Annotated in this window: 758 protein-coding genes, 5 tRNA genes, 23 pseudogenes and 3 riboswitches (2 of these 789 cut by a window edge); of the genes and pseudogenes, 411 read left to right on the top strand and 375 right to left on the bottom strand. The window is 61.5% G+C overall.

Going from position 1 to position 922,746, the window contains the following annotated elements; translation table 11 throughout:
- From QF039_RS18425 to QF039_RS18405, 6 genes and pseudogenes are all read left to right on the top strand, one after another.
- Positions 1–5,983: pseudogene (locus tag QF039_RS18425) on the top strand (amino acid adenylation domain-containing protein); it begins 5,034 nt to the left of the window's first position.
- Positions 5,983–18,312, top strand: a complete 12,330-nt coding sequence (locus QF039_RS18420) for a non-ribosomal peptide synthetase (protein ID WP_307519940.1) — start codon at positions 5,983–5,985, stop codon at positions 18,310–18,312. Before QF039_RS18425 ends, QF039_RS18420 begins: the two are co-directional and overlap by 1 nt.
- A gap of 140 nt (positions 18,313–18,452) precedes the next feature.
- Positions 18,453–19,742: pseudogene (locus QF039_RS33760) on the top strand (condensation domain-containing protein); the annotation flags it as partial.
- 30 nt (positions 19,743–19,772) lie between these two features.
- Entirely contained in the window at positions 19,773–25,025 is a 5,253-nt protein-coding gene (locus QF039_RS18415) for an amino acid adenylation domain-containing protein (protein ID WP_373462080.1), read from the top strand.
- Complete coding sequence (locus tag QF039_RS18410; protein WP_307519935.1) at positions 25,009–26,922, top strand: thioesterase domain-containing protein; 1,914 nt, start codon at positions 25,009–25,011, stop codon at positions 26,920–26,922. The genes QF039_RS18415 and QF039_RS18410 overlap by 17 nt, the downstream gene beginning before the upstream one ends.
- 63 nt (positions 26,923–26,985) lie before the next feature.
- The gene (locus QF039_RS18405; RefSeq protein WP_177021078.1) at positions 26,986–27,942 is read left to right on the top strand and encodes an alpha/beta hydrolase; all 957 of its coding nucleotides are present in this window, start codon (positions 26,986–26,988) and stop codon (positions 27,940–27,942) included.
- A gap of 80 nt (positions 27,943–28,022) precedes the next feature.
- Here QF039_RS18405 and QF039_RS18400 read toward each other — a convergent pair whose 3' ends face one another.
- The 5 genes from QF039_RS18400 to pvdM form a co-directional block, all read right to left on the bottom strand.
- Entirely contained in the window at positions 28,023–30,434 is a 2,412-nt protein-coding gene (locus tag QF039_RS18400) for a TonB-dependent siderophore receptor (protein WP_177021077.1), read from the bottom strand.
- Between the two features lie 108 nt (positions 30,435–30,542).
- Complete coding sequence (locus tag QF039_RS18395; protein ID WP_177009572.1) at positions 30,543–32,192, bottom strand: cyclic peptide export ABC transporter; 1,650 nt, start codon at positions 32,190–32,192, stop codon at positions 30,543–30,545.
- 119 nt (positions 32,193–32,311) lie between these two features.
- Positions 32,312–33,202 carry a formylglycine-generating enzyme family protein gene (locus tag QF039_RS18390; protein WP_177009571.1) on the bottom strand — a complete coding sequence of 297 codons (891 nt, stop codon included), beginning with the start codon at positions 33,200–33,202 and terminating at the stop codon, positions 32,312–32,314.
- A gap of 31 nt (positions 33,203–33,233) precedes the next feature.
- Entirely contained in the window at positions 33,234–34,511 is a 1,278-nt protein-coding gene (locus QF039_RS18385; RefSeq protein ID WP_177021075.1) for an aminotransferase class V-fold PLP-dependent enzyme, read from the bottom strand.
- 27 nt (positions 34,512–34,538) lie between these two features.
- Positions 34,539–35,888, bottom strand: coding sequence for a pyoverdine-tailoring dipeptidase-like protein PvdM (pvdM, locus tag QF039_RS18380; protein ID WP_177021074.1), 1,350 nt, complete (start codon positions 35,886–35,888; stop codon positions 34,539–34,541).
- 151 nt (positions 35,889–36,039) lie between these two features.
- Between pvdM and QF039_RS18375 the strand changes: the two genes are divergently transcribed.
- Complete coding sequence (locus QF039_RS18375; protein WP_307519925.1) at positions 36,040–37,671, top strand: PvdJ/PvdD/PvdP-like protein; 1,632 nt, start codon at positions 36,040–36,042, stop codon at positions 37,669–37,671.
- Positions 37,672–37,715: 44 nt separating this feature from the next.
- On the opposite strand, the gene QF039_RS18370 is transcribed toward QF039_RS18375, so the two are convergent.
- From QF039_RS18370 to QF039_RS18360, 3 genes are read right to left on the bottom strand one after another with little or no spacing between them, the layout of a single operon-like run.
- Positions 37,716–39,125, bottom strand: coding sequence for an efflux transporter outer membrane subunit (locus QF039_RS18370; protein WP_307519923.1), 1,410 nt, complete (start codon positions 39,123–39,125; stop codon positions 37,716–37,718).
- 7 nt (positions 39,126–39,132) lie between these two features.
- The gene (locus QF039_RS18365; protein ID WP_177041538.1) at positions 39,133–41,103 is read right to left on the bottom strand and encodes a MacB family efflux pump subunit; all 1,971 of its coding nucleotides are present in this window, start codon (positions 41,101–41,103) and stop codon (positions 39,133–39,135) included.
- Positions 41,104–42,276 carry an efflux RND transporter periplasmic adaptor subunit gene (locus QF039_RS18360; RefSeq protein WP_307519919.1) on the bottom strand — a complete coding sequence of 391 codons (1,173 nt, stop codon included), beginning with the start codon at positions 42,274–42,276 and terminating at the stop codon, positions 41,104–41,106.
- Positions 42,277–42,532: 256 nt separating this feature from the next.
- On the opposite strand from QF039_RS18360, the gene QF039_RS18355 reads away from it, so the two are divergent.
- The 4 genes from QF039_RS18355 (at position 42,533) to QF039_RS18340 (ending at position 46,599) form a co-directional block, all read left to right on the top strand.
- Positions 42,533–43,015: a sigma-70 family RNA polymerase sigma factor gene (locus QF039_RS18355; RefSeq protein WP_102369561.1), complete on the top strand. Its 483-nt coding sequence runs from the start codon at positions 42,533–42,535 to the stop codon at positions 43,013–43,015.
- A 127-nt stretch (positions 43,016–43,142) separates the two neighbouring features.
- Positions 43,143–44,480: a lysine N(6)-hydroxylase/L-ornithine N(5)-oxygenase family protein gene (locus QF039_RS18350; protein WP_177041542.1), complete on the top strand. Its 1,338-nt coding sequence runs from the start codon at positions 43,143–43,145 to the stop codon at positions 44,478–44,480.
- A 68-nt stretch (positions 44,481–44,548) separates the two neighbouring features.
- Positions 44,549–45,769 (top strand): putative DNA modification/repair radical SAM protein, encoded by a 1,221-nt coding sequence (locus tag QF039_RS18345; RefSeq protein ID WP_003208568.1) that lies wholly within the window; start codon positions 44,549–44,551, stop codon positions 45,767–45,769.
- A complete protein-coding gene (locus tag QF039_RS18340; protein ID WP_003208569.1) occupies positions 45,766–46,599 on the top strand; it encodes a TIGR03915 family putative DNA repair protein in 834 nt (277 codons plus the stop codon). Before QF039_RS18345 ends, QF039_RS18340 begins: the two co-directional genes overlap by 4 nt.
- A 119-nt stretch (positions 46,600–46,718) precedes the next feature.
- On the opposite strand, the gene QF039_RS18335 is transcribed toward QF039_RS18340, so the two are convergent.
- The 7 genes from QF039_RS18335 to ctlX form a co-directional block, all read right to left on the bottom strand.
- Entirely contained in the window at positions 46,719–47,216 is a 498-nt protein-coding gene (locus tag QF039_RS18335; protein ID WP_003208571.1) for an Lrp/AsnC family transcriptional regulator, read from the bottom strand.
- A gap of 12 nt (positions 47,217–47,228) precedes the next feature.
- Positions 47,229–48,074 carry an ABC transporter ATP-binding protein gene (locus tag QF039_RS18330; RefSeq protein ID WP_256344069.1) on the bottom strand — a complete coding sequence of 282 codons (846 nt, stop codon included), beginning with the start codon at positions 48,072–48,074 and terminating at the stop codon, positions 47,229–47,231.
- A gap of 3 nt (positions 48,075–48,077) precedes the next feature.
- Positions 48,078–48,791, bottom strand: a complete 714-nt coding sequence (locus tag QF039_RS18325) for an ABC transporter permease (RefSeq protein ID WP_003208574.1) — start codon at positions 48,789–48,791, stop codon at positions 48,078–48,080.
- Positions 48,788–49,489 (bottom strand): ABC transporter permease, encoded by a 702-nt coding sequence (locus QF039_RS18320; protein WP_063028536.1) that lies wholly within the window; start codon positions 49,487–49,489, stop codon positions 48,788–48,790. The genes QF039_RS18325 and QF039_RS18320 overlap by 4 nt, the downstream gene beginning before the upstream one ends.
- 157 nt (positions 49,490–49,646) lie before the next feature.
- Positions 49,647–50,426: an ABC transporter substrate-binding protein gene (locus QF039_RS18315; RefSeq protein WP_307519908.1), complete on the bottom strand. Its 780-nt coding sequence runs from the start codon at positions 50,424–50,426 to the stop codon at positions 49,647–49,649.
- A gap of 356 nt (positions 50,427–50,782) precedes the next feature.
- Entirely contained in the window at positions 50,783–51,829 is a 1,047-nt protein-coding gene (locus QF039_RS18310) for an ornithine cyclodeaminase (protein WP_003212869.1), read from the bottom strand.
- 11 nt (positions 51,830–51,840) lie between these two features.
- Positions 51,841–52,767: a citrulline utilization hydrolase CtlX gene (ctlX, locus tag QF039_RS18305; RefSeq protein WP_307519905.1), complete on the bottom strand. Its 927-nt coding sequence runs from the start codon at positions 52,765–52,767 to the stop codon at positions 51,841–51,843.
- Positions 52,768–53,051: 284 nt separating this feature from the next.
- Between ctlX and QF039_RS18300 the strand changes: the two genes are divergently transcribed.
- Complete coding sequence (locus tag QF039_RS18300; protein ID WP_307519903.1) at positions 53,052–53,948, top strand: GNAT family acetyltransferase; 897 nt, start codon at positions 53,052–53,054, stop codon at positions 53,946–53,948.
- A 139-nt stretch (positions 53,949–54,087) separates the two neighbouring features.
- Here the strand turns inward: QF039_RS18300 and QF039_RS18295 are convergent, their stop codons facing one another.
- From QF039_RS18295 to QF039_RS18275, 5 genes are all read right to left on the bottom strand, one after another.
- Positions 54,088–55,107 (bottom strand): branched-chain amino acid aminotransferase, encoded by a 1,020-nt coding sequence (locus tag QF039_RS18295; protein ID WP_003212864.1) that lies wholly within the window; start codon positions 55,105–55,107, stop codon positions 54,088–54,090.
- Positions 55,108–55,302: 195 nt separating this feature from the next.
- Complete coding sequence (lpdA, locus tag QF039_RS18290) at positions 55,303–56,682, bottom strand: dihydrolipoyl dehydrogenase (protein ID WP_177021068.1); 1,380 nt, start codon at positions 56,680–56,682, stop codon at positions 55,303–55,305.
- 3 nt (positions 56,683–56,685) lie between these two features.
- The gene (locus QF039_RS18285) at positions 56,686–57,969 is read right to left on the bottom strand and encodes a dihydrolipoamide acetyltransferase family protein (protein ID WP_307519900.1); all 1,284 of its coding nucleotides are present in this window, start codon (positions 57,967–57,969) and stop codon (positions 56,686–56,688) included.
- Positions 57,970–59,028, bottom strand: a complete 1,059-nt coding sequence (locus QF039_RS18280; protein ID WP_003212859.1) for an alpha-ketoacid dehydrogenase subunit beta — start codon at positions 59,026–59,028, stop codon at positions 57,970–57,972.
- Between the two features lies 1 nt (position 59,029).
- On the bottom strand, positions 59,030–60,265 hold the full coding sequence (locus QF039_RS18275) for a 3-methyl-2-oxobutanoate dehydrogenase (2-methylpropanoyl-transferring) subunit alpha (protein ID WP_307519897.1): 1,236 nt from the start codon (positions 60,263–60,265) through the stop codon (positions 59,030–59,032).
- Positions 60,266–60,460: 195 nt separating this feature from the next.
- Here QF039_RS18275 and bkdR point away from each other — a divergent pair, with 195 nt between their 5' ends.
- Positions 60,461–60,946 carry a Bkd operon transcriptional regulator BkdR gene (bkdR, locus tag QF039_RS18270; protein WP_003212855.1) on the top strand — a complete coding sequence of 162 codons (486 nt, stop codon included), beginning with the start codon at positions 60,461–60,463 and terminating at the stop codon, positions 60,944–60,946.
- Between the two features lie 122 nt (positions 60,947–61,068).
- Here the strand turns inward: bkdR and QF039_RS18265 are convergent, their stop codons facing one another.
- On the bottom strand, positions 61,069–61,932 hold the full coding sequence (locus QF039_RS18265; protein ID WP_307519895.1) for an MBL fold metallo-hydrolase: 864 nt from the start codon (positions 61,930–61,932) through the stop codon (positions 61,069–61,071).
- 179 nt (positions 61,933–62,111) lie between these two features.
- Here QF039_RS18265 and QF039_RS18260 point away from each other — a divergent pair, with 179 nt between their 5' ends.
- Both QF039_RS18260 and QF039_RS18255 read left to right on the top strand, forming a co-directional pair.
- Positions 62,112–63,356 carry an FAD/NAD(P)-binding oxidoreductase gene (locus QF039_RS18260; protein ID WP_307519893.1) on the top strand — a complete coding sequence of 415 codons (1,245 nt, stop codon included), beginning with the start codon at positions 62,112–62,114 and terminating at the stop codon, positions 63,354–63,356.
- 9 nt (positions 63,357–63,365) lie between these two features.
- On the top strand, positions 63,366–64,181 hold the full coding sequence (locus QF039_RS18255) for a sulfite exporter TauE/SafE family protein (protein ID WP_003207794.1): 816 nt from the start codon (positions 63,366–63,368) through the stop codon (positions 64,179–64,181).
- Positions 64,182–64,211: 30 nt separating this feature from the next.
- On the opposite strand, the gene QF039_RS18250 is transcribed toward QF039_RS18255, so the two are convergent.
- Complete coding sequence (locus tag QF039_RS18250; protein ID WP_063028558.1) at positions 64,212–64,877, bottom strand: response regulator transcription factor; 666 nt, start codon at positions 64,875–64,877, stop codon at positions 64,212–64,214.
- A gap of 237 nt (positions 64,878–65,114) precedes the next feature.
- Between QF039_RS18250 and ercA the strand changes: the two genes are divergently transcribed.
- From ercA to QF039_RS18225, 5 genes are all read left to right on the top strand, one after another.
- Positions 65,115–66,278, top strand: a complete 1,164-nt coding sequence (gene ercA, locus QF039_RS18245; protein ID WP_003207798.1) for an alcohol dehydrogenase-like regulatory protein ErcA — start codon at positions 65,115–65,117, stop codon at positions 66,276–66,278.
- Positions 66,262–67,632, top strand: coding sequence for a hybrid sensor histidine kinase/response regulator (locus QF039_RS18240; protein ID WP_003207799.1), 1,371 nt, complete (start codon positions 66,262–66,264; stop codon positions 67,630–67,632). The genes ercA and QF039_RS18240 overlap by 17 nt, the downstream gene beginning before the upstream one ends.
- 79 nt (positions 67,633–67,711) lie before the next feature.
- Positions 67,712–69,190: a DASS family sodium-coupled anion symporter gene (locus tag QF039_RS18235; RefSeq protein ID WP_307519889.1), complete on the top strand. Its 1,479-nt coding sequence runs from the start codon at positions 67,712–67,714 to the stop codon at positions 69,188–69,190.
- Positions 69,191–69,849: 659 nt separating this feature from the next.
- Positions 69,850–71,508, top strand: coding sequence for an MFS transporter (locus QF039_RS18230; protein ID WP_003207803.1), 1,659 nt, complete (start codon positions 69,850–69,852; stop codon positions 71,506–71,508).
- On the top strand, positions 71,505–72,650 hold the full coding sequence (locus QF039_RS18225; RefSeq protein WP_003207807.1) for an HlyD family secretion protein: 1,146 nt from the start codon (positions 71,505–71,507) through the stop codon (positions 72,648–72,650). Before QF039_RS18230 ends, QF039_RS18225 begins: the two co-directional genes overlap by 4 nt.
- 123 nt (positions 72,651–72,773) lie before the next feature.
- Here QF039_RS18225 and QF039_RS18220 read toward each other — a convergent pair whose 3' ends face one another.
- From QF039_RS18220 to QF039_RS18175, 10 genes are all read right to left on the bottom strand, one after another.
- Positions 72,774–73,634 (bottom strand): aldose 1-epimerase, encoded by an 861-nt coding sequence (locus tag QF039_RS18220; protein ID WP_307519885.1) that lies wholly within the window; start codon positions 73,632–73,634, stop codon positions 72,774–72,776.
- 194 nt (positions 73,635–73,828) lie between these two features.
- Positions 73,829–75,109 (bottom strand): TRAP transporter large permease, encoded by a 1,281-nt coding sequence (locus QF039_RS18215; RefSeq protein ID WP_003207810.1) that lies wholly within the window; start codon positions 75,107–75,109, stop codon positions 73,829–73,831.
- Positions 75,110–75,637: a TRAP transporter small permease gene (locus QF039_RS18210; protein ID WP_003207813.1), complete on the bottom strand. Its 528-nt coding sequence runs from the start codon at positions 75,635–75,637 to the stop codon at positions 75,110–75,112.
- 67 nt (positions 75,638–75,704) lie between these two features.
- Positions 75,705–76,676 carry a TRAP transporter substrate-binding protein gene (locus QF039_RS18205; RefSeq protein WP_003207815.1) on the bottom strand — a complete coding sequence of 324 codons (972 nt, stop codon included), beginning with the start codon at positions 76,674–76,676 and terminating at the stop codon, positions 75,705–75,707.
- A 51-nt stretch (positions 76,677–76,727) separates the two neighbouring features.
- The gene (locus QF039_RS18200) at positions 76,728–77,603 is read right to left on the bottom strand and encodes an SMP-30/gluconolactonase/LRE family protein (protein WP_307519881.1); all 876 of its coding nucleotides are present in this window, start codon (positions 77,601–77,603) and stop codon (positions 76,728–76,730) included.
- 30 nt (positions 77,604–77,633) lie between these two features.
- Positions 77,634–78,455: an NAD(P)-dependent oxidoreductase gene (locus tag QF039_RS18195; protein WP_003207819.1), complete on the bottom strand. Its 822-nt coding sequence runs from the start codon at positions 78,453–78,455 to the stop codon at positions 77,634–77,636.
- Positions 78,456–78,777: 322 nt separating this feature from the next.
- The gene (locus QF039_RS18190; RefSeq protein WP_307519878.1) at positions 78,778–80,046 is read right to left on the bottom strand and encodes an OprD family porin; all 1,269 of its coding nucleotides are present in this window, start codon (positions 80,044–80,046) and stop codon (positions 78,778–78,780) included.
- Between the two features lie 148 nt (positions 80,047–80,194).
- Positions 80,195–81,052: a copper homeostasis membrane protein CopD gene (gene copD / locus QF039_RS18185; protein WP_307519876.1), complete on the bottom strand. Its 858-nt coding sequence runs from the start codon at positions 81,050–81,052 to the stop codon at positions 80,195–80,197.
- Between the two features lie 3 nt (positions 81,053–81,055).
- On the bottom strand, positions 81,056–81,421 hold the full coding sequence (gene copC, locus QF039_RS18180) for a copper homeostasis periplasmic binding protein CopC (RefSeq protein WP_003207825.1): 366 nt from the start codon (positions 81,419–81,421) through the stop codon (positions 81,056–81,058).
- Positions 81,422–81,444: 23 nt separating this feature from the next.
- Positions 81,445–81,888, bottom strand: a complete 444-nt coding sequence (locus QF039_RS18175) for a GNAT family N-acetyltransferase (protein ID WP_307519874.1) — start codon at positions 81,886–81,888, stop codon at positions 81,445–81,447.
- A 144-nt stretch (positions 81,889–82,032) separates the two neighbouring features.
- On the opposite strand from QF039_RS18175, the gene QF039_RS18170 reads away from it, so the two are divergent.
- Positions 82,033–82,653: a TetR/AcrR family transcriptional regulator gene (locus QF039_RS18170; protein ID WP_003207828.1), complete on the top strand. Its 621-nt coding sequence runs from the start codon at positions 82,033–82,035 to the stop codon at positions 82,651–82,653.
- Positions 82,654–82,772: 119 nt separating this feature from the next.
- Here QF039_RS18170 and preA read toward each other — a convergent pair whose 3' ends face one another.
- From preA to hydA, 3 genes are all read right to left on the bottom strand, one after another.
- Positions 82,773–84,047, bottom strand: a complete 1,275-nt coding sequence (gene preA / locus QF039_RS18165; RefSeq protein ID WP_003207829.1) for an NAD-dependent dihydropyrimidine dehydrogenase subunit PreA — start codon at positions 84,045–84,047, stop codon at positions 82,773–82,775.
- Entirely contained in the window at positions 84,047–85,414 is a 1,368-nt protein-coding gene (locus QF039_RS18160; RefSeq protein ID WP_003207831.1) for an NAD(P)-dependent oxidoreductase, read from the bottom strand. Before QF039_RS18160 ends, preA begins: the two co-directional genes overlap by 1 nt.
- A 164-nt stretch (positions 85,415–85,578) precedes the next feature.
- Positions 85,579–87,018 carry a dihydropyrimidinase gene (gene hydA, locus QF039_RS18155; protein ID WP_003207833.1) on the bottom strand — a complete coding sequence of 480 codons (1,440 nt, stop codon included), beginning with the start codon at positions 87,016–87,018 and terminating at the stop codon, positions 85,579–85,581.
- 601 nt (positions 87,019–87,619) lie between these two features.
- Here hydA and QF039_RS18150 point away from each other — a divergent pair.
- Together QF039_RS18150 and QF039_RS18145 are read left to right on the top strand one after the other, a co-directional pair.
- Positions 87,620–89,107: an NCS1 family nucleobase:cation symporter-1 gene (locus QF039_RS18150; protein ID WP_003207834.1), complete on the top strand. Its 1,488-nt coding sequence runs from the start codon at positions 87,620–87,622 to the stop codon at positions 89,105–89,107.
- Positions 89,108–89,286: 179 nt separating this feature from the next.
- Positions 89,287–90,571: pseudogene (locus QF039_RS18145) on the top strand (Zn-dependent hydrolase).
- A gap of 142 nt (positions 90,572–90,713) precedes the next feature.
- Here the strand turns inward: QF039_RS18145 and QF039_RS18140 are convergent.
- A pseudogene (locus QF039_RS18140) lies at positions 90,714–91,055 on the bottom strand (RND transporter); the annotation flags it as partial.
- A 215-nt stretch (positions 91,056–91,270) separates the two neighbouring features.
- On the opposite strand from QF039_RS18140, the gene QF039_RS18135 reads away from it, so the two are divergent.
- The 4 genes from QF039_RS18135 to QF039_RS18120 all read left to right on the top strand — a co-directional run bounded on the left by QF039_RS18135 (position 91,271) and on the right by QF039_RS18120 (position 95,029).
- Positions 91,271–92,212 carry a cysteine synthase family protein gene (locus QF039_RS18135; RefSeq protein WP_177022259.1) on the top strand — a complete coding sequence of 314 codons (942 nt, stop codon included), beginning with the start codon at positions 91,271–91,273 and terminating at the stop codon, positions 92,210–92,212.
- Between the two features lie 4 nt (positions 92,213–92,216).
- Positions 92,217–92,780, top strand: a complete 564-nt coding sequence (locus QF039_RS18130; protein WP_177022258.1) for a phosphoribosyltransferase family protein — start codon at positions 92,217–92,219, stop codon at positions 92,778–92,780.
- Between the two features lie 75 nt (positions 92,781–92,855).
- Entirely contained in the window at positions 92,856–93,785 is a 930-nt protein-coding gene (locus tag QF039_RS18125) for a DMT family transporter (RefSeq protein WP_087693201.1), read from the top strand.
- Positions 93,782–95,029, top strand: coding sequence for an ATP-grasp domain-containing protein (locus QF039_RS18120; protein WP_307519865.1), 1,248 nt, complete (start codon positions 93,782–93,784; stop codon positions 95,027–95,029). The genes QF039_RS18125 and QF039_RS18120 overlap by 4 nt, the downstream gene beginning before the upstream one ends.
- 51 nt (positions 95,030–95,080) lie before the next feature.
- Here the strand turns inward: QF039_RS18120 and QF039_RS18115 are convergent, their stop codons facing one another.
- The 3 genes from QF039_RS18115 to QF039_RS18105 are packed head-to-tail and all read right to left on the bottom strand — an operon-like array spanning position 95,081 to position 100,860.
- A complete protein-coding gene (locus tag QF039_RS18115; protein WP_307519863.1) occupies positions 95,081–96,499 on the bottom strand; it encodes an efflux transporter outer membrane subunit in 1,419 nt (472 codons plus the stop codon).
- Positions 96,483–97,649: an efflux RND transporter periplasmic adaptor subunit gene (locus QF039_RS18110; protein ID WP_102369543.1), complete on the bottom strand. Its 1,167-nt coding sequence runs from the start codon at positions 97,647–97,649 to the stop codon at positions 96,483–96,485. Before QF039_RS18110 ends, QF039_RS18115 begins: the two co-directional genes overlap by 17 nt.
- Positions 97,639–100,860 (bottom strand): efflux RND transporter permease subunit, encoded by a 3,222-nt coding sequence (locus QF039_RS18105; protein WP_087693205.1) that lies wholly within the window; start codon positions 100,858–100,860, stop codon positions 97,639–97,641. The genes QF039_RS18110 and QF039_RS18105 overlap by 11 nt, the downstream gene beginning before the upstream one ends.
- Before the next feature lie 216 nt (positions 100,861–101,076).
- Here QF039_RS18105 and QF039_RS18100 point away from each other — a divergent pair, with 216 nt between their 5' ends.
- On the top strand, positions 101,077–101,487 hold the full coding sequence (locus QF039_RS18100; RefSeq protein WP_102369542.1) for a hypothetical protein: 411 nt from the start codon (positions 101,077–101,079) through the stop codon (positions 101,485–101,487).
- Between the two features lie 4 nt (positions 101,488–101,491).
- Here QF039_RS18100 and QF039_RS18095 read toward each other — a convergent pair whose 3' ends face one another.
- A complete protein-coding gene (locus QF039_RS18095; RefSeq protein WP_003207847.1) occupies positions 101,492–101,653 on the bottom strand; it encodes a hypothetical protein in 162 nt (53 codons plus the stop codon).
- 263 nt (positions 101,654–101,916) lie between these two features.
- Here QF039_RS18095 and QF039_RS18090 point away from each other — a divergent pair, with 263 nt between their 5' ends.
- Positions 101,917–102,546, top strand: a complete 630-nt coding sequence (locus QF039_RS18090; RefSeq protein ID WP_023658984.1) for a peptidase C39 family protein — start codon at positions 101,917–101,919, stop codon at positions 102,544–102,546.
- A 47-nt stretch (positions 102,547–102,593) separates the two neighbouring features.
- Here QF039_RS18090 and pbpG read toward each other — a convergent pair whose 3' ends face one another.
- Entirely contained in the window at positions 102,594–103,526 is a 933-nt protein-coding gene (gene pbpG / locus QF039_RS18085) for a D-alanyl-D-alanine endopeptidase (RefSeq protein ID WP_003207851.1), read from the bottom strand.
- Positions 103,527–103,735: 209 nt separating this feature from the next.
- Positions 103,736–104,590, bottom strand: coding sequence for a bifunctional methylenetetrahydrofolate dehydrogenase/methenyltetrahydrofolate cyclohydrolase FolD (gene folD / locus QF039_RS18080; RefSeq protein WP_003207853.1), 855 nt, complete (start codon positions 104,588–104,590; stop codon positions 103,736–103,738).
- Between the two features lie 230 nt (positions 104,591–104,820).
- On the opposite strand from folD, the gene QF039_RS18075 reads away from it, so the two are divergent.
- The 10 genes and pseudogenes from QF039_RS18075 to QF039_RS18030 all read left to right on the top strand — a co-directional run bounded on the left by QF039_RS18075 (position 104,821) and on the right by QF039_RS18030 (position 114,213).
- Positions 104,821–104,897: transfer RNA gene (locus QF039_RS18075), tRNA-Arg, on the top strand.
- 32 nt (positions 104,898–104,929) lie between these two features.
- Positions 104,930–105,005 (top strand) — tRNA-His (locus QF039_RS18070).
- Between the two features lie 56 nt (positions 105,006–105,061).
- A tRNA-Leu gene (locus tag QF039_RS18065) sits at positions 105,062–105,146 on the top strand.
- 82 nt (positions 105,147–105,228) lie between these two features.
- Positions 105,229–105,304 (top strand) — tRNA-His (locus tag QF039_RS18060).
- Positions 105,305–105,705: 401 nt separating this feature from the next.
- Positions 105,706–107,016: a trigger factor gene (gene tig / locus QF039_RS18055; protein WP_003207855.1), complete on the top strand. Its 1,311-nt coding sequence runs from the start codon at positions 105,706–105,708 to the stop codon at positions 107,014–107,016.
- A 92-nt stretch (positions 107,017–107,108) separates the two neighbouring features.
- Complete coding sequence (clpP, locus tag QF039_RS18050) at positions 107,109–107,744, top strand: ATP-dependent Clp endopeptidase proteolytic subunit ClpP (protein ID WP_003174822.1); 636 nt, start codon at positions 107,109–107,111, stop codon at positions 107,742–107,744.
- Between the two features lie 112 nt (positions 107,745–107,856).
- Positions 107,857–109,140, top strand: coding sequence for an ATP-dependent Clp protease ATP-binding subunit ClpX (gene clpX / locus QF039_RS18045; RefSeq protein ID WP_003207856.1), 1,284 nt, complete (start codon positions 107,857–107,859; stop codon positions 109,138–109,140).
- Positions 109,141–109,291: 151 nt separating this feature from the next.
- Positions 109,292–111,688: an endopeptidase La gene (lon, locus tag QF039_RS18040; protein ID WP_003207858.1), complete on the top strand. Its 2,397-nt coding sequence runs from the start codon at positions 109,292–109,294 to the stop codon at positions 111,686–111,688.
- Between the two features lie 146 nt (positions 111,689–111,834).
- Positions 111,835–112,107, top strand: coding sequence for an HU family DNA-binding protein (locus tag QF039_RS18035; RefSeq protein ID WP_003174819.1), 273 nt, complete (start codon positions 111,835–111,837; stop codon positions 112,105–112,107).
- 230 nt (positions 112,108–112,337) lie between these two features.
- A pseudogene (locus QF039_RS18030) lies at positions 112,338–114,213 on the top strand (SurA N-terminal domain-containing protein).
- Between the two features lie 89 nt (positions 114,214–114,302).
- Here QF039_RS18030 and nhaA read toward each other — a convergent pair.
- The gene (gene nhaA, locus QF039_RS18025; RefSeq protein WP_087693206.1) at positions 114,303–115,637 is read right to left on the bottom strand and encodes a Na+/H+ antiporter NhaA; all 1,335 of its coding nucleotides are present in this window, start codon (positions 115,635–115,637) and stop codon (positions 114,303–114,305) included.
- A 115-nt stretch (positions 115,638–115,752) separates the two neighbouring features.
- Positions 115,753–116,931, bottom strand: a complete 1,179-nt coding sequence (locus tag QF039_RS18020; protein WP_307519853.1) for an MFS transporter — start codon at positions 116,929–116,931, stop codon at positions 115,753–115,755.
- A gap of 128 nt (positions 116,932–117,059) precedes the next feature.
- Here QF039_RS18020 and QF039_RS18015 point away from each other — a divergent pair, with 128 nt between their 5' ends.
- A complete protein-coding gene (locus QF039_RS18015) occupies positions 117,060–117,959 on the top strand; it encodes a LysR family transcriptional regulator (protein WP_003207864.1) in 900 nt (299 codons plus the stop codon).
- An 89-nt stretch (positions 117,960–118,048) separates the two neighbouring features.
- On the top strand, positions 118,049–118,897 hold the full coding sequence (locus QF039_RS18010) for a DUF2242 domain-containing protein (protein WP_177045927.1): 849 nt from the start codon (positions 118,049–118,051) through the stop codon (positions 118,895–118,897).
- Here the strand turns inward: QF039_RS18010 and aceE are convergent, their stop codons facing one another.
- Positions 118,898–121,567: a pyruvate dehydrogenase (acetyl-transferring), homodimeric type gene (aceE, locus tag QF039_RS18005; protein WP_307519849.1), complete on the bottom strand. Its 2,670-nt coding sequence runs from the start codon at positions 121,565–121,567 to the stop codon at positions 118,898–118,900. It abuts the gene before it with no gap.
- 145 nt (positions 121,568–121,712) lie between these two features.
- Between aceE and QF039_RS18000 the strand changes: the two genes are divergently transcribed.
- On the top strand, positions 121,713–122,183 hold the full coding sequence (locus tag QF039_RS18000) for a MarR family winged helix-turn-helix transcriptional regulator (RefSeq protein ID WP_003207868.1): 471 nt from the start codon (positions 121,713–121,715) through the stop codon (positions 122,181–122,183).
- Between the two features lie 144 nt (positions 122,184–122,327).
- Here the strand turns inward: QF039_RS18000 and QF039_RS17995 are convergent, their stop codons facing one another.
- The 3 genes from QF039_RS17995 to QF039_RS17985 all read right to left on the bottom strand — a co-directional run bounded on the left by QF039_RS17995 (position 122,328) and on the right by QF039_RS17985 (position 125,817).
- Positions 122,328–123,347: a pyruvate dehydrogenase gene (locus tag QF039_RS17995; protein ID WP_177050485.1), complete on the bottom strand. Its 1,020-nt coding sequence runs from the start codon at positions 123,345–123,347 to the stop codon at positions 122,328–122,330.
- A 300-nt stretch (positions 123,348–123,647) separates the two neighbouring features.
- Positions 123,648–124,682 carry an AraC family transcriptional regulator gene (locus tag QF039_RS17990; protein ID WP_177022251.1) on the bottom strand — a complete coding sequence of 345 codons (1,035 nt, stop codon included), beginning with the start codon at positions 124,680–124,682 and terminating at the stop codon, positions 123,648–123,650.
- A gap of 4 nt (positions 124,683–124,686) precedes the next feature.
- Complete coding sequence (locus QF039_RS17985) at positions 124,687–125,817, bottom strand: carbon-nitrogen hydrolase family protein (RefSeq protein ID WP_003207875.1); 1,131 nt, start codon at positions 125,815–125,817, stop codon at positions 124,687–124,689.
- 476 nt (positions 125,818–126,293) lie between these two features.
- On the opposite strand from QF039_RS17985, the gene hutU reads away from it, so the two are divergent.
- From hutU to QF039_RS17960, 5 genes and pseudogenes are all read left to right on the top strand, one after another.
- Positions 126,294–127,964: a urocanate hydratase gene (gene hutU / locus QF039_RS17980; RefSeq protein WP_008431964.1), complete on the top strand. Its 1,671-nt coding sequence runs from the start codon at positions 126,294–126,296 to the stop codon at positions 127,962–127,964.
- 100 nt (positions 127,965–128,064) lie between these two features.
- Complete coding sequence (locus QF039_RS17975) at positions 128,065–128,787, top strand: ABC transporter permease (RefSeq protein WP_003220032.1); 723 nt, start codon at positions 128,065–128,067, stop codon at positions 128,785–128,787.
- A gap of 16 nt (positions 128,788–128,803) precedes the next feature.
- Entirely contained in the window at positions 128,804–129,541 is a 738-nt protein-coding gene (locus tag QF039_RS17970) for an ABC transporter permease (RefSeq protein ID WP_003220033.1), read from the top strand.
- Between the two features lie 17 nt (positions 129,542–129,558).
- Positions 129,559–130,350, top strand: coding sequence for an ABC transporter ATP-binding protein (locus QF039_RS17965; protein ID WP_003220035.1), 792 nt, complete (start codon positions 129,559–129,561; stop codon positions 130,348–130,350).
- 496 nt (positions 130,351–130,846) lie between these two features.
- A pseudogene (locus QF039_RS17960) lies at positions 130,847–131,378 on the top strand (glyoxalase superfamily protein).
- 83 nt (positions 131,379–131,461) lie between these two features.
- Here QF039_RS17960 and QF039_RS17955 read toward each other — a convergent pair.
- From QF039_RS17955 to hutH, 6 genes are all read right to left on the bottom strand, one after another.
- Positions 131,462–132,988 (bottom strand): IS66 family transposase, encoded by a 1,527-nt coding sequence (locus QF039_RS17955; protein ID WP_307519840.1) that lies wholly within the window; start codon positions 132,986–132,988, stop codon positions 131,462–131,464.
- 49 nt (positions 132,989–133,037) lie between these two features.
- A complete protein-coding gene (tnpB, locus tag QF039_RS17950; RefSeq protein WP_307519838.1) occupies positions 133,038–133,373 on the bottom strand; it encodes an IS66 family insertion sequence element accessory protein TnpB in 336 nt (111 codons plus the stop codon).
- Positions 133,370–133,687, bottom strand: a complete 318-nt coding sequence (locus QF039_RS17945; protein ID WP_307519836.1) for a transposase — start codon at positions 133,685–133,687, stop codon at positions 133,370–133,372. The genes tnpB and QF039_RS17945 overlap by 4 nt, the downstream gene beginning before the upstream one ends.
- 673 nt (positions 133,688–134,360) lie before the next feature.
- On the bottom strand, positions 134,361–135,125 hold the full coding sequence (locus QF039_RS17940; protein ID WP_003212408.1) for a transporter substrate-binding domain-containing protein: 765 nt from the start codon (positions 135,123–135,125) through the stop codon (positions 134,361–134,363).
- A gap of 354 nt (positions 135,126–135,479) precedes the next feature.
- Entirely contained in the window at positions 135,480–135,989 is a 510-nt protein-coding gene (locus QF039_RS17935) for a prolyl-tRNA synthetase associated domain-containing protein (RefSeq protein WP_177021436.1), read from the bottom strand.
- Between the two features lie 92 nt (positions 135,990–136,081).
- Positions 136,082–137,623, bottom strand: a complete 1,542-nt coding sequence (hutH, locus tag QF039_RS17930; protein ID WP_307519830.1) for a histidine ammonia-lyase — start codon at positions 137,621–137,623, stop codon at positions 136,082–136,084.
- Between the two features lie 136 nt (positions 137,624–137,759).
- Between hutH and QF039_RS17925 the strand changes: the two genes are divergently transcribed.
- From QF039_RS17925 to QF039_RS17915, 3 genes are all read left to right on the top strand, one after another.
- A complete protein-coding gene (locus QF039_RS17925; protein WP_003212414.1) occupies positions 137,760–138,698 on the top strand; it encodes a LysR substrate-binding domain-containing protein in 939 nt (312 codons plus the stop codon).
- 117 nt (positions 138,699–138,815) lie between these two features.
- Positions 138,816–140,855 carry an NADPH-dependent 2,4-dienoyl-CoA reductase gene (locus QF039_RS17920; protein ID WP_307519828.1) on the top strand — a complete coding sequence of 680 codons (2,040 nt, stop codon included), beginning with the start codon at positions 138,816–138,818 and terminating at the stop codon, positions 140,853–140,855.
- A 57-nt stretch (positions 140,856–140,912) separates the two neighbouring features.
- Positions 140,913–141,812 (top strand): 1-aminocyclopropane-1-carboxylate deaminase/D-cysteine desulfhydrase, encoded by a 900-nt coding sequence (locus tag QF039_RS17915; protein ID WP_307519826.1) that lies wholly within the window; start codon positions 140,913–140,915, stop codon positions 141,810–141,812.
- A 117-nt stretch (positions 141,813–141,929) separates the two neighbouring features.
- On the opposite strand, the gene QF039_RS17910 is transcribed toward QF039_RS17915, so the two are convergent.
- The 3 genes from QF039_RS17910 to QF039_RS17900 form a co-directional block, all read right to left on the bottom strand.
- Entirely contained in the window at positions 141,930–142,490 is a 561-nt protein-coding gene (locus QF039_RS17910) for a cytochrome b (protein WP_307519824.1), read from the bottom strand.
- A 122-nt stretch (positions 142,491–142,612) separates the two neighbouring features.
- Complete coding sequence (gene phnX, locus QF039_RS17905) at positions 142,613–143,440, bottom strand: phosphonoacetaldehyde hydrolase (protein WP_307519822.1); 828 nt, start codon at positions 143,438–143,440, stop codon at positions 142,613–142,615.
- 27 nt (positions 143,441–143,467) lie between these two features.
- The gene (locus tag QF039_RS17900) at positions 143,468–144,577 is read right to left on the bottom strand and encodes a 2-aminoethylphosphonate--pyruvate transaminase (RefSeq protein ID WP_307519820.1); all 1,110 of its coding nucleotides are present in this window, start codon (positions 144,575–144,577) and stop codon (positions 143,468–143,470) included.
- A gap of 112 nt (positions 144,578–144,689) precedes the next feature.
- Here QF039_RS17900 and QF039_RS17895 point away from each other — a divergent pair, with 112 nt between their 5' ends.
- Positions 144,690–145,547 carry a LysR substrate-binding domain-containing protein gene (locus tag QF039_RS17895; protein ID WP_003212427.1) on the top strand — a complete coding sequence of 286 codons (858 nt, stop codon included), beginning with the start codon at positions 144,690–144,692 and terminating at the stop codon, positions 145,545–145,547.
- A gap of 125 nt (positions 145,548–145,672) precedes the next feature.
- Here the strand turns inward: QF039_RS17895 and QF039_RS17890 are convergent, their stop codons facing one another.
- Positions 145,673–146,545: a LysR substrate-binding domain-containing protein gene (locus tag QF039_RS17890; RefSeq protein WP_003212428.1), complete on the bottom strand. Its 873-nt coding sequence runs from the start codon at positions 146,543–146,545 to the stop codon at positions 145,673–145,675.
- 266 nt (positions 146,546–146,811) lie between these two features.
- On the opposite strand from QF039_RS17890, the gene QF039_RS17885 reads away from it, so the two are divergent.
- Both QF039_RS17885 and QF039_RS17880 read left to right on the top strand, forming a co-directional pair.
- Entirely contained in the window at positions 146,812–148,125 is a 1,314-nt protein-coding gene (locus QF039_RS17885) for an MFS transporter (RefSeq protein WP_102369529.1), read from the top strand.
- Positions 148,126–148,234: 109 nt separating this feature from the next.
- Positions 148,235–148,942, top strand: coding sequence for a YebC/PmpR family DNA-binding transcriptional regulator (locus tag QF039_RS17880; protein ID WP_102369528.1), 708 nt, complete (start codon positions 148,235–148,237; stop codon positions 148,940–148,942).
- 123 nt (positions 148,943–149,065) lie between these two features.
- On the opposite strand, the gene QF039_RS17875 is transcribed toward QF039_RS17880, so the two are convergent.
- Both QF039_RS17875 and zapE (QF039_RS17870) read right to left on the bottom strand, forming a co-directional pair.
- Positions 149,066–150,388: a leucine-rich repeat-containing protein kinase family protein gene (locus QF039_RS17875; protein ID WP_307519816.1), complete on the bottom strand. Its 1,323-nt coding sequence runs from the start codon at positions 150,386–150,388 to the stop codon at positions 149,066–149,068.
- Between the two features lie 10 nt (positions 150,389–150,398).
- Positions 150,399–151,514: a cell division protein ZapE gene (zapE, locus tag QF039_RS17870; RefSeq protein WP_003212435.1), complete on the bottom strand. Its 1,116-nt coding sequence runs from the start codon at positions 151,512–151,514 to the stop codon at positions 150,399–150,401.
- A gap of 229 nt (positions 151,515–151,743) precedes the next feature.
- Here zapE (QF039_RS17870) and QF039_RS17865 point away from each other — a divergent pair, with 229 nt between their 5' ends.
- The 7 genes from QF039_RS17865 to QF039_RS17835 are packed head-to-tail and all read left to right on the top strand — an operon-like array spanning position 151,744 to position 158,078.
- Positions 151,744–152,235, top strand: a complete 492-nt coding sequence (locus tag QF039_RS17865) for a spore coat U domain-containing protein (protein ID WP_373462079.1) — start codon at positions 151,744–151,746, stop codon at positions 152,233–152,235.
- Positions 152,229–152,771: a spore coat protein U domain-containing protein gene (locus tag QF039_RS17860; RefSeq protein WP_177009828.1), complete on the top strand. Its 543-nt coding sequence runs from the start codon at positions 152,229–152,231 to the stop codon at positions 152,769–152,771. The genes QF039_RS17865 and QF039_RS17860 overlap by 7 nt, the downstream gene beginning before the upstream one ends.
- Positions 152,772–152,789: 18 nt before the next feature.
- A complete protein-coding gene (locus tag QF039_RS17855; protein WP_032898768.1) occupies positions 152,790–153,326 on the top strand; it encodes a spore coat protein U domain-containing protein in 537 nt (178 codons plus the stop codon).
- Positions 153,327–153,330: 4 nt separating this feature from the next.
- Positions 153,331–153,831 carry a spore coat U domain-containing protein gene (locus QF039_RS17850; RefSeq protein ID WP_008431486.1) on the top strand — a complete coding sequence of 167 codons (501 nt, stop codon included), beginning with the start codon at positions 153,331–153,333 and terminating at the stop codon, positions 153,829–153,831.
- 26 nt (positions 153,832–153,857) lie between these two features.
- A complete protein-coding gene (locus tag QF039_RS17845; protein WP_177029090.1) occupies positions 153,858–154,643 on the top strand; it encodes a molecular chaperone in 786 nt (261 codons plus the stop codon).
- A gap of 41 nt (positions 154,644–154,684) precedes the next feature.
- On the top strand, positions 154,685–157,078 hold the full coding sequence (locus QF039_RS17840; protein WP_307519810.1) for a fimbria/pilus outer membrane usher protein: 2,394 nt from the start codon (positions 154,685–154,687) through the stop codon (positions 157,076–157,078).
- Positions 157,079–157,094: 16 nt separating this feature from the next.
- Entirely contained in the window at positions 157,095–158,078 is a 984-nt protein-coding gene (locus QF039_RS17835; protein WP_256579507.1) for a spore coat U domain-containing protein, read from the top strand.
- Here QF039_RS17835 and QF039_RS17830 read toward each other — a convergent pair.
- A complete protein-coding gene (locus QF039_RS17830; protein WP_301049166.1) occupies positions 158,075–158,827 on the bottom strand; it encodes an anti-sigma factor in 753 nt (250 codons plus the stop codon). The genes QF039_RS17835 and QF039_RS17830 overlap by 4 nt on opposite strands.
- Positions 158,824–159,330, bottom strand: a complete 507-nt coding sequence (locus tag QF039_RS17825) for an RNA polymerase sigma factor (RefSeq protein WP_003212456.1) — start codon at positions 159,328–159,330, stop codon at positions 158,824–158,826. The genes QF039_RS17830 and QF039_RS17825 overlap by 4 nt, the downstream gene beginning before the upstream one ends.
- Before the next feature lie 171 nt (positions 159,331–159,501).
- Here QF039_RS17825 and QF039_RS17820 point away from each other — a divergent pair, with 171 nt between their 5' ends.
- Complete coding sequence (locus tag QF039_RS17820; protein ID WP_307519806.1) at positions 159,502–160,584, top strand: catalase family peroxidase; 1,083 nt, start codon at positions 159,502–159,504, stop codon at positions 160,582–160,584.
- A complete protein-coding gene (locus QF039_RS17815) occupies positions 160,581–161,120 on the top strand; it encodes a cytochrome b (RefSeq protein ID WP_003212459.1) in 540 nt (179 codons plus the stop codon). Before QF039_RS17820 ends, QF039_RS17815 begins: the two co-directional genes overlap by 4 nt.
- Positions 161,121–161,174: 54 nt before the next feature.
- Here the strand turns inward: QF039_RS17815 and QF039_RS17810 are convergent, their stop codons facing one another.
- Positions 161,175–162,326 carry a M14-type cytosolic carboxypeptidase gene (locus tag QF039_RS17810; RefSeq protein WP_003212460.1) on the bottom strand — a complete coding sequence of 384 codons (1,152 nt, stop codon included), beginning with the start codon at positions 162,324–162,326 and terminating at the stop codon, positions 161,175–161,177.
- A 466-nt stretch (positions 162,327–162,792) separates the two neighbouring features.
- On the bottom strand, positions 162,793–163,155 hold the full coding sequence (locus QF039_RS17805; RefSeq protein WP_102369523.1) for a DUF6124 family protein: 363 nt from the start codon (positions 163,153–163,155) through the stop codon (positions 162,793–162,795).
- 129 nt (positions 163,156–163,284) lie between these two features.
- On the opposite strand from QF039_RS17805, the gene QF039_RS17800 reads away from it, so the two are divergent.
- The gene (locus QF039_RS17800) at positions 163,285–163,932 is read left to right on the top strand and encodes a LexA family transcriptional regulator (RefSeq protein ID WP_177051760.1); all 648 of its coding nucleotides are present in this window, start codon (positions 163,285–163,287) and stop codon (positions 163,930–163,932) included.
- On the opposite strand, the gene QF039_RS17795 is transcribed toward QF039_RS17800, so the two are convergent.
- Genes QF039_RS17795 through QF039_RS17780 form a run of 4 tightly spaced genes read right to left on the bottom strand, consistent with a single transcriptional unit; the run spans position 163,929 to position 169,470 of the window.
- Positions 163,929–165,866: an acetyl/propionyl/methylcrotonyl-CoA carboxylase subunit alpha gene (locus tag QF039_RS17795; protein WP_307519800.1), complete on the bottom strand. Its 1,938-nt coding sequence runs from the start codon at positions 165,864–165,866 to the stop codon at positions 163,929–163,931. The two genes, QF039_RS17800 and QF039_RS17795, sit on opposite strands and share 4 nt — an antisense overlap.
- Complete coding sequence (locus QF039_RS17790; protein ID WP_307519798.1) at positions 165,863–166,669, bottom strand: gamma-carboxygeranoyl-CoA hydratase; 807 nt, start codon at positions 166,667–166,669, stop codon at positions 165,863–165,865. Before QF039_RS17790 ends, QF039_RS17795 begins: the two co-directional genes overlap by 4 nt.
- Before the next feature lie 15 nt (positions 166,670–166,684).
- Positions 166,685–168,292, bottom strand: coding sequence for a carboxyl transferase domain-containing protein (locus tag QF039_RS17785; RefSeq protein ID WP_003212470.1), 1,608 nt, complete (start codon positions 168,290–168,292; stop codon positions 166,685–166,687).
- A 14-nt stretch (positions 168,293–168,306) separates the two neighbouring features.
- On the bottom strand, positions 168,307–169,470 hold the full coding sequence (locus QF039_RS17780; protein WP_307519795.1) for an isovaleryl-CoA dehydrogenase: 1,164 nt from the start codon (positions 169,468–169,470) through the stop codon (positions 168,307–168,309).
- A 145-nt stretch (positions 169,471–169,615) separates the two neighbouring features.
- Between QF039_RS17780 and QF039_RS17775 the strand changes: the two genes are divergently transcribed.
- Complete coding sequence (locus QF039_RS17775) at positions 169,616–171,247, top strand: AMP-binding protein (protein ID WP_087694671.1); 1,632 nt, start codon at positions 169,616–169,618, stop codon at positions 171,245–171,247.
- A gap of 1,287 nt (positions 171,248–172,534) precedes the next feature.
- Here the strand turns inward: QF039_RS17775 and QF039_RS17770 are convergent.
- The 3 genes from QF039_RS17770 to QF039_RS17760 form a co-directional block, all read right to left on the bottom strand.
- The gene (locus tag QF039_RS17770) at positions 172,535–173,434 is read right to left on the bottom strand and encodes a hydroxymethylglutaryl-CoA lyase (protein ID WP_003211808.1); all 900 of its coding nucleotides are present in this window, start codon (positions 173,432–173,434) and stop codon (positions 172,535–172,537) included.
- Between the two features lie 12 nt (positions 173,435–173,446).
- Positions 173,447–173,845, bottom strand: coding sequence for a MerR family DNA-binding transcriptional regulator (locus QF039_RS17765; protein WP_102369517.1), 399 nt, complete (start codon positions 173,843–173,845; stop codon positions 173,447–173,449).
- A gap of 67 nt (positions 173,846–173,912) precedes the next feature.
- Positions 173,913–174,842: a LysR family transcriptional regulator gene (locus tag QF039_RS17760; RefSeq protein WP_307519791.1), complete on the bottom strand. Its 930-nt coding sequence runs from the start codon at positions 174,840–174,842 to the stop codon at positions 173,913–173,915.
- A 150-nt stretch (positions 174,843–174,992) separates the two neighbouring features.
- Between QF039_RS17760 and QF039_RS17755 the strand changes: the two genes are divergently transcribed.
- On the top strand, positions 174,993–176,222 hold the full coding sequence (locus tag QF039_RS17755) for an acyl-CoA dehydrogenase (protein ID WP_003211803.1): 1,230 nt from the start codon (positions 174,993–174,995) through the stop codon (positions 176,220–176,222).
- A 139-nt stretch (positions 176,223–176,361) separates the two neighbouring features.
- On the opposite strand, the gene QF039_RS17750 is transcribed toward QF039_RS17755, so the two are convergent.
- Positions 176,362–177,702: a phosphate ABC transporter substrate-binding/OmpA family protein gene (locus QF039_RS17750; protein ID WP_307519789.1), complete on the bottom strand. Its 1,341-nt coding sequence runs from the start codon at positions 177,700–177,702 to the stop codon at positions 176,362–176,364.
- A gap of 201 nt (positions 177,703–177,903) precedes the next feature.
- A complete protein-coding gene (xthA, locus tag QF039_RS17745) occupies positions 177,904–178,716 on the bottom strand; it encodes an exodeoxyribonuclease III (RefSeq protein WP_102369515.1) in 813 nt (270 codons plus the stop codon).
- Positions 178,717–178,919: 203 nt separating this feature from the next.
- Here xthA and QF039_RS17740 point away from each other — a divergent pair, with 203 nt between their 5' ends.
- From QF039_RS17740 to QF039_RS17710, 7 genes are all read left to right on the top strand, one after another.
- A complete protein-coding gene (locus tag QF039_RS17740) occupies positions 178,920–179,570 on the top strand; it encodes an N-acetyltransferase (protein ID WP_003211798.1) in 651 nt (216 codons plus the stop codon).
- A gap of 64 nt (positions 179,571–179,634) precedes the next feature.
- A complete protein-coding gene (locus QF039_RS17735) occupies positions 179,635–181,362 on the top strand; it encodes an autotransporter assembly complex family protein (RefSeq protein ID WP_023658973.1) in 1,728 nt (575 codons plus the stop codon).
- Positions 181,362–185,045: a translocation/assembly module TamB domain-containing protein gene (locus QF039_RS17730; protein WP_307519786.1), complete on the top strand. Its 3,684-nt coding sequence runs from the start codon at positions 181,362–181,364 to the stop codon at positions 185,043–185,045. Before QF039_RS17735 ends, QF039_RS17730 begins: the two co-directional genes overlap by 1 nt.
- Positions 185,046–185,190: 145 nt before the next feature.
- Complete coding sequence (locus QF039_RS17725) at positions 185,191–185,664, top strand: MarR family winged helix-turn-helix transcriptional regulator (protein WP_003211792.1); 474 nt, start codon at positions 185,191–185,193, stop codon at positions 185,662–185,664.
- Positions 185,661–187,124, top strand: coding sequence for an efflux transporter outer membrane subunit (locus QF039_RS17720; protein WP_177068893.1), 1,464 nt, complete (start codon positions 185,661–185,663; stop codon positions 187,122–187,124). Before QF039_RS17725 ends, QF039_RS17720 begins: the two co-directional genes overlap by 4 nt.
- Positions 187,125–187,139: 15 nt before the next feature.
- Positions 187,140–188,357 carry an efflux RND transporter periplasmic adaptor subunit gene (locus QF039_RS17715; protein ID WP_178903328.1) on the top strand — a complete coding sequence of 406 codons (1,218 nt, stop codon included), beginning with the start codon at positions 187,140–187,142 and terminating at the stop codon, positions 188,355–188,357.
- Between the two features lie 64 nt (positions 188,358–188,421).
- The gene (locus tag QF039_RS17710) at positions 188,422–189,954 is read left to right on the top strand and encodes a DHA2 family efflux MFS transporter permease subunit (protein WP_003211786.1); all 1,533 of its coding nucleotides are present in this window, start codon (positions 188,422–188,424) and stop codon (positions 189,952–189,954) included.
- Between the two features lie 168 nt (positions 189,955–190,122).
- On the opposite strand, the gene lpxH is transcribed toward QF039_RS17710, so the two are convergent.
- Both lpxH and QF039_RS17700 read right to left on the bottom strand, forming a co-directional pair.
- A complete protein-coding gene (lpxH, locus tag QF039_RS17705; protein ID WP_003211785.1) occupies positions 190,123–190,872 on the bottom strand; it encodes a UDP-2,3-diacylglucosamine diphosphatase in 750 nt (249 codons plus the stop codon).
- Entirely contained in the window at positions 190,869–191,372 is a 504-nt protein-coding gene (locus tag QF039_RS17700) for a peptidylprolyl isomerase (RefSeq protein ID WP_003211783.1), read from the bottom strand. The genes lpxH and QF039_RS17700 overlap by 4 nt, the downstream gene beginning before the upstream one ends.
- Before the next feature lie 246 nt (positions 191,373–191,618).
- On the opposite strand from QF039_RS17700, the gene QF039_RS17695 reads away from it, so the two are divergent.
- Together QF039_RS17695 and cysS are read left to right on the top strand one after the other, a co-directional pair.
- Positions 191,619–193,319 (top strand): glutamine--tRNA ligase/YqeY domain fusion protein, encoded by a 1,701-nt coding sequence (locus QF039_RS17695; RefSeq protein WP_177020708.1) that lies wholly within the window; start codon positions 191,619–191,621, stop codon positions 193,317–193,319.
- Between the two features lie 20 nt (positions 193,320–193,339).
- A complete protein-coding gene (gene cysS / locus QF039_RS17690) occupies positions 193,340–194,728 on the top strand; it encodes a cysteine--tRNA ligase (RefSeq protein WP_008432427.1) in 1,389 nt (462 codons plus the stop codon).
- Between the two features lie 893 nt (positions 194,729–195,621).
- Here cysS and QF039_RS17685 read toward each other — a convergent pair.
- The 4 genes from QF039_RS17685 to QF039_RS17670 form a co-directional block, all read right to left on the bottom strand.
- Entirely contained in the window at positions 195,622–196,335 is a 714-nt protein-coding gene (locus QF039_RS17685) for a DUF4225 domain-containing protein (RefSeq protein ID WP_307519779.1), read from the bottom strand.
- On the bottom strand, positions 196,332–196,820 hold the full coding sequence (locus tag QF039_RS17680; RefSeq protein WP_307519777.1) for an Hcp family type VI secretion system effector: 489 nt from the start codon (positions 196,818–196,820) through the stop codon (positions 196,332–196,334). The genes QF039_RS17685 and QF039_RS17680 overlap by 4 nt, the downstream gene beginning before the upstream one ends.
- A 165-nt stretch (positions 196,821–196,985) precedes the next feature.
- Positions 196,986–197,327 carry a DUF6124 family protein gene (locus QF039_RS17675; protein WP_307519775.1) on the bottom strand — a complete coding sequence of 114 codons (342 nt, stop codon included), beginning with the start codon at positions 197,325–197,327 and terminating at the stop codon, positions 196,986–196,988.
- 311 nt (positions 197,328–197,638) lie between these two features.
- Positions 197,639–198,190, bottom strand: coding sequence for a dihydrofolate reductase family protein (locus tag QF039_RS17670; protein ID WP_177023296.1), 552 nt, complete (start codon positions 198,188–198,190; stop codon positions 197,639–197,641).
- Between the two features lie 160 nt (positions 198,191–198,350).
- On the opposite strand from QF039_RS17670, the gene lepB reads away from it, so the two are divergent.
- Entirely contained in the window at positions 198,351–199,019 is a 669-nt protein-coding gene (gene lepB, locus QF039_RS17665; protein WP_177037194.1) for a signal peptidase I, read from the top strand.
- Between the two features lie 8 nt (positions 199,020–199,027).
- On the opposite strand, the gene QF039_RS17660 is transcribed toward lepB, so the two are convergent.
- From QF039_RS17660 to QF039_RS17615, 10 genes are all read right to left on the bottom strand, one after another.
- Positions 199,028–199,615 carry a TetR/AcrR family transcriptional regulator gene (locus QF039_RS17660; RefSeq protein WP_307519771.1) on the bottom strand — a complete coding sequence of 196 codons (588 nt, stop codon included), beginning with the start codon at positions 199,613–199,615 and terminating at the stop codon, positions 199,028–199,030.
- A gap of 31 nt (positions 199,616–199,646) precedes the next feature.
- Positions 199,647–200,399: a 3-oxoacyl-ACP reductase family protein gene (locus QF039_RS17655; RefSeq protein ID WP_177028453.1), complete on the bottom strand. Its 753-nt coding sequence runs from the start codon at positions 200,397–200,399 to the stop codon at positions 199,647–199,649.
- A 134-nt stretch (positions 200,400–200,533) separates the two neighbouring features.
- Positions 200,534–201,463 carry a sel1 repeat family protein gene (locus QF039_RS17650; protein WP_307519767.1) on the bottom strand — a complete coding sequence of 310 codons (930 nt, stop codon included), beginning with the start codon at positions 201,461–201,463 and terminating at the stop codon, positions 200,534–200,536.
- A 115-nt stretch (positions 201,464–201,578) separates the two neighbouring features.
- Positions 201,579–202,514, bottom strand: coding sequence for an alpha/beta hydrolase (locus QF039_RS17645; protein WP_307519765.1), 936 nt, complete (start codon positions 202,512–202,514; stop codon positions 201,579–201,581).
- A gap of 106 nt (positions 202,515–202,620) precedes the next feature.
- A complete protein-coding gene (locus tag QF039_RS17640) occupies positions 202,621–202,989 on the bottom strand; it encodes a Na+/H+ antiporter subunit G (RefSeq protein WP_003211753.1) in 369 nt (122 codons plus the stop codon).
- On the bottom strand, positions 202,986–203,264 hold the full coding sequence (locus tag QF039_RS17635) for a K+/H+ antiporter subunit F (RefSeq protein ID WP_003211751.1): 279 nt from the start codon (positions 203,262–203,264) through the stop codon (positions 202,986–202,988). Before QF039_RS17635 ends, QF039_RS17640 begins: the two co-directional genes overlap by 4 nt.
- Complete coding sequence (locus tag QF039_RS17630) at positions 203,261–203,749, bottom strand: Na+/H+ antiporter subunit E (protein WP_003211750.1); 489 nt, start codon at positions 203,747–203,749, stop codon at positions 203,261–203,263. The genes QF039_RS17635 and QF039_RS17630 overlap by 4 nt, the downstream gene beginning before the upstream one ends.
- The gene (locus QF039_RS17625) at positions 203,746–205,428 is read right to left on the bottom strand and encodes a monovalent cation/H+ antiporter subunit D (RefSeq protein ID WP_177045383.1); all 1,683 of its coding nucleotides are present in this window, start codon (positions 205,426–205,428) and stop codon (positions 203,746–203,748) included. The genes QF039_RS17630 and QF039_RS17625 overlap by 4 nt, the downstream gene beginning before the upstream one ends.
- A complete protein-coding gene (locus QF039_RS17620; RefSeq protein WP_003192163.1) occupies positions 205,425–205,769 on the bottom strand; it encodes a Na+/H+ antiporter subunit C in 345 nt (114 codons plus the stop codon). The genes QF039_RS17625 and QF039_RS17620 overlap by 4 nt, the downstream gene beginning before the upstream one ends.
- Positions 205,769–208,690, bottom strand: a complete 2,922-nt coding sequence (locus QF039_RS17615; protein ID WP_003211746.1) for a monovalent cation/H+ antiporter subunit A — start codon at positions 208,688–208,690, stop codon at positions 205,769–205,771. The genes QF039_RS17620 and QF039_RS17615 overlap by 1 nt, the downstream gene beginning before the upstream one ends.
- Before the next feature lie 186 nt (positions 208,691–208,876).
- Here QF039_RS17615 and QF039_RS17610 point away from each other — a divergent pair, with 186 nt between their 5' ends.
- Positions 208,877–210,454 carry an ATP-binding cassette domain-containing protein gene (locus tag QF039_RS17610; protein WP_307519761.1) on the top strand — a complete coding sequence of 526 codons (1,578 nt, stop codon included), beginning with the start codon at positions 208,877–208,879 and terminating at the stop codon, positions 210,452–210,454.
- Positions 210,455–210,460: 6 nt separating this feature from the next.
- Here the strand turns inward: QF039_RS17610 and QF039_RS17605 are convergent, their stop codons facing one another.
- Positions 210,461–211,381: a DMT family transporter gene (locus QF039_RS17605; RefSeq protein WP_307519759.1), complete on the bottom strand. Its 921-nt coding sequence runs from the start codon at positions 211,379–211,381 to the stop codon at positions 210,461–210,463.
- 92 nt (positions 211,382–211,473) lie between these two features.
- Here QF039_RS17605 and QF039_RS17600 point away from each other — a divergent pair, with 92 nt between their 5' ends.
- The 7 genes and pseudogenes from QF039_RS17600 (at position 211,474) to QF039_RS17570 (ending at position 217,975) form a co-directional block, all read left to right on the top strand.
- Entirely contained in the window at positions 211,474–212,037 is a 564-nt protein-coding gene (locus tag QF039_RS17600; protein ID WP_003211741.1) for a helix-turn-helix domain-containing protein, read from the top strand.
- A 152-nt stretch (positions 212,038–212,189) separates the two neighbouring features.
- Positions 212,190–212,555, top strand: coding sequence for a hypothetical protein (locus tag QF039_RS17595; protein ID WP_307519756.1), 366 nt, complete (start codon positions 212,190–212,192; stop codon positions 212,553–212,555).
- A 237-nt stretch (positions 212,556–212,792) separates the two neighbouring features.
- A complete protein-coding gene (locus QF039_RS17590) occupies positions 212,793–213,989 on the top strand; it encodes an SfnB family sulfur acquisition oxidoreductase (RefSeq protein ID WP_177045376.1) in 1,197 nt (398 codons plus the stop codon).
- Positions 213,990–214,001: 12 nt separating this feature from the next.
- Positions 214,002–214,343: a hypothetical protein gene (locus QF039_RS17585; RefSeq protein WP_003211737.1), complete on the top strand. Its 342-nt coding sequence runs from the start codon at positions 214,002–214,004 to the stop codon at positions 214,341–214,343.
- Complete coding sequence (locus QF039_RS17580) at positions 214,343–215,758, top strand: LLM class flavin-dependent oxidoreductase (RefSeq protein WP_177080513.1); 1,416 nt, start codon at positions 214,343–214,345, stop codon at positions 215,756–215,758. The genes QF039_RS17585 and QF039_RS17580 overlap by 1 nt, the downstream gene beginning before the upstream one ends.
- 124 nt (positions 215,759–215,882) lie before the next feature.
- Positions 215,883–216,464 (top strand): annotated as a pseudogene (locus QF039_RS17575) (AMP-binding protein); the annotation flags it as partial.
- A 92-nt stretch (positions 216,465–216,556) separates the two neighbouring features.
- Entirely contained in the window at positions 216,557–217,975 is a 1,419-nt protein-coding gene (locus QF039_RS17570; RefSeq protein ID WP_307519750.1) for an FAD/NAD(P)-binding protein, read from the top strand.
- Positions 217,976–218,017: 42 nt separating this feature from the next.
- Here the strand turns inward: QF039_RS17570 and QF039_RS17565 are convergent, their stop codons facing one another.
- Genes QF039_RS17565 through QF039_RS17550 form a run of 4 tightly spaced genes read right to left on the bottom strand, consistent with a single transcriptional unit; the run spans position 218,018 to position 222,650 of the window.
- A complete protein-coding gene (locus QF039_RS17565; protein WP_307519749.1) occupies positions 218,018–219,283 on the bottom strand; it encodes an efflux RND transporter periplasmic adaptor subunit in 1,266 nt (421 codons plus the stop codon).
- A complete protein-coding gene (locus tag QF039_RS17560; protein ID WP_307519747.1) occupies positions 219,273–220,754 on the bottom strand; it encodes a TolC family protein in 1,482 nt (493 codons plus the stop codon). Before QF039_RS17560 ends, QF039_RS17565 begins: the two co-directional genes overlap by 11 nt.
- A complete protein-coding gene (locus tag QF039_RS17555; RefSeq protein ID WP_003211725.1) occupies positions 220,747–221,946 on the bottom strand; it encodes an ABC transporter permease in 1,200 nt (399 codons plus the stop codon). Before QF039_RS17555 ends, QF039_RS17560 begins: the two co-directional genes overlap by 8 nt.
- Entirely contained in the window at positions 221,943–222,650 is a 708-nt protein-coding gene (locus tag QF039_RS17550; RefSeq protein WP_177041915.1) for an ABC transporter ATP-binding protein, read from the bottom strand. Before QF039_RS17550 ends, QF039_RS17555 begins: the two co-directional genes overlap by 4 nt.
- Before the next feature lie 363 nt (positions 222,651–223,013).
- Here QF039_RS17550 and QF039_RS17545 point away from each other — a divergent pair, with 363 nt between their 5' ends.
- Complete coding sequence (locus tag QF039_RS17545) at positions 223,014–223,766, top strand: TetR/AcrR family transcriptional regulator (protein WP_003211721.1); 753 nt, start codon at positions 223,014–223,016, stop codon at positions 223,764–223,766.
- Positions 223,767–224,126: 360 nt separating this feature from the next.
- Complete coding sequence (locus QF039_RS17540) at positions 224,127–227,966, top strand: hypothetical protein (RefSeq protein ID WP_307519743.1); 3,840 nt, start codon at positions 224,127–224,129, stop codon at positions 227,964–227,966.
- Between the two features lie 70 nt (positions 227,967–228,036).
- On the opposite strand, the gene QF039_RS17535 is transcribed toward QF039_RS17540, so the two are convergent.
- Positions 228,037–229,098 carry an FUSC family protein gene (locus tag QF039_RS17535; protein ID WP_307519741.1) on the bottom strand — a complete coding sequence of 354 codons (1,062 nt, stop codon included), beginning with the start codon at positions 229,096–229,098 and terminating at the stop codon, positions 228,037–228,039.
- Between the two features lie 154 nt (positions 229,099–229,252).
- The gene (locus QF039_RS17530; protein ID WP_102369501.1) at positions 229,253–230,878 is read right to left on the bottom strand and encodes an NADP-dependent glyceraldehyde-3-phosphate dehydrogenase; all 1,626 of its coding nucleotides are present in this window, start codon (positions 230,876–230,878) and stop codon (positions 229,253–229,255) included.
- 172 nt (positions 230,879–231,050) lie between these two features.
- Between QF039_RS17530 and QF039_RS17525 the strand changes: the two genes are divergently transcribed.
- Complete coding sequence (locus QF039_RS17525; protein ID WP_307519738.1) at positions 231,051–231,911, top strand: Dyp-type peroxidase; 861 nt, start codon at positions 231,051–231,053, stop codon at positions 231,909–231,911.
- Positions 231,912–232,759: 848 nt separating this feature from the next.
- Here QF039_RS17525 and QF039_RS17520 read toward each other — a convergent pair.
- Both QF039_RS17520 and QF039_RS17515 read right to left on the bottom strand, forming a co-directional pair.
- On the bottom strand, positions 232,760–233,212 hold the full coding sequence (locus QF039_RS17520) for a winged helix-turn-helix domain-containing protein (protein WP_177023013.1): 453 nt from the start codon (positions 233,210–233,212) through the stop codon (positions 232,760–232,762).
- A gap of 72 nt (positions 233,213–233,284) precedes the next feature.
- On the bottom strand, positions 233,285–236,503 hold the full coding sequence (locus QF039_RS17515; protein ID WP_307519736.1) for a type III effector HrpK domain-containing protein: 3,219 nt from the start codon (positions 236,501–236,503) through the stop codon (positions 233,285–233,287).
- Positions 236,504–237,066: 563 nt separating this feature from the next.
- Between QF039_RS17515 and QF039_RS17510 the strand changes: the two genes are divergently transcribed.
- The 7 genes from QF039_RS17510 (at position 237,067) to QF039_RS17480 (ending at position 242,764) form a co-directional block, all read left to right on the top strand.
- Entirely contained in the window at positions 237,067–237,228 is a 162-nt protein-coding gene (locus QF039_RS17510) for a hypothetical protein (RefSeq protein WP_003207273.1), read from the top strand.
- Between the two features lie 115 nt (positions 237,229–237,343).
- Positions 237,344–238,237, top strand: coding sequence for an FHA domain-containing protein (locus QF039_RS17505; protein WP_102369495.1), 894 nt, complete (start codon positions 237,344–237,346; stop codon positions 238,235–238,237).
- 28 nt (positions 238,238–238,265) lie between these two features.
- Positions 238,266–238,622, top strand: a complete 357-nt coding sequence (locus tag QF039_RS17500) for a hypothetical protein (RefSeq protein WP_003207269.1) — start codon at positions 238,266–238,268, stop codon at positions 238,620–238,622.
- Complete coding sequence (locus tag QF039_RS17495; RefSeq protein WP_087694813.1) at positions 238,622–238,957, top strand: lipopolysaccharide assembly protein LapB; 336 nt, start codon at positions 238,622–238,624, stop codon at positions 238,955–238,957. Before QF039_RS17500 ends, QF039_RS17495 begins: the two co-directional genes overlap by 1 nt.
- Positions 238,954–241,092, top strand: coding sequence for a type III secretion system export apparatus subunit SctV (gene sctV / locus QF039_RS17490; RefSeq protein ID WP_307519730.1), 2,139 nt, complete (start codon positions 238,954–238,956; stop codon positions 241,090–241,092). Before QF039_RS17495 ends, sctV begins: the two co-directional genes overlap by 4 nt.
- Positions 241,089–242,369: a type II and III secretion system protein family protein gene (locus QF039_RS17485; protein ID WP_307519728.1), complete on the top strand. Its 1,281-nt coding sequence runs from the start codon at positions 241,089–241,091 to the stop codon at positions 242,367–242,369. Before sctV ends, QF039_RS17485 begins: the two co-directional genes overlap by 4 nt.
- A gap of 14 nt (positions 242,370–242,383) precedes the next feature.
- Entirely contained in the window at positions 242,384–242,764 is a 381-nt protein-coding gene (locus QF039_RS17480) for a hypothetical protein (RefSeq protein WP_003207261.1), read from the top strand.
- A gap of 833 nt (positions 242,765–243,597) precedes the next feature.
- Here the strand turns inward: QF039_RS17480 and QF039_RS17475 are convergent.
- The gene (locus QF039_RS17475; protein WP_008433171.1) at positions 243,598–244,362 is read right to left on the bottom strand and encodes a tetratricopeptide repeat protein; all 765 of its coding nucleotides are present in this window, start codon (positions 244,360–244,362) and stop codon (positions 243,598–243,600) included.
- Between the two features lie 48 nt (positions 244,363–244,410).
- Here QF039_RS17475 and QF039_RS17470 point away from each other — a divergent pair, with 48 nt between their 5' ends.
- The 13 genes from QF039_RS17470 to QF039_RS17410 all read left to right on the top strand — a co-directional run bounded on the left by QF039_RS17470 (position 244,411) and on the right by QF039_RS17410 (position 253,965).
- Positions 244,411–244,977 (top strand): type III secretion protein, encoded by a 567-nt coding sequence (locus QF039_RS17470; RefSeq protein WP_307519725.1) that lies wholly within the window; start codon positions 244,411–244,413, stop codon positions 244,975–244,977.
- 31 nt (positions 244,978–245,008) lie between these two features.
- Complete coding sequence (locus QF039_RS17465; protein ID WP_307519723.1) at positions 245,009–245,239, top strand: hypothetical protein; 231 nt, start codon at positions 245,009–245,011, stop codon at positions 245,237–245,239.
- A 9-nt stretch (positions 245,240–245,248) separates the two neighbouring features.
- Positions 245,249–245,686, top strand: coding sequence for a hypothetical protein (locus QF039_RS17460; protein WP_003208328.1), 438 nt, complete (start codon positions 245,249–245,251; stop codon positions 245,684–245,686).
- A gap of 4 nt (positions 245,687–245,690) precedes the next feature.
- The gene (gene sctJ / locus QF039_RS17455) at positions 245,691–246,473 is read left to right on the top strand and encodes a type III secretion system inner membrane ring lipoprotein SctJ (RefSeq protein WP_177009713.1); all 783 of its coding nucleotides are present in this window, start codon (positions 245,691–245,693) and stop codon (positions 246,471–246,473) included.
- Complete coding sequence (locus QF039_RS17450; RefSeq protein ID WP_307519720.1) at positions 246,470–247,087, top strand: type III secretion protein; 618 nt, start codon at positions 246,470–246,472, stop codon at positions 247,085–247,087. Before sctJ ends, QF039_RS17450 begins: the two co-directional genes overlap by 4 nt.
- Complete coding sequence (locus QF039_RS17445) at positions 247,080–247,658, top strand: FliH/SctL family protein (protein ID WP_177009714.1); 579 nt, start codon at positions 247,080–247,082, stop codon at positions 247,656–247,658. Before QF039_RS17450 ends, QF039_RS17445 begins: the two co-directional genes overlap by 8 nt.
- Complete coding sequence (locus tag QF039_RS17440; RefSeq protein WP_177021011.1) at positions 247,655–248,977, top strand: FliI/YscN family ATPase; 1,323 nt, start codon at positions 247,655–247,657, stop codon at positions 248,975–248,977. Before QF039_RS17445 ends, QF039_RS17440 begins: the two co-directional genes overlap by 4 nt.
- 741 nt (positions 248,978–249,718) lie before the next feature.
- Positions 249,719–250,168 carry a hypothetical protein gene (locus tag QF039_RS17435; RefSeq protein WP_003208319.1) on the top strand — a complete coding sequence of 150 codons (450 nt, stop codon included), beginning with the start codon at positions 249,719–249,721 and terminating at the stop codon, positions 250,166–250,168.
- Complete coding sequence (sctQ, locus tag QF039_RS17430; RefSeq protein WP_307519715.1) at positions 250,165–251,166, top strand: type III secretion system cytoplasmic ring protein SctQ; 1,002 nt, start codon at positions 250,165–250,167, stop codon at positions 251,164–251,166. The genes QF039_RS17435 and sctQ overlap by 4 nt, the downstream gene beginning before the upstream one ends.
- On the top strand, positions 251,163–251,816 hold the full coding sequence (sctR, locus tag QF039_RS17425; protein WP_003208316.1) for a type III secretion system export apparatus subunit SctR: 654 nt from the start codon (positions 251,163–251,165) through the stop codon (positions 251,814–251,816). The genes sctQ and sctR overlap by 4 nt, the downstream gene beginning before the upstream one ends.
- Positions 251,817–251,826: 10 nt before the next feature.
- Positions 251,827–252,096 (top strand): type III secretion system export apparatus subunit SctS, encoded by a 270-nt coding sequence (gene sctS, locus QF039_RS17420; protein ID WP_003208314.1) that lies wholly within the window; start codon positions 251,827–251,829, stop codon positions 252,094–252,096.
- Positions 252,097–252,102: 6 nt separating this feature from the next.
- Positions 252,103–252,915 carry a type III secretion system export apparatus subunit SctT gene (gene sctT / locus QF039_RS17415; RefSeq protein WP_003208312.1) on the top strand — a complete coding sequence of 271 codons (813 nt, stop codon included), beginning with the start codon at positions 252,103–252,105 and terminating at the stop codon, positions 252,913–252,915.
- 3 nt (positions 252,916–252,918) lie between these two features.
- Positions 252,919–253,965, top strand: coding sequence for an EscU/YscU/HrcU family type III secretion system export apparatus switch protein (locus QF039_RS17410; RefSeq protein ID WP_003208311.1), 1,047 nt, complete (start codon positions 252,919–252,921; stop codon positions 253,963–253,965).
- A 142-nt stretch (positions 253,966–254,107) separates the two neighbouring features.
- On the opposite strand, the gene QF039_RS17405 is transcribed toward QF039_RS17410, so the two are convergent.
- The 6 genes from QF039_RS17405 to QF039_RS17380 all read right to left on the bottom strand — a co-directional run bounded on the left by QF039_RS17405 (position 254,108) and on the right by QF039_RS17380 (position 260,684).
- Positions 254,108–257,578 carry a hypothetical protein gene (locus QF039_RS17405; RefSeq protein WP_307519707.1) on the bottom strand — a complete coding sequence of 1,157 codons (3,471 nt, stop codon included), beginning with the start codon at positions 257,576–257,578 and terminating at the stop codon, positions 254,108–254,110.
- Between the two features lie 106 nt (positions 257,579–257,684).
- A complete protein-coding gene (locus QF039_RS17400; RefSeq protein ID WP_307519705.1) occupies positions 257,685–258,416 on the bottom strand; it encodes a GntR family transcriptional regulator in 732 nt (243 codons plus the stop codon).
- A 60-nt stretch (positions 258,417–258,476) separates the two neighbouring features.
- Positions 258,477–259,037, bottom strand: coding sequence for a hypothetical protein (locus QF039_RS17395; RefSeq protein ID WP_134326967.1), 561 nt, complete (start codon positions 259,035–259,037; stop codon positions 258,477–258,479).
- On the bottom strand, positions 259,034–259,162 hold the full coding sequence (locus QF039_RS17390; RefSeq protein WP_373462011.1) for a hypothetical protein: 129 nt from the start codon (positions 259,160–259,162) through the stop codon (positions 259,034–259,036). Before QF039_RS17390 ends, QF039_RS17395 begins: the two co-directional genes overlap by 4 nt.
- Positions 259,163–259,212: 50 nt before the next feature.
- Complete coding sequence (locus tag QF039_RS17385; RefSeq protein ID WP_307519702.1) at positions 259,213–259,773, bottom strand: hypothetical protein; 561 nt, start codon at positions 259,771–259,773, stop codon at positions 259,213–259,215.
- Positions 259,770–260,684, bottom strand: coding sequence for an NAD synthetase (locus tag QF039_RS17380; protein ID WP_307519700.1), 915 nt, complete (start codon positions 260,682–260,684; stop codon positions 259,770–259,772). Before QF039_RS17380 ends, QF039_RS17385 begins: the two co-directional genes overlap by 4 nt.
- Before the next feature lie 188 nt (positions 260,685–260,872).
- On the opposite strand from QF039_RS17380, the gene QF039_RS17375 reads away from it, so the two are divergent.
- Positions 260,873–261,361, top strand: coding sequence for a type VI secretion system tube protein Hcp (locus QF039_RS17375; protein ID WP_003208303.1), 489 nt, complete (start codon positions 260,873–260,875; stop codon positions 261,359–261,361).
- Between the two features lie 27 nt (positions 261,362–261,388).
- On the opposite strand, the gene pnuC is transcribed toward QF039_RS17375, so the two are convergent.
- The 12 genes from pnuC to QF039_RS17315 form a co-directional block, all read right to left on the bottom strand.
- Complete coding sequence (pnuC, locus tag QF039_RS17370) at positions 261,389–261,955, bottom strand: nicotinamide riboside transporter PnuC (RefSeq protein ID WP_003208301.1); 567 nt, start codon at positions 261,953–261,955, stop codon at positions 261,389–261,391.
- A 15-nt stretch (positions 261,956–261,970) separates the two neighbouring features.
- Positions 261,971–262,807 carry a 5'-nucleotidase, lipoprotein e(P4) family gene (locus QF039_RS17365; RefSeq protein WP_003208300.1) on the bottom strand — a complete coding sequence of 279 codons (837 nt, stop codon included), beginning with the start codon at positions 262,805–262,807 and terminating at the stop codon, positions 261,971–261,973.
- 12 nt (positions 262,808–262,819) lie between these two features.
- Positions 262,820–264,967 (bottom strand): TonB-dependent siderophore receptor, encoded by a 2,148-nt coding sequence (locus QF039_RS17360; RefSeq protein WP_307519695.1) that lies wholly within the window; start codon positions 264,965–264,967, stop codon positions 262,820–262,822.
- 126 nt (positions 264,968–265,093) lie between these two features.
- Positions 265,094–265,966, bottom strand: a complete 873-nt coding sequence (locus tag QF039_RS17355) for a sulfurtransferase (protein WP_307519693.1) — start codon at positions 265,964–265,966, stop codon at positions 265,094–265,096.
- Positions 265,963–267,081, bottom strand: coding sequence for a phosphotransferase (locus tag QF039_RS17350; RefSeq protein WP_307519691.1), 1,119 nt, complete (start codon positions 267,079–267,081; stop codon positions 265,963–265,965). The genes QF039_RS17355 and QF039_RS17350 overlap by 4 nt, the downstream gene beginning before the upstream one ends.
- On the bottom strand, positions 267,078–267,998 hold the full coding sequence (locus tag QF039_RS17345) for an ABC transporter substrate-binding protein (RefSeq protein WP_102369481.1): 921 nt from the start codon (positions 267,996–267,998) through the stop codon (positions 267,078–267,080). Before QF039_RS17345 ends, QF039_RS17350 begins: the two co-directional genes overlap by 4 nt.
- Positions 267,999–268,145: 147 nt before the next feature.
- Positions 268,146–268,538 carry a Rid family hydrolase gene (locus QF039_RS17340; protein WP_003208292.1) on the bottom strand — a complete coding sequence of 131 codons (393 nt, stop codon included), beginning with the start codon at positions 268,536–268,538 and terminating at the stop codon, positions 268,146–268,148.
- 8 nt (positions 268,539–268,546) lie between these two features.
- Positions 268,547–269,896 (bottom strand): MFS transporter, encoded by a 1,350-nt coding sequence (locus tag QF039_RS17335; protein WP_008433139.1) that lies wholly within the window; start codon positions 269,894–269,896, stop codon positions 268,547–268,549.
- A gap of 91 nt (positions 269,897–269,987) precedes the next feature.
- A complete protein-coding gene (locus QF039_RS17330) occupies positions 269,988–270,701 on the bottom strand; it encodes an SDR family NAD(P)-dependent oxidoreductase (protein ID WP_003208289.1) in 714 nt (237 codons plus the stop codon).
- Between the two features lie 13 nt (positions 270,702–270,714).
- Entirely contained in the window at positions 270,715–271,998 is a 1,284-nt protein-coding gene (locus QF039_RS17325) for an NAD(P)/FAD-dependent oxidoreductase (RefSeq protein ID WP_177080498.1), read from the bottom strand.
- A gap of 111 nt (positions 271,999–272,109) precedes the next feature.
- Positions 272,110–273,036, bottom strand: coding sequence for a LysR family transcriptional regulator (locus QF039_RS17320; protein ID WP_003208286.1), 927 nt, complete (start codon positions 273,034–273,036; stop codon positions 272,110–272,112).
- Between the two features lie 59 nt (positions 273,037–273,095).
- Positions 273,096–274,301 carry a DUF1835 domain-containing protein gene (locus QF039_RS17315; protein WP_102369479.1) on the bottom strand — a complete coding sequence of 402 codons (1,206 nt, stop codon included), beginning with the start codon at positions 274,299–274,301 and terminating at the stop codon, positions 273,096–273,098.
- A 193-nt stretch (positions 274,302–274,494) separates the two neighbouring features.
- On the opposite strand from QF039_RS17315, the gene QF039_RS17310 reads away from it, so the two are divergent.
- The 3 genes from QF039_RS17310 (at position 274,495) to fetB (ending at position 276,642) form a co-directional block, all read left to right on the top strand.
- The gene (locus QF039_RS17310; RefSeq protein ID WP_134326963.1) at positions 274,495–274,959 is read left to right on the top strand and encodes a metallophosphoesterase family protein; all 465 of its coding nucleotides are present in this window, start codon (positions 274,495–274,497) and stop codon (positions 274,957–274,959) included.
- 214 nt (positions 274,960–275,173) lie between these two features.
- A complete protein-coding gene (locus QF039_RS17305; RefSeq protein WP_307519683.1) occupies positions 275,174–275,851 on the top strand; it encodes an ATP-binding cassette domain-containing protein in 678 nt (225 codons plus the stop codon).
- Positions 275,848–276,642, top strand: a complete 795-nt coding sequence (gene fetB, locus QF039_RS17300) for an iron export ABC transporter permease subunit FetB (protein ID WP_003208279.1) — start codon at positions 275,848–275,850, stop codon at positions 276,640–276,642. Before QF039_RS17305 ends, fetB begins: the two co-directional genes overlap by 4 nt.
- A gap of 61 nt (positions 276,643–276,703) precedes the next feature.
- On the opposite strand, the gene QF039_RS17295 is transcribed toward fetB, so the two are convergent.
- Together QF039_RS17295 and QF039_RS17290 are read right to left on the bottom strand one after the other, a co-directional pair.
- On the bottom strand, positions 276,704–277,750 hold the full coding sequence (locus QF039_RS17295) for an L-idonate 5-dehydrogenase (protein ID WP_102369477.1): 1,047 nt from the start codon (positions 277,748–277,750) through the stop codon (positions 276,704–276,706).
- 13 nt (positions 277,751–277,763) lie between these two features.
- Positions 277,764–278,537 carry a glucose 1-dehydrogenase gene (locus QF039_RS17290; RefSeq protein ID WP_307519680.1) on the bottom strand — a complete coding sequence of 258 codons (774 nt, stop codon included), beginning with the start codon at positions 278,535–278,537 and terminating at the stop codon, positions 277,764–277,766.
- Between the two features lie 191 nt (positions 278,538–278,728).
- On the opposite strand from QF039_RS17290, the pseudogene QF039_RS17285 reads away from it, so the two are divergent.
- The 5 genes and pseudogenes from QF039_RS17285 (at position 278,729) to QF039_RS17265 (ending at position 283,299) form a co-directional block, all read left to right on the top strand.
- Positions 278,729–279,602 (top strand): annotated as a pseudogene (locus QF039_RS17285) (LysR family transcriptional regulator).
- Positions 279,603–279,727: 125 nt separating this feature from the next.
- A complete protein-coding gene (locus QF039_RS17280) occupies positions 279,728–280,348 on the top strand; it encodes a glutathione S-transferase family protein (RefSeq protein ID WP_087692541.1) in 621 nt (206 codons plus the stop codon).
- A gap of 166 nt (positions 280,349–280,514) precedes the next feature.
- A complete protein-coding gene (locus QF039_RS17275) occupies positions 280,515–281,432 on the top strand; it encodes a LysR family transcriptional regulator (RefSeq protein WP_003208270.1) in 918 nt (305 codons plus the stop codon).
- Positions 281,432–282,331 (top strand): LysR family transcriptional regulator, encoded by a 900-nt coding sequence (locus tag QF039_RS17270; RefSeq protein WP_307519675.1) that lies wholly within the window; start codon positions 281,432–281,434, stop codon positions 282,329–282,331. Before QF039_RS17275 ends, QF039_RS17270 begins: the two co-directional genes overlap by 1 nt.
- Before the next feature lie 2 nt (positions 282,332–282,333).
- Positions 282,334–283,299: a pyridoxamine 5'-phosphate oxidase family protein gene (locus QF039_RS17265; RefSeq protein ID WP_307519673.1), complete on the top strand. Its 966-nt coding sequence runs from the start codon at positions 282,334–282,336 to the stop codon at positions 283,297–283,299.
- Between the two features lie 244 nt (positions 283,300–283,543).
- On the opposite strand, the gene QF039_RS17260 is transcribed toward QF039_RS17265, so the two are convergent.
- Positions 283,544–284,131, bottom strand: a complete 588-nt coding sequence (locus tag QF039_RS17260) for an Sbal_3080 family lipoprotein (protein ID WP_003208266.1) — start codon at positions 284,129–284,131, stop codon at positions 283,544–283,546.
- Between the two features lie 185 nt (positions 284,132–284,316).
- Here QF039_RS17260 and QF039_RS17255 point away from each other — a divergent pair, with 185 nt between their 5' ends.
- Complete coding sequence (locus QF039_RS17255) at positions 284,317–285,657, top strand: sorbosone dehydrogenase family protein (RefSeq protein ID WP_307519671.1); 1,341 nt, start codon at positions 284,317–284,319, stop codon at positions 285,655–285,657.
- A 273-nt stretch (positions 285,658–285,930) separates the two neighbouring features.
- On the opposite strand, the gene QF039_RS17250 is transcribed toward QF039_RS17255, so the two are convergent.
- Both QF039_RS17250 and QF039_RS17245 read right to left on the bottom strand, forming a co-directional pair.
- Complete coding sequence (locus QF039_RS17250; RefSeq protein WP_307519668.1) at positions 285,931–287,406, bottom strand: efflux transporter outer membrane subunit; 1,476 nt, start codon at positions 287,404–287,406, stop codon at positions 285,931–285,933.
- The gene (locus QF039_RS17245; protein WP_307519666.1) at positions 287,406–288,200 is read right to left on the bottom strand and encodes a helix-turn-helix transcriptional regulator; all 795 of its coding nucleotides are present in this window, start codon (positions 288,198–288,200) and stop codon (positions 287,406–287,408) included. Before QF039_RS17245 ends, QF039_RS17250 begins: the two co-directional genes overlap by 1 nt.
- Before the next feature lie 485 nt (positions 288,201–288,685).
- On the opposite strand from QF039_RS17245, the gene QF039_RS17240 reads away from it, so the two are divergent.
- From QF039_RS17240 to QF039_RS17220, 5 genes and pseudogenes are all read left to right on the top strand, one after another.
- Entirely contained in the window at positions 288,686–294,967 is a 6,282-nt protein-coding gene (locus QF039_RS17240; RefSeq protein WP_307519664.1) for a non-ribosomal peptide synthetase, read from the top strand.
- 1,028 nt (positions 294,968–295,995) lie between these two features.
- Positions 295,996–308,919 (top strand): non-ribosomal peptide synthetase, encoded by a 12,924-nt coding sequence (locus tag QF039_RS17235; protein ID WP_307519663.1) that lies wholly within the window; start codon positions 295,996–295,998, stop codon positions 308,917–308,919.
- Positions 308,916–320,333: a non-ribosomal peptide synthetase gene (locus QF039_RS17230; protein WP_307519661.1), complete on the top strand. Its 11,418-nt coding sequence runs from the start codon at positions 308,916–308,918 to the stop codon at positions 320,331–320,333. The genes QF039_RS17235 and QF039_RS17230 overlap by 4 nt, the downstream gene beginning before the upstream one ends.
- An 845-nt stretch (positions 320,334–321,178) precedes the next feature.
- Positions 321,179–322,331 (top strand): annotated as a pseudogene (gene macA, locus QF039_RS17225) (macrolide transporter subunit MacA).
- Between the two features lie 3 nt (positions 322,332–322,334).
- Positions 322,335–324,293 carry a MacB family efflux pump subunit gene (locus tag QF039_RS17220; protein ID WP_003212489.1) on the top strand — a complete coding sequence of 653 codons (1,959 nt, stop codon included), beginning with the start codon at positions 322,335–322,337 and terminating at the stop codon, positions 324,291–324,293.
- A gap of 125 nt (positions 324,294–324,418) precedes the next feature.
- Here the strand turns inward: QF039_RS17220 and QF039_RS17215 are convergent, their stop codons facing one another.
- Positions 324,419–325,108, bottom strand: coding sequence for a helix-turn-helix transcriptional regulator (locus tag QF039_RS17215; protein WP_307519658.1), 690 nt, complete (start codon positions 325,106–325,108; stop codon positions 324,419–324,421).
- A gap of 185 nt (positions 325,109–325,293) precedes the next feature.
- Positions 325,294–326,538: a methionine gamma-lyase gene (locus QF039_RS17210; RefSeq protein ID WP_307519655.1), complete on the bottom strand. Its 1,245-nt coding sequence runs from the start codon at positions 326,536–326,538 to the stop codon at positions 325,294–325,296.
- A 124-nt stretch (positions 326,539–326,662) separates the two neighbouring features.
- Between QF039_RS17210 and QF039_RS17205 the strand changes: the two genes are divergently transcribed.
- The 7 genes from QF039_RS17205 to QF039_RS17175 all read left to right on the top strand — a co-directional run bounded on the left by QF039_RS17205 (position 326,663) and on the right by QF039_RS17175 (position 333,618).
- Positions 326,663–327,133 (top strand): Lrp/AsnC family transcriptional regulator, encoded by a 471-nt coding sequence (locus QF039_RS17205; RefSeq protein ID WP_008430161.1) that lies wholly within the window; start codon positions 326,663–326,665, stop codon positions 327,131–327,133.
- A gap of 894 nt (positions 327,134–328,027) precedes the next feature.
- On the top strand, positions 328,028–329,257 hold the full coding sequence (gene fmdA / locus QF039_RS17200; RefSeq protein ID WP_003218608.1) for a formamidase: 1,230 nt from the start codon (positions 328,028–328,030) through the stop codon (positions 329,255–329,257).
- A gap of 2 nt (positions 329,258–329,259) precedes the next feature.
- Complete coding sequence (locus QF039_RS17195; protein ID WP_008432727.1) at positions 329,260–329,607, top strand: zinc ribbon domain-containing protein; 348 nt, start codon at positions 329,260–329,262, stop codon at positions 329,605–329,607.
- Between the two features lie 15 nt (positions 329,608–329,622).
- Entirely contained in the window at positions 329,623–330,666 is a 1,044-nt protein-coding gene (locus QF039_RS17190) for an aliphatic amidase (RefSeq protein WP_003218599.1), read from the top strand.
- Positions 330,667–330,669: 3 nt separating this feature from the next.
- Positions 330,670–331,626, top strand: a complete 957-nt coding sequence (locus tag QF039_RS17185; RefSeq protein ID WP_177020137.1) for an AAA family ATPase — start codon at positions 330,670–330,672, stop codon at positions 331,624–331,626.
- A gap of 50 nt (positions 331,627–331,676) precedes the next feature.
- Positions 331,677–332,240, top strand: coding sequence for a DUF2239 family protein (locus QF039_RS17180; protein WP_177048459.1), 564 nt, complete (start codon positions 331,677–331,679; stop codon positions 332,238–332,240).
- Positions 332,241–332,262: 22 nt separating this feature from the next.
- On the top strand, positions 332,263–333,618 hold the full coding sequence (locus tag QF039_RS17175) for an MATE family efflux transporter (protein ID WP_102606512.1): 1,356 nt from the start codon (positions 332,263–332,265) through the stop codon (positions 333,616–333,618).
- A gap of 510 nt (positions 333,619–334,128) precedes the next feature.
- On the opposite strand, the gene QF039_RS17170 is transcribed toward QF039_RS17175, so the two are convergent.
- Positions 334,129–334,938: a helix-turn-helix transcriptional regulator gene (locus tag QF039_RS17170; RefSeq protein WP_307519649.1), complete on the bottom strand. Its 810-nt coding sequence runs from the start codon at positions 334,936–334,938 to the stop codon at positions 334,129–334,131.
- Between the two features lie 116 nt (positions 334,939–335,054).
- Between QF039_RS17170 and QF039_RS17165 the strand changes: the two genes are divergently transcribed.
- Positions 335,055–335,939 (top strand): EamA family transporter, encoded by an 885-nt coding sequence (locus QF039_RS17165; RefSeq protein ID WP_177036031.1) that lies wholly within the window; start codon positions 335,055–335,057, stop codon positions 335,937–335,939.
- Here the strand turns inward: QF039_RS17165 and QF039_RS17160 are convergent.
- Positions 335,917–336,474 (bottom strand): GNAT family N-acetyltransferase, encoded by a 558-nt coding sequence (locus tag QF039_RS17160; RefSeq protein ID WP_177036032.1) that lies wholly within the window; start codon positions 336,472–336,474, stop codon positions 335,917–335,919. The two genes, QF039_RS17165 and QF039_RS17160, sit on opposite strands and share 23 nt — an antisense overlap.
- 146 nt (positions 336,475–336,620) lie before the next feature.
- Here QF039_RS17160 and QF039_RS17155 point away from each other — a divergent pair, with 146 nt between their 5' ends.
- The 6 genes from QF039_RS17155 (at position 336,621) to QF039_RS17130 (ending at position 343,365) form a co-directional block, all read left to right on the top strand.
- Entirely contained in the window at positions 336,621–337,121 is a 501-nt protein-coding gene (locus QF039_RS17155) for a sigma-70 family RNA polymerase sigma factor (RefSeq protein ID WP_003219490.1), read from the top strand.
- A 32-nt stretch (positions 337,122–337,153) separates the two neighbouring features.
- Positions 337,154–338,128: a FecR family protein gene (locus QF039_RS17150; RefSeq protein WP_008432738.1), complete on the top strand. Its 975-nt coding sequence runs from the start codon at positions 337,154–337,156 to the stop codon at positions 338,126–338,128.
- Positions 338,129–338,224: 96 nt separating this feature from the next.
- On the top strand, positions 338,225–340,630 hold the full coding sequence (locus tag QF039_RS17145) for a TonB-dependent receptor (RefSeq protein WP_307519645.1): 2,406 nt from the start codon (positions 338,225–338,227) through the stop codon (positions 340,628–340,630).
- A 222-nt stretch (positions 340,631–340,852) separates the two neighbouring features.
- Positions 340,853–341,824: a type III secretion protein gene (locus QF039_RS17140; protein ID WP_177023251.1), complete on the top strand. Its 972-nt coding sequence runs from the start codon at positions 340,853–340,855 to the stop codon at positions 341,822–341,824.
- A gap of 84 nt (positions 341,825–341,908) precedes the next feature.
- Complete coding sequence (locus QF039_RS17135) at positions 341,909–342,253, top strand: hypothetical protein (RefSeq protein ID WP_238544218.1); 345 nt, start codon at positions 341,909–341,911, stop codon at positions 342,251–342,253.
- Between the two features lie 497 nt (positions 342,254–342,750).
- The gene (locus tag QF039_RS17130) at positions 342,751–343,365 is read left to right on the top strand and encodes a type III secretion effector protein (protein WP_307519642.1); all 615 of its coding nucleotides are present in this window, start codon (positions 342,751–342,753) and stop codon (positions 343,363–343,365) included.
- Positions 343,366–343,411: 46 nt separating this feature from the next.
- On the opposite strand, the gene QF039_RS17125 is transcribed toward QF039_RS17130, so the two are convergent.
- Both QF039_RS17125 and QF039_RS17120 read right to left on the bottom strand, forming a co-directional pair.
- A complete protein-coding gene (locus QF039_RS17125; protein ID WP_087693074.1) occupies positions 343,412–344,563 on the bottom strand; it encodes an MFS transporter in 1,152 nt (383 codons plus the stop codon).
- A gap of 278 nt (positions 344,564–344,841) precedes the next feature.
- The gene (locus tag QF039_RS17120; protein WP_102369456.1) at positions 344,842–345,087 is read right to left on the bottom strand and encodes a hypothetical protein; all 246 of its coding nucleotides are present in this window, start codon (positions 345,085–345,087) and stop codon (positions 344,842–344,844) included.
- A gap of 92 nt (positions 345,088–345,179) precedes the next feature.
- On the opposite strand from QF039_RS17120, the gene QF039_RS17115 reads away from it, so the two are divergent.
- Positions 345,180–346,001, top strand: a complete 822-nt coding sequence (locus QF039_RS17115) for a helix-turn-helix domain-containing protein (protein WP_177009176.1) — start codon at positions 345,180–345,182, stop codon at positions 345,999–346,001.
- Here QF039_RS17115 and QF039_RS17110 read toward each other — a convergent pair.
- From QF039_RS17110 to QF039_RS17080, 7 genes and pseudogenes are all read right to left on the bottom strand, one after another.
- Positions 345,943–347,164, bottom strand: a pseudogene (locus tag QF039_RS17110) (sugar MFS transporter). The gene QF039_RS17115 and the pseudogene QF039_RS17110 sit on opposite strands and share 59 nt — an antisense overlap.
- 51 nt (positions 347,165–347,215) lie before the next feature.
- On the bottom strand, positions 347,216–347,563 hold the full coding sequence (locus tag QF039_RS17105; protein WP_307519638.1) for an L-rhamnose mutarotase: 348 nt from the start codon (positions 347,561–347,563) through the stop codon (positions 347,216–347,218).
- Positions 347,560–348,333, bottom strand: a complete 774-nt coding sequence (locus QF039_RS17100) for an SDR family oxidoreductase (RefSeq protein ID WP_219405856.1) — start codon at positions 348,331–348,333, stop codon at positions 347,560–347,562. Before QF039_RS17100 ends, QF039_RS17105 begins: the two co-directional genes overlap by 4 nt.
- Positions 348,330–349,190: an amidohydrolase gene (locus tag QF039_RS17095; RefSeq protein ID WP_177023247.1), complete on the bottom strand. Its 861-nt coding sequence runs from the start codon at positions 349,188–349,190 to the stop codon at positions 348,330–348,332. The genes QF039_RS17100 and QF039_RS17095 overlap by 4 nt, the downstream gene beginning before the upstream one ends.
- A gap of 37 nt (positions 349,191–349,227) precedes the next feature.
- The gene (locus QF039_RS17090) at positions 349,228–350,505 is read right to left on the bottom strand and encodes an L-fuconate dehydratase (RefSeq protein ID WP_008432761.1); all 1,278 of its coding nucleotides are present in this window, start codon (positions 350,503–350,505) and stop codon (positions 349,228–349,230) included.
- A 20-nt stretch (positions 350,506–350,525) separates the two neighbouring features.
- On the bottom strand, positions 350,526–351,371 hold the full coding sequence (locus QF039_RS17085; protein ID WP_307519634.1) for a fumarylacetoacetate hydrolase family protein: 846 nt from the start codon (positions 351,369–351,371) through the stop codon (positions 350,526–350,528).
- 28 nt (positions 351,372–351,399) lie between these two features.
- Positions 351,400–352,140 (bottom strand): SDR family oxidoreductase, encoded by a 741-nt coding sequence (locus QF039_RS17080; protein ID WP_307519632.1) that lies wholly within the window; start codon positions 352,138–352,140, stop codon positions 351,400–351,402.
- Positions 352,141–352,374: 234 nt separating this feature from the next.
- Here QF039_RS17080 and QF039_RS17075 point away from each other — a divergent pair, with 234 nt between their 5' ends.
- From QF039_RS17075 to QF039_RS17050, 6 genes and pseudogenes are all read left to right on the top strand, one after another.
- Complete coding sequence (locus QF039_RS17075; RefSeq protein WP_008432767.1) at positions 352,375–353,136, top strand: FadR/GntR family transcriptional regulator; 762 nt, start codon at positions 352,375–352,377, stop codon at positions 353,134–353,136.
- On the top strand, positions 353,133–354,122 hold the full coding sequence (locus QF039_RS17070) for a diaminopimelate epimerase (RefSeq protein WP_102369449.1): 990 nt from the start codon (positions 353,133–353,135) through the stop codon (positions 354,120–354,122). The genes QF039_RS17075 and QF039_RS17070 overlap by 4 nt, the downstream gene beginning before the upstream one ends.
- A 311-nt stretch (positions 354,123–354,433) precedes the next feature.
- Positions 354,434–356,476: a type VI secretion system tip protein TssI/VgrG gene (gene tssI / locus QF039_RS17065; RefSeq protein ID WP_307519629.1), complete on the top strand. Its 2,043-nt coding sequence runs from the start codon at positions 354,434–354,436 to the stop codon at positions 356,474–356,476.
- Positions 356,476–357,318: a DUF4123 domain-containing protein gene (locus QF039_RS17060; protein ID WP_307519628.1), complete on the top strand. Its 843-nt coding sequence runs from the start codon at positions 356,476–356,478 to the stop codon at positions 357,316–357,318. The genes tssI and QF039_RS17060 overlap by 1 nt, the downstream gene beginning before the upstream one ends.
- Before the next feature lie 67 nt (positions 357,319–357,385).
- The gene (locus QF039_RS17055; protein WP_307519626.1) at positions 357,386–357,928 is read left to right on the top strand and encodes a hypothetical protein; all 543 of its coding nucleotides are present in this window, start codon (positions 357,386–357,388) and stop codon (positions 357,926–357,928) included.
- A 48-nt stretch (positions 357,929–357,976) separates the two neighbouring features.
- A pseudogene (locus QF039_RS17050) lies at positions 357,977–360,128 on the top strand (lipase family protein).
- A gap of 2 nt (positions 360,129–360,130) precedes the next feature.
- Here the strand turns inward: QF039_RS17050 and codA are convergent.
- From codA to QF039_RS17015, 7 genes are all read right to left on the bottom strand, one after another.
- A complete protein-coding gene (codA, locus tag QF039_RS17045) occupies positions 360,131–361,366 on the bottom strand; it encodes a cytosine deaminase (protein WP_003219538.1) in 1,236 nt (411 codons plus the stop codon).
- Between the two features lie 27 nt (positions 361,367–361,393).
- The gene (locus QF039_RS17040) at positions 361,394–362,611 is read right to left on the bottom strand and encodes a PucR family transcriptional regulator (protein WP_177055335.1); all 1,218 of its coding nucleotides are present in this window, start codon (positions 362,609–362,611) and stop codon (positions 361,394–361,396) included.
- Positions 362,608–363,876 (bottom strand): cytosine permease, encoded by a 1,269-nt coding sequence (gene codB, locus QF039_RS17035; protein ID WP_307519624.1) that lies wholly within the window; start codon positions 363,874–363,876, stop codon positions 362,608–362,610. Before codB ends, QF039_RS17040 begins: the two co-directional genes overlap by 4 nt.
- Positions 363,877–364,077: 201 nt before the next feature.
- The gene (locus QF039_RS17030; protein WP_003219544.1) at positions 364,078–364,701 is read right to left on the bottom strand and encodes an NUDIX hydrolase; all 624 of its coding nucleotides are present in this window, start codon (positions 364,699–364,701) and stop codon (positions 364,078–364,080) included.
- 10 nt (positions 364,702–364,711) lie between these two features.
- Complete coding sequence (locus tag QF039_RS17025) at positions 364,712–365,164, bottom strand: GNAT family N-acetyltransferase (RefSeq protein WP_307519623.1); 453 nt, start codon at positions 365,162–365,164, stop codon at positions 364,712–364,714.
- An 89-nt stretch (positions 365,165–365,253) separates the two neighbouring features.
- Positions 365,254–365,610 carry a 6-carboxytetrahydropterin synthase QueD gene (gene queD, locus QF039_RS17020; RefSeq protein WP_003190259.1) on the bottom strand — a complete coding sequence of 119 codons (357 nt, stop codon included), beginning with the start codon at positions 365,608–365,610 and terminating at the stop codon, positions 365,254–365,256.
- 180 nt (positions 365,611–365,790) lie between these two features.
- Positions 365,791–366,870, bottom strand: a complete 1,080-nt coding sequence (locus QF039_RS17015) for a patatin-like phospholipase family protein (RefSeq protein ID WP_307519621.1) — start codon at positions 366,868–366,870, stop codon at positions 365,791–365,793.
- 159 nt (positions 366,871–367,029) lie between these two features.
- Here QF039_RS17015 and QF039_RS17010 point away from each other — a divergent pair, with 159 nt between their 5' ends.
- The 4 genes and pseudogenes from QF039_RS17010 (at position 367,030) to QF039_RS16995 (ending at position 369,643) form a co-directional block, all read left to right on the top strand.
- Positions 367,030–367,338 carry a PepSY domain-containing protein gene (locus QF039_RS17010; protein WP_003219548.1) on the top strand — a complete coding sequence of 103 codons (309 nt, stop codon included), beginning with the start codon at positions 367,030–367,032 and terminating at the stop codon, positions 367,336–367,338.
- Positions 367,338–367,662: pseudogene (locus tag QF039_RS17005) on the top strand (PepSY domain-containing protein). Before QF039_RS17010 ends, QF039_RS17005 begins: the two are co-directional and overlap by 1 nt.
- Entirely contained in the window at positions 367,662–368,330 is a 669-nt protein-coding gene (locus tag QF039_RS17000) for a response regulator transcription factor (RefSeq protein WP_003219550.1), read from the top strand. Before QF039_RS17005 ends, QF039_RS17000 begins: the two are co-directional and overlap by 1 nt.
- Complete coding sequence (locus tag QF039_RS16995; protein ID WP_177048423.1) at positions 368,327–369,643, top strand: sensor histidine kinase; 1,317 nt, start codon at positions 368,327–368,329, stop codon at positions 369,641–369,643. The genes QF039_RS17000 and QF039_RS16995 overlap by 4 nt, the downstream gene beginning before the upstream one ends.
- Positions 369,644–369,731: 88 nt before the next feature.
- Here the strand turns inward: QF039_RS16995 and QF039_RS33755 are convergent, their stop codons facing one another.
- Together QF039_RS33755 and QF039_RS33750 are read right to left on the bottom strand one after the other, a co-directional pair.
- Positions 369,732–370,487 carry a methyl-accepting chemotaxis protein gene (locus QF039_RS33755; RefSeq protein WP_371132963.1) on the bottom strand — a complete coding sequence of 252 codons (756 nt, stop codon included), beginning with the start codon at positions 370,485–370,487 and terminating at the stop codon, positions 369,732–369,734.
- Positions 370,488–370,589: 102 nt separating this feature from the next.
- Positions 370,590–370,736, bottom strand: a pseudogene (locus QF039_RS33750) (HAMP domain-containing protein); the annotation flags it as partial.
- A 1,517-nt stretch (positions 370,737–372,253) separates the two neighbouring features.
- Here QF039_RS33750 and QF039_RS16985 point away from each other — a divergent pair.
- The 3 genes and pseudogenes from QF039_RS16985 (at position 372,254) to QF039_RS33740 (ending at position 375,323) form a co-directional block, all read left to right on the top strand.
- On the top strand, positions 372,254–373,573 hold the full coding sequence (locus tag QF039_RS16985; RefSeq protein WP_161635727.1) for a Na+/H+ antiporter family protein: 1,320 nt from the start codon (positions 372,254–372,256) through the stop codon (positions 373,571–373,573).
- 70 nt (positions 373,574–373,643) lie between these two features.
- Positions 373,644–374,465 (top strand): annotated as a pseudogene (locus QF039_RS33745) (cache domain-containing protein); the annotation flags it as partial.
- 36 nt (positions 374,466–374,501) lie between these two features.
- Positions 374,502–375,323, top strand: coding sequence for a methyl-accepting chemotaxis protein (locus tag QF039_RS33740; RefSeq protein ID WP_371316601.1), 822 nt, complete (start codon positions 374,502–374,504; stop codon positions 375,321–375,323).
- Positions 375,324–375,383: 60 nt separating this feature from the next.
- Here QF039_RS33740 and QF039_RS16975 read toward each other — a convergent pair whose 3' ends face one another.
- The 25 genes from QF039_RS16975 to QF039_RS16855 all read right to left on the bottom strand — a co-directional run bounded on the left by QF039_RS16975 (position 375,384) and on the right by QF039_RS16855 (position 403,772).
- The gene (locus QF039_RS16975; RefSeq protein WP_307519617.1) at positions 375,384–375,698 is read right to left on the bottom strand and encodes a DNA-binding transcriptional regulator; all 315 of its coding nucleotides are present in this window, start codon (positions 375,696–375,698) and stop codon (positions 375,384–375,386) included.
- Complete coding sequence (locus QF039_RS16970) at positions 375,688–376,038, bottom strand: toxin (protein WP_307519615.1); 351 nt, start codon at positions 376,036–376,038, stop codon at positions 375,688–375,690. The genes QF039_RS16975 and QF039_RS16970 overlap by 11 nt, the downstream gene beginning before the upstream one ends.
- Before the next feature lie 238 nt (positions 376,039–376,276).
- Complete coding sequence (gene nuoN, locus QF039_RS16965) at positions 376,277–377,740, bottom strand: NADH-quinone oxidoreductase subunit NuoN (protein WP_003219557.1); 1,464 nt, start codon at positions 377,738–377,740, stop codon at positions 376,277–376,279.
- Between the two features lie 7 nt (positions 377,741–377,747).
- Positions 377,748–379,280 carry an NADH-quinone oxidoreductase subunit M gene (gene nuoM, locus QF039_RS16960; RefSeq protein WP_003219558.1) on the bottom strand — a complete coding sequence of 511 codons (1,533 nt, stop codon included), beginning with the start codon at positions 379,278–379,280 and terminating at the stop codon, positions 377,748–377,750.
- Between the two features lie 49 nt (positions 379,281–379,329).
- Positions 379,330–381,183, bottom strand: coding sequence for an NADH-quinone oxidoreductase subunit L (nuoL, locus tag QF039_RS16955; RefSeq protein WP_003219559.1), 1,854 nt, complete (start codon positions 381,181–381,183; stop codon positions 379,330–379,332).
- Positions 381,180–381,488 carry an NADH-quinone oxidoreductase subunit NuoK gene (gene nuoK / locus QF039_RS16950; RefSeq protein WP_003219560.1) on the bottom strand — a complete coding sequence of 103 codons (309 nt, stop codon included), beginning with the start codon at positions 381,486–381,488 and terminating at the stop codon, positions 381,180–381,182. The genes nuoL and nuoK overlap by 4 nt, the downstream gene beginning before the upstream one ends.
- Before the next feature lie 2 nt (positions 381,489–381,490).
- Entirely contained in the window at positions 381,491–381,994 is a 504-nt protein-coding gene (nuoJ, locus tag QF039_RS16945) for an NADH-quinone oxidoreductase subunit J (protein WP_003219561.1), read from the bottom strand.
- Positions 381,995–382,003: 9 nt separating this feature from the next.
- Positions 382,004–382,552, bottom strand: coding sequence for an NADH-quinone oxidoreductase subunit NuoI (nuoI, locus tag QF039_RS16940; protein WP_003174725.1), 549 nt, complete (start codon positions 382,550–382,552; stop codon positions 382,004–382,006).
- Positions 382,553–382,563: 11 nt separating this feature from the next.
- Positions 382,564–383,571, bottom strand: a complete 1,008-nt coding sequence (gene nuoH, locus QF039_RS16935; RefSeq protein WP_003219563.1) for an NADH-quinone oxidoreductase subunit NuoH — start codon at positions 383,569–383,571, stop codon at positions 382,564–382,566.
- A complete protein-coding gene (gene nuoG / locus QF039_RS16930; RefSeq protein ID WP_003219564.1) occupies positions 383,568–386,282 on the bottom strand; it encodes an NADH-quinone oxidoreductase subunit NuoG in 2,715 nt (904 codons plus the stop codon). Before nuoG ends, nuoH begins: the two co-directional genes overlap by 4 nt.
- 135 nt (positions 386,283–386,417) lie before the next feature.
- Complete coding sequence (gene nuoF, locus QF039_RS16925) at positions 386,418–387,773, bottom strand: NADH-quinone oxidoreductase subunit NuoF (RefSeq protein WP_003219566.1); 1,356 nt, start codon at positions 387,771–387,773, stop codon at positions 386,418–386,420.
- Complete coding sequence (gene nuoE, locus QF039_RS16920; protein ID WP_003219568.1) at positions 387,770–388,267, bottom strand: NADH-quinone oxidoreductase subunit NuoE; 498 nt, start codon at positions 388,265–388,267, stop codon at positions 387,770–387,772. Before nuoE ends, nuoF begins: the two co-directional genes overlap by 4 nt.
- Positions 388,268–388,269: 2 nt before the next feature.
- Positions 388,270–390,054 (bottom strand): NADH-quinone oxidoreductase subunit C/D, encoded by a 1,785-nt coding sequence (nuoC, locus tag QF039_RS16915; RefSeq protein ID WP_093198713.1) that lies wholly within the window; start codon positions 390,052–390,054, stop codon positions 388,270–388,272.
- A 72-nt stretch (positions 390,055–390,126) separates the two neighbouring features.
- Positions 390,127–390,801 (bottom strand): NADH-quinone oxidoreductase subunit B family protein, encoded by a 675-nt coding sequence (locus QF039_RS16910; RefSeq protein ID WP_003219572.1) that lies wholly within the window; start codon positions 390,799–390,801, stop codon positions 390,127–390,129.
- A 10-nt stretch (positions 390,802–390,811) separates the two neighbouring features.
- Positions 390,812–391,225: an NADH-quinone oxidoreductase subunit A gene (locus QF039_RS16905; RefSeq protein ID WP_003219575.1), complete on the bottom strand. Its 414-nt coding sequence runs from the start codon at positions 391,223–391,225 to the stop codon at positions 390,812–390,814.
- A gap of 658 nt (positions 391,226–391,883) precedes the next feature.
- The gene (gene aceA, locus QF039_RS16900; protein WP_003219577.1) at positions 391,884–393,209 is read right to left on the bottom strand and encodes an isocitrate lyase; all 1,326 of its coding nucleotides are present in this window, start codon (positions 393,207–393,209) and stop codon (positions 391,884–391,886) included.
- 494 nt (positions 393,210–393,703) lie between these two features.
- Positions 393,704–394,441 (bottom strand): secretin N-terminal domain-containing protein, encoded by a 738-nt coding sequence (locus QF039_RS16895; RefSeq protein ID WP_307519608.1) that lies wholly within the window; start codon positions 394,439–394,441, stop codon positions 393,704–393,706.
- Between the two features lie 239 nt (positions 394,442–394,680).
- A complete protein-coding gene (locus QF039_RS16890) occupies positions 394,681–395,103 on the bottom strand; it encodes a GNAT family N-acetyltransferase (RefSeq protein WP_003219580.1) in 423 nt (140 codons plus the stop codon).
- Positions 395,096–396,262: a cupin domain-containing protein gene (locus QF039_RS16885; RefSeq protein WP_003219582.1), complete on the bottom strand. Its 1,167-nt coding sequence runs from the start codon at positions 396,260–396,262 to the stop codon at positions 395,096–395,098. Before QF039_RS16885 ends, QF039_RS16890 begins: the two co-directional genes overlap by 8 nt.
- Positions 396,263–396,346: 84 nt before the next feature.
- Positions 396,347–397,717: an adenylosuccinate lyase gene (gene purB, locus QF039_RS16880; RefSeq protein WP_003219584.1), complete on the bottom strand. Its 1,371-nt coding sequence runs from the start codon at positions 397,715–397,717 to the stop codon at positions 396,347–396,349.
- Positions 397,718–397,841: 124 nt separating this feature from the next.
- The gene (gene hflD / locus QF039_RS16875) at positions 397,842–398,465 is read right to left on the bottom strand and encodes a high frequency lysogenization protein HflD (protein WP_003219586.1); all 624 of its coding nucleotides are present in this window, start codon (positions 398,463–398,465) and stop codon (positions 397,842–397,844) included.
- On the bottom strand, positions 398,462–399,586 hold the full coding sequence (mnmA, locus tag QF039_RS16870) for a tRNA 2-thiouridine(34) synthase MnmA (RefSeq protein WP_003219588.1): 1,125 nt from the start codon (positions 399,584–399,586) through the stop codon (positions 398,462–398,464). Before mnmA ends, hflD begins: the two co-directional genes overlap by 4 nt.
- Positions 399,587–399,645: 59 nt before the next feature.
- Positions 399,646–400,092: an NUDIX hydrolase gene (locus QF039_RS16865; RefSeq protein ID WP_008431568.1), complete on the bottom strand. Its 447-nt coding sequence runs from the start codon at positions 400,090–400,092 to the stop codon at positions 399,646–399,648.
- Positions 400,093–400,156: 64 nt separating this feature from the next.
- The gene (locus QF039_RS16860; protein WP_307519602.1) at positions 400,157–401,374 is read right to left on the bottom strand and encodes a serine hydrolase; all 1,218 of its coding nucleotides are present in this window, start codon (positions 401,372–401,374) and stop codon (positions 400,157–400,159) included.
- A 172-nt stretch (positions 401,375–401,546) separates the two neighbouring features.
- Entirely contained in the window at positions 401,547–403,772 is a 2,226-nt protein-coding gene (locus QF039_RS16855) for an NADP-dependent isocitrate dehydrogenase (RefSeq protein ID WP_008431567.1), read from the bottom strand.
- 494 nt (positions 403,773–404,266) lie between these two features.
- On the opposite strand from QF039_RS16855, the gene icd reads away from it, so the two are divergent.
- A complete protein-coding gene (icd, locus tag QF039_RS16850; RefSeq protein WP_003219599.1) occupies positions 404,267–405,523 on the top strand; it encodes an NADP-dependent isocitrate dehydrogenase in 1,257 nt (418 codons plus the stop codon).
- A 70-nt stretch (positions 405,524–405,593) separates the two neighbouring features.
- On the opposite strand, the gene cspD is transcribed toward icd, so the two are convergent.
- Positions 405,594–405,854, bottom strand: a complete 261-nt coding sequence (gene cspD, locus QF039_RS16845; RefSeq protein WP_023658953.1) for a cold shock domain-containing protein CspD — start codon at positions 405,852–405,854, stop codon at positions 405,594–405,596.
- A 224-nt stretch (positions 405,855–406,078) separates the two neighbouring features.
- On the opposite strand from cspD, the gene clpS reads away from it, so the two are divergent.
- Both clpS and clpA read left to right on the top strand, forming a co-directional pair.
- Positions 406,079–406,447: an ATP-dependent Clp protease adapter ClpS gene (clpS, locus tag QF039_RS16840; RefSeq protein ID WP_003219604.1), complete on the top strand. Its 369-nt coding sequence runs from the start codon at positions 406,079–406,081 to the stop codon at positions 406,445–406,447.
- Positions 406,448–406,476: 29 nt separating this feature from the next.
- The gene (gene clpA, locus QF039_RS16835) at positions 406,477–408,747 is read left to right on the top strand and encodes an ATP-dependent Clp protease ATP-binding subunit ClpA (RefSeq protein ID WP_003219606.1); all 2,271 of its coding nucleotides are present in this window, start codon (positions 406,477–406,479) and stop codon (positions 408,745–408,747) included.
- Between the two features lie 259 nt (positions 408,748–409,006).
- On the opposite strand, the gene infA is transcribed toward clpA, so the two are convergent.
- The 3 genes from infA to aat form a co-directional block, all read right to left on the bottom strand.
- Positions 409,007–409,225, bottom strand: coding sequence for a translation initiation factor IF-1 (gene infA / locus QF039_RS16830; RefSeq protein WP_002553999.1), 219 nt, complete (start codon positions 409,223–409,225; stop codon positions 409,007–409,009).
- 100 nt (positions 409,226–409,325) lie between these two features.
- On the bottom strand, positions 409,326–410,033 hold the full coding sequence (locus QF039_RS16825) for an arginyltransferase (RefSeq protein WP_003219609.1): 708 nt from the start codon (positions 410,031–410,033) through the stop codon (positions 409,326–409,328).
- 55 nt (positions 410,034–410,088) lie between these two features.
- Positions 410,089–410,769, bottom strand: coding sequence for a leucyl/phenylalanyl-tRNA--protein transferase (aat, locus tag QF039_RS16820; RefSeq protein WP_003219611.1), 681 nt, complete (start codon positions 410,767–410,769; stop codon positions 410,089–410,091).
- A 487-nt stretch (positions 410,770–411,256) separates the two neighbouring features.
- On the opposite strand from aat, the gene ftsK reads away from it, so the two are divergent.
- The 6 genes from ftsK to cysG are packed head-to-tail and all read left to right on the top strand — an operon-like array spanning position 411,257 to position 418,762.
- A complete protein-coding gene (gene ftsK / locus QF039_RS16815) occupies positions 411,257–413,665 on the top strand; it encodes a DNA translocase FtsK (protein WP_003219614.1) in 2,409 nt (802 codons plus the stop codon).
- A 57-nt stretch (positions 413,666–413,722) separates the two neighbouring features.
- Entirely contained in the window at positions 413,723–414,346 is a 624-nt protein-coding gene (gene lolA / locus QF039_RS16810; RefSeq protein ID WP_003219615.1) for an outer membrane lipoprotein chaperone LolA, read from the top strand.
- 27 nt (positions 414,347–414,373) lie between these two features.
- Positions 414,374–415,696, top strand: coding sequence for a replication-associated recombination protein A (locus QF039_RS16805; RefSeq protein WP_003219616.1), 1,323 nt, complete (start codon positions 414,374–414,376; stop codon positions 415,694–415,696).
- On the top strand, positions 415,696–416,070 hold the full coding sequence (gene crcB / locus QF039_RS16800) for a fluoride efflux transporter CrcB (RefSeq protein ID WP_008431560.1): 375 nt from the start codon (positions 415,696–415,698) through the stop codon (positions 416,068–416,070). The genes QF039_RS16805 and crcB overlap by 1 nt, the downstream gene beginning before the upstream one ends.
- Before the next feature lie 16 nt (positions 416,071–416,086).
- Positions 416,087–417,367 (top strand): serine--tRNA ligase, encoded by a 1,281-nt coding sequence (gene serS / locus QF039_RS16795; protein ID WP_003219618.1) that lies wholly within the window; start codon positions 416,087–416,089, stop codon positions 417,365–417,367.
- A complete protein-coding gene (gene cysG, locus QF039_RS16790) occupies positions 417,368–418,762 on the top strand; it encodes a siroheme synthase CysG (protein ID WP_307519592.1) in 1,395 nt (464 codons plus the stop codon).
- A gap of 145 nt (positions 418,763–418,907) precedes the next feature.
- Here the strand turns inward: cysG and QF039_RS16785 are convergent, their stop codons facing one another.
- From QF039_RS16785 to QF039_RS16755, 7 genes are all read right to left on the bottom strand, one after another.
- The gene (locus tag QF039_RS16785; RefSeq protein WP_102369436.1) at positions 418,908–419,903 is read right to left on the bottom strand and encodes a glutathione S-transferase family protein; all 996 of its coding nucleotides are present in this window, start codon (positions 419,901–419,903) and stop codon (positions 418,908–418,910) included.
- Between the two features lie 88 nt (positions 419,904–419,991).
- Positions 419,992–420,993, bottom strand: a complete 1,002-nt coding sequence (locus QF039_RS16780; protein ID WP_307519589.1) for a glycosyl transferase family protein — start codon at positions 420,991–420,993, stop codon at positions 419,992–419,994.
- Positions 420,990–421,325, bottom strand: coding sequence for a TusE/DsrC/DsvC family sulfur relay protein (locus QF039_RS16775; protein ID WP_102369434.1), 336 nt, complete (start codon positions 421,323–421,325; stop codon positions 420,990–420,992). Before QF039_RS16775 ends, QF039_RS16780 begins: the two co-directional genes overlap by 4 nt.
- A complete protein-coding gene (tusB, locus tag QF039_RS16770; RefSeq protein WP_003219628.1) occupies positions 421,322–421,615 on the bottom strand; it encodes a sulfurtransferase complex subunit TusB in 294 nt (97 codons plus the stop codon). Before tusB ends, QF039_RS16775 begins: the two co-directional genes overlap by 4 nt.
- Positions 421,615–421,965, bottom strand: coding sequence for a sulfurtransferase complex subunit TusC (gene tusC, locus QF039_RS16765; protein WP_102369433.1), 351 nt, complete (start codon positions 421,963–421,965; stop codon positions 421,615–421,617). Before tusC ends, tusB begins: the two co-directional genes overlap by 1 nt.
- 1 nt (position 421,966) lies before the next feature.
- Positions 421,967–422,359, bottom strand: a complete 393-nt coding sequence (gene tusD, locus QF039_RS16760) for a sulfurtransferase complex subunit TusD (RefSeq protein ID WP_003219632.1) — start codon at positions 422,357–422,359, stop codon at positions 421,967–421,969.
- Between the two features lie 89 nt (positions 422,360–422,448).
- Positions 422,449–423,120: a Bax inhibitor-1/YccA family protein gene (locus QF039_RS16755; RefSeq protein ID WP_003219636.1), complete on the bottom strand. Its 672-nt coding sequence runs from the start codon at positions 423,118–423,120 to the stop codon at positions 422,449–422,451.
- A gap of 152 nt (positions 423,121–423,272) precedes the next feature.
- Here QF039_RS16755 and QF039_RS16750 point away from each other — a divergent pair.
- Positions 423,273–423,363, top strand: a tRNA-Ser gene (locus QF039_RS16750).
- A 247-nt stretch (positions 423,364–423,610) separates the two neighbouring features.
- Here the strand turns inward: QF039_RS16750 and QF039_RS16745 are convergent.
- Positions 423,611–424,522 carry a bifunctional GNAT family N-acetyltransferase/nucleoside diphosphate kinase regulator gene (locus tag QF039_RS16745; protein ID WP_307522987.1) on the bottom strand — a complete coding sequence of 304 codons (912 nt, stop codon included), beginning with the start codon at positions 424,520–424,522 and terminating at the stop codon, positions 423,611–423,613.
- 362 nt (positions 424,523–424,884) lie between these two features.
- Between QF039_RS16745 and QF039_RS16740 the strand changes: the two genes are divergently transcribed.
- The gene (locus QF039_RS16740; RefSeq protein ID WP_003219642.1) at positions 424,885–425,343 is read left to right on the top strand and encodes an Hsp20 family protein; all 459 of its coding nucleotides are present in this window, start codon (positions 424,885–424,887) and stop codon (positions 425,341–425,343) included.
- Between the two features lie 127 nt (positions 425,344–425,470).
- Here QF039_RS16740 and QF039_RS16735 read toward each other — a convergent pair whose 3' ends face one another.
- The 4 genes from QF039_RS16735 to QF039_RS16720 form a co-directional block, all read right to left on the bottom strand.
- Positions 425,471–426,799, bottom strand: a complete 1,329-nt coding sequence (locus tag QF039_RS16735) for an OprD family porin (RefSeq protein WP_003219643.1) — start codon at positions 426,797–426,799, stop codon at positions 425,471–425,473.
- A gap of 230 nt (positions 426,800–427,029) precedes the next feature.
- Complete coding sequence (locus tag QF039_RS16730) at positions 427,030–427,287, bottom strand: hypothetical protein (protein ID WP_003219645.1); 258 nt, start codon at positions 427,285–427,287, stop codon at positions 427,030–427,032.
- Positions 427,288–427,327: 40 nt separating this feature from the next.
- Complete coding sequence (locus tag QF039_RS16725) at positions 427,328–428,320, bottom strand: zinc-dependent alcohol dehydrogenase family protein (protein ID WP_003219647.1); 993 nt, start codon at positions 428,318–428,320, stop codon at positions 427,328–427,330.
- A gap of 62 nt (positions 428,321–428,382) precedes the next feature.
- Positions 428,383–428,685, bottom strand: a complete 303-nt coding sequence (locus QF039_RS16720) for a helix-turn-helix transcriptional regulator (protein ID WP_177067163.1) — start codon at positions 428,683–428,685, stop codon at positions 428,383–428,385.
- Between the two features lie 598 nt (positions 428,686–429,283).
- On the opposite strand from QF039_RS16720, the gene QF039_RS16715 reads away from it, so the two are divergent.
- A complete protein-coding gene (locus tag QF039_RS16715; protein WP_177009152.1) occupies positions 429,284–429,481 on the top strand; it encodes a hypothetical protein in 198 nt (65 codons plus the stop codon).
- 56 nt (positions 429,482–429,537) lie between these two features.
- Here the strand turns inward: QF039_RS16715 and QF039_RS16710 are convergent, their stop codons facing one another.
- Positions 429,538–430,098 (bottom strand): fasciclin domain-containing protein, encoded by a 561-nt coding sequence (locus QF039_RS16710; RefSeq protein WP_177067164.1) that lies wholly within the window; start codon positions 430,096–430,098, stop codon positions 429,538–429,540.
- Positions 430,099–430,289: 191 nt separating this feature from the next.
- On the opposite strand from QF039_RS16710, the gene QF039_RS16705 reads away from it, so the two are divergent.
- Positions 430,290–431,039, top strand: coding sequence for a hypothetical protein (locus tag QF039_RS16705; protein WP_003219654.1), 750 nt, complete (start codon positions 430,290–430,292; stop codon positions 431,037–431,039).
- A gap of 13 nt (positions 431,040–431,052) precedes the next feature.
- Here the strand turns inward: QF039_RS16705 and QF039_RS16700 are convergent, their stop codons facing one another.
- From QF039_RS16700 to xylA, 4 genes are all read right to left on the bottom strand, one after another.
- Positions 431,053–432,189 (bottom strand): sugar ABC transporter permease, encoded by a 1,137-nt coding sequence (locus tag QF039_RS16700; RefSeq protein WP_003219656.1) that lies wholly within the window; start codon positions 432,187–432,189, stop codon positions 431,053–431,055.
- Entirely contained in the window at positions 432,190–433,749 is a 1,560-nt protein-coding gene (gene xylG / locus QF039_RS16695; protein ID WP_307519578.1) for a D-xylose ABC transporter ATP-binding protein, read from the bottom strand.
- Positions 433,750–433,817: 68 nt separating this feature from the next.
- Entirely contained in the window at positions 433,818–434,819 is a 1,002-nt protein-coding gene (gene xylF / locus QF039_RS16690) for a D-xylose ABC transporter substrate-binding protein (RefSeq protein WP_003219660.1), read from the bottom strand.
- A 57-nt stretch (positions 434,820–434,876) separates the two neighbouring features.
- Positions 434,877–436,193 (bottom strand): xylose isomerase, encoded by a 1,317-nt coding sequence (gene xylA, locus QF039_RS16685; protein WP_307519576.1) that lies wholly within the window; start codon positions 436,191–436,193, stop codon positions 434,877–434,879.
- 153 nt (positions 436,194–436,346) lie between these two features.
- Here xylA and QF039_RS16680 point away from each other — a divergent pair, with 153 nt between their 5' ends.
- Both QF039_RS16680 and QF039_RS16675 read left to right on the top strand, forming a co-directional pair.
- Positions 436,347–437,558, top strand: coding sequence for a DNA-binding transcriptional regulator (locus tag QF039_RS16680; RefSeq protein WP_003219663.1), 1,212 nt, complete (start codon positions 436,347–436,349; stop codon positions 437,556–437,558).
- Between the two features lie 54 nt (positions 437,559–437,612).
- Complete coding sequence (locus tag QF039_RS16675) at positions 437,613–439,763, top strand: phosphocholine-specific phospholipase C (RefSeq protein WP_307519573.1); 2,151 nt, start codon at positions 437,613–437,615, stop codon at positions 439,761–439,763.
- Positions 439,764–439,772: 9 nt separating this feature from the next.
- On the opposite strand, the gene QF039_RS16670 is transcribed toward QF039_RS16675, so the two are convergent.
- From QF039_RS16670 to QF039_RS16640, 7 genes are all read right to left on the bottom strand, one after another.
- Positions 439,773–441,818: an avidin/streptavidin family protein gene (locus tag QF039_RS16670; RefSeq protein ID WP_307519571.1), complete on the bottom strand. Its 2,046-nt coding sequence runs from the start codon at positions 441,816–441,818 to the stop codon at positions 439,773–439,775.
- Between the two features lie 81 nt (positions 441,819–441,899).
- The gene (locus QF039_RS16665; protein ID WP_307519569.1) at positions 441,900–443,249 is read right to left on the bottom strand and encodes an MFS transporter; all 1,350 of its coding nucleotides are present in this window, start codon (positions 443,247–443,249) and stop codon (positions 441,900–441,902) included.
- Positions 443,250–443,274: 25 nt separating this feature from the next.
- Complete coding sequence (locus QF039_RS16660; RefSeq protein WP_307519568.1) at positions 443,275–444,096, bottom strand: aspartate/glutamate racemase family protein; 822 nt, start codon at positions 444,094–444,096, stop codon at positions 443,275–443,277.
- A 32-nt stretch (positions 444,097–444,128) separates the two neighbouring features.
- Positions 444,129–445,019, bottom strand: coding sequence for a hypothetical protein (locus QF039_RS16655; protein ID WP_307519566.1), 891 nt, complete (start codon positions 445,017–445,019; stop codon positions 444,129–444,131).
- An 83-nt stretch (positions 445,020–445,102) separates the two neighbouring features.
- A complete protein-coding gene (locus QF039_RS16650) occupies positions 445,103–446,761 on the bottom strand; it encodes a hydantoinase B/oxoprolinase family protein (protein ID WP_307519564.1) in 1,659 nt (552 codons plus the stop codon).
- Between the two features lie 13 nt (positions 446,762–446,774).
- Positions 446,775–448,853: a hydantoinase/oxoprolinase family protein gene (locus QF039_RS16645; protein ID WP_307519562.1), complete on the bottom strand. Its 2,079-nt coding sequence runs from the start codon at positions 448,851–448,853 to the stop codon at positions 446,775–446,777.
- A gap of 171 nt (positions 448,854–449,024) precedes the next feature.
- The gene (locus tag QF039_RS16640; RefSeq protein ID WP_307519560.1) at positions 449,025–451,682 is read right to left on the bottom strand and encodes a LuxR C-terminal-related transcriptional regulator; all 2,658 of its coding nucleotides are present in this window, start codon (positions 451,680–451,682) and stop codon (positions 449,025–449,027) included.
- A gap of 260 nt (positions 451,683–451,942) precedes the next feature.
- Here QF039_RS16640 and QF039_RS16635 point away from each other — a divergent pair, with 260 nt between their 5' ends.
- Entirely contained in the window at positions 451,943–452,218 is a 276-nt protein-coding gene (locus tag QF039_RS16635; protein WP_008436022.1) for a hypothetical protein, read from the top strand.
- Here QF039_RS16635 and QF039_RS16630 read toward each other — a convergent pair.
- Positions 452,209–453,924 (bottom strand): amidase, encoded by a 1,716-nt coding sequence (locus tag QF039_RS16630; RefSeq protein ID WP_008436013.1) that lies wholly within the window; start codon positions 453,922–453,924, stop codon positions 452,209–452,211. The two genes, QF039_RS16635 and QF039_RS16630, sit on opposite strands and share 10 nt — an antisense overlap.
- Before the next feature lie 152 nt (positions 453,925–454,076).
- Between QF039_RS16630 and QF039_RS16625 the strand changes: the two genes are divergently transcribed.
- On the top strand, positions 454,077–454,382 hold the full coding sequence (locus QF039_RS16625; RefSeq protein WP_003219672.1) for a putative quinol monooxygenase: 306 nt from the start codon (positions 454,077–454,079) through the stop codon (positions 454,380–454,382).
- 86 nt (positions 454,383–454,468) lie between these two features.
- A complete protein-coding gene (locus tag QF039_RS16620) occupies positions 454,469–454,723 on the top strand; it encodes a hypothetical protein (protein WP_003219674.1) in 255 nt (84 codons plus the stop codon).
- A gap of 14 nt (positions 454,724–454,737) precedes the next feature.
- Here QF039_RS16620 and QF039_RS16615 read toward each other — a convergent pair whose 3' ends face one another.
- A complete protein-coding gene (locus QF039_RS16615; protein WP_102369415.1) occupies positions 454,738–455,538 on the bottom strand; it encodes an SDR family oxidoreductase in 801 nt (266 codons plus the stop codon).
- Positions 455,539–455,658: 120 nt separating this feature from the next.
- On the opposite strand from QF039_RS16615, the gene QF039_RS16610 reads away from it, so the two are divergent.
- Positions 455,659–456,183, top strand: a complete 525-nt coding sequence (locus QF039_RS16610; protein WP_008436010.1) for a MarR family winged helix-turn-helix transcriptional regulator — start codon at positions 455,659–455,661, stop codon at positions 456,181–456,183.
- Between the two features lie 74 nt (positions 456,184–456,257).
- Positions 456,258–457,586 (top strand): LLM class flavin-dependent oxidoreductase, encoded by a 1,329-nt coding sequence (locus QF039_RS16605; RefSeq protein ID WP_307519553.1) that lies wholly within the window; start codon positions 456,258–456,260, stop codon positions 457,584–457,586.
- Between the two features lie 262 nt (positions 457,587–457,848).
- On the opposite strand, the gene QF039_RS16600 is transcribed toward QF039_RS16605, so the two are convergent.
- From QF039_RS16600 to QF039_RS16590, 3 genes are read right to left on the bottom strand one after another with little or no spacing between them, the layout of a single operon-like run.
- Positions 457,849–458,370, bottom strand: coding sequence for a hypothetical protein (locus QF039_RS16600; RefSeq protein ID WP_043225000.1), 522 nt, complete (start codon positions 458,368–458,370; stop codon positions 457,849–457,851).
- Positions 458,371–458,430: 60 nt separating this feature from the next.
- On the bottom strand, positions 458,431–459,069 hold the full coding sequence (locus QF039_RS16595; RefSeq protein WP_003219682.1) for a helix-turn-helix domain-containing protein: 639 nt from the start codon (positions 459,067–459,069) through the stop codon (positions 458,431–458,433).
- A gap of 4 nt (positions 459,070–459,073) precedes the next feature.
- Positions 459,074–459,232 carry a hypothetical protein gene (locus tag QF039_RS16590; protein ID WP_003219684.1) on the bottom strand — a complete coding sequence of 53 codons (159 nt, stop codon included), beginning with the start codon at positions 459,230–459,232 and terminating at the stop codon, positions 459,074–459,076.
- 216 nt (positions 459,233–459,448) lie between these two features.
- Between QF039_RS16590 and QF039_RS16585 the strand changes: the two genes are divergently transcribed.
- Positions 459,449–461,596: a TonB-dependent receptor domain-containing protein gene (locus tag QF039_RS16585; RefSeq protein WP_307519550.1), complete on the top strand. Its 2,148-nt coding sequence runs from the start codon at positions 459,449–459,451 to the stop codon at positions 461,594–461,596.
- Between the two features lie 40 nt (positions 461,597–461,636).
- Here the strand turns inward: QF039_RS16585 and QF039_RS16580 are convergent, their stop codons facing one another.
- Both QF039_RS16580 and QF039_RS16575 read right to left on the bottom strand, forming a co-directional pair.
- A complete protein-coding gene (locus QF039_RS16580) occupies positions 461,637–462,161 on the bottom strand; it encodes a hypothetical protein (RefSeq protein WP_307519548.1) in 525 nt (174 codons plus the stop codon).
- A gap of 51 nt (positions 462,162–462,212) precedes the next feature.
- The gene (locus tag QF039_RS16575) at positions 462,213–462,524 is read right to left on the bottom strand and encodes a hypothetical protein (protein ID WP_102605590.1); all 312 of its coding nucleotides are present in this window, start codon (positions 462,522–462,524) and stop codon (positions 462,213–462,215) included.
- Positions 462,525–462,698: 174 nt separating this feature from the next.
- Here QF039_RS16575 and QF039_RS16570 point away from each other — a divergent pair, with 174 nt between their 5' ends.
- From QF039_RS16570 to QF039_RS16560, 3 genes are all read left to right on the top strand, one after another.
- The gene (locus tag QF039_RS16570) at positions 462,699–463,244 is read left to right on the top strand and encodes a sigma-70 family RNA polymerase sigma factor (protein WP_102605591.1); all 546 of its coding nucleotides are present in this window, start codon (positions 462,699–462,701) and stop codon (positions 463,242–463,244) included.
- Entirely contained in the window at positions 463,241–464,185 is a 945-nt protein-coding gene (locus tag QF039_RS16565; RefSeq protein WP_008435992.1) for a FecR family protein, read from the top strand. The genes QF039_RS16570 and QF039_RS16565 overlap by 4 nt, the downstream gene beginning before the upstream one ends.
- Positions 464,186–464,274: 89 nt before the next feature.
- The gene (locus QF039_RS16560) at positions 464,275–466,764 is read left to right on the top strand and encodes a TonB-dependent siderophore receptor (RefSeq protein WP_307519544.1); all 2,490 of its coding nucleotides are present in this window, start codon (positions 464,275–464,277) and stop codon (positions 466,762–466,764) included.
- Between the two features lie 55 nt (positions 466,765–466,819).
- On the opposite strand, the gene QF039_RS16555 is transcribed toward QF039_RS16560, so the two are convergent.
- The 3 genes from QF039_RS16555 to QF039_RS16545 form a co-directional block, all read right to left on the bottom strand.
- Positions 466,820–467,419: a TIGR00730 family Rossman fold protein gene (locus QF039_RS16555; protein ID WP_307519542.1), complete on the bottom strand. Its 600-nt coding sequence runs from the start codon at positions 467,417–467,419 to the stop codon at positions 466,820–466,822.
- 77 nt (positions 467,420–467,496) lie between these two features.
- Complete coding sequence (locus tag QF039_RS16550) at positions 467,497–468,909, bottom strand: PLP-dependent aminotransferase family protein (protein ID WP_307519540.1); 1,413 nt, start codon at positions 468,907–468,909, stop codon at positions 467,497–467,499.
- 17 nt (positions 468,910–468,926) lie between these two features.
- Complete coding sequence (locus QF039_RS16545; protein WP_087693030.1) at positions 468,927–469,529, bottom strand: FMN-dependent NADH-azoreductase; 603 nt, start codon at positions 469,527–469,529, stop codon at positions 468,927–468,929.
- 195 nt (positions 469,530–469,724) lie between these two features.
- Between QF039_RS16545 and QF039_RS16540 the strand changes: the two genes are divergently transcribed.
- The 3 genes from QF039_RS16540 to QF039_RS16530 all read left to right on the top strand — a co-directional run bounded on the left by QF039_RS16540 (position 469,725) and on the right by QF039_RS16530 (position 471,315).
- The gene (locus QF039_RS16540) at positions 469,725–470,171 is read left to right on the top strand and encodes a carboxymuconolactone decarboxylase family protein (protein ID WP_029615984.1); all 447 of its coding nucleotides are present in this window, start codon (positions 469,725–469,727) and stop codon (positions 470,169–470,171) included.
- Between the two features lie 67 nt (positions 470,172–470,238).
- Positions 470,239–470,559, top strand: a complete 321-nt coding sequence (locus tag QF039_RS16535; protein WP_087693029.1) for a multidrug efflux SMR transporter — start codon at positions 470,239–470,241, stop codon at positions 470,557–470,559.
- 117 nt (positions 470,560–470,676) lie between these two features.
- A complete protein-coding gene (locus QF039_RS16530; RefSeq protein WP_307519535.1) occupies positions 470,677–471,315 on the top strand; it encodes a hypothetical protein in 639 nt (212 codons plus the stop codon).
- 62 nt (positions 471,316–471,377) lie between these two features.
- Here QF039_RS16530 and QF039_RS16525 read toward each other — a convergent pair whose 3' ends face one another.
- Complete coding sequence (locus QF039_RS16525) at positions 471,378–471,923, bottom strand: hypothetical protein (protein ID WP_307519533.1); 546 nt, start codon at positions 471,921–471,923, stop codon at positions 471,378–471,380.
- Positions 471,924–472,136: 213 nt separating this feature from the next.
- Between QF039_RS16525 and QF039_RS16520 the strand changes: the two genes are divergently transcribed.
- The 5 genes from QF039_RS16520 (at position 472,137) to QF039_RS16500 (ending at position 474,996) form a co-directional block, all read left to right on the top strand.
- Complete coding sequence (locus QF039_RS16520) at positions 472,137–472,466, top strand: hypothetical protein (protein ID WP_023658946.1); 330 nt, start codon at positions 472,137–472,139, stop codon at positions 472,464–472,466.
- Between the two features lie 95 nt (positions 472,467–472,561).
- Positions 472,562–473,257 carry a fumarylacetoacetate hydrolase family protein gene (locus QF039_RS16515; protein ID WP_177055127.1) on the top strand — a complete coding sequence of 232 codons (696 nt, stop codon included), beginning with the start codon at positions 472,562–472,564 and terminating at the stop codon, positions 473,255–473,257.
- A 36-nt stretch (positions 473,258–473,293) separates the two neighbouring features.
- Entirely contained in the window at positions 473,294–474,193 is a 900-nt protein-coding gene (locus tag QF039_RS16510) for an AraC family transcriptional regulator (protein ID WP_177009775.1), read from the top strand.
- A 91-nt stretch (positions 474,194–474,284) separates the two neighbouring features.
- Complete coding sequence (locus QF039_RS16505; RefSeq protein ID WP_003219700.1) at positions 474,285–474,731, top strand: GNAT family N-acetyltransferase; 447 nt, start codon at positions 474,285–474,287, stop codon at positions 474,729–474,731.
- Between the two features lie 4 nt (positions 474,732–474,735).
- Entirely contained in the window at positions 474,736–474,996 is a 261-nt protein-coding gene (locus tag QF039_RS16500) for a hypothetical protein (RefSeq protein ID WP_134326909.1), read from the top strand.
- A 287-nt stretch (positions 474,997–475,283) separates the two neighbouring features.
- Here QF039_RS16500 and QF039_RS16495 read toward each other — a convergent pair whose 3' ends face one another.
- The gene (locus QF039_RS16495; protein ID WP_307519523.1) at positions 475,284–476,228 is read right to left on the bottom strand and encodes a diguanylate cyclase; all 945 of its coding nucleotides are present in this window, start codon (positions 476,226–476,228) and stop codon (positions 475,284–475,286) included.
- Between the two features lie 244 nt (positions 476,229–476,472).
- Here QF039_RS16495 and QF039_RS16490 point away from each other — a divergent pair, with 244 nt between their 5' ends.
- A complete protein-coding gene (locus tag QF039_RS16490; RefSeq protein WP_008435982.1) occupies positions 476,473–476,721 on the top strand; it encodes a DUF1652 domain-containing protein in 249 nt (82 codons plus the stop codon).
- Between the two features lie 4 nt (positions 476,722–476,725).
- Here QF039_RS16490 and QF039_RS16485 read toward each other — a convergent pair whose 3' ends face one another.
- Complete coding sequence (locus tag QF039_RS16485) at positions 476,726–476,869, bottom strand: hypothetical protein (RefSeq protein WP_166742173.1); 144 nt, start codon at positions 476,867–476,869, stop codon at positions 476,726–476,728.
- A 270-nt stretch (positions 476,870–477,139) separates the two neighbouring features.
- On the opposite strand from QF039_RS16485, the gene QF039_RS16480 reads away from it, so the two are divergent.
- The 5 genes from QF039_RS16480 to QF039_RS16460 all read left to right on the top strand — a co-directional run bounded on the left by QF039_RS16480 (position 477,140) and on the right by QF039_RS16460 (position 479,679).
- Entirely contained in the window at positions 477,140–477,460 is a 321-nt protein-coding gene (locus QF039_RS16480; RefSeq protein WP_003219711.1) for a YXWGXW repeat-containing protein, read from the top strand.
- 47 nt (positions 477,461–477,507) lie between these two features.
- Positions 477,508–478,089, top strand: coding sequence for an RNA polymerase sigma factor (locus QF039_RS16475; RefSeq protein ID WP_008435980.1), 582 nt, complete (start codon positions 477,508–477,510; stop codon positions 478,087–478,089).
- Positions 478,086–478,517: a hypothetical protein gene (locus QF039_RS16470; protein WP_177106039.1), complete on the top strand. Its 432-nt coding sequence runs from the start codon at positions 478,086–478,088 to the stop codon at positions 478,515–478,517. The genes QF039_RS16475 and QF039_RS16470 overlap by 4 nt, the downstream gene beginning before the upstream one ends.
- Complete coding sequence (locus tag QF039_RS16465; protein WP_003219717.1) at positions 478,514–478,990, top strand: periplasmic heavy metal sensor; 477 nt, start codon at positions 478,514–478,516, stop codon at positions 478,988–478,990. The genes QF039_RS16470 and QF039_RS16465 overlap by 4 nt, the downstream gene beginning before the upstream one ends.
- A 479-nt stretch (positions 478,991–479,469) precedes the next feature.
- Positions 479,470–479,679 (top strand): YXWGXW repeat-containing protein, encoded by a 210-nt coding sequence (locus tag QF039_RS16460; RefSeq protein ID WP_080673247.1) that lies wholly within the window; start codon positions 479,470–479,472, stop codon positions 479,677–479,679.
- Between the two features lie 72 nt (positions 479,680–479,751).
- On the opposite strand, the gene QF039_RS16455 is transcribed toward QF039_RS16460, so the two are convergent.
- On the bottom strand, positions 479,752–480,693 hold the full coding sequence (locus QF039_RS16455; RefSeq protein WP_008435969.1) for a LysR substrate-binding domain-containing protein: 942 nt from the start codon (positions 480,691–480,693) through the stop codon (positions 479,752–479,754).
- A 118-nt stretch (positions 480,694–480,811) separates the two neighbouring features.
- Here QF039_RS16455 and QF039_RS16450 point away from each other — a divergent pair, with 118 nt between their 5' ends.
- The 3 genes from QF039_RS16450 to QF039_RS16440 are packed head-to-tail and all read left to right on the top strand — an operon-like array spanning position 480,812 to position 483,076.
- On the top strand, positions 480,812–481,816 hold the full coding sequence (locus QF039_RS16450) for an aldo/keto reductase (protein ID WP_307519513.1): 1,005 nt from the start codon (positions 480,812–480,814) through the stop codon (positions 481,814–481,816).
- 16 nt (positions 481,817–481,832) lie between these two features.
- Entirely contained in the window at positions 481,833–482,630 is a 798-nt protein-coding gene (locus tag QF039_RS16445; RefSeq protein ID WP_307519511.1) for an SDR family NAD(P)-dependent oxidoreductase, read from the top strand.
- A 29-nt stretch (positions 482,631–482,659) separates the two neighbouring features.
- Positions 482,660–483,076, top strand: coding sequence for an SRPBCC family protein (locus QF039_RS16440; protein ID WP_102369400.1), 417 nt, complete (start codon positions 482,660–482,662; stop codon positions 483,074–483,076).
- Positions 483,077–483,208: 132 nt separating this feature from the next.
- Here the strand turns inward: QF039_RS16440 and QF039_RS16435 are convergent, their stop codons facing one another.
- Together QF039_RS16435 and QF039_RS16430 are read right to left on the bottom strand one after the other, a co-directional pair.
- Positions 483,209–484,606 (bottom strand): cell wall metabolism sensor histidine kinase WalK, encoded by a 1,398-nt coding sequence (locus QF039_RS16435; RefSeq protein ID WP_008435962.1) that lies wholly within the window; start codon positions 484,604–484,606, stop codon positions 483,209–483,211.
- Positions 484,584–485,267, bottom strand: coding sequence for a response regulator transcription factor (locus QF039_RS16430; RefSeq protein WP_003219726.1), 684 nt, complete (start codon positions 485,265–485,267; stop codon positions 484,584–484,586). The genes QF039_RS16435 and QF039_RS16430 overlap by 23 nt, the downstream gene beginning before the upstream one ends.
- A gap of 368 nt (positions 485,268–485,635) precedes the next feature.
- On the opposite strand from QF039_RS16430, the gene QF039_RS16425 reads away from it, so the two are divergent.
- The 5 genes from QF039_RS16425 (at position 485,636) to QF039_RS16405 (ending at position 492,895) form a co-directional block, all read left to right on the top strand.
- Positions 485,636–486,541, top strand: a complete 906-nt coding sequence (locus tag QF039_RS16425; RefSeq protein WP_003219728.1) for a hypothetical protein — start codon at positions 485,636–485,638, stop codon at positions 486,539–486,541.
- A gap of 300 nt (positions 486,542–486,841) precedes the next feature.
- The gene (locus tag QF039_RS16420; RefSeq protein ID WP_102369398.1) at positions 486,842–487,186 is read left to right on the top strand and encodes a hypothetical protein; all 345 of its coding nucleotides are present in this window, start codon (positions 486,842–486,844) and stop codon (positions 487,184–487,186) included.
- Positions 487,187–487,282: 96 nt separating this feature from the next.
- Complete coding sequence (locus QF039_RS16415; RefSeq protein ID WP_307519506.1) at positions 487,283–488,521, top strand: TolC family protein; 1,239 nt, start codon at positions 487,283–487,285, stop codon at positions 488,519–488,521.
- Positions 488,514–489,785 (top strand): efflux RND transporter periplasmic adaptor subunit, encoded by a 1,272-nt coding sequence (locus QF039_RS16410; RefSeq protein WP_307519503.1) that lies wholly within the window; start codon positions 488,514–488,516, stop codon positions 489,783–489,785. Before QF039_RS16415 ends, QF039_RS16410 begins: the two co-directional genes overlap by 8 nt.
- Entirely contained in the window at positions 489,782–492,895 is a 3,114-nt protein-coding gene (locus tag QF039_RS16405) for an efflux RND transporter permease subunit (RefSeq protein WP_307519502.1), read from the top strand. Before QF039_RS16410 ends, QF039_RS16405 begins: the two co-directional genes overlap by 4 nt.
- Before the next feature lie 102 nt (positions 492,896–492,997).
- Here the strand turns inward: QF039_RS16405 and QF039_RS16400 are convergent, their stop codons facing one another.
- Positions 492,998–494,113 (bottom strand): Gfo/Idh/MocA family protein, encoded by a 1,116-nt coding sequence (locus QF039_RS16400; protein ID WP_177080953.1) that lies wholly within the window; start codon positions 494,111–494,113, stop codon positions 492,998–493,000.
- A gap of 427 nt (positions 494,114–494,540) precedes the next feature.
- Between QF039_RS16400 and QF039_RS16395 the strand changes: the two genes are divergently transcribed.
- From QF039_RS16395 to QF039_RS16375, 5 genes are all read left to right on the top strand, one after another.
- Entirely contained in the window at positions 494,541–495,581 is a 1,041-nt protein-coding gene (locus QF039_RS16395; RefSeq protein WP_256347045.1) for a YCF48-related protein, read from the top strand.
- A 15-nt stretch (positions 495,582–495,596) separates the two neighbouring features.
- Positions 495,597–497,972: an RND family transporter gene (locus QF039_RS16390; protein WP_003211205.1), complete on the top strand. Its 2,376-nt coding sequence runs from the start codon at positions 495,597–495,599 to the stop codon at positions 497,970–497,972.
- A 118-nt stretch (positions 497,973–498,090) separates the two neighbouring features.
- A complete protein-coding gene (locus tag QF039_RS16385) occupies positions 498,091–498,387 on the top strand; it encodes a DUF5629 family protein (protein ID WP_307519500.1) in 297 nt (98 codons plus the stop codon).
- Positions 498,374–499,549, top strand: coding sequence for a lactonase family protein (locus tag QF039_RS16380; RefSeq protein WP_307519498.1), 1,176 nt, complete (start codon positions 498,374–498,376; stop codon positions 499,547–499,549). Before QF039_RS16385 ends, QF039_RS16380 begins: the two co-directional genes overlap by 14 nt.
- 156 nt (positions 499,550–499,705) lie before the next feature.
- The gene (locus QF039_RS16375; protein ID WP_003211212.1) at positions 499,706–499,885 is read left to right on the top strand and encodes a hypothetical protein; all 180 of its coding nucleotides are present in this window, start codon (positions 499,706–499,708) and stop codon (positions 499,883–499,885) included.
- Positions 499,886–500,016: 131 nt separating this feature from the next.
- Here the strand turns inward: QF039_RS16375 and QF039_RS16370 are convergent, their stop codons facing one another.
- The 4 genes from QF039_RS16370 to yegQ form a co-directional block, all read right to left on the bottom strand.
- Complete coding sequence (locus QF039_RS16370; RefSeq protein ID WP_307519495.1) at positions 500,017–500,610, bottom strand: glutathione S-transferase; 594 nt, start codon at positions 500,608–500,610, stop codon at positions 500,017–500,019.
- The gene (locus QF039_RS16365) at positions 500,607–504,245 is read right to left on the bottom strand and encodes an AAA family ATPase (RefSeq protein ID WP_307519493.1); all 3,639 of its coding nucleotides are present in this window, start codon (positions 504,243–504,245) and stop codon (positions 500,607–500,609) included. The genes QF039_RS16370 and QF039_RS16365 overlap by 4 nt, the downstream gene beginning before the upstream one ends.
- The gene (locus tag QF039_RS16360; RefSeq protein WP_177040023.1) at positions 504,242–505,483 is read right to left on the bottom strand and encodes an exonuclease SbcCD subunit D C-terminal domain-containing protein; all 1,242 of its coding nucleotides are present in this window, start codon (positions 505,481–505,483) and stop codon (positions 504,242–504,244) included. The genes QF039_RS16365 and QF039_RS16360 overlap by 4 nt, the downstream gene beginning before the upstream one ends.
- Positions 505,484–505,848: 365 nt before the next feature.
- Complete coding sequence (gene yegQ, locus QF039_RS16355) at positions 505,849–507,168, bottom strand: tRNA 5-hydroxyuridine modification protein YegQ (protein WP_307519490.1); 1,320 nt, start codon at positions 507,166–507,168, stop codon at positions 505,849–505,851.
- Positions 507,169–507,317: 149 nt separating this feature from the next.
- Here yegQ and QF039_RS16350 point away from each other — a divergent pair.
- Positions 507,318–508,380, top strand: a pseudogene (locus QF039_RS16350) (AI-2E family transporter).
- On the opposite strand, the gene QF039_RS16345 reads toward QF039_RS16350, so the two are convergent.
- From QF039_RS16345 to QF039_RS16335, 3 genes are all read right to left on the bottom strand, one after another.
- Positions 508,377–508,556, bottom strand: coding sequence for a hypothetical protein (locus tag QF039_RS16345; RefSeq protein WP_003211225.1), 180 nt, complete (start codon positions 508,554–508,556; stop codon positions 508,377–508,379). The pseudogene QF039_RS16350 and the gene QF039_RS16345 sit on opposite strands and share 4 nt — an antisense overlap.
- A 103-nt stretch (positions 508,557–508,659) precedes the next feature.
- Positions 508,660–508,854, bottom strand: a complete 195-nt coding sequence (locus tag QF039_RS16340; protein WP_003211226.1) for a hypothetical protein — start codon at positions 508,852–508,854, stop codon at positions 508,660–508,662.
- A gap of 232 nt (positions 508,855–509,086) precedes the next feature.
- Positions 509,087–509,440 (bottom strand): hypothetical protein, encoded by a 354-nt coding sequence (locus QF039_RS16335; protein ID WP_008435927.1) that lies wholly within the window; start codon positions 509,438–509,440, stop codon positions 509,087–509,089.
- A gap of 241 nt (positions 509,441–509,681) precedes the next feature.
- Here QF039_RS16335 and QF039_RS16330 point away from each other — a divergent pair, with 241 nt between their 5' ends.
- On the top strand, positions 509,682–510,500 hold the full coding sequence (locus QF039_RS16330) for a shikimate 5-dehydrogenase (protein WP_003211230.1): 819 nt from the start codon (positions 509,682–509,684) through the stop codon (positions 510,498–510,500).
- Positions 510,501–510,719: 219 nt separating this feature from the next.
- Here QF039_RS16330 and QF039_RS16325 read toward each other — a convergent pair whose 3' ends face one another.
- On the bottom strand, positions 510,720–511,367 hold the full coding sequence (locus QF039_RS16325) for a YceH family protein (RefSeq protein WP_307519485.1): 648 nt from the start codon (positions 511,365–511,367) through the stop codon (positions 510,720–510,722).
- Positions 511,368–511,493: 126 nt separating this feature from the next.
- On the opposite strand from QF039_RS16325, the gene QF039_RS16320 reads away from it, so the two are divergent.
- On the top strand, positions 511,494–512,003 hold the full coding sequence (locus QF039_RS16320) for a DUF1993 family protein (protein ID WP_003211233.1): 510 nt from the start codon (positions 511,494–511,496) through the stop codon (positions 512,001–512,003).
- Between the two features lie 68 nt (positions 512,004–512,071).
- Here the strand turns inward: QF039_RS16320 and sstT are convergent, their stop codons facing one another.
- Positions 512,072–513,292 (bottom strand): serine/threonine transporter SstT, encoded by a 1,221-nt coding sequence (gene sstT / locus QF039_RS16315; protein WP_003211235.1) that lies wholly within the window; start codon positions 513,290–513,292, stop codon positions 512,072–512,074.
- A 214-nt stretch (positions 513,293–513,506) separates the two neighbouring features.
- Between sstT and QF039_RS16310 the strand changes: the two genes are divergently transcribed.
- On the top strand, positions 513,507–514,661 hold the full coding sequence (locus tag QF039_RS16310) for an MFS transporter (RefSeq protein WP_102604855.1): 1,155 nt from the start codon (positions 513,507–513,509) through the stop codon (positions 514,659–514,661).
- 4 nt (positions 514,662–514,665) lie between these two features.
- Here QF039_RS16310 and nhaR read toward each other — a convergent pair whose 3' ends face one another.
- Complete coding sequence (gene nhaR / locus QF039_RS16305) at positions 514,666–515,568, bottom strand: transcriptional activator NhaR (RefSeq protein ID WP_177045279.1); 903 nt, start codon at positions 515,566–515,568, stop codon at positions 514,666–514,668.
- A 134-nt stretch (positions 515,569–515,702) separates the two neighbouring features.
- Here nhaR and QF039_RS16300 point away from each other — a divergent pair, with 134 nt between their 5' ends.
- The 4 genes from QF039_RS16300 (at position 515,703) to mnmH (ending at position 518,963) form a co-directional block, all read left to right on the top strand.
- The gene (locus QF039_RS16300; protein ID WP_177055136.1) at positions 515,703–515,966 is read left to right on the top strand and encodes a hypothetical protein; all 264 of its coding nucleotides are present in this window, start codon (positions 515,703–515,705) and stop codon (positions 515,964–515,966) included.
- Between the two features lie 28 nt (positions 515,967–515,994).
- The gene (locus QF039_RS16295; protein WP_003211245.1) at positions 515,995–516,741 is read left to right on the top strand and encodes a TerC family protein; all 747 of its coding nucleotides are present in this window, start codon (positions 515,995–515,997) and stop codon (positions 516,739–516,741) included.
- Between the two features lie 84 nt (positions 516,742–516,825).
- On the top strand, positions 516,826–517,860 hold the full coding sequence (gene selD, locus QF039_RS16290; protein ID WP_003211248.1) for a selenide, water dikinase SelD: 1,035 nt from the start codon (positions 516,826–516,828) through the stop codon (positions 517,858–517,860).
- The gene (gene mnmH / locus QF039_RS16285; protein WP_307519474.1) at positions 517,860–518,963 is read left to right on the top strand and encodes a tRNA 2-selenouridine(34) synthase MnmH; all 1,104 of its coding nucleotides are present in this window, start codon (positions 517,860–517,862) and stop codon (positions 518,961–518,963) included. The genes selD and mnmH overlap by 1 nt, the downstream gene beginning before the upstream one ends.
- Positions 518,964–519,092: 129 nt before the next feature.
- On the opposite strand, the gene QF039_RS16280 is transcribed toward mnmH, so the two are convergent.
- Both QF039_RS16280 and QF039_RS16275 read right to left on the bottom strand, forming a co-directional pair.
- Complete coding sequence (locus QF039_RS16280) at positions 519,093–520,148, bottom strand: permease (RefSeq protein WP_307519472.1); 1,056 nt, start codon at positions 520,146–520,148, stop codon at positions 519,093–519,095.
- Positions 520,149–520,323: 175 nt separating this feature from the next.
- On the bottom strand, positions 520,324–521,025 hold the full coding sequence (locus QF039_RS16275; RefSeq protein ID WP_102604857.1) for a histidine phosphatase family protein: 702 nt from the start codon (positions 521,023–521,025) through the stop codon (positions 520,324–520,326).
- Between the two features lie 217 nt (positions 521,026–521,242).
- Between QF039_RS16275 and QF039_RS16270 the strand changes: the two genes are divergently transcribed.
- The 3 genes from QF039_RS16270 (at position 521,243) to hemB (ending at position 523,890) form a co-directional block, all read left to right on the top strand.
- Positions 521,243–521,941, top strand: coding sequence for a glutathione S-transferase N-terminal domain-containing protein (locus QF039_RS16270; protein ID WP_008435902.1), 699 nt, complete (start codon positions 521,243–521,245; stop codon positions 521,939–521,941).
- Positions 521,942–521,949: 8 nt separating this feature from the next.
- Positions 521,950–522,792, top strand: coding sequence for a PhzF family phenazine biosynthesis protein (locus QF039_RS16265; protein WP_307519469.1), 843 nt, complete (start codon positions 521,950–521,952; stop codon positions 522,790–522,792).
- Positions 522,793–522,915: 123 nt separating this feature from the next.
- Complete coding sequence (hemB, locus tag QF039_RS16260) at positions 522,916–523,890, top strand: porphobilinogen synthase (RefSeq protein ID WP_003211635.1); 975 nt, start codon at positions 522,916–522,918, stop codon at positions 523,888–523,890.
- A 124-nt stretch (positions 523,891–524,014) separates the two neighbouring features.
- On the opposite strand, the gene QF039_RS16255 is transcribed toward hemB, so the two are convergent.
- Complete coding sequence (locus QF039_RS16255) at positions 524,015–524,629, bottom strand: LysE family translocator (protein WP_307519466.1); 615 nt, start codon at positions 524,627–524,629, stop codon at positions 524,015–524,017.
- Between the two features lie 146 nt (positions 524,630–524,775).
- Between QF039_RS16255 and QF039_RS16250 the strand changes: the two genes are divergently transcribed.
- Together QF039_RS16250 and QF039_RS16245 are read left to right on the top strand one after the other, a co-directional pair.
- Positions 524,776–525,861 carry a DUF1615 domain-containing protein gene (locus QF039_RS16250; RefSeq protein WP_307519464.1) on the top strand — a complete coding sequence of 362 codons (1,086 nt, stop codon included), beginning with the start codon at positions 524,776–524,778 and terminating at the stop codon, positions 525,859–525,861.
- A gap of 93 nt (positions 525,862–525,954) precedes the next feature.
- The gene (locus QF039_RS16245; RefSeq protein ID WP_003211628.1) at positions 525,955–526,374 is read left to right on the top strand and encodes a PaaI family thioesterase; all 420 of its coding nucleotides are present in this window, start codon (positions 525,955–525,957) and stop codon (positions 526,372–526,374) included.
- A gap of 60 nt (positions 526,375–526,434) precedes the next feature.
- On the opposite strand, the gene QF039_RS16240 is transcribed toward QF039_RS16245, so the two are convergent.
- From QF039_RS16240 to QF039_RS16230, 3 genes are read right to left on the bottom strand one after another with little or no spacing between them, the layout of a single operon-like run.
- Positions 526,435–527,616 (bottom strand): acetyl-CoA C-acetyltransferase, encoded by a 1,182-nt coding sequence (locus tag QF039_RS16240; RefSeq protein ID WP_003211627.1) that lies wholly within the window; start codon positions 527,614–527,616, stop codon positions 526,435–526,437.
- Positions 527,617–527,627: 11 nt separating this feature from the next.
- Positions 527,628–528,287, bottom strand: a complete 660-nt coding sequence (locus tag QF039_RS16235; RefSeq protein WP_003211625.1) for a CoA transferase subunit B — start codon at positions 528,285–528,287, stop codon at positions 527,628–527,630.
- A gap of 31 nt (positions 528,288–528,318) precedes the next feature.
- Positions 528,319–529,017, bottom strand: coding sequence for a CoA transferase subunit A (locus QF039_RS16230; RefSeq protein WP_008435892.1), 699 nt, complete (start codon positions 529,015–529,017; stop codon positions 528,319–528,321).
- A 133-nt stretch (positions 529,018–529,150) separates the two neighbouring features.
- Between QF039_RS16230 and QF039_RS16225 the strand changes: the two genes are divergently transcribed.
- Positions 529,151–530,059: a LysR family transcriptional regulator gene (locus QF039_RS16225; RefSeq protein WP_023658941.1), complete on the top strand. Its 909-nt coding sequence runs from the start codon at positions 529,151–529,153 to the stop codon at positions 530,057–530,059.
- Between the two features lie 64 nt (positions 530,060–530,123).
- On the opposite strand, the gene QF039_RS16220 is transcribed toward QF039_RS16225, so the two are convergent.
- The 6 genes from QF039_RS16220 to QF039_RS16195 all read right to left on the bottom strand — a co-directional run bounded on the left by QF039_RS16220 (position 530,124) and on the right by QF039_RS16195 (position 538,128).
- Positions 530,124–530,453: a hypothetical protein gene (locus QF039_RS16220; RefSeq protein WP_003211618.1), complete on the bottom strand. Its 330-nt coding sequence runs from the start codon at positions 530,451–530,453 to the stop codon at positions 530,124–530,126.
- A 626-nt stretch (positions 530,454–531,079) separates the two neighbouring features.
- Positions 531,080–531,928, bottom strand: coding sequence for an NAD-dependent protein deacetylase (locus QF039_RS16215; protein ID WP_307519454.1), 849 nt, complete (start codon positions 531,926–531,928; stop codon positions 531,080–531,082).
- Between the two features lie 14 nt (positions 531,929–531,942).
- Positions 531,943–532,383 carry a CBS domain-containing protein gene (locus QF039_RS16210; protein ID WP_003211614.1) on the bottom strand — a complete coding sequence of 147 codons (441 nt, stop codon included), beginning with the start codon at positions 532,381–532,383 and terminating at the stop codon, positions 531,943–531,945.
- 135 nt (positions 532,384–532,518) lie between these two features.
- Positions 532,519–534,468, bottom strand: a complete 1,950-nt coding sequence (locus tag QF039_RS16205) for a DNA topoisomerase III (protein ID WP_307519450.1) — start codon at positions 534,466–534,468, stop codon at positions 532,519–532,521.
- A 235-nt stretch (positions 534,469–534,703) separates the two neighbouring features.
- Positions 534,704–536,326 (bottom strand): MFS transporter, encoded by a 1,623-nt coding sequence (locus tag QF039_RS16200; RefSeq protein WP_177035716.1) that lies wholly within the window; start codon positions 536,324–536,326, stop codon positions 534,704–534,706.
- A 158-nt stretch (positions 536,327–536,484) separates the two neighbouring features.
- Complete coding sequence (locus tag QF039_RS16195; protein ID WP_307519447.1) at positions 536,485–538,128, bottom strand: GMC family oxidoreductase; 1,644 nt, start codon at positions 538,126–538,128, stop codon at positions 536,485–536,487.
- Positions 538,129–538,257: 129 nt separating this feature from the next.
- Here QF039_RS16195 and QF039_RS16190 point away from each other — a divergent pair, with 129 nt between their 5' ends.
- Positions 538,258–539,148: a LysR family transcriptional regulator gene (locus tag QF039_RS16190; RefSeq protein WP_003211603.1), complete on the top strand. Its 891-nt coding sequence runs from the start codon at positions 538,258–538,260 to the stop codon at positions 539,146–539,148.
- Here the strand turns inward: QF039_RS16190 and QF039_RS16185 are convergent.
- The 4 genes from QF039_RS16185 to QF039_RS16170 form a co-directional block, all read right to left on the bottom strand.
- Entirely contained in the window at positions 539,145–541,004 is a 1,860-nt protein-coding gene (locus tag QF039_RS16185) for a DUF3857 domain-containing transglutaminase family protein (protein WP_134326886.1), read from the bottom strand. The two genes, QF039_RS16190 and QF039_RS16185, sit on opposite strands and share 4 nt — an antisense overlap.
- Before the next feature lie 150 nt (positions 541,005–541,154).
- A complete protein-coding gene (locus tag QF039_RS16180; RefSeq protein ID WP_307519444.1) occupies positions 541,155–542,252 on the bottom strand; it encodes a DNA alkylation repair protein in 1,098 nt (365 codons plus the stop codon).
- Between the two features lie 50 nt (positions 542,253–542,302).
- Positions 542,303–543,649 carry a glutamine synthetase family protein gene (locus QF039_RS16175; RefSeq protein WP_307519442.1) on the bottom strand — a complete coding sequence of 449 codons (1,347 nt, stop codon included), beginning with the start codon at positions 543,647–543,649 and terminating at the stop codon, positions 542,303–542,305.
- Between the two features lie 11 nt (positions 543,650–543,660).
- Positions 543,661–544,218: a helix-turn-helix domain-containing protein gene (locus QF039_RS16170; protein WP_003211595.1), complete on the bottom strand. Its 558-nt coding sequence runs from the start codon at positions 544,216–544,218 to the stop codon at positions 543,661–543,663.
- A 66-nt stretch (positions 544,219–544,284) separates the two neighbouring features.
- On the opposite strand from QF039_RS16170, the gene QF039_RS16165 reads away from it, so the two are divergent.
- Complete coding sequence (locus tag QF039_RS16165; protein ID WP_307519439.1) at positions 544,285–544,668, top strand: DUF4440 domain-containing protein; 384 nt, start codon at positions 544,285–544,287, stop codon at positions 544,666–544,668.
- Positions 544,669–544,679: 11 nt separating this feature from the next.
- Here the strand turns inward: QF039_RS16165 and QF039_RS16160 are convergent, their stop codons facing one another.
- Complete coding sequence (locus tag QF039_RS16160) at positions 544,680–545,030, bottom strand: LemA family protein (RefSeq protein WP_087694086.1); 351 nt, start codon at positions 545,028–545,030, stop codon at positions 544,680–544,682.
- 160 nt (positions 545,031–545,190) lie between these two features.
- Here QF039_RS16160 and QF039_RS16155 point away from each other — a divergent pair, with 160 nt between their 5' ends.
- Both QF039_RS16155 and QF039_RS16150 read left to right on the top strand, forming a co-directional pair.
- Positions 545,191–545,499 carry an RcnB family protein gene (locus tag QF039_RS16155; RefSeq protein WP_003211589.1) on the top strand — a complete coding sequence of 103 codons (309 nt, stop codon included), beginning with the start codon at positions 545,191–545,193 and terminating at the stop codon, positions 545,497–545,499.
- A 153-nt stretch (positions 545,500–545,652) separates the two neighbouring features.
- Positions 545,653–546,846 carry an MFS transporter gene (locus QF039_RS16150; protein WP_102369374.1) on the top strand — a complete coding sequence of 398 codons (1,194 nt, stop codon included), beginning with the start codon at positions 545,653–545,655 and terminating at the stop codon, positions 546,844–546,846.
- A 96-nt stretch (positions 546,847–546,942) separates the two neighbouring features.
- Here QF039_RS16150 and QF039_RS16145 read toward each other — a convergent pair whose 3' ends face one another.
- The 3 genes from QF039_RS16145 to QF039_RS16135 form a co-directional block, all read right to left on the bottom strand.
- Complete coding sequence (locus QF039_RS16145) at positions 546,943–547,212, bottom strand: DUF1652 domain-containing protein (RefSeq protein ID WP_003211585.1); 270 nt, start codon at positions 547,210–547,212, stop codon at positions 546,943–546,945.
- 11 nt (positions 547,213–547,223) lie between these two features.
- Positions 547,224–547,475, bottom strand: coding sequence for a CsbD family protein (locus QF039_RS16140; RefSeq protein ID WP_003211583.1), 252 nt, complete (start codon positions 547,473–547,475; stop codon positions 547,224–547,226).
- A 132-nt stretch (positions 547,476–547,607) separates the two neighbouring features.
- Positions 547,608–549,104, bottom strand: a complete 1,497-nt coding sequence (locus QF039_RS16135) for a helix-turn-helix transcriptional regulator (protein ID WP_307519434.1) — start codon at positions 549,102–549,104, stop codon at positions 547,608–547,610.
- A 175-nt stretch (positions 549,105–549,279) separates the two neighbouring features.
- On the opposite strand from QF039_RS16135, the gene QF039_RS16130 reads away from it, so the two are divergent.
- The 14 genes from QF039_RS16130 to QF039_RS16065 all read left to right on the top strand — a co-directional run bounded on the left by QF039_RS16130 (position 549,280) and on the right by QF039_RS16065 (position 563,614).
- Positions 549,280–550,248 (top strand): hypothetical protein, encoded by a 969-nt coding sequence (locus QF039_RS16130; RefSeq protein ID WP_003211580.1) that lies wholly within the window; start codon positions 549,280–549,282, stop codon positions 550,246–550,248.
- A 196-nt stretch (positions 550,249–550,444) separates the two neighbouring features.
- Complete coding sequence (locus QF039_RS16125; RefSeq protein WP_003211578.1) at positions 550,445–551,248, top strand: AraC family transcriptional regulator; 804 nt, start codon at positions 550,445–550,447, stop codon at positions 551,246–551,248.
- A 133-nt stretch (positions 551,249–551,381) separates the two neighbouring features.
- Positions 551,382–552,200 carry an ABC transporter ATP-binding protein gene (locus tag QF039_RS16120; RefSeq protein ID WP_307519431.1) on the top strand — a complete coding sequence of 273 codons (819 nt, stop codon included), beginning with the start codon at positions 551,382–551,384 and terminating at the stop codon, positions 552,198–552,200.
- Entirely contained in the window at positions 552,197–552,961 is a 765-nt protein-coding gene (locus QF039_RS16115; RefSeq protein ID WP_008435867.1) for an ABC transporter permease, read from the top strand. Before QF039_RS16120 ends, QF039_RS16115 begins: the two co-directional genes overlap by 4 nt.
- 25 nt (positions 552,962–552,986) lie before the next feature.
- A complete protein-coding gene (locus tag QF039_RS16110) occupies positions 552,987–554,027 on the top strand; it encodes an ABC transporter substrate-binding protein (RefSeq protein WP_102369372.1) in 1,041 nt (346 codons plus the stop codon).
- Positions 554,024–554,908, top strand: a complete 885-nt coding sequence (locus QF039_RS16105; protein ID WP_003211571.1) for a PhzF family phenazine biosynthesis protein — start codon at positions 554,024–554,026, stop codon at positions 554,906–554,908. The genes QF039_RS16110 and QF039_RS16105 overlap by 4 nt, the downstream gene beginning before the upstream one ends.
- A complete protein-coding gene (locus QF039_RS16100; protein WP_102604868.1) occupies positions 554,905–555,360 on the top strand; it encodes a RidA family protein in 456 nt (151 codons plus the stop codon). The genes QF039_RS16105 and QF039_RS16100 overlap by 4 nt, the downstream gene beginning before the upstream one ends.
- A 232-nt stretch (positions 555,361–555,592) precedes the next feature.
- A complete protein-coding gene (locus QF039_RS16095) occupies positions 555,593–556,213 on the top strand; it encodes a hypothetical protein (protein WP_023658938.1) in 621 nt (206 codons plus the stop codon).
- Positions 556,214–556,235: 22 nt separating this feature from the next.
- Entirely contained in the window at positions 556,236–556,577 is a 342-nt protein-coding gene (locus tag QF039_RS16090; protein WP_003211564.1) for an FKBP-type peptidyl-prolyl cis-trans isomerase, read from the top strand.
- Between the two features lie 12 nt (positions 556,578–556,589).
- On the top strand, positions 556,590–557,192 hold the full coding sequence (locus tag QF039_RS16085) for a GNAT family N-acetyltransferase (RefSeq protein WP_307519423.1): 603 nt from the start codon (positions 556,590–556,592) through the stop codon (positions 557,190–557,192).
- A gap of 581 nt (positions 557,193–557,773) precedes the next feature.
- Positions 557,774–558,490, top strand: a complete 717-nt coding sequence (locus tag QF039_RS16080) for an MgtC/SapB family protein (RefSeq protein WP_003211562.1) — start codon at positions 557,774–557,776, stop codon at positions 558,488–558,490.
- Between the two features lie 293 nt (positions 558,491–558,783).
- A complete protein-coding gene (locus QF039_RS16075) occupies positions 558,784–559,410 on the top strand; it encodes a response regulator transcription factor (RefSeq protein ID WP_003211560.1) in 627 nt (208 codons plus the stop codon).
- Position 559,411: 1 nt separating this feature from the next.
- Entirely contained in the window at positions 559,412–563,047 is a 3,636-nt protein-coding gene (locus QF039_RS16070; RefSeq protein WP_102604872.1) for a transporter substrate-binding domain-containing protein, read from the top strand.
- Between the two features lie 135 nt (positions 563,048–563,182).
- On the top strand, positions 563,183–563,614 hold the full coding sequence (locus QF039_RS16065) for a chemotaxis protein CheY (RefSeq protein WP_307519419.1): 432 nt from the start codon (positions 563,183–563,185) through the stop codon (positions 563,612–563,614).
- On the opposite strand, the gene dkgB is transcribed toward QF039_RS16065, so the two are convergent.
- From dkgB to QF039_RS16045, 4 genes are all read right to left on the bottom strand, one after another.
- A complete protein-coding gene (gene dkgB / locus QF039_RS16060) occupies positions 563,611–564,414 on the bottom strand; it encodes a 2,5-didehydrogluconate reductase DkgB (protein ID WP_008435855.1) in 804 nt (267 codons plus the stop codon). The genes QF039_RS16065 and dkgB overlap by 4 nt on opposite strands.
- A 293-nt stretch (positions 564,415–564,707) precedes the next feature.
- Positions 564,708–566,318 carry a hypothetical protein gene (locus QF039_RS16055; RefSeq protein ID WP_008435854.1) on the bottom strand — a complete coding sequence of 537 codons (1,611 nt, stop codon included), beginning with the start codon at positions 566,316–566,318 and terminating at the stop codon, positions 564,708–564,710.
- Positions 566,319–566,383: 65 nt separating this feature from the next.
- On the bottom strand, positions 566,384–568,120 hold the full coding sequence (locus QF039_RS16050; RefSeq protein ID WP_102606333.1) for a hypothetical protein: 1,737 nt from the start codon (positions 568,118–568,120) through the stop codon (positions 566,384–566,386).
- Positions 568,117–569,943 (bottom strand): tyrosinase family protein, encoded by a 1,827-nt coding sequence (locus tag QF039_RS16045; RefSeq protein WP_307519417.1) that lies wholly within the window; start codon positions 569,941–569,943, stop codon positions 568,117–568,119. The genes QF039_RS16050 and QF039_RS16045 overlap by 4 nt, the downstream gene beginning before the upstream one ends.
- Positions 569,944–570,102: 159 nt before the next feature.
- Between QF039_RS16045 and QF039_RS16040 the strand changes: the two genes are divergently transcribed.
- From QF039_RS16040 to QF039_RS15990, 11 genes are all read left to right on the top strand, one after another.
- Positions 570,103–570,567 carry an Lrp/AsnC family transcriptional regulator gene (locus QF039_RS16040; protein ID WP_032899475.1) on the top strand — a complete coding sequence of 155 codons (465 nt, stop codon included), beginning with the start codon at positions 570,103–570,105 and terminating at the stop codon, positions 570,565–570,567.
- Positions 570,568–571,086: 519 nt separating this feature from the next.
- Positions 571,087–571,680 carry a transposase gene (locus tag QF039_RS16035; RefSeq protein WP_087694077.1) on the top strand — a complete coding sequence of 198 codons (594 nt, stop codon included), beginning with the start codon at positions 571,087–571,089 and terminating at the stop codon, positions 571,678–571,680.
- 59 nt (positions 571,681–571,739) lie between these two features.
- Positions 571,740–573,338, top strand: coding sequence for a ShlB/FhaC/HecB family hemolysin secretion/activation protein (locus QF039_RS16030; protein WP_307519415.1), 1,599 nt, complete (start codon positions 571,740–571,742; stop codon positions 573,336–573,338).
- 24 nt (positions 573,339–573,362) lie between these two features.
- Complete coding sequence (locus QF039_RS16025) at positions 573,363–575,162, top strand: DUF2341 domain-containing protein (protein ID WP_003211542.1); 1,800 nt, start codon at positions 573,363–573,365, stop codon at positions 575,160–575,162.
- An 11-nt stretch (positions 575,163–575,173) separates the two neighbouring features.
- The gene (locus QF039_RS16020; RefSeq protein WP_003211540.1) at positions 575,174–575,599 is read left to right on the top strand and encodes a biopolymer transporter ExbD; all 426 of its coding nucleotides are present in this window, start codon (positions 575,174–575,176) and stop codon (positions 575,597–575,599) included.
- 3 nt (positions 575,600–575,602) lie between these two features.
- Positions 575,603–576,310: an energy transducer TonB gene (locus QF039_RS16015; RefSeq protein WP_177021673.1), complete on the top strand. Its 708-nt coding sequence runs from the start codon at positions 575,603–575,605 to the stop codon at positions 576,308–576,310.
- Positions 576,311–576,351: 41 nt separating this feature from the next.
- Entirely contained in the window at positions 576,352–578,049 is a 1,698-nt protein-coding gene (locus QF039_RS16010; protein WP_307519411.1) for a putative porin, read from the top strand.
- Positions 578,050–578,066: 17 nt separating this feature from the next.
- Positions 578,067–578,693, top strand: a complete 627-nt coding sequence (locus QF039_RS16005) for a hypothetical protein (protein WP_008430322.1) — start codon at positions 578,067–578,069, stop codon at positions 578,691–578,693.
- Between the two features lie 20 nt (positions 578,694–578,713).
- A complete protein-coding gene (locus tag QF039_RS16000; RefSeq protein WP_177019718.1) occupies positions 578,714–579,202 on the top strand; it encodes a YbjN domain-containing protein in 489 nt (162 codons plus the stop codon).
- Entirely contained in the window at positions 579,199–580,134 is a 936-nt protein-coding gene (locus tag QF039_RS15995) for a peptidylprolyl isomerase (RefSeq protein WP_307519408.1), read from the top strand. The genes QF039_RS16000 and QF039_RS15995 overlap by 4 nt, the downstream gene beginning before the upstream one ends.
- 51 nt (positions 580,135–580,185) lie before the next feature.
- A complete protein-coding gene (locus tag QF039_RS15990) occupies positions 580,186–581,163 on the top strand; it encodes a LysR family transcriptional regulator (protein ID WP_307519406.1) in 978 nt (325 codons plus the stop codon).
- A gap of 716 nt (positions 581,164–581,879) precedes the next feature.
- On the opposite strand, the gene potE is transcribed toward QF039_RS15990, so the two are convergent.
- Entirely contained in the window at positions 581,880–583,196 is a 1,317-nt protein-coding gene (potE, locus tag QF039_RS15985) for a putrescine-ornithine antiporter (protein ID WP_307519404.1), read from the bottom strand.
- A gap of 49 nt (positions 583,197–583,245) precedes the next feature.
- The gene (locus tag QF039_RS15980) at positions 583,246–584,142 is read right to left on the bottom strand and encodes an AraC family transcriptional regulator (protein ID WP_307519402.1); all 897 of its coding nucleotides are present in this window, start codon (positions 584,140–584,142) and stop codon (positions 583,246–583,248) included.
- A gap of 139 nt (positions 584,143–584,281) precedes the next feature.
- On the opposite strand from QF039_RS15980, the gene QF039_RS15975 reads away from it, so the two are divergent.
- From QF039_RS15975 to QF039_RS15965, 3 genes are read left to right on the top strand one after another with little or no spacing between them, the layout of a single operon-like run.
- Positions 584,282–585,025, top strand: coding sequence for an SDR family NAD(P)-dependent oxidoreductase (locus QF039_RS15975; protein WP_307519400.1), 744 nt, complete (start codon positions 584,282–584,284; stop codon positions 585,023–585,025).
- Between the two features lie 16 nt (positions 585,026–585,041).
- Positions 585,042–585,443: a VOC family protein gene (locus QF039_RS15970; RefSeq protein WP_177036027.1), complete on the top strand. Its 402-nt coding sequence runs from the start codon at positions 585,042–585,044 to the stop codon at positions 585,441–585,443.
- Positions 585,440–586,417, top strand: a complete 978-nt coding sequence (locus tag QF039_RS15965; RefSeq protein ID WP_177019462.1) for a trans-acting enoyl reductase family protein — start codon at positions 585,440–585,442, stop codon at positions 586,415–586,417. Before QF039_RS15970 ends, QF039_RS15965 begins: the two co-directional genes overlap by 4 nt.
- 19 nt (positions 586,418–586,436) lie before the next feature.
- Here the strand turns inward: QF039_RS15965 and QF039_RS15960 are convergent, their stop codons facing one another.
- On the bottom strand, positions 586,437–587,306 hold the full coding sequence (locus QF039_RS15960; RefSeq protein ID WP_177022736.1) for an AraC family transcriptional regulator: 870 nt from the start codon (positions 587,304–587,306) through the stop codon (positions 586,437–586,439).
- 147 nt (positions 587,307–587,453) lie between these two features.
- Here QF039_RS15960 and QF039_RS15955 point away from each other — a divergent pair, with 147 nt between their 5' ends.
- Entirely contained in the window at positions 587,454–588,203 is a 750-nt protein-coding gene (locus QF039_RS15955; RefSeq protein ID WP_307519397.1) for an SDR family NAD(P)-dependent oxidoreductase, read from the top strand.
- Positions 588,204–588,218: 15 nt separating this feature from the next.
- On the opposite strand, the gene QF039_RS15950 is transcribed toward QF039_RS15955, so the two are convergent.
- Together QF039_RS15950 and QF039_RS15945 are read right to left on the bottom strand one after the other, a co-directional pair.
- On the bottom strand, positions 588,219–588,647 hold the full coding sequence (locus tag QF039_RS15950; protein ID WP_177019459.1) for a hypothetical protein: 429 nt from the start codon (positions 588,645–588,647) through the stop codon (positions 588,219–588,221).
- A gap of 120 nt (positions 588,648–588,767) precedes the next feature.
- Positions 588,768–589,664 carry a LysR family transcriptional regulator gene (locus tag QF039_RS15945; RefSeq protein WP_301050656.1) on the bottom strand — a complete coding sequence of 299 codons (897 nt, stop codon included), beginning with the start codon at positions 589,662–589,664 and terminating at the stop codon, positions 588,768–588,770.
- 157 nt (positions 589,665–589,821) lie between these two features.
- Between QF039_RS15945 and QF039_RS15940 the strand changes: the two genes are divergently transcribed.
- Entirely contained in the window at positions 589,822–590,823 is a 1,002-nt protein-coding gene (locus QF039_RS15940; protein WP_177008270.1) for an ABC transporter substrate-binding protein, read from the top strand.
- Positions 590,824–590,960: 137 nt separating this feature from the next.
- Here the strand turns inward: QF039_RS15940 and QF039_RS15935 are convergent, their stop codons facing one another.
- Positions 590,961–591,860, bottom strand: a complete 900-nt coding sequence (locus QF039_RS15935; protein WP_178966669.1) for a LysR substrate-binding domain-containing protein — start codon at positions 591,858–591,860, stop codon at positions 590,961–590,963.
- Between the two features lie 172 nt (positions 591,861–592,032).
- On the opposite strand from QF039_RS15935, the gene QF039_RS15930 reads away from it, so the two are divergent.
- The 7 genes from QF039_RS15930 to QF039_RS15900 all read left to right on the top strand — a co-directional run bounded on the left by QF039_RS15930 (position 592,033) and on the right by QF039_RS15900 (position 598,502).
- Positions 592,033–592,980 carry a branched-chain amino acid ABC transporter permease gene (locus QF039_RS15930; protein ID WP_008436930.1) on the top strand — a complete coding sequence of 316 codons (948 nt, stop codon included), beginning with the start codon at positions 592,033–592,035 and terminating at the stop codon, positions 592,978–592,980.
- Entirely contained in the window at positions 592,977–594,062 is a 1,086-nt protein-coding gene (locus QF039_RS15925; RefSeq protein ID WP_087694203.1) for an ABC transporter ATP-binding protein, read from the top strand. Before QF039_RS15930 ends, QF039_RS15925 begins: the two co-directional genes overlap by 4 nt.
- The gene (locus QF039_RS15920; RefSeq protein ID WP_177019454.1) at positions 594,059–594,832 is read left to right on the top strand and encodes an ABC transporter ATP-binding protein; all 774 of its coding nucleotides are present in this window, start codon (positions 594,059–594,061) and stop codon (positions 594,830–594,832) included. Before QF039_RS15925 ends, QF039_RS15920 begins: the two co-directional genes overlap by 4 nt.
- Entirely contained in the window at positions 594,825–595,541 is a 717-nt protein-coding gene (locus QF039_RS15915; RefSeq protein ID WP_008436935.1) for an ABC transporter ATP-binding protein, read from the top strand. Before QF039_RS15920 ends, QF039_RS15915 begins: the two co-directional genes overlap by 8 nt.
- A 66-nt stretch (positions 595,542–595,607) precedes the next feature.
- Positions 595,608–596,747 (top strand): branched-chain amino acid ABC transporter substrate-binding protein, encoded by a 1,140-nt coding sequence (locus QF039_RS15910; protein ID WP_307519387.1) that lies wholly within the window; start codon positions 595,608–595,610, stop codon positions 596,745–596,747.
- Between the two features lie 31 nt (positions 596,748–596,778).
- Entirely contained in the window at positions 596,779–597,270 is a 492-nt protein-coding gene (locus QF039_RS15905) for an L-2-amino-thiazoline-4-carboxylic acid hydrolase (protein WP_010173377.1), read from the top strand.
- A complete protein-coding gene (locus QF039_RS15900) occupies positions 597,267–598,502 on the top strand; it encodes a Zn-dependent hydrolase (protein WP_307519384.1) in 1,236 nt (411 codons plus the stop codon). Before QF039_RS15905 ends, QF039_RS15900 begins: the two co-directional genes overlap by 4 nt.
- Positions 598,503–598,737: 235 nt before the next feature.
- On the opposite strand, the gene QF039_RS15895 is transcribed toward QF039_RS15900, so the two are convergent.
- The gene (locus QF039_RS15895; protein ID WP_003207977.1) at positions 598,738–599,526 is read right to left on the bottom strand and encodes a helix-turn-helix domain-containing protein; all 789 of its coding nucleotides are present in this window, start codon (positions 599,524–599,526) and stop codon (positions 598,738–598,740) included.
- Positions 599,527–599,611: 85 nt separating this feature from the next.
- Between QF039_RS15895 and QF039_RS15890 the strand changes: the two genes are divergently transcribed.
- The 8 genes from QF039_RS15890 to QF039_RS15855 all read left to right on the top strand — a co-directional run bounded on the left by QF039_RS15890 (position 599,612) and on the right by QF039_RS15855 (position 606,491).
- On the top strand, positions 599,612–600,610 hold the full coding sequence (locus QF039_RS15890) for a bile acid:sodium symporter family protein (protein ID WP_087694198.1): 999 nt from the start codon (positions 599,612–599,614) through the stop codon (positions 600,608–600,610).
- An 88-nt stretch (positions 600,611–600,698) separates the two neighbouring features.
- Positions 600,699–601,889 (top strand): sugar transporter, encoded by a 1,191-nt coding sequence (locus QF039_RS15885; protein ID WP_003207980.1) that lies wholly within the window; start codon positions 600,699–600,701, stop codon positions 601,887–601,889.
- A gap of 12 nt (positions 601,890–601,901) precedes the next feature.
- Positions 601,902–602,270: a lysozyme inhibitor LprI family protein gene (locus QF039_RS15880; RefSeq protein ID WP_102605896.1), complete on the top strand. Its 369-nt coding sequence runs from the start codon at positions 601,902–601,904 to the stop codon at positions 602,268–602,270.
- 192 nt (positions 602,271–602,462) lie between these two features.
- Positions 602,463–602,666: a toxin-antitoxin system YwqK family antitoxin gene (locus QF039_RS15875; RefSeq protein ID WP_371132908.1), complete on the top strand. Its 204-nt coding sequence runs from the start codon at positions 602,463–602,465 to the stop codon at positions 602,664–602,666.
- A complete protein-coding gene (locus tag QF039_RS15870) occupies positions 602,663–603,091 on the top strand; it encodes a hypothetical protein (protein WP_003207983.1) in 429 nt (142 codons plus the stop codon). The genes QF039_RS15875 and QF039_RS15870 overlap by 4 nt, the downstream gene beginning before the upstream one ends.
- 18 nt (positions 603,092–603,109) lie before the next feature.
- On the top strand, positions 603,110–603,580 hold the full coding sequence (locus tag QF039_RS15865) for a hypothetical protein (RefSeq protein ID WP_008436949.1): 471 nt from the start codon (positions 603,110–603,112) through the stop codon (positions 603,578–603,580).
- Positions 603,581–604,015: 435 nt separating this feature from the next.
- A complete protein-coding gene (locus tag QF039_RS15860) occupies positions 604,016–605,569 on the top strand; it encodes a TerC family protein (RefSeq protein ID WP_307519376.1) in 1,554 nt (517 codons plus the stop codon).
- A gap of 79 nt (positions 605,570–605,648) precedes the next feature.
- Complete coding sequence (locus tag QF039_RS15855) at positions 605,649–606,491, top strand: PhzF family phenazine biosynthesis protein (protein ID WP_307519374.1); 843 nt, start codon at positions 605,649–605,651, stop codon at positions 606,489–606,491.
- Here the strand turns inward: QF039_RS15855 and QF039_RS15850 are convergent.
- Both QF039_RS15850 and QF039_RS15845 read right to left on the bottom strand, forming a co-directional pair.
- Positions 606,427–606,804: a co-chaperone YbbN gene (locus QF039_RS15850; protein ID WP_307519372.1), complete on the bottom strand. Its 378-nt coding sequence runs from the start codon at positions 606,802–606,804 to the stop codon at positions 606,427–606,429. The genes QF039_RS15855 and QF039_RS15850 overlap by 65 nt on opposite strands.
- 148 nt (positions 606,805–606,952) lie before the next feature.
- Positions 606,953–607,189 carry a hypothetical protein gene (locus QF039_RS15845; protein WP_307519370.1) on the bottom strand — a complete coding sequence of 79 codons (237 nt, stop codon included), beginning with the start codon at positions 607,187–607,189 and terminating at the stop codon, positions 606,953–606,955.
- 336 nt (positions 607,190–607,525) lie between these two features.
- On the opposite strand from QF039_RS15845, the gene QF039_RS15840 reads away from it, so the two are divergent.
- The 8 genes and pseudogenes from QF039_RS15840 to QF039_RS15805 all read left to right on the top strand — a co-directional run bounded on the left by QF039_RS15840 (position 607,526) and on the right by QF039_RS15805 (position 614,149).
- Entirely contained in the window at positions 607,526–608,374 is an 849-nt protein-coding gene (locus tag QF039_RS15840) for a transporter substrate-binding domain-containing protein (RefSeq protein ID WP_003207992.1), read from the top strand.
- 52 nt (positions 608,375–608,426) lie between these two features.
- A complete protein-coding gene (locus tag QF039_RS15835; RefSeq protein WP_003207993.1) occupies positions 608,427–609,089 on the top strand; it encodes an amino acid ABC transporter permease in 663 nt (220 codons plus the stop codon).
- 9 nt (positions 609,090–609,098) lie between these two features.
- A complete protein-coding gene (locus tag QF039_RS15830; protein WP_003207996.1) occupies positions 609,099–609,761 on the top strand; it encodes an amino acid ABC transporter permease in 663 nt (220 codons plus the stop codon).
- Entirely contained in the window at positions 609,758–610,543 is a 786-nt protein-coding gene (locus tag QF039_RS15825; RefSeq protein ID WP_003207998.1) for an amino acid ABC transporter ATP-binding protein, read from the top strand. Before QF039_RS15830 ends, QF039_RS15825 begins: the two co-directional genes overlap by 4 nt.
- Positions 610,544–610,567: 24 nt before the next feature.
- Positions 610,568–610,957 carry a RidA family protein gene (locus tag QF039_RS15820; protein ID WP_003208000.1) on the top strand — a complete coding sequence of 130 codons (390 nt, stop codon included), beginning with the start codon at positions 610,568–610,570 and terminating at the stop codon, positions 610,955–610,957.
- Between the two features lie 169 nt (positions 610,958–611,126).
- Positions 611,127–611,891 carry an IclR family transcriptional regulator gene (locus tag QF039_RS15815; protein ID WP_003208002.1) on the top strand — a complete coding sequence of 255 codons (765 nt, stop codon included), beginning with the start codon at positions 611,127–611,129 and terminating at the stop codon, positions 611,889–611,891.
- A gap of 9 nt (positions 611,892–611,900) precedes the next feature.
- A pseudogene (locus QF039_RS15810) lies at positions 611,901–613,110 on the top strand (amino acid deaminase).
- 130 nt (positions 613,111–613,240) lie between these two features.
- Positions 613,241–614,149: a sugar kinase gene (locus QF039_RS15805; protein ID WP_307519365.1), complete on the top strand. Its 909-nt coding sequence runs from the start codon at positions 613,241–613,243 to the stop codon at positions 614,147–614,149.
- Between the two features lie 116 nt (positions 614,150–614,265).
- Here QF039_RS15805 and QF039_RS15800 read toward each other — a convergent pair.
- From QF039_RS15800 to QF039_RS15730, 15 genes and pseudogenes are all read right to left on the bottom strand, one after another.
- Positions 614,266–614,556 (bottom strand): annotated as a pseudogene (locus tag QF039_RS15800) (peptidylprolyl isomerase); the annotation flags it as partial.
- A gap of 27 nt (positions 614,557–614,583) precedes the next feature.
- Positions 614,584–617,121: a PAS domain-containing protein gene (locus QF039_RS15795; protein ID WP_307519362.1), complete on the bottom strand. Its 2,538-nt coding sequence runs from the start codon at positions 617,119–617,121 to the stop codon at positions 614,584–614,586.
- A 135-nt stretch (positions 617,122–617,256) separates the two neighbouring features.
- Positions 617,257–619,215, bottom strand: a complete 1,959-nt coding sequence (locus QF039_RS15790; RefSeq protein ID WP_307519360.1) for an acetoacetate--CoA ligase — start codon at positions 619,213–619,215, stop codon at positions 617,257–617,259.
- A 169-nt stretch (positions 619,216–619,384) separates the two neighbouring features.
- Complete coding sequence (locus QF039_RS15785; RefSeq protein ID WP_008436986.1) at positions 619,385–620,158, bottom strand: 3-hydroxybutyrate dehydrogenase; 774 nt, start codon at positions 620,156–620,158, stop codon at positions 619,385–619,387.
- Between the two features lie 7 nt (positions 620,159–620,165).
- The gene (locus QF039_RS15780) at positions 620,166–621,557 is read right to left on the bottom strand and encodes a GntP family permease (protein ID WP_102606532.1); all 1,392 of its coding nucleotides are present in this window, start codon (positions 621,555–621,557) and stop codon (positions 620,166–620,168) included.
- Between the two features lie 296 nt (positions 621,558–621,853).
- Positions 621,854–623,251 carry a sigma-54-dependent Fis family transcriptional regulator gene (locus QF039_RS15775; RefSeq protein ID WP_307519357.1) on the bottom strand — a complete coding sequence of 466 codons (1,398 nt, stop codon included), beginning with the start codon at positions 623,249–623,251 and terminating at the stop codon, positions 621,854–621,856.
- The gene (locus tag QF039_RS15770) at positions 623,248–624,819 is read right to left on the bottom strand and encodes an ABC transporter ATP-binding protein (RefSeq protein ID WP_307519355.1); all 1,572 of its coding nucleotides are present in this window, start codon (positions 624,817–624,819) and stop codon (positions 623,248–623,250) included. The genes QF039_RS15775 and QF039_RS15770 overlap by 4 nt, the downstream gene beginning before the upstream one ends.
- Before the next feature lie 11 nt (positions 624,820–624,830).
- On the bottom strand, positions 624,831–625,853 hold the full coding sequence (locus tag QF039_RS15765) for an ABC transporter permease (protein WP_003208019.1): 1,023 nt from the start codon (positions 625,851–625,853) through the stop codon (positions 624,831–624,833).
- Positions 625,853–626,914 (bottom strand): microcin C ABC transporter permease YejB, encoded by a 1,062-nt coding sequence (locus tag QF039_RS15760; protein ID WP_307519351.1) that lies wholly within the window; start codon positions 626,912–626,914, stop codon positions 625,853–625,855. Before QF039_RS15760 ends, QF039_RS15765 begins: the two co-directional genes overlap by 1 nt.
- Complete coding sequence (locus tag QF039_RS15755) at positions 626,914–628,773, bottom strand: extracellular solute-binding protein (RefSeq protein ID WP_003208022.1); 1,860 nt, start codon at positions 628,771–628,773, stop codon at positions 626,914–626,916. Before QF039_RS15755 ends, QF039_RS15760 begins: the two co-directional genes overlap by 1 nt.
- Positions 628,774–628,913: 140 nt before the next feature.
- The gene (locus tag QF039_RS15750; protein WP_307519349.1) at positions 628,914–629,195 is read right to left on the bottom strand and encodes a peptidylprolyl isomerase; all 282 of its coding nucleotides are present in this window, start codon (positions 629,193–629,195) and stop codon (positions 628,914–628,916) included.
- An 87-nt stretch (positions 629,196–629,282) separates the two neighbouring features.
- Positions 629,283–630,140 (bottom strand): response regulator transcription factor, encoded by an 858-nt coding sequence (locus QF039_RS15745; RefSeq protein ID WP_102370284.1) that lies wholly within the window; start codon positions 630,138–630,140, stop codon positions 629,283–629,285.
- Between the two features lie 56 nt (positions 630,141–630,196).
- Positions 630,197–631,615: an aminotransferase gene (locus QF039_RS15740; RefSeq protein ID WP_177123062.1), complete on the bottom strand. Its 1,419-nt coding sequence runs from the start codon at positions 631,613–631,615 to the stop codon at positions 630,197–630,199.
- Between the two features lie 25 nt (positions 631,616–631,640).
- Complete coding sequence (locus QF039_RS15735; protein ID WP_307519345.1) at positions 631,641–632,741, bottom strand: polyamine ABC transporter substrate-binding protein; 1,101 nt, start codon at positions 632,739–632,741, stop codon at positions 631,641–631,643.
- A gap of 104 nt (positions 632,742–632,845) precedes the next feature.
- Positions 632,846–633,340, bottom strand: a complete 495-nt coding sequence (locus tag QF039_RS15730; protein WP_307519342.1) for a DUF1543 domain-containing protein — start codon at positions 633,338–633,340, stop codon at positions 632,846–632,848.
- Between the two features lie 108 nt (positions 633,341–633,448).
- On the opposite strand from QF039_RS15730, the gene QF039_RS15725 reads away from it, so the two are divergent.
- On the top strand, positions 633,449–634,270 hold the full coding sequence (locus QF039_RS15725; protein ID WP_003208032.1) for an aldo/keto reductase: 822 nt from the start codon (positions 633,449–633,451) through the stop codon (positions 634,268–634,270).
- A 55-nt stretch (positions 634,271–634,325) separates the two neighbouring features.
- On the opposite strand, the gene QF039_RS15720 is transcribed toward QF039_RS15725, so the two are convergent.
- Positions 634,326–634,841, bottom strand: coding sequence for an Hcp family type VI secretion system effector (locus tag QF039_RS15720; RefSeq protein ID WP_307519339.1), 516 nt, complete (start codon positions 634,839–634,841; stop codon positions 634,326–634,328).
- Between the two features lie 476 nt (positions 634,842–635,317).
- On the opposite strand from QF039_RS15720, the gene tssA reads away from it, so the two are divergent.
- The 16 genes from tssA to QF039_RS15640 are packed head-to-tail and all read left to right on the top strand — an operon-like array spanning position 635,318 to position 655,222.
- Complete coding sequence (gene tssA / locus QF039_RS15715) at positions 635,318–636,871, top strand: type VI secretion system protein TssA (protein ID WP_307519337.1); 1,554 nt, start codon at positions 635,318–635,320, stop codon at positions 636,869–636,871.
- 32 nt (positions 636,872–636,903) lie between these two features.
- A complete protein-coding gene (tssB, locus tag QF039_RS15710) occupies positions 636,904–637,401 on the top strand; it encodes a type VI secretion system contractile sheath small subunit (protein ID WP_008437006.1) in 498 nt (165 codons plus the stop codon).
- A 28-nt stretch (positions 637,402–637,429) separates the two neighbouring features.
- The gene (tssC, locus tag QF039_RS15705; protein WP_003208039.1) at positions 637,430–638,905 is read left to right on the top strand and encodes a type VI secretion system contractile sheath large subunit; all 1,476 of its coding nucleotides are present in this window, start codon (positions 637,430–637,432) and stop codon (positions 638,903–638,905) included.
- Positions 638,902–639,327, top strand: coding sequence for a type VI secretion system baseplate subunit TssE (gene tssE, locus QF039_RS15700; RefSeq protein WP_102604773.1), 426 nt, complete (start codon positions 638,902–638,904; stop codon positions 639,325–639,327). Before tssC ends, tssE begins: the two co-directional genes overlap by 4 nt.
- Positions 639,317–641,092: a type VI secretion system baseplate subunit TssF gene (gene tssF, locus QF039_RS15695; RefSeq protein ID WP_307519334.1), complete on the top strand. Its 1,776-nt coding sequence runs from the start codon at positions 639,317–639,319 to the stop codon at positions 641,090–641,092. Before tssE ends, tssF begins: the two co-directional genes overlap by 11 nt.
- Positions 641,056–642,063: a type VI secretion system baseplate subunit TssG gene (gene tssG / locus QF039_RS15690; protein WP_008437010.1), complete on the top strand. Its 1,008-nt coding sequence runs from the start codon at positions 641,056–641,058 to the stop codon at positions 642,061–642,063. Before tssF ends, tssG begins: the two co-directional genes overlap by 37 nt.
- A 12-nt stretch (positions 642,064–642,075) precedes the next feature.
- Positions 642,076–644,640, top strand: coding sequence for a type VI secretion system ATPase TssH (gene tssH / locus QF039_RS15685; protein ID WP_307519331.1), 2,565 nt, complete (start codon positions 642,076–642,078; stop codon positions 644,638–644,640).
- Complete coding sequence (locus QF039_RS15680; protein ID WP_307519329.1) at positions 644,640–646,172, top strand: sigma-54-dependent Fis family transcriptional regulator; 1,533 nt, start codon at positions 644,640–644,642, stop codon at positions 646,170–646,172. Before tssH ends, QF039_RS15680 begins: the two co-directional genes overlap by 1 nt.
- Before the next feature lie 33 nt (positions 646,173–646,205).
- Positions 646,206–646,337, top strand: coding sequence for a hypothetical protein (locus QF039_RS15675; protein WP_003208049.1), 132 nt, complete (start codon positions 646,206–646,208; stop codon positions 646,335–646,337).
- A gap of 18 nt (positions 646,338–646,355) precedes the next feature.
- Positions 646,356–647,537, top strand: coding sequence for a type VI secretion system-associated FHA domain protein TagH (gene tagH / locus QF039_RS15670; protein WP_177019435.1), 1,182 nt, complete (start codon positions 646,356–646,358; stop codon positions 647,535–647,537).
- Positions 647,538–647,542: 5 nt separating this feature from the next.
- A complete protein-coding gene (tssJ, locus tag QF039_RS15665; RefSeq protein WP_023658927.1) occupies positions 647,543–648,025 on the top strand; it encodes a type VI secretion system lipoprotein TssJ in 483 nt (160 codons plus the stop codon).
- 1 nt (position 648,026) lies between these two features.
- Positions 648,027–649,355, top strand: a complete 1,329-nt coding sequence (gene tssK / locus QF039_RS15660; RefSeq protein ID WP_177019434.1) for a type VI secretion system baseplate subunit TssK — start codon at positions 648,027–648,029, stop codon at positions 649,353–649,355.
- A 4-nt stretch (positions 649,356–649,359) separates the two neighbouring features.
- On the top strand, positions 649,360–650,220 hold the full coding sequence (gene icmH, locus QF039_RS15655; protein WP_307519322.1) for a type IVB secretion system protein IcmH/DotU: 861 nt from the start codon (positions 649,360–649,362) through the stop codon (positions 650,218–650,220).
- A 15-nt stretch (positions 650,221–650,235) separates the two neighbouring features.
- Positions 650,236–653,622 (top strand): type VI secretion system membrane subunit TssM, encoded by a 3,387-nt coding sequence (gene tssM / locus QF039_RS15650; protein WP_307519321.1) that lies wholly within the window; start codon positions 650,236–650,238, stop codon positions 653,620–653,622.
- On the top strand, positions 653,619–654,356 hold the full coding sequence (locus QF039_RS15645; protein ID WP_087694172.1) for a PP2C family serine/threonine-protein phosphatase: 738 nt from the start codon (positions 653,619–653,621) through the stop codon (positions 654,354–654,356). The genes tssM and QF039_RS15645 overlap by 4 nt, the downstream gene beginning before the upstream one ends.
- Positions 654,344–655,222 (top strand): serine/threonine-protein kinase, encoded by an 879-nt coding sequence (locus QF039_RS15640; RefSeq protein WP_307519319.1) that lies wholly within the window; start codon positions 654,344–654,346, stop codon positions 655,220–655,222. Before QF039_RS15645 ends, QF039_RS15640 begins: the two co-directional genes overlap by 13 nt.
- On the opposite strand, the gene QF039_RS15635 is transcribed toward QF039_RS15640, so the two are convergent.
- Together QF039_RS15635 and QF039_RS15630 are read right to left on the bottom strand one after the other, a co-directional pair.
- Positions 655,219–655,548: a DUF6388 family protein gene (locus QF039_RS15635; protein ID WP_008437039.1), complete on the bottom strand. Its 330-nt coding sequence runs from the start codon at positions 655,546–655,548 to the stop codon at positions 655,219–655,221. The genes QF039_RS15640 and QF039_RS15635 overlap by 4 nt on opposite strands.
- Positions 655,549–655,575: 27 nt before the next feature.
- Positions 655,576–656,871, bottom strand: a complete 1,296-nt coding sequence (locus QF039_RS15630; RefSeq protein ID WP_373462078.1) for a serine hydrolase domain-containing protein — start codon at positions 656,869–656,871, stop codon at positions 655,576–655,578.
- Positions 656,872–657,125: 254 nt separating this feature from the next.
- Between QF039_RS15630 and QF039_RS15625 the strand changes: the two genes are divergently transcribed.
- Positions 657,126–659,219, top strand: a complete 2,094-nt coding sequence (locus QF039_RS15625; protein WP_102604784.1) for an EAL domain-containing protein — start codon at positions 657,126–657,128, stop codon at positions 659,217–659,219.
- Here QF039_RS15625 and QF039_RS15620 read toward each other — a convergent pair.
- Positions 659,197–660,063, bottom strand: coding sequence for a LysR family transcriptional regulator (locus tag QF039_RS15620; protein WP_177066583.1), 867 nt, complete (start codon positions 660,061–660,063; stop codon positions 659,197–659,199). The genes QF039_RS15625 and QF039_RS15620 overlap by 23 nt on opposite strands.
- Before the next feature lie 92 nt (positions 660,064–660,155).
- Here QF039_RS15620 and QF039_RS15615 point away from each other — a divergent pair, with 92 nt between their 5' ends.
- Positions 660,156–660,710 (top strand): DUF4865 family protein, encoded by a 555-nt coding sequence (locus QF039_RS15615; RefSeq protein ID WP_102604786.1) that lies wholly within the window; start codon positions 660,156–660,158, stop codon positions 660,708–660,710.
- A gap of 40 nt (positions 660,711–660,750) precedes the next feature.
- Here QF039_RS15615 and QF039_RS15610 read toward each other — a convergent pair whose 3' ends face one another.
- The gene (locus QF039_RS15610) at positions 660,751–661,479 is read right to left on the bottom strand and encodes a CbtA family protein (protein ID WP_032899583.1); all 729 of its coding nucleotides are present in this window, start codon (positions 661,477–661,479) and stop codon (positions 660,751–660,753) included.
- 15 nt (positions 661,480–661,494) lie between these two features.
- Complete coding sequence (locus tag QF039_RS15605; RefSeq protein ID WP_003208073.1) at positions 661,495–661,707, bottom strand: CbtB domain-containing protein; 213 nt, start codon at positions 661,705–661,707, stop codon at positions 661,495–661,497.
- Between the two features lie 31 nt (positions 661,708–661,738).
- Positions 661,739–661,878, bottom strand: a riboswitch (cobalamin riboswitch).
- Positions 661,879–661,905: 27 nt separating this feature from the next.
- Between QF039_RS15605 and QF039_RS15600 the strand changes: the two genes are divergently transcribed.
- Genes QF039_RS15600 through QF039_RS15590 form a run of 3 tightly spaced genes read left to right on the top strand, consistent with a single transcriptional unit; the run spans position 661,906 to position 664,015 of the window.
- The gene (locus tag QF039_RS15600) at positions 661,906–662,469 is read left to right on the top strand and encodes a histidine phosphatase family protein (RefSeq protein ID WP_307519311.1); all 564 of its coding nucleotides are present in this window, start codon (positions 661,906–661,908) and stop codon (positions 662,467–662,469) included.
- Between the two features lie 58 nt (positions 662,470–662,527).
- Positions 662,528–663,283: a precorrin-6A synthase (deacetylating) gene (cobF, locus tag QF039_RS15595; protein ID WP_003208076.1), complete on the top strand. Its 756-nt coding sequence runs from the start codon at positions 662,528–662,530 to the stop codon at positions 663,281–663,283.
- Between the two features lie 12 nt (positions 663,284–663,295).
- Entirely contained in the window at positions 663,296–664,015 is a 720-nt protein-coding gene (locus tag QF039_RS15590) for an alpha/beta hydrolase (RefSeq protein WP_087694209.1), read from the top strand.
- Positions 664,016–664,160: 145 nt separating this feature from the next.
- Here the strand turns inward: QF039_RS15590 and QF039_RS15585 are convergent, their stop codons facing one another.
- Entirely contained in the window at positions 664,161–664,739 is a 579-nt protein-coding gene (locus QF039_RS15585; protein WP_307519308.1) for a hypothetical protein, read from the bottom strand.
- 72 nt (positions 664,740–664,811) lie between these two features.
- Positions 664,812–666,620 (bottom strand): monovalent cation:proton antiporter-2 (CPA2) family protein, encoded by a 1,809-nt coding sequence (locus QF039_RS15580; RefSeq protein ID WP_307519307.1) that lies wholly within the window; start codon positions 666,618–666,620, stop codon positions 664,812–664,814.
- Positions 666,621–666,979: 359 nt separating this feature from the next.
- Here QF039_RS15580 and QF039_RS15575 point away from each other — a divergent pair, with 359 nt between their 5' ends.
- The 3 genes from QF039_RS15575 (at position 666,980) to QF039_RS15565 (ending at position 668,658) form a co-directional block, all read left to right on the top strand.
- The gene (locus QF039_RS15575; protein ID WP_003208083.1) at positions 666,980–667,345 is read left to right on the top strand and encodes a type II toxin-antitoxin system RelE/ParE family toxin; all 366 of its coding nucleotides are present in this window, start codon (positions 666,980–666,982) and stop codon (positions 667,343–667,345) included.
- Positions 667,338–667,643: an XRE family transcriptional regulator gene (locus QF039_RS15570; RefSeq protein WP_003208085.1), complete on the top strand. Its 306-nt coding sequence runs from the start codon at positions 667,338–667,340 to the stop codon at positions 667,641–667,643. The genes QF039_RS15575 and QF039_RS15570 overlap by 8 nt, the downstream gene beginning before the upstream one ends.
- Positions 667,644–667,761: 118 nt before the next feature.
- The gene (locus QF039_RS15565; RefSeq protein ID WP_256579771.1) at positions 667,762–668,658 is read left to right on the top strand and encodes a LysR family transcriptional regulator; all 897 of its coding nucleotides are present in this window, start codon (positions 667,762–667,764) and stop codon (positions 668,656–668,658) included.
- On the opposite strand, the gene QF039_RS15560 is transcribed toward QF039_RS15565, so the two are convergent.
- The gene (locus QF039_RS15560; protein ID WP_003208087.1) at positions 668,648–669,049 is read right to left on the bottom strand and encodes a RidA family protein; all 402 of its coding nucleotides are present in this window, start codon (positions 669,047–669,049) and stop codon (positions 668,648–668,650) included. The genes QF039_RS15565 and QF039_RS15560 overlap by 11 nt on opposite strands.
- Before the next feature lie 181 nt (positions 669,050–669,230).
- On the opposite strand from QF039_RS15560, the gene QF039_RS15555 reads away from it, so the two are divergent.
- Both QF039_RS15555 and QF039_RS15550 read left to right on the top strand, forming a co-directional pair.
- The gene (locus tag QF039_RS15555) at positions 669,231–670,784 is read left to right on the top strand and encodes a DUF726 domain-containing protein (RefSeq protein WP_307519303.1); all 1,554 of its coding nucleotides are present in this window, start codon (positions 669,231–669,233) and stop codon (positions 670,782–670,784) included.
- A gap of 41 nt (positions 670,785–670,825) precedes the next feature.
- Complete coding sequence (locus QF039_RS15550; RefSeq protein ID WP_087694160.1) at positions 670,826–672,145, top strand: Nramp family divalent metal transporter; 1,320 nt, start codon at positions 670,826–670,828, stop codon at positions 672,143–672,145.
- 10 nt (positions 672,146–672,155) lie between these two features.
- On the opposite strand, the gene QF039_RS15545 is transcribed toward QF039_RS15550, so the two are convergent.
- From QF039_RS15545 to QF039_RS15535, 3 genes are all read right to left on the bottom strand, one after another.
- A complete protein-coding gene (locus QF039_RS15545; protein ID WP_003208092.1) occupies positions 672,156–672,533 on the bottom strand; it encodes a type II toxin-antitoxin system VapC family toxin in 378 nt (125 codons plus the stop codon).
- A complete protein-coding gene (locus QF039_RS15540; RefSeq protein WP_003208094.1) occupies positions 672,530–672,901 on the bottom strand; it encodes a type II toxin-antitoxin system Phd/YefM family antitoxin in 372 nt (123 codons plus the stop codon). Before QF039_RS15540 ends, QF039_RS15545 begins: the two co-directional genes overlap by 4 nt.
- 138 nt (positions 672,902–673,039) lie before the next feature.
- A complete protein-coding gene (locus QF039_RS15535) occupies positions 673,040–673,972 on the bottom strand; it encodes a LysR family transcriptional regulator (RefSeq protein WP_102604793.1) in 933 nt (310 codons plus the stop codon).
- A 118-nt stretch (positions 673,973–674,090) separates the two neighbouring features.
- Between QF039_RS15535 and QF039_RS15530 the strand changes: the two genes are divergently transcribed.
- The 3 genes from QF039_RS15530 (at position 674,091) to QF039_RS15520 (ending at position 675,299) form a co-directional block, all read left to right on the top strand.
- Positions 674,091–674,576 carry a DMT family transporter gene (locus QF039_RS15530; protein WP_008437061.1) on the top strand — a complete coding sequence of 162 codons (486 nt, stop codon included), beginning with the start codon at positions 674,091–674,093 and terminating at the stop codon, positions 674,574–674,576.
- 4 nt (positions 674,577–674,580) lie between these two features.
- Positions 674,581–675,036: a DMT family transporter gene (locus QF039_RS15525; protein WP_003208100.1), complete on the top strand. Its 456-nt coding sequence runs from the start codon at positions 674,581–674,583 to the stop codon at positions 675,034–675,036.
- 92 nt (positions 675,037–675,128) lie between these two features.
- Positions 675,129–675,299, top strand: coding sequence for a metallothionein (locus tag QF039_RS15520; RefSeq protein WP_008437063.1), 171 nt, complete (start codon positions 675,129–675,131; stop codon positions 675,297–675,299).
- Between the two features lie 117 nt (positions 675,300–675,416).
- On the opposite strand, the gene QF039_RS15510 is transcribed toward QF039_RS15520, so the two are convergent.
- Positions 675,417–675,659, bottom strand: a complete 243-nt coding sequence (locus QF039_RS15510) for a DUF6555 family protein (RefSeq protein WP_003208104.1) — start codon at positions 675,657–675,659, stop codon at positions 675,417–675,419.
- Between the two features lie 116 nt (positions 675,660–675,775).
- On the opposite strand from QF039_RS15510, the gene QF039_RS15505 reads away from it, so the two are divergent.
- The 3 genes from QF039_RS15505 (at position 675,776) to QF039_RS15495 (ending at position 677,793) form a co-directional block, all read left to right on the top strand.
- Positions 675,776–676,540, top strand: coding sequence for a helix-turn-helix domain-containing protein (locus QF039_RS15505; protein WP_008437064.1), 765 nt, complete (start codon positions 675,776–675,778; stop codon positions 676,538–676,540).
- An 89-nt stretch (positions 676,541–676,629) separates the two neighbouring features.
- Positions 676,630–676,803, top strand: coding sequence for a DUF1427 family protein (locus QF039_RS15500; protein WP_003208108.1), 174 nt, complete (start codon positions 676,630–676,632; stop codon positions 676,801–676,803).
- Positions 676,804–676,833: 30 nt separating this feature from the next.
- A complete protein-coding gene (locus QF039_RS15495) occupies positions 676,834–677,793 on the top strand; it encodes a zinc-binding alcohol dehydrogenase family protein (RefSeq protein ID WP_307519293.1) in 960 nt (319 codons plus the stop codon).
- Positions 677,794–677,935: 142 nt separating this feature from the next.
- Here the strand turns inward: QF039_RS15495 and QF039_RS15490 are convergent, their stop codons facing one another.
- The gene (locus tag QF039_RS15490) at positions 677,936–678,973 is read right to left on the bottom strand and encodes a purine nucleoside permease (RefSeq protein ID WP_087694158.1); all 1,038 of its coding nucleotides are present in this window, start codon (positions 678,971–678,973) and stop codon (positions 677,936–677,938) included.
- 20 nt (positions 678,974–678,993) lie between these two features.
- On the bottom strand, positions 678,994–679,950 hold the full coding sequence (locus QF039_RS15485; protein WP_307519290.1) for a nucleoside-specific channel-forming protein Tsx: 957 nt from the start codon (positions 679,948–679,950) through the stop codon (positions 678,994–678,996).
- Positions 679,951–680,174: 224 nt separating this feature from the next.
- Between QF039_RS15485 and QF039_RS15480 the strand changes: the two genes are divergently transcribed.
- Positions 680,175–680,984 (top strand): aminoglycoside phosphotransferase family protein, encoded by an 810-nt coding sequence (locus QF039_RS15480; RefSeq protein WP_134326842.1) that lies wholly within the window; start codon positions 680,175–680,177, stop codon positions 680,982–680,984.
- Here the strand turns inward: QF039_RS15480 and QF039_RS15475 are convergent.
- Positions 680,954–681,901 (bottom strand): AraC family transcriptional regulator, encoded by a 948-nt coding sequence (locus QF039_RS15475; RefSeq protein WP_307519287.1) that lies wholly within the window; start codon positions 681,899–681,901, stop codon positions 680,954–680,956. The two genes, QF039_RS15480 and QF039_RS15475, sit on opposite strands and share 31 nt — an antisense overlap.
- A 214-nt stretch (positions 681,902–682,115) precedes the next feature.
- Here QF039_RS15475 and QF039_RS15470 point away from each other — a divergent pair, with 214 nt between their 5' ends.
- Both QF039_RS15470 and QF039_RS15465 read left to right on the top strand, forming a co-directional pair.
- Complete coding sequence (locus QF039_RS15470; RefSeq protein WP_307519285.1) at positions 682,116–683,426, top strand: sugar ABC transporter substrate-binding protein; 1,311 nt, start codon at positions 682,116–682,118, stop codon at positions 683,424–683,426.
- Positions 683,427–683,448: 22 nt separating this feature from the next.
- Positions 683,449–684,222: an L-iditol 2-dehydrogenase gene (locus QF039_RS15465; protein WP_003208119.1), complete on the top strand. Its 774-nt coding sequence runs from the start codon at positions 683,449–683,451 to the stop codon at positions 684,220–684,222.
- Positions 684,223–684,385: 163 nt separating this feature from the next.
- On the opposite strand, the gene QF039_RS15460 is transcribed toward QF039_RS15465, so the two are convergent.
- A complete protein-coding gene (locus tag QF039_RS15460) occupies positions 684,386–685,093 on the bottom strand; it encodes an NUDIX hydrolase (protein ID WP_008437074.1) in 708 nt (235 codons plus the stop codon).
- Positions 685,094–685,240: 147 nt separating this feature from the next.
- Between QF039_RS15460 and QF039_RS15455 the strand changes: the two genes are divergently transcribed.
- The 3 genes from QF039_RS15455 to nadE are packed head-to-tail and all read left to right on the top strand — an operon-like array spanning position 685,241 to position 687,942.
- Positions 685,241–685,888, top strand: coding sequence for a nicotinamidase (locus QF039_RS15455; protein WP_307519281.1), 648 nt, complete (start codon positions 685,241–685,243; stop codon positions 685,886–685,888).
- 10 nt (positions 685,889–685,898) lie between these two features.
- Positions 685,899–687,125: a nicotinate phosphoribosyltransferase gene (gene pncB, locus QF039_RS15450; RefSeq protein ID WP_003208126.1), complete on the top strand. Its 1,227-nt coding sequence runs from the start codon at positions 685,899–685,901 to the stop codon at positions 687,123–687,125.
- Between the two features lies 1 nt (position 687,126).
- Entirely contained in the window at positions 687,127–687,942 is an 816-nt protein-coding gene (nadE, locus tag QF039_RS15445) for an ammonia-dependent NAD(+) synthetase (RefSeq protein WP_008437084.1), read from the top strand.
- Here the strand turns inward: nadE and QF039_RS15440 are convergent.
- Both QF039_RS15440 and QF039_RS15435 read right to left on the bottom strand, forming a co-directional pair.
- The gene (locus QF039_RS15440; protein WP_307519278.1) at positions 687,922–689,352 is read right to left on the bottom strand and encodes a serine hydrolase; all 1,431 of its coding nucleotides are present in this window, start codon (positions 689,350–689,352) and stop codon (positions 687,922–687,924) included. The genes nadE and QF039_RS15440 overlap by 21 nt on opposite strands.
- A 25-nt stretch (positions 689,353–689,377) precedes the next feature.
- Positions 689,378–690,292: a LysR substrate-binding domain-containing protein gene (locus QF039_RS15435; RefSeq protein ID WP_003208132.1), complete on the bottom strand. Its 915-nt coding sequence runs from the start codon at positions 690,290–690,292 to the stop codon at positions 689,378–689,380.
- Positions 690,293–690,681: 389 nt separating this feature from the next.
- On the opposite strand from QF039_RS15435, the gene QF039_RS15430 reads away from it, so the two are divergent.
- The 9 genes and pseudogenes from QF039_RS15430 (at position 690,682) to QF039_RS15390 (ending at position 703,107) form a co-directional block, all read left to right on the top strand.
- A complete protein-coding gene (locus tag QF039_RS15430; RefSeq protein WP_177055083.1) occupies positions 690,682–692,241 on the top strand; it encodes an ABC transporter substrate-binding protein in 1,560 nt (519 codons plus the stop codon).
- A gap of 2 nt (positions 692,242–692,243) precedes the next feature.
- Positions 692,244–693,185 (top strand): ABC transporter permease, encoded by a 942-nt coding sequence (locus QF039_RS15425; RefSeq protein WP_003208135.1) that lies wholly within the window; start codon positions 692,244–692,246, stop codon positions 693,183–693,185.
- Positions 693,182–694,060 (top strand): ABC transporter permease, encoded by an 879-nt coding sequence (locus QF039_RS15420; RefSeq protein WP_102604802.1) that lies wholly within the window; start codon positions 693,182–693,184, stop codon positions 694,058–694,060. Before QF039_RS15425 ends, QF039_RS15420 begins: the two co-directional genes overlap by 4 nt.
- Positions 694,057–695,700, top strand: a complete 1,644-nt coding sequence (locus QF039_RS15415; RefSeq protein ID WP_307519272.1) for an ABC transporter ATP-binding protein — start codon at positions 694,057–694,059, stop codon at positions 695,698–695,700. The genes QF039_RS15420 and QF039_RS15415 overlap by 4 nt, the downstream gene beginning before the upstream one ends.
- Positions 695,701–695,812: 112 nt before the next feature.
- Complete coding sequence (locus QF039_RS15410; protein ID WP_008437109.1) at positions 695,813–697,066, top strand: OprD family porin; 1,254 nt, start codon at positions 695,813–695,815, stop codon at positions 697,064–697,066.
- 207 nt (positions 697,067–697,273) lie between these two features.
- A complete protein-coding gene (locus tag QF039_RS15405) occupies positions 697,274–698,392 on the top strand; it encodes a succinylglutamate desuccinylase/aspartoacylase family protein (RefSeq protein ID WP_177041698.1) in 1,119 nt (372 codons plus the stop codon).
- Between the two features lie 166 nt (positions 698,393–698,558).
- On the top strand, positions 698,559–699,752 hold the full coding sequence (gene rocD, locus QF039_RS15400) for an ornithine--oxo-acid transaminase (protein WP_307519269.1): 1,194 nt from the start codon (positions 698,559–698,561) through the stop codon (positions 699,750–699,752).
- Positions 699,749–702,400 carry an aconitate hydratase AcnA gene (gene acnA, locus QF039_RS15395; protein ID WP_307519267.1) on the top strand — a complete coding sequence of 884 codons (2,652 nt, stop codon included), beginning with the start codon at positions 699,749–699,751 and terminating at the stop codon, positions 702,398–702,400. The genes rocD and acnA overlap by 4 nt, the downstream gene beginning before the upstream one ends.
- A pseudogene (locus QF039_RS15390) lies at positions 702,393–703,107 on the top strand (transporter substrate-binding domain-containing protein). Before acnA ends, QF039_RS15390 begins: the two are co-directional and overlap by 8 nt.
- On the opposite strand, the gene QF039_RS15385 reads toward QF039_RS15390, so the two are convergent.
- Positions 703,104–703,466, bottom strand: coding sequence for an NUDIX hydrolase (locus tag QF039_RS15385; protein ID WP_032899596.1), 363 nt, complete (start codon positions 703,464–703,466; stop codon positions 703,104–703,106). The pseudogene QF039_RS15390 and the gene QF039_RS15385 overlap by 4 nt on opposite strands.
- 141 nt (positions 703,467–703,607) lie before the next feature.
- On the opposite strand from QF039_RS15385, the gene QF039_RS15380 reads away from it, so the two are divergent.
- Together QF039_RS15380 and QF039_RS15375 are read left to right on the top strand one after the other, a co-directional pair.
- The gene (locus tag QF039_RS15380; protein ID WP_087694134.1) at positions 703,608–704,588 is read left to right on the top strand and encodes a Gfo/Idh/MocA family protein; all 981 of its coding nucleotides are present in this window, start codon (positions 703,608–703,610) and stop codon (positions 704,586–704,588) included.
- A gap of 36 nt (positions 704,589–704,624) precedes the next feature.
- Complete coding sequence (locus QF039_RS15375; protein WP_373462001.1) at positions 704,625–705,263, top strand: ribonuclease T2; 639 nt, start codon at positions 704,625–704,627, stop codon at positions 705,261–705,263.
- 6 nt (positions 705,264–705,269) lie between these two features.
- Here the strand turns inward: QF039_RS15375 and QF039_RS15370 are convergent, their stop codons facing one another.
- From QF039_RS15370 to QF039_RS15360, 3 genes are read right to left on the bottom strand one after another with little or no spacing between them, the layout of a single operon-like run.
- Positions 705,270–706,112 carry a metal-dependent hydrolase gene (locus QF039_RS15370; RefSeq protein ID WP_003214649.1) on the bottom strand — a complete coding sequence of 281 codons (843 nt, stop codon included), beginning with the start codon at positions 706,110–706,112 and terminating at the stop codon, positions 705,270–705,272.
- 15 nt (positions 706,113–706,127) lie between these two features.
- On the bottom strand, positions 706,128–707,027 hold the full coding sequence (locus tag QF039_RS15365; protein ID WP_003214652.1) for an SDR family oxidoreductase: 900 nt from the start codon (positions 707,025–707,027) through the stop codon (positions 706,128–706,130).
- Complete coding sequence (locus tag QF039_RS15360; protein WP_307519261.1) at positions 707,024–708,559, bottom strand: NAD(P)/FAD-dependent oxidoreductase; 1,536 nt, start codon at positions 708,557–708,559, stop codon at positions 707,024–707,026. The genes QF039_RS15365 and QF039_RS15360 overlap by 4 nt, the downstream gene beginning before the upstream one ends.
- 303 nt (positions 708,560–708,862) lie before the next feature.
- Here QF039_RS15360 and QF039_RS15355 point away from each other — a divergent pair, with 303 nt between their 5' ends.
- From QF039_RS15355 to QF039_RS15310, 10 genes are all read left to right on the top strand, one after another.
- Positions 708,863–709,861 carry an alpha/beta fold hydrolase gene (locus QF039_RS15355; RefSeq protein WP_023658917.1) on the top strand — a complete coding sequence of 333 codons (999 nt, stop codon included), beginning with the start codon at positions 708,863–708,865 and terminating at the stop codon, positions 709,859–709,861.
- Positions 709,862–710,179: 318 nt separating this feature from the next.
- Entirely contained in the window at positions 710,180–711,460 is a 1,281-nt protein-coding gene (locus QF039_RS15350) for an alkane 1-monooxygenase (RefSeq protein WP_102369301.1), read from the top strand.
- 146 nt (positions 711,461–711,606) lie between these two features.
- Positions 711,607–712,101, top strand: coding sequence for an alkane oxidation protein activator PraA (gene praA / locus QF039_RS15345; RefSeq protein ID WP_307519258.1), 495 nt, complete (start codon positions 711,607–711,609; stop codon positions 712,099–712,101).
- 132 nt (positions 712,102–712,233) lie between these two features.
- Positions 712,234–712,731, top strand: coding sequence for an alkane oxidation protein activator PraB (gene praB / locus QF039_RS15340; RefSeq protein WP_177019416.1), 498 nt, complete (start codon positions 712,234–712,236; stop codon positions 712,729–712,731).
- 154 nt (positions 712,732–712,885) lie between these two features.
- Complete coding sequence (locus QF039_RS15335) at positions 712,886–714,301, top strand: outer membrane protein transport protein (protein ID WP_177019415.1); 1,416 nt, start codon at positions 712,886–712,888, stop codon at positions 714,299–714,301.
- Between the two features lie 287 nt (positions 714,302–714,588).
- Positions 714,589–717,129: an acyl-CoA dehydrogenase gene (locus QF039_RS15330; protein WP_307519255.1), complete on the top strand. Its 2,541-nt coding sequence runs from the start codon at positions 714,589–714,591 to the stop codon at positions 717,127–717,129.
- Between the two features lie 159 nt (positions 717,130–717,288).
- On the top strand, positions 717,289–718,632 hold the full coding sequence (locus QF039_RS15325) for a 3-oxoacyl-ACP reductase (protein ID WP_177047370.1): 1,344 nt from the start codon (positions 717,289–717,291) through the stop codon (positions 718,630–718,632).
- Between the two features lie 2 nt (positions 718,633–718,634).
- Complete coding sequence (locus QF039_RS15320) at positions 718,635–719,525, top strand: MaoC/PaaZ C-terminal domain-containing protein (RefSeq protein WP_307519251.1); 891 nt, start codon at positions 718,635–718,637, stop codon at positions 719,523–719,525.
- Positions 719,522–720,820, top strand: a complete 1,299-nt coding sequence (locus QF039_RS15315) for an acetyl-CoA C-acetyltransferase (protein WP_307519249.1) — start codon at positions 719,522–719,524, stop codon at positions 720,818–720,820. Before QF039_RS15320 ends, QF039_RS15315 begins: the two co-directional genes overlap by 4 nt.
- A gap of 31 nt (positions 720,821–720,851) precedes the next feature.
- Positions 720,852–722,555, top strand: coding sequence for an AMP-binding protein (locus QF039_RS15310; RefSeq protein WP_003214676.1), 1,704 nt, complete (start codon positions 720,852–720,854; stop codon positions 722,553–722,555).
- A 142-nt stretch (positions 722,556–722,697) separates the two neighbouring features.
- Here the strand turns inward: QF039_RS15310 and QF039_RS15305 are convergent, their stop codons facing one another.
- Entirely contained in the window at positions 722,698–723,594 is an 897-nt protein-coding gene (locus QF039_RS15305; protein WP_003214679.1) for a MurR/RpiR family transcriptional regulator, read from the bottom strand.
- 303 nt (positions 723,595–723,897) lie between these two features.
- On the opposite strand from QF039_RS15305, the gene iolC reads away from it, so the two are divergent.
- The 15 genes from iolC to QF039_RS15225 all read left to right on the top strand — a co-directional run bounded on the left by iolC (position 723,898) and on the right by QF039_RS15225 (position 741,491).
- Entirely contained in the window at positions 723,898–725,835 is a 1,938-nt protein-coding gene (gene iolC / locus QF039_RS15300; RefSeq protein ID WP_307519246.1) for a 5-dehydro-2-deoxygluconokinase, read from the top strand.
- Between the two features lie 147 nt (positions 725,836–725,982).
- On the top strand, positions 725,983–726,876 hold the full coding sequence (iolE, locus tag QF039_RS15295; RefSeq protein WP_003214685.1) for a myo-inosose-2 dehydratase: 894 nt from the start codon (positions 725,983–725,985) through the stop codon (positions 726,874–726,876).
- Positions 726,873–727,667, top strand: coding sequence for a 5-deoxy-glucuronate isomerase (iolB, locus tag QF039_RS15290; protein ID WP_003214687.1), 795 nt, complete (start codon positions 726,873–726,875; stop codon positions 727,665–727,667). The genes iolE and iolB overlap by 4 nt, the downstream gene beginning before the upstream one ends.
- Positions 727,668–727,689: 22 nt before the next feature.
- Positions 727,690–729,192, top strand: a complete 1,503-nt coding sequence (locus tag QF039_RS15285) for a CoA-acylating methylmalonate-semialdehyde dehydrogenase (protein ID WP_102605498.1) — start codon at positions 727,690–727,692, stop codon at positions 729,190–729,192.
- Between the two features lie 27 nt (positions 729,193–729,219).
- Entirely contained in the window at positions 729,220–730,035 is an 816-nt protein-coding gene (locus tag QF039_RS15280; protein ID WP_307519242.1) for a TIM barrel protein, read from the top strand.
- A gap of 10 nt (positions 730,036–730,045) precedes the next feature.
- Positions 730,046–731,977 (top strand): 3D-(3,5/4)-trihydroxycyclohexane-1,2-dione acylhydrolase (decyclizing), encoded by a 1,932-nt coding sequence (gene iolD, locus QF039_RS15275; protein ID WP_307519240.1) that lies wholly within the window; start codon positions 730,046–730,048, stop codon positions 731,975–731,977.
- Positions 731,978–731,996: 19 nt separating this feature from the next.
- On the top strand, positions 731,997–733,007 hold the full coding sequence (locus tag QF039_RS15270; RefSeq protein WP_008437157.1) for a Gfo/Idh/MocA family protein: 1,011 nt from the start codon (positions 731,997–731,999) through the stop codon (positions 733,005–733,007).
- 161 nt (positions 733,008–733,168) lie between these two features.
- Positions 733,169–733,405, top strand: coding sequence for a hypothetical protein (locus QF039_RS15265; protein WP_177047318.1), 237 nt, complete (start codon positions 733,169–733,171; stop codon positions 733,403–733,405).
- A gap of 126 nt (positions 733,406–733,531) precedes the next feature.
- On the top strand, positions 733,532–734,572 hold the full coding sequence (locus QF039_RS15260; RefSeq protein WP_102369291.1) for a Gfo/Idh/MocA family oxidoreductase: 1,041 nt from the start codon (positions 733,532–733,534) through the stop codon (positions 734,570–734,572).
- 365 nt (positions 734,573–734,937) lie between these two features.
- Positions 734,938–735,873 (top strand): sugar ABC transporter substrate-binding protein, encoded by a 936-nt coding sequence (locus QF039_RS15250; RefSeq protein ID WP_307519235.1) that lies wholly within the window; start codon positions 734,938–734,940, stop codon positions 735,871–735,873.
- A 63-nt stretch (positions 735,874–735,936) separates the two neighbouring features.
- A complete protein-coding gene (locus QF039_RS15245) occupies positions 735,937–737,490 on the top strand; it encodes a sugar ABC transporter ATP-binding protein (RefSeq protein WP_307519233.1) in 1,554 nt (517 codons plus the stop codon).
- Between the two features lie 59 nt (positions 737,491–737,549).
- Positions 737,550–738,587 (top strand): ABC transporter permease, encoded by a 1,038-nt coding sequence (locus tag QF039_RS15240; protein WP_003214704.1) that lies wholly within the window; start codon positions 737,550–737,552, stop codon positions 738,585–738,587.
- Positions 738,588–738,989: 402 nt separating this feature from the next.
- Positions 738,990–739,394, top strand: a complete 405-nt coding sequence (locus tag QF039_RS15235) for a TraR/DksA C4-type zinc finger protein (RefSeq protein WP_003214706.1) — start codon at positions 738,990–738,992, stop codon at positions 739,392–739,394.
- A gap of 97 nt (positions 739,395–739,491) precedes the next feature.
- Positions 739,492–741,162, top strand: coding sequence for a methyl-accepting chemotaxis protein (locus QF039_RS15230; protein WP_371132903.1), 1,671 nt, complete (start codon positions 739,492–739,494; stop codon positions 741,160–741,162).
- 125 nt (positions 741,163–741,287) lie between these two features.
- Positions 741,288–741,491: a hypothetical protein gene (locus QF039_RS15225; protein ID WP_003214710.1), complete on the top strand. Its 204-nt coding sequence runs from the start codon at positions 741,288–741,290 to the stop codon at positions 741,489–741,491.
- A gap of 4 nt (positions 741,492–741,495) precedes the next feature.
- Here the strand turns inward: QF039_RS15225 and QF039_RS15220 are convergent, their stop codons facing one another.
- The 3 genes from QF039_RS15220 to QF039_RS15210 all read right to left on the bottom strand — a co-directional run bounded on the left by QF039_RS15220 (position 741,496) and on the right by QF039_RS15210 (position 742,442).
- On the bottom strand, positions 741,496–741,732 hold the full coding sequence (locus QF039_RS15220; protein ID WP_087694069.1) for a DUF2789 domain-containing protein: 237 nt from the start codon (positions 741,730–741,732) through the stop codon (positions 741,496–741,498).
- Positions 741,733–741,815: 83 nt separating this feature from the next.
- Entirely contained in the window at positions 741,816–742,046 is a 231-nt protein-coding gene (locus QF039_RS15215; protein ID WP_003214713.1) for a hypothetical protein, read from the bottom strand.
- 141 nt (positions 742,047–742,187) lie between these two features.
- Positions 742,188–742,442, bottom strand: a complete 255-nt coding sequence (locus tag QF039_RS15210; protein ID WP_083853233.1) for a hypothetical protein — start codon at positions 742,440–742,442, stop codon at positions 742,188–742,190.
- A gap of 415 nt (positions 742,443–742,857) precedes the next feature.
- On the opposite strand from QF039_RS15210, the gene QF039_RS15205 reads away from it, so the two are divergent.
- The 3 genes from QF039_RS15205 (at position 742,858) to QF039_RS15195 (ending at position 744,644) form a co-directional block, all read left to right on the top strand.
- A complete protein-coding gene (locus QF039_RS15205) occupies positions 742,858–743,307 on the top strand; it encodes a hypothetical protein (protein ID WP_307519225.1) in 450 nt (149 codons plus the stop codon).
- Positions 743,307–743,504 (top strand): hypothetical protein, encoded by a 198-nt coding sequence (locus QF039_RS15200; protein WP_008437165.1) that lies wholly within the window; start codon positions 743,307–743,309, stop codon positions 743,502–743,504. Before QF039_RS15205 ends, QF039_RS15200 begins: the two co-directional genes overlap by 1 nt.
- Positions 743,505–743,627: 123 nt before the next feature.
- Positions 743,628–744,644 carry an ABC transporter substrate-binding protein gene (locus tag QF039_RS15195; RefSeq protein ID WP_008437166.1) on the top strand — a complete coding sequence of 339 codons (1,017 nt, stop codon included), beginning with the start codon at positions 743,628–743,630 and terminating at the stop codon, positions 744,642–744,644.
- 156 nt (positions 744,645–744,800) lie between these two features.
- On the opposite strand, the gene QF039_RS15190 is transcribed toward QF039_RS15195, so the two are convergent.
- Complete coding sequence (locus QF039_RS15190) at positions 744,801–746,927, bottom strand: TonB-dependent siderophore receptor (protein ID WP_307519221.1); 2,127 nt, start codon at positions 746,925–746,927, stop codon at positions 744,801–744,803.
- A 95-nt stretch (positions 746,928–747,022) separates the two neighbouring features.
- Positions 747,023–747,412 (bottom strand): DUF2946 domain-containing protein, encoded by a 390-nt coding sequence (locus tag QF039_RS15185; protein ID WP_003214719.1) that lies wholly within the window; start codon positions 747,410–747,412, stop codon positions 747,023–747,025.
- A 93-nt stretch (positions 747,413–747,505) separates the two neighbouring features.
- Here QF039_RS15185 and QF039_RS15180 point away from each other — a divergent pair, with 93 nt between their 5' ends.
- Positions 747,506–747,943 (top strand): DUF3995 domain-containing protein, encoded by a 438-nt coding sequence (locus QF039_RS15180; protein ID WP_003214721.1) that lies wholly within the window; start codon positions 747,506–747,508, stop codon positions 747,941–747,943.
- 551 nt (positions 747,944–748,494) lie between these two features.
- Here QF039_RS15180 and QF039_RS15175 read toward each other — a convergent pair.
- From QF039_RS15175 to QF039_RS15165, 3 genes are all read right to left on the bottom strand, one after another.
- On the bottom strand, positions 748,495–748,704 hold the full coding sequence (locus QF039_RS15175) for a hypothetical protein (protein ID WP_307519218.1): 210 nt from the start codon (positions 748,702–748,704) through the stop codon (positions 748,495–748,497).
- 205 nt (positions 748,705–748,909) lie between these two features.
- Entirely contained in the window at positions 748,910–749,548 is a 639-nt protein-coding gene (locus QF039_RS15170) for a hypothetical protein (protein WP_102605488.1), read from the bottom strand.
- Positions 749,545–754,176, bottom strand: a complete 4,632-nt coding sequence (locus QF039_RS15165; RefSeq protein WP_307519213.1) for an RHS repeat-associated core domain-containing protein — start codon at positions 754,174–754,176, stop codon at positions 749,545–749,547. Before QF039_RS15165 ends, QF039_RS15170 begins: the two co-directional genes overlap by 4 nt.
- A gap of 365 nt (positions 754,177–754,541) precedes the next feature.
- Between QF039_RS15165 and QF039_RS15160 the strand changes: the two genes are divergently transcribed.
- From QF039_RS15160 to QF039_RS15130, 7 genes are all read left to right on the top strand, one after another.
- On the top strand, positions 754,542–755,945 hold the full coding sequence (locus QF039_RS15160; protein ID WP_032899092.1) for an amidase: 1,404 nt from the start codon (positions 754,542–754,544) through the stop codon (positions 755,943–755,945).
- 212 nt (positions 755,946–756,157) lie between these two features.
- A complete protein-coding gene (locus tag QF039_RS15155) occupies positions 756,158–756,916 on the top strand; it encodes a DeoR/GlpR family DNA-binding transcription regulator (RefSeq protein ID WP_177051426.1) in 759 nt (252 codons plus the stop codon).
- Positions 756,894–758,174, top strand: coding sequence for a M20 family metallo-hydrolase (locus QF039_RS15150; RefSeq protein ID WP_307519211.1), 1,281 nt, complete (start codon positions 756,894–756,896; stop codon positions 758,172–758,174). The genes QF039_RS15155 and QF039_RS15150 overlap by 23 nt, the downstream gene beginning before the upstream one ends.
- 8 nt (positions 758,175–758,182) lie before the next feature.
- Entirely contained in the window at positions 758,183–759,139 is a 957-nt protein-coding gene (locus QF039_RS15145) for an aminoglycoside phosphotransferase family protein (RefSeq protein ID WP_307519209.1), read from the top strand.
- Positions 759,136–760,074 carry a choline kinase family protein gene (locus QF039_RS15140; RefSeq protein ID WP_307519207.1) on the top strand — a complete coding sequence of 313 codons (939 nt, stop codon included), beginning with the start codon at positions 759,136–759,138 and terminating at the stop codon, positions 760,072–760,074. The genes QF039_RS15145 and QF039_RS15140 overlap by 4 nt, the downstream gene beginning before the upstream one ends.
- A gap of 130 nt (positions 760,075–760,204) precedes the next feature.
- A complete protein-coding gene (locus QF039_RS15135; RefSeq protein WP_003218518.1) occupies positions 760,205–760,459 on the top strand; it encodes a hypothetical protein in 255 nt (84 codons plus the stop codon).
- Positions 760,456–761,988 (top strand): sodium:solute symporter, encoded by a 1,533-nt coding sequence (locus QF039_RS15130; protein ID WP_307519205.1) that lies wholly within the window; start codon positions 760,456–760,458, stop codon positions 761,986–761,988. Before QF039_RS15135 ends, QF039_RS15130 begins: the two co-directional genes overlap by 4 nt.
- Before the next feature lie 123 nt (positions 761,989–762,111).
- Here QF039_RS15130 and QF039_RS15125 read toward each other — a convergent pair whose 3' ends face one another.
- Positions 762,112–763,956, bottom strand: coding sequence for a sigma-54-dependent Fis family transcriptional regulator (locus tag QF039_RS15125; RefSeq protein WP_307519203.1), 1,845 nt, complete (start codon positions 763,954–763,956; stop codon positions 762,112–762,114).
- A 237-nt stretch (positions 763,957–764,193) separates the two neighbouring features.
- On the opposite strand from QF039_RS15125, the pseudogene QF039_RS15120 reads away from it, so the two are divergent.
- The 6 genes and pseudogenes from QF039_RS15120 (at position 764,194) to QF039_RS15095 (ending at position 770,122) form a co-directional block, all read left to right on the top strand.
- Positions 764,194–765,289: pseudogene (locus tag QF039_RS15120) on the top strand (ABC transporter ATP-binding protein).
- The gene (locus QF039_RS15115) at positions 765,289–766,386 is read left to right on the top strand and encodes an ABC transporter ATP-binding protein (RefSeq protein WP_003218526.1); all 1,098 of its coding nucleotides are present in this window, start codon (positions 765,289–765,291) and stop codon (positions 766,384–766,386) included. The pseudogene QF039_RS15120 and the gene QF039_RS15115 overlap by 1 nt, the downstream one beginning before the upstream one ends.
- Positions 766,383–767,249, top strand: a complete 867-nt coding sequence (locus QF039_RS15110; protein WP_003218527.1) for a carbohydrate ABC transporter permease — start codon at positions 766,383–766,385, stop codon at positions 767,247–767,249. Before QF039_RS15115 ends, QF039_RS15110 begins: the two co-directional genes overlap by 4 nt.
- 10 nt (positions 767,250–767,259) lie before the next feature.
- A pseudogene (locus QF039_RS15105) lies at positions 767,260–768,061 on the top strand (carbohydrate ABC transporter permease).
- Positions 768,062–768,071: 10 nt separating this feature from the next.
- Positions 768,072–768,344 carry a DUF2160 domain-containing protein gene (locus tag QF039_RS15100; protein WP_003218532.1) on the top strand — a complete coding sequence of 91 codons (273 nt, stop codon included), beginning with the start codon at positions 768,072–768,074 and terminating at the stop codon, positions 768,342–768,344.
- A 35-nt stretch (positions 768,345–768,379) separates the two neighbouring features.
- Entirely contained in the window at positions 768,380–770,122 is a 1,743-nt protein-coding gene (locus QF039_RS15095; protein ID WP_003218534.1) for an ABC transporter substrate-binding protein, read from the top strand.
- Positions 770,123–770,292: 170 nt separating this feature from the next.
- Here QF039_RS15095 and QF039_RS15090 read toward each other — a convergent pair whose 3' ends face one another.
- The 9 genes from QF039_RS15090 to QF039_RS15050 all read right to left on the bottom strand — a co-directional run bounded on the left by QF039_RS15090 (position 770,293) and on the right by QF039_RS15050 (position 780,834).
- Positions 770,293–771,933, bottom strand: coding sequence for a BatD family protein (locus QF039_RS15090; protein WP_307519201.1), 1,641 nt, complete (start codon positions 771,931–771,933; stop codon positions 770,293–770,295).
- Positions 771,930–773,672 (bottom strand): tetratricopeptide repeat protein, encoded by a 1,743-nt coding sequence (locus QF039_RS15085; protein ID WP_307519200.1) that lies wholly within the window; start codon positions 773,670–773,672, stop codon positions 771,930–771,932. Before QF039_RS15085 ends, QF039_RS15090 begins: the two co-directional genes overlap by 4 nt.
- Positions 773,669–774,757, bottom strand: coding sequence for a VWA domain-containing protein (locus QF039_RS15080; RefSeq protein WP_003218538.1), 1,089 nt, complete (start codon positions 774,755–774,757; stop codon positions 773,669–773,671). The genes QF039_RS15085 and QF039_RS15080 overlap by 4 nt, the downstream gene beginning before the upstream one ends.
- Positions 774,750–775,244 (bottom strand): DUF4381 domain-containing protein, encoded by a 495-nt coding sequence (locus QF039_RS15075; RefSeq protein ID WP_003218539.1) that lies wholly within the window; start codon positions 775,242–775,244, stop codon positions 774,750–774,752. The genes QF039_RS15080 and QF039_RS15075 overlap by 8 nt, the downstream gene beginning before the upstream one ends.
- On the bottom strand, positions 775,241–776,173 hold the full coding sequence (locus tag QF039_RS15070; RefSeq protein WP_003218540.1) for a DUF58 domain-containing protein: 933 nt from the start codon (positions 776,171–776,173) through the stop codon (positions 775,241–775,243). Before QF039_RS15070 ends, QF039_RS15075 begins: the two co-directional genes overlap by 4 nt.
- Positions 776,174–776,178: 5 nt before the next feature.
- Positions 776,179–777,138, bottom strand: coding sequence for a MoxR family ATPase (locus QF039_RS15065; protein ID WP_003218556.1), 960 nt, complete (start codon positions 777,136–777,138; stop codon positions 776,179–776,181).
- 310 nt (positions 777,139–777,448) lie between these two features.
- A complete protein-coding gene (locus QF039_RS15060) occupies positions 777,449–777,805 on the bottom strand; it encodes a hypothetical protein (RefSeq protein WP_003212949.1) in 357 nt (118 codons plus the stop codon).
- An 83-nt stretch (positions 777,806–777,888) separates the two neighbouring features.
- Positions 777,889–779,607, bottom strand: a complete 1,719-nt coding sequence (locus QF039_RS15055) for an ATP-binding cassette domain-containing protein (protein WP_307519194.1) — start codon at positions 779,605–779,607, stop codon at positions 777,889–777,891.
- A 36-nt stretch (positions 779,608–779,643) separates the two neighbouring features.
- A complete protein-coding gene (locus tag QF039_RS15050; protein ID WP_307519192.1) occupies positions 779,644–780,834 on the bottom strand; it encodes a YcaO-like family protein in 1,191 nt (396 codons plus the stop codon).
- A 1,020-nt stretch (positions 780,835–781,854) separates the two neighbouring features.
- Here QF039_RS15050 and QF039_RS15045 point away from each other — a divergent pair.
- Positions 781,855–786,715 (top strand): annotated as a pseudogene (locus tag QF039_RS15045) (NAD-glutamate dehydrogenase).
- Between the two features lie 100 nt (positions 786,716–786,815).
- Here QF039_RS15045 and QF039_RS15040 read toward each other — a convergent pair.
- The 6 genes from QF039_RS15040 to QF039_RS15015 form a co-directional block, all read right to left on the bottom strand.
- Positions 786,816–788,552, bottom strand: a complete 1,737-nt coding sequence (locus QF039_RS15040) for an ABC transporter ATP-binding protein (RefSeq protein ID WP_307519190.1) — start codon at positions 788,550–788,552, stop codon at positions 786,816–786,818.
- Complete coding sequence (locus QF039_RS15035; protein WP_307519188.1) at positions 788,549–789,262, bottom strand: lasso peptide biosynthesis B2 protein; 714 nt, start codon at positions 789,260–789,262, stop codon at positions 788,549–788,551. The genes QF039_RS15040 and QF039_RS15035 overlap by 4 nt, the downstream gene beginning before the upstream one ends.
- Entirely contained in the window at positions 789,255–790,829 is a 1,575-nt protein-coding gene (locus tag QF039_RS15030; protein WP_307519186.1) for an asparagine synthase-related protein, read from the bottom strand. Before QF039_RS15030 ends, QF039_RS15035 begins: the two co-directional genes overlap by 8 nt.
- A 460-nt stretch (positions 790,830–791,289) precedes the next feature.
- A complete protein-coding gene (locus QF039_RS15025) occupies positions 791,290–791,973 on the bottom strand; it encodes a GntR family transcriptional regulator (protein WP_177029354.1) in 684 nt (227 codons plus the stop codon).
- A gap of 17 nt (positions 791,974–791,990) precedes the next feature.
- Positions 791,991–792,695: a FadR/GntR family transcriptional regulator gene (locus tag QF039_RS15020; protein ID WP_003212959.1), complete on the bottom strand. Its 705-nt coding sequence runs from the start codon at positions 792,693–792,695 to the stop codon at positions 791,991–791,993.
- A gap of 145 nt (positions 792,696–792,840) precedes the next feature.
- Positions 792,841–794,151: a C4-dicarboxylate transporter DctA gene (locus tag QF039_RS15015; RefSeq protein ID WP_008433031.1), complete on the bottom strand. Its 1,311-nt coding sequence runs from the start codon at positions 794,149–794,151 to the stop codon at positions 792,841–792,843.
- Between the two features lie 232 nt (positions 794,152–794,383).
- On the opposite strand from QF039_RS15015, the gene QF039_RS15010 reads away from it, so the two are divergent.
- Positions 794,384–795,013 carry a DNA-3-methyladenine glycosylase I gene (locus QF039_RS15010; RefSeq protein ID WP_102604667.1) on the top strand — a complete coding sequence of 210 codons (630 nt, stop codon included), beginning with the start codon at positions 794,384–794,386 and terminating at the stop codon, positions 795,011–795,013.
- 134 nt (positions 795,014–795,147) lie between these two features.
- Here QF039_RS15010 and QF039_RS15005 read toward each other — a convergent pair whose 3' ends face one another.
- From QF039_RS15005 to QF039_RS14980, 6 genes are all read right to left on the bottom strand, one after another.
- On the bottom strand, positions 795,148–795,549 hold the full coding sequence (locus QF039_RS15005; protein WP_003210770.1) for a cupin domain-containing protein: 402 nt from the start codon (positions 795,547–795,549) through the stop codon (positions 795,148–795,150).
- A gap of 83 nt (positions 795,550–795,632) precedes the next feature.
- Positions 795,633–797,066, bottom strand: coding sequence for a PLP-dependent aminotransferase family protein (locus tag QF039_RS15000; protein ID WP_177021423.1), 1,434 nt, complete (start codon positions 797,064–797,066; stop codon positions 795,633–795,635).
- A 59-nt stretch (positions 797,067–797,125) separates the two neighbouring features.
- Complete coding sequence (locus QF039_RS14995) at positions 797,126–797,893, bottom strand: SDR family oxidoreductase (protein ID WP_003210776.1); 768 nt, start codon at positions 797,891–797,893, stop codon at positions 797,126–797,128.
- Between the two features lie 19 nt (positions 797,894–797,912).
- On the bottom strand, positions 797,913–798,980 hold the full coding sequence (locus tag QF039_RS14990; RefSeq protein WP_307519175.1) for a phosphotransferase family protein: 1,068 nt from the start codon (positions 798,978–798,980) through the stop codon (positions 797,913–797,915).
- A gap of 130 nt (positions 798,981–799,110) precedes the next feature.
- Positions 799,111–800,967, bottom strand: a complete 1,857-nt coding sequence (locus tag QF039_RS14985) for a pilus assembly protein TadG-related protein (protein ID WP_177047336.1) — start codon at positions 800,965–800,967, stop codon at positions 799,111–799,113.
- A gap of 90 nt (positions 800,968–801,057) precedes the next feature.
- Positions 801,058–802,008: a 2-hydroxyacid dehydrogenase gene (locus QF039_RS14980; RefSeq protein WP_008433021.1), complete on the bottom strand. Its 951-nt coding sequence runs from the start codon at positions 802,006–802,008 to the stop codon at positions 801,058–801,060.
- A 29-nt stretch (positions 802,009–802,037) separates the two neighbouring features.
- On the opposite strand from QF039_RS14980, the gene QF039_RS14975 reads away from it, so the two are divergent.
- Together QF039_RS14975 and QF039_RS14970 are read left to right on the top strand one after the other, a co-directional pair.
- On the top strand, positions 802,038–802,523 hold the full coding sequence (locus QF039_RS14975) for a hypothetical protein (protein WP_177008206.1): 486 nt from the start codon (positions 802,038–802,040) through the stop codon (positions 802,521–802,523).
- The gene (locus QF039_RS14970; protein ID WP_134326805.1) at positions 802,520–802,846 is read left to right on the top strand and encodes a hypothetical protein; all 327 of its coding nucleotides are present in this window, start codon (positions 802,520–802,522) and stop codon (positions 802,844–802,846) included. The genes QF039_RS14975 and QF039_RS14970 overlap by 4 nt, the downstream gene beginning before the upstream one ends.
- A 15-nt stretch (positions 802,847–802,861) precedes the next feature.
- Here QF039_RS14970 and QF039_RS14965 read toward each other — a convergent pair whose 3' ends face one another.
- The 3 genes from QF039_RS14965 to QF039_RS14955 all read right to left on the bottom strand — a co-directional run bounded on the left by QF039_RS14965 (position 802,862) and on the right by QF039_RS14955 (position 804,647).
- The gene (locus QF039_RS14965) at positions 802,862–803,398 is read right to left on the bottom strand and encodes a cysteine hydrolase family protein (RefSeq protein ID WP_307519169.1); all 537 of its coding nucleotides are present in this window, start codon (positions 803,396–803,398) and stop codon (positions 802,862–802,864) included.
- A 216-nt stretch (positions 803,399–803,614) separates the two neighbouring features.
- Positions 803,615–804,211 (bottom strand): TetR/AcrR family transcriptional regulator, encoded by a 597-nt coding sequence (locus tag QF039_RS14960; RefSeq protein WP_307519167.1) that lies wholly within the window; start codon positions 804,209–804,211, stop codon positions 803,615–803,617.
- Positions 804,212–804,263: 52 nt separating this feature from the next.
- Positions 804,264–804,647, bottom strand: coding sequence for a tautomerase family protein (locus QF039_RS14955; RefSeq protein ID WP_003210790.1), 384 nt, complete (start codon positions 804,645–804,647; stop codon positions 804,264–804,266).
- 252 nt (positions 804,648–804,899) lie between these two features.
- Between QF039_RS14955 and QF039_RS14950 the strand changes: the two genes are divergently transcribed.
- Together QF039_RS14950 and QF039_RS14945 are read left to right on the top strand one after the other, a co-directional pair.
- On the top strand, positions 804,900–806,177 hold the full coding sequence (locus QF039_RS14950; RefSeq protein WP_258345241.1) for a serine/threonine transporter: 1,278 nt from the start codon (positions 804,900–804,902) through the stop codon (positions 806,175–806,177).
- An 80-nt stretch (positions 806,178–806,257) separates the two neighbouring features.
- Positions 806,258–807,905: pseudogene (locus QF039_RS14945) on the top strand (SulP family inorganic anion transporter).
- A gap of 44 nt (positions 807,906–807,949) precedes the next feature.
- Here the strand turns inward: QF039_RS14945 and QF039_RS14940 are convergent.
- A complete protein-coding gene (locus QF039_RS14940) occupies positions 807,950–808,444 on the bottom strand; it encodes a DUF934 domain-containing protein (RefSeq protein WP_003210798.1) in 495 nt (164 codons plus the stop codon).
- A complete protein-coding gene (locus tag QF039_RS14935) occupies positions 808,428–810,086 on the bottom strand; it encodes a nitrite/sulfite reductase (RefSeq protein WP_003210800.1) in 1,659 nt (552 codons plus the stop codon). Before QF039_RS14935 ends, QF039_RS14940 begins: the two co-directional genes overlap by 17 nt.
- Positions 810,087–810,535: 449 nt before the next feature.
- Here QF039_RS14935 and QF039_RS14930 point away from each other — a divergent pair, with 449 nt between their 5' ends.
- Positions 810,536–811,615: an ABC transporter substrate-binding protein gene (locus QF039_RS14930; RefSeq protein WP_307519162.1), complete on the top strand. Its 1,080-nt coding sequence runs from the start codon at positions 810,536–810,538 to the stop codon at positions 811,613–811,615.
- Positions 811,616–811,621: 6 nt separating this feature from the next.
- Here QF039_RS14930 and QF039_RS14925 read toward each other — a convergent pair whose 3' ends face one another.
- Positions 811,622–811,837 carry a DUF2970 domain-containing protein gene (locus QF039_RS14925; RefSeq protein WP_177054995.1) on the bottom strand — a complete coding sequence of 72 codons (216 nt, stop codon included), beginning with the start codon at positions 811,835–811,837 and terminating at the stop codon, positions 811,622–811,624.
- A gap of 141 nt (positions 811,838–811,978) precedes the next feature.
- Between QF039_RS14925 and QF039_RS14920 the strand changes: the two genes are divergently transcribed.
- The 3 genes from QF039_RS14920 (at position 811,979) to QF039_RS14910 (ending at position 825,358) form a co-directional block, all read left to right on the top strand.
- The gene (locus tag QF039_RS14920; protein ID WP_307519159.1) at positions 811,979–814,543 is read left to right on the top strand and encodes a dermonecrotic toxin domain-containing protein; all 2,565 of its coding nucleotides are present in this window, start codon (positions 811,979–811,981) and stop codon (positions 814,541–814,543) included.
- Positions 814,544–814,604: 61 nt separating this feature from the next.
- On the top strand, positions 814,605–818,612 hold the full coding sequence (locus QF039_RS14915; RefSeq protein ID WP_307519157.1) for an NEL-type E3 ubiquitin ligase domain-containing protein: 4,008 nt from the start codon (positions 814,605–814,607) through the stop codon (positions 818,610–818,612).
- Between the two features lie 161 nt (positions 818,613–818,773).
- Complete coding sequence (locus tag QF039_RS14910; RefSeq protein WP_307519155.1) at positions 818,774–825,358, top strand: NEL-type E3 ubiquitin ligase domain-containing protein; 6,585 nt, start codon at positions 818,774–818,776, stop codon at positions 825,356–825,358.
- A 45-nt stretch (positions 825,359–825,403) separates the two neighbouring features.
- Here the strand turns inward: QF039_RS14910 and metH are convergent, their stop codons facing one another.
- Positions 825,404–829,114 carry a methionine synthase gene (gene metH, locus QF039_RS14905; protein WP_307519153.1) on the bottom strand — a complete coding sequence of 1,237 codons (3,711 nt, stop codon included), beginning with the start codon at positions 829,112–829,114 and terminating at the stop codon, positions 825,404–825,406.
- Positions 829,115–829,278: 164 nt separating this feature from the next.
- Between metH and QF039_RS14900 the strand changes: the two genes are divergently transcribed.
- The 3 genes from QF039_RS14900 (at position 829,279) to nfuA (ending at position 833,318) form a co-directional block, all read left to right on the top strand.
- Positions 829,279–831,570: a fatty acid cis/trans isomerase gene (locus tag QF039_RS14900; RefSeq protein ID WP_102604655.1), complete on the top strand. Its 2,292-nt coding sequence runs from the start codon at positions 829,279–829,281 to the stop codon at positions 831,568–831,570.
- Positions 831,571–831,651: 81 nt separating this feature from the next.
- On the top strand, positions 831,652–832,674 hold the full coding sequence (locus QF039_RS14895) for an acyltransferase (RefSeq protein ID WP_307519148.1): 1,023 nt from the start codon (positions 831,652–831,654) through the stop codon (positions 832,672–832,674).
- 59 nt (positions 832,675–832,733) lie between these two features.
- Complete coding sequence (gene nfuA, locus QF039_RS14890; protein ID WP_003210817.1) at positions 832,734–833,318, top strand: Fe-S biogenesis protein NfuA; 585 nt, start codon at positions 832,734–832,736, stop codon at positions 833,316–833,318.
- A 943-nt stretch (positions 833,319–834,261) separates the two neighbouring features.
- On the opposite strand, the gene cobM is transcribed toward nfuA, so the two are convergent.
- The 5 genes from cobM to fabF all read right to left on the bottom strand — a co-directional run bounded on the left by cobM (position 834,262) and on the right by fabF (position 837,997).
- Positions 834,262–835,008 carry a precorrin-4 C(11)-methyltransferase gene (cobM, locus tag QF039_RS14885; RefSeq protein ID WP_134326796.1) on the bottom strand — a complete coding sequence of 249 codons (747 nt, stop codon included), beginning with the start codon at positions 835,006–835,008 and terminating at the stop codon, positions 834,262–834,264.
- A gap of 83 nt (positions 835,009–835,091) precedes the next feature.
- Positions 835,092–835,484, bottom strand: coding sequence for a cobalamin biosynthesis protein (locus QF039_RS14880; protein ID WP_003217881.1), 393 nt, complete (start codon positions 835,482–835,484; stop codon positions 835,092–835,094).
- Entirely contained in the window at positions 835,481–836,179 is a 699-nt protein-coding gene (locus QF039_RS14875; RefSeq protein WP_307519144.1) for a CbtA family protein, read from the bottom strand. The genes QF039_RS14880 and QF039_RS14875 overlap by 4 nt, the downstream gene beginning before the upstream one ends.
- 11 nt (positions 836,180–836,190) lie before the next feature.
- Positions 836,191–836,379 (bottom strand): CbtB-domain containing protein, encoded by a 189-nt coding sequence (locus QF039_RS14870; RefSeq protein WP_003217883.1) that lies wholly within the window; start codon positions 836,377–836,379, stop codon positions 836,191–836,193.
- 96 nt (positions 836,380–836,475) lie between these two features.
- A riboswitch (cobalamin riboswitch) is annotated at positions 836,476–836,692 on the bottom strand.
- 36 nt (positions 836,693–836,728) lie between these two features.
- On the bottom strand, positions 836,729–837,997 hold the full coding sequence (gene fabF / locus QF039_RS14865; RefSeq protein ID WP_177021151.1) for a beta-ketoacyl-ACP synthase II: 1,269 nt from the start codon (positions 837,995–837,997) through the stop codon (positions 836,729–836,731).
- A 113-nt stretch (positions 837,998–838,110) separates the two neighbouring features.
- On the opposite strand from fabF, the gene QF039_RS14860 reads away from it, so the two are divergent.
- The 5 genes from QF039_RS14860 (at position 838,111) to QF039_RS14840 (ending at position 845,413) form a co-directional block, all read left to right on the top strand.
- A complete protein-coding gene (locus QF039_RS14860) occupies positions 838,111–838,629 on the top strand; it encodes a helix-turn-helix domain-containing protein (RefSeq protein ID WP_177009805.1) in 519 nt (172 codons plus the stop codon).
- A riboswitch (cobalamin riboswitch) is annotated at positions 838,626–838,828 on the top strand. (Overlaps the previous gene by 4 nt.)
- A gap of 92 nt (positions 838,829–838,920) precedes the next feature.
- Entirely contained in the window at positions 838,921–839,982 is a 1,062-nt protein-coding gene (gene cobW / locus QF039_RS14855) for a cobalamin biosynthesis protein CobW (protein WP_003217887.1), read from the top strand.
- 3 nt (positions 839,983–839,985) lie between these two features.
- Positions 839,986–843,759: a cobaltochelatase subunit CobN gene (cobN, locus tag QF039_RS14850; protein ID WP_307519138.1), complete on the top strand. Its 3,774-nt coding sequence runs from the start codon at positions 839,986–839,988 to the stop codon at positions 843,757–843,759.
- Positions 843,759–844,757, top strand: coding sequence for an ATP-binding protein (locus tag QF039_RS14845; RefSeq protein ID WP_008431987.1), 999 nt, complete (start codon positions 843,759–843,761; stop codon positions 844,755–844,757). Before cobN ends, QF039_RS14845 begins: the two co-directional genes overlap by 1 nt.
- Positions 844,758–844,810: 53 nt before the next feature.
- Positions 844,811–845,413, top strand: a complete 603-nt coding sequence (locus QF039_RS14840; protein ID WP_102605645.1) for a VWA domain-containing protein — start codon at positions 844,811–844,813, stop codon at positions 845,411–845,413.
- Here QF039_RS14840 and QF039_RS14835 read toward each other — a convergent pair.
- Positions 845,370–846,356, bottom strand: a complete 987-nt coding sequence (locus tag QF039_RS14835; protein ID WP_102605644.1) for a DUF1853 family protein — start codon at positions 846,354–846,356, stop codon at positions 845,370–845,372. The two genes, QF039_RS14840 and QF039_RS14835, sit on opposite strands and share 44 nt — an antisense overlap.
- Before the next feature lie 143 nt (positions 846,357–846,499).
- Here QF039_RS14835 and QF039_RS14830 point away from each other — a divergent pair, with 143 nt between their 5' ends.
- Genes QF039_RS14830 through pepN form a run of 6 tightly spaced genes read left to right on the top strand, consistent with a single transcriptional unit; the run spans position 846,500 to position 853,007 of the window.
- Complete coding sequence (locus QF039_RS14830) at positions 846,500–847,390, top strand: NAD(+) kinase (protein ID WP_003217892.1); 891 nt, start codon at positions 846,500–846,502, stop codon at positions 847,388–847,390.
- Positions 847,387–848,361, top strand: coding sequence for a metallophosphoesterase (locus tag QF039_RS14825; protein ID WP_161635726.1), 975 nt, complete (start codon positions 847,387–847,389; stop codon positions 848,359–848,361). Before QF039_RS14830 ends, QF039_RS14825 begins: the two co-directional genes overlap by 4 nt.
- Entirely contained in the window at positions 848,358–849,233 is an 876-nt protein-coding gene (locus QF039_RS14820; RefSeq protein ID WP_177080537.1) for a rhomboid family intramembrane serine protease, read from the top strand. Before QF039_RS14825 ends, QF039_RS14820 begins: the two co-directional genes overlap by 4 nt.
- Positions 849,234–849,248: 15 nt before the next feature.
- Positions 849,249–849,509 (top strand): YeaC family protein, encoded by a 261-nt coding sequence (locus tag QF039_RS14815; RefSeq protein WP_003217900.1) that lies wholly within the window; start codon positions 849,249–849,251, stop codon positions 849,507–849,509.
- A complete protein-coding gene (locus QF039_RS14810) occupies positions 849,506–850,336 on the top strand; it encodes a DUF2797 domain-containing protein (RefSeq protein WP_003217902.1) in 831 nt (276 codons plus the stop codon). Before QF039_RS14815 ends, QF039_RS14810 begins: the two co-directional genes overlap by 4 nt.
- Positions 850,337–850,349: 13 nt before the next feature.
- Positions 850,350–853,007 (top strand): aminopeptidase N, encoded by a 2,658-nt coding sequence (pepN, locus tag QF039_RS14805; RefSeq protein ID WP_307519134.1) that lies wholly within the window; start codon positions 850,350–850,352, stop codon positions 853,005–853,007.
- A gap of 121 nt (positions 853,008–853,128) precedes the next feature.
- Here pepN and QF039_RS14800 read toward each other — a convergent pair whose 3' ends face one another.
- The gene (locus QF039_RS14800) at positions 853,129–854,184 is read right to left on the bottom strand and encodes an aldo/keto reductase (RefSeq protein WP_307519132.1); all 1,056 of its coding nucleotides are present in this window, start codon (positions 854,182–854,184) and stop codon (positions 853,129–853,131) included.
- A gap of 182 nt (positions 854,185–854,366) precedes the next feature.
- On the opposite strand from QF039_RS14800, the gene QF039_RS14795 reads away from it, so the two are divergent.
- The 4 genes from QF039_RS14795 (at position 854,367) to QF039_RS14780 (ending at position 857,216) form a co-directional block, all read left to right on the top strand.
- Positions 854,367–855,083 (top strand): YafY family protein, encoded by a 717-nt coding sequence (locus tag QF039_RS14795; protein ID WP_032898885.1) that lies wholly within the window; start codon positions 854,367–854,369, stop codon positions 855,081–855,083.
- A 52-nt stretch (positions 855,084–855,135) separates the two neighbouring features.
- Positions 855,136–855,477 (top strand): nuclear transport factor 2 family protein, encoded by a 342-nt coding sequence (locus QF039_RS14790; RefSeq protein ID WP_307519129.1) that lies wholly within the window; start codon positions 855,136–855,138, stop codon positions 855,475–855,477.
- A gap of 22 nt (positions 855,478–855,499) precedes the next feature.
- Entirely contained in the window at positions 855,500–856,633 is a 1,134-nt protein-coding gene (zapE, locus tag QF039_RS14785; RefSeq protein WP_307519127.1) for a cell division protein ZapE, read from the top strand.
- Between the two features lie 91 nt (positions 856,634–856,724).
- Positions 856,725–857,216, top strand: coding sequence for a GNAT family N-acetyltransferase (locus tag QF039_RS14780; RefSeq protein WP_008432012.1), 492 nt, complete (start codon positions 856,725–856,727; stop codon positions 857,214–857,216).
- Between the two features lie 98 nt (positions 857,217–857,314).
- Here the strand turns inward: QF039_RS14780 and QF039_RS14775 are convergent, their stop codons facing one another.
- From QF039_RS14775 to QF039_RS14760, 4 genes are all read right to left on the bottom strand, one after another.
- Positions 857,315–857,530 carry a hypothetical protein gene (locus tag QF039_RS14775; RefSeq protein ID WP_087694368.1) on the bottom strand — a complete coding sequence of 72 codons (216 nt, stop codon included), beginning with the start codon at positions 857,528–857,530 and terminating at the stop codon, positions 857,315–857,317.
- Between the two features lie 150 nt (positions 857,531–857,680).
- On the bottom strand, positions 857,681–859,930 hold the full coding sequence (locus QF039_RS14770) for a TonB-dependent siderophore receptor (protein WP_307519122.1): 2,250 nt from the start codon (positions 859,928–859,930) through the stop codon (positions 857,681–857,683).
- Positions 859,931–860,085: 155 nt separating this feature from the next.
- Positions 860,086–861,825, bottom strand: a complete 1,740-nt coding sequence (locus tag QF039_RS14765; protein WP_087694370.1) for a phosphoethanolamine transferase CptA — start codon at positions 861,823–861,825, stop codon at positions 860,086–860,088.
- A 155-nt stretch (positions 861,826–861,980) separates the two neighbouring features.
- Positions 861,981–862,157 (bottom strand): DUF6026 family protein, encoded by a 177-nt coding sequence (locus QF039_RS14760; protein ID WP_023658901.1) that lies wholly within the window; start codon positions 862,155–862,157, stop codon positions 861,981–861,983.
- A 244-nt stretch (positions 862,158–862,401) separates the two neighbouring features.
- Here QF039_RS14760 and gnd point away from each other — a divergent pair, with 244 nt between their 5' ends.
- From gnd to QF039_RS14745, 3 genes are read left to right on the top strand one after another with little or no spacing between them, the layout of a single operon-like run.
- On the top strand, positions 862,402–863,409 hold the full coding sequence (gnd, locus tag QF039_RS14755) for a phosphogluconate dehydrogenase (NAD(+)-dependent, decarboxylating) (RefSeq protein WP_256219491.1): 1,008 nt from the start codon (positions 862,402–862,404) through the stop codon (positions 863,407–863,409).
- The gene (gene zwf, locus QF039_RS14750) at positions 863,406–864,929 is read left to right on the top strand and encodes a glucose-6-phosphate dehydrogenase (protein ID WP_003217928.1); all 1,524 of its coding nucleotides are present in this window, start codon (positions 863,406–863,408) and stop codon (positions 864,927–864,929) included. Before gnd ends, zwf begins: the two co-directional genes overlap by 4 nt.
- Positions 864,926–865,750 (top strand): HAD family hydrolase, encoded by an 825-nt coding sequence (locus tag QF039_RS14745; RefSeq protein ID WP_003217930.1) that lies wholly within the window; start codon positions 864,926–864,928, stop codon positions 865,748–865,750. The genes zwf and QF039_RS14745 overlap by 4 nt, the downstream gene beginning before the upstream one ends.
- A gap of 137 nt (positions 865,751–865,887) precedes the next feature.
- Here the strand turns inward: QF039_RS14745 and QF039_RS14740 are convergent, their stop codons facing one another.
- Positions 865,888–866,148, bottom strand: a complete 261-nt coding sequence (locus tag QF039_RS14740) for a hypothetical protein (protein WP_003217933.1) — start codon at positions 866,146–866,148, stop codon at positions 865,888–865,890.
- 343 nt (positions 866,149–866,491) lie between these two features.
- Between QF039_RS14740 and QF039_RS14735 the strand changes: the two genes are divergently transcribed.
- Positions 866,492–867,820 (top strand): sigma-54 dependent transcriptional regulator, encoded by a 1,329-nt coding sequence (locus QF039_RS14735; protein ID WP_003217935.1) that lies wholly within the window; start codon positions 866,492–866,494, stop codon positions 867,818–867,820.
- 65 nt (positions 867,821–867,885) lie between these two features.
- On the opposite strand, the gene QF039_RS14730 is transcribed toward QF039_RS14735, so the two are convergent.
- The 7 genes from QF039_RS14730 to QF039_RS14700 all read right to left on the bottom strand — a co-directional run bounded on the left by QF039_RS14730 (position 867,886) and on the right by QF039_RS14700 (position 873,872).
- Positions 867,886–869,199, bottom strand: a complete 1,314-nt coding sequence (locus QF039_RS14730; RefSeq protein ID WP_043224814.1) for an autotransporter domain-containing protein — start codon at positions 869,197–869,199, stop codon at positions 867,886–867,888.
- A 49-nt stretch (positions 869,200–869,248) separates the two neighbouring features.
- Positions 869,249–869,998 carry a hypothetical protein gene (locus QF039_RS14725; protein WP_003217939.1) on the bottom strand — a complete coding sequence of 250 codons (750 nt, stop codon included), beginning with the start codon at positions 869,996–869,998 and terminating at the stop codon, positions 869,249–869,251.
- A 37-nt stretch (positions 869,999–870,035) separates the two neighbouring features.
- Complete coding sequence (locus QF039_RS14720; RefSeq protein ID WP_003217941.1) at positions 870,036–870,716, bottom strand: C39 family peptidase; 681 nt, start codon at positions 870,714–870,716, stop codon at positions 870,036–870,038.
- 61 nt (positions 870,717–870,777) lie between these two features.
- The gene (locus QF039_RS14715) at positions 870,778–871,473 is read right to left on the bottom strand and encodes a hypothetical protein (protein ID WP_307522975.1); all 696 of its coding nucleotides are present in this window, start codon (positions 871,471–871,473) and stop codon (positions 870,778–870,780) included.
- Positions 871,474–871,552: 79 nt separating this feature from the next.
- Positions 871,553–872,110, bottom strand: a complete 558-nt coding sequence (locus tag QF039_RS14710) for an adhesin (protein ID WP_307519114.1) — start codon at positions 872,108–872,110, stop codon at positions 871,553–871,555.
- 1 nt (position 872,111) lies between these two features.
- Complete coding sequence (locus QF039_RS14705; RefSeq protein ID WP_003217947.1) at positions 872,112–872,558, bottom strand: hypothetical protein; 447 nt, start codon at positions 872,556–872,558, stop codon at positions 872,112–872,114.
- Between the two features lie 318 nt (positions 872,559–872,876).
- On the bottom strand, positions 872,877–873,872 hold the full coding sequence (locus QF039_RS14700) for a FecR family protein (protein ID WP_307519111.1): 996 nt from the start codon (positions 873,870–873,872) through the stop codon (positions 872,877–872,879).
- 152 nt (positions 873,873–874,024) lie between these two features.
- Here QF039_RS14700 and QF039_RS14695 point away from each other — a divergent pair, with 152 nt between their 5' ends.
- Entirely contained in the window at positions 874,025–874,294 is a 270-nt protein-coding gene (locus QF039_RS14695) for a PepSY domain-containing protein (protein ID WP_307519109.1), read from the top strand.
- Positions 874,295–874,335: 41 nt separating this feature from the next.
- On the opposite strand, the gene QF039_RS14690 is transcribed toward QF039_RS14695, so the two are convergent.
- A complete protein-coding gene (locus QF039_RS14690; protein WP_307519107.1) occupies positions 874,336–879,450 on the bottom strand; it encodes a dermonecrotic toxin domain-containing protein in 5,115 nt (1,704 codons plus the stop codon).
- 170 nt (positions 879,451–879,620) lie between these two features.
- On the opposite strand from QF039_RS14690, the gene QF039_RS14685 reads away from it, so the two are divergent.
- Positions 879,621–880,658 (top strand): Ldh family oxidoreductase, encoded by a 1,038-nt coding sequence (locus QF039_RS14685; RefSeq protein WP_134326783.1) that lies wholly within the window; start codon positions 879,621–879,623, stop codon positions 880,656–880,658.
- A 40-nt stretch (positions 880,659–880,698) separates the two neighbouring features.
- Here the strand turns inward: QF039_RS14685 and QF039_RS14680 are convergent, their stop codons facing one another.
- On the bottom strand, positions 880,699–881,019 hold the full coding sequence (locus tag QF039_RS14680; protein ID WP_003217958.1) for a YqjD family protein: 321 nt from the start codon (positions 881,017–881,019) through the stop codon (positions 880,699–880,701).
- 175 nt (positions 881,020–881,194) lie between these two features.
- Here QF039_RS14680 and QF039_RS14675 point away from each other — a divergent pair, with 175 nt between their 5' ends.
- A complete protein-coding gene (locus QF039_RS14675) occupies positions 881,195–881,446 on the top strand; it encodes a hypothetical protein (RefSeq protein ID WP_003217960.1) in 252 nt (83 codons plus the stop codon).
- Here QF039_RS14675 and QF039_RS14670 read toward each other — a convergent pair.
- Positions 881,421–882,338 carry a LysR substrate-binding domain-containing protein gene (locus tag QF039_RS14670; protein ID WP_177040546.1) on the bottom strand — a complete coding sequence of 306 codons (918 nt, stop codon included), beginning with the start codon at positions 882,336–882,338 and terminating at the stop codon, positions 881,421–881,423. The two genes, QF039_RS14675 and QF039_RS14670, sit on opposite strands and share 26 nt — an antisense overlap.
- A 92-nt stretch (positions 882,339–882,430) precedes the next feature.
- Between QF039_RS14670 and QF039_RS14665 the strand changes: the two genes are divergently transcribed.
- Positions 882,431–883,357, top strand: a complete 927-nt coding sequence (locus QF039_RS14665) for a carbon-nitrogen hydrolase family protein (RefSeq protein WP_307519102.1) — start codon at positions 882,431–882,433, stop codon at positions 883,355–883,357.
- 255 nt (positions 883,358–883,612) lie between these two features.
- Here QF039_RS14665 and QF039_RS14660 read toward each other — a convergent pair whose 3' ends face one another.
- Entirely contained in the window at positions 883,613–883,858 is a 246-nt protein-coding gene (locus QF039_RS14660; RefSeq protein ID WP_158660299.1) for a hypothetical protein, read from the bottom strand.
- Positions 883,859–883,991: 133 nt separating this feature from the next.
- On the opposite strand from QF039_RS14660, the gene QF039_RS14655 reads away from it, so the two are divergent.
- Positions 883,992–885,544 (top strand): IS3 family transposase gene (locus QF039_RS14655; protein ID WP_307517254.1). Its coding sequence is split into 2 segments (ribosomal slippage): positions 883,992–884,454 and positions 884,454–885,544, totalling 1,554 coding nucleotides; the frame shifts between segments, so codons are not numbered across the junction.
- Positions 885,545–885,849: 305 nt separating this feature from the next.
- Here QF039_RS14655 and QF039_RS14650 read toward each other — a convergent pair.
- From QF039_RS14650 to QF039_RS14640, 3 genes are read right to left on the bottom strand one after another with little or no spacing between them, the layout of a single operon-like run.
- A complete protein-coding gene (locus QF039_RS14650) occupies positions 885,850–886,401 on the bottom strand; it encodes a GNAT family N-acetyltransferase (RefSeq protein ID WP_177021192.1) in 552 nt (183 codons plus the stop codon).
- Between the two features lie 4 nt (positions 886,402–886,405).
- The gene (locus QF039_RS14645; protein WP_003214086.1) at positions 886,406–886,867 is read right to left on the bottom strand and encodes an LEA type 2 family protein; all 462 of its coding nucleotides are present in this window, start codon (positions 886,865–886,867) and stop codon (positions 886,406–886,408) included.
- A gap of 13 nt (positions 886,868–886,880) precedes the next feature.
- Entirely contained in the window at positions 886,881–888,308 is a 1,428-nt protein-coding gene (locus QF039_RS14640; RefSeq protein WP_008431217.1) for a nucleobase:cation symporter-2 family protein, read from the bottom strand.
- Between the two features lie 235 nt (positions 888,309–888,543).
- On the opposite strand from QF039_RS14640, the gene QF039_RS14635 reads away from it, so the two are divergent.
- Positions 888,544–890,169 (top strand): methyl-accepting chemotaxis protein, encoded by a 1,626-nt coding sequence (locus QF039_RS14635; RefSeq protein ID WP_177039745.1) that lies wholly within the window; start codon positions 888,544–888,546, stop codon positions 890,167–890,169.
- A 148-nt stretch (positions 890,170–890,317) separates the two neighbouring features.
- On the opposite strand, the gene QF039_RS14630 is transcribed toward QF039_RS14635, so the two are convergent.
- The 5 genes from QF039_RS14630 to QF039_RS14610 form a co-directional block, all read right to left on the bottom strand.
- Positions 890,318–891,295: a D-glycerate dehydrogenase gene (locus tag QF039_RS14630; RefSeq protein ID WP_307519095.1), complete on the bottom strand. Its 978-nt coding sequence runs from the start codon at positions 891,293–891,295 to the stop codon at positions 890,318–890,320.
- Complete coding sequence (locus QF039_RS14625) at positions 891,295–892,590, bottom strand: MFS transporter (RefSeq protein WP_307519092.1); 1,296 nt, start codon at positions 892,588–892,590, stop codon at positions 891,295–891,297. Before QF039_RS14625 ends, QF039_RS14630 begins: the two co-directional genes overlap by 1 nt.
- A gap of 54 nt (positions 892,591–892,644) precedes the next feature.
- Positions 892,645–893,589, bottom strand: a complete 945-nt coding sequence (locus QF039_RS14620; protein ID WP_003214077.1) for a sugar kinase — start codon at positions 893,587–893,589, stop codon at positions 892,645–892,647.
- The gene (locus QF039_RS14615; RefSeq protein ID WP_307519088.1) at positions 893,582–894,364 is read right to left on the bottom strand and encodes a sugar phosphate isomerase/epimerase; all 783 of its coding nucleotides are present in this window, start codon (positions 894,362–894,364) and stop codon (positions 893,582–893,584) included. Before QF039_RS14615 ends, QF039_RS14620 begins: the two co-directional genes overlap by 8 nt.
- A gap of 89 nt (positions 894,365–894,453) precedes the next feature.
- A complete protein-coding gene (locus tag QF039_RS14610; RefSeq protein WP_307519086.1) occupies positions 894,454–895,512 on the bottom strand; it encodes a LacI family DNA-binding transcriptional regulator in 1,059 nt (352 codons plus the stop codon).
- 274 nt (positions 895,513–895,786) lie between these two features.
- On the opposite strand from QF039_RS14610, the gene QF039_RS14605 reads away from it, so the two are divergent.
- The 3 genes from QF039_RS14605 (at position 895,787) to QF039_RS14595 (ending at position 902,483) form a co-directional block, all read left to right on the top strand.
- Positions 895,787–897,745, top strand: a complete 1,959-nt coding sequence (locus QF039_RS14605) for a hypothetical protein (protein ID WP_307519084.1) — start codon at positions 895,787–895,789, stop codon at positions 897,743–897,745.
- A 111-nt stretch (positions 897,746–897,856) separates the two neighbouring features.
- Positions 897,857–899,941 carry a hypothetical protein gene (locus QF039_RS14600; RefSeq protein ID WP_307519082.1) on the top strand — a complete coding sequence of 695 codons (2,085 nt, stop codon included), beginning with the start codon at positions 897,857–897,859 and terminating at the stop codon, positions 899,939–899,941.
- A gap of 277 nt (positions 899,942–900,218) precedes the next feature.
- On the top strand, positions 900,219–902,483 hold the full coding sequence (locus QF039_RS14595) for an autotransporter outer membrane beta-barrel domain-containing protein (RefSeq protein WP_307519080.1): 2,265 nt from the start codon (positions 900,219–900,221) through the stop codon (positions 902,481–902,483).
- Positions 902,484–902,578: 95 nt separating this feature from the next.
- Here the strand turns inward: QF039_RS14595 and QF039_RS14590 are convergent, their stop codons facing one another.
- From QF039_RS14590 to QF039_RS14565, 6 genes are all read right to left on the bottom strand, one after another.
- On the bottom strand, positions 902,579–903,097 hold the full coding sequence (locus tag QF039_RS14590; RefSeq protein ID WP_307519078.1) for a hypothetical protein: 519 nt from the start codon (positions 903,095–903,097) through the stop codon (positions 902,579–902,581).
- Positions 903,098–903,366: 269 nt separating this feature from the next.
- The gene (locus QF039_RS14585) at positions 903,367–903,969 is read right to left on the bottom strand and encodes a LysE family translocator (protein WP_307519075.1); all 603 of its coding nucleotides are present in this window, start codon (positions 903,967–903,969) and stop codon (positions 903,367–903,369) included.
- Positions 903,970–904,024: 55 nt separating this feature from the next.
- A complete protein-coding gene (locus QF039_RS14580; protein ID WP_307519073.1) occupies positions 904,025–904,864 on the bottom strand; it encodes an AraC family transcriptional regulator in 840 nt (279 codons plus the stop codon).
- A gap of 81 nt (positions 904,865–904,945) precedes the next feature.
- Complete coding sequence (locus QF039_RS14575) at positions 904,946–905,587, bottom strand: DUF1345 domain-containing protein (protein WP_307519071.1); 642 nt, start codon at positions 905,585–905,587, stop codon at positions 904,946–904,948.
- Between the two features lie 43 nt (positions 905,588–905,630).
- A complete protein-coding gene (locus QF039_RS14570) occupies positions 905,631–908,723 on the bottom strand; it encodes an efflux RND transporter permease subunit (protein WP_307519069.1) in 3,093 nt (1,030 codons plus the stop codon).
- Positions 908,724–908,735: 12 nt separating this feature from the next.
- Positions 908,736–909,893, bottom strand: coding sequence for an efflux RND transporter periplasmic adaptor subunit (locus QF039_RS14565; protein WP_023658897.1), 1,158 nt, complete (start codon positions 909,891–909,893; stop codon positions 908,736–908,738).
- Positions 909,894–910,199: 306 nt separating this feature from the next.
- Between QF039_RS14565 and QF039_RS14560 the strand changes: the two genes are divergently transcribed.
- The 4 genes from QF039_RS14560 to nudC all read left to right on the top strand — a co-directional run bounded on the left by QF039_RS14560 (position 910,200) and on the right by nudC (position 914,076).
- Positions 910,200–910,901 (top strand): response regulator transcription factor, encoded by a 702-nt coding sequence (locus QF039_RS14560; protein ID WP_008430287.1) that lies wholly within the window; start codon positions 910,200–910,202, stop codon positions 910,899–910,901.
- A gap of 3 nt (positions 910,902–910,904) precedes the next feature.
- A complete protein-coding gene (locus tag QF039_RS14555) occupies positions 910,905–912,200 on the top strand; it encodes an ATP-binding protein (protein WP_003214046.1) in 1,296 nt (431 codons plus the stop codon).
- A gap of 223 nt (positions 912,201–912,423) precedes the next feature.
- Positions 912,424–913,236, top strand: coding sequence for a crotonase/enoyl-CoA hydratase family protein (locus QF039_RS14550; RefSeq protein ID WP_177036883.1), 813 nt, complete (start codon positions 912,424–912,426; stop codon positions 913,234–913,236).
- A 6-nt stretch (positions 913,237–913,242) separates the two neighbouring features.
- Entirely contained in the window at positions 913,243–914,076 is an 834-nt protein-coding gene (nudC, locus tag QF039_RS14545; RefSeq protein ID WP_008430294.1) for an NAD(+) diphosphatase, read from the top strand.
- Here nudC and QF039_RS14540 read toward each other — a convergent pair.
- From QF039_RS14540 to QF039_RS14530, 3 genes are all read right to left on the bottom strand, one after another.
- The gene (locus tag QF039_RS14540; protein ID WP_003208505.1) at positions 914,044–914,823 is read right to left on the bottom strand and encodes a TSUP family transporter; all 780 of its coding nucleotides are present in this window, start codon (positions 914,821–914,823) and stop codon (positions 914,044–914,046) included. The two genes, nudC and QF039_RS14540, sit on opposite strands and share 33 nt — an antisense overlap.
- A gap of 311 nt (positions 914,824–915,134) precedes the next feature.
- Positions 915,135–915,851: a phosphatidylcholine synthase gene (gene pcsA, locus QF039_RS14535; protein WP_003208507.1), complete on the bottom strand. Its 717-nt coding sequence runs from the start codon at positions 915,849–915,851 to the stop codon at positions 915,135–915,137.
- A gap of 148 nt (positions 915,852–915,999) precedes the next feature.
- Positions 916,000–916,926, bottom strand: a complete 927-nt coding sequence (locus tag QF039_RS14530; protein WP_307519060.1) for a class I SAM-dependent methyltransferase — start codon at positions 916,924–916,926, stop codon at positions 916,000–916,002.
- 191 nt (positions 916,927–917,117) lie between these two features.
- Between QF039_RS14530 and mdeB the strand changes: the two are divergent.
- Positions 917,118–919,797 (top strand): annotated as a pseudogene (gene mdeB / locus QF039_RS14525) (alpha-ketoglutarate dehydrogenase).
- Positions 919,798–919,921: 124 nt separating this feature from the next.
- On the opposite strand, the gene QF039_RS14520 reads toward mdeB, so the two are convergent.
- Positions 919,922–920,410, bottom strand: a complete 489-nt coding sequence (locus QF039_RS14520; protein WP_003208512.1) for a DUF1289 domain-containing protein — start codon at positions 920,408–920,410, stop codon at positions 919,922–919,924.
- 52 nt (positions 920,411–920,462) lie between these two features.
- Positions 920,463–921,713, bottom strand: a complete 1,251-nt coding sequence (locus QF039_RS14515) for a ribonucleotide-diphosphate reductase subunit beta (protein ID WP_008432895.1) — start codon at positions 921,711–921,713, stop codon at positions 920,463–920,465.
- A gap of 333 nt (positions 921,714–922,046) precedes the next feature.
- Here QF039_RS14515 and fae point away from each other — a divergent pair, with 333 nt between their 5' ends.
- The gene (gene fae, locus QF039_RS14510) at positions 922,047–922,559 is read left to right on the top strand and encodes a formaldehyde-activating enzyme (protein WP_003212394.1); all 513 of its coding nucleotides are present in this window, start codon (positions 922,047–922,049) and stop codon (positions 922,557–922,559) included.
- A 10-nt stretch (positions 922,560–922,569) separates the two neighbouring features.
- On the top strand, positions 922,570–922,746 hold the 5' portion of the coding sequence (locus tag QF039_RS14505) for an aldo/keto reductase (protein WP_307519055.1). Its footprint extends 858 nt past the window's final position; the window shows 177 of its 1,035 coding nt (coding positions 1–177); it begins with the start codon at positions 922,570–922,572; its stop codon lies beyond the right edge, outside the window.

Raw genomic sequence — 922,746 nt, 5'->3', positions numbered from 1 at the left:
GTTGACCCAGGTTGCGGTGGCGCTTGAGGTGGATGCTTCGATTGACGTGCTGCTTGTGGATGCTCAGGAAGTTGATGATCAGGATCTGGACGTTGCGGTCCACGCCGGCAACCTGGCCTATGTGATCTACACCTCCGGCTCCACCGGCCTGCCCAAGGGCGTGGCCATTACCCACCGCAACGTGGCGGCGCTGACCCAGTGGTCGCAGCAGGTTTACAGCCCTGAAGACATTCAAGGGGTGCTGGCCTCCACGTCGATCTGCTTCGACTTGTCGGTGTGGGAGCTGTTTGTGACCCTGGCCGGCGGCGGCTTTATCGTCGGTGCCCGCAATGCCCTGGAGCTGCCGGAACTGGCGGCCCGAGACCGGGTGCGCCTGATCAACAGCGTGCCTTCGGCGATGGGAGCCTTGCAGCGTGCCGGGCAAATCCCGCAAAGCGTGCGCATCATCAATCTGGCGGGCGAACCGCTGAAGCAGTCGCTGGTGGATGCGCTGTACGAGCATGCCCATGTGCAGCACGTTTACGACCTGTATGGCCCGTCGGAAGACACCACTTACTCCACCTGGACCCGCCGCGAAGCCGGTGGCCAGGCCAATATCGGCAGGCCGTTGGCCAACACCGCCAGCTACCTGCTCGACGCCGAGTTGCACTCGGTGCCGGTCGGCGTGGCGGCGGAGCTTTACCTGGCCGGTGAGGGCATCACCCGTGGTTATCTACTGCGTCCGGGGCTGACCGCCGAGAAGTTTGTGCCGAACCCGTTCTCGACCACCGGCGATCGTCTGTATCGCACCGGCGACCTGACCCGTTACCGCAATGACGGCGTGATCGAATACGTTGGCCGCATCGACCACCAGGTGAAGATTCGTGGCCTGCGCATCGAGCTGGGAGAAATCGAAAGTCGCCTGCTGGCCCACCCAGGTGTGCGTGAAGGGGTGGTGCTGGCCCTGGACGGCGCGAACGGCCAGCAACTGGTTGCCTACGTGGTGCTGTCGCAGGCCACAACGACCCAGCAAGCCCTGCGAGCCAGCTTGCGTGAACACTTGCCGGATTACATGGTGCCCACCCAGTGGTTGTTCCTTGAGCAACTGCCGCTGACCCCCAACGGCAAACTCGATCGCAAGGCCTTGCCGCAACCGGATCTTGAGCCGCAGCACAAACTCTATATCGCGCCCCATAACGAGCTGGAACAGCGCATCGTCGCCATCTGGCAGGACGTGCTCAAGGTGCCGCAGATTGGCGTCAGCGATAACTTCTTCGAGCTGGGCGGCGACTCGATCATCTCGATCCAGGTGGTCAGCCGTGCGCGCCAGGCCGGGATTCGTTTTACCCCCAAAGAGCTGTTCCAGCACCAGACCGTACAAGGCCTGGCCTCGGTGGCGCAGTTGGGCGAGGGCGCACTGCTGATCGATCAGGGCCCGGTGACCGGCGACAGCGTGTTGCTGCCGATCCATCAGGCATTTTTCGATACGGCGATTCCCGAGCGGCACCACTGGAACCAGTCGGTACTGCTCAAGACCACGCAGCCGTTGAACCCTGAACATCTGGAACAAGCCCTGCACGCCTTGCTGGTGCAGCACGATGCCTTGCGCGTGAGCTTCGTCCGGCAGGCCGATGGCTGGCGAGCGACTTACCAGCCGGTCAGCGAGCAACCTTTGCTGTGGCAACGCAGCATCGTCGACGCTTCGGCGCTGGAGCAACTGGGCGACGAAGCCCAGCGCAGCCTGGACCTGGGCAATGGCCCACTGCTGCGCGCGGTGCTGGCGACCCTGGCCGATGGCAGTCAGCGGCTGCTGCTGGTGATCCATCACCTGGCGGTGGATGGCGTGTCGTGGCGCATCCTGTTCGAAGACCTGCAAACCGCCTACGAGCAACTGCAGCAGGGGCGTGTCGTGGCACTGCCGGCCAAGACTTCGTCGGTCAAGGCCTGGGCGCAGCGTCTGCAAGGTTATGCCCGAACCGAACGCCTGCAACAGGAGTTGCATGACTGGCAAACGCTGCTGGCCGACGTCGACAGCGCCTTGCCGTGCCTCGATCCCGAAGCCGGCTTGCGCAATGATCAAGGTGCCACGGTGCACAGCGCCTTGACCCCGACGCACACCCGCCAACTGCTGCAAAACGCCCCCAAGGCCTATCGCACCCAGGTCAACGACCTGCTACTGACCGCGCTCGCGCGGGTGGTTTGCCGCTGGACCGGCCACGCCGATGCCTTGATCCAGTTGGAAGGCCATGGTCGCGAAGACTTGTTTGACGACATCGACCTGACCCGCAGCATCGGTTGGTTCACCAGTGTGTTCCCGGTCAAGCTGACGCCGGCTGCGGACCCGGCTCAATCCCTCAAAGGTATCAAGGAGCAACTGCGCGCCATCCCCGATAAAGGCCTGGGTTTTGGCGTGCTGCGTTACTTGGGCGACGCGCAGGCGCAAGCGGCGCTCAAGGCATTGCCGACACCGCGGATTACCTTCAACTACCTGGGGCAACTGGACGGTCATTTTGAGGACGACAACGGTGCGCTGTTTGTACCGTCGGGCGAAGCCCGTGGCGCCGAGCACAGCCCGCAGGCACCGCTGGATAACTGGCTGGCACTCAACGGCCAGGTGTTCGATGGCGAGCTGCGGTTGAGCTGGACGTTCAGCCCGGCCATGTTTGCCACCGCGACCATCCAGGGCCTGGCGGATGACTATGCCTGTGAACTGGCAAGCCTTGTGGAGCATTGCTGCACGTCGGGTGCCGCGGCCGTGACCCCGTCGGATTTCCCGCTGGCCAACTTGAGCCAGGCGCAACTGGATGCGCTGCCCATTCCCGCGCAGGCGATTGCCGACATCTATCCGCTGGCGCCGATGCAGCAAGGCATGCTGTTCCATACGCTGTACGAGCAGGCGTCGGGCAACTACGTCAACCAGATGCGCCTGGATGTCGAGGGGCTGGACCCGCAACGCTTCCGCCAGGCCTGGCAAGCAGTGCTGGATCACCACGATATCCTGCGCACCTGCTTTGTCTGGCAGGGCGAGTTGGCGCAGCCGGTGCAGGTCGTACTGGAGCAGGTCGAGCTGCCTTTTGTCAGTCATGACCTGTCCGGCCACGCCGATCTGGCGACGGCCCTGGATGCCTTGGCGGCCGATCAACAGCAGCAGGGCTTCGACCTGGCGCAGGCACCGCTGTTGCGCCTGGTGCTGATCCGTACCGGTGTCGACCAGTACCATTTTATCTACACCCATCACCACATCCTGATGGACGGCTGGAGCAACTCGCAGCTGCTGGGCGAGGTATTGCAACGTTACAGCGGGCAATTCGAAGCCGGCCGTGGTGGACGTTATCGCGACTACATCGCCTGGCTGGACAGCCAGGACCGCCAGGCCAACCAGCGGTTCTGGACCTTGCAACTGGCTGACCTGCAAGAACCGACCCGCCTCGCGCAGGCACAGGCCCAAGGCGAAGTGCCTGGCAGCACGGGCTATTCGGATCACTACCAGTATTTTGACGCTGAGCGCACCATGCAGTTGAGTGAGTTCGCACGCCGCCAGAAAGTCACCCTCAACACCTTGGTGCAAGCGGCCTGGGCCTTGCTGTTGCAGCGCCAGAGCGGCCAGTCGAGTGTGTGCTTCGGCGCTACCGTCGCCGGGCGTCCTGCGCAATTGGCCGGTGTCGAGCAGCAGGTCGGGTTGTTTATCAACACCTTGCCGGTGGTGGTCAGCCCGCGACCGGAGCAAACCATCGCACAGCTGTTGCAAGCCTTGCAGGCGCAGAACCTGGCCTTGCGTGAACATGAGTACACGCCACTGTTCGAGATCCAGCGCTGGGCGGGGCAGGGTGGTGAGGCGCTGTTCGACAGCCTGCTGGTGTTTGAAAACTACCCCGTGTCCAAGGCCCTGGAGCAAAGCTCGCCAGACGGTTTGCGCTTCGGACGGATTGATAGCCATGAGCAGACCAACTACCCGCTGACCCTGATGGTCAACCTCGGCGAGGCATTGTCGCTGCAGTACAGTTTCGACCAGCGTTTCTTCGCCCCGGGGCAAATCCAGGCGTTGGCCGCGCAACTGCATAACCTGTTGCAGGCAATGACGCTGAATGCCGATCGTCCGCTGGGGACGTTTGACAGCCTGGACGACGGTGAGCGCAGCCGTGTGCTTGAGCAGTGGAACGCCACCGACGCCGATTTTTCGGCGCTACGGGTGCACAGCATGATTGAGCAACAGGCCCTGCATCAGCCGGACGCCGTGGCTGCGGTGTTCAACGAGCAGACCTATACCTATCGTCAACTCAACGAACAGGCGAACCAACTGGCGCACAAGCTATTGGAGCTGGGCGTAGGCCCGGACCAACTGGTGGGGATATGCGTGGAGCGCAGCCTTGAAATGCTCGTGGGCCTGCTCGCGGTGCTCAAGGCGGGTGCTGCGTATGTGCCGCTGGATCCGGATTTCCCGGTGGATCGCCTGGAATACATGATTGCCGACAGCGGCATCGGCCTGTTGCTGACCCAGGCCCGCTTGAAGGATTTGCTGGTGCTTCCTGCGGGGCTGACGACGGTGGATCTGGATCCTCGGCATTCAGGGCTGGCGTCCTACCCGCAGAGCAATCCGCACGTGTCGGTAAAGGCGGCCAGTCTCGCCTACGTGATCTACACCTCTGGTTCTACGGGCAAGCCCAAAGGGGTGATGGTAGGACATGCGGCACTGAGCAACTTCCTCGCCAGTATGGCGAAGGCTCCAGGCATGTCAGGCAGTGATCGGGTGCTGTCGCTGACGACGTTCTCGTTTGATATTTTCGGGCTGGAAATTTACCTGCCGCTGGTGCTCGGGGCACGTGTGGTCCTGGTGGGCAAGAGTGCCGCCCAAGACCCGGCCCAAGTCTTGGAGCTGGTACGCCGCGAGCATATTTCAGTGGTGCAGGCCACCCCGTCTACCTGGCGGATGTTGCTTGATAATCCCGAGGCGCGCGCGCTGCAAGGCTGCAAGATGCTCTGCGGTGGCGAGGCGCTTGCCCAGGATCTGGCGGACCGCATGCTGGCGCTGTCGGACCAGGTGTGGAATCTCTATGGCCCCACTGAAACCACCATCTGGTCGGCGCAACACCCACTCAGCCAGGCGTTGCCGCAGGCCTGGCTTGGCCGGCCCATCGACAACACTCACCTGTACATCCTGGGCAGCGATTTGCAGCCAGTGCCAGTGGGTGTGGTGGGTGAACTGCTGATTGGCGGAGAAGGCCTGGCCCGTGGTTACCATCAGCGTGCCGGGCTGACCGCCGAACGTTTTATTCCCCATCCGTTTTCCAGCTCCGGGCAACGGCTGTATCGCACCGGCGACCTGGCGCGTTATCGCGCCGACGGTGTGATTGAGTATGTCGGCCGCCTGGATCACCAGGTGAAAATACGTGGCTTCCGCATCGAACTGGGAGAAATCCAGGCACGCCTGCAGGAGCACCCGGCCGTGCGCGAAGCCGCCGTTATCGCCCGAGAGGGCGGTGTCGGCCTGCAACTGGTGGGGTATGTAGTGCCAGGCGAACCGCTCGGCCACGACCGGCAAGTGCTGCTGCGCGATGAGCTCAAGGCCCGCCTGATGGAAACCCTGCCGGCCTACATGGTCCCGGCGTTTCTGGTGATGCTCGACAGCCTGCCACTGACCCCCAACGGCAAACTCGACCGCAAGGCGCTGCCGGCGCCGGATGCCAGTCAGTTGCAACAGGCCTACGTTGCGCCGCACAGCGATCTGCAACGGCAAGTCGCCGGCATCTGGCAGCAGGTGCTGCAACTGGAGCAGGTAGGACTTACCGATAACTTCTTCGAACTGGGCGGGCATTCGCTGCTGGCGGTAAATGTCGTGTCGCGTATTCAACTTGAGCTGGGCTTGAAATTGACCCCGCAACTGCTGTTCCAGCACCCCCTCCTGGAAGACTTTGCCCACCATCTGGAACACGCCGGCGGGCAACAAATCAATGAATCGAAACTGAGCAAGCTGGAATTTCTGCTTGACGAAATGGAGGAAGTTTAATGGACATCCACGCCGCCCAGAGAATCGCTCGGCGTTTCATTACCTTGCCCCTCGACAAGCGTCGCCTGTACCTGGAGAAAATGCTTCAGGAAGGTGTTTCCCCGGCGAACTTGCCTATTCCCGAAGTCCAGTCGGCCGTTGAAGCGATTCCCCTGTCCTTTGCCCAGGAACGCCAGTGGTTCCTGTGGCAGTTGGACCCCCAGAGCACGGCGTACAACCTGCCCATGGTCCTGCGCTTGCGCGGGAACCTGGACCTGCTGGCGTTGCAGCAGTGTTTCAATCAACTGATCGCCCGTCATGAAAGCCTGCGCACCCGCTTTGTGCAGCGTGACGAAGGGGTAAGCCAGAACATCCTCGCCGAAGCGCCCCTGGACATTCCCTTGACGGTGCTGGCACCACAGGCCGATATCGAGGCGGCAATCACCGGGTTTGTCGAAGCGCAGACCGGGCAGCTGTTCGACCTGAACGAGGGGCCGCTGCTGCGGGTCAGCCTGCTGCAGATCGATGGGCAGGATCACATCCTGACGTTTGTGCAGCACCATATCGTGTCCGACGGCGGTTCGATCCAACTGATGGTCAATGAGCTGGTGCAGCTGTATGACGCCTGCCAGCGCGGCGAAACCCTGGTGCTGCCGGCGTTGCCGATCCAGTACGCCGACTATGCCATCTGGCAGCGTCACTGGATGGAAGCCGGCGAGCGCGAACGGCAACTGGCCTATTGGTGCGAGCAGTTGGGTGACGAGCAGCCGGTGTTGGCGCTGCCGACCGACCGTGCGCGGCCGGCCGAGCAGAGTTATCGCGGCGCGCGTTTTGAAATTGCACTGCCGCATGCCCTGAGCCAGCGCCTCAGGCAATTGGCCCAGCAGGAAAAGGCCACGCTGTTCATGGTGCTGCTGGCGTCCTTCCAGGCGTTTTTGTATCGCTACAGCGGGCAGCGTGATATCCGTGTCGGGGTTCCGACCGCTAACCGCAACCGGGTGGAAACCGAACACCTGGTGGGCTTTTTCGTTAACACGCAGGTACTTCGCGCCGAGGTAGTGGGCGAGCAGCCGTTCAGTGTTCTGCTGGACCAGGTCCGCCAGGCTGCCCTGGGGGCGCAGGACCATCAGGACCTGCCATTCGAGCAGTTGGTCGAGGCGTTACACCCGCAACGCAGCCTCAGCCATGCACCGCTGTTCCAGGTGATGTTCAACCACCAGCGCATGGCAGCCGCCGGCACTGGCGCGCTCGCACTGCAGCTGCCGGGCCTGTCCATCGAAGGCGTGGCCTGGGAGAACCGCACTGCGCAGTTCGACTTGACCCTGGAAACCTACGAGTCCGATGACGGCATAGCAGCGGCCCTGACCTATACCACTGACCTGTTTGATGCGCTGACGATAGAACGTCTGGCGCGGCATTGGCAGACTCTGCTGCAAGGAATCGTCGAGCAGCCCCACGCCCGTGTCGGCGAGTTGCCGTTGCTTGATGTCGCCGAGCGCGAGCAGATGGTGCAGGACTGGAACGCCACCTCACAGCCTTTTGGCGGCCTGACGCATCAGGTGATCGCCGCCCAGGCCGAGCGTACGCCCGACGCGGTTGCGCTGGTATGCGAGCAGCAACAGCTGACGTATCGCCAACTCAACCAGCGCGCCAACCACTTGGCGCATCGCTTGATCAACATGGGGGTTGGGCCTGACGCGCTGGTGGGTATCGCCGTTGAGCGCAGCGTGGAAATGGTCGTCGGCCTACTGGCCATTCTCAAGGCCGGTGGCGCTTATGTACCGCTGGATACCCAGTACCCGGCCGACCGCCTGGCTTACATGCTTCAGGACAGTGGCGCGCAGTGGTTGCTGACCCAGGCGGCAGTACGTGATCAGTTGCCCATCCCGCCGGGCGTCCAGGTGCTGGTCCTGTCCGACACTGACGAAACGTTGCAAGCCAACCCGCAGGTTGCCGTGCAACCCGACAACCTTGCCTATGTCATCTACACCTCCGGTTCCACCGGCCGGCCCAAGGGTGTCTCGGTTCGTCACCGAGGGTTGGCCAATCACATGGCCTGGATGTGCAAGACATTGCCACTGCAAAGCAGCGATCGGATCCTGCAAAAGACCGCGTTCAGCTTCGATGCTTCGGTATGGGAGTTCTGGCTACCGTTGATGACGGGTGCACAGTTGGTGATGGCCCAGCCAGGGTTGGCCGAGAGCCTGTCACTGTTGTGGGAGCAGGTCGAGGCACAGCGGATCACGGTCCTGCAGTTGGCGCCTTCACTGCTGCAAGCCTTGCTGCCTGAAGCGAGCGATGCCCAGCTGGCGTCGCTGAACGTCGTGTTGTGCGGTGGCGAAGCCTTGAGTGCCGAGCTGAGCCGACAGTTGCAGCAGCGTTGGAGCGGGCGCTTGATCAACCTGTACGGCCCGACCGAAGCGACCATCGATACCAGCAGCCATGAAGTGCCTGTCGACCCTGCCGGCCCGATCGTGGCGATCGGCAAGCCGATCGACAACGTACGCACTTATGTCCTGAGCGAAGCGTTTGAGCCGTGCCCGCCGGGTGCGGCCGGTGAGTTGTATATCGGAGGGGATTCCCTGGCCCGTGGTTATCACCTGCGCCCGGGAATGACCGCCGAGCGATTTATTCCCGACCCGTTTGCTTCCCGTAGCGGCGCACGACTTTATCGTACCGGCGACCTGGTGCGTTATCGCCAGGACGGTGTGATCGACTACATCGGACGCATTGACCACCAAGTGAAGATTCGTGGGTTGCGCATCGAACTGGGTGAAATCGAAGCCCGCTTGCTTGCCCTCGACGGTGTGCGTGAAGCCATGGTACTGGCGCAGGGTGACGCCGGTGCCCAGGTGTTGGTGGCCTACATCATCGCGGCCGCAGGCGACCTGCAACCCGCGCCGTTGCGCGAGCAGATCTGTGCCGGGCTCAAGGCCCGCTTGCCGGATTACATGGTCCCGGCCCATTTGCTGTTTCTTGAGCAATGGCCACTCACCGTCAATGGCAAGCTGGACCGCAAGGCCTTGCCACTGCCGGATGTCAGCCAGGCCGAACACGCCCATGTGGCGCCGCAGAGCGAGCTTGAGCAACGTATCGCGGTGATCTGGCAGGACGTGTTGAAACGTCCGGCCATCGGTGTCACCGACAACTTCTTCGAGCTGGGCGGTGATTCGATCATCTCGATCCAGGTGGTCAGCCGTGCGCGCCAGGCCGGGATTCGTTTCACCCCTAAAGAGCTGTTCCAGCACCAGACTGTCCAGGGCCTGGCCCAGGTTGCGCAATTGGCCGCCGGGGTGGTGATCGACCAGTCGGCAGTCGTCGGTGAGGCTCCCCTGGCACCGGTACAGATCGCCTTTTTTGAACAGCCGGTGCCTGATCGCGCGCGCTGGAACCAGTCCGTCATGCTCACGCCGAGGGTCACGTTGGACGTGGCGCTGCTGGAGCAGGCGCTCAAGCATCTGGTGACTCATCACGATGCGCTGCGGATGGCGTTCACTGCTCAGGCGCAAGGCTGGTCGGCGCGCTATCAGGCGCCGGGTGAGTACTCCGGGGCGCTGGTCCGGGAGGCTCGGAACATTGACCTTGAGGCGCTGGAGCAATGGGGCGACCAGGCCCAGGGCAGCCTGAACCTGGAGCGCGGCCCGCTGTTGCGGGCGGTGCTGGCGAACTTGAACGATGGCAGCCAGCGTTTGCTGGTGGTCATTCATCATCTGGTGGTGGACGGGATTTCCTGGCGCATTTTGTTCGAGGACCTGCAAAAGGCCTACCAGCAGCTCGCCAGCGGCCAGCGTTGCGTGTTGCCGGCCAAGACCAGTTCATTCAAGGCCTGGGTAGAACGCCTGGGGCAGGCGGCGACTGCGGATACGTTGCGCGCCCAGCTCGATTACTGGGAAGGCTTGTTGAGCGGTTCGTCGACGGCCCTGCCGGTGGACCATCCCCATGGTTCGCTCTCCAATCGCCACGCGATGACGGTGCACACCCAGCTTGATGCCCAGGCCACGCGGCAACTGCTGCAAGAGGCGCCGGCGGCCTATCGCACCCAGGTCAATGACCTGTTGCTCAGCGCACTGGCACGGGTTATTGGTCGCTGGACCGGGCAGGACAGTGCGCTGATCCAGCTCGAAGGCCACGGCCGTGAAGACCTGTTCGATGACGTTGACCTGACACGTACCGTGGGCTGGTTCACCAGCCTGTTTGCGGTCAGGTTGCCGGTCGAAAGCGATATCGCGCACTCGATCAAGGCGGTGAAAGAACAACTGCGGGCGATTCCAGACAAGGGGATTGGCTACGGTGTATTGCGCTACCTGGGCGATGAACCATCCCGCAGCCGCTTGCAGGCGCTGCCGGCGCCGAGGATTACGTTCAACTACCTGGGGCAGTTCGATGGCAGTTTCGATGACGAGCAGGCTTTGTTCGCTCCCTCGGGTGAGGCGCGCGGGCTGGAGCAAAGCCCGGAGGCGGCGCTCGGTAACTGGCTGACCCTCAATGGCCAGGTATATGGCGGCGAACTGAGCCTGGGCTGGACCTTCAGCGGGCAGATGTTTGACGCCTCGGCGGTACAGCGCCTGGCCGATGAATACCGTCTTGAGCTGCTGAGCGTGATCGCTCATTGCACGGCGCCCGGCAACAGCGGCTTGACGCCTTCGGATGTTCCGCTGGCCGGGCTCGGTCAGCGTCAACTGGATGCCTTGCCGCTGGCCCTGTCGGCTGTCGAAGATATCTACCCGCTATCGGCCATGCAGCAAGGCATGCTGTTTCACACCCTGTATGAGCAAGGTGGCGGCGACTACATCAATCAAATGCGCCTGGACGTTACCGGGCTGGATCCCGAGCGCTTCCGCCAGGCCTGGCAGGCGTGCGTGAACAGCCATGAAATCCTGCGTACCGGCTTCCTGTGGCAGGGTGATCTGGAGCGACCGCTGCAAGTGGTGCACAAGCACCTGGAGTTGCCATTCACTGTGCTCGACTGGCAGGAGCACCCGGCACTTGATGGCGCACTCGATACCCTGGCCGACGCTGACCGCCAGCGTGGTTTCGACCTTGTGCAGGCGCCTCTGCTGCGCCTGACCGTTGTGCGCACGGCGCCGGATCAGTGCCATTTGATCTATACCTCCCACCACATTCTGATGGATGGCTGGAGCAATTCCCGGCTGCTTGGTGAGGTGCTGCAACGCTACAGCGGGCAAGAGCCCGAGCACCAGCCGGCGCGCTATCGCGACTACATTGGCTGGCTGCAATCCCAGGACCAGACGCTGCGAGCAGCGTTCTGGACGCAACAGTTGGCACCGCTGCAAGCGCCGACACGGCTGGCCCAGGCGGTGGCCGCGCCGCTGTCCGCAGATGCCGGCTACGCCAGTCATTTCGAGGTGCTGGACTCGCGCCAGACGCGCCTGCTGAACGAGTTTGCCCGCCAGCAGAAAGTCACCCTCAATACCTTGCTGCAAGCCGCCTGGCTCCTGCTTTTGCAGCGTTATACCGGGCAATCGACGGTGTGCTTTGGCGCCACCGTGGCCGGGCGTCCGGCCGACCTCAAAGGCGTCGAGCAGCAGATCGGCCTGTTCATCAACACCCTGCCGGTGATCGCCAGCCCGCTTGCCGGGGAGACGGTCAGCCACTGGTTACAGACCGTTCAGGGGCAAAACCTGGCGCTGCGCGAGCATGAGCACACGCCGCTGTTCGAGATTCAGCGCTGGGCCGAACACGGTTCCGAGTCATTGTTCGACACGCTGTTGGTGTTCGAAAACTACCCGATCTCCGAGGCGCTGGCTCAAAGTGCGGACGATGGGCTGTCCTTTGGTGCCGTTGTGGCCCATGAGCAGAGCAATTATCCGCTGACACTTTCCGTCAATGCCGGGCAGACGCTGGGGTTGCACTACCACTATGACCGCAGTCAGTTTGCGGCCGGGACGATGGCGGGCATTGCCCGTCATCTTAACCAGTTGCTTGCGCGCTTCATGGCCGGCAGTGAACAGGTGCTGGCGCAACTCGCCACCCTTGAGGGCGATGAACGTCGGCTGGTCGAACATACCTGGAACGCCAATGGCCTGGACTTCCCGCGTGAGCGGTGCATCCATCAACAGATTCAGGATCAGGTGCAGCGTACGCCCGACGCCCTGGCGGTTATCTGGAATGATGAACAACTGACCTACCGCCAGTTGAACGGCCGGGCGAATGCCCTGGCGCGCAAGCTGGTGGCGCTGGGTGTTGGTCCTGAAGTGCGGGTTGGCGTGGCCATGCCGCGCAGTGCGCAGATGGTCGTGGCATTGCTCGCGGTGCTCAAGGCGGGCGGCGCGTATGTGCCGCTGGACCCGGATTACCCGGCCGAGCGCGTGGCCTACATGCTCAAGGACAGCCAGGCGCGGGTGTTGTTGACCCAGGCTGCGGTGGCGCTTGAGGTGGATGCTTCGATTGACGTGCTGCTTGTGGATGCTCAGGAAGTTGATGATCAGGATCTGGACGTTGCGGTCCACGCCGGCAACCTGGCCTATGTGATCTACACCTCCGGCTCCACCGGCCTGCCCAAGGGCGTGGCCATTACTCACCGTAACGTGGCGGCGCTGACCCAGTGGTCGCAGCAGGTTTACAGCCCTGAAGACATTCAAGGGGTGTTGGCCTCGACGTCGATCTGCTTCGACTTGTCGGTGTGGGAGCTGTTTGTGACCCTGGCCGGCGGCGGCTTTATCATCGGTGCCCGCAATGCCCTGGAGCTGCCGGAACTGGCGGCCCGAGACCGGGTGCGCCTGATCAACAGCGTGCCTTCGGCGATGGGAGCCTTGCAGCGTGCCGGGCAAATCCCGCAAAGCGTGCGCATCATCAATCTGGCGGGCGAACCGCTGAAGCAGTCGCTGGTGGATGCGCTGTACGAGCATGCCCATGTGCAGCACGTTTACGACCTCTATGGCCCGTCGGAAGACACCACTTACTCCACCTGGACCCGCCGCGAAGCCGGTGGCCAGGCCAATATCGGCAGGCCGTTGGCCAACACCGCCAGCTACCTGCTCGACGCCGAGTTGCACTCGGTGCCGGTCGGCGTGGCGGCGGAGCTTTACCTGGCCGGTGAGGGCATCACCCGTGGTTATCTACTGCGTCCGGGGCTGACCGCCGAGAAGTTTGTGCCGAACCCGTTCTCGACCACCGGCGATCGTCTGTATCGCACCGGTGACCTGACCCGTTACCGCAATGACGGCGTGATCGAATACGTTGGCCGCATCGACCACCAGGTGAAGATTCGTGGCCTGCGCATCGAGCTGGGAGAAATCGAAAGTCGCCTGCTGGCCCACCCAGGTGTGCGTGAAGGGGTGGTGCTGGCCCTGGACGGCGCGAACGGCCAGCAACTGGTTGCCTACGTGGTGCTGTCGCAGGCCACAACGACCCAGCAAGCCCTGCGAGCCAGCTTGCGTGAACACTTGCCGGATTACATGGTGCCCACCCAGTGGTTGTTCCTTGAGCAACTGCCGCTGACCCCCAACGGCAAACTCGACCGCAAGGCCTTGCCGCAACCGGATCTTGAGCCGCAACACAAACTCTATATCGCGCCCCATAACGAGCTGGAACAGCGCATCGTCGCGATCTGGCAGGACGTGCTCAAGGTGCCGCAGATTGGCGTCAGCGATAACTTCTTCGAGCTGGGCGGCGACTCGATCATCTCGATCCAGGTGGTCAGCCGTGCGCGCCAGGCCGGGATTCGTTTTACCCCCAAAGAGCTGTTCCAGCACCAGACCGTACAAGGCCTGGCCTCGGTGGCGCAGTTGGGCGAGGGCGCACTGCTGATCGATCAGGGCCCGGTGACCGGCGACAGCGTGTTGCTGCCGATCCATCAGGCATTTTTCGATACGGCGATTCCCGAGCGGCACCACTGGAACCAGTCGGTACTGCTCAAGACCACGCAGCCGTTGAACCCTGAACATCTGGAACAAGCCCTGCACGCCTTGCTGGTGCAGCACGATGCCTTGCGCGTGAGCTTCGTCCGGCAGGCCGATGGCTGGCGAGCGACTTACCAGCCGGTCAGCGAGCAACCTTTGCTGTGGCAACGCAGCATCGTCGACGCTTCGGCGCTGGAGCAACTGGGCGACGAAGCCCAGCGCAGCCTGGACCTGGGCAATGGCCCACTGCTGCGCGCGGTGCTGGCGACCCTGGCCGACGGCAGTCAGCGGCTGCTGCTGGTGATCCATCACCTGGCGGTGGATGGCGTGTCGTGGCGCATCCTGTTCGAAGACCTGCAAACCGCCTACGAGCAACTGCAGCAGGGTCGCGTCGTGGCATTGCCGGCCAAGACTTCGTCGGTCAAGGCCTGGGGCGAGCGGCTGGCTCGCTTTGCCCGGGAGGAGGCGCTGGAGCAATTGCCTTACTGGCAAATGCAGTTGCACGATGTTCAAGCCCAATTGCCCTCGGACCATTCCGGTGGTCGGCAAACCAACCAGGACGGCCTCACGGTGTACAGCCGTCTGGACTCGGTGCAGACCCGCCGCCTGTTGCAGGACGCCCCGGCGGCCTATCGCACGCAAATCAACGACTTGCTGCTGACGGCACTGGCGCGGGTGATTTGCCGCTGGACCGGCCAGGCGAGCACCTTGATCCAATTGGAAGGCCATGGCCGTGAGGACCTGTTTGATGAAGTTGACCTGACCCGCAGCGTCGGCTGGTTCACCAGTGCTTTCCCGGTCAAGCTGACCCCGGCCGGTGACCCGGCGGGTTCGCTGAAAAACATCAAGGAGCAACTGCGCGCAATCCCCGATAAAGGCCTGGGTTTTGGTGTGTTGTCTACCTTTGCCGAGACAGAGACGCGGGAGGCGATGGCGCAGTTGCCTGCACCGCAGATCACCTTCAATTACCTGGGCCAGTTCGACAGCAGTTTTGACGATGGCGATGTACCGCTCTGGGCACCTTGCGACGAAGCCCGTGGGCCGGAGCAAAACGCAGAGGCGCCGTTGGCCAACGGCCTGATCCTCAATGGCCAGGTGTTCGCCGGCGAGCTCAGCCTGGGTTGGGCCTTCAGTGCCCAACGTTTCGACGAGTCGACCATCCAGCACCTGGCCGATGACTACGCCCGTGAGTTGGCTGGCCTGGTCGAGCATTGCTGCCTGCCGGGCGCCGGAGCGGTGACGCCGTCGGACTTCCCGCTGGCGACCCTGAGCCAATCCGCGCTGGACGGCTTGCCCATGACGGCACACAGCATCGAAGACATTTACCCGTTGTCACCGATGCAGCAAGGCATGCTGTTCCACACGCTATATGAACAGGCCTCTGGCGATTACATCAACCAGATGTGCCTGGACGTCGAAGGACTGGACCCGGACAAGTTCCGCCAGGCCTGGCAAGCCACCCTGGATGCCCATGACATCCTGCGCACCGGCTTCGTGTGGTTGGCTGAACAGGATCAGCCGTTGCAGATCGTGCGCAAGCAAGTGACCCTGCCTTACGCGCTGCACGACTGGCGCGGGCGTACCGGGCAGGCGCAGGCCTTGCGCCAACTGGCCGAGGCCGAACAAGCCAGGGGCTTCGAGCTTCAAGAGGCACCGTTGCTCAGGTTGACCCTGGTGGCGCTGGATGATCGTCGCCATCACCTGATCCTGACTCATCACCATATCCTGATGGATGGGTGGAGCCACTCGCAGATGCTCGGTGAGGTGCTGCAACGCTACAGTGGTCATAACCCGCCGGTATCGACCGGGCGCTATCGTGATTACATTGCCTGGCTGCAAGGTCAGGACCAAACGCTCCGGGAAGCGTTCTGGAAGCAGCAGCTGGCCTCGCTGCAAACACCGACGCGCCTGGCCCAGGCGGTCGTTGCGCCACGTGTCCTGGGTACAGGCTATGCCAGCCACTTCGAGGTACTGGATGCGACTCAGGCGCGCCTTCTGAACGAGTTTGCCCGCCAGCAGAAAGTCACCCTCAATACCTTGCTGCAAGCCGCCTGGCTCCTGCTTTTGCAGCGTTATACCGGGCAGTCGACGGTGTGCTTTGGTGCCACCGTGGCTGGGCGTCCGGCCGATCTGAAGGGGGTCGAGCAGCAGATCGGGTTGTTCATCAATACCTTGCCAGTGGTTGCCAGCCCGCTCGCCGGGCAGAGCGTCAGTCATTGGTTGCAGGCGGTCCAGGCGCAAAACCTGGGGCTGCGTGAGCATGAACACACGCCGCTGTTCGAGATTCAGCGCTGGGCCGAACACGGTTCCGAGTCGTTGTTTGACACACTGTTGGTGTTCGAGAACTTCCCGATCGCCGAAGCGCTGGCCCAGGGCAGCGACAATGGCCTGGTGTTTGGCGCCGTTGCAGCCCATGAGCAGAGCAATTATCCGCTGACATTGTTGGTCAATGCCGGGCAGACGTTGGCCCTGCACTATCACTATGACTGCAGCGTGTTTGGTGCAGAGGCGATGGCAGGTATCGCTGGTCACCTCAACCGGTTGCTGGTCGAGTTGACGACTTCAAGTGAGCGGGTACTGGCTGATGTGGTGATGCTCGGTGGCGACGAACGTCAACTGATTGAACAGACCTGGAACGCCAATGGCCTGGACTTCCCGCGTGAGCGGTGCATCCATCAACAGATTCAGGACCAGGTGCAGCGTACGCCCGACGCCCTGGCGGTTATCTGGGGTGATGAGCAACTCACCTACCGCCAGTTGAACGGCCGGGCGAATGCCCTGGCGCGCAAGCTGGTGGCGCTGGGTGTTGGCCCTGAAGTGCGGGTTGGCGTGGCCATGCCGCGCAGTGCGCAGATGGTCGTGGCATTGCTCGCGGTACTCAAAGCGGGCGGCGCGTATGTGCCGCTGGACCCGGATTACCCGGCCGAGCGCGTGGCGTACATGCTCAAGGACAGCCAGGCTCGAGTGTTGCTGACGCAATCTGATGTGCTGGCGGCGGTGGAGGTGACTGCATCCATCGAAGTACTGCTGGCTGAGACTCAGGACACCGATGATCAGGACCCGGCCGTTGTGGTCAGTGCGAATAACCTGGCCTATGTGATCTACACCTCCGGCTCCACCGGCCTGCCCAAGGGCGTGGCTATTACTCACCGCAACGTGGCGGCGCTGACCCAGTGGTCGCAGCAGGTTTACAGCCCTGAAGACATTCAAGGGGTGTTGGCCTCCACGTCGATCTGCTTCGACTTGTCGGTGTGGGAGCTGTTTGTGACCCTGGCTGGCGGCGGCTTTATCGTCGGTGCCCGCAATGCCCTGGAGCTGCCGGAGCTGGCGGCCCGAGACCGGGTACGCCTGATCAACAGCGTGCCTTCGGCGATGGGAGCCTTGCAGCGTGCCGGGCAAATCCCGCAAAGCGTGCGCATCATCAATCTGGCGGGCGAACCACTGAAGCAGTCGTTGGTGGATGCGCTGTATGGCCGTGGGCATGTGCAGCATGTCTACGACCTGTATGGCCCGTCGGAAGACACCACTTACTCCACCTGGACCCGCCGCGAAGCCGGCGGCCAGGCCAATATCGGCAGGCCGTTGGCCAACACCGCCAGCTACCTGCTCGACGCCGAGTTGCACTCGGTGCCCGTCGGCGTGGCGGCGGAGCTTTACCTGGCCGGTGAGGGCATCACTCGTGGCTATCTACTGCGTCCGGGGCTGACCGCCGAGAAGTTTGTGCCGAACCCGTTCTCGACCACCGGCGAGCGCTTGTACCGCACTGGTGACCTGACCCGTTATCGCCCGGAGGGGGTGATCGAGTACGTCGGGCGCATCGACCATCAAGTGAAAATCCGCGGTTTCCGGATTGAAATGGGCGAAATCGAAGCTCAATTGATGGCCCAGGGCTCGGTACGCGAGGCCGTGGTGCTGGCGGTGGAAGGTGTGAGTGGCTTGCAACTGGTGGGTTATGTAGTGCCCGACCAGCCAGGCCTTATCGACGCCGACGCGCAAGCAGACTTGCAAGACGACCTCAAGCGCCGCCTGCATGAAGTGTTGCCTGCCTACATGGTGCCGGCGCAGTTGCTGGTGCTTGAATACCTGCCGCTGACCCCCAACGGCAAGCTTGATCGCAAGGCCTTGCCGGCCCCTGGCGCGGTACAGCGTCGCGACCAGTACACACCACCGCAGACCGACACCGAGCAGCAATTGGCGCAAATCTGGAGTGAGGTACTTAACGTCGAGCGGGTCGGCCTGGAGGATGACTTCTTTGCCTTGGGCGGGCATTCGTTGCTGGCCACCCAACTCATCGTGCGTATCCGTGAGCGAATGGACCTGCAAGTGCAGCTCAAGACGCTGTTCGCTGCCAGCACCTTGCGCACCTTCAGTGCCGAAGTGGCGCAGTTGGGATCGGCCAGTGAACCGCTGATGGATGAATTGGCTAAATCTTTGGAGGCCCTCAAACGTTTAACAGGGGATGAGCTTGAAAAGCTAATTTCAGAGTGAAGGGGATAGGTGTGAAAGAGTTGATCGGAGCAGTGGGCGAGCTTTCGCCAAAGGAACGCAAAGCCTTGGCGGTGCTGCTTAAACACAAGGGCATCAATCTCTTCAGTGTCGCGCCTGTTTTCAAGAGAAACGCCAGTGAACCGTTGTTGCTGTCCTACGCTCAGGAGCGGCAGTGGTTCTTGTGGCAGATGGATCCGCACAGTACGGCTTACCACATCTCCAGTGCCCTGAGTTTGCGTGGGGCGCTGGACGTGGCAGCCCTGGAGCGCAGCTTTTCGACGCTGATCGAGCGTCATGAATCGCTGCGTACCCATTTTGTCCAGGACGGTTCACAGCGGCTGCAGGTCATCAGCCCGGCATCGGGCGCGAGCATCGACTTGCACACCCTGGCATCGGCGCACGCGCAACAGCGTGGCGCTCAGATCAAGGCGTTCGTGGAGGATGAAACCCGACAGTTGTTCGATTTGCAGCAAGGCCCGTTATTGCGGGTCAAGCTGCTGCGAGTCAGTGCCGATGAGCATGTATTGGTGCTCACTCAGCACCATATTGTTTCCGATGGCTGGTCGATGCAGGTGATGGTCGACGAGCTGGTGCAGTGCTATGCCGCCTACAGCGAGGGACGTTCGGTCGAGTTGGCGCCGTTGCCGGTGCAGTACGCCGACTATGGGCTGTGGCAGCGCCAGTGGATGGAGGCGGGAGAACTGGAGCGCCAGTTGGGCTACTGGACCGAACGCCTCGGTGGCGAGCAGCCGGTACTGGAATTGCCGTTCGATCATCCGCGTCCCGCCGAGCAGAGCTTTCGCGGCAACACCCACACCCTCAACCTGGGCGCGGAACTGGTTGCCGGCCTCAAGCGGCTGGCCCAGCGCGAAAACGTCACCCCGTTCATGTTGTTGCTGGCCTCGTTCCAGGTGCTGTTGTACCGCTACAGCGGCCAGGGCGATATTCGGGTCGGGGTGCCGGTGGCCAACCGGAACCGTGCCGAAACCGAACGGTTGATCGGATTCTTCGTCAACACGCAGATTCACAAGGCCGACGTCGACGGGCGCACGTCCTTCCGCGAGTTCCTGCAACAGGTCAAGCAAAATGCCGTGGGCGCGCAGGCGCATCAGGACCTGCCGTTCGAACAACTGGTGGAAGCCCTGCGGCCCGAGCGGACGTTGAGCCATAACCCTTTGTTCCAGGTGATGTTCAACCACCAAAGTGAAGACACTCGCGGGCGGGTCGAGGTGACAGGCCAGGCCTCGCGCCTGGAGATCGAACGCCTGAGCTGGGAAACCCATACCTCGCAGTTCGACCTGACCCTCAATACGGTTGAACACAGCGAGGGCCTGTCGGCGCAATTGACCTATGCCACTGACCTGTTCGAGCCGGCCACAGTCGAGCGCATGGCGGGGCACTGGCAGGCTCTGTTGCAAGGGATTGTCGCCCAGCCTTCCCGGGCGATTGCCGAGTTGCAGATGCTCGACACGGTGCAGTTGCGCACGCTGCTACAGGACTGGAATGCCACCAAAGCCGCTTACCCGTTGGACCAAAGCGTACAGGCGCTGATTCAGGCCCAGGTGGACGCTACGCCGCAGGCCATCGCCCTGGTGTTTGCCGGCCGGCAACTGACCTATCGCCAGTTGGATACGCTGGCCAACCAATGGGCGCACAGGTTGATCGAAGCCGGTGTCGGCCCGGACGTGCTGGTGGGTGTGGCGGTCGAGCGCAGTATCGAGATGGTGGTCGGGTTGCTGGCGGTGCTCAAGGCCGGCGGTGCTTATGTTCCGCTGGACCCGGACTATCCCGAGGAGCGCCTGGCCTACATGATCGAGGACAGTGGCATTGGTTTGCTGCTGACCCAGCAGGCGCTGCGGGAGCGCTTGCCGATCCCGGCGCAGGTGGTTTGCCTGCTGCTGGATCAACCGCTGGCCGGGTACGCTTCGACCTGCCCGCCGATCAGTGTGCAGCCGGAAAACCTGGCGTATGTGATTTACACCTCCGGTTCCACCGGCAAGCCCAAGGGCGCCGGCAATCGTCACTCGGCGCTGACCAACCGCCTGTGCTGGATGCAGCAGGCATATGGCTTGAGTGAAGTGGACACGGTGTTGCAGAAAACCCCCTTCAGCTTCGACGTGTCGGTGTGGGAGTTCTTCTGGCCGTTGATGACGGGCGCGCGCCTGGTGGTTGCAGCACCCGGCATTCACCGCGAGCCGGCAAAGCTGATTGAACTGATCAACCGTGAGCACGTCACCACCCTGCATTTTGTACCGTCGATGCTGCAAGCGTTTGTCGCCGATGTAGCGGTCAACAGTTGCACCGGCTTGCAGCGCATTATCTGCAGCGGCGAGGCCTTGCCGGTGGACGCGCAGCAGCAAGTGTTCGCCAAGCTGCCTCAAGCCCGGCTTTACAACCTGTACGGCCCGACCGAGGCTGCTATCGATGTCACCCACTGGACCTGCCGTGAAGAGGGGCGCGACAGCGTGCCCATCGGCCAGCCCATTGCCAACCTGGGGACCTACATTCTTGATGCGGGCCTGGGGCCGGTAGCTGTCGGGGTGGTGGGTGAGTTGTACCTCGGCGGTGAAGGACTGGCGCGGGGTTATCACCGTCGCCCGGCGCTGACCGCCGAACGTTTTGTCGCCAGCCCGTTTGGCGGCGGCCAGAGGCTGTACCGCACTGGCGACCTGGCGCGTTACCGGGCAGACGGGGTGATCGAATACGTCGGGCGTATTGACCATCAAGTGAAGATCCGCGGCCTGCGGATCGAGTTGGGGGAAATCGAAGCACGCCTGATGGAGCAGGACGCGGTGCGCGAAGCGGTAGTGCTGGCGGTGGACGGCGCGAGCGGCCTGCAACTGGTGGGCTATGTGGTACCTGCCCAAGGCGATGTGGCCGAAGCGTCGCTGCGCGAAATGCTCAAGGCCCGTTTGCGCGAAGTGCTGCCGGACTACATGGTGCCGGTGCACCTGTTGTTCCTCGAGCAACTGCCCCTGAGCCCCAACGGCAAACTGGAGCGCAAGGCGTTGCCGAAGCCGGACGTACGCCAGGCTCAACAAAACTTCATTGCGCCGCAAAGCCCGCTGGAGCAGCAGATTGCCGCGATCTGGCAAGACGTGCTCAAGCTTGAGCGGGTCGGTTTGTCGGATAACTTTTTCGAGCTGGGTGGCGACTCGATCATTTCGATCCAGGTGGTGGGGCGTGCCCGCCAGGCCGGGATTTTCTTCACACCTAAGGAGCTGTTCCAGCACCAGACCGTACAGGGGCTGGCTGGCGTCGCGCGCATCGATGCCGCCGGGCTTGAAGTCGAGCAAGGCGCAGTAACGGGCAACCTGCCATTGTTGCCGATTCATCAGGGATTCTTTGAAGAACCCATCGCCGAGCGTCATCACTGGAACCAGTCGGTGCTGCTCAAGCCGACTCAGGTTATCGAGGCTGCACTGCTGGAGCAGGCGTTGCGTGCGCTGCTGGTGCATCACGATTCGCTGCGCCTGGTGTTCAGCCAGGGCGAAGAGGGCTGGGCCGCAACTTATCGCAGTGTCGAGGCCCTGTTGCAGGGCCGGAACGTGTTGCAGGAGGTTCAGCTGTGCGATACGCAAGCGTTGCAGGCGTTTGGCGAGCAACTCCAGCAGAGTCTCGACCTGCTGAACGGGCCGCTGCTGCGGGTGGCGCTGGTCGCGTTGGCGGATGGTTCGCAGCGGGTGTTGCTGGTGCTTCACCATCTGGTGGTGGACGGTGTTTCCTGGCGCATTCTGTTTGACGACTTGCAACTTGCCTATCGCCAGGTGGCGAGCGGGCAGGCGCTCAAGCTGGCGCCCAAGACTCATTCTGTGCGGGCCTGGGCCGAGCACCTGCAGGCTTATGCGCAGCGCCCCGAGGCGCAAGCCGAAGTGCAGTACTGGCAGCAGCAGTTGCAGGATGCCCGCCCGGACTTGCCGGTGGATCATCCAGGGGGTGGCCTGCAAAACAAACATGGCCTCACGGTCCATTCGCAGTTGAGCAAGGAACTGACGCAGTTGCTGCTGCAGGAAGCGCCCGCGGCTTATCGGACACAGGTCAATGACCTGTTGCTGACTGCGCTGGCCCGAGTCATGGTGCGCTGGACCGGCCACGACCAGGCGCTGATTCAACTTGAAGGGCATGGCCGTGAAGATCTGTTTGCCAGCATCGACCTGACCCGCACGGTCGGTTGGTTCACCAGCCTGTTTGCGGTGAAACTCACGCCGGCAGCGGGTATTGGTGAGTCAATCAAGCAGGTCAAGGAACAACTGCGAGGCGTTCCCCAGCGGGGCATCGGCTTTGGGGTGCTGCGTTACATGGGCAGCCCCGTGCACCGCAAGGTACTGGGGCAGTTGCCCGCGCCGCGTGTGACCTTCAACTACCTGGGGCAGTTTGACGGCAGTTTTGATGTGGATGCCGGTGCGCTGTTTGTGCCTTCCGGCGAATCCATCGGCCTGGAACAAAGCCCGCAAGCGCCGCTGGGCAACTGGTTGACCATCAATGGTCAGGTGTACGGCGGTCAATTGAGCCTGAACTGGGTGTTCAGTCGGGAGATGTTCAATGAGGCGACGATCGAGCATCTGGCACAGGCGTACATCGCCGAACTCCAGGCGCTGGTCGAACATTGCAGCCAGTCGCAAAACCTGGGCGCGACGCCCTCGGACTTTGCCCTCTGCACCTTGACCCAGCAACAACTGGACAGCCTGCCCGTGCCGTTGGAGCAGGTCGAAGACCTCTATCCGTTGGCACCGACGCAGCAAGGCATGCTGTTCCATACGCTGGACCCGTCGGCGGCGCACCTTTATATCAACCAGACTTGTGTGCCTGTCGAGGGGCTGGACGTACCGGCGTTTATCGCCGCCTGGGATCAGGTGGTCGCTCGCCATGAGATTCTGCGCACCGGCTTCTGGTCGTCCAGCGACCTGCGCGAACCGCTGCAGGTGGTGTACAAGACCGCCCAGGTCTCGGTGCAAATCGTCGATTGGCGCGATCGCCAGGTTGATGCTGACGCCTTGCAAGCCTTGGCGCAGGACGATTGCGCCAAGGGCTTTGACATGTTGGCGGCCCCTCTGACGCGCCTGACCCTGGTGCACCTGGATGAACACCGCCACCAACTGATCTGGACCAGCCACCATATCCTGATGGATGGCTGGAGCAACTCGCGCTTGATGGGTGAAGTCTTCGAGGTGTACGCCGGCCGCGCCTTGCCTGCGCGCAAAGGGCATTACCGCGATTACATCGCCTGGCTGCGCCAGCAGTCCCCGGACACGGCGTCGCTGTTCTGGAAGCCGCAACTGCAAGCCCTTGAAGGCCCCACCAGCCTGGCGGCGAGTATTCATCCCCAGCCCGAGCCTGGCTTGGAAGGGCACGCGGCGCTGTACCTGAACTGGGATGTCAGCCAGACCCGGCGCCTGCGCGAATTTGCCCAGCACTGGCGTATCACCCCGAATACCTTGATCCAGGCGGTGTGGTTGTTGCTGTTGCAGCGCTATACCGGGCAAGCCAGTGTGTGCTTCGGCGCCACTGTGGCCGGACGTCCGGCCAGCCTGCCGGGTGCCGACGAAATGCTCGGGTTGTTCATCAATACATTGCCGATCGTCCAGCAACCGGATCCGGCCAAGGCGCTGTGCCAGTGGCTGCTTGAATTGCAGGCGCTCAACCTGGAAGTGCGCGACTACGAACACGCAGCATTGGCCGATATCCAGCGCTGGTCGGGGCAGGGCGGCACGCCGTTGTTTGACAGCATTATTGTGTTCGAAAACTACCCGGTGGATGAGCGCCTGGCCGAGGTCGGCAATCAACAACTGCAGTTTGGCCAGGTCAGTACCCGGGATGTGACCAACTACGCGATGGACCTGGCGATCAACCTGGGCCAGACCCTGAAGATCGAGTTCCTGTATTTGCGCAACGCGTTCACCGAACAGGCGTGCGACCAGGTTCGACGCAGTTTCGAGACGCTGTTGTTGGCCATGCTCGATTCGCCTCAGGCCCGGGTGGGCAGCTTGCCGACTCTGGCGTGCGACGAATACGCCGGCTTGCTCGCCGCGAACCCGCTGCGCCAGGTGCCGGCCACGCAACCCTTGTTGCCGCAATTGATCCGGCAACAGGCCCAGGCGCGAACCGAGGCGGTGGCGCTGGTGTGTGACGGCGTGCAACTGACCTATGGGCAATTGGAGCAACGTGCCAATCGCCTGGCCCATTACCTGATCGGCCTGGGCGTGGGCCCGGAGGTGTGCGTCGGAGTCGCCCTGCAGCGCAGCGTCGAGGTGATTGTCGCGTTCTACGCGGTCATGAAGGCGGGTGGAGCCTACGTGGCGCTGGACATCGATTACCCTCGGGAGCGCCTGGACTGGATCGTCAAGGATGCGAATGTCTCGGTGTTGTTGACCCACAGTGGCGTCAGCGAAGGCTTTGGGGCGTTGGACGCGACCACCCGGGTGTTGCTGGACCGCGTGTATCTGGACAGTTTCCCGGATGCATGCCCGCCATCGCGCCTGCAACCGGATAACCTCGCCTACCTGATCTATACCTCAGGGTCCACGGGGCAACCCAAGGGCGTGGCGGTGAGTCACGGTCCCATTGGCATGCACTGCGCCGCGATTGCCGAACGCTACGAAATGGATGGGGCGACGCGCGAACTGTTGTTCATGTCGTTCGCCTTCGACGGCGCCCAGGAGCGCTGGCTGTCGACCCTGCGCAGTGGCGGGGTGCCTGGTGATTCGCGACAATAACCTGTGGACCCCGCAGGAAACCTGGCAGGCGCTGCACGAGCAGCGCATCAGTATTGCCTGTTTCCCGCCGGCGTATCTGCAGCAACTGGCGGAGTATGCCGAAGGCCGGGAAGCCCCGCCGGTGCAGGTCTACTGCTTTGGTGGCGATGCCGTGGCGCAGGCCAGTTTCGAACTGGTCAAGCGCACCCTCAAGCCGCGCTATTTGACCAACGGTTATGGCCCAACGGAAACGGTGGTCACGCCCCTGTTGTGGAAAGCCGCCGCAAGCGAAACCTGTGACGCGGTGTATGCGCCGATCGGAAGTCGAGTGGGCGAACGCAGCCTCTATGTGCTGGATGCATGCCTCAACCCCGTACCGCAGGGTGTTGCCGGTGAGTTGTACATCGGTGGTGAGGGGCTGGCACGCGGGTATCGCCAGCGTCCGGGAATGACTGCCGAGCGTTTTGTCGCGGACCCGTTTTCCACGGACGGCGGGCGGCTCTACCGCACTGGCGACCTGGTGCGTCAGCGGGCGGACGGGGTGTTCGATTACCTCGGACGTCTGGATCATCAAGTGAAGATCCGTGGCTTCCGCATTGAACTTGGCGAAATCGAATCAAGGCTGCGTGACATGGCCGAGGTGCGTGATGCGGTCGTGGTCGCACGTGACACCAGCGCCGGCAAGCAGTTGATCGGGTACGTGGTTGCCGATGAGCATCCGGCGCTTGCCGAGCGTTTGCGCCAGGACTTGCAGGCGCAACTGCCCGACTACATGGTGCCGTCGCAGATTCTGGTGGTGCCAGCGTTTCCCGTCAGCCCCAATGGCAAGCTGGATCGCAAGGCATTGCCAGACCCCGAATTCAAGGGGCGCCATTACGTTGCGCCACGCACCCCGGTCGAACAGGCGCTGGCCGCGATCTGGCAGGAGGTCCTGGAGGTCGAGCAGGTGGGTGTCACCGACAATTTCTTCGAGCTGGGCGGCGATTCGCTGCGCGTGCTCAAGGTGCTGGGCAAGGTGCGCGGCAACACGCAGCTTGGATTGGACCTGAAATTGCGCGACATGATGAGCAAGCCGACCATCGCCCAGCTCAGTGGCCATGAAGAGGTCGAAGCTCCGCTTGATCCGCTGTTGCTGCTCAACAGTAACGTGGCGAACCGCCGTCCACTGTTCTGCCTGCATGCCGGTTTCGGCACCGTATTTGACTATGAGCCACTGGCACGCCTGCTGGAAGGCGAATGCAGCGTCTATGGGGTGCAGTGCCGCATGCTGCTGGACCGCCAATGGCAGGATGAATCATTGCCGGCGATGGCGATCGATTACGCTCAGTACATTCGCCAGAAGCAGGCCTACGGGCCGTATCGTTTACTGGGATGGTCACTCGGTGGACCCTTGGCGCTGCTGGTGGCCAAAGAGCTTCAGGAGCAAGGCGAGGCGGTGGAATTTGTCGGGCTGGTAGACAGCTACATGCCCACCTCGACGCCCGCCACCTCGGATTGGCGCGATGACCTGCAGGATTTCCTCACCGCCACCCTGGGCCAGACCTGGCCGCAGGCATTGCCGGTCACCCTGCAGCCAGCGGCCGTGGAAGTGATCATCAATAGCTTGCAAGCCGGTCAACGGGCGGGGGGGCGTTATGGCCAACTGGAGGCGACCGACCTGGCACAGGCGTTTATGGTCGGCATGCAACTCAAGGCCCTGGCGCAGGCGTTCAGCGTCTTGCCGTGGGTGGCAGTCGACACGTGCTGCTGGTGGGGTAACGGCGTAGGCACGCTGGAGCGCCAAGCCTTCGAGCGGCTGCTGCCACAACTCACCGGCGCCGAGCAGATCGATGCCGGCCACTACGACCTGCTGCGTAACCCTCTGTTGTTGCAGCGCCTGGCGGGCCTGCTGCACAGCGCCGAGCTGATTGCCGATTGACCCTGGCGCCGGCCCCGGGGACGGGGCCGGCGTCGTACCTCACTACTTTCCAAGGAAAACATGATGCCCTTGCACCCCGACCTGGCTGCGTTTCTGGAGCTTGTGGAAATGGGCCGTTGGAGCGGAAAAAGCCAACCCCTGCATGAATTGTCCGTGGCGCAGGCCCGTAGCGAATTCGAAAATACCTCGCTGATCCTCGATCCCAGCCCACCTGACGCTATTGAAGTGCAGCCGTTGACCTTTACCGGCGCCGACGGCAATCCGCTGCCGGCCCGCCTGTATCGCAAGCCTGGACGCGGCCACGCAGCGCAGCCGGTGATTTTGTACTTCCACGGCGGCGGCTATGTGGTCGGTAGCCTGGATTCACACGATTCGGTGTGCCGACGCCTGGCAGGTACCAGTGACTATGCGGTGCTGGCCCCCGCCTACCGCCTGGCGCCCGAGGCGCCGTTCCCGGCGGCGGTGGATGATGCACTGGCGGCAGCCAACTGGTTGGTCGAACAGGCACCTCAGTTGCAACTCGATGCCGGCCAAGTGGTCGTCAGCGGTGACAGTGTCGGCGCCACGCTGGCGATGATTGTCGCCATGACCGCCGTGCAGGACCCCCAGCGGCTGGCCTTGCGGCCTGCGGCGCAATTGCTGTTTTATCCGGTCACCGATATCACGCGGCTGCGCGATTCCCACCGCGCTTATGCAGAGGGTTACCTGCTGGAAACCAGGACACTGGAGTGGTTCTACCAGCACTACATGGGCGCTGCCGGTAACCGCCATGACTGGCGCGCTTCGCCGCTGCAGAGTACGACGTTGCCCGCACTGGCGCCGGCCTGCGTGATGCTGGCCGAATTTGATCCGTTGCTGGATGAGGGGCGTGAGTGGATTGCGCGTCTTGAGGCGAGCGGCACACCGGTGACCGCAGTCATCCAGCCGGGGCTGACCCACGACTTCCTGCGTATGCAGGGCCTGGTGGCGGAGGTTGAGGGGATTTACCTTGAGGTGGGCCGGTGGTTGGCCAGTCGCTGAGACCTTGCGTCCCGGTTGCTGCCTTGCTGCGTTGACAACACCCTGCCGTGGCAGGGTGTTGTTGTTTCAGGGGCTGTGTTTTACATGCTCCACTTCATGGTCACGGCCACGTTACGCGGGTCGCCGAAGATGTTTGCGCCGGCCGGGTTACTGATGCTCTGGTAGTAGTGCTTGTCGAACACGTTGTTCAGGTTGGCTTGCACCTTGAGGTTTTTGTTCACGTTATAGCCGGTCATCAGGTCGACGATACTGTAGCCGCCCTGAGACACGCCGTAGGTTGTGTATGTGCTGCTCTGGCTACGGAATGAACCGCCGATCGACCATTTTTCGAGATCGCCCGGCAATTGATAAGTGGTGGACAGCTTGAGCAGGTTGTAGGGCGTGTCACTGTCGAAGCGACCGCTGCCGCCCTTGACGTTTTTGGCACCGGCATAGGTGTAGCCGGCCGAGGCCTGCCAGCCGCGGGCAAGCATGCCTTGCAGTTCAAGGTCGACGCCTTTGGTTTCAACTTCGCCGGAGGCCACGGAGCAGGAAGCAACACCCGGTGCACAGGCATCAAGCCCTTGGGCGAGGTTTTCCTGGTTCAACTGGAAATAGGCCAGGCTGGCGTTCAACGCGCCGTCAAAGTACTCGCCCTTGATCCCGACTTCACGGTTGGTACCGGTGACTGGCGGCAGCAGGCTGCCCTGGAAGTCCACGTTGGCTTGCGGCTGGAAGATTCTGGTCCAGCTGGTGTACACCGAGTAGGTGTCGTTGATGTCGTAGATCAGGCCGGCATAAGGGGTGTACTCCCGAGTCGCCTTGTAGTCGGCGCCGAATGTGTAAGCGCCGGAAATAGTGTTCTGTTCGTATTCGTACCAGTCCAGGCGTGAACCGAGGATCAGTTTCAGGTCGTCGCGCAGATGGAAGCGCACGGTGGCGTAGGTGCTGTATTGATCGACCTTGCCCTTGCGCGACCAGTTGTAGTTGATGGCCGGTTTCTCTATGCCGTGATAGTCGAAGTTTGATGGGTCGAGGACGATGTTCGGGTCGTTGAGGAAACCACCGCCGGGGCCATCGTCGGTTTTATCATTGCGATAACTGCCACCGAGCACCAGTTCGTGGGTCGCACCAAACAGGGTGAAGGGGCCGGAAACGTAGCCGTCGACGCTTTTTTGCGTGTGCTGGTAGGTGTAGCGGCCCACGTTCAGGTTCAGCTGGTCTGCACTGGGGTCCAGTCGATAGAAACTGGTGCCCAGCATGTCCAGGTCGCCTCGCAGCCACGTGGTATTCAGGCGCAGTTTCCAGTCGTTGTCGAAGCGGTGCTCAATTTCGGCAAATGCGCTGGTGTTTTTCTTGTTCCAGTAGGTCCAGTTCGGGCTCATGCGCGTCGAACGGGATATCGGCAGGAACGTGCCATCGGCACGGGTCGGAATGCCCGACCAGTCGGCACCCGGGTTGTCCTCACGGTTGTAATACGCGCCGAGGGTCAGGGTAGTGGCTTCGCTCAGGTCAAACTCGGTGATGCCGTACAACAACTGGCGCTTGCTGCTGTAGCCATCGGTAAAGCTGTCTTTGTCCTGGAAGGCACCGACCACGCGGCCCCTGATCGAACCGCTGGAATTGAGGGCGCTGCTGGCATCGATTTCGGTGCGGTAGTTGTCCCACGAGCCGGCACCCACGGTGACAGACACTTGCGGCTCGACGGTGGGGCGCTTGCGGATCAGGTTGAGGGTGCCGGAAGGGTTGCCGGCACCGATCATCAGGCCCGATGCACCGCGTACCACTTCCACCCGGTCGAACATCGCCAGTGTCGAGGTGCCGAGGGTGTCGCTGTCATACGCGACGGGCAGGCCGTCAATCATGATGTTGTCGATGGCGGAGCCGCGGGAGTAGAACTCCGGGCGTTCACCGCCGGTCTTGCGCATGGTCAGGCCTGGGGTATAAGTCGAAATATCCTCCAGGGACTGCATGTTCTGGTCATCCATGCGCTGGCGGGTGATCACCGTGACCGACTGCGGCGTCTCGCGCATGGAGGTCGCCAGTTTGGTCGCGGTGCTCATGGAACCGGTGGTGTAGGAGCCGGTGCCTTCGGTGGTCTCGCCCAGTTGTTGGCCGGTAACGCTGGTGGCCCCCAGCTCCAGGGCGCCGCCTTCGCTGCGGCCGGTGATAGTGACGGTGTTGCCGGAAATGCCGTACGCCACGCCACTGCTCCCCAGCAGCTTCTGCAGCGCCACGGTGGGCTCCATGGAGCCGCGCACGGCGATGCTTTTCAGGCCCTTGAGCTGGTCAGGCGAATACAGCACCTGCAATTTGCTTTGTTGGCCAAAGGCTTGAAGTGCGCTGGTCAAGGACTGGGCGGGAATCTGGAAGCTGATTTCCTGGGCTTGGACCTGGCACGCCAGCGGTAGCGCAGCCATCAGCCCGAGCAGGCTGGGTGCCAGTCGGGGCTTGAGCAGGTGGCGCATCCAGATGGCTTTTGAAAGGGGTGTCAACGTTGTCGGCGCGGGCATTGGCTGGGCTCTTATGGTGGCGATGCTAATGGTAATGATTGTTATTAATGAAAGTGAGACGCAGCAACACACCAGAACCGGAAAAAATCTTCCGGTTAATTTCAGGTATCAGGCCGGAACCTGTTCGATTGCGACTTTTCCAGCTTCCAGCCGTACCAGTTGATCGGCGACATCGAAGTAGCGGTCGTCGTGGGAGATGACGATGATGGTCTTGCCCAGGCGCTTCAGGTCCGGCAGCAACTCGGTGTAGAAAATCCGTCGGAAGGTCGGGTCCTGGTCGGCGGCCCATTCGTCGAACACCAGTACTGGACGCTCCTCCAGCCAGGCGTTGACCAGGGCCAGTCGCTTGCGCTGGCCGGTCGACAGGTCGGTGGTGGTGAACTTGCCGTCACGCACGCTGACTTTGTGGGCGATTTCCAGGCGTTGCAGGTATTTTTGCGCGTCTTGTGGCAAGTGGCTGTCACCCTGGACGACGTCATCGAACAAGTAGTAATCGGCAAAAATGGTGGTGAACAACTGGCGATACTCATCGCGGCCCTGGGCGGTTACCGCTTGCCCATTGAGGCTGACGTCACCTTGTTGCGGAGCATACAGGCCCAGCAGCAGCTTGATCAGTGTGGTTTTGCCGCAGCCGTTTTCACCCACGATAAACACGATGTCGCCTTGCTTGATCTGCAGGTTGACCGGGCCAAGGCGGAAAGGGTCCGCGCCTTCAACCGGAGGGAATGCATACGACACATCCCGCAGTTCGATGCTTTGGATGCTGCGCTTTTGCTGTTCGGTATCACTGAGCAACAGGTGCGGCTCGGGCGAGGAGAACTGATCCGACAGTTCCGAGATGCGGCGAAAGGCGATCTTCGCGCGGCTGACAATCGGCAACGTGCCTACCAGATGTTCCAGTGGGCCTTTCATGTACAGCAACACCAGTACGAAGCCGCTCATTACTGCCTTGTCATGGCTGGGCCACACGGTTTGCAGCACCAGCGCCAAGCCGATCACGATGAAAAACAACATGGAACCGAAGGTCTTGGCGATCACGAATGTGTTGATCGAGCGGATCTGCGTCTTGCAGATAAAGTCGGCGGTCGCCTGGATCCCGTGCACAAACATGCGGTGGCGGCGTGGGCGATGGATGCGCAGTTCCTTGGCGCCATCGGCAATTGCGTTGTAATGACGTTGCAAATCGTCCTCGGCTTCCCGCGCAGCCTCGAAGCCCTTGACCCCGCTGGACTGCGCGATGAACTGGGCGCCGGTACCGATGGCGATGGCCACCAGCATCAACAGGAACATCGGCCATGACAGCAGCGCCAGATAGCCCAGGCAGCCCAGCGTTACGGTCATCGAAATGGCCAGGGGCGCAAAGGCGAAGGCGAAGTCGCTGATGGTGTCGACGTCGTGGGTCAGTACCGGGATCAGTCGGTGGCTGCGATAGCGCTCGATCTGATCGATGGGCGCGGCGAGAACCTTCTCCCCCAGGGTCTTGCGCAACGTGGCGATGATGTTCTGGCCGACGAAGTTGGTGCCGATGTCGGAAAAAATCGAGCTGAGCAGGGCCAGCAGGCACAGGCCGGCAAACAGGGCCACCACACTGCCGGTGGGGCTGCTGTCGGCGTGCAGGGCATTGTTGATGGTCGCCAGCAATACCGTCACGCTCAAGCCGCCGATCATGCCCAGCAGGATGGAAAGGGCGACGATTAACCTGAAGGGTTTGAGCAGGGTAAACAATTCATGAATGGCGCCGCGCGTTGGCTGGGTCATGAGGGGACGGTTCCTTGGGTGGAATAGGCAGATACCCTTTAGAACGTCTGGTCACGCGCTTAATTTAGACGGTCGCCGATTGACGGCGACCTTGCTGGAGCGGGAGGTTGCGGCAGGCCTCAGAGATCGCGCACAACCCGAAATCCGATCCAGTCGCCGCGGGTTTGCGGGTAGATGTTGTTGCGGTTGCCCGAGCGGGAAAACACCGGTGCTTCGCCCCAGTCATTGCCACGAATCTGGCGGGACTCACAGCCCGGTTCCACCCAGGCGCTGCCATCGGTCGGCGCCCCGACATAGTTGGTGTGTTCGCAGTCGGCCAGCCACTCGTAGACGTTGCCGTGCATGTCGTACATGCCAAAGGCGTTGGGTGGGTAACTGCCCACCGGCGACGAATAGCTATAACCATCTGCCGGGCCGTAGGTGTTGGCGTGCTCGGCGATGCTGTAGCCCTTGCCCGCATCAAACGGGAACGGGAATGGCCCGGTGGAGCCGGCGCGGGCAGCGTATTCGCGTTGGGCTTCGCTGACCATCTGGTAGGTGTGGCCGGTTTTTTTCGACAGCCAGGCGACGTAGTTCTTCACGTCGTCAAAGTCCATGCACACCGCAGGCTGGCGCGGGCCCTGGGGGTAGCGCGGCTTGCTGGCGATGCATTCGCGGCCCGGGCGTTCATCGCCGTTGGCGATCTTGACCCCGGTCTGGCGCACGTAGCTGTCCCACTCACCGGCGGTGACCTGGAAGCGGCTCATGGCAAAGGGTTTGGCAAAGGTGACATCGTGCATCGGGCCTTCGTCGGGCTCGCGGCCGACTTCATCTTCCGGCGTGCCCATGGTGAAGGTGCCGGCGGGCAGCACGACCATTTCGGGGCAGTCCTTGCAGTCCTTGAACACCTTGCCCGGCTGTGGCGCGGCGGCTGCCTGGGCGAGGCCTGGCAGCAAGGCGCCGCACAGCATCGTCAGGGCCAGGGCGGCCAGGGGTTTGAGGCGGGACGGAGCGGGAGTGTCACTGTTCATGGGGCATCTCGATCAAAAGGAAAAAGGGGCGTCAAAACCGTTGGCTGAGCAAGGTCATGAAGCGCTGGATCTCGGTTGATGTGTTGAGCAGGCCGGGAGAGGTGCGTACCACGGGGCCCACGTCGCGCTCCACGGCATCGATCACCACGCGGTTCTTCATCATGTGCGCCGCAACCTCGCCGCTGTCCTGGCCCTTGACCCGGAAGAACGTAAAGCCTGCCGACAGCGCGGGGCTGCGCGGCGTCACCAGTTCGATTTGCGGGTGGGCCAGCAACTGGCCTTTGAGTTCGTCGTTGAGTTGGTGAATGCGCGCCTGCACCTGTGCCTTGCCCAGTTGCAAGTGCAGCTTGAAGGCCTCGTCTAGCGCCCAGCGATGTTCGAAGGCGTGATAGCCGCCGGGGGTCATGGTGGTCGCGAAGTTATTGTCCTGGGAGAACGTCGGCACCATCGGCGTCACGTAGGTGTTTTGCTCGGAACGGGCGCAGATCAGCCCGGTACCGCGGGGGCCGAACATCCATTTGTGGGTGCCGGCAATAAAGAAATCACAATGCATGTCGGGGAAGTCGAGGTTTTCCACGCCGAAACCGTGCACACCGTCGACCACGTAGAGGATGCGATCCTTGTCGTCACGGTTGCGGTTGTGTTCATCCACCAGTTTGCCGATCTCGCCAATCGGCAATTTGACGCCGCTGCCGGACTGCACCCACGTCATGCCAAGTACACGGGTGTTGGGGCGGATATTGCGCTTGATCGAACCGAGCACCTCGTCGACCGACACGCGGTTGGCGTCCTCGAACAGCTTGATCTTGCGCACCTGGGTGCCTTGTTTGCGCACCCTGAAATCGAGGCTGTATTCGGTGGCGTAATGTTCGTGGACGGTGGTGAGGATCTCCTGGTCAGGGCGCACCTGGATTCCGCCATAGATCATCGCCAGGCCTTCGGATGTGCTGCCGGTCAGTGCGATCTGGCCAGGTTTCGCGTTCAGGTAGCGGCCGGCCCATTCGCGCACCTGGCCTTCACGCTTCCAGGTTTCCTGCAGGTCCCAATCCATGGCCAGGCCCGGGTTGCGGTCGATCTGCGCGCGGTAGCGGTCAATCGCATCGCGCACCGGCTTGGGGTGCGAGGTCACCAGGAAGTTGGAAAAATGCAGGTAGTCCGGGTCCTGGGTGAACAACTGGCGAAAGCCTGCCCATGAGTCGCCGGGTGGCGCCGCATTGCCTGCCAGGGCCTGGGGAATGATGGCGGTGCCCAGCGGCAGGCTCGCGGCGAGAAGCCCGGCCTGCTTGAGAAACGTACGGCGGTCGGTCATGAATTCACTTCATTCATTGGGGGTGGTTCAGCGATTGGCCAAGGGCTTGGCAGCTTTTTGTACCTGGTCCCAGACCCGCAGGAAGTTACCGCCCCACAGTTTGGCGATATCGGCTTCGGAGTAGCCGCGCTGGATCAGTTCCGCGGTGACATTGCGCACCTCGCCGACGTTCTCCCAGCCCTGGACGCCGCCGCCTTCGTTGAAGTCTGAAGCGATGCCGACGTGATCGATGCCGATCTTGCGCACGGTGTAGTCGATGGCGTCGCCCAGGTCCTTGAGCGTGGCCTTGGGTTCCTCGTCGAGAATCGCGTACAGCGCGCTGGCGTACTGGCCGAATTTTTGCTCGGACCAGGCCGAGATGATCGGATCGCCTGGCATCAGGGCCATGGCCAGGTTGGGTAGCGGGGGTAGATCAAAGCGTGCCCGCAGGGCGTTGAGCTTGTCTTGGGTGGGCTGGCTGAGCGGGCGCAGGTAAGCCGAGAAACCGACGACCTGGACCACGCCGCCGCTGTTTTTGATCAGTTGCATTTCCTTGTCGCTGAGGTTGCGCGGGATGTCCACCGAGGCGCGCGGTGCCGAGTGCGAGGCAACCATCGGCGTGCGACTCAGTTGGGCGACTTGCTCCAGGGCCTTGGTCGACATTTGCGAAACATCGATGATCACCCCCAGGTCATTGAGGCGCTGTACCGCTTGTTTGCCCATGTCCGAGAGACCGTCGAGGGCATCGGGCGAATCATTGAAAAACGGCAGTGGGCGTGACGAATCGGCCCAGGCGTTATTGCCAATGTAGCTGAAGCCGAACATACGCATGCCGCGTGCGGTCCACAGGTCCAGTTGGTTCAGGTCGTTGCCCAGCGGGTAGGCGTTGAGCATGCTGATAAACACCGCAAACTTGCCTTCGCCGTGCAGGCGCCGGAAGTCATCCGGCGTATAGGCAATGCCCACCTGATTGGGAAAATCGCGGACCATGCCGGTGATGATCTTGTAGCGGACTTCCTGTTGGTGACGGGCTTCTTCGACAAAACCTTCGGTGGGCTTGTGCGGGGCATTCGGACCGTTCCACATTTCCGGCCAGCCGAAAATCGTCAGTGCAGCACCGGACAGTCGGCCACGGCTGGCCTTGGCCAGGTCGAACTGGCCGGCACCGTCCTTGTCCGCCTCGTTGCCGGTGGCGCCGAAGTCGAGCATCACGGTGATGTGACTGTCGAACGACAGCAAGCGGTCCTGCAACTCATCGGCTTGCTTGATGACCTCCAGCGGGTAGCCGGCGTTGCCCTTGAACCAGTGATCCCAGACCAGGAAGCCCGCACCTGCGCCAATGGCCAGGACCAGCGGCAGGCCCAGGTACAGCGCCTTTTTCGAACGTGGTTTTGTCATTGCCATCTCAGTCAGTTGAGGCCTTTGCTATCAGGGAGGAACGAGTGATGGCTGCACAAATTTAGGCGGTGGCCACTGACGGTAAATTTCCCCCTGCCGGGAACGTTCTAGCTTGGATAAAGCCTGCTTGATGGCTGACACAGGTAAAGCAATGACGATTTCTCGACGAGGGTTCATCGCAGGCTTGGCGCTGACCGGCGCCGTGGTGCCCGCGGCCTATTACACCCATCGTGAGTTGACGCGTGAAGAAGAGTTTCCGATCACGCCGGGGGAGGCCACGGTCGACCTTGCGGACACCGCTGGCCAGCAGTTGGCGAACAGCCTGAGGGGTGTCTGGAGCCTGCGGTTCAAGGGGCGGGATGCCGGGCTTGCGGGCTTGCCGCTCAGCGGGCTGGAGCTGCTGCTCGACGTCGCTCCACGTGGTCGTGGCCTGCGGGGCTATCTGGACACCGCCGAACAACTGCGCTCGGACGAAGAACCACGCTACCGGGTGATCGGTGACCTGGCGCCTGGCAATGGCGCTCGACTGTACGTGCGGTTGATCGACCGTGATGCGCCGGACGCCGCGCCGACCCATGAACTCATCATGATCCTTGATGAAGTGTGGGGCGAGTTCGGGAATGCCGGTGGTGGAACCCTCAGCGGGCAAATCCTGCGCCTGGATCGGCCATTGGCGTTGCTTGAGCTGGACAACCATTTTGTCGCCACCAAGCAGCTGTTTCCCGAGGCCCGGGAGCGTATCGGCCTGCATCCGACGTTGCTGGCCTGGTTGATTGCTCCCGAACATCGCCTGTTTCACCAGCTCTGGCACGCCTCCCGTGATCAGTGGCACAAACTCTCCGAAGAGAAGCGCAACGCCCTGCGCGGGATTGGCTGGCAACCCGGGCCACGGGACAAGGAGCGCGACGCCCGCGGCCCGCACAAGGACCGCAATGGCTCGGGTATCGATTTCTTTTTCATGCACCGGCACATGCTGGGCACTGCACGGTCCATGCAGGACTTGCCTTCATGGCCGTACTTTCCCCAGCCGCAGCCTGCACTTGAGCGTGACCGGCAGGGGTTTATCCGGTACTTCGACAACCAGGACGGCTTCGCACTGCCGCCGACCTGGATGGCCAGTGACGATGCCGAATACACCCAGTGGGTCAGCGATATCAAGGCGGCCGAGACCTACCACAGCAACTTCGAAGTCTGGGAGTCGCAGTACCGCGACCCGCGCTACCTGGCCAAGTTGACGCTGGGGCAGTTCGGTTCAGAAGTCGAGCTTGGCCTGCATGACTGGTTGCACATGCGCTGGGCGTCGGTGCCGCGGGACCCGTCCAACGGTGCGCCCGTACCGTTTGCCCGTGACCCTGCGGACTTCGCTGCGCGCTGGTACACGGCGCAGAACGACTTTCTCGGTGATCCGTTTTCATCCCATGTGAACCCGGTGTTCTGGCACTTTCATGGGTGGATTGATGATCGGGTCGAGGATTGGTTTCGGGCCCATGAGCGTTTTCATCCGGGTGAAGTGAGCCGGCTGGAGGTCAACGGCGTGCCGTGGTTTGCGCCGGGGCGTTGGGTGGAGGTGGATGACCCATGGTTGGGGCCGGACACCCACGGTTGCAGTACTGTGCCGGGTTTGCAGATGGGCAAGTCGATGGAGATGGACCCGGAAACCATGAAGCTGGCGCTGCGGATTACCTTCGGGGCGGATGAGGACAAGCTGGCCGAGCTGTTTCGCAAGGTGCCGAAGCGTCCCTGGTATGCGCGGCATTTGAAGGTCAAGGAGCGGGTGCTCTAAAGGGCGCCGCTCAACGGTGGGAGCCGGGCAAGCCCGGCTTTCATTCAGTTGATCGTGCTTGCTGGCACCTGCCAGCCGCCCCCCAGCGCCTTATACAGCGCAATGCTTGCGTTCAGCCGTGATCGGCGCAATTGCACATTCAAATCCTGCGCCGCATATAACGTGCGCTGCGTCTCCAGCACCGTCAGCAAGTCCTCCGCCCCGGCTTCATAGCGGCTCTGGGCAATCTCAAAGGCAGTCTGCGCCTCCCTCAGTTCCTCGCTCTGCCACTGACGCTGCGCATCCAGCCCGCGAATGCTGCTCAGGGCTTTTTCCACATCGGCAAAGCCATTGATGATCGCTCCCCGGTACGTCTGCAGCAGCTCATCCTGGCGCGCCCGGGCCTTGTCCCGCTCGGCGCTCAGGCGGCCATTGTTGAAGATCGGTGCGACCAGGCCGGAAGTGAGGTTGTAGAACGGGCTGCGCACTACGTCGGCGAGCTTGTTGGCACCCGAGCCAAGGTCGGCACTGAGGGTGAGGGTGGGCAGCATGGCCGCCCGGGCCACGGTGACGTCTGCCTGGGCTGCTGCCAGCCGGGCCTCGGCACTGGCGATGTCGGGACGGCGGCTGAGCAGTTGGCTGGGAACACCGGCGGCGATGCCCGGCCAGTTCAATTGGGCGAAGGGTTGCGGGGCCAGGTGCAGGTCCTGCACCGGTGTGCCCAGCAGTGCCGCGAGGCTGATCAAGGCCTCGTCGGCCTGTTGCTGTGCCAGCGGCAGTTGGCGTTGTTGTGCGGCCACGAGGCTTTTTTGCTGGGCCAGTTCCAGGGCGGTGGCGGAGCCTGCATCGTGGCGAGTCTGCACCAGCTTCAACACGTTTTGGGCGTTGTCCAGGTTGAGTTGGGCGATGCGCAGTTGCTCACGCAATGACAGCCACTGGGTATAGCTGGTCGCAACACCGCTGAGCAGGGTCAGTTCCACGGTGGCCTGGTCGAACTCGCTGGCGCGCACCTCTTCCACGGCGCTGTCTCGGGCGGCGCGCTTGCCACCCCAGAAATCAATTTCGTAAGTGGCGCTCAGGCGCGCATCGAAGTAATCCACGGCCTTGTTGCTGCTGGTAGCGTCCAGCTGGCTGTAGCCCTTGCCCCGCAGCAGCTTCTGGCGGTTTGCATTGAACGCGCCGGTGAGTTCAGGCAGCAACGGTGCGCCGGCTATCACTGCGCTGGCCTGGGCCTGGCGCACCCGGGCCATGGCGCTGGCCAGGTCGTAACTGCCGCTGCGGGCCTGTTCGATCAGTTGGTTGAGCTGGGGGCTGTCGAAACTTGTCCACCATTGCTGGTTGGCCCGCAGCGCCGTTGCGTCGCTTGCGCTGTGCCAGGCGGGCGGTGTTTGCATGCCTGCGCCCGGACGCGGTGCGGGGCTGCTGCAGGCGGCCAGCAGCAGGCTGGCGGCGAGGAGGGTCAGGGACACTTTCATAGGGCGATCATTCACTGGTAAGGGCCTTGACCGGGTCAAGTCGAGCGGCTTTGCGGGCCGGCATGAAACCGAAGATAACGCCGGTGACCAGGGCGCAGAAGAAGGCCCCCACGGCGGCCGGAATCGAGAACGCGACGGCCACGTTGCTGAGGATGAGTACGCCACCCACCAGCAGGGCCAGGCCGATGCCGGTGACGCCGCCGACCACAGAGAGCATCACCGCCTCAGTGAGGAACTGGCGCAGGATGTCCCGCTGCCGCGCCCCGGTGGCCATGCGAATGCCGATTTCCCGGGTGCGTTCACGTACGGTCATCAGCATGATATTCATCACCCCGATACCTCCCACCAGCAGCGAAATCGCGGCAATCGAGCCGAGCATCAGTGACAAGGTATTCTGGGTGCGTGCCTCGGCCTGGATCATCGCGGCATTGTTGGTCAGTTCAAAGTCGTGCTTGCCGTTGTGCAGGCGCAGCAACAACTGATTGATAGCCTGTTCGGCGTCGTGCACGTTGCGCGCGTCGGCGGCGGCAATCACTACGTATTCGGGGTTATAGCTGCCGAACAAGCGCACGCTGGCGGCAGAGTAGGGGATGGCGATACGGTCGTCGCTGTCTTTGTCGCCGGAGCTGGCGCCTTTTTCGGCGAGCACACCGACCACCTGGAATGGAACGTTTTCGATCAGGATGTATTGCCCGATCGGGTCGGTCACATCCTTGAACAGCTTGTCGCGTACCCGTTTGCCGATCACTGCCACCGTGGCTCCGGCGCGCTCGTCGGCCTCGGTGAAGTAACTCCCCTCGACCACTGGCCAGTTGAAAATGGCCGGGAAATTGGTGTCATTGCCCCCGACATACGCCATATGGTCGACGTTGCCAAAGCGAACGCCGGCCTCTGCGCCGTTCACCGGCATGATGCGCTTGACCTGAGGCAGGGCCGCCAGGGCGGCCACGTCGTTGAGGGTGATCACGCCGGGTGGTGTGCGCGGGTTGGGCGCCGACCCGCTGACGTAGAGGATATTGGAGCCGAAAGCGCCCATCTGCGCCATCACCTGGCGCTTGCTGCCTTCGCCCACCGCCAGCATCACCACCACCGACGCCACGCCGATGATGATCCCCAGCAGCGTCAGCGCCGTGCGAAAACGGTTGATCCACATCACCCGCCACGCGGCTTGCACGGCATCCAGCAGCTCGGCTTTCCAGGCGCCGTTGTGCTCGGCGCCATCGGCCAGGCGCTGGCGCAGGTCCACGGCTTGCAACGCGCCGGAGATGGCCACGGGGGGCGTCTCGCTGGTCTCGGCAGAGTCGCTGATGATCAGCCCGTCGCGGATCTCGATGATGCGATTGGCCCGCGCCGCGACTTCGCGGTCGTGGGTGATCAGGATGACCACGTGGCCCTGGCTGGCCAGTTCGTCCAGCAGGGTCATGACCTCCGCGCCGCTGTGGCTGTCGAGGGCGCCGGTGGGTTCGTCGGCGAGGATGATATGCCCGCCGTTCATCAACGCCCGGGCAATCGACACCCGCTGTTGCTGGCCGCCGGAAAGCTGGTGCGGGCGGTTGCCGGTGCGCTCGGCCAGGCCCAGGCGCGTGAGCAGGGCCTTGGCGCGGGCATGGCGTTCGGCGGCGCTGATGCCGGCATAGATCGCCGGCATCTCGACGTTTTCCTGGGCCGAGCCGGATGGGATCAGGTGATAGCCCTGGAACACGAAACCGAAGGCCTCGCGGCGCAGCCAGGCGAGTTCGTCGCTGTCGAGCCGGGCGACGTTTTCCCCGGCGAACAGGTAGTCGCCCTCGGTGGGGCGGTCGAGGCAGCCGAGGATATTCATCAGCGTGGATTTGCCGGAGCCGGAGGCGCCGACAATCGCCACGAATTCCCCGGCATGGATCGCCAGGTCGATGCCGCGGAGCACATCAACCTGCGGCGTGTCGCCGCCGCCGTAGGATTTGCGGATGCCCTTGAGTTCGATCAGTGGGGTCGACATTCAACCTCCGCTGCCATCGGCCGGGCCGATCAGCAGGTGATCGCCTTCGTTCAGGCCTTCCAGCACCTGGACCCGCAGGCGGTCGCTGAGGCCCACGCGGATTTCGCGTTGCTCGATGCTGCCGTTTTTCGCCACCACGCGGGCGATCTGTTTGTCGCCGCCGAGGCTGCCTTGCAGGGCGGCGACCGGCGCGGTCAGGGTGTCCCTGGCCTGGCCGGCGACGAAGAATACCTGGGCGGTCATTTCCGCCATCAAGGCGTTATCGGTGTTGTCGACGTCCAGCAGCACCGTGTAAAGCACCACTCGCCCGGTGCCGCTTTTGCTGGCGCTGCTCGGGCTGCCACCGCCCTGGCTGGTTTCGTTGAGCGGCTTGGGCGGGATCGGCAAAATCTGCCGTACGGTGCTGGTCCAGCGCCGGCTGCCGCCGCTCAGGGTGGTGAAGTAGGCCGTCATGCCGGGTTTGACATGGCCGATGTCGGCTTCCGAGACTTCGGCCCATACGGTCATCGGCGAAAGCTTGGCGATCCGCAGGATCAGCGGGGTTTGCTGCTGGGCGTTGAGTGTCTGGCCTTCCCGGGCGTCCACCGCGACCACGGTGCCGCTCATTGGCGCATAAATGCGCGTGTAGCCCAACTCTGCCTCGTCACTGCGCAGGCTGGCCCTGGCCTGGCGAATCTGCGCCAGGAACATGTCGACCCGCGCCTGGGTGGCGCTCAGTTCGGCCCTGGCAGTTTGCACGTCTTCCTCGCGGGTGGCGTTGCCGGCGACCAGGCGTTGCTGGCGCTGGTACTTCTGGCGGGCCAGTTCGTGCTGGGCCCGTTGCTCCTGCAACTGGGCCTGCAGGTTCTCGATGGCGTAGCGGCTGGCATCGAGCTTGGCTTTTTGCGTGGAGGGGTCGATCTCTACCAGCAATTGGCCTTCCTTGACCTGGGCACCGGCCTCGACGTGAATCTTCTGGATCTGTCCGGACGCTTGGGCGCCCACGTCGACGTAGCGCCGGGGTTGCAGGGTACCCAGGGCCGTGACGCTGCTTTCGATATCGCCCCGGGTCACGGTGACGGTCGCCAGCTTGTCCCGGCCCGACGGCAGGACCTGCCAGGCTGCTAAAGCGATGATGGGGATGAGGCACGCGACCACAAGCAGGGCGCGTCGGGCAGGTCGAGGACGTTTCATGCACAGTTCCAGCCAGGAAAGATCGGCCCGCAGGAGCGGGAAGCTGACAGGTAGACGAGGAAATTGCCCAGGGATTTAGGCCGTTACATATGCCGTTACAGGTGTGTCAGGCAAAATAATTGGCCGGCGTTGCAAGTCTTGTTTAAAACTAGATGAGAATTACTATAAATTACACGCACCTCAAACTGCCATCATCGAATCGGCCGTTATCTTCGTAATCAAAGGACCTAATGCCGCCTACAGGCGGTCGGGAGTCATGTTGGAAAACTACTATCGCGAGCTGGTGTGTTTCCTCAACGCCAAGCTGGGCAACCGTCAGGTGGCCGAAGATGTGGTGCATGACGCTTATGTGCGGGTGCTGGGGCGTGCCAGTGAGGTCCCGATCGAGCAGCCCCGGGCGTTTCTCTATCGCACGGCGCTGAACCTGGTGATCGACGGTCATCGGCGCAACGCCCTGCGCCAGGATGAACCCCTGGAAGTACTCGACAGCGAGGAGCGTTTTTCGCTGTCTTCGCCCCATCACTGCCTGGACCACGGCCAGCGCCTGGAAATGCTTGAGCGCGCGCTGGCCGAGTTGCCGCCGCTCTGCCGTGACAGCTTCCTGCTGCGCAAGCTCGACGGCCTGTCCCACCTGCAAATCGCCGAGCGCCTGGGTATTTCCCGCGCGCTGGTGGAAAAACACATCGTCAATGCCATGAAGCATTGCCGGGCGCGCATGCGTGAGTGGGATGCGCACTGATTCCAGCGTTAGCTAAATTTTATTTCATTGTCCTCGTCTCCTATCAACACACGACCTGTTGCTGTGCCTTCAGGTCTCTGAGGCTTTCCCGCCCCACTGCCACGGGGCTTATCCAGAGGACACTGGAATGACACAGGCAATTGCATCGCCCGCCGTTCACGACCTGATCGGTATCGGGTTCGGCCCTTCGAACCTGGCGCTGGCCATCGCCCTGCAGGAACGCGAGAAAGCCCAGGGCAAACTGGACGTGCTGTTCCTCGACAAACAGGCCGACTACCGCTGGCACGGCAACACCCTGGTCACCCAGAGTGAGTTGCAGATTTCCTTCCTCAAGGACCTGGTGACCCTGCGCAATCCCACCAGCCCTTATTCCTTCGTCAATTACTTGAAAGCCCACGGGCGCCTGGTGGATTTCATCAACCTGGGTACCTTCTATCCGTGCCGCATGGAGTACAACGACTACCTGCGCTGGGTTTCCGGGCAGTTCCAGGCGCAAAGCCGCTACGGCGAGGAAGTGCTGGCCATCGAGCCGATCCTGCATCAGCAGCAGGTAGAGGCGCTGCGGGTGATTTCCCGGGACGCCCAGGGTGAACAGCACGTGCGCACCACCCGCTCGGTGGTGGTCAGCGCCGGTGGTACGCCGCGTATTCCGGCGTCGTTCAAGGCGCTCAAGGATGACGGTCGGGTGTTCCATCACTCCCAGTACCTGGAACGCATGGCCCAGCAACCGTGTGTCGACGGCAAGCCGATGCGCATCGCGATCATCGGTGGTGGCCAGAGCGCAGCCGAGGCGTTTATCGACCTCAACGACAGCTTCCCGTCGGTGCAGGTCGACATGATCCTGCGCGGCTCGGCCCTCAAGCCTGCGGATGACAGCCCGTTCGTCAACGAAGTGTTCTCGCCGGAGTTCACCGACCTGGTGTTCCAGCAGAACGGCAGCGAGCGCGAGCGCCTGGTCAACGAATACCACAACACCAACTATTCGGTGGTGGACCTGGACCTGATCGAGCGCATCTACGGGATCTTCTACCGCCAGAAAGTCTCCGGCATTGCCCGTCACGCGTTCCGTACCCTGACCACCGTGGAAAAAGCCACGGCCGGGCCGCTGGGTGTGGAGTTGGCGCTGCGCAACAACGCCACCGGCGAAACCAGCCTCAACCATTACGATGCCGTCGTACTGGCCACCGGTTACGAGCGCCAGATGCATCGTCAGTTGCTCGCACCGTTGGCCGACTATATGGGCGACTTTGAAGTCAGCCGCGACTACCGCATCGTCACCGACGAGCGCTGCAAGGCCGGCATCTACATGCAGGGCTTCAGCCAGGCCAGCCATGGCCTGAGCGATACCTTGCTGTCGATCCTGCCGATCCGTGCCGACGAGATTGCTGCATCGCTGTACGAGTACGACCGCAGCCGCGGCAAGAGCCGTTCGGTGCAGGACGTGTTGCTGGCCACCGCCAGCTGACAGGCTGCACTTGAACCGCGGGGGCGGCTGCTGATACTGTACAAAAAACCAGTATCGGTAGAAGCCCCATGCAGTTGATCGAAAAACTCAGCATCCTCGCCGACGCCGCCAAGTACGACGCGTCCTGCGCCAGCAGCGGCGCACCCAAGCGCAGCTCGGAAGGCAAGGCGGGGCTGGGTTCCACCGATGGCATGGGCATCTGCCACAGCTACACGCCCGACGGTCGCTGCGTGTCGTTGCTCAAGGTGCTGCTGACCAACTTCTGCCTCTACGACTGTCAATACTGCGTCAACCGCCGCTCCAGCGACGTGCCCCGTGCACGCTTCAGCCCGGAAGAGGTGGTGACCCTGACCCTCGACTTTTACCGGCGCAACTGCGTCAGCGGGCTGTTTCTCAGCTCCGGCATCATCCGTTCGGCCGACTACACCATGGAGCAGCTGGTGCGGGTGGCCAAACTCCTGCGCGAAGAGCATGACTTTCGCGGCTATATCCACCTCAAGACCATTCCCGAAGCCGACCCGGCGCTGATTGCCGAGGCGGGGCGGTATGCCGATCGCCTCAGCGTGAATATCGAGTTGCCAACGGACAAGAGCCTGCAAACCCTGGCGCCCGAGAAGCAGATCGTCTCGATCAAGCAGGCCATGCAAACCATCTATACCGGTGAGCAGACGGTGCTCAACGAACCCCGCGCGCCGCGTTTCGCGCCGGCCGGGCAGAGCACGCAGATGATCGTCGGCGCCGATGACACCGACGACAGCACCATCCTCCACAGCGCCGAGGCGTTGTACGGCAATTTCAAACTGCGCCGGGTGTATTACTCGGCGTTCAGCCCGATCCCCAACAGCCCGAAAAGCGTGCCCCTGGCCGCGCCGCCGCTGATGCGCGAGCACCGCTTGTACCAGGCGGATTTCCTGTTGCGCAGCTACGGGTTCAGCGCCAATGAACTGTTTGAAGGGCCGGGCGACCTGGCCCTGGATATCGACCCCAAGCTGGCCTGGGCGCTGGAGCACCGCGAGGTGTTCCCGCTGGACTTGAACCGGGCCGAGCCGACGCTTATTGCGCGCATTCCCGGAATTGGCCTGCGCACCACCCAGCGGCTGGTGGACCTGCGTCGCCAGCGCAAGATCCGCTTCGAAGACCTGGCGCGCATGCGGTGTGTGCTGACCAAGGCCAAGCCGTTTTTCATCACCAGCGACTACCACCCGCAGCAAGCGGAAAGCACCAGCGTGCTGCTGCGCGAACAACTGCGCGACCGCCCGCAGCCGCAGCAAATGGGGCTGTGGGGATGATCAGCCTGGAATGCGACAACCTGTTCAGCACCTGGCGCGAGCAGGCGCGCTGGTTGCTCAGCCATCAGATCGACCCCAGCCACGTGAGTTGGGGCGTGGCCGAGGTGGCGGACCTGTTTGCCACCGACGAGCAGTACCCGGCCGAGTGCGGGCCGTTCCAGGCGCGGATTCCCAAGGCGCTGCTGGAGCTGCTGGAGTCTGCCGCGTGTTATCACGGTGAACAGCGCTGGAGCCTGCTGTATGAGGTGCTGTGGCGCGTCAGCCATGGGGACCGCACGGCGATGATGTCGGGGGACAAGCTGGGCAGCGAATTGCAGCGGCGGATCAAGCAGGTGCAGCGCGAGGCCCATCACCTGCATGCGTTTGTGCGGTTTATCGCATTGCCGGCAGAGGCGGGGCCGCAGTTGCCGGAGTACGTGGCGTGGCATGAGCCGGCCCACGATATCTTGAAGGTGGCCAGCCAGCATTTTGTCGGGCGCATGGGGCGTCATCGCTGGATGATCGCCACGCCCCTGGATGGGGTTTATTACGACGGGGAGCAGTTGATTCACCAGCGGCAATGCCCGGTGGAATGGCAGGCGTTGGCGCAGAATGTCGAGGATCCCCACAGTGCGATGTGGTTGACGTACTACAGCCATATCTTTAACCCGGCGCGGTTGAATCCGAAGGTGATGGAAGGGCATTTGCCGAGCCGGTTCTGGAAGAATCTGCCGGAGGGCAAGTTGATTCCGGGGCTGATCAGCGAGGCGCGTACGGGCAAGCAGCGGGATGGGCAGGCGAAGATGATTGGGGCGCGTCCAGGCAAGCGAATTTCAAGCGGGCACGGTTAAATGTGGGAGCGGGCTTGCTCGCGAATGCGGTGTGTCAGCAGCACATCCAGCGACTGATACACCGCATTCGCGAGCAAGCCCGCTCCCACATTTGATCTCTATTGCCTGTAGGGGCGGATTCAGGCCAGTTCGGTGGCGGTGTTTTTTACGACCGCCAGCTCGGGATGCGCCACCAATTTATCGATGTGCAATTCATCATTGTTCAGCCAGGTTTCCGTCAGCACGCGGTAGTGCTCCATGTCCCGGCAGCGCATGCGCAGGCTGTAGTCGAACGGCCCGCTGATCAACTGGCACTCGAACACTTGCGGGCAGGCTTTGACACATGCCTCGAACGCCTTCTGCGCCGAGCGCCCGCTCTGGTTGGAGAGGGCCACCAGCACCAGCAGTGACAGCCCCGGCGAGACCATCTGCACGTCGATGATCGCCCCATAACCCCGGATGACCCCGCGTCGTTCCAGCTTGCGTACCCGTTCCAGGCACGGCCTGGGCGTCAGGTGCACCAGCGACGAGAGTTTTTCGTAGGTGATGCGTCCCTGGTGCCGTAACACGTCGATGATGGCTTCATCGATGCGGTCCAGCACAGGTGAGGCGTTCGGTCCGGTGGCCTTGGTATCCATGGTGTGTGGTGTTCACTTCAATCGGTTGGAAAGAAATTGCTGCAAGCGTTCGCTGTTCGGCTGGTCGAGGATATCCGCTGCGCCTTGTTCCTCGACGCGGCCCTGATGCAGGAACAGCACTTGGCTGGACACCTGGCGGGCAAAGCCCATTTCGTGGGTGACCATGAGCATGGTACGACCTTCCTCCGCCAACGTCTGTATGACTTTGAGCACTTCTCCTACAAGTTCAGGGTCGAGGGCCGAAGTGGGTTCGTCGAACAGAATGATCTCCGGTTCCATCGCCAGGGCCCGGGCGATGGCCACGCGCTGTTGCTGGCCGCCGGAGAGGAATGCCGGGTATTGGTCCGCCACCCGGCCCGGCAGGCCAACCTTGTCGAGGTACAGGCGTGCGCGTTTTTCCGCCTCGGCGGCGCTCACCCCCAGCACCCGGCGCGGCGCCATGGTGATGTTTTCCAGCACGGTCATGTGGCTCCACAGGTTGAAGTGCTGGAACACCATGGCCAGGCGGGTGCGCAGGTTCTGCAATTGCGCCTGGTGCGGCGCGCGCGTGCCGGCGCGGCCTTGCTGCATTTCGATGCTGATGCCATCGAGGGTGATAACCCCGGCGTCCGGCTGTTCGAGGAAGTTGATGCATCGCAGCATCGTGCTCTTGCCGGAGCCGCTGGCGCCGATCAGGCTGATCACGTCGCCGTTGCGCGCGTTCAGTGAAACGCCCTTGAGCACCTCATGCTCGCCATAGCGTTTGTGCAGGCCTTCGACCTGGAGTTTGACGTTGGCGTTTTCGGCCACGGCGACCGGCTGGGTAGCGGGGCGTACATCGGTGGGATAAGCGGCCAGGGCCTGCGCGGACTGATTCATGGGTTAGCCTCGGGTAGGAACAAGAAAACGCATCCAGCGACGTTCGGCCAGTCGAAACAGGCCCACCAGTGCAAAGGACAGCAGCATGTACAACAGGGCAGCGATGCCGAAGGCCTGGAACGTCAGGAACGTCTCGGCGTTGGCGTCGCGGGCCACCTTGAGGATGTCGGCAATGGTGGCGGTGAACGCCAGGGACGTGGCGTGCAGCATCAGGATCATTTCATTGCTGTAGGCCGGCAGTGCGCGACGCAGTGCGGCGGGCACTACCACAAACAGGTTCAGGCGCCAGCCATGCAGGCCGTAGGCCTTGGCGGCTTCGATCTCGCCGTGGGGGATGTTGCGAATCGCCCCGGCAAAGATTTCCACGGTGTAGGCGCACGTGTTCAGTACAAACGCCAGCAGCGTGCAGTTCAGTGCATTGCGAAAAAACTGGTTGAGCAGGGCGTTGTCCTGCACCACGTCCAGGCCGTAGAGGCCGGTGTAGCAAATCAGCAACTGGATATACAGCGGTGTGCCGCGAAACAGGTAGGTGTAGACCTCCACTGGCCAGCGAATCCAGAAGTGTTCCGACACCCGCGCGATCGCCAGCGGGATCGACAGGATGAAGCCCAGCACCACCGAGATAATGAACAGCCACAGGGTCATCGCCACCCCGGAAAAGCCGTTACCGTCGGTGAACAGGTAGGCCAGGCCGTATTGCTGGATCAGTTCGATCATCGCGCCATCCCCTTGATGCCCACGTTGTAGCGCCGTTCCAGGCGTTTGAAGATGCGGTTGGAGAGGGTGGTGATCACCAGGTACACCAGGCCCGCGAGGATCAGGAAATACAGCGGGTCATTGGTGGTCTTGCCGGCGTTTTGTGCGGCCTTGACCAGGTCTGACAGGCCGATGATCGACACCAGCGCGGTGGACTTGAGCAACACCAGCCAGTTGTTGCCCAGGCCCGGCAGGGCAAAGCGCATCAGTTGCGGGAACAGCACCAGGCGAAAGCGCTGCCAGCGGCTCAGGCCGTAGGCGGTGGCGGCTTCGAGTTGGCCGGCGGGCACGCTGAGAATCGCCCCGCGAAAGTTTTCGGTGAAATACGCACCGTAGATAAAACCGAGGGTGATGACACCGGCGGTGAACGGGTCGATTTCGAAGTAGGCCCAGCCGAGCATTTCACTCAGGTCGTTCAGCCACAGTTGCAGGCTGTAGAAAATCAGCAGGATCAGCACCAGGTCCGGCACGCTGCGAATCAGCGTGGTGTAGAGCGTGGCCGGAACCCGCAGCAGCTTGACGCTGGAGAGCTTGGCGGCGGCGGCGATCAGTCCCAGGGACAGGCTCAGCAGCAGCGCCAGGAACGCCAGCTTGACCGTCATCCAGGCACCCTGGGCCAGCAGCGGGCCGAAGCCTTGCAGGTTGAGGAGTTCATTCATGGGAAGTATCTCGATGGCGCGAGTTTTACGGTGGGAGCGAGCTTGTGTGGGAGCGGGCTTGCTCGCGAAGACAGAGTTTCAGTCAATACATGTGTGACTGACCCACCGCTTTCGCGAGCAAGCCCGCTCCCACACAAGCTCGCTCCCACAGGAGGCGTTACTCGTTGTAGATATCCTGATCGCCGAAGTATTTCTTCTGGATCTGTGTGTAGGTGCCATCGGCCTGGACGGCGGCGATGCCTTTGTTGATCAGCTCCACCAGGTCCTTGTCGTTCTTGCGCAGGCCCATGGCGATGTCGAGCGGCAGGGTCGGGTCCTTGAAGGCCGGGCCGGTCTTGAAGTCGGCACCTTCAGGCTTGGACAGGAAGTTGAGCTGGGCTTCGAGCTTGTCGGTCAGGGTGGCGTCGAGGCGACCGTTTTGCAGGTCGGCGTAGTTCTGTTCCTGGGACTGGTACGCCTTGATCTGCGCGCCAAGTTTTGCCAGGTGCGCACGGGCGTAGGCTTCCTGCAGCGAGCCTTGCAGCACGCCGACCTGTTTGCCTTTCAGGGATTCGGGGGTGTCGCCGAAGTCGGCGCTTTTGCGGGTGATCACCGAGGTCGGGCTGAGGAACAGCCGGTCGCTGAAGTCGATGACTTTCTGGCGGGCCGGGGTCACGGCCATGGAGGACATGATGGCGTCGAACTTGCGGGCGCGCAGGGCCGGGATCATGCCGTCGAATTCGTTGTGGACCCACACGCATTTGACTTCCAGCTTGGCGCAGATGGCGTTGCCCAGGTCGATGTCGAAACCTTGCAGGCTGCCGTCGGCGGCGACGGATTCAAACGGTGGGTATTCGGGGAAAACCCCAAAGCGGATTTCTTTCCATTCCTGAGCCTGGGCAGCGGTTGCGGTCAATGGCAGGAGCAGCGCAGCGAAAAGTGATCGGAGCGGAGTCATGTGTATTCCCTATATTTTGTAATTGATGTCAGGGCAGTAGAAAAGTTGAAAGCTAAGGCGAGCTGGCTTTTGTGGCGAGGGAGCTTGCTCCCGCTGGGCTGCGCAGCGGCCCCAAAATCCCGGGAGCGCTACGCACTCCAGCGGGAGCAAGCTCCCTCGCCACATTGGGCTGTTTGTTGTCAGAGAGAATGCTTCAAGATGGTGCGTTTTTTGTGTCGTTTACCCCTGCCGCGGCGGGCGGAATGTGCTGTTAAAACGCGGGTCACAGCGGAAACGGCTGCGGCACCCGCTGAATCGGCTTGTTGACCGGGTTTTTCCGGCCTGCGTTTCACGCAAAGCGGCAGGCCAGAGCGGTCTCAGGCGCGCTTTTTCTGCTGTGCCACCGGTGCTTGGGCCAGGCGGGCAAACAGGTCCTTGGGGTCGGCAAGGTCCGGCACCAGTTCCAGTTCGCTGCCCACGTCCAGCGCCTTGGCCACGTCCAGTACGTAACGCAGGGCGGAGTAGTCTTCGATGGCAAAACCTACCGAGTCGAACAGGGTGACCTGGCGCGCGTTTTCGCGGCCTGGCGCCTGGCCGTTGATCACTTGCCACAGCTCGGTGACCGGCGAATCCTCCGGCATGTGCTGGATTTCACCTTCGATGCGGCTTTGTGGCTCGTACTCGACAATCACGCGGGCCCGTTCGACGATTCGTCGGTCCAGTTCGGTCTTGCCGGGGCAGTCGCCACCGACGGCATTCAGGTGCATGCCCGGTTCGATCATCTCGTCCGTGAGGATGGTGGCGTAGGCCTTGTCGGCGGTGACGGTGGTGACGATGTCGGCGCCTTTCACGGCTTCGGCCACGCTGCCTGCCAGGATCACCTTGATCGCCGGGAAGGCTTTGAGGTTGGCGGCCAGTTTGGCGGTGGCCTTGGCGTCGATGTCGAACAGGCGGATTTCAGTGATGCCCAGCATCGCGTGGAAGGCCAGGGCCTGGAACTCGCTCTGGGAGCCGTTGCCGATCAGCGCCATGCTGCGGCTGTTGTCCCGGGCCAGGTAGCGCGCCACCAGGGCCGAGGTGGCGGCCGTGCGGATCGCGGTGGTCAGGGTCATTTCCGCCAGCAGCACCGGTTTGCCGGTGTCCACATCACCCAGGGCGCCGAAGGCCATGACGGTGAGCATGCCGCTCTGGGTGTTTTTCGGGTGGCCGTTCACGTATTTGAAGGCGTACAGCGACGCGTCGGACACCGGCATCAGCTCGATCACGCCCTCGGGGGAATGGTTGGCCAGGCGTGCGCATTTTTCAAAGTCCTGCCAGCGCAGGTAGTCGGCGCGGATGTACTCGGCCATCTCGGTAATGCAGGTTTGCAGGCCTTTTTGCGAAACCAGGTAGCTCAAGTCGTTGACGTCGATATAGCGGGTCATGGGAAGACTCCTTATTGAAATGAGGGGCGGGCGGGCAGATGTACTTCCGCCAACATGCAGCGGGCACTGCCGCCGCCGATGCGTTCGATGTTGTCGATGTTCACCACCACCGGCCGGGTGTGACGCTCCACATGCTGACGCTGGGCGGGCTTGAGCGAGCCCCAGGCGCTGGCCGACATCACCAGCAGCGGCTGGCCGTCGCGGTCATGGACTTCGAGCATGTTGCCGGCGAAGGCTTCCAGCTGGTCGAAGTCCAGGGCGACGATGTCTTTGCCGGTGTCGCGCAGGGAGCGTTCAAGGGCCTGGCGCTCGTGGTCATCGGGCAGGGCTTGCAGGCACACCACGGAGAGGTCGCGGCCGACACTCATCATTACGTTGCTGTGGTAGATCGGCGCGTGGTGACGGTCGACGGCGTGGAATACGCAGACCTGGTAGTCCAGGCGTTCGGCGAACTGGCGCAGGGCATCCTGATGGGGCCGTCCGGAATGGCAGGCGTAGCTGATGCGGTGCTGGCGGTCGAGGACCATGCTGCCGGTGCCTTCGAGGAACATGTTCTGTTGTTCGAGGTGGCTGAAGTCGATGGTGTTGTGGATCGCGAAGCGTTGCTCCAGCACTTGCAGCACGCCTTTGTCGCGTTCCAGTCGTCGGTTCTGGCCTTCCATCGGGTACAGCACCAGGCTGCCATCGGCGTGGCTGCTCCACCAGTTGTTGGGGAAGATCGAATCCGGGGTATGGGGAGCGGCGGTGTCTTGTACCACCAGCACTTCCACGCCGTGGTGGCGCAGGGTGTCGACGTAGCCGTCGAACTCTTCCAGCGCTTTCTGCTGTGCGGCCAATGGGTCGAGCGGCGCGCGCTGGAAGCGGTTGTTGATCGCGGTGTCCGGGTTGAAGGCGAAGTGCGCCGGGCGGATCATCAGGACAGTGTTGGTGGTTTGCATGGGGGCACGGGTCCATGGGTTGGGCAGTGAGGCTATTTTGTGCGGTGTGAAGGAAGAATCCCGGCTGAAGTGAGGGGGTGGCTCAGCCGGGAAAGCTGAAAAGTGGGGTGGGGCAGCCGAATCGGCTGTGGAGGTGAGTGGAGATCAAAATGTGGGAGCGGGCTTGCTCGCGAAAGCGGTGGGTCAGTTAATAAATTCGGTGGCTGATACACCGCCTTCGCGAGCAAGCCCGCTCCCACATTGGTATTGTGTTGCCTGAGGTTTTTTGTCTGGATGGAGAAACCATGCCCACTGAAGTTCGTCTCGCCCAAACTACCGATGCCGAGGGCATCAGCCAGGTCATCCTGGCGGCCCTGCATGACAGCAACGCCCGGGATTATCCGGCGGATGTGATTGCGCGGGTGGCGAGCAACTTTACTCCCGAGGCTGTCGTGGCGTTGCTCGCGCGTCGAACGGTGCTGGTGGCCATTCAGGATGAGGTGATCGTTGCCACGGCGGCACTTGACGCCAATGTGGTGCGCTCGGTATTCGTCAATCCCGCGCTGCAAGGGCAGGGCATCGGGCGCTTGCTGATGATTGAAATCGAGCTGCGTGCCCGGGAAGCCGGGGTGACCATGTTGCATGTGCCGTCTTCCCTGACGGCAGAGCCGTTCTACACCAAGCTCGGTTTCCACACGGTGCGCGATGTCTACCATGGCAATGAACGCACGCTGGTGATGGAGAAGGCGTTGTCATCCCGCCATCCCATCGGCGTCTATCACGATCGGGCGCATCGGGCGCAGGTGGTGGCGTTGTGGCAGGCGGCGTTTGGTTATGACGCGGCGCATAACCTGCCGAGCCTGGCGATCGACAAGAAGCTGGCGGTCAACGATGGGTTGTTCTTCGTGGCCACCGACAAGAAGGCGGTGATCGGCACTATCCTAGCCGGCTACGACGGGCATCGTGGCTGGTTGTATTCAGTGGCGGTGCACAACGACTATCGCCGCCAGGGCCTGGGCGCCTCGTTGGTGCGGCATGCGGAGCAGGCGTTGACGGCGCTGGGTTGCATGAAGATCAACCTGCAGATCACCAGTGGCAATGACGCGGTGATGGGGTTTTATGAGGCGCTGGGTTATGGCGCGGAGCCGCGGATCAGCATGGGCAAGAAGATCCTGGAAAACATCCCGATGGATAAGGCCTGAAGCCCGGTTTTCCAAGCACTGAAAGCAAATGTGGGAGCGGGCTTGCTCGCGAATGCGGTGGATCAGCCAATAAATCTGTCGACTGACTTTCCGCTTTCGCGAGCAAGCCCGCTCCCACAGTTTGGTTTTGCAGTGTTGCTTAGACCTTGACGATCCAGCCCTCAGGCGCTTCGACGTCGCCGGACTGTACGCCAGTCAGCTCTTTGTAGAGCTTCTGGGTGACCGGGCCGACTTCTTTTTCGCTGTAGAACACGTGCAGCTTGTCTTTGTACTCGATGCCGCCGATCGGGGTGATCACGGCGGCGGTGCCGCAGGCGCCGGCTTCCTTGAAGTCCGACAGCTTGTCGATCAGCACGTCGCCTTCAACCACTTCCAGGCCCAGGCGGGATTTGGCCAGTTCGATCAGCGACAGGCGGGTGATGCCTGGCAACACCGACGGCGAGTTCGGGGTAACGAACTTGTTGTCGTGGGTGATCCCGAAGAAGTTGGCCGAGCCGACTTCTTCGATCTTCGAGTGGGTGGCCGGGTCGAGGTAGATGCAGTCGGCGAAGTTGGCTTTTTTCGCCAGGGAACCGGGCATCAGGCTGGCGGCGTAGTTGCCACCGACCTTGGCGGCGCCGGTGCCGTTGGGAGCCGCACGGTCGTAGCCGGAGATCAGGAAGTTGTGCGGGGTCAGGCCGCCCTTGAAGTAGGCGCCGACCGGGATGCAGAAGATCGAGAAGATGAATTCCGGCGCGGTGCGCACGCCGATGTTGTCGCCGGTGCCGATCACGAACGGGCGCAGGTACAGCGCGCCGCCGGTGCCGTACGGCGGGATGAACCGCTCGTTGGCGCGGACCACTTCCTTGCAGGCTTCGATGAAGGCGTCGGTCGGCACTTGTGGCATCAGCAGGCGGCCACAGCTGCGCTGCATGCGCGCGGCATTCTGGTCGGGGCGGAACAGGTTGATCGAACCGTCCTTGCAGCGGTAGGCCTTGAGGCCTTCAAAGCATTGCTGGCCGTAGTGCAGGGCGGTGGAGCCCTCGCTGATGTGCAGCACGTTGTCGTCGGTCAGGGTGCCTTTTTGCCACTCGCCGTCTTTCCAGGTCTGGAGGAAACGCTTGTCGGTCTTGATGTAGTCAAAACCCAGCTTGTCCCAATTGATGCTTTCGTTACCCATGACACCCTCTATCTTTTGTCAACCGCCTGGTCGAAGGCAGGCTTATGGTTTATTTCTGGATGGGCGCAACAATACTTCATTCTTGGCTTGTGTGGGAGCGGGCTTGCTCGCGAATGCGGCGTGTCATTCGATGCATTCGGTGCTGATCCACCGCTTTCGCGAGCAAGCCCGCTCCCACATTTGAACTTCGCCATTTTATAGATGCAATGCATGCCCCAGGGCCCGCAGGGCTGCTTCCTGTACCGCTTCGCCGAGGGTCGGGTGGGCGTGGATGGTGCCCGCCACGTCTTCCAGGCGTGAACCCATTTCCAGGCTCAGGCCGAAGGCCGTGGACAGTTCCGAGACGCCAACGCCTACCGCCTGCCAGCCGACGATCAGGTGATTGTCGCGGCGCGCCACTACCCGCACGAAGCCGGTTTTCGACTCCAGGGTCATGGCCCGGCCATTGGCGGCGAACGGGAAGCTCGACACGATGCAGTCCAGCCCGGCCGCCCTGGCTTCGTCCGGGGTCTTGCCGACCACTACCAGTTCGGGGTCGGTGAAGCACACCGCCGGGATCGCGGCCGGGTTGAATTCGCGGGATTTACCGCTGATCAGTTCGGCGACCATTTCGCCCTGGGCCATGGCCCGGTGGGCGAGCATCGGTTCACCGCTGAGGTCGCCGATGGCCCACACATTGCGCATGCTGGTCTGGCAACGGCTGTCGATCTTGATCGCCGAGCCGTTCATGTCCAGGTTCAAGGCTTCGAGGTTCCAGCCCTGGGTGTTGGGTTTGCGACCAACGGCAACCAGCACCTGGTCGGTTTCCAGCGACAGCGTCTCGCCGCTGGGGTCACGCACTTGCAGGGTGTTGTGCTCAAAACCGCTGACGCTGTGTTTCAGGAACACCTTCACCCCCAGTTGCTTCAGGGATTCGGCCACCGGTTGGGTCAGTTCGGCGTCGTAGGCCGGCAAAATCCGGTCCTGGGCCTCAACAACGCTGACCTCTGCACCGAGCTTGCGATAGGCAATCCCCAATTCCAGGCCAATGTAGCCGCCGCCCACCACGATCAAGCGTTTCGGGATGCGTTTCGGCGCCAGGGCTTCGGTGGAGGAGATGATCGGCCCGCCAATCGGCAGCATCGGCAGGTTGACACTTTTCGAGCCGGTGGCCAGCAACAGGTGTTCACACTGGATGCGCTGGTCGCCGACATCGACGGTCTTGCCGTCCACGACCTTGGCCCAGCCCTGGATGACCTGGACCTTGTGTTTTTTCAGCAGCGCGGCTACGCCGGTGGTCAGGCGGTCGACGATGCCGTCTTTCCATTCAACGCTTTTGCCGATGTCCAGGGTCGGCACATCGACTTCGATACCCAACGGCGAACCCTGGCTGTGGTGCACGGTTTGCTGGAACTGTTCGGCGACATGGATCAGCGCCTTGGACGGAATGCAGCCGATGTTCAGGCAGGTGCCGCCCAGCGATTGGCCTTCCACCAGGATGGTCGGGATGCCCAGCTGGCCGGCGCGAATCGCTGCCACGTAACCGCCTGGCCCACCGCCGATGATCAGCAGCGTGGTGTGCAATGTTTGAGACATGGGTTACTCCAGGAACAGGCTGGCGGGTTGTTCGAGCAGGCCACGGATGGCCTGGATGAATTGCGCCGCGTCCATGCCATCGACCACCCGGTGATCGAAGGAGCTGGAGAGGTTCATCATCTTGCGGATCACGATCTGGCCCTTGATCACCATCGGCCGCTCGACAATGCGGTTGACCCCGACGATGGCCACTTCCGGCAGGTTCAGCACCGGGGTGCTGACAATCCCGCCCAACGCACCGAGGCTGGTCAGGGTGATGCTCGAGCCCGACAGCTCATCGCGACTGGCCTTGCCATTGCGCGCCGCATTCGCCAAGCGATTGATTTCTTGCGCCGTGCCCCACAGGTCGCGGGCTTCGGCGTGACGCACCACCGGCACCATCAGGCCGACATCGCTCTGGGTGGCGACACCCACATGCACCGCGCCGAGGCGGGTGATGACCTGGGCTTCGTCGTCATAACGCGCGTTGATCTGCGGATAGTCGCGCAATGCGACGACCATGGCCCGCACCAGGAACGGCAGCAGGGTCAGCTTGCCGCGGGTAGCGCCGTGTTTCTCGTTGAGGTGCACGCGCAACTCATCGAGGGCGGTGACGTCGATCTCTTCCACATAGCTGAAATGCGCGGCGCGCCGGGTGGCGTCCTGCATGCGCTGGGCGATCTTGCGGCGCATGCCGATCACCGGGATTTGCTGCTCGTCGTTGCGTTCGGCGTACGGGTTGGAGGCCCCGGAATTTTTCGCCGGACCCTGGAGCAAGTAAGCGTCCAGATCTTCATGCAGAATCCGGCCGGCCGGGCCGGAGCCCTGGACCAGTCGTAGCTGGATGCCAGCATCCAGCGCATGTTTGCGCACGGCCGGGGAGGCCAGCGGGCGGTCATCGGCCTCGCGGGCCACGGGCGCTTGCGCAGCCGCCACCGCAGGTTTGGCTGCCGGTTTGGGTTCAACCACCGGCGCGGCCCTGGCTTCGACTTTCGGTGCAGGAGCCGGTGCCGGCGCGACCTCTTCAACCACCGCCGACAACGCCGACTCCCTGGTATTGCCCGCGCCTTCCACTTCGATACTGATCAAAATACTGCCCACCGCCATAACTTCCCCCGGCTCGCCGCCGAGGGAAATCACCTTGCCGTGCACCGGCGACGGAATGTCCACCATGGCCTTGTCGGTCATCACGTCCGCCAGCACCTGGTCTTCTACCACCAGGTCGCCGACCTTGACGTGCCATACCGACAATTCAACTTCTGCGATGCCTTCGCCAATGTCCGGCATCTTGATAACGTGCGTGCCCATTCAGACCTCCATAACCCGATGCAAAGCCGCGCCCACACGGGTCGGGCCAGGGAAATACGCCCACTCTTGCGCGTGGGGATACGGGGTATCCCAACCGGTGACGCGCTCGATCGGCGCTTCCAGGTAGTGGAAGCAATGCTCCTGCACCAGCGCCACCAGCTCGGCGCCGAACCCGCAGGTACGGGTGGCTTCGTGAACGATCACGCAGCGACGGGTTTTCTTCACGGAATTGACGATGGTTTCCAGGTCCAGCGGCCACAGGCTGCGCAGGTCGATGACTTCAGCGTCGATGCCGGTTTCTTCGGCGGCGACTTGCGACACATACACCGTGGTGCCGTAGGTGAGGATGGTCACGTCCTTGCCCGGGCGGGCGATGGCGGCCACATCCAGCGGCACGGTGTAGTAACCGTCCGGCACCTGCGCTTGCGGGTGTTTCGACCACGGGGTTACCGGGCGGTCGTGGTGGCCGTCGAACGGGCCGTTATACAGGCGCTTGGGTTCGAGGAAGATCACCGGGTCATCGTTCTCGATGGAGGCGATCAGCAGGCCCTTGGCGTCGTACGGGTTGGACGGCATCACCGTGCGCAGGCCGCAGACCTGGGTGAACACCGCTTCAATACTCTGGCTGTGGGTCTGGCCGCCGTAGATGCCGCCGCCGCAGGGCATGCGCATGGTCAGCGGTGCCGTGAACTGGCCGGCCGAGCGATAACGCAGGCGGGCGGCTTCGGAAATGATCTGGTCGGTGGCAGGGTACACGTAGTCGGCGAACTGAATCTCGGCCACCGGCCGCAGGCCATAGGCGCCCATGCCGACCGCCACGCCGACGATCCCGCTTTCGGAGATCGGTGCGTCGAACACCCGCGAGGTGCCGTACTTGTTCTGCAGGCCTTCGGTGCAGCGGAACACGCCGCCGAAGTAACCGACGTCCTGGCCGAACACCACCACATTGTCGTCTCGCTCAAGCATCACATCCATGGCCGAGCGCAAGGCCTGGATCATGGTCATGGTCGTGGTGGTCATGGCAGTTTCCAGCTCGATATTGTTGTTGTGATCGTTCATGTCAGATCCCCAACTCTTGACGCTGGCGCTTCAAGTGCTCCGGCATCTCTTTATAAACGTCTTCGAACATGGTCGCGGCGCTTGGAATCTGGCCACCGGCCAGGGTGCCGTACTGTTCGGCTTCTTTCTGGGCCTTGAGCACTTCGGCTTCAAGTTCGGCACTGACCGCCGCGTGTTCCTCTTCGGACCACTGACGAATCTTGATCAGGTGCTGCTTGAGGCGGGCAATCGGGTCGCCCAGCGGGAAGTGGCTCCAGTCGTCGGCGGGACGGTATTTGGACGGGTCATCGGAGGTGGAGTGCGGGCCGGCACGGTAGGTCACCCATTCGATCAGGGTCGGGCCCAGGTTGCGGCGGGCGCGTTCGGCGGCCCAGGCGGAGGCGGCGTACACCGCGACAAAGTCGTTGCCGTCCACCCGCAGGGAGGCGATGCCGCAACCCACGCCGCGTCCGGCAAAGGTCGTGGCTTCACCGCCGGCGATGGCCTGGAAGGTGGAGATCGCCCACTGGTTATTCACTACGTTAAGGATGACCGGCGCCCGGTACACGTGGGCGAAGGTGAGGGCGGTGTGGAAGTCGGACTCAGCGGTGGCGCCGTCGCCGATCCAGGCCGAGGCAATCTTGGTATCGCCCTTGATGGCCGAGGCCATGCCCCAGCCCACGCCTTGTACGAATTGGGTGGCGAGGTTGCCGGAAATCGTGAAGAAGCCGGCATCTTTTACCGAGTACATGATCGGCAACTGGCGGCCCTTGAGCGGGTCGCGCTCGTTGGACAGCAGTTGGCAGATCAGGTCTACCAGCGGCACTTCCCGGGCCATCAGGATGCTTTGCTGGCGGTAGGTGGGGAAGCACATGTCGTCGATGTTCAAGGCCAGGGCCTGGGCGCTGCCGATGGCTTCTTCGCCGAGGCTTTGCATGTAGAACGACATCTTCTTCTGACGCTGGGCGACCACCATGCGGTTGTCGAAGATCCGCGTCTTGAGCATGGCGCGCATGCCCTTGCGCAGAATCTCGACTGGCACGCCTTCAGCCCATGGGCCGAGGGCCTGGCCCTGATCGTCGAGCACGCGAATCAGGCCCTTGGCCAGGTCGGCGGTGTCGGCGGGTTCTACGTCAATCGGAGGTTTGCGCACCAGGCCAGCGTCAGTCAGGCGCAGGTAGGTAAAGTCGGTCTTGCAGCCTGGGCGGCCCGAGGGTTCGGGAACGTGCAGGCGCAGTGGTTCGTACTGCTGAGTCATGGCTTTCTACGCTCTATCTTGTGAATTTCTTGTAGTGGGCGCGGTAGCTGACAGTCCTTCTTCGGGTAGAAGAAATCTTGTCCTACAACAATCATAGGCTCGGCTCAGGAGAATATTTATCTCTGTTTCGTTGCGTTGGAGATCATTTGGGGATAAAAAAACTGCATAAACATAATAAACAGGTGGTTTTGTCTCATGCGCAAACTGGACCGTATCGATATCGGCATTCTGAACGCCCTTCAGGAGAACGCCCGCATCACCAACGCCGACCTGGCCCGCTCGGTCAACCTGTCGCCCACGCCGTGTTTCAACCGGGTCAAGGCCATGGAAGAACTGGGGCTGATTCGCGACCAGGTGACGCTGCTGGACGCCGACCTGCTGGGGCTGCACGTCAATGTGTTCATCCACGTCAGCCTGGAAAAGCAGAACGAATTGGCATTGCAGCAATTCGAAGGGGCGATTTCGGATCGCCCCGAAGTGATGGAGTGTTACCTGATGGCCGGCGACCCCGATTATCTGATTCGGGTGCTGGTGCCGACCATCCAGTCCCTGGAGCGTTTCATGATGGACTTCCTGACCAAAGTCCCGGGTGTCGCCAACATCCGCTCCAGCTTTGCCCTCAAGCAAGTGCGCTACAAGACCGCACTGCCGCTACCGGCCAACGGCATCAACCTCGGCTAACGAACGACACAAAACAAATGTGGGAGCGGGCTTGCTCGCGAATGGGGAGTGTCAGTCACCGAAAATATAGACTGATACACCGCATTCGCGAGCAAGCCCGCTCCCACATTTTGTAGTGCATTTCAAAGCTGGTTGAGGGGAATCTTCAAATAAACCACCCCATTTCCTTCCGCCGGCGGCATCACCCCGGCCCGCACATTCACCTGAATCGCCGGCAACAACAGCGTCGGCATGCCCAACCCGGCATCCCGCGTGGTGCGCATCTCGACAAACGCCGCCTCATCCACCCCGTCATGCACATGAATATTCCCCGCCCGCTGTTCAGACACCGTGGTCAGGCACTTGGCTGCGCGGCCTTCGGGCGGATAGTCATGGCACACATAAAGGCGGGTTTCAGGCGCGAAGGCCAACAACTTGCGCATCGATGCATACAGCTGGCGCGCATCCCCACCAGGGAAATCGCAGCGCGCCGTGCCCACATCCGGCATGAACAGCGTGTCGCCCACCAGAATCAACTGGTCATCAATCAGGTAAGCCATATCCGCCGGCGTATGCCCCGGCACATGCAGCGCCTGGGCCTTCAGGTTGCCGATGTGAAACACCTCATCCGGCGCAAACAGATGGTCGAACTGCGACCCATCCACCCGAAACTCCGCCTCCAGGTTGAACAGGTTCTTGAACACTCCCTGCACCTTGCTGATGGACTGGCCAATCGCGATCTTGCCCCCCAGCTGGCGACGCAAATAAGGCGCAGCCGACAGATGATCCGCATGGGCGTGGGTTTCCAGCAACCACTGCACCTGCAAGCCATGCTCGCGCACAAACGCGATCACCTTGTCCGCCTGGCCGGTGCCGGTGCGTCCGGAGGCCGGGTCGTAGTTGAGCACCGAATCAACGATGGCGCATGGGCCACCGTCCGTTTCATAGACGACGTAGGTGTAGGTCGACGACGCCTCGTCCAGAAAGGATTGAATCAACGCTGACATGAAGGGTTTCCCAGATAGCTAATGGCGACTTACATTCAGTTAGGTTTCCACATAACCTTGTGAGCTTAAGTGAATTAAAGGACCCGAGGCAAAGGATGGCATCGTGGTGGCAAACAGCTAGGGCGTGGTGCCATACGGCAACGACCCTTGCGTGCATTAACTGAAAAAGGCCATAGACCATGAACGACCAACACTGGGGACCTACCATCAGTGGCGATATCGTTGTCATCGGTGGCGGCTCGGCAGGCATCGGCCTGCTGGCCAGCCTGCTCAAGCGCGACCCGCACCTGAACATCATCCTGATCGAGCCCAGCGACCACCACTACTACCAGCCGGCCTGGACCCTGGTGGGCGGTGGGGCTTATGACGTTACCAGGACCGTGCGCCCCATGGCCGACGTGCTGCCCAACGGCGTCACCTGGATCCAGGCCGCGGTCAGCGAATTAGTGCCCGACGAGCAAACCCTGGTGCTCGACAGCGGCCAGCGCGTCAGCTGGAAGAACCTCATCGTGTGCCCGGGCCTGCGCCTGGCCTGGGAGAAGATCGAAGGCCTGCAAGAGACCCTCGGCCGGTATGGCGTAACGTCCAACTACAGCTATGAGCACGCCGCCTACACCTGGCAACTGGTGCAGCAACTCAAAAATGGCAAGGCGATCTTTACCCAACCGGCCATGCCGATCAAATGTGCCGGCGCTCCGCAAAAAGCCATGTACCTGTCGTGCGATCACTGGCTCCGCCAGGGTGACCTGAAAAACATCAAGGTCGAATTCAACCTGGCTGGTGCCGCCTTGTTCGGCGTGCCGACCTTCGTGCCGCCGCTGATGAAGTACGTTGAAAAGTACTCGGCGCAACTGGCATTCAACTCCAACCTGGTCAAGGTCGACGGCCCCGCGCGCAAGGCCTGGTTCGAAATCAAGGACGCCGAAGGCAATGTGCGCGTCGAAGAGAAAACCTTCGACCTGCTGCACGTCGTCCCGCCACAGGTCTCGCCGGACTTCATTCGGCACAGCCCCCTGGCCGATGCCGCCGGCTGGTGCGAAGTGAATCCCCAGAGCCTGCAACACCTGCGCTACCCGCACATCTTCGGCCTGGGCGATGTGTGTTCCACCACCAACGCCAAGACCGCCGCGGCGGTGCGCAAGCAAATCGTGGTGGTGGCGGAAAACCTGCTGGCCCTGCGCAGACAGGCACCGTTGCCCCTCAAGTACGACGGCTATGGCTCCTGCCCGCTGACCGTGGAGAAGGGCAAGGTGGTGCTGGCCGAGTTCGGCTATGGCGGCAAGTTGCTGCCGACCTTTCCCCTCGACCCGACTGTGGCGCGGCGTTCGGCGTGGTTCCTCAAGGCGAGTTTCCTGCCGTGGTTCTACTGGAACGGCATGCTCAAGGGCCGCGAGTGGCTGACCCGTCTGGCCAAGGTGGATTGAGGCAACCCTATGCTGCTGGCAAGTTTTCTGGGCGTGTTGATGGGGTTGGTCATGGGCTTGACCGGTGCCGGAGGCGGCATTCTTGGTGTCCCGGCCCTGGTATTGGGGCTGGGGTTGACCATGACCCAGGCCGCGCCCGTATCGTTGTTCGCGGTGGGCGCGGCCGCTGCCGTGGGGGCTGTCGACGGTTTGCGCCATGGCCTGGTGCGTTACCGCGCGGCGCTGCTGATTGCGCTGCTCGGCGCGCTGTTTTCGCCGCTGGGAGTGTTCTTCGCCCACCAGATGTCGGAGAAAGTCCTGATGGGCCTGTTCAGTGCGCTGATGGTGCTGGTGGCCTGGCGCATGCTGCAACGGGAGAAGCTTGAGGCCGGGCCGAGCGACCACGGCACCGCGTCGTGGGGCCAGAAGAACTGCATGCTCGACCAGCAGACCGGGCGCTTTTCCTGGACCGCCAAATGCACCGCCACCCTGGCAGCACTCGGCGCAGTGACCGGTGCGGTGTCGGGGTTGCTCGGCGTGGGCGGCGGCTTCCTGATCGTACCGGCCTTCAAGCAACTGACCGATGTGCAGATGCGCGGCATCGTCGCCACCTCGCTGATGGTGATCAGCCTGATCTCGTTGATCGGTGTGATCGGCGCGTTTCATGCCGGGGTCAGTATCGAGCCGATGGGCTGGGTGTTTATCGGTTCGAGCATTGTCGGCATGTTGGCGGGGCGGCGCCTGTGCTCGGTGATCAAGGCGCGCACCTTGCAGGTGGGTTTTGCCACCCTGTGTGTGCTGGTGGCGGCGGGCATGCTGTTTCGGGCCCTCATTCAGGTGCCTTGAAATGCGGTCAGCATCCCGCCCCTACGGGTATCAGCGCCGCAGGTAGGCACCAAAGTCGATGTCCCCGGCGCTGAGAATCGCCTGCACCCGATTGTGCACGTTCAACTTGCGCAGGATCGCCGAGACATGGGCCTTCACCGTGGTCTCGGCAATCTCCAGGCTATAGGCGATTTGCTTGTTCGAGTCACCCTTGGTCATCCGCTCCAGCACCAGCAATTGCTTGCGGGTCAGGGCCTGCAGCAGCTCCGGCGCAAGCCCCAGGCAATCATTCATGCGGCGTTGCCCGCCGATTTTCTGGCTGCGAATAATCTCCGGCGGCAAATACACATTGCCGTTGAGAATCTGTTGGATTGCCTCGGTCATCTGCAGCCTGGGCGAGGACTTGGTGATGAACCCCACCGCGCCATAGGTGATGGCTTGCAGCACGACCTGCTTGTCCTGCTCGGCAGACACGATCACCACCGGAATCGTCGGCGACTCGTTGCGCAGGTTGATCAGGCCATTGAGGCCGTGCATGCCCGGCATGTTCAGGTCCAGCAGGATCAGATCCAGGTCGTCGTGCTCCTGGCTCAGGGCCAGGGCGCTGTCCAGGTCGCCGGTTTCCATCACTTCGCTGCCCGGGAACCCGTCGCTGATGACGTTGTGGATCGCCTCGCGAAACAGTGGGTGATCGTCGGCTATCAGAATTTTGTACATGGACGTTCGCCTTATTATTTTTGCTTATTCAAGCAGGTCCGATCCATAGGGTCATGCGCCCATTACATGCCAGTCTCGATGCCTTGGGAATGCGACGATAGAGAGGGGAATCAGTACCAAAGTAGTAGATCGTGCCGTACGTCGCGGTTTCAGCGCCCCCCATTGGTCTGATTGCAATCAGTGTCGGATGGGTTAGTGTGGAGCGCATCTTCCAGAATAATAAAAACAGGCTTACCAATGAGCCCGAACCTGAGTCTCCTGCGTAAATTCGTTTCCCCTGAAATCATCTTTGGCGCCGGCTGCCGGCACAACGTAGGCAACTACGCCAAGACCTTTGGCGCGCGCAAGGTGTTGGTGGTGAGTGATCCCGGCGTGGTTGCTGTCGGCTGGGTGGCCGATGTCGAGGCCAGCCTGCAAGCGATCGGCATCGACTACTGCCTGTACACCGCCGTTTCGCCCAACCCCCGGGTTGAAGAGGTGATGCTCGGCGCCGAGGTCTACCGTGAAAACCATTGCGACGTGATCGTCGCCGTCGGTGGCGGCAGCCCGATGGACTGCGGCAAGGCCATCGGCATCGTGGTCGCCCATGGCTGCAGCATCCTCGACTTCGAAGGCGTCGACACCATCCGCGTGCCGAGCCCGCCGCTGATCCTGATCCCGACTACCGCGGGCTCCTCGGCGGATGTCTCGCAGTTCGTGATCATTTCCAACCAGCAGGAGCGCATGAAGTTCTCCATCGTCAGCAAGGCGGTGGTGCCCGATGTTTCACTGATCGACCCGGAAACCACGGCGAGCATGGACCCGTTTCTCTCGGCCTGTACCGGCATCGATGCGCTGGTGCATGCCATCGAGGCCTTCGTGTCCACCGGCCACGGCCCGCTGACCGATCCCCACGCGCTGGAAGCCATGCGCCTGATCAATGGCAACCTGGTGCAGATGATCGCCAACCCCGGCGACATCGCCCTTCGGGAGAAAATCATGCTGGGCAGCATGCAGGCCGGGCTGGCGTTTTCCAACGCGATCCTCGGCGCGGTGCATGCCATGTCCCACAGCCTTGGCGGCTTTCTCGACCTGCCCCATGGCCTGTGTAACGCAGTGCTGGTGGAACATGTGGTGGCGTTCAACTACAGCGCGGCACCGGAGCGTTTCAAGGTGATTGCCGAGACCTTCGGCATTGATTGCCGGGGCCTCAACCACCGGCAAATCTGCGGCCGGCTGGTGGACCATTTGATCGCGTTGAAGCATGCGATCGGCTTCCATGAAACCCTCGGCCTGCATGGGATTCGAGTGGCGGACATTCCCTTTCTGTCGCAGCACGCCATGCACGACCCGTGCATCCTTACCAACCCGCGTGAGTCCAGCCAGCGTGACGTCGAGGTCGTCTATGGCGAAGCTCTCTGACGATCAGCAACGGGCACTCGCGGGGCTGCTGGGGCTGGGCAACCACTCGGCGCGCAAGAGTCATTACCCCGAACTGACCGCGCGCCTCGACGAGCTGGAAGCCGAGCGCAATCGCTACATCCGCCTCAACGACGAATTGGAACAGCGGGTCGCGGCGCGTACCGACGAGTTGCTGGAAGCCAACCGCAACCTGCAACAGCAAATCGCCCAGCGCGAGAAGATCGAGCAGGACCTGCGCGATGCCCGGGATGCCGCCCAGGCCGCCAACCGCAGCAAGGACAAATACCTTGCCGCCGCCAGTCATGACCTGCTGCAACCCCTCAACGCCGCACGCTTGCTGATTTCCACCCTGCGCGAGCGCAACTTGCCCAGCGTCGAACACGTGTTGGTGGAGCGCACCCATCAGGCCCTGGAAGGCGCCGAGGATTTGCTCACCGACTTGCTGGACATTTCCCGACTCGATCAAGCGGCGGTCAAGCCGGACATCGCCCTGTACCGTCTCGACGAACTGTTCGCACCGCTGGTCTCGGAATTCCAGTCGGTGGCCGCGGCGTCCGGGCTGAACCTGCGGGCGCGTACAGGCCATTACGCAATCAACACCGACCTGCGGCTGGTGACGCGGATCCTGCGCAATTTCCTCAGCAACGCCTGCCGCTACACGAGCGCGGGCTCCATCCTGCTGGGCGCCCGCCGCCGGGGTGAGCGGTTGCGCCTGGAGGTGTGGGACACCGGGCGCGGAATTGCGGCGGACCGTCTGGACGCCATCTTCCTGGAGTTCAATCAACTGGACGTGGGCCGCGCCGCCGACCGCAAGGGGGTGGGACTGGGGTTGGCGATTGTCGAGCGTATCGCCGAGGTCCTCGGTTATCCGGTGGCGGTGCGTTCGTGGCCGGGGCGCGGTTCGATGTTCAGCATCGAAGTCCCCATCAGCGAGGACATGCCGCTGCCCATCAGTGTGGTGGCCGCGCAACCGAGCACCGGCAACCCGTTGCCGGGGAGGCGGCTGCTGGTGCTGGACAACGAAGTCGGCATCCTCGACAGCATGAGCGCGCTGCTTGGGCAGTGGGGCTGCGAGGTGGTCACTGCGACCGATCAGGCCGGCGCACTGGTTGCGTTGCAGGGCAGGGCACCGGAGCTGATTCTCGCGGACTATCACCTGGACCATGGCGTGGTGGGCTGTGAGGTCGTGCACCAGTTGCGCGAGCATTTTGGCTGCAGGATTCCGGCAGTGATTATCACCGCCGACCGCACCGACCAATGCCGCCGTGCATTGCAGCGCCTGGACGTGCCATTGCTGAACAAGCCGGTCAAGCCCGGCAAGTTGCGAGCGGTGTTGACCCAGTTATTGGCCTAGCCACTTGATACCCGTCAACACCGGGCGTGACGCTTTGCCTCATGCTGTGGGCCAGATTTCACGGCCGACGGAGAACCCCATGAGTGCCCCCGCAACAACAGCTGCTTCATTCAAGTTGCCCCTGGGCCTGGTGGTCGGCGTACTGGTGATGGTCGGCGTGCTGCTGTTGCCGCTGCCGGCCGACTTGCCGGTGGCCGGGCACCGGATGCTGGCGATCCTCGCGTTTGCGGTGGTGGTATGGATCACCGAAGCGGTCTCCTACGAGGCCAGCGCGATCATGATCACCTCATTGATGGCTTTTTTGCTCGGCACTGCGCCGTCGCTGCAAGACCCGACGCACCTGATCGGTTCCAGCCCGGCCATCAGCATGGCGTTGACGGGGTTTTCCAACCCGGCGCTGGCGCTGGTGGCCGGCGCGCTGTTTATCGCCGCAGCCATGACCCATACCGGGCTGGACCGGCGCATCGCGTTGGTCACCCTGACCCGGGTGGGTACCAGCACCCGGGGCATTCTCGTCGGGGCAGTTGCCGTGACCATCCTCTTGAGCCTGGTGGTGCCCAGCGCCACGGCCCGTAGTGCGTGTGTGGTGCCGATCATGATGGGGGTGATTGCCGCGTTTGGCGTGGACAAGCGTTCGAATATTGCGGCCGGGATCATGATCGTCGTGGCCCAGGGTACGAGCATCTGGAACGTCGGTATCCAGACGGCGGCGGCGCAGAACCTGCTGACGGTTGGCTTCATGGACAAGATGCTGGGGCAGCGGGTGTCGTGGATCGACTGGTTGATCGCCGGGGCGCCGTGGGCGCTGATCATGTCGGCGGTGTTGTTGTTTTTGGTGTTGAAGCTGCTGCCGCCGGAGAGTGACAGCATTCCCGGAGGCAAGGAGGCGGTGGCGCAATCGCTGGTGGACATCGGGCCGATGAAGGGGCCGCAGAAGCGCTTGCTGACGGTGTCGGTGTTGCTGTTGTTGGCCTGGGCCACGGAAGGGCGGTTGCACAGCTTTGATACGACCTCGACGACGTATGCCGGGCTGGTGTTCTTGCTGATGCCGGGGATCGGGGTGATGACCTGGAAGGATGTGCAGTCGCGGATTCCGTGGGGCACGGTGATTGTGTTTGGGGTTGGCATCAGCCTGGGTACGGCGTTGCTGACCACCCAGGCGGGGCAGTGGCTGGGGTCGCAGGTGGTGGCGCATACCGGGTTGGACCAGGTGGGGCCGCTGGGGGTGTTTGCGATTCTGGGGGCGTTTTTGATCGTGATTCATTTGGGGTTTGCCAGTGCCACGGCGTTGACCTCGGCGTTGTTGCCGATTTTGATTGCGGTGTTGCAGACGTTGCCCGGGGAGTTCAGTCGGCTGGGGATGACCATGTTGCTGGGGTTTGTGATGAGCTACGGGTTTATCCTGCCCATCAATGCGCCGCAGAATATGGTGTGTTTGGGGACCGGCACGTTTACCGCGCGGCAGTTTGCCAAGGTCGGGATTTTGGTGACGTTGATTGGATATGGGTTGATGTTGGTGTTTGCGGCTACGTATTGGAGTTGGTTGGGGTGGATTTGAGGTGGGGGGCATATCCGTTATTTCGGTAACGGCCGCTTATGGTTCCGCTCTTACAGCGGCCCGCTTCGCACTGCCTGCGTTCGGCCTCGGGCTCATTGGGGCAGTCAGATCAAGGTCAAAAGCAAAAGCACAGCGGCCTACCGGCCGGCTTGAGTGTTAAAAACAGAGGCAAGATCCAGGGCGAAAGCAGAGCTGCTTTTCTGTGGGAGCGGGCTTGCTCGCGAAGAACCTGAGAGCGCCGCGTTCATTCAGGATGCCCGCGTCATCGTTAACGACCTTCGCGAGCAAGCCCGCTCCCACATTTGACCGTGCCCGCTTTAGCTGTTGATTTACAACACTCAAGCCGGCGGGGAGGCCGCTGTGCTCTTGCTTTTGATCTTGATCTTAGGCGCCCCGTTAAACCACGCTGGCCGGAGTGCGGGCACACCGAGCATTAGCGAGGTGCCGAGTGGTGGGGCAAGAGCGTTTTGCTTACTTTTGCGCTGTTAAGAAGTGAGCCGATGTAAGAGCGGAACCATAAGCAGCCGTTACCGCAGCAACGGATATGCACCCCAACCGCCCAAATCCCTCCCAAGATGGCAAGTTGAACTCCACTCAGGTTTACTACTCCCTGAGTAACCGTTCCACCGGCCCCAAACGCCGGTCATCAAGGCCACCGAATGGACAAATACACCCCCCACACCTGGCAGCCCCACGAGCGCCCGAGCCTGCCGGGCTCGCCGTCGACGCCGCTGCATTCCACCCGCAAGCGCTGGGCCTACGCCCTCGTCGGCGTACTCGTGGCAATCACCGGTGGCCTCGGCAACTCGCTGGTGATCGCCAACCTTGTGTACCTCCAGGGCGCCCTGGGCGCGACGACGGCCGAGATGGCCTGGCTCCCCGCCGCCTACGTCATGACCAACGTCTCCATGAACCTGCTGCTGGTAAAATTCCGCCAGCAATTCGGCCTGCGTGCGTTCACCGAAGTGTTCCTGGTGCTCTACGCCCTGGTCACCTTCGGCCACCTGTTCGTCAACGACCTCAGCTCGGCCATCGCTGTACGCGCGGCCCACGGCATGGTCGGCGCCGCCCTCAGTTCCCTGGGCCTGTACTACATGATCCAGGCCTTTCCCGCAAAGTGGCGGATGAAAGCCCTGGTGCTCGGCCTGGGCACCGCGCAATTGGCGTTGCCCCTGGCCCGACTGTTCTCCGAAGACCTGCTGCAAATCGCCGAATGGCGCGGCCTGTACCTGTTCGAACTGGGCATGGCGCTGACCTGCCTGGGCTGTGTGTTCCTGCTCAAGCTGCCACCGGGCGACCGCTTCAAGACCTTCGAAAAACTCGACTTCCTGACCTTCGCCATCCTCGCCACCGGCGTCGCCTTGCTCTGCGCCGTGCTGTCCCTGGGCCGTATCGACTGGTGGCTGGAGGCCCCGTGGATTGGTATCGCCTCGGCCTGTTCACTGGTGCTGATCATGGCCGGCCTGGCCATCGAGCATAACCGCTCCAACCCGTTGCTGATGACCCGCTGGCTGGGCAGCGGGGCGATGATTCGCCTGGCGCTGGCGGTGGTGCTGATCCGCATGGTGCTCTCGGAGCAGTCCACCGGTGCCGTGGGCTTCATGCAGATGCTGAACATGAGCAACGAGCAGATGCGCACGCTGTATTGGGTGATGCTGGCGGGGGCGATTGCCGGCCTGGCCGTGAGCGCGCTGACCATCAACCCCGCGCATTTGCTGATGCCGCTGATCATCTCCCTGGCCTTCATGGCAGTGGGCTCGGTGATGGACAGTTTCTCCAGCAACCTCACGCGTCCGCAAAACATGTACATCAGCCAGTTCCTGCTAGGCTTTGGCGGCACGTTCTTCCTCGGGCCGACCATGGTCCTGGGCACGAAGAACGTACTGACCAACCCCAGGAACCTGGTGAGTTTCTCGGTGCTGTTCGGGATCTGCCAGAACCTCGGCGGCCTGATTGGTGCGGCATTGCTCGGTACGTTCCAGATCGTGCGGGAGAAATTCCATTCCAGCATGATCGTCGAACACCTGACCTTGCTCGACCCGCGTGTGGCGGCGCGTGTTGCCAGCGGCGGCTCGGCCTATGGCGGGGTGATCGCCGACCCCGAGTTGCGCAACCTCATGGGCATTCGCAGCCTGGCCACGGCCGCCACCCGCGAGGCGAATGTGATGGCCTACAACGATGTGTTCATGCTGATCGCGATCATCGCCATACTCACCATGATCTGGATCTTTATCCGCAGCCTCTGGCTGATGAGTACCACTAAAGCTGCCGCCAGTGCAGCGCCTCCCGTTCAACCCAGCGGCGCACTTTCTTCATGACCGAACCGACGACGACCACCACCAACGCCATCGCTTCCACGCCGGAAGGCACCGCGCCGCCGAGCATGCCGGCCACCGAACCGCGCTCCTTGCGGGTGCGCATCATCTCTTCCATGGGCTTTGCCGCGATTGCGATTATCGGCGTGCTGATCGTGCTCTACGCCTGGCAGTTGCCGCCCTTCAGCAGCGCCGTGGAAACCACCGAAAACGCCCTGGTGCGCGGCCAGGTGACGATCATCGGGCCGCAGCTCAGCGGCTACGTGTATGAAGTGCCGGTGACGGACTTCCAGTACGTCAAGGCCGGGGATTTGCTGGTGCGCCTCGATGACCGTATCTACAAGCAGCGCCTTGATCAGGCCCAGGCGCAACTGGCGGTGCAGCAGGCGTCCCTGGCCAATGTGGTGCAGCAACGCAACAGCGCCGAGGCGACCATCAAGCTGCGTCAGGCGGCCTTGATGGACAGCCAGGCCCAGGCCCGCAAAAGCACCGCGGATTTGCGCCGCAATGAGGAGTTGATCAGCGATGGGTCGGTGTCCAAACGCGAGCTGGACGTGACCCGCGCCGCCAATGCGCAAACCATCGCGGCCGTGGCCCAGGCCCAGGCCAACCTGGAAATCGCCCGGCAGGATTTGCAGACAGTGATCGTCAATCGCGGTTCGCTGGAGGCGGCGGTGGCCAGTGCCGATGCGGCAGTGGAGCTGGCGCGTATCGACCTGTCGAACACCCGGATCATCGCCCCGCGTGACGGGCAACTGGGCCAGATTGGCGTGCGCCTCGGGGCCTACGTCAACAGCGGCGCGCAGTTGATGGCGCTGGTGCCGAACCAGCTGTGGGTGATCGCCAACATGAAAGAAACCCAGATGGACAACGTGCAGGTTGGCCAGCCGGTGACCTTTACCGTGGATGCCCTGGACCACCGCAAGTTTCACGGCACGGTGCAGCGCATTTCCCCGGCGACCGGGTCGGAGTTCAGCCTGTTGCAGGCGGATAACGCCACCGGCAACTTCGTGAAGATCGCCCAGCGGGTTCCGGTGCGGATTACCGTGGACCCGGGGCAGGAGCAGAGTGAACGGCTGCGCCCGGGGTTGTCGGTGGTGGTGAGTATCGACACGGCGGGGCGCCTGAAAAACACCCCTCCCTAAGACACAATGGAGATCAAAAATGTGGGAGCGGGCTTGCTCGCGAATGCGGAGTGTCAGTCGCAGATGTGTTGACTGATCCACCGCATTCGCGAGCAAGCCCGCTCCCACATGGGTTTTGTGTTGTTAGAGGGTTTTGTATTGCAGGCTGAAACTGAGTTCTGCCGACTGGCCTTGTTCCAACAGCTTCAACCCTGGCCTGCCCGGCAGGTGATGGGCATTCACTGGATGGCTCACCGGCTCGAAGCAGAAAAAATCCAGCCCCGGCGGGCAATACAGCAGGTAATAGTCGCTGCCGGTGGCCTGGCATTCCAGGGTGTAACCCAGGTCTGGCTGCTGGATGACGCAGTGCCCATCCCACGGGCAAAAACCGTTGTCCACCAGTGTCTCGGGCAACGATTCTGGGTGTTGAAAATCCCACTCGGCGGGTACGGCAGCCAGCCCTGTCGGCAATTTCGCCGCATCACTCATCCATACCTGCGAAGCCTTTGCCTGCAATTGCGTGCCCGGCCTGCGGGGTAGATACGGATGCAATCCCAACCCGTGCCACGTCGCCGTTTCCGCCAGGTGCGTGACGCGCAAGGTGATGCTCAACTTGCCGCCCTTCAACTGAACCCGCTGCTCGGCGCGATACGCAAAGGGTGTGCTGCTGTCCAGTTGCAACACCACTTCGTCTGACGTCTGGCTGACCACCTGCCACACCTGTTGCCAGGCACTGCCATGAATTGGCAGCGGGTCCAGCGGGCTGTTGGGCTCAAGTCCCAACCACCCTGATGGGTTATCAAAGCCACCTTCGGCAACCCGGTTCGACCAGGGCGCCAGCGGGAAGCACGCAAGCTTCCCCGGCAAGCCGCTGGCCAGCGCCTGTCGATCGGTGTGGCGTAGCAACGGCTGGCCGCTGCTGCGTACTGTCCAGTTGACGATACTCCCGCCCAACGCTGGCGCCAGCGTCAGGTGGGTCAGGTTGTCTTCGAGTTCAAGCATCATGAGTGTCAGCAGACCTATTGAATGATGAATGCTTGTGTGGCGAGGGAGCTTGCTCCCGATGGGCTGCGGAGCGGCCCCAAAAAAGCGGGAGCGCTTCGCACTCCAGCGGGAGCAAGCTCCCTCTCCACAGAAAGCTCCCTTGCCACAGCAGCTCCCTCTCCACAATAGCTCCCTCGCTACACGCAGTGTGGGGCTTATAACACCAACCCCGGCAACCACAACGACAACGCCGGAATGTAGGTCACGGCCATCAGCACCAAAAACAGCACGCCATAAAACGGCAGCAACGCCTTCACGGTCTTCTCGATGCTGACTTTGCCCACCGCCGCCCCCACAAACAACACCGCACCCACCGGCGGGGTGATCAGGCCGATCCCCAGGTTCACCAGCATGATCATGCCGAAGTGCACCGGGTCGACGCCAATCCCCAGGATCACCGGCAGCAAAATCGGCGTGAGGATCAAAATCAGCGGCGCCATGTCCATCACCGTGCCCAGCAACAGCAGCATGGCGTTGATGCACATCAGGATCACGTAGCGGTTGTCCGACAGGGTCAGGAACATCGTGGTGATCTTCGCCGGGATCTGCATCAGGGTCATGATGTAGCCGAAGCTGGCGGCGAACGCGATCAGGATCATCACGATGGAGATCGTGCGCACCGTGCGGTGCATCAGCTTGGGCAGCTCGCTCCATTTGTAGTCGCGGTAGATGAACATGGTCACGAAGAACGCCCACAACACCGCAATCGCCGCCGACTCGGTGGCGGTGAAGATGCCCGACAGAATCCCGCCAAGAATGATCACCATGGCCATCAGGCCCCACAGTGCATCGGCGCAGATTTTCAGTGCCTGTTTCAGGGGGATCACTTCGCCTTTGGGGTAGTTGCGCTTTTTCGCGAAGATCAGGCACAGCACCATCAGGCAGGCGCTCATCAGCAGGCCCGGGACCACGCCGGCCATGAACAGCGAGGCGATGGACACGGTGCCGCCCGCCGCCAGGGAGTAGAGCACCGAGTTGTGGCTGGGAGGCGTCAGCAAGGCTTGCACCGAGCCGCTCACGGTGACGGCGGTGGCGAATTCGCGGGGATAGCCCTGGCGTTCCATTTCCGGAATCAGCACCGAACCGACAGACGCCGTATCGGCCACCGACGAGCCGGAGATCGCGCCAAAAAACGTCGAGGCCATGATGTTCACCAGGGACAGGCCGCCGCGCACAAACCCCACCAGCACCCCGGCAAACGCCACCAGCCGGCGCGACATGCCGCCCTCGGCCATGATCGCCCCGGCCAGCACGAAGAACGGAATCGCCATCAGCGAAAACTTGTTCACCCCGCCGGCCACCTGAATCATCAGGGCCTGGAACGGAATGTCGATCCACCACGCGCCGATCAGCGCAGAAAGCCCCAGGGCGTAGGCCACCGGCATGCCAATCAGGATCAGGGCGATAAAGCTGCCCAACAGAATCAATGCGTCCATTCAGGCAGCCCCTTCACTTTCTTCAACCAGGTCGAAGCGCACGACCCGACGGTTGCTCTGGTCACCCAGCAGGAGTTTTTCCAGCACAAAAACCAGGGTCAGCAAGCCACCGATCGGGATCGGCATATAGGTGATGCCCACCCGCAAGGTCGGCATGGCGCTCATGAACTGGTTCCAGGTCGACAGGCACAATTTGCTGCCCCAGATCGTCATGAACAGGCAGATGGTTGCCATCAGCAATTGCGAGACGATGCCGACGATTCGGCGTTGGCCGGGCGGCAGGCGGTCGGTGACCATGGCCACCGACATGTGCGCCCCGGCGCGGTAGCTGGCGGCGGCGCCGACAAAGGTGAACACCAGCATCAGCAGGATGGCGGTGGGCTCCGGCCAGCTGGAGCCGGTGCCGAGCACGTAGCGGGCGAAGATGCCCCAGGGGATGATCAGCGCGACGCCGAGAACGGCGAGGCCGGCGATCCAGATGCAGCTCATGTAAATGCGGTCGTTGATGCGCAGCAGTAAATTCTTCATGGCGTTCACCGTAACCGGGCGCGTCGATGCCGACCGCGCCGGGCCTTATCTATGAGGGGAAGGAGGGTTACTCGACGGCTTCGATGCGCTTGATCAGGTCGGCGTAAGGCGCGCCGTACTTGTCGCGAATCGAAGCGGTGGCCTCATAGAACGGTTTTTTGTCGATGTCGATGAACTCGACGCCAGCAGCCTTGAGCTTGGCTTCACTGCTGGCGGACTTGGCGTCCCACAGCTCGCGCTCCTGGATCTGCGCGGCTTTGGCGGTGTTCTTCACCAGCACCTGTTGCTCGGGGGTGAGCTTGTTCCAGGTGATTTTCGACATCACGATGGGCTCGGGCAGAATCAGGTGGCCGGTCAGGCTGTAGAACTTGGCGTTCTGGTAGTGGTTGTGTTCCAGCAGGGTGGGCGGGTTGTTTTCCGCTCCGTCAATCACGCCGGTCTGCAGGGCGCTGAAGATCTCGCCGGTGTCCATGGCAATGCCGTTGCCGCCCATGGCGTTGATGGTTTCGATGAAGATCGGGTTGCCCTGCACGCGGATCTTCATGCCCTTGAGGTCTTCGATCTTGCGCACCGGTTTCTTGGTGTAGAGGTTGCGCGTGCCGCCGTCCATCCAGGCGAGCGCCACCAGGTTGAATTCGGAGTCGGTGATCTTGGCGAGGATTTCATCGCCGATCTCGCCGTCGATGACCTTGCGCATATGCACCTGGTCGCGGAACACGAACGGCATGTTGAACACGTTCACGTCCGGCACCACCGGGCCGACGATGCCGAGGCTGACCCGGGCCATCTGGATCGCGCCGACCTGGGCCTGTTCCACCACTTCCTTTTCCGAGCCCAGCACGCCGCCGGGGAACATCTTGAAGGTCAGGCCGCCGTTGCTTTCGGCCACCAGGGTTTTACCCAGCTGTTCTTCGGCGACGACGGTGGGGTAGCCGGCGGGGTGGATGTCGGCGAATTTGATTTCCAGCGCGTGGGCGGCACCGGCGAAGACGAAGGTGAAGGGGAGTGCGGCGAGGAGCAAAGTGCGTTTGAAGTCCATGGGGTGTCTCTCCAGTCTTGTTATTGTTTTATTCAAGGCACAGCGATGCAGCTAGAGGATGAAGGTGGGCTCCGGCAATCCGGTGACCCCGGGGTTGAGGGCAAACACGCCGCCGGCCAGCGACTGGGCACTGTGGTCGTCGCGGATCGAGGTGACGAACAGGGTGTCCAGGCGGCTGCCACCGAAGGCGCACATGGTGGGTTTTTTCACCGGCACGGCCAGTGAGCGGTCGAGACGGCCGTCGGGGGTAAAGCGGTGGACCAGCCCGGCATCGTTGGCGCAGATCCAGTAGCAACCTTCGGCATCCACGGCGGCTCCGTCGGGGCGGCCGAGGAACTGGTGCATATCCACAAACAGCCGCTGATTGGACGGCGTGCCGCTGTCGATGTCGTAGTCGAAGGCCCAGACCTGCTGGACCAACGGGTGCGAATCCGAGAGGTACATCGTGCGCCCGTCCGGGCTGAAGGCCAGGCCGTTGGGGGTGATGAAACCGTTGAGTGCGGTGTGAACCGCCCGGCCTGTTTCGTAGCGGTACAGTGCACCGTCGGCCGCATTCTCGGCCATGTTCAGCACCATGCTGCCGGCCCAGAACCGGCCCTGGCGATCACAGCGGCCATCGTTCAGGCGCATGTCCGGGCGGGCGTGCTCGACGCTGGCCAGGGGCGCAGTGTCGAGCCTGCCATCGTTGTGGGGCGTCAGCCGGAAAAACCCGGTTTGCATGCCCGCAACCCAATCGCCCGCCGAGGTGCGGGCGATGCAGGCGAGCATCTGCGGAGCTTTCCAGGCCTGCGCCTGGCCGCTGGTGGCGTTCCAGCGTTGCAGTTCGCCTGTGGGAATATCCACCCAGTACAGGGCGTTTTCCCCGGGTACCCACACCGGGCATTCACCCACGGCGTTGCGGGCGTCGACAATCAGTTCTGCTTGCATGGCCACTCATTCCCTTGGGTTGGTCTGTGGTCAGTCACCGAACGGGCCGGCGGCGCAAAACGCGCCACCCTGGTACACCCGCGCCGGGTCGTCGGCAGCGGGCATCGGCTGGGCTTCAACCTGTTTGCGGAATACTTCGGAAGAGTCCCGCGGGGTGAAGCCCAGGTGCGCGGCGAAGCGGTTGTCCCACCACACATCGAGGTTATCCGACATGCCGTAGACCACGGTATGCCCGACATTCGGTGTGTACAGCGAGCGTTCGAGCAGTTGGGTGAGGTCGTCGAAGCTCAGCCAGGTGTGCATCATCCGGCGGTTCTGGGGTTCCGGGAACGAGGAGCCGATGCGGATGCTGACGGTCTCGATGCCATAGCGATCGAAGTAGAAACTGGCCATGTCCTCACCGTAGGATTTGGACAGCCCGTAGTAACTGTCGGGGCGGCGCGGGGAGTGGGCGTCGAGGGCTTCGTCCTGCTTGTAGAAGCCGATCACGTGGTTGGAGCTGGCGAAGATGACGCGCTTGACCCCATGGCGGCGCGCCGCCTCATAGATGTGGAAGATCCCGCAGATGTTCGCGCCCAGCACTTCCTCGAACGAGCGTTCCACCGATACGCCGCCGAAATGCAGGATCGCATCGACGCCTTCCACCAGTTGGTGCACGGCTTGTTTGTCGGAAAGATCGCAAGGCAATACTTCTTCGCTGTCGTCAGCGGCCGGGGCCATGTCGGCGATATCCGACAGGCGCAGTACCTTGGCGTAAGGACGCAGGCGTTCGCGCAAGACTTTGCCCAGGCCACCGGCGGCACCGGTGAGCAGCAAGCGGTTGAACGGGGTAGGGGCGGTTGTGGTGGTCATGGTGATCCCGTTATTGTTGTAGGTTGTCGTATGACTGATCCGAAGTATCCTTAGGGTTTCCTACACTTGTCAACGCACTATTGGTCGAAGTTGATAGAGGCTCATCGCTGTCCTGTGGCGAGGGAGCTTGCTGTGGCAAGAGGGCTTACTGTGGCGAGGGAGCTTGCTCCCGCTGGAGTGCGAAGCGCTCCCAAGATTTTGGGGCCGCTGCGCAGCCCAGCGGGAGCAAGCTCCCTCGCCACAGCAATCTACCTCCCCACAGCAATCTCTCCCCACAGCAATCTCCCCCGCCACAAAAGCCTTTCCGGTTGTTTGTAAACCGCTATAACAACGACAGCGGGTAACTGATGAATATCCGGTTTTCATCAAACTCGTTGGTACTGAAATCCCGGCGCATCGTTGCGTTGCGCCAGCGCACATTCAGGTCCCGCAGTGGACCGCTTTGTACCGTGTAGGCCAGCTCCGACTCACGGCCCCACTCCTTGCCATTGGTGATCGCCCCGGTGTGCACGTTATCGCCACTGATGTAGCGGTTCATCATGGTCAACCCGGGAATGCCCAGTACCACGAAGTTGAAGTCGTGCCGCACCTGCCAGGACTTTTCCTTGGCGTTGTCGTAGCTGGCGTTGTAGCTGTCGTTGGCCAGGGTGCCGCCGCTGGTGCCGTTGACCCGCATCCAGGCGCTTTCGCCGCTGAGTTTCTGCAGGCCGATATAGAAGCTGTTGCCTTTGTATTTGGCCGAGAGCAGGGCGAACGCGGTTTTGTTGTCGAGGTCGCCGGCCAGGGCCTTGCCGTCTTCCTTGCCGGTGAAGAACCCGAGGTTGGCGCCCAGGGTCCAGTCGCCCACGGGCTGGCTGTGGGTCAGGTTGAAATACTGTTGCTGGTAGATGTCACTGAGTTCGGCATACCACACGCCAACCTGGGTGCGCTTGTCGTTGAAGGTGTATTCGCCGCCGCCGAAGTTGAAGCGGTCCGAGGTGAATGCGGCTTTACCGTTGAGAAACATGTCATCCATGCTCGCGTCGTTGCGCGGGCTGTTGCCGCGAAACTGGCCGCCATACAAGGTCAGGCCGGCGATTTCCCTGGACGTTACCTGGCCGCCGCGGAACGTTTGCGGCAGTGAGCGGCCGTCATCCGAGCGCAGGATCGGCAGTACCGGCATCCATTCGCCGACTTTCAATTCGGTGTTCGACAGCTTGGTTTTCAGCGCCACGCCCAGGCGCCCGAAGTTATCGGCAGGGCGGCCATCGCTGCGGGTCGGCAGCAGTTGGGTGCCGGCGGTACCTTTGCCGCCGTCGAGTTTCTGCGAGTACAGGCCCAGCACGTCCAGGCCGAAACCGACGGTGCCTTGGGTGAAGCCGGACCTGGCATCGAGAATGAAGTTTTGCGTCCACTCCTCGGCCTTGCCCTGGGGGTAGGCGGGGTTGGTGAAGTTGCGGTTGAAGTAGGCGTTGCGCAGGTTGAGCGTGGCGGTGGCGTCATCGATGAAGCCTTCTGCCGAGGCGGTGGCGGGGAGGGTAAAGGCCAGGCTGCTCAAACCGATGGCGGCAAAACGGGTGGTGCCGGAGAACTGGCGGACGTGTTGGCTCACAGTGACGCTCCCTTGTCTTTTTGTTGTTTTTATTTTTTGTTATACGTTGTCGTACAACATTGAGGGCGATATTTGCGAGGTTTCAGGGGGTTGTCAATCGAAAGTTATACGATGACTCCCTGCGTGAAGGGAGTCAGTGGGGAAGGAGTTATCCCGCTGCAACCATGGGCGGCAGGGTGCCAAGCAGCGAAACGGCGGCTACCGCTGAAACACCTAGTAACCATTCAATCATCACGCTGGCCTTCAAGGCAGGCAGCCGCTGCTCACAGTTGTGAATCCGCAGGCGGTTCAGCAGCGCCAGGGCGAGCATGCCGAACACCAGCAGCACCTTGATCAACAGGATCAGGGCGAACCCTGTGAACAAGGGCGTCGGCCAGAACTGCCCGGTGAGCACCCGCACGTTGATCAATCCGGTCACCAGCAGCCCTGTCACCAGGCCATAACCGATGCCACTGAAGCGCTTGAGGATCGGTTCCAACGGATAGCGGGGCGACTGCCTGAGGATCAACACCAGAAGGAGCAGGCCGCCCAGCCAGGCACCGACACACACCAGGTGCACCACCTGATTGAGGATCAGCAGCTGTCCGGCCATGCCATTGAGCATGGCGCCATGGCCCACCGGTGCCAGTGTCGCCAGCAGCAATGCACAGAGCGGCAGGCGCAACGCCTTCCACGGCGTCATCAGGCCCAGCACCAGCAGCACGTTCAGTAGCAAGTGCCAGGTCCAGACCTGGCCGAAGAAGGTTTTGCCCAGCACCAACTGCACGGTCGACCATTCCAGCACGCCCAGCCCGACACCGGCCATGCTCGCGCTGATCAACAGCAGCCACGCCACCCCCGACACCAATGCCAGCCACGCCAACCCTTGGGTGATGCGCGACAGTTGGCGGTCCAGCACCGGTTGCGGTCCCGCGCCCAGCAGCCAGGGCCTGAACACACAGGCCCCGAACATCAACAGCACGACGATGAAATGCAGGAAACGGCACAGCACCAGCAGGGTGGCCATGGATTATTGGCCGACCTTGAAGCTGTATTCACCGTTGCTCTTGTGGGTATCCACCGAGACCGCGTTCCACACCACTTTGTAGGTGCCGGCGGCCAAGGGTGCGGCCGGTGTCACCACCAATACTTTCTTGTCGGCGTCCGGGGTTTCCAGGCCCTTGATCGCGACTTCGGTGCCGTCCTTGCTCAGGGATACCTTGGTGAAGGTCGCTTCAACGCCTTCGCTGAACGTCAGGCGCAGGTCCTTGGGCGCGGCGACGCTGCTGTCGGCGGCAGGCTCCGAGCTTTTCAGGTGGGCGTGGGCAAACGCGGCCGAGGCGCCCAGCAGGGAAGCGAGCAGGGCAACGGTGGTGAGGGTCTTCTTGATCAACATTGTTCAATACCTTCAGGTGAGAGTCAGTCGTTCGGTAGTGCCATGTGCAACAAGGGGAAGGGCTTGCCTTCGCCATCGACGGGCGAGCGGCCGGTCTGGATAAAACCATAGTGCAGGTAGAAACCCACGGCCTGTGGATTCTGCTCGTTCACGTCGACCCGCAGGGTGTCGTGGCGGGCGCGGACGAAGTCCAGCAACTGGCGACCGATGCCCTGGCCGCGTCGGTTCGGGTCGATAAACAGCATCTCGACATTATTGCCGCTGGTGCCGACGAAGCCGCCAATGCCTTGGGCATCTTCGTACACCCACACTTCAAGTGCGGGCATCGGCAGGTAGCAGTCGCGTACCAGGGGCAGCAGGCGCTGGATGTCGTCTTCGCTGAGAAAGTCATGGGTGGCGCGCACCGAGCGTTCCCACAGTGCACCCAGCACCGGGTCGTCACACGCGCTTCGCTGTCGAATAGTCATGGGGGATGATCCTTCGAGGGGATGGCGATGCTAACCAATCCGCTATCGACGGGGAAGGTTCTTGTACGAAGTTTCACAGTGGCGTGTCGCCGCGATCTAGAGCGGATGGTAGTCTTGAAGCCATGTTGTTGTCAGGGAGCCCTTATGGGCAATCACAAGATCGGTATTCGTCGGGTCAACGTCGAAAAGATTCTGCTGGCGGCTGAAAAGGTCTTCGCCGAGAAGGGCTATGGCAGCACCGCCATGGCCGACATCGCTGAAGAAGTGCAACTGCCGCGCTCCAACCTGCATTACTACTTCAGTACCAAGAGCGAGCTGTACAGCGCGGTGTTGTTCGACCTGCTCGAGGTGTGGAAGCAGGACGCCCTGTGCTTCGAGATGTTCGACGACCCGCGGGTGGTGCTCAGCAGCTACATCCGCGCCAAGATGCAACATTCCCGCAGCCGGCCTTATGGTTCGAAAGTCTGGGCGAATGAAATCATCCACGGCGCGCCAACCCTGGGGGAGGCGCTGGATGTGAGCCTGTATGACTGGGCCAAGATGAAGGAAGCGAAGATCCGCCAGTGGGTGGAGGACAAGCGGATTTTGCCGGTGGAGCCGTCGAGCCTGCTGTATATGATCTGGGCGTCGACCCAGCACTATGCCGACTTTGACCATCAGGTGAAGATCCTGAATGACCATCAGCCGTTGTCGGACATGCAGTTTGAGCGGGCGGTGCAGACGGTGACGAGTGTGATCCTGCGGGGGATCGGGTTGGAGCCCTAGATCGTTCCCACGCTCCGCGTGAGAGTGCCGCCCTGGACGCTCTGCGTCCGCTCTTAAGGTCGTGACGCGGAGCGTCAACGGATGCATTCCCACGCGGAGCGTGGGAACGATCATTCAGGCTACACCGCCTCGCGGTAGGGGTTCCTCGGATCCTGCGTCCAGTTCAAAAACGGCTTTCCGGTATCCACCGGCACCATCTCGATACAGTCCGCCACCGGGCAGGTGATCTGGCACAGGTTGCACCCCACGCACTCATCATCGATCACCTCGTATTTATGTGTCCCATCCGCCTGCTTCAAGCTGGCAATCGCTTGGTGCGACGTATCTTCACAGGCAATATGGCAACGCCCACAGCCAATACATGCCGCCTGGTCAATTTTGGCGATCACCTGGTAATTGATATCCAGGTACTTCCAATCCGTCGTATTGCCCACCGCCCGCCCGGAAAATTCCTGCAGGCTGCTGTAACCCTGGCTGTCCATCCACCGCGACAGCCCGTCCTTCATTTCTTCGACAATCCGAAACCCATGCAGCATCGCCGCCGTGCACACCTGCACCGCGCCGCAGCCCAGCGCGACGAATTCCGCTGCATCGCGCCAGTTGCCAATCCCGCCAATCCCGCAGATCGGCAAGCCTTGTGTCTGTGGGTCCCGGGCAATCTCCGCCACCATGTTCAGTGCGATGGGTTTCACCGCCGAGCCGCAGTAACCCCCGTGGGTGCTTTGGGTGCCGACCATCGGCAGGGCGACCATGCGCTCCAGGTCGACACTGGTGATGGAGTTGATGGTGTTGATCAGCGACACCGCATCCGCGCCCCCGCGATACGCTGCCCGCGCCGCCACGCGTATGTCGGTGATGTTCGGCGTGAGCTTGACGATCACCGGCAGCGAGCAATAGGTCTTGCACCAGCGCGTCACCTGTTCCACATACTCCGGCACCTGGCCCACCGCCGCGCCCATGCCGCGTTCCGGCATGCCGTGGGGGCAGCCGAAGTTCAGCTCGATGCCGTCACAGCCGGTGGCTTCCACCAGTGGCAGGATGTGCTTCCACGACTCCTCAACACACGGCACCATCAATGACACGATCAGCGCGCGGTCCGGCCAGTCCTTTTTCACCTGGGTGATTTCCCGCAGGTTGATCTCCAGGGAGCGGTCGGTAATCAGCTCGATGTTATTGATGCCGAGCACTTCACGGTTGGCACCAAAGTGCGCCGAGTAGCGCGATGAGACGTTGACCGCTGCCGGGTCTTCGCCGAGGGTTTTCCAGACCACGCCGCCCCAGCCTGCTTCAAAGGCGCGGACCACGTTGTAGGCCTTGTCGGTAGGCGGCGCGGAGGCCAGCCAGAACGGATTGGGGGCTTTGATACCGGCGAATACAATCGAGAGATCGGCCATTACGCAGCCTCCACATTCAGCATGAGTTGGGCGTGCATGGCTTCAGCGGCCAGCTTGCCATGTTGCACGGCCTGGACGGTGAGGTCCTGGCCGAGGCTGACGCAATCGCCGCCGGCGTACACACCGGGGATGCTGGTGCGCAGCTGTTCGTTGACGAAGATCCGATCGCCTTGGCGTTGCAGTTGGTGGGCCAGCGGGTCGTGCAGCGCCTCGTCGTCGAAGCCTTGGCCGATGGCCTTGAAGATCGCGTCGGCGGCCAGTTCGAAGGTCTCGCCGGTGGCTTGCAGGCGGCCATCGACCATGCGGGTGCGGGCGAAACGCATGCCGCGCACATGGCCCTGGTCGTCGAGCAACACTTCTTCGGGCTGGGCCCAGGTCAGCAGGCGTACCTGGTTGGCCTTGGCGATGTCCTGCTCATGGCCGGTGGCGCCCATTTCAGCCAGGCCACGGCGATACACCAGGTTGACGTCACGGGCACCGAGGCGGGCCATTTGCACCGCCATGTCGATGGCCGTGTTGCCGGCGCCGAGCACGATGCAACGGTCGGCCAGGGGCAGTTGACTGAGGTCGTCGGCCTGGCGCAGTTCACGGATGTAGTCGGTGGCGGCGAGCAGGCCGGGGGCGTCTTCGTGTGGCAGGCCGAGCTGTTTGCTGGCAGCCAGGCCAAGGCCGAGGAACACTGCATCGAACTGCTGGTGCAGTTCGCTCAAGGTCAGGTTGTCGCCCAGGCGCTGGCCGTGACGGATCTCGATGCCGCCAATTTGCAGGAGGAAATCCAGTTCCTTTTGCGCGAAGTCATCCACCAGCTTGTACTTGGCGATCCCGTATTCATTCAGGCCGCCGGCTTTTTCCCGGGCTTCGAAAATCACCACGTCATGGCCGTGCAGGGCGCTGCGATGGGCGCAGGACAACCCCGCAGGCCCGGCGCCGACCACCGCGATGCGCTTGCCGGTGGGCGCGGCGCGCTGGAACGGGTGTTCGCTGAAGTGCGCGTTGTCCACCGCGTAACGCTGCAACAGGCCGATCAGCACCGGGGCGCATTCCTCGGCATTGTTGCGCACGCAGGCTTGCTGGCAGAGGATTTCCGTCGGGCAGACCCGGGCGCAACTGCCGCCGAGGATATTCGCCGAGAGAATCTTCTGTGCGGCGCCCTGGACGTTCTCCGTGTGGATATTGCGGATGAACGACGGGATATCGATCTCGCTGGGGCACGCGTTGACGCACGGTGCGTCGTAGCAGTAGAGGCAGCGCGAGGCTTCCAGTTGGGCTTGCCGGGCATTGAGCGGCGGCGCCAGGTCGGTGAAATGCGCGGCGAGGGCCGCCGCATCTTCATGGGGGTGGGGAAGATGGTTCAGGGTCTGGATCACGGTATTGGCCTCACGGTTTTTGAGGTGCTGCCTCTGGTGGGCAGTGGTTTTTTTTGTTGCCTGTACCGGCCTCTTCGCGAGCAAGCCCGCTCCCACATTCGACTGCATTTATCCTGTTGGAATGGGGGCGAATGTGGGAGCGGGCTTGCTCGCGAATGGCGGCCTCAGCGTTTCACAGCAACCGGCCTGGAACGCTCCGCCCGCTTGCTCAACTGCTCAAACACCGGCGGATACGTCGGCCGTTCGATATACCGACCCGCACCCCGTTCGGCGCGCAAATCCCCATCCGCCCAGACCAGCTTGCCCTGGCTGATGGTATGGCTCGGCACGCCGCGCACGGTCTTGCCTTCGAAGATGTTGAAGTCGACTTTCTGGTGGTGAGTCTTCGCGGAAATGGTCCGTGTGCCTTGCGGGTCCCACAGCACTAGGTCAGCATCGGCCCCCACGCGGATCGCTCCTTTGCGTGGATACAGGTTGAAGATCTTCGCCGTGTTGGTAGACGTCAGCGCAACGAATTCCTGCATCGACAAGCGCCCGGTGTTCACGCCCTCATCCCACAACAGCGCCATGCGGTCTTCGATACCGGCAGTGCCATTGGGAATTTTGCTGAAGTCATCCCGCCCGGCGGCTTTTTGCTCGGCGCAGAAGCAGCAATGGTCGGTGGCGGTGGTGTGCAGGTTGCCCGATTGCAAGCCATGCCACAGTGCCTCCTGATGCCCGCGCGGGCGGAAGGGCGGGCTCATCACATAGCCGGCGGCGGTCTGCCAGTCGGGGTGTTGATACACGCTGTCGTCCAGCAGCAGATGCCCGGCCAATACTTCGCCGTACACCGGCTGGCCCTTGCTGCGGGCGTAGGTGATTTCATCCAGCGCTTCCTTGGTGGACACGTGCACCAGGTACAGCGGCGTGCCGATGGTTTCGGCAATCCTGATCGCCCGGCTGGCGGCTTCACCTTCCACCTGCGAAGGCCGCGACAACGGATGCGCTTCAGGCCCGGTAATGCCCTGGGCCATCAGCTTGCGTTGCAGGTGATACACCAGCTCGCCGTTTTCGGCATGCACCGTCGGTACCGCACCCAGTTCCAGGCAGCGTTCGAAGCTCGCCACCAAGGTGTCGTCGGCGGCCATGATTGCGTTCTTGTACGCCATGAAATGCTTGAAGCTGTTGATGCCGTGTTGGCTCACCAGCTCGGCCATTTCCTCGCGGACCTGTTCGCTCCACCACGTAATGGCGACGTGAAAGCCGTAGTCGGACGCCGACTTCTCGGCCCAGCCGCGCCACTGATGGAAGGCTTCCAGCAGGGATTGCTGCGGGTTGGGAATCACGAAGTCGATGATCGACGTGGTGCCGCCCGCCAACCCGGCGGCCGTGCCACTGAAAAAATCTTCACTGGCCACGGTGCCCATGAAGGGCAACTGCATATGGGTATGGGGGTCGATGCCGCCGGGCATCAGGTATTGACCGCTGCCGTCGAGTATCTCGGTGCCGGCGGGAATATCCAGATCAGTGCCAATGGCGCGGATTAGACCGTCTGCGCATAAAACATCGGCTCGGTAACTTTCATCATGGGTAATAACGGTAGCGCCACGGATCAACAGCGACATGTCGAGTTCCTCACAGGCTTGACCGGCTTGTGCCAGTTCTAAGTGTTGTCATGCATCGCGCCGCTGGAAAATTAATTCCTGTCAGCGGTGACAGGAATAGAAACTAGCCCGAGTTTTTCGAATGAGCAAGAATATTTTTTATAAGCTTATATCTTTATTAAGTAATTGAATTTTAACGATAAAAAATCAAAATCACCAAAATGTAGCGGCCTCTCACCATTTTGACGCACTTGACAGGTTCACAATATGAGCAACATTTCCTATTGCAAATCAGACGCTTGAGACATGCCTCTTGACGGGGCCGGTAAATAAAAATAATTGTGTTGCACCAGATTGAGTCCTGAGGGTTCGGACAACTTCTGCGTTAGTTGGCCTGAGTAACGCTGAAAGTAACGAGGGGCTCTTCGGTCGAGACAATAAAGCTGATAAACATCAGCAAGTTATACAAGCGGTGCGGGCAGGTTGACGGTTTACGGCACGGTTATTGAGTGCGGTGGCGGTTGGCCGGGTCCCGGATGTCATGTTGTCAACGAGGTACTCCGGCCATCCCGTGCACGTCACGGGATGAGCAAAAATAATTCGAAAAAACCGTGGAGCGGCCATGCAACAGAACAGATCGCAAGTCATTGAGCGCAACGGCCTGTACGAACTCGACGCCGGCCCCGACGTCCTCGACAGCCCCCGCTACAACCACGACATGGCACCGACCAAGGTGCGCGAACGCACCTGGAACAAGTGGCATATCACCGCGCTGTGGATCGGCATGTCGGTGTGTGTGCCGACCTACACCCTGGGCGGCGTGCTCACCGCGTACTTCGGGTTGTCGGTGGGCGAGGCGCTGATGGCGATCCTGCTGGCCAATATCGTGGTGCTGATCCCGCTGACCCTCAACGCCTTCCCCGGTACCAAGTACGGCATCCCGTTTCCGGTGTTGCTGCGCTCGTCCTTCGGCGTGCTCGGCTCCAACGTGCCGTGCCTGATCCGCGCGTTGGTGGCGTGTGGCTGGTTCGGTATCCAGACGATGTTTGGCGGCCTGGCGATCCACCTGTTCCTGGGGTCGATTTTCGAGGGTTGGAAATCCCTTGGCGGCACCGGTGAAGTGATCGGCTTCATGATCTTCTGGACCCTGAACCTGTGGGTGGTATTGCGTGGCGCCGAGTCGATCAAATGGCTGGAAACCCTGTCGGCACCGCTGCTGGTGGCGGTGGGTATCGGGCTGCTGGTGTGGGCGCTGCCGAATGTGTCGCTGACCGAGCTGATGGCGATCCCGCCCAAACGTCCCGAAGGCGCCAGCCTCACCGGCTACTTCATGGCGGGCCTGACCGCGATGGTGGGTTTCTGGGCCACCTTGTCGTTGAACATTCCCGACTTCAGCCGCTACGCCAAAAGCCAGAAAGACCAGATCCTCGGGCAGATTTTCGGCCTGCCGCTGACCATGTTCCTGTTCGCCGCCCTCGGCGTAATCATGACCGCCGCCTCGGTGAAACTGGTGGGCGTCAGCGTCTCCGACCCGGTCACCCTGATCGGTCATATCCAGAGCCCGGTGTGGGTGGCCGTGGCGATGGCGCTGATCATCATCGCCACCTTGTCCACCAACACCGCGGCGAACATCGTCTCGCCCACCAACGACTTCCAGAACATCGCCCCCAAGCTGATCAACCGCACCACGGCGGTGGTGCTCACCGGCCTGGTGGGCCTGGCGTTGATGGCCCATGAGCTGCTGAAAAAGCTCGGGCTGATCATCTCCGACGTGAGCCTGGAAACCGTCTATTCCAACTGGTTGCTGGGTTACTCAAGCCTCTTGGGGCCGATCGCCGGGATCATGGTGGTGGACTATTTCATCATCAAGAAACAGCAACTGGACCTCGCCGGTTTGTATCGCGATGACGTGTACCCGGCGTGGAACTGGCATGGCTTCCTGGCGTTTGGCGTGCCGGTGGTGCTGACCTTGCTGTCCCTGGGCAGTGATGCGTTCAGCTGGTTCTACAGCTATGGCTGGTTCACCGGCTCGGCGCTCGGTGGCCTATTGTATTACGCCCTCTGCATGAAACGCGGGGCTCGTGTGGTCGCCGTGAAAACACCGCTTTAATCGATGTGGAATGCAATCAAATGTGGGAGCGGGCTTGCTCGCAAATACGGTGTGCCAGTCGCCAGATGTGTTAGCTGAATCACCGCCTTCGCGAGCAAGCCCGCTCCCACATTTTTGATCGCAGTCCTCCAGTGAGAGTCTGGTCAAATTCATAAGAACTACTGCCTGAGGAGATCCCCATGAACGCTGCCATAGACGTTCTGCAATCCACCCATCAGCACATCAACCGCGATCGTCTGTGGCTGTCCCTGATGGAACTCGCCAAGCTCGGCGCCACCCCCAAGGGCGGCGTCTGCCGCCTGGCCCTGACCGACCTCGATCGCCAGGCCCGCGACCTGTTTGTGAAGTGGTGCGAGGAAGCGGGCTGTACCGTGACCATCGATGGCGTCGGTAATATCTTCGCCCGCCGGCCCGGGCGCAATCCCCAGTTGCCGCCGGTGATGACCGGCAGCCATATCGACACCCAGCCCACCGGCGGCAAGTTTGATGGCTGTTTTGGTGTGCTGGCAGGCGTTGAGGTGTTGCGCACCCTCAATGACCTGAAGGTGGAAACCGAAGCGCCGCTGGAAGTGGTGGTGTGGACCAACGAAGAAGGCTCGCGCTTTCCTCCATGCATGATGGGCTCCGGGGTGTTTGCCGAGAAATTCACCCTGGCCGACACGCTGGCCAAGACGGATGCCGACGGCGTGACCGTGGGCGATGCGCTGAATGCCATTGGGTATGCCGGATCACGCCCGGTGAGCGGGCACAAGGTGGGCGCATATTTCGAAGCACATATCGAGCAAGGTCCGATTCTTGAGGATGAAAAGAAAACCATCGGTGTGGTGCTGGGCGCCCTTGGCCAGAAATGGTTCGACCTGAAACTGCGGGGTGTCGAGGCGCATGCGGGGCCGACCCCGATGCACCTGCGCAAGGATGCCCTGGTCGGTGCCGCGGCCGTGGTGGCTGCAGTTAACGCGGCGGCGTTGGGTCATCAGCCTCACGCCTGCGGCACCGTCGGTTGCCTGCAAGCGTATCCGGGCTCACGCAACGTCATTCCTGGCGAAGTGCGCATGACCCTGGACTTCCGCCATCTGGAACCGGCGCGGCTGGATTCGATGATTGCCCAGGTGCGCAAGGTGATCGACGAGACCTGCGCCAAGCACGGCCTCACATTCGAGATGACACCCACCGCTGACTTCCCGCCGCTGTACTTCGACAAAGGCTGCGTGGATGCCGTGCGTGATGCGGCCAATGGGTTGGGGTTGTCGAACATGGATATCGTGAGCGGGGCAGGGCATGACGCGATTTTCGTCGCGGAACTGGGGCCCGCGGGGATGATCTTTGTGCCGTGTGAAGGTGGCATCAGCCATAACGAAATCGAGAACGCGGCGCCGGATGATTTGGCGGCGGGGTTGTGCGGTGTTGCTGAGGGCGATGGTGGCAGCTTCGGTGGCAATCGCCAGCGGCAAGTTGGCTGCCTGAGTACGTCCAGTCACTGCGATAAAATGTGGGAGCGGGCTTGCTCGCGAAGGCGGTGTGTCAGCCAGCATATCCGGTGCTGACCCACCGCCTTCGCGAGCAAGCCCGCTCCCACAGTTGATCACTGTCGTTCTTGAGACAGGTATCAGGCGTCGGGCTTCCAGCCTCCGCCCAGCGCCGTCACCAACCCCACACTCGCCTGCAACTGCCGCGTCTGCACCGCCTGCAACGTGCGCTGCGCCTGCAACGCTGCGGTCTGCGCCGTCACCACATCCAGATAACTCAGAGCCCCCGCCAGATAACTGTTCATCCAGCGCTTTCTGCTGCAAATCCGGCAGTTGCCCCTAGTTATCTTTAACCTTGCGCACGGCGCGTAAAACCTGGCTGAGGTAGTGGGCCGAGGCCTCTTCAAACTCGGCCTTGGCTTGGCACTCAGGCGCCCGCCGTTGAAGATCGGCCGGTTTACCAAGGGCCCCAGAGCCCAGTGGATACTAGTAACTGCAGATAATGGGTTAAATAGTATGAAGGTCACATCCGAGCAGCTTGTGTGAAAGTTCCCTTTTTCATTTTTCCGTTATCGGTGCTACCTGAAGGTGTTAGTTTTTTTTGCAAGCACCTAACCGTTTTGCTAGCTATTTACTTTTGCAATGTTTTGATAGGGTCAAATGCATCGGAATAAATGCTTGGGTTAAAGGAGGAATAATGAAGCTAGGTGATATAGGAGATACGCCACTTGTGGAGGTTAAAAGCGACAGCGGAAATCGGGTGTTTTCAAAGTGCGAGTTTATGAACCCGTCGGGCAGTCATAAGGATAGAACCTACTTGAGTATCATTACCAAGCTAGAGGCATCGGGGGTTATTCAACCTGGCATGATACTGGTGGATAGTTCCACAGGGAACGGAGGTGCCGCGCTCGCATGGATAGGCAGAGAAAAAGGTTATTCAATAAGAGTTTTTATGCCAGAGGGCATGACGCAGGAACGCAAAGCACAAATTTTATCTTATGGGGCACAAATAACCGAAACTCCAAAAGAAGAGTTTTTAGCTGGAGCGGCAACGATGGCCAAAAAGTTTTCCTCAGAAGCACTAGAAGGAAATACCTACTTTCTGGATCAGTCCAATACGCTACTAAATAAAGAGGCATGGCACGGCTGTGGCGAAGAAATCGTCAATGCACTAAAAAAGATGAATGTCATACCTGACTTTTTCATATGCTCCATCGGTACAGGGGGAACGTTTTCCGGTATTGCAGAAGTGTTGAAACGAGAATACAAAGAAATTAAAGCTATAGGTATAGAGGTCAAAAGTTCGGCACCTCTCTACGCGATGAAGAAAAATACGGCTTTTAAGCATCGTCCTCATAATCTTATGGGGTTGGGGGCTGGAGTATTATCCATTAATACGATACCTGAACTTGTAGATGAGGTGCGGTTAGTGGATGGCGCCCGGTCTTGGCAGCGCATGAAGCAATTTATCGTTGATTCGGGTATCCAGATTGGACCAACTTGCGGCGCAAATTTATTGGTCTGTGACGAGATTATTCGGGAGTGTAACAATCAAAATATCGTGACTCTATTTTTTGATAGTGCGTGGAAATATAGAAGTCGCTGGGATGGTATTTATCCAGAATACAGGGAGGATTGAAAAAATGTTACTTGAAGATGTTTATAGGAACGCCGATGTTGTGAATTCTGGAAAAGCATTGACTACGGTTAATGAATTTGCGGATCAGATTCCCGCGCTGCGGCCACAAGTTTTGATGGAAGTCGCTCAGAGGTCAATTAGGCTTATGGATCTGACTGCTACTAAAATTGTTACTGAGGAGGATAAAGGGGCACCTCTCGCCACAGCGGTTTCGTTATTGACTGGCATTCCTCTTGCGATGGCGCGCTGGTATCCCTATAGCCTGGGTTGTCTAAATGAGCAGGTTGTGGATATTAGTTCAGAATACTTTGACGGGAAACTATATCTCAACGGAATAGGTCGCGATGATCGAGTTGTCATCGTTGATGATACGTTGAGTACCGGGGGGACGATTGTTTCATTGGTTGACGCCGTTAGAGCAAGTGGCGGGGAAGTTTTAGGTGTTATCTGTGCAGTAGAAAAAGTAGGCAGCGGAGGAATCGGGGAAGTGTTTGAGAAAACTGGGATTTTGGTAAAAACTATAATAAAAATCAATGTGAGGGCTGGAGGTGTTGAGGTGATTGACTGATGTGGATTTTAGATGGCATCAAGACGATGAAGCAATTCGAAGCCCGTCAAGGTTGCACACCATCTGGTGATTTAAATGAGTAGCTTGATGCGGCGCGGAATGGTGCTTGGGCTGATTTTTTGCTTTATCAGTGCTGCATTTGACGTGTATGTGGCTTTTGTTACCCAAATGATAAATCCCTTGGTAGTCATTTTTTACTGCTTCAGTTTTTCAGGAGCGTTTTTTCTAAGTTTTACGCTCTTGCGAAGTAACAAAAAACTTATCTTAAAACTGTGCGAAAACATATTGTTAGTTTTTTTAGTCAATGTTGCAGTTCTATTGAACTGGGGCGGCCTATTCTACGCACTCCGTTATCTGGAACCTGCCGTTGTCGGCGTGGCCTCAGTGGCATGCGGGCCGGCGCTAACGCTCATCCTCTCTGCTCTTGATAAAAACAGAGTTAAAACCGCGTTGGCGGATACATTGATTTCCTGGCTGGTACTGATTTCCGTGGGAATCATGTTGTTCAAGTCATTCATGGGTGACAGTGGTGTGTCTTCCACCACTACCGGGCAGCGAATGCTTGGCATCGTCAGCGTTCTGGTGTGCGCGTTGGGCACCGTGATGTATACGATCGTCTCGAAAAAGCTATTCGCTCGACAGTGGGTTGTTTATGAAATTCTGGCGGTCCGAAATGTGGTGATGATCATTGCCTGTGTCGTCTTGATTCCCGCGACGGGTGTCGGTTTTGCCTTGGGCCCTGAGCTGTTCTGGCCGATGCTGACGTTAGTGGTGATTGGCCATTTGCTGCCGATTTATCTGATTCAAAAAACCATTCATTATCTCAGTGCTATCCATGTATCGCTGTTACTGCTGACACTGCCGGTGTTTGTCCTGCTGCTTCAATATCTCGACACACGAGTGGAGTTTTCGGCAGCCAGTGTCACGGCGGTTGGCGTCATTATTTTTTTACTCTCTGGACGAGCAATCGCAAGTCTGTATCTCGAAAGGCGGGGATTGAGATGAGCAGAGTCGTGATAGTCGATGGTTTTTCATCCGGTAAGTTTGTCGCGAAAGCGTTGCGTGAGCGAGGCTGTACGTTGATCCATGTGGCGTCGTCCGCGACGCTCGATGATTATTACTACATGGGTTTCGATGCCTCGATTTATGAATGTCTGATCGTCAATAAGCAGTTGGAAGCGACGGTCGAACGCGTTGCGACGTTCGATCCCCAGTACATCATCGCTGGGGCTGAAACCGGTGTGTTGTTGTCTGATTGGCTCAACGAGCAGCTCAATCTTCCTTATCGCAACCAATTCAACCGAACTCAAGCGCGCAGGAACAAGTTTGAAATGATCCGTTGTGTCGCCGACGCTGGGCTGCCAGCCGCGCAACAGGCTATCGTTGAGTCATGGAATGCGGCCAAGGCCTGGATCCTGGGGCATGGCAGGTTTCCCGTGGTGCTGAAACCTCTGGATAGTGCAGGCGCGGATGGGGTTTATATTTGCGATGATTTGCAAGATTGTGAGGTCGCCTTCGGAAAGGTTTTGGGAACGACCAATCGACTCAATATTAGGAACGCTCAGGTCCTGATCCAGGAATATTTGGTTGGTGTGGAATATGTTGTGAATATGGTCTCCCTGGGCGTGAGGCAGATGGTCACTGAAGTGGTGAGATACCGAAAGGAGCGGCTGGACAGCGGTAGCGTCATTTACGACATTGATGAACTGGTCAGCCCTGCCGAGCCTGAGTGTGAGCTGCTGGTCGACTACACCCGCAAGGTCGTCAGAAGCCTGGGCATTGAAAATGGCCCTAGCCACGCGGAGGTTATGCTGACCGAAAAAGGTCCCAGACTTGTGGAGATCGCAGCGCGCACCGACGGAATTCTTCGTCCTGAAGTATCCGAACAGACGACAGGACTGGGGCAGATTCGCGCCACGGTTATGTCCATCGTTGAGCCGGAACAATTTGAGCGCTTGCTTGACGCCCAGGTAGGTTATGAATTGTTGCTGCACAGCTATAACGTCTGCCTAATCAATCGTTCGCCGGGTTGTTTCACCAAAGAGCTGTTTTTAAGCGAGCTTCTGAAGCTCGAGTCCTATTTTTATTCGGTGTTCTACGTTGGCAGCGGGCAGCCGATTGGCATGACCAAAGACGTATTCAGCCAACCGGGTACCATTTATTTGGTGCATGCCGACAACGCGGTCATCAAGGCGGATTATTTGAAGCTTCGAGCACTCGAGGCTGTGGGAGCCTACTTGGCGCCCTGACGTCCGGATCAACAAAACTCCCGTATGTGATCCCGGTTGTAGGAAGCAACCTCACGCCCCAGGCAACCAGCCTCCGCCCAGCGCCGTCACCAAATCCACACTCGCCTGCAATTGCCGCGTCTGCACCGCCTGCAACGTGCGCTGCGCCTGCAACGCCGCCGTCTGCGCCGTCACCACATCCAGATAGCTCACAGCCCCCGCCTGGTAACTGTTCATCGCCAGTGCCTGTGTGTGCTCGGCGGCATTCGCGGCGGCTTGTTCGTCCATCGCCTCCTGCTGCAAGTCGCGCAGTTGCCCAAGGTTGTCTTCCACCTCACGCACGGCTCTTAACACCTGGCTGCGATAGTGCGCCGAAGCCTCTTCAAACTCTGCCTTGGCCTGGCGCTCATTGGCGCTCAGCCGACCGCCATCAAAGATCGGCAGATTCACCAGCGGCCCCAGCGCCCAATACCGATTGGCGGCGGAGAACAAGTTGCCCACACCTTGGGTCTGCCCGCCAATCAAGCCGGTCAAACTGAAATCCGGGTACCACGCCGCCTTGGCCACGCCGATATTCGCGTTGGCCGCAAACACCCGTCGCTCGGCTGCCGCGATATCCGGCCGGCGTTGCAGCAGGTGGCTCGGCAGTTGTTGCGGAATCCCCGGCAGCGCGATCAATTGCTGGCTCGGCGGCAGCTGGAATTCACTGGCGGATACGCCCACCAATTCACCAATCGCATGCTCGGTGAGATTGCGTTGACCGCGCACATCGTCAAGCTGCGCCTGTGCTTCAGCCAGCTGATTCTGCGCCCGGGTCAGGTCGAGCTCCGAGGCGATCTGCCCCTCGTACCGGCTGCGGGTCAGTTTCAGCGCCTGGCCAAAATCATCCAGCGAACTGCTGAGAATCCGGCTCTGGGCATCCAGTCCGTTGAGCTGCACGTACAGCGTCGCCAACTGATGCTGCAAGCTCAGGCGTGCCACCGCCAAATCATCCCCGGAGGCTTGGGCCTGTGCATCGCCAGCCGCCACCTGGTTGCGGATTTTGCCCCACAGATCCAGATCGAAGCTCAGCGCAAACCCCGCCGTGTTGCTGTTGTACACCGAAGGCTGGGTATCACCCCGCAGTGGCCGATTGTCCGATTGCCGCTGGCGCAACGGTTGCGCGCTGGCGGTTATTTGCGGGAACAGCCCGGCATGCAGTTGGCTGGCATACGCTTGTGACGCATCGAAATGCGCCAACGCTGCGGCCAGGTCCGGGTTGGCCTTGAGCAGTTGTTCCTGCAGGTCGTTCAGGCGCGGGTCCTGATACAGCTGCCACCACTTCGGCGCCAGTTGGTCGGACGGTTGCGCGCTGTGCCACGGACCGTCGCTGGTCTGTTCGCGGTACTTGGCCGGCAGGTCGATGGTCGGCGCCTTGTAGGTGGGCGCCAGCGAGCAACCGTGCAGTGCCACCAATACCAGGGCCGCGAGGGGGTTAAGCCTTGGGCGCATGGGCACCTCCGGCATCGGCCATTTGCACGGCGTCGCCTTCGCGCAGGGCGTCGGGTGGGTTGTCGACTACGCGATCGGCGGGTTTCAGGCCCTGGTCAATCACCAGGCGCTCGCCGAGGTCGAGGCCGATGTGGATGTCTTGCAGGTGCACGTGGTTCTTGGCGTCCAGTACCGCGACCTGGGTGCCTTCGGCCCGGAAGATCAGGGCGCTGGCCGGGATGCTCACGCCATGGGTATCCGCCGGAATCGCCAGGGTGGCTTCGGCGTAGTCGCCGGGCAGCAACTTGCCGTCCGGGTTGTCGGCCACGAACTGTGCGAGCAGGGTGCCGGAGCGGCGGTCGATGGCGGTGGAGTCGCCCATCAGCTTCGCGCTGAAGTGTTCGCCGGGGTGCTCGGGTACCGTCAGTTGGGCGGCCAGCCCGGGATGAATCACCGCGGCGTAGTTCTGCGGCACCGGCACGTAGAGGCGCAGTTGGTGGGTGTCGGCGATGTCGAACAGTTCCGGATCGCTGTCGCTGTCAGCCTTGATCAACTGGCCGATGTCGGTGTTGCGCGCGGTGATCACACCGGCGAATGGCGCGCGAATGGTCTTGTAGTCTTCCAGCGCCGAGAGCCGCGCATAGTCAGCCTCGGCGGCCTGGGCGTTGGCCTTGGCGGCCAGGGCATTCGAGGTTTTTTCATCGGCCTCCTGGCGCGATACCGAATGGCTGTCCAGCAGGTTTTTCCAGCGGGTGGCGGTGGTTTGCGCCAGGCGTGCGTTGGCCTGTTCCTGCACCATGCGGGCGTGGGTTTGCGCCACTTGCTGGTCGAGGTCGGGGCTGTCGATCTCGGCGAGAATCTGCCCGGCCTTGACCTGGCTGCCGATGTCGACTTTCCAGTCTTTCAGGTAACCGCTGACCCGCGCATGAATCGGTGCCTTGCTCCAGGCTTCCAGATGCGCGGGCAGGCGCAGGGTGTCGCCGGCCGCGTTCTGTTTGGGCTGGAACACCAGCACCTGCGGCACGGCAGCGGTTTCGGTCCAGGCGGTGACGGATTTTTCATGCATCGTACGGGCGTGCAGGCCGTTGGCGACCAACAGGGCGGCCAGTGTCAGGCCGCCGACACCCATGAGCATCAGACGCTTGCGCGAGGGTTTGTGATCAGACGACATGTGAAGTTTCTCCAGCAGCAGCGCGAGTAGGGTGACGACCGTGGACCAGGCTGAAGACCACGGGTACAAACAGCAAAGTGGCAGTGGTGGCGAGGATCAGGCCGCCGATCACGGCACGTCCCAGCGGCGCGTTTTGTTCTTCGGACAAGGCCAGCGGCAACATGCCGATGATCATCGCCAGGGCGGTCATGCAGACCGGGCGGAAACGGGTGTAGCCGGCTTCCAGTGCGGCCTTGAGTGCATCGCCATGTTCGGCCAGACGCTCTCGGCAGAAGCTCACCACCAGGATCGAGTTGGCGGTGGCCACGCCCATACAGAGGATGGCCCCCGTGAGTGCGGGCACCGACAATGACGTGCCGCTGAGGAACAGCATCCAGACGATTCCCGCGAGCGCTGCCGGCAGTGCGGTGATGATCACGAACGGGTCGGTCCAGGACTGGAAGTTGACCACGATCAGCAGGTAGATCAGCACCACCGCACCGAGCAGGCCGAAGCTCAAGCCGTTGAACGCTTCATGCAGCGCATCGATCTGCCCGTGCAGGCTGATGGTCGCGCCTTTGGGGCGCATCGGGGCCATGTCGTTCAGCACTTTTTGCACATCGCTGGCGACGCCGCCGAGGTCGCGGCCTTGCACGTTGGCGTACAGGTCCAGGGTCGGCTCGATGTTGTAGTGGGTCACCACCGCCGGGCTTTGTACCCGCGAGATGGTCGCCACGCCGCCGAGGATCTGCGACTGACCATCGGCACCGGTTACCGGCAACGCTTCCAGGGACGGCAGGCTGTCGAGGCGGTATTGCGGGGTGGCTGCCACGATCGAATACGACACGCCGTTAGCCGGGTTGAGCCAGAACGTTGGTGCGGTTTGCGAGCTGCCGGCAAGGGACGCAACCATGCTGTTGGTTACGTCACGCTCGGTGATGCCCAGGCCGTTGGCACGCATGCGGTCCACGTTGACTTGCAGTGACGGGTAGCCGGTGGACTGCTGGATGCGCAGGTCGGCAATGCCCGGTATGTGTTTCAGGCGACGTTCCAGTTCGATGGCGTAGGCGCGGTTTTCTTCATCGCTGCGCCCGGAGATTTTCACGTCCAGCGGGGCCGGCGAACCGAAGTTGAGGATCTGGCTGCTGATGTCGGCCGGGAGGAATGCGAACTGGCTGCCGGGGAAGCTTTCGGGCAACGCTTCACGCAGTTTTTTCACGTAGTCGGCGGTGGGCGCATGGTCCTTTTTCAGGGTGACCTGGATATCGCCGTCCTGTGGGCCGATGGTGCCACTGCTGCTGTAGGCCATGTCGATGCCGCTCAGCGGGATGCCGATGTTGTCGACGATGGTGTCCAGTTCGTCGGCCGGAACGATCTCGCGAATCCGCGCTTCGATCCGGTCAAATGCTGCGGCGCTTTCTTCGATGCGTGTGCCCAGCGGCAAGCGCACGTGCAGGGCCATGGCACCGGCGTCGGTGGCCGGGAAGAAGTCCTGGCCCAGGCTTGGCAGCAGCAGGAACGAGGCGAGGATGCACGCCAGGAAGCCGATGATGAAGCGCTTGCGGGCGCCGAGGGCCAGGGTCAGCAGGCCGTGGTAAACGTCCCGCACGTTGGAGAAGTGACGCTCAAAACCCTGCTGGAAATTCAGCACCGATTGCAGCACCGCGTTGCGCTGCGGTTTGTGCTGGTCGCCCTCGTGATGGTTGATGAATTCATCTTCCGGGTGATGACCTTCACCTTGCTCCGGCACGTGCGGCTTGAGCAGGAACATCGCCAGGGTCGGCACCAGGGTTCGCGACAGAATGAACGAGCTGGCCATGGCGAAAATCACCGCCAATGCCATCGGGCGGAACAGGTAGCCGGCGATGCCTTGCAGCATGAACATCGGCACAAACACGATGCAGATACACAGCAGGGACACGAACGCCGGGCCGACGATTTGCTTGGCGCCGTCGAGGATCGCGTCCTTCACCGCCTTGCCTTGTTCCAGGTGCCAGTTGATGTTCTCGATGGTCACTGTGGCGTCGTCCACCAGGATCCCCACCGCCAACGCCAGCCCGCCGAGGGTCATGACGTTGAGGGTTTGCCCGGTGGCCGCCAGCAGGGCGATGGCCGACAGCACCGCGAGGGGAATCGACGCGGCGATGATGATGGTCGAGCGCCAGCTGCCGAGGAACAGCAGGATCATCGCACTGGTCAGCAAGGCGGCGATGATGCCTTCCTGGGCCACGCTGCCCACCGACTGTTTGACGAACACCGAGGCGTCGCCGAGCAGTGAGGTCTTCAGCGACGGCGGCAGGGTTTCATTGATGCGCGGCAGCATCTGGCGGATGCCGTCGATGATCGACAGGGTGGAGATGCTGCCGTTTTTCAGGGCCGGCATCAGCACCGCACGGTGGCCGTCGACGCGCACGATGTTGGTCTGCGGCGGCGAGCCGTCACGCACGTGGGCCACCTGGCCGATGGTGATGATCGCACCGTCGACTGTCTTGATCGGCAAGTCGTTGAGCTCATCAATCGCCTTCGGGCTGTTGTTGAGCAAAATCGTGTATTCGTTGGGGCCGAGTTTGGCGGTACCCACCGGGATAATCTGGTTCTGCAGGGCCAGGGCGTTGCCTACGTCCTGCGCCGAGAGACCTTTGGCGGCCAGCGCCTGTGGGTCGAGGTCGAGGGTGATCTGGCGTTGCTTGCCGCCCATTGGCGTGGGCATGGCCAGGCCGGGCAGGGCGCTCAGGGGCAAGCGGATGTTGTTCTGCACCAGGTCGCGGATCTTCGCTTCCGACAAGCTGGGGCTGGAGAACGCCATCTGCAGAATCGGCACCGTAGAGGCGCTGTAGTTGAGGATCAGCGGCGGCGTAATGCCCGGTGGCATCTGCTTGAGCACGGTTTGTGACACCGCTGTTACCTGGGCGTTGGCGGTGCGGATATCCACGCCGGGCTGGAAGAAAATCTTCACGATGCCCATGCCGGGTAACGACTGCGATTCAATGTGCTCGATGTCGTTGACGGTGGTACTCAGGGAGCGTTCGTAGGTGTAGATCACGCGACCGGCCATGGCGTCCGGAGACAGGCCGTTGTACTGCCAAACCACCGCAACGACGGGGATGCCAATATCGGGAAATACGTCAGTGGGGGTACGCAAGGCCGCCATGGGCCCGATGATGCAGATGAAAATTGCCAGCACGATAAACGTGTAGGGCTTGAGCAGTGCGGTCTTTACCAGCCCGAGCATGCCGTAACCTCCAAAGGAGTTGGATTGCAAACGCTCGCAGTCTTGACGGACCCACCTAACACGCACCTTTCAGCCAGGTGAAGGAAGATTTAGTTAACGGCTGAAGATCCTTTCATATGTATTCATTTGTTCAACAATGGTGACAGTAACAAGCTGGATACCGATCGAACGGGAGCTGTTTCGCCTGTTCACTCTTTATCCATTTGGAGTTCTGCCATGTCTCTTAAACCCTTGTTGTTGATCCCGGCCTTGAGTGCGGTCCTGTTGTTGTCGGCATGTGCCGGCCCGATGCCGAAGGCGGACCCGAGCGAAGCCTGGATCGGCTTGCAAGAGGAGGCACCCAACGACCTGATGGCCGAGCGGGTAGACGGTAAAAACATTAATGATGGCCGCTACTTCGAAGTGAAACCCGGCGCGCATCGCCTGGACGTCACCTTGTTTGAAGAAGAGGCGGGGGATGATAACCAGCAGGATTGTCGCGGGCATGTGACCTACGGCAACTTCAAGGCCGGCGAGCATTACACCCTGGTGGAATCCAGCCTGGGTACGTCGGTGCGTGCCGAGTTGAAGGATAGCCACGGCAAGGAATTGGCGCAGACCGAAGACTTCAGTTGCATGCCTGGCTAAGGCGTCAGGCGTGGTGCCCGGCGGGTTTGTGCAGCTTGCCGGGTGCTGCGGGTTTTACGTGTGGGTGATGGTGCCGGCGGGTCACGCGCATCACGCCCCACAGCATGGCGGCGGCGACGGCCAGCCAGCCACAGATCAAAAGCAGAATCGTTGTTGTCAGGCTCATAAGTGCCTCCTTTCGCCCGGTGCCGGGCACACACTGTCTTCTCAATGGACAGTCTAGCTATCCGCAGGTTGCCTGCTATTGACCAATGGTCGTGTGCGTCCAACTTGTTTGCTCTATCGCCGGCCTTTTACTGCGCTGCAAGGCTATACCCGCGCCCCGGAGCGTCCTATGATCAGGGCCCACGTCGACCGTTGATCAAGTGAGTGAAGAAGTTGCGGTTTCCCTCGAACATTAAAACCTCCTGGTGGGTCGCCGCCTGTTTCATGGGGCTGGCGGCCTGTTCCTCGCATCCAAAACCCACGAGCATCCCGGGCCTGCCGGAGAGTGTCGAGCTCAAGGGCGTGCCGGCGTTTCGCGGTGAGACTTACCTCGGTGGCCCAGCCGCTCTGGCCAGCATGCTGTCTCAACAAGGCATTGTGATTACACCGGGGCTATTGGATAAGCCACTGCATTTGCCGGGCGCTGAAGCGGACCTTGAGCGCAACATGCAGGTGCTGGCCCGTGAATACGGGATGTTGGTGTACCCGCTGGAAGATCAGCTGCCGGCGCTGCTGGCACAGGTCGCGGCCGGGTACCCGGTGATGGCGCGTATCACCCAGGGCTCGACCTTCTGGGCCGGGCCGCGGTATGTCGTGGTGGTGGGTTACAACAAGCAGAAGAGCATGGTGTTGCTGCGTTCAGGCTTGGCGCGGCGCATGCCGATGGATTTCAGTGCGTTTGAGTCGGCGTGGAAAGACGGCGGCAAGTGGGCGGTACTTATTCAGCGGCCCACCCAGTTGCCGGTCAAGGTCGACGCCCAGCGCTGGCAGCAGGCTGCCAGCGCCACGGCCCAGGCGGGCCAGGAACAGGCGGCGGCCCAAGCAGTCAAGACACTGGCCAGCCAGGCCAAATAAAAAAAACGGCGCTCAAGGGCGCCGTTTTTTATGTGTCTGTTTACGAATCAGCGGGATTCGGTGACCTGAACATTCGCCCGTGGGCGGTTCTTCAGGTTTTTGTCAGCCTTGTAGCGCAATGCGACGTCTGGCACCGAGCCGCTCTTGCCGGTTTCGACCCAGCTGCGGATGCGCCCGGCATCGGCAAAGTGGGTGAATTTGCCGAAGGCATCGAGGATCACCAGCGACACCGGGCGATTACCCATGCTGGTCACCAGTACCAGGCAATGGCCGGCCTGGTTGGTAAAGCCGGTCTTGGTCAGCTTGATGTCCCAGTTGGCGCGGTTGATCAGGTGGTCAGTGTTGGAGAAACCCAGGGTGTAGTTGGGTTTGCGGAACGAGACGGTCTTTTCCTTGGTGGTGCTCAACTGGCTGAGCATCGGGTACTTGCGTGCGGCGGCCAGCAGCTTGCTCAGGTCGCGGGCGGTGGACACGTTATGGATCGACAGGCCGGTAGGTTCCACATAATGGGTACTGGTCATGCCCAGTGCCTTGGCCTTGGCGTTCATCGCTGCAATGAAGGCCGGGTAGCCGCCCGGGTAGTGGTGGGCCAGGCTGGCGGCGGCGCGGTTTTCCGAGGACATCAGGGCAATCAGCAACATCTCCTTGCGCGGCATCTCGCTGCCGATCTTGACCCGGGAGAACACGCCTTTCATCTCTGGCGTGTCCTTGATGTTGATGTCGATGTATTCATCCATGTTCTGCTTGGCTTCCAGCACGATCAGGCCGGTCATCAGTTTGCTCACCGAGGCGATCGGCACGATGACATCCGGGTTGCTGGCATAGATGACTTTGTTGGTCTGCAGGTCTACCACCATCGCACTGCCGGAGGCGATGTGCAGGGTGGACATGTCGCGGGGAGCGGTGGTGGTTTCGCTTGCGCTCGCGAAGGTGCCTGTCAATGCAAAAAATAGGCTGACAATGGAAAGATGAATTTTCACGCGGATGAACTCGCTAAAAAAAGTAGGGATATACCGTTCTGCAACGGAGGTTCTGACAAATAACGTTACATTCTAGAAGTATGGATCAGAAACTGTCGAATGTTCTTCTAGAAACAGATGAAACCCCTTAAAAACAAAGAAAAAACTACTTTTTTTCGGCCAATAAAAAGCCCTGCGATAAGGCAGGGCTCTTTCAGAACGGCTGGTTATTAGACGTGCAGGGTTTCGGCGGCGTACAGGGTGTTTTCCAGCAGACAGGCACGGGTCATCGGGCCGACACCACCGGGTACCGGGGTGATCCAGCCGGCACGGGGCAGGGCGGTTTCGTACACCACGTCGCCCACGAGCTTGCCATCGTCCTGGCGGTTGATGCCCACGTCGATGACGATGGCGCCTTCCTTGATCCACTCACCCTTGACCAGGCCCGGCTTGCCGGCGGCGACGACCACCAGGTCGGCGCGGCCAACGTGGCCGGCCAGGTCCTTGGTGAAGCGATGAGTCACGGTCACGGTGCAGCCGGCCAGCAGCAGTTCCATGGCCATCGGGCGACCGACGATGTTCGAGGCGCCGACGACGACGGCATCCAGGCCATACAGATCGACGCCGGTGCTTTCCAGCAGGGTCATGATGCCCTTCGGGGTGCACGGGCGCAGCAGCGGGATACGCTGGGCCAGGCGGCCGACGTTATAAGGGTGGAAACCGTCGACGTCCTTGTCCGGACGGATGCGTTCGAGCAATTTCGACGCGTCCAGATGCTCGGGCAATGGCAGTTGCAGCAGGATGCCGTCGATGGCCGGATCGTCGTTGAGGCTGTCGATCAGGTCGGTGAGGGCCTGTTGGGTGGTGTCTTCAGCCAAGTCGTAGGCTTTGGAAATAAAGCCGACCTCTTCACAGTCTTTACGCTTGTGCGAGACATAAACCTGAGAGGCAGGATCGCTGCCGACCAGGATCACCGCGAGGCCCGGCGTGCGCAGGCCTTGTTGGCTGCGCTCGGCGACTCGTTTGGCGATCTGCTGGCGCAGGCTGGCGGCGATTGATTTGCCGTCGATAAGTTGTGCAGTCATTACGCGTGATTAACCATCGAGAGGGGGAAGAAAAGTGCGCGCATTCTCGCATGCCATGGCGTGAGGGCAAAGGCGCTTGGTCTGCAAATTCCCCTAACCCCTTAAATAAAATGAATTTTTTATAAAAAGGATTTGACGGGTTTCGGGTCCATCTATACTATTCGTCGCACTTGTCGGGCACAGCCTAGCACTGGTTAGTTTGTAATCCTCCAAGAGTACAGATTAATAAGGCGCCCGTAGCTCAGCTGGATAGAGCATCCGCCTTCTAAGCGGATGGTCGCAGGTTCGAGTCCTGCCGGGTGCGCCATTAGGCAGCTTTGGCACAAGTAGCGCAATATGGTGGGCGTAGCTCAGTTGGTAGAGCACGGGATTGTGACTCCCGTTGTCGAGGGTTCGATCCCCTTCGTCCACCCCATATTTAAAAAGGCGCCAGATTAATAGTCTGGCGCCTTTGCTTTAAAAGCTTCAAGCGCGGATGTGGTGGAATTGGTAGACACACTGGATTTAGGTTCCAGCGCCGCAAGGTGTAAGAGTTCGAGTCTCTTCATCCGCACCAAATAAAGTTTCGTGAAGGCCTGCGGGTCGGCGCGAAGCTCAACAAATAGCCTTTTTGACGGGCTTTTTGGTCACGCAATATGGTGGGCGTAGCTCAGTTGGTAGAGCACGGGATTGTGACTCCCGTTGTCGAGGGTTCGATCCCCTTCGTCCACCCCATATTTCGAAAGGCGCCAGATTAATAGTCTGGCGCCTTTTTTGTTTCAGCGGTTTGAGTTTCAACGCAGTCGCAGGTGTTGGGCTGCAGGGCAGGGCGTTTCGTCGTATTTATGTTTCGCGATGATGCGGCACTGCCTGCCGGCCTTGTCCGCAGGGTCGGTTGTCAGGGAGATGATTGGCAACCGCTTCTATATATAGAAGGGTTGGCGCAGAGCCCTGGCATGATGGGATGTATTTGCCACCGGGGCGAGCTGCACTCGTGCATTCGCACCTATAAATTGCCTGCTGTTTTTTTACCCGTTTTCAGTAGGGTGACTTCTTGAGTTTGACCCACTAGAATGCATGCCCTTGATTCTGGGGTCGGAAACGGCCAGCTAACGTCTGTGCAACGAGGAATATCCATGCAAGTTTCTGTTGAAAATACTTCTGCTCTTGAGCGCCGCATGAGCATCACCGTGCCGGCCGAGCGCATCGAGACCCAGGTCAACAAGCGTCTGCAGCAGACTGCCCAAAAGGCCAAGATCGCTGGTTTCCGTCCAGGCAAAGTGCCAATGAGCGAAATCAAGCGCCGCTTCGGTGCTGATGCACGTCAGGAAGCTGTAGGTGACGTGATCCAGGCTTCCTTCTACGAAGCCGTTGTCGAGCAAAAGCTGAACCCGGCTGGCTCGCCTTCCATCGAGCCCAAGTCCCTGGAAGCAGGCAAGGATCTGGAATACGTTGCAATCTTCGAAGTGTTCCCTGAGTTCGAAGTTGCCGGTTTCGATTCGATCGCCATCGAGCGCCTGAGCGCTGATGTTGCTGACTCCGACCTGGACAACATGCTGGAAATCCTGCGCAAGCAGAACACCCGTTTTGAAGTGGCCGATCGTGCTGCCCAGAACGAAGACCAGCTGAACATCGATTTCGTTGGCAAGGTTGACGGCGAAGCATTCGCTGGCGGCTCCGCCAAGGGTACTCAGCTGGTGCTGGGTTCCAACCGCATGATTCCTGGTTTCGAAGACGGCCTGGTTGGCGCCAAAGCCGGCGAAGAGCGCGTTCTGAACCTGACTTTCCCGGCTGACTATCAGAACCTGGACCTGGCTGGCAAAACCGCCGAGTTCACCGTGACCGTCAACACCGTTTCCGAGCCCAAGCTGCCAGAACTGAACGAAGAGTTCTTCAACCAGTTCGGCATCAAGGAAACCGGCATCGAAGGTTTCCGCACCGAAGTTCGCAAGAACATGGAGCGTGAACTGCGCCAGGCGATCAAATCCAAGGTCAAGAACCAGGTGATGGACGGTCTGCTGGCTGCCAACCCGATCGAAGTGCCGAAGGCCCTGCTGTCCAACGAAGTTGATCGTCTGCGCGTGCAGGCTGTTCAGCAGTTCGGCGGCAACATCAAGCCTGACCAACTGCCGGCCGAACTGTTCGAAGAACAGGCCAAGCGCCGCGTTGTACTGGGTCTGATCGTGGCTGAAGTGGTCAAGCAATTCGACCTCAAGCCTGACGAAACCCGCGTTCGCGAAATGATCCAGGAAATGGCTTCGGCCTACCAGGAGCCTGAGGCTGTTGTGTCCTGGTACTACAAGAACGACCAGCAGCTGAACGAAGTGCGTTCGGTTGTGCTGGAAGAGCAAGTTGTGGATACTGTTCTGCAGAAGGCTAAGGTGACCGATAAAGCGGTCTCTTACGAAGAAGCAGTCAAGCCGGCTGAAGCAGCACAAGCCGACTGATCGCTCAACTCGTTTGAAAATACACCCATAAGCCAGCCTCGCGCTGGCTTATGCGTATTCAAGACATGACTATTTGGGAGTAACTGCAGAGCATGTTCCGTAATTCGTATATTCAGCAGAACTCTGATATCCAGGCCGCTGGCGGCCTGGTCCCGATGGTTGTCGAGCAATCTGCTCGTGGCGAACGCGCCTATGACATCTACTCGCGCCTGCTCAAGGAGCGAGTGATCTTTCTGGTTGGTCCGGTAGAGGACTACATGGCCAACCTGATTTGTGCGCAGCTGCTGTTCCTTGAAGCGGAAAATCCGGACAAGGACATCCATCTCTACATCAACTCCCCGGGCGGTTCGGTGACAGCGGGCATGTCGATCTACGACACCATGCAGTTCATCAAGCCGAACGTATCGACCACCTGTATCGGTCAGGCGTGCAGCATGGGTGCTTTCCTGCTGACCGCTGGTGCTGAGGGCAAGCGTTACTGCCTGCCGAACTCACGCGTGATGATTCACCAGCCACTGGGCGGTTTCCAGGGCCAGGCATCGGACATCGAAATCCATGCCAAGGAAATCCTCTTCATTCGTGAGCGTCTCAACACGCTGATGGCCAAACATAGCGGGCATACCCTGGAAGAGATCGAGCGCGATACCAACCGTGACAATTTCATGAGCGCCGAAGCGGCTCGTGAATACGGGTTGATCGACGCAGTGATCGAAAAGCGCCCCGCTTAATATAAGCAGCTCAAAATAGGGCTGGTCGGCAGGTCCGACCACCAGTGGACTTGAAAAAGCCCTCAATAGCCTTCATCTTGTGTTGCAAGCCTATCGGATTTGGATCGAACGAATGACTGACACCCGCAACGGCGAGGACAACGGCAAGCTGCTCTATTGCTCCTTCTGTGGCAAAAGCCAGCATGAAGTACGCAAGTTGATTGCCGGCCCCTCGGTCTTTATCTGCGACGAGTGCGTCGACCTGTGCAATGACATCATCCGTGAGGAGGTGCAGGAAGCCCAGGCCGAAAGCAGCGCGCATAAATTGCCTTCGCCTAAAGAAATCAGCGGCATCCTTGATCAGTATGTGATTGGTCAAGAGCGTGCAAAGAAGGTTCTGGCCGTAGCGGTGTACAACCACTACAAGCGTCTGAACCAGCGTGACAAGAAAAGTGACGACGTCGAGCTCGGCAAAAGCAACATCTTGCTGATCGGCCCTACAGGCTCGGGTAAAACCCTGCTTGCAGAGACCCTGGCTCGCCTGCTGAACGTTCCCTTCACCATCGCCGACGCAACCACTCTTACCGAGGCCGGTTACGTAGGTGAAGACGTCGAGAACATCATTCAGAAGCTGCTGCAGAAATGCGACTACGACGTGGAGAAGGCCCAGATGGGCATTGTCTACATCGATGAAATCGACAAGATTTCGCGCAAATCCGACAACCCGTCGATCACCCGGGACGTTTCCGGTGAAGGCGTGCAGCAAGCGCTGTTGAAACTGATCGAAGGCACGGTTGCTTCCGTACCGCCACAAGGCGGCCGCAAGCACCCGCAGCAGGAATTCCTTCAGGTTGATACGCGCAACATCCTGTTCATCTGTGGCGGTGCGTTCTCCGGCCTGGAAAAGGTTATTCAAAACCGTTCCACCCGTGGCGGCATTGGCTTCAGTGCAGAAGTACGCAGCAAGGAAGAAGGCAAGAAAGTCGGTGAATCCCTGCGTGAAGTCGAGCCTGACGATTTGGTCAAGTTCGGTCTGATCCCGGAATTCGTTGGCCGTCTGCCGGTCCTGGCGACGCTGGACGAGCTGGATGAGGCTGCGTTGATGCAGATCCTCACCGAGCCGAAAAACGCCCTGACCAAGCAATACGCCAAGCTGTTCGAGATGGAAGGTGTGGACCTCGAGTTCCGTGCTGACGCGCTCAAATCGGTGGCCAAGCGGGCACTGGAGCGCAAGACCGGCGCCCGTGGTTTGCGCTCGATCCTCGAAGGCGTACTGCTCGACACCATGTACGAAATCCCCTCGCAGTCCGAGGTGAGTAAAGTGGTGATCGACGAAAGCGTTATAGAAGGCAAGTCCAAGCCACTGTATATCTACGAAAACAGTGAGCCGGCTGCCAAGGCTGCGCCAGACGCGTAAGCGTTGCACCGCCGAGCTGTACAAAATAAAGGGGCCTTAATGGGCCCCTTTGTTTTTACTGCGTTTAACTGATGCCATTACGCTTGTTTTTTTTGCAGGCAGCCCCCATCTTGGTTTCAAGCTTACTTTCATCTGTCATAGAGGCGAAATCATGAAGACAACCATCGAATTGCCTCTCCTGCCGTTGCGTGATGTCGTCGTCTATCCGCACATGGTTATCCCGCTGTTCGTGGGGCGCGAGAAGTCTATCGAAGCCCTCGAGGCCGCGATGACGGGCGACAAGCAGATCCTGCTGCTGGCCCAGAGAAATCCTGCTGACGATGATCCGGGCGAAGATGCCCTGTATCGCGTTGGTACCGTTGCAACTGTCCTGCAACTGCTCAAGCTGCCTGATGGCACCGTCAAGGTGCTGGTGGAAGGCGAGCAGCGCGGTGCGGTCGAGCGCTTCATGGAAGTGGACGGCCACCTGCGTGCCGAAGTGGCGCTGATCGACGAAGTCGACGCCCCTGAGCGCGAATCCGAAGTGTTCGTTCGCAGCCTGCTGTCCCAGTTCGAGCAATACGTGCAACTGGGCAAGAAAGTCCCCGCAGAAGTCCTCTCCTCCCTCAACAGCATTGATGAGCCAAGCCGCCTGGTCGACACCATGGCCGCGCACATGGCGCTGAAAATCGAGCAGAAGCAGGACATTCTCGAGATCATCGATTTGTCGGCCCGGGTCGAACACGTCCTGGCGCTGCTGGATGCCGAAATCGACCTGCTGCAGGTTGAGAAGCGCATTCGCGGCCGTGTCAAAAAGCAAATGGAGCGCAGCCAGCGCGAGTACTACCTGAATGAGCAGATGAAGGCCATTCAGAAAGAGCTGGGCGACAGCGAGGAAGGCCACAACGAAATCGAGGAGCTGAAAAAACGCATCGATGCCGCCGGCCTGCCGAAAGACGCGTTGACCAAGGCCACTGCCGAGCTGAACAAGCTCAAGCAAATGTCGCCGATGTCGGCCGAAGCCACCGTGGTTCGTTCGTACATCGACTGGCTGGTGCAGGTGCCGTGGAAGGCCCAGACCAAGGTGCGCCTGGACCTGGCCCGCGCCGAAGATATTCTCGATGCCGATCACTACGGCCTCGAAGAAGTCAAGGAACGCATCCTCGAATACCTCGCCGTGCAAAAGCGCGTGAAGAAGATTCGTGGTCCGGTGTTGTGCCTGGTCGGTCCTCCTGGTGTGGGTAAAACCTCGCTGGCGGAGTCGATTGCCCACGCCACCAACCGCAAATTCGTGCGCATGGCCCTGGGCGGTGTGCGTGATGAAGCGGAAATCCGTGGTCATCGCCGGACTTACATTGGTTCGATGCCAGGAAGATTGATTCAAAAGATGACAAAGGTGGGTGTGCGCAACCCGCTGTTCCTGCTCGATGAAATCGACAAGATGGGCAGCGACATGCGTGGCGACCCGGCGTCTGCTTTGCTGGAAGTGCTCGACCCCGAGCAGAACCACAATTTCAACGACCATTACCTGGAAGTCGACTACGACCTGTCCGACGTAATGTTCCTGTGCACCTCCAACTCGATGAATATTCCGCCAGCCTTGCTGGACCGGATGGAGGTGATTCGTCTGCCGGGTTACACCGAAGACGAGAAGATCAACATCGCCGTCAAATACCTCTCGCCCAAGCAGATTGCGGCCAACGGCCTGAAAAAAGGCGAGATCGAATTTGATGCCGACGCGATCCGCGACATCATTCGTTTCTACACCCGCGAGGCCGGTGTACGGGGCCTTGAGCGTCAACTGGCGAAGATCTGCCGCAAGGCCGTGAAGGAACATGCGCTGGAAAAACGCTTCTCGGTGAAGGTCACCGCTGACCTGCTGGAACACTTCCTGGGCGTGCGCAAATTCCGCTACGGCCTGGCTGAGCAGCAGGACCAGGTAGGCCAGGTCACTGGCCTGGCGTGGACCCAGGTGGGCGGCGAATTGCTGACCATCGAGGCCGCCGTGATCCCGGGCAAAGGGCAACTGATCAAGACCGGTTCCCTGGGTGACGTGATGGTTGAATCCATCACCGCCGCGCAGACCGTGGTGCGCAGCCGCGCCAAGAGCCTGGGGATCCCCCTGGACTTCCACGAGAAGCACGACACCCACATCCACATGCCGGAAGGGGCGACGCCGAAAGACGGTCCTAGCGCAGGCGTAGGCATGTGCACGGCACTGGTATCAGCCCTGACCGGCATTCCGGTGCGCGCCGATGTCGCCATGACCGGGGAAATCACCCTGCGTGGCCAGGTACTGGCCATTGGTGGCCTCAAAGAGAAATTGCTGGCTGCACACCGCGGTGGTATCAAGACTGTGATCATTCCTGAAGAGAATGTTCGCGACTTGAAGGAGATTCCTGACAACATCAAGCAGGATCTGCAGATTAAACCGGTTAAATGGATTGACGAGGTCCTGCAAATTGCGCTGCAATACGCGCCGGAGCCCTTGCCGGATGTGGCTCCGGAGATAGTTGCAAAGGATGAAAAACGCGAGACTGACTCTAAGGAAAGAATTAGCACGCATTAATACGTTTAAGCCTGGGGGCTTCCTTGACAGCTTTTTAGAGCCCTTGTTATAAAGCGGCTCTTAAGTGTCTGTAGGCCATTCAGCACTGGTTTTTGCTTTCACCAAAAAACTTAGAATCATACTCAATAGATATAAGGGGACTTAGAGTGAACAAGTCGGAACTGATTGATGCTATCGCTGCATCTGCTGATATCCCGAAAGCCGCTGCTGGCCGTGCGCTGGACGCAGTAATCGAATCCGTCACTGGCGCTCTCAAGGCCGGCGACTCTGTGGTACTGGTTGGTTTCGGTACTTTCTCTGTGACCGATCGTCCAGCTCGCACTGGCCGTAACCCACAGACTGGCAAGGCTCTGCAAATCGCCGCTGCCAAAAAACCAGGTTTCAAAGCCGGTAAAGCCCTGAAAGAAGCCGTTAACTAAGCTTCGCTCAAGCCTTACCCATCCGGGTCGGACGCAGGTCTGACCTGGCAGCGGAGCGGCAGCTGACCCGAGTATCCATCGGGTCGCCACGCCGGGGGTGTGGGTTCAAACCCCCGTCCGCTCCGCCAGTTACGAGAAGGCGCATCCTCGGATGCGCCTTTCTTCTATCCGGACTCTACCCACGCTCCACGGTTGCCTAATTTTGAAGTTCAACCGTTTCTGGGGGACGCATGCTGCAGAATATCAGGGACAATTCACAAGGCTGGATTGCCAAGACCATTATCGGGATCATCGTCGCATTGATGGCGTTCACCGGTATCGAGGCTATTTTTCAGGCTTCGACCAACAACAAGCAGGACGTGGCCAAGGTCAACGGTGAAGAAATCACCCAAAGCGAACTGGGCCAGGCCGTCGACATGCAACGTCGCCAGCTGATGCAACAGCTGGGCAAGGACTTCGATGCTTCCTTGCTGGACGAAAAGCTGCTGCGCGACGCCGCACTCAAGGGCCTGATCGATCGCAAGCTGCTGCTGCAAGGCGCGGCCGATTCGAAATTCGCTTTCTCCGAAGCTGCGCTGGATCAAGTGATCCTGCAGACGCCGGAATTCCAGGTGGATGGCCAGTTCAACGCTGAGCGTTTCGACCAGGTGATCCGTCAGCTGGGCTACAGCCGTATGCAATTCCGTCAGATGCTGAGCCAGGAAATGCTGATCGGCCAGGTGCGTGCAGGCATTGCCGGCAGCGGTTTTGTGACTGATGCCGAAGTGCTCGCGTTCGCCCGTCTGGAAAAACAGACCCGCGATTTCGCCACCGTCAGCGTCAAGGCCGACCCTGCAGCAGTGAAGATCACTGACGACCAGGTCAAGGCTTACTACGACCAGCACGCCAAGGAGTTCATGACCCCGGACCAGGTGGTCATCGACTATCTGGAGCTGAAGAAGGCTTCCTTCTTCGACCAGGTCGCGGTCAAGGACGATGAGCTGCAAGCCCTCTATCAGAAAGAAACCGCCAACCTCGCTGAACAGCGTCGCGCGGCGCACATCCTGATTGAAGTCAACGACAAGACCACTGACGAGCAGGCCAAGGCCAAGATCGAAGAAATCCAGGCGCGCCTGGCCAAGGGCGAGAAGTTCGAAGCCCTGGCCAAGGAGTTCTCCCAGGATCCGGGTTCTGCGAACAACGGCGGTGACCTCGGTTTCGCTGGCCCTGGCGTCTACGACCCTGCCTTCGAAACAGCGCTGTATGCACTGAACAAGGACCAGGTTTCGGCACCGGTGCGTTCCAGCTTCGGCTGGCACCTGATCAAGCTGTTGGGCGTTGAAGCACCTGAAGTGCCATCGTTCGCCAGCCTGAAAGACAAGCTGACCCGCGAGCTCAAGACCCAACAGGTTGAACAGCGTTTCGTCGATGCGACCAAGCAACTGGAAGACGCTGCATTCGAAGCTTCCGACCTGGCCCAGCCGGCGTCGGACCTGAAGCTGACCGTGCACACTTCCGCGCCGTTTGGCCGTGAAGGTGGCGAAGGCATCGCTGCCAACCGTGCCGTAGTGACCGCTGCATTCAGCCCTGAAGTACTGGATGAAGGTGCCAACAGCACCGCCATCGAGCTGGATCCGGAAACCATCGTGGTGCTGCGTGCCAAAGAGCACCTGAAGCCTACCCAGCTGCCGCTGGAAAGCGTTGCCACTGCCATCCGTGCCCAGTTGACCAAGGAGCGCGCGAGCGCTGCGGCGAAGATTCACGCGGACGAGCTGATTGCCAACCTGCGTGATGGCAAGACACCGCTGAACCAGCCGGTGGATGGCCAGGCCTGGAAAGTCACCGAAGCGGCCACCCGTGGCCAGGAAGGCGTCGAGCCGGCCGTGCTGCAAGCCCTGTTCCGCATGCCAAAGCCTGGCGGCCAAGGACAAGCCGACCTTCACCAGCGTGACCCTGCCAGACGGTAGCCTGGTGATCGTGCGCTTGAACGCGGTCAATGAAGCCGCTGCACCGACCGATGACGAGAAGGCTCAGTACCGCCGCTTCCTCGCGTCCCGTGTCGGCCAGCAAGACTTCGCCGCCTATCGCAAGCAGTTGGAAACCAAGGCTGAGATCAAGAAGTTCTGATCTCGTAACAGCCTGAATAAAAAGACCCCGGCCTGAAGAGGCCGGGGTCTTTTTTTATCCACTAATCAGCTGACTCAACCAGTCTTGATTCAACGCGCAAACTTGAGCTTGCCCCAACTCAGGCCAATCACAGCCGCCAGGGTCGAAGCGCTCAGCACACTCAGCTTGGCAGCCGACAGCAGCGTCGGATCGGAGAAGGCCAGCGACGAGATGAAGATCGACATGGTGAAACCAATTCCCGCCAGCAGGCCCACCAGGGCGACGCCGTTCCAGGTCACGCCCTCCGGCAGTTGGCAGATGTTCAGTTTGACCAGCACCACGCTCGCCAGCATCACACCGAGCGGCTTGCCGAGCACCAGGGCCAGGATGACCCCCATGAACACGCCGTGGGGCAGTGGATCGTCCAGGTTGAACCCTTGCAGGCTCACTCCGGCGTTGGCCAGGGCAAACAGTGGCATGACGCCAAAGGCCACCCAGGGGTGCAAGCCCGCTTGAATACGTTGCACCGGCGGCAGCATTTCCCGCTGGGCCTGTCTCAATTGCTTCAACGGTTTGGCGACTTGATGGGCACTTTCAGCCGATTGTGAAAGCCGCTCCATCAGCTCGTTGAACGTGCGCCCGATGGTGTCCAGAGGGCGTTCCCGAGTCGGTCTGGAAGTCACGGGCGTTATCAGGCCAAGCATTACGCCCGCGAGCGTCGGATGGACGCCGGTCTTGAGCAGGCCAAACCAGACAATCGCCCCTGGCAACAGGTACACCACCGCCTTGCCAATTCCCATCCGCTGAAAAACCAGCACCAGCGCCAGCCCGCAGGCCGCGATCACCAGGCCCATGTAGTCCAGGCTGGCGGTATAGAAAATCGCGATGATCAGGATGGCGACGATGTCATCAATGATCGCCAAAGCCAGCAACAGGATGCGCACGCCAGCCGGAATCGATTTGCCCAGCAGCGCCAGCACACCCACGGCAAATGCGATGTCGGTGGCTGTGGGCACCGCCCAGCCACTGGCCGCTACGGTGCCATGGTTGAGCAGGGTGTAAATCAGCGCCGGCATCAGCACGCCACCCAGTGCCGCGCCGAGGGGCAGGGTGGCCAGTTTCAGGTTGGCGAGTGCGCCGTCCCTGATCTCCTGGCGAATCTCGGCGCCCACCACCAGGAAGAAGATGGTCATCAGCCCATCGTTCACCAGGAAGTGCAACGAGCGCGAGACCGTGAAGTCTCCCAGTCCGATAGTGAGTGGGGTGTTCCAGAAGTGTTCGTAGGAATCTGCGACGGGGCTGTTGGCCCAGACCAGCGCGACGATCGCTGCCAGCAGCAACACGATACCGCTGACTGCTTCGATCCTTGAAAACCGCTCCAATGCGGACAGGGCGCCTTCGACCAGAACCTGGGGGCGCGGAATAGCAGGGTGTTTATCAGGCACGACAAGTCTCCATTGGCGGCCCGACCAATGCTTATCCTTTAACCTGCGCTGTGCCGTATGCAGCAGCGCACCCGGTGCGATCATAAGAGTTAAGAAACATCACGTCACGTTTCGTTTAAACATCGGTTAAACGCAGCGTCGCGATCAGTGCCAGTACGACCAACGCGGCGACCGCCCATGGAAACGATGTCACTCCCCACCCTTGCAACAACATGCCGCCGAGTAGTCCGCCACCGGCGATGCCCAGGTTCCACACCGTCACCAGCATCGACTGTGCGGCATCGGCTGAATCCCCGGCCGACTTGGCCAGCGCCGTTTGCAGCAATGCCGGCAAACCGCCAAACGCCAGCCCCCATAAGGCCACCGTGGTGTAGATCACCGTCGCCGAGGTGATCCAGAACGCCAGCGCCAGGGCCGACAGCGCGAACATTGCGCAGCTGATCACCAATAACGCGCGCAGCCGCTGATCAATCAGCGCGCCGACGATCCAGATACCCAGCAGCGCCGCCAGGCCAAACACCAGCAGCACCTGGTCGATGTCCGCTGCAATCCCGGCAGGTACCAGGAACGGCGCGATATAGGTGTAGAGAATGTTATGAGCCAGCACGTAGGTGAAAGTCACCAACAGCACCGGACGAATCCCTGGCAGTGCCAGCACCTGGCGCAGCCCCAGGCGTTTTTCCGCCTGTTGCCCGGCAAAGTCCGGGACCTGCCAGCGCACCCAGGCCAGCAGCACAACCGTCAGGCCGGACATGATCGCGAAGCTCAGGCGCCAGCCAACCGTTGTGCCCAGGAATGTCCCGGCCGGTACACCCAGTGACAGCGCCAATGGCGCGCCGAGCATGGCCACGGCAATGGCCCTGCCTTGCAGGTGCGGCGCAACCATGCGGCTGGCATAACCGGCCAGCAGCGCCCAGAGCAATCCCGCGAACACCCCGGCGAAGAACCTGGCCACCAGGGTCAGCAGGTAATCGCTGGAAAACGCCGTCACACTGTTGACCAAGGCAAACCCGCCGATGGCAATCATCAGCAATGGCCGCCGGCGCCAGCCCCGGGTGGCGATGGTCAGGGGAATCGCGGCCAACAGCGAGCCCAGGGCGTACAGGGTCACCAACTGGCCCACCAACGCTTCGGACACCCCGAGGCCGGCGCCCATTTGCGGGAGCAAACCCGCCGGCATGGCTTCGGTGAGGATAGTGATGAAACCGGCGGTAGCCAATGCCAACAGACCGCCCAGAGGCAGTCGTTCACGGCTCACCGCGCGGGTCGTGGAAGATAGGGCGCTGTCACTCATGTTTTCTGGGCTCCGGTTTTCAGACGAAAGGGCAGGGAGCCAGAGTAGGGTGCTGCACGGTGGAGAAAAACAGGCTAAGGTTCCGAACTTATCGGACGCCAATGTCCGCAATCCTCGGGAGCGAGACGATGGACAGCCTGGGCAGTATTTCAGTGTTTGTGCAGGTGGCCGAAACCCGCAGCTTTACCGAGGCCGGGCGCATGCTGGGGGTGTCGTCCTCGGCGATTGGCAAAAGCATCGCGCGCATCGAAGAGCGCCTGGGGGTGCGGCTGTTCCATCGCAGCACCCGCAGTATCACGTTGACCAGCGAGGGCGCACTGTTTCTCGAACGCTCCCGGCGCATCCTGGCGGAAGTCGAAGCCGCAGAACAGGAACTGAGCCAGGCATCCGCCACCCCCAGAGGCAAGTTGCGCGTCAGCCTGCCGCAAGTGCGCGGCTTGTTGATGCCGGTACTGACGGATTTCATGCGCGCCTATCCCGAGATCGAGCTGGACGTGGACTTCTCCGACCGCATGGTGGATGTGATCGAGGAGGGTTTCGACGCGGTGATCCGCACCGGCAAACCCGAGGACTCACGCTTGATGGCGCGCCACCTCGGGTATTACCGCCTGGTGCTGGTGGCGTCCCCGGAGTACCTGCGCCTGCACGGTACGCCGCGCCAGCCCCGGGATTTGAGCGACCACGCCTGCCTGCGCCACAAATTCTGCGCCACCGGCAAACTGGAAACCTGGCCACTGCGCCCGGAGCCGGGCCTGCCGGAGCCGACCCTGCGTGCGCCGCTGGTCTCCACCACCATCGAATCACTGATGCACGTGGCCCATGAAGGCCTGGGGATTGCCTGCCTGCCAGACTTCATGGTCCGCGAATCGGTGGAGCAGGGCCGGCTGCAACGGGTGCTGGACTATTACCTGGAGCACAGCGGCAGCTTCTGGATGCTCTGGCCATCAAGTCGCCATGCCTCGGCGAAATTGCGCGTGTTTATCGACCATATGGGCGAGCGGCTTTTTCCTGCGGACACCGTCCCGTAAGGCTGTGACGTTTTACCGACAGGAATTCGCGCGCCGAGGCCACGTTCTGTTGCACAATACCGCCCTGACTGTTTTCCTCAGGATTTTCGATGTCGACATCATTTCACTTGCGTAGCCTCGGGTTGGCGCTGGTGCTGGCGGGCGCTGCGGGCTGCTCGTCACCCAAGACCGCTATTTATGAACATGAGAACTTCGACGACTCCGGCACGTTTTCCCGTGATTACCCGGTCAGTGACACGGCGGCCTGCGAAGCGGCGCGGCGTGCGCTGTTGAGCCAGGGTTACATCATCACCAGCAGCGATCCAAAGCTGGTGGCGGGTAACAAGAGCTTCCAGCAGACCGGCGAAACTCACCTGCAGATCAGCTTCAACGTGGTGTGTGCCGACGATGGCAGCGGCAATCATCACTCGACGATGTTCGCCAACGCCTTGCAGGATCGCTACGCCTTGAAGAAGGTCAACAACTCCGCCAGCCTCGGTGTGGGTGTGTTGGGTTCGGTGTCGATGCCGATTGGCTCCACCGACGACTCCATGGTCAAGGTGGCCAGCGAGACGGTGTCTGCGCCGAAGTTTTATGAGCGTTATTTCGCCCTGGTGGACGTTTTCCTGCCCCAGGAAGTGAAAAAGGCAGCGCATATTCCAGAGAAGCCCAAGGCTGACCTGGGCATCCCGGAACCTAAGGCAGCTCCGGCGGCCGATAAGGCCGATAAGGCCGATAAGGTTGAAGCGCCGAAAGAAGTGCCAAAAGAAACGCCGGCCACACCGGCAGCCCCAGTGACGCCGGCGGTAGAGCCAGCGGCATCGGAGCCGGTGGTACCACCGGCGGAACCCGCGCCGATTGCACCAAAGGAAGCCCCGGCACCTGCGCCAGAGGCCACCACTCCTGCGCTGCCGGCGCCGACCGAAGCGATTCCGCCTCTGCCGACGCCTGCGCAGTAACTACACCGCTACGGGGTTGGCCTTGTCGACGTTGATCCCGTAGCGGCTGATCGCCTCCGCCACCCTGGCGCGGCTGATCAGGCCGTCATCCGCCAGCGCCTTCAAGGCCGCCAGGGCAATGAAATACCGGTCCACCTCGAAGAACTCGCGCAAGGTTTCGCGGGTATCCGATTGCCCGAAGCCATCGGTGCCCAGCGCCACAAAGCGCCGGCCCGGTACAAACGGGCGAATCTGATCGGCAAAGATTTTCATGTAGTCGGTGGCGACCACCACGGGCCCAGGCTGGCCCTCAAGGCACTGCTCGACATAGCTGGTACGCGGTTCGCTTTCAGGATGCAGCAGGTTCCAGCGCTCCACGGCATGACCTTCCCGGCGCAGCTCGGTCAGGCTGGTGACACTCCACACATCGCTGGCCAGGGCAAAATCATCGCGCAGCAGGTCCGCGGCGGCGATGACTTCCCGCAGGATCGAACCGCTGCCCATCAGTTGTACCCGTGGTTGCGTGGTGTCTTCAGCCGCCTTCAACCGATACATACCCTTGAGAATCCCGTCCTCGACGCCTTCGGGCATCGCCGGGTGCGGGTAGTTTTCGTTGAGCAGGGTGATGTAGTAGTAGATGTCCTCTTGCTCGACGTACATCCGGCGCATGCCTTCGCGAATGATCACCGCCAGCTCGAAGGCAAACGTCGGATCGTAGGAAATGCAGCACGGGATCACCGACGACAGCACATGGCTGTGGCCATCGTCATGCTGCAGGCCTTCGCCCATCAGCGTGGTGCGCCCGGCCGTCGCCCCCAGCAGAAAGCCCCGCGCCCGTGCATCACCTGCGGCCCAGGCCAGGTCGCCGACCCGCTGGAAGCCGAACATCGAATAGAAAATGTAGAACGGTACGGTCATCAAGCCGTGGTTGGTGTAGGACGTACTTGCTGCGATCCACGAGGAAATGGCGCCGGATTCATTCAGGCCTTCCTGCATGATCTGTCCGTCCTTGCTCTCCTTGTAGTAGGACAGCTGGCCGGCATCTTGTGGGGTGTAGAGCTGGCCGACGGCGGAGTGAATGCCGATCTGGCGGAACAGGCTTTCCATGCCAAAGGTGCGGGACTCGTCCGGCACGATGGGCACGATCAGTTTGCCCAGGTTCGGGTCCTTGAGCAGGGTGCCGAGGATGCGCACAAAGGCCATGGTGGTGGAGATCGCGCGTTCGCCGGTGTCCTTGAGCTGGGTGGCGAAGGCATCCAGTTCCGGGATCTTCAGCGACTCGACCGCGCTATGGCGAGCCGGCACGTAGCCACCCAGTGACTGGCGGCGGGCGGCGAAATAGCGGGCCTCTTCGCTGTTGGCGGCCGGTTTGAGATACGGGATTTCAGCCAGTTGGTCGTCGGCCACTTCCAGCCCGAAGCGATCGCGGAAGGCTTTGACGGCTTCAGCGCCCATCTTTTTCAACTGGTGGTTGATGTTCTGGCCTTCGCCGGCCTCGCCCATGCCGAAGCCCTTGACGGTTTTCGCCAGGATCACCGTCGGCTGGCCGCTGTGACGCACGGCGGCGGCATAGGCGTTGTAGACCTTGTCCGGGTCATGGCCGCCCCGTGAGAGTTTCCAGATATCGTCGTCGGACATGTCTGCCACCAGCGCCAGCAACTCCGGGTATTTGCCGAAGAAGTGTTCCCGCACGTAGGCGCCGTTTTGTGATTTGTAGTTTTGATAGTCGCCGTCCACGCACTCCATCATGCGCTGGCGCAGCAAGCCGCTTTTATCCTTTTCCAGCAGCGCATCCCAGCCGCCGCCCCAGATCACCTTGATCACGTTCCAGCCGGCGGCGCGGTACAGGCTTTCGAACTCCTGGATCACCTTGGCATTGCCGCGCACCGGCCCATCCAGGCGTTGCAGGTTGCAGTTGACCACGAAGATCAGGTTGTCGAGCTTCTCGCGCCCGGCCAGGGAAATGGCTGCCAGGGATTCCGGCTGATCCATCTCGCCATCACCGAGGAACGCCCACACCTTGCGGCCCTGGTGCTGCTTGAGGTCGCGGAACTCCAGGTAGCGCATGAAGCGCGCCTGATACGCGGCGGTAATCGGTCCGAGGCCCATGGAAACCGTAGGAAACTGCCAGAAGTCCGGCATCAGGCGAGGGTGCGGATAGGATGACAAACCGTCGCCACCGGCTTCCCGGCGGAAGTTGTCCAGCTGGGCTTCGCTGATCCGGCCTTCGAGGTACGCCCGCCCGTAAATGCCCGGCGCGGAGTGGCCCTGGATGTACACCAGGTCGCCATCGAAGCTTTCAGTTCGGCCACGGAAGAAATGGTCGAAGCCTACGTCATACAGCACCGCAGCCGACGCATAGGTTGCGATATGCCCGCCCACGCCGGAATGTTTGCCCGCGCGCAGCACCATGGCCATGGCGTTCCAGCGGATAAACGCATTCAGCCGGCGCTCGGTGGCCAGGTTGCCGGGGTAGGGCAACTGGCGGTCTACCGGGATGGTGTTGACGTACGGGGTGGTCACCCGCCCGTAGAAGTCGCCATGCCGCGCCACGTCGAAATCCAGCAACTGATCAATCAGGTAATGCGCGCGCGGGCGGCCTTCGGTGGACAGCACCGATTCGATGGACTCCAGCCATTCGCGGGTTTCCTGTGGATCGTCGTCGAGGCGTACTGCAGTGTTCGGGGTCATGTCAGGCTCCAGGGTGGACGGGTTTCAGCGTGTGGGCTCCTTGTGGGAGCTTTGCGAATGTAGTTGCAATTGCAACTACATGGCTGAATCTAGCGCGGGATGAGCTACTATTGCAACCTTCTTGAAATTCCCCGGATGGTGTTGCATGTCGTCGAAAGAGCCTGATGTCTGGTTCCGTTTTGTTCGGGCCCACAGGACGGTCATCCGTGAAATCGAACGGCGCCTGGCGGATGCCGGTCTGCCGCCGTATGCCTGGTACGACGCTTTGTGGGGCCTGGAAAGTGGCCCCGATGGCACCCGGCGCATGCACGAATTGGCCGATGTGCTGGCCATCGAACGCTACAACCTGACGCGCCTGGTCGACCGCCTGGAAAAGGACGGCCTGGTGGTGCGTTCGCGCTCCGACGGTGACGGGCGTGCTGCCTTTGTCTCGATCACCGACGCGGGCCGGGTATTGCGTAAAAAGATGTGGAAAATCTACGAAAGCAGCGTGGATGAATTGTTTTTGTCGCAGCTCGACAGCGAGCAACGCCGGGTTTTTGCCGAGGCATTGGAACGTACCGCGGGGCTGGCGATGGAGGCGGGCGTGCAGACCCGCGGGCGACGTAAGACCTGAAGCAAAGACTCCAGGCGACGCGGATTCCGTGTGGGAGCGGGCTTGCTCGCGAAAGCGGTGTGTCAGCAACAGTAATATCAACAGGCACACCGTCTTCGCGAGCAAGCCCGCTCCCACATTTGATCTGCGATGGATTGCAGATCGTCATTTCAGGTGATATCGATTCAGGGCGGTCTCCACCTGTTCTGCTTCGATCCAGCCGTCATCCGCCAACGCCTTCAATGCCAGCACCGCTACCCAATATCGACTGGGTGCTGACGTTTCCACGGAGCCCGCACCCAATGCTACAAAACGCGCATCCACATGCCCCGCCAATTGATCGACGATAGGCTGCGGATACCCGGTGACCGCGACCACCGGCGCGCCATCCCCAGCCAGGCAATCCCTTAGATGACAACTGCGCTTCGGTTCCAACGGGTGCAGGCGGTTCCAGCGTTGCGCTGCATCCGCTTCGCGGGCCAGCCGTGTATAGCTGGGGCAACTCCACAGTTGCGCCTCGACGTTCCAATCCGTCTCGAGCAACTGCGCGGCGTGCACGACTTCTTCAAACGCTCGACCCGCACCCAGCAACCGCACCCTCAATTCACTCGTGTATGAGCGCCGGACCCGGTACATGCCCCTGAGCGCATGGTCACTATCCTGCGGGCTCAGCCCTGGCCCTTCGTGTTGATCGTGCAGTGCCAGGTAGTAGAACCCCGGCTCGCCGTCGACATAAAGCGCCTGCAAACCCGCCAGCACAATCGCCCGGGCTTCCTCGCCGGAGGCCGGGTCATAAGGTGTGCAGTGAGGATTGCTGGCCAGCCATAAGGGCAGTGAAGGGGAGGGCTGGGTTGCATTGTCGTTGCACAGGATGCCCCGCTGACGGGTCTCGCCGGACAGCGCGCGCAACTGCGCCGATGATGCGGCCGTGTGCAGGTACAGCATGGGTTTTTCCCCGGTATTGCGCGCGAACCAGGTGGGCCAGCTCACCACTCGGCGTGAGCGCGACTGGCCGCGAATCACCCACGCCTGCCGGCTGGACTCCAGGGTGTTGGCCATGGTCATCACGCTATACAGGGGCGAGCAGCGGGGCTGCTGCGTTGCATTCAGGGCGTCGATGCAGATCAGGGCAGAGCGTTCGGTGCTGGCAGTCATGAGCAGGGTCGCTTGGCAACGGGTGCCCATACCCTAAAGGAATTCGGCTTACGATTGCAATTGCAATGATTGCAGTTGCATCTAAAATTCATCCGGCTAAATCAAGGCAATCCTGCTACGTTTAATCCTGAAGTGCAGGAACGTCATGCCACGGACATTTTTTCGTCATGACGGCACTTTAGGCTGGTTGTGCAGGTCACTAAGCAACCCCTTTTCATAAAACAAGGAGTCAACCATGGACGATTACCAGGAAGAATTGCTCGAGTACCACGCCTTTGAACTGGATCCGCTGGATCCGGCCGATGATGCCACCGAGCTGTAAGACAGACGTCAGGCGGAATGCCGCTGACTGCGGCGAAATTCCCCTGGGGTCTGGCTGTTCCAGCGCTTGAACGCCCGTTGAAAGGCTTCCGCTGAAGCAAAACCGAGCAGATAGGCAATTTCACCGAACGCCAGTTCGGTATCGCGAATGTAGGTCATGGCCAGGTCGCGGCGAGTGTCGTTGAGAATCGCCCGGAACTGAGTCCCTTCTTCCGCCAGCTTGCGCCGCAAGGTCCAGGTCGGCAGTTTCAAGCGTGACGCCACTTCTTCCAGGTCGGGTTCCCGGCCACCATTGAGCATCGGCCCGAGCAAGCGGGTAATGCGCTCGCGCAGGCTGCGGGTGCGCGTCAACTGCTCCAGTTCCCGTTCACACAATTGCACCAGTAATTGCCAGGTACTCGGGCAATGTTCCGGGTTGCGCATGGCCAGGGTTTTCTGGCTCAGGCGCAGTTGGTTGTGCTCGGCGCCAAACTGGATCGGGCAGTCCCCCAGCACGCTGTAGCGCTCGCTGTAGTCCGGTGCTTCGAATTCGATTTCGATGCGTTGCGCCTGCACCGGTTGCAGGCTCAGGCTCGACAACTGATGCAGCCACCCGGCGATGATCGAATCCACCACAAAGCGGTTGTAGGCGTTGTAGGGGCTGATGGAATAGAAGCGCAACCAGGCGCCATCCGTGTCCTCGTGAAAGCTCGACTGGCCGCGATAGTTGGAGCCGTACAAGGCTTCGAAGCGCGTCAGGGTACGGGCGGCTTCGCGCACGGTGGGCGCCTGGGCGGCGGTGACCCCGGCGAGCCCGGCCTGGCTCAGGCGGCTGAGCTGGCCCATGCGCAGGCCCAGGCTGGCGTCGCCGGTCAACTGGATGGCCGCAAAGCCCAGGCGCATATAGCGCGGGATCGACAAGCGTGCACCCGCCTCGGCCAGGCGTGCCGGGTCAAGGCCGTATTGCAGCAGCAACGGTTGCGGGTCCAGGCCATGGCTGTGGATCGCATCGGCCAAGGTGTGGACGAAGCCCACCGACAAATCCCCAAGCCGCACCGGCTTCATTGAGTTACAGCCACACGTTCAGCAGGCGCGCGCCACGGGCATTGCCGTCGGCGAACACCTGGCCGTTGCTGCTGAGGAAGCTTTGCCCGGCGCTGCCCATGTCAAAGAACTGCCCGCGCAGGAACACGCTCATGCCGGCGGTGGCCTGGCTGATGGGTTGCTGGCTGATCAGGGTCAGGCGGTGCCAGGCTTCGCCTTCGCTGAGCTCTTCGGGCTTGAGGCTGATCTCGGCTGGCGTCGACACGCTTTTGAAGCCGCGCCACGGCTTGTCCCAGGTCTCGCGGCCAATCACGAAGGCCGGCACCGCCACCAACTGGGCGCCTTGCTCGTTGAGCTTGCGGTAGTTGTCCGGGTACCAGCTGTCGCTGCCGATCAGGATGCCCAGGCGCCCGGCCGGGGTGTCGACCACGCTGACGCTGTTTTCATCGCCCGGCTCAATAAAGCCGCGCTCGTCAAAAATCGGATACAGCTGGCGTTGCGGCTGGCCCAGCGGCAAGCCATCGCGGTCGAAGACCACACTGGTGTTGTACAGCGCGCCATGGCCGATCTGCAGCTGGCCCTGGCTGACGCTCGGGTTGGGCAGGGCAATGGAGCCGGCCACCAGGGTCACGCCGAATTCCTTGGCCAGGCCACCGAACAGCACTTGATAGTCGCGGGCCATGGCCGGGGCCTTCATGCGCAGGTAGGCGTCGTCGATGCGGTCGTCACCCTTGGCGCTGATCAAGGCCCGCAGGAACAGCAGCGGGTTGCTCGCCGACAACCAGTTCATCGCTTCCTTGAGGTTGGTGGCCTGGTACAGCTCGTTCTTTTCGCCGCTGACCATCAGCCAGGTGCCGATATGTTCCGGCAGTACCACGATGGTCTTGTCGTTGATCAGGCCCTGGTCACGGGCGTTTTGCAGATAGGCCGCCAGCTTGAGGTGCAGGCGTTCCAGGCTCTGGTAGTCGGCGGGAAACAGTTCCGGCTGGATGCCCAACAGGTTGCCGCGGTCGGCGGGCACGCCCTGGTCGACGGCCAGGTTGATCCGCAGGTCGGACAGGTAATGGCCCACGGGGCGCTCCTGGGTCCAGACCAGATAGGCGGAAACGGCGGCGACCAGGGCCATGATGAGGGTGAAGCCAAGAAGTTTACGCATGGGGCAAATGACAACGGACCGTGTGCTGGGTTTGCATTTTCTCTCAAATTTCTGGGCTGGGTACGAAAAACCGTGGTTTGGCACGAAAATCTCAAAAGCCTTGAGTGCGTGTTTTCGCCGCGGGCCGGATCTTCCAGGGTCGACAGTAACGGGTTGTGACCACAGGTGCACGCGCGCGGGTCAATGCCGTGGGATGTTACTCGTGCGCGCACCAGCTTCTGGCAGATTGTTACTTTGTGCCTCAATACCGTGCGCAAGTTCCTCGCCAAGGTTGATTCGCGCGATGGGTTCGCGGAGGGCTGGCCGCGCAACTCAGGTGTTTCAGCGCCTTACAGGCCTCTCTGTTCAACGACGCGTCGAGTTGGCAACAACCTTGCATATGCTTGTATGTACAAGTAAAGATGTGTGCGTAAGAGTCCATGAACATCCTCTTCGCACCCATCAATGTTCGCGCATTGATCGTTGAGGATTTTTTTGTGACCAAGCCTACCCAATACCGTGACGTTGAAATCCGTGCCGCACGCGGCAACACGCTGACCGCCAAAAGCTGGCTGACTGAAGCGCCGCTGCGCATGTTGATGAACAACCTCGACCCGCAGGTTGCCGAAAATCCGAAAGAACTGGTGGTGTACGGCGGTATCGGCCGTGCGGCACGTAACTGGGAATGCTACGACAAGATCGTCGAAAGCCTGACCAACCTCAACGACGACGAAACCCTGCTGGTGCAATCCGGCAAACCCGTCGGCGTGTTCAAGACCCACAGCAACGCCCCGCGCGTGCTGATCGCCAACTCCAACCTGGTGCCGCACTGGGCGAGCTGGGAGCATTTCAACGAACTGGATGCCAAGGGCCTGGCCATGTACGGCCAGATGACCGCCGGCAGCTGGATCTACATCGGCAGCCAGGGCATCGTGCAGGGCACCTACGAAACCTTCGTCGAAGCCGGTCGCCAGCACTACAACGATGACCTCAAGGGCCGTTGGGTCCTGACTGCCGGCCTCGGCGGCATGGGCGGCGCACAGCCACTGGCCGCGACCCTGGCCGGTGCCTGCTCGCTGAACATCGAATGCCAGCAGGTCAGCATCGACTTCCGCCTGAGCAGCCGCTACGTCGACGAACAAGCCACCGACCTCGACGACGCCCTGGCGCGCATCGACAAATACACCAAGGCCGGCCAGGCGATCTCCATCGCGTTGCTGGGCAACGCGGCGGAAATCCTGCCGGAGTTGGTGAAGCGCGGCGTGCGCCCGGACATGGTCACCGACCAGACCAGCGCCCACGACCCGCTCAACGGCTACCTGCCCGCCGGCTGGACCTGGGACGAATACCGCGCCCGCGCCAAGACCGAACCGGCCGAAGTGATCAAGGCCGCCAAGCAGTCGATGGCCGTGCACGTCAAGGCCATGCTCGAGTTCCAGAAACAAGGCATCCCGACGTTCGACTACGGCAACAACATCCGTCAGATGGCGCAAGAAGTGGGCGTGGAAAACGCCTTCGACTTCCCGGGTTTCGTCCCGGCCTACATCCGTCCGCTGTTCTGCCGTGGCATCGGCCCGTTCCGTTGGGCTGCGCTGTCGGGCGACCCGCAAGACATCTACAAGACCGACGCCAAAGTCAAAGAGCTGATCCCGGACGACGCGCACCTGCACAACTGGCTGGACATGGCCCGCGAGCGCATCAGCTTCCAGGGCCTGCCGGCACGTATCTGCTGGGTTGGCCTGGGCCAGCGCGCCAAGCTCGGCCTGGCATTCAACGAAATGGTGCGCAGCGGCGAGCTGTCGGCACCCATCGTGATCGGCCGCGACCACCTGGACTCCGGCTCGGTGGCCAGCCCCAACCGTGAAACCGAATCGATGCAGGACGGTTCCGACGCCGTGTCCGACTGGCCACTGCTCAACGCCTTGCTCAACACCGCCAGCGGCGCGACCTGGGTTTCGTTGCACCACGGCGGCGGCGTCGGCATGGGCTTCTCCCAGCACTCGGGCATGGTGATTGTCTGCGACGGTACCGACGAAGCCGCCGAGCGTATCGCGCGCGTGCTGCACAACGACCCGGCGACCGGCGTGATGCGTCATGCGGATGCGGGCTACCAGATCGCGATTGATTGCGCCAAGGAGCAGGGTTTGAACCTGCCGATGGTCAAGTAAACCAGGCAGCCAGTTGCACCCTTTGCTTCATGGACGTCGGGCAGGTTGAGACGGATTTCAAGGTTCCGGTGCTTTATGTGTTTTCGGTAGGAGTGACTTGATGAGTCTCATGCAGATGCTCAGTTTTGGCGACACGGGCTGGGGGATGGCCTTGCTCAAGGCCGCCCTCATGACCGTGTTGTTGACCCTTGCGGCGCTGGTGGTCGGTGCGCTGGTCGGCAGCCTGGTGGCCATGGCCAAGCTTTCCAAAAAGCGTGCCTTGCGATACCTGGGGGATGCCTATTCCATCCTGTTCCGGGGGATTCCGGAGCTGTTGGTGATCTACCTGTTCTATTTCGGCGGTGCCAGTGTGGTGACGGCCGTCAATCACTGGTTTGGCGGTGAAGGCTATGTCGATGTCCCGCCGTTCATGGTGGGGGCCATCGCCGTCGGATTGATCTCGGCGTCGTATCAGGCTGAGGTCTATCGCGGTGCCTTTATCGCGGTGGCCAAGGGTGAGCTTGAGGCAGCACTGGCGATCGGCATGAACCGCGCAACCCGGATTCGCCGGGTGCTGATCCCGCAGATCTGGCGGTACGCGCTGCCGGGCCTGGGCAACGTCTGGCAAATGAGCCTGAAAGACTCCGCGCTGATTTCGGTGATTGGCCTGGTGGAACTGATGCGCGCCAGCCAGGTGGCGGCGGGTTCCACGCGCCAGTACTTCACGTTCTACATCGTCGGCGGCGTGTGCTACCTGATTCTGACCGGGCTTTCGGGCCGTCTTTTCAATATTGCCGAAGCGCGCGTACAGCGTACGCAGCGGCGCAATCCTGCACAGTCGTGAGAAGGGACCGTTTGCCATGATCGATTTCGCCTTTCTTGCCGACACCATGCTCAAGTTGCTGGGTGCCTTGCCCATCACCCTGGCCTTGTTTTTTTCGTCCCTGACCCTGGGGTTGCTGCTGTCGCTGGGCGTGGTGTCCATGCGCGTCAGCCGCTGGCCATTCCTCAGCTACCCGGCGCGTTTCTACATCATGCTGTTTCGCGGCACGCCGCTGATGATCCAGATGTTCCTGATCTATTACGGCCTGGGGCAGTTCCCGGCGATTCGCGACAGCTTCCTGTGGGTGGTGTTGAGGTCGCCTTATGGCTGCGCCGTGGTCTCCCTGGCGCTGTGCACCGCCGGTTACACCGCTGAAATCATTCGCGGTGGCCTGCTGAGCGTGCCTCAAGGGCAGATCGAAGCGGGGCAGGCGGTAGGCATGGGGCGTTGGACCCTGCTGTGGCGAGTGATCGGCCCCGTCACCTTGCGCCAGGCGCTTCCGGCCTATTCCACCGAGGCCATCTTGCTGGTCAAGTCCACCGCGCTGGCCAGCCTGGTCACCGTGTGGGACGTCACCGGCGTGGCGCAACAAATCATCCAGCGTACCTACCGCACCATGGAAGTGTTCATTTGTGCGGCGCTGATCTACCTGATCCTGAATTTCCTGGTGGTGCGTGTGGTGGCCTGGATTGAACATCGTCTGTCGCCCCATCTGCGTGAGCGGCCGAAAGACGTGCCGGTCAAGCAAACCCCCGAACCTATTTCTCATTCTTGATTGCAGCGGAGCTTGTCATGAGTACTCAGATTCAGAGCGCCCTTACGGTAAACAACATTCACAAGGCTTTCGGTTCGGCACAGGTTCTCAAGGGGATTTCGCTGGAGGCTCACAAAGGTGACGTGATTTCCATCCTCGGTGCCAGCGGTTCGGGCAAGAGCACTTTCCTGCGTTGTATCAACCTGCTGGAAACCCCGGACGAGGGCAGTATTGTGCTCGACGGCGAAACCATCGAGCTCAAGCGCCAGCGCAACGGTCGGTTGTTGCCTGGCAGCACGCGGCAGGTGGAGACCATGCGCAGCAAGCTGGGCATGGTGTTCCAGAGTTTTAACCTGTGGTCGCATATGACGGTTTTGCAAAATGTCATCGAGGGGCCGATGCGGGTGCTCAAGCGTTCGAAGGCCGAGTGTGTGGAGGAAGCTGAGCAACTGCTGCACAAGGTGGGGCTTTATGATCGCCGTGATTATTACCCGGCGCATTTGTCGGGTGGGCAGCAGCAGCGGGTGGCGATTGCCCGGGCGTTGGCGATGAACCCGCAAGTAATGTTGTTTGATGAGCCGACTTCGGCGCTGGACCCGGAGTTGGTGGGGGAGGTGTTGCGGGTGATGCGGTCGCTGGCCGAGGAAGGGCGGACCATGTTGGTGGTGACCCATGAGATGGGGTTTGCGCGGCATGTGTCCAATCGGGTGGTGTTTATGGCCAATGGGTTGATTGATGCCCAGGGCACCCCGGCGGAGTTGTTTGAGGGGTTGCCGACGGAGCGGTTTCGGCAGTTTGTATCGAGTCATACGCAGCGTAGTGCGGAGTAGTGGTTGGGTGTTGGTTGGGTTTGGGTATATATCCGTTGCTGCGGTAACGGCCGCTTATGGTTTCGCTCTTACAGCGAGTCACTTTGCAAAAGCGGCAAAATAACCAAAGCGCTCTGCCCCGCCTGTCGGCGCCTCGCTGTGGCTCGGCGTTCCCTCACTCCGGCATTACTCCGCGGGCCGCCGCGACGGGCCATCCATGGCCCGGCGCGGCTAAACCGGCGTCCTGCCGGTTTAGCCGCTGCGCAATACCTACGTTCGGCCTCGGGCTTATTGGGTATGCGCCCGGTTAACCCACCTTGCGTGATTTTACGCGGCCTGCTGGCACAAACTTTCGCCTTTATTAGTGGTTGTGTATTATCAGGGCTGGCCGATGCTGCCAGCCGCTCGCTCCGTAAAGGAAAGGTGAAAGCATATTTTTACAAACCACATCGTATCTCTCTTGATGGTCGAGGTTTGGCAAGGCGAGCACCAAAATGCTTCGACTCCAGGAGAAATAATGTCTTCAATCCAGAAAGCCAAACAGATGGCCAAGAGCCTGCGTGCTTCGTTGGAGAAGCGCAATCAGGAAGTGTCGCACTCCGTTGCACTCGAACTGGTGGCACAGCAACTGGGCTATAAGGACTGGAACGTAGCATCAGCGATGCTTCCGGATGAGAAATCCTCAACCCGCTGTCACATTCGACAAAGCAATTCCCATATTGCGAATATTTGACGAAACCAAGGCCCGCGAGTTTTATATTGATTTTCTGGGCTTCAGCGTCGAGTTTGAGCACCGATTCGAAGCGGATCTACCGCTGTATTTAGGGATCAATCGAAACGGGTTACAGCTCCACTTGTCCGAACATCATGGTGATGCCAGTCCAGGGTCGACGATATTTGTTCCGATGCAAAATATCGAAATGCTTCGTGATGAGCTACTTGGCAAACGGTATGGATACGGTCGTCCGGATATTGTCCAGCAGGGGTGGGGGCAGGTTCTGGAGGTTTATGACCCTTTCGGTAATCGGATAAGATTCTGCCAAAGCTGAATCCGCTGGACGCTAGATTGGATCTGATCCGTCTCGGATCCTATAGCTAGCGGAATAGCGCCTACCTAAATCCACTTACGTGGTTAGGTAGGCGTCCACCAATGTGGCAACAACTGATCAACCTCACTCGCCCGTTGCGTCGGCAGGCGTGTAAGAACATCCTTCAGGTATGCATATGGATCATGCCCATTGAGCCGCGCAGACTGGATCAAACTCATGATCGCTGCGGCACGTTTGCCACTGCGTAGCGAGCCTGCGAACAACCAATTCGAGCGGCCAAGAGCCCACGGCCGGCTTAGGTTCTCGATTTGATTGTTGTCGATGGGCACAGCACCATCTTCCAGGTAGCGCGTCAGCGCTATCCAGCGTTTGAGGCTGTAATCCAGAGCCTTGGCCGTAGCCGAACCCTCGGGCACAAGTTCGCGTTGGGCCAGCATCCACTTATGCAGTTTTTCGGCGATGGGCACCGCTGTTTCCTGGCGTAATCGCCAGCGATCTTCGTCGCTCATTTCCTTGGCGTTTCGCTCGACTTCGTACAGTCCGCCAATCGAGTGAAGAGCCTGTTCCGCCAACTGGCTTTTATTGGCGATATGCAAATCGAAGAACTTGCGGCGCGCATGGGCCATGCAGCCGATTTCGGTGATGCCCAGCTCGAAGCTGGCCTTGTAGCCGGCGAAGTCGTCACAAACCAGCTTGCCGTTCCAGGTGCCCAGGAAGTTACGCGCATGTTCGCCGGCACGGCTGGGGCTGAAGTCGTAGACCACGGCTTTGAGTGCCGAAAACGGCGTCGTGCTGTAGGCCCAGACATAGGCGCGGTGGGTTTTCTTCTCGCCGGGCGCCAGCATTTTTACCGGCGTTTCATCGGCGTGAACCACGCGCTGGGCCAGCACCACTTCGCGCAGCGCATCGACCAGGGGCTGAAGCTGCACTCCAGTTTGGCCCACCCACTGCGCCAGTGTCGAACGCGGGATGGCTAGACCGGCACGACCGAAGATCTTTTCCTGTCGATACAGCGGCAGGTGGTCGGCGAACTTGGCCACCATCACGTGGGCCAGCAGGCCCGCCTTGGGGATACCCTTGTCGATTACCTGCGGCGGCACCGGCGCCTGGATCAGCGTTTCGCATTGGCGGCAGGCCCATTTCCCACGAACGTGCTGTTCGACAGTGAACACCCCCGGCGTGTAGTCCAGCTTCTCACTGACATCTTCGCCGATGCGCTGAAGTTGGCAGCCGCAGGTGCATTGGGTGTTGTCTGGCTCGTAATGGATCACGGTACGCGGGAACTGCGGCGGTAACGGTGCACGCTTGGGTTGCTGGCGTGGTTCTGTCTGCGCAGGTGCAGGACGAAGTGCTCTTAACTCCGCCTCGATGGCTTCTAGGTCGGTATTGAGCAGGTCATCGAGCAAGCTGCCTTGCGCCGGGCTGATCTGCTCGCTGCGCTTGGCGAACTTGTGGCGTTTGAGAATGGCGATTTCGTGAGTGAGTTGCTCGATGATCGTCTCATCACGATGAATCTTTCTGTCCTGCGTGTCGATCTTGGACATCAACTGCGCAGCCAGTGCGCGCAGTTGTTCAGGAGTCATTTGGTCTAGATCGGGCAAGGAAGTCATGCCGTGGATTTTACCAAAGCAGCCCGAGTGCTACAGCTGAAAGGAGCGTTTAAAGCAATGTGATTGCGCCGCCCGCACCGACTCGTTGCCAGGGCAATCCAAGTACCAGTGCCTGAAGTTGTTCGGGGTCGAGTTCGACCTCCATCCCACGATGGATGCCTGGCCAATGAAACTTACCTTGGTTCAAGCGCCGCGCCGCCAGCCAGATACCGACGCCGTCGTGCACCAGGACTTTCATCCGGTTCGCCCGGCGGTTGGCAAAGAGGTAAGCGCAGTGCGGCATCGCCGCACCGAACACCGCGACCACTCTGGCCAACGCGGTCTCAGTGCCGGCGCGCATGTCCATGGGCTCGGTGGCGAGCCAGATGGCATCGACACGAATCATTGGGCCAGGCCACGAATAAAACACGCGCAGCCGTCCGGATCCGAGGCTGGCCACTTTACGGTGATGGATTTATCACCCAGAGGCAGCGAGATGGTGACCATCTCTTCTGTTGCTCGCCTTGGTATCACTTTTACTGGAACGAAAGCCGGCAAGGTTGCAGGCGATTGATCCCGGTAAGCAGGTAGCCACTTGCGGATCACGTTAGCGTTGATGCCGTGATGGATGGCCACGCTGGAAATCGTCGCTCCGGGTTGCAGACATTCCTGGACGACCTGGGCTTTGAATGGTTTGGGGTAAGAGCTTCGTTGGCGCATGAAAGTCCTAGCGATAAGGGCGATGGTGTCCGCTTAAAAATACGCGGACACCATCGCCCTTAATGCTGGAGTTCGGTAGGTGACTTGGCCGCACGGTTACCTTATTGGGGCAGTCAGAGCAAGATCAAAAGCAAGAGCACGGCGGCCTGAGAGCCGACCTGAGTGTTAAAAGCAAAGGCAAGATCCAGAGCGAAAGCAGAGCTGCTCTTCTGTAGGAGCTGGCTTGCCGGCGATGCAGACACCTCGGTGCATCAGGCACACCCAGTTGATGCCATCGCCGGCAAGCCAGCTCCTACAGTGGACCGTGCCCGCTGTAGCTTTTGATTTGGCTTTTAAACACTCAAGCCGGGCGGTAGGCCGCTGTGCTGTTGATCTGCTTTTGATTTTGATCTTAGGCGCCCCGTTAAACCACGCTGGCCGAACGCAGGCTTTGGAGCGTGGGTAACCCGGCAGGACGCCGGGTTAGCCGTCCTGGGCCAGGGATGGCCCATGACGGCGGCCCACGCTCCAAAGCCGGAGTGAGGGCACACCGAGCCTAGGCGAGGTGCCGAGTGGTGGGGCAAGAGCGTTTTGCTTACTTTTGCGCTGTTCAAAAGTGAGCCGCTGTAAGAGCGGAACCAATCTCAGCCATCACCCAAATAACGGATATGCCCCCACCCCAACCAGGAACGCCTCAGGACTTAGGCGTCAAATCCACCTTGAACCATTTTTCGCTGAGTTTCTTAACAGTCCCATCAGCAATCGCTTCTTTCAACGCCGCATCAAACTTGGCCTTCAACTCCGGATCGCTCTTGCGAAAACCCAGGCCCTCGCCATCACCCCAGATAGGGCCCTTGATCTGCGGCCCGGTATACGCCAGCCCCTTGTTCTCAGGCTTGGACATGATCGAATCAAGGAACGTAACGTCATCAAAAATCGCGTCAATACGGCCCGATTGCAGATCAAGAATCGCATCGGCCGACGTGTTGTACTCACGAATCGTCGCCACGTCCTTGAAGTTCTCATCAATGAACTTGGTGTAAATGATGCCTGAAGCGATCCCGATGGTTTTACCCTTCAGCGCCTGACGCAACGGCTCGATCGCATCGTGAATCGCCTTCGGATCAGCACTCAGCGTAATCGCATTCGCCGCCCCGGTTTTACCCGGCAGCAACGCCGCATCCTGCGCAACAAAGTTGGCCGGCGTCTGCGCGTAGGGAATCGAAAAATCCATGACCTGCTTACGGTCGTCAGTGATAACGATCGCATCCATCAACACATCAAACTTCCCTGCGTTGAGACTGGCAATCATGCCATCCCAGTTCTGCACGGTGATCTTGCACTGCAGCTTCATCTTGGCGCACAGGTAGTCCATCAGCTCAGGCTCGAAACCACTGATCTTCCCGCCTGGCAATGTCAGGTTCCAGGGCTCGTACGCGCCCTCGGTCGCGATGTTCACGGACGTCCAGTCCTTTGCCTGCAGTCCGGAAGCACTTGCCATCACTAGGGTCGCTACAGCAACAGAGCCTAACCAATTCGATTTTTTAGCGGTCATTTCTATTTCCTACCAATGTTTTGATGTGGGCTTAGGACTTTTTTCTCGAACGCATACAGGTTTGGGGACTGGCCGATTCGCTCTCCAGTCTGCACATGACTCCACATGTACATACATGTCATTGCAAAATATTTGCCAGCTTTTGCAAATAAATAACCTGTTGATTTTAAAGGAAATTAAACATCGTTAGAAAATTCGCGCGGTTTTTTCGCCCTGTTTTGGGTCGATAGGTAGCGTTTTGCACTCACCCGTGCGCTGTCAGGCGTCAGGCGTGGGGGCAGGGTTCGCGGTGAGTATTGGCGTGAATCCCAGGTGCTCAAGCAGTCGCGCCATATCGCGGACTGCGATCGACAGGGTCGCGGTATTCACCAGCGGATGGCAGAGAATCCTGTCGCCGTTCCACACCTCTTCGGCGATCACAACCTGGGTGGCGCGCTGCACGTCATTGCACAACCCCAGCAATGACACCGCTCCCGGCTCCACGCCCAGGGTTTCCATCAGGCGGCGCGGCGAGGCGAATCTCAGGCCCTTGAGGCCGAGGGTTTGCGAGAGTGCACGCAGGTCCAGGCGCTGCTCGCTCTTGAGCACCACCAGGGTGGGATTCAAGCCTTTGGCATCGCACAGGAAGATGTTCTTGACCGCCTGCCCGCTGATTCCGATGTCCAGTTTGTCGGCTTCTTCGCAGGTGCGCACGGCGCTGTGTTCCACGTATTCATAGGCAATGGAGCAGGTGTCGAGCAGGTGTAGAACGTCTTTGGGTTGAAGCATTGGCAAGGTCCCCGGGTATCGCTTTGTCTGCGCCAAAAATGGCAAAGGCCCGCCGTCCGAAAAGGAGGGCAGGCCGTTTGACGGCGTGGTTGTCAGTTCAGGTGATGGGCCACCAGGTCGTTGATTTTCCCGCTGCGCACCTGGTCAATCACACTGGCCATGTCAGCGTAAAACGCGCGGTCGTTATCCGCCACCGGCACTTCACTGCGCACCAGGTCATAGACCGCCTTGGTCGCGGTCGATGCCTTGTTCACATCGTGGAAATCCAGGGCCTGGCACGCGACCAGCACTTCGATGGCCACCACCGACTGGAGTTTTTGCGAGACTTTGTAGGCCTTGATCACCGCGTTGTAGGCCAGGCTGACCGGGTCTTCCTGGTTGCCGCAGGTCGAGACGCTGTCGATCGACGATGGCATCGACAGGGTTTTCATCTCGGCGTACAGCCCGGCGGCGGTGTACTGGACGATCATGTAGCCGCTGTTCAGGCCCGGGTTGCGCACCAGGAAGGCCGGCATTTCGCTGAAGTGCGAGTTGATCATGCGGTCGGTCCGGCGCTCGGAAATTTTCGCCAGGTTGGTCAGCGCCACACACAGTGTGTCGGCTGCAATCCCGATGTAGGTGCCGTCGAAGTTGGCGCCGGAAATCGCGATACCGTCACCGTCGTCCAGCGGGAAAATCACCGGGTTGTCGCCCGAAGAATTGATTTCGCGCTCGATGGTTTCCCGCGCGTAGTTGATGAACTGCCGGGAAGCACCATGCACTTGGGGGATGGCACGCAGGCTGTAGACGTCCTGCAGGCGGTAATCGATGTTGTCTGCGATGAGCTGGCTGTCGTGCAGAATAGCCTTGATATTGGCGGCGGTTGCGGCCTGTGCGGGGTGAGCCTTGATCGAGTGGTAGCGCGGGTCGAACGCGCGGATGGTGCCCTTGAGCGCCTCCAGCGACATGGCCGCCGCCATGTCCGCCAGGTCCGCAGCCTGCATGGCGTTGTACAGCGCCAGTGTGGCGATGGCGGTCACCGACGTGGTGCCGTTCAACATCGCCAGGCCTTCCTTGCACTGCAGGTCGGTCGGTTGCAGGCCGACCTGTTGCAGGGCGGTTGCGCCATCCACCAGTGCACCGCCCTTGACGCTGGCGCGGCCTTCGCCGAGCAGCACCAGGGCCAGGTGGCCTTCTACCGCGAGGTAACCCACCGAGCCTTCGCCCGGCGCAAAGGGCACCACGTCGTGGTTGAGCAGGCCGGCGATCAGTTCCAGCAGTTCCAGGCGCACCCCGGAGTAGCCTTTGCCCAGGCTGATCAACACCATCAACTGGATCGCCCGCACCTGTTCACGCACCAGCGGTTCGCCGACGGAAACAGCGTGGGAACGCACGATGTTGACTTGCAGTTCCTTGGCGTTTTCCGGCGAGATCACATGCCGCACGTTGTCGCCAAAACCGGTGGTCACGCCGTACACCAAACGGTTTTCATCGAGGAATCGCTCGATCAACCCACGGGACTTTTTAACCCGGTTCTTGTAACTGTCGGCAAACGAAACAGTGGCCGAATAGCGGGCGATCGCCACGAACTCTTCGATGCTGGGTTCTCTGTCGCCTAACACGACATGGGTAATTTGTTCAGGCAGGGTTTTCATCAGCGACTCCAGCAGGGCGTAACGCAATGGGGTGGGAAGTGGTTTCACTCTACGGGTTGCACTGACTGAAGAAAATATGCGGTTTTCTGTTACTTTTAGTAGAAAATCTAAACTACTGAAGTAGCGAGATTCCCCCATGAGCCGTTTACCGCCGTTGCGCGCGTTGCAAGTGTTTGAAGTGGTGGGCCACTGCGCCGGTATGTCCCAGGCGGCGATTCGCCTGGGGATCTCGGTGGGCGCTGTCAGCCAGCAAATGAAACTGCTCGAAGATGCCCTGGGCATGAAGCTGACGCTCAAGGACGGCCAGCGCCTGCGCTTGAACAGCGTCGGCGAACGCCTGCACGCCCGCTGCACCGCGGCGTTCGAAGAACTCAGGCTGGCGGTGGCCGAGGCCGAGCGGGCGAAGAATCCCAACAACCTGTATATCAGTTGCCTGCCTTCGCTGATGACCAAATGGCTGTCGCCGCTGATCGACGAGTGGGGGCAGGACGAAACCGACCTGGACATCTACCTCGACAGCACCCTCGATGATGCATCGGGGGAGGAAAGTGCCGACTTTCGCATCGGTTATGGCGAGCACCCCGAGCACGCGGGGCATAGCGTGCCGCTGTTCCGCGATTGTGTGGTGCCCACCTGTTCACCGCAGTTGCTGGAACGGGTTGCGTGCGCGCGGGACTTGCTCGATTACCGCCTGATCGGCATCGACTCGCGGCCCAAATTCGATTCGCCGCCTTCGTGGACCCAATGGTTCAGCGAGCTGGAAGGGCAAACCGGCCAGCCCATCGTGATCCGCCGCAATTATTCATCATCGATTACCGCGATCCAGGCGGCCATCGACCGGCAAGGCATCGTGCTGGCGCAGTTCTCAATGATCGCCGGAGACCTGCGCGCCGGTCGGCTGGTGATTCCCTGGCGGTTCGCCGTGCCGCTGGCGGCGCCGTACTACCTGAGTTGGCACCCCAATACCCTGCACAAACAGCAGTGCCGCGGGTTTCAACGCTGGATGATCGGGCAGGGGCAGAAACAGGAGAAAATTACCGCTGCCATGCTTTCTGCTGCGCACTTTGATCATTAAGTTGTCACTTACGGTCATTGAGCGCCAGCCGGTGGACTCTTAGTCTGTGGGACATAAACCGATGGAGTGCCATTCGAGCGCTCCACGTCCCGTGATGATCCGTTGTGGAGCTGTACCATGACCGCTGCTGCCTACCCGCACTTGCTGGCCCCGTTGGACCTGGGTTTTACCACCCTGCGCAACCGCACCCTGATGGGCTCGATGCACACCGGCCTTGAAGAAAAACCCGGTGGCTTCGAGCGCATGGCGGCCTATTTTGCCGAACGTGCCCGTGGCGGCGTGGGCCTGATGGTCACCGGCGGCATTGGCCCCAACGATGAAGGCGGGGTGTATGGCGGTGCGGCCAAGCTGACCACCGACGAAGAAGCGCAGAAGCACAAGATCGTCACCCGGGCGGTGCACGAGGCGGGCGGCAAGATCTGCATGCAGATCCTCCACGCCGGGCGTTATGCCTACAGCCCGAAGCAGGTGGCACCGAGCGCGATCCAGGCGCCGATCAACCCGTTCAAGCCCAAAGAGCTGGACGAAGAAGGCATCGAAAAACAGATCAATGATTTCGTCACCTGCTCGGTGCTGGCCCAGGTCGCCGAGTACGACGGCGTGGAAATCATGGGTTCGGAAGGCTACTTCATCAACCAGTTCCTCGCCGCCCACACCAACCACCGCACCGACCGTTGGGGTGGCAGCTACGAAAACCGCATGCGCCTGCCGGTGGAAATCGTGCGCCGGGTGCGCGAAGCCGTAGGCCCGAATTTCATCATCATCTTCCGCCTGTCGATGCTCGACCTGGTAGAAGGCGGCAGCACCTGGGAAGAAATCGTGCAGTTGGCCAAGGCCATCGAGCAGGCCGGTGCAACCATCATCAACACCGGCATCGGCTGGCACGAAGCGCGGATCCCGACCATCGCCACCAAAGTGCCGCGTGGCGCGTTCAGCAAGGTCACCGCGAAGTTGCGCGGTGCGGTGCAGATTCCATTGATCACCACCAACCGGATCAACACCCCGGAAATCGCCGAGCAGATTTTGGCCGAAGGCGATGCCGACATGGTCTCGATGGCTCGCCCATTCCTCGCCGACCCGGACTTCGTCAACAAGGCTGCCGAAGGCCGCGCCGATGAGATCAACACCTGCATCGGCTGCAACCAGGCCTGCCTGGACCACACCTTCGGCGGCAAGCTGACCACCTGCCTGGTCAACCCGCGTGCGTGCTACGAGACCGAGCTCAACTACCTGCCGGTCAAGCAGATCAAGAAAATCGCCGTGGTCGGTGCCGGTCCTGCGGGCCTGGCGGCCGCCACCGTCGCCGCCGAGCGTGGGCATCAGGTGACGCTGTTCGATTCGGCCAGCGAGATCGGCGGTCAGTTCAACGTCGCCAAGCGTGTGCCGGGCAAGGAAGAGTTCTTCGAGACCCTGCGCTACTTCAAGCGCAAGTTGCAGACCACTCACGTCGAACTGTGCCTGGACACCCGGGTCGACGTTGAGCAGCTTGTTGCGGGCGGTTATGACGAGATCATCCTCGCGACCGGCATCGCGCCGCGTATTCCGGCGATTCCCGGCGTGGAAAACGCCAAGGTATTGAGCTACCTCGACGTGATCCTGGAGCGTAAGCCGGTGGGCCATCGCGTGGCGGTGATCGGTGCCGGCGGTATCGGTTTTGACGTCTCGGAATTCCTCGTGCACCAGGGCGTGTCCACCAGCCTGGACCGCGAGGCGTTCTGGAAAGAGTGGGGCATCGACACCCACCTGGAAGCCCGCGGCGGTGTGGCCGGGATCAAGCCCGAGCGCCATGCGCCGGCGCGTGAAGTGTTCCTGTTGCAGCGCAAGACCTCCAAGGTCGGTGACGGCCTGGGCAAGACCACCGGCTGGATCCACCGCACCGGCTTGAAGAACAAGCAGGTGCAGATGCTCAACAGCGTCGAGTACCTGAAGATCGACGATGAAGGCCTGCACATCCGCATCGGCGCCGAGGGTGAACCGAAGGTGCTGGCGGTGGACAACATCGTGATCTGCGCCGGGCAGGACCCGCTGCGGGAATTGCAGGATGGCCTGGTGGCGGCCGGGCAGAACGTGCACCTGATCGGCGGCGCGGACGTGGCGGCCGAGCTGGATGCCAAGCGCGCCATCAACCAGGGTTCGCGCCTGGCGGCCGAGCTGTAAACAGGTAAAAGGGGCGGTGGTAGACTACCGCCCCTTTTCTTGTGCAGAACCGCCCTCATGGGTCCTTTCGACTGGCTTCCCCACGCGCCCCTTGAACCCCTGAAGCTGGACTGGATGGGGCCGGTGGAAGTCGCCGTACTGCGCCTGGATCGCATCGACCCGCTGATCAGCGGCAACAAGTGGTTCAAGCTCACCGAGCACCTGGCGCAAGGCCGGGCGGCGGGCGCCAGCGGGATCATCAGCCTGGGCGGCGCTTACTCCAATCACCTGCATGCACTGGCGGCGGCCGGGAAACGCTTCGGCTTTCCTACCGTTGGCTTGCTGCGTGGCCATCCGCAAGACACACCCACGGTGCTCGACCTCAAGGCCTTCGGCATGCAACTGCATTGGCTGGGGTATGGCGGCTATCGCGCGCGCAACGAGCCGGACTTCTGGCTGCCCTGGCGCGAGCAGTATCCGCACCTGCACCCGGTACCTGAAGGCGGCGGGGGCCTGGCGGGCGCGTTGGGTTGCGGGGTTTTGGTGAATCAGGCGCAGGCGCAATTACACGGCCTGGGCTGGACGGACTATCACGGTTGGTGGCTGGCGGCAGGCACCGGTACTACATTGGCGGGATTGGTGCTGGCGGAGGCGGGCGCGCATCCGGTATATGGCGCCCTGGCGGTGCCCGACGACCACGGGGTGGCGCAACAGGTGCAGGCGCTTGTGCAGCAGGGTTATGAATTGCTGGAAGCCAGCCGGGGCGGCTTTGCCAAGGTTGATCCGGAGTTGCTGGCCTTTATCGACGCTACCGAGCAAGCCTGTGGCCTGCCGCTGGAGCCGCTGTACACCGGCAAGGCGTTATTGTCGTTGAAACAACAGATTGAAGCTGGGAGATTTTCCCCCGGCACCCGCCTGATCTTCGTCCACACCGGCGGCCTGCAAGGCCGCCGGGGTTTCCCTGTTGCACCCGGTTAATGTAGGAGCTGGCTTGCCTGCGATGCAGACACCGCGGTGTATCAGTGGCACCGAGGTGATGCTATCGCAGGCAAGCCAGCTCCCACACACGCCAGCTGCCACATTCAATCCGTGGGCTTACTGAAGGTTCCCTCTCTTGCCGGGCATCATCCTCAACGCAGTGTTGTCTCGCAGCACATAGTGATGGGCCAATCCGGCCAACGCATGCAGCCCGATCAGCCAGTAGCCGATCTTGCCGAACAGCACGTGCCAGCTTTCAATTTCCTTGGCCAACGCCTTGTTCTCGGCAATCAGCGGCGGCAACTCGATGCCGTAGAACATCACCGAATGCCCCTCGGCGCTGACGATCAGCCAGCCGGCGATGGGCATGCCGATCATCAAGGCGTACAGCGCCATGTGCATCAGGGTGGCGAGGAGGGTTTGCCATTGCGGCGGGGCCGGTACGATCTTCGGTGCAACGCCCAGGCTGCGGGCGAACAACCGTAGCCACACCAGCACAAACACCGTCAGGCCGAACATGAAGTGCATTTCCACAATCAACGTACGGCCGCCGCTGCCTTTGGGAAACTGCCCGCGTAACTCAATGCAGGCGTAGACCACCGCCAGCAGCACCACCATCAGCCAGTGCAACGCAATCGACATGGTGCTGTAACGCGTATCGGAATTTTTCCAGGGCATCGCTTTCTTCCTCACTCATCAGGGCAAACCTCCGTTCTTTGCGACGGAGTCCTTTCAATGTAAGCCTGTTTTACGAGGTTTGCCCGTGAGAGGAGGGTGTATAGGCGATCTTTTGATCTCGATCAGTTGCCCTGCGGCATTTCACCCCGTGCCAGGCGCTGGTTGATGTCGGCGATCACCGCAGGCAGGTCGGTGATGGTGTCGATCATGTAGTGTGGGCGCGAGCCTTCGAACATGGCCTGGATACGCGTGCGTTCGCTGGCGAGTGTGCCGGCGTCGAGGGCGCGGAACTGCTCGTAGGTCAGGCCCAGGGCGTTGCCCGAGCAGGTCAGCGCCACGGTCCACATCCCGGCGCGACGGCCTTCGAGGATGCCCGGCACGGTGTCGTCGATCTTCACGCAGGCCGCTACGTCATCGATCCCGAGGGCGATCACGTTGGCCAGGGCCTGGGCCGGCCATGGTCGGCCGTTGGGTACTTCGTCGGTGGCGACCACGTGGTCGGCGATATAGCCGTTGGTGGCAGCCAGTTCGACCACCTTGTCCATCACCTGCTTGGGGTAGCCGGAGCACGAACCGATCTTGATCCCTTGCTGGCGCAGGTTGGCGATAGTGTCCAGGGCACCGGGGATCAATGCCGAGTGCTCGGCGATCTTCTCGATCTGCAGCGGCATGAAGCGCTGGTAGATGGCGGTCACATCATCGTCAGTCGGTGTGCGGCCGAAGGCCTTGCGGTAACGCTCGGCCAGCTGCGGTTGGTCGCACAGGGTGCGGATGTGGTCCCACTTGCCCATGCCCATCGGGCCACGGGCTTCTTCGATGGAGACCTGCACGTCGAACTCGGCGAAGGCTTCGACAAAAATCTGCGTGGGCGCGAACGAGCCGAAATCGACCACGGTGCCGGCCCAGTCGAGGATCGCGGCTTGAAGCTGGGTTGGGTTTGCGTAGTTCATGGTTCAGATCCTGTGAGTAGTGGGCAGTCAGATGTCGAGCACGTTCATTTCTTGCAGCACCTCGGCCACCGCCGCGACGGCGGCTTGCATCTCGGCCTGGTTCACATGGCCGATGCAGCCTACGCGGAAGGTTTCCACCTGGGTCAATTTGCCGGGATAAAGGATGAAGCCCTTGGCCTTGACCCGTTCGTAGAACTCCTTGAACTGGTAGCGCGGATCTTTCGGCGCGTGGAAGGTAACGATGATCGGCGCCTGGATCGCGGCGGGCAGGAAGCTGCGCAGGCCCAGTTCGGCCATGCCGTCCAGCAATGCCTGGCAGTTGTCGGCGTAGCGCTGGTGCCGGGCGGGCAGGCCGCCTTCTTCGTTGTATTGCAGCAGCGCTTCGTGCAGCGCCGCCACCACGTGGGTCGGCGGTGTGAAGCGCCATTGGCCGGTCTTGGCCATGTAGCTGTGCTGGTCGAAAAGGTCCATCGCCAGGGAGTGGCAGTTGCCTTGGGCTGCAGCCAGCGCCTGCTTTTCAGCGAACACAAAACCCATCCCCGGTACCCCTTCCAGGCACTTGCCGGAGGCGGCGATCAGTGCGTCGAACGGCACCTCGCGGGCGTCGATCGGCAGCGCGCCGAAGGAACTCATGGCGTCGATAATCAGGCGCTTGCCGTGGCGGGCGATGACCTGGGCGATCTCGGGCAACGGGTTGAGAATCCCGGTGCTGGTTTCGCAATGGATCAGTGCGACGTGGGTGATGCCCTTGTCGGCGTGCAACAGGCGTTCGACGTCGGCGGCGGTGGTGGGTTCGTCCTCGGCAGTTTCAAAGGTACTGAACTCGCGGCCGAGCACTTCGCAAATCTTCGCCAGGCGCTTGCCGTAGGCGCCGTTGATCAGCACCAGCACCTTGCCGTCCCGTGGCACGAGGGTGCCGATGGCCGCTTCCACGGCAAAGGTGCCGCTGCCTTGCAATGGCACGCAATGGTGGCTGGCGGTGCCGTTGACGATCACCAGCAGTTGCTCGCAAAGACTGGCGGTCAGTTGATTGAAGCGGTCATCCCATGAACCCCAGTCGACCATCATGGCCTGGCGGGTGCGGGCCGAGGTGGTCAAGGGCCCCGGGGTCAGCAGGATCGGCGCGGCAGTGCTCATTCGTGTGTCCTCGCAAAACATTGGGATGAAGTTACGGCGCCTAAATTGCAGTTTGGCTTGTTATCAATCAAATTGTTTGTTGTTATGCGAGCTATCAGTGAGGCCGATAGCTATGAACCTGTTTCAACTGCGTGCGTTTGATGCGGTGGCCCGCGAGGGCAGTTTTACCCGGGCGGCCGAGCGCCTGTTCATCAGCCAGCCGGCGGTGACCGGGCATATCAAGGCGCTGGAGGAGCACTACCAGATCGCGCTGCTGCGGCGTACCGCGCGGCGGGTGGAGTTGACCGAGGAGGGCACCAAACTCGCGGCGATCACCCGGGCGATCTTCGGCCTGGTGGAAGAGGCGCAGACGTTGCTGGAGGCCAACCGGCAATTACTTACCGGGCGCCTGGAAGTGGCGGCGGATGGGCCGCACATGGTCATGCCGATGCTGGCCAGCCTACGGCAGCGGTATCCGGGGATTACTGTCAATTTGCGCCTGGGCAATGCGCAGGAAACCCTCGCGGCGCTGTTGTCGGAGCGCGCCGATGTGGCGGTGTTGACCGAGGTGGAGCCGCGCAAGGGCCTGCACTTGCAGCCGTTGATCGAGTCACGGATTTGCGCGTTGGTGCCGGCCGGCCATCCGTGGCTGGCGGAGCCTGCGGGGATTCGGCTGGAGCAATTGGATCAGGTGATCATGGTGTTGCGTGAACCCAGCTCGATCACGCGGCGGACCTTTGACGATGCCTGCGCCCAGGCCGGCGTGCAGCCCCGGGTGTTGCTGGAACTGGACAGCCGTGAGGCGGTGACGGAAGCGGTGGCGGCCGAGTTGGGGGTTGGGGTGGTGTCGTCGATGGAAGTCAGCCGGGATCCGCGGGTGCACGCGATTCCGATCCAGGGCGAGGGGCTGGTGAACCGGCATGTGATCGGGTGCATGGAGCGGCGGCGGGAGTTGCGGTTGATTCAGGCGTTTTTCGAGTTGGCGCCTTAGAGGGTGTTGGCTTGAGATCTAGTTGGCCCCTTCGCGAGCAAGCCCGCTCCCACATTCGACCGCGTTCCATCGGTAGAACTCGGTCGAATGTGGGAGCGGGCTTGCTCGCGAAGGGGCCCTCAACTTCACCGCAAACTTTCCCGCACAATCTCCAGAAAAGTCGCCACCACCCGCCGCGAACTCTGCTCCTTCAAGCACACCAGTGTTTCCTTCATCCGCTGCGTACAGTCACGGATCGGCATCGCATACACCCGCGAATCTGCGCCAAACTCCGCAGCCGACACCACCCCCACGCCAATCCCCACCACCACCGCCTCCCGCGCGGCTTCGCGGCCTTCCACCTGGATCGCCGGGCGAATGCGCAGCCCGGCCTGGTGCATTTCCTGCTCCAGGGTCTGGCGGGTCACCGAGCCGATTTCCCGCAACACCAGCGGCGTATCGTCCAGGTCCGCCAGGCAGATCGACTCGCGGCCCGCCCACGGGTGGTTGCGGGCGACAAACGCGAGCAATTGGTCATCGGGCAGCGGCAGTGACAGCAGCCGCTCGTCGTCCACATCGCGCCCCAGCAGCGCGAGGTCGGCCTGGTAGTTGTACAGGCGAAACAGTGATTCATCGGTGTTGCCGGTTTCGATCTTCACGCTGATGCCCGGGTACAACTGGCAGAAGCGCGCAATCTGCGGCAGCACATGCACCGGGGCGTCCACCGCGAGTGTCAGGGTGCCGGTTTGCAAGGCGCGGGAATCCTGCAACAGCTCTTCGGCTTCCGCCGCGACGGCAAACAGACGCTGGGTGATGCTCAACAGGCGCTCGCCGAGGTCGGTCAAGCGCACCGAACGTTTGTTGCGATGAAACAGCAGCACGCCGAAACGTTCCTCAAGCTTGCGCACCTGGTCGGAAATGGCCGGCTGGCTGAGGAACAAGCGTTCGGCGGCGTGGGTAAAACTGCCGTGTACGGCCACCGCATGGAAGGCTTTGAGTTGCGCGTGAGACACCGACATCGCGAATCCTCTTACAAGCTCAGCTTATATTTGAAATACGATAAATCGATTTTACCTATTAGTCAGCCATTGCTTTGATAGCCCCAGTCGCCGTAGGTCGAGTCCTACACCTTCGGCGGCCATGGGTTTTCTGCGTGCTCACCAGCAGGACTCATCTGACCAGCACCGTCGCCTCCCAAGCGCCGGTACTGCAGTGCTCAACAATAAAAATACAGGCGTTTGCTTTTCATTCTGCCGGCACACTCACACCCGAGGTCAGAACCACCATGAATACTCCCTTGAGTCACATCAAGCGTTGGCGCGTGCAGATTTTCGCCATCACCTGGCTGGCGTACGCGGCCTTCTATTTTACCCGCAAGGCTTTTTCGGTGGCCAAGCTGGGGATCGTCGACGACCCGAGTTTCCCGCTGGACAAGATGATGATGGCCAACCTGGATGGCATCTACCTGGCGGCCTACGCCGTTGGCCAATTCACCTGGGGCATGCTCGCCGACCGTTTCGGGCCGCGTGTGGTGGTACTCGGCGGGTTGCTGATTTCAGCCGCCGCCGCCCTGGTGATGGGCACGTTTGCCACGTTACCGATCTTTGTCACGTGCATGTTGATCCAGGGCCTGGCCCAGTCCACCGGCTGGTCCGGGCTGTGCAAGAACCTTGGCAGTTTCTTCCCGGCGCAGCAGCGTGGCCGGGTGCTGGGTTTATGGAGCTCGTGCTACGCCTTTGGTGGCCTGGTGGCGTCGCCGTTTGCCGGATGGTGGGCGTATACGCTGATCGGCACCTGGCATGCGGCATTTATCTCCAGTGCGGCTGTGGTCTTCGTGGTCGCGGTGCTGTTTTTCATTTTCCAGCGCAACACGCCACAGGATGTGGGGTTACCGGCAGTGGAACCGGAACCGGAACAGACTGCCGCCGAGAAGAACGCCAGTGTGCTGGAGCCGCTGCGGGCCATTTTGCGCAACCGCACGGTGTTGACCCTGGGGCTGGCGTACTTTCTGTTGAAACCGGCGCGTTACGCGATCCTGTTGTGGGGGCCGGTGATTGTGTATGAGCAGATGCCGTCGGTGGGCAAGGTCGGTGCAGCGATTGTGCCGACGGCGTTCGAGCTGGCGGGGTTGCTGGGGCCGATCATGATCGGCATGGCGTCCGACAAACTGTTCGGCGCCCGGCGCATGCCGGCCTGTGTCCTCAGCCTGCTGGCGCTGACCGTGGCCCTGGCGTTGTTCATGGGCGCCTTGCACACCGGCAGTGTGGCGCTGGTGATGGCGCTGCTGTTTGTGATGGGCCTGACCCTGTACGGGCCGGACTCGATGATCAGCAGCACCGCCGCCATCGACTTCGGCACCGCCAAGGCCGGCGCGACGGCGGCGGGGTTCGTCAACGGCTGCGGTTCGGTGGGGGCGATCCTTGGCGGCTTGCTGCCGGGCTACTTCGACACGGTCACGGTGTTTATCGTGTTTGCCGGTGCCGCGCTGTTTTCCTCCCTGGTGTTGATGCCGTACTGGAACGCCAGGCCGGCGGTGCTGGCGCAGGTGGGCGACTTCGTGCCCGACCGTGAACGCGCCATCAATCCCTTGCGGACCTGAGGGGCATGGCCGGTTTTTTGGTGGATTAGAGTGTTTCAGCGCTATAAACTCTGCCCCCAAAGCGCCGGCCAGTAGACGTTTCGGCGCGATGGACAGAAGAGAGTGAGTCATGGGCGCACAGTGGAAAGTCAAACATAAAGAAGCGGCATCCAATGCCAAGGGCAAGATCTTCGGCAAGCTGGTGAAAGAGATCACCATTGCCGCCCGCAACGGTGCCGATACTGCTACCAACGCACATTTGCGCCTGGTGGTGGAGCAGGCCAAAAAGGCCTCGATGCCCAAGGAAACCCTGGAACGCGCGATCAAGAAAGGCGCCGGTCTGCTCGGTGAGACCGTGCAATACCACCGCGTGACCTACGAAGGTTTTGCCCCGCACCAGGTGCCGCTGATCGTTGAATGCGTGACCGACAACATCAACCGCACCGTGGCGGAAATCCGTGTGGCGTTCCGCAAGGGGCAACTCGGCGCGTCCGGCTCCGTGGCCTGGGACTTCAACCATGTAGGCCTGATCGAAGCCTCGCCGGACAGCCCGGAAGCCGATCCGGAAATGGCCGCGATTGAAGCCGGTGCCCAGGATTTCGAGGCAGGCGAAGAAGAAGGCACGACCTTGTTCATCACCGAGACCACCGACCTGGATGCCGTGCAGAAAGCCTTGCCGGAGCAAGGTTTCACCGTGCTGTCGGCCAAGCTCGGCTACATCGCGAAGAACCCGGTAAGTGGCTTGAGCGATGAGCAGATGGCCGAAGTCGAAGCCTTCCTGGAAGGCCTGGACAACCATGATGACGTGCAGGACATGTTCGTCGGGTTGGCGGGTTGATTCTGATTTGATGTGAACCCGGTCCAAATGTGGGAGCGGGCTTGCTCGCGAATACGGTGTACCAGCCAAGTATCTATTGACTGACACACTGCATTCGCGAGCAAGCCCGCTCCCACATTGGGTTTAGTGGAGTTTGGAAGACTGCAACAAGCTTGTGATTTCCTCGAACCCAGGCCGGGCCAACACATCCGGCTGGCAGCAGTTGTCCCGCAAGGCTTCCAGTGCCACGCGCTGTTGCTCGTTCAACCCCGCATCAATCCTTTCCAGCAATTCCCCCAGCAACACCCCGAACGCCCTGACTTCGATGCGCTGCAACGCGCGGGTTTCCTGGCTGTCGACCGTGGCGTGAAACGACGCTGCACCAAAGTCCCCAAGCAGACATTCACCGGCTTCATTCCACAGAATGTTGTGGCCGTACAGATCACCGTGGGTGATGCCTTGCGCGTGTAGGTGCGCCGCCACCGAAGCGATGCCCCGGGCCATGCGCAGCGCCACATCCGCGCTGAAACGGGTGGTGGGCTCGTAGATATCCCGGGTGCACGACACCAGGCTCGGCAGGGCCGCGAGGTTGCGGTAGCTCGGTTCGATCAGTTGCATCACCAGCGCCGCCTGGCCTTGGGGATGCTCGACGACCCGGCCTTCCACCTTGATCAAATTGGCATGCAATCCGGCGGCAATGCAGGCATGCATTTCGTGCAACGGCGAGCCATCGCTGGTGATGCTGCCTTTGTACAGTTTGACCGCAACCGCCTTGGCCGGCCCGCCTGCCGGGGTCCAGGACGCCTTGCGGATGATGCCGGAGGCGCCTTCGCCCAACACTTCGCCCAGCACCAGCTCGGACCAGGGAATATTTGGCGTCGCGTCATGCCGGGCCTCTTCCACGGCCATCTCTACCGGATTACCGGCGTAGGCCAGCCAGGTCAGGCTCGGCAAGGCCAGCAACCAGTCCGGCAGGCGGGTCATGCGGTTGGAGGCGATGCGGATCAGTTCGAGGTTTTTGCACTGGGCGAGGCTTTGCGGCAACTGCTCCAGGTGGTTACCGGCCAGCATCAGTTTTTGCAGCAAAGGCCGTTCACCCAGTTCGTCCGGCAATTGGCTGATGTGGTTATCGGTGAGGATCAGCCAGCGCAGCAAGGGTGGCAGCGACGTCGCCGGGACACTGCTGATCTGGTTCGACTTGAAGCCGATCATGCTCAACTGCGCGCACTGGCCCAGGCATTGCGGCAGTTCGGTAAAGGCGTTTTCCGAACAGAACAGCACGCGCAAATGGGGCAGGCGGTGCAGGTCATCCGGCAGGCTGCTCAGGGCATTGCCGGTAAGGTTGAGGATTTCCAGGGAGTCGGCCAGGTCGAAGATTTCCCGGGGGAACTTGGTCAGCCCACAGCGCAGGTCCAGGCGTTTGATACCGGCCAGTTGGCCGGCCTTGAGTTGGGCAAGGGTATCCATGAACGGCGCGTCACTCGGCAATAGGGGCGTGAATGGCGCTCATGATAGCGGGTTGCGGCCCGATCTTCTGCAACTGCCCCAGGCGGCTGGCGGTGCGCGCCAAATCGATGGCCTGGCCGCTCAGGGATTGCTCCAGCGGCTGCTCGCCGATCAGCACCAATTGCTTGTCCTGGTCGTAGAGCACGTCCACCAGGTTGATGAACCGTTGCTGGGCGGCAATCGGACAGTCCGCCAGGTGCGGCAGGCCGTCGATGATCCAGCGTTCATAGTCGCGGCACAGCTGCAGGTAGTCCATGACGGCGGTCGGTTGTTCGCACAGGTCGCTGAAGGTAAAGGCAATGCTGCGGTCCTGGTGCCAGCGGGCAGTCAATTGCCGGGCTCCGACGGTCAGGCTGACCGGGGCCTGATCCGCTGACGGCAGGCCCAGGGCTTGGCGTTGCGCGGCAGTCCCCGGCCACACGAACTGGCCAGCGCTGAACCGCTGATCGCCATGGGCCTGGGCCAGGCTGCGAAAATCCTGGGGGGCGCTGACTTCCATGACGTCCATGCGCGCGCTGATCAGCTCGATCACCGGCTTGAACCGCTGATGGTACAAGGGGTTCGGCAGCAACCCGGCGGGCGGATAATTGGAGGTTACCAGCACCCAGACTCCACGCCGGAACAGGGCCTTGAACAGGCGGCTGATCAGCATCGCATCGCCGATATCATGTACGTGAAACTCGTCGAAGCACAGCACGCGGCAGCCATCGAGCAACTCATCCAGGGTCACGGCCAAGGCATCGCGCTGCTGGCGATGGGCAAACATTCCCTGGTGCAGACGGGCGAAAAAGTCGTGGAAGTGCACGCGCTGTTTCTCGGCAATCGGCAACGCCTGGAAAAAGCCGTCCAGCAACCAGCTCTTGCCCCGGCCGACGGCGCCGTGCAGGTACAGGCTGCGGGTAGGGCGCCCGGCCAGCAGATGGTCGGTTTGCCGGGCCATGGTCTCGATCACCTGTTGCTGGCTTGGGCTGAGGGTATAGCCCTGTTGCCGGGCCTTGCCCTGGAAGAATGCGCTGATACCGGGGGCGGCGGTGGTCGCCGCGGGTTTACCCAGCAACCGTTTGAGCAGGGGCGGTAAAGCAGCCAATGTCAGTCACTCTGTGTTTCGGTGGTCGCTCACTTTAGAGCGCCGGTTGCGGTTTGACCAATAGAGAAGCACGGCGCGAGCTATCTGGAAAAGGCATGGGTCAATGGATCCAAAACACCGACCTGACTGGCGGATTCCCTTCAAGTGACTAACCTCATACACAGCAGTCACCCCTGTATAAGGATTTGGGGCAGTGAAGGGACACGCAGTCTTGGCAATCATGAGCGCGATGCTCTGCAACACGGTTTATGGTGCACAGCTCCAGGTTGAGGTGCGTATCGACGTGCAGCGGGGGTGCCAGTTGGTCGGCACCACGCGTGAAGCAGGGATCGAGCAGCTCGGCGTACTGGATTTCGGCAGCGGCTCCCGGCTGGATGACCCGGCAGGCCCGTTGAGTGCAGCCTTGATCAGCCAGCGCCAGCCACGCCTGGAGTGCAACCCGGATACGCCTTATCAGATGCGTGTCGACGGCGGCCTGCATGGCGGCACCGGCGAAGTACGTTACCTGGGCGCTGCTGCCCCCTCGATCAAACCGATTCCCTATCGAATTTATGCCGATGCCGCACGCCGCATCCCCTTGGCCGTGGACGTACCGTTGAGCGGCCGCGTGCCCGATTCCGGCACGGTGGACTTGCCACTTTATGGACGCATCGAGCCGCTCAAGGAAATACCGGCCGTGGGGCGTTATTCCGACCTGCTCAAAGTGACGGTGACATGGTAAGCCGCGCCCTGGCCTGCATCGCGCTGGGCGGCCTGTTGCTCCTGGCCGAGGACGCCCAGGCGGCGGTCGCCGGGCAGATTCACGCACGGCTGGTGATCACTGCCAGTTGCCAGGTAAGCAAAGGCAACGACAGCGCGCCGGTGAGCCCGGATGGCGGCTCGGCCTTGCTGGATTTCGGCAGCCACGGACCCACCTGGGACAAGGGCCTGGGCGCCGGCATCAGTGATAGCGACAAGGCCGCGCTGGCGGTGTCCTGCAACCCGTCGGTGGTGAGCAGTTTCACCGTGACCATCGACGGCGGCGCCCACGGCGACGGCGTCACCCGGCGCTTGAGCAATGGCCGGCAAACCATACCGTATCGGCTGTCGGCCGATCCTGCGGGCCGAAGCACCTACAGCATCGGCCAGCAACGCAATTTCGTCGTGACCAAGGGCGCACAGGTACCGATCCCGGTATTCGGCTCGGTGGTGGCGAATACCAGGGCCCTACCGGCCGGCATCTACACAGACACCCTGACGGTGACTCTGGATTGGTAATTCATGAGGATGGACATCATGCATGCACTTGTATCTAAAGCAGTTCTCCCATTGGTCGCACTGGCCTGGGTATCGGGTGCCCAGGCGGCTACGACGGTCACCGGGCAGATCAGCTCCACGCTGATCCTGACCAACAGTTGCCTGGTCAACGGCGTGGGCGGCACCACCGGTTTGAACTTCGGTACGATCAATTTCGGTACCACCAACAGCCAGTTCACCACGCAGTCCGGCCAGGTGCTGGGTGGCGGTGGAGGCGCGTTGTCGATCCAGTGTTCCTCGGGCACCTCGCCGGTGATCACCGTGGGCGCGGGCTCCCATGACGGCCAGTCCACGGGCGGCACCCGGGCGCTGTACGACGGCGTGGCCAACTATGTGCCGTATGACTTCTACACCGACACCGGGCATTCGACGCTCCTGGCGATCAACGGAACCATCAACGTAGGCGCGAGCACGGGCGTTGCGCAAACCGTGAACATCTACGGCCAGGCCGTGGGCAAGGCAGGTCTGCCGGCGGGTACCTACACCGACACGGTGTCCGTGCAACTGACGTTCTAGTGCCATGAAGCGGGCCTGCTGGGCGACGCTGGCGGTCATCACGGGTTGGGGGATGCCGTTGTCGTTGCTGGCGGTGACCAGCCAGACGATCCAGGTCAGCGCGACGATTGCCGCAGGCTGCCTGGTGGTGGGCGGCGGCACGAACTACGGCAGCCTGGCGTTCGGCAGCTATTCGTCGTTGTCCACCAGCACGGTGTCGGTGGCGCTGAGCAGCGGGGTAACGCTGCAATGCACCCCGGGAGTCACCTTGAACATGAGCGTCAACGGCGGCTTGTACAACGCCAGTGGCCGGCACATGCAGCTCAATAGCGGCAGTGCTCAAGTGGCGTACCAGCTGTTTCAGGACGCGGCCCTGAGCCAGAGCCTGGGGATCAGTCAAAGCGTCAGCGTGGCCTACAGCAACGCGAACAATATAACCCTGCCGATTTACGGCCGGGTGGTGTTACCGGGTAATCAGCCTGGGGGGACGTACAGCGATGTGCTGCAGGTGCAGCTGTCCTGGTAAGGCGATTGGCATGAGGAGTGGAATCTATGTTTGCAGCTTCCCGGCGGTATTGGGTTGCGGGTTTTATCGGTCTGGTGGCGTTGGGCGGTGGGCAGGTCCAGGCTGCCAGTTCGGTGCTGATCTGGCCCATTGACCCGGTGCTGGAGGCCGATCAACAGGCCAGCGCCTTGTGGTTGGAGAACCGCGGTACAGAGACTGCCAACCTGCAGATCCGGGTATTTGCCTGGAGCCAGGGCGGGTTTGACGAGCAGTACCAGAACCAGCGCGACGTGATCGGCAGCCCGCCGGTGGCGAAGATCGAACCGGGGCAGAAGCAATTGGTGCGCCTGACCCGGACCCGGGAAGTGCCGCCGGGCCAGGAGTTGGCCTATCGGATCATCATCGACGAAATCCCCGCCGCCACCCCTGAAACCCCCGCAGCCGATGGCAAGACGGCCGCCGCCATCCGCTTTCAGATGCGTTATTCGGTGCCGTTGTTCGCCTACGGCGCAGGCCTGTGGAGCAAGGAAGATGCGACACGCCAGCGCGACCCCAAGGGCGCGGGCAAGCCTGACCTGAGCTGGAAAAAAGTCACCGTCGGCGGGCGCAACTATGTGGAGATGCGCAACCAGGGCGCGGTGCACGCGCGGCTCACCGATGTGGCGTTCAAGCAGGGCGGGCAGACCCGGCCGCTGGTTGACGGCCTGCTCGGCTATGTGCTGCCGGGCGCAACCATGCGCTGGCCGGTGCCACAAGGTGTCGCGGGCGATCAGCCGCTGCAGGTGCGAGTCAATGGCGCAACGCAACTGGAGAACCTTGCGCCGGGACGGTAACGCAATGGAATAGGGCATGGAGCAGCCCTTGGTCTTAACGGATGGAGATGTCCATTGATGGACACAATGCCTTGGTGAGCCATGGTCAGGCTCGTAGTCGATGGCGATCGGTGTGGGTGGTGGGCGGCCTGTCGGGCCTGGTGCTTGCGCCGCTTGGCGTGGCCGCGCCGTTGCCGCCGCCGCCCAGCAACATGGAGGCTGTTGCCGATGCACAGTTGTTCCTCGAACTGGTGGTCAACCAGATGGACACTGGCCGGGTGGTGGCCGTGGATCAGCGCGCCGGCGGCCTGTTTGTGCCGGCGGCCACCTTGCGGGACGTGGGCATGAAGCTGCCGGCCGAGATCACCACCGAGGTCGCGCTGGACCACCTGCCGGGCCTGCACACCGATTACGACAGCCAGGGCCAGCGCCTCATGTTGACGGTACCGCCGGCGTGGTTGCCGGCGCAGTTCATCGGCAGCCGCAACAACTACCCGCGCGCCCAGGCACTCACCAGTTTTGGTGCGTTGCTCAACTATGACGCTTACCTGAACGACACCGATGACGCCGGCACATACCTGGGCATTTTCAACGAAGTGCGGCTGTTCGATACCTGGGGCACCTTGTCCAATACCGGCCAATACCGCACCACCTTTGGCGGCCAGGCCAGCGGCAGCACGTTGAACAATGGCTACCGGCGCTATGACACCACCTGGCGCTTTTCCGACGATGAGCGCCTGCTGACCTACGAGGCGGGCGACGTGATCAGCAGCGCATTGCCGTGGAGCAGTTCGGTACGCCTGGGCGGGGTGCAAGTGTCGCGGGATTTCGGCGTACGCCCGGACCTGGTGACTTACCCCTTGCCACAATTTGCCGGGGAGGCGGCGGTGCCGTCGTCGGTGGACCTGTTCATCAATGGCTACAAATCCAGCAGCGCAGATCTGCAGCCGGGCCCTTACACCTTGACCAACGTGCCGTTTATCAACGGCGCCGGCGAAGCGGTGGTGGTCACCACCGATGCCCTGGGCCGGCAGGTGTCGACCACCGTGCCGTTCTACGTCACCAGTACGTTGTTGCAAAAAGGGCTGTCGGATTTTTCCGTGGCGGCCGGTAATTTGCGCCGCGACTACACCATTCGGGATTTTGGCTACGGGCCGGGCGTGGCCAGCGGCACGTTTCGTTACGGGGTGTCGGACTACTTCACCCTGGAAAGCCATGCCGAAGCCTCAGGCGACCTGACCCTGGGCGGGCTCGGCGGCAACGTGCGGCTGGGCAACTTCGGGGTGCTCAATACCGCCCTCAGCCAAAGCCAGTTTGATGGCGAGACCGGCCAGCAACTGAGCTTCGGTTATCAATACAGCAACCAGCGCTACAGCCTGTCATACCAGCGAGTAGAACGCCGCGACCAATACGCCGACCTGACCCTGGTCGACACGCCTTATGCGAGCCTCAGCAAGCGCAGCGAGCAGGTGACCCTGAGCCTGAACCTCAACGATTTCGGCAGCATCGGTGCCGGCTATTTCGATGTACAGGCGGCCGATGACTCCCGCACCCGGCTGATGAACCTCACCTGGAGCAAACAGCTGTGGCGCAACACCAGTTTCTATCTGTCGGCCAACCGTGAGGTCGGTGACAGCAACTGGGCCATGCAGGCGCAACTTGTGATCCCGTTCGACGTCTACGGGAGCCTGGCCTTGAGCAACGAGCGCAGCCAGGCCGGCGAAAGTCGCCAGCGGGTCAACTACAGCCGGGCGGTGCCGTCCGAGGGCGGCGTGGGCTACAACTTGGGGTATGCCAGTGGCGACGGCCCGGCCTATCGACAGGCCGACCTGACCTGGCGCATGCAGTCGGTGCAATTGCAGGCGGGCGTGTACGGCAGCAGTGACGCCGAGACCCGTTGGGCGGATGCCAGTGGCTCGCTGGTGTGGATGGACAATCAGGTGTTCACGGCCAACCAGGTCAATGACGCGTTTGTGGTGGTGAGCACCGACGGCTATTCCGGGGTGCCGGTGCTTTATGAAAACCAGCTGGTGGGTGAAACCGACCGCAACGGGCACTTGCTGGTGCCGTGGAGCAGCGCGTACTACCGCGGCAAGTATGAAATCGACCCGCTGAACCTGCCGGTCAACGTGCAGACCCCGAATGTCGAGCAGCGCGTGGCGGTGCGGCGCGGCAGCGGCTACCTGCTGGAGTTCCCGGTGCGCCGGGTGATCGCGGCCAGTATCACCCTGGTGGATGCCCGGCATCAGGACCTGCCCCTGGGCAGCCAGGTGCGTCATGAGCAAACCGGGGCGCGCGCGGTGGTGGGGTGGGATGGCCTGGTGTACCTGGAGAACCTGGCGGCCCACAACACCTTGCAAGTCACTGTGGGTGAGGGCCGTACCTGCCAGGCAACGTTCGACGTGGATATCAACGAGGAGCAGGTGCCGCTGATCGGGCCGCTGGTTTGCCAATGAGACAAGGAGTGTGGGTGTGCGGGTCAAGGAATGGATAGTTGGACTGCTGGTGCTGGCGGGCCTGGGTTTTTCGCTACAGGCAATGGCCGCGTGTTCGGCGCCGGGAGCTACGTCGCCGGCCAGCTTTGGCTCGATCAGTTCGATGACGGTGCGCACCGCTGCCCAGACCAGTTCCACCACCAACGCTGGCTTGAACTGCGGGGCCACGTTGATTTCGCTGCTGGCGGCGAGTGATCACTTCTATGCAACCATCACCTCGGCCACCAGCGGCATGGTCGGCCCTACCGGGGATGTCATCGGTTATACGATTTACGCCAATAACAGCACCAGTTACCCGATCAACCGTGGCACCCAGTTCGATTTCGGTGCGACGGGCATTGCCCAAAGCGTTGGCCTGGTTTCCGGGCCGGGCACGAAGACCTTGCCGCTTTACCTGAGATCGATCACCGGCAGCAACGTGGCTGCCGGCCTTTACACGGAGACACTCAGCATCGCCTGGGTCTGGAACTACTGCGCGGTGCTGGGGGTTGGGTCGCTGTGTGTCTTCCGGGATTCCGGCTCGGGCACCTCCTCCCTGACGGTCAGCATGACGGTGAGCAACGACTGTCAGATCACCGCGCCCAACATCAGCTTCGGCAGCGCGCCGGTGATCAGTGGTTTTTCCAGTGTGAACGGGCAAGCCACGATTGCCTGCACCAAGGGCAGTGCCTACACCGTGGGCATCAGCGATGGCCAGAACCCGGTGAGTGTGGGCGGGCAGCGGCGGATGATCTCGGGGAGCAATTTCCTCAATTACGACATCTTCAAAAGCGCCACCACCACTCGCTGGGGCAGCGTGACCACCGCCCGGCGCGCCAGCTCCACGGCTGAGGTGAACCCCGGGAATGGCCTGGGCACCGGCAGCCAGGTGTTCAACTACAACGCGGCGATCTATAGCAACCAGGCCACGCCGCCGGCCGGTACCTACGTCGATAACGTGGTACTGGATGTGGGTTTCTAGAACCGCATCGTCTGCTTGAGCATCTGTGTGGTCGAGGCGTCCTGCGGGCTGACCATCGCATAGTTGTAGCCCGCGCCCGACCAGTATTCGGCCTGCAGCCCGTCGGCACTGCGGCTGCCCCGGGGCAGGAACTTGTTTTCCGGGCCCGGCGGGCGGATATAGAAACTGATGCGCCGCCCTTGGGGGTCTTCATACAGCACCATGGCCGCCGCGCCTTGTTCGGTACTGAGCAGGCGCCCGCTTACCGCCTTGAACCCGGCCTGGCTCAGGTCCGGCAGGCGGTAGGCCTGGTTGAAATAACGGTCGAGCCAGCCTTGCATGTCGCCACCGCTTTGTACGTGGTAGTCGGCGGGCAGGATGCCGTCCTGGGCAAATAGGCGGTAGGCCTGCATCGCGTCGCTCATGGGCGCCATGCTCTCGAGCAGCGTGGCCTGGCGGGCCTGCCAGCCGCCGAGGCCGCCGACACTGACGGCAATCAACAGCATGGCGGCGGTTGCGAGATGGCGGCGTGACTGGCGCTTGACCCGCTGGCGAATCAGGGCCGGGTCCAGCTCGGGGTTGGCGGGTTGTTGCAGTGCGCCGCTCAACGATGCCCGCAGGTGCTGCGCGTCCTGTTGCCAGGCGTGCACCTGGGCGGCGACGTCCGGGTGGGCCGCCAGCCAGGTGTCGAGCTGGCGGCGGTCGGCGTCCAGGAGTTGGTGATCGACGTAGGCATGCAAATCGCGTTCGCTGGGAGGCAGGCTGATCATTTGAGTATCCGCAGGGCAGGGCTGGTGATTTCGCCGTCGCTGAGCTGGCGCAGGGCCTGGCGCGCGCGCGACAGGCGAGACATCACGGTGCCCACGGGCACCTCGAGGATGTCGGCGACTTCTTTGTAGCTCAAGCCTTCCACCGAGACCCACAGCAGCAAAGCGCGCTGTTCGGTGTTCAATTTGTCGAAGGCTTGCAGGGTCGATTGCGCGATGACGGTGCGCTCGACCGACGGCTGCGAATCATCGCGGCCGGTGAAAAATTCCAGCATGCGTGTGTACCGCCGGGAGCGCCGATGGGCGTCGAGGAACTGCCGGTAGAGGATCGAGAACAGCCAGGCGCGCAAGTCGCCTTCGAGGCGTTTGTCGGCCCAACTGATGATCGCGCGCTCAAGGCTCGCCTGCACCAGGTCGTCGGCGCTGCTGGTGTTACGCGTCAGGGACACGGCAAAGCGCCGCAACCTGGGGATGAGTTCACGTAACTGTTCGTCGAGTTCGTGCATGGGATTCTGGCTAGTCACTACGCTGGGACTAGGAAGACGTCCGGCGTTGAAGGTTATTCCAGGCCAATAAAAATAAACAGCAGGCCAGGGAATAGAGTGCGCTGGCGTTCGTCCCAAGTGTTCCGACCTTATGTTTCACCCACTCAAGGCCTTGGGCCCTGGAGTTATTTCATGGTAGATCACTCATCACCGCCCCGTCCGCCGTTGAGCACCGCAAGCCTGATAATTCGGTTGGCCAGCATCGGCGTGGTGGTTGCCGTCTTGGCCGGGGCGTTTGCCTACGTTAACGGGAGCCTCGACCCACAGCGGTTGCGTCCCAAAACCCTGGTCAATGCCTTGGAAACCAACAACGGCTTGCACCCTGGCTACCGGCGTAACCATGCCAAGGGCGTGTGCGTGGCCGGTTATTTCGAGAGCAGCCCCGAAGCGCGCCAGTATTCCAGTGCCCAGGTATTCAGCGAGGCGCGTACCCCGGTTATCGGGCGTTTTGCGCTGCCCAGCGGCAACCCGTATGCGCCGGACAGCAGCGTGCCGATCCGCAGTTTTGCCTTGCAGTTCAACTTGGCCAACGGCCAGCAATGGCGCACCGGGATGAACAGCATGCCGGTGTTCCCGGTGGGCACGCCCGAGGCCTTCTTCGAGATGCTCAAGGCCGGCGCACCTGACCCGGCCACCGGCAAGCCGAACCCGGCAGGCATGCCGGCGTTCTTCGCGGCGCACCCCGAGACCGCGCCGTTCCTGGCCTGGGTCAAGACCGCCAAGCCGTCTGCCAGCTATGCCACTGAAACCTATAACGGCATCAACGCGTTTTACCTGGTAAACGCCAGCGGCCAACGCCAGGCCGTGCGCTGGGGCGTCGTACCGCAAAGCCAGGATGCTGCGGGAGCCACGGCGCCCGCCGGCAGCGACTTCCTCGAAAAAGACCTGGCCCAGCGCCTGGTGGCCGGGCCGTTGCGCTGGCAGTTGAACCTCACCCTGGCCAACCCGGGCGACCCGGTGGATGACGCCAGCAAGACCTGGACCGGTGAGCACAAGGTGCTGAATGCCGGGACCCTGGTGCTGGACAGCAGCCAGCCGCAAATGGACGGTGATTGCCGTGACATCAACTTTGATCCACTGGTGCTGCCGAGCGGTATCGAAGCCTCGAATGACCCATTGCTGGCCGCCCGTTCGGCGGCGTACGCCAGTTCCTACCTGCGTCGCACCAGCGAAGTCAGCCAGCTGCACAGCGCCCCTCAGGAGTCGAAGCCATGAATGCCCAACCCCGGTTTTTCGCCCCGCTGGCGCGGCTGCTGCATTGGCTGATGGCGTTGATGATCATCGCCATGTTGTTTATCGGCGCGGGCATGGTGGCCTCGGTTTCCGAACGCCATGAGTGGCTGATCCACCTGCACAAGCCGCTGGGCATTGCGATCCTGGCGCTGGTGATCGTGCGCCTGGTGGTGCGTTTTTCCACGCGCCAGCCGCCGCTGCCTGCCGACTTGCCGCTGTGGCAAGTGCTGGCGGCCAAGGCCTCCCACGTGGTGCTGTATGCGTTGATGCTGGTGTTGCCGCTGCTGGGCTGGGCGATGATTTCAGCGGCCGGCGACCCGGTGATGCTCAGCAGTTCGGTGCAGTTGCCGGCGCTGGTGGGGGCGAATGCGCCGTTGTTTGCCGTGTTGCGCAAGGCTCACGGTTACCTGGCGTATTTGCTGTTTCTGACGGTGTTGTTGCACCTGGCGGCGGCGCTGTTCCACGGTTTGATCCGGCGTGACGGTGTGTTGCAAAGCATGACCGGCAGCAAGGACTGAAGCCTTCCCCGGCGGCGGTTGCTGTGAGGCAGCCGTCGCCGGGATCGTGGATGTTTAGCGCAATACGCCGACGATATCCGCCACGCTGCTCAACACGTCCTTGCCCAACTGCATCGAGCGTTTGCCCGACCAGCCGGTGTGCGGGTTGGGCGCGTCGTCGTTGTCCTTGAAGGGCATTTCCAGGGTCAGCGACAGGCAATCGAATTTCTCGCCGACGCTGTTGCACGCCAGGGTCATATTGGCTTCGCCCGGCAAATCGCGGGTGTAGCCATGCGCGGTCTGAAAATCCCGGGTGAGGTTGCTCAGGTGGCTGCGGAAGTGTTTTTCCAACTGCTCGATACGTGGCGTGTAGCCCGGGTTGCCTTCACAACCGGCGGTGAACACATAGGGGATTTCCTCGTCGCCGTGGATATCCAGGAACAGGTCAACGCCGTACTTTTCCATTTGTTGCTGGACGAACAGTACTTCGGGGCTGATCTCCTGGCTCGCACTCTGCCAGGCGCGGTTGAGGTCCTGGCCCATGGCGTTGGTGCGCAGATGCCCATGGAACGCACCATCGGGGTTCATGTTCGGTACCAGGTACAGGTCGGCGGCGGCCAGGAGCTTTTTCAGCTCGGCGTCACCGTCCTGCTGCAGGCGCTCGATGATGCCTTCCATAAACCATTCGGCCATGTGCTCGCCGGGATGCTGCTGGGCGATGATCCAGACCTTGCGCTTGTTGGCCTCGCCCTTGCCACGGCGCAGCAGTTGGATATCACGGCCTTCGACACTTTTGCCGGTGGCCAGCAATTGCGTGCCGGCGCGGTTCAGCGCCTGGTCGATCAGCCAGTCGTGGCGTTCGCGGCTGTAGGGTTCGAAGTAGGCGAACCAGGCCTGTTTTTCACGGGTTTCGAGGGTGATGTGCAGCGTCTCGCCATCAAAGCGGGTGGGTACCCGGAACCAGTTGATATGGTCGTAGGACGCCACGGCGTTGTAGCCGCTCCAGGCGTGCTTGTAGGACGAGTGGCCGGCATTGCTCAAGCGGAAGGTGTGGGTGTGACCCACATGCATGCCTTCGGCCTTGAAGTGGAACCACTGGTAGTGCTGGCTGCGCGTATCGGGCTTTATCGCCAGCAGCAACTGGTGAGCATCACTGGCGTCGAGCACCTGGATATTGCCACTGTCGAAGTCGGTGCTGATCTTGATGGAGGTCAAGGCCACGGTCATAGTCTGGTTGCCTGAATATGAGTGTTGTGGCGGCATTTTACACCGGAGCGGGGCAAAGCCTGGATGCAATTTTTGCGGGTGAAGAGGGGGGCGTCGTCCATGACGCCGCCGCAGCTTAGAATCTATGAGATTGATTCTCAAGTGCTATTTTTGAAAGAACCGGCCTAGAGCGCTCGATCGACTTTCTTTTGGCGATGGTCTTTTGCTACCATGCGCGCCATCAAGCAACACACAGTCTTCATTAGCCTGAAGTCACGCCAGGGAAAAACTGGCAAAAAAAAGACCCGGCCAAAGAGCCGGGTCAAAAACCGTGATTAGCCTGATGAGGAGATATTCCAAGAGTCCGACCTAAGGTCTCTTGGGCTATCGACTGATCTCGCGATCAGCTAGGTCCAATAATAATCATTATCATTTGCAAGTCAAATGTTTTTATCCCTCGGATAGAAATATTTTTCCCGCGTGCCTGTTACAGGCTGGCCGGCTGTTCGGCGCCCCTCGCCGAAAGCCGCAGTGACCGCTCCACCATCACCTTCGCCATATCGATCAAATAGACCACTGAAAACGCCAGGTCCCGGCTATTGCCGTGGGCGCTGTTTGCCGATTCGTACGCAGTGGCCGCGGCGCTGCGCAGCAGGTCGGAGGCGTGGACCAGGGCCTCCTCGTCGCTGATGCCGGGCTTGACCTCGAACAACGTGTCGTCAACGGAGGGCGGTGCGGCATCCTCTTTCAGGTAATAGTCCAGCGCGCGTTGGGCGGCGCCACTGCTGCGCAGGAACAGCCGCTCGTCTTCATCGCAGGTGTCGGGCAGGGTATACGGGGTGGTCGTCATAAGGGCAGTGCTCTGTGTGGGTGTCGAAAGCCTGCAATCGATATTAGTACTAATCGTATTTATGGCGTTTTATTGATTACTACAAACTGTTTATTGTCGTGGTGAGTACACAACGTATTGTCAGGGCCCATGGATAAATGGATAGCGTTGGTCAAGGCCAACATGAAAGACCGCAAGGTCACGCAGGACCAACTGGCGTCGCGCCTGGGCATGTCTCAGGGCGGGGTCGGCCACTGGCTGAACAAGCGTCGGGTGCCGAGCCTTGCCGATATGAACCGGGTGATGCAGGAGCTGGGCCTGGATGGGCTCGAGGTCGCGCTGGTGGTTCGCGAAAAAGCGCTCGCGGCGGTTGCCGAGGAACTGCAGCCGGCGCCGCACTACAACCCGAATTACCGTTACCCGGTGAGCGAAGGGAAGGGAGGCTACCCATTGCAGGAAGAACCTCGGCCGTACGGCGTTACTCGTTTTCAGATGAGCGACTATCACGCCCATGGCAAGGCGTTCTGGATGCGCGTGACTGGCGACGCCATGACCGCCCCCAGCGGCTTGAGTATCAATGAAGGCACGATGATTCTGGTGGACCCGGCCATCCAGCCCGAGCCCGGCAAACTGGTGGTGGCCCAATGGGCATTTGATTCCCAGGCGATCTTGCGCAAATGGGTCAGGCAGAGCGGCCAGCTTTACCTGGTTCCGCTCAACCCTACATACCCGAAGATGCTGTTCAGTGAAGAGTGCCGGATCATCGGCGTGGTGGCGCAGGCGGTCACGAGGTTTTAACTCGCGGCTTCCAGCTCCACCAGTGCGCTGCCTTCACCGACCATTTCGCCTTCCTGGCAGTACAGCGCCTTGACCACGCCGGCATGGGGCGCGCGAATGCTGTGTTCCATCTTCATGGCCTCCAGCACCACCAACTGCGTACCGGCTTCAACCGTTTGCCCGACTTCCACCAGCACTCGCACGATGCTGCCGTTCATCGGTGCGGTCAGGCCGCCCTGATGGGACTGGCTGGCGTCGACGGCGGCAATCGGGTCGAACAGGCTGACACTGTGCACCTCGCCGTCCCAGCGCAAAAACACACTGCCGCCCTCGCGTACCGCCAGATGGGAGCGGCGCACGCCGTGCTGCTCGATCAGCAATTGTTCGCCGTGCAACTGGGGCGGGTTGATGCCGGCTTGCAGCATTACCAGGCGATCCTGGCCGTTGCAGCTCAGGTGCAGGGAAACCTCGCCCGGCAAGCCTGCGCGAAAACCTCGGGTGTCGGCCCAGGGCGAACGGGTGTCAGTGCTCGGTTGGGTCTGCATGAACGCCTGGCCGGCGGCCTGCCAGAACTCATCGCTCAACTCCCCTGGCACAGGTAGCAGCTCATCCTGATAACGCGGGATAAACCCGGTATCGAGCTCGGCAGCGGCAAACGCCGGATGGCCGATGATGCGTCGCAAGAAGCCCAGGTTGGTCTTCAGCCCGCCTACGGCAAACTCATCGAGCATGCTTAGCAGCCGCAGGCGCGCCTGTTCGCGGTCTTCGCCCCAGGCAATCAGCTTGCCCAGCATCGGGTCGTAGAACGGCGACACGTTGTCGCCTTGTTCGACGCCGCTGTCTACCCGGCGCCCGGGCCCTGGCGTGGATTCGCGGTACAGCGCCAGGTGCCCGGTGGCCGGCAGAAAATCGTTGGCCGGGTCCTCGGCGTACAGGCGCACTTCAATCGCATGCCCCAGCAGTGGCACTTGCTCCTGAGTCATCGGCAGCGGCTCGCCCTGGGCCACGCGAACCTGCCAGGCCACCAGGTCCAGGCCGGTGATGGCCTCGGTCACCGGGTGTTCCACCTGCAGCCGGGTGTTCATCTCCATGAAGAAAAACTCGCCCCGGGCGTCCAGCAGAAACTCCACGGTGCCCGCGCCCACGTAGCCGATGGCCTGGGCCGCACGCACGGCCGCTTCGCCCATGGCCTTGCGCTGCTCGGCACTCAGGCCCGGCGCCGGGGCTTCTTCGACGACTTTTTGATGGCGGCGCTGGATCGAGCAATCGCGCTCATTGAGGTACAGGCAGTGACCGTGCTGGTCGGCGAACACCTGGATCTCCACGTGACGCGGCTTGAGCAAATACTTTTCCACCAGCATCTGCGCATTGCCAAAGGAGGACAGTGCTTCACGCTGTGCCGAGGCCAACGCTTCGGCCAGTTGGCTGACGTCCTCGACCACTTTCATGCCCTTGCCGCCACCGCCTGCCGTTGCCTTGAGCAGCACCGGGTAACCGATACGCTCGGCTGCCTGGCGGAAGGTCTCCAGATCCTGGGCGTCGCCGTGGTAACCCGGCACCAGCGGCACGCCGGCGGTTTCCATCAACGCCTTGGCGGCCGATTTGCTGCCCATGGCATCAATGGCCGAGGCGGGCGGGCCGAGGAAGATCAACCCGGCGGCTTCAATGGCGCGGGCAAACCCTGCGTTCTCCGAAAGAAACCCATAACCCGGGTGAATCGCCTGGGCGCCGCTGGCCTGGGCGGCGGCAATCAGTTTGTCGATTTGCAGGTAACTGTCGGCGGCCTTGCTGCCGCCCAGGTCCACACGAATATCAGCCTCGCGGGTGTGCCGCGCGTCACGGTCGGTGGCGCTGTGCACGGCCACGGTGGTCAGGCCCATGGCCTTGGCGGTGCGCATCACCCGGCAGGCGATTTCGCCACGGTTGGCTACCAATACGGTAGTAAGCGTCTTCATGAACGCGGCTCCTGAGGCTGCCAGTTGGGCGCGCGTTTTTGCAGAAAGGCACGCAGGCCTTCCTGGCCTTCGGCGCTGACGCGGATCCGGGCGATGGAATTTTCGCAGTAGCGACGCAACGCTGGCGTCAGCGCACCGTGGCCGACTTCCCGTAGCAGGTCCTTGCTGGCGCGCATGGCCGCCGGGCTGTTGAGCAGCATATTGGCAATCCACAATTGGACTTGAACGTCCAACTCATCAGCGGGATAACTCTCCGCCAACAACCCGATTTCCCGCGCCCGCTGGCCGCCGAAGCGATCTGCCGTGAGGGCATAGCGTCGGGCAGCCCGCTCACCGATCGCCTGCACCACGAAAGGGCTGATCACCGCCGGCGCCAGGCCAATGCGCACTTCCGACAGGCAGAACTGCGCATCATCGGCGCCAATCGCCATGTCGCAGCAACTGATCAACCCCAGGGCACCACCGTAGGCCGCGCCCTGGACTACCGCCAGCGTCGGGATCTTCAGCTTGGCGAGGTTGTACATCAGCTCAGCCAGTTCTCGGGCATCGTCCAGGTTGGTGTGGTAATCCAGTTCGGCCGACTGCTGCATCCAGGCCAGGTCGGCGCCGGCGCTGAAGTGTTTGCCGCGCCCGCGCAGTACCAGAAAGCGCAGGGCCGGATCGCCTTGCACCCGGTCCAGGGCAATGATCAGTTCGCGGATCATTTCGGCATTGAACGCGTTGTTCTTGGCTTCACGACTGAGCCACAGCGTGGCAAAGCCACGGGGGTCGGTGATCAGTTCGAGGGTGTTGAAATCGCTCATGGGGTGCAGCTCCATTTACATGCGGAACACGCCGAAGCGGCTCGGCTCGATGGGGGCGTTCAGCGCGGCGGACAGGGCCAGGGCGAGCACGTCGCGGGTCTGCAGCGGGTCGATGACGCCGTCATCCCACAGCCGTGCGCTGGAGTAGTAGGGGTGGCCCTGGGTTTCGTACTGGTCGAGGATCGGCTGCTTGATCGCCGCTTCCTCATCGCTGCTGAAACCCTGGCCCGCGCGCTCGGCCTGCTCACGCTTGACCTGCACCAGCACGCCGGCGGCCTGTTCGGCGCCCATCACGCCGATGCGTGCGTTGGGCCACATCCACAAGAAGCGCGGGTCGTAGGCGCGTCCACACATGCCGTAGTTACCGGCGCCGAAGCTGCCGCCGATGATCACGGTGAACTTCGGCACCTTGGCACAGGCTACCGCTGTCACCAGTTTGGCGCCGTGCTTGGCGATGCCGCCGGCCTCGTATTTCTGGCCGACCATGAAGCCGGTGATGTTTTGCAGGAACAACAGCGGAATCCCGCGCTGGCAGGCCAGTTCGATAAAGTGCGCGCCTTTTTGCGCGGCCTCGGCGAAGAGGATGCCGTTGTTGGCCAGGATCGCAATCGGATAGCCGTGCAGGTGCGCAAAGCCGCACACCAGTGTGGTGCCAAACAACGCCTTGAATTCATCGAACACCGAGCCGTCCACCAATCGCGCGATCACCTCGCGTACATCGAACGGTTGCTTGGCGTCGGCCGGAATCACGCCGTACAGCTCTTCGCTGCTATAAAGCGGCGCCAGCGGCGTGCGTTGTTGCAATTGCCCCAGCTTGCGCCAGTTGAGGTTGGCCACACTGCGCCGAGCCAGGGCCAGCGCATGTTCGTCGCTGTCGGCATAGTGGTCGGCCACCCCGGAAATCTTGCAGTGCACATCGGCACCGCCCAGGTCTTCGGCGCTGACCACTTCACCGGTCGCCGCCTTCACCAGCGGCGGGCCGGCGAGGAAAATGGTGGCTTGCTGGCGGACCATGATTGCTTCGTCCGCCATCGCCGGTACATAGGCGCCACCGGCAGTGCAGGAGCCCATCACCACTGCGATCTGCGGGATGCCCTGGGCGCTCATGTTCGCCTGGTTGAAGAAGATCCGTCCGAAGTGCTCGCGGTCCGGGAACACTTCATCCTGACGCGGCAGGTTGGCGCCGCCGGAGTCCACCAGGTAGATGCAGGGCAGGCGGTTCTGCTCGGCGATGGTCTGGGCGCGCAGGTGTTTCTTGACGGTCAGCGGGTAGTACGAGCCGCCTTTCACCGTGGCGTCGTTGGCGACGATCATGCATTCGACGCCTTCCACCCGGCCAATCCCGGCAATCACCCCGGCAGCGGGCACGTCTTCGCCGTACACCTGATAAGCCGCCAGCTGGCTGAGTTCAAGGAACGGCGAGCCAGGGTCGAGCAAGCGATTGATCCGCTCGCGGGGCAACAGCTTGCCCCGCGACGTATGCCGCTCCTGGGCCTTGGCGCCGCCGCCTTGCTGCACCTGGGCGAGCAGGGTATGCAGGGCGTCGACCTGTTGGAGCATCGCCGCGCTGTTGGCGGCGAATTCCGCCGAGCGCGGGTTGAGCTGGGTGTGCAGGGTAGCCATGGTGCGCGCTCCGTTCAGCGGGTTTCGTTAAACAGTTCGCGACCGATCAACATGCGCCGGATTTCACTGGTGCCGGCACCGATTTCATACAGCTTGGCGTCACGCAATAGACGGCCAGCCGGGAATTCATTGATATAGCCATTGCCGCCGAGAATCTGGATCGCGTCGAGGGCCATCTGGGTAGCGCGTTCGGCGCTGTAGAGGATCACGCCGGCGGCGTCCTTGCGCGTGGTTTCGCCGCGCTCGCAGGCCTGGGCCACGGCGTACAGGTAGGCGCGGCTGGCGTTGAGCTGGGTGTACATGTCGGCGACCTTGCCCTGGATCAGCTGGAACTCGCCGATGCTCTGGCCGAACTGCTTGCGGTCATGGATGTAGGGCACGATCAGGTCCATGCAGGCCTGCATGATCCCGGTCGGGCCGCCGGACAGCACAACGCGTTCGTAATCGAGGCCGCTCATCAGCACTTTCACGCCGCCATTGAGTGCGCCGAGGACGTTTTCTTCCGGCACTTCGACGTCATCGAAAAACAACTCGCAGGTGTTGGAGCCGCGCATGCCGAGCTTGTCGAACTTGTTGCTGCGGCTGAAGCCCTTCGAGTCGCGCTCGACGATAAACGCGGTGATGCCGTGGGCACCCTTTTCCAGGTCGGTCTTGGCGTAGATCACGTAGGTATTGGCATCAGGGCCGTTGGTGATCCAGGTCTTGCTGCCGTTGAGCACATACACACTGCCGCGTTTATCGGCGCGCAGCTTCATGGAGACCACGTCGGAGCCGGCGTTCGGCTCGCTCATGGCGAGTGCGCCGATGTGTTCGCCGCTGATCAGCTTGGGCAGGTATTTGAGTTTTTGCTCATGGGTGCCGTTGCGGTTGATCTGGTTGACGCAGAGGTTGGAGTGCGCGCCGTAGGACAACGCCACCGAAGCCGAACCCCGGCTGATTTCTTCCATGGCCACCACGTGGGCCAGGTAGCCCAGGCCGGCGCCGCCGTATTCTTCCGGCACGGTGATGCCCAGCAGGCCCATATCGCCGAACTTGCGCCACATATCGGCGGGGAACAGGTTGTCGATATCGATCTGCGCAGCGCGCGGCGCCAGTTCCTTGGCCACGAAGGACTGCACCTGGTCGCGCAGCATGTCGATGGTTTCACCGAGGGCGAAGTTCAGGGAGGGGTAACTCATGGACGGGCACCTTCTAGCGTTGTTTTTGTATGGCCAATACGCCGGGGAGGGCGATCACCTTTACGTTAACGTAAACTTGCGTTGCGGGCCTGTCAATCGTAGTTTACGTTTACGTCAACCTACAAAAAAGACAACAGGGGTCGTTATGGATCAATCGAATCAGAGCTACAGCCGCGGCTGTCAGGACAAGGCCTTGCTGGCCATGACTATCGGCCAGGCCTTTGATCAAACGGTTTCGCGCTACTCCGACGGCGAAGCCTTGGTCGTGGGCCATCAACAGCGTCGCTACACCTGGCGGCAACTGGCAGAGACGGTTGACTTGCATGCACGTGCGTTCCTGGCCTTGGGGATGCAGGCCGGCGACCGCTTGGGCATCTGGGCCCCCAACTGCGCCGAGTGGTGCATCAGCCAGGTCGCCAGCGCCAAAATCGGCGTGATTCTGGTCAATATCAACCCGGCGTATCGCAGCAGTGAATTGGAGTACGTACTCAAGCAATCCGGTTGCCAGTGGTTGGTGTGCGCCGGGTCGTTCAAGACCTCCGATTACCACGGCATGTTGCAGGAGCTTCAACCTGACCTGCGCGGCATCATCAGCCTTGATCCCAGCCCGCCCCCGGGGTTTACGCCCTGGTCGCAATTGGCGGCCCTCGGGGCAGGCGTCCCGCCCGAGCAATTGCAGATCCGCCAGGCCGGCCTGCACTTCGATCAACCCGTCAATATCCAGTACACCTCCGGCACCACCGGCTTCCCCAAGGGCGCCACCCTCAGTCACCACAACATCCTCAATAACGGCTACATGGTTGGCGAAAGCCTGGGCCTGACGGCGCAAGATCGCCTGGTGATCCCGGTGCCGCTGTATCACTGCTTTGGCATGGTGATGGGTAACCTGGGCTGCATCACCCATGGCACCACGATGATCTACCCGAGTGACGGTTTCGACCCATTGCTGACCCTGGCTGCCGTCGCCGAAGAACAGGCCACCGGGCTATACGGGGTGCCTACCATGTTTATCGCCATGCTTGATCACCCGCGCCGCGCCGAGTTCGACCTGTCGCGCCTGCGCACTGGGATCATGGCGGGCGCCACTTGTCCGATCGAGGTGATGCGCCGGGTTATCGGCGAGATGCACATGAGTGAGGTGCAGATTGCCTATGGCATGACGGAAACCAGCCCGGTGTCGTTGCAGACCGGGCCGGATGATGACCTTGAGCGGCGTGTTACGACGGTTGGCCGGACCCAGCCACAGCTGGAAAGCAAGATTATCGATGACGCCGGTAACACGGTTGCTCGGGGCCAGGTAGGGGAGCTGTGTACCCGGGGCTACAGCGTGATGCTCGGTTACTGGAATAATCCTGACAGCACTCGTGAGGCTATCGACGAGGCGGGCTGGATGCACACCGGCGACCTGGCGACCATGGATGAACATGGGTACGTGTGCATCGCCGGGCGTAACAAGGACATGATCATTCGCGGAGGTGAGAACGTGTACCCGCGCGAGTTGGAGGAGTTTTTCTTTACTCATCCGGCGGTGGCGGATGTGCAGGTGATCGGGATTCCGGATGAGCGTTACGGTGAGGCGATTGTGGCGTGGATCAAGTTTCATCCGGGGCATGTGGCTAATGAGCTTGAGCTGCAGACGTGGTGCAAGGGGCGGATTGCGCACTTCAAGATGCCCAAGCATTTCAAATTTGTGGATGAGTTTCCGATGACGGTGACGGGGAAGATCCAGAAGTTTCGGATGCGGGAAATTATGATTGAAGAGTTGAAGGGGGGGTGAGGGAGGGCGGGGTGTTTATCCGTTATTTAGGTAACGGCGGCTTATGGTTTCGCTCTTACAGCGAGTCACTTTGCAAAAAAGCGGCAAAGTAACCAAAGCGCTCTGCCCCGCCTGTCGGCACCTCGCCTAGGCTCGGTGTGCCCTCACTCCGGCATTACTCCGCGGGCCGCCGCGACGGGCCATCCATGGCCCGGCGCGGCTAAACCGGCGTCCTGCCGGTTTACCCGCTGCGTAATACCTGCGTTCGGCCTCGGGCTTATTGGGGCAGTCAGAGCAAGATCAAAATCAAAAGCACGGCGGCCTGAGAGCTGATCTGAGTGTTAAAAGCCAGATCAAAAGCCAGAGCGAAAGCAGAGCCGCTTTTATGTGGGAGCGGGCTTGCTCGCGAAAAACCTGAGAGCGCCGCGTTGAATCAGGATACCCACGTCATCGTTAACGACCTTCGCGAGCAAGCCCGCTCCCACATTTGAACCGTGCCCGCTTTAGCTTTTGATTTGGCTTTTAAACACTCAAGCCGGCCGGGAGGCCGCTGTGCTCTTGATCTGCTTTTGATCTTGATCTTGGGCGCCCCGTTAAACCACGCTCCAAAGCCGGAGTGAGGGCACACCGAGCCTAGGCGAGGTGCCGAGTGGTGGGGCAAGAGCGTTTTGCTTACTTTTGCGCTGTTCAAAAGTGAGCCGCTGTAAGAGCGGAACCAATCTCAGCCATCACCCAAAAAACGGATATACACGCAAATCACCTTCCCCGAGAAAGCACAAAGGGGACCCGAAGGTCCCCTTTAATTTGTCGTTGCGTGCTCTTTTTTTATTATTGAGGGGCGGTCTATTGTTGTTTTTGGCAACCGTGGCCCTTTACCGCTGTTTTTGGCGACCCCCATCCGGGGTCAAGAGCAAACGTATTTTTTTGAGCGCTGATCTGCTTCTTCGCACGCGATCCAACCAGTGGGTAGCTACCTTGAGGTAGTTTTTTGTTCTTCTCTATCCGGTTGCGGGTTTCGGCAAGCCGTACCCTGCGAAGCACATCTTCTCCAAAAAAATCTGTTAGCTGCGTCTCTGCCGTGTTGTTTTTGTTATGTCAGAGTCGTTACGTCTTATTTTTATTAGGTTTGGTGCTTTTTATTCTTGTTATGCAATAGAGATAGCAGAAGCCGTGCCAACTTTATAAAGTCCTTTAAAATCAATGTCTTGATTTTTGGGCGAGAAATTTCCTTCAGGAAATGCGACAAAATATGTTCCCGTGTTACCCGATGTGTAGCCGCGAGGTAACACATCGTCACAAGCGCACTACTCAACCGGCACTGCGAGCCTTCGCCACGCGCGAACCGGTGGGGCGGCCGAGTACCGTACAAATCTGCTGACCCGCCAGAATCAGCTTGTCCATGTCGATACCCGTCTCGATGCCCAAGCCATTGAGCAGGTACAACACATCTTCAGTGGCAACGTTACCGCTGGCCCCCTTGGCATAGGGGCACCCGCCGAGGCCCGCAATAGAGCTGTCGAACACCTGGATACCTTCCTCAAGGCTGGCGTAGATATTGGCGATGGCCTGGCCATAGGTGTCATGGAAGTGCCCGGCCAGCTTGTCCCGTGGCACCTGCGCGCCGACCACCTCGAACATCCGGCGTGTTGCGCCTGCAGTGCCGGTGCCAATCGTGTCGCCCAGGGACACCTCATAGCAGCCCATGGCGAACAGCTCGCGAGCGACTGCCGCGACCTGTTCCGGCGCGACCTGACCTTCATAAGGGCAACCCAACACACACGACACATAACCCCGCACACTCACACCGTGCTGCCTGGCCGCGTCCATGATCGGCACGAAGCGTTCCAGGCTTTCGCTGATGGAGCAGTTGATATTGCGCTGGGAAAACGCCTCGGAAGCCGCCGCAAATACGGCCACTTCTTTTACGCCCGCCGCCAGTGCATCTTCAAAACCCCGCAGGTTTGGCGCCAGCGCGCCATAGGTCACGCCCGGCTTGCGCTGGATCTGCGCAAACACCTCGGCCGACCCGGCCATCTGCGGTACCCATTTGGGCGACACAAAACTGCCGACTTCGATGTAACCCAGGCCGGCGGCACTCAGGGCGTCCACCAATTGCACCTTGTCGGCGACGCTGATGGGTTGCGCTTCATTCTGCAGGCCGTCGCGGGGGCCCACTTCCACCAGGCGCACATGAGAGGGGAGGGACATGGCAGCTACCTTTTATGAATGGCCAACCTGGCCCTGAATGGTCTGTTCCAGCGCCTGGATGCAACGCTCTTCGGCGGTGTCCAGTTCGAGCTTCATCTGTTCGATGTCGAGCAACTGTTGTTCCAGCTGCTCGCGGCGCTCGGCGATTTTCGCCAGCATGCTGTGCAGCTGTTTCTGGTTGCCGCTGGTAGGGTCGTAGAGTTCGATCAGTTCCCGGCACTCGGCCAGGGAAAAACCGATGCGCTTGCCCCGCAGGATCAGCTTCAGGCTGACTTTGTCGCGGGGCGAATAAATGCGCTCCTGGCCCCGGCGTTCCGGGGACAGCAGGCCTTGTTCTTCATAGAAGCGAATGGCGCGGGTGGTGATGTCGAGCTCGCGGGCGAGGTCGGAGATGCTGTAGGTCGTGCTCATGAGGGCGCTCAAGGAGTGTCTTGAGCGTTAAGCTAATGGCTGGTTGACGTTAACGTCAAGCTCGCTCCTACAGTTTGTCCAGCTTCTTCTCATGGGCCGTCACCTGCTGGCACAACTCGATCATCTGCTCGCGCATCCAGCGGTTCGCCGGATCCTGGTCGGTGCTTTCATGCCAGTACAGATGGGTTTCCACCATCGGCACATCATTCACCGGCAGGTTGAACCAGTGCAGTTCATGGCGCCGTGCGAAGCGCTCCGGCACGGTCATTACCATGTCGGTTTGCTGCAGCACCTGCGAGGCCATCAGGTAGTGCTGGGAGCGCAGGGCGATCTTGCGTTGCAGGCCCATCTTGCCCAGCGCCAGGTCGACATGGCCCAGGCCGTTGCGCCGGCTGGAGATATGAATGTGGGTCAGCGACAGGTAGTCATCCAGCGTCAGTTTGTCCTTGCCCGCCATCGGATGGCCCTTGCGCATGGCGCACACGTAGCGGTCTTCCATGAGCTTGACGTGGCGCACTTGCGGGTCGGTGTTGAGCGGCGCATCCACGGCAAAGTCCAGGCGACCGGCCGCCAGTTCCTTGGTGGTTCCCCGGCGCTTGGACAGGAAGCTCTCGATTACCACCGTAGGTGCCAGGCGGCGCAGGCGCTGGAACAGCGGCGGCAGAATCACCGCTTCGGTGAGGTCGGTCATGCTGATGCGGTAGGTCTTGGCCGCCTGTTGCGGGTTGAAGATCCGGCTTTCCTGTACCGACACCCGCAGCAGCGAAAGCGCGTTACGCACCGGGCCAATGATGTTCTGGGCCATGGGCGTGGGCACCATGCCTTGGGCTGTGCGCACGAACAGCGGGTCGTTGAAGGTCTCCCGCAGGCGGGCCAGAGCGTTCGACACCGCAGGTTGAGTAATCCCGACAATCTGCCCGGCGCGGGTCAGGTTGGCTTCGGTGTAGATCGCGTCAAAGACGATGAAGAGGTTGAGGTCGACCTTGCTCAGATTCATTTCGCTGCGCTCTTATTGTTAGGTGTCCATACGCCGATCATATATCGGTGATGAATGTTAATACACGCCGAGAATAGGCTAGGTAAATTATCAACGCTGTTCTAGCATCGATTCATGACATCAACAACCTCCATTGAGAAGGTGCTGCCCATGGATTTCGCCTATTCGCCCAAGGTTCAGGAACTGCGTGAACGCGTCACCGCGTTTATGGACGCCTACGTTTATCCGGCCGAGCCTGTGTTCGAACGCCAGGTTGCCGAAGGTGACCGCTGGCAGCCCACCGCCATCATGGAAGAGTTGAAGCTCAAGGCTAAAGCCGAAGGCCTGTGGAACCTGTTCCTGCCGGAATCCGAATTGGGCGCCGGCCTCACCAACCTGGAATACGCACCCCTGGCCGAAATCATGGGCCGCTCCTTGCTGGGGCCGGAGCCGTTCAACTGCTCGGCACCGGATACCGGCAACATGGAAGTGCTGGTGCGCTACGCCAACGAAGAGCAAAAACAACGCTGGCTCGAACCGCTGCTGCGCGGCGAAATCCGCTCGGCATTTGCCATGACCGAGCCGGACGTGGCTTCCTCCGACGCCACCAACATGGCCGCCCGTGCAGAACGCGACGGCGACGAGTGGGTGATCAACGGTAAAAAATGGTGGACCTCCGGCGCCTGTGACCCGCGCTGCAAGATCCTGATCTTCATGGGCCTGAGCAACCCGGATGCGCCGCGTCACCAGCAGCACTCGATGATCCTGGTACCAGTGGATGCGCCCGGTGTGAAGATCGTGCGCCCGCTGCCGGTGTTCGGCTACGACGACGCACCCCATGGCCACGCCGAAGTGCTGTTTGAAAACGTCCGCGTGCCGTACGAAAACGTCCTGCTGGGCGAAGGCCGGGGCTTTGAAATTGCCCAGGGGCGCCTTGGTCCGGGCCGTATTCACCACTGCATGCGTTCCATCGGCATGGCCGAGCGCGCGCTGGAACTGATGTGCAAGCGTTCCGTCAGCCGTACCGCCTTCGGCAAGCCGCTGGCCCGCCTGGGTGGCAATATCGACAAGATCGCCGACTCGCGGATGGAAATCGACATGGCGCGCCTGCTGACCCTGAAAGCTGCCTACATGATGGACACCGTGGGCAACAAGGTCGCGAAAAGCGAAATCGCCCAGATCAAGGTGGTGGCGCCGAACGTGGCGTTGAGGGTGATCGATCGCGCCATCCAGATCCACGGTGGCGCCGGCGTATCCAATGACTTCCCGCTGGCCTACATGTACGCCATGCAGCGCACCCTGCGCCTGGCCGATGGCCCGGACGAAGTGCACCGCGCAGCAATCGGCAAGTTCGAGATCGGCAAGTATGTGCCGCGGGAAATGATGCGCAGCGGGCAGTAAAACCGAGGTGTCTTCATCGCAGGCAAGCCAGCTCCCACAGGGGAATGCAGCCAACTGTGGGAGCCGGGCTTGCCGCGATGAGGCCAGTTGATCGTTTCCACGCTCTGCGTGGGAATGCTGCCCCGGACGCTCCGCGTCCTCAATACACCCAGACCTCCACCCGCCGGTTCTTGATCCGTCCCTCATCCGCCGTATTTGCCGCCACTGGCATCTCGGCACCGAACCCCTGAATGTCCCTCAGCACCACGCCGCTTTTAACCAATTCCCGGCGCACCGCCATCGCCCGCAACTTCGACAATAGCGCCGCCCGTTGCGCATCACTCTTGGCATCCCCAAACCCCACCAGCGTCACCTGCTTGTCCAGCTTGCCGTGGCTCTTTATATAAGCCACTACCCGCATCAGGTCCTGGCGCGCCTTGTTGTCGAGGCTGGCACTGCCTTCCTCAAACCGGAAATTTACCGTCAGGCGCTGCGCTTGTCGGGCAATCGCCTGGTAATCCCCGGGCATCGGCGCCCGTGGTTCCACCGCCATGGCCTGCACCTGCTGTGCGATAAAACCGTTGGAGGCGACGATCGCCTGGCCCTTGCTGCTTTGTGCAAAGTCCACCAGGGCCTTGGCCCAGGGGTTTTGTGCAACAGGTGGCAGGTAGAAGAACAACCGGCGTGACAGCGGGTAGTCCTCGGTGGCGATCAAGCTGTTCAGCGGCAGCATCGGCTGCGAGTCGCCATCGACGATGGCCACCGCCTTGGCCTGGCGCACATAGGGCAATCCGATAAAACCGATGCCCTGGGGGTCATGGCTGACAGCATCCGACAACTGCTCGCTGGATTCGAAGCGCTTGGCGCTGCCATCCAACGACTTGCCGCGCCGGCTGAGCACCAGTTCCTTGAAGGTGTCATAGGTGCCGGATTGATCATCCCGCGCGTACAGGTGAATTTGGCCACCGATGCCGCCCAGTTGTTCCCAGGTCGAGACTTCGCCGCTGAAGATCTGCGCCAGTTGCGCGGTATTCAACGTCCCCAGCGGGTTGCGTGGGTTGAGGATGATCGCCAGCCCGTCAATGGCGATGACCTGTTCGGCGTCGGGGCTTTTCAGGTCGCCGAGGGCTTCGAGGTCCACCAGTTCGCTGTCCTTGATCGGCCGGGAAGACGCCGCGAGGTCGGCGCTGGCGTTTTTCAGGGCTGCGAACCCGGTGCTGGAGCCATGGGCCGCCACTTCCACCGTCACCTTCTGGCCCTGGCGAGTCTTGCCGACGATGTGCTGTTCGTTGGCCTGGTCAGATGGCTCGCTGTGCACCGCTTGCAACCCCTGTTGCTCCATCAGCCCCTTGACCAGCGCCGGGCCAAGTGCCGCGCCGATGGTATTGGAACCCTGGATGCGCAAGGCCGGGCCATGTTCGGGGAAGGGCAGAGGGGTGGAAAAAGCGGCGAGGGGAAATGCGCTGAACAGTGCCAGCAGGGATAGAACGCGCAGCATCATGCCGGCACCTTCTCAAGCCAAAGGGAGTGCCGCGAGATTAAGTCAGAGAGGTTTCAGCAATATGACCGGCATCACGCCGTCAAAAAGTGTGGGAGCGGGCTTGCTCGCGAATACGGTGTGTCAGTCGACGTATCCGGTGACTGACACACCGTATTCGCGAGCAAGCCCGCTCCCACATTTAACGGCGCTGCTGTTAAGAAATCAGCTCAATTCCAGCCAGATCGGTGCATGATCGGAGGGTTTTTCCATGCCGCGCAGGTCGTAGTCCACACCGGCATCCTTTACCCGGGGCAACAAGCCCTGGGAAGCCAGGATCACGTCGATCCGCAGCCCGCGCTTTGGCTCGTCTTCAAAACCACGGCTGCGGTAATCGAACCAGCTGAAGCGGTCTGCCACATCCGGGTTGAGGTGGCGGAAGCTGTCCACCAGGCCCCAGTTCTTCAGGCGGGCCATCCACTCGCGTTCTTCCGGGAGGAAGCTGCACTTGCCGGTCTTCAGCCAGCGCTTGGCGTTGTCGGCACCGATGCCGATGTCGCAGTCTTCCGGGGAAATATTCACATCCCCCATCACCACCACGGCCTGTTCATTGCTGAACTGCGACTCCAGGAGGGTTTGCAGGTCCTCGTAGAAGCGCTGCTTGGCCGGGAACTTGGTGGGGTGGTCGCGGCTTTCGCCCTGTGGGAAATAGCCGTTCATGATGGTAATCGGGTTGCCGTTGGCGTCGGCGAAGGTGCCCCAGATAAACCGGCGCTGGGCGTCTTCTTCGTCACTGGCAAAGCCTTTGTGCAGCGCCAGCGGTTCCTGGCGCGAGAGCAGGGCAACACCGTAGTGGCCTTTCTGCCCGTGGTAATACACGTGATAGCCGAGGGCCTTGATCTCATCCAGCGGGAACTGGTCGTCGTGGACCTTGGTTTCCTGCAGGCCGATCACGTCCGGCTGATGTTTCTCGATCAGTGCCGCCAGCTGATGAGGGCGGGCGCGCAGCCCGTTGATATTGAAAGACACGATTTTCATGGTCGGCGGTCCAGTCTGGCAAAAGGGCGATGCTAGCCGACAATGCAGGACGGGAGCCAGCCTTGTAGCAGCTGCCGAGGCACAAGGCTGCGTTGGGCTACGAAGCGGCGTCCGGTGGCTACACTGAACGAAACAGTGCCGCAGACGTTCGTAATAACAAGAGCGCGACCTTTTGAGTCAGCGCCCAGGGGAGATTCACTGTTATGCCTGACACCTCGACTGCCATCGCCCAGATCCACATGCTCGACAGCGGCTATTCCCGCGAAGCCCGTTCGCTGTTGTACCAGGCCTATCGCCATGAGCCGACGTTCGCCTACATCTTCGAAGCCGAACGTCCCGGCTACGAACAGCGGGTGCGCGCCACGGTGCGTGAACTGGTCAAGCAGCACTTCTTCCAGAAACTCCCGGCGATTGGCCTGTTGGTCAACGACCGGCTGATCGGCATCGCCCTGATCGCGCCACCGACCCGCCGCCTGGGCATCACCGAAAGCTGGGCCTGGCAGTTGCGCATGTGGCTGAGTACTGGTGTGCGCGGTACCCGGCGTTATCTGGAATACCATCAGGCAGTGCTGGCGTGCCTGCCCTCGGATTCGGTGCATGTGCTGCCGTTGCTGGGGATTCACCCGCAATTCCAGGGCAAGCACTACGGTGAGCAACTGCTGGAAGCGGTGCACAACTGGTGCGCCGAAGACCCGCATTCCTCGGGCGTGGTGCTGGACACGGGGAATTCTCGCTATCTGGAATTCTATAAGCGCCAGGGCTATGAAGAGATCGGCGAGGTCGCTGTAGGACCGGTACTGGAACACGTGTTCTTTCACGCAAATCCGCAGGTGTTACAGGCTGCAACGGTTTAAGACAGAATTATTCAGACAAATCCGGGTTCTAACTCGCTCCCAAGCTCGTGTAGCATCCCGGCCTATGAAGTTTCCAGGAAGATTTACCAGCGGCTTGATTCTGCTGTTCACGAGCTGCGGCGCCTTGGCGCAAAGCGAATTGGATGTGCGCATCAAGCCTTCAAACGACGCGTTGAAAGCCAACATCGAAGGCTATATCGGCGGGGTCGGCGATCGTGACGAAGAAGCCCTGCTGCGGTTCAGCCGTGGCGCCGAGGAGCAGGCCCGCAAGGCCGCCCAGGCGCTGGGCTACTACCAACCGCAGATTGCCAGCGATGTGAAGGGCGGCAAGAACCCGCGCCTGATCCTCACCATCGACCCCGGCGAACCGGTGCATTTGCGCAATGTGACCATTCGGGTCGACGGCCAGGCCGCCGACCTCAAGGCCTTTCGCGTGCCCGCCAGCGACCAACTCAAATCCGGCGCCGTGCTCAACCACGGCAACTACGAAGACGCCAAGCGCGTCATCCAGAACCAGGCGTCACGCTACGGCTTTTTCAGCGGGCGCTTTACCAGCCAGAAACTCTCGGTCGACCCCAAGGCGGGGGTGGCCGATATCGAACTGATTTATGACAGTGGCCCACGCTACACCTTGGGCAAGGTCAGCTTTGCCGGCGATACGCCGTTTGATGAAGACCTGCTGCAACGCATGGTGCCGTTCAAGAGCGGCGCGCCTTACGACTCCGAACTGATCGCCGAACTCAACCAGAACCTGCAATCCAGCGGCTTTTTCGAGGGCGTGCGCGTGGACGCCGCCCCGGCGGCCTCGACCAATGACGTGATCCCGGTGGCCGTGCAACTGGAAACCCGCAAGCCGCGCACCATGGGCCTGGGCCTCGGTTACTCGACCGATGTCGGTCCACGGGGCAAGGCCAACTGGACGCGCCACTGGGTCAACCCCCAGGGCCACAGTTATGGCTGGGAAGCCGAGCTTTCCGCGCCTCGGCAGAACGTCGGGTTGTGGTACGACATTCCCATGGACCCGCCACTGACCGACAAACTGCGCTTTGCCGGCGGCTACCAGAATGAAGAAATCGCCAACACCGACACCCTGAGTAAACTGCTCACCCTCGGCCCCGAGTGGCACAGCAAGTTGCCCAGCGGCTGGACGCGGGTGATCTCGCTCAAATGGCAGCGCGAAGAATATCGCCTGGGCAACGACTCGGGCCTGAGTACGCTGCTGATGCCGGGCATCAGTTATTCCTACCTGCGCAGCGACAACCGCATCGACCCGCACAATGGCTATCGCCTGCTGTTCGACGCCAAGGTCGCCAAGGAAGGCCTGGGTTCCGACACCAACCTGCTTTACGGCACGGCGACCATCAAGGGCTTGACCACCCTGTGGGACAACCACCGTTTCCTGGCACGGGCGCAGTTTGGCGGCAGTGCCACCAACGGCTACAAATCCGTGCCGCCGTCGTTGCGCTTTTTTGCCGGTGGCGACCAGAGCGTACGGGGTTACGAGTACCAGACCCTGTCCCCGGAAAACGATCGTGGCGACCGCATCGGCGGCCGCTACATGGTGGCCCTGAGCGCCGAGTACCAATATTCCATCGCCGAAAAATGGCGGATCGCGACCTTTATCGACCAAGGCAATTCGTTCAACACCCTGGAAATGCCAAGCCTGAAAACCGGCGTGGGTGTGGGTGTGCGCTGGGTGTCGCCGGTTGGCCCGATTCGCCTCGACCTGGCCCACGCCCTCGAAGATCCGGGCGGCATTCGTTTGCACTTTTCCATGGGGCCTGAGCTGTGATGCGTGGTTTGAAAATAGCGGGGCTGGCCGTGCTGGCGGTCCTCGCAGTGATAGTGCTGGCACTGTGGACGGTGCTGGGTACCCAAGCCGGCAGCCGGTGGGTGCTGGGCCAGGTGCCGGGTTTGACCGTGGAGAATTTCCAGGGTCGCCTGGGCGGGCAGTGGAGTGCCAACCATCTGTTATGGCAGCAGGACAGCAGCCGCGTGGAGCTTCAGTCGCCAAAGTTCGACTGGTCGCCGGCCTGTTTGATGCGCATGACCTTGTGCATCAACCAACTGGATGTGGAGCAGGTGAGCCTGCAATTTCCACCCGGCACCGAAGAAAGCAGCGGCCCGATTACCCTGCCGGACCTGAAACTGCCGGTCGCCCTTCAGTTGGGTGACATCCGCGTTGGCAGCCTGCTGTTCAATGGCAGCGAAGAGCTCCAGGGCCTGCAGCTGGCGGCGCACTGGACTGCCGCCGGGATGCAGATCGATTCGGTGCACCTGCAACGGGACGGTTTGGTCCTTGACCTGTCCGGCCTGCTGCAACCCACCGGCAACTGGCCGCTGGCCGCCAGCGGCAACCTGAGCCTGCCTTACGCGCCGGGCGGCGCGCCCTGGACGCTGGCGCTGAAGGTCGATGGCGATTTGCTCAAGACCCTCAAGCTCGACGCCGACAGCAGCGGCTACCTGCCGGCCAAGCTCAGCGGCGAACTGCAACCGCTGGTGGAAAACCTGCCGGCGCAACTGCGCATCACCGCCGACGGCTTCAAACCCAGCGCCGATTTGCCCGATACCCTGCAACTCAATCAGCTGGACCTGACCGCCAAGGGCGACCTGAGCAACGGTTACCAGTTGCTGGGCAAAGCCGTACTGCCCGCGGAAAAAGGCCCGGTGGACCTGCTGCTGCAAGGTAAGGTCGACGCCAAGGGCGCGCAGATCGCCGGGCTGGATTTGAATGCCGGTGACAAGCAAAGCCTCAAGCTCAGTGCCAATCTGGACTGGCAGCAAGGCTTCAGCGCCGACGCAAAAATCGACTGGCTGGATTTCCCGTGGCATCGCCTGTACCCGGTGATCGACGAACCCCAGGTGGCCTTGCGTACCTTCAATGGTGAAGTTTCCTACAAGGACGGCAACTACCTGGGCAACTTCAAGGCCGACCTCGACGGCCCTGCGGGCAAGTTCAGCCTGGCCAGCCCGTTCAGCGGCGACCTCAAGCAAGTGTTCCTCCCCGAGCTGAAACTCGCGGCCGGTCAGGGCAAGGCCGAAGGCCACCTGAACCTGCAATTTGCCGATGGCATCGCCTGGGACACGGCGCTGGACCTGTCGGCCATCAACCCGGCGTACTGGGTCGCGGAACTGCCGGGTACTCTGGCCGGCCCGCTGCGCAGCAAGGGCGAAATGAAGAACGAGCAACTCAAGCTCAATGCCGACCTCGACCTCAAGGGTCGTCTGCGTGGCCAACCTGCCGTGCTCCAGGCCAAGGCCGAAGGCGCAGGCGAGCAATGGACCCTCGGCACCCTCGACATTCGCCTCGGCGACAACCGCATCTATGGCAGCGGCAGCCTGCAACAGCGCCTCGCCGGGCAGATCGACATCAAGCTGACGCGCCTCGCCCAGCTCTGGCCGCAACTGCGCGGGCAGATGAATGGTCGCCTCGACGTCGCCGGCACCCTGAAAGCGCCGCAAGGCAAGCTCAACCTGGTTGGCCAGCAACTGGCGTTTGAAGATAACCGCCTGCAAAACCTGACCCTGGACGCGAACCTGGATAATGCCCAGCGCGCCAAAATCGACCTGAAAGGCAGTGGCATCCAGGCCGGTGAAACCCAGCTCGGCACCTTCACTGCCAGCGCCCAGGGCGATATCAAAAGCCAGAAAGTCCAGCTCGACCTGGCCGGCCCGTTGCTCAAGCTGGCCCTGGCGCTGGACGGCAACCTCGACAAAGGCAACTGGCGCGGGCGCCTGGCCAGCGGCGATGTGCAAGCCGGTGGCCAGGACTGGAAGCTGCAAGCGCCGGCTAAAATCGAGCGCCTGGCCGACGGCAAGCTGACCTTTGCGGCGCACTGCTGGGTCTCCGGCCCGGCGAGCCTGTGCGGCGAAGACCAGCGCCTGATGCCCGAGCCGAAGCTGCGTTACCACCTCAAGCAGTTCCCGATCGACAGCCTCGCGCAGTGGTTGCCCAAGGATTTCGCCTGGCAGGGCAAGCTCAATGCCGACGTGCAACTCGACCTGCCGGCCAGCGGCCCTAAAGGCGTGGTCTCGGTGGACGCCAGCGGTGGCACCCTGCGGGTCAAGGACAAAGACCAGTGGCTGGATTTCCCCTATGACACGCTGAAGCTGGAAACCACCCTCAACCCCACGCGCATCGACACCCAGCTCAATTTCCGTGGCGGCAAGCTCGGCGAGTTGCTGTTGCAGGCGCAGCTCAATCCGCTGGCAAAGAACAAGCCGATCACCGGCAACTTCACCCTGACCGGCCTCGACCTCGCGGTGGCCCGCCCCTTTGTACCCATGGTCGAGAAGCTCAACGGCAAGCTCAACGGTAACGGGCGAATCGCCGGCAGCCTGCTGGCGCCTCAGGTCAACGGCAGCGTCAACCTGGTGGGGGGGGAAATCTCCGGCCCGGAACTGCCCACCAGCATTGAAGGCCTGAATATCCAGGCGTTGATTGCCGGCGAAAGCGTGCAGCTCAATGGCGGCTGGCGCAGCGGCAAGGCCGGGCAGGGCACTATCAAGGGGCAGATCGACTGGGGCCAGGCCCTGGCGGTGGATATCGCGCTGCAAGGCACGCAGCTGCCCGTCACTGTGGAACCCTACGCGGCCCTGGAGGTGGCGCCCGACCTGAAGATCAGCATGAAGAACGACAAGCTGGCGATCTCCGGCAAGGTGCAGATTCCCAAGGGCGAGATCACCGTGCGGGAATTGCCGCCATCGACGGTCAAGGTCTCGGATGACACGGTGATCGTCGGCAGCCAGACCGAAGAGGGCAAGCCGCCGATGGCCATGGCGATGGACATCGATGTGGAGGTAGGCAAGGACAAGCTGAGCTTCGCCGGGTTTGGCCTCACCGCCAACCTGCAAGGCCATGTGCACATCGGCGACAACATGGACACCCGTGGCGAACTGTGGCTCAACGACGGCCGCTACCGTGCCTACGGCCAGCGCCTGACTGTGCGCCGCGCGCGATTGCTGTTTGCCGGGCCGATTGACCAGCCGTTCCTGGATATCGAGGCCGTGCGGATCACCACCGAGCCGTCCCGGACCGTCACCGCCGGTATTCGTCTGAGCGGCAGTGCCGAGCAGCCGACTACGCAAATTTTCTCGGAGCCGGCCATGGCCCAAGAGGATGCATTGTCGTACCTGGTGTTGGGGCGTTCGCGCACCACCAACGGTGAGGACAACAACATGCTGGCCGAAGCGGCACTGGGTCTTGGGTTGATGGGCAGTGCCGGGGTCACGTCGGACATCGCCAAGAACCTGGGCATCCAGGACTTTGAACTGGACACCCAGGGCAGTGGCAACAACACCGCCGTGGTGGCCAGCGGCAAGATCTCCGAGAAGCTCAGCCTGCGTTATGGCGTGGGGGTGTTCGAGCCGGCCAACACCATCGCCTTGCGCTATTTGCTGAGCAAGAAGGTGTACCTGGAAGTGGCCAGCGGCGTGGCCAGCTCCCTGGATATTTTCTACAAGCGCGATTTTTGATCCGTACACCTTAAGGGTGGGAGCCCGGCTCCCACCCTTTATCGGCTAATTACCAAGCAACCTAACTATTCGTTTGACATTCGCTGCCTAGGCAGTAACATCGTGTCACACATTCACTGCTTAGGCAGTTAATAGGCTGGTCACGATGAAGCACTTCACCCCCGAAAACTTCCACAACTGCCACCTCGGCTTGCTGCTGGGCCGGGCTGCGCTGCTCAAAGACAAGATCATCGACACCCACATGGAACCCCACGGCATCACGGCCGCGCAGTTCAAGGTGTTGATCATCATGGCCCAGTACGGCGTCGACACCCCGGCCGAGCTGTGCCGCAACCTGTCGTTGGACAGCGGCTCCATGACCCGCATGCTCGACCGCCTGGAACAAAAGGACCTGCTGGCGCGCAAGCGTTCCGAGCAGGACCGGCGCCAGGTGCAGTTGGTGCTGACCGCGGAAGGCCAGCGCGTGGCCGACATGCTGCCGCACATCGGTGCCCAGGCCCTGAACCAGTTGGCGGGCGCCCTGGAGCCGGGTGAATTGCAAACCCTGGAAAAAATCCTGAAGAAAATTCTGATAGCTGCGGGTGACCCCATCACCATTCAGCGGGTAGGTAGTGCATGAACAATCGCTCCTTGCGTGCCGGCCTCAGCCTTGTGCTGGTGGCCATGACTATGGCCGGTTGTGCCAATTTCAGCGGCTTGGACACAGAAGGCAAACGCCTCGAAGCCAATAACCTGCAAACCGGCAAATCCCTCAGCGGCGTGACCCTGTCCACCGCTGCCTGGCCCACCGCCGACTGGTGGAAAGGCCTTGGCGACCCACAGCTCGACAGCCTCATCCAGGAAGCCCTGCAGAACAGCCCCGACATGCAAGTGGCCAGCGCCCGTGCCCACCAGGCCGAAGCCGCTGCCTATGCCGCCGACGCCGAGCGCATGCCGACCCTGGATGCCAGCGCCGGTGTCAGCCGTTCGCGCCTGGCCAAGGACCAGGACCCGTTGGGCCAGGGCGATGCCTACGCCACCGTGCGCAACATCGGTGCCAGCTTCAATTACAACTTTGACCTGTGGGGTGGCCAGCGCGCCGCCTGGGAAGCCGCGCTGGGCCAGGCCCGCGCTGCCGAAGTCGACCAACAGGCCGCGCGCCTGACCCTGGCAGCCAACGTCGCCAAGGCCTACAGCGACCTGGGCCAGGCCCATATCGTGCGTGACCTGGCCAATGATGACCTCAAGCGCACCCGGCAGATGCTCGACCTGGGCCAGCGTCGCCTGAACTCCGGGATCGACAGCCAGTACCAGTACCAGCAAACCGAAAGCCTGGAAGCCAGCTCCCAGTCGCAACTGATCGATGCGGAAAAACAACTGCAGAGCGCGAAGATCGCCCTCGCGGTGTTGCTCGGCAAAGGCCCGGACCGTGGCAGCGAACTGGTACGCCCCAACGTGCTCAAGCCGAGCGCGGTTGCGGTGCCTTCGGTGTTGCCTGCCGAGCTGGTGGGCCGTCGCCCGGACCTGATCGCCGCACGCTGGCGGGTGGAGGCGGCGAGCAAGAACATCGCGGCCAGCAAGACCCGTTTCTACCCCAACCTCAACCTGAGCGCGAGCGCCGGGGCCGAGTCATTGCTGGGGGATGCGATGTTTGGTTCGGCCAGCCGCTTCTTCAGCATTGCGCCGACCGTCTCGCTGCCGATCTTCGACGGCGGCCGCCTGCGCGCCGACCTCGACGCTCGCGACGCCGACTACGACCTGGCCGTGGCCCAGTACAACAAAACCCTGGTGCAAGCCTTGGGCGATATCGGCAACACACTCTCGCAATTGCGCGAGACCGGCCGGCAGATCCAGGCCCAGCAACACGCCGCTGACATTGCCCAGCAGTCCTACGACACCGGCGTCCAGCGTTACAGCTCAGGTATCGGCAATTACCTGGACGTGCTCAGCATCGAACAGCAACTGCTCCAGGCCCAGCGTCAGTTGGCCACCCTGAATGCCGAGCAAATCGATCTTTCGATTCAACTGATGCAGGCCCTGGGCGGCGGTTTCCACGCCGATAACGTGGCCTCGACCACCCCAGCCACGCGCACTGAATAATTCAAGGTACTTGTCATGGCCACTGCCGAAACCAGCAACAACGCTCCTGAAACAAACAAGGCTGAACAACCCAACAACAGCAACCCGCGCAAACGCAAAGTCATGCTGTTTGTGCTGGCGCTGATCGTCATCCTCGGCGCCTTGGGCGTGTGGGGTTGGTACGAATTGTATGGTCGCTTCAGCGAAAGCACCGACGACGCCTACGTCAATGGCAACGTGGTGGAAATCACCCCGCTGGTGACCGGCACCGTGGTGAGCATCGGCGCCGACGACGGCGACCTGGTGCATGAAGGCCAGGTGTTGATCAACTTCGACCCCAACGACGCGGCCGTCGGCCTGCAAAGTGCCCAGGCCAACCTGGCCCGCACCGTGCGCCAGGTGCGTGGCTTGTACAGCAACGTCGATGGCATGAAAGCCCAGGTGCTGGCGCAACAAGCCAACGTGCAAAAGGCCCAGGACAACTACAACCGACGCAAGAACCTCGCTGCCGGCGGGGCGATTTCCCAGGAAGAACTGTCCCACGCCCGTGACGACCTGACCTCGGCGCAAAACGCCTTGGCCAACGTGCAGCAACAGTTCAAGACCAGCAGCGCGCTGGTGGATGACACGGTGATTTCGTCCCACCCGGACGTGCAGGCTGCCGCCGCACAGTTGCGCCAGGCTTACCTGACCAACGCCCGCAGCACCCTGATCGCACCGGTGACCGGCTATGTGGCCAAGCGTACCGTGCAACTGGGCCAGCGGGTCCAGCCGGGTACTGCACTGATGGCGGTGATCCCGCTGGATCAACTGTGGATCGACGCCAACTTCAAGGAAACCCAGCTGCGCAATATGCGTATCGGCCAGCCGGTGGATATCGAATCCGACATCTACGGCAGCGACGTGAAATTCAGCGGCACCGTCGACAGCCTCGGCGCGGGGACCGGCAGTGCATTTGCCTTGCTGCCGGCGCAGAACGCCACCGGTAACTGGATCAAGATCGTGCAACGGGTGCCGGTGCGTATCCATGTGAACGCCGATGAGTTGGCCAAGCACCCGCTGCGGGTGGGCCTGTCCACCGTGGTCGACGTCGACCTGCACGACCAGAGCGGCCCGGTACTGGCCCAGCAGGCGCCGCAGAAGGCGTCGTTCACCACCAACGTTTACGACCGCCAGTTGGCCGAAGCCGACGCGATGATCACCCAATTGATCCATGACAACAGCGTCGCCGCTCCCAAGGCTGCCCAGCGCTGATTCGCCAATCCATCAGCTGCGGCCCCGGCGGCCGTAGCGCCAATCATGTTGCACAGGATTCGCGATGAGTAACGCTAACGCCTCCTTCACGCCGCCCAGCTTGCTGATGGCCACCATCGGCCTGTCCCTGGCGACCTTCATGCAGGTGCTCGACACCACCATCGCCAACGTGGCGCTGCCGACGATTTCCGGCAACCTCGGCGTGAGTTCGGAGCAGGGCACCTGGGTCATCACCTCGTTTGCCGTGAGCAACGCCATCGCGCTGCCGCTGACCGGCTGGCTGAGCCGTCGCTTCGGCGAGGTGAAGCTGTTTCTGTGGGCCACCATCCTGTTTGTGCTGGCCTCGTTTCTCTGCGGTATTTCCACCTCGATGCCCGAGCTGATCGGCTTTCGGGTATTGCAAGGCCTGGTTGCCGGCCCGTTGTACCCGATGACCCAGACGCTGCTGATCGCGGTCTATCCCCCCGCCAGGCGTGGCATGGCCCTGGCGTTGCTGGCGATGGTCACGGTGGTGGCGCCGATTGCCGGGCCGATCCTCGGCGGCTGGATTACCGACAGCTACAGCTGGCCGTGGATCTTCTTTATCAACGTACCCATCGGCATCTTTGCCGTGATGGTGGTGCGCTCGCAACTGAAGAAACGCCCGGTGGTCACCAGCTACCAGCCGATGGACTACGTCGGCTTGCTCAGCCTGATCGTCGGCGTCGGCGCCTTGCAGATCATCCTCGACAAGGGCAACGACCTGGACTGGTTCGAGTCGAACTTCATCATCATCGGCGCGGTGATCTCGGCTGTCGCCCTGGCGGTGTTCGTGATCTGGGAAATGACCGACGAGCACCCGGTGGTCAACCTGCGGCTGTTCGCCTATCGCAACTTTCGCATCGGCACGATTGTGTTGGTACTCGGGTACGCGGGTTTCTTCGGGATCAACCTGATCCTGCCGCAATGGCTGCAAACCCAGATGGGCTACACCGCCACCTGGGCGGGCCTGGCGGTGGCGCCGATCGGGATTCTGCCGGTGTTGATGTCGCCATTTGTGGGCAAGTACGCGCACAAGTTCGACCTGCGCTTGCTGGCTGGCCTGGCGTTCCTGGCGATTGGCTTGAGTTGCTTCATGCGTGCCGGGTTTACCAATGAAGTGGACTTCACCCACATCGCCCTGGTGCAGTTGTTCATGGGGATCGGCGTGGCGTTGTTCTTCATGCCGACCTTGAGCATCCTGATGTCCGACCTGCCGCCGGCGCAAATCGCCGACGGTGCAGGCCTGGCGACCTTCCTGCGGACCCTGGGCGGCAGCTTTGCGGCATCGTTGACCACCTGGATCTGGATTCGCCGGGCGGACCAGCACCATGCCTACATGAGCGAAAACATGACCACCTACGACTCGGCCACCCGGGACGCCTTGCAGGCGCTCGGCGGGGCAGGGCACAAGGCGTATGCGCAGTTGGACCAGATACTGACGAGCCAGGCGTACATGATGTCCACCGTGGATTACTTCACGTTGCTGGGGTGGATGTTCATGGCGTTGATCGTGATTGTATGGCTGGCGAAACCGCCGTTTGCAGCGAAGGCGGGGCCGGAGGCTTCGGGCCACTAAGCCTCAATCCATGATCGTTCCCACGCTCCGCGTGGGAACGCCGCTTTGATGATCGTTCCCACGCTCTGCGTGGGAACGCCGCTCTGGACGCTCTGCGTCCGCTTTTGAAGGTCGTGACGCAGAGCGTCACAGGATGCATTCCCACGCAGAGCGTGGGAACGATCTGGGTCAAGCGCCGGGCAGTGCCAACTGCGGGTTGACGAAGTCAAACGCCGCCAGTTGAAACCCTTGCTCATCCACCTGCAATGCCCACCCTTGCTTGTCCCAATCCCCCAGCACAATGCGCTTGGCCGCTTGCTCGCCAATCTGCAACTTGTGAATCGCCGGGCGGTGGGTGTGGCCATGCACCAGCGTACGCACGCCGAACTGCTGCATCACCCTCGGCACTTCCTCGGGCGTTACATCGACAATGTCGTTGGTCTTCATCCGCGTCTGCGCGCGGCTTTCACTGCGCAGCTTGCGCGCCAGCTTGTGCCGCGTGCGCAAGGGCAGGTGGCGCAGGATGAACAGCGTGATGGGGTTACGCAGGATGCGCCGCAGCTTCATATAGCCAAGGTCGCGGGTACACAGGCTGTCGCCGTGCATCAACAGCACGGGCTCGCCTGCGAGTTGCACCACACTCGGGTCCTTGAGCAAGGTTGCGCCTGCGGCTTTGCAGAACGCCTTGCCGATCAGGAAATCCCGGTTGCCATGCATGATGAAAATCTGGGTGCCGCTGTCGCTCAGCTCGCGCAGAGCCTGGCAAATCGAACGCTGGAAGGGCGTCATCCCATCGTCGCCAATCCAGGCTTCAAAGAAGTCCCCCAGAATGTACAACGCCTGGGCAGAACGGGCGCGGCCGTGCAGTAAATCCAGAAACGCCCGGGTTATGTCCGGGCGCTCCTCTTCCAGATGCAAATCTGAAATCAGCAATATCACTCAACGATCTCGGCTTTCTCGACGATAACGTCTTCTACCGGAACGTCCTGGTGACCTGCCTTGCCGGTGGTTTGCACACCCTTGATCTTGTCGACAACGTCCTGGCCTTCGGTGACTTTACCGAATACCGCGTAGCCCCAGCCCTGCACGTTCTTGCCGCTGTGGTTCAGGAAGGTGTTGTCGGCGACGTTGATGAAGAACTGCGCGGAGGCCGAATGCGGCTCCATGGTACGGGCCATGGCGACGGTGTACTTGTCGTTGGAAAGGCCGTTGTCCGCTTCGTTCTGGATGCTTGGACGCTTGTCTTTCTTTTCTTTCATGCCCGGCTCGAAACCGCCGCCCTGGACCATGAAGTTGCCGATGACACGGTGGAAAACAGTGTTTTCGTAGTGGCCGGCTTTAACGTACTCGATGAAGTTGGCGACGGTGATCGGCGCTTTCTCGGCGTTCAGCTCGATGACGATGTCACCGTGGTTGGTGGTCAGTTTGACTTGAGTCATGTTCACTACTCTTTCAAGGAATTCGTGGGTTTGGGCGTTTTGCGCCTTACCTGCTTGGCAAAAACGGCAGCCAAGGCGCGCAGTTTAGCGTGACCTGCGGGAATTTCGAGGTGGTTTTTTACCGCCCATGCAATAAATGCAGCAGTTTTTGGCCACGCTCTGTCAGGGCCTTGACAGCATCGGCTATGATAAGCCCTTTGTTTGTCGGCCTCACCCGGCCAAGTACTTCGTCTGTTCAAGGATCCTATGAGCAAGCCCACTGTCGACCCTACCTCGAATTCCAAGGCCGGACCTGCCGTCCCGGTCAATTTCCTGCGCCCGATCATCCAGGCGGACCTGGATTCGGGCAAGCACACGCAGATCGTCACCCGCTTCCCGCCTGAGCCCAACGGTTACCTGCACATCGGCCACGCCAAGTCGATCTGTGTGAACTTCGGCCTGGCCCAGGAGTTCGGTGGCGTCACGCACCTGCGTTTCGACGACACCAACCCGGCCAAGGAAGACCAGGAATACATCGACGCCATCGAAAGCGACATCAAGTGGCTGGGCTTCGAATGGTCCGGTGAAGTGCGCTATGCCTCCAAGTATTTCGACCAGTTGTTCGACTGGGCCGTCGAGTTGATCAAGGCCGGCAAGGCCTACGTAGACGACCTGACCCCGGAGCAAGCCAAGGAATACCGTGGCACCCTGACCGAGCCGGGCAAGAACAGCCCGTTCCGCGACCGTTCGGTGGAAGAGAACCTGGACTGGTTCAACCGCATGCGCGCCGGCGAGTTCCCGGACGGCGCCCGCGTACTGCGTGCCAAGATCGACATGGCCTCGCCGAACATGAACCTGCGCGACCCGATCATGTACCGCATCCGCCACGCCCATCACCACCAGACCGGTGACAAGTGGTGCATCTACCCGAACTACGACTTCACCCACGGTCAGTCGGACGCCATCGAAGGCATCACCCACTCCATCTGCACCCTGGAGTTCGAAAGCCACCGTCCTCTGTACGAATGGTTCCTCGACAGCCTGCCGGTACCGGCGCACCCGCGTCAGTACGAGTTCAGCCGCCTGAACCTGAACTACACCATCACCAGCAAGCGCAAGCTCAAGCAACTGGTCGATGAAAAGCACGTGTTTGGCTGGGACGACCCGCGCATGTCGACGCTGTCGGGCTTCCGCCGCCGTGGCTACACCCCGGCATCGATCCGCAATTTCTGCGAGATGGTCGGCACCAACCGCTCCGACGGCGTGGTCGACTACGGCATGCTCGAATTCAGCATCCGTCAGGACCTCGACGCGAACGCCCCGCGCGCCATGTGCGTGCTGCGTCCGTTGAAGGTGGTGATCACCAACTACCCGGAAGGCCAGGTCGAAAACCTCGAACTGCCACGTCATCCGCAGAAAGAAGAACTCGGCGTGCGCAAGCTGCCGTTCGCCCGTGAAATCTACATCGACCGCGATGACTTCATGGAAGAGCCGCCAAAAGGCTACAAGCGCCTGGAGCCGAACGGCGAAGTACGCCTGCGCGGCAGCTACGTGATCCGTGCCGACGAAGCGATCAAGGACGCCGATGGCAACATCGTCGAACTGCGTTGCTCCTACGACCCGGACACCCTGGGCAAGAACCCGGAAGGCCGCAAGGTCAAGGGTGTGGTGCACTGGGTGCCGGCGGCGGCCAGCGTCGAGTGCGAAGTGCGCCTGTACGATCGCCTGTTCCGCTCGCCGAATCCCGAGAAGGCCGAAGACAGCGCCAGTTTCCTGGACAACATCAACCCTGACTCGCTGCAAGTTCTCACGGGTTGTCGTGCCGAGCCATCGCTTGGCGACGCACAGCCGGAAGACCGTTTCCAGTTCGAGCGCGAAGGTTACTTCTGCGCGGATATCAAGGACTCGAAACCTGGTCAGCCGGTATTCAACCGTACCGTGACCTTGCGTGATTCGTGGGGCCAGTGATTCTGTTTTAAGGAACTGTCGTGCTAACGATCTACAACACACTCAGCAAGACCAAAGAAGTCTTCAAGCCGCTGGATGGCAACAAGGTGCGCATGTACGTGTGCGGCATGACCGTGTATGACTACTGCCACATCGGCCACGGCCGCAGCATGGTTGCCTTCGACCTGGTGACCCGCTGGTTGCGTTTCAGCGGTTATGACCTGACGTATGTGCGCAACATCACCGACATCGACGACAAGATCATCAATCGCGCCAACGAAAACGGCGAGTCGTTCGATGCGCTGACCGAGCGCATGATTGCTGCGATGCACGAGGACGAGGCACGCCTCAACATCCTCAAGCCGGACATGGAACCGCGCGCCACGGACCATATCCCGGGCATGCACGCGATGATCCAGACCCTGATCGACAAGGGTTACGCCTACGCCCCGGGCAATGGCGACGTGTACTACCGCGTCGCCAAGTTCATGGGCTACGGCAAGCTGTCGCGCAAGAAAATCGAAGACCTGCGCATCGGTGCGCGGATCGAAGTCGACGAAGCCAAGCAAGACCCGCTGGACTTCGTGCTGTGGAAAGGCACCAAGCCCGGCGAGCCGAGCTGGGAGTCGCCATGGGGCGCCGGGCGTCCGGGCTGGCACATCGAATGCTCGGTAATGTCCACCTGCTGCCTGGGCGAGACCTTCGACATTCATGGCGGCGGCAGCGACCTTGAGTTCCCGCACCACGAAAACGAAATCGCCCAAAGCGAAGCGGCCACCGGCAAGACCTACGCCAACGCGTGGATGCACTGCGGCATGATTCGCATCAATGGCGAGAAGATGTCCAAGTCCTTGAACAACTTCTTCACCATTCGCGACGTGCTGGAAAAGTACCACCCGGAAGTGGTGCGCTACCTGTTGGTGTCGAGCCATTACCGCAGCGCGATCAACTACTCGGAAGACAACCTCAAGGACGCCAAGGGCGCCCTGGAGCGGTTCTACCACGCGTTGAAAGGCCTGCCCTCCGTGGCGCCTGCGGGCGGCGAAGCGTTTGTCGCGCGGTTCACCGAAGTGATGAACGACGACTTCGGTACGCCTGAAGCCTGCGCGGTGCTGTTTGAAATGGTGCGTGAGATCAACCGCCTGCGCGAGAGCGATCTCGACGCAGCGGCGGGGCTTGCTGCACGTTTGAAAGAGCTGGCGAGCGTGCTGGGCGTATTGCAGATGGAAGCCGATGACTTCCTGCAGGCAGGCGCTGAAGGGCGTGTGGATGCCGCTGAAGTTGATGCGCTGATCCAGGCACGTTTGACTGCCCGGGCCAACAAGGACTGGGCGGAGTCCGACCGTATCCGTGACCAACTGACCGCGATGGGTGTGGTGTTGGAAGACGGGAAGGGCGGTACGACGTGGCGGTTGGCTGATCAGGCTTGATCGGTGATTGCTGAATGAAAAACGCCCCGACTGGTTCGGGGCGTTTTTTTTTGCCTATCTATCCGTTATTCGGGTGGCGGTTCTTACAGCGTGTCTTGGACGGGACACCTGTGCGGGGACACGGTTGACGCATCGAGGGGCGAGCAAGCCATCTCAAGATCAAACGCAGAGCTGCTTAATGTGGGAGCGGGCTTGCTCGCGAAGAACATGAGGGCGCCGCGTTGAATCAGGACGCCCACATCATCGTTAACGACCTTCGCGAGCAAGCCCGCTCCCACATTTAAACCGTGCCCGCTTCTGATTTTGCTGTTGCTTCACCACACTCAAGCCGGCCGGTAGGCCGCTGTGCTCTTGATCTGCTTTTGATCTTGATCTTAGGCGCTAGCCTAAGCGAGGTGCTGAGTGGTGGGGCAAGAGCGTTATCGATTGTTCCCATGCTCCGCGTGTGAATGCCGCCCCGGACGCTCTGCGTCCCGCCGTCAATGCGAGGTTGAAGTTCTGCACGAGTTGATGCGGGGCGTCACGGTATGCATTCCTACGCAGAGCATGGGAACAATCAAACGTCCAGGTGATCATCTTTGGGACTTTCCGGGTAAGCGCTGCCACCACCACTTCAAGTCACGTTTGACAGGAAATGCTAACGCATGTAGGAAAAGACAAATAAATGCAAGCCAACCAACGGATTCGCAATTATTAATGATTTCCGGGTGATGTCCGAAGTACAGGAAGTTATCAAATTTGACGATATTCATATGCGCTCTCATAAAAAACATATTTTATCGCTAAGCCTAGAAAAAACTTGGCATATCCTAGGGTTTTACTGGAGAGCACCACTTTAAGGTAGTAGGCAAAAAAAATTCCAAATAACGAAAATATAATAAAAGCAAATGTAATCACTTTTTTGTCTCTTGATATAGCTGCTCTAGCGTTATGCTGTCTGATATCGCCTCAAATGCCAATGAACTGGGTCCCATTGTCTTGTAAGCTCGTATCTTGTCCGTGCTGATATACCTGAATAAGCGCCAGCTATCTGGTTTGAATACACGTCTTGTAACGCTGTAGGCAGAAAGCCCAATATCAACAGAGCCATATGCCATATTTGCTTCACGCTCGCCATATCCCATCGCAGATGATACCGAGTGATACCCCTTGCGCAGAGGACCAGTCGTATCGGATTGCCCTGTCACAAGGTTGCGTCCATTTTCATATAGGTTGTTTGCCCCATGTGCCATCAGTGGCATCCCTGCGATAAGGCAAAGTGTCCCAACTGAGGCGTAGCAAATACCTGCACCTGTTGCGACTTGCATAGCGCCAGCAACGACTCCCAGTCCCCTTAACGCTATTTCTCTAGACTGATGAGACAAACTGCGCTGCTCTGTCTTTATCTCCATCAACCCTTGCGCAATAGTCTTCTTACCTTGTTCAACATCCCTGACAATACTGCGCGCGTAATAAGCAACCTCCCGGTTGAATATGGACCGTGTTATCCCGTCCTTGAGATGCCGTGCACTGATCGCACAGGCGTGATTCGTCAGCTTTGCTGCGGCTTGACTAACTTCCCACAGTTCATGAAACGTTGGCGTCGATGGTTCTTGATTTAGTTTCATAGATCGGTCTCGGGCCATGAACTGTAGCCACTGGTACCGGCCAGATGGTGAGTCCAGATGATTTCCCGATACCGGATGGAGAGATGCTCTTGTGCATCTACATCGTGCATCAGTACTGCGTGGGGCACGTCAAGGGAAAGGTCCGCGATGATGCAACCCCGTAGGTCGACGGTGTAGTACTTCTGGTGTTGGCCAAACTGAGAAATACGGTAGAAATGGATGATGCAGTTAAGCTCTTCTCTTTTGGAAAGTGCCATCGCCAACAGAGGTGAAGCTTTATCGACGTTTTTTGTGATGACCACTGGCCCATGAGTCGCAGCTCTGACATTCCCTTCATTGAGCATGTTGTGGTTATAGGACATCACCATTATTTCGTCGCGATGCCCTTCCTGGCATTTGTTACCGATAGAGTCTTGTGTAGAGCAGCCTGCGGAAATAAGACCCTGGGTTTTTCCGTTGATAGTCATGTAACCGTGGTTAGCCATAAAGAAGCATCCTGATCTATTGGTTTTCAGAATACAAAAAATGGCAAATAGGAAATATCGGAAGATTCTCTTTGAAGTGTGTGAGCAATATGTAGGATTTTTCTCTAATGGAGGGGCGGGTCTAGTTGAAATCGAATAGATCCACCCCGTTGTGTTTTTTCCTCTTTAACGTAGTTGGTGGTGTGTTGCGCCGTATTGATCAAGGGTGCTATCGACCAATAACTGAATCCCCTCCAACATCCGGCAAATCCCCAACGCCGCACTCCGGGACGGCCCATCGATTTCAAATGCCAGATTCGTAGCTAACACCTGCACCGACGCCAAGTCCTCCGATGCATTGACCAACAACGTCTCCGCGTCCAACCCTTCACGCACGACAAAGAGCCTGGAGCTCTCGTCAGGCGAATCAGGTTCAGAAGAGGGATTCAGATAATGATTAATCGCCCGATGAGCAGCCGCGTGAAGCGAGGGTGAATCGAGTGGCGGGTTTGGACTGTCTTTGATCATGACGACGCTCCTAGAGTAATGGAGCCGCCACCCATCGCTGCGAAACGACAATCGGGTGGCAGCTGTACGCAGGTTCGCAGACCGGGACTCTAGGCACCCGGCATACCCGAAGGTATCCCGCGCACAGCCGCCATAACATCAGGCATAAAAAAGCGCCCGCTATCTTGTGGTGGACGCTGTGCGTCTAGAGTTTACCCGGGCTGCGAAACCCGGTCGCTGAATTTGCAGCGACCACCGAAGAGTAGGGAGCCATCTTCTGAGCGACAACCCTAAAAAGCTGTCGGAAATTTCCGGGTGTTAGCCCGCGACCATCAGCGCTTGCCACTCACCTCATACCGGCTTTGAACAAACCCGTTATCCGACGCATACGTGCCGATATGCCGAAGCTCATGCTCGCCACCCAACTGGCTGAACAAGGGGATCCCCTGGCCCAGCACAACCGGAATACGCGTGATGATCATCTCGTCGATCAACCCTGCCTCAAGAAACGCCTGAATCGTCTGGCCTCCGTCGATATACAGGTGTTTCATCCCGCGCTCGGCCAACGCTGCCACGAGGCTGGTGACATCCTGGCTCACCACCTCAACCTTGCCCTTCAAAGCTGCAGGTAGCTCAACCGATTGGTGAGAGAGTGCTATGACCGGCGTGCCCTCATAGGGCCACTCCGGAAAGGACAACACTTTTTCCAGGGTCTTGCGGCCCATCACCAGCGCATCCACGCTGGCGATGAAGTGTTCATAGGTCACGCCGTTCAATTCGGCGCCTTCGTACTCAGGGCGATGAAGCCACTCGATATCACCGTCTGGCCTGGCAATAAAGCCGTCGACGCTGGCTGCGATAAAGACCGAACATTTGCTATCCATGGGGCGTGAAACTCCTTTTCTGTGTGCTTGAAAATATCGACTGTCATGGGTCGGCAACGCTAATGTTAATTTAATCTTGCGATGCAATAAGCGAGCATTGCCAAAAATCACCGTGGGTACCCGGCGCAGGCCGGTGTGCCTTTTCGTATTGCGAGGATCTATGCGCCGTTGGTTAATCCGCTACCGTTACGCGATCATTTTCTGGCTGTGCTTCGGGGTTTTCCGCACCTCCCTGGCTGACTGGAATCCCATCCCGTCCGGTTCCATGCGCCCGACGTTGCTTGAGGGCGATGTGGTGCTGGTCAATCGCGTCGCGTACGACCTCAAATTGCCCCTCACTGATATTTCCCTGGCGAGACTGGATAACCCCCAGCGCGGAGATGTCGTCACGTTCTCTTCGCCCAAGGACGGCACGCGCTTGATCAAACGCATTGTCGGTATCCCCGGCGATACCCTGGAAATGCGCGACGAGGTGTTGTGGGTCAACGGTACGCCGGCCACCTACAGTAATGGGCAGGACATCAGCGAGCCCATCGCGCCTGGCCAAACAGTTCCGGGGATCAAGGTGACGGAGCGTGCGAACAGCAGCCAGCGCACGGTGCAGTTCATGCCGACAGTACGGGCGCTGCGCAATTTCGGCCCGGTGGTGGTGCCTGCCGACAGTTACTTCATGCTGGGCGACAATCGCGATAACAGCGATGACTCCCGTTATATCGGGTTCGTGCCGCGTCGGCTGTTGATCGGGCATGCGCACCATATCCTGGCGTCAGCGCAGATCCTGGACCATTGGATGCCACGATTGGGTCGATTTGGCGCGCCGATCCTGTAGTGGGCTGATCACGCGTTTGCGCTGAGCGCCCGCAGTGCAAAACCCGCAATGCGCTCCAGCTGCTCAGTGGTGGCGCCGCCCTTGCTGGCGACTTTCATACCGCTGAGGGTGGCCATCAGAAAATCACACGCGCCCGAGCGATCGGTGCCGACGGTCAATTCGCCTTGTTCCTGCGCACGCTCCAGCGTCTGTTCGAATGCATTGCGCAAGCGTTCGGCGCTGTGGGCGGTGAGTTGATTGATTTCTTCATCACCCATGCCGAACTCGCAGATGGCATTGACCCCCATGCAACCCGCCGTTCCTTCCCGCAGGGCGCGGGTGGCGAAGGATTGCAGGGTATCGTGCAGTGCCTGCAACGGCGTCGGGCCCTGGTTCAGGCGCTCGATCAAGTCGTCGACGCCGGTGCGCTGATACTCGGCCATCGCCAGCAGGTACAACTGGCGTTTGTCGCCAAAGGTGTTGTACATGCTCTGGCGGCTCAGTCCCATGGCCTGCATCAGTTCTTCAGTCGAGGCCGCGGCAAAACCCTTGTCGCAGAAAACCCGGATGGCCTCGCGCAGCACCTGGTCGCGGTCGAATGCTCTGGGTCTTGCCATGGTTACCTCGGGGGAAAATGCAGGTGAAGGCTCAGGCCAGGTAGCCGCCATCAATGGTCATGCTTGCGCCGGTGACAAATGCCGCTTCTTCGGACGCGAGATAAGCAACCATGCCGGCAACATCGTCGGCGGTACCTACGCGGCCCAAGGGGATCAGGCTTTTGATCATGTCCGCATGGGGCCCGTCTGCCGGGTTCATGTCGGTGCTGGTCGGGCCCGGCTGCACGTTGTTGACGGTGATGCCGCGCGGCGCGAAATCAATCGCCAGGCCGCGGATCATACCGGCGATCGCCGACTTCGTCATGCTATAGACGCTGGAGCCCGGGAAGCCCGAACGTTGGGCGACCACGCTGCCGACGGTGATTATTCGGTCACCCGTGTGCATCACCGCCGAGCTGGCCTTGGCCGCCGCAAACGTGGCCCGCACATTGACCGCAAACATTCGGTCGAAGTCTTCCAGGCTGAAGGTGTCGACGGTGCCCATCAGCAGGATCCCGGCGTTGTTGACCAGGATATTCAAGGCGCCGAAATGCTCGACAGTGGCCGCGACCGCCCGTTCTATTGCCGCCACATCGGCGCTGTCGGCCTGAATCGCCAAGGCTTTTCCGCCCTTGCTTTCGATCAGGCCAACCAGCGCTTGCGCCTTGTCGGCAGAGGAGGAATAGGTAAACGCGACCGCTGCACCTTCAATTGAAAGCCGGCGGACAATCGCTTCGCCGATACCGCGGGAACCGCCGGTGACCAGGGCGACTTTGTGGTTGAAGCGAGGGGTGTGAGCTGTCATGGGGGAGGCCTGAAGTTTAGTGGATTAAATAATCCACTAAACCGTACCAGTCTGGAAATACTTAGCCAAGCTGTTTTTGGATTAATTAATCTTTAACTGCCGGATGTGCTCTCGAATCCGTCATCAGACGCCGGTCATTTCAGGTCGCTGTAGGTCAACCTGAACTCCGACAGCGCCGGGTGCTCGGTTTTCCACTGGCGGCCATACGCCTTGGCTGTTTCCATTTCTTCGGCAGTCAGCGCGCTGGCCAGTTGTTGCAGGTAGCCTGCGGCATCGGCGTGCCGTGGGTTTTGCCGGGTACTGTCCATGACCAGCCAGTAGAGCCCATAGGCGTGGATTTTGTTCTCGGGGTAGTGATAGCGGTTGGTGCCACTTTCATCGATATCGAACCCGCCGAGCGCACCGGCATAGGTCATGACGCCATCAAGGTCATTCAGCGCCAGCCGTTTTTCCAGGTGTATGCGCTGGTAGGAGAGGTTGCGGTAGTAGGTCTGCATGTTGGCCAGCCACTTCATCGCTGGCGGGAAGCCCTTGAAGGCCGCATACCTGAGCATGGAGTCGCGGTTGTCACTGGCCTCCGGGTTTTTGTCGTACAACAGCGCCGCAATGTAATAGGCCTCGGCGCAGCCGGCATCACCTGCCTTTCTCAGCCACGAGCGATCTTTGGTCAGTTCATACAGCTGCAGCATCGCTGCGCCGTCGCCAGCATCGGCACCTGCCTGGGCGAGGGCCTTGGCCTTGGCCAGGTTGGTTTCGCCACCCAGGCGCATCAGGGCGTACACATGATCCTGGGCAGCGGCCAGGCGGTACCACGCCTGGGCCTCGGGGTCGACACTGCCGACCCGGCGCCGGATGGCTTCGCCCAGGGCGTATTGGGACGGCGCATCGCCGGCCGAGGCGGAGATGGTCAGGTGGATTTCGCACTCTTCGAATTCACCGAGTTGATACAACTCGAGACCCCGCTGCTTGGCTGCCTGTTGCTGGCTCGTCAAATGTGAAATCAGCGCATTCAGCGCGTTGAGCAAATCAAACAGCGTGGTCAGTGCATCGGAATGGGTATACATGATCATTACCTGTATCGGGATACGTTGTCCGATAAAGGTAGGTGGGGCGGTGGGGCCCCAGGTGACAGATAGTTATCGGCAGGAGCGCTGCCTTTCCCGCGCTCTGGGCAACCCCTCAAGCGCTACGGCTGCCACGTATTGCCTGGTCCAGAAACAACGCCGCATTCGCCACGGCCTGCATGCCTTCGGGCAAGATTGCCGCAAACAAATGCCAGACATGAAACATCCCGGGCCAAACCTCCAGCGACACGCGTACCCGGTTTTCCCCCAGGTGGGTGGCCAGGCGCATGGCGTCGCTGAGCATGACTTCGTTTTCGCCGATCTGCACCAGAATGGGCGGCAATCCCCGGACGTCCGCGAACACCGGCGATGCATCGGGATCATTCGGCAGCGCGCCGTTGAGAAACGCTTTTGCAAGCAGCGTCAGCCCCAGTCGTGAGGCTTGCGGGTCGAGGCCGTCACGGTTGTCGATGGAGGCGCCGGTGTGTTCCAGGTTGGCCCACGGCGACAAGGCGGCGCCCCCGGCAGGCAGTGGCAGGCCTGCGTTGCGGGCCTTGACCATCACCGACACCACCATTGCGCCGCCGGCCGAATCGCCCGAGAACACGATGGACCTAGGGTCATTGCCCTGGTCGAGCAGCCAGCGATAAGCCTGCAAAGTGTCATCAACAGGTACGGGGAACGGATGCTCGGGCGCCAGGCGGTAGTCGGGCAGGTAGACTTTGGCACCCAGCAGTTTTGCGAAGTGGCCGGCAAGGCCCAGGTAGCCCCGCGGACTGCCGCCGACATAACCACCGCCGTGGATGTAAAGCAGCACCTGGTCACCCTCAAACCCATCCGGCACGACCATCATGCCCGGTACGCCACCCATATCGACGTCACAAAAGCTGACACCGGCGGGAATCGGATGGGAACAAAGCACCTGCTCATAAGCCTTGCGCTGCTCATTGAGGGTGAGGGTGGTTTCCTGGCCCGTGAGAAATGGGCCGAAGTCAGCGGCGCAGGCAACCCACGCGTCGAGATGGGCCTGGACAAGGGGAGTGAATGCCATGGGGGAGAACCTCATAAAGTGATCCCGATACCGGGATTAGCGATTGAGGTTCTATTTTATGGATTCTATTGGAGAACGAATTTCACCACTGCGGCGCCTGTGGGGATCAGCTGCCGCTGTCAGTGCGACGGCTGCTGACTTCAGCCGGCACATCATCCCCGGCCATGCGCTTGCGGAACAACGCGGTGCGTGCCAGCAGCAATGTGGTCACCGGCACTGTGATCGACAGCAGGATCGGGATCAACCAACCGTGCAACACCGGCCCGGACTTGAGCACCGAAAAGTAGATGATCGAGGCCAGCGCCACACACCAGGCGCCCAAGGTCGAGGCCAACGCCGGCGGGTGCATGCGCTGGAAGAAGTCTTTCATCCGCAACAACCCAATCGCCCCAATCAGCGCAAACAGGCTGCTAAGCACCAACAATACCGCGACGATCACTTCAACCCACAGCGGCAACACATCGACATTGATCATTCGATCACCTCCCCACGCAGCAGGAATTTCGCCAGGGCAAACGACCCCACAAAGCCAAACAGCGCAATCAACAGCGCCGCTTCAAAATACGTGTCACTGGCATACCGAATACCCAGCACCAGCATCATCAGCATGGCCAGGATGTACAGGTAATCCAGCGCCAGGACCCGGTCCTGGGCCGACGGGCCTTTGAACAGGCGCACCAGGGTCAGCACCATGGCCAGGGAGAACAGGAACAGGCTGAACAGGATCGCATTGGAGAGCAGGGCGCTCATTCGAAGATCTCCATCAGGGGCCGTTCGTAGGCGTGTTTGAAGTGCTCGATAAACTGCGCTTCGTCATCCAGGTCGAACACGTGGATCAGCAGGACGCTGCGGTCCAGGGCCAGTTCCGACCATACGGTGCCCGGCGTCACGCTGGTGATCATCGCCAGCACGGCCAGGCCGTTGGCATCCCGCAGGTCCAGGGGGATCTTGATAAAGCGCGAACGCGGTGGGCGCGAGCCGCAGGTCAGGATGCCCCAGGCCACGGCGAGGTTGGAGATGATCACGTCACGCCCCACCAGGAAGAACAAACGGATGATCACCCCCGGGCGGCGGATGCGAATCGGCAGCGGGCGCAACGGCGCCATCATCAGCGGTGCCGCAAAGCCGAGGATCGCCCCCAGCAGCAGGTTGCCGGGGCTGACGGACAGGTTCAGCACCAGCCACAACAACCACAATGCCAATGACAGCCACGGGGCAGGGAACAGGCGCTTCATGGCTGCACCTCCAGGGCGGCGGCCTTGGCTTCAGGGCTCGGCACCGGACGCGTCGCCATGACCGCCATCACATAGTGTTCCGGGTTGTTCAGGCTCTCGGCGGCCGCCTGGGTATAGCGCATCAGCGGCTCGGCCTTGAACGTCAGGGCTATGCTCAGGCCCAGCAGGAAGAAAATCGGCACGCATTCGAAGCGGCGCAGCAGCGGCGATGGACGTTCTTCCGGGGTCCAGAAGCGCTGGATGCCGAGGCGGGCGAAGGCGATCAGCGAAGCCAGGCCGGAGAAGATCAGCAGTGCCACCAGGCCCCAGGCGGCCGGACGCACCGGTTCGTCGATGGCATTGCCCAGGCCCAACGGGTTGATCAAGGCGCTGAGCAGGCTGAGCTTGCCGATAAACCCGGACAGCGGCGGCATGCCGATGATCAGCAGGGCGCAGGCGATAAAACTCAGGCCGAGGAACGCCACCGTCCAGGGAATCACCTGGCCGACCACGGCTTTCTGTTCATCGTCGAGGTTGGTGCCGGGCGGTGGATGCAGGGATTCCATGGCCTTGGGCAGGGCTTCGATTTCGTCGTCCAGGGGCATGTCGTTGGCCGAGCGCGAACGCTCGATCAATTCGGCCAGCAGGAACAGCGCACTCAGCGCCAGGGTGGAGCTGACCAGATAAAACAGCGCCCCTGCGGTCAGGCTTGGCTGGGCAAAACCCACCGCCGACAGCAGGATCCCGGCGGACACCAGGATGCTCAGGCTGGCCATGCGTTCCAGGCGTTGCGCCGCGATCATCGCCAGCGCCGCGCAGACGATGGTTGCCATGCCGCCGTAGATCAGCCAGTCGCCGCCAAACAGTGCCGAGGCACCCGCCTGGCCGGAGAACAGCAGGTTCCACAGACGCAGCACGGTGTACACGCCGACCTTGGTCATGATCGCAAACATCGCCGCCACTGGCGCACTGGCCGAGGAGTAGGCAGGCGCCAGCCAGAAGTTCAGCGGCCACATCCCGGCCTTGGCCAGGAAGGCGACGGCGAGGATGCCCGCACCGGCATGCAGCAGGCCGCGATCGGCTTCCGGCACCAGGGGGATTTTCAGTGCCAGGTCGGCAAAGTTCAGGGTACCGGTGACGCCATAGATCAGCGCCGCGCCAATCAGGAACAAGGTCGAGGCCAGCAGGTTGATCGAGATGTAATGCAGCCCCGCCGACACCCGCGCCCGGCCGGAACCGTGGAGCATCAGGCCGTAGGACGCCGCCAGCAGCACTTCGAAAAACACGAACAGGTTGAACAGGTCGGCGGTCAGGAAGGCGCCATACAGGCCCATCAGCTGAATCTGGAACAGCGCATGGAAACTGGTGCCGGCGCGGTCCCAACGGGCCATGGCGAACAGCAGGGCGCTGACGCCAATGATCCCGGTGAGCACCAGCATCATCGCCGAGAGTTGGTCTACCACCAGCACGATGCCGAACGGCACCTGCCAGTTGCCCGGCAGGTACACACCGATGGAGCCGGGGCCGCCTTTCTGGGTCCAGTACAGCAACAGCACGGCGATGCCCAGGCCCACCATGCTGGAGAACAGGTTGATCCGCGCCTTGAGCGGGCGGTGCTTCTCGCCGAGCATCAGCATCAGCGCGGCGGTCAGCAACGGCAGCAGGATCGGCGCGATGATCAGTTGATTCATCCAGGTCATTCCTTGGGCTCCCGGCCGTCCACATGGTCAGTGCCGGTCAGGCCCCGGGATGCCAGCAGCACCACCAGGAACAGTGCGGTCATGGCGAAGCTGATCACGATCGCCGTCAGCACCAGGGCCTGGGGCAGCGGATCGGTGTAGTTGAGCAAGTCTTGCGGCACGCCATCCTTGATGATCGGCTCCTTGCCGATAAACAGGCTGCCCATGCTGAAGATGAACAGGTTGACCCCGTAGGAGAGCAGGCACAGGCCCATCACCACCTGGAACGTCCGTGGCCGCAGGATCAGCCAGACGCCGGAGGCCGCCAGGACCCCAATGGCAATTGCGATGACTTCTTCCATCAGGCGGCTCCTCCTGGGCTGGCAACGGCTTTCGCCTGGTTACTGGGTTTATGGGCGCGCACCGATTGGTGGCCGAGGGCGGTGAGCATCAGCAAGGTCGAGCCGACCACCATGGCGTACACACCGACGTCGAAGAACAGCGCGCTGGCGACGTGGATGTCCCCCAGCACCGGCAGGCTGAAGTGCCAGGTGTGCGTGGTGAGGAACGGGTAGCCGGCGAGCAGTGCGCCCAGCCCGGTCAGGGTTGCCGACAACAAGCCAAAACCCATCCAGCGCATCGGCCGCAGGCTCATCTGCGCCTCGACCCACTGGGTACCGGCGACCATGTATTGCAGGATGAACGCGACGGACATCACCAGACCGGCGACAAACCCGCCGCCCGGTTGGTTGTGCCCACGCATGAACAGGTAGAACGAGACAACCAGCGCAATCGGCAGCAGCAGGCGCACCAGCACCGCCGGCACCATCATGAAGCCCAGGGCGGTGTCGCTGGCCTGGCGCGGGTTGATCAGGTCGGTGGCCACGTCGGGTGCCAGTTGGCGCTGTTGCGCGGGCAATTCCATGCTTTCCTTCGACGGGCGGAAGCGGCGCAGCAGGGCGTACACGGTCAGCGCCACGGCGCCGAGCACGGTGATTTCTCCCAGGGTGTCGAAGCCCCGGAAGTCCACCAGCATCACGTTCACCACATTGCTGCCACCGCCTTCTGGCAGGGCACGGCTGAGGTAGAAGGAGGAGATGTCGTTGGGGGTCTGGCGGGTCAGCATCGCGTAGGAGAGCAGCGCCATGCCGCCACCGACCACGGTGGACAGCAGGAAGTCCCGCAGGCGGCGGATGCGTGCCTTGCGCAGCGAGCTGGGCAGTGGGGAAACTTCTTCGATCCGCCGTGGCAGCCAGCGCAGGCCCAGCAGGATCAGCACGGTGGTGACCACTTCCACCACCAGTTGCGTCAGCGCCAGGTCTGGCGCCGAGAACCAGACGAAGGTCACGCAGGTCACCATCCCGCACACGCTGACCATGGTCAGGGCTGCCAGCCGGTGGTACTTGGCTTGCCAGGCGGCGCCCAGGGCGCAGGCGATTGCCAGCAGCCACAGGGTGACGAACACGATGGAGCCCGGGATCTTCGGCCGGTCGCCCCAACTGATGCCGCTGTAGAGCATCGGGATCAACCCGGCGATCACCGCCGCCAGCACCAGCAGGAACAGCTGGGTTTGCAGGCGTTTGGTGCTGATGCGTTTTTCGATCTTGCGCACCCCGCGCATCATTACCACCAGGCAGCGCTCGAAGCCGCGCTTGCCATTGAAGTAGCTGATGATCGGCGGGTATTTGAAGCGGCCCAACTTGAGTTGCTTGCGCAGCAGCAGATAGAGCACCACGCCGCCGGACATGGCCACCAGGCTCATGATCATCGGCGCGTTCCAGCCGTGCCAGATGGCGAGGCTGTATTCCGGCAGTTCGCCGCCGACCACCGGCAGGGCCGCTGCGGCGAGGATCGAACCGACCACCTGGGCCGGGAAAATCCCCACCAGCAGGCAGGTAAACACCAGCAACTCCACCGGCGCACGCATCCAGCGTGGCGGCTCGTGCGGGGTGTGGGGCAGGTTGGTGGCCTTGGGGCCGAAGAACACATCCACGGTAAAGCGCAGGGCATAGGCCACGCTGAAGGTACCGGCGATGGTGGCGATGACCGGCAGGGCGATTTCCACCCAGGCGGTGGCGGAGATGAACACGGTCTCGGCGAAGAACATTTCCTTGGACAGGAAACCGTTGAGCAGCGGCACGCCGGCCATGGACGCACTGGCGACCATCGCCAGGGTGGCGGTAAACGGAATCAGCTTGAACAGGCCGCTGAGCTTGCGGATGTCACGGGTGCCGCTTTCGTGGTCGATGATCCCCGCCGCCATGAACAGCGACGCCTTGAAAGTGGCGTGGTTAAGGATATGGAATACGGCGGCGACAGCGGCCAGCGGGCTGTTGAGGCCCAGCAGCAAGGTGATCAGCCCGAGGTGGCTGATGGTGGAGTAGGCCAGCAGGCCCTTGAGATCGTTCTGGAACATGGCGCAATAAGCGCCGAGCAGCAGGGTAATGGCGCCGGCACCGCCGACAATCCAGAACCACTCTTCGCTGCCGGACAGCGACGGCCACAGGCGGGCCAGCAGGAACACGCCGGCCTTCACCATCGTTGCCGAGTGCAGGTAGGCCGACACCGGCGTCGGTGCAGCCATGGCGTGGGGCAGCCAGAAGTGGAAGGGGAATTGCGCGCTTTTGCTCAGGGCGCCGATCAGCACCAGGGCGAGCATGATCGGGTACAACGAATGGGCACGGATCTGATCACCGGCAGCCAGGACCTGGTCCAGGTCGTAGCTGCCGACGATATGCCCGAGCAGCATCACCCCCGCCAGCAGGCACAAGCCGCCCGCGCCGGTGACCATCAGCGCCATATAGGCGCCACGCCGGGCATCGGCGCGGTGGTGCCAGTAGCCGATCAGCAGGAACGAGAACAGGCTGGTGAGTTCCCAGAAAAACACGATCTGGATCAGGTTGCCGGAGATCACCAGGCCAAGCATCGCACCCATGAAGGCCAGGAAAAACGCGAAGAAGCGCGGCACCGGGTCTTCCGGCGACATGTAATACCGGGCGTACAGCGACACCAGGGTCCCGATGCCCAGCACCAGCATCGAGAACAACCAGGCAAAACCGTCCATGCGCAATACGAAGTTCAGCCCGAGGCTGGGCAACCACATGAATTCTTCACGTATCACGCCACCGTGGGCGATCTGGGGGTAGAGCAGGGCGACTTGAACCGTCCCGACCAGGGCCACAAGGCCGGCCAGCAGGGACTCTGTGTTGCGTGCGTTGTGCGGCAGCAAGGCCGCCAGACAGCTGCCGATAAAAGGCAGAAGCAGTAGAACTATCAGGGACATAGGCTTCTAATCTGCGGGAGTTTGGGATGCATCATACGTGCCGGAATCTTGATCACCAAACGGCAAGATGTGGCAGGATCCTACAAGGTAGGCTGAAAAAGGCTGTTTGGCATTGTTTCAGTGCCCGTATCCAGGACAGGTATGCTGTTCAAAGGTTTTTTTCAGCCTGTTGCATAAGGACGTGTGATGACCCAGCGATTGCTCCACCTTGACCATGTCGCCTGCAGCCTGCCGGATGGACGCAGCCTGTTCGACAACCTGAACCATGCCTTCAGCGCCCGGGCGACCGGCCTCGTGGGGGCCAACGGGACTGGCAAGTCCTTGCTGGGCGCAATGCTCGCGGGCACCCTGCAGCCCACCCGCGGGCATGTGCGCCGCGAGGGCAGTGTGTACGCGGTGACGCAACTGCTGGAGCCCGAACGCTATCCCAGCGTGGCGGCGCTGGCAGGTGTCGACCAAGTGCTGGCAGCGTTGGCGCGCATCGCCGAGGGCAGCGTGGACGAACACGACCATGCACTGGCCGTTGATCAATGGGATTGCGCGCCTCGACTGGCGGCGGCCCTGGAGCAAATCGGCCTGGGGCACTTGACTGCCGACTCGCCAACCGCGGCCCTCAGTGGCGGCGAACGCCAGCGCGTCGCTTTGCTGGGCGCCTGGTTGTCGAGGGCAGACTGGTTGATCCTCGATGAGCCCAGCAACCACCTGGACATTGATCAGCAGCACAAGCTTGCCCAGCAGATTGATCGCTGGCCCGGCGGCCTGGTGCTGATCAGCCATGATCGCGGGCTGCTGGAGCACATGGACGAGATTGTCGAACTGTCGCCCAAGGGCTTGGCGGTCTACGGCGGTAATTACAGCCACTATGCGGCGACACGGGAGCAGGAGCAGCAGGCGTTCCAGTCGGCGTTGCAGGGGGAGCGCGCGCACGCCAAACGTGAGCAGCGTGAAGCGGTCATCCAGATGGAGCGTCAGCAGCGCCGCAATGCCCGGGGCGACCGCCAGGCCCGGGATGGCAACCAGACCAAACTGATCACCAACGCCCAGAAAGAGCGCAGTGAAAACAGCCAGGGCAAGTTGCGCCTCAACCAGCAGCTGGCGCGTGAGCAGCAACAGCAACGGATCGCCGAGGCGCGTGCGCGGTGTGCGCCCGAGATCCAGCGCATGATGCTGTCGCCGGAAAGCGTGGTGCCCCAGGGCAAGCTGGTGCTGCAGTTGAACGACGTGGTGTTGCCGTTTGGCAGCCCGGCACCGATCAATCTGACCCTGACCGGCCCGATGCGCATGTCGATCCTGGGAGCCAATGGCAGTGGCAAGTCGACCCTGCTGCGGGTGATTGCCGGCCAGTTGCCGGTGGCTGCCGGTGAGTTGGCGCGCAGTTGCCATATCGGCTGGCTGGACCAACACGCCGGGCTGGAGCACCCCAAGCGCACGGCGGTGCAATGGCTTTACGAAAGTAATCCGCTACTGGCGGAAAGCGAAGCGCGTACCCGGCTGGCGCAAATGGGCATCGATGCCGACCGGGCGGTCCTCGATACGCGCCAACTGAGCGGCGGCGAGCGTCTGAAAATTGCCCTGGCCGCACAGCTCTACGCCGAGCATCCGCCGCAATTGTTGTTGCTGGACGAACCCGACAACCATCTGGACTTGCCCAGCCGGATTGCCCTGGAGCAAATGCTCAATCAGTACCAGGGCGCGCTGATCGTGGTGTCCCATGACGAGGCGTTCCTGCAGGCCATCAACCTGGACGGTGAGTTGCGCCTCTGAGGCCGCTTAACCCTGGTTTTCATGTTCCAGTTCGGCCTGGGGCTCGGCGAGCCGCTGCCGGCGGGTTTTCATCTCACTGACAATCACCGCCGCCACGATCAACGCCGCGCCCACCATGGCAATCGGCGGGAAGCGCTCCCCGGCAATCCGCCCGACTACGCCGGCCCACACCGGCTCCCCGGCATAAATCAGCGTGGCGCGAGTCGGCGAGACGCTTTTCTGCGCCCAGTTCATCGCCACCTGAATCACCGCGCTGGTCAGCCCCAGGCCCACCGCGCTGAACAGCAGCAACCAGGAAAACCCCGGCAGCGCCTCGCCCATCGGCACCACCATCAGGAACGACAGCACCGACGCCGTGGCCAGTTGCACCACCGTTACCCGGCGTACATCCACCTGCCCGGCAAAGGCGCTGATCAGGATGATCTCGGCGGCAATTGCTACCGCACCGATCAACGTGGCGATTTCACCGGGTCTGAAATTCAATGATGCCCCGGCCGGGCCGGTCAGCAGCATCAGCCCGGTAAACGCGAGCATGATGCCGATGCTCGGCATCAACCCCGGCCGCCGTCCCAGTACCAGCCATTGCAGCAGCGGCACGAATGGCACATACAGCGCAGTAATAAATGCCGACTGGCTGCTCAGGATCGTCTGCAAGCCAATGGTCTGCAAACCGTAGCCGAACATGATCGCCACACCGATAAAGCAGCCAGCCTTCAATTCAAACAGCGTCAGGTTCCGCAGGCTGCGGAATGAGAACGCCCCGACGATGAGCGCCGCTGCAGCAAAACGCAGGCCGACGAAAAACATCGGGCCGCTGACCGCCATGGCGTGCTGCACCAGCAAAAAGGTGCCGCCCCAAAACATGGTGATCACCACCAATACACATTCGGCTTTGCTGAAACGGGAAAACAATGGGGAGGTGGTCATGGCGGCTCGGTCTTGCACAGGAAGGGCGCGGACCGCACAATGCGCCGCAAGCTGGGCAGTATACTGCGCAACCCCACCCTGTGAGCAATATAGTGCACAAAGAAAATCCGCAACGGGCCTCGGTCCTGCAACACGTCAGCCAGAACGTTCGGCGCCTGCGCCATGCGGCTGAGTTGAGCCAGACGGCGCTGTCCGAAAAATCCGGCGTCAGCCGGCGCATGCTGGTGGCAATCGAGGCGGGGGAGAAAAACGTCAGCCTGTCGACCCTCGACCGGGTGGCCGAAGCCCTGGACGTGGCCTTCAGCGACTTGATCCAGGCCCCGGATGCCGCTGATCACAGCCGTATCAACGAACTGGCCTGGGCCGGTGACATCCCCGGCAGCAAAGCCGTGCTGCTGGCCAAGGCCACCGCGCGTCGCGAGGTGGAACTATGGGAGATGCGCCTGGAGCCCGGCGATCGCTACATGCCTGAACCGGACCCCGAGGGTTGGAGCGTGCAGTTGTTTGTGTTCGAAGGCACCCTGACGCTGGTGCTGGGGGATGAGGAAAAAAACGTCGCCACCGGTGAGTTCCTGATGTTCGCCAGCCGCTACCTTCACGCCTATCGCAATGACGGCGACGTGGCGGTGCGGTTTGTGCGCAACGTGGTGATTTAAGACTCTTGGCTTTGAGTGTTGTCAACTGTCAGATTTCACAGCTTACATCAGCGTTGGATTGAATCTAGTGTGGGAGTTACTGCTCAGAGAACTGGCTCAATCGGAGCGCGGGCGGAAGGGGCAGTTGGCTTCACTAAATGGAGAGCACACTGATGACAGCGCAAGACTCAAAGCACATCAAGAGTAGTGACTTGCTTCCCCGTCCACGCATTAATCCCTCTCACGGGAACCATGTGAATTATCCCGAGATGCAGGGTGGGCAAGCCTCGATCATTATTCCCGCGTATCCGGGACTGGCTATCGGGCAAACAATCAGGTGGACGGTCAGGGGGAACGGCTTGCTGTTTGGTCACATCGAGGTAAAGTCGCTGGAGCACCAATACAAAGATGTTGTGAACGGTATTGTCTTCCGCCGTGAGGTGGTGGAGGCAAAATATGGCGTGCGTCAAGATGGACATGACGAGCGCCTTTCTGACCATAGTTTTTATATCGTGGACGACCGTCCTGCCGATGACTGAGTGGTAGTGAGTTGGCTTTCAATACCGAAGTCAGTGTCGCCGGTATTGAAAGCCACCACGGGGCCTTGCTCCCGGATGATCAACTGTTGGCAGTGCAACAGTGGTTGGACACTTTGCTGTTTTGAACCGCCAACGACTTCCCTGATATACCGGCAACCCGCTGATTTCATTGCACATTGCATTCGGGCACGACTCCTGCAATCACTCCAGTATCTCTCTGGAGCCTGGAGTCGGCCCATGTCAGCCCAACCCCTACAACCTGCCCACATCATCCGTTCGGACGCCGAGGCCATTGCGGTTGCCACCGAGTTGGCCAAGCGTTTTGCCGTGGACGCCGGCGTGCGCGACCGCGAGCGACGCCTGCCGGTGGCCGAGCTGGATGAATTTTCCGCCAGCGGCCTGTGGGGCATCACCATTCCCAAGGCCTACGGCGGCGCGGGAGTGTCCTATGTGACGGTGGCCGAGGTGATCAAGCTGATCTCCGCCGCAGACCCGTCCCTGGGGCAGATTCCGCAGAACCACCTGGGCGTCGTCGACATCCTCCTGCAAACCGCCAGCGAGGAGCAAAAGCAGCACTACTTCGCCAAGGTCCTGCAGGGCTATCGGTTCGGCAATGCCTTCTCCGAAGCCAAGAGCAAGAACGCCGGCACGTTTGACACACAAGTGCGCTTTGACGGCGACAGTGCGTACATCAACGGCGAGAAGTTCTACTGCACCGGCGCACTGTTCGCCCATATCGTGCCGACGGTGGGCGTCAACGAAAAAGACCAGGCGTTCATCGCCTTTGTCGAACGGGACGCGCCGGGCCTGCAAGTGATCGACAGCTGGGACGGCTTCGGCCAGCGCACCACCGCCAGCGGCGGCGTGACCCTCGACGGTGTGAAGGTGCCGCTGAGTGCGGTGATCCCCGCGCACCAGGCCTTCGACCAACCCACCGCCAACGGCCCGATTTCGCAGATCATCCAGGCGGCCGTCGACACCGGCATCGCCCTCGGTGCCCTGGAACAAGCCAAGATTCATGCACGCCAGGCCCGGCCCTGGATCGACAGCCAGCAGGATCACGGCTGGCAAGACCCGTTCACCATCGCCGCCATCGGCGACCTGGAATGGCGGGTCCACGGCACCGAAGCGATCCTCGCCAAGGCCGGCATTGCCGTCGACCAGGCCCTGGCCAACCCCAACGAAGACACCGTGGCCAATGCCTCGTTGGTCGTCGCCCAGGCCAAAGTGCTGTCGGCGGAAACCGCCTTGCTCGCCAGCAGCAAACTCTTCGAACTGGCCGGCACCCGCTCGGTGTCCGGCAAGCACAACCTCGACCGCTTCTGGCGCAACGCGCGTACCCACACCCTGCACGACCCGGCCCGCTGGAAATACCACCTGATCGGCAACTTCGTGCTCAACGGCGTCAAGCCCGCACGCCATGCCTGGAACTGAGGAGCTGCATCCATGACCGCACTGAATCAGGCGCGCCAACTGCTGGAAAGCACCCGGCGCTTTGTCGAGAAAAGTGATGACCCCTACGTGATCAGCCGCTTTGGCGATTTGCAGATTCGCGTGGAGGTAGCGGCTGCTTTGTTTGAGCGTGCCGAAACCCACCCAGGCCCGGTGGCCCTCACAGAAGCCCAGATAGCGGCTGCCGAGGCCCTCATCGCTGTCAGCAACGCCGAATTCGAACTCACCGGCCAGCGTACTGCGCTGCCGCCGACCCTTGATGATCCCCTGCGCTGGAAATACCAGATTGTCGGCAACTACCACCTCAACGGTGTCGCCCCCCGGAGTAACGTTTAATGCCTCGTGAAATCCGTTTGAATGCCTTCGACATGAACTGTGTCGGCCACCAGTCGCCGGGCCTGTGGGCCCACCCGCGTGACCGCTCATGGCAGTACAAGGACCTGGAATACTGGACCGACCTGGCAAAAATTCTCGAGCGCGGCAAGTTCGACGGCCTGTTCATCGCCGACGTGCTGGGCATCTACGACGTCTATAACGGCAACGGTGACGCAGCGATTCGCCAGGCGACCCAGGTGCCGGTCAACGACCCGCTGTCGCTGATCGCACCCATGGCGCTGGTCACCCAACACCTGGGTTTTGGCCTCACCGCTTCACTGTCCTTCGAACACCCGTACCCGTTCGCCCGGCGCCTTTCCACCCTCGACCACCTGACCAAGGGCCGCGTCGGCTGGAACATCGTCACCTCGTACCTGGAAAGCGGCGCGAAGAACCTCGGCCAGAAAGCCCAGACCGAACACGATGCGCGCTACGACTACGCCGAGGAATACCTGGAGGTTTGCTACAAGCTCTGGGAAGGCAGCTGGGAAGAGGGCGCGGTGTTGCGCGACCGCGAACGGCGGATCTTCAGCGACCCGAGCAAGATCCACGAGATCCGCCACGTCGGCAAACACTTCCAGGTGCCCGGCATTCACCTGTGCGAACCGTCGCCACAACGCACGCCGGTGCTGTACCAGGCCGGGGCGTCGAGCCGTGGCAAACAGTTCGCCGCCGAACAGGCCGAATGCGTGTTCGTTGCCGCACCGTCGAAAGTGCTGCTGAAGAAAACCGTTGCCGATATCCGCCGCCGTGCGGCCGAGGCGGGGCGTGACCCGAAGAAAATCCTGATCTTCAACTTGCAGACGGTGATCGTTGGCGAGACCGATGCCAAGGCCAAGGCCAAGTTCGACGAATACAAATCCTATGTCAGCTACGAAGGCGCGATGGCCCTGATCTCCGGCTGGACCGGCATCGACTTCAGCCAGTTCAAGCCCGATGAACCCCTCAAGCATGTGCATACCAACGCCATTCAATCGGCGGTGGAAGCCTTCTCCACTGCCGACCCGAACAAGGTCTGGACCCCGAATGAACTGGCAGACTGGGTCGGCATCGGCGGCTTCGGCCCGCTGTTCGTCGGCGGCCCGGAAACCGTGGCCGATCTGTTGCAGGAATGGGTTGAAGAGACCGATGTGGACGGCTTCAACCTGGCCTATGCACTGACCCACGAGACCTTTATCGACGCGGTCGAGTTGCTGGTGCCGGAGTTGCAGAAGCGCGGCGTGTACAAGACCGAATATGCCCAGGGCACCCTGCGGGAGAAATTGTTTGGGGACGGCGCGCGGTTGGCGGACAACCATCCGGGGGCCAGCTATCGTGATTTGTCGGGTGTACATAAAACAAATGTGGGAGCGGGCTTGCTCGCGAATGCGGACTGACATTCAGCATTGATGTTGCCTGACGCACCGTTTTCGCGAGCGAGTCGAGCCGTCCCACCGCCGCCCACATAAATCCGGCCAGCGGACCACCGCATGCTTGTTTCACCAATAGGAGCATCACCCTATGAGCGTGCATGAACTTGAACTTGCGCTGGATGTGGAATGGCCCGCCGAACGGGTTACGGTGTTGCCCGAGGCGTTGGCGCAGTTGCGCCATTGGGCACAGGTGACCCCGTTGCACAGCGCCCTGCGCCACAAGCGTGACGGCCAGTGGTATGCCTGGCGCTGGATCGATGCGTTGCGGGATGTCGAGCGCCTGGCTGATGGCTTGCGTCAGCAGGGCTTTACCGAGCAGTCGCGGCTGGCCCTCAGCGGTGCCTTCGAACCCGGCCTATTGCTGCTGGCCCTGGCCGCCCAGGTGATCGGTGGCCAGATCCTGACCCTGGCGGATGACCTCGAGCCCGCTGCCCTGCAGCAACAAGTGTGGCGCATCCGGCCTACCCACGCGTATGTCCCTGGGCTCCAGCCGTTGGCGATGGTGCGACGGATCGACCCTGTGGACACCTCACAACGGCTCTGTCGCTGGTGGCAGCCTTCGGGCAAGACCGAATTGTGGAGCGGGGAAAGCACCCATTGGCAAGGCGGCCTGGCGACGGTGCTGGAGCAATGGCTGATTAGCGGCCAGAGCCTGGGCTTCCCGCAGTCGGGCTGAACTAGGCGTCCCGGGTCGATGTGCTGGATACTGCACGGGGCGATTTTTACCACAACCATTCAGGCAGACAGTAAGGGCGCAATTTCATGAGTGAAACCGAACGCGGACAGGCGACGAGCGCCATTCGCAACGCCGATGTGCTGATTGTCGGCGGCGGCCTGAGCGGGACGATGCTGGCGGTGCAGTTGCTGCGCCTGCCGGGCACGCGGCAGATCCTGGTGATCGAGCCGCGCGAGGAACTGGGGCGCGGCGAGGCCTACAGTGCGGTAGAGCTTGGGCACACCTTGAACGGCAACGCCGCGCGCATGAGCGTCGACCCGGACAACGCCGATGACCTGACCCAGTGGCTGACCGCCTACATCGCCGGCGGCGGCTGGCCCGAGTCGGACCAGCAGCACGTGCCCATCAGCGAACTGTTTCCGCCCCGCGGGATTTTTGGCCTGTACGCGCAGCAGCGGCTGGCCGAGGCCAAGGCGATTTCCGCGTCGACCGTCGAGCACATTCGCGCCGAGGTGACAGACCTTGAGGTGGATGAACACGCCACACGGCTGACCTTGAGCGACGGCCAGCAACTGCGCGGTGCCTGTGCGGTATTGGCCACCGGCATGTTCCCGGCGGCACGCACGCCACAGACCGAATCCAGCGGCTTGAATGCCGCTGCCGTCGACCCGTGGGATGTACCGGCCATGACCCAACTGGACCCGCAATCCACCGTGCTGATCATCGGTTCCGGGCTGACCATGGTGGACGCCGTGGTGTCCCTGGAACAGGCCGGCCATCGCGGGCCCATCGAGATTTTTTCGCGCCACGGCCTGTTGCCCCATGTCCGTCGGCAGCCGCCGGCCTGGGTCGACTTCCTGGGAGAAGACCACAGCCTGCGCAGCCCCCGGCAATTGCTGCGGGAGGTGCGGCGCCAATGCCGGCTCGCGCTGGAGCAGGGGATTGACTGGCAAGCGCCGCTGGACACCGTGCGTGCCAACATCGGGCGGTTGTGGCGCCAGGCCAGCGAGGGCGAGAAACGTCAGTTCGTGCGGCATGTGCGGCCCTGGTGGGAAAGCCACCACCACCGTTCGCCGCCGTTGAGTGCCGAGTTGGTGGCGCGGTTGCATGGAGAAGGGCGGCTGCGGATCCGGGCGGCTTCGTACAAGGGGCTGGTGCCTTCGCAAGGTGAGGTGACGATCCGCCTGCGTCATCGTGGAGAGCAGGACGTGGTGCAGGTGTCGGGGGCGGCGCTGATCAACTCCAGCGGGATTGAATATGACTGGCGGCGCGTGGCCCGGCCGTTGCCCCGGCAGTTGCTCAAGCGCGGGCTGATTCAGCCCGGGCCGTTGGCGTTGGGGATTGCGGCGGATGTGTCGGGGGCGGTGCTGGATGCCCACGGGAATGTCAGCCAGCGGCTGTTTGCCATGGGCCCGCCGTTGCGCGGGATGTGGTGGGAAAGTACCGCAGTGACGGATGTGGCGATTCAGGCCAAGGCGCTGGCCGCGAGGTTGGCACACCTTTAAATCTAATGTGGGAGCTGGCTTGCCAGCGCCTACAGGTCGGGTTCATGGCCCGACCTTCACAAACCCCGGCTTCAACCCAAACACTTCAACCCCCTGGGCCGTCGACTGCCCGGTGGTCACCGTCACCCGCTCCACCGGCTTATCCATCGCGGCCCGATATTCCACCGTCATTGCACCGTCCCCGCGACTGATCGCCTGGGCCGGTACGACAATCGCCTGGTCATTGTTGTAGGTCACAATGGTCAACCGCGCACTCATCCCCAACCTTACCCGCTGCAACTGTCGCGGGGTCAGCTTGGGAATCGACAGGGTCACCGGAAACTGCGCGCTACCCTGGCTGTCGCTGGCAATCGCCAGGCCACTGACCACGCTGACCGACCCTGTCAGCCGTTCCCCATCAAACCCGTCGCCCATCACCTCCACCGCCTGCCCCTGGTGCAACTGGTTGATGTCCAGTTCCGAGACCTTGGCGACGATTTTCAGTTTCTCGATGTTCGCCAGTCCAAACAGCACCTGGCCCTGGTTGACCTTGCTCCCGGCCTGCACCGGCGCGTTAGTGCTCCCGCTGCCCTGGGTCGATGAGTTACTGCCCGGCGCCGGCACCACAATGCCGGAGAACGGGGCCTTGACTTCCTTGCCGTCGAGCAGGGTATGCAGGGCGTCATATTTCACGGTGGCATTGGTCAGCTCCATATCGGCGATCTGCCGGTATTCGCCCTGGCCTTGTTCAACTGCCTGTTGCAGCTCAGCGCGGGCGGCCGTCAGGTCGAGTTGTTGCTGGGTGGCCTGTTGTTTCAGGTCGTCGAGTTCGTTGCGCGGGATGATGCCGCGCTTGAACAGGTTTTCGCTTTCGGTGAGTTTGCGCTGGGTGTTGCTGGCGGTCATTTCGGCAGTGCGCAGGGTGCGGCGGGCGCGCCCGACTTGCTGGCCGCTGTCCCAGTCCTGCATTTCCTGCACCGTGCGCCGGGCCTTGAGCTGGGCGGAGAGGGCGTCGCGCAGTTGCACTTCGAGGGTGGCCGGGTCCATGCGCAGCAGCACCTGCCCGGCCTCGACCCGCTGGCCCTGTTCCACCAGGTTGGCCTGCACATTACCGTCGAACGGCGCGGTGAGGGTGATGGTGGTGTCAGGCTCGATCTTGCCCACCAGGCCGATCTGATGCACCAGCGGGTCGACCTTCACCGCCAGCCACTGCTCGGCGTTGCCGGGCTGGTTGGCGGCCGGGCTTTGACGGCTGAGCAGCGAGACGCCGACGCCGGCCACCAGCACAATCAACACGACGCCCAACAGGCGCTTCTTATTAGTAGTCATTGAGGGCGATTTCCCAACTTTCCAGCGTCATGCCCAAGGTCAAGTCGAGCTGAGTCTGGGCGTTCAAATAGGCAATCAGCGCATTGAGCCGCGAGTTCTCGGCGTTGCGCAGGTCGGTTTCGAAACTCAATACCTGGAAGTTCGTGGAGCGCCCGGCGCTGAGTTTTTCCCGTTCGATTTCGATCTTGCGCTTGGACAACTCTACCGCCCGCTGGGAAATTTCATACTGGCGCCAGCGAGTGCCCAGGTCGCGCACCACATCGTTGACGTCGCGCTCCAGTTGCTGGCGGGCGTCGGCGATGATGATCTCCTGGTTTTCCACATCGACCCGCGCGTGCACCTCGGCCTGGCGAGTGCTGATGTCGCCGATGGGAATCTGCACCTGCACGCCCGCGTAGCTGTCCCAGCGCCGGTTGCTGTTGTAGCCGTTATCGTCATTGGTGGCGGCCCGAATCTGGTTGGCACCGGCCACCAGGTCCACTTGCCAGCGGCCGGAGTCCTTGGCGATCACCAGGTTGAGGTCGGCCTGCTGGCTGCCGAGCAGGGTGGCGAGGTATTCCGGCTGCTGGTTCTGCGCCAGCACGAAAGCCTGGCGTTTATCGATGTCCATGGGCCTGGCTTCAAGGGCCTCGGTGGCGCGGATCGGTGTCGACAGGTCGAGGGCCAGCAGGCGCAGCAGGGCCAGGCGGCTGGTGTCCAGTTGGTTCTGGGCTTCTTCCACCCCCAGTTGCTGGGTGGCGATATCGGCTTCGGTCTGCACAATCTCGAACTCGGCCATGCGCCCGGCACTGATCAGTGCCTTGTTCACTTCAAGCAAAGTGCCGGAGCGCTTGAGGGCGTCCTGCACGATGCTCAGTTGTTCCTGGGCCCGCAGCAATTCGCGGTAGGTGGCGATGATGTTGCTGATGGTTTGCGCCACGTTGGCCTTGAGGTTCAGGCGGTTGGCCTGTTCCGACAGGCGTGACAGGCGCAGCGGGGCGGTGGTGGCGTCCCAGCCGGCACCGCGCATCAGTGGCTGGATCACTGACAGGTCGAGGCCGTCGCTGCGGTAGCGCCCGGCGCGATCGGCGTTGTTCAGTTGCTGGGTCCAGTTCATGCTCAGGCGCGTGCCGTACTCACTGAGCAAGGTGGCATTGGGCGCCAGGTTGGCGTTGCGGGCGCTGTCGTCGGTGCCCTTGGTGGCGCGGTAGTAGCTGTTCAGGGTCAGCTTGGGGTTGAACGTGTCTTCAGCCACCCGCAGGTCGAATTTCTGCGCCACCCGCTGCAGGTAGGCGCTGCGAATCGCCGGGTTGTTGCGCAGGCCCAGGTACACCGCATCCCCCAGGGTCAGGGTGGTGGACTGGGCATTCAGCGACACGCTGCGTTCATAGCCACTGCGGGTGGTACTGGGCGCGGAGGGGCGAATCACCACGTCGGCGGCCACGCTGTGCAGGCTTACCAAGGCGGTCAACAACAGCAGGCGTTTATTCATCGCGCAGGGCCTCCACCGGCTGCAGCCGCGAGGCCGACACCGCCGGATAGATCCCGAAAAACAACCCTACCAGCAACGTGCTGCCGACCCCGAGCGGCAGCGCGGCCACCGCCAGGGAAAACTGCCAGCCGGACAGCCTGGCATACAGGTACGCGGCGGTCATGCCCAGTACCGCGCCGCATACCGCACCCACGGCGGTCAGGGTCACGGCTTCCAGCAGGAACAGGTTGCGAATGTCGCGCTGGCGCGCCCCGAGGGCCATGCGAATCCCGATTTCCCGGCGCCGTTCCGAGACGTTCATCAGCATCACGTTCATCACGCCGACGCCGCCGCCCACCAGGGAGATCGCGCCCAGGGCCAGCAGCAGGTAGGCGAAGGTCCGGCTTTGGCGGGTCATGCCATCGATCATTTGCTGGGGTACCTGAATGTCGACATCGTGGTCGGTGAGCTGGGCTCGCAGTGCCACGGCTGAGTCCTGGGCGAGGCGTTCCATATCCTGGCCGGGGGTGGCACGGATGATCACGTTGCCGATTTGCGGGCTGGCGTAGATCCGGCGCATGCCCGGGGCGGGGACGAACAGCGATTCGTTGGCCTGTACGGGAATCAGCATTGCCCGGGGCTGGCTGTGCAGAATGCCCACGATCAGGAACAGGTAATCGTTGATACGTACCCGGTCGCCCAGTTGCAGCGGGTCGCCGGGCACGCTCAAGGCCTGGACGACCTGGTCACCGACGACCGCATAGGTTTCCCCAGCATCGAAACTCGACAGGAAGCGCCCGTCGCGCACCGACAGGCGCATGGCATCCTTGAGGTCCGGCGTACTGCCGACGAGGCTTGCGTTCCAGGTACGGCCATGGAACACCACTGGCCCGCTGAACAGCGAGACCGCACCGATATGGGCAATGCCTGGAACGCTGCGGCGCACGGCTTCCAGGTCCAGGCTGGCGGGCATTTGCGCAGTGCTGGCACCCCTGGGCGGGAATTGCGCCACCAGGGTGTCGGTGCCCATGTCCTTGAAAATCATCGCCGCGTCTTCGGCGGCGTTGTGCCCGATATTGATCAGCGCCACCACCGACGAACTGCCGATGACGATGCCCAGCAAGGCCAGGATCGAGCGCTTGCCCAGGGTGCGCAGGCTGACAAACGCCTCGTGCAGCAATTGGCTCAGGCTTTGTTCGACCCGCAGGCTCATAGGCGCCCGGCCTCTTGCACCACGCCATTGCGCACCAGGATCTTGCGATTCAGGCGTTCGGCAATGTGCGGGTCGTGGGTGACGATGATCAGCGTCACCTGCTGGTCGCGGTTGAGCGCCAGCAACAGGTCCATGATCTCCTGGGCGGTGGTGCTGTCGAGGTTGCCGGTGGGTTCGTCGGCGAGGATCACCGACGGGTTGCCGACCAATGCCCGGGCGATGGCGACCCGTTGGCGCTGGCCGCCGGAAAGGTCGGCCGGGCGATGGTGGGCGCGCTCGGCCAGGCCCACCTGGTCGAGCATGCGCAGGGCCTGTTCCACCGAGTCGTGGCGTGACACGCCGCGGTAGCTCAGGGGCAGGGCGACGTTGTCCAGGGCACTGAGGCGTGGCAGCAGGTTGAAACTCTGGAAGACGAAACCGATCTGCTGATTGCGGATCGCCGCCAATTGATCGGGGCTGGCGCTGAAGATGTCATGGCCGGCAAAGCGGTACTGGCCGCAGTCGGGCAAATCCAGCAGGCCGAGAATATTGAGCAGGGTACTTTTGCCGGAGCCGGAGGCGCCGAGGATGCCGCAGCTGTCACCGGTTTCGATGGCCAGGCATACATCATTGAGAATCGACAGGTGTTGACCGGCCAGCTGATAGCTTTTGCCGATGCCTTGCAAGGAGATAAAGCCTGGGTGCGCGGGGGTATCTGTCATCATGACTACGCCTGCAGCCTCGACAGCGCCGTGCTTCCCCCGAAAATCCTTGTAACAAGTTCAGGAGCTGCCTGGTACACGTCACGGACTGGTTTTATTTCTTGTTTTTAAAATATTGTTTGAATACTAACCGCGATCCAGCCGTTCCGCCAGCCATGGATATAGAGCGGTTTTACCCTTTGAAACGATTCTTCAAAGGGACGTTTCCGGCGCTGAAAAAATCCATCAGCTACCCTCAATGAGCCCGTTGCTGTTGGCTTTGAATAGTATGGCGCTGTGTCACTACTTGCTTTCAGGCAGCGGCCCCGGTATAAAAAATCAAATTAATTTTTAAAACAATATTTCCGCAGTGGAACCCCAATCCCTATGGTCGCGAAGAAACTCAGCGCTCCAAACGTTACCAAGACCCGATTGCTGGATGCGACAGAGGCTCTTTTCATCAAATACGGCTATGACGCTGTTTTGTTGCGGCAGATAACCGAGAGGGCCCAGGTCAATCTCGCTGCGGTGAATTACCACTTCGGGGACAAGGACTCCCTGATGAAAACCCTGCTGATGCAGCGCCTGGAGCCGCTCAACGAGCAGCGCCTGGAGTTGCTCGCCCGGTGCGAAGCCGAATCCGACGGCCCGCTGGATTGCGACACCTTGCTCGGGGTGCTGTTCGCCCCGGCCATGGGCCTGGAGCGCAGCGACCCGGCGAGTGGGGAAGGGCGTTCATTCATCCGTTTCCTGGGTCGGGTCTACAGCGACACCTCGCCGTTTATCCAGGAGTACCTCAAGGTGCATTACCAGCCGGTGTTCCAGCGTTTCTTTGAAGCGTTCGCCCTGGCGCTGCCGGACTTGCCGCGCAACGAATTGGGGGTGCGGCTGCAATTTGCCCTCAAGGCGATTTCCGGGGTGATGGCCGGCACCGAGCTGCGCTTGCTGATGAACTCCATGAGCCTGGGACGCCCGGCCACTGATGCCGAGGTGATGGCCAAGCTGATTACCCTGGTGTCCGCGGCGATTCGCGTGCCACAGCAAAGCCCGGAAGCCGAAACGGCCCTGGCGCGGGTGCTGGATACGCAACGTGCTATCCGCGAGCAGGCCGCGTCGCCTGTCAACAAGGTGGCTCGCTGAACCCTTCAAGACCGGCTTGCAATGAGCCGGTCTGCCTTTGCACCCTCTATACAAACAACCTTGCGAACACTCAAATCCCGGGCAAAAAAAACCCGCTGGGGCGGCGGGTTTTTAAGTGCAACGTTTGTAACGGATGAGGCTTTACCCTACGTCTCCGGATGTGAATAAAACGTGAAAAATATGTAAGAAAAAGTGTGAATGTGCGGGGTTTGTATTGACTGCGCTTTCTCTGAAATAGCTCATCGACTTCCGCCATTCGTCGCCACTGTCAATTCTGACAGGTAGACGCTAAGAAGGGCCGGGTGTTTGATTTCTTCAGTCGCGTGTTCTGTCTGCACGCCGTCAAACCTGGAGATTAACATGTCGACCAAGCCTGCCGCCTCGAGACCCACTCCCAGCACCAAGCAACCTGCCACGCCGAAGCCATCGCCTACACGCCCTGGTGTGATGATCATCGAGGACTTGGATCCTCCCCATGTTTCTCCAGCGCAGACAACACCGATAGATGGTGCGGCATATGGATTGGGGGTTCGCCATTTCCCTGCTTCGGGGGCTACCGGCGAGAAATATATTACTTTTATTTTTGAGCGTTGGACCGGACTCCGCGAGGGGGACGAGTATGGAGTAACGATGGGGGGCATCACGCCGCCACCGAAAACTGTCGAGGCGGGAGAGGTAGGCGAACAGCGCTTTTTCTTCGATTTCCCTTACGCCAGTTTGAACGTGGACCCCGCCAAAGGCTTTGCATTCATTCCCGATGTATACGGTGAGGTTGTGAGGGTCGCCTCCGGGACTCCCAGCACCTCGCCACCCCAGACCGTATTGGTCAAGGAAACCTACCCCGGTGGGGAGGACGATCGGCCCTTCGAGCCTTGGCACTCCAAGTTGCAGTTGACCCTGTCAGACACGATTATCGGTGCCGGACAACGCATTACGGCCACCATCAAGGCTTGGGAAAACATGCGTGTGAACGACTTGGTGATGTTCTTTTGGGGACCTGCGCGTCTTGAGGTTCCGCCGATCACCGCGGCGCAGGTAGGCAGTGACCTGACGTTCGATATTGACGAGGCATTTATCCAGGGCGCTGGCAGCGGTCACTATGCCGTGGCGTTCTTTCTCTATGACGAGGTAGCCAATAGCTCGGGTCCGGTACAGCCCTGGTGCAAGCCGGTGGCAGTAGAGGTAAATCTGAACGTGACGCTGCTTGACGAGCCTTTCATTATCGAGGCCGACCAAGCGCTGATGGTGCTGGATGCCGATGCGCTGGGCAGAGAGCCAGCACATGCCGAGGTAGAGATCCCGCGCGGCGTTACCTTTCGGGTAGGTGATACCATTTTGCTGACGGTTCAGGGTACGACGCCTGATGGCGTGTTCGTCAGTGATTCGCAGGATATGCCTGTAACCAGGGTTCCTAGTTATCTCGAATTTCCCATCCGCAACGAGCTGGTCAGGTCTCTTTTGCTGAGCTCGATGACAGTCTACTACGTGAGACAAAGGGCTGGGGAAGATGACCTGCCATCCAGGAGGGCGACAGTCTCCATTATCGGTCTGCGTTACGACCTGCCCAGGCCCAGCGTCAGGGAGGCCCACGGCCCCTTCATTGAGCCGGACCTGGAACGCATTACCGTGGAGATGCCCGACTACCAGCCGCCAGGCACGCCGGGAGATAACCTGGAGGTTGTCCTCCAGGGTTTCCATGTGGATAACACCTCCGAGCGGGTGTCCTCTTCGCGGCTGGCGGGCAATCCTCCGCGCACCCGTGATTTCCCGAATGGCGACTACGTGCGCCTGGAAGGTTTGAGAGACGCCAATGTGCACTACATCGTCACCGGGGCGATTGGTACCCGTGAGTCGGAACGCCGGTGGGTGCAAGTCGGTCGTCCACCCCGGGATCTCGCCGCACCGGTTATCTGGGAAGCGGTTGATGGCAACGTAGACCCCAGTACCCTCGGCAGTGTCGGTACCCTTGAATTGCGTGCGGACTTCAAACGCAGCGATATCGTGGTCATCCGCTACACAGGCTCGCTCAGTGGGGTGGTACAGGAAGAATATACGTTGTTCGTGGAATCCAACCCGCTGTACGTGGATATTCCGAAGCAACTGTTCCTCGATAATCTCGACGGTACCCTCACCGTCAGTTATTTGATTGATCGTTTCGGTGCTTATCGGTATTCCGAAGAACTGGTGGTGACCGTAGGGACCGCCTTGGGCGAGTTGTTCTTGCCCGAGGTGCTGCTTGCCACTACCGAGCCTGATGAGCTGGATCCGCTGGTGGTCTGGCCGGGCGGCGCGACGGTAAGGGTGCGCTATGACGAGATCAAGGCCCGTGACCGGGTCGAGGTCAAGTGGGAGGGGGTACCCGGCGCGGGCTCCCACTACGAGGTCAAGGACAACCAGAGCGGCGCCTACATCGACTTCACGATCCCCACCGAGGTGATCGGCTACAACATCCATCCCGATGGGCGGGACATCGCGGTGTCGTTCGTGGTCATTCGTAATGGCTTCCCCACCGACTCCCCCGTGCTGATATTGCGTTTGCTGAGCTTGCATCATCTGCCAGGCCCGCTGATCGACAGCATTGGTGACGCTGCGGTGCTGGAAATACCTCTGCTTCAGGACTTCGACGAAACTCGCGTAGCAGCCTGGCCGTATGGCCACGCCGAGCAGCGTATGTGGCTTCGTTATCAAGGTATCCGTAATACGGGCGCGGTTTATGATAACGAGGTCTATCGGGCACGGCCTGTAAGCGAAAGCGAAGCGTTGAACGGTATCGTCAGCGACACTCCGGTGCTGGCGTTGCGCAACCTGCAAGAATGGTCCGCATTGACCATCAGCTTCTGGGTGACGTTCGACCACAGCGGTGACATCAACAACGCGGTGCTGTTCGAGGTCAGACACCACGTGATAGAGCTGGTGAGCGCTACGTACCCCCACCCGCAAATCCAGGATTCGGTTCCCGCCGATGAGCAGGAGGTTGCCATCGATCCGTTGGTGGTCGAAAACAAATGCGTGGTGTTGGTGGCTTACCCGAACATGAACCAGGGGGGGACGGACCTGATTACCCTGCACTGGATCCACGCGGACGGGACCATTGTGGAAGTCGCGACCCAGGATGGGCTGGACGGTGGCACGGTGACGTTCCATGTCAACAACGACATCCTCGCTGCCAGTGTCAACAGCACGATTCACCTGCAGTACTCGGTGGTGCTGGGCAGGGGGGGCACCGGCATTTCCCAAGAGCAAACGGTGAACGTGGGGACCATCCTGCCAGCCAATCTGCCCCGGGTGTTGATCAATAGTGTGGCCAATGGCGGCAGTCTTAATCCTCCGGGCCTGGCCGGCAATGCTGTCGCGGCCTCTCCAAAATGGCGCCTGAGCCTGGCGGGCCAGCGTGTATGGCTGCGCGTCACCACAAACAGCCCCGGCATTGCACCCTTGGAGTTACTGGCAAACCATTCGCTCACCTTGCCGGAAGCAACACACGGCTTGGCGAATATTCAGGTCAGTCGTGACTGGCTGCTAGGCCTGCCCAACAATGCGCGCATCACGGTGCACCTGAGTGTGACGTTTAATGGCAGTGAGGATGCGTACGATGCGGTGGAGTTCCCCACCACCGAATACACCATCAGCCTGACCAGCCCGCTGGTCCTTAGCCAGACAACGCTATACTTTTCTGGCCGTACCTATATTTTGGCCAACTATCCCAACAATCTGCCCATCTATGATTCCTACAACTCGGCTCGGCTTTCGGTATCAGGAGGAACACCGCCCTATCGGTACTATTCGAGTAACACCGGGGTTGTCCACGTCGACACGACCGGGTACGTCACCGTAAGAGGGAATGGAGGCGCGACGATTACAGTGTCCGATTCTTCGTCGCCCGTTCAAACGCGGACTTGCGGAGTCAGTGTCGGAGGCGTCGTGAGGTGTACTATTTTGGGCAACAACACCCAACAGGCTGTCGCCAGTGCAGCTCAGGGATCCACTTCATGGCTGGCCGACCTGGGTGAGTTGCAGGCCATACGGGCCGCTTATCGCAACACTTGGCCGGTGGGAAGTACCTACTATTGGTCGAGGACGTTCTCCCATAGCTTTTTCTTTTTTAATTACTACTACGTCTATAACTTCATCGGGCCGCAGCAGGATGTGCAGAAAGATGACGGCATCAATCGCTGGGGCGGTATCCAGTTAAGAACGTAAGCGTCGGCTTGGAAACAACGCTGCAAAGGGACAGCCCTACCTAACCGTAGACTGTCCCTATTTTTGCGATTCAAATCCTCCAATGTCCGGACGTTTTCGCCAGCCGCTGGCGCATCCCGTCGACATTCGCCGCCAGTTGCAGGGTCAATAACCGGTAACCGTCCAACGCGTTGACCACGGGCACTTCAAAGGTCTGCTGGTGGGTAGGCGTGTTGCTTGGCCGTTCCAACCGGTCGGTTGCCCCGGACTGCAACGCCCGCGCCATGCCGATCAGTTGCACCCGAATCTGCCGATGCTCGGCCTTCAAGGCCACCTGCATACGCGCCAGGGCTTCCTTGTCCCGTGGATCAGGCCGGGTGTTGCCGAGGATCTCCAGGGTGCTGATGCACATCCGCAAATGCCGCTGCAGGGTGTCCAGCTCGGTCATGGAAATCCGCACTTCCTTGGACACCGACGGCATCAACGAACGCAGTTGCAGCATCGCGGCGTTCAGGCGATTCAGCAGCTTGAGGTGCTCATCGTCAGTAACCGACTGGCCGCTGATGATCCGGCTATAAATCGCCGCGCAATCGCGCAAGGCACTGGCCAGGTTGTAGCGCCAGGAATACACCGCATACAGCGGCAACGCGAAGGAAAACGCCAGGGCCAGGACGATGCCGATCAGGATATCGACCGTGCGCCACAACCCATCCGACAGCGGGTTGTCGCCATGGCCGGCGACGATGAATACCGTGATCGCCGACAGCAACGCGATGTACCCACCCTTGCCGATGGCGTGATAGGAAAAGAACCCGCACACCACCGACATCAGCAAATAAGTCAACAGCGGTTGGCCCAGGTACGTCTCCTGCACCACCAGCAGCAAACCGACGCTGGCGCCGATCAACGTGCCGTAGGCGCGCTCGACGGCTTTCTTGCCGATATTGCCGTGGTGCTGCAAACCGCCGATCACGATCAGCATCGTCACCGAGGCCCACTCACCATGGGGCAGGTTGATGCCGGTGGTGAGCAGGATCGTTGCGAGCAACCCGATGGAAACCCGTACTGCGTGGATCAACTTGGCGTGACGGTAGCGCCGATACGGGTCCAGCAACGGACGCAGCAAGCGGCGGGCGAAGAGAGGGAGATTCATTGGTATCAGGGTAACCTCGTTGTTCAGGCTTCACTCAGTTCCAATGTGGGAGCGGGCTTGCTCGCGAAGGCGGCGTGTCAGTCAATACATCCGGCGACTGAACCACCGCTTTCGCGAGCAAGCCCGCTCCCACATTTTTAGATCGGTGTCGGGCTCAGAAAATATAGTCAGTGGTCAGAAAGCTCGACGTGCGTTCCTGCAGGATGTCACTGACCAGTTCCTTGTTGCTCGCCTGGAACTTGGTCGCCACCAGGGTACGGATCGAAAACACCCGCAACGCATCATGTACCGACAGCGTGCCCTCGGCCGAGTTCTTGCGCCCGTTGAACGGGAAACTGTCCGGCCCGCGCTGGCACTGGGCATTGATGTTGATCCGGCCCACCTGGTTGGCGAACGCGTCCACCAGGCGCCCGACTTCCCTCGGGCTGGTGCCGAAGATACTCAGTTGCTGGCCGAAGTCCGACTCCAGCACGTAGTCGATCACCGTCTCCAGGTCGCGGTAAGGCACGATCGGCACCACCGGGCCGAACTGCTCCTCGTGGTACACGCGCATCTGCGGGTTCACCGGGTACAGCACCGCCGGGTAGAAAAACGAGCCACGGCTGGCGCCGCCATTCTCGTTCACCACCTTGGCGCCGTGGGCCAGGGCGTCGGTCACCAGGCCGCCGAGGTAATCCACCTTGCCCTGCTCGGGCAGTGGCGTCAGCGACACACCGTCTTCCCACGGCATGCCAGGCTTGAGGGTCGCCAGCTTGCGGTTGAATTTCTCGATAAAGCTGTCGACCACGTCCTCATGCACAAACAGGATCTTCAACGCGGTGCAACGCTGGCCGTTGAACGAGAGCGAACCGGTGACGGCTTCGTTGACCGCATTGTCCAGGTCGACCTGCGGCAGCACGATCCCGGGATTCTTTGCATCCAGGCCCAACGCCGCGCGTAGCCGGTGCGGTTTCGGGTGCAGTTTCTTCAAATCGCTGGCGGCCTTGTTGGTGCCGATAAACGCAAAGATATCGATCTTGCCGCTGGCCATCAGCGCGCTGACCGTCTCGCGACCGCTGCCGTAGATCACGTTGATCACGCCGGCCGGGAAGCTGTCGCGGAACGCCTCCAGCAACGGGCGAATCAGCAGCACACCGAGCTTGGCCGGCTTGAACACCACGGTGTTGCCCATGATCAGCGCCGGGATCAGCGTGGTGAAGGTCTCGTTCAGCGGGTAGTTGTAGGGGCCCATGCACAGTGCCACGCCCAGCGGCACCCGGCGGATCTGCCCCAGGGTGTCCTGTTCCAGCTCGAAGCGGCTGGAGCGGCGGTCGAGTTCCTTGAGGGCGTTGATGGTGTCGGTGATGTAGTCGCAAGTGCGGTCGAACTCTTTCTGCGAGTCCTTGAGGTTCTTGCCAATCTCCCACATCAGCAGCTTGACCACTGCGTCACGCTGTTCGCGCATACGCCGCAAAAACGCTTCGACATGCTGGATGCGATCCACCACGCGCATGGTCGGCCACGCGCCCTGGCCGCGGTCGTAAGCGGCTACGGCGGCGTCGAGGGCAGTCAAGGCGGTGTCGGCGTCCAGCAGCGGGGTGCTGCCGATGATCACCGGCGTATCACCGTCGGTGCCGCGCAACTGCACCGGGCTGCGTACTTCGGCCAAAGGGCCGTTCCACACATGTAACTGGCCGCCGACCAGGTAATCGCGTTGTTCGATGGGCGCCGCGAGCCGGAATTGCTCGGGAATCTCGGCGGCAGTGGGAAACAGCTGGGCGAGCAGGTTGTCGGTGGTCATGTCGCTACCCCTGGAATGGTTGCAAAACGTGACTAGAGATTCACCCATCAACGCCCCGTGTGGCAAGGGCAACTCAAGGCACAGTTGTACATCGCCCCGCAAACCCTGGAAAACCTAGAGCACAACCCCGTACTGGCCGGGTAAACTGCGCGGCTTTCTTGAAGGAGTTCACATGAGTCAGTACCAGCCGGGCATTCTTGCCGCACCGGTGCCGTTGCAGGCACGCCATCTGTTTTTTGCCATTGAGTCCCTGGATGCCGTACCTGCCGCACTGGATGCGCTGGTGCAGTGGGTGGACGCCAGTGCGGTGGTCGGTTTTGGTGAACCGCTGGTTCATGCCCTTGGCGCTCGGATTGACGGGCTGCGGGCGTTCCCTCATGTGAGCGGGCCGGGGGCGGAGAATCCGTCGACCCAGCAGGCGCTGTGGGTCTGGTTACACGGTGTGGATCGCGGTGAGTTGCTGTTGCGCAGCCGGGCGTTCGAGAAGGCCCTGGCGCCGGGGTTTGGTCTGGTGCAGATGACCGAGGGGTTTCGCTACAAGACCGGGTTTGATCTGACCGACTATGAGGATGGCACTGAGAATCCGCATGATGATGCGGCGGTGGAGGCAGCGGTGGCGCAGGGTGGTGCGAGCTTTGCGGCGATCCAGCAGTGGCAGCATGATCTGGATGGGTTTGCGGCGTTGCCGGCTCTGGAGCGGGACCACATTATTGGTCGGCGCCATGGTGATAACGAGGAGCTGGAGGACGCGCCGGAGTCGGCGCACACCAAGCGTACGGCTCAGGAGAGTTTTACCCCGGAGGCGTTTGTGGTGCGGCGGTCGATGCCATGGGCCGAGAATGGTCAGGCGGGGTTGATGTTCCTGGCGTTTGGGCATTCGTTTGATGCGTTTGAAGCGCAACTGCGGCGGATGAGTGGGCTTGAGGATGGGATTGTTGATGGGTTGTATCGCATTAGCAAGCCGTTGACTGGGGGGTATTACTGGTGTCCGCCGGTGCGTGATGGGCGGTTGGATTTTAGCTTGGTGCTCTGAGGTTTTTGTTCGGGGTACATATCCATTATTTAGGTAACGGCCGCCTATGGTTCCGCTCTTACAGCGGGTCACTTTTGGCAAACGCCCGGAATGCCGGCCCAGCCAAAAGTAACCAAAAGGTCTCTGCCCCACCACTCGGTGCCTCGCTTAGGCTCGGCATGCCCGCACTCCGGCCCGGTTCCGCGGGCCGCCGCGACGGGCCATCCATGGCCCGGCGCGGCTAAACCGGCATCCTTGCCGGTTTACCCGCTCCACCGTGCCTACTTGCGGCCATCGTGGTTGACGGGGCTCGCAGATCAAAATCAAAAGCAAAAGCACGGCGGCCTGAAAGCCGACCTGAGTGTTAAAAGCCAGATCAAAAACCAGAGCGAAAGCAGCTCTGCTTTTCTGTGGGAGCTGGCTTGCCTGCGATGCAGACAACTCGGTTTTTCAGATACACCGAGGCGATGCCATCGCAGGCAAGCCAGCTCCCACATTTGAACCGTGCCCGCTTTAGCTTTTGATTTGGCTTTTAAACACTCAAGCCGGCCGGTAGGCCGCTGTGCTCTTGATCTGCTTTTGATCTTGATCTTGGGCGCCCCGTTAAACCACGCTGGCCGAACGCAGGCTTTGGAGCGTGGGTAACCCGGCAGGACGCCGGGTTAGCCGTCCTGGGCCAAGGATGGCCCATGACGGCGGCCCACGGTCCAAAGCCGGAGTGAGGGCACACCGAGCCTAAGCGAGGTGCCGAGTGGTGGGGCAAGAGCGTTTTGCTTACTTTTGCGCTGTTCAAAAGTGAGCCGCTGTAAGAGCGGAACCGATATAAGCCATCACCCAAATAATGGATATGCCCCCGATCCAAATCCCCCTCAACTGTTAAGCCTCTCCTGCCGCACGCCGTGCATCGGCCTCACCTCATCCCCCAAACAACGCCGACAGCTATAAACCCCCAACACCACCGGCTTTTTCTGCGCCCCACGCTCAACCCAGGTCGGCGCAACAAACCGATACCCCTGGCCCGTCGCCGTCGCGATATACACCGAATCATCATCCCCCAACGCCCGGCGGATCGCCTTGATCTGCGCCCGCAGGTTGCACTCTTCCACCACCAACCGTGGCCAGGCGATGTCCAGCAATTGGGTCTTCTCCAACAGCTCACCAGGCCGCGAAGCGAGGGCAATCAGCAACGTCAGGGCCCGACTGCCCAGGCTCACCGGCTCACCGTTTTTCAGCAGCAGATGACGTCGGGGCAGCAGTTGATAAGGGCCAAAGTGGATTTCAATAGCGCTGTCTTCAAGGTGGCCGCGGTGTGAATACGTCATGTGATTAACCTTTGTGCATGTTCAAAAACACAACCTCGCGCGGCTCCCTTCGCGCAAGGCTGCAAGGGAAGGTCAGGTGTTGATCGCCGGGATCGGGTCTTCAGGATAATCACCCGGCTCCGTAGGCCCGCCAGTCAACCCGTATTGCTTGAGCACCGGCGCAAGCTGGCCATAGAACGCGTCCTGCGCCTTGCCATGGGCATCAGCCAGGGCGAAGGGCAGGAACGCGCTGCCGATCCCGCCAAGGATCGCCGTAGCCCCGCCGAGGATCCCGCTGATGGTCCCGGCCACCGCGCCGATTTCCGTGGCCCCGTACAACCCGGCCCCGGCTTCCACCAACCCGGCCACCGCCGCACCCGTACCCAGCACGCCGGTGGCAACCGAGAAACTGCCGCTCAGGTAGTCGCCTTTTTTCAACGAGTCGACACCGCCAATCACCCCGATCACACCGCCGATAATCCCGCCCGCCGAACCGATGATCTTGCCGGCCGCACCGAGGTTGGCGATTTGCTGCGGACTCAGCGGACCCTTGCCCACCGGCACCTTGCCGGGGAAGTCACCAATGGTGCCGCCATCCGGGCGGTTGACCCAGGTGATACCGTAACCCGCTTCCTTGGCGTATTTGGTGCCGCCCTCCATCAACAGCCCGGCAAATTGCAGCCCGGCGGATACCCGGTTCGCGTCCGCCACCGGCGTGTTGCTGCCGCTGGCCGAACGGGCCATCAGCACGCCGCTCATCAACACCGCACTGCCGATGTGCAACAGGCCTTGCTTGAATGCCGGGCTGACGTCGCCGAACTTCATGCCTTCGATGGCCTTGGGCAGCGCGTCGGCGATCTTGTTGCCCTGGCGCCCGATATCCCATACCGAACGCAGCATCGACACCACTTGCGCCGGGTCGATCTTGCCGCCATCCGAGGTGACGAACATCTCTGGATCTTTTTGCTGGGCGTCGTTGATCGCGGCAGTGACCTTGGCTTCGTCGAAGTTGCCCTTGCCGTCCCCCAGGGTGATGTTCAGGGTGTCGGTGGTGGCGCCGCCGAGCAGGGCGTCGCCAAGGGCTTCGTTGAAATTCACTTGCAAGGTGGCGGCGTCATCCGCCGAGGCCTTGTCGCCGAGGAAGGCCTGGGCCGAGGCCGTGCTGGCGGCGAAGCTGCTGGCCGCCACGGTGGGGTCCATACCGCCGGCCACCGCGTCGGTAAAGGCCTTGCCGGTCACCAGTTGGTTTTTGTAGTACTGCTGGATGTTGTCGCTTTGCCCGGCCTTGTCGGCGATGCCGGTCAGGTCCACATGGCCGTTGCCCCCCAGCGCCAGGTTGGCGATGGTCGTATCGTTGGCCGCGTTTTGCAGGCCCATGCCCATGTCGATCTGCTTGCCGTTCTGGTCCTTGGCGTTGAGATTGTCGGTGAGGTTTTTGCCGGTCTCGATGTCGTCGGTGTAGTAGTTCTGCATCGCGATTTTCATCGCCGGGTTGCTGTCGACGATGTCGGCCAGTGCCGGGCCGCGATTGTTTTGCAGGAAGCCTTGCACGTCCGGGTCGGCCGAGAGGGTTTCGATGCCGCTTTGCAGCTGTGCCTTGATTTTGTCTTCGTTGGGGTTCAGGCCGTAGTGGGGCGAGGTGTACTTGTCCATCAACCCGGCGTGGGGCACGTAGTCGCTGACCAGCAGGCGGGTTTGTGCATCGGTCAACTGCACCAGCACCGCGGCTTTCTGTTCGCCGCTGTAGTTCTGCGGGTTGGCCAGGATGTCGGCGGTCAGGCCCGAGGTGTCGACGCCTGCGACCGCATCGCGGGTGGCGGCACCGTCGAGGAAGGTCAGGGTGTCGCTGTCGGTTTTCGGCGCCTGTTTTTCGAGCCAGGCGCCGATGTTGTCGCGGGTGCCGATGCCGTCCGACTTGCCGGTGGCGGGGTTGTCGCCGCCGGTTTCCAGGGCGTGGAACATCCCGGGTCTGGACCACATGGCCGCCGCGCCGGTCAGCTCGGTGCTCAGGGCCGAATCGCTGCCCAAGGCTTGCAGGTTGTCGCTGCGCAGCATGCCGTCGTTGCTGCGCTGGTTGGCGTCACCGGGGCGCATCGCCGGACCTGCGCCAGCGGCCAGGCTCTCGTTGGCCATCAGGATTGCCGCCGACTTGGCATTCGCCTTGGCCAGGTCACCGGGTTTGCTGCCGAGGAAACTGCCATAGGATTTCGACGCGGCGCCGAGGTCCTTGCCGGCGTTGTCGATGAAATGGTCGACATCGGAATGGGTGATCACATTGTCGGCCTTGCCACGCCCGCCGGTATCCAGCGCGGCCATCAGGCTCGGGCTGCTGGCCACGTACTTGAGTACGGCCTGGGCCTCGGGGGGGAGTGTCGTGGGTGGGTTGGCGAAGTCGATCGGCGCGCCATGCAGGCCCCAGGCGTCCCAGTTTTGCGAGAGCAATTGCGCGGCCGCCTTGGGCCGGTTCAGGTCGAGTTCTTCCTTGGTCGGCGTGCCGCTGGTGTTGCCGGTGATGGTGTCCCAGTCCTTGGCACCCGACACGCCAAACGATGAGGTGTCGATCCAGGACGTGTCCGAGGCGCCCGCCGCGCCGGTGCTGCCGGCATACAGTTTGGCCACCTGGTCGTACAGCGCGGGGGTGATGTCCTGGGACACGATCACCTTGTCGCCCGACGCCGTGGTATAGCGAATCAGGCCCGGGCCGACTTCTTCGGGCGGGCCGATATTCGCTGCCGGGTCCATGGTTTCCATGGGGCCGGCCAGGCGGTAGCCCTCGGCCTGGCTGGCATTGATCGCAAAGAGCTTGGCCGAGTCGCCGCTGACCTGGGCGAACAGCGCGGGTGTTTCCTTCTGGCTGACCACGATTTTGTCGCCGGCACTGGTCTCGTAGCGGATCAGTCCCGGGCCCAATTCGGTGGTACTGCCGATCGCCTTGTAGTTGCCCAGGCCAGGCGCCACGGTGCTGGCGTCGGCCTCCTTGTAGCCGGCGCCTTTGCTGTCGGCCAGATTCTTCTCAAGGGTCGCGTCGCTTTGCTGTGCGTTGTACTGGTTGACCAATTGCTCAAACAGCCTGGGGTTGTCGATCTGCTTGAGGGTCACCGGTTTGTCGCTGCCCAGCGGGGTGTAGGTGATGCTGTTGTTCACCGGTGCCTGCACGTTCTGGTACGGCAGCGGAATGGACGGCCCGCGGATTTTCGAGGGGTCGAATACCGGCTTGTCGACGGCGGTGAACAGGGCTTTTTCGAACGTGCTCCGGGAGCCATCCGGGCCCTTGTTGTCGGCAGGGTCAAGGCCATTCGGGATCGCAGTCATAGATCACCTGGAAGTTGTTTTATATCAGTCGATATTTAGTGCAAGTGCACTAACTGGGGCGGGCGAAAGTTGCGAAGTGTTATTGGGTTAACCCGCGCCGAGCTATCAAACGCGATGATCAAGTCGGTTTTGTTACAAATGGAAATATCTGCAAAGTTGGGCAAATGGCTATTAGTTAAAAGTGTGAAGTTGTCGGATTTATTTTCTGGAATTGTTGAGTGATCAACGTTTTTACCCAGGGGTAACGGGCTCGTAAATTGTTCGAGTTGGTTCGTTTTTCAGGTTGTGCCCCCGTAAACATTGGGTCTCGTCGTGTATTGGTTTTTTAACAAAAGTTCCACGCCCGCGCGGCGATGAGATTTTCTCAACGGCACGTTGAGCCGGATTTTTCACAGCACCTGCCATGAACGTTTCACAAGCTTTCACAGCGAAGGCGTTTTGTTCGTGAGTAGTATGGTTCCCATGCAAACCGACGGCTGCATGGCCAACTCACTGTCTGACGCTGGGAGTTTGTTTCGGTTTGCATGCGGCTTAACTTCCCTATCGATGCAAGGAGATTGAACATGGCTACTACTCCACCAGTAAGTGCAGGCGGCGCCGACGACGCTATCGCGAAGATGGAAGCAACTTTCAACATGGCCATCGAGAAGTCGGCCAAGATCACCGAGATCAGCACCGCGAAAAAAGCAGAGCTCGACGCCACCAAACAGCGTCCGCAGAACTGATTCGCCATGCGGGCAGCGCCGGCGCTGCCCGTATACCTGCCTTACCCCGTTGCACCGTTGTTGATCGGCACAGGCGTCGTTGCGGCCTGTGATTCTCAAGGGGGCAAACCCAACCATGACAGCCTTGATTTCCCTGGGCCTGCCCGCCGCGAACGGCGCGCCGACCCTGCTTGTGACCCACGGTTTGCACCAGGGCAGTTCCCTGATGCTAGACCAGCCGGTCTACACCCTTGGCGCCGCCCTGGCGGCCGACCTCCAGCTCAGCGATCCCGGGATTGCCGAGTTGCACCTGCGCCTGCGTTTTGAAGGGGCCCAGGTGGCCGTCGAGGCCCTCGGCGGCGATGTACTGATCACCGGCACTGCCGGCGATATCCGTATTCCCCAAGGCAGCGGCCATCGCGCGCGGCTGCCGCTGCAACTGCGTATCGGCACGGCGGGTGTGAGCCTGGCGCTGCCGGGCAGCCCTGAAAAAACGCCTGCGACGACACGCACGTTAACGCCCTGGATCATCGCCACCGCGTTGCTCTTTGTATGCGCTGGCGCCCTGGCATTTCGCAATGATCCACCGCAAGCGCAAACCGTAATGCCGGTTGCCGAAACAACCGCAGCCAAGCCTTCCCGTGCCGAGGCCAAGGCCTGGTTCGAAGGGCAATTGCAGGCCGCCCACCTGGACGCCGTGAAGGTCAACGACATCGATGGCCAACTCAACGCCGTCGGCTCCTTTGAGCGCGCGCAAAAGCCTCAATGGGTCGCCCTGCAACAAGCCTTCGACCAGCGTTACGGCCAGCAGATCGTGCTCAACCCGCGGGTCGCCGTGCGTGCAGATGCGGCCCGGCCACGGGTGCGCTTTCAAGCCGTGTGGTTCGGCGCCAACCCCTATGTGATCAATGACAGCGGCAAGCGCCTGTACCCCGGCGCGGCCCTGGCGGACAACTGGGTACTGGAGCGCATCGAGAACAACCAGGTGATCCTCGCCCGTGGCGAAGAACGCTTCACCTTCACCCTATGACGCTGCTTTTTTCAGCTAAGGCCCCGGGATGAAAGTCGAACCCCGTCCGTTGATTCCAAGTGACGTGCGCAGCGCGCCGGTCGAGGCGATCCGCCCGGTCAACTCGCGCCAGGCCACGGCTTTCGAAGCGTTGCTGAAAACCCGCAAGGTCCAGTCCCGCCGCTCCCTGCGCAGTGACCTGGAAGAACTCACCAGCGCCGCCGGCGTCGACTCGCTGCTGTTCGGCAGCGCACGTTCCCTGGAACTGCTGGAACACGTGATGCAGCACCTGTTGCCGAACCTCGACGCCGAGCCGCAGATCAAGGCATTGGCCCACGACCTGATCAGCGAGGAAATCGAGATGCGCCGCACCCTCGAACAACAACGCTCGGAGGTCCAGGCCTGATGCCCCGGGACAACGACGACGCGGTGCAATTGCTCAAGGGCATTGGCGAGCTGTACCGGCGCAACGGCCAGTCCCAGCGCGCGCTGGTGATGTTGCTGATTGCGGTGAGTGTCGCGCCCGACGATGGCCAACTGTTGCGCTCGCTGGTGCTGGCGTTCACCGACAGCGGCGACTTCACCCGCGCACTCGCGGCCCTGGATCGGCTGGTCGCGCTGGAGGGTGAGTCTGCCAGCCTGTTGCTGCTGCGTGCCCGGGCGCTGTGGTACGGCGAACGCAAGGACGAAGCGCGCCAGTGCTTCAAACGCTACCTCGCTGCACGGAGAGCCGCGCCATGAACCTGCTCAATCGCCTGAACGGCATCGCGCGCATGGCCGCCCAGCGTACCGACGTGATCATCGTCGCGTTCATGCTGATGGCGATCGTGATGATGATCATCCCGCTGCCTACCTACCTGGTGGACATGCTGATCGGCCTGAACATCGCCCTGAGCATCCTGATCCTGATCGTGGCGTTCTACATCGGCCACTCGGTGGAATTCTCCGCGCTGCCGCCGCTGATCCTGCTCAGCACCCTGTTTCGCCTGTCGCTTTCGATCACCACCACCCGCTTGATTCTGCTGCACGGCGACGCCGGCCATATCGTCAAGGCCTTCGGTGACTTCGTGATTGCCGGCCAGGTGGTGGTGGGCATGGTGGTGTTCCTGATCATCACCGTGGCGCAGTTCGTGGTGATCACCAAAGGCGCCGAGCGGGTCGCGGAAGTGGCGGCGCGCTTCACCCTGGATGCGATGCCCGGCAAACAGATGAGCATCGACAACGACCTGCGCAACGGCGATATCGACCAGGCCGAAGCCCGCCGCCGGCGCTCACGCCTGGAGCGCGAGAGCCAGATGTTCGGCGCGATGGACGGGGCGATGAAGTTCGTCAAGGGCGATGCGATTGCCGGGTTGGTGATCCTCGCGGTCAACCTGCTGGGCGGCATGCTGATCGGCATGATCGAGCGCGACATGGCCTTCGGCGCGGCGGTGCACACCTATTCGCTGCTGACCGTGGGCGACGGTTTGATCGCACAGATCCCGGCGCTGCTTATCTCGGTAGCGGCGGGCACCGTGGTGACGCGGGTCAACAGCGACGGCGAAGCGGGTGACCTCGGCAGCGAGATTCTCAAGCAGTTGGGTACCAGCTACCGCGCCCTCGGTTTGACCGCACTGATCATGGTCGGCGTCAGCGTGATACCGGGCTTTCCGACCTGGGTGTTCCTCGGGTTGTCGCTGGTGTTCGGTGGTGCGGCCTTCGTGATGTACCGCCGTCATACCCGTGAAAACCAGGTAGAGCCTGAAGCACTGGTCGAGACCCTGGAACCGGTGGTTGAAGTGCAGGCCGAGCAGGATTATGGCGTGGCCCCCGACACTCGGGTATTGCTGACCCTCGGCAGTGCGTTGGCCCTCAGCGCCCCGCGCCAACTACTGAGCCAACGCATCGAAGCGCTGTGTCACGACATTCGCAGCGACCTCGGCGTCGATATGCCGGTGCCGGGCATTCACATGGACGCCAAGGCCACGCCGGGCAGCTACCGCGTGTCACTGGAAGGCGTACCCGTCAGCGAAGGCGAGATGCCGATCAACTGCCTGCTGTTGCAGGACGATCCGGTGCATGTGCAGTTGCTGGACATCGCCACCCTGCAAGCCGATTCGCCGCTCAACGGTCGTGCCGCGCACTGGATCGAGCGTCAGCACGAAGACGCGTTGCGCAACGCCGGCATCGGTTTCCTGCTGCCGGACGAAGTCCTGCGTGGCGTGCTGGAACGCAGCCTGCGCCGCTATGCCGCAGACTTCCTCGGCATCCAGGAAACCCGCCTGATGCTCGAACGCACCGAAGCCACCTACGGCGAACTGGTCAAGGAAGCCCTGCGCCTGGTGCCGTTGCAGCGGGTGGCCGAGACCCTGCGCCTGCTGGTGGGAGAGGGCGTGTCGATCCGCAATCAGCGGGCCTTGCTCGAAGCCATGGTGGAGTGGGGCGCCCGGGAAACCGATGCCGGCCGCCTGGCCGAACACCTGCGTGCAGGGTTGGCGCGGCAGATCAGCCATCAGTACGCCGACCGCAATCGGGTGATTGGCGCCCTGGTGCTGGCGCCGGGATTGGAAGACCAGTTGCGTGCATCCCTGCGTCGCCAGGAGCCCAGCCGTGAAGTGATCCCCGAGGAAGTCAACCGCGCGTTGCTCGCCCAACTGCGCCAGGCCTGCGACAAAACCACTGAAGCCAACAGTGCGGTATTGCTGGTGCACCCGGAACTGCGCCGCAGCCTGCGGCGCCTGGTGCTGCGCGGTGAACTGGAGCTGGCGGTGTTGTCGTTTCGCGAACTGGCCACCGAATACAACCTGCAAGCGCTGGTGACCATCAGCCTTACCGATATCTCCAACCGCCGTGCACCTGCCGCGGCTTCCGTCACTTCCCTGGCGTCTGCCTCATGATCCGTTTTTGTCTGTTGTTGCTGACGTTGACCTCGTTTTTCTGCAGTGCCCAGGACATCGCCAACGGTGCCCAGGGGGCTATCAACCTGGCCTCCGGTGAAGGCCGGATCCTGCATTTTGTGGCCCCGGTGGAGTCGGTACTGGTGGCCGAGCCGGGGATTGCCGACCTGCAAGTGGTGTCGCCCGGGGTGATCTATATCTTCGGCAAGGCGCCGGGCAATACCAGCCTGATTGCCCTCGGCAGCGACGGCAAACAGCTTGCCAGCCTGAGCCTGGCGGTCAGTAGCGCGACCCAGGCAGTGACTGCGCCGATGCAGGAATTGCATCCCGGCAATGGCGCGCAGATCAGCGGTGCCGGTAACCGATTGATCGCCAAGGGCACGGTGCGTTCGGTTGGAGAAGCGACGGATTTGAATGCCTTGCTCAACCCACAGGGCCAGGGCTTCCAGAGCGCGGTCAACACCACTGAGTACGCCGGTGCCGCCCAGGTCAACTTGCGTGTGCGCTTCGCCGAAGTGTCCCGCTCGGAACTGCTGCACTACGGGGTTAACTGGAACGCCATGTTCAGCAACGGCACGTTCTCCTTTGGCCTGATCACCGGCGGACCGCTGGCAGCCGCCACCGCCGGTGGCCTGGCGGCGGCGGGCAGCGGCTCGGGCAATACCAATATCGACGGCATGCTCGACGCGTTGCAGGCCAACGGGATCCTGCAAATCCTGGCCGAGCCGAACATCACCGCCATGACCGGGCAAACCGCGAGCTTCCTGGCGGGCGGCGAAGTGGCGATCCCGGTGCCGGTGAATCGGGACCTGGTGGGGATCGAATACAAGTCGTTCGGCGTGTCGCTGCTGTTCAACCCGACGCTGTTGCCCAACGGCCGGATCGCCCTGCAAGTGCGCCCGGAGGTCAGCAGTGTGGTGAGTGGCGGCACGGTGGATTTCGGCAATTTCCATGTGCCGTCGTTCAGCGTGCGCCGCGCCGATACGCGGGTGGAAGTGGGCAGCGGGCAGACGTTTGCGATTGCCGGTTTGTTCCAGCGTGAGAGCAGCCAGGACATCGAGAAGCTGCCGTTGCTGGGGGACTTGCCGATCCTGGGCAACCTGTTTCGCTCCAAGCGTTTTCAGCGCAATGAAACCGAATTGGTGATTTTGATCACGCCGTACCTGGTGGAGCCGGTGCGCAGTCGCACCCTGGCCACGCCGCTGGATGCGCAGCCTGCGACCGCCGCAGCGGCGGGGCCGCGCAGTGGTGGGGCGTTTGGTTTCTACATGAATTGATGAGGGGGCATGGCATGAAAGTTTCGCGTTTGTTGATGTGTTTGCCCCTGTTGGTGGTGGGCTGCAAGACGCATCTGGCGCCGGTGTATTACTCGCCGCAGTATCAGGCGGACGGGGTGCCAAGCCAGTGCCAGCAGCCGCCGGCCAAGGACGAGATTGGGCTGGACGAGGATTTCAAGGCGACCTTGCCGTTGGGCTGCGCCAACAATCTGAATTTGATGCAGATGGTGGAGCAGCGCCAGGATTTGAATCAGGGGCGGGCGACGGGGCCTGCGATGGCGGCGCCGGTTGGGCGGGCGGCGCAGGTGTATATCGAGGGGTTTGATCGGGAGCAGTTGCAGCGGCGTCAGGCTCAGCAAGAGGCCAAGGCGGGCGCTCCGGGAGCGGAGCAATGAACCTGCGTTCACATGTCCTCTGTGGGAGCTGGCTTGCCTGCGATAGCGGTATTCCAGGCCCAGCAGATCCATCTGCCACACCACCATCCAAATGTGGGAGCGGGCTTGCTCGCGAAAGCGGTATTCCAGCCCCAGCAGATCCATCTGTCACACCACAGACCCAATGTGGGAGCTGGCTTGCCTGCGATAGCGGTATTCCAGGCCCAGCAGATCCATCTGTCACACCACAGTCCAACTGTGGGAGCTGGCTTGCCTGCGATAGCGGTATTCCAGGCCCAGCAGATCCATCTGTCACACCACAGACCCAATGTGGGAGCTGGCTTGCCTGCGATAGCGGTATTCCAGGCCCAGCAGATCCATCTGTCACACCACAGTCCAACTGTGGGAGCTGGCTTGCCTGCGATAGCGGTATTCCAGACCCAGCAGATCCATCTGTAACACCACCATCCAAATGTGGGAGCGGGCTTGCTCGCGAAAGCGGACTGGTAGGCGACCGGGATCTTGAAGCTTACCGCGTACATATCCATTCCTGCGGTAACGGCCACTTAGGGTTCCGCTCTTACAGCGGGTCACTTTTGGCAAACGCCCCAAAAGTAACCAAAAGGTCTTTGCCCCACCACTCGGTGCCTCGCCTAGGCTCGGCATGCCCGCACTCCGGCCCGGTTCCGCGGGCCGCCGCGACGGGCCATCCATGGCCCGGCGCGGCTAAATCGGCTTCCCTGCCGATTTACCCGCTCCACCGTGCCTGCTTGCGGCCATCGTGGTTGACGGGGCCTGATAGATCAAAATCAAAAGCAGTGCAACAGCAACAGCAAGATCAAAAGCAGTTGGATTTAGTGCGTATCCACCAGCCCCAATTCCCGCGCTTGCGCAATCGGATCGCTGATGGCTTTGATGCGGTTGGCTTCCGTGATCAGGCGTGCGCGCTCAGCCGCCGGTATATCGTCCAGCGGCAAGCTGGCCACCCGTTGTTCGTATCCCGCCAATACCAGCACCAGCAGCTCATTACGCTGATGCCGTGGCAACGCGCGGGGCGATTGGGTGACGGGGGCGATGGTGTCCAAGGCCTGCTGCGCCTGGCCGCCAAGGGCGTAGGCCAGGGCCAGGTTGCAGCGGCTGTCGAGGTCGTCGGGTTGCAGGCCCAGGCTTTTGGCGAACGCGGTTTGTGCCGCGACGGCCTGGCCGTTCAACACCTGGGCAATGCCCAGTCGGGTGTAGGCGACCGGCGACTGGCTGGCCTCGGCGGCCTGGCCCAGGGCCGTCACGGCGCGTTGGCTTTTGCCCAGGCGCAGTTGCGCGGTGCCCAGTCCCAGCAGGGCGTCGGCGTTGTGCGCTTGAAGGCCGAGGGCCTGTTGGAAGGCGCGCTCGGCACCGACCGCGTCGTTGCCGTCGAGCCGTGCCTGGCCGAGTTTGAGCCACAAGTCGATGCTTGCGCCCGGTTGCTGGGCCGCACGTTCGTACAGCGCCGCCGCGCTGGCGTAGTCGCCGCGTTTGTTCAGGTCGTCGGCCAGCTTCAGCGAGCGGTCGGAATCGCTCGGCGCAGTATTGGAACAGGCAGCCAGCAACAGGCTGCCGGCAAGCAAAAAGTGTTTGGTCATCGTCACAACTCGTTGGGCGAAGGCGGACGTCATGTAAGCATATTTTCCATGGCGCTCCTATGTCTGTCGGTGCTGTTGGGTGCCTCGATCGCCCACGCCGACGAAGAGCCCGAATGGTTCGCCAAACCCTACGCCTATGTGCTGGTGGACCAGGACGTGCGCGCCGCCCTCGAAGAGTTCGGCCACAACCTCGATATCCCGCTGGTGCTCTCCGACAAGGTCCGCGGCAAGGCCCGCAGCACCGTGCGCGCCGCCACCGCCGGGGAGTTTTTGCAGACGTTGTGCAGCACCAACGGCCTGACCTGGTACTTCGACGGCAACCTGCTGTACCTCAATGCCAGCGATGAAATCACCACCAAGCTGTTCAAGGCCAACGCCCTGAACCTGGATCAGTTGCAGGCCTATCTGAACAACCTCGATGTGTTCGGCCAGCAGTTGTCGATGCGTAACGGCCCCGAGGGCGATGAAGTCTTCGTCTCCGGGCCGCCGCCGTACCTGGCGCTGGTCCAGCAGCATGTGGATCACCTGCAACCTAAGGCCAACCCGCCTGTCGTGGCGCGCGAGCACGGCGTGCGGGTGTTTCGCGGCGCCCAGGTGAGCACTGAAACCCCTTGATTCACCCCAACCCCAGTAAAGGAGCATGACCATGTCCGTAACCGCCGTAGACAGCAGCCTCGCCCCCGGTGGCGCCAGCCCTGAAGCCAAGTTCAACGCCGCGGTGGACAACGCCAAGAGCGCCGATAAACCGGAGATGACCGACGCCGAATTCACCGATGCCCTGATCACCCAGGCGGTCACCATCGGCGGCCAATTCATCATCATGCCCAAGGCCCAGGAAATGCTGAATGACGCCATGTCCGATGACGACGAAGAGTAGGGCACACCCATGACCATCAGTCTCGCTGCCAGCGCCACGGCCTTGCCGCCGTCCGCCGGCGCGGGGCCCGCCGGGGCCTCGCAGAATCTGTTCGAGCACATGGCCAATACGGCCAAGGGCATGCCCGAGGGCGCCAGCCCCCATCAGATCGGCTCGGGGCTGATGGAGCGCCTGAACAGTTTTATCGACCGCTCCCGGACCTTTTCCGAGCGCGCCGATTTGCTCACCAATAACCCCTCGGCGCCGCCGCAAGTGGCCGCTGCGGATATCCGCACCTCGGGTGCCTCGCCCACCGCAGAACCGGGCAAGAAAGTCGCCGAGCAGCAGGTCGACCAGATCGTCCATTCACTGGGCAAGATGTTCGACTACTCCATCGAAACCCAGATGGTGGTGCGCGGTGCGACGCAGATTTCCGGTTCCGCCAACACGCTGCTCAAGGGTCAATAACGCTATGCCAAGCCCGAATCGTGCCCTGCGCCTGCTGCTGATCGGCGTGCTCGCCAGCCTCTTGCAGGCCTGCGACATGGACCTCTACACCAACCTCAGCGAGCGCGACGCCAACGCCATGGTCGCGGTGCTGCTGCGCGACGGCATCCCGGCGACGCGCAAGGTGCAGGACAACGGCCAGTTGAAAGTGGTGGTCGACGAACAGCGCTTCGCCGAGGCCATGACCCTGCTGGACAACGCCGGCCTGCCGCAGCAGAGCTTTTCCAACATGGGCGAGGTGTTCAAGGGCAATGGCCTGGTGTCGTCGCCGGTGCAGGAGCGGGCGCAGATGATCTATGCCTTGAGCGAAGAACTGTCCCACTCGGTGTCGCAGATCGACGGCATCGTCTCGGCGCGGGTGCACGTGGTGCTGCCGGACAATGACCTGCTCAAGCGGGTGATTTCGCCGTCGTCAGCCTCGGTGCTGGTGCGCTACGACCCGGGCACCGACATCAACACGCTGATCCCGCAGATCAAGACCCTGGTGGCCAACGGCATTTCCGGCCTGAGCTATGACGGTGTGTCGGTGACGGCGATCAAGGCCGCGGTGTCCATCAGCCAGAACCCGGCGCAACCGCGACTCGCGCGTTTCATGGGCCTGTGGCTGTTGGAAGACAACCTCAACCAGGCGCGGTTGCTGTTCGGTGGCTTGCTGCTGCTCGCCCTCGGCGCGGGTGGTGTGTTGGCCCGCCAGCAATGGGCGCGGCGCCAGTCCCAGGCGTTGTATGTGCTCAAGGAGGGTGAATGAGCCTGGTTGAGCGTTGGCAGGGGCTGATCGCCCAGCCGTTGCAGTTTGTGCGCGAGCAAAGCCTTGGCGAGTGTTTTGGCGAAGGCCTGCCGGTCGAGGTGCTGCAAGCCCTGCATGGGCAGCCGCGTTTTCGCTCGCGGCTGGAGCAACTGCTGGCCAGCCATTATCAGCTGGCGCCGCTGACGCATCTGGTCACGCCGCCCGCCGCTGATTTGCCGGTGCTGCTGCTGAGCCCGGCGCAATTTGCGCGTCTGCCCAGGCTGTGTGGTGCGATCTGGCATGGCTCGACCCTGAGCCGGGAGATCCGCCGCGAAGTGGTCAATGAATTGCGCGAGGGCCTTGGCCAGGAAGCCTTTGCCCTGGCCCTCGCGCACCGGCAGTTGGGCGGCGCGGCCGACCTGCTGCGCGAGCCCGCCGAGTTGATCGACGCCATCGACCGCGATGGTCTCACCTGTGTCGCCGCCTGGCTGCAAGCCCAGCCTGCCGAGTTGCAAGGCTGGCTGCCCCTGCGGTTTGTCGCGCCCAAGGGCTACAGCGGACGCTTGCCCCGCGACCTGGAGATCGTCCAGACCGTCGCCGCCCGGTTACTCGCCGAGGAGCTTGCCCATGAGTGAATTACCCAGCCGTCCAGCCGCGCGGATTTTGCGCGCCGATGAAGCGGCGTTATGGACCGATGGCTTTGCCTTTGTGCAAGCCGCCAGGGCGCACGCCGAGCAGATCAAGGCCGACAGCGACCAATGGCTGCACACCGCCCGCGCCGAGGGTTTTGAAAGTGCGCGCCGCGAAGGTGCCGAACAGGTTGCACAGTTGCTGCTGGAAACCCAGGCCCAAGTCCAGCATTACCTGGCCGGGCTTGAGGCGTCGCTGGCGGACCTTGCCCTGGGCATCGTGCGTGAAGTACTCGGCGAACTGGATGACACCGACCGCGTGGTGCGTTGCACACGCCAGGCCCTGAGCGCGTTTCGCCAGGGCCAGGCCTTGACGTTGTGGGTGCCGCCCGCAGACGTGAATGCCCTGCGCCCACAGTTGCTCAAGGACGGCATCGCCGTGGAGGCCGATGCGCAACTGGGCGCCGGCCAGGCCCGCCTGAGCAGCCCGGCGGGTTCGGTTGAGCTGGGACTGGAGGCGCAACTGCAAAGCTTGCGCCGCAGCCTGTTGCCCTTTGCCGAAGAGGGCGTGGCATGAACCTCGATCAACTGCTGCCGCGCCTGACCGAGCGGCTGTCCCAGGCCCGCTTGCGTCCGATGCAGGGCACGGTGCTGAGCATTCGCGGGGTGTTGCTGCGGGCCAGCGTGGCGGGCGCGAGCATCGGTGAACTATGCCACCTGCGCGACCCGGTCAGTGGCCGCAGCCTCAGCGCCGAAGTGATCGGTTTTGATGGCGACGAAGCGATCCTGTCGCCCATCGGTTCCATGGAAGGCCTGTCGACCCGCACGCAAATCATTGCCACCGGCGAAAGCCTGGGTGTGGCCGTGGGCGATGCGCAATTGGGGCGAGTGATCAGCCCCATGGGCGAGTTTCTCGACGGAGACGGTGTACCGCCAACCCTGAACCTGCAGACCTACCCCTTGCATGCCGAGCCACCGGCCCCGTTCTCCCGGCAATTGATCGTGCGCTCCATGGCGTTGGGCATCCGCTCCATCGACGGCTTGCTGACCCTCGCCCAGGGCCAGCGCATGGGCATCTTCGGCGAGCCCGGTGTGGGTAAATCCTCCTTGTTGGCGAGCATCATCCGCAACAGCGAGGCCGATGTGATTGTCATCGGTTTGATCGGCGAGCGGGGCAGGGAAGTGCGCGAACTGCTGGACGTGCAACTGGACGCCACGGCCCGCGCACGCACCGTTGCTGTCGTCGCCACCTCCGACCGCCCGGCCGCCGAGCGGGTGCGCGCGGCATTTGTCGCCACCACCCTGGCCGAGTACCACCGCGACCAGGGCCGCAATGTACTGCTGTTGATGGACAGCCTCACGCGGTTCGCCCGCGCCCAGCGCGAAATCGGCTTGGCCGTGGGTGAACCGCCGACCCGCCGCGGTTATCCGCCGTCGTTTTTTGCCACCTTGCCCAAGTTGCTCGAGCGCGCCGGCCCGGGCCCTGCCGGCAGCATCACCGCGCTGTACACCGTGCTCACCGAAGGCGACGCCGCCAGCGATCCGGTGGCGGAGGAAGCGCGTTCGATCCTCGACGGGCATATCGCCCTCAGCGCCGAACTGGCGCAGCGCAACTATTTCCCGGCGGTGGACGTGCTGCGCAGCCGCAGCCGCTTGATGGAGCAGGTCGCCGGTGATGAACACAAGCGCCTGGCGATGCGCATCCGTGAATTGATGGCGCGCTACGGCGAGATCGAAATGCTGATCCGCGTCGGCGAGTACTCCGCCGGCAGCGACCCGCTGGCCGACGAAGCGATCACCCGCCATGGGGCAATCGAAGCCTTCCTGCGCCAGAACGCCGACGAACCCAGCAGCCCCGAACACACCTTGATCCGCATGCGCCAGGTGCTGGCATGAGCCCGAAAGCGCAGCAAGCTCCAGTGTGGGAGCTGTCGAGCCTCAGCGAGGCTGCGATGGCGTCAGCACAGCCAACATCAATGTTGCCTGACCCACCGCTTTCGCAGCCTCGCCGGGGCTCGACAGCTCCCACATTTGATCTTCATGCACACCTTGATCCGCATGCGCCAGGTGCTGGCATGAGCCCGAAAGCGCAGCAAGCTCCAGTGTGGGAGCTGTCGAGCTTCAGCGAGGCTGCGATGGCGTCAGCACAGCCAACATCAATGTTGCCTGACCCACCGCTTTCGCAGCCTCGCCGGGGCTCGACAGCTCCCACATTTGATCTTCATGCACACCTTGATCCGCATGCGCCAGGTGCTGGCATGAGCCCGAAAGCGCAGCAAGCTCCAGTGTGGGAGCTGTCGAGCTTCAGCGAGGCTGCGATGACATCAGCACAGCCAACATCAATGTTGCCTGACCCACCGCTTTCGCAGCCTCGCCGGGGCTCGACAGCTCCCACACTTGATCTTCATGCACACCTTGATCCGCATGCGCCATGTGCTGGCATGAGTCCGAAAGCGCAGCAAGCTCCAGTGTGGGAGCTGTCGAGCTTCAGCGAGGCTGCGATGGCGTCAGCACAGCCAACATCAATGTTGCCTGACCCACCGCTTTCGCAGCCTCGCCGGGGCTCGACAGCTCCCACATTCGATCTTCATGCACTCAGTGAGTGCGCTGTTGGTATGACGATGGAGAAAAGAACCGATGAAGACTGAACAACTGCGCACCCTGCAAACCCTGCGGGTGCTGCGCGAACAGCGGGCGGCGAGCCAGTTGGCGGCGCAACAGCAACGCTGCGCGCAAACCCACGGCGCCTTGACCGACGCCAAGGAACAACTGCGCCTGCACCGTGAGGCCGTTGCCCATGAAGCCGGCGAGATTTACGCTTCCCTCACCGAAGGCCTGTCGGTGGCCAGTTGGCAGGCCGCCCAGGATCGCCTGCGGGGCTTGGCCGACGATGAGCAGGTGCTTGAAGGCGACGTCAGCCACGTGTCCAGTACCCTGCAAACCCAGGAGCGCGAGCGTGAGCTGTTTCGCCAGGAGCGCCTGAGCCGCCAGCGCCAGTCCGATGCCTGGCAAAGCCTGCTGGACGGGCGTGAAAGCAGCGAACGGGTGGCCGGCGAGCTGCGTGAAGAGCAAGGACTCGGCACATGATCGTGGCCCTTGCCGACCCGTTGGCGCCCTGGCTTGAGCACTACGACCCGGCGCTGCTCACGCTGCATAACCAATTGCACCGCCGGCGCCATGCGTGGCAGGGCCGCTGCGCCGGGCAGCATCTGAGCGTCGCCTGGGCCGCCGATCCCCAGCCGCTGAAAACACCCCGGGATGTGTTGCTGTTGCTCGGCCAGTCACCGGTGCGCTTGCGACTCTCGGCTGCCGCCCTGGAACACGTACTGGTGCCGCTGGCGTTGCAGTTCGATGCGCAAGTGCTGCCGGCATTACCGCGTTCGCTGCTGCTGGAACTGGCCGTGCTGGACCTGATCGAGCGCCTCGAACCGTTGCTCGGCCACCCCGTGCAACTGCTCGAAACCAGTGACGACCTGCGGCCTTATGCAGTGCATCTGGCGCTGACATTGACCTTCGGCAACCACCCGCCAATGGCCGCCCAACTGGACTTGAGTGAAAGCGCTGCAGTGCTGGTGGGCCAGTTGCTGGACCAGCACGGCCAGATCGACGCCGACCCGTTGCCGGCGTTGCGCCACACGCTGTCAGTAGTGGCCGGGCGGCAATGGTTGAGCCTCGGCGAGCTGCGCAGCCTGCAGCCCGGCGATGTGCTGATGCTCGAGCCCGGCAGCGGCTGGCTGCTGGACCTTGAGGGCCGCCTGCAAGCCCGCTGCCAGCGCGACGGCTCGTCGCTGCAGGTGCAGGAACCTCTGAACACGCCCCTTTTGGACATGGAGAACACAATGACTGACGTCGATGCCGCCGCGGCCCTGGACGATTTGCCCCTCAAGCTGGTGTGCCAGGTCGGCAGCCTGGAACTGACCCTGGCGCAACTGCGGGAACTGGGGGCGGGCAGCCTGCTGCAACTGAATACGCCGACCGTGGATGGCGTCGACCTGATGGTCAACGGCCGTCGCGTCGGCCAGGGCCAACTGGTGAAAATCGGTGACGGCCTGGGCGTGCGCCTACTGAGTTTCGCCACCCCATGACCGGTTATCAGCCGAACCTGATCGAGATCATCCTGGTGGTTGCCACCATCGGGTTGATCCCGTTGGCGGTGGTGACCCTCACCGGCTTCATGAAAATCTCGGTGGTGCTGTTCCTGATCCGCAACGCCTTGGGCGTGCAGCAGACGCCGCCGAACCTGGTGCTGTACGGCATCGCGCTGATTCTCTCGGTGTACGTCACCACGCCGTTGATTGGCGACATGTACCGCCAGGTAGAGGGCCGCGACCTGAATATCGAGCACGTCGAGCAACTCAAGGACCTCGGCGACGCCCTGCGCCCGCCGCTACAGGCGCACCTGGCACGGTTTGCCAACGAGTCCGAGCGCGGCTTTTTTGTGCAGGCCACCGAGACCATCTGGTCGCCGGAAGCCCGTGCCGACCTGCGGGATGACGACCTCGTGGTGCTGATCCCGGCGTTTGTCAGTTCGGAGCTGACCCGGGCCTTCGAGATCGGGTTCCTGTTGTACATCCCGTTCCTGGTGGTGGACTTGCTGGTGTCCAACGTGCTGATGGCGATGGGCATGTCGATGGTCTCGCCGAACCTGATTTCGATCCCGCTGAAAATCTTCCTGTTCGTGTCATTGAGCGGCTGGTCGCGCCTGATGCACGGTTTGATTCTGAGTTACGGCTGAGGCACGACCCATGGGCCAGGACGTTTTCCTGTCATTGATGAAACAGGCACTGATGACCGTGCTGATGCTCTCCGCGCCTGCGCTGGGGGTGGCGATCATCGTGGGTTTGAGCGTGGGCCTGTTCCAGGCGCTGACCCAGATCCAGGACCAGACCCTGCCCCAGGTGGTGAAGCTGGTGGCGGTATTGTTGACTATCGTGTTTCTCGGCCCGGTGCTGGCCGGGCAAGTGGCGGAACTCGGCAGCCAGGTGCTGGACAATTTTCCCTTGTGGACGCGCTGACCGCCCATGGATGCCAGCCTTACCGCACAGTTTCTCGAAGTCGCCTACCCGGTGATCAGCTCGGCCTCGCTGGCGGCCTGCCGGGCCATGGGCGTGGTGGTGATCACCCCGGCGTTCAACCGCCTCGGGCTCACCGGAATGATTCGCGGCTGCGTGGCCGTGGCGATTTCGATCCCGATGTTCATGCCGGTGTTCGACGCCATGACCTCGATGCCCAACCACGGCAGCCTGTTTATCGCCGGGTTGCTGATCAAGGAATTCCTGATCGGCATCCTGATCGGCCTGTTGTTCGGCATTCCGTTCTGGGCGGCGGAAGTGGCGGGGGAGTTGATCGACCTGCAGCGCGGTTCGACCATGGCGCAACTGGTGGACCCGTTGTCCACCGGGGAGTCGAGTGTGATGTCCACCTTGCTGACGGTGATGTTGATCACGCTGTTCTTCATGTCCGGCGGTTTTATCCTGATGGTCGACGGTTATTACCACAGCTACCAGCTGTGGCCGGTGACCGCGTTTACCCCGGTATTTGCCAGCTCGGCGTTGCTGGCGGTGTTGTCGATTCTCGACCAGATCATGCGCGTCGGGGTGCTGATGGTGTCGCCGCTGATCATCTCGCTGCTGGTCACTGATTTGATGCTGGCGTACCTGTCGCGGATGGCGCCGAACCTGCATATTTTCGACCTGTCGTTGCCGGTGAAAAACCTGTTTTTCTCGATCCTGATGGTGATCTACATCGGCTTCCTGATTCCGTTGATGCTGGACCAGTTGGCGGAATTTCGCGGCACCGTGGAGCTGCTGAAAACCCTCGCGGGCATGGAGTAGCGCATGGGCGATACCAGCGAAGAGAAGTCCCAGCCGGCCACGGATAAAAAACTCAAGGACGCGCGAAAGAAAGGCCAGGTCGCCAAGAGCCAGGACCTGGTCTCGGGCATGGTCATCCTGTTCTGCACCCTGTGCATTTCCATCCTCGCGCCCCGGGCCCAGGCCCAGGTCACGGCGCTGATCGACCTCACTGCGCAGATCTACATCGAACCCTTCGCCACGGTTTGGCCACGGGTGCTGGACCATGCCGAGCAACTGGTGATCGGTATTACCCTGCCGGTGATGGCGGTGACCACCGGGGTGGTGATCCTGACCAATATCATCACCATGCGTGGCTTTGTGTTTTCCGTGGAGCCGATCAAGCCGGAGTTCAAGCGTATCAACCCGGCGGAAGGCTTCAAGAAGCTGTTTGCCCTGCGCAACTTTGTGGAGTTCATCAAGGGCCTGATCAAGGTGCATGTGCTGGCTGTGGCGTTCTACGTGGTGGGGCGGCATGCGTTGCAGGCGTTGATGGAGTCGTCGCGGTGTGGCGCGGGGTGTATCGAGTCGACGTTTTTCCTGGTGCTCAAGCCGCTGGTGTTTACCGTACTCGCGGCCTTCATCCTGGTGGGCGGGGTGGATGTGTTGATGCAACGCTGGCTGTTCGGCCGCGACATGAAAATGACCCGCAGCGAGACCAAGCGCGAGCGCAAGGACATTGACGGCGACCCGTTGATCAAGAGCGAACGGCGACGCCAGCGCCAGGAGATGCAGGCGCTGGCCACCAAGCTGGGGTTGGGCCGGGCGTCGATGATGATCGGCACCACCGATGGCTGGGTGATAGGCGTGCGTTATGTGCGTGGTGAAACGCCGGTGCCGGTGGTGGTGTGCCGCGCTTCGCCGGAGGAAGCGTTGGGGATGTTGCAGGAGGCGTTTGATTTAGGGATACCGCAAGCGCCGGACAAGGGCTTGGCGGAAGCGATTGCGCGCAAGACGGTGCCGGGGGATCCGGTGCCGGATGCTTCGTTCCAGGCGGTGGCGGACTGGTTGGTGGCGGCGCGGTTGATCTGACGATCTTGAGCCGAACACCGATCAAAATGTGGGAGCGGGCTTGCCTGCGATAGCGTTGGGTCAGGCACTGAAGAGGGTGCCTGATATGTTGCGATCGCAGGCAAGCCAGCTCCCACATTGGATTTAGGGTGTGTCAGTCGGATCAGGGCTTGTCCACATCATGGTACTCACCCCCATACCCATCCCCCACCCGCCAGATAATGTCGTGGTTCTCATTGGTCCATTCCGACGGTTTCAGCGAGTACTTGTAGTCCTCCGAGTTACGGTTATTCCCGTCCCCGATAAAGTCCGGGTGGTCCCGCCGATGGTCACCCCCACGGATACTCGACCGCGCATCCCACTCTTCCTTGCGGAAATCAAAAATGCTCTGGTCCTGCGGCGCATCCCGCTGGCCCCAGTCGGAGAGGTAGGTCTGCAACCACACGTACGCTTCATCCCCGTTGGGCTTGAGCAGCCCGTCCTGCTTGAAATCCTGGATCTGGTCCCAGTTCTGCATCGAGATCTTGTGCAGCTTGTGGGACTGCACCGTGCTCAAGATCGCCCCGACAAACGACAACGCGCCGGAGATCAAGAAACCCACCGGCCCCAGGAACGGAATGATCCGCCCGGTCACCCCCAGCGTGCCCAGCACGCCGCCGGCCGCGCCCACCAGGCTGCTGACACCACCGGCCATCGACAGTGAGCCCGAGGCGATTTTCACCGGGTCTTTCTCGCGCACACCATCACGCAAGGTAAACGCGGCCTGCACCACACTGATCACGCCGCCTGCCACGTCGGTGGCCATGCCGATCACCTTGATCGCGCTGCTGGCGAATTTCGCGCCAAACCCGGCCCCGGCCACGCCGCCGCGGCTGGCGATGCCTTTTTCAATGCCTTCCTGGATCTTCGCCGCGCCTTCGTCGCTCCAGCCGCCGCTGTTGAGGGCCTTGCCCACGTCCTTGCCGTCGTCCATGGCCTGGTCGACGATCTCGAAGTACTTTTTCTGCACCGCCTCGGCGTCCTTGGGCAGCGCGTGGTACCCCTCGCCGGGCTTGGCCCACAGGTCGGGCAGGGAACGGTCGAAGCCCATCAGCTTGTAGGCGTTGGTGCCGCGCAATTTGTCGTAGACCTTCAGGCCCAGCGTGGCGAAGTGCGAGCCGGTGCCAAGGAAGCCAAGGAAGTCGTTGGCGATGCCCAGGCGTTTCATCGGCGTATCCGCCAGCTTGCCGCCTTGCCCGGCGAGTTGGTAGACGATACGGCCCATGCCGATTGCGCCGCCCACAGAGCCGAGTACGCCGTTGTCCTTGAGGAAGTTGAGGTTCTTCACGAACGCGCTGCGGTTCTCTTCGCTGAGGCCCGGCATGATCTCCTTGCTCACGGCCTTGTCGATGTCGCTGAAGCTGATCACGCCGTTTTTCTGCCAGGTGTCGCCGAGGGAAATCATCGCCTTGCCGAAATCGGCGGCGGCGTTTTTGTCCTTGAGCAGTTGGTCGACGAACTTCGAATAAACCCCCAGCGCCTGGCGCGGCAGGCCGTCGGCACTGCCCTTGAGCATCGACAGGATTGCCATGGTGTTGTCGGTGGTGGCCAGGGCGGTGTTGTCGTCGGAGATCTTGGTGGGATCGTCCATCAGCTTTTCAACGGCATCGGTGTAGCCGTCGATCTGCAGGTTTTGCAGGAAGTTATCGGCCTTGGCCGGGTCGATATCGGCCAGGGCGGTGTAGGCGGTCTGGATTTCCTGGGTGGCCAGTTCGGTCTTGCCGCTGTCCTGCAGGGACTTGATGTACTGGGTGAAGTTCTCCGAGGAGGTGCTGTCGATCAGGCGCTGCCTGGTCTCATCGACCTTCGCCTGGCCGCCGTCGACCTTGCCCAGGGCTGCGTCGTGGTTGGCCTTGATGTCGTGCTGGATGGTCGAGTCGCCGAGCAGGTCGTTGATGGTCTGGTCGATGGCCTTGGTGTCGAAGATGTTGTCGCGTACATCCCGCGAGGTCACGTCGATGGGCGTGGTGGCGATGCCCTGGTTGCCGAAGCCGTGCTCGGGAATGATCGACATGCCATTGTCGGCCATGCTCCTGGCTTCCACCGCCCGCAGGAACTTGGCGCGCGGGTCGTCCTTGCCGATGCTGCCGTCCTTGACCCCGGCGCGGTAGCTGTCCACCAGGGTTTTCATCGACAGGTCCTGCACCGACAGCGGGTTGCCGCCTTCATCTTTTTCGGTGGTGGTGAGGTTGTCGACGGACACGTCCTTGAGGGGCGGCAGGCCGTTATCGGTGCGCAGCTTGTCGACGTCGGTGGTCTGCGCGGCGATGTCGCTGCGGTAGCTGGAAATTTGCTCGAACATCTGCGGGTTGCTGTCTTCCGACACCACGATTTTCTCTTCGCTGCCCCCCGGCTTGTGCTGGGTGAAGGCGATCAGGCCCGGGCCATAATCACCGGCGCCGCCGACGCTCATGATGTCTTCGGTGGAGGCCAGGTAAGCGTCCGGGGCGGCGAGGGTGTAGCCGTCGCCCTTGGCCTTTTCGATGCCGGCCAGGGTTTGGCCCTTGCTGGTGTAGGCGGCGAAGGCTTCGGGGGTGATGTCCTTGGACACCACCAGCAGTTTGCCGTCGGCCTGGTTGACCACCAGGATGCCGTCCATGGGCGCGTCGACCTTGCTGATGTCGCCCAGCTTCAGGCTGGCCTCGTCCTTGCGCAGCAGTTCCTGGCCGGGCAGGGACTGGGCGTTCTTGATGTAGTCGAAGGCCTGCGAGCCTTCGCTGGCGTGCACGGCGTGGAGGAAGTTGTAGAAGGTGCCGCCCGCATTGGGGTTGGGGTTGCCGAGGTCGGCGCCGGGCTGCGGCAGGTCGGCTTCGGACTTGCTGATCGCGTACTTGTGGCCCTGGTGTTCGAACAGGATCACTCCGGCGCTGCTGTCTTCGGACACCACTTTCAACTGGCTGAAATCGAGGTCGCCCGGCAGGCTGGTGACTTCTTCATAACCTTTGGATTTGCCGTCATTGAGGGCTTCCTTGGTCACCCCGGCCTGGGTGTAGGTGCTGAACGCCTGGGGCGTGAGCAATTCGGAAATGACCAGAGTCTTGCCGTTTTCAAGACTGATCTTGAGGATGCCGTCTTCAGCCTTGCCCACGGATTTGATGTTGGCCAGGCGCACGCCGTCGCCGTCTTCGCGCAGCAGTTGCTGGTCGGGGTTCTTCAGGCTTTCGACGATGGCCTTGCCGGCCGGGGTGCCCTGGGTTTCGGCCAGGGTCTGGAGGAAGGTGTACAGCGGGGTACCTTCGTCGGGCCCGCCCTGGTTGACCGGGGCTACGGCATGGCCGAAGCGCAGGTTTTTCAGCGCGTCGAAACCGTCCTGGGCGTTGGCTGCGCCCTCGGCGCTGATCTTGTATTTGGCGCCGTCCTGTTCGAAGTAGATCACCCCGGCGTCCTTGTCTTCGGAAATGACCTTGAGCTTGTCGATGTCGAGTTTGGCCGGGAGGGCGGTGACTTCCTTGTAGTCCTCGGGCTTGACGGTTTTGTCGCCCAGCCCGGTGCTGGCAAGGATTTTGGCTTTGTTCAGGACGGCGTCGAAAACCCGCTCGGGAGCGTTGGGTTGATCGACGCGGGGCGACGCGGATTTTTCGGGGCGGGTGATCATCGGTTCAGTCCATGTGAGGGGCGCACGAGGACTCGATAGTAGGGGCTGCAAGCGAGTGAAAACGGGTTCGTTGGCAACAAGTCACAAGCTTTCACAGGTGTGAAATTCACGTCCCGGGGTAGCGCGTCTCCATCACGACGGACAATGCATCCGGACGCCAGAATTCCTGGTCGAACTCCACCGGCTGGTCATCCTCGCCGAAGTTCAAGCGTTCCAGATACACGCTGGTGGAACCGGTGGACAATTGCAGCAACTCCGCCTGTTCTTCATTCACCGTGCCAATGTGCATCTCCAGCTCACACCGCGACAGCACCCGGGAAAACCGCTCCCGCAGCAGTTGGGTCAGCGAGGTATTCAAGTCGGCGTCCAGCAGCCCAGGGCACCAGCTAGCCAGCAGCGCGTTGAACTCCAGCAACACCGGCCGCCGGTCGATCCAGCGCCGCCGTTGCAGGAAAAACACCGGCTCATCCGCCGACGCGAGGCCCATCCGCCTGGCCAGCCAGTCGCCCGCGGGGCGCAGCTCTGCGTGCAGGCATTCGGTGCGCGGCGTACGGCCTTGGGCACTTACGTAATCCATGAAGCCGCTGATGCGTGTTGGGTCATAGCGGATGCGCCGGGGGCTGACAAACCAGCCGCGACGGTTTTCCCGGTACACCAGGCCTTCGGCTTCCAGCTGCTGCAAGGCCTGGCGCAAGGTGACCCGGGTGCAGCCGAAGCGCTCGATCATCTCCCGTTCGGAGGGGAATTTCTCATCCGCCTGCGGCACACCCGCCGCGATATCGTGGGCGATCTGTTCGCGAATGCGCTGGTAGTGCGGTGAAATCGGGTCGAAAGGCATCCTGGGGTTCCGTGTGCAGGCCGGGCGTGGGCGTGACTCTACCGTTCCTGTTGGCGCAGGTCACCACCACTTCCATTTTCCCTGTTCTTTGAGCGTCGCAATGATCGCTTCGCGTTTGTGCCGGATCTCAAGCATTTTCTGGCGCATTTCCCGGCAGCGGTTGCTGTTGAGGATAAGCAAGCCCACCAGAGGGCCAAGAAGGGCCATGGAGTAGAGGTAGGTGTTGGGGCGGTAGGTGATGGCAGGGAGAGATATCAGCAGACAGACGAAATAGATCCCTACGTTTATCCAGACCCAATGAGGCCGCCCGTACACAACCTGAATCTGCGCCAGGGAAAACAATATGCTCACAGCCAATCCGCCAAAAAACCAATTACGTAACGTGCGATCTTCGAGGGCACTGTCAAGGTAGGTCACTAAAACCAGGATCCCCATCATTGCGATGGAAAAACATCCTGCAAGCATCCAGCTCGCAATGGTCGGCATATAGCGCTTCAGCAGTGGTCGCGGATCCTCAATGAAAAAAAATGAATAGTAGAGGTCTTTTCCGCTCATTGTTTTCCAGTCTTTAACGTCGCCGTTCACATTGCTCAGATCTTTTGTCTTTTTGCGTATGTTCACTGGCTGACCTCTTCATAGATTCCGATTGCCAGCGTCTTGACGTTTCCCGATACCGCGCTGCTGGTGAAACCCAGCGTTGCAGCCAAGGCGTCTCTGATGTGGTTGGTGGCGGCGCCTTTGATCATCAGGATGAAGCGGGCATGGCACGCTCACTTATTGTTCCTGTTGGCGCAGGTCACCACCACTTCCATCTTCCCTGTTCTTTCAGCGTCGCAATGATGGCTTCGCGTTTGTGCCGAATCTCAAGCATTTTCTGGTGCATTTCCCGGCAGCGGTTGCTGTTTAGGATCAGCAAGCCCACGAGTGGGCCAAGAAGGGCCATGGAGTAGAGGTAGGTGTTGGGGCGGTAGGTGATGGCAGGGAGAGATATCAGCAGGCAGATAAGATAAACCCCTATATGTATCCAGACCCAATGAGTTCGCCCGGCCAACACCTGCGCCTTGGCGAGAGAAAACACCACGCTCAACGCCAACGCTCCGAAAAAAACGCTTTTGGTGACCACGTCTATTTGGAGTCCGGAGAGATAACTTACTGCCACCAAGAGAGCGGCCATCGCAATCGAAAAACAACCAGCAAGAAGATCTCCCCCTATGACCGGCATGTAACGCTTTAGCAGAGGGCGCGGGTCTTCAATGTAAAAAGCCGAGTAATAAAGATCTTTCCCGCTCATTGTTTTCCAGTTTTTTAAGTCGCCACTCAGGTTGTCCAGGGGGGCTGTCTTTTTATGCTTGTTCACTGGCTCACCTCTTCATAGATACCAATAGCCAGTGTCTTGACGTTTCCTGACATGGCGCTGCTGGTGAAACCCAGCGTTGCTGCCAAGGCATCTCTGATGTGGTTGGTGGTCGCTTTCTGCATTTGTGTTGCACTGATGCGCTTGGTGGCCGCACCGGAAGCCTGTTTTAACTTGAGTAGCTTCGGTGTCAGGCGTGGGTCCCTGATCTTGAGCAGCTCATCATTCAGCTTCGCTCGTTCTTGACGGGTAAGTCCTCTCAGCACTTGTCGTAAGGGCTTGCCGGTTACTTTTGTGGTCGTATTGATCGCTTTTATCGTGGTCAACGTTGAGGTCGCGATGCCCAGCAAGGCAACGCTGTCCAATAAAACCATTACGGCCCGATACCAGGCTTCGTTGTCCAGGTAGTCATAAGCTGCAGGAAGCGCAACTTCAAATCCAGTTCGAAGCACTCCCGCAACGCACTGCGCGATACTCGCTGTTGCAGCCGCTTTCCCAATAAACGTAATCACCGCACTGGTCCCGGCCGTAAACGGCATCAGCGCAATCCCACTTGAAATCACCACCCAGCTCAGTATCGCTCCGGTGCACGTCACTGCCGTATTCAGCGCCTCGGCCATCCGTTTTGACTCCCGAGGTTCATGGGCCAGCATCCGCTTGAACTCTGAAGGCCCCACGTACCTGGGCGCTTCGCGCAATACCACCTTCTTGGGCACTACGCTGCAAATCGGCTGGAATTCGCGCAGGGTCACCACGTTGAACTGCTCATCGATGTACACCACACCGGCGCCGATCAGTGCCGGATCGCTGTCGATGGCGAAGAACAACCGGTGCAGGTCGAGGCTGCTTTCAATCCGTTGGCGGGTGGTGAGATGGGCTGAAGGGAATCCGTCTTTCAGCAGGGAGGCAGCCATTCCTTAACTCCTGGAGTTTGCGAGAGCCGAGAGAGTAGAGAGGGCGTGACGCAAATGAATGTAGGAGCGTTCGTCTTTTCAGGACAGGCGCTTCCTGATCCCTCTTGGGCGTCTTGTGAATACCACACCGCATAAGGAAGAGTGCGCCCCCTCGCCACTAACGGTGAAAACCAAGACAGGGAGTAAGCATGGCCACTGATATGTTTTTGAAACTGGGAGATATCAAGGGTGAGTCGCGGGACCAGACCCATCGCGACGAGATCGATATCGCCAACTGGGCATGGGGTTTATCTCAGGAGGGTTCCATGCATGCCGGCACCGGCGGTGGGGCGGGCAAGGTCAGCGTTGCCAACCTCAATCTCAAGAAAGCGCTGGATAAATCCAGCCCCAATCTGATGATGGCGTGTGCCAGTGGCAAGCATTATCCGGAGGCGCGTCTGGTGGTGCGCAAGGCTGGTGGTCCAAGCGCGGTGGAGTATTTGATCATCACCCTGAAGGAGGTGCTGGTGTGCGGCTACGACATCCGTACTGAAGATGACAGTGAACTACTTCAGGAAAGCATTGCCCTGAATTTTGCCAGTGTGGAAGTCAGCTACCAGGCGCAAAAAACCGACGGTGGCAAGGAAGGTGGCCCGGTAAAATTTGGCTGGAACATCCGGCAGAACGTCAAGATTTAAAGGGTGAAGCGGGCTTGGCCCGCTCACTCACTGCTCCTGTTGGCGCAGGTCACGCTGCCACGACACCAACCCATACGCCGCCAGCACCACAAACCCGGCATACAGCGCAGCGGTCAGTTGCAGGTCCTTGTACACAAACAGCCCCACGTAGACCGTATCCAGCACGATCCACAGCCACCAGCTCACCACATACTTGCGCGCCGCCCACAGGCTGGCCACCAGGCTGAAAGCGGTGAGCAGCGAGTCCAGCCACGGCAGTGCGGCATCGGTGAAGTGGTGCATGGCGGCGCCCAGCAGCAGCGCGCCGATCACCCCGGCGAGCAGGTGCCGCCATGCTTCCTGGACCGGCAGCCGTTCCACCCGCACCTTGCCCGCGTCGATGCGCCCGGTGCTCCAGCGCCACCAGCCGTAGCCCTGCAACACAGCGAAGACCAGTTGCAGGAGCATGTCGGAATACAGCTTCACGTCGAAGAAGATCCAGCCGTACAGCAACACCGCGACCACGCTGACCGGCCAGCACCAGCGCACCCGTCGGGCGGTGAGCCACACCCCGGCAATATTGAAGATCACAGCGACTATTTCCAGCGGCGTCATACGGTCCTCTCAGGGTCAGTTTTGCAGGTGCAGCGCCTGTTGCTTGAGCTGGCGCTTGCGTTCAAAGGGCAGTTTTTCCTGGTCGCCATACGGCGCGCTGTACCAGTTGCCGTAAGTCGGGTTGGGCAGCACGAACCAGCGCTGGCCGAGCCAGCCCAGGTAGGGTTCGGCGGCCTTGCGCTGGGCGTCCAGGGTGTTGTGTTCGGCCTGCACGAAATCCCCCAGGGAATCACCCGCCAGGATCAGCACGCGGGCGTGTTGGGCGACCCATTGGCGTCGGCAGTTCTTGCCGTAGCCGGCGTGTTCGCAGCCGCCAATGGGCGTGCCGGCAGCCAGTACCTGCTGCTCGCTGTCCACCGGAAAGCCCCGCAGGCGCAGGTTGTTGACGGTGGCCTGGACCTGGCTTTGCTCGCGGTTGGTGATGTAGTACACCGTGATGCCTTTGTGTTTGGCGGCCTGCAGGAACGTCACGGCGCCCGGCAGCGCCTGGGCCTTGGCCTGGTCGACCCAGGTGTTCCAGCGGTCGTAGGAGTAGACCTGGTTGTTGACGACGTCCCGGGCATTCAGCGGGATGTTGTCGAGCACGGTCTCGTCGATGTCGACGATCACCGCTGGCGGCAGCCCGGCCAGATTGCGCGGTGGCAAGGGCAGGGCGTCCCAGTCCGGGGTCTTGAGGGCCACGTCCAGTTGGCGAGTGGCGTTGGCGAACACCTGGCGGTAGATCAGCTCGTGCTCGATGGAGGTCTGGGTCCACAGCACCGCATCCAGCTGGTCGTTGGCGGGCGGTTGCTGCTGGCAGCCGACGAGGGCGGTGGAGAGCAGGCACACACTGGCAAAAATCAGATTACGCATGAACAGTCAGCCTCAAAAATTGACGGTGGCGGATAACCGCGCGGTGCGTGGCGCGCCCAGGAACAGGTAGCCATCGCCCGCCGATTCACCCACATCGCGCCAGTAGCGTTTGTCGAACAGGTTGTCGACGGTCAGGCGCAGCACAGTATCGTAATCACCGACTTTGGTGCTGTAGCGTCCGCCGACATCGAACACCGCATAGTCGTCGACCTTCACGCTGGCCTCGCGGTTCGCGTACTTGCTGCCGCTGTATTGCACGCCGCCGAGCAGGGCCAGGCCCTTGATCCCGGGAATGCTGTAGTCGCCGTGCAGGCTGGCGCGCAGCTTGGGTACGTTGATCGCCTGGTGGCCGTCGTAGTCGTCGGTGCCGCTGCCGCTCACCCGGGCGCGAATCGCCGCCACGCTGGCGGACACTTGCAGGTTGTCGGTCACCCGACCATTGGCCGAAAGCTCCAGGCCGACGTTCTTTTGCTGGCCTTGCTGCACGAAGGTGATGCTGCCGTCATCGTTGGGCCGGTTGTATTGCAGGTCCTGGGTGATCTGGAACAGCGCGGCGGTCAGGCTCAGGCGTTGGAAGTCACGCTTGATCCCCACTTCCAGCTGGCGCGAGGTGGTCGGCGGCAATACCTCATCGGCGTTGCTGCTGAACCATGCCGCGGTGCCGCCCAGGGACAGGCCCTTGCTGTAGCTGGCGTACAGGGTGGTGTCCGGGCGCGGCTTGTAGATCAGCGCCACCTGGGGCAGGAATACGCTGCGCTGGGTATGGCGGGTGGTGTCGCCGGCCTGGTCGTAGGTTTCTTCGTCGAGGCGCACCTGGCGCCCGCCGAGAATGGTTTGCCACTGCTCGTTGAAGCTGATGCGGTCGCTGGCGAACAGCCCGTATTGGCGGCTGTCCAGGCGCCGGTAGGTATGGCCCAGCGGCCCCTCGTAGGGGTCAAGCACCGGCGGCTTTTCGTAGATATTGCCCTCGCCGATGTATTCGTTGACCGATTCACGCCGGTCCACCAGGCGGCGCAAGGCAGTGGTGCCGAAGGTCAGGTCATGCTTGAGAAAACCGGTGTCGAACTGGCCGTTGAGGGCGGCCTGGGCTTCTTCGTTGCTGCGGGTGTCATCGGGGCTGCGGTAGTCCGAGATGTCGTAGTCGCCCTCGGCGCTGAAGTGGTTGGGCACTGCGGTGTTGGTGCAACTGGCGGCGCCGTAGCAACCCCAGGCGAAGGTGCTGTAGTCGTCGATCACCACGCGGCTGCGGGAGGCGCTGAAGCTGGCTTTCCAGGCCTCGTTGAAGCGGTATTCGAACAGGCCGTCGAGGTTCAGCGACTTGATGCCCACCGGGTTCGACCAGCTCTGGTAGCCCAGCAGATCCCGTGGCGACACGTTGTGGGGCACGGTGGTGCCGCCGAGCAATTGGTATCCGGGCACCGAGCGTTGCTCGCGGTTCTGGTATTCGGCGTTCAGTTGCAGCAGGGCGTTGGGGCTGATGTTCCAGTCGAGGGCCAGGGAGGCAAAATCCCGCTGGCCGTCGGCGTGGTCGACGTAGGAACGGATGTCTTCGTGGGCCAGGTTGACCCGCACCCCCACCTGCTGCTCGGCACCGAGCCAGCCGCCGACGTCGGTGGCCAGGTAGCGCTCGCCGTGTTCGTTGGTGGAGACAGTCACCGAGCGCACGTTCTCCGGGCGCTTGCTTACGTAGTTGATCAAGCCGCCGGGTTCGGACACGCCGCTTTGCAGCCCGGACAGGCCCTTGAGCACTTCCACTTGCTGCTTGTTTTCCAGTGCGACGTTCTGTTCGCCGGTGATGGTGCGACCGTTGATCTTGTAGCTGCTGGCCGGGTTCAACGAGAAACCGCGCACCACGAAATTCTCGTAGTAACCCACCGGCGCATAGCTGTCGCCGACCGAGGCGTCATTCTTCAATACTTCACTGAGCAGGCGGGCTTGCTGGTCTTTCAGGCGAGCCTCGGTGATCACCGCCACCGAGGCCGGGGTGTCCAGCAGCGGGGCGTTATCGAAGCCGGCGACAGCGGCCTTTTTCGCCTGGTAGTCGGTGGCCTGTTCACCGACTACGGTGACGGTGTCCAGGGTCGCGTCCTGGGCGTGGGCGGCCGTGGCGGCGAGGGTGATGCTCAGGGCGAGCAGGGTGTGACGGTACGGTGTTGCCATAAAAGGAGCGCTCCAAGGGCCTGCCCGCTGGCGCCTCGCGCTTTATTGGGCGCAAAGGGGCCCTGCGCTGCGCAACGGACGGGTTGCCAGTACGAAATTAAAAAGCCGGGGTCGCCGCAAAAGGCGTCAGGCCGGAGCTGCTCCGGTAGTCATTGGTAAGCGTGCGTCGGCGGCCCATTCCTGCAGCGAGCCGTCGTAGAGTGCGAGGTCCTGGCGACCCAGCAGGGTCAGGGCCAGGGCGTTGGCCGCCGCGGAAATTCCGCCGCCGCAGTACAGAATCAATGGACCGTCGCTGTGCAGCAGCGTGGGTCCGATAGCCACGGACAGGGCGTCCTTGGGCAGGTAGCGACCGTGTGCATCAAACAGCGTGCGTGCCGGCAGGTTGTGGCTGCCGGGAATGTGCCCGCGCCGGGCGTAGCGGGTGGCTGCGGTGCCGTCGAACAAGGCGCTGCCCAACGCGCAGACGAGTACGCCGGGTGCTTGGCCTGCGGCCACCGCCTCAACGCCTGCGCGGTCGATCCACAGTGGTGCGTAGGTGCTGATCGGCCAGGGTTCGACGACGGGTGTGTTTGCAGGCTGCCCGCTGTGCTGCGGTAACCCCGCCCGTTGCCAGGCGTTGAAACCACCGTCCAGCACGCCGGCGTGAATGCCCAGCCCGCGCAGCATCCACCACAGGCGTGCGGCCCAGAAACCGTCGGCGCGATCGTAGATCACCACGTTGCTGTCGGCGCCTGCACCCAGATTCGCCAGTGCCTGAATCAGGGCTTGTGGTGTTGGCAGGGCGAAGCTGTAGCTCGCTTGAACGTCGGCCAGATCGGTCAGCAAGTCGGCATGCCGTGCGCCGGGGATATGTGCGTGCAGCCAACCGGCATGACCGCTGGCGACCCGGTAATCACCGTCAAAACGCGGGGACGGCAGGACGACGGTGGCGTCGAGTATCACCAGCCCGGGCTCCCCGAGGTGGGCATGCAGCCAATCGGTATCGACCAGGATACTCATACGGATTTTCGCCGCAGGTGGTTGAGCAATCGTTGCCCCTGGGCACCGGCAAACCACTGCAGATGGCCCAGCAGGTAGGCGTGATAGGCCACGTCGGCACTGCGGGTGGAACCCACTACGCCTTGGTAGTACGCGATTTCGGACAGGGCAAAATCCACATGCACCAACGGCAGCAGGGCGCTCAGGGTGTGCAGGTCCTGGGCGCTCAATGGCCGGCCCCGGTGATAGCCGGTGAGCAATGCGTCGACGCTGTCGAGGTCCGCTGCTGCCAGGCCACCGCTGTCCAGGTCCAGCCAGGGCACGGCGTTGCGTTCGATGGCGGTCGCCAGGTCGTAGAGGGCGAAGGTGCGGTCGGCGAGGCCGAAGTCCAGCACGCTGGCGACGTTGCCGTCTGCATGCCACAGCAGGTTCGAGGCGTGCCAGTCGTTATGGGTCCAGAGCGCCGGTTGTTGGTGCAGCAAGGGTTGCAGGGGCGCGTGCCAGGGCAACAGCAGCTCGGTCAGCCGTGTGTGCCAATCCTTGTCGGCAAGGTACTCGGTCAGCGCCGGGGTATTGGCGATCGCGGCCAGTGGCGCGGGTTGTTCGATCACCCGGGCATTGGCCAGCAGCACTTCTGTTTGACGGCGGGGTGCGCTGTAGTGCTCGGCTGCGATGTGCAATCGAGCCAGCGCCACACCCGCCGCCTGCGCATGTTGAGTGCTTTGGAAGGGCGACCACGACAGCGCATCGCGGTACAGGTCAAGGCCCTCGGCGACATGGTGAATCTCGTAGGTCCATTCACCTTGCGTCGTGGCCGTTGCACCGTGGCGGTTCGGCACCACTGCGGCAACCGGTGCGCCGTGGCGATGCAGGTGGGCGATCAGGCGGTGTTCTTCTTCCAGCCATGCGGCTTGGCGCACGTGTCGGTGATGCCGTTTGACGAACAGGGTGGCGCCGCCGGTATTGATCAGCCCGGCAGCGGAGAACGGTCGCGGGCTGTGCCAATGCAAACTGCGCAGTTGACCCAGTTGCGGGTACTCGTGCAGCAACTGTTGGATATCTGCTTCGTGCAGCGCTGGCCAGTCGGCAGCTACCGGATCAAGCCCCAGGCCATGGGCGGTGCGTTGTGGATTCATGCCGTCGCCCCGGGCAGATAGGCGTTGCTGGTTGCCCCTTGCCACACCTGCGGATTGTCGAGCACCGCGTGCTCGTGCAGCCACTCGGCATAAGGTTTCAGCAGCGCCTGGCGTTGCTCGCCCCAACGACCGTCATGCAGCCAGGTCGGAGCGATTTTGTGCAGGGATGCGCTGAGCAATTCCGCCGGGAAATACGGTGTGGTGTGCTCATAGGCCGCCAGCGCGATGGCTGGCTCTTCGGCCACGGCGAGATAGCCACGGGCGGTGGCCGCGAGGAAATCACGCACCAACCCGGGCTGCTCGGCGAGGGTTTGTTCGTGGGCGCCCAACAGGTAGCTGTGATACGCCGGTGCGCCAATCTGATCCACCGGCAACACCACCCGGCGTTCCGCTTCGATGGGGCTGTGCATCAACGCTTCCCAGGCCCAGTAGCCGCCGAAACTGGCATCGGCGATGCCTTCGGCCAACTGTTCGGGCCGCAACTCACGTACGCCGCTGTCCACCAGGATCACGCCATCAGGGTCGCCACCGTCGTTGCTCACAAGGTGACGCACCATCGCCAAACCCCGTGGCGTGGGGTTGAGCGCCAGGCGCTTGCCCACCAGGTCTCGTGGGCGGCGGATGCCGGAGTCGGTCAGGGTTTGAATCGACTCAAGGCCCGCATGATTGATCGCCGCGATGCCTTGCAGGGCTTGCCCCTGGCCGCGCCGGACCAGCAGGCGGTTGCTGGGGAAAATGCCGAAGTCCGCCGCGCCGGTCAGCAGGTGCTCAAGGGTGTCGCCACGGTAGGGGTCGTGCACCACCAACTCCACATCCAGGCCCAGCTCGGCGTACCAGCCGCGTTCCCGCGCCAGGTACAAACCCGCCGAATTCGGCCAGGGATGAAAGTACTCCAGCATTACCTTTACCGACACCATCGCTTGCTTCTCCAGCCTGCAGTCTTTTGATGGGGGCGATTTATAAGGGAGCAATCTGGTATATACCAATATCGTTTATTGCTATGGATATAACCGGGACCAAAAAAAACCGCGGCCCAAGCCGCGGTTTTTTACTCATCGCCTGGGTCAATCGGCAACGATGGCGTACGTTTCGATTTCGACTTTCTGCCAGGGGCGCAGCATCGAATCCACCTGAATCAGGCTGCTGGCCGGGCGAATGGCGTCGAACACCTCGCTGTGTGCCTTGGCGACGGAGGCGGCATCGTTGATATCCCGCAGGTAGACCACGGTGCGCACTACGTCTTCAGGGCCCATGCCCGCCTCGGCCAACACCTTGTTGACGGTGACGAGAATGGCCTGGGCCTGTTCGTAAGCATTGCTGTGTTCGTAATCGGGTGAGGCGCAGGTGCCGGAGATGTGCAGGTGGTTGCCAACGCGAACGGCGCGGGAATAACCGAACACGTTTTCGTACTGACCGCCCGAGGAAATAGTTTGCCGCGCTGTGGTTTTACTGGTCATGGTGGTTCTCATGTTGGGAGGGGTTTACCGGTGGAGTCCTTGACGAACAGGATCGAAATCAGGCCGACCACGGCACCGCCGATCAGGTACCAGGCGGGAATCATCTGGTTGCCAGTGATCGATATCAGCCAGGTATTGATCAGCGGGGCCGTGCCTCCGAACAGCGAGACCGCGACGTTGTAGCTCAAGGCGAGGGCGCTGTAGCGCACGCGGGCCTTGAACAGCGAAGTCATGGTGGCCGGCATCGCTCCTTCAAAAAACAACTGGGCGAGGGTCAGAATCAGCAGGGCGGCCAGCAGCAACCCGACACTCTGGGTATGCAGTAGCATGAAGCAGGGGAACGCCATGACGATCAGCAGCACGCAGCCGGTAATGATCATCCGGTTCCGGCCCAGTCGGTCGGCCAGCAAGCCTGAAACCGGGATCAACACCAGCATGAACAGCGTCGCGGCCATCCCCAGGTTCCTGGCGAACGTATTGCTGTACCCGAGTACGTTTTCCAGATAACCCGGGATGTACCCGAGGATGATGTAGTAGGTCACGTTGAACACGGTGACCAGGCCCATGCATTGCAGGATTTTCGGCCATTCGTTGACCAGTAAGCTGAACAGGCTGGGTTCGGCGCCCGTCGCCTTTCGCAGTTTTTCGTTGGCCTGGATTTCCTTGAACACTGGTGTTTCTTCCAGGCCAAGGCGCAAGTAGAGGGCGATCAGGCCGAGCAGGCCGCCAATCGCAAAGGGCACGCGCCAGCCCCAGTCCTGCATGGCTTGTTCGCCCAGGCCCAGGGTAAACAGGCTGACCACTGCACCGCCCAGCAGGAACCCGGAGATATTGCCGAATTCCAGCCAACTGGTGAAAAAGCTGCGTCGCTCGTCCGGCGAATGCTCGGCGATGAACGTGCAGGAGCCGCCGTACTCGCCACCCGCCGACAGGCCCTGGAGCAGACGCATGAGAATCAACAGGACGGGCGCAAACAGGCCGATGCTCGCGTAACTCGGGATCAAGGCAATGGCGAAGGTTGCGACGGCCATCAGCGTGATGCTCAGCGACAGCGCCGTGCGCCGGCCAAACTTGTCGCCAATGGGACCGAATACCAGGCTGCCCAGTGGCCGAATCAGGAAGCCCGCCGCGAAGGTGGCGTAGATCGCCATCAACTGGGTGGTCGGGTTGTCGTTGTGGAAGAACGTCTTGCCGATGATGCCGGCGAGAGAGGAGTAGAGCGCAAAGTCGAACCATTCGACCATATTGCCCAGTGTCACGCCGACGACCGCTTTGGTCAGCCGTTTGCGTGAGGGTTCAGCCGATGCACGGTCGGCGGGAAACCCTTGATGAATCGAGGAAGCGTGAACTTCGCCCATGATATTGCCCTCTGGAATAATTGTAGTGAGGCAGCAGTCAATAGGGAGTGGCAGGCCCACGTCTGATGCGCGGGGCCTGCGGAGGCTGGGGTCATCGCATATACACGCCCCCGGCGATGCACAATGATTCGCCTGTTATGTAGGAGGGTTTGGCGCTCAGTTGCCAGACCCAGTCGGCGATTTCTTCGACCCGCGCGGCGCGTTTCAAGGGGATCGATTCGATGGCGGCCTCGATGCGCCCGCCGGCACGGGTGCCTTCGGTGTCCACCCAGCCCGGGGCCAGTGCGTTGACCACAATATTGTCGCCGGCCAGTTCGATGGCCAGGGAGCGGGTCATCGACACCACAGCAGCCTTGGAGGCGCTGTAGAGCAACTGGTTTTTCGACACGGTGAACGCATCCACCGAGGCGAAGAACACGATAGCGCCTCCGCCGGCGGCTTTCAGGTGACGGGTGCCGATACGTGCGATGTTCAGTGAGCCCAGCACGTTGATGTCAAATATCTTGCGGTACAGCGCTTCGCTGAAGCTATCCAGGGATGACGTGGGAAAGATCCCCGCCGCATTCACTACGGCTCGCAGCGGTGCCTTGCCGTCCAGGGCGGCATCGAGGGTACGGGCCAGTGTGGCCTCCTGGGTGATGTCGCCGACCACTGGCGAAAACAAGGGGCTCGCCGGCTGTGTGCTGGGTGTTACGTCCACAGCGACGACGTGCCAGCCTTCGGCCTGAAAGCGCTGTGCGACGGCCTGGCCCATGCCCGAGGACGTCCCGGTGACGATAACGCTGGAGTGCGGTGCAGTGTTCATAAGGGCTATCCGATCAGGCGTATTGAGGAAGAGGGGTGCCGGGTTGCAGAGCCAGTTCCAGCACATCCAGTTGGCGCTGGGTGTCCTGGTAGTTGCTCAGCCATTCGCGCTTGACGATATCGATGCGTGAGTCGGCCGGCTGCAACTGGGCAAACTTCGCCGCCAGGCTTTGCATGCCACGCTCGCGCAGGGTGAGAAAGCGCATCACTAGCCGGGTCTGCTCGCAATACACCGGCCATTGCGGGCCACGTGGGGCGCCCAGGCCGATGTAGAACAGGCCTTCCAGGTTGGTCGGCAAGGTCATCGCGGCGGTACGCAGCGGAACACCGTCACGCCATTGCAGCAGGCGTTCATCGAGGAACGGCAGGCGCGTGTTGAAACCGGTAGCCCAGACGATGGTGTCGTAATCGACCTGGCTGCCATCGGTGAACGTGACAGTCTTGCCCTGGATGCTCTCGATACCCGGTGCGACCTTGATTCGGCCGTGCTGGATCCAGTACAGCAGCAAGGTGTTGACCACCGGCGGTTGCGCATCCAGGTCGTAGGTATCCGGTGCCGGTAGCCCGGGGTAATTCTTGTGGGTGCCGACGCTGGCCATGATCAGCATGTTCATGAGCATGTTCTGCTGTTCTGGCGGCAATTGCCCCAGCAGCGGCAGCTCGCCCCGGGGCAGGCCGAACAGGGTCTTGGGCTGGAACAGTTGGCCGCGTCGGATCGCAATGGTGGTGTCCAGGCGAGCCTGGGCGGCATCCACTGCGAGGTCGCATCCGGAGTTGCCAAACCCCACCACCAGCACCTTGCCTTGCACCTGCTGCACGTTGCGGTATTCGCCGGAGTGAATCGACACGCCGGTGAACCCCTTGCTTACTTGCGGGATCTTGCAATCCCACAGGTGACCGTTGGCCACCAGCACGCCGCTGTAGTGTTTGTGGGTGCCGTCTGCCAGGGTCACCTGCCAGCCCGCTTCGCCGTTCTCGTCCAGGGGCTTCAGGCTGCGCACTTCGGTGTTGAAGGTGATCTTTTCGCGCAGGCCGAAGGTGTCGGTGTAGGCGTTCATGTACGCCTTGACCTGATCGCGGCTCGGGTACACCGGATAGTCAGCGGGCATCGGGAACCCGTCAAAGAAGGAACTGCTCTTGGGGGTGATCAGGTGCAAGGCATCGTAGTCGCTGTTCCAGTGACCGCCGATGTTCGCGGACTTTTCGAAGCAGTCCACCTCGAAACCGGCGTCGGTCATGGTCTTCAGCGCCGCCAGCCCTGCGGCCCCGGCACCAATGATGCAGTAGTGATTGGACATGCTGGCTCCCCATTCAAGCGCCTGTTGTGGCGTCGGTGGCTGGAGTATCCCGCTCGGCAAGAGGTGGATGAATGGGCTAAGTCATGTGTTTCCTATAGGTGATCCCTATGGCTAGAGCGTCTCCAGGTGCGCATACAGGTTCTGGATGCGGCTCAAGTGGCTGCGCATCAGGTTGATCAGCACCCGGGTGGGCGGCGAAATAGGCGTGTCGTGGCGATGGATAAAGCCGAATACCTCGAAGATCGCCGGGCTGATCGGCACCCAGCCCAAGCGATCATTGAAGCCCAGCTGATGCAGGATCGGGCGCGTGGCAATCACATCGCCGAGTCCGCGCGCAGCCAGCTCGAAGCCGGTGATCTGGTGCTCCACTTCGATGATCGGGTCCAGCACCTCGCCGCCCTTGGACGCCAATTGCCCCAACAACCGGCGAATCGGGTCGGCGGTGCGCCAGCGCGCCTCGGTGAGAATCAACGGTGCCACCGCCAGGTCGCTGATGGTTTTCGGGCCCTTGAGTCGCTCCGGGTCGGCACTGATATAGCCGACCTGGGCCGACCAGACCGGCTCGCTGACGGTCAGGTTCTGCTGCTTGATCGGCAGCATCACCAGCCCCGCTTCAATTTCGCCCTGGCTCACCAGCTCGGCGATTTCCGAGGAGTTGTAGCCGACGATCTTGATCCGCATATCCGGGTGCTGGGTGCGGAACTGCTCGATCAGGTCTGTGAGGAAATAGTGGTGGGCGGTGCCGAAGGTGCCAAAACTGGCCACGCCACCGGACAGTTCACGCACAGCCTGCACCGCTTCATAGCCCTGGCGTGCTGACGTCACCATGCCTTGTGCAAATGGCTGCAGGCGGCGTCCGGCTTCGGTGAGCATCAGTCGGCGATTGGTGCGGATGAACACGTGGGTACCCAGGTGCTCCTCCAGCCGCAGGATCTGCTCGGACAATGAGGGTTGGGAAATATGCAGGCTTTCCGCCGCCTTGGAGAACGTACCGTGCTCGATGGCGGCGAGAAAGTAGTTGAGCTGTTGTAAGGTCATCGCGCTGAACCGTTACCTGTTTGGCTCAACATGACACAGATCAAAGCTGTCGCGAAGAATCAATCACGCCATACGGGCATGCCATGTTCGTCAATTGTCCAGTGCGGGTGGCGCGGTCGCAGGCAGACGCCACCTACCCAGCGTTCTTCCGTTGCATGATCCGGCCAGTAGGCTGCGCCGTTCAGAACCTGGCGACCCAGCGCAGTCAGCGCCAACACCCGCTGTGGCCATGGCAACTGGGCCCCGGACTCGATCAACAGGGGATTCTCGCCATCGATCAACGGCCGCATCAGCGCATGAAACATCATGTCTCCCAGGTACGGCAGTGGTTCACGCTTGCCCATCAGCTCGGCGAACACCCGGCCAAACGGCACCGGCCCGGCTTCATCCACGTATTGCAGGGACAGGCGCTCGGTCAGGGACAAACCGTCCTGCACACCTGGTAACTCCTGCAACTGTCGGCGCAATGCCGGGGCCAGGAAGGGCAGGGAGGTGGAGCTACTCCGGGCCAGTTCCGCCAGCTTGATCGGCGAGCTGGCGCAATACGCCAGCCAGGCCTGTCGCGCCAGTTGCAGCATGTCCTCGTCGACCTGTCGGCGCTGCGGCCACAGCCACGCCAATACTTCAGGCGCCAGTTGGCCGATGCCGATAAAACGCTGCACGCCGGGGATACGATCGACTTCGATCAACTCCAGTTTTTCAGGCAGATGCTCAAGCCCAGCCAGCGCGCGAATCAGGAACAATTGATCGTACGCATCCGCCTCACACCACAACACGCTGTGGCCGGCGCTGCCCAGTTGTTCAAGATGGTGATATTCGTCCGCATGCCGGCGCGCCACTTCGGCCTCATCCATGGCAAACACCTGGCTGATATAGCGGCTGCGAACGGCCTGGTATTGCTCGGCAGGCAGGTCCTGCACCGGGCCCATGCACAATGGGTCAATCAGCATCCGGAAGCGGCCCTTGAACCCCGCCACGCCCAGGCTGTGGGCGATATCGTTGCCGCAGCGCCAGTGGGTGGTGCGGGCTTCATCGCTGGCGTCGAAACCTGGATGGCGGGCGGCAAAATCCACCGCATCGACGTGGGCCTTGAGCTTGGGCCAGCTGGGAAAACCGAGTTCCTTGGCGATCGACCATTGGGCATCGGATAAGGTCGGGGTTGCGGCGGCATCGGCGCTTTTCAGGCGCTGCAAAAGTTCCTTGGCGCGCTTGCGCTGCTGCTCAAGGTTGATACGGCCGTTAGTGGACGAGAATGATTGCGACATACGATCTCCTTGTACAAACCTTGTCCGCTTTAAGGTTGGGAGTCGTAGAAATGTGATATTCAGTCAAGGTCTTGGGCGCAGCCCTTTCCGCGGATGGTGGCGTAGATGGCGCCAGGCGGGAAATATAGGCAGTGCAATGATTGATTGCAAGCCACCCGGTGGATCGCGCCGGGGTTTTGCACAGGAGACGTTCATGAAAGTTGGTGTGATTTCCGATACCCACGGCTTGCTCCGTGCCGAGGCCCTGGCGGCCCTGGAAGGGTGCGAGCAGATTGTTCACGCCGGGGACATCGGTAGCCCGGAGATCCTTGAGTTGCTGGCCTCGATTGCGCCATTGCATGTGGTGCGCGGCAATAACGACCTCGATGCCGCGTGGGCAGAGCATTTGGCCGACCGGCTGGATTTTGACCTGAACGGCTGGCGGGCGTTGCTGGTGCATGACGTTGCCGATGTGCCGAAGGAGCTTGATCCGGGCATCCGGCTGGTGATCACTGGCCACTCTCACAAACCATTGATCGAGTGGCACGGCGAGCGGCTGTTTCTCAACCCTGGCAGTGCAGGGCGGCGACGTTTCAAGTTGCCGGTGACCCTGGCGTTGCTTGAGGTGCGCGAGAAATCCATCAAGCCGCGCCTGGTGTCGCTGGAGCCCAAGCGCTGAAGAACGCTGAGGCGAGGGAGCTTGCTGTGGCGAGGGAGCTTGCTCCCGCTGGGCTGCGCAGCAGCCCCAAGAAATTAACGGTGTTTTTTCAGGTGTATCGCAGTGGCTTTATTGGGGCCGCTTCGCAGCCCAGCGGGAGCAAGCTCCCTCGCCACGGGGGACGTGCCCTGTCTTACCATTTGCGTCTGAATCAGGAACAAGGATCATCAACGCCATGAGCGTATTAGTCGAAACCCGGGCGCTCACGCGGATGGACGAGCGCCGCCAGCTGCAACTGCTGCAGCCCACGAACTTCCAGCTGCACCGCGCCGACCGCCTATCCATCACCGGTTCATCCGGCTCCGGCAAAAGTGTATTCCTTCGGGCACTCGCCTTGCTCGACGCGCCGACCTCAGGGGATATCCTCTGGAACGGGAAGGTCATCGCCAACGCGCAAGTCCCGCAGTATCGCAGCCGCATCAGCTACCTCTCCCAACGCCCGGCGCTGATCGAAGGCACGGTGGAAGACAACTTGCGTTTCCCCTACAGCCTCAAGGCCTTGCATCACCTGAGTTTCGACCCGCAGGCGGTCAAGGCGCTGCTGGCCCACGCGGGCAAGGAATCGGGTTTTCTGGCAAAAAATGCCGGGGATTTATCCGGTGGTGAGTCCCAGGTGGTGTCACTGATCCGTACCCTGCAACTCAATCCCGATGTGCTGTTGCTGGACGAACCTACCGCCGCTCTCGACCCGGCCTCGTCCGGGGAGGTCGAGGCGTTGATCAGTGCCTGGGCCGAAGCGGATAGCGCTCACGCCTATATCTGGGTGTCCCACGACCTTGAGCAGGCGCAACGCATGAGCACCACCCATTTGCATATGGACGCCGGCGTGCTGACGGGGGCCGTGCAGCCATGAATTATCACGACCTCACGGCACTGGACATGGCCATCGCCGCCTCGCTGATCCTGATCAACGGTGCGCTGTCGCTGTTGTTGCGGCTGGGGCTGGAGCGTCAGCTGTTCTGGGCGGCTGTGCGCACGGTGGTGCAGTTGTTGGCGATCGGTTACCTGCTGGGCTGGGTCTTTGAATTTGCCTACTGGTATGTGGTGCTGCCGCTGATGTGCCTGATGACTCTGATCGCCGGGCTCTCGGCTGCCGGGCGTGGGAAGCGGACCTATGCGGGGCAGCGGGCCGACAGTATTGTGTCGGTGTGGGGCAGTTCCTGGTTGGTGACGGCTGTTGGCCTGTTCGCGATTATCCGGATTCACCCGTGGTACGAGCCGCAGTATGCGATTCCGATCCTTGGGATGATTCTGGGTAATACGCTTACCGGGGTGTCTCTGGGGATTGAGCGTATGACTCAGGAGCTGACCTCCGGCCGCAATACCATCGAGATGATTCTGGCCCTCGGTGGTTCACGCTGGGAGGCGGCGCAGGATGCGATTCGCCAGGCTGTGCGGGCCGGGATGATTCCGACGCTGAACCAGATGACGGTGGTGGGGATTGTGAGCTTGCCGGGGATGATGACTGGCCAGGTGCTGGCCGGGGAAAGTCCGGTGGACGCGGTGCGTTATCAGATTGTGATTATGTTTTTGATCGCTGCGTCGTCGGCGTTGGGCACGGTAGGTGCGGTGTTGCTGACCTACCGTCGACTGTTTTCAGCCAGCCATCGTTTCCTGCGGTTCAGGCTCGAAGAGCGGGTGTAGCGCAGGCGCTATCGGATCCCCAAAATGCACCGCAACCCTGTGGGAGCTGTCGAGATCCGGTTCAATCACCCACACCAAAATCCAGCAACACCTTCATCGCCTGGCTCTTGTCCGCCGCCAGTTCAAACGCCTGCACCGCCTCGCTGAACGGCACGGTGTGGGAGATCACCGGACGCACATCAATCACCTGGCGATTGAGCAAATCCACCGCCTGGGCAAACTCCGAATGGAAGCGGAAGGTGCCCCGCAAGTCGATCTCCCTGCTCACCAGCATATTCAACGGCAGCGAGACCTCGCCACCCAGACCGACCGTCACCAGCACGCTGCGCGGGGCCATGCACTCCAGGCCGTTGCGCAGGGCCTGGGCGCTGCCGGAGACTTCGAACATCACGTCGAAGTAGCCTTTTTCGGCGGTATACCGCTTCAACGCGTCGGCGTCTTCCGCCAGGTTATGAGTACGGCTGGCGCCCATTTTTTCGGCGCAGGCCAAGGGCCCGGCGGACAGGTCCACCGCAACAATTTCCCCCGCGCCCGCTGCCCGCAGGCTGCCGATCAACAGGTTGCCGATGGGCCCGCACCCGGTGACCAATACCCGTTTGCCGAACACCACCCCGGCACGCTGGATGGCATGCAAACCCACAGACAACGGTTCAGCCATTGCACCCTCGGCAAGGCTCACATGATCGGCCAACGGGTGCGCCTGGTGCGTTTCGATCACCAGGCTTTGTTGAAACGCACCCTGCACGTGAGGGAAGGGCATCGCGCTGCCGTAGAAACGCATGTTCAGGCAATGGTTCGGCAGCCCTTGATGGCAATAATGGCAACCCCCGCAAGGCCGCGACGGCGAGACCGACAAGCGTTGGCCAATCTTGAACGGCCCGTCTTCACGGCCTACCGCCTCGATCACCGCCGATACTTCGTGGCCGAGCACCATCGGCTCGCGCAACCGCACGGTGCCGAAGCCGCCGTGCTGGTAGTAATGCAGGTCCGAGCCGCAGATCCCGCCCCGGGCAATGCGCACCCGCAGTTGGTCGGGCGTCAGTGCCTGGGGTTCGGTTTGCGGTTCTACCCGCAGGTCTTTCGAGGCATGGCAGACAATCGCGTGCATGAAATTCTCCAGGTTACAGCGAGGCGGTGATGCCACCGTCCACGTACAGGATATGACCGTTGACGAAACTTGCCGCGTCGCTGGCAAGGAAAACCGCAGCGCCCGCCAGTTCGGCGACGTCACCCCAGCGCCGGCTCGGTGTGCGCTGCACCAGCCAGTCGCTGAATTCGGGGTTGGCCACCAGGTTGGCGTTCAGTTCGGTCTTGAAATAGCCAGGGCCGATGCCATTGACCGTCAGCCCGTGGGGGCCCCAGTCGATGGCCATGCCTTTGGTGAGCATTTTCAGCGCGCCTTTGCTGGCGGCATACGGGGCGATGCCCGGGCGCCCCAGTTCGCTTTGCACCGAGCAGATATTGATGATGCGCCCCCGCTTGCGCGGGATCATCGCCCGGGCCACGGCCTGGCCGACCAGAAAGGCGCTGTCCAGGTTGGTGCTCATCAACTCGCGCCAGTGGGTTTCGCTGTAGTCCTCCAGCGGCCCGCGACGTTGCATGCCCGCGTTGTTGACGAGGATGTCCAGCGGGCCCAGGCGCTCTTCGATCTCCGCCACGGCGGCCAACACCGCCGCGCCGTCGGTGACATCGAACGTCTGAGTGTGCACCTCCAGGCCTTCCGCCGCCAGCAACGCGGCACTGTCACGCAAGGTGCTGCGGTTGCGCCCGTTGAGCACTACCCGTGCGCCCGCCTGGGCCAGGCCACGGGCGATGGCCAGGCCGATGCCGGCGCTGGAGCCGGTGATCAAGGCCAGGCGGCCATCGAGGCGGAAACTGTCTAAAACACGCTGCATGGGGCGATCTCCGAAGACTGAGACAGGTGATCAACACTATCAATCCGAGTGCGGGGCGCCGCTCTCATTGTTATACGTCAAACCCTGTCATATCGTGCATCACGGGCCTTACTTCAGCGCAGCCAGGGCCCGGCGTCCAATTTTCATTTGTGATGGGGTGATCAATAATCGTGATAACCGGAGCCAACCTGATGGAACTCAAGCACCTGCGCGCCTTTGTCGTGCTCGCCCAGGAACTGCATTTCGGCCGGGCGGCCGCGCAGTTGTCGATCGTGCAACCGGCGCTGAGCATGCAGATCAAACTGCTCGAAAGCGGCCTGGGCGTGCGCCTGCTCGACCGCAACCGGCACTCGGTCACACTGACGGAAGCCGGGCGGGTGTTTCTGCCGGAAGCCCTCGCCACCCTGCACCAGGCTGCCCGCGCCGCCGATGCCGCCCGGGCTTCGAACCGCGGGGAGATCGGCCGGGGTGCGCCTGGGATTTGTCTCGTCGGTATTGCCGCAATTGCTGCCCGGGTTGATTCGTGCGGTGCACCAGCGCTACCCGCGAATTGAACTGGAGCTCAAGGACATGCCCGGCCCGGATCAGGCGGCTGCGTTGAAAAACGGCCAGCTGGATTTCGGCCTGATGCGTTTGCCGGCGGCCTATCCCGGCGTGCAGACCCTTGAGGTGCTGCAGGAAAGCTTCGTGGTCGCCTTGCCCGGCGAGCATCCGTTGGCGACCCAGGAAACCATTCAGCCGACGGACTTGCTCAAGGTGCCGGTGTTCATCCTGGCCCGGCGTTATGCACCGGGTTTCTACGATGAATTCGTGCAGGCGATGGGCGTGCCGCTGGAGATCGCCTCCGAACTCGGCGAGTTCACCACCATGCTGGCGCTGGTCTCGGCCGGGCTGGGTGTGGGTGTGTTGCCGCTGCAGGCGGCCCGGGCGCTGCCGGCCAATTGCGTGTCCAGGCACCTGGCGTTGGGGGCGTTCCGGGCCAGGACCGGCCTGGCGTGGACCGAGCTCGACAGCCCGGTGAAAACCACCCTGTTCAACCTGATCGACGAGTTGTTTGGTGATTGATTGTTTCATCCGGCGAAATGCTGGATTGTAAAAACTGGCTATTCTGCTGCGTGCCGTAGCGGTGGAACATAAGCGTCATCGACCCGATCACCGGGTCGAGTCCCTGGCACATCGCGGAGCCCGTCATGATCAAACTGTACCGTTACCCCTTGTCTGGCCATTCCCACCGGGTTGAGTTGATGCTGTCGCTGCTGGGCGTGCCCGCTGAGCGGGTGCACGTCGATCTGAAGCAAGGCGCGCACAAAACCCCTGAGTTCCTGGCCACCCTCAACAGCTTCGGCCAGGTGCCGGTGATCGATGATAACGGCGTGGTGCTGGCAGACTCCAACGCGATCCTGGTGTACCTCGCCGGCCAATATGGCACCGCCCAGTGGCTGCCGACCGAGCCTTTGGCCCAGGCCCGTGTGCAGCGTTGGCTCTCGGCTGCGGCAGGGCCGCTGCACACCGGGCCGGCTGCGGCGCGATTGATCACTGTGTTCGGTGCCGCGCTGGATGCCGAGGCGACCATCAGCCGCTCCCACGCATTCCTCAAAGTGGTAGAGCACCAGTTGGAGCAGAGCCGTTTTCTCACCGGTGACCTGCCGACGATTGCCGATATCGCGCACTACACCTACATCGCCCATGCGCCGGAGGGGAATGTCGCGCTGGACGACTATCCGCAGGTTCGCGCCTGGCTGGGCAGTATCGAGGCGCTGCAGGGGTTTGTGGGTATGCAACGCACCGCTGTGGGCCTGGCGAAGGTTTGAAGATTTTGTGGCGAGGGAGCTTGCTCCCGCTGGACCGGGTTGGCGCGCCAGTGCGCAGCGCTCCCAGGATTTTGGGGCCGCTACGCAGCCCGGCGGGAGCAAGCTCCCTCGCCACAACCGCTCCCAAGCCACTGGTTTGGTGGACCACATTCGATTAAGGGGACTCATGGACCGTTTCCAGGAAATGCAGATTTTCCTCGCCGTCGCCGAAGAACAGGGCTTTGCCGCGGCGGCCCGGCGCCTGAACATCTCGCCCCCCAGCGTGACCCGCGCGATTGCCGCGATGGAGGCGCGTATAGGCACCCAGTTGCTTTCGCGCACCACCCGCAGCCTGCACCTGAGCGAGGCCGGCCAGCGTTACCTGGACGATTGCCGGCGCATCCTCGCGGAGTTGACTGAGGCCGAAGAAGCGGCAGCAGGCAGCTTCTCGATCCCGTGGGGGCACCTGACGGTCACCGCGCCGGTGTTGTTCGGCGAGTTGTTCGTCGCGCCAATCCTGGGGGAGTACCTGGACCTGTTTGCCCAGGTCAGCATCAACGCCTTGCTGGTGGACCGTGTGGTCAACATGACCGATGAAGGCGTCGATGTGGCCGTGCGCATCGGGCATTTGCAGGAACCCGGCCAGCAGGCGATCAAGGTCGGCGAGGTGCGTCGCGTAGTGTGCGCGGCGCCGGCTTACCTTGAGCGGCACCGGCCACTGCACCCCGGGCAACTGCGTGAGGCGAAGATTGTCACGTCGTCTTCCAGCCAGTTGGTCAGCGAATGGCAGTTCAGGGAAGGCGGCCAGCCGTTGAGCGTGGCCGTTGAGCCGCGCCTGGTGGTCACCGCCAACAACGCGGCGATCAACCTCGCGCGCCTGGGCTGGGGCGTCACACGGGTGTTGTCTTATCAGGTGGCCAGCGATGTGCGTGCAGGCGCACTGGAAATCATCCTGCAAGACTTCGAACCGCCGGCCTTGCCGATCCATGTGGTGTTCCAGAACAACGCTCGGGTACCGGCGAAGGTCAACACGTTCGTGGATTTTCTGGTCAGCCGGCTGGGGCAGGATGCTGCGCTCAACCCATCGATGCAGCGGCCGGCCTGATGGACCGTTATCGCGACATGCAGATCTTCCAGGCGCTGTCCCGGCAGCCGAGCCTGTCCGCGGCTGCCCGCTCCCTGGGCCTCTCGGGGCCCACTGTGATCCGCGCGATTGACCGGCTGGAGACGCGCTTGCGGGTGCCATTGGTACAGCGCAGCACCCGGGGCATTCGCCTCACCGAAGCCGGGGCGACGTTCATGGCCGACTGTTCGCGGATCCTTGACGGCGTGAGCGCCGCCGAAGCATCTGCCCAGGGTGCGCACGCGCAGGCCGAGGGAAACCTGCGGGTGTTTTTTCCGTTGCTGTTCAGCCGTTATGTGATGGCGCCGCTGTTGGCCGGCTTCCTGGAGCGCTATCCCGGAGTCCGCCTGTTTGCCCATTACCACGATCATTATCCGAACCTCAATGAAGACGGCCTGGACGTGGCAGTCCTGGTGGGGGAACTGCCCGGTTCATCCCTGATTGCCCGGCCCGTGGGCCATGTGCGCAACATCGTCTGCGCCAGCCCCGGCTATCTGCAAAGCCATGGCGAACCGGTGCAACCGGAGGCGCTCAAGGAGCATCGGCTGGTCGCCAGCCAGGCGTATTCGAATTGGGTGCAGTGGGATTTCCAGGGCGCCAGCATCAAGGCCCGGGCGCGTCTCGGTTGCACCACGGTGCAGGGCGCGATCAATGCGGCGGTGCAGGGCGCAGGGTTGATCCGGTGCTTGAGCTACCCGGTGCACGAGCACCTGGCGAGCGGGCAACTGTGTCGAGTATTGCAGGCCTATGAACCGCCGCCGCTGCCGGTGCATGTGGTCTACCGCGAAGGGCGCAACGCTTCGATGCGGGTGCGCAGTTTTGTCGATTTCAGCGTGGCGGCATTGCGTGAACATCCGGCGTTTCATTCACCGAGGGCTTGATCATGAATCACCAGGACGCGTCCCCCGTTTCGCCATGGCATGCCGGCGAGCGGCAGTTGCAGCAAAGTGCCGGCGTGGCCGAGCGCATGGAGGTGATCGGCGCGAAGGTGATACGGGATCACTTGCCGGAGCAGCATCGGGCTTTTTATGAGTTGTTGCCCTATCTGGTCGTGGGGGCCGTGGATGAGCAGGGGCTGCCCTGGGCCACGCTGCTGGAGGGCACGCCGGGGTTTGCGTATTCGCCGGACCCCTACAGCTTGCGTATCGACAGCCTGCCTGCGGAGAGTGACCCCGCCGGGAGCGGGCTGAAACAAGGCGCGTCGGTCGGGCTGTTGGGCATTGACCTGAATACGCGGCGGCGTAATCGCATGAACGGGGTTATTGGGGCTGCCGGCGTCGACGGTTTTACCGTGGCGGTGGTGCACACGTTTGGAAATTGCCCGAAGTACATCCAGTTGCGTGCGGTGGACCCGGGGGCCCGGGGGCAGCGCGCTGCTAAAGGTATTGTGCGGCGCGCGAACTCGCTCGATGACGCTGACCGGGCGCTGATTCGCAGCGCTGATACGTTTTTCGTCGCCAGCTATGTGGACCTGGAAGGGGATGCGGCCAAGCGTTCGGTGGACGTTTCACACCGAGGCGGCAACAGTGGGTTTGTGCGCGTGGAGGGAGAGGTGCTGACGATTCCCGATTTTACCGGCAACTCGTTTTTCAACACCTTGGGCAATGTGCAGGTCAATCCGGTTGCGGGCTTGCTGTTTGTGGATTTTGCTACGGGTGATGTGTTGCAGATGGCCGGGCGGGCCGAGGTGATTCTTGAAGGAGATGAACTGGCCACGTTCGAGGGGGCTGAGCGGTTGTGGAAGGTGACCGTGGAACACGTGGTCCGACGGGATGCGGCGCTGGCGCTGCGTTGGCAGTTCGAGGGGTTTTCTCCCTACAGCCTGGCGTTGGGGCCTTGGAAAGCCTGAGGGGGGTGCTGCACCCCTCGCGCAGTTGAGCTTTAACTCAGCCGCACGAGGGGGAGTGTATAGGCGGGCCTAGCGAGGCCGGCCGATAGGTCTGTCGAGTTTGTCACATCGGATGGGTACGCAGGCCGTGCCAGGCCCAGCGCCTGCTCCTGGTTTTCCAGGCCGGTGCCACGCCTCTTTCCAGCCATTACAGCATTCAGCATGTCTGCTCCTTGACTCGATTGCATTGATTCATGGCGATAATTTATTCCGCGAGGATCTCGCGATAACGTTTCTGGTAATCGTCGTAAGACGTGCTTTCCTGCATCAACTGCTCAAGCTTTTTCTTCTTGTAGGCTGCTTTGTCGAGTGCGGGTGGTGCATTGGAACTGGCCGCTGGTGGTGTGCTTGCCCGGTATACCGGGTTGGGAAAGAGTTGATCGGTCAGCTCGATGATTTTGTTCTGCGCATCGATAAACTTGTCGAGGCGACCACCGCCCCACGACGCGTCGTATTCCGCCTGGCCGACCTGACGGCCCTGTTCATACACACGGATATCGGCGTAGTACATGTACAGCGCCATGTCCCATGTCCACTTGCCAATGTAGGTCGTCGACAGCGTGCATACGGAGGGTGGACTGCCGGCTGCCACCTCGCGTGTCTGGAAACCTTTGCTCCTCAGCTGTGCCGTGTAGGTGGTATTGAATCCGGCACGCAGGCCTTCGGCAGGAATCAGGCAAATTTCCGGTGGCTGATCGTTGGACAGGGTGGCCGGGGCGACGGTTTGCTTGATGCTGCAACCCGTGATGGTGAGGGTCATAGCGATCAGTATCGGAGCGAGCGGTATGCGCATAGCGGCCTCCATGTCATCAATAGTGGCTGGATGATAGCACTGCTTTCCCTCCTTATCTCGTAAGGACTATTCGTGCCTCTGCGGCAAATCTGAATTGCGCTGTACCCTGTGTTTGGTGCGGCCCGCGGGCGCAATACTGCAGCGGTTTTTGCCTGCCCGATAAAGGGCTGTCCCGAGGTTTCCCAATGAATGCACCAAGCCGCCTTGCGCTGCTGATCACCGCCACGGCTGCCCTCAGCGCCTGTGGCGATTCCTCCAAACTGCCGTTTCAGGCCGGTGTGGGGCCAAGCCCGCAACTGCCCGAACCCACTGCATCACTGATCCCGACACTCAAGGTCTCCAAGGCTGTCGGCTGGCCCGGTAATGCCCAGCCAACGGCGCCCGATGGGTTCACGGTAACGGCGTTGGCCGCGGACCTTGACCATCCGCGCTGGGTGTACACCATGCCCAATGGCGACGTGCTGGTAGCCGAGAGTAACCATCCGCCCATGCCTGAAGGTGCCACGGACGGCGGCACGGGTTTGCTCGCCTGGGCGCGTCGTACCGCGATGGGGTTTGTGATGGGGCGGGTCGGTGCCGATACGCCGAGCGCCGACCGGATCACGCTGCTGCGGGACGCCGACGGTGATGGGCGTGCCGAGGTGAAGAGTGAGTTTCTCGGTGGGCTGACGTCGCCGTTTGGCATGGCGTTGGTGGGGGATGAGTTGTATATCGGCAATGCCGATGCGGTGGTCAAGGTACCTTATGTTCGGGGCCAGACTCACATCGATGCCGTGCCGGTGAAGGTCACTGATCTGCCGGCCGGGATCAATCATCACTGGACCAAAAACGTCCTGGCCAATCCTGAGGGTACCAAGCTTTATGTGACCGTCGGGTCCAACAGCAATGTGGGTGAGAACGGGCTTGAAGCCGAGGAAGGGCGTGCTGCGATCTGGGAGTTGGATCTTGCCAGTGGGCAGAAGCGTCTGTTCGCCAGTGGGTTGCGCAATCCCAATGGGCTGGCGTGGAAACCCGGCTCTACGCAGTTGTGGACGGTGGTCAACGAGCGCGACGAGATCGGCAGCGATCTGGTGCCGGATTACCTGACGTCGGTGCGGGACGGCGCGTTCTACGGTTGGCCGTGGAGTTATTACGGGGCTCACGTTGACAGCCGGGTGCAGCCGCCGCGTCCGGACAAGGTCGCCCAGGCGATTGCACCGGACTACGCGCTGGGGACTCACGTTGCGCCGTTGGGCCTGACTTTTTCCGATGCGCGGGGGATGCCAGCGGTGTTTGCCGATGGGGTATTTGTGGGGGAGCATGGATCCTGGAACCGTAATCCGCAGGCGGGGTACAAGGTGGTGTTTATTCCGTTCCGGGACGGAAAGCCGTCGGGTGTGCCTGTTGATTTCCTGACTGGGTTTTTGAATGGTGATGGAGAGGCTCAGGGGCGTCCGGTGGGTGTAGCGTTGGACGGGCAGGGCGCGTTGCTGGTGGCGGATGATGTGGGGAACAAGGTGTGGCGGGTGGCGCGGGTAAGGCCTTAGGGTTTTGCTCTTACAGCGGCTCACGGTCCAAAGCCTGCGTTCGGCCAGCATGGTTTAACGGGGCGCCCAAGATCAAGATCAAAAGCGGGCACGGTTCAAATGTGGGAGCTGGCTTGCCTGCGATGGCATCACCTCGGTGTACCTGGAAGACCGAGTTGTCTGCATCGCAGGCAAGCCAGCTCCCACAGAAAAGCAGAGCTGCTTTCGCTCTGGCTTTTGATCTGGCTTTTAACACTCAGGTCGGCTTTCAGGCCGCCGTGCTTTTGCTTTTGCTTACTTTGGGGCTTTTCCAAAGTGAGCCGCTGTAAGAGCGGAACCATAAGCCGCCGTGACCGAAGAAACGGATATGCCCCCACCCCCAGCAGAATCACCCTCCCACCCCCCACCCAACGCCGTATACAAATTCACCTCCGCCACCAACTGCGCCAACCGATCAACAATCAACGCCTGCTGCGAACTGAACAACGACCGCTGCGCATCCAGAAACACCAGATTACTGTCCACCCCACTGCGATACCGGTGCTGAGCCAGGTCGTAATACGTCTGGTTGGCCCGAACAAAATCCCGCTGCGCCGCCAGTTGCTCGTTATACGTTTGCCGCGCCGCCAGCCCGTCCGAGACTTCCTGGAACGCGGTCTGAATCGACTTCTCATACTGCGCGACATAAATGTTCTTCTGAATCTTCGCGTAATCCAGGCTGGCCCGCAGGCTGCCCGCGTTGAAGATCGGCAGATTGATCTGCGGCTGGAACCCCCAACTCCCCGAGCCCCCCTGGAACAATCCCGACAGATCCTTACTCGAGGTGCCAGCGTTGGCCGTCAGCGTAACCGAAGGAAAAAACGCCGCCCGCGCCGCGCCAATATTCGCGTTGGCCGCCTGAAGCTGATACTCGGCCTGCACAATATCCGGCCGCCGTTGCAGCAGGTCCGACGGCAACCCGGCCGGCACCCGGGCTACCAGGTCGTCGGACAGCGGCTGTGCCGGCAAAGAATCCGGCACCGGCCCACCCACCAGCAATGCCAGGCTGTTGAGGTCCTGGGCCACCTGCCGCTGGTAGCGCGCAATGCTTGCCCGGGTACTTTCGACGCTGGTCCGGGCCTGGATCACATCAATCGACGTCGCCTTGCCCGCCGTTTTACTGCGCGACGTCAGACGCAGGCTGTGCTCGTCCGAGGCCAGCGTCTGCCGGGCCAGGGCCAGCAGTTCCTGGTCGGCGCGCCAGGTCAGGTAAGCGTTGGCGACGTTGGCCACCAGGCTCAGTTGCGCGCTGCGCCGAGCTTCTTCAGTGGCCAGGTATTGCAGCATCGCCTGCTCACTGAGGCTGCGTACGCGGCCGAAAAAATCCAGCTCGTAGGCGCTGACGCCCAATGTCGCCGAATAGGTAGAGGTGATCGCAGACTTGCCGGTGGTAGTGGCGCGTCGCGGGACTTTCTGGCGGTTTTCGGCACCCGTGGCAGACACCGCCGGGAACAGGTCGGCACGCTGGATGCGGTACTGCGCCTGGAACGCTTCGACATTCAGCGCCGCCACCCGCAGGTCACGGTTATTCACCAGGGCCTGGCCAATCAACTGCCGCATCACCGGGTCACGGAACAACTGTTGCCAGTCAGGCCCGGCGGCCGATGGCCCCACCCGGTCCGCGTTATACACCGGGTAGTGCGCCGGGGTCGGTGCCTCGGGCCGCTGATAGTCCGGGATCAACGAACACCCGCCAAGCACACACGCCACGCCGAGCATCAGTTTTTTCATCACGCGCCAACCATCCATTTGGCCAGGCCATGCCGGCCACTCACGCCCAGTTTGGCCGCCGCGCGCTTGAGGTAGGTTTCGATGGAGCTGTTTTTCACGCTGAGTTTCTCGGCCATCTGCGGTACGGTTCCGCCGGTCAACAACCCCAGGCAAACCTCCTGTTCCCGCGCCGATAAGGTGATGTCACTGAGTGACAGGCGTTTATAGAATTCGCGCTGCAATTGCGACTGCTCCAACGGAGTTTTAGAGGGCTCGGGCGCTACCGGCGGGGCCTGTCGATTGATCTGCGCGTGGCGCTCGATCAACGGCAGCAAGGTTTCCGAAAGGCTCTTGAGAAACGACAGCTGCGCCAGGGAAAAGGCGCGTTGGGTGTGGGGCCGGTAGAACGAAATCACGCAGCGCCGATTGGCCTGGCGCGATACCAGGTTGCACTGATGGGAGGTGCCGCGGGTGTGGGTGCTGTCGGCCTTGGCATTCATCTGGATCAACAGCGGGTCGTTCATGCCGAGCATTTTTTTCAGCAGCGGATGATCGTCGCGGTGATGCAGGGTGCGCGGTGGCGGCAGGTCCTGCTTCAACCCGTCGCTGCCAAGTAACTTGATATCGAGCACGCAGGCCTGGTGCTCGTCGAGGGTCCATTCACTGAGGTCCACCAAGTGAACCGGTACCAGCTTGTTGACCAGTTGCAGCATCTTCGCTGCGAAGTGTTCAGTGCCGGTGCTTGAAATCAACTCTCCCAACTCGAAATAAAAATGCGGATTTTCCATATTCCGAATACTGCTGGTCAGACTCATAGCCATCTCATCCTTGATGTCGAAAACCGTCAACGGTTGCCCGTACGTGTGCAGGCCTCCCGTTCTCCTTGAACCTGGGTCGGTGCTCGAGGCTTCATTTAGCCACGTGGATTTGTCCTACGTATGTAGCGGAAACGAGGGACACAACCTGCCATAAAAAGCGCGCCATTATTTCGTCATTTCCGACAGGGATATAGGCTGAAGCTGCAGGGTAAAAGGATTTAGAGTTTGTTAACTAGTTGATATAAAACATATTTACTCAATTTTCTCGACATGCCCGGCTATATGGCATCGGCCAGATGTAGCCAATCTCCTACATCCATTTAATCGTTTCAGCACTGAACCATCAGCCAACCCCGGCGCGGTACCCAGGCTGTCCGGGTTTCGGGTGACATACGGCCCTCCGGGGCGATGCTTAAATCCCGTTGATTTCGCCTCAATGGGGCGTTGTGCGCTTTATCGACACCTCACATGAGAAGGATCTTATGACGTATTTCCCCCTGACCGCCGCCCAGCGGGATATCTGGCTCGACCAACTGCGCCTCGGTGACTCGCCGCTGTACAACATCGGGGGTTATATCGAACTCACGGGCACCGTGAATCCCGCATTGATCCAGCGAGCCATCGAGCACCTGGTGGCCAAGCACGACGCATTGCGTACGGTGTTGCAAGTGGCGGCCGATGGCTTGCCACGGCAGGCGTTTGCCGGGGCCATGGCGGTATCGGTGCCGCAGCATGACGTCTCGCGCCAGCCGGATCCCCACGCGGCCGCCGAGGCCTTGTTGCAGGCGCAGATGGCGCGAACCTATGCGTTGGTCGACGAGCCGTTGTTCCGCTTCTTCCTGGTCAAGCTCGATGACCAGCATTACCGCCTCGGCACCCAGGCTCACCACCTGATTCTCGATGGCTGGGGCTTTGGCCAGATGCTGCAATCCCTTGCCGGGATCTACAGCGCCCTGGAGCAGGGCCGACTACCGGACCTGTCGGCGCCGTCCTATATCGACTTCATCGACAACGATGAACGCTATCGCGAGTCGGCCCGTTACGCCCGGGACCGCAGCTACTGGCTGGACAAATACCAGGCGCTGCCAGAGCCGCTGCTGACGCGCCGTTACCAGGCCAAGGGCGATGCGCCGAGCAACACCCTGGTAGCACCGTTTCCGGCGGCGCTGCTCAATCGCATGGCGCGGGCGGCGAACCATTACCAGGCGTCGGCGTTCCATGTGTTATTGGCGGCGATGTACCTGTACTTCAGCCGCACCGGCCAGCGCCAGGAGTGGGTGGTGGGGCTGCCGATACTCAACCGTTCCAATGCACGCTTTCGTTCGACCCTGGGGCTGTTCACCCAGGTCAGTGCCGTGCGCTTGCAGTTCAGCGACGACCTGCCTTTCAGCGCCCTGGTGCGTGGCGTGCGCGACCAGCTCCAGCAGGATTTCCGACATCAACGTTTCCCGCTGAGCGAGATGAATCGCGAGCTGGGTTTGCTGCGCGCCGACCGCGGCCAACTGTTCGACCTGTCGGTGTCCTATGAGCAGGACGACCATGAATTTCGCTACGGCCAGGCATCGGCCCGGGCGATCAAGGTGTCCAACCACCATGAGCCGTTGCCGCTGGCGATTCACTTGCGCAGCAATCGCTACCACGACACGGCGTGCCTGCACTGCGTCTACAACGAGGCGTACTTCCAGGTACACGAGGTGCAGGCCCTGGCCGATCGCCTGGTGTATGTGCTGGAGCAGGGGCTGGAAAACACCGCGCTGCCCCTGGCTGACTTCTCGCTGATAACGCCCGAGGAAACCGCGCAGTTGCAACGCTGGAACGCCACCGCCCAGGCCTATCCCGCAGCGCAAACCCTGCATGGGCGTGTCGAGGCCCAGGCCGCGGTGACCCCGCATGCGGTGGCGGCGGTGTATCAGGGGCAGCGATTGACGTATGACCAGTTGAATCAACGGGCCAATGCCCTGGCGCGGCAGCTATTGGTGCTCGGGGTAAAGCCCGACGACCGTGTGGCGATCGTCGCCCGGCGCGGCCTGGAGACGCTGGTGGGCTTGCTGGGGATTCTCAAGTCCGGCGCCTGTTATGTCCCGGTGGACCCGGCCCATCCTGCCGAGCGCCTGCACTACCTGCTCGATGACAGCGCGCCGGTGGCGGTGCTGACGCAGACGGATTTGCTCGAACGGCTACCGGTATTGAGCGTGCCGGTCATCAATCTGGATCACGCCACGGCGCAGTTGGCGCGCAACCCGCAAGTGGCGATGACACCCGCCAACCTCGCTTATGTGATCTACACCTCGGGCTCCACCGGCCTGCCCAAGGGCGTGATGGTGGAGCACCACACCGTGGCCAACCTGGTGGACTGGCATTGCCAGGCCTTCGATTTGCACGCGGGCAGCCATACCGCCAGCGTTGCCGGTTTCGGGTTTGACGCCATGGCCTGGGAGGTCTGGCCAGCGCTGTGCGTGGGCGCGACCCTGCACTTGCCGCCGGCCCACAACGGCGCCGAAGACATCGACGCGCTGCTGGCCTGGTGGCGCGCGCAACCGCTGGACGTATGCTTCCTGCCCACGCCGGTGGCCGAGTATGCGTTCAGCCAGAATATCGAACACCCGACTTTGCGCACGCTGCTGATCGGTGGCGACCGCCTGCGCCAGTTCAACCAGGCGCGCAGTTTCGCGGTGATCAACAACTACGGTCCCACTGAAGCCACCGTGGTTGCCACCTCGGGCCTCGTTGAGGCCGGGCAGGCGCTGCACATCGGCAAACCCATCGCGAATGCCGCGGTCTACCTGCTGGATGAGCAACAGCGGCCGGTGCCCATCGGTACTGCAGGCGAGTTGTACGTCGGCGGTAAAGGCGTGGCGCGGGGCTATTTGAACCGCCCGGACATGACCGCAGAGCGCTTCCTTGATGACCCATTCAACCCAGGCCGCATGTACCGCACCGGCGACCTGGCGCGTTGGCTGCCGGGTGGGAATATTGAATATTTGGGCCGCAACGACGACCAGGTAAAAATTCGCGGCGTGCGTATCGAGCCGGGGGAAATCGAGTCCGCCCTGGCGGGTTATGAAGGGGTCACCGAAGCGGTGGTGCTGGTACGCGAGGGGCAGCTGTTGGCCTGGTTCACCGAGCACGCGCCGGTTGCGATTGAAGCGCTTCGCGCCCATCTCAAGTCACGCTTGCCGGATTACATGGTGCCGCAGGCCTACGTAAAGCTGGACGCGCTGCCCCTGACGGCCAACGGCAAACTCGACCGCAAGGCCTTGCCGGCACCCGGTGCCGATGCATTTGTCAGTCGAATTTACGAAGCCCCCGAAGGGCCTACGGAAATCGCCCTGGCGCAGATCTGGGCCGATGTGCTGCACGTCGAGCGGGTGGGGCGGCATGACCATTTCTTCGAGTTGGGCGGCCATTCGCTGTTGGCGGTCCAGTTGGTGCAGCACATGCGCCAGGTCGGGTTGCAGGCCGACGTGCAGGTGCTGTTCGGCCAGCCGACCCTGGCCGCACTGGCGGCAGCGGTCGGCCAGGGCACCGAGCTTGAGGTGCCGGCCAACCGTGTTCCGGCAGGTTGCCAATTGATTACTCCGGACCTGCTGGCGCTGGCCGAACTGGACCCGCCGACGATAGAACGCATCGTCGCCGCGATCCCCGGTGGCGCCGCCAATGTGCAGGAGATCTACCCGCTGGCGCCGTTGCAGGAAGGCCTGCTGTATCACCACATCACTGACGAGCGCGATCCGTACCAGCAACACGCGATGTTCAGCTTTTCCCGCCGTGAACAGCTGGAAGCGTTCGCCCAGGCGCTGCAACAGGTGATCGACCGCCATGACATCCTGCGCACCAGCCTGGCGTGGGATGCCCTCGAACAACCGATGCAAGTGGTGTGGCGCAAGGCGATTCTGGACGTGCAACCGGTGGCCCTCCAGGGCGATTCAATCCTCGAACAACTGCGCGAACGCCAGCGGCCACTGGACTTGCGCAAGGCGCCGCTGATGGCCCTGGATTATGCCGAAGACCCGCAGAACCGCCGTTGGGTGGGCATGCTGCGTTTCCATCACCTGGTGAACGACGCCACATCGACGCAAGTACTGATGGCGGAAATCCAGGCGCATCTGCTTGGCCAGCAACAGCAATTGCCGGCGCCGGTGCCCTATCGCAACGTGGTCGCCCAGGCCCGGTCAGCGGAACGCCAGGCCGGGCACGAAGCGTTCTTTCGCGGGCGGCTGGCGGATGTCGACGAGCCGACCCTGGCCTTCGGTTTACAGGAGCGCCAGGCGGATCGCCGTGACACCGAGGAAGCCGACGTGCTGCTTCCCGACGCACTCGGCCAGTTGTTGCGTGAGCAGGCCCGCACCTTGGGTGTCAGCGCGGCGAGCCTGTTTCATCTGGCGTGGGCCCAGGTATTGGGTCGCGTCTCGGGCCGTGACGATGTGGTGTTTGGTACGGTTCTGCTGGGGCGTTTGCAAGCAGGTGAGGGCGCCGACCGTGCCCTGGGCATGTTCATCAACACCTTGCCGCTGCGGGTACGCCTGGCCGGGGTGACGGTGCGCGAGGCGATCAGGCAGACGCAGCAGCAACTCAGCGCCTTGCTCGCCCACGAGCAAGCGTCCCTGGCGTTGGCCCAGCGTTGCAGCGGCGTCACACCACTGTTCAACAGCTTGCTGAATTACCGGCATGTCTCGGTCGAGGCACTCCAGGAGCTGCAGCCCGGCATCGAATTGCTCAGCAGCGAAGACATCCTCAGCTACCCGCTGATGCTGACGGTGGACGACCTGGCCAGCGGTTTCCGGCTCAAGGCCAAGGCGCCCCGCAAGGTCGGTGCCCAGCGCCTGCTGGACTACCTTGGCACGGTGCTGGCGGGATTGGTGGAGACGCCCGAGGCGCCGCTGTTCGATGTGCAGGTGCTGCCCGCGACCGAACTGCAACAGCAACTGGTGGACTTCAACGCCAGCGAAACCGACTACCCCGTGGACCAGACCGTCCACGCCTTGTTCGAAGCCCATGCCCGGCACACACCTCACGCGGTAGCGGTGCAGGCCGGTGAGCAGCAACTGACTTACCGCCAGCTCAACGAGCGCGCCAACCGCCTGGCCTATCACCTGCGCGAGCGCGGCGTGCAGCCGGATTCGCGGGTGGCCTTGTGTGTCGAGCGCGGGTTGGACCTGGTGGTGGGCTTGCTGGCCATCCTCAAGGCGGGGGGCGCCTATGTACCGTTGGACCCGGGCTACCCTCGCGAGCGTCTCGCCTACATGCTGCAAGACAGCGCGCCGGTCGCCTTGCTGGTACACGGCGCGACCCGCGATTTGCCGGGGGAGGTGTCGATACCGGTGATCGACCTCGACCACGGCGCCTGGCAGCAGGCGCCTGAAGGCAACCCGCGAGTGCCGGGGCTGAGCGTGCGCAACCTGGCGTACGTGATGTACACCTCCGGCTCCACCGGCACGCCCAAGGGCGTGATGATCGAGCATCGCGGCCTGGGCAACCTGATGCACTGGGGCTCGCAACTGTGCCCGAATGCCGAGGGTGGCGCGTTGTTGCAGCGGGCGCCGTTCAGTTTTGACGGTTCGGTGTGGGAGCTGTTCTGGCCGCTGACCAATGGCATGCGCCTGGTCCTGGCGCGTCCCGATGGGCACCGTGAGCCGGCGTACCTGGCGCAGGTGATTCGTGAGCAACAGGTCAGCGTGATCAAGTTTGTGCCGGCGATGTTGCAGCAGTTTCTGGAGCTGGAGGAGTCTGCGCTTTGTACCAGCCTTACCGACGTTTTATGCGGTGGTGGGGAGCTGACAGAGGCCTTGGCCCGTGGGGTTCAGGCGCGGTTGCCCAAGGTGCGCTTGCATAACGTCTACGGACCGACCGAGGCGACGGTGGACAGCAGTGCCTGGACGCTGGAGCCGGGTGCGCCGGTGCCGGGGGTGCAGTTGCCGATTGGGCGGGCCATCAGTAATACCCGGCTTTACGTATTGGATGAGCATGATCGGCCGGTGCCGCTGGGGTGCAGTGGGCAGTTGCATATCGGCGGGGTGGGCGTGGCTCGCGGGTATCTGGGGTTGGAGCAGATGACGGCGGAGCGGTTTATCGATAGCCCGTTTGTGGCGGGGGATCGGTTGTATCGCACGGGGGATCTGGTGCGGTATTTGCCGGACGGGAATCTGGAGTTTCTGGGGCGCAATGACTTTCAGGTGAAGCTGCGTGGGGTGCGGCTGGAGCTGGGGGAGGTTGAGGCGCGGTTGGCGGCGCATCCTGCATTGCGCGAGGTGGCGGTGTTGATCCGGGATGAGCGGTTGGTGGCGTATTTCACTGTTCGTGATGCGGTGCCGGGGCTTGAGGCGTTGCGCAGTTACATGGTGGAGGGGTTGCCTGAGTACATGGTGCCTTCGGCGTTTGTGCGGGTGGAGGTGTGGCCGCTTAATCCGGCGGGGAAGCTGGATCGCAAGGGGTTGCCGGAGCCTGGGGTGGAGGCGGTGTTGAGTCGCGCCTATGAACCGCCTCAGGGGGAGGTGGAGACGGTGATTGCTGGGGTTTGGGCGCAGGTGCTGAAGCTGGATCGGGTGGGGCGTCAGGATCATTTCTTTGAGTTGGGGGGGCATTCGTTGTTGGCCGTGGGGGTGGTGGCGCGGCTGCGTAAGGCGGGGTTGGAGGTGGATGCCCGGTCGTTGTTCAGTCAGCCGACGGTGGTGGGGTTGGCGGGGGTGGTTGGGAGGAGGGTGGAGCGGGTGGATGTTGTGCCTCAGGGGGGGATTCCGGAGCTTGGGCGGCGGCGGCGGATTTGAGGATTTTTACGGGGGGCATATCCGTTATTTAGGTAACGGCCACCTATGGTTTCGCTCTTACAGCGAGTCACTTTGCAAAAGCGGCAAAGTAACCAAAGCGCTCTGCCCCGCCTGTCGGCGCCTCGCCTAGGCTCGGCGTTCCCTCACTCCGGCATTACTCCGCGGGCCGCCGCGACGGGCCATCCATGGCCCGGCGCGGCTAAACCGGCGTCCTGCCGGTTTACCCGCTCCGCAATACCTGCGTTCGGCCTCGGGCTTATTGGGGCAGTCAGATCAAGATCAAAAGCAAGAGCACGGCGGCCTGAGAGCCGACCTGAGTGTTAAAAGCCAGATCAAAAACCAGAGCGAAAGCAGAGCTGCTTTTCTGTAGGAGCTGGCTTGCCGGCGATGCAGACACCTCGGTCTTCCAGACACACCGAGGTGATGCCATCGCCGGCAAGCCAGCTCCTACAGTGGGCGGTGCCCGCTTTAGCTTTTGATTTTGCTCTTCAACACTCAAGCCGGCCGGTAGGCCGCTGTGCTCTTGATCTGCTTTTGATCTTGATCTTGGGCGCCCCGTTAAACCACGCTGGCCGAACGCAGGCTTTGGAGCGTGGGTAACCTGGCAGGACGCCAGGTTAGCCGTCCTGGGCCAAGGATGGCCCATGACGGCGGCCCACGGTCCAAAGCCGGAGTGAGGGCACACCGAGCCCAGGCGAGGTGCCGAGTGGTGGGGCAAGAGCGTTTTGCTTACTTTTGCGCTCTTCAAAAGTGAGCCGCTGTAAGAGCGGAACCAATCGAAGCCATCACCCAAATAACGGATATGCCCCCCATCCAACAAATACGAAAGTTCCCCCACGCCAGCCGCTTTGTCCCCGCTTCCCATGTCACCCCCCACCCCCCGAATCCTCTAATTTCCCAACCCTGCGGGAAGCCTCCCGGCCCACGACTGCGCCCGCGCTTTAAACCGGGCCTCCCAGGCACTTACGCGACAGCTGAAAACGGACTTTCTCCTCAACCGTATCCGACTCAAAAAAGCAGGTTACCCCATGCAGTTCAGCAAATTACTGGCAGCTCTTTCCACCCACCCGATCCGCCTGCAAATGGACGAAGGCGACCTGATCATCCTGGGTGACGACGACGCGCTGGATGACGCCCTATGGGACCAACTGATCGCCCACAAACCCCAACTGCTCGACCTCGTCGCCCAACACGGCGGCGACTGGCTCAGCCCGGCCTATCGCATCACCCCGGACATGCTGCCCCTGGTCAACCTCGACCAACCCGCCATCGACCGCATCGTCGCCGCGATCCCCGGCGGGGCGGCGAATGTGCAGGATATCTACCCTCTGGCACCCCTCCAGGAAGGCATGCTCTACCACCATCTGTCAGCGCACCAGGGCGACCCCTACGTGCTGCACGCGCAGTTCGTGTTCGACAGCCGTGCCCGTCTTGAAACCTTCGCCCAGGCCTTGCAATGGGTCATCGACCGCCACGATATCCTGCGCACCTCGATGGCCTGGGATCGCCTCGACGAACCCCTGCAAGTCGTCTGGCGCAAGGCCTCGCTGGCCTGCGAAGAAGCCCGCCTCGACGGCGATGTACTGACCCAACTGCAAGCCCTCTACGACGCACGCAACTACCGCATGGACCTCGGCCAGGCACCGCTGCTGCGCCTGGTGTTTGCCGAAGACCCGCGCAACCAGCGTGTGGTCGCCATGCTGCTGTTCCACCACACCATCCTCGACCACACCGCCCTCGACGTAGTGCGCCGGGAGATCCAGCTGCACCTCGCCGGCCAGACCGAACAGGCCGGCGCTCCGGTACCGTTTCGCAACTACATCGCCCAGGTCCGCCACGGCGTCAGCGAACAGGCTCACGAAGCGTTCTTCCGCGAAATGCTCGCCGACATCGATGAACCCACCCTGCCGTTCGGCCTCCAGGATGTGCAGGGTGACGGCCATGGCATCGATGAAACCCGCATCACCGTCGACAGCGATCTAAGTCGCCGTCTACGGGCCCAGGCCAGACCGTTGGGTGTCAGTCCCGCCAGCGTGATGCACCTGGCGCTGGCCCGGGTGCTGGGCAAGGTCTCGGCTCGCGAAGCCGTGGTATTTGGCAGCGTGATGCTCGGCCGCATGGGCGCAGGCGAGGGCTCCGACCAGGCCCTGGGCATGTTCATCAACACCCTGCCGCTACGGGTAGATGTAGGCGAACAAAGCGTGCGCGAGGGCGTACAAACCACCCATAAACGCCTGACCGAATTGCTCGATCACGAACACGCCTCCCTGGCCCTGGCCCAGCGTTGCAGCGGTGTGGCCGCACCCACGCCGTTGTTCAGTGCCATCCTCAATTACCGTCACAGCGATGCCTCGGACACCCAGGCGGTGATCGACATCGCCGAAGGCATCCAGGTGTTGGGCGCCGAAGAACGCACCAACTACCCGCTGACGGTCAACGTCGATGACCTGGGCGAAGGCTTTGCCTTTACCGTGATGGTGGACGCCTCCATCGGCGCGACGCGCATTGCCGGTTACCTGCACACCGCCCTGGAAAACCTGGTGCTGGCCCTGGAACAAACGCCAGATGCACCGTTGCACAACCTGGGCATCCTGCCTGCCGCCGAACGCCAGCATCTGCTGCATGGCCTTAACGCCAGCACCCAGCACTACGCCGATTCAGCCCTGATCCACCAGCAAGTCGAAGCTCATGCCGCCAGCCATCCCGAAGCCATCGCGCTGCGCTTTGAACACGAACACCTGAGCTACCGCGAGCTGAACGAGCGCGCCAACCAGGTTGCGCATTGCCTGCTCAAGCATGGCATCCGCCCGGACGACCGGGTGGCGATCTGTGTCGAACGCGGGCTGGAAATGATCATTGGACTGCTGGGGATTCTCAAGGCTGGGGCGGGTTATGTGCCGATCGATCCGGCCTACCCGCTGGGCCGTATCGCCTACACCCTGAAAGACAGCGCGCCGCTGGCGGTGCTGGTGCAGGACGACACCCGCCACCTGGTGGGCGACGCCACGTCGATCGACCTCAACAGCCTGCAGCACGAGCCCATCGTCAACCCCAACGTTGCAATCAGCGCGTCCAGCCTGGCCTATGTGATCTACACCTCCGGCTCCACCGGCCTGCCCAAGGGCGTGATGATCGAACACCGCAACGTCGCGCGATTGTTCAGCGCCACCGAGCACTGGTTCAAGTTCAACGCCAATGACACCTGGGCGCTGTTCCACTCGTTTGCCTTCGACTTCTCGGTGTGGGAGATCTGGGGCGCGCTGATGCATGGCGGGCAGTTGCTGGTGGTGCCGCAGCTGGTCAGCCGCTCGCCGGACGAGTGTTACGCACTGCTGTGCGAAGCCGGCGTCAGTATTCTCAACCAGACGCCGAGCGCGTTCCGCCAGTTGATCGCGGCACAGGGCCGCAGCCAGCAACTGCACTCGCTGCGCCAGGTGATCTTCGGCGGTGAAGCCCTGGAACCGGGGATTCTCAAGCCGTGGTACGCCCGGGTGACCAACGCTGGTACGCGGTTGGTCAACATGTATGGCATCACCGAAACCACCGTGCATGTGACCTACCGTGCCCTGGAGGCGGCGGATGCACAGCGGGTGGGCGTGAGCCCGATTGGCGTGCGCATTCCCGACTTGCAACTGTATGTGCTGGACGCCCGCCGCGAACCGGTGCCGAGCGGCGTAGTCGGGGAGTTGTACGTCGGCGGTGCCGGCGTGGCGCGGGGTTATCTCAACCGCGATGAGCTGACGGCCGAACGTTTTCTGACGGATCCCGCAACCGGCCTGCGCCTGTACAAGACCGGTGACCTCGGCCGGATGCTGGCCGACGGCAGTGTCGAGTACCTGGGGCGCAACGACGACCAGGTTAAGATTCGCGGTTTCCGTATCGAACTGGGGGAAATCGAAGCACGCCTGGCCACCTGCGAAGGTGTGCGCGAAGCCGTGGTGATTGCCCGCGAAGACGAACCGGGCGACAAGCGCCTGGTGGCCTACGTGATTGCCCAGCCTGAACACACGCCCACTGCCGCTGAGCTGCGTGACCACCTGCTGCTGTCCCTCGCCGAGTACATGGTGCCCAGCGCCTTTGTGCTGCTCGACGCGTTCCCGCTTACCACCAACGGCAAGCTCGACCGCAAGGCCTTGCCGGCACCGGACGCCGATGCCCTGGCCCGTCGTGGTTATGAAGCGCCACAAGGCGCGGTGGAAACCGCGATCGCGAGTCTCTGGCAAGACCTGCTCAAGGTCGACCGGGTCGGGCGCCAGGACAACTTTTTCGAGCTGGGCGGCCATTCGTTGCTGGCGGTCAAGCTGATCGAGCGCATGCGCCAGCTCGAGCTGAGCGCCGATGTGCGGGTGCTGTTCGGCCAGCCGACCCTGGCTGCGCTGGCCGCTGCGGTGGGCGGCCAGCATGAAGTACTGGTCCCGGCCAACCTGATCAGCGAAGCGACCCGGCACATCACCCCGGATATGCTGCCGCTGGTGGACCTCGACCAACAGGCCATCGACCATATCGTCGCCAGCGTGCCCGGCGGTATCGGTAACGTGCAGGACATCTACGGTCTGGCCCCGTTGCAGGCCGGCATCCTCTATCACCACCTGGCGACCACCGAGGGCGATCCCTACGTGTTGCAGGTGCAGTTCAGCTTCAGCGGCCATCAGCCGGTCGAGGCGTTTATCTGTGCGCTGCAAAGCGTGATCGAGCGCAACGATATTCTGCGCACCGGCATCATGTGGGAAGGCCTGGACGAGCCGGTGCAGGTGGTGTTGCGCCAGGCACTGCTGGTGGTTGAGCAGGTCGACGTGGATCCACACAGCGACGTTCTGGCACAACTGCAAGCACGCTTCGACCCACGCCACTATCGCCTCGACCTGTCCCGCGCCTCGCTGATGCGCTTTGCCTACGCCGAGGATCAGGGCCGTCATGTCGGCATCCTGCTGCTGCACCACATCCTGCTGGACCACACCGCGTTGCAGGTGCTGGTAGAAGAAATGAGCGCCAGCCTCGCAGGCGAAACCGGCCTGCTGCCGGACGCCGTGCAATACCGCAATTACGTGGCCCAGGCGCGCCTCGGTGTGAGCGCTGCGCAGCATGAGGCGTTCTTCAGCGAAATGCTCGGCGACATCGACGAGCCGACCCTGGCCTTCGGCTTGCAGGACGTGAACCGCGACGGCAGCGGTGTGCGCGAAGCGCACGTGGCATTGGAACCGGCCCTCAGCCTGGGCCTTCGCGAGCAGGCCCGGCAACTGGGGGTGAGTGCCGCAAGCCTGGTGCACCTGGCATGGGCCCAGGTCCTCGGCCAGGTCTCGGGCCAGGACGACGTGGTCTTCGGCACCGTGCTGCTGGGCCGGCTGCACGGCGGCGAGGGCGCCGACCGGGCGCTGGGGATGTTCATCAATACCTTGCCGTTGCGGGTCAGTGTCGGCGCGGTGGGCGTGCAGGCTGGCGTGCGCGCCACCCATGCGCGGCTGGCACAGTTGCTGGGGCATGAACATGCGTCCTTGTCCCTGGCCCAGCGTTGCAGTGGCGTGTCCGGTGCGCTGCCATTGTTCAGCACCTTGCTCAACTACCGCCACAGCGCGCCGGGTGAAGCGCCGGGCGCCAGCCCGTTCGCCGACGCCGGGATCGAAATCCTCAGTTCCGAGGAGCGCAGCAACTACCCGCTGGTGCTGAACGTCGACGACCTCGGCGCAGGCTTTGCCTTGACCGTGCAAGGCGTGGCGGAGGTGGATGTGCAGCGCGTCGGCGACTACATGCTCAGCGCCTTGCGCAACCTGGTCACGGCACTGCAACAGGCGCCGACCACACCGCTGCATCAAGTGTCGATCCTGCCACCCGCCGAGCGGCATCAAGTGCTGGTGGATTTCAACGCCACTGCTCGCGCCTACCCGGCTGCGCACACCGTGCACGGGATCTTCGAAGCCGGCGTCCTGACCAGCCCCGACGCGCTGGCGGTGGTGCACGGCGACGTGTCGCTGACGTACCGCGAACTCAACCTGCGGGCCAATCGCCTGGCCCACTATTTGATCGACCAGGGTGTAAAACCGGGCGACAGCGTGGCCATCGCGCTGCCACGTTCCATCGACCTGCTGGTCAGCCAACTGGCCATCCTCAAGTGCGCGGCGGTGTACGTGCCGCTGGACATCAATGCGCCGCACGAACGCCAGGCGTTCATGGTGCAGGACAGTCATGCCGGGCAGGTGCTGCGTGATCTCGACGGGCTGAACCTCGACAATCAGCCGACCCATAATCCGAACCTGTCCCAGTCTGCCGAAAGCGTGGCGTACATCATGTACACCTCCGGCTCAACCGGTGCGCCCAAGGGCGTGCAGGTGCCCCATCGCGCCGTCTCTCGATTGGTGATCAACAACGGCTACGCCGACTTCAATCACCGCGACCGGGTGGCCTTCGCCTCGAACCCGGCGTTCGACGCCAGCACCCTCGATGTGTGGGCGCCGTTGCTCAACGGCGGCTGCGTGGTGGTGGTCGAGCATGCCACGTTGCTTTCCCAGGCCGCGTTTGGCGCCCTGTTGCAGGAGCAATCCGTCAGCGTGTTGTGGATGACCGCCGGGCTGTTCCATCAGTACGCCGACGGGTTGATGCCGATGTTCCGGCAACTGCGCTACCTGATCGTCGGCGGCGATGTGCTCGACCCGCAGGTGATCGCCCGGGTGCTTGAGCACGGCGCGCCGCAGCACCTGCTGAATGGCTATGGCCCCACCGAAGCCACGACGTTTTCCACCACCTTCGAGATCAAGTCGGTGGGTGAGGGCGGTATTCCGATTGGTCGACCGATTGGCAACAGCCGTGCCTACGTGCTGGATGCACGGCAGCAGCCGGTGGCGTTGGGCGTGGTTGGCGAGCTGTACATCGGTGGCGCGGGTGTGGCCAAGGGTTACCTGAACCAGCCGCAATTGACCGCCGAGAAATTTATCGTCGACCCGTTCGGCGATGGGCTGCTGTACCGCACCGGCGACCTGGCGAGCTGGCAGGCGGACGGCACCTTGCTGTACCAGGGCCGCAATGACCATCAACTGAAAATCCGGGGTTTCCGTATCGAGCCGGGTGAAATCGAAAGCTGCCTCGCCAGCGTTTCCGGCGTCAAAGACACGGTGGTGCTGGCCCGTGAAGATGAGCCCGGCGACAAGCGCCTGGTGGCTTACTACACCGCCCAGGCGCCGCTGAGTATTGAAGCGCTGCGCGCGCACCTGCAAAGCCGGCTGCCGGACTACATGGTGCCGTCGGCCTATGTCTGGCTGGAACTGTTGCCGCTGACCGCGAATGGCAAGCTGGACCGCAAGGGCCTGCCTGCGCCGGATCAGGCGTCGCTGCTCAGCCGTGGTTTCGAAGCGCCGGAGGGCGAGGTGGAAACCCTGCTGGCGCAAATCTGGCAGGACGTGCTGAAGGTCGAGCGTGTCGGGCGCTATGACCACTTCTTTGAACTCGGTGGCCATTCGTTGCTGGCGGTAAGCCTGATCGAGCGCATGCGCCAGGCGGGCCTGAGCGCCGATGTGCGGGTGCTGTTCAACCAGCCAAGCCTGGCGGCGCTGGCGGCGGCGGTGGGCAGTGGCCGGGAAATCGTGGTGCCGGCCAACGGCATTGCGCCGGGCTGCGAGCACATCGCGCCGTCGATGCTGACCCTGGTCAAGCTGGACCAGCCGGCCATCGACCGCATCGTGGCCACGGTGCCCGGCGGTGCGGCCAACGTGCAGGATATCTACCCGCTGGCGCCGTTGCAGGAAGGCATCCTCTACCACCACATCAGCGCCGAACAGGGTGACCCCTACCTGCTGCAATCGCGCATGGCGTTTGACAGCGTCGAGCGTTTGCAGGCCTTCATGGGCGCGCTGCAAAAGGTCGTGGCGCGCCACGATATCCTGCGCACCGGCGTGGTGTGGGAAGGCTTGGACAGCCCGGTGCAAGTGGTGTGGCGTCATGCCGAATTGGTCGTACAGCACATCCCGCTGGACCCGGCCGATGGTGATGTGATCGAACAACTGCACGCGCGTTTTGATGCCCGCCACTATCGCCTGGATATCACCCAGGCGCCGCTGCTGCGCATGGTGTATGCGCAGGACCCGGCCAACCAGCGGGTCGCGGCGATCCTGCTGTTCCATCACCTGGCACTGGACCACACCGCCATGGAAGTGGTCGGCCAGGAAATGCGGGCGTTCCTGTTCAACCAGGCCGATGACTTGCCGGCCGCGGCACCGTTCCGTCACTACGTGGCCCAGGCTCGCCTGGGTGTCAGCGCCCAGGAACACGAGCAGTTCTTCCGTGAAATGCTCGCCGATGTCGACGAGCCCACGCTGCCCTTCGGCGTGCAGGATGTGCAGGGCGATGGCCGGGATATCGAAGAGGCCGAATTGCCCGTCGATGCAGGGTTGGCGCTGCGGGTTCGTGAACAGGCGCGGCAACTGGGGGTCAGCGCTGCGAGCCTGATGCACCTCGCGTGGGCCCAGGTCCTCGGGCTGGTGTCGGGACGTCAGGACGTGGTGTTCGGCACCGTATTGATGGGCCGCATGCAAGCCGGCGAAGGTGCCGACCGGGCATTGGGCATGTTCATCAACACCTTGCCGCTGCGGGTGGAGGTGGGTGCCGGCGCGGTACGTGCCGGCGTCAAGGCGACCCACGCCCGGCTCAGTGCCTTGCTGGGCCATGAACATGCGTCCCTGGCGCTGGCCCAGCGGTGCAGCGGCGTGCCGACCTCGATGCCGTTGTTCAGTGCCTTGCTCAACTACCGCCACAGCACCCCGGGCGAAATGGCCCGCGACGGCCACGGTATCTGGGAAGGTGTGCAGTTGCTCGGCGGCGAAGAGCGCAGCAACTACCCGCTGACCTTGAGTGTGGATGACCTCGGTACGGGCTTCGGCTTGACGGTACTGGCGCTGGAATCCATCGGCGCGCAGCGCCTGTGCGACTCCATGCATAGTGCGCTGGAGCAACTGGTGGAGGCCCTTGAGCACGCGCCGCAAACGCCGCTGCATCAGTTGCCGGTACTGCCTGCCCGCGAACGCGAACACCTGCTGCGCAGCTTCAACGCCACCGCCCGCGACTACCCGCAAGGGCAGACCCTGCACGGCGCTTTCGAAGCCCAGGCCCTGCGCCTGCCGCAGGCGATTGCCGTGAGCCAGGACGGCCAGCACCTGACGTACCAACAGCTCAACCAACGCGCCAACCAATTGGCCCATCACTTGCTGGCGCTGGGCGTACAGCCCGACGACCGTGTGGCGATCTGCTGCCGACGCGGCCCGCAGATGCTGGCGGGCCTGCTGGCGATTCTCAAGGCGGGCGCGGCCTACGTCCCGGTAGACCCGGCCTATCCGGCCGAGCGCATCGCTTACCTGCTGCAAGACAGCGCACCGGTCGCGGTCCTGGCCGAAGAGAGCACCCGTGGCGTGCTCGGTGATATCGCCATCGTCGATCTGCATGGCGCCTATCCCGACGGCACCAATCCCCACGTCGCCAGCCTGACCCCGGCGAACCTCGCCTATGTGATCTACACCTCCGGCTCCACCGGCCAGCCCAAAGGCGTGATGGTGGAACACCGCACCGTGGAAAACCTGGTGCATTGGCACTGTGAAGCCTTCGACCTGCAGGCCGCCAGCCACACCAGCAGCGTGGCCGGCTTCGGTTTCGATGCCATGGCCTGGGAAGTCTGGCCGGCATTGTGCGTGGGGGCGACCTTGCACCTGCCACCGGCCCATGTCGGCAATGAAAACATCGACGAACTGCTGGCCTGGTGGCTGGCCCAGCCGCTGGACGTGAGCTTCCTGCCCACCCCGGTGGCCGAGTACGCGTTCAGCCAGGACCTTGAGCACCCAAGCCTGCGCACCCTGTTGATCGGCGGTGATCGCCTGCGCCAGTTCAGCCATGAGCGACGTTTCGCGGTGATCAACAACTACGGCCCCACCGAAGCCACGGTGGTCGCCACCTCTGGCCGGGTGCGCGCCGGCCAGCCGCTGCATATCGGCAAGCCGATGGCCAATGCCACGGTGTACCTGCTGGATGCACAACAACGGCCGGTGCCGGTGGGTGTGGCCGGTGAGCTGTATGTAGGCGGCCGCGGCGTGGCCCGCGGCTACCTGAATCGCCCGGACCTGACCGCCGAGCGATTCCTCGATGACCCGTTCAACCCGGGCCGCATGTACCGCACCGGCGACCTGGCGCGCTGGCTGCCGGATGGCAACATTGAATATCTGGGCCGCAACGACGACCAGGTAAAAGTCCGGGGCGTGCGCGTCGAGCTGGGAGAAATCGAAACCCGCCTGGCCGCCGTCGACGGCGTCAAGGAAGCCGTGGTGCTGGTGCGCGACGGCCGCCTGGTGGCCTGGTTCACCGAACAAAAACCGCTGGTTATCGAAACCCTGCGCGCCGAGCTGCACAGCCAACTGCCCGAGGCCATGGTGCCGGTGGTCTACGTCAAACTCGACAGCTGGCCGTTGACCGCCAACGGCAAGCTTGACCGCAAGGCGCTGCCGGCACCGGATCAGGCCGCCGTGCTCAGCCGGGAATATGAAGCCCCACGCGGCGAAGTCGAGACCACCCTGGCGCGGATCTGGGCCGAGGTGTTGCAGGTGGAGCAAGTGGGCCGCCATGACCACTTCTTCGAGCTGGGCGGCCATTCCTTGCTGGCGGTAAGCCTGATCGAGCGCATGCGCCAGGCCGGCCTCAGCGCCGATGTGCGGGTGCTGTTCAGCCAGCCGACGCTGGCGGCATTGGCAGCGGCAGTGGGCAGCGGCCGGGAAGTGGTGGTGCCGGTGAATGCCATCGCCGCCGATTGCCCGCGCATCACGCCCTCGATGCTGCCATTGGTGGAGCTGGATCAGCCGATGATCGACCAGATCGTCGCCAGCGTGCCGGGTGGCGCCGCCAATGTGCAGGATATTTACCCGCTGGCACCGTTACAGGAAGGCATTCTTTACCACTACATCACGGCGGAGCAGGGCGATCCGTACCTGCTGCAATCGCACCTGGCATTCGATACCCAGGCGCGCCTGGACAGCTTCGCCCAGGCCTTGCAGCAGGTGATCGACCGCCACGACATCCTGCGGACCGGCGTGGTCTGGGAAGGCTTGGCGCAGCCGGTGCAAGTGGTGTGGCGCAAGGCTCGATTGACGGTCGAAGCGCTGCATCTGGACGGTGATGTGCTGGCCGGCCTGCATCAGCGTTTCGACGCCCGGCGCTACCGGCTGGACATCGCCCAGGCGCCGCTGATCCGCCTGATGTACGCCAACGACCCGGCCAATCAGCGGGTGGTGGCGGTGCTGCTGTATCACCACATCGTGCTGGATCACACCGCGTTCGACGTGGTGCTGCGGGAAATGCAGGGCTACCTGCTGGGGCACCCCGCACCGCAGGCCGCGCCGATGCCTTATCGCAATTACGTGGCGCAGGCGCGACTGGGTGTCAGCGAGCAGGAGCATGAAGGGTTCTTCCGCGAGATGCTTGGCGATATCCACGAGCCGACGCTGCCGTTTGGCTTGCAGGATGTGCAGGGCGATGGTCGGGATATCGAAGAATTCACGCATCACCTGGACGCTGCCGTCAGCCGGCGCCTCAGGGCCCAGGCACGCCTGCTGGGCGTGAGCACCGCGAGCCTGTTCCACCTGGCATGGGCGCAGGTGTTGGCGGTGACGTCGGGCAAGCCGAATGTGGTGTTTGGCACGGTGCTGGTCGGCCGGATGCAGGGCGGCGAGGGCGCGGACCGGGCCCTTGGCGTGTTCATCAACACCCTGCCATTGCGCCTGGATATCGACGGGCAAGGCGTGCGCGACAGCGTGCGCAGCACCCATGCCCGGCTCACCGCGCTGCTGGGCCATGAACATGCTTCCCTGGCCCTGGCCCAGCGTTGCAGCGGGGTGGCGGCGCCGCTGCCGCTGTTCAGCTCGATGCTCAATTATCGCCACCGGGGCGGCGCCACCCGTTCACAGGACGCGCAGCACGCCTGGGAAGGCATGCAGACCCTGACCAATGACGGGCGCACCAACTATCCGTTGACCCTGAACGTCGATGACCTGGGGGATGGTTATGACTTCACCGCGTTGACCCCGGCCCAGGTAGGCGCACAACGGGTCTGCGGTTATATGCAGATGGCGTTGACCCAGTTGGTGGAGGCCCTGGAGCACGCGCCGCACCAGGCCCTTGACCGCCTGCCGATCCTGGGGGATGCAGAGCGTCAGCAACTGCTGTTTGATTTCAATGCCACCGAGGTTGACTACGACCTGGCGCAGACCCTGCACGGCCTGTTCGAGGCCCAGGTCGAGCGCACGCCGGATGCATTGGCGGTGAAGGCGGGTGAGCAATGCCTGACCTATGCCGAGCTGAACCAGCGCGCCAACCAACTGGCGCACCACCTGCGGGAACTGGGCGTGCAGCCGGATGCGCGGGTGGCGATTTGCGTCGAGCGTGGTCTGGAGATGGTCATCGGTCTGTTTGCGATCCTCAAGGCCGGTGGTGGTTATGTGCCGCTGGACCCGGCGTACCCGCTGGATCGCCTCGCCTACATGCTGCAAGACAGCCAGCCCGCAGCGCTGCTGGTGCAGGGCGCTACCCGTTCGTTGCTGGGCTACGTGACGGTGCCGGTGGTGGATCTTGACCAGAACACCTGGGCGCACCAGCCGCTGTCCAACCCACAGGTTCCCGGGTTGACCGCGCAGCACCAGGCCTACGTGATCTACACCTCCGGCTCCACCGGCCAACCCAAGGGCGTGATCAACGAGCACGCGGGTGTGGTCAACCGCCTGCTATGGATGCAGGACGCCTACGGCCTGAACGCCACTGATGCGGTACTGCAGAAAACCCCGTTCAGCTTCGATGTGTCGGTGTGGGAGTTCTTCTGGCCCCTGTTCACCGGTGCGCGGCTGGTCATGGCACGCCCCGGCGGGCACAAGGAGCCGGCTTACCTGTGCGAGGTGATCGCGGCAGAACAGATCACCACCTTGCACTTCGTGCCGTCGATGCTCGATGTGTTCCTGGCCCACGGTGATGTCAGCCAGGGCGCCGGGCTGCTGCGGGTGATGTGCAGCGGCGAAGCCTTGCCCGGCAGCCTGGTGCGGCGCTTCAAGCAGCAATTGCCCGGCATCGGCTTGTACAACCTCTATGGCCCGACGGAAGCCGCGGTGGACGTGACCGCCTGGAACTGCGCCAGGCCCGTGGTGCCGGACAACACGCCTATCGGCAAGCCGATTGCCAACACCCGCATGTACCTGCTGGATGCCCGGTTGCAACCGGTGCCGCTGGGCGTGGTGGGCGAGCTGTTTATCGCCGGTGTGCAAGTGGCTCGCGGTTACCTGCACCGTCCCGAGCTGACGGCCGAGCGCTTCCTCAAGGACCCGTTCAACCCAGGCCGGATGTACCGCACCGGTGACGTCGGGCGCTACCTGCCGGATGGCAATATCGAGTACCTGGGCCGTAATGACGACCAGGTAAAAATCCGTGGCCTGCGTATTGAACTCGGAGAAATCCAGGCGCGGCTGACCGAGTACCCACAGGTGAAGGAAGCGGCCGTGTTGGCCCGCGACGAACGCCTGGTGGCGTACTACACCGGCGTGCCAGCCGATATCGAACAGTTGCGGACGCACCTGCTGGCGCGCTTGCCGGACTACATGGTGCCTGCGGTATTCGTGTATCTGGACGCTCTGCCCCTGAGCCCCAACGGCAAGCTCGACCGCAAGGCCTTGCCGACGCCGGGTGTGGAATCACTGATTGTGCGCGAGTACGAAGCCCCGGTGGGCGCTACCGAAATCACCCTGGCGCGGCTGTGGGCCGAGCTGCTGAAGGTGGAGCGGGTCGGGCGTCACGACAACTTTTTCGAGCTGGGCGGGCACTCGTTGCTGGCCGTCAGTTTGATCGGACGCTTGCGTCAGGAAGGCATGGAAGCCGATGTGCGGGGCCTGTTCGAACAGCCGACCCTGGCCGGCTACGCCGCAATTACCGAACGAATGGAGATCGTCCTGTGAGCATCATCGAACTGTTGGCGACACTCAAGGCCAAGGATGTGCAACTGGCGCTCAAGGGCGATCAGTTGTCGGTGCAAGGCAACAAGCAGGCCCTGAGCGACGCGGCACTGGTGGCCTCGCTGCGGGAACACAAGCCGGCGCTGATCGAGCTGATCAAGGCCGGGGAGTACTCGGCCACCAAGGCCGGTGAGGTGCAGGTGCCGGCCAATGGCATTCCACCGGGCGCTACCTCGATTACCCCGCAGATGCTGAGCCTGTCGACCCTCAGCCAGGCGTCCATCGACCGTATCCTGGAGACCGTCGAGGGTGGCGTCGCCAATGTGCAGGACATCTACCCGCTGGCACCGTTGCAGGAGGGCATCCTCTACCACCATGTGAGTGCCGAGCACGGCGACCCGTACATCATGCAGTCGCTGTTTGCCTTCGACAGCCTTGAGCGTTTCGAGGGCTTTGCCCTGGCCTTGCAACAGGTGATCGACCGTCACGACATCCTGCGCACCGGCGTGGTCTGGGAAGGCCTGGAAGAACCGTCGCAAGTGGTCTGGCGCACCGCGCGCCTGCCGGTGCAGGCGATTGAACTGGACCCGGCAGACGGCGATATCGCCGCCCAGTTGCATCGCCTGTTCGATGGCCGCCACTACCGCATGGACGTGACCCGCGCGCCGCTGCTGCGCCTGGTGCGGGCCTGGGATGAAGCCGGCCAACGGGTGGTGGCGATGCTGTTGTTCCACCACATGGCCCTGGACCACAGCGCGCTGGAAGTGGTCTGCCACGAGATGCAAGCCTGCCTGCTGGGCAGGGCGGGTGAACTGGGCCAGGCGGTGCCGTTTCGCAACTATGTCGCCCAGGCGCGCTTGGGCATCAGCGAGCAGGAGCACGAAGGGTTCTTCCGGCAGATGCTCGGCGACATCAGCGAGCCGACCTTGCCCTACGGCCTGCAGGATGTGCAGGGCGACGGCGACAACATCCAGGAGATCAGCCTGCCGCTGGCCCCGCAGTTGAGCCGGCGCTTGCGCGCCCAGGCCCGGCAGTTGGGCGTCAGCGCCGCGAGCCTGTTCCACATGGGCTGGGCCCAGGTGCTGGGAGTGCTGGCGGGCAAGGAACAGGTGGTGTTCGGCACGGTGCTGATGGGCCGCATGCAGGGCAGCCACGACACCGACCGTGCCCTGGGGATCTTTATCAACACCTTGCCGTTGCGGGTGGATGTAGGCGCCGAAGACGTGCGCACCGGGGTCAAGGCGACCCATGCCCGGCTGACCACCTTGCTGCGTCACGAACACGCGGCGCTGGCCTTGGCCCAGCGTTGCAGCGGTGTAGTGGCGCCGACGCCGCTGTTCAGCGCGTTGCTCAACTACCGCCATAGCGCTGGCGGCGCGAGCGCCGAAGCGGTCTCGGCCTGGCAGGGTATTCAAGCGTTGCGCTCCGAGGAACGCACCAACTACCCGTTGACCCTGAGCGTCGACGACCTGGGCGAAGACTTCAGCCTGAGCCTGTTGGCCTGCGCCCAGGTTGATCCGCAGCGGGTGTGCGCTTATCTGCAAACTGCCCTGGGGAACCTGGTTCAGGCGCTGGAAGATGCACCCGAAACACCCTTGAATCGCTTGTCGGTGTTGCCCGAGGCGGAGCAGCGGCACTTGCTGGAGCAGTTCAACGCGACAGCCATCGACTTCCCGCAAGGCACCACCCTGCACGGGCGTATCGAGGCCCAGACCCTGCTGACCCCGGACGCGGTGGCCGCCGTGTATCAGGGCCGCCAGCTGACCTACGCCGAGTTGAATCAACAAGCCAACCTGCTGGCCCATCACCTGCTGGCGCTGGGGGTAAAACCCGACGACCGCGTGGCCATCGTCGCCCGGCGCGGGCTGGACACCCTGGCCGGATTGCTGGCGATCCTCAAGTCCGGCGCCTGCTATGTGCCGGTGGACCCGTCGCACCCGGCCGAGCGCCTGAGCTACCTGCTCGGCGACAGCGCCCCGGTCGCGGTACTGACCCAGCATGCACTGCTGGAGCGCCTGCCCGCGCTCGATGTGCCGGTGATCAACCTGGACCGTTTTACCTGGCATCACCATACGGCCAGCAACCCGCACGTCGCTGTCACGCCGTCCAACCTGGCCTACGTGATCTACACCTCCGGCTCCACCGGCCTGCCCAAGGGCGTGATGGTGGAACATCACACCGTGGCCAACCTGGTGGACTGGCACTGCATCGCGTTTGACCTGTGCGCAGGCCGCCACACCGCGAGCGTTGCCGGGTTTGGCTTTGACGCGATGGCCTGGGAAGTCTGGCCGGCGCTGTGCGTGGGGGCCACCTTGCACCTGCCGCCGGCCCACGACGGCGCTGAAGATATCGACGCGCTGCTGGACTGGTGGCGCGCACAACCGCTGGACGTGTGTTTCCTGCCCACGCCGGTGGCCGAATATGCGTTCAGCCAGAACATCGAGCACCCGACCCTGCGCACCTTGCTGATTGGCGGCGACCGCCTGCGCCAGTTCACCCGGGCCCAGCGTTTCGAGGTGATCAACAACTACGGCCCCACGGAAGCCACGGTGGTGGCGACCTCCGGGCGGATCGAGCCCGGGCAGCCGTTGCACATCGGCAAACCCATCGCCAATGCCACGGTTTACCTGCTGGACGAACAGCAGCGCCCGGTGCCCTTGGGGGTTGCCGGTGAACTGTATGTGGGCGGCAAGGGCGTGGCGCGGGGTTACCTCAATCGCCCGGAAATGACCGCCGAACGTTTCCTGGATGACCCATTCAATTCGGGCCGCATGTACCGCACCGGCGACCTCGCGCGCTGGTTGCCGGACGGAAATATCGAGTACCTGGGCCGCAACGACGACCAGGTGAAAATCCGCGGTGTGCGCATCGAACTGGGGGAAATCGAAACCCGCCTCAACCAGCTGCCCGGTCTCCAGGAAGCCGTGGTGCTGGCCCGTGAAGACCAACCGGGCCAGCCCCGGCTGGTGGCTTACTTCACCGAAAACCCGCAATTCGAACCGCTTGAAGTGGGCGCGATTCGCGCCCACCTGGTGGCGCACCTGCCGGACTACATGGTCCCGGTGGCCTACGTGAAACTCGATGCGTTGCCCCTGACCGCCAACGGCAAACTGGACCGCAAGGCGCTGCCAAAGCCGGACCTGGCCGCCGTCTTCACCCGCGAATACGAGGCGCCCCACGGCGACATCGAAACCGTCCTCGCGCAGATCTGGGCCGATGTGTTGCAAGTGGAACGTGTTGGGCGCCAGGATCATTTCTTTGAGTTGGGCGGCCATTCGTTGCTGGCCATGCGCATGGTGTCCCAGGTTCGCCAGCAACTGGGGGTCGACCTGGCTCTGGGCGAACTGTTCGCCAACGCCGAACTGGCGGCGGTGGCGCAGGTAGTGGCCCAGGCCGGGCGCAGCACCTTGCCGGATATCCTGCCGGCGGCGCGGGACACGGAGTTGCCGTTGTCGTTTGCCCAGCAACGCCTGTGGTTCCTGGCGTTGATGGAGGGTGCCAACACCGCCTACAACATTCCCATCGGCCTGCGCCTGCGCGGGCAGTTGCACGTCGACGCGCTGCAACGGGCCCTGGCGCGGATTGTTGCGCGGCATGAGACCTTGCGCAGCCGGTTTGCCCAACAGGATGACGACGCCCAGGTGCTGATCGTGCCGCCTGAAGAAGTGATGCCCCTGCAAGTCCAGGACCTGCGTCGCCACCCCGAAGCACAGCAGGTGCTGGACGCGTTGATCCAGGGCGAAGCCTCGGCGCCTTTTGATTTGCAGCGCGGCCCGCTGTTGCGCGGGCGCCTGGTGATCATGGCCGACGATCACCACGTACTGCTGCTGACTATCCACCACATCGTGTCCGATGGCTGGTCCATGGGCGTGCTGACCCGCGAACTGATGGCGCTGTACCAGGCGTTCAGCCACGGTGAGGCTGACCCACTGCCGCCGTTGCCGATCCAGTACAGCGACTTTGCCGTATGGCAGCGCCTGTGGCTGAGCGGCGAAGTGCTGCATCGCCAGAGCCGCTACTGGCAACACACCCTGGCCGGTGCGCCGGCGCTGCTGATGTTGCCGACCGACCGTCCACGCCCGGCCCAGCAGGACTACGCCGGCAGCAGCGTCGACGTGCACCTGGATGAGCACCTGAGCGCCGGGCTCAAGGCCCTCAGCCAGCGCCACGGCACCACGCTGTACATGGTGATGATGACGGCGTGGGCCTCGTTGCTCGCGCGTTTGGCCGGGCAGGAGGAAGTGGTGATCGGCTCGCCGGTCGCCAACCGCCAGCGGGCCGAGGTGGAAGGCCTGATCGGGTTGTTCGTCAACACCCTGGCAGTGCGCATTGATACCTCGGGCGAACTGAGCGCCGAGGCGCTGCTGGCGCGGGTCAAGGGGCTGGCGCTGGACGCCCAGGCTCATCAGGATCTGCCGTTTGAGCAGGTGGTGGAAATCACCCGGCCATTGCGCAGCCTGGCCCATAGCCCGCTGTTCCAGACGATGTTGACCTGGCAGGACAGTGATGCGCCGGTGCTGGCCCTCGGCGACCTGAGCCTTGAAGGAATCGTGGAGGACAGTCACTTTGCCAAGTTCGACCTGTCCCTGAACCTCGGCGAGACCCGGGGCGAAATTCGCGGCACCCTGGAATACGCCATCGCGTTGTTCGACGAGTCGACCATGCAACGCTATGTCGGCTATTTCACCCGCGTGCTGCAGGCCATGGTGGATAACGATCAGGCGGTGCTGGAGCAGGCTGACTTGCTGGACGATCAGGAGCGCCAGCATCTGCTGTTCGACTTCAACGACACCGCCGTGGGTTACAACCTCGACCAGACGCTGCACGGTATGTTCGAAGCCCAGGTGGCGAGAACGCCGGATGCGCTTGCGGTGAAGGCAGGCTCGGAGTGCCTGAGCTATCGCGAGCTGAACGAACGGGCCAATCAGTTGGCGCACCATCTGCGGGAGCGGGGTGTACAGCCGGATTCGCGGGTGGCGATTTGCGTCGAGCGCGGCCTGGAGATGGTCATTGGCCTGTTCGCAATCCTCAAGGCGGGCGGCGGTTATGTGCCGCTGGACCCGGCGTATCCGCTGGAACGCATCGCCTACATGCTCAAGGACAGCGCCCCGGCCGCCGTGTTGGTGCAGGGCGAAACCCGTTCGTTGCTGGGCGACGTCACGGTGCCGCTGGTGGACCTGGACCGGAACACCTGGCAGCACCAATCAACGTCCAACCCACGAGTGGATGGGCTGACCGCGCAGCATCAGGCCTACGTGATCTACACCTCGGGCTCTACCGGCCAACCGAAAGGCGTGATCAACGAGCACGCGGGCGTGGTCAACCGCCTGCTGTGGATGCAGGACGAGTACGGACTGACTGCCCAGGACAGGGTGTTGCAGAAAACCCCGTTCAGCTTCGACGTGTCGGTGTGGGAGTTCTTCTGGCCGCTGTTCACCGGCGCGCGGTTGGTGATGGCGCGTCCTGGCGGGCATAAAGACCCGGCCTACCTGTGTGAGGTGATCGAGGCGGAGCAGATCACCACGCTGCACTTTGTGCCTTCGATGCTGGACGTGTTCCTGGCCCACGGCGATGTCAGCCAGAGCGCCGGGCTGGTGCGGGTGATGTGCAGTGGTGAAGCGTTGCCCGGCAGCCTGGTGCGCCGCTTCAAACAGCAGTTGCCGGGCATCGGTTTGTACAACCTTTATGGCCCGACGGAAGCGGCGGTGGACGTGACGGCGTGGGATTGCGCCGGGCCCGTCACGCCGGACAACACCCCCATCGGCAAGCCGATTGCCAACACCCGCATGTACCTGCTGGACGGGCAGTTGCAGCCTGTTCCATTGGGTGTGGTGGGCGAGCTGTTCATCGGCGGTGTGCAAGTGGCCCGGGGTTACCTGCACCGTCCTGAGCTGACGGCCGAGCGCTTCCTCAAGGACCCGTTCAGCGCGGGCCGGATGTATCGCACTGGCGACGTCGGGCGCTACCTGCCGGACGGCACCATCGAGTACCTGGGCCGCAATGACGACCAGGTGAAAATCCGTGGGCTGCGCATCGAGCTGGGTGAGATTCAGGCGCGACTGCTGCAATTCCCGCAGATCAACGAAGCCGCCGTGGTCGCCCGCGATTCACGGCTGGTGGCTTACTACACCGGCACGCAGGCCGACATCGACGCCCTGCGCAGCCATCTGCTGGAGCAGTTGCCGGACTACATGGTGCCGGCGACCTTCATGCACCTGGAGGCCTTGCCCCTGAGCCCCAATGGCAAGCTTGACCGCAAGGCACTGCCGGCGCCGGGCCTGGAATCGGTGAGCGCCCGGGAGTACGTCGCGCCTGTGGGGGAAACAGAAATCACCCTGGCCGGCCTCTGGGCGGATTTGCTCAAGGTGGAGCGTGTCGGTCGGCACGACCATTTCTTCGAGCTGGGCGGCCATTCGCTGCTGGCCGCCAGCCTGATCGGCCGCATGCGTCGGGTCGGGTTGCCGGCGGATGTGAAAGTCCTGTTTGGTCAACCCACCCTTGCAGCCTTGGCGGCTGCCGTGGGTGGTGGCCGCGAAGTGGTGGTGCCGGCCAATGGGATTGCCGCGGATTGCACGCGGATCACCCCGGACATGCTCCCGCTGGTGAACCTGAAGCAACCCGCCATCGACCGCCTTGTCGCGAGCATTCCCGGTGGCGCGGCCAACGTTCAGGACATTTACCCGCTGGCGCCGTTGCAGGCCGGGATCCTGTATCACCACCGCGCAGTGCAACAGGGTGACGCGTACCTGTTGCAGGCGCAGTTTGCCTTCGCCAGCGTCGAGCGCCTTGAAGCGTTTGCCCAGGCGTTGCAAGCGGTGATCGAGCGGCAGGATATCCTGCGCTCGTCGATGCACTGGGACGGTCTGGAAGAACCGGTGCAGGTGGTGTGGCGCCAGGCTTCGCTGCGGGTTGAGCCGATTCAACTGGCGGGCGATGTGCTGGCGCAATTGCAGGCGCGCTTCGAACAGCATCGGCTGAACTTGGCTCAGGCACCGCTGATGCGCCTGGTATACGCCGAGGACCCGGCCAACCAGCGGGTGGTTGCGTTGTTGCTGTTCCATCATCTGGTGATGGACCACGTTGCGCTGGAGGTGCTGCAGCACGAGATGCAGGCGTGCTTGCTCGGCCGGCGCGAGCAATTGGGTGCGGCGGTGCCGTATCGCAATTATGTGGCGCAGACGCGGTTGGGCATGCGCGAGGAAGAGCACGAAGCGTTCTTCCGCGAGATGCTCGGGGAGGTCGATGAGCCGACGCTGGCATTGAGTGCACCGGGTGAAGCGCAACAGGCACATTTGCGCGTCGACCCGCTGTTGAACGGGCGCCTGCGCACCCTGGCACGGCAGCTTGGGGTCAGTGCTGCGAGCCTGATGCACCTGGCCTGGGCGCAGGTGCTGGGCAAGGTTTCCGGCCGCGAGCAGGTGGTGTTCGGCACCGTATTGCTGGGCCGGCTGCAAGGCGGCGAAGGCGCCGAACGTGCCTTGGGCGTGTTCATCAACACCTTGCCGCTGCGGGTCGACCTGGGTGAGCGCACGGTGCACGCAGCGCTGATGGCAACCCACGCAAGCCTGACCCGGTTGCTCAGTCACGAACATGCGCCACTGGCCCTGGCCCAGCGTTGCAGTGGGCTGCCGGCCAATACGCCGCTGTTCAGCGTGCTGTTCAACTATCGCCACAGCGCCCCGCACGCTGGCGGCGTAGCCGAGGCGTGGCAGGGCATGCAGGTGCTCAAGGCCGAGGAGCGTACCAACTTTGCACTGTCCCTGAGTGTCGATGACCTGGGCGACGGGTTTGGCTTTGACGCGATGGGACAGGGCGCGCCACGCCTCTGCGAGTACCTGCATGTTGCCCTGGAGCAACTGGTGCAGGCCCTGGAACAGAATGCAGGGGGCTCAATCAGCCAACTGTCGATTCTGCCGGCGGCGGAGCGTGAAAAACTGCGGATGGAATTCAACGCCACCCAGCGCGAATTCCCTCACGAACATACGGTGCAGCGTTTGTTCGAAGCCCAGGCCCAGGCACGCCCGGGTGCTATCGCAGTGGTGCATGGTGAACACACCCTGAGTTACGGCGCGCTGAACACCCGCGCCAACCAGTTGGCGCACCACCTGCGCAACCTGGGCGTGCAGCCCGGCGACCATGTGGCGATCCTGTTGCCGCGCTCGATTGACCTGTTGCTCAGCCAACTGGCAATCCTCAAATGCGCGGCGGCCTACGTGCCGCTGGACATCAACGCCCCGGCCGAGCGCCAGGCCTTTATGGTGCAGGACAGTGGCGCGGTGTGGCTGTTGACCCACAGCAGCGAGCCTGTCGCTTACCCGGCCCGACGTATCGACCTCGACACCCTGGCGCTGGACCCGCAGCCGAGCCACAACCCGGACCTGTCGCAGTCCTCGGAGCGCGTGGCGTACATCATGTACACCTCCGGTTCCACCGGCACCCCCAAGGGTGTGCTGGTACCGCACCGGGGCATCACGCGGCTGGTGATCAATAACGGCTACGCCGATTTCAACGCCCATGACCGCGTGGCGTTCGCTTCCAACCCGGCGTTCGACGCGAGCACCATGGACGTGTGGGGCCCCTTGCTCAACGGCGGCCAGGTGCTGGTGATCGACCATGCGACCTTGCTCGACCCCGGCGCGTTTGGCCGGGCACTGAAGGCGGGCGGGGCGACGATCCTGTTCGTCACCACTGCGCTGTTCAACCAGTACGTGCAATTGATTCCCGACGCGTTGGCCGGGCTGCGCATCCTGTTGTGCGGCGGCGAACGGGCCGACCCGGCGGCGTTCCGCAGCCTGCTGGCCCAGGCGCCGGCACTGCGGCTGGTGCATTGCTACGGCCCGACGGAAACCACCACTTACGCCACCACGCATGAAGTGCAGGCCATCGCCGCCGATGCCGAAAGCGTGCCGATCGGCAGGCCGATTGCCAACACGCAAATCCACCTGCTGGATGCGCACTTGCAGCCGGTGCCGCTGGGTGTGGTCGGGGAAATCTGCATTGGCGGGCATGGCGTGGCCAAGGGGTACCTGAACCGGCCGGAGCTGACGGCCGAGAAGTTTGTCGATGATCCGTTTGGCGATGGCTTGTTGTACCGCACCGGCGACCTTGGGCGCTGGTCGGCGGCCGGACTGCTGGAGTGCATCGGGCGTAATGACGACCAGGTGAAGATCCGCGGCTTCCGCATCGAGTTGGGCGAGATCGAAGCACGCCTGGCCACCTGCAGCGGCATCAAGGATGTGGTGGTGCTGGCACGAGAAGATGCGCCGGGGGACAAGCGCCTGGTGGCGTACTACACCGGCGAGCCGCTGGCCATCGAAGTGTTGCGCAGTCATCTGCTGCAGCACCTGCCGGACTACATGGTGCCATCGGCCTATGTACCGCTGGAAAAAATGCCCCTGACAGCCAACGGCAAGGTCGACCGCAAGGCCCTGCCGGTGCCCGCGCTGGAGGCATCGGCGAGCCGCGTGTTCGAGGCGCCGGCGAACGAGCTGGAACAGACCCTGGCACGCCTCTGGGCCGAGGTGTTGCGGCTGGAGCAGGTCGGTCGGCATGACAGTTTCTTTGAACTGGGTGGCCATTCGTTGCTGGCGATCCGGCTGGTCAACCTGATGGAAGAGGCGGGGCTTGAGGTGTCGTTGGCCGAGCTGTTCCAGCACGCCAGCGTGGCCTCGGTCGCCTCGATGCTCGGTCAGCGCACGGCGCGGGAGGACAACAGCTCGCTGATCACCGTACGCGCCAGCGGCAGCCAGCCGCCGTTGTTCCTGGTGCATGAGTTCAGCGGCATGGACGTGTATTTCCCGGCGCTGGGCCGGCACCTGCCCGGGGACTACCCGATCTATGGCTTGCCCGGTGCACCCCTTGGCGAGGTGCAGTTGCAGACCATGGAAGGCCTGGCGGCGCGGCTGGTGGGGATTATCCGCTCGGTGCAGCCCCATGGGCCGTATCGGCTGGCGGGTTGGTCGTTCGGCGGGGTGTTGGCCTATGAAGTGGCGATGCAACTGCAGGGGCTGGACGAACCGGTGGCATTCCTCGGGTTGATCGACAGCTACGTGCCGCGCATGACCGACCAGGGCAAGGCGCGCTGGAGCGGGCCGGATGCCCTCAAGCGGCATTTGCTGTTGCAGTGCACGGCGTATTGGAAGGCACAGGGAGGTGTGGATGAGTTGGCGAGCCTTGAGCAACTGGAAGCGGACATTGGACAGCTGGACTTTGCGGGTTTGCTGCAACGCTGCCGCGATCGGCATTTGCTGTACGCGCAGATGGCGGCGGCTTCGGACGCGGACCTGTTGAGTTTTATCCAGCGGGAAGTCGGGCATGGGCATGCGTTGGCGCATTACAGCCTGTTCCCGATGCCGTTGGCGGTGCACCTGTTCAGCGCCGCAGAGCGGCCGACGGAGCTGTCGCGACGCAGCCTGGATTTGGGTTGGGATGAAGCGTTGGCCCCTGGGCAACTGCGCCGGGTTGAAGTGCCGGGGGATCACCAGAGCATGATGCAGGCACCGCATATCCAGGCGTTGGGGCAGGCGATGGTTGAGGCCCTGGCGTTGAGTGAGGCGCCGGCTGTGGCGGTGCATCAGCCGTTGTTGCGGATCCAGAGTGGTCGCGCCGGGCAGGCACCGATCTTCTGTGTACCGGGGGCGGGGGATAGCGTGACGGGGTTTGTGGGGTTGACCGAGGCGTTGGGCCGGGACTGGCCGATCTTTGGCTTGCAGCCCCGTGGGCTGGATGGGGAGGTGGTGCCCCATAGCCAGGTTGAGGCGGCGGCGCGCTGTTATTTGCAGGCGCTGGAGCAGGAATGTCCTTCGGGGCCGGTGCATTTGGTGGGGCATTCGTTTGGCGGCTGGGTGGTATTCGAGATGGCCACGCGGTTGCAGGCTCAGGGGCGTGAGGTGGCGTCGTTGACGTTGATCGACAGCGAGGCGCCCGGGGGCAATGGGGTGGTGGGCCGGCCCTATACCACGACGGCGGCGTTGTTGCGGTTGGTGGAGTCGATGCAGGTGGCTTCGGGTAAGTCGCTTGGGATTGATGCGGTGGATTTTGCCGGGCGCGATGAAGTGGAGCAGCGGCGGTTGTTGCATGGGGGGATGGTGGGGGTTGGGTTGTTGCCGGCGCGGTCTTCGGTGGAGGCGATGGATGGGCCGGCGCGCACGTATGCCTCGGCGTTGCGTACGGTTTATCGGCCTGCCCGGCGGTATGAGGGGGTGGTGCGGTTGGTGTTGGCGGAGGACCCGACCCTGGATGCGGCGGGGAATCAGCGGGAGCAGGGGTTGATGGTTGAGGGGTGGCGCGGGTGCGTGGGGGTGTTGGAGGTTTGGTATGGGCCGGGGAATCATTTTTCGCTGCTCAAGGCGCCGAACGTCTTTAGTTTGGCGGCTTGGTGGCGGGATGGGGTTGTGATTGGGGAGCGGGTTTCGTGAGTGTACATATCCGTTGCTGCGGTAACAGCCACTTAGGGTTCCGCTCTTACAGCGGGTCACTTTTGGCAAACGCCCCAAAAGTAACCAAAAGGTCTTTGCCCCACCACTCGGTGCCTCGCCCAGGCTCGGCATGCCCGCACTCCGGCACGCTTGCGCGGGCCGCCGCGACGGGCCATCCATGGCCCGGCGCGGCTAAATCGGCATCCTTGCCGATTTACCCGCTCCACCGTGCCTACTTGCGGCCATCGTGGTTAACGGGGCCCGCAGATCAAGATCAAGATCAAAAGCACGGCGGCCTGAAAGCCGACCTGAGTGTTAGAAGCAAAGGCAAAAGCTGCTTTTCTGTAGGAGCTGGCTTGCCTGCGATGCAGACACCTCGGTGGATCAGGCAGACCCAGTTGATGCCATCGCAGGCAAGCCAGCTCCCACATTTGACCGTGCCCGCTCTTGATTTGGCTTGTGCCTTTGCTTCACCACACTCAAGCCGGCTCTCAGGCCGCTGTGCTTTTGCTTTTGCTTTTGATCTTGATTTTGATCTTGGGCGCCCCGTTAAACCACGCTGGCCGAACGCAGGCTTTGGAGCGTGGGTAACCCGGCAGGACGCCGGGTTAGCCGTCCTGGGCCAGGGATGGCCCATGACGGCGGCCCACGGTCCAAAGCCGGAGTGAGGGCACACCGAGCCTAAGCGAGGTGCCGAGTGGTGGGGCAAGAGCGTTTTGCTTACTTTTGCGCTGTTCAAAAGTGAGCCGCTGTAAGAGCGGAACCCATATCAGCCGTTACTAAAAAAACGGATATGTACTCCGAGCCAAAAGCCGGACCAACTTCAACGTCTTCTGTGGTCACTTATGGAAAAGTCAAAGCTTCGCAAAACAGGAATGGCCCTGGCCCTGGCAATCGCCGCCGCCCTGACCATCTACACCGTGCAGGCCCCCGCAGACGCGCCGCAATACCTGACCGCCACCGCCGAGCGCAGTGACATCGAAAACGCCGTCCTGGCCACCGGCCTGCTCGAAGGCGTCAAGCAGGTCGATGTCGGCGCCCAGGTTTCCGGCCAACTCAAATCCCTGAAGGTCAAGGTCGGCGACAAGGTCAAGAAGGGCCAATGGCTGGCCGAAATCGACCCGTTGATCCTGCAGAACACCCTGCGCAAAGCCCAGGTCGACGAAGAAAAACCTCCAGGCCCAACGCCGCGCCACCGCCGCGCAACTCAAGGAAACCAAATCCGTCTACGAACGCTATCAGGGCCTGCAAGAGGACGAATCCGTGTCCCGCCAGGACTTCGAAACCGCCGAGTCCAACTACGAGGTACAGCGCGCCAACCTGATGTCCCTCGACGCCCAGATCAAAAGCGCCCACATCCAGATCGACACCGCCAAGATCAACCTGGCCTACACCCGCATCGTCGCGCCAATCGACGGCGATGTAGTGGGCATCGTCACCCAGGAAGGCCAGACCGTGATCGCCAGCCAACTGGCACCGGTGCTGCTCAAACTCGCCGACCTGGACACCATGACCGTCAAGGCCCAGGTCTCCGAAGCGGACGTGATCCACATCAGTCCGGGCCAGCAGGTGTATTTCACCATCCTCGGCGAGGCCGACAAACGCTACTACGCCAAATTGCGCGGCACCGAACCCGCCCCGCAGAATTTCCTCGAAACCCAGACCGCCGGCACCCCCAAGCAAAACACCGCGGTGTTCTACAACGCGCTGTTCGACGTACCCAACCCCGACCACCGCCTGCGCATCGCCATGACCGCCCAGGTGCGCATCGTGCTCGACACCGCCAAGGCCGCACTGACCGTGCCGGTGGCCGCACTCGGCCCGCGCAATGCCGATGGCAGTTTCCCGGTGCGGGTGCTGGACGCCAAGGGCAAGGCCAACACGCGGCAGGTGCAGACGGGCATCAACAACAACGTCAAGGTGCAGATCCTCGATGGCCTGGCCGAAGGCGACAAGGTGGTGATCGGCGACCCATCGCCTGCCGTGGCGGGGGGCTGATTGATGACTCAGCCACTGCTGGAGCTTAAAGGCATCGTGCGCAGTTTCATGGCCGGTGACCGCGAATTCATTGCGCTCAAGGGCATCGACCTGACCATCCACGCCGGGGAAATGGTCGCGATCACCGGGGCCTCGGGTTCGGGTAAATCGACCCTGATGAACATCCTCGGTGGCCTCGACTACGCCACCGCCGGCAGCTACAAGATCAATGGCATCGAAACCCGCACCCTGGGGGATGAGCAACTGGCCGAGCTGCGCCGCGACTACTTCGGTTTTATCTTTCAGCGTTACCACTTGCTGGCGCACCTGAGCGCGTTGCACAACGTGGAAATGCCAGCGATCTATGCCGGTACGCCGGAAACCGCCAGGCATAGCCGCGCCGGGGAATTGCTGGCACGCCTGGGGTTGTCGGGGCATTTGACCCATCGCCCGAGCCAGCTGTCCGGCGGCCAGCAACAGCGCGTGAGTATCGCCCGGGCCTTGATGAACGGCGGCGAAGTGATCCTCGCCGACGAACCCACCGGCGCCCTCGATACCCACAGCGGCAAGGAGGTGATGCGCATCCTGGCCGAGCTGCACGCCGCCGGGCACACGGTGATCATCGTCACCCACGACCCGAAAGTCGCGGCCAATGCGCAGCGGATCATTGAGGTGCGCGATGGCGAGATTGTCAGTGACCGCGCCAATCAGAGTGTCGGCCTCGACCTGCCCACCGAAGCGCCCATCGAGCCCAAGCGCAGCGGTGCGCGCAAGTTGGTGGCGAGCCTCGGGCTGTTCAAGGAGGCCTTCAACATGGCCTGGGTCGCGCTGATTTCTCATCGCATGCGCACCTTGCTGACCATGCTCGGCATTGTCATCGGCATCACCTCGGTGGTGTCGATCTCGGCCATCGGCGAAGGCGCCAAGCGCTATGTGCTCAAGGACATCCAGGCCATTGGCAGTAACACCATTGATATCTTTCCCGGCAAGAGTTTTGGTGACAGCCGTGCGTCAGCCATCGAGACGTTGTTGCCGTCGGATGTGGATGCGCTGAACCAGCTGTATTACGTCGACAGCGCCACGCCGGTGGTGGGGCGCAACCTATTGCTGCGTTACGGCAATATCGACCTGGACGCCCAGGTCAATGGGGTCAGCGATCGCTATTTCCAGGTCAAGGGCCTGAAGCTCGAAGCCGGAATTACCTTCAGCGAAAGCGACGCCCGGCGCCAGGCCCAGGTGGTGGTGATCGACCACAACGCGCGCCATCGACTGTTCGCGCCCGGCGTGGATCCGCTGGGTCAGGTGATCCTGGTGGGCAACCTGCCCTGTACGGTGATCGGGGTGACGGCCGACAACAAAAACATGTTCGCCGCCAGCAAGGCGTTGAACGTGTGGGTGCCGTACGAGACGGCAGCGGGGCGGCTGTTGGGCCAGCGTCATCTGGACAGCATCACGGTGCGCATCAAGGACGGCCAGCCGAGCAAGGTGGTGGAAGAGAACGTCACCAAGCTGATGTTGCAACGTCACGGCACCAAGGACTTCTTTACCAACAACCTCGACAGCATCATGCAGACGGTGCAGAAAACCAGCCGTTCCCTGGCGTTGCTGCTGTCGTTGATTGCAGTGATTTCGTTGCTGGTGGGCGGCATCGGGGTGATGAATATCATGCTGGTGTCGGTGACCGAACGCACCCGCGAAATCGGGATTCGCATGGCAGTGGGCGCGCGGCAATCGGATATTCGCCAGCAGTTCCTGGTGGAAGCGGTGATGGTCTGCCTGATTGGCGGGATGATCGGCATCTCGCTGTCATTCGCCATCGGCTACCTGTTTTCGTTGTTTGTGAAAGAGTGGGAAATGGTGTTTTCCCTGGGCTCGGTGGTGACGGCGTTTGCGTGTTCAACGTTGATCGGGATTGTGTTCGGGTTTGTGCCGGCGCGGAATGCGGCGCGGTTGGATCCGATTGAAGCCCTGGCCCGGGATTAGGCCGGGAAGAGATCAAAAAATGTGGGAGCGGGCTTGCTCGCAAATGCGCTGGATCAGTCACACATGTATTGACTGACACTGCGCATTCGCGAGCAAGCCCGCTCCCACATTTGTTCCTCGGTGTTCTAGAGAGTGGCGTTTTCTTCTGTGGAATACATCCACCGCATCAATGAATGCCGGCCACTGATGCCCATCTTGATCGCTGCCCGCTTGAGGTAGCTCTCGATGGTATTGACCTTCAGTGCCAACTGCTCTGCCAGTTCCGGTGCGGTACGCCCGGCCAGCAGCCCCACGCACACCTCAAGCTCCCGGCTGGACAGGGCCAGCCCCGATTGCGCGAGGCGCTCTTCAAAGCGCCGGCGCAAGGTGTCGATGCCTTGTTGCTGCGGCGCTTCGCTGTCCGGACCGCTGGGTTGCAGGGCGCTGATGTGTTTTTCAACCATCGGCAGCAGCAGGGAGGAGAAGTCTTGCAGGATGATCCGCTCCTGCTGGGAAAAACTTTCGCAGGGGTTGGAGCGATACACCGACAGCACGTAGCTGACGTCATCCTTGCGCCGGGTCAGGTGCAGTTGGGCGGCGGCCTGGGCCTCTTCCTGCCCTGGCAGCGGGTCGGTGTACACCGGGCTGATCCCCGTCATTCGCGAACTGCCGCCCTTGCGCGGTGAACTCACAGGCATTTGGGTGATGTGCGTCGCGTCGACCGCCAGTTGGGTGAGGATCAGGTCGTGCAGCATGCGCGGGAAATGCCGGCTGCCGGTGCTGGCGATGACTTTGCCAATGTGGGGGAACAGGTGTGAGTTCATCATTTCATCCATGAGTTTCAATGAGGGCGGCGTACAGGGCAGTGATCTCCATGACTGCCGCCTCGTATGCTAGTACAGGCTTTCGCAAACGGGCCAATGAATGGATCAAATTTTTTGCGGTGCAGGGCGCAACGGGAGAAGCCCGACCTTTTCAGGCCGGGCTATTGATAAACGTCGCACCTGCCTGTGAATTTACTTCAAGCGTGATGAACGTTGTGTTGCACCGCCCGGGATTTCGGCTTTACGGCACAGGCCTCCAGGGCTTGGGCAACGTCGGCCAGCAGGTCGGCGACATCCTCAAGGCCCGCCGAGAGTCGCACCAGCCCTTCGGAAATCCCGTGGTGGGCGCGCTGCTCCGGGGTGTAGGTGGAATGGGTCATGCTGGCCGGGTGCTGGGCCAGTGACTCCGCGTCCCCCAGGCTCACGGCCCGGGTGAACAGCTTGAGGGCGTTCATGAAGCGTCGGCCCATGTCGATGCCGCCCTTGAGTTCAAACGCGATCATGCCGCCGGATTGTTTCATCTGCCGCGCGGCCAGTTCGTATTGGGGGAAGGAGCGCAGGCCGGGGTAGGTCACCCATTCCACCAGGGGATGGGCCTGCAAGGCTTCGGCGATGGCCAGGGCGTTGCTGCAATGGCGGTCCATGCGCAGGGCCAGGGTCTTGAGGCCGCGCATCAGCAGGGCGGCGTCCTGGGGTGACATCACCGCACCGGTCAGGTCCTTGAGCCCTTGCAGGCGAATGCGCTGGGCCAGGGCCTGGCTGCTGACGGCGATGCCGGCGGTGATATCGCCGTGGCCACTGAGGTATTTGGTGGCCGAGTGCACCACCACGTCGGCGCCCATTTCCAGCGGGCGTTGCAGGTAGGGCGTGCAGTAGGTGTTGTCCACCACCACGGTGATCCCGGGTTGCCGGTGGGCGATCTCGGCGACGGCGGCGATGTCCACCAGTTGCAGGTTGGGGTTGGCCGGGGTTTCGAAGTAGATCATGCGCGTGGCCGGGTTGATGGCCTCGCTCAGGGCGTTCAGGTCGGTGAGGTCGATGTGGCGCACCTTGACGCCGAATTCGCCGATGCCGTGATGCAGCAGGGCGAAGGTGCAGCCGTAGAGGGTCTGGCTGACGATGATTTCATCACCTGGGCGCAGCAGGGTCCAGAACGTCGCGGCAATTGCGCCCATGCCGGAGCTGAAGGCGACGGCGGCTTCGCCGTTTTCCAGGGTAGCCATGCGCGATTCCAGCAGGGCCAGGGTGGGGTTGGAGATGCGGGTGTAGAAGTGTCCGCTCTCTTCGCCGGCGAAGCACGCGGCTCCGTATTCGGCGGTGGGGAAGGCGAAGGTTGCCGTCAGGTAGATGGGCGGCACGAGGGCGCCGTGGTGGTCCTGGGGGTCATAGCCGTGGTGGATGGCGCGGGTGGAAAAGCCGAACGTGTTGTGTTTATTTTTCATGGTCGGACGCTCCTTATTTCCTACAATGCTATGCTTATAACGGCGGCCGAACGTTCCATAGTTTGCTGGGAAAGGCCGGTAGATTGGGATGAAAAACAATAAAAACGACGTTTTGAGGCAAGATATGCCCATGCATCTGGATCGGACTGACAAGGCACTTTTAAACGCCTTGCAGGGTAATGCGCGGTTGACGGTGGCGGAGTTGGCGGAGCGGGTGTCGCTGACCACTTCGCCGTGTTGGCGGCGGGTGAAGAACCTTGAGGACAGCGGGGTGATCGGCGGTTATCAGGCGATCCTGTCGCCCAAGGCGCTGGGGTATGGGGTGACGGCGTTTGTCAGCATCATGATGGATACGCACTCCCGGGAAGTTGCCCGGGCGTTTGAGCAAAGGTTGCTGGAGATTCCCGAGATTGTGGCGTGTCATAACGTTTCGGGGCGGTATGATTTTTTGTTGGAAGTGGTGGCGAAGGATCTGGAGTCGTTTGGGGAGTTTGCGCGGGAGGTGTTGCAGGGGTTGCCGTGTGTTAAGGAGATTTACTCGAGTTTTTCTTATAAGTCGGTGCGGCCGTTGCGGGTGATTCCTTTGCCGGAGTGATGGTGTGTATATCCGTTATTTGGGTAGCGGCTGCTTATGGTTTCGCTCTTACAGCGAGTCACTTTGCAAAAAAAGCGGCAAAGTAACCAAAGCGCTCTGCCCCGCCTGTCGGCACCTCGCCTAGGCTCGGTGTGCCCTCACTCCGGCATTACTCCGCGGGCCGCCGCGACGGGCCATCCATGGCCCGGCGCGGCTAAACCGGCGTCCTGCCGGTTTACCCGCTGCGCAATACCTGCGTTCGGCCTCGGGCTTATTGGGGCAGTCAGATCAAGATCAAAAGCACGGCGGCCTGAGAGCCGACCTGAGTGTTTAAAAGCCAGATCAAAAGCCAGAGCGAAAGCAGAGCTGCTTTTCTGTGGGAGCTGGCTTGCCGGCGATGCAGACAACTCGGTGAATCAGATACACCGAGGTGATGCCATCGCAGGCAAGCCAGCTCCCACATTTGAACCGTGCCCGCTTTAGCTTTTGATTTGGCTTTTAAACACTCAAGCCGGCCGGTAGGCCGCTGTGCTCTTGCTTTTGATCTTGATCTTGGGCGCCCCGTTAAACCACGCTGGCCGAACGCAGGCTTTGGAGCGTGGGTAACCCGGCAGGACGCCGGGTTAGCCGTCCTGGGCCAAGGATGGCCCATGACGGCGGCCCACGGTCCAAAGCCGGAGTGAGGGCACACCGAGCCTAGGCGAGGTGCCGAGTGGTGGGGCAAGAGCGTTTTGCTTACTTTTGCGCTTTTCAAAAGTGAGCCGCTGTAAGAGCGGAACCGATATCAGCCATCACCCAAAAAACGGATATGCCCCCCAACCCCAAAGACGCATACGTCATCCAACGTATTCCCCGCCCAACCCCATCCCCGTGAGACTGCTCCCGACAGCCAACCCACCCTCCGGGAGCACCTCGATGACCGACACCCTGATCAAAGTCGACCTCAACCAACCCGTCACCGAAAACGAACAGATCCACAACCGTTGGCACCCGGACATCCCGATGGCTTGCTGGGTCAAACCCGGCGATGACTTCATCCTCGAAACCTACGACTGGACCGCCGGCGCCATCAAGAACAACGACGACGCCAGCGACGTGCGCGACGTCGACCTCTCCACCGTGCATTACCTCTCCGGCCCGGTGGGCGTACACGGCGCCGAACCTGGCGACTTGCTGGTGGTCGACCTGCTCGACATCGGCGCCAAGGCCGACTCCCAGTGGGGCTTCAACGGCTTCTTCTCCCGCCAGAACGGCGGCGGCTTTCTCACCGATCACTTCCCCAGCGCGCAAAAAGCCATCTGGGATTTCAAGGGCATGTTCACCAGCTCCCGGCACATCCCGGGCGTCAATTTTGCGGGCCTGATCCACCCCGGCCTGATCGGCTGCCTGCCCGACCCGGTGATGCTCGCCGACTGGAATCGTCGCGAGCAGGAGCTGATCGACACCAACCCGACCCGCGTCCCACCCCTGGCCAACGCCCCGCTGGCTGCCACCGCGCACATGGGCAAACTCAAGGGCTCGGCCCGTGACGATGCCGCCGCCACCGGTGCCCGCACCGTGCCGCCCCGTGAGCATGGCGGCAACTGCGATATCAAGGATTTGTCCCGCGGCTCGAAGATCTATTTCCCGGTGTACGTCAACGGCGCCGGCCTGTCGGTGGGCGACTTGCACTTCAGCCAGGGAGACGGCGAAATCACCTTTTGCGGCGCCATCGAAATGGCCGGCTGGGTGCACATGAAGGTCGAGCTGATCAAGGGCGGCATGGCCAAATACGGGATCAAGAACCCGGTGTTCAAGCCAAGCCCGATCACCCCGAACTACAAGAACTACCTGATCTTCGAAGGCATCTCCGTCGACGAACAGGGCCAGCAGCATTACCTGGACGTCAATGTCGCTTACCGCCAGGCCTGCCTGAATGCGATCAACTACCTGACCAAGTTCGGCTACTCGCCGGCCCAGGGGTATGCGTTGCTCGGCTCGGCGCCGGTGCAGGGGCATATCAGCGGCGTGGTGGACATCCCCAACGCCTGCGCGACGTTGTGGCTGCCGACTGAAATCTTCGAGTTCGACATCAACCCCAATGCCAGCGGCCCGACCCAATTCCTCGACGGCAGCATCGACCTGCCCATCGCTCCGGACCTGTAGCCATGCCGACCTACGAATATGCCTGTGAGTCCTGCGGCACCTTCACGATGCTGCGGCCCATGGCCCAGCGTCACGAACCCAGCCAATGCCCGTATTGCGACGGCCCGGGCGGGCAGTTGCTGCTGTCGGCGCCGGCGCTGACCACGCTGTCGGCCAATCAGCGCAAGGCCATAGCCGGTAACGAGCGCAGCGCCCATGCGCCGCAAACCGTCGGCGAATATCAGGCAGCGCGCAAGCACCCGGCGGGCTGCAGTTGCTGTGGCACCAGCAAGCCGGTGGTGCCGAGCAAGGCCAACCCGCTGGGGCTCAAGACCAGGACCGGGCCACGGCCCTGGATGATCAGTCATTGACCGAGGAGATTTGCAATGCGCCATGGCGACATTTCCAGCAGCCCGGATACGGTCGGCGTTGCTGTCGTGAACTACAAGATGCCGCGCCTGCACAGCAAGGCCGAGGTCATCGATAACGCGAAGAAGATTGCCGAGATTATTGTCGGCATGAAGCAGGGTTTGCCCGGCATGGACCTGGTGGTGTTCCCCGAATACAGCACCATGGGGATCATGTACGACCACGACGAGATGATGGCGACCGCCGCGAGTATTCCCGGCGAGGAGACGGCGATTTTCTCCGCGGCCTGTCGCCAGGCCAATACCTGGGGCGTGTTTTCCCTGACCGGTGAACGCCACGAGGAGCACCCGCACAAGGCGCCGTACAACACGCTGGTGCTGATCAATAACCTCGGCGAGATCGTCCAGCGTTACCGCAAATGCATTCCGTGGTGCCCGATCGAGGGCTGGTACCCGGGCGATCGCACCTACGTATGCGACGGGCCCAAGGGCATGAAGGTCAGCCTGATCATCTGCGACGACGGCAACTACCCGGAGATCTGGCGTGACTGTGCGATGAAAGGCGCCGAGCTGATCGTGCGCTGCCAGGGCTATATGTACCCGGCCAAGGAGCAGCAGGTGCAGATGTCCAAGAGCATGGCCTGGGCCAATAACTGCTACGTGGCGGTGGCGAATGCGGCGGGGTTCGACGGGGTGTATTCGTACTTCGGGCACTCGGCGATCATCGGCTTCGATGGCCGTACTTTGGGCGAGTGCGGCGAGGAAGAGATGGGCATTCAGTACGCGCAGCTGTCGGTGTCGCAGATCCGCGATGCGCGGGCCAACGACCAGTCGCAGAACCATCTGTTCAAGCTGCTGCACCGTGGCTACACCGGCATGCATGCCTCGGGCGATGGGGACAAGGGCGTGGCGGATTGCCCATTCGAGTTCTATCGCACCTGGGTGCTGGACGCGCAAAAGGCCCAAGAGAATGTCGAGGCCTTCACCCGCAGCACCGTCGGTGTCGCCGAATGCCCGGTGGGGCAGTTGCCCCATGGCGGTAAAGAAAAAACGGCGGGTTGAGGCATGCGGTTTACTTTTGAACCGGCCCAGGTCATGGCCTTGCTGCGCAGCCGTATCGTTGGCCAGGACGCAGCCCTGGCCCAAATGGAAGGGTTGCTCAAGGTGGTCAAGGCCGATATCGGTGAGCGTGAGCGGCCGTTGAGCGTCAACCTGTTCATGGGGCCTACCGGGGTCGGCAAGACGGAAATCGTCCGGCTGCTGGCGCAGGCGTTGCACGGGCGTGCCGACGGGTTCTGCCGTATCGACATGCACACCCTGGCCCAGGAGCATTATGCCGCCGCACTCACCGGTGCACCGCCGGGTTATGTCGGCAGCAAGGAGGGCATCAGCCTGTTCAACAGCGAATTGATCCAGGGTAGCTACAGTCGCCCTGGTATCGTGCTGTTCGACGAGTTGGAAAAAGCCAGCCAGGAAGTGGTGCGCAGCCTGCTGGGCATCCTTGAAAACGGCCAGCTGACGCTGGCGGGCGGCGCTCGTACGCTGGACTTTCGCAACAGCCTGATCTTCATGACCAGCAATATCGGCGCCCAGCAGGCGCGTCGGCACCGGCAACGCTTTGCCCCGTTGCGCTGGTGGGGGCGCGGTGAAGCGGGGGTGTTGGAGGACGCCTTGCACCGCCACTTCGAGCCGGAATTTCTCAATCGCATCGACCGTATCCTGATGTTCGAGCCCATCGACCATCAGTGGCTTGAGGCACTGCTCAAGGTGGAACTCGGCAAACTCAATCAACGCCTGGCGGCGCAGCACCGTTCATTGGTGCTGGATGAATCGGCACGTGCCTGGCTGTGCCGCGACCATGACGTACGGTTCGGCGCCCGCGCCTTGGGCCGCCGATTGCGGGTGGAGCTGGAGCCGGCGATTGCCGAATGCGTATTGCGCGACCCGGGTGTGGGCCCCATGGGCGCGACTGTCGACAGTGATCGTTTGGTGGTTTCGCAACAAGCGGCTTGCATCCAATAAATTTCAGACTAATATAACCCGGGTAAAACAAAATAATCCGGGTAAAAGTCATGAGCGCATCACAGTGCACCGCCTTCCTTGGCCACCAACGCGTGGCTGCCGGCTCTTATGCCGACGTCGCCAAAAACCTGAAAAGCCTCGACCTGGCGACGGGCAGCTTGCTGGTGTTTGATGACGCCAGCGGTGTTCAAGTCGACTATCCCTGGCCCGCCGGTTACGCACCGCAGCAACCGACCCTCGCGGTGACGGAGGCCGACGTGCCGGCGTCACCTACTGTAGGCCGTCCGAAGCTGGGGGTGGTCGCCCGTGAAGTGACCTTGCTGCCGAGGCACTGGGAGTGGCTGGGACAACAACGCGGCGGCGCCTCGGCGGCCTTGCGCCGGTTGGTGGACGAAGCGCGCAACGCCCATGCCGAGCACGATGAGCGGCGCCAGGCGAAGGAGTCCAGCTATCGTTTCATGAGCGCCATCGGCGGCGACCTGCCAGGTTTTGAAGAAGCCTCGCGGGCGTTGTTTGCCCAGGACGGCGCGGAATTTTCCAACAGGATCGCGCACTGGCCGGTGGATGTGAAGTTGTACCTGGCCTGGTTGTCACGCAACGCTTTCCCTGCCTAATTGCATTGAGATCCGAACCTTCATGGAAGTCACCCAGCAACGACCGTTGTGGCAGATCTACCTGATCTTTCTGGCACCCATGGTGCTGTCCAATTTCCTCCAGAGCTTTTCCGGCACGCTGAACGGGATCTATGTCGGGCAGATGCTCGGCACCCAGGCGTTGGCGGCGGTGTCGGGGATGTTCCCCATCGTGTTTTTCTTTATCGCCCTGGTGATCGGCCTGGGGGCGGGTGCTTCGGTGCTGATCGGCCAGGCGTGGGGCGCGCAGGAAACCTCGATGGTCAAGTCGATCACCGGCGCCACCCTGACCCTCGGCGCCCTGATCGGGGTGATCGCGGCGGTGCTGGGCAGCGTGTTTGCGCGCCCGGCAATGCAGGCCCTGGGCACACCGGTGGATGTGCTGGATGACGCGGTGGGTTATGCGCAGATGATGATGCTGATCATGCCGCTGTTGCTGGTGTTCATCCTGTTCACCCAACTGCTGCGGGGCGTGAGTGACACGGTGTCGCCCTTATTGGCGCTGATGGTGTCGACCACCGTGGGCCTGGTGCTGACCCCTGCGCTGATCAAGGGTTGGCTGGGCCTGCCGCCGATGGGTATCCAGAGCGCGGTGGTGGCGGGGTTGGTGGGTAATGCCCTGGCGATGACGTTCCTGGTGCTGCGCCTGCGCCATAAAAACCACGTGATGGCGCCGGATCGCCAGTTGATGGCGGCGCTGCGGCTGGATCGGATGATCCTGGGCAAGGTCCTGCGTATCGGGTTGCCCACCGGGTTGCAGATGGTGGTGCTGTCGTTGTCGGAGCTGGTGATTCTGGCGCTGGTCAACAGCCATGGTTCCCAGGCGACGGCGGCGTATGGGGCGGTGACGCAGATCGTCAACTATGTGCAGTTTCCGGCGTTGTCGATTGCGATCACGGCGTCGATTCTGGGGGCGCAGGCGATCGGGGCGGGGCGCCTGGAGCGGATCGGGCCGATCCTGCGTACGGGGATTTTGATCAACCTGTGCCTGACGGGTGGGTTGATAGTGCTGGGGTATGTGTTGTCGCACTGGCTGTTGGGGTTGTTCATTACCGACGTGGATGCGCGGGTCAAGGCCGAGCACCTGCTGCATATCATGCTCTGGAGCATCCTGGTGTTCGGCTTCCAGGCCGTGGTGGGCGGGATCATGCGGGCCAGCGGGGTGGTGCTGGTGCCGGTGGGGATCTCGATCGTTTGCGTGTTGGGGGTGGAGTTGCCGGTGGCGTATCTGCTGAATGCGCGGTTTGGGTTGGAGGGGGTTTGGATGGCGTTTCCGGTGACGTATCTGGCGATGTTGGGGTTGCAGACGGCTTATTACCGGCTGGTTTGGCGGCATAAGCAGATCAAGCGGTTGGTGTGAGGTTTTTTTGGCGGGGCGGGGTGTACAAAAAGCGGCAAAGTAACCAAAACGCTCTTCCCCGCCTGTTGGCACCTCGCCTGGGCTCGGTGTTCCCTCACTCCGGCATTACTCCGCGTGCCGCCGCGCCGCACTGCCTGCGTTCGGCCTCGGGCTGAGTGGGGCAGTCAGATCAAGATCAAAAGCAAGAGCACGGCGGCCTGAACGCCGACCTGAGTGTTAGAAGCCAGATCAAAAGCCAGAGCGAAAGCAGAGCTGCTTTTCTGTGGGAGCTGGCTTGCCTGCGATGCAGACAACTCGGTGAATCAGATACACCGAGGTGATGCCATCGCAGGCAAGCCAGCTCCCACATTTGAACCGTGCCCGCTTTAGCTTTTGATTTTGATCTTAGGCACACAGCGCCAAGGCGAGGTGCCGAGTGGTGGGGCAAGAGCGTTTTGCTTGCTTTTGACTGGGCCGGCATTCCGGCTGTTCAAAAGTGAGCCGCTGTAAGAGCGGAATCCTAGGTGGTCGTTACCTAAATAACGGATATGTACCGCGACCCATCCCCCGCAACTCCCTGGTGAAATAACGGCTCGGTACCTCACCCAACACACGCTTGAACACCGTGGCAAACGCACTCGGGCTGCTATACCCCAGATCCAGCGCCACCCTGGTCACCGGTTCCCCATTGCCCAGCCGCACAATCGCCGCCAGCAAACAGGCTTGCTGGCGCCATTGCAGGTAACTGATCCCCGTGGCCTGGCGGAACTGGCGGGTAAAAGTCCGGCGGCTCATACCCGCGCCGAGGGCCATGGCATCAATGTCGATTTCCAACGAAGGCCCGGCCAGGAACGCTTCGCAGGCCTTCGCCAATCGAGGCTCGGCCGGCAACGGCGCACACAGCGGCAGCACCGGCATCCGGGCGATCTCGTGCAGCAGCAAGCCCATCAAATAGCTGTCGCGGCCACCCATCGCGTAACGCGCAGGTACCTCGACGGCCTTCTCCAGCAACTGCCCAAGCAGCGGCGACACATCCAGCACCTGGCACTGTTGCGGCAACTCCAGCCGCCGCGCCGCCTGCGGGCGAATGTAGGTGTTGAGCATCGTCACCGGCCCGCGCATCAGCATGGCGTGGGACACATGCGGCGGCACCCAGATCGCGCGGCGGGGCGGCACGACCCAGTTACCGGTAGCGGTGTAGACCGTGATGACGCCCCGGCTGGCATACGCAAACTGCCCGCGTGGGTGCGCGTGGTCGGGGAACAACTGGCCGTCGGCATAGTCGATGGCGGTCACGACCACGTCGCGGGGGGTGTTTTCGTAGGGATGAATATCGGGCATGGCCTGATTCTAGCCTTTGTTGACCCACAATCGCAGGCGGGCCATCGCAGTTTGCGAAAAAATCTGCCGGATGCACGGCCTCTTGTCGTGCCAACCAGCAAATGGACCCCGTCACCATGAAGCACAAACACCTGTTACTGGCCGTCCTGGTGACGGCCGTGTGGGGATTCAACTTCCCCATTACCAAGCTGGGCCTGGCCGAGATCAACCCATTGTTGCTGACGGCCCTGCGTTTCACCCTGGCTGCGTTGCCTTGGGTGTTTCTGGTGAAACGGCCCCAGGTGGCGGTGAAGTGGCTGGCGGCCTACGGCTTGATCTTCGGGGTGGCGATGTGGGCCTTGATCAACCTCGGGATCGCCATGGGCGTGCCGCCCGGCAGCGCGTCATTGCTGATCCAGTTCAGCGCATTTTTCACCCTGGGCTGGGGCGTGCTGCTGTTTCGAGAAAGCCTGTCCCTGCCGCAATTGATCAGCGTGGCGCTGGCGGCCATGGGCTTGGTGGGCATGCTGTTGGGTGTGCAGGGGGCGGCGACGATGCTGGGGTTTGCCCTGGTGCTGTTCAGTGCGCTGGCCTGGAGCATTGGCAATATCATCATCAAGGTCTCCGGGGTGCGGGAGATCTTTGCCTTCGTGGTCTGGGCCAGCCTGTTTGCACCGCTGCCGCTGGTACTGTTGACGTGGCTGCTGGACGGCCCGCAAGCCTTTATCGCCTTGCCTGCTCAGTTGAACCGCGTGGCGTTGTTCTCGCTGGCGTTTCAGGTGTATGGCGCGACGCACTTCTGTTATTGGGGCTGGAACCTGCTGCTGCGCGAGTACCCGGTTTCCCGGGTGGCGCCCCTGTCACTGCTGATCCCGGTGTTTGGCGTCGTCAGCTCAATGCTGATTCTGGGGGAGCGCCCCGGGGTTTCCCAGTGGCAGGCCATGGGCTTGATTCTGTTGGCCTTGATCGTGGCAATGAAGAAGGGACGCCCGTTGTGGGTCAGGCAGGGCGGTCACGCTTGAGCAGGCCATACAGCGCGCTGTCCGAGATCTCATCGCCGACCACCCAGCGTTCGCGCAACAGGCCTTCGCGCACAAAACCCAGGCGCTCGAGCAATCTTGCGGAGCCCAGGTTGCGTGGGTCGATATCGGCTTCAAGGCGGCGCAGCCCGACGGTGTTGAAGCCGTGGTCGATCACGGCACGGGCCGCCTCGCTCATGTAGCCCTTGCCCCAATGCTGGCGGTTCAGGGTAAAGCCGATTTCGGCACGACCGCATTGCTCATCCACATTGAACAGGTCGCAACTGCCGATCACCTCGCCGGTGGTCAGCAACTCCACCATGCACACCAGGTCTTCACCGGCAATCGAGGCTTCCATCAGTTGGCCGAAGCGTTCAACGGCCTGCTCGGCGCGGGTCATGGTGGGAAAGGAAAAGTAGCGCATGGCTTCGGGATCGGACCAGATGGCAAACAGCGCGCGCCAATCATCCTGATGGGGAGGGCGCAGGCCCAGGCGCTCGGTGGTGAGGAGAAAGGGGGCGAAAAAAGGCAGGGTCATAAGGTGCTCGTCCGTGAAAGTCACGGGCGAATGCTGCCGGGATTGGGCGGGATGTACAAGGGTCAAGGAAAGAGGACGACGGGAAGCAATTGCTCCACTTAATAGGAAGCATTACTATTCACGCCCCGCCTCCCCAGTGCACCCAGATGACTCCTCAGCCGCCCCGCAGAACAGGCTTTTTCGAGCACTACGAAGAGTTGATCGGGACCTGGACGCGCCGCCTGAGAAACCGTCAGCAGGCCGAAGACCTGGCCCACGACACTTTTGTGCGGGTGCTTGAATCCAGCGCCACCAAGGTTGAGCAACCTCGCGCCTATCTGCATCAAACGGCGCGCAATATCGCCGTTGACGCCTATCGCCGCGAGGACCGGCGGGAGGCGATGGCCCTGGAAGCCTTTGATCAGAGTTCGCCCCACAGTGGCGACCCGGAGCATTTCATGCACGCGATCCAGCTGGCGGATTCCATCGAGCGAGCCCTGGCCGAGCTGCCGCTCAATTGCCGCAAGATTTTCATCTGGCAGAAAATCGAGGGCCTGACCCAGCAGGAAATCGCCGAACGCCTAGGCCTGTCTAAAAACATGGTGGAAAAGTATATGATCCGCACCCTGCGGCATCTACGTGACCGCCTGGATGCGATGGCACCATGACCAATGCCCGCTTTGAAACAGGATCTTCCATGATGGATACCCGTGAGTGTGCCTGCGGCAGCGCGACGGCCCGCGACGAGGCGGCGCAATGGTTTGTGCGTGTGCAGGACAGCCCATTGAGCGCAGAAGAACGCGAGCGTTTTGATGCCTGGCGTGCAGAGCATGCCGAGCACCAGTACGAATTTGATGTGCTGCAAGGTTTGTGGAGTGCCACCGACCTGGTGCCCAAGGCGCGCTTGCAGGCGTTGTGCGATGCCCCGCAGCCGCGTGCGAAGCGCCGGCCCGTGCTGCGTTATGCAGTGGCTGCAAGTGTGCTGGCGGTGGCCCTGGGCCTGGGGTTGTTCAGTGGCCTGGATCATCCGGCGACGTATAACGCCGAGTTCCGCACCGCACTGGGGGAGCGCCGGCAGGTGGCGTTGCCCGACGGCTCACTGATGGACTTGAACAGCCGCAGCGTGGTGGCCGTGCACTATGTAAAAGGCCAGCGCGGCATCGAGCTCAAGCAGGGCGAGGCCATGTTCAGCGTCGAGCACGACACCAGCCGGCCCTTCGTGGTGGACGCCGGGGCAGGGCAGGTGACGGTTACCGGTACGCGTTTCGACGTGCGCCGCGATGACGACCAGACCCGCGTGGTGGTCGAGGCCGGTACGGTCAAAGTGCAAGGGCGCTCATCCGATGACATCGTGATGCTCACGGCTGGTCGGGGCACCCATGTGGATACCCGGGGCCAGGTGGCGGCTGCCTACGCCGTCAACCCTGAAGAGCTCACGGCCTGGCGCACCGGCAAACTGGTGTTCAACAACGCCACTCTCGGCGAAGTGGCTCGGGAGGTCTCACGTTACCGCGAGCAACCTTTGCGGGTCAGCGCGCCCGCGGTGAGCAACCTGCGCTTGACCAGCGTGTTCAAATCCACCGACACCGACGCCTTGCTCAAGGCCTTGCCGCACATTCTTCCGGTGGCCTTGCGCACCTTGCCGGACGGTAGCCAGGAAATAATTTCGCGATAGATTCAGGTTTTTTTCGAGTTCTTCGTCTTCTTGTGCAACTGCAACTGGTTTGCATTAACAGCCGCACTCTCTTGCGATCACAGGACTACGTTCGACGTGAAAAAACTCGCCATGAAAAACAATAAATCATCCCGCTGGGCACCCCTCGCCCTGGCGCTGGCCTTCAGCGCCGCACTTCCGGCGGCCTATGCTGACGATGGCATTCATATCCAGGCCCAGTCCCTGGGTTCGGCCTTGAGCCAATTGGGTCAGCAGACGTCGCTGCAAGTGTTCTTCAGCCCCGACATGGTGGCCGGCAAACAAGCCCCGGCCGTCGACGGCAACCTTTCGCCCGAACAAGCGCTGCGCCAGTTGCTGCAGGGCAGCGGCCTGGATTACCAGATCGATGCGGGCTCCGTGACCCTGCGCCCGCTGGGCAAGGGCACCGGCGAAGCCGGTTCGCCGCTGGAGTTGGGTGCCACCGACATCAAGGTGGTCGGCGACTGGCTCGGCGACGCGAATGCCCAAGTGGTGCAGAACCACCCGGGGGCGCGCACCGTGGTGCGCCGTGAAGCCATGGTGGAGCAGGGCGCGATGAACGTCGGTGACGTGCTGCGGCGCATTCCCGGGGTGCAGGTACAGGAGGCCAACGGCACCGGTGGCAGTGATATTTCCCTCAACGTCGGGGTACGCGGCCTGACCTCGCGTCTGTCGCCACGCTCCACGGTATTGATCGACGGCGTACCGGCAGCGTTTGCACCCTACGGCCAGCCGCAGTTGTCGATGGCGCCGATTTCCTCCGGCAACCTCGACAGCATCGACGTGGTGCGTGGCGCAGGCTCCGTACGTTATGGACCACAGAACGTCGGCGGCGTGATCAACTTCGTCACCCGGGCCATCCCGGAAAAATTCTCCGGCGAAGTCGGCACCACCCTGGAAACCGCGGCCCACGGCGGCTGGAAACACATTGAAAACGCCTTCATCGGCGGCACCGCCGACAACGGTATCGGTGCTGCGTTGCTGTATTCCGGGACCAAGGGCGATGGTTACCGCGACCGCAACAACTCCAACGACATCGACGACGTGATCTTCAAGACCCACTGGGCGCCGACCGATCAAGACGATTTCTCGCTGAATTTCCACTACTACGACGCCAGCGCCGACATGCCCGGCGGCCTGACCCAGAAGCAGTACGACGCCAACCCGTATCAATCGGTACGTGACTGGGACAACTTCAATGGCCGGCGCAAGGATATGTCCTTCAAGTACATCCGGCAGATCGACGACCGCACCCAGGCTGAAGTGCTGACCTACTACTCCGACAGTTTCCGCGGCAGCAACATCGCCAACCGCGACCTGAAGACCCTGGGTTCCTACCCGCGCACCTACTACACCTTCGGCATCGAGCCGCGTGTGTCCCATGTATTTGACCTGGGGCCGAGCACCCAGGAAGTCAGCGTCGGTTATCGCTACCTCAAGGAAGGCATGCACGAGCAGGCCACCAGCCTGGCGCTGGTCAACAACGTGCCGACGCCCGTGGGCCAGAGTGACGGCCACGTGTACCAGGACCGTACCGGTGGCACCGAGGCCAACTCGTTCTATATCGACAACAAGATTGATATCGGCAAATGGACCGTCACCCCGGGCATTCGCTTTGAGCAGATTCGCACCGAATGGCACGACCGTCCGGTGGTAGGCCTCAATGGCGCCACGGTTCAGGAGAAGCGCCGCGAGATCCACAACAACGAACCGCTGCCGGCCCTGAGCGTGATGTACCACGTCTCCGATGCCTGGAAGCTGTTTGCCAACTACGAAACCTCCTTCGGCAGCCTGCAATACTTCCAACTGGGCCAGGGCGGTAACGGCGACCAGACCGCGAACGGCCTGAACCCGGAAAAAGCCAAGACCTACGAAATCGGTACCCGCTACAACGACAACGTCTGGGGCGGCGAAGTGACGTTGTTCTACATCGACTTCTCGGACGAGTTGCAATACGTCAGCAACGATGTGGGCTGGACCAACCTCGGCGCTACCAAGCACGAGGGCATCGAAGCGTCGGCCCATTACGACCTGTCGAACCTCGACCCGCGCCTGGACGGCCTGACCGCCAACGCCGGCTTCACCTACACCAGGGCTACCTCCGAAGGCGACGTTGCCTTCAAGGGCCGCGACTTGCCGCTGTACTCCCGTGAAGTGGCCACCCTGGGGCTGCGTTACGACATCAACCACTGGACCCACAACCTGGACGTCTATGCCCAGTCCGGCCAGCGTGCGCCGGGCACCGGTACCACCTACATCACCCAGCCGACTGCTGATGGCCAGTACGGGGATATTCCCGGCTACGTCTCGGTCAACGTGCGCAGCGGTTATGACTTCGGTGCGCAACTGTCGAACCTGAAGCTGGGCGTCGGGGTAAAAAACGTGTTCAACCAGGAACACTACACCCGCTCCAGCGACAACAACTCCGGGATCTACCTGGGTGAACCGCGCACGTTCTTCGTGCAGGCCAGCGTCGGCTTCTGATGCGTGCCTGATCCCAGGTATCGACAGTGACGAGGGGGCGCAAGCCCCCTCGCCATAGCCCTTCTTCCTACTCTTTTTCTAACGATTTTCTGCGTCCGCAGGAACTGAATCCGACAGGTCTACCACACAAGGAGGTGCCCACTTTCCATGGGATACCTTGTATCGCCGAGGTGTCTTTGAGCCGGGAGTGAATCGTGTCAATACGCCGAACTGGAGATGCCTATGTCGGTAACCTTATCCAACTCAACTGTTGCCAACCCCTCTGATAACGCCGCGCAGCCGCATACTGATGCCGCCACATCGACGCAGTCACGCTCACGCTCCGGGCAGGGGTCGATCCACATCAGCTTCAACTTGCCACAGAATGGGATCGGCCCGGGATATTCGAATTGGACGACGACGCAGAGCACGATGGATCGCCATGGTGCCGCCAACAACTCATTCCGGGCGTCCTATGCAAACTCGTTCCTGGGCGGGCTGATCGGACAGCTTCAGGACTTTCTGCACAAGCTGTTCAATCCGTTCCGGCCTCACCCCGGTTATGGTCGTCCTGATCCTTCCATTCCACTCAGGCCTCTTCCCGGACACTGCCGTCCGACCCCCTGCAAGCCTGACCCGGGATACGGTCGCCCGGACCCACACTTTTCGAGGCAAACCCCCGATCAACTGGGGAACCTCCTCAAGAACAAATTTGATGCGTTCACGGTGCCGGGCCAGCCCTTCATCACAAAACAAAGCCTGGAGGAGATGGCGGGCAGACGGTTGACCAACGACCAGGACCGTAATGAGAACATTCTGTTGGCCCGGGAACTGCTGCGACGCCCAGACGTAATACAAGCCTTTGACCGAGCCGGCAGGACCGGTGATCTGGATGGTCGAATCTCCCGGCGGGACCTCAACGCCGTGCTCGACTCCGGCAACGCCTTGAAGTACAAGACCGACAAACAGCTCGCCGAACAGATGTTGAAGGACTTCGACGCCCTGAAGGGTATCTGGAGCCGCTCCATCAGTATCAAAGATTTGAAAAAATTGGCCGCATCGTCGTCGAGCGACCCAAAGCAACAGCGGCTCATCGAGTTGGCCAAGGAAGTCACTCAGCGCTCAAGCCTGTTAACGCTGATGGACTCTCTTGACCGGTATGACGGCAAGATCGGCAGAGCCGCCCTGCGCCACCTCTCTCTGAACCTGTTTTAGCTCGATCACGCCGCGACCCTCTCGCGGCGTGATGACCTGCCTTGATCAATCCGCTGCTTTCAAACTCTCAGCCAGGGCTCAGACATGGCTACACCTTCGTGTGGATCGCAAAATCCTGGCTATCAGCCAGCCTGTCTTGCGCCGACGGGCAGCGATACCCTGCAACCGCCCCCCGTTGCCGCACCGGGCAAACGGTGCGAAGAGGGCGCCGAAGCCCGGCGAGTGAAGAACTTCACCGGGCAGCACACATTCCAGGCCCCGGCGGCTGACGACTTCATCAAAGGCATGTTGCCGCACGGGCAGTTGCCTGCCTCCCACGCGCCTGGGTTACGCCCGTTGCGCGCGGTGATGGGCGCTATGGTCGCAGCGATCAAAGACCTTTGGCAGGAGACAAAACCGACCTCGCCAGGGTCTCGAAAAGCCGACTGATTCTTCGGTTTTTACATGTTGTCATTGGAACGCTGCTCTATCTCGGAACCATTGCCACCGGCACACCACACACCTTTGGCCTGTTTTCACCTGAGCGATACGGCGATTGCCGGGATGATGACCAGGTCAATGTGGAACCGGAAAATGGTGGAGATGAATCATGACAATCAACGGCGGGTCGGTCTGCCAGCACCTCGGTGCTACACCCTGTATTGCCCCGGCACTGGACGGCGGTACACGGGCAATTCACGCCGCTTCAAGTGAACCCGGTGAGGCTGCGCGAAAGCACAGCCATCAATCCGGCGGGGCGCCTGTCCGCTCATCAGGCTATCGGCCTCCTTTGCGGGGGGAGAGTCACTGCAGGAGTCTGCTGCAACACCTGGGGCTTCAGAACGAAGTGGCCAGCCGCCTCCGCGGGCCCAATCCCTACATTCGTTTGCCGGACAGCGATTTGGTGAGCGCGGCGAACGCCCAATTTGCCATGCTGAAAAAACTCCATGAGAACTGACGGACTGAAGCTGTCTTCACTGCAACGAATCGCCAGTAAAAAGCTCGGTGCCAGCCGAGAGGCCGACAGCGCTATCCTGCTTGCCAAGGCGATCATCCAGCGTCCGCGCCTGATCGATGCGATCCTCGACCAGGACGGCTACATCACCCGCGAAAGCCTGGCACAGGCCGAGAACGTCGTGTTCGGCAACAGCGATCCCAGTGCCTTCAGCCCGGACCCTTTCCACACAAAAAACAATGCCGATCTCGTCCGCCTGTTCAAGGAAATGTTCACCGAGTTACGGGACCGGTCGCGGGACCGCATGGGGTTTTTCGAGCAGATCTGCTACGTCAATATCGAGGTGCTGGCGATGATGAGCAAAGACCCGGATGAGCTCGACAGCCATGGCCAAGTTGTACTGGACCCGGCCACGGGGCTACCGAAGAAGAAATACGACGAACAGCAGGTGTATATGGCGAAAAACCTTGTGGACCGGCCGGGATTGTTGCGGTCGCTGGAAAACACCGCCGACAGCGGTCGGCGAATTTTCGGCAGCCATCACCAGGCGGGCTGGCTCAGCAACAAAACCCTTGATCGCTGGCTGGAACTCCAGAAAGTCAAATGACCCCGGGTTGACGCCTCAATATACGAGGCGTGATGGGGCTGGGTGGTCAGACCCGCAGTATTTTCCCGCTGATCGCCACACCGATCAGCAGTACGGCAATCAGCACAAAGGCAGTGCTCAAGCTGCTGCCATGGGCGATGAAGCCGATCACCGCAGGGCCGGCGAGAATGCCGGTGTAGCCCAGGGTGGTGATGGCGGGCACCGCAATGTGTTCCGGCATGACGGTCTGCTTGCCGACGGCGGTGTACAGCACCGGTACGATGTTCGAACACCCGGCACCGACCAACGCATACCCCAGCAGGGCGGTTTCCCACGCAGGGAATAGCGTCGCCAACAGCATGCCGCCGGCGGCGAGCGCGCCACCGAATACAATCACCCGGGTTGCGCCCAGGCGGCGAACTATCCTGTCGCCGGTAAGGCGCCCGACGGTCATGGTCAAGGCAAAGGCTGCGTAGCCAAGGCCCGCATAGGCTTCGTCAAGGCCGCGCTCGGCGCTCAGGAACACCGCGCTCCAGTCCAGCACGGCGCCTTCGGCAAGAAACACGATGCAGCACAGGCAGCCGATAAACAGCACCACGCCGTGGGGCACGGCAAAGGCCGGCCCGGAGCTTTCACTGCCGTAAGGCAGCAGGTGTGGCCCGGCCTTGAGCAAGGCCACTACGATGACGACGATCACGGCGAGGGTGGCCTGCAACGGCGACCAGCCCAACCCCAGCAGCCCGCTGACACCTGCCGCCCCGACGATCCCGCCCAGGCTGAACAGCCCGTGGAAGCCCGACATCATGGTCTTGCCGCTGGCCCGTTCGACCATCACCGCTTGCAGGTTGACCGTTGAGTCCACCGTGCCCAGGCCGGCACCAAACACAAACAGCGCGGCCATCAGCAACGGAATCGAGGTGACGGTGGCCAGCATCGGCAGGCCCAGGCAGATCAGGAGGGTGCCGCCGGTGGCCACTCGCCGGATACCGTAGCGCGACGCCAGGGCCCCGGCGACCGGCATTGCGATCATCGAGCCCACCCCCAGGCACAACAGCAAAAGGCCGAGGGTGCCCTCATTGAGTTGGGCGCGGGCCTTGGCATAAGGCACCAGTGGTGCCCAGGCGGCGATGCCGAAGCCGGCGATGAAAAACGCGATGCGGGTCGACATTTGTTCCAGCCGCCCGGGTACCACGGGCGCTGGGGTGCTGATGGCGGTCATGAAAAATCCTTGGTTTTGCGTTCAACGAACGATGTGCAGCGCAACATCCTTGCACATCAGGCCGTATCGAGCGAGCCGGGTTCCCTTGGCATGCCTGAACACAGGGCCAAACATTTTTTCCAGGATCATGGAACGCGACGGGCCTTTCCAACCACTATCAGTTCGTAGGACAAGTAACAACTTGAGGTGCGAGGTGGCCTGGAAGGTGCGTAATCCCCGCGAGAACTGGTGAACCCCGGGCTTCCAGCGACGGATTACCACCTTCCAGGCCGATCCTCTCACTTCAGCAGCCGCGCCAGTTTCGCATCCCGCACCTGCAACACTTCAAACAAGCCCAGGGCCTGCAGGGCGGGGAGGGCTTGCAGGATGTCCTGTTCGGCCAGCAAGCGCTGCTCGTCCGGGGTGGCCGGATCGCACCAGGTTCTGGCGTTGGCGAGGAATGCGCCCACCGTGCCTTTGCGCACGGTCACGCCATTGAATTGGCCTTGGTCGAGATGGTCGGGAAGCACGTCTTCTGCACGCATGGCGGAGCCCTCAATGAATGAATCCGCAGTCTGGGCGTGCGCAAATGGCTACACTGCCTTATCCAGGTCATTCAATACGGTAAAGCTGCCATATGCCGTCAACACTCGTTTCAGCCCAGCTCGCCAATGCGACCGGCGGTCCGTTGCTGGTGGCGACGTTGCGCAGCAGTCCGGTAGCACGCACCACGGCCCTTCATCAGCATGCCCGCGGGCAATTGCTCGGAGCCCAGCGCGGGTTGTTGTCGGTGCAGGCGGCGCACCAGCATTGGGTAGTACCGGCCACCCACGCGGTGTGGATTGCCCCCGATTGTTCCCACGCCTTGCGTTCCCACGGGCCGTTTGATGGCTGGAGTGTGTATGTCGAACCCCAGGCATGCGCAGGGCTGCCCCGACAGACGTGCGTTATCGCCACGTCGGCCTTGTTGCTGGAAGCCGTCAGGCGCGCGGCAACCTGGAGCCAGCCGCTGCTCGAGCCGCCTCAGTCACGGATCGCCCAGGTGATCCTTGATGAAATCGCCGGGTTGCCTCAGGAGCCATTCGGCTTACCGCTGCCCCGGGACCCGCGTCTGTTGCGCATCGCCCAGGCGCTGGCCGACAGTCCCGACGACAACCGCCTGCTGGAACACTGGGCGCAGTGGGCCGGTGTCTCGCCGCGTACCCTGGCCCGGCGGTTTGTTGCCGAGACCGGGTTCACCTTCAGCCAGTGGCGCCAGCGCGCACGGTTGTTGCGCGCCCTGGAGTTGCTGGCGGCGCATGCACCCGTGACCCGGGTTGCGCTGGACCTGGGTTATGAAAACGTCAGTGCCTTTATTGCGATGTTCCGGCGTACGTTCGGGACGACGCCGGGGCGGTACTTTACGGATGGCGCAAGCGACTACGGGCATATACCGCCACAATCACGAAACACCCCATAGGCAACAGGTAAGCCAGTGCCACTGTGCTGTTGTCCGCCACCTTGCCCATCAAGTAGGGCATCAGGGCGCCGCCGACGATCGCCATGATCATGAACGAACTGCCGCGCTTGGTGTGCGGCCCGAGGTTCTTCACGCCCATGGCGAACAGCGTCGGGAACATGATCGACATGAAGAAGAACACCGCGATCAGCGCGATCACCGAGATACCTTCCAGGCCGATCACCACCAGGCCGCACAACGCGATATTGATCAGCGCATAAATCAGCAGCAGCTTCTGCGCGCTGACCCGGCCCATCAGCCAGGTACTGAAGAAGCGCCCGAACATGAAGGCCAGCATTGCGATCGACAGCAGGTAGGCGGCTTGCTGATTGCCCATCTGTGCCCAATGCTCGGTGACGTAGTTGATGAAAAATGCGCCGACTCCGACCTGGGCCGCCACATAGAAAAACTGCGTGATCACCCCACCGACAAACTCCCGGTGCTGCCACAGACCTTTGCCGGCCGTCGGTTGCAGTGCCTGTTCCTGGGCGCGCAAATCCGGCAGCGGCGTGCGGGCGATCAGCAGTGCCACCAGCAGTACCAGAACCGCGATCACCACGTAGGTGGTCTGCAACGAACTCATGTCCGAGGCCGGTGTGCTGCCGGCGCTGAAGAACATCGCGCCGCCAATCAGCGGGCCGAAGAACTGGCCAAGGCCATTGAATGATTGCGCCAGGTTCAACCGCCGCTCGGCGCCCTGGGGTTCGCCCAGCACGGTGGCATAGGGGTTGGCAGCGGTCTCCAGGCAGCCCAGGCCGCAGGCGATGACAAACAGCGCGAACAGGAAAAACGGAAAGCTCGCCGCCGCAGCCGCCGGCATGAACAGCAGCGCGCCCGCCGCATACAGGCACAGGCCCAGCAGGATCCCGGCCTTGTAGCCGTGGCGGTCCATCAACAACCCGGCCGGCAAGGCGATCAGGAAGTACGCGCCGAAATAGGCGCTTTGCAACAGCCCGGACTGGGGCCTTGCTGACGTGCAGGACTTCCTGGAAGTGCTTGTTCAGTACGTCGAGCAAACCGTAGGACAAGCCCCAGAGGAAAAACAGACTGGTCACCAGCATCAGCGCCCAGCGATAGGTCGGCACGGCACGGGTGCCTGGCAGGTGTGTATCTTTGCTTAACATGACGCTTCTCCTGTTGTTTTTATGGGATCAAGGCGTGCGATGCAGCGGTTATCAGGGTTGGTCGGTGAGGCAGAAAATCTGCTCCAGGGGCTGCCATTTGCCGCCGGGGTCAGTCCACGGCGTGGGGGCCTGGAAGCGCCACATCAGGGTTTCCCAGGCTTGCACGTCGGGGTTGGCGCGTGCAGCGTGGTCCAGCCCTTCGAAGCTGAACCCGGCCGCGGTGTCCATGACCATGAACAGCCGCGTGCCCAGGCGCCAGATCTGCATTTCCAGGATTTGCCGGCTGCGCAGATGCTCTGCCACGGCAGGCCAGATGCGTCGATGCAGCTGCTGGTACTCGGCGATCAATGCCGCATCGTCGATCAGGTCCAGGGCCAGGCAGTAACGTTGGCCGCTCATGTCAGCGCCCGGTCGAGGTGGGTGTAGCCTCCATCCACCACCAGCCACTGTCCGGTGGTGTGGGAGGCGCGGGGTGAGAGCAGGAACAGCACGCTGTCGGCAATTTCCTCGGGAGTGGTCATCCGTTTGCCCAAGGGGATTTTTTCGACGATGGCGGCGAGCTTGGCCTCGGGGTTGTCGAAGCCGTCGATCCAGCGTTGATACAGCGGCGTCAGCACCTCGGCGGGCACCACGGCATTGACCCGGATGCCGAACTCCAGCAAGGAGGCGGCCCATTCCCGGGTCAGTGACAGCTGCGCACCTTTTGCGGCGGTATAACCGCTGGTACCGCCCTGGCCGGTGAGGGCCGTCTTGGAGCTGATATTCACGATTGCCCCGCGGCTGGCCTTGAGGGCATCGAGGCACAAGTGGGTCATCAAGTAGTAATGAATCAGGTTCTTTTCCAGGGATTCGACGAACGCTGCACGGCCCGCATCCAGGCCCACGCCGTCGTTGACCCCGGCGTTGTTCACCAGGCCGTCGATGCGTCCGAAACGTCGCAACACTTCGTTGACGGCTGCGCGGCAGGCGTCCTCATCGCGCAACTCGACACGGATGAAGTGGCTTTGACCGTGCTGCTCAAGCTCGGCCGCGAAGGCCGGCGACAACGGTTGATGGCCGAAAATTACCGGGATTGCGCCTTCGGCAACCAATCCCAGGGAAATGGCGGCGCCAATCCCCGAGCCGCCGCCGGTGACGATGATCACGCGGTCCTGCAAATGCAGATTCATGGGCAGTTTCCTTCAAGGTGATAGACCCGCTGGGCCGTGCCGCCCCAGATGGCCTGCTGTTCATCGGGCGACAGTGGGCCGAGGGTCTGTTGCAGCAATTGGCAGGTGCCCTGGTATTCCCCGGCCAGCAGGCACACCGGCCAGTCCGAACCGAACATCAGGCGCTCGGCGCCGAACAATTCCAGCGCCAGTTCGATGTAGGGGCGCAGGGCTCGGGCGTTGCGTTGCTCGGGCCCGGCTTCGGTGAGCAGGCCCGACAGCTTGCAACTGACGTGGGGCAGGGCGGCCAGTGGCGCCAGGTGTTCGGCCCAACCGACGGGGCCGTTGGCGATGTCAGGTTTGCCCAGGTGGTCCAGCACCAGATGATGCCGGTCGTGGCGCTGGCACAGGGCTGTCGCGGCGTCGAGGTCGGCGCAGCGGATCAGCACTTCGTAGACGTAGCCTTGTTGCTGCAGGTGTTGCAGGCCACGGGAGAACTTCGCGTCAGCCATAAAGCTGGCAGGCGTAGGCTCATCCTGAATCTGATGCCGAAAGCCCTTGAGTCCCGGTGCGTCGCGCCACTGTTCCAGGTGCTGTTCCAGGCGTGGGTCGCACAGGTCGACCCAGCCGACGACGCCGAGTATCCATGGGTGCTGCCGCGCCATTTCCAGCAGCGCGTCGGTTTCCTGCTCACCGGCGCGGGCTTGCACGGCAATGCAGCCATCCAGGTCGGCAGCGTCGAGCAACGGCCGCAAGTCCTGTGGGAGAAAGTCCCGCCGCAGGTCAGCCTCAGCCGTACCGATCCACGGATAATCAGCGGCCCGGTAGCGCCAGAAATGCTGGTGCGCATCGAGCCTCAAAGGTGATGGGGACGACATTGTTATTGTGCTCCGTCCATTCAAATTGCGGTTCAGCTCACGGCCGGTGGCGGTATTGCTCCCGGGACGCGGCTTTCATCTGGATCGAAAAGCCCGGCGCCTTCGGCGGCAGATAGGCCGCACCGCGCACCACGCAAGGTTCCTCGAAATGCTCGTGCAAATGGTCGACATACTCGATCACCCGGCCTTCGTGGGTGCCGGCAATGCACAGGTAGTCGATCATCGAAAGGTGCTGCACGTACTCGCAAAGCCCGACACCGCCGGCATGCGGGCACACGGGCAGGCCATATTTGGCCGCCATCAGCATCACTGCCAGCACCTCGTTCACCCCACCCAGGCGGCAGGCGTCAATCTGCACCACGTCGATGGCTTCGCGCATGATCAATTGCTTGAAGATGATCCGGTTCTGGCACATCTCGCCGGTGGCGACCTTGACCGGCGCCACGCCCAGGCGAATCTTGCGATGGCCTTCGATATCGTCGGGGCTGGTGGGTTCCTCGATGAACCACGGCTTGGCAAACGCCAATTCGCGCACCCAATCGATGGCGGTGTCGACTTCCCACACCTGGTTGGCGTCAATCATCAATTGGCGGTCCGGGCCCAATACTTCGCGGGCGATGCGTACGCGCCGCAGGTCATCCTGCAAGTCGTGGCCGACCTTGAGCTTGACGTGGTTGAAGCCGGCATCTACCGCTTCCTGGCACAGCCTGCGCAGCTTTTCGTCGCCGTAACCGAGCCAGCCGGCGGAGGTGGTGTAGCAGGGGTAGCCGTTGGCTTGCAGGTCGGCCAGGCGTTCAGCCTTGCCTTCGGCGCGTTGGCGCAGCAAGGCCAGGGCTTCGCTGGAGGTGATGCAGTCGGTGATGTAGCGGAAATCGATGCAGCGCACCAGCTGTTCCGGGCTCATGTCGGCGACCAGGCGCCACAGGGGTTTTCCTTCGGCCTTGGCCCACAAGTCCCACGCGGCATTGACGATCGCGCCGGTGGCCAGGTGAATTGCGCCCTTGTCCGGGCCGATCCAGCGCAACTGGCTGTCACTGGTGACATGCCGCCAGAAGCGGCCCATGTCTTCGGCGATCCATTCCAGGGTCAAGCCCACCAGCAGCGGCTGCATGGCCTGGATCGCCGCGCAGCAAATCTCGTTGCCACGGCCGATGGTGAAGGTCAGGCCATGGCCTTCAAGGGCCGGGTTGTCGGTCTGCAAAATCACATAGGCGGCCGAGTAGTCCGGGTCCGGGTTCATGGCGTCGGAACCGTCCAGGGACTGGGACGTAGGAAAGCGGATATCTTCGACGCGAATCGCGGTAATGGTAGTCATGAACGGCTCCTAGTCTCTTGTCAGGCGTCGACCGTGGTCTGGTTCTGTTCGCCGAGGCCTTCGATACCCAGGCGGATTTTTTGCCCGGGCTTGAGGTAGACCGGCACTGGCTTGATCCCCAGGCCGACACCGGGCGGGGTGCCGGTGGAAATCACATCCCCCGGTTGCAGGCTCATGAACTGGCTGAGGTAGCTGATCAGTTTGGGGATTTGGAAAATCATCGTGCGGGTGTTGCCGTTCTGGTAGCGGTGGCCGTCGACTTCCAGCCAGATCGACAGTTGGTGCGGGTCGGCGATCTCATCGCGGCTGACCAGCCAGGGGCCGAGCGGGCCGAAGGTGTCGCAGCCCTTGCCCTTGTCCCAGGTGCCGCCGCGTTCCAGCTGGAACTCGCGCTCGGAGACATCGTTGATCACGCAGTAGCCGGCCACGTGCTGCATGGCCTGGCTTTCCTCGATGTAGCGGCCACCCTGGCCGATCACCACGCCCAACTCCACTTCCCAGTCGGTCTTGGTGGAGTGGCGGGGGATTTCGATGTTGTCGTTGGGGCCGACGATGGCGCTGGTCCACTTGTTGAAGATGATCGGTTCGTCAGGGATGGGGGCGCCGGTTTCGGCAGCGTGATCGGCGTAGTTCAGGCCGATGCAGATGAATTTTCCTACCTGGCCGACACAGGCGCCCAAACGCTGATTGCCCGGTACCAGGGGCAGGCTCGCGGGGTCGAGTTCTTGCAGGCGAGCGAGGTTTTGCGGGAGCAGGGCGTCTCCGGCGATATCACTGATGTGGGCGGACAGGTCACGCAGACGTCCATCAGCGTCCAGCAGGGCCGGGCGTTCCTGACCTTTTTCACCATAGCGCAGCAATTTCATGAGCAATCCTCTTATTGGAAGTGGGCGGTCAGTTGCTCCAGCCGCCGTCAATGATCTGGGTGGTGCCGGTGGTAAACGCGCTGGCATCGGAGCCAAGGTACAGCGCCAGCTGGGCAATTTCCTGGGGCGTGCCCAGGCGTCCCATCGGCTGGCGCGCGGTGAAGGCGGCGTACACCTCGTCCTGTTGACGGCCTTCATGGCGGGCTTGTTCGACGATGCGTTGCTGCAGCGAAGGCGACTCCACGGTGCCCGGGCAGATAGCGTTGCAGCGGATGCGCTGGGTGACAAAGTCGGCCGCGACGGATTTGGTCAGGCCGATGACGGCCGCCTTGCTGGCGCAATAGGCAAAGCGGTTGGGCACGCCCTTGAGGCTGGAGGCCACCGACGACATGTTGATGATCGAGCCGCCGCCCGCCGCCAGCATCCCCGGCAGAAACGCGCGGATCATGCGGTACATGGCGGTGACGTTCAGGTCCAGGGCAAACGTCCAGTCGCTTTCCGGGCATTCGAGAATATTGCCGGCGTGCACCACGCCTGCGCAGTTGAACAGCACGTCGAGCGGGCCGATCTCGGCAGCAAGGCGTTGAATAGCGCTGGCGTCGGTGACGTCGAGCAAGACCGTTTGCGCGCCCGACAAGTCAGCGAGCGCCTGTTGATTGATGTCGGCTGCAATCACTTCGGCCCCTGCCGTCAGATAGGCTTCGACGCTGGCGCGGCCAATGCCCTGGGCGGCGGCGGTGATCAGCACGCGTTTACCGGTGAGGTCCATGACAGACTCCCTTGATTATTGTTATTGGCTCAATGGTCAGGCCATTGAGGGCGTGAAACACCTGCATCTGCGGCATAGCGAACCCTGGTGGGTTTGCTATGATCAGCACACTGGAAACGATCCAATGGTCAGGCCATTGATCCAATTTTTAGCATGGGTCATCCCGGTCAACAAGCGGCTTTTTTGCGGGTTGATCGCTTTGACCGTGCTGTGCATGAATCGAGCTGAGCCTAGATGCCATTTCAAGTGATTGATAACCAACGTCTTTATCGACAGATTGCCGACCAGTTGCGGGCGTTGATCGACAGCGGAGAATTTCCGCCGGGCAGTCGACTTCCCGCTGAGCGTGAACTTGCCAAACTGCTGGGCGTGAGTCGCGCTTCCGTGCGTGAGGCGATGATTGCCCTGGAGGTGATCGGCCTGGTAGACGTGCGGGTGGGCAACGGCGTGCTGGTGTGTGAACCCGTGCAACCGACAGTCAGCCAGGAACCGGTGATGGCCCAGGCCACCCGGGATCAATGGAAAGAGTTCGATCCGGAACTCAACCTGCACGTCGACTTCAATGCCGAGATTCCACCGTTTTCCCTGCTCCAGGCCCGTCGCCTGATTGAGCCGGAAGCCGCCGCCCTGGCCGCCAAACATGCCACCGACGAAGAGCTGGCGGGGATCCGCGAGGCCTTCGAGCGTAATGTGCAGGACAACCGCGACGGTTCCCATACCCATCCGGGCGATCGCCTGTTTCACATTCGCATCGCCCAGGCCTCGGGCAATCCGGCGTATGCGTTGATGATTGCGCATTTGCTGGGGCATCGTTACGGCAGCATGTTCCAGCGGTTGCAGGCGCATTACACCTCGGACGACATGCCCCATCGCTCGGAAGACGAGCACCGCAAGATCCTCGATGCACTGGAATTGCGAGACGTGGAGGGTGCGCGACAGGCGATGCGCAAGCACCTGGAAGAGGTGGTACGAATCTTTATGCGGACTGCGCAATGAGCGTTTTCTATGACGCCCGCGGCAATATCTACGGCGTAGTGAGCCCGGAGCATTTACGCAGCAAGGGTATCGACGTGCCGGACCGTGCCGACTTGGCCGCTGGCACCCGAGGTGTTTGGGCATTGGCGGCGATTGCCGCCGAGTGCGGTTGGGATGAGTTGCCGCGCCCGGCAGAGGCCAAGGCGCATCGCTGTGACGGCTTGTTGGTGGGGCCGTTCCAGGCCGCGCCGCCTTTTGACCTGTTGATCGTCAACACCGACGGTTCCCTGGCCGAACGCAGTGGCAATGGCCTGACGATCTTCGCCCAGTCGTTGACCGACCAGGGATTGATGGCGCAAGGCTGTGAGTTGCGGGTGCATCACGACAAGACAGACGCACTGTCGCCGGTGGTTACGCGGGTTGAGCCGGCGGAGTACGAACAGGTGCAGGGCTTTTGGCTGGCGCTGGGGCGTCCCGAGTTCGGGCCTTTGGCGGTAGGGGCTGTTGGTGTGGGCGCGGTCTCGCTTGAGGGAACTGAGGTGAGCCATGTTTCGCCACTGGCTGCGCTCAACCCCGAGTGGAATCACAGCCAGTTTGTGCGTGTGGGCAACCCGCATTGTGTGACGCTGGTACAGGACGCGTCAGCGTTGCCGGACAACGCCCAGTTGCATCGATCAGCCTGGTTCGATCCGCTGAGGGCGATTGCTTTCGCACCACCTGCCGGGGCCGGCCAACCTTGTATTTCCGGGGTCAACCTGCAATGGGTCGCCCGGGATTCAGGCAATCGCGTGATCGCGCGGGTGTTTGAGCGTGGTGAGGGGCCCACGGCGTCCTCCGGGACCAGCGCCAGTGCGGTGGCATGCGCCGCCTGGTCTGTAGGATGGGTGACGGCGGGTCAGGTGGCGGTGGTGATGCCGGGCGGTACCGCACCCGTACGGTTGCAAGCAGAGCCGGGTGAGTTGCTGAGCGTTAGCCTGTTCGGGACTGCGCGGCTGCAGGAAGTTTGAAAAAGGCAGTGGCGGGCTTAATCATCTTTGTCAGCTGTTTCTCTATAAATAAGCAGCTCTGGTGAATGGTGGTGTAAGAGTATTCTCGTTAGTCAGTACTGGCTGTTTAACTGCATTTCTGTATTTATAAAAGACCCTTCCAATATCAATGTACGAATCTTCTTTTTTATTTTGAGGCGGCCGAATTTCGCCTGAAATCGCTAGTATTCCTGGGGTTCAGGCACTTTTTATCGGCTTCGAATTGAGTGGCTTTATCTGCGTTTTACGGGAGAAGTTATTTCAGCTCGACAATGAATGGCGGGTAACAACGGATGTTCAATACGCTTGTTTCGTCACGTTTCAAACTGGTCGTTGCAGGAATGAACCAGGCATTTCAGGTGCTGGCTTTTAAAGGCAGCGAAACGATTGACCAGCCTTTTTTCATTGAAGTGCAGTGGGTCAGTGAAAACCCCAGCCTGGATCTGGAGAAGTTACTTCACCAACCGGCCTATCTGGATTTTGGCGAGCCCGGTGAAGGCCTGCACGGGCAAATCTACAGCATTGGCCGGGAAGGCCCGGGGCAGCGGCTGACCCGCTACCACCTCACCCTTGCACCGCGCGTGGCGTACCTGGCCCATCGTTGCGACCAGCGGATTTTCCAGCAGCGCAGCGTGCCGCAAATTATCGCGGCAGTGCTTGAGCAGCACGGCATCCTTGCTGATGCCTATACCTTCGAACTGGGGCCGGTGGTTTACCCACCGCGTACGTTTTGTGTGCAATACGCGGAAACCGACCTGCACTTTATCCAGCGGCTGTGCGAGGAAGAGGGCATTCACTACCACTTTCGCCACAGTGCAGACGCCCATGTACTGGTGTTGGGTGATGACCAGACGGTGTTTCGTCGTTTGCCGGCGCAACGCTACTGCCCGGCCGGTGGCCCGACTGCCGAAACGCTGGTGATCCAGCGTTTCGATGTGCGCCTGGCCACGCGCAGTGCTCAGGTTGTTCGGCGTGACTACGACTTCGAACATCCGTCGCTGCGCTTGCAGGAGCAGGCCGGATCTTTCCCGGCACTTGAAGACTATCAATACCCTGCGGGATTCACGGGGCATCTGCGAGGTTCGCAGTTGGCCCGGCGTGGCCTGGAACGTCATCAACGCGACCGCCATCGGGCCCTGGGCCGCAGTGACCAGCCGGCTTTGCGCAGCGGGCATTTCCTGGAACTGCGCGGCCATCCGGACCGCACCTGTAATGACTTGTGGCTGATCACCGGCGTGCGTCACGAAGGCTATCAACCGCAGGTGCTGGAGGAGGCGGTGGTGGATGTCGAGGCATTCCACGGCTATCGCAATCGATTTACCGCAACGCCCTGGCGCGCCGCTTACCGCCCGCCGCTCAAGCACGTCAAACAGCGTATCAGCGGCAGCCAGACCGCAACCGTCACCGGGCCCGAGGGTGAAGACGTGCATTGCGACGCTCACGGCCGGGTGAAAATTCGCTTTCATTGGGACCGCCTGGACCAGCACGACGACAAGAGCAGCTGCTGGGTGCGTGTGGCGTCCGGATGGGCGGGTGACAGCTATGGCGCGGTGATGATCCCGCGTGTGGGCATGGAGGTACTGGTGACGTTCCTGGAAGGTGATCCAGACCGGCCAGTGATCAATGGTTGCCTGCCCAATACCTTGCAGCCTGTTGCCTATCCGTTGCCCCAACACAAGACCCGCAGTGTGCTACGCAGCCGCAGTTCGCCGGGCGGGACGGGGGCCAACGAGCTGCACCTCGAGGACCGCAGCGGCCAGGAACTCATCTACCTGCGCGCCCAACGCGATCTGGAGCAGCAGGTCGGCCACGACAGTCGGCTGGAGGTGGTGGGCGAACGTCGGGAAACCATCCACGGCTTGAGTGCCACCACCCTGGAAGACGAGGAACACCGCAGCATCGCCGGCGACCGCAAGGTTCGGCTTGGGGCTGATGATCACTTGCACGTGCAGGGCAACAGCCAGACCCTTGTCGGCCAGACCCTGGTGATCGAAGCGGGGCAACAGGTCCATCTGAAGGCGGGGGCCAACCTGGTTATCGATGCCGGTGCGCAGTTGAGCTTCAAGGCCGGTGGTGAGCATTTGCTGATTCAGGCTGGCGGGATTTTCAGCAGTCGGCCGATCACGTTGGGCGGTGCGCCTGCCGTGATTCGCACAGCCAACCCAGTTGGACCGGGTGACGTGGCTGCTTCGTCCGCATTTGCAGCGGATGGGCCGAAGGTTTCGGTTATCCAAGGCGTAGTCATGGAGCTGGCCAGAAGACTGGATGCGGACTTCTGTCCAGTGTGCGAGCGCTGCCGTGAAGGCCTGTGCGAATCCACGGGGAGGGCGGCTTGATGGAGATCGCGCCTGGCCAGTGGATGGCTGAACAGCAGCAGGCAGGGCGCCGGCTGTGCCTGGTTCTACAGGGTGAAAGCGATGCGCGTGGGGTACTGCTGGCGACACGTACGGTCGCTGAGTATCGCTGCCTCTATGGTGAAACCGTCGCATCGGAAATGGCAGCGGATGGGCCGATGCTCCTGTTGCTCGACCATGTCAGCGAGCCCGTATTGGTGGGTTTGCTGCAAAACCCCCAGCGTAATTGGGGCTGGTTGGGCAGCCTGCCTGGTGATGATTTATCGGGTGTTACCCGGCACTGGCGCGACAGGTTAGTGGTGGGAACGGCGGGCAGTCAGGCGCTGTACCGCTTCCACGATAACCGCACCTTGGCGCGGGCCTTGGTTCACCTGCCTGCTAGGGACTGGCCTGTTTTTCTCGGGCCGCTGATCGGCGTGTGTTACTGGCAGGGTGAGCGTTGGAGTTGTGTCGATAACCCGGCTCCGGGGGCGTATCCGGTACCCGATCCTGCGCCGTGGCTGGAGGTGCCGAATCCCCAGGCGGGAGTGATTCTGCAAGCCAATATCCTGCGTTACCTGCTGGCCGAGTACAGCGAGGCGTTGAGCGCACTGGTTGAGTTTCAAGACCCGAGAATCTGGTTGGCGCAGGTGCTGGAGCAAGCGCGGGCCTGGCAATGGGACAGGCCGGAACAGCTGGAGTTTTTGGTCGTGCGGCGGTTGTTGGAAGCCACTGGGGACGTGCTTATTCGATGGCAGCCGATGCGTGGGGAAGTGGCGGAGGATCATTTTCAGCGGGTGGTTGGGGAGTGGCGTCGGGTGGAGCGGGAGCAGCAGGATGCGTAGGGGAATTATGTCGGGCGTGTGGCGAGGGCTGTTCGTTTGCAGTGTGCTGGGTGTTTCAGGTTGTGTGATGAAGCCTGCTGATAGTTTCACTTTGGAGGTCGATTTACCGGCGAATTACAGACTCAGAGGTGATGCAACTTACGTCCCCGGAACAGGTGAGACTTGCACTTTACGATGGCGTCCAGGTGATCTGCCAGAGATCAAGATATTCGACGCTCTTGAGAAGTCGGTGGCGAATCGGGCGAGCTTCGAGTTGCCTCTGACGGAGACGGTGAACGGGTGTGCGTTAGTGCTGCGTTACATGACGTTTGATGTCTATGCGAAGTCGGCTGAGCACTTGTCGGACAGTGGGGGGGATTTTGCGTTTATCGGTGTGCATGATTGGGTCGAACCCCATATGTCTCGAATGCCGGGTGCAGGTACCTTGGAGGTGCCGGGGGCCTGTCAGTGGTTACTCAGGCCGGCAGGGCCAACGCAGGCGACTGATAACGTATTTCAATGCAACCTGGTGGATGCAAGAGGACTGCCGCCAACGACTGCAACGGGTGGCCGTGTGCAGCGTGATGAGCTGAACGGTAAAACGGTGAGGCTCGTGTTTGGGGAAATCTGATGGGGAGCGTACTTATCTTTAACTTTTACTGAATAAGGATATTCAGCGATGGCGCTTACAGAATGGAAACAACCCTTTTTCAGCGGGAAAATGCCGGCTTGTGCAGTGCGTGGATGTTGGCTGAGTTTTTGTCTGGTGGACGAATCAGGTGACGGAAACGCTTATGGGGGTCTTGCGTACAAGGTTTTTGACAGCACAGGTCAACAATATGCAGGTCGTTTGGATGGAAACGGTTTCGCAAAGTTGGACAACCCATATCGAGGGCCTGTGGTTCTGATCTTCGATGCGCCGTATGAAATGAGCGGGGATTACTACGCAACGTTGCAAACGCGTGGTTGTTACCCACTGCCTATCACCGAGCTTCAGGTGCGAGCCGAACAGACGCGGTTTTCACGTGTAGACGGGGAGCGCGTCGAGCGAAACCCGGCAGGGCGGGAAACAGGCAAATTCTATCAAGTCGAGGTCAGTGACTTGGTCTTGCACACTGCTCATTTGCCTCCCTTGGCGCCCAGAACCCATCGACCACCGCGGCATGCGCTCCGCATGCTGGCTGAACTTGGGTTTGGTCCCCCTCAGCCCAAGCTGACAGGGCTGGTTTTATTTCCTGACCTGCACACTGTGCTGGAGGTACGGCCGCTGCGTGCGCTACGCCCGTTGTTATCGATTGAAGACCAGTTCTGTGCCTTGAACCTTTATCAGTTGGCGCTTATGGCTACCTTGAGTTATTGCGATTTTGGGCAGGAACCGTCGACTCCGCCGATGGACCAGGTCAGCTTTCCCATAGAGCCCAGTGTGGGCAATTTTTTTTCCGAACAACTGTCGGGCTATCAGGAGGCTTGGAAGTTCGATTCCGACCAGGTGGAACACTTTTATCCCGTGTATGAAGACGTGCCGTACTCGCAACGATTCGAGGTGTTGCCTTTTGATCCTGAGTTGTATGAGCAAAATCGATCGGGGCAAGGAGAGTCCCCGGCCCACCCAGCGAAGCTGCATTTTTTTGATGACGAGGAGAATGGCACTGATACTCAGGCGTTTATCAGCCATCACGACCATGTGATCCTGATCGCAGTGCGGGGGCACTGCAAGCCGTTCCGATGGGCTGAGGGATGCCAATGCTCACCAGGTCGCTTTTGTCGAGGGTGTTGGTAAGGTTCATGAGGGCTTTTATGGCGCGTATCGGGCGATGCGTGATTTTGCGCTGCATTACCTCGACCGGTTCTACATAGGCCAGCGCATCATAATTTGTGGCCATAGTCTCGGCGGCGCCATAGCACTGCTGCTGGCAGAGTCTCTTAGGCGAATTCCAGGTTACGACCGCAACATCCTTCTTTACACCTATGGCGCTCCCCGCGCTGCCGACTCTGAGTTCGCTGACGGTGCTTCATCTTTGGTGCATCACCGCATCGTCAATCATAACGACCCGGTACCCAGCGTCCCGGCACCCTGGATGAACACAACTGCCAAACTCTGGATTCCCGGGCTTGTTACCCTGTTCAGCAATCCTGCACCTGCTGGCCTGCTGTTCGCACTTGGGTTGGTGCGGGTGGGCGGGAACGCCTATCAGCATCACGGCTCCCAGCAGCATTTCATGCCGATTGCCTTGCCCGACGGCACACAGTCTTCAATATTGTGGAACCCCGGGTGTGAGTCGATCGAAGAAGCTGCATGCAATCGCGCGATTCAACTCAGCGGTGATATGCCGGACCGGGCCAACCTGATCAAGCAGCTAGTCCAATACAAGCAGCACTTTATGACCGCAAGCTACATCCCGGCAGCCTGGGCGACGTTACGCCGCTGGCAGCAAACCGTGGACGCCGACGGAACACTGGTGACTGCGAGTGAATTTGAGCTGATCGAAAAAGCGCTGATCAGCATGCGGCAACAACTGCGGGAGAAAAAACGAGAACTGGACCGCTATCGACCGACCAATCAGCGTGGTTATGAAGATATCCAGGCATTGAGCATCGAAGCTGATCGTCTGCAAAGTAGTCGCGACCGCCTGGCAACCCTCCGCTGGCGCCGCCTCCAGGCCCGCGACGTCTACGGCAGCCACGCTTCATCCCCAACCCTGCAATCCAGCCTGAAACGCTGGTTCGCTCACCCGCAAAATCGCGTACTCACCCAAGTGGCGAGCATCCCGCCACAATCGGATGATGGCTGGGGAAAGCCACAAACCCTCGATATAGATTCAATCGTATGAGCCTACAAAAACTCCACCTGCGCCGGCCGGCGTTTCATCAACACTTTGCCCGCTCGAATCGAATACAACGGCAAGCCCTGGCTGCGAATCACTTCATAGTCGCTGTCTGCAGACAGGATCAACAGGTTCGCCGGGCGTCCCGGTTCCAGGCCATAACGATCCCCCAGGGCCATCGCCCGGGCGCTGTTGTCGGTGACCAGGTCGAGGGCACTTTGCAGGTTGCGGTAGCCAAGCATGTGGCAGATATGCAACCCGGCTTCCAGCACCCGCAAAATGTTGCCGTTACCCAAGGGATACCAAGGGTCGACGATGGAGTCCTGGCCGAAGCAGACGTTCATGCCAGCCTCCAGCAGTTCGTTGACCCGGGTCACGCCGCGGCGTTTGGGGAAAGTGTCGAAGCGGCCCTGCAGGTGGATGCTTTCGGTAGGGCAGGAGACAAAGCTTATGCCCGAATGCCCCAGCAGGCGGAAGAGTTTGGCGCAGTAAGCATTGTCGTAGGAGCCCATGGCCGTGGTGTGGCTGGCGGTCACGCGGGCGCCCATGTCACGGCTGCGGGCCTCTTCGGCCAGCACTTCAAGAAAGCGCGAGTGTGGGTCGTCGGTTTCGTCGCAATGCACATCGACCAGGCAACCGGTGCGTTCGGCCAGGTCCATCAGGAACTTCACCGAACTCACCCCTTGGTCACGGGTGTATTCAAAGTGCGGGATGCCGCCGATCACGTCGGCGCCCAGGCGAATGGCCTCTTCCATCAGCTCGCGGCCATTGCGGTAGGACTCGATGCCTTCCTGGGGGAACGCGACGATTTGCAGGTCGATCAGGTGGCCGCTTTCCTCGCGTACTTCAAGCATGGCCTTGAGCGCGGTGAGGTCCGGGTCGGTGACGTCGACATGGGTGCGCACATGCTGGATGCCATGGGCGGCCAGGGTCTGGATGGTTTTTTTGGAGCGGGTCTTGGTGTCTTCCAGGGTGATGGTGGCCTTGCGCTCGCCCCAGCACTCGATGCCTTCAAACAGGGTGCCGCTCATGTTCCAGCGCGGCTCGCCGGCGGTCAGGGTGGCATCGAGGTGAATGTGCGGCTCGACGAAAGGCGGGACCACCAGGTTGCCGGCGGCGTCCAGGTCGTCGGGGCCTGCCAGGGGGGCAGCGCCTTGTTGGGTGATGCTGGCGATCCGGCCGTGTTCCAGGTGCAGATCATGCAGGCCTTCGCGGTTGCGCAGGCGGGCGTTGATGATGTGCATGGGCAAGTTCCTCTTGGCAAAAAACAGTCAGGCAGACAGCCGCCAGATCATCAGCGCGATGCCGATGTCCAGGCGGTCATAAGCATTGTCCAGCGTCAGCCCGCACAGGGCTTCGATACGCTGGACGCGATGCGTCAGGGTGTTGCGGTGAACCGCCAGCCGTTGGGCTGCGGCCACAAGGTTACCATTCTCGTGGAACCAGGCCTCCAGGGTCGGCATCAGGCTTGGGCCATGGTGCAGGTCGTGGCGCAGCAGCGGCCCCAGGCGTTCGTTGAGGAACTGATCGAGCAGGGCGCGATCACGTACGCCACTGAGCAGCTTGAGCACGCCCAACTCATCGTAGACACACAGCCCGGCGCGTTCACTGAACCGTCGCGCAGCGGCCAATGCCTGGCGCGCCTCATCCAGGGCCTGGGCCAGGCGCGCGGGTGGGTGCGCGGCAGCACTCAGGCCGATAAACAGTTTCAACGGTGCCAGGCGCAGATTCAGTGCCTTCAACCAACCCGCCAACGACTGACGGTTGGCCAATGCCGCACCCGCGTCTATCGCAGGCAGCAACAACGTCCATTGTCCGGCACGCCCCAGCACGGGCAGGCGCGACGGATGCTGCGCAGCAAACTGGCGCAGACGGCGGGTAATCGCATCGTGTTGTCGGGCAAGCTGCGCCTCGACCACTGGCGCCTCACCTTGGGCAAACAGCGCGTCGCTGCCGTCCAGTTGCAACTGGACGAGTTGCCAATGGCCGGCCAGCGGCATGTCCAACTGCGCAGCGCGGTGCAGCAGCAAATCCAGGGATTGGTAATCACCGGCCAGCAGGCGCTCCAGCACATCGTGTCGCGAGCGCCCCAACTGCTGCGACTGGATCAACGCCGAACCGATGGCCTGGGTCACCAGTACCATCTTCAACGAGTAAGGCTGTTCGATCAGCGGCATGCCCGCCGCTTGCGCCGCTTCCAGCAAACGCTGAGGAATCGCCTGGATATAGTCCGGCCCCGTGAGGATCACCAGGCCGGCGACCTGGCGCTGACAGGCTTCGTCCAGCAGCACCAACAGATTGGCCTCGTCCCGTGGATGATTGATGCCGGTGACGAACACCAGTTCGCCCCCCAGCACCCATTCGGCGATCCCGCTGTTTTCTGCGACATAGGGCCAGCGCACCGTGTTCTCCAGGCCGGCTTCCCCGGCCCGCAGGCACATCGATTCAAGGCCGGGCAAGGCCAGCACATCGGCGACTGTCAGGCTCATGCCTGGACGTCAGCCAAAGGTGCCCGCACCCGCAATACGCTGGTCAGCACGATGTAGGTCAGGGACGCCGCCACGATCCCCACCAACGGCGCCACCAAGGGTGAATGAAAGGCCAGCACCGTACCCACGGCATAGGCGATCAGCCCTGGCCAGTTGAAGGCCGGCAGGCGTGTATCGGCCAGGCGCGGATAGTGGCCGCGGTAGCGATAGAAGAAATCCGCCATGATCACCCCGCCAATCGGTGGGATCACCGTGCCCAGCAGGATCAGGTAGGGCACCAGCATGTCGTACATGCCCAGCAACGCCAGCAGGGTGCCGATCACCGCACCGGCCAGGGTCACCGTTTTGCGGCGCTTGGTGCGCAGCAGGTTGCAGCCGGCGACGGCGAAGTTGTAGATGGTGTTGTCCTGGGTGCTCCAGATATTCAGCAACAGCATCGCCATGGCCGCCATGGCGAAGCCTTGTAGCAGCAACACTTCGACCACGTCGGGCTGCTGGTAGACGATGGCGCCATAGGCACCGATCAACACCATCAAGCCGTTGCCGATAAAGAAGCCGATCAGGCTGGCCAGCACCGCGACCCTGGCCGAGCGTGAGAACCGCGTCCAGTTGGTAGCCTGGGTCGCGCCGCTGACAAAGGTGCCGAACACCAGCGTGATAGCCGTGGACATGTCCAGCTCACCGGTCGGCACCACTGCCAGCAGTCCATCGAGCCCGCCGACCTTGACGGTGGCGACCCACATCGACAGAAACAACAAAATACCCATGGCCGGCACGGCGATGTAGGACAGAATCTCCAACCCGCGATAGCCCACGTAGGCCGTCGCGCAGAACACCATGCCAAACAGCACCATCAGCCCGAGTACGCTGCCCTGGCTCAACTCGAAATACTTGCCCAGTACTACGGCTGCGGTGGCGGTGCCCCAGGCGTACCAGCCGATCTGGGTAAAACCGAGAATCAAGTCGCTCAGCTTGCTGCCCACTTCACCGAAGCAGAAACGCCCCATCAATACTGAATTCAAACCGCTCTTGAACGCGATGTAACCCAGGCCTGCGGCGTAGATACCCAACAGCAGGTTACCCAGGGCCACGACGCCGAGCATCTGGGTAAAGCTGAAGGCCACCCCCAGCTTGCCGCCGGCGAACATGGTCGCGGTAAAAAAGGTAAAGCCCAGCAGCACCATGGCGGTGGAGGCCAGGCCTTTGCGGGCATGCATGGGCACCTCGCTGAGAGGGTAGTCATTGCCCGGTTCGTTCTGCGTCATGTGCCGTTCTCCCTGAATGAGTGACGCAGGCCTGTTGCACCCGTCGTGCCAAGTGCGAGGCAGTGACGGGCGCACGGTCAGGACTGTGCAGGTTGCACAGTATTTATAGCCAAACAGGGGAAACACGCAGGCGGGATTGGTCTTTCTGCCCACTCAGGCGCGAAAGCGGTGCAGGGTGATACAAATTGGATCACCCGTTATTCAATCGAACAGGGTGTGAGTGGTCTGCCCGCGATGAAAGGCAAAAGCGGCCTCAAGGTCGCTTTCAATGGTGCGGCCACGGGACAGCGGCGGCAGATCGTCCAGACTGAAGAAGCCAACTTCGGTGGTTTCGAAACCGGCCGCCGGCGCCAGTTGATCAACCCGTTCGCACAGAAAGTAGAGTTTGTAGAAGTCCCGGATATCCGGCCGGTACAAGCCTTTGGCCTTGTGGGTGACGCTGTACAGCGCCTTGGCCGTGACCGTCAGCCCGGCCTCTTCGCGAATTTCCTTGACGATGTTTTCAGCCGCCGACAAACCAATATCCGCATAACCGCCGGGCAATGCCCAGCAGCCATCCGTGAGCTCGCGGACCAACAGGATCCGGTCACCGTCAATCACTGCGCCCCGCACATCAATCATGGGCGTCGAATAACGTTTGGCAAAATCCGGCACCAGCCCGGTGATGCGCTCCAGCGGTACTTCGCCCAATTGCGCCAGCATGCTGTGGGCAATCTGGGCGATTTCCTCGAGGCGCTCGCGCTCGAAGTCATCGGTGCAGAAGTGCAGCCCCGTGGAGGCCAATGCTTGCAGGCGCTTGGCCTGGGCCAGCCAGATGTTTTCCATGGGAGCTCCTTCAGTGCGAGGCGGTGAGGTCTTTTTGCATGTAGACCCGACGCAGGCCGTTTTCCTCGGCCCGGTGGGTTTCCACATAGCCTTTGCGGGTGTACAGCGCGATGTTTTCGGTCATCGCTTCATTGGTGTAGAGACGGATGGAGCCATGCCTGGCCTGGCGTTCCGCGAAGTCCAGCAACAGGCGCCCGTAACCCAAGCCCTGGGCGCCGGGGTCGACGGCCAGGTTATCCAGCAGCAGGTACTCATCGTGATGAATCAGTACGACAAAGCCGCGGACCTGGCCCGCACTCTCCAGCACATGCACCCGTTCGGCAGCGACCTGCTGGCGATAGTCATCCAGCATCGGCCCTGGCTTGCGCCCGATTCGCTGGATGTAAGGGGAGTAGGCGGCGTGGACGATCGCTTCAATAGCGGCGATATCGTCGACGGTAGCGGGGCGGATATGGGTTGGCATCGCAGCGCTTCCTGTACAAGAGGCCACGACTGTAAGGGAGTCACTGGCATAAAAAAACCACCGCAAGGGTGGTTTTTTACATCGCCGGCTTATTCGCCGCGATAGATGCAGCCGCTGGTGCAGGTCTCATGGATGCGAATCGCGCTGAGTTCCGGCAACAGCGGTTTCAGTTCATTCCAGATCCACTTGGCCAGCACTTCGCTGGTCGGGTTTTCGAGGCCCGGGATGTCGTTGAGGTAGTTGTGGTCGAGGCGTTCGTAGAGCGGCTTGAAAATCGCCTTGATCTCCGAGAAGTCACGGATCCAGCCGGTGTGCGGGTCGAGGTCGCCGCTGAGGTGGATCGCCACCTTGAACGAATGGCCATGCAGGCGCCCGCATTTGTGGCCTTCCGGAACATGGGGCAGGCGGTGGGCGGACTCGAAGGTAAACTCTTTGAAGATTTCCACAGGGTTTTTCAGCTCGGTGAGGTGTCTGGCAGGCGGCGAGTTTAACAGTTTGTCGCGGCCGCGCGCATACCGCGTAGCAGCTGTCGAGCCATGGCGAGGCTGCGTTTGCGATTTGTCTGGCAAACCGAGGTGCTGCCGACGCAGCCTCGCTTGGGCTCGACAGCTGCTACGGAGAGGGCGCTAGAGAGCCAGCAGGCGTTCGCCCAATTGGCCATTGTCGGCCAGTTGCAGAAACTCATCCCCCAGCCGCTGGCTTTCGCTCATTGCGGTTTGCCAGTACTTGTTGCGGCCCGGGTCATCCCCCATGAAGCGCTTGAAGTCACTGCGGTCCGGCAGTTTGCCGTGGGGCAGTCGCGCCAGGTATTCCTTCGACGGCGCCAGCAGCAGGACATCCTGCAAACCCTGTTGATTGGCGCGGCGCCACGGCAAGCCTTTGTCGAACCAGCCGGGAATGACCCGGTCGGTGAAGTGCGGGTACAGCACGATGTCATCGCCGTGGTAGGGCAGGTCGAGGTGATAGTCCAGCAGGCCGCCATCGCGGTAAGTGCCTTGGCCTGCACCCGGCAGGTCGCGTACGCCTTGCATCACCATGGGGATCGAGCCCGACGCCAGCAAGGCCTGGCGCAGGTTGCCCAGTTCCAGATCAAGGAAGCGCGACGGGAAATCCTTGAGCGCATGCAGCGGTGGCGGCTGGCGTGGGTCGTGGACGATCAGCCGTTCGAAGTGCCGGGACAACCGCGCGCGGCCCCTCAGGTTGTCGGCGATCACCGAGGACAACCCCAAACCAAGCCGACCGCGATGATCGTCGGCGAGCAGGCCATGGCTTTTGACCACCATGATGTTCAGCCGGTAGTGCGGGTTGTCGAGCACGCGGGCATCGCGGCCGGCCAGCAAGTCATCGAGCATGCGCACGCAGCTCTGGCTGACTTCGGCCATGGTCACGCCTTTGGCAAAGCTTTGTTCGTTGTACAGCCGGCCCAGGTCGAGCAGGCCTTGCATCGGGTCGGGCAGGCACGCACTGGCAAACCGCCAGGAGCCTATCGAGGCGCCGATCAGCGCACGCTCGCGGGGCGCCCGGGGCAGCCAGTCACCAAACAGCGCCAGGTCCAGACCCTGGATGCCCAGCGCCTTGGGCCCGCCGGCAGCGCCGGGAAGGATGCCGACGTCCGCAGGCGCAAGCCACTGCTCACGAATGCGTGCAAAAGCGCGTTTACCGGCCTTGAGGGTCAAGGCGGGGAACTTCATATGGATAGCAGTCATACCGGTCTCATTTACCGCGAGCAGGGCAGTATAGAAAATCTTGCCCGGTTGCAGGCAAAGGTCTCGCAGAGAATTGCCATGGTGGCAATTCAGTTTCAGTTAAGTTGGATCCAGTACCGTGAGCCCCGTAGGCAAAATATCCCGAAACGGAGACTCACCATGAAAACCCTCACAGCCTTGATCGCCAGCAGTATCATCGCCCTCACCGCAGGCGTCGCCCAGGCTCGCGACCTGGGGCCGGACGAAGCACTGAAGTTGCGCGACGCTGGTACCATTGTGTCTTTCGAGAAGCTCAACGCCACGGCGTTGGCCAAACATCCCGGCGCCACCGTGCATGAAACCGAGCTTGAAGAGGAATACGGCAAGTACCTTTATCAGGTTGAACTGCGCGACGCCCAGGGCGTCGAGTGGGACCTGGAATTGGACGCTGTCACCGGCGCCGTCCTCAAGGATCATCAGGATACGTAATGAAGGTAAATCTACGCACCAGCGTTCAAGTGGCGCTGGTGCTCCTGGCATTTTGCTCAGGCCTGGCCGCTCGTGACCTGGGCCAGGACGAGGCGCTTCGCCTGCGCCAGGAGGGTGTGATCGCGCCGCTTGAGCATCTGCTGGGCCCGGCTTTCGAGCGCTACCCCGGGCGCCAAGCTGCTGGACGCCGAGCTTGAAGAGCACAAGGATCGCCCTGTGCGCTATATCTATGAAATCGAACTATTGACGGTGGAAGGCGTAGTGCGCGAGATCGAACTCGATGCCAACACCGGTCAACTGCTCAAAGACAAGGAAGACGACTGATGCGCCTGCTGCTGGTGGAAGACCACGTACCCCTGGCCGATGAGTTGATGGCCGGGCTCAATCGCCAGGGCTATGCCGTCGACTGGCTGGCGGACGGGCGCGATGCGGTGTATCAGGGGCGCAGCGAACCCTACGACCTGATCATCCTTGACCTCGGCCTGCCGGGTTTGCCCGGGCTTGAGGTGTTGACGCAATGGCGTGCCGCCGGCCTGGCCACGCCGGTGCTGATCCTCACTGCCCGCGACTCCTGGGCCGAGCGCATCGAAGGGCTCAAGGCCGGGGCCGACGACTACCTCAGCAAACCGTTCCATCCCGAAGAGCTGCACCTGCGTATCCAGGCCTTGCTGCGTCGTTCCCATGGCCACGCCAATCAGCCCACCTTGCAGGCTGCCGGCTTGCACCTGGATGAGGGTCGCCAGTGTGTGATGCGTGATGGCGAGGAGATCCAGCTGACCGCGGCCGAGTTTCGGCTGCTGCGTTACTTCATGCTGCACCCCGAGCAAATCCTTTCAAAAAGTCACCTGGCCGAACATTTGTACGATGGCGAGACCGAGCGTGACTCCAATGTGTTGGAGGTCCACGTTAACCACCTGCGCCGCAAGTTGGGCCGCAGCGTGATCGAGACCCGGCGCGGCCAGGGTTACCGGTTTGGCGCCAGCCCGGCATGAAGTCGATCCAGCGGCGCCTGAGCCTGGGGCTGATCAGTGTGATGGTGATCGTCGGCCTGGTGCTGGCGCAGACCAGCCTGTGGCTGTTCGAAATGGGCCTGCAACGTTACCTGGAGTCCGGCTTGCGCAACGACAGCGAGAACCTGCTGGTGGCGCTGGTGCGCGGGCCGGCGGGGGTGCAACTGGATGAGCAGCGGTTGTCTCCCGCGTACCAGCGTCCGTTTTCCGGGCACTATTTCCGTATCGACTTTGCCGACACCCATTGGCGTTCCCGCTCGCTGTGGGACCAGGAACTGCCGCAGTTGCCCCACGCCGGGCTCAAGGGCAACCTGCAGTTGGGGCCGGAAGGCCAGCAGTTGCTGGTACTGCGTTCGGACTACAAACGGTTTGGCCAGTCGATTTCCATCAGCGTGGCCCAGGACTACACACCCGTCAGAGAAAGCTTTCGGCTGATGCGCCAGATCGGCCTGGTGCTGGGGCTGGCGGCGCTGTTGCTGATCCTGATTCTGCAACGGGTCACCGTGCGCCGCGCCTTGCGCCCGCTGGAGACCGCACGCAACCAGATCGCCCAACTGCAGCAGGGCCAGCGCTCGCAACTGGATACCCAAGTGCCGGTGGAGCTGGAGCCGCTGGTGGCGCAGATCAACCATCTGCTGGCCCACACCGAAGACAGCCTCAAGCGCTCGCGCAATGCCCTGGGCAATCTCGGCCATGCCTTGAAAACCCCGTTGGCGGTGTTGTTGAGCGTGGCATCCAGTGAACAGCTCAAGGACCATCCGCAACTGAGCAAGCTGCTGCGGGAACAGTTGGAGCAGGTGCAGCAACGGCTTAATCGTGAACTCAATCGTGCCCGCCTGGCCGGAGAGACACTGCCGGGTGCCTTGTTCGATTGCGACGGCGAATTACCGGGGTTGCTTGCGACCCTGAACATGATCCATGGCGAACACCTGGATTTGAGTTACCGCGTGCCGCCCGGTTTGCAATTGCCGTGGGACCGCGAAGACCTGCTGGAACTGTTGGGCAACCTGCTGGACAACGCGTGTAAATGGGCGGACGCGGAGATTGTGTTGAGCATCGGCGAAACCCCGGAAGGCTTTCGGTTGGCTGTCGAAGATGACGGGCCGGGGATTCCCGAGAGCCAGCGTGATCAGGTGTTCAGCCGAGGCACGCGGTTGGATGAGCAGACTGACGGGCATGGTCTGGGGCTGGGGATCGTGCGGGATATTGTCGAGGTGTGGGGCGGGGTGCTTCTGTTGCAGGAGAGCGAGCTGGGCGGGTTAAAGGTCATCATCGACCTGCCACGCCGCCAGTGAACACAAACGTAGCAGCTGTCGAGCCTCGCCAAGGCTCGACAGCTGCTACGGGATACTCGGGCTGATTGCCGGAGTATCCCGCAACTCATCAAACCCTGAACTGATCCATCAGGCCCTGCTGCTGATTCGCCAGGCTGTTCAACGCCTGGCTGACCCGCGCCGATTCATTCGCTTGCTCGGACAACGACTCCGTCACATCTCGAATCGTCGCCACGTTGTTGTTGATCTCCTCGGCCACCGCACTTTGCTCTTCGGCGGCGCTGGCGATCTGCAGGTTCATGTCGCTGATTACCGTTACCGCATCGCCGATCTGGCGCAAGGCGGTCACGGCCTGGCCCACTTGTTCGACGCTGCCCTGGGCCTGGCGATGGCTGTTGCTCATGGAACCGACCACTTCCTGGGTACCGCTTTGCAGTTGCTCGATCACCAGGCGGGTTTCTTCCACCGACTCCTGGGTACGTCGCGCCAGGTTGCGCACTTCATCGGCGACCACCGCAAAACCACGACCGGCTTCACCCGCGCGGGCGGCCTCGATAGCGGCGTTCAGTGCCAGCAGGTTGGTCTGCTCGGCGATTGCACGAATCACTTCCAGTACCGAACCGATCTTCTCGCTGTTGGCCGCCAGTCCTTCAACCTGGGTCATCGCGGTGCTCATATCCGCCGCCAGGTGGCCGATGCTGGTGGTGGTGCGGTCGATCACGGTCAAACCTTCACGCGTCGCCTGATCGGCATCGCGGGCAGCCTGGGCGGCTTGCGCGGCACTGCGGGCGACGTCCTGGGCGGTGGCGCTCATCTCGTGGGAGGCGGTGGCCACCTGGTCGACCTGACGGTATTGCTGCTCCATGCCGGCACTGGTTTCAGTGGCGATGGCGGCCGACTGGTCGGCGGTGCCACGGGCGTCCTGCACTGAGCGTTTGACCTGGGCAATGATCGGCTGCAGCTTGTCGAGGAAGCGGTTGAACCAGCCGGCCAATTCGCCGAGTTCGTCGTGTTTGTCGTAGGCCAGGCGGCGGGTCAGGTCACCTTCGCCACTGGCAATGTCTTCCAGCATGCGCGCCACACCGAGGATCGGCCGGGTCACGCTGCGGGCCATCAGCCACACCAGCAACAGGCCGACGATTGCTGCCAGCAGGCCCAGGCTCAGTTCCAGCAGAGTGCCCTTGGCGTTATCGGCGTCCAGTTTGGACTTCAGGGCTTCAGCCGGAGCCACCAGGACTTTTTCCGGAACATCCAGCAACACGCCCCACGGCTTGCCATCGGGGATCGGCTGGAACGGCGCGAGCACCTTGAGTTGGTGGTCGGTGCGCACGCTGCGGGTCTGGGTGCTGGTGGAAAGCGAACTGATCAATTGCGCGCCGTTGGCGGTGTCGACGGCATCCAGGCGCTGGCTGAGTTTGCCGGCGTCCGGGCTGTAGCCGGCCAGCAGGCCCACAGGGCTGATGATGCTGACGCTGGTCTGGCCGTCGTAGAGTTTCTGGCTGGCGCCCTGGCTGACGGCTTGCAGGCTGTTGAGGTTGATGTCCACCGACAGCGAGGCGATGACTTTGCCGTTGACCATCAGCGGGAAGACGATGCTGGTCATCAGCACCTTTTGCCCATCGATCACATAGAAGTACGGCTCGATCACGCAGGGCTTGAGTGTGGTGCGCGGGCAGGTGAACCAGGCGTTGGCTTTTTCGCCGCTGGGTCCGACGCTGGTGTCGGACATGTCGCTTTCGGGCAGCGACATTGAAGTCAGCTTGCCCGCAGTCGGCTGGGACCAGTACAGCGCAAAGCGGCCCTTGTCGTTGCTGCCCAGTTCTTGCTGGTTGGCGAACAGTTCGTCCTTGCCATCCAGTGCGTTGGCCTCGAATACCAGGGACAGGCCCAGCAGGTCAGGGTTGGCCTGCAGCGCGGCCTTGACCTGGCGGGTCAGGTCTTCGCGCAGGTCGAAGGCATCCAGGAAGCGTTTCTCGGCCTGTTCGCGCAGGAACAACACCTGCCGGGAAAAACCGTGGCCGTATTGATAGGCGTCCATGAACTGCTGGCGAATGCCCAAGGCCTGGACCTCACCCTGGGCTTCGATGCGCGCCTGGGCGGCTTCGTCGAGCATTTCCATACTGGAAGCCTTGACCAGGTCGGAGCTCTGCGCCATGCGGTACAGCGAGAGACCTACCAGCAAGGTCACGATGCCCAGCAGGCAAAGACCGGCCAGCAGGGTAATTTTCCATTGAATGGACAGCTGTCTGAGCGACATGGAGCCTTCCTTAACCTTTCGATACGACAGAGACGATCTGCCTGTATCGGCCGCTCGGAAATTTTCTTTATTCAAACGATCAATTTAAAGCTGTTTGTGTGGCGAGGGGGCTTGTCCCCCGTTGGGCTGCTTAGCGGCCCCAAGAAAAGCGGGAGCGCTGCGCACTCCAACGGGGGACAAGCCCCCTCGCCACAGACAAATCCCCTAACCACTGACAAACCTTCTCCCCACTTTTTTGACAAGGCAGGCCGGGTGCTGCAAAGTGCGCGCCCTCTAATAAAACTCCCTTAAAACCTGGTTTGCGGCAGCCGTTCCCGACAGCAGCCCGGGCAGGTGCGTGCTTTTTTCATGTTTTCTGTCTTGAGGTAACGATGATTAATGCAGTAATCGCCGCGGTCGGCACCATGCTGGTGCTCAGCTTGTCCCGCGTGCATGTGGTGATCGCGATCATTGTCGGCGCCCTGGTGGGTGGCCTGACCGGCGGCCTGGGTATCGACGCGACGCTCAAGGCGTTCAACAGCGGCCTGGGTGGCGGTGCGACGGTGGCGTTGTCCTACGCGCTGCTCGGCGCGTTCGCCGTGGCGATTGCCAAATCCGGCCTGGCTCATGCGCTGGCCGATAAAGCCCTGCTGCTGGTGGATCGGCAGGAAGCCACGGGCGGCAGTCACGTCAAATGGCTGCTGATCGGTCTGCTCTGGGTGGTGGCCATCGCCTCGCAGAACATCCTGCCGATCCACATCGCGTTTATCCCGCTGCTGGTACCGCCGCTTTTATATGTGCTGACCAAACTGCAGCTGGACCGCCGTCTCATCGCCTGCGTCATGACCTTCGGCCTGATCACGCCCTACATGTTTCTGCCGGTGGGCTTCGGCAACATCTTCCTGAATCAGATCCTGCTGGCCAACGTGGCCAAGAGCGGTGTCGACATCAGCCAGGTCAATGTCACCCATGCCATGGGCCTACCGGCGCTGGGCATGGTGGTCGGTTTGCTGGTGGCGGTGTTTGTCAGCTACCGCAAGAAGCGTGTGTACGACCTGGAGAAGATCGAGCGAGTCGAGCAGGTGGCGGTGCACTACAACCCGCTGACCCTGCTGGTGGCCGGCCTGGCGATTGCGGCGGCGTTCATTATCCAGCTGTGGCTGGACTCGATGATCATTGGCGCCCTGGCCGGTTTCCTGATCTTTTCGGTGTCGGGCATCGTGCGCTGGCGCGACACCGATGACCTGTTCACCGAAGGCATGAAGATGATGGCGATGATCGGCTTCATCATGATCGCCTCGTCAGGCTTTGCCGAAGTGCTCAAGGCCACCGGTGAAGTGCAGACACTCGTGCAAGCCTCCGCGGCGTTTATCGGCCATAGCCGCGGTGTGGGCGCGCTGCTGATGCTGCTGGTGGGCTTGCTGGTGACCATGGGCATCGGCTCGTCGTTTTCCACGGTGCCGATCCTGGCGGCGATCTTTGTGCCGCTGTGCGTGCAGCTGGGCTTCAGCCCGCTGGCGATCGTGTGCATCGTCGGCACGGCCGGGGCATTGGGTGATGCCGGCTCGCCTGCGTCGGACTCCACCCTGGGCCCGACTTCCGGTTTGAACATTGACGGCCAGCACCACCATATCTGGGACACCGTGGTACCGACCTTCCTGCACTACAACATTCCGCTGCTGGCGTTTGGCTGGTTTGCCGCGATGACGCTCTGACGGGATTGTCCTACAGATTTATTGTAACTAGCCGTTAACCTCTTGAGTTGTCCCTCAAGAGAGAAGAGCCATGCGTCTGAGTCTAAAGGCCAAAGTACTGTCCCTTGCTGTCCTGCCCGTGTTGTTGTTTGCCGTGATCATCAGCCTGACCACGGTGTGGATCCTTCGGGAGCAGGCCCGCAACGAGGTCGAAGAAACCCGTCAGAACCTGCTCAACGACGCCAAGACCACCTTGCGCGGCTACGTCGAGGTGGCGATGACCACCATCAAGCCGCTGTACGACGCTGCCGCCCAAGGCGATACGGCCGCACGGGCGCAAGTGGTCAAGCTGCTGTCCAACATCAGCTATGGCAAGGACGGTTATTTCTTCGGCTACGACTCCGAGACCATTCGCCTGTTCAAGGGCAACAGCCCGGACGGCGTCGGCAAAAGCTTCAAGGACAACCGCGACCCGAACGGCGTCTACGTCAACCGCGACCTGGTGAAAGTCGGCAAGGACGGCACCCACTACCTGCAATACAGCTCGACGCAGCCCGGCCAGACCGAGCTGGTGCCCAAGCTTGGCTACACCGAATACTTGCCCAAGTGGGACATGGTGATCGGTACCTCGGTGAACCTGGATGGCATCGACGCCCAGGTTGCCGAGGTTCAGGCCAAGGTGGAGAAACGCATGGAAGGTGTGCTGCTGAGCATCATCGGCATTGCCGTGGTGGTGCTGTTGGTGATTGCCGCCGTGGGCATGCTGGTGGCCAATACCATCCTGCGGCCGTTGCACCTGATGAAGATCAACCTCGACGACATCGCCGCCGGTGAGGGTGACCTGACCCGCCGCCTGGCCATCACCAGCCAGGACGAGCTTGGCGAACTGGCAGGCTCTTTCAACCGCTTTGTCGACAAGATCCACAGCCTGGTACGCCAGATCACCGAGATGACCTCCCAGCTTACCGGCCTGGTGAGCCAGGTCGCCGAGCAAGCCAACCGCTCGGAAAAGGCCATGGAGCGCCAGCGTCACGAGACCGACCAAGTGGCTACCGCGATCAACGAAATGTCCTCCGCGGCCCATGAAGTGGCGCGCAGTGCCCAAGGCGCAGCCGTCGCTGCGCAGCAAACCGACGCCGAAGGCCAGGCCGCGAAAAAAGTCGTGGATGGCAGCATCGCGCAGATTCACGCGCTGGTGAACGACATCCGCAGCAGCGGCGTGTCCCTGGACAGCTTGCAGCAGGATGTGTCGTCGATTGTCAGCGTGCTTGGCGTGATCCGCTCGATTGCCGAACAGACCAACTTGCTCGCCCTCAACGCCGCCATTGAAGCCGCGCGGGCAGGGGAGGCCGGTCGTGGTTTTGCCGTGGTCGCCGACGAAGTACGGGCGTTGGCCAGCCGCACCCAGCAAAGCACCCAGGAGATCCAGGGCATGATCGACCGCCTGCAAAAAGGCACCGAAGCCGCCGTGGAGTCCATGCGCCGTTCCAGCGATGCCGGCGACGGCACGTCCGCCCAGGCCAACGAAGCCGGAGCGTCCCTGGACACCATGGCGCAACTGATCGGCACCATCAACTCGATGAACGCGCAGATCGCCAGCGCGGCGGAAGAACAAACCGCCGTGGCCGAAGAGATCAACCGCAGCGTGCATCAGATCGCGGTGGCGGTTGACAGCGTGGCCGATGAAACCCAACAGGGTGCCGAGACCTCTCGCAGCCTGGCGGACCTGGGGCAGCGGTTGGGTCAGTTGGTGGGGCAGTTCAGGATTTGATTGCAGGCTTTCGCCCATCGGCAACGTCCTGTTGCCGATGGGGTTGGCTGGATTGATCGATCAGGTCAACAGCGCCAGCCGCTCCACCGTCTCCGGAAACCTCGCCACCAGCCGAATCAAGGTTGCCGCCTGAGCATTGGGTGTGGCCCGGCCTTGCTCCCAATTTTCCAGGGTCCGGGTGTTGGTGCGCAGGTACATCGCAAACACCGAGCGCGACAGATTGAGTTGTTGACGCACAGCGACTACTTCGTCGGCAGTGAGCGGTGCCAGCTTGCTCAACTGCACCTTGTGGCTGCGCAGCGTTACCTTGCCTTCTCGTTCATCTGCCAGCGCGTCGAAGCCTTCGACCAGTTCGGAAAAGATGTCACGTTTCATAAGATTTTCTCGCTTTGATTTCCCTGTCCAGCAGGTGTTTGAGCGCCGTTTTGTGTTGAACGCTCAGGTCGTCCTGTTCGTGTTTGCCATAAAGGGTGAACAGCCAGAACTGCGTACCGCCCGACCACCAGTAATAGATGACTCGCAGGCCACCCCGTTTGCCCTTGTTGTGTCGCTCGTCGACAAAGCGCACCTTGCGTAACCCGCCGGTTCCCTCTATCACGTTGCCCGCTTGCGGGTTTCTCATCAACTCTTGTTGAAAGCCGTGAAATAACTCATCACTCAGATAATCCCTGCGGTGCCGCTCAAAGGCTGGCAATTCGATAAATAGAGCATCCATGTTCTGTACGTAGCCTGCGTATAGTTTGGTGGCCCATCTGCGGTGGGTCAAGTGACCCTGCTGTGGGATGTTTCCTAAAACGCAACCACGATACGAGCGACCCAGGCAGGGTGATGCCGGAAGGGGAGGCATCTCGACGAGGAAAATTCCCTTTGTGTGTCAGACAACAAATTAATACGCCAGAAACGCAAAACGGCGCCCGAAGGCGCCGTTTTGCTTGCTGCGTTTAACTAAGCGATCAACCCGCCATCACCGCATGCTGCACCAGGGTGAGCAACGGTTGTGGGTACACACCCAGGAAGAACGCCAGCAGGGCGATTGCCAGCAGCATCACGCCGCCTGCTTTCTGTTCCCAGTGCAACTCGGCGTCCACACGGCGCAGGTTTGGCTCGATCAGGTACAAGGTCACCATCACGCGCAGGTAGTAGAAAACGCCGATGGCGCTGCCCAGTACCAGGGAAGCAACCAACCACCATTCGTGCGCTTCAACACCGGTGGCCACGATGTAGAACTTGCCGATGAAGCCCGCAGTCAGCGGGATACCCGCCAGGGACAGCATCATCACGGTCAGTACGGCGGTCAGGTACGGACGGCGCCAGAACAGGCCGCGGTATTCGTACAGGGCGTCGGCGTCGCGGCCTTTGTAAGGCGAGGACATCAGCGTGATCACACCGAATGCACCCAGGCTTGTGATCACGTAGGTGACCAGGTACACGCCGATGGCTTCCATCGCCAGGCCCTTGCTCGCCACCAGGGCGATCAGCAGGTAACCGAAGTGCGCGATGGACGAATAACCCAGCAGACGCTTGAGGTTGTTCTGGGTCAGCGCCAGCAGGTTGCCGAACAGGATCGAAGCGATGGCGATGATGGTCAGCACGTTGCTGAGTACACCGGTGTTGGCCGCAGGGGAGATCTGGAACAGACGCACCATCACGGCAAACACGGCGACTTTCGACGCGGTAGCCAGGAAAGCAGCCACCGGCGCCGGGGCGCCTTCGTACACGTCCGGGGTCCACAGGTGGAACGGCACCAGCGACAGCTTGAACGCCAGGCCGATCAGCATCATGGCCAGGCCCAGTTGGGCAATTGGCGCAGGGCTGCCGGAGGCTGCCAGGGCGTGACCGATACCGCTGAAGCTCAGGCTGCCGGCTTCTGCGTAGAGCAGGGCCATACCGAACAACAGGAATGCCGAACCGGCAGCCGACAGCACCATGTACTTGATGCCGGCTTCCAGGGAGCGCTTGTTGAAGAAGGCATACGCTACCAGGCCGTAGACCGGGATCGACAGCAGTTCCAGGCCGATGAACAAGCCGGCCAGGTGCTGCGCGCTGACCAGCACGATACCACCGGCCGCAGCCAGCAGGATCAGCAGGTACAGCTCTTCGCGGTTGCCCGGGTAGCCGGTGCCGCCTTCGCCGAGGTAGGCGTGGGCGAGCGTGACGCAGGCCAGGGTGGCAACCAGGATCAGCGCGATATACAGCAGCGCGAAGTCATCGACCATCATCAGCGGGGTCACGGCCAGTGGCGCGACCTTGAGTGCCGGGATAATCGACAGCAGGGCCAGGTTCAAGCCCGCACAGGACAGCAGGAACGTTTGCGAGTGATTGCGGCGCCAGGCGATCGCCAGCATCACCACCACGATGGTGAGGCTGGTGATCAGCAGCGGCGCAAGCGCGATAAAGTGTTGGATCGTGAATTCCATAGCGCTCTTACCGGGCCGAAGCGAGTTGAGAGAAGGCGGTGCCGAACCACTGCTGCACGCCATGCATCGTTGCGGCAGAAGTATCCAGGAACGGTTGCGGGTACACGCCGATAAACACCAGCAGTACCGCAAGGCCGAGCACCATGATCAGTTCGCGACCGTCCATGCCGTGCAACACGGTGTCGGACTTGGCCGGACCGAAGTATGCGCGGTGGATCATGATCAGCGAGTAGACCGAACCGAACACCAGGCCAGACGTAGCGATTGCACTGACCCACGGCGTATGCACGAAGGCACCCATCAGGATCAGGAACTCGCCGATGAAGTTACCGGTACCCGGCAAGCCCAGGGATGCGGCGGCGAAGAACAGGCTGATGGCCGGCAGGTAGGCGATACGTGACCACACGCCACCCATCTCGCGCATGTCACGAGTGTGCAGGCGCTCGTACAGTTGGCCGCTGAGGATAAACAGTGCCGCTGCCGACACACCGTGAGCCAGCATCTGGATCACGGCGCCTTGCAGCGCCAGTTGGCTGCCGGAGTAGATGCCGATCAGTACGAAGCCCATGTGGGAAACGGACGAGAAGGCAATCAGACGCTTGATGTCGGTTTGGGCGAAGGCCAGGAACGCACCGTAGAAGATCCCGATCAGACCGAGGGTCATGGCGATCGGCGCGAACTCGGCCGAGGCATTCGGGAACAGCGGCAGGGCGAAACGCAGCAGGCCGTAGGCCGCCGTCTTCAACAGGATACCGGCCAGGTCGACGGAACCTGCAGTCGGCGCCTGGGCGTGAGCGTCAGGCAACCAGGAGTGGAACGGCACCACCGGCAGCTTCACCGCGAACGCGATGAAGAAGCCCAGCATCAGGATGTACTCGGTGGTCAGGGACATCTTGGTTTTCAACAGGTCGGCGTAGTTGAACGTGATCACGCCCGTGCTGTTGAAGTTGACCAGTACCAGGCCCAGGATCGCCACCAACATGATCAGGCCGGAAGCCTGGGTGAAGATGAAGAACTTGGTCGCCGCGTAGATCCGGGTTTTCTTGCCGTCCGAAGAACTGTGACCCCAGAGCGCGATGAGGAAGTACATCGGCACCAGCATCATTTCCCAGAAGAAGAAGAACATGAACAGGTCGAGGGCGAGGAACACGCCGACAACGCCGCCCAGGATCCACATCAGGTTCAGGTGGAAGAAGCCCACGTGACGCTGGATCTCTTTCCAGGAGCAGAGTACCGAGAGGATACCCAGCAGGCCGGTCAGCAGGATCATCAACAGCGACAGGCCGTCGAGGGCCAGGTGCACGTTGATGCCGAAGCGCTGGATCCACACGTGCTTGAATTCAAGCGCGAAGGTGGGATCGACACCCGGTGCCGGAGCAAATGAATAGTCACCGTGGGCCCACAGCCAGAGGCCGAGCGCGAGTTCCAGGGACATGGTCAGCAACGCAATCCAGCGGGGGAGGGTGGCGCCGAAGCGTTCACCCATCCAGCAGAGCAGGCCGCCGATAAAGGGGATCAGGATTAGCCAGGGCAGAATCATGACGGGCTCGTTTCCTTTCGCAAGTTCGCAAAGTTCGCAATGTGCATAGTCAGACCGCGACCACGATGATGGCGCCGATTACCAGGACGGCACCGGCCGCCATGGAAGCTGCATACCAGCGCAATTGGCCGGTCTCGCTGCGGCTCAGGGCGGTGTGACCGGCCTTGGCGGCACGCGGGATCAAACCGATGGTCTGGTCGAGCGGGTCTTTGCGCAGTACGTGGCTGATCGCAAGGTACGGCTTGACGAACAGTTTGTCGTAGATCCAGTCGAAGCCCCAGGCAGCGAACCACCAGGCCGAAAGGAAGCGGCCAATGCCACTGTTGGCGATGGCAGTGACGAAGCGGCGCTTGCCGAGGAACAGCAGGGCCGCCAGCAGGATACCCGCGATGGCGATGGCGCCCGAGGCGATTTCCAGGCTGTGCTTGGCTGCACCACCGGCATGGCCGGCGCTTTCCGGCAGAACACCGGCCAGTGGCGGGGTGATCATGGCGCCGACGAAGGTCGACAGGATGATCAGCACCGACAGTGGCAGCCAGTGGGAAATGCCATGGCCTGCGTGGGCTTCAGTCTTGGCTTCACCGTGGAACGTGATGAAGATCAGGCGGAAGGTGTACAGCGAGGTCATGAACGCACCTACCAGGCCGGCGTACAGCAGGCCGTGGTTACCGCTGGCAAAGGCTTCCCAGAGGATTTCGTCTTTCGAGTAGAAACCTGCGGTCACCAGTGGCAGGGCCGACAAGGCCGCGCCGCCGACGATGAAGCTGGCGTAGGCCAACGGCAGTTTCTTCCACAGGCCGCCCATCTTGAAGATGTTCTGCTCGTGGTGGCAGGCAACGATCACCGCACCGGAAGCAAGGAACAGCAGGGCCTTGAAGAAGGCGTGGGTCATCAGGTGGAAGATCGCGCCGTCCCAGGCGCCAACGCCCAGGGCCAGGAACATGTAGCCGATCTGGCTCATGGTCGAGTAGGCGAGGATACGCTTGATGTCGGTTTGAACCAGGGCAGCAAAACCTGCCAGTACCAGGGTCACGCCACCCACCAGGCCCACCAGGTGCAGAATCTCCGGCGCCAGGGTGAACAGGCCGTGGGTACGGGCAATCAGGTAGACACCGGCGGTTACCATGGTTGCGGCGTGGATCAGTGCCGAAACCGGGGTAGGGCCGGCCATCGCATCCGCCAGCCAGGTTTGCAGCGGCAGTTGTGCGGATTTACCGACAGCGCCACCCAGCAGCATCAGGGTCGCCAGGGTGATCCAGAAGTCGCCGACCTGGAATTTCTGCGGTGCCAGCACCAGCAGTTCCTGGATGTTCAGCGTGCCCACCTGTTGGAACAGGATGAACAGGCCGATGGCCATGAACACGTCACCGATCCGGGTCACGATAAAGGCTTTGAGTGCGGCGTTACCGTTGTTGCGGTTGCTGTAGTAGAAACCGATCAACAGGTACGAGCACAGGCCCACGCCTTCCCAGCCGAAGTACAGGAACAACAGGTTATCGCCCAGCACCAGGAACAGCATGCTCGCGATAAACAGGTTGGTGTAGGCGAAGAAGCGCGAGTAACCGGCTTCACCGCGCATGTACCAGGACGCGAACAGGTGGATCAGGAAGCCTACACCGACGACCACGCCGAGCATGGTGATCGACAGGCCGTCGACGTAGAGGGCGAAGTTGGGCTTGAAGCCCTCCACCGACATCCACTGCCACAACACCAGGGTGTAGTGACCGCCTTCAGGCGGTGCGACGTTGAATTGCCAGATGACGTAGGCGGCGACAATTGCCGACAGGCCAATGGAACCCACACCCACCAGGGCCGAGAGGTTTTCCGACCAGCGTCCACGGGAGAACGACAGCAGCAGGAAACCGATCAGGGGAAATACGAAAGTCAGAAAGATCATGTTCATCCGCGCATCTCACTGGCAGCGTCGATATCAAGCGTGTGGAAGCGACGATACAGTTGCAGCAGGATCGCCAGGCCAATACTGGCCTCGGCGGCTGCCAGGCTGATCACCAGGATGAACATCACTTGTCCATCCGGCTGGCCCCAACGGCTACCGGCCACGATGAACGCGAGTGCCGCGGCGTTCATCATGATTTCCAGGCTCATCAACACGAACAGAATGTTGCGGCGAACCATCAGGCCGACCAGGCCAAGGCAGAACAGGATGCCGGCGACCGCCAGACCATGCTCCAAAGGGATAGCAGGCATCGTCATTGCTCCTTGGCTTCGTTGCGGCCCAAGTGGAAGGCGGTGATGGCTGCAGCGAGCAGCAGCATCGAAGCCAGTTCGACCACCAGCAGGTACGGGCCGAACAGGCTGATGCCCACGGCTTTCGCGTCTACGGTGGTGTGGCCGATGGCCTGGCCGCTCTGGTGAGCGAACAGCACATACAGCAGTTCACCCAGCAGCAGGGCTGCGAGGATCACCGGGCCGAGCCAGATGCCGGGCTTGAGCCAGACGCGTTCCTGGGCGACAGACGCCGGCCCCAGGTTGAGCATCATCACCACAAACACGAACAGCACCATGATGGCGCCGGCGTAGGCGATCACTTCCAGTACACCGGCGAACGGTGCGCCGAGGCTGAAGAAGGTCATGGCCACGGCGATCAGCGAAATGATCAGGTAGAGCAGGGCGTGCACGGGGTTAGTGTTGGTGATCACGCGAAGCGTGGACACCACTGCAATACCCGATGCGAAATAGAAAGCGAATTCCATCTTTCTTCCTTAAGGCAGCAAGCTCTTCACGTTGATCGGCTCGGCTTCGTTTTGTGCGGCGCCTTTCGGCTTACCGGCAACGGCCATACCTGCAACACGATAGAAGTTGTAATCAGGGTTTTTACCGGGACCAGAGATCAGCAGATCTTCTTTCTCGTACACCAGGTCCTGACGTTTGAACTCGGCCATCTCGAAATCCGGTGTCAGCTGGATCGCGGTGGTCGGGCAAGCTTCCTCGCAGAGGCCGCAGAAAATGCAGCGCGAGAAGTTGATGCGGAAGAAGTCCGGGTACCAGCGACCGTCTTCGGTTTCAGCTTTCTGCAGCGAGATGCAACCCACCGGGCACGCCACGGCGCACAGGTTGCAGGCCACGCAGCGCTCTTCGCCGTCGGGGTCGCGGGTCAGGACAATGCGGCCGCGATAACGCGGCGGCAGGTACACCGCTTCTTCCGGGTATTGCAGGGTGTCGCGTTTGCGAAAGCCGTGACCGAACACCATCACCAGGCTTCGCAACTGGGTACCGGTACCCTTAACGATGTCGCCAATATATTTGAACATGGGTCAAATCCTCACTGAACCGCGCCCGCTGGCGTGTTCAACAACACAACGGCAGCAGTCACCAGCAAATTGATCAGGGTCAGCGGCAGGCAGAATCGCCAGCTGAAATCCATCACCTGGTCATACCGTGGACGCGGGATGGAAGCGCGCAGCAGGATGAACAGCATGATGAAGAACGCGGTCTTCAGGAAGAACCAGAAGAACGCCAGCTGCGGCAGGATGCCGAACGGACCGTGCCAGCCGCCGAAGAACAGCGTGACCAGCAGGGCCGAGATCAAGATGATGCCGATGTATTCACCAACGAAGAACATGCCCCATTTCATGCCGGCGTATTCAATGTGGTAACCGTCGGCCAGTTCCTGTTCTGCTTCCGGCTGGTCGAACGGGTGACGGTGAGTCACGGCGACGCCAGCGATGAAGAACGTACAGAAGCCGAAGAACTGCGGAATGATGAACCACAGGTTCTGCGCCTGGTACTCGACGATGTCGCGCATGTTGAACGAGCCCACCTGCACCACGATGCCCATCAGCGCGAGGCCCATGAACACTTCGTAGGACACGGTCTGGGCCGAGGCCCGCAAGCTGCCCAGCAGGGCGAACTTGTTGTTGCTCGACCAACCGGCGAACAGCACCGCGTAGACCGACAGGCCGGCCATGGCGAAGAAGAACAGCAAGCCGATGTTCAGGTCCGCCACGCCCCAGGTCGGGGTGATCGGGATGATTGCGAAGGCAATCAGCAAGGCGCTCATGGCCACGACCGGTGCCAGGGTGAAGATCACCTTGTCGGCAAACGGCGGGGTCCAGTCTTCCTTGAAGAACATTTTCAGCATGTCGGCGGCGATCTGGAACATACCAAACGGGCCAACGCGGTTCGGACCGTAACGGTCCTGCCACCAGCCCAGCAGGCGACGTTCGACGAAGCTGAGCAGGGCGCCCGCCACGACCACGGCCAACAGGATCACGATGGCCTTGACCACCGCGATGATCACGTCGATCACTTCAGGGGTGAACCAGGTCATTGAGCTGCCTCCTGCAGACCGTCAACGGTAAGGCCGAAGATCGCCGGAGGAATCCCCGCGAGGCCTTTTGGCAATGCAACCAGGCCAGCACCCAACTCTTCGTCGATGCGCAGCGGCAGACGCAGGGTCTTGCCGGCGACGTTCACGCTGAGCAGGGCACCGTCGTTGACGCCCAGGCGGTCGGCTTCGGACTTGGCTACGGACACGTAGGCGGCTGGAATGCGCTCTTGTACCGGCGCGGCTTTGGAAGAAGTCTCTTCGCTGCCGAACAGGTGGAAGAACGGCACAACCTGCCAGGTACCCTGGGCCGGGTTGAACGGACGCGGAACGCTGGCGAACCAGTTCAGCGAGTCACCGGTGCTTTCGATCAGGCGGGTGCCCGGGTCGCCGGCACGGATGTGGCCACCGACTTCGTCCTGGAACTTGTTCCAGGCCTGCGGCGAGTTCCAGCCCGGCGACCAGGCGAAAGGCACCTGCTGACGTGGCTCGACCGAACCCGAGTAACCTTCCATGGAGAAGGCAAACGCGGTGTCGTTGTCTTGCGGTGTACGTGGCTCATGCACGCTGATGTCAGCCCGCATGGCGGTACGACCGGAGTAACGCAACGGTTCACGGGCGAGTTTCATGCCCTTGATGCGGAACGCGGCGGACGGTGCAGCGTCGACGATGCGTGCCAGTTGCGGTGCAGCGGCAGCGGCGGCAGCGGTCACGTGGTCGAGCTGGGTCCAGTCGATCGGCTGGTTCAGCAGGGTAGCGCGCAGGGCATGCAGCCAGCGCCAGCCTTCGTGAACCAGGATGCTGGCGTCCATGTACTTCGGATCGAATACCTGGAAGAAGCGCTGGGCGCGGCCTTCCTGGCTGACCAGGGTACCGTCGCCTTCAGCAAAGCTGGCGGCGGGCAGTACCAGGTGGGCACGGTCGCTGGTGGCGGTTTTCTGGTGGTCGGCAACGATCACCACTTTGGCCGCGTTCAGCGCTGCGTCGACCTTGGCCGAATCAGTGCGGGTGTACAGGTCGTTTTCCAGCACCACGATCGCATCGCTGCTGCCGTCGGTCACGGCTTGCAGGGCGGCGTCCAGGGACTCGCCACCGAGCATGGCCAGGCCAAGGCTGTTGGCCTCTGGCACGATCAGGCTGATGGAACCGTTCTTCTCGCGCAGCTTCAAGGCTTTGGCGATGTTGGCTGCGGCTTCGATCAGCGCCTTGGAACCCAGCGAGGTGCCGGCGATGATCAATGGACGCTTGGCGGCCAGCAGGGCGTCGGCGATGCGCTTGGCCAGTTCAGCGGCTTCAGCGTCCAGGCCTTCTACGGCAGGCGCGCTGGCGTCGAGGGCGTGGGCCACGGCGAAACCGATGCGGGCCAGGTCGTCAGGCGCGGCGTGTACGCATTCTTCTGCGATGTCGTCGAGCTTGGTGGCGGTCAGACTGGCGATAAACAGCGGGTTCAGCGCGTGCTGGCCGATGTTTTTCACCGCAGCGTCGAGCCATGGCTGGACGCGCATGGCGTCGGCCATGTCTTCGGCCTTGCCTTTTACCGACTGGCGCAGGGACAGGGCGACACGGGCAGCGGTCTGGGTCAGGTCTTCACCGAGGACGAAGATCGCGTCATGGTCTTCGATGTCGCGCATGTTCGGAACCGGCAGAGGGCTGTCGTTCAAGACTTGCAGCACGAGGCGGATGCGCTCCAGTTCACCGGCTTCGATACCCGAGTAGAAGTGCTCGGCACCCACCAGTTCGCGCAACGCGTAGTTGCTTTCGAGGCTGGCGCGGGGCGAACCGATACCGACGATGTTGCGACCGCGCAGCAGGTCAGCGGCTTTATCCAGTGCTTCGTCGAGGCTCAGCTTGGCGCCGTCGGCCAGCAGTGGCTGACGCGGGCGGTCTTCGCGGTTGACGTAGCCGTAGCCGAAACGACCACGGTCGCACAGGAAGTACTGGTTGACCGAACCGTTGAAGCGGTTTTCGATCCGACGCAGTTCGCCGTAGCGTTCGCCCGGGGAGATGTTGCAACCGCTGGAGCAGCCATGGCAGATGCTCGGCGAGAACTGCATGTCCCACTTGCGGTTGTAGCGCTCGGAGTGAGTCTTGTCGGTGAACACACCGGTCGGGCAGACCTCGGTGAGGTTGCCGGAGAATTCACTTTCCAGGGTGCCGTCTTCAACGCGACCGAAGTACACGTTGTCGTGGGCGCCAAACACACCGAGGTCGGTACCGCCGGCGTAGTCCTTATAGAAGCGCACGCAGCGGTAGCAAGCGATGCAGCGGTTCATCTCGTGGGAAATGAACGGGCCCAGTTGCTGGTTCTGGTGGGTACGCTTGGTGAAGCGATACCGGCGCTCGTTGTGGCCGGTCATCACGGTCATGTCTTGCAGGTGGCAGTGGCCGCCTTCCTCACACACAGGGCAGTCGTGCGGGTGATTGGTCATCAGCCATTCGACGACGCTGGCGCGAAACACTTTCGCTTCTTCGTCTTCGATGGAGATCCAGCTGCCGTCGGTGGCAGGGGTCATGCAGGACATGACGATACGACCACGGGTGTCGTTCTCGTCGGTGTACTGCTTGACCGCGCACTGGCGGCAAGCGCCAACGCTGCCAAGGGCGGGGTGCCAGCAGAAATATGGAATGTCGAGGCCTAGCGACAGACACGCCTGTAACAGGTTGTCTGCCCCATCGACTTCGAGCTCTTTGCCGTCTACGTGGATAGTGGCCATGGTTCAAAGTTCTTCGTTGGCCCGGTGTCAGCGGGCGTGGCTAATGGAATCTTGTTATTCATGTGCATCAACACAGCCTTGAAGGCGTCAGCACATGAGAAAGCTGCGGGTGCGGACCCTTCGCCTTTTTTAACGTTACGCGCCGACTACGATCGGCCTTGCCAGAGGCGGGACGGCGGCGCTGGTAGGCGCGATGCCGGCTTCGAACTCCGAGCGGAAGTATTTGATCGCGCTGCCCAATGGCTCCACGGCGCCCGGTGCGTGAGCACAGAAGGTCTTGCCTGGGCCGAGGAAACCGACCAGACCCAGCAGGGTCTCGATGTCGCCCTCGCGGCCTTCGCCGTTTTCCAGGGCCATCAGCAGCTTGACGCTCCATGGCAAACCGTCGCGGCACGGGGTGCAGAAGCCACAGGATTCGCGGGAGAAGAACTGCTCCATGTTGCGCAGCAACGACACCATGTTCACGGTGTTGTCCACGGCCATGGCCAGGCCGGTACCCATACGGGTGCCCACCTTGCCGATGCCGCCGGCGTACATTTGAGCGTCCAGGTGTTCTGGCAACAAGAAGCCGGTACCGGCGCCGCCTGGCTGCCAGGCCTTGAGGGTGTAGCCATCGCGCATGCCGCCGGCGTAGTCCTCGAACAGCTCGCGTGCGGTCACGCCGAAAGGCAGTTCCCACAGGCCCGGGTTCTTGACCTTGCCGGAGAAGCCCATGAGCTTGGTGCCCATGTCTTCGCTGCCTTCGCGGGCCAACGATTTGTACCACTCCACGCCGTCGCCGATGATTGCCGGCACGTTGCACAGGGTTTCAACGTTGTTCACGCAGGTCGGCTTGCCCCACACGCCCACGGCGGCAGGGAAGGGCGGCTTGGAACGCGGGTTGGCGCGGCGGCCTTCGAGGGAGTTGATCAGTGCGGTTTCTTCACCGCAGATATAACGCCCGGCGCCGGTGTGCACGAACAGTTCGAAGTCGAAACCCGAACCAAGGATGTTCTTGCCCAGCAGGCCAGCGGCCTTGGCTTCTTCCACGGCACGGTTCAGGTGCTTGGCGGCGGTGGTGTATTCGCCACGCAGGAAGATGTAGCCACGGTAGGTTTTCAGCGCGCGGGCACTGATCAGCATGCCTTCGATCAGCAGATGGGGCAGTTGCTCCATCAGCATGCGGTCTTTCCAGGTGTTCGGCTCCATTTCATCCGCGTTGCACAGCAGGTAGCGGATGTTGATGGATTCGTCTTTCGGCATCAGGCCCCACTTGACACCCGTGGGGAAGCCTGCACCGCCGCGGCCCTTAAGGCCTGCGTCTTTCACGGTCTGGACGATGTCGTCCTGGGCCATGTCGGCAAAGGCTTTGCGCGCGGCCGCGTAACCGTTCTTGGCCTGGTACTCGTCAAGCCATACAGGCTCGCCGTCGTCACGCAGGCGCCAGGTCAGCGGGTGAGTCTCGGCCGACCGCTTGATGCGGTTGGCAGGACCGAAGGAAGTCAGGGTCATGGGTAGCCCTCGAGCAATTGGGTGACGCCAGCAGGCTGCACGTCGCCGAATGTGTCGTCGTCGATCATCAACGCCGGCGCCTTGTCACAGTTGCCCAGGCAGCACACCGGCAGCAGCGTGAAGCGCCCGTCCGGAGTGGTTTGGCCCAGGCCGATGCCCAGCTTGCTCTGGATCTCGCTGACCACGGACTCGTGGCCACCGATGTAGCAGACCATGCTGTCGCACACGCGAATGATGTGGCGGCCGACCGGCTGGCGGAAGATCTGGCTGTAGAACGTCGCCACGCCTTCAACGTCGCTGGCGGGGATGCCGAGGATCTCGCCGATGGCGTAGAGGGCGCCGTCCGGCACCCAGCCACGTTCCTTCTGGACGATCTTCAAGGCTTCGATCGACGCCGCGCGCGGGTCTTCGTAGTGATGCAGCTCGTGCTCAATGGCCGAGCGCTCGGTTTCACTCAAGGTGAAACGGTCTGTCTGGATAAGCGTGCTATTCATGCTTAGCGGTCCACGTCGGCCATAACGAAATCGATACTACCCAGGTACGCAATCAAGTCCGCGACCATTTCACCTTTGATCACCGAAGGGATCTGCTGCAGGTGCGGGAAGCTTGGCGTACGAATCCGGGTGCGGTAGCTCATGGTGCCGCCATCGCTCGTCAGGTAATAACTGTTGATACCCTTGGTCGCTTCGATCATCTGGAAGGATTCGTTGGCCGGCATCACCGGGCCCCACGAAACCTGCAGGAAGTGCGTGATCAGGGTTTCGATGTGTTGCAGCGTGCGCTCTTTCGGCGGCGGCGTGGTCAGCGGGTGATCCGCCTTGTACGGGCCTTCCGGCATGTTGCGCATGCACTGTTCGATGATCTTCAGGCTCTGGCGCATTTCTTCGACGCGCACGATGCAGCGGTCGTAGGCATCGCCGTTGGCCGCCAGCGGCACTTCGAATTCGAAGTTCTGGTAGCCGGAGTACGGGCGTGCTTTACGCAGGTCGAAATCGCAACCGGTGGAACGCAGGCCAGCACCGGTGACGCCCCATTCCAGGGCCTCTTTGGTGTTGTACTGGGCGACGCCGATGGTCCGGCCCTTGAGGATGCTGTTGTCCAGGGCGGCTTTCTGGTACTCGTCCAGACGCTTGGGCATCCAGTCGATGAATTCCTTGACCAGGCGTTCCCAGCCACGCGGCAGGTCGTGGGCGACGCCGCCGATGCGGTACCAGGCCGGGTGCAGGCGGAAACCGGTGATGGCTTCGATGACCTTGTACGCACGCTGACGGTCGGTGAAGGTGAAGAACACCGGGGTCATCGCGCCGACGTCCTGGATATAGGTACCCAGGAACAGCAGGTGGCTGGTGATCCGGAAGAACTCGGCCATCATGATGCGGATGGTGTCGACCTTGTCCGGCACCTTGATGCCGGCCAGCTTCTCGACCGAGAGCACGTACGGCAGGTTGTTCATCACGCCGCCGAGGTAGTCGATACGGTCGGTGTACGGGATGAAGCTGTGCCACGACTGACGCTCGGCCATCTTCTCGGCACCACGGTGGTGGTAGCCGATGTCAGGCACGCAGTCGACGATTTCTTCGCCGTCCAGTTGCAGGATGATGCGGAAGGCACCGTGAGCCGAAGGGTGGTTCGGGCCCAGGTTGAGGAACATGTAGTCCTCGTTGGTGCCGGAGCGCTTCATGCCCCAGTCTTCCGGACGGAAGCGTGCAGCCTCTTCTTCAAGCTGTTGCTTGGCGAGGGTCAGGCTGAAGGGATCGAATTCGGTGGCGCGGGCAGGGAAGTCCTTGCGCAGCGGGTGACCTTCCCAGGTCGGCGGCATCATGATGCGCGTCAGGTGCGGGTGGCCCGGGAAGTCGATGCCGAACATGTCCCACACTTCACGCTCGTACCAGTTGGCGTTGGGCCAGATACCGGTCACGGTCGGAACGCTCAGGTCGCTCTCGGAGAGGGCCACCTTGATCATCACGTCGCTGTTACGTTCCAGCGACATCAAGTGGTAGAACACGGTGAAGTCGGCGCCGCTCGGCAGCCCCTGGCGCTTGGTGCGCAGGCGCTCGTCCACGCCATGCAGGTCATAGAGCATGACGTACGGCTTGGGCAGGTTGCGCAGGAAGCTCAGGACTTCGACGAGCCTGGCACGCGCCACCCACAGCACCGGCATGCCGGTGCGTGTGGCCTGGGCGGTGAAGGCGTCAGGGCCAAAACGGTTGTTGAGTTCGACGACCACATCCTGGTCGTCTGCCTTATAAGGCGGGATGTACAGAGCACTGCCTGTAGTCATGGTTTTTTATCGCTTTCGGTCAACGTAAAGAATGAAGCCAGGTTTTCGTTCTATAAAAGAAGCGGTTCTGGATCAGACTTCGTCGGGGCTGCGCAGGTTGGTTACCTGAATACGCTGTTCGCGGCGCTGTTCCTTTTGTGACGGCATCTCGGCGCGGTATACGCCTTGATCTCCGACAACCCAGGAAAGTGGGCGACGCTCCTTGCCAATCGATTCCTGCAACAGCATCAAGCCTTGCAGAAATGCTTCAGGGCGGGGCGGGCAGCCAGGCACGTAGACGTCCACGGGCAGGAACTTGTCCACCCCCTGAACCACGGAGTAGATGTCGTACATGCCACCGGAGTTGGCGCACGAACCCATGGAGATAACCCACTTTGGCTCGAGCATTTGCTCGTAGAGACGCTGAATGATCGGCGCCATCTTGATAAAGCAGGTACCGGCGATAACCATGAAATCCGCCTGACGCGGCGATGCCCGGATAACTTCGGCGCCAAAGCGCGCGATGTCGTGGGGCGCCGTGAAGGCGGTGGTCATTTCCACGTAGCAGCAGGACAGACCGAAGTTGTACGGCCACAGGGAGTTCTTACGTCCCCAGTTGACCGCGCCACTCAGCACGTCTTCCAGCTTGCCCATGTAGATGTTTTTGTGGACTTGGTCTTCTAACGGGTCGGAAACGGTTTCCCGTTCGCCGATTGGGTACTGCTCGTTAGGAGCATCCGGGTCGATCCTGGTGAGATTGTATTGCATCGCCAAAGCCTCATTGTTTCAGCTTCGCTTGCCGCTTGCGACGAGCTTCCGGAGCCCAGTCAAGGGCGCCCACTCGAAATAGGTAGACAAGGCCTGCCAACAGAATTGCTATGAAAACGAGGGCTTCGACGAATCCGGTCCAGCCGCTTTCGCGGACGGACACAGACCAGGCAAAGAGAAAAAGGGCTTCGATGTCGAAGATCACGAAGAGCATCGCGACCAGATAGAATTTGGCTGAGAGCCGCAAGCGGGCGCCACCTGTAGGTAGCATGCCGGACTCGAACGGTTCGTTTTTGCTGCGGCCCCAGGCTTTTGACCCGAGGAGGCTGGAGACGCCGAGCATGAAGGCGCAAAGGCCGACTACACCGAGGAGGAAAATGGCAAAGCCCCAGTTGTGGGCCATGAGTCCTGTCGCTTCGGTCATGCTGGAAATCCTTAACAGAGAGCAAAGGTCTCTGAGCTCGAAAAAGTAACGATGCAGTGACGATATGTCGCAGCGCAATCAATCGCGGTGATTTTATGGCTAAACACCGGGCAAGTAAAATTCCTATAGCGAAATTATTCGATGGAATAAGGACATAGTGCACCTTCTTGGGGCTGTAGCCCTTGTGCTGCGGGCATTAGCGGGCTTTTCACGAATTGTGTTTTGTTTAACCGGTAAAGAAGTTTTCATGCTCTAAATGATAATGAATATTGTTTGCGTGGGGTTTAAGCGAATGTTTCTCGTGTGGCGGGGGAAGTTGCCGTTACTTGCTAGATTGTCGCTTAGTTGCTGACGGAGATCTTTTAACCGATCTGGTTGATGCAGATACCGCTCTAGATCAATGTTTTGCACAAATTTTCAGAATGCACACATTCCCCTTGTGGGAGCGGGCTTGCTCGCGAATGCAGTGGGTCAGCCAATGAATCTGTTGACTGATACACCGCATTCGCGAGCAAGCCCGCTCCCACATTTTGATCTGTGTTGTGTCAGGCAGGGTTTCATCAGTGCAAAAAAACGCCCCGAACCAGTCGGGGCGTGATTGCTGTGCGGCACTGCGGTTAGGTCTTCCGTGGGGCCGCAGTGGCCGTGTACTCAGTATTTAGTGGAACTGCTCTTCTTCGGTCGAACCGGTCAGCGCAGTCACGGACGAGGTGCCGCCCTGGATCACGGTGGTCATGTCGTCGAAGTAACCGGTGCCCACTTCCTGCTGGTGCGCCACAAAGGTGTAACCCTTGGCAGCATCAGCGAACTCTTGTTCCTGCAGCTTCACGTAGGCAGTCATGTCGTTGCGGGCGTAGTCGTGCGCCAGGTTGAACATGCTGTGCCACATGTTGTGAATGCCGGCCAGGGTGATGAATTGGTGCTTGTAGCCCATGGCAGACAGTTCACGCTGGAACTTGGCGATGGTCGCGTCGTCCAGGTTCTTCTTCCAGTTGAAGGAAGGCGAGCAGTTGTAGGACAGCAGTTGATCCGGGTATTCCTTCTTGATGGCTTCGGCAAAGCGGCGGGCTTCGTCGAGGTCCGGCTTGGCAGTTTCGCACCAGATCAGGTCGGCGTACGGCGCGTAGGCCAGGCCACGAGCGATCGCCTGGTCGAGACCGGCGCGCACTTTATAGAAACCTTCCTGGGTACGTTCGCCAGTCACGAACGGCTGGTCGTACGGGTCGCAATCCGAGGTCAGCAAATCAGCCGCGTTGGCATCGGTACGGGCCAGGATGATGGTCGGAGTGCCAGCAACGTCAGCAGCCAGACGAGCAGCCGTCAGCTTTTGAACAGCTTCCTGGGTTGGAACCAGTACCTTGCCGCCCATGTGGCCGCATTTCTTCACCGAAGCCAGCTGGTCTTCGAAGTGAACGCCGGCAGCGCCTGCCTCGATCATGCTCTTCATCAGCTCGTAGGCGTTCAGTACGCCACCGAAACCGGCTTCAGCGTCTGCAACGATCGGTGCGAAGTAGTCGATGTAGCCTTCATCGCCCGGGCCTTTACCGGCTTTCCACTGGATCTGGTCGGCACGGCGGAACGAGTTGTTGATGCGCTTGACCACGGTTGGCACGGAGTCCACCGGGTACAGCGATTGGTCGGGGTACATGGATTCAGCGGAGTTGTTGTCCGCTGCCACTTGCCAGCCAGACAGGTAGATCGCCTGGATACCGGCTTTGACCTGTTGAACCGCTTGGCCGCCAGTCAGGGCGCCCATGCAGTTGACGAAATCTTTTTCGGGACGGAAGGACGGCTTGGCACCCTGGGTGACCAGCTTCCACAGCTTCTCGGCGCCGAGTTTTGCAAAGGTGTGCTCAGGTTGAACCGAGCCACGCAGGCGGACGACGTCAGCAGCGGAATAAGCGCGGGTCACGCCTTTCCAGCGTGGGTTTTCAGCCCAGTCTTTTTCAAGGGCTGCAATTTGCTGTTCGCGTGTCAGTGCCATGGGGAAAAACCTCGTCGCATAGGTCTAGGTGGAAAATTCCATTTGCCAGCCACGTAATCAGTGCGTGGTTATGGCTGCTCGCTGACCAGAAGCTTAGGCGGTCAAGTCAGGCTTGGCGGGGAAGGCGACGGGATGAACGAGTGGCTCAAGGGGGAGTTGAGCAGGTAAGGGCGAACTGCGAACAGTCTTCGGGCGTCGTGGGCCTTTGTACGATCCATCAGTGTGTTGCCGGGTTACCTGGTTAGCTTCCGTCCCTCGGGACAACTTCGTTCCAGTCGCAACCTCGTCAAACACACCTTGTGGGCGGTACAGACACGAATCGGCTCAGGTGGGTGGCTTTGAGCGACGATCCGAAGGCCCTTGCCAGGGCCCCTGATTAGCGGGAGCGAGGCCATCATGCCCATGCTTTTTTGGATCGTCAAATGTTTTGTAGTGCTTTTTTTCAAGCACTACATCTTTAGTCTAATACGACTTGCCAGTCAGTTTTTGGTGCTTCAGTTCAGGGTCTCGACTTTGACCCGCAAGGTCAGGTCATCGCGCCCCTGAGTAGAGTAGCTGCGGGTTGTAGTGGTTTTGTCGGCCTGGGTCTGGCGATTGATCCCGGCCAGGGTGATCCACTCGCCCAGGCGTCCGCTGACAGTTGTGTCGGTACTTTGCACGTTCACTACATCGGGACGTTCCTGGCTCATGCGGTCACGATTGGTACTAATGCTCAGGTGAACGGTCTCGCCGGTGACGCTGGCCGTCACGTAAAAGCCCTGGGTTACGTTGCGATACTGGGTCTGGTTCTGCGGGCGGCCGTAGGCATCGGGCTGGGTGGTGGTGAGGGGCACGCTCTGGCCGACCTGGATCAGCGCGGGCACGCCTTCGCTGGCCTGGATCTGCTGGATCCCGCCGTCACGGCTTTCGGTGCTGTAGGTGATGACCTGTGTTTGATTGTTGCCGTTGCTCTGCTGGTTGTTTTCGTTGGTGTCGACGGTGATCAACAGGCGTTTGGAAGGCGTATCCAGTTGCGCGAGCAGGGCGCGCAGGCCCTGGATCTTGTCGGGCTCGGCATTCACGATCAGTTGGTTGCCGTAGGCGCTGACGGTGCCGTCCTTGCCGATAAAGTTCTGCGCCACCGGCAGCAGGTCGGCGCTGGTGCGGTTGCTCAGGGGCACGACTTCGGTGGCGGCCATCACCGAGAAACTGGTGGCCAGGAGCAACAGGGTGAGCAGGGTGCGTAGGGACATGTCCGTTATCTCTGCGAGTCATTTAGGCTAGATATTGCCAGTTTGTCGGCCTGGCGGGGCGCAAGTTGAATCCTGGACGGCAAAAGGCCCTGGCATCGGGGGATGGCAGGGCCTTTTGAGGTGTTGCTGATGGCGCCTTCGCGAGCAAGCCCGCTCCCACATTTGACCTCATTCCAAGGGATGTACTGGATCGAATGTGGGAGCTGGCTTGCCTGCGAAGGGCGCGGCGCGGTCTCGGATCAGCCCTCGCGCACCATATCAACGTGAGGAATCCCGACTTCCAGGAACTCATCGCTGACAATCTTGAAGCCCAGGCGCTCATAAAACGGCGCCGCATGGACCTGTGCACTGAGGATCTGCCGGGTCTGGCCGCGTTTCTCGGCCACGCCGATCACCGCTTCCATCAGCTTGTCGCCGACCTTCAGGCCGCGCCAGTCCTTGAGAACCGACACGCGGCCGATCTCGCCGGTAGGCAGCAGGCGTGCAGTACCGATGGGAAAGTCGCCTTCGAACGCCAGGAAATGCACGGCACTCGCGTCGTCTGCATCCCATTCCAGCTCCGGTGGAACCGATTGTTCAGCGATAAATACCGCTTCACGAATGCGCCGTATCTCGGCGATATCCTTTTGCCAGTCCGCGACACTTACGTGAATCTTATTCATCGGCAAACCCCAGGCTCCCTTGCTTGACCAGTTCCCACAGCAGGGCGCAGCCATCTTCATCCGCCAGCCATGGGCCGAGGTTGTCGATGTGCAGGGCGTCGGCGGCGCACACCAGCTTCAGCAGTTCCCGCAGCTTGCCCGGCAACAGGCGGCTCTGGCCGCTGGCGAACAGCAGCAGGTCGTCGTCGACTTCGGACCAGGCCAGGCGGGCGCTCGGGTTGCGGATCAGCACGGCGCCGTTTTCCAGGCTGCCCAGCAGGTCTTCTTCTTCCACTTCCGGGCCGGCGACCAGTTCCGGGTAGCGCGGCTCGGTCATGAACTGGCCGAACCAGGTCAGCAGCATGCGCTCGTCGCTCATGTGCTCGGCCAACAGGCTTTTCAGGCGGTCGAGGGCGTCGCCCTGGATCTGGTGCGGGTCGCTGACCGGCTGGGCATCGGCGTCGGTGTAGCGCTCTTCGTCAGTCAGGTACTGGCTGAGGAAGTCGGTGAAGTGGGTCAGCACTTCAGCGGCGCTCGGGGCGCGGAAGCCTACGGAGTAGGTCATGCAATCATCCACGGCCACACCGCAGTGGGCCAGGCGGGGCGGCAGGTAGAGCATGTCGCCCGGTTCCAGCACCCATTCGGCGGTCTCTTCGAATTCAGCGAGGATGCGCAGGTCCGCGTGTTGCAGCAGCGGGCTTTCGGAGTTGCACATCTGGCCGATCTTCCAGTTGCGCTTGCCGGAACCTTGCAGCAGGAACACGTCGTAGTTGTCGAAGTGCGGGCCCACGCTGCCACCCGGGGCGGCGTAGCTGATCATCACATCGTCAATGCGCCAGCTTGGCAGGAAGCGGAAGTTTTCCAGCAGTTCGGCCACTTCCGGCACGAACTGGTCGACCGCCTGCACCAGCAGGGTCCACTCGCGCTCGGGCAGGGTGCTGAAGGCATCTTCGGCGAACGGGCCGCGGCGCAACTCCCACGGGCGTTCGCCGTGTTCGATGATCAGGCGCGACTCGACTTCTTCTTCCAGCGCCAGGCCGGCCAGTTCGTCGGCGTCGATCGGGCTTTCGAAGTCAGGGATGGCCTGGCGGATCAGCAGGGGTTTTTTCTGCCAGTAGTCGCGCAGGAATTCCCGTGCCGTGATGCCGCCCAGAAGTTGAAGAGGAATGTCAGGATTCATGTGTAACCTATTGAAAAAAATCACTTTTCAGACGGGAATAAAAACGCCCGGCGCTGCCGGGCGTCTCAAGGGGTCAAGCTTCTATCAGATGCGTTTGGCTTGAGCCACAGCGTTGCCGATGTAGTTGGCCGGGGTGAGCAGTTTCAGCTCGGCCTTGGCGGCGGCTGGCATGTCCAGGCCGTCAATGAAAGTTTGCAGCGCTTCGGAGGTGATGCCCTTGCCGCGGGTCAGCTCTTTGAGCTTCTCGTACGGGTTTTCGATGTTGTAGCGGCGCATCACGGTCTGGATCGGCTCGGCCAGGACTTCCCAGCAAGCGTCCAGGTCAGCGGCGATCTTCTGCTCGTTGAGCTCCAGTTTGCTGATGCCTTTGAGGCTGGCTTCGTACGCGATCACGCTGTGGGCGAAGCCCACGCCGAGGTTGCGCAGTACGGTGGAGTCGGTCAGGTCGCGCTGCCAGCGGGAAATTGGCAACTTGCTGGCCAGGTGCTGGAACAGGGCGTTGGCGATCCCGAGGTTGCCTTCGGAGTTTTCGAAGTCGATCGGGTTGACCTTGTGCGGCATGGTCGATGAACCGATTTCGCCGGCAATGGTGCGCTGCTTGAAGTAGCCCAGGGAGATGTAGCCCCAGATATCGCGATCGAAGTCGATCAGGATGGTGTTGAAGCGCGCAATCGCGTCGAACAGCTCGGCGATGTAGTCGTGGGGTTCGATTTGCGTGGTGTACGGGTTGAAACCCAGGCCCAGTTCGTCTTCGATGAAGGCGCGGGCGTTTTCTTCCCAGTCGATCTCAGGATAGGCCGACAGGTGGGCGTTGTAGTTGCCTACGGCGCCGTTGATCTTGCCCAGCAGCGGTACGGCCGCGACTTGAGCGATCTGGCGCTCCAGGCGGTACACCACGTTGGCCAGTTCTTTACCCAGGGTGGTCGGCGAAGCCGGCTGGCCGTGGGTGCGCGACAGCATCGGAACGTCGGCGAAACGGATCGCCAGTTCGCGGATGGCGTCGGCAGTCTGGCGCATCAGTGGCAGCATCACGTCATCACGGCCTTCGCGCAGCATCAGGGCGTGGGACAGGTTGTTGATGTCCTCGCTGGTGCAGGCAAAGTGGATGAACTCGCTGACCTTGGCCAGTTCCGGCAGCTTGGCCGCTTGCTCTTTGAGCAGGTATTCGATGGCTTTAACGTCGTGGTTGGTGGTGCGCTCGATCTCTTTGACACGCTCGGCGTGCTCCAGAGCGAAGTTTTCCGCCAGGGCGTTCAGCACAGCGTTGGCTTCGGCAGAGAACGCCGGCACTTCGCTGATGCCAGGGTGAGCGGCCAGGCGCTGGAGCCAGCGCACTTCAACCAGAACACGAGCACGGATCAAGCCGTATTCGCTGAAAATAGGGCGCAGGGCCTGGGTTTTGCCGGCGTAGCGGCCGTCAACAGGGGAAACCGCAGTGAGCGAAGAAAGCTGCATGGGGTGTTCTCGGACAGTCGGGCAACGAAATGGGGCGCGTATCATACATGAAAAAATCCGCCGGTCCGTTGCCAACTGACCGGCGTATTACGCGTGGGGCTATAAAAAAATCGGTTGCTGCGACTTATTCGTTGCGCATCAACGGGTAAAGCTCTTTCAGCAATTTGCGTCGGCTGACCACCAACTGCCAGCGATGACCGCCCAATTGGCGCCATAACCGCGCCGAACGAATACCGGCCAACAGCAGGGCGCGGATTTTCGAGGCGTTGTTCGGTTGTTGCAGGTTGCGCATATCGCCGTGCACCTGGATCCGCTGGCGCAAGGTGCTCAGGGTGTCCTGGTACAGGGCGCCACAGGCTGCGATCACGTTTTCGTGGGCCGGGCCAAAATGCTCGACCTGGGACTGGATCTGCGGCAGGCGCTTGCCGATGGTGTCCAGCAGGTCGTCGCGCTTGGCCAATTGACGCTCCAGGCCGAGCATCGACAGGGCGTAGCGCAGCGGCTCGCGCTGCAAGGTGCTTGGGTCGCGCTCGAGGGCGCCGACCAGTGCGCGATAACCTTCGCGCAGGGCCAGGTCGTCGCCGCCGTACACTTCCAGGGTGTCCTTCGGGTCGCGGATCAGCAGGCTGCCGAGCATGCAGGTCAGGCCGGCCTCGGTGACCTGGCCGGTCTTGGCGATCTTGTCCACCAGCACCGCGGCGAGAAACACGCCGCCCAGTGCCGTCAGTTGCTCCTGGGTCGGGCTCATGCCTGGCTGCTCCAGGGTTCGGCAACTTCGATCACACCGCCCCCCAGGCAAATCTCTCCGTCATAGAACACTACCGATTGGCCCGGCGTTACGGCGCGCTGCGGGTCGTCGAAGGTGGCGCGATAGCCGGTGGCGGTTTTTTCCAGGGTGCAGGGCTGGTCGCTCTGGCGATAGCGCACTTTGGCCGTCAGGCGGCGCGGGCTGCTGAGGTCCACCGGGTTGACCCAGTAGATGTCCGAGGCCAGCAGGGCACGGGAGAACAGCCATGGGTGGTCATTGCCCTGGCCCACGATCAGCTCGTTGTGCTCCAGGTCCTTGACCAGCACGTACCACGGCTCTTCGCCGGCGTCTTTCAAGCCGCCGATGCCCAGGCCCTGGCGCTGGCCGATGGTGTGGTACATCAAGCCGTGGTGACGGCCGATGATCTCGCCTTCGGTGGTCTTGATCTCGCCCGGTTGCGCCGGCAGGTACTGTTTGAGGAAGTCGCTGAAACGGCGCTCGCCGATAAAGCAGATCCCGGTGGAATCCTTCTTCTTGGCGGTGGCCAGGCCGTGTTTCTCGGCAATGGCGCGCACTTCGGGTTTTTCCAGCTCGCCCACCGGGAACAGGGTCTTGGCGATCTGTTCGCCGCCGACGGCGTGCAGGAAGTAGCTCTGGTCCTTGTTGGCGTCCAGGCCCTTGAGCAGCTCGGTGCGGCCATCGATGTCGCGACGGCGCACGTAGTGGCCAGTAGCAATCAGATCGGCACCGAGGATCATCGCGTAGTCGAGGAACGCCTTGAACTTGATCTCGCGGTTACACAGGATGTCCGGGTTCGGCGTGCGACCGGCCTTGTATTCGGCCAGGAAGTGCTCGAACACGTTGTCCCAGTACTCGGCGGCGAAGTTGGCGGTGTGCAGCTTGATGCCGATTTTGTCGCAGACGGCCTGGGCATCCGCCAAGTCGTCCATGGCGGTGCAATATTCCGTTCCATCGTCTTCTTCCCAGTTCTTCATGAACAGGCCTTCCACCTCATAACCCTGCTCCATGAGCAGAACGGCGGAAACGGAAGAATCCACGCCGCCGGACATACCGACGATGACGCGCTTCTTTTGTGTGTCAGAAGGGGCTGGATCACGCATAGGATTTCAACGGGAGTCTTTAAAAAGGACGCGATTCTAGCAGGCTCGCGTCTGCAAGGCTAAAGAGAAGGGCGGATCAATTCGAGGCTGTGGCGTTGGCCGGCCAGATAATCGTCGATGCAGCGGATAATCAGCTCGCTGCGCCAGTCTTCGCGCAGGGCCATCAATTCGTCACGGGTCAGCCAGCGGGCGCGCAGAATACCGTCGTCCAGTGGGTAGTCCGGGTGGTGTTGCAGGGCCTTGGCGATGAAGCATACGCGCTGATAGGTCACGCCATTGCTGGGAGCGGTGTACAGGTAAATCCCGACAATCCCGGTGGCTTCGACGTCCCAGCCGGTCTCTTCGAGGGTTTCGCGCACGGCGGCCTCGGTCAGGGTTTCGTTCGGGTCGAGGTGGCCGGCGGGCTGGTTGAGCACGGCGCGGCCGCCCTTGAGTTCTTCGACCATCAGGAAGCGGCCGTTGTCTTCGACGATGGTGGCGACGGTGATGTGGGGGAGCCAGGTCATGGGAGAGTCTCGAGAAATCAGAGAAACATCATACAGGGGCGCCCGCCGAGAGCGCCCCTGTCGGTTACTTCGCGGCCTTGGTGATCGCGTCGAAGGCGACCATGTCATCAATCACTTCACCGCCGGTGGCTTTGGTTTGCGCTTGCCATACGACGATCACCACGTTCTGCGTGGGATTGATGTAGACAAACTGCCCGAAAATGCCGGCAGCCGTGAAGGCCTTGTCCGCCTTCGAGGCGGCGGTCCAGGCGGGCCACCACATGGAGGCAAAGTCGCCGTACGCCGGGTCGGTGCCGGTGGTGGCGCTGGCGAAGCTCATCCAGCCCTGGGGCAGGACCTGTTTGTCGCCGGCTTTGCCGCCGCTGAGTACGAACTGTCCGAAGCGCCCGTAATCTTCCAGCGTTGCACTGATGCCGCTGCCGCCGACTTCGTTGCCATTGGGGCCATCGAGCCACCAGTTGGCGTCGGTTTGCATGCCGTAGGGCGCCCAGATCTTCTCGCTCAGGTATTGCGCAAGTGGCTTGCCCGTCGCGGCGCTGACCAGTTGGCCCAGCACTTGGGTCTCGCCGGTACTGTAGTTGGTGCGGGTGCCGGGCGGCGCGGCGCTGGGCAGGCTGGCCATGAACTTGAGGGCGGAGCCGGGCACCTGTTCGGTTTGCAGCTTGAGCATCATGCGCCGGTCTGACGTCGGGTCGGCGTATTTCTCACTCCATTTGACCCCGGAGCGCATCGCCAGGACCTGGCGTACGGTGGCCTGGTCGTAACCACTGCCGGCGAGTGCGGGCAGGTATTGGGTGACTTTGTCATCCAGGCTTTTGATCGAGCCGTCCTGCAGCGCGGCGCCCACGAGGGTCGAGGTGATCGACTTGGCCACCGACATCGACATCCACCGGGTGTCCGGCGTGTTGCCTTTTTCGTAGCGTTCAGTAACGACCTGGCCGTTCTTGATCACCAGCAGGCCTGTTACCCGGTTGAGGGCGACGTAGTCGTCGAGGCTGTAGCGTTTGCCTTCATAGTCGAAGGCCACTGGCCCCAGCGGTTGGCTGCTGTGCGGCAGTGGAAACGGGTGGCCACCGGCCTTGATGGTGCGTACCGGGAACAGGCGATCAATGTTGCGGAAGGTGCTGACAGCGTCGGGTTCACTGAGTTTGCCGTCGTACATGGTCTGTACGTCGCCGATCGGTTCCTGGGCGTGGGGGTAGGGGCTTGAAGTGCCTGCGCAGGCCGTCAGCAGGGCCAGGACCGAGGAGCAGGTCAGCGCCTGTAGGAGGTTTCTTGGCATGGGAACGTCCTTATTTATTGTTCTTTGAGGGTTGGAACAATAAGAAGACAAAGCAAGGACTGCGCCCGTTCCTGAAAAACAGGCAAAAAAAATCCGGAATCCTTTCGAATTCCGGATTTTCCTGCCGCACGAGGATCAGTCAGCGATCCTCGTGCGGCGGCACCTCAAGGCATCACACCAGCGCAGCGATTGCCGCGTTGAGGGTGGCGCTTGGGCGCATGGCCTTGCTGGTCAGCTCGGCGTTCGGTGCGTAGTAGCCACCGATGTCCACTGGCTTGCCCTGGACAGCGTTGAGCTCGGCAACGATGGTTGCCTCATTCGCGGTCAGGGTCTTGGCCAGTTCGCCAAACTGCGCTTGCAGTGCAGTGTCTTCGGTCTGGGCCGCCAGGGCTTGAGCCCAGTACAGCGCCAGGTAGAAGTGGCTGCCGCGGTTGTCGATGTTGCCGACTTTGCGCGATGGCGACTTGTTGTTGTCGAGGAACTGGCCGGTGGCCTGGTCCAGGGTCTTGGACAGTACCAGGGCTTTCGGGTTGTTGTACGTCACACCCAAATGCTCGAGGGATGCGGCCAGGGCGAGGAACTCGCCCAGGGAATCCCAGCGCAGGAAGTTCTCTTCAACCAGTTGCTGCACATGCTTCGGAGCCGAGCCGCCAGCGCCGGTTTCGAACAGGCCGCCACCGTTCATCAGCGGCACGATCGACAGCATCTTGGCGCTGGTGCCCAGTTCCATGATCGGGAACAGGTCGGTCAGGTAGTCGCGCAGAACGTTGCCGGTCACCGAGATGGTGTCCAGGCCCTTGCGGGTGCGTTCCAGGGTGAACTTCATCGCGTCGACCGGCGACATGATGCGGATGTCCAGGCCTTCGGTGTTGTGGTCTTTCAGGTAAGCCTGAACTTTCTCGACCACGACGCCGTCGTGCGCGCGCTGTGGGTCCAGCCAGAAGATGGCCGGGGTGTTGCTGGCGCGGGCGCGGTTGACGGCCAGTTTGACCCAGTCCTGGATCGGCGCGTCTTTGGTCTGGCACATGCGGAAGATGTCGCCGGCTTCAACAGCCTGTTCCATCAGCAGGTTGCCCTTGCTGTCGGTGACGCGGACTACGCCGTCAGCCTTGATCTGGAAGGTCTTGTCGTGGGAGCCGTACTCTTCGGCTTTTTTCGCCATCAGGCCAACGTTTGGCACGCTGCCCATGGTGGTTGGGTCGAAGGCGCCATTGGCCTTGCAGTCTTCGATCACTGCCTGGTAGATAGTGGCGTAGCAGCGATCCGGGATCACAGCCTTGGTGTCGTGCAGCTGGCCGTCGGTGCCCCACATCTTGCCGGAGTCACGGATCATGGCAGGCATCGATGCGTCGACGATGACGTCGCTCGGCACGTGCAGGTTGGTGATGCCTTTGTCGGAGTTGACCATCGCCAGGGAAGGGCGAGCAGCGTATACCGCCTGGATGTCGGCTTCGATCTGCGCTTGCTGATCGGCCGGCAGGGCCTTGATGCGAGCGTACAGGTCGCCGATGCCGTTGTTCAGGTTGAAGCCGATCTGCTCCAGCACCACAGCGTGCTTGGCCAGCGCGTCTTTATAGAACTCGGCAACGATCTGGCCGAACATGATCGGGTCGGAAACCTTCATCATGGTGGCTTTCAGGTGAACCGACAGCAGCACGCCTTGTTTCTTGGCGTCTTCGATTTCAGCGGCGATGAAGCTGCGCAGGGCTTTCTTGCTCAGCACGGCGGTGTCGATGATCTCGCCAGCTTGTACGCTGGTTTTTTCCTTCAGCACGGTAGCAGTACCGTCCTTGGCGATCAGTTCGATCTTGACGGCATCAGCGCCTTCGATCTGAACGGCTTTCTCGCTGCCGTAGAAGTCGCCGGTGCTCATGTGGGCAACGTGGGACTTGGAGTCGGCAGCCCAGGCGCCCATTTTGTGCGGGTGCTTGCGAGCGTAGTTCTTGACCGACAGCGGGGCGCGGCGGTCGGAGTTGCCTTCGCGCAGTACCGGGTTCACGGCGCTGCCCTTGACCTTGTCGTAACGTGCACGGGTTTCTTTTTCCGCGTCGGTGGTTACGGTTTCCGGGTAGTCCGGCAGGGCGTAGCCCTGGGCCTGCAGTTCCTTGATCGCAGCTTGCAGCTGAGGGGTCGAGGCACTGATGTTCGGCAGCTTGATGATGTTGGCTTCAGGGGTAACGGCCAGGTCGCCCAGTTCGGCGAGGTGGTCCGGCACGGCCTTGGCGCCCAGTTGCTCGGGGAAGCTTGCGAGGATGCGCGCGGCCAGGGAAATGTCGCGGGTTTCCACGGCAATATCAGCGGAAGCGGTGAAGGCCTCTACGATAGGCAGCAGTGAATAGGTGGCGAGGGCTGGTGCTTCGTCGGTGAAGGTGTAGATGATCTTCGAGCGGGTGGGCATATTCGGATTAACTCTCTTCTTTGCTGAAAGCATGCGCAGAAACTCGAGATGCGCCGGGTAAAGCGCGTTCGTTCAAAGTCATCCATGAGCGAAATGTCGAAGTTTCTTCGCGGTGATGTTGGGTTGCATCAGTCGAGCGTCAAGCGGGTGAGCTACTGTAGTAGCTCGGCTTTTCTGGCGGAGGGCGTCTGTCTAGAGCGGTCGGCCGTCGTGACTCTTTGGTCAGCGGCGGCATTATACATAGGTCGCTATGCTTACGCCGAGCCTTCATACAAAAGGTGTGTCGTCCATTGGTCTAAAGGTCGCAGGCAGCGGGTTGCGCCTAAAGTCGCATGATGTGCTCAAGATTGGCGCTTTTCCCTTTGCTTTCAAGCTTGTAGGCCGCTAAATATGCTGTTTTCGACGCAAATGTGCAGGGCCTGAGGTTTCAGTCCTCATTTATCTGGAGTAGGCTCGAACGCAGCCAGATGTTCAATCCATAGATGGAGTTCAGCATGGGATACAAGAAGATTCAGGTTCCGGCAGTCGGCGACAAAATCACCGTCAATGCAGACCATTCTCTCAATGTTCCTGACAACCCGATCATCCCCTTCATCGAGGGTGACGGTATTGGCGTCGACATCAGCCCGGTGATGATCAAGGTGGTCGATGCAGCTGTTAACAAGGCTTATGGCGGCAAGCGCAAAATCTCCTGGATGGAGGTGTATGCCGGCGAAAAGGCCACCCAGGTTTACGACCAGGACACCTGGCTGCCCCAGGAAACCCTGGATGCGGTCAAGGACTACGTGGTTTCCATCAAGGGCCCGCTGACCACCCCAGTCGGTGGCGGTATCCGTTCGCTGAACGTTGCCCTGCGCCAACAGCTCGACCTTTATGTGTGCCTGCGCCCGGTGCGCTGGTTCGAAGGCGTGCCAAGCCCGGTCAAGAAGCCAGGCGATGTGGACATGACCATCTTCCGCGAGAACTCCGAGGATATTTACGCCGGCATCGAGTGGAAAGCCGGCTCCCCGGAAGCGATCAAGGTCATCAAGTTCCTGAAGGAAGAGATGGGCGTCACCAAGATCCGTTTCGACCAGAACTGCGGGATCGGCATCAAGCCGGTGTCCCTGGAAGGCACCAAGCGCCTGGCGCGCAAGGCCTTGCAGTATGTCGTGGATAACGACCGCGACTCGCTGACCATTGTGCACAAAGGCAACATCATGAAGTTCACCGAAGGTGCCTTCAAGGAATGGGCCTACGAAGTGGCGGCCGAAGAGTTCGGTGCGACCCTGTTGGATGGCGGCCCGTGGATGCAATTCAAGAACCCGCGCACCGGCAAGAATGTGGTGGTCAAGGACGCCATTGCCGACGCCATGCTCCAGCAGATCCTGCTGCGCCCGGCCGAATACGACGTGATCGCCACCCTTAACCTTAACGGTGACTATCTGTCCGACGCCCTGGCGGCGGAAGTGGGCGGTATCGGTATTGCGCCGGGCGCCAACCTGTCCGACACCGTGGCGATGTTCGAAGCCACCCACGGTACTGCGCCGAAGTATGCCGGCAAAGACCAGGTCAACCCGGGTTCGCTGATCCTGTCGGCGGAAATGATGTTGCGCCACATGGGCTGGACCGAAGCGGCCGACCTGATCATCAAGGGCACCAACGGCGCAATTTCGGCCAAGACCGTGACCTATGACTTCCACCGCTTGATGGACGGCGCCAAGTTGCTGTCGTCGTCGGCGTTCGGGGATGCGCTGATTTCGCATATGTAAGCTGATACAGGGGCGTAAAAAAACCGGCCTGATGGGCCGGTTTTTTTTAGAGCGTTTGCTCAGTGGCTGATCAGGCCAGCTGTCTTTTTGATTTTTGAGCGACGCCCTCTTTGGGGGTAGTGGCGCTGACTGGAGCGCTGATATTCACTGCGTGCAAGCCCTTGGGTCCCTGAATGATGTCGAAGGAAACCGGTTGCCCTGCCTTTAGTGTCTTGTAGCCATCCATTTGGATAGCCGAGTAATGCGCAAATAGGTCGTCAGTCTTGTCGTCTTCGTTGATGAAGCCGTAACCCTTGGCATTGTTGAACCACTTGACCTTACCGCTCGCCATGCCCATATCCCTCTGCACCAGACTCCATCACTGGAGTATCATCCAGTTTATCCGTCCTAACCCGAATAAATAAGGTTGACTGCGCGGACCTTTTTTACCCACTGTGGGTTCTATTGGTTGTAACACTGATTTGCCGATAGTCAAGGCGACCAGTCGGTCAGAGTTGAAATTCTGACAGGTCGCCCCCACCACTGTATTTGAACCACTGACGAACCTTTCTTTCCATGCATGCAATCAGCCAGATTCGACTAACATTCAATCAGGATCGCCCGGATCATCAAGAAGACGACGACGGTTCTGCAGGCATTGCTGTCCAGGAGGCCAAGCCTGCTTTACAGGCGCCGCCGATGTACAAGGTGGTTTTGTTCAATGATGACTACACACCGATGGATTTCGTCGTCGAAGTGCTCGAGGTGTTTTTTAACCTGAACCGCGAGTTGGCGACCAAGGTAATGCTGGCCGTTCACACAGAAGGACGGGCAGTATGTGGAGTGTTTACCCGCGACATCGCCGAGACAAAGGCCATGCAGGTCAACCAGTACGCCAGGGAAAGCCAGCATCCGCTACTCTGTGAAATCGAGAAGGACGGTTAACTCCGACCACTTGGGTATGAGGTGAAGCTATGTTAAACCGCGAGCTCGAAGTCACCCTCAATCTTGCCTTCAAGGAGGCCCGTTCGAAGCGTCATGAATTCATGACCGTCGAACACCTGCTGCTGGCACTTTTGGATAACGAAGCTGCCGCCACCGTACTGCGTGCGTGTGGTGCCAATCTCGACAAACTCAAGCATGACCTGCAGGAGTTTATCGACTCCACCACGCCGTTGATCCCCGTTCATGACGAGGACCGCGAGACCCAGCCAACCCTGGGCTTCCAGCGGGTACTGCAGCGTGCCGTTTTCCACGTACAGAGCTCCGGCAAGCGCGAAGTCACAGGGGCCAATGTGCTCGTGGCGATCTTCAGCGAGCAGGAAAGCCAGGCTGTGTTCCTGCTCAAGCAGCAAAGCGTTGCCCGTATTGATGTCGTCAACTACATCGCCCATGGCATTTCCAAGGTGCCGGGGCATGGCGATCACTCGGAAGGTGAGCAGGATATGCAGGATGACGAGGGCGGTGAGTCTTCTTCTTCGAGCAACCCGCTGGACGCTTATGCCAGCAACCTCAACGAACTGGCGCGCCAGGGGCGGATCGATCCGCTGGTGGGGCGTGAGCTGGAAGTTGAGCGCGTGGCGCAGATCCTGGCGCGTCGCCGCAAGAACAACCCGTTGTTGGTCGGTGAGGCAGGCGTGGGTAAAACCGCGATTGCCGAAGGCCTGGCCAAACGCATTGTTGATAACCAGGTGCCCGACCTGCTGGCCAACAGCGTCGTCTACTCCCTTGACCTGGGCGCATTGCTCGCCGGGACCAAGTACCGTGGCGATTTCGAGAAGCGCTTCAAGGCGTTGCTCGGCGAGCTGAAAAAACGCCCGCAGGCGATCCTGTTCATTGACGAAATCCACACCATCATCGGTGCCGGTGCGGCTTCCGGTGGCGTGATGGATGCGTCGAACCTGCTCAAGCCGCTGCTGTCTTCGGGCGATATCCGTTGCATCGGTTCGACCACGTTCCAGGAATTCCGCGGGATCTTCGAAAAAGACCGCGCCCTGGCGCGCCGCTTCCAGAAAGTGGATGTGTCCGAGCCTTCGGTAGAAGACACCATTGGCATCCTGCGCGGGCTCAAGGGGCGCTTTGAAGCGCACCATGGCATCGAGTACACCGATGAGGCGCTGCGTGCAGCCGCCGAGCTGGCATCGCGCTACATCAATGACCGGCACATGCCGGACAAGGCCATCGACGTGATCGACGAGGCGGGTGCCTACCAGCGCCTGCAGCCGGTAGAGAAGCGTGTGAAACGCATCGACGTGCCTCAGGTCGAGGATATCGTGGCGAAGATCGCGCGGATTCCGCCAAAACACGTCAACACCTCCGATCGGGAGCTGCTGCGTAACCTGGAGCGCGACCTCAAGCTGACCGTGTTTGGTCAGGATGCGGCGATCGACTCGCTGTCCACCGCGATCAAGCTGTCCCGCGCTGGCCTCAAGTCGCCGGACAAGCCGGTCGGTTCGTTCCTGTTCGCCGGGCCTACCGGCGTCGGCAAGACCGAAGCGGCGCGGCAATTGGCCAAGGCCATGGGTATCGAGCTGGTGCGTTTCGACATGTCCGAGTACATGGAGCGTCACACCGTGTCGCGCCTGATCGGTGCGCCTCCGGGCTACGTCGGCTTCGACCAGGGCGGCCTGTTGACCGAGGCGATCACCAAGCAGCCACATTGCGTACTGCTGCTCGATGAAATCGAGAAGGCGCACCCGGAAGTCTTCAACCTGCTGTTGCAGGTCATGGACCACGGCACCCTGACCGACAACAACGGGCGCAAGGCGGACTTCCGCAACGTGATCGTGATCATGACCACCAACGCCGGTGCCGAAACGGCCGCGCGGGCTTCCATTGGCTTTACTCATCAGGATCACTCTTCCGACGCCATGGAAGTGATCAAGAAGAGTTTCACGCCGGAATTCCGCAACCGCCTGGACACCATCATCCAGTTTGGTCGCCTCAGCCATGAGGTCATCAAAAGCGTGGTGGACAAGTTCCTCACCGAGCTCCAGGCGCAGTTGGAAGACAAGCGCGTGCAGCTGGAAGTCTCGGACGCGGCGCGCAACTGGCTGGCGGAAGGTGGCTACGACGCGGCAATGGGCGCTCGGCCAATGGCTCGCCTGATCCAGGACAAGATCAAGCGCCCACTGGCGGAAGAGATCCTGTTTGGCGAACTGGCAGACCATGGTGGCGTGGTGCACATCGATCTGAAGGACGGCGAGCTGACCTTCGACTTCGAAACCACGGCTGAAATGGCCTGATAGCTGACGCAACAAAACAAAGAGGCGCCGAGAGGCGCCTTTTTGCTGCCTGGATAGACGGGTGGGGTCGATATCTATCGACCGGTGAAGATCAACTGTGGGAGCTGGCTTGCCTGCGATAGCGGTGGGCCAGCCAAGCATGCAGTTACTGAGAGACCGCTATCGCAGGCAAGCCAGCTCCCACAGGGTCAAGTGGTGACTGTTAAATAGCGCGCACACAAAAACGCCCGGCATAACCGGGCGTTTTGTATTGACTTGATTAACGGGCGCGGTAAGTGATGCGCCCTTTGCTCAGGTCATAGGGCGTCAGTTCGACGCGCACTTTGTCACCGGTAAGAATACGAATGTAGTTCTTGCGCATCTTGCCGGAGATATGCGCGGTTACGACGTGCCCATTTTCCAACTCCACACGAAACATGGTGTTGGGCAGGGTGTCGACGACAGTGCCTTCCATTTCGAAGCTGTCTTCTTTCGACATGCAGTAAAGCCCTCGGTATCCAGTGAATGGCCCGGTGCAACTGCGCCAGGCAAAAGCGGCGTGCATTGTGCCCGAAAAAGGGTGTTTAAGCCAAGAGGTTCTAGTTCAACGTGACCCATCTTTGGTTAATTAGCAGCTCAATGGGCCGATATTGGGTCTTGTAGTTCATCTTTTTGCAGTTTTTTATCCAGTATCCGAGGTACACCGCCTCCAATTCCAGGCGCAAGGCTTCACCGATCTGCCACAGGATCGCAAAGCGTCCCAGGCTGCGCCGTTCCTCGGCGGGCTCATAAAAGGTGTAGACCGCCGACAGGCCATTGGGCAGCAGGTCAGTCACGGCGACCGCCACCAGTCGTCCCTCGAGCCGAAACTCATAGAAGCGCGAGAAGGGCAGGTCGCGCACCAGGAAGGTGGAAAACTGGTCGCGGCTGGGCGGGAACATGTCGCCGTCGGCGTGGCGCTGTTCGATGTAGCGTTGGTAAAGGTCGAAATATTCTTCGCTGAAGCCGGGTTTGGTGGCGGTAACGGTCAGGTCGGCGTTGCGCTTCAGGATGCGTTTCTGGTTGCGGTCCGGCAGGAACTGCGCCACCGGGATGCGCGCCGGTACGCAGGCGTTGCAGTTCTGGCAGTGCGGCCGGTAAAGGTGGTCGCCGCTGCGCCGGAAGCCCATTTCCGACAAATCGGCATACACATGCACGTCCATCGGCTGGCTGGGGTCGAGGAACAGCGTGGTGGCCTGCTCATCGGGCAGATAGCTGCATGAGTGGGGTTGAGTGGCATAAAACTTCAAACGCGCCAGCTCGGTCATGATCAACCCTCGGATAAGCTTTGAAATAAGTGTAAGCCAGGTGCGGGGAAGTCGCCTAGGAAACCCACGGAGCAGAGCTGGTTTGGTCCAAATGGTCGCGCAGGTAGTTGGCGAAGTCGCTGCGGGGAATGGCGCGGGCGCCGAGGCTGTGCAGGTGATCGGTGGGCATCTGGCAGTCGATCAGCACAAAGCCCCAGGCCTGTAGTTGCCGAACCAGGGTGGCAAAGCCGTATTTCGAGGCGTTGTCGGCGCGACTGAACATGGACTCGCCGAAAAACAACTGGCCCATCGCCAGGCCGTACAGGCCGCCCACCAGTTCGCCCGCGTCCCACACCTCCACCGAATGCGCATAACCGCGCTGGTGCAGTTGCAGGTAGGCGTTCTGCATGGCTTCGGTGATCCAGGTGCCATCGGCATAACTGCGCGGCGCCGCGCACGCCTGGATGACCGCAGCGAAGTCCTGGTCGAAGGTCACTGTGTAACGCTGCTGGCGCAACAATTTGCCGAGGCTGCGGGAAACGTGCAGCTCATCGGGGAACAGTACGGTGCGTGGGTCGGGCGACCACCAGAGGATGGGCTGGCCTTCCGAGAACCAGGGAAAGCAGCCGTGGCGGTAGGCCTGGATCAGGCGGTCGGCCGACAGGTCGCCACCGGCAGCGAGCAGGCCATTGGGTTCGCGCATGGCCTTGGCCAGCGGTGGGAAGGTCAGGGTGTTGCGTTGTAACCAGGTCAGCATGGCATCCAGGCTTACGGAAGGGGAGGGCGGTAACGGCGATGTTGTCCGTTGCAAGAGCTGTGATTATTGTCGACGAAACGCTCTGGGGCTACCCCGAACATGGGATCGATGCAGATAAGCATGAACGGGTGTTTCTGCAACTCTATGCCGGGGGCGTGGTCGTAATCGCGTACGTCGGTCGGCAAGCTAGCCTGGATTGGCAAAAACAGCTCATAAGCCTTTGTCAGTAAAGACAATGCATGCTCAAATTGAACGTTATGAAATTGAACATTGGCTATGCTGTGTAACGTAGGGCCAAGTGCGTGGCATCGCGCACACAAACCCGTACAATGCGGCCATTGGGGCGTTATCGCCGTTTCATGAATCAGTAGCAGGGTGTTAAAAGTAGCTCCACTGGCACTCGTTCATTTTTTACCTGCCCGGATTGGGCAGTGTTTTGCAGTCATTCAACAGATGGACGCGCTAAAGGCGCAGGAAAAGACCCGTTTTGAAGAAATCCGCCGCAACACCTAAAGCCGCAGTCGTGCCCGCCTGGCGCCAGCACCTGCACTACCGACTCAAGGAAGGTGCACTGATCGCCATCGGCGCGCTGTGCCTGTTCCTGATGATGGCCTTGCTTACCTATGGCAAGGACGATCCAGGCTGGAGCCACAACAGCAAGATCGAAGACGTGCAGAACTTCGGTGGTCCCGCCGGCTCCTACAGCGCCGACATCCTGTTCATGGTGCTGGGTTACTTCGCTTACATCTTCCCGTTGCTGCTGGCCATCAAGACCTGGCAGATCTTCCGCCAGCGTCACGAGCCGTGGCAATGGAGCGGCTGGCTGTTCTCCTGGCGCCTGATCGGCCTGGTGTTCCTGGTGTTGTCCGGCGCGGCCCTGGCCCATATCCATTTCCATGCACCTACCGGTCTGCCGGCCGGTGCCGGCGGCGCTCTGGGCGAAAGCCTCGGCGACCTGGCGCGCAGGACCCTGAACATCCAGGGCAGCACCCTGATGTTCATCGCGCTGTTCCTGTTCGGCCTCACCGTGTTTACCGACCTGTCCTGGTTCAAGGTCATGGACGTGACCGGCAAGATCACCCTCGACCTGCTCGAACTGTTCCAGGGCGCCGCGAATCGCTGGTGGTCGGCCCGGGTGGACCGCAAACGCATGGTTGCGCAACTGCGCGAGGTGGATACCCGCGTCAACGAGGTGGTAGCCCCGAGCACGCCGGACCGGCGTGAGCAGGCCAAGGTCAAGGAACGCCTGATCGAACGCGAGCAGGCCCTGACCAAGCACATGTCGGACCGCGAGAAGCAAGTGCCGCCGGTGATTGCCCCTGCGCCGCCGAAGGCCCCCGAGCCGAGCCACCGCGTGCAGAAAGAGAAACAGGCGCCGTTGTTTGTCGACAGCGCCGTGGAAGGCACCTTGCCGCCGATCTCGATTCTTGATCCTGCGGAAAAGAAACAGCTCAATTATTCCCCTGAATCCCTGGCGGCCGTCGGCCACCTGCTGGAAATCAAGCTCAAGGAATTCGGCGTCGAAGTCTCGGTGGATTCGATCCACCCGGGCCCGGTGATTACCCGCTACGAAATCCAGCCGGCTGCCGGCGTCAAGGTCAGCCGCATTTCCAACCTGGCCAAGGATCTGGCGCGTTCGCTGGCCGTGACCAGCGTGCGGGTGGTGGAAGTGATTCCGGGCAAGACCACCGTCGGTATCGAGATTCCCAACGAAGACCGGCAGATCGTGCGCTTCTCCGAAGTGCTGTCGACCCCGGAATACGACAACTTCAAGTCGCCGGTCACCCTGGCCCTGGGCCACGACATCGGCGGCAAGCCGGTGATCACCGACCTGGCGAAAATGCCTCACTTGCTGGTTGCCGGTACCACCGGTTCCGGTAAGTCGGTGGGTGTGAACGCGATGATCCTGTCGATCCTGTTCAAGTCGGGCCCGGATGACGCCAAGCTGATCATGATCGACCCGAAAATGCTTGAGCTGTCGATCTACGAAGGCATTCCGCACTTGCTGTGCCCGGTGGTGACCGACATGAAGGATGCGGCGAACGCCCTGCGCTGGAGCGTTGCCGAGATGGAGCGGCGCTACAAGCTGATGGCGAAGATGGGCGTGCGTAACCTGTCGGGCTTCAACGCCAAGGTCAAGGAAGCCCAGGACGCCGGCACGCCACTGACCGACCCGTTGTACAAGCGTGAAAGCATCCACGACGAAGCGCCGCTGTTGACCAAATTGCCGACCATCGTGGTGGTGGTCGACGAATTTGCCGACATGATGATGATCGTCGGCAAGAAAGTCGAAGAACTGATCGCCCGTATCGCCCAGAAGGCGCGGGCCGCCGGGATCCACTTGATCCTCGCGACCCAGCGTCCGTCGGTGGACGTGATCACCGGCCTGATCAAGGCCAACATCCCGACCCGCATGGCGTTCCAGGTGTCGAGCAAGATCGATTCCCGGACCATCATCGACCAGGGCGGCGCCGAGCAACTGCTGGGCCACGGTGACATGCTCTACATGCCGCCGGGCACCAGTTTGCCGATCCGTGTCCACGGCGCGTTCGTCTCCGACGATGAGGTGCACCGTGTGGTGGAAGCCTGGAAACTGCGTGGCGCGCCGGAATACAACGACGACATCCTCGCCGGCGTCGAAGAGGCCGGCAGCGGCTTCGACGGTGGCAGCGGCGGTGGCGACGACGATGCCGAGACCGATGCGCTCTACGACGAAGCGGTGCAGTTCGTGCTTGAAAGCCGCCGCGCCTCGATTTCCGCCGTACAGCGCAAGCTGAAGATTGGCTACAACCGCGCTGCCCGCATGATCGAAGCCATGGAAATGGCCGGCGTGGTCACCTCGATGAACACCAACGGCTCGCGCGAAGTGATTGCGCCAGCGCAGATGCGTGACTGATTACGTGCCGCGTGGCAACACGCGGCACGCCTTGCAACCGAATCTAAGAGGACTCCCATGCGTCTTATCCGCATGCTGTTGTTGCCTGCATTGGCCCTGACTGCTGTTTCGGCTCATGCTGACCCGGCTTCCGTCGCCAGCCTGAAAAACCTGTTGGACAAATCCCAGACCCTGACCGCGCGCTTCTCCCAGCTCACGCTGGATGCCGGTGGCACCCAGTTGCAGGAAACCGCCGGCGAGATGGCTGTGCAGCGCCCAGGGCTGTTCTACTGGCACACAGAAGGCAAGGCCGAGCAGACCATCGTCTCTGACGGCCAAAAAGTCACCCTGTGGGACCCGGACCTGGAGCAGGCGACCATCAAGAAGCTCGACCCGCGCCTGAACCAGACGCCAGCGCTGTTGCTGTCGGGCGATGTGTCGAAGATCAACGACAGCTTCGACATTACCTCCAAGCAGACCAGCAACGTGATTGAATTCACCCTTAAGCCGAAATCCAAGGACACGCTCTTTGACACGCTGTCCCTGTCGTTTGGCAACGGCGTGATCAACAACATGCGTCTGATTGACAGCGTCGGCCAGCGCACCGATATCCTGTTCTCCGGGGTCAAGGCCAACCAGCCGGTACCGGCATCCAAGTTCAAGTTCGACATCCCGAAGGGTGCCGACGTGATCCAGGAATAAACTGCCCAGAGGTTTCAAACGCTGCCCATGGACCTGTTTCGAAGTGACCCGATTGCTCAGCCTCTGGCGGCGCGCCTGCGCTCGACCAACCTGGACGAGTACGTCGGGCAGGAACACCTGCTCGCCCGCGGCAAGCCTTTGCGCGAGGCCCTTGAGCAGGGTGCGCTGCACTCGATGATTTTCTGGGGGCCGCCGGGCGTGGGTAAAACCACCCTGGCGCGGCTCCTGGCAAAAGTCTCGGATGCACACTTCGAGACGGTCTCGGCGGTGCTGGCCGGGGTCAAGGAGATCCGCCAGGCGGTGGAAGTCGCCAAGCAGCAGGCCGGGCAGTACGGCAAGCGCACCATCCTGTTCGTCGACGAAGTGCATCGCTTCAACAAGTCGCAGCAGGATGCGTTCTTGCCGTATGTCGAAGACGGCACGCTGATCTTTATTGGTGCCACCACCGAAAACCCGTCTTTTGAGCTGAACAATGCCTTGCTGTCCCGGGCGCGTGTCTATGTGCTCAAGAGCCTCGACGAAGCCGCGATGCAGAAGCTCTTGCAGCGTGCGCTGAACGAAGACAAGGGCCTGGGCAAGCGCCAGTTGAGTGTCAGTGAGGAAGGCTTCAAGATCCTGCTGACTGCTGCGGATGGCGACGGTCGACGTTTTCTCAATCTGCTGGAAAACGCTTCCGACCTGGCCGAGGATGGCAGCGAAATCGGCGTCGACTTGCTGCAGAGCCTGTTGGGCGACACCCGCCGGCGTTTCGACAAGGGCGGCGAAGCGTTCTACGACCAGATTTCCGCGCTGCACAAGTCTGTGCGCGGCTCAAACCCAGACGGTGCGCTGTACTGGTTTGCGCGGATGATCGACGGCGGTTGCGACCCGTTGTACCTGGCCCGGCGCGTGGTGCGCATGGCCAGCGAAGACATCGGCAATGCCGACCCGCGTGCGCTGAGCCTGTGCCTGGCCGCCTGGGAAGTGCAGGAACGCCTGGGCAGCCCGGAAGGCGAGTTGGCGGTGGCCCAGGCCATCACCTATCTGGCCTGCGCACCGAAGAGCAACGCGGTGTACATGGGCTTCAAGTCCGCCCTGCGTGCTGCCGCCGAGCATGGCTCCCTGGAAGTGCCGCTGCACTTGCGCAATGCGCCGACCAAGCTGATGAAGCAACTCGGCTACGGCGATGAGTACCGCTACGCCCACGATGAACCGGACGCCTATGCGGCTGGCGAAGATTACTTCCCGGATGACCTTGAGCCGCAGCCGTTTTACCAGCCGGTGCCCCGCGGCCTGGAGCTGAAGATCGGCGAAAAGCTCAATCACCTTGCCCAACTTGACCGGCTCAGTCCGAAACAGCGGAGAAAGTAGTGCTCAGAACGATTCTTGCCGTGTCCGTAGCCGGCATCGCTGGTACATTATTGCGTTTCGCCACCAGCACCTGGGTCAGCGCCAATTGGCCGAAGCATTTTTATGCGGCGACCCTGGCGGTCAACCTGGTGGGCTGTTTGATCATCGGCTTGTTGTACGGGTGGTTTCTGCTTCGCCCGGAAGTGCCGATTGAGATTCGTGCCGGCTTGATTGTCGGTTTTGTAGGCGGTCTGACGACCTTTTCATCCTTTTCACTGGACACGCTACGCCTGCTGGAAAGCGGGCAGGCACCGGTCGCCTTCGGGTACCTGGCCATCAGCGTGTTCGGCGGGCTGCTCGCCACTTGGGCTGGCCTGTCCTTGACCAAACTTTGATAAACGAGAGACCGACATGCTCGATTCCAAACTGTTACGTAGCAACCTTCAGGACGTAGCGGACCGCCTGGCATCCCGTGGCTTTGCCTTGGATGTTGCGCGCATCGAAGCGCTGGAAGAACAGCGCAAGACCGTCCAGACCCGCACCGAAGCACTGCAGGCTGAGCGTAATGCGCGTTCCAAATCCATCGGTCAGGCCAAGCAGCGCGGCGAAGACATCGCGCCGTTGATGGCGGACGTCGAGCGTATGGCTGGCGAGTTGGCTTCCGGCAAAGTCGAGCTGGACGTTATCCAGACCGAACTGGACTCGATCCTGCTGGGCATCCCGAACCTGCCGCACGAATCCGTGCCAATCGGCGAAGACGAAGACGGCAACGTCGAAGTCCGTCGCTGGGGCACGCCAAAAGCCTTCGATTTCGAGATCAAGGACCACGTCGCCCTGGGCGAATTGACCGGTGGCCTGGACTTCGAGACAGCGGCCAAAATGTCCGGTGCGCGCTTTGCCTTGCTGCGTGGCCCGATTGCACGCATGCACCGCGCCCTGGCGCAGTTCATGATCAACCTGCACACCGGCGAGCACGGCTACGAAGAGGCTTACACCCCGTACCTGGTCCAGGCTCCGGCGCTGATGGGCACCAGCCAGCTGCCGAAATTCGAGGAAGACCTGTTCAAGATCAGCCGCGATGGCGAAGCCGACTTGTACCTGATCCCGACCGCCGAAGTGTCGCTGACCAATATCGTGGCCGGGGAAATCCTCGACGCCAAGCAACTGCCGATCAAGTTTGTCGCCCACTCGCCGTGCTTTCGCAGCGAAGCCGGTGCATCGGGCCGCGACACCCGCGGCATGATTCGCCAGCACCAGTTCGACAAGGTCGAGATGGTGCAGGTTGTCGAGCCGTCGACTTCCATGGAAGCGCTGGAAGGCCTGACCGCCAACGCCGAACGCGTCCTGCAACTGCTGGAGCTGCCGTACCGCGTTCTGGCCCTGTGCACCGGCGACATGGGTTTCAGCGCCGTGAAGACTTACGACCTGGAAGTGTGGGTGCCGAGCCAGGACAAATACCGCGAGATTTCGTCGTGCTCCAACTGCGGTGATTTCCAGGCCCGTCGCATGCAGGCGCGTTTCCGTAACCCGGAAACCGGCAAGCCCGAGCTGGTCCACACCCTCAACGGTTCGGGCCTGGCAGTAGGCCGTACCCTGGTGGCCGTGCTGGAAAACTACCAGCAGGCTGACGGTTCGATCCGCGTGCCTGAAGTGCTCAAGCCGTACATGGCGGGCGTTGAGGTCATCGGCTAAATGGAATTTCTGCCGCTGTTTCATAACCTGCGCGGCAGTCGTGTGTTGGTCGTCGGTGGCGGGGAGATTGCCTTGCGCAAATCCCGGCTGCTGGCCGACGCCGGCGCGTTGTTGCGGGTGGTTGCTCCCCAGATTGAAGACCAGTTGCGTGAACTGGTGCAGGGCAGTGGCGGTGAACTGATTTTGCGTGGTTATCAGGAGGCCGACCTCGACGGTTGCACCCTGATCATCGCGGCGACCGACGACGAGCCGCTGAACGCGCAAGTGTCCAGCGATGCCCGGCGTCGTTGCGTACCGGTCAATGTGGTGGATGCGCCGGCCTTGTGCAGCGTGATCTTCCCGGCGATTGTCGACCGTTCGCCGTTGGTGATCGCAGTGTCCAGCGGCGGCGATGCGCCGGTGCTGGCACGGCTGATCCGCGCCAAGCTGGAAACCTGGATTCCGTCGACTTATGGCCAGTTGGCCGGGTTGGCGGCGCGGTTTCGCAGCCAGGTCAAAGGCTTGTTCCCGGATGTGCAGCAACGTCGCGCGTTCTGGGAAGATGTTTTCCAGGGCCCGATTGCTGATCGGCAACTGGCCGGGCAGGGTGATGAAGCCGAACGTTTGCTGGTGGAGAAAATCAACGGCGCGCCGCCGCACGCACCGGGCGAAGTCTACCTGGTGGGCGCAGGCCCGGGTGATCCGGACCTGCTGACGTTCCGCGCCTTGCGCTTGATGCAACAGGCCGACGTGGTGCTGTACGACCGCCTGGTGGCGCCGGCGATTCTTGAATTGTGCCGTCGCGATGCCGAGCGGGTGTATGTCGGCAAGCGACGCGCTGACCATGCGGTGCCGCAAGACCAGATCAACCAGCAGCTGGTGGACCTGGCCAAGCAAGGCAAACGCGTGCTGCGGCTCAAGGGTGGCGATCCGTTCATCTTTGGGCGTGGTGGTGAAGAGATTGAAGAGCTGGCGGCCCATGGCATCCCGTTCCAGGTGGTGCCAGGTATTACCGCGGCCAGTGGTTGCGCGGCGTATGCCGGTATTCCGCTGACCCACCGCGACTATGCGCAATCGGTTCGTTTCATTACCGGGCACTTGAAGGACGGGACTTCGGACCTGCCATGGAGTGACCTGGTGGGGCCTTCGCAAACCCTGGTGTTCTACATGGGGTTGATCGGGTTGCCGATCATCTGCGAACAACTGATCCAGCATGGCCGCTCGGCGGATACGCCGGCGGCGTTGATTCAGCAAGGCACTACGTCCAACCAGCGGGTGTTTACCGGCACCCTGGCTGACCTGCCACGCATGGTGGCGGAGCATGAAGTTCATGCGCCGACACTGGTGATTGTGGGAGAAGTGGTGCAGTTGCGTGAGAAGCTGAAGTGGTTTGAAGGCGCTCAGTCGCAAGTCTGACACGTCTCCTGTGGCGAGAACGTCTCTGGGGCGAGGGAGCTTGCTGTGGCGAGGGAGCTTGCTCCCGCTGGAGTGCGAAGCGCTCCCAGGATTTTGGGGCCGCTGCGCAGCCCAGCGGGAGCAAGCTCCCTCGCCACAGGGTTTGTCAGCTCAAGATGCCTTTTCCGCTCAGTCTCGCGCGGTCATGCTCCGCCTCAAACGTCTGCAACGGCCCCTTCGGCACAATCCCCGTCGGATTAATCGTGCGGTGACTGGCGTAGTAATGCCCCTTGATGTGAGCAAAATCCACCGTCTCGGCAATCCCCGGCCACTGATACAACTCCCTTAGCCAGTTCGACAGGTTCGGATAATCCGCAATTCGCCGCAGGTTGCATTTGAAGTGGCTGTAGTACACCGCATCAAACCGAATCGCCGTGGTGAAAAGCCTTACATCGGCTTCAGTCAGGTATTCTCCCGCCAGGTAACGATGCTCACCCAAGTGCTGCTCAAGGTGATCCAGTTCGGCAAACACATCATCAAATGCGGCCTCATAAGCCTTTTGTGACGTGGCAAAGCCTGCGCGGTACACACCGTTGTTCACGGCGGGATAAATTCGATCGTTCAGTGCATCAATGGTCGAGCGCTGGGCTTCGGGATAGAAATCCAGTTGATTGCCGGTCAGTTCATTAAACGCACTGTTGAACATGCGAATAATCTCCGCCGACTCATTGCTGACAATCCGCTTGAGCTTCTTGTCCCACAACACCGGCACTGTGACCCGCCCGGTGTAGCTGGCGGTGTCGGCGGTGTAGCGTTGGTGCATGAAGGTGAAGTCGTCAAGCTTGTCGCCGCTGGAGCCATGGGCCTTGTCGAAGGTCCAGCCGTTTTCCAGCATCAGCCAACTGACCACCGACACGTCGATCAGGCTCTCCAGGCCTTTGAGCTTGCGCAGGATCAATGTGCGGTGCGCCCAGGGGCAGGCGAGGGATACGTATAAATGGTAGCGACCGGCTTCAGCCGCGAAACCGCCTTCGCCGGTCGGGCCGGGTTCACCATCGGCGGTCACCCAGTTGCGGCGTTGCGCCTGCTCCCGTTGGAAGGCGCCGTCTGCGCTACTTTCGTACCACTGGTCATGCCAGCGTCCTTCGATCAGCAAACCCATGACTGACTCCTTGGCTAATAAGCGTTGGAGTGCAGTCTAAAGGTCTGAGTTCGAACAAAAAGCGCAAAGGCTGGGGGTTAATGATCGACTAAATCGATTTGTCCCGGGCATCCCAGTACTGCTGGGCCAGTTCGAACGCCTGTTCCCGCGGGTGGCCGAGGCCGCGCAAGGCCAGGGCCATGGTGGCGATCAGTGCCAGTTGCGGGTAGCTGTCCTGCACCTCACCGCGCCATAGCGCCTTGAGATGCTCGGGCTCCAGCGCGGCAGGCTTGACGTGACGCTGGGCGGAGAGGGCGGGCCACTCTTCATCCCAGCTCTCGCCGCCGGTAGTGCCGTACAGGTGGCTGATGGTGTCCGGGTTGATCTCGATCTCGCCGCCGTCGCCCTTGATCACGATGGTGTTGTCGCCAAGCAGGCCGCTGGCATCGCGGTGTACGCCCTGGTAGCCCGGATGGAAGATGCTTTGCAGGCCGCAGCGGGCGCTCAACGGGTTGAGGATGCGCGCCAGTGAATGGATCGGCGAGCGCAGGCCCAGGGTGTTGCGCAGGTCGATCATGCGCTGCAGTTGCGGCGCCCAGTCCCCCAGGGGAATAAACGCCAGGTTGCCCTGTTCAAGGGCCGCTTCCACCTGTTGCCAATTGCGGCACAACGGAATCTGCAAGCCATCCAGCAACTGCTCGGTGTAGAGCCGGCCTGCCGTATGCGCGCCGCCGCCGTGCATCAGGATACGCACGCCGTTCTGTGCCAGGCACTTGGCTGCCAGCAGGTACCACGGCAGGTGGCGTTTTTTACCGGCGTAGGTCGGCCAGTCGACATCCACATTGAGCGACGGTGCATTCAGGCGCTCGCGCACGGCTTCGGTGAAGCCTGCGAGTTCTTCCGGGCTTTCTTCCTTGTGCCGCAGCAGCATGAGGAAGGCGCCGAGCTGGGTGTCTTCGACCTTCTCGTCCAGCAACATGCCCATGGCTTCGCGGGCTTCCTCACGGGTGAGGTTGCGGGCGCCGCGCTTGCCTTTGCCGAGGATGCGCACGAACGGCGCGAACGGGTGCTCAGCAAGGGTTTCAGTGATCAACGGGGCAAAATCAGTCATAAGCAATTCGTCGGCCTGGGCAGGCCCGCCAACTTGGCGGCGAGTTTGGCGGGAGTGCCTTTGAACAGTCGGTTGAGGTGCAGGCTGTTGCCCTTTTCCGGGCCCAGCTTCAAGGCGGTGTACTTGATCAGCGGGCGGGTGGCGGGCGACAGCTGGAATTCGGTATAAAAGCCGCGCAGCAGTTCGAGGATTTCCCAGTGTTCCGGGGTCAGCTCCAGCGCTTCGGCGGTGGCGAGGGCGTTGGCCACGTCGCTGGACCACTCGGTCAGGTCGACGAGGTAGCCGTCCTTGTCCAGTTCGAGGGTGCGTTCACCTACGGTCAAAGTGTTCATAGCCAGGTATTGACCTTGTCATAGTCGATCGACAGCTGGACGAACGCCGGGTAATCGACACTGCCGGCCCATTCAGGCACGGCGAGGTTACGCGCCTGGCTGTCTTCGGCCAGTACAAACACTTTCACGCCCCTGGCCTGCAGGGCCTGGCAAGGCGCGCTGGCGGGTTGCAGGGCGTAGGCGCCGTCGCCGCACAGCAGGATCGCATCCTGGGTGCCACAGAGGCGCAGGCAGCTGTCCAGCCGGCTGTCGGTAAAAGGCGAGTGGGATACCACATGCAAGGTCGACATCAGAGGGTAATCACCTGGTCGTAACGGTCAATCATCTGTGAAATTTGTTCACTGCTCAGCGGCTGTGCGTTGCCGGAGGTGGCCAGCCCGCGCACGGCGAGGCTATGGCTGCAGGCAAACACCTCTTCGACGCCAAATAATTCCAGGGCCTGGAGGTTGGCGCTCAGGTCTTTCTGTTGCACGGCCCTGGCGTCCTGGCTCGCGGCCAGTTGAAACACGCCGTCATCCAGAAACAACAGGCCAATCGGCAAATCAAACGCGCCGCCAGCCAATACGATATCCAGCGCTTCACGGGCGCCGGGGCCGGACCACGGCGCCTGTCGGCTGATCACCAGCAAGGATTTCGACATGTCACGGCCCTCCGAAGCAGATCAAGCGGTCAGCGGACTGGGCGGCGTCATGCAACTGCCCAAGCCCGGACAATGCCCAAGGCGCGTCCAGGTTCACCGCGCTGCGCTGATAACGGGTGGCCTCTTCGGCATTCAGCACGCCACGGCGCAGGGCCGCGGCGATGCACACCACGCCATCGAGCTGATGCTCGCTGACAAACTCGCGCCACTGACGGGCGATATCCTGCTCATCCTGCGGCGCAACAATGTTAGTGGACGCGCTGTAGACGCCATCCTGATAAAAAAACAGCCGCACAATCTCATGTCCACCCGCCAGCGCCGCCTGGGCGAACAGCAAGGCACGGCGCGAGGAGGGCGCATGGGCGGCGGAAAAAAGCGCAATCGCGAACTTCATGGAACACTCTGAAGGCAAAACCTGTGGCAATGATAAAGCCGCAGGCAACAAAAAGCCCGCCGAAGCGGGCTTTTTGCATGCGGCTGCGATCAGTCGTCGCGGCCCATGATGCCGAAGATCTGCAACAGGCTGATAAACAGGTTGTAGATCGATACATACAGGCTGATGGTGGCCATGATGTAGTTACGCTCGCCACCCTGGATGATTGCGCTGGTCTGGAACAGGATGCAGGCCGAGGAGAACAGCACGAAACCTGCGCTGATCGCCAGTTGCAGGCCGCTGATCTGGAAGAACATGCCTGCCAGTACTGCAGCCAGCAACACGAAGAAACCGGCGGTGATGAAACCACCCAGGAAGCTCATGTCCTTGCGGGAAATCAGCACGTAGGCCGACAGGCCGCCAAATACCAGGGCAGTCATGGCAAATGCCGAGCTGACCACTTCCGCGCCGCCGGCCATGCCGAGGTAACGGTTAAGGATCGGGCCGAGGATAAAGCCCATGAAACCGGTCAGGGCAAACGCCGACACCAGGCCCCAGGCCGAGTCGCGCAGCTTGTTGGTCAGGAAGAACAGACCGTAGAAGCCGATCAGCACGACGAAGATATTCGGGTAGCCGACGCGCATTTGCTGGGCTACGAAGGCCATCACGCCGCTGAACGCGAGGGTGAGAGCGAGCAGGCCGTACGTATTGCGCAGGACGCGGCTAACTTCTAGCTGCTCAGCCTGCGCGTTTCCATTCACTGCGTAATTTTGTTCGCGCATGGCGACACTCCTTCAGTTTTGAAACATTCAGTCGCAAGGATCATAACAGACGCTCTGTAACAAGCTATGGCGAGAGTTTGACAGTGTGTTTCATTCGGGTATTATGGCGCCCGCTGAGGCAGGATGAGCTACGCTAATCCTGTGTTGCACAAGGGAAATTGGCAGAGTGGTTGAATGCACCGGTCTTGAAAACCGGCGGACGTTAATAGCGTCTCCAGGGTTCGAATCCCTGGTTTCCCGCCAAGATTTACTCAAGAGCCCCGCTATTGCGGGGCTTTTGCGTTTCTGGGGTTCAGGAATACACCTCCAATCGTTTCCGCATCATTTCAGGCAGTTTTCGCAACTCTGCAAAAAGTGGGCGTCAACGGGTAGGGTTCACTATTTCACCCACGCGCCGATAACCGTCTCGGTTATCAGTTCACTCTGGATAAGTCAGGCGCCCAAGCCGGGCGCGCTGACTGGCGTGATTCGTTACTGAGAAAAGGCGCAATTACAGGTGGAAGTCGCCCGCAGCCTCCGGCTGGTAAAGCACTTTCTTGATCTCAATCCGGCGGGTCCGGTCAGCAATTCGCCAGTCGATGGCGTCTCCCTCCTGATAGCCAAGGATGGCGGTGCCTATGTCGGAATACACGGAATGCTTTGCTGCGTTGCTGTCCGCGTCTTCAGGGTAGACCAAGGCCACTTCGAACTCTTCATCGTCCAGTTGCAGCAAGGCCCTGGAGTTCATCGTGATTACATTGCACGCCACCTGCTGCGGCTTGACGACAATGGCCCGCTCAAGCTCATGTTCGAGTTCAACAACCGCCGGGCCTTGCTCGAACGCGATCAGATCCTCGAGCCTGGCCTTGTCGACTTCAGTGATGTAGATCCTGGTGGAGTCGCCACCGGCGCCTTCGCGCAAGAACTGGAAATAGCTCGCCGCCGTCATGGAAAATGACGTCAATGTCGGCGTTTCGCTCTCCAGCATAAAGCCGCTGCGCAGAAAGGCTTTCAGCGAGCGCGAGTTGTCCGGGTGAATCTTGGCGATGAGCTTCTCGGCCCGCATGTCGAGGAAGGCCAGTTTCATGCCTTCGCGGATCGTGCTGGCGCCCAGGTTCCGGCCCCATTTGTCGCTGTCTCCGATGACCAGGACAATCTCGCAATTTGAGCCGGTCTTGATGAGACGGACAAAGCCCACCGGGGCGTCATGCCGGTCATAGGCCATAAAGAATCTGCCGCCCTGGTTGAATAGATGAGTCAGGATCGGCAACTGAGTCCGATCAATGACTTGCTCAATGGAGCGGGAGACATGACGCGAATCGCTCAGGTAGCAGGTGATGCGCTCATCCTCTAACCAATCCATCAACGTCAGCGCGTGCGCCCGCGTAATTTCAGGGCACAGCGAAATGAAAGGCTTATTCATCTTGACCACACTTACTTGTAAAGGATTGAAGCCCTTCATGGATATGTCATGGCGGTTCTTCGGCAACCGGATATTTTAAGACATGCCGTGAGTAATGGCGAACATGCCAGAGAGTTCCAAGAAGCCACCGCTTGCTGAACCCGACCCAGGCAAGCACTCAAGAGAAAGGTGGGCTGACTACGCATCGCAGCCTGAGGGCGGCCTGTCTATCCAACCGAGCAAGCCGTTCCCGGCTGGCACTCAAATGTAAAAAATTTTATCTGCCCTCTTGAAAATTTTCCCGGCGAACATAAATTTTTATCACGCGACGCCGAATGCGGGTCGCGCACTTAATCACTTGGATTTAATCAGGAGATTTTGAGATGGCTACTACCCTTTCGTTGGCCCCTTTGTTCCGTCAATCCGTGGGCTTCGATCGCTTCAATGACCTGTTTGAGTCGGCGCTTCGCAGCGAGGCTCCGAACACTTATCCGCCTCACAATGTGGAAAAGCACGGTGATGACGAATATCGCATTGTCATTGCTGTCGCTGGGCTTACTGAAGCGGATCTGGATATTCAGGTCGAGAAGGGCGTTTTGACAGTCGTTGGCGACAAGCGCGAAACCGAGAAAGCAGTCACTTATCTGCACCAGGGCATCGCGCAACGAGCATTTCGGCTGTCGTTCCGGCTGGCAGATCATATCGAGGTGCGCGGTGCTTCGATGAACAACGGGCTGTTAAGCATCGACTTGCTGCGCGTGGTTCCTGAAGAGGCCAAGCCCAAGCGCATCACGATTGGTAGCGGGAAAGAGCCCGAACTGCGTCAGGTTAGTTTGCAATAAGTCAGCGGTAACAAAAAAGGCGCTCTTGGTAGCGCCTTTTTTTGTGTGTGGAATCAAGACGCCTACCGATCAATACCTGGCTACGCAGAGTACCCGGTAGATCCATCAACCGGGCACTCCCGCCTGTTTAGAAGATATTCAACGGGTACTCGGTAATCAGGCGTGTCTGCACCAGATGCCCCCCGGTGGACGCATCACCATCGTGCCAGGCTTCCCTCAGGCGGAAGGACAGCTTCTTGGCCGGGCCACTCTGCACGACGTATTTCACTTCGGCGTCGGTTTCGTGTTCCTGGTCGTTGGCGCCATAGAACCCGGTGTAGGCCGAATTGCCGGGGGTATGCGTACCGTCGATGCCGGCACCGCGAATATGGCGGGCCATGAAGCTCAGGCCGGGGGCGCCAAAGGCTCCCATGTCCAGGTCATAGCGCATCTGCCAGGACCGCTCGCCCGGGCCGTTGAAGTCGGAGTATTGCACCGAGTCAGCCAGGTTGATCGAGTTGCCGTAGCGCCCGGCACCGACGCCGGCATTGGTCTCCCCAAAGCCGACATAGTCGAACGGCTCGTCACCATGCACTTTCTGCCCGGCCAGGGTGAAGGTCTGTGCACCCAGGGTGTAGGCAGCCGCCAGCGAGGCTGCGGTGGTGTCGATGGTCCCGGCCTTGGCGCTGCCGTCGTCCAGTGTGCGATAGAGGTTGAAGTCCAGCGCGACGGACTGGTCATCGGTCAGTGGATGAACAAGGTTCAGGTTGACGTAGTACTGATTCCACACGTCTTCCAGATGCGCTCCGTACAGCGACGCGGTGAATTCCTTGCTGAACTGGTATTTGCCCCCCGCGAAGCTGGCCGACGACGCTTCCACGCCTGCATAGCTGGCGAGAATGTCGCCGCTGCGCGAGGTGGTGGTGGTACCGGTGCCGGAGGTGTAATGGCCGGCCTCCAGGTTCAGGCCGGTGATTTCATGGCTGTCGATCTGGAAGCCTGTTGCGGTCTGTGGCATCAGGTAGTTATCGGCGGTGGCGAACACCGGCGACGTAGGCTGCAGGTCGCCGACCTTGAGCGTGGTATTGGAAATACGGAACTTGACGTCACCACCGGCCTTCGCGAAGCCATGATCCGGATTGCCATTGGCGTCGGACGGTATGTTCGGGCCACCGGCGCGGTCGGTGTCCCCGTCGATGCGCAACGCCAGGTCGGCAAACGCATCAATGCCGATGCCAATGGTGCCTTGAGTGAAGCCCGAGCTGTAGGTCGCCATCAGCGCCTGGCTCCAGTCACGGGTGTGGGCGCCGTTGCCGTTCTGGTTCCAGAACAGGTTGCGGTTGAGGATATTCAAGCTGCTGTCGGCGACAAAGCCCTTGGAGTCGGACTGATCGCTGGCATAGCTCATGGCCGGCAAGGCAAATGCCAGCGCCACGGCCAAGGTATTGAGCTGAAGTAACGGTTGACGTTTTTTCATTATATTTTGCTCCTGTGCACGAGTTCGTGTGGGAGCATTAAGGCGACAGCCCAGGCCATCAACAAATGAAACTGGATGAAGGTTTTGATATCCCTTTTACCAAATTCCAGGCAAAGAAAAGCCCGCGATGGGGAGTGCGGGCTTAAAGGTGTTCACTTAGGAGCTGGAGTGACGATAAGCGCTCGAGTGTGAAAGGGATGTGAAAGGTTGTTGGGTGCGTAGCGTATTTATCACGAGTGATCCTCTCCTCGCACAATCCTTCCGGCCTTCACCTCATCCGCGTACCCGCTGAGCTTTTCCTGCTGAGCCGCGAGCAGTGCACCCATCTTCATCAGGGCGACTGCTTCGTCGGGTGATTTGGCGACCCCGGCGATAGTGGCCAATTGATTGACCGACCAGGCGATAACGGCCGTCGCATCTTCGAGGTCGTAGAACAGTTCCTGCTGTGCGGTCCTTGGGCCGTCGAGCATTTCCATCAGTTCTGCCATTTACCCGTGCTCTCCAAAAAAGTGGTTCAGTGCGATCAGCTCAAGCACCGTTGCGCCAATCCTCCTGTAAGCCGGCGGACACGGCAATCGCGATTTTCCCTTGAATGCCGTTGTTGGGGCTTTCCAGGCGGGAATGGGCGAGCGGGATGTCGGCAAGGGAATAGACCGCGCCAACGTGTGGCCGCAGTTGACCGTTGGCGATCAGTGCGCTCATTTCATCCAGCTTGCCGCGGTTCTGTCGTGTGAAAACGAAGTGATAACTCGCGTTCCTGCCCCAGGCCTGGACGAGGTTCTGGGGGTGCGCCGTGTCCACAATCGTGACCACGCGACCCAGTTGCGCAAGCGCGTCCGGGCTACGGGACAATGTGGTGCCGCCGATGGTATCGAACACCACATCAACGCCACGGCCACCCGTTTCCCGCAGGATGGCGTCGACGTAATCTTCCTTTTCGTAGTCGATGATTACGTCCGCACCCAGGCTTCGCGCGAACTCGACATTGACGTCGCGTACGGTGGTGAACACCTGGGCGCCAATGGCTTTCGCCAGTTGGATCGCCACATGGCCGACGCCGCCCGCGCCGCCGTGCACCAGGATGCTTTCTCCCACCCTGAGGGCTGCACGCACCACCAGCGCTTCCCAGGCGGTCCCGCCGACCAGGCTCAGGCTTGCTGCTTCAAGGTGACTCAGGGCAGGGGGCTTCTTCCCGATAATGCCTTCGGCCGCCACGTGGTATTCGGCATAGCTGCCGGGTCCGTCAAATATTTGCGGGGTGTACCAGACTTCGTCGCCTGGCGCGAAGGACGTAACCCCTGGCCCGACTTCCTCAACGACCCCCGATACGTCATGCCCGGTAATCGCCGGTAGCGGCACCAGGTCAGCGTAGTCGCCACGTCGGACCTGGTAATCCAGCGGGTTGATGGAGGTTGCGTGTACGCGGACCAGGACTTGCCCCGTGTGCGGAACGGGCTTGGGAACGTCGCGAAGTTCGAATGATTCCGGGCCGCCAAATGACTTGAGTATCAACGCCTTCATTGCATTTCCTCGTTTCGACAAAAAGGGATATCGCGAAATCTCGATATTCTGTGGTAAAAAAACTACAAATCTTTCCCTATGATCTCGGCAAGCCTGCGGATGGTGGCTTCATTGCGCTTGTAGTAAGTCCACTGGCCGATGCGCCTGACTTCGACCAGACCCACCCGTTGCAGCGTTGACAGGTAACCGGACACCGTCGACTGCGAGAGCCCGATGCCTTCCTGAATACTGCTGACGCACACGCCCACCGTGTGAACGTCCCCTTCATCTTGTGCAGGGAAGTTCTTCTCGGGGTCCTTCAAACCTTTCAGGATTTCGAGGCGTGTCTGGTTTGAGAGGGCTTTGAATATTTCGAGTAAGTCCATGGCGCGATCATATCGAGAATTATCGATATGTCAATGTGTGTCAGATATAAAGGGTAGTCAGTTTCAGGCCTCACCGTAGGCGGCGACCAAGGACCTGTCGCGCTGCGGGCCTCTGAGCTATAACAGTGTAAAAGCACAAAAAACAAACGTGTTTCCGGGCTGTTTTCAGGAGAGAACTCATGAGTGCCATGGACGCGGGGCAAGTGGTGCCTGGCTACGTAACCTTCGTCGGGCGTGAGGCATCGTGGGCCGGACGCCAATTCATGAGCTTCAGCTATAGCGTCAATGGGCAGCACTTTCACAAGTCTCTCAACGAGACGGTTGACGCTTGGTCAACGACGACGCTTCGTAAAGCTTCGTATGGCTTGCGAGTGGGAGACCCGGTGTCTGTCTGGTGTTCTCTCACCGACCCGGAGGTGTGTTGCATTGGCGAAAAACCAGCAGAGAAACCCGCGATCCTGCGGTGGATAGAGTCTCTCGGAGCGTTAGGGCCGTTATGAAATTGATCCCCACCGTTCGTCCATCGTCCGGCACTCGCGACACCGCACCGTTTCTCATGTTCAAGCACGGACATCCCGCGCTAGAACGGAGAGCCAGCATGGAAATTGACGAGAAGGCCCCTGGAAACGTATCCCAGCAGGGCGTAACGCGCGGTACAGACAATGAAACCGGGCATGATCCTCGGCGCGATCAACCTGAAGCGCCTCTACCGCCGGACGATGACGCCCCTCTGGAAGAGGATATGTCGGATGTGGATGCCGCTGATTCTGTCGCGAGTGAACACCCCGACAACTGAAGCATCCGAATCAGCCCGACGCACACTGCGTCGGGCTTTTCGGTGTCAAGCGACGATTACGGCATCAGCACCGAATCAACCACATGAATCACGCCATTGGACTGCATCACATCCGCAATGCTGATGCTGGCCTTGCCACCCTTGGCATCCACCACCCACAGTTTGCCGTCATGCAGCTTGATCGTCAGCGACTCACCCTGCACGGTTTTCAACATCACGGTACCGCCGTTCTTCTTGGCGTCGGCCATCAGTTGTGCAGAGGTATGAGTGCCAGCCACCACGTGATAGGTCAGGATTTTTGTGAGATCGGCTTTGTGCTCAGGTTTCACAAGCGTATCCACGGTGCCTGCGGGGAGCTTGGCGAAAGCTTCGTTGGTCGGTGCGAATACGGTGAACGGGCCTTTGCTGTTAAGGGTATCCACCAGTCCGGCTGCCTTGACCGCCGCCACCAGAGTGGTGTGGTCCTTTGAGTTGACTGCGTTTTCGACGATGGTTTTCGTCGGATACATCGCCGCGCCGCCCACCATTACGGTGTCGGTGGCAAAACTTAGGGATGTGGTGACGGAGAGGAACGTAAAGCAGGCAACGGCAGCAATTTTTTTGTAGATGGCGTGCATGATGTATCTCCTTGGTGCTTGTGCCCTCCGGGTGAGGGTATTGAATCTACGTACCAAGGATCAAAGTGGATGCACCTCTGGAAAAATTATTGGTTTGCCGCCCTCACTGCACTTTTTCCCGTTCTTCCGATCTATCTCTGTCCCGACCACACTAATTTCCGGCGTGGACAGCAGACCCAGACCTGGTGCAGATGGATCGCACGTTACCTGTTTTTATAACCCGATGGATGCGTCAGCCGCTGTTGCTGGCTGCGGTTTTGATGCTTTGCGCCAACGGTTGCAGCCAGCAGCAGGGGCGCGATATTGCCACGCAGTTCAGCAACGGCAAGCCCGATGAATTCTTCCAGACCAGCGTTGATCGCATGGCCACCCTGAGTATGCGCGACAACCTGCAAAGCCTGTATCTGCTGATGAGCAAGCTCTACCTGCGCAACCCCAACCAGTGGCGTCAATCGGGTTACACCGACGCTGTGACCGCCGCCCGGCAAATCCGCCAGGCCATCGAACTTCGCCAACCGCTGCCTGCCCTGGGCGATCGTCGCGACCTGGCGGCGCTGAGCTATTCCCTGAGCCCGGAGTTTCGCGGCGACCGGGTAGGCGCCTTCATCTACGCGATCGGCAGCATGCTGGTGACGGCACACGGCGGGCGCACCGAGTTTTATATAACGGACTCGATCAACCCCCAGTTCGTCAGCAATGCCGCGCGCAATATCGAGAAAGCCACCTGGCTGCTCAGTCAGCGCCAGGATGCCAATGGCTCGCTGTTGCTGTTCTCCAACGAGATCTCGGAGGCGGGCAGCAACCTCAGCTTTGCCGTGGAGTTCGGCAAGATCGTCGCGCGCCTCGACCTGTTGACCCAGATGCTCGACGAACGCTACCGGCGCATCGGGCTCAACTACGCGCAAAGCTTGCTGCTGATGAATTTCCTGCCGGTGCAGTAACCGGCTGGCGCCCTCAGCGACGCCCCGTCCGCGTACTCACATCCACCCACACCGCCAGCACCAGGATGCTGCCCTTGACGATCATCTGCCAGTAGCTGTCCACGTCGAGCATCGACATGCCGTTGTCCAGGCTGCTGATCACCAGTGCGCCGAGCAGGGCGCCGTACACGGTGCCCGAACCGCCGCGCATCGATGTACCGCCGATAAAGCACGCCGCGATAGCATCCAGTTCGCCCATGTTGCCCGCCGAAGGTGAACCCGCCGCCAGGCGCGCGGTGTTGACCAGCCCGGCAAGGGCGCACATCACGCCCATGATCCCGAAGATCCACAGTTTGACCGCCTGCACGTTGATCCCCGACAGGCGCGTGGCTTCCATGTTGCTGCCCACCGAGTAGATGCGCCGGCCAAAGACGGTCTGGCTGGTGACGTAACTGAACACCCCCAGCAGCACCAGCAGAAGCAGCACCGGCACGGGAATGCCGTCGTAGCTGTTGAGGGTGTAGACGAAGCCGGCCAGCACAAAACCGATCAACACCACGCGCACGCTGTCGCGCAGCATCGACGGCAGCGCCAAGCCGTGCAGGGCGCGGTTGTGGCGTTGGCGCCAGGTCAGGAATATCGCCAGCCCGAACAGCAACACGCCGAGAATCACCCCGACCACCGTCGGCAGGTAACCCTGGCCGATGTACACCAGTTGTGGCGAAACCGGTGCAATCGTGGTGCCGCCGGTAATGCCCAGCAGCACCCCGCGAAACGCGAGCATGCCGCCCAGGCCGACGATGAAGGAGGGGATGCGCAGGTACGCGGTCATGTAGCCGTTGCCCAGGCCAATCAGCAAGCCACAGAGGGCGACGATGGCCAGGTTCAGCGGCAGGGGAATGTGATAAACCACATCCAGGATCGCCGCGACGCCGCCGAGCAAACCGAGCATCGAGCCCACCGACAGGTCGATCTCGCCGCTGATGATCACCAGCACCATGCCGCAGGCCAGGATGCCGGTAATGGACATCTGCCGCAGCAGGTTCGACAGGTTGCGCGGGGTCAGGAAACCGCCTTCGGTCTGCCAGCTGAAAAACACCCAGATCAGCACCACGGCGATCAACAGGGCGAGCATTTTGTAGCGGGTGAAGAGCTGTTTGACCTGGTTCATTTACGCGGACTTCCGATCATTATTATTGTCATGCCCGTTCGGTTGGCTGAGGGCGGCGGCGAGCACCTGTTCCTGGGTCAGGCCCTGGTTGATGAAGTCGCCGCGCAACTGGCCCTCGCCGATCACCAGCACCCGGTCGGAGACCCCCAGCACCTCGGCCAGCTCCGAGGACACCATGATGATCGACACGCCTTCGGCCGCCAGCGCGCCCATCAATTTGTAGATCTCATATTTGGCGCCCACGTCCACGCCACGGGTCGGTTCGTCGAGGATCAGCACCCGGGGTTTGGTCAGGAGCATCTTGGCCAGTACGGCCTTCTGCTGGTTGCCGCCGGAGAGGCTGGTGATCGGCAGGAACGGGTTCGCCGTCTTCAGGTGCATGCGCTTGATTTCCTGCTCGATGCTGCCCAGTTCCGCCTCGGCATCGATGCGCGTCAGGTGCGAGAAACGGTCCAGCACCGCCAGGGTGATGTTTTGCCCAACGCCCAGGTCCGGGACGATGCCCTGGCGCTTGCGGTCTTCCGGGACCATGCACAGCCCGGCGCGAATCGACTTCAGCGGCGTGCGTGTATCAATCGGTTTGCCATCCAGCCATACCTCGCCTTGGTAGCGCCCGGGGTAGCTGCCGAACAGCGCCGACACCAGTTCCGTGCGGCCGGCGCCCACCAGCCCGGCGATGCCGAGGATTTCGCCACGGCGCACGCTGAACGAGACATTGTCCACCCGCTTGCGGCCCGGGTTGTCGACGTCGTAGCAGGTGACGTTGCGCGCCTCGAACAGCACCTCGCCTACCGCATGGGGTTCGGTGGGGTAGAGGTTGCTCATCTCACGGCCGACCATCTGCGTGATGATGCGCGACACGTCCATCTCGGCCATGGCCGTGGTCGCGATGTGTTTGCCGTCGCGGATCACCGCGATGATGTCGCAGATGGCCGAGACCTCATCGAGCTTGTGGGAGATGTACACGCAGGCGACGCCCTTGGCCTTGAGCCCACGGATGATGTCCAGCAGCACCTCGATTTCCGAGCGGGTCAGCGCCGAGGAGGGTTCGTCGAGGATCAGCAGGCGCGCCTGCTTGTTCAGGGCCTTGGCGATTTCCACCAGTTGCTGGTAGCCGCCGCCGTATTGCGAAACGGGCAGGGCGACGTTCATGTCCGGCACTTTCAGCTCGCGCATCAGGGCTTCGGCACGGTGCATCATGGCGGGGTAGTTCATGCGCCCGCCGGGCAGTGTCAGCTCGTGGCCCATGAAGATGTTTTCGGCCACCGAGAGGTCGGGTACCAGGGTCAGTTCCTGATGGATGATCACGATGCCGCAGGCTTCGGTTTCGGCGATGGAGTGGGCGCGCAACGGCTGGCCGTCCCAAAGGATTTCGCCGTCCCAGGTGCCATGGGGATACACCGCCGACAGCACTTTCATCAGGGTCGATTTGCCGGCGCCGTTCTCGCCGCACAACCCTACGCATTCCCCGGGTTTTACCTTGATGTCGATGCCATTCAGGGCTTTGACGCCACCGAAGGTCTTGACGATGTTGTTCATTTCCAGCAGGTAGTCGGACATGGCGGGCACTCATTCCACAGCGAAAAGGCAGGAGCGGCCTCATACCGCCCCTGCAGTGAGCCGTACGCTTACTGCCCGGCGATTTGCGCTTTGGTGTAGAACCCGTCTTCTTCCAGCACGTTGACGTTGTCCTTGGTCAACGCGGTCGGCTTGAGCAGGATGCTCGACACCTGTTTGCTGCCGTTGTCGTACTGCGAGTTGTAGGCCGGTTTCTCGTCACGCACCAGTTGTACCGAGAGCTTGGCCGCCTCGGACGCCAGCAGCTTCAGGGGCTTGTAGACGGTCATGGTCTGGGTGCCGGCGATCACGCGCTTGATCGCGGCCAGGTCGGCATCCTGGCCCGAGACCGGCACCTTGCCCGCGAGTTTTTGTGCCGCCAGGGCCTGGATCGCGCCGCCGGCGGTGGCGTCGTTGGAGGCGACGATGCCGTCGATCTTGTTGCTGTTGGCGGTCAGGGCGTTTTCGACAATGCTCAGGGCTTCGGTGGGGTTCCATTCCTTGACCCATTGCTGGCCGACAATCTTGATGTCGCCCTTGTCGATCGAAGGCTGCAGCACCTTCATCTGGCCCTGGCGCAGGATCTTCGCGTTGTTGTCGGTAGGTGCGCCGCCCAGCAGGAAGTAATTGCCTTTAGGCTGCGCGTTCAACACGCCCTGGGCCTGCATCTCGCCGACCTTTTCGTTATCGAAGGAGATGTAGGCGTCGATATCGGCATTCAAAATCAGCCGGTCGTAGGACAGCACTTTCACCCCGGCTTTCTTGGCCTCGGCCACCACGTTGTTCAGCACCGTGGCATTGAACGGCACGATCACAATCACGTCGACGCCCCGGGAGATCAGGTTTTCAATCTGCGAGATCTGCCGCTGTTCGTTGGCGTCCGCCGACTGCACATAGACCTTGGCCCCCAGTTGTTCGGCGGCGGCGGTGAAATAATCGCGGTCGCGGGCCCAGCGTTCAAGGCGCAGGTCGTCGATGGAAAAACCGATTTTCGGGTGGGCCGCGTCAGCCATGACCGAGTTGGAAAGCAGTGCCAGAACGCTGGTGAGCAAGACGGTTTTCAGGTGTTTCATGATGGTGAGTCCCTTTTATTGTTGTTTAGACGCACTGCTGGACCTGGAGCGTAGCGGTCATGGGTAGATAAAGCGATTCACTACGCCTTCGAGCATCTCCTGGCGGCCACTCACGGCTTGTGGGTTCAGTTGGTGGCTGAAGGCATGCTCGGCCAGCGACGCCAGGCTGAAGTCGCCGCCAAGCACGGCACGCCCGAAGGATTGGTCCCAGCCGGCATACCGCTGGGCCTTGAACTGTTCGAGGGCGTCGTTCTGCACCATGGCGGCGGCGCGTTCCAGGGACAGCGCCAGCACGTCCATTGCGGCCACGTGGCCATGGAACAGGTCCACTTCGTCGAGGCTTTGGCGGCGTACCTTGGAGTCGAAGTTGTAGCCACCTCCCTTGAAACCACCGGCCTTGAGTACCTCGTAGGTGACCAGGGTCAGCTCCTCGACGCTGTTGGGGAACTGGTCGGTGTCCCAGCCGTTCTGCGGGTCGCCACGGTTGGCGTCGATGCTGCCGAAAATCCCCAGGGACGCGGCGGTGGCGATCTCATGGTGAAAACTGTGGCCGGCGAGGGTGGCGTGGTTGGCCTCGATGTTGACCTTGATCTCTTTCTCCAGGCCGAACTGATGCAGGAAGCCAAACACGGTGGCGCTGTCGTAGTCGTATTGGTGCTTGGTGGGCTCCTGTGGCTTGGGCTCGATAAACAGCTCGCCGGTGAAGCCGATCTTGTATTTGTGCTCGACCACCATGCGCATGAACCGCCCGAGTTGCTCGCGCTCGCGCTTGAGGTCGGTATTGAGCAGGGTCTCGTAGCCTTCGCGGCCGCCCCACAACACATAGCTGGAGCCCTTGAGACGGTGGGTGGCATTCATCGCGCTGAATACCTGGGCCGCCGCATAGGCAAACACTTCCGGGTTCGGGTTACTGGCGGCGCCGGCGGCAAAGCGCGGGTTGCTGAAGCAGTTGGCAGTGCCCCACAGCAGCCGGATACCGGTCTGTTCCTGATGGCGTTCGAGCTGGTCGACCATCCGCGCAAAGTTGTCGCGGTACTCCGCCAGGCTTGCGCCTTCGGGAGCCACGTCGGTGTCGTGGAAGCTGTAGTAGTCGATGCCCAGCTTGGAGAAAAACTCGAACGCCGCTTCGGCCTTGCCGCGTGCCACTTGCAGGGCTTCCCCCGGTTGCTGCCAGGGCCGCTGGAAGGTGCCGGAGCCGAACATGTCGCTGCCGGGCCAGACAAAGTTGTGCCAGTAACACGCGGCCATCCGCAGGTGCTCGCGCATCGGTTTGCCGAGGATCAGCTTGTTTGCATCGTAGTGCCGGAAGGCCAGGGGAGAGTCGCTATCGGGGCCTTCATAGAGGATTTTTTCGACCGCGGGAAAGTAGGGCATCGCCAGATCCTTGTTGTTATGAGTGCACGTTAACCTTGCCTCGATACTAGCAACGGCCCCCGGCCAACCGATTATGAAAATCACCAGAGCGGGGTTCGATTTTGAGTGGTTTTACGCGCATAGTGGCTCGACATATCGCATGGAGCCGCCCCTGTGAAAACTGTCCCGCCTGTGCACCGGATTGCCCTGCTGTTCAATGGCAACAAGATCTACGATCGCGGCATCATCACCGGGATCGGCAACTACCTGAGCAGTACGCGGGTGTCGTGGGATCTGTTCCTGGAAGAGGACTTCGTCTGCCGGCTCAAGGGTATCGAGCGCTGGCATGGCGACGGGATCATTGCCGACTTCGACGACCCGGCGATGGGCCCCGCGTTGGCGGGTGTGCATGTGCCGGTGGTGGCGGTGGGCGGGTCTTATGAGGATGAGCGGGCTTACCCCCGGCATACTCCGTACGTGGCCACTGACAATTTTGCTTTGATCAAGCTGGCCTATGAACACCTGATCGAAGCCGGGCTGACACGCTTTGCCTGTTTCAGCCTGCCTGAAGCCGATATCAACCGTTGGGCCCAGGAGCGCGAAAAAGCCTTCCGCCGCCTTCTGGAGCGCGATGGCTTGCCGGTGGAGGTGTATCGCGGGCTCGGCACCAGCGCGCCGCTGTGGGACTCGGCGGTGGAACAACAAATTGCCTGGTTGCACAGCCTGCCCAAACCCATCGGCATCATCGCGGTCAGCGACGCCCGTGCCCGCCAGTTGCTGCAGGCCTGCCTCACCGCCGGCATCCCGGTGCCGGAGCAAGTGGCACTGATCGGCATCGACAACGACCCCTTGACCCGCACCCTGACCCGCGTGCCGCTGAGCTCGGTGATCCAGGGCACTGAAAAAATGGGCCGCACCGCCGCGCGCCTGCTGCACCAGATGCTGCACGGTATGCCTTCGGCAGGCAGCCAGATCCTGGTGCCGCCGGAAGCGGTCAACGTGCAGACCTCAAGCCTGCACCAACCCCTCGGCCATCCCTACGTGATGCAAGCGCTGCATTTCATTCGCCAGTACGCCTGCCAGGGCATCAAGACTGCCCAGGTCGCCAACTACGTCGGCGTGTCGCGGTCGTCCCTGGAAGCGCATTTTCGCAGTGAACTGAACCGCAGCGTCCACGATGAAATCCTGCGCTTCAAACTCGCGGCTGCGGTTTCCAGCCTCGAAAATACCAGGGCCGCGATTGCGGATATTGCCTATGACTGCGGGTTCAAATCCGCCCAGTACCTGCACACGGTGTTCAAGCGCGAGTTCGGGTGTACGCCGAGGGAGTACCAGGTGGGGCAGGTCGAGCGCGATTCGAGCGATGTCATTTCTTTGTCGCCTTGAGTCCCTATTTTGTCCTGAGCCTCGCTCCAGAACTTCAAGGGATTGAATCGTCTTATGCCGACTCTTACACGCAGAACGTTGTTGCAAGCAGCTGCCATCGGATCCGCCTACACCCTGTTGCCCGACTCCATTCGCCAGGCCCTGGCGATCCCCGCCAACAACCGCACCGGCACCCTGATGGACGTCGAACATGTGGTGATCCTGATGCAGGAAAACCGCTCCTTCGATCACTACTTCGGCACCTTGCCGGGTGTGCGCGGGTTCAGTGACCGCTTCACCATTCCACTGCCGGGCGGGCACCGGGTGTGGGAGCAGCAGGGCGTTGGGCGGCGGATCCTGCCCTATCACCTGGACAGCTCCCGTGGCAACGCGCAGCGGGTCAGCGGCACGCCGCATTCCTGGGGCGACGAGCACGCCGCCTGGAGCAGCGGCCGGATGAACGCCTGGCCAACGTTCAAGACACCCACCTCGATGGGTTACTACCGTGAGCAGGAAGTGCCGTTCCAGTTCGCCCTGGCCAACACCTTTACCCTATGCGACGCCTACCACTGTTCGGTACACGCAGGTACCAATCCCAATCGGCTGTTCCACTGGACCGGCACCAATGGCCCGACCGGTGCAAATGTGGCGGCGGTGGTCAACGAATGGGACGGCCCCGGCGCGGTGGGCGTGGGCTACACCTGGAAAACCTATCCCGAGCGCCTGGAAGAAGCGGGTGTGAGCTGGAAGGTTTACCAGTACTTGCCGGATAACTTTGGTGACAACCCCTTGGCCGGGTTTCGCCAGTTTCGTGCGGCCAGCGTCGCGGCCGGCAACCCCGCCGTGCCACCGAAAGACTTCAAGGATTTTGTGCCCTACAGCGATCAATTGAACGCCCGCGTGCCGTTGTACAAAGGCAATGGCAACACCCTGCCGGCGGTCAGCGGCAGCGACCTGGAATCGATCATCCAGGGCTTTCGCAAGGACGTGAACGACGGGCGCCTGCCACAGGTGAGCTGGCTGGTGGCGCCGGCCGATTACTCCGAACACCCCGGGCCTTCGAGCCCGGTGCAGGGTGGCTGGTTCACCCAGGAAATCCTCAAGGCACTGACCGCCAACCCGGACGTGTGGAGCAAGACCGTGCTGTTGGTCAACTACGATGAAAACGACGGTTTCTTCGACCACGTGCCGTCGCCGTCAGCCCCGTCCAAACGCCTGGATGGCAGCTTTGCCGGCAAGTCCACGGTGAAGTTCGACAGCGAGATTTTTACCCACCCGGCACCGCCCGGCTCTAGCCAGCAACCCGCGCCGGACGGCGGGGTGTACGGGCCCGGGCCGCGAGTGCCAATGCTGGTGCTGTCGCCGTGGAGCCGTGGTGGCTGGGTCAATTCCCAGGCGTTTGATCACACCTCCGTGCTGCAATTTCTGGAGAAGCGTTTCCACGTGCGCGAACCCAATATCAGCGCCTGGCGCCGGGCGGTGTGCGGCGACCTCACCTCGGCCTTCAACTTCGTCAACCCCAACACCGAGACCCTGCCACCGCTGCACACCATCAGCCGCCAGGCCGCCGACTCCCTGCGTCAACGCCAGGAGCAACTGCCCCAGGTCGCCCTGCCGACGGTGGGCCAGCAACAGGCGCCGTTCCAGGCGCGAATGGCGCGGCCATCCCGGGCGCTGCCGTACCAGTTGAACGTTGAAGGCTCGGTTGACCGTCGCGCCAGTTCGGTGAGCCTGGACTTCTTCAACAATGGCGAACAGGGCGTGGTCTTCCACGTCTACGACCGCCTGCACCTGGACGAGGTACCGCGCCGCTACACGGTGGAAGCCGGCAAACACCTCAGTGACACCTGGCAAGTCGCGGGCGCCTACAAGCTCTGGCTGTTGGGGCCGAATGGGTTCCACCGTTCGTTCAAGGGGCACCTGCAGCGTCGCGAGCCGGAGTTATCCCTGGCGTATCACGGTGACACCTTACTGCTGACCCTGGTCAACCCCGGCAAGCGTGCGGCCTCAATCACCATCGAGCGTTGCCCTTACACCAAGCAGGGGCCGTGGCTGCTGGAGATTGCGGGCGGCAGTACCGTGCAACGAACGTTCTCCTGCCAGCCGAATGGGGGCTGGTATGACTTCAAGCTACGTGACGAGCATGGCTGGGTGCGACGAGTGGCGGGGCGCATCGAGACGGGAGCGCACAGTATCAGTGATCCGTTGATGGGTAAGCGCGGGTAGGGGCTTGGTTCATAGGTGCGTGGTCTCGTTACGCTTGAAACGGAGTGCCAATACCTGCGTTGCCAAATAGGAACGCTGGGGTGTCGTTGCTGAACTTGTCACCGAGAATAGGTTCAGCACTTCACCTTGTAATTCCAATGAACCACAAAGGCTGCTTACGCTCGATTCCTGCGTTTGCGCTGCGGTGAGACTCACCGATTGCAGCGCTAGTCTGCTCGCAAGCGCGTTGATATCGGTGAAACCGGACACCTCAACATTACCCTCCGGTGTGGATAGCTGCCCACGGACGTGACCCGATCGCCGCTGGCTGGACGCGTACACAATCAGTTCAAGTGTCGTTCCGTTGTCAGCCACCCACGTACCGTTCAACGCGTCCTCAATCGGTAGCATCTCTAACGGCTCCGCACCCGAATCATCGAGCGCCGCTGTATCCACTCGCTGATAAGTAAGTTTGTCAATGTAAGTTCCTTGTCCCGCAAGCCCGGGAAAGTCGCTGCTTGCTACCAATAAGTGCGATAACTGCAACCTGTCTCCTGCTGGTGTAACACTCATTTGCCCGTTCAGTCCTGAGCACCAATTCCAGCTCGGATCTGCTGGGTCATCGCCAGTGGAGTGCCATTCAATAGCCAATGTCACCGGCTGACTCAGAGCGGGAGACGCAGGGGGGCCCAGTTGAAAGCCTGTCACTTCGTACTTGCCTGTTGAGCCGGTCGAAGACTGATAGGTGCCGCGAATCCGATTGCCCGTCACTGCCAGGGTCATGACTGATCCATATTCATTTTTCCAGGTGCCTGCTACCGATTTTTGCCTGGTGGCAGGGACTTCAACCGCTGGGCCGGGGAGTATGACCTTTGTGTTCACCACCGGGCGAGGGCCGGCGTTGAATGAGCGTGACGAAGATCGGGTAATGATCTGGGGCCCATCCGGGCGATTGAACAGCCACATCCCAACCGGGGCGAGTGAGTAAACCTCCTGCCCGCATTGCACTACCTGGTATTCATAAACGGTGTAGCAATGCTCCATGACCAGTGATCCCACCAGCACAAGGTCAGGCAAGCCCAGCGGGGCAAACTGCGGGACGGTCTGCCCCTTTTGTGGGCCTTCTTCAACCAGCAGGTCGTACAGGTCAGCGCCCAGGGTGATTTCACCCTCGGCAAATCCCAACACAACATCAGGTCGTGCGCCACGAGCGATAAGCGCCAGGGTGCGCCCCATGATCTTGTCATCGCCCTTGAATTGCGAAGATCCAGAGTCCAGGGCAAAGCTTACGTTGTTCGCCAGCGTTTCACCGCCCACCGAGTAGGATTTCAGTTCGGTAGACCAGATGTATTCCACGCCCGGCAATCGGCTATAGAGGGACCAAGGGAGAAACAAACCTGGGCCCCGGGTTTTGGAGGTGTCGAAAGCACCCATCTGGCAGGTTCCGCTGCGATCTCTGGAGTTCCAGTCGAACGCTACGTAAGGATGCATCGGGTCGAGCCGACCACTACCGATCAAGTCCTGAAACAGAAATGAGCTTCGTCCTTCGATATAGGCGCTGCTGCACGGCAGGCCGATACCGCCGTCCCAATCCAGCTGCTTGAACTGGTCGCCGTCGTAGTTGGCTGCCAGAAACAACTTGATCGGCTGCACACTTCCTGTAGGAACGGTTAACACGTCCGAAGCGCTTTCAACCTGCATCGTGCCCCAGGGGCCAAAGCTATAGGGGCGTTGCAGGCAATCAGTAAATTCAAAGGTGCTGGAAGCCCGGTAGTCAAACCGGGCACCGGCGAAATGCGCGCATTTACCGGGTGGACAAAGTGTTGAAGTCACCCAACTGATATTGGTGCCTGAGTCGATTGCCAGCTTCAACGGTTGACCTGGACTGCCCAGTGCCATCGTTGAGTACCACGGCGATGCCCCGTTGTTCTGGAAGGGGCCCCGTTGCATAGGAAATACCAGCCCATTGGCCGGCGATTGTGTGTCCATGATGAATTCCGTTTCTGGGGTGATGTACAGCGACATCACACAGTAATAGAGCTTCCCGGTTGTTTGGGAAGCCGATGCCAACTGCATGCATTCAAACCGACTTGTCTCGAGGCTGATGTCGGGCAGCTTCTTGTTGTCTTGACCGAAATGGCGGCAACGGTTGGCGGTTCATTGCAAGGCCCTGCCTTCGGTCTCCGGAATAAATGCCACTAACATCACGGTAACCAGCATGAAGGCGTTGATGAGGGTGGTCGTAACATTGAAAGACGCGCCATAAGCCACCAGTGCACCGATCAGTGAGGGCGCCAGAACGTTGGCTACCCGCTGGGCGAAAATCGCCCAGCCGTAACCAATGGTACGTAGTGGCGTCGGGTACAGTTCGGCGATCCAGGTGCCCCAGACACCCCAGGCGCCAAGGCTGAAAAAAGCCAGGGCAAAGTTGCTCAGGTAGAGCATTTCCAGGGTGTGTGCGTTGGCAAAACCGTAGCCGGCTACCACTGAGGCTCCGATAAAGCCGATGATGATTTTCTTGCGCCCGAAACGATGGGTCAGGAAGGACGCGGCGACGTAACCGGGGATCATGCACAGCGCTGATAGCGCAATGAAGCCGTAGCTTTGCGGCAAGCTCAGACCCCGTTGCTGCAATAGGGTCGGTAGCCAGGTCTGCAAACCCCAATAGCCCCATGAGAACGTGAAGTTGACGAGGATTTGCAGGGCGCTGACTTTGAGCATGGCGCCTGCAAACAAATCGCGCTGGCAGCCTCGGGTGCTCTGGTCGACTTGCAGCTGGCAACTTTCAGCTATTTGCACGGCGCCGCGACTCAGTCGCTGGATCACCCTCTTGGCCTGCGCTTGCCTGCCCACACTCGCCAGCCAATAAGGCGATTCCGGAACCCACAGCGCCACTACCAGCGCCCAGAGGCTTCCCATGGAACTCAGCACGATAATCGCGCGCCAGCCCCAGGGCATCAGCCATACCGTGGCTCCCAGCGCCAGTAGCATCCCGATCGGCCAGCCCGAGGCAAGGTACACCGTGAGCGCGCCGCGATGGCGCACCGGCAGCAGTTCCTGGTAGTGGGCAAAGGTGACGACCATCATGCCCACTGCCGCTACGCCCGACAGCAAGCGCAGCACATAGAGGCTGAGGTAGTTCGGGGCGAACGCACTGGCCAGCGAAATCACGCCGTAGAGCGCCAGGCTCCAGAGAATCGCGCGTTTGCGCCCAATCCGTTCGGCCGCTTTGCCCCAGGCCAATGACCCAAGCAGCATGCCAATGAACATGGCACTGATCAGATTGCCGACCGCGAGCGCGTCGAGGGCCATGTCTTCTGCTATCAGCGGCGCGGTGTAGACGATGATCATCATCTCCCACGCCTCGATGGCAAATACAAAGAACAGCGCGAGGCAGCATTTGAGGTGCTCGCGCGTCAAGGGAACATTTCTGAACACATCGCCCACCTGCTGGATGGACGCGTTGCTGCCCAGCGAGGGCGTCTCGGTGACGTTGCTCATGCTCATGGAGGATCATCCAAGTGAGGGAGGGTTATGCCTTGACCCGATTGCCGATCGGCACCGGCCCCTGGAACAGGCCGAAGGCCTTGATCTCGGTTTCCGGTGGCGGTTCACAACTGCCGACCCGGCTGGGTGACCAGCCGAAGCGCCGTTTCATGCCTGCCATGGCCTCGGCCATCTTGAAGGCCGCAACCACGGGGTCGATTACCGGTACGCCGACTTCCCGCTGCACCTGCTCAAAGAAACCGAACTCGATGGTGCAGCCGAGCACGATGGCTTCGGCCCCGTCCTCTTCGACGGCCAACATGGCTTGTTCGATGATTCGACTGCGGGTGAGAGCGGGGTCCTTCTGGAATTCATCAACCCCCATACCCAGAGGCCTCATCGATGCCAGCCGGTCCGCCGCGCCGTAGTTGCGGACCCGCTCATGCATCTGCTCCATCCACTTGTTGCGCCCGACGATGATCGAGAACCGGTTGGCCAGCTGTGCAACTATTTGCAGGCTCGCCTGGCAAGGGGCGACGACAATCGTGTCGCCTGAGATTTCCCGGGCATCTTCCAGTGCCGGATCGTAGAAGCAGCCGATCACCAGCGCGTCGATGTTCTGTTGCCCGCAGTCGCGGGCGATACGGAGGGTGCGCTCGTAGGTGAGTGCTTCGTACGCGCGATATTCCAGGTGTGTCGGGCTGTGTGCCATGTCGAAGGACACGACTTCAATCTGTGTCGATGGTTGCTTGATGCCGTGGAGCAGATCGGCGATGGGGGCGTCGAATGTGGAGCAACCAATCGGGTTCAGCCAGCGCACCGTTACGGGTACGTCCTGCGGCTGGGGAGCGGTTGTTGTAGTGTGCATGCAATAGTCCTCGGAGATTTTCGCAAGCGCGATTAGAAGAACTTCACCAGTGCCATGGTCAGTTCATTGGCACGGGTCAGGTTGGCGCTGCGGTAGTACTCGAAGTTCATATTGGCGGAGAGGTAGAACCCCTGTTGGGCAAACCCGGTATAGGTCATGGACGGGCCGATCTTTGCAACGCGTGACTCGGCGAAGTCCGACGCGGCTTTATTGTTGATGTGATAGACGTGATGCACGCCCAACCACAGGTCGTCGGTGACGAGGTATCCGGCGGCAACATTCGCCAGCCACAAGCTGACCCCGCCGCGCAGGCGCTTGGGGTTGTCGGTGCCGAGGTCGGTGGTATTGCGATTGCGCGCGGCGTAATGGATGCCCGCTGGGGTAAAGGTCGCGGCAAAGTTCCCGACGCGCACGTAATTGGCGAGGCTGAAACTCACTGCGTATCGATTGGCAAAGGCGCCGTAACCGGCGATGTCGTCGTTGCCATTGGGGAACTCGACCATCAGGGTCGGGTTGGTCCAGAACGTGGTGTAGTCAGCAGAGCCGGGTTCGCTGGTGGGCTCCACCACGTTGTAGTAGTAGGCAAAGCCCAGGTTGGGTGAAGCAATGCCCCAGGGGCTGGTGTCCCGTGCACCATTGGTGCTGGCGTAGCCGGGGACGGCGCCTACCCAGAACTGCAACTGGTCACGGGTTGTGTCGGTAAAGCCCGTTTCGGAGAAGTACGCCAACACCGTATTGCCACCGGCGCGGACGTTACCGTCTGCCGTGCGATTGAACACCGGGAATGACTCCAGTGCCCATTTGCCCGGGATGCCCGGCTGGCCAAAACCAATGAACTGCTCGGCGTTGGCTGATGCGCTGAATCCCAAAATCAAGGCAAGCGCGGGCAACACCCAAGGACGTGATGGGGTGTACGGTTTCATATCAGTTCTCGCTTTTTTGTTGTTGTTCTTAAGTACTGAGGGCTGGTGCGCTCGGCGTAATCGCCGTCAGCAGCTCCTGTGGTTCAAATCTGCACGCCGTATATCGTTCTGGCCGTTTCGGTATCGACATAGCCGTTCTTCAGGTCATCCAGTACGGCTTGTCGGTTGCGCTCAGAGGGCGACCCGTAACCACCACCGGCTCCGGTGCGCACGCGTACCAAATCGCCTGCGTCGAGGCTGATGCTGCTGGCCATGGCATAACGCTGTTGTGTGCCGTCGCAGCGGGTGACTTCGACATAGTTGGGCGTACCGTCCAATCCTTGTTCAAGCCCCCAAGGTGGTATGACGGCGCGGGTGTAGCCGCAGGTCAGGAAGCTGGCATCGGAGCGAATGCGGTAGTCGATCAGCAGGCCTCGCCCGCCACGGAACTGGCCGTGGCCGCCGGGCTCGTCATTGAGTTCCATACGCTCGACGTACAGGCCATAGCGGGCTTCGCACACCTCAACCGGGCAGTTGTAGGTTTCCCCGTGCAGGCCCGAGTACACCGCGTTGTTGCCGTCGCGGCCGGGTTCGGCCCCCCAGCCACCAATCTCGGGCTCCACCAGGGTGAATACGCGCCGGGTATCGGGATGCACACCGCCGATGATGGTGGCGCACACCGAGGCAAAATTACCAGCGGGCAGGCGATCGGGAAACCGCTGGGCCAGGCAGCGCAGGATCAGGTCGTGCACGCGGATCAGGTTCTCGAAATAGAACCCCTCGGCTGCGGGAGGCTGGGCATCAAACAGCGACCCGGGCCGGGTCAGTACCCGGAGGGGGCGGAAGGTGCCTCCATTGGTGACGCCTTGTGGCGCGGTCAAGGCCTTGAAGGCCATCTGCGCCGCGACGACTGCGCCATCTCGGCTAAGGTTGGTGGGCCCGGCACATTGGTCAGGGTTGTCGCGCAGGTCGATGATCAGCTCGCGTTCGGATATCTGAATCGACACATTGAAGAGCCTGCCGTCGTCCTGCATCTCCTCTTGATGAAGGTGGGTGGCGGGCAAGTCACGCAGTGCGCGCAAGGAGACCTTTTCGCCCAGGTTCATAAACTCCTGCATGGCCGTGAGGAACACCTCGATCCCGTACTTCGCGCTCAGTACCTGCAAGCGCAGGGCGCCACTGCGCACTGCGGCGACTCCTGCCCATAAATCCCCTTCCATGAAATCCGGCATGCGGGTATTGCAGCGCAGGATCTGCAGCACCGAACGAATCGGCTGGCCCCGACTGATGAGTTTGACCGAGGCCAGGCGCAGGCCTTCCTGAAAAATCTCGGTTGCCTCCGTCGACAACGAACCCGGGACCATGCCGCTGATGTCGTTCCAGTGGGCGATGTTGGCGGTCCAGGCCAGCAACCGACCCTCGGCGAACACCGGCATCGCCAGTACCACATCATTGAGGTGGGTGACGCCGCCACTGTGGGGATCATTGGTGATGAACACGTCACCGTCCTCGATTTCCCCGGGCGCGGGGTGCTGAATCAGAATCTGCTTGACCGCTTTATCGAGCACGCCGACAAAGGCTGGAATGCCGGCGCCCGAGCTGGCGATTTCGCCATGGGCATCGGTGATGCCGGTGCCCATGTCCAGGACCTCATAGATCACCGGGCTCATGGCAGCCTTGCGCATCGCCTCGAACATTTCATCGGCGATGGCTTGTAGAGAGTTCTGGATGATATCCAGGGTGAATATATCGATTTTGCTCATGGGGGCTGCTCCTTCAGGCGCCGAGGGTGATATGCAGGTTGCCAAGGCGGTCGACGAGTACCTGATTGCCGGGATGGACCACTACGGTGGAACCGGCGTCCTCGATGATGGCTGGGCCGCTGAAACTCATCTGCGGCTCCAGGTGGGCGTAGTCGTAGATGGCCGTGTCGTGGATGCCTTCGAGGGCGAAATCCACCGGGCGTTGGCCTTTGTGAGCTTCTGCCAACGTGCGGCCGGTGATGGGCAGTGCCTGCAGGTTCAACTTGCCAATCTGCGCGACGGCCACCAGATGGAAACCGACAATTTCCAACGGTGCCTGTAAGCGGTAGGAGTACTGCTGCTCATAGAGATCGTGGAAACGTCGGGCTATCGCCGGCCAATGCTTTGAGAGCGATTCTTCTTGACCCAAGGCGACCTCGACGGCGTGCTCCTGGTTCTGGTAGCGCAGCTTGCAGGACACCTGCACGTCGACCTGATCCGGAGCAATGGCTTCGCCGATAAACTGGGCCCGGGCGTTGTGCATCAGTTCCTCGAGAAACACTTGGGTAAGCGCCAGCGCGTCCTCGCGGTCGGTTTCGACAAAACGATTGATGAACAGGTCGCGACGCAGGTCCGACATGGTCATGCCCCATGCTGAGAATACGGAGGCGCCTCGGGGCACAATGACTTTCTTGACCCCAAGTTCCTGCGCCAGGGCGACTGCATGCATGGCTCCGCCGCCGCCGAAGGCGATCAGGGTCAACTCCCGGGGATCATGGCCACGGCTCAATGACACCAGTTTCAATGCGTTGACCATGTTGTCGTTGGCAATTCGAATGATGCCGCGGGCGATCTCGTCGGCGGGTAGCTTCAGGCGCCTGCTCAGTGGGCCGAAGGCCTGCCTGACAGCGGCCATATCCGCGACCAGCTCTGCGCCGCAGAAGTAGTCAGGGTTGATCCGGCCCAAAGCCAGGTTGGCATCTGTCGTGGTGACCTGCGTACCGCCGTTGCCATAGGCCGCGGGGCCGGGCAGGGCGCCAGCGGATTCAGGGCCGACGTGCAGTTTTTCGAACTCATCGACCCAGGCGACGGAACCACCGCCGTTGCCGATTTCCACCAGATCCACCACTGGCACCATGATCGGGTAGCCCGCATTGAGTCGATTACGCTCAATCCAGTAATCGGTCTTTATCGACACCTGGCCGTTACGTACCAGCGAGCATTTGGCGGTGGTGCCACCGATGTCCAATGCCAGCAGGTTGGGCTCATCAAGCAGGCGCCCCAGCTCGGCGGCGGCCCAGAAACCGCTGGCAGGCCCCGACTCGACCATGGTGATGGGAATGTCCCGCGCATGAGCCACACTGTCGACGCCGCTGTTGGACTGCATGATGTACAGCGGTGCTTCGTAGCCGCCTTCGCGCAGGCCCGTTTCCAGGTTCTCGAGGTAGCGTGCGGCGATGGGTTGGACGTAGGCCGAGAGCACTGTGGTGCTGGAGCGTTCGTATTCGCGCCACTCGCGAGTGATCTGGTGTGAGGCAACGACTGAGACCTCGGGCCAGAGCCGCTGTACTTCTTTCAGTACCGCCTGCTCATGGACCGGATTTGCATAGGCGTGCAACAGGCAGATGGCAATGGCTTGCACGCCATCGGCGCGAAACGCATCGAGTATGTCGACCAGGCCTGAAAGGTCCAGGGCTTCACGCTCACTGCCGTCGGTATGCAGGCGACCACCTACCTCGCGCCTCAGGTAGCGAGGCACGAAGGGTGCTGGCTTGACCCATTTCAAGTTGAAGTAGTCGGGGCGATTGGCCCGGGCAATTTCGAGGATGTCGCGAAAGCCTTGGGTGGTGATCAAGGCCGTCTTTACGCCTCGACGCTCGGTCAAGGCGTTGATGACCACGGTGGTGCCGTGGGCGAGATAGTCGACAGTTTCCAGTGCAATGCCCGCTTTCTGGATGACATTGAGCACACCCTTGGCGAAGTTCGGCGGTGTGGTATCGACCTTGGCGGTGCGAATGATTTGTTGGCCGGTGGCCGGGTTGCTTTCGAAATAGACCAAGTCGGTAAATGTCCCACCGACATCGGTCGCTACACGCACAGTTTTACCGTCCATACCCACAGGGTATCTCCTGATGTGATTGTTGTTATCGGAGCTAGCAGAGCGTTGGGGCTCTCGCTGTTTAGACGGATGCTAGAGGACGGTGAGCGGGGGTTACTACCTGCGGCACGGGTAGTTCATGGCGCGATTTCCACACCGCCTACCCGGATGGGTAGGCGGGTGGGCTCAGAGAGAGGAATCAAGAACACCGAGGCGCAACGCTGCACTGATGGCGGCCGTGCGATTGTCTACCGAGAGCTTGGCGAAGATGTGTTTAAGATGAAATTTCACGGTGTTTTCAGAGATGTTCAACCCTTGAGCGATCGTCTTGTTTGGCTGGCCGCTGGCGAGCAAGGTGAGGATTTGTGTCTCCTTGGCGCTGAATGGCATATGGGCGCGCACCGGGTGTGCCCGCCAGCCCCGTAGCCGCGTAAGGATGGCTGCCTGACCAGGAAGGGTTTCAGGGCAGGCTTCCAGAGCCGGCAGCAGACTTGGCCCCACTTCCAGCAGCAGGCCCGGCAAGATCTGTTGAGGTATCGATGCCAGGATCGGTGTCAGATCCTTGGTTTCCAGCGTTGACTGGCCTTTGCCATAGGCGACTAACGCCAGCAGTTGCAGGCGCCACGCAGGGAGGCACAAACCTTTGTCTTGCAGCACTTTGCCTTCTTGATACAAGCGGGTCAGCGCGGCGGCGGAACGTCCCGAGGCCAGTTGCAGGCGGGCCAGTGCCAAGGTGGCTGCTTCATGGTTACGCCAGTCATCGCGGTCACCTGCAATATGTTCAAGGTCGACCCGCAATGCCTCCTCGCGAGCCTTTACCAGGGAGCCGCACTGCACCAGCAAATCGACCCGCCATGCATTGACCAATCGTGTCAGCCGCAGCCATTCACGGGTGTCCGCCAACTGTGCCACCTGTTCCAGTTCACGTAGCGCCAACTGCATGCCTTGACTGCGCAGCGTCGTGCGCCACGCGACTTCCGCTGTTGTGGCGGCAATATCCAGCCAGCCATCCGTCTGTTCGAGGGATGCCCAGCCGTCCCGCCACCAGGCTGTCGCCTCGGACCATGCACCTTGCCAGTAGCAGTGCTGTGCCTTTAGGCAGCCGACTAGCGCGTTGACTGAGCTTTCATGGCCAAACTGATCGCTTGAAATGGCCAGCGCCTCGTCGACCATGCGACTCGACTGGGTAATGTTGCCCATCAGGGAAAGTACTTGTGCCTCATGAATGCGGCAGTAATTTTCACCGCGCGGAATGTCGACCAAACGCATCTTGATATGGGCTGCCCGGATGGTTTGCAGCGCGCGGGGCAGTTCTGCGTGAGTCATGGCTTTTAAAGCCTCTACACAGGCAAGGGTTGCCTGGGCCAGCACTTCGTCGCCCTGCAACCGTACTGGGTCGAACGGACTTTCGTGGTTCTCTGCGAAACGATCGACGTAGGCGTTCACCAACGTTTGAATAACCTGGAAGTCTCGCTTCAGGCGCCTGTCGTCGTGGATGACGCCTTGCGCCAGCTCTAGTAGTTGAGTGGCTAACCTGTGGTCTCCAAGCTTGGCGTGCAAATACGCTTGGAGCAGCAAAAGGTCAGGTTCGCTGCGCCGTGTTGGCTCATCGAACTGCTGCAACAGGCTTTGTGCATAGCGGATCCCATGCCTCAGTACGGACTCCCATCCCCCTGCACGCACCACCATATTCACTGCCAGCGCGATATCGCTGGCACGTAACGCATGTGACACAGCCTGGATCCAGTCCTTTTCTTGTGCCAGCCATTGGGCGGCAGCGCGGTGAATGCGCTGGGCATTTTTGGTGTCACACCGTTTGCTCAGGAAATCCCGCAGCAGACGGTGGTAGCGGAACCACTGACGCTGGGCATCCAGCGGAACCAGCAGGGCGTCCAGGTGGCTTAACTGTGCAAGCAGTTGGGTACTGTCCGTGCGCTCGCGTATCGCGTCAGCGAACCCTGCGTTGAAACGCTCCAGCAATGCGGTATCGATCAGGAAGGATTGGCACGCTGGTGGCAAACGTCCCACGACTTGTTCTGTCAGGTAGGCGGCGACATTGGTCACGTGCCCGGAAAACTCGTTCAGGCAGTACAGCGAGCCGTCGCCACTGGCTCGCCACAGCCGAGCCAGTTGCACGGCCACAGGCCAACCTTCGGTTGTTTCATGCAGGTGATGCAGGTCTGACGATGAGAGATCGGGTCCCAGGATCGTGTTGGTTTCGCTCGTTGAAAGCGTCAATTCGCGAGCCGTCACCTCGCGCACCCAGCCCATGGTTTTCCAGCGTGCCAAGGGCCATTGGGGGCGAGTACGGCTGGCGACAACCCATTGCAGCCAGGGTGCAGCTTGTTCCAGCAACGCTTGCACAATGGAGTCGAGGTGTTCGTTGGCGGCTGTATGGTAGTCATCGAGCAGTAGGGTGATGGAGCGGTTTTCGCGCGCCATGGCGTGAAGCAAGGCAGTGATGGTGCGCTGTGGTTGTGCATCCAGGGATTGGGCCTCTGCCAGCCGTGGCAGGTGTCCGAGATCAAGGCCTGCGTGGTCAAGCGCCAGAATCAGATAAGCCAGGAAACGGTTAGGTTCTGCGTCTGCTTCATCCAGCGATAGCCAGGCAACGGTTGCCTGTGGGGAGGTGCAGAGAAGTTCCTGTCGCCACTGCATCAATAGCGTTGTTTTGCCGTATCCAGGGGGCGCCACAAGGAGAATCAAAGGCCCTTCAATCCTCGTCTTTAATGACGTCAACAAGTCTTGCCGGGGCATTGAGGTGAGCAACGTCAGCGGCGGTGTCAGTTTGCCTATCCAGCGCCAGGTATGTTGGGAGTTACTTGAAGAAGGGGCATGGGTCACGGCGGGGCGGCTCGTGTCGGGAGTATGCCCGAATGCTTTATCAGGAATAGGCAGGTTGCGTTGGGATGATGAGTAACGGAATGTTTACATGATGCAGCAAGCTGAGCGGCCAATAAGGGCTTACGCCCGATGAGTTTTGTGAGGTTTTGTAGGGCCTATCCCTGTTTTGTGTAGGAGCAGGGCTTTCTCCCCATGCAGCGCTTGAAACGCCACCCCTCTGGGCCATAGCCTCACGCTTTTCCTGACACTGAGGCCCGGCATTGGGTAAGCGAAAAACGGTTTGGCCCACGGAGCGGGAAGTTCGACTGCGCTTTATCCTGCTGGCAATCATTGAAACGGCCTGTATTCGAGGCGTTCCCATCGAACGCCTGCTGCTTTCATACATACTGTTGCGCAACAAGCCGACCCAGGAGCAACTTTGGGAGGCCATCAGCGATTGCCTGCTCCTCGATGAGATGCGTGGCTTTCGATTTGAACCCGGGTCGGAAGCCGATCGGTTGATGCGCAAGATCAGCAGCGAAATCAATCAGTCCTGACGAGCCACCAGCGCCGGCGTGCGCGGCGGCACCAGGCGCTTGCTGCCCGTCGACTCATAGGCCGATGCCAATCGCAGCAGCGCCGAATCGTCATACGCCCGGCCGGCAAATGTCAGCCCCACCGGCATGCCGATGTCGGCCATGACGCCCATGGGCACCGTCACTGTCGGCACGCCCAAATGGCGGATGGCGAGGTTGCCGTTGGCGACCCACACTCCGTTGCTCCAGGCGATATCCGCCGACGCGGGATTCACATCCGCATCCGCCGGACCTACGTCGGCGACTGTCGGAAAAATCACCGCATCCAGCCCCAGGTTATCCATCCAGTCTTCAAGGTCGATGCGTCGTGTCTGTTCCAGGCCGCGCAGGCCGTCGGGCACGGTGCTGATCCTGTCCCACGGCGTGATGCCGCGCTCGGCCATGCGCACGTATTCGTCCATGCCGGCGGCCAGGTCGTCTTCGCGGTTGGGCAGGGTGCCGGGGTCGTGGGGGAAGATCTTCGGGCCGTCGACATCCGCCAGGCGGTTCAGCGCAGGGTCGCCATTGGCCCGCAGGAAATCATCGAACGCCCAGGCCGACAGTTCCCACAATTCATCGTGGAGGAATTCCTTGGACACCAGGCCTCGGGTAAACACTTTCGGTGCGCCCGGGCGATCGCCTTCGCAATTGGAGACCAGCGGGAAATCCACCTCGACCACTTCTGCGCCGGCGGCTTCAAGTGCCTTGCGCGCAGCTTCCCAGAGCTCGATCACCGAGGCCCGGGTTTTGATTGGCTGGCCAGTAGGGCCGCCGATTCCCGGGGCGTCGCTGGTGCCTGCCTCGGGGTCGGCGTTGATGTACATGCGCGGCACGCCGAAGCGTTTGCCGGCGAGTGCATCGCCGGTCGCGGCCAGGTCTGCGTAGGACTGCGGGCGTACCGAGGCGACGCCGGGGATCGGCACCCAGGGTTGCATCCGCCACAGGTCGCCGCGTGTGTCGGGGTCTTCTGCGACCACGACGTCGAGCACTTCAAGCAGGTCGGCCATGGTCCGGGCGTAAGGCACGACCACGTCCATGGTCGGGGTCAGCGGCCAGTTGCCGCGCACCGAGATCACGCCACGGGACGGGGTGTAGGCACACAGGCCATTGTTGGACGCCGGGCCGCGCCCGCTGGACCAGGTTTCTTCCGCCAGGCCAAACGCCGCGAAGCTCGCCGCAGTGGCCGTGCCGGCGCCGTTGGAGGAGCCCGAGGCGAACGGTGCGGTGAGGTAGTCGGCGTTGTACGGGCTCTCGGCCCGGCCATACACGCCGCGCTGCATGCCGCCGTTGGCCATCGGCGGCATGTTGGTCTTGCCCAGGCAAATGGCGCCTGTTGCCCGCAGTCGCTCGATGGTGAACGCATCGCGGTAGGCAACCAGGTTCGCGAAAGCCGGGCTGCCGGAGGCGGCGGTGAGGCCCTTGACCAGGTAGCTGTCCTTGGCTGTGTAGGGAATGCCGTCGAGCGGGCCCAGGGTTGTGCCGCTGGCCCGGCGTGCGTCGGATGCGCGGGCTTCCTCCAGCGCTTGCGGGTTGCGCACCACCACCGCGTTGAGCGCGGTGGCAGTCGTGGGGGCGTCGTAGGCGTCGATCCTGGCGAGGTAAGCCTCGACCAGTTCAACCGCCGTGGTCTGGCCGGATTCGAGCGCAGTGCGCAACTGGGCAATGGAAACTTCGGTTACTTCGATCACGTGGTTATCGCCGGGTGCAGAAAAGGGGGAGGGCTTGAGTGCTGACTCAATCCAATCAGTGAAAGTAGCTTACTGATAGATTTTTCATAGCGCCAGAGAATGGCATCCCTTACTGTGGCGCCTCAATTTCCTTATCGATAACGGTGCTGTTTATGTCCGATGAAGTGCGGCTTGTCGTCATCATCAATACCCAGCCTGGCCGGGGTGCGGACCAGTTGGCGGCCTTTGCCGGGCTCGCTCCGCTGGTCCGGGCCGAAGCCGGTTGCATCCAGTACGACCTGCATCCGGTCGAGGGCAACAGCGACAGTTTTGTGTTGATCGAGACGTGGGCTTCAAAGGCGGCGCTCAAGGATCACCACGCAGCGCCGCACATGCTGGAAGCCGCGAAGCACAACCCGACATTCCGTGCGGGCCCCTCCAACGTATTGGTGCTGGAACCTGCCGTCCAGGCACGTTGACTTCAACCCGGCAGCTCAAGGGGTTATCATTGCCCCTTCATTTTTTGCTGCCCGGAAAGATTTCGATGTTGTTTACAAGGACTGTCATGGCGAGCGCACTGCTCGCCGTTCTGGCCACCCAGGCCCACGCGTCCAGCCTGGACCTGACCTACGAGGCACCTGTCCTCAGCGCTGTACCGCTCACGCCGCAGGCTGAGCCCAAGCCGCGCTTTCCGGTCAAAAGCCTTGCGCCGGTGACCGTGGAAAACAGCTGCACCGGCCGCGAGTGCACCTACGAAGGCGACATCAGCCTGCCCCGTGAGGAGCAGACTGTGCGGCGCATTTCCATCGGTATTCAATAAAGCCGGCTGGCGCCTCAGACAATCCCATACCGGGGCGCCGGCTTGCCTGTTTGCGTGGCCGCAAACAACGCACCACGCGCCGCATCATAGGTCTCCCACAACGAACCATCGGCCACCGACGGCCAGGTGATCGTCTCACCCTGATCCAGCCCGGCCAGTGCCGCGTCCACCAGGTTTTCGGTGGTCATGACCGACTCCTGTTCCAGGGCGGAAAGCGGAATGCCCGACGCGTCCCAGATCTCGGTAGCGGTGGCTGCCGGCAACACGATCTGCACCTTCACCCCGGTTTCCGCCAGTTCCGATTGCAAGCCACGGCTGAATGCCAGGACATAGCTCTTGGTGCCGCTGTACACCGAGCTGACCGGCAGCGAGTGCACGCCCAACACCGATGCCACGTTGATGATCAAGCCTTCATTGCGCACCAGCATGCCCGGCAGCGCCGCGTGGGTCAGGCGGGTGAGGGCGGTGATGTTCAGGGCGATCTGGGTCGTGGAATCCTCGACCGAGGATTGAGCCAGCGGATGCAGGCGGGCCAGGCCGGCGTTATTCACCAGCACCTGGATCGCCGGGTTGCCGGCGAGCAGGCTTTCAACACGGGCCAGGTCCGCGGGGTTTACCAGGTCGGCGCCGATGGTCTGGACCTGGCGCCCGTAGGCTTGAGTGATCTTCGCCGCCAGGGCTTCGAGGCGGTCTTCACGACGGGCGACCAGGATCAAGTCGTACCCGCGGGCTGCCAATCGGTCGGCATACACGGCGCCAATACCTGAAGAAGCACCCGTGATCAGGGCAATTTTTGTGGAAGCAGGGATCGACATGAACGGCTCCAATAGATGAGTACTCAACCAATATTGTTGAGGGCTCAAGTTATAGGCTTGGCGTTTGTCCTTGTCAATGGTTTAGTACTCAATCATTCTACCGGCATGGAGGATCTGAAAATGCCAACACACAAGACTGACAAGCCTGATGCCCGTGCCGACCTTTTGAGCCTGCTGGGGGACGTGGCATGCACCAACAACGCACTGCGCCGTGCCGCCCGGCGGCTGGGCCAACTGTATGACGAAGCGCTGGCGCCGATTGGCCTGAAGGCTACGCAGGTCGGCTTGCTGGGTGAAATCGCCCGGTGGGCGGCGGTGGATGAGCAGGCAGGGCCGACGTTGCAGGAGCTGGCCGGACGCCTGGCGATCCTGATGTCGGCGCTGACCCATGCGATGAAGCCGCTGGTGCGCGACGGGATTGTCGAGCTGCGCCCGGATGCCCTGGACAAGCGCACCAAACGCTGCGTGCTCACGCCCAAGGGCGAAGCGCTGTTCAGTGAGGCGCTGGTGTACTGGGCGGCCGCCAATAACCGGGTAGAGGAGGTGTTGGGGCAGGATTCGGCCGCGCAGCTGCGGGGCATGGCAGACCATGTCGCCTCCGAAGAATTTCTGGCGGACTACAACAGCCGATCCGCGCAGGCATAAGTCAGATCCTTTGGTTATTAGACAGACGCCGTTCGCCCATCCGATGCTGGGCCCCTCTCGATCAGGGGCTTTCCATGACCACTCAACGCCAACTGAAGCTGGGCGCGTTCATGCGTCCGGTCAGCATCCACACCGGCGCCTGGCGCTATCCCGGCGCTTACCGTGACGCCAACTTCAACTTCACGCACCTCAAGCAGTTTGCCCAGACCCTGGAGAAAGCGCGTTTCGATGCGTTCTTCATGGCCGACCACCTGGCCCTGCTCAACATGCCCATCGACGCGTTGAAGCGCAGCCACACCACCACCTCCTTCGAACCGTTCACCTTATTGTCGGCCCTGAGCCAGGCCACCGAGCACATCGGCCTGGTAGCCACGGCCTCGACCACCTACGACGAGCCGTTCCACATTGCCCGGCGCTTTGCGTCCCTGGATCACCTGAGCAACGGCCGCGCCGGCTGGAATATCGTCACCACTGCCAACCCGGATGCGGCGCAGAATTTCGGCCTGGAACAGGCCTATGCCCACGACGAGCGCTACGCCCGTGCGCGGGAGTTCTACGATGTGGTCACCGGGCTCTGGGACAGTTGGGCCGATGATGCCTTCATCCGCGATGCCGACAGCGGTGTGTACTTCGACCCCGACAAGCTGCACACCCTCAATCACCAGGGCCGCTACCTCAATGTGCGCGGCCCGCTGCACATTGCCCGCCCGGTGCAGGGCTGGCCGGTGATCGTGCAGGCCGGCGCCTCGGAGCCGGGCCGGCAATTGGCGGCAGAAACCGCCGAGGTGATCTTCGTGGCGCCCGGCACGCTCGAGGAAGGGCGTAAATTCTATGCCGATATCAAGCGCCGGATGCTGGCGGTGGGGCGGCATCCCGACCATCTGAAGATCTTGCCCGGGGCGTTTGTGGTGGTCGGCGATACGCTGGAAGATGCGCGGCGGATTCGTGCGCATCTCGACAGCCTGGTGCATTACGAAAGTGCGATTGCCTCGCTGTCGATCGCGCTGGGTACCGACGCGACGAAGTTTGATCCCGACCAATACCTCCCGGCGATTCCCCAAACCAACGCCAGCCAGAGCTCCCGCGAACGGGTACTGGCGCTGGCTGATCGCGAACAGTTGACGGTGCGCCAATTGGCCCAGCGTCTTGGCGGTTATGCAGGTCTCTCGTTTGTCGGCACCGCCCACAGTATTGCCGATGAGATGCAGCAGTGGCTGGAAGAAGAGGGCAGCGATGGCTTCAACATCATGTTCCCGTGGCTGCCGGGCGGGCTCGATGACTTTGTGGCCAGGGTGGTGCCCGAGTTGCAGGGGCGCAGGATCTTCCGGCGCGAGTACGAAGGCTCTACCCTGCGGGAAAACCTCGGACTGCCGCGTCCGGCGAACCGCTTCTTCGCCGAATGAGCGGGTATTTCTACCGTGGTTAGATCGTTTATTTCCTTCTGATTGGGAGCCATTCCCCAATCGCATATCCATCGCGCCGGTTTGACCCTCATAGCGGAGCCGGCCGGCGTGATCACGCCAATTCATCTGTCATCGCGGAATTATCGGCTGCCGCGTCCCGGGAAATCCCCATGCAGCGTCTATTCCTGCTGCTGGGCCAGCGTCTTGCGCCGTTGTGCGGCCTCTCTAGAATCGGCCCCAGAACTTACTCATTTCCTGTCGATTACGGAGTTTCGAAGATGATGAACGCCATGCAGATGCCAATGAACAACGCGATGCCGATGATGCCGATGATGGGCATGCCGATGATGATGGCAACCATGACCTGCAAGATGACCGAAGAGGCCATGATGTGCACCATGAAGCCGGCCGCGGGCATGGACATGGCGATGTTCAAGAACAACGCCGAAATGATGGCGATGATGATGAACTGCGGCATGCCGATGATGATGCAGTGCGCCAACATGTCGATGATGTGCATGTCTGAAGACGGCATGGCGATGATGAACAGCATGTCGACCATGAACATGCCGATGATGATGCCGATGGGCATGCCTATGCCGATGATGAAGTGCGTCATGGAATGCAAGATGGAAGCCGACTGCATGACCTGCAAGATGATGCCGATGCCTGGCATGAGCATGGACATGATGAACAACTGCTGCATGCTGATGATGAAGATGATGAACGACTGCGCCATGCCGATGATGATGAGCTGCAACGGCATGCCGATGATGTGCTGCACCTGCTGATTGGTTTGGCGTGAAATCAAAAAGCCCCGGCGAGTGCCGGGGCTTTTTGCGTTTCAGTCCAGGCGTTCCGGGTAGGTGATCACCAGGAACGCCACCGCCTCACTGTCTGCGGGGTTGCGGTAGCGGTGGGGCTGGTCGGCGTAGAACAAAATCGAGTCACCGGTAGACAGCAGGTAGCGTTCCTCGTTGACGCTGACTTCCAGCACGCCCTGGGCCACCACCAGGTTTTCCTGGATGCCGGGCCCGTGACCTTCTGAAATCTCCTCGCCGAGGGCCTTCAGGCGTATCTCGTAGAACTCCGACTGGCGCGCCATATCGTACGGAAACAGCGCCCGGCTGATGAAGCTGCCATCGGCGCTCACCAGGCGTTTGCTTTGTTGCGCCGGCAGCAGTTCAACCCCTTCGAACGCACGGTTCTCCAGGAACGCCGCCACCGACACTTTCAAGCCTTTGGCGATCTTGCAAAGCACCTTGATCGACGGCACGCTGCGCCCGGACTCGATCTGCGCGAGCATCGCCCGGCTTACGCCGCAGTTGCGCGCCAGGGCATCCAGCGACAGGTAGCGTTTACTGCGCAGGCGCTGCAGGTTCTGCGCGACGCACTGGCCGATGGCGTCATCGTCGCCGCTGTTGCAGTCCTTGGGTTTGGAGGGGAGGTCGGGCACTTCGGGTATCGCGTGCAGGAAATTCATCGCCTCACGCCCGGCGGGTATCGCTGGACGTGGTGACGTGTGCGGTAAACAGCGCGACCCCGGCCCGTGCCGCATACATCGCCCACATCAGTTCAGCCGCTGCGCGAGCCTGGCGGCGTTTGCGGTGGAGGGTGAAATCGATGACGGTGGCGGATGTTTGCATGACGTAAATCTCTGGGGACTCAATGGCTCTACAGTAATCGGTGCCGCTTATTTCCATAAATACTGAGTTTGCATTTGGTAATTCTATTTTGGACTTAACGCCGATGGGGGCCTGTGCGTTCATCAATGGTGACCCGCCGCGCTTCACGGGCTTCCCACCACAGACCTTGTGCCGGACCAAGCCCGTCGCAAAAACGAATTCCAAGGATTTACCCCCATGCCCCCCGCGTTTCCGTTCACCTCCCGAAAAGCCTGGCCCTTGCTGGGCTTTGGCGCCGCCCTGAGCTTCAGCCCGGTTTCCCAGGCCGACGACACATTGCAACTGGCACCCGTCGAAGTCAGCAGCGCCGAACTCAGCGCCGACGAACTGGCCCAGGCCCAGCTCAAGAGCGTGCCCGGCGCCACCAACTACATCGACATGGGCAGCGTCGATCAGGGACGGGTGAGCACCAACGAGGACGTGTTCAAGTACCAGGCCGGTGTTTATGCCAAGGCGGCAAACAACGAAGGGGTGAAGCTTTCGATCCGTGGCTCGGGTATCAACCGGGGCCCGGGCGCCCACGCTTCCGGCCTGTATGAAACCTTCGACGGCCTGCCACTGACCGGCCCGGGTGGCACGCCCTACGAACTCAAGGACCCGTTGTGGCTCAGCCGCGTTGAAGTGCTGCGTGGCGCCAACGGTTTTGACCAGGGCGCATTGGCCCTGGGTGGGGCAGTCAATTACGTGACCCACACCGGCTACGACGCGCCCAGGCTGCAAGTACGCTACGAAGCCGGCAGCCATGGCTACGGCCAGCGAGAGATCAGCTCGGGCCAGGTGCTGGGGGATGCCGACTACTACATCAGCCTCACCGACTCGCAATACGACGGTTTCCAGGACCACAGCGCCGGCAGCGGCAAAGGCATCGCGGCCAACTTCGGCTACCGCTTCAACCCCGACCTGGAAACCCGCTTCTACTTTCGCTACCGCGAAACCGACAACGATTCCCCCGGCAAACTGACCCGCGACCAGATCAGCCACGACCCGCGCGCCGCCGCCAGCCTCAACGTGGCGCGAGACTCGAAACGCACGCAACCGGGCTCGACCTGGATCGCCAACAAAACCACTCTGTACCTGGACGACAACGCCCGGGTCGAGGTCGGGCTGGCGTATCACGATTATCCGATGGACCTGCGCGAGGGCACCAACCGTCTCAAGGTTGCCTACACCGACGTCAGCGGCACCCTGAATTACATCCGCCAGGACACATTGTTCGGGCGTGACAGCAAGACCACCCTCGGCCTGCGCACCACCCAGGCGATGCCGAACAACGGCGGCTCGGAATTCGTGCGGATCCCCACCGGCAATACGGCGGGCTACGCGCCCGGCACCAGGACCCGCGACTACAGCTACCTGGGTTCGGACAGCGTGCTGCATATCGGCAATGACCTGGACCTGCTGCCGGACCTGTGGCTGACCACCGGGCTGGCGGCGATCTACACCCGTCGTGAAACCGAAGTCAGCTACCCGCAGACCCACACACCCGTCAGCCAGCACGATTGGGATTACGCGCCAAGGGTTGGCCTGCGCTACGACTTCAGCCCCCAATTGCAGGTGTACGGCAACCTGAGTCGCTCGGTGGAACCGCCCCATGCGTGGTCGATGATCTGGGGTTCCAACAAGTACTTCCCCGTGGGCAGCGGCCCGGCCAGCGGTTTGCAACGTGAAGGCGTGAAGCTGAAAAACCAGACCGCCACCACCCTGGAAGTCGGCGGTCGCGGTGAAGCGTGGTTCGGTCAGTGGGACCTGGCGCTGTACCGCTCCGAGGTGCGCCACGAACTGCTCAGCGTCGAAACCCAGGCCGCGACGTCCACCACATCCGCAATAATCGCCGAATCCAACGCCAGCCCAACCGTGCACCAAGGCCTGGAGCTGAGCCTGATCAGCCCGCTGTGGGACGGTGGCCGCACGGGCCAGCTCGCCCTGCGCCAGGCCTACACCTACAGCGACTTCCACTACCGCAACGACGACCGCTTCGGCGACAACACCTTGCCCGGCATCCCCAGGCACTACTACCAGGCGCAATTGCGCTACAGCCACCCGAGCGGTTTCTACACCAGCCTCAATGGCGAACATTCATCGCGGGTCGCGGTGGACTACGCCAACTCCTACTACGCGGCGGCCTACACACTGCTCGGCGCGACGCTCGGGTACGACGCGCCGAAGCACGACTGGCAAGCCTGGGTCGACCTGCGCAACCTGACCAACCGGCGTTACGCGAACACGGTCACGCCGGGTTATGACGACAAGGGGCTGGATGTGGCGCGGTCGACGCCGGGGGATGGCATGGGGGTTTACACCGGGGTTTCCTGGAGCTGGCGTTAATCCGTAAAGTGTTTGATGTTGGCAGTGGGTGATTGCTGGGTCATGCCAATTTTTTTTCAAGCCACTTGGAAAAACAACTGACTGTTGCAACCACTGGCACGGTGATTAGTGTTGCCACAATTGGAAGCAAGGTGGAAATAACTGTTGTGCATGCACTCAGGCTGAACTCGGCTTTATCCACGCCTACAAGCTCAGCACCAGGGATTTTGCTGAGCAATTCTAACGTTATGGGAATGAGGTATAGGGCTGCATAGTAGTAGTTACCTTCGGTCATGCCGTTTCTGAACCTAATGTAGCCCAGTAACAGTGTAATCATGGAAACCGAGGTGAGGAACAGGTTGCTGCTGGTGAACAACTGGTAAACGTCAAATCCTGCGCAGAGCAAGGAGTACATCAAAATACTGAATGACCAGGTTTTGATATTCAGTACATCTCTATTTAGATATTTAAGCATTGGGCATCCATGGCGTGCATTTGCAGTGGTTACAGGGCGGTGAGGCCCTGCCACAAGAACTTCCATTTTCAATAGCATTAAAAATGAAATGGGATGATGGCTATAAGGCATCACTTGTGCAAGTTTTTCTGCTGCGCTGAATTCAGTTGGCAGAGCGCATGTTCAGCGAACGAAGGCTGCATGCACCAGGCGCTGCAGCTGCGTTCGCTCCCACAGGCTCATCAGATCGAGCGGATTGGTGCCGTAACGTTGCCAGGTGTCCAGTGAACCTTGCCTGTTATCCGGTGCAATACAGCGCAGGCAGCACTCCAGAGCCGTCCCGCAGGTTGACAGCGTGACCTGCCAGCCGTCGATGTCGACAACCATTTGCTCGTCGCTGGAGCTGACGGGTTTCAGCGTTCGAACCTCTAATGCCACGTCCTTGAGCAGTTGATAGGCTTCGCGGGTGGAGACCGTGTTGGCGAAGGTTGTCATGCGTGATGTCCTTGTATGAGTCGCAGAAGTGTCGCGTGCGCACTGGTCGCTTTCAAGGTGGGCACAGCAAGTCGCAGATTCGTTGCAACCCATCACTCCATCCTTGCTCCCCCTTCGTTTTACTGTCATCGTTCGCGCAATTGGTAATCTTTCTTGTTTGAGAAATTTTTGCGCATGCATGACTTTCCTGTAGCTGATGGTGATACAACCCGTCGCCAGCAGACCATCACCACCCTCTACAGCGACCATCATTCCTGGTTGCACGGTTGGCTGCGCAAGAAACTCGGCTGCTCGCAACATGCCGCCGACCTGGCCCACGACGCGTTTATCCGCATCCTGCTGCTGGCCGATCCCCATACCATCAAGGAACCCCGCGCCTTCCTGGCCACCACGGCGGGGCGCTTGATGATCGATGGCGCGCGTCGGCGGCGCATCGAAAAGGCCTACATGGAAGCCCTGGCGATCCAGAGCGAAGATGCCGGCATGCCGGACCCGGCGGCGATTCATGTGGCACTGCAGGCCCTGGAACGCATTGCCGAAATGCTCATCGGCCTGCCCGCCAAGGCCCGCGAGGCATTCCTGCTCAGTCGCCTCGACGGGCTGACCTATAGCGAAATCGCCGAACAACTGCAGGTGTCTTCCAGCACCGTGAAGAACTACATCTCCAGTGCGTTGGTGCATTGCTATCACACCCTGCACGGGGCGGACCCGCTGTCGTGAGTTCCGAGCAGATCATCAGTGAAGCCGCCCGCTGGCTGACGTTGTTGCACGACGACCACGTGACCGAGGCCGACCGCGCGGCCTTCGAGAAATGGTGCCAGGCCGACCCACGGCATGCGGTCGCTATCGAGCGCATGCGCAGCCTGTGGGGCAGCCTCGACGAGTTGCCCGCCGCCCCGGCGCGCATGGCCCTGAACCGTGCATTTGCCCCACAGAAAACAAGGTTTGCCGCCCGCAGCACCCAGGCCGTCGCGCTGTTGGGTGTGTTGCTGTGCGGCTGGGCCGGGATTGAGCGCCTGCCGGTGTGGATGGCCGACCAACGCACCAGCGTGGGCGAACGGCGCCAGGTGGCACTGACCGACGGCAGCCAGGTGCAGCTCAACAGCAACTCGGCACTGGACGTGAAGTTTGACGGCCACCAACGGGTGATCGAACTGTTGCAGGGCGAGATGTGGGTCGAGGTGGCCAAGGACGCGCAACGGCCGTTCGTGGTGCACACCGACCAGGGCACGGCCACGGCGCTGGGCACGCGGTTCCTGGTGCGCAAGGCCGAGGATGGCGCGACCGTGGTCACCGTGATCGAGTCCACCGTGGCCGTCAAAGGCACCGTTGCGGGCGACGTGAAAGTGCCGGCGGGGCAGAAGTCCACGCTCCAGGACGGCCGTGCCGGCACCCCACAACCCATCGGCAACGCCGACCCGGACGCCTGGACCCGTGGTTTGCTCAAGGTCGACGACCAACCCCTGAGCGAGGTCCTGCAAACCCTCGCCGGTTACCGCCATGGGCTGGTGCGCTTTGATCCGCAGGCGCTGCAAGGGATGCGCGTGTCCGGGGTATTCAAGCTCGACGACACCGGCGCGGCCCTGGCGTCACTGGCAGATAACCTGCCGATCAAGGTGGAGTACTTCACCGATTTGGTGGTGGTGATCAAGCCTCTGTAAAAAGTCTGAATAAAAACTGCTCTCATTCATACCCGATTTTCCGACATGGCCGTCATGACTAATAGAACCCCCATTTCCCAGGACTTCTCATGTCGCGCCTTGCTCGTCCTTTACAGCCATTGACCCTTTCAGTGGCGATGGCGTTTGCCGCCGTACCCCTGCTGACCGTTCAAGCGTCCTACGCGGCTGAAAGCGCTGCGTTCTCCATTCCCGCCGGTGACCTGAGCCAGGCCCTCAACAGCCTCGCCGAACAGGCGGGCCTGGTATTGGCCTTTGATTCGAGCCTGACCCGTGGCAAACACAGCAATGGCCTGAACGGGCAATACAATACCGACGCCGCCCTGGCCCAAGTGTTGGCCGGCAGCGGCCTGCAAGCCCTGAAGATCGCCGACGACCGCTACCGTCTCGAAGCCATCCCGCACACCGATGGCGCCATGGAGTTGCAGGCCACCACCATCAGCGGCGCGTACCAGTCGGAAAGCCCCACCGGCCCGGTGTCTGGCTACGTGGCCACCCGCAGCCTGTCGGGCACCAAGACCGACACCGCACTGATCGAAACCCCGCAGTCGATCTCCGTGGTCACCAAAGACCAGATGCGCGCGCAGAACGCCGAGAGCCTCAACCAGATCCTGCGCTACAGCGCTGCCGTGATCCCGGAAACCCGTGGCTCCACCGCCTCGCGTCTCGACCAGTTGACCATCCGTGGCTTCACCCCGGCGACCTACCTCGACGGCCTGCGCATGCCGTCGAGCCGGGATGCCCTGCCGCAAAAAGACGCCTTCGACCTGGAGCGTGTCGAAGTGCTGCGCGGGCCGGCGTCGGTGCTGTACGGGCAGGGCACCCCCAGCGGCGTGATCAACATGGTCAGCAAACGCCCGCTGGACACGCCGTTCCATGAAGTCGGCGTCGAGTACGGGACCTTCAACAAGAAGCGCACGACCTTTGACTTGAGTGGCCCGCTGGACGACCAAGGCGTTTATTCCTACCGCGTTGCCGGCCTGTTCGACGATGCCGACGGGCAGATCGACCACACCGAAACCCGGCGTCAATCCCTGTCCACCGCCTTCACCTGGCGCCCGGACGACAACACTTCGCTGACCTTGCTCGGGCATTTCCAGAAAGACCCCAAGGGCGCCTCCTACGGCTCGATGCCAGCCTGGGGCTCGGTGCTGCACAGCCCGACGGGGCGCAAGATCGACGTGGATTTCTACGACGGCGAAAAAAGCTTCGAGAAGAGTGACCGCGAGTATTACTCCATCGGCTACGCCTTCGAGCATCACTTCAACGATGTCTGGACCGTGCGCCAGAATGCGCGCTACCTGCGCAGCGAAGGGCAATACCGCAGCCTCTACAGCAACTACCTGGAGAGCGATTACCGCACCATCCGCCGCTCGACCATCGCCAGCGACGTGAATATCGACGCCTATGCCCTCGACAACCAGTTGCAGGCCAAATTCGACACCGGGCCGTTGCAGCACACCGTGCTGATGGGCGCCGATTACCAGAACACCAGCACCGACACCAAGTCGGGCAGCGGCGTGTACACGGCAGGGCCTACGCTGGATATTTTCGACCCGGTCTACGGCGCGGCCGTGCCGGTACCGGCGTACACCAGCGACGCCACCTCGCGCAGCGAGCAAACCGGGGTGTACCTGCAAGAGCAGATGAAGTGGGACAAATGGGTGCTGTTGATGGGCGGGCGTTATGACTGGGCCAGCACCGACAACAGTACCCTGGCGATGACCACCCAGAAAAAGACCAAGTCGTCCCAGGACAGCAAGGCCTTCACCGGCCGCCTGGGCCTGGTCTACCTGTTCGATAACGGCCTGGCGCCGTATGTCAGCTACTCGGAATCCTTCCAGCCGCAATCCGGCACGGGCTACGGCGGTTCGACGTTCCAGCCGACCGAGGGCAAGCAGACGGAAATCGGCATCAAGTACCAGCCGCCGGGCAGCAACAGCTTCATCACGGCTGCCATTTTCGACCTGCGCCAGACCAACGTACCGACGCTGGACCCGGACGCTTCCCACCTGTGCAACGGCTCCCGCTGCCAGATCCAGGACGGTGAAGTGCAATCCCGCGGGTTTGAACTGGAAGGCAAGGCCAGCCTGAACGACAACCTGGATATCACTGCGGCCTATGCCTACCTGGATAACCGCATCAGCAAATCCAACAACACCGTGCGTTATGCGCCCATCAGCGACATCGGTGTCGGCCCGGCGGTGGCTGCCGAAGGCACTACTACCTACGCCGTACCACGTCATACCGCGTCGGCCTGGGCGGATTACACCCTGCACGACGGCACGCTGAAGGGCTTCGGCGTAGGCGCCGGTGCGCGCTATGTCGGTTCTTCCTGGGGCGATACCGCCAACACCCTGAAGGTGCCGGGCTACACCTTGTTCGATGCAGCGGTGCACTACGACATCCCGCACATCAATCGTCAGGGTGACAACCTGCGCCTGGCGGTAAACGCCACCAACCTGGCGAATAAAGAGTACGTCGCGTCCTGCTATTCCTACTCGTGGTGCTGGTATGGCTCGCAGCGTACCGTGCAGGCCAGTGCGACCTATCAGTGGTAAATAAAAAGGCCTTGGCGAAAGGATTCGGGAGCAGCATCGCCAAGGCCGAAAAACGTTAGTTCGCCACCGGCTCAATCAGCTTGGAAACCATCGGCGCCTGCCACTGCTCCAGGGCATCAATCAGGGCGCCGGGGTCTGCGTTGAACATCAGCATCTGGCTGTGCTCGACCTTCATGAAGCCTTCCTTCACGGCGTGATCCAACAGGGCGCGCACCGGGTTGAAGAACCCCTCCGTATTCAGGCACGCCACGCCCTTGTGGTGTTCGCCGACCTGGGTCAGCGTGGCCGCCTCGAACAACTCCTCCAGGGTTCCCAGCCCGCCGGGCAAGGCAATGAAACCGTCGGCGCAGTCGCTCATGCGTGTCTTGCGGCTGCGCATGTCTTGAGTCACTTCATGGTGGGTAAGCCCGGCGTGGGAATGGCCGCGTTCATGCAGTAACTGGGTGATCACGCCGATAACTTCGCCACCTTCAGCCAGCGCAGCATCCGCCACCACGCCCATCAAGCCCTTGTGGGTGCCGCCGTAGACCAGGCGTATGCCGCGCCGGGCGATTTCCCGGCCGAGGGCTTGGGCGCCATCCGCATAGCGCGGGTTGAAGCCGAAATTGGTACCGCAGAAAACTGCGAGGCTGCGCAGGGGAGTGGGCATGGGCATTCCAGGCGGGTGAGGACAGGCTGTCCAGCATGGCGCCACTCGCCGGTGGGCAAAAGAGCCAAGAACCGGCTGGCGGATCAGGCCATGAGTGCGTCCAGGATGCGTTTTCCAAGGGCTTCGGCGATGGCCTCGGACTCGATATTGGCAAAGCCCAGCAGCAGGCCGGGGCCGGTCTGGCCTTGAATATTCCAGTCGCTCAAGGCTTCGGCATAAATGCCGGCCTGCGCCAGGCGTTCCACGCACAGGCGGTCTGACTGTTGTGCATTGAGGCGCAGGATCAAGTGCATCCCGCCCGGCTGGGCGTCAATCGAAATATGCTCGCCCAAGGCCTTGCGCAAGCCCCTGGCGGTGGCCTCCCGACGCTCACCGTAGAGTTTGCGCATGCGCTGGATATGCCGCGCAAAATGCCCCTCGGTCATAAACGTTGCGACGATCGCCTGGGTCAACTCCGGGCAGCCCCCGAGGAAGGTCTGGCTGACATGTTCGAAGCGTTCCACTTGAGCTGCCGGCACCACCAGATAGGCCAGGCGGATGCCGGGGAACAACACCTTGCTGAAGGTTCCGGCGTACAGCACTCGGCCGTCGCGGTCCAGGCTCTTGAGGGCCGGCAGCGGGCGGCTCACGTAGCGGTATTCGCCGTCGTAGTCGTCCTCGATGATCCAGGCCTGCTGGCGACTCGCCCAATCCAGCAGTTCCAGGCGCCTGGGCAAGGACAGCGAGACACACAGCGGGCTTTGATGGGCCGGCGTGACCACTACGGCGCGGGCGCCTTTGCCCTGTTGCACGGCCTGGGATACCTGCATGCCATCCGGGTCCACTGGCACCGGTATGGCCTTGATATTCAGGTAATCCAGCAACGGTCGGGTGAACAAGTAGCCTGGGTCTTCCACCAGCACCCGATCGCCCGGTTCCAGCAGTGCATGGGCGATCAGCCCCAGCGTATTGCGATAGCCCGAGGTGACGAAGACCTGCGCCGGCGAACAGTGGATGCCCCGGGCGACCTGCAAGTAGCTGGCAATCGCCGTGCGCAGCGAGTGCAGGCCGAACACGCACGGGTTGGCCATGTCGGCGACCTGGGTGGCCCGCACGCAGCGGGCGGCGATTTTCGACCAGATCTTGCGAGGGAACGCGTCCAGTGCGGGCAGCCCCATTTGAAACGGCAACACGGCGGCCTTGTGCCGCACGGCATTCTGGTCGCTGGCCGTCATGGGGCGCTCCGGCAGGCTGGCCTTGATCCCTTCAGCCACCACCGTGCCGGCCTGGCCTCGGGCCTGGATATAGCCCTCGGCTGCCAGCAGCGAATACGCCGTGTCGATGGTGCCCCTGGCCAACCCCAGCTCCTTGGCCAGGGCCCGGGCTGCGGGTATGCGTTCGCCCGGCTTGAGCAAACCGTCGGCAATCGCGCTGCGGAACCGCCAGTAAAGTTGCCGGTAAATCGGCTCCGCGGCGCCGGCGTCCAGCGGTGAAAAGGCCTTGATCGAAGTGCTCATCCGGCGGCGGGTCCTGTTCAGGTGGCGAAATAATCGTGCAGCGCCTGGTCGGTCTGGCGGCGCGTCTGGGCCAGAGTTTCCGGGCGGGAAGCGGTGCCTTCGACGGTGAAGAAGGTCACGTCATGCAGGCCGATCATGCCCAGTATGGTTTTCAGGTACGGCGTCAGGAAGTCCGGCTGGTGCGCGCGCTCCCCGGAAAACCGCCCGCCTGAGGCGATGGCGACGAACACTGGCCGGTCCTGCAACAGGCCGATCTTGCCCTGGGCCGAGATATCGAAGGTGCGGCGCACCCGTGCGATGTGATCGAGCCATAGCTTGAGGGCCGCGGGCACCGAGTAGTTATGCATGGGGGTGGCGATCACCACAATGTCGGCCAGCTCCAGTTCCTGAACAAGCCGCTCGGACTGGGCCATCGACCCCTCGGACGAGACGTCCACGAGGGACTGCTGGGACGTTGCATAAGGCTCGTCCACCGGTGCCAGGGCATTTGCGGCAATGCCGCGCTGGATCACCTCGGCGTCCGGGTGCCGCTGGCGCAGGCATTCAATGATCTTGAGGGAGAGGGCGTTGCTCTCCGACGCTTGCCCGCGAGGGCTGGCACTGACATGGAGGATATTCATGGTGCGTTGCTTCCTGGATGGATGGCCCTCAGTCTACGAACCCCATGACCCATGCCAAAGAGCCAAGAATCAAGATTCAGAGTAGGCCATATCCGGGCATTCATGGTCTGGTGTTCAAGCCAGATCATGGATCTTTTGGGGTAGGCCATGACGCCGCAAGATGGCGGCTTCATCCAACCGCTACAGGATTTCACCATGACAACGCGTCTCGACTACTCCAAAGCTTCCCCTGAAGGTTACAAGGCGTTCGGCGGGGTTTACGTCTACCTGCAAAACAGCGGCCTGTCCAAGGAGCTGATCGACCTGGTCTACCTGCGGGTTTCGCAAGTCAACGGCTGCGCCTTTTGCATCGACATGCACTCGCGGGACCTGCTCAAGCAAGGCCTGGCCGTGGACAAGCTGGTGCTGGTGCCAGTGTGGCACGACGCTGGCGCAGTCTTCACCCAGCGTGAGCGCGTGGCGCTGGCCTTTGCCGAAGCCGTGACCGCCAGTGATGTTTCGGACGCCGACTATGCGGCAGCGGCCGCCGAGTTCAGCGACAAGGAACTGGCTGACCTGACCTACGGCATCGCCTTGATGAATGCCTTCAACCGACTGGGCATCACCTTCCGTACCACGCCAGCGGCGGCTGCCAAGGCATAGCCAATGCTGATTCGGTGTGGCGGGGCTGCTCGCCACACACTCACTGTATTTCCTGAGGGCTCATCCCATGGCATGGCTACTGCTCGGCTTGGCCGGCATCCTTGAAATCGCCTTCGCGTTCGCGATGAAGGCCTCGGACGGTTTCACCCGATTCACCCCCGGATTGCTCACCGTCGTGACCGGCGTTTCCAGCGTGATCCTGCTGTCGATGGCACTGCGCACCCTGCCGGTGGGCAGCGCCTACGCGGTCTGGACTGGAATCGGCGCAGCGGGCACCGCGATCCTCGGCATGGCATTGCTGGGCGATTCCACCGCGCCATTGCGGGTTTTGTGCATCGTGCTGATCCTGGCCGGCGTGATCGGCCTGAAACTGGTCTCCGCCAACTAGTGCTGCCTGCGAGCGGGTATTTCTCGGAGATGGCCTTTTAACATTCCCACCCACTCTTTATCATCCGCCCCCAGCAACTCCGGCCATGGAGACGCTCCATTCACTAAGGAAGTCGTAATGCACATTGGAAAAATGCTGGGGTTGGCCCTGATCACGTTGTCGATGGGCGGCTGCGCCAGCTTCACGAAGGACGAAGTGGCACCTGTCACGCTGCCGTCGAAGGCCAGCTACGCCAACAAACCGAACGTCTACGTAGACTTCAAGTTCTACCAGGGCGAGCCGACAAATGCCGCCGCGGCCGAAGTCCCACAAGCGCGTGACATGCTCAAGCCACAGCTGCAGAAAGTCCTGACTGACTCCGGCCTGTTTGGTCGCGTGACCCTGGATGAATTCCAGAAGCAGCCAGGCGATTACAGCCTGCGCCTGAAGGTCTACAACCATCCACCGGGTGGCGGCCAACTGGTACTGGCCTTTATCAGCGGCTTTACCTTCACCATCATTCCGGCGCTGGGGACTGATCAGTACACCATGAAGCTGGAATCGGTGGACGCACAAGGCCAGGCGCTGAGCACCGGCACCAACCACGACTCGATCAATACCTGGATGGGCATCTGGTTCATCCCGTTGATGGCCAACACGCCGAAAGATGCGGTGACCGATACCTTCACCCGCCAGGTCAATGCCCTGCTCAAGCAAATGGTCGACGGCAATAACCTGAAGTATTCGGCACTGGATGCCGACGTGCCACGAGCGTGACACGTAACTGAACGTTTGAAACAGCTGCGAGGGCAGGGTGGCCGATCCTCGCAGCCCAGGCCTTACTTAAGCGCCTTGATGAACAACGGGTCGCTGTACAGCGACTTGAGCAAATCCCGCACCATCGGGTTGTAGGCGTTGGCGGCATTCGGGATCGCAATGAACCCGAAGAACGAACTGGGCCAGGTGTGATTCACTTCCTTGGTCGCGTCGTACACCACGTCATTGCCCTTGAGCAGGGTAAACCGCGCGGCCAGCGTGCCGTTGCCGGAGCCCATGCCTGCCGACAGCGAATTCTTCACCACCAGCACTTGCAGATGACGTTCTGCTTGCGGGTTCAGCAGGCCTGCCAGTTGCAGTTCCTGGGTGATTGCAGCCTGGATATGCGCCGGGATGCTGCCACTGGGCGAGCGGATCGGGTTGGCACGTACAGACAACGAGCCTTCGCCCGACGCGGCCGTCACCTGGGCATTGCTGACGGGTTGCAGCGGCGCTGCTTGCTTGAGGACCTGGACGTTATCGAAGTTCGGCTCGTATTGCGTCATGGTGATGCCGCAGCCTTGCAACAGCAGCGCGAGCAATGGGGTCAACAGTAGAAGCTTTTTCACGGCGTTTCCTTGCGTGAGTGTGGGAGAGCGCCGCGATTATCGTCAGGCAATGGGCCATCGGCAACCAATAGTGGCAAAATGCCTGAGTGGCAGCGCTGTTACTTGGTTCGGTTTCAGGTCGGAAAATTCATCGAGAAGGCAATTTGCTGGCCCCTTTGTAACAAAATTCTCGCCAAAATCACTTTTATTTTCAGGTGGTTAGGCGGGATGCAAATGCGCAATGTTGGAATCATGCTGATCGCCTGTTCCCTGGCGGGTGGGGCGGTTTCGGTTGAGGCACGGGAGCTGCGGGACAACGACAAGTACATGTGCAGTTGGGGGGCTGGCACCGCCGCCCGGGCCCAGGAATTGAAGCTGTCGGGCGTCTCGCTGTACGCCGCGCGGCAGAAGCTGAAGACCTACCAGTTCAAGAAACCCTGGATGCACATGATGGCCATGGGCATCACCGAGCAGACCTACGACAGCCGTTCGCGGGTCAAGCCCGAAGTGATTCGCCAGAGTTTTTATCAGGACTGTTTGCGCTACAAGCTGGCGCGTAAATGATCGCACCGCCCAGTACAAAATCTGCGTAAGCCTGTCCAACTTCGCCCCGGAGCCAGTCCTCATACTGGCCCCAGGTAACCGAAGAGGCACATGCCATGACCCGCTACGTCATCACTCCCAACGAAACCCCGTCCCTCGCCATCCACGGCGACGACGCCCGCTTCCCGCTGCGCCGGGTGTTCTGTGTCGGGCGCAACTACAGCGAACATGCCCGCGAAATGGGCCACGACCCCGACCGCGAGCCGCCGTTCTTTTTCATGAAGCCGGCGGATGCCGTGGTGCCTGCCGAGGGCGTGATCGCCTATCCGCCATTGACCGCCGACCTGCACCATGAAGTCGAGTTGGTGGTGGCCATCGGCAAGGGCGGCGTGGACATCGCCCCGGAAGATGCGTTTGCGCATATCTGGGGTTACGGCTTGGGCATCGACCTGACCCGCCGCGACCTCCAGGCCCAGGCGAAAAAGCTGTCGCGGCCGTGGGAATGGGCCAAGGCCTTCGATGAATCGGCACCCTGCACCCCGTTGCAGCCGGTGAGTGCCGTCGGCCATCCGGTCAGCGGGCGTATCTGGCTCAAAGTCAACGGCGAGCAACGCCAAGTGGGTGACCTGGCGGACCAGATCTGGTCGGTCAGCGAGGTGATCAGCCATGCGTCCAAATCGGTGGCATTGAAGGCCGGCGACCTGATCTTCACCGGCACCCCGGCGGGCGTCGGCGCCTTGCAACCGGGCGATGTGGTGACCGCCGGGATCGACGGCCTGGCCGAACTGAGCTTCACCCTCGGCCAGGGTTGACGCTACAGTGGTGCCCAGGCCCTCCGAGAAGTACGTATGCCCGGCACCCGCATCACCACCTATGGCATGGAACAACGCAGCGACCGCTCCGACTTCTACATCCGCGACAAGCGGGGCAGGGCGGCGCTGACCAGTCCCCATCGCCACGAATATTTCCAGATCCAGATCAACCTGGGCGGCGACACCGTGCAGCACATCGGCGGTGCGGTGCGCCCGTTCCCGAAAAAGGCCCTGGCCTTTATCCTGCCCCATCGCCTGCATGTGATTCCCCATCCCGAAGACGGCGACTTCATGCTGATCAATTTCAGCCAGGGCTTTTTCCTGCCGCAACTGACCTGCGACCCGCTGGACCTGGAAGACATCCCCATCGGCCAGGCGCCGGAGCTGTCGCCGTTCCGCTTCCAGGAGCAGTTGGACTTCATCCTCGACGACGCGGCCTTCGAAGAAGTCAAAACCTGGCTGGAACACATGCGTAGCCTGGACGCCCACCGCAGCTTCGGCGCCCGGGAGCGGCTCAAGGGTTACCTGTTCCAGTTGATCGGGCTGGTGTGCCAACAGTACGCCGAACCGCTCCAGGCGTTCGCCGCCAACAACGCCACCCGGCGTGGGCGCAAGGATGCCCTGGCCCGGGTGCAAGGCTACATCCGCGAGCATTTGCACGAGCCGTCGCTGAACCTGACGGATGCCGCGGCGGCGGCATTTCTGTCGCCCAACTACCTGACCCACCTGTTGCGCAAGGAAACCGGCAAACCCTTCTCCCAGTTGGTGCTCGACCGGCGCATGCAACTGGCGCGCACGCTGCTGCTCAACAGCCCGCAGATGATCGGCGCGATTGCGCACCGTTGCGGGTTTACCGACGAGGCGTATTTTTCCCGGTGTTTCCGCAAGGCCCACGGGCTGGCGCCGGGGCAGTTCAGGCGCCGTGAGCAGGATTAACGCGCAATCCGGCTGACTGTTTTACAAATCCACCACAACCGATGTGTTTCAATTTACATACAATTGAGCGTCTCATCGGGAGGCGGTGCACATGGGTTCGGTTATACGGTTGGCAACTCCGGGCGATATCAATGCCATTTTCGACATTCGCACCGCCGTGGTGCAGAACCACTTAAGCCGCGAGCAGATGGCTGAGCTGGGCATTACCCCGCAAGTCGTCGCCGACAGCATGCGCGAGGCGCCTTGCGTATGGCTTGCCGAACTGGACGGCAGGCCTGTCGCGTTTGCAATGGTTGATCTTGCCGAAGGCGAGGTGTTCGCCCTGTTTGTATTGCCGTCTCACGAGAACCTTGGGTTGGGCCGCCAATTGATGGCAGTGGCCGAGGCCGCGCTGTTCGAGCACCACGACACGCTCTTCCTGATCACGGATGGGCGGGATCAGATCCGTGCCAACGGTTTTTACCAGCGGCTTGGCTGGGCAGTGGTCGACACAGCCGAGGGCGACGATGTTCGCTATCAGAAACACAAGGTGCAATGAGTGTATGAGTGAGCTGGAACCCCCTCAATCCAATGCCTTGCGCTATTTTGGCGTCGGCGTTCTATGTGTCGCGGTGTTGTTGGGGACTTATTTCGTTCGGCTCAATGCCCAGGTCGACCGGCAGCGGGAAGAGGCGGCGGAGCGCCTGGCGTTATGCCGCCAGGCGGCGAGTGTTTCGCGCGCCACGCCCCAGGACGAACTTGTATTGGTGGATCCGTGCAAACACCTGTATCAGCACGACTTGAAGAAGCCCACGCACTTTTAATCAATAACCTTATTTTTATCGAGGAATTAAACAGCGAAGTTTGTTTAACGATGCGCTGTTATTGCACCAAAAAGTGGCATTTCCAATTATCGGATCCATTAAAAAAGTGTGGTTATTGAATGACTTAGCGCTGTTTTAATCCGACGAAAGGTTGAAAATTATCTTGTTACAAGTTTTCCCGCTGGGTAATATAGCCGGGCGTTCACCTCCCACGGTTTATGCATTTTTAAATCCCAAGTTTCCATCAGCTACTTGGGATTTTTTTTGCCCGCGATTTGAGCGTTGTATCAATCCTCTACGTCGGCAAACTCTGCACGCATCCGGCCATTGCGCTTGGCCTGGTACAGCAACTTGTCGACGGCTTCGACAAAGGCCAGCGCCCCGCTGCCCGGCGTTACCGTGCAAGTGCCTACGCCCAGGCTCAGTGTCAGCAGGTCCGACACCGCCGAGTGCTCATGCGCGATCTGCTGCTGGCGGATCAAGTGCAGGCAGCGTTCGGCCACGCGCCGTGCCGACTCGGCATCGGTTTCCGGCAACAACCACACAAATTCCTCGCCGCCGATGCGCGCAATGAAGTCCCGTGGCCGGTTGGCCGCCTGCGACAGCGTGCGTGCCACCTGGCGCAGGCATTCGTCGCCCTTGATATGCCCGTAGAGGTCGTTGTACTGCTTGAAATAGTCGATATCCAACAGGATCAGCGACAGCGGCAATTGGCTGCGCTGGGCGCTGGTCCATTCCCGCGCCAGCACGGTGTCGAACATGCGCCGGTTGGCGATGCCGGTGAGGCCGTCCTGGAACGAATACTCCTCCAGCTGTTTTTGCAGGCGAATCAGGTGTTCTTCGGTCTTCTTGCGCTCGCTGATGTCGAACATGAAGCCGATCAGCGCCTGCACCTCGCCGTCCTTGCGCTCCACGTGCACCACGTCGCGAATCCACACGTACTCACCGCTGGCGGTCAGCGCCCGGTAATCGGCTTCATGATCGACCCCGGCCCGGGACTGCGAGACGCAGAAGTTGACTACGTATTCGCGGTCATCCGGGTGCATGCGTTCCACCCAGTCGTCCACGGTGGCCCAGCTCTGCGGCGTCCAGCCCAGCAGCGCCTCGATCTGCGGGCCGATGTAGCTGAAAGTCATGGTTGCCCAGTCGATACGCCAGGGAATGGCCTTGGTCGATTCCAGCAACGTCTTGTACACAGCACTGTCGGGTTCGATCAAAGGTTCGATGCTCATGCGGAGTGCTCTCGGTGTCGGAAAAAAACCAGAGCATCTGGCCATCATCGCCAGGAAGCAAGCCCTTCGCGCGGCATCGGATAAGAGGGTGTCGGTGTGGTTTTTTTGGCGTCAGCCGGCCAGCGGTTTTAGCCGAAATGCGCACCAAGTATCACTTTTGCATTAATTCCCGTGCAGTTTGAAAAAGCTCATCTACCCTAGACGGATCACGTCCTCCGAGCCCCGTACAGGGAAGGGTGCCCGCATGATTTCGATCGCCGAGTTTCGCCACATCATGGAGTCGGGCTTCCTGCCCCTCGCCTGTGACTGCTCATTGAACAGCGACGGTTCGCTGCGCATCAACATCTTCGACCCGGCCTCCGGGCGCGTCGACCTGCTGCTGCCCCGTGTGTCGCCCCAGGGTCTGGACAGCATCCGTTCCATCTCAAACCTGATTGGCGAACTGCGCACCGAGATCAAGGCCGGGCGCAGGGGGTTTGCAGCGGTCAGTTAGCGGATCAGGAGATCGCTTGTGCCGTCGGGGTAGTCACTACCCCGTAACCGCGCCAGCAGCAATGCTCGCGGTGCCCCGGCAGGAACACGCAGCCGCCAAGGTTCATGAGCAGGACGGCGGCAACCAGCAGTGAAATTCGACGAGACATGGTGATTTCCTCAAGGTGATGGACGTCGCCAACCAACAGAACGCGCCTGTCGATTACCAACGGTTAACCCTTGAACGCGGCCACATGGATAATTCCGTCGCGGCCTTTCAACAATTTCATCAACTCCCCGCAAACCCTGGGCAATACTGGCCCTGCCTGCCGTCCTGAGCGGTCGCGATAAAAAGTTCTTTTTGTTGCGACGGATTTTCGGACACCTGCCGTTCAACCCTACAACTGCGATCACTGGCGATCGCCGATGAAGGAGTTGTCATGAGACTTGCACGACCGCTGGCCAAATTACGTTATGCCCTGTTGATCCCGCTGGCACTGGCCGCCCTGGTCAGCACGCCGACGTTTGCCCAGACCGAAGTGATCATCCGCGAAGCGCCACCGCCGATGCGCGTCGAGGCCGTTCCCGTCGAACGCCCTGGCTATGTATGGGATCGCGGGCACTGGCGCTACGAAGGGCGCGGTTATGCCTGGGTACCGGGCCACTGGCAGCCGGTGATGCGCAACGCCCGTTGGGAACCTGGCCACTGGGAATCGCGCGGCCCCAACTGGTACTGGAGAGAAGGGCACTGGATCCGCTGAGCATTCCGTCAACCTGACCCTTAGCCACCGGACCGAGACTTGCCCTATTGAAAGACACTGATCCGGACGTTGAGCTGTTGGCCCGCATCGGTAACAACGAACCGGCGGCCATCAACGAAATGGTGACGCGCAAACTGCCGCGTTTGCTCGCGCTCGCCAGTCGGATCCTCGGGGATGCCGACGAGGCCAGGGACGTGGCCCAGGAAAGTTTTCTGCGTATCTGGCGCCAGGCTGCAAGCTGGCGCAGTGGCGAAGCGCGTTTCGACACCTGGCTGCACCGCGTGGCACTCAACCTGTGCCACGACCATTTGCGTCGGCGCAAGGAGCGCCCGTTGCGCGATGAGGAGGCGATGAGCGAGGTGGTCGACACAGCGCCTGCGCCCGATGAACAGCTGGAAGCGGCCGCCCGCAGTGAGCGCATGGCGGCGGCGTTGGCGTCGCTGCCTGATCGCCAGCGTGAAGCGATTGTGTTGCAGTATTACCAAGAGCTGTCGAATATCGACGCCGCGGCGCTGATGAACATCAGCGTCGAGGCACTGGAGAGCTTGCTGTCACGGGCCCGGCGCAACCTGCGCAGTTACCTTGACGACACACCCGGGCCCGCCCGCCCAGGAAGGGGAAAACCATGACGCCTGAACGATTTGCCCAATTGGCCAAGGCTTACGGCGGCCACTTGCACCGTTGGCCGGCCGCCGAACAGGCCGAGGCCCAGGCCCTGCTGGATGCAGGCGATGCCAGTCTCCTTGAGGTGCTGCATCAGGCGCGATGGCTCGACGGCCAGCTGGACGGCTATCAACTGGCACCCGTCGACCCGGCGCTGGCGCGGCAGATTCGCCAATCGTTTCCCCAGCGCCAGTCCTTCTGGGCGCGCTACGCCGGCTGGCTGTCGCCGGCCGGTTTTGTTGGCGTGGGCATCGCCGGGGTCGCCGCCGGAATCCTGGTGGCGTCGTTGAGCGTGCCGTTGCCCATGCTTGGCCCTGAAGTATTGCCGAGTGTCTTCGACCAGGGCGACGCCGAAGTCGTCTTCACCGTCAACGCCGAGGAAAGCGAGCAATGACCCCGTCACCCAAGTACCTGAAGCCGCTGCTGGTTGTGTCGGTGTTGTTCAACGTGTTTTTGATCGGCGGGGTCGGTGGTGGCCTGTACCACTGGCTGGCGAATACCAAGCCCGCCGAGGCGGTGGTGAACCAGCATGGCCTGCGCCAGGCGATGGTCAAGCTGCCGCCGGAACGGCGCAAGGAACTGCGCCAACTGTTGCGCCAGAACCGCGCCGACAGCCAACCGCTGGTGCTTGCCGGGCGCGAGGCGCGGCTGGACGTGATCAAGCAACTGGAGGCGCCGACTCTCGACCGTGAGGCGTTGGTGACGGATTTGGGCAAGGCCCGGGAGGCGGACATGGCGCTCAGGGCGCTGGTGGACAACACCCTGGCGCAGTTCGCCAGCACCTTGCCCCGGGATGAGCGCCAGCGGTTGGTGGAGGCGTTGTATATGAAGGGGCAGGCGAAGGGCAAGGTCGCCAAGAGCCACTGAAGATCGTTCCCACGCTCTGCGTGGGAATGCCGCCCCGGACGCTCTGCGTCCAGTTGGCGAAGCAAGGTTCAAGTCTTGCGCAGTGGTGACGCGGAGCGTCACAGGATGCGTTCCCACGCAGAGCGTGGGAACGAGCATTAATCACCGGATGGCATCGCCTGGGTCTGACTGACAGACCGAGGTGCCTGCATCGCGGGCAAGCCCGGCTCCCACATGAGCTCGCTGCGGAACTGAATATATGATGATCGTTCCCACGCTCTGCGTGGGAATGCCGCCCCGGACGCTCTGCGTCCAGTTGGCGATGCAAGGTTCAAGTCTTGCGCAGTGGTGACGCGGAGCGTCACGGGATGCGTTCCCACGCAGAGCGTGGGAACGAGCATTAATCACCGAGACGGGCGACGGATTTTCCCGGTTGGCGGCGTTTAACCCGGGTAGGCCCGCCACTCAGGCGAAGGCCAGTCTCATTGGGGAACCGTGCCATGTCCCGCCTATTCAAAGCCACGCTGGCCGCCACGTTGATGGCGGCTGCGTTGTCCGGTTGTATTGTCGAGCCTGTTCATCCGCGGCGTCCGCCGCCTTTGGTCGAGGTGGTACCGGTGGCGCCGGCGCCAGGGTATCAGTGGGTGCGGGGGCACTATCGCTGGGGGAACGGGCAGTGGTTGTGGGTGCCGGGGCATTGGCGGTACTGATCTACCACACGTTCAACTGCGACACCTAAACCCTGTGGGAGCTGGCTTGCCTGCGATGGCGTCACCGCGGTCTTACTGACAGACCGAGGTGCCTGCATCGCGGGCAAGCCCGGCTCCCACAGGTGATAGGGGCTCTGTCAGGACTTTCCTGAACGTCTCCACCAACGGCCGCAGATTGATCCGATGCCACGCCGCCCACAGCGGCGTGGTGTAGGTCAGCCACGGCAGTTCTCGCAGCACAACGCCCGGCGGTGCATTGCGGCTCAAGCCCTTTTGCACCATCGCCACACCCAACCCCGACGCCACCAACCCCAACGCGGTAAACGGCTCGCTGGCTTCCATCGGAATCTGCGGGGTAAACCCTGCCCGAATGCACGCCGCAACAAAGTCATCCGCCGGGTTTGCACCCGCTTTGCGCTGCACGCCAATCCATTGCTGCTCGGCCAGATGCTCAGGCAGCAACTCGCTGACGCTGGCCAGCGGATGCTGCTCGGGCAGCGCCAGCAGCATCGGATCGTCCAGCACTTGCAATGCCATCAGGTCCGGGTCATCCGCCGCCGGTGGTTCACCCACCAGAGCGATATCCAGGCTGCGTTGGCGCAGGCCTTCCAGCTGTTCGGCGGAGGGCAGGTTGTACAGGGCGATATGCACGTTGGGCCGCGCGTCACGCAGTACCTTCAGGGCGTTGGGCAGCACCCCCGCGTGCATGGCGTTTTCGATGTAGCCGATGCACAGTCCGCCTTCTTCGCCTTTGCCCAATCGCCGGCCCAATGACTCCAGGCGGTTGGCGTGGGTCAGCAGCGCCTTGGTTTCGGCGAGGAACGTCTGGCCGTCGCGGGTCAGGCGGATGCGCTGTTGGCTGCGCTCGAACAGGGTCAGGCCCAGGCGCTCTTCCAATTGGGCAATCTGCCGGCTCAGGGGCGATTGGGAGATGTGCAACCGTTCGGCAGCACGCCCCACGTGTTCTTCTTCAGCGACTACAACGAAGTAGCGCAATTGGCGGAAGTCGATCATGTCAGACCTTAAGGGACTCAAGTTGGTCGCAGTATGTCTTGGACGGTCCGATCTCTGCAATCTACGATCTGCTCAACGGTCAACACAGCGACCTTGAACAATCTTGAGGATTTACCCCATGAGCTTGAAAGACAAACTGCCCGGCGTGCTGGGTTTTGGCACCGCCCCCTTGGGCAACATGTTCCGTGCGATTCCTGAAGAGGAGGCGCAAGCCACCGTTGAAGCAGCCTGGAACCAGGGCGTGCGTTACTTCGACACCGCACCGTTCTACGGCTCGGGCCTCTCGGAAATCCGCCTGGGCCAGGCCCTGTCCAAGTACAACCGTGACGACTATGTGCTCAGCACCAAGGTCGGCCGGGTGATCCTGGATGAAGTGGAAGAAAGCGCCCGCGACCTCGGCGAGAAAAGCGGCGTGTTTGAACATGGCCGGCCGAACAAGATGGTCAACGACTACAGCGCCGATGCCACCCTGCGCTCCATCGAAGACAGCCTCAACCGCCTGCAAACCGACCGCCTCGACATCGTGTGGATTCACGACATCGCCCAGGACTTCTACGGTGATCAATGGCTGGACTACTTCAATCAGGCGCGCACCGGTGCTTTCAAAGTACTGACCCGCCTGCGTGAAGAAGGCGTGATCAAGGCCTGGGGCCTGGGCGTCAATCGGGTCGAGCCTTGCGAGTTGACCCTGGACCTGGCCGAAGCCCAGCCCGACGGTTTCCTGCTTGCCGGTCGCTACACCTTGCTCGATCATGAACGCGCCTTGCAGCGCTTGATGGAGGCAGCCCTGGCGCAGAACGTCGAGATCGTGGTCGGTGGCCCTTACAGCTCCGGGATCCTGGCGGGCGGCGCACATTTTGAGTACCAGAAAGCCAGCCCGGCGATCATCAGCAAGGTCGAGCAGATCAAGGCGATTGCCGCGGCCCATGGCGTGAGTGTGAAAGCCGCTGCGCTGCAATTCTCCCTGGCCCACCCGGCAGTGGCGGCAGTGATTCCGGGTGCCAGTCGTCCGGGGCGCATTGCTGAAGACGTCGCGGCGTTGTCAGAGAAGATTCCCGCAGCCTTTTGGCAGGCCCTGCGCGAGGCCCGATTGATTTCGGCCCGTGCACCGTTGCCGCTCTAACCACAGGAACGCGAACATGAAAATTGATATCAGTGGCAAAGTCGCAATCGTCAGTGGCAGCACCGCCGGCATAGGCCTGGGCATCAGCCAGGCGCTGGCGCAATCCGGCGCTACGGTGGTGGTGGTCGGGCGTGAATCGGGCAAGGTCGACGAGGCGCTGGCGACCATTCGCCAGGCCGTGCCCGGCGCGGATCTGCGTGGGCTGGTGGCGGACCTCGGTACGGCCGAGGGCGCTGAAAAGCTGTTCGCCGCCGAGCCGCGCGCCGACATCCTGGTGAACAACCTCGGGATCTTCAACGATGTCGATTTCTTTGACGCTCCCGACAGCGAGTGGACGCGTTTCTACGAGGTCAACGTGATCTCCGGTGTGCGTTTGTCGCGGCATTACACGCCGGGCATGGTCGAGCAGGGCTGGGGCCGGGTGATCTTTGTGTCGTCGGAATCCGGGGTGGCAACGCCGGCTGACATGATCAATTACGGCGTGACCAAAAGCGCCAACCTGGCGGTGTCCCATGGCTTGGCCAAACGCCTGGCGGGCACCGGGGTGACGGTCAATGCGATCCTGCCGGGGCCGACCTTTACCGATGGCCTGGAGCACATGCTCAAGGACGCCGTGGCCAAGTCCGGGCGCAGTGCGCGGGACGAGGCGGATGTGTTTGTGCGCAATGCGCGGCCGACGTCGATCATCCAGCGCGCAGCGAATGTGGATGAAGTGGCGAATCTGGTGGCGTACATTGCTTCACCGTTGTCCTCTGCCACCACCGGTGCCGCGTTGCGGGTCGACGGCGGTGTTGTCGACAGCATGGCGATCTGATTTTTCTTGAATGGTTTGGAGTGTTAATCGTGGCAAAAGCATCTGCTGTTATTGAAATCCCGGTTTCGGCCGAACAGGTTTGGCAATTGGTCGGCGGCTTCAATTCGCTGCCGGACTGGCTGCCCTTTATCGTCAAGAGCGAGCCGAGTGAAGGCGGGCGCGTGCGCCACCTGCAAACGGCGGATGGCGGGGTGGTGGTGGAACGGTTGCAACGCTTTGATGATGCGGCGCGTACCTACAGTTATTCGATCAGCGAGTCGCCGTTTCCGGTGAGTGAGTATCTGGCGACGTTGAAGGTTGAGGCGCTGGGTGACAGCTCCGCGAAGGTGACCTGGTCGGGCGTGTTTACTCCGGTGGCCGGTGTGACGGATGCGGCGGTGGAGGAGTTGTTCAGCGGTGTCTACAGCGGTGGGCTGGATGCGTTGCGGGGTAATTTTCCGGGCTGAAGTATTGGCTTGGGGTCAATGAGGTCAAATGTGGGAGCTGGCTTGCCTGCGATAGCATCAACTCGGTGTCACTGATAAACCGAGGTGCCTGCATCGCAGGCAAGCCAGCTCCCACATTTACAGTGGTGTTCTTCAGGCTTCAGGCATCAGTTGTTGGCGGCATTCGAGGATCAGCTTCGCACCGCCTCGTTCGCTGCTGCCGACTTCCAGCTTGAAACCGTGCAGGTTGATGATCGCGGCCACAATCGACAGCCCCAACCCAAACCCGCCTTGTTGCTGATTGCCTTCGTCCACCCGGTAAAACCGCTGGAACACTGCCGCACGTTCAGCTGCGGGAATCCCGGGGCCGGAGTCGAGGACTTCAATGCGGGTGCTGCCGGCATCGTTCACGCCGCGCAAAATCACTTCGCCGCCCGGCGGGGTGAACTTGATCGAGTTGCTCAGCAGGTTGGCCAGGGCTTCGAACAGCAGCGCGCGGTCACCAGTGATCCAGGGCAATGAGTCCGGCACTTGCAGCAGCAATTCCATCTCGCCTTCTTCTGCCAGGGGCAGGTAGAAGTCGTGGAGTTCCTGCAGCAAGGGCAGGGGATCAAGCACCAGGAAGCCCGAGCGGCGCTGATGGTCTTCCAGTTCGGAAATCCGCAGCAGGCCGCGAAAACGCGCCATCAAGGTGTCGGTCTCGGCGATGGCCGCGTCCAGTTGCAGGGCGTGGGGCGCGTCTTCATCAGCCTGTTGCTGGATTCGGTACAGCTGTGCCCGCAGGCGCGTGAGCGGGGTGCGCAGGTCGTGGGCGATGTTGTCGCACACGCCCTTGACCTCGTTCATCAGCTTCTCGATGCGGTCGAGCATCGCGTTGACGATGGCCGCCAGCATGTCCAGTTCGTCGCGTCGGTCGGACAATGGCAAACGGTGGGTCAGGTCGCCGGCCACGATGGCTTCGGCGCTCGCCTGGATCCCGCGAATCCGTCGCAACGGACGCCGCCTGAGCAGGTGCCAGCCAGCGGCGCCGGGAATGATCGTCAGGGTGATGCCCCACAGCAAGGCGTGCAGGATGATCCGCGTCACGCCGAACAGCGAGCCGTTGGCCCGCACCAGGATCAGCCAGCGGCCGTCTTCGGTGTGGGTGGCTACGGCGTCGCAGCTGTCGCGCGGCAGTTTCGGGTCGTCGGAGTCGATGCAGTTGGCCAGGGCGTGGATGTGCCCGTCCATTGGCAGGTCGGGCGGTATCACGCGGATCGGGCCGCTGATCGGGTTGAACTGATTGTCGAACAGGCCGTAGGCGTCAACGCCCTTCATGTCGAAGGTCATGCTGGTGGTCAGGGCTTCCACCAGCTCTTCGCCGTCAAACCGCTGGAACAGGTGCTGGCGCTGCATCAGGGAGTGGCGTGAGAGGTCGCCCAGGTAACCGGACACCTCGTAGTACAGCACGCCCATGAGGATGCAGCTCCAGGCCACGAACAACGAACTGTAGAGCGCCAGCAGCCGGCTGCTGGAAGAGCGCCAGCCTTTAGAGGGGTTCAGCAATGACATACCCGGAACCTCGTACCGTGCGGATCAGCGGCGTGAGGCCCGGCGGGTCGATTTTTTTGCGCAGGCGACCGATGTGCACGTCGATCAGGTTGGTGCCCGGGTCGAAGTGATAACCCCAGACTTCCTCGAAGATCATCATCCGCGAGAGGATTTGCCCGGTGTTGCGCATCAGGAATTCCAGCAGTTTGTATTCGGTCGGCAACAGGCTCAGGGGCTGTTCGGCACGGCTGGCTTCACGGCTGATCAGGTTCAGTTCCAGATCCGCTACGCGCAACGCAGTTTCGAACTCCTTGACCGTGCTTTTGCGCCGCAGCAGCACTTCGACGCGGGCGGCCATTTCGTCGGAGGCGAACGGTTTGGTCAGGTAGTCATCACCACCGGCCCGCAGGCCGCGTACCCGTTCATCCACATCGGAGAGGGCGCTGATCATCAGGATCGGCGTGGATACGCCGATGGTGCGCAGGGTGGTGACGATGGCCAGGCCATCCAGTTCCGGGAGCATGCGGTCGAGGGTGATCAGGTCGTAATCACCGCTGACGGCACGGACCAGGCCTTCGCGGCCATTGTCTACCCAGTCTACGTCCAGTCCATGGCTACTCAGCTCGGCAACGATCTCGCGGGCCGTTACGGCGTCGTCCTCGATGGTCAAAATGCGGGTCATAAGGATTACCTGGTGAGCGATTCACACTGAAGTGCGGGCATTTTGCCAAGAAATGATAGCCCGCTTCCTAAATAAAAATTTATGTAGGCACAAACGACACAATTCACCATAACCCGCTGAATCTGAACGAACGCTGTGTGTGTAGGATTTTTTGCATGCCACGGCGTGCGTACGGGTTATTTCCTACGAGGAATGCAATACGCCCGCCGCTCCGGGCCATTTCTTGCAAGTTGCATGGTTCAGATTAGTTCAACTTAATTAAGTTATTGAAATATATGAGGTTTTAATTTTCGAGCTTCTGGCACGTCGCCTGCACTGTCCCTTTTGAGACTTGTAACACTATTTTTCATGCCTGGAGCAAAACAACAATGATTACATCCTCATCCACGCTGCAAGAGTCGAGCACGCTCTCCGGGGTTTCCTGGGGCGCGATCTTTGCCGGGGCCGCTGCCGCGGCTGCGCTGTCCTTGATTCTGGTACTGCTGGGCTTCGGCCTGGGCTTTTCGGCGGTGTCGCCGTGGGCCGACAGTGGCATCAGCGCCAAAGGGCTTGGCATTTCTACCATTGTCTGGCTGGCGGTTACGCAAATCATCGCGTCGGGGATGGGCGGTTACATCGCCGGTCGCCTGCGGGTGAAATGGGCCAATATGCACGGCGATGAGGTGTACTTTCGCGACACCGCCCATGGCTTCCTGGCCTGGGCGGTGGCGACACTGGTGACGGCGGTGCTGATCGTCGGTTCGGTCAGCAGTGTGGTCAGCGGTGGTGTGAAGGCCGGTGCCAGTGTGGCCTCGGGTGCCGTCAGTGGCATGAGCCAGGTGGCTGGCGCTGCCTCCAAGGGCGAAGACTTTGGCTACTACGTCGACAGCCTGTTCCGTGATGATCGCCCGGCCGCCGTCAGTGATGACGCGGTGCATGGTGTGGTCGCTCGCATCTTCGCTCGTACCGTGAGCAACAATGGTCAGCTGGCACCTGAAGACCGTGCGTACCTTGCACAGTTGATCAGCCAGCGGACCAACCTCAGCCAGGCCGATGCCGAGGCGCGTGTTGACCAGGTCTATGGCCAGGCTCAAAAAGCCCTGGATGACGCCAAGTTGAAAGCCAAGCAGGCTGCCGACACGGCTGCAAAAGTGGCTGCCTACACGTCGCTGTGGACCTTCGTGGCGCTGTTGATCGGTGCGTTTTTTGCCAGCCTCGCTGCAACCTTTGGTGGTCGTCGCCGGGATGCCGTGGTGTATCTGGAAACCACTCCCCACACCACTTCCGTTCGTTAATTCAAGGAGAACGTCATGCGCTCATTACTGCTGTTTTTCCTCGGTGTGCCTATCCCGGTCATTATCCTGATCGCGATCTTCATGCACTGATCCTCAGGCTTGCTCGGTCCTCATGTGGGAGCGGGCTTGCTGGCGAAAAAAGCGGTGTATCAGTCACATATGAACTGGCTGATACACCGCTTTCGCGAGCAAGCCCGCTCCCACATTTTGTTTTGTGTCGTTGCTGCATTCCGGGCGAAGGCGAAATCTCCGGATTTTGTTAATTGTTGCTTAACCGCCTTTTGGCTAAGCTCCCGTCCCATGAGCCGCTATCTGCGTTTTTTCCTGGTCCTGCTGTTGAGTCTTGCGCTTCCCCTGACCGGGATGGCGGGTGTGCCGTCGAGCACCGAGCCGTGCCCGATGCAGATGTCCGACATGCAGATGATGAGCGACATGGCCCCTGACTGTTGCCAGGACGGCGCAGCCGCTGACCACGGCAAAAGCTGCAAGCCCGGCCAGGAGTGCAAGACTGGCGGCATGCTGCAATTGTCGATGCCGGTGCTCAAGGCCCCGGTGACTGCTTCCAATGCGCTGGTTGTCAGCGTCTCTTCTGATTTCATCCCCGACCGCACGCCGTCCGGCGTCTGGCGCCCGCCCCGTAGCTGAATCCTGTTGCACCTGAAGACTCGTCCCTGAACCGGGACGGCCTTGCTGTGGGCCGCGTAAAGCGGTGCGCAGCGCAACAGAACAGGACACTTCAAGATGAATTTCCTATGCGTGCGTGCCCTGGTGATGGGCGTGCTGGCGTGGCCGACGCTGGCGTCTGCGCTGACCCTGGATGAGGCCTTGCGCCTGGCGCAAAACAACGCGCCGTCGCTGACGGCTGAATCCTCCAAATTGCAGGCCGCGACCCAGGCGGCGATTCCGGCCGGCGAACTGCCGGACCCGAAACTGGTAGTAGGCCTGCAAAATTTCCCCGTTGGCGGGCCCAATCGCGGCACGTTGTATGGCGATGACATGACCGAGCAAATGATCGGCATCCAGCAACAAGTGCCCAGCCGCGACAAGCGCAAGGCGCGGGTTGAGTTGGCGTCGGCCAGCGTGGACACGGCGGCCGCCGAAGGCCGGATCGAGCGCTTGAATGTGCGTCAGGCCACCGCCCAGGCGTGGATTCGCGCCTATGCGGTGGAGCGTAAAGAGGCGCTGTTCAAGGACTTCTATCAGCAGAATCGCCTGCTGCAAGACACCGTGCGTGCGCAACTGGCCGGCGGTCGCGGGCAGCCTTCCGACGTGGTGATCCCGAAGCAGGAAGCGGCTGACCTGGCCGAGCGCGAGGATGAGCTGATCCAGCAACGCGCCCAGGCCCGGGCGGCCCTCAAGCGCTGGATCGGCCCGGCCGCCAGTGAAGCCCCCAGCGGGCAATTGCCGAACTGGAAAATCGACACCACCGGCTTCACCCACAACCTGCACCAGCACCCGGTTCTGCAAGCCTTTGCACCGCGCACCCGCGAGGCCGAAGCCCGGCTGAACGAGGCCAGGGCGCAAAAGACCTCGGACTGGAGTTGGGAAGTGGACTACCAGCACCGAGGCCGTGAGTACGGGGACATGGTCAGCCTGCAATTCACCTTCGATTTGCCGATCTTCCCCGGTCGCCGACAAAACCCTGGTATCGCCGCCAAGCAGGCCGAACTCGACCAACTGGACGCCGAACGCGAAGCCAAGACCCGTGAACATACCCAGGAACTCGAAGACGACCTGGCCAACTACCAGCGCCTGGACCGCGCCGTGCAGCGCTGCCAGGGCAGCCTGGTGCCGCTGGCCGAGGAGAAATTGTCGCTGAGCCTGGCGGGGTATCGCGCGGGCAAGGGCGACCTGATGAGCGTGGTCAGCGCCCGCCGCGAGTGGGTCGAGGCGCGCTTCAAACAGATTGACGCCATTGAACAGCGCGCCCTGACCGGCGCCCAGCTGTATTTCGCTTACGGGGAACCCGCCAATGAATAACCGAATCGTGAATATGGCCCTGTTGGGCGGCGTCCTGCTGCTGGGTCTGGGTGGCGGCTATTGGCTGGCGCAGACACGCGAGGCACAGCCGGCCATGGCCGGGACGATGCAGGCGCCGGACGAGAAAAAGGCGCTGTACTGGTACGACCCGATGTACCCGCAGCAGAAATTCGACAAGCCGGGCAAGTCGCCCTTCATGGACATGCAACTGGTGCCGCGCTACGCCGGTGGCGCCGAGGAGAGTGCGGCGATTCAGGTCGACCCCAGCCTGACCCAGAACATCGGCGTGCGCCTGGCGAGCGTCAGCCGTGGGGTGCTGGCGTCAAGTCTTGAGCTGTCGGGAATCCTCGCCTTCAACGACCGCGATGTGGCGGTGGTGCAGGCGCGCGCTGCGGGATTTGTCGAGCGGGTTTACGCCCGTGCGCCGGGGGATGTGCTCAAGGCTCAGGCGCCCCTGGCGGACATTCTGGTGCCCGAATGGGCCGCCGCTCAGGAAGAGTTCCTTGCTCTGCGACATAGCGATCCGGGTTTGTTGGCTGCCGCCCGCCAGCGTCTGCGCTTGAGCGGAATGCCTGCCGGGCTGATCACGCAGATGGAGCGCAGCGGCCGGGCGCAATCGGTGATGACCATCACCACCCCGCTGGGCGGCGCGTTGCAGACCCTCGACGTACGCGAAGGCATGACCGTCGCGGCGGGCCAAACCCTGGCGCGGGTCAATGGCCTGGGCACCGTGTGGCTGCAGGTCGCCGTACCTGAAGCCCAGGGCGCCGCGCTGGCCGTTGGGCAAACGGTCGAGAGCCGTTTTGTCGGGTTGCCGGGACAAGTCGTCAAAGGCACCGTCGCCGCGATTCTGCCGGCAACCGCCATGGACAGCCGCACCGTGCAGGTTCGGGTCGAACTGCCCAACCCTGACGGTATGTTGCGCCCCGGTATGACCGCCCAGGTGCGCCTGGCCCAATCCAGCGGCCAATCGGTGCTGTTGCTGCCGAGCGAGGCGTTGATTCGCACCGGCAAACGCGTGCTGGTGATGGTGGCCGAGGAGGGCGGGCGATATCGCCCGGTAGAAGTCCAGGTGGGTGCAGAAAACCAGGACAACACCGTCATCCTCGCCGGCCTGCAGGAAGCCCAGCAGGTGGTGGCCTCCGGTCAATTTCTGCTGGACTCCGAAGCAAGTTTGAAGGGAATTACCACTCAATCGTCCGGCGGTTTTTCAGATGAGGGGGCCATGGACGGCATGAGCATGCAACCGGGAGCCCGGCCATGATCGCCCTGTTGATTCGCTGGTCGGTGGCCAACCGATTTTTGGTGTTGTTGGCGACTTTATTCGTGACGGCCTGGGGTTTGTGGTCGATCCAGAACACCCCGGTGGACGCCTTGCCGGACCTGTCGGATGTGCAGGTGATCATCCGCACGCCGTACCCGGGCCAGGCCCCGCAGATTGTCGAGAACCAGGTCACTTACCCGATGACCACCACCATGCTCTCGGTGCCGGGGGCGAAGACCGTGCGCGGCTTTTCGTTCTTCGGCGACAGCTACGTCTACGTGCTGTTCGACGAGGGCACCGACCTGTATTGGGCGCGCTCGCGGGTGCTGGAATACCTGAGCCAGTTGCAGGCGCGTTTGCCGGCATCGGCCAAGCCGGCGCTGGGCCCGGATGCCACCGGTGTCGGCTGGATCTACCAGTACGCGCTGGTGGACCGCACCGGCAAACACGACCTGGCGCAACTGCGCTCGTTGCAGGACTGGTTCCTCAAGTTCGAGCTCAAGACCCTGCCCAATGTCGCCGAAGTGGCGACCATCGGCGGCCAGGTCAAGCAGTACCAGGTGCAGATCGACCCGCTGGCCCTGGCCAGTCGCGGCATCACCCAGGCCCAGGTGGTGGAAGCCATCGGCAAGGCCAACCAGGAAACCGGCGGTTCGGTGCTGAACATGGGTGAGTCGGAATACATGGTGCGTGCGTCCGGCTACCTGAAAACCCTGGAGGACTTTCGCGGCATTCCCCTGCGGCTCGACACCCACAACGTGCCGGTGACCCTTGGGGATGTGGCGACGATCCAGCTGGGCCCGGACATGCGCCGGGGCATCAGTGAACTGGATGGCGAAGGCGAGGCGGTGGGCGGCGTGGTGATCCTGCGCAGCGGCAAGAACGCCCGCGAGGCCATCGCGGCGGTCAAGACCAAGCTGGAGCAACTGCAAACCAGCCTGCCGCCCGGGGTGGAAATCGTCACCACCTACGATCGCAGCAAACTCATCGATCGCGCCGTGGACAACCTCAGCCACAAGCTGCTCGAAGAGTTCCTGGTGGTGGCGCTGGTGTGCGGGATCTTCCTGTGGCACCTGCGCTCCTCGCTGGTGGCGATCATTTCGTTGCCGGTGGGGGTGTTGATTGCCTTTATCGTCATGCGCTTCCAGGGCATCAACGCGAACATCATGTCCCTGGGCGGGATTGCGATTGCCATCGGCGCGATGGTCGATGGCGCGGTGGTGATGATCGAGAATGCCCACAAGAAAATCGAAGCCTGGCACCACGCGCATCCGAACCAGGAATTGAAGGGGGAGGCGCATTGGAAGGTCATCACCGATGCGGCAGTGGAGGTGGGGCCGGCGTTGTTTTTCTGCCTGCTGATCATCACCTTGTCGTTTATCCCGGTGTTCACCCTGCAAGCCCAGGAAGGCCGCTTGTTCGGGCCGCTGGCCTACACTAAGACCTACGCCATGGCCGCTGCGGCGGGGTTGTCGGTGACCCTGATCCCGGTGCTGATGGGCTACTGGATTCGCGGGCGTATTCCCGATGAGCAACGCAACCCGCTGAATCGCGGCCTGATCAAACTCTACCAACCGGCCCTCGACGCGGTATTGCGCTGGCCGCGCATGACCATGCTGGTCGCGCTGCTGATGGTCGCCAGTGCGCTATGGCCGGTGTCGCACCTGGGCGGTGAATTCCTGCCGCCGCTGGATGAGGGTGACCTGTTGTATATGCCGTCGGCGTTGCCTGGTTTGTCGACGCAAACTGCCGGCGCATTGCTGCAACGTACCGACCGCTTGATCAAGAGCGTGCCGGAAGTCGCCCACGTGTTCGGCAAGGCCGGCCGCGCAGAAACCGCCACCGACCCGGCGCCGCTGGAAATGTTCGAAACCACCATCGAGTTCAAGCCGCGAGACCAATGGCGCCTCGGCATGACTCCGGAAAAACTGGTGAAGGAACTCGACCGGGTGGTGCAGGTGCCGGGGCTGACCAACATCTGGATTCCGCCGATCCGCAACCGTATCGACATGCTCGCCACCGGGGTCAAAAGCCCGATCGGCGTGAAGGTCGCGGGTTCCAGCCTGATGGACATCGACGCCGTGACCCAGGCCGTGGAAAAGGTCGCCAAGACGGTGCCCGGCGTCAGCTCGGCGCTGGCGGAACGCCTGACGGGCGGGCGCTACATCGACGTGGATATCGACCGCCCGGCCGCCGCGCGTTATGGCCTGAGCATCACCGATGTGCAGTCCATTGTCTCCGGGGCGATTGGCGGGGAAAACATCGGCGAGACCGTCGAAGGCTTGGCGCGGTTTCCCATCAACCTGCGCTACCCGAAAGAATGGCGCGACTCGGTGAGCGCGATGAGCAACCTGCCGATCTATACGCCGTCAGGCAGCCAGATCACCCTGGGCACCGTGGCCAGGATCAAGGTCAGCGAAGGCCCGCCGATGCTCAAGAGCGAAAACGCCCGGCCTTCCGGCTGGGTGTACATTGACGTGCGTGATCGCGACCTGGCGTCGGTGGTGAAGGACTTGCGCGAGGCGATCAACCAGAACGTGCAACTGCAACCGGGCATGAGCCTCAGCTACTCGGGGCAGTTCGAGTTCCTGGAGCGGGCCAATGCGCGCCTGAAACTGGTGGTGCCGGCGACCTTGCTGATCATCTTCGTGCTGCTGTACCTGACGTTCCGGCGGGTGGATGAGGCGCTGCTGATCCTCGCCACGTTGCCGTTCGCGCTGACGGGTGGGGTGTGGTTGCTGTACTGGCTGGGCTTCAACCTGTCGGTGGCGACGGGTGTTGGATTTATCGCGTTGGCGGGGGTGTCGGCGGAGTTCGGCGTGATCATGCTGCTGTATTTGAAAAACGCCTGGGCCGAACGCCAGGGAGGAGGGGACCAGGCCCTGCTGGAAGCCATCACCGAAGGTGCCGTATTACGCGTGCGGCCCAAGGCGATGACCGTGGCCGTAATCATCGCCGGCTTGCTGCCGATCCTTTTAGGCGGCGGCACCGGCAGCGAAGTCATGAGCCGGATTGCCGCGCCCATGATTGGCGGCATGCTCACAGCGCCCTTGCTCTCCCTCTTCGTCATCCCGGCGGCATATAGGCTAATGCGCAAATCCAAAAGCTAACGACAATCAAATGTGGGAGCGGGCTTGCTCGCGAAAGCGGTGTGTCAGTCGCCAGATGCCGTGGCTGACCCACCGCGTTCGCGAGCAAGCCCGCTCCCACATTTAGACCTCATTCAGCCTGACCCACCGCTCCTCCTTGGCCGCCACCCGAATCGCCGCCGCCAACCGCTCAACCTCCCAAGCCGCCGCAAAATCCGTCCCGTCACTGCCCTTGCCGGCCAACGCCATCACCAACTCATGCACCTCCAGCGTCTTCAACTCGTTGTACCCCAACTGATGCCCCGGCGCCGGACTGAACGCCGCATACCCTGGCAACGAAGGCCCCGCCAACACCCGCTGAAACCCCTCCTGCCCAACCCGAAACAGCTGCAATTCATTCAACCGTTCCTGATCAAACAACAACGTGCCCCGCGTGCCACTGATCTCAAAGCTCAGGTGATTCTTATACCCATGCTTCAGCCAGCTACTGCTCACTGTCCCCCGTGCCCCATTGGCAAACCGCAACAACGCATGCACCTGGTCATCCACCGCAATCTCCCGCAGCGTCTCACTCCCGGCGGTGGCAGGCCGCTGCCCGTGCACCGTTTGCGTATCGGCACACACACTCACCACATCCCCCACCAAATAGCGCGCCATGGACAGTAAATGGCTGCCCAGATCCGCCAACGCACCGCCGGCATGTCCCACCTCACAGCGCCACGACCACGGCGACGCCGAATCCGCCATGAAATCCTCGCTGAACTCCCCCTGAAAACTGATGATCTCCCCCAACTCACCGCGGGCGATCAACTGCCGGGCCAAGCCAATCATCGGGTTGTGCTGATAGTTGTAACCCACCCGCGTCACCACCCCGGCCTTGCTCGCCGCATCACGCATCGCGGCCGCCTGCTCCAGGCTCACCGCCAGCGGCTTCTCGCAATACACCGCCTTGCCTGCCGCCAGTGCAGCCATGGCCATGGGGTAGTGCAAATGGTTGGGAGTAGTGATGGCGACAACATCCACCTTGGGATCGTCAATCAACTGCTGCCAGTCGCCATGGGCCTGGGCAAACCCCCAGTCAGCGGCGCAGCGTATTGCGCGCTCGGTATCGGCATCGGCCAGGGCGGCCAGCGTGAGCTTCACCGGCAGCTCGAACACCGCCCGCGCATTATTGAACGCCAAGGCGTGGGCACGCCCCATAAAGCCTGTACCAATCAGGCCGATTCCGAGTTCGCGCATAGCCGGGTTCCTTCGAATTATTGTATTGAGAAGCCTATTTATGGAATAAATATTCCCAAAACTCAACACATAGAATAAAAATTCATTCCAAGGCCCACACCTCCCCCGTGGCGAGGGAGCTTGCTCCCGCTGGGCTGCGCAGCGGCCCCAAAAGGCGTAGGCGCCCTGCGCACTCCAGCGGAAGCAAGCCCCCTCACCCCAACAGCCCCCCTCCACGGATCACCGCCGCTGATAGCACTACATTCAGCACCGACCCAAACCCCTCCAGTTAACAAAACATAACGTAGCGCCGATTGTCAGACGATTCCAAAGCCCGCTAGGATGGCCCAGCTTGCCCAAGGCGCTCTAGATTGCAGGTTTCAGGGCTCCCCACGGCAAGACGACCTAACAATAATAAATGGGAGAAAGGTCTATGAGTGAGCCTGTCATGGGTGTGGTGTTTTTCCGCCCGAAGGCCACGCGCAGGGTCGCATTGCTGGCCACAGCGCTCTCGTTGCTGGGGGTTGTCGCGTTGTCGACACCGGCCCATGCCGCCACAGAAACCACCGCCGCCGCGGTGTTCGCCATTGACTCCCCCAAGGCCGCCAAAAGCCTGATGATCGACGTGGTCCACGCAGGCAAGCGCCTGGTCGCGGTCGGTGATCGCGGGCACATCCTCTATTCCGACGACCAGGGTGTCACCTGGACCCAAGGCAAAGTCCCCACCCGGCAACTGCTGACCGCCGTGTTTTTTGCCGACGACCAACACGGCTGGGCGGTGGGCCATGACGCACAGATCCTCGCCACCACTGACGGCGGCGTTACCTGGACCCAACAATTCCAGGACCTCAAGCGCGAAGCACCGCTGCTCGACGTCTGGTTCAAGGACGCCAGCAACGGCTTTGCCGTGGGTGCCTACGGTGCGCTGATCGAAACCACCGACGGGGGCAAGACCTGGGACGACGTCAGCGACCGCCTCGACAACGAAGACCAATACCACCTCAACGCCATCGCCCAGGTGAAAGACGCCGGGCTGTTTATCGTCGGTGAGCAGGGCAGCATGTTCCGCTCCCATGACGAGGGGCAAACCTGGGAAAAACTCGAAGGCCCCTACGAGGGCTCGCTGTTCGGCGTGATCGGCACCGCCCAGGCGCAGACGCTGTTGGCCTACGGCCTGCGTGGCAACCTGTTCCGCTCCACGGATTTTGGCAGCACCTGGGAGCCGGTGGAGCTGAACGCCACTCGTGGCGCGCTGGAGTTCGGTTTGTCGGGGGCGACCCTGCTGGACGACGGTTCCATCGTGGTAGTGGGCAACGGTGGCAGCGTGGTGGTCAGCCACGACGACGGCCTGACCTTCAGCGTATTCAATCGCCCGGACCGCATTTCGCTGTCGGCGGTCACCGCGGCGGGCAACGGCAACTTGATTCTGGCGGGGCAGGGCGGCGTTCGCGTGGCCAGTCCAACCGGCGCCGAGCCGACAAAACAATAAGAAGGCGGGGACACAATGAGCAGTCATCACAACGACAAGGCCACGTTTCTCGAGCGCCTGATTTTCAATAACCGCCCGGCAGTCATCACGATCTGCCTGCTGGTGAGTATTTTCCTGTTCTGGCAGGCGACGTTGATTCGCCCGTCCACCAGCTTCGAAAAAATGATCCCCCTCCAGCACCCCTTCATCGAGAGGATGATGGAGCACCGCAACGACCTGGCGAACCTGGGCAACACGGTGCGCATTTCGGTGGAGGCCAAGGACGGTGACATCTTCACGAAGGAGTACATGGAGACCCTGCGCCAGATCAACGACGAGGTGTTCTACATCTCCGGCGTCGACCGCTCCGGCCTCAAGTCCCTGTGGAGCCCCAGCGTGCGCTGGACCGAAGTTACCGAAGAAGGCTTTGCCGGCGGTGAAGTGATCCCGCAGAGCTACAACGGCTCGCCGGAAAGCCTCGACCAGTTGCGCAACAACGTGCTGAAGTCCGGGCAGGTCGGGCGGTTGGTGGCCAACGACTTCAAGTCGAGCATCGTCGACATTCCGCTGCTGGAGTCCTATCCGGACCCACAGGACCAGGGCAAGCTGCTGGCCCTGGACTACCGCAAGTTCTCCCATGAGCTCGAAGACAAGATCCGCGACAAGTTCGAAGCGCAGAACCCCAACGTCAAGATCCACATTGTCGGTTTTGCCAAGAAGGTCGGCGACCTGATCGACGGCCTGGTGATGGTGGTGATGTTCTTCGGTATCGCCTTCGTCATCACCCTGGTGCTGCTGCTGTGGTTTACCAACTGCCTGCGCAGTACCGTCGCGGTGTTGAGCACCACGCTGGTGGCGGTGATCTGGCAGCTCGGGCTGATGCATGCCCTGGGTTTCGGGCTGGATCCCTACTCGATGCTCGTGCCGTTCCTGATCTTCGCCATCGGTATTTCCCACGGCGTACAGAAGATCAACGGCATCGCCCTGCAATCCAGTGATGCCGACAACGCCCTGACCGCGGCCCGGCGTACCTTCCGCCAGCTGTTCCTGCCGGGCATGATCGCGATCCTCGCCGATGCGGTCGGTTTTATCACCCTGTTGATCATCGATATCGGCGTGATCCGCGAGCTGGCAATCGGTGCTTCGGTGGGTGTGGCGGTCATCGTGTTCACCAACCTGATCCTGCTGCCGGTGGCGATCTCCTATGTCGGCATCAGCAAACGCGCCATCGCCAAGAGCAAGAAGGATGCGCACCGCGAACACCCGTTCTGGCGCCTGCTGTCGAAGTTCGCCAGCCCCAAGGTCGCGCCGGTGTCGATAGCCCTGGCGCTGATCGCCTTCGGTGGCGGCCTCTGGTACAGCCAGAACCTGAAGATCGGTGACCTCGACCAGGGTGCACCGGAGCTGCGCCCGGACTCGCGCTACAACAAGGACAACAACTTCATCATCAACAACTACTCCACCAGCTCCGACGTGCTGGTGGTGATGGTCAAGACCCCGCCCGAAGGCTGCTCGCGGTATGAAGCCATGGCGCCCATCGACCAGTTGATGTGGAAGATGCAGAACACCGAGGGCGTGCAGTCGGCCATCTCGCTGGTGACCGTGTCCAAGCAGATGATCAAGGGCATGAACGAGGGCAACCTGAAATGGGAAACCCTGTCGCGCAACCCGGACGTGCTGAACAACTCCATTGCCCGTGCCGATGGCCTGTATAACAACAATTGTTCCCTGGCGCCGGTGCTGGTGTTCCTCAACGACCACAAGGCCGAAACCCTCGACCGCGCGGTGCATGCGGTGCAGGACTTCGCGAAAGAGAACAACAAGGACGGCCTGGAATTCATCCTCGCCGCCGGTAACGCCGGGATCGAGGCGGCCACCAACGAGGTGATCAAGGAGTCCGAGCTGACCATCCTGATCCTGGTTTACCTGTGCGTGGCCACCATGTGCATGATCACCTTCCGCTCGTGGGCGGCGACCCTGTGCATCGTGCTGCCGCTGGTGCTGACCTCGGTGCTGGGCAACGCGCTGATGGCGTTCATGGGCATCGGTGTCAAGGTCGCGACCTTGCCGGTGGTGGCGCTGGGGGTGGGGATTGGCGTGGACTACGGCATCTACATCTACAGCCGCCTGGAGAGTTTCCTGCGGGCCGGCCTGCCGTTGCAGGAAGCCTATTACCAGACGCTCAAGTCCACCGGTAAAGCCGTGCTGTTCACCGGCCTGTGCCTGGCAATCGGCGTATGCACCTGGATCTTCTCGGCCATCAAGTTCCAGGCCGACATGGGGCTGATGCTGACCTTCATGCTGCTGTGGAACATGTTCGGCGCGTTGTGGCTGCTGCCGGCGCTGGCACGCTTCCTGATCAAGCCCGAGAAGCTGGCGGGGCAGAAGGGCAATTCGCTGTTCGCCCACTGATCCAACGCTGTTTGCCAAAACGCCGTGGCCTGTGCCACGGCGTTTTGCATTGCGCGGGCTTAGGCCGATGCAACGATTTGACCTATCATGAGGTCTTTCCTCTTGATGATTGATGGTTATGACTGCCGACACCGCTACCTTGCCCGACGCTTTTGAAGACTGCCAGATGGTCGAAATCGATGGCCTGCACAGCTTCGATTTCAGCCTGGATGACCAGACGTTATCGATCATCTGCATGGACGGTCGCGCCGAGAAGCGCTGGAGTTTCACCCTGGAGCAAGTCAAGGCGGCGACCTTTGATCAAACCCTGCAAAGCTGGACACTTACCGATGACAAGGGCGAACACCGCCTGGTCTGCATGAGCGGCGTCACCGGCAACAATAATGACGAGGATGAAGCGGATGATGATGCGTAAATTCTGGCCCCTGCTGATGGCCGGCAGCGTAGGCGCAATGTCGGTCCAGGCCGCGCCGGTGGACACCTATGAGTTGCTGGTGGGCAGCTACACCGCCGGCACCAGCGAAGGTATCTACCGTTTGCAGTTCGACAGCCGTACCGGGCAGTTCAGCGGCCAGCCGGTGCTCGCCGCCAAGGCGGCCAACCCGTCGTGGCTGACCCTGTCCAAGGACCAGAAGCACCTGTTTGTGGTCAACGAAAACGGCCCGGGCCAAAAAGACCCGGTGGGGCGCGTCAGCAGCTACAGCATCGACCCGAAGAACCATCAACTGACCCTGATCAACCAGGTGCAGAGCCTGGGCAACGAGCCGACCCATTCCAGCCTGGCCAGTGACGGGCGCTACCTGTTCGTGGCCAACTATTCGGTGCTGGAAGATCCGGGCGGCAGCCTCGCGGTGCTGCCGCTAGACACCGAAGGCAAGCTGTCGCCGCCAGTGCAGTTGAGCGGGCACCCGGCCAGCCGGGTCAACCCGGAGCGCCAGGCGTCCAACCACGTGCATTCGGTGGTGTCTTCGCCGGACGGCAAGTACGTGTTTGTCCAGGACCTGGGGGCGGACAAGATCTTTGCCTACCACTACGACCCCAAGGCCAACCACGAACTGCCGCTGACCCCGGCCGCCCCTGCGTTTGTGCAATTGCCACCGGGCAGCGGCCCGCGGCACCTGCTGTTCACCGCAGACGGCAAGCACGCGTGGCTGACCACCGAGATGAGCGCGCAAGTGGCGGTGTTCGACTACAACGATGGCAAGCTGACCCAGAAGCAACTGGTCAACTTCGCGGATGGTCAGCCGGTGTCCGACAAGGCCGGCGCCGCGTTGCATGCCTCAAGTGACGGCAAGTTCCTCTACGTGAGCAACCGAGGCACCGCCAACCAGATGCTGGTGTTTGCCATCGACCCGGCCACTGCGCAGCTCAAAGAGATCCAGCGCCGGTCGGTGGAAGGTGACCATCCCCGGGAGTTCGCCCTGGACCCCAGCGGCAAGTTCCTGTTGATCGCCAACCAGAAGAGCAACGAGATTGTGGTCGTCGAGCGCGATCCCAAGACCGGTCTTTTGGGCAAAACCGTGCAGAAACTGGCGATTGATGCCCCCAGCGACCTCAAGTTCCTGGTGCGGCAATAAGCCACAGGCCCCGCAGTGCGGGGCCTGACTGGTTGTATTAATACTATTAATAGCGGCTAGTGTTTCAATGAATTTCTAAGGCTAACCCCTCGGGCGTAAGTTTGGTTCCAAGGCCAACACAGGCCACCAAGCCAACCGAACACAAGGGTTACCGACATGAACTTCAATCTTTTCTCGATCATCGCCGCTTCCGCTGTTTCCGCCACCGTAGCGTTGCCAGCCAGCGCCAGTGTTGAAATCAGCAGCAAAAAAACCAGCACCAGCGCCTACACCCAGAAATACCTGCAACAAAGCGCCAACTTCTATGCAGCGCTGGACCACAAAATCCAGAACTGATCTTGAAGCTGATGAAGATCAAATGTGGGAGCGGGCTTGCTCGCGAAAGCGCCGGGTCAGTCTATACATGGGCTGACTGATACACCGCCTTCGCGAGCAAGCCCGCTCCCACATTTTGTCCTGCGACAGTCTCAGGTTTTTGCCATCACGGCGATGAACAACGGCGATTCCAGGAAGCGCTGCAACCAGTCCTGCAACCGCGGATACGGCGCCCGGGCAAACCACTCCCGATCCACATGGGCAAACTGCCGCACAAACGGTGCAAGTGCCACATCCGCCAGGCTCAAATGCCCGGCCAGCAAATACTCCCGCTCCGCCAGCAACCCCTCCAGCTTCATCAAAAACACCTCACCCTCGGCCCGATAATGCTCCATCGGCTGCTCCGGATAGCGCTCGGCATACTTGTATCGATTCAATTGATGTTTGAAGCCCTGATCATTCTCTTCAATCAGCGCCTGCGTCGCCCGATCATCCCCAAGCAACCAACCCTCAGGATCGTTCTGTGCCAGTGCCCAGCGTATGATCGCCAGGCTTTCATCGATCACCCGGCCATCCACGCTCAGCACCGGCACCGTGCCTTTGGGTGACAACGCGAGCATCTCCGCCGGCTTGGCCTTGAGGCTGACCTCGATGATCTGCACCGCCACCCCTGAATACCGCAGGGCCATCCGCGCCCGCATCGCATAGGGGCAACGGCGGAACGAATACAACACGGCCTCGCTCACTTGACCTCCAGGGTGCTCAAGCCATTGCCCTGGCGCTTGACCTGAATCTGCACCGGAATCCGCTCGTGCATTTCCTGCACATGGGAAATCACCGCCACCTTGCGGCCCTGGGCCTGCAAGCCGTCGAGGGCGTCCATCGCCAGTTGCAGCGACTCGGGGTCGAGACTGCCGAAGCCTTCGTCGATAAACAGCGACTCGATCTTCAACGTGCTCGACGCCATCGACGCCAGGCCCAAGGCCAGGGCCAGTGAGACGAGGAATGTCTCGCCACCCGACAACGAATGCACCGAGCGCAATTCGTCGCCCATTTCCGTGTCGAGCACCAGCAGGCCGAGCATGCTCCCGCCGCGTTTGAGGCGGTAGCGGCGCACCAGTTGGCGCAGTTGGACGTTGGCGTGGTGCACCAGCAGGTCGAGGTTGTAGGCCTGGGCGATCTTGCGGAAGGTATCGCCGGTGGCCGAACCGATCAGTGCATTCAGGCGTGCCCAGCGTTGCCATTCTTCGTAGGCCTTGGCGATCTCTGCTGCCAGCGCCTGGTTGGCATCCTGGCGGCGCTGGTCGTCAGCCTGGCGGGCACGCAGTTCGGCGCAGTCTTTTTCGCCAATGGCCAATGCGGCGTTGAGTTCGGCCAGGGCGTCGTCCAGCTGCTCGGCTTCAAGGTTGCCGTTGTGCAGCGCCTGGTGATCCTTGAGCCGTTGTTCGCGCTCCTGCAACAACACCTTCGCCTGTTCGACCGCTTTTTCGCTGTGTTGCAGTTGCTGGCGCAGTTCGGCCACCTGCGGTTCATCGAAGCCCACCAGCCGTGCCAGGCCTTCGTCATCGAGCTCCGGGTGCAAGGCGCGCCAGTCGTTCAGGCGCGTGCTGAGGGCCAGGTGCTCGGTGTCCAGGGATTGTTGGCGCTCTTGCAGCGACTTGAGGTCGGCAGCCAGTTGGATCAACTGGTTGCGGGTGTCCTGCAACTGCTGGTTGGCCTCGCTCTCATGCTGGCGAGCCTGCTCGACGGCCTGGTCCAGCTGCTGTTGCCAGTGCTCGGCGCTGGGGCTTTCGCCCAGCAGGCCGGCGAGTTTTTCCTCGGCCGCGTGTTGCAGGGCGCTCTGTTCGGCGAGCTGTTTGTGCAAAGTCTCCAGCTGCTGCTGGCGATGTTGCTGGCGGTCCTGCTCTTTCTCGATGGCTTGCTGGCGCTGTAGCTGCTCGGCCAATTCTTCCTTTTGGTTGTCGAGCTGTTCCAGGCGCTGGCTGACCTGCTGGTCGAGCAACATGAAGGTCGCCGCCGGCTCGCTGCGCAGGCCTTCGAGGGTCTCGGTGGGGAGCAGGCTGGCGAAGGCGTTGAGTTCTTCGTCCAGGCGTTCGCGGTCGTTGGACAGTTCCCGTTGCTGGTCGATCAGTAACTGGCGCGCCTGTTGGCTGGCGTCCTGGGCGGCTTGCAGTTGTTGCTGCAAACGCCCGGCGTTCTGTTGCAGGTTGAGCAGGGCGCCCTGGCGTTGCTCGTCCTGGGTGAGGCTCTGGCTGAGCTGGCTCAGTTGCTGGACGAGCCAGGCGTCGCGCTTGGCCGCGTCCTGGTTGAACAGCGAGGCCGACAGCGGATGGGCTTCAAGGCTTGGCAGCAAGGCCTGCAACTGGCTGGCGAGTTGCTCCTGTTGTTGCAGGAATTCCTTTTGCTGGGCGATCAGGCCGCCCACTTCGCCACGCAGGTCAGTGAGTTTTTCCTTGAGCACATCCACGGCTTGCTGCGCGTTGGCTTCTTCGCTTTCGTCGTGGCGGGTCAGGCTTTGCAGCATGGCTTCGGGCTGGTGATACGGGTGCTCGACACTGCCGCACACCGGGCACGGCTGCTCATCCTGCAGCTGGCCGCGCAACTCTTCGACGCTGGCACTGCGGGCCAGGCGCTGGCGCTCCAGCAGTTGCTTGGTAACGGTCAGGGTCTGTTCGGCGACGGCCAGCTCGGCCTTGGCCTGCAAGCCGCTCTGGTTCAACAGTTCGCGTTGTTGCTGGGCGAGGGTCTGCTTTTGCGTCAGGGCCTGGCTCTGGCTGTCGAGTTGCTGATGGCTGTCCCACAGCCGCGCCAGGTCTTCAAGCGCGCGATGTTGCTTGCGGTTGTCCTGGAGCAGGCTGCCGAGCAACTGGATCTGTTCGGCCACTGCATGGGGTTCGGCGCCGGCTTCGTGGTACAGCAGGTCAAGGGCTTCGCGTTGCTCGGTCCACTTCTGGCCGAGGCGGGTGGCGCGCTCTTCCAGTTGTGGCAGTTCGGCCTGGCCTTTATTGAGGCGATTGCCGATCAGCATCAGCTGTTGCAAGCGGTCGCGGTAGGCGCTCCAGGCCTCACTCAACGGTGCGAGGGCGGCGCTGCGTTCAAGCTCTGCGGCCAGCCTGTGCAGGCGCTCGGCGACAACTTTCTGCTTGTCGAGCAAGCCGGTCAACGTCGCCTGGCCTTCCACGCAGGCAGCTTCACCCAGCTGTTTCTCTTCGCTGCGTTTGGCCAGCTCACGGGTCAAGTGGGCGAGGGTGGTTTGCTCCTCGAAGGCCTGGCGCAGCAAGGGCACAGCGTCGGCTTGCTGCTTGAGGGCCTGGGCGAGGGCGGCTTGCACGTCGGCCTGTTGCTGTTGCAGTTGGGTCTGGCGGGTGTGCAGCGCGGTTTGTTGCTCAAGGTGCTGCTGGATCTGCGCGGCAAGGGGCTGCAGCTGCGTGGTCAGTTCGGCCTGGCGGGCGAAGTGGTGACGTTGCGGCGCCAGTTGTTCCAGGCGGCTGAGGTCCAGGCGCTGCGGGCCCTGGCTTGCCCAGTGTTGCTGGGCCTGTTGCAGTTGCTCGACCGCGCCTTGTTGGCGCTCCTGCCATTCCCGCAGTTCCTTCAGCCAGGTGTGCTGCAACTCGAGTTGCTTGAGTTGCACCTGCTGGGTCTTGAGCTGTTGCTGTGCGGAGGCCAGCTGTTCGTCGAGTTCGGCGCGGGCCTCGGGGGCCAGCGGGGTGACGCCGGTGGCCTGGTCCTGCAGGTGTTTGTGGGCGTCCCGGGCGTCCTTGGCCTTGTCGAAGGCGCGGCGACCGAGTTGGGTATAGAGCGCAGTGTCGGTGAGCTTTTCCAGCAGTTCGCTGCGCTCGTTGTCGTTGGCCTTGAGGAACGCGCTGAACTCACTTTGCGCGAGCAACACCGCGCGGGTGAACTGCTCGAAGTTCAGGCCCAGGGCCAATTCCAGCTGGGTCTTGTATTCGGTTTTCTGGCTGGCCAGCAGTTGCTCGCTGTCCAGGTCGATCAGGCTTTGCCGGCTGGCTTGCAGCTTGCCGCTGGCCTTGTCCCGGGCGCGGTTGGCTTCCCAGCGGGCGCGGTAGCGACGGCCACTGACGCCGACAAAATCCACTTCGGCATAACCGCCGCCAGTGCCCCGGCGAATCAGGGTGCGTGGGTCACCGATGGAAATATCGGTGTCGGCATCCGGCATTTTTGCCTGGCCGGTATCGCCCAGGCGCGGCACGGCGCCAAACAGCGCCAGGCACAGCGCATCGAGCAAGGTACTTTTACCGGCGCCGGTGGGCCCGGTAATCGCGAACAGCCCGGCGCTGGCCAGGGGCTCGGCGGTAAAGTCGATTTCAAACGGACCCGCCAAAGAGGCGAGGTTTTTCAGGCGAATGGCGAGGATCTTCATGGCTGTTCGCCCTCCTGTTGCACTTCCTGGAGCAGCACGGCGAAGTCCTTCAGGGTCTGTTCGTCCACTTCACTGCCGTAGCTTTCCTGCCAGGCGCGGCTGAACAATTCCTGGGGCGTGAGCTGGTCGAGTTCGATCAGGCGGTCTTCCTGGCTGTCTTCACGGCCTCCGTTGCCTGCGTATTCAGCGGCGATGCGCACCAGGCGCACGGCCTTGCCTTGCAGGGCGTTTTCCACCTGCTGGCGCAGGTCGGGTTGCGGTTCGTCGAGGCGCACCCGCACTTCCAGCCACGGTTGGCGCTGGGTTTCGGCCAGCAGGTCGATGTCGGGCAGGTCGGCCAGTTGCTTGAGGATGTCGGCCAGGGGCGCGGCTTCCAGGCGTTGCAGGTTGACCGAGCGCGGGATCAGGCGGGATTCGACGCTGACCAGGATTTCGCCGTCCAGTTGCACGTCGAGGATCTGGTGCTGGTAGCCGATTTCCGAGAATGACAGCGGAATCGGTGAGCCGCAGTAGCGAATCCGCTCCTCGCCATTCACCCGCTGGGGTTTATGCAAATGGCCGAGGGCCACATAGCTGACGCTGGCATCGAACAGGCTGGCGGGCAGCGCTTCGGCATTGCCGATGATCAGGCTGCGCTCGGAGTCTTCCGACACCGAGCCGCCGGCCATGTGCGCATGGCTGATGGCAACCAGTGCCTGGCCCGGCTGGCGCTTGGCATTGGCGGCGGCAATCAGCCACTCGTGAACCTGGCCGATGCCCCGCAGGTAATCGTCCCCCAGTTGGGCGCCGGTCACTTCGGCCGGGCGCAGGAACGGCAGGGCCAGGCACCAGCCGGCGATTTCACCGTCAGCACCGGGCAATGGAATCAGCAGGCGTTCGACATCCAGTTGTCCGTCATCCAGCCACAGCACCCGTCCCAGGGCGTGGGTGCGCAGGCGGCGCATCAACGGCGCCGGCAGTTCGATGCGCGAGCCGGAGTCGTGGTTGCCGGCGATCATCACGATGGTCAGTGCAGGGTTTTGCTCATGGGCGCTGATGATGAAGTCGTACAGCCGCTCCTGGGCCTTGAGTGGCGGGTTGACCGTGTCGAAGATATCGCCGGCGATCAACAGCACGTCAGGGCGATGCAGGCCCAACTGGCCCAGCAGCCAGTCGAGGAAGCAGGCGTGTTCGAAGTCGCGTTCCTGGCCGTGCAGGTTTTGCCCAAGGTGCCAGTCGGAGGTATGAAACAGACGCAAGGCGATCTCCGTAAAAAAGAGGGTGACCGCTCAAGACAAGGTGGCGGTACGCAGAGCCGCCAATTCTACTGTGCTAATGAACCTATTGCGCGTACGCCCTGCTTTTTGTGGCGAGGGAGCTTGCTGTGGTGAAGGAGATTGCTGGTGAAAGGAGCTTGCTGTGGCGAGGGAGCTTGCTCCCGCTGGGCTGCGAAGCAGCCCCAAAACAGGCAAATGCGCTTCTTCCTGGAAAACCGCATCAGCCGGATAAGGGCCGCTTCGCGCCCCAGCGGGAGCAAGCTCCCTCGCCACAGCAATCTCCTTCACCAAAGCAATCTCCCTCACCACAGAAAGCGGTCTCACACTCATTGAGGTGTCTGGCGAAGTTAAACGTCGCGCATCAAAAGGCCGAAGCGCAGATCCGTCTCCGCCGGGATCGGCAGATACACCGTATGGCCGTCGCCCGGCGCCACTTCGATAGCCTCGCCCTTGGCGTTGTGCAGCGTGGCCAGGTCAAAGTGGAAATTCCCCGCCGGGGTCATCAGTTCCAGGTGATTACCCACGGCAAAGCGGTTCTTCACCTTGACCTCGGCCAGTTCGCCGCGCCGTTCACCGGTGAGCTCGCCGACGAACTGCTGACGTTCAGACACCGAGCTGCCGTTCTGGTAGTTCTGGTATTCATCGTGCACGTGTCGGCGCAGGAAACCTTCGGTGTAGCCGCGCTGGGCCAGGGATTCCAGGTTGGTCATCAAGCCCCGGTCAAACTCGCGCCCGGCCACGGCATCGTCGATGGCCTGGCGATACACCTGGGTGGTGCGGGCGCAGTAAAAGTGGGATTTGGTGCGGCCTTCGATCTTCAACGAGTGCACGCCCATGCGCGTCAGTTGCTCGACGTGCTGCACCGCCCGCAGGTCCTTGGCGTTCATGATGTAGGTGCCGTGTTCATCTTCGAAGGCGGGCATCTGTTCGTCGGGGCGATTGGCCTCCTGCAGCAGGAACACCTGGTCGGTGGGCGCACCGAGGCCCAGGGTCGGCTCGGGCGCATAGTGCTGCACGATGTCGCCGGCGGCGTTTTCCACCGCAGGCGTCGCCTGGTATTTCCAGCGGCAGGCGTTGGTGCAGGTGCCCTGGTTGGCATCCCGCTTGTTCATGTAGCCCGACAGCAGGCAGCGCCCGGAATAGGCCATGCACAGCGCACCGTGCACAAACACTTCCAGCTCCATGGCGGGGACTTGCTGACGGATTTCCTCGATCTCTTCCAGCGACAGCTCCCGGGACAGGATGATCCGGCAGATGCCCTGCGCCTGCCAGAATTCGACGCTGGCCCAGTTCACCGTATTGGCCTGCACCGACAGGTGGATCGGCATGTGCGGGAAGTGCCGGCGCACCAGCATGATCAGGCCCGGGTCGGACATGATCAGCGCATCCGGGCCCATGGCGATCACCGGGGCAAGGTCCTTGAGGAAGGTTTTCAGCTTGGCGTTGTGAGGCGCTATGTTGACCACCACATAGAACCGCTTGCCCTGGGCCTGGGCTTCCTGGATGCCGAGGGCGAGGTTGGCGTGGTCGAACTCGTTATTGCGCACCCGCAGGCTGTAGCGCGGTTGCCCGGCGTAGACGGCATCGGCACCGTAGGCAAAGGCATAACGCATGTTTTTCAGGGTGCCGGCGGGGGCGAGCAGTTCGGGGGCGATAACGGGAGGCATGGGTTCGGGTCGCAAAAGGGCGGCAGGGTAGCCGGGCCGGGTGCGCAGTTTATTGATCCAGGTCTAATAAGTAGGGCACTCGCGGGATTTGCAGTGGACTAAACATCAAGGCGCACATGAGCGCCTGGTGTTTTAGACATGGACCGGACATGAACCAAACCAATCTGCAATTCAAAACCCTGCTGTTACTGCTCGCCCTGGTGACCATCGCGTTTATCTGGATTTTGCTGCCGTTCTACGGCGCGGTGTTCTGGGCGGTGATCCTGGGGATCATCTTTGCGCCGATGCAACGGCGCTTCCAGCAACGTTTTGGCTGGAACCGCAATCTCACATCTCTGGCAACCCTGACGGTGTGCCTGATAATCGCGATTCTGCCGGTGATCATCACCAGTGCCTTGCTGGTGCAGGAGGGCGCGACGCTTTACAAGAACGTCGAGAGCGGCAAGCTCGACGTTGCCGGGTATATCGAGCAGTTCAAGAACTTCCTGCCACCGTATTTCCAGCATCTGCTGGACCGCTTCGGCATGGGCAACCTGGAAGGCCTGCGGGAGAAGATCGTCAAGAGTGCGATGCAGGGCAGCCAGTTTTTTGCGACCCAGGCGTTCAGCTTTGGCCAGGGCACGTTTGATTTCCTGGTGAGCTTTTTCATCATGCTGTACTTGCTGTTCTTCCTGCTGCGCGATGGCCCCGAGCTGGTGCGCAAGGTGCGCACCGCGGTGCCGCTGGCCGAACCGCAGAAGCGTCGCCTGCAATTGAAGTTCAACCGGGTGGTGCGTGCCACGGTGAAAGGCAACGTGCTGGTAGCGGTCACGCAAGGCGCGTTGGGTGGTTTGTATCTTCTGGTTCCTGGACATTCCCAGCGCGCTGCTCTGGGCGGTGTTGATGGCGTTTCTGTCGCTGCTGCCGGCGGTGGGCGCGGGGATTGTGTGGGGGCCGGTGGCGGCGTACTTCCTGCTGAGCGGGTCGATCTGGCAGGGCGTGGTGCTCGGGTTGTTCGGGGTATTTGTGATCGGGCTGGTGGACAATGTGCTAAGGCCCATCCTGGTGGGCAAGGACACCCGCATGCCGGATTACCTGATCCTTATCTCAACTTTGGGCGGCCTGTCGATCTTTGGCTTGAACGGCTTTGTCATCGGGCCACTGATTGCTGCGTTGTTCATGTCCAGCTGGGCGCTGTTTGTGGAAACCAAACCGCGGGTGCAACTGCCTTAGGCATGAAAGCAATGCGCCATTTTGACCGACAGGGCCTGGGCGGCCGGTAGTGAAGTGAGTGGGCCGCTGATGGCTTCGCCATCGCGTACCAGGTACCAGCAGGCGAGTAGACCCAGCTCCCGGAGAGAGGCGGGAACGGCACTGCCGATGACAGACATGATTTGAATAGTGGGCATGATGACCTCCGATACGCTATGGAGGTGACATTACGGTGCGTGGGCCTTCAGGGAAAATCAACCTGCTCGATAGTCGACATCACTGTTATCGAGCGACCCTCAGTCAGTCGACCACCTGGTCGAGCATATGCACCACTTCCTGTTCACTGAGCAGGCCCTTGCGCACCAGGTTTTCCGTCAGCAAGGACAGGAACTTGGCGTTGCGATGGCCTTCCAGGGCCTTGAGCTCCGTCAGTACGCTATAGACCTTGCTCGAGGTGCAGAGGCCGGCGGTGCGATGTGGGTTTTGCGTGGGCATGGGCAATCGTCCTTGTTGTTATTGGTCGGACAGTGTTGATAGTGGAAGCCTTTTGAGACACAAACATGACAGCGCAGGCCCCGTTCGGGCAAGCGCCTATTGAGATCAATGATGTGGGATTTGGCCACAGCCATTGTCCTTATAACGACCTTGGCGAGATTTATTCAGACCTGCAGGCCAAAAAAAGGCCCCGCTTTTAGGGCGGAGCCTGTTCAGGTGTATCAGTTGAGGCTTACCAGCCGCGACCGTAATAGCCGTGTGGAGGGCCGTAGTAGCCGCGCGGTGGGCCGTAGTAGACCGGCGCCGGGCGGTAATAAACCTGTTGTTGCACATACACAGGCGGTGGCGGTGCGTAGTAGACCGGCGGCGGAGCGGCATACACCGGCTGCGGCTGGACATACACCGGTTGTTGCACGTAGACCGGCCGCGATTGACTGGCGACGATCGAGCCGCCTACCACTGCACCAACAACGGCTCCCAGTGCGAGCGGAGCACCCCAACCACCACCGTGGGCGGAGGCCTGTCCTGCCATAGCGAGTGCGCCGATCAGCAAGGCGATCTTGGGGAGTTTACGAATCATGGTCATTCCTCGGTTAGCCCCTGCGCTCATGGTCTGCAATCAATCGACTCAAGGATTGTCGCGGGGATACTTTTAAGACAGCGTATTTCTAAAAAACAGCACAGCCGATAGGTAAAGGTTGTGTAAGGTCTGTATCGGTTGGCTTACACAAGTGGCCGGGCACAGTGCGTATGATCCATGACAACCCGCCGGCGCGGGTATTCCGTCTATCCGAAACCGCCTCTGGAATGGCTTCAAGGAGTTACCGATGCAGATGAACCCCAACAAGGACACCCAACTGTGCATGTCACTGTCGGCGCGCCCCGGGAACTTTGGCCTGCGCTTTCATAACCACCTGTATGAGCAGTTGGGGTTGAATTTCTACTACAAGGCCTTCAGTAGCCAGGACCTGCCGGGCGCCGTCGGTGGCATTCGGGCCTTGGGCATTCGGGGTTGTGGCGTGTCGATGCCGTTCAAGGAAGCCTGTATTGCCCTGGTGGATGAGCTGGACGATTCGGCGCGGGCCATTGCGTCAATCAATACCATCGTCAACACCGACGGGCATTTGAAGGCCTACAACACCGACTACATCGCCATCGAGCAACTGCTGCACAAGCACCAGGTGCCCAAGGACTCGACCTTCGCCCTGCGCGGCAGCGGCGGCATGGCCAAGGCGGTGGCCAGTGCCTTGCGCGATGGCGGCTACGCCAAGGGCGTGATCGTGGCGCGCAATGAAGAAGCGGGCCGGGCGCTGGCCCAGAGCCTGGGGTATGAGTGGCAGGCGCAGTTGGGTGCCTTGCGCCCGCAGATGCTGGTCAACGTGACGCCGATTGGCATGACCGGAGGGGCGGAAGCGGATCAGTTGGCGTTTGAAGCTGACGCGGTTGATGCGGCCGAGACGGTCTTCGATGTGGTGGCGATTCCCTCGGAAACCCCACTGATCCTGCGTGGACGGGCCCAGGGCAAACGAGTGATCACCGGTTTGGAAGTGATCGCCATCCAGGCGTTGGAGCAGTTCGTGCTGTACACCGGCGTGCGGCCGACGGATGAACAGTTTCAGGCGGCGGTGGCATTTGCCCGGAGCTGAGCATCACCGCTGGCGGTGTGGAGAGTGAGCTTGCTGTGGAGGGTGAGCTTTTGTGGCGAGGGAGCTTGCTCCCGCTGGGTTGCGCAGCAGCCCCAAGAAAATGGGAGCGCTACGCACTCCAGCGGGAGCAAGCTCCCTCGCCACAGCAAGCTCCCTCGCCACAAAAGCTCCATCACCACAGCGAGCTCCATCACCACAGAAGCCCACTCACCACAAACATTATTCGAGCCGCGAAAGGCGCTCTTCCAGCGCCGCAATCCGCGCTTCCAGCTCTTCGATACGCTCCAGGGAAACCCCACTTCCCGCACCACGCTCCACCGGATTCCCACGTGCCGCCAGGATCGCTTCAATGTCCGCCGGGTCGCCCAGGGCGTGCATGTACCGATCTTCCCGCTGCCCCGACTGACGCGGCACCAACAACGCCAGCCCACGGGCAATCAGGCGTTCCAGTTGATGCGCCACCTGCTCAGCGTCTTCAAAGTCATGCATGCGCCCGCTGCGGGTCAGCAGTTCGTTGACCGTCTGCGGCCCCCGCAGGAACAGCAACCCGCTGAGAATCACCTGGGCCGGCACCAGCTCCAGCGCCTTGTCCACCCGATGCTCCCAGCGGTCGGCGCGGCTGCCCATCACCAGCCGGGTAAACCCGCGGCCTTCCAGGGCCCGCAGGCTCTGGCCAACCTGGCCCTGGCTGAGGTTCATCACCGGTTCGCGGCTGGTTTTCTGGTTACAGGCGATCACCAGCGCGTTGAGGGTCAACGGGTAGGTTTCAGGGCTGGTGGCCTGTTTTTCGATCAGGCAGCCCAGGATGCGGATTTCCGTGCTGTTCAGGCGCGGCTCTTCGGAAGTGGTGTCGTGCTCGGTGGTCATCGCGCTTTCCCTAATGCAGTGAGCTCACTAGCCTAATCCTGAAAAAATAAAAGACAAGCGGCGCCGGTGGCCGGCATGTCTATAATCGCGGCTGTTTCAAACCCTGCCACAACTGTCGAGACTGTCATGACTATTTCCCTGTACGCCGCTTCCCTCCCGGTCTTCAAGCAAATGCTCAACGCCCTGAGCGATGTGCTGAACAAGGCCGAGGCCCACGCCACCGCCAAGAACATCGACCCGAACGCCTTCCTGCAGGCACGCCTGTACCCGGACATGTTCCCGCTGGTGCGCCAGGTGCAGATCGCCGTCGACTTCGCCAAAGGCGTTTCTGCCCGCCTGGCTGAAATCGAAGTTCCGAAATACGACGATACAGAAGTCACCTTCGCCGACCTGCAAGCGCTGATCGCCAAGGTCCTGGCGTTTATCGACACCATCACCCCGGCCCAGGTCGACGGTAAAGAAGGCATCGAGATCATCACTCGCCCTGGCACCCCGAAAGAGAAGCGCTTCAGCGGCCAGTCGTACCTGCTGAGCTACGGCCTGCCGCAGTTCTTCTTCCACGTCACCACCGCTTACGCCTTGCTGCGTCACAACGGCGTGGAAGTGGGCAAGCGCGACTACATGGGAGCGTTCTAAGCCTTGTAATAAAAAGCCCGGGGCGGTTCATTCACGAACTGCCCCGGGCTTTTTTGTGCGCGCAAGGTCTACGCGGCTTGTTCTTCCTTGCCCAGGCACGCGGCAGCGGTGAACAACACATCGGTGGACGAGTTCAGTGCGGTCTCCGCCGAGTCCTGCAACACGCCGATGATGAAGCCCACGGCCACCACCTGCATGGCGATTTCGCTGGGAATGCCGAACAGGCTGCACGCCAGCGGGATCAACAGCAGCGAGCCCCCGGCAACCCCCGACGCGCCGCAGGCACACACCGCCGCGACCACGCTGAGCAGCACGGCGGTGGGGATGTCCACGGCAATGCCCAGGGTGTGCACGGCGGCCAGGGTCAGCACGGTGATGGTGATGGCAGCGCCGGCCATATTGATGGTGGCGCCCAGCGGGATCGACACCGAGTAGGTGTCTTCATGCAGGCCCAGGCGCTTGCTCAACGCCAGGTTGACCGGAATGTTGGCCGCCGAACTGCGGGTGAAAAACGCGGTGATCCCGCTTTCCCGCAGGCACATCAGCACCAGCGGGTAAGGGTTGCGGCGCAGCTTCCAGAACACGATGGCCGGGTTGATCACCAGCGCGACGAACAGCATGCAGCCGATCAACACCAAAAGCAGGTGTGCGTAGCCCAGCAGGGCGCCGAAGCCGGACGTGGCGAGGGTCGAGGCCACCAGGCCGAAAATCCCCAGGGGCGCGAAGCGGATCACCATGCGCACGATCAGCGTGACGCCGTTGGACAGGTCCCCCAGCACGGTGCGGGTGGTGTCGCTGGCATGGCGAATGGCGATGCCCATGCCGATGGCCCACGCCAGGATACCGATGAAATTGGCGTTCATCAGCGCGCTGACCGGGTTGTCCACCACGCTCAGCAACAGGCTTTGCAACACATCACCGATACCGCCGGGAGGGCTGACGGCCACATCGTGGGTGGCCAGCACCAGCGAGGAGGGGAACAGCGTGCTGGCGATCACCGCAACCACGGCGGCAGCGAACGTGCCCAGCAGGTACAGGAACAGGATCGGGCGGATATGGGTTTCCTGGCCGTGCTTGTGGCTGGCAATCGAGGCCATCACCAGCACAAATACCAGGATGGGCGCGACGGCCTTGAGCGCCGAGACAAAGACCTTGCCAATAAACCCGGTGGCTTGTGCGACGTCGGGCAACAGCAGGGCCAACAGGATACCGGCGATCAGGCCGATGACAATTTGGGTGACCAGGCTGATAGACATCAGGCGTTGAAAGAGGGAAGGGGCAGCAGTCATAAAGAGGTTGTCTCTGGTTTTTTTAATAGATGCAGCTAGGCAGCATGAATCTGGCAGGGGCGAAGTCTAACATCTGTAGGAAACGTCTAATCCGGGTGCGGCGTTCCGTCACCACGATGGGACACATTCTGTTAACATTGCCCATCCTCTTATTTCTTCTCTATCAGCGGGCCCTCCGGGCTGTCGTTGATGTCGCTGTTTTCTGGAGTTTTTGATGCTGTTTCCGATCCTGCTGTTGTCGGCAGCCGGTTTTACCGTGCTGACCACAGAGTTCATCATCGTCGGCCTGTTGCCTTCCATCGCCCGGGACCTCGATGTAAGCGTGTCCCAGGCCGGGTTGCTGGTGACGTTGTTCGCCTTCACCGTGGCGGCGTTTGGCCCGTTCCTCACCGCATATTTCGCCCGGTTCGAGCGCAAGCGGCTGTTTATCACGATCCTGATCATGTTCGGCCTGGCCAACACTCTGGCGGCGATGGCCTCGAATATCTGGGTCATGTCCCTGGCCCGGTTGATCCCGGCACTGGGGCTGCCGGTGTTCTGGGCCCTGGCCAGCGAAACAGCGGTGGACATTGTCGGGCCGGACTTCGCCGGCCGCGCGATTGAAAAAATCGGCTTCGGCATCGTGTGTGCCACGGTCTTCGGGATCCCGGTGGGCACGCTGATTTCCGATATGTTCGGCTGGCGCACCGCCTTTGGCATTCTTGCGGTGGTGGCGTTCGCCAAGGCCCTGCTGCTGTTTATCTACCTGCCGAAGACCCGGGCAAAAAACGACCAGGTCAGCCTGCGCTCGCAGTTCAAGATCTTGCGCAGCCCGCTGATGCAGGGCCATATCCTGCTGTCGATCCTGGTGTTCAGCGGGATGTTCACCGCCTACACCTACCTGGCAGACATTCTCGAACGCCTGGCGGGTTTTGACGGCACGGTAGTGGGCTGGTGCCTCATGGGCTTTGGCGCGGTCGGCCTGATCGGCAACTCTTTGGGCGGGCGCATGGTCGACCGTCATCCGCTGATTGCGTCGATGGTGTTCTGCGGTTTCATGATCGCCGGCATGGTGGCGCTGGTGCCCGCCATCCATTCCACGATCGGGTTGGCGGCGGCGATGGCGGTATGGGGCGTGACCCAGGCGGCATTGTTTCTGGTCAGCCATGTGCGACTGATGAAGGCCGCACCCCATGCGCCGGCGTTTGCCGCCTCGTTGAACATTGCCGGGGCCAACCTGGGGATTGGCCTGGGGGCGCTGGTGGGCGGGCACGTGATCGACACCCTGGGCCTGGGCAGCCTCGGGTTTGCCGCGGCGGGCTTTATCCTGTTGTCGATCCTGCTGGCGCTGTGGCTGATGACTGCCAAGACCCGCGCCGTCTGCGCCTGAGCCTTCAGGGCAGGGAAGTGAACAGCTCCCGTCTGGCACCTTCGGTAATCGCCACGATGCCGGGGTGCTTGACCTTGCGCTCCACCGAGATTGCATAAAACGATTCGGTCACCGCATCCGTCTGGCCGATCAGCGCCACGCCATACTGGCGTTCCACCTCGTCGGCAATCACGCTCGGCGCGATGAAAATCCCGCTGCCGGATTGGCCAAAGGCCTGCATCAACGCACTGTCGTCAAATTCCCCGACAATCCGAGGCTGGATCTGCTGCTCGGCAAACCAGCGCAGCAAACGGCTGCGCACCACCGTCTCCGCCCCCGGAATCAACAGCGGCGCACCCTGCAGGCATTGTGGGAAATCGCCGCGATGCTGGTCAGCCAATGCCGGGGTTGCGAAAAAGCTGATGCCGCATTCCCCGAGCTTCTGGCTGTAGCCCTTGATGTCCAGGTGCGGCGGCATCGGGCTGTCGGAGATCACCAGGTCCAGGCGCTGGATCGCCAGGTCCGCCAGCAAGCGTTCGAGTTTGTCTTCACGGCAGGTGATGCGGATCGGCTCGCTCAACTCCATGGTTGGCGCAATCAGCCGATAGACGATGGACTTGGGCACCACATCCGCGACGCCAACCCGGAACAGGATCTGCTGCTCATTGGGCTGGGTGCGCAACATCGCTTCAAGCTCATTGCCCAGCTGGAACATCTGCTCGGCATAGGGCAGCGCCTGGCGCCCGGCTTCGGTCAGCTCCAGCTGGCGCCCGACCTTCTGGAACAATGCCACGCCAAAGGTCTGTTCCAGCAGGCTGATCTGCCCGCTGATGGTCTGCGGCGTGAGGTTCAGTTGCTCGCAGGCGCGCACGATGCTGCCGGTCTTGGCGACGACCCAGAAGTAGTGCAGTTGTCGGTAATTGAGCATGGCGGCCAATACTTCGTTAAAGCCGAAGTATAAACGAAAAAAATACGAATTTTCCTGAAGTGTTACCCTGCATAGAATGCGTCGCTATCGAGGGGCCACTACTTGGACCCGAAGGTTCTAACGAGGAACGCATCATGAAACTCAATTCCCTGGGCGCAACGGCGTTACTTGGGCTTTCATTAGTCATGCTCAGTGGCTGTGACCAAGCGGAAAAAAGCGCGCAACAATTGCTGGGCAAGGCCACCGAGTCGGCCAAGCAAGTGATTGACGACACCCACCAGGCCGCCGAACAGGCGTTGAGTGACGCGACCAAGGGCTTGATCGCACCGCCGCAAGGCAAGCAGGACAAGCCGGAACAGGAAGACAGCAAGCCTGAGTCCACCTCCCAAGAAACCTGATACCCGCACACAACACCAGGAATGACCTATGGAATACCTTTTACAACTGGCCGCCAGCCCGACCGCGTGGATCGCACTGGCCACCCTGATCGTCATGGAGATCGTGCTGGGGATCGATAACCTGATCTTTATCTCGATTCTCACCAACAAGTTGCCGGTGAAGCACCGGGCCAAGGCCCGCCGCATCGGCATCAGCATGGCATTGATCCTGCGTCTGGGCCTGTTGAGCACCATCGCCTTTATCGTGCAGTTGACCGAGCCGGTCATCGACATCCTGGGGCAGTCGTTCTCCTGGAAAGACATGATCCTGATCGCCGGTGGCCTGTTCCTGGTGTGGAAGGCCACCACCGAGATCCATCACAGCATGGACCCCGAGAAGGAGCATGTGGACACCGGCGCGCCGAGCGTGACCCTGGGCTTCGCCTCGGCGATTGGCCAGATCCTGCTGCTGGACATGGTGTTTTCCATCGACAGCATCATCACCGCCGTGGGTATGACCGAGCACTTGCCGATCATGATCATTGCCGTGGTGGTCTCGGTGATCGTGATGCTGGTGGCGGCCGAGCCGCTGGCCAAGTTCATCAACGACAACCCGACCATTGTGATGTTGGCCCTGGGCTTCCTCATCATGATCGGTATGACGCTGATCGCCGAAGGTTTTGGCGCCCATGTGCCAAAAGGCTATGTGTATGCGGCCATGGCGTTCTCGGCGGCTATCGAATGCCTGAACATGATGCGACGCAACCGGCATAAACGGCTTGCTGCCAAACACTAAGGGCTGAACATAAGGGCCGACTGCATGCAGTCGGCCTTTTGCTGTCTGCTAGAATCCGCCCACTTGACGCCTTGAGGGATACCCATGAACGAGCCGATTCGCCTGACCCAATACAGCCACGGTGCTGGTTGCGGTTGCAAGATCTCACCTCAGGTACTGGAAGTGATCCTCGCCGGCAGTGGCGCACAGAACCTCGACCCCAAGCTCTGGGTAGGCAACGCTTCGCGCGATGACGCGGCGGTGTACGCCATCGACGAGGAGCGCGGCGTGGTGTCCACCACCGACTTTTTCATGCCGATCGTCGATGACCCCTTCGACTTCGGCCGCATTGCCGCCACCAATGCCATCAGCGATATCTATGCGATGGGCGGCGATCCGTTGATGGCCATCGCGATTCTCGGCTGGCCGGTCAACGTGCTGGCTCCGGAGATTGCCCGGGAAGTGATTCGCGGCGGCCGTTCCGTGTGTGACGCTGCCGGGATTCCCCTGGCCGGCGGCCACTCCATCGACGCCCCCGAGCCGATCTTCGGCCTGGCCGTCACCGGGCTGGTGGAGAAGCGCCACATGAAGCGCAACGACACCGCCACCGCCGGTTGCCAACTGTACCTGACCAAACCCCTGGGCATCGGCATCCTCACCACGGCCGAGAAGAAGGGCAAGCTGCGCGAGGCCGACGTGGGCCTGGCCCGTGACTGGATGTGCACCCTCAACAAACCCGGCAGCCGTTTTGGCAAGCTGGCCGGTGTCACGGCCATGACCGACGTCACCGGTTTCGGCCTGTTGGGCCACCTGGTGGAAATGGCCGACGGCAGCCAATTAACTGCCCGCATCGAATACGAAAAAGTCCCACGCCTGCCTGGGGTTGAGTACTACCTGGAACAGGGCTGCGTCCCCGGCGGCACCTTGCGCAATTTCGACAGCTACGCCAGCAAGCTGGGGCGCCTGAACGAACTGCACAAACGCGTGCTGTGCGACCCGCAAACCAGCGGCGGGCTGCTGGTGGCGGTCACCCCCGAAGGCAATGCCGAATTCCTCGCCGTGGCGGCGGAGCTGGGCCTGAACCTTGAGCCGATCGGCGAACTGGTTGAGCGACAGACCAACGCGGTAGAGGTGTTCTGATGCCCATCGACATCACCGATTACCGCGATATCTTTCTCAACGACCGGCCGATGATGGATACCCGCGCGCCGATCGAGTTCATCAAGGGCGCGTTTCCCGGGGTGGTCAACCTGCCGTTGATGACCGACGACGAGCGCGAACGGGTGGGCACCTGTTACAAGCAGCAAGGCCAGCAGGCGGCCATTGTTCTCGGGCACGAACTGGTGTCCGGGGCGATCAAGGCCGAACGTATCGAACACTGGGCGCGTTTTGCCCAGGCCAATCCGGATGGTCTGCTGTACTGCTTTCGCGGCGGGATGCGTTCGCAGATTGCCCAGCAATGGTTGAAAACCGAGGCGGGTATCGACTATCCGCGAGTGGGCGGTGGCTACAAGGCCATGCGGACTTTCCTGCTCGACACGGTTGAAAGCGCCACCGCGCAATGCGACTTCGTACTGTTGGGCGGCATGACCGGTACCGGCAAGACCGAAGTGCTCGGCCAGTTGAACAACGCCCTGGACCTGGAAGGCCACGCCAACCATCGCGGTTCCAGCTTCGGCAAACGCGCCACGGCGCAACCTTCCAACATCGACTTCGAAAACCGCCTGGCGGTGGACCTGCTGAAAAAGCGCGCCGCCGGTATCGAGCAGTTTGTGGTCGAGGATGAGAGCCGCATGATCGGCAGCTGCGCGCTGCCGTTGCCCCTGCACAAAGGCATGCAGGGCTTCCCGATGGTCTGGCTGGAAGACAGCGTTGAAGGCCGGGTGGAGCGCATCCTGAAGGATTATGTGGTGGACCTCTGCGCCGAGTTTGTCGCGGTGTTTGGCGACACTGGCCAGGAACTGTTTGCCGAGCGCCTGACCCAGAGCCTGGGCAATATCCACAAGCGCCTGGGCGGCGAGCGGTTTGCGCGGTTGCACGCGATCATGCAGGAAGCATTGGCAGAACAAGCCAGCAGCGGCGCGGTGGATTTGCACCGCGGCTGGATTGAAGGGCTGCTGCGTGAGTACTACGACCCGATGTATGCGTTCCAGCGGGAAAGCAAAGGCGCGCGTATCGAGTTTGCGGGAGAGCAAACGGCGGTGGTGGAGTATTTCCGGGACAGGCTCGCTCGGCGTACGTGATTGATTGAGTTTGCCGGCCCCTTCGCGAGCAAGCCCGCTCCCACATTCGACCGCGTTTATCCAGTAGGAATGCGGTCAAAAGGTGGGAGCGGGCTTGCCCGCGAAGAGGCCCTCAAACTCACCCAATCACTACAGGATAAACGCCCCGATCAGCCCACACACCACCCCCATCAGCATGGTCAAGCCGGCCACAGTCACCAGCACCCGCGCATCGAAATCCTTGCGCAGCATCAGCAGCGACGGCAGGCTCACGCTCGGCAGCGTCATCAGCAAGGCCACGGCCGGGCCGGTGCCCAAGCCGAGGGTCATCATGGTTTGCACGATGGGGATTTCGGCGGCGGTCGGGATCACGAACAACGTGCCGACAATCGCCAGAGGCACCAGCCACACCAGGCTGTTGGCCATGGCGCCGTCAACGTGGGGAAACAGCCAGACCCGCGCCGCGCCAAGGATCAGCACCGCCAGGATGTACACCGGAATCGTGCTCCAGAACAGCTGCCACAGGGTGCGCAGCCAGCGGGTCAGGAACGGTTCGGTTTCGGCATGGCTGGCCTGGGCCACGGCGTCGAGCGCGGCTTCCGGTACCTGCTCCGGCCGCGCGATGCGTTGCGCCACCAGCGAAACACCCACCACCAGCACGATCCCGGCCACCAACCGCAGCGCGGTAAAGCCCCAGCCCAGCACAAAGCCCATGAACACCAGTGTCGCCGGGTTCAGCACCGGGTTGGCAATCCAGAACGCCAGCGCCGCGCCGACCGAGACTTTCTGCCGACGCATACCGGCCGCCACCGGAGCGGCGCAGCAACTGCACATCATCCCCGGCAGGGCGAACAGCCCGCCACGCAGGGTAGATCCCAGCCCGGCACGGCCAAACAGGCGCAGCAGCCAGTCCCGTGGGATCAGCACTTGCAGCAATGAGCCGAGAATGACCGCCAGCACCGCAGCCTTCCAGATCGCCAGGAAATACACCTGGGCATAGGCCAGCGCCGCGGCCAGTGGCGCGCTTTGCTGGTCGTTGAGAATCGAGGCGCCGATGCTGTGGTTGTCTGCCGCGATAAACGCCTTGGCGTAGTAGGGCGACCATTTCACGTAGTAGAGGCCGACGCAGGCCACCAGCAGGAACAGCGCTGGTTTCCACCAGAAGGACCAGCCCCGGGCAGGCTGGGTGGAGGAGAGGTTGGACATGTAGATGATCCGCAGGTGAGTCAATAGCGCAACATCATACGCTGTACAAGGCCGCCTCCGAAGCACTGTGGCGAGGGAGCTTGCTCCCGCTGGAGTGCGAAGCGCTCCCAGAATTTTGGGGCCGCTTCGCAGCCCAGCGGGAGCAAGCTCCCTCGCCACGGGTCTTCGGGGGCGGTCAGATATCGGCGCTGACTTGCGTTGCGTCCGGGCAAGTCTGCTGGCCATTGTCCAGGCCTTGCTTGTAGTTGCGGCTGAGCAGCGAGGCCTTGCCGTTGTGCCAGGTCAGGGTCAACACATACAAGCTATCGAAATCGCTGCCGGACCAATCGTCGGTAATCACATGTTTTTCACCGACGGCCTCGCTTGCCACCTTGTTGATCAAGTCCGGCAGATACCCATGGGACCAGGCAGTGTAGATGACGGCGTTGTGGTATTTGTCTTCCACCAGTTCGTCAGCGAGGGCGCTGGTGTCATTGGCCGAGAACTTGATGTTGACCGGCAACCCGAGCTTGATCGCGCTGGGGCTGATGGTCATCAACGGGCGGATGTAGCTGTAGGAGTTGTCTTTCTCGCCTTCCTCGACATTGCGGGTCGGGTTGGGTGCGAACACGTAGTTGGCGTTGCCGAATTTTTCCGGCAGCACGGTGGCCAGGTTCATCGCACGGTTAAGCCCCTGGCAGTTGAGTTGGCCGAGGCCCCCGGCAGGTTTCTCCCCATGGCGCAGGAACACCAGGGTTTGCACGCCGTCGACCGGCTGGGCGCGGCTGACCCGCGATTCCAGGCTAAGGCCGACCGCGGCGCTCACCAGCAATACCGGCAGCAGGATGTAGGAGTAGCGTTTGAAGCGTTTCGCAAGGCACAGAGGCTTGATGGTCATGATGGTTCTAAGTCTCGGTGCAGGGATTCAGGGCAAGCAAGCCCAGCCATCGGGCGCTCTTTAAGAGTCCCCCAAGGCAGTTTGGTTCGTTTCGCGGGGGAGATGGGGCGGCATCCTTGCCGTGTGCAGGAGATTAACCCGCAGATGTTGCTGAATTAAGACGGATGCACGATAGGCACTGAACCACTACTCTCCTACTTTTATCAGGAGTCCCATGATGAACTCACTTTCAGACTTCCCCATCACCGCCAAATGGCCGGCCCGGCATCCCGAGCGTCTGCAGCTGTATTCGTTGCCCACGCCCAACGGGGTCAAGGTGTCGATCATGCTCGAGGAAATCGGCCTGCCCTACGAGGCGCACAAGGTCAGTTTCGAGACCCAGGACCAGCTTTCCAGCGAGTTCCTGTCGCTGAACCCCAACAACAAGATCCCGGCGATCATCGACCCCAATGGCCCGAGCGGCCAGGCGCTGGGGCTGTTCGAGTCGGGCGCGATCCTGATCTATCTCGCCGAGAAGAGCGGTGAATTGCTTCCCGAAGACCCGGCGATGCGTTACGAGACGATCCAGTGGCTGATGTTCCAGATGGCCGGTATCGGACCGATGTTCGGCCAGGTGGGGTTCTTCAACAAATTCGCCGGCGCGGCCTATGAAGACAAGCGCCCGCGCGATCGCTACGTCGCCGAGTCGCGCCGCTTGCTGGAGGTGCTGGAAAAGCGCCTGTTGGGCCGCACCTGGATCATGGGTGACGAGTACAGCATCGCCGATATCGCCACCTTCCCGTGGGTTCGCAACCTGATCGGCTTCTATGAGTCCGGCGACCTGGTGGGTATTACCGACTTCCCGAACGTACTGCGGGCCCTGGACGGGTTTGTCGCCCGGCCGGCGGTGATCCGTGGCTTGAACATCCCAGCATAAGGACCGGCATGGCTTCTTTCGACTTCAAACAACTGGACGTTTTCAGCAGCGTGGCCGTCAAGGGCAACCCGTTGGCCGTGGTGCTGGGCGCCGACAGCCTGAGCGACCAGCAGATGGCGGATTTCGCCAACTGGACCAACCTCAGCGAAACCACCTTCCTGCTCAAGCCCCGTGATCCACGAGCGGACTACCGCGTAAGGATCTTCACGACCCTCAAGGAATTGCCGTTTGCCGGCCATCCGACCCTGGGCAGTTGCCATGCCTGGTTGCTGGCCGGTGGCCAACCCGCTGGGGAGGAGATCATCCAGGAGTGTGAGATCGGCCTGGTGCGCATCCGCCGCCAGGGCGATGAACTGGCGTTTATCGCGCCACCGTTGCTGCGTTCCGGCCCGCTGGAAGCTGAATTGGTCGAGCGCGTGCGTCGGGCCCTGGCCCTTGAACCCGGTGCGATTTTGCGCAGCCAGTGGGTGGATAACGGCGCGGGCTGGCTGGCGGTGATGCTGGCGGATCGCGAGCAGGTACTGGCACTGCGGCCGGACTATTCGCAGTTGCAGGGCTTGGCCGTGGGCGTGATCGCCCCGTGGAATCCCGAGCGGGATGGCGATGAGGCGCAGTTTGAGGTGCGGGCCTTTATTGCCGGCGACGGCGCTCCGGAAGATCCGGCCACCGGCAGCCTGAACGCCGGTGTCGCCCAGTGGTTGCTGGGCGAGGGTTTGGCGCCCAGTTGCTATGTGGTCAGCCAGGGCACCGCCATGGGCCGCGCCGGGCGAATCCGCATTGAACACAGCGGCGAGGAAATCTGGGTCGGCGGCGCGGTTGCCGTTTGCATTGAAGGCCGTCTACGGCTCTAGATCAATGCAATTGTTACCGACACTGCAATAAACTGTTCCGCACTTGGCGTTTGTGCTCTGCGGTGCACGAGGCATAAGCTTTCGCCCCAAAGATTTTTGGCCTGCCTTTTTTCAGGAGCATCAATGTCCAGCCAGTTCCCCGAAGCCCGTCCACGCCGCCTGCGCCGCTCCCCGGAGTTGCGTGGCCTGTTCCAGGAAAGCGAATTCACCCTCAATGACCTGGTGCTGCCGATCTTCGTTGAAGAAGAAATCGACGACTTCGTGCCGATCACCAGCATGCCCGGGGTGCAGCGCATTCCCGAGTCGAAGCTGGCCGGCGAGATCGAACGCTATGCGAAAGCCGGGATCAAGTCGGTGATGACCTTCGGCGTGTCCCACCACCTGGACGCCTCGGGCAGTGACACCTGGCAAGAGCGTGGCCTGGTGTCGCGCATGTCCTCGATCATCAAGGATGCGGTGCCGGAAATGATCGTGATGTCCGATACCTGTTTCTGCGAATACACCGACCACGGCCATTGCGGCGTGATGCACGGCGCCGAAGTCGACAACGACCGCACCCTGGTCAACCTTGGCAAGCAAGCTGTGGCTGCCGCTCGTGCCGGTGCCGATGTGATCGCGCCGTCTGCCGCGATGGACGGGCAGGTCCAGGCCATTCGCCGGGCCCTGGATGAAGCAGGCTTCAGCCATATCCCGATCATGGCCTATTCCACCAAGTTCGCCTCGGCCCTCTACGGCCCGTTCCGCGAAGCCGGCGGCAGCGCGCTGAAGGGCGATCGCAAGAGCTACCAGATGAACCCGATGAACCGCCGCGAAGCGGTGCGCGAATCGTTGCTGGATGAGCAGGAAGGTGCGGACGCGCTGATGGTCAAGCCGGCCGGCGCGTACCTGGACATCATCCGCGACATCCGCGAAGCCTCGCGTTTGCCGGTGGCGGCGTACCAGGTCAGCGGCGAGTACGCGATGATCAAGTTCGGCGCCCAGGCGGGTGCGATCGATGAAGCCCGCGTGGTACGGGAAACCCTGGGCTCGATCAAGCGCGCCGGTGCGGACTTGATCTTCACCTACTTCGCGATGGACCTGGCACTCGCCGGGATCTAATTAACCTGTGGCGAGGGAGCTTGCTCCCGCTGGGGCGCGCAGCGGCCCTGAAAATGGGCCTGCTGCGCAGTCCAGCGGGAGCAAGCTCCCTCGCCACAGAAGGCTGTTCGCGGCTGCTTGCAACTTAGCGCTGGGCAAACGCCAGGTTCAGCCCCAACCCCGCAAACGCCGCTGCAAAACTGCGGCGCAGCCAGTTCTGTACACGTGGCGATTCGATCACCGCGCGGCGGAACACATTGGCCAGCAGGCCATAAATCACAAACACCGCAAACGTCATCGCCATGAATACACTGCTCAGCAACAGCATTTGCAGGGCCGGTGCGCCCGCGCCCGGGGTGACGAATTGCGGCAGGAACGCCAGGAAGAAAATCGTCAGCTTGGGGTTCAGAATATTCAGCAACAGGCCTCGCACCATCAGGCTGCGGGCGCTGGAAAGCGTCGGTGTGTCGTTCATGGCAAAGGCCGTTCGGTCCCGCCAGGTGGCGTAGGCGAGGTACAGCAAGTAGGCGGCCCCGGCATACTTGAGGGCTTCGAACGCCAGGGCGCTGGTATGCAGCAGGGCGGACAGCCCAAGCACGGAGGCCAACAAGTGCGGGACGATCCCGGCGGTACAGCCCAGCGCGGCGAACACACTGGCGCGCTTGCCGGCGGTCAGTCCGGTGGACACGGTGAAGATCACGCCGGTGCCGGGAATGAGCACGACGATCAGGCAGGTGATCAGGAAGTTCAGGCTAAGCATGGCATTCAAACTCCTTGTAGGAACGACGGGAGCCTGATCCTTTCACGTTGCGGTTTTTTTGGCGAGTGCGGCAGGTCGGCGAACCCCGGTTAGACTTACCGGTCGATATCTGCCAAGACTGGCCCATTGTCGCCCAAGGAAGCCCCATGCGTTCATCTCGCCTCATCCTGTGCCTTACCACCTTATTGGTATTGGCCGGCTGCTCCAGCCAGCGCACCCAGCAACTGCCGGAACGCAGCGAAGCCGAGGTGAAAGCGCAGATCGTGCGACTGATGCCGGCCAGCGTGCCGGATCGTGGCGGCTGGGCCCAGGACATCTACACCGCCTTCAACACGCAGAAAATCTACCCCGGTACGGAGAACATCTGCGCGGTATTGGCCGTGACCGAGCAGGAGTCCACCTATCAGGTCGACCCGCCGGTCCCGAACATGGGCAAGATCGCCCAGGACGAAATCCTGCGGCGCGCCGCTAAAGTCCATGTGCCGGCGGTATTGGTGCGCACGGCACTGCAACTGCGCTCGCCCACCGGCAAGTCCTACGCCGAGCGCTTGAACGCTGCGCGCACCGAGCGGGATTTGAGTGGAATCTTTGACGACTTCATCAGTGTCGTGCCCTTGGGCAATACGCTGTTTGGCGGCTTCAACCCGGTGCATACCGCAGGCCCGATGCAGGTCAGCATCGACTTCGCACAGAAGCAGGCCCGGGATTATCCCTACACCGTGGATGGCAGCATCCGCCGGGAAGTGTTTACCCGCCGAGGCGGCATGTACTTTGGCATCACCCATCTGCTGGGCTACCCGGTGAATTACGACCAGATGCTGTACCGCTTCGCCGATTTCAATGCCGGTTGGTACGCCAGCCGCAACGCCGCATTCCAGGCAGCGGTCAGCCGGGTCTCGGGTACCCCGCTGGCGCTGGACGGTGATTTGATCAACTACGGCTCGTTCCTGCCAGGCACCACCGAGCTGGCAGTGCGCTCACTGGGCAAGGCGCTGGACATGCGCAACCCGAGCATCCGCAGCCAGCTGGAGCAGGGCGAGCGCCTGGATTTTGAAGACACCACCCTGTACCAGCGAGTGTTCGCCCTGGCCGACAAGGCCGCCGGCAAACCGGTGCCGCGGGCGATCCTGCCGGGCATCGTGCTGAAAAGCCCGAAGATCACCCGCAACCTCACCACGGCCTGGTTTGCCAAGCGCGTGGATGAGCGTTATCAGCGCTGCATGAAGCGTTAGGCTTATCACCGGGGATTTACCGGGCTGATGTTGATGGTCCGGATGGCTGCGGTGGGATACACCTCCAGTCTTGTCCCCAAGGAAGAACCTGACATGACTGCCCATGCCATCCCCGAAGGCTTTACCCCGCTGCGTCGAAGCAGCCCACTCCTGGACCTGCTTGGCCCGGTGTATAGCCGAGGTGAAGGCTTGCAGCTGGAAATCGGCCTGCGCGCCGACAACCGCCACGCCAACGGACGCGGCACCGTGCACGGTGGCGTGTTGGCCACCCTGGCGGATGTGGGCATGGGCTACGCCATGGCCTTTTCCAGCGAGCCGCCGCTGCCGTTGATCACGGCGAGCATGACTCTGGATTATCTCGGCGCGGTGCAGGTAGGGGAGTGGGTCGAGGTGCGTCTGGAGCATCACAAGCGCGGGCGGCAGATGGCGTTTGCCACGGTCAGCGTGCAGGTCGGGGAGAAGGTGGTGGTGCGGGCAAATGCGGTGTTTGCGGTGCCCCAGGCGCGGGACTGACCGATAAAGAAAAGGCCCGGTTTTCGTGGAACCGGGCCTTTTCCATGTTGCTCTTTGAAATCAGCTGCGCTCAAGGGCCAGGGCTACACCTTGCCCGCCACCGATGCACAGGGTGGCCAGGCCCTTCTTGGCGTCACGCTTGATCATTTCATGCAGCAGGGTCACCAGCACACGGCAGCCTGACGCGCCAATCGGGTGGCCGATGGCAATCGCGCCGCCGTTGACGTTGACCTTGGCCGCGTCCCATTCCAGCTCTTTGCCCACCGCCAGTGACTGCGCGGCAAAGGCTTCGTTGGCTTCGATCAGGTCCAGGTCGCCCAGGCTCCAGCCGGCCTTGTCCAGGCAGCGGCGGGTGGCCGATACCGGGCCAATGCCCATGATCGCGGGATCGACGCCGGCGTTGGCGTAGCTGGCGATGCGTGCCAGTACCGGCAGGCCCAGGGCCTTGGCTTTGTCCGCGCTCATCAGCAGCACGGCAGCCGCGCCGTCGTTGAGGCTGGATGCATTGCCGGCGGTGACCGTGCCGTCTTTCTTGAAGGCCGGCTTGAGCTTGGCCAGGGATTCGGCGGTGGTGCCCGCCCGTGGCTGTTCGTCCACGGCGAAGGCCACCGGGTCGCCCTTGCGCTGGGGAATCAGGATCGGTGTGATCTCATCGCTGAAACGCCCGGCTTCAATGGCCGCCGTGGCTTTTTGCTGGGAGGCGGCGGCGAAGGCGTCCTGGGCTTCACGGCTGATGCCGTACTTGTCCACCAGGTTCTCGGCGGTGATGCCCATGTGGTAGTCGTTGAACGCATCCCACAGACCGTCGGTGATCATGCTGTCGATCATCTTCGCATGGCCCATGCGCAGGCCGGTGCGGGCGGCCGGCAATACGTACGGGGCCAGGCTCATGTTCTCCATGCCGCCGGCGATGATTACCTCGGCATCGCCGCAACGGATCGCTTGTGCGCCCAGGTGCAGGGCCTTGAGCCCCGAGCCGCAGACCTTGTTCAGGGTCAGCGCCGGCACGGCGTGGGGCAGGCCGGCGAGGATCGAGGCCTGGCGGGCCGGGTTCTGGCCGCTGCCGGCGGTGAGCACCTGGCCAAGGATCACTTCATCCACGAGTGCCGGGTCGATGCCGGTCTGCTCCAGCAGGCGACGAATCACCGCAGCCCCCAGCTCCGGGGCCGGGATGCTTGCCAGCGAACCTTGGAAGCTGCCCACGGCGGTGCGGGTGGCAGCAACAATCACGACGTCTTGCATGGAATCAGTCCTCACTGGAAGTGCATTTCTGGAACGTGGTCCGGGACGATCAGTTTACCGGCTGTCTTGCTGACGATCTCTTCAACACTGACGCCAGGTGCGCGTTCCTTGAGGACAAAAGCGCCATTTTCGATTTCCAGGTAGGCCAGGTCCGTCAGCACGCGCTTGATGCAGTTGGCGCCGGTCAGCGGCAGGCTGCACTGGCTCAGCAACTTGGATTCACCGTCCTTGGACGCGTGGGTCATGATCACGATGATATTCTCGGCACCGGCCACCAGGTCCATCGCGCCGCCCATGCCCTTGACCAGCTTGCCGGGGATCATCCACGAGGCGATGTTGCCTTGTACATCGACCTCAAACGCGCCGAGCACGGTCAGGTCGACATGGCCGCCGCGAATCATCGCGAAGGACTCGGCCGAGGAGAAGATCGATGCGCCAATGCGCGCGGTGACGGTCTGTTTGCCGGCGTTGATCATGTCGGCATCGATGGTTTCTTCAGTAGGAAACGGACCCATGCCCAGCAGGCCGTTTTCCGACTGCAGCATGACCTCCATGCCTTCTGGGATGTAGTTGGCCACCAGGGTCGGAATGCCGATGCCGAGGTTGACGTAGAAACCGTCCTGCATTTCGCGGGCGACGCGTTGAGCCATTTGTTCGCGGGTAAGAGCCATTTTTTGTCTCCTTATTATTTGGGCTGGTGGATTATTTGCGGAGGGTGCGCTGTTCGATGCGCTTCTCGAAGGTGCCGCAAATGATCCGGTCGACGTAGATCCCTGGGGTGTGGATATGCGCCGGGTCCAGCTCGCCCGGTTCGACGATTTCTTCGACTTCGACCACGGTGATCCTGCCGGCGGTGGCGGCCAGCGGGTTGAAGTTCTGGGCGGTGTGGCGATAGATCACATTGCCGAAGTGGTCGGCTTTCCAGCCTTTGACGATGGCGAAGTCGCCGGTGATGGATTCTTCCATCAGGTACGGGCGACCGTTGAACTCGCGGGTTTCCTTGCCTTCAGCGACTGGCGTGCCGACGCCGGTAGCGGTGAAGAAGGCCGGGATGCCGGCACCGCCTGCGCGCAGTTTTTCGGCGAGGGTGCCTTGGGGCGTCAGGACCACTTCGATTTCGCCGCTGAGCAGTTGCTTCTCGAACAGGGCGTTTTCACCGACGTAGGACGCGAAGACCTTGCTGATCTGCTTGCCTTCCAGCAGCAGGCCCAGGCCGAAGCCGTCGACGCCGCAGTTGTTGGAGACCACGGTCAGGTTGCGGGTGCCCTTGCGCTTGATTTCGGCAATGAGGTTTTCCGGGATGCCGCACAGGCCAAAACCACCGGCAAGAACCGTCATGCCATCTTCCAGGCCTGCCAGCGCCTCTTCATAGGACGCTACGCGTTTATCAAAACCTGCCATATGCACCTCTTTTATTGTTTGTGGGCCAGCCATATGAACCGAGTGTTGCGCCGACGGATTGATTTGTTAAGTTGTTTTTTAAGGTTGATTGATTTAAAAAACAGCATAGTCCTCAGCCATCGGGAGAAGCTTCATGACAGTTAAACAGATGCGCGCCTTTCTTGCCGTGGCCCAGACCTTGAGCTTTGCGGCCGCCTGTGAGCGTTTGCATCTTTCCCAGTCGGCCTTGAGCCTGACCATCAAAGGCCTGGAAGAAGGCCTGGGCGGGCGCCTGTTCAGCCGCAATACGCGCAATGTCGCGCTGACCCCTGAAGGCGAATCCCTGCTGCCCCTGGCCCGGCGCCTGATCGCCGACTGGGACAATGCCGAGGATGAGTTGCGCCAGCGTTTCACCTTGCAGCGCGGGCGGGTAACAGTGGCGGCGATGCCGTCGTTTGCCGGAAACCTGCTGCCACCGATCCTGAAGATTTTTCGCGCGCGCTATCCCCAGGTCAACGTAACGGTGAATGACGTGATCAACGAGCAGGTGCTGGAAATGGTCCGCGATCGCCAAGTGGAGTTGGGCGTGGCGTTTGAACCGTCGGAAAGCTCATCGCTGGTGTTCACCCCGCTGTATGTGGACCGCTTTGTGGCGGTGGTGCCCGGTGACTCGCCATTGGCACGCCGCTCCGATATCGCCTGGCACACCCTGCTGGAACAACCCTTCATCACCTTGCAGCGCCCGTCCACGGTACGAGTGATGCTTGAAGAACACCTGAAGGCGCTGGACCTGAAGCTGCCCGTAGCCCTGGAGAGCCATCAACTGGCGACGGTGGGCAAGATGGTTGCCAGTGGCTTGGGCGTGAGTGCAGTGCCGGCGTTGTGTGCACGCCAAATGCAGGAGGCAGGCGCCCATTGCATCACCTTGAGCGATCCGGTGATCGAACGGCCGATTGGTGTACTGACCAAGCCCGGCCACGAACTTTCAGCGGCGGCCCAGGCCATGTTTGATATTTTTTGCGATGAAGCGGGGAAGGGGCGTTTCCCGGCGTTGTTGCAATAACCGTCGGCCATAAAAAAGCCTGCTCGTTTTAAGCGAGCAGGCTTAAGTGATAAGTGCGTAGTTATCAGCAGTATCTGTCGATCACCTTAACTTGCGAATGGCCTTTAAGGTTCTGCCACTCGGTATTAAGTGTATGGAAGACCTGCTCGATAAAGTTGCGATCGGCGGCGGCTTTCTTGCCGACATAACCCTGGCCGCGGCGGTACATCTTCAGGCGCGCTGCCAGTTCACGGTTATTCCTGTCGAACTCTTCTTCCACGGTGTGGGGCGCCAGGCAGTCAATATGGACCTGGCCCGATTTACCAATCCAGAGGATATGGTCGTCGAGCGTGTCTTTCTGCGCTGCGAACATCTCAGCCAATTCATCGATAGTTGGTTGGTTGTTCAGATTCATGTGTAAGCCCCTTGACCAGTTGGCGATCTCTAGTTGATCCGTTAAAACTACTAAGTTGTCTCCGGCTCAGAAAACCGGGCGTCAGCGACTGTCTGCCGAATACGGGCAGGGTCTTGAACCGATGCATGTAGTCTTGCTGATGACCTGCTACGCAATGGTTTCATAACGAAGACAAGCAGCGTTTGAGCTCCTTGTACCGATCCTTTCGGGCCGGTCAGCTTCATCAATCTGCCTTGTGGGCAGTGCACATCCGGAAAAAACAGCTCGGCGGTCAGACGAGCTTGTTCAAAACGCGTGTTACCAACGCTCCCGATCCGGGAGACGCTTGAATCATGCAATTACAAAACGGTTACGTCAACGATTATGTAGTGATTATTTTTGAGCACTACATAAATCCTTGCAGGGCGGGGGTGTGAGCGGAAAACGTGACTTGGGCGTCACTTTTCGTGCGGGCAGGTCGCGGGATCCGGGGGCTTTTTGTGGCGAGGGAGCTTGCTCCCGCTGGGGTGCGAAGCGCCCCCACCAGGCTGACTGCGGTTCTTCAGGAATCATTCGGTTGTCGGTTTTGGGGCTGCTGCGCAGCCCAGCGGGAGCAAGCTCCCTCGCCACAGAAAAGCAGGATTGGGCTATCCCAGGCGTTCTGCCAGCAACGGCAACAAACGTTCGCAGGAGGCTTCGATCTTGAGTTGCAGCAACTCATCGCCCCGTGTCTTGCCCAGATTGATGGCAATCACGGGCTTGCCTTGCTCGACCATCGCCTTGCACAACCGAAACGCTGAATACGCCATCAGCGACGAACCCACCACCAGCAATCCTTCTGCGTCATCCACCGCCGCCATCGCCTTGGCTGCCGTGCCCTGGGCGACGTTCTCACCGAAAAACACCACATCCGGCTTCAACCGTTGCCCACCGCAATGGGGGCAGAGGGGCACCTGGAAGCGTCCTTCAAAGGTCGGGTCCAGCAAGGTGTCACCGTCGGGGGCTTGGACGGCATCCACACCCGCCAGGTACGGATTCTCCGCTTCCATTTGGCGCTGGATCAGGTCCCGTTCGCTGGTCTGCTGGCAATCCAGACATAGCACCCGGTGAAGGCTGCCGTGGAGTTCGATCACATCATGGCTGCCGGCCTGGTCGTGCAGGGTGTCGACGTTCTGGGTGATCAGCCCGGTAATGCGCTGGCGTTGCTGCAGAGTGGCCAGGGCGATATGCGCCGCGTTCGGCCGCGCGACACGCACCCTCGGCCAGCCGAGCATCGCCCGCGCCCAGTAGCGGCGGCGCGCCTGCGGGGTTGCCAGGAACTCCTGGTACATCATCGGTGCCTTGCCCCGGCGCACGCCTTCGCTGTCGCGATAATCGGGAATCCCCGAAGAGGTGCTGATACCCGCACCGGTCAGCACCAGGAAGCGCCGTTCGGCCATGGCCCGGTGCAGGTTGTCGAGCTGGTTATCGACTTGATGTTGCAGGGTATCGAGCATGGGGTCCCCAATGATTATTCGCCGCGAATGTACTGCTCCAGCTGTTTGATCAGGTCGGCCTGTTCGGCAATCGCTTCCTTGACCAGGTCGCCGATGGACAGCAAGCCAAGCAGTTCGCCATTCTCCACCACAGGCAGGTGCCGCAGATGTCGGTCAGTCATGATCGTCATGCAAGTCTCGACAGTCTGGTGAGTGTCGACGGTGATCACCGGTGAATTCATGATCTCGTGGGCTTTGGTCGTCACCGAAGACAATCCATGGAGGATGACCTTACGGGCATAGTCTCGTTCACTGATGATGCCCACCACCTTGCCGTCCTGGAGCACTGGCAAGGCCCCGACGTTTTTCGAAGCCATCACGATCAAGGCCTCAAATACCGTATGGTCGTGGGGGATGGTGTGGACTTGATGGTTATGCTGGTCTTTGGACTTCAGCACTTGGGCAACGGTTTTCATGGAGGCCACTCCGGTGTTGTTATTGTTGGGAGGTTAGCAGGCCCTACAGAATCCTGGATGGCCTGCAGCAGGGCAAGGTCCAAAGCGGCATACATCCCGTCGAAAAACGTCATTGTCGCGATTTCTTAGTGCTTCTCAGCCTTTGTTTGCCGGTTTCGCCGCCCGCTTCGGGCTGGTGGCCGTCTTGCGCTTGGCCGGTTTGCGTTTGTTTTTCCACGGTGTGGCGCCACGGCCGGCCGGGCTGGCCGGGCCGCTGATGGTCAGGCGCATGCCAGTGCAGCGGGTCACCTGTTTGCTCATCCATGCCGCCTGTTTGGCGACGAACTCTTCCAGGCTCATCTCGCCGCTTTGTACCATGTCCAGTGCCTGCTCCCAGATAGCGGTGGTACCGGGGTCGGCAATTGCCCGTGGCACTGCATCAATCAGGCTGAACGCGGCAGGCGTTGCCGACAGCGCCTTGCCGTTTTTCACCAGGTAGCCGCGGTCCAGCAGGCCCTGGATGATCCCGGCGCGGGTGGCTTCGGTGCCGATCCCGGTGGTGTCCTTGAGCTTTTGCTTGAGCAGCGGGTCTTCCACCAGCTTGGCGACGTTTTTCATCGCCTTGATCAGGTCGCCTTCGGTGAAGGGTTTGGGTGGCTGGGTCCACAGGTCCTTGAGGTTGACCTTGGCCACGGCGTAGTCCTGCCCCTGAACCAGTGTTGGCAAGGACTGCGGCGCAGGTGCTTCACGGCCCTTGGCCGGCGCCAATGCTTCCGGCAATGCGCGTTTCCAGCCAGGCTCGACGATGACTTTACCGACAGCCCGCAAGGCTTCACCGGCACAATCGAAATCTGCCTGGGTACGGTCGTATTCGTGGTTGGGCAGGAACTGCGCGAGATAGCGGGCGCGAATCAGGGTGTAAACCGCGCGATGCTTGCCGGTCAGTTGCCCGACATCCTTGCCGGCGCCGGTGGGAATGATGCCGTGGTGAGCGCTGACCTTGGCGTCGTTCCAGGCTCGGGAGCGTCGCTTCGGATCGATATGTGGCATCAATTCATTCACCGCCGGATCGGCCCGCCCCAGCGCCGCGAGAATTTTCGGCGCGTCGCCGTGCTGGCTCAGGGGCAGGTAGCCGCAATCGCTGCGTGGGTAAGTGATGACCTTGTGGGTTTCGTAGAGCGACTGGGCAACATCCAGGGTTTCCTGGGCGCCGAGGCCAAGCTTTTTCGAGCAGATTTCCTGCAGGGTGCCGAGGTCGAAGGGCAGGGGCGCGACGTCGCGCATGCGCTCGGTACGCGGTTTGACCAGCCGGGCGCTGGCGGCGTTGCTCATGGCATTGGCGGCGTCCCGGGCAAGCTGCGGATTGAGGCACCGGCCCTGATCGTCACAGGCGTCTTCTGTTGCGCGCCACTGCGCCGTAAAGGTGATGTCGTCGTGGAGCAGATCCACATCGATGGCCCAATAAGCGGCGGGTACAAAGTCGGCAATGCTACGGTCCCGGTCCACTACCAGGCGCAAGGTCGGGGTTTGCACACGGCCGACCGGCAACACGCCCTGGTAGCCGGACTGTTGGCCCAGCAGGGTAAACAGCCGGCTCATGTTCATCCCGATCAGCCAGTCGGCACGGGAGCGGCCAAGGGCCGAATGGTAGAGGCTGAAGGTTTCAGCACCGGGCTTCAACGAGGCCAGGGCCTTGCGGATCGACGCGTCGTCGAGCGCCGAGAGCCATAGCCGCTGGATGGGGCCGCGATAACGGCAATGCTCCACCAGCTCACGGGCGATCATCTCGCCCTCACGGTCGGCATCGGTGGCGATCACCAGTTCCTGGGCTTCCCCCAGCAGACGCTTGACCGCCTTGAACTGGCTGGCGGTCTTGGGCTTGACCAGCATCTTCCACTTCTCGGGGATGATCGGCAGGTCGGCCAGCACCCAGCGCTTGTACTTGGCGTCGTAGCTGTCGGGCGGGGCGGTTTCCAGCAGGTGGCCGATGCACCAGGTCACCGTCACGCCTGAGCCCAGCCAGCAACCGTCGCCACGCCGGGTCGCGCCGAGCACGGCGGCGATATCCTTGGCCTGGGACGGTTTTTCACAGAGGAACAGCCGCATGGTCACCACATTCGCTACGCAATTGAATGGGGAGCAGGATGGGCAATAAATCAGAATTGGGCAACTTTTATCTGGATGGATATACAGCAATTTGTGTGTCTGGTGTTAAACCCAATGTGGGAGCGGGCTTGCTCGCGAATGCGGTGTATCAGTCAACCTATCCGGCGACTGACACCCCGCTTTCGCGAGCAAGCCCGCTCCCACACTGAAACTCCAGCGTCGGCCGGATCGACGTTTAGTTATTGTCGATATCGACGTTCTTGGTCTCTTTCAGGCAAATCAGCCCCACGATCAGGCTCACCCCGGTAATGACCACCGGGTACCACAGCCCATAGAAAATATCCCCGGTGTACACCACCAGCGCAAACGACACCGTCGGCAGGAAGCCACCAAACCAGCCATTCCCGATGTGGTATGGCAGCGACAGCGAGGTGTAGCGGATGCGTGTCGGGAACAGCTCCACCATCAGCGCTGCCAGCGGGCCGTAGCACATGGCGGCGATCAGGATCAGCGCGACGATCAGCACCACCACCATGGTTTTGTTGACCTGGGCCACATCAGCCGATTGCGGATATCCCGCCAGGGTCACCGCGCCTTTCAGGGCGGCTTCGTCGTAACCGTCGATACGCACATCACCCACGCTCACCTGCACCGCGCTGCCCGCCGGGGCGGCCGCGCTTTCGTACGGCAGGCCCTGTTTCACCAGGAAGGTCTTGACCTTGTCGCAGGGGCTGTCAAAACGCGCCTTGCCCACCGGGTCGAACTGGAAGGTGCAGGTGGCCGGGTCTGCCAATACGGTGATCGGCGACTGGCGGCTGGCATGGTCCATCGCCGGGTTGGTGTAGTGCGCCAGGCCCTTGAAGATCGGGAAGTACAGCGCGGTGGCCAGCAGCAGGCCGACCATCAACACCGGCTTGCGCCCCAGCTTGTCCGAAAGCCAGCCGAAGAAGATGAAGAACGGCGCACCAATCACCACGCTGATGATCAGCAGCATGTTGGCCAGCGCCGGATCCATCTTCAAAAACTGTGTGAGGAAGAACAGCACATAAAACTGCGCGGCATAGAACGTCACTGCCTGGCCGGCGTTGATGCTGAACAGCGCAATCAGCACGATCTTGAGGTTTTCCCATTTGCCGAACGACTCGCGGATCGGCGACTTGCTGGCCTTGCCTTCCTCTTTCATTTTCAGGAACGCCGGCGACTCGTGCAGGCTCAGGCGGATCCAGGTGGAGATGCCCAACAGCACGATCGACAGCAGGAACGGCAGGCGCCAGCCCCACACTTCGAATTGGTCGCCGGTGAAGTAACGGCACGCCAGCACCACAAGCAGCGACAGCAGCAGGCCGAGGGTCGCGGTGGATTGAATCCAGCTGGTGTGGAAGCCGCGTTTGCCCGCCGGGGCGTGCTCGGCCACATAGGTGGCTGCGCCGCCGTACTCGCCGCCCAGCGCCAGGCCCTGGAGCATGCGCAGCGCGACGAGGATGATCGGTGCGGCAATGCCGATGCTCGAATAGGTCGGCAGCAGGCCGACGCAGAAAGTCGCCAGGCCCATCAGGATGATGGTGGCGAGGAAGGTGTACTTGCGCCCGATCATGTCACCCAGCCGACCGAACACCAGCGCGCCGAACGGGCGCACCACAAAGCCGGCGGCGAAGGCCATCAGGGCAAAGATAAACGCCGTGGTGTCGTTGACCCCGGCAAAGAACTGCTTGCTGATTACCGCCGCGAGTGCGCCATAGAGGAAGAAGTCATACCACTCGAACACCGTCCCGAGGGAGGAGGCGAAGATGACTTTCTGTGTGTCGTTGCTGTCTCGCGCCTTGGTGGCGGAGCCCAGGGGTTGAGCGTGTTCTGACATTTGGGTAGCCCTCACAGTGATTATTTATTGTTGTTCCACTGTCGGCGCCACATCGGCGCCGCTATTCCCCTGTAGGAGCCCGGCTTGCCGGCGATGGCGCTCTCAAGCTGTGCACAACACTTGAAAACGCCACCGCCGGCAAGCCGGGCTCCTGCAGGTCAAGCCGGTAAGGTCAGTTCTTTCTCCGGGGCGAGGCTCCTTGTGTTCGGCGAAAGGATAAGCTGCGCGGCTTTTTCCGCGATCATCAGCGTCGGTGAGCAGGTGTTGCCTGAAGTGATGCGGGGCATGACCGACGCGTCGGCGATGCGCAGGCCGGGAACCCCGTGCACTCGCAGTTGGGCGTCGACCACCGCGTCCTTGTCGCTGCCCATGCGGCAGGTGCCCACTGGATGGAAAATCGTGGTGCCAATGCGGGCGGCGGCTTCCTGCAGCTGTTCGTCCGTCTGCAGTTCTGCGCCGGGCAGGTACTCCACCGGGTTGAATTGCTTCAGGGCCGGCGCCGAGACGATGCGTCGGGTCAGGCGAATGGCGTCGGCGGCCACCCGCAGGTCTTCCGGATGGCTGAGGTAGTTGGGGCGGATCAGCGGTGCGTCTGCCGGGTTGGCCGAGCGAATGTCGATGCGGCCACGGCTTTGCGGGCGCAGGTCACACACCGAGGCGGTGAAGGCCGGAAAAGCGTGCAGTGGTTCGCCGAAGCGCTCCAGGGACAGCGGCTGTACGTGGTATTCGAGGTTGGCCGACGTCTGCTCCGGCCCGGAGCGGGCGAACGCGCCAAGCTGGCTGGGGGCCATCGACAGTGGGCCGCTGCGGTCATACAGATAGCGTAGGCCCATGCCCATCTTGCCCCACACGGTGCCGGCGATCTGGTTCAGGGTGCGGGCGTTTTCCAGCTTGTAGATCAGGCGCAGTTGCAGGTGATCCTGCAGGTTGCCGCCCACTCCGGGTAACTCGTGCAGCACATCGATGCCCAAAGGCTTGAGCACGCTGGAGGGGCCGATACCGGAGCGTTGCAGGATGCCCGGCGAACCGACGGAGCCGGCGCACAGGATGATTTCCTTGCGCGCCCGCCACGTGACTGGATGGCCATGCTGGCGAGCAACCACCGCCGCCGCACGGCCGTTCTCCAGGAGTACGCGGTCGACTTCAACCTCGGTCATCACCGTCAGGTTGGGCCGCTGGCGGATCGGTTTGAGAAACGCCTTGGCCGCATTCCAGCGCACGCCGGATTTCTGATTGACCTGGAAATAGCCACAGCCTTCGTTGTCGCCCTGGTTGAAGTCGCTGATGCTGTCGATACCGCTTTGCTGCGCCGCGTCACGAAACGCATCGAGGATCGGCCAGTGCAGGCGCTGTTGCTCAACCCGCCATTCACCGCCGTCACTGTGAAATTGCGAGGCACCGGCAAAATGGTTTTCGCTCTGCTTGAAGAGCGGCAGCACATCCTTCCACGCCCAACCGGGATTGTCCTCGGCCCAGCCGTCGTAATCCCGGGCCTGGCCGCGCATGTAGATCATGCCGTTGATGGACGAGCACCCGCCCAGCACCTTGCCGCGCGGGTAGCTCAGCGCTCGGCCTTGCAGGCCTTCCTCGGCTTCGGTCTTGAAGCACCAGTCGGTGCGCGGGTTGCCGATGCAGAACAGGTAGCCGACGGGAATGTGGATCCAGGGGTAGTTATCGCGACCGCCTGCTTCAAGCAGCAACACGCGATGGGCAGGGTTGGCAGACAGTCGATTGGCCAGCAGGCAGCCCGCCGGGCCGGCGCCTACCACCACGTAATCGTATTCAGCAGCTGCAGAATGCATCTGTGACCTCGCTTGTTTTTCTTATTGGTCCCATCCTAGTTGTTAGTTTTCGTCTTAAAAATGTTAGTTTTTACCCAGCTGCTGTGCGTTTTTAGACAATGCTGCTATTCAGGGGAAGAAGGGGAAGGCATGTTCGACTGGAATGATCTGCGGTTCTTTCTTGAGTTACAGCGTAGCGGACGCTTGCTCACGGCGGCGCAACGCCTGAAAACCACCCACGCCACCGTGGCCCGGCACATCGAGGCCATCGAGAAAAGCCTGGGCACTGCGCTGTTCGTGCAGCACGCCCAGGGTTACGAACTCACGCCCTCCGGCGAAGCCCTGCTCAAACATGCCGAAGCCATGGAAAACGTGGCGCTGCTGGCCGAAGAAGAACTGACCCATTCCGCCGCGCCCCTGGGCAAGATCCGCCTGGGGGTGGCCGAGGGTTTGGGCGTGATGTTCCTGGCCAGTCGCATGGGCGGCCTGTTCGAACGCTACCCGGGCCTGGAAGTGGAACTGCTGGCAGTGCCACGGTTTGTCAGCATCCTCAACCGCGAAGCGGAAATCAGCATCCACCTCGAACGCCCCAGCGTCGACCAACTGGTGACCCGCAAACTCACCGACTACCGCCTGGCGCTCTACGCCAGCCGCAGCTACCTGGACCGCACACCGCCGATTGAAAAACGCGAGGACCTGGCGGTGCACGCCTGGATCGATTACGTCGATGATTTGCTGTTCAGCCAGGAATTGAAATTCCTCAGCAGCTTCTGCCGCAACCCCAAAGTGGTGTTCCACAGCACCAGCGTGATCGCCCAGCACCAGGCGGCGCGCTCGGGGTTGGGAATTGCCGTATTGCCGTGCTTCATGGCGGCGAGCGACCCGGACCTGGTGCCGCTGCTGCCGGCGGAGAGCATCCAGCGCAGCTACTGGATCAGCTCCCGGCGCGAGTTGCACAAGTCGGTAAGGTTGCGGGTGTTGTGGGATTACCTGGTGGAACTCTGCGCGCGGGAGCAAGGTGTTTTGCTGGGGGAGGGTTAGAGCTTCACCACCTGATGCACCTGCTCACCACAGGCACGGATCTCCTTGATCATCTTTTCAAACGGCGCGCTGACAATTTCATCGTGGGTCAGCCAGCGTATTTTCTGCGTCAGGACGTAGTGATAACGCCAGTCGCCCTTGACGCGCTCACCCGTCAGGTCCAGGTCGTACCACGGCGAGCGTACCTGGCAAGCCTTGATGTCCTTGTCGATCTGCCCACCCGACAGTGTGATGGTGTAGTCCAGCGTCTCGGGGTTGCCTATGTACAAGTCGGCCAGTTGCCCATTGCGGCGGTAGTTGAGCAGACCGTCCCATTTCTCTTGCAGCAAGGCATCGTTGTAGATGTGGTCGTTGCCCAGCGGTTCCAGGGGCCGCATGTCCGTCAGGGTGGCGCTGACCTTGTAGCTGGCCGGGATCAGGAAGGCGGTGGCGGGGCGCTCGACCTGGCAGTCGGTGATCTGTTTGCCGAAGTTGTCGCAGATGTTCTGGTCGCTGGCGGTGGCGCCTTGCTGGCGGTCGGCGACGCTCAGTTGCATCAGCGGCATGCCGCGAAAATCAACGGTGGCCGAGACCCGGGCGGTGCCCTGGGCGTCGAAGCGCTCCTGTTTGTCGAGGATCAACGTGGGGGCGGCGGGTTGCAGCGGGATGTGTTCTTCACGTACCTGGCCCTCGGCGTTGGTCACCAGCACCCAGCGGTCCTGGATGTCGGGCAGGGTCTGGCCGGGGGCGAAGATCGGGTTGGTCGGGTCCAGCCACCACACCTGGCCATCGACTTCGGCGCGGACGATGGCGTGGTTCGGTGCGCCGGTGCCGGGAATCAGCAGCGGGTTAACCACATCGCCACGGCTGACCCAGGCGGGCTCGGCCTTGATTCCGCTGGCCTTGAGCATGGCCGCCAGCAGCGTCGAAAGGTCTTTGCAGTCGCCGTAGCCGTGCTGTTCGATCTCCGCCAGGCTGAAGGGTACATAGCCGCGATCCGAGGCGCGCCAGTCGCCCAGGTAACGGTAGTGGTCGTTGATGTGCTGCATCAGGCCGGCCACCTGTTGTGCCGGTGGCAAGCCGCGAACGGCGGCCACGGCGGCGGCGCCCTGGGGCGGCAGCTTGGCGCCGAGGATCTGGTTGTAGCGTTCGGCAAAGCCGCCGAAGTACTGCTGGCGATCCAGGGAGCTGCCGACTTCGATACGCGGGGCGTGGCGTATGTAGGCGTTGGCGGATTCGTTGATATAGCTGAGGTAGGTCGGGGCCTTTTGCACCACGTCCAGGGTCTTGCGATTGGCCGATGGCGTAATGCTGAAACCCTCCATCAATTCGCTGCGCCACTCGATCGGCCGCTCGGCGGTGAAGCGTGCCTTGAAGTGGTCGCGCCGTGCGGCGTTGGGGCCGAACTGCAAGGCGTAGTAGAACTCGGTCATCAGCGGTTTGGCCGGGTGATGTTCGCGCACCGTGTAGCGGATTTGCGTGCCGACCCGCAGGTTGGGAAACGCCAGCGAGGTCTGTTTTTCCCGGGAGAAACCCTGGTCCGGGTTGGGGGCGGTGCGGGTGTCGATTTGCGTCGGGTCCAGGGGCACAGGTTTACCGCCGGGCTGGGTGGACTCGGCCTTGATCAGTTCGAAGCCGTCTTCTTCCTGGTAGCTGAAGTCGATCCGCGAGAGCATTTCGCGGCCGCTTGGCTTGAGGATGGTGTAGTGAAAGCGGGTAGTGCAGTCGACGCTGGCGTCGCGGTTGAAGTGGCAATGCAGCTCGGTGTCGCTGGCCAGCGGGGCTTCGGCCATTGGTTGCAGGGCGGCAAGCGCGCTGTGACTGGCAAGCCCCCAGCTGATGCAGATCAGGGGACGGTAAAACGAAAAACGGAGCATGGGCGCCTCAGGTGGAACATTGACACAAGTACCCTAGGGGTACCGAGAAGGCGCCGGATGATAATGGATCGCAACACGAATGCCTAGCATTGTCCGACAATTAATTACGCTGTAAGGCCCGATCTAGAGCCTTCGTTAATGTTTTAAGGATTATTTTTCGAGTTCAAACTCGACGCTTCCCAGCCGCTCACCGTTCACCAGCACGTGAACCGCATGCTTGCCGGGATAGTGCTTGCGCGTGGTCAATTCACGGATAGGTTGGCCACGGCTGATGGCGTGATGTTCTCCGGCACCCAGGGTAAATGCCTTGAGCTTGAACACCTTGGACGCGCTGTGACCGGCGCTTTTCACATAGTCGATGGCGTAGTCGACCACCAGCTTTTGCGACGAATCGGCAGTGGACTCCAGGCTGAAGGACAGGTTGATCCGCTCCCCCAACTTGATCGCCGCCGGCTCGACCTTGAGCTGATGGATCTTCACTTCGGCCCTGGCCCCGGCGCCCATGATCGTCAGCGCCCGGGTGTTGCCTTGCTTGATCAGGCTGCGCAGCGCGTGGCGGGCGATCCACGCCGTGTGGGGGTTATCCAGGGACCAGCCTTCGATCAGGCCCAGCACCCAATCCGGATGGTCCTTGGTGATGTCGTTGAGGTGGTTGGCCACCGACTTGCGCACGTAGAGGCTGCTGTCGGCCTTGAGATTGTCGAGGATCGAAGCGCACAGGTTCGGGTCGGCCTGCACCTCGGCCAGGCGAAACGACCATGGCAGCCGTGGCCGTGAACCTTCGCTGGCGAGGCGTCGTACGTGTTCGTTGTCGTCCAGCGACCACTGTTGCATCACCGCCAGGGTGCGCTTGAAATCCTTCAGCAGAAAATGTCGCACGGCAAACTCGGCAGAGCCAAAGGTGGTGAAATACTTGAGGGCAGCCATGGAACGCTTGAAATCATCGCCGCCGTAGCTGGCAACGTAGTGGGGCAGGAACAGGCTGACAAAGGCGCTGTTCAGCCGAGGGGCAAGGGCATACAGCAACTTCAGGGTTTGCGGATAATCCAGCGGGATCACAGCGTTCAGGCTTTCGCTGACCCGCGCCATGCGCTGCATCACCGACAAGTCTGCCAACCCGGCCTTGGCGTGTTTGAGAAAACCCTTGGCGTCGAACGCCGGGTACACCGCCGTCATTTCGGTGGCGATGTGTTGCAGGCGTTCGGCGTTGAAGATTTCCTTCAGGGCCGGTGCGCTTTGGTCGGTCATGGGCAAATCCGCGGTTAGCCAGAGATGCCCACGAGGCTAACCATCAGTGCCTAGAGATACCAGCGATATTCCCGTGCATGAATCTCCTGCTGGAATGCCAGGTGGTCCTGGCGTTTGTTTTCGCAATACACGTCGACAAACTCCGCGCCCAGGCCTTCGCGCAACGTCGGCTGATGCTGCATGGCGCGCACCGCCTCAAGCATTTCCAGGGGGAAGTCCGCTCCGCTGTTGCGGTCTTCGTTCAGCGGGGCGATGGGCTCCTTCGCTGCTTCAAGACCATGCTCAAGCCCCACCAGAATCGCCGCCAATACCAGATACGGGTTGGCATCGGCACTCGCCAGGCGATGTTCGATGCGCAGGTTGCGCGGGTCGGATTCAGGAATTCGCACGCACGCGTCACGGTCTTCAAAGCCCCAGCACGCGCGGGTTGCCGCGTTGACCGTGCCACCAAGGCGGCGGAAGGCGTTGTGGTTGGGCGAGAAGATCGGCATGCAGTGAGGCAGCAGTTCCAGGCAACCCGCCACCGCGTGGCGCAACGGTTGCTGCTGGTGGGCCGCCAGCAGGTTATTGCCCGCCGCATCGTACAGGCTGACGTGCACATGCATGCCGCTGCCGGGATGTTGCAGGTAAGGCTTGGCCATGAAGCTGGCGCGGTAGCCGTGCTTGAGGGCCACGGCACGGGTGCTGCGGCAGAACAGGGCGGCCCAGTCGGCGGCGCGCAGGCCGTCTTCCAGGTGGCCGAAATTGATTTCGAACTGGCCGGGGCCGAGTTCGGCGGTGATCACCGTGATGTCGATGCCCTGGGCCTTGGCCGTCTCGACCATATCGTCCAACACCGGCGCAAAGCGTGACAGGCGCTCGATGTGCAAGTTGGGCTGGTCGTCCGCGTCATCACTCAGCGGGTCGCGGGCAAATTGCGGCAGGCCGTCGCTGAGCTTTTTGTCGAACAGGTAGAACTCCAGCTCGAACGCGACCACCGGGTGAATGCCTTTGCGCTGCAGGCGTTCCAGCACCTTGGCCAGTACTTCCCGGGGTTCGAATTCGATGGGCGCTTCGGTGCCGTCGGAGGTAATCAACATCTGCCCCAGCGGCTGCGCCTCCCAGCTCACCGGCTTGAGGGTGCCGGGCACCAGGCGGCGGTTGGCGTCCGGGTCGCCGTCGTGGAAGCAATAGTCGCCGATCTTGAACAGGCCGCCCTGGGCACCCAGCAGCACCGCGTTCTGCGGCAGTTTCAACGGGCTGCCGGCGGCGACCTTTTCCAGCATCTCCACCGGGTAGCGCTTGCCGTAGAAATGCCCGGGAATGTCCAGGGCAATCAGGTCGACGTAGCGCACATCGGGATGGTTCTGGCGAAAGGTCCGGACTTCGGCCAAAAGCGTGGAAGCATGGCTTTTCACGGGTGTTGCTCCTAGTTGTAGACCCACAGCACGCGGGCTGGCAGGTCGGTCAGGTTGCCGTAGCGGCAGTGGGCAAAACTGGCCAGGTGGAAGCTGTCGCCGGGGCCCAGGGTGACCGAGTCCGGCTCGCCCTCGACCCACAGCGTCAACTCGCCCTCCAGCACGTAACCGGCCTGTTCGGCCCGGTCGCTCATGGTTTGTTCGCCGCTGTTGGCACCGGGGGCCAGCAGGCTGTCGAGGATCGAGAACGCGCCGTGCATGCTCGGCGACACCAGGATGTCGGTGATGCCATTGGCGTAATACACCGTGCGCCGTTCGTTGGGGCGGGTGACCCAGTCCACCGCCTTGGGTTTGGACAGGCTGTAGAAATAGGTGGTGGGCACACCGAGCGCGTGGCTGATGGCTGTGAGGTCGGCCACGGTCGGGCGCGACAGACCGCGTTCAACCTGGGACAGGAAACCCACGGAACGCTCGATCTTTTGCGCCAGTTGCGCCAGGGTGAGCTTCTTGTGCTTGCGCAGGTCGTGGATCAGGATCGCCAGGGCGTCGAGTTCTTCTTGCTTGTCCATGGGCGCTTCGTGAAATTCTTATCAGGAAATTTCATGAAAAATTACAGGATTAATTTCACGAGGGCAATGGGTATGGAGTTGGCAGAGCATTTACGCCGCCTGGAACAGGAGCTGCACCAATGCACCACCCGTGCAGATGCGGCGCGGGTGGCGGTGCTGCTGGCGGATGATTTCGTCGAATTTGGTGCCAGCGGCAATGTGTGGGGCAGCAAGGCCGAGGTGATCGAAGGGCTGCAGGATGAGGTGTTTTCAGCCCGAAGCGTCAGTGACTTTGCAATGAAGGTGCTGGCCGAAGGCGTGGCGTTGGTGACGTATCGCTGCCAGCGCGCGGCGACGGATGCAAATGCGGCGGGGGAGTCGTTGCGCAGTTCGGTGTGGCGCGAAAGCGGCGGGCAGTGGCAGATGGTGTTTCATCAGGGCACGCCAACACGTCAGCGTGCACCTGTGTAAGCGCCGGCAGGTCAGGCCGTACGCTTGGCCTCGAACCCCGACAGGCTGACATCATCACGATGCCCGAGCAGCTCGGCCACCACCGAGGTCGGCGACTTGTGCTTGTAGGTGTTGTAGTTGTTGACCGAGTCGTGGAAGAGCTGGCGGGTGAACGCGACACGGCTTTCCAGGCTGGCGATTTCTGCGGTGGGTGACGAGGCATTTTGCGCCGCCGCCAATTGTTGTTCGGCCTCCTTGAATTGGCCGAAGGCTTTTTTGCAGCGATCGAGCAGGGCCACCAGTTCCCTGTAGGTGCCGAACACGTAGAGCGCGAGCAAGGTGACAACGGTCACGAAAATGATGATGACGTGGGTACCAGTCATTGGAATTCCTGAGCGGCTGGAAAAAAGAACCAATCTTATCTGATTAATCGCCGGCCCGGTCGCTGGCCGTCCACCCATCTGCCGCTTCCATCACGGCGCTGAATGATTCCACGCCGCTGCGGTCGGAATCTTTACGCGTCATTCATTGAAGGAAGTGCCCATGAAGTCCAAATCCCTTGTTGCCTGCCTGCTGGTTGCCGCGAGCCTGTCCGCCGCGAGTCTCACCGTCCAGGCCGCGGATACTCCGCAAAAAACCGTGCAGCCTTCGAATATCAATACCCGCGACCTCAAGACGGGAGACCGCGCGCCAGACATTCTGATGCGTAAGGAGTCGGCCATTGCCGACTGGAAGAAACGTGGCCTGAAGCAGCCGGAAGAAGACAGCCAGTGGGCTCGAGTGAACGACAAGTACGTATTGCTCAAAACCACCAACGGCACGATTCTCGACATCACCCCCGTTAAAAAATAAAGCGTTCGGCGGGATGGGTGATCGCGCTTCATCCCGCTGGATTTGATTTTTGCATAAATGCATAAATCAGCATTTTTTTCTTCTTGTTTTGCGTTAAGGTACGTCCGCTGCGGGCCGCAATGGTCCCTTTACCTTGATTGGAATGAGAGCAGGATGCTTGCCACAATAAGAAATTACCCGCGTACCGTGAACCTGTTGTTGTCGGCCACGCTGATCCTCACCCTGGCCAAGGCCATCACCTTTCCGTACCTGGTGATCTACCTCACCAACCACTTTGCCCTCGACATCAGCCAGGTCGGCCTGGTGATCGGCAGCTCGCTGATCGTCGGCTCGCTGCTGAGTGTCTACGGCGGTTTCCTGGTAGACCGCATCAATAGCTACAGGCTATTGCTCAGCTTGAGTGTGGTGTTTGCCCTGGGGTTTATCGGCACGGTGCTGGCCCGGGAAATCTGGTCGTTCTACAGTTGCCTGATCCTGATCAACCTGGCGTACGCGGTGATCGACATCGCGATCAAGTCCGGGTTTGCCAGCCTGTTGCCGGAAGATGAGCGCAGCGAAGCGTTTTCCATCAAGTACACCCTGACCAATATCGGCTATGCCGTAGGGCCGTTTTTTGGCGCGATGGTGGCCAAGCTCGATATCAGCTTGCCGTTTATCCTGTCGGCGGTCCTGGGCTTCGGTTTTTTCCTGCTGTACTGGCGTTGGGGCGACCGCACGCTGGCCACGGTAGACACCACGCAAAAGCCGGTGTCGTTCCTCGCGGTGGGGCGTGTATTGCTGCGGGATCACCGACTGGTGTGCTTCACCGTCGGCGGCCTGCTCAGTGCCGTGGTGTTCGGCCAGTTCACCGCGTACCTGTCGCAGTACCTGGTGACCACCACTACCGCCGAATACACCTACACCATCATCAGCGCGGTACTCACCACCAACGCGGTGTTGGTGATTGCCCTGCAATACGCGATTGGCCGGCGCATTTCCCACCGCTACCTGAGCCAGTGGCTGATCTTCGGCCTGGGCATGTTCATGCTGGGGGTGATTGGCTTTGCCCTGGCGAGCAACGTGTGGTGGTGGATCCTGGCGATGGCGATTTTCACCGTGGGCGAAATCGTGGTGTTTCCGGCCGAGTACATGTTCATCGACCGCATCGCCCCGGACAACCTGCGGGGCATGTACTACGGGGCGCAAAACCTCTCCAACCTCGGCGCTGCGTTGGGGCCGGTGCTGTGCGGGCTGGTGCTGGCCAACCTGCCGGCCCACTACATGTTCTACATGTTGGCAGCGTTCATTGTCGGGGGAGGGGTGTTCTATTTTATCGGGGCGTCGTTGAAAGCCCGCGACATACTGTAGGAGCACGCTTGCTCGTGAAGGTCGTTAACGATAACGCGAACGCGCCACGCCTGAATGAACGCGGTGCCCGGGCGTTTTTCGCGAGCAAGCCCGCTCCTACAAAGGGCGCAGCGGCAGGTCATCCAGCCTGAGTTTACCGACGGTGTTGCTCTGCAATTCGTACCGCAACTCGTCGACCATCTTTTCCACTTCCTGCGGGGTCTGCAGCTTGTTGACGCTGATCCCGGTGACCACCAAATCCACCCGGCCGCTTTCGGCGTCGAAGACCTTGAGCGTCAACGACGCGTCACGGCACAGGGTGAATTCGCAGGTCAGGGGCGACAGGGCCTCTTCGATGCAGTTGCGCAGTTGGGAGAGCGTAAACATCAGGGTTCTCCTCAGCGACGACGCAGCAACAGGCCCAGCAGCAGGCCGACACCGGCGACGATCGCAACCGTTGCCAGGGGTTTTTGCTTGGCGAAATCGCCGACGGTGTCCAGCGCGTCACCGTAGGTTTGCTGCAACTGGCCAGCGGCCTGGCGAGCTACACCCTCGGCCTGGAGACGTTCGTCACCGGTCAGATCACCCAGAAAACCTTGAGCCTTGCCGGCCACTTTTTCCACGGCGCCTTTGACTTGTTCGCTTTTCATGATGGATTCCTTAAAGGGCATGACATCTCAACGGCACAGGACCCGAAGCCCTGTGCCCGCCCTTCAAGGTTAAGCAGTGCACCCCCGCGCAATAAGGCGAATTTGCACCGGTCGCACTAGTGCATTTGCACTCTATTTCGGCTTTTTAACCCGCAACTCACCGGCAAACAGCCCGCGCTCACGGGCCCACACGATGGCTGCACTACGGCTATGCACCCCCAGTTTGGAGTACACCGTGGCCACATGGTTACGCACGGTGTTGGGTGCCAGTTTCAGGCGCGAAGCAATTTCCTTGTCGGCCAGGCCTTCGCAAATCAACCCCAGTACGTCGCGCTCGCGGGCGGTCAGGTCGGTAAAGGAAATGTTCGGTACATTGGGGCTGTTGACGCTCTTGGCGTTGGCCAGTTTTTCAATCAGCGTCTGGCTGAACCATGAGGCGTCCTGCATCACTTCCTCGATCGCGGCCACCAGTTCCAGCTCGGAGCGCTTGCGTTCGGTGATGTTCATCAGCACCAGCAGGTAGCAGGGCACATCCTGGATACTGACGGTGTCGGCAGACAGCACACAGTCGATCAGCTCATTGCCTTTCTTGCGGATCTTCAGGTCGAGGCCGTCGAGGTTGCCGGCTTTTTCCAGGGTGGTGAACAGTTGCGTGCAGGCCTGGGGGCTGTCGATAAAGTCGATGTCTTCGATGGATTTGCCGATCAGTTCTTCACTGGTATAGCCGGTGATGGTCATGAAGGCTTCGTTGATATCCACCACCTGGCGGTTGGCGGCGTTGCACACCAGGGTCGGCACCGGCGTCAGGCGGAACGACTTGGCGAAGCGTTCCTCGCTCTGACGCAGGGCGGTTTCGGCCTTGCGGCGAGGCTCCAGGTCGGTGAAGGAAAACAGCATGCAGTCTTCCTCATTCATGTCCAGCGGCTGGCCCGCCACGATCACCAGTTTGCTGCCGCCTTCGGGCAGTTTCAGTTCGGCTTGCATCTGTGGAATGGTCGCGCCTTCGCCCAGGCGCTTGACGGCCAGGTCCTTGTTTTCGGCCTGTTCCAGCACGTCCAGTTCATACACCGAGTGGCCGATCACCTGGTCGCGGTTGTAGCCGGTCATCTCCAGGAAGCCCTGGTTGACCTTGATGTAGCGCAGGTCGCTCAGGCGGCAAATCACCGCCGGCGCCGGGTTGGCATTGAAGGTCTTTTCGAAGCGCTGTTCGGCGCTGGCCCATTCGGTGGCGTCGCTCAGGATCAACACCAGCAATTCCGGCTCGCCCGACGCGTCGTCGAGCACCAGACTGCGCAGGCGATGCACCCAGACTTTTTCCTCGTCGCCGGTGGGGGTGACTTCCACCACCACATCGCTGAACTCTTCACCGTCTGCCACCCGGCTCAGAGGATAACTCTCCAGCACCAACGGGTGGTTGTTGCGATACCGCAAGGCAAAGCGCGCGGCGTATTCCTTGGTGTTGGCACCCAGGTCTTCGACTTTATCCACGCCATGCATCAGCAGCGCGGCTTCATTGGCCCAGAGTATGGTCTGGTCGGCCTCGGCGAGGATCACCCCATCGGACAAGCCGGAGATGATCTGCTGCAGTTGGCGGCGGTTGGTTTCTTTGGCGAGGACGGCCTGGCTCATGGTTTCTCCTGGGGTAAGTCGCATGGGAAGTACGACACCTGAGGCTCAGGATAGTGCAGAGAAAGTGCCCGGCGCGGGGTGCGAATGCACCAGTGCGCCTAGTGCAATTGTGTCGAGACCGCAGGGCAGGTGCCTCGCCAAACTGGCCACCTACCCACTGTTCAAAGGATTTAACATGACCACTGTCTATGAAACCAACCGTTCGCTGTTTCGTGTGTCCTGGGGCTCGGTATTGGCCGGTAGTGCAATTGCCCTGGTGACCTATCTGGTATTGAGCGTACTCGGCACCGCGATTGGCGCCAGCGCGATAGACCCGATGGCCGCGGGTAACCCGCTGAGTGGTTTCGGCACCGGTGCCGGGATCTGGCTGTTTGTCTCGACGCTGCTGGCAATCGGTGCCGGTGCATTCGTGGCCGGGCGTACTGCGCCGGATCGCGGCGGCCTGCACGGCGTGCTGAGCTGGACCATCACCACCTTGCTCACCACCTGGCTGCTGGCCGCGCTGGCCACCAGCGTTGTGGGAGCGGCGGGCAATGTCGTCGGCAAGGGCCTGTCGGCTGCCGGCAGCGGGATCGCCGCCGTGGCGCCGGGTATCAGCGACAGCGTCAAGCAGCAACTGAATGAGCAGGGCATCAAGCTGGACTGGAACAGCCTGCAAGGTCAGCTCGACACACTGCTCAAGCAGAGCGGCAAACCTGAACTGGACCCGGCCAACGTTGAGCAAAAAGCCGATCAGGCGGCTGCGGACGGCAAGCAGTCGGCCAACGATGCCGCGACCAACCCAGCCCAGGCTGGTGATGAATTGAAGCAGTGGTTCGAGCGGGTCAAGGCTTCCGGTGAGCCGGCGTTGAACGCGGCGGACAAGCAGGCACTGGTCAATATTGTTGCGGCCCGTACCGGCAAGAGCCAGGCTGAGGCCACCCAGATTGTCGACAACTACGCCCAGGCCTACCAGCAGGCCGTGCAGAAGGTTGACGAACTGAAGCAACAGGCTGAACAGAAAGCCCGTGAAGCCGGTGAAGTCGCGGCCAAGCAACTGTCCCGTGCTGCGTGGAGCACCTTGTTGATGTTGCTGCTGGGCGCAGCGTTGAGCTTCGGCGTGGGTCGCCTGGCGATTTCCACCCGTCGTGTACCGTTGGCCTGATCATGACCTGAGGTGATTTATGTGGCGAGGGAGCTTGCTCCCGCTGGGCGCTGCGAAGCGGCCCCAAAAAAGAGGGGAGCGCTACGCACTGGAGCGCCAGCCCGGTCCAGCGGCAGCAAGCTCCCTCGCCACAATGCTTCGCTGGCACCAAACATGCTAGTGTCAGCACTCCAACATCCACTGGCAGTGCCTGGCGATGCGCGACATCTACAGCGTCTTCAACTCCAACGGCGCCTATGAAACCGGGGCCCATGCCCACGACGAATTCATGCTGATGGTGCCCGAGCACGGCCTGTTGCGTTTCAAGGATGAAGAAAGCGGGCGCACCACCTCGGTGATCGACCGCCAGTTCGTACTGGTGCCGCCGCAATCCAGCCATTCCTCCTCGTCACTCACCGCCAGCCAGGGCCACGTGGCGTTCTACGTCGACCCCGACTACATGCACTACGCCTTGCGTGACCTGTCCGGTGACGCCAACCGCTTGCTGCGCGTGCCCACCCTGGGCATCTGGCAAACCTCCGCGCCGTTGCACCATCTGCTCCTGGCAAAAAAAGCCTTCAGCCAACCCGACCTGTACATCGACCGCCGCCGCCAGGTGGCCCAGGCCGATCACTTGCTGCTGCTCGAATGCCTGGCGATTTCCCTCAGCCAGCCGAGTCTGCAACGCTCATCTACCGAGCGCCACGGCGCCATGCTGGTGCGTGACGTCAAGGCGTACGTGGAAGGCAACCTCGAACATGCGCCGGGGCTGGATGAAATCGCCGAGACGTTTCACATGTCGCGCCGCCATCTGACCCGGCTGTTCGCGCTGCACACCGGCGAGACGGTGCTGGCGTACGTCCAGCGCCTGCGCCTGGAGCGCGCGCAGACGTTGTTGCGGCACACCCGCATGTCGGTGCTGGAGATCGCCAATAACGTCGGCTATGAGTCACCGTCACACCTGGCCCATGTGTTTCGCCGGGTGCTGGGCGTGTCGCCGGATGAGTGGCGCCGCGGCTGATACCGCCTCAACTTTTTTGATGTCCCGATCCCGCGCATGATCCGGCCCGATCCCGTGCGCCGCAAATCCGTCATCCGTTCATCCTCACCCCGTCAACAACAAACAAGTCCGGCCTACCGGACGAGGAGGGGCGGTGAGTGTAAAACCCTTTATCAGCTTCGCAGGGGTGCAAAAAAGCTTCAAAGTCGAGGGCCGCCAGTTTGTGGCCGTGCGCAACGTATCGCTTGAAGTTCAGCGGGGCGAAATCATCACCCTGGTCGGCCCTTCGGGGTGCGGCAAGTCCACCTTGCTCAACATGACCGCCGGGCTCTTCGGCCCCACGGAGGGCCAGGTGCATTACGACGGCACCGAGGTCAAGGGCGTCAACACCCGTGTCGGCTACATGACCCAGGCCGACCACTTGCTGCCGTGGCGCACCGTGGCCGGCAACATCGCCGTGCCGCTGCAAATCCGCCGCATGCCCAAGTCTCAAATCGACAGCCGCGTCGAGGAGCTGATGGCGCTGGTGGGCCTCACCGGTTTTGGCGAAAGCTACCCCAACCAGCTTTCCGGCGGCATGCGCAAACGCGCGGCCATGGCGCGTTTGATGGCCAGCGACCCGGAAACCCTGCTGATGGACGAACCCTTCGGCGCCCTTGATGCGCAGATGCGCCTGACCCTGCAGACCGAACTCTTGCGCCTGTGCCGCAAGCTCAATAAAACCGTGCTGTTCGTCACCCACGATGTCGATGAAGCCATCGCGCTGGCGGACCGCTGCGTGGTGTTCGCCGGTCGCCCGGGCACCATCGACCATGTGCTCGATATTCCCTTGGGCGGTGAACGCAACCTGGTGCAATTGCGCTCTGACCCACGCTACGTGGAACTCTGCGCCGCCCTCTGGAAACGCTTGGCGCCCGACGTCGCCGGTGCTGCCGATCCCGCCTCATTGGCTCACTCGCTGGAGGTCGTATGATCCAGGTCTATCGCTTGCTGTTCCTGATTTTCCTGCTGGTGTTCTGGGAGTGTGTGTCCCGCTGGTTCGGCGTGGAATTTTTCATCAGCCGGCCTTCGGCGGTGGCGCAAAGCCTGTGGAAAATCCTCATGAACGGGGTGTTCTTCTATCACGCCGGCATCACCACCCTGGAAGCCGTGCTGGGCTTTTTCTTCGGCTCCCTCGCAGGCTTGATCGCCGGTTTGGTGCTGGGCCGCGCCAAGCTGCTGGCGGATATTCTCGACCCGTTCCTGACCGCCTTCTACAGCTTGCCGAAAGTCGCGCTGGCGCCACTGTTCATCCTCTGGTTCGGCATCGGCTTGCCGATGAAAGTCATCCTGACCGCGGCCGTGGTGTTCTTCCTGGTGTTCCTCAACACCTACAGCGGCGTGCGCAACGTGTCCCGCGAGCAACTGACCATCCTGCGCCTGATGGGCGCCAAGGAGCGCGACCTGTTGACCATGGTGGTCATCCCGTCCGCTTTCACCTGGGTATTCACCGGCCTGCGCCTGTCGGTGCCCTATGCGCTGATCGGCGCGCTGGTGGGCGAGATCATCGCCGCCAACCGGGGCCTGGGCTACCTGCTCTCGGATGCAGCCTCGCAGTTCGATACCGCCGGTGTATTTGCCGCACTGGTGGGGATCATCGCCCTCGCGCTGATCCTGAACACGGCGGTGAAGCTGGCAGAACGCAAGTTGATGCCGTGGAAGGCCAACGAAGCGGAACGTGAAGTTGCGGTTTAACCCCTTATTTTTGCGGAGCTTGATCATGTTCAAACCACTGTTCATCGCCAGCGTTTTACTCGCTTCCTGCCTGCCCGCCGCGCAGGCCCGGGACCTGACCAAAGTCACCCTGGCGTTCCCCAGCGAAGGCTTCCTCTATGTGCCGATCTACGTCGCGCAGAAGCAAGGCTACTTCGCCGATGAAGGCCTGAATGTGGACGTCATCGTATTCCAGAAAGGCGGCTCGGCAGCGCTCACCGCCGTGCTGGGGCGTGATGCGGATGCGTACGTCGGCCTGCCCGCCGTCGCGGTGCGCGCCCGCACCAAAGGCCAGAATGTCCAGGCGTTCGCCGCCGTGCAAACCCAGTTCGGCAGCACCGTGGTGATCGACGGTGCCTCGGCGCAAAAGGCCGGCGTGTCGGCCACCTCATCCCTGGCCGCCCGTGCCCAGGCCCTCAAGGGCTTGAAGATCGGCGTCACCGGCCCTGGCAGCACCACCGACATGCTGGTGCGCTACCTGGCCAAGGATGCGGGGCTCAACCCCGACAAAGACTTCACCATCATGCCCATCGGCGGCGCGCCAAACATGCTCGCGGCGTTTTCCCAAGGCAGCATCAACGGCTTCTCGCTGTCGCCACCCACCATCACCACCGCCGAGAAGCAAGGCGGCTTTGTGTTGATGGACCTGGCCAAGGGCGAATACAAACCCCTGGACGGCTTCCTCTTCACTGCGATGATTGCCCGTGAAGACTGGCTGGCCAGCAACAAGGTCACGGCCGAAAAAATGGTCCGCGCCCTGTGGCGTGCCGAACACCTGATTGCCAGCGACCCGGACAAGGCTCGCGAGTCGGTGCGCCCGTATTTCGCCCACACCGACGCCGCCATCTTCAATGCTGCCTGGACCGCTTCGCTGCCGTCCTACCCGGCCACGCCGCGCATCGAGAAAGACGGCGTTGAGAAAAACATTCGCTTCATGAACGCTGTGGAGAGCGACCCGGTCGAACTCGACCCGCAGCAGGTCTACACCAACTCCATCGTCGACGCCGTGGCGCCGACTGTTTCCACCCTTCAGGGAGAGGCGAAATGACGCCCGAGGTTCACCTGGTCAATGTTTTTCCCGCCACCGCCCGTGGCGGCAACCCCGCGCCAACCGTGGCCGTCGCCGATGGCATGAGCGATGCCGACATGCAGCAGGTCGCCCGCGACTATGGCCATGAGTGCGGCTTCGTGTTCGCCGCACCGGTTGGCAGCGAGTTCGATTTTGCCTTGCGCTTCTGGGTGCCCAACCACGAGATGGAAATGTGCGGCCACGCCACCGTGGGAGCGGTGTGGCTGCTGGATCGCTTGGGCATGCTGCACAAGGACCGCCTGACGTTATCGACCCTGAGCGGTCCGGTGGATGCGCGGATCACCGCTGCGGGCACCCCGGATATCCAGGTGGAAATCAGCCAGCCCAAGGGCCAGGTCGAGGCGTTGAACGATGCCGAAGTCGAGGCCGAGATTCTGTCGGTGCTCGGCATCACTTCCAACGAACTGGCACCGCTGCCGATCCAGAACGCTTGCACCAGCCGGGTGAAAACCCTGATCGCGCTGAAAAGCGTGGCGGTACTGGATAGCCTGAAACCGGATTACCGGCGGATGCAGCAACTGTGCGAGCGCATCGGCTCCACCGGTTTGTACCCCTATGCGCCATCGGATCTGGACGGGCGACAATTTGATGCGCGGCAGTTTCCCAAGTCCTCGGGTTACCCGGAAGACGCCGCCACCGGCATCGCGGCTGCCGCGTTGGCGTTTGGCTTGTTGGAGAATGGCCTGGTGACGGCAGATGATCGCCCAGTGCACATCCGCCAGGGCCGGGCCATGGGCCGACCTTCGCAAATCTCCCTGCGGTTTCGCCGGGATGCAGCGGGGCAGGTGCAAGGTTGCTGGCTGGGTGGGCATGTGGAATTTGTCGAGGAACCGGCATGAGCGTGCGCGAAAAACTGCAAGCCCTCGGGCTGGAATTACCCGAAGCGCCGAGCCCCAAGGGGGACTACGTGCCGGTGACGATTCATGGAGGCGTGGCGTATGTCAGCGGGCAGGTTTGTCGGCAGGGTGACAGCGTGATTACCGGGCCGGTGACGGACCAGACCTCTACGGAGTTGGTCAACGAAGCAGGGCAGACCTGTGTGCTGCGGGCCTTGAGCGTGCTGGACCAGGCGGTGGGGCTGGAGAACGTCGAGCGCATCCTGTTCGTTCGCGGGTTTGTGTTTGGCGGGGAAGGTTTCCAGGGCTTCTCCAAGGTTGTCGACGGCGCCTCGCAACTGTTGATTGAGCTGTTTGGCGAGCACGGCCGGCATGCGCGTTCGGCGGTGGGCGTGGCGGGATTACCCAGCAACGGCCTGCTGGAACTGGAACTGACGGCGGTCGTCACTGCCTGAACCACCCACCAAAATGTGGCGAGGGAGCTTGCTCCCGCTGGGCTGCGCAGCAGCCCCAAAACCGATGATCGCAGTGCCTCGGGCATACCGCGTCAACCGGTCCGGGAGCGCTTCGCGCTCCAGCGGGAGCAAGCTCCCTCGCCACAGGATTCGTGTTGCTTTCACCTCTGCAGGAACCCCGGCGAACGAGTAAACTGCCCGCCTTTTATTCTCACGACGAGACGGTGAGCTTTTGAACGCAGGAAAAACCGCAGGGCTGTTGCTGCTCACCGCCTTATTGGCGGGATGCGGCACCTCGCCACCCCGCACCCCCAACGACATCTGCGGCATCTTCCGCGAAAAAGACGATTGGTACGACGCCGCCAAGGTGACCCAGGCGCGCTGGGGCGTGCCGATCCAGGTGCCGTTCGCGATCATGTATCAGGAATCGGGCTTCCGGCAGGACGCCAAGACCCCACGCAAGTACCTGCTGTGGATCATCCCCTGGGGTCGTGTGTCTACGGCCTCCGGCTACGCCCAGGCCAAGGACGAAGTGTGGAGCGACTACCAGAAAAGCACCGGACGCTACGGCGCCAGCCGGCAGGACTTTGACGACGCCATCGACTTTGTCGGCTGGTACATGGACAAGACCTACACCATCAACGGCGTATACAAATACGATGCCTACGGCCAGTACCTGAATTACCACGAAGGCTGGGGCGGTTACCGGCAGCGTACCTACGCGAGCAAAGCCTGGCTGATGCCGGTGGCGGGGAAGGTGCAGGCGCGTTCGCAGATGTATGCGGCGCAATATGCGGGCTGCAAGAATGATCTGGGGCGTGGGTTCTGGAGCCGGTTCTGGCATTGGCTGTGACTTTGGATAGCGGGAGAGCACGATGAGCACCGAACTGGAAATCACCGACATCCGCCTCGGCGACGGCAAAACCGTGGTCAAAGGCGCCCTGATCACCACGCAATACACCGGCACTCTGGAAGACGGCACGGTGTTCGACTCCTCATGGGAACGCGGCAAGCCGTTTCAATGCGTGATCGGCACCGGTCGCGTCATCAAGGGCTGGGACCAGGGGCTGATGGGCATGAAAGTTGGCGGCATTCGCACGTTGTTTGTGCCGGCGCACCTGGCCTACGGCGAGCGCTCGATGGGGGCGCATATCACGCCCAACAGTAATTTGCGGTTTGAGATTGAGTTGCTGGAAGTACTGACGCGGGATGATTGAGGGGCGGTGAACATGGATGTTGTTGAAGCAGCGGAGTTGCCGCGCAGTTCGATAGCGGGCATTCGGGTGGTTGAGCTGACCCTTGAGGATGAAGCCGAGTTGCAGCGCTTTTTCGAAGCAGCCCCGGAATATTTTCTCGCGGTCAACGGTGAGCCAGCCACACCCACGGAGGCTCGGGATGAGTTGACTCTTCAACTGCCCGACACCTGGAGCTACACGCGGATGTATTGGATTGGCTACCGCAATGCCGAAGGGCAGTTGGTTGCGGTGGTGAATGTGGCGTCGGATCTGTTGGCGGTCGGGGTTTGGCATATCGGGTTGCTGTTGGTGGCCACGCCGTTGCATGGCAGCGGTTTTGCGCGGCAGTTGCATGCCGATTTCCAGGATTGGGTAGTGAGCCTGGGCGCACGCTGGTTGCGGTTGACGGTGGTGGTGGGGAACGTCAAGGCTGAGCGGTTCTGGCCCCGGCTTGGGTATGTTCAGGTGCGGACTCGGGATGGCATCGAGATGGGGCGGCAGGTGAATCGGGTTTCCATTCAGGTGAAGGCGTTGGCGGGTGGGGCGATCAATGAGTATTTGGCGCTGGTGGAGCGTGATCGACCGTCTTCTGCGTAGCAGCTGTCGAGCCTGGGAGAGGCTGCGTTCGGCTACTCGGTGGAGTGTCTGGCTTGGTGATCGCAGTGTGGCCGACGCAGCCTCGCTTGGGCTCGACAGCTGCTACGGGGGGGAGAGCTGCGCAGTGGTGCGTACCTGAACCCTCCCTGAAGAACCTGCCCAAACCCATCGGGTAAATTTTCCTACGGTTTACTCTCATTAATTCGGAGCGTAAGCTTCGCGCGTTTTCATCAATAGCGGAGACCCTCAGTGGGTACTTGTTCGAGTGACAGTCGTCGGCCGGTCTCGATAACCGGCACATACTTGGCAAGATAACGCGCATTTTTCCGATGCCGTTGTCTCGCCCAGAAGCGAGAAGCGGCATTTCGATGGCGGCCAGTCCTGGCCCGATTCCGAATTCCCTCTCATCGACGCTTAACAGTACGTGATGCCTTGCATCGCGGTACTGCGGACGCGCCTGTCGTTTGCGACGGGCGGGCCTGTCCTGTCGTGCCCGTGACTCAATCACGGCCCAGGATGGTCGTACCTGGCCGAAGGTTTCCTCGCGTAAGTTTGGCTGGTCATGAATAGGGAAGACGCCTATGCAAGCAATCAACAACATCAACCTCAACTCGCTGATCGACACGCTGGTCAGCCTCACCGCGGCCTTCATTCTCGGTGGCCTGATCGGGTTTGAGCGTCAGTACCGCCAGCGCACGGCGGGGCTGCGCACCAACGTGCTGGTGGCGGTGGGAGCGGCGATTTTCGTCGACATGGCCAACCGCCTGGGCGGCGCCGAAGGGGCGGTGCGGGTCGTGGCCTATGTGGTCTCGGGCATCGGTTTTCTCGGTGCCGGTGTGATCATGCGTGAAGAAGGCAACGTGCGCGGCCTGAATACTGCGGCCACGCTCTGGGCGTCGGCGGCGGTGGGTGCCTGTGCCGGTGCCGACCTGATCCTCGAAGCGCTGCTCGGTACGCTGTTTGTGCTGGCGGCCAACACGCTGCTGCGCCCGATCGTCAATAACATCAACCGCCAGCCACTGGACGTGGTGTCGGCCGAGGTGACCAACATTTTGTATGTGGTAGCCCGGCGTACCCAGCAGAAGGCGGTATTGGCCTTGCTCGAAGCCGAACTCGCTCGCTGCAACTACCCGGCCAGTGATGTGGACGTACGTCCCTTTGGTCCTGAAGAGGTGGAAATCGAGGCGACGCTGGCCGTGACCTCGGTAGACGGCGACGAACTGGATGCGCTGGTGGCGCGTATTTCCACTTCAGCCCTTGTGGTGCAAGCGTTCTGGAGTCCGAGTACCACCGACTAGGCCGCCTTGGCGCCCCCGGGACCGGCTCTTTACTATGCTTATGGTGAGGAAAAGTCCTACATTCAGCTGGGACTATCCCTTCAGTTGTTACGCCGTTCCATTGGTAAGGTTGCGCGCTTGCGACTAGCCAGGCACGCAGGTGCCGCCTACCTAGGGTTATGCGCTGTTCAAATGGAGGGACCCGACTGCTGCTTGTAGGACTGTTCAGTTCCGTTCGTCGGAACTGTCATTTCTCACAGGTAGATAGGTCCCGTGTGATGTGTAACGGTACTGAATCCTCCCAGGGGAGCCTTATGAGCAAAGCTTTAATCGTGGATGACCATCCATTTATCCGCGCAACCGTCCGCTATCTGCTGAAGCAGGAAGGCTTCGACACGATCTTCGAGGCCGGCAACGGCGCCGATGCCATGCAGATTGCCCGGGAGGAACGCCCCGAACTGATCATCCTCGACCTGGCGATGCCGAAGCTGGGTGGCCTGGAGGTGATCAGCCGGATCAAGGCGCTGGGCCTGCCGTGCAAGATCCTGGTGCTGACGTCCTACCTGGCGGTGTTTTTTTCCACCCGCTGCATGCGTGCCGGCGCGATGGGGTTTGTCGCCAAGACCGGCGAGCTGGATGAGCTGCAAAAAGCGATCAAGGCCGTGATGTCCAACTACAGCTGCTTTCCGAGCCTGCCCACCAGCTCGGTGCGCCGCGACGATTTGCAATCCACCGAGCAGGACCTGGTGGCAGAGCTTTCCGACCGCGAGCTGACCGTACTGCAGAAGCTGGCGCTGGGGTTGGGTAACAAGGAAATTGCCGAGGACATGTTGCTCAGCCACAAGACCATCAGCACTTATAAAACCCGACTGAAGGAGAAGCTGCGGATGTCGTCGGTGGTGCATTTGTCCAAGTTCGCCCAGCGCAATCATCTGATCTGAAATGATCAACTTTCGGGTCTTGTGGCTCAGCGCAAGTGTGCTGCTGGGCGCGCTCTGCACACAAGGCCTGGCGCTTGGCGAGCCACGCACCCTGTATCTGTTGGGGCATTCAGTCATTGAAACGCCCGCCGTACGGCTGCATGAAACGCAGTGGAGCTGGCTGCGCGAACGGCGCCGGTTGTTGATGGGGATCTCTGGGCCCGACTACGCACCATTCGAGTTGAGCACCAGCGATGAACTCGAGGGGATTACGGCGGATTACGCGTCGCTGATCGCCGATGCGCTGAACATCACGATAGAAGTGCGCCGCTACGACAATCGCGATGAAGTCATCACCGCGCTCAAGCGTGGCGAGGTGGATTTTGTGGGATCTGCCAACGGCTACGAGGCGGCAGACCCGCAGTTGGTACTCTCGCGCTCCTATGCCATGGATCAACCGACCCTGGTCACCCGCACGGGTGACAGCCAGGGCCTGAGCAGCGACCTGGCCGATAAACGTGTGGCGATGTTTTATCACTACATGCAGCCTGACGCGGTGCAGGCGTTTTACCCCAATGCCCGGATCCAGCTGTTCCCTTCAACCTTCGAGGCCATCGGCGCGGTTGCGTTCGGCCATGCAGATGTTTACCTCGGCGATGCAATCAGCACCAACTACCTGATCAACAGGAACCACCTGAACAACGTCCGCATGGCCGACTTCTCGTCACTTGAGGTCAATCCCTTCGCGTTTGCATTTTCCCGGGACAACGCGCGCTTGCTGCCGATCATCAACGCGGCACTGGCGGTGATCCCGGTCAGCGAGCAGATGGAAATCCTGCGGCGCTGGAGTGCCGGCAACCTTGGGTTCCTGGGGCCGGACCGGTTGCGCTTGAGTGCCAGTGAACAGCGTTGGCTGGACAAGAACCCGAGGATCAAGGTCGCGGTACTCGACAAGTTCCTGCCGGTTTCATTTATCGACAAGCAGGGCGCGTTCGAAGGGTTGAGCGCCGAGGTGCTGGCCCGCATCAGCTTGCGCACGGGATTGAAGTTTGACTTCATTCCCGGCACCTCGATGCTCCGGCAAATCGACAGGGTCAACACCGGTGGTGCAGACATGATCGCGGTGGTCACCCCCAGCGTCGAGCGCACGGACAAGGTACGCATTACCCGGCCTTACCTGACCAATCCGTTTGTGTTGGTCAGTCGCATTGATGACGGCAGCCCCCTTACCCTGGAAGACATGGCCGGCAAGCGCCTGGCGCTGATTGGCAGCAATAGCCTGCAGGAGGGCATCGCCCAGGACTATCCGAGCATCAAGTTCGTGGACGTCGAGAACCCCGAGCACGGCATGGAGCTGGTGGCCGATGGCGGTGCCGATGCCGCCGTCAATACCTTGATCAGCGCCCGCTACATGATTGCCCGCGAGTACCGTGACCGGTTGCGGATCACCAGCACGGTCGGGTCCGAGCCGGCCCGTATAGCCTTTGGCGTCAACCGCAGCCAACTGGAGTTGTATTCGATCCTCGACAAGGCGCTGCTGAGTATTACGCCCCAGGAAATGGACGAATTGGCTGGCCACTGGCGTAGCGAGGTATTGGTTGAAGACAGCTACTGGGCGCGGCACCGCAATGCGATTATTCAAGGTTTCAGCCTGGCGGCGCTGCTGTTGCTGATCACCCTCGGCTGGGCGATTTATCTGCGTCAGCTGATACGCAAGCGCGTCGAGGCCGAACGGGCGCTGAGTGATCAGATGCGCTTTATGGGCGTGCTGATCGACGGCACACCCCATCCGATTTATGTGCGTGATCGCCTGGGCCGGCTGATGGCGTGCAATAGCGCTTACCTTGATGTGTTCGGTTTCAAGCTGGAGGACGTGACCGGTAAAACCGTGGTCGAGACCGACACCGGCAATCGCCCCCAGGCCGAGTCTTTTCATCAGGATTACCTGCGCTTGATGGAGCGGGGCGAGCCACAGATCCAGGACCGCGTGCTCAAGGTGCCGGGCGGTGCGGTCCTGACCATCTACCACTGGATGCTGCCGTACCGCGACGGTAATGAGCAGGTGGTGGGCATGATCGCCGGCTGGGTGGATGTCAGCGAAAGGCAGCAACTGCTCGGCCAGTTGCAGGAGGCCAAGGAGGATGCCGACGCGGCCAACCGCGCCAAGACCACGTTTCTCGCGACCATGAGCCATGAAATCCGCACGCCCATGAACGCCGTGATCGGCATGATCGAACTGGCCCTGAAAGCCGCCGAGCAGAACCGGGCCGACCGCGATGCGCTGGAGGTGGCCGCCGATGCGTCGCGGGGCATGCTGGAATTGATCGGCGATATCCTCGATATCGCGCGTATAGAATCGGGCCACCTGTCCCTGACCCTCGAGCCTTCGAACCTGCACGAGTTGCTGGCGTCGGTGGCGCGGGTTTTCGAGGGGCTGGCGCGGGCCAGGGGCCTGGTACTGCAGGTGGAGCTCGACCCGCTGATTGATCGGTACGTGCTGGTGGACCCGATGCGCTTCAAGCAAGTGGTGTCGAACCTTTTGAGCAACGCGATCAAGTTCACCCCTCACGGCCGGGTGCGGCTTGGCGCGTCCGGCTCGTCGGCGATTGCCAGCGGCTACTTGAACCTAAGGCTGTGGGTGGAAGACACCGGCATCGGCATCAGTGTCGAAGACCAGAAGCGCCTGTTCAACCCGTTTATCCAGGGCAGCAACACTGCGCAATCGGCGCGCAGCGGTTCGGGCCTGGGCCTGGTCATCAGCCGCAACCTGTGCGAGATGATGGGGGGACAATTGCAATTGAGCAGCCTGCTGGGGCAGGGCACTCGGGTGGATGTCACCCTGGAGCTGGCAGTCGCCGACACCACGCTGATGCCGCCCGTACCGGTTGCCGTGGAAACTCCGCCGGCCCACGCGCTGAACATTCTGGTGGTGGATGACTACCCGGCCAACCGGCTGCTGCTGGCCCGGCAATTGAGCTTCCTGGGGCACCGGATCACCACCGCCGAAGATGGCGTCGAGGGGCTTGAGTTGTGGCTGTCCGGGCATTTTGACGGGGTGATTACCGACTGCAATATGCCGTTCAAGGACGGTTATGAGTTGGCGCGGGATATCCGCACCCTTGAGGGCGAGCGTGGCCTGGCGCCGTGCCTGTTGCTGGGGTTTACCGCCAACGCCCAGCCCGAGGAAGCCGAGCGCTGCCGGCAGGCGGGCATGGATGGCTGCCTGTTCAAACCCACCGGGCTTGAGGATTTGCATGCGGCCCTGGCGCGGCGCACGGCCACACCTTCGGTGGCGCCCGGCACCACGGATGAGCTGGCGGCAGACTTTGACTTGAGCCACCTTGAGAAACTGACCGGCGGGGATATCGACGCGGTGAAGGAGTTGCTGGCGCCCTTGCTCGACAGCCTTGAGGCAGACCATGGGCAGTTGGTGAACCTGCAACGCAAGGCAGACTTTGCCGGCCTGCATGACCTGGCCCATCGCACCAAGGGCGGGGCAAAGATGGTCAAGGCCCATGCACTGATGGTTTGCTGCGAGGTATTGGAAAGCGTTTGTGAACGTCAGGCCCGCGACGAATTGGCCAGTGCCGTCGATGGCATGGATGAAGCGCTCGCGCACCTGCACCACGCGCTGTCGGGGTATTGCAATCAGACTTGACCGGTGCGGAGGGGCATTGAGCTGTTTGGGACAACTCCTACGTGAAGGTGGAACATGCCTTATTTAGTCTTCGGAATATGTCTGGAAAATAGTGCGTCCAGTCCTTCACGAGCGCTTCTTGCTCAGGTGTTCGCCATGCCAAACAAAGCACTGACCCTCCTGATCGCCGATGAACAGCATCTGCAACGACTGTACATCGAAAAAATGCTCAACCAACTGGGCTACTACCGCATCGTTCCGGTGCAGACGTTCGAAGAAGTGCGGATCCTCACGGCGATTCCGGCCAGGCCGTTCGATGTGCTGATCATCAACGCCGGGCTGGCAGACAGCGACGGCGGGGTGCTGGCCTTCCAGGAACAGCACCCGCAGATTCGCCATGTGCTGGTCTACGATATCGGCGAACTGGGCACGCCGGCCGCCGCACCAACCCTGCTGGTGCGCCTGCCGGGTACCCCGGACAGCATCAACCTTGAACACTTCATGGACATCATCGACCCGCCGTCAGCCACCGACGGGTTGCGGGTGTTGCCGTGGCTGCGGGAGTTGTCCGGCAGCCCTGCGGCTTAGTCCCAGTTCGGCGCGATGCCTTTGGGGCTGGTCAGCCGATGGCCACGCTCCAGGGCGGCGATCTGCGTCATGTCAGCGTCACTCAGGGTCAGGTCCAGAGCCTTGAGGTTGCTGGCCAGGTTGGCGCGCTTGGTCGACGACGGGATCACCGCGTAGCCCAGTTGCATGGCCCACGCCAGGGTCACTTGCGCCGGGGTTGCCTGATGACGTTCGGCGATCTGCTGGATCACCGGGTCCTTCAGCACTTCGCCGTAGGCCAGGGTCATGTAGGAAGTGATCTGGATGCCATGGGCCTTGGCAAACTCCGCCACGGTGCGGTTTTGCAGGTACGGGTGCAGTTCCACCTGGTTGGTCGCGATGTGCTCGGCACCGACGGCGGCAATTGCCTGCTTCATCAGGTCGACGGTGAAGTTGGAAATACCGATCTGACGGGTCAGGCCCTGGCGCTTGGCTTCCAGCAACTGGCCCATGAACTCGGCGACCGGTACCTGGTCTTCCGGCGATGGCCAGTGGATCAGGGTCAGGTCCAGGTAGTCGGTCTGGAGTTTGCGCAGGCTTTCCTTGAGGCTGGGAATCAGCTGGCCTTCGGCGAAGTTGGCGATCCAGATCTTGCTGGTGATGAACAGTTCGTCCCGTGGGATGCCGCTGTCGGCGATGGCCTGGCCGACGTCGGCTTCGTTTTCGTAGATTTGTGCGGTGTCGATGACGCGATAGCCCAGCTCCAGGCCGGTGCTGACGGAGTCGATGACGACCTGGCCTTGCAGGCGGAACGTGCCTAGGCCGAATGCGGGAATGGACATGAGTGACTCCTGAAGTGATGTGAACAATGGAGTCGAGTATCGGCCTCTCGTTCCTTCGGAAAAACCGCTGAATCCGAAAAGGACTCTTTACCAAAAGTCATGAGTGGCCGGTGGGTGGCCACACGATATCCCTCGAGAGCGGTCTTACCGGGTAGATGCGGGGGGCTGTCGGACATTTCGGGCGTCGCTTGATAAGGGGCGCCTCTTTTAACCAGCAGGAGCTAGCGCAAGGACCAAATGCTCAAGGCCTTACAGCACCGAGAAACCTTGAGCAGCGGTCTGAACAGTCGAGTTCAGGGTGAACCGTCCTTGAGGGTCTGGAAGGCTTTTACGCGCTTGACCAGGCTTTTCTTGCTGGCCGAATCGGCACTGTTGAACAGGAACGAAAAGTCCGAGGCCAGGGTCGAGCTGCCGGCGATGGTCGCGTACTGGTGACAGGCATTGCAGTTATCGCCCTGGACGTAGGTCTCCAGGGTGGTGTTGGCCACCGGTACGTTGCCCTGGCTGATAAACGGCCCGTAGGACAGCGGCACTTGCGCACTGACACCCGGTTCCGGCTGGGTGGGCGGGTTGGGGGTGAGGGTCCAGAGTACGTTGATCAGTTTGTAGTACTGGAACACCGACTTGCCCTGGCTCTGCTGGGCGAAATTGGCCTGCACCGCGCCGTTAAGCGCCTGCAGTTCAGTGGGCAGCGGATGTTCCCGGGTGGTCTGCACGGGTTGGTCCCGTGGAAACGGCTCGGTGCAGTCGCGGTCCGGATGCTGCTGCTTGCACTGGATACGCGCCACGTTCGGCGTGCATTCGGGGCCGGTGCCGCAGTTCGGGTTGTTGAAGGCAAAGCTGTCGGGCGGCGTTTGTTGTGGCGGCACCTGGTCGGGTTCCGGCACGTTGTCTACCTGCTCGAAGGTGGTCCAGATGAAGTTGGGCGAGGCCTGGGTCTTGTTGATGATATGCAGGCCCACCAGGCCCACCACTTGCTGGGTGCACTGCAAGGTGGCCGGGTTTTTGAGCCAGGCGACGGTGGTCAGGTAACGTCCGTAGAGCTCGGGTTTGCCGGTGAGGATTCGCCATGCTGCCTTGACCTCCAGAGCTCCCAGTTGCTCCTGCGGCACCGGGTTGGGCGGCAGCGAGCGCATGGGTTCACCGATGGGCAAGGACAGCCCGCCGGGGTTCTGGTTGTCGAGGTTCTGCGCGACTTTCAGCTGGTTGGCCGCGTCGTACAGCCCTTTGCTGACGATGTAGTCGAACTCGGCCTTGCCCACCTTGCGTTCAAAAAACACCAGGTTCTGCGACTGGTCCGTCAGCCAGCCGCCGGAGGCTTCCATGATCGGGTCCGGAATCGAGGCCAGGGTGCCGCTGGACAGGTGAAACCCATGCCGCGCGTTGATCGCGCTTTCGGAGGTGGCGGTCATGAACTTGCGCGCCCCCACCGACATCGCCCTGAGGCTGCCCTGGGTGCTGCAATTGGACGGCACCAGGGTTTGCACGCCCCAGCCGGTGGGCGCGGGCGCGCCGGGCAGGAAGATATCGTTGGCATCCTTGTAGCTGGCCCATACCGGCGCCACGCTCATCGGCTGCCCGGAGGCAGTCGGTACGCCGAATTGCGCCAGGGTACTGTTCATGTCCGGCTCACCCGCGAGGGCAGGTGTGGCTGGCCAACCGGGATTCACCGGCCAGTTCAGGGCAATGAACAACTGCCAGCCAAAGCAATTCATGAAGCTCTGGCCGGTGGCGTTGAAGTTGTTGATCGGCAGGAAGCCGCCGCTTTTCGGGTTGAACACCAACTGTTGCTGCACGCAAGCGTCGGCGTCGGAAGTGGGGGATGCGTAGGCGGCCTGCATGGCGAACAGGCTCAGCACCACACTGGTCAGCAGCGATAAAACACTCAAGCGTAACCTGGACATCATCGCGCTCCTTGCAAGCAGGTAAAGCCGCACCCTGGGTGGGTGCGGCTGATGGGCTGTATCAGTCAGGCGCCAGGCACCAGCGCCAATCCGGATTCCCATGGGTGTTCCGCCGCGCTGGGGTTATCGGCTTCGCCCGGGTTGAGGGCGCGCACTGTCACCAGCCCCGGTGCGGCAGTGGGGCTTACGGTGATGGTCAGCAGGTAGCCCTGGGTGCCACCGGAGTTGGTTTGCCCGGGGATGGCCGAGGCATCCGGCAGGAACTTTGTGACCTGCGCCGTCACCCCAGGATTGGAGAATTGCACCCGCGCCGTCTCGGCGGTGGTCTTGAGGTCGGCGCCTTGCACCACCAGGGCAAACTGCCCGCTGGTGCCGGGTGCCAGCCAGGCCGGCAGGTCGGTGGGTGACTGCCCGTAGAACAGGTCCAGCGGCAGCAGCTGTACCGGCCAGGGTTGCACGCCGTTGACCCGGTCCGTCACGCACGGGCAGGAATCCGGCGTCGGGCTGATGGGCGTGGTTGTCACACTCAGGCCCACCAGCAACTGCTGGGCAATCACCCACACGTAGTCGATCGGCTGGCCGCTGATGGTGATGTCGTTGATCGAAAACCCGGCGCTGACCGGCACTTCAAACACCGCTTGCAGAATCTGGTCGGAGCCGTTGGCGGCGGACTTGGCGGTGCCACGGGTGATTTTCCAGTACTGGCTGACGTCCTGGCCCTGGGGGCCTTTCCACGCCGAGAAGTCGGTGGGTTGTTGCAGGTACAGGCCGATGGGGTTGGTCAGCGACAGCCGGTTATTCACTGCCACGCTGTTGGCCGAGAAACCGATATGCGGATCGGAGTTGCGGTAGTTCTGCCCGTATTGCGCGCAGCAGATCAACGCCTGGGAATTCTGGCTGCTGCTCAATGGCCGCAGGATGGTCGCCGCGGCAGCCAGGTACACCTCGGCGCTCAGGGTGTTGGGGCCGGAGGTCAGGTGCATCGCGCCGCCGTACTGGCCAGGCACACAGGCGGTGCCGGCGTTCCATTTGTTGACGGTGTCGTAGGCCGGTTGACCGGTGGTGGGGTCGATGACCGGGTCGCCGGCCTTACCGGTCGGGCAGTCGGCGGTGTAGCGCAGGTACAGGTCTTCGAGTTGCACCTGTGGGTCGATGTAGTCGCGATACAGCCCCAGTACAGCAGTCGGATCGATGCGCCACATGGCCAGGAAATACGCCGGGTTTTCGCAAGTGAAGGTGATCTTGCGCATGTTGCCGTCGGCATCACGCACGATGGACCACTCGCAATATTCGTCAAGCCAGCCACGGGGGCCCGAAGGCGAGAAATCCTTGTACTTGCCTTGCCAGTCGATGCTCGGGCAGCGAGTGACGGGCAGTTGCAGCAGGGTGCCTTGCTTGTTCGGGTCGTAGAGCATGTACAGGGTGTTGTTGATCGTAATCTGGCCGTTGTCGGTCAGCTCCATCACCTGTTGCATGGACATGGCCTTGCCGCCCAACTGTGGAATCACCGCCGTGCCGTTGTTGTAGAAAAACGTCCACAGCCGATTGGGGAAGGGCGCCCAGGTAATCGCCGGCGGCGTGGTGGGGCCGTAGCCTTCCACCAGTGGGTTGTAATAGCCCGAGCGCGGCGCGTCATTGAGGCCCGACCACGGGTTGCCGATGATCGCAGACTGGGTCCAGCCGGTGAGGTCGTTGTTCCAGTCGGTTTCAAACTGCGGCAACTGGTTTTCCAGGCCCAGCTTGTTGTAGTCCTTGGGAGCTTGCCCGGCGGGAGAGGTGAATTGTTTGAAGGGTGTGCTCATGTCGATTCTCCAGGTGTTGTTGTGGTGGAAACGGAGCAGCAACCGGCACTGGGAGCAGGGCCGGCGACGGTTTGGCGCGGGTCGTCCCACACCAGTTGGGCGATAAAGCCAGGCAGCGGCGCGTACTCTTGCGGCGTCAACACCCGGGCACTATCGAGATGGGTCACCACCACGGATAACTGCGTGGTGTCAGTGGGGCGAAGGTTCAATGCGGCAGCAGTGCGCGCGGCATTCAGCGCGCGTGACACGCCATGGGTGATGCAGCGGCCCTTGTCATCCACCAGGCCCATGCCGATGCGACTGAAGCGCCCGACATAGTGCGGATTGTCGGCGCTCACCTGCTGCGGCGTGGCGTCGGGCTGGTTGAGGAATACGTCGATCAGGTAGGTGTCGTGGGTGCAGCGCACATGGTCGAACACCACCCACGGGCCCAGGCTTGCGGTTTGTTCCTGCGCTTGCATCGGCGTCGAACTTTGCTGGCAGCAGGCTTTTGCGACCGGGCGGCGGGTGCCAAAGGGCGGGGCGACGGGCACACCGTAGTCATAGCCGATATGCCGACTGTCCTGGGCCATGTCCCCCAGGGTGGTGTAGCGCCAGGCGTCGGCACTGGTGAAGGTGACATCGTCGGCCTCGCTGCCGGCAAACGGCTGGAGCAGGCACTGGGTGGTGTACTGCGCTGCCGGGTGGGCGCGGATCCAGACCTCCAGCATCCGGTCGATATTGGCGTGGTAGGAGCTGAACACCGGGTCGAACGCGGTGTAGGCGTTGTCGGCCATGTCGCCGCCGATCCAGCCGTGATAGTTGTCGTGGGGCTGCTCGTAGAGCCCGTCGAAATTCAGCGCGCGGTTGGGGTACAGGTCATCTTCCTGGGGGGGATCAAACACCGGGATGTTCGCCCAGGGATAACCTGGCACGCCCTGGGGCTGGCTGAAGGTGTTGAACTTCAGGGCATCGACCACCTGTTGCTGGAAAATCCGGCTCATGCCGTACAACTGGGTGCGTTCGACGCGCTGCGTCTCGCCCTGGGTGTAGAACAGCGGGTTGCGTTGCACGAAGCGGCAGTCCACACCGGGTACCCTGGCCTTTTCACAGACCTTCGAACAACCGTCCTTGGCAGCGGCGTAGCGCAACGGATTAGGGCGAACCTCGCCGGTGTGCGGGTGCACGTAGGTTTCATCGAGAAACGCCTGGGGCAAGCCGGCCTGGGGGCTGCCGTCGACACTGGCGTCTTCGGCCATCCAGTCCCAGTAGGGAATGGGGCAGTCGATCAGCGCTTCCAGGTACAGCAGATAGGCCCGGTGCCACAGGGCAAACGCTTCCTGGTAATGCAGGCACCAGTTGGTGTGGATATAGGCGTAACGCTGCCACGGGGAGCCGCTGTCGGCGTTGGCCACCTGCATTACGTCATCGAGGCGTGAGCGGTACAGGTTCAGTTGTTCCTGTGTCAGTGCGCGAATGTCCTGGCGCACGCGTTTGACCGGGTGGGGCAGGTCGGGTGGGGGAATGCGTTCTGCCTCGTCGAACGGTGAGGCGGGAGTGAGGCGCCAGCCCTGGTTGACCCACAGCCTGAAGGTTTCCAGCGCGTCGATGGGCCAGAACTGCTGCTGGTCGAGGGTCAGCGGCATGCTGCGGGAGGCCAGGTGCTGGTAGATGGTTTCGGACCAGGTCTTGACGGAGGCGGGGTCTTCGAGGAATACGAAGTAGGCGTTCATGCAGCCCACCCAGGAGGCGGCGACGGCGGCGCGTTGCTCTTGGGGGATCCAGTAGGGGGCGCTGAATAGGCCGTGGATATCGGTGGCCCATGTCGGTTTCGCGACTATCATAAGATCCCTCTCATGCGGCCCCGGTGCCTGATTTGGCTGGGCTGCTAAGCTGGATTGATGTTAGTGCGCCACCGCGCAGGATTTGTGCAAATTGGTGGGTGTTTACGGTGGATTCATTGCAGTTTTTTCAAGGAAGATATGGAAAAAATGACAGATGCCATGGATTTGAAGATTCTGGGGAAATTGCAAAGGGATTGCAGTCAGAGTCTGGAGTTGTTGAGTGACAGTGTCGGGCTGTCTTCAACCAGTTGTTACCGGCGTATCAGGCGGTTGGAGAGTGTCGGGATCATCAAGGCCAAGGTGGCGGTGCTGGATGAGCGCAAGCTTGGGATTCAGGTTACGGCGTTCTTCCTGATCAAGCTTGATAGGGACAGCAATGATATCGACCGCAAGATGCAGCATATCCTGGCGAGTCATCCGGAGATTCAGGACTGTTATCTGCTGACCGGGGAGTTTGATTTTGTGATGGTGGCGAAGTTTCGGGATGCCACTGAGTACACTGATTATATCTATCGGTTTTTAGAGATTTATCGGGATATTCCGATTCGTACTTATTCGTCTACTTTGGTGGTCAGGACGGTTAAGAAGTCTTATGAGTTGCCGTTGCCGGGGTCTTTGGTTTGAGTACATCTCCGTTTCTTCGGTAACGGCCGCTTATGGTTCCGCTCTTACAGCGGGTCACTTTTGGCAAACGCCCGGAATGCCGGCCCAGCCAAAAGTAACCAAAAGGTCTCTGCCCCACCACTCGGTGCCTCGCCTAGGCTCGGCATGCCCGCACTCCGTGGTTCTGCTTTTCTGTGGGAGCTGGCTTGCCTGCGATGCAGACAACTCGGTTTTTCAGATACACCGAGGCGATGCCATCGCAGGCAAGCCAGCTCCCACATTTGAACCGTGCCCGCTTTAGCTTTTGATTTTGCTTCACAACACTCCAAAAGTGAGCCGCTGTAAGAGCGGAACCAATACCAGCCCTGACCGCAGCAACGGATATGCCCACCTCACCCCGCCCCAAAAAAGAAGCTTTTATGACAAAAGTTCGGTAGTCCCCAGCGACCCCCGTCTTGGCTATGTAACGCGCTCAACACCGCCAAAAAAGGCGACGTCAGAGCCGCAAGCAGGATGCCAGGAGTGGGGCGAATGGGAACTATGGAACGTTACTCGAAAGTCGGCATGCAGGAGCTCGACCAGCGCCTGTCAAAGATCGTCGAAGCCGCACGCAAAAAACCGGTCTCGGTCTACCGCTATGGCGCACCGTGGGTATGGATCGTCTCCCAGGACGACTGGCAAGGCGCGCTCAAGGAAGTCTCCAGCTACATCCCCGCAGGCCATTCGCTGGTCTTGTTGCGCCCGCAGATCGACGACATCCTCGACCTCCACCGCGACCTGCTCCAGGCCCAACCCGGCACCCAGATCGCCCCCCAGACCGTCTTGCAGATCCTGCTGCTGCAACTCCTGTACTCAGTCCCCAACGAACAGCAACTGCACGAACAACTCAACTACAACCTGCTGTTCCGCTGGTTCGTCGGCCTCGACCTGAACCAGAAAGTCTGGGGCATCAACCTCCTGCAACGCGACATCGCCACGTTCCTGAACAACCCGCAGGCGGTGCAGTTGATCCAGAAAATCATTGGTGAAGTGTTCTGTGGCGCCTTGCTGCACATGCCGGAGTTCTCCCTGAACTTCGCCCTGCTGCACACCTGGCTCGCCCGGCATGGCAACACCTCGATATCCAGCAATTGAACGGGCCAAACGCCGGGCAAACGGCGACGGCAATCATTCTTAGTAGACCAGGGGGCGGTGTGGAGCATCTGTTCAAATCAACGCTGGCGCTGTGCTGGCTGACGCTGGGTGCACTGGCGCAACCGCTACAGGCCGAAGAGCAGGGCACCCAGCCCGAGCCTCCGGCACGGCTGGTGGACGTCAACGAGTACTTCGTGCGCGGCAACACCGTGCTCGACGCTCGTGCGATCGAAGAGGCGGTGTACCCGTTTCTCGGCCCGCAAAAGACCCTCGCCGACATCGAAGGCGCCCGGGATGCCTTGCAGAAGATCTATCAGGCACGCGGCTATCAATCGGTGTTCGTCGAACTGCCGGAGCAGAAGGTCGATGACGGAATCGTCTACCTGCAGGTCAGCGAAACCAAGGTCGGGCGCGTCCGCGTGGTCGGCGCCAAGCACTATTCGCCGGTGGAAATCCGCGACGAAGTACCCGGCTTGAAGGAGGGCGCGGTTCCGGATTTCACCAGCGTGCAAACCCAACTCGCCGGCCTCAATCGCAGCGCCGGGCGGCAGGTCACGCCGCTGGTCCGCGAAGGCCAGCGCCCCGGCACCATGGACGTCGACCTGCAGGTGGAAGACCAGAACCCCTGGCACGCCAGCCTCGGCCTGAACAACGACTACAGCGCCGACACCAAGGAGCTGCGCAGCGTCGCGACCCTGGGTTACGACAACCTCTGGCAACTGGGCCACAGCATTTCCCTGACCTACTTCACCGCGCCCCAGGACAGCGACAACGCCAAGGTCTGGTTGGGCTCCTACACCGCGCCGCTGACTGATCGCTGGAGCCTGCAGTTCTCCGGTTATCAGTCCGACAGCAACATCGCCACCATCGGCGGCAGCAACGTGTTGGGCAAGGGCCATTCCTACGGCGTGTCGGCGATCTACAGCCTGCCGGCCAGTGGCAATTGGGCCAATTCGTTCTCTGCCGGGGTCGACTTCAAGGACTTCAAGGAGCAGATGAAGTTTGGCGGCAGTACGGACGATATCCCGCTGAAGTACGCACCGCTGACCTTTGGCTACAACGGCTACCGCTACACCGAGCAGTCGCAATTGGGGCTGGGCTTGAGCCTGGTGGTGGGTACCCGCGCGTTCTTCGGCTACGGCAGCGACGCCGAGGAGTTCCAGTACAAGCGTGACAAGGCCAGCCCGAGTTTTGCGGTGCTCAAGGGTGACCTGAATTACACCTACACCTTCGGCAACGACTGGCAGTCGGCGTCCAAGGCCGGCTTCCAGCTGGCCTCGGGGCCGCTGGTGTCCAACGAGCAATATTCCGCCGGCGGTGCTACGTCGGTACGCGGGTATCTCGCCGCCGAGCGCACCGGCGACGAAGGCTACCTGTTGTCCCAGGAGCTGCGCACGCCGTCCCTGGCCAAGTTTCTCGGCAGCTACGTGCAGGAGTGGCGCTTCTACGCGTTCGCCGAAGGCGCACGCCTGCGCCTGCATGACCCGCTGCCCGAGCAGGAAGACGAATACAGCCTGGCCAGTGTCGGCCTCGGCACCCGCGCCAGTTTGAGCAAGTGGTTGTCCGGCAGCCTGGATTGGGGCTACCCGCTGCTTGAAGGCCCAAATACCCAGAAACAGGACTCGCGACTGCACTTCAGTGTGCAGGCGACTTTCTGACCCCTTTTTTCGGAGACTCCTGACATGCAACGCCTATTTCTGAGCCTGTTGATCTGCCTGGGCTTCGCGCTCCCGGCCACCGCCCATGCCTGGTGGCAGGACGATTGGCACTACCGTAAACAGATCACGGTGGACACCACCTCCCAGGGCGCAGCCATCAGCCAGGCCCTGGGCCGCACCGCGCTGCTGGTGCGCCTGCACACCGGCAACTTCAGCTTTGACGGGGTCAAGGACGACGGCGCCGACCTGCGCTTTGTCAGCGCCGACGACAAGACCGTGTTCAACCACCAGATCGAAAGCTTCGACCCGCTGATGGGCATGGCGCTGATCTGGGTCGATGTGCCCAAGGTCGAAGGCGGCCAGCGCCAGGACCTGTGGATGTACTACGGCAACCAGAAGGCGCCGGCCACCGCCAACGGCCAGTTGACCTTCGACCCGAACTACACCGCGCTCTACCACTTCGACGGCGCCAACGGCACGCCGCCCCGGGACACCACGGCCTACGGCAACACTGCCGTGAACGCTACCGGTGCGAGCATCGACGGCGTGATCGGCCGGGCCTTGCAGTTCAGTGGCCAGCCGTTGCTGCTGCCAGCCAGCCCGTCGCTGCAACACGCAGCGGGCGGCGCCTTCACTTTCAGCGCCTGGTTGCGGGTCGACCAGGCCAGCGGCGAGCAAGTGGTGGTGGCCCGTCGCGAGGGCGCCCACAGCCTGTTGCTGGGCTTGAACCAGGGCATGCCGTTTATTGAAATCGACGGCCAGCGCGGCGTCTCGACCCAGCCGCTGAACCCCGGCCAATGGCAGCACCTGGCGTTCACCGCCGAGGGCGACAAGGTCTCGCTGTACGTCAACGGCCGTGAGACCGCGACCCTCGCAGTGGCGATGCCGGCGTTCAATTCGCCACTGGCCATCGGTGCCGATTTGCCGGAAGCCGCCGGCGGGCACCTGCCGTTTACCGGGGCCATGGACGAACTGCGCTTGTCCAAGGTCGCGCGCCCGGCAGCCCTGTTGCTGGCCGATGCCACGGCCCAGGGCGCCGAGTCGAAACTGGTGGCCTATGGCGTGGATGAAGAACAGTCGGGCTTCGGCTTCGGCAGCCTGGGGTTCCTGCTCAAGGCGGTGCCGGTGGATGCCTGGGTGATCATCCTGGTGCTGGTGGGGATGATGTTCCAGTCGTGGTTCATCATGCTCCGCAAGAACCGCCAGGTCAGTCGCGTGAGTGCTGCCAACGATATCTTCCGCGAGCAATTCGCACAGATCGGTACGCGCCTGGAGATGTACTACGACGACGCGTTGCTGGCCGAGCGCCTGACCCATTCCTCGCTGTGGCGCCTGTACCGGGTCGCGGTCAAGGAAATCCGCACTCGCCGCGCCCAGGGCGCCGACACCTCGTCGGTCTCGGCAGCCACCATCGAAGCCATCCGCTGCTCCATGGACGGCGTGCGTACCCGGGAAAACCAGCAACTCGGCGCCAAGCTGTCGACCCTCTCCAACGCGATTGCCGGGGGCCCGTATATCGGCCTGCTCGGCACCGTGCTGGGGATCATGGTGGTGTTCCTCGGCACGGCGATGGCCGGCGACGTGAACATCAACGCCATCGCCCCGGGCATGGCGGCGGCCTTGCTGGCCACGGCCATGGGCCTGTTTGTCGCGATCCCCGCGCTGTTTGGCTACAACCGCCTGATTACCCGCAACAAGGAAGTCAGCGCCGACATGCGCGTGTTCGTCGACGAGTTCATCACCCGCCTGGCGGAGATGCACGGCGAGAGCCAGCACAGTGAAGCGGCGCACCGTCGCGACCACCACGCCCACGTCCCGGCCTGAGGAGAATCAGCATGGCTTCCGTGAATGCCTCCCACGACGATGACGATGACGCCCCCGTCGACAGCATCAACATCACGCCCCTGGTGGACGTGCTGATGGTGGTGTTGGTGATGTTTATCCTCACCGCCACCGCCCAGGTCTCGGGGATCCAGATCCACCTGCCCAAGGCCAGTGCTTCGGTATCGCTGTCCGAGGCCAAGACCAAGGCCATCTCGGTGAACGATGGCGGCCAGGTGTTTCTCGACGCTTACCCGGTGACCTTGCCTGAGCTGGAAGAGCGCCTGCGCATCGAGAAAGCGCTGAACCCGGACTTCCCGGTGATCGTGCGCGGCGACGCCATGGTGCAGTACCAGAAGGTCATCGAAGTACTCGACCTGCTGCGTCGCCTGGAGCTGTCCCAGGTCGGGCTGGTCACCGGCAAACCGAGCCAGGGCTGAGTCATGACCGCACAGATGCCGATCGCGCCGACGCCCCTCAAGAACAAGCCGCCATTGCGCCCGCTGAAGTGGGGCATTGGCCTGCTGCTGGGCGCCGTGGCTGCCTGGTTTCTCTGGCAGTGGGCCAATGACATGAGTGGCGTGCGCCGTGAAGCGCCCAAGGTGCCGACGATTATTCCGTTGCCGCCACCGCCACCACCGCCGCCGGAAAAACCCAAGGAACCGGAGCCCGAGGTGCAGGAAAAAATCCCCGAGCCGGAACCCACGCCGACCCCCGACGAGGTCAAGCCCGAGGAAGAGGCACCGCCTTCGCCAGCAGACGACCTGGCCAACCCGATGCAGATCGACGGCGACGCGCAGTCCGGTACCGACGGTTTCAACATCGGTGCCGGCAAGGGCGGCGGCATGGCCGGTTCCGGTGGTGGCGGGCTCGGTACCGGGACGTTCAAGCAGTACCTGGCCGGGGTGTTCCAGCGCCTGCTGCGGGAAGACCCGGAGCTGCGCAAGAAGGCCTACACGGTGCAGGCCGACCTGTGGCTGAGCGCAGACGGCGAGGTGACGCGCGTGGAGCTGGCCAAGTCCAGCGGCGACGCCGACACCGACGCCCAGGTGCTGGCCGCATTGCGTGCCACACCGCGGCTGAAGGAACGCACACCCGCCTCAATGACCCTGCCGGTACGCCTGTCCCTCAAGGGCCGGCGCCCGGATTGATCGAACCCTTTTTTGCAGTTTTCTACAGGAGTTGTGTGCAGATGATTTCCCACGTGAATCGATTGACCCTGGCGGTCGGCATGGTCATCGCGACCCTGGTCGGCCAGGCGACGGCCGCCGCCGCGCCTTCGGAAAACGCCACGATCAACCTGATCCGCCTGCTGGTGCAGCAAGGTGTGCTCAAGCAGGAACAGGCCGACGGGCTGATCGCCCAGGCTGAAAAGGAAGCCCGGCAGGCACGCCAGGCCAGCACCGCCACGGCGGTAGCGACAGGCCCAGAGGCGGCCCCCGGCGATGTGCGGGTGCAGTACGTGCCGGCCGCGGTGCGCGACCAGATTCGCGACCAGGTCAAGGCCGAGGTCATGGCCACCGCCAAGCAGGAAAACTGGGCCCAGCCCAACACCTTCCCGGAGTGGGTCTCGCGCATCAGCTTCGACGGCGATATTCGCCTGCGGGATGAGTCGCGCTATTTCTCGGGCAACAACAGCAATGAAATCGTCGATTACGCCAAGCTCAACGACAGCGGCCCCTACGACGTGAACAAGAACACCAACACCAAATTGCCGCCGCTGCTCAACACCCGCGAAGACCGCGAGAACCTGTTCCGCCTGCGCGCCCGCCTGGGCATGAAAGCCGTGATCTCGCCGGAATGGACCGCCGGCATCCGCCTCGGCACCGGCAACGACAACAACCCGGTGTCCACCACCCAGACCCTGGGCGGCGGCTTCGGCAAGAAAGACATCTGGCTCGACCAGGGCTACCTCACCTGGAAGACCACTGACTACATGACCCTGACCGCCGGACGTTTTGCCAACCCGTTCTATTCCACCGACATGATGTATTCCGGCGACCTCAACTTCGACGGTGTGGCGGCGATCTTCAACCACAAGCTCAACAGCGACTGGGGCCTGTTCGGCACCCTCGGCGCGTTCCCGGTGGAATACAGCCCCGACACCGCCACCACCAACGGCTTCGACAAGGACGAGAGCGAAAATAAATGGCTGTTCGGCGGGCAGATCGGCGCCGACTGGAAGATCAACCGCAGCAACAGCCTGAAGGGCTCGATGGCCTACTACCACTTCGGCGATATCCAGGGCGAACGCTCCAGCCCTTGCTCGCCGTGGGCCGGCCAGCCGGCGTGCGATACCGATGGCACGCGCCTGGCCTTCATGCAGAAGGGCAACAGCGTGTTCCTGCTGCGAGACATCACCCCCAACCCGGCAACGCCTGGCCTGACCCCGCAACCGCAATTCGTCGGCCTGGCGTCCAAGTTCAATGTGCTGGACCTCAACCTGGCGTGGGACAGCGAGCTGCCGGAAGACCTCAAGCTGCGCAGCCAGACCAACTTCATCCACAACCTGGCCTACGACAAGGGCGAGATGCTCAAGCGCAGCGAAGGCCAGATCGTCAACAACCTCAACAGCGACGGCCAGTTTGAAAGTGGCGGCAATGCGCTGCTGGTGCAGTTCACCCTCGGCAGTGCGCTGGAGATGCGCAAGAAGGGCGACTGGAACGTGCTGGCCGGCTACAAATACATCCAGCCGGATGCCTTGCCGGACGGCTTCAACGACTCCTCGTTCCACCTCGGCGGCACCAACGCCAAGGGCTATTTCATCGGCGCCAACTACGGCCTCGACAAGAACATCTACGCCAGTGCCCGTTGGCTCAGCGCCTCCGAAGTGTATGGCGCGCCGTTTGAAGTGGATGTCATGCAACTGGAACTCAACACGCGCTTCTGATGCGCCGGAGAAAGCTCATGAACACGCGAATTTGCGGCCTGCTTCTACTGCTCGTTACCACCGGCGCTTCGGCTGAGGGCATGGAGGAGCGCCTGCGCACTCAGCTGCGCAGCACCACCCAGCAGTTGCAGGCGCTGCAAAGCGAGCAGGCCCAGGCCAGTGCCGCACGCATCGCCGCCGAAACCCAGGCCAAGCAGGCCCAGGCGCAGGTCAAGCAACTGACCGCCGAACTGGAAAAGACCCGTGGCGTGGCCGAGCAACTGGTGGGCCAGCAACAGAGCCTGCACAGCCAGGCCCAGGCCCAGGTGGCCGCGAGCAATGAGCAGGTGGGCAAGTTCAAGAAAGCCTATGAAGACTTGCTGGTAATCGCCCGGGGCAAAGAAACCGAGCGCGCACGCTTGCAGGCGCAACTCACGGAACGTGACACACAAGTGCAGCAATGTTCAGTCAAGAATCAACAGATGTACGACGTGGCCCAGCAGTTGCTGACGGCCTACGAAAAAATCGACGTGGCCGACGTGATGAGCATCCGCCAACCGTTCGCCAGCAGCACCCGGGTCAAGTTCGAGGAACTCGCCCAGGGTTTTGGTGACGGCCTTTACCTTAATCGGTTCGATGCTCCACAGACCGTCACTAATCATTGATCGACAAGGAAGAGACCCCTATGAGCGACGTACAACTGATCACCAGCGTGACCCCGCAAGCCTTGACCGAGCTGCTGCAGGAAGCCGGCTACCGAGTCAACCAGACCGAGCAGAACGGCATCGTGCAATTGCTCAGCGCAAGTCAGGGCATCGGCTTCGCCGTGCGTTTGGGCAACCCGGCGGCAGAGCAGGGCAGCTACGTGGACTTCACCTACAGCTGCGCGCTGCGGGTGCAGGGCGAATTGCCCGAGGGGCTGGCCCAGGTCTGGAACGCTTCCCGACGTTTTGCGCGGTTGTCGTTGCAGGGTGAGTTCCTGCTGATGGAGATGGATGTGGTGGCCGCCGGCGTGGGTGCGCCGTACTTGCGCAATCAGCTGGAATTGTGGGATCGCCTGCTGCAGGAATTCATCGTCTACCTGCGTGAATACAGCCAGCAAGCCGCCCAGCTTCAAGCCCAGGCCGACGCCGCGCCTGCCGTCGATGCCCGTGAAGAGGCGCCTGCCCTGTGAAGAAACCAACCCTGGTGGTCGGCGCTGGCGCCCTGGTGGTGCTGGCGGTCGCGGTGGGGTTGAGCCTGCGGCCGGGCAGTGACCCGGTCGCAGCCCAGCAGCCGGCGCCGGTGGCCGTGAAGGACGGGCCGGCGGTGGCGCGCCTGGGCAACCAGCAGATCGACCTCGCCGAACTCAAGTCGGTGTTGGCCGCCTTGCCGGCGGAAACCCGCGAGCAGTTGCGTGGCAACCGCAGCGCCCTGGAAACCTGGCTGCGTTCGCGCCTGGCGCAAAAGGCCGTGCTTGAACAGGCCGATGCCCAGGGCTGGCGGCAGCGCCCGGAGGTGGAGCAACAGACCCGCGCCGCCACCGAGCAGATCGTGTTTCGCGACTACATGTTGTCGGTCAGCCAGGTGCCGACGGATTACCCCAGCGCCGCCGAATTGCAGCAAGCCTATGACAGCGGCAAGGCACAATGGGTGACGCCGCCGTTGTACCAGGTCAGCCAGATTTTCCTGGCCGTGAGCGACCCGCAAACCGTCGACAATGTGCGCCGCCAGGCCCAGGAGTTGAGCCGCAAGGCGCAGGCCTCGCCGGGCGAGTTTGCCGCCCTGGCCAGCCAGTATTCCCAGGACCCCGACAGCGCCCGGCGCGGTGGCGATTCCGGGATGCAGCCATTGCAGCAACTGGTGCCTGAAATGCGCGGTGTGGTGGCGCGGCTCAAGACGGGCGGGGTGTCGGAGCCGGTGCAGAGTGCGGCGGGTTTTCACGTGCTCAAACTCATTGGGCAACAACCGGCGCGCACGGCCACGCTGGATGAACTGCGTGGCCGCCTGACCGAGGCCTTGCGTGCGCAACGCCAGGAGCAAATCGCCAAGGCTTACCTGGAAGGCATGCTGAATACCGCCACCTTGAGTATCGACGGCGCCGAGCTGAACAAGGTGCTGGAGTAAAAACGTTTCACTGCATTGGATGCACAGTACCCACAAGACAGGGAGTCTCCCATGGTATTTCTTGACCCGGCTGTACCCCACGGCACCACGCCCTATCGCGGGCTGACAGAGTCCCGCGAGGCCTGGCTGGCCGTGGCAGCCACCATCGAACCCGAGGTGGCGCAGTATTTTTTGATCAGCGCCCGGTGTGGGTGTTTCATGCAGGCGGCCCGCAGCCTGAATATCAAGGCCACACAATTGCGTAAACGTCTGGCGCAGCTGGAAGAGCAACTGCGGCGTTCGCTGTTCAGCTATCAGGGCAATGTCCTGGCCCTGAGCCGTGATGGGCAGCAGTTGCAGGCCCAACTGATTGCCCTGGCCCATGAACGACGGGTGCCGGTGCTGGAGCAACCGTTGATTCGGTTGGCGGTTGCCGAGTCGGTCCTGCATGACATTTTGGGGCGCGACTTGATTGCGTTGCTGCGGCGCAATGCGAGTGTGCGGCTGGAGATCATTTCCATCGACAGCGAGTTGGGGTTGCAGGCGCTGGATGCGGATGTGGTGGTGTGGTTGTCGGGGATGGATTCGCCGGGGGCGGGGCCGAGTTTTGCCATTGGGGCGCCGGAGGTGTTGGCGCGGTTGGATTATTCGCCGCATATTGCCAAGCGGTATTCGCGGTTGGCGGTGCGGCCGGACAGCATTGAAGACCTTGCGGATTATATGTTGGTGCAGTGGCAGCCGGACCGGCAGGTGGAGGCGCTGCGGCCGTGGAATAGCCTGGTGGAGCAGCGGCTGGCGGGGGTGGTGCGGGTGGAAGCGTATCCGCTGATGCTGGAGATGATTCGGTGCAGTGCGTGTATTGGGTTGTTGCCGCGGTATATGAGTTGTTTTGATCGTGGGTTGACGGCGTTGGATGGGGTGTTTCTGGAGGGGATGCAGCGGCAGGTCTGGATGGGGGTGAATGCTGAGGTGCGGCATCCGCAGGAGGTGGGGTGGGTGGTGGAGATGATTCGGAATACGTTTCTTGAGAGGGGGGAGTGGTTTGATTGATTGAGTACATATCCGTTTCTTCGGTAACGGCGGCTTATGGTTTCGCTCTTACAGCGACTCACTTTGGAAAAGCCCCAAAGTAAGCAAAGGGCTCTGCCCCGCCTGTCGGCACCTCGCCTAGGCTCGGTGTTCCCTCACTCCGGCATTGCTCCGCGGGCCGCCGCGACGGGCCATCCATGGCCCGGCGCGGCTAAACCGGCGTCCTGCCGGTTTACCCGCTCCGCAATACCTGCGTTCGGCCTCGGGCTTATTGGGGCAGTCAGATCAAAATCAAAAGCAAAAGCAAAAGCACAGCGGCCTCCCGGCCGGCTTGAGTGTTAAAAGCAAAAGCAAGATCCAGAGCGAAAACAGATCAGCTTTTCTGTGGGAGCGTGCCCGCTTTAGCTTTTGATTTGGTTTCTAAACACTCAAGCCGGCCGGTAGGCCGCTGTGCTCTTGATCTGCTTTTGATCTTGATCTTAGGCGCCCCGTTAAACCACGCTGGCCGAACGCAGGCTTTGGAGCGTGGGTAACCCGGCAGGACGCCGGGTTAGCCGCGCTGGGCCAAGGATGGCCCATCGCGGCGGCCCACGGTCCAAAGCCGGAGTGAGGGCACACCGAGCCTAGGCGAGGTGCCGAGTGGTGGGGCAAGAGCGTTTTGCTTACTTTTGCGCTCTTCAAAAGTGAGCCGCTGTAAGAGCGGAACCATAAGCGGCCATCACCTAAATAACGGATATTCACCCACCACCGGCCGCAATAAACCGCCGCGCCAAAAACCCATACAACAGATACCCAAACGCCAACACCAGCGTCGCACCAAACACCGCCTCCTCACCACACGCATAAATCGCATACAGCGAATACCCCACGGCAATGAGCAACACCGTGGTATTGCGTGCATAAATCGAGGCCGCCACCCGCGCTTTGTGCATCATCACCAGCAGCCCAGTCAGCGCAGTGACGTAAGGAATCAAATTAGTCACCACCGCCAGGTTCACCAACTTGCCAAACTGCGCACTGGCCGTGGGCGAGACGGTCGACAGGGCAATCAAGCTCTGCAACGCCGCACAGGCAATCAGCCCCCACACGGGTGCCTGGGCACGGCTCACCCGGCTGAAGAACCGCGGAAACAGACGCTGGTCCGCCGACATCTTGGCCGTTTGCGCCAAGGTGAACTGCCATCCCAACAGCGAACCAATACACGCCACCACCGCCAGCGCCATGATGATGTCGCCCACCAGCGGCGTGAAAATCTGCGCATACACCAGGGCAAACGGCGCAGAAGACTCGGCGAGTTCAGCATTGGGCACGATGCCCTGAATCACCGTGGTCGACAGCACATACACCAGCGCCGCGCCGAGGGTGCCCAGCAGGCAGGCCAGCGGCACGGTGCGCTTGGGATCTTCCACCGCGTCATAGCCCTGGGCCGCGGACTCCATGCCGAGGAACGCCCAGAGGGTCAGCGGGATACTCGCGCCAATCGCATCCCACAGTTGCAGTTGGTTGGGGTTCCAGGCATTGCTGAACACCTCGGCCTTGAAATAGAACCAGCCGATCACGCTCAAGCCCGCCACGGGAATGATCACGCCCCATACGGTGACCACGCCGATCCGCCCGGTCAGGCGCGGCCCGCCGAAGTTGGCCACGGTGGTCAGCCAGATCAGCCCGAGGGTGCCGATGAACAAGGGGATGGGGCCGCTGCCCAGCCACGGGATGAAGGACGACAGGTAGCCCACCGCCGAAATCGCTATCGCCACATTGGCGATGATCAGCGACAGGAAATACAGAAACGAACACAGGAAGAAACCCGACTTGCCGTGGGCCTCTTCAGTGTAGGCCGACATGCCGCCGGTGCGGGTGCAGAAGAGGCCGCACTGGGCAAAACAGTACGCGATCGCCATCGAGCCCACGGCGGTGATCAGCCACGACAGCAGCGAAATCGCACCCAATTGCGCCATGCTGGCGGGCAGCATGATGATGCCCGAGCCCATCATGTTGATCGCCACCAGGGTGGTCAGGCCCATCAGGCTCATCTTTTTGCTTGGCTCGGCCATCGGCAACTCCTTGTCGTGGGGCGTGCGATGGCAGGCTAGCACGTTGTGGTCAGCGTGCCTTCGGGCTCCGGTTTTCTCCGAGGATTCGCGCGGCATCGCGAGCCGGTGGCAGGCCGAACACCCGGGCGTAATCGCGGCTGAACTGGGTGGCGCTTTCATAGCCGACTTCGAAGGCGGCGCTGGTGACGTTCCTGGCGCCGCCCACCATCAGCGTGCGCGCCTGTAGCAGGCGCACGCGCTTCTGGTACTGCAACGGGCTCAGGTTGGTGACGGCCTTGAAGTGGCGGTGAAAGGCCGACACGCTCATTGCGGCTTTCTGTGCCAGGGCTTCGACCCGGATCGGTTCGGCGAAGTCTCGGCGGATCCACTGGATGGCCTGGCTCACCCGGGCCATGGCGGTGTCCGGCGCGGCGATTTCACGCAGCATCCAGCCGTGGGGGCCTTGCAATACGCGGTAGAGGATCTCGCGCTCGTATACCGGTGCGAGGGCTGTGATCGCCTCAGGGTTGCCCATCAGCCGCAGCATGCGCAGCCAGGCGTCCATCAGTTCGGGGGTGACGGCGGCCACGGAAAAACCCGCATCGTGGTCGTAGCGCCCGGCAGGTTTGGGCAAGTCGCTCAGCAGCGTCGCGAGTACCGTCGGGTTGAGGGTCAGGCTGACCGCCAGGTAGGGTTCGCCGGTCGCCGCCGGGTGCACGGTGCCCACGGCGGGCAGTTCGATGGACATCACGAAATAGGTCGCCGGGTCGTATCGTAGCGTGCGATCACCCACCGTCATGGATTTGCTGCCCTGCAGGATCAGGTTGATCATCGGGTCGTACACCGCGGCCAGCATGTGCTCGGGAATCGCGCCCTGGACCATGGCCACCCGCGGGATGCCGGTTTCAGTGCGGCGGTTTTCAGCCTTGGCGGCCAGGGTACGCAGTTCGATCAGTTGTGTGTTCATGCCGGGCATGCTGAGCGCCCAGGTGTGCCCTGTGCAAGCAAAAAGCAGAAACAGGCAGGTTTCGAGCAGGAACGGCTGCGTCGGCGCAGGCGCGCAAGCCTACTGTGGTGACTCATTTGAGCAAGCAGTGGAGCCACACATGGGCGTTATCCTCATTACCGGCGGCAGCCGTGGCATTGGTGCCAGTACCGCAGAACTGTGTGCCCGGCAAGGCATGGGCGTGATCCTGACCTACAACAATCATCCAGAGGCCGCCCAAGCGGTTGTGCAGCGAATCGTATCGTCGGGCGGCAAGGCGGTCGCGCTGCCATTGGACGTGGCCGACATCAGTTCCTTCCAAGGTTTTGGCGAGGCGGTAAAGCAGGCGTTATCGGCCACCTGGGGTGTGAGTGGGTTGAATGGCCTGGTGAATAACGCCGGTTATGGACTGTTCAATCCCCTGGAATCGGTCACCGTGGCTCAGTTCGACGGCCTGCTGAATGTGCACCTCAAAGGGCCGTTTTTCCTGACTCAAGCCCTGTTGCCGCTGCTGCAAGCCCACGCCTGCATCGTCAACCTCACCAGCGCGACAACTCGCGTCGCCACCGCTGGCGTAGCACCTTACGCAGCCTTCAAGGGCGCGCTGGATGTACTCACCCGTTACATGGCCAAGGAGTTTGGCGAGCGGCAGATCCGTGCGAATGCCGTCTCTCCAGGCGCCATCCGCACCGAACTGGGCGGCGGGCTCAATGATGAGTTCGAAGCGCTGCTGGCTGCACAAACCGCCCTTGGTCGGGTTGGGGAGCCAGAGGACGTGGCGCGTGTGATCGCCATGTTGCTGTCTGACGAAGGCCGCTGGATCAATGCCCAGACGATCGAGGTCGCGGGCGGCTACATCATCTGAAGAGCGAGGCGACAGCATGCTGGATCATATCTTTTTGTCGGTCAGCGACATTCAACGCTCCATCGATTTCTACCAGGCCGCACTGGCGCCGCTGGGCATCACCACGCGCCACGACTACGACGGCAAGGACGGCCCGCCGGGCCACCCGGACCTCAAGGGGTTCGGCGCGAACGGGCGGATCTTCTTCTGGTTGCGCGAGGGCGCGGTCGAGGGCAGGGCGGTGCATGTGGGGTTCGTCGCCGGCAGCCGGGTCGAGGTCGATGCGGCTTACCTGGCGGCGATGAACGCGGGCGCCGTCGACAATGGAGCCCCTGGGGCACGATTGCACTATGACCCGAACTACTACGCGGCCAACGTGCTGGACCCTGACGGCTACAGCCTGGAATTTGTCTACAAGAACTGGCAGCACGTCCAATGAAAACCTTAATGATCTACGGCGCCACGGGCTACACCGGACGCATGGCGGCCGAAAACGCCAAGGCACACGGGCTGGACCTGGTGATCGCCGGGCGCAACCGCCAACGGCTGGAACCGCTGGCTGCGCAACTGGGTGTGCCGTACCGAGTATTCAGCCCGGACACCCTGGAAACGGACGCCCTGGATGGCATCGACGTGCTGTTGAACTTCGCGGGGCCGTTTGCGCAGACGGCGGGCGCGCTGATGCAGGCGTGTATTGCAGCAGGCGTCGACTACCTGGACATCACCGCCGAAATCAACGTTTACCGCTTGGCAAGGCAACTGGGCGCGCGTGCAGCTGAGGCAGGCGTCATGCTGTTGCCCGGGGTTGGCTGGGACGTGGTGCCGACGGATTGTCTGGCGATGCATGTGGCGCGCCGTGTTCAGAACCCGCAGTCGCTGAAAGTCGCGCTGCAGGTCGCCGGTCCCATGTCCCGGGGCTCGGCCTTGAGCGTGGGTGAAATCATCGGTGCGGGGCTCCTGGTGCGGGTGGACGGGCAGCTCATCGCTACCCCTGATGCACAACCGCAGTTCATGGATTTTGGCGATGGCCCGGTACTGTGTGCGCCGCTGTCCTTTGGTGATTTGGTGACGGCGTGGCATTCCACGGGCATCCCGAATATCGCCATGTTCGTGCACATCAGCGGCGATGCGTTTCCCGAGGGTGACCTGTCACAACTGCCCGACGGCCCCAGTCTTCAACAGCGTGAGGCCCATCGTGCCCGGGCAGTGGCAGAAGTCACAGGGGCCGATGGCCGGGTGGTGCGCTCGGTGATCGAGACCGTCAACGGCTACACCTACACGCCATTGGCGGCGGTGGAGGCGGCACGCCGGGTGTTGGCCGGTGAACGCCAACCGGGGTTCGCAACGCCGGGGCGAGTGTTGGGTATGGGGTTTGCCGAAACCATCGCGGGTACCACGATTATTGACGTGTAAGCCAATCACCGGACCCTCGTCACCCGCCAGGCGCCTTGAACCTGGCGGCATCACGCCCCGGCGGCAAGCCAAATAGCCGGGCATATTCGCGGCTGAACTGTGAGGCGCTTTCATAACCGACGCTGAATGCAATCGACGCTGCATCCTTGGTGTCGAACAGCAGCAACCAGCGTGCCCTGAGCAGGCGCAGGCGTTTCTGGTACTGAATCGGGGTCATGGCCGTAATGGCTTTGAAGTGCCGATAGAACGCCGCGACGCTCATGTCGGACATGGCGGCCAATGGCTCAACGCGAAAGGGTTGATTGAAATGCTGGCGAATCCACTCGGTCGCGCGGCGGATCTGCGCCAGGCGGCCGTCGGGACGGGCCATGTCCAGTAACGTTGCCCGTAGCGGGCCCTGCAAGACCCGAAACAGAATCTCCCGCTCGATCATCGGCGCCAATACCGCAACTTCGCTGGGCCGGTCCATCAGCCGCAGCATGCGCAGCCAGGCATCGATCAGCTCGGCGGGTGCAGGTACGGCGGCAAAGCAACTGTCGGTCGTGCGCTCGCCGGTTTCGATCTCGTCGGCCAATAGCGTGGCGATCACGTTGTGGTCCAGGGTCAGGCTCAGAGCCAGATAAGGCAGCCCCGGGGCGCAGGGGTGAATCTGGCCGGTGGCGGGTACCTCGACGGGCACCACGAAATAGCTGGCGGGCCCGTAGGTTTGCTCCTGGTCACCTATCCACAAGGTCTTCGAACCTTGCAGGACCAGGTGCAGCATCGGCTGGTAGACCTGATCGGCACAGGCTTCGGCCCGCACCATCGTCACACGCGGCAAGCCGGTATCAGTCCATTGGTTGCCAGCACGCATGACCAGGCTGCGCAGTTCATCGAGTTGATTGTTCATGGCGTTGAACATGAGGCACGCCGCCGGGCAACGCAAGCCAGGCGAGAAGAATAGGCAAGCACGGGAGAAGAACCGGCAACCGCTGCATCCGCTGCGGCCTGAATACTGTAGGCAAGCGGTATCACTTATCCTTTGGAAGGTCACATCATGAAGCTCGACGGAAAAATCGCAGTTGTTACCGGCGCCTCAAAAGGCATCGGCGCAGGTATCGCAAAGGCACTGGGCGCAGCGGGGGCCACGGTGGTGGTCAACTATTCATCCAGCAAAGCCGAGGCCGATGGGGTGGTGGCGCAGATCCAGGCCGACGGCGGCAACGCAATGAGTGTTCGGGCCGACATGAGCCTGGCAGCCGACGTGATTCAACTATTCGGCACCATCAGAAGCGAATATGGTCGCCTGGACATCCTGGTCAATAATGCCGGTGTCGCGGTGTTCCAGATGATCGAGGACTTGACCGAAGAGGCGTTCCATCGCCAGTTCAACCTCAATGTACTGGGGTATCTCCTGGCTGCTCGGGAAGCCGTCAAGTTGTTTGGCCAAGGGGGCAGCATCATTAATATCAGCTCGATCCTCAGCACCGATCCCTACCTGGCCTCCAGCGTCTACTCGGCGACCAAAGGCGCGGTGGATACGCTGACCTTCGCCTTGGCGCGTGAACTGGGGCCGAAGGGGATCCGGGTCAATTCGATCCTTCCGGGGCATACAAATACGCCGGCCACCGCCGGCAATTTTGCCGGTGAATTTGGCCAGCAGCTTATCGCGGGCACGCCGCTGGGGCGCTTTGGCGAGCCGGATGATATCGCGCCGGTTGCGGTGTTCCTGGCGTCCGACGACGCCCATTGGGTCACCGGCGAATCCATTCGCGTTTCGGGTGGGGTGCGTGGCGTGGGTTACTGATCAACGCAGGGCGGATCAGGCGGCCTGCGGCTGCATCCGCCATTCACCTTCCATATCCTTGACCAACCCACTGGCCAGCAACAGCGGTGCCACGCGCTTGTGCAATTGCGGCTCGACAAACTCTTTCACCGTGTCCAGCCCCAGCGCGCCGCTCAACGGCAGCTCGGCCTTGGTGTAAGACAACCAGGCTTTCTTCAGTATCAGCAGCACGTCGCTGCCGGCGGTGGAGGCGAAGCGGCGGTGGGTTTTTTTGCCGTCGAAATCGAAGGTGTGCTGAAACTCGTAGCCGGCCTCGCTGCCCTCGCTGGCGACGCAGCGGATGCAGGTGCAGGGGCCATCGCCGAAAGCGCTGCGCAGGTAGTTGTTGAAGTCCACCACGGGCTTGAGTGACAGGCGTTTGTCCACCTCGAACAGGTCCCCGGTCATTTTTTCGTCAGTGTTCAAGGTCCATTTCCTCGCAGCGGTTTTTTCAAGGGCGGCACGATACCAGCCGAAGGGCGTGGGCGGGTAGTTTTCGGTCGCCTCAGTGGGGACGTTCATTCGCCAATGCCCTTGTTACGGTGATCAGCCCGCCAGCTCATCCACCATCAGGTCGATAAAGCGCCGTACCCGAGGCTCCAGGAAGCGTTTGCTCGGGTACATCGCCAGGATCTCCACGTCCCCGGCGTCCAGGTCGGGCAGCACCTGTACCAGGCGCCCGGCAGCCAGGTCCTCGGCCACCACGAAGTCCGGCAGCAAGGCGATGCCCAGCCCGGACACGGCAGCGTCGCGCAGTGCTTCGCCGCTGTCCAGGCGCAGGCGGCTGCGCCCGTACGCCTTGACCCAGGTGCCGTCCGCTTCGCGAAAGCGCCAGCTTTGCTTGCGCGTGCGGCTGCTGAAATACAGGCAGTCGTGGTGGGCGAGGGCGTCCATGTCCCGGGGCATGCCGTGCTCGGCGAGATAGTCCGGTGCGGCGCACAGCAGCGCCTGATAACGAGCGACCACCCGGGAAACCAGTTGGCGGTCGGTGTTGGCGCTGCCGATGCGGATGGCCAGGTCGAAGCCGTCCTCGACGATATCGGCGGTGCGGTCGCTGAAACTGACTTCCACCTGCACCTCGGGCCAGGCGTGCAGGTATTTCTTCAACAACGGCAGCAACACCTTGCGCCCGAACGCATCGGGCACTGTAAGCCGCAATAAACCGCGCGGTACCCCGGTGGGCTGGCCGATGCGGCTTTGGGCGTTGTCCACTGCGGCGAGGATCTCCAGCCCCTGGTCATACAGCGCGCGGCCTTCGTCGGTGAGGCTCAAGGTGCGGGTGGTGCGGTTCAACAGGCGCACACCAAGGCTGTCCTCCAGGCGCGCCACGGCTTTGCCGGCGGCCGAGCGCGTCAGGCCCATCGCCTGGCCACCGGCGACGAAGCTGGCGCCATCGACCACCGCCATGAAGATCAGCATCTCGTTGAGGTTGGTGCGCAGCATGCAGAGTGGCTCCGGGGATGACATCAGGCACAGGCGCGCAATATAGCAGCGCCGGCGGGCAGTGTTTTTCGTATATCCATAGATCGCGATATTCTTTTTCGCACTGTACGTGGGCCGCTACGCTCGCAACCCTTCTCAACCTCGCGGCAGCGTTCTCATGATAATAAAACGACCCACCCTGACGCTCCTGGCAGCAGCCAGTGCGCTCCTCAGCCTTGGTGCACACGCCGAAGGCAAGATCAGCATCGCCCAGCAATTCGGCATCGGCTACTTGATCCTCGATGTGGTTCGTGACCAGAACCTGATCGAGAAACACGGCAAGGAACAGGGCCTGGACATCAAGGTGGAGTGGAACAGTATCTCCGGCGCCACCGCGATGAACGAGTCGCTGCTGGCCGGCGCGCTGGACGTGGTGTCGGCAGGTGTGCCGCCGATGCTGACGCTGTGGGACCGCACCAAGGGCAAGCAGAACGTCAAGGCCATCGCCTCGCTGGGCTCGATGCCCAACTACCTGCTGACCAATAACCCGGATGTGAAGACCCTCAAGGACTTCGGCGAAAAAGACCGCATCGCCGTACCGGCAGCGGGCGTGGGTTTCCAGTCGCGTACCTTGCAGATTGAAACCGCCAAGCAGTTCGGGAACGACAACTACAAGAAGTTCGACGATATCTCCATCAGCCTGGCGCATCCGGACGCCACTGCGGCGCTGATTGCTGGCGGTTCGGAGATCAACGCGCACTTTTCCAGCCCGCCGTTCCAGTACCAGGAGTTGTTGAATCCCAAGGTGCACAAGGTGCTGAGTTCCTACGACATTCTCGGCGGCCCGGCGACGTTCAATGTGCTGTACACCACCGAGAAATTCCACGACGAGAACCCCAAGACCTACAAGGCGTTCTATGACGCGTTGGCCGAGGCCGAGACAATCATCAAGGCCGACAAGCCGGCAGCCGCCCAGGCTTACATTCGTGTAGAGCAGTCGAAGCTACCGCTGGCGCTGGTGGAGAAGATTGTCCAGGACCCGGAAATCGACTTCACCATCGTGCCGCAGCGTACCTATATCTACGCCGAGAAATTGCAGGAGTTGGGCGTGTTGAAGAACAAGGCGGGGAGCTGGAAGGATTACTTCTTTGAAGAGGCGCATGGCGGGAACGGCAGCTGACTCCATTCTGAATTGAAACGCACACAAAAATGTGGGAGCGGGCTTGCTCGCGAATGCGGTGGGTCAGTCGATACATGTGCTGGCTGAACCACCGCATTCGCGAGCAAGCCCGCTCCCACATTGGATCTGCGGTGTTTTCAATTCCCCGCCAGGTTGCTCTTGATCCAGTCGTACAAGTGATTCCCCTCGCTCGACAACTCGCTGTTGGCCCGCCGGCACAGGTAGTACTGGCGGCCATCATCGACCTGTAGATCAAACAGCTTCACCAACTCCCCATTTGCCACATGCGGCGCCACCAGTGGCGCGCGCAGCAGTGAGCAGCCCAATCCGGTCAGCGTGGCCGTCAGCGCCAACTGACCATCCTCCAGCAGCAAACCATTCAACGCGGTCCCGTGATGCACGTCGGCGGCCTGGAACCATTGGCTCCAGGTGCCGCGTTCTTCGTCGTGCAACAGCGGTAATTCACTCAGCGCCTCAGGTGTGTCGATCGGCCCGTGTTGCTCCAGGAATGCGCGGCTGCAATACGGCGTCACCGCCCCGGAAATCAGCGGCTCGCTGTGGTACCCCGGCCAGTGCCCGGTGCCGAAGCGGATCGATAAATCGGCAGCGTCGCTGGGGTAGCTGCGGTGGTTGGCGTAGGTGACGTTGATGTCCAGCGCCGGGTGGTCCTTGAGGAACTGTGCCAGGCGCGGGATGAACAGGTTGATGCCGAACAGCGGGATCAGGCTGATGGTGACCTGGCGTGTGGCGCTTTTTTCCCGCACGTGTTCGGTGGCGCTGCGCAGTACGGCGAAGGCCGAGCGAATTGCGCGGTAGTACTCGCGGCCTTCTTCGGTGAGCACCAGGTTGCGGCCCTGGCGCAAGGTCAGCGGTTGCTGCAGAAAGCTTTCCAGCAGGTGCAATTGATGGCTGACGGCGGAGGGCGACACGTCCAGCTCGCGGGCGGCGGAATTCACTCCGCCGTGGCGGGCAAACGCTTCGAAGGTGCGCACGGCACGCAACGGCGGGTCATTGGCTAACTGTTCTAAATTATTCATGTGTTGAATTAAATACTAAGTGAGATGGCAAATAAAGAGCCATAAATGCCGTATTTATGGCGGTTATAGCGCTTTATGCGTTTGGCATAACCATATGAATTTCTGATATTTGATAAAAACAGAATAGATGCTTAGTGTGCCGCCCTCGTCAGTAGTGAGGTCGATGGTTTCCATGGATGCGTTTATCCAGCAGCTGCTCAATGGTTTGATGACGGGCAGTCTCTACGCGCTAGTGGCCTTGGGTTACACCATGGTCTACGGCATTTTGCGGATCATCAACTTTGCCCATGGCGATGTGTTGATGATTGGCGCTTTGGTGGGCCTCTCGGTGATTCGCCTGTTGCAGGTGACATGGCCGGCGATGCCGCCGGTGCTGGTGCTGCTGGCAGCCACTGTGATTGCCATGGCGTTCTGCGCGGTACTCGCGGTGCTGATTGAACGGGTCGCTTATCGGCGCCTGCGCAATGCGCCGCGCCTGGCGCCATTGATCAGCGGCATCGGGGTGTCGTTGTTGCTGCAAACCGTCGCCATGTTGGTGTGGACGCGTAACCCGCAGATGTTCCCGCAACTGCTGCCGCTGGAACCGATTGAAGTGCTCGCGGGAGCTTCGGCGCATCCGGCGATCACCAACGCTACCGCCCTGACCACCATTGCCGTCGCACTGTCGGTAATGGTCGCGCTGCTGGTGCTGGTGGAACGCACACGCTTTGGTCGGGCCATGCGCGCCGTGGCCGAGAACCCGCAGGTGGCGAGCCTGATGGGCATCAACCCGAATCGCATCATCGTGCTGACCTTTGCCATTGGCGGCGCCCTGGCGGCATTGGCCGGGATCATGATGGCGAGCAACTACGGCAGCGCGCATTTCTACATGGGTTTCCTGCCGGGCATCAAGGCGTTTACCGCGGCCGTATTGGGCGGCATCGGCAACCTCAAGGGCGCGATGCTTGGCGGCCTGCTGCTGGGGTTGATCGAGGCCCTGGGTACCGGCTACCTGGGCGCTGCCACCCAGGGTGTGTTCGGCAGCAATTACCAGGATGTGTTTGCCTTTATCGTGTTGATCGCGGTGCTGGTGTTTCGTCCTTCGGGGCTGTTGGGCGAACGACTGGCGACCCGCGCATGAGTGTCCTGAATACCTCCCGCCAGCGCGCCAGCTTTGGCCTTGTATTGTTCGCCGTGGCGCTGGTGCTGGCGCCGTGGATTGTCGGGCATGCCGGCGGCAATACCTGGGTGCGCACCCTCGATTTCGCGTTGCTGTACATCATGCTGGCCCTGGGCCTGAACATCGTCGTGGGTTACGCCGGGCTGCTGGACATGGGTTTTATCGCGTTCTACGCAGTGGGCGCGTACCTCGCCGCATTGCTGTCATCGCCGCATCTGTTGCAGCAATTCCCGGCGCTGATGGCGCTGCTGCCGGCGGGCATGCACACCTCGATCTGGTTGATCCTGCCCTTGGCCGCGTTGCTGGCGGCGGGCTTTGGCGTGTTGTTGGGCGCACCGACCTTGCGCCTGCGCGGCGATTACCTGGCCATCGTGACCCTGGGCTTTGGTGAAATCATCCGCATATTGCTGCGCAACCTGGATCGCCCGGTGAACATCACCAACGGGCCCAAAGGTATTTCCCAGGTCGACCCGGTCAACCTGCTGGGGATCAACCTCGGGCGCACCCAGGAGCTGTTCGGCCTGCGCCTGCCTTCGGTCTATCTGTACTACTACCTGTTCGCCGCGCTGGTGGTGCTGATCCTGTTTGCCTGCATTCGCCTGGAGCGTTCGCGCATCGGGCGGGCCTGGGTGGCGATTCGTGAAGATGAGGAAGCGGCCCAGGCCATGGGCGTCAACACCCTGCGCTTGAAGCTGTTGGCGTTCGCCATTGGTGCCGGGTTTGGCGGCGTGAGCGGGGCGTTGTTCGCCTCGTTCCAGGGCTTTGTCTCGCCGGAGTCCTTCACTCTCAATGAGTCCATCGCGGTGCTGGCGATGGTGGTGCTCGGCGGCATGGGCCATATCCCCGGTGTGATTCTCGGCTGCGTATTGCTGGCGGCGTTGCCCGAAGCCTTGCGCGCGAGCATGGGCCCGTTGCAGCAGGCGCTGTTCGGCCAGGTGCTGGTGGACCCGGAAATCATTCGTCAGTTGTTCTACGGGCTCGCGCTGATCCTGGCGATGCTCTATCGACCGGCAGGCCTGTGGCCAAAAGGAGTGGCGCGATGAATCAGCCGCTGTTGCAGATTGACCAGGTGAACAAGCGCTTCGGCGGCGTGGCGGCGCTCACCGACGTGAGCCTGAGCATCCAGCCTGGGGAGATCTATGGCTTGATCGGCCCCAATGGCGCCGGTAAAACCACCTTCTTCAACGTGATGACCGGCCTGTATACCCCGGATTCCGGGCGCTTCCGGCTCGACGGCGAGGACTACAAGCCGGCCAGCGTGCACCAGGTGGCCCAGGCTGGCATCGCCCGGACCTTCCAGAATATCCGCCTGTTCAACACCATGAGCGCGCTGGAAAACGTCATGGTCGGCCGCCATGTGCGCACCCGCAATGGCGTGTGGGCCGCCTTGAGTCGCCATCGTCGAGCCCGGGAGGAGGAAGCGCAAACCCGCGCCCATGCCCATCGCCTGTTGGCGTATGTCGGGCTGGCGGGGTTCGCCAATTACCGCGCCGACAGCCTGTCCTACGGCCACCAACGCCGCCTGGAAATCGCCCGGGCCCTGGCCACTGAACCACGTTTGCTGGCCCTCGACGAGCCGGCGGCCGGGATGAACGCTGCCGAGAAAGTGCAGCTGCGCGGCCTGCTGGAAAAGATCCGCGACGACGGCCACACGCTGCTGCTGATCGAGCATGACGTGAAGCTGGTGATGGGGGTGTGCGACCGCATCAGCGTGCTCGATTACGGCCAGGTGATCGCCGTGGGCGCGCCCGCCGAAGTGCGCCGCGACCCGGCCGTGATCCAGGCCTATCTGGGAGCCAGCGCCCATGTCTGAACCTTTATTGAAAGTCGACGGCTTGCAGGTGCGCTACGGCGCCATCGAAGCGGTCAAGTCCCTGGATTTACACATCGGCGAAGGCGAGCGAGTGACGTTGATCGGTGCCAACGGTGCCGGCAAGACCTCCAGCCTCAAGGCCCTGACCGGATTGCTGCCGGCAGCGGCGGGGCAGATTCACTTCGCCGGGCGTTCGATCCTCGGCCAGGCGCCGGACCAATTGCTGCGCCAGGGCATTGCGATGGTACCGGAAGGGCGCGGGATCTTTGCGCGCATGAGCGTCCTGGAAAACCTCCAGGCCGGGGCCTTCCTGCGTCGTGACACCGAGCAGGTGAACCGCGAGATCCGCCAGTTGTTCGAGCACTTCCCGCGTCTGGAGGAGCGCCTGCAGCAGTCCGCCGGCCTGCTCTCCGGTGGCGAGCAACAGATGCTCGCGCTGGCCCGGGCGCTGCTCTCCAAGCCGCGCTTGCTGGTGCTGGACGAACCGTCCATGGGCCTGGCGCCGATCATGGTGGAGAAGATCTTCCAGGTGATCGACGACGTGTGCCGCCAGGGCATGACCCTGCTGCTGGTGGAGCAGAACGCCCGGCTCGCGCTGCAGGTCACCGACCGTGCCTATGTGATGGACACCGGGCGCATCAGCCTCACTGGCCCGTCCCATGAATTGCTCGACCACCCCGAGGTGCGCAGTGCCTACCTCGGTGAATGAATCAACCCTGACGCTACCGGACGCCCGGCGTGTTCCGACCAGCCCGTAAAGAAACAGGAACCACTGATGAAGACTTTCAAGCACACCCTAGTGATCGGCCTGGCCTTGAGCAGCCTGGCGAGTGCCATGGCCCACGCCGACCAGACCGTATTGATCGGCCTGGCCGGGCCGTTGACCGGCCCGTCGGCGCGGATCGGCAAGGACCTGGAAAACGGCGCGCAACTGGCCATCGACGCGGCCAACGCCAAACACCCGAAAATCAACGGTGAGGCGGTGACCTTCAAGCTGCTGTCCGAGGACGACCAGTCCGACCCGCGCACCGCCGTCACCGTGGCCCAGCGCCTGGTGGACGAAGGCGTGGTGGGTGTGGTCGGCCACTGGAACACCGGCACCAGCATTCCGGCGGCGCGGGTTTATCACGATGCAGGTATCGCGCAAGTCGCCCCGGTTGCTACCGGGCACGCGTATACCCAGCAGGGCTTCGATACCAGCTTCCGGATCATGGGCCATGACGACGATGGCGGCCAGGTGGCCGGCGACTATGCTTTGAACACCCTCAAGGCCCGGCGCATTGCGGTGATCGACGACCGCACCGCATTCGGCCAGGGCCTGGCGGACCAGTTCGTCAAATCCATCGAGGCCGGTGGCGCCAAGGTGGTGTCTCGTGAATACGTCGACGACAAGACCATCGATTTCAGCGCAGTGCTGACCAATATCCGCAGCCAGAACCCGGACCTGATTTTCTTTGGTGGCGTCGATTCCCAGGCCGCGCCTTTGGCCAGGCGTATCAAGCAACTGGGCATCAAGGCACCGCTGATGGGGGCCGGTGGGTTTGTCAGCCAGACCTTCCTGCAACTGGCGCAGAACGAAGGCGAGGGCGTGATTGCCCTGGAGCCGGGCCTGGCGGTGGCGCAGATGCCGGGTGGCAAGGCGTTCGAGCAGGCTTACAAGGATCGCTACAAGGCGCCGATCGAACTGCACGCGCCGTTTGCCTATGACGGTGTCGGGGTGTTGGTGGCGGCGATCGAGAAGGCCGACTCGGTGGACCCGCAAAAGTACCTGCCGGTGCTGCGCGCCATCAGCTATCAGGGCGTGACCGGGACCATTGCGTTTGATACCGAGGGCAATTTGAAGAAGCCGTCGTTCACCGTGTATCAGGTCAAGGGCAATCAGTGGCAGCCAGTGAGTGTGGCGGGCGGCAAGTAAACGAATTCTGTGGAGCTGACGGAGGCACACAATGAGCAAGCTGGAAGGTGAACTGGGCATCCTGGCCCGGCGGCGGATCGAAGCCGAAATCATCAAGCCGATCTACGAGATCCTGGTGCGCGAGCAGGGCAAGGACTTTGCGGCGGCGGTGATCGGCGAGGCGGTGGGCAATGCAGCGATCCAGGCCGGCAAGCACTTTGCCGAGCTGGAAGAGCAGGGCGCCGACCTCAAGAGCTTTGTCGAGCTGCAAGTGCTCTGGGAAAAGGACGATGCGCTGAAGGTCGAGATCATCGCCAGCGACGCCGAGCACTACGACTATGACGTGAAGCGCTGCCGCTATGCCGAGATGTACCACGAGATGGGCCTGGGCGAGATCGGTCACCTGCTGTCCTGCAACCGCGACGAACTGTTTATCGTCGGCTACAACCCGGACATCAAGCTGACCCGCACCCAGACCATCATGGGCGGTGCCCATCACTGTGACTTCCGCTACCGGGCCAAACCCCAGGAGCCGCGTTCATGAACGACTTGGCGCGGGTCAATGGCGAGCGCCTGTGGGGCTCGCTGATGGAAATGGCGCAGATCGGCGGCACCGAAAAGGGCGGGGTCTCGCGCCTGGCCCTCACGGATGAGGACCGCCGTGGTCGCGACCTGTTTGTGCAATGGTGCGAAGCGGCCGGTTGCAGCATTCGGGTGGATGCCATGGGCAATATCTTTGCCCGTCGCGCCGGGCGCCAGGATCACCTGGCCCCGGTGTTGACCGGTTCCCATGGCGATTCCCAGCCGGCGGGCGGCAAGTACGACGGTATCTACGGCGTGCTGGCCGGGCTGGAGGTGGTGCGCACCTTGAATGACCTGGGGATCGAGACCGAGCGGCCAATCGAAGTGGTGAACTGGACCAACGAAGAAGGCTCGCGGTTTGCGCCGGCGATGATTTCCTCGGGGGTGTATGCCGGGGTGTTTGACCTGGAGTACGGCCTGTCCCGGGAAGATAAGGCCGGGATCACCATCGGCCAGGCGTTGCAGCAGATTGGTTATGCCGGTGCGCATCCGGTGGGTGGCCAGGCGGTGCATGCGGCGTTTGAGCTGCATATCGAACAGGGGCCGATTCTTGAGGCACTGGGCCTGACCATCGGTGTGGTCACCGGCGCCCAGGGCCAGCGCTGGTATGAAGTGGAACTGAGCGGGCGAAGCGCCCATGCCGGGACGACGCCGATGGATCACCGGCTGGATGCGTTGCTCGGGTTTGCCCGGGTGGTGGAGGCAGTCAATCAGATTGGCCTGGAACAGGGCGCCGAAGGGCGGGCGACGGTGGGCATGGCGAACATCTTCCCCAATTCACGCAACGTGGTGCCGGGCCGGGTGTTTTTCAGTGTGGAGTTTCGGCATCCGGATGAAGCGGTGCTGGGGTATCAGGATCAGCAGTTGCAGGCGGCAGTGGCGCTGATTGCCGAGGGGATTGGTTTGCAGCACAGCGTGAAGCAGATCTTCCAGTACGCGCCGATTGCCTTCGACCCTGGGTGTGTGGAGGTGGTGCGGGCTTCGGCGCAAGCGTTGGGGTATAGCCATCGCGCCATGATTTCCGGGGCCGGGCATGATGCCTGCTACCTGAACCGGGTGGCGCCGACGGCGATGATTTTTGTGCCGTGTGTGGAGGGGCTGAGCCATAACGAGGCGGAGGAGATTCATCCGCAGTGGTCGACGGCGGGGGCGGATGTGTTGTTGCAGGCGGTGTTGGCCAAGGCGCAGGCGTGAGCGAGGTTTAACTGTTCAACTGGATTCCCTGTGGGAGCTGTCGAGCTTTAGCGAGGCTGCGATGAGGCCCTGTCAGGCAATAGAGATGTCGACAGTCAGGCCGCCATCGCAGCCTCGCTAAAGCTCGACAGCTCTCACAGGGGACCGAGTTTCCACAGGGGGGGGCGAGTTCCCACAGGGGAACCAGTTCCCATAGGAAATCCAGTTTTCGCTCCGGAGCTTCTTTGTCTGATGATCAGCGGAAGAACTCGCCCGGTGTGGCGTCGAACTGCTGGCGGAAGGCGTTGATGAAGGCCGAGGTGGATTCGTAGCCGCAGGCCAGCGCCACATCGGTCACGCGTTCGCCTTGTTCCAGGGCGGGCAGGGCGCTCAACAATCGCAGGCGCTGGCGCCATGCGCGAAAGGTCAGGCCGGTGTCGCTCAGGAACAGCCGGCTGAGGGTTTTCTCGCTGACCGCCAGTTTCTGGCTCCACTGCCCCAGGGTGGTTTGCTGCTCCGGGTGCAGGTTCAGGCTGCGGTAAATCTGCCGCAAGCGGCTGTCGGCGGGCAGCGGCAACATCAGGTCGACCTGGGGCGCGGCGGCCAGTTGGTCCAGCACCACTTGGGCCAGCCGTCCATCCGGGCCATCCTCGGCGTATTCCACCGGCAATTCGCTGAAGCTGCGAATCAACTCGCGCAACAGGCTGCTCACCGCCAGCACCTGGCAGCGGTCGGCCGCCCAGGCGGTGACGCTGCAATCGAGGTACAGGCTGCGCATCTCGGTATGGGGCGAACTGAACACCCGGTGTGGCATGCCGGCCGGTATCCACACGGCCCGCTGGGGTGGCGCGACGAAGCGTCCTACGCTGGTCTGGATCTCCAGCACCCCGGATATTGCGTAGGACAACTGCACCCACGGGTGACTATGGCGGCGGGTCAGCGCGCGGTTGGGCAGGGATTCGGTGCGGCCATACACCGGCCTGGGCAGGCTGGAAAGCCCGGGCACGCTGCGGCGCACGGTTTTGTCATGTCCTTTTGGCGGCATTTACTGGCTCATTGGCGTTAGTCGGTAACAAGCCGTTACGTTAGAGTCGCGACGATGCTCTTGGCAACCCCTGGAAGATTGGCCTATGACCCGTCCACGCTTTTTACCTGACAACTTCACCCTGACCCTGGTGGCCACGGTGATCCTCGCGTCCCTGCTGCCCGCCAGCGGCCAGACCGCCGTGGCCTTTGGCTGGGTGACCAACCTGGCCATCGCGCTGCTGTTTTTCCTGCACGGCGCGAAACTGTCGCGCCAGGCCATTGTTGCCGGTGCGGGTCATTGGCGCTTGCACCTGCTGGTGTTCAGCCTGACCTTCGTGCTGTTTCCGTTGCTGGGCCTGGCGCTCAAGCCGGTGTTGTCGCCGCTGATCGGTAAAGACCTGTACATGGGCATGCTCTATTTGTGTGCGTTGCCCGCCACCGTGCAGTCGGCGATTGCCTTTACCTCGCTGGCCCGGGGCAATATCCCGGCGGCGATTTGCAGCGCGGCGGCGTCGAGCCTGTTCGGGATCTTCCTGACGCCATTGCTGGTGACGTTGCTGCTGAATGTGCATGGCGATGGCGGCTCCACCGTCGATGCGATCCTGAAAATCAGTGTTCAATTGTTGCTACCGTTCATCGCCGGGCAAATCGCCCGTCGCTGGATCGGCGAGTGGGTAGGGCGTAACAAATCCTGGCTGAAGTTCGTCGACCAGGGGTCGATTTTGCTGGTGGTCTACGGCGCCTTCAGCGAAGCGGTCAACGAAGGCATCTGGCACCAGATTCCGTTGTGGGAACTGGGTGGCCTGGTGGTGGCGTGCTGTGTGTTGCTGGCGCTGGTACTGGTGGCGTCCACGGTGCTGGGCAAGGCTTTTGGCTTCAGCCAGGAAGACCGGATCACCATCCTGTTCTGCGGCTCGAAGAAAAGCCTGGCCACCGGTGTGCCGATGGCCCAGGTGTTGTTTGCCGGGGCGAGCATGGGGGTGCTGATCTTGCCGCTGATGCTGTTTCACCAGATCCAGTTGATGGTCTGCGCGGCGCTGGCCCAGCGCTATGCCAAGCGTCCTGAGTCGATTCCCGAGCTGATGGGGCAAGTCGATCCCTGAATCGTCGTGTTACTATTTTTTGCGCGCGGCTCAAGGCCCGGCATCGGGCCGGCTTGATCTGCGCGCAAACGAGTACGACGACCTGTAAATGAGCATTTCCGCCGCAACACCTCAAGCCAACTGGCAACCGGTCTTCGCTCTCGCGTTGGCCGCTTTCGTTTTCAATACCACCGAATTTGTACCGGTCGGCCTGCTGAGTGCCATCGGCGCGAGCTTCGACATGCCCATCGCCAGCGTCGGCCTGATGCTGACCATCTATGCCTGGATCGTGTCCCTGACCTCGCTGCCGGTGATGCTGCTGACCCGTAACGTCGAGCGGCGCAAGCTGCTGATCGTGCTGTTCGGCATGTTTATCGCCAGCCATATCCTGTCCAGCGTGGCCACCAGCTTTGGCATCCTGATGCTCAGCCGGGTCGGCATTGCCCTGTCCCATGCGTTGTTCTGGTCGATTACTGCCTCCCTCGCGGTGCGTTTGGCGCCGGAGGGCAAGCAGGTGCAGGCCCTTGGGTTGCTGGCTACCGGTACTTCCCTGGCGATGGTTCTGGGTATTCCGCTGGGCCGCTTGCTGGGCGAAGCCATGGGCTGGCGCACCACCTTCCTGGTGATCGGCGCGTTTGCCGCCGGGCTGGTGTTCTGGCTGGCGCGCACCTTGCCGCTGCTGCCGAGCCAGAACTCCGGTTCGCTGCGCAGCTTGCCGCTGTTGTTCAAGCGCCCGGCGCTGGTGGCGTTGTATGTGCTGACGGCGATGGTGGTGACGGCGCAGTTCACTGCCTACAGTTATGTTGAGCCGTTTGTTGAAGGTGTTGCCGGTATGAGTGGCAATACGGTGACCCTGATCCTGCTGGTGTTTGGCGGCGCGGGGATCATTGGCTCGTTGTTGTTCAGCCTGGTGCATCGCTTTAATCCGCACCGGTTCCTGATCAGCGCGGTGACTATCCTGGCGCTGTGCCTGGCGTTGTTGCTGCCGTTGAGTGGCGAGGTGTCGTACCTGGTGACCCTGAGTGTGTTCTGGGGCATGGCCATCATGGGTTTTGGCCTGGCGTTGCAATCGAAGGTACTGGTGCTGGCGCCGGATGCCACGGATGTGGCGATGGCGATGTTTTCCGGAATCTACAACATCGGCATTGGTGGTGGGGCGTTGATGGGCAGTTGGGTGGGCAGCCACTTTGGTTTTGCCTGGATCGGCGCGGCGGGCGGGTTGCTGGCAGCGGTGGCGTTGATTGGGTATTGCCTGGCGATTTATCGGTTTGGGCAGGGTGTGGCGCGTAGCCCTCTGTAGGAGGTAATTTTCATGGCAGTTCGTTTGATTAAACCGGCGGTATTCGCAGTGCTCGCCGGGTTTTCCGTGTTGTGGCTCAGCCCTGTGAGCCTGGCGGCCAGTTTTGACTGTGACCGGGCGAAGGCGCCTGACGAGAAAACCATCTGTGCCACGCGCTCCCTCAATGATCAGGACGTGACCATGGCGCTGCTTTATGACCTCAACCGGCACTTCATGGCCATGGGCGGGCGCGGTTCGTTGATGGATGATCAGGCTGTGTGGCTCAAGCAACGGCATACGTGCGGCGCCCAAGTCAGTTGCCTGAGCAAAGCCTATACGCAGCGGATTGCGATGTTGCGTAGCTTTATTGATGAGCGGGTGATGACGAAGGGGCCGTTCTGAATAACGGGCATAAAGGTACAACGCCGGCTAAAGTCAGTTTTCTCAACAGAGTCTGAAAGCACATCAACACACCGCAGCAGGTTTGCCATGGACGAAAAACCAAACGCGTTACACATAGCGGAAATTCCCTACGAGACCGGTGAGGTTCGATTCAGGTATTCGCGTTACCTGTCCGAGGACGGCACGCAATGGATTCGACATGGGCTTTTTCGCGCCTACCACCCAAACGGCAACCTGGCTTCCGAGGGGAATTACGTGGATGGCGCCGAACACGGCGACTGGCGGGACTACCACGACAATGGACAGGTGGCGGCGCAGGGCGTTTATGAGCGTGGCCAGGAAGTTGGGCTGTGGTCGTTCTGGGATGCAGATGGATCTCTGGAGGAGTCCTCATGACCACTGAGCTTGCAGCGTCGCTGCACGAAGAGATCCAGTCGTTATGCAGTGCAGGTGATCAATTGGCCGATGACGGCCGTTATGAAGAGGCCATCGAGCAATACAACAAGGCCTGGATCTTGATCCCCGAGCCGAAAAATGATTGGGAAGCCTCCACCTGGGTATTGGCTGCCATCGCTGATGCATGCTTTTTATCCGGATTCAACGGCTCAGCCCGGGATGCCTTGGACTATGCGATGACCTGTCCGGGCGGTCTCGGAAATCCGTTTTTACATCTGCGCCTGGGGCAGGTTTTGCTGGATCAGGGCCACGATGATCAGGCCGCCGATGAATTGATGCGGGCATACATGGGCGCAGGGGCCGAGATCTTTGACAACGAGGATGGGCGCTATCTGCGCTTTCTTGGCACGCGGGCAAATCTCTAGACGCGAGGGCGGGTGTTGATGTCCACGTTGGCAATGATCCGGCAGCAATGTTTGCTTTTGAATGGCGCGCGCGCCGTTGAGCCTGGGTTTCTTGATGAGGTGCAGAGCCACCTTGGCCTGGAGCTTGCGGATGATTTTCGTGAGGCTGCCGAGTTCTTCGATGGCTCTGGAATCTACGTTTTGCCCTTGCACGCAATAGGGTGGGCGCCTGCGCCGAATGTCCTGGACGAAACCAGACGTCTTCGAGAGCGTGCCGGGCTTGCGCGGCAGTTTTTGGTATTAGCCCAACCGCCGGCCAGTTTGATCGTGATGGATTGCTCGGGCGGAGGCGGTCGGGTGATTTGGTGTGATGACGTGGATGTGTGCCGCCTGGGTAGGGAGGCCTTGTTGACTGCGCCGGATTCATGGCCGACGTACACCGCGTTTCTTGAATACCTGATCAGTGAAGAGCAGCAAGATCGTGTGAATCTGCCCGACGATAAAGCTTGATGCTACGAGCCTGGCTGAAGTCCGGCGAGAGGGTGACGCGGAGCGTCACGGTATGCATTCCCACGCAGAGCGTGGGAACGATCAAATGCTCAAAATTTGTTATGGGCTGTCCCAACCATAGTGAAAAATTGTTGGCTCACGACATTCTCCCTAATATCAGAATGTTCGATCCTACAGATCTTGTAATAGTTTTGCATTGTAGGAAATTCTTGTTTCGCCTGTACGATTCAAGTCCTTTTCCCACAACAGGACCTACATGAACACCCTCTCGGAGCCTCCCAGTCGTCTTTCCCCAAGACATGCACTGTCGCCGTTCCCGCTGATCGCCTGCCTCCGGGCCAAGCATCCCGTCTTCCGATTGCCTACCCTTACCCGGTCCCTCGACCGTGCGTTGCCGTGCCCGGCATTCTGAAAAACTTGAAGAGATACTGAAAAATGGAATGGTTAGCGGATCCAACGGCCTGGCTCGGCCTGTTGACTTTGATTGTGCTGGAGCTGGTGCTGGGCATCGACAACCTGGTGTTTATCGCGATCCTGGCGGACAAGCTGCCGCCGGAGCAGCGTGACCGTGCGCGTCTGATCGGTTTGTCCCTGGCGTTGCTGATGCGTCTGGGCCTGTTGGCAAGTATTTCCTGGTTGGTGACCCTGACCCAACCGCTGTTCGAGGTGTTCGACAAGAGTTTCTCGGGCCGTGACTTGATCATGCTGTTTGGTGGTGTGTTCCTGTTGTTCAAGGCCACCATGGAATTGCATGAGCGCCTTGAGGGGCATGTGGCTCAGCGCACTGGCAACGTGGCCTATGCGATGTTCTGGCCGATCGTTGCGCAGATTGTGGTGCTGGATGCGGTGTTCTCCCTCGATGCGGTGATTACTGCCGTGGGCATGGTGGATGAGCTGGCGGTGATGATGATCGCGGTGATCATTTCCATCGGCCTGATGATCGTTGCCAGCAAGCCGCTGACCCGTTTCGTCAACGCCCACCCGACGGTGATCATGCTGTGCCTGGGCTTCCTGATGATGATCGGTTTTGCCCTGACGGCCGAAGGCCTGGGCTTCCACATTCCCAAAGGCTATCTGTACGCGGCCATCGGCTTCTCGATCCTGATCGAGCTGTTCAACCAGATCGCCCGGTCGCGCCGCAAGAAGTCGGCCCAGGGCACGCTGCCGAGGCGTGAGCGCACGGCCCACGCGGTGATGCGTTTGCTCGGCGGGCGTAATCTGGCAGTGGAGGAGGTGGGTGAAGAGGTCGCCGACCTGCTGGACAACCCCGATGCCAACGGCGGGCCGCTGTTCGACCGGCGCGAGCGGGTGATGATCAGTGGCGTGCTGCAACTGGCTGAACGCCCGATCCGTACGCTGATGACGCCTCGGGCGAAGGTGGACTCTATAGATTTGTCGGACGATCCCGACACTATCCGCCTGAAACTGATGCATTCGTCTTACTCGCGTCTGCCCTTGATCCGCGACGGTAATGTCGACGAGCCATTGGGCTTTGTGCACAAGAAGGAGTTGCTCAAGGAATACCTGGCCGGTAACGAGCCGAACCTGGAGCACCTGGCGCGCCGGGCGGTCAACTTGCTGGAGAGTTTTTCGATTCTCAATGCCCTGGAGCAGATGCGTGAGGAGTCGACTCACATTGCCTTCGTGATCAACGAATTTGGCGACTTTATCGGGGTGTTGAGCATGACCGACATCCTCGAGTCCATCGCCGGTGAGTTGCCGGATGCGAGTGAGGTCGAAGGCCCGGATATCGTCGAGGAGGAGGGTGGTTTTCGCGTCAATGGCGCCTTGAACCTCAACCTGATCCGCCAGCGCACCGGCTTCAAGGCTGTGGCGACGGAGGATTACCAGACCCTGGCCGGGCTGGTGATGAGCCTGCTGGATCGACTGCCGGTGGTCGGTGACAGCCTGGAACATGAAGGCTGGCGCCTGACCGTGGCGGCGGTGGAGGAGCGGCGGGTCACGCAGGTGTTGCTGGCCCCTCTTTAACGGGTGAATTTCATTCGACGCTGGGCTGGCCTTTGGATAGCATCGCCGCTCACTGAACCGTTAAGGAAGGGTTACCCGAATGACTTTGGACGTGCTTAAGATTTCTGCATTCTGTGACGGCAACCAGGGCGGTAACCCTGCAGGTGTTTGGATCGGTGACAGCCTGCCGGAAGCTGTAGAAATGCAGCGTATCGCCCACGAAGTCGGGTTTTCGGAAACCGTATTTGCCTGCCCGCAGGATGACGGCTGGCGCGTGCGGTACTTCGCGCCGGAGTCCGAAGTTGCGTTTTGCGGGCATGCCACCATCGCCCTCGGTGCGGCCTTGAGCCTGGCGCTGGGCGATGGCGAATTCCACCTGGCGTTGAACAACGGCGATATTTCCGTCAGCGGCCGCAGCGAAGGCGACCTGATCGAGGCCGCGCTGCAATCCCCGCCAACCCGCAGCGCACCGGCCAACGATGCCCTGGTGGACGCGGGCCTGACCCTGTTCGGTTACACCCGCAATGACCTGGACCCGAGCATTCCGCCAGCGATCATCCATGCCGGCATCTCCCACCTGGTGCTGGCGCTCGACAGCCGCGCCAAACTCAGCCAGATGCACTATGAACTGGAGGCCGGTCGCCGCTACATGACCGACGCCGGTTTGGGTACCGTGGTGCTGGTGTTTGCCGAAAGCCCGACGCTGTTCCACACCCGCAACCCGTTTGCCGTGGGCGGCGTGTACGAAGACCCGGCCACGGGTGCCGCGACCGCCGCCTTTGCCGGCTACCTGCGGGACCTGGGCTGGCCGCACACCGGGCGCATCGACATCATTCAAGGCGAGGACATGGGCAGCCGCTCGCGCTTGCAGGCGCAGATCACCGATGAGAAGGGTGCCTCGATTCGGGTTTCGGGGACGGCGCGGTTGATGTTGGAGGACTGATTCTGGTCCTGGCGAACGTCTCCCTCAGCTTTTTTTCGTCGAACCCTTTCAGCTTATTGATCATCTTGCCATTCTGGAAAACCAGCAGTGTGGGCGTGCCGGTTACCTCCGGGTGCCTCGGGGTTTGGGCAGTGTCGAGTACCAGGCTTTTCACGGAGCTGGCGTATTTCCCGGCAATCCGTTCAAACAGTGGCCCGGCTTCCCCGCAGGCCGGGCAGTGCTGCGAAACAAACAGCATGAACACCGTTCTATGCGTCTTGAGCAACTGCTGATACTGCTCGGCATCGGCAATCACCGCCGTTGCAATTCCCATGATGATCTCCTTGAGCGAAAGGCCTGGCCCACGCTAATCCCGGCGATCAAAACCGTCTACTGTCAAAACTAACAGGTACCCACCTCCAACTGGTCCATTGTGGCGAGGGAGCTTGCTCCCGCTGGGCTGCGCAGCAGCCCCAAAGGATTCAACGCTCCGCCCGCTCCCGAGCCTTCTTCGCCAACCCCACGCACTGCTTATAGTCACCCTGATCCTTGGCATCCTTGGCCCGACGATACCCATGATGATTCTGCGTGGTGTAGTTCGTACTGAACGCCGCCTTCAGCCTGACCAGCTCGGCCTTGCATTCGCGCCGGTCATCCTTGGCGAACACCTGGGTGGCAAATGCCAGCGACAACAACGTAAGGACAAGACTGATCTTCATCTGAACGCGTTCCTTGGGGGGCTCGATCATCTGCCAAGACTAGCCCAGCCACGGAATTCTTCCATTCGGCCACCGCACCGCTTTCGTGCACGGTAACGACCCGCACCCGCACCCAAATGTGGCCTGCCACCCCGGTGTGTAGCCAACGGTAGCAATCTGATTGCAGCAGCCGGCCCGGTGCCTCATCACTGATAAAAATCTATCCCATTGATTTAAAAAGAAATTAATCCCTCAATATTTTTCTGTTATCGCGTGTGGCACACTTTCTGCTGTCTATTCCGTTGTTACATACTAAGTTCCGGTATAGCGGAATACACAATCCCTGGAGTGCTTGTCATGCATCACCGACCTTCCGTGTTCAAAGCGTGTGTTTTTCTCTTCGCCGCATCGGCTTCCCTCGCCAGCGTAGTGCAGGCGGCGGACAGCAAGCTCGATACAGTGCTCAAGCGTGGGCACCTGATCGTGGGTACAGGCAGTACCAATGCGCCGTGGCACTTCCAGGGAGCGGATGGCAAGTTGCAGGGTTTTGACATCGACATCGGCCACATCGTGGCCAAGGGTCTGTTCAATGACCCGAGCAAAGTCGAATACGTGGTGCAGTCTTCCGATGCCCGCATTCCCAACCTGTTGACCGACAAGGTCGACATGAGCTGCCAGTTCATCACCGTTACCGCCAGCCGCGCGCAGCAAGTGGCTTTCACCCTGCCGTACTACCGCGAAGGCGTGGGCCTGCTGCTGCCGGCCAACAGCAAATACAAAGAGATCGAAGACCTGCAAGCCGCTGGCGACAGCGTCACCGTGGCCGTGCTGCAAAACGTCTACGCCGAAGAGCTGGTGCACCAGGCATTGCCCAAAGCCAAGGTCGACCAGTACGACAGCGTCGACCTGATGTACCAGGCCGTGAACTCCGGGCGTGCCGACACCGCCGCCACCGACCAGTCCTCGGTCAAGTACCTGATGGTGCAAAACCCGGGCCGCTACCGCAGCCCGAGCTACGCCTGGAGCCCGCAAACCTATGCGTGCGCCGTCAAGCGTGGCGACCAGGACTGGCTGAACTTCGTCAACACCGCCCTGCATGAAGCCATGACCGGTGTGGAATTCCCGATGTACAAGGCCTCGTTCAAGCAATGGTTCGGTGTGGACCTGCCGGAGCCTGCGATCGGTTTCCCGGTTGAGTTCAAGTAATTCGTAAACCCTGGGGCGTCGCTGACGGCGCCCCAATCAGGTACTGCCGACCATGAACTATCAGTTGAACTTTGCGGCTGTGTGGCGCGATTTCCCCAGCTTGCTGGCGGGGCTCGGCCTCGGCCTTGAACTGGCACTGCTGTCCATCGCCATCGGTTGCGTGATCGGCCTGTTGATGGCGTTTGCGATGCTGTCCAAACACCGTGCGCTGCGCATCGTGGCCTCGGTGTATGTGACGGTGATCCGCAACACCCCGATCCTGGTGCTGATCCTGTTGATCTACTTCGCCTTGCCCAGCCTGGGTATCCGGCTGGACAAGATCCCTTCGTTCATCATCACCCTGTCGTTGTACGCCGGTGCCTACCTCACCGAAGTCTTCCGCGCAGGCCTGCTGAACATTCCCAAGGGGTTGCGTGAAGCGGGCCTGGCCATTGGCCTGGGCGAATGGCGTATCCGCGCGTACATCACCGTGCCGGTGATGCTGCGCAACGTGCTGCCGGCGCTGTCGAACAATTTCATTTCGCTGTTCAAGGACACCTCCCTGGCCGCCGCGATCGCGGTGCCGGAGCTGACCTATTACGCCCGCAAGATCAACGTCGAAAGCTACCGGGTGATTGAAACCTGGATGGTCACGACCGCGCTCTACGTGGCTGCCTGTTACCTCATTGCCATGCTGCTCCGTTACCTGGAACAGCGTTTGGCAATTCGCCGCTAAGGAGCGCCCATGTACGAATCCCCCAGCTGGCTGCATGAGTTGTGGATCGCCCGGGAAACCCTCTGGGCGGGGTTCCAGACCAGCGTCTACTGCTCGGCCCTGGCCATTATCTTCGGCACCCTGATCGGCATCGTCGCCGGCTTGGTACTGACCTACGGCAAATTCTGGATGCGCGCACCGTTTCGCCTGTACGTCGACCTGATCCGCGGTACGCCGGTATTTGTGCTGGTATTGGCGTGCTTCTACATGCTGCCGGCGCTTGGCTGGCAGATCACTGCGTTCCAGGCCGGTGCCGTGGGCCTGACGCTGTTCTGCGGCTCTCACGTTTCGGAAATCGTGCGCGGTGCATTGCAGGCCATTCCCAAGGGGCAACTGGAAGCGGGCAAGGCCATCGGCCTGACCTTCTATCAATCCCTGGGCTACGTGCTGTTACCCCAGGCGCTGCGGCAGATCCTGCCGACCTGGGTCAACTCGTCCACCGAAATCGTCAAGGCTTCCACCTTGCTGTCGGTGATCGGCGTGGCCGAGCTGCTCCTCAGCACCCAACAGGTCATCGCCCGGACGTTCATGACCCTGGAGTTCTACCTGTTTGCAGGCTTTATGTTTTTTGTCATCAACTACGCCATCGAATTGTTGGGGCGTTACATTGAAAAGCGGGTGGCGTTGCCATGAACCAACTCTCAAAAGAAAGCCAGCCACTGCTGAACATTCGCGGCCTGCGTAAACAGTACGGCCCGGTGGAAGTGCTCAAGGGCGTCGACCTGAGCATGCAGCGCGGCAACGTCGTGACGTTGATCGGCTCCAGCGGCTCGGGCAAGACCACGCTGCTGCGGTGCGTCAACCTGCTGGAAGAATTCCAGGGCGGCCAGATCACCCTCGACGGTGAATCCATCGGCTACAGCGAGGTCGGCGGCAAGCGCGTGCGCCACCCGGAGCGGGTGATCTCCCAGCACCGCGCGATGACCGGCATGGCGTTCCAGCAGTTCAACCTGTTCCCGCACCTGACCGCCTTGCAGAACGTCACCCTGGGCCTGCTCAAGGTCAAGAAGATGGGCAAGGACGAAGCAGTTGCACTGGCGGAAAAATGGCTGGACCGTGTCGGCCTGCTGGAGCGCCGCAATCACTTCCCGGGCCAACTGTCGGGCGGCCAGCAACAGCGCGTGGCGATTGCCCGGGCGATTGCGATGAACCCGAGCCTGATGCTGTTCGACGAAGTCACCTCGGCCCTGGACCCGGAACTGGTGGGCGAAGTGCTCAGCGTGATCAAGGGTTTGGCGGAAGAGGGCATGACCATGTTGCTGGTCACCCACGAAATGCGCTTTGCCTATGAAGTCTCGGACAAGATCGTCTTCATGAACCAGGGCCGCATTGAAGAACAAGGGCCGCCGAAAGACATCTTCGAACGCCCGCAATCGCCGCGACTGGCGGAATTTCTCAAGAACATTCGTTTTTAATTCACTCGTTTCAGGAGATCCATTATGAGCATTACTCGTTACGGCACCGGTGCCACCGCTGGCGGTGGCCAGCCTCGTCCTTTCGCCCGTGCGGTGGAAGCGGATGGCTGGTTGTACGTGTCGGGCCAGGTGCCGGCGGTGGACGGTGAAATTATCACGGGCGGGATCGTCGAGCAGACCCACCAGACCATGCGCAACGTGGTGGCGATTCTCGAAGAAGCCGGCTACGCCCTTGAAGACGTGGTGCGCGTCGGTGTATGGCTGGAAGACCCGCGGGATTTCTGGAGCTTCAACAAAGTCTTCGGCGAATACTTCAACCCGGAACATGCTCCGGCGCGGGCGTGTGTGCAGGCGAACATGATGGTCGATTGCAAGGTTGAGATCGATTGCGTGGCCTACAAGAAAAAAGGCTAAATGCCCGTCTCTTGAGACCACAGGAGACCCAATGTGGGAGCGGGCTTGCTCGCGAAAGCGGTGTGTCAGTGAATACATCTACAACTGATCCACCGCTTTCGCGAGCAAGCCCGCTCCCACAGGGGGTCTGTGTTGATAGCTACATCTTCAAACGGGACCGACGACTGCCATGACCGAAGACACCATCAAACGCCGCGCCAAAGGCCTCGACCGGGCGTTCGATATCCTCGATTTCCTCAAGGAAATCGGCCAGCCCCTGCGCCCGAATGACATCGCCAGCGGCATCGGCAGCCCCAAATCCACGGTCTACGAACTGGTGGCCTCGCTGCTGGAACGGCGCATCCTCGAAACCGTCGGCAAGGACGGTCACGTCTACCTCGGCCGTCAGCTGTACTTCCTAGGCCAGGCCCACCTGCGCCATTTCGACCTGACCCGCGAAGCCGACCACGCCCTGCAGGAAATCGTCAGCCAAACCCACGAAACCGCCCAGATGTGCCTGCTCAATGGCCGCAAATACACCGTGGCCCTGATGCGCGAAGGCGAGCGGCATTTCCGCATTTCCTCAGACATCGGCGAGAACGCGCCGATCCCCTGGACCGCCTCCGGCCGCCTGCTGCTGGGCCACCTGAGCGACCAGCAAATCATCGACCTGATCGACTACGACGACTTCATCCTCCCGGACGGTCAGCGCCTGCCTCTGGAAACCTTCCTCGGGCAAATCCGTCAGGCCACCCTCGACGGATTCTTCTCCTTCGACAGTGTCGCCGACACCTTTACCCACTGCTTTGCCGCCCCGGTCCGGGACGCCCAAGGCATCAGCATTGCGACCCTGTGCATCGTCGCCCCACGGGCCGATGCGATCAAAAACTACAACGACTACCGCCGGGTGCTGATCGACAGTGCGAACAACCTGGCCCGTCGCATCAACGAATAGGAAACCCTTATGTCTGCCTTCAATGCCGTTGAAAAAGGCGCCGCCGCCGTCGGTGCACATCTGGTCCGTGACGTCAGCCTGCCGGCCCTGGTGTTGCACCGCGACGCCCCTGGAACACAACATCCGCTGGATGCAGGATTTCGTCAGCAACAGCGGTGCGCAATTGGCGCCTCACGGCAAGACCAGCATGATGCCCGCGCTGTTCCAGCGGCAGATCGAGCAGGGCGCATGGGGCATCACCCTGGCCAACGCCGTGCAGACCCGCGCTGCGTACGCCGGTGGGGTTCGCCGGGTGTTGATGGCCAACCAACTGGTGGGCGCGCCGAACATGGCGCTGATCGCCGACCTGCTGGCCGACCCCGAATTCGACTTCCACTGCATGGTCGACCACCCGGACAACGTCGCCGACCTGGGCCTGTTCTTCGCCGCCCGTGGCCTGCGCTTGAACGTGATGATTGAATACGGCGTGGTCGGCGGGCGTTGCGGTTGCCGCACCGAACAACAGGTGCTCGACCTGGCCAAGGCGATCAAGGCCCAGCCAGCGCTGGCCCTCACCGGCATCGAAGGCTACGAAGGGGTCATCCATGGCGAGCACGCCATCAGTGGCATCCGCGAATTCGCCGCCTCCCTGGTACGCCTGGCCGTCGACCTGCAAAACAGCGGCGCCTTCGACCTGGCCAAGCCCATCATTACCGCCTCGGGTTCGGCCTGGTACGACCTGATTGCCGAATCCTTCGAAGCCCAGAACGCCGCCGGCCGCTTCCTCAGCGTATTGCGCCCGGGCAGCTACGTGGCTCACGACCACGGCATCTACAAAGACGCGCAGTGCTGCGTACTCGACCGTCGCAGCGACCTCAACGAAGGCCTGCGCCCGGCGCTGGAAGTCTGGGCCCACGTGCAATCGCTGCCGGAGCCGGGCTTCGCGGTGATCGCCCTGGGCAAGCGCGACGTCGCCTACGACGCCGGCCTGCCGGTGCCGCTCAAGCGCTACAAGGCTGGCGTGCTGCCAGCCGAGGGTGATGACGTGACCGCGTGCAAGGTCACCGCCGTGATGGACCAGCATGCGTTCATGGTCGTCGCACCGGGGGTTGAGTTGCGCATTGGCGACATCATCTCCTTCGGCACATCCCACCCGTGCCTGACCTTCGACAAGTGGCAAGTGGGTAATCTGGTGGATGAGCAGTTGCAGGTGATCGAAAGCCTGCATACCTGCTTCTAGACCGAGTCGCGCCCATCGCAGGCAAGCCAGCTCCCACATTCGACTGCATTTCGACTGAAGAAACTCGGTCAACTGTGGGAGCCGGGCTTGCCCGCGATGAGGCCCTCAAGTACACATAGAGCCCCCAGACATGAACACAAAACCCCGCATCGCCCTGATCGGCGAATGCATGATCGAACTGCAACACCGCGCCGACGGCAGCCTGCAACAAAGCTTCGGCGGCGACACCCTGAACGCCGCCGTCTACCTGCGCCGCGAGCTGGGTGAGCCGAGCACCGTCGACTACGTCACCGCCCTGGGCGATGACAGCTTCAGCGATGCCATGTGCAAGCACTGGGCCGAAGAAGGCCTGGGCCTGGGCATGGTCCAGCGCCTGCCCGGGCGCCTGCCGGGTTTGTACTGCATCCAGACCGATGCCAACGGCGAACGCAAATTCCTCTACTGGCGCAATGAAGCGGCCGTGCGCGACTGCTTCACCACTCCGGCGGCCGAGCCGATCCTGGCAGCGTTGCCGACGTACGACGTGGTGTATTTCAGCGGCATCACCCTGGCGGTGCTGGGCGAAGTGGGCCGTGCGCGCCTGCTGGAAACCCTGGTCGAAACCCGCAAGCGCGGCGGCAAGGTGGTATTCGACAACAACTACCGGCCACGCCTGTGGGCCAGCGTGGACGCCGCACGCGCGGCGTATCACGCGGTGTTGGCCGAGGTGGATATCGCCTTGCTGACCGAGGATGACGAACGGGCGTTGTTCGGCTATGAAGACAGCGAGCAGGTGTTTGCGGCGTACCCGACGATTGCCGAGGTGGTACTCAAGCGCGGGGCGGATGCGTGTTTGATTCGCTGGGAAGATGAGCGGTTCGAGGTGCCGGCGTTGGTGGTGGACAAGGTGGTCGACACTACGGCGGCGGGGGATTCGTTCAGTGCGGCGTACCTGGCCAGTCGGCTCAAGGGCGGCTCGCCGCAGGATGCAGCACTGGCCGGGCATCGGTTGGCGAGCCGGGTGATTCAGGTGCCAGGTGCACTCATTCCCCGAGACTGACGCTGATCGTTCCCACGCTCCGCGTGGGAATGCAGCCAGGGACGCTCTGCGTCCCAAGAGCGGACGCAGAGCGTCAGGTGAGGCATTCCCACGCGGAGCGTGGGAACGATCAGCCATCAATCGCGGTAAAACACTTGCACCAGGTGATACCCGAACTTGCTCTTGATCGGCCCATGAACCACCTTCACGGGCTTCTTGAAGATCACCGCATCAATCACCCCCACCATCTGCCCCGGCCGCACTTCACCCAAATCACCGCCGCGCTTGGCGGAAGGGCAGGTGGAGTACTTCTTGGCCAACACATCAAACGCTTCGCCCTTGGCAATACGCTGCTTGAGCTGTTCGGCTTCCTCACTGGTTTTCACCAGAATGTGACGGGCTTGGGCTTTCATTGATCGGTCCTGATGTGAAACGGCGCGCGATTATGCCTGAAGTCAGGCCTCTGAGCTGATCATGCTGCGGATTTTGTTGGCCAGCAGGTCAATCGAAAACGGCTTGGCCACCATGTCCATGCCTTCCTCCAGGAACCCCTGGCGCTCGGCGGCTTTCTCGGCGTAACCGGTCATGAACAGCACCTTCAGGTCCGGCCGGTGTTGCCGGGCGATTTCCGCCAGTTGCCTGCCGTTCATCCCCGGCAAGCCCACATCAGTCACCAGCAAATCCACGCGCAAGTCGGACTCCAGCAACGGCAGCGCCGCCCGTGCATCCGCCGCCTGGTGTGCGGTGTAGCCCAGTTCATCCAGTACATTCACCACCAGCATCCGCACTGCCGGGTCGTCCTCGACCACCACCACGGCTTCGCCTTCCAGCGCTACCGGGGCTTCGCCCTGGGTGGCGGGCGTGGTCCGCTCCAGTGCCGTGCCATGCAGGCGCGGCAGGTACAGGCGCACGCAGGTGCCCTGGCCCGGTTCGCTTTGGATGGTCACGTGGCCGCCGGATTGCTGCGCAAACCCATAGATCATCGACAGCCCAAGGCCGGTACCCTGGCCGATGGGCTTGGTGGTGAAGAACGGGTCGAAGGCCTTGGCGAGGATTTTCGCGGTCATGCCGGCGCCGTTGTCGCTCACGCCGAGCATCACATAGTCGCCGGCCTTGACCGGTTCCAGGGTGGTGATGTCGGTGCCGTCGAGGTAGCTGTTGGCGGTTTCGATGCACAATTGCCCACCGTCGGGCATCGCATCGCGGGCGTTGATCACCAGGTTGAGCAGGGCGTTTTCCAGCTGGCTGGCGTCGGTGTTCACCGGCCACACGTCGGTGCCCAGTTGCACCTTGAGTTCGATGTGCGCGCCCTTGGTGCGGCGGAACAGGTCTTCCAGGGACGCCACCAATTGATTCGGGTCGACCGGCTTGCGGTCCAGGGATTGGCGGCGGGAGAAGGCCAGCAGGCGATGGGTCAGCGCAGCGGCGCGATGAGCCGAGGATACGGCGGCGTCGGTGAAACGGCCGATCTCGTCGCTGCGCCCGGCGGCGATATAGCGTTGCATCAGGTCCAGGCTGCCGATGATCCCGGTGAGCATGTTGTTGAAGTCATGGGCGATGCCGCCGGTGAGCTGGCCGACCGCTTCCATCTTCTGGGCATGGCGCAGGGCGTCTTCGGCACGCTCGCGCTCGAACATCTCGTTTTGCAGGCGCTGGTTGGCTTCGGCCAGGGCCTGGGTGCGCTGGCTGACGCGCTCTTCGAGGTTTTCGTTGAGGTGGCGCAGGGCTTCTTCGGTAAGTTTGCGCTCGGTCTCGTCGATTACAAAAATATAGAAACCGTTGACTGAACCGTCAGCGCTGAAGCGCGGCAGGTACTTCATCAGCGCGTGGCGTGGCCGCCCGTCATGATGCGGGGTGACGGTAACGAAACTGCAGGCCTTGCCCTTGAGTGCCGCCTCGATCTTGTCGACGCGCCCGGCATAGATTTCGTCGCCCAAGACTTCGCGGATGGTCTTGCCGTACAGCTCCTGCGGGGTCATGCCGTACCAGTCCAGGTAGGCACTGTTGTTCAGGCGAAAACGCTGCTCGTGGTCGACATAACCGATCAACACCGGCATGGCGTTGATGATCAGTTGCAGCTCGGTCTGGCTTTGGCGCAGGGCCTGTTCGGTGTGCTTGCGTTCGGTCAGGTCGAGGGCTGCGCCGAGAAAACGCGCCGGTCGGCCATGGTGATCCTTGTAGCAGCGGCCCCGAGCAAACACCCAGCGCACTTCGCCGTCGGCGCGCTGCAGGCGGTATTCCTCGGCGTACTCGGTGCCGTGGGTGATGCAGTGCTTGATGCTGCGGGCCACCATGCCACGGTCTTCGGGGTGCACGCCTTGCAGGTAGTCGCTGATGGGCAGCAGGTCGGCGTCGCACGGGTCAACACCGTGCAGTTGGGCGAAATGGGCGTCGGCGATAAAGCGGTCTTCACCGATATCCCAGTCCCAGGTGCCCACGGCATCGGTGGCGGCCAGGGCCAGCTGCAGGCGTTGCTCGGTGTTGCGCTGGGCCTTGAGGCTGTTCTCGGTGCGCTGCTGCAGTTCCAGGGCGATGCGCCGGCGCTCGTTGGTTTCGATGGCGGTAATCAGGATCCCGGCGACCTCGCCACGCTCGTCGCGGATCGGGCTGTAGGTCAGGTCGAGCCAGATCTCGGTGTCGCGGTCGTTGCGCTGCAGGACGAAACGCTGCTCGGTGAAGGTGCGCACCTGGCCCATGAGGACGGCGCTGTAGATCGGGTCGGTAAACGGCTTGAGCTCAGGCCAGATCAGGTCAGCCGGTTGGCCGAAGGCGGCCGGGTGCTTGTTGCCCGCCAGCATTGCGAAGCCGTCATTGTAGATCTGGGTGAGTTCGGCACCCCACAGCAACAGCATCGGCATCGGTGAATGGATCACGATGTCCACGGCTGTACGGAGGCTTTGCGGCCAATCAATGGCGTCACCGAGGGGGCTTCGTGCCCAGTCCAGCCGCGCAATCAGTGCTGCGGCCTCGCTGCCGGTGGGTGATACGTTCATGTAAATGCCCTGCGCGTAACGCTTGAAGAATGACAAAAGCCGATTATCCCGCGACCCGGGGCCGGCTTTCCACCCTCGAAAAATAGCATGCTTGAGGGGTTTGTCTTCAAATGAGTGCTTAAAGGCTAAAACGTTTCATCTTTCTGCCAGCTCCCGGCGATCACGAAATTGCTCCAGCGCCTCGGGGTTGGCCAGTGCGTCGGTGTTCTTGACCGCCTCGCCATGCACCACGTTGCGCACCGCCAGCTCGACGATCTTGCCGCTGATGGTGCGCGGGATATCCGTCACCGCGAGGATCTTCGCCGGCACGTGGCGCGGCGTGGTGTTGGCGCGGATCACCTGGCGGATCTGCTGCTCCAGGCCGTCGTCCAGTTCAATGCCGTCGTTGAGGCGCACAAACAGCACCACCCGCACGTCATCCTGCCAGCGTTGGCCGATGGCCAGGCTTTCCAGGACCTGAGGCACTTTTTCCACCTGGCGGTAGATCTCCGCGGTGCCGATGCGCACCCCTCCGGGGTTGAGCACCGCATCCGAGCGGCCATGGATCAGCAGGCTCCCATTGGGCCGCTGTTCGGCGTAGTCGCCCTGGGCCCACACGCCGGGGAACTGGCTGAAATACGAAGCCCGCAGTTTTTCCTGGTGCGGGTCATTCCACAGGCCGATGGGCATTGCGGGGAAGTGCCGGGTGCACACCAGTTCGCCTTTTTCGCCCACCAGCGGGTGGCCCTGGTCGTCCCACACTTCGATAGCCATTGCCAGGCTCTTGCACTGCATCTCGCCACGGCGCACCGGCAGCACCGGGTTGCCGATCACGAAGCAGGACACGATGTCGGTGCCACCCGACATCGACGACAGGCACAGCTCGGGCTTGATCTCGCGGTACACGTAGTCGTAGCTCTGGGGTGACAGCGGCGAGCCGGTAGAAATCAGGCCCTTGAGGCTGCCCAGGTCATGGCTCAGCCGCGGTTGCAGCCCGGCTTTCTCCAGGGTGGCGAGGAACTTGGGGCTGGTGCCGAACACGCTGATTTTTTCCTGGTCGATCAGGTCCATCAGGCGTTCCGGCCCGGGGTGAAACGGCGAGCCGTCATACAGCACCGCCGTGGCGCCGATGGCCAGTACCGACACCAGCCAGTTCCACATCATCCAGCCGCAGGTGGTGTAGTAGAACAGGCAGTCGTCCCGCGACAGGTCGGCGTGCAGGCCGTGTTCCTTGAAGTGGGTGAGCAATACGCCGCCGGTGCCGTGGATGATGCACTTGGGCACGCCGGTGGTGCCGCTGGAATAGAGGATGTACAGCGGATGATCGAAGGGCACGGCGACGAAATCGGGCTCGCCGCCGGGGGTGTAGAAGTCGTCCCAGAGCGCGACGTGGGCCCGGGTCTGATACTCCTCGGGCCGCGCCTGCGGGCGGGCATACGGCACGATGATCAGTTGTTGCAGGGACGGCAGCCGTTCGAGGATTTCATTGAGCTTGCTGCTTTGGTCGATGACCTTGCCGGCGTAGCGGTAACCGGCGCAGGTGATCAGCACCTTGGGTTCGATCTGGCCGAAGCGGTCGATCACGCCCTGGGTGCCGAAGTCCGGCGAGGAGCACGACCAGATGGCGCCGAGGCTGGTGGTGGCGAGCATGCCTACCAGTGTTTGCCAGGTGTTGGGCAGGCACGCGACCACCCGGTCCCCTACGCCCACGCCGGCCGCCCGCAGGCTGCGTTGCAGGCCGCCGACATGGCGGGCCAGTTCGGCGTAGGTCAGTTGCTCGCGCTGGCCGTCTTCGCTGATCGCGACCACGGCGGGGTGATCGTCGCGGCGGCGCAGCAAGTGTTCGGCAAAGTTCAGGGTAGCGCCGGGAAACCACTGGGCGCTGGGCATCTCGGCGTCTTCGATCAGTACCGCGCTGGGCGGCGTGCGGAACTGCACGTCGAAGAACTCGACAATCGACTGCCAGAAGTCCGGGCGCTGGTCGATGCTCCACTGGTGCAGGGCCGGGTAGTCGCTGATCTGCAAGGCATGGCGATCATTGATGAAGCGCCGGAACTGGTCCATCCGGGTGTTGTGGATGCGTTCGGGGGAGGGTTGCCAGAGTATTTCGGACATAAGGAAATCTCTTTTTTATTATCTGATCTATCTAACGACACCGATCAAAATGTGGGAGCGGGCTTGCTCGCGAATGCGGTGGGTCAGTTCCAGATGTGTTAACTGATACACCGCATTCGCGAGCAAGCCCGCTCCCACATTTGAGCTGCGGTGTCTTGGGAATCGTCGTTTACTGGGCCAGCCAGCCACCGTCGATATTCCACGCCGCACCGCGCACCTGGCTGCCGGCTTCGCTGCACAGGAACAGCACCAGCTCCCCCAATTGCGGCGGCGTCACGAACTCCAGCGACGGCTGCTTCTCCGCCAGCAAATCCTGCTGCGCCTGCTGCGGGTCAACCCCGCTGGCAATGCGGTCATCAATCTGCTTCTGCACCAGCGGCGTCAGCACCCAGCCCGGGCAGATGGCATTGCAGGTGACATTACTCTGGGCGGTCTCCAGGCCCACCACCTTGGTCAGCCCGATCACCCCGTGCTTGGCAGCGACGTAAGCCGCCTTGCCCACCGAACCCACCAGCCCATGCACCGAGGCGATATTGACGATCCGCCCCCAACCCTTGGCTTTCATGCCCGGCAGGCTCAAACGCGTGCTGTGGAACACCGACGACAGGTTGATCGCAATGATCGAATCCCAGCGCTCCACCGGGAATTCGTCCACCGGCGCCACATGCTGGATCCCGGCGTTGTTCACCAGAATGTCGATGCCGCCAAACTCGCGCTCGGCGTAGGCGATCATCTCGGCGATCTGCGCCGGGTCGCTGACGTCGGCCGGATGATGCCCGACCTTGCCGCCGAAGGCCTGCACCTGGGCGATCACCGCGCTGGCATCGCCGAAGCCGTTGAGGATCAGGTTGGCGCCGGCCTTGGCCAGGCTCAGGGCGATGCCCAGGCCGATGCCGCTGGTGGAACCGGTGACCAGGGCGGTCTTGCCGTTCAATGTCGTCATATCAACCTCACACAATGCCGGTGGCGTAGAAAGTACCAATCACCACGAACACCGCGAGGGTCTTGATGATCGTGATGCCGAAAATATCTTTATAGGCTTCGCGGTGGGTCAGCCCGGTGACCGCCAGCAGCGTGATCACGGCGCCGTTGTGGGGCAGGGTGTCCATGCCGCCGCTGGCCATGGCCGCGACCCGGTGCAGTACTTCAAGGGGGATATTGGCCGCATGGGCCGCTGAAATAAAGCTCTCCGACATGGCCGCCAGCGCGATGCTCATGCCGCCCGAGGCGGAACCGGTGATGCCGGCCAGCAGGGTCACGGTAATCGCTTCGTTGACCAGTGGGTTGGGAATGCCCTTGAGCCAGTCCGCCAGCACCAGGAAGCCCGGCAGCGAGGCGATCACCGCACCAAAACCGTATTCCGAAGCGGTGTTCATCGCCGCCAGCAGCGCGCCGCTGACGGCACTCTTGCTGCCCTCGGCGAGCTTGCTGCGAATCGCCGAGAAGCCGAACACCAGCACCACGATAATCCCCACCAGCAACGCCGCCTGCACCGCCCAGATTGCCGTGAGCTTGGCGACTTCGGTCTGCACCGGCGCGCTCATGCCCGGCAGGCTGAGGGTGTGGGTCTTGCCGTACCACAGCGGAATCCAGTGGGTGAACAGCAGGTTCATGAGGCCCACCAGCAGCAGCGGCGACAGGGCGATCCAAGGGTTGGGCAGCTTGATGTCTTCGGCGGTTTCCGGCTCGTTGCGCAGCTCGGTCCCATAGCCTTCACCGGCGCGCTGGGCCTTGTTGCGCTGGCGGGCCAGGTACAGCATGCCGGCGCAGAACACGAAGATCGTGCCGATCAGCCCCAGCCACGGCGCGGCCCAGGCGGTGGTGTTGAAAAAGGTGCTGGGGATGATGTTCTGGATCTGCGGCGTGCCGGGCAAGGCGTCCATGGTGAACGAGAACGCGCCGAGGGCGATGGTCGCCGGCAGCAGGCGCTTGGGGATATTGCTCTGGCGGAACATCTCGGCGGCAAACGGGTACACCGCGAACACCACCACGAACAGCGACACGCCGCCGTAGGTCAGCAGGGCGCACACCAGCACGATCACCAGCATCGCCTGGCGGGTGCCGAGCAACTGGATCGCGGCGGCGACGATGGAGCGCGAGAAGCCGGAGATTTCAATCAGCTTGCCGAACACCGCACCGAGCAGGAATACCGGGAAATACAGCTTGAGGAAGCCGACCATTTTCTCCATGAACACCCCGGTGAACGCGGGAGCGACGGCGGAAGGGTCGGTGAGCAGCACGGCGCCGAGGGCGGCGATGGGGGCGAACAGGATGACGCTGTAGCCACGGTAGGCGGCCAGCATCAGCAGCGCCAGGGCGGCGAGGGCAATGATCACACTCATGGTGTGTCTCCATCTGATTGTTATTTTTGTGGGGGTGAGGCGGTGGGGAGGGTCTTTAGCGAGATGTGTGCCAAGTTATTAACTTATTGAAATATATAGATAAATTCTTGATCTGTGAGGGCGTTCTCAAGTTTTGTCCCGAATTTGAGACTGTTGGAGATCAAATGTGGGAGCGGGCTTGCTCGCGAATGCGGTGTATCAGGCAGTAATTCAGGCACTGACACACCGCATTCGCGAGCAAGCCCGCTCCCACATTGGATTTTCTCTGTATTTGGAATTGTGTCTCTTTTTTGAGACTAGGCGATGCCCAAGGCAACCATTTTCTTGTACAAGGTCGACCGGCCCAGCCCCAGCCGCTTCGCCGCCTCCACCACATTCCCCTCACAGTGCTTCAACGCCGCCCCAATCACCTGCCGATCAAACCGCTCCCGGGCCGCGCTGAAACTCTCGCCCTCAACGGTCTCTACCGAACTCTGCTCAACCGGGCTGAATGTACCAATTGCTGCGCGAATTTCACTGGCATCCAGCACCAGGTCATCACTCAACAGTGCCGCCCGCTCCAGCACATTGCGCAGCTCGCGGATATTCCCCGGCCACGCATGCTGCGCCAATAACGCCAAGGCCTCGCGGTCCAGCTCATGCTGGCTGCGCAACTCCTCCAGAATCGCCTCGCTCAACGCCGGCAAATCATCCAGCCGCGCGCGCAACGGCGGCACCTGGATCGGCAGCACATTCAGCCGGTAATACAGGTCCGCCCGAAACTCGCCGCGCTTGATTGCCGCTTCCAGGTCCATGGACGTGGCCGCAATCACCCGCACATCACTGTGGATCATCTCGTTGGAGCCCACCGGCTCGAACTCTTTCTCCTGCAACACCCGCAGCAATTTGCTTTGCAGTGGTAGCGGCATGTCGCCGATCTCATCGAGAAACAGCGTGCCGCCCTGGGCGATCTGCAACTTGCCGGGGCGGCCCTTGCGGTCGGCACCGGTAAATGCGCCGGGCGCGGTGCCGAAGAATTCCGCCTCCAGCAAATCATGCGGGATGGCTGCGCTGTTGATGCTGACGAAAGCTTTATGGGCGCGAGGCGATGCACCATGAATCGCCTGGGCCAGCAGCTCCTTGCCGGTCCCGGTTTCCCCCAGCAGCAACACTGGCGACTCCGCGCTCGCACTGCGCCGCGCCCGACGTTTGACTTCCAGGCTGGCCGCGCTGGTGCCGATAAAGTGCGCGAAGTTGTATTTACTCTGCCGCGACCTCAGCAGCGACCGAGTGGAAGCCAGTTCCCGCTGCATGCTCAGGTAGCGCTCGATCAGCGGCGACAGGTTGCGCAGCTCATCAAACAGCGCAAACCCGATCGCACCGATCACCTTGCCGGCGTCGTCATGGATCGGCAGGCGCATCACCACCAGCGGGCCTTTGGGCGTGTCCTGGATATCCAGCAATATCGGCTGGTCGTTACGCACCACCTGGCGCAACAGGCTGTTGGAAATCACCTGCTCGCAGGGTTGCCCGATGGCTTCGTCGGCGCTTTTCAGGCCGAAGCGCTTGGCGTAGCGCTCGTTCATCCAGACGATGTTCGCGTCACCGTCGACAATCACCGTGCCTTCGCTGGACTGCTCGATGATCTCGAACAGCGACTGGATCGCCAGGCCGCGAACGTATTGGTAATCCTTGAGGCTGCCAGTGGTGCTCATGGGTGCGCCGCCGCGAGGAGTTCCCGGGTGTAAGGGTGTTGAGGCGCGGCAAACACTTCATCGCTGGGCCCGTGTTCCACCACCTTGCCGTCCTTGATCACGATCATGTCGTGGGCCAGGGCCCGCACCACCGCCAGGTCATGGCTGATAAACAGGTACGTCAGGCCGTACTTTTCCTGCAACTCAAGCAACAGGGCGACCACCTGTTTCTGCACGGTACGGTCCAGTGCAGAAGTGGGTTCGTCCAGCAGGATCAGCGCCGGCTTGAGCACCAGCGCACGGGCGATGGCGATGCGCTGGCGCTGGCCGCCGGAGAATTCATGGGGGTAGCGATGGCGGCTGGCAGGGTCCAGGCCCACGTCTTCCAGCACGCGGATCACTTGGGCTTCGCGGTCCTTGAGGCTGCACGGGGCATGCACTTCCAGGCCTTCGCTGATGATCTGCGCCACCGACATCCGCGGGCTGAGGCTGCCGAACGGGTCCTGGAACACCACCTGCATCTGCTTGCGCCACGGTTGCATCTGCTTTTGCGTCAGGCCGTCGAGGGCCTCGCCCTGGAAGCGAATCGCGCCGCTGGAATCCAGCAGCCGCAGAATCGCCTGGCCCAGGGTGGATTTGCCAGAGCCGGACTCGCCGACAATCCCCAGTGTCTTGCCGCGCTGTACCTCCAGGCTGATGCCGTCCACCGCTTGCAGGTACTGCTTGCGCCGGAACAGCCCGCCGCCCAGCGGGAACTGCACACTCAGGTTATCCACCTGCAACACCGTCTCCCGCGCCTCGTGGTTCAAGACGATGCCTGCCGGTTCAGCATCCAGCAGCAGGCGGCTGTAAGGGTGCTGCGGGGCGCAGAACAGGGTTTCGCAATCCGCCTGTTCGACAATCTCCCCGGCCTTCATCACGCACACCCGCTGGGCAATGCTGCGCACCAGGTTGAGGTCGTGGCTGATCAGCAGCAGCGACATGCCCAGGCGTTGTTGCAGGGACTTGAGCAGCAGCAGGATCTTGCGCTGCACCGTCACATCCAGTGCAGTCGTCGGCTCATCGGCAATCAGCAGTTCCGGTTCACAGGCCAGGGCCATGGCGATCATCACCCGCTGGCGCTGGCCGCCGGAGAGTTGGTGGGGGTAGGCCTTGAGGCGTTCCCGGGGCTTCTGGATGCCCACCAGTTCGAGCAATTCAAGGATCCGCGCCTGGGCCTGTTTGCCGCCCAGACCCTTGTGCAACAGCAGGGTTTCGCCGATCTGCTTCTCGATGCTGTGCAGCGGATTCAGGGACGTCATCGGCTCCTGGAAGATCATCGCAATCCGGTTGCCCCGCAGTTTTTGCAGGGTGGCGGGCGTGGCGCCGAGCAGTTCCTGGCCGCGATAGCGCACCGAGCCGGTGGTTTCTGTGCCGGCTTCGGGCAGCAGTTGCAGGATCGAATGGGCGGTCACCGATTTGCCCGAACCCGACTCGCCCACCAGCGCCAGGCACTCGCCGGGGCGCACGTCCAGGCACAGCTTGCGCACCACCGTCTGGCCGTTGAAGGCGACACTCAGGTCGCGAATCTCGATCAGGTTTTCAGTCATCTCAACGGCCTTCATGAGCGTGGGTCGAAGGCGTCACGCAACGCCTCGCCGATAAACACCAGCAACGACAGGATCAGCGCCAGGGTGAAAAACGCGGTCAGCCCCAGCCATGGTGCTTGCAGGTTCTGCTTGCCCTGGGCGATCAGCTCACCCAATGACGCGCTGCCGGCGGGCATGCCGAAACCGAGGAAATCCAGGGCGCTCAGGGTAGAAATCGCCCCGGTCAAAATGAACGGCAGGTAGCTCAGGGTAGCGGTCATCGCGTTCGGCAGGATATGCCGGCGGATGATCTTGCCGTCCCCCAGGCCCAACGCCCGCGCGGCCTTGACGTACTCCAGGTTGCGCCCCCGCAGGAACTCGGCGCGCACCACGTCCACCAGGGCCAGCCAGGAAAACAGCGCCATGATCCCCAGCAGCCACCAGAAATTCGGTTCGACAAACCCTGACAGGATGATCAACAGATACAGCACCGGCAGCCCGGACCATACTTCCAATATTCGTTGCCCGAGCAAGTCGACCCAGCCGCCGTAATATCCCTGCAACGCACCGGCCGCGATGCCGATGGCGGCGCTGATGGCGGTGAGAGCCAGGGCAAACAGGATCGACACCCGGGCGCCGAAGATCACCCGCGCCAGCACGTCGCGGGATTGGTCATCGGTGCCCAGCCAGTTCACGCTGGAGGGCGGGCTGGGGGCAGGGCGGGTCAGCTCATAGTTGGGGGTGTCGTCGCTGAACGGGATTGGCGGGAACAGCATCCAGCCGCCGTCCTTCTTGATCAGGTTCTGCACGTATTCACTGCGGTAATCCGCCTGGAACGGCAGTTGCCCGCCGAACTCCTGCTCGGTGTAGCGCTTGAACACCGGGAAATACAGCTCATTCTGGTAGCTGAGCACCAGGGGTTTGTCATTGGCGATCAACTCGCCGCCGAGGGTCAGGATAAACAGGCCGATAAACAGCCACAGCGACCACCAGCCGCGGCGGTTTTTCTTGAAGCGTTCAAAGCGCCGACGGGCCACGGGAGAGAGCTTGAGCATCAGGCGTTCCTCGCGGCGAAGTCGATACGCGGGTCCACCAGGGCGTAGCAGAGGTCACCGATGAGTTTTATCAAGAGGCCAAACAGCGTGAAGATAAACAACGAACCGAACACCACCGGATAATCCCGTGAAACTGCAGCTTCGTAGCTCATGCGACCGAGGCCGTCGAGGGAGAAGATCACCTCGATCAGCAGCGAACCGGCAAAGAACACCGCGATAAATGCCTGGGGAATCCCCGAGATCACCAACAGCATGGCGTTGCGGAACACATGCCCGTAAAGCACCCGGCGTTCACTCAAGCCTTTGGCCCGGGCGGTGACCACGTACTGGCGGGTGATTTCATTGAGGAACGAGTTTTTGGTGAGGATGGTCAAGGTGGCGAAGCCGCCGATCACCAGGGCGCTGACCGGCAGTACCAGGTGCCAGAAGTAATCGGCGATCTTGCCGACGGTGCTCAACTGGTCAAAGTTTTCCGAGACCAGCCCGCGCACCGGAAACCAGTTCAGCGAGGTGCCGCCGGCGAATACCACGATCAGGAACATCGCAAACAGGAACGCCGGCATCGCATAGCCAATCACGATCGCGGTGCTGCTCCACACATCGAAACTGCTGCCATGGCGCACCGCCTTGCGAATCCCCAGCGGGATCGACACCAGGTAGGTGATCAAGGTGGCCCACAGGCCGAGGGAAATGGTCACCGGCATCTTTTCGAGGATCAGGTCGGTCACGCTTTTGCCACGGAAGAAACTGTTGCCGAAGTCCAGCTGGGCGTAGCTCTTGAGCATCAGCCACAGGCGTTCCGGCGCGGGCTTGTCGAAGCCGTATTGTTTTTCGATGTCCTTGATCAGTTTCGGGTCCAGGCCACGGCTGGCCCGTGAGCCGCTGCTGAGGCTTTCGGCAGACGAGCCGCCGACGCCACCGCCGCCGATGCCTTGCAGGTGGGCGATGGCCTGTTCCACCGGCCCGCCGGGCGCGGCCTGCACGATAACGAAATTCACCAGCAGGATAATCACCAGGGTGGGAATGATCAGCAGCAGGCGCCGCACGATATAGGCAAACATCAGCGGGCTCCCGGGCGTTTGGTCAGTTCGGCTTTCATCTGTTCATTGGTCAGCGGCGTGGGGCTGATTTCCCACCAGGTTTCCAGGGCCTCATCGGTCTTGGCTTCCACGGCCGGGCGGCCGAAGCGGTTCCACCACGCGGCGGAGGTGCCCGGCGGGTAGTAGTTGGGGATCCACAGGTAATTCCATTGCAGCACGCGGTCCAGGGCGTGGGCGTAACTGAGCATCAGCGACTGGGTATCGGCCTTGACCAGGCCGTTGATCAGGCTGTCGACGGCCGGGTCTTTCAGCACCATGTAGTTGTTGGCGCCGGTATCAAACGCGGCGGCCGAACCGAAGTAGTTGTACAGCTCCATCCCCGGCGAGGTGGTAACCGGGAAGCCGGTGACGATCATGTCGTAGTCCCGGGCCATCAGGCGGTTGACGTATTGCGAGGAGTCAATGCGGCGGATGTTGAGGGTGATGCCGATCTGCGCCAGGTTGCGCTTGTACGGCAACAACAGGCGCTCAAGGCCGTTCTGGGCGTTGAGGAAGGTGAACTCCAGCGGCTCGCCCTCGGCATTCACCAGCTTGTCACCGTCGGGCTTCCAGCCGGCCTGTTCCAGCAGGGCCAGGGCTTGCAGCTGCTTGTCGCGGATCATCCCGGTACCGTCGGTGGTGGGGGCCTTGAACACCTGGGTGAAGACTTCGTCGGGAATCTGCCCGCGCAAAGGTTCCAGGATCGCCAGTTCCTGGGCGTCCGGCAGTTGGGTCGCCGCCAGCGGGCTGTTGGAGAAGAAGCTCTGCTGGCGGATGTACATGTTGCGCATCATCTGCCGGTTGGCCCACTCGAAGTCCCACAGCATGGCCAGGGCCTGGCGCACGCGGCGGTCCTTGAACATCGGTTTTTGCACGTTGAATACGTAGCCCTGGGCCGGCTGCGGTGCCTCCTTGGCCAGGTGCGCGCGTTGCAGGCGGCCATCATCGAGGGCCGGGCCGTTGTAGCCGATGGAGTAGCCGGTGGCGGAGAATTCGCGGTTGAAGTCGTAGGCACCGCCCCGCAGGACCTGGCGCGCCACTTCGGTGTCGCCGAAGTATTCCAGGCTCAGATGATCGAAGTTGTACAGGCCGCGGCTGATGGGCAGGTCCTTGCCCCACCAGTTCGGGTCACGCTTGAACGTGATGGTGTTGCCGGCATCCACCTTGCTGATGGTGTAGGGGCCGCTGCCGAGGGGAATCTCGTAGCCGCCGCCGTCGGCGAAGTTGCGGGTCTTCCACCAATGTTCGGGGAACACCGGCAGGGTCGCGACATCCAGGGGCAGGGTGCGGTTTTCATTGCTTGCGAAATCGAAGCGCACCTGGCGCGGGCCTTCGACTTCGACGTGTTTGACGTCGGCGAACAGCGTGCGGTAGCGCAGGCTGCCCTGGGTCATCAGCAGGTCAAAGGAGTAACGCACGTCTTCGGCGGTGATCGGTTGGCCATCGGCGAAACGCGCCTTGGGGTTCAGGTAGAAACGCAGGGACAGACCGTCGTCTGACCGCTCCATCTTTTCCGCCACCAGGCCGTAGACCGTGTAGGGCTCGTCCAGCGAACGCAGGGCCAGGGGCGAATACAGCCAGCCGTCGACCTGGCTGACCCCGATGCCTTTGTCGCCATAAGGCAGTACATGGTCGTAGCGCCCGATTTCGATCGCCGAACGCCGCAGGCTGCCGCCCTTGGGGGCATTGGGGTTGGCGTAGTCGAAATGGGTGAAGCCGGGTTGGTATTTGGCCGGCTCGCCGTACACGGTCAATGCCGATTGCGGCGCGGCGATCACGGCGGTGCTGGCCAGCAACAGGGCCAGGGTGGAGCAAAACAGGGTAGAAAAAGCGACTCGCATTATCAGCCTTGGGCGCCGGGTGAAGAGGTAAAGGGATTTGTACGCTATGCGCGTACGCCTCGCCAGTCATCACACTGTCACAGATGCACAACGGCCCACCAAAGGGTGGGCCGTTGTTTTAAACATTAGCGCGGACTGGATCAGTCCTGACGGCTGGTTACTTCCAGCAGGTGATAACCGAACTGGGTTTTCACTGGGGCTTGCACGGTGTTGACCGGGGCGCTGAATACGACGGTGTCGAATTCCTTGACCATTTGGCCCGGGCCGAACGAACCGAGGTCGCCGCCTTGACGGCTGGACGGGCAGGACGAGTTGGCTTTGGCAACTTCGGCGAAGTCGGCGCCGCCTTCGATTTGCGCTTTCAGTTCGTTGCACTTGTCTTCGGTGGCAACGAGGATGTGACGGGCGGTGGCTTTGGCCATGAGGGGTATCTCCTTGGGTAAAAATGCTGAGCGTACCGGATTCAGGTGGTTATTTCCTGGCAAAGTTCCCCTGGGTTGCCTGGACGGTCAGGATCGGGCCATTACGCCGCTGTGGGTCAGCCAATCGATAAACAGCGCAAACAGCTCCGCCTGGGAGTTGATTTCAAGCTTGGTATACAAATGCTTGCGGTGCATGCGCACGGTTTCCGGGGAAATACCCAGCACCTGCGCGGTGGATTTCACCGAGTGCCCACGCAATATAAGGTGGGCGATTTCCCGTTCGCGCACGGTCAATACACCGCTGCCAAAATGCATGAACGCCGCTTCAATCTGCTGATGCACCTGGGTCTGGGTGAAGGCCTCGTCGCTGATCACCTTGCACAGCCCGCCCGTGGTGCCGAAGCGGCGCAGCAGTTCGCGCACGATGGGTTGGGCGGTTCGTTGCAGTGCCAGTTGTTCGTCGCTGAACTGGCCGGCACTCAGCCCCTGGAACATGCACAACGAAATCTTGCTGTTGGGGCACAGGTCGACGATGTAGTAGCTCTCCTGGGCGCCGCCGCTGCGCAGGTAGTAGGTTTTGTAGTACTCGCTGTTGAAGAAATCGTCCGGGGCGATCTGCGCCAGATGGTAGAAACCTTCGGCCAGGCCCTTGTCTACCGCGAGGCAGAACGGGTCCAGCAGGTAGCCCCGGGAGAAGTAACGGTTGATGATCTCTTCGTAGTGCGGCCGGGGGATGCCTTGCTGGTAGAGCAAGTGTGGCGCCTGGCCCTGGCGCTCCAGGCTGATCATCATCGATTCGATAGGGGTCAGCGCACTGAGGGCGCAGGCCAGGTGTTCAAGGAATGACGCTTCGTCGACGCTGGCGAAGGCGTGGGCCAACGCACCATTCCAGGCGTCAAGCACCTGGAAGGACGGGGCAGGGCAGTGATCGGCATGCTCGTTCATGCCGGCCAGTCTACCCGCCGGCCAGGGCCCCGGCAAAAGCACCGGGGCGCCCAGGCTCATCGGCCTTGATACTCGCCGCTCTGGCGCAGCTCTTCGGCGGTGTCGAGGATGCACTGGCGCAGGATTTCCACCACTTGATCCACCTGGGCATGGGTGATGATCAGCGGCGGCGACATCACATTCAGGTGGCCAATGGGCCGTACCAGCAAGCCTTTGGCCTGGGCCCGCAGGTGGATCTTCTCGCCGATGTTCACCGCGTCCGGCAGCAGCGCCTTGGTGTGCTTGTCGGCGACGAACTCAATGCAGGCCATCAGCCGCTGGCAGCGCACGTCGCCCACCAGCGGCAGGCTGGCCAGGGTTTGCAGGCGCTGTTCGAGGTACACGCCGACGTCTTCGACATGGGCCAGCAGGTTTTCCCGCTCGATGATCTCGATGTTCTTCAGCGCCGCCACGCAACTCACCGGGTGGCCGCTGTAGGTGAAGCCGTGGGTAAAGCAGCGGCCCTTGCCCGGCTCGCCGATCACTTGCCAGATGCGGTCCGAGAAAATACACGCGCCCAACGGCAGGTAGCCGGACGTGAGGCCCTTGGCGGTGGTGATGATGTCCGGTTGCATGTCGAACACTTCCTGGGAGGCGAAGAATTTTCCCAGCCGGCCGAAGGACGTCACCACTTCATCCGCCACGTAGAGCAGGTCATAACGTTGGCAGACTTCCCACATGCGCCGGTGGTAACCCTTGGGCGGAATGATCACGCCGCCCGAGCCCATGATCGGTTCGGCAAAGAACGCGGCCACTTTGTCGGCGCCGATGGTCAGGATCTTGTCTTCGAACTCATCCACCAGGAAATCGAGGAACTGCGCCTCGCTCATGCCCTGCGGCGCCCGGTAGTAGTTGGGGCACGAAATGTGGTGGAACAAGTCGCTCATGAAATCGAATTCCGGCGCGCGGTCGGCGGCCTTGTTGCCGATGGACATCGTGAGGAACGTCGAGCCGTGATACGCACTGAAGCGCGAGATGATGTGTTTCTTCTCATGCTTGCCGCGACTGTTCTGATAGAACTGCACCAGGCGGTAGGCAGTATCGACGGCGGTGGAGCCGCCGGTGGTCAGGAACACATGATCAAGATCGCCGGGAGCCAGGCTGGCAAGCTTGGCGCACAGTTCGATGGCGGTGACGTTGGCCATGTCGCAGAACGGGTTGGAGTACGCCAGCTGGCGAACCTGGTTGGCGATGGCGTCTGCCATTTCCTCGCGGCCCAGGCCGATATTCGTACACCACATGCCGCCGACCGCATCCAGGTAGCGGTTGCCGGCGGTGTCGTAGATGTAGGCGCCGTCACCCGCCGCGATATTCAGTGAGCCTTGTTCACGGTGTTCGTCGAACATATGAAAACCGTGCATGTAATGGGCCTTGTCGGCGGCGTCCAGTTGGTCGTGGTCGAACTGGGCGAAAAAGTCAGGATTTGGCAGGGTCATGGCGTTTACCTTCAATGGCTGGGTTTCACTTGCCGGTCTTCACGGCATTCCAGGTACGGGTGATCAGGCGCACGGCAGCTTGGGACTGGCTTTTCTGGGTGAACAAGCGCTGCATCGTCGCCGGGTCCGGGTAGATGGCCGCGTTGTCGCGTATATCGGCATTTACAAAGGGCTTGGAGGCCAGGTTGCTGTTGGCGTAGTGAATGGTGTTGCTGACGCCGGCGATAACCTCGGGTTGCAGGAGGAACTCGATGAACTTGTGGGCATTCGCCACATGGGGCGCGTCGGCCGGGATGTAGAAGTTGTCGAACCAGATCAGCGAGCCTTCCCTGGGGATGAAGTAACTCAGGTTGACCTTGGCCCCGGCTTCCGCCGCCCGGGCCTGGGACGTGGCGTAGTCGCCGGACCAGGTGGTGGCCATGCACAGCTCGCCATTGGCCAGGCCGTTGATAAAACCGCTGGAGTCGAATTTGCGGATGTACGGGCGCACGGCCATCAGCACGTCCTGAGCGGCCTTGAGGTCTTTGGGCGCCACGCTGTTGGGGTCCAGGCCGAGGTAGGTCAGGGCCAGCGGGATCATGTCGGTAGGGGAGTCCATGAAGGTGATGCCACAGTCGGCGAAGCGCGAAACGATCTTGGGATCGAAGATCATCGCCAGGGAGCCGATGGGCGCATCCGGCATGCGTTCCTTGATCTTGTCGATGTTGTAGGTCACGCCATTGCTGCCCCAGGTGTAAGGCGCGGAATAGGTCACGCCCGGATCATGGGTTTCCAGGCTTTTCAGCACTTGCGGGTCGAGGTTGTTCCAGTCCGGCAGCAGCGCTTTGTTGAGGGGCTGGAAGGCCTTGGCCTTGATCAGCAGCGGCACCAGGGACGCGTTGAGCACCACCAGGTCATAACCCGAGCGCCCGGACAGCAGCTTGCCCTGCACGGTTTCGTAGGAGTCGTAGGTGTCGTAGATCACCTTGATGCCGGTGGCTTTCTCGAAGTCGGCGAGGGTGTGTTCCCCGATGTAATCGGCCCAGTTGTAGATGCGCAAGGTGTTGCCCGGGTCGTCAGCGGCCTGGCTGACGGACGTTGATGCAAGCAAGACAGCGCTGAACAGGGCGATAACGGCTTTATGCATGGCGAACCCACCTTGATGTTGTGCTTGTTGTCAGGCCGAGGGGCTGATTGCACTTTCAGGCAGGTGGCGGGTGGGGCGCCATACCCCGTTCGGGTAGGAGGCGGTCAGGGCAGTACGATGTAGTCGTTTCGCGTGACGACCGGGCGGTGTACGCCGGGTTCCAGGTGGATGTAGCGCCCGTCTACCAGGTCGATGGGCAGGCAGTCGTCGATATCCAGTACGCCGTCGGTGTGGGATTGCGTCCAGTGCGTGAGCATCTGCTGTTTGCCTTGGGCTGCCGCCTCCCTGACCGTGCGCGCAACCACCAGCAGGTAGTGGTGTGCCTCGCCAAAGACGTTCGATTCATACCCGCCCAGGTTGATGAAGTACAGGCGCGGCGCCCCGGCGTTCGGCGCCAGGTGGCTGAGCTGGACTTTCCAGCCGTCAACGCCATCCACCGTCATCCAGGAGTCGATATGCACACCTTTCTGGCTGCCGAACCAGCCCTCGCGCAGTTGCGGGTAGGCGGCTTCCAGGGTGTCGGCGACGGCGAACACCACATCATGCACTTCGATTTTCGCCCGGGGGTGCTTACCCCCCAACATGACCACAAACAGCATTGCAGGCCCTTTCTATGGCTGGGATGGAAAGGGCCACCTTCCTTCGATTGAACCCTTTTGTCCAGTCGGTGCCACACTGTTAATTCGCAAATTCATCAGGAGGTTGTCATGCGCACCATTGATCTGGCCGGCGTACCCGTCCCTGTCATCGGCCAGGGGACCTGGCGCATGGGCGAGGATCCCGGCAAGCGCAGCGCCGAAGTGGCCGCGTTGCAACTGGGTATCGATGAGGGCATGACCCTGATCGATACCGCTGAAATGTATGGCGAAGGAGGTGCCGAAGAAGTCGTCGGCGAGGCGATTCGCGGCAAGCGCGACCAGGTGTTCCTGGTCAGCAAGGTGTACCCGCACAATGCCAGCCACAAGGGCATTCCACGTGCATGTGAGGCCAGTCTCCAGCGCCTGGGCACCGACTACATTGATCTGTATCTGTTGCATTGGCGTGGGCAATACCCCCTTGAAGAAACGGTAGAAGCCTTCGAGCGCTTGCGTGAGGCAGGCAAGATCGGTCGTTGGGGTGTGTCCAACTTTGATGTGGCAGACCTGCAGGAGCTGGCTTCCCCGGCCTGTGCCACCAATCAGGTGCTCTACAACATCGAGGAGCGCGGCATCGAGTTCGACCTGCTGCCATGGTGGCAGCAACACAATTTACCCTTGATGGCCTACTGTCCCATCGCCCAGGGTGGCGAGCTGTTGGCCAGCCCGACCCTCAAGCAAATTGCCCGTCGCCACGAGGTCACACCCGCCCAGGTTTCCCTGGCCTGGGTCTTGCGCCAGGACGGTGTGATCGCGATTCCCAAGGCGGTTACGCCAGAGCATGTCCGGCTCAATGCCGCAGCGGCGAAGCTGGTGCTGGATGAGCACGACCTGGACGCGATTGACCGGGTTTTTGGGGCGCCGAAGCGCAAGCATCCGCTGGCGATGGTCTAGTGGCCGACAGAAACGGTGCCGTCCATGGCGATGCCGTTTCTGTTTCGGTGGCTGCTTAGCCGGCTACCGGGCTGCGCCAGTCATCAGAGCCAGAGGTACCGGAGACCTCATGGGTCCAGACGATTTTCCGGTAAGTGAAATACACATCCTCCAGGTGCGTGAAGTGTGCGTTGTTCGGGTCCTGGCAATTGGGCATCTGTGACTGGATGTCCACCAGGATCGCGTCTTCCAACTCGATGGTGAAGTAGTGTTCCTGGGTTCCGGCTGAAGAGGTTCGGTACCACTCAAGGCGGCACTTGACCATTTCCCCGGAGGTCAATGCGCTGAACAGCAATGGCGACGATTTATCGAATACCTTGCTGATCATCAGGGGCTTGTGCACACGCTGGCCGGTGGGCTGGCCGGATTGCGGGTCACGGGGAATGATCACCTGATGCTGGAATGCTTCCACCAGGATCTGGTCTTCATGGCCTTCCTGGTAAATGTTGCCGACCGAGTCCTGAGTGAACGTGCCTGCCGTGATCAAGCCTTGCTTGGTGCCGGTGATGGATAGATACGCGGGTGTTGGCATGACGGTTTTCCTTGCCTGATAAATGAGGTCGTCCCGGCCGACGGACTTGCCGGCCGGGTAATGCTCGATATCAAGAAGCGTGCCGGAAAGTTCGAGCGTCAATGAAAGCAGGGGGGTAAGGTTTTATCGGTTTTTATTTTGAGCGGCATTAAAGGTTTTAATTCGATTTAGTTGTATTTGTTTGCGCAGGGGTGTGCAGTTAGTTGCTCATGTTGATGGACGGTGTTATTCGCAGAGTTCACGTCATTCATGATGATGCCTGGCGCCTTGGCTGCGCAAATTCTTGCGCGTCGGTGATTTTTCTATTCTTGTAGGAAACTCCTTAACTGCTATTTGGTGGCTTGAACAATGCTTTTTGCATGGATAAGGTTCGTGCTCTTCTCGTAGGGAAGGCAAACTTTAATCAATGTCCTGATGTGCGCTTGAATGGCCATTAGTTCACTGGACATGTTCAGGAAAGTAAAGTGCGGCCCATAATGGTTTACTCAGACAGGCTTTCCGATTATTACCTCGAACTTGCGCAGGCACCCCACTCGAAAACGAGTTATGCGGGGGCCGATATGCGTTTTTCGACCGAGTATGAGGCGCTTGAAACTGAACTGGGCAAGGCGTACTCCATTCACGGAAACAGTCAGCCTGACTGGCAATGGGTCGTGGAAAAAAGCGAGGCGCTGTTACGCCACCAGTCCAAGGACTTGCGGGTCGCTGTCTGGTTGACCTGGGCCTTGCATCAGCGCGAGTCCTTCCCCGGGCTACTCGCAGGCCTCGGATTGCTGCGCTACCTCTGTGAGCATCATTGGGCGGTCGTTTATCCGGGCAAGCTGCGTACCCGCAGTGCCGCCTTTGGCTGGCTGGTCCCGCGCCTCGAGCAGGTGCTTGCACAACCTGTTTCGCTCAAGGATCAGCGGCCCTTGTTCCACTGCATGCTCGAACACCTGGCGCGGCTGGACGAGTTGTGGACCGAACACCTTCTCGAAGATGCGCCACTGTTACTGCCGGTTCGCAGGCAGCTGTCGGACCGATTGCAACAGTCCACCGAAAGCGAACCTCCAGCAGGCGGTAGCACAGGGGTGATCGCCCATATCAAGCAGGTCGCGACTCAGTTGATGGCGCCCGAGCCCATTGTGGAAAACGAAAAGGACGCCCACAAGCTGCTGCGCACGCTGCAGGAACATGCCCGGCCCTTGTCGGCCTGGTGGCAGCGTCAGAATGCCACTGACCTGCGCGCACTGCGTCTGAACCGAACGTTGACCTGGCTGACGATCACCAGTCTTCCGGACTGTGACAGCGAACAGGTAACGCCTTTGCGCGGGCCGGCGCCCGACAAGCTCAAGCGGTACCAGGAGCGCTTTGCCCAAGGGCAGCATACCGACCTGCTGCTGGAGCTTGAGAGCAGCCTGGCCGGAGCACCTTTCTGGTTCGACGGCTTGTACCGGGTGTGGGAGTGCCTGCAGGCACTCCAGGCCGACCTGGCCATGACCGAGCTGGAAGTGCACTTCGCGCTGTTGCTCCAGCGCTTGCCGGGGCTTGCACAGCTGCGCTTCCACGACGGAACACCCTTCGCCGACGACGTCACCCGTGGCTGGATCAACACCCAGGTTGCCCGCCATTTGCAAGCCCCGGTCCCACTCAGGTCGGCACCTGATGCCCCGGCTGCGCCTTGGGACAAAGCGTTGCACGACGTCATGCCCGTGCTGCGCAAGGACGGGTTCAAGGTGGCTGTGCGGTCCCTCAAGCAGGGCATGCAAACCGCAACAGGTGATCGTGCCCGGTTTCATTGGCGGCTTGGCCTGGCCAGGTTGTGTTTGCTGGCAGGCAAGCATGACCTGGCCAAAGTCCAGCTCGATCACCTGGACCACGAGCTGCAGCACTCAGGCCTGCAGCGCTGGGAGCCCGAGCTGGCGGTTGAAGTGCTGCAGCTCTTGCATGGCTGCTGTGACGTATTGCCCCAAAGCCATTCCGTGCGTGAGCGCAAGGAAGATGTCCATCGCAGGCTGTGCCACTTCGATCTCGAAGCGGCACTTGAATAGGCTTTCGAGCCCCCCGAAAAAGGAGAAACACCATGGCGAAAGAAGGTTCGGTAGCCCCCAGGGAACGCATCAATATCACGTTCAAACCCGCCGTCGGCACTGCGCAGGAAGAGGTCGAGCTGCCGTTGAAATTGCTGGTGCTTGGTGACTTCACCCAGCGTGAAGACCTGCGCAAGCTCGAAGATCGCAAGCCCGTCGGCATCGACAAGAACAGCCTCGACGAGGTGCTGGCCAAGCAGGCCTTGAGCCTGGCCTTGAGCGTCCCCAACCGGCTGCAGGATTCAGCCGAACCTGACGAGTTGGCGATCCGGGTCAGGATCAATTCGATGAAGGACTTCAATCCTGCACAGCTGGTTGAGCAGATACCCGAGCTGAAAAAGCTCATGGACCTGCGCGATGCACTTGTGGCGCTCAAGGGGCCGCTGGGCAACACGCCGAGCTTTCGAAAGGCCATTGAAAATGCCCTCGCCGATGACGATTCGCGCAAGCGGGTATTGGCTGAATTGGGGCTGGACAGCTCCGCCGTATGACGCTCTCAGTTAAAAGGACACTGACACCATGACTACCAGCCAAAGCCCGTCGCATGCGCCCATCACGGATGAGTACAGCATTCTCGACAACATCATTGCCCAGACCCGCCTCAGCGCCGACGACGAGGCCTACAGTATTGCAAAGCGCGGAGTCTCGGCATTTATCGAGGAGCTGATCAAGCCGCAAAACAAGGGCGAGCCGGTCAAGAAGCGCCTGGTTGACCGGATGATTGCCGAGATTGACGCAAGGCTCAGCCAGCAAATGGATGAAATCCTGCACCATCCCGACTTCCAGGCACTGGAGTCTTCCTGGCGTGGCCTGCAGTTGCTGGTTGATCGCACCAATTTTCGTGAAAACATCAAGATCGAACTGCTCAGCGTCTCCCGCCAGGATCTGCTGGATGACTTCGAGGACTCACCGGAGGTGACTCAGTCCGGACTCTACAAGCACATCTACAGTGCCGAATACGGTCAGTTCGGCGGCCAGCCCGTAGGGGCAATCATCGCCAATTATTTTCTTTCCCCCAGTGCTCCCGATGTCAGGCTGATGCAGTATGTTTCCAGCGTGGCCTGCATGGCCCATGCACCGTTCATTGCGGCGGCCGGCCCTGGTTTCTTCGGCCTGGAGAGCTTTACCGGCCTGCCTGACCTCAAGGACCTGAAGGACCATTTTGAAGGGCCGCAGTTTGCCAAATGGCAGAGTTTTCGCCAGAGCGAAGATGCCCGCTACATCGGCCTCACCGTACCGCGCTTTCTATTGCGTACGCCGTACGATCCCGTTGATTGTCCGGTCAAGACGTTCGCCTACCAGGAACATGTGGCCAGCAGCCACGAACACTATCTGTGGGGTAATACGGCCTATGCCTTTGCTACCCGCTTGACGGACAGTTTCGCCCGGTATCGCTGGTGCCCGAACATTATCGGCCCGCAGAGTGGTGGTGCAGTTGAGGACTTGCCGCTGCATCACTTTCACAGCATGGGCGAGATCGAAACCAAGATTCCTACCGAGGTGCTGGTATCCGACCGACGCGAATACGAGCTGGCGCAAGAGGGCTTCATTGCCCTGACCATGCGCAAGGGCAGTGACAATGCAGCGTTCTTTTCCGCCAGTTCGGTGCAAAAACCCAAGTCTTTTGGAATCAGTGCCGAAGGCAAGGCTGCCGAGCTGAATTACCGGCTCGGTACCCAATTGCCGTACATGATGATCGTCAATCGCCTGGCCCACTATCTCAAGGTCCTGCAGCGTGAACAGCTGGGGTCGTGGAAGGAGCGCACCGACCTTGAGCTGGAACTCAACAAATGGATTCGCCAATACGTAGCCGACCAGGACAACCCCAGCACCGAAGTGCGTGGACGGCGCCCGCTTCGGGCTGCGCGCATTGTTGTCAGTGATGTCGACGGGGAGCCTGGCTGGTATCGCGTCAACCTGAGCGTTCGCCCGCACTTCAAGTACATGGGGGCAGACTTCACTCTGTCGCTCGTCGGCAAGCTCGATAAAGAATGAGCCGCCGCCACGTGATTACCCAAAACCGCAGCCTTTTCGAGCGCCTGGAGTCCGGCGTGGGGCGCAGCCCGCAAGGTTGCGTCGTGGAATCCGTGGCGGGTCATCTGGCGAAAATGCTCAGCACCCGTGCGGGCAGTGTCCAGACGCTACCTGATTACGGGTTACCTGATCTGAATGACATGCGCCTCAGCCTGCATGACGCGTTGAGCCAGGCTCGGTTCCTGATTGAGCGCTTTATCCAGGCCTACGAACCCCGTCTGAAGGATGTCCGTGTCAAGGCATTGCCACAGGACCGTGACCCGATGGTGCTGGCTTTTTCCATCGAGGGGGCCATGGAAGTCAATGGCATGACGCAAGCGGTCGCCTTTTGCGCCAGCCTGGCTCACGGCGCACGGGTCGAGGTCAAACCGGATGTCGTTTAACCGCTACTACCAGGGCGAGCTGAGCGCACTGCGACAGTTGGGGCGACGGTTCTGCGAGCGCAACCCGGCACTCGCGCCGTTTCTTGGGGACGCTGGCCAGGACCCGGATGTAGAACGGTTGCTTGAGGGTTTTGCATTCCTCACCGGTCGCCTGCGGCAGAAGCTTGATGATCATTTGCCGGAGTTGAGTCACTCGTTGATGCATCTGCTGTGGCCCAACTATATGCGGCCGCTGCCGTCGTTCAGCATGCTGCAGTTTGATCCGCTCAAGCGCGCAGGGCCGGCCATCAGGGTCGAGCGGGATACACCGGTGGAAAGCATTGCGATCGACGGTGAACGCTGCCGTTTTCGTACCTGTTACCCGACGCAGGTCTTGCCGCTGCAACTGGCCGCCATGGAGTACTCGGTACAGGGTGAGGGCGCTTTGCTCTGCCTGCGTCTGGAGATGACGGCCGAGGGCAACTTCAGTGAGCTGGAACTGAACTGCCTGCGTTTGCATCTCGCGGGGGAGCAGCCCGTCAGCCAGGCGCTTTACCTGGGGCTTTTGCGTCACCTGGACGGGTTCGAGTTGCAGCCTTTCGGGCGCGACGGGCTGCCGGTCATCGGTGCCGACGGCGAGCCTGTTTCATTGCGTCTGTCCAGCAACGATATCAGTCCTGTGGGCTTTTCCGAGGATGAGGCACTGATCCCTTATCCGTTGAATACCTTTCGTGGCTATCGCCATTTGCAGGAGTACTTCGCCTTTCCCGACAAATACCTGTTTGTCGATGTGAGTGGCCTTGGCGCGCTGAGCAGGTTGCCTATTGACGTACTCAAGCAGGTACATGGCGTGACGTTACGCTTCGACATGCGTGGTCGCGGTATTGAGCGAATGGCGCCTACCCTGGACAACGTGAAGCTGTACTGCACGCCCATCGTCAATCTGTTCAGGCACGACGGTGTACCGATTCGCCTGGACGGCAAGCAGGACGAATACCTGTTGTTGCCTGGCGAATACGCCAGGGGGAACTGCGGTGTATTTTCCGTCGACAAGGTCACGGGATGGCGGCCGGGAGGCCTCGGGTACCAGGAATATGTACCGTTCGAATCGTTTGAGCACGATTTTGGCAGCGCCGCGCCCAGCTATGGCGTTCGCCAGCGGCCATCCCTGCAACATGCCGGCCTGGATACCTGGCTGAGTTTCGACCGGTGTCCAGTGCATGAACAGGAAACCCTGTCGATTGAACTGACCTGCACCAACCACAACCTGCCATGCCTGCTGCAGGTGGGCGATATCAATCAGGCGTGCGAACAGACGCCCGAGTTTCTCTCGTTTCGCAACATCACCGCGGCAACCCCCAGCTTTGCGCCACCCCTGGACAGCGACTTCCTGTGGCGACTGATCAGCAATATGTCGCTCAACTATCTGTCATTGACCGATATCAACGCCTTGAGGGTGATCCTCGAAACCTACGACCTGCCGCGTTATCACGACCGCCAGGTGGAAAAGGTCAGCAGGCGAAGGCTGGGCGCCCTCCGTTCGATCAGTCACCAGCCCGTAGACCGGCTGCACCGAGGCCTGCCATTTCGCGGCTTGCGGGTTGACCTCACCATCGATCCTGAAGGCTACCTGGGGGAGGGCGACGTGTTCGTCTTTGCCTCGGTGCTCAACGAGTTCTTCGCGCTTTACGCCAGCCTCAACTCGTACCACGAACTGCGAGTCATCAGCACACAAGGAGACGTGTACCTATGGCCACCCCGGATGGGCCAGCAGCCCCTGCTTTAACCGCCCTGTCCCGAGTGATTCGCGAGTACTCGGTGTTTCAGGCGGTTGCGCAGATTATCGAGCGCCTGCGCGAGGCGCATCCCTCGCTGGACGATGAGGCGCTTTACGATCAATTGGAGTTCCAGGCCAACCCAGGCTTTGGCTTTCCCGGCAACGACATTGATCGTGTGGAGTTTTTTGTCGAGCACGGCCATTTGCGGGCACGGCTTCGCCTCAATGTGCTGGGCCTGTTTGGTACAGGGTCACCGCTGCCGGCGTTCTATGGCGAGCAAGCCTTTGCCGAGGTAGCGGGCGGTAATCCGACGCGGGAATTTCTTGATCTTTTTCACCATCGCCTGCACCGGCTGATAGTGCCGATCTGGCGAAAATATCGTTATCAGGCGAGTTTTCAAACGGGCGCCCGCGATCCCTTTTCCGAGCAGATGTTTGCATGGGTGGGCCTGGGTGGCAGCGCGATTCGCAGCGCGGCTCAACTGAACTGGAAACGCCTGTTGCCCTACCTGGGGCTGCTGAGCCTGCGCGTGCACTCCGCCGCGCTGATCGAGACCGTGCTGCGTTATTACTTCAAGCACAACCGGCTGGTCATCGAGCAGTGGGTCGAGCGCAGGGTAGTGATCGACCAGGAGCAGCGCAATGACCTTGGTCGCGCCTATAGCTCGTTGGGGTCGGACCTGGTGCTGGGGGAGTGCCTTATCGACCGCAGTGGCATGTTCAGGGTTCATGTATTGGCACTCGATTGGCAGCGTTTTCACGAGTTTTTGCCCACCGGGGCGGGTTACGAGCCGCTGTGTGCGCTGGTGCGTTTTGCCGCCCGGGACCCCTTGGAATACGACGTGCGACTGGTGTTGGCGGCGGGCGAGGTCCGGCCGTTGCACCTTGGCGAGCACAACGTCTGCCGCCTGGGCTGGACCAGTTGGCTGGGGCATGAGCGGGCAGACGGCGTGGTCATCCTGGCCAGTAAAAATCATTAGGGATTGATGGATATGATGAATGTGGATCTGCAACAACTTATCCAGGCATTGACGGCGTCCACGCGGCGCGACCTGGAACGCAGCGCCGAGCGTTGTGTCACCCGGGGCGGCGGCGAGGTCCTGGTGGAAGACTTGCTGCTGACGCTCCTGGAGCCTCCCGAGGGTGTTCTTATGCGAGCGCTGCAGGACGCGGGCGTGGATGCCGGGGAATTGCAGGCCGTGCTGCAACCTCGGGTCGACCAGAGCGCGTCCCGCAATCCGGTGTTTTCGCCCGCCCTGGTGCAATGGCTGCAGCAGGCGTTGCTGGTTGCCCATCTGGAGCTGGGCCGACGGGAAGTGGACCATGGCGCCTTGCTGCTCGCCTTGTTGCGCAACCCGATGCAGCACGCTGGCAGCCGTTACCAGTCGGTGATAAGCACGCTTGATGCACCGCGTGTGCTCGGATTTCTCTTGAGTGAAAACGCGCAGGCGGCTCCAGCTGAGGCGGGGAGTTCCTTGCTGGAGCGCTTTACCCATGACCTGACTCGCCAGGCCCGGGACGGGAAACTCGACCCCGTGCTCTGTCGCGATAACGAAGTCCGGCAAATGATCGATACGCTCGCGCGGCGGCGCAAGAACAACCCCATTCTGGTGGGCGAGGCGGGTGTCGGGAAAACCGCGATAGTCGAGGGCCTGGCCCTGCGGATCGTCAGCGCGCAAGTGCCAGAGGTGCTCAGGAAGGTGCGCCTGCTGACCCTGGACATGGGCCTGCTGCAAGCCGGTGCCAGTATCAAGGGTGAGTTCGAGCGCCGCCTCAAAGGCTTGATCGATGAGGTCAACGCCTCGCCGCAACCGGTCATCCTGTTCATCGATGAGGCCCATACCCTGGTCGGCGCAGGCGGCTCGGCCGGCAGCTCCGATGCCGCCAACCTGCTCAAGCCAGCGCTGGCACGAGGTGAGTTGCGTACCATCGCCGCGACGACCTGGTCGGAGTACAAGAAGTACTTCGAGAAAGACCCGGCGTTGGCGCGGCGTTTCCAGCCGGTGCAAGTGCACGAGCCGACGGTTGACGATGCCGTGACGATTTTGCGTGGGTTGGTCCCGGTGTATGAGGCCAGCCACGGAGTCTACGTGCGCGATGACGCCGTGGTCGCCGCCGCGCAGTTGAGTGCCCGCTACCTGGCCGGCCGCCAGTTGCCGGACAAGGCTGTGGACGTGCTGGACACCGCTTGTGCCCGGGTGCGGATCAGCCTGGTCACGGCGCCGGACGAACTGCAGCAGTTGCGCGCCGAACTGGCCGAGGGCACGCGCCAGCAACGTGCCGTGCGCAGGGATGCCGACGCGGGGTTGGCCATCGATGAACAGGTGCTGCAGCACCTCACCCGGAGACTGGAAGAAGTAGAAGTCGCACAGTTCCAGCTTGAACAACGCTGGACCCAACAGCGCGAACTGGCCGAGAAGGTACTCTCGCTGCGCCAGCAACTGGCCGACGCCGGTAACGTTGGCGAAAGCACTGAGGCTCTCGCTCCGCTCCTGGCCCAGAACCATCAGGCGTTGCAGGCCATACAGCACGAACAGCGATTGGTCAGCTTCGAAGTATGCCCACGGTTGGTGGCACAGGTTATCAGCGCCTGGACGGGTATTCCCCTGGAGCAGCTTGCCCGCGAACACAGCGCGAAGGTCCTGAACTTTGCGGATGATCTGCGTGGTCGCATCCTCGGCCAGGAAGGTGCCGTGCAGGTCCTGGACCGTTGCCTGCGGGCTGTCGCGGCCGGCGTGAACAGGCCTGATGCCCCCGTGGGGGTATTTCTGTTGGTGGGCCCCAGTGGTGTCGGCAAAACTGAAACAGCCCACGCCCTGGCCGACCTGTTGTATGGCGGCGAGCGCTTTGTCACCACGATCAACATGTCTGAATACCAGGAGAAACACTCACTGTCCCGGCTGATCGGCGCACCACCGGGTTATGTCGGTTACGGGGAGGGCGGGGTGCTGACTGAGGCGGTGCGGCAAAAGCCCTATTCAGTGGTGCTGCTCGATGAGGTGGAGAAGGCCGATCCGGATGTCCTGAACCTGTTTTACCAGGTGTTCGACAAAGGGGTAGCCAATGATGGAGAAGGACGTGAAATCGACTTTCGCAATACCCTGATCCTGATGACTTCCAACCTGGGCAGCGATCTTGTCACCGGGCTGTGCGCCGACAGTCAACGACCGGCTGTCGAAGTACTGCACGCCGCGATCCGGCCGGTACTGACAGCTCATTTCAAGCCGGCGCTGCTGGCCCGTATGCGAGTCGTGCCGTATTACCCGGTGGCAGGCGCGGTGCTGCACCAACTGATTGAACACAAACTTCAGCGCCTGGGCCAGCGTCTGCTTCAGCGCAAGCTCGCATTCACTCACGCAGGGGATCTTGTCGCACACATGGCCGAGCACTGTAGCCACAGTGGGAGTGGCGCGCGGTTTGTCGACCAATGGATCGAGGAAAACCTGTTGCCGCAGGTGGTGGATCGCCTGCTGGATGCGATGGCCGTTGGCAAGTCCCTGCAGTTCGTCCATGCCAGGCTGGATGCCAATGGCACCGTAATCTGTGAGTTCAGCTGATGGCGGACAATCCGTTTACCCAGTTGCCAAGCCCGCTGGACTACGCCGCTGCCTTGCTGGGATGGTTTAGCCGGTTGGGCATCAATAGTGACGAATCGACATTGGCCGATGACTTTGCGGCAGGCGCCGCGCAACTGAGCGGCTGCGAGCTTGGCCAGTTGTACCTGCTCGACCAGGCCACCGGCCGCCTCGAACTGGCTGCCCAGTATTTGCCGGGCCTGTCGCCGCCAGGGGCGGTTGTGAGCTCGGGCGCGGATTTGCGGAACGAGCAACTGTTGCAGTACGTGCTGCAACAGAACCGGGTGTTTAACCTCACCGAGGCAGGCAGCAGTGTGTATGACACGGGGTTTCTGCCAGCGGTCGCGGCGTCCTGGCAATCACTCCTGTGCGTGCCGTTACCGGGGCCGAGCAAGCAGGTATCCGGGATGGTGTTGTGTGCCAGCCTGCGAGCGACGGAGCTGGCTGGCTACGGTGCGTCCCTGGGCCAATTGGGCAGTTTTGTCTTGAGCCAGTTGGCCCTGTTGCGGCGAATGCGCCGGGCTCCCGGTGCGTTGAAGGTGGTTCGCAGCACCCGCAGCACCAGCGCCTACGGCTTGATCGGAAACAGCACGGCCATGGACGAGACGTGCCGCCTGATCGGCAAGGTGGTGCATAGCCCCTACACCGTGCTGCTCCGGGGCGAGACCGGCACCGGTAAAGAGGTGGTCGCCCGGGCCATTCATGCTGCCGGCCCGCGCAGCAGCAAGGCATTTGTGGTGCAAAACTGCGCAGCGTTTCCCGAAGGCTTGCTCGAAAGTGAGTTGTTCGGTTACCGCAAAGGCGCGTTCACCGGGGCCGAAAGAGACCACGCCGGCCTGTTTGACACCGCCCACGGCGGCACGCTGCTGCTCGACGAAATCGGTGATATGCCGCTCTCACTGCAGGCCAAGTTGTTGCGGGTCCTGCAGGAGGGCGAGATTCGGCCGTTGGGTGCCAACACGTCCCACAAGGTCGACGTGCGAATCGTCGCGGCGACCCACCGGGACCTCACCAGCATGGTGGCTGAAGGAAGCTTTCGCGAGGACCTTTATTACCGGCTGGCGCAGTTTCCTATCGAGTTGCCGGCGCTGCGCCAGCGGGACGGGGACGTGCTGCAACTGGCCCGGCATTTCGCCGACAAGGCCTGTGCACTGTTGGGGCGAGCCACGGTGGGCTGGTCGAGTGCGGCCCTGGATCAACTGTCCAGCCACCACTTTCCCGGCAATGTTCGTGAGCTCAAATGCATGGTGGAGCGGGCGGTTCTGCTGTGCGACGACGAGGTGATCCTGCCTGCGCATTTATCGCTGCCATCAACCCTGTCCGCGCCCGCTGTCGACGCAACGCTGCGCCAGCGCATGGAGCGAGTCGAGCGGGTAGTGCTGATCGACTGCCTGCGCAAGAACCGTGGCAATCGAACCCGCACCGCCCGTGAACTGGGCCTCGCCCGGCGCACGTTGTTGTACCGCCTTGCACGCCTGGACATTCCGTTTGGCGAAGTCCAGGGAGAGTGCTGAATGGCACACCCTTTCAATTCCGGGAGATACCTGATGCCTGTTAGTCAGTGGCAAGCCCTGGTGCTTGTGTTGTTTTTGCTGAGTGGCTGTAACACCAATCATGTCTTTGACGACGATGACTACCGTCCGCTGGGTGATCCGCGGTCCACCGGTCGTGGCCTGTGAGCGCGGAGGAGTCCTGCCATGCAGCTAGTGTTTGAGGTGTGCCCTGCGGGGCCAGCAGAGTCCGCGCCGGCGCTGCGCAAAGTCTTTGACGGAGTGGGGGGCGTCATCGGTCGGGGGGGTGGTTGCGACTGGACCCTGCCTGACACCAGTCGCCAGGTTTCCGGTCGTCACGCGGTGATCAGTTATCGTGACGGCCGGTATTTCCTGACGGATATCAGCAGCAATGGAACCCGCCTGGCAGGCCGCAGTGAGCGTCTGCATGAGGGGCAGCAGCAACCGATAGATGACGGCGCGGTATTTCAGCTGGGGCCGCTGAGTATTCGCGCACGACTGGTCAGCCCACCGCTGGGACAGGGCCAGGACGGATTACACAGGCTGATTCCCGATGATGCATTCCTTGAGCTGGACCCACTGCGGGCAATGGCCAGCGAACTGCAGCGCGAGGACGGGTCGCAAGAGCTGGCGGCCCTGAACATGACCACCTACGAGACATTGCGCTGGACGGACCACGCGGCGGCGGACCGGGATCACCTGACGGTTCCCGAGCTTGTGAAGCCTGCGCGCCAGGTTGCCCCAAGTCCGCAATCGCCCGTTCCAGGTCACGGCTCAGGGCCATTCTGGTTGGGGTTTGCGCAGGCACTCGGTATTGATCTGGGCGACCTCGATGAGTCGGCAAGAGAAGTCCTGGCGATCAAGGCCGCGAGCTTGCTCCGGCAAATGACTGAAGGGTTGCAACAGAGCCTGGGCACCCGTAACGAGCTCAGGCAAGAGCTGAAACTGGCACTCACCCAGACGCCGCTCCAAAGCCCCAACCCACTTAGAGACAGCGCAGACGCCAGTGCGGCCTTGGGGTCGCTGCTGGGTGTCGGGCAGCTGGGGCAGGTTTCCGCCGAGATGCTTGTCATGCGGGCGTACCGCGACATGCAGGCTCACGAGGTGGCCTTGCTGGCGGCCTGCCGCGCGGCAGTACGCGGCGCTCTGGCAGCCTTTGCGCCCGGCCATTTGCTGCTGTGCTTCGAACGCCAGGCAAGGCCGCCGCTGATCCCCCGGTGTGGCGCCCGCTGGCGCGCGTATCAGCGCCATTACCAGGCACTGATCGAGGACGAGCACTTGAGCGAGCGCCTGCTGGGCAGCGACTTCGCCAAGGCGTACGAGGAACAGATTCGCCTGATCTCAACCCTTCACCGTTATCCAGGATGATCTTCATGTCCCGAGTCACCGTTGCATTGTTGTGCGCTGTAATGGGTTTGCTGGGTGGTTGCTCCCTGTCGCCCTTTTCGAAGTTGACCAAGCTGGACCTGACACTGACCGCCAGCGAACGGGTCAACCCTGATCTCCATGGTCGCCCGTCGCCGATCGTGGTGCACCTGATGGAGCTTCGACACCCCGTGGCTTTTGAAAATGCGGACTTTTTCAGCCTTTATGCTCATGCCGAGCACACGTTGCCCAAGGACCTGGTGAACCTCGAAGAGCTGGAGTTGCGCCCCGGCGATCACTCCACGCTCAAACTCAGTCTCGAGCCCGGCAGTCGTTATGTCGGCGTGCTGGCGGCGTACCGTGATTTGCCTCACTCGCAATGGCGCTATGTGCTGCCGGTGACCGCGCAGCGATTGACCGGCGCTGAACTGATCCTTGATCAGGCCGGCATTCGGTTGGTCAACCCGCAACCCGCGAAGGCGGGCGACTGACATGTACAGCCAAAAAGTCATCTGGCAGGAAGGCATGTTGCTGCGCCCTCAGCATTTCCAGCAAAACGATCGGTACCACGATCAGCAACTCACGCGCCGCACCCAGCTGTTGTGCCGTCACGCCTGGGGCTTCCTGGCCCTGGAAATCGATGTGCAATACCTCAATATGGGCAAGGTCGTTATCAGCCAGGCCAGCGGCATATTGCCGGATGGCAGCCTGTTCGAGCTGGGCGGCGCGATGGAGTCGCTGGTGCTGGAGGTTCCGGTCAATACCGGGAAGCAGTCGATCTACCTGGCCTTGCCGCTGGCCACAGGTAACTGTGTTGAAGCCCGTCGACCCGAGCAGATTGATGTGTTGGCGCGCTACAAGACTCTTGCGGTAGACGTCAGCGACTCCAACGCCGGGGAAGAAGCTCGTCGTCAGGTCAATTGCGGGCAGCTGGATTTTCGCCTGTTGCTGGGGGAGCAACACAGCGACCCGCACTACGTGAAGCTCAAGGTTGCCCAGGTGCTCAGTTGCACCGAGGAGGGCGTCAGCCTGGACCCCGATTTTATCCCGAGCTTCATTCACCTGCATGGCTCCGGCTACCTGCTGTCTTGCCTCAAGGAAGTGATCAGCCTGCTCGCTTACCGGGGGGATGCCATCGCCGAGCGGATTCGCGCCAACGGTACCGCCGCCGGCGCGGAGGTTGGCGACTTCCTGATGTTGCAATTGATCAATCGCACCGAACTGGTCTTGCGTCACTACCTGAGCCTGAGCCAGGTCAGCCCTGAAACGCTGTATCGAACATTGCTGTCGATCCTGGGTGAACTCGCGACGTTTGCCAGCGACAGCAAGCGTGCGCACTTCGAGGGGCATTACCGGCACAGCGACCAGGGCGCCAGCTTTCGTGGATTGATGGAGCCGATTCGCAGCCTGCTGTCGATGGTGCTTGAGCAGCATGCCATTGAGCTGGCGCTGCAGCCTCGCCAGTACGGGGTGCTGGTGTGCCCGGTGAGCGATCTCAACCTGCTGGGTTCGGCGACCTTCATTCTGGCCGCCAGCGCCCATTGTGACGCCGAGGAGCTTCGTCACCGGCTGCCGGCGCACCTCAAGGTCGGCCCTGTGGAGCGGATTCGCGAGTTGGTCAACCTGCAGTTGGCGGGCATCAAGGTCAAGCCGCTGCCGGTGGCTCCCCGGCAGATACCGTTTCATGCCGCCAACACCTATTTCATGCTTGAACTCGGTGCCCGGGACATTGAGCAGTTGAAGCAGTCGGGAGGATTTGCCTTCCACGTCAGCGGTGAATTTGCCGAACTGGAACTGAAATTCTGGGCCATCAGGAACTGAGACCATGGACAGGGAATACCCGCAGGACGAGAAAACCGTCCTGCTTGATCGACAGGGACGCGGACCGGCGCAGGGACCGATGACCGACTTCGCATCGCCGCCGCGTTTCGAACAACTGGAAGACCGGATGATCTACGCGGCCCGCTTGCAGGGCGCGGAGCATTTCGACATTGGCCTGAACAGTTTGGTGGCGCCTGCCTGGGAGCTTCTGTCCGAGGTGGTCCGCCTCAAGCGCAGTACCGCCGAGGAAAGCCTGCGCGCCCTGAATGAACGACTCTCGGCGGCAGTCACGCTGTTCGAGACGCGGGCCCGGCATGACGGGGCCCAAGGCAGCGAGGTCATGGCGGCGCGGTATGTGCTGTGCAGCGTGATCGACGAGGCAGTGGTCACCACCTCATGGGGCAGCCAGAGCGATTGGTCGAAGATGAGCCTGCTGAGCAGTTTTCACAACGAAACCTTCGGCGGCGAGAAGTTTTTCCAGTTGCTTGAGCGCATGTCGAGGGACCCCTTCAAGCACCTGGCGATGCTGGAGTTGATGTACCTGTGCCTGTCCCTCGGGTTTGAGGGCAAGTACCGGGTCATGGAGCGTGGGTTGTTGCAGCTTGAACAGGTTCGGGACGCGCTGTATCGGCAGATCCGGCATGTGCGGGGTGATACGCCTGCGGCGTGCGCGCCGTCGCCCAGGCCGGAACAGCCGCGCCGGAAACGGCTGAGGGTCGTGTCGCTCACCTGGATTGCAGTGTTTGTCGCCGCCAGCCTGTTGAGCCTGTATGCAGGATTTGCCTGGGTGCTGGGCCAGCAGCGTGAAGCGGTGTTGCAACCGTATCAACTCGTGGCGCCGGATATGTTCCGGGCGCTGCTCTAACGCAGGGAGCAACGCATGAACGCATTCTTCAGGAGCGCGGGCGCCGTGCTGGGCAGGGTTTGGGTCTGGAGCCTGCTGCTGGTGCTCGCGGTCGCAATGACCGTGTGGTTCTTCGGGCCACTGCTGGCTGTCGACGACTATCGATTCTGGCAAGCGGCGGTATCGCGCTTGCTGACAATCAGCGGGCTGTTTTTGTTGTGGGGCCTGGCGATGGTGTATGCCAATTGGCGCAGTATGGCTCGGCAATCAACCGTCGATGACGGCGAACCACGCCCGCGCAAAGGCCAGGTTGAAAACGAGCAGCGGCACCTGCGCGGTCGCTTCAAGGACGCTTTGTACACCCTGAAACACTCACGGATTTATGGTGAACGCAGCCCGCGTTGGCGTAATGCATTGCCCTGGTATTTGCTGATCGGCAAGGAAGGCAGTGGCAAGTCCCGGATGTTGGCCGCCAGTGGCTTGCAGTTGCTCCAGGATCAGGGCGCGTCGGTAGCGACGCAGGGCGGTGCCACGCGGGACTGTGACTGGCATTTCGCCGAGGACGGCGTGTTGCTCGACGTCGCCGGCCGCTACCTTACCCAGCCTGACAGCCAGGTGGATGGCGCGGGTTGGTCGACGCTGCTGGAGCTGCTCAAGGTGCGGCGCCGGACGCGCCCGCTCAATGGTGTGGTGGTGGCGCTGTCCACGGACACATTGCTCCATGGCAGCGAGCGTCAGCTGGAGAATGAGGCGCGGGCAGTCCAGAGTCGGTTGCTGGAGATCCGCCAGACGTTGCATGTGGAGGTGCCGATCTACCTGGTGGTGACCCAGGCCGACCGCCTGCCGGGGTTTGCGGAGTTCTTCGACCGGCCGTTGGGCGAAGGCAGTGATGCGGTGTTGGGCGAATCTATCGTCCCAGGCAAAGCGGGTATTGGCATTGCCCAGGTACGACAGGCGTTTGAAGCACTGCTGCAGCGCTTGAGCGGTGAGCTTGTGCAGCGCCTGCACCAGGAACGCAACAGTGATCTGCGCGGACGGATGCTCGACTTTCCCCATCAGGCGGCCCGGATTGGCGAACGCCTGAGCCTCTATATCGACGTTGCTTTTTGCGGCCCGCGTTATCAGCACACCAACGGCTTTCGTGGTTTCTACTTGACCAGCGCCGACGGTGGCCCACAGGCACTTGAACCACGTTCGCACTTTATCCAGGGCTTGTTCAGCCGGGTGATTCTGGCGCAAGCCGACCTGGCGGACCTCGATAGCCAGGAGCGCCGTCGAATCCGCCGGCACCAGGGGGGGCTGGCCCTGGGCGCACTAGTGGTCGTCGTGGCGGCGGGCTTGCTGTGGACCCACAGTTACTCCTCCAATCATCAACGTCTGGAGCAACTGCAGGCGCTGGCACGGCAGCCCGCACCCGTGCAGCCTGGGTCAGACGCTACCCAGGCACTCCTGCCGCTGCTGGACAGCCGCCTGGCGGCCACGCGGATTTTCCCCTTGCCGGGCGAAGCCAGGCTGGTTGAGCGGATGGGGTTGTATCAGGGCAGTATCAGCCGTCCGGTGCTGGAGCAGGCCTACGAGCGTGCCTTGGGCCGGCTGTTGCTGTCCCACGTCAGCGAGATGCTGCAGGAACAGGTTCGCGGCAGCCTGGAAGATCGTGAGCGGCTGCTGGATAACCTCCGGGCATACCTGATGCTCAACCTGCGGGAGCGGCGGGATGTCGGCTGGCTGCGTGAGCGGGTGGCGGGGCATTGGTCTGTACGGTTTGCCGGTGAGCCCTCCGTGCAAAACCGGTTGAATGAACATTTCGCGCGCTTGCTTGAGCAACCGTTCGTGCAGCCGCTCGATGACGAGATGGTGGCCCGCGCGCGCCACGTGTTGCGGGGCGAATCGCTGGTTGACGTGGTGTACCGGGTGCTGCGCGAACAAGCTCGCGGCCTTGAACCGTTGCGCCTTGCACACGGGCGGGTGTTTGAGGGGGGCGAGCGTTCCATTCCGGGGTTTTATACCCGCACGTACCAGCGGCATTTTGAAGCGCAGGGCGCGCGGCTGGTGAATACCATCGTCCAGGACAACTGGGTGCTGGGAGAGGGCGCCGACCTGAGCGCCATGGATTTGCAACGGTTGATGGTGGAGCTTGAACAACGCTACTTCAGCGAGTATGCCGATGCCTGGAGCGAGGCGCTTGGGCAGGTTGGCCTGCGTGAAACTGAAAACTCCAGGCAAGGCGCCGAGCAGCTCGCCAGCTTGACGTCGGCCCAGTCGCCGTTGTTGCAGTTGTTGCAGCAGGTTCGTGACCACACGCGCCTGCCGTCGGCCAGTGAGCGCCTCGACGAGCTGGCTGCCAAGCTGCCTGGGCCTGCGGCAGAGCGGTTGCCGACCGCCGCCGGGCTGGTCAATGCCTTGCCCGACAGCGCACGGCGAGCCATGCAGCGCCGCTTCGAGCCCTTGCACCAGTTGCTGGACAACCATGAGAACCCGGGAGCCGAGTTGACCGGCGTGTTACAGGCGCTCAACGACTTGCACCTGCAGTTGGCGAGCTTGAATCGCGAAGGCGCGCCGGAGCCGGTCGCGTTCGAGATGGTCAAGCGGCGGATCCAGGGGCAACAGGATGCGCTGAGTAACCTGCGCAACGTGGCCGCGCGTTTGCCGCTGCCGCTGGCGGGCTGGTTCGAAAGCCTGGCCGACGAGCATTGGCGCCGCCTGCTCGACCAGGCCTATCGGCATGTGAACCAGCGTTATCAGAGCGAGGTATATGGTTTCTACAGCAGGGCGATCAAGCTGCGTTTCCCGTTCAATGCCCACGCCAGCAGCGACGTTTCCCTCAACGACTTCCAGGAGTTTTTCAAGCCTGAGGGGATCATGGCGCGATTCTTTGACAGCTATCTGAAGCCTTTTGTCAGCGGTGATTCCGGGCGCTACAGGCTGCGTAGCCTGGATGGGCGCAGCTTGCCGATGTCTCGGGCGTTGCTCGACCAGCAGGCGAAGGTGCAGGTGATCAGGCGCGGTTTTTTTGCGGATGAGCCGGGGGACTTGCAGGTTCGTTTCACGCTCGCACCCTATAGCCTGGACCCGTCGGTGAGTCGCGCGGTCTTGCGTTTGGGTGGCCAGCAGATGGAGTACCGGCACGGGCCGATTGTCCCCATGGCGATGCAATGGCCAGCCGAGGCTGAGAATGGTCGCAGCAGCCTGGTACTGGAGCGTGGCCGCGAGCGGGCGCTGGGGCTCGAAAAAAATACCGGGGCCTGGTCCCTGTTTCGCTTGTTCGACTTGATGCAGAGCGAACCCTCCAGCGGGCAGGATGAGCTGATCCTCAAGGCTGACCTGGCAGGCTTGCGCGCCAACTACCTGCTGACCAGCCGACGCACACCCAATCCATTCCAGATGGCGCAGTGGCGAACTTTTCGCCTGCCGGAGCAGTTGTGAGCCAACCTCGCGACCGCTGGCACAGCGCCGGTCGCACAGACCGTGGAAAGGTCCGTTTACGCAACGAGGATGCCTTTCTCGATTGCCCCGGGACGGGCTGCTGGGCCGTGGCGGACGGGATGGGCGGGCATCAGGCGGGGGACATCGCCAGCCAGCTGGTGGTCGATGGCCTGGCGTCATTGCCCGGCCAGGGCAGCCTGGATGAACGCGTCGAGGCGACCCGTCGTTGCCTGCAATGGCTCAACCGGCGGCTGGGCGATGAATTGACGCTGGCCTCCCATGGCGCCGAGGCCATCATGGGAAGCACGGTCGTGGCGTTGTTGCTTCAGGGCGATCGCGCTGCGTGTGTCTGGGCCGGTGACAGTCGTTGCTATCTGTGGCGCGGGCAGACGCTGTACCAGCTGTCGCGAGACCATTCGCTGTGTGAGCAATTGATTGACCAGCAGGTGAGCCCGGAACAGGCCAGGGCCCATCCAGACGCACGGGCCTTGACCCGGGCCATCGGCTCGCGGGCACCACTGAGCCCGCAGGTCCTGGAACTCGGTACCTTGGCAGGGGATGTGTTTCTGTTGTGCAGCGACGGCCTGTACCAGGCGCTTAGCCACTCTGAGTTGGGCCAGGCCTTGAGCCAGGGAAACCCGCAACGTGTCCTGGACCAGCTGTTTGCAGGTGTCTTGCGCGGCACGGCGGGCGACAACCTGACCGCCGTGGTGGTGCAGTCATGCGCGACCTGACCCACTTTGCCTTTGCCAAGGCCCCGGTAAACCCACCGCGCGACGGAGCCCCCGAGTTGCTGGCCGGGCGATACCTGATCGAGCGCGTGTTGGGCGCAGGCGGCATGGGCGTGGTCTATCGTGCGCGGGACCTGCTGCACGAACAGTTTGGCGAACCCTGTTCCAGTGTCGCGATCAAGGTGTTGGGCGAAGCCATTCGCGAGTCTGCGGATGCCCACGTGTTGCTGTACAACGAGTTTGCCCTGACCCGCAGCCTGCGGCATGAGCAGGTGGTGCGTGTGTATTCATTTGAAGTGGATGCTCCCGGCCAGATCGCATTCTTTACCATGGAACTGCTCCAGGGCATGACCCTGGACCGGTTGCTGCTGGAGTGCCCCGGCGGTTTACCCTGGCAAGCGCTGCAAGGCATCGCCATGCAATTGCTCGACGCGTTGCGCCATAGCCATCAGCAGGGTGTGCTGCACGGGGATGTGAAACCCGCCAATGTCATGGTGGGAGACGGCGGCTTGCGCTTGTTCGATTTCGGTCTGGGCGAGGCTTGCGGACAGGCCCCGGTGGGTTCTCCAGGCTTGAGTCGCAGCCGCTTCAATGCCTGGACGCCCGCGTACGCCGCGCCGGAGTTGCTGGCTGGCGGAGCACTGTCGGCCAGCGCCGACCTGTATGCAGTGGCCTGTGTGTTGTACGAATTGGCACAAGGCCGGCGCCACGCCAGTGACAGGCCGGCCCGGCCCAGGCAACTGCCTCGTCATTGCTGGCCTGTATTGCGTACGGCGTTGACGGCTGACCCTGAACGCAGGGCCGTTACCCTTGATGAATTACGCGCGGTGCTCGCTGATCGCAGGAAGGGCCTGGGCCGCTGGTTCTAGACGGGCAAGTCGTGCAGCTGGCAATACTCCGACCAACTCAGGCCTGCCATTTGCGCCACCTCCTTGTGCACCTCAAGGCGTTGCGCCTCGAACTCCGCCGGGGAATGCGCCGTCAATTTCAGCGTCAGTTCCCAGGCGAACAAGCCCTGTTGCTCCGCTTCTGCCTCGAAGGCTTCATGCAGGCGCTCGGCGCGGTACTGCTCCATGGTTTCCCCTTTGGCCTGGGCCGCCAGGGGGTTCAATGTATTCAGTTCCGCGGCCAGGGCCGGGTGTTCACTCAAGAATCGGTCCAGGGCTAGCTGGTGGTTTTCGCCGGGTTGGGACAAAGGTTTACTCCACGGTAAGAGAGACGGTCAGTCTGGCTTGGACATTAAAAAAGCCGCCATGGCTGCATAAGCGGGCAAGGTCACCCCATCATTGGCGGCGTTGCCGGCCACCGGGTGGGAGGCATAGCGAACAATCACCATTTCGGCCTTGGGGTCGATGTAGATGCTCTGGCCATGCACCCCGCGGGCCATGAAGGCGCCGTCGGGATTGTGGGTTACCCACCACATGTTGCGATAGCTCCAGCCCTTCAATTGAGCGTAGCCGGCCTGGGCGAACGCCTGCTTGTCGCCGCCCTGGCGAATATCCGTCACCACGTTTTCGGGCACGATCTGCTGGCCATTGAAGCGCCCGCCGTTGCGCAGCATCTCGGCAAACCGGGCCAGGTCCCGCAGCCCGGTGTTCAGGCCGCCACCGGCGAAGGGTGTGCCGATGGAGTCAACGGTGAAGTAGGCGTCCTGTTCGGCGCCAAGCCGACTCCAGATGCGTTCGCTGAGCAGTTGCGCGACATTGCGCCCGGTCGCGCGGGCAATCACCCAGCCGAGTACGTCGGTATTGACGGTCTTGTAGCCGAAGGCACGCCCGTGTTCGCCGCGCTGCTTAACCGTTTGCAGGAACTCGTAGTAGCTGCGCGGCCCGGTGTAGTCCTTGGGTTTGGGCAGCGGGTTGCCGGCCTGGGCGTGGGCCCAGACTTCGGCGTTGGGGTCGGCATAATCTTCGCTGTAGTCCAGGGCGGTGGTCATGTCCAGCACCTGGCGCAAGGTGGCGCTGCCAAAGGCCGAACCGCCGAGTTCGGGCACGTAGTCGACGATCTTTTTCTGTGGGTCCAGGGTGCCATCGGCCACCAGCATCGCGCCCAGGGTACCGATCACCGATTTGGTGACCGACATGGCCGCGTGTTGCCCATCCTCCTTGAGCACCCCGAAATAACGCTCATAAACCACCGTGCCGCGATGCATCACCACGATGCCATCGGTGTAGGTGGCGTCCAGGGCCTGGCGCCAGGTCAGCGGCTGGGCTGCACCCACTGGCTGCACGGGGATTGCGTCGAGTGCCGGGTCGAGTTTGCGTGGCAATGCCAGCGGTGCGCCGAGCCCGCGGGAGACGTTAACCGTGGGCATCAATTGGCGAAAGTTGGCGACACTCCAGCGCATCGCCGGGAAGCGGAAATAGCTGCCGTCTTCAAAGCGTACGGTGCGGTCGGCCGGCGGCGGTGCGCCGACCATCCATTGCAGCCTGGCCGGGTCGCTGGCCTGGGCATCGGCGAAGGTCGGGGTGGCGGCGCCGGCCAACGGGCTGGTCAGCCCAAGCAGCGCACAGGCCATGAGGGGAGTGAATCGCAGCATCAGTCGAGTCCGTTCGAGGGGGGCGTCGTTTTTTACGACAACCAGTGCGCCAAAGGATGGGCCAACCCGAGCCAATCGACAAGCAGCAAGCCCCTGCGGTGATTCTGAATAAATGCGCCAGGGGCGGCAAAAGCCTTTCGCTTGCGGTGTCAGGGCGTGTAGCGTTACCCCGTGATAAGGCGACAGCCAGGTGTTATTTTGCGACCCTGGCATCAGGGACCGAGGGACAGGTGATGGCGCAAACGCTGTTCAAGCTTTTCTTCACCCAGCGGCTGGCGGCCCTCGCCAGTACCGAGTCGTTGCGGGCCATACGCGAGGGGCTGTTGTGGATCCTGCCGTGCCTGCTGGTATCGGCCGGTTTCCTGATCCTGTCCGAATGCGCCCGAGTGCTGGGTTTCGACCCTCAGGTGGTGGCCTTCCTGGCGGGGTTGCACAACCAGATCAGCTCGGTGATCCCGCTGCTGGTGGCAGCCTCCATCGGTTACATGCTCGCGATCCAGCACCGCCTGCCGCAACTCCCGGTAGCGTTCCTGTGCCTGGCCCATGTAGTGATCGCCACGTTTGTGCTGCGGGATTTTCCCCGAGCCTCGGCGACCTTCGTGTTGTTCATCGCCATCGCCTCACCGCTGATCAATGTGCCCGCCATCGCCTGGCTGCATCGGCGTCGCTGGACGCGGTTGATCAACGAAGACCTGGTGGGGCACAACCTCAAGGGCACCCTCAATATGGTGGTGCCGGGGGCGATCACGGCGCTCGGGCTGGTGCTCGTGCTGTCGTTGCTGTTGCAGATTCCGCAGGTGGCACAGCTTCAGGGGCCGCAGGTGCTCGATGCACTGGAGACGCCCTATGGCAGCGGCCTGTTTGTGACCCTGATGAATTCGCTGCTGTGGTTTTTCGGGATCCATGGGGTCTACGCCATGCAGCCGTTTTTTGATGTGCTGGACCAGGCGGTCGGACTCAATAATGCGGCGGTGGCCGCGGGCGAGCCGGTCAAATATCTACTGAATGGCGGCTTGCTGGGCAGTTTCGCGTTTATCGGCGGTTCGGGTGGTGCCCTGTGCCTGCTGCTGGCGATCCTGCTGTTTTCCAAAAGCCGGTCCATGCGATTGGTGGCGATGGCGAGCCTGCCGTTGTCGTTGTTCAATGTCAGTGAAGTGCTGTTGTTTGGCTTGCCGATCATTCTTAACCCGCGGCTGTTCATTCCCTTTCTGGTGGTCCCGGCGTTCAACGTGATACTGGCGTTGATGGTGGTGCAGATTGGCTGGGTGTCGCCTGCGGTGGTGAGCGTGCCATTTACCGCGCCGGTGTTGCTCAACGCCTACCTGAGCACCCACGGCGATCTCGCGGCAGTGTTGCTGCAGGTGGTGTTGCTGGGGGTTGGCATGCTGATCTATGCGCCCTATGTGCGTGCGATCAACCGCCAGGCCACGGAGGGCGGCACGGTGTATTTGAAGTCGCTGGACATGACCTTTCGCGGCCTGGAAGAAAAAGGCCGCTTGCTGGAGCTGGACCCGGTGATGGCGTCCCACAAGGCCCAGGCGCGCCAGGTCAGCGAGTTGAGTCATATCCAGCAGATCAGCGACTACGAGTTCTACCTCGAATTCCAGCCGCAGATTTCCACCCGGACCGGGCTATGCACCGGTTGCGAAGCGTTGATGCGGGCCCGGGACGCCGAAGGTACGGTGCATTCACCCTGGGAGTTCCTGCAATGGCTGGCCCATGCCAGGTTGATGCCCGACGTGGATGTGTGGGTGGCATCCCAGGCTGTGCGCCAGTACCAGAAGTGGCAGAAGGTCGGGTTTACGTTGCCGATGACGATCAATATCTCCAGCGCCACGCTGACTACCCCGGCGTATGGTGATCGGCTGGTGGAGATACTGGCCCAGGCCCACGGGCAGGTTTCGGTGGAGATCACTGAGGATGCGCTGGTGGGCGATATCCAGGGCACGCGGCAGATGATCGAGAAGCTCCAGGCGATTGGTGCCAAGGTGTATATCGACGACTTCGGCACCGGATTTTCAGCGCTGAGTTACCTGCACCAGTTCCCCGTAGATTTCATCAAGATCGATCGCAGTTTCGTGGTCGCCCAGCATGATCCAAAGGGCGCCCAGGTGTTGACCGGGATGCTGCGGTTCTGTGAGGCGTTGAACCTCGGGGTGGTGGTGGAGGGCGTGGAAACCGCCGAGCAACTGGCGTTTTTGCAGTCGGGCTCGGAGCTGATCATCCAGGGCTGGTATTTCAGCAAGGCGCTGCCGGGCGATGAACTGGAGCGGTTCGTGCGCGGGCGGTATACCCAGATGCAATCTAACGCTCCAGAACCCCTCTGAAGGTTGCGCTCAACGCCCGCAATGTCTCGCGGGAGCGGCCGTCGCTGATGCGGCTGTGCAGCACGATTTCACTGACGGGCAATGCCGGTAATCCGTACTGTTCGCTGACGTCCACGGCGCCCGCCGGCGCCACTCGCCGGGCCAGCGCCGCCACACCCAGGCCGGCGCTGACTGCCGCACCTACCGCCATTACGCCGCCGCCGACAAACACTTCGGTCCAGTCAATCCGCGCCTCATCCAGCGCGCGCACCGCCAGGTGTCGCACGCCGCAGGGCGAGGCCATTGTTGCCATGCGCAGGGGCGTGCCGGGCGTGTGCTGCCAGCTAGGCGCGGCGAACCAGCCAAAGCGCTCCACCACCAATACCTCACCGTCCTGGCGATCGCCTTCGTTGCGCACGATCACCGCGTCCAGTTCGTTGCGGTCGAACGCCGCCACCAGGTCGCGGGACGATGCAATCCGCACCTCCAGGATCACCAGCGGGTCATAGGCGGCCAGGCGGCTGAGCCACAGTGGCAGGTCCGGCCCGGCCACGTGGTCGCTGATGCCGATCACCAACCGTCGCGGGGCGCCATTGCCCATGTCACCCAACGCCCGTTCGTGGGCATTGAGCAATGCGCGGGCGGCGACGATGAACTGCTCGCCCTGGGGCGACAGCCGCACATGCCGCGGTGTGCGCACCAGCAGGCGATAACCGAGGCGTTCTTCCAGGCGCTTGAGCTTGAGGCTGATGGCTGCCTGCGAGGTGTCCAGTGCCTGGGCCGCGCGGGTGAAGCTGGCGAAATCGGCGACCAGGACAAAGGCGTGCACGGTGTCGATATCCAGCGGCTTGAGCGCGTCGGTCATTTCAGTTCCTTATCACATCTATATCCGGTGATATCTTGCTGAAATCATGGGCGCTGCGCAAGCTGGGCACTCATCTGAACAGGAGCGCCATGATGTTTGCCAAACAGTATTCACACCGCTTGCCAGCCGATTACGACATGGGTGTCATCCGTGAGCGGGCCGCTCGCCTGGGGCCGTTGTGGGATCATGCAGAGGGTTTGCTGTTCAAGGCGTTTATCGCCCAGGAGCGAGGGCAGGGGCCGGGGGTGGGTAACCTGTATTCGTCGGTTTATCTGTGGTCGGATCCTTTGCAGGCTGCGGATTTCTTGCTCGGCGAGCGCTTCCAGAAGGTCCTCGACAGTTTTGGCCAGCCGCACATTGAGTCCTGGTTACCGCTGGACGTGCAGCGAGGTCCGGCGCAAGACGCCTTGAGCCTGTATCGGGAGGAGTGGGCGCTGGCGCCGGGGGCGGACCGCGGGCAAATCCTCGCCGCAGAAAAGGCCCGCAACCAGCAGCTCGCTGACAGTAGCGATAACTTCGCGGTGTTTCTGGCGCTGGATGTGCAGGCGTGGAAGCTGGTGCGAATTACCTTGTCGGCCAAGGTGCTGGATGTGAACCATCCGGGCAATGGCTACGAGGTGTTCTACCTGGCGCGGCCCGGGGTGTGAATGCCGGTAGCCGCCGATGCGTCGGCGGCTACCTGTACCGTCAGGAATTGAGACGCGCCTGAGGCTGGCTCAGCTTGCGCTCGGCCACGGCGCCGAACACCAGGCCCAGGGTGGTCCACAGCACCAGTTGAATCCCCAGGGAGGCCACGCGGAATTTCCACAGCAACACTGCCGAGAACTGTTCCGGCACTTCGTTGATGGTCGGGAACAAGCTGCCGGCCACCGACACGATCACGATATACAGCGCCACACCGAGAATCGCGCCTGCCCATAGGCCACGGCTGGCAATCAGCTTGCGCGCCGCGTTGATCGCAATCACCGCAGCCGCCACCGACACCAGCAGCATCAGGAAGAACAGCTTGGTGCGTTGCGCGATGGTGGCCGGGTCGCCCACCGATGGCGGGTTGGCCGGATACTTCAGCCCCGGCACCACGATGATCGTCACAAACGCCGCCAATGCCAGCAGCGCTGCCAAGCCACGGGGGCCGACCTTGCCGATGCGGCCCAGGGAGTAGGCGAACACCAAGGCGAAAATGCCACCCAGGGAGACGCTGTACACCACCACGCCGGTGAACAGGCCGAAGGTACTTTGTACTTCGCGGCTCACCAGTTCTTCTTCCGGCGCGTCGCCGTGCATCTGTGCCATCTGATCTTCGAAGGCGATGGCCTTGTCGATCTGCGGCTCACCAAAAGTCTTGGCGAAGCCGAAGGCCAGGATGCCCGCGAGCAGGCCCACCAGCATCCCGCGAACGAGTAAATGCCCTGTCATGTCGTCACGCTCCAATCAATGGCAGGGGAAACCCAGCAGGTGGCGACCGTCATGCACAAACTCATGCACGTACATGCCTTTGAACACGGCCGTCGCGCCTTGCTCGGCGCCGACGAAGTAAATCGCGAGCAACAGCAGCAGGCCGCCGAAGATCGCCCAGGGCAGGATTTCGCCCAGGGGAATGGACGGTATTGAAACGTCGGAGCCAGTTGCAGCGGTATAAGCCATGAGAACCTCCAGGGATGACGCGTCCCGAAATGGATAGCGAGTTGGCTGAAACAGGGTCTGGCTTACGGCTAGAAGGCCGAATACAGTGGCGCGACCGCGCCGGCATTGAACCGGCTTCCTGTTGCAGAATAGTTGAAACATGTTGAAACAACTTCGCAAGTCTACGCTGACTGCACCTTAAAACCAGAGCGATTTGTCATGCAGGCCACCCGTTTGACCCTTGTTGCCCACGCCAGCACCCGTGCCCAGAAACAGGCACGCTTTGCGCTGGATGAGTCGGTGGAGATGGACTGGCAGCAGGCGGCGCTTTCCCAGGGGCAACGCTTCAAGCGTGCACCCCGGGTGCTGTGCGGCCCGGAGGCGCGGACCCGGCAGACGGCGGCGCTGTTTGCCGACGATGCTTTGGTTGAAACAGCCCTGCGCGATTGTGATTTTGGCCGCTGGCAAGGGTTGGCGATCGAGGAGGTTCAGCAGGCCGAACCCGAAGCGCTTCAGGCCTGGTTGACCGACAGCACCTCGGCGCCCCACGGCGGCGAGTCGGTAGTGCAACTGTGTGAGCGGGTAGGGCAGTGGTTGCAGTCCCTCGAGCAATCCCCGGGGCATGTCGTGGCGGTGACGCATCCATTTGTGATCCGCGCAGCGCTGCTGCATGTCATGCAATGCCCACCCGCCATGTTCAACCTGATCGACGTGGAACCGCTGTCATCCACCGAGTTGCGCTTCAATGGGCGTTGGCGCCTGCGCCTGGAAACTCACGCCTGACGTCCCGAACATGGCAAAATCCGTTCCCCGCACCGAGACCACCCATGAAGACTTTCCCATGAAACGCATCCTGATCATCGGCATTGGCGCCGGCAACCCTGACTACATCACGATGCAGGCGGTCAAGGCGCTCAACCGCACCGACGTGTTTTTCCTGATGGACAAGGGCCAGAGCAAGGACAAGCTGATCGACCTGCGCCGGGAAATCTGCGAGACCTACATCACCGATCACGCCTACCGCTTTGTCGAGGCCGATTGCCCCGAGCGGGTGCGCGGTGATATCGACTACACCACCGCCGTGAAGGACCTGAACCGCGACAAGCAGCAGACCTTCGAACGGATGATCAATGAAGAAATGGCCGATGGCGAAGTGGGCGCATTCCTGGCCTGGGGGGACCCGGCACTGTACGACAGCACCATTCGTATCCTGCAGGCGATCCTCGCCAGCGGCAGCTGCGAATTCGAGTTTGAAGTGATCCCCGGGATCACCAGCGTCCAGGCGTTGGCGGCGCAGCACAAAGTGCCGCTGAACCGCATCGGTCGCTCCATCGAAATCACCACCGGGCGCCGGTTGGCGGCGGGGCAGGCGAGTGATGCCGACACCCTGGTTGTCATGCTCGATGCCGAAGATTCCTACCGCACCGTGGCCGATCAGGACCTGGATATCTACTGGGGCGCCTACCTGGGCACACCGGATGAAATCCTGATCAGCGGCAAAGTGGCCGAGGTTGCCGAAGAGATTGAACGTGTGCGCAAGGCGGCGCGCCAGGCCAATGGCTGGATCATGGATACCTATTTGTTGCGCAAACCCTAGAGGTTGATGCTCATGCTCAAACTGATTGCCCTGACGGTAGCGCTGTTTACCGGCGCCGCACAGGCCGAAGACGTATTGCACACCGACCTGCCGCTGCCTTACCTGGAACAGACTCAAAGTGATGCCCGCAACGAGCCGCTGGTGATCTTCCTGCACGGTTATGGCAGTGACGAGGCCGACCTGTTCGGGCTCAAGGACCGCTTGCCGTCAACCTGGACCTACCTGTCTGCACGGGCACCGATGCCGGTGGAGGGCGGTGGTTATCGCTGGTTTCGCAAGAAGCCGGGCGATGGCGATTTTGATGGCGAGACCGCCGACCTGCAGAGCAGCGCCAAGCTGATCGAGGCCTTCGTCGCCCAGGCCACCACCAAGTACCACACCCAACCTGAGCGGGTGTTTCTGGTGGGGTTCAGCCAGGGTGCGATCATGTCGTACGAAGTCGGGTTAAGACATCCCGAAACCCTGCGCGGGATTGCGGCGTTGAGCGGCAGCCTGCTGCCGGTACTCAAAGCCGAACTCAAGCCGGATGCGCGACTGGGCAAGCTGGCGATTTTCATCGGTCACGGGACGCTGGACCAGGCGCTGCCGTACTACTCAGCAACGCGGGCCAACGAGGTATTGCAGGGAATTGGCCTCACCCCGGAATTCCACGGCTACCCGGGGATGATTCATACCGTCGGTGAGGCGGAGTTGCTGGACTTGAAGCAGTGGCTGGAAAAGAGCCTGCGTTGAATCCTGCGATGTGAACGCGATAAAAAATGTGGGAGCGGGCTTGCTCGCGAAGACGGTGTTGCAGTCAGCACATGTATTAACTGACCCACCGCATTCGCGAGCAAGCCCGCTCCCACATTGGATTTTCACTGCCAGATAAAACCGGTTATTTACCGCCGATAATCTGCTTCACCAACAGTGCATGACCGGCTTCATCATCCGCCCGGGAAATGGCCTGCACCACCAATTGGTGGCTGCCGGAGCCCGTCAGGAAGGTGGAACTCAGTGTCTTGCCACCGCCCATGGTCGCGGTGCTGTCGACCTGGCGCAGGGCCAGGCCTTTCACGGTGAGTTTCTTCTCGGCGCCTTTCTTGAAGTCCGGCAGGGCGGCGCTTTGTTCCTTGACGAAATCCGCCACGGCACCGTCGAGGAACTGCGGGTCGTTGTCCTTGATCAGGCCGGCGACACTCGGTTTTTCGACGACGAAGATCACGCTTTTGGTGGCCTGGTCACTGTACATCGTGCCGCTGGCGCCTGCGGTGCCGTGCTCGGCATCACCGCCCGGCAGTGGGTCGGCCAGGTAGGACTTGGGCAGGTTGAAGCTGAACTTGCCATCCAGGGTGGAGATGGTCTGGGTGGCGGTCTTCTGCGCCGCTGGCTTGCTGGCGGCGAGGACTTGGCTGGCGCCGAAGCCGGCGGCCAGCGCTAGGGCCAAGAGGGCTGCGGTCTTGCTGAGGGTGGCCATGAAGCTCTCCAGGGATGAACGAAATTGCGCCGTATTCTGTCAGAAAACTCGCAAGATCGTTCATCTCCATCCCTACACCTTGTCGGACTCTTCCTCGATCCGGTCCATCTCAAACAGCCGTGCCAGTTCCGTCCGGGCTTCCTGGGCAGACTGCATCACCTTGGCCGCGTCGTCATACACGGCGTGTTGGGCCGCCAGCAATTGCAGGTCATGGTTTTTGAAGCGGCTGATGCGCGCGTCGGCCTGGGCCTGGGTCAAGCCAAGGCCCACCAGGGTGCGGCGGCTCATTTCCAGGCTGGAGTAAAACGTCTCGCGCACCGGTGACGCGTCGAGGTCCACCAGGCGGTGCACATGCTGGCGGTTACGGGCGCGGGCGATGATCTTCATGTGCGGGTAGAGGCTGCGTACCAGCGCGGCGGTCTTGATGTTGATCTCGGGGTCGTCCATGGCGATCACGAAAAACTCGGCCTGGTCGACTTTCGCTGCGTGAAGGATTTCCGGGCGCTGCGGGTCGCCGTAGAACACCGGCATGCCGCCGAAACTGCGGGTCAGTTCGATGGTTTCCACCGAGGTGTCGAGGGCAATGAACGAGATGTTCTGTGCCCGCAGGATCCGCGCCACGATCTGCCCCATGCGGCCCATCCCGGCGATCACCACCCGTGGCGCATCGCTTTCGATGGCACGGTATTCCTCGGGCACTTCCACCGGCTTGGCCTTGGGCTTGAACAGCTTCGGGCAGAGCAACAGCAGCAATGGCGTCACGGCCATGGACAGGGTGATGGTCAGCACCAGGATGTCGTAGAGGTGCGGCTCGAACAGGCCCTGGTCGCGGCCGATCTTGAACACCACGAATGCGAACTCACCACCGGCTGCCAGCACCACGCCCAGGCGCAGCGCGCTTTCAGGGTTCAGGCCGCCTGCCAGGCGACCCACGCAAAACAGCAGCGGCAACTTGATGGCGATCAGCAGCAGGGTCAGCCCCAGCACGATCACCGGCGCGCTGAACAGCAGGCTGATATTGGCGCCCATGCCCACGCTGATAAAAAACAGACCCAACAGCAGGCCCTTGAACGGTTCGATCTGCGATTCCAGCTCATGCCGGTATTCGGAGTCTGCCAGCAGCAACCCGGCGAGGAAGGCGCCGAGGGCCATGGACACGCCCACCAGTTCCATCAGCCATGCGGTGCCGATCACCACCAGCAACGCGGTGGCGGTGGAGACCTCCCGCAGGCCGGTCTTGGCGACGATGCGAAACACCGGCCGCAACAGATAGCGCCCGCCGATGATCACCACGGCGATGCTGCCCAGTACTTCCAGGCCGTGTCGCAGGCCCTGGGAGGTGGTGGCGGGATGATCGCTGCCCGCGAGCAGCGGCACCATGGCGATCAACGGGATGGCGGCGATGTCCTGGAACAACAGAATCGCAAAGGCCAGTCGCCCGTGGGGCTGGTTGAGTTCCTTGCGCTCGGCGAGGCTTTGCAGGCCAAACGCGGTGGAGGAGAGCGCCAGGCCAAGGCCCAGCACAATCGCGCTGTTCCATGATTGGCCAAACACGAACAGCGCGACCACGCCGATCACGGTGCCCGTCAGCAACACCTGCGCCAGGCCTACACCGAACACTGCCTTGCGCATCACCCACAGACGCTTCGGTGACAACTCCAGGCCAATGATGAACAGCAGCAATACCACCCCAAGTTCGGAAAACTGGCTGACGCTTCGCGGGTTGCCCACCAGGCCCAGCACCGATGGGCCGATGATCACTCCGGCCAGCAAGTAACCCAGCACGGCACCCAGTTGCAGGCGCTTGGCCAGGGGCACGGTCAGGACGGCAGCGAGCAGGAATACAACGGCCGCTTGTAACAGGTTGCCTTCATGGGGCATTGGGAACTCCGGGATCGTTTTGCTGAATCAACAGGTTTTACTGTAGGAGCGAGCTTGCTTTGCAGGTCCCAAGGCCTTCGCCTCCGGGTTCATTGGATGTCGTCCGGTTCTTTCGCGGCACTCTCCAAACTATTAATACCATTTATTTCAATGAGTTTTATGCACGTGGCGGTCGGGATCATCCGTGGTGCCGGCGCTATGGTCGTGTCTTCAGCCGCGCGAAAGGGTGGTTTTTTATGGGCTGAGCATTGTGCGGGAATAATCTACAAACACTTTTCCGGGACAAACGGAAGCCTGTACAAGCCAGGAACTCCTACAGTTATGCCCTTGAGTTTATATTCCATGGATGGCATATTTGCATGAGTTGGGACGTTGAATACACGGACGAGTTTGGAATCTGGTGGGGCGGTCTGGATGCAAAGGAGCAATCCTCAGTATCGGCCAGTGTGGATTTACTGGGCCTTCTGGGGCCAGGCCTTGGCTTCCCCCACAGCAGTGACATCAAGGGCTCCAGGCATGGCTGCCTGCGAGAGTTGCGGGTGCAACATGCCGGGCGGCCTTACCGCGTCCTGTATGCATTTGATCCGCGCCGGTGTGCCTTGTTGCTGATTGGCGGGGATAAAACCGGTCGAGGCCGTTGGTATGACGAATACGTCCCGCTGGCTGAGAAGTTGTATGACGAACATTTGGAAACACTGCTTAAAGAGGGCCGTCACCATGGCTAAAAAATTCAGTGAGCTGCAGGCTCGCATGACACCGCAAGCCCGGGCCGATGCAGAGCGCATCTTCCAGCAACACCTGAAAGAAATGCCCCTGCATGAACTGCGCAAGGCGCAACAGATGAGCCAGGATACGCTGGCCAAGGCGCTGAATATCAATCAGGCGGCAGTGTCCAAAATGGAGCGGCGTACCGACATGTATATCAGCACGCTGCGTAACTATATCCGCGCCATGGGAGGAGAACTGGAGATTGTCGCTACGTTTCCTGATGGCCAGGTAAAGATCGAGAACTTTGCCCACTGAGTCATCCGCTCCGTCAAAGCCCGGCCATGCGCCGGGCTTTTTTGTTCGCTGAATGCCTGTCGTCATTGTGCAGCTTAATGGACAATACTCGCCATTCTTGCCCTCATCGGACATCAACGTGAACCAACTCCTCGCCATGCGTGCCTTCGTCCGTGTCGTCGAAACCGGCTCCTTCAGCCGCGCGTCCGACCAGTTGGCACTGCCGCGTTCCACCGTCAGTAAACTCATCACGGACCTGGAGAAGCACCTTGGCGTCAAGTTGATGCATCGCACCACCCGTGCGCTGGCGGCGACGCCGGAGGGGTTGGAGTACTACAGCCACGCGCTGTGCCTGGTGGCGGAACTCGATGAACTGGACAATGCCCTGCGCGGGCAGAAGCTCAAGCCCGGCGGCCACCTGAAAGTGGATGCGCCGGCGTCCTTTGCCAATTGCCTGCTGATCCCGGCGCTGGTGGATTTTCATCGTGAGTACCCTGAGATCACCATCGCCCTGGGCATCAGCGACCGCGCCGTGAATATCGTGGGGGAGGGTGTGGATTGCGTGCTGCGCGCTGGCAAGCTCGATGACATGGCAATGATCGCCCGCAAGGTTGTCGACCTCGAGTACGTCACTTGCGCGGCCCCCGGCTACCTGGAACGCATGGGTACGCCCGTGTCTCCCGAGGACCTCGAGAAGAACCACCTCAAGGCAGGGTATTTCTTTGCCGGGTCGGGTAAGCCGGAGCCGTTGATTTTCGAGAAGGGCGCGACTCGGTATGAGGTAGGCAACTGCGCGTTTTCCACCAACGAAGGCAACGGCCTCAAGGAAATGCTGCTCGCCGGCCTGGGCGTCGGGCAGCATTTCAAGACCATCGTTGACTACTACGTCGAGGCAGGCCAGTTAGTCCCGGTACTCGAAGACTGGACCCGGCCCGCCACGCCCTTGCACATCATCTATCCACCCAATCGCCATCAGAACGCCCGGCTGAAGGTGTTTATCGACTGGGTGATCGAGCGGTTCGGCGTCAGGCAATAATCGCTGTCACGCGGATTTCAATGCGCATTGCCGGCAGCCCCAGGGCTTCTACTCCCAGCTCAGTCCAGATGGGGGCGTGATTGGGCATGTAATGGCGGTACCACTTGACCATCTGCTCGTTCACCTCTGGCGGGAAACCTCCCACGTGGTAGGAATTGACGTGTACCACATGCTCCCAGCCGGCGCCGGCTGCCGCCAGGGTGCGTTCGAGGTTTTGAAAGGCCAGGGCGATCTCGTCGGTGAGGGATTCGGGAATCTGGAACTCGTCATCCCAGCCGCCCTGGCCCGAGGTTTCGACGCGGTTGCCGATTTTTACCGCCTGGGTGTAATGCAGGGTCTCGCGTGCAATGTCGCCGTAACCGGGTGTGATGAAAAACTCGGGCTTGCTCATGGTGTTCCTCGGTTTCAGTGGTTGACCCGACAAAGGTTAATGGACTGAATCTGCGAACAAAATCCGCGTTTCTTGTCATCACTGTGCAGGGATATGGATAGTCCGAGTATCAGTTTTTCACATTCCCGTAGCCCGCCCTTTGTTACTATCGCCCTCCGTCGTCGCCAGGAGTCACCGTCACATGCAACACCAGTGGGATGAAATGCACCGCACCCGCAAGCCCACGTTTGTATTGTGTGGCGAGCCCCAGGGGGATGTGCTCAATCTCTACGTGCATGGTTATTCGGCGTTCTTCAACCAGCAACAACTGGGTAGTTTCTCCCGGCAACTGGCAACCATCGAAGGCTCCACCAACCTGATGCTGTTCTGGCCGGCAGGGCATTTCCTGGAAAACCTGTTTGCGCCGTTCAAGGATGTGATTACCTCGATGTTGGGTGGCGGTAGCCTGGGTGCCGCAACCATCGGGGTGGGCAAGGCGATTGCCTATTTCCTCGACCACTACAAAAGCGTCGAGGCGCGGGTGGATGAGGTCGCCAAAAGCCTGCTGCCCGAATTGGCCAACTACCTCCATGGCGAGTCGATCAAGGTGCGGCAGATCAACCTGATCGGCCACTCCCTGGGCGCGCGCATCCTGGTCAAGAGCCTGCTGGCCAGCCCTGAGGTGGCCCGTGAGTTGCCGCTGAACAACCTGCTGCTGATGGGCGGTGCGATTTGTACCTCCAGCCCCTGGGACCTGGTCTCGGCGCCGCTCAGGGGGCGAGTGATCAACTGCCACTCGAGCAAGGATTGGGCGCTGGCGCTCAAGCCGGACACCGAGCGCTGCATCGGTCGTTATGCGATCCCGCTGACACCGGCGCTCAAGGCCAAGGTCGCCAACGTGCACCTGGCCACGTTCGACCACGCCGCGTATTGGCCGCAACTGAAGACGGTGGTGCAGTACACCGACCTGCTGCAGGAACGCCGGGGCATGATCCGCGCCGATCAACGCAGCAGCGAAGTGCGCTTTGCCGAAGAGGATGTCGAGCTGTTCCCGCTGCTGGTGCAGGCGCGGCCGGAGGAATTGCAGTTTTTCGCCGAGCTGATGGCGCAAAAGCGCAGTGCCTCTATCGACGCCACCGTGCGCGAGCCCTTGAAGCTGGCCATCGAGTTGCAGCGCATGGGCGGCGACACCTTTATGAACCTGGCCCGTGGTCATGGCGTGAGCTATCGCGAAATCGCCCAGGACGTGGCGCAGCGGGTGGGTATCAAGTTTGATCAACCGATCGAGAAAGTGGCCCTTGCTGATCTGGAACTGCAGGTTGCCGAGCGGCTGATCGAGCAATACAAGGACAGGCTCAGCCAGGCTGATCGCCAAGTGTTCGAGGCAGAGTTGAACGCCGCGGCACAAAAGGAACAGGGTTTTTTCAATCGTTTCGATGTCGGGCGCTCAGCCACCACTGCCCTCAGCGGGACCGCGCTGGCCGGGTTGACCGGGTTTATCCTGCGCCGGGGCGCGGCCACGGCCATTCCGGTGGTGGGGCAGGCGCTCGCGGCGGCGATGCTGCTGGTGACCGGCGTGCGGGCGTTTTCCGGCCCCGCGTATTCCATCACCACCCTGGCGGTGCTGGTGATCGGGGTGATTCGCGAGCGCCTGGAGCGTGAAGCACTGAACCAGGAGATGGATCTGGTGGTCCAGGTGGTAGAGGCATTTGATCTGCCCCGGGAGACGGTGATGCGTACCGTTGCGTCTGACTGATAAGCTGCGTTCACGTCTTGTGTGAAAGCCTGGTACCCCGCGTGAAATTCAGCCTGCCCAAAATCGCTACCGCCCCGTTCTGCCCGCCGGAAGTCGCCGGCTCCATCGTCGTTGATCCCCGTGCCTCGTTTTTCAAACGTGCGCTGATGTTTGCCGGCCCTGGCTTGCTGATCTCCATCGGCTACATGGACCCGGGCAACTGGGCAACGGCCATCGAGGCCGGTTCGCGCTACGGCTACAACCTGTTGTTCGTGGTGCTGCTGGCGAGCCTGGCGGGGATGGCGGTGCAGTGCCTGTGCTCACGGCTGGGCATCGCCACCGGCAAGGACCTGGCGCAACTGAGCCGCGAGCGCTACAGCCGGCGCTCGTCGTTCGTGCAGTGGATCCTTGCGGAAATCTCGATCATCGCCACCGACCTCGCCGAAGTCCTCGGCTGCGCCCTGGCGTTTCACCTGTTGCTGGGCGTGTCACTGACCACCGGGATTGTCATCACTGCCTTCGATACCTTGCTGATCCTGGCCCTGCAAAATCGAGGTTTCCGCCGGCTGGAAGCGATCATGCTGGCACTGGTGGCGACCATCGGCGTGTGTTTCTTCATCGAGCTGGTGCTGATCAAGCCTTACTGGCCCGACGTGTTTCGTGGTTTCACCCCGTCGTTGTCCGCCATCAGTGATGCCGCACCGTTGTACCTGGCCATTGGCATACTGGGGGCCACGGTGATGCCCCATAACCTCTACCTGCACAGCTCCATTGTGCAAACCCGGCTGGTCGGCAAGGACCTGGCCAGCCGCCAGGACGCGGTGAAACTGGCGCGTATCGATACCATCGGTTCCCTGTCCCTGGCACTGCTGGTCAACGCGGCAATCCTGATACTGGCCGCCGCCGCGTTCCACCAGACCGGCCACACCGATGTGGTGGAAATCCAGGACGCCTATCACTTGCTCGACCCGCTGGTGGGTGGCGCGTTCGCCAGCGTGCTGTTCGGTGTTGCGCTGTTGGCTTCGGGCCAGAGCTCCACGTTCACCGGCACCATTGCCGGGCAAGTGATCATGGAAGGCTACCTCAACCTGCGCATTCCCTGCTGGCAGCGACGCCTGATCACCCGTGGCCTGGCGCTGATCCCGGCGTTCCTCGGGGTGTGGCTGATGGGGGATGATGCCATCGGCAAGCTGCTGATCCTCAGCCAGGTGGTGTTGAGCCTGCAGTTGCCGTTTGCGTTGTTTCCGCTGATCCGCATGACGGGTGACAAGCGCCTGATGGGGCCGTTCGTCAACAGCTTGCCTACGCGGCTGCTGGCCTGGAGCTTGTTTGTGGTGATCAGCGGGGCGAATGCCTGGCTGATCGGGCAGTGGTTGTTTTGAGCGAAGTGAATTAAGTCAAAACGGCCAATGATGTGTATTTCGCCACCATCGGGTCGGCTGTCACTAACTTCATCGGCTCAATGATAGCCGTTGCAATGATGAGCCGATCAAACGGGTCCCTGTGATGGTGTTCAAGGTCCTTGACCGCGATGGCGTGCTCCGAGGTGATGGGCAGTTCCACGTAGCCGCTTTCCAGGCAGTATTCGCGAATTTCGTCCAGGTTTACGTTGAGCTTCCCGAGCCCGACCTTTATCGCCAGCTCCCAGAATGTGGCGGCACTGACGTAAATTTCAGCCGCGTTCTCGATCAGCTTTCTGGCCTTCGCTGGCAGTTTTGGATCATCGCTCAGGGCCCAAAGCAGGATGTGGGTATCCAGCAGTATTCTCATGGGTGGTTTCCCTCAAACGCATCCAGCATGTCGTCTGGCAATGGCGCATCGAAGTCATCCGGCACCACCAGTTTGCCCTTCATTGCGCCGATTCGCCGGCCTGTCGGTTTCCCGACAGGAACAAGGCGAGCCATCGCGCGCCCATGCTTGGCTATGGTGATGATTTGGCCGGCGGCGGCATCATCGACCAGTTTTGATAAATTATTTTTTGCTTCACCCAACGGTACGGTAATCATTTGGTCTTCTCGAGGTTTTGGCCAAATATAGCCAAAATTTCGTAAGCAGGCAAAGATCAACCGACTGCTGGCGGAGGGTGATTTTTGCGGGGACGATTGCAGGTTTCCGAACGGGTAATGACTGGCATCCATGACGTCTCTCCTGAAGGAATTCCTCGAAGTCTGCCCGAGTGCAAGCGGTTTTTGACCCGTGTTGTGGAAAATCAGATCGGACTTACTTGAAGGGGGATTTTTCCCGACAGTGCGGGCCGAATAGTTTCCCACAGTTGCTCAACGGTCCCAGTAAGGCACTGCCCCAAAACACTCGACGAAGTAATCAATCACGGTCCGCACCTTCAACGACAGCCGCCGGCTACCCGGCCACAGCGCAGCAATCTGTTGCGGCTCCAGGGTCGTCGCCACTTCATAGTCGCTGAGCACCGCCTGCAGCGTGCCGGCGCGCAGGCCTTCACCGATCAACCATGACGGGAACACCACCAGCCCCAGGCCTTGTTCGGCAGCGTGGGTCAGGGTGTCGGCGTGGTTGCCGGTGATCGGGCCCTTGACGCTGTAGGACGTCCAGTCGCCCTGGTCCCGGCGGAAGAACCAGCGCTGCTGGCCGGTGACGCCCTTGTAGGCCAGGCACTGGTGGTTCACCAGTTCGTCCGGATGCCGGGGCGTACCGAAACGCTCCAGATAGCCGGGGCTGGCAGCGAGACGAAAGCGCTGGGGGGCGAAGATTCGCGCCTGCATGCCGGAATCGTTCAGCACGCCGATGCGAAACAGCAGGTCTGTGCCGTCTTGCAACGGGTCGACGTAGGTGTCGGTTTGCTGGATATCCAGTTGCAGCTTCGGGTAACGCCGACACAGCTCCCCAAGCCACGGCGAGAGGTGGCGTTGGCCAAACACCATCGGCGCATTGATGCGCACCAGGCCGCTGGGTTCGCTTTCCTGTTCCTGCAACGCCTGGCCGGCGGCTTCCAGTTGCTCCAGCATCAATCGCGCATGCCGGCCCAGCAGGCGACCGGCTTCGGTAGGGCTGACCGCACGGGTATGGCGGTACAGCAACTGTTGGCCCAGGGCCTGCTCCATCAACTGGATCTGCCGGGAAATGGAGGAGGGCGCCAGGCCTTCGCGGCGTGCGACTTCGGAGAAACTGCCGTAGTCCAGTACCGCGACAAACAGGCGAAGCGCCTTGAAGCTCAGTTCGTTCAAACCCTGCATCATCACTCCATGCTGTGCGTATTGCGCAAAGGTGTTGTCGGCATGCTCCCATTTATCGCACAGCAGTGCCACCGGATAATACGCGCCATTGTTCCTCTCTCTAACGCGCAGGTGATGTATGCAGGCTTCTTCAGTGGCGGGTGTGGCTCAGGCCAAGCCCAAGACGTTTCTTCGGTTGTTGCTATTGCCGCTGGTGATCTTCGCCGGCATGGGCTTGTCGGTGGAGGCCGGCTTGCTGGGCCCGCTGGGTGTGCAGGTCGGCCACTTGTGGGCGACCTTGAGCATCTTCGGCGTCGGCTCGGCGATCCTGTTCCTGCTGTTGCTGTTCAGCGGCCCGCAAAAGGGTCCGGCGTTGACCGACCTGCCGCGCTGGCAATTGATCGGTGGCTTCCTGGGGCCGATGTACGTGGTGGTGCTGACCCTGGCGACCCCGCATATCGGGATCGCGATGACCATGATTGCGATCTTGTCGGGCCAGGTGGGCAAGAGCGTGCTGATCGACCACTTCGGCTGGTTTGGCACTGCCCGCAAGCGGGTCAACGTGGAGCGCTGGATTGCACTGGCGTTGATTGTGGTGGCACTTGTTCTGATTGCGCGAGGTTAAGGCGATGAACCTGATTCTGTTGTTGGTATTGGTAGTGGCCGCTGGTGCGGTATTGAGTGTGCAGGCCGCCATCAATGGCCGCCTCGGGCAGGCGGTGGGCGTATTGCGCAGCAGCCTGCTGACCTTTGTCGTGGGCGCGATCAGTACCGGATTGCTGATTCTGTTCTTTGAGCCCGCCCACGCGGTCAGCCTGCTGGACGTGCCGAAGTGGCAACTGACCGGGGCGTTGTTCGGGGTGGTGTACATGATGGTGATGGTCGGCGCGGTCCCGATTGTCGGCACGGCAGTGGCGACGGTGGCGGTGATTGTCGGGCAGTTGGGCATGGGCATGCTGATCGATAACTTCGGCTGGCTCGGCAACCCGGCGATCGAACTGTCCGGCAGCCGCATCGTGGCGATGCTGTGCCTCGCGCTGGCCCTGGTGTTCATGTACCGCAGCAACGCTCGTCGGGCTGACTGACGGGCCTTTGAACCTTGAATCGTTGCCTATAGTCATTGCTTGAGGTGTCGGCGTTCGCCGCACCTGGACGACCACGAAAAAGGAGTCTGACCATGCAAGAGAAAACATGTGCCTGCCCCCACTGCAACTGCCAGTTGGGGAAAAACGCGGTGATGAAGGATGGCAAGGGCTATTGCTGCCAAGGCTGCGCCGAGCATCATGCCCATGGCGAGCCTTGTGCTTCGGCGACCGGGTGCGAGTGTGCCAAGTCGGCGCACGGCTAACGCTGGCTGCCTCCTGTAGGAGCGAGCTTGCTCGCGAAACACCCGAGAGCGACGCGGAGCACCAGGTGCCCCGCGTCATCGTTAACGACCTTCGCGAGCAAGCTCGCTCCTACTGTTTCACGCGCTGGGGCGCGCATCCGAGCGGCGCCATTGCACGTTTTCGATGCCGAATTTCTCGGCCTGGGGCTGGCTCGTCTTCTTCACCTGCTCACGGGCAAAGCGCCCGATGCGGCCTACGCCGGCGTCGCAGCTCGCCCAATGCCAGGCTTCGGCGTTGTCGAGTTTTTCCAGGCGGATGATGAATGACTTGGGCTGGCCATGCAGCGTGTAGTCGATCACGAAAAGTTTTGCGTTAGTCATGGATCCGTAAACCCTCCTTGTGTCTTTAAGTGACCCTGCGCAGGTGGTAAAAATTCACTCGGATCATCCGGTTCACGTCTTATCATGGCGCTCCATCCTTGAACGATGTGTCTTCCATGGCCCTTGCCGCGCCTCCCGACCTCAGTGATCACGCCGTCCCCGTGCAACCCTTGGCGCGCACCTACCCGCGTGGGTTGTATGTCGAGCCCCATCAACACGATTGGGGCCAGTTGCTGTATGCCATGAGCGGCGTGATGTGGGTCGAGACACCCCAGGAAGCGCTGGTGGTGCCGCCCCAGCGCGCGGTGTGGCTGCCGCCGGGTGTCGAGCATGGGATTCGCGTGGTGTCGGACTTGCAGATGCGCAACATTTACCTGCGCCCGGCGCTGGCAGCGACCCTGGACAGCCAGGTGCAAGTGATCGAGGTCGGCGGGCTGCTGCGCGAACTGATCGTGGCGCTGGTGGAGCAGGGCGACAAGGGGGACCAGGCCTATTACGAAGCCGTGGTCGGCCTGGCCCTGCTGGAACTGCAACGGGCCCGGCGCTCGCCGATCCGTATCGCCTTGCCCGTGGGCGCCGACCGACGCCTGACCAGCGCCTGCCAGGCGGTGATGGCGTCACCGTCCCTGGACATTCCCTTTGAGCAGCACGCCGAAGCCGCCGGCGCCAGCGTACGCACCCTGGCCCGGCTGTTCCAGAACAGCCTGGGCATGGGCTTTGCCGAGTGGCGCCGCCAGGTGCAGTTGGCCACCGCCGTGGCCGAGTTGATCCAGGGCCAGTCGGTCAGCGCGATCGCCCGTTCCCTGGGTTATTCGCCGAGCAGTTTCAGCGACATGTTTCGCCGTGAACTGGGGATGGCGCCGTCGCAGTATCCCGTCTGAGGCTTGGCCGAAATCCTGAAGCACTTGGCCGATGCTTCGGTTTCAGGCCCCCTACACTGACCGCCTCAACCCTTGCTGCGGAGTGTTCCATGAATTACCTGATTTCCTTGGCCATCGGCCTGTTGGTCGGCGTGATTTACGGTGCCCTGGACTTTCGCTCGCCTGCGCCTCCTGCCATCGCCCTGATCGGGCTGATGGGCATGCTGATGGGCGAGAAGCTCTGGCCCATGGGCCGGCAAATGGTCAGCGCCTGGTTCTCCTGAAACCCTTTTTAACCTCGATGGATATTGGTCATGAAAGCACTGCAATTTTCCGCCACCGGCGATCTCGCTGCCCTTGCTTACGTTGATGTCGCCACGCCGGTGCCGGCGGCCGGTGAAGTCCTGGTGCAGATCAAGGCTGCCGGGCTGAACCCCAGCGACGTGAAGAACGTGCTCGGGCGTTTCCCCTACACCACCTTGCCACGCATTCCCGGGCGGGACTTTGCCGGGGTGGTGGTGGAAGGTCCGCAGGAACTCGTTGGCCAGGAAGTCTGGGGCACCGGTCGCGACCTGGGTTTTTTCGCCGACGGTTCCCACGCCCAGTACCTCACCGTGTCGGCCAAGGGCGTGGCGCACAAGCCCAGCCATCTGAGCTTTGCCCAGGCCGCCAGTCTCGGCGTGCCGTACACCACGGCGTGGGATGCGCTTGAGCGCAGCGGTGTAACCAAAGGCACGCGCTTGCTGGTGATTGGTGCCAATGGGGCTGTAGGCAGCGCGGCTTTGGCCCTGGCGAAGATTCGTGGGGCCCAGGTGCTCGGGGCCGTGCGTCGCCCGGAACAGGTCGAGGCCTTGCGCGAGCTGGGTTTCGAGGGGCTGTTACTGGGCCAGCCGGAAGCGCTGGGAGGGCAGGTTAATGCGCTGTTCGGTACGGGCGCCGATGTGATCTTTGACACCACCGGCTTCTGGTTGCCGGCAGCGGTGGCGGCGCTGGCACCTTTTGGCCGTATCGCAATCATCGCCGCGCCGGTTGACGGGCACGTGCAACTGCCGGCCCTGGCGTTGTATCGCAAGGGTGGTTCGGTGGTGGGGATCAATTCGCTGCTCTACAACTGCGAGCAATGCGCCGTGATGCTGGAGCAGTTCGGGCGGTTCTTCGATGAGGACTTGTTGCCGCTGCCGACCGGTTTGCGAGAAGTGTCGCTGGCGGACGGTGTGAAGTGCTTTGAGCAAGTGAACCAGGGCAGTGCCGACAAGATTATCTTCCTGCCCTGACCCGCTTATTGTGGGCGCGGGCTTGTGTGGGAACGGGCTTGTGTGGGAGCGGGCTTGCTCGCGAATACGGTGTGTCAGCCAATACATTCGGCACTGATCCACCGCTTTCGCGAGCAAGCCCGCTCCCACATTTGATCTTTGTTCAGGCTTCGGGAACGCCTTTTTCCCACGCCGACCAGTTCTTCAGAATTGCCTGCACCAGCGGATTACCAGTGCGATACAGGTTCTCCAGCGCCGGTACAAATCCGCCCTGGTCCGCATACTTCAGCAGGTTGTCCACTTCGCTGTAGCCCGGGTATGGCCGGTCAAAGTCGGAACCCGCCCGCACGACGGCCAACCGCTGGATATCCACCAAACCTTCGCGGCTGGCTCGCAGCAACGCTTCATAGGTGGAGTTGTCTTCCTGCTGGGTGGTGCAGTACACGCCTTTATTGTCCGTCAGCAATTTGGTCCAGACCTCGGCGCGCTCACTCAGGCGCGTCCCGGAGAACCAGGTATTGCCCGCCAGGGTGTCGCACTGGGTGACCTGCGGCGGCTGATTGGCCGGCGCGTACGGATAGTGTTTGCGCCAGGCCGTGGACTCCTTGCTTTCACTGAGCTCGACTTTTTGCGACAGCGCAAACGCCTTGGCTTGCAGCTTGGGATTGAGCTCGAACACTTCGGTCTTGTAGTCCAGCGGCGGCTTCTCGTTCGGCCCCTTGGTATTGATGCCGATATAGCCGGTCGGCCAGTCCTTCGGCGCGTCCCGTGAATCCAGTTCCCATTGGGTTCCGAATTCCACCAGGTAATGGGCCCACGCGGCGGTGCCGATGGTGCCATGGTGCGGGTTGATCCCGGCGATCCCGGCGATCAGGAAGTAGCTCTGGCGCAGATCGAACTTGGGCGACAACGCTAGCGCCAGGGTCGAGGCGGCAGCGTTGGTCTGGCCCATGCCGGTCACCAGCAGGCACACGTCCTGGGTGTTGCAGCGGATCACTGGATACTCGGCCGACAGGCCTGGCACGCGAACTTCCTGCTTGAGTTCCAGGCGATCGATCCAGTTCTGCGCTTCGGGGGCGAACATGGTGATCAGCATCACCTTGGGCTTGATCGGTGCCGGGGCATCAGCCAGCACGACGTGCGGCAACAGCGCCCCGGCGGCCAGTCCGATGGCGATTGAAAGGCGGGTAAAGGTCTTCATCTACTGCTCCTTGTTCACACTCAGAATTGATAGCCCACACCGGCGTAGTAACCCCAGCCGTTGGAGCGGGCGCGGAAATTACCGTCGCCAAAGTTCAGCTCGCTGCCGTCTTCCCAGTTGCCGCCGTTGTGGAAGTAACGGCCTACCAGGGTGAAACGCAGGTGAGTGAACGAATACAACAGCACGTTTGTTGCAACCAGGGCGTTGGCGGTGCGCGCGGGGTTGTCTTTGTGCAGATCCGAGCCGAAATCGTAGTTGGTGAAGCCGATATAGGTCAGCGACGCACCATTGTCGAAGCTGCCGATGGGCACGATGTATTTCATCTGCGCACGGTAGCCGTCCCATGAGTATTCGTTGCTGGCGCCGTAGTTTTCCCACTGGTAACGGCCATAGAAGTTGGCCGACAGGTTGACCCGCGAGTGGGTCTCGATGTCGGTGCCCAGGCCGCTGTACAAGGTGTTGGCACGGTTGTCCTTGTTGCTGCCGTGGTCGTAGATCCAGTCAAACGCCACATACCATTCCTTGAACGGGCCGATGGCCAGGCTGCGACCGGCCAGGTAGTCGATGGAGATGCGCGGTTCGTGCTCCATGAACACCGGCGAGCCGTGGTCCCACGCGCCTTTGTCATTGCTGTTGCCGATCCCGAAGATCTTCGGGATATCGACGTAGCCATACAGTTCGAACGGGCCCTTGCGGCCGAAGTATTCGTACTCCAGGTACACGTCATCGGCGGGTTTGGGGCCGAAGCTGATGTCTTTGCTGCCGATCACCGTCAGGTCCTGATTGAACCAGTCCGACAGGTACACGCCTTTTTTCGACGGGCTGGCTTCCGGGGCCAGGGCTTCGCCCTGTGCTGAGTCATCGGTGGGTTTTTCCTGCGCCAAAATGGGTCCGCTGAGTACTCCCGTAACGGCAGCCAGTAGCAGGGAAACAGCAAAAGGGGTAGCCGACGCGGATCGTCTGGAAGTGGGTTGCATTGAAAATCCCTGTTCGTACGCGGTTGGGGCCCGATTCTTCGGGTTGAGGTGAACCTGGTTGCCAAGTTCGTTCCGCAAACGTTTGCACAGGTTGTACCAATTTGTGTCAATTGCATGAAGGAATTGAGAAAAGTGGGAAATAGTCGGCCTTTTGGTCAGAAACGTAACGGACCGGGTAAAGGCGTGTGTGGCATCCTGCAGGACCTCGCACTGGGAGCCGCCCGATGTTCGATCACTATTTGAAACGCTGGAACCTGACACCCGAGGATGACGCCATCATCACCCCCGGCAGCGACCTGCTGCCGGTGCGCTGGGATGGGCAGCCGGCGATGCTCAAGATCGCCCGCGAGCCCGAGGAAAAGCTCGGCGGCGAGTTGATGACTTGGTGGGCCGGCAAGGGCGCCGCCCGCGTGTTTTTCCATGACGGCGATGCCGTGGTGATGGAGCGCGCAACCGGCCCGGGTTCGCTGATGCACATGGCCCTCAACGGTCAGGACGATGAAGCCAGCCGCATTGCCTGCGCCACCGTGGCGTTGTTGCATGCGCCGCGCCCGTCGCCACCGGCGGGCTTGCACTCATTGGAGCTCTGGTTCCGCTCCCTGTGGCTCGCCGCTGAGGGTAAAGGCGGGCGGATACGCGAGTGTGCCGCCACGGCGCGCAGCCTGCTGGCGTCACCTCAGGAACCGGTGGTGCTGCACGGTGATGTGCACCACGACAACATCCTCGATTTCGGCCCCCGGGGCTGGCTGGCGATTGATCCCAAGCGGGTGGCCGGCGAGCGTGGCTATGACTACGCGAATTTGATCTGCAATCCGGATTTGCCCACTTGCACCGATCCGGCGCGATTTACACGCCAGGTCGAGATCATCGCCGGGGCTGCGGGCCTGGAGCGCCAGCGCCTGTTGCAATGGGTGGTGGCGCACGCCGGTTTGTCGGCGGCGTGGTTTCTGGAGGATGACCAGCGACACCGCGCCGATAGGGAGCTGGAAGTGGCACGCCTGGCTCAATGTGCCTTGGTAAACGGCAGCGCCTGATCATCATTGCGGTTAAACAGGTACATCGCGGTTTCCCGGCGATATTCGCTGGGCGTCTGGTTCATCTCGATGCGAAAGTGCCGGTTGAAGTTGGAGAGGTTGGCGTAACCCACTTCAAAGCAGATATCGGCCACTGACATTTCGCTTTGCAGCAACAGGCGGCAGGCGCGCTGCACCCGGAACTTGCGCATCAGGTCGATAAAGCCGTGACCGGTGACGCGCTTGAAAAAACGCGAGAAGCCCGGTTCGCTCATGTCCAGCCGTTGGGCGATCACCGACAGCCGCAGGTCGCCGGTCAATTCCGTCATCAGGTATTCGAAGGCCTTGTGGATACGCTCCGAGCTGCGGGCATCCAGGCTTGGCGTGTAGCAGACACTGGCCAGGCAATGGGCTTCCCCGGAGGGCGCCTGCCCTAAGGTATGCAGTAACTGGATGAACAGAATCAGGCGCGCCAGGCCCTCGGCGGGGCCGATGGACTCCAGCAGGTGCGCAGCCTTCAGGGCGGTTTCACCGGTGAATTCCAGGCCGCGCCGGGCCCGGTCAAACAGGCCTTGCAGGTCGCCCAGCTCGGGCAGCGTGGTGCGCAGGGCCAGCAATGCGGCGCCGTCGAACTGCAACACCACATCGCGCCCCGTCAGGTACTCGCCGGGGGCCAGGTCGCCGATCCAGTCGTGGGGCAGGTCGGGGCCGATCAGTGCGACATGGCCGGCGCCAAACGCACCGATATAGTCGCCCGCCACGAGCTTGCCGCTGCCCTGGCGGATCAGGTGGATTTCAAATTCGGGGTGATGGTTCCAGCGGGCCAGCTCGAACGGATAGTCATGTTCGTACCAGCGAAAGCCATGCTCGGGCTCGGCCAGAATCACTTCCAGCTCGGCGGGGCGTTGCTCGAAAAGGGCGGATCGGCTTGCTGGCATGGGCTTGGCCCTTCTGGGCTTTTTAGAATCGCACCAAAATACGCCCTTTGTCCAAGTAGCCGCTACCCCGGATTTTGCCCGCCACTGATACTTTTTTGATCTTGGCGATGCGGTTAAAAAAGTATCAGCCAGGCATCCGCCATTCGTTTGTCCGGCTCCGGGCAAGCTGCTGTAATCGGGCCGTCAACAACAAAAACAATAAGTGGAAACCGCCATGCTCAAGATTCCGAAAGCGCTGTTCCTGCTCTCCGGCCTCACGCTCGCGATGGCCGCACATGCTGCCGAAACCGTGACCATCGCCACGGTCAACAACAGCGACATGATCCGCATGCAGCGCCTGTCCAAGGTGTTCGAACAGCAGCACCCCGAGGTGAAACTAAACTGGGTGGTGCTCGAAGAAAACGTCCTGCGCCAACGCCTCACCACCGACATCGCGACCCAGGGCGGCCAATTCGACGTACTGACCATCGGCACCTACGAAACCCCGTTGTGGGGCGCCAAGCACTGGCTGGAACCGATCACGCCGCTGCCCGCCGACTACGACGTGGAAGACATCTTCCCCGCGGTACGCCAGGGCCTGTCGGTGAACAACACCCTCTACGCGTTGCCGTTCTATGGCGAAAGCACCGTCACCTATTACCGCACCGACCTGTTCAAGCAGGCCGGCCTGGCGATGCCCGAGCATCCGACCTGGACCCAACTGGGCGAGTTCGCCGCCAAGCTCAACCAGCCCGCCAAGGACCAATACGGCATGTGCCTGCGGGGCAAGGCCGGCTGGGGTGAAAACATCGCGTTGCTGAGCACCATGGCCAACGCCTTTGGTGCACGCTGGTTCGACGAACAATGGAAACCCGAGCTGACCAGTCCCGAGTGGACGGCGGCGGCGAACTTCTACGTCAACACCCTGAAAAACTATGGCCCGCCGGGCGTCTCCAGCAACGGTTTCAACGAAACCCTGGCGCTGTTCAACAGCGGCAAATGCGCGATCTGGGTCGACGCCAGCGTTGCCGGCTCGTTCACCACCGACAAAACCCAAAGCAAAGTCGCCGACAGCGTGGGTTTTGCCGCCGCACCCACCGAGGTCACCGACAAGGGTTCGTCGTGGCTGTACGCCTGGTCCCTGGCAATCCCGGCCACCTCCAAACACAAGGACGCCGCCAAGGCCTTCATCACCTGGGCCACCTCCAAGGAATACATCCAGCTGGTAGCGGATAAGGACGGCATCACCAACGTACCGCCGGGCACGCGCCAGTCCACCTACAACGCGGCGTACCTGGCCGCGGCGCCGTTCGCCAAGGTGACCTTGCAGATGATGCAACACGCCGACCCCGCGCACCCGTCGGCCAAACCCGTGCCGTACGTGGGCATCCAATACGTGACGATCCCCGAGTTCCAGGCCATCGGCACCTCGGTGGGCAAGCTGTTTTCGGCAGCGCTCACCGGCGGCATGGCGGTCGACAAGGCACTGGCCGAGGCGCAGTCCACCACCGAGCGTGAAATGAAACGCGCCGGCTACCCGAAATAATCACCTCAGGGACACTGCATTGATGAAACGACTGGAAGGTAAAAGTGCGCTGGTCACCGGCAGCGCGCGGGGCATTGGCCGGGCGTTTGCCCAGGCCTACATCAACGAAGGCGCGACCGTCGCCATCGCCGACATCAACCTGGAGCGGGCGCGGGCCACCGCCACGGAGCTGGGCCCGAAAGCCTACGCGGTGGCGATGGATGTCACCGACCAGGCGTCCATCGATGCCGCGATTGCCGCCGTGGTGGCGCAGGCCGGCAAGCTCGACATCCTGATCAACAACGCCGCCTTGTTCGACCTGGCGCCCATCACCGACATCACCCGCGAGAGCTTCGACCGGCTGTTCTCGATCAACGTCGCCGGTACGTTGTTCACCTTGCAGGCGGCGGCCCGGCAGATGATCAAGCAGGGGCATGGCGGCAAGATCATCAACATGGCCAGCCAGGCCGGGCGCCGGGGTGAGCCTCTGGTGGCGGTGTACTGCGCGACCAAGGCGGCGGTGATCAGCCTCACGCAATCGGCGGGGCTGAATCTGATCAAACAGGGCATCAACGTGAACGCCATCGCGCCGGGAGTGGTGGACGGCGAACATTGGGACGGGGTGGACGCGATGTTTGCCAAGCACGAAGGGCTGCCGCTGGGCGAGAAGAAAAAGCGCGTAGGAGCAGAGGTACCGTTTGGGCGGATGGGGACTGCCGAGGATTTGACCGGAATGGCGGTTTTCCTCGCGTCCAAAGAAGCCGACTACGTGGTTGCCCAGACCTACAACGTCGACGGCGGCAACTGGATGAATTGAGCGGGACGCAGCTCCTCGAACCATCGCAGATCAAAAACTGTGGGAGCGGGCTTGCTCGCGAAAGCGGTGTATCAGTCAATCTATCCGGCGACTGACAGTCCGCATTCGCGAGCAAGCCCGCTCCCACAGTTGATCTTCATTGTTCTGGGAAGGGGGCTTGGTCTTATTCGGCAAAGCTGCGATCAAAGAAGTACACCGCCCCAGGCTTCAGATTCTCCACTGTCGCCTGCGGCCGTCCGCCCTCGCCATGCTTCTTGCGCCCCGTCTCCCGCAAAAAACCGGCCTCGGTCAACTTCAGCAACCGCTGGCGAATACTGGTCTTCAGCACCGGCCGCGCCAATACCAGCGAAAAGATCGTAGTCGCCTCCGGCGCACTGAACTCATTGCCCAAAAACATCAATGGCAAGCTGCTGTACAGCGACTTGGAAAACAGCCTTTCCTGTACCGCTGCCACAATCGCGTTGTGATCGAAGGGCAGCTTGACCCCGCCAGTCGCCACGGCATCAACAGAGCACCACTTTTGATGCCCCCCCAGCTCCACCTCATCAGCCACGATCGCCAGGTAATAGGTCGACGACGACCAGCAGCGCGGATCGCGAAACGCATCGCCCACCGTCCCCACTTGCTCATACCAGGCCAGCGGCAACCCAACCTTGTCACTGGCCCGCAACCGCTCCACGGCATCCTGCAGGCTCAGATCTTGCACGCCGCCATTCACCACTACACCGGGCAAGGCCCAGTGCCCGGCGAAGGGCTCGGCGTCGCGCTGGTTGAGCAATATCTTCAGTTCCCCGGATGCACGGCAATAGAACAGCACGCACAAGTCCACGGTGTGCAGGTAGGCGCTAAGGGTTGGGGCGTGGTCTGGCATGTCGGGTCCTGTTGGCAGCGGTGGGGCACAGTCTAACGGATCAAACGGGTGTGTCGTGTACTTGATCCAGCATAGATAACAAAATGTTTGTTGCCATGAAAGTACATGACGTGTACTTTTATATCCAGGCCACAGGAGAACACGACCATGACCGTCTCTAAGAACGCTATCGCCTCATTCGACGTTGACGCCCAGAAGAGCTTCACACCGCTGTGCCCCAACGAATTGCCGGTCGCTGGCGGTGACCAGATCGGCGCCGAGCTCAATTACATGGCCAGCCTCGCCGCGCGCCGTGTCGGCAGCAAGGACGCCCATACCCCGCACGCGCCCTGGGTGGTGCAACAGCACAGCCAGATGCTGCAACCCACCGGGCTGGTACATGCCGATGTCACCTGGGTCGCCCACTGTGTGCCCGGCACCGAAGGTTTCACCCTGTTGGACGAATTGCCCACGCCCTATGACTACGACTACTTCATCTGGAAGGGCGTCGAACCCGACCTGCATCCCTACGGCGCCTGCTACCACGACCTCCACGACAAACTCTCCACCGGCGTTATCGAATACCTCAATGCCCAAGGCATCCAGCGTGTGATTGTCGGCGGCCTGGCCCTGGACTACTGCGTCAAGACCACCGCCTTGCAACTGCTCAAGGCCGGTTTCGAGGTGATCCTGCACCTGCCGGCATGCCGTGGCATCAGCGAGGAGGGCGGTGTGCAGGCGGTCAGCCATCTGCAACAAGCAGGCGTTGTAATTACCCGCAATCGGGAAGAACTGGTCGCGATGGCCGCGCGTTAAGGAGTACCTCATGGAAAGTGCATACGACTACGAAAACGCTGTGATCCAGGGCCTGCTGGACACCGACTACTACACCTTCACCATGATGCAGGCCGTATTGCACCAGCACCCGAATGTCGATGTGGAATACCAGTTCATCGTCCGCTCCAGAGAGAAACTGGGGCACCTGATTCCCGAGCTGCGGGTGGAGCTGGAAAAACTCGCCGGCCTCAGCATGCGCGAAGGCGAGCTGCGCTTTCTGTTCAACCAGCGCCGTGAGTACTTGACCCCGGATTTCGAGCGCTTCCTGGGGCTGTTCCGCTTCAACCTGCGCTATATCCACGTCAGTGAAATCGACGGCCAACTGAACGTACGCGTGGTCGGCCCGATGCTGCACTGCATCATGTTCGAACAGCCGGTATTGGCCCTGGTCAGCGAGCTGCGCAACCGCGACAAATACCCCGACGTCAGCCTCGAAGACGTCACCCGCAAGCTCTACCAGAAATTCGACTGGCTGGAGAAAAACCTCACCCGCGACGAACTGGCCGACCTGCGTGTCTCGGACTTCTCCACCCGCCGACGGTTGTCGTTCAAGGCCCAGCGTGAAGTGGTCGACATCATGCGCCGCGACTTTCCCGGCCAGTTCATCGGCACCAGCAATGCGCACCTGGCCTACGAATTCGACCTGCCGCTGATCGGCACCATGGCCCACCAGTGGCTGATGGTGCACCAGCAACTGGGGCGGCTGCGGGAAAGCCAGAATGCGGCGCTGGAAAACTGGGTGCGCGAATACCGTGGGCGCTTGGGTATCGCCCTGACCGACTGCATCAGCACCGACTTTTTCCTCAAGGATTTCGACCTGTACTTTGCCAAACTGTACGACGGTTTGCGCCAGGACTCCGGTGACCCGATCGTCTGGGCCGACAAGGTGTTGGCCCGCTACAAGGAGCTGGGCATCGACCCGATGACCAAGGACCTGATGTTCTCCGATGGCCTGAATTTCGAGAAATGCCTGCCGATACTGCGGCACGTGCGGGGCAAGGCCAAGTTCGGCTTTGGCATGGGCACCAGCCTGGCCTGTGATGTCGACGGAGTGGAGCCGCTGAGCATCGTGATGAAACTGGTGCGGGTGCACGGCGAGCCGGTGGTGAAATTCTCCGATGACCCGATCAAGAACGTCTGCGAAGACGCCTCGTTCCTGCAGTATGCGGCGCAGGTGTTCAACGTCGGCAACGTCAATCCGCAACTGGGGGTGTGACATGGACACTCAGGCACGTATCGCACAAGAACTGAAGATCAACCGGCTGCTCGGCAAGGGAGGCGAGGGCGCTGAGCTGCAACGGCGCATCGACTTCATCAAGGGCACCTTGCGCCAGTCCGGCTGCCATGCGCTGGTGCTGGGCATCAGCGGCGGTGTCGACTCACTGACCGCCGGGCGCCTGTGCCAACTGGCAGTGGAACAACTGCGCAACGAAGACTACGAGGCGCGGTTTATTGCCATGCGCCTGCCCTATAAAACCCAGGCGGACGAGCGCGACGCCCAGGCTTCCCTGGACTTTATCGCACCGGACCGGATCGAGACGCTGAACATCGCCGCCTGCGTCGACGGGCTGATGGGCAGCCTGTCTGCCGCGCAAGCCAGCGCTGAACGCATCGACTTTATCAAGGGCAACGTCAAGGCCCGGGCGCGGATGATGGCGCAGTACGCCGTGGCGAACCTGCACAACGGCCTGGTGGTGGGCACCGACCATGGCGCGGAGGCGCTGATGGGATTTTTTACCAAGTTCGGTGACGGCGCCTGCGACCTGGCGCCGCTCTCAGGGCTGACCAAGACCCAGGTGCGCCTGCTGGCCAGCGCCCTTGGCGGGCCACGGCAGTTGGTGGCTAAGGCACCGACTGCCGACCTGGAAGAACTGGCACCGGGCAAGCCGGATGAGTTGGCGTATGGCTGCAGCTATGACGAGATCGACCGCTACCTGATGGGCGAGGCAGTGAGTGAGCGGGTGAGGGCGATTGTCGAGAGCGCCTACCTCAAGACCGCCCACAAGCGAGCATTACCGGCTGTTCCCGACTAAGACTTCCTGCTCCTTCCCGGCACTGTTGACGTTGACCGTTCGCGCCACGCTCACGCGGTCACCGTCAAACCCGCACACCACCCGATCGCGAAACGCGGTTTGCGGGTAGATCCAGGTCATCTCCAGCGTCCTGGTATCCAGCCAGCGCGCGCCGGCAACGATCTGCGCATCCTTGAACTCATAACCGTGGTGCAACGCCCGGCCCGGCATGTTGGTGGTGCCGGCGATCCAGTGATCAATCCCCACCTCTAGGGCATGAGTCGCCTTGCTGTCGGTCAGTTGGAAGCGCAGTACATTGCCTTCGACGGCGAACGCCAATTGCTGCACATCCAGCCCGTTGGGCTCTACCTGATACACGCCCGTGAAATCTCTCGGCCCTGCACACGCTGAAAGCAACTCAGGCCGCTGTGCCATGCTCGCCAGACGTTGCTGCAACCGTGCATCCGCTTCGGGTTTGACCGTGCAATCATCGCCAAACGCCGCCGGAAAATGCCGCTCGACAAACGGAATCAGCTCCGCCGAATTCTTCATCCCGCCGATCACCACCAGCGTTGCACCGTACTCGCGGAACACCATCGCCATCTGCACAAACACCCCGACAGCGCTGAAGGCGTGTGCCGGTTTCATCATCCAGTGATAACCGTAGCGGCTGTCCGGCCCGCCTTGTGGTCGGGTGGCCGCTGCAACCCAGGCCGCCGGTAGAACCTGCTTGCCATGCCACACGCCGCCTTGTGCATGCAGCACACCGAGCTTGAGCATGGCCGAGGTCGGCGCCTTCAAGCCATTGCCGCCGGGATTCACGCCATCGGGGCCGATGTCCCAGCTTTCATTATGGATATCCAGCGGTACAAACAGCCGGGGCTTGAGGTACGCGTGCAAGGTTTGCCCGGTGACCTTATTGATCAGCGCCGAGAGCATGTAGCTGGCCGCACTCGTATAGACGTAGGTGGTGCCCGGTGCATAGGCCAGCGGGATTTTGAAGAACTCGGCAATCCAGCTGGTCTCGATCCCCCGCCACACTGAACCCGAGGTATTGGCGGCGTGGCCGGTGCGCATGGTCAGCAGGTGTTCTACGGTCATGTCCGCCAGGCGCGGGTCGGCACCCACCGGCACACACTCCGGAAAGAACGCCACCAGCCGGTCATCCAGTTTCAGCAAGCCTTCATCCACGGCCAGGCCAATGGCGCAGGCGGTGAAGCTCTTGGCCACGGAGTGCAATACCCGTGGCTCGTTGGGGTCCACCGGCCAGCTCCAGCCTTCGGCGACTACGTGGCCGTGGCGGTGCAGCATCAGGCCTTGCAGGTCGAGGCCGGCCGCTTTCACTTCATCGAGAAAGGCAATCAGGTGCTCGGGATCAACGCCGACGCTGCTGGCGCTGGCGCGGGACAAACCATCGTAGGACATGGGCATAAACAGGCTCGTAGGGGGAGGGAAATCAACGACTGCGGTGCACCAGCCGCGAATAGGAAATCAGCATGCTGGTCAGTTCCTGGCTGACGCTGGTGAGCGGCGATGAACGGCGGCTGATCAGGCATACATCACGGGTCGCCAGCGGTTCTTCGATGGCGATGGTGGTCAGGGCGCTGGAAAACAGCTTCATCCCCGGCAGCATGCGCGGCTCGATGGTCAGGTAATCGGTTTCCGAAACGATGTGCAGGGTTTCCAGCAACGAATCAGTGGTGATCGCAATCTTTGGCGGCGCCAGGCCCTGGGTACGGAACAGCTCGATCAAGCGGTTCTCCGCGCCGCCCACTACGCCGGCCGGGCGTACGCTGATCCACTGGCAGTCGGTGAGGGCTTGCACGGATTTTGCGTGGGCCTGCGGGTGGCCCTTGCGCGCAATGATGCCGGCGTTTGAGCTGTAGAGGCGGTCGATGGCCAGGTCGATATCGGCCACGTTGGGCGCCAGCGGGCACAAGACGAAATCCAGGCGGCCATCGCGGACTTTTTCCACCAGGCCCTTGGTGGTGCCGCTGGCCACGTGCACCTGCATGCGCGGGAAGCGCTGGGTGAAATTGCTCAATACCGGCAGCAGCAATTCGGCCAAGGGTTCGGAGGTGACGCCCAGGGCGATATGGCCTTCGGGCTCGCCTTTCCAGGGTTGCAGGTCGAGCAGGGCACGTTCGCAATCGAGAGTGATGGAACGGGCACGAGCCAGGAACACCTCGCCGGCCGGGGTCAGGTTGATGCCTTGGTTGGAGCGTTGCAGCAGCACCACCCCGAGTTCCTTTTCGAGGGTCTGGATTGACTGGGTCAATGTGCTTTGGGCCACATCCAACTGGCGTGCGGCCGAGCGGAAGCTGCCTTTTTCAACCACGGAGCAGAACGCGCGAAGATGGGTGAGGGTCATGACGGTGGGCTCGCTCAGTGCTGCATTTAAACCATTGAATGCCAGCCAGCTTATCTGATGACTATAGGTGAGCACAGATCGGTCTGGATGATCGCGATCATTATTTCTGATCAGGAAAACCCCATCTTTTCCAGCTCAAGGCCCTGATTTCTCGGTACGGTAACGCCAGGGCAACCCACGGATGGTTGATGATCGGATAAACCGAGCCCGATCACTCGGAGCGTTCTTCTCAAGTTGATTGGGTGGCGAATAAGATCGGTCCAGGAACATTCGCAAACCGTAATCAGCGACTAAAACAACAACAACTATTCAGGTGTTCGGCCGTGCCTCTTTTTGGGTCCTGCCAGCGTCCGAACCCAAGCGTAAGGATCATTCAAGGTGCATTTATCATGAACAAGACTTTATTCCTGGCTGGCGCCTTGTCCGCCGCGCTGGTGGGCACTGCCCACGCCGAGAATCTATTGAAAGTCGCGTTGAACGCCGACATTCGCAGCACCGAGCCAGGCGTCAACCGTGACACCAACTCCGACGCCGTCATCTTGCACATTACCGAAGGACTGGTGGCCTTCCGTGAAGATGCCACCGTCGGCCCGCTGCTGGCCAAGGACGTGCAGGTGTCCGACGACGGCCTGCGCTACACCTTCCACCTGCGCAACGGGGTCAAGTTCCAGAACGGTGCGCCGTTGACCTCCGCCGAAGTGCTGTGGACCTGGAAACACTACCTCGACCCGAAAACCCAATGGCGCTGCGCCCCTGAGTTCGACGGCCATGGCGGCGCGAAAATCGTCGACATGAGCGCCCCGGACCCACTCACCGTGGTGTTTACCCTGGACAAGCCCAACGGCCTGTTCCTCACCAGCACCGCGCTGCCGGAATGCGGTGGCAGCGGCATCCTGCACCCCGACTCGGTGGTCGACGGCCAGTGGAAAGCCCCCATCGGCACCGGCCCGTTCCGCCTGGGCGAGTGGAAGCCCGGCCAATACATCGACCTGCTGCGCAACGCCAACTACACCCCGCGGGACGAGAAAGAGCCGGATGGCTACACCGGCAATAAAACCACGACCCTCGACCGCGTGCGCCTGCTGGTGATCCCGGACCCGGCGGCGGCCAAGGCGGCCTTGCTGTCGAAGAACGTCGACCTGCTGATTGACGTCACGCCGCTGGACGCCACCGAACTGGCTGCCAACCCCGGCATCAAGGTCACCTCCAGCGGCACCATGTCGGTCAACGCGTTGCTGTTCCAGACCCGCGACCCCTTGCTCAAAGATGTGCGCCTGCGCCAGGCCATCGCCCATTCGCTGGACTCCGCACAAATCGTCGCCGCCCTGACCGGTGGCCGTTCCCAGGCCAACAATTCGATGGTCGCCAGTGGCAGCCACTACCACCAGGCAATCGAGAACCAGGGCTTCGATTTCGACCTGGCCAAGACCGCCCAACTGCTGCGGGAAGCTGGCTATAAAGGCCAGCCAATCAAACTGATCGTCAACAAGCGCTACGCCGCGATCTTCGACATGGGCGTGTTCGTGCAAGCCATGGCCAAGGCCAGCGGCATCAACCTGGAACTGGAAACCCTGGAGTGGGGCACCCAGCTGGAGCGCTACCAGACCGGCAACTACCAGATGATGGCGTTCCCGTATTCCGAACGCCTTGACCCGGCCCTGAGTTTCGACTCGATGACCGGCGACAAGGACAAGGAAGCGCGCAAGGTCTGGGACAACCCCCAGGCCCAGGAATGGCTGCGTGAAGCCCAGCGCGAAGGCGATATCAGCAAGCGCCAGGCGCTGTTCGACCAACTGCATCAGCAGATGCTCAAGGACGTGCCGATGATCCCGATGTACAACGGCAACGCCATCGCCGCCAGCCGTGATTACGTCAAAGGCCTGCGCACCTGGCCGGTGTCCAAGCCGCGCCTGTGGACCGTCAGCGTGCCTGCGACCGGGAGTAACTGAGGATGTTGCGTTTCATCTTTCAACGGCTGGCGATGTCGATCCCGACCTTGCTGCTGATCTCGCTGATGGTGTTCGCGATCATCCGCCTGGTGCCCGGTGATCCGGCGCTGCTGATGCTCGGCGACATGGCCGATGCCCACAGCCTGGAGGTCGCCCGTGCGTCCCTGGGCCTGGACCAGCCGCTGCCGCTGCAGTTTGTGATCTGGCTCAAGGCGGTGCTCAGCGGCGACCTCGGGCATTCCATCACCACCAATGAAGCCGTGTTGCCGCTGATCCTTGACCGCTTCCAGGTGAGTGCCGGGATCGTGCTGGTCTCGGTGTTGCTCGCGGCGTTGATTGCGGTACCGGCGGGCTTGCTCTCGGCGTGGAAACAGAACAGTTCCCTGGACTTTGGCGTGGTCTCCACCGCGACCCTGTTGCTGTCGATCCCGAGTTTCTGGCTGGGCCTGCTGTTGCTCTACGCGTTCGGCATCAAGCTCGGCTGGCTGCCGGTGGTGGGTTACGTGTCATTCGGCCAATCGCCGTGGCAGGCCTTGAGTTTTATCGTGCTGCCGATTGTCACGCTGACGTTGGTGGAACTCGGCGCGATCACCCGCATGGCCCGGGCCAGTGCAATTGAAGTGCTGCGCCTGGAATACATCACCCATGCCCGCGCCAAGGGTTTGTCGGAGCGGGCGGTGTTGTGGCGCCATGCGCTGCGCAACTCGTTTGCACCGACCCTGACCCTGATCGGCCTGATCCTCGGCAACCTGCTCAGCGGCATCGCGGTGCTCGAAACCGTGTTCACCCTGCCAGGTATCGGCCGGCTGATGGTCGACGCCATCTACGCCCGGGACTACCCCGTGCTGCAAGGCTGCCTGCTGCTGGTGACCTTTGTTTATGTGCTGGTCAACCTGTTGGTGGACCTGCTGTACCCGCTCTTCGACCCCAGGGTTAAGTTATGAATAAGCCTCTACCTGCCGCACCCGAGGTGCTGTTGCCGGCACCGGCGCGTGCCCCCAGGGCCTGGCGTATGCCGCCGCTGAACGCGCTGATCGGCGCGCTGCTGCTGGCCTTGTTGTTGATCATGGCCTTGCTGGGCCTGGTCTGGACGCCCCATGACCCGTTGGCCTTGAACCTGCTGGCGCGCTTGCAGGCGCCCACCGCCGCGCACTGGCTGGGCACTGACGAGTACGGTCGCGACGTGCTGAGCCGCCTGATGATCGGCGCGCACACCAGCCTGTGGGTGAGTGTGTTGACGGTGACGCTGGCGATCACCGCCGGCACGGTACTGGGCCTGCTGGCCGGGTTCCTGCGGGGCTGGGTCGACCGGGGCTTGATGATGGTCAACGATGCGTTGCTGGCGTTTCCCGGGATCCTGCTGGCCCTGGGCTTGATGGCGATCATCGGCCCGAGCCTGTACGGCATCGTGTTCGCCTTGAGCCTGGCCTACACACCGTCGGTGGTGCGGGTGGTGCGCGGCACGGTGTTGTCGTTGCGCGAGAAAGAGTTTGTCGAAGCCTCGCGGGTGATCGGTAACTCCGAGCTGTACACCATGCTGCGGCACATCGCGCCGAACTGCGTGGCGCCGGTGTGCGTGCTGGCCACCAGCATGTTCGGCTGGGCGATCCTGGCGGAAAGCTCCCTGAGCTTCCTCGGCCTGGGCGTCCCGCCGCCGGCCGCCACCTGGGGCAACATGCTCGCCGCCAGCCGGCCGTATATCGCCACGGCCAGTTGGCTGGGGCTGTTTCCCGGTGTCTGCATCGCCATGGCGTTGCTGGCGTTCAACCTGTGCGGCGATGCCTTGCGCGATCGTCTCGACCCGCGGATGAGTAAATGACCATGACTGACATCCTTCTGGCAGTCGACAAGCTGAAAATCCGCGTGGGGGCCAACGGCCCGCTGGCGGTCAACGACCTGAGCTTCACCATCGCCCCCGGCGAAATCGTGGCGCTGGTGGGCGAGTCCGGCAGCGGCAAGACCATGGCCGCCCGCGCCGCCATCGGCCTGTTGCCACCGCCGCTTGCACAATGCAGCGGCCAGGTGCGTTTCCAGGGCCATGACCTGGGCAGCCTTGCGCCGGAGCAATTGCGCCAGTTGCGCGGGGCGAAGATCGGCATGGTGTTCCAGGAACCCATGGTGTCCCTCAACCCGTCCATGAGCATCGGCGAGCAAATGGCCGAGGGCCTGCGCCTGCACACCAGGCTGAGCGATGCGCAGATCCGCGAGCGCAGCCTGGAGATGCTCGGGCATATCGGCATCAAGGACGCCGAGCGTTGCCTGGCGGCGTTTCCCCACGAGTTCTCCGGCGGCATGCGCCAGCGCATCATGCTCGCCTCGGTGATGCTGCTGCGCCCGGCCTTGCTGATTGCCGACGAGCCCACCACGGCCCTGGATTGCCTGGCGCAACTGGACGTGTTGAAACTGATGCTCGACCTTACCCGCGAGCAGGGCACGGCGATCCTGTTTATCAGCCACGACCTGTCGCTGGTGGCGCGCTACGCCGACAAAGTGGTGGTGATGCGCGAAGGCCGCGCGGTGGAGCAGGGCACCATCGAGCAGATCCTGCTGGCGCCCAAGGCCGAGTACACCCGGCAACTGCTCGAGGCCCTGCCGCGGCGCGGCACCCTGGCAGCCTTGCCCAAGGCGGACCGGCCGTTGCTGACGGTCAAGGACGTGTGCATCGAGCACCCGGGGCCGCGCAGCCTGTGGGGCCGCAGCCAGTTCAAGCGGGTGGTGCATTCGGCAAATCTGTCCATCGCCCCGGGGGAAACCCTGGCGCTGGTGGGCGGCAGCGGCTCGGGCAAGACCACCCTCGGCCGGGCGATTGTCGGCCTGAACAGCCCGTGTTCCGGTGCCATCGAGTTTGAGGGCGTGGACATTCTCAAGGCTGGCAACCGTGACCATCGCCTGCAATGCCAGATGATTTTCCAGGACCCGTATTCGTCCCTCGACCCGCGCATGAAGATTGGCGACATCCTCGCCGAACCCCTGCGCCATGTGCCCGGCATGACGCCCGCGCAGCGTCGTGAGCGGGTGGCGAAAACCCTGGTGGACATCGGCCTGGCGGAACAGTTTGTCGACCGCTTCCCGCACCAGTTGTCCGGTGGCCAGCGTCAACGGGTGGCCATTGGCCGGGCGCTGGTGCGGCACCCGCGACTGGTGATTGCCGATGAGCCGATCTCGGCGTTGGACATGACCATCCAGAAGCAGATCCTCGAGCTGTTCGAACGCCTGCAGGCGCAGTACGGCTTTGCCTGCCTGTTCATCTCCCACGACCTGGCAGCGGTGGAACGCATCGCCCACCGGGTGGCGGTGATGAGCGAGGGCAGGGTGGTGGAAATGGGTGCCCGCGACGAGATCTTCGACCGCCCGCAGCACCCCTACACCCGCAAGCTGCTGGCCGCCGCCAGCCCCTTGGAGAAACTTGAAAACGGTGGCTACCGCATCCGCCAGGGCCCCGTACCGCTAGCGCTGTAACCCAGGACTGACGTCACCCGCCGCGCAAATCGCCGATTTGCGCGAACGGCGAAGCCATGCCCGAAGAACAATAAAAACACCAACCCCCACCCCACTGCCAGGAGCTAAAAAAATGAAAAAATCCCTGACTCAACTCATCACCGGCGTCGGCGTTGTCAGCAGCGGGCTGGTCCCGTCACTGGCCCATGCAGACTTCATCAAGGACAGCAGCGGTACGCTGGACTTGAAGAACTACTACTTCAACCGTGACTACCGCGAGGCCGCTTCCCAGTCGATGCGCGCCGAGTGGGCCCAAGGTTTTATCCTCGGTATCAAGTCCGGTTTCACCGAAGGCACCGTGGGCTTCGGCCTGGACCTGACCGGCATGCTGGGGGTGAAACTCGACTCCAGCCCGGGGCTGTCCGGCACCGGTTTGCTGCAGCGTGACAGCGACAAGAATGTCTCCGACGAGTACTCCAAGCTTGGGGTGACCGCCAAGGCCCGCTTCGCCAAAAGCGAGCTGCGTGTGGGCTACCTGGTGCCGGACCTTCCGATCCTGCAACCCAACACCAGCCGTCTGTTTCCGCAGTCCTTCAGCGGCACCCAGCTGGTGTCCAACGATATCAGCAACCTGAAAATCACCCTCGGGCAGATCGACCAGGCCAAGGACCGTGACTCCACCAACTACGAAGACATGAAGCTGACCACGGTGAGCAAGGTCTACAAGAGCACCGCCCTGAGCGACCAGTTCCGCTTTGCCGGTGGCGACTACTCGCTGACCCCAAACACCTTGCTCAGCTACCACTTCGCGGCGCTGGACAGCATCTACCAGCAGCAATACGTGGGCTTCAAGAACAACTTCGGCCTGGGGCCGGGCACGCTGAAAACCGACGTGCGCTACTTCAAGTCGGACAAGGACGGCGCGGGCCTGGCGGGCAAGGTCGACAACAGCGCCTTGAGCAGCCGCCTGACCTACCAGTACGGCGGGCACAGCATCGGCGGCGGCTTCCAGCAGCAATACGGCACCACGCCGTTTACCTACCTGGACGGCTCCATCACCTACCTGTTCACCGAGTACCAGTTCAGCAACTTCACCCAAACCAGGGAGCGAGCCTGGCACGCCCGCTACGACTACAACTTCGCCGATCTCGGCTTGCCCGGCCTGTTGTTTGGGATCAAGTACGCCAAGGGTGATTCGGCTGAAGTGCTCGGCTTCAACCGCGAAGGCCGCGAGTGGGAGCGCGACCTGGACCTGGGCTACGTGGTGCAGAACGGGCCCTTCAAGGGCGTGTCGATGCGCTGGCGCAATGCGCTGAGCAAAGGCAACTACTTCAACGACGTTAACGAGAACCGCGTGATGCTGGGTTACACCCTGGCGCTCTGGTAACCACCCACTGTGGGAGCGGGCTTGCCCGCGATGGCGGTGGGTCAGTCACGGAATAGGCTGGCTGACCCACCGCCATCGCAGGCAAGCCAGCTCCCACACTGATCGGATTGCCAGATCAAGATAGTGTGGGCCGCCCTTACAGACGATCACGCCGGCTCGTTAATATTTCTTCAGCGTTCATCACTCGAATATCGAGATTTCCGGTTTATGAAACTTAAATCACACCCCTTGCTGCAAGCGACACCAGGTACCCACAGGCACGTGGACAGTGAGCATTACGGTGCAATGGGTGCAAGTCGAAAAATCTATATCCAGGCGGCGCTGCATGCCGACGAAACTCCGGCGCTGCTGGTGGCCGCGCACCTGCGCCGGCAATTGGTAGAACTGGAAAATGCCAACCGGCTGAATGCGCAAATCGTGCTGGTGGCCGTGGCCAACCCCACCGGACTGAGCCAATACATCATGGGCGCGCCCAGCGGGCGTTTCGAACTGGGCAGCGGGCGTAATTACAACCGGGGCTTTCCGGTGCCGTACCAGGCAATCGCCGACAAGATCGAGCACCTGCTGGGCCAGGACATCGACGCCAACCGCCAACTGATCCGCCAGGCCTGGGGCGAATGTCTGCTGGACGCGGCGCCGCTGGACGAATTCCAGTCGCTGCAACGCACCCTGATGCTGCTGGCCCACGATGCCGACATCGTGCTGGACCTGCACTGCTCCCGCGAAGCGGCGATGCATGTGTACACCGGCGAGGCAGTGTGGGCGACCGTGGAGCCGCTGGCGCGCTACATCGGCTCTGAAGCCTCGTTGCTGGCCACCGATTCCCAGGCCAACTCGTTCGATGAGGCGCTGTACCTGCTGTGGGTCAACCTGCGTGAGCGGTTTGGCGATCGGTTTCCGATTCCGGACAGCAGCGTGGCGGTGACCGTCGAGCATCGTGGCCAGCGGGATGTGTCCTATGAACTGGCAGAACATGACGCCACGGCGATCATTGATTACCTGACCCACCTGGGCGCGGTTGAAGGCGCGCCACGGCCTTTGCCAGCCCTGCGTAACCCGGCGACGCCGTTGGCCGGCAGCGAACAGTTTTATGCGCCGTGCGCCGGGGTGCTGGTACACCGGGCGGCGGTGGGCAGTCGCATCGAGGCCGGGCAGGCGTTGTTCGATATCGTTGATCCCCACAGTGGGCAGGCCACCACGGTTTGCAGCCACAACACCGGCGTGTTGTACATGCGCCGTGACGTGCGCTTTGTGAAACCGGGCGACCCGCTGGGCCGGGTGTCCGGTGCCACGCCGATTCGCAGCGGCAAGCTACTCAGCGCCTGATTTGCCAGCTATGGAATACGGTCAAAATGTGGGAGCGGGCTTGCTCGCGAATGCGGAGGGTCAGCCAACATCTCCGGCGACTGACCCTCCGCATTCGCGAGCAAGCCCGCTCCCACATTGGGTCTTTGTTGTTCATTCATTATTTATTCGGCAGGACATCCCCACCATGCACCCCAACCCGGCAATCACCCTCGAAAACCAATTCTGCGCCCACAACTATTCCCCCTTGCCGGTGGTGATCGTCAAGGGCGAGGGCGTCTGGGCCATTGGCGATGATGACAAGCGCTACCTGGACATGATGTCGGCCTATTCCGCCGTCAGCCACGGCCATGTCCACCCGCGCATCCGCGCCGCCGCCGTGGCGCAGATCGACAAGGTCAGCGTGGTGTCCCGGGCGTTCTACAGCGAACCCTTGGGCAACTTCCTCAAGACCTTGTGCCGCATCACGGGCTTCGACTCGGCCCTGCCGATGAACAGTGGCGCCGAAGCTGTGGAAACCGCGATCAAGGCGGCGCGACGCTGGGGCTACCGGATCAAGGGCATCCCGGCCAATCAGGCCAACATCGTGGTGGCCGACAACAATTTCCACGGCCGCACCTCGACCATCGTCGGCTTCTCGTCGGAGGCGGACTACAAGGCCGACTTCGGCCCATTCTGCAACGGTTTCACCGAGGCGCGCTTCGGTGACATCGAGAGTTTCCGCCAGGCCATTACCGCCGACACCTGCGCGGTGCTGATCGAGCCGATCCAGGGCGAGGCCGGCATTCGCGTGCCGGCCGCAGGTTTCCTGCGGGAACTGCGCCAGCTGTGCGACCAGACCAACACCTTGCTGATCCTCGATGAGATCCAGTCCGGCCTGGGCCGTACCGGCAAGTGGTTTGCCTTCCAGCACGAAGGCATTCGCCCCGATGCATTGATCCTCGGCAAAGCCCTGGGCGGCGGGATCATGCCGGTGTCGGCGTTCGTCGCTGATCATTCGATCATGGACCTGTTCGACGCCGGCAGCCACGGCTCGACCTTCGGCGGCAACCCGTTGGCGGCGGCCATTGGCCTGGAAGCGTTGAAGGTGCTGGAAGAGGAGGGCTTGATCGATAACAGCGCGCAACTGGGCCACTACCTGGTGGAGCGCCTGAAGGCCATGCACTCGCCGGCCATCCGCGAGATTCGCGGGCGTGGCTTGTGGGTCGGCGTGGAACTGGACCGCGATGCGCGGCCCATCTGCGAAGCGCTGCTGGCCGAAGGGCTGCTGACCAAGGAAACCCACGAAAACGTACTGCGCATCGCACCGCCGTTGTCCATTACCCGCGAAGAACTGGACTGGGGCCTTGAGCGTATCGAGCGGGTATTCAAACAGCTATGAGTGAGTATCTCAGTCACCTCGACATCGACGGCCAGCGCTTTGCCTGGATCGACCTGCACCAGTTGCTGACCCCGACGCAACTGCAGCGCCTGCCGTATTCCGTGCGCATTCTCCTGGAAAACATTGCCCGCTGCGCCCCGGCTTCGTTGCCACAGGTAGTGGCGCGGGCCATCGGCGAAGGGCCGGATTGCGAGGTGCCGTTCCAGCCCAACCGGCTGATGTTCCACGACACCACGTGCCTGCCGGCCCTGGCGGATTTCGCCGGCATGCGCGATGTGGTGGCCGAACTGGGCGGTGATCCACGGGCGGTGAACCCCTCGATCCCGGCGGTGCTGACCATCGACCATTCGGTGATCGTCGAGCACTACGCCGAGGCGGGCGCGGTGGATGCCAACCTGGACATCGATTTTCGCCGCAACAGCGAGCGCTACCGTTTTATCAAGTGGGCCCAGGCCAGCCTGGATAACTTCAAGGTGATCCCGCCGGGCACCGGGATCATCCACCAGATGAACATGGAGTCCATCGCCCAGGTGGTGTGGGAAAGCGCGCCGCGCAACGGCCACGTGCTGTTGCACCCCGACTGCATGGTCGCCACCGACAGCCACACGCCGATGATCAATGCCATCGGCGTGCTGGGCTGGGGCGTTGGCGGGCTGGAAGGGCAGGCGGCGATGCTCGGCGAACCGGTGCCAATTCCTTATCCGCAGGTGGTGGGCATTCGCGTCACCAATGCGTTGCGCGACGGCGTGACGGCCACTGACCTGGCACTGACGGTGACTGAACTGCTGCGCCGGCGCAGCATGGTCGGCAAGTTTGTCGAGTTCACCGGGCCGGGCCTGGCGTCCCTGAGTTGGGCGGCGCGGGGCACCGTGGCGAACATGGCGCCGGAATACGGTGCCACCGTGGTGTTTTTCCCGTTTGATGACGAGACGCTGGCGTACCTGACCCTGAGTGCGCGCCCGCAGGCCTTGATCAACAAGGTCTCGGCCTACATGTCGGCGCAATCTCTGTGGCGCCGGGACGACGATCCCGAGCCGGTGTTCGATGAGTTGATCGAGCTGGATCTGGCGCAGGTTGAACCGAGTGTCGCCGGCCCGCATCAGCCCCATCAGCGCCAGTCCCTGGCCCAGGCCGGGGCGTCGTTTCATCAGCATGTATGCGCGCAAAAGCAGGATTTCTTCGAGCCGTCATTCCAGGTGCCGATCACCCATGGCGCGGTGGTGATGTCGGCCATCACCAGTTGCACCAACACCGCCAACCCGGCGCAGATGATCCAGGCCGGGCTCTTCGCCCGCAATGCCCATGCCCGTGGGCTGACGCGCAAACCGTGGGTCAAGACGTCGCTGTCGCCAGGCTCACGGGTGGTGGCCGATTACCTGGAAGCCGCCGGCTTGCTGGAGGATTTCGCCGCGCTGGGTTTCGACCTGGCGGGCTTTGGCTGCATGACCTGCATCGGTAATTCCGGCAGCCTCGAACGCCATGTCGAGACCTTCGCCGAGCAGGGCTTGAAAGGCGTGGTGGTGCTCTCGGGCAACCGCAATTTCGAAGGCCGGGTCAACCCGAAAGTCCCTGCCGGCTACCTTGCCTCGCCCGCGTTGTGCGTGGCCTATGCGATTGCCGGCAGCATCGACACCGACCTGTCGGCCCAACCGCTGGCGATGGATGCCCAGGGCCAGCCGGTGTTCCTGCATGAGTTGATGCCCAGCGAAGCCGAGGTGGCCGCGCAAGTGGCGGCGGTGGTGCGCCCGGCGCTGTTTCACCAGCGCCAGGCACTGCTGTGGCAAGGCACTCACCATTGGCAGGCGCTGGAAGCCGACGCCAGCGTGCAGTTTGCCTGGCACCCGGCCTCCACTTACCTGCGCCGCCCGCAGTACCTTGCCGGGGTAACGCCGGTGCCGGCCGCGTCCTTGGCCATCAGCAACGCCCGAGCTTTGGTGGTGCTGGGGGATAACGTCACCACCGACCATATCTCCCCGGCGGGCACGATTCCGGCCGACAGCCTGGCCGGGCATTGGCTGCGGGAGCGCGGTGAAGCGCTGGCGGACCTCAACCAGTATTCGACCCGGCGCAGCAACCACGAAGTGATGGTGCGCGGCGCGTTTACCAACCCGCGCCTGAACAATCTGCTGTCCTGCGACCAGCCCCCGCGCCAGGGCGTCTGGGCCTGGAATGCCGACCGCAGCGACTACCTGCCGCTGTACCTCGCCGCGCAAAGCTACGCCGGTACACCCACCGTGTTGTTCGCCGGGATCAACTACGGTGCCGGCTCCAGCCGCGACTGGGCAGCGAAGGTCCTGACCCTGCTGGGGATCAAGGTGGTGGTGGCCCGCAGCATCGAGCGAATCCATCGCAGTAACCTGATCGGCATGGGCGTGTTGCCGCTGGTGTTCGATGAGGGCGCATCGGTGCAGGACTTGAACCTCGACGGCAGTGAGTCCCTGAGCTTCCTCGGCCTGGACGCGTTGCAGGTCGGCGAGAACCCGATCACCTTGCAGATTGACCGCGCCACCGGTGAAACCACGCGTACCACCCTGACCTTGCGCCTCGACTCGTTGCAGGAGGTTGGTTACCTTGAACACGGCGGCGTCTTGCCCTTCGTCATTCGCAAGACCGTGCAAAGAACTGTTCTAGGAGCGCGTAATGATTGACCCGCAGGTACTGCAACAACTGGCCCCCGAGGGTGTGCTCAGGGCTGCCATCAACTTTGGCAACCCGGTGCTGGCCCAGCGCGGCGAGGACGGCCAGCCCCCAGGGCGTGTCGGTGGCGCTGGCCAGGGCCCTGGCCGATGAGTTGGCGGTCGGCCTTGAGTTGATCACTTTTGATGCGGCGGGCAAGGTCTTCGCCGCGCTGGGCGATGACCGCTGGCGCGTGGCATTCCTGGCCATCGAACCGGTGCGCGAGCAGGAAATCGCCTTCAGCGCGCCCTACGTGATCATCAAGGGTACGTACCTGGTGGCGGTGGATTCACCCCTGGGCAGCGTGACCCAACTCGATGCTCCGGGCCAACGCATCGCTGTCGGCCAGGGTGCCGCGTATGACCTGTACCTGAGCCGCACGGTGCAGCATGCCGAACTGGTGCGCGCGCCGACCTCGGCGGGTGCCGTAGACCTGTTTATCGAGCAAGGCCTGAACGCCGCGGCCGGGGTTCGGGATTACTTGCAAACCCGGCTGGATGAGCGCTGGCGCCTGCTGGAGGATGACTTCATGAGCATCAGCCAGGCGGTCGCAGTACCGGTAGCGCACGCAGCCGCTGCCGCGTTCGTCAAATCCTTTGTCGAACGGCAGAAAGCCAATGGTCTGGTAAGACAGGCGTTGTTGCGCAGCGGGCAAAGCCCGGAACTGGCGGCGCCTTAGAGACGGCGCAGGAAGGATTTGACGATTTGCTGGGTGGCCTGGGTGGTATCCAGGTCTTCCAGGCGTGTGTAGGGATGCCACTGGCATTCCTTGATTTCGCTCAGCGGCCGGGCTTCGTCGATATTCACCACCGACGCCTCGAACACATGGTGCAGGGTGTCGCTGGCCTTCAGCTCCTGCAATAACAGCAAACCGTCCACGTTCAGCCCGGTTTCCTCTTCCAGTTCTCGTGCGGCAGCACCTGCCGGGCGCTCATGGCGCTCGACCTTGCCGCCGGGCAATGCCCATTTCGATCGGGCTTTACGCACGAACAGGATGTGCCCGTCGTGCTCGCAAATCACCGTGGCCCTTATTTTCATCGTCTGTGCCCCCGCAGCTGGATGATTGTCATAAAAGTGTAATGCAATTGTCATGCTCAGTCTTTATCCGGCAGGGTGGAGAGGGGGCCGGAAAACACCGATACTGCCCCATCGAAAAAAACTCACCTGAAGGAGATGCAGATGAACACCGTACGCTGGGGCATGATCGGCTGTGGCGATGTCACTGAACTCAAGAGTGGACCCGCCTTCTACAAAGCGCCAGGTTCTGCGCTGGTGGCCGTGATGGGGCGGCGCGAGGAGGCCGTGCGCGATTATGCGGCACGCCACGGCATTGCTCGTTTCTACACTGACGCCCAGGCGCTGATCGACGACCCGGAAGTAGACGCGGTCTACATCGCCACACCGCCCGACAGCCACCTCGAATACAGCCTGATGGTGGCCGCTGCCGGCAAGCATTGCTGCGTCGAGAAGCCCATGTCCCTGAATGCCGAGCAAAGCGCGCTGATGCAGCGCACCTTCGAACAGGCCGGGCTGCACCTGTTTGTCTCCTATTACCGGCGTTCCCTGCCACGCTTCCAGCAGGTGCGCGACTGGCTGCAGGACGGGCGCATCGGCGAATTGCGTCATCTGACCTGGACCCTGTGCAAGCCGCCTTCGGAAGACGATGCCAGCAGTGCCAACTGGCGCACCGACCCGGCGATTGCCGGCGGCGGGTATTTTGCCGACCTGGCCAGCCACGGTTTTGACCTGTTCCAGTACCTGGTCGGGGATATCGTCGAGGTGGCCGGGTTTACCGCGCGCCAGGCGGGGCGCTATGCCGCCGAAGATGCCGTCACCGCCTGCTGGACGTTCGCCTCGGGCGCGCTGGGCATGGGCTGCTGGAACTTTGTCGCCGACCGGCGCGAAGACCGGGTGGAGATGATCGGCAGCAAGGGCCGCATCACGTTTTCGGTGTTCGATGAGGCGCCGTTGCGGCTTGAGGGCGAGACCAGCGAGGTGCTGGAGGTGCCCAACCATGCACATATCCAGTGGCATCACGTGCTGGGGATGAATGCGCATATTCGCGGCGAGAGCAAACACCCGGCACTGGCGATCGAGGCGTTGAAGACCGACCGGGTCATGGACCGGGTGCTACAACGTAACCCCAACCTGGCGGTCTAGCGGTGCTTTAATTTTGTCTTTTTAAGGAATGAACGGATGAAAATGAAAGCAGCCTGGATTGTGCTTTGCCTGGCGTTGGCCGGGGCCGCGACAGCAGCGCCGCGGGCCCAGGGGCAGGCCGGGGAGTTTGACTTTTATGTGTTGTCGCTGTCCTGGTCGCCGACCTTCTGCCTGACGCACCCGGACGACCAGCAGTGTTCGGGCAAGGGCTACGGGTTTGTCCTGCATGGGCTGTGGCCGCAGTACGCGAAGGGCGGCTGGCCGGCGTCGTGTGAGCCGCAGTCGCGCTTGTCGGATGCAGACTTCGCCCGGGGCAGAACGCTGTTCCCGTCGCCCAAACTGCTCAGGCATGAATGGGCCAAGCACGGCACCTGCAGCGGCCTTGAGGCTTCGGCTTACCTGGACAAGACCGATGCAGCGCTCAGCGTGGTCAAGATTCCGCAGCAGCTTGAGCCCTTCAATGTCCGAAGCGGCCTGGGCGCGCGGGACATCGAAGCGCTGTTTCGCGCGAGCAACCCGGCCATGGGCAACCATGGCCTTGCGGTGATCTGCAAGGGTGCCGTGCTGACCGAGGTGCGGGTGTGCCTGACCAAGGACCTGGCGTTTGCCGGCTGCCCGCGCAGCGTCAAGAGCCAGTGCCGGGATGGCGATATTCGGATCCCGACCCAGCGCTAAGCGGACTCAGGCGGGCCCATAACCTTTATGGGCCTGCTCGATCTCCTCCACCAGGCGGTCAATGCCCGCCAGGCGTGCCCGGTTGTCGTGGTCCCAGGGATGGAACCCGGGCTTGAAGTAATGCAACCAGGGCAGCGCCATGCGCGGGAACACGCCCTTGGGCCCGTACAGAAACTTGAGCATCCGCCAGAAGCCCTTCAAATGCCCGCCCGAACGCCGGTCGGCAAACAACAGGCGCAAGTGAAAGTCCAGGATCGTCAGCCAGAACAGCCCCGTGGTGATGAGCATGGTGGAAGTGCGCAGCAGATAACGCTTGGGCCCGGGCTTGATCACGCTGTTCCACACATCAAACGCCACCGCCTTGTGCTCGGTTTCTTCCAGGGCATGCCAGTACCACATCTGCTGGTAACCCTTGACCGAATCCCCGAACCGCGACGGGTCGCTGAGGAGGATTTCCGCGAGCATCGCGGTGTAGTGCTCCAGGGCAATGGTCACCGCCAGGTTGAAGGAGGCGGGCAGGTATTTCTTTTGCGCGTCGAGGATCATCTTCAGCCGACGGTCGAGGGTATTCGCCGGCAGCCCTGCGGCCTGCAGCAGATCGTTGTAGGCCACGTGCTCGCGGCTGTGCATGGCTTCCTGGCCGATGAAACCCTGGATTTCTTTCTTCAGCTCCGGGTCTTCGATGCGCTGGCGGTAGTGACGCACGCTGTCCATGAAGAACAGTTCGCCCTGGGGAAACAGCAACGACAGTGCGTTGAAAAAGTGGGTAATGAACGGGCCTTGTTCATGCCAGTCCTTGATGCGTTCGGCCGGCAGGGCAAAACGGAGGTCGCGGCGAATCGGCAGCATGGTCGGTACTCCAGTTCAGAGACGGTGCTCTTCGTTGGTTTCAAGGACGGGCGAGGGCGCATTGCGTTGCTTGGGCGCCATGCGTTTGCTGGCCAACACCACCAGCGCTTGATAGGCGGCAGGCAGGCAGCGCGCGAGCAGGTCCAGAAAATAGGCGTCGCGGCCAATCAGCACGCGGCGTTTGTTTTTGCGTACGCCTTGCAGGATCACTTTGGCGGCCTGGTCGGCGTCGGTGATGAACAGCTTTTCGAAGTCGGCCCGGGCCTGCTGTTCGCTGTGAATCAGGAAGCCGGTCATGTTGGCGTCGATCCGGCTGCTGCGACAGATGTCGGTGCGGATCCCGCCAGGGTGCACGCAGGTGGCCGAGACCCCGCTTTTCTGCAGGTCGAGTTCCTGGCGCAAGGACTCGGTAAAACCACGCACGGCGAACTTGGTGGCGTTGTAGCCGCTCATGCCCGGCTGGGCGAACAGGCCGAACACGCTGGATGTGTTGACCACATGCCCATCGCCGCTGGCCTTGAGGTACGGCAAAAAGGCCTTGGTGCCGTACACCACGCCCCAGAAGTTGATCCCGACGATCCATTCCAGGTCGGTGTAGTCCACGCCTTCGACGGTGCTCGACAGCGCGACGCCGGCGTTGTTGAAGATCAGGTTGATCTGGCCATGTTCGGCGGCGCAACGGGCGGCCCAGTCTTCCACGGCCTGGCGCTCGGAAACGTCCAGCACCTGCGAGGTGACCAGCACCGGTGCAAGCACCTGGGCCTTGATCAGTGCGACGGTCTGCTCCAGGCCCTGGCTGTTTTTATCCGCCAGCGCCAGGTGGCAGCCTTCACGCGCCAACGCCAGGGCCAACGCGCGACCCATGCCGGAAGCGGCGCCGGTAATGGCCGCCACGCGGCCGTTGAATGACTTCATGACAGGCTCCCTTCTGCGGTGGTGTGGGGCGTTTCGGCCGGGCGCGCGGTGGACGGTATCGACACCAGGCTGGCGACGTAGTCCTTGAGGGCGAAATGCCGGGTGACCTGCTTGAAACGCCAGGTGGAGCCGGGCCACAGCGTGGTGTTCTTGCCAGTGCGTGGGTCCAGGTACCAGCTCTTGCAGCCGCCGGTGGACCAGATGGTGCCGTTGAGTTTTTCCTGCAGCCTGGCGTTGTAGGCCAGTTCCACCGTTGGCTTGACGTCCACCGTGGCGATGCGATGACGCTGCATTTGCTGCAGGGCATCGAGGATGTAGGTGACCTGGGCCTCGATCATCAGAATCATCGAGTTATGCCCCAGCCCGGTGTTGGGGCCGACGATCAGGAACAGGTTCGGATAACCCGGCACCGTGGTGCCCAGGTAGGCGTGGGCGCCATCTTGCCAGGTGTCCATCAGGTCGATGCCGTGGCGCCCGATGATGCAGTTGCGGGGCAGCGGATCGGTAGCCTGGAAGCCGGTGCCGAAGATGAGGCAGTCGGCCGGGTGCTTGATGCCGTCGGCGGTGATCACCCCGTCGGCCTCGATGCGCAGCACGTTGTCGGTTACCACCTGCACATTGCTGCGGGACAGGGCCGGGTAGTAGTCGTTGGAGATCAGCACGCGCTTGCAGCCGATGGTGTAGTCCGGCGTCAGGGTCTTGCGCAGGGAAGGGCGGGCCACTTGTTTGTGCAGGTGGCGCACGGCGATTTTCTGCACCATTTTCATCAGGCGCGGGTGCAGGGCAAAGCCCACCACGCGGCCTTCCAGTGCCCAATAGAACGCGCCGCGTACCAGGCGCTGGGTGAACGGCAGGTGCTTGAAGGCCCAGCGCTCGAAGCGTGAAATCGGCCGGTCGGGCTTGGGCATGATCCACGGCGGGGTGCGCTGGAACAGGTCCAGGTGGGCCACCTGCGGCGCAATCTGCGGCACGAACTGAATGGCACTGGCGCCGGTGCCAATCACCGCCACGCGCTTGCCCTTCAATGAATACTCGTGGTCCCACTGTTGGGAGTGGAAGCGCTTGCCCTTGAAGCTGTCCAGGCCCGGAATATCCGGCAGTGCCGGGCGCGACAGGCCGCCCATTCCCGACACCAGCACCCGCGCACTCACCTGGCGGCCATTGCTGAAGCTCAGGCTCCAGCGCTGTTGCCCCTCATCAAATACCGCCTTCTCCAGGCCCATGCCAAAGCGCAGGAACGGCGCCAGTTCGAAGCGCCGGGCGCACTGCTCCAGGTAGGCGCGAATCTCCGCCTGTGGCGCAAATTGCCGGGTCCAGTCCGGGTTGGGCGCAAAGGAAAACGAATAGACATGGGATTGCACGTCGCAGGCGCAACCGGGGTAGTGGTTGTCCCGCCAGGTGCCGCCGAGAGCATCGGCCTGTTCGGCAATAAAGAAGTCGTGGAACCCGGCTTCCTTGAGTTTGATCGCCATGCACAGTCCGGCAAATCCGGAACCGATGATGGCGATGTCGATGGTGTCATGGGCATTCATAGGCTGTCCCTCGTGGGCCGGTGGCGCCTTACGGGTGTCGACATCGGATGTGCTCCTTGTTTTTGTTTTGGCTTTTTAGATAGAACACCATTGCAAAGGAAAATTGAATTATTTATTTTAAAAAAGATTTTAAATAATCTACCTGAAAATATCGTCTAGGCTACGACCCAGTTCCTCATGTGCGACTTATCCGACGGACGAGAGCTTGTACGCACACAGTTAAGGTCCAGGGTGGACGATGGCTGAGGCCTTGACCAATACCGGTCGGGCCGCCAGCAACGCAGGGATGCAGAGGACCGAGCTATGGCTGTCGAGTGGGTTGTCGCTGCGGGTGTGTGTGTAGGGTTAAGCGTAGTGTTGTGGGCTTTCAGTGCCCGGATGACACGGCGTATAGAGGCTGCTGTTCCGATCAACGGGCGCTTTCTGGAGATCAACGGCGAGCGCTTTCATTATGTAGACGAGGGCAAGGGCCCACCGCTGGTGATGATCCACGGGCTGATGGGCAGCAGTCGCAACTTGACGTACGCCTTGTCTGCCCAATTGCGTGAGCACTTTCGAGTGATCACCGTGGATCGTCCGGGGTCGGGTTATTCCACCCGGCATGCCGGCACGGCCGCGGACCTGCCTGGCCAGGCCCGGCAAGTCGCCAGCTTTATCCAGACGCTTGACCTGGATAAGCCGCTGGTGCTGGGGCATTCCCTCGGCGGGGCGATTTCCCTGGCCCTGGCCCTGGACCATCCCCACGCGGTGTCCGGATTGATCCTGGTGGCGCCCCTGACCCATCCCCAGCGCCTGCTGCCGCTGGTGTTTATGTCGTTGGCGATACGCCCGGGATGGCTGCGACGCTTTATGTCGCACACCCTGACCATGCCGATCGGATTGCTGACCAAAGGCTCGGTGGTCAAGGGCGTGTTTGCCCCCGACCCGGCCCCGGAAGACTTCGCCACCCGTGGCGGCGGCTTGTTGGGCATGCGGCCCGAGAACTTCTATGCCGCCTCCACCGAGATCAACCTGGTCAACGATTTCCTGCCGGACATGGTCAAGCGCTACCCGCAGCTGACGTTGCCGATCGGGCTGATTTATGGCGCGCAGGACAAGGTGCTGGATTTCCGCAAACACGGGCAGGCCCTGGCCAGCCTGGTGCCGGGCCTGAAGCTGCAGCTGGTGGAAGGGCGCGGGCATATGTTGCCGATCACGGCCACCGAGCGTGTCGCGGCGGTGGTCGAGCAGATAGCCAAGCGCGTCCGGCCGCCGGAAAGCGCCACGGTGTTGCACCCGCCGTTTGCGTTGGCGAGTAAATAATTGTGCGACTGAACTCGCGGTTCGAACTCGTCAATGCTTGCCCTAGACACCTGACCAAACGGCTGAAAAAGAGACTGCCCGGTCACGTTCAAAAGGGTTCAAGAAACTAGTTGACGACCTAACGATTCCGCGCTATTTATTTAAAAAAATTATTTCAATGTATAATTTGAAACAATTTTTGAAATGCCTAAGAGCGAATAAAATAATGAAAAAAACGCCTTTTATCGCATGGTTGAATTCTCGGGGCAGTCACCGCTCCGTGTACCTGTCCAGTGTTGATTTTTGCTCCCTGCCTACCTGCGTCGTGCGGAGGCTGCCATGAATCAGACCCTGGCTGCCCCGAACGTCTGGACCGACGGCAAGCGCCACCTGTGGTGGCTCGGCATCATGCCCCTGGCAACCCCAATTCTCTCTGGCGCCCTGGCCATCACTACCGGCGTGCAACAACTGTGGTGGGTCGGTGTGCTGGTGATCTTCGGCCTGATCCCGCTGATCGACGGCCTGCTGGGTGAAGACGTCAGCAACCCGCCCGAGTCCGCCGTCAGCAACCTCGAATCCCAAAGCTACTACCGCTGGATCGTCTACACCGGCGTGCTGTTTGTCATCTCATCCCTGGTGGTCACCGGGTGGCTGGCCGCAGGCGGTATCGACTGGATTATCAATGGCGGCCTGTTGCATGCCACCGCCACCCTGGACCCGTCGAGCTGGCTGGCGAAAACCGCCGCCTTCATCACCGCGCGCACCGAGCTGCATGGCCAGGTGAGCTGGTTCACCTACCTGGGCATGGCGATGTCCACTGGCGCTGCCACCGGCATCGCCATCAACACCGCCCATGAGCTGGGGCACAAGCCGCGCCTGCTGGAAGTCGTGCTGGCCAAGATCACCCTGGCGCCGACCTTCTACGGGCACTTCTACACCGAACACAACCGTGGCCACCACGTGCGCGTCGCCACCCCGGAAGACCCGGCCAGTTCGCGGTTGGGGGAGAGCTTCTGGGCCTTCCTGCCGCGCTCGGTATGGTTCAGCGCCCGCTCGGCGTGGAACCTGGAGCGTGAACGCCTGCGCAAACTCGGCCTGCCGGCCTGGCACTGGAAGAACGCCGTACTCAGCGCCTGGATGTACAGCGTGGTGTTGTGGGGCGCGATGATTGCCTGGCTGGGCGCGGCAGTGATTCCATTCCTGATCATCCAGGGCATCTACGGTTTCTCGCTGCTGGAAGTGGTGAACTATGTCGAGCACTACGGCCTGAAACGCCAGAAGTTGCCCAACGGTCGTTATGAGCGTTGCTCGCCACGGCATTCCTGGAACAGTAATCGGATTGTCACCAATATCTTTCTGTTCCAACTGCAGCGGCACTCCGACCATCACGCCAACCCAACCAGAAGTTATCAATCACTGCGTCATTTTGATGAGTCGCCGCAACTCCCATACGGTTATGCCAGCATGATTGTCTGGGCGTATGTACCGTACTTGTGGCGACGACGCATGGATCACCGGGTACTTAATCATTACGCCGGGGATATTACCCTGACCAATCTTCAACCTTCACAGCGTTTGAAGTACCTGGAGAAGTACAGCAACACCACCAGACCCTTCTAACGAAAGCAGTCAGTTGTAGGGCGTACTCGGGATCTGTGCATCGCGCAGGTTTTCATCGCCCAGGCTTTACCGGTTTCGAGTACGGCTTAGTTGCAAGACAGTTGTTTGACCCGAACAAAAATAAAATTAAGGGAAGGACGTACACCATGCAAACCCCTGCCAAGTTCACCACGCACATTGTATTGGCTGCCCTGGGCCTGATCGTTTACCACCAGGCCCAGGCCGCCCGTATCGAACCCGCCGGCAGCGCGTTTACTGCCCAGGGCCCCATCAGCTTTTCCAAAGGCGCGCTGATCAGCGCGGATTGCACCATCAAGGTCGCCGGCAAAGTGGCGGCGGATGGCTCGTCGGTGAATGTCGACAAAGTTGAATTCGACGGCGGGCTCAAGTGCAGCCGGGTCGAAGCCATCAACTTGCCTTGGGTATTAGTGGCTAAAGATACCAGGAGCGGCTCGATGTCGAAGATCGCCGTGGATGTGCATGCCTTTGGTTTGGGCGGCAAGTGCGGGCCTTCTACTGCCGATGGAACCTGGGATAACGCCACCGGCAAGCTGGAAGCGTCGAATGTGCCTATCGGCGAAGACTGCAAGATCAAGATGGTGTCGATCAAGATGCCGCCGAGTTTCAAAGTTGTTGAGTAACAGTGGGATGTTACAGCGGTAATTGAATTGAGATTTGGCTGGAAAGGGAAGTTCTGCTTGTTTCACCGTGACCTCTCGATCATGGCCATTACCCCGGCGAAATGATTCGCCATAACATGTGAGGAAAAAACAATGAAAAGCCTTAAAACCCTCGTTTGTGTAACTTCGTTTGCTCTGTGCTTCGGCGCTGCTTCGATGGCCACCGCGGCGACTATTGGCCCGGTAAATACAAACTTCACCACCCCTGGCGGTACCATCACGGTTAAGTCTCCTTCTTCGCTACAGGCGCCGGTTACTTGCACTATTAACTTCGCCGGGAAGGTAAATGCCAACGGTACAGCCTCGATTACTAACGCAACTGTTTCGGGTTCGAGCCCACTGTGCAGCCTGCCGAAAATGAAATTCCCTGCAGGCGGATGGCTGTTAACTGCCACCAGTACTTCTGCCGGTAATGTGCAAAGCGTGGGTTATACCATCGACTCTGCGATCGACACCGACTGCGGGCCTAGCACTATTCAGGTCGGTTGGACGGGTACTGCCTTGACTGCAACCAACCAGGCTCTGGCGCCTAATTGCACTGTGACCAATCTGTTGGTGACACCAACTCCTGCACTGACCATTACGCCATAAGAGTTACCGGAACACCGGGCTGATCACCCGCAAAAAGGCAGGCGCCTGAATAAGGCGCCTGTCGTTCAAAACTGGTCTGAACCACGCGCGGACGAGAACTTGCTTTAAAGGGCAAGCCGGTTATGCCGGGGCTAAAAATAATAAGGAGTGGTAAATGAATAATAAAAAACAACACGCTCGCACATTATTGGGGTTGGCAATACTGGGGGGATTGATGGGTGCCGGATCCGCCCAAGCTGGTGGCTTTGCCACGCCAACGTTTGGGGCCGAAGGTTGGGGGCGTGCGTTCGGCGGTGGTTCGATGTTCAAGGACGATCCGTCAGCGGCGTATAACAACCCTGCGGCCATGGCGTTCATTGATCACAATATCGCGCAGTTCAACATCGACTACGCGCGCATCAACATCAAATATAAAGGGACCGCGAAAGATTACATGGGGAAAGACCCCTCCGTAACGACGTTTGATCCAGACGGTAATACGACCTCCGTTCCCCGCACAGGCGATGGTGGCCAAGGTGGTTTCACTGCATGGCTGCCCACTGGCTTCATGGTGATGCCTATCGGCGATCGCTTCGCGTTTGGTCTCAGCCAGGTCGTCCCGATGGGCGCACGCACCACTTGGGATGATGATTGGATCGGCCGGGATTTTGCCGTTGATACACGCATCGAAACCGTTGGCGTGACCGGCTCGCTTTCGTTCAAGGTCAACGATCAGTTCTCCATCGGTGGTGGTGCCATCGTTCAGCACACCAAAGGTTTCGTCAGCCAGAACATCGACCTGTATGCCGCTGCAGGCAGCGTTCCGGACATTGGTGTTCCGTTTCCTTCGGGGGTGGGGCATTCGTTGATGCGAGTCAAAGTGGACAATACTTCGGTTGGATGGTTTGCCGGCCTGGCCTGGAAGCCCACGCCGCAAGATACCCTTGGCTTGAACTATCACGCCAAGATCAAGAACAAGCTCGAAGGTAAATACAGCATCTATTCAGACCCGGGATCCAAGGCGCTGATTGACTCCGGTCTACCAGGCCTTTTGTATCCTGGCCTGAGCCTCAATTCCGACGGCGCCAACGCCAGTACCCAGCTGGACATTCCTGCCAATGCGTCGTTTGACTGGGTACACCAGTTCAATGATCGCCTGACCCTCGGTGCCAGTGTTACCTGGACCCAATGGTCTTCGTTCAAGGACCTGACGTTGAAGTCCGAGGGCTCGACAATCGTTTCGATTCCTTACAACTACAAGGACGCGTGGATGGTCTCCCTCGGCGGCGACTACAAGTTGACCGACGATTTCACCCTGCGTGCCGGTGTGGCCACCGACCAGACGCCGACTCGTAACTCCACCCGGGACCCGCGTATTCCGGATGGCGACCGGATCTTCACGTCCCTGGGTTTTGGTTACAAGATTCGGGCGATTCCGGGCTTGGGTATCGACGGTTCCTACTCTCACCAGTTTGTTGAAAAGGCCAAGCTGCAAACCCACAACCAGGACCGCCTGGGCGGTGCAACCCTGGATGGCAAGGCCGATGCTTATGGCGACGTGGTTAGCCTGGGCATGACCTACGAGTTCTGATCCGCTGCGGCAACGCCAAGAGTGGTCGGCAGTCAGCGCATCTTTCTGGCCGGCCTGATACGGGTGTTGCATCGACGGGTCGCCCACGCGACCCGTTCCGATCCCTTTTTCCACTAACCCACCCGGCTGACCCATTCAGCCCGCTTTTTTTTCGCCCAAGCATTAAATAAAAATTTCAAAACAAAATTTGAATTTATCTTTTCAAGTTTGTAGTGTGGCTTTACGTCACAGGTCATTCCGATCTGCTCGGGCGTTGGCCGTACCCTGAATTGAGTAGAGGTATCCCCATGGTTATCTGGTTATTGGCGGGACTCGCAGCAGCGATCGCCCTGGCGTATCGACAAGCCGCTGCCACCCTCTGGCTGGGTGCCGGCCTGGTCTGGCTGGCGGTCGGTTACCTGTTCAACGCAGTCGCCGGTTTCGGCGCCGGCGTGGCGGCGGTGCTGGTGGTGTTGCCCGCGCTGCTGCTGACAATCAAGCCCCTGCGCCGCGCGCTGTTGACCAGCAAGGCCCTGGGCCTTTTTCGCGGCATCATGCCGGCGATGTCCGACACCGAGCGTGCTGCCATCGAGTCCGGCACCGTGTGGTGGGACGCCGAGCTGTTCAGCGGCAAACCGCGCTGGGAACGCCTGCTGCAAGCCGCACCCGCCAGCCTCAGCGCTGAAGAACAGGCCTTCCTCGACAACGAAGTGGAGACCCTGTGCGACATGTCCAACGACTGGGAAACCACCCAGGTCTGGCAAGACATGTCCCCCGAAGGCTGGCAGTACACCAAGGATGCGGGCTTCCTCGGCATGATCATTCCCAAGCAGTACGGCGGCAAAGGCTTCTCTCACTATGCGCATTCGCAAGTGGTGATGAAGCTCTCTACCCGCTGCTCGGCGGCGGCGATTTCAGTGATGGTGCCCAACTCCCTGGGCCCGGCCGAACTGCTGCTGCACTACGGCACCGACGCCCAGCGCAACTACTACCTGCCACGCCTGGCACGGGGCGAAGACATCCCGTGCTTCGCCCTGACCAGCCCGTATGCCGGCTCCGACGCCGGCGCGATTCCAGACCTGGGCATCGTCTGCAAGGGCATGCACGAAGGTGAGGAAGTGCTGGGTTTCCGTGTGACCTGGGACAAGCGCTACATCACCCTCGGCCCAATCGCCACCGTGCTCGGCCTGGCCTTCCGCGCCGAAGACCCGGACGGTCTGCTCGGCCAGCCGGGTTCCCTGGGCATCACCTGCGCGTTGATCCCCACCACCCATCCGGGGGTGAACAGCGGCCGGCGTCACTGGCCACTCAATGCCGTATTCCAGAATGGCCCGACCACCGGCAAGGATGTGTTTATCCCGCTGGAATGGGTGATCGGCGGCCGCGAGCAAGTCGGCAACGGCTGGCGCATGCTGATGGAATGCCTGGCGGCTGGCCGGGCGATTTCCCTGCCGTCGGCCAACGTCGGCCTGGGCAAGGTGGCTGTGCGCGGCACCACCGCTTATGCGGCGATGCGCAAGCAATTCGGCCTGCCCATCGGCAAGTTCGAAGGCGTGCAGGCGCCCCTGGCGCGCATGGCCGGGCATCTGTATGCCTGCGACGCGGTGCGCAAGGTCTCGGTAGCGTCACTGGATGCCGGTGAAAAACCCTCGGTGATCTCGGCCATCGCCAAATACCACGTTACCGAGCGGGCACGCATCATCGTCAACGACGGCATGGACATCGTGGCCGGCAAGGGCATCTGCATGGGGCCCAACAACTTCCTCGCCCGGGCCTACCAGCAAAGCCCCATCGCCATCACGGTGGAGGGCGCGAACATCATGACTCGCTGCCTGATCATCTACGGCCAGGGCCTGATCCGCTGCCATCCGTATGTGTTCCGCGAGATGGAAGCGGCGCGCAATAATACGGACCGGCGCAAGGCCCTGGTGGATTTCGACAGCGCAATGTTCGGTCACCTGAGCTTCGTGCTGGCCAATACCGTGCGTGCCGCAGTGCATTCGCTGACGGGCGGACGGCTGATTTCCGTGCCGGGCAAGACCGATCCGGCGTTGGCGTCCTACTACCGCCAGGCCAATCGGCTGTCGGTGGTGTTGGCGTTGATCTCGGACATTTCCATGGGCGTGCTGGGCGGTGCCCTCAAGCGCAAGGAAAGCATCACCGGGCGGCTGGGAGACATTCTGTCCCAGCTGTACATCCTGTCCTGCGTGCTCAAGCGTTTTGAGGATGATGGCCGGCCACAGGCAGATTTGCCGCTGGTGCATTGGGCGGCCCAGGACGCGTTGCTGCGCGCCCATGAAGCCCTGGCCGAAGTGCTCGACAACTACCCGTCGAAAGCGGCGGCGGCGGTGGTGCGTGGCTTGACGTTCCCGTTCGGTATTCCACAGCGCAAACCGTCGGATCGCCTGTTGGCGCAAGTGGCGGAACTGGTGCAGGTGCCGGGGGAAACCCGCGACCGCTTGCTGGGCAATTCCTACATTCCTCGGCCGGAAATCGACAAGCTGGCTTACGGCGAGCTGGCCTTGCGCCTGTTGCCGCAAGTGGAGCTGATCGAGGCGCGGCTCAAGGGGGCGATCAAGCAAGGCCTGATCGAGCCAATGCCGATTTCCAGTGCGGCGTTTACTCCGTGGCGAGTCAAGGCGCGGGCGCTGGACCTGATCAGCGAGGAAGACGACAGCTTGCTCGCGCGCTATGTGGAATATGGCGATCACGCGATCCAGGTGGACGACTTTCCGCAGGACTTCGGTTTGCTGGAAGCCTTGCAACAGCGCCAGCAGGCGTTGGAACAGGCCGCCAAACCGAGCGCAAGACGCCGCGCCAACCAAGGCGAAAACGCGCCGGTCAACTGACTGGAACTGGAGGAACACGACCCCTGTAGGAGCTGGCTTGCCTGCGATAGCGTTGGTTCAGTGCCAGATGTGTTGGCTGACACACCGCAATCGCAGGCAAGCCAGCTCCTACAAGGATCGGGTTTCCATGGCAACACCGTGTTGTGAGTGAGTTTATCCATGAGTGACAGCTACCTTTCTTTCGTCAACTCCCCCTGGGGAGCCTGGCTGGCCCGCACTGCCGGGCTGCCCCAACCCCTGGCATTGCAACGTCACCGCAGCGGCCAGCAAGGCCTGGCCAACCCGGTAATCGTCGCGGGGGTAGGGCGCCTGGGGGCGCAAATCCAGCGCATCTTCACCGCCACCGACACAGTGACCGCCACCGCTGCGACCCTCAAGGCGCCCTCCACGGTCAAGGTCCAGGGCGCGGTGTTCGACGCCAGCGACATCGCCGACCTCAAGCAGTTGGACGAGCTCTACGAATTCTTCCACGCCAACGCCAGGCGCCTTGGGCAGCACGCCCGGGTGGTGGTGCTCGGCACCGCGCCGGAGTTGTGCAAGGACCTGCCCCAGGCCATTGCCCAGCGTGCCCTTGAGGGCCTGGTGCGTTCGTTGGCCAAGGAGTTGCGCCGGGCGATCACCGTGCAGTTGATCTACGTCGCACCGGGTGCCGAGGACGGGCTGGAAAGCAGCCTGCGGTTCTTCCTGTCGCGGCGCTCGGCCTATGTCTCGGGGCAGGTGGTGCGCCTCGAAAAAACCGTCGATAGCCCAACCGAAATCAACTGGGACAAACCCCTCGGCGGCCGCCGTGCCCTGGTCACCGGCGCCTCCCGTGGCATCGGCCTGGCAATCGCCCAGGTGCTGGCCCGCGATGGAGCCCATGTGGTCTGCGTGGATGTGCCCCAGGCCCAGGATTCGCTGCGACAGGCGGCCGGCAGTGTCGCAGGCACCGCACTGGCGCTGGACATCACCGCCACCGACGCCGCGCAGCAGTTGCACGCCCATGTCAGCCAACACGGTGCATTCGACGTGGTGGTGCACAACGCCGGGATTACCCGCGACAAGACCATCGCCAAGATGACTGAGACCGCGTGGCGCAGCGTACTGGCGGTCAACCTGGAAGCACCGTTGCACCTGAGCACAGCGCTGCTGGAAAGCCAGGGCCTGAATCCGGGCGGGCGGATCGTGTGTGTCTCATCGATTTCCGGTATCGCCGGCAACCTCGGGCAAAGCAACTACGCCACCTCCAAGGCCGGGGTGATCGGCCTGGTACAAGGCCTGGCCCCGCAGGCGGCGGCGCAGCAAGTGACGGTGAATGCCGTGGCACCGGGCTTTATCGAAACCCAGATGACCGCGAAGATCCCGCTGATGATTCGCGAAGCGGGGCGGCGGATGAACTCGATGTCCCAGGGCGGGCAACCCATCGACGTGGCAGAAACCATCGCCTGGCTGGCGCATCCGGCATCCGGCGGGGTCAATGGCCAGGTGGTGCGGGTCTGCGGCCAAAGCCTGTTGGGAGCCTGAGCATGGACTATGTGACGCAGATTATTGACCCGCCGCCCTCGCGCTCGCGGCTGTTGCTGGACGGGGTATTGGGGCTGCGCAAACCGAAGCTGGAAGGCGAGCCGACGTTGCCGAAAGAACGCCTGGTGCGTTCGGCCGTCGAGCTGTCTGCCCAAGGGATCGCGGCTTACGGTCGGGCCTGTGGTTTCCGCCATGAGCAAGGCGTGCCGCTGTCCTATCCCCATGTGCTGGCGTTCCCCTTGCACCTGATGCTGCTGACCCGGCCGAGTTTCCCGTACCCGGCCAGCGGCATGGTGCATTTGGCCAATCGCATCCGCCAGCATCGACGGCTGGAGGCGGGCCAGGCCTTGCGCCTGGAGGTGTATTGCGAACGCTGGGTCGCCCATCCCAAGGGCCAGGCCTTGAGCATCGCCACCCGTGCCTACAGTGCGGGCACCCTGGTGTGGGAGAGCGACAGCCTGTACCTGCGGCGTGGCGTAAACGCGCCGGTCGGCGAACCGTGGGACGACGCGTTGCCGTTGCAGGAAGAAGGTTTGCTGCGCACTCAACGCTGGATGCTGCCGGCGGATCTGGGGCGGCGTTTCGCCAGGGTCTCGGGGGATTTCAACCCCATTCATACCTCGGTGATCGGCGCCCGATTGTTCGGTTTTCGTCGGGCCATCGCCCACGGCATGTGGACCCTTGGCCGCGCCCTGGCCGCCCAGCAACCCCCCGGCGGACTGGACCAGGCCGATGCCCATTGCGACTTCAAGCTGCCGATCTTCCTGCCCGGCCAGGTGGCGCTGTGGAACGTTCCGCCAACCGGCCCGCGCCGTGAGTTTGAAGTGCGTAATTTCGCCGGTGACAAACCCCATATGCGTGGGCTGTTTATCTGGAATGAGACCGATCGATGAGTGACTACAGTTTCAACCCGGCCCCGACGCGCCGCGTGGCGATTATCGGCGGCAACCGTATCCCGTTCGCCCGCTCCAACACTGTGTACGCCCATGACAGCAACCAGGATCTGCTGGTCGCCGCCCTGCAAGGCCTGGTGGACCGCTACAACCTTCACGGCCTGCGCCTGGGCGAGTTTGCCGCGGGTGCGGTGATCAAGCACTCCCGGGATTTCAACCTGGCCCGGGAAAGCCTGCTGTCTACCACACTGTCTCCCGAAACCCCGGCCTACGACCTGCAACAAGCCTGCGGCACCGGCCTGGAAGCGGCGTTGCTGGTGGCGAACAAGATCGCCCTTGGGCAGATCGAAGTGGGCGTTGCCGGTGGTTCCGACACCACCTCCGACGCGCCCATCGGCATCAACGAGTCCCTGCGCCGCACCTTGCTTTCAGCCAATCGCGCCAAGGGCACTGGCGCCAGGTTGAAGGCCTTGATGGGTGTGCGCCCGTCGATGTTCTTCAAGCCGCTGCTGCCGCGCAATGGCGAGCCGCGCACCGGCTTGTCCATGGGTGAACACTGCGAGGAAATGGCCAAGCGCTGGCAGATCAAGCGCCTGGCCCAGGACGAGTTGACCCTCACCAGCCACCAGCGGCTGGATGCGGCGTACAAGCAGGGTTTCTTCGACGATTTGATCAGCCCGTATCGCGGCCTGGCCCGGGACAACAACCTGCGGGCCGACGCCAGCCTGGAGAAACTTGCCGGCCTGTCACCGGCCTACGACCGCCAGAACGGCACGCTCACCGCCGGCAACTCCACGCCCCTGACTGACGGCGCGTCGGTGGTGCTGCTGGCCAGCGAGGAATGGGCCGCCGAGCGCGGCTTGCCCGTATTGGCGTACCTGCGAACCGGTGAAACCGCTGCGGTGAATTTCGTCGACGGCACCGAAGGCCTGTTGATGGCCCCGGCCTACGCCGTGCCACGCATGCTCAAGCGCGAAGGCCTGACGTTCGCCGACTTCAATCTGTTCGAGATTCACGAAGCCTTCGCCGCTCAGGTGCTGTGCACCCTCAAGGCCTGGGAAGACCCGGATTACTGCCGCGACCGCCTGGGCCTCGACGCGCCGCTGGGCAGCATCGACCGCAGCAAGATGAACGTCAACGGCGGCTCCCTCGGCTGCGGCCACCCCTTCGCCGCCACCGGTGGCCGGCAACTCGCGGCACTGGCCAAGGCGATCCACCAGCGTGGCGGCGGCCGCGGCCTGATTTCGATCTGCGCGGCGGGTGGGTTGGGCATTACCGCTATCGTCGAAAAGTAGTTCCCACCATAAAAACAACAAGGAGACTGCCATGAACGCTGTAAGCCTGGAACAGACCGAACGCCTTTGGTTGAACGCTTACCTGCCCGGCGTACCGGCAGACATCGATGCGGGCATCGAGGACTACCCGTCGTTGCGCGAGGTATTCCTGGAGCACCTGCACAAATTCCGCGACCGCGTGGCCTACGTCAGCATCGGCACCGAAATGACCTACGCCGACTGGGAGGTGCAGGGCATCGCCTTTGCTGCGTGGCTGCAAGCCCAGGGTGTGAAGAAGGGCGACCGGGTGGCGCTGATGATGCCCAACTGCTTGCAGTACCCGATCTGCCTGCTGGGCACGATCCTCGCGGGCGCGGTGGTGGTCAACGTCAACCCGCTGTACACCGCCCGGGAGCTGCAGCATTTGCTCAAGGACAGTGGCGCAGAGACCCTGGTGATCTTCGAAAACTTCGCCCACACCCTGGAGAAGGTGGTGGCCGCCAGTACCGTCAAACGTGTGGTGATCGCGGCCATCGGTGACCTGCTCGGCACCTTCAAGGGCGCGGCGATGAACTTCATCCTGCGCAGCGTGCAGAAGCAGGTGCCGCGTTTCAACCTGCCGGGGGCCGTGCGTTTCAACCAGGTGTTGAAACAGGGACGCGGGCAAACCCATCTCGCCGTGCCGATGAACCGCGAAGACCTGGCCTTCCTGCAATACACCGGCGGCACTACCGGCGATGCCAAGGGCGTCATGCTCAGCCACCGCAACATCATCGCCAACCTGTTGCAGGCCAAGGCGTGGGTCGGTGATCAGCTCGATCAGAACCAGCAGGAAACCAACGTCACCCTGCTGCCGCTGTACCACATCTTTTCCCTGACGGTGAACTGCCTGATGTTCATGTGCCTGGGCGGGCGCAACATCCTGATCGCCAACCCACGGGATGTGAAGCGGGTGCAGATGATCCTGCGCAAGGAGCGTTTCAACGGGATTGCCGGGGTGAATACGCTGTTCAACGGCCTGCTGGAAAACAAGGAATTCTGCGCCCGGGATTTTTCCGATTTGCGCATGGTGATCGCCGGCGGCATGGCCACCCATACCGCTGTGGCCAAGCGCTGGAAGGAAGTCACCGGCTTGCCGATCATCGAAGGCTACGGCCTCACTGAATGTTCGCCGGTGGTGAGCATCAGCCCCATCGACATCTCACGCATGCGCGAGATGGAATTCACCGGCAGTATCGGCGTGCCGTTGCCGTCGACCTGGGTGCGGTTCATTCGTGAGGACGGTGAGTTGGCGGAACTGGGCGAGCAGGGCGAACTGCAAGTACGCGGCCCGCAGGTGATGCAGGGTTACTGGAAACGCCCGGCGGAAACCGCCGAGGTGCTGGATGCCGAAGGGTGGCTGTCTACCGGGGACATCGGGGTGATGAATGAGCAGGGCTTCATCCGCCTGGTGGACCGCAAGAAAGACATGATCCTGGTGTCCGGGTTTAACGTGTACCCCAACGAGATCGAAGACGTGGTGGCGTTGCATCCGGGCGTGGCGGAAGTGGCGGCGATCGGGGTTGAGGATGGGGTGACCGGCGAACGGGTCAAAATCATCGTGGTGCGCAAGGACCCAAGTTTGACCCAGGAGCAGATTCTGGCGCATTGCCGGGAATATTTGACGGGGTACAAGGTGCCGCGGTTTGTCGAGTTTCGTACTGAAGAGTTGCCCAAGACGACGGTGGGCAAGGTGTTGCGCCGGGCACTGCGCTAAGCCTGAGTGAACGCGGTCAAAAATGTGGGAGCGGGCTTGCTCGCGAATGCGGCGGAACAGTCGATGGAGATGTTGACTAACAGACCGCATTCGCGAGCAAGCCCGCTCCCACATTTGATCTTTGGTGGCTGAACGGTCGCCATCAGTCGTCGAACCCCACCTGCTCATGAATCTCATCGACCTTCAATTCCAGCCGATACGCCACGGCAATGAACAACGCCTGGCACAGGCACAGCGTCGCACTCAGTGATCTGAACGCAAACGACGAGCCCTCATTCACCAGCAGCACCGTGCTCGCCCGCTTGGCCAGAGGCGACAGGTTGCTGTCGGTAATGATCAGGGTCTTGGCCTGATGGTGCTGGGCAATCCGCAGGCAGTGCTGGGTTTCCTTGCCGTAGGGCGTAAAGCTGATGGCAATCACCAGGTCGTTGGCCCGCACACTGCGCATCTGCTCGCGATAGCTGCCGCCCAATCCCGAGACCAGATGGATGCGCTTGTTGGTGTGCTGCAGGTTGTACACCAGGTAATCCGCCACGGCGAACGAGCGGCGCACGCCCACCACGTAGATATTGTCGGCATTCACCACCAGGTCCACGGCCTTGTCGAAGGCTGCGTCATCCAGTTCCAGCCCCAGGCGCTCGATCCCGGAGAGGGTGGCATTCACGCACTCACGCGCCAGGTCGCCGCCGCTGGCTTTCTGCGACTTGTTGGCGATCATGCTGCGGATGCGTTGCTGGTAGTTCTGCACCGGCGTGGTCTTGTGGGTGTAGGCCTCGCGGAACAGCGCCTGCATTTCACTGAAACCACTGAACCCGAAACGCTGGGAAAACCGCACGATGGCCGACGGGTGCACTTCGCATTCACGGGCGATGTCGCTGATGCGGTCGACCATGATCCGGTCGCTCTGCTGGCTCATGTAGCTGGCGATGCGCTTGAGCTGGCGCGGCAGGCTCTCGTATTCATCGGTGATCAGCTGCAACAACCGCTCGGCGTTCAGCGGCGGGCTGGCGAGTGCGTCTTCCGGGGCGCTCTGGGACATAGGGAATCCTTCTGGCTTGTTCTTATAGGACGCGTCGAGGCGCCCCTGACAATAAGTCGATGTGCGCAAGTCTACAGCGTAGGCGCAAAAAAATACCTCGGCATCCCGCCCCACGGTGCAGCTGAAACGATGCACTGCGGCTGGAACATACCGACGATGGCGTATTGGAAAATATATTCCACAAAAAATATTTATAGAATAAATATTGATTGGTGTCACCAGACGTTCTAGTCTGCTTGCACCAAGAGCGTATGCCGCCACCGCGACGGCATACGCAGGCTGATAAAAATAACAGGAGCCAGCATGGGCCAGACTCGTTTTGCCAGTGGGCGTCAATTGGATCTGATTTGCCTGGGACGCCTGGGCGTCGACCTTTACGCACAACAAGTGGGTGCACGGCTGGAGGATGTCTCGAGCTTCGCCAAGTACCTCGGCGGTTCCTCCGCCAACATCGCGTTCGGTACTGCGCGGCTGGGGCTCAAGTCGGCGATGTTGAGCCGGGTAGGGGACGACCACATGGGGCGTTTCCTGCTGGAGTCCCTGGCCCGCGAAGGCTGTGACGTCAGCGGCATCAAGGTCGACCCGGAACGCCTCACCGCCCTGGTGCTGCTGGGCCTCAAGGACCGCGAAACCTTCCCGCTGGTGTTCTACCGCGAGAACTGCGCCGACATGGCCCTGCGCGCCGAAGACATCAGTGAAGCGTTCATTGCTTCCAGCAAGGCGTTGCTGATTACCGGTACCCACTTCTCCACCGACGGCGTGTACAAGGCCAGCATCCAGGCCCTGGACTACGCCGAGAAGCACAACGTCAAACGCGTGCTCGACATCGACTACCGCCCGGTGCTCTGGGGCCTGGCCGGCAAGGCCGATGGCGAAACCCGGTTTGTGGCCGACCAGAATGTCAGCCAGCACGTGCAGAAAATCCTCCCGCGTTTTGACCTGATCGTCGGCACCGAAGAAGAATTCCTGATTGCCGGTGGCAGTGAAGATTTGCTCACGGCATTGCGCACGGTGCGTGGCCTGACCTCGGCCACCCTGGTGGTCAAGCTTGGCCCCCAGGGCTGCACGGTGATCCACGGCGATATCCCGGCCCGCCTTGAAGACGGCGCGATCTACCCCGGGGTACGGGTAGAAGTACTCAACGTGCTGGGCGCCGGCGATGCCTTCATGTCCGGCTTCCTCAGCGGCTGGCTTGAAGACGCCAGCGACGAGCGCTGCAGCCAGTTGGCGAATGCCTGCGGCGGCCTGGTGGTGTCGCGCCATGCCTGCGCGCCGGCCATGCCGACCCGCGCCGAACTCGATTACCTGTTCAACAGCCCGGTGCCGATTACCCGCCCGGACCAGGACGCAGTGCTGCAACGCCTGCACCAGGTCAGCGTGCCGCGCGAGGTCTGGAAGCAGCTGTTTGTATTTGCCTTCGACCACCGCTGGCAGTTGGTGGAACTGGCCCAAAAAGGCGGCCAGGACCCGGCGCGCATCAGCGCCCTGAAGCAACTGTTCATCCAGGCCGTGGAACGGGTTGAAAGCAAACTGGCGGAGCAGGGCGTCGAGGCTGACGTCGGGATTCTGGCCGACCAACGCTTCGGCCAGGACGCGCTGAACGCCGCCAGCGGTCGCGGCTGGTGGATCGCCCGTCCGGTGGAAGTCCAGAATTCACGGCCGCTGGCCTTTGAACACGGGCGCTCGGTGGGCAGCAACCTGATTGCCTGGCCCCGGGAGCAGATCATCAAGTGCCTGGTGCAATTTCACCCCGATGACGAGCCATTGCTGCGCCTGGAACAGGAAGCGCAACTCAAGGCCCTGTATCAGGCGTCCCTGGTCAGCGGCCATGAGCTGCTGCTGGAAGTCGTGCCCCCCAAGGATCACCCGTCCACCTATCCCGACGTGCTCTATCGCAGCCTCAAGCGCCTGTACAACCTGGGCATCTACCCGGCGTGGTGGAAGATCGAGGCGCAGTCGGCCGCAGACTGGAAAAAGCTCGACGAGCTGATCCAGGAGCGCGATCCCTACTGCCGGGGCGTGGTGCTGCTGGGCCTGAACGCTTCCGCCGAATGCCTGGCCGATGGCTTCCAGCAAGCCAGCCAAAGCCAGACCTGCCGCGGGTTCGCCGTGGGTCGCACGATCTTCCAGGAACCGAGCCGAGCCTGGCTGGCGGGGGAGATTGACGATCAAGCCTTGATTGAGCAGGTGCAGTGCATCTTTGAGCAATTGATTAATGCTTGGCGCAGTTCTCGAAGTTAAACACGCAATCAAATGTGGGAGCTGGCTTGCCTGCGATGGCATCACCTCGGTACACCTGTTGGACCGAGTCGCGCGCATCCCAGGCAAGCCAGCTCCCACATAAAACAGATCTCAGGCAACTCTGAAAAAACAATAATAGGTGCAGCCATGCCCGCTATCCGAATTGGCATCAACCCGATCTCCTGGAGCAACGACGACCTGCCGGCCCTGGGCGGTGAAACGCCGTTGAGCACGGCCCTCAGCGAAGGCAAGGACATCGGCTACGAAGGCTTTGAACTCAACGGCAAATTCCCCAAGGACGCCAAAGGCGTCGGCGATGTATTGCGCCCCTACGACCTGGCGCTGGTCTCCGGCTGGTACTCCAGTCGCCTGGCCCGGCGCTCGGTGGCGGAAGAAATCGAAGCCATCGCCAGCCACGTCGAACTGCTGCGTGAAAACGGCGCCAACGTGTTGGTGTATGGAGAAGTCGCCGATTCGATCCAGGGTTCGCCGGTGCGCCTGATCGAACGCCCGCGTTTTCACAGCGAACAGGCCTGGCAGGAATACGCCGACAAACTCACCGAACTGGCGCGTTTCACCCTGTCCCAGGGCGTGCGCCTGGCCTACCACCACCATATGGGCGCCTACGTCGAATCCCCGGAAGACATCGACCAACTGATGCGCCGCACCGGCCCGGAAGTCGGCCTGCTGTTTGATTCGGGCCACTGCTACATGGGTGGCGGCGAGCCTATCGAGGTGCTGCGCAAACACATCGCCCGCATCTGCCACGTGCACTTCAAGGATGTGCGCAAGCCGGTGGTGCAACTGGCGCGCAACCAGATGTGGAGCTTCCCGGATTGCATCGTCAACGGCACCTTCACCGTGCCCGGCGACGGCGATATCGACTTCGCCGCGCTGCTGGACGTGCTGCTGGCTGCCAATTACCAGGGTTGGCTGGTAGTGGAGGCCGAGCAGGATCCTGCCGTGGCGCCGAGCTACATCTATGCGAAGAAGGGTTACGACACCCTGCGCGCACTGTTGAGCGAGAGGACTGGACAATGAGCCTGTTGGTCAAAAGCAGCAAACGCGGGCAAACCATGGTGGCGCTGGAAGAAGGGCGCCTGGAATACGTGGGCTTCGCCGCCTACCGCCTGAGCCTGGGTGAAACCTTGCCAGTCACCGCCGGCGACAAGGAACTGTGCCTGGTGCTGCTCAGCGGCCGGGTGACGATTCAGGGCGAAGGCTTCAACTGGGAAAACCTCGGTGATCGCCACTCGGTGTTCGAAGACAAGTCGCCCTTTGCCGCTTATTTGCCGCCAGGCACCGACGCTCAGGTCACCGCGCTGAGCGACGTACAAATTGCCGTCTGCGCCGCTCCCGGCTCGACTGACGCAGGTCTGGCACCCCGTCTGATTCGCCCCGAGCAATGCAAGCGCAGCGTACGCGGCAAGGGCGCCAACACCCGCTACGTGTGCGACATCCTGCCCGACAGCGAGCCTGCCCATTCGCTGCTGGTGGTGGAAGTGCGCACGCCGTCCGGTCACTCGTCGAGCTACCCGCCCCACAAGCACGACACCGACGATCTGCCGCACCAGAGCTTTCTTGAAGAAACCTACTACCACCAGATCAACCCGCCCCAGGGCTTTGTGTTCCAGCGGGTCTACACCGACGACCGCAGCATCGACCAAGCCATGGCCGTGGAAAACAGCGACCTGGTGGTGGTGCCCAAGGGGTATCACCCCGTCAGCGTGCCGTATGGCTACGAGTCCTACTACCTGAACGTGATGGCCGGCCCCAAGCGTGCCTGGCATTTCCATAACGACCCGCAGCACAGCTGGCTGCTGGATCTTTAAGCACTTTCGACGGAGAACAATAATGAGCAACGCCCCGGTAATCGGCCATTACATCAACGGCCAGGTGCACGACAGCGCCAGTGAGCGTTTCAGCAATGTGTTCAACCCGGCTACCGGCGAAGTCCAGGCCCGCGTCGGGCTGGCCAGCCAGAAGACCGTCGATGAAGCCGTCGCGTCGGCACTGAAAGCCTTCCCGGCGTGGTCCGAGCAATCGTCCCTGCGCCGTTCGCGGGTGCTGTTCAAATTCAAGGAATTGCTCGACCAGCACCACGATGAGCTGGCTGAAATCATCAGCCGCGAACACGGCAAGGTGTTCTCCGACGCCAAGGGCGAAGTCACCCGCGGCATCGAGATCGTCGAGTTCGCCTGCGGTGCGCCAAACCTGTTGAAAACCGATTTCAGCGACAACATCGGCGGCGGCATCGACAACTGGAACCTGCGTCAGCCACTGGGCGTGTGCGCCGGCATCACCCCGTTCAACTTCCCGGTGATGGTGCCGCTGTGGATGATCCCGCTGGCGCTGGCCACCGGTAACTGCTTCATCCTCAAGCCGTCGGAGCGCGACCCGTCCGCCAGTTTGCTGATGGCCCGCCTGCTGACCGAAGCCGGGCTGCCCGACGGTGTGTTCAACGTGGTGCAGGGTGACAAGAGCGCGGTAGATGGCCTGTTGCAGCACCCGGATATCGAGGCGATTTCGTTCGTCGGTTCCACCCCGATTGCCGAGTACATCCACCAGCAGGCCACCCAGCGCGGCAAGCGTGTGCAGGCATTGGGCGGGGCGAAGAACCATATGATCGTGATGCCCGACGCCGACCTGGATCAGGCGGCTGACGCCTTGATCGGCGCAGCGTACGGCTCGGCCGGCGAGCGCTGCATGGCGATCTCGATTGCCGTGGTGGTGGGCGATGTCGGCGACAGGCTGATCGAAAAACTGCTGCCGCGTATCGACCAGTTGAAGGTCGGCAACGGTATGCAAAAAGACAGCGAGATGGGCCCGCTGGTTACCGCCGAACACAAGGCCAAGGTCGAAGGGTTTATCGACCAGGGCGTGGCCCAGGGCGCGAAGCTGATCGTCGACGGTCGTGGCTTCAAGGTGCCGGGCGCGGAGGGTGGTTTCTTCGTCGGTGCGACCTTGTTCGATAACGTCACCACCGAAATGAGCATCTACCAGCAAGAGATTTTCGGGCCGGTGCTGGGCATCGTGCGGGTGGCGGATTTTGCCAGTGCCGTGGCCTTGATCAACGCCCATGAGTTCGGCAACGGCGTGTCGTGCTTTACCAGCGACGGCGGCATTGCCCGTGCCTTTGCCCGCACCATCAAGGTCGGGATGGTCGGCATCAACGTGCCGATTCCGGTGCCGATGGCCTGGCATTCGTTCGGTGGCTGGAAGCGCTCGCTGTTCGGCGACCACCACGCCTATGGCGAAGAAGGCATTCGTTTCTACAGCCGCTACAAGAGCGTCATGCAACGCTGGCCCGACAGCATCGCCAAGGGCCCTGAATTCAGCATGCCAACTGCCAAGTAACGTTTTCGAGTGTGGAGCACAACAATAATGAAGTCGCCTCTACGTTTTGCCCTGAACCGCATGGTCGCCCCCAGCCTTTCCCTGGCGGATTTTATCCAGCTGGCGGTGACCCTGAAATGCGACGCCATCGAGATCCGCAACGACCTCAAGGGCATCGAGATTGAAGACGGCACCCCTGCCAGCCGCGTGCGCGAATTGTGCGCGGTGCATGGCATCACGGTGCTGTCGATCAACGCGCTGTACCCCTTCGATGTGTGGAATGACGAACGCCGCGCCCAGGCCATCAAGCTGGCGGCCTACGCCCGCGAATGCGGCGCGCAGGCGTTGGTGATGTGCCCGTTGAACGACCGCGCCGACTCGCGCAACGAAGCCCAGCGCGCGGCCGGTTTGCGTACCGCCTTGAGTGAACTGGCGCCGATCCTGCGGGAATACGGGATTCTCGGTTTTGTCGAACCCCTGGGGTTTGAAGAATGCTCGCTGCGCCGCAAACGCGTGGCCGTGGATGCGATCAAGTCTGTCGGCGGCCTGGATGTGTTCCGCGTGGTGCATGACACCTTCCACCACCACCTGGCCAGTGAACATGAGTTCTTCCCCGAACTGACCGGGCTGGTGCATATCTCCGGTGTGGAAGATGCCGACGCACCGCTGAACTCGATCCGCGACGGCCACCGCGTGCTGGTGGGCGAGGCTGACATCCTCGGCAATGCCGCGCAGATCGACACGCTGCTCAGCACCGGCTACAGCGGCCACCTGTCGTTCGAACCGTTCGCCGCAAGCGTGCACGGCCTGGCCGATATCAAGCAGGCGTTGGGGGCGAGTATCGCCCACCTGCAGAAACGATAAGGAGCACCCCATGACCACAACCCGATTGACCATGGCCCAGGCCCTTGTGAAGTTTCTGGATAACCAGTACATCGAAGTCGACGGTGTGCAGAGCAAGTTTGTCGCCGGCATCTTCACGATTTTCGGCCACGGCAATGTGCTGGGCCTGGGCCAGGCCCTGGAGCAGGACAGCGGCGACCTGGTGGTGCATCAGGGCCGCAACGAACAAGGCATGGCCCACGCGGCGATTGGTTTTGCCAAGCAGCATTTGCGCCGCAAGATATACGCGTGCTCCTCCTCGGTGGGGCCGGGTGCGGCGAATATGTTGACCGCCGCAGCGACCGCGACCGCCAACCGGATTCCGTTGCTGCTGTTGCCCGGTGATGTCTACGCCAGTCGCCAGCCCGATCCGGTACTGCAACAAATCGAACAGTTCCACGACTTGAGCATCAGCACCAACGACGCGTTTCGTGCGGTCAGCAAATACTGGGACCGCATCAACCGCCCGGAACAGCTGATGACGGCGGCGATCCACGCCATGCGCGTGCTCACCGACCCGGCGGAAACCGGCGCCGTGACCCTGGCCCTGCCGCAGGATGTACAGGGCGAAGCCTGGGATTACCCGGATTACTTCCTGCAAAAACGCGTGCACCGTATCGACCGTCGCCCGGCGACCGAAGCGATGCTGGGGGATGCCGTGGCGGCGTTCAAGGGCAAGCGCAAACCGCTGATCGTGTGTGGCGGCGGGGTCAAATACTCCGGGGCGAATGCCGCGCTGCAAGCCTTTGCCGAACGCTTCGACATTCCTTTCGCGGAAACCCAGGCGGGCAAGAGTGCGGTGGTTTCAAGCCATCCACTGAACCTCGGCGGTCTTGGTGAAACCGGCTGCCTGGCGGCGAACCTGCTGGCACCCGAGGCGGATCTGATCATTGGTATCGGCACGCGCTATACCGATTTCACCACGTCGTCGAAGTCACTGTTCAAGCATCCTGAGGTGCAGTTTCTCAACCTGAATATCAGCCCGTGCGACGCACTGAAACTCGATGGCGTGCAGTTGCTGGCGGATGCCAAGGTTGGCCTGGAAGCACTGGCTGAAGCCTTGGGCGACTACCGTTCCAGCTGGGGGGATCAGCCACGGGATGCCAAGGCGCAATTGGACGTCGAAGTCGACCGGATCTACCAGGCGGAATACCAGACTGAAAACTTCGTCCCTGAAATCAACGACCACATGGACCCGGCGGTGCTGCGTGAGTTTATCGAGCTGACCGGTTCCTGCCTGACCCAAAGCCGCGTACTCGGTGTGCTCAACGAAGCCCTGGCCGACGACGCAATCATCGTCGCCGCTGCCGGCAGCCTGCCGGGTGACTTGCAGCGCAGCTGGCGCAGCAAGGGCGTCAACACCTACCACGTCGAATACGGTTATTCGTGCATGGGCTATGAGGTCAACGCCGCGCTGGGCGTGAAGCTGGCCGAGCCCGAGCGTGAGGTGTACGCACTGGTGGGCGACGGCTCGTACATGATGCTGCACTCGGAGCTGGCCACCTCGATCCAGGAGCGGCGCAAGATCAACGTGGTGCTGCTGGACAACATGACCTTCGGCTGCATCAACAATTTGCAGATGGGACATGGCATGGACAGCTTCGGCACCGAGTTCCGCTTCCGCAACCCCGAGACCGGCAAGCTCGACGGCGGTTTTGTGCCGGTGGACTTCGCCATGAGTGCGGCGGCCTATGGTTGCAAGACCTACAAGGTCAACACCGTGGAGCAGTTGCAGGCGGCGCTGGCCGATGCGCGCACGCAAACCGTGTCGACGCTGATTGATATCAAGGTCCTGCCGAAAACCATGATCCACACATACCTGTCGTGGTGGCGCGTCGGTGTGGCGCAGGTGTCCACCAGCGCGCGCACCGATGCGGTGGCCAAACAACTCAATGAACGCCTGGCCAAGGCCCGGCAGTACTAATAACAAGAGGAGTGTTTTCATGTCTTTGAAGTTGGGTGTTATCGGTACTGGCGCCATCGGCCAGGATCACATTCGTCGCTGCAGCCAGACCTTGCTCAACAGCCAGGTGGTGGCCGTGACCGACATCAACCTTGAGCAGGCGGCCAAGGTCGTCGCTGACCTGAAACTCACCGCCGAGGTGTACCCGGACGGCCACGCGCTGATCAATTCGCCGCAGGTCGAGGCGATCCTGGTGACCTCATGGGGCCCGAGCCACGAAGAATTTGTGTTGGCGGCGATTGCGGCCGGCAAACCCGTGTTCTGCGAAAAACCCTTGGCGGTGACTGCCGAAGGCTGCCGCAAGATCGTCGAGGCCGAAGTGGCCCACGGCAAGCGCCTGGTGCAGGTGGGTTTCATGCGTCCGTATGACCAAGGCTATCGCGCCTTGAAAGCCGTGATCGACAGCGGCCAGATCGGCGAGCCGCTGATGCTGCACTGTGCCCACCGCAACCCGAGGGTGGGTGAGAACTACAAGACCGACATGGCGATCACCGACACCCTGATCCACGAGCTGGATGTGTTGCGCTGGTTGCTGGCCGATGACTACGTGTCGGTGCAGGTGGTGTTCCCGCGTAAATCGAGCAAGGCGCTGGCGCACTTGCGTGACCCGCAGATCGTGCTGCTGGAAACCGCCAAGGGCACGCGCATCGATGTGGAAGTGTTTGTGAACTGCCAGTACGGCTACGACATCCAGTGCGAAGTGGTGGGGGAGACTGGCATTGCGAAATTGCCGGAGCCGTCCCAGGTGCAGATGCGCAGCGGGGCCAAGTTGTCGAATGCGATCCTGATGGATTGGAAAGACCGGTTCATCGCGGCGTATGACGTTGAGCTGCAGGCGTTTATCGACGGTGTAAGGGCAGGGCAAGTGGGGGGGCCGTCGGCGTGGGATGGTTTTGCAGCGGCGGTGGCGGCGGATGCGTGTATTGAGGCGCAGAACAGTGGGCAGATTGTGAAAGTGGGCCTGCCACCCCGTCCGCATTTCTACGGCTAACCACCTGTTCCACTGGAGTAACCCGGTCAGTGTGGGAGCTGGCTTGCCTGCGATGACGGCGGCACATTCAACATCACTGTCGCCTGATACACCGCTATCGCAGGCAAGCCAGCTCCCACATTTGATCGGGTTCCACCCTCAGATTCGGGAGAGCTTCTGACATGCGCATCGCATTAGACCCCTACATGTACCGCCACCTGCCCCTCGGCCAAATGGTCGACAAGGCCGCCGAATTCACCGGCCAGTCCGACAACCCGTTGGTGTGCGAAAACCGGTTCATGCGCTCCATGGATGAGCTGATGCCGGAGTTTGAGGGCGAAGGCATCAAGCTGGAACACCGGCCGGATGAGTCCAACCGGATGATGCTGGAGCGGGTGACCCGCGAACTTTGCTCTTAGATAGATCGTTCCCACGCTCTGCGTGGGAACGTCTCGCTGGACGCTCCGCGTCCGCTCTTAATGTGACGCAGAGCGTCACGGGCTACATTCCCACGCAGAGCGTGGGAACGATCAAGGAATCGACCCATGCGAATCGGACTGGTTGGATACGGCAAAGGCGGCCGTGTATTTCATGCACCCCTGATAGCCAGCCTGCCGGGGGCGACCTTTGTCGGCGTGGTGACACGGTCACCCGAACGTCGCCAGCAACTGGCGACGGATCACCCCGGTGTGAAGGCCTTCGACAGTATCGGGCAGATCACCGAGGCCGGTGTCGACGTGCTGGTGATCTCCACCACCCTCAAGGGCCGTCCGGCCCTGGTGCTGGAGGCCATCGAACACGGTGTGGCGGTGGTCAGCGACAAACCCTTTGCCAGCAATGCCGAACAGGCCCAGGCCTTGATCACCGCCGCCGAGCGCCAGGGCGTGCTGCTCAGCGTCTACCAGAACCGGCGCTGGGATTCGGACTTCCTGACCCTGCGCAAGCTGATCGACGCCGGAGCCCTGGGCTCCGTCACCCGCTTTGAATCCCGGGTGGAGCGCTACAACCCGGGCTCGGTGGGCAATGCCAGCGGCGGCGGCTTCCTGCGGGACTTGGGCAGCCACTTGGTGGACCAGGCCATGCAACTGTTCGGCCCGGTGGACCGGGTGTTCGCGCAGTTGCACTACACCGCCGATGAGCGGAGCGTGGACCACGGCTTCTTTGTATCGCTGACCCACGCCAACGGGGTGATTTCACACCTGTGGGGCAGCGCCCTGCAAAACAGCCAGGCCCCGCGGTTTCGGGTGAATGGTACGGCCGGTTGCTACACCATCGAAGGGCTGGACGGCCAGGAAGAGGCGCTGCTGGCCGGCAAGACCCCGAAAACCGAAGGCGAGCACTGGGGCGCTGAAGAACATCGACGCTGGGGCTGGTTCGAGCAGGGGCCGGATCGTGAGCGGGTGCCGTCGGAAAAGGGCCGTTGGAATCAGTTCTACAGTCAGCTGCAAAGCGCGGTGGAAGGCCACGGCGAGTTGCCGGTGAACGTCCTGGATGCGCTGGCAACCACCCGCGTACTGGATGCCGCGCGCCTGAGTTCAGAGCGCCAGCAGGTAGTGGAAATGGCGGCTATGGAGCCTCATGGATGAAAAATAGAATAAAATTCTAAAACAGGTTGATATGGAAATTATTTTCCAATAAAGTCATTCCAGGTTGCATAAAGTACGTTCGGACTCGATTCGGGCGACTCGACAAAAACAAGATCAAAACAACCAGGTACCGTCAGATGAAAATCTTCAACGCTGTACTGCGAGTTTTACGTCCTGCCCTCCAGCCACGCGGTCTGCCCCGCGCCCGGCCGTTTTACTTTTCCCTCCTGAATGTCCTGTGCGTCGAAAGCAAGGGTTCCCTGGTGTGCTGCATTCCGGGGGCGCCGATCGTTCGACTGCCGACCGCTTCGCTCTGAAAAACGCAACGTCCACAAAACCAACAAGAAATTGGAGACAGACCGTTCATGAAGACCCCGATCCGTTTTACCGCGCTGGCCCTGTCCATGATGCTCGCCAGTGGTTTCGCCACGGCGGCCGATATCAAGATGGGCGTGAGCATGTCGGCGTTCGATGACACCTTCCTGACTTACCTGCGTGAAGACATGGACAAGCAAGCCAAGTCCTACCCCAAGGGTGACGGCGTGCAGCTGCAGTTCGAAGACGCCCGCGCCGACGTGGTCAAGCAACTGAGCCAGGTCGAGAGCTTTATCAGCCAGAAAGTCGATGCCATCATCGTCAATCCGGTCGATACCGCATCGACCAAGAACATTATCACCGAAGCTACCAAGGCGGGGATTCCGCTGGTGTTCGTCAACCGGCGTCCCGACCAGAAAGAATTACCCAAGGGCGTGGTGGCGGTGACCTCCGATGATGTCGAGGCGGGCCGCCTGCAAATGCAGTACATCGCCGAAAAGCTCGGCGGCAAGGGCAAGATCGTGATCCTGCTGGGTGACCTGGCGAACAACTCCACCACCAACCGCACCAAGGGGGTGAAGGAAGTCCTGGCCAAATACCCAGGCATCACTATCGAGCAGGAACAGACCGGCATCTGGCTGCGTGACAAGGGCATGACCCTGGTCAACGACTGGCTGACCCAAGGCCGTGAATTCAACGCGGTGCTGGCCAACAACGACGAGATGGCCATCGGTGCGTCCATGGCGTTGAAGTCGGCGGGCACCAAGCCGGGCACCGTGTTGATCGCCGGGGTGGATGGCACACCGGACGGTTTGAACGCGATTACCAAGGGCGACATGGCCGCGTCGGCGTTCCAGGACGCCAATGGCCAGGCCGTGGGTTCGGTGGAAGCGGCGCGCAAGATGGCCAGGCACGAGCCGGTCGAGCAGAACGTGGTGATCCCGTTCAAGCTGATCACCCCGGACAACGTCAAAGACTTCAAGTAGCCCTTAATAACAACAATAAACCGGCAGGGCAGCCACGGCGGCCCTGCTGACGGAGTACCCGATATGTTTGCTCAAGCGACTGCTTCCCAGCCTCCCGGTATCCAGCCCTTGGTACTGGAAGAACCCTATCTGCTGGAGATCTCCAACATCAGCAAAGGCTTTCCCGGCGTCGTGGCCCTGGCCGATGTGCAGCTGCGGGTGCGCCCCGGCTCGGTGCTGGCGCTGATGGGCGAGAACGGTGCGGGCAAGTCGACACTGATGAAGATCATCGCCGGCATCTATCAGCCCGACGCCGGTGAAATCCGCTTGCGTGGCAAGCCGATCAAATTCGAAACACCGCTGGCGGCGCAGAAGGCCGGGATCGCGATGATCCACCAGGAACTCAACCTGATGCCGCACATGAGCATCGCCGAGAACATCTGGATCGGCCGCGAACAGCTCAACGGCCTGCACATGGTCAACCATCGGGAAATGCACCGCTGCACCGCCGAACTGCTGGCGCGGCTGCGGATCAATCTCGACCCGGAGGAACACGTCGGTAACCTGAGCATTGCCGAGCGGCAGATGGTCGAGATTGCCAAGGCGGTGTCCTATGACTCCGACATCCTGATCATGGATGAACCGACCTCCGCCATTACCGACAAGGAAGTGGCCCACCTGTTTTCGATCATTGCCGACCTCAAGTCCCAGGGCAAAGGCATCATCTACATCACCCATAAAATGAACGAAGTATTCGCCATCGCCGATGAAGTGGCGGTGTTCCGCGATGGCGCCTATATCGGCCTGCAGCGGGCCGACAGCATGGACAGCGACAGCCTGATCTCGATGATGGTGGGGCGTGAGCTGAGCCAGCTGTTCCCGGTGCGCGACAAGCCCATTGGCGATCTGTTGCTGTCGGTGCGCGACCTGCGGCTGGATGGGGTATTCCAGGGCGTGTCGTTCGACCTGCATGCCGGGGAAATTCTCGGTATCGCCGGGCTGATGGGCTCCGGGCGGACCAATGTGGCCGAAACCATTTTCGGCATCACCCCAAGCTCCGGCGGCGAGATCCAGTTGGACGGCAAGACCGTGCGCATCACCGACCCGCACATGGCCATCGAGAAGGGCTTCGCGCTGCTGACCGAAGACCGCAAGCTCAGCGGCCTGTTCCCCTGCCTGTCGGTACTGGAAAACATGGAGATGGCTGTGCTGCCGCATTACTCCGGCAACGGCTTTATCCAGCAAAAAGCCCTGCGTGCCTTGTGTGAAGACATGTGCACCAAGCTGCGGGTGAAAACCCCGTCGCTGGAGCAATGCATCGACACCTTGTCCGGTGGCAACCAGCAAAAAGCCCTGTTGGCCCGCTGGCTGATGACCAACCCACGGCTGCTGATCCTCGACGAACCCACTCGCGGTATCGACGTGGGCGCCAAGGCCGAGATCTACCGGCTGATTTCCTACCTGGCCAGCGAAGGCATGGCGGTGATCATGATTTCCTCGGAGCTGCCCGAGGTGCTGGGCATGAGCGACCGGGTGATGGTGATGCACGAAGGCGACCTGATGGGCACCCTGGACCGCGCGGATGCGACCCAGGAAAAAGTCATGCAACTGGCTTCCGGTATGACGGCGGTCCACTAACGAACAGACGGCGCCGGCCCGTTGTGGCCGGCGCAACGCGATAAAAAAGGTGAGTGGTTATGAACGCGATACTGGAAAGCAAACCCGAGGAAAAGAAGCCCGCTGCGGCGCCGGTCAAGCACCGTCGACGCATGCCCACCGAGCTGAGCATCCTGCTGGTGCTGATTGGCATCGGCCTGGTGTTTGAGTTGTTCGGCTGGATCGTGCGCGACCAGAGCTTCCTGATGAACTCCCAGCGCCTTGTATTGATGATCCTGCAGGTGTCGATCATCGGCCTGCTGGCGATTGGCGTGACCCAGGTGATCATCACTACCGGTATCGATTTGTCCTCGGGCTCGGTGCTGGCGTTGTCGGCGATGATCGCCGCCAGCCTGGCGCAGACTTCCGACTTTTCCCGTGCGGTGTTTCCGTCATTGACTGACCTGCCGGTGTGGATACCGGTGGCGATGGGCCTGGGCGTGGGGCTGCTGGCGGGGGCGATCAACGGCAGTATCATTGCGGTCACCGGGATTCCACCGTTTATTGCGACCCTCGGCATGATGGTCTCGGCCCGTGGCCTGGCGCGTTACTACACCGAAGGCCAGCCGGTGAGCATGCTCTCGGACTCCTACACGGCCATCGGCCACGGCGCGATGCCGGTGGTGATCTTCCTGGTGGTGGCGGTGATCTTCCATATCGCCCTGCGCTACACCAAGTACGGCAAGTACACCTACGCCATCGGCGGCAACATGCAGGCGGCGCGCACCTCGGGCATCAACGTCAAGCGCCACCTGATCATCGTCTACAGCATCGCCGGCCTGCTGGCAGGCCTGGCCGGTGTGGTCGCATCGGCACGGGCGGCCACCGGGCAGGCTGGCATGGGCATGTCCTATGAGCTGGACGCGATTGCCGCCGCGGTGATCGGCGGCACCAGCCTGGCGGGCGGGGTAGGGCGCATCACCGGCACCGTGATCGGCGCGCTGATCCTCGGGGTGATGGCCAGCGGGTTTACCTTCGTCGGCGTGGATGCCTACATCCAGGACATCATCAAGGGCCTGATCATCGTGGTGGCGGTGGTGATCGACCAGTATCGCAACAAGCGCAAACTCAAGCGCTGACACGGTCCTCAAGGCCGCATCGGTCAAAATGTGGGAGCGGGCTTGCCCGCGAAGACGGTGTATCAGTTAAACATTCTGTGACTGACACACTGCCTTCGCGAGCAAGCCCGCTCCCACATTTAACCGTTTGTCTTCTATATAGCTCCACAACACTGAATTTCTTGCTATAAACGCACTCCGATGACCATTCGCCGAGCCCGTCCTGGTGCCTTTGCGGGTTATCTTGGAAAAAATGCCTGTCATTTCAGTTGCTGAGCCCTCAAGTCGGCCTTAGACTGCCGCCCCTCGTAAATTGAGTGCCGGGTGGCGCTTGAAATGGACGGCGCCTTTCCGAGACCTGCAGAGGTCGGCCGGAACGCTCCCTTATTCGCCTTAATGCACGTATTTTTTATAGAGAAATCAATGACAAAGGAAAAGTTGCTGGCCATGCCGGCGGATGACTACATGAATGCCGAGCAGCACGCTTTTTTCGAGAAGTTGTTGCAGGACATGAAAGTGGAACACCACGAGCGCATCGAGCAGAACCGCATCGCCATTGAAAGCCTGGACACCCCGGCAGACCCGGCCGACGCTGCTTCTGTCGAAGAAGAGCGCACCTGGCTGGTGAACGCCATCGACCGCGACCAGCGCATGCTGCCGCAACTTGAGCAGGCCCTGGGCCGTATCAAGGAAGACTCCTTCGGCTGGTGCGATGACAGCGGCGAGCCTATCGGCCTCAAGCGCCTGCTGATCAGCCCGACCACCAAGTACTGCATCGAAGCGCAAGAGCGCCACGAGCAAATCGACAAGCACCAGCGTCAAGCCTGATGCGGTGAACTGCTGGAGCCGGGTTACCCGGTTCCCAGCAGAAAACAGCCGTTTCCCCCCGTTTATTGATCTGCTGCAAGCCCCCCACTAAAGGCCCATGGATAATGGCCACATAGTGGCGTCTAATGCAGTCACAATAACGACAAGCAGTGGGGTAACGAACATGGCTGGAGACGGATCTCTCATGGGCGCAGCAGTGTCACCACCCGTGGTGGCGCGACAGTTGCCCGGCTGGTTGACGCCGCTCCTGCAAAGTACCGCCCTGGTGCTGTTGCTGCTGGGCCTGGCGTTCGCCCAACTCTCGATTTACCTGTGCCTGCCGGTGGCCCTGCTGCTGATCTGGCTGCCCCGCCTGAAACATCGCACCCACAATGCCGCACCGGCCGAAGCCACCGATGCAATCGGCGAGCTGACCCGCGACCTGTCCTACACCACCAGCCATAACGCGCTGTCTGCTGCCGGCGTGGCCTATTCGGTCAAGCAACTGGCGGCCAGGCTGCAATCTCAATTGGGCGCGGCGAAGCAGATCGTCAGCAGTGCCGAAGTGATGATCGGCACCGAGCAGGTCACCTCGCAACTGAGCCGCCAGGCCCTCGGCGCGGCCAGCCAGGCCCATCAGCGCAGTACCGAAGGGCGCGAGGTGCTGGCGCAATCCATCACCCGTATGCACCAGCTCAGCCAGCGCGCCAACGACAGCCGTCAATTGATCGAGGCCTTGAGCCAGCGCAGCGAAGAAATCCAGCGCGTCACCCTGGTGATCCAGTCGATCGCCAGCCAGACTAACCTGCTGGCCTTGAACGCGGCGATTGAAGCCGCGCGGGCCGGTGAGCATGGTCGCGGGTTTGCGGTGGTCGCCGACGAGGTGCGTGGCCTGGCTGGGCGAACCGCCACGGCGACCGATGAAGTCGGGGTGATGGTGGCGGATATCCAGCAGCGTACCGCCCAGGTGGTGGAGCAGATCCGGCAATTGTCGGCGGATCTGCAATCCGGTGTAGAGCAGGTGGAGCACGCCGGCGAGCAACTGGACAGCATCGCCAGCCTGGCAGCGGATGTCGAAGGCCAGGTCAATGAAATCGCTCAGGGCACCGACACCAACCGCGCCCAACTCGACAGCCTGTTCCATGCGGTGGAGCAGATGCGCAGCGATTTGACCGTCAGCGACCAGCAGACCCAACAGTTGGCTGCCGCCGCCGTACAAATGGAAGGCCAGGCCGAAACCATCAGTGAACGCCTCGCCGAGGTCGGCCTGGATGACTACCACCAGCGCATCTATGACCTGGCACGCGAAGGCGCGAGCCGCATTGCCGCGCAGTTTGAAGCCGACGTCCTGCAAAACCGCATCAGCCTCGATGACCTGTTCGACCGCAGCTATACCGCCATTCCCAACACGCGGCCAAGCAAGTACCACACGCGTTTTGACGGCTACACCGACCAGGTGCTGCCGGCCATACAGGAAGCCCTGTTGCCCCGGCATGAGGGCCTGGTATTCGCCATCGCCTGCACGCCACAGGGTTATGTGCCAACCCACAACAAGGTGTTCTCCCAAGCGTTGACCGGCGATGCCCAAGTGGACGCGGTACAAAATCGTACCAAGCGCAAGTTTGAAGACCGCACGGGAATCCGCTGCGGCAGCCACCAGCAGGCGGTCTTGCTGCAGACCTACACCCGCGATACCGGGGAGTTGATGCACGACTTGTCCGTGCCGATCACGGTCAATGGCCGGCATTGGGGTGGCTTGCGCCTGGGCTACAGGCCTGAGGGCCGCTGACCCACGAGGGCGATTGTTGCAGGTAATGCAAGGGAGCTATTCCGGGGATAGCTTTTTCCAACTGGAAGAAAACCGTAGCATGGCGAACATTGTTAGCCAGCTAACTAATTTTCCGGAGGCGCTCCATGCAAACCAAAGTCGATGTGGCTGTGATGATTGGCAGTGGCGTACCGCCCACCCTGCGTGCGCTGGGGCAAAAGGCCTGTTGGGTAGTGTTGCTCAATGGCGAGCAGCGCGGCACGGCGTTCGCCAGTCGCGATGAGGCTGAAGAGTGCAGGGCTGCCTGGGAGGCGCTGTTGCACCTGGAGCAGTCAGACAGCCTGCATTGAAGGCTCAGGGTTGCTGGTGCAGGCGCTGGTTCAGTTCGTCGACCGCGATCGCCCAGACTGCGTCTTCACGCAGTTCATCCTTAAGGAATTGGGCTTGTTGCGGTGACCAGAAATCCGCGTCAATCAGCTTTACGTCATTGGGCAGGGTGTGTTTGCCGATAAAGGCGTCAATCGCCTCGGGGGACGATTCCAGTCCAAGTTGTTCAAACAGGTCTTCGAGGGTGTAGGTCTGCGCTTCCATATCGTTCTCCATGCGGGCTGATCATCGTATGCATGGGAGGGTTGTTGCGGGACAGAGTTCGATCGGATTGTCGCGCCGGGTAATCAGGAGGTCAGCGCGCCGGAATCAACGGCGGCCTTAAGGGCTTTTGCGGCTTCCTTGGCAGCCGTGTTGGCAGCGTCCACGGTTTTGAACCAGCGGTCCTTTTCTACCTGGTGAGTCGTCACGGTGGTCAGGGGAGCCTTGGCCCGCATCACAATCACGGCCTGGAACTCACCGTCTACTTCCCTGGCTTCGCCATGGATGAAAAATTCGCCAATATCAAATTCCGTCACGTATAGCCTTCCCTTGGAGGTAATTGCGCTGATGAAACCTGAACCGCAAGGGCACAAATCTCAATGGACGGACCAGTATGGCAGTTGTTACGCGCTGGCGGCGCAGTAAAGTCAACCAGATGACGAAACGCCAGCCGCGCCTCAGCCGTGTGGCGCTTGCAGGATGGCTTCCAGCTGTCGGGCCAGTTCGCAGGCCTGGCTATGGCCGCTGCGAAAACCTTTGATCCGCCCACTGGGCACTTCAAGGATATGGAAAAAGTTTCTCCCGGCGGGGACTACCCGATAGAGCGCCGAATGCAGGCAACTGTCGTGGGTGTATAGGGAGTAGAATTGCCCGTCATCGATAAAAGATGAACCTGTGTTCGAAGGTGTGGCAATCGGTTGAGGTCGTTGCATAATCAGCTCCTGTCGATCGACATTGCGTACCCGCTTGCAGTATTTCGAGTGGTTTTGACCCGTGTTGCTGTTTTAGTATTGTCGTCAGTGTCCGGCGTCCGGTTCCATCCAAAGCATTAGTTTCTGTGTTGGATGTCGGAAACTGCATTTTTTAAAGGGTTATTGTCTGAAGTGGGTCGGCCAGTATTCTCTGGTCGTTAAACCTGTGATTTCCTGCAACGCCTGGCGACCTGCGTAAGGTGCGTCGGGCACGCCTGTACTAGTCTCATGGCCTGGCAGCGTGATCTTCTTCAGTTTTTATCAGTGGATTTGTTGTGTGATCGTGCCGTTTCCGGCCGTTTTTTTGTGCTGCCCGCTTGGGCGGACAGCACCCTTTTGATGTGGGGGCGTTTCCTTGGCAGTCAGTAATCTGGATATGCACGCGTTATTCGTGCTGGGTGATTTGCGCGCAAAGTTGGTCAAGCAGTTTCAATCCCGTTTCGTCTACGTCACTGAGCAGACACCTGAAGGTATCTACATCGCCGAGATCGATACCGAAGCGGCATTGGTGGTGGACGACAAGCCGCGCCTGGAACTCAAGGTCGGTGATCATTTCCGGGCCGCTGTATTGCCCAGCCGCGAAGGCGGCAAGTTCGAACTGAAGTTTCGCGATATCAAGTTGACGGTGTATGGCCTGGGCGAATACGCCTTTGTGTCCTCGGCCGAAGGCCAGGGCATCGTGTTCAAGGAAGGCCACAGCGTGATGCTGGTGTTTGCCGCCAATGAGCAATTGGTAGAAGGCCTGACCAAGACCCTGAAGGCCGTCACCGGCAAGGCCGCCAAATGGCGCAAGGGTGAACTCGTGACCTTCAAGGCCAGCGAGTAATGAGCCAGGGTAGGGCACAGTTCCACGAGCAGCACCTGCTCGATGCCCAAGCCACGGCGGCTCAATTGTTTGCCCGCAAGGCCGAGTTGCAGGGCGCCTGGTTGAGCTGGGTCGCCGGCCAACTGTATGAACTCAAGCCCGCCGAATTCGCCAGCATGGTGCGCCGCGAGTTGCAGCGGCTGAACAATCCTGCGTAAAAACCGGCAACCTGCCATGTTCCCCGGAACCTCTACTACAGTTGAGTTGACTTAAGTATTCAGAGGCTTCGCGGTGTTACAGCAAAGCCATTCGCGATTGCTGTAAGGCATGAGGTGCAAAGCATGAAAGGAATTCGAGCACTGTTGGCAGCCTCACTGACGACCCTGAGTCTGTCGGTGGCGTCGCTGCCGGTATCAGCGGCCCAGGCGCCGATTCATTTTGCCGACCTGAACTGGGAAAGCGGCAGCCTGATCACCGAGGTGCTGCGGGTGATTGTCGAAAAGGGCTATGACTTGCCCACCGACACCTTGCCCGGCACCACCATCACCCTGGAAACCGCCCTGGCGAAAAACGACATCCAGGTGATCGGCGAAGAGTGGGCCGGCCGCAGCCCGGTGTGGGTCAAGGCCGAGGCCGAAGGCAAAGTGGTGGGCCTTGGGGATATCGTCAAGGGCGCCACTGAAGGCTGGTGGGTGCCGGAGTACGTGGTCAAGGGCGACCCGGCCAAAGGCATCAAGCCCCTCGCGCCGGACCTGCGCAGCGTGAAGGATCTGGCGCGCTACAAGGACGTGTTCAAGGACCCGGAAGCACCGAGCAAGGGCCGTTTCCTCAACAGCCCGATTGGCTGGACCTCGGAAGTGGTCAACAAGCAAAAGCTCAAGGCCTACGGGCTTGACGACAGCTATGTGAATTTCCGCAGTGGTTCGGGTGCTGCGCTGGATGCCGAGATTGCTTCCTCGATCCGCCGGGGCAAGCCGGTTCTGTTCTACTACTGGTCGCCTACACCGTTGATGGGGCGCTACAAGCTGATCCAGCTGGAAGAGCCGCCATTTGATGCCGAGGCGTGGAAAACGCTGACCGATGCAGACAATCCTGACCCGAAACCTACACGTTCCCTGGCCTCCAAGCTGAGCATCGGAGTGTCCACGCCGTTCCAGAAGGAGCATCCGCAGATCGCCGAGTTCTTTGCCAAGGTCGACTTTCCGATCGAGCCGCTGAACAAGGCGCTGGCCGAAATGAGCGAGAAGCACAGCCAGCCGCGAGAAGTCGCCCAGGCATTCCTCAAGGATCATCCGGAAGTCTGGAAGGCGTGGCTGACTGAGGATGTGGCGCAGAAGGTCGAAGCCAGCCTGAAGTAACACCGATATAACAGCCCGATTGCGATCAAAAATGTGCGAGCGGGCTTGCTCGCGAAAGCGGTTTTTCAGCCAACATTTGTATTGACTGACTCACCGCTTTCGCGAGCAAGCCCGCTCCCACACTGACCTCATTCTTGCCTTGAAACTTGCTGGGCTTTAGAACTTCGTCTGCACCGCCAGCTCGAACGTCCTCGGCGACCCCAGGTAATACGCCGGCGACACATGGGCAAACTCGGCGTACACCTCATTGGTCAGGTTGCGCACCCGGCCCGTCACGGAGGTGTGTTGATCGACCTTGTAAGTCAAAAACGTCCCGAACAAGGTATAGGCCGGCACCGTCAGGGTGTTGGCGTTATCGGCATACACCGACGCCACATACCGCGCATCCACACCTCCTTGCCAATCCTCCGCAAAGTCATAGGTCAGCCACAAATTGCCGACCTGCCTGGGCACATTGGTCGGCGTATTGCCCTTGCGCGACACCACGGCACCGCTGGCGGTTTTCTCGTTGAAGTCCTCGTATTCGGCATCGACCCAGGCGTAGTTGCCCTCCAGCAATAGCTTGGGCGTGACCCGCAACGAACTGGCCAGCTCGATACCCTTGGACGTCTGCGCGCCCACCGGAATGCTGTTGGTCGGGTCCTGCGGGTCGGTGACGGCGAAGTCCTTGCGCTCGATCCGGTAGGCGGCCACCGTGGCGGAGCCGCGACCGTCCATGTAATCGAACTTGCTGCCCACTTCCCATTGCTTGCCGGTGGACACATCGAACACCTGGGTGGTGCTGCTCGGCTGTTCGGCAGCGGTGCTGTATTGCACGTAGACATTGGCTTGCGGGATGAACTGATACGTCAGGCCAATCCGCCCGGTCACCGGCTCCCAACTGCGTTTGACATGCCGCGGATTGCTGGCGGTGATATCCCGGTGGTTGGTGACTTCCAGGTCAATCGCGTCGTAGCGCAGGCCGGTGAGCAACGACAGCTTGTCAGTCAGGCCCAGGCGGTTCTCGAGGAACAATGCCTTGGTGGTGACGGCGTTGGTCTTGTCCGGATCGAAACCGGGCTTGGTGCCCGGGATGTCATAGAAATGCCCGGGATCATAGTTGTTCGGGTCCACCGTACTGTTGCCTGCCACATTCAACGGATTGTTGGTGGTGCTGTTGACCCTGTACTCGAAGCCGCCCGACCACGTGGTGCTCAAGCCGAAGAACGTGTCGTCATGGCGCAGCTCGAACTGGTTGCCGTTCTGCTCACCCTGGTGCCGTACCTGATAGGCCGTCGAGCGATTCACTGCGCTGTTATCAGCGTTGTACTGGTAGGTTTCCAGGTTGCGATAGTCGCGCTGGCTGTCGAGGTGATAGAGGGTATTTTTCAGCGTGGTGCTGTCATTGATCCGGTAGTCGATGATCGAGCGCACCCAGATCGTGCGTTGCTCATAACGACCGTCGGCCACGTTGTAGTTGTTGAAGCGGTTGTGTTTGTCGATCTTCAACTCGCCCGACTTCGGGTTGAGCACCGGTGTGCCCCAGTAGGGGCTGTCCTCGTGTTCGTCCTGATATTCCAGGGCCAGGGTGTGGGACAGGTTCGGGGTGAAATCACTCAGCAGGGAAAACGCCACGCTCCAGGCATCGCGCTGTTGGCGATCGATATAGGTGTGGTTGGTGTTGCGGCTTACGTCCAGGCGCGCGTAATGCTGGACCTCGGCGCCCGGCTCGGTCAGGGCGTGGTTCAGGCCGAAGGCCATTCCGGCAGTGTCGTAGCTGCCATAGGTGAGCTGACCTTCGGCGGCCTGTTCCTCACGGGTGGCCAGCTTGGTCACGTAGTTCAGCGAACCACCGACGGAGCCGGCGCCGTTGATCAGCGAGGAGGGCCCGCCCACCAGTTCGACCCGGTCATAAATCCACGCATCCACGGGGCGAGCCAGGCCGCCGGACACCGCGACGCCATTGAACATCTGGGTAATCTGGCTGCTGGTAAACCCTCGATAGGAAATGAAACCGCCAAACCCCGGCGGCGCACTGGCGTTGACCCCGGGCAGGGTATTGGCCGCGTCCTGGAAGGTCTTGGCGCCTCGGCGCTCGATGTCATTGCGGTTGGCAATGCTGATGGACGCCGGGGTTTCCCGCACGCTCAGCCCCAGGCGCGAGGCCATGCCACTGGACTGATCCAGGGCCAGGCCGGCATCACCGGTTTGCTCGCCATCAATGGTGGTCGGTGCCAGCTCAGTCGCCCAGGTGCTGACAGGCAGGCAGCCGAACAGGCCCGCCAAAAGGGGTAAATGTTTCATGGTTGAATCCTGAAAAACTTGGCTTGAAAACAACCCAGTGCTGTCCGCACTCCCGGGGGAGGCAGCCGCGTGGGCCAATCAGAAAAGCGCAGGTATCAGGCGAAGGCGGGCGGGGCGCGCGGATTAGCCGCAGGCCAGGTGAAGCGGGCAGGGATGTCGGCACTGGCAACGATGGCGGGCGGCGGCGCATGGGGTTGCGGAAGCACCGCCACGTTGAGGCTGGAGTTGAGCGCCGGGCCCATGCCGCCGGTGGAGCACAGCGGGCAACCGAAGGCTTTCGAGAGCGTGGGCAGGGATTCATCGGTGGACTTGTAAGGCGCCGGCGCCTGGGTGCGCGGGTCCACCGTACAGAACTGGCCGCCGATGCCGTTGAGCTGCATCCCGACCATTTGCCCGTGGCCGATGCTGCAGGCGAACACATTGAACAGGACGCAGCAGTAGAGCATCCAGGCAATGAGCGAGCGGTCGGTACGGGCGAGTTTCATGGGGCGGCACTTTACCATCAGCCGCCGACGAATTGCCTGCAAAAAATCTCAAGAGGGCTATCCTCTCTCGGACTTTTCCAAGGATATCCAGCCATGAGCTTTTTAGTCGCGCGATGGATCGTCGGGGTTTTTGGCTTTATCAGCCTGGTGCATTTGTACTGGGCGGCCGGCGGCAAATTGGGTGTGACGGCGGCTATTCCGCAGCTGCCGGGTGAATTCGCCAGCGGGCCGCGACCGGCGTTCAAGCCGTCGGCACTGGGAACGTTGCTGGTGGGTGTGGGGTTGGTGGCGATTGCGGTGCTGGTGTGTTTGCGGGCCGGGCTGTATTTCGAGCCGGTGTCCAACCATGCGTTGCAGTGGGGGATTAGTGCAGTAGCACTGGTGATGTTTGCCCGGGCGATTGGGGATTCAGAGCTGGTGGGTTTTTTCAAGAAGGTCGGCGGGTCGCGGTTTGCGCGGCTGGATACATTTTTTTACTCGCCGCTGTGTTTGGTGTTGGGGGCGGGGTTGTTGGTGGTGGCGTGGAGTTGAGGGGAACGTTTGCCGCAGTAGAGTGAGGGCTGCGTTGTATAAACTACATGCCCGCCTGATGATACGACGTCAGGTGGCCCACAGAAATCAAAGGCTTAGGAAGTAGTTCGTAGGGTATAGGTTAGGTGATCCGTCCGGGCTGCAAAATTTTGTTGTTACACCAGAGCTGGATTTTTTTGTTTCGAATCTGTACTCAAATAAGTCGATAGCATTTTTTTCCGATCTAGATATTAAAATATTTAATTTCTCGGTTTTAAATTTTCATTGTGTTACATGCGCAATGGCTAAATTTTTTTGAGCGTTGGTTTGAGTAAGGCAATCGGTATTTTTATCTGTTTGTTGCAATGTCAGTGAAAGCTCACGTCAATTCTCTCTACTTCCAATCTGATAAGTTGTTCGTTTAATTCTGGATGCTCGTAGTGCAAGTCTTGATCGTCAAGTGGCGTAAACGTGTGAAAAGTCTCGTTGCAAAGCCTTCCAAACAGAAAATAAGCATAGCCATGGCCTGTTTTTTCAACCAGACAATCGACTGTGTCGATCCTGATGACTTCTTAGTCGTCGGATAGATTTATTGTCAGATCTACATCATAGGTTTTTCCTACTTCGATCTCATAAGGGCAAAAGCTGACGAAGCAATTCAATATGGTGCCGTCGATGAGCAACGTCGCATCCTCTTCAACGTGCTCGCTGAGCGCCACCACCTGTGTTTTTTTGTGATTATTCGATGTGAAGCCTGATGGTTTTTTCAGTGAGATCGCCATTTATCGTCCTCCAAATACGTTTCCGCTTTTGGTGTGTAGTATTGTTTTTTTGGTCACGGCAAGTAGTCGCAGTAAAGAAACAGAGTGAGGCGGATTTATTTGGTTAAAATATCCTGCGTCAAGAGGAGAGACTTTTTTTGAGTCGAACGTTTAGGTACGTCGCAATTCATGATGTTTGGTGGAAAGTTTGGCTTTCGGCTATTCTTCATGTGTGAATATAACTGTAGACCTCTCGTTGAGTGATTTCTCGGATCTCATTTTTTTGAATTGCGCTGACTAGTTTCTCTTGAACATCAATCATGCTTATAAATTGAGCGGCGGCATGTGTTTCTGAATCAAAGAACCTGCAAAGCACGGTTTGTGGATGAATCTCAAGGAAGGTTTTTATATTTTTGGTAGTCACTTTTTTTTCGAAAATAGTCATGTCGGTCCAAAGCTGTTCTATTGAAGGGACTGACTTTTGCATAATCAAAATTGTTTCGCTTGAACCTTCCAGTGCGGAATTTGTTATATCTCTGGGCAAGGTTGGAATGTTTTTTATTATCGAATATATGTTGGTGCTATCATTTTTTCCGAATAGATCTCCATTTTTTATCTGACCAGCCAATTCCTTTTTTAGTAGGTATTCCTCGGTCCTGGAGTAAAAATCTCCCCACCCTATCGACCGCCATTCCCGCTTGATCGGCCATTCTTCTACTAAGCACTCCGCCACGTTGCACCAGGAATCCCAAACGCAGCGAAAGTCATGGTCAATTAAGGTTAATGTGGAAAACTGAGAGTCATCTATCTGTTCTACCCCGTTCCAAGGTTTTACTCCAGTTTCATTTATATATGCGGTTTTCATGGCTTTCCCTTGAAATATGTATGTGAGTCATCGCCAATCCTCAAAGGCACCTTTATTCCTCCAATCGTGTTTTTTGTGTTGAAGTGTGGACCGTGATTGCCCTCTACATGACCTAGGGAGTGTTCATAAATCTTAGTGACATGACCTTTTTTAAGGCTGAAAACATATATCCTGCCCGATATGTATATATCTTGATCACGGATCTTATCCCTTTCAACCGCTATAGGCTGTGCGCTTCGTGGAATACCACCAATCTCTTTAGCTCTTCTCAGCGCTCCATTTCTTGAGAGCTTACTATCGAATCCTTTAGGTGGCTCTACGTCGCCTTCGTTTACCTTGGCTTTGCTCGTGGGATCTTCAGCGTGGTGCGTCGGCTTGCATCCATCCCCACCCGGACAGGTATTCAACCCCAACGGATCCACCCACCTCGTCGGGTTGGGCACGTACTGGTATCCGTTCAGCCCGCCCGCCAGCTTCACGGGATCGGGCGTCAGGTAGCGGCCAATGTCCGGATTGTAGTAGCGATGACGGTTGTAGTGCAGCCCGCTTTCCGGGTCGAAGTATTGGCCCTGGAAGCGCAGCGGGTTGGTGAGGGTGTTGACGTCCAGCTTCGCGATTTGGCCGTAGGCGCGGTAGTGCGCTGACCACATTATTTCGCCATCGGATGCGGTGAGTTCTTGCGGGGTGCCCAGGTGGTCGAGTTGGTAGTGGAAGGGTTTTACGTCTTCCGGGCCGTAGCCTTTCAGCAGCGCTAATGGACGAAAGCTGTTGGGTTCGTAGATATAGCTCTGGTGGTGATCGGCGCTGTGTTCGGCGATCAGCGTGTCGCCTTGCCAGAAAAACTCGGTGGTTTGGCCTTTTGTAGTTTTGGCGATACGCCGACCAAACGGGTCGTAGCGATAGCTGGCCTGGGTGCCGTCCGGTTGGGTGACGCTGATCAGGCGGTGCTGACAGTCGTAACTGTATTCGGTAACTAACTGCTGCGCCCGACCCCGGCGTTCCCGCAGGAGGTTGCCGAAAGCGTCGTAGTCGTAATGGCGGTCACCTTGCATCAACAGGCGATTGCCTTTGACTACGCTCGGACCGACGCGGTCTTGCATCAGCAGGTTGCCCGCCGGGTCGTGGACGAAGCGTTCCTGCAGATCGTGCGAGTGGTTGGCGCGGGTCAGGCGGTCGAGTGGGTCGTAGTGGTAGTCGTGCTGGCCTTTGCGGGTGTCGAGGATGCGGGTCAGGTTGCCGCGTTTGTCGTAGTCGTATTGGCGGCGCTGGTGGCGTTGTTCCTGTTGGGTGATCGCGTGGGCGTGCAGGCGGCCCTGGTCGTCATAGTGATAGTGGCTGAGGAGTTGGCCTTGCTGGCGCTGATGTTCGCGGCCGGATTTGAACAGGTGCGAGGTGAGCAGGTTGCCGTTGAGTTCGATGGTGGCGAGGTCGCCGCCTTTTTCGTGGTGGAAAGCGAGGCGGTTGTTGTCGGGCAGGCGCAGGTAGTTGAGTTGCCCGCATTCGTCGTAGCGGTAGCGCAACGTGCCCCAGCCCTGGTGTTCGGCGGTGAGGCGGTTTTGCAGGTCGTATTCGTAATGCAGCGGCCAATGACAGTCGTCGACGCTGAGGAGATTGCCGAGGCGATCGTAGGTGTAATCAACCGTGCTGCAGTCGGGCAGGGTTTTTCTTACCAGGCGACCGGCGCTGTCCCGCTGATAGCCAGTAACCAGACGACTGCCATCGTCGCCGTACTCGGTCTTTTCCAGCAGATGCCCGGCGAGGTCGTAGACATAGGCGGTGCGGCGACCATCAAACCCGGTTTCCTGCTGGATCAGGCCGTTGGCGTGGTACTCAAGTCGATAGGTCTCTCCGACCTCGTTTTCAATCTCGGTCAGTAACAGCCGAACATTGTCATAACGGTATTTAAGCTGCGTGCCGTCCGGATTAATCCGGCGGCTGATCAGGTGCAGACCATCGGCGTATTCGTAGCGGGTGACGCGGCCCAACTCGTCGCGCTCAGCAGTGATTTTTCCGTACGGGTTGTAGCTGAATTCGCGTGTGGCCCCGTCAGGCTGAATCACTTTCAGCAAACGACCTACGGCGTCCCACTGATACTGGGTCAGTGCACCATGCTCATCCTCGCAAGCCACCTGCCGCCCCAGCTCGTCATAGCGATAACGCCGCACACCGCCATTCGCCAGTTTTTCCTCAATGAGCTGGCCGCGTTCGTTCCAGATAAAGCGTTGGCTGCTGTTGTCCGGATACCAAACACCCGTAAGCTTTCCGTGTGGGGTGTAGGTGTATTCGGTGTAATTGCCGTCCGGATCAGTCTTGCGAGTGATATCGCCTTGATCGTTACGCTGGTATTTCCACACCGCATCACCACGGCGCACAACCCGTACGAACCCGTTGTCATGCTCGTAGGACGTCGGCGTATCGTCCCCGGGAAACAGCGCAATCAACCGACCGGCTTCGTCGTACTGATAGGCCGTCACCGCTCCCAGCGGATTCTGCTCGACCGTCAGCCGGCCTTTTTCATCGTAGGATTTGAAGTGCTGCGCGCCGTCCGGATCGATCCGCTGTACCAGCCGTGCGCGCTGGTCGTGTACGTAGACTTCCTGGCTGCCATCGGCGTTGTGCACGGTGACCGTGCCGTTGTCGTCCCACACATACCGCGTGTCCATCTGCGAAAAGCTGGCCCAGTGCCGGACGCACCTTGCCGCCTTGCCGGACCGTTCCCACTCCCAGAAGAAACTCGCCCCACCGGCCAGTTCCCGCTCCAGGATCACCTGCTGATCGTCGTACCGATAACGCTCGCTTTCGCCGACAGCGTTGGTCGCTTCAATCAATCGACAGGCGTCGTCATACCTGTAGGAAACAACGTTCTGCTCGGTAACCCAGCCGAGTTCCCGCTGCACCTGATAGTCGACCGCAACGATATGGCCGCGCTCATACCGCAGCAGCAATCCCTGGCCAACATGGTTATCGATCCGCTGAATCCGCCCGGAATAATCGCGAGCAATGCGCAGCCGGTTGTCGTAAGCGTCGCTGATCGCCGTCAGCACACCGTCACGGAAGTGGTAGAAAAGCGACGCCTGAGCCAGTACCCATTCATCCGGCAAAGCACCCAGATAAATCGCCGCTTCCGCCAGGCTATTGGTGATCGCCGGCCGTGCAGCAGAGGGCAGGGGAAAGGTGGTGCTGCGGTTTTCGTGATCGGTCCACACCACCGATCCGCCGCTCACCACCAACCGCTGCGCCAGCGCATGACTCCAGCCAAACCCCAACCCGCAATCCACTTCCACGGCACTGCTGCGATACAACCGCGTCCAGGCAAATGGCAGGACACCCTCCAACGAGCCGTCTGTGAGGGTCAGCAGTTCCTCACCAGTAACCATCGAAACCGGGCAGCCATTGGTACAGGTATTCGCCGAACAGACCGAAGCATCTCCATTGGGGTTTTTCGCCGAAGCCGGGGCATCATCCACATGTTCTTGCTTCACCAGCGCCGTGCGCGCTGCTTTAGGCTTTCGGACCAGCGCTGCCGGATTCGAAACCTCGTTTACACCGGCCTTCAACGGCACGGCCGCTGCCTTGATCGACACTGGGTCATTTTTAAGCGACACCGGCTTAAGCACACTGGGGTGCCAGTCCAGCCGTGGTGCCTCGCCCAACTTGGCCATCTGCTCGAGTAACACCCGTGCCCGGCCGGACCTGACCTTGCCCAGCACCTGCGGGCCCAAACGCACCGCCACACCCATGCCGCCAGTGGCCAACAGCAACAGCAGGTTGAGCAGTACCTCGGAAGTCATTTCCCCCAGCAGCTCGTTCATGTCCGGCGGCGGAAGCAATTGCGCCCAACTGAGCATCGCCGACAAATAGATGAACAACAGCGGTTCATCGCTCAGCACCAGAAGACCGTTGGCAATGGCCTCATTGCTGAGCTTCAACAGCTCTTCAAGCTCGCCTTGGGAGAGGTACTGCAGCAACTTTTCGCTATTGGGTTTGATGTCCGCCAGCCAGTCGTACAGGTTTGGAATACCGTCCCAAAGGCTGTACAGCGTGTTCGTAATCCCTCGCACAAACGCGGCGTCCATCAACTTGCGACGGTCGAGGGCGCTGGCGTTTGAGTACTGTTTCCACTGCTCTTCGAAGGTGCTCGTCCATTCACTGCGCAAGCTGCTTTCCAGTGAGCTGATCACCGACTGATAGGAGGCGTAGAGCGCCTTGACGTGATCCTTGGAAACATCGGGGTAGAAGCTGACCTGATACTGCTGGTCGCGCGTGCAGTCGGTGATTTCGAGGATGCCGCTGGGGCCGATGGTTTTATGAATGGGGGGACCGATCAGGCTGCCGTCCTCGGCGATGGCCTGGAGCATGACCGGCGTGTTGCCGATCGGCACAAACCGCTTGCTCTCAAACATATGCACCAGGGTCAGCGCACCATTGGGTTTGCACATTGCAACGGTGGTACTGGGGGCTTTAGAGGAAACAGGCGCGACCAGCGCGACCTCATCCCCAACCTTGAACACCTGCTCGACTTCCAGCGACGAAAAGCTCCAGAAGCTCTCAGCCCAATCGTCAAACGAGTTAAGGCACTCCCTGAAATTACGAAAGACCGCTTCAACGTCCTTCGTCTCCACATCCATGGGAGCCAGGGCCAATCTGCCTATGGCGGGATTCAAGAGGCAGCCCCATCGGGCAGGGCATTAATCGAAAAAAACATCGGCGTTCCCTCGCGCTGTGTGATCAGGCGAGGGACTTTGCAGAGGTTTGTAAGAGAAAGAAGTCAGAGCTATCCACTGCTACTGATAGGACGTTTCGCCAAATCCCCGGCTAAACCGACCCGTTTTCGTAAGCCAAATCTCCGACAAAAATAAATCCCACAAAACCCACATACGCAACAAATCCAACTTGACAGCTTCCATTCCCTTGGCGTCTATTGACGTACCCGCTGGATCATTTCGCAGATGTCCCAGGATGCTCAATGAAGACTGATACCTCACTGACCCACATGCCCAGCGTCCTGCACGCAGCCGAAAGCATCCGCCAAGGCACACTGACCCCTGTGCAACTGGTCGAGCAAAGCCTCGAAGCCATCAAAACCCACAATCCCACACTGAATGCCTTCGGCGACGTCTACACCGAATCCGCGCGGGAGCAGGCTGAAATCCTGACCGCAGAAGCGCAGGCCAACCAATTTCGTGGCCCGCTCCACGGCATCCCCTTCGGCATCAAAGACCTGTTCTCCACCGCCAATCTGCGCACCACCCGCGGTTCGCTGACCGGCCTGGACAACGTCCCCACCCAGGACGCCCCGATCATCCGCCGCCTCAAGGAGGCCGGCGCGATCATCCTCGGCAAGACCGCCACCACCGAATTCGGCTGGACCGGCGCCAGCACCTCCCGGGTTTTCGGCAATGGCCGCAACCCCTGGAACCCCCAGCTCACCAGCGGAGGATCCAGTTCCGGCTCGGCCATTGCGGTGGCAGCACGCATGGTCCCGGCCACGCTGGGTTCCGACGGCGGCGGTTCGGTGCGCATTCCCGGCGCCTTTTGCGGTGCATTCGCTCTTAAAGGCTCTCTGGGGCGCATCCCCACCTGGCCCTGGTCCGCCACTGAAATGCTCAGCCACGCCGGCCCGATCACCCGTACCGTGCGCGACAGCGCGTTGCTCTTCGATATCCTCTCCGGGCCCGATCCGCTGGATCACCAGGCCTTGCCCGCGCCCACCGAGTCCTACCTGGCACGCTGCGACCAACCGCTGGGCCCCGTGCGTGTGGCGTATTGCCCGACCTTGTTCGATACGCCGGTGGACCCGGTCATCGCCGCCACCGTCGAAGCGGCGGTGCATTACCTTGCGGATGAGCTGCCGGTCACCGTCACCACCCTGAACCTGGACTGGCAAGACCCGCTGGCCACCTTCGAAACCCTGTGGGTCGGCGGGCGCGGGATCGCTTATGGCAAATCCCTGGCCGATCGCCTCGACCAACTGGACCCGGGTTTCGCTGCGCTGATCAAGCGCTCCGCCGATTACGATCTGGCGGCCTACCTCAAGGCCGTGCAGCAACGTGCACTGTTCGCCAATCAGGTACACGCGCTGTTTAATGACTACGACGTACTGCTGATGCCGACGATGCCGATCCTGCCGTTCGCCGCCGACCGGGTTGCCCCCGAGGGCTGGCCGGGCGAGGAGGGCGCGGTGCCCTGGGCCCGCTGGACGCCGTTTACCTATCCGTTCAATATCACCGGCAACCCCGCTGCCAGCCTGCCCTGCGGCTTCAGCCCGAGCGGTTTGCCGATTGGCCTGCAGGTGATCGGCCCACGTTTTGCCGACGCCCAGGTGCTGCAATTCTGCGCGGCCGTCGAAGCCATCGCCCCCTGGGATCAGCACCTCCCCCCGATGCTGATGCCCTGATTGATTGCACCCGGAGTGGGCTCAAAAGAAGCCCGCCCGTGATAAACGCTTTGTGTTGTCCTGCCCTTTCACACCCTGATGAGTGAGAGGTACCCGTGACCCTGTCCATGGCTGTATTACGTTCTATGCTCCCCGCTGGACCGGCTCGCGCCGCGTTTCGCCGTGGGGCGCGCAATACCGGCCGCCTGAACCTGCCCTGGAATACCTCTTTTATGCTCAACCAGCCACGTCTCGACGAAATCATGCTCCTGCTCACTCAACACCAGCGCGTCAAGGCGTCGGACCTGGCGCAGGTACTGTTCGTCTCCGAAGAAACCATCCGTCGCGACTTCAAGTACCTGGAAGAAGCCGGCAAGCTGCGGCGCATCCACGGCGGCGCGATCCTGCCGCGACTCAACGAAGAACAGCCGCTGCAGGTGCGCAGCCGCATCAAGCCCCAGGCCAAGACGCGTATCGCGGTGTGTGCAGCGAAGCTGGTGAGCGAAGGCATGGTGCTGTTCCTCGACACCGGCACCTCGACCCTGGCCCTGGCCCAGCAACTGACCGCGTTCAGCCAGTTGCGCATCATCACCAACTCCCTGGACATCGCCCGCCTGATCACCGAGCAAAGCGCCAACCAGGTGCTGGTGGTGCCCGGCGATGTGCGCCGCAACGACAACGCGCTGATTGGCGCCCACACCCTGGAATTCGTCCGACAGTTCCACTACGACATTGCCTTCATGGGCATCGGCGCTGTCGACCTGGAGCTGGGGTTCATGGACTACCAGGAGCCCGAGGCGCTGCTGCGCCGGGAACTGACCAAACACAGCCTGCGCAGCGTGATCCTGGCCGATGACGCCAAGTTCGGCCACCGCACCTTTATCAATACGCTGCCGTTCAGCGCCATCACGACCCTGGTCACCAATCGTGCGCCGTCCAACGACTTTGCGACCCGCCTGGAGCAAGCCCATGTCGATATCCTTTACCCCTGAGTTGCTGGTGCCCAGTGAACAGGACCTTGAAACCTTCGAGGCGCTGTTCCGCGACACCTCGGCCATCGGCGCGACCAAGGCCGGTGGGCTGCATCGCCTCGCCGCCTCGGCCGAAGACGGCGCCGTGCGCGACCTGTTCGCGGCCTGGCTGACTGAACGCGGTTTTGACGTGCGTGTGGATGCAGTGGGTAACATGTTCGGTTTGATCACCTTTAATCCAGAAGCGCCCTACGTGCTGTGTGGTTCGCATCTGGACAGCCAGCCGAGTGCCGGGCGTTTCGATGGGGTCTATGGCGTACTGGCCGGCGCAGTCGCGGTGGCCAGCCTGGCTCGCCAACTGCGCGAGCGCGGCGAAACGCCGGCGTGCAACCTGGCGGTGGTGAACTGGACCAACGAGGAGGGCGCGCGTTTTCAGCCCAGTCTGATCGGCAGCAGCGTGTTCACCGGTGACCTACCACTGCAGGACGCCTGGGCCTGCCGCGATGGCGATGGCATCAGCCTCAAGCATGCGCTGCAGCAGATTGGTTATCTGGGAGAGGGCCGCGTCGAGCTGGACGTCGCCGGTTATGTGGAAATCCACGTCGAACAAGGTGATGGCCTTGAGCGCGACGGGCTGGCCATCGGTGTGGTGCGCGACACCTGGGCCGCCCTCAAGCAACGGATTCGGTTCATCGGTGAACAGAACCACACCGGTCCTACACCCATGGCTGCACGCAAGGATGCCTTGCTGGCCGCCGCCCACGCGATCACTGCGGTGCGGGCCGAGGCCGACCTGCACGGCGTGCAACTGCACAGCTCGGTGGGGCGCCTGGAGATCTATCCCAATTCCCCCAACGTTGTGCCTTCCAGCGTGACGTTGCATGTCGAGTACCGCTCGCCCGACACCGAATTACTGGCCGCAGCCGGTGCGCGCCTGGACGCCAGCCTCAAGGCCACCGCCAGCGCCACGTCGACTGACTACAGCATCGAAAGCCGCGCCCTGCGTGAGCCGACCCACCTGCACCACGGTTTTGCCGAGTTGGCCTACGGCGTCGGCCAGCAACTGGGCTTGCCCATCGGCAACAGCGTCACCGTGTCAGGCCACGACGCCATCAGCCTGAGCCGGCATTACCCGGTGTGCCTGCTGTTTATCCCGAGCAGCAATGGCGTGTCCCACAACGAAGCGGAATTCACCAGCGAACAGGACATGCGCAACGGCCTGCACATGCTGACCGCGTTGCTGCACCGCGCCTGTTCCACCCCCAACGCCTACCGCTGAGGTCTGCCATGTCGAGTCGTTTGCAAGCAAAGTCACGGCTGCTGGGCGCCCTGGAGGCCGCCGGCTTGTCCGCCCATGTGGTGGTCGAAGAGGGCACCGCCGGGATTGCCTCGCCGGTACGCCTGGCCACCGAGTGGGCCGGTTTTACCGTCAGCGCACCGTGGGGCCAGTGTTACGCCAAAGTCTTGCATGACGACATGCGCGCGCTGATCGACATTGAACGCACTGCCCGCGCCACCCAACTGGCAGCTGATTGCGACGTGACGCCGGGTGTGCGCCTGGTGGATGCCACGGCCGGCGTGTTGCTGCTGGATGCGTTGCCCGCCAGCGAATGGCGTTGGGCCCGCCTCGACGAATTGATGCAGCCCCGGCGCCTGCAAGCGCTCTGGGCCCTGAAGAAACAATTGCACCAAGGCACCTCACCGGGCTTCGCCCGCTCGCCGCTGCAAGACATCCAGCACCTGCACGAATTATGCGTGCGCTACAGCGTGGCCTTGCCCATCGACCACGCCTGGATCAGCACCTGCATTGACCTGGCCTGGACCTCGCTGCAACTGAACGCCAGCGACTCGGTGCCGCTGCACGGCGACGGCGTGGCGAGCAACGTGATGATCGGCCCGGACGGCGCCTTGCAACTGATCGACTTCGATTACGCCGGCAGTGGTGATCCCTGGTACGACGTGGCCATCAGCCTTAACGAGTTGTACGTCTTCGAAAACGACTGGCGCGAAGGCATCCATGCCTGGGCCGGCGAGTGCCGTGAAAGCGACTATGCGCGCTGCCGCTTGTACGCCTTGATCAACGATTGGTACTGGACGCTCTGGGGCCTCTGGGTCGGCGCTACCTCGGCGCGGCCGCTGGAGTTTTCCAAGGTCGGGCAGTGGACGCTGTTGCGCTGCCGCCAAAGTCTGCAAGACCCGCGGTTTGAAGGTTGGCTACGTCAGGTACAGGAGGGACAGGCATGAAAGCGTTAGGTGAGGCGTGTACGCCACAAGAGTGTCAACTGGAAGCGGCGGTGCGCGGGGTTGCCAGTTGGGGCGGCACCGGCATTCGTTATGAACCGGTCAGCGGCGGGATCTCCAACACCAACTGGCGGGTGGAAGTGGCCGGGATCGACACTGCGTATTTCTTCAAGGTGCCGGGCGTGGGCACCGAGATGTTCATCGACCGCCGCACGGCCCACGACGCCAGCCTCAAGGCGGCGCAAACCGGCTATGGCGCGCCGGTGTTCGCGTTCCTTGAAGAGTTCGGCGTGGAAGTCTTCGAGTTCATGGAGGGCTGGCGCGCCTCCTCCAACCACGACTTCCTCGACCGCGACGTGCGCCACCACAACGCGCTGCACGCCCTCAAGGCGTTCAACGACCAGCCGCCACTGGTGCAGACCAAGACCGTGTTCGACATGATTGCCGAGCACCAGCGGCAGGTGGAGCAACTCAACGGCTGCAAGCCCGCCGACGACGCCTGGCTGCGCCGCCAATGCGACCGCGCCCGGGGCGTGCTGCAAGCTTCCGGCATCGACCTGGCTCCCTGCATGAATGACACCCTGGCGGGTAATTTCATGCTCAACGACCGTCGGCAAATTCGTCTGGTGGACTTCGAATACGCCTCCAACAACGACCGGCATTACGAACTGGCGCTGTGGTTCGGCGAGATGTTTTTCACTGATGAAATGGAACTGGCCCTGATCGAGGATTACTTCGGCCAGGTCACCCCGCAGAACCTCGCGCGCATCAAGTTGCACAAGGCCCTGGCGGACATCAAATGGTCGACCTGGGCGATGGTGCAGCACGCGGTGTCGCAGCTGGATTTCGACTTCTACAAATACGGCACCTGGAAGCACATGCGTGCCCGCAGCATCATCAACGATTCGCAATGGGAAACCTGGCTAAGACAGGCTTGAGCCTGCGCCAGACAACAATAATGCATTGAATGAAGTCACTTGGGCGCTGATTGGTGCCTGCGTTTTCACTGCTTGATTTTTGTTTGATCACACAAAAAAACGATCCACAAATTCAAGGAGCACCCGACTCATGAAATCTGATAGCGCACCACCCGGACGCCTGAAAAGCCAACTCTTCGGCGTGTACTTTTTCCTGTTGCTGATGCTCGCCTTATTCCCGCCGTTCTATTTGAGCGTGAGCGGCAGTACCGCGTTGGTACTGGGCATACCGTTGCCGATCTTCTACTGGATCGCCATTGCAGTCCTCGCAGGCCTGGGCCTGTGGGCGTTGTACGTCGCCGAATTGAAGGCCGGCGAAATACCCGAAGAGGGGGATGCGCAATGATCAGCACCGCCAGCGATGCCAACCTCTTTATCACCTTCGGCGTCATCGGCCTGTTCCTGGCCGGGATGATCGCCGTGCTGTACGCCACCAACCGCGAGAGCACGAGTTTTTCCGATTACGCCGTAGGCGGGCGCTCCTATGGGCCGTGGTACATCGCCATGTGTTACACCAACTCGTGGTGGCCGGGCTCGACCTTTACCGCGTTTTTTGCCCTGACCATCGGCGGCGCCCTGGGCTTCTACGGCATGGTCTACGCCACCCTTGGCGTGACGGCAATGTACCTGATGGCCCGCCGCGCGTGGACCTGGGGCCAGCGTTTCAACCTGCGCACCCAGCCGGACTTGCTCGGCATGCGCTTCAACAGCCCGGTGGTCAAGCGCGTGGCCTCGATCATCGGCATCATCTCGGTATTCCCGTGGGTGGTGATGGGCATCCAGGCCTTGGCGATGCTGTTCCAGTTCGCCAGCTTCGGCCGCTGGGGCGTCACCACCTGCCTGGTCGCCGGCGTGGTGGTGGTGCTGGTGCGCCAGTACTGGACCGTGAGCATGGGCATGCGCGGGCTGATCATGACCGACATGTTCCAGGGCCTGATCGCCTATGTCGTGTGTGCGGCGCTGTGTGTATTCCTGCTGTTCGGCGACCAGGCGTCGTTCTCCAACCTGGCGCACCTGCCGGCGAAAATGTTGCTGATTCCCGGCGCCAGCGGCACCGGTTACGGCCCGCTGTACATGTTCAGCCTGATCTTCACCGGCGTGATCGGCTCGATGTGCTGGCCCATGAGCTTCCAGCGCATCTACACCGCCAGCGGCGTCAAGGCGGTGAAGAAAGGCACGCTGTACACGATCCTGTTGGTGGGTGGTTTCTACGGGATTCTGATGCTGTTTGCCGCGGCCATCAGCCAGGACCCGAACGTCATCGCGCACCCGCAACAAGGTTGGTTCCTCTCGCTGTTCGACATCGGCGGGCCGTGGATGCTGGCGCTGGCGATCGTCATCGTACTGGCGGCGAGCATCGGTCACGTCGACGGCTGCGTGCAGGTCTGCGGCACCCAATTCGCCAACGACCTTGCCACCTGGAACACCCCGCGTACCGACCGGCAACTGACGCTGCTGGCCAAGTCCGGGATGGTGGTGTTTATCGTTGCCGCCTCGGTGCTGGCATACCTGACCTTTGATTACGCGCGACTGCAATTGCTGGCGCAGATTTCCTACCAGGGGATTATCCAGTTGGCGGTGCCGCTGTTCTTCGGCATTTTCAGCCGCCGCGGCAACAAGGAAGGCGCGATTGCCGGGATGCTGGCGGGGATCGTGGTGGCGATTGTGCTGACGACGATGTATCCGGACGACATTCCCGGGCTGGGGTCGTTGACCAGCGGGATTGTGGGGCTGGTGGTCAATGCGGGGATTTTTGTGGCGTGTGCATTGGCGATCAAGCCGAGTGCGCAGGAGAGTGCGCGGGTGGAGCAGTTGTTTGAGATGGCGGCGCCGGGGCACAAAGTGCCAATGGGGGCAAGGCCGGTCCTGAACTGAACCCACTTCTCAAAAACCAATGAAGATCAACTGTGGGAGCTGGCTTGCCTGCGATAGCGATGTGTCAGTGACAGAGATGTTGGCTGACACTCCGCTATCGCAGGCAAGCCAGCTCCCACAGTTTTACCCGTGTTCCTGATCAGAGTCCTCGTTTTGCCGCAGTCGCTTGTACAGGGTATTGCGGCTGACGCCGAGCTCCCTGGCCAGGTGAGAAATATTGCCGCCCGCTGCCTTCAACCGCTGGGCAAGGTCCATGCTGTCATCCAGCCTCTCACCGGCTGGCTCTGGCACCACCCCATTCAAATCCACAAAAAAATCATCCGGCAAATGTTCCACCCGAATCGGCTGCTCTTCCGCCATGGCCAGCGCCACCTGCAACACGCTACTTACTTGGCGCAGGTTCCCCGGCCACGGATGCTGTTCAAACAAGGCCAGCACCTCGTTACTCAACCCGGCCCACTGCGTCGGCTCGCGATGCTGTTGCCACAGCTGCTTGAACAGCGCCTGTTTATCCGTGCGCTCCCGTAGCGGCGGGAGCTCCAGGGTCAGGCCGCCGATGCGGTAATACAGGTCTTCGCGAAAACGCCCGAGCTGTACCTGTTCGCGCAGCGAGCGGTTGGTGGCGGAGATGATCCGCAAATCCACCGGGTACAACTCGCTGCTGCCTACAGGCTGCACACAGCGTTCCTGCAATACCCGCAACAGCCGGGCCTGGGTCGGCAGGGGCATGTCGCCGATCTCGTCGAGGAACAGCGTGCCTTTGTCTGCCTTGCGGATCAGCCCGATGCTGCCTTTCTGGTTGGCGCCGGTGAACGCGCCTTTTTCATAGCCGAACAGTTCCGACTCCACCAGTTCGGCGGGGATCGCTGCGCAGTTGACCGCGATAAACGCTTGTTGGCTGCGAGAGCTGGCCTGGTGCAGGGCTTTGACGAACACTTCCTTGCCGACACCGGTTTCACCGTGGATCAGCAACGGAATATCCTTTTCCAGCAGGCGCTCGGCCTGACGCACGGCCTTTTCCACGCGGGCATCGCCGAAGTGCAGGGTCTTGAGACTGATGGCCGTGGGGCCGGGTTCGCGGGGCTTTTTCGTTTCCACGAACACGCGAGCCTGCACTGGCGCCTGTTTCGGCCGTTTCAGCAGGCACTGGAAACGGTTGCGCCCGGCGGCTTGCAGCGAGAAGGGCAGGCCTTCGGGCTGGTTGAGCAGTTCCAGCAGCGAGACCTTGAACAGGCTGTCGATCAATACCCGCGACAGGCTGATGCCCAGCAGGTTGTCCGCCCGGCGGTTGGCTGACAGTACCTGGCCGCTTTCATCAAAAATCAGCAGCCCGGCCCACTGGCTGTCGAGGTTGTTCAGCCCGGTGTTGAACGTCAGCTGGAAATGCTCACCGCGAAACAGGTTGAGGATCAGCCGGTTCTCGACGGTCTGGCTCATCATCTTGACCATGCCGAGGGTGTGGGAAGGCGGCAGGTAGCTGTCGCTGGACACATCCAGCACCGCGATGATTTCCCGCTGCGCATCGAAGATCGGCGCTGCCGAGCCGGTCATGAAACGGTTGGCCTTGAGGAAGTGTTCGTCATGTTCAATATGCACTGCCTGGGCACAGGCCAGGGCGGTGCCGATGGCGTTGGTGCCGCTGGAGCGCTCCATCCAGCTGGCGCCGGCGCTGAAACCACGGGCCAGCTTGGGGTCGATAAAGCGTTGGGTGCCCCACGAAGTCAGCACCTGGCCCTGGTTGTCGGCAAGCATGATCAGGCAGTTGGAATTGCTGAGGATGTTTTCGTAGTAGGGCAGCACTTCCTGGTGGGTGGTCTGCACAAGGGAATGCTGGCTTTCCAGCAACTGGCTGACGCCGTCTGCGGGCAGTTGGTCGAAGCTCGGTGTGCTCTGGTGATCCAGGCCATAGGCCCGGCAGCGGCGCCAGGAGTCCTGGATGATGGCATCGTGCGCCAGCGGTGTGCTCATGGCGGTGACCCTTGCTTTGTTGTTGTTCTGGGGTGCGGAAGGCCCGTTCAGTGTTGTTCAGAACTGTTCATTGTCAACCCGCCGATTGTTCAGTTGTTCAGCCTGACCTGTTCATTTCTGTTCAGAGGCGAATCGCTGTTTTGCCTAACTCGTTGACCAGCCTGAGGTTTGGGTTGTTGGCACGGAACTCGCTCTGTGCTCCTGCCAGAACCATTCCAATAATAAAAAGGTCGTGTCATGTCATTGACCCTGGAGCACGTCACTCGCGTTGTCGAAGGCCAAACCTGGATCGACGACGCCAACCTGCGTTTCGAAGCCGGTTCCTTCAATGTATTGCTGGGCCGTACCCTGTCCGGCAAGACCAGCCTGATGCGCCTGATGGCCGGCCTGGACAAGCCCGACAGCGGGCGCATCCTGATGAATGGCGTGGACGTCACCCAGAAGCCGGTGCGCCTGCGCAATGTGTCGATGGTCTATCAGCAGTTCATCAACTACCCGACCATGACCGTGTTCGAGAACATCGCCTCGCCGCTGCGCCAGGCCGGAGTCTCTGCCGAGCAGATCCAGAGCAAAGTCCTCGAAACCGCGAAAATGCTGCGTATCGAGAAATTCCTCCAGCGTCACCCCCTGGAACTCTCCGGCGGCCAGCAGCAACGCACCGCCATGGCCCGGGCGCTGGTCAAGGATGCCGAGCTGATTCTGTTCGATGAACCCCTGGTGAACCTGGACTACAAACTGCGCGAAGAACTGCGCCAGGAAATGCGCGAGCTGTTCAAGGCACGCCATACCATCGCGATCTACGCCACCACCGAACCCAACGAAGCCCTGGCCCTGGGCGGCACCACCACGATTCTCCACGAGGGCCGGGTGATCCAGAGCGGCAAGGCCGCCGAGGTCTATCACCAGCCACAGACCGTGCTGGCGGCCGAGCTGTTTTCCGAGCCGCCGATCAACCTGATGCCCGGGCGCATCAGTGGCAACGAAGTGAGCTTCGCCAACTTCGTGCACTTCCCGCTGAACGTCGACCTGCGGCCCATCGGTGAGGGCGGAGTTTCGCTTTGGCGTGCGTCCCAGCCATATCAGCCTGGTGCCGAGCAACGACGATGACCTGGAATTGGCCGTGACCGTGGAGGTCGCCGAGATCAGCGGCTCGGAAACCTTCCTGCATGTGCGCAGCGAACACTTCCTGCTGGTGCTGCATTTGCCAGGCGTGCACGAGTACGACGTCGACGCGCCGATCCGCATCTATATCCCCACCCACAAACTGTTTGTGTTCGATGGCCAGGGACGGCTGGTCCAGGCCCCCGGCCGACGTGTCGCGAGGGTTGCCTGATGGCCGAGATCCATTTGCAGAACCTGGCCCACAGCTACAGCTCAAAGCCAAACGGCCCTGAGGACTACGCGATTCGCGAGATGAACCACGTCTGGGAGCAGGGCGGCGCCTACGCGTTGCTGGGGCCGTCGGGTTGCGGCAAGTCGACCTTGCTCAACATCATCTCCGGCCTGCTCAGCCCATCCGAAGGCCAGGTGCTGTTCGACGCCAAGGTGGTCAACGAGCTGACCCCGGAAAAACGCAACATCGCCCAGGTGTTCCAGTTCCCGGTGGTGTACGACACCATGACCGTGTTTGATAACCTGGCTTTTCCCCTGCGAAACCAGGGCATGGCCGAGGCGAAGATTCACAGCAAGGTGCAGGAAATTGCCGAGGTGCTCGACCTGCAAAACCTGCTGGACAAAAAGGCCCGCAACCTCACTGCCGATGAAAAACAGAAAGTCTCCATGGGCCGCGGGCTGGTGCGGGATGACGTGTCGGCGATCCTGTTCGACGAACCGCTGACGGTGATCGACCCGCACCTGAAGTGGAAGCTGCGGCGCAAGCTCAAGCAGATCCACGAGCAGTTCAACATCACCATGGTCTACGTGACCCATGACCAACTGGAAGCCTCGACCTTCGCCGACAAGATCGCGGTGATGTATGGCGGGCAGATCGTGCAGTTCGGCACGCCCCGGGAGTTGTTCGAGCGGCCCAGCCACACCTTTGTCGGCTATTTCATCGGCAGCCCTGGGATGAATCTGATTGAGGTGCAGGCAGAGGCGGGCGGTGTGCGCTTTGCCGGGACACATCTGGCGTTGCCCGAGGCGTTGCAGCAGCGCATTGGCGAAATGCCTTACAAGAAGCTGCAGGTCGGCATCCGCCCGGAATTTATCCATGTGTGGGATGAGCACAATCCCGACGCGCTACAGGCGCAAGTCACCCATGTGGAAGACCTCGGCACCTACAAGATCATGACCCTCAACCTCGATGGCGCACCGTTGAAAGTGCGCCTGGCCGAAGACAAACCGGTGCCCGAGGGCCAGGCGTCCATCAGCTTTCCGGGGCAGTGGCTGATGGTGTATGCCGATGACTACTTGCTGGAGGTGCAGCCATGAACAAGGTGCAGAACAACAAGGCCTGGTGGCTGGTATTGCCGGTGTTCCTGCTGGTGGCCTTCAGCGCGGTGATCCCGATGATGACCGTGGTCAACTACTCGGTGCAGGACATCTTCGACCAATCCAGCCGCTACTTCGTCGGCGCCGACTGGTACAAACAGGTGCTGCTGGACCCGCGCCTGCATGACTCGCTGCTGCGTCAGTTCATCTACTCGGCGTGTGTGCTGTTGATCGAGATTCCGCTGGGCATCGCGATTGCCCTGACGATGCCCACCAAGGGCCGCTGGTCGTCGCTGGTGTTGATCGTGATGGCGATTCCGCTGCTGATTCCGTGGAACGTGGTCGGCACCATCTGGCAGATCTTTGGCCGTGCCGACATTGGCCTGATGGGTTCCACGCTCAATGCGATGGGCATCAGCTACAACTACGCCGCCAACACCATGGACGCCTGGGTCACGGTGCTGGTGATGGACGTGTGGCACTGGACGTCCCTGGTGGCGCTGCTGTGTTTCTCGGGGCTGCGGGCGATCCCGGATGTGTACTACCAGGCGGCGCGGATTGATCGGGCGTCCAGCTGGGCGGTGTTCCGACATATCCAGCTGCCAAAACTGAAGAGCGTGCTGTTGATCGCGGTGATGCTGCGCTTCATGGACAGTTTCATGATCTACACCGAACCGTTTGTGCTGACGGGCGGCGGGCCAGGGAACGCCACCACCTTCCTCAGCCAGACGCTTACCCAGATGGCCGTAGGCCAATTCGACCTGGGCCCGGCGGCGGCGTTTTCGCTGGTGTACTTCCTGATCATCCTGTTGGTGTCCTGGCTGTTCTACACCGCCATGACCCACTCCGACGCCAACCGCTGAGGCCGCCAACATGAGCAAGCGCAAGGTAATCCCGCTGCTGGTCTACATCCTGTTCCTGCTGGTGCCGATCTACTGGCTGCTGAACATGTCCTTCAAGAGCAACACCGAAATCCTCGGCGGCCTGACCCTGTTTCCGCAGGACTTCACCTTCGCCAACTACAAGGTGATCTTCACCGACCCGAGCTGGTACACCGGCTACCTCAACTCGCTGTACTACGTCAGCCTCAACACCGTGATTTCCCTGAGCGTGGCGCTGGCCGGCGGCCTACGCGTTCTCGCGCTACCGCTTCCTCGGCGACAAGCACTTGTTCTTCTGGTTGCTGACCAACCGCATGGCGCCGCCGGCAGTGTTTTTGCTGCCGTTCTTCCAGCTGTATTCGTCCATTGGCTTGTTCGATACGCATATCGCGGTGGCCTTGGCCCATTGCCTGTTCAACGTGCCGCTGGCGGTGTGGATTCTCGAAGGTTTCATGTCGGGCGTGCCCAAGGAAATCGACGAAACGGCCTACATCGACGGGTACAGTTTTCCCAAGTTTTTCGTGAAGATCTTCATCCCGCTGATTGGCTCGGGGATCGGCGTCACGGCGTTTTTCTGTTTCATGTTTTCCTGGGTTGAGCTCCTGCTGGCACGCACGCTGACGTCGGTGAACGCCAAACCCATCGCCGCAGTGATGACCCGTACGGTTTCGGCCTCCGGCATCGACTGGGGCGTGCTGGCGGCGGCGGGGGTGTTGACCATTTTGCCAGGCATGCTGGTGATCTGGTTCGTTCGCAACCATGTGGCTAAGGGCTTTGCCCTGGGCCGGGTCTGAGGAGTCGATGATGGAATGGATGGCCTGGACCACCCCGACTGCACTGTTCTTTGCCGCGATCGGCCTGCTGCTGGTGGGCATGACGACCTGGGAATTGCGCTCGCCGAGTATCCCCCGGCGCGGCTTTTTACCGATCAGCACCACCCGTGGTGATCGCTTGTTTATCGGTCTTCTCGGCAGCGCCTACCTGCATTTGTTGGTGATCGGCGTAACCGGCTGGAGCATCTGGGTGGCGTCCGCGCTGTCTCTGGTGTGGCTGTTGTCTGTGATGCGTTGGGGCTAGCTGCCCCTTTTGAACCCCAAAACCAGGAGGTCTCTATGTTCGATAAAAACAATAAGCTGCGACATAGCATTTCATTGGCGGCCGTGCTGGCGCTCAGCGGGCTCAGTGCTGCGGCCTGGGCGGATGCTTATGAAGACGCTGCGAAAAAATGGATCGGCAGTGAGTTCAAACCGTCGACCCTCACCGAAGCCCAGCAGCTTGAAGAGCTGAAGTGGTTTATCAAGGCCGCGGAGCCGTTTCGCGGGATGAAGATCAACGTGGTGTCGGAAACCCTCACCACCCACGAGTATGAATCCAAGGTGCTGGCCAAGGCCTTCAGCGAAATCACCGGGATCAAGCTGACCCACGACTTGCTGCAGGAAGGCGACGTGGTGGAAAAGCTGCAAACCCAGATGCAGTCCGACAAGAATATCTATGACGGCTGGGTCAACGATTCCGACTTGATCGGTACGCACTTTCGCTATGGCAAGACAGAATCCATCACCGACCTGATGGCCAACGAAGGCAAGAACTTCACTTCACCCACCCTGGACATCAAGGACTTCATCGGTATTTCGTTCACCACTGCGCCCGACGGCAAGATCTACCAATTGCCCGACCAGCAGTTCGCCAACCTGTACTGGTTCCGCGCCGACTGGTTCGAACGGGCAGACCTGAAAGCCAAGTTCAAGGAGAAGTACGGCTATGAACTCGGCGTGCCGGTGAACTGGTCGGCCTACGAAGACATCGCCAAATTCTTCAGCGAAGACGTCAAGGAAATCGACGGCAAGCGCGTCTACGGGCACATGGACTACGGCAAGAAAGACCCGTCCCTGGGCTGGCGCTTCACCGATGCCTGGTTCTCCATGGCCGGTGGCGGCGACAAGGGCCTGCCCAACGGTTTGCCGGTGGACGAGTGGGGCATTCGCGTGGAGGACTGCCACCCGGTGGGCTCCAGTGTCACCCGTGGTGGCGACACCAACGGCCCGGCGGCGGTTTATGCCACGCAGAAATACGTGGACTGGATGAAAGCCTATGCACCACCGGAAGCGGCGGGCATGACCTTCTCCGAATCCGGTCCGGTGCCGTCCCAGGGCAACATCGCCCAGCAGATCTTCTGGTACACCGCGTTCACCGCCGACATGACCAAGCCGGGCCTGCCGGTGGTCAACGCCGACGGCACGCCGAAATGGCGCATGGCGCCATCGCCCGTCGGGCCTTACTGGGAAAAGGGCATGAAGAAGGGCTATCAGGACGTAGGTTCCTGGACGTTCCTCAAGTCGACGCCCGAGAAGCAGAAACTGGCGGCCTGGCTGTACGCGCAGTTCGTGACCTCGAAAACCGTGTCGCTGAAAAAGACCATCGTTGGCCTGACGCCGATTCGTGAGTCTGACATCAACTCCCAGGCCATGACCGACCTGGCGCCGAAACTCGGTGGGTTGGTGGAGTTCTACCGCAGCCCGGCCCGGGTGGAGTGGACCCCGACCGGCACCAACGTGCCGGACTATCCACGGTTGGCGCAATTGTGGTGGAGCCATATTTCGGAAGCGGCCAGCGGAGAGAAGACGCCGCAGCAGGCGCTGGATGGGTTGGCCAAGGATCAGGACGCGATCATGACGCGCCTGGAGCGCTCCAAGGTGCAGCCGATTTGCGGGCCGAAAATGAACGAGGAACGGGACGCGCAATACTGGTTTGACCAGCCGGGTGCGCCGAAACCGAAGCTGGCAAATGAGAAGCCGCAGGGTGAGACGGTCAGTTATAACGAGTTGCTGAAGTCGTGGGAGGCGGCGCGCAAGTAACCCAGACGCCGCAGATCAAAATGTGGGAACCCGGTTTGTGTGGGAGCCGGGCTTGCCCGCGATGCAGGCACCTCGGTCTGTCAGTCAGACCGCGGTGATGCCATCGCAGGCAAGCCAGCTCCCACACAAGCCCGGTTCCCACATTGGGTTTTGGGTGTTTCTGAGAGGGGCTATTTGGGATACAGCGGCGGCAAGCTGGTGCTGTCCCCCGCAGGGTCCTGCTCGCGCTCCGCCATCGGAATCGCCTTCACCGCCCGCCACAATTCCTCTCCCTGCCAATACTGCCCACTCTCGCTGTACAGCGCGCCGTTCAACCCATCCAGCGCATCCGACAACGGCACAAACCGCGCCGCCATATCCGCCAGGGTCTCCGGCTGCTGTCGCGCCCAGGCATCCAGCGCCTGACGCGTAGCCTGCGGGTCATTCGCCTGGCTCGCCCGCTTGAGGTCGTCCAGTAGGGTTCGCGGGCTCGGGCCGGTTTGCGCGGCACGCAAAATCGCCGGCTGCCAGCGTGCACGCCACCACAAACCGAAGCCCAGCAGGGTGGTGCAGGCCAGGATCAGGCTGGTCAGTTGCCAGATCCACAGGCTGTCGTTGTCCGGCGCGGTGATCACGGTCGGGCTGGCCGGCGTGTCCACGATCAGGCTCGGGTTGGTCGCCACCTGCAGGGTGCGCGCCGGCAGGCTGGTGCGTTCCAGATGGTCTTCGTGGGTGTTCCACCACACCACTTCCACCGCCGGCAGTTCAAGCGCGCCAGCGCGGTTGGGCACCAGCGCTTCGCGGTCTTCACGGCTGCCGATCAGGCCACGGTCGTTGTTCTGGTTGCTCAGCACCGGCTGGTCCGGGTAGCGGCGCAGGCCGGGGATGTCGCTCAGTGCCAGCGGTGGCAGTTGCGCGCCGGCCAGGCCTTCGGCTTTCAAGGTCAGGCTGCGGGTCAGGGAGTCGCCCACCTGTACATGATCGGGCTCGGGGTTCCAGCTTTCCGTGAGGGTCAGGCTGCGGGCCGGCAGCCAGGGAGCATCCGCCGGGTACAGCGCAGGCTTGGCCTTGACCGTCAACGACAGCTCCGGCGAACTGACGTGAATCAGCTTGCCGGGCTTGGAACCCTGGGGGTTGTTGTCCTGGGCGGGCCGTGGCTCTACCAGGGTGGCGCTGAACGTCTGCGTCGGAATGGTCAGCGTGCCGCTGTGCTGCGGGTAGATGGCATAGCGGGTTTCGATCACACCGTGGCGGATGCCGTTGATGACTTTCTCGTAGGTGCGCGACTCGCCCAACTGCTCGATGCGCGTATCGGCGACCTGCAACGGCGTGAGGCTGCTGTCGTCATACAGCGATACCGAGTGGTAGACGCGCACGGTCAGCAACGCCTGGGCCTGGACGTAGACGCTGTCCTGGTCGAGGTTGGTTTCGATGAACACAGGAGCCAGTTGGGCCTCGGTGTTCTGGCTGACGGTTTCCACCACTTGCAGGGTAATCGGCTGGGTCTTGAGTTCGCCGATCTGCAACGGTGGAATCACCACGGTGCCGTTCTCCTTGGGCAGCAAGGTGATGATCCAGCGGGTGGTGGCGTGGTTATCGCCACCCAGGGTGGTGAGCTGGTTGATCTGGCGCGTGCCGCTCACTTCAAACAGCGGGTCCAGCGGCGCCAGGTCCGGTTTGCCGAACAGCGTGACATCGTTGGACTCCACCGTCAGTTCCACCGTCTCCCCGGAATTGATGCGGCTGCGGTCGACACTGGCCACCAGGCCGGCGGCCTGGGCCTGGCTGGCCCACAACGCGAGGGTGAGAAGTAAGGCGGTGCAGCGGTTCATCGAGTCTTGTCCTGATGTTGTTGCTGTTCGTACCAGAATTTGCGTCGCAGCAGCTCGCCGGGGTTGTCCGGGATCTGCCGCAGCCATTGTTCCAGGGCCTGGCGCTGCTCGCCTTCAAGCGTGCCGTCGACCGGGCGCAGGGGCGGGGTGGTGGTTTGTTCATCACCCAACTCGCTGCCAGGTACCTCGTTGCTGCCGGCGTGGGGCGTGGCCCCGGTTTGCGTGTCGGTCGCGCCGGGCTGGCCCTGGACTTGGGACGTCTGCTCGCCACCGGTGGCGGTCTGGCTGCTGGCGCCCGGTTGCGCAGTCTGGCCGGGTTGGGTGGTTTCGTCATCCTCGTTTTTTGCAGGCTTGGCCGGCTCGGTTTTTTCCGGTTCCTGTTGCATCAGGCTTTCCACCAGCGCCTTGTTCTTCAGCGCCGGCTGCAAGTCTGGCTGGGCTTCGAGGGCTTGTTCGTAGGCATCGATCGCCGCTTCCAGCTCGCCGCTTTTGGCCAGGGCATTGCCTCGATTGTAGTGGGAATAGGCGTCGCTGCCTTCGGCAAACCGCTTGGCGGCTTCGGCATAGTTGCCCGCTTCATACAGTGCGACGCCTTGCCATTGCGGGTCTTCGAAATGTTCGGCTGCTTCGGCCGGGCGTTTTTTCTTCAGCAGCAGTTGGCCCTGTTGGTCGGGGCGCAGCCACAGGTCCTGGAAGTCGAAGGCATAGCTGGGCTGCGGCGCGCCCAACAGCAGCAACGGCAGGAAGAACAGCCAGCCCCGGCGCCCGGCGCAGGCAGCGAGCAGCAGCAGTGGCAAGAGCAACCAATAACCCTGGTCGGCCCAGGTATCGAGGTGCAGCAGTTGGCCGTCATTGCGCAGGTTTTGCGGGCCATCCAGCAGGCCGAGGTGGCGCAGGTCCTTGTCGTCCAGGCGGGCCTGGCGGTAGCGGCCACCCATTTCGCTGGCGAAGGCCTTGAGGGTCGGGCTGTCCAGGCGCGGTACGAGGATTGCGCCCTGGGCGTCCTTGAGGAACTCGCCGCTTTCCTGGGTCACCGGCGTGCCTTCGCGGCTGCCAATGCCGAGGATCGACAGGCTCGGCGCCTGGTTGCCTTGCAGCTGCAGGCGGATCCCCTGGCGTTCCTGCTTGGACAGCGACGAACCGATCAGCAGCAGCCGACCCTGGCCGAGGCCGCCATGCTTGAGCAGGCTCAGGGCCTTCTCCACGGCCAGGTCGGCGCGGTGGCCGGGCTCGGGCATGATCGAGGGGCGCAGGGCTTCCAGCAGGTTATGGCTGGTGGCCAGGTCGTCCGAGAGTGGCACCAGCGTATGGGCGCTGCCGGCGTAGACCACGATGGCGGTCTGCGCATCGCTGCGGGCCTGAAGCAGGTCGAACAGCTTGCGCCGTGCCTGTTCGAGGCGGCTGGGCGGGCTGTCGGTGGCGAGCATTTCCGGGGTCAGTTCCAGCAGCACCACCAGCGGGTCGGCGGGCTTCTGGCTGGACTGTTCGACGCGTTCCCAGCTCGGCCCCAGCAACGCTAGCACGGCCAGCAGCCAGGCAATCCCGAGCACCACCCACGGCGATTTGCTCTCCCGGCCATTGCCGCCACTGAGCAATGCGGCGTGGAACGCCGGCGGCAGAATCATCTGCCAGCGCCCGGCGCGTTTCTGGCGGTGCCACAACTGCCACAGCAACCAGCCGAGCAGCGGCAGCAGCAACAGCCACCAGGGGCGGAACCAGTGCGGCCACAGGGCGATCATCGACGCCTCCGCAAACGCAGGCGTTTGAGGCGTTCACGCCATTCAGGATTGGGTTGCAGGAAACGGCCCTTGCTTGAGAGTTTGTTGAACAGGCGTTGCAGGGCGTTATCCGGCCAGCGTTCCTGGATCACCAGCAGCATGCTGAGGATCAGCGCCAACGCCAGCGGCGCGCTGTACAGCGCCTGGGCGGGGCGGGCCTGGGTGGGTTGCTGGGCCACGGGTTCGAGCTGGTCGAGGGTTTCCTTGATCTTCAGCAGTTCGTTGCCGTCGCGGGCGCGGAAGTAGCGGCCGCCGGTGGCCTCGGCGATGGCCTTGAGGGCCGGTTCGTCGAGGTCGAGGCTCGGGTTGACGCCGAGGATGCCCAGGGAGCCGGTTTGCTCGGGGTCTGCGCCGATGCCGATCGGGTAGATTTTCACGCCTTCTTCGGCGGCCAGGCGGGCGGCGGTCAGCGGGTCGATTTCGCCGGCATTGTTGGCGCCGTCGGTGACCAGGATCAGCACCCGGCTTTGCGCCGGACGCTGGCGCAGGCGCTTGAGGGCCAGGCCGATGGCGTCGCCAATCGCGGTGTTTTTACCGGCGATGCCAATCCGTGCCTCATCCAGCCAGGTGCGCACGGTGCGCCGGTCAAAGGTCAGCGGCGCTTGCAGATAGGCCTGGCTGCCGAACAGGATCAATCCCACGCGATCACCTTCGCGGCCCTCCAGGAAATCTCCCAGCAGGTGCTTGACCAGGCTCAGGCGGCTGACGTCTTCGTCTTGCCATTGCATGTCGGGGAAGTCCATCGAGCCGGAAACGTCCACCGCCACCAGCAAGTCGCGGCCGCTGGCTGCAATCGGCAAGGGTTCGCCCAACCATTCCGGGCGGGCGGCGGCGGTCAACAGCAGCAGCCACAGGAACACAAACGGTGCTTGCTGGCGCCATCCCGGCAGGTTGACCCGCGCGCGGCGGCGGGCCAGGCCTTCGAGGTCGCTGAGGAAGCTGACTTTCAGCGCCGGTTCGCCGCTGTCGGCCACCGGCAGGATGAGGCGCAGCAACCAGGGCAATGGCAACAGGGCAAAGATCCACGGCCAGGCGAACTCAAACATGTTTGCGAATCCAGGTGTCGACGGCCTGGGTCAGGCCGGCGATGGCCTTGTCGTCGAGTTTGCATTCGGGCTTGTAGGCGCCTTCCACCAGCACCATCCAGCGGGTCAGGCCGGCGGCGGGGCAGCGGTTGTCGAGGAACGCCAGCCACTTGCGGCCGTTGAGGGTGTGGCTCTGGCTGTAGGGGTAGTCGTTGCGGCACAGGCGCTTGAGCAGGCCGTTGAGCTGTTGCAGCCAGGCACCGGCCGGTGCGCCGTCGTAGGGTTTGGGCATCAGCGCCAGTTCGGCGAGGGCGGCGATGCGCAGCGGGTCCAGGGGTTGTTCGGCACGGGCCAATGGGCGCTTGGCTGGCAGGAAACGGCGCAGCCACCACAGGCCCCAGCCCGCCAACGGGATGATCAGCAGCAACAGCCACCAACCCGGCGCCGGCGGCCAGAAGCCGATCACTGGCGGGGCGATCAGGGGTTGCAGTTGGTCGAGGCTGCTCATTGCTTTTTAACCGGACGTTGCGGGTTCAGGTATTCGCGCAGTTGCTCGACCATTTCACCCTGGGTACTCAAGGGCATCAACAGCACCCGCAGCTTTTGCGCGAGCAGTTCCCAGCGTGCGCTGCGGGCTTCGGCCTGGGCCTTGTAGGCCTGGCGCAGATCAAAATTCAGAGTGTCCAGTTCCAGCTGTGCGCCGCGCTCGGCGAAGCGCAGCAGGCCGGCGGCGGGCAGGGCGTGGTCCAGCGGGTCGGAAACCGGCAACAGCAGCAGGTCGCAATGCCGTGACAGCAGGCTCAGCTGTTGCTCGGCGCCTTCGGTCAGGGCGCGCTCGTCACAGATCACAATCACCAGGCTGCCCGGGCGCAATACTTCCCGGGCTCGGCGCAAGGCCATGCCGAGGGCGTCGGCTTCGGGGCGGCGTTCGGTGTTGAGGCTCTGGTTGACCCGTACCAACCGGTTGAGCAATTGCAGCAGGCTTTGCTTGCTGCGCCGGGGTTTGATTTCGTAGTGCTCGCTGTCACCGAACACCAGCCCGCCGACCCGGTCGTTATGGCCCAGCGCCGCCCAGCCGATCAGGCTCGCCGCCTGGGCCGCCAGCACCGACTTGAACATCTGCCCCGAGCCGAAAAACAGCCGGCAGCTTTGCTCCACCATGATGAAGATCGGCCGTTCGCGCTCTTCATGAAACAGCTTGGTGTGTGGCTCCTGGGTGCGTGCAGTGACGCGCCAGTCGATGGTGCGCACATCGTCGCCGGCCTGATACACCCGCACCTGGTCGAAGTCGACCCCGCGCCCGCGCAGTTTCGAGTGGTGCAGGCCGATCAGCGGGCTGCGCTGGCTCGGCGTGGAAAACAGCTGCACTTCCCGCACGCGATGACGCATCTCGATCAATTCGCTCAGGGTGACACGGGTTCCATCGCCAGCGTTCATAGGCGTCAAGCGACGGCAACGACGTCGAGAATGCGTTGCACCACGCGGTCCTGGTCGATGCCGGCCGCTTCGGCCTCGAACGACAGAATGATGCGGTGGCGCAGCACGTCGAACAGCACCGCCTGGATGTCTTCCGGGCTGACGAAATCGCGGCCGGCCAGCCAGGCGTGGGCCCGGGCGCAGCGGTCCAGGGCAATCGAGCCACGAGGGCTGGCGCCATAGGCAATCCATTCGGCCATTTCCGGATCGAACTTGGCCGGGGTGCGAGTGGCCATGACCAGTTGCACCAGGTATTCCTCCACCGCATCGGCCATGTACAGGCCGAGGATTTCCTTGCGCGCGGCGAAGATCGCCTGCTGGCTGACGCGCCGCTCGGGCTTGGTTTCACCGTTGAGGGCTTCGCCACGGGCCTGCTGCAGGATGCGGCGCTCGACGGCGGCATCGGGGAAGCCGATTTTCACGTGCATCAGGAAACGGTCGAGCTGGGCTTCGGGCAGCGGGTAGGTGCCTTCCTGCTCGATCGGGTTTTGCGTGGCCATCACCAGGAACAACGGCGACAACTCATAAGTGCTGCGCCCCACGCTGACCTGGCGCTCGGCCATGGCTTCGAGCAATGCCGACTGCACCTTGGCCGGGGCACGGTTGATTTCGTCCGCCAGCACCAGGTTGTGGAAGATCGGGCCTTGCTGGAACACGAAACTGCCGGTTTCCGGGCGATAGATCTCGGTGCCGGTGATGTCGGCGGGCAGCAGGTCGGGGGTGAACTGGATGCGATGGAACTGTGCCTCGATCCCTTCGGCAAGCTCCTTGATGGCCTTGGTCTTGGCCAGCCCGGGAGCGCCTTCAACCAGCATATGGCCATCGGCGAGCAGGGCAATGAGCAAGCGCTCGATGAGTTTTTCCTGGCCGAGAATCTGCGTTGAAAGAAAGGTTCGCAGCGCAAGCAGCGCTTCACGATGTTCCATCGATGACGGTTCCTGGAGAGGTGAGACTGGGCATTGCGAAAAATGCCAGGCCTGGGGGCGTTACTTTAATGCATCGGAGGGGGTGGAGACTAACGGCGCGGGGGGTATTTTTCGGGAAATGTGGGAAATGTCTGAGGTTTTTTCCGATAGGCGCCTGCCTTTGTGGCGAGGGAGCTTGCTCCCGCTGGGTTGCGCAGCAGCCCCAACAAGGCTGCCGAGTTTTTCCAGGCAGAACGCAGTTGGCTGGATTGGGGCCGCTGCGCAGCCCAGCGGGAGCAAGCTCCCTCGCCACATTGTGCGGATTTGGCAACTAGGCCCGGATATAGGTCCCGGTGCCCTTGAGAATGTTCTGCAGGGTTTCTTCCACTTCGGCCAGATCCGACTCGGCGGTGCCGTGGGTGATTGCCAATTGATCGTGGCCGCCCAATGCATCGGCATCCGCCGCGCCAATCTCCACCAACAGTGTCGTGGCACTCAGGGTGATCTTCAGCCCGTCCAGGGTCGACGGCTCGTAATCCCAGGTGACTTCCACCTCGTCCTCGTCCGGATAACGGGTCACCATGAACATCTCGCCCTTGTCGCCGTGGCAGCAGAGCATGGCCATGTTGTCTTCTTCGTCATCGCACGGGTTGACGATCAGGTGGGCGGTGGTGAGTTGCAATGGCATGGTTAATCCTGTCTGGGGGAGGGCGAAGCAGGGCAATTGTGCCATTGCGGCGAATTTTGTGCTGCATCGTGTATGAGGGGCTCCTAGCTGTTGCCGGTTTGGTTTTCCAGATCAAAGTCACTTAACAGCGTCAAGATCGACGTTTTGTTAGCCAACTCGCTCCAAGGGCCTTGATCAATGATTGCTCCGTTTGACATGACAATAACCTGATCAAAACGGTGCAGGTGGCGGACATCATGTGTGACGCATATCAATCCGCGTTTGCCGAAGGTATCGAACAGCAGATCCCACACAGGCGTGGCCAGTTTTTGTTCAATGGACGCGCTGGGTTCATCGAATAAATTGAATTCCCCGGGCCTGTTGACGAGGCGCAGCAGGGACAGACGCTTTGCTTCGCCTCCTGAAATATTGGACGCGTTTTCGCTGAGGCTGCGGTTTAAAACGATTTCTTCCAGGTTCAGTTGTTCAATTGCGTGGTTCAAGTGTGGGGAGGGGGGGATTCCAAACAGTACGGAGTGATCAAAGTAGCCTTCCAGGAACTGGGGCGACTGGGGGCAATACCTCAGGTACCTCAAATGCGCTTGGGCACTCAGTTCGCAAATGGGCTTGTCGTCGATAAGCAACCTGCTTGTCAGTGAGGGGTTCAAGCCTGCCAGCACTTCCAGCAAGGTAGATTTCCCCGCTCCACTTGGCCCAGTGATGGCAACTGACTGACTTTGGGTAAATTCGATGGCTGTCTTGATGGTCAAGCGGATGGAGCTGGTGTCAGTCACGATGCAGGGATTAAGTATTAACGTTGATTTGGGCTGTAGCGGTATTTCGAGTTGGCCGTTGTCGTCGCCAAAATTTGGTAACGACAGTAGGTGCAGGAGTCGGCGCTGGTCTGCGAGAAATTGATCCAGTACCCGGTAGCCTTCTGTAAGCGCAGTAATGTTGATTAAGAAGCTGCCAGCGATTGAGAATGTCGCAACTAATTGCCCAAGACTAATAACGGGTTGTCCTGAAAGCTGATCCAATACCCCCCAGCCAAGTAGCCCTCCGGTGGCAAGGCTGATGAATAGGATCTTTATACCGTTTAAAAAACCGCCGGAGCTTGTAACTGTTACCGCGGCATTGGCGTATTGGGTGAAAGCTTCATTCAAAGGGTGTGTGGCAGTATGTTCTGCTCCTTCCAGTTTTATAGACTTCCCCGATTTTAAAGTGTTGAACAGAATGGCACCCAGCTCATCTTCTTGTTCGTTGATCCTGTCAATGTGCTTTCTCCGCCATCTTATGATTTTGTGGGCTGTAAAAAGATAGATAGCACTCAGGCCGATCACAGCGAGGAACACTCCGCTACCACCCATATACAAAAAGGCTCCCCCAACAATTAGCAACTCCAGGCACATAGGAAATGCGACAGTGACGAAAAACGTAAGCAATTTTTCGTGAGCCGTGATTCCGCGTTCCACAGACTTTATGAAGTGGCCAATGCGCCATGAGCTAAAGTGATGAAAGTCTTTGTGCAGTAATTGCCCGATCCAATTGATCGAAGCATCTCTTACGATTTGTTGGATTAGCTTGGATAATAGGAATATTTGCGCAGGGTTTACTAAGGCCTGAATGCATCCGGCCAGAATGAAGCCTGCAATCAGTATGAATAAGGTGTTCATTGTTGGCTGGTTGTTGCTAAGTGCGTCTACGACTTCTCCTAGCAGTAAAGGTGGCGCGAGCGCTATAAGTTTAAGCCCTATTGTGGTAAGGATGGTAGACGTAAGCAGAGCTGTATGCTGTTTGCATGCTATTTTAACAAGTGTTTGCATTTGGTCGCCTATAGGCATTCTTCGCTGCATTCATACTTATAGTGTAGGGGTGGGGTAGCTGAGTAGAGTGTGCTGGGGCGCTACCAAGTTTCCACTTCTAATAATGTTGAAGCGCTCAAGGCTGGGGATGTAGATTTGTATAACGCTACAGCCGTTGGCAAACTTGGTGAGTGTTCTGAAGAATATTTTCTTTCCGTCATTGGAAAGGCTGTTTTGTAATGTTTGCAGCTGATGCGGAACGCTTGCTGAGAATTGTTTGTGTTGATGTTTAATGAGGGGCAGTCTCAAGTTCTTTATTGAGGAGAACTCAATGAGAGGTTTGAGCTTTTCTGAGCTAGACAGCAGCTCCAGGGTTTTCTTGTCCAGCTCCTCTCCTGCAGCGTCATACAGTTCGTTTGCTTGGAATTGCTCCGTCACCGCTCGCTGCAAAGCTACGTTAACGTCCAGCGAGCAACCTGAGCCAACAGATGCAATATGTAGATCGCCTGCGCCCGCTCTGGGGAAAGCTGCTGCAAAATAAACGCCTAAAAAATCTTTAATGACCACGATCTGGAGACGTTGGGCAGATTTTATTGCATACGGATTGTTATGTAGTGCCATCGCAAGGAGGGATGTGGACGGGGAGTATAAATTTATGGGTGGGCCGATTTTGCAAATTGCCATATAAAAAAGCGATAGAATGTGTCGCTCAATGACTTCGAGAATGCCGTGTAAGAGGGCCTCGTCTTCCGTACATCCGAATGCCATACCTGAATTGGATGAGTAGCGGGCTAGAAAATTTAAGTGAGAGTTTCCTTTGGGATGTTTGTTTTTGGCGATGGCTGGGCAGAGGAGCGCGTGTGGGACTAATAATTTTTCCTTTTTATCAAGGGTTGTGAGCGTTAAGCATTCAAGAGGCTCCTTGATTTGAGAACAGTTGAAGAGTAAGCCATCGATTTTTGCTGGCGCTTGTGCAGCAACTGCCTTGCAGTGACATGTCGTAATACCAAGGACGATTGGTTGGCCCGCGATAAGGTGCTCTAAGCTTTCAGCGAGTGCTCCAATAAGTGATTCGGGCCCTTTGCCTGCGCCCGATGCGACTAGTTGGCTATTTGCGTCGTACAGTTCCGTCGTCGCTACTAGGTTTTCTTTGTTTGCATACTGCGTAATCGCAGTTAGGCCAAGGCTATGAATGGTCTCTTTTATTTTTGATAGAGCATTGGTTGGGCTTAGTTCTCGCTCTGACATGCTTGCCTCGTTATTTTTGAATGCCGAAAGGATTTCCTTTCGGCATTTTTTAGCGGGTGCTTCATTTGTATGGAATGTCAGTTTGTGAGTGTGGCGAAGAAGTGGACCTCGGTCGCTAGTAAGCTTTCGGATGCGCCTGCGTTTTGCGGAAAGCCAGTCGGGATGGTTATTTCGGAGCGTTTATTACCCATTTCAATCACCTCGTTTCTATTTTGAATTAGAGGCACTCGATAGTGAGTTCCCCACTTGCGCGTAATTTCGCAAGTGATCAATTAATAGCAGTGGCCCTACCTCGATTCAATTGGTGTGAAGGCGCGAGCGTCCTGTGTTTGTGTAGGAATTATCTCGTCGGGGCGTGGGATGATAGTTGTCTATGTTTGATTTTTTGGCTTAGCTGCGTTTGTACGCAGCTGTTTCAATGGTTTGTGATGTTTATAGTTTTATGAGAGGTAGGCAAACTAAGAGCGGTTCGACAAATTACTCATTTAGCTTTTGATGTGATTGGGAGTTCAGCCTCTCAATTGGGAAGGGGGCGACCGCCGAGAATTTACCCTGATGATTCACTTTCTCAGGAGGCGCGCGGCATGCTGGCGAAAATGCGGCGAATTTTGTGCTGCATCGTGTGTCAGACCTTGAGGCATGACCTGGCGGGCAATATCAGTCATTTCCGGTACTCGGCGCCCCGGGATTTCTCCGAAAACACCCGGTTGCCCAAGTCGCAACCCGCCGGCAGCGTGCCGATGACCGAATATGTCGCAGCGTCGCAAGCAGCTTGCTTCCTACACTCGTTAAGCTGCGCAACGGATGTGCCTCGCCAGGAGTCTGACCTGCCCGTCGTACCGTCACCTGGCAAGGTGCGCATCTTATGGAAGTTGAATGTGACCTCATTGTCTTGTCCAGCTTCACCCACCTGTCACTCTGAATTCGTTACTGTAGACCGCGAACAGAGCTGACGGTCTCCCCGCAAGGGGATAACACGCGACGCTTCCATCAATAACAAGCCCAAGCGGAGTACCACAGATGGCGTTCTTCACCGCAGCCAGCAAAGCCGACTTCCAGCACCAACTGCAAGCGGCACTGGCGCAGCACATCAGTGAACAGGCACTGCCACAAGTGGCGCTGTTCGCTGAACAATTCTTCGGCATCATTTCCCTGGATGAACTGACCCAGCGTCGCTTGTCCGACCTGGCCGGTTGCACCCTGTCTGCCTGGCGCCTGCTTGAGCGCTTTGATCACAACCAACCGCAAGTGCGGGTCTACAACCCCGATTACGAACGTCATGGCTGGCAATCGACCCACACTGCGGTCGAAGTGCTGCACCACGACCTGCCATTCCTGGTGGACTCGGTGCGTACCGAGCTGAACCGCCGTGGCTACAGCATCCACACCCTGCAAACCACCGTACTCAGCGTGCGTCGTGGCAAGAAGGGCGAACTGCTGGAAATCCTGCCCAAAGGCACCCAGGGCGAAGACGTTCAGCAAGAATCGCTGATGTACCTGGAAATCGACCGTTGCGCCAACGCCGCCGAGCTGAGTGTCCTGAGCAAGGAACTTGAGCAGGTACTGGGCGAAGTGCGCGTTGCAGTCGCCGATTTCGAACCGATGAAAGCCAAGGTCCAGGAGCTGCTGGCCGGTATCGACGCCAGCCCGTACGTGATCGACGGCGAAGAAAAAGCCGAGATCAAGAGCTTCCTGGAATGGCTGGTGGGCAACCACTTCACCTTCCTCGGCTATGAAGAGTTTGTGGTACGTGACGAGGCGGACGGCGGTCATATCGAATATGACGCCAACTCGTTCCTCGGTCTGACCAAACTGCTGCGCCCGGGCCTGACGGCCGACGAGCTGCGCATCGAAGACTACGCGGTGAACTACCTGCGTGAGCCGGCCGTGCTGTCGTTCGCCAAGGCTGCACACCCAAGCCGCGTGCACCGCCCGGCCTACCCGGACTACGTGTCGATCCGCCAGATCGACGCCGACGGCAAGGTCATCAAGGAATGCCGCTTCATGGGCCTCTACACCTCCTCGGTGTACGGCGAAAGCGTGCGGGTGATTCCTTACATCCGTCGCAAGGTGACGGAAATCGAGCGTCGCTCGGGCTTCCAGGCCAAGGCGCACTTGGGCAAGGAACTGGCCCAGGTGGTCGAGGTTCTGCCCCGCGATGACCTGTTCCAGACCCCGGTGGACGAGCTGTTCAGCACCGTGATGTCGATCGTGCAGATCCAGGAACGCAACAAGATCCGCGTGTTCCTGCGCAAAGACCCGTACGGCCGTTTCTGCTACTGCCTGGCCTACGTGCCGCGCGACATCTATTCCACCGAAGTGCGCCAGAAGATCCAGCAAGTGCTGATGGATCGCCTGAAAGCCTCGGACTGCGAGTTCTGGACGTTCTTCTCCGAGTCCGTACTGGCTCGCGTGCAGTTGATCCTGCGGGTAGACCCGAAGAACCGCCTGGACATCGACCCGCTGCAACTGGAAAAAGAAGTGGTGCAGGCCTGCCGCAGCTGGCAGGACGACTACTCCAGCCTGGTGGTGGAAAGCTTCGGCGAAGCCCATGGCACCAACGTGCTGGCTGATTTCCCGAAAGGTTTCCCGGCCGGCTACCGCGAGCGTTTCGCCGCGCATTCGGCCGTGGTCGACATGCAGCACTTGCTCAGCCTGACCGAAGCCAACCCCGCTGGTGATGAGCTTCTATCAGCCGCTGGGCCAGGTTTCCGGCCAGCGCGAGCTGCATTGCAAGCTGTATCATGCCGATACGCCGCTGGCGCTGTCCGATGTGCTGCCGATCCTGGAAAACCTCGGCCTGCGTGTCCTGGGTGAATTCCCGTACCGCCTGCGTCATGCCAATGGCCGCGAGTTCTGGATTCACGATTTCGCGTTCATCGCCGCCGAAGGCGTGAACCTCGATATCCAGCAATTGAACGACACCCTGCAGGACGCATTCGTGCATATCGTGCACGGCGATGCCGAAAACGATGCGTTCAACCGTCTGGTGCTGACGGCCGGCCTGCCATGGCGCGACGTGGCGCTGCTGCGTGCCTACGCCCGTTACCTGAAGCAGATTCGCCTGGGCTTCGACCTGGGTTACATCGCCAGCACCCTGAACAACCACACCGACATCGCCCGCGAGTTGACCCGGTTGTTCAAGACCCGTTTCTACCTGGCACGCAAGCTCACCGCCGAAGACCTCGAAGACAAGCAGCAACGCCTGGAACAAGCGATCCTCACGGCCCTGGACGACGTTCAGGTGCTCAACGAAGACCGCATCCTGCGTCGCTACCTGGACCTGATCAAGGCCACCCTGCGGACCAACTTCTACCAGGCTGACGCCAACGGCCAGAACAAGTCGTACTTCAGCTTCAAGTTCAACCCGCACGCGATTCCTGAGCTGCCCAAGCCGGTGCCGAAGTTTGAAATCTTCGTCTACTCGCCTCGGGTTGAAGGCGTGCACCTGCGCTTTGGCAACGTCGCTCGCGGCGGCCTGCGTTGGTCCGACCGTGAAGAAGACTTCCGCACTGAAGTATTGGGCCTGGTAAAAGCCCAGCAAGTGAAGAACTCGGTAATCGTGCCGGTGGGCGCCAAGGGCGGTTTCCTGCCGCGTCGCCTGCCGTTGGGCGGCAGCCGGGACGAGATCGCGGCCGAGGGCATCGCCTGCTACCGCATCTTCATTTCCGGCCTGTTGGACATTACCGACAACCTGAAAGACGGCGCCCTGGTGCCACCGTTGAACGTGGTGCGCCACGACAACGATGACCCGTACCTGGTAGTAGCAGCGGACAAGGGCACTGCGACCTTCTCCGACATCGCCAACGGCATCGCCATCGACTACGGTTTCTGGCTGGGTGACGCGTTCGCTTCCGGCGGTTCTGCCGGTTACGACCACAAGAAAATGGGCATCACCGCCAAGGGCGCGTGGGTGGGGGTGCAGCGTCACTTCCGCGAGCGCGGCATCAACGTCCAGCAAGACAGCATCACCGTGGTGGGCGTGGGCGACATGGCCGGCGACGTGTTCGGCAACGGCCTGTTGATGTCCGACAAGCTGCAACTGGTCGCCGCCTTCAACCACCTGCACATCTTCATCGATCCAAACCCGAACCCGGCCAACAGCTTCGCTGAACGTCAGCGCCTGTTCGACCTGCCGCGCTCGGCCTGGACCGACTACGACACCAGCATCATGTCCGAAGGCGGCGGTATCTTCTCGCGCAGCGCGAAGAGCATTGCCATCTCGCCACAGATGAAAGAACGCTTCGACATCCAGGCCGACAAGCTGACCCCGACCGAACTGCTGAATGCCTTGCTCAAGGCGCCGGTGGACCTGTTGTGGAACGGCGGTATCGGCACCTACGTCAAGGCCAGCACCGAGAGCCACGCCGATGTGGGCGACAAGGCCAACGACGCCCTGCGCGTCAATGGCAACGAGCTGCGCTGCAAGGTGGTGGGCGAGGGCGGTAACCTCGGCATGACGCAGCTGGGTCGTGTGGAATTCGGCCTCAATGGCGGCGGTTCCAACACTGACTTCATCGACAACGCCGGTGGTGTGGACTGCTCCGACCACGAAGTGAACATCAAGATCCTGCTCAACGAAGTGGTGCAGGCCGGTGACATGACCGACAAGCAGCGCAACCAGTTGCTGGCGAGCATGACCGACGAAGTCGGCAGCCTGGTGTTGGGCAACAACTACAAGCAAACCCAGGCCCTGTCCCTGGCTGCCCGCAAAGCCTTCGAGCGCGTGGCCGAGTACAAGCGCCTGATGAGCGACCTGGAAGGCCGTGGCAAGCTGGACCGCGCCATCGAGTACCTGCCGACCGAGGAGCAGCTCAACGAGCGCGCCGCTGCGGGCAAGGGCCTGACCCGTCCGGAGCTGTCGGTACTGATCTCCTACAGCAAGATCGACCTCAAGGAAGCGTTGCTCAAATCCCTGGTGCCGGATGACGACTACCTGACCCGTGACATGGAGACCGCTTTCCCGCCGAGCCTGGTGGCGAAGTTCTCCGAAGCCATGCGTCGCCACCGTCTGAAGCGCGAGATCGTCAGCACCCAGATCGCCAACGACCTGGTCAACCACATGGGCATCACCTTCGTTCAGCGCCTCAAAGAGTCCACCGGCATGAGCCCGGCGAACGTGGCGGGCGCCTACGTGATCGTGCGTGACATCTTCCACCTCCCGCACTGGTTCCGTCAGATCGAAGCCCTGGACCACCAGGTCTCGGCCGACGTGCAACTGGAGCTGATGGACGAGCTGATGCGCCTGGGCCGCCGTGCCACGCGCTGGTTCCTGCGCAGCCGTCGCAACGAACAGGATGCCGGACGTGATGTTGCGCACTTCGGTCCGCACCTTGCCGCGCTGGGCCTCAAGCTCGACGAACTGCTGGAAGGCCCGACCCGCGAAGGTTGGCAGAACCGTTACCAGGCTTATGTCGAAGCCGGTGTGCCGGAGTTGTTGGCGCGCATGGTTGCAGGCACTACCCACCTGTACACCCTGCTGCCGATCATCGAAGCCGCCGACGTGACAGGCCAAAGTGCGGCAGACGTCGCGAAGGCTTACTTTGCCGTCGGCAGCGCCCTGGACTTGCCGTGGTACCTGCAGCAGATCAGCAGCCTGCCCGTGGGCAACAACTGGCAGGCCCAGGCCCGCGAAGCCTTCCGCGATGACGTGGATTGGCAGCAACGGGCGATCACCATTTCCGTACTGCAAATGGCCGATGCGCCAGAAGACATGGAAGCCCGCGTGGCCCTGTGGCTTGAGCAGCACCAGGACATGGCTGATCGCTGGCGCACCATGATGGTGGAGATTCGTGCTGCAGTCGGCACGGACTACGCCATGTACGCGGTAGCCAACCGTGAGTTGCTGGACCTGGCGATGAGCGGTCAGTCGGTGCTGTAATGGGTCTGATTGAGCGTTAATACAAAAAGCCCGGTATCGAAAGATACCGGGCTTTTTGTATTCAGGATGCCTAATTCATACTTCTTAAAATTAGAGTGGTCTATATTGTTGCTGGTTTGGATAGGTTTTCATAATACCAACCTCTCGACGATATAAGCTGCGCTGGTGAGCCGGTCTCCACTATTGAGCCGTTTAATAAGACAATAATGTGGTCAGCTAACCCGGCATCCTCAAGGTCGTGAGTGATAATTATCCTTGTTGTATGGTGTTTGAGGGTTTGGAATATGTAGTCATTTATTATTTTTTTTGAGTTGACGTCCAAAGAGTTTGTAGGCTCGTCTAGAAGTAGCAGTTTGGAATTTCTTGCAACTGCTCTTGCAAGAGAAATTCTTTGTTTTTCTCCACCGGACAAGCCTTCAAGTGTTCGCTCAGTTCCATCTTCTTCCATCATGGGGGGCATGTTTGAGCTGTGATAAAAACTGATTGTCTTGTCGTAGTGCTGGTTGGAGGTGGAAAATATATTGTTTTTTATTGTTCGATTAAACAGGCAATGTTCTTGAGGAACATATCCCAGGCGGCAACGCAATTTTTTTACGTTGGTATGGGATAAGCGTTCCGAGTCTACATATATGTGGCCTGAGTGGAGGTTGTAGAGTCCGGCAAGTGATTTGAGCAAGGTACTCTTTCCAGAGCCGGAACTGCCCACGATGGCCATAGATTCACCTGGAGGAATTTTAAATGATACATTTTTTAGGATGAATGAGTCATCAAATCCTTTTACGTAAATATTGTCCACTTCTATTGATGGCGCGGATAACGCTGTACAGTCTATTTTATGTTGCTTGTAATCGAGTGAGCGGGTGAGCAAAAAAGCCGAATTTTCTGCAATGGTAACGGACGCTCTTTTAATGCTGCTGATGACTAGGCCAAAATAGCTGACGGGTAAAACAAACTGTAGCAAATAGGCATTGATCTGTACAAAGTCACCCACCGAAATCACACCCTTCGATAGATCTACGGCGGATAAAACGGTGATTATTGTAAGGCCCGCACCCATTACCGCTATCTGCGCCCCTCCGATGAATTGGTTTGTTATGGTATTTTTTACTTCGCTGGTATTAATTTCATTTAAGTTTCTTTCTATGTTGAGTTTTTCGGTGTTTTCGTTTGAATGGGCGATTACTATTTCGCGGTTCTTAAGAAGGTCTAAAATTACTTCGTAAGCGGTTTGTGAAATTTTGTTTGAAGTAGTCTGTCTTTCTCCAATGAGTTTGAATGTAAAGTAAGAAATGGTGCCAAAGGCAAATACGACTAAGGCTAGTGTGAGGGAGTAAATGACTGGCAAAAATTGTATGAGGATGCCTATTGATAAGAAAAATCTTACAATTAGTGGTAATACTTGCGAAAGTACACCGTCTAAAAAGATAGGTAAGGCAGAATTTATTCGAGAAAATTTGTTGGCAAAAACTCCGCTCGACATCGCTGGCTGGCTGGAATCCCATATGAAAATCGTATTTAAGCAGAAACGAATGCTGGCCTCTTTTTTGATTTGCTCAATTAAAATGCTGCTAAATACGGCTCTGAGCCTGAGCATAAGTTCAGAGGCTAACCAGACCAAACCATACGCTGCGCCTACCCATGCAAGATTATAACTGGGCAGGTTTTCGCTGTAAGAGTCAATCAATGTTTTTAGCAGTGCGGGCGCTGCCACCGAAAAGACCACGGTTAAAATATCCATTACTAATGAAAGCGCAAAAAAAAGCTTTAACTTGTGCTCGGCGACTCCCATTATGCTGAAGCAGATTCTAATGCAAGTAAAAAAATCTTTTCCTATCATCCAGTTGCACCTATGGAAACGATAATGGCGAGATCTTGAGGTAGTTCGGCTTTGTCGAGAATGACTCCGTATGGCCCCTCAGTCCATGCGTGAGAAATAAATGGGTGTGTTTGAACACCAATGTTGAATGAACATCTAAGGCTTTCTTCGAATGCAATCCTAGATAGGCTGTATGCGAATTCGAGGCATTTTACTTCGACGCTCAATAATTTAATTGCAAAATTAATGTTATTCCCTATCTTTACCAGTCGCCGTTGGCTCGTTTTTTTCTGGTGAGCACTGCTTGCTCTAAGGTCGTTTAATAATTTCGAAAGCTTGCCTGCTTCGGTGAGTGTTTTAGCGCGTTTTAGATAAATAAATGCTTTGATAAACAATGTAGGAGTTAGATCTCCCAGTCGCCAGGAATCGTCTCCGTTACGCCACTCACAGGTAAATGCGCCTAGGCTATTTTTTACATCGGCAAATGGTTTGCCAGGATTCCGTTCCTCAATGGACAAGATTCCACACTCAGTTAGTTCGCTTATAAACTCCCTGTCCTTTGATGTTAGATGGTTAGGCGATTTGTGAATTATTGACTCTATGAATTTTCCCTGATCAGGTTCAAAAAAAATAAACCGATCCTTTGTTTCGTCCAGGCTCACAATTTGTGAGTTGTAAATTACGCTGTGCAGGCCTTTTGCCCACTGTACTACTGGTTCTTTATTAGCCATTTATATAAGGCTCCCAGTGCTTTATGAACATGTTTGCTGTGTATAAGTGTATAAGCGCGTGTGGGCACTGTATTGCGCCTACAGCGATCCCGCTTATCAGTCTTTGAATGCGGTCCGTGTCAACAATGTCCAGTTCCACGAGTGGTCCATTTAAAATAAGTTGTTCGATTTCAAATCGGTTCGCCAATAAAGATTTTTGTGTCAGGCCCATCGCACTCCCTTTTCTGGTGTTCCATAAGGAGTTATCGCTATATCGATCAAATGCAGATTGCCGTAGAAAATGCCTGTCGAATTTTCCTTTTATTAATTTATGCGAATGTACCTGTAAAGCAGTAGCTAACGACTCAGGCGATAGGAATGGATATAAATAGCGGCCAGGTACACCCGAGAGTGGTGAGGTAAGCATTTCATACTTGTTTATGAGCGCATTTTGCGTTCGGTCTCGTAAAGATATCCGATGATCATTGTTGTCTACTTCGTAAGAAGACCTGTTGTTGCTTTCTTTGTCTATATGTTCTGGTTTTAGAATTAGATTTGCACCGTAGTCAATAGCTAAACATTTTTCTGGGTCATTCACTCGGTTAAGTGTTTGGTGGTAGCTGGACTTTGAGGCGGCGTACATGCTCGCGATAGGTGATCTAAAATACTCTGAAAGATTTTTCAGTGTTATGGCTGCGGTAATGTAGCGTCTTTCTTTGATGAGTTCTATAACAAGCCCTTTCTGAGGTAGCGCACAAAACAGCGCGTCTCCGCCGGCGCCGTTGATAAGTGTAGTATTCTGATTAGTGATTAAATCATTAGAAAAGTCTAGATAGGCAGTGTTGACCAAGCCGGTATGAGGAAAGCTAGGTAACAATGTCGTGCAAGGCTGACATCCAAATGGTAGGGAGTCATCATAGTTTAGTATGGTGATATCGCACTTGTAACGCTCGGCGGTTTTTATTACTGATTGGGTATCGTCTCCTGATGCGCAAAAATGGTCTGTAATATGATAAAGTTTTAAGCGTTCGGGACAGAGTCTTAGAAGTATATGCAGTAATATAGTGGATTCCAGTCCGCCGGAATATTCAAGCCCAATAGTGCCGGTACTTGGAATGCTTTTTTCCATATGTGTTTCTAGAATATCCAAAAAATTTACACGTCTGGCAGTATCCCAGTCGCGGTTGATTACGACCCAGTTGACAATGTCGAGTGCGGTTCCTGGTGGCAAATACAATACGCCCGCAAACGGTGAGCTAAAGCACGGTTGTGTTCCATACATGAGGTATTTTATGAAGTGTTCTTTGTTTATTTTAGGTGTCTCATGAGATTTTTCGATTGTTGTCTTCAAATCAGAGCTGATGTGGATATGCTCAGGTGAACGCTTGTTAACGTATAGTTGGTGTTTGCAGTGGTGGCCGGTTTCTATGAAATTGCCTTTAAGCGAGAGTATTGGTTTGCCTCTTTCGCTCAGTATGTGTTCATTTGGATCCTTGGGGTTGGGTAGTAGGGTATATCCAACGTTGGTAATATCTGGGGTTTTTACGAGGATTGCTACTCTGTCTTTTATTTCAATCATGAAGTGCATCCAATGCCTCCATCCCTTTGAATCGTTATTAAATGATTAAGCATCCAGCGACTCTTCGCTCGCTGGACGCTTAATCAGTTTATTTTACGATACTGGGTACTTGGCCCATTGAGGGTGTTCCAAGTTTGGCCCGCCCGGTGGCCCTTGGATATTTTTTGCTGCAGGTAGTTGAATCAGGTTTTTAAAGTTCATAGCAAATCTCCTTTATCAAACGTGATTTGGTACTGACTTTGAATCGAAATGATTCAAGAGCAAATTTAGAATCTTGAGTCCAAAAGTACAGACTCAGAATTCCTCAAATATCGTAGGAAAGTTCCCGAGCGAGAGGTGTCCTAGCGAAGCCAAACGCTGGCATGCGCAATCGGGGCTGTAACCAGCTTGATTGAGCGTTAAAACAAAAAGCCCGATATCGAAAGATGCCGGGCTTTTTTGTGTGCGCCATTTACAGGCTCGACAGCTGCTACGTGATAAGGAGCTTGGCTTCCAGATGGTCCAGATGTTGAGTCATCAAGGCTACGGCTTTGCCGGCATCGCCATGCTCCACCGCATCCACAATCGCCCTATGTTCCTGCCATGCGCAATACGTGCAAGCCTTGGCCTCAAACTGCGCAATCGCCAATGAGGTCAGCGGCACCAGGCTGTTGAGAAACTGTGCCAGCGGCGCGTTGCCCGCAATTGCCGCCAATTGCAGGTGAAATTCCCCGGAAAGGCGAATCGCCGGGCCACGTTCGTCACGCTCGATGCAGTCGCGCTCCCGTGCGATCAACTCCCGCAGTTGGCGGATCTGCGCCGGTTTCGCCTGGGCACACGCCAACTGCACCACGGTGATTTCCGTCAGGCGCCGCGCCTCGAGAATCTGCTGGGTCTGTTGTGCATCCGGTGCCGCCACCTGGGCCCGATGGTTGGGCCGCAGGATGATCACTTGCTGGTGCGACAGCCGCGCCAGCACCCGGCGAATCACGCTGCGGCTGACGCCAAAACTTTGCCCGAGGCTCTCCTCGGTAAAACGGCTGGCGGGGGCGATGCGTTGTTCGAGAATGGCGTCGAACAGTGCCGGGTAGATGTCGTCCACCGAGAGTTTCGGCTTGCCCACCAGGCGCAACGGCGTAAAGGGGAAAGGGGTGTGCAGGGCGTGAGCGGTCATGCGCGGTCTCCTGGAAGTCAGCTACCCAGATGGTCATCCGGGATGTTCAAGCGAATGCCCATGCGTAAGCCTTCCTGCAGGATGTGCCGGCGCATTTCGGCGCTGGCCAGGGCGCTGTTTTTGTTGCGGATCGCGCGCACCACGGCGTCGTTTTCCTGCAAGCGTTCCGCCAGGTGTTCGGGGGAGTTGCGCAGCACCTGGGCGCTTTGCTTGAGGGCGTTGCTGGTCTGTTGCACCACGTTCTGGAAGATCGGGTTGGAGGTCAGGGCGAACAGTTCTTCGTGGAACGCGATGTAGGCGTTCATCCCGGCTTCGCTGTCGCCGGCGTCGAGGGCTTCGCGCATGTCCATCAGGGTCAGGCGCAGTTGCCCGACTTCCTTGCTGCTGATGGATTGCGCCACTAAACCTACGATAAAGGGCTCGAGGGTGTAGCGCAGTTGCAGGATGTCTTCGAGGCTGGCGTCGGCCACGCCGCTGTCCTGGGCCTGGGATTCGCTGAGGGTGGTCTCCAGCACCACCACGCCCTTGCCGGGCATGGAACGTACCAGGCCGAGGGTTTCCAGCACGATCACCGCTTCGCGCAGGCTTGGGCGGCTGATGCCCATTTGCTCGGCCAGTTCACGCTGGCCGGGCAGCATCTCGCCGCGCCGCCACTGACCCCTCGCCAGGGCGGCGCGCAGTTTTTCTACCACTGAATTGACGACGGTTGACGAGGTGATCACGTGTGGCTCCCTTTAAATTGAACTGTCTGCTTGGTGTGGCGAGGGAGCTTGCTCCCGCTGGACTGCGCAGCAGGCCCATTTTTTGGGGCCGCTTCGCGCCCCAGCGGGAGCAAGCTCCCTCGCCACAGGGGGTGAGTCTGTCTCATCAGAACTCTTGGTGGGCGGGCAGCACCGGTTTCTTGGCCTGGAAGGCATACCCTTGTTGCCCGTCCAGCACCTTGTTGGCGCGCTGGATATCGATGTCTTTTTCCCAGCGGGCGATGGCAACGGTGGCGACGCAGTTGCCGATCAGGTTGGTCAGCGCCCGGCCAATGCCCATGAACCAGTCCACCGCCAGCACCAGCACCAGGCCCACCACCGGAATCGCCGGGATTGCGGTGAGTGTCGCCGCCAGAATCACCAGTGCCGAACCCGGAATCCCGTGGGCGCCCTTGGAGGTGATCAGCGACACCAGCAGGATGGTCAGCAGGTCGGTCATCGACAGCGGTGTGCCGGTGGCATTGGCGATAAACACGATGGCCAGGGTCAGGTAGATCGAGAAACCGTCGAGGTTGAACGAGTACCCGGTCGGAATCACCAGGCCCACGGTGGAGCTGCCAATGCCAAGGTGTTCCAGTTTACGCATGATCTGTGGCAACACGGCATCGGAGGACGCGGTGCCCATCACGATCAACAGTTCTTCCCGCAGGTACTTGAGCAGCGGCATCATCCGCAGGCCCGACAGGCGCATCACCAGCCCCAGAATCACCGCGACGAACAGGAAGCACGTAAGGTAGAACAGGCCCACCAGGCTGCCCAGGTGTTGCAGGGAATCCAGGCCATACGTGCTGGTGGTGAAGGCGATGGCGCCGAACACGCCGATGGGCGCCAGGCGCACGATCATGCCCATGATGCGGAAGATCACGTGGCTCAGCTCGTTGATCAACCGCGAGATGCCGGAAGCGGCTTCGCCCACCAGGTTCAGTGCGCTGCCGAACAACACCGAGAACAACAGCACTTGCAGCACGTTGTTGTCCGCGAAGGCGCCGATCACCGAGTTGGGGATCAGGTCCATCAGGAACTGGCTGGTGCCCTTGATGTGTTGGCCGCGGTCTGCCAGTTCATTCAGGCCGGCAGACGACAGTTGCTCCAGGTGGATATTGGCGCCGGTGCCGATCCCGGTGCTGAAGGCCATGATCAGGCCGATCACCAGGGCCACGGTGGTCAGTGCTTCGAAGTAGATCACCGACTTGAGGCCGATGCGCCCGACTTTCTTCAAGTCGCCGGCACCGGAAATACCGCTGACCACCACGCAGAATACGATCAGGCCAATCAGCATTTTGATCAGCTTGATGAAGCCGTCACCCAGGGGTTTGAGTTGCGAGGAGAATTCAGGGAGGGCGAGGCCGCAGATTATGCCGATCACCAGGCCAATCACGACTTGCAGGAAAATCGAACGCGAGCACCATCTGAGCATGGGAAGGATCTCTATTCGGTGCCCTGGTGGGTCCAGGGCTTAATTGTTGTGGTCTGACCGGTATGTCCAGTGCGGGACCAGTCTACGCTCGGTTTTTTTCAAGTCGCAAGTAAATATTACGCGGATGGCAGGTCCCGGTCTGACCAGTTGGTCCGCAAGGTTCGTGCTTGAGCGGTTGGCGGCCCGGAATTTTTTTCGCTTATCATCCCGGGCTTGGTTCACAGGGTGAGTTATGGATATTCCAGGATTGATCACGGACGCGGCGGGCGTCACCAGCTGTACGTGGCGCACGGCGGCGCCGGAGTACCCGGATTACCACGACCACGAATGGGGCGTGCCGGTGGCCGATGACATTGCGCTGTACGAGAAGATTTGCCTGGAAGGTTTTCAGGCGGGCATGGCGTGGATCACCATCCTGCGCAAGCGCGAGGCGTTTCGCCGGGCGTTCGAGGGCTTTGATTTTCGCCGGGTGGCGCAGTACACCGAGCAGGACATCGAGCGATTGATGGCCGACCCGGGCATCGTGCGCAATCGCGCCAAGATCGTGTCCACCATCAACAACGCCCGGCGCGCCTGTGAGCTGGTGGATGAGACCGGTTCGCTGGCGGCGTGGCTGTGGTCGTTTGAACCGGCCGCCGATGAGCGCCCGGCGGTGGTGGACATGGCGTACTGGACGGCCAACCCCACGTCAGCCGCGTCAACACGTTTGTCCAAGGCCCTGAAGAAACGTGGCTGGAGCTATGTGGGCCCGACCACGATGTATGCGTTCATGCAGGCGATGGGCATGGTCAACGACCACCTTGAAGGCTGTACCTGCCGGCCTCGAATCGAACACCTGCGCCACCACTTCAAACGACCCTGAGCCACTGACTGTGCGCGGTTATAACTGTGGGCGCTGGCTTGCCGGCGATGGCGGTGGATCAGCAAACACAACTGTGTCTGATGCACTGCCATCGCCGGCAAGCCAGCTCCCACAGGAGGGTGCGGTGGTGCGGGTTAGTGGGGCAGCGGCGTGAGCACGTCGGCCTTGTCATCCATCACCATCACTACCAGCAGTTTCGCCGGTTGGGTCTGGCTGGCATTGCTGGATTCAAAGTGCCGCGAGCCGGCGGGCTCGTAGAACGATTGGCCGACCTTGTAGGTGATCGCCTTCTCATCGTTGACCCGCGAGGTGATTGCACCTTCCAGCACATAGGCCACGGCCGTGCCGGTGTGGCTATGGGGCACGGTGGCCTGGCCCGGCGCATAGTCCACGGTGAGCATCACGGTTTTCTTGCCGGGGACGTTGGCCAGGGCGTGTTCCTGCAACACGTTGATCTTTTCCTGGTTGTACACCGGGTCGTGGGCAAAGGCGCTTAACGAGGCCAGCAGCAGGGTGGTGCCGAGCAGTACTTTCATGGTGAGGCTCCGAGTGAGTCGAGACCCGTTCACCCTAGGCCCCGATCCGGATTTGACCAATAGCCAATCCGGCGGAAATTCCCTCAGCCAATCTGTCGCAGGATATCCCGCACCACGTCCAGCGCCGGGTCAATGTCCAGGGTTTCGATCGCGCCAAACCCGATCTTCAGTCCCTCGCGTACCGGTGTGTCGTGGAAAAACACGCTCAGCGGATAGAGCCCCACGTCAGCCTCCCGTGCCAATTGGGTGAGCTGCGGAATATTCACCGGCACCTTGCACAGTGCGGCCAGATGGAACCCGGCCACGGTGGGCACCACGTCGAACCACGGCGAGAGGTCCCCCGCCAGGCGCTGCAGAATCCGTTCCCGGCGCCCGGCATATACCCCATGGCAGCGCCGAATGTGCTTGAGCAGGTAGCCTTCGCTGATGAACTTGGCCAGGGCCCATTGCGGCAGGGTGGAGCTGTGCTGGTCGGTGAGTTGCTTGGCCTTGAGCACCGCGCCGAAAATCGCCGGCGGCAACACCGTGTAGCCCAGGCGCAACTCCGGCAGCAGGGTTTTCGAGAAGGTCCCGACGTAGGCGACCACGCCGCGGGTGTCCATGCTTTGCAGGGAGTCGGTGGGGCGGCCCTCGTAGCGGAATTCGCTGTCGTAGTCATCCTCGATCACGATGGCGCCCAACGCCAGCGCACGTGCCAGCAACGCCTCACGGCGCGGCACGCTCATGGGCATGCCCAGGGGGAACTGATGGGACGGTGTCACGTAGATCAGCCGCGCGCCGTCGGGAATCAAGTCGACCCGCAGGCCGTGTTCGTCCACCGGCACGCCCACCACGGTCGCCCCCATGGCGTCGAACATCAGTCGCACCGGGGTGTAGCCGGGGTCTTCCATGGCGACGACGGTGCCCGGTTCCAGCACCACGCGGGCGATCAGGTCAAGCGCCTGCTGGGCGCCGTTGGTGACTACGATGTCGTCTTCGCTGCACCTGACCCCACGGGAAAATGCGATATGCCCGGCGATTGCACTGCGCAGGGCCGGCAAGCCTTCCGGCCGGCTGTAGAAGCCGCTGTCCTGTGAGATACGGCGCAAGGCATCGAGGGTGCAGCGCCGCCATTCATCCTGGGGGAACTGGCTGCGGGCGGTGGCACCGCCGATAAAGTCCCGGCTCGGGCGGGTTTCACGGTTGGGGTGACCCATGGGCGCGGGAAGGGCTTGCCACTTGGCCAGGTTGGCGGCGCAGGCAAGGTCGGCGGCACTTTGCAGGTGTTCGCGGCGCGTGGCCCAGGCGTTGACGAACGTGCCACGGCCGATCCTGCCGACCAACAACCCTTCGTAGGTCAGCGCCGCGTAGGTGTCTGAGACTGTCTTGCGCGACACGCCCAGTTGCAGGGCCAGCAAGCGGCTGGGAGGCAATTGCGACCCGGCCACCAGTTGTCCCGACTCAATGGCCGTGCGCAATTGCTGGTAAAGCTGTTCGGCCAGGTCCTTGCGGCCCTTGATAACGACGTGCAGTTCCATGTTTCATCCAGAGGCAAGCAATCACCCGCAAGATTACCGCAAGTCACCCGCCAGCCGAATCAGGACAGGAAACCACCGTCCACATTCAGCGATACACCGGTGGTGTAGCTCGACGCATCGCTGGCCAGGTACAGCACCGCGCCGGCCATCTCGCTCGGGTCGGCCACGCGCTTGAGGGGGATCTGCGCCAGGGCCATTTTCAGGATCGAGTCGTTCTTCACCAGTGCCGAGGCGAACTTGGTGTCGGTCAGGCCCGGCAGCAGTGCGTTGCAACGAATGCCGAACGGCGCGCATTCCTTGGCGAAGACTTTGGTCATGTTGATCACGGCGGCCTTGGTCACCGAGTAGATGCCCTGGAATACGCCCGGCGAAATCCCGTTGATCGAGGCCACGTTGATGATGCTGCCGCCACCGTTCTCGCGCATCAGCTTGCCGGCTTCCACCGACATGAAGAAGTAGCCGCGAATGTTCACGTCGACGGTCTTCTGGAATGCGCCCAGGTCGGTGTCCAGCACGTTGCAGAACTGCGGGTTGGTGGCGGCGTTGTTGACCAGGATGTCCAGGCGGCCGAACTGTTCGCGGATCGCGGCAAACACGTTGGTGATCTGTTCCATTTCGCCGATATGGCAGGCAATTGCCGTGGCCTTGCCGCCGTCGGCGATGATCGCGTCGGCCACGTGCTGGCAGCCGTCGATCTTGCGGCTCGACACGATCACGTGGGCGCCTTGCTGGGCCAGCAACTTGGCGATGGCCTCACCGATACCGCGGCTGGCGCCGGAAACGAAAGCGATCTTGCCGTCGAGGTCGAACAGTTGGGTCTTGGACATGGTTTTTCCTTGAAGAGGGTCAGAGGGAAGACTGTTTGATGACATTCAGGCTCATCTGCTCAAGCAGCTTGTTCATGTGAATGAACTGCGCAAAGCGTTTGTCCTGGGTCTGGCCATGGAAGAAGCGGTAGTAGATCTGCTGCACGATGCCGGCCAGGCGGAACAGGCCGTAGGTGTAGTAGAAGTCGAAATTGTCGATCTGGATCCCGGAGCGTTCGGCGTAGTAGTCGACGAACTGGCGGCGGGTAAGCATGCCGGGGGCGTTGCTCGGCTGGCGGCGCATCAGTTGCACCGGGGCCGGGTCGGCCGCTTCGATCCAGTAGGCGAGGGTGTTGCCCAGGTCCATCAGCGGGTCGCCGAGGGTGGTCAGTTCCCAGTCCAGCACGCCGATGATCTGCATCGGGTTATGCGGGTCGAGGATCACGTTGTCGAAGCGGTAGTCGTTGTGGACGATGCTCGAGGTGGGGTGGTCGGCCGGCATCTTGTCGTTGAGCCAGGCACGTACCGCTTCCCAGCTTGGGGCGTCGGGGGTCAGGGCTTTTTCGTAGCGGTCGCTCCAGCCGCGAATCTGCCGCTCCACGTAACCTTCGGGCTTGCCCAGGTCGGCCAGGCCGCAGGCGCTGTAGTCGACCTGGTGCAGCTCGACGAACTTGTCGATAAAGCTTTTGCACAAGGCTTCGGTTTTCGCCGCGTCCAGGCCCAGTTCCGGCGGCAGGTCCGAGCGCAGGATGATCCCGTTGACCCGCTCCATCACGTAGAACTCGGCACCGATCACTGACTCATCGGTGCAGTGCACGTAAGCCTTGGGGCAGTACGGGAAACCGTCCTTGAGCTGGTTGAGAATCCGGTATTCGCGGCCCATGTCGTGGGCGGACTTGGCCTTGTGGCCAAAGGGCGGGCGGCGCAGTACGAATTCCTGGCGGGGGTATTCCAGCAGGTACGTCAGGTTGGAGGCACCCCCGGGGAACTGGCTGATTTTGACGCTGCCGCTCAAGCCCGGGATATGGGCCTTGAGGTAGGGATCGATGAGGCTGGCATCAAGTTCTTCGCCGGGGCGAATCTGGGTCGATTGGTCATTAAGCGCCATGCTTATCCCTTCTGCTTATTCTTAAGGCCTTGGACTATTGGCTAATCTAATGCGCGCGGCCGCCAAGCCACAAGGTTGGGGCGGCTTAATAGGTTAGCGTGTTGGCCGATGATCAGCGGGCTTGATGTGCTCAGATCACCAGAACTGCGCGCCCGCCGGGGTTGCAGGACAGGTTGGCACCGATTTCGACTTTTGCCAGGTCGATGCCCAGGCCGGCGAGCAGGTTATTGACCAGCGGGTCGAGGAGCGGGCTGAGCAGTCCGGAGATGATGCCGCTGAGCAGATTCAGTACGCCGGTGACCAGGCCGACCACCAGGTTCAGCACCAGCCCAATCAGTCCGCCCTGTGTCGGTGGATGGTTGATCAACTGGATGCCATTGAGGGTGTTGCTCAAGCTGCCCACCACGTTGTTGGAACTGAAACTGAAGTAGTCCGGAGGGCTTTTCACCTCGGGCGGCGACAGGTAGGTGTGGTTCCGGACGGTCTTGGCCACGCTGCTGTCGATCTTCAGGCTGATGCCACCCACGCCATACGGTTGCCGGGGATCGCAGACACCGTTGCTACAGGTCTTCACCCCAAGGTCGAGTAATGGGAATTCGTCAACGTTCAGTGGTGCTGTGGAGGAAAACAGGTTTTTTGGGTCGATCTGGCCCACCATCAGCCTAACCGCCGAGGTGGTACCGAGCACCGACAAGGCTTTGTCCGCAGGCCCGTTGCAGCGATATCCGGTGACCGTGCTGCTGCCGCTGGCGGCTTCCAGTGCTACATCGATTTGCTGGCCGATTTTGGGGTCAAAGGAGCTGCCTAACAAGATGCCCACCAGCGCCGTTACCCCGCCCAGTAAATCGTTCACCGCGCCGATTGCCGGCAGTTTCACCGAGATCAACGTCCTGACTTGCGCGGTCCTGACGTAGATCGGCTGGGTGGCGATCAGCTTGGGGTTACCTATGGCGGAAACCTGTGCCGGTTCAATGACCTTGGTCTTGACCGTGATATTCAGCAGTCCCAGCACATCCACCGGCAACTCCACCGCGACCGCGTTGTACTTGTTCGACAGTTGCACAAACCCCTGGATCAGGTTGAACAGTTGCAGGTTAACGTCCAGGGCGCTCTTGTCGGTGCCGTTCTGGATGGTCAGCAGGTCGCCCAGGTGCAGGATCTTGGTGCCGGGTGCAATCAGCTTGATCGCTTCCAGGTTATTGATCACCACCTTGACCGCATCGCCCCCCAGCTTGAGTACATCTATCGCGGCCTGGATCAGATCGCCGACGCTGGCGTCGGTCTTGAGCAACTCGTCGTAGTTGCCGGCGCTGACCTTCAATTGAATCGCCAGCGCGTCCAGGTAACTGAGCAGGTTGATATCGGTATTGATCAGGCCCTTCCAGCCCACCGCGTCGAGTTGCAATTTGCCCCCCAGCAGTCCGCCGATCAACGCATTGAGTGCGGCGGACTTGGTGCTGTCCACGGTCAGCAAGGTGCTGCGGATGGTCAGTACGGCCACCGGTGGCGCGGGCACGGCGGCCACGGCCACTGCCTGCAACCGGATGGTCGGCTCGAAAGGGCCGGTGGAGAGCAGCATGAACAGGCGGTTGGCGATACTGGTGACGACGCGGTGGGTGGCGATGACCTGGATCGCATCGGACCTTGAGGGATTGGGGCTGAAGGCGCGCATGAAGTCAGCCCCGGTGACCAGGGTGCCACAGGTGGTCGCCAGGGTACGGTCTGCGTTGAGCGGGAAATCATTGCGGGCTGCGCTTTGGATCGCGAATTGCGCGGCGTTGGTATTCGGCGTCACGCAGGCGCCGCCGCGGGTGACCACTTCCAGGGCCGCGGTGTCGGCAACCCGTTGCAGCTTGCGCTTTTCCAGGTACAGCCGGCCGCTGTCGACCACCAGCAACAGGAACAACAGTGCGATCCCCAGGGTCATCGCACCCATCAGTCCTATTGCGCCGCGTTGGCGGGCCGAGCCGGGTCCTTGGCAAACCATCCTGCGTTCCTTCGCCGGTCCAGTACCGGCATCCTGAGTATCCCCTCAGGCAGTGTAGTCAGGTTTTGGAGAATTTATGGCTATTGGCCATTATTTTCGCGGAGGCAGTGCCACGGGCGTCAGCACAGGGCGGCCGGCAAAGTATTCCAGCAGGTTGTCCGCCACGCGCTGCACGGTGTCATGGGCGGCTTCCGGTGACAGGCCGGCGACGTGGGGCGTGAGCACGGTATTGCTGAGGCGCTTGAGCGCGTCGGGCACGTTGGGTTCATCGTCGAACACGTCCAGTGCCGCGCCGCCGATGCGCCGTTGCTCCAGGGCGGTAATCAGGTCGGTGGTGACCACCACGCTGCCGCGCCCGATGTTCACCAGGAAACCGTTGGGGCCCAGTGCGTCGAGGGCCTGGCGGTCGATCAAATGTCGCGTGCTGGCGCCGCCCGGGGTGGCCAGGATCAGGAAGTCCGAGGCCCGCGCCAGTTCCACGGCGGTGGCGCAGTAGGTGTAGTCCACGTCCTCGCGGGGCTGGCGGTTGTGATAACTCACCTCCATGCCAAAACCCAGGGCGGCCCGCTTGGCGATTTCCAGGCCCACGGCGCCCAGGCCGAGAATGCCCAACTGTTTGCCGGCCAGGGAAGGGCGCATTATCTTGGGCCATTCGCTGCGCCGTACTGCTGCGTCCGCCCGGGGAATGTCCCGCACCAGGCACAGCAGCAAAGCCATGGCGTGGTCGGCCACCGACGGCGCATTCACCCCGGCGCCATTGGTGACCACGATTCCACGGTTGCTGGCGGCTTGCAGGTCCACGTGTTCATACCCGGCGCCGATCACGCAGATGATCTCAAGCAGCGGCAGCGCGGCGATTTCCTCGGCGTACAGGCCCAGCGGGCCACGGGTCAGCACCGCCTGGACCTGCCCGCCGTGGGTCTTGATGGCCTTGGCGCGTTCGGCCGGGGTGGGCGCAAGAATCACGTGAAAGCCATTGCCTTCGATGATCGGCAGGTAGTCGTTGATGGTTTCAACCAGGACCAGAACGGTGACGGGCATCGGAAGGTTCTTCCTGAAGGATTAGAGGCTTGGATTATGCGGGATTTGTAGTCCCGATCGTTTCTTTACCGCAGAAAAATTTCATTTCTCACCAGCCTAATCTGATTTTCCAGACCGCTCGTCCCAGGCCTTTTTACTGCAGCAGACTTCGACGACTTTCCTTAGCAGAGACGTCATGGATGCATGTTCCTGCCACCCCCGAAATCGTCGAGTGGACCCCTTATGGCTACAAGCACAGCCCATCAAAAAACCTAGCTTGGGAAGATATTGTCAGCAGCACCCGATACGGCCCGGCCAAATACAAGCCCGGTATAAATATTGAAAAGCTTGAGCGAGAAGCCTATAAAAATGGAGTGCCAAGCACTCATGCAAAACCCTGGAAACTCAGGGAGTATCCGCAAGTCATAGGTGCCAGTGATGGCAAGCCCAGTTACTGGGTTCGAATTGAGTTAAGCGCGGGCGTCATACATGGTCATCCGATTTCCGAGCAGGAATTCAGGAGGTTAACAAGTTGATCTCACTAGGCTTTATTGACGGAAACGTCACCCATGATGATCTCTCCATCTTGCAGGATGGGGCGATGGAGAGTCAGGTTCACCTGTTGAAAGAGGACATGCTTCAGGTTGAATACGCCGGTGGGCTTATATTGGATGTCGGCTGGTACCCCTCCTTCGATACCCATGGTGGGTTCCGCATCAATGTAATAAGAAATTACGACTGGGACCGCCCAGTGATTGCGTTAACGGCGCACGCAGCCGGTGATCTGGTGGACCAACTGGCTGTTGCGCAGAGCGCGATCAATGGCGAACTGCGCAACGTATTGAGAACCTCGGCTTAGGTAAAGCTCCAGGCTTTAGAAGCAGATATCGTCAGCTTTCACACGCTGCACAAATGCCCCGGCCAAGGTTGCGTTATGGTGCTCGATAATCGATGCGGCCGATAACGCCGGAGTGTCCATACAAGTATGGGCATCCTCCGGCAGCAGCACCGAGAACCCCAGCTCTACGGCCACTCGGCACGTCGTGTCGATGCAGTACTGGGTTTTCATCCCGACGATCACCAGTTCATTCACCTGTGCCGCCGCCAGTTGCTGCGACAGCCCGGTGCCGAGAAAACAGCTGGGCCGGGTTTTATTGAAAACCGCGTCGCGAGCTTCATCAACCTCCAGTGCTGGCCATAGTTGCCAAAACGGGCTGCCCACCTCGATGGGCGAACCCGCAGGGCCGGTGTGACGTGCAGCGAAAACCGGCACGCCAACGTGTCGGGCGCGCTGAATCAGCTGGTTGATGTTGTCGAGTACGCGCTGGCGTTCGTAGGGTTTTTCCGGACCATCGTACAGACCGGTCTGCATGTCGATGATCAGCAGGGCGGGGCGCTTGTTGTCAGGCATGGTACTGCTCCTTGTGTTTGCCAGATGGCGGAGCAATAAAAAGGCCCCGTCCATTGCTGGCGGGGCCTTGGGTAAATCCGGGTGGCTTAGTTTGCGCGCCACTCACCGCTACCACACGACCCGCCGGAAGCGGTCGTGGTGGTGGTGCGGGTGAGGGCCAGCTGAATAAGGTTCATGGGCCGATCATGCTGGCGCTGGCGTTTGGCTGTCAACGCGTCAGCCGAGGTTTTTTTTCGGGATCAGGAGATTCCTGGCGGCAGCGAGGAATTCATCAGACAGGCCGTTGCCTTTGGTCGCACGGGCCAGGGCGAGGGCGCCTACCATCATCGCGTACTGGGCAATGGCGGCCTGCCGGTCACCTTCGGGGGTTCCGGTGGCCTGGGTAGCGGCCAGGATGCCCATGGACGCTTCAAAGCCCCGGATAAAGCTGCGTTGCAACGCGCTGTCGGCGGCTTCATGGCACATCTCCCCGGCAAAAGCCGCAACCGGGCAACTGTCCCCGGGGTTGTCACGATTGGCGGCCGACAGATACGGATCAATCAACGCCAGGCGAGCAGCCTCGGGATCAGGGCTTTGCTCGACCCTGGCCTGCCAGCGCTCGCTCGATTGTTCGAATGCCCGGTTGCAGGCTTCCGTGGCCAGCGCCTCACGGGACTCGAAGTGCCCGTAGAAACCGCCATGGGTCAGCCCGGCGGCGGCCATCACGTCCGACACGCTGATGCCATGGATGCCCCGTTCACGAAACAGCCGCGTGGCGGCCTCGACGATGATTTCGCGGTTGAGTTCGGCTTGTTTGCGGGACACGCGTGGCATCGAGGGCTCTCTGGATCAGGTGGTGGCAGGGATGGGTGGCATCATAAAACGTTTAGCTGGCGTACTGCGCGATCCCGTTGCCGAACGACCAGTTTTCCTTCTTGACCTCCACCAGGCTGATAAACACATCTTCCAGGCGCACCGCCAGTTCACGGTTCAAGCTCTCGGCGATGGTCTTGTACAACAGCTTTTTCTGCTCGGTGCTGCGGCCTTCATTCAGGGTGATCTGGATGATCACCAGGTTGTCGGTGCGCTGGATGCCCAGGTACTCCGGGTCATAGATGAAGTGGTGTTCATCGTGCTCGGTGAGGATCTGGAAGTTGTCGTGTTCAGGCACGCCGATGGCCGTGTGCATGGCGTTGTAGATCAATACGCCGACGCGCTTGGCGTAGGTGACGTCGGGGTTTTTCCGAAGGTCGATGCGCACGATTGGCATGGCAGGTAGTCCAGTGAGAGGCGTGCTTTAAAAATACATGACGTGATGAATTTATAAAATAGATTTCTTGTGAAATGTAAAATTGACCCTGCCGGAAACGTCTTCAATCCTCTGCACTGCACAACCATTCCTCAGCTAAGTCTTTGCTTCTTCAAGCGAATCCCGGACAATCGCGCCCCTGTTTCGGTCGTGGCGCTGCCTGTCAGGTTTTTCTGACTCGTCTCGACTGAGTGAATGCGGAGATCCGAACGGATGAATGATCAGGCCAATAGCGTCGACGAACGCTACGCAACGACACCTGCAACCCTCACAAGCTGGAGCCGCCAGGACACCACCTGGATGCTCGGGCTGTTCGGTACGGCCATCGGCGCCGGCACCTTGTTCTTGCCGATCAACGCGGGCCTTGGCGGCTTCTGGCCGTTGGTGATCCTCGCGCTGCTGGCATTCCCGATGACGTTTTTCGCTCACCGTGGCCTGACCCGCTTTGTGCTCTCGGGCCGTGAAGGCTCGGACATCACCGACGTGGTCGAGGAGCACTTCGGCCTCAAGGCCGGTGCCGCGATCACCTTGCTGTACTTCTTCGCGATCTTCCCGATCCTGCTGATCTACAGCGTGGCGCTGACCAACACCGTCGGCAGCTTCATGGAACATCAACTGCACATCGCGCCGCCACCGCGGGCGATCCTGTCGCTGGTGCTGATCCTCGGCCTGCTGGCCGTGGTGCGTTGCGGCGAGCAGGTGATCGTCAAGGCCATGAGCCTGATGGTGTATCCGTTTATCGTTGCCTTGCTGTTCCTGGCGGTGTATCTGGTGCCACACTGGAACGGTGGCATCCTCAGCACCGCGACTACCGTGCCGGCCCCGTCGGCGCTGCTGCATACCCTGTGGCTGGCGATTCCGGTGATGGTGTTCTCGTTCAACCATTCGCCGATCATCTCGGCCTTTGCGGTGGACCAGAAGCGCCAGTACGGCGAACACGCCGAGGAACGCAGCTCGCAGATCCTGTCCCGGGCACACATCCTGATGGTAGTGATGGTGCTGTTCTTCGTGTTCAGTTGCGTACTGACCCTGTCGCCGGCGCAACTGGCCGAAGCCAAGGCGCAGAACCTGTCGATCCTGTCCTACCTGGCGAACCACTTCAGCAACCCGACCATCGAGTTCGCCGCGCCGCTGATCGCGTTTGTGGCGATTGCCAAGTCGTTCCTGGGCCATTACATCGGCGCCAGTGAAGGCCTCAAGGGCCTGGTGCTCAAAAGCGGCCGTCGCCCGGCTGCCAAGACTCTGGACCGCATGACGGCTGCCTTCATGCTGGTGGTGTGCTGGATCGTCGCGACCCTCAACCCTAGCATCCTCGGCATGATCGAGACCCTGGGCGGGCCGATCATTGCGTCGATCCTGTTCCTGATGCCGATGTACGCGATCCGCAAGGTACCGGCGATGGCCAAGTACCGTGGCCAGGCGTCCAACGTGTTCGTCACGGCGGTGGGCCTGGTGGCGATTACCGCGCTGATTTATTCGCTGGTGTCCTGACAGCACCCGGTTTCAGTGCAATGATCACGGCCAATTCGCAGACAGCGGATTGGCCGTTTTTTTTGCCAGGGAATTAGGGATTGAACACCAAGCCTGAGAGCGACACCACGCCGAACCGTGCACAAGACTTGCTGGCCGGCCTGTCCATCGCCGGCCTGTTGCTGCCCGAGGCCGTGGCCTATTCCAGCATCGCCGCGTTGCCGCCCCAGGCGGGCGTGATCGCCTTGTTTGCCGGATTGTTGTGCTACGGCCTGTTTGGCACCAGCCGCTTCGCGATTGTCTCTGCCACATCGTCCTCGGCAGCGGTGCTGGCGGCGGCCACGGCAACGCTGGCGGGGGATGACCCGGCACTCAGGCTGAGCCTGGCAATGGGCCTGGTACTGGTGACGGGGGCGTTTTTCCTGTTGGCCGGGATGCTCAAGCTGGGCGGGCTGACCTCGTTTATCGCCAAGCCGGTGTTGCGTGGCTTTGCCTTTGGCCTGGCGCTGACGATCATCCTCAAGCAGTTGGCCAGCGTGGTGGGCGTGCACCTGACCGATAACAACCTGATTCGCTTCCTGCCCCAGCTCCTGGAGCAACTGCCGCGCTGGAACTGGGCCGCCGCTGCCGTTGCGGGCGTCGCGTTGCTGCTGCTCTGGCTATGCGCGCGAGTTCGGCGCCTGCCGGGCGGGTTGCTGGTGGTGATCCTCGGGATTGCCGCCGGCCAGTGGCTGGATCTGCAGGCCCATGGCGTGGCGTTGATCGGCGTCATCGACCTGCGTCTGGAAGTGGCGCATTTGCCGGTATTGCCGTTCGCCGACTGGCTGCGCCTGGGAGAGTTGGCGTTTGCCATGGTGATGATTCTTTACGCCGAGTCCTACGGCTCCATCAGCTCCTTCGCCCTCAAGCATGGTGATCGCGTGTCATCCAACCGTGACCTGCTGGCGCTGGGGGCCGCCAACCTGCTGTCCGGGCTGTTCCAGGGCATGCCCACCGGCGCCGGGTATTCGGCGACATCGGCCAATGAGGCGGCGGGCGCCAACTCCCGGCTGGCGGGCGCCGTGGCGGCGCTGGTGGTGTTGGCGATCGTGCTGACGGTGCTGCCGCTGGTGGCATTGACGCCGGAGCCGGTGCTTGCCGCCATCGTCATTTACGCCTTGGGCCGTGGCTTGAGCCTGCAGCCCCTGGGCCGCTATTTCTCCTGGCGCCGCGATCGGTTGCTGGTGATCTGCGCGGTGGCAGCGGTGTTGGTGCTGGGGGTGCTGGATGGGTTGTTGGTGGCCGTCGGAATCAGCGTGGTGTTGATGCTGCGGCAGATGTCGTCGGCGGACGTGCGTGAGCTGGGGCGCATTGACGGTGGGCATGATTTTGTCGACTTGCTGCATCACCCGAGCGCCGAACGGATCCCCGGTGTGCTGATCGTGCGGCCCAGTGAAGCGCTGTTCTTCGCGAATGCCGAGCGAGTGTTTGGGGGCGGTGTTGAGCCTGATGCGGCACGCTACGTTACCGGTGCACACGGTAGTGCTCAGCCTGGAAGAATCCCCCGACCTGGACGGCACCAGCATCGAGGCGTTGCAGGCGTTTTTCGTACAGGTGCGAGGGGAGGGCAAATGCCTGGTGCTGGCCCGCGTACGGCATGAGGCGCAGGAGGTGTTGCAGACGCTGCCTGAGGCGTGTGCGCCCCAGGTGCTGATCAGCGGGTTGAGTGTCGATGGTGCAGTGCAACTCGCGTTGCAACCCACCGCCTGAATGCAAAAAGCCCCGACTGGTCGGGGCTTTTTATTGACGCGAGCTTACCGGCGGCGGAACAACGGCAACGGTTCATCCGTCGCGGCCTGGTACGTCACCGAGAAATCCTTGAGGCTTTCCAGCGCTTCGTACGGGTCTTTGTCCGCGCGCAAGGCGAAGGCATCGAACCCGCAGCGGCGCAGGTAGAACAACTGGTCGCGCAGCACATCGCCAATCGCCCGCAGCTCGCCCTTGTAACCATAACGGTCACGCAGCAGGCGGGCGTTGGAGTAGTTGCGACCGTCGGTGAAGGCCGGGAAGTTCAGGGCGATGACCTGGAAGTGCTCCACGTCATCACCGATCTCTTCGGCTTCTTCATCGGCGTCCAGCCATACACCCAGGCCGCCGTCGCGGGCCTTGAGGGCGTGAGCGTGCTCGCGCCACAGGGCCAGTGGCACGATCAGGTCGTCGCAGTTGGAGATGCCATCGAAGCTCGCATCCTTGGGCAGCAGGTGCCAGGTTTCGTCGAGGACTTCGTTGTTCTTAATGATTCGCTGCATAGACGCGCTCCTTGAACAGGTCAATGCCGATGCGCTGGTAAGTGTCGATGAAACGCTCATCTTCGGTGCGCTGTTCGACGTACACGTCGATCAGCTTGCCGATCACGTCAGGCATGGCTTCCTGGGCGAAGGACGGGCCGAGGATCTTGCCCAGGCTCGCATCGCGGCTGGCGCTGCCACCCAGGGACACTTGGTAGAATTCTTCGCCTTTCTTGTCCACGCCCAGGATGCCGATGTGGCCGACGTGGTGGTGACCACAGGCGTTCATGCAACCGGAGATGTTCAGGTCCAGCTCGCCGATGTCGAACAGGTAGTCCAGGTCGTCGAAACGGCGCTGGATCGATTCGGCAATCGGGATCGACTTGGCGTTGGCCAGGGAGCAGAAGTCGCCGCCCGGGCAGCAGATGATGTCGGTCAGCAAGCCGATGTTCGGCGTGGCAAAACCCTGCTCGCGCAGCTCGCCCCACAGGGTGAACAGTTGAGACTGTTCAACATCGGCGAGGATGATGTTCTGCTCGTGGGAGGTGCGCAGTTGGCCGAAGCTGTAGCGCTCGGCCAGGTCGGCGACGCCGTCCAGTTGCTTGTCGGTGATGTCACCCGGTGCAACACCGGTAGGTTTCAGCGACAGGGTCACGGCCACATAGCCCGGCTTTTTGTGGGCCAGGGTGTTGCGGGTGCGCCAGCGGGCGAAACCCGGGTGCTGCGCATCGAGCTCGGCCAACGCGGCGTCCTGATTGCTCAGGGCCTTGTAGTCGGGGTCGACGAAATGCTTGGCAACGCGGTGCACTTCGGCGTCGGTCAGGGTGGTCTGGCCGCCGCGCAGGTGTTCCATCTCGGCGTCGACTTTCTGGGCGAACACCTCGGGGGTCAGCGCTTTTACCAGGATCTTGATCCGGGCCTTGTACTTGTTGTCACGACGGCCGTAGCGGTTGTAGACCCGCAGGATCGCGTCGAGGTAGCTCAACAGGTCCTGCCACGGCAGGAATTCGTTGATGAAGGCACCCACTACCGGCGTACGACCGAGGCCGCCGCCGACGAGCACACGGAAGCCCAACTCGCCCGCCGCGTTATGCACCGGCTCCAGGCCGATATCGTGCACTTCGATGGCGGCGCGGTCCGAGGTCGAGCCATTGATGGCGATCTTGAACTTGCGCGGCAGGTAGGCGAATTCCGGGTGGAAGGTGGTCCATTGACGGACGATTTCACACCATGGGCGGGGGTCGATCAGCTCGTCAGCGGCAACGCCGGCGAACTGGTCGGTGGTCACGTTGCGCAGGCAGTTACCGCTGGTCTGAATGGCGTGCATCTGCACGGTGGCCAATTCAGCCAGGATGTCCGGCACGTCTTCCAGGGCCGGCCAGTTGAACTGAACGTTCTGGCGAGTACTGATGTGGGCGTAGCCCTTGTCGAAGTCGCGGGCAATCTTGGCCATCATGCGCGTCTGACGGGAAGTCAGTTGGCCATAAGGCACGGCAACCCGCAGCATCGGCGCAAAGCGCTGAACATAAAGGCCATTTTGCAGGCGCAGAGGGCGGAACTCTTCTTCGCTCAGTTCACCTGCCAGATAGCGTCGGGTCTGATCACGGAACTGCTTGACGCGGTCCTCGATGATGCGCTGATCGTATTCGTCGTATACGTACATATAGGTCCTGTTCTCGGCAAATCTGCGCGCACGGCCGCGCACTCCCAACGGAGCCGGCGCACGATACCAGTTTGCGTTTATGCGCAAAAGTGATGTTTGAGTATATGCAAATAACCAAATGGCCTAATGAGAACGGTTATCGCGATACCCACATTTGTCATGCGGGCAATCATGAACTTTACTGTGCTCGTGTCTTTGTGCAATCACCTATAAAACCGACAAGAGGCGATGCTATGAGCAATCCGACCAAAGCGCGCAAAAGTGACAGCAGTGTCGATGCGTGGGCCATTCTGTTTTTGATTATCCTGGTGGTTTCCACTGCCGTGTTCTGGGTCAGCCATCAATAAAAGGGCGTTATCGAGCCTTGTTGTCGACAATCGGCAATTAGCCGAGATTGACCGGCCTGATGCCATTATCATGGGCCGTCATTCCGAAAGGCTCAGGCAACGATGTTGAAGGTTCTCTGCAAGTGCTTGCTGGTGCTGAGCATGCCGTTCTGGGCCATCGCCCAGGCGACGTCGGTGGTGTTTCTCAACCCTGGCAATTCGACCGAGACCTTCTGGGTCAGCTACGCGCAATTCATGCAGGCCGCCGCAAGGGACCTCGGCCTGGATTTGCGTGTGCGCTATTCCGAGCGCAATCCCGAGACCACGCTGGTGCAGGCCCGTGAAGCCCTGCAAGGCGCCGAGCGCCCGGACTACCTGGTGCTGGTCAACGAGCAGTACATCGCCCCGCAGATCTTGCGCCTGGCCCAGGGCAGCGGGGTCAAGCTGCTGATCGTCAACAACGCGCTGACCGCGGACCAGACTCAACTGCTGGACGCCGGCAAATACCCTGACTGGATCGGCAGCATGGTCGCCGACGACGAACAGGCGGGCTACTTGATGCTCACCCAGTTGTTGCGCCTGCATGGGCCTGTCGCCCCCGGCCAGACCCTCGACCTGATCGCGTTCTCCGGGGCCAAGACCACTCCCGCCGCGCAACTGCGCGAGCAAGGCTTGCAGCGCGCCCTGGCGGATCATCCGCAGGTGCGCCTGCGCCAGTTGGTGTATGGCGAGTGGAGTCGCCAGCGCGCTTTCGACCAGGCCACGCAGTTATTCAAACGCTACCCGCAGACCGCGCTGGTGTGGGCGGCCAACGATGAAATGGCGCTGGGGGCAATGGATGCACTCAAAGGCAGCGGGCGCACGCCGGGCACGGACGTGTTGTTCAGCGCGGTCAACAGTTCGCCCGAAGCGTTGCAGGCGCGCCTTGAGGGACGCCTGAGTGTGCTGGTGGCCGGGCATTTCACCCTTGGCGGCTGGGCGATGGTGGTGCTGCATGACGATGCCCGCGGCCTGGGCATGGCGCAGTACGGTGGGCGTGAGCGCAAGCTCGGGCTCTTTCGATTGATTGATCCGCCACAAGCCAGGCGCCTTTTAGAGATGCAGGGGCGCGAGGACTACGGCGTCGACTTTCGAGCACTGTCAGCCCAGGGCAAGCCAGCCACCTATCGCTACCCGTTCAGCCTGCAACTGCTGATGCATTGACCGGCTTCAAACACCGGCCAGGTGCAGCACCAGCTTGACGATGGCAAGCAGGGTCAAGGCAAACACGGCGGTAAACACAATACCCAGGATGACAAAGTGGCTGGGCTTGCCATGGGTAAAGTCGCGGGCGCGATTCTTCCCGCTCTGCACCCCGAAGGCGGCTGCCATCACGCTGTGAAGCATCTGCCAGAAAGTCGGTGGCTTGTTGTTGGAATCGTCCATAAAGGCCTCGCGGTAGGGATCAAACCCATGGATGAGGATAGCCAAGTTCCCGCAAAACACCGGCTGTAGCTATCTACCGCCCTGGCGGTTGGCCCGTTCGCTGTACTGGGACTCCTTAACAGAGTCATCAGGAACGAGCGCATGCCAACCTTACCCGCCCCGACAGAGCAGGGGCTACACACCGCATTGATCAAGAACAGCTTGCCCGGCTGGATTGCCCGCAGCGCGGCTGCGGACATCCGACGCTTGAAGCCGGGCCTGCTGCCCGGGCGCGTCCCCGAGGATGCACCACCTGCCTGGCTCAGTAACGCGCCCCAGGGGTTGCGCCAGGCCTTCGCCGACAGCCAGTTGGCCCGTCGCCGCGCCCACGAGCGGCTGGCCAAGACTCTCGACGGCCTCAAGGGCATCACCGAGTTTGCCCAGCCGCTGCTGGAAGACGCCTGGCGCAAACGGTTCGGTGAGGTACCGGACGTCCACAAGCACCAGTTGCACTACCTGCGTTACCGTCAGGTGCCGCAACAGCATTCGCTGTTGCAGGCAGCATTGCTCAACTTTGAAGGCAATGAAGACTTTGCCGATATCGCCCTTGAGCAAACCAGCGCGCTGGCCCCCGAAGGGGCGTTGTTCACCGAGTACTACGGCGAAATTCTGAACGACCATTCACGCCGGGCCCGCTATCGCTACCGCGAAAAGCTCGCCGTCACCCCGGACCAGTTTGCCGTGCTCTGCCGCACGCTGGACCTGGGCCGGCAATACCAGGCGCATTTGCAACAAGTGTTCGAGGAGGCGGGCACCAAGGCCGTGGTGCGCGAGCAGATGATCGACGCGCACAAGAAACTGCTGGCCGTCAGGCTGCACACGGCGCGGATGAAGAACGAAGTCAGCGACAGTGCCTATGCCATGCTCAACGCCTTGCTGGCCGGTACCGAACGGCCGCAGTTGGATGGCAAGCCCGTTGCCTGCAGCCAATTGGCGATTCTCGGCTGCAAGGTGGGTGAAGTCGTACTGATCGGGCCGGGCGTCGGCGCGATGGCAGATGCCCGGCAGCCGTTGGGCTGGGGCACTGTGCTGGTGCCCGGCGCCTCGCTAGGGGAGTTGCTGGTGCCGGCCGCGGCCGACCAGCGGCTGGTGGCGTGGATCCCCGGTGCGCCGTTGTACCCGCTCAAGGAATACCCGTCGATAAAGGCGTTCGAGGCGGAACTGGCGATCAACCTGCGCTCCCCGGAGTATCAGCGGCTGTTTGCCAGCCTGGTGCCGCAAGACGAAGCCCCGGCTTTCCTGCAACGACTGAAGACCAAGCTCTTTACCTTCGAGTGGAACTCCAGAGGCTACATGGAGCAGATCTACGACCCGAACATCAACCTGGCGCGCCGCGAAAGCCTGATCAGTGGCGAGCTGTTCGGAGCGCTCTATGACAACCACCTGCAACGCCTGAAAGATAACGCCAGAACGCTCGCCGTACCCACCGCCGAGGCGGATCGCAAGGCTGCCCAGGAACGCCACGAACATTGGCTGAGTATTGGCTTGAATGTGCTGAACGTGGCGGCCTTTGTCGTGCCCGGCCTGGGGGAGGTGATGCTGGCGGTTACGGCTGTGCAGCTGGGCCTGGAGGTCTACCATGGCATCGAGGCGTGGAAGGAAGGCGACATCGATGCAGCCTGGGGACATCTGGAGTCGGTGGCGCTGAACGTGGCCTTCATGGCCGCCCTCGGCGGTTCGACGGCCCTGGCCGGTCGCGCGCCGAAAATCCAGGTGTCCCGCTGGGTGGATGGCCTGGTACCGGTCAAACTGCCCAGTGGTGAGGCTCGGCTGTGGAAACCGGACCTGGCGCCGTACCGCAGCGAGGTGGTGCTGGCCCCGGCTCTCAAGCCCAATGCCCGGGGCCAGTACGAGACAGGCGGCAAGATTTACGTGCGTATCGGCGAAAACCTGCATGAAAAGGTCTTCGACAGCCGAATCCGCAAGTGGCGGATCAAACACCCGGAAAATCCCGAGGCTTACCAACCGATCCTTGAACACAACAACGCCGGTGCCTGGCGGCATGTGCATGAGCAGCCTTTCAACTGGGACCGCCTGACCCTGCTGCGACGACTGGGGCCTGCCACTGAAGAATTCTCTGATACGACACTGGGCATTATTGGGGATATCAGTGGGGTCCAGGATGACGTGTTGCGCAAGGCGTATATCGAAGGCAGGCCGCTGCCCGCCGTGCTGGCCGATACCCTGGAGCAGTTCCGCAGCCAGCCAGTGGCGGATACGGCGCCGCTGGCTGGCGAAGAGGCGGTGCTGCAACGGCGCTTCCCTGGATTGTCGAGGCGAGCCATCCAGGAAATTCTTGATACCGCCAGCGAACAGGAGCGCTTGCAACTGCGCAGTCAGCGTGGAGCCTCGGCGCGCCTGGACAATGCCGCTCGCCGCGCAGTCCAACAAGGCCGCCTGAGCCGTGCCCTGGCGGGGCTGCATCGCCAGGCCGACGCCGGTGCCGACACGGACCGCCTGGCCCTGCATTGCCTGCAACACTTGCCGGGCTGGCCCACCAATCTGCGCCTGGAAGTGCGCTTTCAGGCTGTCGAAGGACCGTTACTGAACAGCATTGGCCCGCAAGATGCGCCGCTGCGCAGATACCTGGTCAAGCAGGGCGAAGCCTTCCAGGCCTACGACGAGCGCGGTTGTCGCGCTGAACAGCCGGACCACCGGGCGGCGTAATTTCTTCCAGTCCGTCGTGCATGCGATCCCCGCTGCGGCCCGACCTGGCCTGGACATGCCCGTGGCGACCCTGGACCGGGAACTGCAACAGGCGGTGGCCAGTTATGCCACCCGCCGCCGTAGCCAAATGTCCAATGTGCTCGGCCTGCGCGCACCGCGTTCGCGACCCGTGTTGACAGGGGCGGGGGGCGTCCTGGGTTACCCGTTGAGCGGTCGGGGCAAAGGCTTTGACGTGGATGCATCGCTGACGGCGAGGGTGCAGGCGCTCTATCCGAACCTCAACGCCGGGCAGGCCAGCGAGTTTGTCCTGAGCCGATTGCAGGCCGGTGAAAGCGCCCAACAGATCTTCACCCTGTTGGGAAACCGCCAGCGTGAGTTCGACCTGTTGCAGGCAGAGCTTGATCAGTGGACCGCCGCTGCGTTCCCACAGCCGGGTAGGGTCAGTGATCAGCAACGGATGGCGGCCGACATCATCAGTTGCTGGCGCCAGGGCATTTACCGCGAGCGGCCGCCGCTGAGCACCCTGTCGCTGGGCAGCGTGACGGACCTTCCGCGGCTGAGCGCAGACTTTTCCCATGTGCAGTCGCTGAGTGTGCGAGCCGAGGCCTTATCGGGTGAGCAGGGTACAAGGCTGGCTGAGCAATTCTGCGGCGTGCAACGCCTTGATGTATTCCTTGAGGCAACGCCAGGCATCGAGCTGGTCGACAGACTGAACCGCTTTACCGGGCTCACCCAGTTGACGTTAGGCGGCCGGAATATGGCCTATCCGGCTGCGTTTATGCAACGCCTGGGGGGAATGGAGCGTTTGCAGCACCTGAGCATCGAGGGCATTTCGCAACGCCTGGACGTCAGCGCCCTCACGCACCTGCGCTCGCTGCGCATGGAGGGCTCGGTGCAGGAGTGGCCACAGGGGGTGGCGTCACTTGAGCACCTTGAGAGGCTCGACCTGTGGCGAACAAACATCCGTTCGGTGCCCCCGTCGATGCTCATCGGGCATGAACGCCTGTGGCGCGGCTTGAACCTGCGGTGGGCCGCGTTTGACCGCCGGGAATTCATGGCGGTGTATGAACATGTGCGGGGCAATCCGGCTCACCTGCTCAATGAGCAAGCCCTGGTGCGGGGTTACTGTGAGGGCGTGATGGATCGTTTGAAAGACGTGCGCTGGGGGTTTGGCATAGACGTTGTCTCTCAGTTCCGGCAGCAGGGTCTGACCACTGAACAGATACTGGCCCGCACTCACCAGGTACTCGACGAACAGCTCGCCCTGAGCCGGGACCTGGAGGAGTGGGCGACCAGGGAGTTGCGGGTTGACCGCCGGCAGGTAGATGTCTTTTACCGCCAGCGCGCCGCCGAGCGGCTCCTGGACAGTTGGCGTGAAGGCCTGGGGCCGCGGTTTGCGCCGTCGGGCATGTCGGCGCGCTCCAACCTGCCGACCGCCACACTGAACCTGTCGGGGGGCGTGCTGGGCGACTTGCCCGGGTTGCCGGCGGCCGCGTTCGCCCATGTCAAACAGGTCAACCTGAGCGGCACCCGGGTTTCCATTGAGGCGCTGAATGACTTTCTCGGCGCATTCAACGCCATTGAAGACTTGAACCTCAGTGCCAGCAACCTGGCACAGCTGCCTTCGGCCCTGGACAACTTCACCGCCCTGCGCCAGTTGGATCTTTCCCACAACCAACTGAGCATCATCCCGTCCATCCAGCAACGCTTGAGCCGCCTGACGGCTCTTGAAACCCTGGACTTGCAATACAACCGTGTCGCGAGCCTGGATCTGCGTGGCCTCAACGCCTTGCGCCACTTGAACCTCAGCCGCACTGGAATCACCGAATGGCCCGAGGGTGTCCTGGACTTGCCAGTCCTGGAGAGCCTGGACCTGAGCCACAGCGCTATCACCCGGGTGCCCGCCCAGGCGCTCACCGGCCACGACACGCTGATGCTCAAGAGCAACCTGCGGGGTTGCCGACTGAATGCCCGGGCCTGCGCCGACATCCTGGCCTTTGCGCAACGCACCCTGCGGGAAAATCCATTGGGCCTTGATGTGGAATTACTGCCGTTGGTGGGGCCGGAAATCTACCTGCACAAGCCGCTGGGCATTCCCCAGGAACAGCTGCGCATCGGCCGGACCGGCGGCGATCCGGAGTATTTCCCGGTCAGGGTCACGGACGACCCCGGCCAGTTGCTGTTGCCCCTGCACGTCGAGAACGTCGACGCGCAAGCACGCCTCACTCCGGCGGCGCGCCTGCAACAACTGGATCCTGCCTTGAGCAGTGCCCAGGCGGTGGCGCGCATTGATGAATGGCTGGTCGCCGGCCTGGGCGCCACCGGCGTCGACACACGCCTGGTGCAGTTGCACGCCGAGCATCAACGCTTGAGCCGGGTGTTGAACAGTTGGATCGACATCGAGGGTTATCGCGAGGGGGGCGGCTGGGTCAGTGCCCTCGACCGTCGTCGTGCCGCCGGCCGGCTCCTTGAAAGCTGGCGCCACAACCTGCGTGCCCGGCCCGAGGTGCCGCCGGTGGACGGGCGCGAGGTACTGGACCTGTCCGGGTTGTATCTGGGCGACCTGCCGACGTTGCCGGCTTCAATGAGCCACGTCAGCGTGCTCGACCTCACCGAGGTGAAGCTGACGGAGCAGGGGTCCAATGGGTTCCTGGGCAGTTTCCCCCACCTGCGCCGGCTTGTGCTCAACAAGAATGGCCTGGCGCACCTGCCCGAGGTGATCAGCCAATACACGGCGCTGACTCATCTCGAAGCCACCTACAATGATTTGCGCGACGCTGCGCAGCTACAGGCACTGCTTGGCCCGTTAAACGCGCTGGAATGGCTCGACCTCGGCGAAAACACCCTGGCCAGCCTGGATGTCAGCGGCCTGCGCGGGCTGACAAACCTGGACCTGCACAACAACGTCCTGGAGGAATGGCCGGCCGGGGCATTGGAACTGCCGCGACTGCGCACCCTCGACCTCAGTAATAACCAGATCGAGACCATCCCGGACGATGCCCTGTTGCCTCGCCACAACCTTCTGATGAGCAACACCAACCTGACGGACAACGGGCTGGAAGAACGCGTGTTCGAGCGCCTGAGCGACTTCCTCGAGGAAACGGGGTTCGGCCTGGGTTATACCCGGGAGCAAATTGATCGCGAGCTCGATGGCTTCCTCCTCAGTACCAGTCACGAGGAAGCGGATCTGAGCGGTGAGCTGCATCCGGAGCTGCTGACGCCCGCAGCACAGAAAGCCCAATGGTTTGCTGGCGTGGCGGCCGACTCCAGCAAACACGCAGTCTGGGAGTCGCTCAAGAGCGCTGACGACAGTGAGGATTTCTTCTACATCATTTCCCAGCTGAAAAACGCCCAGGACTTCATCACCGACCGCCCTGAGTTGACGCGCCGGGTATGGGAGGTGCTGGAGGCCGCCGAGCAACGTCCGGCGTTGCGCGAGCAACTGTTCGGCAAGGCTCGCGGCATGCGGATCAACGCGACCTGCGGTGACGGCTGGATCCTGCTGTTCAGCGACCTTGAAGTCAGTGTCTATGAGTTCAAGGCCCTGGAAACCGTGGAGCCCGGAAAAGAAGGCGCGGCGCTGTTCAAGCTGGCCAGAAGCATGATCCGCCTGGAACAGACTGAAGCCACCGCCAGCCGCGTGGTCAGCCTAAAGCCCAGTGTTGACCCGGCGGAAATTCGCCTGGCCTACCGCATCGGCCTGGCCCAACGCCTGGAGTTGCCGCGCCAGCCGTCCGGCATGCTGTACCGCAACCTTTCCCAAGTGAAACAGGCCGATATCGACCAGGCCTACGCCAGCATCATCGCCCGGGAGGCGACCGAGGCGTTCACGGCCGATCTGGTCACGCGCCAGTACTGGGTCGACTACGTGCAGAAGCAATACGCGGCTGACTTTACGACGCTGGCCCAGACCCAGGCCCGCGAGGCTGAAGCCCTGGAGGATCGCTATCCGGCGTTTGGTGCGCAGTACGAGGCGCAAGCCGTGGTATTGGCCAAGCAAAGGATTGAGCAACGCCAGGCCCTGCTGATTCGCCTGTCCGAGCGGGAGAGAGCAGCACTGAGGCTATAACAGCCTGTGCCCCGGCGGCAGGTCCGGAAACGGGCCTGCCGCGCCTCAGTGGTCGTTACCCAGGTTCGGCGCCAAGGTGCACAAAAACATTTATCTACCTGCGAAGGCGCTCGCCTGTTCGCTGTACTGGGCCTCCCAAAAGCGTTCTCAGGAAGCCGCACATGTCTACTCCACCTAATGCCCTCGCGGACGAAAGCTTGCACACCGCCCTGATCAAGGCACGTCTGCCCACGTGGGTTGCCCACATGGCCCCCGTCGATGTGCGCCGGCTCAAACATGGACTGTTGCCCGGCAGGGAGCGGCCTGCCACCAAGGTCCCGCTCTCGCCCGCATTGAACAAGGCACTCGATGACAGTCGCAAGGCCAGCCGTCAGTCCCGCGAAGCCTTGGCCAAGGGCCTTGGCGCGCTGCAAGGCATTGTCGAATTCGCCCAGCCCAAGCTGGAAGCGGCGTTGCGCGAGGCGATGGGCGAGGCCCCGGACGTCAACAAAAACCAGCTGCATTACCTGCGGTATCGCCAGGCCCCGCAGCAGCATTCGTTGTTGCAGGCAGCGTTGCTGAACTTCGAGGGCGATGAAGACTTCACCGATATCGCCCTCGAACAGACCAGCGCCCTGGCGCCGGAAGGTGCGCTGCTGACCGAGTACTACGGCGAGGCGCGGGCGGATGGCTCGCGTGCGGCGCGTTATCGCTACAGCGCAACCCTGTCGATGACTCCACAAACCTTTTCCACCCTGTGCCGCACCCTGGACCTGGGGCAGCAATACCAGGCCCACCTGGCGCAGGTGTTCGATGCCGCTGCCACTCGGGCCGTGGTGCGGGAGCAGATGATTCGCGCGCAAAAAGACCTGCTGACGGTACGCCTGTATGCCGCATGGGCGCAGGGCGACATCGGTCCGGCGGTGTTTCTCATGTTGCGTGAAGTGCTGGCAGGTACTTCGCGGCCGCTGCTGGATGGCGAGGTCGTACGTTTCGGTCAACTGTCGATCCTGGGCTGCGAGCTGGGGGAGGTGCTGCTGATCGGGCCGGGTGTCGCACCGACCCGGTCCGTGATCCCGCCCTTGTTTCCTGGGGCAGGTGTGAGCGGGCTGCTTCCCGTGGCGCCTGATACGCGGGTGGTGGCCTGGATTCCGGGCGCGCCGCAGTGCCCGCTCAAGGAATACCCGTCTATGCAGGCGTTCGACAAGGAACTGGCGGTGAACCTGCGCTCACCTGCCTATCAGCAGTTGTTTGCCAGCCTGGTACCTCAGCAACAGGCGCCGCAGTTCCTTGAGCGCCTCAAGGAAAAACTCTACACATTCACCTGGAACCCGCGAGGCTACAAGGAGCAGGTCTACGACGAGCAAATCAACTTGAACCGGCGAGAACGGTTGATCGAGGGGGAGTTGTTCGGCGCGCTCTACGAGCGGCATGTACAGCGCCTCAAGGACAATGCTAGAGCCCTGGCGGTGCCCACTGCGGAGGCTGATCGAAAAGCCGCACAGGCACGCCATGCTCACTGGTTGAGCATGGGTTTGAACACATTGAATGTGGCCGCATTCATGGTGCCCGGCCTGGGGGAGCTGTTGTTGGCGGTCACGGCGATTCAGTTGGGCCTGGAGGTCTATCACGGCATCGAATCCTGGCAGGAGGGCGATATGGATGCGGCATGGGAGCACCTGGAGTCGGTGGCGCTGAATCTCGGGTTCATGGCCACCCTGGGCGGGGCGGCAGCCCTCGCTGGCCGGGCGCCCGCTATCCAGGTGTCGAAATGGGTCGATGGGCTGGTGCCGGTGAAGTTGCCGAACGGCGAAAGGCGCCTGTGGAAACCCGACCTTGCGGCCTACCGCAGTCATACCGTTCTGGATGCATCACTCAAGCCCAATGCCCAGGGTCAGTACGCGCAGGGCGGCAAGATGTACGTGCGTCTGGGTGAGGGCCTTTATGAAAAGGCTTTTGATGCGCGGACTCGAAAATGGCGGATCCAGCATCCGAACAATCCGGCTGCGTACCAGCCGATCCTCGAGCACAACCAGGCGGGTGCCTGGCGCCATACCCATGAACGCCCACTGGAATGGGACCGCCTGACCTTGCTGAGGCGCCTGGGTCATGAAACCCAGGGAATCAGCGATGCAACGTTGAGCGCCCTTGGCGACATCAGCGGCATCAGTGATGACCTGTTGCGCAAGGTCCACATAGATGGTTTGCCGATGCCTGCCGTGCTGGCCGATACGTTGCAGTTGTTTCGCGGCGCGCCGCCACAGGCTGTACTGCTGTCCCCCGAGGGCGCAGTGTTGCAGCGCCGCTTTGCTTCTTTGTCCCGAGGCGCGATCAACGAAATTATCAGTACGGCCAGCGATAAGGAACGCCTGCAGATACTGGGCCGAACCGGTGTTGCGCCGCGCCTGGATAACCTGGCGCGGCGTGCGGTACAGCAACGTCGCCTGAGCAGTGCGTTGGCCGGCTTGTACCTGCCGGCGTTCGCCAGCCTGGACAGTGACCGGCTGGCGTTGCATTGCTTGCAGCAATTGCCGGGTTGGTCTCCCACGCTGCGCCTGGAACTGCGCGCCGACAACCCCAGTGGGCGCTTGCTGGCTGAGGTTGGGCCTGAAGACGCGGCAGTGCGCCGTTACCTGGTCAAAAAAGGCGAGACATTCCTGGCTTACGACCTGCAGGGGGCTCCTCTTTACAGTCCGGTCCCCGGCAGTCGTAATTTCTACCCATCAATCGTCCATGCCTTGCCCGTGACCCTGCGCCAGTCACTGGGTTTGCCGCTGGCCAGCGCGGACGTCGATTTGCAGCAAACCCTGGCACGGTATGCCACGGCACACCGCCTCGAAATGGCCGCCGTGCTGAAGATACGCGCGCCCATGGCTCGCCCGGCGTTGCGTCTGGCGAGCGGGTCATTAGGTTATGCCCTGAGCGGCCGGGGTACGGTCCAAACACCTGATATCGCCCTGGCGGCCAGGGTTCGCGATGTTTACCCCAACCTCAGCGATGAGGCGGCCCAGCTGTTTGTGCAAAGTCTGTTGCAGGCCGGCCAGCGTCCCCCACAGATCTATGAGTTGATAGGCAACCGCGAGCGCGAACTGACCCGGTTACGCATGACCCTGGATCAGTGGGTGACGCAAAACAGTGCTCAGGCGGGGGCACAACATACGGCAGACACCCTGATCAATTGCTGGCGCGAAGGCGCGTACCGGGGCCTGAAGCCCCATGCCTATCTGTCACTGGGCAAGGCCGGTAACTTGCCGGCGCTGGATGCTGATTTTTCCCATGTGCGAGGGTTGGGCGTAAGCGGCGAAACCCTGGCGGGCGCCCAGGGCACCAGGCTTGCGCAGCAGTTCTCCAACGTCGAAGTCCTGAATGTGTTTACCGAGCCCGCCCATGTCGAAGCGATTGCCGCGGGCCTCGGGCTGTTTCCCAAGCTTGAAGAGTTGTCGATCGACGGCTGGGGCTTGACCTACTCGCCGGTCTTTTTGCAACGCCTTAACACGTTGAGCCAATTGCGCCGGTTAGTCCTGACGGGCGCGCTGGACGCGTTGGATGTCAGTGGCTTGAAACAGCTGCTTGCCTTGCGGGTGGCGGGCGCCCTGAAAGAGTGGCCGGTGGGCGTTCTGACGTTGGACAAACTGGAGACGCTCGACCTGTTGGGCACCGGGATAAATACGGTGCCGGCGGCAATGCTTGAGGGCCATGAGCGCCTGTGGCGTGGCCTTACCCTCAATTGGTCAGCGTTTGAGCGACGTGCGTTCATGCCGGCGTACCAACACGTGAAGGGCCACCCGGGGCATTTGGTGGATGAGGTGCTGATGGTGGACGCTTATTGTGAGGGCGCGTTGCGACGCCTGAAAGACAGCGACCCGGCGTTTGCGCCCAGTGCCTTGGCGTACCTGCGGCGCCATCGGTTGACCAGTGACGCCAAGTTGACCCGTGTGCATGCCTTGCTGGATGAACATGCAACGTTGCAACAGGCGCTGGAAGAGTGGCAGGGCAGAGAAGTGGAGGTCGACCGGCGACCGGTGGACCCGCTCAATCGTCAACGTGCGGCAGACAAGCTCATGGCTTACTGGCGTGATGGGCTCGACCGGCGTTTTGCCTCCCCCCGTGAGGTGGCCGGGCCTTCTTCGCCAGTCGCCTCGGAGGGCGTCATGCTGGACCTGTCGGGTACGATACTGGGGGATTTGCCGCTGATGCCGGCCGCAGCGTTTGCACACGTGCAGCGCTTGAACCTCGCAGGCACCCGGGTTTCAGTGGCGGCATTGAACGATTTTCTCCTGCAGTTTACCCAGGTCGTTGGCCTGGACTTGAGTCGCAGCAACCTGATGGACCTGCCTGAGTCCCTGACGCAGCTGAGGTCTCTCAAGCAGCTGGACCTGGCGCACAACCAACTGACGATCACCGACGCGATACAGCGGCGCCTCAGTGCCCTGGTCACGCTTCGAGGGTTGAACCTGGACTACAACCGTGTGGGTACCCTGGATGTCAGCGGGCTTAACCAGTTGCGCAGCCTGAGCCTGAGCCACACCGCGACCACCGCCTGGCCGACAGGTTGGCTGACATTGCCCGAACTGCGTCAAGTGGACCTGAGCTATAGCGCAATTACCACGATCCCCCAGGCGGCACTGACCGGCCATGACCTGCTGATGCTCAGCAGCAACGTGCGAGGTTGTCGCTTGACCTTGCCCGCCTGTGCCGACATACAGCGTTTTGCCCTGCGCACCTACCACGACAACCCGTTGAACGTCGCGCCGGCAATGCAACCGGTTTTTGGTCCGAGCGTTTACCTGGACAGGCCCTTGGGCATTCCTCGCGAGGGGCTGGCGGAGGGTAGAACGGGAGGCGACCCGGAATATTTTCCCCAGGAGGTAACAGACAGTCCCGATCTGCTCCTTGCACTGGAGGTGGACGTATCTGCCAGCGAAGTTCGGTCGACACCTGCGCAACGTTTGCGACAAATAGACCCTGCGCTGTCCACCCGCGATGCGGTGCGGCGCATTGACGAACTGCTTGCCACTGGCCTGGGCGCGCTGGAGGTCGAGGCATGCCTGGTTCGGTGGCGCACGGGCTACCGGGGTATGGTGCGGGTGTTGAACGAGTGGATCGATATTCGTGCTTATCGCCTGGGCGGCGGTTGGGTCAGCGCCGTGGACCGTCGTCGCGCGGCCGACAGGCTTATCGACAGTTGGCGCCATACCTTGCGGGCGCACCCCGAGGTTGCGCCGGGCGACGGGCGCGAGGTCCTTCAATTGAACGACCTGTATCTGGGTGACCTGCCGGCGTTACCCGAGCCGTTGGCCCATGTGAGGGTGTTGAACCTCAACGCAGTCAAGCTCACTGAGCAGGGCTCCAATGCGTTCCTGCGGGCGTTTCCCAAGCTGCGTACCCTGACCCTCAACAATAATGGCCTGATGAGCCTGCCCGACGCCGTCGGCGAATGCTCGACACTCACCGAGCTGCGCCTGAGCCATAACGAACTGCGCTATCGCAGCGAGCTGCAGGGCCAGCTCAATCGGCTGACCGCGCTGGAGCGCCTGGACCTGAGTGAGAATGTCCTCGATTCTTTGGACATCAGCAGCCTGCCTCAATTGCAGTCATTGGAACTGCGTGGCAATAACCTTCTGGCGTGGCCGCAGGGTGTCCTCCAGGCTGCACAGTTGCGCCACCTGGACCTGCGCAGTAACCGTATCGAAACCATCCCTGAAGACGCGTTGCTGCCCCGGCACAGCGCCTTGATGTGGGGCACTGACCTGTCCGATAACATCCTGGTCGAGGAAGACCTGGCACGCCTGTGCGCCTACCAGCAGCAGACCGACTGTGGCCTGGGGTTTTCGGCTGAGGAGTTGGAAGACGCACTGGAGGGTTACCACAGTACCGAGAGCAGTTCCGGGTCGGACATCCACCCTGAACTCTTGACCCCGGAACAACAGAAGGCCCAATGGTTCCCGGCCATTGCCGCCGATTCAGCCCGTCACCGGGTATGGAGCGTGCTCAAACAGGCCGAAAACAGCGAAGACTTTTTCTACATCATTTCCCAGTTGAAGAACGCCCAGGATTTCTTGCACGACCGCGCCGACCTGACTCGCCGGGTGTGGGCGGTGCTTGAGGCGGCGGAGCAATACCCGCACTTGCGCGAACAACTATTTGGCCAGGCCCAGGCGATGCGGGTAAGGGCTACCTGTGGTGACGGCTGGATCCTCCTGTTCAGTGATCTTGAAGTCAGCGTGTATGAGTTCAAGGCCCTGAGGGCCCTTGCACCCGGGCAGGAAGGCACCACGCTGTTCAACCTGGCCCGGCGCATGATCCGTCTCGATGAAGCGGAGCGCATTGCTGGCGAAGCGATCAACCGCAGCCCCGGCATCGATCCGGCGGAAATTCGCCTGGCCTACCGCATCGGCCTGGCCGAACGCCTGGATCTGCCTCACCAACCGTCCACCATGCTGTACCGCAACCTGTCCCGGGTGACCCAGGCCAATATCGATCAGGCGTATACCGCCATTATGGCCAGAGAGAGCACCCCGGTGTTTATGCAAGAGCTGGTCAAGCGCCCGTACTGGGTCAGCTACTTGCAGAAGCTGTACCCCGAAGAGTTTTCGGTGTTGGCCCAGGCGCATCAGGTCAAGGTCGATGCCCTGGAGGAGCTTCACCCGGACCTCAGTGCCCAGTACCTGAGCGAAGTTGCAGCCTTGGATACCGAAAACCTCGCCGAGCAACAGGCACTGGCGCTCAGGCTTTCGGGGCGGGCGAGGAGGGATCTGGGGATCTGACCCGGGCGCCCAGCCGGCTGGACGCCCGGGTCAGCGCGCCACGACTTAGTTGTCGTAACCCAGGTTCGGCGCCAGCCAGCGTTCGGTCACGCTCAGGTCCTGCTCCTTGCGGGCGGTGTAGCTGGCGACCTGGTCCTTGTCGATCTTGCCCACCGCAAAGTACTGCGCTTGCGGGTGAGCGAAGTACCAGCCGCTGACGGCTGCTGCCGGGAACATCGCGAAGTGCTCGGTCAGGAACACGCCGCTGCGGCCGGCGTGCATCTCCTGGGCCTCAGGGTCCAGCAGTTGGAACAACTGGGCCTTCTCGGTGTGATCCGGGCACGCCGGGTAACCCGGGGCAGGGCGGATACCGCTGTACTGCTCCTTGATCAGCGCTTCGTTATCCAGCACTTCGTCCTTGGCGTAACCCCAGTGTTCCTTACGTACTTGCTGGTGCAGCCATTCGGCGCAGGCTTCGGCCAGGCGGTCGGCCAGGGCCTTGACCATGATCGAGTTGTAGTCGTCGCCGGCGTCCTGGTAGGCCTTCGCCACTTCTTCAGCGCCGATGCCAGCGGTGGTGATGAAGCCACCGATGTAGTCGGTCACGCCGCTGTCCTTGGGCGCGACGAAGTCGGCCAGGGAGAAGTTCGGCTTGCCGTCGGTCTTGATGATCTGCTGGCGCAAATGGTGCAGCCTGGCAATCGGCTGGCCGTCATCGCCGTAGACTTCCAGGTCATCGTCCTGCACCTGGTTGGTCGGCCAGAAACCGAACACCGCGCGGGCGCTGATGAGTTTTTCGTCGATCAGCTTCTTGAGCATTTCCTGTGCGTCGGCGTACAGCGCCGTCGCCGCTTCACCCACCACTTCATCGGTGAGGATGCGCGGGAACTTGCCGGCCAGGTCCCAGGAGATGAAGAACGGTGTCCAGTCGATGTACTCGGCCAGGACGTTGAGGTCGATATTGTCCAGCACCTTGGCGCCGGTAAACGTCGGCTTGACCGGCGTGTAGCTGCTCCAGTCGAACTGCGGCTTCTTGGCGATGGCGGCCGGGTAGCTCAGGCGCTCGGTGCGCGCGCTGCGGTTGGAGGTGCGCTCGCGCACGTCGATGTATTCCAGGCGGGTTTTCTCGACGAATGCCGGCTTCAATTCCTTGGACAGCAACTGCGTCGCCACGCCCACGGCGCGGGAGGCGTCGGTGACGTAGATCACCGCGTCGTTGCTGTATTTGGGCTCGATCTTCACGGCCGTGTGGGCCTTGGAAGTGGTGGCGCCACCGATCATCAGCGGCAGGTGGAAATCCTGGCGCTGCATCTCGCGGGCGACGTGCACCATCTCGTCCAGGGACGGGGTGATCAGCCCGGACAGGCCGATGATGTCGCACTTCTGTTCCTTGGCCACCTGCAGGATTTTCTCGGCCGGGACCATCACACCCAGGTCGACGATGTCATAGCCGTTGCAACCCAGCACCACGCCGACAATGTTCTTGCCGATGTCGTGCACGTCGCCCTTCACCGTGGCCATCAGGATCTTGCCCTTGGCTTCCGGCTTGTCGCCTTTTTCCAGCTCGATGAACGGGATCAAGTGGGCCACGGCCTGCTTCATCACCCGGGCGGACTTCACCACCTGGGGCAGGAACATTTTGCCGGCGCCGAACAGGTCGCCGACGATGTTCATGCCGGACATCAGCGGGCCTTCGATCACCTCGATCGGGCGCGCGAACGACTGCCGGGATTCCTCGGTGTCTTCGACAATGTGGGTGGTGATGCCCTTGACCAGCGCGTGTTCCAGGCGCTTGTTGACTTCCCAGCCACGCCATTCTTCGGTCTCGGCTTCCTTGACGCTGCCGTCGCCCTTGTACTTGTCGGCAATGGCGAGGAGGGCGTCGGTGCCTTCCGGGGTGCGGTTGAGCACCACGTCTTCCACCGCGTCACGCAGCTCGGCCGGGATCTGGTCGTAGATCTCCAGCTGGCCGGCGTTGACGATACCCATCGTCAGGCCGTTGCGGATCGCATACAGCAGGAACACCGAGTGGATCGCTTCACGCACCGGGTTGTTGCCACGGAACGAGAACGACACGTTGGACACGCCGCCGGAGGTCAACGCATACGGCAGCTCGTCGCGGATGTAGGCACAGGCGTTGATGAAATCAACGGCGTAGTTGTTGTGCTCTTCGATACCGGTGGCGACCGCGAAGATGTTCGGGTCGAAGATGATGTCTTCCGGCGGGAAGCCGACTTCATTCACCAGGATGTCGTAGGAGCGTTTGCAGATTTCTTTCTTGCGCGCTTCGGTGTCGGCCTGGCCGGCTTCGTCGAACGCCATCACCACTACCGCCGCGCCGTAGCGCTTGCACAGCCTGGCGTGGTGAATGAACTGCTCCACGCCTTCCTTCATGCTGATGGAGTTGACGATGCCCTTGCCCTGGATGCACTTCAGGCCGGCTTCGATCACTTCCCACTTGGAGGAGTCGATCATGATCGGCACGCGGGAGATGTCCGGCTCGCCGGCAATCAGATTGAGGAAGGTCACCATGGCCTTCTTCGAATCCAGCATGCCTTCGTCCATGTTGATGTCGATCACCTGGGCGCCGGCTTCCACCTGCTGCAGGGCGACTTCCAGGGCTTCGGTGTAGTTGTCTTCACGGATCAGGCGGGCGAAGCGGGCGGAACCGGTGATGTTGGTGCGCTCGCCGACGTTGACGAACAACGAGTTGCGATCAATGGTGAACGGTTCCAGGCCCGATAGGCGGCAGGCCTTCGGAATGTCCGGGATCGGGCGCGGTGCGTAACCGGCCACGGCCTTGGCGATGGCTTCAATATGGCCCGGGGTGGTACCGCAGCAACCACCGACGATGTTCAGGAAGCCGCTCTGGGCGAATTCTTCGATGACCTTGGCGGTTTCCGACGGCAGTTCGTCGTACTCGCCGAATTCGTTGGGCAGGCCGGCGTTCGGGTGGGCGGAAACGTGGGTGTTGGCCTTGTTCGACAGCTCTTCCAGGTATGGACGCAGCTCGCTCGCCCCCAGTGCGCAGTTCAGGCCCACGGACAGCGGCTTGGCGTGGCTGACCGAGTTCCAGAAGGCTTCGGTGGTCTGGCCCGACAGGGTGCGGCCGGAGGCGTCGGTGATGGTGCCGGAGATCATGATCGGCAGTTCGACGTTCAATGCTTCGAACACGCCCTGTACGGCGAAGATCGCGGCCTTGGCGTTGAGGGTGTCGAAAATGGTTTCGATCAGGATCAGGTCGGCGCCGCCTTCGATCAGGCCTTTGGTGGCTTCGGTGTAGTTTTCCACCAGCTCATCGAAGGTCACGTTGCGGTAGCCGGGGTTGTTTACGTCGGGCGACAGCGAGCAGGTACGGCTGGTCGGACCGAGCACGCCGGCGACGAAGCGCGGCTTGGCCGGGTTTTCCAGGGTCTTGGCGTCGGCGATCTTGCGCGCCAGGCGCGCGCCTTCTACGTTTAATTCGTAGGCGAGGTCTTCCATGCCGTAGTCGGCCATGGAAATGCGCGTGGCGTTGAAGGTGTTGGTTTCCAGGATGTCGGCGCCGGCATCCAGGTAGGCTTTTTCGATGCCGCCAATCACGTCCGGACGGGTGATCACCAGCAGGTCGTTATTGCCCTTGACGTCGCTCGGCCAGTCGGCGAAGCGTTTGCCACGGTAGTCCTGCTCTTCCAGTTTATAGCTCTGGATCATCGTGCCCATGCCGCCGTCGAGGATCAGGATGCGTTCCTTGAGGGCTTGGTGGAGGGCTTGCAGACGAGCGCTACGATCGGGCATGGGACTACTCTGGTCAGGTATTACGGAGGGCGAAGATCATAACAAACCTGTGCGCTTTTAGAGCATGTGCTGGGTTTGCATGAATATCGCTCATGTTGGCGGGGGCGTTACATCGGTAGAATCGACGGGTTTTTCACTGCACGCATTGAATCGGGACCGGAAACATGTCACTTCGCCTCATCGTCAGCGCCGCGTTTGCGCTGTTCGCCCTCACCGCACAGGCAGAAGGTCCCGCCCCGGCGATCTCTTATACCCGTGACATCCAGCCGATCTTCACCGAGAAATGCGTAGCCTGCCACGCCTGCTACGACTCGGCCTGCCAGCTCAACCTGGGCAGTGCCGAAGGCGCCGCACGTGGCGCGACCAAGGTGCCGGTGTACGACGGCGAGCGCAGCCAGGCCAGCCAGCCCACCCGTTTGTTCTATGACGCCTTCGGCAAAGCCGCCTGGCAGCAAAAGGATTTCTACTCGGTACTCGACGCCCAGGGCAGCCAGGCCGCACTGATGGCGCGCATGCTGGAGCTGGGGCATAACGCGCCGCTTGCGCCCAACGCCAAGCTGCCCGACGACATCGTGCTGGGCCTGAGCCGCGAAAACACCTGCCCGATGCCGGGGGAGTTCAACGCCTACGCAGGTAACCACCCGAAGGAAGGCATGCCCCTGGCCGTCACCGGCCTGACCGACCAGCAGTACCAGACCCTGCAACGCTGGCTGGCCTCCGGCGCACCGATCGACGAACAAGGCCTGGCCCCGAGTGCCAAGGAAGCCTTGCAAGTGCAGCAATGGGAAAACCTGTTCAACCAGCCCGGGGCCCGGGAAAGCCTGGTGGCGCGCTGGTTGTTCGAGCACCTGTTCCTTGCTCACATCTACTTTGAAGGCGGCGAGCCGGGGCATTTCTTCCAGTGGGTACGCTCGCGCACCCCGAGCGGGCAGCCGATCGACCTGATCAACACCCGCCGCCCCAACGACGACCCGGGCACCCAGGTGTACTACCGCCTGTGGCCGGTGCAGGGGGTGATCGTGCACAAGACTCACATCACCTATCCGTTCAGCGCCGAGAAGATGGCCCGGATCAAGTCGCTGTTCTATACCGATGACTGGCAGGTGCAAGCCTTGCCGGGCTACGGGCCGGGCCGGCGTGCGAACCCGTTCGAGACCTTCGAGGCGATTCCGGCCAAGGCGCGCTACCAGTTCATGCTGGATAACGCCGAATACTTCGTGCGCACCTTTATTCGCGGGCCGGTATGCCGGGGCCAGATCGCCACGGACGTGATCCGCGACAACTTCTGGACCCTGTTCCAGGACCCCGACCACGACCTGTATATCACCGATGCCCGGTACCGCGGCCAGGCCACGCCGTTGCTGGCGATGCCGGGGCAGATTGATGATGTGGGCAGCGTGCTCAGCCTCTGGCTCAAATACCGCGACAAGCGCAACGAGTACGAAGCGTTGCGCCGGGACAGTTATGCCGACCTGCCGCCGCCGAGCTGGTCGAGCCTGTGGGCGGGCAACGACAACGCCTTGTTGAGCATCTTCCGTCACTTCGACAGCGCCTCGGTGACCAAGGGCTTGATTGGCGAAGTGCCGCAAACCCTGTGGCTGTTCGACTATCCGCTGCTGGAGCGCACCTACTACCAGTTGGCGGTGAATTTCGATGTGTTCGGCAACGTTTCCCATCAGGCCCAGACGCGCCTGTATTTCGACCTGATCCGCAACGGTGCCGAGCAGAACTTCCTGCGCCTGATGCCGGCGGATTCGCGGGATGACTTCCTTGACGATTGGTACCAGAACAGCGGCAAGGTCAAGCTGTGGCTGGACTATGAAGCCATCGACGATGACAAGCCCACGGGCCTCAAGCTCGATGAAAAGGACCCCAAGCGCGACTTCGCCAACCAGTTGCTGACCCGTTACGGTGACCTGAACGCCAGCCCGGACCCGATCAACCGTTGCGTCAGCGCCTATTGCTCGCGTCCGGGCATTGACCCTGCGTTGCAGGACGCCGAACAGGCCCTGAGCCGCCTGACCAACCGCCCGGCGGCGGGGCTCAAGGTGATCGACCTGTTGCCGGAAGCGACCATGCTGCGCATCGAAACCCGCAGCGGCAAACGTGAGATGTACAGCCTGTTGCGCAACCGCGCCCACAGCAACGTGGCCTTTATGCTCGGTGAGGCTTATCGCTATCAGCCGGGCCTGGACACCGTGACCATTTATCCCGGCGTGCTGAGCAGCTACCCGAACTTCATGTTCAACATTCCGGCGCAGCAGGTGCCGGAGTTTGTCGCTGCCATGGAGAATGCCAAGGACGCCAATCGCTTCGAGAAGATTGTCGACCGCTGGGGCATCCGCCGCAGTCACCCGCAGTTCTGGCAGTACTTCCACGACCTGTCGCAGTACATCCGCGAAACCACGCCGGTGGAAGAGGGCGTGCTGGACATGAACCGCTACGAGAATCTTTGATCGACCTTTGACCGTCGACGGCTGTCCCAAGCCATAGGCACCTGAATAACCGGTGTCGAGGGTTGGGAGAGTGGGTCGACGATGTTGATTTCAGTACAGGCACTGCGCGCCCTGGCGGCCTGGACCGTGGTGGGTCATCACTTCATGCAGATTTTCTTTGGTTTCCAGGCTGATTCGGCGCTGGGGCATCTGTTTGTCGACAAGGGCGCGGCGGGCGTGGATGTGTTCTTCGTGATCAGTGGTCTGGTGATCTTCCTTTCCACCGAGAACAAACAGCTGCCGCCCTGGCGATTCCTGGTGTATCGCCTGCTGCGGATCGTCCCGGCGTACTGGTTCTACACGCTGTTGATGGCGCTGCTGGTGGTGTTTGCGCGGCCGGTGTTGCCGGACCAGAGCGTCGATGCGGCCCATGTGTTGATGTCCTTGCTGTTCATACCTTCCGAAAATCCCGGTGGTTATGGGGTGTACCCGACCTTGAATGTCGGCTGGACCCTGAACTACGAGATGCTCTTCTACGTGCTGTTTGCGTGGGCGTTGCTGTTTCGCCGGCAGTGGCGGGTGCTGGTGGTGGGCGCGTTGTTGTTCGCGGTGTGCCAGGCGTGGACGTCGTTTGGCTGGATCAGCGATTTTTATCGTTCGGACATCGTGTACGAGTTCTTGCTGGGAATTGGCATCGGCATGCTGTATCGCAAGGGCTGGATTCGCCCCGGGCTGTGGCTTCCATTGCTGGGGATTGCGGGGGCATTGTTGGCGATCTATCACTGGCCGGCATCACCTCGCGCCCTGACCTGGGGCTTGCCGAGTGCGGTGCTGGTGGTGGCCTGTATCTCGATGGAACGCTATTTCGAGCGCAGCCGGCTGCTCAAGGTGATGGGGGATTGTTCCTATTCGGTCTATCTGATGCACGTGCTGGTGCTGTCGGCGGGTGGTTTTGTCGCCCAGCGTTATGGGGTTAACGCCTACGTGATGCTCGGCGTGTGCGTGGTGCTGATCGCCCTTGGGTCGTTGGCCAGCTATCACTGGCTGGAAAAGGGCAGTTATCGTCGGCTCAAAGGCTGGTTCGATGGCGACGAACGGTTGGTTCTTTCCCGACAAAAATACTAGGACTTTGTACCTCGGTAATAATTTGGCGTAAACTGCCGGCAAGCCTGCGAGGAGTTTCCATGACCGCCATAACCATTACCGACGCCGCCCACGATTACCTGGCTGATCTGCTGTCGAAGCAGAACACCCCGGGCATTGGCATCCGCGTCTTTATCACCCAGCCCGGCACCCAGTACGCTGAGACGTGCATTGCCTACTGCAAGCCGGGAGAAGAAAAACCTGAAGATACCGCGTTGGGGCTGAAAAGCTTCACCGCGTATATCGATGCGTTCAGTGAAGCGTTCCTTGACGATGCGGTGGTTGATTACGCCACGGATCGCATGGGCGGCCAACTGACCATCAAGGCGCCGAACGCCAAGGTGCCGAATGTTAATGCGGATAGCCCGATTAACGAGCGCATCAACTATTACCTGCAGACCGAGATCAATCCCGGGCTGGCCAGCCACGGTGGTCAGGTGAGTCTGATTGACGTGGTGGATGATGGTATTGCTGTGTTGAAGTTTGGTGGCGGTTGCCAGGGCTGCGGCCAGGCGGACGTGACCTTGCGTGAGGGGATTGAGCGTACGCTGCTTGAGCGGGTTCCGGAGCTCAAGGGTGTGCGGGATGTGACTGATCATACGCAGAAAGAAAACGCCTACTACTAAAGGGTGTTCGCTGCGGATGTGAAAAACGGCGCCCCGTGAGCGCCGTTTTTTTATGGTTTGGATTCAGTGGGTTGCGTTAGGGTTGTGAGGTTTTGGGTTAGGTATGTTGTGTACATATCCGTTATTTAGGTAACGGCGGCTTATGGTTCCGCTCTTACAGCGGGTCACTTTTGGCAAACGCCCCAAAAGTAACCAAAAGGTCTTTGCCCCACCACTCGGTGCCTCGCCTAGGCTCGGCATGCCCGCACTCCGGCCCGGCTCCGCGGGCCGCCGCGACGGGCCATCCATGGCCCGGCGCGGCTAAATCGGCATCCTTGCCGATTTACCCGCTCCACCGTGCCTGCTTGCGGCCATCGTGGTTGACGGGGCCCGCAGATCAAAATCAAAAGCAGATCAAAAGCAGAGCACAGCGGCCTACCGGCCGGCTTGAGTGTTAAAAGCAAAAGCAAAGACCAGAGCGAAAACAGAGCTGCTTTTCTGTGGGAGCTGGCTTGCCTGCGATGCAGACAACTCGGTCCTCCAGATACACCGAGGCGATGCAATCGCAGGCGAGCCAGCTCCCACAGTGGACCGTGCCCGCTTTAGCTTTTGATTTTGCTCTTCAACACTCAAGCCGGCCGGTAGGCCGCTGTGCTCTTGATCTGCTTTTGATCTTGATCTTGGGCGCCCCGTTAAACCACGCTGGCCGAACGCAGGCTTTGGAGCGTGGGTAACCTGGCAGGACGCCAGGTTAGCCGTCCTGGGCCAAGGATGGCCCATGACGGCGGCCCACGGTCCAAAGCCGGAGTGAGGGCACACCGAGCCTAGGCGAGGTGCCGAGTGGTGGGGCAAGAGCGTTTTGCTTACTTTTGCGCTCTTCAAAAGTGAGCCGCTGTAAGAGCGGAACCAATAGTCGCCGTTACCTAAATAACGGATATGTACACCATCACCACCGCCACCACCCTCAGGGCCGATACAAATGCGCATGCCCCGCACGATACAACGACGACTCACCAAAACTGTCACTGGCCAAAACCCGACCCACCAGAATCAACGCCGTACGCCGAAACCCCTTGGCTGCCACCTTCCCGGCAATATCCGCCAGCGTACCAATGGCCCAATCCTGATCCGGCCAGGTCGCCCGATGCACCACCGCAATCGGACAATCCTCCCCATAGTGAGGCACCAACTCAGCCACGATCTTCTCCAGATGATTCACCCCCAGGTGAATCGCCATAGTCGTCCCATGCTGCGCCAGGCTACTGAACACCTCACCCTCAGGCATCGCCGTCTTATCCGCATACCGCGTCAAAATCACACTCTGCGCAATGTCCGGCAACGTCAGCTCAGCCTCCAACAACGCCGCACAAGCCGCCACCGCCGTCACTCCGGGAATGATCTGAAACCCAATCCCAAGCTCCCGTAAAAGCCGAATCTGCTCCCCAATCGCCCCGTACAAACTCGGGTCCCCGGAATGCACCCGCGCCACATCCTGGCCTTTCCCATGGGCCGTCTTGATCAGCTCGATGATCTGCTCCAGATGCAACTCGGCACTGTTGACCACCAGCTCAGCCTGATGCCCCTCAAGCACCGCCGCCGGCACCAGCGAACCGGCATAGATGATCACCGGGCAACTGCGAATCAGCCGCTGCCCCTTGACCGTGATCAATTCCGGATCGCCTGGGCCTGCGCCGATGAAAAAGACAGTCATGGATTCATTCCTGTGAAAAAAAGCACGCGAGCAGCCCTCCAGATGAAGATTACTCATGATCAAAGCTGACGATTATCGGGAATTCAGCCGGCGCAAGCCAATGCAAAGGTGGCCTGGGCGGTTTTTTTGCGGGTGATCAGCAGGGTGGCAGGGCTTTGAGACAGCTGTTCTGCCAGGGCCAGGGCGGCACTTTCAGCAATGCCGTAGCAGCCGGTATGAGCAAAAACCGTCTCGGACTTATGGCTCAGTCGATCTTCATAGGGCGCCAATTGCTCCGCACTGAAAAATACCAACGGCAAATCCAGAACCTGAGCCAGTGCCAGCAACCCCGGCTCATCCCGCTTGCGATCAAGGCTGGCCAGCGCAGTGATGCGCTGACGCTCAATGCCACCCTCGGCGAGGGCGGCGTTGAACAGTTCACGCAGGATGTCGACAGAACAACCCCGCTGACACCCCAGGCCAACCGCCAGGATCATGCCGAATACTGACCATCACGGTTACGGCGAAACAGCCAGGCACTGATCAAGCCCAGCGCCAGCCAGAAGGCAACGTTGGTCAACTGCGAGGCGATCTTGAATTGAGCTTCCAGAGCCTCCGGCGCCAGCATCGAGTGGACTTCCGGCTGTGGTGCGCCAATCACATGGGGCACAGCCAGGATCGCCACGCCCAGGATTTTCAGCAGCCAGTTACGACCGAACACGATCAGCGCGATACCGGCAGCGGTAGAGGCGGCAGTGCCGATCCACCAGATTTGCCGTTGCGCCAGGTCTGCCGCCGCAGTCCCCGGCAATTCAGGCGGCAAGCCCAGGGTCGGCGCCAACACAAAGGTGGCGTAACCGGCCAGGCCCCATAGCAGGCCTTGGGCCGTACGGGTCGGTGCACGCAGGGTGTACAGGCCGGCAAGCATCAGGGCAAAACCTACGGCGACCACCAGGTTACCGCCCGTAGTCGACAGCACACGCTGCCAGCCATCTTCCGGCTCCCAGGCTTCAGCGTCGTGGGTGTGGGCCGTGGCTTCGACATGTTCATGCACTTCGGTCGCGGCCGGGGCGTTTTCGAAGGTTTCCGCCTGCAGGATCAGCGGGGCAACCCAGAAGCTTTGCAGCAAGGTCAGCAGCAAGGCGGCCAGGAGGCCGGTGAAACCTGCGGTTTGGGCAATACGCTTGATCATGTCGGCAGGTCTCAGTGGCACGGGAACGCAGCGCTGTGGCGGGTATCGTGGGCGGCGTTGTGCACCGCTTCGATGTGCGAGAAACCGGCGAAATACACCAGGCACGCGCCGAGGATCGACGCGCCGATGGCGGCAGTCAGGCGTTGGCTCAGGGTGGCGGTGGTGCTGGCGGTAGAGGCGGTGCTGCTGATGATCGACATGGCGCGTCCCTTCAGGGTTTCAGGGTGACACGAGCGCATGAAAACCCCGCGAGCCAGGCACGCAGGGTTCTGAACAGCGCCCGCCCACCGCGGGTTTGTTATCTGAATTTTTCGGGCCGGTCTCCGGGCTTGCGAGGGGCCTGGGCCTTGAAAGCATCACCTTCCCATGCCGTAGAGGCACAGTGGTTTTGATGCTTCACTCGCTTACCGTTGCGGGGGCAGCACCGGACTCGTCACGCCCTTGAGTAAAGGAACATGACTCACCGGTTTCCCGTTTCACCCTGTGAAGGGCACCCGAAACAAGATGTGTAGGAGAGCATGGGCGGGCGATGGGCGTCAAATCGCCGGGTTATTGCCAGCGTTTGAACAGCACGCTGGCATTCACGCCGCCGAATCCAAACCCATTGGAAATCGCGTATTCAATCGGCAACGACCGGGCTTGGCCTCGGACCATATCCAGTCCTTCGGCAGCGGGGTCCGGGTTGTCCAGGTTGAGGGTCGCCGGGGCAATCTGGTCGCGCAGGGCGAGCACAGTGAAGATCGCCTCGATCCCGCCCGCTGCGCCCAACAGATGGCCGGTCGCCGACTTGGTGGCGCTGATCGCGACGCTGGCATTTGCACCGAACAGCGTATTGATCGCTGCCAGTTCGCCGTTGTCGCCTACGGGGGTCGACGTGGCATGGGCGTTCAAGTGCTGGATCTGTGCGGCGCTGATCCCTGCCTGCGCGATCGCCAGTTCCATTGCCCTGCGTGCACCCGAGCCATCTTCCGGGCCCGAGGTCATGTGATAGGCGTCGGCGCTGGTGCCGTAGCCCACCAGCTCTGCGATAGGCGTCGCCCCGCGAGCCAATGCATGCTCCAGTTCCTCGATCACCAACAGCCCGGCACCTTCGCCCATCACAAACCCGTCGCGGCCTTGATCAAACGGGCGGGAAGCCAATGCCGGCGTGTCGTTGTAATCGCTGGACAGCGCACGCGCCGCAGCAAAACCGCCGAGGCTGACTCGGTGGATACAGGCTTCGGCGCCGCCACACACGGCGATGTCGATTTCGCCGGCACGGATCATTCGCGCAGCATCACCAATCGCCTGTACGCCGGCGGCGCAAGCAGTGACGGGGGAGCCCAGCGGACCTTTAAGTTGATGCTGGATCGACACGTGCCCGGCCGCCATGTTGCCGAGGAATGACGGGATCGTGAACGGCGACAGGCGGCGAGGCCCTTTGCTGTCAGCCGTACGAACGGCCTCGGCAATCGCGGGAAAACCACCCACGCCGGAGGCGATGATTGTCGCGGTACGTTCCTGCTGCGATGGCGTCTGCGGACTCCAGCCAGCCTGGGCCAGGGCCTCTTGCGCGGCGGCCAGGGCAAACACGATGAACCGGTCCATCTTGCGTTGTTCCTTGGCCGGGATGACAGTGTCCGGGTCAAAGCCGGCTTCAGGGTCCTGGATGCGGTCCAACACTTGGCCGCCGATGCTGATTGCCAGGTCGCCGATCAATGCCTCGGGTAGCCTGCGAATCCCGGATTCACCGGCCAGCAGGCGCTTCCAGGTCTGTTCCACGCCGGTTGCCAGCGGTGTCACTGCACCCATGCCGGTCACAACAATTCGCTTACTCATGATCGCTTAGCTCCGCAAATTTCAGGTTGGTAGCAATGCATGGACGAAACTATCATTATGAAAGTAACATCCGATAGCTGAAATTTCCGTAGCCGCCCCACAGAGGAACTGCAATGCAACGTAAGTCGCTGGTGAATGCCGAATGCCCGGTAGCCCGTGGAGTGGAACGGGTAGGCGAGTGGTGGAGCATCCTGATCATGCGCGACGCGCTGCAAGGGTTGCGGCGTTTTGATGAGTTTTCCCAGAGCCTGGGGATCGCTCCGAACATGCTCACTCGCCGGCTCAACAGCCTGGTGGAAGCGGGGCTGCTGGAGCGCCGGCAATACAGCGAGCGGCCGCCCCGTTTCGAGTACGTACCGACGCCGGTTGGCGAGGATTTCCGGGTGGTGATCATGGCGTTCATCGGCTGGGGCAACCGCCATTTCGCCAACGAAGGTGAAAGCCTGCAATTGGTCGACCGGAAAACCCGGCGCCCGGTGGAAGTGGCGGTGGTGGACGCCGACGGTGCACGCGTGTCCGTCGAGCAATGCAGCGTCCAGGCCGGGCCGGCGGCGAGCGAAGGCATGCTGGAGCGCCTGGCGCTGCTTAGTGCCAAACGCTCGGACATTGACCCGTCCCCGCGCACTGCGTAGCCTTGCACCTTCGAGGTTCTTCGGCCCAGGCCGAAGCTAAGAAGGGAACGCGGTCAATGCCGCGGCTGCCCCCGCAACTGTAAAGGGTTTATCTGACTGCCACGCCACTGCCTGAACAAGGCGGGAAGGCGCAGCCAGCGCCGGCATCACCGCCGGCAAGCCCCAAGCCAGGAGACCTGCCTCGCAACCGATTTTCTACTTCAACCGGGCGGGGTGATCCGGTGGCGAATTCTGCTTCTGCGCACCCGCGCAGGGCCACTCGTCCCGTATGCCCGCCCCAAAGGGCATCCGATGAAAACACTGGCCAAACTCCCCGTCACCATCGTTACCGGCTTCCTCGGCTCGGGCAAGACCACCTTGCTGCGCCACATGCTGGATAACGCCCAGGGGCGCCGTATCGCGGTGATCGTCAACGAGTTCGGCGAGCTGGGCATTGACGGTGAAATCCTCAAGCAATGCTCCATCGGCTGTACCGAGGAAGAAGCCAACGGCCGCGTCTACGAATTGGCCAATGGCTGCCTGTGCTGCACGGTCCAGGAAGAGTTCTTCCCGGTGATGCGCGAACTGGTGGCCCGTCGCGGCGACCTCGACCATATCCTCATCGAAACTTCGGGCCTGGCCCTGCCAAAACCCTTGGTCCAGGCATTCCAGTGGCCGGAAATCCGCAGCGCCTGCACCGTTGACGCCGTGATCACCGTGGTCGACAGCCCGGCCGTGGCCGCCGGTACTTTCGCCGCCTTCCCGGACCAGGTTGACGCCCAGCGCAAACTCGACCCGAACCTGGACCACGAATCGCCGCTGCACGAGCTGTTCGCCGACCAACTGGCCAGCGCCGACCTGGTGATCCTCAACAAGTCCGACCTGATCAGCCCTGAAGACCTGGCCCGTGTGCGCCTGGAAGTGGCAGAAGAACTGCCGCCGGCGGTAAAAATCATCGAAGCCAGCAGCGGTCGCCTGCCGCTGGACGTATTGATCGGCCTGGGCGCGGGCTCGGAAGAACACATCGACGGCCGCCACAGCCATCACGATCATCACCACGAAGGTGAAGACGACCACGACCACGATGCCTTCGACTCCATCTCCATCGAACTGCCCCAGGCCGACGAAAGCCTGCTGCTGGACGCCCTGACCCAACTGGTGGTCAAGCACGGCATCCTGCGGGTCAAGGGCTTCGCGGCGATCCCGAACAAACCGATGCGCCTGCTGATCCAGGGCGTGGGCACGCGTTTCGACAAGCACTTCGACCGCGCCTGGCGCGCCGATGAGCCGCGCGCCACGCACCTGGTGCTGATCGGCCAGGAACTCGACGCCGCCTTGCTCGAAGCGCAACTGCGCGCTGCCCTCAGCGTTTAAACCATGCATCTGCTCAGGACCCAGCCCGGCGGTTTCGTTTCGGATGACAACATCGCCGACCTTGGGCAAACCCCCGCCGAGCTGGTGATCCTGTGCAGCGGTGATTCCAGCCTGGCGCTGCTGGCCGAAGCGGCCCAGCAGTTGCCCGAGGATTACCCGAGCCTGCGCCTGGCGAACCCGATGCAGGTGCAGAACCATGCTTCGGTCGACCTGTATGTGGATGAGGTGCTGCGCCACGCCAAGGTCATCCTGATTTCGCTGCACGGCGGCATCGGTTATTGGCGCTACGGTATCGAGCGCCTGGTGGAGTTGGCCGAGCGCGGCGTGCAGCTGATCCTGGTGCCGGGGGATGATCGCCCGGACCCGGAACTCAGTGGCCTCAGCACCGTGGGCGCCGAGGAACGTGACCGGCTCTGGCACTTCCTGCGCCAGGGTGGTTTGGGTAATGCGCTGGATTTCTATCGTTGCCTGGCCGCCGGCTACCTTGGCCGCGATTACGCCTGGAGCGAGCCGCAAACCCTGCCGCGCACGGCGATTTATCACCCGCATAAAGCCAATGCCCGTCTCAACGATTGGCAGGCTGACTGGCAAGCTGATTTTCCCGTGGCGGCGGTGCTGTTCTACCGCTCCCATTTGCAGGCGGCCAACACCGGCTTTATCGATGTTTTTTGCCAGCGCTTGCAGGCCGCGGGTCTCAACCCGCTGCCGATGGCGGTGGCCAGTTTGAAAGAGCCCGGCTGCCTGACCGTGGTCGAGGATTTGCTGGACGAGGTGCACGCCTCGGTGATTCTGAACACCACCGGTTTTGCCCAGTCCAGCCCTGAAGCGCCGCACCTGCGGCCGTTTCGCCGCAATATCCCGGTGATCCAGGCGATTTGCGCCCAGGACAACGAGCCCGGCTGGCAGGCCAGCGAGCAAGGCCTCGGCCCACGTGACCTGGCGATGCACATCGCGTTGCCGGAACTGGACGGGCGCATCATCAGCCGGCCCATCAGCTTCAAGGACCTGGCCTGGCGCAGTGAGCGCAGCCAGTCGGATGTGGTGTGCTATCGCGCACAGCCGGAGCGCATGGACTTTGTCGCCGAACTGGCGCGGCGCTGGGTCGAACTGGCGCGGGTGCCGAATGGCGAAAAGCGTATCGCGCTGATCCTCGCCAACTACCCGACCCGGGACGGACGTATCGGCAACGGCGTAGGTCTCGACACCCCAGCCGCCGCGCTGAATATCCTGCGGGCACTGAAAATCCAAGGTTATCCGCTGCCGGACGAGCTGCCGGAAAGCGGAACGGCACTGATCCAGGCGCTCTTGGGCGGCGTCAGCAACGACCTGGACAGCCTCGACTTGCGTCCGTGTCATCAGAGCCTGGCGCTGGATGACTACGAGGCGATGTTCAACCGCTTGCCCGAGTCCAATCGCCAGGCCGTGTTGGCACGCTGGGGTACACCTCATAGCGATCCGATGTTCCGCGACGGGCGCATGATGATCGCGGGCCTGCGTTTGGGCCTGACCTTCGTCGGCATCCAGCCGGCCCGGGGTTACCAGGTCGACGCGAGTGCGGTCTATCACGACCCGGACCTGGTGCCGCCCCACGGTTACCTGGCGTTCTACTTCTGGTTGCGCCACACCTACGGCGCCCACGGCGTGATCCACGTTGGCAAGCACGGCAACCTGGAATGGCTGCCGGGCAAGGGCGTCGGGCTTTCCGAGAACTGCTGGCCCGACGCACTACTGGGGCCGCTGCCGAATATCTACCCGTTTATCGTTAATGACCCGGGCGAGGGCGCCCAGGCCAAGCGCCGCACCCAGGCCGTGATCATCGACCACCTGATGCCGCCGCTGACCCGCGCCGAAACCTATGGGCCGCTGCGCGACCTGGAGTTGCTGGCCGACGAGTATTACGAGGCACAACTGCTCGACCCACGGCGTGCCCGCGAGCTGCAAAAGGACATCCTCAAGCTGGTGCGCGAAACCCGCATCGACCAGGAACTGGCCCTGGACGAAAACCTCGACAGCGACGCCGATGCGGCGATCTGGCTGCCGCGCCTGGACACCTACCTGTGTGACTTGAAGGAGTCGCAGATTCGCGATGGCCTGCACATTTTCGGCGAGTCACCCGAGGGCCGCTTGCGCATCGACACCTTGCTGGCGTTGTTGCGTATTCCGCGTGGCGATGGGCGGGGGCCGCAATCGAGCCTGCTGCGGGTATTAGCCAAGGCCTTCGACCTGGGCTTCGATCCGCTGGACTGCGCCCTGGCCGAGCCGTGGACGGGGCGCCGGCCAGTGGTGTTGCAGAAGATCGACACGCAGTTGTGGCGCACCGCCGGCGACACCCGTGAACGCCTGGAGCTGTATGCCGCACGCCTGATCGAGCAGGCCCTGGAAGGTGCGGTGGAACAACTTGAAGAGCCCGGCTGGGAAGACGTCAAGGCGGTGATCGAGAGCTTGCGCATCGTCGTCGCGCCACGCCTGGATGCCTGCGGCCCGGCGGAAATGCGCGGGTTGCTGGATGCCTTGAGCGGGCGCTTCGTCCCGGCCGGGCCCAGCGGCGCGCCGAGCCGGGGCCGTCTGGACGTGTTGCCTACCGGTCGTAACTTTTTCTCGGTGGATGTGCGCAACCTGCCCACCACCACTGCCTGGCGCATCGGCTTCCAGTCGGCGAACCTGATTCTTGAGCGTCACCTGCAGGATCATGGCGACCACTTGCGCCAGCTCGGCCTGTCGGTGTGGGGCACCGCCACCATGCGCACCGGTGGCGACGATATCGCCCAGGCCATGGCGCTGATGGGCGTGCGCCCGGTATGGGCCACGGGCAGCCAGCGGGTGGATGACTTTGAAATCCTGCCCATCAGCCTACTGGACCGGCCACGGGTGGATGTGACCTTGCGCGTGTCGGGGTTCTTCCGCGATGCATTCGCCAACCTGATCCGCCTGTTCGACGCGGCGGTGCAAGCCGTGGCTGCGCTGGACGAACCGGATGACCTGAACCCGCTGGCGGCCAAGGTGCGCAGTGAGCGCGAGGCCTTGCGCCTGTCGGGCCTTGACGAGGACGCGGCGGCGAAGCAGGCTGGTTGGCGGATCTTCGGTGCCAAGCCCGGTGCCTATGGTGCCGGCGTGCAGGGCGCGATTGATGGGCGCTTGTGGCAGAGCCGCGAAGACCTGGCCGAGGTTTACCTGAACTGGGGCGGCTACGCCTATGGCGGCTCCGACGAAGGCACCGCCGCCCGCGAACAGTTTGCCCAGCGTTTGAGCCAGGTGCAGGCGGTGTTGCAGAACCAGGACAACCGCGAGCATGACCTGCTGGACTCCAATGATTACTACCAATTCCAGGGCGGCATGCTTGCAGCCGTGGAAACCCTTAGCGGCGACAAGGCCGCCAGCTATCATGGTGACCACAGCCAGCCGGACTTGCCGAAAGTCCGCACGTTGAAGGAAGAGTTGAACCGGGTGATTCGTGCCCGTGCGGCCAACCCGAAGTGGATCGAAGGGGTGAAGCGCCACGGCTACAAAGGCGCGTTCGAGATGGCGGCCACCGTGGATAATCTGTTCGCGTTCGACGCTACGACGGCGTTGATCGACGATCATCAATACGCGTTGCTGGCGGATGCCTACTTGCTGGACCCGGACACCCGCGCCTTTGTGCAGCAGCACAACCCGGATGCCCTGCGGGACATGACCGAACGCATGCTTGAAGCCCAGCAACGCGGCATGTGGCAGGAGCCTGGGGCGTACCGCGAGGCGTTGGAAAACCTGTTGTTGGATATAGAAGAAGGCAGTTGATGACCGACATCCCGCATTTCCCGCTGTCCGCCGTGGTCGGCGCCGACGACTTGAAACTGGCCCTGTGCCTGACGGCCATCGACCCGAAGATCGGTGGCGTGCTGATTGAAGGCCCGCGGGGCATGGCCAAGTCCACCCTGGCCCGTGGCCTGGCGGACCTGCTCGCCAGCGGCCAGTTCGTCACGCTGCCGTTGGGCGCCACCGAAGAGCGGCTGGTGGGCACACTCGATCTGGACGCGGCACTCAGTGAGGGCCGCGCACAGTTTTCCCCCGGCGTGCTGGCCAAGGCCGACGGCGGCGTGCTCTATGTCGATGAAGTCAACCTGCTGCCCGACCACCTGGTGGACCTGCTGCTGGACGTGGCCGCCAGCGGCACCAACCTGATCGAGCGCGACGGGATTTCCCACCGGCATTCGGCGCGTTTTGTACTGATCGGCACCATGAACCCGGAAGAGGGCGAGCTGCGCCCGCAATTGCTCGACCGGTTTGGTTTCAACGTAGCGCTGAGCGGGCACACCCAGCCGGCCGAACGCGGGCAGATCATCCGTCGCCGCCTGGATTTCGACAGCGACCCTCAGGGTTTCTGCGGGCAATGGGCCGACCGGCAGGCCGCGTTGCGTGAGCGCTGCACCCGGGCCCGCGCCTTGCTGGATAGCATCCCGTTGGATGACCAGGCGCTGGCGCAGATTACCGAGCGCTGCTTTGCCGCCGGCGTCGATGGCTTGCGCGCCGACCTGGTCTGGCTGCGTGGCGCACGTGCCCATGCGGCCTGGCGGGGCGCGACGGCTATCAGCGAAGAAGATATCGAAGCGGTCGCGGAATTTGCCCTGCGCCATCGTCGTCAGGAGCAATCCCCGCCTGCAACGCCGCCCGCTGGCGGTCAATCACCCAAGCCCAATGATGCACCTGAAGGCCAGGGCCAATGGGGCGACATGCCCGCACCCGCCTTGCCGATAGGTGCTCGCCGTGATGTGCCCACCTGGCCAAAAAAGCCCTAGGCATCCGCCCCAAACCTGACGCGGGGGCGGATGCACGGCCCAAGGCGGGTCGACTGAACAAGGGCCGGCGAGGCCAGGCGCGCAGCGCGGCCGAAGGTTCGATCAACTGGCCGGGTACCTTGCTCGGCGGGCGGCCGCAACGCCGCGAAGATTTGCTGTATCAACTGCGTAGCCGTACGCCCCATGAGCTGTGGCTGGTGATTGTCGATGCTTCGGCCTCCACCCGGCGGCATCAGGCGCTTAGCGATGCCAAGGGATTACTGGCCCAACTGTTCGACGATGCCTATCGACAGCGGGCGCGCATGGCGTTGCTCACCGCGAGCGGGCAATCGCCAAAGTGGCAGGTGCAGGGATTAAAGGCGGCAAAAGGGCTTGGTCATTGGCTTGATGGCCTCGGTGCAGGCGGTGGCACGCCATTGTTGCCAGCGCTGAACGAAGCGGGGCACTGGTTGGCGGCTCGTCGCAAGCGTTACCCGGTGGAGCAGCAGCGGTTGCTGGTGATCACCGATGGGCGGCTGAAGGATGTGGCGGGTTTGCCGCCGCTGGACTGCCCGGGTTTGCTGGTGGACATCGAGCGCGGCCCGATTCGGTTGGGCCGTTCAAAGCAGCTGGCTATGGGGTTACAGATTGACTATCGGCATATCGATAACCTGTAAGCGCCGGCACGTTCGGCCAAAGATCCGCCACCAGAAACAACCGTTCGGCTTCTTCCCATTCGCCTTCGCTGTTTTCCACCAGGCGCACCAGCAATTGCGCGGGCGCCATGGGGTCCAGCTCGGTCAGCCAGTGTTGCATCCGGGCCGCGTCCCAGGCTTCGTTCGCCGGGTAGTGCGCCGGCGCCAGCCATGCGTGGCGGGGCAGCGGTTGCCAGCGTCCTGCCGGGCTTTGCTCGATAAACCTCGACCAATCGCGCTGATGCAGCCAACGGCCATTCAGGTGTTGGGGATGCGCGCCCTGCGGCGCCTGCGCCATGCCCGGCCATGGGTAGAGCAGATACCCGCCCAGCCACAGATGGGCATCAAAAGCCTGGATATCCAGCGCGGCCAGGACTTCGCGGCTCTCCGGCCGGGCGGAAATCGGCAGTTGGTGCTGGGCCAGGTGGGCCAGCTTGCGGTCGAGCCGGTCGTGGCAGCCGGGGCCGAGCCATTGCGCGGTGTCCCGGCCATTACCGTCCTGGGGCCCGAGGTAGAGTTTGATCGCCAGTTCCAGATGATGCACACCATCACGGTCGCGCAGCAGCATGTCCAGCTCGCCCAGGGTATGCCCGGCCTGGCGGATCGGCAGGTTGGCCGCCAGCAGCTCCACGCCCGGCGCATGTTGCACGGCGAATTGCCACAGCCGTTCGTAATACAACCCCAGCCGGCGGGTGCGTGCCTGGCTCAGCCAATGCAGCAAGGCACTGCTGTCCTGGTCCAGTTGGCGCAGCCACTGCTCCAGCAAATGCGGCGCCTGCACCCAGTCGCTGCCGGTCAGCGGGTGGCGTTGTGGCCACGGCGTTTGCGCGAGCATCGGCGGGGCGAGCATCACCCACGCGAGATCGCGCACCTCGGGGTGACGCAGTTGGCGGGGCAGGTGCTGCAAATCAGGGAACAGAGTCATGGTCCGAGCATAGCCTTTTACAGCCGGGAAGGGGGCTGAGAACCGTTGTCGTCTGGGGTTTGCGGCGACAAAGGATTTTGTGTAACGCCGGCTTTCGCCCATAATCGTTCTTTTTTGCAGAACCCGAACCCCGCAGGAGCCCCATGGAGCAATTTCGCAATATCGGCATTATCGGTCGCCTGGGCAGTACCCAGGTGCTGGACACCGTCCGCCGACTGAAAAAGTTTCTGCTCGAGCGCCACCTGCACGTGATCCTCGAAGACACCATCGCTGAAATCCTCCCGGGCCATGGCCTGCAGACCTCGTCGCGCAAGATGCTCGGTGAAGTCTGCGACATGGTGATCGTGGTGGGCGGCGACGGCAGCCTGCTGGGCGCCGCCCGGGCGCTGGCGCGGCATAACGTGCCGGTGCTGGGGATCAACCGTGGAAGCCTGGGGTTCCTCACCGATATTCGCCCCGACGAGCTGGAAGTCGAAGTGGCCAAGGTGCTGGACGGCCACTACCTGGTGGAAAACCGCTTCCTGCTGCAAGCCGAAGTGCGCCGCCACGGCGAAGCCATCGGCCAGGGCGACGCCCTCAACGATGTGGTGCTGCACCCCGGCAAGTCGACGCGGATGATCGAGTTCGAGTTGTACATCGACGGCCAGTTCGTGTGCAGCCAGAAGGCCGACGGCCTGATCGTCGCCACGCCGACCGGGTCCACGGCCTACGCGCTGTCGGCCGGTGGGCCGATCATGCATCCCAAGCTGGATGCCATTGTGATCGTGCCGATGTATCCCCATATGTTGTCCAGCAGGCCTATCGTGGTCGATGGCAACAGTGAGCTGAAAATCGTGGTGTCAAAAGACATGCAGATCTACCCGCAAGTCTCCTGCGACGGGCAGAACCATTTCACCTGCGCCCCCGGTGACACCATCACCGTGAGCAAAAAGGCACAGAAGTTGCGGTTGATCCACCCGCTGGACCACAACTACTACGAAGTGTGCCGGACCAAGCTGGGCTGGGGCAGCCGCTTGGGGGGTGGAGGCGACTGATGCTCGATCCCGCGCGTAGCTACGACCTGATTGGTGACGTGCACGGTTGCGCTCATACCCTTGAGCACTTGCTCGACCGATTGGGTTACCACAAGCAGGGCGGTACCTGGCGGCATCCGTCGCGAATGGCCGTGTTCCTCGGCGATATCATCGACCGTGGCCCGCGCATTCGCGAGGCGCTGCATATCGTCCACGACATGACCGAGGCCGGCCAGGCACTGTGCATCATGGGCAACCATGAGTTCAACGCGCTGGGCTGGAGCACGCCCGCCGCCCCGGGCAGCGGCAAGCAGTTTGTGCGCGAGCACACGCCACGCCACGCGCGGTTGATCCACGAGACCCTGACCCAGTTCGAACAGCACCCGGCAGACTGGCACGATTTCCTCGGCTGGTTCTATGACATGCCGCTGTTTGTCGACGCCGGGCGATTCCGCGTAGTGCACGCTTGCTGGGACAACGGCTTTATCGAGCCCCTGCGCGCGCATTTCCCGGATGGCTGCATCGACGAACACTTCCTGCAAGCCGCCGCCGTGCCCGGCAGTTTCGCCAGCAATGCCTTCGACCGCCTGTTGCGCGGCACCGACATGCGCCTGCCGGACGGCTTGACCCTGACCGGCGGCGACGGCCTGACGCGTTCGTTCTTCCGCACCAAGTTCTGGGAAGACGACCCGAAAACCTACGGCGATATCGTGTTCCAGCCCGATGCGCTGCCGGAACCTGTGGCCGCCACGCCGCTGTCGTCCACTGAAAAGAATTCCCTGCTGCGCTACGGCGTCGACGAGCCATTGCTGTTCGTCGGCCACTACTGGCGCAGCGGCAAACCGGCGCCGATCCGCCCGAACCTGGCCTGCCTGGACTACAGCGCGGTGCTGTACGGCAAGCTGGTGGCGTACCGGCTGGATCAGGAAACCCGCCTGGACCCGCGTAAATTTGTTTGGGTCGATGTCGAGCGCCCTGAGGTTATTTCATGAGTACCGTTGCTGTATTACGCCTGCCGCTGGCGGTGGATTTGAGTGGTTTCGTCAAGCTTCTGCAACGCATGCAAGTGCCCCATCGCGTCAGCGAAGAAGCCGGGGAGCAGGTGCTGTGGGTGCCTGACTCCATCAGTGAAGACGTGAAGGTCCTGTACCAGCGCTTTCCGGCCGGTGACCCGGACCAGCAACTGGATATTCCCGAGCAGGCGACGTCGACCAGGCGTCCCGGGTTTGCCCAGCAGCTTCGCCACAGCCCGGTGACCGCGTTGGTGTTGCTGCTGAGCATCATCGTCGGCGCCGTTACGTTGCTGGGGGATAACCTGCAAGCCATGAGCTGGCTGACGTTCCTGCCGTTCAGCGTGGCAGGCGAGTACATCCGTTTCACGCCATTGACCGACAGCCTGGCGTCGGGACAGTGGTGGCGCCTCGTCACGCCGATGTTGATCCACTTCGGCATCCTGCACCTGGCCATGAACGGCATGTGGTACTGGGAGCTGGGGCGACGCATCGAGTTGCGCCAGGGCAGCGTCAACCTGCTGGGCCTGACCCTGCTGTTCAGCCTGGTGTCGAACTACGCTCAATACTATTTTGGTGGTCCCGGCCTGTTTGGCGGGTTGTCCGGCGTGCTGTATGGCTTGCTCGGGCATTGCTGGATCTATCAGTGGGTGTCGCCGAATCCGGTGTATCGCCTGCCTCGCGGGGTGTTGGTGATGATGCTGGTGTGGCTGGTGCTGTGCCTGTCGGGCCTGGTCTCGATGATCGGCTTCGGCGAAATCGCCAACGCGGCCCACGTGGGTGGCCTGGTGATGGGTTGCCTGACCGGTTTGTTGGGTGGCTTGTACAGCCGCCGCAAAATGTCTCCTATTTAGTTAAGGAAGAGTCTTATGTCCTCTTTTGTCGAAATGATCGAAAACATCACCCCGGACATCTACGAGAGCCTCAAGCTCGCCGTGGAAATCGGCAAATGGTCCGATGGCCGCAAGCTCACCGCCGAGCAGCGTGAATTGTCGTTGCAGGCGGTGATCGCCTGGGAACTGCAGAACCTGCCGGAAGACCAGCGCACCGGCTACATGGGCCCGCAGGAATGCGCCTCGAAGTCGGCGCCGGTGCCGAACATCCTGTTCAAGTCGGATGCCATCCATTGATTGAGATTGGCCGTGGTGCAGTCAGCAAGATGTCGGCGCAGTTGGGTGAGCCGACCGTTCAATACGCGTTTCGCCTGGGCGATACCGAGGTGCCGGTCAATCCATTGATCGGCACTACCGTGCGCCTGGAATACCTCGGTGCGATCCATTGCACCCATTGCGGTCGCAAGACCAAGACCAGTTTCAGCCAGGGTTACTGCTACCCGTGCATGACCAAACTGGCCCAGTGCGACCTGTGCATCATGAGCCCCGAGCGCTGCCATTACGACGCCGGCACCTGCCGCGATCCGGCCTGGGGTGAAAAATTCTGCATGACCGACCACGTGGTGTACCTGGCGAACTCGTCGGGGATCAAGGTCGGCATCACCCGCGCCAGCCAGCTGCCGACCCGCTGGCTCGACCAGGGTGCCAGCCAGGCGCTGCCGATCATGCGCGTTGCCACGCGCCAGCAGTCGGGCTTCGTCGAAGACCTGTTCCGCAGCCAGGTGGCCGACAAGACCAACTGGCGCGCGTTGCTCAAGGGCGATGCCCAGGCCGTCGACCTTGCGCAGGTGCGCGACGAACTGTTCGCCAGCTGTGCCGAAGGCATGCTCGGTTTGCAGGAACGCTTTGGCCTGCAGGCCATCCAACCGGTGACCGACATCGAACCGATCGAAATCCGCTACCCGATCGAGCAGTATCCGACCAAGATCGTCAGCTTCAACCTGGACAAGAACCCGATTGCCGAAGGCACGCTGATGGGGATCAAGGGCCAATACCTGATCTTCGATACCGGCGTGATCAATATTCGTAAATACACGGCCTACCAGCTCGCCGTGCATCAGTAGAAGGACGACAGACATGCGCACCGAACAGCCGAAGATGATTTACCTGAAGGACTATCAGGCGCCGGACTACCTGATCGACGAGACGCACCTGACCTTCGAGTTGTTCGAGGACCATAGCCTGGTCCACGCGCAGTTGGTGATGCGCCGCAACCCCGAGCGCGGCGCCGGCTTGCCGCCGCTGGTGCTGGACGGGCAGCAGCTGGAGCTGCTGTCGGTGAACCTGGCCGACCAGGAACTGACCGACGCCGACTACCAGTTGAGCGACAGCCACCTGACCGTGCACCCCACCAGCGCGACCTTCACCCTCGACACCACGGTGAAGATCCACCCGGAAACCAATACCGCCCTGGAAGGCCTGTACAAATCCGGCGGCATGTTCTGCACCCAGTGCGAGGCCGAGGGTTTCCGCAAGATCACCTATTACCTCGACCGTCCGGACGTGATGAGCGTGTTCACCACCACGGTGATCGCCGAGCAACACAGCTACCCGGTGTTGCTGTCCAACGGCAACCCGATTGCTTCCGGCCCTGGCGAAGACGGCCGGCACTGGGCGACCTGGGAAGATCCGTTCAAGAAGCCGGCGTACCTGTTTGCACTGGTGGCCGGTGATTTGTGGTGTGTCGAAGACACCTTCACCACCATGACCGAGCGCACCGTGGCGCTGCGTATCTATGTCGAGCCGGAAAACATCGACAAGTGCCAGCACGCCATGAACAGCCTGAAGAAATCCATGCGCTGGGACGAGGAAGTCTATGGCCGTGAGTACGACCTCGACATTTTCATGATCGTCGCGGTCAACGACTTCAACATGGGCGCCATGGAAAACAAGGGCCTCAACATCTTCAACTCCAGCGCCGTGCTGGCCCGTGCCGAAACCGCCACCGACGCCGCGCACCAGCGGGTCGAGGCGATCGTTGCCCACGAATACTTCCACAACTGGTCGGGCAACCGCGTGACTTGCCGCGACTGGTTCCAGCTGTCGCTGAAGGAAGGCTTCACGGTGTTCCGTGATTCGCAGTTCTCTGCCGACATGAATTCGGCCACCGTCAAGCGCATCCAGGACGTGGCTTATCTGCGCACTCACCAGTTCGCCGAAGATGCCGGTCCCATGGCCCACGCGGTGCGTCCGGACGGCTTTATCGAGATCTCCAACTTCTACACCCTGACCGTGTACGAAAAGGGCTCGGAAGTCGTCCGTATGATCCAAACCTTGCTCGGCGCCGAAGGGTTCCGCAAAGGCAGCGACCTGTACTTCGAACGCCACGACGGCCAGGCTGTGACCTGCGATGACTTCATCAAGGCCATGGAAGACGCCAACGGCGCTGACCTGACCCAGTTCAAGCGCTGGTACAGCCAGGCAGGTACGCCACGTCTGGCGGTGAGCGAGTCCTACGACCCGGTGGCTAAAACCTACAGCCTGACCTTCCGTCAAAGCTGCCCGGAAACCCCGGACAGGGTGGAAAAACTGCCGTTCGTGATTCCGGTTGAGCTGGGCCTGCTGGACGGGAAGGGCGCGGGCATCGCCTTGCGCCTGGCCGATGAAACCGCTGCGGGCGCCACGTCCCGCGTGATCTCGGTGACCGAAGCCGAACAAACCTTCACCTTTGTCGACATCGCCGAGCACCCGCTGCCGTCGTTGCTGCGCGGCTTCTCGGCGCCGGTGAAGCTGAGCTTCCCGTATAACCGCGACCAACTGATGTTCCTGATGCAGCACGACAGCGATGGCTTCAATCGCTGGGACGCCGGCCAGCAGCTGTCGGTGCAGGTGTTGCAGGAGCTGATCGCCCAACATCAGCAGGGCAAGGCGCTGGTGCTGGATCAACGCCTGATCACTGCACTGCGCAGCGTATTGAGCGACGAAAGCCTGGACCAGGCGATGGTCGCCGAGATGCTCTCGCTGCCGAGCGAAGCCTACCTGACCGAAATCAGCGAAGTGGCGGATGTCGACGCCATCCACGCGGCCCGCGAGTTTGCTCGCAAGCAGTTGGCCGACAACCTGTTCGAGGGCCTGTGGCTGCGTTACCAGGCCAATCGCGATCTGTCGAAGAAAACCCCGTACGTGGCCGAGGCGGAACACTTTGCCCGTCGCGCCTTGCAGAACATTGCGCTGTCGTACCTGATGCTCAGCGGCAAGCCGGAAGTGCTGGCGGCGACCCTTGAACAGTTCGACGCGTGCGACAACATGACCGAGCGCCTGACGGCCCTGGCGGTGCTGGTCAACTCGCCGTTCGAAGAAGAAAAAGCCAAGGCGCTGGCGGTGTTTGCCGAGAACTTCAAGGACAACCCGCTGGTCATGGACCAGTGGTTCAGCGTGCAGGCGGGCAGTGGTTTGCCGGGCGCGCTGGAGCGGGTCAAGACGTTGATGCAGCACCCTGCGTTCAACATCAAGAACCCGAACAAGGTGCGGGCACTGGTGGGAGCGTTTGCCGGGCAGAACCTGATCAACTTCCACGCGGCGGATGGTTCGGGTTATCGGTTCCTGGCGGACCTGGTGATCCAGTTGAATGGCTTCAACCCACAGATTGCTTCGCGGCAATTGGCGCCGTTGACCCGCTGGCGCAAGTACGACAGCGCGCGGCAGGCGCTGATGAAAGGCGAGCTGGAGCGGATTCGCGCTTCGGGCGAGCTGTCCAGCGATGTGTTTGAAGTGGTGAGCAAAAGCCTCGCTTAACTGAGGCTGAGTACTGCATCTGTGGCGAGGGAGCTTGCTCCCGCTGGAGTGCGCAGCGCTCCCAAGATTTTGGGGCCGCTACGCAGCCCAGCGGGAGCAAGCTCCCTCGCCACAACGGGTCTTAGATAACCGGCGGCCAGCGCAGGTCTTGTGCATCATCGTCCGTATAACGTGGGAAGCGCTCCGCGATCATCTCGTGGGGCACGCCCAGCGCAATCGCGCTGGCAGTGTCCAGGCGGGCCACTTGCTCGGCCGAGAGTTGCACATTCAGCGCACCCAGGGTGCCGTCCAGTTGTTCGCGGGTACGCGGCCCCAGGATCGGGATCAGCGCGGTGGTAGAACGACGGGCCTTTTCCCGCAGCCAGGCGATGGCGATGTGAGTTGGCGTGGCGTCCAGTTCACCGGCAACCGCCAGCAGGGTGTCGAGCACTGCCGTTTCCCGTGCGCTTTTTTCAGCGTGGACCAAAATCCCCAGCTTGCTGGCGCGGGTATCGTCCTGGCTGTTGCGGTACTTCCCGGTCAGAAAACCACCCCCCAGCGGTGACCATAAAGTCGCGGCCAGGCCCAGGGCCTCGGCCATGGGCAGCAGCTCGCGGTCAGCGGTGCGTTCGGCCAGGCTGTATTCGGTCTGGATCGCTACCAGGGGTGCAAAGCCGCGCACTTCAGCGAGCAGGTCGGCGCGGGCAATGCGCCAGGCGGGGAAGTTGGACAGCCCGGCGTAGTGGATCTTGCCGGCACGCACCAGGTCATCAAACCCCCGCAGGATCTCTTCCATCGGCGTGACGTTGTCGCTGATATGCGCCCAGAACAGGTCGATGTGGTCGGTGTTCAAGCGTTTCAGGCTTTCTTCGACGGCGCGCACCATGTTCTTGCGGTTGTTGCCAAGCTTGAGGGTGCCTTCGTCTTGAGGCTGGGTGCGCAAGGTGTATTTGCTGGCGATCACCAAGCGGTCGCGTTCCGAGGCAATGAACTCGCCGAGCAGTACTTCCGATTGGCCGAACTGGTAGCCGTTGGCGGTATCGAGGAAGTTTCCGCCGGCCTCCAGATAGCCGTCGTAGATTCGCTTGGACTCGTCGCGCTCGGCGCCGTGGCCCCAGCCTGTGCCGAAATTGGCGGTACCCAGGGCCAGCTCTGAAACCCGCAGGCCGCTGCGACGGCCAAAGACTTTATTGCGCATACCGAAACTCCTGACGCTGTGATTGGTTTAAATGTTTTGCAACATCTATTAAATATGATGTGAGTCATATATTTCGTCAAGGGGCTTTTTTGGCGGCTGAAGGGAAGGGTGCCTGCTCCTGACACTTTCTGACGGAGACCTCTGCTAAGCTGCGCCACCTTTCTTTTTCGAGCATGATCAACGTGTCGCGTACCAGTCGTCTGTTGACCTTGTTGCAAGTCCTGCGGGGCAAAAAGCGCCCGGTGACGGCCGCCGTGCTGGCGGCAGAACTGGAGATTTCCGAGCGCACGCTGTACCGCGATATCGCCGAACTGACCGCGTTGGGCGCACCGATCTACGGCGAGGCGGGCGTGGGCTATGTGCTGCGTGCGGGCCTGTTCCTGCCGCCGCTGATGCTCAATGCCGACGAGACCGAAGCCATCGTGCTGGGCTTGCGGTATGTCGACCAGCGCGGTGATGACGTACTGAGCCAGGCGGCGGCCAATGCGCTTGCAAAGATCGCCGACGTGCTTGACCCGGCTGCCCAGGAAGCCTTGCGCAATCCGACGGTGCTGCCGGGCCCGCCAGGCTTCGGCTACCCGGAAAACCGCGTGCCGTTGAATGTGTTCCGCGAGGCCATTCGCGGCCAGGCCAAGCTGCACATCGACTACGCCGATGCCAGCCAGACCGCCAGCCAGCGCCTGATCTGGCCCCTGGCCCTGGGCTTTCTCAACGAAGTGCGGGTGATCGTCGCGTGGTGTGAATTGCGTGGGGCCTATCGCACCTTCCGCACCGACCGAGTGGCCGCCGCGCGCTTGCAAGGTGAACGGTATCCGGGGCGCCGCAGCGATTGGTTGCGGGGCTGGCGCAAGCTGATGGAACAGAACGAATCCGGGCCGTTCACTCCTGACAAGAACTGACACAACGCTGCTTTAGCATGGCTCCATAAATCACTAAAAAGGAGCTGTCACCATGTCCCAACCCATCCCTGAACTGGCCCCGGCGATTGCAACCTACATTGCCGCGGCGAATGCCGGCGACACCTCGCTGGTGGCCGACTGTTTCGCCGAAGATGCTAACGTGTTCGACGAAGGCGAGCACCGGGTCGGTACCGCCGCCATCGCCCGCTGGATGGAAGACACCGGGCGCCGTTACCAGCCCAGGGTCCAGGTGCTGAATGTGCAGCACCGCACGGGCAAGGTGCTGGTCAGCAACCTGATCACCGGCAGCTTTCCCGGCAGCCCGCTGGAGCTGCGCTATACCTTCCGCCTCAATGAACACGGCAAGATTGCCCGATTGGATATTTCCCTGTAGCCGTCATGGCATACTGCCGGGTATGACTTTCGACTCGCCACTTGCCGCCTATCAGCACGCCATCACCGAACAGGGTTTTGTCCCCGACGACGCCCAGCGCGAGGCGGTGCAAGCCCTGCAGGACTGCCATCAGGCCTTGCACCACGGCCATGGGCCCATCATCGGGGTGTACCTGTGGGGCCCGGTCGGCCGGGGCAAGACCTGGCTGATGGACCAGTTCTACCAAAGCCTGCGAGTGCCAGCGCGGCGCCAGCATTTTCATCACTTCATGGGCTGGGTGCACCAGCGTTCATTCCAGCTAACGGGCACCCACGATCCCTTGCAGGCCCTGGCCCGCGAACTGAGCTGGGAAGTGCGGGTGCTGTGTTTCGATGAGTTGTTTGTCAACGACATTGGTGACGCCATCATCCTCGGCCGGCTGTTCCAGGTGATGTTCGAGGAAGGCGTGGTGATGGTCTGCACGTCCAACCAGCCACCGGACCAGCTGTACGCCGACGGTTTCAACCGGGATCGTTTCCTGCCGGGAATCGAAGCGATCAAACAGCATATGCGGGTGGTGGCAGTCGATGGCGGGGAAGATCATCGGCTGCACCCGGGCACCGCACTGCAGCGTTACTGGGTCGACCAGCCCGACGCGTTGGCCGAGGTGTTTCGCCAGTTGAGCGCCGGGCAGGCAGTGAGCAGCGACCCGGTTGCGGTCGGCTACCGCTCCATCGTGGCAGTGCAGTCCAGTGAAACCGTGCTGTGGTGTTGCTACGCCGACCTGTGTGAGCGGCCGTTGGCGGCGATGGATTTCATGCTGCTGTGTGATCGGTTCAAGGCCATTTTGCTCGGCGAGGTGCCCAACCTCAGCGCGCAAAAGCGCCCGGGACGAATCGCCCGGGGCACCGAAGACGCTGCCGAACGGGTGGACGCCGGGGACCGGGAACTGCCGGAACTGTCGGTGCATGACGACAGCGTCCGGCGTTTCATCGCGCTGGTGGACGAGTGCTACGACCGCAAGGTGCCGCTGTACATCGAGGCCCGGGTGCCGCTGGAAAGCCTCTACACCGAGGGTTACCTGGAGTTTCCATTCCGCCGCACCCTGAGCCGCCTGCAGGAGATGCAACTGGCACGGTTTGGCGAGCCTGGCGCGCTTTCACGCGGGCAAATGTAGTTAATCTCCTTCATCTAATGCCTGCACCGCGCTTACAATCGAGCCCTTTTATGGGGACCGAGTCCCTGTCGCACCGTTAACGAGGAAGGAAATGGACAGCGCAGACATCCTGGTGCTGCAAGCCAGCTACACCAATCCGGTACACGCCGAGGCCATTGGCCTGGTGCTCAATCATTACGCCGAAGACCCCATGGGCGGTGGCCACAGCCTGCCGGCCGACCGCTTGCAGCAACTGCCGGCAGAGCTGGCCAAGCGCGCCCACGCGTTCAGTGTGCTGGCCTTTGTCGGCGGTACGCCGGCCGGCCTGGTGAACTGCTTTGAAGGGTTTTCCACCTTTGCCTGCCGCCCGCTGGTCAACGTGCACGACGTGGTGGTGATGGATCAATTCCGTGGCCTGGGGCTGAGTCAGAAGATGCTGCAAAAGGTCGAGGAAATTGCTCGCCAGCGCGGTTGCTGCAAGATCACCCTCGAGGTGCTTGAAGGCAACGCCGTGGCGCAGTCGGCGTATCGAAAGTTTGGGTTTGATGATTCGGTATTTGATCCGCAACATGGCCGGATGTTGTTCTGGAGCAAACCGCTTTAATTAATGTTTATTTAATTAAAGGCAAAAAAAGGCGCCAGCAAGTGGCGCCAAATTGACCTTGGCTATCAGAGCGGAATAGCACAGGTATTGCGGGTAAATCAGCTATTCGGTGTGTTGGTAGTTTGGTCGGCCGTTGCCGGCTTTTCGGTCTTGCCGTCAGCCATTGCGGTTTGCTGGGCAGCACCGTGAGTCTGTTGCTGAACGAAGGTGAAGTTGTTGTAGAACTCCTTCGAACGCTCTGAGCCGCCTTCTGCAAAGGCGGCTACGGAAGTCATGGTCATCAGGCCGGCAAGGATAACAGTCGAAAATTTCATGGCAGTGTCTCAGTAAGTGTGTTGGGTCCGCGCGTTGTCATCAGCGGCGGGATGGGGAGACTGTGGGCCAATGATATTAAGTAAGGGTTAACCTTGCGCTGACCGAAAGTTAACGATTTCGTTAACTTCCAATCTTTAGCAGAGATGAATTCAGAGCTTCCAGTCCAGTGCAACGCTGATAGAACGCGGGTCTCCCCAATACACGCCGTTATAGAAGCCGACGCGCTCGTAATATTTTTTATCAAATAGGTTGTTGATATTAAGTGACGCCGACAAGTGGTCATCGAACTCATAGCGCGACATCAGGTTGACCACGGTATAGGCCTGCTGGGTGATCCGGGTGCGCTCCCTGATCAGGGCTCCATTGGTGTCCCGGCCAACCGGGCGATAGGCGAAGTCGTAGAAGTCACTTTGCCAATTCACCGCGCCGCCGACCGTCAGCGCGTGCCATTCGCCGGGCAGGCGGTAGGCCGTGGACACGCGCAGCAGGTTCAGCGGCAGGTGGGTGTTATTGCGCTGCTTGTCCCCGTTCAGGGAGTGGGTGTAGGTGTATCCGGCGGTCAGGTTCCAGTCGGGGCGCACCTCTCCGGACACCTCTACCTCGAAACCCTGAACCTTGTTGCCTTTGCCGCCGGATGTGAAGAACTGCTCACCGGTCTCCGGATCCGGTGGGGTCAAACTGTCCAGTTCCGCGACGTTGTCCTGTTTGCTCCAGAAGTACGCGGCCGCCAGGTTCAGGCGCTCTTCCAGCAGGCTGCCCTTGATGCCCACTTCATAGTTGCTGCCTACCACTGGCTCCAGGTATTGCTTGCCGGCGGTGCGTTCTTCCTGCGGGTTGAAGATATCGGTGTAGCTGGCGTAGACGGTGTACTCCGGGGTCAGGTCGTAGAGCAGGCCGGCGTAGGGTGTCCACATGTCGTTGTGGGTCTGGCTGGATTTTGACGTACCGAGGAACTGGTCAGTGTCCCTGTTGTAGTTGTAGGTGGTGCTCTCGATCTCCCAGCTGCCGTAGCGGCTGCCCAATACCGCATGCAGGCGATCGGTCAGGCTCAGGCGGGTGGCCAGGTAGCCGGCCTTTTGGCGGGTGCTGCCTTGTTCGCCCTTGAGGCCGGTGTTGGTGTCGGGGAATTTGCCGATCCCGCCCATGTGTTTCCAATCGTCGATGCTGGTGTAGTCCTTCGGCACCGTACCGCTGCGCAGGTGTGGCGAAGCGTCACGCTGCTCGGACTCGCCGTAACCCACCATCAATTCGTGCTCACGACCCAGCAGGGCATAGGACCCGGACAGGTTCAAGTCGACCACGTCCATTTTCGAGGTGCCGAGCATGTGGCTGGTCCAGGCGGTCATGCCGCTGCGGTCGGCATTCGGGAAGCCTGAGCCGCCGTAATAGACCTTGCCGTCGGTGTCGCTTTCACGGTGGGTATAGGCGGCCTTCAGGTGCCAGTCACCCGCCAGGCGGTGGTCGAGGGTAGCGAAGGTGGTTTCATCTTTCAGCGGCCAGGAACTCCAGTGGGCCGCGATGTTGGCGGAGCGGGGCAGCCTGGCTTTGCTGCCGTCGCTGTTCCAGTAGGGCAAGGTGCCCCACGCGGTGCCCTGCACATGCTTGTTCTGGTAATCGAAGCCCACCGCCAGCACCGTGTCGTCGGTCAGGTCGCCTTCGAGGATGCCGTAGCCGACTTCCCGTTGCAGCGCGTAGTTGTCGCGGTAGGACTGGGTGTCACGGTAGGCGAGCACCGTGCGGCCGCGCAGGCGCCCATCAAACGCCAAGGGGCCGCCGACATCCAGGTAGCTGTAGTAATTGTCATCGGAGCCGCCACTGATGCCCGTCTTTGCCTGCCATTGGGCAGTCGGACGTTTGCGCACCATATTGACCGTGGCCGAGGGGTCGCCGGCGCCGGTGGTCAGGCCGGTGGCGCCGCGGACCACTTCGACCCGGTCGTAGATGATGGTGTCGGCATCGGACTTCATGCGGCCGAAGGTGTTGAGCATGCCGTCAATCTGGAAGTTGGTGATGCCGTAGCCGCGCGAGGAATAGCCGACCCGGTCGGAGTCCAGGTGCTGCACCACCACGCCGGTGGTCTGGCGCATCACTTCGGTCAGGGTGTTGAGGTTGAAGTCGTCCATCTGCTGGCGGGTGATCACCGAGACCGACTGTGGGGTTTCCTTGATGGACAGGTTCAGCCGGGTGGCGGTGCCCATTGAGCCTGTGGTGTAGGCACCGGTGTGTTCGGTGTTGGCGCCAAGGCCTTCGGCGGTGATGCTGGTGCTGCCCAGTTCCAGGGCTTTGGCCGGCGCTTGGGATTCCTGGTCGGGGTCGTTTTCGGCCAGCAGGTCCGGGCTCAGCACCACGCTGAAGAGGCCCAGGGTCAAGGTCATGGAACGGGTAATAGGCGCGAACATCGCGGCGAACTCCTTGTCGTCTATGAAAAATGCCATTGGCTCAAAGACGAAAGGAGGCGGGGAACTTTAGCGCTAAACGAGAATAATTATTAGCTTTGCGTTGCAGCCAAATCGGGTTTCACCGCATTGCGCGGATGAAACCCGGGCGATTCAAGCTACTTGACGACCACGTTGACGGCGTCTGGCTTGGGCTTGATCAGGCTGAAATCAATCAGCGGTTTTTGCTGGCGTGCATACGGGTCGCCAATCATCCGTGGCCGAGGCTTGAAGCTGTCACTGACCAGGCTCTTGCTGTGGTCCAGTTCGTCGAAGCTCAACCCGGCCATGTCGGCCCAGGTATGGATCAGCTGCGAGCTGGTGTAAGGGCGCTGCAAGTCACCGGCAAAACTCCAGTCATGGCTTTCACGCCACTTGGGTGATGCGTAGGCCATGAACGGAATGGTGTACATCGGTGCCGTCGGCTTGCCTTCGTTGCGGCCCAGGGTGTTGTGGCCGGCCGAATCGAACACGTCTTCGCCGTGGTCGGAAAGGTACAGCAGGAAACCGTTCGGATCGGTCTTGGCGTAGTCCTTGATCAGGCTCGACACCACGAAATCGTTGTACAGCACCGCATTGTCGTAGCTGTTGTAGGTCGGCAACTGTGCGTCGCTGACCCCCTCAGGCACGCCCTGGCGGTCGGTGAACTTGTCGAAGGTCGGCGGGTAGCGGTACTGGTAGCTCATGTGGGTACCCAGCAGGTGCACCACGATGAATTTGCGTTCGGCGGTGTCGGACATGGCCTTGGCAAACGGCTCCAGCACGTCGCCGTCATACTGGCGCGCATTCTGGTTGCGGTTGTTGTTCAGGTACACCTGCTCGTCGGCCTGTTCGGAGAAGGTCGTGAGCATGGTGTTGCGCTTGGTCATGGTCTGCTGGTTGGTGATCCAGAAGGTCTTGTAGCCGGCCTGCTTCATCACGCTGACGATGGACGGGGTCTTGAGGTACAGGTCCGGGTTTTCTTCGTCGGCGAAGGTCAGCACCTGTTGCAGCGCCTCGATGGTGTACGGGCGCGGGGTAATGACGTTGTCGAACACCGCCAGTTGGTCCCGCAGCTTGTCCAGTTCCGGCGTGGTGTTGCGCGGGTAGCCATACAGGCTCATGCGCTGGCGGTTGGTGGACTCACCGATCACCAGCACCAGGGTCGACGGCTGGCCGGCCATGCTGTCCTTGAGGTTGGTCAGGGGCGGGATCTTGCTGGCGCTGGTCAGCATGCCTTGCATGTTATCCAGTTGTTCGGTGTAGCGGCGGTAGGCCACGATCATCTGCCATGGCACTGCCGGCTCTATACGGGTTTCGAAGCGGTCGATGGCCAGTTCCATGGTCTCGCTCTTGGCGATCTGCTTGACCAGCGGGTAGCCGACGATGGCAATCACGATTGCGGCAGCCGCCAGCATGGCCTGGCCACGTGGCAGGTACACCGGGCGCACGCGGGTCCACAGGAAAACGGCCATGGCGGTGTGGGCAATAAACGCCAGCACGATCCACCAGGCAAAGTATTGGGTGGCGTATTCGCCGGCTTCAGAGATGTTCGACTCGAACATGATGAAGATGACGCTTTGAGAGAATTCCTGCTGGTAGATGAAGAAATAACCCAGGCTGGCCATGGAACAGGCCCACAGCACCACGCCAATCAACCCCGCCACCAGGCGCGCGCGACGCGGGAACAACAGCATCGGCGCCAGCCACAGGGCGCTCATGAAGAATGCCTGGCGGAAACCACTGAAGCCGGAGGTGCCGGTCAGTTGGATCAGCAGTTGGGTAATGCCCGAGAAATACCAGAAGAACAGAAACATCCAGCCGAGGCCGGCCCAATCAAAACCTTTCGCAGACGTAGTGCTGCGTTTGAACATCGCCATCCAGCGCTCCAACCCGATAATTTTCAGTGTCAACGCGCAGGGACGCACGCAAACAGAGGGCCTGCGCGCGTAGCGCGGCCCTATTCGGCGGGAGTATCGGGAGGGGGACGTGAAAACTTCGTGAGTTATTCCTGAACGGTTCGTTCAGCCCACGTTCAGCAAAGTGCGGGCTGGGTGCCGGACGGCTGATTGAGCTGGCCCTGCAGGTGCGAGCGCAAACGCATGACTTCCTGCTGCAGTTGGTCGCGCTCGTTTTTCAACTGGCGCAATTCATCGCGGCGAATGGTGACGTAGAGGGTCTGTGGCGGACGGGTCATGTGTGCAGTGCTCATTGCTTACCTCGCAAATAGCCGGTCTATCGCGGTGCCAGAGCGCTTGAATCGAGGCTCTCGGCAACAGTCGGGGCAATTCTGAATTCTTTTTTTAATGAAGGGAACTTTTTTATTTTTGATGGTCGTTGTGACTTTTAACCCACTGAAGGCGAAAGGATGGCCACTTTTTGTCATGAAACTATGCCAATCCGCTCTGGACTAACCCTCATTAGCCTCATTGCGCTATAAACTGTGACACACATTTATTCGTAGTAAGGAGCATCAGCACATGCAACTGGGGATTATTGGACTAGGCCGCATGGGTGGCAACATTGCGCGGCGCCTGATGCTCAATGGGCATACCACCGTGGTTTACGACCGCAATGAAGCATTCGTAAAAGGTCTGGCAGGCGAGGGCGCCACGGGCGTTGCTGACCTGGCAGGTCTGGTGGCCGGGCTGCAAAAGCCCCGGGCGATCTGGGTGATGCTGCCGGCAGGCGACCCGACCGAAAACACCATTGAAGAATTGAGCCATCTGCTGGAAGACGGTGATGTGATCATCGACGGCGGCAACACCTTCTATAAGGATGACATCCGCCGGGCCAAGGCCCTGTCGGAAAAAGGCTTGCACTACGTCGACGTCGGCACCTCCGGCGGCGTCTGGGGCCTGGAGCGCGGCTACTGCATGATGATCGGCGGCGACGCCGAGACCGTTAAGCTGCTGGACCCGATTTTCGAAAGCCTGGCGCCGGGCCTGGGCACCATCCCGCGTACCAAGGACCGTTCCGCCGCAGCGGACAGCCGTGCCGAGCGCGGCTATATCCACGCAGGGCCTGCCGGTTCCGGGCACTTCGTCAAGATGATCCACAACGGCATCGAGTACGGGATGATGCAGGCCTTCGCCGAAGGTTTCGACATCCTCAAGACCAAGAATTCGGAGAACCTGCCGCAAGACCAGCGCTTCGACCTGAATGTTGCCGATATCGCCGAAGTCTGGCGCCGCGGCAGCGTGGTGTCGTCCTGGCTGCTGGACCTGACCGCCGACGCCCTGGCCACCGATCCGAAGCTCGACGGGTATTCCGGCTCGGTCGCCGACAGTGGCGAAGGCCGTTGGACCATCGAGGCCGCCATGGAACAATCGGTACCGGTTCCGGTGCTGTCGAACTCGCTGTTCGCGCGCTTCCGCTCCCGCCAGCAAAGTACCTACGGTGACAAAATGCTTTCTGCCATGCGCTTCGGCTTTGGCGGCCATGTGGAGACTCCCAAAAAATGACCGCCAACGGCAAGAAACCCAAGGCCGAACCCGCTCCGCCCACCACACTGTTTCTGTTTGGTGCCCACGGTGACCTGGTCAAGCGCCTGCTGATGCCGGCGCTGTACAACCTCAGCCGCGACGGGCTGCTGGGCGATGGCTTGCGCATTGTCGGCGTTGATCACAACGCCATCAGCGACGCCGATTTCGCCAAGAAGCTCGAGGACTTCATTCGCACCGAGGCCGCCAGCAAGGTCAAGGGCAATGCCGAGAACGCCCTGGACCCTGCATTGTGGGAACAGTTGGCCAAAGGCATCAGCTACGTCGAGGGTGATTTCCTCGATGACGGCACCTACGCCGATATCGGCAAGAAGATTGCCGACAGCGGTACTGGCAACGCGGTGTTTTACCTCGCCACTGCGCCGCGTTTCTTCGCCGAAGTGGTGCAGCGCCTCGGCGCGGCCGGCTTGCTGGAAGAAACCCCGGAGGCGTTCCGCCGGGTGGTGATCGAAAAACCGTTCGGCTCCGACCTCGCCACCGCCGAAGCGCTGAACGCCTGCCTGCTCAAAGTGATGAGCGAAAAGCAGATCTACCGCATCGACCATTACCTGGGTAAGGAAACCGTCCAGAACATCCTCATCAGCCGTTTTTCCAATGTGCTGTTCGAGGCGTTCTGGAACAACCACTACATTGACCACGTACAAATCACCGCCGCCGAAACCGTCGGCGTGGAAACCCGTGGCAGTTTCTTCGAACACACCGGCACCCTGCGGGACATGGTGCCCAATCACCTGTTCCAGTTGCTGGCGATGGTCGCCATGGAACCGCCGGCTGCCTTTGGCGCCGACGCAGTGCGGGGCGAGAAGGCCAAGGTGATCGGGGCCATCCGGCCCTGGTCGCTGGAAGACGCACGGGCCAACTCGGTGCGTGGCCAGTACACCTCGGGTGAAGTCGGCGGCAAGCAGTTGCCGGGTTACCGCGAAGAGGCCAATGTTGCGCCCGACAGCAGCACCGAGACCTTCGTTGCCCTCAAGGTGTTGATCGACAACTGGCGTTGGGTGGGGGTGCCGTTTTACCTGCGCACCGGCAAGCGCATGAGCATCCGCGACACCGAGATCATCATCTGCTTCAAGCCGGCGCCTTACGCGCAGTTCCGTGATACCGAGGTCGATGAACTCAAGCCGACGTACCTGAAGATCCAGATCCAGCCGAATGAAGGCATGTGGTTCGACCTGCTGGCGAAAAAGCCCGGGCCGACCCTGGACATGGCCAACGTGGAGCTGGGGTTTGCCTACAAGGACTTCTTCGAGATGCAGCCGTCGACGGGTTACGAAACCCTGATCTACGACTGCATGACCGGCGACCAGACCTTGTTCCAGCGCGCCGACAACATCGAGAACGGCTGGCGTGCGGTGCAGCCTTTTCTCGATGCGTGGAAGCAGGACGACGGCATCCAGGCCTACAAGGCGGGTGAGGACGGCCCGGCGGCGGCTGATGCGTTGCTGGCCCGCGATGGCCGTACCTGGCACAGCCTCGGATGAGTGACTTGCCGAGTCAACCCATCCGTTTTGTGTTGAGTGATATGGATGGCACGTTGCTGCATCCGGATCACAGCCTCAGCCAGCGCACCATTGATACGGTTCGCGCCTTGCGCGCGGCCGGGGTGTTTTTCAGCCTGGCCAGCGGGCGACCGCCCAAGGCCATGCGTCAGCAGGTCGAAGCGCTGGGCATCGATGTGCCGATTGCCGGCTTCAACGGCGGCACGCTGGTCAATCCCGACGGCAGTATTCTGGTGGCGCATCACTTGCCGGCAGAAGCGGCGCTGGTGGCGTTGGCCTTGTTTACGCCGCAGCCGGACGTTGAAGTCTGGCTGTTTGCCGACGGCGACTGGCTGCGTCGCGATCCCGGCGGACCGATGGCGGTTCGCGAGGAGCACGGCCTGGGCTATGGGGCGATCGTGGTGGAGAGCTTCGAGCCGTATCTGGATCGGGTCGACAAGATTGTTGCTGCCAGTACCAATACCCAGCTGCTGATGGAGCTCGAGGCGCAGTTGCAGCCCAGGGTCGAGGGATTGGCCCAGGTGTCGCGTTCGCAGCCGGTGTTCCTGGATGTCACCGCCATGAAGGCCAACAAGGGTGAAGCATTGAGAACCCTTGCGGCGCACCTCGGTGTGCCACTGCAACAGACCGCAGCCATCGGTGATGGCGGCAATGACCCGGCGATGTTTCATGTGGCGGGGTTGTCGATTGCCATGGGCCAGGCAGAAGAGGTGGTCAAGCGCCAGGCCAGCGTCGTGACCGGCAGCAATGTCGATGACGGTGCGGCGGAAGCCATCGAGCGGTTTATTCTCTCGGCCTATTGATCGGTAACCACACTAATAAGTAGTCAGCTATGCAAAGTTGCAACTTGCATGGCTGACTGTCCACTTGAGTTAGTGCGGGTCAATATATTGCGCAGCCGGGCGGCACACTTTCGGGTGCCGTCTCACGCACGCTTCAGTTACTTGGGCATTGCCCAGGATTGCAACTGGTAGCCATCTTTGTCGAGTTCGGCACGGGCCTGCAACAGCAAGTTCTCAAGCTGTGCCGGGTCGGTATAAGTGCTGGAAGACAGCTGCTTGCTACCGATACGGGTATTGGTGCGGTCGATGACGCTCAGGCTCAGGGCGCCGTTGCCATCGTGCCAGGCCACACATTGAAAGGGCTGGAAGGCACGGTCTGCGATCAAAAGAGCTTCGTTGATGCGGAGCGGGGCGTTCATGGGGTCTTCTCTCTAAATGCCCATTCAAGTGGAAGCCGTTGGTTGGGCGTGCCTAACGACTGGTTACTTGTACTGATGCACGATCACCGGGTGCGGGTCACATGTTAGAAGAAGATTTTTTAACTTTCCCTGATTAAAGTCATGTAAGGGGCTATTTTGAAAGCCTCATGAAAGTTATGCCGCGGCAATTGACCGCACCCGACTGACATAAAAGACCCGGTTCGTTCGCGACTTATAGCGAATCGGTACAAAGGGTGCGTCAAGATCTTGCTAGGGTTACCAGCAGACTTTGCAAATAGTTGTTTTTAAATAACTTTAACGATTTTGACGCCAAGGAATAGTCATGATTGTTACACCTGCCCCGCGCCGCCTGCTTGTGGTCGATCCCTGTGATGACTGCCACCGGCTATTGCCCGGTTTGCGCGCAGCGGGGTGGGACGTGGACAGCTGCGCCCTCGAGTCGGTGGGTGAGCGCTCCTGTGACGTGGGTTTGTTGCGCCTGCAGCCGTTTCACCTGGAGCGACCCGAAGCGGTCAAGGAACTGATCAGCCGCAGCGGCACCGAGTGGATTGCGGTGCTTAACCAGGAAGTGCTGCGCCTGCAGAATGTCGGCGATTTTGTCTGTGAGTGGTTCTTCGACTTCCATACCTTGCCGTTTGATGTGTCACGGGTGCAGGTCACCCTGGGCCGCGCCTTCGGCATGGCGCGCCTGCGGGGCAAGGGCAACAACGCGCCTGCGGGCCAGCCGGAACACGAGTTGCTGGGGGACAGCCGTCCGATCCGGGAATTGCGCAAGCTGCTCGCCAAGCTGGCGCCCACTGAATCCCCGGTGTTGATCCGTGGCGACAGCGGCACCGGCAAGGAATTGGTCGCGCGTACCTTGCATCGCCAATCCCAGCGCCATGCCAAGCCGTTTGTGGCGATCAATTGCGGGGCGATTCCCGAACACCTGATCCAGTCCGAACTGTTCGGCCATGAGAAGGGCGCCTTCACCGGTGCCCATCAGCGCAAGGTGGGGCGGATCGAGGCGGCGCACGGCGGCACCCTGTTTCTCGATGAGATCGGCGACTTGCCCATGGAGCTGCAAGCCAACCTGCTGCGTTTTCTCCAGGAAAAACAGATCGAGCGAGTCGGCGGCAGCCAGCCGATTGCGGTGGATGTACGCGTGTTGGCGGCCACCCACGTCGACCTGGAAGCCGCGGTGGCAAAGGGCACTTTTCGCGAAGACTTGTATTACCGGCTCAACGTCCTGCAAGTGGTCACCGCGCCGTTGCGCGAGCGCCACGGTGACGTGGCGATGCTGGCCAACCATTTTTCACACTTCTACAGCCAGGAAACCGGCCGCCGTCCCCGCAGCTTCAGTGAAGACGCGCTGGTGGCCATGGGCGAGCACGGCTGGCCGGGCAATGTGCGCGAGTTGGCCAACCGCGTGCGGCGTGGCTTGGTACTGGCTGAAGGGCGGCAAATCGAAGCCGTTGATCTGGGATTGCAGAGCCAGCAGGCAATCGCGCTGCCGATGGCTACACTGGAGGATTACAAGCACCGTGCCGAACGCCAGGCACTGTGCGATGTGCTCAACCGGCACAGTGACAACCTGAGTGTCGCAGCGCGTGTGCTGGGGGTTTCCCGGCCGACGTTCTACCGGTTGCTGCACAAACACCAGATCCGCTAGGGCGGGTAAACCGAAAAGCCCCGCAACGACCCTTATCGTTGCGGGGCTTTTCCCGTTGTCATGCCTTAAAAATAATACGGGAACTTCAGGCTGAAGCTGAACGACGGCGCATCCGGTGTGATCCCGATGGCCAGGTTCGGCACGATGGTCAGGTTGTCGCTTGCCGCAATCGTCATGCCCACGTTGAAGTAACCCGCGTTGGCGTCGCTGGAAACCACCGACTGCCAGTCGCCGCCATCCGGCTTGAGCTTGCTCTTGCGTTGCACCAGGTCGGACACCGAGAACGACATACTCATCTTCTCGTTCAGCGCAAACGCCACGCCAGCGCCGATCTGGAAGCTGTCGCCCAACTGCACTTTCCCCGGGGTCTTCTGGCCGACCTGGGAGCTGATATCGCTGAACGAGTCTTCGAAGTTGTGGGTGTACGACAGCGAGCCAAACAATACCGCCGGGTCGAAGGTCTTGACCAGCGAGATACCCGGCGTGATCGACCACACACCGTTGCCGGTGGGCAGGCTTTCCGGCACGAAAAGGTTGGTGTTGCTGGATGACTGGACCAGCTTGATCCCAAACGGATCTTCGCCGGTGGGCGCCTTGACCCGCACCGACACCACGGCATCCGGCAGGTTGACGCTCTCGTCGAGGAATTTGTAGGCAATCCCGAAGTTGACGTCGCCGATAGTCGGGTCACGCGTGACCGATTGTTCCGAGGTCGCGGTGCCGCTGCCACCGTTGGCACCACCGGACTGATAGGTCGACTCGCGGTAAACCACCGGCACGTTTATATCGAACTGCCAGCGGTTGTCGAGGTTGTAGCGGCCCGTGAGGTCGACGGTCCAGTTATCCGACTTGATCCGGTCCAGGTTGATGTTGCCGAGAAAGATCGAGTCCAGCGCCAGGAAGCCGTTGAGGGTCAACTGGCGGGCATCGTAGCGGGAATAGGTGACGCCGGTTTCAAAGCTGAACTTGCCGTTGCCAAAGAACCCGCTGGCCTCGTTATACAAGTTGCTCACGCTCTGTGCCGGGGCCGAATCATCCTTGAGGGACTGGCCGTAGGACGCACCACCGGCTGCACCGCCCGAGGCCGCAGCCGCGCCGACGCCCGGCGTGTTGCCGGCCACTGTGGTGCCGCCTTTCTGGAAGTCTGCCGGGGATTTGGCCAGGCGTTTGGGCGGCGGCGCCACCGGTTGTTCTTCCACCTGGCGTACCCGTTGCTCCAGCACCGCCAGTGCTTTTTGCTGCACTTCGTAGCGTTGCTTGAGCTCCAGCAATTCCTTTTTCAATGTGTCTATGTCGGTGTCCGGCGCGGCATACAACATGGATGCGGGCAGGAGCGTGCTTAAACAAATTACGGCACGTAACGATAGCGATCGATGCATGGAATAAGCCGTCCCTTTCTAATGCGCAAGTGTCGAGGCACAGCGTAGTTCAATAACCGTTAGGGCGTAGGCCCCTGAGTTGATTCAGGTTCAGGTTCTGCCCCAAATTGTTCAAACCGTTGTTGCCCAGCACCACATTGAGTTGGGTCATGTTGCTGACGAAGTTGCTGTTACCCTGCAAAACCGTGCCTTGCAGGACATTCCCGGCGCCGATCTGCTGCAACGAATTGCCCTGATTGTTGTTGGCCAGGATCGCCATTTGCAGCCCGCCATTGGCGGCCGACACCGTGACCTGGCCGGCACCCGTGCTGCCGGTGACCGACTGGCCAGCCACCAGGGCTTGTCCGGACTGGACGACATTGGCCGGCGACAAGCCATTCTGGTTCACATTGATATTCACGTTATTGCTGGCGGTGTTGCCATCGCCGGCGGCGCGCACGCTTTGGGTCACGCCCTGGCCGCTGCCCAGGCCCGCGCCACCGACCACCGTGCCAGTGCCATTCGGCTGGTTGGGCGAGACTTTGGTGGGGCTGTCGGTTACCTGCACATAAAACTGCGGGGTGACGGTCGACGCGTTGACGTTCATGCTGGCCGAGCCGGTCACGCTGTCGCCGGCGGCATTGGTCCAGGTACTGCTCATCACGATGCCAAAACTAATGATCCGCCCCGGCATTACGTAGCGACCACGCAGGTCAGCCAGTTCCGAGTCCTTTATTTCAATCGGCTTGAACACCGATGACGCATAAGCGGGCATTGAGGCTGCCAGGCACATGACCGTCAGCCAACGGTAAGTGTTCATCGTTTGCTCCTGGAGCGTCCTGCCCCTTATTGCGCTTCTAGAAGAAGTCGCTCTGGATAAAACCGAAGTCCATCAATTCACTGTCGCGCACCGGACTGAACTCATTGATTCTGTTTTTCGCCGTCAGTGGGGTGGGCGGGTCGAGCAGCACGTTGGTCTTGTCATAACCTTCGCCCAATACCGCGAAGACGATGCCATTCCAGCCTTTGACGAAGTCGTCGCGGGCATAGCGTTTATGGCCCAGTACCGGATCGCCGATGTACACCCAGTCCTTGTCGGCGCGCTGCATCACCACGAAGTGCTTGTAGCCGCGAATCTCCAGCAACACCACCACCGGGATTTTCACCGTGAGCAGGGTGTCTGCATTGATCCGGTAACCCCGGGCGCGCATCCCGATGCTTTCCAGGTAGCGCTTCATGTCCAACATCGAAAAGCCCTGGGTACGCACCAGGTCCTGATCGGCGTTGACCAGCATGCCCTTGATGATGTGGTCTTCATCCACATCCATCCAGTAGGCCTGGCGCAGGATGGTGGCCAGGGCGGCGGCACCGCAGCTGAAATCGGTTTTCTGTTCCACCAGGTTGGCGAACTTGCGTTCACGGATGCTCTCGACCTTCTTGAAGATCACGCCACCGCCGGGCATGGCAGCAATCGCCATTTGCCCCGCCCAAGTCGGGCCGGTGAGCAATAACAGGAGGGTGAGGGCGATGATCCGCATGATCGAATGGCCTGGAGGACACTGGAATAAAAAGGGGCCTTGTCGCCAAGGCCCCGTTGCATCAGAAACGTACGCCGGAGGAAATCACAGTGGTGTTGCCCTGCTGATTGCCCACGCCTGCAGCAATGTTGGCGCCCAGGTTGCCCGAAGAGCCATTAAGCGAGTTCTTGGCGCTGGCGTTGTTCACGACAGGCAGGTAAGTGTGGCTGCCCCATGGGCCAGACTGAGTGGCCACGGTATTGAGGAAGGTGTTGTCGACGCTGGTTTGAGTGGTGTTGCTCGAGGCAGCGGCGGCGGCACCACTGGCAGAAGCAATTGTCAGTTGGTTTTTCTGTTGGTTGAAGTTACCCGCGGCAACGCTCACACCCAGGTTGCCGGAGCTGCCGTTGGCCGAGTTGTTGAGCGAAGCGTTGTTGTGGGTAGCCACTTGCACCGAGACGTTGTTGCGGTTGTCTTGGGTAATGGTAGCTTGGGCAAACACGGTATCTGCATCACCGGCCGCAATGGCGGTCTGGTTGTCTTGTTGGTTGCCATCACCGGCTGCGATGTTGGCCTGGGCGTTGCCGCTGCTGCCGTTCAACGAGTTGTCGGCCGACGCGTTGTTCTGGGTGCCCAGGTTGAGCACGCCATTGTGGTTGCTCGATTGCGCATCGGAAACGGCGGCTACTGCAGCGGTAGGCTGATGAGTAGGTGGGTTGGCATGTGCGGCGGCAGCCATGATTGCAGCGAGAGCGAAGGCCAGTGGTTTAAGAGCCATTGTAGTTTTCATGGTATTTCCCCTTGCTTCTAATTAGTTGGTTAAGTGTTGGTACGGTCCAGCTTCGAGCTCCAATGAATCATTGGATCTGTACGTTCAGGGCGTTAGCCATGCGGTTCCCCACCCCGGCACTCTGATTCACCTGTACCACTCCACGGCTGCCGGTGAAGGCCTGGTCGCTTGTGACGACCTGGCGGCTGCCAGTGGTAGAGGTGAACCCTGAGTTTGGTGACAGCGCCACGTTCTGTTGCGACATGACGCTGTCGTCGATGCTTTGCGGGCCAGCATTCACGCTGATCCGCACCGCATTGATCATCTGGTTGCCGGCCCCGGCCGACTGGTTGACGCCCAGTACACCGTTGCCATTGCTGAAAGAGTTGCCCTGGATCGCCACCTTGGCGTTCTGGGAGCGATCGGCCGGTGCGTCGCCGATGGTCTGGCTGAGGGCGCCGCCCGCCTGGGAGTTGCTGCCCGCCGAAATCGCGCGGCTGTTGAGCTGTTGTTGCTGATTGCCGGCCGCCTGGTTGATCGAGACGATGCCGTTGTATTGCTTGCCGGAGTTGTCGATCACTGCGCTGTTGTCAGCCATGGCCGCCGAGCAGCCCAGGATCGCCAGGAACAACCAGGAATGGTTCATCTCACTGGCCTCCCATCAGGCTGCCGATATTGTTCAAAGGCGCCATGCCGCGGGAGATTGAGCCATTGATCTGCCCCGAGAGGCTGGAGCCGCCACCATGGCCGGCCGCTGCGCCGCCACCGAGGCCTACGCCACCCCCGTTGTTGGTCAAGCCGGGAAGGTTGCCGCCGGGCAGGATGGCGCGAGTGATGCTGGAGCCGCTGCTGATGTTGGCGTAGTCGTTGTCGCTCAGCTCGCTGGTGGCCCGCAGGATCTGTGGAGAAGAATTGGCATTGACGGTGACCGGGTTGGGGTCGACGCCAGCGGTGCGGCCAGCCATGTGGCCCTGGACGGTGCGCTGAATCACGATCACACCGTCGCCTGCCGCGAGCACCGGGAGGCTCACGCTGGTACTCAGTACACAGCTGATCAGCAGAAGGCTCAATGAGCCTGGATTAAGTGTCTTCACGACGGCATTCCTTATTCTTGGCGCTGACCCTAAACAGCGCTGTCAGGAAGAGAGCAGGAGCTGTGCCGCTTTTGAATTTGGGATGACATTCATGGGGTTATGAGCGCGGGGGATAGAATGCACAGTGGATGTGTTTCAACTGTGAGACAGCGGGCCTTTGTCCAGCCCGCCTGGCAGGTGTCTCAGGGATGAAACACTGCGCGCCGTAAACCCGGCACTCCGCAGCCGGCTGTCAGCTCAGCCGGTGCAAGTGTTTCAAAAATGGACGATTTGACGCAGGCAGCATTCGGGAGGAGGGCGCAGGCCCATGACCCTGGCTCAGCTCTTTGGGGTTTTGCGCGGAATCGAATTGAGTACAGGGTTGCCGTCCTGGTTCTGGGTCAGGTAGACCGGCAGGACCTTGGGCAGAGAGGGGACGAGGTTGGACACCTCGTTGATGTTGTAGATGCCGCCAATGCGAATCGCCCCGGTGCCGGCGTCGGCCAGCATCACCGGTTTGCTCAGGTAGCGGTTGATCAACGGCAACGCGTCGGCCAGGGCCAGATTGTCGAGGATCAGCTTGCCGTCACGCCAGGCCAGGGCGGTGTCGCCCGGGGCAATCGGCTGGGCCAGGGGGCTGGCGTCGCCACGGTTGTAACTGGCCTGCATCCCGGGTGACAGGCGCAGGCCGCTGTGGGCGTCGTCGCTGCTCACCAGCACCGAGCCTTGCAGCAGCATGACCCGCACATGGTCTTCGTATTTCCAGACATTGAACTGAGTGCCGGTCACTCGAACCTGGCCGTCCCCGGCGTGGACGATAAACGGATGTTGCGCGTCATGGCTGACCTTGAAAAACGCCTCGCCTTTTTTCAGGGTAACCCGGCGCTGATCCTTGAAATTGCTGTAGACCAGTTCGGTGCCCAGGTTAAGTTCAACCTGGCTGCCGTCGTCAAGGGTGACCTGGCGCAAGCTGTTTTCAGCTTCGTAATGGTTGTACGAGCTGGGCAGCCAGCCTGCTTCCCAGCCGGTAAAGGCCGCCAGTGGCAAGGCCACCAGGCATATCGCCGCCGCTACCGCGTAGTTCCTCAAACGGCTGCGAGGTTGTCGCCCCGCCATGACGGGGGCCGGCTCGCTGCGGGGCAAGTGATCGGCAACGTCCCAGATTTCCAGCATCGCGGCGTATTCGAAGGCATGCAGTGGATGCGCATCGTGCCATTGCTCGAAGGCCTGACGCTCCGCCGTCGTGCAATCGCCGGCGTGCAGACGCATGCACCAGTGCGCAGCGGCATCGGTGATGGCGTCGTATTCGGCTTCTGATAGGGACTTATCCGTCATTAACTCATCCTGATTTCCGACATTCTAACCTCCACAGCAGGACGGCGAGAACAGCCATCATGGCGAATGCACATCAATTGGAACTAATTCTCGTCTGCAGGGCCCTAAAAAATTCAGGACAGGTAACACTCATTCCCTAATGGAGCACGAAAATGCTTAAGAAAACCTTAGCCGCCGTTGTCGCAACCACCGCCTTGCTCAGTGCTGGAGCCGCCCTGGCGGACAAACCGGGCGCAGGCTGGATCACCATTGAAAAAGCCATCGAGACCGCCAAGGGCAAGGCCGGCTACGTCGAGATCTTCAAGATCGAAGCCGATAACGATGGCTACTGGGAAGGTGAGGGGCGCAAGGCCGATGGCGTGGTCTATGAGTTCCGCATCGACGGTGAGTCGGGCAATGTGTTGCGCGATCAGAAAGACTGAATGAACTGACGGGTGCGGGCGTTCGGCCCGCACCCTGTCTGTTACGGTGTGGCTTCGGCAATCGAAGGCACGGGGTCCAGCTGGCGCCCCAGGGTGGTGATCAGCAAGGTCAGTGAGTCGGCGTTATCCATCTGTGTGTTGAACCGCCGCGTCAGGTTGGTTTTGAAAATTCCCCGCGCATTGCTCAAGTCCACGCCTCCGGTCGTGGCAAGAATCTGCTGCTTGATGTAGTCATCTTCCGGGTCGGTCCCCAGGTCGAATCCGGTAGGCCCCCACGCGTCCGTTGATTTGAACAATTGCCCAACAGGCGTGTTGATCGAGTACGCATTCTCCTGCACGTTGCGCAGCCAGTCCTGAAGATCGCGACCGGCTTGGGTCTGTACTTCAATCAGGTCGGAAAAAGGTGATGTGGAATTGAGGTAGGCGACGTCGGCGGTATTGCTCACGATATGGGTCAACTCATGAATCAACGTAGTCGCGCGGGCATGGGCTCTTTGATCGAAGTGATTGATCAGGTGCCCTTCGAAATCGGCTGTGGGCGGGTTGAAGAAGTTTTCGGTGAGATAGATGCGACGATCCGGGTCACCGTCAATGGTAAACGCCCAGTGCCGTTCGGGTTCGGCAATATGCGCACCGGAGACGAAACGCCGGGAATTGAGCGAGTAGAGTGCCGGCTCCAGCGCCTCATCGAGGAGGGCGGTCACCGTGTCCATGAGCTTTTGCGCGAGGGTTGGCGGAAATTTGGCCGGGCCGGTGTCGGCGTCTATCGGGATGCCGAAGAAGCGGTTGATGAAGCGGTGCACCCGGGTCACGGGCGGATACTGGTGGTCGAGCAGCTTCAGGTTCTGCTGGCAGTTGTGCAGGTAGAAGGTTGCCAGGTCCAGTGCCTCGACGATCGCCTGGGCCCTGGAGGGCGACACACGCCGAATCTCGGCCAGGCCGCGGGCCTCGACGTTCATCACCTGGTCCACGGCTGTCCGCACCTCACGGCGGTCCATCATTGCACTCCATCCGGGGCCGTGGCGGCGAACCGATGCGCCCGGGTCCAGGGTCCATTTGCGGTTGGCATCCAGGCGCACAAACGGTCCTTTGGACCGTGCACTGAAAAGCCGCCAATGGCCTTCGACCTGCCTGGCGCGGTAGACCTTGCCTGCGCACGGCAGGTAATGCCGGTTGTCCGTCGCTGTGTAGACGCCCGTGTTGCCTGCCGTCAGGCCCTCCAGGCTGATGTCGCAGGCTTCGTACGCTTGCAGCCGGGTTCGGGCCCGGGCGGTGACGTCGATGTCGTGCCAGGCACTGGCCGTTTGCGTCGGCGCGGGTTGCGCGGGGGCGGTGCCTGGTGTCGAGGGTTCATCCATCAATGCGCGGATCGAGGCCATTTGCGCGACACCGCCGATGAAGGTTTGCAGCGCCTCGCGCCAGCGGTGTTGCTGCAAGTCTTCGGCAGAGGCCTGGAACAGTTTGTAGCTTTGCCAGATCACCAGCGGCACCATCAGTTTGCCCGGCAGCAACGCCTGCGCGTGCTGCAGTCCGCTGCTGAACAAGGCTTTGAGGGTGTCCCAGGCTGACCGGCCGTTGGCCTGGGATTGCTGTTCAAACAGGTTCGAGATCAATCCGATGTTGTCGCGGTACAACTGCTTGAGGGCGTGGGCCCTGATCGGATTGGCCCCCAGGGTGATTTCCGAGGTTCCCCCGACCGTGCTGGCCCAGAGGTGTCTATACGTGGCTTGCTCAGCCTCTGGCAGGCGACCGATCACCCAGTCCTGCAAGGGGCCGGGCAGGTTGAGCCGGCGAATCAGATCCGCCTCGTTGTCGAACTCCTGGAACGCCTGTTGCGGCCCATAGGGCGCATACATCACCAGCGGAGTGCTTTCGACGGCACTGATCAAGTAGACCCCAAGGGCCTTGATGGACCGGGCCCCCGCCGTGGCGATCAACTCCAGCGGACGCACTGTCGAGGTCGCGCCCTCGACCGCTGCGCGGGCGAGCGCGTCCGGCATGTCGAGGACCTGTTCGACCAGGCTCAGGCCCGCAGGTGATAACAGTTCCTGCAGCCTCAGCGCGTGGGCATTTTGCAACAGTTGCCAGGGCAGTTGCCGAATAAACCGGCGCTCCCGCACATCTGCGCCCGGCTTGCCCGGGGTGAGTTTTTCGACCAGGCAAGCCTGGTGGTCCTGCTTGAGGGGCAGGCGCGCGAGGATCTGGCGCACCACAGCAGGTGTCAGGCCGGCGGCTGTGGACTCGACATCGAATGCAGCAGCTTGCTGGCTGACGTGATTGAGGGCGTAGTCCACCAGGTTCTGCCGCTGGCCGGCCAATACCAGCTTGGGCAGGATGTAGACGTCTTGCGGGCGCACGTCATAGGGCTGCAACAAGTCGATGAGCTTGCTGCCGAGATACGCTGGCAGCGGCAGGAAATCGTCAAGGTAGTCCTTGTCGTCCGTGAGGCTGTGGCGGTATTGCTCAAGGATTTCGACATGGCGACGCTGTTGGCTGACAGACGCCATCCCCAGCCAGGCGGGCAGTGATTGTTGTGCCATGAAGGTCTGGGCGATTTGTGAGGCATGGCCCAGGTCGTTGGCCGGCAAGGCCTTTTCCAGCCCCCCGAGACGCTTCAGCAAGGCGTCCCCTGAGAGCGTCAGGGTGAGGCAGTGAGCCCGTTGTGCCCGGTAATGATCAATCCAGGACTGCTGGCAGTGCTGTGCGACCGGGCCGTTGATCAGCATGAACTGACCGAGTGCGCAGGCCTGGTGCGGTTTGAGATAGCGCGGGTCGAGATTGGCCAGTAGCTGCCTGCGAAGGTCCGGGGCGGCCAGTCGTCGTTGCAGTTCTGTCTGCAACTGGCTGACATTGGCGAAACTCTCCAGGCCGCGCGCCGGCGTCCACAGCACGGCCCGGCCTGAGTGGGACGGGGCCAGGCCACCGCGTTCGGTGAGCATCAAGCAATGCGCCAGGGGCACCCGTTGCGTCAGGCCCTCGGGTTCGACGGTCAACGCATAGGCATCCGGGATGAATCCACCCAGGCCCTGGCGCCGGCGGCGATCAGGGTGTTGAAGATCAAACACCGTCTGCGCGATCGCCTCATCACGCGCGTCCAGGCTGTTGTTGAGGCGCCTGAGCCTGGCTTCGCCCTGGATCGCCACCGCCATGGCATGGGCCATCGGCGCCTTGAGCTGTTCCAGGTATTCGCGGGGAATATCGGCAATGTTGGAGTGATGAAACTTGACCAGTGCGGCATCGAGCACTGCGTTGGCTTGCGCTATGTCCAGGCCGCCCAGCGGTGTGACAGCCCCATCGACCTGGCTGGCGTAAAGGCCATAGTGCGGCGTTTGCGGAATCGGCCCGCGCTTGTGTATCAGGCGCGCAAGAAAGTAACTGCGCAGGCTCTGGCTTTCCAAGGGCGCAGTGGCGGGTGTCGCGCTTGCGCTGGCGGCGTAGCGATTGACGTAGATCTTGCCGGGATCGTGGCCAGTCAAGCCGCGGCCGTTGAACTCGGCGGTGAGCGCCTGATTGACGGTGTTGGCCAATGTGGGTTGCGCTCGCACCTGGGTTGCCAGCGTGTCCTGGATATCGGTCATCTGCTTTTGCAGCAGGGCGGCACGTTCGGCGGCCAGCGACACCGGGCGAGTCGGGTCGGCCAGTACCGAATGAGGCGTCCAGCGTCCCGCGGTATCCAGGCCCGGGAGGTGGCTGTCGACCATGTACCGCACATCCAGCGCGTAGTCGAGCAAGGCGGAGGGGTCAATGCCGGCGCGGGTGCGTCGGTACAGGTCGAGTGCGTAGCGTAGGTTCTGTTGCTGCTTGCCGATGATCGTTTCGAGCACCTGCTCAAACAGATTGCCGGCGATGGGAGTGCCGGAAAACTGCGGCGTCTTGAACCCCACAAACAGCGCCCGCTCCTCCAGGGACATCAGGTTGTAGAGGTCGTCTTCATAGCCTGGTGCCTTGACCATGGCCTTGAGGGTGTCCATCAGATCGTCGTAGGTCCCGAGCACCTGCAGGCCCTTCTCGGGGGTGTAGAGAAAGGTCTGCGAATTGCCGATCATCAAGGTGCTGGCCAGCTCGACGGCGTTGCTCGGCTGCTCCCAGATCTGTACGTTCTCGACGCGCAGCGTCTGGCTGTTCGGGGGGGCCTCGTTACCCCGGGAAGAGTACAGCGCTGCCAATGCGCGGCTTTGCTCCGGACTGATGATGGATTGCTGGCGCTTGAACAGCAGATCCAGTTGCGCATTGGCGGCCATGGCCCGGGCGAACCAGGCCCGACGCGACACGCCCGGTGCGATCTCGCTGTTCCAGAACGTCTCCAGTGCACTGTGCAGGAACGGGATCAGTTGGCCGGCTGCTTGTTTGATCGCGCTTTCCCAACGCTGCGTGTCGCGGGCTTTGGCGTCGGCAGGCCGCTTGGGGTGGAAAAACTCCCGGGTTTGCCCGGCGGGCCAGGCTTGTTCACGGTAGTACAACAGCACCGCGTCATTGAGTTGCAGCGAGTCGAGCCAGCGAGGCACCGTGTACCCAACGGGCTGTATGGCGAAAAAACTCACGTGGGCTTCGCCGGGGCTGAGCCCGGGGAACAGTGGGCGGCAGACGCTTTCGAGCAGTTTTGAAAGCAGGGCGCCGAGGGGGGGCAACTGTTTCAACGCCGCCAGCAGCGCCTGGCGATTATTCTCCTGATAGCGCCTGAGGGTTTTTTCCTGTTCACCCAATACGTCGTCGAGCATGGCCTCCGGTGTCAGCACCAGTCGGTTGTCGAGTAGCGGCGATGGTTGTTGCTGCAAGGGCAGGAAGTACAGCAGTTGCGTGGCGCTGTCCGGGGTTTTCAAGCGCTCGGTCAGTGCTGTCAGCAAGTGGGCGGGGCTGTCGAATTTTTCCAGGCCGCCGTACGGGGTGTAGAGCCAGGCATGTGGGTAGGCGCTGGTTGAACTCATCATGAAGCTGCCGGCCAGTTCGACGGCATTGGCAGTGCTTTTATTCAACCAGATGCGCTGCGCGATCATTGGCGGCGACTGTTGGCGACGGCCTGCATCGCTGGCAAAAAACACCTTGCCGAGAAACTCGATGTCCCTGCTGTCGATGTTCAGCTGGCGCTCACGGTCCAGCGCCCTCCAGCCCACGCGCATGGCTTCGGGGAAAAAATACGGGAGAGGGGTGTGGCTCATCATCCTGATCCTTGAAGAGTTGCGTGCCTGCAACCTATCCAGGCCTGGCGCCACGAGGGGCTAGATATGTCTGGCGCTCCCTGTCGACAGCCATGGGGCAAACCCTGTCTAATCGACGGACCGATTCTTGTACGCTGTTGCCCATTCCAATAATTAAACGGGAGCTTCAGATGTCTGCATCGCCTTTGGATGTCGAGTCTTCATCAGAGCGACTCAGTTATGCGCAATTGACCGACCTGCTGCGCCAGGTGTTTGTCCGCCACGGTACGTCGGCCGATGTGGCCCAGGTGCTGGCCGAGAACTGCGCCAGCGCCGAACGCGACGGTGCCCACAGCCACGGTGTATTCCGTATCCCCGGTTACGTCTCGACCCTGGCCAGTGGCTGGGTCAACGGCAAGGCGGTGCCGGTGGTCGAGGATGTGGCCAGCGGATTTGTGCGAGTGGATGCCGGCAACGGCTTCGCCCAGCCCGCACTGCAAGCCGCCCGTGCGCTGTTGGTGGAAAAGGCCCGCAGTGCCGGGATTGCCTTGCTGGCGATCCATAACTCCCACCACTTCGCGGCGCTTTGGCCGGATGTCGAGCCTTTTGCTGAAGAAGGCCTGGTGGCCTTGAGCGTGGTCAACAGCATGACTTGCGTGGTGCCCCACGGCGCCGACCGCCCGCTGTTCGGCACCAACCCCATTGCCTTCGCCGCGCCCCGCGCCGATGGCCTGCCGATCGTGTTTGACCTGGCCACCAGCGCCATCGCCCATGGCGACGTGCAGATTGCCGCGCGCAAGGGCGAGCGCTTGCCACCCGGCATGGGCGTGGACAGCCTCGGCCAACCGACCCAGGACCCCAAGGCGATCCTCGAAGGCGGCGCACTGCTGCCGTTTGGCGGGCACAAGGGGTCGGCCCTGTCGATGATGGTCGAGCTGCTGGCGGCAGCCCTCACGGGCGGTAACTTCTCGTTTGAGTTCAACTGGTCCGATCACCCCGGCGCCCGCACCCCATGGACCGGCCAACTGCTGATCGTGATCGACCCGAGCAAGACCGCCGGGCAGAGCTTCGCCGAGCGCAGCCAGGAATTGGTGCGACAGATGCATGCGGCAGGGTTGCGGCGTTTGCCGGGGGATCGGCGCCATCGCACACGGGCGAAGTCGCAGGCAGGCGGGATCGAGATCGAAACGCAGGAATTGAGTCGGTTGCGGGTGTTGGCACAGGCCTGAAGCGCGCTGCGCCCGGGGAGGGCGCAGCCGTTGCATCAGATCAGTTGCGGCGGCCCAGCAACAGGCCGACTACCAGGCCAAACCCGGCGGAAATCGCCACGGTCTGCCATGGGTGGCCACCGATATAGGTTTCGGTGGCATCCACCACCGGCTTGCTGCGCTCGCGCACATTGGACACCGAGTCCAGCGCCTGCTTGAGCTTGATGGCGACCTGTTCACGCAGGGTTTCACCTTCTTCTCCCACCAGTGACGCGCTGCTTTTGAGCAGCTTGTCCGATTCTTCGATCAGTGCGGTCAGTTCACTGAAGGCTTGGTCCTTGATTTGGTCTTCGACGGCTTGGGCGGCAGATTTGCGAGCCATTGGGTTAACTCCTTGCGGGTGAATGTGGCAATGAATGCGCTTGATGAAGAATGGAGTGTTTGAAGCGGGCAAAAGTTGCAGTTTTTTTCCTGTGGTCAGCTTAGGAGAAATCCAGGCCAGGAAATTTCAACCTACAGTGTAAGATGTCACCTATTTGTGCAGCAGGTAATTCAACATGAGCTTCAATCTGGCCAACAAGCCCCTCGCCGAGCGCGCCGCGCTGGAAGATGAAAAGTCCCGTCTCTACGACCTCTGGCAAAGCAACCTGGGCAAGGCCAAGGGTGAGGCCGCCCGCCTGTTTGGCGAACGCGCCAAGCGCAAGGGCAAATGGGCCGAATGGGTGCGTGCAGAACTGGACGGCATGTCACCGCCGGAGTTCTCGAACATGGTGCGCAGTGAAGTCAATCGCCTGATGGCGGCGAAGTAAAACAAGCCTCGATTGCCTCGCGCACCTTGAGCAGCAACGGATCCAGTTGCGCCTGGGTGCGCCAGCCCAGCTCCACCGGGTAACGCGGCAGCGCCAGCGGGCAAGGCAGCTCCCTCAGTCCGGTCATCTGCGCGATGGCCTGGGCCGCATGGCCGGGGATGGTCGCCACCGCCTGGCTGCCCTTGAGCAGGAACGGCAGCGCCGCGAAGTGCGTGGTCGAGGCACCTACGTGGCGGCTCAGCCCCTGCGCGGCCAGGCCCTCGTCGGTGATCCCGATAAACCCGCCGGATGACACCAGCACATGCTCGCGCCTGACGAACTCGTCGAGGTCGATGGCCTGTTGTCCCGGCGCCAGGCTGTCGGGGTCCACCAGGCACGCGTAATGGCCTTCCCCCAATACCTGCCGGCTCAACCGGCGCTCGGCAAACCCGCCGGCGGTGATTGCCAGGTCCAGGCTGCGGTCGAGCAGGGCGTCGGCAACGATCTGGCTGTGGGTCTGGCGGAACATCAACCGCAGCTTTGGCGCACGCCGGGCAATCTCTTCAATCAGCCGCCGGCCGTAGGCGATTTCGAAATCATCCGATAACCCCACCACCACCGAACGGCCCCGATAGTGATTGCCCAGGGGATCCACCATCGCCAGGCTCTGGCGGCAGCGATCCAGGGCTTCGCTGATCACCGGCTTCAACTGATTGGCCCGCAAGGTGGGCGCCAGGCCCCGGCCGGTACGCACGAACAACTGATCGCCGTACACATCGCGCAAGCGGCGCAGGGCTGCACTGATCGCCGACTGCGTGACGCCAAGGCGCAGGGCGGCACGGCTGGCACTGGATTCGTCGTGCAGGGCCTCGAAGGTTTTCAGCAGGTTGAGATCGACGTTGGCGATATTCATATGGCTCATATCAGTTAGCAGCGAAGCGGGCTTTATTCATGATTGCCGCTGGCCGGAGAATGGGCAACCCCCATTGATACGGAGTGATCGTGATGCCTGTTTCTACCGTGGCTGCGCTGCAAATCGGTTCCTTGCCGGGTGGCAAGGCTGAGACCCTGGAACAGATCCTGTCCTACGAGGACGAAATCCTGCGCAGCGGTGCGCAACTGGTGGTGATGCCGGAAGCGTTGCTCGGGGGTTATCCCAAGGGTGAGGGCTTCGGCACCCAGCTGGGTTATCGCCTGCCTGAAGGGCGTGAGGCCTTTGCGCGATATTTTGCCAATGCGATTGATGTGCCGGGCGTGGAGACCGAAGCGTTGGCCGGCTTGTCGGCGCGTACCGGGGCGAGCCTGGTGTTGGGCGTGATCGAGCGCAGTGGCAGCACGTTGTATTGCACGGTGCTGTATTTCGAACCGGTGGGCGGGTTGGTGGCCAGGCATCGCAAATTGATGCCTACCGGCACTGAGCGGCTGATCTGGGGCAAGGGTGATGGTTCGACGTTGCCGGTGGTTGATGCCGCGGTAGGGCGCATCGGTGGCGCCGTGTGCTGGGAGAACATGATGCCGTTGTTGCGCACCGCGATGTACGCCAAGGGTGTTGAAGTGTGGTGCGCGCCGACGGTGGATGAGCGGGAAATGTGGCAGGTGAGCATGCGGCATATTGCCCATGAGGGGCGGTGTTTTGTGGTGAGTGCGTGTCAGGTGCAGGCGTCACCCCAGGCGTTGGGTGTGGAGGTGGAGAACTGGCCGGTGGATCGGCCTCTGATCGCGGGGGGCAGTGTGATTGTCGGGCCCATGGGGGACGTTCTTGCCGGGCCATTGCTCGGTGGGGCGGGGTTGCTGGTGGCGCGGATTGATACGGATGATTTGGTGCGGGCGCGGTATGACTATGATGTGGTTGGGCATTATGCCCGGCCGGATATTTTCGAATTGATCGTGGATGAGCGGGTTAGGGCGGGGGTGCGGTTTATTGTTGACTGAGTACATATCCGTTTCTTCGGTAACGGCGGCTTATGGTTCCGCTCTTACAGCGGCTCACTTTGGAAAAGCCCCAAAGTAAGCAAAGGGCTCTGCCCCGCCTGTCGGCACCTCGCCTAGGCTCGGTGTTCCCTCACTCCGGCATTGCTCCGCGGGCCGCCGCGACGGGCCATCCATGGCCCGGCGCGGCTAAACCGGCGTCCTGCCGGTTTAGCCGCTCCGCAATACCTGCGTTCGGCCTCGGGCTTATTGGGGCAGTCAGATCAAAATCAAAAGCAAAAGCAAAAGCACAGCGGCCTCCCGGCCGGCTTGAGTGTTGAAGAGCAAATCAAAAGCTAAAGCGGGCACGGTCCAAATGTGGGAGCGGGCTTGCTCGCGAAGGTCGTTAACGATGACGCTGGCATCCTGATTCAACGCGGCGCTCTCAGGTTTTTCGCGAGCAAGCCCGCTCCCACAGAAAAGCAGATCTGTTTTCGCTCTGGTTTTTGCTTTTGCTTTTAACACTCAAGCCGGCCGGTAGGCCGCTGTGCTTTTGATCTGCTTTTGATCTTGATCTTGGGCGCCCCCCCCCGGTGTCAGGGTAGTTGTCGTGCCCCCACTTTTTTAAAAACATTCCGGGGGCGGCAAGAGTATGGTCATGCCTTTCTACTCAGAAGAGCGCAAAGCTGCGCTGCTAAAAATGATGCTTCCGCCCCTGAGCCTCTCGGCGGCGGAGGTCGCTCGCCGCGAAGGTTGCAGCGATATGTCTCTCCATTATTGGCGCAAGCAAGCCGCTGCCAGAGGAACGCAATTGTCCGACACCAAACAACCTGTTGAGAATTGGTCAGCCGAATCCAAAATGGCGGTCATCATAGAAACAGCAGCTCTGTCAGAGCTGGAACTGGGTGAGTACTGCCGGCGAAAAGGGATTTTTCCTGAGCAAATCACTGATTGGCGCAATGCATTTATCGCCAGTAGCACCCAGCAAACAAAGGTTAAAAATGTAAACACCGGCCAGTCGAAGAACGATAAAAACCGTATCCGCGAGCTTGAGCGCGAACTGCGGCGCAAGGATGCGGCATTGGCTGAGACAGCGGCGTTACTGGTGTTGCGAAAAAAGCTCAATGCCTACTGGGGGAGCGACGACGAGGGCAACTGACCTTGTTGCCAGAACGGTATTTACTCGTTGGTTGGCTCAATGAAGCCATCGCGGCGGGCGCCCGCAGGGCGCCTGCTTGTCTGGAGGTCGGCATTTCGCTACGGACACTGCAACGCTGGAGTTTGCCTGAAAAAATACTGGCCGATGGGCGTACCACAACCTCAAGACCCGTGCCCAGCAACGCGCTCAGCGAGTCCGAGCGCCAGGCCATCGTAGCGCTGTGCAACAGCAAGGCTTACGCGCATCTGCCCCCGAGTCAGATCGTGCCACAACTGGCGGACGAGGGGCGTTATGTAGCCTCAGAGGCGACGTTTTATCGTGTGTTGCATGCCGCAGGCCAGCAACATCGTCGTTCACGTGCCAAGCGACCTCATCGTCATCCGGCACCCACCACTCATGCGGCGACAGCCGCTAATCAGGTGTGGTCGTGGGACATCACGTACCTGCCGTCACCCGTTCGAGGGAAGTTTTACTACCTCTACCTGATCGAAGATATCTACAGCCGAAAGGCGGTGGGCTGGGAAGTTTACGACGTAGAAAGTGGTGAAAAAGCAGCAGTATTACTGCAACGAAGCGTGACCCGGGAACAGTGCTGGCGCCAGCCGCTGGTGCTGCACTCTGACAACGGCGCGCCGATGAAGTCGGTGACGCTGCTGACCAAGATGTACGATCTGGGCATCACGCCATCTCGTGGTCGACCGCGGGTCAGCAATGACAACCCGTATTCGGAATCACTGTTCAGGACGCTGAAATACTGCCCGCAGTGGCCACTAGATGGTTTTAGCAGCCTGGATGATGCGCGTGTTTGGGTGAGGGACTTTATGACCTGGTACAACACCGAGCATCGTCATAGCCGAATCCGTTTTGTGACACCGGCTCAACGTCACGAGGGAAAAGACCGGGAAATCCTGGCCCGGCGCGATGCAATCTACGGGCAAGCTAGAGAAAAGAGACCGGAGCGTTGGTCTGGTGAGACACGCAACTGGAAGCCAGCCGGAACGGTATATCTGAACCCCGAAAGGGAGCTGGCAGTGAGCATCAAGGTCGCGTAGCACGATGGTGGACGCGACAACTACCTTGAAAAACGCCGCCCCGTTAAACCACGCTGGCCGAACGCAGGCTTTGGAGCGTGGGTAACCTGGCAGGACGCCAGGTTAGCCGTCCTGGGCCAGGGATGGCCCATGACGGCGGCCCACGGTCCAAAGCCGGAGTGAGGGCACACCGAGCATTAGCGAGGTGCCGAGTGGTGGGGCAAGAGCGTTTTGCTTACTTTTGCGCTCTTCAAAAGTGAGCCGCTGTAAGAGCGGAACCCATATCAGCCGTTACCCAAATAACGGATATACACCCAAAACCCACCTCAGCCCCGCCGACTCCCCAGCCATTCCTCCCGGGTAATCTCCCAGATATCCTTGGGCAAACTCCCAGCGACAAACTGCCCCTCATCGGTCCTGACCAACCGCATCCCCGTCCGCTCGGAAATCCTGCGAGACGCCACGTTCGGCGCCGCCTTGGGCACCCGCATGACCGGTCGCCCCAGCACCTGGAACCAATACTCGGTCACCGCCGCACTGGCCTCGGCCATCAACCCCTGGCCCTGCCACTGCGGCGCCAGCCAAAAGCCGCGGTTGTTATCCACCTCATCCATCAGGCTGACATTACCAATCAACACCCCAGGCGCGCTTTTCAGGCGAATCGACCAATGCCACTCCTCACCCCGAGCCATCGCCGGCAATGCAACATGCTCCAGATAGCTGCGCGCACCATCCGCCGGGTACGGCCAGGGCACCAGGGCATTCAGGTAACGCACCACTTCCCAGTGCGGAAATTGCTGCTGGACACCCTCGGCATCCTCCAGCGTCAACGGCCGCAGGATCAGCCGTTCGGTATACAGCGTAGGTTGCGCATCCATGTCGTTACCAAGTGGCAGTGTTGGGAAAGTCCAGGGTCCCGCGATCCACAAAACGCATGGTGCCGAACAGGCCACCCGCGAGTTTCCCGCGCAACACGTACGGCAGGTTATTCAAACTCTGGGTCTGGCTCAAGCCAAGGGTCTGGCGCAAAACGGAAAACGCCGAAACGCTCACCGGCACCGTCAGCACCGTCTCCGAAAAGCGTGGGATCGAGCCACCCTGGTCACTCACCCCGGACGCCAGCGGCCGGCCATTGACCTCCAGGTCCAGGGCCACGCCGCTGTAGTCGATGGCTGTTTCATTCGGATTTTGTATCCGCAGCTTCACCGCGAAACGCACTTCCAGGTCCTGGCTCTGCAGCGGCTCGATGCCCACCACGTTGATGTTCACCGGGTCGCGATTGGGAAACAGCGCGCACGCGCTCAGGGTGAGTAGCAGCAGTGACAAAACCATGAGCTTGCGCATAAAACGGGTTCTCCTATTTCGTGACGTCCGGGTCCTGCATCACTTTGAGGGTGGAGGCTTCCGGATCAAATTCATCTTCTTCCAACTCTATGAACTCCTCAGGCAGGAAGATGTTCAGCACGATAGCGCAGAACGCCCCCACGGTGATCGGCGACTCGAAGATGTTGTGCAGTGCCTTGGGCAGCTCGCGCAGTACTTCCGGCACTGCTGCCACACCCAGGCCCATGCCCAGGGAGATCGCCACGATCAGCACATTGCGCCGGTGCAGCCCGGCTTCGGCGAGGATCTTGATCCCGGCCACGGCCACGGTGCCGAACATGATCAACGTGGCGCCACCGAGTACCGGCTTGGGCATCAGTTGCAACACCGCGCCGATCATCGGGAACAGCCCCAGCAGCACCAGCAGCCCGGCAATGAAGTACGCCACATAACGGCTGGCCACGCCGGTCAACTGGATCACCCCGTTGTTCTGGGCGAAGGTCACCATCGGCAAGCTGTTGAAGGTGGCCGCCATCACCGAGTTGAGGCCGTCGGCCAGCAGGCCGGACTTGATGCGCTTGATGTACAGCGGGCCCTTGACCGGCTGTTGCGAGATCATCGAGTTGGCGGTCAGGTCACCGGCGGCTTCCAGGGGCGAAATCAGGAAGATCACCGCCACCGGGATAAACGCCACCCAGTCGAACGAAAAACCGTACTTGAACGGCACCGGTACGCTGATCAGTGGCAACTGGGGCAGGGCGCCCAGGTCGACGCGGCCCATCCACCAGGCCACCACAAAACCCAGGGTCAGGCCGATCACGATCGAACCCAGGCGCAGGAACGGGTTGTTGAAGCGGTTGAGCACCACGATGGTCAGCAGCACCAGGGCCGCCAGGCCCATGTTGCCGGCGGCGCCCAGGTCGCTGGCGCCATAACCGCCGGCCATGTCGGTGACGGCCACCTTGATCAGCGACAAACCCATCAAGGTAATGATGGTGCCGGTGACCACCGGGGTGATCAGCTTGCGCAGCTTGCCGATGAACTGGCTGAGCACCACTTCGATAAACGCCGCGAAGAAGCAGATGCCGAAGATCGTCGACAGGATCTCATCGGTGCCGCCGCCCCGGGCCTTGACCATGAAGCCGGCACTGAGGATCACGCTGATAAACGAAAAACTGGTGCCTTGCAGGCACAGCAGGCCCGAACCCACCGGACCGAACTTGCGGGCCTGCACAAAGGTGCCGAGCCCGGACACAAACAACGCCATGCTGACCAGGTACGGCACTTCGCTTTCCAGGCCCAGCACGCCGCCGACGATCAGCGTCGGGGTGATGATCCCGACAAAGCTGGCCAGCACGTGCTGCAGGGCGGCAAATATCGCCGCGCTGAAGTGCGGACGGTCGTCGAGGCCGTAGATCAGGTCGGATTTATAACGGGGGCGAGGGGTTTGAGTGTCAGACAAAATACGGGCCCGGGTAGGAAAAAGGAGGCGCAGGATGCCAGAAAGTGCCAGTTGTCAGAAGTGTGAAAAAATATTTCGAAACATCCCCCATTAAATCCTCAAGCCGGCCGATACCGTTTATAGGCCCACATACCTATTACAACAGTGGCGCCAGCCGGTCAGAGCGGCGCGTTGACGCCCACTGACCGTGTCGCGGCAGGGATGCTCGCAGCCACTACTTCTAAGAGCGCCCCCTATGTCCCTTCGTAACCTGAATATCGCACCTCGAGCTTTTCTCGGTTTCGCCTTCATCGCGTTGCTTGTCGTTATTCTTGGGGTGTTTGCGGCGAACCGCATGACCCTGATTCGTCAGGCATCGGTCGACATGGGCTCCAACCAACTGCCCAGCGTCGGGTATCTGGCGACCATGACCGAAAACGTCCTGCGCCTGCGGATTCTCTCTTTTCGTGTGCTGGTAAACCGTGAGCCGGCGGCTCTGGATGAGGCTCAAACCCGCATGGGTGTGCTGGTGGACAAGGTCAAGACGGCACAGGCCGCTTATGCAGGCATGCCAGCCGGGAACGAAGAAGCGGCGCTGTACAAAACGTTCTCCCTCACGCTCGACAATTATCTGAAGGCCCAGGCCGAGATGGTTGCCCTTTCACAGCAGAACAAGGTCGAAGAGATGCGTGCCTTGATCAATAGCCGTATCAAGGACGGCACCGACCAGATGGGCGAGCAGTTGAATAAACTGATCGCCATCAACGCTGCTGACGCGAAGCAGGCCGACACCGAGGCCGGGCAAAGTTATCAGGATGCAATCACTGGCATCATCGCAGTCTCCGTGATTGCTGCGTTGATGACCGTACTGCTGGCCTGGCTGCTGACGCGCAGTATCGTGACGCCCTTGCGCAAAGCGCTGGAGGTTGCTGAAACCATCGCTGGCGGTAACCTGAGCAAAGCGATCGAAGACGACGGCAAGGACGAACCGGCCCGCCTGATCGGCGCCTTGGCCGCGATGCAGAACAACCTGCGCCAGACCATCCAGCACATCGCCGGCTCAGCCACGCAGTTGGCCTCCGCCGCTGAAGAGCTCAGCGCCGTCACCGAAGAAGCCTCCAAAGGCCTGCAACAGCAAAACAACGAAATCGACCAGGCCGCCACCGCGGTCAACGAAATGACGGCCGCCGTGGAAGAAGTGGCGCGCAACGCGGTGTCCACCTCCGAGGCCTCCAGCCAGTCCAATCAGGCTGCGCGGGAAGGGCGCGACCGAGTGGTGGAAACCGTCGGCGCAATCCAGACCATGACCCAGGACGTGCAAAACACCTCGGTGCTGATCGAAGGCCTGGCCACCCAGGGCCGTGACATTGGCAAGGTACTGGATGTGATTCGCGCGATTGCCGAGCAGACCAACCTGCTGGCACTCAACGCGGCGATTGAAGCGGCGCGTGCCGGTGAAGCCGGGCGTGGTTTTGCGGTGGTGGCGGACGAAGTGCGGGCCCTGGCCCATCGCACGGCGCAGTCGACCCAGGAAATCGAGAAAATGGTCGCCGGCATCCAGAGCGGTACGGGAGAAGCGGTGCAGTCCATGCAGCAGAGCAACCAGCGCACCCAAAGCACCCTGGAAATGGCGCGGGCTGCCGGTGTGGCCCTGGAGCAGATCACCCAGTCCATCAGCCTGATCAACGAGCGCAACCTGGTGATCGCCAGTGCCTCGGAAGAACAGGCTCAGGTGTCCCGCGAAGTGGATCGCAACCTGGTGAACATCCGCGACCTGGCGACGCAGTCGGCGGCGGGTGCCAATCAGACCTCAGCCGCCAGTCACGAACTGTCGCGCCTGGCAGTGGATTTGAACGGGATGGTGGCGCGCTTCGTCATCTGACCTGAAATACGATCAAAAATGTGGGAGCGGGCTTGCTCGCGAAAGCGGTGTATCAGTTGATGCATTCGGTGGCTGACACACCGCCTTCGCGAGCAAGTCGAGTCGTCGCACCGCCGCTCCCACATTGGGTGCTGTGGTGTTTCAGGAATCAGTGTTTCCAGGCGGCAGGGTTCACCAGGTTCTTCGGCTTCTCACCCGCCAGCGCCGCCAGCAGATTGTCCACCGCACACTTGGCCATCGCCTCCCGCGTTTCATGAGTCGCTGAACCGATATGCGGCGTCGCCACCACATTGTTCAAACGCAACAACGGCGAGTCATGCTGCAGCGGCTCGCGCACAAACACATCCAGTCCCGCCGCGCGTATCGTGCGTTGTTGCAACGCCTCAATCAGCGCCGGCTCGTCCACCACCTTGCCCCGGGAGATGTTGATAAAGATCGTCTCCGGGCCCATCAGCGCGAACTCTTCAGCGCCAATCAAACCTTCGGTTTCAGCCGTCAGCGGCAAGGTCAGGCACACAAAGTCGGCTTCCCGGAGCAGGTCCGGCAGGCTGCGGTATTGCGCGTCAAACCGCACCTCCACCGCAGGTTTTGGCGAGTGGCTGTGGTAGATCACCGGCATGCCGAACCCGAAGTGCCCACGCTGGGCCAAGGCTTCGCCAATCCGGCCCATGCCGATAATGCCCAGGGTCTTGCCATGCACGTCGCTGCCGAAATGCAGCGGGCCGATGTTCTGGTTCCAGTTGCCGGCACGCACCATATTGGCCAGTTCCACCACTCGCCGGGCGGTCGCCAGGATCAGGGCGAAGCCGGTATCGGCGGTGGTTTCGGTCAGTACGTCTGGGGTATTGCTGAGCAGGATGCCGCGCTCGGTCAGGTAGTCGATATCGTAGTTGTCGACACCAACCGACACGCTGGCCACCGCCTCAAGGTTTGGCGCCAGATCCAGCAGTTTGGCATCCAGGCGCAGGCTGGCACCGAGCAAGCCCTGAGCGGTCGGCAAGGCTTCACGCAGTTTGGCCAGGCCGCTTTCATCCAGCGATTCAATCAGCGTGACCTCGGCCTGTTCATGCAGGCGGGCCATCAGCGGTGCAGAGAGTTTCTTGTAGAGCACGACAGACTTTTTCATCAGGTCTTTACCTTCAATTCAAGGGAGTGCAGCGGGGCGCGCTCGCGGTCACTGGCGCCGGGCTTGAGAAAGATCGTCAACACCACCGACACCAGCAGCGCACCGCTCATCAGCAAGTACGAGGCGCCGGGCGATCCGGTGCTGCTGTTGAGGTAGCCCACCAGGTACGAACCGCCGAACGAACCGAGGGCGCCCATGCTGTTGATCAGCGCCATGGCGCCGCCGGCGACGTTGGCCGGGAGAATTTCCGGGACGATTGCGAAAAACGGCCCGTAAGGCGCATACATACAGGCCCCGGCGATCACCAGCAGGGTGTACGACCACCAGAAGTGTTCGGCGCCGAGCACGTAGGACGCATAAAACGCGATGGAGGCGATCAGCAACGGTGGCCACACAAAACGTTTACGTTTTTGCAGTTTGTCCGAGCCCCAGGACACCGCCAGCATGCCGATCACCGCCGCCAGGTACGGCAGCGCCGAGAGCCAGCCGGCCTCGACCATGTCCATTTTCAAACCGGCCTTGAGGATCGACGGCAGCCACAGCACGAAGCCATACACGCCAATGCTCCAGCAGAAAAACTGCAGCGCCAGGATGATCACCTTGGGTGAGCGAAAGGCCTCGGCGTAGTTCTTCACCGCCTTGATGCCCACTTGTTCTTCGGCGAGGGCGGTTTCCAGGTCCTGCTTGTGCTGGGCGCTCAGCCATTTGGCGTCGGCCGGTTTTTCATCCGCCAGCTTCCACCAGATAAAAGCCCAGATCACCGCCGGCATACCTTCGATGATAAACATCCAGCGCCAGCTGAAATGCTGCACCAGGTAGCCCGAGACCACCGACATCCACATCATGGTCACCGGGTTGCCGAGGATCAGGAAGGTGTTGGCCCGCGAGCGTTCCGCGCGGGTGAACCAGTGGCACAGGTACACCAGCATCGCCGGCATCACGGCGGCTTCGACCACCCCGAGCATGAAGCGGATCACGATCAGCATGTAGGCGTTGGACACCATGCCGGTCAGGGTGGCCAGGCCGCCCCACAGGATCAGGCTGACGAAAATCAGCTTCTTCACGCTGCGTTTCTGCGCGTAGATCGCACCGGGCACCTGGAAGAAAAAGTAGCCGAGGAAGAACAGCGCACCGAGCAATGACGACATGCCCGGGGTGATCATCAGGTCTTCGGCCATCCCGGAGGCGGCGGCAAAGCCGTAGTTGGCGCGATCCAGGTACGCCAGGCTGTAGGTGATAAACACGATGGGCATGATGTACCACCAACGGCGGGTGGCGAGTTTCAACGGTTCCATAAGGTTGCTCCTGAGCTTGTTGTAGTTGTGGCAACAGGTAACGGGTAACTCTGATTAGCCGGCTTTTTGCGTGTGGGGCAGATCGGTCCTGAACGGCAAGCCTTCCATGTCGCCACGACTTTGCACCGCGCGGCTGCCGATCCAGTTGCCGCGCTGTACGGCTTCGCTGAAGCTCAGGTTTTCCAGGAGCGCGCTGATCATGCCCACGGCAAATCCATCGCCGGCGCCGACCGTGTCGACCACCTTGGCCACTGGCACGGCGGCGACAAATCCCTGGTCCAGCTGGGTGCGGTAATACGCGCCGTGGGGCCCGAGCTTGATGGCCACGGCTTCCACGCCCTGGTCCAGGTAAAACGCGGCGATGTCGGCCGGGTCTTCAAAACCGGTGAGCAAGCGGCCTTCGCCCAAGCCCGGCAACACCCAGTCAGCCAGGCAGGCGAGGGCGTTGATTTCGCTGATCATGCGTTGCTCGTTCGCCCACAGGGACGGGCGCAGGTTCGGGTCGAAGGACACGCTGCGCCCGGCCTCGCGCATTTGCGTCATCAACTGGCGCGACAGGTCGCGGGTGGCGTCCGACAGCGCCGGCGGAATGCCGGTGGCGTGCAGGTGCCGGGCTTGCAACAGCTCAGGCTTGATCGCCTCGACCGACAGATGGCTGGCGGCCGAGCCACGGCGGAAGTACTCCACCTGCGGATCATCGCCGGCTTCCTCGCGGGACTTGAGTTGAAAACCCGTGGGGTGCAGCGGGTCCACCGCCACATGGGTGCAGTCCAGGCCTTCGTTCTGCAAGGTGTCCACCACGAAGCGCCCGAGGGAATCGGCACCCACGCGGCTCAGCCATGCGACGTTGAAGCCCAGGCGTGACAGGCCGATGGCGACGTTGCTGTCGGCGCCGGCAATGCGCTTGTGAAACTGGGCAACCTGGGCCAGGTCGCCGGTCTGTTCGGCGACAAACATCGCCATGGTTTCACCAAACGACAGGATATCGATCTCAGACATGTGCGTTCTCCACGCGTGGCTGGCCGAGGACGGCGAGGGCGGCGACCTGCTGGGCGGTGACCTGCACCAGGTCATTGCCTTGCAGCGGAAATTCCACGGCCCGGGTAATACCTTGAGTCATATGCCGCAGCAGTTGTTCCCACAGATGCAGGTCGGCGGCGCCCGGCGGCAGGGCCACCAGCTTGCCGTCGGCGCGCCGGGCCACGGCCTTGCAGTGCAGGTAGTCCACATGCCGGCCGAGCAGGCGCGCGGCGGTGGCCGCGGATTGGTCCTGCCATTGCCAGTTGCCGATATCGAAGGTCATTTTTACCGGCACGGCCAGGCGCTCGACTTCGTTGAAAAAGCGCTGCATCGGCTCGATGCGCCCGCCGTGCAGGGTCTGGTCGTTCTCCACCAGCAGCTTGACCGGATGCCGGTTGAGCAGGGCGCTCAAGCTGTCCAGGTCGTTGGTGTCGGTGAAATAGCCCAGGGAGACTTTCAGCCAGCCAGCGCCAAACGCTTGGGCGCGGTCGAGGGTGGCGGCCAATTCGGCATTGGGCTGCGAGCGACCGGCCACCCAGAGTTCCAGGGGCGAGGAGAACACGCATTCCAGGCCTTGATCGGCCGCGGCTTGCGCCAGTTCCAGCGGTTGCTCGGTGGTCAGCAGTTCTTCGCGCCATTCGATGCGCTGGGCGCCAGCGGCGGCCAGTACCGAGACGAAACTCAGCTGACCTTGCTGGCGGACCAGGTCGGCGCCGTAGCTGGAAAGGCTGATGGAGACGGGGTATTTATGCATTGTTGTGGACCTCTGAAACCGGTTTCATTTTTATTCGCAAAATAAACGTGTGGGAGCTGGCTTGCCTGCGATGGCGGCGTGTCAGCCGCCTACTGCTTCGCCGGAGAAACCGTTATCGCAGGCAAGCCAGCTCCCACAAGGGATTGTGTCGAGCCCCGGACAATCAGTTGTGGCCAGAAATCCAGGGTGCGCGTCGGCTCGGTATCGCCGCGCAAACGCTTGAGCAAGCAGTCGAAGGCCTTGGCGCCGATGGCCTCGGTGGGCTGGGCGAGGGCGGTGATGCCGTTGCCCACCAGCGGGTACCAGTCGAGGTCATCCAGGGCGATCAGGCCTACGTCATCAAACAGGTCGCAGCCTAGATTTTTCAATGCACGGGTACACGCCAGTGCCGCGATACCGTTGGCGCAGAACAACGCCTTGGGGCCGGATTTGGCCAGAAACTTTTGCAGACGCTGTTCCAGTTCGCCGTCCAACTCCAGTACGGCGCCGGTCAACGTCGGACGGTTGGCAATTTCCGCCTTGAAACTGTCCAGGCGCTCAAGCCGCGAACTGGTGCCGTCGGTGGCTTCAGTCACCAACAGCAGGTCGCGATAGCCTTGCTGTTCCAGGTGCTCCACGGCCATGCGCACCGCCACCGGGTTATCCAGCCCCACCAGGTCGCTATGCAGCGGCTCGACCTTGCGGTCCACCAGCACCAGGGGCATTTCCCGTTGCAGTTCCAGCAATTGGTCCAGGTGATGGCCGAGAGTATTCACGATCAGCCCTTCGATATTGTAAGCACGCAGGGCCGCCAGGTGCTGGCGCTCCTGCTCGTCATCGCGGTCGGTGTTGCACACCACCAGGCTGTAGCCGTGCTGGCGGCAGGCGGTTTCCACGCCATGCATCACGGCAATCGAATAGGGATTGCGGATATCGGCCACCAGCATGCCGATCAGGCGGGTACGCCCGCGTTTCAAACCACGGGCCATTTGGTTCGGGCGGTAGCCGAGTTCGTCGATGGCCTGTTCGATGCGCAGGGCGATGGCATCGGAGAGCAGGGCGCGGTCGTCGCCGATAAAGCGCGACACGCTGGCTTTGGAAACGCCGGCACGCTCGGCCACGTCAAGCATGGTCACGCGGCTGCGCTGGGCGGCGGAAAATGAGGTCACGGTGACGGCCTTTCTTATTGGAGGTGTGAGTGACAGTGGAATTAACACTGAAACCGGTTTCAGAAAAACATCCGGGCATCCACCTCGTCAAGAAAATTTTGGTTGTGCAACCGCCCGCCGGATGAGTGAACCCGACGAGCGGTGGCCTAACCTGTAAGTTCTGACAGTATCCCGAGGCTTAAACCAGGAGTTCAATGGCTGGCAGGCGGATCGCTTTGCGGAGCCACATCGCAGCGACGGTAAACGGGTGTTGGATCATTGCCGGGAGAGTCGGATGGATATTTCAAATGCGGGTCAATCTGATGGCGGTGCGCCAGGTTTGCTTGCCACAATAGCAGCGCCCGTCGTAGTAAACGCGTTGCCTGACGGATTGATCCCTGTCCGGTTCACCTTCTTTCCCTTGCAGATAGATATCGTGGAACCCTGGGCGGCTCTGCCCGTGGCGGGATTCAGCGCTTTTGTGATCTTTATCTGGGATGTCGACGGCGCTGCTCCCACTGAACTCCCTCCTATAGAATTGCGTGGCCCCATCACCCGGGCCGACTTTCCCTATCGTGTTGAGATCCCCGAATCATGGCTCTTGAGCAGTGCCGTGGTTAATCTTTCGTTCCGTGTTCACAACGTCAGGCCTGACAGCCCGACGTTCGATCTATCGGACAGTGTGAGGATTACCATTGACCACGATGCGCCCGGCCGCAGCCGCGAGCTAGACCCGGCGATTTTTCCGGAGGACCCCATCACTGAAGGCTACCTGAACGCTACTCCACTGGTGCCTATCGAAATCCCGGACACCTATTTTGATCGCAAGGTCGGTGACGAGGTACTGATTTACCTGAGTGACAGAGATGCTTTGCCCACCGGCGCGCCGACGTTGATTTCATCGCCGCTGCCCACTGACACCGGCCCGATCTACGTTGACGTCCCCCGTGACTTTTTTCGCCGGTTCCCCGGCGCCCGCCGGCTCTACTGTTTCTACCGGTTGAGAGACCGCGCCGGCAACCTGAACCTGGCATTTTCGCGAGTGGCAGAAGTCGAACTGCTGCTGACTACGCCACCCTCCGACCTGCCGGCGCCGCAGGTTCCTGCCTATGACGCAGACCTTCTGATCGACCGCGCGGACGCACGCCGAATCGTTACCGTCAGGGTGCCCACGGAGTACCTGGACTGGAATCCAGGCGACCAGTGTTATGTCGAATGGGATGGTATTTTGCTGCCGCCCGTGGAGGTGGTGACCTTTCCCTTCTCTGTCCCGGTCAGTTGGTCGGTGCTGATCGCCAATGGCGCCGATTTGCGCCGCCTGGTGAACGTGGGGGTGCGTTACTTCATTCGCCGGGCGGGTGACACGGTGGGGCCGGGCGAAGTTTCGCCCTGGACCCTGGTGACAGTGGACATGACCATTGCCGGTCAGGATCACGTCGATGCGCCTGCATTGTTGAATCGGACGCTGGCGCTGGTTGACGTATTTGGCCGTGTTTCCAATACCGCCAACTTCCTGGACTCTCGCGACAGTATCGGGCCAGTGAGAGTCACCTTCCCCTTGTTCAACAATCCCCAGGTGGGTGAAGTCGCTTACCTTTACTGGCCGTCCCGCCTGGACCCGGTCGCCACGTATACCGTCAAGCCTGGGGATGTCGGCGGCACAACGGTGACCTTTGACAACGAGGTTGACTGGCAGGTGATTGTGGACGGTGGCACTAACGCCCGCACATTGGTGCACTACCGGACCAGCAATTTCGTCAATGAGCAACTGTCGCCGGACCAGGTGGTGAGCGTCAACGTTGCGCCGCCAATCAGCTACCTCCGGCCCAGCTTCCCGCAATCCACGGAGGCCACGCGGTTTGTTCTCACCTGTGCCACCCAACCGCCCATCTGGGAAGGTGTTCAAGTGCTCGTCAGCGACCCCCGGATACAGCATGGGGATTTGGTCAGGTTGAGTTGGCAGGGGTACAGGCAGAGCCCGGATATCGATCCCGATCCCGATACGGCCGAGACCTTTGATCATACGTGGGACGAGGTTGCCGATGCGGCGGGTTACACCTTCCTGGTCCTGCCCTACGAGCAGTTGATCAAACCGTTGAAAGTCAACGCGGGGGCGGAGGCGAGGTACACCGTGTTCCGAGGGGGGATCCCGACAGGCACTTCCGCTTCCCGGTTCGTGCAGGTCGATCGTCAGGTTAATTCAACACCACCGAACCCCACTTTTTGCGGGCCGGACGGTACGGGTCCTGAGTGAGGGCCGATACAAACCGGTCAACGGCAATCAATGATTGCTGACCGGTCAAGTATTCCTTAGTGGGTATTTGCACGTTTTCGTAGGCCGAACGTTAATCGGTCGAAGAGTCCGTTGCCCGAAATCAAGGGCGAACGATTTAAGGAACGACAACTGGATGGACAAGTGCGTGTTGATGCGGCGCTTATATTAAACAGCAATGGAGAAATTGAAATGAGCAACAGGTCTCAGGTCAACGACATAGTAATACTCGATCCGACTTTGAATGCGCCCACGATTGCGGAGGCGCTGGATGCAACGGGGCTCATTACCGTCCGAGTTGCCAACGTTGGTATAAATGTACAGTGCACTATGGGCACTGCCAGTCTTGGCACTGACTGGGTCAAAATCGATATCAGAACTGCCGGGACTATTCCTGGACCCTGGTCGGAGTTTTTACCGCCGAGACAATTCAGCACATCAATTACTCCAGTTCCACCACGTATATGGACTATTCCCGTTGCTGCTGGCCCTGAGGGTTTCGCCCATGGCCTATATCAACTCAGGAACATCCAATACCGAGATTTGGGAGGCCGCCCCGGTAATGCGATGGACGAATCGTTCCCGGGGGCCTTCAGGGTCGACAGAATTGCACCGTATGCCACGGCCGATACGCGCGAACAGCCGTTAGTGCCAATCCTGGTGAATGCGCCACCGGGTACCCTAATCGATAATGCGTTTCTGATAGCGCAAGGCGGCCTGGACGTCGCCATTCCTGATAACACCTACCTTCCGTTATCCGGCGCATGGGAAGCGGGTGACGAGCTCAACTTCTACTGGGCCCTCGGTGTGATGGACCCCCGGGATGCGTTTTTGGTGGGGTCGCAGCCGATGTCTCGAACGGGCAACACGTTTTTCCTGCCGGCGGCCGATATCGTCCTCAACGGGTCGTTTTATTTCTTCTATACCATCACTGACCGAGCCGGCAACACCAGCCGGCCCTCGTTCCCTGAAAACCGCAACGTTGCGTTGCTGGACGACCCTGTGCTGGAACCGCCGTTCCTGCCATTGGCGGACGCCCCAAAGGACGGCAGCACCGACAATCTGATCGACATCAAGGATTACAGGCAGGGTGTCGACGTCTGGATTGAAGCCTATACGAACCCGGACCCTCTGGTGGATCGGGGCGAAGTGCAGTGGGGTACACAGCCCCCTGGCCCGCTGCAGGGGCCGATTGCGGCGTATCCGGAGGTGTTCCGGAACATGAACGCTGCAATCAGGGCCTCCTATACACAGGATATTGGGCCGCAACCGGTGAGTGTGCGTTACCGGATCGATCGTGGTGGTAGACTTTTCCCCTCTCCGAATAAAGACATTCTGCTCGACCTGTCGACCGAAGGGCCGGAGTTGCCGACCCCGTTGGAGCCGGGCGAGGATAATCCACTGCTCAACCTCGTCCATCTGTTTGGTGCGGTTTCAGATGAAGAAGATGTGATTCGGGAGGTTGATGCAAATCAGCCAGTTAGAGCGGAGATCGTGTTGTGGAACGTGCCGCGACCGCCCACCCCCGACCTTGATATCACCTTGTTGTACGGTACCACTGAGGAGCGAGTCGGGCCTTTTTCAATAGGCACCAATGGGCCGGGCGCAACGGTCACATTCGAGATTCCTTGGGACGTAATAGCCAGGCATGGCAATGGCCCGCAGATCGTCCGCTACGTTGTCACCGGCCCGCGCACGGATAACGAAAACCGCTCCGGCCCGACGACGGTTAACGTGATTGACGCGGTGTCGGTGATCTTGAATCCCGTGCAGTTCCTGCATGCAGGGGCGGGCAATATTATCGAATGTTCGGCGCTACGTCAGAGAGGGAGCCCTCCGCAGTACTATCTTGAAATCTTTATGCCGGGCGATCCGAGGTTGCTCGCGGGGCGCGTTGTGACATTGACGTTGACACTCCAGGGCATTCACCCGGACTTCCCGCCAGGCCCATTCACGGATGACTTTACTCACACCCTGACGGGAGACGAACCGACAAATGGCTACATCTTCCAGATCGATTACCGTCCGTTCCTGGCCCAGATAGTGGTGGCTAGTATCAACGCGACGTATAGCGTGCCGGTCGCAGGGGGCGCCTTGGGGCAGGGTCAGCCGGCTGACGGGGTCTTGATATGGAATAGCAACACTTACTGTGACGGGGTCATTATCCCTCTACCTTGACGCTATCGGTGGTTGCTACTGCAAAAGGGGAAGCTTGGCTTCCCCTTTCTGCTTTTAACGGCTCTGGATTCCCCGTATTCAGGGGAGTTGTCGCCTTCGGACTTCTACTGTGTCCTTTTCTCTAGCCAGCATTGGCAAATACTCGCACCTGCTCAGATTAGTCCTACAGCTGTAGGGCTGTTCACTACGTACTCTTTGCGCCGCACAGGTAAGGCTCCATTCCAAGGGAACGAGCCAAACCGTTTTCAGAGGCTCTATCCCCAGAGAGTGAACAAGCATGTCAGTGTTAAGCAACTTCGAGCTCAAGCCCTTGAGCAAAATGATGAAAATTCCAACCATCACGTTTTTCATGTTTGCAGCGGCCCAAGGCACCGTTCAGGCTGATGAACAGTTGGTTGGCGAGAAACGTACAATTGACGCCGGTGAGACCAGCAAGAATTGGCAGTTGAACCAAAAGTCCGAACTGACGCTTGATGGCGCACGTGCGCAAAGTATCCTGGTCAACGATTCGGCCTTGATCGTCAACGCCGGCAGCCAGGTGTCGGATATTCGCGCCACCCAGGGCTCCACTGTTAACCTCACGGGTGCCAATGTTGAATCGAGCCACCCATTGTTCGGCGCGCTACGCCTGGACGACAGCGTAGCGACGGTCAATGGCAGCACCCTGACCAGCCACACCAACTTTGGCCTGCAGGCGTTCCAGAGCAACGGCTCTGCCAAGGGCGGGATCGCTGAAGTGTTCAACAGCACCATCCGTGGTGCCTTGGGTGGCGCGCTCGTGCAAGGCAACAGCGAGCTGCACTTAAAGAACTCCCGGGTGGAGGGCACCGACGCTGACAGCACTGGTGTATGGCTCAATGGTGGTACGGTGACTGCCAGCGACAGCACCCTCATCGGTGGCAACAACGGTGTGATAATCACTGATCAATATGCCGATGGCGATGTGGGCAAACTGCTGCTCGATAACAGCCGCGTCGAAGGCCGCAGTGGCTCGGCGATTGCGGTCAATGGTGGCCACTTCGGCCCCGCTGTGGCTGAAATCGACGTGCGCAATGGCTCGACCTTGATCGGGGGCAACGGTGTGTTGCTGGAAGTCAACGACGGTTCAACCGCGAGCATGAACGTCGACAACAGCCGCCTGACCGGCGATGTGATCATCGAGGCTGGCAGCACTGCCCATTTGAACCTGCAGAACAATGCCGGGTTGACCGGCCAGTTGCACAACGTGACCAGCTTGAACGTGGGTGACAGCTCCTATTGGGAGTTGACCGGCGACAGCCAGGTTGGCGATCTGACCCTGGCCGGCGGCACTGTAAAGTTTGGCGCCACCGACGCGTTCTATCAGTTGGACCTGGAGACGCTGGCGGGCAACGGCACGTTTGTGATGGGCACCGATTTCGCCCAGGGCAAGACTGACTTCCTGAACATCACAGGTGACGCCACCGGTAACCACAGCCTGTTGCTGGCAGCCAGCGGCGCCGAGCCGGTGAAGCCGGAAGAGATCCGCGTCGTGCATACCGGAGGCGGTGACGCCGAATTTTCCCTGGTAGGCGACAAGGTGGATGTGGGAGCCTATTCGTACGGCCTGAAAAAAGACGGGACTGACTGGTTCCTTGACCCAAGCAATCGCTCCATCAGCCCGGGCACCCGTTCGGTGCTGGCGTTGTTCAACACCGCACCGACCGTGTGGTACGGCGAAGCAACCTCGTTGCGTACCCGTATGGGCGAACTGCGCTTCGAGCCGGGGCAGGCTGGTTTGTGGGTTCGTGGTTATGGCAACAAGTACAACGTGGCCGACGGCAGCGGTGTGGGCTACACCCAGAACCAGCAGGGTTTCTCCCTGGGTGCCGACATGCCGTTGGCCGACAGTCAGTGGCTGATCGGCGCCATGGTTGGTCACAGCAGCTCCGACCTGAACCTCAAGCGCGGTACCTCGGGTAACGTCAAGAGCTACTACATAGGGGGTTACGCGACCTGGATGGACGAGGAGAGTGGCCTGTACTTTGACGCAGTGGCCAAGCTCAACCGTTTCCAAAACGAGTCCAAGGTCGGGCTGAGCGATGGCACCAGCTCCAAGGGCAAGTACACCAATACCGGTGGCGGCCTGTCGGCAGAGTTCGGGCGTAACATCAAACTGGGCGACGACTTCTTTATCGAGCCTTATGCCCAGTTGTCCACCGTGGTCATCCAGGGTGCTAATTACAACCTGGACAATGGTCTGCAAGCGAAAGGTGAAAGAACCCGTTCGATTCTGGCCAAGGCCGGTGCCACCGTGGGACGTAACATCCAGCTCGACAGCGGCAGCGTGGTTCAGCCGTACCTGCGTGCCGCGAGGGTGCATGAGTTTGCCAACAACAACAAAGTCGCGGTGAACAACAACGTGTTCAATAATGACTTGTCCGGTTCGCGTAACGAGTTCGGCGCAGGCGTGGCGGTAAAACTGTCGAAAAACCTGCAGTTGCACGCCGATTTTGAGCACAGCAGCGGTCAGAAAATCGACCAGCCGTGGGGCGCCAACGTGGGAGTTCGCTACTCCTGGTAAACCTTCCCGCCAGGCATAAAAAAGCCCGTATCGAGAGATACGGGCTTTTTTGTATGCATTACGTGTTCAGCTGCAGGTTGAGCTCGATGTTCTGTTTATGAGGGTTGCCGTGCGGATCGGTATCCGTGTTCCCAACCACGGGCCAGGCGCGTGTTCAGCTGCAGGTTGAGTTCGATGTTCAGGTTATGAGTGTTGCCGTGCGGATCGGTATTCGTGTCCCCAATCACGGCACAGACGATTTTGAGGTCCTTATGATTGAGCTCCCTAACGGTCAGTATCCCGTTGATGCACTCCACGGCGTAATGGTCCGTGGGTGACTTGACCGTGTACCAGACCCTGATCTTGGTGAGCTCGGAATCCTCCAGCCTGAATATCTTGTCTACTTCGATATTGTCCGGGAGCTGGATATAAAACTCCTTCACGGTCACTGAATTATCCGCGTGCCGGCCGGTGATGCCGTAGATAGCCCGGTCAAAGTCGTGTGTCAGCGTTTTTGTCTGGACATCAAGGGGGATATCATCGACCTTCGCGTTAAACTTGCCGGTCGCGTTGAGGGGTTTGGGGTACAGGATTTTTTGCTGAGCGCTGGTCAGTTGTTGCTGTTGTGCCGTCATGGTCGCTTCTCCATCGTCGATGATTATGCGAAAACCAGGGGTTAAAGCCATTCTGGTTTGGGTATGAAATAGCAAGGTTGCCGTGCCTGTAAACTGTCAAAAGTAACAGTTTACAGGGCCTGTTTTCTGCGAGTGATGACCCACTGCGTTGTGGTGAGACTTGTGGTTATTAGACGCCATTCCTGCGGCCTGTCTACTGGTATAAATGACAGTCTAATCCGCCCGTTTTTAACTTCCTTTAATGCTAAGGCACGCCATTCCATTGCCGGTCAGATCATCACGCTCAACCAGGTAGAGCCCAGCAGCAATAACGCCATGCATTGATTGAAACGCTGAATTGCCCGGGGTGAGCGAAACAGCCGGCTTGATCCCGCACCCAGCAATGCCCACGCGCCGAGGCAAGGCAGGGAAATCAGGAAGAACGCCAGGGACAGGTACAGCACGTGGCTCTGGCGCTCGTCTCCATCGCCGGCGAACACACTGACCACCGCCACCGCCATCATCCAGGTCTTGGGATTCACCAGCTGCAGGCTGGCGCCGCCCGCCAGGCCCACGGGTTTTTTCTGCGTGGTGTCCGGTGTAATGGCCTTGGCCGGGGCGCTGAAAATCTGCCACGACAAATAGGTCAGCCAGGCCACCCCGGTCCATTGCATGGCGGTTTGCACCTTCGGCAACTGTGCGAGGGACTGGCCGAATCCCGATCCCACCACCAGCACAATGCCCGCTGCCCCGGCACACGCGCCCAGTACGATCGGCAAGGCGGCCTTGAAACCATGGCGGGCACTGTTGCTCAGCACCAGGATATTGGTCGGGCCGGGGGTGATGGAGGCGACAAAGGCGAACAACAGAAAAGGCAGCAAGGTGGGGAACATGGCAATGCGACTCCGGTACGCAGATTAATGGAGTCGATCTTCACAAGCCGGGCGGTTACCTGTCTGGAAGATTTGAGCAACGCTTGCGGTAGGCCGCCGGAGTGAGGCCATAGGCCCGCACGAACCAGCGGCCCAGATGGCTTTGATCGGCAAACCCCAGGGCGGTCGCCACCTCGGCGGGCGCTTCGCCCCTGGCCAGGAGGTACCGTGCGCGGGCCAGGCGCAGTTGCACCAGATACGCATGGGGCGGCAAGCCGAAGGCACTCTTGAAGGCGCGGGTCAGGCGGAAGCGGTCGACACCGGTGGCCAGCGCCAACTCGTCCATGCCGATGTCCTGATGCAGGTGGGCGTGCAGGTATTCCCGGGCCTTGTGGGCCACCTGCGGCAAACGTGGATCTTCGCGATAGCGTTGGCGCCAGTGCAACTGGCCGGTCAGGCGTTCCAGCAAATGGCCGAGGGCGCTCTGGCGCACGATGCGCAGTTCGCCGTCGTGCAGGCTTTGAAACGCTTGACTGGTGGCGAGCGCCAGGTGCGGATCGCTGGCGAGGGTGGTTGCAAATCCCAGTTGCCTGTTCGCCGGGGCTTCCTCGAACACCGCCGTCACTTCGCGCTCCAGCCAGACAGGGTCGAGGTACAGCATGCGGTAGGTAAACCCGGCCTCGGTGGGGGCGTGGCCGTCATGGATTTCCCCCGGCTCCAGCAGGAATACCTTGCCCGGTGTGCTTTGATGGCGGGTACTGCGGCAATTGAATTGCTGCACGCCTTGCTCCGTGACGCCCACCAGGTAGCTGTCGTGCCAGTGCGGGTCGTAGGCATGGCCTTCGAAATGCGCGCGCAGGGTCTCGATGCCGGTGTCGGCGTCCTGAGCCAGATCGATCCAGTTGTGAACGGCCATAAAACACCTATGGAGTGGAACCTTGCAGGAGCGAACAAGCTCGCTCCTGCAAGGGTTAGCGTCTAGAAGGTTTGTGCAGCCTCATCCAAACAATCCGGCGGCGATGTTGATCGAGAACCCCAGGATCGCGGTGTTGAACAGGAAGCCGATCAACGATTGCCCCAGCACCACCTTGCGCAGGCCGCGGGTGGCCACGCCGACGTCCGCGGTTTGCACCGCCACACCGATGGTGAACGAGAAGTACAGAAAGTCCCAGTAATTGGGCGTGCGTAAATCCTCGGCAAAGCGCAGTGCCGGCTCGGGGCCGTCCCAGGTGTAATACAGGCGCGCATAGTGCACGCTGAAAATCACCCCGATCAGCAGCCATGAGCCAACCACCGTCAGGCCGGTGAAGCCGTAATGCAACAGGCGCTGGCTATCGCTAAGGTCCTTGGTGCCCACCAGGTTCAGGGTGATGGTCGCCAGGCTGGCAATCGCCGCAATGCACACCATGAACAACACCAGGCCGGCGTTTTCGTCCTCGATCTCGGCGATGCGTTTTACGTCGTCGGCCCGGGAATGGCTGGTGAGCCACAGCATCAGCACCAGGTAGGTCCAGACCCCGGCGTTCCAGCCGATGAGGATTTTGCTGATGATCGTGTCGGCGGGAGCCAGGAGCCCCACCGCCAGGCCCAGGACGGCGGCGGAGGACAGGCGAGGGTGGGTGCGTGCGAGGAAGGGCATGGCGCTCACAAATCAGGGATGTGTAAGCACCATAGCGCATTTATTACGTGTGGCGCTTGCGCACCAGCTTCATGACCACGACGAAGAACACCGGCACAAACACCACCGCCAGCGTCGCGGTAATCATGCCGCCGATCACCCCGGTACCGATGGCCTGCTGGCTGGCCGAGCTGGCGCCCGTGGCAATCGCCAACGGCACCACGCCGAGGATGAACGCCAGGGACGTCATGATGATCGGCCGCAGGCGCAGCCGTGCGGCTTTCAACGTGGCGTCGATCAGGTCTTCACCCTGGTCATACAGGTCCTTGGCAAACTCGATGATCAGGATCGCGTTCTTTGCCGACAGCCCAATGATGGTAATCAGGCCGACCTTGAAGAACACATCGTTGGGCATCCCGCGCAAGCTTACGGCCAATACCGCGCCGAGCACGCCGAGGGGCACCACCAGCAGCACCGCGGTCGGAATCGACCAGCTCTCATACAGCGCCGCCAGGCACAGGAACACGATCAGCAGCGACAAACCGAGCAGCAGCGGGGCCTGGGAGCCGGACAAGCGCTCCTGCAACGACAGGCCGGTCCATTCCTGGCCCAGGCCGGCGGGCAGTTGGCTGACCAGGCGCTGGATTTCCTCCATCGCCTCGCCGGTACTGTGGCCCGGTGCCGATTCACCGGAAATCGCGATGGCCGGGTAGCCGTTGTAGCGGGTCAACTGGGCGGGGCCCTGAATCCAGCGCGCCTCGACGAAGGCCGACAGCGGCACCATCTTCCCGGCATTGTTGCGCACATGGATCTTCATCAGGTCGGCCACCTGGCTGCGCTGATCACCTTCGGCCTGCACCACCACCCGCTGCATGCGGCCCTGGTTGGGGAAGTCGTTGATATAGGCCGAACCGATGGCCGAGGACAGCACATTGCCGATATCGGCAAAGGAAATACCCAGGGCATTGGCTTGCTTGCGGTCCACCTCAAGCTGTACTTGCGGAGCTTCGGCCAGGGCGCTTTCACGCACGTTGGCCAGGATCGGGCTTTTCTCGGCAGCGGCCAGCAGTTCGGTGCGGGCCTCCATCAACGCGGCATGGCCGACGCCACCACGGTCCTGCAGGCGGAACTCGAAACCACTGGAGGTGCCCAGGCCATCCACCGGCGGTGGCAGGATTGCATAGGCAATCGCGTCCTTCAGCTCACTGAAAGCCGCGTTGGCACGGTCCGCAATGGCCGCGGCGGAATCCTTGCTGCTGCGCTCCGACCAGTCCTTGAGCGTGGTAAACGCCAGCGCGGCGTTCTGCCCCGAACCGGAGAAGCTGAAACCCATGATCATCGTGGTATCGCCCACGCCTGGCTCGCCGGCGTTGTGTGCCTCGATCTGCTCGGCCACCTGCACCGTGCGGTTTTTGCTGGCACCCGGCGGCAGCTGGATATCGGTGATGGTGTAGCCCTGGTCTTCCACCGGCAGGAAGGACGAGGGCAGGCGGGCGAACAGCACCCCAAGCCCCACCACCAGCACCAGATAGATCAACAGGTAACGCCCGCTGCGCTTGAGGGCGTAGGCCACCCAGCCTTCATAGCGGTCGGTGAACTGCTCGAAGCGCCGGTTGAACCAGCCGAAGAACCCGCCTTTCTCATGGTGCTCGCCCTTGGCAATCGGCTTGAGCAAGGTCGCGCACAGGGCTGGGGTCAAGGTCAGGGCGAGGAATGCCGAAAACAGGATCGAGGTGGCCATCGACAACGAGAACTGCTGATAGATCACGCCTACCGAACCCGGCATGAACGCCATCGGCAGGAACACCGCCACCAGCACCAGGGTGATACCGACAATCGCCCCGGTAATCTGGCCCATGGCCTTGCGGGTGGCCTCCTTGGGCGACAGGCCCTCGGTGACCATGATCCGCTCGACGTTCTCCACCACCACAATCGCATCGTCCACCAAAATGCCGATGGCCAATACCATGCCGAACATGGTCAGCACGTTGATCGAGAAGCCCAGCAACAGCATCGTCGCAAAGGTACCCATCAAGGCGATCGGCACCACCAGCGTCGGGATCAGCGTGTAGCGGATGTTCTGCAGGAACAGGAACATCACCGCAAACACCAGCAACATCGCTTCGCCCAGGGTGTACACCACCTTGGTGATCGAGACCTTCACGAATGGCGAAGTGTCGTAAGGGATCTTGTATTCGACGTTGGCCGGGAAGTAGCGCGCCAGTTCGTCCATCTTCGCCCGCACCAGGGTCGCGGTGCTCAAGGCGTTGGCGCCCGGTGACAGCTGCACGCTGACGGCGGTGGACGGCTTGCCGTTCAGGCGGGTGGAGAACTGGTATTCCTGGCTGCCGATTTCCACCCGCGCCACGTCACCGACGCGCACGGTGGAACCGTCCGGGTTGGCCTTGAGCACGATGTCGGCAAATTCGGCCGGGGTCGACAGTTGGCCTTTCACCAGGATCGACGCGGTGATTTCCTGGGTTTTGGTGCCCGGCAAATCGCCGATGCTGCCGGCCGACACCTGGGCGTTCTGCGCCGTAATCGCCGCGTTGACGTCGGCCGGGGTCAGGTTGAAGCCGATCAGCTTCTGCGGGTCGATCCAGATGCGCATTGCGCGTTCGGCGCCGTACAGCTGGGCCTTGCCCACACCGTCCAGGCGCTTGAGTTCGTTCATCACGTTGCGCGCCAGGTAATCGCTGAGCGCCACGTCATCGAGCTTGCCGTCACTGGAGGTCAGGGTCACCAGCAGCAGGAAGCCGGCGGAGACTTTCTCCACCTGCAAGCCTTGCTGCGTCACGGCTTGGGGCAGGCGCGGCTCCACCGCCTTGATGCGGTTTTGCACATCGACCTGGGCCATTTCCGGGTCAGTGCCCGGCTGGAAGGTGGCGGTGATGGTGGCCGAACCGAGGCTGCTCTGGGATTCGAAATACAGCAGGTGATCGGCGCCGTTAAGCTCCTGCTCGATCAGGCTGACCACGCTTTCGTCCAGGGTTTGCGCGGAGGCACCCGGGTACACCGCATAGATCTCGACTTTTGGCGGCGCGACGTTGGGGTACTGCGCGACTGGCAACTGCGGGATGGCGAGGGCGCCGGCCAGCAGGATAAACAGGGCGACCACCCAAGCGAAGATCGGGCGGTCAATAAAGAACTGCGGCATGTTTAACGATCCTTATTGGCCGGATGCCTGGGCGATTGGCGCGGGACTGTCGTCGACCTGGACTTTCTCGCCAGGGCGGGCGTGTTGCAGGCCTTCGACGACGATGCGGTCACCGGCCTTCAGGCCGCGGGTCACCACCCAGCGGTCATTGACCACCGAACCCAGTTCTACCGGCTGCTGGCTCACGGTTTGCTCGGCGTCCAGCAGCAACACCATCGGGATCCCGGCGCTGTCGCGGGTGATCGCCCGTTGCGGCACGCTGATGCCTTGCTGGTCGACGGCTTGCTCCAGGCGCACGCGGATAAAGCTGCCGGGCAGCAGGTCGAGGTCCGGGTTGGGGAACTCGCTGCGCAAGATGATCTGCCCGGTGCCCGGGTCGACGCTGATCTCGGCGAACAGCAACTTGCCCGGTAGCGGATACAGGCTGCCGTCATCCTGGATCAGCGTGGCCTTGGCCTGGTCCTGGCCGACTTGCTTCAAGTGCCCGGCGCGAAAGGCCCGGCGCAGGTCGTTCAGCTCGCGGGTGGATTGGGTCAGGTCGGCGTGGATCGGGTCCAGTTGCTGGATCAGCGCCATCGGTGTGGCTTCGTTCTGGCCCACCAGCGCACCTTCGGTCACCAGCGCACGGCCAATCCGACCGGAAATCGGCGCAGTCACGGTGGCATAACCCAGGTTCAATTTGGCGCGCTGCACGGCGGCCTGGTTGGCGGCCACATCGGCGGCGGTTTGCCGGGCGGCGGCGCGGGCGTTGTCGTATTCCTGGCCGCTGATGGCGTTGCCTTCCACCAGTTGGCTGTAGCGCTGCTCTTGCAGGCGCGCCTGGAATGCATTGGCCTCGGCCTTGCGCAGGCTGGCCTGGGCGCTGTCGAGGTCGGCCTTGAACGGCGCCGGGTCAATCCGGAACAGCACATCGCCCTGTTTGACGTCATGGCCTTCCTTGAACACCCGTTGCAACACCACGCCGGCCACCCGGGCGCGCACTTCGGCGATGCGTGGCGCGGCAATCCGTCCGCTCAACTCGCTGGTGATGGAGAGGGGCTTGGCTTCCAGGGTTTCGATCCGCACCTTGGCCAGCGGCGCCTCGGCGGCGTCGTCCGCCGACTTGCCACACGCGCTCAACGCCAGTGTCAGGGCCAACAGGCAAAACGGCGCAAACAGATTCTTCGACATGCTCATATCCCAATATTGACTGGCGCATCCTACGGGCGCCCCCGCCACAGTGCTGTGAAGCTCTGTAGGTGGTGTGTGAAGAAATGTAAGGTGCGACCCACAGATGCACGCGCGGCGTATATCCTTCATAGCCGCCGAACCTTACACGATCTTCCTGACACCGAAGATCAAATGTGGGAGCGGGCTTGCTCGCGAAAGCGGTGTGTCAGTCGCCGTGTGCGTTAACTGAAACACCGCTTTCGCGAGCAAGCCCGCTCCCACATTGGATTTGCGTACTACTCAGAAATTGTATTATTTGGAAATACCATGCCCAACATTCTTCTGGTGGAAGACGACGCCGCGCTCTCCGAATTGATCGCCAGTTACCTGGAACGCAATGGCTATCACGTCAGCGTGCTCAGCCGGGGTGACCACGTGCGCGAGCGTGCGCGACTCAACCCGCCGGACCTGGTGATCCTCGACCTGATGCTGCCGGGCCTCGACGGCCTGCAGGTCTGCCGGTTGCTGCGGGCCGACTCGGCCACGCTGCCGATCCTGATGCTCACCGCCCGCGACGACAGCCACGACCAGGTGTTGGGCCTGGAAATGGGCGCCGACGACTACGTCACCAAACCCTGCGAGCCGCGGGTATTGCTGGCGCGGGTGCGAACCTTGCTACGCCGCAGCAGCCTCACCGAACCCCAGGTGGCCAACGACCAGATCCTGATGGGCAACCTGTGCATCGACCTGTCGGAACGTACCGTGACCTGGCGCGGCCAGCCGGTTGAGCTGTCCAGCGGTGAATACAACCTGCTGGTGGTGCTGGCCCGGCACGCCGGCGAAGTGCTCAGCCGCGACCAGATCCTGCAACGCCTGCGCGGCATCGAGTTCAACGGCACCGACCGTTCGGTGGACGTGGCGATTTCCAAGCTGCGGCGCAAGTTCGACGACCACGCGGGCGAGGCGCGCAAGATCAAGACGGTGTGGGGCAAGGGCTACCTGTTCAGCCGTTCCGAGTGGGAATGCTGAGCCATGTTTCGCGTCCTGATTCGGCTGTACCTGATCACCATCGTCACCTTCGCCGCCGCGATTTACCTGGTGCCCCGGGCGGTGATCCAGCTGTTTGAACACCGTTACATGAACTACAACATCGAGCAGTCCCGAGGCATGCAGAGCCTGATCGTCAAGGAGTATCGACGGGTGCCGATGGAGCAGTGGGCCAATGTCACCGTGCGACTGTCGGCGGATTTCGCGCCGCTGAAGGTGCAACTGCTGCGTATCCAGGACGCCAGCTACACCCCTGAAGAACAGCGCCTGCTGGAAAAAGACCAGATGGTGATTCGCCTGGGCGAGTGGGGCTGGGCGGACGACGTCAGCTCGGCCCTGGACGACCAGTTGGTGGTCAAGGTCTCGGTACCGCCGGACCCGCTGGACATGAACCTGCTGTACTGGAGCATGAACGTGCTGATCGGCGCGGCGCTGCTGGCATGCCTGCTGTTCTGGCTGCGGCCCCACTGGCGCGACCTGGAGCGCCTGAAAAGCACCGCCGCGCAACTCGGCCAGGGCAACCTTGCGGCCCGCACAAAAATCCCGCCCAGCTCCAACATCGGCAGCCTGGCGGCGGTGTTCGACACCATGGCCAACGACATCGAACAGCTGCTCAACCAGCAACGCGACTTGCTCAATGCCGTCTCCCATGAACTGCGTACGCCGCTGACGCGCCTGGACTTCGGCCTGGCCCTGGCGCTGTCCGACGACCTCCCGGCGGCCAGCCGTGAGCGGCTGCAAGGGTTGGTGGCGCACATTCGCGAGCTGGATGAGCTGGTGCTGGAGCTGCTCTCCTACAGCCGTTTGCAAAACCCGGCGCAAACACCCGAGCGGGTGGAAGTGGTGCTGGATGAGTTCATCGACAGCATCCTGGGCAGCGTCGACGACGAACTGGAAAACCCGGATATCGTGATGGACGTGGTGCTGGACTGCGCCGTGGAACGCTTCACCCTGGACCCGCGCCTGACCGCCCGGGCCCTGCAAAACCTGCTGCGCAACGCCATGCGGTATTGCGAGCGGCGAATTCAGGTGGGGGTGAAGGTGTGTCCCAGGGGGTGCGAGATTTGCGTGGATGATGACGGCATTGGCATTCCGGTTGACCAGCGAGAGCGGATTTTCGAGCCGTTCTACCGGCTGGATCGCAGCCGGGATCGAGCCACTGGCGGTTTTGGCCTGGGATTGGCCATCAGCCGGCGGGCGCTGGAGGCGCAGGGCGGAACATTGACGGCCCAGGCTTCACCATTGGGTGGTGCACGCTTCCGGCTCTGGCTGCCGAGTTAAAGAACACCACAAAACCATTGTGGGAGCTGGCTTGCCTGCGATGGCGGTGGGTCAGCTTGCATCTTTGCTAACTGATACACCGCCATCGCAGGCAAGCCAGCTCCCACATTTGATCTTCATCGTTCTTCAGTCCCGAATTTGGCGTTTGCACAGCCTTACCACCTCACGCGGTGCCTTGTTATAGTTCGGCCCCTATTCCAGCCGCCAGTCAAGGATCACTGCCATGTCCGAATACCAAGCCTTTGTCGTCGAACTCAGCGGCAACGTCGCCCATGTGCAGCTCAATCGCCCGGAAAAGATCAACGCGATGAACGCGGCGTTCTGGACCGAGATCATCGACATCTTCCAATGGGTCGAAGACACCGACGCGGTGCGAGCCGTGGTCATCAGCGGCGCCGGCAAGCATTTCTCCTCCGGCATCGACCTGATGCTGCTGGCCTCGGTGGCCAATGACTTCGGCAAGGACGTAGGCCGCAACGCGCGCCTGCTGCGGCGCAAGATCCTCGAACTGCAAGCCTCCTTCAACGCCGTCGACAACTGCCGCAAGCCGGTACTCGCGGCGATCCATGGCTACTGCATCGGCGGCGCCATCGACCTGATCAGCGCCTGTGACATGCGTTACGCCGCCGAAGATGCGCAATTCTCCATCAAGGAAATCGACATCGGCATGGCCGCCGACGTCGGCACCCTGCAACGCCTGCCGCGCATCGTCGGCGATGGCATGCTGCGCGAGCTGGCCTACACCGGCCGCCAGTTCGGCGCCGAAGAGGCGCGCAGCATCGGCCTGGTGAATCGGGTGTACAGCGATCACCAGAGCCTGCTGGCCGGCGTGCTGGAAATCGCCCGGGAAATCGCCGCCAAATCGCCGATCGCGGTCACCGGCACCAAGGCGATGATCAGCTACATGCGTGACCACACGATCAATGACGGTTTGGAATACGTTGCCACCTGGAACTCAGCTATGTTGCAATCCAACGACCTGCGCGTGGCCATCGCGGCCCATATGAGCAAGCAGAAACCCGACTTCGTGGATTGACTGAACATGACCCCAGGCTGGATTACCACAACGCTGCTGGACAACGACGCCCCGGGCGGCTGGGCCGTGGCCCGCAGCCGTGAAGGCTTTTTACACGACCAGAACGGCCCGCTGTTTCCCCGGGAGTGGCTCAAGCGCCAGGACCTCTCGGTGTTCGCCGAGCATGGCATCGGCCACCTGGACGGCGAGCCGGTGTACCTGCTGGAACTCAACAGCCCCGCCGACGTTCCGGGCTGCGGCTGGCAGGGCCTGCGGGCATTCATGCTGCAGGGCGATCACACGCTGTACAAAGTCCTGGGCTACGCCGCGCAAATCGGCACCTGGGCCCGGGAGCATCGTTTTTGCGGCAGTTGCGGCCAGGCGATGGTGCAGGTGCCACGGGAGCGCGCGATGTTCTGCCAGGCCTGTGACCTGCGCAGCTACCCGCGGATCTCGCCGAGCATGATCGTGTTGGTGACCCGTGGCGACGAGATCCTGCTGGCCCGTTCGCCGCGCTTTGTCACGGGTGTCTACAGCACCCTGGCGGGGTTTGCCGAGCCGGGCGAGTCGGCCGAGGACTGCCTGATTCGCGAAGTGCGTGAAGAAGTGCAGGTGGAGGTCAAGAACATCCAGTACATGGGCAGCCAGTGCTGGCCGTTCCCGCACTCGATGATGCTGGGCTTTCACGCCGAGTACGCCGGCGGCGACATTGTGCCCCAGGCTGACGAGATCGAAGACGCGCAGTGGTTCAACATCCATGAACTGCCGCCGTTGCCGGCGTCGCGCTCGATTGCGCGCTACCTGATCGACCTCTACCTGGCTCGTCGCCTAGGTCACGCTGAACCAGTGCTGCCAGGCTAGGCGCACCGTCAGGCCGAGCACCACGGTGATGAACACCGGGCGAATGAACTTGGCGCCGCCGCTGATGGCGCTGCGTGCGCCAAAAAACGCGCCGCACATCACCGACACGCCCATGCACAGGCCGACAATCCAATCCACTGAGCCATTGAAAATGAACACCGTCAGCGCCGCCGCGTTGCTGACGAAGTTCATGCTGCGCGCCACGCCGCTGGCCTTTACCAGGTCGATGGGGTGCAACAGCATGGTACTCACGGTCCAGAACGCCCCGGTGCCCGGGCCGGCGACGCCGTCGTAGAAACCCAGGCCAAAGCCCTGGGTGGACTGCCATTTCTTCTTGATCGGTGCGTCGTTGTCCAGCGCCGCCTTGGGCGTGCCGCCGAACAGCAAATACAAACCGCAGCCGAACACAATCACCGGGAGCATCTTGTTCAGGGTTTCTGCCGGCAGGTAATGGGCCACGACCGCGCCGGTGAGTGCACCGACCAGGGTGCCGACGATGGCATGCACCCACTGGCGCGGATGAAACAGCTTGCGCCGGTAGAAGGTAAAGCTGGCGGTGGCCGAGCCGAAGGTGGAACTGAGCTTGTTGGTGCCCAGCACCAGGTGGGGCGGCATGCCGGCGGTCAGCAGGGCAGGCGTGGTGAGCAGGCCGCCACCGCCGGCGATGGCGTCGATGAAACCGGCGATAAAGGCAACCACGGCGAGGATCGCCAGGGTGGTGAGGTCAACGCTGAGTTCGAAGGGCATGGGCAAGACTTAGTCGGCAGGGCGCAGCAAGGGCTGCGCGAAAGGCCGGTATCTTACCGATTAGCGTGGGGGCCTGCGACTATGATCGTTCCCACGCTCTGCGTGGGAATGCCGCCTTGGACGCTCCGCGTCCTGCTGCCGCAAGGGTGACGCAGAGCGTCACGGGATGCATTCCCACGCGGAGCGTGGGAACGATCCCAATGTGGGAGCGGGCTTGCTCGCGAATGCGCAGTGTCAGTCACCGGATAGAGTGGCTGATCCACCGCATTCGCGAGCAAGCCCGCTCCCACATTTCAACCGTGCCCGCTTGGCTATTTATGTGTTTCGACCCACTCCAGTGCGGTCCGCCAGATGCAGATCCCCAGGAAGTACGCCGACATCAGCAACCACAGGCCCAGGGTCAGGCGATTGGTGTACGGGAAGTCGATCACCAGCAGCAGGCTGCACAGCAACCAGATGGTGGTCACGGCAATATTGATCGGCATGAAGCGCTTGACCCGGAACGGGTGCAGGAACTTCATCGGCGTCACGGTCAGCAACGCTAGGCCGATCACGGTGAGCAAGGTGACCCAGGCTTCCGGCTGGATGATATAGACGCACAGCGCCACCACGTTCCATGCGGCGGGGAAGCCGACGAAGTAGTTGTCCTTGCTCTTCATGTTGACGTTGCAGAAGCAGAACAGCGACGACACCAGAATCACCGACACCGTAAACAACGGGGTGAAGTCCGGCAGGGCGATATAGCGATAGATAAACAGCGCCGGAATAAACACGTACGTCAGGTAATCAATCACCAGGTCCAATACCGAGCCATCGAAGCTTGGCAGCACTGTTTGCACATTCACCCGTCGCGCGAGAGAGCCGTCGACCCCATCGACGATCAAGGCCAGGCCCAGCCACAGCAGGCAAGCCTTGGGCTGGTTGTCGAGCAGTGCCAGGGTGGCCAGGAAGGCCAGCACCACGCCGGTGGCGGTAAAACCATGGGCGCCCCAGGCCTTGAGACGGGCTACATGCAGGGTCGATATCACAGGGGCGTTCTCCAAAAGGTGAAACAGGGCAGCCGACGGGGTAGCACCGTCGAATCTGGCCAGAGTGTGCAGGTATCGACCGGGAAGGGTGGGATAAGGTTCACCACCCGGCGTAGGTTAAGCGTAGCAAGCGCAGGACGTTTCGGCATCAGCCTTGGCGAAACACCAGTGCCTTTAATCCGCTTTGCGGGTCGATATCGGGGAATTCCGGCGGGTTTTCCAGCCGCTGGTCAAAGCGCAGGCCAGGCGCTTCGCGGGTTACGCCGTCGATCAGGAAGTCTTCGCCGAACGCCGGGTCGTTCATGCACGCCAGCACCGTACCCTGGGCCGTGAGCAAATCCGGCAGGCGACGCAGCACCCGCTGGTAGTCCTTGGTCAAAAGGAAACTGCCTTTCTGGAACGAGGGCGGGTCGATGATCACCAGGTCGTACGGGCCGCTGTTGGTGACCTTGGCCCACGACTTGAACAGGTCGTGGCCGAGGAACGTCACCTTGCTCAGATCGTAGCCGTTCAGGCGGTGATTGTCACGGCCACGGCTCAGGGCGCCTCGGGCCATGTCCAGGTTCACCACATGCTCGGCGCCGCCTTCGATGGCCGCCACGGAGAAACCACAGGTGTAGGCGAACAGGTTCAGCACCCGCAGGCCATGAGCCTGTTCGCGTACCCAGTTGCGGCCGTAACGCATGTCGAGGAACAGCCCACTGTTCTGCTTTTTGCCCAGGTCGATCAGGTAGCGCAGGCCGCCTTCGGTGATGGTCAGTTCGTCGACCACCTCGCCCAGCAACCATTCGGTGGTGCTTTGCGGCAGGTAGCGGTGTTGCAGCGCCACGGTATGGGCGCCAAATGACCGCCAGTCGATCTGCCCCAGCATCTGCTTCAAGGCCTCAAGCTCCGCGGCTTCTGGCTCCTTGAACAGCGAGACCAGCACCACGCCTTGCAGCCAGTCCACCGTCAGTTGCTCCAGGCCCGGCCAGCAGCGGCCACGCCCGTGAAACAGGCGCCGGGTCTCGGCGGGGACGGTTTGCAGGGTGGTCAGCAAATGGGTGTGCAGAGTGGCGAGTGCGTCTGGGTTCATCGGGCAACGTCGGTCATTGAGCGGGCGGCATTTTAAACACAATTGCGGGGTGTTCGGGAGTTGAAGCACAACGTGCTCTGAATTTGCTGATTGGCAGTGATTTATGCTCAAAAGGCCCCGAGAGGCGGCGCACAACAGTCAAAAAATCCCTTGGCACCGACATAAACTGGAAAAAAAGCCCGGAGGTGCCCATGAACGGTTTCGCGAGTGCAGTGAGTCAGACAGCGATGGACCAGGAAGAACTGGCCGAATGGCGCGATGCCCTGGCCTCCCTGGTGGCCAATGCCGGTGCGGCGCGCGCACGGGAAATCCTCGACATGCTGGCGGATGCCGGCGGCGCGCCGCACATCGCCTGGAAACCCCGGCACGGCACGCCCTACATCAATAGCATCGCCGTGGAGCAGCAACCGCCGTTTCCCGGCGACCTGGCCACCGAAGAGCGCCTGGCTTCAGTGGTGCGCTGGAACGCCCTGGCCATGGTAGTGCGCGCCAACCAAGCCTATGGCGAACTGGGCGGGCATATCGCCAGCTACGCCAGCGCGGCGGATTTGTTCGAGGTGGGCTTCAACCACTTTTTCCGGGCCCGAAGCGACAGTTTTGGCGGCGACCTGGTGTTCTACCAGCCGCATTCCGCCCCCGGCATCTATGCTCGCGCCTTCCTTGAAGGGCGCCTGACCGAGGCCGACCTGGCCCACTATCGCCAGGAAATCGGTGCCGGCAAGGCGGGTGCCCGAGGTTTGTCCAGCTATCCCCATCCGTGGTTGATGCCGGACTTCTGGCAATTTCCCACCGGGTCCATGGGCATTGGCCCCATCAGCTCGATTTTCCAGGCGCGGTTCATGCGCTACCTGCAACACCGCGGCTTGCAGGACACCACCGACCGCCACGTATGGGGCGTATTCGGCGACGGCGAGATGGACGAACCGGAAAGCATGTCGGCCCTCACCCTGGCCGCCCGTGAAGGCCTGGACAACCTGACCTGGGTGGTCAACTGCAACCTGCAGCGGCTCGACGGCCCGGTGCGTGGGAACGGGCGAATTATCGACGAGCTGGAGGCGTTGTTCGCCGGTGCCGGCTGGAACGTGATCAAGCTGGTCTGGGGCTCGGACTGGGACGCCTTGCTGGCCAAGGACACCGACGGCGAGCTGGCGCGCACCCTGTCGCAGACGGTGGACGGACAATTCCAGACCTTCGCCGCCAAGGACGGCGCCTACAACCGCGAACATTTCTTCGGCCAGAGCGAGGCGCTGTCCAAACTGGTCGAGGGCCTGAGCGACGAGCAGATCGACCGGCTCAAGCGTGGCGGCCATGACATGGTCAAGATCCACGCGGCCTATCACGCGGCGCGCCGGGTCGCCGGCAAACCCACGGTGATCCTGGCCCAGACCAAAAAGGGCTTTGGCATGGGCGAGGCCGGGCAGGGCAAGATGACCACCCACCAGCAGAAGAAGCTCGACCGCGAGGCCTTGATCGCCTTCCGCAATCGCTTCCAGTTGCCGCTGTCGGATGAACAGGCCGAATCCCTGAGCTTCTACAAACCGGCCGAAGACAGCCTCGAAATGCGTTACCTGCACCAGCGCCGCGCCACCCTCGGCGGGTATGTGCCGAGCCGTGGCCAGCAGGCGCCCACCGTGAGTGTCCCGCCGGTGTCGGGCTACGGCGCGTTTGCCACCCAGGCGGAGGGCAAGGAAATGTCCACCACCATGGCCTTTGTGCGCATGCTGACCAATCTGCTCAAGGACAAGGCCCTCGGCCCGCGCATCGTGCCCATCGTCGCCGACGAAGCGCGCACCTTCGGCATGGCCAACCTGTTCAAGCAGATCGGCATCTATTCCAGTGTCGGCCAGCGCTACGAGCCCGAAGACATCGGCTCGATCCTCAGCTACCGCGAAGCCACCGACGGGCAGATCCTTGAAGAAGGCATCAGCGAAGCCAGTGCCATCAGTTCCTGGGTCGCGGCGGCCACCAGTTATTCGGTGCATGGCCTGCGGATGCTGCCGTTTTACATCTACTACTCGATGTTCGGTTTCCAGCGCGTGGGGGACCTCATCTGGGCCGCCGCCGACCAGCGTGCCCGAGGGTTTTCTGCTGGGCGCCACTGCCGGGCGCACCACCCTGGGTGGCGAAGGCTTGCAGCACCAGGACGGCAGCAGCCACCTGATGGCCGCCACCGTGCCCAATTGCCGTGCCTACGACCCGGCGTTTGCCGGCGAGTTTGCGGTGATCCTCGACCATGGCATGCGCCAGATGCTGGAGCACGATGTGGACGAGTTCTACTACGTGACCCTGATGAACGAAAACTACCCGCAGCCGAGCCTGCCGGAAGGCGTCGAAGCGGCGATCATCAAAGGCATGTACCGGCTGAGCGGGCAGCCTGGCGGCAAGGTCCGGTTGCTCGGCTCCGGCACGCTGGTGCGCGAAGCCCAGGCAGCGGCGCAATTGTTGGCGGAGGATTGGCAGGTTGACGCTGAAGTGTTCAGTGTCACCAGCTTCAGCGAACTGGCCCGGGACGCCCGTGACGTGGAACGCTGGAACCGCCTGCATCCGCAACAGCCGGCGCGGCGCAGCCACCTGGCGGAGTGTTTGCCCAAGGGCGCGCCGGTGGTGGCGGTATCTGACTATGTAAGGGCGGTGCCGCAGATGCTTGGGTCGTACGTGGATTCGGCTTACACCGTGCTGGGGACGGATGGCTTTGGTCGCAGCGATACCCGGGCGGCGTTGCGGGATTTCTTTGAGGTGGACCGCCATCACATCGTGCTGGCGGCGCTGACGGCGTTAGTAGAGCAGGGGAGTCTGGGCAGGCAGATTTGCCAGCAGGCGATAGAGCGTTATGGGGTGCAGACCGATCGCGAGCCGTCCTGGACCTCCTGAGCGACAAAGATCTAAATGTGGGAGCGGGCTTGCTCGCGAATGCGGTGTGTCAGTCAATATATCCGGCAACTGATACACCGCTTTCGCGAGCAAGCCCGCTCCCACACTGGTTCTGTGTGGTTGTCTAAATACTGGCTATCAACGGCGCCCCAAACGATTCACGCAGAAACCCCGGCGCGATATACCGCTCGTAATGCGCCTCGGACAACAGGAAAAACTCCCGGTCAATCGCATCCCGCAAATCTGCCAGATTGCGCTCGCGAAACTCCGGCAACAGCGCCAACCCATACGCATCCAGCTTCGAAATCACCCGCGCGCCCCGGGCAATCAACTGGTACGCCCAGCAATACGGCGACTGGTGGGGCACAAAGCGGATCTTGCGATCTTCCAGTTGCTGGCGCAGGCGCTGCGGGTCCAGCACCTGCAGCTTGCTGGTCATCACCTGCACCAGCAGTTGTTCCAGGCGCAGCCACACCGCCTGTTTCTCCTCGGCGTTGTAGCCGTTCCACTGAATCACCTCATGGTGATAGCGCTTGCAGCCCCGGCATACCAGGTCTCCGTAAACGGTGGAGCACAGGCCGACGCAGGGTGTCTTGATGGTTTGATTGGGCATAAAAAAACATCGACAGGTGAAACAACACGGCCCCCGAAGGGGCCGCTTTAAATCAATCCCAGCTCAGCGCGCCGCCAGTCTGGTACTCGATCACACGGGTCTCGAAGAAGTTCTTCTCTTTCTTCAAGTCCATGATTTCGCTCATCCAAGGGAACGGGTTAGTCGTCCCTGGATACTCTTCCTTCAACCCAATCTGCGACAGACGACGGTTAGCGATGAACTTGAGGTAATCCTCCATCATCGCCGCATTCATCCCCAGCACCCCACGCGGCATGGTGTCACGCGCATATTCAATCTCCAGCTGAGTCCCTTGCAGGATCATCTGGGTCGCTTCTTCCTTCATCTCGGCATCCCACAAGTGCGGGTTTTCGATTTTGATCTGGTTGATCACATCGATGCCGAAGTTCAGGTGCATCGACTCATCCCGCAGGATGTACTGGAACTGTTCCGCCACGCCGGTCATTTTGTTGCGACGGCCCATGGACAGGATCTGGGTGAAGCCGCAGTAGAAGAAGATACCTTCCAGTACGCAGTAGTACGCCACCAGGTTGCGCAGCAGCTCTTTATCAGTCTCAACGGTGCCGGTTTCGAACTTCGGATCGGAGATCGAACGGGTGTACTTCAAGCCCCAGGCAGCCTTTTTGGCGACCGATGGAATCTCGTGGTACATGTTGAAGATCTCGCCTTCATCCATGGCCAGCGATTCGATGCAGTACTGGTAGGCGTGGGTGTGAATCGCTTCTTCGAAGGCCTGGCGCAGGATGTACTGGCGGCACTCCGGGTTGGTGATCAGGCGGTACACGGCCAATACCAGGTTGTTGGCAACCAGGGAGTCGGCGGTGGAGAAGAAGCCGAGGTTGCGCATCACGATGCGACGCTCGTCGTCGGTCAGGCCTTCCGGGTTTTTCCACAGGGCGATGTCGGCGGTCATGTTGACCTCTTGCGGCATCCAGTGGTTGGCGCAGCCGTCGAGGTACTTCTGCCAGGCCCAGTCGTACTTGAAAGGTACGAGTTGGTTGAGGTCGGCGCGGCAGTTGATCATGCGCTTTTCGTCAACGGCGACGCGGGCGGCGGAGCCTTCGAGTTCGGCGAGGCCTTCGGCGACGTCAAGCTTGTCGAGGGCGGCCTTGGCCCGGATGATCGCGGCGGAGTCGCTGGCGGTCACGTTGCGGGCTTCAAGGGCGGCGGCAGCGCCGGCACCGTCGAGGCGGTCCATGTTGGCTTCGGTGGCGTGGCCGGCGTTGGCGCCCCGGATGACTACGTCACCGGTGTCTGGTTGATCTGCTTCATCCCAACTCAGCATTGAATTGCTCCTTCGTGGTCCGTCTGACGGCGTGGGCTTCGATTCACCCAGCGTGTTCAAAAATGTGCGTTTTGCAGGCTTCAAGGCATTGAAATACTGCGCATAGTGTGGTCGGTGTTCAGCGTTCTTGCACACTATGTAGTGGTTGTCTGTGTTCGTGGGCACACTATATGGGGTGTAACAACGATGGTCAACGCACAAGACCAGGCCGATGGTCGCAGGGCCATGACTAAAACTCACAGCCCCATGACTTTTAATGGTTACGGCCGCTACCCGGGCCAGTGCTAAAAATTCGCCAACCAGCTCCCCATAACAAAAAAGAGCGTTTGCGAAATGAAAGCACTTGATCTGTACATCGGCGAAGGCTTCGAAGGCCCAGGCGTCAATGCTGCCCACATCAACATCCTCATCGGCCCGCGCAACGGTCCGGCCGGCCAGGCGTTTGCCAACAGTTTGGCGTCGCCAAGCCAGGGCCATTGCCCGTTCATGGTGATTGCCCAGCCGAACATCCCGGTCAAACCCATGACCCTCTACGTCAACAAGGCCGCCATCGGCAGCGACCTGCACGGCAATGCCACCTGGGGCGCGTCCCAGGCCGGGATCGCCAAGGCGGTGCTCGAAGCCCTGCTCGACGGCACCCTGCCGCCGGAAGCCGAGGACGAGTGGGCGATTGTCACCGCCAACTGGGTCAACCCGGCCTGCGACGACCTGGATGCGGTCTACCTCAACAACTACAACGCCTGCCGCACTGCGATCCGCGCCGCCCTCACAGGCTTGCCGCACACCGCGCAACTGGCGGATGTGGTCAACCACATCAGCAACCCTTTCTACACGCCAAAAGCCTGAGGACATTCCCATGCAATACATCCGTTTGGGCAACTCCGGCCTGCAAGTCTCGCGCCTGTGCCTGGGCACCATGAACATGGGCACCCCGGAATGGAAGCCGTGGATTTTCGACGAGAAACAAAGCGAACCCATCGTTGCCCATGCCCTGGCCAACGGTGTCAACTTCATCGACCTGGCGGACTTCTAC

Source organism: Pseudomonas sp. W2I6 (genome assembly GCF_030815935.1).
Classification (GTDB): Bacteria; Pseudomonadota; Gammaproteobacteria; order Pseudomonadales; family Pseudomonadaceae; genus Aquipseudomonas.
The sequence above is the reverse complement of the archived record's forward strand: the minus strand, read 5'-3'. Positions and strand labels throughout refer to the sequence as shown.

Coding starts and splice junctions, on each gene's coding strand:
- QF039_RS17645 (WP_307519765.1), bottom strand. CDS start 202,514: ATGGCATTCACTCCCCTTGTCCAGGCCCATCTCGACGCGTGGGTTGCC.
- QF039_RS15335 (WP_177019415.1), top strand. CDS start 712,886: ATGAATAATAAAAAACAACACGCTCGCACATTATTGGGGTTGGCAATA.
- sctJ (WP_177009713.1), top strand. CDS start 245,691: ATGCCAAGCCCGAATCGTGCCCTGCGCCTGCTGCTGATCGGCGTGCTC.
- nuoG (WP_003219564.1), bottom strand. CDS start 386,282: ATGGCCACTATCCACGTAGACGGCAAAGAGCTCGAAGTCGATGGGGCA.
- QF039_RS16645 (WP_307519562.1), bottom strand. CDS start 448,853: ATGGACGGTAAAACTGTGCGTGTAGCGACCGATGTCGGTGGGACATTT.
- QF039_RS17820 (WP_307519806.1), top strand. CDS start 159,502: ATGGTAGATCACTCATCACCGCCCCGTCCGCCGTTGAGCACCGCAAGC.
- QF039_RS17730 (WP_307519786.1), top strand. CDS start 181,362: ATGCGTGGTTTGAAAATAGCGGGGCTGGCCGTGCTGGCGGTCCTCGCA.
- QF039_RS16860 (WP_307519602.1), bottom strand. CDS start 401,374: ATGCCAAGAAACCTCCTACAGGCGCTGACCTGCTCCTCGGTCCTGGCC.
- nuoE (WP_003219568.1), bottom strand. CDS start 388,267: ATGAATAGCACGCTTATCCAGACAGACCGTTTCACCTTGAGTGAAACC.
- QF039_RS15085 (WP_307519200.1), bottom strand. CDS start 773,672: ATGATCGCCCTGTGGCCGCACTGGTTCCGCCCCTGGTGGCTGTTGCTG.
- aat (WP_003219611.1), bottom strand. CDS start 410,769: ATGCTGACCTGGTTACAACGCAACACCCTGACCTTCCCACCGCTGGCC.
- QF039_RS16895 (WP_307519608.1), bottom strand. CDS start 394,441: ATGTCCCTACGCACCCTGCTCACCCTGTTGCTCCTGGCCACCAGTTTC.
- QF039_RS15900 (WP_307519384.1), top strand. CDS start 597,267: ATGAACGACTTGGCGCGGGTCAATGGCGAGCGCCTGTGGGGCTCGCTG.
- nfuA (WP_003210817.1), top strand. CDS start 832,734: ATGACCGCCATAACCATTACCGACGCCGCCCACGATTACCTGGCTGAT.
- QF039_RS15940 (WP_177008270.1), top strand. CDS start 589,822: ATGATAATAAAACGACCCACCCTGACGCTCCTGGCAGCAGCCAGTGCG.
- QF039_RS16510 (WP_177009775.1), top strand. CDS start 473,294: ATGCCCGGCACCCGCATCACCACCTATGGCATGGAACAACGCAGCGAC.
- QF039_RS16375 (WP_003211212.1), top strand. CDS start 499,706: ATGAACTTCAATCTTTTCTCGATCATCGCCGCTTCCGCTGTTTCCGCC.
- QF039_RS17165 (WP_177036031.1), top strand. CDS start 335,055: ATGAAGCACAAACACCTGTTACTGGCCGTCCTGGTGACGGCCGTGTGG.
- mnmH (WP_307519474.1), top strand. CDS start 517,860: ATGCCCATCGACATCACCGATTACCGCGATATCTTTCTCAACGACCGG.
- QF039_RS18130 (WP_177022258.1), top strand. CDS start 92,217: ATGTTACTTGAAGATGTTTATAGGAACGCCGATGTTGTGAATTCTGGA.
- QF039_RS17090 (WP_008432761.1), bottom strand. CDS start 350,505: ATGACTACCATTACCGCGATTCGCGTCGAAGATATCCGCTTTCCTACG.
- copC (WP_003207825.1), bottom strand. CDS start 81,421: ATGTTGATCAAGAAGACCCTCACCACCGTTGCCCTGCTCGCTTCCCTG.
- QF039_RS15625 (WP_102604784.1), top strand. CDS start 657,126: ATGGCGCAAACGCTGTTCAAGCTTTTCTTCACCCAGCGGCTGGCGGCC.
- QF039_RS16040 (WP_032899475.1), top strand. CDS start 570,103: ATGGATTTGAAGATTCTGGGGAAATTGCAAAGGGATTGCAGTCAGAGT.
- QF039_RS16230 (WP_008435892.1), bottom strand. CDS start 529,017: ATGGCAGGTTTTGATAAACGCGTAGCGTCCTATGAAGAGGCGCTGGCA.
- QF039_RS17955 (WP_307519840.1), bottom strand. CDS start 132,988: ATGACTTCCTTGCCCGATCTAGACCAAATGACTCCTGAACAACTGCGC.
- QF039_RS18230 (WP_003207803.1), top strand. CDS start 69,850: ATGGACAAATACACCCCCCACACCTGGCAGCCCCACGAGCGCCCGAGC.
- QF039_RS17270 (WP_307519675.1), top strand. CDS start 281,432: ATGGACCGTTATCGCGACATGCAGATCTTCCAGGCGCTGTCCCGGCAG.
- QF039_RS15245 (WP_307519233.1), top strand. CDS start 735,937: ATGTTTGCTCAAGCGACTGCTTCCCAGCCTCCCGGTATCCAGCCCTTG.
- QF039_RS17995 (WP_177050485.1), bottom strand. CDS start 123,347: ATGGGCACCCGTTGCCAAGCGACCCTGCTCATGACTGCCAGCACCGAA.
- QF039_RS15150 (WP_307519211.1), top strand. CDS start 756,894: ATGTCGATATCCTTTACCCCTGAGTTGCTGGTGCCCAGTGAACAGGAC.
- QF039_RS16855 (WP_008431567.1), bottom strand. CDS start 403,772: ATGCCCACCCGCTCGAAGATCATCTACACCTTCACCGACGAAGCACCA.
- QF039_RS15780 (WP_102606532.1), bottom strand. CDS start 621,557: ATGAGTGTGATCATTGCCCTCGCCGCCCTGGCGCTGCTGATGCTGGCC.
- QF039_RS17740 (WP_003211798.1), top strand. CDS start 178,920: ATGCCTGACACCTCGACTGCCATCGCCCAGATCCACATGCTCGACAGC.
- QF039_RS16235 (WP_003211625.1), bottom strand. CDS start 528,287: ATGGCTCTTACCCGCGAACAAATGGCTCAACGCGTCGCCCGCGAAATG.
- QF039_RS15280 (WP_307519242.1), top strand. CDS start 729,220: ATGAAGTCGCCTCTACGTTTTGCCCTGAACCGCATGGTCGCCCCCAGC.
- QF039_RS16195 (WP_307519447.1), bottom strand. CDS start 538,128: ATGCATTCTGCAGCTGCTGAATACGATTACGTGGTGGTAGGCGCCGGC.
- nuoM (WP_003219558.1), bottom strand. CDS start 379,280: ATGATTCTGCCCTGGCTAATCCTGATCCCCTTTATCGGCGGCCTGCTC.
- xthA (WP_102369515.1), bottom strand. CDS start 178,716: ATGAAAATCGTGTCTTTCAATATCAACGGGCTGCGCGCCCGCCCTCAT.
- QF039_RS17875 (WP_307519816.1), bottom strand. CDS start 150,388: ATGGATACCCTTGCCCAACTCAAGGCCGGCCAACTGGCCGGTATCAAA.
- QF039_RS18150 (WP_003207834.1), top strand. CDS start 87,620: ATGCAACAGAACAGATCGCAAGTCATTGAGCGCAACGGCCTGTACGAA.
- QF039_RS15115 (WP_003218526.1), top strand. CDS start 765,289: ATGGCCGAGATCCATTTGCAGAACCTGGCCCACAGCTACAGCTCAAAG.
- QF039_RS17695 (WP_177020708.1), top strand. CDS start 191,619: ATGAGCAAGCCCACTGTCGACCCTACCTCGAATTCCAAGGCCGGACCT.
- QF039_RS17170 (WP_307519649.1), bottom strand. CDS start 334,938: ATGCCCGATATTCATCCCTACGAAAACACCCCCCGCGACGTGGTCGTG.
- QF039_RS17675 (WP_307519775.1), bottom strand. CDS start 197,327: ATGATCAAAGACAGTCCAAACCCGCCACTCGATTCACCCTCGCTTCAC.
- QF039_RS17510 (WP_003207273.1), top strand. CDS start 237,067: ATGGCTACTACTCCACCAGTAAGTGCAGGCGGCGCCGACGACGCTATC.
- QF039_RS15845 (WP_307519370.1), bottom strand. CDS start 607,189: ATGAAGATCAGTCTTGTCCTTACGTTGTTGTCGCTGGCATTTGCCACC.
- QF039_RS15750 (WP_307519349.1), bottom strand. CDS start 629,195: ATGGCCAAAGCCACCGCCCGTCACATCCTCGTTGCCACCGAAGACAAG.
- QF039_RS16520 (WP_023658946.1), top strand. CDS start 472,137: ATGCGCAATGTTGGAATCATGCTGATCGCCTGTTCCCTGGCGGGTGGG.
- iolE (WP_003214685.1), top strand. CDS start 725,983: ATGCCCGCTATCCGAATTGGCATCAACCCGATCTCCTGGAGCAACGAC.
- QF039_RS15155 (WP_177051426.1), top strand. CDS start 756,158: ATGCTCAACCAGCCACGTCTCGACGAAATCATGCTCCTGCTCACTCAA.
- QF039_RS15025 (WP_177029354.1), bottom strand. CDS start 791,973: ATGACCGCTCACGCCCTGCACACCCCTTTCCCCTTTACGCCGTTGCGC.
- QF039_RS14860 (WP_177009805.1), top strand. CDS start 838,111: ATGCAACGTAAGTCGCTGGTGAATGCCGAATGCCCGGTAGCCCGTGGA.
- QF039_RS14995 (WP_003210776.1), bottom strand. CDS start 797,893: ATGTCCAAGACCCAACTGTTCGACCTCGACGGCAAGATCGCTTTCGTT.
- QF039_RS15855 (WP_307519374.1), top strand. CDS start 605,649: ATGACTTTGGACGTGCTTAAGATTTCTGCATTCTGTGACGGCAACCAG.
- nuoK (WP_003219560.1), bottom strand. CDS start 381,488: ATGCCTGCTATCCCTTTGGAGCATGGTCTGGCGGTCGCCGGCATCCTG.
- QF039_RS16110 (WP_102369372.1), top strand. CDS start 552,987: ATGTTCAAACCACTGTTCATCGCCAGCGTTTTACTCGCTTCCTGCCTG.
- QF039_RS15065 (WP_003218556.1), bottom strand. CDS start 777,138: ATGGAACATCGTGAAGCGCTGCTTGCGCTGCGAACCTTTCTTTCAACG.
- QF039_RS14540 (WP_003208505.1), bottom strand. CDS start 914,823: ATGCCCTTCGAACTCAGCGTTGACCTCACCACCCTGGCGATCCTCGCC.
- QF039_RS16435 (WP_008435962.1), bottom strand. CDS start 484,606: ATGTCATTGCTGAACCCCTCTAAAGGCTGGCGCTCTTCCAGCAGCCGG.
- QF039_RS16480 (WP_003219711.1), top strand. CDS start 477,140: ATGAGACTTGCACGACCGCTGGCCAAATTACGTTATGCCCTGTTGATC.
- zapE (WP_307519127.1), top strand. CDS start 855,500: ATGACTTTCGACTCGCCACTTGCCGCCTATCAGCACGCCATCACCGAA.
- QF039_RS17060 (WP_307519628.1), top strand. CDS start 356,476: ATGGAGATCGCGCCTGGCCAGTGGATGGCTGAACAGCAGCAGGCAGGG.
- QF039_RS15055 (WP_307519194.1), bottom strand. CDS start 779,607: ATGCAAACACTTGTTAAAATAGCATGCAAACAGCATACAGCTCTGCTT.
- QF039_RS15430 (WP_177055083.1), top strand. CDS start 690,682: ATGAACAAGACTTTATTCCTGGCTGGCGCCTTGTCCGCCGCGCTGGTG.
- QF039_RS16670 (WP_307519571.1), bottom strand. CDS start 441,818: ATGCAGTTGGCATCGGCTTCCCAAACAACCGGGAAGCTCTATTACTGT.
- QF039_RS17350 (WP_307519691.1), bottom strand. CDS start 267,081: ATGAATCCACAACGCACCGCCCATGGCCTGGGGCTTGATCCGGTAGCT.
- QF039_RS15545 (WP_003208092.1), bottom strand. CDS start 672,533: ATGAGAATACTGCTGGATACCCACATCCTGCTTTGGGCCCTGAGCGAT.
- QF039_RS16660 (WP_307519568.1), bottom strand. CDS start 444,096: ATGCACACTACAACAACCGCTCCCCAGCCGCAGGACGTACCCGTAACG.
- QF039_RS16220 (WP_003211618.1), bottom strand. CDS start 530,453: ATGAATCTGAACAACCAACCAACTATCGATGAATTGGCTGAGATGTTC.
- QF039_RS15010 (WP_102604667.1), top strand. CDS start 794,384: ATGGATATTCCAGGATTGATCACGGACGCGGCGGGCGTCACCAGCTGT.
- QF039_RS17180 (WP_177048459.1), top strand. CDS start 331,677: ATGAGCGCATCACAGTGCACCGCCTTCCTTGGCCACCAACGCGTGGCT.
- QF039_RS15600 (WP_307519311.1), top strand. CDS start 661,906: ATGCAGGCCACCCGTTTGACCCTTGTTGCCCACGCCAGCACCCGTGCC.
- QF039_RS14775 (WP_087694368.1), bottom strand. CDS start 857,530: ATGAAATTTTCGACTGTTATCCTTGCCGGCCTGATGACCATGACTTCC.
- nhaR (WP_177045279.1), bottom strand. CDS start 515,568: ATGCTCAATTACCGACAACTGCACTACTTCTGGGTCGTCGCCAAGACC.
- xylF (WP_003219660.1), bottom strand. CDS start 434,819: ATGAAACACCTGAAAACCGTCTTGCTCACCAGCGTTCTGGCACTGCTT.
- QF039_RS17550 (WP_177041915.1), bottom strand. CDS start 222,650: ATGATGACAGATACCCCCGCGCACCCAGGCTTTATCTCCTTGCAAGGC.
- QF039_RS16130 (WP_003211580.1), top strand. CDS start 549,280: ATGACCACTGTCTATGAAACCAACCGTTCGCTGTTTCGTGTGTCCTGG.
- QF039_RS17810 (WP_003212460.1), bottom strand. CDS start 162,326: ATGACCGTGGCCTTGACCTCCATCAAGATCAGCACCGACTTCGACAGT.
- QF039_RS15225 (WP_003214710.1), top strand. CDS start 741,288: ATGCAAACCAAAGTCGATGTGGCTGTGATGATTGGCAGTGGCGTACCG.
- QF039_RS15500 (WP_003208108.1), top strand. CDS start 676,630: ATGAATTACCTGATTTCCTTGGCCATCGGCCTGTTGGTCGGCGTGATT.
- QF039_RS16340 (WP_003211226.1), bottom strand. CDS start 508,854: ATGCCCACGCAAAACCCACATCGCACCGCCGGCCTCTGCACCTCGAGC.
- QF039_RS16445 (WP_307519511.1), top strand. CDS start 481,833: ATGAAAATTGATATCAGTGGCAAAGTCGCAATCGTCAGTGGCAGCACC.
- QF039_RS14980 (WP_008433021.1), bottom strand. CDS start 802,008: ATGCCCGTCACCGTTCTGGTCCTGGTTGAAACCATCAACGACTACCTG.
- QF039_RS15785 (WP_008436986.1), bottom strand. CDS start 620,158: ATGACGACATTGAACGGCAAGACCGCCCTGGTCACCGGTTCCACCAGC.
- QF039_RS16065 (WP_307519419.1), top strand. CDS start 563,183: ATGCCAAACAAAGCACTGACCCTCCTGATCGCCGATGAACAGCATCTG.
- QF039_RS16730 (WP_003219645.1), bottom strand. CDS start 427,287: ATGGCAGAACTGATGGAAATGCTCGACGGCCCAAGGACCGCACAGCAG.
- QF039_RS17435 (WP_003208319.1), top strand. CDS start 249,719: ATGAAGACTGAACAACTGCGCACCCTGCAAACCCTGCGGGTGCTGCGC.
- QF039_RS15760 (WP_307519351.1), bottom strand. CDS start 626,914: ATGTTTGCCTATATCGTGCGGCGCCTGCTGCTGATCATTCCCACCCTG.
- QF039_RS15310 (WP_003214676.1), top strand. CDS start 720,852: ATGAACGCTGTAAGCCTGGAACAGACCGAACGCCTTTGGTTGAACGCT.
- QF039_RS18325 (WP_003208574.1), bottom strand. CDS start 48,791: ATGATCGAACTGATCCAGCAATACGGCCTGGCCTACCTGTTCACCGAC.
- QF039_RS17275 (WP_003208270.1), top strand. CDS start 280,515: ATGGACCGTTTCCAGGAAATGCAGATTTTCCTCGCCGTCGCCGAAGAA.
- dkgB (WP_008435855.1), bottom strand. CDS start 564,414: ATGTCCATTCCCGCATTCGGCCTAGGCACGTTCCGCCTGCAAGGCCAG.
- QF039_RS17660 (WP_307519771.1), bottom strand. CDS start 199,615: ATGGCAAGACCCAGAGCATTCGACCGCGACCAGGTGCTGCGCGAGGCC.
- QF039_RS16225 (WP_023658941.1), top strand. CDS start 529,151: ATGACAGTTAAACAGATGCGCGCCTTTCTTGCCGTGGCCCAGACCTTG.
- QF039_RS17795 (WP_307519800.1), bottom strand. CDS start 165,866: ATGAAGACGCTTACTACCGTATTGGTAGCCAACCGTGGCGAAATCGCC.
- QF039_RS17120 (WP_102369456.1), bottom strand. CDS start 345,087: ATGCGTGCAGAAGACGTGCTTCCCGACCATCTCGACCAAGGCCAATTC.
- QF039_RS18090 (WP_023658984.1), top strand. CDS start 101,917: ATGGGGCTGGCGGCCTGTTCCTCGCATCCAAAACCCACGAGCATCCCG.
- QF039_RS18250 (WP_063028558.1), bottom strand. CDS start 64,877: ATGTACAAAATTCTGATAGCCGACGATCACCCACTGTTTCGCGAGGCG.
- QF039_RS15100 (WP_003218532.1), top strand. CDS start 768,072: ATGGAATGGATGGCCTGGACCACCCCGACTGCACTGTTCTTTGCCGCG.
- QF039_RS15720 (WP_307519339.1), bottom strand. CDS start 634,841: ATGCCAACACCCGCGTATCTATCCATCACCGGCACCAAGCAAGGCTTG.
- QF039_RS14555 (WP_003214046.1), top strand. CDS start 910,905: ATGTTTCGCGTCCTGATTCGGCTGTACCTGATCACCATCGTCACCTTC.
- QF039_RS17505 (WP_102369495.1), top strand. CDS start 237,344: ATGACAGCCTTGATTTCCCTGGGCCTGCCCGCCGCGAACGGCGCGCCG.
- QF039_RS17685 (WP_307519779.1), bottom strand. CDS start 196,335: ATGAAACTAAATCAAGAACCATCGACGCCAACGTTTCATGAACTGTGG.
- QF039_RS15775 (WP_307519357.1), bottom strand. CDS start 623,251: ATGAGCACCACTGGCAGCCTCAAGGATTACCAATACGTTCGCGGCCTG.
- QF039_RS14940 (WP_003210798.1), bottom strand. CDS start 808,444: ATGCAGCGAATCATTAAGAACAACGAAGTCCTCGACGAAACCTGGCAC.
- iolC (WP_307519246.1), top strand. CDS start 723,898: ATGGGCCAGACTCGTTTTGCCAGTGGGCGTCAATTGGATCTGATTTGC.
- QF039_RS17260 (WP_003208266.1), bottom strand. CDS start 284,131: ATGCGCATACCGCTCGCTCCGATACTGATCGCTATGACCCTCACCATC.
- QF039_RS14790 (WP_307519129.1), top strand. CDS start 855,136: ATGTCCCAACCCATCCCTGAACTGGCCCCGGCGATTGCAACCTACATT.
- QF039_RS15630 (WP_373462078.1), bottom strand. CDS start 656,871: ATGGCCTGTGCGCTGCTTGGGCTGACCAGCCCGTTGGCCGGCGCCGCC.
- QF039_RS15835 (WP_003207993.1), top strand. CDS start 608,427: ATGAACTATCAGTTGAACTTTGCGGCTGTGTGGCGCGATTTCCCCAGC.
- QF039_RS17030 (WP_003219544.1), bottom strand. CDS start 364,701: ATGGAAAACATCTGGCTGGCCCAGGCCAAGCGCCTGCAAGCATTGGCC.
- preA (WP_003207829.1), bottom strand. CDS start 84,047: ATGGCCGATCTCTCGATTGTATTCGCCGGTATCAAAGCCCCCAATCCG.
- QF039_RS16595 (WP_003219682.1), bottom strand. CDS start 459,069: ATGAATTTCCTGCACGCGATACCCGAAGTGCCCGACCTCCCCTCCAAA.
- QF039_RS15135 (WP_003218518.1), top strand. CDS start 760,205: ATGAAATCTGATAGCGCACCACCCGGACGCCTGAAAAGCCAACTCTTC.
- QF039_RS16710 (WP_177067164.1), bottom strand. CDS start 430,098: ATGCACGCCATCTACAAAAAAATTGCTGCCGTTGCCTGCTTTACGTTC.
- QF039_RS16190 (WP_003211603.1), top strand. CDS start 538,258: ATGTTCGACTGGAATGATCTGCGGTTCTTTCTTGAGTTACAGCGTAGC.
- QF039_RS17185 (WP_177020137.1), top strand. CDS start 330,670: ATGCGGTTTACTTTTGAACCGGCCCAGGTCATGGCCTTGCTGCGCAGC.
- QF039_RS16245 (WP_003211628.1), top strand. CDS start 525,955: ATGACTGCCCATGCCATCCCCGAAGGCTTTACCCCGCTGCGTCGAAGC.
- QF039_RS17290 (WP_307519680.1), bottom strand. CDS start 278,537: ATGCAGCGTGTTTTAGACAGTTTCCGCCTCGATGGCCGCCTGGCCTTG.
- QF039_RS17540 (WP_307519743.1), top strand. CDS start 224,127: ATGTCGACCAAGCCTGCCGCCTCGAGACCCACTCCCAGCACCAAGCAA.
- QF039_RS18330 (WP_256344069.1), bottom strand. CDS start 48,074: ATGAATCAGTCCGCGCAGGCCCTGGCCGCTTATCCCACCGATGTACGC.
- QF039_RS18135 (WP_177022259.1), top strand. CDS start 91,271: ATGAAGCTAGGTGATATAGGAGATACGCCACTTGTGGAGGTTAAAAGC.
- QF039_RS16805 (WP_003219616.1), top strand. CDS start 414,374: ATGGACCTGTTTCGAAGTGACCCGATTGCTCAGCCTCTGGCGGCGCGC.
- QF039_RS15180 (WP_003214721.1), top strand. CDS start 747,506: ATGAGCTTTTTAGTCGCGCGATGGATCGTCGGGGTTTTTGGCTTTATC.
- QF039_RS15425 (WP_003208135.1), top strand. CDS start 692,244: ATGTTGCGTTTCATCTTTCAACGGCTGGCGATGTCGATCCCGACCTTG.
- QF039_RS16000 (WP_177019718.1), top strand. CDS start 578,714: ATGAGCGACGTACAACTGATCACCAGCGTGACCCCGCAAGCCTTGACC.
- praA (WP_307519258.1), top strand. CDS start 711,607: ATGCAAACCCCTGCCAAGTTCACCACGCACATTGTATTGGCTGCCCTG.
- QF039_RS17405 (WP_307519707.1), bottom strand. CDS start 257,578: ATGATCACCCGCCCCGAAAAATCCGCGTCGCCCCGCGTCGATCAACCC.
- QF039_RS18225 (WP_003207807.1), top strand. CDS start 71,505: ATGACCGAACCGACGACGACCACCACCAACGCCATCGCTTCCACGCCG.
- QF039_RS16625 (WP_003219672.1), top strand. CDS start 454,077: ATGTCCGATGAAGTGCGGCTTGTCGTCATCATCAATACCCAGCCTGGC.
- QF039_RS17775 (WP_087694671.1), top strand. CDS start 169,616: ATGGATCAATCGAATCAGAGCTACAGCCGCGGCTGTCAGGACAAGGCC.
- QF039_RS17210 (WP_307519655.1), bottom strand. CDS start 326,538: ATGAAAAATAAACACAACACGTTCGGCTTTTCCACCCGCGCCATCCAC.
- QF039_RS15385 (WP_032899596.1), bottom strand. CDS start 703,466: ATGAAAATAAGGGCCACGGTGATTTGCGAGCACGACGGGCACATCCTG.
- QF039_RS16735 (WP_003219643.1), bottom strand. CDS start 426,799: ATGAAAAAACGTCAACCGTTACTTCAGCTCAATACCTTGGCCGTGGCG.
- hemB (WP_003211635.1), top strand. CDS start 522,916: ATGTCCAGCCAGTTCCCCGAAGCCCGTCCACGCCGCCTGCGCCGCTCC.
- QF039_RS15575 (WP_003208083.1), top strand. CDS start 666,980: ATGAGTTGGGACGTTGAATACACGGACGAGTTTGGAATCTGGTGGGGC.
- QF039_RS14740 (WP_003217933.1), bottom strand. CDS start 866,148: ATGAACGCCCCGCTCCGCATCAACGAAGCTCTTTTGATCGCAGACCGT.
- lepB (WP_177037194.1), top strand. CDS start 198,351: ATGCGCCGTTGGTTAATCCGCTACCGTTACGCGATCATTTTCTGGCTG.
- xylA (WP_307519576.1), bottom strand. CDS start 436,193: ATGCCCTACTTTCCCGCGGTCGAAAAAATCCTCTATGAAGGCCCCGAT.
- QF039_RS15965 (WP_177019462.1), top strand. CDS start 585,440: ATGAAAACCTTAATGATCTACGGCGCCACGGGCTACACCGGACGCATG.
- QF039_RS17000 (WP_003219550.1), top strand. CDS start 367,662: ATGCGCCTGCTGCTGGTGGAAGACCACGTACCCCTGGCCGATGAGTTG.
- QF039_RS15740 (WP_177123062.1), bottom strand. CDS start 631,615: ATGACCCTGCCAAATCCTGACTTTTTCGCCCAGTTCGACCACGACCAA.
- QF039_RS15540 (WP_003208094.1), bottom strand. CDS start 672,901: ATGGATGCCAGTCATTACCCGTTCGGAAACCTGCAATCGTCCCCGCAA.
- QF039_RS15990 (WP_307519406.1), top strand. CDS start 580,186: ATGGTATTTCTTGACCCGGCTGTACCCCACGGCACCACGCCCTATCGC.
- QF039_RS14700 (WP_307519111.1), bottom strand. CDS start 873,872: ATGACGGATAAGTCCCTATCAGAAGCCGAATACGACGCCATCACCGAT.
- cobW (WP_003217887.1), top strand. CDS start 838,921: ATGAAAACACTGGCCAAACTCCCCGTCACCATCGTTACCGGCTTCCTC.
- QF039_RS14575 (WP_307519071.1), bottom strand. CDS start 905,587: ATGCCCTTCCTCGCACGCACCCACCCTCGCCTGTCCTCCGCCGCCGTC.
- QF039_RS16515 (WP_177055127.1), top strand. CDS start 472,562: ATGACCCGCTACGTCATCACTCCCAACGAAACCCCGTCCCTCGCCATC.
- ercA (WP_003207798.1), top strand. CDS start 65,115: ATGAGCCCGAACCTGAGTCTCCTGCGTAAATTCGTTTCCCCTGAAATC.
- QF039_RS17375 (WP_003208303.1), top strand. CDS start 260,873: ATGGCCACTGATATGTTTTTGAAACTGGGAGATATCAAGGGTGAGTCG.
- QF039_RS18220 (WP_307519885.1), bottom strand. CDS start 73,634: ATGATGCTTGAACTCGAAGACAACCTGACCCACCTGACGCTGGCGCCA.
- QF039_RS14730 (WP_043224814.1), bottom strand. CDS start 869,199: ATGCATCGATCGCTATCGTTACGTGCCGTAATTTGTTTAAGCACGCTC.
- QF039_RS17515 (WP_307519736.1), bottom strand. CDS start 236,503: ATGACTGCGATCCCGAATGGCCTTGACCCTGCCGACAACAAGGGCCCG.
- QF039_RS18295 (WP_003212864.1), bottom strand. CDS start 55,107: ATGGGTAACGAAAGCATCAATTGGGACAAGCTGGGTTTTGACTACATC.
- icd (WP_003219599.1), top strand. CDS start 404,267: ATGGGATACAAGAAGATTCAGGTTCCGGCAGTCGGCGACAAAATCACC.
- QF039_RS18285 (WP_307519900.1), bottom strand. CDS start 57,969: ATGGGCACGCACGTTATCAAGATGCCGGACATTGGCGAAGGCATCGCA.
- QF039_RS15130 (WP_307519205.1), top strand. CDS start 760,456: ATGATCAGCACCGCCAGCGATGCCAACCTCTTTATCACCTTCGGCGTC.
- QF039_RS17720 (WP_177068893.1), top strand. CDS start 185,661: ATGAACAATCGCTCCTTGCGTGCCGGCCTCAGCCTTGTGCTGGTGGCC.
- QF039_RS17780 (WP_307519795.1), bottom strand. CDS start 169,470: ATGAGTTACCCCTCCCTGAACTTCGCCCTCGGTGAAACCATCGACATG.
- QF039_RS15185 (WP_003214719.1), bottom strand. CDS start 747,412: ATGAAACTCGCCCGTACCGACCGCTCGCTCATTGCCTGGATGCTCTAC.
- QF039_RS17025 (WP_307519623.1), bottom strand. CDS start 365,164: ATGCCAACCCATATCCGCCCCGCTACCGTCGACGATATCGCCGCTATT.
- QF039_RS16320 (WP_003211233.1), top strand. CDS start 511,494: ATGACTATTTCCCTGTACGCCGCTTCCCTCCCGGTCTTCAAGCAAATG.
- QF039_RS15000 (WP_177021423.1), bottom strand. CDS start 797,066: ATGGAACTGCACGTCGTTATCAAGGGCCGCAAGGACCTGGCCGAACAG.
- QF039_RS17615 (WP_003211746.1), bottom strand. CDS start 208,690: ATGTCCCTGATAGTTCTACTGCTTCTGCCTTTTATCGGCAGCTGTCTG.
- QF039_RS16165 (WP_307519439.1), top strand. CDS start 544,285: ATGGGTATGGAGTTGGCAGAGCATTTACGCCGCCTGGAACAGGAGCTG.
- QF039_RS15980 (WP_307519402.1), bottom strand. CDS start 584,142: ATGAACACACAACTGATCGAACTGCGTACCCTGGCCGCCAAGGCTGAA.
- yegQ (WP_307519490.1), bottom strand. CDS start 507,168: ATGCCTCCCGTTATCGCCCCCGAACTGCTCGCCCCCGCCGGCACCCTG.
- QF039_RS14560 (WP_008430287.1), top strand. CDS start 910,200: ATGCCCAACATTCTTCTGGTGGAAGACGACGCCGCGCTCTCCGAATTG.
- QF039_RS16100 (WP_102604868.1), top strand. CDS start 554,905: ATGAGCGTGCGCGAAAAACTGCAAGCCCTCGGGCTGGAATTACCCGAA.
- QF039_RS17900 (WP_307519820.1), bottom strand. CDS start 144,577: ATGAGCACTGCCGCGCCGATCCTGCTGACCCCGGGGCCCTTGACCACC.
- QF039_RS16610 (WP_008436010.1), top strand. CDS start 455,659: ATGCCAACACACAAGACTGACAAGCCTGATGCCCGTGCCGACCTTTTG.
- QF039_RS16070 (WP_102604872.1), top strand. CDS start 559,412: ATGATCAACTTTCGGGTCTTGTGGCTCAGCGCAAGTGTGCTGCTGGGC.
- QF039_RS16470 (WP_177106039.1), top strand. CDS start 478,086: ATGACGCCTGAACGATTTGCCCAATTGGCCAAGGCTTACGGCGGCCAC.
- copD (WP_307519876.1), bottom strand. CDS start 81,052: ATGGCCACCCTGCTGGTGCTGTGCCGTTTCCTGCATTTCATCGTCGTG.
- QF039_RS16780 (WP_307519589.1), bottom strand. CDS start 420,993: ATGACTGATTTTGCCCCGTTGATCACTGAAACCCTTGCTGAGCACCCG.
- QF039_RS15465 (WP_003208119.1), top strand. CDS start 683,449: ATGAAACGACTGGAAGGTAAAAGTGCGCTGGTCACCGGCAGCGCGCGG.
- QF039_RS15260 (WP_102369291.1), top strand. CDS start 733,532: ATGCGAATCGGACTGGTTGGATACGGCAAAGGCGGCCGTGTATTTCAT.
- QF039_RS17330 (WP_003208289.1), bottom strand. CDS start 270,701: ATGAACACTGCACCGCACTCCAGCGTTATCGTCACCGGGACGTCCTCG.
- QF039_RS15840 (WP_003207992.1), top strand. CDS start 607,526: ATGCATCACCGACCTTCCGTGTTCAAAGCGTGTGTTTTTCTCTTCGCC.
- QF039_RS15790 (WP_307519360.1), bottom strand. CDS start 619,215: ATGTCCGAAATACTCTGGCAACCCTCCCCCGAACGCATCCACAACACC.
- QF039_RS18205 (WP_003207815.1), bottom strand. CDS start 76,676: ATGGACTTCAAACGCACTTTGCTCCTCGCCGCACTCCCCTTCACCTTC.
- tssB (WP_008437006.1), top strand. CDS start 636,904: ATGGCGAAAGAAGGTTCGGTAGCCCCCAGGGAACGCATCAATATCACG.
- phnX (WP_307519822.1), bottom strand. CDS start 143,440: ATGAACTACGCAAACCCAACCCAGCTTCAAGCCGCGATCCTCGACTGG.
- QF039_RS14925 (WP_177054995.1), bottom strand. CDS start 811,837: ATGGACGATTCCAACAACAAGCCACCGACTTTCTGGCAGATGCTTCAC.
- QF039_RS15615 (WP_102604786.1), top strand. CDS start 660,156: ATGTTTGCCAAACAGTATTCACACCGCTTGCCAGCCGATTACGACATG.
- QF039_RS16400 (WP_177080953.1), bottom strand. CDS start 494,113: ATGCGCGAACTCGGAATCGGCCTGATTGGTACAGGCTTTATGGGGCGT.
- QF039_RS17895 (WP_003212427.1), top strand. CDS start 144,690: ATGAACCTGTTTCAACTGCGTGCGTTTGATGCGGTGGCCCGCGAGGGC.
- QF039_RS17630 (WP_003211750.1), bottom strand. CDS start 203,749: ATGAAGCGCCTGTTCCCTGCCCCGTGGCTGTCATTGGCATTGTGGTTG.
- pepN (WP_307519134.1), top strand. CDS start 850,350: ATGCGCACCGAACAGCCGAAGATGATTTACCTGAAGGACTATCAGGCG.
- pncB (WP_003208126.1), top strand. CDS start 685,899: ATGGAAAGTGCATACGACTACGAAAACGCTGTGATCCAGGGCCTGCTG.
- QF039_RS17055 (WP_307519626.1), top strand. CDS start 357,386: ATGAAGCCTGCTGATAGTTTCACTTTGGAGGTCGATTTACCGGCGAAT.
- QF039_RS17680 (WP_307519777.1), bottom strand. CDS start 196,820: ATGGCTAACCACGGTTACATGACTATCAACGGAAAAACCCAGGGTCTT.
- QF039_RS17140 (WP_177023251.1), top strand. CDS start 340,853: ATGTCGGTAACCTTATCCAACTCAACTGTTGCCAACCCCTCTGATAAC.
- QF039_RS16180 (WP_307519444.1), bottom strand. CDS start 542,252: ATGACCGACCAAAGCGCACCGGCCCTGAAGGAAATCTTCAACGCCGAA.
- QF039_RS15680 (WP_307519329.1), top strand. CDS start 644,640: ATGGCGGACAATCCGTTTACCCAGTTGCCAAGCCCGCTGGACTACGCC.
- QF039_RS15910 (WP_307519387.1), top strand. CDS start 595,608: ATGAAGACTTTCAAGCACACCCTAGTGATCGGCCTGGCCTTGAGCAGC.
- QF039_RS17610 (WP_307519761.1), top strand. CDS start 208,877: ATGACCCAGCGATTGCTCCACCTTGACCATGTCGCCTGCAGCCTGCCG.
- sctV (WP_307519730.1), top strand. CDS start 238,954: ATGAACCTGCTCAATCGCCTGAACGGCATCGCGCGCATGGCCGCCCAG.
- QF039_RS16590 (WP_003219684.1), bottom strand. CDS start 459,232: ATGCAAACATCCGCCACCGTCATCGATTTCACCCTCCACCGCAAACGC.
- tssF (WP_307519334.1), top strand. CDS start 639,317: ATGTCGTTTAACCGCTACTACCAGGGCGAGCTGAGCGCACTGCGACAG.
- QF039_RS15005 (WP_003210770.1), bottom strand. CDS start 795,549: ATGAAAGTACTGCTCGGCACCACCCTGCTGCTGGCCTCGTTAAGCGCC.
- nuoL (WP_003219559.1), bottom strand. CDS start 381,183: ATGAACATGATCTTTCTGACTTTCGTATTTCCCCTGATCGGTTTCCTG.
- QF039_RS16185 (WP_134326886.1), bottom strand. CDS start 541,004: ATGCTCCGTTTTTCGTTTTACCGTCCCCTGATCTGCATCAGCTGGGGG.
- tssG (WP_008437010.1), top strand. CDS start 641,056: ATGGCCACCCCGGATGGGCCAGCAGCCCCTGCTTTAACCGCCCTGTCC.
- QF039_RS18405 (WP_177021078.1), top strand. CDS start 26,986: ATGCCCTTGCACCCCGACCTGGCTGCGTTTCTGGAGCTTGTGGAAATG.
- QF039_RS15040 (WP_307519190.1), bottom strand. CDS start 788,552: ATGATAGGAAAAGATTTTTTTACTTGCATTAGAATCTGCTTCAGCATA.
- QF039_RS14820 (WP_177080537.1), top strand. CDS start 848,358: ATGAGTACCGTTGCTGTATTACGCCTGCCGCTGGCGGTGGATTTGAGT.
- QF039_RS16865 (WP_008431568.1), bottom strand. CDS start 400,092: ATGACCTGGCTCCCCCACATCACCGTCGCCACCATCGTCGAAGACAAC.
- QF039_RS16500 (WP_134326909.1), top strand. CDS start 474,736: ATGAGTGAGCTGGAACCCCCTCAATCCAATGCCTTGCGCTATTTTGGC.
- QF039_RS17640 (WP_003211753.1), bottom strand. CDS start 202,989: ATGATCAATGTCGATGTGTTGCCGCTGTGGGTTGAAGTGATCGTCGCG.
- QF039_RS16890 (WP_003219580.1), bottom strand. CDS start 395,103: ATGAATAAGATTCACGTAAGTGTCGCGGACTGGCAAAAGGATATCGCC.
- QF039_RS16240 (WP_003211627.1), bottom strand. CDS start 527,616: ATGCAAGACGTCGTGATTGTTGCTGCCACCCGCACCGCCGTGGGCAGC.
- QF039_RS16570 (WP_102605591.1), top strand. CDS start 462,699: ATGCATGACTTTCCTGTAGCTGATGGTGATACAACCCGTCGCCAGCAG.
- QF039_RS17115 (WP_177009176.1), top strand. CDS start 345,180: ATGCCGTCAACACTCGTTTCAGCCCAGCTCGCCAATGCGACCGGCGGT.
- QF039_RS15570 (WP_003208085.1), top strand. CDS start 667,338: ATGGCTAAAAAATTCAGTGAGCTGCAGGCTCGCATGACACCGCAAGCC.
- QF039_RS14650 (WP_177021192.1), bottom strand. CDS start 886,401: ATGGATGCGCAACCTACGCTGTATACCGAACGGCTGATCCTGCGGCCG.
- QF039_RS17310 (WP_134326963.1), top strand. CDS start 274,495: ATGAAAGTTGGTGTGATTTCCGATACCCACGGCTTGCTCCGTGCCGAG.
- QF039_RS16105 (WP_003211571.1), top strand. CDS start 554,024: ATGACGCCCGAGGTTCACCTGGTCAATGTTTTTCCCGCCACCGCCCGT.
- QF039_RS14895 (WP_307519148.1), top strand. CDS start 831,652: ATGTTGATTTCAGTACAGGCACTGCGCGCCCTGGCGGCCTGGACCGTG.
- nuoF (WP_003219566.1), bottom strand. CDS start 387,773: ATGACCCTGACTTCCTTCGGTCCTGCCAACCGCATCAAGCGGTCGGCC.
- codB (WP_307519624.1), bottom strand. CDS start 363,876: ATGACGCAGAACGAACCGGGCAATGACTACCCTCTCAGCGAGGTGCCC.
- QF039_RS16775 (WP_102369434.1), bottom strand. CDS start 421,325: ATGAACACTTTGACCGTAGGTGAACGCACCCTCGAACTGGACAAGGAC.
- QF039_RS17475 (WP_008433171.1), bottom strand. CDS start 244,362: ATGACCAAACACTTTTTGCTTGCCGGCAGCCTGTTGCTGGCTGCCTGT.
- tusD (WP_003219632.1), bottom strand. CDS start 422,359: ATGAAGTTCGCGATTGCGCTTTTTTCCGCCGCCCATGCGCCCTCCTCG.
- QF039_RS16910 (WP_003219572.1), bottom strand. CDS start 390,801: ATGCAATACAATCTCACCAGGATCGACCCGGATGCTCCTAACGAGCAG.
- QF039_RS18315 (WP_307519908.1), bottom strand. CDS start 50,426: ATGACTCCGCTCCGATCACTTTTCGCTGCGCTGCTCCTGCCATTGACC.
- QF039_RS15895 (WP_003207977.1), bottom strand. CDS start 599,526: ATGCCGCCAAAAGGACATGACAAAACCGTGCGCCGCAGCGTGCCCGGG.
- tssK (WP_177019434.1), top strand. CDS start 648,027: ATGTACAGCCAAAAAGTCATCTGGCAGGAAGGCATGTTGCTGCGCCCT.
- lolA (WP_003219615.1), top strand. CDS start 413,723: ATGCGTCTTATCCGCATGCTGTTGTTGCCTGCATTGGCCCTGACTGCT.
- QF039_RS17585 (WP_003211737.1), top strand. CDS start 214,002: ATGACCGCACTGAATCAGGCGCGCCAACTGCTGGAAAGCACCCGGCGC.
- QF039_RS18195 (WP_003207819.1), bottom strand. CDS start 78,455: ATGACCACCACAACCGCCCCTACCCCGTTCAACCGCTTGCTGCTCACC.
- QF039_RS16015 (WP_177021673.1), top strand. CDS start 575,603: ATGACCGCACAGATGCCGATCGCGCCGACGCCCCTCAAGAACAAGCCG.
- QF039_RS14565 (WP_023658897.1), bottom strand. CDS start 909,893: ATGTCGAAGAATCTGTTTGCGCCGTTTTGCCTGTTGGCCCTGACACTG.
- QF039_RS16050 (WP_102606333.1), bottom strand. CDS start 568,120: ATGAGCACACCCTTCAAACAATTCACCTCTCCCGCCGGGCAAGCTCCC.
- QF039_RS18390 (WP_177009571.1), bottom strand. CDS start 33,202: ATGAACAGTGACACTCCCGCTCCGTCCCGCCTCAAACCCCTGGCCGCC.
- hflD (WP_003219586.1), bottom strand. CDS start 398,465: ATGAGCCCGACCCAGGAGCAACTGACGGCACTGGGCGGCGTGTTTCTC.
- QF039_RS17760 (WP_307519791.1), bottom strand. CDS start 174,842: ATGAATCTGAGCAAGGTCGACCTCAACCTCTTCATCGTCTTTGACGCG.
- QF039_RS16535 (WP_087693029.1), top strand. CDS start 470,239: ATGGCATGGCTACTGCTCGGCTTGGCCGGCATCCTTGAAATCGCCTTC.
- QF039_RS15320 (WP_307519251.1), top strand. CDS start 718,635: ATGGACTATGTGACGCAGATTATTGACCCGCCGCCCTCGCGCTCGCGG.
- QF039_RS17295 (WP_102369477.1), bottom strand. CDS start 277,750: ATGCACGCGATTGTCTGCCATGCCTCGAAAGACCTGCGGGTAGAACCG.
- QF039_RS16140 (WP_003211583.1), bottom strand. CDS start 547,475: ATGAAAAGCGAACAAGTCAAAGGCGCCGTGGAAAAAGTGGCCGGCAAG.
- lon (WP_003207858.1), top strand. CDS start 109,292: ATGAAGACAACCATCGAATTGCCTCTCCTGCCGTTGCGTGATGTCGTC.
- QF039_RS16265 (WP_307519469.1), top strand. CDS start 521,950: ATGGCTTCTTTCGACTTCAAACAACTGGACGTTTTCAGCAGCGTGGCC.
- QF039_RS14530 (WP_307519060.1), bottom strand. CDS start 916,926: ATGAACCCAGACGCACTCGCCACTCTGCACACCCATTTGCTGACCACC.
- QF039_RS14590 (WP_307519078.1), bottom strand. CDS start 903,097: ATGACGGCACAACAGCAACAACTGACCAGCGCTCAGCAAAAAATCCTG.
- QF039_RS16430 (WP_003219726.1), bottom strand. CDS start 485,267: ATGACCCGCATTTTGACCATCGAGGACGACGCCGTAACGGCCCGCGAG.
- QF039_RS18300 (WP_307519903.1), top strand. CDS start 53,052: ATGCCCACTGAAGTTCGTCTCGCCCAAACTACCGATGCCGAGGGCATC.
- QF039_RS18280 (WP_003212859.1), bottom strand. CDS start 59,028: ATGAACGATCACAACAACAATATCGAGCTGGAAACTGCCATGACCACC.
- QF039_RS17830 (WP_301049166.1), bottom strand. CDS start 158,827: ATGATCAGCCTGCCTCCCAGCGAACGCGATTTGCATGCCTACGTCGAT.
- QF039_RS16080 (WP_003211562.1), top strand. CDS start 557,774: ATGCAAGCAATCAACAACATCAACCTCAACTCGCTGATCGACACGCTG.
- codA (WP_003219538.1), bottom strand. CDS start 361,366: ATGCACATCATCAACGCCCGCCTGCGCAACCGCGAAGGCCTGCATGAT.
- QF039_RS14800 (WP_307519132.1), bottom strand. CDS start 854,184: ATGCGCAATAAAGTCTTTGGCCGTCGCAGCGGCCTGCGGGTTTCAGAG.
- QF039_RS18020 (WP_307519853.1), bottom strand. CDS start 116,931: ATGAGTGACAGCGCCCTATCTTCCACGACCCGCGCGGTGAGCCGTGAA.
- QF039_RS17545 (WP_003211721.1), top strand. CDS start 223,014: ATGGTCGCGAAGAAACTCAGCGCTCCAAACGTTACCAAGACCCGATTG.
- QF039_RS14605 (WP_307519084.1), top strand. CDS start 895,787: ATGGATATTTCAAATGCGGGTCAATCTGATGGCGGTGCGCCAGGTTTG.
- tssE (WP_102604773.1), top strand. CDS start 638,902: ATGAGCCGCCGCCACGTGATTACCCAAAACCGCAGCCTTTTCGAGCGC.
- QF039_RS15080 (WP_003218538.1), bottom strand. CDS start 774,757: ATGTTTGAGTTCGCCTGGCCGTGGATCTTTGCCCTGTTGCCATTGCCC.
- QF039_RS15490 (WP_087694158.1), bottom strand. CDS start 678,973: ATGAAGACCTTTACCCGCCTTTCAATCGCCATCGGACTGGCCGCCGGG.
- QF039_RS14520 (WP_003208512.1), bottom strand. CDS start 920,410: ATGCCCAATCAAACCATCAAGACACCCTGCGTCGGCCTGTGCTCCACC.
- QF039_RS17400 (WP_307519705.1), bottom strand. CDS start 258,416: ATGCCTTTCGACCCGATTTCACCGCACTACCAGCGCATTCGCGAACAG.
- QF039_RS15975 (WP_307519400.1), top strand. CDS start 584,282: ATGGGCGTTATCCTCATTACCGGCGGCAGCCGTGGCATTGGTGCCAGT.
- QF039_RS14935 (WP_003210800.1), bottom strand. CDS start 810,086: ATGTACGTATACGACGAATACGATCAGCGCATCATCGAGGACCGCGTC.
- praB (WP_177019416.1), top strand. CDS start 712,234: ATGAAAAGCCTTAAAACCCTCGTTTGTGTAACTTCGTTTGCTCTGTGC.
- QF039_RS14670 (WP_177040546.1), bottom strand. CDS start 882,338: ATGAATATCGCCAACGTCGATCTCAACCTGCTGAAAACCTTCGAGGCC.
- clpX (WP_003207856.1), top strand. CDS start 107,857: ATGACTGACACCCGCAACGGCGAGGACAACGGCAAGCTGCTCTATTGC.
- QF039_RS16555 (WP_307519542.1), bottom strand. CDS start 467,419: ATGCCCATGCCCACTCCCCTGCGCAGCCTCGCAGTTTTCTGCGGTACC.
- QF039_RS18115 (WP_307519863.1), bottom strand. CDS start 96,499: ATGCGCCCAAGGCTTAACCCCCTCGCGGCCCTGGTATTGGTGGCACTG.
- QF039_RS14930 (WP_307519162.1), top strand. CDS start 810,536: ATGTTGAAGGTTCTCTGCAAGTGCTTGCTGGTGCTGAGCATGCCGTTC.
- sctT (WP_003208312.1), top strand. CDS start 252,103: ATGGATGCCAGCCTTACCGCACAGTTTCTCGAAGTCGCCTACCCGGTG.
- QF039_RS17075 (WP_008432767.1), top strand. CDS start 352,375: ATGCCATTTCAAGTGATTGATAACCAACGTCTTTATCGACAGATTGCC.
- QF039_RS16330 (WP_003211230.1), top strand. CDS start 509,682: ATGCAGATGAACCCCAACAAGGACACCCAACTGTGCATGTCACTGTCG.
- QF039_RS17800 (WP_177051760.1), top strand. CDS start 163,285: ATGGATAAATGGATAGCGTTGGTCAAGGCCAACATGAAAGACCGCAAG.
- QF039_RS16415 (WP_307519506.1), top strand. CDS start 487,283: ATGAATTTCCTATGCGTGCGTGCCCTGGTGATGGGCGTGCTGGCGTGG.
- QF039_RS16270 (WP_008435902.1), top strand. CDS start 521,243: ATGAACTCACTTTCAGACTTCCCCATCACCGCCAAATGGCCGGCCCGG.
- QF039_RS17390 (WP_373462011.1), bottom strand. CDS start 259,162: ATGATCAAAGGCGCCGCCACCAACCACATCAGAGACGCCTTGGCTGCA.
- QF039_RS17750 (WP_307519789.1), bottom strand. CDS start 177,702: ATGATGCTGCGCGTTCTATCCCTGCTGGCACTGTTCAGCGCATTTCCC.
- QF039_RS14770 (WP_307519122.1), bottom strand. CDS start 859,930: ATGTTCGCGCCTATTACCCGTTCCATGACCTTGACCCTGGGCCTCTTC.
- QF039_RS16575 (WP_102605590.1), bottom strand. CDS start 462,524: ATGACAACCTTCGCCAACACGGTCTCCACCCGCGAAGCCTATCAACTG.
- QF039_RS18415 (WP_373462080.1), top strand. CDS start 19,773: ATGCTCGACACGGTGCAGTTGCGCACGCTGCTACAGGACTGGAATGCC.
- QF039_RS18240 (WP_003207799.1), top strand. CDS start 66,262: ATGGCGAAGCTCTCTGACGATCAGCAACGGGCACTCGCGGGGCTGCTG.
- QF039_RS17725 (WP_003211792.1), top strand. CDS start 185,191: ATGAAGCACTTCACCCCCGAAAACTTCCACAACTGCCACCTCGGCTTG.
- QF039_RS16385 (WP_307519500.1), top strand. CDS start 498,091: ATGACTGCCGACACCGCTACCTTGCCCGACGCTTTTGAAGACTGCCAG.
- QF039_RS14685 (WP_134326783.1), top strand. CDS start 879,621: ATGTCTGCATCGCCTTTGGATGTCGAGTCTTCATCAGAGCGACTCAGT.
- QF039_RS16300 (WP_177055136.1), top strand. CDS start 515,703: ATGAAACTCAATTCCCTGGGCGCAACGGCGTTACTTGGGCTTTCATTA.
- QF039_RS15470 (WP_307519285.1), top strand. CDS start 682,116: ATGCTCAAGATTCCGAAAGCGCTGTTCCTGCTCTCCGGCCTCACGCTC.
- QF039_RS15605 (WP_003208073.1), bottom strand. CDS start 661,707: ATGGCTTATACCGCTGCAACTGGCTCCGACGTTTCAATACCGTCCATT.
- QF039_RS15620 (WP_177066583.1), bottom strand. CDS start 660,063: ATGACCGACGCGCTCAAGCCGCTGGATATCGACACCGTGCACGCCTTT.
- sctS (WP_003208314.1), top strand. CDS start 251,827: ATGGGCCAGGACGTTTTCCTGTCATTGATGAAACAGGCACTGATGACC.
- QF039_RS17655 (WP_177028453.1), bottom strand. CDS start 200,399: ATGACAGCTCACACCCCTCGCTTCAACCACAAAGTCGCCCTGGTCACC.
- QF039_RS16615 (WP_102369415.1), bottom strand. CDS start 455,538: ATGTCGATCCCTGCTTCCACAAAAATTGCCCTGATCACGGGTGCTTCT.
- QF039_RS17235 (WP_307519663.1), top strand. CDS start 295,996: ATGCAGTTCAGCAAATTACTGGCAGCTCTTTCCACCCACCCGATCCGC.
- QF039_RS16460 (WP_080673247.1), top strand. CDS start 479,470: ATGTCCCGCCTATTCAAAGCCACGCTGGCCGCCACGTTGATGGCGGCT.
- QF039_RS14580 (WP_307519073.1), bottom strand. CDS start 904,864: ATGGCCGTTCACAACTGGATCGATCTGGCTCAGGACGCCGACACCGGC.
- fmdA (WP_003218608.1), top strand. CDS start 328,028: ATGACCGACACCCTGATCAAAGTCGACCTCAACCAACCCGTCACCGAA.
- potE (WP_307519404.1), bottom strand. CDS start 583,196: ATGGCCGAGCCAAGCAAAAAGATGAGCCTGATGGGCCTGACCACCCTG.
- QF039_RS17700 (WP_003211783.1), bottom strand. CDS start 191,372: ATGACTCAAGTCAAACTGACCACCAACCACGGTGACATCGTCATCGAG.
- QF039_RS15235 (WP_003214706.1), top strand. CDS start 738,990: ATGACAAAGGAAAAGTTGCTGGCCATGCCGGCGGATGACTACATGAAT.
- iolB (WP_003214687.1), top strand. CDS start 726,873: ATGAGCCTGTTGGTCAAAAGCAGCAAACGCGGGCAAACCATGGTGGCG.
- purB (WP_003219584.1), bottom strand. CDS start 397,717: ATGCAGCTTTCTTCGCTCACTGCGGTTTCCCCTGTTGACGGCCGCTAC.
- QF039_RS14675 (WP_003217960.1), top strand. CDS start 881,195: ATGAGCTTCAATCTGGCCAACAAGCCCCTCGCCGAGCGCGCCGCGCTG.
- nuoJ (WP_003219561.1), bottom strand. CDS start 381,994: ATGGAATTCGCTTTCTATTTCGCATCGGGTATTGCAGTGGTGTCCACG.
- QF039_RS17305 (WP_307519683.1), top strand. CDS start 275,174: ATGAGCGTATTAGTCGAAACCCGGGCGCTCACGCGGATGGACGAGCGC.
- QF039_RS16725 (WP_003219647.1), bottom strand. CDS start 428,320: ATGAAGGCGTTGATACTCAAGTCATTTGGCGGCCCGGAATCATTCGAA.
- QF039_RS16620 (WP_003219674.1), top strand. CDS start 454,469: ATGGCGAGCGCACTGCTCGCCGTTCTGGCCACCCAGGCCCACGCGTCC.
- QF039_RS16125 (WP_003211578.1), top strand. CDS start 550,445: ATGCGCGACATCTACAGCGTCTTCAACTCCAACGGCGCCTATGAAACC.
- QF039_RS15805 (WP_307519365.1), top strand. CDS start 613,241: ATGAACACAAAACCCCGCATCGCCCTGATCGGCGAATGCATGATCGAA.
- fae (WP_003212394.1), top strand. CDS start 922,047: ATGAAAGCACTTGATCTGTACATCGGCGAAGGCTTCGAAGGCCCAGGC.
- tnpB (WP_307519838.1), bottom strand. CDS start 133,373: ATGATTCGTGTCGATGCCATCTGGCTCGCCACCGAGCCCATGGACATG.
- QF039_RS15880 (WP_102605896.1), top strand. CDS start 601,902: ATGGCAGTTCGTTTGATTAAACCGGCGGTATTCGCAGTGCTCGCCGGG.
- QF039_RS17850 (WP_008431486.1), top strand. CDS start 153,331: ATGAAGCGGGCCTGCTGGGCGACGCTGGCGGTCATCACGGGTTGGGGG.
- QF039_RS17670 (WP_177023296.1), bottom strand. CDS start 198,190: ATGGATAGCAAATGTTCGGTCTTTATCGCAGCCAGCGTCGACGGCTTT.
- QF039_RS15960 (WP_177022736.1), bottom strand. CDS start 587,306: ATGAACAATCAACTCGATGAACTGCGCAGCCTGGTCATGCGTGCTGGC.
- QF039_RS16465 (WP_003219717.1), top strand. CDS start 478,514: ATGACCCCGTCACCCAAGTACCTGAAGCCGCTGCTGGTTGTGTCGGTG.
- QF039_RS14780 (WP_008432012.1), top strand. CDS start 856,725: ATGGACAGCGCAGACATCCTGGTGCTGCAAGCCAGCTACACCAATCCG.
- QF039_RS18010 (WP_177045927.1), top strand. CDS start 118,049: ATGTCGACATCATTTCACTTGCGTAGCCTCGGGTTGGCGCTGGTGCTG.
- QF039_RS14965 (WP_307519169.1), bottom strand. CDS start 803,398: ATGCCTGACAACAAGCGCCCCGCCCTGCTGATCATCGACATGCAGACC.
- QF039_RS17965 (WP_003220035.1), top strand. CDS start 129,559: ATGAGTACTCAGATTCAGAGCGCCCTTACGGTAAACAACATTCACAAG.
- QF039_RS14910 (WP_307519155.1), top strand. CDS start 818,774: ATGTCTACTCCACCTAATGCCCTCGCGGACGAAAGCTTGCACACCGCC.
- QF039_RS17155 (WP_003219490.1), top strand. CDS start 336,621: ATGACTCCTCAGCCGCCCCGCAGAACAGGCTTTTTCGAGCACTACGAA.
- QF039_RS17920 (WP_307519828.1), top strand. CDS start 138,816: ATGACCGCTGCTGCCTACCCGCACTTGCTGGCCCCGTTGGACCTGGGT.
- QF039_RS18100 (WP_102369542.1), top strand. CDS start 101,077: ATGTCTCTTAAACCCTTGTTGTTGATCCCGGCCTTGAGTGCGGTCCTG.
- QF039_RS16655 (WP_307519566.1), bottom strand. CDS start 445,019: ATGAAACCGTACACCCCATCACGTCCTTGGGTGTTGCCCGCGCTTGCC.
- serS (WP_003219618.1), top strand. CDS start 416,087: ATGCTCGATTCCAAACTGTTACGTAGCAACCTTCAGGACGTAGCGGAC.
- QF039_RS14985 (WP_177047336.1), bottom strand. CDS start 800,967: ATGGTTTGCCAAGGACCCGGCTCGGCCCGCCAACGCGGCGCAATAGGA.
- bkdR (WP_003212855.1), top strand. CDS start 60,461: ATGCGCAAACTGGACCGTATCGATATCGGCATTCTGAACGCCCTTCAG.
- QF039_RS17460 (WP_003208328.1), top strand. CDS start 245,249: ATGACCATCAGTCTCGCTGCCAGCGCCACGGCCTTGCCGCCGTCCGCC.
- QF039_RS15330 (WP_307519255.1), top strand. CDS start 714,589: ATGGTTATCTGGTTATTGGCGGGACTCGCAGCAGCGATCGCCCTGGCG.
- QF039_RS17355 (WP_307519693.1), bottom strand. CDS start 265,966: ATGAGTATCCTGGTCGATACCGATTGGCTGCATGCCCACCTCGGGGAG.
- QF039_RS15070 (WP_003218540.1), bottom strand. CDS start 776,173: ATGAACGCTGGCGATGGAACCCGTGTCACCCTGAGCGAATTGATCGAG.
- QF039_RS16150 (WP_102369374.1), top strand. CDS start 545,653: ATGCTTGCCACAATAAGAAATTACCCGCGTACCGTGAACCTGTTGTTG.
- QF039_RS14515 (WP_008432895.1), bottom strand. CDS start 921,713: ATGCTGAGTTGGGATGAAGCAGATCAACCAGACACCGGTGACGTAGTC.
- zwf (WP_003217928.1), top strand. CDS start 863,406: ATGACCGCCAACGGCAAGAAACCCAAGGCCGAACCCGCTCCGCCCACC.
- QF039_RS17975 (WP_003220032.1), top strand. CDS start 128,065: ATGAGTCTCATGCAGATGCTCAGTTTTGGCGACACGGGCTGGGGGATG.
- clpA (WP_003219606.1), top strand. CDS start 406,477: ATGTTAAACCGCGAGCTCGAAGTCACCCTCAATCTTGCCTTCAAGGAG.
- QF039_RS16045 (WP_307519417.1), bottom strand. CDS start 569,943: ATGATAGTCGCGAAACCGACATGGGCCACCGATATCCACGGCCTATTC.
- QF039_RS17360 (WP_307519695.1), bottom strand. CDS start 264,967: ATGGCAACACCGTACCGTCACACCCTGCTCGCCCTGAGCATCACCCTC.
- QF039_RS18015 (WP_003207864.1), top strand. CDS start 117,060: ATGGACAGCCTGGGCAGTATTTCAGTGTTTGTGCAGGTGGCCGAAACC.
- clpS (WP_003219604.1), top strand. CDS start 406,079: ATGCATGCAATCAGCCAGATTCGACTAACATTCAATCAGGATCGCCCG.
- QF039_RS15435 (WP_003208132.1), bottom strand. CDS start 690,292: ATGACCCTCACCCATCTTCGCGCGTTCTGCTCCGTGGTTGAAAAAGGC.
- QF039_RS16495 (WP_307519523.1), bottom strand. CDS start 476,228: ATGAGCATCGAACCTTTGATCGAACCCGACAGTGCTGTGTACAAGACG.
- QF039_RS15475 (WP_307519287.1), bottom strand. CDS start 681,901: ATGCCAGCAAGCCGATCCGCCCTTTTCGAGCAACGCCCCGCCGAGCTG.
- QF039_RS16505 (WP_003219700.1), top strand. CDS start 474,285: ATGGGTTCGGTTATACGGTTGGCAACTCCGGGCGATATCAATGCCATT.
- QF039_RS16085 (WP_307519423.1), top strand. CDS start 556,590: ATGGATGTTGTTGAAGCAGCGGAGTTGCCGCGCAGTTCGATAGCGGGC.
- QF039_RS15610 (WP_032899583.1), bottom strand. CDS start 661,479: ATGACAGGGCATTTACTCGTTCGCGGGATGCTGGTGGGCCTGCTCGCG.
- iolD (WP_307519240.1), top strand. CDS start 730,046: ATGACCACAACCCGATTGACCATGGCCCAGGCCCTTGTGAAGTTTCTG.
- QF039_RS15970 (WP_177036027.1), top strand. CDS start 585,042: ATGCTGGATCATATCTTTTTGTCGGTCAGCGACATTCAACGCTCCATC.
- QF039_RS17595 (WP_307519756.1), top strand. CDS start 212,190: ATGACAGCGCAAGACTCAAAGCACATCAAGAGTAGTGACTTGCTTCCC.
- QF039_RS16160 (WP_087694086.1), bottom strand. CDS start 545,030: ATGACTGGTACCCACGTCATCATCATTTTCGTGACCGTTGTCACCTTG.
- tssC (WP_003208039.1), top strand. CDS start 637,430: ATGACTACCAGCCAAAGCCCGTCGCATGCGCCCATCACGGATGAGTAC.
- QF039_RS15755 (WP_003208022.1), bottom strand. CDS start 628,773: ATGCGAGTCGCTTTTTCTACCCTGTTTTGCTCCACCCTGGCCCTGTTG.
- sctQ (WP_307519715.1), top strand. CDS start 250,165: ATGATCGTGGCCCTTGCCGACCCGTTGGCGCCCTGGCTTGAGCACTAC.
- QF039_RS16420 (WP_102369398.1), top strand. CDS start 486,842: ATGAGCCGCTATCTGCGTTTTTTCCTGGTCCTGCTGTTGAGTCTTGCG.
- QF039_RS17010 (WP_003219548.1), top strand. CDS start 367,030: ATGAAAACCCTCACAGCCTTGATCGCCAGCAGTATCATCGCCCTCACC.
- QF039_RS15145 (WP_307519209.1), top strand. CDS start 758,183: ATGTCGAGTCGTTTGCAAGCAAAGTCACGGCTGCTGGGCGCCCTGGAG.
- pnuC (WP_003208301.1), bottom strand. CDS start 261,955: ATGACGCCGCTGGAAATAGTCGCTGTGATCTTCAATATTGCCGGGGTG.
- QF039_RS17885 (WP_102369529.1), top strand. CDS start 146,812: ATGAATACTCCCTTGAGTCACATCAAGCGTTGGCGCGTGCAGATTTTC.
- QF039_RS16650 (WP_307519564.1), bottom strand. CDS start 446,761: ATGAGCAAAATCGATATATTCACCCTGGATATCATCCAGAACTCTCTA.
- QF039_RS17785 (WP_003212470.1), bottom strand. CDS start 168,292: ATGGCTACCCTGCACACCCAGCTCAACCCGCGCTCGGCGGAATTCGCC.
- QF039_RS14870 (WP_003217883.1), bottom strand. CDS start 836,379: ATGTCGATCATCAGCAGCACCGCCTCTACCGCCAGCACCACCGCCACC.
- QF039_RS16745 (WP_307522987.1), bottom strand. CDS start 424,522: ATGAATAAGCCTTTCATTTCGCTGTGCCCTGAAATTACGCGGGCGCAC.
- hutH (WP_307519830.1), bottom strand. CDS start 137,623: ATGAAAACCCTGCCTGAACAAATTACCCATGTCGTGTTAGGCGACAGA.
- QF039_RS16740 (WP_003219642.1), top strand. CDS start 424,885: ATGGCTACTACCCTTTCGTTGGCCCCTTTGTTCCGTCAATCCGTGGGC.
- sctR (WP_003208316.1), top strand. CDS start 251,163: ATGACCGGTTATCAGCCGAACCTGATCGAGATCATCCTGGTGGTTGCC.
- QF039_RS15285 (WP_102605498.1), top strand. CDS start 727,690: ATGAGCAACGCCCCGGTAATCGGCCATTACATCAACGGCCAGGTGCAC.
- QF039_RS17925 (WP_003212414.1), top strand. CDS start 137,760: ATGAGCCGTTTACCGCCGTTGCGCGCGTTGCAAGTGTTTGAAGTGGTG.
- nudC (WP_008430294.1), top strand. CDS start 913,243: ATGACCCCAGGCTGGATTACCACAACGCTGCTGGACAACGACGCCCCG.
- lpdA (WP_177021068.1), bottom strand. CDS start 56,682: ATGTCTCAAACATTGCACACCACGCTGCTGATCATCGGCGGTGGGCCA.
- QF039_RS15765 (WP_003208019.1), bottom strand. CDS start 625,853: ATGCTCAAGCTCTCTCCCGTGGCCCGTCGGCGCTTTGAACGCTTCAAG.
- QF039_RS17340 (WP_003208292.1), bottom strand. CDS start 268,538: ATGACCAGTAAAACCACAGCGCGGCAAACTATTTCCTCGGGCGGTCAG.
- QF039_RS17195 (WP_008432727.1), top strand. CDS start 329,260: ATGCCGACCTACGAATATGCCTGTGAGTCCTGCGGCACCTTCACGATG.
- QF039_RS15525 (WP_003208100.1), top strand. CDS start 674,581: ATGAACCTGATTCTGTTGTTGGTATTGGTAGTGGCCGCTGGTGCGGTA.
- QF039_RS17085 (WP_307519634.1), bottom strand. CDS start 351,371: ATGAAATTGCTGCGCTATGGTGAAAAAGGTCAGGAACGCCCGGCCCTG.
- QF039_RS18400 (WP_177021077.1), bottom strand. CDS start 30,434: ATGCCCGCGCCGACAACGTTGACACCCCTTTCAAAAGCCATCTGGATG.
- QF039_RS16700 (WP_003219656.1), bottom strand. CDS start 432,189: ATGAACCAGGTCAAACAGCTCTTCACCCGCTACAAAATGCTCGCCCTG.
- QF039_RS17625 (WP_177045383.1), bottom strand. CDS start 205,428: ATGACCTGGATGAATCAACTGATCATCGCGCCGATCCTGCTGCCGTTG.
- QF039_RS15560 (WP_003208087.1), bottom strand. CDS start 669,049: ATGAGCAAGCCCGAGTTTTTCATCACACCCGGTTACGGCGACATTGCA.
- nuoN (WP_003219557.1), bottom strand. CDS start 377,740: ATGGAATTCACGATCCAACACTTTATCGCGCTTGCGCCGCTGCTGATC.
- QF039_RS16720 (WP_177067163.1), bottom strand. CDS start 428,685: ATGGACTTACTCGAAATATTCAAAGCCCTCTCAAACCAGACACGCCTC.
- QF039_RS17245 (WP_307519666.1), bottom strand. CDS start 288,200: ATGAGTCTGACCAGCAGTATTCGGAATATGGAAAATCCGCATTTTTAT.
- QF039_RS17125 (WP_087693074.1), bottom strand. CDS start 344,563: ATGACCGCCATCAGCACCCCAGCGCCCGTGGTACCCGGGCGGCTGGAA.
- QF039_RS15200 (WP_008437165.1), top strand. CDS start 743,307: ATGAGCCAGGGTAGGGCACAGTTCCACGAGCAGCACCTGCTCGATGCC.
- QF039_RS15480 (WP_134326842.1), top strand. CDS start 680,175: ATGTTCGATCACTATTTGAAACGCTGGAACCTGACACCCGAGGATGAC.
- QF039_RS15495 (WP_307519293.1), top strand. CDS start 676,834: ATGAAAGCACTGCAATTTTCCGCCACCGGCGATCTCGCTGCCCTTGCT.
- tagH (WP_177019435.1), top strand. CDS start 646,356: ATGCAGCTAGTGTTTGAGGTGTGCCCTGCGGGGCCAGCAGAGTCCGCG.
- QF039_RS15380 (WP_087694134.1), top strand. CDS start 703,608: ATGAACACCGTACGCTGGGGCATGATCGGCTGTGGCGATGTCACTGAA.
- QF039_RS16275 (WP_102604857.1), bottom strand. CDS start 521,025: ATGACCATCAAGCCTCTGTGCCTTGCGAAACGCTTCAAACGCTACTCC.
- QF039_RS15820 (WP_003208000.1), top strand. CDS start 610,568: ATGAGCATTACTCGTTACGGCACCGGTGCCACCGCTGGCGGTGGCCAG.
- QF039_RS17500 (WP_003207269.1), top strand. CDS start 238,266: ATGAAAGTCGAACCCCGTCCGTTGATTCCAAGTGACGTGCGCAGCGCG.
- QF039_RS15870 (WP_003207983.1), top strand. CDS start 602,663: ATGACCACTGAGCTTGCAGCGTCGCTGCACGAAGAGATCCAGTCGTTA.
- QF039_RS15230 (WP_371132903.1), top strand. CDS start 739,492: ATGGATAATGGCCACATAGTGGCGTCTAATGCAGTCACAATAACGACA.
- QF039_RS17265 (WP_307519673.1), top strand. CDS start 282,334: ATGAATCACCAGGACGCGTCCCCCGTTTCGCCATGGCATGCCGGCGAG.
- QF039_RS14645 (WP_003214086.1), bottom strand. CDS start 886,867: ATGCGCAAGCTCATGGTTTTGTCACTGCTGCTACTCACCCTGAGCGCG.
- QF039_RS18110 (WP_102369543.1), bottom strand. CDS start 97,649: ATGTCGTCTGATCACAAACCCTCGCGCAAGCGTCTGATGCTCATGGGT.
- QF039_RS16345 (WP_003211225.1), bottom strand. CDS start 508,556: ATGCCCACTATTCAAATCATGTCTGTCATCGGCAGTGCCGTTCCCGCC.
- QF039_RS16200 (WP_177035716.1), bottom strand. CDS start 536,326: ATGTCAGAACACGCTCAACCCCTGGGCTCCGCCACCAAGGCGCGAGAC.
- QF039_RS14735 (WP_003217935.1), top strand. CDS start 866,492: ATGATTGTTACACCTGCCCCGCGCCGCCTGCTTGTGGTCGATCCCTGT.
- QF039_RS17735 (WP_023658973.1), top strand. CDS start 179,635: ATGAAGTTTCCAGGAAGATTTACCAGCGGCTTGATTCTGCTGTTCACG.
- QF039_RS17205 (WP_008430161.1), top strand. CDS start 326,663: ATGCCCATGCATCTGGATCGGACTGACAAGGCACTTTTAAACGCCTTG.
- QF039_RS15675 (WP_003208049.1), top strand. CDS start 646,206: ATGCCTGTTAGTCAGTGGCAAGCCCTGGTGCTTGTGTTGTTTTTGCTG.
- QF039_RS15410 (WP_008437109.1), top strand. CDS start 695,813: ATGAAAAAATCCCTGACTCAACTCATCACCGGCGTCGGCGTTGTCAGC.
- QF039_RS16255 (WP_307519466.1), bottom strand. CDS start 524,629: ATGCTTAGCCTGAACTTCCTGATCACCTGCCTGATCGTCGTGCTCATT.
- QF039_RS15095 (WP_003218534.1), top strand. CDS start 768,380: ATGTTCGATAAAAACAATAAGCTGCGACATAGCATTTCATTGGCGGCC.
- QF039_RS15325 (WP_177047370.1), top strand. CDS start 717,289: ATGAGTGACAGCTACCTTTCTTTCGTCAACTCCCCCTGGGGAGCCTGG.
- cobN (WP_307519138.1), top strand. CDS start 839,986: ATGCATCTGCTCAGGACCCAGCCCGGCGGTTTCGTTTCGGATGACAAC.
- fabF (WP_177021151.1), bottom strand. CDS start 837,997: ATGAGTAAGCGAATTGTTGTGACCGGCATGGGTGCAGTGACACCGCTG.
- sstT (WP_003211235.1), bottom strand. CDS start 513,292: ATGACTGCTGCCCCTTCCCTCTTTCAACGCCTGATGTCTATCAGCCTG.
- QF039_RS16005 (WP_008430322.1), top strand. CDS start 578,067: ATGAACACGCGAATTTGCGGCCTGCTTCTACTGCTCGTTACCACCGGC.
- QF039_RS16605 (WP_307519553.1), top strand. CDS start 456,258: ATGACCACTCAACGCCAACTGAAGCTGGGCGCGTTCATGCGTCCGGTC.
- QF039_RS17815 (WP_003212459.1), top strand. CDS start 160,581: ATGAATGCCCAACCCCGGTTTTTCGCCCCGCTGGCGCGGCTGCTGCAT.
- QF039_RS16010 (WP_307519411.1), top strand. CDS start 576,352: ATGATTTCCCACGTGAATCGATTGACCCTGGCGGTCGGCATGGTCATC.
- QF039_RS14625 (WP_307519092.1), bottom strand. CDS start 892,590: ATGGAACCGTTGAAACTCGCCACCCGCCGTTGGTGGTACATCATGCCC.
- QF039_RS17470 (WP_307519725.1), top strand. CDS start 244,411: ATGGCGCTCCTATGTCTGTCGGTGCTGTTGGGTGCCTCGATCGCCCAC.
- QF039_RS15945 (WP_301050656.1), bottom strand. CDS start 589,664: ATGCTGCGCACCAACCTCAACGAGATGCTGATCTTCATGGCGGTGGTC.
- QF039_RS17570 (WP_307519750.1), top strand. CDS start 216,557: ATGAGTGAAACCGAACGCGGACAGGCGACGAGCGCCATTCGCAACGCC.
- QF039_RS17565 (WP_307519749.1), bottom strand. CDS start 219,283: ATGACTACTAATAAGAAGCGCCTGTTGGGCGTCGTGTTGATTGTGCTG.
- QF039_RS33740 (WP_371316601.1), top strand. CDS start 374,502: ATGACCTCCCAGCTTACCGGCCTGGTGAGCCAGGTCGCCGAGCAAGCC.
- QF039_RS17175 (WP_102606512.1), top strand. CDS start 332,263: ATGGAAGTCACCCAGCAACGACCGTTGTGGCAGATCTACCTGATCTTT.
- QF039_RS17580 (WP_177080513.1), top strand. CDS start 214,343: ATGCCTCGTGAAATCCGTTTGAATGCCTTCGACATGAACTGTGTCGGC.
- QF039_RS15930 (WP_008436930.1), top strand. CDS start 592,033: ATGGATGCGTTTATCCAGCAGCTGCTCAATGGTTTGATGACGGGCAGT.
- QF039_RS14690 (WP_307519107.1), bottom strand. CDS start 879,450: ATGAGCCACACCCCTCTCCCGTATTTTTTCCCCGAAGCCATGCGCGTG.
- QF039_RS17480 (WP_003207261.1), top strand. CDS start 242,384: ATGAAAGTTTCGCGTTTGTTGATGTGTTTGCCCCTGTTGGTGGTGGGC.
- QF039_RS17840 (WP_307519810.1), top strand. CDS start 154,685: ATGGAGATGTCCATTGATGGACACAATGCCTTGGTGAGCCATGGTCAG.
- QF039_RS18335 (WP_003208571.1), bottom strand. CDS start 47,216: ATGGATACCAAGGCCACCGGACCGAACGCCTCACCTGTGCTGGACCGC.
- QF039_RS16170 (WP_003211595.1), bottom strand. CDS start 544,218: ATGGACAAGCAAGAAGAACTCGACGCCCTGGCGATCCTGATCCACGAC.
- QF039_RS15075 (WP_003218539.1), bottom strand. CDS start 775,244: ATGAGCAGCCTCGACCAACTGCAACCCCTGATCGCCCCGCCAGTGATC.
- QF039_RS18215 (WP_003207810.1), bottom strand. CDS start 75,109: ATGGACGCATTGATTCTGTTGGGCAGCTTTATCGCCCTGATCCTGATT.
- QF039_RS33755 (WP_371132963.1), bottom strand. CDS start 370,487: ATGGAGCAGCAATACCGTCAGGTCGACCAGGTGGCCACCGCCTCCCAC.
- QF039_RS14680 (WP_003217958.1), bottom strand. CDS start 881,019: ATGGCTCGCAAATCTGCCGCCCAAGCCGTCGAAGACCAAATCAAGGAC.
- QF039_RS15240 (WP_003214704.1), top strand. CDS start 737,550: ATGAACGCGATACTGGAAAGCAAACCCGAGGAAAAGAAGCCCGCTGCG.
- QF039_RS16135 (WP_307519434.1), bottom strand. CDS start 549,104: ATGAGCCAGGCCGTCCTCGCCAAAGAAACCAACCGCCGCCAACTGCAG.
- QF039_RS16205 (WP_307519450.1), bottom strand. CDS start 534,468: ATGCGGCTGTTCCTCTGTGAAAAACCGTCCCAGGCCAAGGATATCGCC.
- QF039_RS16020 (WP_003211540.1), top strand. CDS start 575,174: ATGGCTTCCGTGAATGCCTCCCACGACGATGACGATGACGCCCCCGTC.
- QF039_RS15825 (WP_003207998.1), top strand. CDS start 609,758: ATGAACCAACTCTCAAAAGAAAGCCAGCCACTGCTGAACATTCGCGGC.
- QF039_RS17105 (WP_307519638.1), bottom strand. CDS start 347,563: ATGAGCGGCCAACGTTACTGCCTGGCCCTGGACCTGATCGACGATGCG.
- QF039_RS17635 (WP_003211751.1), bottom strand. CDS start 203,264: ATGAGCGCCCTGCTCTCCAATGCGATCCTGTTCAGCCTGTTCCTGTTC.
- QF039_RS17465 (WP_307519723.1), top strand. CDS start 245,009: ATGTCCGTAACCGCCGTAGACAGCAGCCTCGCCCCCGGTGGCGCCAGC.
- QF039_RS15440 (WP_307519278.1), bottom strand. CDS start 689,352: ATGCCCATGTCCTACGATGGTTTGTCCCGCGCCAGCGCCAGCAGCGTC.
- QF039_RS15885 (WP_003207980.1), top strand. CDS start 600,699: ATGAGCATTTCCGCCGCAACACCTCAAGCCAACTGGCAACCGGTCTTC.
- QF039_RS17410 (WP_003208311.1), top strand. CDS start 252,919: ATGGGCGATACCAGCGAAGAGAAGTCCCAGCCGGCCACGGATAAAAAA.
- fetB (WP_003208279.1), top strand. CDS start 275,848: ATGAATTATCACGACCTCACGGCACTGGACATGGCCATCGCCGCCTCG.
- QF039_RS14745 (WP_003217930.1), top strand. CDS start 864,926: ATGAGTGACTTGCCGAGTCAACCCATCCGTTTTGTGTTGAGTGATATG.
- QF039_RS15195 (WP_008437166.1), top strand. CDS start 743,628: ATGAAAGGAATTCGAGCACTGTTGGCAGCCTCACTGACGACCCTGAGT.
- QF039_RS17860 (WP_177009828.1), top strand. CDS start 152,229: ATGGTAAGCCGCGCCCTGGCCTGCATCGCGCTGGGCGGCCTGTTGCTC.
- aceE (WP_307519849.1), bottom strand. CDS start 121,567: ATGACCCCGAACACTGCAGTACGCCTCGACGACGATCCACAGGAAACC.
- QF039_RS17770 (WP_003211808.1), bottom strand. CDS start 173,434: ATGTCCCTCCCCTCTCATGTGCGCCTGGTGGAAGTGGGCCCCCGCGAC.
- QF039_RS14620 (WP_003214077.1), bottom strand. CDS start 893,589: ATGTCTGAGATCGATATCCTGTCGTTTGGTGAAACCATGGCGATGTTT.
- QF039_RS15925 (WP_087694203.1), top strand. CDS start 592,977: ATGAGTGTCCTGAATACCTCCCGCCAGCGCGCCAGCTTTGGCCTTGTA.
- infA (WP_002553999.1), bottom strand. CDS start 409,225: ATGTCGAAAGAAGACAGCTTCGAAATGGAAGGCACTGTCGTCGACACC.
- QF039_RS15455 (WP_307519281.1), top strand. CDS start 685,241: ATGACCGTCTCTAAGAACGCTATCGCCTCATTCGACGTTGACGCCCAG.
- QF039_RS15170 (WP_102605488.1), bottom strand. CDS start 749,548: ATGAAAACCGCATATATAAATGAAACTGGAGTAAAACCTTGGAACGGG.
- QF039_RS17970 (WP_003220033.1), top strand. CDS start 128,804: ATGATCGATTTCGCCTTTCTTGCCGACACCATGCTCAAGTTGCTGGGT.
- QF039_RS17445 (WP_177009714.1), top strand. CDS start 247,080: ATGAGTGAATTACCCAGCCGTCCAGCCGCGCGGATTTTGCGCGCCGAT.
- QF039_RS14715 (WP_307522975.1), bottom strand. CDS start 871,473: ATGGCTCTTAAACCACTGGCCTTCGCTCTCGCTGCAATCATGGCTGCC.
- QF039_RS15220 (WP_087694069.1), bottom strand. CDS start 741,732: ATGGAAGCGCAGACCTACACCCTCGAAGACCTGTTTGAACAACTTGGA.
- QF039_RS17255 (WP_307519671.1), top strand. CDS start 284,317: ATGAATGCACCAAGCCGCCTTGCGCTGCTGATCACCGCCACGGCTGCC.
- QF039_RS14950 (WP_258345241.1), top strand. CDS start 804,900: ATGAATGATCAGGCCAATAGCGTCGACGAACGCTACGCAACGACACCT.
- QF039_RS17790 (WP_307519798.1), bottom strand. CDS start 166,669: ATGAGCGATTTCAACACCCTCGAACTGATCACCGACCCCCGTGGCTTT.
- QF039_RS15555 (WP_307519303.1), top strand. CDS start 669,231: ATGCAACACCAGTGGGATGAAATGCACCGCACCCGCAAGCCCACGTTT.
- QF039_RS16310 (WP_102604855.1), top strand. CDS start 513,507: ATGCTGTTTCCGATCCTGCTGTTGTCGGCAGCCGGTTTTACCGTGCTG.
- QF039_RS18320 (WP_063028536.1), bottom strand. CDS start 49,489: ATGAATGAACTCCTCAACCTGCAAGGCTTCGGCCCGCTGCTGGCCCAG.
- QF039_RS18260 (WP_307519893.1), top strand. CDS start 62,112: ATGAACGACCAACACTGGGGACCTACCATCAGTGGCGATATCGTTGTC.
- QF039_RS17190 (WP_003218599.1), top strand. CDS start 329,623: ATGCGCCATGGCGACATTTCCAGCAGCCCGGATACGGTCGGCGTTGCT.
- QF039_RS17160 (WP_177036032.1), bottom strand. CDS start 336,474: ATGACCCTGCCTTTTTTCGCCCCCTTTCTCCTCACCACCGAGCGCCTG.
- QF039_RS17345 (WP_102369481.1), bottom strand. CDS start 267,998: ATGGTGTCGGTAAAGGTAATGCTGGAGTACTTTCATCCCTGGCCGAAT.
- QF039_RS17325 (WP_177080498.1), bottom strand. CDS start 271,998: ATGTCCAATCACTACTGCATCATTGGTGCCGGGGCCGCAGGGCTGGCG.
- QF039_RS15795 (WP_307519362.1), bottom strand. CDS start 617,121: ATGAACGTATCACCCACCGGCAGCGAGGCCGCAGCACTGATTGCGCGG.
- QF039_RS17845 (WP_177029090.1), top strand. CDS start 153,858: ATGTTTGCAGCTTCCCGGCGGTATTGGGTTGCGGGTTTTATCGGTCTG.
- QF039_RS16115 (WP_008435867.1), top strand. CDS start 552,197: ATGATCCAGGTCTATCGCTTGCTGTTCCTGATTTTCCTGCTGGTGTTC.
- QF039_RS17315 (WP_102369479.1), bottom strand. CDS start 274,301: ATGTCGCAATCATTCTCGTCCACTAACGGCCGTATCAACCTTGAGCAG.
- QF039_RS14835 (WP_102605644.1), bottom strand. CDS start 846,356: ATGACTCTGTTCCCTGATTTGCAGCACCTGCCCCGCCAACTGCGTCAC.
- QF039_RS14760 (WP_023658901.1), bottom strand. CDS start 862,157: ATGAGCACTGCACACATGACCCGTCCGCCACAGACCCTCTACGTCACC.
- cysG (WP_307519592.1), top strand. CDS start 417,368: ATGGAATTTCTGCCGCTGTTTCATAACCTGCGCGGCAGTCGTGTGTTG.
- QF039_RS17380 (WP_307519700.1), bottom strand. CDS start 260,684: ATGGCTGCCTCCCTGCTGAAAGACGGATTCCCTTCAGCCCATCTCACC.
- QF039_RS16250 (WP_307519464.1), top strand. CDS start 524,776: ATGCGTTCATCTCGCCTCATCCTGTGCCTTACCACCTTATTGGTATTG.
- QF039_RS16055 (WP_008435854.1), bottom strand. CDS start 566,318: ATGTCCAGGTTACGCTTGAGTGTTTTATCGCTGCTGACCAGTGTGGTG.
- QF039_RS17100 (WP_219405856.1), bottom strand. CDS start 348,333: ATGAATCTGCATTTGCAGGACCGCGTGATCATCGTCACCGGCGGCGGC.
- QF039_RS17130 (WP_307519642.1), top strand. CDS start 342,751: ATGAGAACTGACGGACTGAAGCTGTCTTCACTGCAACGAATCGCCAGT.
- QF039_RS15350 (WP_102369301.1), top strand. CDS start 710,180: ATGAATCAGACCCTGGCTGCCCCGAACGTCTGGACCGACGGCAAGCGC.
- QF039_RS14630 (WP_307519095.1), bottom strand. CDS start 891,295: ATGAAAAAGTCTGTCGTGCTCTACAAGAAACTCTCTGCACCGCTGATG.
- QF039_RS15640 (WP_307519319.1), top strand. CDS start 654,344: ATGCGCGACCTGACCCACTTTGCCTTTGCCAAGGCCCCGGTAAACCCA.
- QF039_RS16295 (WP_003211245.1), top strand. CDS start 515,995: ATGGAATACCTTTTACAACTGGCCGCCAGCCCGACCGCGTGGATCGCA.
- QF039_RS15530 (WP_008437061.1), top strand. CDS start 674,091: ATGCAGGCTTCTTCAGTGGCGGGTGTGGCTCAGGCCAAGCCCAAGACG.
- QF039_RS17485 (WP_307519728.1), top strand. CDS start 241,089: ATGATCCGTTTTTGTCTGTTGTTGCTGACGTTGACCTCGTTTTTCTGC.
- QF039_RS17150 (WP_008432738.1), top strand. CDS start 337,154: ATGGATACCCGTGAGTGTGCCTGCGGCAGCGCGACGGCCCGCGACGAG.
- QF039_RS14635 (WP_177039745.1), top strand. CDS start 888,544: ATGTCCCTTCGTAACCTGAATATCGCACCTCGAGCTTTTCTCGGTTTC.
- QF039_RS15725 (WP_003208032.1), top strand. CDS start 633,449: ATGCGCACCATTGATCTGGCCGGCGTACCCGTCCCTGTCATCGGCCAG.
- QF039_RS16145 (WP_003211585.1), bottom strand. CDS start 547,212: ATGTTTACGCTCTCCCAACTGCGCAACTGCATCGAAGAGGCCCTGTCG.
- QF039_RS17990 (WP_177022251.1), bottom strand. CDS start 124,682: ATGAAGCCGGTGCGGCTTGGGGATTTGTCGGTGGGCTTCGTCCACACC.
- QF039_RS16075 (WP_003211560.1), top strand. CDS start 558,784: ATGAGCAAAGCTTTAATCGTGGATGACCATCCATTTATCCGCGCAACC.
- QF039_RS18235 (WP_307519889.1), top strand. CDS start 67,712: ATGAGTGCCCCCGCAACAACAGCTGCTTCATTCAAGTTGCCCCTGGGC.
- QF039_RS14990 (WP_307519175.1), bottom strand. CDS start 798,980: ATGGCGCTTAATGACCAATCGACCCAGATTCGCCCCGGCGAAGAACTT.
- QF039_RS15510 (WP_003208104.1), bottom strand. CDS start 675,659: ATGACTAACGCAAAACTTTTCGTGATCGACTACACGCTGCATGGCCAG.
- QF039_RS17280 (WP_087692541.1), top strand. CDS start 279,728: ATGATCAAACTGTACCGTTACCCCTTGTCTGGCCATTCCCACCGGGTT.
- QF039_RS16580 (WP_307519548.1), bottom strand. CDS start 462,161: ATGCCTTATAGCCATCATCCCATTTCATTTTTAATGCTATTGAAAATG.
- QF039_RS17015 (WP_307519621.1), bottom strand. CDS start 366,870: ATGACTGCTATCCATATGAAGTTCCCCGCCTTGACCCTCAAGGCCGGT.
- QF039_RS15535 (WP_102604793.1), bottom strand. CDS start 673,972: ATGCAGGGTTTGAACGAACTGAGCTTCAAGGCGCTTCGCCTGTTTGTC.
- QF039_RS14830 (WP_003217892.1), top strand. CDS start 846,500: ATGGAGCAATTTCGCAATATCGGCATTATCGGTCGCCTGGGCAGTACC.
- QF039_RS16490 (WP_008435982.1), top strand. CDS start 476,473: ATGATTTCGATCGCCGAGTTTCGCCACATCATGGAGTCGGGCTTCCTG.
- QF039_RS14595 (WP_307519080.1), top strand. CDS start 900,219: ATGTCAGTGTTAAGCAACTTCGAGCTCAAGCCCTTGAGCAAAATGATG.
- QF039_RS17985 (WP_003207875.1), bottom strand. CDS start 125,817: ATGCGTAAACTTCTTGGCTTCACCCTCATCATGGCCCTGGTCGCCGCC.
- QF039_RS16390 (WP_003211205.1), top strand. CDS start 495,597: ATGAGCAGTCATCACAACGACAAGGCCACGTTTCTCGAGCGCCTGATT.
- QF039_RS15520 (WP_008437063.1), top strand. CDS start 675,129: ATGCAAGAGAAAACATGTGCCTGCCCCCACTGCAACTGCCAGTTGGGG.
- QF039_RS15190 (WP_307519221.1), bottom strand. CDS start 746,927: ATGAAACATTTACCCCTTTTGGCGGGCCTGTTCGGCTGCCTGCCTGTC.
- QF039_RS15420 (WP_102604802.1), top strand. CDS start 693,182: ATGAATAAGCCTCTACCTGCCGCACCCGAGGTGCTGTTGCCGGCACCG.
- QF039_RS16410 (WP_307519503.1), top strand. CDS start 488,514: ATGAATAACCGAATCGTGAATATGGCCCTGTTGGGCGGCGTCCTGCTG.
- QF039_RS16395 (WP_256347045.1), top strand. CDS start 494,541: ATGGGTGTGGTGTTTTTCCGCCCGAAGGCCACGCGCAGGGTCGCATTG.
- QF039_RS17560 (WP_307519747.1), bottom strand. CDS start 220,754: ATGAATAAACGCCTGCTGTTGTTGACCGCCTTGGTAAGCCTGCACAGC.
- QF039_RS18350 (WP_177041542.1), top strand. CDS start 43,143: ATGACACAGGCAATTGCATCGCCCGCCGTTCACGACCTGATCGGTATC.
- QF039_RS14665 (WP_307519102.1), top strand. CDS start 882,431: ATGCCTGTTTCTACCGTGGCTGCGCTGCAAATCGGTTCCTTGCCGGGT.
- QF039_RS17070 (WP_102369449.1), top strand. CDS start 353,133: ATGAGCGTTTTCTATGACGCCCGCGGCAATATCTACGGCGTAGTGAGC.
- nuoC (WP_093198713.1), bottom strand. CDS start 390,054: ATGACTACAGGCAGTGCTCTGTACATCCCGCCTTATAAGGCAGACGAC.
- icmH (WP_307519322.1), top strand. CDS start 649,360: ATGGACAGGGAATACCCGCAGGACGAGAAAACCGTCCTGCTTGATCGA.
- QF039_RS17320 (WP_003208286.1), bottom strand. CDS start 273,036: ATGACCTTACAACAGCTCAACTACTTTCTCGCCGCCATCGAGCACGGT.
- QF039_RS15360 (WP_307519261.1), bottom strand. CDS start 708,559: ATGAATGCCCATGACACCATCGACATCGCCATCATCGGTTCCGGATTT.
- QF039_RS15580 (WP_307519307.1), bottom strand. CDS start 666,620: ATGCCCCATGAAGGCAACCTGTTACAAGCGGCCGTTGTATTCCTGCTC.
- QF039_RS17095 (WP_177023247.1), bottom strand. CDS start 349,190: ATGTCGTCCCCATCACCTTTGAGGCTCGATGCGCACCAGCATTTCTGG.
- aceA (WP_003219577.1), bottom strand. CDS start 393,209: ATGGCACTGACACGCGAACAGCAAATTGCAGCCCTTGAAAAAGACTGG.
- QF039_RS14955 (WP_003210790.1), bottom strand. CDS start 804,647: ATGCCAATCGTGCGCATCGACCTTCGGAAAAACCCCGACGTCACCTAC.
- QF039_RS15830 (WP_003207996.1), top strand. CDS start 609,099: ATGTACGAATCCCCCAGCTGGCTGCATGAGTTGTGGATCGCCCGGGAA.
- QF039_RS16540 (WP_029615984.1), top strand. CDS start 469,725: ATGACAACGCGTCTCGACTACTCCAAAGCTTCCCCTGAAGGTTACAAG.
- tssJ (WP_023658927.1), top strand. CDS start 647,543: ATGTCCCGAGTCACCGTTGCATTGTTGTGCGCTGTAATGGGTTTGCTG.
- nuoI (WP_003174725.1), bottom strand. CDS start 382,552: ATGTTCAAATATATTGGCGACATCGTTAAGGGTACCGGTACCCAGTTG.
- xylG (WP_307519578.1), bottom strand. CDS start 433,749: ATGTCCGACTACCTGCTGGAAATGAACAACATCGTCAAGACCTTCGGT.
- cobF (WP_003208076.1), top strand. CDS start 662,528: ATGAAACGCATCCTGATCATCGGCATTGGCGCCGGCAACCCTGACTAC.
- QF039_RS18365 (WP_177041538.1), bottom strand. CDS start 41,103: ATGTCGACCCCACTGATCGAACTCAAGGGCATCCGCAAATCCTACGGC.
- QF039_RS14725 (WP_003217939.1), bottom strand. CDS start 869,998: ATGAACACTTACCGTTGGCTGACGGTCATGTGCCTGGCAGCCTCAATG.
- QF039_RS17755 (WP_003211803.1), top strand. CDS start 174,993: ATGGATTTCGCCTATTCGCCCAAGGTTCAGGAACTGCGTGAACGCGTC.
- QF039_RS17915 (WP_307519826.1), top strand. CDS start 140,913: ATGGGTCCTTTCGACTGGCTTCCCCACGCGCCCCTTGAACCCCTGAAG.
- QF039_RS18000 (WP_003207868.1), top strand. CDS start 121,713: ATGTCGTCGAAAGAGCCTGATGTCTGGTTCCGTTTTGTTCGGGCCCAC.
- QF039_RS15355 (WP_023658917.1), top strand. CDS start 708,863: ATGGCTGTCGAGTGGGTTGTCGCTGCGGGTGTGTGTGTAGGGTTAAGC.
- QF039_RS15955 (WP_307519397.1), top strand. CDS start 587,454: ATGAAGCTCGACGGAAAAATCGCAGTTGTTACCGGCGCCTCAAAAGGC.
- QF039_RS15250 (WP_307519235.1), top strand. CDS start 734,938: ATGAAGACCCCGATCCGTTTTACCGCGCTGGCCCTGTCCATGATGCTC.
- QF039_RS17935 (WP_177021436.1), bottom strand. CDS start 135,989: ATGCTTCAACCCAAAGACGTTCTACACCTGCTCGACACCTGCTCCATT.
- QF039_RS15590 (WP_087694209.1), top strand. CDS start 663,296: ATGCTCAAACTGATTGCCCTGACGGTAGCGCTGTTTACCGGCGCCGCA.
- QF039_RS17945 (WP_307519836.1), bottom strand. CDS start 133,687: ATGCGCCAACGAAGCTCTTACCCCAAACCATTCAAAGCCCAGGTCGTC.
- QF039_RS16325 (WP_307519485.1), bottom strand. CDS start 511,367: ATGACCACCGAGCACGACACCACTTCCGAAGAGCCGCGCCTGAACAGC.
- QF039_RS15770 (WP_307519355.1), bottom strand. CDS start 624,819: ATGACTGAAAACCTGATCGAGATTCGCGACCTGAGTGTCGCCTTCAAC.
- QF039_RS15915 (WP_008436935.1), top strand. CDS start 594,825: ATGTCTGAACCTTTATTGAAAGTCGACGGCTTGCAGGTGCGCTACGGC.
- QF039_RS18120 (WP_307519865.1), top strand. CDS start 93,782: ATGAGCAGAGTCGTGATAGTCGATGGTTTTTCATCCGGTAAGTTTGTC.
- QF039_RS14710 (WP_307519114.1), bottom strand. CDS start 872,110: ATGAACCATTCCTGGTTGTTCCTGGCGATCCTGGGCTGCTCGGCGGCC.
- QF039_RS15850 (WP_307519372.1), bottom strand. CDS start 606,804: ATGGGAATTGCAACGGCGGTGATTGCCGATGCCGAGCAGTATCAGCAG.
- QF039_RS14845 (WP_008431987.1), top strand. CDS start 843,759: ATGACCGACATCCCGCATTTCCCGCTGTCCGCCGTGGTCGGCGCCGAC.
- QF039_RS18265 (WP_307519895.1), bottom strand. CDS start 61,932: ATGTCAGCGTTGATTCAATCCTTTCTGGACGAGGCGTCGTCGACCTAC.
- QF039_RS18420 (WP_307519940.1), top strand. CDS start 5,983: ATGGACATCCACGCCGCCCAGAGAATCGCTCGGCGTTTCATTACCTTG.
- QF039_RS18360 (WP_307519919.1), bottom strand. CDS start 42,276: ATGAAACGTCCTCGACCTGCCCGACGCGCCCTGCTTGTGGTCGCGTGC.
- acnA (WP_307519267.1), top strand. CDS start 699,749: ATGAGTGAGTATCTCAGTCACCTCGACATCGACGGCCAGCGCTTTGCC.
- QF039_RS14570 (WP_307519069.1), bottom strand. CDS start 908,723: ATGCCGCAGTTCTTTATTGACCGCCCGATCTTCGCTTGGGTGGTCGCC.
- QF039_RS17530 (WP_102369501.1), bottom strand. CDS start 230,878: ATGACCACCGACAACCTGCTCGCCCAGCTGTTTCCCACTGCCGCCGAG.
- tusB (WP_003219628.1), bottom strand. CDS start 421,615: ATGTCGACCTTGCATGTGGTATCCCACTCGCCTTTTACCGACAGCCGG.
- QF039_RS16025 (WP_003211542.1), top strand. CDS start 573,363: ATGCAACGCCTATTTCTGAGCCTGTTGATCTGCCTGGGCTTCGCGCTC.
- QF039_RS17365 (WP_003208300.1), bottom strand. CDS start 262,807: ATGCGTAATCTGATTTTTGCCAGTGTGTGCCTGCTCTCCACCGCCCTC.
- folD (WP_003207853.1), bottom strand. CDS start 104,590: ATGACTGCACAACTTATCGACGGCAAATCAATCGCCGCCAGCCTGCGC.
- QF039_RS16975 (WP_307519617.1), bottom strand. CDS start 375,698: ATGAAACGTGACATCTTTTCCGAACTGGTCGAAGGCTTCGACGCGCTG.
- QF039_RS15270 (WP_008437157.1), top strand. CDS start 731,997: ATGTCTTTGAAGTTGGGTGTTATCGGTACTGGCGCCATCGGCCAGGAT.
- QF039_RS17710 (WP_003211786.1), top strand. CDS start 188,422: ATGAGTAACGCTAACGCCTCCTTCACGCCGCCCAGCTTGCTGATGGCC.
- QF039_RS18370 (WP_307519923.1), bottom strand. CDS start 39,125: ATGAAAGTGTCCCTGACCCTCCTCGCCGCCAGCCTGCTGCTGGCCGCC.
- QF039_RS15030 (WP_307519186.1), bottom strand. CDS start 790,829: ATGCACTTCATGATTGAAATAAAAGACAGAGTAGCAATCCTCGTAAAA.
- QF039_RS16755 (WP_003219636.1), bottom strand. CDS start 423,120: ATGCGCGAACAAAATTACGCAGTGAATGGAAACGCGCAGGCTGAGCAG.
- tssH (WP_307519331.1), top strand. CDS start 642,076: ATGATGAATGTGGATCTGCAACAACTTATCCAGGCATTGACGGCGTCC.
- QF039_RS17335 (WP_008433139.1), bottom strand. CDS start 269,896: ATGGGCGAAGTTCACGCTTCCTCGATTCATCAAGGGTTTCCCGCCGAC.
- QF039_RS15210 (WP_083853233.1), bottom strand. CDS start 742,442: ATGCAACGACCTCAACCGATTGCCACACCTTCGAACACAGGTTCATCT.
- QF039_RS18095 (WP_003207847.1), bottom strand. CDS start 101,653: ATGAGCCTGACAACAACGATTCTGCTTTTGATCTGTGGCTGGCTGGCC.
- QF039_RS14615 (WP_307519088.1), bottom strand. CDS start 894,364: ATGCATAAATACCCCGTCTCCATCAGCCTTTCCAGCTACGGCGCCGAC.
- cobM (WP_134326796.1), bottom strand. CDS start 835,008: ATGACTGTCTTTTTCATCGGCGCAGGCCCAGGCGATCCGGAATTGATC.
- QF039_RS15860 (WP_307519376.1), top strand. CDS start 604,016: ATGGAATGGTTAGCGGATCCAACGGCCTGGCTCGGCCTGTTGACTTTG.
- QF039_RS14875 (WP_307519144.1), bottom strand. CDS start 836,179: ATGATCAAGCGTATTGCCCAAACCGCAGGTTTCACCGGCCTCCTGGCC.
- nadE (WP_008437084.1), top strand. CDS start 687,127: ATGGACACTCAGGCACGTATCGCACAAGAACTGAAGATCAACCGGCTG.
- QF039_RS14900 (WP_102604655.1), top strand. CDS start 829,279: ATGTCACTTCGCCTCATCGTCAGCGCCGCGTTTGCGCTGTTCGCCCTC.
- mnmA (WP_003219588.1), bottom strand. CDS start 399,586: ATGCGTGATCCAGCCCCTTCTGACACACAAAAGAAGCGCGTCATCGTC.
- QF039_RS18355 (WP_102369561.1), top strand. CDS start 42,533: ATGTTGGAAAACTACTATCGCGAGCTGGTGTGTTTCCTCAACGCCAAG.
- selD (WP_003211248.1), top strand. CDS start 516,826: ATGAACGAGCCGATTCGCCTGACCCAATACAGCCACGGTGCTGGTTGC.
- QF039_RS17495 (WP_087694813.1), top strand. CDS start 238,622: ATGCCCCGGGACAACGACGACGCGGTGCAATTGCTCAAGGGCATTGGC.
- QF039_RS17535 (WP_307519741.1), bottom strand. CDS start 229,098: ATGAATCTCCCTCTCTTCGCCCGCCGCTTGCTGCGTCCGTTGCTGGAC.
- QF039_RS15305 (WP_003214679.1), bottom strand. CDS start 723,594: ATGTCCCAGAGCGCCCCGGAAGACGCACTCGCCAGCCCGCCGCTGAAC.
- QF039_RS17910 (WP_307519824.1), bottom strand. CDS start 142,490: ATGCCCTGGAAAAATTCCGATACGCGTTACAGCACCATGTCGATTGCG.
- QF039_RS18275 (WP_307519897.1), bottom strand. CDS start 60,265: ATGACTCAGCAGTACGAACCACTGCGCCTGCACGTTCCCGAACCCTCG.
- QF039_RS16215 (WP_307519454.1), bottom strand. CDS start 531,928: ATGCTCGATACCCTGCAACATCAAGTCGATAACCAGCTCGACAACCTG.
- QF039_RS15370 (WP_003214649.1), bottom strand. CDS start 706,112: ATGCTGCCGATTCGCCGCGACCTCCGTTTTGCCCTGCCGGCCGAACGC.
- QF039_RS16785 (WP_102369436.1), bottom strand. CDS start 419,903: ATGGGTTTGCTGATCGAAGGACGCTGGCATGACCAGTGGTACGAAAGT.
- QF039_RS17450 (WP_307519720.1), top strand. CDS start 246,470: ATGAGCCTGGTTGAGCGTTGGCAGGGGCTGATCGCCCAGCCGTTGCAG.
- QF039_RS15865 (WP_008436949.1), top strand. CDS start 603,110: ATGTCCACGTTGGCAATGATCCGGCAGCAATGTTTGCTTTTGAATGGC.
- QF039_RS14720 (WP_003217941.1), bottom strand. CDS start 870,716: ATGCGGATCATCGCCCTCACCCTCCTGTTATTGCTCACCGGCCCGACT.
- QF039_RS17890 (WP_003212428.1), bottom strand. CDS start 146,545: ATGTCGGTGTCTCACGCGCAACTCAAAGCCTTCCATGCGGTGGCCGTA.
- QF039_RS15905 (WP_010173377.1), top strand. CDS start 596,779: ATGAGCAAGCTGGAAGGTGAACTGGGCATCCTGGCCCGGCGGCGGATC.
- QF039_RS15460 (WP_008437074.1), bottom strand. CDS start 685,093: ATGCCAGACCACGCCCCAACCCTTAGCGCCTACCTGCACACCGTGGAC.
- QF039_RS18170 (WP_003207828.1), top strand. CDS start 82,033: ATGGGCAATCACAAGATCGGTATTCGTCGGGTCAACGTCGAAAAGATT.
- QF039_RS14695 (WP_307519109.1), top strand. CDS start 874,025: ATGCTTAAGAAAACCTTAGCCGCCGTTGTCGCAACCACCGCCTTGCTC.
- QF039_RS16905 (WP_003219575.1), bottom strand. CDS start 391,225: ATGACCGAAGCGACAGGACTCATGGCCCACAACTGGGGCTTTGCCATT.
- QF039_RS16585 (WP_307519550.1), top strand. CDS start 459,449: ATGCCCCCCGCGTTTCCGTTCACCTCCCGAAAAGCCTGGCCCTTGCTG.
- cspD (WP_023658953.1), bottom strand. CDS start 405,854: ATGGCGAGCGGTAAGGTCAAGTGGTTCAACAATGCCAAGGGTTACGGC.
- QF039_RS16280 (WP_307519472.1), bottom strand. CDS start 520,148: ATGTCCAACCTCTCCTCCACCCAGCCTGCCCGGGGCTGGTCCTTCTGG.
- QF039_RS14550 (WP_177036883.1), top strand. CDS start 912,424: ATGTCCGAATACCAAGCCTTTGTCGTCGAACTCAGCGGCAACGTCGCC.
- QF039_RS17080 (WP_307519632.1), bottom strand. CDS start 352,140: ATGGACCTCACCGGTAAACGCGTGCTGATCACCGCCGCCGCCCAGGGC.
- QF039_RS15090 (WP_307519201.1), bottom strand. CDS start 771,933: ATGAACCGCTGCACCGCCTTACTTCTCACCCTCGCGTTGTGGGCCAGC.
- QF039_RS17765 (WP_102369517.1), bottom strand. CDS start 173,845: ATGAGCACGACCTACAGCATCTCCGACCTCGCCCGCGAGCTCGACATC.
- QF039_RS17220 (WP_003212489.1), top strand. CDS start 322,335: ATGACTCAGCCACTGCTGGAGCTTAAAGGCATCGTGCGCAGTTTCATG.
- QF039_RS18345 (WP_003208568.1), top strand. CDS start 44,549: ATGCAGTTGATCGAAAAACTCAGCATCCTCGCCGACGCCGCCAAGTAC.
- QF039_RS17715 (WP_178903328.1), top strand. CDS start 187,140: ATGGCCACTGCCGAAACCAGCAACAACGCTCCTGAAACAAACAAGGCT.
- QF039_RS15175 (WP_307519218.1), bottom strand. CDS start 748,704: ATGGCGATCTCACTGAAAAAACCATCAGGCTTCACATCGAATAATCAC.
- QF039_RS16665 (WP_307519569.1), bottom strand. CDS start 443,249: ATGAGCATGAGCAACGTCACCGAGACGCCCTCGCTGGGCAGCAACGCG.
- QF039_RS18310 (WP_003212869.1), bottom strand. CDS start 51,829: ATGACCCGCTATATCGACGTCAACGACTTGAGCTACCTGGTTTCGCAA.
- QF039_RS18200 (WP_307519881.1), bottom strand. CDS start 77,603: ATGCAAGCAGAACTGATTGTCGACGCCCGCAACGCCGTGGGTGAATGC.
- QF039_RS17805 (WP_102369523.1), bottom strand. CDS start 163,155: ATGACGACCACCCCGTATACCCTGCCCGACACCTGCGATGAAGACGAG.
- QF039_RS15935 (WP_178966669.1), bottom strand. CDS start 591,860: ATGAATAATTTAGAACAGTTAGCCAATGACCCGCCGTTGCGTGCCGTG.
- QF039_RS17650 (WP_307519767.1), bottom strand. CDS start 201,463: ATGTATACCCATTCCGATGCACTGACCACGCTGTTTGATTTGCTCAAC.
- QF039_RS17215 (WP_307519658.1), bottom strand. CDS start 325,108: ATGGATGAAATGATGAACTCACACCTGTTCCCCCACATTGGCAAAGTC.
- QF039_RS15735 (WP_307519345.1), bottom strand. CDS start 632,741: ATGCATAAAGCCGTTATCGCCCTGTTCAGCGCTGTCTTGCTTGCATCA.
- QF039_RS16380 (WP_307519498.1), top strand. CDS start 498,374: ATGATGATGCGTAAATTCTGGCCCCTGCTGATGGCCGGCAGCGTAGGC.
- QF039_RS18375 (WP_307519925.1), top strand. CDS start 36,040: ATGACGATTTCTCGACGAGGGTTCATCGCAGGCTTGGCGCTGACCGGC.
- QF039_RS16885 (WP_003219582.1), bottom strand. CDS start 396,262: ATGAATCCTGACATTCCTCTTCAACTTCTGGGCGGCATCACGGCACGG.
- QF039_RS14815 (WP_003217900.1), top strand. CDS start 849,249: ATGTCCTCTTTTGTCGAAATGATCGAAAACATCACCCCGGACATCTAC.
- QF039_RS16210 (WP_003211614.1), bottom strand. CDS start 532,383: ATGAAAACCGTTGCCCAAGTGCTGAAGTCCAAAGACCAGCATAACCAT.
- QF039_RS15110 (WP_003218527.1), top strand. CDS start 766,383: ATGAACAAGGTGCAGAACAACAAGGCCTGGTGGCTGGTATTGCCGGTG.
- QF039_RS15375 (WP_373462001.1), top strand. CDS start 704,625: ATGAAAATGAAAGCAGCCTGGATTGTGCTTTGCCTGGCGTTGGCCGGG.
- QF039_RS17825 (WP_003212456.1), bottom strand. CDS start 159,330: ATGCACGAACTCGACGAACAGTTACGTGAACTCATCCCCAGGTTGCGG.
- QF039_RS14585 (WP_307519075.1), bottom strand. CDS start 903,969: ATGTTCCCCACCTTGCTGCCTTTTCTGTTGTTCGCCTTTGTCGCCTCC.
- hydA (WP_003207833.1), bottom strand. CDS start 87,018: ATGTCGCTGTTGATCCGTGGCGCTACCGTTATTACCCATGATGAAAGT.
- QF039_RS17555 (WP_003211725.1), bottom strand. CDS start 221,946: ATGAGCCTGCGGGTCGAACAAAGCCTGAGCCAATTGCTGCACGAGGCG.
- QF039_RS15050 (WP_307519192.1), bottom strand. CDS start 780,834: ATGTCAGAGCGAGAACTAAGCCCAACCAATGCTCTATCAAAAATAAAA.
- QF039_RS16825 (WP_003219609.1), bottom strand. CDS start 410,033: ATGACCGAGCTGGCGCGTTTGAAGTTTTATGCCACTCAACCCCACTCA.
- QF039_RS14880 (WP_003217881.1), bottom strand. CDS start 835,484: ATGATCCTGGCGGTTGGCCTGGGGTGTCAGCGGGGTTGTTCTGTCGAC.
- QF039_RS18340 (WP_003208569.1), top strand. CDS start 45,766: ATGATCAGCCTGGAATGCGACAACCTGTTCAGCACCTGGCGCGAGCAG.
- QF039_RS18395 (WP_177009572.1), bottom strand. CDS start 32,192: ATGACCCAGCCAACGCGCGGCGCCATTCATGAATTGTTTACCCTGCTC.
- QF039_RS16995 (WP_177048423.1), top strand. CDS start 368,327: ATGAAGTCGATCCAGCGGCGCCTGAGCCTGGGGCTGATCAGTGTGATG.
- QF039_RS15125 (WP_307519203.1), bottom strand. CDS start 763,956: ATGAGCACACCGCTGGCGCACGATGCCATCATCCAGGACTCCTGGCGC.
- QF039_RS16560 (WP_307519544.1), top strand. CDS start 464,275: ATGTCGCGCCTTGCTCGTCCTTTACAGCCATTGACCCTTTCAGTGGCG.
- QF039_RS15485 (WP_307519290.1), bottom strand. CDS start 679,950: ATGCAACCCACTTCCAGACGATCCGCGTCGGCTACCCCTTTTGCTGTT.
- clpP (WP_003174822.1), top strand. CDS start 107,109: ATGTTCCGTAATTCGTATATTCAGCAGAACTCTGATATCCAGGCCGCT.
- QF039_RS16155 (WP_003211589.1), top strand. CDS start 545,191: ATGAAGTCCAAATCCCTTGTTGCCTGCCTGCTGGTTGCCGCGAGCCTG.
- QF039_RS17605 (WP_307519759.1), bottom strand. CDS start 211,381: ATGACCACCTCCCCATTGTTTTCCCGTTTCAGCAAAGCCGAATGTGTA.
- QF039_RS17440 (WP_177021011.1), top strand. CDS start 247,655: ATGAACCTCGATCAACTGCTGCCGCGCCTGACCGAGCGGCTGTCCCAG.
- QF039_RS15920 (WP_177019454.1), top strand. CDS start 594,059: ATGAATCAGCCGCTGTTGCAGATTGACCAGGTGAACAAGCGCTTCGGC.
- QF039_RS17250 (WP_307519668.1), bottom strand. CDS start 287,406: ATGAAAAAACTGATGCTCGGCGTGGCGTGTGTGCTTGGCGGGTGTTCG.
- QF039_RS17520 (WP_177023013.1), bottom strand. CDS start 233,212: ATGACGTATTCACACCGCGGCCACCTTGAAGACAGCGCTATTGAAATC.
- QF039_RS16405 (WP_307519502.1), top strand. CDS start 489,782: ATGATCGCCCTGTTGATTCGCTGGTCGGTGGCCAACCGATTTTTGGTG.
- QF039_RS17880 (WP_102369528.1), top strand. CDS start 148,235: ATGGGCGCACAGTGGAAAGTCAAACATAAAGAAGCGGCATCCAATGCC.
- QF039_RS18385 (WP_177021075.1), bottom strand. CDS start 34,511: ATGACCGACCGCCGTACGTTTCTCAAGCAGGCCGGGCTTCTCGCCGCG.
- QF039_RS17040 (WP_177055335.1), bottom strand. CDS start 362,611: ATGAGCCTGACAGTCGCCGATGTGCTGGCCTTGCCCGGCCTTGAATCG.
- nuoH (WP_003219563.1), bottom strand. CDS start 383,571: ATGACCTGGTTCACCCCTGAAGTGATCGACGTGATCATCGCGGTGGTC.
- QF039_RS15315 (WP_307519249.1), top strand. CDS start 719,522: ATGAGTGACTACAGTTTCAACCCGGCCCCGACGCGCCGCGTGGCGATT.
- ctlX (WP_307519905.1), bottom strand. CDS start 52,767: ATGCAAACCACCAACACTGTCCTGATGATCCGCCCGGCGCACTTCGCC.
- QF039_RS15165 (WP_307519213.1), bottom strand. CDS start 754,176: ATGGATGTGGAGACGAAGGACGTTGAAGCGGTCTTTCGTAATTTCAGG.
- QF039_RS16550 (WP_307519540.1), bottom strand. CDS start 468,909: ATGAGCACTTCGATCAAGGCCTTTTCACCGCTGGACGCCGGCGCCGCG.
- QF039_RS14765 (WP_087694370.1), bottom strand. CDS start 861,825: ATGGCGATGTTCAAACGCAGCACTACGTCTGCGAAAGGTTTTGATTGG.
- QF039_RS15060 (WP_003212949.1), bottom strand. CDS start 777,805: ATGCCATTGCAACTCACCACCGCCCACCTGATCGTCAACCCGTGCGAT.
- QF039_RS16035 (WP_087694077.1), top strand. CDS start 571,087: ATGGAACGTTACTCGAAAGTCGGCATGCAGGAGCTCGACCAGCGCCTG.
- QF039_RS15035 (WP_307519188.1), bottom strand. CDS start 789,262: ATGGCTAATAAAGAACCAGTAGTACAGTGGGCAAAAGGCCTGCACAGC.
- QF039_RS15415 (WP_307519272.1), top strand. CDS start 694,057: ATGACCATGACTGACATCCTTCTGGCAGTCGACAAGCTGAAAATCCGC.
- QF039_RS16970 (WP_307519615.1), bottom strand. CDS start 376,038: ATGGATGCTCTATTTATCGAATTGCCAGCCTTTGAGCGGCACCGCAGG.
- tig (WP_003207855.1), top strand. CDS start 105,706: ATGCAAGTTTCTGTTGAAAATACTTCTGCTCTTGAGCGCCGCATGAGC.
- QF039_RS15205 (WP_307519225.1), top strand. CDS start 742,858: ATGCACGCGTTATTCGTGCTGGGTGATTTGCGCGCAAAGTTGGTCAAG.
- QF039_RS14920 (WP_307519159.1), top strand. CDS start 811,979: ATGCCAACCTTACCCGCCCCGACAGAGCAGGGGCTACACACCGCATTG.
- QF039_RS18105 (WP_087693205.1), bottom strand. CDS start 100,860: ATGCTCGGGCTGGTAAAGACCGCACTGCTCAAGCCCTACACGTTTATC.
- QF039_RS16715 (WP_177009152.1), top strand. CDS start 429,284: ATGGAAATTGACGAGAAGGCCCCTGGAAACGTATCCCAGCAGGGCGTA.
- QF039_RS18175 (WP_307519874.1), bottom strand. CDS start 81,888: ATGACTATTCGACAGCGAAGCGCGTGTGACGACCCGGTGCTGGGTGCA.
- tssA (WP_307519337.1), top strand. CDS start 635,318: ATGGTTTACTCAGACAGGCTTTCCGATTATTACCTCGAACTTGCGCAG.
- QF039_RS15405 (WP_177041698.1), top strand. CDS start 697,274: ATGAAACTTAAATCACACCCCTTGCTGCAAGCGACACCAGGTACCCAC.
- QF039_RS17590 (WP_177045376.1), top strand. CDS start 212,793: ATGTCAGCCCAACCCCTACAACCTGCCCACATCATCCGTTCGGACGCC.
- QF039_RS17865 (WP_373462079.1), top strand. CDS start 151,744: ATGCTCTGCAACACGGTTTATGGTGCACAGCTCCAGGTTGAGGTGCGT.
- QF039_RS15730 (WP_307519342.1), bottom strand. CDS start 633,340: ATGCTGTTTGTGGTCATGTTGGGGGGTAAGCACCCCCGGGCGAAAATC.
- QF039_RS18125 (WP_087693201.1), top strand. CDS start 92,856: ATGAGTAGCTTGATGCGGCGCGGAATGGTGCTTGGGCTGATTTTTTGC.
- QF039_RS16335 (WP_008435927.1), bottom strand. CDS start 509,440: ATGACCATGATTCGTAAACTCCCCAAGATCGCCTTGCTGATCGGCGCA.
- QF039_RS16485 (WP_166742173.1), bottom strand. CDS start 476,869: ATGTCTCGTCGAATTTCACTGCTGGTTGCCGCCGTCCTGCTCATGAAC.
- QF039_RS15890 (WP_087694198.1), top strand. CDS start 599,612: ATGACCCGTCCACGCTTTTTACCTGACAACTTCACCCTGACCCTGGTG.
- QF039_RS17855 (WP_032898768.1), top strand. CDS start 152,790: ATGCATGCACTTGTATCTAAAGCAGTTCTCCCATTGGTCGCACTGGCC.
- QF039_RS16425 (WP_003219728.1), top strand. CDS start 485,636: ATGATTACATCCTCATCCACGCTGCAAGAGTCGAGCACGCTCTCCGGG.
- QF039_RS16530 (WP_307519535.1), top strand. CDS start 470,677: ATGCACATTGGAAAAATGCTGGGGTTGGCCCTGATCACGTTGTCGATG.
- QF039_RS14960 (WP_307519167.1), bottom strand. CDS start 804,211: ATGCCACGCGTGTCCCGCAAACAAGCCGAACTCAACCGCGAAATCATC.
- QF039_RS15160 (WP_032899092.1), top strand. CDS start 754,542: ATGCCCAGCGTCCTGCACGCAGCCGAAAGCATCCGCCAAGGCACACTG.
- QF039_RS15505 (WP_008437064.1), top strand. CDS start 675,776: ATGGCCCTTGCCGCGCCTCCCGACCTCAGTGATCACGCCGTCCCCGTG.
- rocD (WP_307519269.1), top strand. CDS start 698,559: ATGCACCCCAACCCGGCAATCACCCTCGAAAACCAATTCTGCGCCCAC.
- QF039_RS16705 (WP_003219654.1), top strand. CDS start 430,290: ATGGATCGCACGTTACCTGTTTTTATAACCCGATGGATGCGTCAGCCG.
- pvdM (WP_177021074.1), bottom strand. CDS start 35,888: ATGACAAAACCACGTTCGAAAAAGGCGCTGTACCTGGGCCTGCCGCTG.
- QF039_RS15365 (WP_003214652.1), bottom strand. CDS start 707,027: ATGAAGTCATTCAACGGCCGCGTGGCGGCCATTACCGGCGCCGCTTCC.
- QF039_RS17620 (WP_003192163.1), bottom strand. CDS start 205,769: ATGGAAGAAGTCATCGCAATTGCCATTGGGGTCCTGGCGGCCTCCGGC.
- QF039_RS15815 (WP_003208002.1), top strand. CDS start 611,127: ATGACCGAAGACACCATCAAACGCCGCGCCAAAGGCCTCGACCGGGCG.
- QF039_RS18210 (WP_003207813.1), bottom strand. CDS start 75,637: ATGAAGAATTTACTGCTGCGCATCAACGACCGCATTTACATGAGCTGC.
- QF039_RS15140 (WP_307519207.1), top strand. CDS start 759,136: ATGAAAGCGTTAGGTGAGGCGTGTACGCCACAAGAGTGTCAACTGGAA.
- tssM (WP_307519321.1), top strand. CDS start 650,236: ATGAACGCATTCTTCAGGAGCGCGGGCGCCGTGCTGGGCAGGGTTTGG.
- QF039_RS17525 (WP_307519738.1), top strand. CDS start 231,051: ATGAGTCAGTACCAGCCGGGCATTCTTGCCGCACCGGTGCCGTTGCAG.
- QF039_RS15745 (WP_102370284.1), bottom strand. CDS start 630,140: ATGAACGAGCATGCCGATCACTGCCCTGCCCCGTCCTTCCAGGTGCTT.
- QF039_RS16455 (WP_008435969.1), bottom strand. CDS start 480,693: ATGATCGACTTCCGCCAATTGCGCTACTTCGTTGTAGTCGCTGAAGAA.
- QF039_RS16545 (WP_087693030.1), bottom strand. CDS start 469,529: ATGAATATCCTCCATGTCAGTGCCAGCCCTCGCGGGCAAGCGTCGGAG.
- QF039_RS16450 (WP_307519513.1), top strand. CDS start 480,812: ATGAGCTTGAAAGACAAACTGCCCGGCGTGCTGGGTTTTGGCACCGCC.
- tssI (WP_307519629.1), top strand. CDS start 354,434: ATGTTCAATACGCTTGTTTCGTCACGTTTCAAACTGGTCGTTGCAGGA.
- QF039_RS15585 (WP_307519308.1), bottom strand. CDS start 664,739: ATGGCCACCCTCAGCAAGACCGCAGCCCTCTTGGCCCTAGCGCTGGCC.
- QF039_RS16675 (WP_307519573.1), top strand. CDS start 437,613: ATGCCGACTCTTACACGCAGAACGTTGTTGCAAGCAGCTGCCATCGGA.
- QF039_RS15265 (WP_177047318.1), top strand. CDS start 733,169: ATGCGCATCGCATTAGACCCCTACATGTACCGCCACCTGCCCCTCGGC.
- metH (WP_307519153.1), bottom strand. CDS start 829,114: ATGCCCGATCGTAGCGCTCGTCTGCAAGCCCTCCACCAAGCCCTCAAG.
- QF039_RS17135 (WP_238544218.1), top strand. CDS start 341,909: ATGGCTACACCTTCGTGTGGATCGCAAAATCCTGGCTATCAGCCAGCC.
- QF039_RS15015 (WP_008433031.1), bottom strand. CDS start 794,151: ATGCTCAGATGGTGCTCGCGTTCGATTTTCCTGCAAGTCGTGATTGGC.
- tusC (WP_102369433.1), bottom strand. CDS start 421,965: ATGTCGAAATCCTTGCTGGTGATCAGCCGACAGGCGCCGTGGTCCGGC.
- QF039_RS16365 (WP_307519493.1), bottom strand. CDS start 504,245: ATGAAGATCCTCGCCATTCGCCTGAAAAACCTCGCCTCTTTGGCGGGT.
- QF039_RS18255 (WP_003207794.1), top strand. CDS start 63,366: ATGCTGCTGGCAAGTTTTCTGGGCGTGTTGATGGGGTTGGTCATGGGC.
- QF039_RS16090 (WP_003211564.1), top strand. CDS start 556,236: ATGAGCACCGAACTGGAAATCACCGACATCCGCCTCGGCGACGGCAAA.
- QF039_RS17240 (WP_307519664.1), top strand. CDS start 288,686: ATGACGTATTTCCCCCTGACCGCCGCCCAGCGGGATATCTGGCTCGAC.